General features: G+C 73.4%; 858 protein-coding genes, 5 tRNA genes, 9 pseudogenes and 1 riboswitch (2 of these 873 only partly in view). Of the genes and pseudogenes, 499 read left to right on the plus strand and 373 right to left on the minus strand.

The window, feature by feature from the left end; all coding sequences use genetic code 11:
* From BJ983_RS00500 to BJ983_RS00530, 7 genes are all read left to right on the plus strand, one after another.
* Nucleotides 1-1379 carry the 3' portion of an Rne/Rng family ribonuclease gene (locus BJ983_RS00500; protein WP_179791999.1) on the plus strand. It extends 1981 nt beyond the left edge of the window, so 1379 of the gene's 3360 nt are visible here — the last part of the coding sequence; its start codon lies off the left edge, out of view; the stop codon is at nucleotides 1377-1379.
* Nucleotides 1380-1549: 170 nt separating this feature from the next.
* Nucleotides 1550-1849: a 50S ribosomal protein L21 gene (gene rplU, locus BJ983_RS00505; RefSeq protein WP_179792000.1), complete on the plus strand. Its 300-nt coding sequence runs from the start codon at nucleotides 1550-1552 to the stop codon at nucleotides 1847-1849.
* A 13-nt stretch (nucleotides 1850-1862) separates the two neighbouring features.
* On the plus strand, nucleotides 1863-2120 hold the full coding sequence (rpmA, locus tag BJ983_RS00510; RefSeq protein WP_018335422.1) for a 50S ribosomal protein L27: 258 nt from the start codon (nucleotides 1863-1865) through the stop codon (nucleotides 2118-2120).
* Nucleotides 2121-2200: 80 nt separating this feature from the next.
* On the plus strand, nucleotides 2201-3745 hold the full coding sequence (gene obgE, locus BJ983_RS00515) for a GTPase ObgE (protein WP_179792001.1): 1545 nt from the start codon (nucleotides 2201-2203) through the stop codon (nucleotides 3743-3745).
* Nucleotides 3742-4920, plus strand: a complete 1179-nt coding sequence (proB, locus tag BJ983_RS00520) for a glutamate 5-kinase (RefSeq protein ID WP_179792002.1) — start codon at nucleotides 3742-3744, stop codon at nucleotides 4918-4920. The genes obgE and proB overlap by 4 nt, the downstream gene beginning before the upstream one ends.
* A gap of 109 nt (nucleotides 4921-5029) precedes the next feature.
* Nucleotides 5030-6283 carry an aldehyde dehydrogenase family protein gene (locus BJ983_RS00525; RefSeq protein WP_179792003.1) on the plus strand — a complete coding sequence of 418 codons (1254 nt, stop codon included), beginning with the start codon at nucleotides 5030-5032 and terminating at the stop codon, nucleotides 6281-6283.
* 235 nt (nucleotides 6284-6518) lie between these two features.
* Nucleotides 6519-7469: a hypothetical protein gene (locus tag BJ983_RS00530; protein ID WP_179792004.1), complete on the plus strand. Its 951-nt coding sequence runs from the start codon at nucleotides 6519-6521 to the stop codon at nucleotides 7467-7469.
* A 6-nt stretch (nucleotides 7470-7475) separates the two neighbouring features.
* Here the strand turns inward: BJ983_RS00530 and wsfD are convergent, their stop codons facing one another.
* The 3 genes from wsfD to BJ983_RS00545 are packed head-to-tail and all read right to left on the minus strand — an operon-like array spanning nucleotide 7476 to nucleotide 11331.
* Nucleotides 7476-9092, minus strand: a complete 1617-nt coding sequence (gene wsfD, locus BJ983_RS00535) for a glycan biosynthesis hexose transferase WsfD (protein WP_179792005.1) — start codon at nucleotides 9090-9092, stop codon at nucleotides 7476-7478.
* Between the two features lie 38 nt (nucleotides 9093-9130).
* On the minus strand, nucleotides 9131-9820 hold the full coding sequence (locus BJ983_RS31985) for a helix-hairpin-helix domain-containing protein (protein WP_179792006.1): 690 nt from the start codon (nucleotides 9818-9820) through the stop codon (nucleotides 9131-9133).
* Nucleotides 9817-11331, minus strand: a complete 1515-nt coding sequence (locus BJ983_RS00545; protein ID WP_179792007.1) for a fatty acyl-CoA synthetase — start codon at nucleotides 11329-11331, stop codon at nucleotides 9817-9819. The genes BJ983_RS31985 and BJ983_RS00545 overlap by 4 nt, the downstream gene beginning before the upstream one ends.
* 182 nt (nucleotides 11332-11513) lie before the next feature.
* On the opposite strand from BJ983_RS00545, the gene rpmF reads away from it, so the two are divergent.
* Nucleotides 11514-11684 (plus strand): 50S ribosomal protein L32, encoded by a 171-nt coding sequence (rpmF, locus tag BJ983_RS00550; RefSeq protein WP_179792008.1) that lies wholly within the window; start codon nucleotides 11514-11516, stop codon nucleotides 11682-11684.
* A 19-nt stretch (nucleotides 11685-11703) separates the two neighbouring features.
* On the opposite strand, the gene BJ983_RS00555 is transcribed toward rpmF, so the two are convergent.
* Entirely contained in the window at nucleotides 11704-11910 is a 207-nt protein-coding gene (locus tag BJ983_RS00555) for a hypothetical protein (RefSeq protein WP_179792009.1), read from the minus strand.
* A gap of 37 nt (nucleotides 11911-11947) precedes the next feature.
* Complete coding sequence (locus BJ983_RS00560; RefSeq protein ID WP_179792010.1) at nucleotides 11948-14071, minus strand: RecQ family ATP-dependent DNA helicase; 2124 nt, start codon at nucleotides 14069-14071, stop codon at nucleotides 11948-11950.
* Nucleotides 14072-14303: 232 nt separating this feature from the next.
* Here BJ983_RS00560 and BJ983_RS00565 point away from each other — a divergent pair, with 232 nt between their 5' ends.
* Nucleotides 14304-14942 carry a GntR family transcriptional regulator gene (locus BJ983_RS00565; RefSeq protein WP_179792011.1) on the plus strand — a complete coding sequence of 213 codons (639 nt, stop codon included), beginning with the start codon at nucleotides 14304-14306 and terminating at the stop codon, nucleotides 14940-14942.
* A gap of 10 nt (nucleotides 14943-14952) precedes the next feature.
* Nucleotides 14953-15960 (plus strand): 1-aminocyclopropane-1-carboxylate deaminase, encoded by a 1008-nt coding sequence (locus tag BJ983_RS00570; RefSeq protein WP_179792012.1) that lies wholly within the window; start codon nucleotides 14953-14955, stop codon nucleotides 15958-15960.
* Here BJ983_RS00570 and BJ983_RS00575 read toward each other — a convergent pair.
* Complete coding sequence (locus tag BJ983_RS00575; RefSeq protein WP_179792013.1) at nucleotides 15957-16187, minus strand: hypothetical protein; 231 nt, start codon at nucleotides 16185-16187, stop codon at nucleotides 15957-15959. The genes BJ983_RS00570 and BJ983_RS00575 overlap by 4 nt on opposite strands.
* Before the next feature lie 106 nt (nucleotides 16188-16293).
* Between BJ983_RS00575 and BJ983_RS00580 the strand changes: the two genes are divergently transcribed.
* From BJ983_RS00580 to BJ983_RS31990, 4 genes are all read left to right on the plus strand, one after another.
* Nucleotides 16294-17184 (plus strand): AAA family ATPase, encoded by an 891-nt coding sequence (locus BJ983_RS00580; RefSeq protein WP_179792014.1) that lies wholly within the window; start codon nucleotides 16294-16296, stop codon nucleotides 17182-17184.
* A complete protein-coding gene (locus BJ983_RS00585) occupies nucleotides 17184-18662 on the plus strand; it encodes a VWA domain-containing protein (protein WP_179792015.1) in 1479 nt (492 codons plus the stop codon). Before BJ983_RS00580 ends, BJ983_RS00585 begins: the two co-directional genes overlap by 1 nt.
* An 18-nt stretch (nucleotides 18663-18680) precedes the next feature.
* Complete coding sequence (gene nadD / locus BJ983_RS00590) at nucleotides 18681-19292, plus strand: nicotinate-nucleotide adenylyltransferase (RefSeq protein ID WP_179792016.1); 612 nt, start codon at nucleotides 18681-18683, stop codon at nucleotides 19290-19292.
* Between the two features lie 113 nt (nucleotides 19293-19405).
* The gene (locus BJ983_RS31990; RefSeq protein ID WP_179792017.1) at nucleotides 19406-19999 is read left to right on the plus strand and encodes a YdeI/OmpD-associated family protein; all 594 of its coding nucleotides are present in this window, start codon (nucleotides 19406-19408) and stop codon (nucleotides 19997-19999) included.
* A 16-nt stretch (nucleotides 20000-20015) separates the two neighbouring features.
* Here BJ983_RS31990 and BJ983_RS00600 read toward each other — a convergent pair whose 3' ends face one another.
* Entirely contained in the window at nucleotides 20016-21224 is a 1209-nt protein-coding gene (locus BJ983_RS00600) for an FIST signal transduction protein (RefSeq protein ID WP_179792018.1), read from the minus strand.
* Between the two features lie 59 nt (nucleotides 21225-21283).
* On the opposite strand from BJ983_RS00600, the gene rsfS reads away from it, so the two are divergent.
* From rsfS to BJ983_RS00625, 5 genes are read left to right on the plus strand one after another with little or no spacing between them, the layout of a single operon-like run.
* On the plus strand, nucleotides 21284-21667 hold the full coding sequence (gene rsfS, locus BJ983_RS00605; protein WP_179792019.1) for a ribosome silencing factor: 384 nt from the start codon (nucleotides 21284-21286) through the stop codon (nucleotides 21665-21667).
* Nucleotides 21668-21674: 7 nt separating this feature from the next.
* The gene (locus tag BJ983_RS00610; RefSeq protein WP_179792020.1) at nucleotides 21675-22274 is read left to right on the plus strand and encodes a histidine phosphatase family protein; all 600 of its coding nucleotides are present in this window, start codon (nucleotides 21675-21677) and stop codon (nucleotides 22272-22274) included.
* Nucleotides 22271-23056 (plus strand): diglucosylglycerate octanoyltransferase, encoded by a 786-nt coding sequence (gene octT / locus BJ983_RS00615; RefSeq protein WP_179792021.1) that lies wholly within the window; start codon nucleotides 22271-22273, stop codon nucleotides 23054-23056. Before BJ983_RS00610 ends, octT begins: the two co-directional genes overlap by 4 nt.
* Before the next feature lie 10 nt (nucleotides 23057-23066).
* Nucleotides 23067-23915, plus strand: a complete 849-nt coding sequence (locus tag BJ983_RS31995) for a helix-hairpin-helix domain-containing protein (protein ID WP_179792022.1) — start codon at nucleotides 23067-23069, stop codon at nucleotides 23913-23915.
* A complete protein-coding gene (locus BJ983_RS00625) occupies nucleotides 23912-26275 on the plus strand; it encodes a ComEC/Rec2 family competence protein (RefSeq protein WP_179792023.1) in 2364 nt (787 codons plus the stop codon). The genes BJ983_RS31995 and BJ983_RS00625 overlap by 4 nt, the downstream gene beginning before the upstream one ends.
* Here the strand turns inward: BJ983_RS00625 and thrC are convergent.
* Nucleotides 26272-27534, minus strand: a complete 1263-nt coding sequence (gene thrC, locus BJ983_RS00630; protein WP_179792024.1) for a threonine synthase — start codon at nucleotides 27532-27534, stop codon at nucleotides 26272-26274. The two genes, BJ983_RS00625 and thrC, sit on opposite strands and share 4 nt — an antisense overlap.
* Before the next feature lie 12 nt (nucleotides 27535-27546).
* A riboswitch (SAM riboswitch) is annotated at nucleotides 27547-27664 on the minus strand.
* Nucleotides 27665-27801: 137 nt separating this feature from the next.
* On the opposite strand from thrC, the gene holA reads away from it, so the two are divergent.
* Complete coding sequence (gene holA, locus BJ983_RS00635) at nucleotides 27802-28803, plus strand: DNA polymerase III subunit delta (RefSeq protein ID WP_179792025.1); 1002 nt, start codon at nucleotides 27802-27804, stop codon at nucleotides 28801-28803.
* A gap of 214 nt (nucleotides 28804-29017) precedes the next feature.
* Here the strand turns inward: holA and rpsT are convergent, their stop codons facing one another.
* On the minus strand, nucleotides 29018-29311 hold the full coding sequence (gene rpsT / locus BJ983_RS00640; protein WP_179792026.1) for a 30S ribosomal protein S20: 294 nt from the start codon (nucleotides 29309-29311) through the stop codon (nucleotides 29018-29020).
* Nucleotides 29312-29537: 226 nt separating this feature from the next.
* Between rpsT and lepA the strand changes: the two genes are divergently transcribed.
* The 3 genes from lepA to BJ983_RS00655 all read left to right on the plus strand — a co-directional run bounded on the left by lepA (nucleotide 29538) and on the right by BJ983_RS00655 (nucleotide 35500).
* Nucleotides 29538-31403: a translation elongation factor 4 gene (lepA, locus tag BJ983_RS00645; protein WP_179797224.1), complete on the plus strand. Its 1866-nt coding sequence runs from the start codon at nucleotides 29538-29540 to the stop codon at nucleotides 31401-31403.
* A 162-nt stretch (nucleotides 31404-31565) separates the two neighbouring features.
* A complete protein-coding gene (locus BJ983_RS00650; protein ID WP_179792027.1) occupies nucleotides 31566-33386 on the plus strand; it encodes a DEAD/DEAH box helicase in 1821 nt (606 codons plus the stop codon).
* 179 nt (nucleotides 33387-33565) lie between these two features.
* Entirely contained in the window at nucleotides 33566-35500 is a 1935-nt protein-coding gene (locus tag BJ983_RS00655) for an FAD/NAD(P)-binding protein (protein ID WP_179792028.1), read from the plus strand.
* On the opposite strand, the gene BJ983_RS00660 is transcribed toward BJ983_RS00655, so the two are convergent.
* Both BJ983_RS00660 and BJ983_RS00665 read right to left on the minus strand, forming a co-directional pair.
* Nucleotides 35467-36279 (minus strand): SigB/SigF/SigG family RNA polymerase sigma factor, encoded by an 813-nt coding sequence (locus BJ983_RS00660; protein ID WP_179792029.1) that lies wholly within the window; start codon nucleotides 36277-36279, stop codon nucleotides 35467-35469. The genes BJ983_RS00655 and BJ983_RS00660 overlap by 34 nt on opposite strands.
* Before the next feature lie 211 nt (nucleotides 36280-36490).
* Nucleotides 36491-37456, minus strand: coding sequence for a quinone oxidoreductase family protein (locus tag BJ983_RS00665; protein ID WP_179792030.1), 966 nt, complete (start codon nucleotides 37454-37456; stop codon nucleotides 36491-36493).
* An 89-nt stretch (nucleotides 37457-37545) separates the two neighbouring features.
* Here BJ983_RS00665 and BJ983_RS00670 point away from each other — a divergent pair, with 89 nt between their 5' ends.
* Nucleotides 37546-37746: a hypothetical protein gene (locus BJ983_RS00670; RefSeq protein ID WP_343053575.1), complete on the plus strand. Its 201-nt coding sequence runs from the start codon at nucleotides 37546-37548 to the stop codon at nucleotides 37744-37746.
* Between the two features lie 121 nt (nucleotides 37747-37867).
* Here the strand turns inward: BJ983_RS00670 and BJ983_RS00675 are convergent, their stop codons facing one another.
* From BJ983_RS00675 to BJ983_RS00685, 3 genes are all read right to left on the minus strand, one after another.
* Nucleotides 37868-38656: an enoyl-CoA hydratase-related protein gene (locus BJ983_RS00675; RefSeq protein ID WP_179792031.1), complete on the minus strand. Its 789-nt coding sequence runs from the start codon at nucleotides 38654-38656 to the stop codon at nucleotides 37868-37870.
* A gap of 24 nt (nucleotides 38657-38680) precedes the next feature.
* Nucleotides 38681-39361 (minus strand): LuxR C-terminal-related transcriptional regulator, encoded by a 681-nt coding sequence (locus BJ983_RS00680; protein ID WP_425484800.1) that lies wholly within the window; start codon nucleotides 39359-39361, stop codon nucleotides 38681-38683.
* A gap of 429 nt (nucleotides 39362-39790) precedes the next feature.
* Nucleotides 39791-41980: an MFS transporter gene (locus tag BJ983_RS00685; protein ID WP_179792032.1), complete on the minus strand. Its 2190-nt coding sequence runs from the start codon at nucleotides 41978-41980 to the stop codon at nucleotides 39791-39793.
* Between the two features lie 140 nt (nucleotides 41981-42120).
* Here BJ983_RS00685 and BJ983_RS00690 point away from each other — a divergent pair, with 140 nt between their 5' ends.
* From BJ983_RS00690 to BJ983_RS00705, 4 genes are all read left to right on the plus strand, one after another.
* Entirely contained in the window at nucleotides 42121-42609 is a 489-nt protein-coding gene (locus tag BJ983_RS00690) for a DoxX family membrane protein (RefSeq protein ID WP_179792033.1), read from the plus strand.
* Between the two features lie 63 nt (nucleotides 42610-42672).
* Nucleotides 42673-43839, plus strand: a complete 1167-nt coding sequence (locus BJ983_RS00695) for an amidohydrolase family protein (RefSeq protein WP_179792034.1) — start codon at nucleotides 42673-42675, stop codon at nucleotides 43837-43839.
* Between the two features lie 40 nt (nucleotides 43840-43879).
* On the plus strand, nucleotides 43880-44647 hold the full coding sequence (locus BJ983_RS00700; protein ID WP_179792035.1) for a glucose 1-dehydrogenase: 768 nt from the start codon (nucleotides 43880-43882) through the stop codon (nucleotides 44645-44647).
* Nucleotides 44648-44719: 72 nt separating this feature from the next.
* Entirely contained in the window at nucleotides 44720-45181 is a 462-nt protein-coding gene (locus tag BJ983_RS00705) for an SRPBCC family protein (RefSeq protein ID WP_179792036.1), read from the plus strand.
* Nucleotides 45182-45225: 44 nt separating this feature from the next.
* On the opposite strand, the gene BJ983_RS00710 is transcribed toward BJ983_RS00705, so the two are convergent.
* Both BJ983_RS00710 and BJ983_RS00715 read right to left on the minus strand, forming a co-directional pair.
* Entirely contained in the window at nucleotides 45226-46023 is a 798-nt protein-coding gene (locus BJ983_RS00710; protein WP_343053579.1) for an SDR family oxidoreductase, read from the minus strand.
* The gene (locus BJ983_RS00715; RefSeq protein WP_218890608.1) at nucleotides 46020-47198 is read right to left on the minus strand and encodes an LLM class flavin-dependent oxidoreductase; all 1179 of its coding nucleotides are present in this window, start codon (nucleotides 47196-47198) and stop codon (nucleotides 46020-46022) included. Before BJ983_RS00715 ends, BJ983_RS00710 begins: the two co-directional genes overlap by 4 nt.
* Before the next feature lie 216 nt (nucleotides 47199-47414).
* Between BJ983_RS00715 and BJ983_RS00720 the strand changes: the two genes are divergently transcribed.
* Nucleotides 47415-48620 (plus strand): MFS transporter, encoded by a 1206-nt coding sequence (locus tag BJ983_RS00720; RefSeq protein WP_179792038.1) that lies wholly within the window; start codon nucleotides 47415-47417, stop codon nucleotides 48618-48620.
* On the opposite strand, the gene BJ983_RS00725 is transcribed toward BJ983_RS00720, so the two are convergent.
* Together BJ983_RS00725 and BJ983_RS00730 are read right to left on the minus strand one after the other, a co-directional pair.
* On the minus strand, nucleotides 48569-50191 hold the full coding sequence (locus BJ983_RS00725; protein ID WP_179792039.1) for a flavin-containing monooxygenase: 1623 nt from the start codon (nucleotides 50189-50191) through the stop codon (nucleotides 48569-48571). The genes BJ983_RS00720 and BJ983_RS00725 overlap by 52 nt on opposite strands.
* A gap of 111 nt (nucleotides 50192-50302) precedes the next feature.
* Complete coding sequence (locus BJ983_RS00730) at nucleotides 50303-51070, minus strand: crotonase/enoyl-CoA hydratase family protein (RefSeq protein WP_179792040.1); 768 nt, start codon at nucleotides 51068-51070, stop codon at nucleotides 50303-50305.
* Between the two features lie 63 nt (nucleotides 51071-51133).
* Between BJ983_RS00730 and BJ983_RS00735 the strand changes: the two genes are divergently transcribed.
* Genes BJ983_RS00735 through BJ983_RS00760 form a run of 6 tightly spaced genes read left to right on the plus strand, consistent with a single transcriptional unit; the run spans nucleotide 51134 to nucleotide 57206 of the window.
* The gene (locus tag BJ983_RS00735) at nucleotides 51134-51907 is read left to right on the plus strand and encodes a nuclear transport factor 2 family protein (RefSeq protein WP_179792041.1); all 774 of its coding nucleotides are present in this window, start codon (nucleotides 51134-51136) and stop codon (nucleotides 51905-51907) included.
* Nucleotides 51904-52923: an alpha/beta hydrolase gene (locus BJ983_RS00740; RefSeq protein ID WP_179792042.1), complete on the plus strand. Its 1020-nt coding sequence runs from the start codon at nucleotides 51904-51906 to the stop codon at nucleotides 52921-52923. The genes BJ983_RS00735 and BJ983_RS00740 overlap by 4 nt, the downstream gene beginning before the upstream one ends.
* Nucleotides 52920-53759: a 3-hydroxyacyl-CoA dehydrogenase family protein gene (locus BJ983_RS00745; RefSeq protein WP_179792043.1), complete on the plus strand. Its 840-nt coding sequence runs from the start codon at nucleotides 52920-52922 to the stop codon at nucleotides 53757-53759. The genes BJ983_RS00740 and BJ983_RS00745 overlap by 4 nt, the downstream gene beginning before the upstream one ends.
* Nucleotides 53760-53812: 53 nt before the next feature.
* The gene (locus BJ983_RS00750; RefSeq protein WP_179792044.1) at nucleotides 53813-55003 is read left to right on the plus strand and encodes an acyl-CoA dehydrogenase family protein; all 1191 of its coding nucleotides are present in this window, start codon (nucleotides 53813-53815) and stop codon (nucleotides 55001-55003) included.
* Nucleotides 55003-56520 carry a long-chain-fatty-acid--CoA ligase gene (locus BJ983_RS00755; RefSeq protein ID WP_218890034.1) on the plus strand — a complete coding sequence of 506 codons (1518 nt, stop codon included), beginning with the start codon at nucleotides 55003-55005 and terminating at the stop codon, nucleotides 56518-56520. Before BJ983_RS00750 ends, BJ983_RS00755 begins: the two co-directional genes overlap by 1 nt.
* Before the next feature lie 23 nt (nucleotides 56521-56543).
* Nucleotides 56544-57206 (plus strand): TetR/AcrR family transcriptional regulator, encoded by a 663-nt coding sequence (locus tag BJ983_RS00760; RefSeq protein ID WP_179792045.1) that lies wholly within the window; start codon nucleotides 56544-56546, stop codon nucleotides 57204-57206.
* A gap of 3 nt (nucleotides 57207-57209) precedes the next feature.
* On the opposite strand, the gene BJ983_RS00765 is transcribed toward BJ983_RS00760, so the two are convergent.
* Complete coding sequence (locus BJ983_RS00765) at nucleotides 57210-58529, minus strand: MFS transporter (RefSeq protein WP_179792046.1); 1320 nt, start codon at nucleotides 58527-58529, stop codon at nucleotides 57210-57212.
* Nucleotides 58530-58750: 221 nt separating this feature from the next.
* On the opposite strand from BJ983_RS00765, the gene BJ983_RS00770 reads away from it, so the two are divergent.
* Nucleotides 58751-59056: an ArsR/SmtB family transcription factor gene (locus BJ983_RS00770; protein WP_179792047.1), complete on the plus strand. Its 306-nt coding sequence runs from the start codon at nucleotides 58751-58753 to the stop codon at nucleotides 59054-59056.
* A 26-nt stretch (nucleotides 59057-59082) separates the two neighbouring features.
* On the opposite strand, the gene BJ983_RS00775 is transcribed toward BJ983_RS00770, so the two are convergent.
* Nucleotides 59083-59817, minus strand: a complete 735-nt coding sequence (locus tag BJ983_RS00775; protein ID WP_179792048.1) for an amino acid ABC transporter ATP-binding protein — start codon at nucleotides 59815-59817, stop codon at nucleotides 59083-59085.
* Between the two features lie 71 nt (nucleotides 59818-59888).
* On the opposite strand from BJ983_RS00775, the gene BJ983_RS00780 reads away from it, so the two are divergent.
* The 5 genes from BJ983_RS00780 to BJ983_RS00800 all read left to right on the plus strand — a co-directional run bounded on the left by BJ983_RS00780 (nucleotide 59889) and on the right by BJ983_RS00800 (nucleotide 63636).
* Nucleotides 59889-60344: a type 2 periplasmic-binding domain-containing protein gene (locus BJ983_RS00780; protein WP_343053584.1), complete on the plus strand. Its 456-nt coding sequence runs from the start codon at nucleotides 59889-59891 to the stop codon at nucleotides 60342-60344.
* Between the two features lie 42 nt (nucleotides 60345-60386).
* Nucleotides 60387-60587, plus strand: coding sequence for a hypothetical protein (locus tag BJ983_RS00785; RefSeq protein WP_018335484.1), 201 nt, complete (start codon nucleotides 60387-60389; stop codon nucleotides 60585-60587).
* Nucleotides 60588-60876: 289 nt separating this feature from the next.
* A complete protein-coding gene (locus BJ983_RS00790; protein WP_179792049.1) occupies nucleotides 60877-61953 on the plus strand; it encodes an ABC transporter substrate-binding protein in 1077 nt (358 codons plus the stop codon).
* Between the two features lie 14 nt (nucleotides 61954-61967).
* A complete protein-coding gene (locus tag BJ983_RS00795; RefSeq protein ID WP_179792050.1) occupies nucleotides 61968-62771 on the plus strand; it encodes an ABC transporter ATP-binding protein in 804 nt (267 codons plus the stop codon).
* A complete protein-coding gene (locus tag BJ983_RS00800) occupies nucleotides 62761-63636 on the plus strand; it encodes an ABC transporter permease (protein ID WP_179792051.1) in 876 nt (291 codons plus the stop codon). The genes BJ983_RS00795 and BJ983_RS00800 overlap by 11 nt, the downstream gene beginning before the upstream one ends.
* A 60-nt stretch (nucleotides 63637-63696) precedes the next feature.
* Here BJ983_RS00800 and BJ983_RS00805 read toward each other — a convergent pair whose 3' ends face one another.
* Nucleotides 63697-64275, minus strand: a complete 579-nt coding sequence (locus tag BJ983_RS00805) for a DUF5134 domain-containing protein (RefSeq protein WP_179792052.1) — start codon at nucleotides 64273-64275, stop codon at nucleotides 63697-63699.
* A gap of 113 nt (nucleotides 64276-64388) precedes the next feature.
* Here BJ983_RS00805 and BJ983_RS00810 point away from each other — a divergent pair, with 113 nt between their 5' ends.
* Nucleotides 64389-64826, plus strand: coding sequence for an SRPBCC family protein (locus BJ983_RS00810; protein WP_179792053.1), 438 nt, complete (start codon nucleotides 64389-64391; stop codon nucleotides 64824-64826).
* 73 nt (nucleotides 64827-64899) lie between these two features.
* Here the strand turns inward: BJ983_RS00810 and BJ983_RS00815 are convergent, their stop codons facing one another.
* The 3 genes from BJ983_RS00815 to BJ983_RS00825 form a co-directional block, all read right to left on the minus strand.
* Entirely contained in the window at nucleotides 64900-65244 is a 345-nt protein-coding gene (locus tag BJ983_RS00815) for a 4Fe-4S dicluster domain-containing protein (RefSeq protein ID WP_179792054.1), read from the minus strand.
* Nucleotides 65241-66755 (minus strand): FAD-dependent oxidoreductase, encoded by a 1515-nt coding sequence (locus tag BJ983_RS00820; RefSeq protein ID WP_343053586.1) that lies wholly within the window; start codon nucleotides 66753-66755, stop codon nucleotides 65241-65243. The genes BJ983_RS00815 and BJ983_RS00820 overlap by 4 nt, the downstream gene beginning before the upstream one ends.
* A 123-nt stretch (nucleotides 66756-66878) precedes the next feature.
* On the minus strand, nucleotides 66879-67361 hold the full coding sequence (locus BJ983_RS00825; protein WP_179792056.1) for an OsmC family protein: 483 nt from the start codon (nucleotides 67359-67361) through the stop codon (nucleotides 66879-66881).
* Nucleotides 67362-67663: 302 nt separating this feature from the next.
* Between BJ983_RS00825 and nthB the strand changes: the two genes are divergently transcribed.
* The 4 genes from nthB to BJ983_RS00845 all read left to right on the plus strand — a co-directional run bounded on the left by nthB (nucleotide 67664) and on the right by BJ983_RS00845 (nucleotide 70804).
* Nucleotides 67664-68326, plus strand: a complete 663-nt coding sequence (gene nthB, locus BJ983_RS00830) for a nitrile hydratase subunit beta (protein WP_179792057.1) — start codon at nucleotides 67664-67666, stop codon at nucleotides 68324-68326.
* Nucleotides 68323-68916, plus strand: coding sequence for a nitrile hydratase subunit alpha (nthA, locus tag BJ983_RS00835; RefSeq protein ID WP_179792058.1), 594 nt, complete (start codon nucleotides 68323-68325; stop codon nucleotides 68914-68916). Before nthB ends, nthA begins: the two co-directional genes overlap by 4 nt.
* The gene (locus tag BJ983_RS00840; RefSeq protein WP_343053587.1) at nucleotides 68913-69329 is read left to right on the plus strand and encodes a nitrile hydratase accessory protein; all 417 of its coding nucleotides are present in this window, start codon (nucleotides 68913-68915) and stop codon (nucleotides 69327-69329) included. Before nthA ends, BJ983_RS00840 begins: the two co-directional genes overlap by 4 nt.
* 482 nt (nucleotides 69330-69811) lie before the next feature.
* Nucleotides 69812-70804 (plus strand): amidohydrolase family protein, encoded by a 993-nt coding sequence (locus BJ983_RS00845; protein ID WP_246325501.1) that lies wholly within the window; start codon nucleotides 69812-69814, stop codon nucleotides 70802-70804.
* A gap of 57 nt (nucleotides 70805-70861) precedes the next feature.
* Here BJ983_RS00845 and BJ983_RS00850 read toward each other — a convergent pair whose 3' ends face one another.
* The 7 genes from BJ983_RS00850 to BJ983_RS00880 all read right to left on the minus strand — a co-directional run bounded on the left by BJ983_RS00850 (nucleotide 70862) and on the right by BJ983_RS00880 (nucleotide 79307).
* Complete coding sequence (locus BJ983_RS00850; protein WP_179792060.1) at nucleotides 70862-72892, minus strand: DUF6777 domain-containing protein; 2031 nt, start codon at nucleotides 72890-72892, stop codon at nucleotides 70862-70864.
* Nucleotides 72893-73059: 167 nt separating this feature from the next.
* A complete protein-coding gene (locus BJ983_RS00855; protein WP_179792061.1) occupies nucleotides 73060-74286 on the minus strand; it encodes a trans-sulfuration enzyme family protein in 1227 nt (408 codons plus the stop codon).
* 29 nt (nucleotides 74287-74315) lie between these two features.
* On the minus strand, nucleotides 74316-75602 hold the full coding sequence (locus BJ983_RS00860; protein WP_179792062.1) for a pyridoxal-phosphate dependent enzyme: 1287 nt from the start codon (nucleotides 75600-75602) through the stop codon (nucleotides 74316-74318).
* Nucleotides 75599-76915: an NtaA/DmoA family FMN-dependent monooxygenase gene (locus BJ983_RS00865; protein WP_179792063.1), complete on the minus strand. Its 1317-nt coding sequence runs from the start codon at nucleotides 76913-76915 to the stop codon at nucleotides 75599-75601. Before BJ983_RS00865 ends, BJ983_RS00860 begins: the two co-directional genes overlap by 4 nt.
* The gene (locus BJ983_RS00870) at nucleotides 76912-78015 is read right to left on the minus strand and encodes an LLM class flavin-dependent oxidoreductase (protein WP_179792064.1); all 1104 of its coding nucleotides are present in this window, start codon (nucleotides 78013-78015) and stop codon (nucleotides 76912-76914) included. Before BJ983_RS00870 ends, BJ983_RS00865 begins: the two co-directional genes overlap by 4 nt.
* Nucleotides 78012-78716 carry a GNAT family N-acetyltransferase gene (locus BJ983_RS00875; protein ID WP_179792065.1) on the minus strand — a complete coding sequence of 235 codons (705 nt, stop codon included), beginning with the start codon at nucleotides 78714-78716 and terminating at the stop codon, nucleotides 78012-78014. Before BJ983_RS00875 ends, BJ983_RS00870 begins: the two co-directional genes overlap by 4 nt.
* Nucleotides 78717-78884: 168 nt before the next feature.
* Nucleotides 78885-79307: a hypothetical protein gene (locus tag BJ983_RS00880; protein WP_179792066.1), complete on the minus strand. Its 423-nt coding sequence runs from the start codon at nucleotides 79305-79307 to the stop codon at nucleotides 78885-78887.
* Nucleotides 79308-79368: 61 nt separating this feature from the next.
* On the opposite strand from BJ983_RS00880, the gene BJ983_RS00885 reads away from it, so the two are divergent.
* Nucleotides 79369-80940 (plus strand): amino acid permease, encoded by a 1572-nt coding sequence (locus tag BJ983_RS00885; protein ID WP_218890040.1) that lies wholly within the window; start codon nucleotides 79369-79371, stop codon nucleotides 80938-80940.
* 157 nt (nucleotides 80941-81097) lie between these two features.
* Here the strand turns inward: BJ983_RS00885 and BJ983_RS00890 are convergent, their stop codons facing one another.
* Nucleotides 81098-81313 (minus strand): dodecin, encoded by a 216-nt coding sequence (locus BJ983_RS00890; RefSeq protein ID WP_179792068.1) that lies wholly within the window; start codon nucleotides 81311-81313, stop codon nucleotides 81098-81100.
* 436 nt (nucleotides 81314-81749) lie between these two features.
* Between BJ983_RS00890 and BJ983_RS00895 the strand changes: the two genes are divergently transcribed.
* On the plus strand, nucleotides 81750-82997 hold the full coding sequence (locus tag BJ983_RS00895) for an acyl-CoA dehydrogenase family protein (protein WP_179792069.1): 1248 nt from the start codon (nucleotides 81750-81752) through the stop codon (nucleotides 82995-82997).
* Nucleotides 82998-83277: 280 nt separating this feature from the next.
* Here the strand turns inward: BJ983_RS00895 and BJ983_RS00900 are convergent, their stop codons facing one another.
* A complete protein-coding gene (locus BJ983_RS00900) occupies nucleotides 83278-83634 on the minus strand; it encodes a nuclear transport factor 2 family protein (RefSeq protein WP_179792070.1) in 357 nt (118 codons plus the stop codon).
* A 303-nt stretch (nucleotides 83635-83937) separates the two neighbouring features.
* Between BJ983_RS00900 and BJ983_RS00905 the strand changes: the two genes are divergently transcribed.
* Nucleotides 83938-84222 carry a hypothetical protein gene (locus BJ983_RS00905; protein WP_218890042.1) on the plus strand — a complete coding sequence of 95 codons (285 nt, stop codon included), beginning with the start codon at nucleotides 83938-83940 and terminating at the stop codon, nucleotides 84220-84222.
* Between the two features lie 55 nt (nucleotides 84223-84277).
* Here BJ983_RS00905 and BJ983_RS00910 read toward each other — a convergent pair whose 3' ends face one another.
* Both BJ983_RS00910 and BJ983_RS00915 read right to left on the minus strand, forming a co-directional pair.
* Nucleotides 84278-85582, minus strand: a complete 1305-nt coding sequence (locus BJ983_RS00910; RefSeq protein ID WP_179792072.1) for an MFS transporter — start codon at nucleotides 85580-85582, stop codon at nucleotides 84278-84280.
* Nucleotides 85579-86754, minus strand: a complete 1176-nt coding sequence (locus BJ983_RS00915; RefSeq protein ID WP_179797236.1) for an LLM class flavin-dependent oxidoreductase — start codon at nucleotides 86752-86754, stop codon at nucleotides 85579-85581. Before BJ983_RS00915 ends, BJ983_RS00910 begins: the two co-directional genes overlap by 4 nt.
* Nucleotides 86755-87053: 299 nt before the next feature.
* Here BJ983_RS00915 and BJ983_RS00920 point away from each other — a divergent pair, with 299 nt between their 5' ends.
* From BJ983_RS00920 to BJ983_RS00990, 15 genes are all read left to right on the plus strand, one after another.
* Nucleotides 87054-88007: a LysR family transcriptional regulator gene (locus BJ983_RS00920; protein ID WP_343053588.1), complete on the plus strand. Its 954-nt coding sequence runs from the start codon at nucleotides 87054-87056 to the stop codon at nucleotides 88005-88007.
* Nucleotides 88008-88099: 92 nt separating this feature from the next.
* On the plus strand, nucleotides 88100-89416 hold the full coding sequence (locus BJ983_RS00925; protein WP_179792074.1) for an FAD-dependent oxidoreductase: 1317 nt from the start codon (nucleotides 88100-88102) through the stop codon (nucleotides 89414-89416).
* Entirely contained in the window at nucleotides 89409-91109 is a 1701-nt protein-coding gene (locus BJ983_RS00930) for a dihydroxy-acid dehydratase domain-containing protein (RefSeq protein WP_179792075.1), read from the plus strand. Before BJ983_RS00925 ends, BJ983_RS00930 begins: the two co-directional genes overlap by 8 nt.
* A gap of 88 nt (nucleotides 91110-91197) precedes the next feature.
* Nucleotides 91198-92478: an aconitase X gene (locus tag BJ983_RS00935; RefSeq protein ID WP_179792076.1), complete on the plus strand. Its 1281-nt coding sequence runs from the start codon at nucleotides 91198-91200 to the stop codon at nucleotides 92476-92478.
* The gene (locus BJ983_RS00940; protein ID WP_179792077.1) at nucleotides 92475-92924 is read left to right on the plus strand and encodes an aconitase X swivel domain-containing protein; all 450 of its coding nucleotides are present in this window, start codon (nucleotides 92475-92477) and stop codon (nucleotides 92922-92924) included. Before BJ983_RS00935 ends, BJ983_RS00940 begins: the two co-directional genes overlap by 4 nt.
* Entirely contained in the window at nucleotides 92921-93382 is a 462-nt protein-coding gene (locus tag BJ983_RS00945) for a Rieske 2Fe-2S domain-containing protein (RefSeq protein WP_179792078.1), read from the plus strand. Before BJ983_RS00940 ends, BJ983_RS00945 begins: the two co-directional genes overlap by 4 nt.
* Entirely contained in the window at nucleotides 93379-94491 is a 1113-nt protein-coding gene (locus tag BJ983_RS00950; RefSeq protein ID WP_179792079.1) for an amidohydrolase family protein, read from the plus strand. The genes BJ983_RS00945 and BJ983_RS00950 overlap by 4 nt, the downstream gene beginning before the upstream one ends.
* Nucleotides 94488-95570 carry an amidohydrolase family protein gene (locus tag BJ983_RS00955; RefSeq protein ID WP_179792080.1) on the plus strand — a complete coding sequence of 361 codons (1083 nt, stop codon included), beginning with the start codon at nucleotides 94488-94490 and terminating at the stop codon, nucleotides 95568-95570. The genes BJ983_RS00950 and BJ983_RS00955 overlap by 4 nt, the downstream gene beginning before the upstream one ends.
* Nucleotides 95567-96622 (plus strand): ABC transporter substrate-binding protein, encoded by a 1056-nt coding sequence (locus BJ983_RS00960; RefSeq protein WP_179792081.1) that lies wholly within the window; start codon nucleotides 95567-95569, stop codon nucleotides 96620-96622. The genes BJ983_RS00955 and BJ983_RS00960 overlap by 4 nt, the downstream gene beginning before the upstream one ends.
* Nucleotides 96619-97494 (plus strand): ABC transporter ATP-binding protein, encoded by an 876-nt coding sequence (locus tag BJ983_RS00965; protein ID WP_246325502.1) that lies wholly within the window; start codon nucleotides 96619-96621, stop codon nucleotides 97492-97494. The genes BJ983_RS00960 and BJ983_RS00965 overlap by 4 nt, the downstream gene beginning before the upstream one ends.
* Nucleotides 97494-98336 carry an ABC transporter permease gene (locus BJ983_RS00970; protein ID WP_246325503.1) on the plus strand — a complete coding sequence of 281 codons (843 nt, stop codon included), beginning with the start codon at nucleotides 97494-97496 and terminating at the stop codon, nucleotides 98334-98336. Before BJ983_RS00965 ends, BJ983_RS00970 begins: the two co-directional genes overlap by 1 nt.
* A 154-nt stretch (nucleotides 98337-98490) precedes the next feature.
* On the plus strand, nucleotides 98491-99543 hold the full coding sequence (locus BJ983_RS00975) for an aromatic ring-hydroxylating oxygenase subunit alpha (protein ID WP_179792083.1): 1053 nt from the start codon (nucleotides 98491-98493) through the stop codon (nucleotides 99541-99543).
* 44 nt (nucleotides 99544-99587) lie between these two features.
* Nucleotides 99588-99764: a hypothetical protein gene (locus BJ983_RS00980; protein WP_343053590.1), complete on the plus strand. Its 177-nt coding sequence runs from the start codon at nucleotides 99588-99590 to the stop codon at nucleotides 99762-99764.
* Nucleotides 99761-100753: a 2Fe-2S iron-sulfur cluster-binding protein gene (locus BJ983_RS00985; protein WP_179792085.1), complete on the plus strand. Its 993-nt coding sequence runs from the start codon at nucleotides 99761-99763 to the stop codon at nucleotides 100751-100753. Before BJ983_RS00980 ends, BJ983_RS00985 begins: the two co-directional genes overlap by 4 nt.
* Nucleotides 100754-100758: 5 nt before the next feature.
* Nucleotides 100759-101541, plus strand: a complete 783-nt coding sequence (locus tag BJ983_RS00990) for an IclR family transcriptional regulator (protein ID WP_179797240.1) — start codon at nucleotides 100759-100761, stop codon at nucleotides 101539-101541.
* Between the two features lie 47 nt (nucleotides 101542-101588).
* Here the strand turns inward: BJ983_RS00990 and msrA are convergent, their stop codons facing one another.
* From msrA to BJ983_RS01005, 3 genes are read right to left on the minus strand one after another with little or no spacing between them, the layout of a single operon-like run.
* Complete coding sequence (gene msrA, locus BJ983_RS00995; RefSeq protein ID WP_179792086.1) at nucleotides 101589-102107, minus strand: peptide-methionine (S)-S-oxide reductase MsrA; 519 nt, start codon at nucleotides 102105-102107, stop codon at nucleotides 101589-101591.
* A gap of 56 nt (nucleotides 102108-102163) precedes the next feature.
* Entirely contained in the window at nucleotides 102164-102358 is a 195-nt protein-coding gene (locus tag BJ983_RS01000) for an Lsr2 family DNA-binding protein (RefSeq protein WP_179792087.1), read from the minus strand.
* Nucleotides 102359-102418: 60 nt separating this feature from the next.
* A complete protein-coding gene (locus tag BJ983_RS01005) occupies nucleotides 102419-103513 on the minus strand; it encodes an LLM class flavin-dependent oxidoreductase (RefSeq protein ID WP_179792088.1) in 1095 nt (364 codons plus the stop codon).
* A gap of 83 nt (nucleotides 103514-103596) precedes the next feature.
* Between BJ983_RS01005 and BJ983_RS01010 the strand changes: the two genes are divergently transcribed.
* Nucleotides 103597-104802 (plus strand): NAD(P)/FAD-dependent oxidoreductase, encoded by a 1206-nt coding sequence (locus BJ983_RS01010; protein WP_179792089.1) that lies wholly within the window; start codon nucleotides 103597-103599, stop codon nucleotides 104800-104802.
* Here the strand turns inward: BJ983_RS01010 and BJ983_RS01015 are convergent.
* Both BJ983_RS01015 and BJ983_RS01020 read right to left on the minus strand, forming a co-directional pair.
* Nucleotides 104793-105962, minus strand: coding sequence for an acyl-CoA dehydrogenase family protein (locus BJ983_RS01015; protein WP_343053591.1), 1170 nt, complete (start codon nucleotides 105960-105962; stop codon nucleotides 104793-104795). The two genes, BJ983_RS01010 and BJ983_RS01015, sit on opposite strands and share 10 nt — an antisense overlap.
* 124 nt (nucleotides 105963-106086) lie before the next feature.
* Nucleotides 106087-107394 (minus strand): MFS transporter, encoded by a 1308-nt coding sequence (locus BJ983_RS01020; RefSeq protein ID WP_179792091.1) that lies wholly within the window; start codon nucleotides 107392-107394, stop codon nucleotides 106087-106089.
* A gap of 361 nt (nucleotides 107395-107755) precedes the next feature.
* On the opposite strand from BJ983_RS01020, the pseudogene BJ983_RS01025 reads away from it, so the two are divergent.
* Nucleotides 107756-108244: pseudogene (locus BJ983_RS01025) on the plus strand (beta-class carbonic anhydrase).
* A gap of 60 nt (nucleotides 108245-108304) precedes the next feature.
* On the opposite strand, the gene BJ983_RS01030 reads toward BJ983_RS01025, so the two are convergent.
* From BJ983_RS01030 to BJ983_RS32635, 6 genes are all read right to left on the minus strand, one after another.
* Nucleotides 108305-109618: a sulfate adenylyltransferase subunit 1 gene (locus tag BJ983_RS01030; protein WP_179792092.1), complete on the minus strand. Its 1314-nt coding sequence runs from the start codon at nucleotides 109616-109618 to the stop codon at nucleotides 108305-108307.
* Between the two features lies 1 nt (nucleotide 109619).
* On the minus strand, nucleotides 109620-110534 hold the full coding sequence (gene cysD / locus BJ983_RS01035) for a sulfate adenylyltransferase subunit CysD (RefSeq protein WP_179792093.1): 915 nt from the start codon (nucleotides 110532-110534) through the stop codon (nucleotides 109620-109622).
* On the minus strand, nucleotides 110531-111250 hold the full coding sequence (locus tag BJ983_RS01040; protein ID WP_179792094.1) for a phosphoadenylyl-sulfate reductase: 720 nt from the start codon (nucleotides 111248-111250) through the stop codon (nucleotides 110531-110533). Before BJ983_RS01040 ends, cysD begins: the two co-directional genes overlap by 4 nt.
* Complete coding sequence (locus BJ983_RS30065; RefSeq protein WP_218890044.1) at nucleotides 111247-111375, minus strand: Insertion element protein; 129 nt, start codon at nucleotides 111373-111375, stop codon at nucleotides 111247-111249. Before BJ983_RS30065 ends, BJ983_RS01040 begins: the two co-directional genes overlap by 4 nt.
* The gene (locus tag BJ983_RS01045; RefSeq protein ID WP_179797242.1) at nucleotides 111372-113072 is read right to left on the minus strand and encodes a nitrite/sulfite reductase; all 1701 of its coding nucleotides are present in this window, start codon (nucleotides 113070-113072) and stop codon (nucleotides 111372-111374) included. Before BJ983_RS01045 ends, BJ983_RS30065 begins: the two co-directional genes overlap by 4 nt.
* 188 nt (nucleotides 113073-113260) lie before the next feature.
* Nucleotides 113261-113455, minus strand: coding sequence for a putative leader peptide (locus tag BJ983_RS32635; protein ID WP_425484801.1), 195 nt, complete (start codon nucleotides 113453-113455; stop codon nucleotides 113261-113263).
* Nucleotides 113456-113479: 24 nt separating this feature from the next.
* On the opposite strand from BJ983_RS32635, the gene hemW reads away from it, so the two are divergent.
* Both hemW and BJ983_RS01055 read left to right on the plus strand, forming a co-directional pair.
* Nucleotides 113480-114715 carry a radical SAM family heme chaperone HemW gene (gene hemW / locus BJ983_RS01050; protein ID WP_179792095.1) on the plus strand — a complete coding sequence of 412 codons (1236 nt, stop codon included), beginning with the start codon at nucleotides 113480-113482 and terminating at the stop codon, nucleotides 114713-114715.
* Complete coding sequence (locus BJ983_RS01055; RefSeq protein WP_179792096.1) at nucleotides 114715-115566, plus strand: alpha/beta fold hydrolase; 852 nt, start codon at nucleotides 114715-114717, stop codon at nucleotides 115564-115566. Before hemW ends, BJ983_RS01055 begins: the two co-directional genes overlap by 1 nt.
* Nucleotides 115567-115571: 5 nt before the next feature.
* Here the strand turns inward: BJ983_RS01055 and BJ983_RS01060 are convergent, their stop codons facing one another.
* Nucleotides 115572-116516, minus strand: coding sequence for an NADP-dependent oxidoreductase (locus BJ983_RS01060; RefSeq protein ID WP_179792097.1), 945 nt, complete (start codon nucleotides 116514-116516; stop codon nucleotides 115572-115574).
* A gap of 72 nt (nucleotides 116517-116588) precedes the next feature.
* On the opposite strand from BJ983_RS01060, the gene BJ983_RS01065 reads away from it, so the two are divergent.
* Nucleotides 116589-117455, plus strand: coding sequence for a LysR family transcriptional regulator (locus BJ983_RS01065; RefSeq protein ID WP_179792098.1), 867 nt, complete (start codon nucleotides 116589-116591; stop codon nucleotides 117453-117455).
* A 349-nt stretch (nucleotides 117456-117804) separates the two neighbouring features.
* Here the strand turns inward: BJ983_RS01065 and BJ983_RS01070 are convergent, their stop codons facing one another.
* From BJ983_RS01070 to BJ983_RS01100, 7 genes are all read right to left on the minus strand, one after another.
* Nucleotides 117805-118110, minus strand: coding sequence for a hypothetical protein (locus BJ983_RS01070; RefSeq protein ID WP_179792099.1), 306 nt, complete (start codon nucleotides 118108-118110; stop codon nucleotides 117805-117807).
* 108 nt (nucleotides 118111-118218) lie between these two features.
* The gene (locus BJ983_RS01075; protein WP_484456041.1) at nucleotides 118219-119409 is read right to left on the minus strand and encodes a WXG100-like domain-containing protein; all 1191 of its coding nucleotides are present in this window, start codon (nucleotides 119407-119409) and stop codon (nucleotides 118219-118221) included.
* Entirely contained in the window at nucleotides 119409-119804 is a 396-nt protein-coding gene (locus BJ983_RS01080; protein ID WP_179792101.1) for a hypothetical protein, read from the minus strand. Before BJ983_RS01080 ends, BJ983_RS01075 begins: the two co-directional genes overlap by 1 nt.
* 6 nt (nucleotides 119805-119810) lie before the next feature.
* Nucleotides 119811-120452 carry a hypothetical protein gene (locus BJ983_RS01085; RefSeq protein WP_179792102.1) on the minus strand — a complete coding sequence of 214 codons (642 nt, stop codon included), beginning with the start codon at nucleotides 120450-120452 and terminating at the stop codon, nucleotides 119811-119813.
* Between the two features lie 23 nt (nucleotides 120453-120475).
* Nucleotides 120476-121309: an EamA family transporter gene (locus BJ983_RS01090; RefSeq protein ID WP_179792103.1), complete on the minus strand. Its 834-nt coding sequence runs from the start codon at nucleotides 121307-121309 to the stop codon at nucleotides 120476-120478.
* Between the two features lie 210 nt (nucleotides 121310-121519).
* The gene (locus BJ983_RS01095) at nucleotides 121520-121693 is read right to left on the minus strand and encodes a hypothetical protein (protein WP_179792104.1); all 174 of its coding nucleotides are present in this window, start codon (nucleotides 121691-121693) and stop codon (nucleotides 121520-121522) included.
* Between the two features lie 82 nt (nucleotides 121694-121775).
* Nucleotides 121776-122573, minus strand: a complete 798-nt coding sequence (locus BJ983_RS01100; RefSeq protein ID WP_179792105.1) for a HemK2/MTQ2 family protein methyltransferase — start codon at nucleotides 122571-122573, stop codon at nucleotides 121776-121778.
* A 247-nt stretch (nucleotides 122574-122820) separates the two neighbouring features.
* On the opposite strand from BJ983_RS01100, the gene BJ983_RS01105 reads away from it, so the two are divergent.
* Complete coding sequence (locus BJ983_RS01105) at nucleotides 122821-123825, plus strand: iron-containing redox enzyme family protein (RefSeq protein ID WP_179792106.1); 1005 nt, start codon at nucleotides 122821-122823, stop codon at nucleotides 123823-123825.
* Here BJ983_RS01105 and BJ983_RS01110 read toward each other — a convergent pair.
* The 9 genes from BJ983_RS01110 to BJ983_RS01150 form a co-directional block, all read right to left on the minus strand.
* A complete protein-coding gene (locus tag BJ983_RS01110; RefSeq protein ID WP_179792107.1) occupies nucleotides 123771-124034 on the minus strand; it encodes a CDGSH iron-sulfur domain-containing protein in 264 nt (87 codons plus the stop codon). The two genes, BJ983_RS01105 and BJ983_RS01110, sit on opposite strands and share 55 nt — an antisense overlap.
* Before the next feature lie 79 nt (nucleotides 124035-124113).
* Complete coding sequence (locus tag BJ983_RS01115) at nucleotides 124114-125898, minus strand: acyclic terpene utilization AtuA family protein (protein ID WP_218890045.1); 1785 nt, start codon at nucleotides 125896-125898, stop codon at nucleotides 124114-124116.
* Nucleotides 125898-126683: a TIGR03084 family metal-binding protein gene (locus BJ983_RS01120; RefSeq protein WP_179792108.1), complete on the minus strand. Its 786-nt coding sequence runs from the start codon at nucleotides 126681-126683 to the stop codon at nucleotides 125898-125900. Before BJ983_RS01120 ends, BJ983_RS01115 begins: the two co-directional genes overlap by 1 nt.
* A gap of 4 nt (nucleotides 126684-126687) precedes the next feature.
* Nucleotides 126688-127434: an enoyl-CoA hydratase-related protein gene (locus BJ983_RS01125; protein WP_179792109.1), complete on the minus strand. Its 747-nt coding sequence runs from the start codon at nucleotides 127432-127434 to the stop codon at nucleotides 126688-126690.
* Nucleotides 127431-128927 (minus strand): class I adenylate-forming enzyme family protein, encoded by a 1497-nt coding sequence (locus BJ983_RS01130; RefSeq protein WP_179792110.1) that lies wholly within the window; start codon nucleotides 128925-128927, stop codon nucleotides 127431-127433. The genes BJ983_RS01125 and BJ983_RS01130 overlap by 4 nt, the downstream gene beginning before the upstream one ends.
* A complete protein-coding gene (locus BJ983_RS01135; protein WP_179792111.1) occupies nucleotides 128924-130864 on the minus strand; it encodes an acetyl/propionyl/methylcrotonyl-CoA carboxylase subunit alpha in 1941 nt (646 codons plus the stop codon). The genes BJ983_RS01130 and BJ983_RS01135 overlap by 4 nt, the downstream gene beginning before the upstream one ends.
* A 35-nt stretch (nucleotides 130865-130899) precedes the next feature.
* On the minus strand, nucleotides 130900-132498 hold the full coding sequence (locus BJ983_RS01140) for a carboxyl transferase domain-containing protein (RefSeq protein ID WP_179792112.1): 1599 nt from the start codon (nucleotides 132496-132498) through the stop codon (nucleotides 130900-130902).
* A gap of 1 nt (nucleotide 132499) precedes the next feature.
* Nucleotides 132500-134098, minus strand: a complete 1599-nt coding sequence (locus tag BJ983_RS01145; RefSeq protein WP_179792113.1) for an AMP-binding protein — start codon at nucleotides 134096-134098, stop codon at nucleotides 132500-132502.
* On the minus strand, nucleotides 134098-135249 hold the full coding sequence (locus tag BJ983_RS01150) for an acyl-CoA dehydrogenase family protein (RefSeq protein WP_179792114.1): 1152 nt from the start codon (nucleotides 135247-135249) through the stop codon (nucleotides 134098-134100). The genes BJ983_RS01145 and BJ983_RS01150 overlap by 1 nt, the downstream gene beginning before the upstream one ends.
* Before the next feature lie 145 nt (nucleotides 135250-135394).
* Here BJ983_RS01150 and BJ983_RS01155 point away from each other — a divergent pair, with 145 nt between their 5' ends.
* From BJ983_RS01155 to BJ983_RS01165, 3 genes are all read left to right on the plus strand, one after another.
* Nucleotides 135395-136009, plus strand: a complete 615-nt coding sequence (locus tag BJ983_RS01155; protein ID WP_179792115.1) for a TetR/AcrR family transcriptional regulator — start codon at nucleotides 135395-135397, stop codon at nucleotides 136007-136009.
* Nucleotides 136010-136090: 81 nt separating this feature from the next.
* Complete coding sequence (locus BJ983_RS01160) at nucleotides 136091-137755, plus strand: AMP-binding protein (RefSeq protein ID WP_179792116.1); 1665 nt, start codon at nucleotides 136091-136093, stop codon at nucleotides 137753-137755.
* A 2-nt stretch (nucleotides 137756-137757) separates the two neighbouring features.
* Complete coding sequence (locus BJ983_RS01165; RefSeq protein ID WP_179792117.1) at nucleotides 137758-138774, plus strand: LLM class F420-dependent oxidoreductase; 1017 nt, start codon at nucleotides 137758-137760, stop codon at nucleotides 138772-138774.
* A 66-nt stretch (nucleotides 138775-138840) separates the two neighbouring features.
* Here the strand turns inward: BJ983_RS01165 and BJ983_RS01170 are convergent, their stop codons facing one another.
* Nucleotides 138841-139458 carry a TetR family transcriptional regulator gene (locus tag BJ983_RS01170; protein ID WP_179792118.1) on the minus strand — a complete coding sequence of 206 codons (618 nt, stop codon included), beginning with the start codon at nucleotides 139456-139458 and terminating at the stop codon, nucleotides 138841-138843.
* 100 nt (nucleotides 139459-139558) lie between these two features.
* Between BJ983_RS01170 and BJ983_RS01175 the strand changes: the two genes are divergently transcribed.
* A complete protein-coding gene (locus BJ983_RS01175) occupies nucleotides 139559-140122 on the plus strand; it encodes a DUF308 domain-containing protein (RefSeq protein WP_179792119.1) in 564 nt (187 codons plus the stop codon).
* Between the two features lie 8 nt (nucleotides 140123-140130).
* Here BJ983_RS01175 and BJ983_RS01180 read toward each other — a convergent pair whose 3' ends face one another.
* Nucleotides 140131-141054, minus strand: a complete 924-nt coding sequence (locus tag BJ983_RS01180) for a phosphotransferase (RefSeq protein WP_179792120.1) — start codon at nucleotides 141052-141054, stop codon at nucleotides 140131-140133.
* A gap of 126 nt (nucleotides 141055-141180) precedes the next feature.
* On the opposite strand from BJ983_RS01180, the gene BJ983_RS01185 reads away from it, so the two are divergent.
* A complete protein-coding gene (locus BJ983_RS01185) occupies nucleotides 141181-141630 on the plus strand; it encodes a DUF4262 domain-containing protein (protein ID WP_246325504.1) in 450 nt (149 codons plus the stop codon).
* Here BJ983_RS01185 and BJ983_RS01190 read toward each other — a convergent pair.
* The gene (locus tag BJ983_RS01190; RefSeq protein ID WP_343053595.1) at nucleotides 141570-142235 is read right to left on the minus strand and encodes a Dph6-related ATP pyrophosphatase; all 666 of its coding nucleotides are present in this window, start codon (nucleotides 142233-142235) and stop codon (nucleotides 141570-141572) included. The two genes, BJ983_RS01185 and BJ983_RS01190, sit on opposite strands and share 61 nt — an antisense overlap.
* A 102-nt stretch (nucleotides 142236-142337) precedes the next feature.
* On the opposite strand from BJ983_RS01190, the gene BJ983_RS01195 reads away from it, so the two are divergent.
* The 4 genes from BJ983_RS01195 to BJ983_RS01210 all read left to right on the plus strand — a co-directional run bounded on the left by BJ983_RS01195 (nucleotide 142338) and on the right by BJ983_RS01210 (nucleotide 144288).
* Entirely contained in the window at nucleotides 142338-142634 is a 297-nt protein-coding gene (locus tag BJ983_RS01195) for a WhiB family transcriptional regulator (RefSeq protein WP_179792121.1), read from the plus strand.
* A 44-nt stretch (nucleotides 142635-142678) separates the two neighbouring features.
* Nucleotides 142679-142912 carry a PASTA domain-containing protein gene (locus BJ983_RS01200; RefSeq protein ID WP_179792122.1) on the plus strand — a complete coding sequence of 78 codons (234 nt, stop codon included), beginning with the start codon at nucleotides 142679-142681 and terminating at the stop codon, nucleotides 142910-142912.
* A 279-nt stretch (nucleotides 142913-143191) separates the two neighbouring features.
* Nucleotides 143192-143716 carry an excalibur calcium-binding domain-containing protein gene (locus BJ983_RS01205; protein WP_179792123.1) on the plus strand — a complete coding sequence of 175 codons (525 nt, stop codon included), beginning with the start codon at nucleotides 143192-143194 and terminating at the stop codon, nucleotides 143714-143716.
* Nucleotides 143716-144288: a sortase domain-containing protein gene (locus BJ983_RS01210; protein WP_179792124.1), complete on the plus strand. Its 573-nt coding sequence runs from the start codon at nucleotides 143716-143718 to the stop codon at nucleotides 144286-144288. The genes BJ983_RS01205 and BJ983_RS01210 overlap by 1 nt, the downstream gene beginning before the upstream one ends.
* A 4-nt stretch (nucleotides 144289-144292) precedes the next feature.
* Here BJ983_RS01210 and BJ983_RS01215 read toward each other — a convergent pair whose 3' ends face one another.
* Nucleotides 144293-145369 carry an enolase C-terminal domain-like protein gene (locus tag BJ983_RS01215; RefSeq protein ID WP_179792125.1) on the minus strand — a complete coding sequence of 359 codons (1077 nt, stop codon included), beginning with the start codon at nucleotides 145367-145369 and terminating at the stop codon, nucleotides 144293-144295.
* Nucleotides 145370-145452: 83 nt separating this feature from the next.
* Here BJ983_RS01215 and BJ983_RS01220 point away from each other — a divergent pair, with 83 nt between their 5' ends.
* Complete coding sequence (locus tag BJ983_RS01220; protein WP_179792126.1) at nucleotides 145453-146850, plus strand: FAD-dependent oxidoreductase; 1398 nt, start codon at nucleotides 145453-145455, stop codon at nucleotides 146848-146850.
* Nucleotides 146851-146852: 2 nt separating this feature from the next.
* On the opposite strand, the gene BJ983_RS01225 is transcribed toward BJ983_RS01220, so the two are convergent.
* Together BJ983_RS01225 and BJ983_RS01230 are read right to left on the minus strand one after the other, a co-directional pair.
* The gene (locus BJ983_RS01225; protein WP_179792127.1) at nucleotides 146853-147767 is read right to left on the minus strand and encodes an SEC-C domain-containing protein; all 915 of its coding nucleotides are present in this window, start codon (nucleotides 147765-147767) and stop codon (nucleotides 146853-146855) included.
* Between the two features lie 400 nt (nucleotides 147768-148167).
* Nucleotides 148168-148578 carry a DUF6069 family protein gene (locus BJ983_RS01230; protein ID WP_179792128.1) on the minus strand — a complete coding sequence of 137 codons (411 nt, stop codon included), beginning with the start codon at nucleotides 148576-148578 and terminating at the stop codon, nucleotides 148168-148170.
* 133 nt (nucleotides 148579-148711) lie between these two features.
* On the opposite strand from BJ983_RS01230, the gene BJ983_RS01235 reads away from it, so the two are divergent.
* The 3 genes from BJ983_RS01235 to BJ983_RS01245 are packed head-to-tail and all read left to right on the plus strand — an operon-like array spanning nucleotide 148712 to nucleotide 150216.
* Complete coding sequence (locus tag BJ983_RS01235; RefSeq protein ID WP_343053599.1) at nucleotides 148712-149419, plus strand: DUF4253 domain-containing protein; 708 nt, start codon at nucleotides 148712-148714, stop codon at nucleotides 149417-149419.
* Between the two features lie 30 nt (nucleotides 149420-149449).
* On the plus strand, nucleotides 149450-149872 hold the full coding sequence (locus BJ983_RS01240; RefSeq protein ID WP_179792129.1) for a hypothetical protein: 423 nt from the start codon (nucleotides 149450-149452) through the stop codon (nucleotides 149870-149872).
* Nucleotides 149869-150216 (plus strand): DUF5615 family PIN-like protein, encoded by a 348-nt coding sequence (locus tag BJ983_RS01245; RefSeq protein WP_218890046.1) that lies wholly within the window; start codon nucleotides 149869-149871, stop codon nucleotides 150214-150216. Before BJ983_RS01240 ends, BJ983_RS01245 begins: the two co-directional genes overlap by 4 nt.
* Nucleotides 150217-150222: 6 nt before the next feature.
* Here BJ983_RS01245 and BJ983_RS01250 read toward each other — a convergent pair whose 3' ends face one another.
* Nucleotides 150223-150489 carry a helix-turn-helix domain-containing protein gene (locus BJ983_RS01250; RefSeq protein WP_179792131.1) on the minus strand — a complete coding sequence of 89 codons (267 nt, stop codon included), beginning with the start codon at nucleotides 150487-150489 and terminating at the stop codon, nucleotides 150223-150225.
* Nucleotides 150490-150537: 48 nt separating this feature from the next.
* Between BJ983_RS01250 and map the strand changes: the two genes are divergently transcribed.
* On the plus strand, nucleotides 150538-151308 hold the full coding sequence (gene map / locus BJ983_RS01255) for a type I methionyl aminopeptidase (protein ID WP_179792132.1): 771 nt from the start codon (nucleotides 150538-150540) through the stop codon (nucleotides 151306-151308).
* A 3-nt stretch (nucleotides 151309-151311) separates the two neighbouring features.
* On the opposite strand, the gene BJ983_RS01260 is transcribed toward map, so the two are convergent.
* Complete coding sequence (locus BJ983_RS01260; RefSeq protein WP_343053601.1) at nucleotides 151312-152019, minus strand: 2OG-Fe(II) oxygenase; 708 nt, start codon at nucleotides 152017-152019, stop codon at nucleotides 151312-151314.
* A gap of 47 nt (nucleotides 152020-152066) precedes the next feature.
* Nucleotides 152067-153191, minus strand: coding sequence for a cytochrome P450 (locus tag BJ983_RS32000; RefSeq protein WP_179792133.1), 1125 nt, complete (start codon nucleotides 153189-153191; stop codon nucleotides 152067-152069).
* 73 nt (nucleotides 153192-153264) lie between these two features.
* Here BJ983_RS32000 and BJ983_RS01270 point away from each other — a divergent pair, with 73 nt between their 5' ends.
* From BJ983_RS01270 to BJ983_RS01295, 6 genes are all read left to right on the plus strand, one after another.
* Complete coding sequence (locus tag BJ983_RS01270) at nucleotides 153265-153813, plus strand: TetR family transcriptional regulator C-terminal domain-containing protein (protein ID WP_179792134.1); 549 nt, start codon at nucleotides 153265-153267, stop codon at nucleotides 153811-153813.
* Nucleotides 153814-153842: 29 nt separating this feature from the next.
* Entirely contained in the window at nucleotides 153843-154625 is a 783-nt protein-coding gene (locus BJ983_RS01275) for a class I SAM-dependent methyltransferase (protein ID WP_179792135.1), read from the plus strand.
* Between the two features lie 62 nt (nucleotides 154626-154687).
* Nucleotides 154688-155125 carry a VOC family protein gene (locus BJ983_RS01280; RefSeq protein ID WP_179792136.1) on the plus strand — a complete coding sequence of 146 codons (438 nt, stop codon included), beginning with the start codon at nucleotides 154688-154690 and terminating at the stop codon, nucleotides 155123-155125.
* The gene (locus tag BJ983_RS01285; protein WP_179792137.1) at nucleotides 155125-155766 is read left to right on the plus strand and encodes a winged helix-turn-helix transcriptional regulator; all 642 of its coding nucleotides are present in this window, start codon (nucleotides 155125-155127) and stop codon (nucleotides 155764-155766) included. The genes BJ983_RS01280 and BJ983_RS01285 overlap by 1 nt, the downstream gene beginning before the upstream one ends.
* Before the next feature lie 88 nt (nucleotides 155767-155854).
* A complete protein-coding gene (locus BJ983_RS01290; RefSeq protein ID WP_179792138.1) occupies nucleotides 155855-156379 on the plus strand; it encodes a hypothetical protein in 525 nt (174 codons plus the stop codon).
* Nucleotides 156376-157254 (plus strand): hypothetical protein, encoded by an 879-nt coding sequence (locus BJ983_RS01295; RefSeq protein ID WP_179792139.1) that lies wholly within the window; start codon nucleotides 156376-156378, stop codon nucleotides 157252-157254. Before BJ983_RS01290 ends, BJ983_RS01295 begins: the two co-directional genes overlap by 4 nt.
* A 14-nt stretch (nucleotides 157255-157268) precedes the next feature.
* Here the strand turns inward: BJ983_RS01295 and BJ983_RS01300 are convergent, their stop codons facing one another.
* The 4 genes from BJ983_RS01300 to BJ983_RS01315 all read right to left on the minus strand — a co-directional run bounded on the left by BJ983_RS01300 (nucleotide 157269) and on the right by BJ983_RS01315 (nucleotide 160600).
* Entirely contained in the window at nucleotides 157269-159371 is a 2103-nt protein-coding gene (locus tag BJ983_RS01300) for a transcriptional regulator (RefSeq protein ID WP_179792140.1), read from the minus strand.
* Between the two features lie 2 nt (nucleotides 159372-159373).
* A tRNA-Ser gene (locus BJ983_RS01305) sits at nucleotides 159374-159446 on the minus strand.
* 134 nt (nucleotides 159447-159580) lie between these two features.
* Nucleotides 159581-159650 (minus strand) — tRNA-OTHER (locus BJ983_RS01310).
* Nucleotides 159641-160600: a LysR substrate-binding domain-containing protein gene (locus BJ983_RS01315; RefSeq protein ID WP_179792141.1), complete on the minus strand. Its 960-nt coding sequence runs from the start codon at nucleotides 160598-160600 to the stop codon at nucleotides 159641-159643. The genes BJ983_RS01310 and BJ983_RS01315 overlap by 10 nt, the downstream gene beginning before the upstream one ends.
* Nucleotides 160601-160749: 149 nt before the next feature.
* On the opposite strand from BJ983_RS01315, the gene BJ983_RS30070 reads away from it, so the two are divergent.
* From BJ983_RS30070 to BJ983_RS01335, 5 genes are read left to right on the plus strand one after another with little or no spacing between them, the layout of a single operon-like run.
* The gene (locus BJ983_RS30070) at nucleotides 160750-161112 is read left to right on the plus strand and encodes a hypothetical protein (RefSeq protein WP_218890047.1); all 363 of its coding nucleotides are present in this window, start codon (nucleotides 160750-160752) and stop codon (nucleotides 161110-161112) included.
* Nucleotides 161109-161348, plus strand: coding sequence for a hypothetical protein (locus tag BJ983_RS30075; RefSeq protein WP_218890048.1), 240 nt, complete (start codon nucleotides 161109-161111; stop codon nucleotides 161346-161348). Before BJ983_RS30070 ends, BJ983_RS30075 begins: the two co-directional genes overlap by 4 nt.
* Entirely contained in the window at nucleotides 161345-162190 is an 846-nt protein-coding gene (locus BJ983_RS01325) for a mycofactocin-coupled SDR family oxidoreductase (RefSeq protein WP_343053602.1), read from the plus strand. The genes BJ983_RS30075 and BJ983_RS01325 overlap by 4 nt, the downstream gene beginning before the upstream one ends.
* The gene (locus BJ983_RS01330; RefSeq protein WP_179792142.1) at nucleotides 162183-163022 is read left to right on the plus strand and encodes an SDR family oxidoreductase; all 840 of its coding nucleotides are present in this window, start codon (nucleotides 162183-162185) and stop codon (nucleotides 163020-163022) included. Before BJ983_RS01325 ends, BJ983_RS01330 begins: the two co-directional genes overlap by 8 nt.
* Complete coding sequence (locus tag BJ983_RS01335; protein ID WP_179792143.1) at nucleotides 163023-163430, plus strand: RidA family protein; 408 nt, start codon at nucleotides 163023-163025, stop codon at nucleotides 163428-163430.
* Nucleotides 163431-163510: 80 nt separating this feature from the next.
* Here the strand turns inward: BJ983_RS01335 and BJ983_RS01340 are convergent, their stop codons facing one another.
* Nucleotides 163511-164005, minus strand: coding sequence for a hypothetical protein (locus BJ983_RS01340; RefSeq protein ID WP_179792144.1), 495 nt, complete (start codon nucleotides 164003-164005; stop codon nucleotides 163511-163513).
* A 114-nt stretch (nucleotides 164006-164119) separates the two neighbouring features.
* Between BJ983_RS01340 and BJ983_RS01345 the strand changes: the two genes are divergently transcribed.
* Nucleotides 164120-164674 (plus strand): TIGR03086 family metal-binding protein, encoded by a 555-nt coding sequence (locus tag BJ983_RS01345; RefSeq protein WP_179792145.1) that lies wholly within the window; start codon nucleotides 164120-164122, stop codon nucleotides 164672-164674.
* Here BJ983_RS01345 and BJ983_RS01350 read toward each other — a convergent pair whose 3' ends face one another.
* Nucleotides 164675-165799 carry a serine hydrolase domain-containing protein gene (locus BJ983_RS01350; protein WP_179792146.1) on the minus strand — a complete coding sequence of 375 codons (1125 nt, stop codon included), beginning with the start codon at nucleotides 165797-165799 and terminating at the stop codon, nucleotides 164675-164677.
* 270 nt (nucleotides 165800-166069) lie between these two features.
* Here BJ983_RS01350 and BJ983_RS01355 point away from each other — a divergent pair, with 270 nt between their 5' ends.
* Nucleotides 166070-167152, plus strand: coding sequence for an alpha/beta hydrolase (locus BJ983_RS01355; RefSeq protein WP_179792147.1), 1083 nt, complete (start codon nucleotides 166070-166072; stop codon nucleotides 167150-167152).
* Between the two features lie 31 nt (nucleotides 167153-167183).
* Here the strand turns inward: BJ983_RS01355 and BJ983_RS31410 are convergent, their stop codons facing one another.
* The 7 genes and pseudogenes from BJ983_RS31410 to BJ983_RS01390 form a co-directional block, all read right to left on the minus strand.
* Nucleotides 167184-167309 carry a hypothetical protein gene (locus BJ983_RS31410; RefSeq protein WP_281376245.1) on the minus strand — a complete coding sequence of 42 codons (126 nt, stop codon included), beginning with the start codon at nucleotides 167307-167309 and terminating at the stop codon, nucleotides 167184-167186.
* A 245-nt stretch (nucleotides 167310-167554) separates the two neighbouring features.
* Nucleotides 167555-168028: a hypothetical protein gene (locus BJ983_RS01360; protein WP_179792148.1), complete on the minus strand. Its 474-nt coding sequence runs from the start codon at nucleotides 168026-168028 to the stop codon at nucleotides 167555-167557.
* A 345-nt stretch (nucleotides 168029-168373) separates the two neighbouring features.
* Nucleotides 168374-168733, minus strand: coding sequence for a hypothetical protein (locus BJ983_RS01365; RefSeq protein WP_179792149.1), 360 nt, complete (start codon nucleotides 168731-168733; stop codon nucleotides 168374-168376).
* Nucleotides 168734-168746: 13 nt separating this feature from the next.
* Nucleotides 168747-169154, minus strand: a complete 408-nt coding sequence (locus BJ983_RS01370; protein ID WP_179792150.1) for a hypothetical protein — start codon at nucleotides 169152-169154, stop codon at nucleotides 168747-168749.
* A gap of 112 nt (nucleotides 169155-169266) precedes the next feature.
* Nucleotides 169267-169521: a type II toxin-antitoxin system Phd/YefM family antitoxin gene (locus BJ983_RS01375; RefSeq protein WP_343053605.1), complete on the minus strand. Its 255-nt coding sequence runs from the start codon at nucleotides 169519-169521 to the stop codon at nucleotides 169267-169269.
* A 109-nt stretch (nucleotides 169522-169630) separates the two neighbouring features.
* Nucleotides 169631-170566, minus strand: a pseudogene (locus BJ983_RS01380) (PGN_0703 family putative restriction endonuclease).
* Between the two features lie 104 nt (nucleotides 170567-170670).
* Nucleotides 170671-172047: an SIR2 family protein gene (locus tag BJ983_RS01390; protein WP_179792153.1), complete on the minus strand. Its 1377-nt coding sequence runs from the start codon at nucleotides 172045-172047 to the stop codon at nucleotides 170671-170673.
* Between the two features lie 30 nt (nucleotides 172048-172077).
* Here BJ983_RS01390 and BJ983_RS01395 point away from each other — a divergent pair, with 30 nt between their 5' ends.
* Complete coding sequence (locus tag BJ983_RS01395) at nucleotides 172078-172488, plus strand: TY-Chap domain-containing protein (protein ID WP_425484732.1); 411 nt, start codon at nucleotides 172078-172080, stop codon at nucleotides 172486-172488.
* A gap of 173 nt (nucleotides 172489-172661) precedes the next feature.
* Here the strand turns inward: BJ983_RS01395 and BJ983_RS01400 are convergent, their stop codons facing one another.
* Nucleotides 172662-173288, minus strand: a complete 627-nt coding sequence (locus tag BJ983_RS01400) for a uracil-DNA glycosylase (RefSeq protein ID WP_179792155.1) — start codon at nucleotides 173286-173288, stop codon at nucleotides 172662-172664.
* Nucleotides 173289-173476: 188 nt separating this feature from the next.
* Between BJ983_RS01400 and BJ983_RS01405 the strand changes: the two genes are divergently transcribed.
* The 4 genes from BJ983_RS01405 to BJ983_RS32640 all read left to right on the plus strand — a co-directional run bounded on the left by BJ983_RS01405 (nucleotide 173477) and on the right by BJ983_RS32640 (nucleotide 179000).
* Nucleotides 173477-175867 carry an AAA family ATPase gene (locus BJ983_RS01405; protein ID WP_179792156.1) on the plus strand — a complete coding sequence of 797 codons (2391 nt, stop codon included), beginning with the start codon at nucleotides 173477-173479 and terminating at the stop codon, nucleotides 175865-175867.
* Nucleotides 175864-176262, plus strand: a complete 399-nt coding sequence (locus tag BJ983_RS01410) for a hypothetical protein (RefSeq protein WP_179792157.1) — start codon at nucleotides 175864-175866, stop codon at nucleotides 176260-176262. Before BJ983_RS01405 ends, BJ983_RS01410 begins: the two co-directional genes overlap by 4 nt.
* Nucleotides 176263-177090: 828 nt before the next feature.
* Entirely contained in the window at nucleotides 177091-177555 is a 465-nt protein-coding gene (locus BJ983_RS01415) for a very short patch repair endonuclease (protein WP_218890647.1), read from the plus strand.
* 299 nt (nucleotides 177556-177854) lie between these two features.
* Nucleotides 177855-179000: a DNA cytosine methyltransferase gene (locus tag BJ983_RS32640; RefSeq protein WP_179792158.1), complete on the plus strand. Its 1146-nt coding sequence runs from the start codon at nucleotides 177855-177857 to the stop codon at nucleotides 178998-179000.
* Nucleotides 179001-179067: 67 nt separating this feature from the next.
* Here BJ983_RS32640 and BJ983_RS32645 read toward each other — a convergent pair.
* The 3 genes and pseudogenes from BJ983_RS32645 to BJ983_RS01430 form a co-directional block, all read right to left on the minus strand.
* A pseudogene (locus tag BJ983_RS32645) lies at nucleotides 179068-180126 on the minus strand (5-methylcytosine restriction system specificity protein McrC); the annotation flags it as partial.
* Complete coding sequence (locus BJ983_RS01425) at nucleotides 180113-181855, minus strand: McrB family protein (RefSeq protein WP_179792159.1); 1743 nt, start codon at nucleotides 181853-181855, stop codon at nucleotides 180113-180115. The gene BJ983_RS01425 and the pseudogene BJ983_RS32645, both read right to left, overlap by 14 nt.
* A gap of 953 nt (nucleotides 181856-182808) precedes the next feature.
* Nucleotides 182809-183222 carry a hypothetical protein gene (locus tag BJ983_RS01430; RefSeq protein WP_179792160.1) on the minus strand — a complete coding sequence of 138 codons (414 nt, stop codon included), beginning with the start codon at nucleotides 183220-183222 and terminating at the stop codon, nucleotides 182809-182811.
* A 190-nt stretch (nucleotides 183223-183412) separates the two neighbouring features.
* Between BJ983_RS01430 and BJ983_RS01435 the strand changes: the two genes are divergently transcribed.
* From BJ983_RS01435 to BJ983_RS32005, 6 genes are all read left to right on the plus strand, one after another.
* A complete protein-coding gene (locus BJ983_RS01435; protein WP_179792161.1) occupies nucleotides 183413-185512 on the plus strand; it encodes a hydantoinase/oxoprolinase family protein in 2100 nt (699 codons plus the stop codon).
* A gap of 3 nt (nucleotides 185513-185515) precedes the next feature.
* Nucleotides 185516-187819 (plus strand): hydantoinase B/oxoprolinase family protein, encoded by a 2304-nt coding sequence (locus BJ983_RS01440; protein WP_179792162.1) that lies wholly within the window; start codon nucleotides 185516-185518, stop codon nucleotides 187817-187819.
* Complete coding sequence (locus BJ983_RS01445; protein ID WP_179792163.1) at nucleotides 187816-189504, plus strand: FAD-dependent monooxygenase; 1689 nt, start codon at nucleotides 187816-187818, stop codon at nucleotides 189502-189504. Before BJ983_RS01440 ends, BJ983_RS01445 begins: the two co-directional genes overlap by 4 nt.
* The gene (locus BJ983_RS01450) at nucleotides 189501-191060 is read left to right on the plus strand and encodes an AMP-binding protein (protein WP_179792164.1); all 1560 of its coding nucleotides are present in this window, start codon (nucleotides 189501-189503) and stop codon (nucleotides 191058-191060) included. The genes BJ983_RS01445 and BJ983_RS01450 overlap by 4 nt, the downstream gene beginning before the upstream one ends.
* Complete coding sequence (locus tag BJ983_RS01455; protein ID WP_179792165.1) at nucleotides 191057-191809, plus strand: aspartate racemase/maleate isomerase family protein; 753 nt, start codon at nucleotides 191057-191059, stop codon at nucleotides 191807-191809. Before BJ983_RS01450 ends, BJ983_RS01455 begins: the two co-directional genes overlap by 4 nt.
* Before the next feature lie 90 nt (nucleotides 191810-191899).
* Nucleotides 191900-192613: a DUF4253 domain-containing protein gene (locus tag BJ983_RS32005; RefSeq protein WP_179792166.1), complete on the plus strand. Its 714-nt coding sequence runs from the start codon at nucleotides 191900-191902 to the stop codon at nucleotides 192611-192613.
* A 403-nt stretch (nucleotides 192614-193016) separates the two neighbouring features.
* Here BJ983_RS32005 and BJ983_RS01465 read toward each other — a convergent pair whose 3' ends face one another.
* On the minus strand, nucleotides 193017-193220 hold the full coding sequence (locus tag BJ983_RS01465) for a hypothetical protein (protein ID WP_179792167.1): 204 nt from the start codon (nucleotides 193218-193220) through the stop codon (nucleotides 193017-193019).
* A 15-nt stretch (nucleotides 193221-193235) separates the two neighbouring features.
* On the opposite strand from BJ983_RS01465, the gene BJ983_RS01470 reads away from it, so the two are divergent.
* The 3 genes and pseudogenes from BJ983_RS01470 (at nucleotide 193236) to BJ983_RS31420 (ending at nucleotide 194544) form a co-directional block, all read left to right on the plus strand.
* Nucleotides 193236-193520, plus strand: a complete 285-nt coding sequence (locus tag BJ983_RS01470; RefSeq protein WP_179792168.1) for a hypothetical protein — start codon at nucleotides 193236-193238, stop codon at nucleotides 193518-193520.
* Between the two features lie 78 nt (nucleotides 193521-193598).
* Nucleotides 193599-194003, plus strand: a pseudogene (locus BJ983_RS31415) (amidohydrolase family protein); the annotation flags it as partial.
* 88 nt (nucleotides 194004-194091) lie between these two features.
* Nucleotides 194092-194544 (plus strand): amidohydrolase family protein, encoded by a 453-nt coding sequence (locus BJ983_RS31420; protein ID WP_281376246.1) that lies wholly within the window; start codon nucleotides 194092-194094, stop codon nucleotides 194542-194544.
* 495 nt (nucleotides 194545-195039) lie between these two features.
* Here BJ983_RS31420 and BJ983_RS01480 read toward each other — a convergent pair whose 3' ends face one another.
* Nucleotides 195040-196050, minus strand: a complete 1011-nt coding sequence (locus tag BJ983_RS01480; RefSeq protein WP_179792169.1) for a zinc-binding dehydrogenase — start codon at nucleotides 196048-196050, stop codon at nucleotides 195040-195042.
* Between the two features lies 1 nt (nucleotide 196051).
* Complete coding sequence (locus BJ983_RS01485) at nucleotides 196052-196960, minus strand: NADP-dependent oxidoreductase (protein WP_179792170.1); 909 nt, start codon at nucleotides 196958-196960, stop codon at nucleotides 196052-196054.
* Between the two features lie 68 nt (nucleotides 196961-197028).
* Between BJ983_RS01485 and BJ983_RS01490 the strand changes: the two genes are divergently transcribed.
* Entirely contained in the window at nucleotides 197029-197703 is a 675-nt protein-coding gene (locus BJ983_RS01490; RefSeq protein WP_179792171.1) for a TetR family transcriptional regulator, read from the plus strand.
* On the opposite strand, the gene BJ983_RS01495 is transcribed toward BJ983_RS01490, so the two are convergent.
* Nucleotides 197687-198034, minus strand: coding sequence for an antibiotic biosynthesis monooxygenase family protein (locus tag BJ983_RS01495; RefSeq protein ID WP_179792172.1), 348 nt, complete (start codon nucleotides 198032-198034; stop codon nucleotides 197687-197689). The genes BJ983_RS01490 and BJ983_RS01495 overlap by 17 nt on opposite strands.
* A gap of 99 nt (nucleotides 198035-198133) precedes the next feature.
* Here BJ983_RS01495 and BJ983_RS01500 point away from each other — a divergent pair, with 99 nt between their 5' ends.
* The 4 genes from BJ983_RS01500 to BJ983_RS01515 are packed head-to-tail and all read left to right on the plus strand — an operon-like array spanning nucleotide 198134 to nucleotide 201021.
* Entirely contained in the window at nucleotides 198134-198868 is a 735-nt protein-coding gene (locus BJ983_RS01500; RefSeq protein ID WP_218890050.1) for a TetR/AcrR family transcriptional regulator, read from the plus strand.
* 31 nt (nucleotides 198869-198899) lie between these two features.
* Nucleotides 198900-199532: a VOC family protein gene (locus BJ983_RS01505; RefSeq protein ID WP_179792173.1), complete on the plus strand. Its 633-nt coding sequence runs from the start codon at nucleotides 198900-198902 to the stop codon at nucleotides 199530-199532.
* A complete protein-coding gene (locus BJ983_RS01510; protein ID WP_179792174.1) occupies nucleotides 199529-199774 on the plus strand; it encodes a hypothetical protein in 246 nt (81 codons plus the stop codon). Before BJ983_RS01505 ends, BJ983_RS01510 begins: the two co-directional genes overlap by 4 nt.
* On the plus strand, nucleotides 199771-201021 hold the full coding sequence (locus tag BJ983_RS01515; RefSeq protein WP_179792175.1) for an alpha/beta fold hydrolase: 1251 nt from the start codon (nucleotides 199771-199773) through the stop codon (nucleotides 201019-201021). The genes BJ983_RS01510 and BJ983_RS01515 overlap by 4 nt, the downstream gene beginning before the upstream one ends.
* A 686-nt stretch (nucleotides 201022-201707) precedes the next feature.
* On the opposite strand, the gene BJ983_RS01520 is transcribed toward BJ983_RS01515, so the two are convergent.
* Together BJ983_RS01520 and BJ983_RS01525 are read right to left on the minus strand one after the other, a co-directional pair.
* Nucleotides 201708-202001, minus strand: coding sequence for a hypothetical protein (locus tag BJ983_RS01520; protein ID WP_179792176.1), 294 nt, complete (start codon nucleotides 201999-202001; stop codon nucleotides 201708-201710).
* A gap of 54 nt (nucleotides 202002-202055) precedes the next feature.
* Nucleotides 202056-202247, minus strand: a complete 192-nt coding sequence (locus BJ983_RS01525; protein ID WP_179792177.1) for a hypothetical protein — start codon at nucleotides 202245-202247, stop codon at nucleotides 202056-202058.
* Between the two features lie 4 nt (nucleotides 202248-202251).
* Between BJ983_RS01525 and BJ983_RS01530 the strand changes: the two genes are divergently transcribed.
* The gene (locus BJ983_RS01530; protein ID WP_179792178.1) at nucleotides 202252-202680 is read left to right on the plus strand and encodes a hypothetical protein; all 429 of its coding nucleotides are present in this window, start codon (nucleotides 202252-202254) and stop codon (nucleotides 202678-202680) included.
* On the opposite strand, the gene BJ983_RS01535 is transcribed toward BJ983_RS01530, so the two are convergent.
* Together BJ983_RS01535 and BJ983_RS01540 are read right to left on the minus strand one after the other, a co-directional pair.
* Nucleotides 202677-203114 (minus strand): Rieske (2Fe-2S) protein, encoded by a 438-nt coding sequence (locus tag BJ983_RS01535; protein ID WP_179792179.1) that lies wholly within the window; start codon nucleotides 203112-203114, stop codon nucleotides 202677-202679. The genes BJ983_RS01530 and BJ983_RS01535 overlap by 4 nt on opposite strands.
* A complete protein-coding gene (locus BJ983_RS01540) occupies nucleotides 203111-204505 on the minus strand; it encodes an alpha/beta hydrolase (RefSeq protein WP_179792180.1) in 1395 nt (464 codons plus the stop codon). Before BJ983_RS01540 ends, BJ983_RS01535 begins: the two co-directional genes overlap by 4 nt.
* Before the next feature lie 165 nt (nucleotides 204506-204670).
* Between BJ983_RS01540 and BJ983_RS01545 the strand changes: the two genes are divergently transcribed.
* Nucleotides 204671-205309, plus strand: coding sequence for a YveK family protein (locus tag BJ983_RS01545; RefSeq protein WP_179792181.1), 639 nt, complete (start codon nucleotides 204671-204673; stop codon nucleotides 205307-205309).
* Here the strand turns inward: BJ983_RS01545 and BJ983_RS01550 are convergent, their stop codons facing one another.
* The 3 genes from BJ983_RS01550 to BJ983_RS01560 all read right to left on the minus strand — a co-directional run bounded on the left by BJ983_RS01550 (nucleotide 205310) and on the right by BJ983_RS01560 (nucleotide 207148).
* A complete protein-coding gene (locus tag BJ983_RS01550) occupies nucleotides 205310-205714 on the minus strand; it encodes a hypothetical protein (RefSeq protein WP_179792182.1) in 405 nt (134 codons plus the stop codon).
* Nucleotides 205715-205953: 239 nt separating this feature from the next.
* Nucleotides 205954-206763 (minus strand): SMP-30/gluconolactonase/LRE family protein, encoded by an 810-nt coding sequence (locus BJ983_RS01555; RefSeq protein WP_179792183.1) that lies wholly within the window; start codon nucleotides 206761-206763, stop codon nucleotides 205954-205956.
* 34 nt (nucleotides 206764-206797) lie between these two features.
* Nucleotides 206798-207148: an MmcQ/YjbR family DNA-binding protein gene (locus BJ983_RS01560; protein ID WP_179792184.1), complete on the minus strand. Its 351-nt coding sequence runs from the start codon at nucleotides 207146-207148 to the stop codon at nucleotides 206798-206800.
* 107 nt (nucleotides 207149-207255) lie between these two features.
* On the opposite strand from BJ983_RS01560, the gene BJ983_RS01565 reads away from it, so the two are divergent.
* The gene (locus BJ983_RS01565; RefSeq protein WP_179792185.1) at nucleotides 207256-207636 is read left to right on the plus strand and encodes a hypothetical protein; all 381 of its coding nucleotides are present in this window, start codon (nucleotides 207256-207258) and stop codon (nucleotides 207634-207636) included.
* Here the strand turns inward: BJ983_RS01565 and BJ983_RS01570 are convergent.
* From BJ983_RS01570 to BJ983_RS01580, 3 genes are all read right to left on the minus strand, one after another.
* On the minus strand, nucleotides 207633-208445 hold the full coding sequence (locus tag BJ983_RS01570) for an ABC transporter permease (RefSeq protein ID WP_179792186.1): 813 nt from the start codon (nucleotides 208443-208445) through the stop codon (nucleotides 207633-207635). The two genes, BJ983_RS01565 and BJ983_RS01570, sit on opposite strands and share 4 nt — an antisense overlap.
* Entirely contained in the window at nucleotides 208442-209395 is a 954-nt protein-coding gene (locus BJ983_RS01575) for an ATP-binding cassette domain-containing protein (protein WP_179792187.1), read from the minus strand. Before BJ983_RS01575 ends, BJ983_RS01570 begins: the two co-directional genes overlap by 4 nt.
* Before the next feature lie 64 nt (nucleotides 209396-209459).
* A complete protein-coding gene (locus tag BJ983_RS01580) occupies nucleotides 209460-210062 on the minus strand; it encodes a TetR/AcrR family transcriptional regulator (protein ID WP_179792188.1) in 603 nt (200 codons plus the stop codon).
* 106 nt (nucleotides 210063-210168) lie between these two features.
* Between BJ983_RS01580 and BJ983_RS01585 the strand changes: the two genes are divergently transcribed.
* From BJ983_RS01585 to BJ983_RS01600, 4 genes are all read left to right on the plus strand, one after another.
* Nucleotides 210169-210582 carry a nuclear transport factor 2 family protein gene (locus BJ983_RS01585; protein ID WP_179792189.1) on the plus strand — a complete coding sequence of 138 codons (414 nt, stop codon included), beginning with the start codon at nucleotides 210169-210171 and terminating at the stop codon, nucleotides 210580-210582.
* 37 nt (nucleotides 210583-210619) lie between these two features.
* The gene (locus BJ983_RS01590) at nucleotides 210620-212290 is read left to right on the plus strand and encodes a cation:proton antiporter domain-containing protein (protein WP_179792190.1); all 1671 of its coding nucleotides are present in this window, start codon (nucleotides 210620-210622) and stop codon (nucleotides 212288-212290) included.
* A gap of 122 nt (nucleotides 212291-212412) precedes the next feature.
* On the plus strand, nucleotides 212413-214278 hold the full coding sequence (locus tag BJ983_RS01595) for an MFS transporter (RefSeq protein WP_218890051.1): 1866 nt from the start codon (nucleotides 212413-212415) through the stop codon (nucleotides 214276-214278).
* On the plus strand, nucleotides 214275-214886 hold the full coding sequence (locus tag BJ983_RS01600) for a TetR/AcrR family transcriptional regulator (protein WP_179792192.1): 612 nt from the start codon (nucleotides 214275-214277) through the stop codon (nucleotides 214884-214886). The genes BJ983_RS01595 and BJ983_RS01600 overlap by 4 nt, the downstream gene beginning before the upstream one ends.
* Nucleotides 214887-214985: 99 nt before the next feature.
* Here the strand turns inward: BJ983_RS01600 and BJ983_RS32650 are convergent.
* Nucleotides 214986-215183 (minus strand): annotated as a pseudogene (locus BJ983_RS32650) (helix-turn-helix transcriptional regulator); the annotation flags it as partial.
* Nucleotides 215184-215463: 280 nt separating this feature from the next.
* Here BJ983_RS32650 and BJ983_RS01610 point away from each other — a divergent pair.
* Both BJ983_RS01610 and BJ983_RS01615 read left to right on the plus strand, forming a co-directional pair.
* Nucleotides 215464-216036, plus strand: coding sequence for an alcohol dehydrogenase catalytic domain-containing protein (locus BJ983_RS01610; protein WP_179792193.1), 573 nt, complete (start codon nucleotides 215464-215466; stop codon nucleotides 216034-216036).
* Nucleotides 216024-216179: a hypothetical protein gene (locus tag BJ983_RS01615; RefSeq protein ID WP_179792194.1), complete on the plus strand. Its 156-nt coding sequence runs from the start codon at nucleotides 216024-216026 to the stop codon at nucleotides 216177-216179. The genes BJ983_RS01610 and BJ983_RS01615 overlap by 13 nt, the downstream gene beginning before the upstream one ends.
* Nucleotides 216180-216240: 61 nt before the next feature.
* Here the strand turns inward: BJ983_RS01615 and BJ983_RS01620 are convergent, their stop codons facing one another.
* Nucleotides 216241-216546: a hypothetical protein gene (locus BJ983_RS01620; protein WP_179792195.1), complete on the minus strand. Its 306-nt coding sequence runs from the start codon at nucleotides 216544-216546 to the stop codon at nucleotides 216241-216243.
* A 171-nt stretch (nucleotides 216547-216717) separates the two neighbouring features.
* On the opposite strand from BJ983_RS01620, the gene BJ983_RS01625 reads away from it, so the two are divergent.
* The 5 genes from BJ983_RS01625 to BJ983_RS32010 all read left to right on the plus strand — a co-directional run bounded on the left by BJ983_RS01625 (nucleotide 216718) and on the right by BJ983_RS32010 (nucleotide 224965).
* Nucleotides 216718-218061 (plus strand): amidase, encoded by a 1344-nt coding sequence (locus BJ983_RS01625; RefSeq protein ID WP_179792196.1) that lies wholly within the window; start codon nucleotides 216718-216720, stop codon nucleotides 218059-218061.
* A gap of 205 nt (nucleotides 218062-218266) precedes the next feature.
* Complete coding sequence (locus tag BJ983_RS01630; protein ID WP_179792197.1) at nucleotides 218267-218884, plus strand: hypothetical protein; 618 nt, start codon at nucleotides 218267-218269, stop codon at nucleotides 218882-218884.
* The gene (locus BJ983_RS01635) at nucleotides 218881-220932 is read left to right on the plus strand and encodes an Rv1355c family protein (protein WP_179792198.1); all 2052 of its coding nucleotides are present in this window, start codon (nucleotides 218881-218883) and stop codon (nucleotides 220930-220932) included. Before BJ983_RS01630 ends, BJ983_RS01635 begins: the two co-directional genes overlap by 4 nt.
* Before the next feature lie 28 nt (nucleotides 220933-220960).
* Nucleotides 220961-222838, plus strand: a complete 1878-nt coding sequence (locus BJ983_RS01640; RefSeq protein ID WP_343053610.1) for a putative bifunctional diguanylate cyclase/phosphodiesterase — start codon at nucleotides 220961-220963, stop codon at nucleotides 222836-222838.
* A gap of 237 nt (nucleotides 222839-223075) precedes the next feature.
* Complete coding sequence (locus BJ983_RS32010) at nucleotides 223076-224965, plus strand: prolyl oligopeptidase family serine peptidase (protein WP_343053612.1); 1890 nt, start codon at nucleotides 223076-223078, stop codon at nucleotides 224963-224965.
* Between the two features lie 58 nt (nucleotides 224966-225023).
* Here BJ983_RS32010 and BJ983_RS01650 read toward each other — a convergent pair whose 3' ends face one another.
* The 3 genes from BJ983_RS01650 to BJ983_RS01660 form a co-directional block, all read right to left on the minus strand.
* On the minus strand, nucleotides 225024-225929 hold the full coding sequence (locus tag BJ983_RS01650) for a type IV toxin-antitoxin system AbiEi family antitoxin domain-containing protein (RefSeq protein WP_179792200.1): 906 nt from the start codon (nucleotides 225927-225929) through the stop codon (nucleotides 225024-225026).
* Between the two features lie 95 nt (nucleotides 225930-226024).
* The gene (locus BJ983_RS32015; protein WP_179792201.1) at nucleotides 226025-227605 is read right to left on the minus strand and encodes a LuxR C-terminal-related transcriptional regulator; all 1581 of its coding nucleotides are present in this window, start codon (nucleotides 227603-227605) and stop codon (nucleotides 226025-226027) included.
* Nucleotides 227602-229773: an Hsp70 family protein gene (locus BJ983_RS01660; protein WP_246325736.1), complete on the minus strand. Its 2172-nt coding sequence runs from the start codon at nucleotides 229771-229773 to the stop codon at nucleotides 227602-227604. The genes BJ983_RS32015 and BJ983_RS01660 overlap by 4 nt, the downstream gene beginning before the upstream one ends.
* Nucleotides 229774-230102: 329 nt before the next feature.
* Here BJ983_RS01660 and BJ983_RS01665 point away from each other — a divergent pair, with 329 nt between their 5' ends.
* From BJ983_RS01665 to BJ983_RS01675, 3 genes are all read left to right on the plus strand, one after another.
* Nucleotides 230103-231038 carry an IniB N-terminal domain-containing protein gene (locus BJ983_RS01665; RefSeq protein WP_179792203.1) on the plus strand — a complete coding sequence of 312 codons (936 nt, stop codon included), beginning with the start codon at nucleotides 230103-230105 and terminating at the stop codon, nucleotides 231036-231038.
* A 140-nt stretch (nucleotides 231039-231178) separates the two neighbouring features.
* Nucleotides 231179-233005: a dynamin family protein gene (locus BJ983_RS01670; RefSeq protein ID WP_179792204.1), complete on the plus strand. Its 1827-nt coding sequence runs from the start codon at nucleotides 231179-231181 to the stop codon at nucleotides 233003-233005.
* The gene (locus BJ983_RS01675) at nucleotides 233002-234561 is read left to right on the plus strand and encodes a dynamin family protein (RefSeq protein WP_179792205.1); all 1560 of its coding nucleotides are present in this window, start codon (nucleotides 233002-233004) and stop codon (nucleotides 234559-234561) included. The genes BJ983_RS01670 and BJ983_RS01675 overlap by 4 nt, the downstream gene beginning before the upstream one ends.
* Here BJ983_RS01675 and BJ983_RS01680 read toward each other — a convergent pair.
* Nucleotides 234493-234993, minus strand: a complete 501-nt coding sequence (locus BJ983_RS01680; RefSeq protein WP_343053613.1) for an EamA family transporter — start codon at nucleotides 234991-234993, stop codon at nucleotides 234493-234495. The genes BJ983_RS01675 and BJ983_RS01680 overlap by 69 nt on opposite strands.
* Before the next feature lie 37 nt (nucleotides 234994-235030).
* Here BJ983_RS01680 and BJ983_RS01685 point away from each other — a divergent pair, with 37 nt between their 5' ends.
* Complete coding sequence (locus BJ983_RS01685) at nucleotides 235031-235867, plus strand: LysR family transcriptional regulator (protein WP_179792206.1); 837 nt, start codon at nucleotides 235031-235033, stop codon at nucleotides 235865-235867.
* Nucleotides 235868-235904: 37 nt separating this feature from the next.
* Entirely contained in the window at nucleotides 235905-236486 is a 582-nt protein-coding gene (locus BJ983_RS01690; protein WP_179792207.1) for an HAD-IA family hydrolase, read from the plus strand.
* Here BJ983_RS01690 and BJ983_RS01695 read toward each other — a convergent pair.
* Nucleotides 236473-237399 (minus strand): SDR family oxidoreductase, encoded by a 927-nt coding sequence (locus tag BJ983_RS01695; protein WP_179792208.1) that lies wholly within the window; start codon nucleotides 237397-237399, stop codon nucleotides 236473-236475. The two genes, BJ983_RS01690 and BJ983_RS01695, sit on opposite strands and share 14 nt — an antisense overlap.
* Before the next feature lie 105 nt (nucleotides 237400-237504).
* Between BJ983_RS01695 and BJ983_RS01700 the strand changes: the two genes are divergently transcribed.
* From BJ983_RS01700 to BJ983_RS01710, 3 genes are all read left to right on the plus strand, one after another.
* On the plus strand, nucleotides 237505-238008 hold the full coding sequence (locus tag BJ983_RS01700) for a putative immunity protein (protein WP_343053614.1): 504 nt from the start codon (nucleotides 237505-237507) through the stop codon (nucleotides 238006-238008).
* Between the two features lie 61 nt (nucleotides 238009-238069).
* Nucleotides 238070-238720 (plus strand): methyltransferase domain-containing protein, encoded by a 651-nt coding sequence (locus BJ983_RS01705; RefSeq protein WP_179792209.1) that lies wholly within the window; start codon nucleotides 238070-238072, stop codon nucleotides 238718-238720.
* A gap of 104 nt (nucleotides 238721-238824) precedes the next feature.
* Nucleotides 238825-239658 carry an MmyB family transcriptional regulator gene (locus BJ983_RS01710; protein ID WP_179792210.1) on the plus strand — a complete coding sequence of 278 codons (834 nt, stop codon included), beginning with the start codon at nucleotides 238825-238827 and terminating at the stop codon, nucleotides 239656-239658.
* Nucleotides 239659-239663: 5 nt separating this feature from the next.
* Here BJ983_RS01710 and BJ983_RS01715 read toward each other — a convergent pair whose 3' ends face one another.
* The 6 genes from BJ983_RS01715 to BJ983_RS01740 all read right to left on the minus strand — a co-directional run bounded on the left by BJ983_RS01715 (nucleotide 239664) and on the right by BJ983_RS01740 (nucleotide 246125).
* Nucleotides 239664-240947, minus strand: coding sequence for an MFS transporter (locus BJ983_RS01715; protein ID WP_218890053.1), 1284 nt, complete (start codon nucleotides 240945-240947; stop codon nucleotides 239664-239666).
* 127 nt (nucleotides 240948-241074) lie between these two features.
* Complete coding sequence (locus tag BJ983_RS32020) at nucleotides 241075-242544, minus strand: MmgE/PrpD family protein (RefSeq protein ID WP_343053616.1); 1470 nt, start codon at nucleotides 242542-242544, stop codon at nucleotides 241075-241077.
* Nucleotides 242541-243353 (minus strand): cyclase family protein, encoded by an 813-nt coding sequence (locus BJ983_RS01725; RefSeq protein ID WP_179792212.1) that lies wholly within the window; start codon nucleotides 243351-243353, stop codon nucleotides 242541-242543. The genes BJ983_RS32020 and BJ983_RS01725 overlap by 4 nt, the downstream gene beginning before the upstream one ends.
* Nucleotides 243353-244162, minus strand: coding sequence for an aldolase/citrate lyase family protein (locus BJ983_RS01730; protein WP_179792213.1), 810 nt, complete (start codon nucleotides 244160-244162; stop codon nucleotides 243353-243355). Before BJ983_RS01730 ends, BJ983_RS01725 begins: the two co-directional genes overlap by 1 nt.
* Nucleotides 244159-245340, minus strand: a complete 1182-nt coding sequence (locus tag BJ983_RS01735) for a CaiB/BaiF CoA transferase family protein (RefSeq protein ID WP_179792214.1) — start codon at nucleotides 245338-245340, stop codon at nucleotides 244159-244161. Before BJ983_RS01735 ends, BJ983_RS01730 begins: the two co-directional genes overlap by 4 nt.
* On the minus strand, nucleotides 245337-246125 hold the full coding sequence (locus BJ983_RS01740; protein ID WP_343053617.1) for an IclR family transcriptional regulator: 789 nt from the start codon (nucleotides 246123-246125) through the stop codon (nucleotides 245337-245339). Before BJ983_RS01740 ends, BJ983_RS01735 begins: the two co-directional genes overlap by 4 nt.
* Nucleotides 246126-246289: 164 nt before the next feature.
* Here BJ983_RS01740 and BJ983_RS01745 point away from each other — a divergent pair, with 164 nt between their 5' ends.
* The 4 genes from BJ983_RS01745 (at nucleotide 246290) to BJ983_RS01760 (ending at nucleotide 251766) form a co-directional block, all read left to right on the plus strand.
* Nucleotides 246290-247708 (plus strand): FAD-dependent oxidoreductase, encoded by a 1419-nt coding sequence (locus BJ983_RS01745; RefSeq protein WP_179792216.1) that lies wholly within the window; start codon nucleotides 246290-246292, stop codon nucleotides 247706-247708.
* Nucleotides 247705-249168 carry a dihydroorotase gene (locus BJ983_RS01750; protein WP_179792217.1) on the plus strand — a complete coding sequence of 488 codons (1464 nt, stop codon included), beginning with the start codon at nucleotides 247705-247707 and terminating at the stop codon, nucleotides 249166-249168. Before BJ983_RS01745 ends, BJ983_RS01750 begins: the two co-directional genes overlap by 4 nt.
* A gap of 51 nt (nucleotides 249169-249219) precedes the next feature.
* Nucleotides 249220-250248, plus strand: a complete 1029-nt coding sequence (locus tag BJ983_RS01755; RefSeq protein WP_179792218.1) for a class I SAM-dependent methyltransferase — start codon at nucleotides 249220-249222, stop codon at nucleotides 250246-250248.
* Nucleotides 250249-250332: 84 nt separating this feature from the next.
* Nucleotides 250333-251766 carry a transposase gene (locus tag BJ983_RS01760; protein ID WP_179792219.1) on the plus strand — a complete coding sequence of 478 codons (1434 nt, stop codon included), beginning with the start codon at nucleotides 250333-250335 and terminating at the stop codon, nucleotides 251764-251766.
* Nucleotides 251767-251923: 157 nt separating this feature from the next.
* Here BJ983_RS01760 and BJ983_RS01765 read toward each other — a convergent pair whose 3' ends face one another.
* Nucleotides 251924-252457: a TetR/AcrR family transcriptional regulator gene (locus BJ983_RS01765; RefSeq protein ID WP_179792220.1), complete on the minus strand. Its 534-nt coding sequence runs from the start codon at nucleotides 252455-252457 to the stop codon at nucleotides 251924-251926.
* Between the two features lie 83 nt (nucleotides 252458-252540).
* On the opposite strand from BJ983_RS01765, the gene BJ983_RS01770 reads away from it, so the two are divergent.
* The 5 genes from BJ983_RS01770 (at nucleotide 252541) to BJ983_RS01790 (ending at nucleotide 258301) form a co-directional block, all read left to right on the plus strand.
* Nucleotides 252541-253398, plus strand: a complete 858-nt coding sequence (locus BJ983_RS01770; protein WP_179792221.1) for an aldo/keto reductase — start codon at nucleotides 252541-252543, stop codon at nucleotides 253396-253398.
* Nucleotides 253395-254054 (plus strand): alpha/beta fold hydrolase, encoded by a 660-nt coding sequence (locus BJ983_RS01775; protein ID WP_179792222.1) that lies wholly within the window; start codon nucleotides 253395-253397, stop codon nucleotides 254052-254054. Before BJ983_RS01770 ends, BJ983_RS01775 begins: the two co-directional genes overlap by 4 nt.
* Before the next feature lie 13 nt (nucleotides 254055-254067).
* Nucleotides 254068-254832, plus strand: coding sequence for an SIR2 family NAD-dependent protein deacylase (locus BJ983_RS01780; protein WP_179792223.1), 765 nt, complete (start codon nucleotides 254068-254070; stop codon nucleotides 254830-254832).
* A 61-nt stretch (nucleotides 254833-254893) separates the two neighbouring features.
* Nucleotides 254894-255847 (plus strand): YihY/virulence factor BrkB family protein, encoded by a 954-nt coding sequence (locus BJ983_RS01785; protein WP_179792224.1) that lies wholly within the window; start codon nucleotides 254894-254896, stop codon nucleotides 255845-255847.
* Between the two features lie 90 nt (nucleotides 255848-255937).
* A complete protein-coding gene (locus tag BJ983_RS01790) occupies nucleotides 255938-258301 on the plus strand; it encodes a molybdopterin cofactor-binding domain-containing protein (protein ID WP_179792225.1) in 2364 nt (787 codons plus the stop codon).
* 56 nt (nucleotides 258302-258357) lie between these two features.
* On the opposite strand, the gene BJ983_RS32025 is transcribed toward BJ983_RS01790, so the two are convergent.
* Nucleotides 258358-259914 carry a LuxR C-terminal-related transcriptional regulator gene (locus BJ983_RS32025; protein WP_179792226.1) on the minus strand — a complete coding sequence of 519 codons (1557 nt, stop codon included), beginning with the start codon at nucleotides 259912-259914 and terminating at the stop codon, nucleotides 258358-258360.
* Nucleotides 259911-262313 carry an Hsp70 family protein gene (locus BJ983_RS01800; protein ID WP_179792227.1) on the minus strand — a complete coding sequence of 801 codons (2403 nt, stop codon included), beginning with the start codon at nucleotides 262311-262313 and terminating at the stop codon, nucleotides 259911-259913. The genes BJ983_RS32025 and BJ983_RS01800 overlap by 4 nt, the downstream gene beginning before the upstream one ends.
* Before the next feature lie 311 nt (nucleotides 262314-262624).
* Here BJ983_RS01800 and BJ983_RS01805 point away from each other — a divergent pair, with 311 nt between their 5' ends.
* The 13 genes from BJ983_RS01805 to era all read left to right on the plus strand — a co-directional run bounded on the left by BJ983_RS01805 (nucleotide 262625) and on the right by era (nucleotide 278424).
* Nucleotides 262625-263587: an IniB N-terminal domain-containing protein gene (locus BJ983_RS01805; protein WP_179792228.1), complete on the plus strand. Its 963-nt coding sequence runs from the start codon at nucleotides 262625-262627 to the stop codon at nucleotides 263585-263587.
* A gap of 293 nt (nucleotides 263588-263880) precedes the next feature.
* On the plus strand, nucleotides 263881-265887 hold the full coding sequence (locus tag BJ983_RS01810; RefSeq protein WP_179792229.1) for a dynamin family protein: 2007 nt from the start codon (nucleotides 263881-263883) through the stop codon (nucleotides 265885-265887).
* Nucleotides 265884-267461, plus strand: a complete 1578-nt coding sequence (locus tag BJ983_RS01815) for a dynamin family protein (RefSeq protein ID WP_179792230.1) — start codon at nucleotides 265884-265886, stop codon at nucleotides 267459-267461. Before BJ983_RS01810 ends, BJ983_RS01815 begins: the two co-directional genes overlap by 4 nt.
* An 89-nt stretch (nucleotides 267462-267550) precedes the next feature.
* On the plus strand, nucleotides 267551-268570 hold the full coding sequence (gene hrcA / locus BJ983_RS01820) for a heat-inducible transcriptional repressor HrcA (RefSeq protein ID WP_179792231.1): 1020 nt from the start codon (nucleotides 267551-267553) through the stop codon (nucleotides 268568-268570).
* A 36-nt stretch (nucleotides 268571-268606) separates the two neighbouring features.
* Nucleotides 268607-269758 (plus strand): molecular chaperone DnaJ, encoded by a 1152-nt coding sequence (dnaJ, locus tag BJ983_RS01825; RefSeq protein WP_179792232.1) that lies wholly within the window; start codon nucleotides 268607-268609, stop codon nucleotides 269756-269758.
* A 40-nt stretch (nucleotides 269759-269798) separates the two neighbouring features.
* Complete coding sequence (locus BJ983_RS01830; RefSeq protein ID WP_179792233.1) at nucleotides 269799-270563, plus strand: 16S rRNA (uracil(1498)-N(3))-methyltransferase; 765 nt, start codon at nucleotides 269799-269801, stop codon at nucleotides 270561-270563.
* Nucleotides 270563-271465: an alpha/beta hydrolase family protein gene (locus tag BJ983_RS01835; RefSeq protein ID WP_179797268.1), complete on the plus strand. Its 903-nt coding sequence runs from the start codon at nucleotides 270563-270565 to the stop codon at nucleotides 271463-271465. Before BJ983_RS01830 ends, BJ983_RS01835 begins: the two co-directional genes overlap by 1 nt.
* A 124-nt stretch (nucleotides 271466-271589) precedes the next feature.
* Nucleotides 271590-273215, plus strand: a complete 1626-nt coding sequence (locus BJ983_RS01840) for an ATP-binding cassette domain-containing protein (RefSeq protein ID WP_179792234.1) — start codon at nucleotides 271590-271592, stop codon at nucleotides 273213-273215.
* 35 nt (nucleotides 273216-273250) lie between these two features.
* On the plus strand, nucleotides 273251-274303 hold the full coding sequence (locus BJ983_RS01845; RefSeq protein ID WP_343054434.1) for a PhoH family protein: 1053 nt from the start codon (nucleotides 273251-273253) through the stop codon (nucleotides 274301-274303).
* Nucleotides 274304-274864, plus strand: coding sequence for an rRNA maturation RNase YbeY (gene ybeY, locus BJ983_RS01850; protein WP_179792236.1), 561 nt, complete (start codon nucleotides 274304-274306; stop codon nucleotides 274862-274864). It abuts the gene before it with no gap.
* Nucleotides 274861-276273 carry a CNNM domain-containing protein gene (locus tag BJ983_RS01855; protein ID WP_179792237.1) on the plus strand — a complete coding sequence of 471 codons (1413 nt, stop codon included), beginning with the start codon at nucleotides 274861-274863 and terminating at the stop codon, nucleotides 276271-276273. Before ybeY ends, BJ983_RS01855 begins: the two co-directional genes overlap by 4 nt.
* 1 nt (nucleotide 276274) lies before the next feature.
* The gene (gene lhgO, locus BJ983_RS01860) at nucleotides 276275-277528 is read left to right on the plus strand and encodes an L-2-hydroxyglutarate oxidase (RefSeq protein WP_343053618.1); all 1254 of its coding nucleotides are present in this window, start codon (nucleotides 276275-276277) and stop codon (nucleotides 277526-277528) included.
* Complete coding sequence (era, locus tag BJ983_RS01865) at nucleotides 277525-278424, plus strand: GTPase Era (protein ID WP_179792238.1); 900 nt, start codon at nucleotides 277525-277527, stop codon at nucleotides 278422-278424. The genes lhgO and era overlap by 4 nt, the downstream gene beginning before the upstream one ends.
* Nucleotides 278425-278496: 72 nt before the next feature.
* Here era and BJ983_RS01870 read toward each other — a convergent pair whose 3' ends face one another.
* Entirely contained in the window at nucleotides 278497-278868 is a 372-nt protein-coding gene (locus tag BJ983_RS01870; RefSeq protein ID WP_179792239.1) for a nuclear transport factor 2 family protein, read from the minus strand.
* 94 nt (nucleotides 278869-278962) lie between these two features.
* Nucleotides 278963-279286, minus strand: coding sequence for a DUF4190 domain-containing protein (locus BJ983_RS01875; RefSeq protein ID WP_179792240.1), 324 nt, complete (start codon nucleotides 279284-279286; stop codon nucleotides 278963-278965).
* 110 nt (nucleotides 279287-279396) lie between these two features.
* Between BJ983_RS01875 and recO the strand changes: the two genes are divergently transcribed.
* The 4 genes from recO to BJ983_RS01895 all read left to right on the plus strand — a co-directional run bounded on the left by recO (nucleotide 279397) and on the right by BJ983_RS01895 (nucleotide 283564).
* A complete protein-coding gene (recO, locus tag BJ983_RS01880; RefSeq protein ID WP_179792241.1) occupies nucleotides 279397-280260 on the plus strand; it encodes a DNA repair protein RecO in 864 nt (287 codons plus the stop codon).
* 77 nt (nucleotides 280261-280337) lie between these two features.
* Nucleotides 280338-281135, plus strand: coding sequence for an isoprenyl transferase (locus BJ983_RS01885; protein ID WP_179797272.1), 798 nt, complete (start codon nucleotides 280338-280340; stop codon nucleotides 281133-281135).
* A complete protein-coding gene (locus BJ983_RS01890) occupies nucleotides 281136-281546 on the plus strand; it encodes a hypothetical protein (RefSeq protein ID WP_179792242.1) in 411 nt (136 codons plus the stop codon).
* Between the two features lie 119 nt (nucleotides 281547-281665).
* Entirely contained in the window at nucleotides 281666-283564 is a 1899-nt protein-coding gene (locus tag BJ983_RS01895; RefSeq protein WP_179792243.1) for a BCCT family transporter, read from the plus strand.
* 228 nt (nucleotides 283565-283792) lie between these two features.
* Here the strand turns inward: BJ983_RS01895 and BJ983_RS01900 are convergent, their stop codons facing one another.
* The 3 genes from BJ983_RS01900 to BJ983_RS01910 are packed head-to-tail and all read right to left on the minus strand — an operon-like array spanning nucleotide 283793 to nucleotide 284880.
* On the minus strand, nucleotides 283793-284206 hold the full coding sequence (locus tag BJ983_RS01900) for a transcriptional repressor (protein WP_179792244.1): 414 nt from the start codon (nucleotides 284204-284206) through the stop codon (nucleotides 283793-283795).
* 33 nt (nucleotides 284207-284239) lie between these two features.
* Entirely contained in the window at nucleotides 284240-284587 is a 348-nt protein-coding gene (locus BJ983_RS01905) for an ArsR/SmtB family transcription factor (protein WP_179792245.1), read from the minus strand.
* Entirely contained in the window at nucleotides 284584-284880 is a 297-nt protein-coding gene (locus tag BJ983_RS01910) for a DUF6703 family protein (RefSeq protein ID WP_343053623.1), read from the minus strand. The genes BJ983_RS01905 and BJ983_RS01910 overlap by 4 nt, the downstream gene beginning before the upstream one ends.
* Before the next feature lie 73 nt (nucleotides 284881-284953).
* Between BJ983_RS01910 and BJ983_RS01915 the strand changes: the two genes are divergently transcribed.
* The 10 genes from BJ983_RS01915 to BJ983_RS01960 all read left to right on the plus strand — a co-directional run bounded on the left by BJ983_RS01915 (nucleotide 284954) and on the right by BJ983_RS01960 (nucleotide 295759).
* Nucleotides 284954-285277 carry an antibiotic biosynthesis monooxygenase gene (locus tag BJ983_RS01915; RefSeq protein ID WP_179792246.1) on the plus strand — a complete coding sequence of 108 codons (324 nt, stop codon included), beginning with the start codon at nucleotides 284954-284956 and terminating at the stop codon, nucleotides 285275-285277.
* Between the two features lie 79 nt (nucleotides 285278-285356).
* The gene (locus tag BJ983_RS01920) at nucleotides 285357-286784 is read left to right on the plus strand and encodes a glycine--tRNA ligase (protein WP_179792247.1); all 1428 of its coding nucleotides are present in this window, start codon (nucleotides 285357-285359) and stop codon (nucleotides 286782-286784) included.
* 59 nt (nucleotides 286785-286843) lie between these two features.
* Nucleotides 286844-287854 (plus strand): XdhC family protein, encoded by a 1011-nt coding sequence (locus BJ983_RS01925; protein ID WP_179792248.1) that lies wholly within the window; start codon nucleotides 286844-286846, stop codon nucleotides 287852-287854.
* Between the two features lie 23 nt (nucleotides 287855-287877).
* Nucleotides 287878-288546 carry a YdcF family protein gene (locus BJ983_RS01930; RefSeq protein WP_246325509.1) on the plus strand — a complete coding sequence of 223 codons (669 nt, stop codon included), beginning with the start codon at nucleotides 287878-287880 and terminating at the stop codon, nucleotides 288544-288546.
* A gap of 113 nt (nucleotides 288547-288659) precedes the next feature.
* Nucleotides 288660-289886: a deoxyguanosinetriphosphate triphosphohydrolase gene (locus tag BJ983_RS01935; RefSeq protein ID WP_343053625.1), complete on the plus strand. Its 1227-nt coding sequence runs from the start codon at nucleotides 288660-288662 to the stop codon at nucleotides 289884-289886.
* Complete coding sequence (locus tag BJ983_RS01940) at nucleotides 289883-291772, plus strand: arabinofuranosyltransferase AftB family protein (RefSeq protein WP_179792250.1); 1890 nt, start codon at nucleotides 289883-289885, stop codon at nucleotides 291770-291772. Before BJ983_RS01935 ends, BJ983_RS01940 begins: the two co-directional genes overlap by 4 nt.
* Before the next feature lie 378 nt (nucleotides 291773-292150).
* Complete coding sequence (locus tag BJ983_RS01945) at nucleotides 292151-293992, plus strand: hypothetical protein (RefSeq protein ID WP_179792251.1); 1842 nt, start codon at nucleotides 292151-292153, stop codon at nucleotides 293990-293992.
* 88 nt (nucleotides 293993-294080) lie between these two features.
* On the plus strand, nucleotides 294081-294515 hold the full coding sequence (locus tag BJ983_RS01950) for a hypothetical protein (protein ID WP_179792252.1): 435 nt from the start codon (nucleotides 294081-294083) through the stop codon (nucleotides 294513-294515).
* A gap of 37 nt (nucleotides 294516-294552) precedes the next feature.
* On the plus strand, nucleotides 294553-295215 hold the full coding sequence (locus BJ983_RS01955) for a hypothetical protein (RefSeq protein ID WP_179792253.1): 663 nt from the start codon (nucleotides 294553-294555) through the stop codon (nucleotides 295213-295215).
* A 19-nt stretch (nucleotides 295216-295234) separates the two neighbouring features.
* Entirely contained in the window at nucleotides 295235-295759 is a 525-nt protein-coding gene (locus BJ983_RS01960; RefSeq protein ID WP_218890055.1) for a gamma carbonic anhydrase family protein, read from the plus strand.
* Nucleotides 295760-295769: 10 nt separating this feature from the next.
* Here BJ983_RS01960 and BJ983_RS01965 read toward each other — a convergent pair whose 3' ends face one another.
* A complete protein-coding gene (locus BJ983_RS01965; RefSeq protein WP_179792255.1) occupies nucleotides 295770-296495 on the minus strand; it encodes a GntR family transcriptional regulator in 726 nt (241 codons plus the stop codon).
* Between the two features lie 198 nt (nucleotides 296496-296693).
* Between BJ983_RS01965 and BJ983_RS01970 the strand changes: the two genes are divergently transcribed.
* From BJ983_RS01970 to BJ983_RS01990, 5 genes are all read left to right on the plus strand, one after another.
* Nucleotides 296694-298466: a thiamine pyrophosphate-binding protein gene (locus tag BJ983_RS01970; RefSeq protein WP_179792256.1), complete on the plus strand. Its 1773-nt coding sequence runs from the start codon at nucleotides 296694-296696 to the stop codon at nucleotides 298464-298466.
* 1 nt (nucleotide 298467) lies between these two features.
* Nucleotides 298468-299865 carry a phenylacetate--CoA ligase family protein gene (locus BJ983_RS01975; RefSeq protein WP_218890057.1) on the plus strand — a complete coding sequence of 466 codons (1398 nt, stop codon included), beginning with the start codon at nucleotides 298468-298470 and terminating at the stop codon, nucleotides 299863-299865.
* 71 nt (nucleotides 299866-299936) lie between these two features.
* Complete coding sequence (locus BJ983_RS01980) at nucleotides 299937-300599, plus strand: gluconate 2-dehydrogenase subunit 3 family protein (protein WP_179792257.1); 663 nt, start codon at nucleotides 299937-299939, stop codon at nucleotides 300597-300599.
* A 7-nt stretch (nucleotides 300600-300606) separates the two neighbouring features.
* Nucleotides 300607-302259, plus strand: a complete 1653-nt coding sequence (locus BJ983_RS01985; RefSeq protein WP_179792258.1) for a GMC family oxidoreductase — start codon at nucleotides 300607-300609, stop codon at nucleotides 302257-302259.
* A gap of 85 nt (nucleotides 302260-302344) precedes the next feature.
* On the plus strand, nucleotides 302345-302695 hold the full coding sequence (locus tag BJ983_RS01990) for a thioesterase family protein (protein ID WP_179792259.1): 351 nt from the start codon (nucleotides 302345-302347) through the stop codon (nucleotides 302693-302695).
* On the opposite strand, the gene BJ983_RS01995 is transcribed toward BJ983_RS01990, so the two are convergent.
* Nucleotides 302696-303247 carry a TetR/AcrR family transcriptional regulator gene (locus BJ983_RS01995; RefSeq protein WP_179792260.1) on the minus strand — a complete coding sequence of 184 codons (552 nt, stop codon included), beginning with the start codon at nucleotides 303245-303247 and terminating at the stop codon, nucleotides 302696-302698.
* An 81-nt stretch (nucleotides 303248-303328) separates the two neighbouring features.
* Between BJ983_RS01995 and BJ983_RS02000 the strand changes: the two genes are divergently transcribed.
* From BJ983_RS02000 to BJ983_RS02015, 4 genes are all read left to right on the plus strand, one after another.
* On the plus strand, nucleotides 303329-304525 hold the full coding sequence (locus BJ983_RS02000) for an alpha/beta fold hydrolase (RefSeq protein ID WP_179792261.1): 1197 nt from the start codon (nucleotides 303329-303331) through the stop codon (nucleotides 304523-304525).
* Between the two features lie 126 nt (nucleotides 304526-304651).
* Nucleotides 304652-306556, plus strand: a complete 1905-nt coding sequence (gene dnaG / locus BJ983_RS02005) for a DNA primase (protein WP_179792262.1) — start codon at nucleotides 304652-304654, stop codon at nucleotides 306554-306556.
* Complete coding sequence (locus BJ983_RS02010) at nucleotides 306553-307062, plus strand: hypothetical protein (RefSeq protein ID WP_343053626.1); 510 nt, start codon at nucleotides 306553-306555, stop codon at nucleotides 307060-307062. Before dnaG ends, BJ983_RS02010 begins: the two co-directional genes overlap by 4 nt.
* 46 nt (nucleotides 307063-307108) lie before the next feature.
* Complete coding sequence (locus BJ983_RS02015) at nucleotides 307109-307735, plus strand: maleylpyruvate isomerase family mycothiol-dependent enzyme (protein WP_343053627.1); 627 nt, start codon at nucleotides 307109-307111, stop codon at nucleotides 307733-307735.
* Nucleotides 307736-307780: 45 nt separating this feature from the next.
* Here BJ983_RS02015 and BJ983_RS02020 read toward each other — a convergent pair.
* Nucleotides 307781-307853, minus strand: a tRNA-Asn gene (locus BJ983_RS02020).
* A gap of 114 nt (nucleotides 307854-307967) precedes the next feature.
* On the opposite strand from BJ983_RS02020, the gene BJ983_RS02025 reads away from it, so the two are divergent.
* From BJ983_RS02025 to BJ983_RS02040, 4 genes are all read left to right on the plus strand, one after another.
* Nucleotides 307968-308246: a hypothetical protein gene (locus tag BJ983_RS02025; protein WP_179792264.1), complete on the plus strand. Its 279-nt coding sequence runs from the start codon at nucleotides 307968-307970 to the stop codon at nucleotides 308244-308246.
* A gap of 112 nt (nucleotides 308247-308358) precedes the next feature.
* On the plus strand, nucleotides 308359-309501 hold the full coding sequence (locus BJ983_RS02030) for an inorganic phosphate transporter (RefSeq protein WP_179792265.1): 1143 nt from the start codon (nucleotides 308359-308361) through the stop codon (nucleotides 309499-309501).
* Nucleotides 309498-309728, plus strand: a complete 231-nt coding sequence (locus tag BJ983_RS02035; RefSeq protein WP_179792266.1) for a hypothetical protein — start codon at nucleotides 309498-309500, stop codon at nucleotides 309726-309728. Before BJ983_RS02030 ends, BJ983_RS02035 begins: the two co-directional genes overlap by 4 nt.
* Nucleotides 309729-309829: 101 nt before the next feature.
* A complete protein-coding gene (locus BJ983_RS02040) occupies nucleotides 309830-310654 on the plus strand; it encodes an SCO6745 family protein (RefSeq protein WP_179792267.1) in 825 nt (274 codons plus the stop codon).
* Between the two features lie 10 nt (nucleotides 310655-310664).
* On the opposite strand, the gene BJ983_RS02045 is transcribed toward BJ983_RS02040, so the two are convergent.
* Nucleotides 310665-311276, minus strand: coding sequence for a maleylpyruvate isomerase family mycothiol-dependent enzyme (locus BJ983_RS02045; protein WP_179792268.1), 612 nt, complete (start codon nucleotides 311274-311276; stop codon nucleotides 310665-310667).
* A 33-nt stretch (nucleotides 311277-311309) separates the two neighbouring features.
* On the minus strand, nucleotides 311310-312296 hold the full coding sequence (locus BJ983_RS02050; protein ID WP_179792269.1) for an RNA polymerase subunit sigma-70: 987 nt from the start codon (nucleotides 312294-312296) through the stop codon (nucleotides 311310-311312).
* Nucleotides 312297-312414: 118 nt separating this feature from the next.
* On the opposite strand from BJ983_RS02050, the gene BJ983_RS02055 reads away from it, so the two are divergent.
* Both BJ983_RS02055 and BJ983_RS02060 read left to right on the plus strand, forming a co-directional pair.
* Nucleotides 312415-313107: a DUF998 domain-containing protein gene (locus BJ983_RS02055; RefSeq protein WP_179792270.1), complete on the plus strand. Its 693-nt coding sequence runs from the start codon at nucleotides 312415-312417 to the stop codon at nucleotides 313105-313107.
* A 30-nt stretch (nucleotides 313108-313137) separates the two neighbouring features.
* Nucleotides 313138-313476, plus strand: coding sequence for a VOC family protein (locus tag BJ983_RS02060; RefSeq protein ID WP_179792271.1), 339 nt, complete (start codon nucleotides 313138-313140; stop codon nucleotides 313474-313476).
* A gap of 5 nt (nucleotides 313477-313481) precedes the next feature.
* Here BJ983_RS02060 and BJ983_RS02065 read toward each other — a convergent pair whose 3' ends face one another.
* A complete protein-coding gene (locus tag BJ983_RS02065) occupies nucleotides 313482-313940 on the minus strand; it encodes an SRPBCC family protein (protein WP_179792272.1) in 459 nt (152 codons plus the stop codon).
* A gap of 42 nt (nucleotides 313941-313982) precedes the next feature.
* On the opposite strand from BJ983_RS02065, the gene BJ983_RS02070 reads away from it, so the two are divergent.
* From BJ983_RS02070 to BJ983_RS02095, 6 genes are all read left to right on the plus strand, one after another.
* Nucleotides 313983-314978, plus strand: a complete 996-nt coding sequence (locus BJ983_RS02070; RefSeq protein ID WP_179792273.1) for a class I SAM-dependent methyltransferase — start codon at nucleotides 313983-313985, stop codon at nucleotides 314976-314978.
* Nucleotides 314975-315589 carry an HAD-IA family hydrolase gene (locus BJ983_RS02075; protein WP_179792274.1) on the plus strand — a complete coding sequence of 205 codons (615 nt, stop codon included), beginning with the start codon at nucleotides 314975-314977 and terminating at the stop codon, nucleotides 315587-315589. Before BJ983_RS02070 ends, BJ983_RS02075 begins: the two co-directional genes overlap by 4 nt.
* Before the next feature lie 44 nt (nucleotides 315590-315633).
* Nucleotides 315634-316773 (plus strand): GDSL-type esterase/lipase family protein, encoded by a 1140-nt coding sequence (locus BJ983_RS02080; protein ID WP_343053628.1) that lies wholly within the window; start codon nucleotides 315634-315636, stop codon nucleotides 316771-316773.
* A 45-nt stretch (nucleotides 316774-316818) separates the two neighbouring features.
* A complete protein-coding gene (locus BJ983_RS02085; RefSeq protein WP_179792276.1) occupies nucleotides 316819-317250 on the plus strand; it encodes a pyridoxamine 5'-phosphate oxidase family protein in 432 nt (143 codons plus the stop codon).
* Nucleotides 317251-317258: 8 nt separating this feature from the next.
* Nucleotides 317259-317750 carry a MaoC family dehydratase gene (locus tag BJ983_RS02090; protein WP_425484733.1) on the plus strand — a complete coding sequence of 164 codons (492 nt, stop codon included), beginning with the start codon at nucleotides 317259-317261 and terminating at the stop codon, nucleotides 317748-317750.
* 207 nt (nucleotides 317751-317957) lie between these two features.
* Nucleotides 317958-318155, plus strand: coding sequence for a hypothetical protein (locus BJ983_RS02095; RefSeq protein ID WP_179792278.1), 198 nt, complete (start codon nucleotides 317958-317960; stop codon nucleotides 318153-318155).
* On the opposite strand, the gene BJ983_RS02100 is transcribed toward BJ983_RS02095, so the two are convergent.
* The 5 genes from BJ983_RS02100 to BJ983_RS02120 all read right to left on the minus strand — a co-directional run bounded on the left by BJ983_RS02100 (nucleotide 318112) and on the right by BJ983_RS02120 (nucleotide 322962).
* Nucleotides 318112-318999 (minus strand): hypothetical protein, encoded by an 888-nt coding sequence (locus tag BJ983_RS02100; protein ID WP_179792279.1) that lies wholly within the window; start codon nucleotides 318997-318999, stop codon nucleotides 318112-318114. The two genes, BJ983_RS02095 and BJ983_RS02100, sit on opposite strands and share 44 nt — an antisense overlap.
* 10 nt (nucleotides 319000-319009) lie before the next feature.
* Nucleotides 319010-319687 carry a class II aldolase/adducin family protein gene (locus tag BJ983_RS02105; RefSeq protein ID WP_425484734.1) on the minus strand — a complete coding sequence of 226 codons (678 nt, stop codon included), beginning with the start codon at nucleotides 319685-319687 and terminating at the stop codon, nucleotides 319010-319012.
* Nucleotides 319684-321189 carry an FGGY family carbohydrate kinase gene (locus BJ983_RS02110; protein ID WP_179792280.1) on the minus strand — a complete coding sequence of 502 codons (1506 nt, stop codon included), beginning with the start codon at nucleotides 321187-321189 and terminating at the stop codon, nucleotides 319684-319686. Before BJ983_RS02110 ends, BJ983_RS02105 begins: the two co-directional genes overlap by 4 nt.
* Entirely contained in the window at nucleotides 321186-322220 is a 1035-nt protein-coding gene (locus BJ983_RS02115) for a 2-hydroxyacid dehydrogenase (RefSeq protein ID WP_218890680.1), read from the minus strand. Before BJ983_RS02115 ends, BJ983_RS02110 begins: the two co-directional genes overlap by 4 nt.
* A gap of 76 nt (nucleotides 322221-322296) precedes the next feature.
* Nucleotides 322297-322962 (minus strand): HAD family hydrolase, encoded by a 666-nt coding sequence (locus BJ983_RS02120; protein WP_179792282.1) that lies wholly within the window; start codon nucleotides 322960-322962, stop codon nucleotides 322297-322299.
* A 130-nt stretch (nucleotides 322963-323092) separates the two neighbouring features.
* Here BJ983_RS02120 and BJ983_RS02125 point away from each other — a divergent pair, with 130 nt between their 5' ends.
* The 6 genes from BJ983_RS02125 (at nucleotide 323093) to BJ983_RS02150 (ending at nucleotide 328000) form a co-directional block, all read left to right on the plus strand.
* Nucleotides 323093-323893 carry a DeoR family transcriptional regulator gene (locus BJ983_RS02125; RefSeq protein ID WP_179792283.1) on the plus strand — a complete coding sequence of 267 codons (801 nt, stop codon included), beginning with the start codon at nucleotides 323093-323095 and terminating at the stop codon, nucleotides 323891-323893.
* Nucleotides 323894-323966: 73 nt separating this feature from the next.
* Nucleotides 323967-325292, plus strand: a complete 1326-nt coding sequence (locus tag BJ983_RS02130) for an RbtT/DalT/CsbX family MFS transporter (RefSeq protein WP_179792284.1) — start codon at nucleotides 323967-323969, stop codon at nucleotides 325290-325292.
* On the plus strand, nucleotides 325289-326773 hold the full coding sequence (locus BJ983_RS02135; protein ID WP_179792285.1) for an FGGY family carbohydrate kinase: 1485 nt from the start codon (nucleotides 325289-325291) through the stop codon (nucleotides 326771-326773). Before BJ983_RS02130 ends, BJ983_RS02135 begins: the two co-directional genes overlap by 4 nt.
* Nucleotides 326758-327372: a histidine phosphatase family protein gene (locus BJ983_RS02140; RefSeq protein WP_218890059.1), complete on the plus strand. Its 615-nt coding sequence runs from the start codon at nucleotides 326758-326760 to the stop codon at nucleotides 327370-327372. The genes BJ983_RS02135 and BJ983_RS02140 overlap by 16 nt, the downstream gene beginning before the upstream one ends.
* Before the next feature lie 116 nt (nucleotides 327373-327488).
* Nucleotides 327489-327749, plus strand: a complete 261-nt coding sequence (locus BJ983_RS02145) for a hypothetical protein (protein ID WP_179792286.1) — start codon at nucleotides 327489-327491, stop codon at nucleotides 327747-327749.
* Between the two features lie 20 nt (nucleotides 327750-327769).
* Nucleotides 327770-328000 carry a hypothetical protein gene (locus tag BJ983_RS02150; protein ID WP_179792287.1) on the plus strand — a complete coding sequence of 77 codons (231 nt, stop codon included), beginning with the start codon at nucleotides 327770-327772 and terminating at the stop codon, nucleotides 327998-328000.
* Nucleotides 328001-328204: 204 nt separating this feature from the next.
* Here BJ983_RS02150 and BJ983_RS02155 read toward each other — a convergent pair whose 3' ends face one another.
* A complete protein-coding gene (locus tag BJ983_RS02155) occupies nucleotides 328205-329389 on the minus strand; it encodes an adenylate cyclase regulatory domain-containing protein (protein ID WP_179792289.1) in 1185 nt (394 codons plus the stop codon).
* 74 nt (nucleotides 329390-329463) lie between these two features.
* On the opposite strand from BJ983_RS02155, the gene BJ983_RS02160 reads away from it, so the two are divergent.
* A complete protein-coding gene (locus tag BJ983_RS02160; RefSeq protein ID WP_343053631.1) occupies nucleotides 329464-330363 on the plus strand; it encodes a metallophosphoesterase family protein in 900 nt (299 codons plus the stop codon).
* Complete coding sequence (locus BJ983_RS02165) at nucleotides 330360-331025, plus strand: 4'-phosphopantetheinyl transferase family protein (protein WP_343053632.1); 666 nt, start codon at nucleotides 330360-330362, stop codon at nucleotides 331023-331025. The genes BJ983_RS02160 and BJ983_RS02165 overlap by 4 nt, the downstream gene beginning before the upstream one ends.
* Before the next feature lie 183 nt (nucleotides 331026-331208).
* Here BJ983_RS02165 and BJ983_RS02170 read toward each other — a convergent pair whose 3' ends face one another.
* The 3 genes from BJ983_RS02170 to BJ983_RS02180 form a co-directional block, all read right to left on the minus strand.
* Nucleotides 331209-334049 carry an AAA family ATPase gene (locus tag BJ983_RS02170; protein WP_179792292.1) on the minus strand — a complete coding sequence of 947 codons (2841 nt, stop codon included), beginning with the start codon at nucleotides 334047-334049 and terminating at the stop codon, nucleotides 331209-331211.
* Nucleotides 334046-335179 (minus strand): metallophosphoesterase family protein, encoded by a 1134-nt coding sequence (locus BJ983_RS02175; RefSeq protein ID WP_179792293.1) that lies wholly within the window; start codon nucleotides 335177-335179, stop codon nucleotides 334046-334048. Before BJ983_RS02175 ends, BJ983_RS02170 begins: the two co-directional genes overlap by 4 nt.
* Nucleotides 335180-335289: 110 nt before the next feature.
* On the minus strand, nucleotides 335290-335832 hold the full coding sequence (locus BJ983_RS02180) for a Uma2 family endonuclease (RefSeq protein ID WP_179792294.1): 543 nt from the start codon (nucleotides 335830-335832) through the stop codon (nucleotides 335290-335292).
* 62 nt (nucleotides 335833-335894) lie between these two features.
* On the opposite strand from BJ983_RS02180, the gene BJ983_RS02185 reads away from it, so the two are divergent.
* Nucleotides 335895-336692 carry an enoyl-CoA hydratase-related protein gene (locus BJ983_RS02185; protein WP_179792295.1) on the plus strand — a complete coding sequence of 266 codons (798 nt, stop codon included), beginning with the start codon at nucleotides 335895-335897 and terminating at the stop codon, nucleotides 336690-336692.
* 55 nt (nucleotides 336693-336747) lie between these two features.
* Here the strand turns inward: BJ983_RS02185 and BJ983_RS02190 are convergent, their stop codons facing one another.
* The 3 genes from BJ983_RS02190 to BJ983_RS02200 form a co-directional block, all read right to left on the minus strand.
* Nucleotides 336748-338385, minus strand: coding sequence for a DUF7800 domain-containing protein (locus tag BJ983_RS02190; protein WP_179792297.1), 1638 nt, complete (start codon nucleotides 338383-338385; stop codon nucleotides 336748-336750).
* A 14-nt stretch (nucleotides 338386-338399) separates the two neighbouring features.
* Nucleotides 338400-339035: a hypothetical protein gene (locus BJ983_RS02195; protein ID WP_179792299.1), complete on the minus strand. Its 636-nt coding sequence runs from the start codon at nucleotides 339033-339035 to the stop codon at nucleotides 338400-338402.
* A gap of 97 nt (nucleotides 339036-339132) precedes the next feature.
* Nucleotides 339133-339291 (minus strand): hypothetical protein, encoded by a 159-nt coding sequence (locus BJ983_RS02200; protein ID WP_179792301.1) that lies wholly within the window; start codon nucleotides 339289-339291, stop codon nucleotides 339133-339135.
* Nucleotides 339292-339463: 172 nt separating this feature from the next.
* Here BJ983_RS02200 and BJ983_RS02205 point away from each other — a divergent pair.
* Nucleotides 339464-339541 (plus strand) — tRNA-Ile (locus tag BJ983_RS02205).
* Between the two features lie 63 nt (nucleotides 339542-339604).
* On the opposite strand, the gene BJ983_RS02210 is transcribed toward BJ983_RS02205, so the two are convergent.
* From BJ983_RS02210 to BJ983_RS02240, 7 genes are read right to left on the minus strand one after another with little or no spacing between them, the layout of a single operon-like run.
* Nucleotides 339605-340777, minus strand: a complete 1173-nt coding sequence (locus tag BJ983_RS02210; RefSeq protein WP_179792302.1) for a site-specific integrase — start codon at nucleotides 340775-340777, stop codon at nucleotides 339605-339607.
* A 2-nt stretch (nucleotides 340778-340779) separates the two neighbouring features.
* On the minus strand, nucleotides 340780-340971 hold the full coding sequence (locus BJ983_RS02215; protein WP_179792303.1) for a helix-turn-helix transcriptional regulator: 192 nt from the start codon (nucleotides 340969-340971) through the stop codon (nucleotides 340780-340782).
* A gap of 3 nt (nucleotides 340972-340974) precedes the next feature.
* Nucleotides 340975-341325, minus strand: coding sequence for a hypothetical protein (locus tag BJ983_RS02220; RefSeq protein WP_179792304.1), 351 nt, complete (start codon nucleotides 341323-341325; stop codon nucleotides 340975-340977).
* Nucleotides 341322-341543 (minus strand): hypothetical protein, encoded by a 222-nt coding sequence (locus BJ983_RS02225; protein ID WP_179792305.1) that lies wholly within the window; start codon nucleotides 341541-341543, stop codon nucleotides 341322-341324. Before BJ983_RS02225 ends, BJ983_RS02220 begins: the two co-directional genes overlap by 4 nt.
* A complete protein-coding gene (locus tag BJ983_RS02230) occupies nucleotides 341540-342754 on the minus strand; it encodes a hypothetical protein (protein ID WP_179792306.1) in 1215 nt (404 codons plus the stop codon). The genes BJ983_RS02225 and BJ983_RS02230 overlap by 4 nt, the downstream gene beginning before the upstream one ends.
* A complete protein-coding gene (locus BJ983_RS02235; RefSeq protein ID WP_179792307.1) occupies nucleotides 342754-343116 on the minus strand; it encodes a WhiB family transcriptional regulator in 363 nt (120 codons plus the stop codon). Before BJ983_RS02235 ends, BJ983_RS02230 begins: the two co-directional genes overlap by 1 nt.
* Entirely contained in the window at nucleotides 343113-343511 is a 399-nt protein-coding gene (locus BJ983_RS02240) for a hypothetical protein (protein ID WP_179792308.1), read from the minus strand. Before BJ983_RS02240 ends, BJ983_RS02235 begins: the two co-directional genes overlap by 4 nt.
* A gap of 112 nt (nucleotides 343512-343623) precedes the next feature.
* Between BJ983_RS02240 and BJ983_RS02245 the strand changes: the two genes are divergently transcribed.
* From BJ983_RS02245 to BJ983_RS02260, 4 genes are all read left to right on the plus strand, one after another.
* Nucleotides 343624-345045, plus strand: coding sequence for a helix-turn-helix domain-containing protein (locus BJ983_RS02245; protein WP_179792309.1), 1422 nt, complete (start codon nucleotides 343624-343626; stop codon nucleotides 345043-345045).
* Entirely contained in the window at nucleotides 345046-345711 is a 666-nt protein-coding gene (locus BJ983_RS02250; protein WP_179792310.1) for an HAD hydrolase-like protein, read from the plus strand. It begins immediately after the preceding gene.
* A 1-nt stretch (nucleotide 345712) separates the two neighbouring features.
* Nucleotides 345713-346831 carry a YaaC family protein gene (locus BJ983_RS02255; RefSeq protein ID WP_179792311.1) on the plus strand — a complete coding sequence of 373 codons (1119 nt, stop codon included), beginning with the start codon at nucleotides 345713-345715 and terminating at the stop codon, nucleotides 346829-346831.
* 125 nt (nucleotides 346832-346956) lie between these two features.
* Nucleotides 346957-348381, plus strand: coding sequence for a PIN-like domain-containing protein (locus BJ983_RS02260; protein WP_179792312.1), 1425 nt, complete (start codon nucleotides 346957-346959; stop codon nucleotides 348379-348381).
* A gap of 35 nt (nucleotides 348382-348416) precedes the next feature.
* On the opposite strand, the gene BJ983_RS02265 is transcribed toward BJ983_RS02260, so the two are convergent.
* On the minus strand, nucleotides 348417-349604 hold the full coding sequence (locus BJ983_RS02265) for a hypothetical protein (protein ID WP_179792313.1): 1188 nt from the start codon (nucleotides 349602-349604) through the stop codon (nucleotides 348417-348419).
* Between the two features lie 719 nt (nucleotides 349605-350323).
* On the opposite strand from BJ983_RS02265, the gene BJ983_RS02270 reads away from it, so the two are divergent.
* From BJ983_RS02270 to BJ983_RS02305, 8 genes are all read left to right on the plus strand, one after another.
* Nucleotides 350324-350647: a hypothetical protein gene (locus BJ983_RS02270; protein WP_179792314.1), complete on the plus strand. Its 324-nt coding sequence runs from the start codon at nucleotides 350324-350326 to the stop codon at nucleotides 350645-350647.
* 469 nt (nucleotides 350648-351116) lie between these two features.
* Entirely contained in the window at nucleotides 351117-351524 is a 408-nt protein-coding gene (locus tag BJ983_RS02275; RefSeq protein ID WP_179792315.1) for a hypothetical protein, read from the plus strand.
* A 299-nt stretch (nucleotides 351525-351823) separates the two neighbouring features.
* Complete coding sequence (locus BJ983_RS02280; protein WP_179792316.1) at nucleotides 351824-352024, plus strand: hypothetical protein; 201 nt, start codon at nucleotides 351824-351826, stop codon at nucleotides 352022-352024.
* A gap of 330 nt (nucleotides 352025-352354) precedes the next feature.
* The gene (locus BJ983_RS02285; RefSeq protein WP_179792317.1) at nucleotides 352355-352630 is read left to right on the plus strand and encodes a hypothetical protein; all 276 of its coding nucleotides are present in this window, start codon (nucleotides 352355-352357) and stop codon (nucleotides 352628-352630) included.
* Between the two features lie 288 nt (nucleotides 352631-352918).
* Nucleotides 352919-353122, plus strand: a complete 204-nt coding sequence (locus BJ983_RS02290; protein ID WP_179792318.1) for a hypothetical protein — start codon at nucleotides 352919-352921, stop codon at nucleotides 353120-353122.
* Nucleotides 353123-353532: 410 nt separating this feature from the next.
* Entirely contained in the window at nucleotides 353533-353913 is a 381-nt protein-coding gene (locus BJ983_RS02295; protein ID WP_179792319.1) for a hypothetical protein, read from the plus strand.
* A 263-nt stretch (nucleotides 353914-354176) separates the two neighbouring features.
* Nucleotides 354177-354410: a hypothetical protein gene (locus BJ983_RS02300; RefSeq protein ID WP_179792320.1), complete on the plus strand. Its 234-nt coding sequence runs from the start codon at nucleotides 354177-354179 to the stop codon at nucleotides 354408-354410.
* A 23-nt stretch (nucleotides 354411-354433) separates the two neighbouring features.
* Nucleotides 354434-355873: an AMP-binding protein gene (locus BJ983_RS02305; RefSeq protein WP_179792321.1), complete on the plus strand. Its 1440-nt coding sequence runs from the start codon at nucleotides 354434-354436 to the stop codon at nucleotides 355871-355873.
* Here the strand turns inward: BJ983_RS02305 and BJ983_RS02310 are convergent.
* The 4 genes from BJ983_RS02310 to BJ983_RS02325 form a co-directional block, all read right to left on the minus strand.
* Nucleotides 355833-357359 (minus strand): putative bifunctional diguanylate cyclase/phosphodiesterase, encoded by a 1527-nt coding sequence (locus tag BJ983_RS02310; protein WP_179792322.1) that lies wholly within the window; start codon nucleotides 357357-357359, stop codon nucleotides 355833-355835. The two genes, BJ983_RS02305 and BJ983_RS02310, sit on opposite strands and share 41 nt — an antisense overlap.
* 80 nt (nucleotides 357360-357439) lie before the next feature.
* A complete protein-coding gene (locus BJ983_RS02315; protein WP_218890061.1) occupies nucleotides 357440-357727 on the minus strand; it encodes a hypothetical protein in 288 nt (95 codons plus the stop codon).
* A 78-nt stretch (nucleotides 357728-357805) separates the two neighbouring features.
* Nucleotides 357806-359443, minus strand: coding sequence for an MDR family MFS transporter (locus BJ983_RS02320; RefSeq protein ID WP_179792323.1), 1638 nt, complete (start codon nucleotides 359441-359443; stop codon nucleotides 357806-357808).
* A 113-nt stretch (nucleotides 359444-359556) separates the two neighbouring features.
* Nucleotides 359557-360387 carry a C40 family peptidase gene (locus BJ983_RS02325; protein ID WP_179792324.1) on the minus strand — a complete coding sequence of 277 codons (831 nt, stop codon included), beginning with the start codon at nucleotides 360385-360387 and terminating at the stop codon, nucleotides 359557-359559.
* A 529-nt stretch (nucleotides 360388-360916) separates the two neighbouring features.
* Here BJ983_RS02325 and BJ983_RS02330 point away from each other — a divergent pair.
* The 6 genes from BJ983_RS02330 to BJ983_RS02355 are packed head-to-tail and all read left to right on the plus strand — an operon-like array spanning nucleotide 360917 to nucleotide 364774.
* A complete protein-coding gene (locus BJ983_RS02330; protein ID WP_179792325.1) occupies nucleotides 360917-361342 on the plus strand; it encodes a MarR family winged helix-turn-helix transcriptional regulator in 426 nt (141 codons plus the stop codon).
* Nucleotides 361339-362730, plus strand: a complete 1392-nt coding sequence (locus BJ983_RS02335) for an MFS transporter (RefSeq protein ID WP_179792326.1) — start codon at nucleotides 361339-361341, stop codon at nucleotides 362728-362730. The genes BJ983_RS02330 and BJ983_RS02335 overlap by 4 nt, the downstream gene beginning before the upstream one ends.
* Nucleotides 362727-363179, plus strand: a complete 453-nt coding sequence (locus BJ983_RS02340; RefSeq protein ID WP_179792327.1) for a GNAT family N-acetyltransferase — start codon at nucleotides 362727-362729, stop codon at nucleotides 363177-363179. Before BJ983_RS02335 ends, BJ983_RS02340 begins: the two co-directional genes overlap by 4 nt.
* Before the next feature lie 9 nt (nucleotides 363180-363188).
* Entirely contained in the window at nucleotides 363189-363806 is a 618-nt protein-coding gene (locus BJ983_RS32030; RefSeq protein WP_179792328.1) for a carboxymuconolactone decarboxylase family protein, read from the plus strand.
* The gene (locus BJ983_RS02350; protein WP_179792329.1) at nucleotides 363803-364501 is read left to right on the plus strand and encodes a methyltransferase domain-containing protein; all 699 of its coding nucleotides are present in this window, start codon (nucleotides 363803-363805) and stop codon (nucleotides 364499-364501) included. The genes BJ983_RS32030 and BJ983_RS02350 overlap by 4 nt, the downstream gene beginning before the upstream one ends.
* A gap of 42 nt (nucleotides 364502-364543) precedes the next feature.
* Entirely contained in the window at nucleotides 364544-364774 is a 231-nt protein-coding gene (locus tag BJ983_RS02355; RefSeq protein WP_179792330.1) for an MbtH family protein, read from the plus strand.
* A gap of 57 nt (nucleotides 364775-364831) precedes the next feature.
* Here the strand turns inward: BJ983_RS02355 and BJ983_RS02360 are convergent, their stop codons facing one another.
* A complete protein-coding gene (locus tag BJ983_RS02360; protein ID WP_179792331.1) occupies nucleotides 364832-365686 on the minus strand; it encodes a type IV toxin-antitoxin system AbiEi family antitoxin in 855 nt (284 codons plus the stop codon).
* A gap of 181 nt (nucleotides 365687-365867) precedes the next feature.
* On the opposite strand from BJ983_RS02360, the gene BJ983_RS02365 reads away from it, so the two are divergent.
* Nucleotides 365868-367118 carry an amidohydrolase family protein gene (locus BJ983_RS02365; RefSeq protein ID WP_218890062.1) on the plus strand — a complete coding sequence of 417 codons (1251 nt, stop codon included), beginning with the start codon at nucleotides 365868-365870 and terminating at the stop codon, nucleotides 367116-367118.
* Here BJ983_RS02365 and BJ983_RS02370 read toward each other — a convergent pair.
* The 3 genes from BJ983_RS02370 to BJ983_RS02380 form a co-directional block, all read right to left on the minus strand.
* Nucleotides 367115-367471: a hypothetical protein gene (locus BJ983_RS02370; protein ID WP_179792333.1), complete on the minus strand. Its 357-nt coding sequence runs from the start codon at nucleotides 367469-367471 to the stop codon at nucleotides 367115-367117. The genes BJ983_RS02365 and BJ983_RS02370 overlap by 4 nt on opposite strands.
* Nucleotides 367472-367537: 66 nt before the next feature.
* On the minus strand, nucleotides 367538-368170 hold the full coding sequence (locus BJ983_RS02375) for an acetate uptake transporter (RefSeq protein WP_218890063.1): 633 nt from the start codon (nucleotides 368168-368170) through the stop codon (nucleotides 367538-367540).
* Nucleotides 368171-368323: 153 nt separating this feature from the next.
* Entirely contained in the window at nucleotides 368324-368833 is a 510-nt protein-coding gene (locus BJ983_RS02380; RefSeq protein WP_179792334.1) for a mycothiol transferase, read from the minus strand.
* A gap of 176 nt (nucleotides 368834-369009) precedes the next feature.
* Between BJ983_RS02380 and BJ983_RS02385 the strand changes: the two genes are divergently transcribed.
* Nucleotides 369010-369657, plus strand: a complete 648-nt coding sequence (locus tag BJ983_RS02385) for a hypothetical protein (protein ID WP_179792335.1) — start codon at nucleotides 369010-369012, stop codon at nucleotides 369655-369657.
* A gap of 56 nt (nucleotides 369658-369713) precedes the next feature.
* On the opposite strand, the gene BJ983_RS02390 is transcribed toward BJ983_RS02385, so the two are convergent.
* Nucleotides 369714-371639, minus strand: a complete 1926-nt coding sequence (locus BJ983_RS02390) for an HNH endonuclease signature motif containing protein (protein ID WP_179792336.1) — start codon at nucleotides 371637-371639, stop codon at nucleotides 369714-369716.
* Between the two features lie 248 nt (nucleotides 371640-371887).
* Here BJ983_RS02390 and BJ983_RS02395 point away from each other — a divergent pair, with 248 nt between their 5' ends.
* On the plus strand, nucleotides 371888-372175 hold the full coding sequence (locus BJ983_RS02395; RefSeq protein WP_179792337.1) for a hypothetical protein: 288 nt from the start codon (nucleotides 371888-371890) through the stop codon (nucleotides 372173-372175).
* Here the strand turns inward: BJ983_RS02395 and BJ983_RS02400 are convergent.
* Nucleotides 372172-372756: a hypothetical protein gene (locus BJ983_RS02400; protein WP_179792338.1), complete on the minus strand. Its 585-nt coding sequence runs from the start codon at nucleotides 372754-372756 to the stop codon at nucleotides 372172-372174. The genes BJ983_RS02395 and BJ983_RS02400 overlap by 4 nt on opposite strands.
* Nucleotides 372757-372992: 236 nt before the next feature.
* On the opposite strand from BJ983_RS02400, the gene BJ983_RS02405 reads away from it, so the two are divergent.
* The 3 genes from BJ983_RS02405 to BJ983_RS02415 are packed head-to-tail and all read left to right on the plus strand — an operon-like array spanning nucleotide 372993 to nucleotide 376188.
* The gene (locus BJ983_RS02405) at nucleotides 372993-373946 is read left to right on the plus strand and encodes a GDP-L-fucose synthase family protein (protein ID WP_179792339.1); all 954 of its coding nucleotides are present in this window, start codon (nucleotides 372993-372995) and stop codon (nucleotides 373944-373946) included.
* Complete coding sequence (gene gmd, locus BJ983_RS02410) at nucleotides 373943-374926, plus strand: GDP-mannose 4,6-dehydratase (RefSeq protein WP_179792340.1); 984 nt, start codon at nucleotides 373943-373945, stop codon at nucleotides 374924-374926. Before BJ983_RS02405 ends, gmd (BJ983_RS02410) begins: the two co-directional genes overlap by 4 nt.
* Nucleotides 374923-376188 carry a lipopolysaccharide biosynthesis protein gene (locus BJ983_RS02415; protein ID WP_179792341.1) on the plus strand — a complete coding sequence of 422 codons (1266 nt, stop codon included), beginning with the start codon at nucleotides 374923-374925 and terminating at the stop codon, nucleotides 376186-376188. The genes gmd (BJ983_RS02410) and BJ983_RS02415 overlap by 4 nt, the downstream gene beginning before the upstream one ends.
* A gap of 54 nt (nucleotides 376189-376242) precedes the next feature.
* Here BJ983_RS02415 and BJ983_RS31435 read toward each other — a convergent pair whose 3' ends face one another.
* From BJ983_RS31435 to BJ983_RS02430, 3 genes are all read right to left on the minus strand, one after another.
* On the minus strand, nucleotides 376243-378459 hold the full coding sequence (locus tag BJ983_RS31435; protein ID WP_179792342.1) for a Wzz/FepE/Etk N-terminal domain-containing protein: 2217 nt from the start codon (nucleotides 378457-378459) through the stop codon (nucleotides 376243-376245).
* On the minus strand, nucleotides 378456-379790 hold the full coding sequence (locus tag BJ983_RS02425; protein WP_179792343.1) for a hypothetical protein: 1335 nt from the start codon (nucleotides 379788-379790) through the stop codon (nucleotides 378456-378458). The genes BJ983_RS31435 and BJ983_RS02425 overlap by 4 nt, the downstream gene beginning before the upstream one ends.
* 95 nt (nucleotides 379791-379885) lie before the next feature.
* Entirely contained in the window at nucleotides 379886-381004 is a 1119-nt protein-coding gene (locus tag BJ983_RS02430) for a glycosyltransferase family protein (RefSeq protein ID WP_179792344.1), read from the minus strand.
* A 60-nt stretch (nucleotides 381005-381064) separates the two neighbouring features.
* On the opposite strand from BJ983_RS02430, the gene BJ983_RS02435 reads away from it, so the two are divergent.
* On the plus strand, nucleotides 381065-382216 hold the full coding sequence (locus BJ983_RS02435) for a glycosyltransferase (RefSeq protein ID WP_179792345.1): 1152 nt from the start codon (nucleotides 381065-381067) through the stop codon (nucleotides 382214-382216).
* Nucleotides 382217-382247: 31 nt separating this feature from the next.
* On the opposite strand, the gene BJ983_RS30085 is transcribed toward BJ983_RS02435, so the two are convergent.
* Together BJ983_RS30085 and BJ983_RS02445 are read right to left on the minus strand one after the other, a co-directional pair.
* The gene (locus tag BJ983_RS30085) at nucleotides 382248-383534 is read right to left on the minus strand and encodes a glycosyl hydrolase family 28-related protein (RefSeq protein ID WP_218890064.1); all 1287 of its coding nucleotides are present in this window, start codon (nucleotides 383532-383534) and stop codon (nucleotides 382248-382250) included.
* The gene (locus tag BJ983_RS02445) at nucleotides 383531-384832 is read right to left on the minus strand and encodes a sugar transferase (protein ID WP_179792346.1); all 1302 of its coding nucleotides are present in this window, start codon (nucleotides 384830-384832) and stop codon (nucleotides 383531-383533) included. Before BJ983_RS02445 ends, BJ983_RS30085 begins: the two co-directional genes overlap by 4 nt.
* A 486-nt stretch (nucleotides 384833-385318) precedes the next feature.
* On the opposite strand from BJ983_RS02445, the gene BJ983_RS02450 reads away from it, so the two are divergent.
* Entirely contained in the window at nucleotides 385319-388237 is a 2919-nt protein-coding gene (locus tag BJ983_RS02450) for an AAA family ATPase (RefSeq protein WP_179792347.1), read from the plus strand.
* Between the two features lie 69 nt (nucleotides 388238-388306).
* Nucleotides 388307-389827 (plus strand): DUF4397 domain-containing protein, encoded by a 1521-nt coding sequence (locus tag BJ983_RS02455; protein WP_179792348.1) that lies wholly within the window; start codon nucleotides 388307-388309, stop codon nucleotides 389825-389827.
* On the opposite strand, the gene BJ983_RS02460 is transcribed toward BJ983_RS02455, so the two are convergent.
* Nucleotides 389788-390759, minus strand: a complete 972-nt coding sequence (locus tag BJ983_RS02460; RefSeq protein ID WP_179792349.1) for a glycosyltransferase — start codon at nucleotides 390757-390759, stop codon at nucleotides 389788-389790. The genes BJ983_RS02455 and BJ983_RS02460 overlap by 40 nt on opposite strands.
* A 230-nt stretch (nucleotides 390760-390989) precedes the next feature.
* Here BJ983_RS02460 and BJ983_RS02465 point away from each other — a divergent pair, with 230 nt between their 5' ends.
* The gene (locus tag BJ983_RS02465) at nucleotides 390990-392294 is read left to right on the plus strand and encodes a glycosyltransferase (RefSeq protein ID WP_246325511.1); all 1305 of its coding nucleotides are present in this window, start codon (nucleotides 390990-390992) and stop codon (nucleotides 392292-392294) included.
* Here the strand turns inward: BJ983_RS02465 and BJ983_RS02470 are convergent.
* Complete coding sequence (locus tag BJ983_RS02470) at nucleotides 392291-393235, minus strand: helix-turn-helix domain-containing protein (RefSeq protein ID WP_179792350.1); 945 nt, start codon at nucleotides 393233-393235, stop codon at nucleotides 392291-392293. The two genes, BJ983_RS02465 and BJ983_RS02470, sit on opposite strands and share 4 nt — an antisense overlap.
* A gap of 324 nt (nucleotides 393236-393559) precedes the next feature.
* Between BJ983_RS02470 and BJ983_RS02475 the strand changes: the two genes are divergently transcribed.
* A complete protein-coding gene (locus tag BJ983_RS02475) occupies nucleotides 393560-393982 on the plus strand; it encodes a PPOX class F420-dependent oxidoreductase (RefSeq protein ID WP_179792351.1) in 423 nt (140 codons plus the stop codon).
* A gap of 4 nt (nucleotides 393983-393986) precedes the next feature.
* On the opposite strand, the gene BJ983_RS02480 is transcribed toward BJ983_RS02475, so the two are convergent.
* Nucleotides 393987-394826 (minus strand): hypothetical protein, encoded by an 840-nt coding sequence (locus tag BJ983_RS02480; RefSeq protein ID WP_218890066.1) that lies wholly within the window; start codon nucleotides 394824-394826, stop codon nucleotides 393987-393989.
* 132 nt (nucleotides 394827-394958) lie between these two features.
* Between BJ983_RS02480 and BJ983_RS02485 the strand changes: the two genes are divergently transcribed.
* Nucleotides 394959-398087, plus strand: coding sequence for an AAA family ATPase (locus BJ983_RS02485; RefSeq protein WP_179792353.1), 3129 nt, complete (start codon nucleotides 394959-394961; stop codon nucleotides 398085-398087).
* Nucleotides 398088-398496: 409 nt separating this feature from the next.
* Complete coding sequence (locus BJ983_RS02490) at nucleotides 398497-399291, plus strand: hypothetical protein (RefSeq protein WP_179792354.1); 795 nt, start codon at nucleotides 398497-398499, stop codon at nucleotides 399289-399291.
* A 329-nt stretch (nucleotides 399292-399620) separates the two neighbouring features.
* Here the strand turns inward: BJ983_RS02490 and BJ983_RS02495 are convergent, their stop codons facing one another.
* Both BJ983_RS02495 and BJ983_RS02500 read right to left on the minus strand, forming a co-directional pair.
* The gene (locus BJ983_RS02495) at nucleotides 399621-400682 is read right to left on the minus strand and encodes an IS110 family RNA-guided transposase (protein WP_246325513.1); all 1062 of its coding nucleotides are present in this window, start codon (nucleotides 400680-400682) and stop codon (nucleotides 399621-399623) included.
* 312 nt (nucleotides 400683-400994) lie between these two features.
* Nucleotides 400995-401708, minus strand: a complete 714-nt coding sequence (locus BJ983_RS02500; RefSeq protein ID WP_179792356.1) for a hypothetical protein — start codon at nucleotides 401706-401708, stop codon at nucleotides 400995-400997.
* A 198-nt stretch (nucleotides 401709-401906) separates the two neighbouring features.
* On the opposite strand from BJ983_RS02500, the gene BJ983_RS02505 reads away from it, so the two are divergent.
* From BJ983_RS02505 to BJ983_RS02530, 6 genes are all read left to right on the plus strand, one after another.
* A complete protein-coding gene (locus BJ983_RS02505; protein ID WP_179792357.1) occupies nucleotides 401907-403346 on the plus strand; it encodes a sugar transferase in 1440 nt (479 codons plus the stop codon).
* 10 nt (nucleotides 403347-403356) lie between these two features.
* Complete coding sequence (locus tag BJ983_RS02510; RefSeq protein ID WP_179792358.1) at nucleotides 403357-404961, plus strand: hypothetical protein; 1605 nt, start codon at nucleotides 403357-403359, stop codon at nucleotides 404959-404961.
* 44 nt (nucleotides 404962-405005) lie between these two features.
* On the plus strand, nucleotides 405006-405590 hold the full coding sequence (locus BJ983_RS02515; protein ID WP_179792359.1) for a hypothetical protein: 585 nt from the start codon (nucleotides 405006-405008) through the stop codon (nucleotides 405588-405590).
* A gap of 11 nt (nucleotides 405591-405601) precedes the next feature.
* Entirely contained in the window at nucleotides 405602-406429 is an 828-nt protein-coding gene (locus tag BJ983_RS02520; protein ID WP_179792360.1) for a CBS domain-containing protein, read from the plus strand.
* A gap of 229 nt (nucleotides 406430-406658) precedes the next feature.
* Complete coding sequence (locus BJ983_RS02525) at nucleotides 406659-407405, plus strand: hypothetical protein (protein WP_179792361.1); 747 nt, start codon at nucleotides 406659-406661, stop codon at nucleotides 407403-407405.
* An 89-nt stretch (nucleotides 407406-407494) separates the two neighbouring features.
* Nucleotides 407495-408094 carry an Rv1733c family protein gene (locus BJ983_RS02530; protein WP_179792362.1) on the plus strand — a complete coding sequence of 200 codons (600 nt, stop codon included), beginning with the start codon at nucleotides 407495-407497 and terminating at the stop codon, nucleotides 408092-408094.
* Here the strand turns inward: BJ983_RS02530 and BJ983_RS02535 are convergent.
* From BJ983_RS02535 to BJ983_RS02550, 4 genes are all read right to left on the minus strand, one after another.
* Nucleotides 408091-410199: a xanthine dehydrogenase family protein molybdopterin-binding subunit gene (locus BJ983_RS02535; RefSeq protein WP_246325514.1), complete on the minus strand. Its 2109-nt coding sequence runs from the start codon at nucleotides 410197-410199 to the stop codon at nucleotides 408091-408093. The two genes, BJ983_RS02530 and BJ983_RS02535, sit on opposite strands and share 4 nt — an antisense overlap.
* Entirely contained in the window at nucleotides 410196-411203 is a 1008-nt protein-coding gene (locus BJ983_RS02540) for an FAD binding domain-containing protein (protein WP_179792363.1), read from the minus strand. The genes BJ983_RS02535 and BJ983_RS02540 overlap by 4 nt, the downstream gene beginning before the upstream one ends.
* Nucleotides 411200-411733: a 2Fe-2S iron-sulfur cluster-binding protein gene (locus BJ983_RS02545; RefSeq protein ID WP_425484735.1), complete on the minus strand. Its 534-nt coding sequence runs from the start codon at nucleotides 411731-411733 to the stop codon at nucleotides 411200-411202. The genes BJ983_RS02540 and BJ983_RS02545 overlap by 4 nt, the downstream gene beginning before the upstream one ends.
* A 139-nt stretch (nucleotides 411734-411872) precedes the next feature.
* On the minus strand, nucleotides 411873-412544 hold the full coding sequence (locus BJ983_RS02550; protein WP_179792365.1) for a DUF4190 domain-containing protein: 672 nt from the start codon (nucleotides 412542-412544) through the stop codon (nucleotides 411873-411875).
* Nucleotides 412545-412773: 229 nt separating this feature from the next.
* On the opposite strand from BJ983_RS02550, the gene BJ983_RS02555 reads away from it, so the two are divergent.
* The 3 genes from BJ983_RS02555 (at nucleotide 412774) to BJ983_RS02565 (ending at nucleotide 414086) form a co-directional block, all read left to right on the plus strand.
* Nucleotides 412774-413262: a thermonuclease family protein gene (locus BJ983_RS02555; RefSeq protein WP_179792366.1), complete on the plus strand. Its 489-nt coding sequence runs from the start codon at nucleotides 412774-412776 to the stop codon at nucleotides 413260-413262.
* A 93-nt stretch (nucleotides 413263-413355) separates the two neighbouring features.
* Nucleotides 413356-413496 carry a hypothetical protein gene (locus tag BJ983_RS02560; RefSeq protein WP_179792367.1) on the plus strand — a complete coding sequence of 47 codons (141 nt, stop codon included), beginning with the start codon at nucleotides 413356-413358 and terminating at the stop codon, nucleotides 413494-413496.
* A complete protein-coding gene (locus BJ983_RS02565) occupies nucleotides 413493-414086 on the plus strand; it encodes a hypothetical protein (protein WP_179792368.1) in 594 nt (197 codons plus the stop codon). Before BJ983_RS02560 ends, BJ983_RS02565 begins: the two co-directional genes overlap by 4 nt.
* Here BJ983_RS02565 and BJ983_RS02570 read toward each other — a convergent pair.
* Nucleotides 414076-414672, minus strand: a complete 597-nt coding sequence (locus tag BJ983_RS02570) for a hypothetical protein (protein ID WP_179792369.1) — start codon at nucleotides 414670-414672, stop codon at nucleotides 414076-414078. The two genes, BJ983_RS02565 and BJ983_RS02570, sit on opposite strands and share 11 nt — an antisense overlap.
* A 115-nt stretch (nucleotides 414673-414787) precedes the next feature.
* On the opposite strand from BJ983_RS02570, the gene BJ983_RS02575 reads away from it, so the two are divergent.
* The gene (locus BJ983_RS02575) at nucleotides 414788-415669 is read left to right on the plus strand and encodes an SDR family oxidoreductase (protein WP_179792370.1); all 882 of its coding nucleotides are present in this window, start codon (nucleotides 414788-414790) and stop codon (nucleotides 415667-415669) included.
* A 146-nt stretch (nucleotides 415670-415815) separates the two neighbouring features.
* Nucleotides 415816-417369 carry a DICT sensory domain-containing protein gene (locus BJ983_RS02580; protein WP_179792371.1) on the plus strand — a complete coding sequence of 518 codons (1554 nt, stop codon included), beginning with the start codon at nucleotides 415816-415818 and terminating at the stop codon, nucleotides 417367-417369.
* Nucleotide 417370: 1 nt separating this feature from the next.
* Here the strand turns inward: BJ983_RS02580 and BJ983_RS02585 are convergent, their stop codons facing one another.
* Nucleotides 417371-417595: a hypothetical protein gene (locus tag BJ983_RS02585; RefSeq protein WP_179792372.1), complete on the minus strand. Its 225-nt coding sequence runs from the start codon at nucleotides 417593-417595 to the stop codon at nucleotides 417371-417373.
* 63 nt (nucleotides 417596-417658) lie between these two features.
* On the opposite strand from BJ983_RS02585, the gene BJ983_RS02590 reads away from it, so the two are divergent.
* Complete coding sequence (locus BJ983_RS02590; RefSeq protein WP_179792373.1) at nucleotides 417659-418156, plus strand: hypothetical protein; 498 nt, start codon at nucleotides 417659-417661, stop codon at nucleotides 418154-418156.
* Nucleotides 418157-418160: 4 nt separating this feature from the next.
* On the opposite strand, the gene BJ983_RS02595 is transcribed toward BJ983_RS02590, so the two are convergent.
* From BJ983_RS02595 to BJ983_RS02620, 6 genes are all read right to left on the minus strand, one after another.
* Nucleotides 418161-418490, minus strand: coding sequence for an Asp23/Gls24 family envelope stress response protein (locus BJ983_RS02595; RefSeq protein ID WP_218890068.1), 330 nt, complete (start codon nucleotides 418488-418490; stop codon nucleotides 418161-418163).
* Nucleotides 418487-418957, minus strand: a complete 471-nt coding sequence (locus BJ983_RS02600; protein WP_179792374.1) for an Asp23/Gls24 family envelope stress response protein — start codon at nucleotides 418955-418957, stop codon at nucleotides 418487-418489. The genes BJ983_RS02595 and BJ983_RS02600 overlap by 4 nt, the downstream gene beginning before the upstream one ends.
* A gap of 172 nt (nucleotides 418958-419129) precedes the next feature.
* Nucleotides 419130-419765: a TetR family transcriptional regulator gene (locus BJ983_RS02605; RefSeq protein ID WP_179792375.1), complete on the minus strand. Its 636-nt coding sequence runs from the start codon at nucleotides 419763-419765 to the stop codon at nucleotides 419130-419132.
* Nucleotides 419762-419965 (minus strand): hypothetical protein, encoded by a 204-nt coding sequence (locus BJ983_RS02610; RefSeq protein ID WP_179792376.1) that lies wholly within the window; start codon nucleotides 419963-419965, stop codon nucleotides 419762-419764. Before BJ983_RS02610 ends, BJ983_RS02605 begins: the two co-directional genes overlap by 4 nt.
* A gap of 117 nt (nucleotides 419966-420082) precedes the next feature.
* Nucleotides 420083-420421 carry a hypothetical protein gene (locus BJ983_RS02615; protein ID WP_179792377.1) on the minus strand — a complete coding sequence of 113 codons (339 nt, stop codon included), beginning with the start codon at nucleotides 420419-420421 and terminating at the stop codon, nucleotides 420083-420085.
* A 27-nt stretch (nucleotides 420422-420448) separates the two neighbouring features.
* Complete coding sequence (locus BJ983_RS02620) at nucleotides 420449-421141, minus strand: FadR/GntR family transcriptional regulator (protein WP_179792378.1); 693 nt, start codon at nucleotides 421139-421141, stop codon at nucleotides 420449-420451.
* A 166-nt stretch (nucleotides 421142-421307) separates the two neighbouring features.
* Here BJ983_RS02620 and BJ983_RS02625 point away from each other — a divergent pair, with 166 nt between their 5' ends.
* The 5 genes from BJ983_RS02625 to BJ983_RS02645 are packed head-to-tail and all read left to right on the plus strand — an operon-like array spanning nucleotide 421308 to nucleotide 425458.
* Nucleotides 421308-422180 (plus strand): fumarylacetoacetate hydrolase family protein, encoded by an 873-nt coding sequence (locus BJ983_RS02625; protein ID WP_179792379.1) that lies wholly within the window; start codon nucleotides 421308-421310, stop codon nucleotides 422178-422180.
* Nucleotides 422181-422213: 33 nt separating this feature from the next.
* Entirely contained in the window at nucleotides 422214-422978 is a 765-nt protein-coding gene (locus tag BJ983_RS02630) for an alpha/beta fold hydrolase (RefSeq protein WP_179792380.1), read from the plus strand.
* A gap of 36 nt (nucleotides 422979-423014) precedes the next feature.
* A complete protein-coding gene (locus BJ983_RS02635) occupies nucleotides 423015-424313 on the plus strand; it encodes a metal-dependent hydrolase family protein (protein ID WP_246325515.1) in 1299 nt (432 codons plus the stop codon).
* A 1-nt stretch (nucleotide 424314) separates the two neighbouring features.
* Complete coding sequence (locus tag BJ983_RS02640) at nucleotides 424315-424656, plus strand: DUF1636 family protein (protein WP_179792381.1); 342 nt, start codon at nucleotides 424315-424317, stop codon at nucleotides 424654-424656.
* Between the two features lie 40 nt (nucleotides 424657-424696).
* Complete coding sequence (locus tag BJ983_RS02645) at nucleotides 424697-425458, plus strand: TSUP family transporter (protein ID WP_179792382.1); 762 nt, start codon at nucleotides 424697-424699, stop codon at nucleotides 425456-425458.
* 74 nt (nucleotides 425459-425532) lie between these two features.
* On the opposite strand, the gene BJ983_RS02650 is transcribed toward BJ983_RS02645, so the two are convergent.
* Nucleotides 425533-426402, minus strand: a complete 870-nt coding sequence (locus BJ983_RS02650; protein WP_179792383.1) for an LLM class flavin-dependent oxidoreductase — start codon at nucleotides 426400-426402, stop codon at nucleotides 425533-425535.
* 13 nt (nucleotides 426403-426415) lie between these two features.
* The gene (locus BJ983_RS02655; protein WP_179792384.1) at nucleotides 426416-427387 is read right to left on the minus strand and encodes an aldo/keto reductase; all 972 of its coding nucleotides are present in this window, start codon (nucleotides 427385-427387) and stop codon (nucleotides 426416-426418) included.
* On the opposite strand from BJ983_RS02655, the gene BJ983_RS02660 reads away from it, so the two are divergent.
* Entirely contained in the window at nucleotides 427386-428318 is a 933-nt protein-coding gene (locus tag BJ983_RS02660) for a helix-turn-helix transcriptional regulator (RefSeq protein ID WP_246325516.1), read from the plus strand. The two genes, BJ983_RS02655 and BJ983_RS02660, sit on opposite strands and share 2 nt — an antisense overlap.
* Here BJ983_RS02660 and BJ983_RS02665 read toward each other — a convergent pair whose 3' ends face one another.
* On the minus strand, nucleotides 428319-428774 hold the full coding sequence (locus BJ983_RS02665; protein WP_218890069.1) for a MarR family transcriptional regulator: 456 nt from the start codon (nucleotides 428772-428774) through the stop codon (nucleotides 428319-428321). It lies immediately after the preceding gene.
* A 61-nt stretch (nucleotides 428775-428835) separates the two neighbouring features.
* Here BJ983_RS02665 and BJ983_RS02670 point away from each other — a divergent pair, with 61 nt between their 5' ends.
* The 4 genes from BJ983_RS02670 (at nucleotide 428836) to BJ983_RS02685 (ending at nucleotide 435419) form a co-directional block, all read left to right on the plus strand.
* On the plus strand, nucleotides 428836-430044 hold the full coding sequence (locus BJ983_RS02670) for an FAD-dependent monooxygenase (protein WP_179792385.1): 1209 nt from the start codon (nucleotides 428836-428838) through the stop codon (nucleotides 430042-430044).
* A 72-nt stretch (nucleotides 430045-430116) separates the two neighbouring features.
* Nucleotides 430117-431631, plus strand: coding sequence for a transposase (locus BJ983_RS02675; RefSeq protein WP_179792386.1), 1515 nt, complete (start codon nucleotides 430117-430119; stop codon nucleotides 431629-431631).
* A 213-nt stretch (nucleotides 431632-431844) separates the two neighbouring features.
* Nucleotides 431845-432768, plus strand: a complete 924-nt coding sequence (locus BJ983_RS02680; RefSeq protein ID WP_343054435.1) for an SDR family oxidoreductase — start codon at nucleotides 431845-431847, stop codon at nucleotides 432766-432768.
* Entirely contained in the window at nucleotides 432720-435419 is a 2700-nt protein-coding gene (locus BJ983_RS02685; RefSeq protein WP_179792387.1) for a LuxR C-terminal-related transcriptional regulator, read from the plus strand. The genes BJ983_RS02680 and BJ983_RS02685 overlap by 49 nt, the downstream gene beginning before the upstream one ends.
* Before the next feature lie 34 nt (nucleotides 435420-435453).
* Here BJ983_RS02685 and BJ983_RS02690 read toward each other — a convergent pair whose 3' ends face one another.
* The 8 genes from BJ983_RS02690 to BJ983_RS02725 form a co-directional block, all read right to left on the minus strand.
* Nucleotides 435454-436767, minus strand: a complete 1314-nt coding sequence (locus tag BJ983_RS02690; RefSeq protein WP_179792388.1) for a ferric reductase-like transmembrane domain-containing protein — start codon at nucleotides 436765-436767, stop codon at nucleotides 435454-435456.
* A gap of 138 nt (nucleotides 436768-436905) precedes the next feature.
* Nucleotides 436906-438135: an alpha/beta hydrolase gene (locus BJ983_RS02695; protein ID WP_179792389.1), complete on the minus strand. Its 1230-nt coding sequence runs from the start codon at nucleotides 438133-438135 to the stop codon at nucleotides 436906-436908.
* Nucleotides 438132-439547, minus strand: coding sequence for an amino acid permease (locus tag BJ983_RS02700; RefSeq protein WP_179792390.1), 1416 nt, complete (start codon nucleotides 439545-439547; stop codon nucleotides 438132-438134). Before BJ983_RS02700 ends, BJ983_RS02695 begins: the two co-directional genes overlap by 4 nt.
* Complete coding sequence (locus tag BJ983_RS02705) at nucleotides 439544-440017, minus strand: hypothetical protein (protein ID WP_179792391.1); 474 nt, start codon at nucleotides 440015-440017, stop codon at nucleotides 439544-439546. Before BJ983_RS02705 ends, BJ983_RS02700 begins: the two co-directional genes overlap by 4 nt.
* Complete coding sequence (gene lysS / locus BJ983_RS02710; RefSeq protein WP_179792392.1) at nucleotides 440014-443325, minus strand: lysine--tRNA ligase; 3312 nt, start codon at nucleotides 443323-443325, stop codon at nucleotides 440014-440016. The genes BJ983_RS02705 and lysS overlap by 4 nt, the downstream gene beginning before the upstream one ends.
* Before the next feature lie 312 nt (nucleotides 443326-443637).
* Complete coding sequence (locus tag BJ983_RS02715) at nucleotides 443638-444474, minus strand: cytochrome c biogenesis protein CcdA (RefSeq protein ID WP_179792393.1); 837 nt, start codon at nucleotides 444472-444474, stop codon at nucleotides 443638-443640.
* Between the two features lie 2 nt (nucleotides 444475-444476).
* The gene (locus BJ983_RS02720) at nucleotides 444477-445187 is read right to left on the minus strand and encodes a thioredoxin domain-containing protein (RefSeq protein WP_179792394.1); all 711 of its coding nucleotides are present in this window, start codon (nucleotides 445185-445187) and stop codon (nucleotides 444477-444479) included.
* Nucleotides 445188-445238: 51 nt separating this feature from the next.
* Nucleotides 445239-446195, minus strand: coding sequence for a helix-turn-helix transcriptional regulator (locus BJ983_RS02725; RefSeq protein ID WP_179792395.1), 957 nt, complete (start codon nucleotides 446193-446195; stop codon nucleotides 445239-445241).
* 122 nt (nucleotides 446196-446317) lie between these two features.
* Here BJ983_RS02725 and BJ983_RS02730 point away from each other — a divergent pair, with 122 nt between their 5' ends.
* Nucleotides 446318-446815 carry a VOC family protein gene (locus BJ983_RS02730; protein ID WP_179792396.1) on the plus strand — a complete coding sequence of 166 codons (498 nt, stop codon included), beginning with the start codon at nucleotides 446318-446320 and terminating at the stop codon, nucleotides 446813-446815.
* A gap of 47 nt (nucleotides 446816-446862) precedes the next feature.
* Here BJ983_RS02730 and BJ983_RS02735 read toward each other — a convergent pair whose 3' ends face one another.
* The 3 genes from BJ983_RS02735 to BJ983_RS02745 all read right to left on the minus strand — a co-directional run bounded on the left by BJ983_RS02735 (nucleotide 446863) and on the right by BJ983_RS02745 (nucleotide 450098).
* Nucleotides 446863-447642: an enoyl-CoA hydratase-related protein gene (locus tag BJ983_RS02735; protein WP_179792397.1), complete on the minus strand. Its 780-nt coding sequence runs from the start codon at nucleotides 447640-447642 to the stop codon at nucleotides 446863-446865.
* Nucleotides 447643-447646: 4 nt separating this feature from the next.
* The gene (locus BJ983_RS02740; protein ID WP_179792398.1) at nucleotides 447647-448897 is read right to left on the minus strand and encodes an acyl-CoA dehydrogenase family protein; all 1251 of its coding nucleotides are present in this window, start codon (nucleotides 448895-448897) and stop codon (nucleotides 447647-447649) included.
* Nucleotides 448898-449090: 193 nt separating this feature from the next.
* Nucleotides 449091-450098: a hypothetical protein gene (locus tag BJ983_RS02745; protein WP_179792399.1), complete on the minus strand. Its 1008-nt coding sequence runs from the start codon at nucleotides 450096-450098 to the stop codon at nucleotides 449091-449093.
* A gap of 10 nt (nucleotides 450099-450108) precedes the next feature.
* Between BJ983_RS02745 and BJ983_RS02750 the strand changes: the two genes are divergently transcribed.
* The 3 genes from BJ983_RS02750 (at nucleotide 450109) to BJ983_RS02760 (ending at nucleotide 453090) form a co-directional block, all read left to right on the plus strand.
* Nucleotides 450109-450819, plus strand: coding sequence for a hypothetical protein (locus BJ983_RS02750; protein ID WP_179792400.1), 711 nt, complete (start codon nucleotides 450109-450111; stop codon nucleotides 450817-450819).
* A 427-nt stretch (nucleotides 450820-451246) separates the two neighbouring features.
* A complete protein-coding gene (locus BJ983_RS02755; protein WP_343053652.1) occupies nucleotides 451247-451678 on the plus strand; it encodes an SsgA family sporulation/cell division regulator in 432 nt (143 codons plus the stop codon).
* 95 nt (nucleotides 451679-451773) lie between these two features.
* Nucleotides 451774-453090: a phosphotransferase gene (locus tag BJ983_RS02760; RefSeq protein ID WP_179792402.1), complete on the plus strand. Its 1317-nt coding sequence runs from the start codon at nucleotides 451774-451776 to the stop codon at nucleotides 453088-453090.
* A gap of 73 nt (nucleotides 453091-453163) precedes the next feature.
* Here the strand turns inward: BJ983_RS02760 and BJ983_RS02765 are convergent, their stop codons facing one another.
* Nucleotides 453164-454204, minus strand: a complete 1041-nt coding sequence (locus BJ983_RS02765) for a carbon-nitrogen hydrolase family protein (protein ID WP_343053653.1) — start codon at nucleotides 454202-454204, stop codon at nucleotides 453164-453166.
* On the minus strand, nucleotides 454182-455609 hold the full coding sequence (locus BJ983_RS02770) for a glutamine synthetase family protein (RefSeq protein ID WP_179792403.1): 1428 nt from the start codon (nucleotides 455607-455609) through the stop codon (nucleotides 454182-454184). Before BJ983_RS02770 ends, BJ983_RS02765 begins: the two co-directional genes overlap by 23 nt.
* Before the next feature lie 150 nt (nucleotides 455610-455759).
* Between BJ983_RS02770 and BJ983_RS02775 the strand changes: the two genes are divergently transcribed.
* The 3 genes from BJ983_RS02775 to BJ983_RS02785 all read left to right on the plus strand — a co-directional run bounded on the left by BJ983_RS02775 (nucleotide 455760) and on the right by BJ983_RS02785 (nucleotide 458510).
* Nucleotides 455760-456512, plus strand: coding sequence for a FadR/GntR family transcriptional regulator (locus BJ983_RS02775; RefSeq protein ID WP_179792404.1), 753 nt, complete (start codon nucleotides 455760-455762; stop codon nucleotides 456510-456512).
* A 103-nt stretch (nucleotides 456513-456615) separates the two neighbouring features.
* Nucleotides 456616-458043, plus strand: coding sequence for a hypothetical protein (locus BJ983_RS02780; protein WP_179792405.1), 1428 nt, complete (start codon nucleotides 456616-456618; stop codon nucleotides 458041-458043).
* Between the two features lie 191 nt (nucleotides 458044-458234).
* Entirely contained in the window at nucleotides 458235-458510 is a 276-nt protein-coding gene (locus BJ983_RS02785; RefSeq protein ID WP_179792406.1) for a hypothetical protein, read from the plus strand.
* A gap of 3 nt (nucleotides 458511-458513) precedes the next feature.
* On the opposite strand, the gene BJ983_RS02790 is transcribed toward BJ983_RS02785, so the two are convergent.
* The 3 genes from BJ983_RS02790 to BJ983_RS02800 are packed head-to-tail and all read right to left on the minus strand — an operon-like array spanning nucleotide 458514 to nucleotide 460970.
* The gene (locus BJ983_RS02790; protein ID WP_179792407.1) at nucleotides 458514-459356 is read right to left on the minus strand and encodes an SDR family NAD(P)-dependent oxidoreductase; all 843 of its coding nucleotides are present in this window, start codon (nucleotides 459354-459356) and stop codon (nucleotides 458514-458516) included.
* 37 nt (nucleotides 459357-459393) lie between these two features.
* Nucleotides 459394-459777, minus strand: coding sequence for a nuclear transport factor 2 family protein (locus BJ983_RS02795; RefSeq protein WP_179792408.1), 384 nt, complete (start codon nucleotides 459775-459777; stop codon nucleotides 459394-459396).
* Entirely contained in the window at nucleotides 459777-460970 is a 1194-nt protein-coding gene (locus BJ983_RS02800) for a cytochrome P450 (RefSeq protein WP_179792409.1), read from the minus strand. The genes BJ983_RS02795 and BJ983_RS02800 overlap by 1 nt, the downstream gene beginning before the upstream one ends.
* Before the next feature lie 143 nt (nucleotides 460971-461113).
* On the opposite strand from BJ983_RS02800, the gene BJ983_RS02805 reads away from it, so the two are divergent.
* From BJ983_RS02805 to BJ983_RS02820, 4 genes are all read left to right on the plus strand, one after another.
* Nucleotides 461114-462310, plus strand: a complete 1197-nt coding sequence (locus tag BJ983_RS02805) for a cytochrome P450 (protein WP_179792410.1) — start codon at nucleotides 461114-461116, stop codon at nucleotides 462308-462310.
* Entirely contained in the window at nucleotides 462307-462531 is a 225-nt protein-coding gene (locus BJ983_RS02810) for a ferredoxin (RefSeq protein WP_179792411.1), read from the plus strand. Before BJ983_RS02805 ends, BJ983_RS02810 begins: the two co-directional genes overlap by 4 nt.
* A 40-nt stretch (nucleotides 462532-462571) precedes the next feature.
* Nucleotides 462572-463318: an SDR family oxidoreductase gene (locus BJ983_RS02815; protein ID WP_179792412.1), complete on the plus strand. Its 747-nt coding sequence runs from the start codon at nucleotides 462572-462574 to the stop codon at nucleotides 463316-463318.
* Between the two features lie 98 nt (nucleotides 463319-463416).
* Nucleotides 463417-464742, plus strand: coding sequence for an MFS transporter (locus BJ983_RS02820; protein WP_179792413.1), 1326 nt, complete (start codon nucleotides 463417-463419; stop codon nucleotides 464740-464742).
* Nucleotides 464743-465491: 749 nt separating this feature from the next.
* On the opposite strand, the gene BJ983_RS02825 is transcribed toward BJ983_RS02820, so the two are convergent.
* From BJ983_RS02825 to BJ983_RS02835, 3 genes are all read right to left on the minus strand, one after another.
* Complete coding sequence (locus BJ983_RS02825; RefSeq protein WP_179792414.1) at nucleotides 465492-466565, minus strand: IS110 family RNA-guided transposase; 1074 nt, start codon at nucleotides 466563-466565, stop codon at nucleotides 465492-465494.
* Between the two features lie 494 nt (nucleotides 466566-467059).
* A complete protein-coding gene (locus BJ983_RS02830; protein WP_179792415.1) occupies nucleotides 467060-468046 on the minus strand; it encodes an amidohydrolase family protein in 987 nt (328 codons plus the stop codon).
* The gene (locus BJ983_RS02835) at nucleotides 468039-469385 is read right to left on the minus strand and encodes a metal-dependent hydrolase family protein (RefSeq protein WP_179792416.1); all 1347 of its coding nucleotides are present in this window, start codon (nucleotides 469383-469385) and stop codon (nucleotides 468039-468041) included. Before BJ983_RS02835 ends, BJ983_RS02830 begins: the two co-directional genes overlap by 8 nt.
* 192 nt (nucleotides 469386-469577) lie before the next feature.
* Here BJ983_RS02835 and BJ983_RS02840 point away from each other — a divergent pair, with 192 nt between their 5' ends.
* Both BJ983_RS02840 and BJ983_RS02845 read left to right on the plus strand, forming a co-directional pair.
* Entirely contained in the window at nucleotides 469578-470330 is a 753-nt protein-coding gene (locus BJ983_RS02840; RefSeq protein WP_179797304.1) for an SDR family oxidoreductase, read from the plus strand.
* A gap of 21 nt (nucleotides 470331-470351) precedes the next feature.
* Nucleotides 470352-471224, plus strand: coding sequence for a TrmB family transcriptional regulator (locus BJ983_RS02845; protein WP_246325518.1), 873 nt, complete (start codon nucleotides 470352-470354; stop codon nucleotides 471222-471224).
* A gap of 1 nt (nucleotide 471225) precedes the next feature.
* Here BJ983_RS02845 and BJ983_RS02850 read toward each other — a convergent pair whose 3' ends face one another.
* The 3 genes from BJ983_RS02850 to BJ983_RS02860 are packed head-to-tail and all read right to left on the minus strand — an operon-like array spanning nucleotide 471226 to nucleotide 473412.
* Entirely contained in the window at nucleotides 471226-471984 is a 759-nt protein-coding gene (locus BJ983_RS02850; RefSeq protein ID WP_343053657.1) for an SDR family NAD(P)-dependent oxidoreductase, read from the minus strand.
* A gap of 2 nt (nucleotides 471985-471986) precedes the next feature.
* Nucleotides 471987-472736: a TIM barrel protein gene (locus BJ983_RS02855; protein ID WP_179792418.1), complete on the minus strand. Its 750-nt coding sequence runs from the start codon at nucleotides 472734-472736 to the stop codon at nucleotides 471987-471989.
* Nucleotides 472729-473412, minus strand: a complete 684-nt coding sequence (locus BJ983_RS02860) for a ThuA domain-containing protein (RefSeq protein WP_179792419.1) — start codon at nucleotides 473410-473412, stop codon at nucleotides 472729-472731. The genes BJ983_RS02855 and BJ983_RS02860 overlap by 8 nt, the downstream gene beginning before the upstream one ends.
* A gap of 136 nt (nucleotides 473413-473548) precedes the next feature.
* Here BJ983_RS02860 and BJ983_RS02865 point away from each other — a divergent pair, with 136 nt between their 5' ends.
* On the plus strand, nucleotides 473549-473860 hold the full coding sequence (locus BJ983_RS02865) for a TfoX/Sxy family protein (protein ID WP_179792420.1): 312 nt from the start codon (nucleotides 473549-473551) through the stop codon (nucleotides 473858-473860).
* A 68-nt stretch (nucleotides 473861-473928) separates the two neighbouring features.
* Here BJ983_RS02865 and BJ983_RS02870 read toward each other — a convergent pair whose 3' ends face one another.
* Nucleotides 473929-474960, minus strand: coding sequence for an AbrB family transcriptional regulator (locus tag BJ983_RS02870; protein ID WP_179792421.1), 1032 nt, complete (start codon nucleotides 474958-474960; stop codon nucleotides 473929-473931).
* Nucleotides 474961-475026: 66 nt separating this feature from the next.
* Between BJ983_RS02870 and BJ983_RS02875 the strand changes: the two genes are divergently transcribed.
* On the plus strand, nucleotides 475027-475329 hold the full coding sequence (locus BJ983_RS02875; protein WP_179792422.1) for a hypothetical protein: 303 nt from the start codon (nucleotides 475027-475029) through the stop codon (nucleotides 475327-475329).
* Between the two features lie 120 nt (nucleotides 475330-475449).
* On the opposite strand, the gene BJ983_RS02880 is transcribed toward BJ983_RS02875, so the two are convergent.
* Nucleotides 475450-476277: an SDR family oxidoreductase gene (locus tag BJ983_RS02880; protein WP_179792423.1), complete on the minus strand. Its 828-nt coding sequence runs from the start codon at nucleotides 476275-476277 to the stop codon at nucleotides 475450-475452.
* 46 nt (nucleotides 476278-476323) lie between these two features.
* On the opposite strand from BJ983_RS02880, the gene BJ983_RS02885 reads away from it, so the two are divergent.
* The 6 genes from BJ983_RS02885 to BJ983_RS02910 all read left to right on the plus strand — a co-directional run bounded on the left by BJ983_RS02885 (nucleotide 476324) and on the right by BJ983_RS02910 (nucleotide 481001).
* Nucleotides 476324-476752, plus strand: coding sequence for a MarR family winged helix-turn-helix transcriptional regulator (locus BJ983_RS02885; protein WP_179792424.1), 429 nt, complete (start codon nucleotides 476324-476326; stop codon nucleotides 476750-476752).
* A 130-nt stretch (nucleotides 476753-476882) separates the two neighbouring features.
* On the plus strand, nucleotides 476883-477698 hold the full coding sequence (locus BJ983_RS02890) for a serine hydrolase (protein ID WP_179792425.1): 816 nt from the start codon (nucleotides 476883-476885) through the stop codon (nucleotides 477696-477698).
* A 106-nt stretch (nucleotides 477699-477804) separates the two neighbouring features.
* Nucleotides 477805-477981 (plus strand): hypothetical protein, encoded by a 177-nt coding sequence (locus tag BJ983_RS02895; protein WP_179792426.1) that lies wholly within the window; start codon nucleotides 477805-477807, stop codon nucleotides 477979-477981.
* Nucleotides 477982-478243: 262 nt separating this feature from the next.
* Nucleotides 478244-478879, plus strand: a complete 636-nt coding sequence (locus BJ983_RS02900) for a LysE family translocator (RefSeq protein ID WP_343053660.1) — start codon at nucleotides 478244-478246, stop codon at nucleotides 478877-478879.
* Nucleotides 478880-479187: 308 nt separating this feature from the next.
* Nucleotides 479188-480705, plus strand: a complete 1518-nt coding sequence (locus tag BJ983_RS02905) for an SDR family NAD(P)-dependent oxidoreductase (RefSeq protein WP_179792428.1) — start codon at nucleotides 479188-479190, stop codon at nucleotides 480703-480705.
* A gap of 219 nt (nucleotides 480706-480924) precedes the next feature.
* Nucleotides 480925-481001 (plus strand) — tRNA-Trp (locus BJ983_RS02910).
* Between the two features lie 18 nt (nucleotides 481002-481019).
* Here BJ983_RS02910 and BJ983_RS02915 read toward each other — a convergent pair.
* From BJ983_RS02915 to BJ983_RS02925, 3 genes are all read right to left on the minus strand, one after another.
* Nucleotides 481020-481583 (minus strand): hypothetical protein, encoded by a 564-nt coding sequence (locus BJ983_RS02915; protein WP_179792429.1) that lies wholly within the window; start codon nucleotides 481581-481583, stop codon nucleotides 481020-481022.
* 22 nt (nucleotides 481584-481605) lie between these two features.
* The gene (locus BJ983_RS02920) at nucleotides 481606-482406 is read right to left on the minus strand and encodes a hypothetical protein (protein ID WP_179792430.1); all 801 of its coding nucleotides are present in this window, start codon (nucleotides 482404-482406) and stop codon (nucleotides 481606-481608) included.
* Nucleotides 482407-482637: 231 nt separating this feature from the next.
* The gene (locus tag BJ983_RS02925; protein WP_179792431.1) at nucleotides 482638-483414 is read right to left on the minus strand and encodes a hypothetical protein; all 777 of its coding nucleotides are present in this window, start codon (nucleotides 483412-483414) and stop codon (nucleotides 482638-482640) included.
* Nucleotides 483415-483521: 107 nt separating this feature from the next.
* Between BJ983_RS02925 and BJ983_RS02930 the strand changes: the two genes are divergently transcribed.
* The 5 genes from BJ983_RS02930 to BJ983_RS31440 all read left to right on the plus strand — a co-directional run bounded on the left by BJ983_RS02930 (nucleotide 483522) and on the right by BJ983_RS31440 (nucleotide 488037).
* Nucleotides 483522-484313: a LuxR C-terminal-related transcriptional regulator gene (locus BJ983_RS02930; RefSeq protein WP_179792432.1), complete on the plus strand. Its 792-nt coding sequence runs from the start codon at nucleotides 483522-483524 to the stop codon at nucleotides 484311-484313.
* Nucleotides 484310-484918, plus strand: a complete 609-nt coding sequence (locus BJ983_RS02935; RefSeq protein ID WP_179792433.1) for a TetR/AcrR family transcriptional regulator — start codon at nucleotides 484310-484312, stop codon at nucleotides 484916-484918. The genes BJ983_RS02930 and BJ983_RS02935 overlap by 4 nt, the downstream gene beginning before the upstream one ends.
* A gap of 103 nt (nucleotides 484919-485021) precedes the next feature.
* Nucleotides 485022-486560 carry an AMP-binding protein gene (locus BJ983_RS02940; protein ID WP_179792434.1) on the plus strand — a complete coding sequence of 513 codons (1539 nt, stop codon included), beginning with the start codon at nucleotides 485022-485024 and terminating at the stop codon, nucleotides 486558-486560.
* A gap of 104 nt (nucleotides 486561-486664) precedes the next feature.
* Entirely contained in the window at nucleotides 486665-487909 is a 1245-nt protein-coding gene (locus tag BJ983_RS02945; protein ID WP_179792435.1) for an acyl-CoA dehydrogenase family protein, read from the plus strand.
* Between the two features lie 2 nt (nucleotides 487910-487911).
* A complete protein-coding gene (locus BJ983_RS31440; RefSeq protein ID WP_281376250.1) occupies nucleotides 487912-488037 on the plus strand; it encodes a hypothetical protein in 126 nt (41 codons plus the stop codon).
* A gap of 37 nt (nucleotides 488038-488074) precedes the next feature.
* Here the strand turns inward: BJ983_RS31440 and BJ983_RS02950 are convergent, their stop codons facing one another.
* The 4 genes from BJ983_RS02950 to BJ983_RS02960 all read right to left on the minus strand — a co-directional run bounded on the left by BJ983_RS02950 (nucleotide 488075) and on the right by BJ983_RS02960 (nucleotide 492166).
* Nucleotides 488075-488419: an Rv1352/Rv1906c domain-containing protein gene (locus BJ983_RS02950; RefSeq protein ID WP_179792436.1), complete on the minus strand. Its 345-nt coding sequence runs from the start codon at nucleotides 488417-488419 to the stop codon at nucleotides 488075-488077.
* 862 nt (nucleotides 488420-489281) lie between these two features.
* Nucleotides 489282-490322 (minus strand): 2-dehydropantoate 2-reductase N-terminal domain-containing protein, encoded by a 1041-nt coding sequence (locus BJ983_RS32035; RefSeq protein ID WP_218890070.1) that lies wholly within the window; start codon nucleotides 490320-490322, stop codon nucleotides 489282-489284.
* Between the two features lie 10 nt (nucleotides 490323-490332).
* A complete protein-coding gene (locus BJ983_RS30090) occupies nucleotides 490333-490989 on the minus strand; it encodes a TetR family transcriptional regulator (protein WP_218890071.1) in 657 nt (218 codons plus the stop codon).
* Nucleotides 490990-491005: 16 nt separating this feature from the next.
* Entirely contained in the window at nucleotides 491006-492166 is a 1161-nt protein-coding gene (locus BJ983_RS02960; RefSeq protein WP_179797308.1) for an alpha/beta fold hydrolase, read from the minus strand.
* An 86-nt stretch (nucleotides 492167-492252) separates the two neighbouring features.
* Between BJ983_RS02960 and BJ983_RS30390 the strand changes: the two genes are divergently transcribed.
* From BJ983_RS30390 to BJ983_RS02980, 4 genes are all read left to right on the plus strand, one after another.
* A complete protein-coding gene (locus BJ983_RS30390) occupies nucleotides 492253-492717 on the plus strand; it encodes a hypothetical protein (protein WP_179792438.1) in 465 nt (154 codons plus the stop codon).
* A complete protein-coding gene (locus tag BJ983_RS02970) occupies nucleotides 492714-493052 on the plus strand; it encodes a transcriptional regulator (protein WP_179792439.1) in 339 nt (112 codons plus the stop codon). Before BJ983_RS30390 ends, BJ983_RS02970 begins: the two co-directional genes overlap by 4 nt.
* Nucleotides 493053-493142: 90 nt before the next feature.
* Nucleotides 493143-493490 carry a YciI family protein gene (locus tag BJ983_RS02975; protein WP_179792440.1) on the plus strand — a complete coding sequence of 116 codons (348 nt, stop codon included), beginning with the start codon at nucleotides 493143-493145 and terminating at the stop codon, nucleotides 493488-493490.
* A gap of 4 nt (nucleotides 493491-493494) precedes the next feature.
* Nucleotides 493495-494730: an RNA polymerase sigma factor gene (locus BJ983_RS02980; RefSeq protein WP_179792441.1), complete on the plus strand. Its 1236-nt coding sequence runs from the start codon at nucleotides 493495-493497 to the stop codon at nucleotides 494728-494730.
* A gap of 10 nt (nucleotides 494731-494740) precedes the next feature.
* Here the strand turns inward: BJ983_RS02980 and BJ983_RS02985 are convergent, their stop codons facing one another.
* Nucleotides 494741-495535: an SAM-dependent methyltransferase gene (locus BJ983_RS02985; protein ID WP_179792442.1), complete on the minus strand. Its 795-nt coding sequence runs from the start codon at nucleotides 495533-495535 to the stop codon at nucleotides 494741-494743.
* Between the two features lie 20 nt (nucleotides 495536-495555).
* Here BJ983_RS02985 and BJ983_RS02990 point away from each other — a divergent pair, with 20 nt between their 5' ends.
* On the plus strand, nucleotides 495556-496455 hold the full coding sequence (locus BJ983_RS02990) for a TIGR03621 family F420-dependent LLM class oxidoreductase (protein ID WP_179792443.1): 900 nt from the start codon (nucleotides 495556-495558) through the stop codon (nucleotides 496453-496455).
* Nucleotides 496456-496482: 27 nt separating this feature from the next.
* On the opposite strand, the gene BJ983_RS02995 is transcribed toward BJ983_RS02990, so the two are convergent.
* Nucleotides 496483-496869, minus strand: coding sequence for a VOC family protein (locus BJ983_RS02995; RefSeq protein WP_179792444.1), 387 nt, complete (start codon nucleotides 496867-496869; stop codon nucleotides 496483-496485).
* A gap of 324 nt (nucleotides 496870-497193) precedes the next feature.
* Here BJ983_RS02995 and BJ983_RS03000 point away from each other — a divergent pair, with 324 nt between their 5' ends.
* Genes BJ983_RS03000 through BJ983_RS03050 form a run of 11 tightly spaced genes read left to right on the plus strand, consistent with a single transcriptional unit; the run spans nucleotide 497194 to nucleotide 510219 of the window.
* A complete protein-coding gene (locus tag BJ983_RS03000) occupies nucleotides 497194-498960 on the plus strand; it encodes a WD40 repeat domain-containing protein (protein WP_179792445.1) in 1767 nt (588 codons plus the stop codon).
* Nucleotides 498957-500012, plus strand: a complete 1056-nt coding sequence (locus BJ983_RS03005; protein ID WP_179792446.1) for a formylglycine-generating enzyme family protein — start codon at nucleotides 498957-498959, stop codon at nucleotides 500010-500012. The genes BJ983_RS03000 and BJ983_RS03005 overlap by 4 nt, the downstream gene beginning before the upstream one ends.
* On the plus strand, nucleotides 500005-500637 hold the full coding sequence (locus tag BJ983_RS03010) for a GTP cyclohydrolase II (RefSeq protein WP_179792447.1): 633 nt from the start codon (nucleotides 500005-500007) through the stop codon (nucleotides 500635-500637). The genes BJ983_RS03005 and BJ983_RS03010 overlap by 8 nt, the downstream gene beginning before the upstream one ends.
* On the plus strand, nucleotides 500634-501680 hold the full coding sequence (locus BJ983_RS03015; protein ID WP_179792448.1) for a pyridoxal-phosphate dependent enzyme: 1047 nt from the start codon (nucleotides 500634-500636) through the stop codon (nucleotides 501678-501680). Before BJ983_RS03010 ends, BJ983_RS03015 begins: the two co-directional genes overlap by 4 nt.
* The gene (locus tag BJ983_RS03020) at nucleotides 501664-502365 is read left to right on the plus strand and encodes a class I SAM-dependent methyltransferase (RefSeq protein ID WP_179792449.1); all 702 of its coding nucleotides are present in this window, start codon (nucleotides 501664-501666) and stop codon (nucleotides 502363-502365) included. The genes BJ983_RS03015 and BJ983_RS03020 overlap by 17 nt, the downstream gene beginning before the upstream one ends.
* Nucleotides 502365-505628 carry an ATP-grasp domain-containing protein gene (locus BJ983_RS03025; protein WP_179792450.1) on the plus strand — a complete coding sequence of 1088 codons (3264 nt, stop codon included), beginning with the start codon at nucleotides 502365-502367 and terminating at the stop codon, nucleotides 505626-505628. Before BJ983_RS03020 ends, BJ983_RS03025 begins: the two co-directional genes overlap by 1 nt.
* The gene (locus BJ983_RS03030) at nucleotides 505625-506182 is read left to right on the plus strand and encodes an NADPH-dependent FMN reductase (protein ID WP_179792451.1); all 558 of its coding nucleotides are present in this window, start codon (nucleotides 505625-505627) and stop codon (nucleotides 506180-506182) included. The genes BJ983_RS03025 and BJ983_RS03030 overlap by 4 nt, the downstream gene beginning before the upstream one ends.
* A complete protein-coding gene (locus tag BJ983_RS30395; RefSeq protein ID WP_179792452.1) occupies nucleotides 506179-507459 on the plus strand; it encodes an ATP-grasp domain-containing protein in 1281 nt (426 codons plus the stop codon). Before BJ983_RS03030 ends, BJ983_RS30395 begins: the two co-directional genes overlap by 4 nt.
* On the plus strand, nucleotides 507456-508004 hold the full coding sequence (locus BJ983_RS03040; protein WP_179792453.1) for a serine O-acetyltransferase: 549 nt from the start codon (nucleotides 507456-507458) through the stop codon (nucleotides 508002-508004). Before BJ983_RS30395 ends, BJ983_RS03040 begins: the two co-directional genes overlap by 4 nt.
* Nucleotides 508001-509218, plus strand: coding sequence for an MFS transporter (locus tag BJ983_RS03045; protein ID WP_179792454.1), 1218 nt, complete (start codon nucleotides 508001-508003; stop codon nucleotides 509216-509218). Before BJ983_RS03040 ends, BJ983_RS03045 begins: the two co-directional genes overlap by 4 nt.
* Nucleotides 509215-510219 (plus strand): dihydrofolate reductase family protein, encoded by a 1005-nt coding sequence (locus tag BJ983_RS03050; protein ID WP_343053663.1) that lies wholly within the window; start codon nucleotides 509215-509217, stop codon nucleotides 510217-510219. Before BJ983_RS03045 ends, BJ983_RS03050 begins: the two co-directional genes overlap by 4 nt.
* A 32-nt stretch (nucleotides 510220-510251) precedes the next feature.
* Here the strand turns inward: BJ983_RS03050 and BJ983_RS03055 are convergent, their stop codons facing one another.
* The 5 genes from BJ983_RS03055 to BJ983_RS03075 form a co-directional block, all read right to left on the minus strand.
* Complete coding sequence (locus BJ983_RS03055) at nucleotides 510252-511484, minus strand: cytochrome P450 (protein WP_179792455.1); 1233 nt, start codon at nucleotides 511482-511484, stop codon at nucleotides 510252-510254.
* Between the two features lie 361 nt (nucleotides 511485-511845).
* Entirely contained in the window at nucleotides 511846-512244 is a 399-nt protein-coding gene (locus tag BJ983_RS03060; protein WP_179792456.1) for a type II toxin-antitoxin system VapC family toxin, read from the minus strand.
* Nucleotides 512241-512513, minus strand: coding sequence for a type II toxin-antitoxin system prevent-host-death family antitoxin (locus BJ983_RS03065; protein ID WP_179792457.1), 273 nt, complete (start codon nucleotides 512511-512513; stop codon nucleotides 512241-512243). The genes BJ983_RS03060 and BJ983_RS03065 overlap by 4 nt, the downstream gene beginning before the upstream one ends.
* Before the next feature lie 145 nt (nucleotides 512514-512658).
* Nucleotides 512659-513324 carry a sigma-70 family RNA polymerase sigma factor gene (locus BJ983_RS03070; protein ID WP_179792458.1) on the minus strand — a complete coding sequence of 222 codons (666 nt, stop codon included), beginning with the start codon at nucleotides 513322-513324 and terminating at the stop codon, nucleotides 512659-512661.
* Between the two features lie 151 nt (nucleotides 513325-513475).
* Complete coding sequence (locus BJ983_RS03075) at nucleotides 513476-517210, minus strand: nSTAND1 domain-containing NTPase (protein WP_179792459.1); 3735 nt, start codon at nucleotides 517208-517210, stop codon at nucleotides 513476-513478.
* Nucleotides 517211-517366: 156 nt separating this feature from the next.
* On the opposite strand from BJ983_RS03075, the gene BJ983_RS03080 reads away from it, so the two are divergent.
* Nucleotides 517367-519535, plus strand: coding sequence for a protein kinase domain-containing protein (locus BJ983_RS03080; protein ID WP_179792460.1), 2169 nt, complete (start codon nucleotides 517367-517369; stop codon nucleotides 519533-519535).
* Here BJ983_RS03080 and BJ983_RS03085 read toward each other — a convergent pair.
* Both BJ983_RS03085 and BJ983_RS03090 read right to left on the minus strand, forming a co-directional pair.
* A complete protein-coding gene (locus BJ983_RS03085) occupies nucleotides 519504-521576 on the minus strand; it encodes an nSTAND1 domain-containing NTPase (RefSeq protein ID WP_179792461.1) in 2073 nt (690 codons plus the stop codon). The two genes, BJ983_RS03080 and BJ983_RS03085, sit on opposite strands and share 32 nt — an antisense overlap.
* 38 nt (nucleotides 521577-521614) lie before the next feature.
* Nucleotides 521615-522295 (minus strand): RNA polymerase sigma factor, encoded by a 681-nt coding sequence (locus BJ983_RS03090; protein ID WP_179792462.1) that lies wholly within the window; start codon nucleotides 522293-522295, stop codon nucleotides 521615-521617.
* Nucleotides 522296-522713: 418 nt separating this feature from the next.
* Here BJ983_RS03090 and BJ983_RS03095 point away from each other — a divergent pair, with 418 nt between their 5' ends.
* From BJ983_RS03095 to BJ983_RS03105, 3 genes are all read left to right on the plus strand, one after another.
* Nucleotides 522714-524717, plus strand: coding sequence for an ATP-binding cassette domain-containing protein (locus BJ983_RS03095; protein ID WP_343053666.1), 2004 nt, complete (start codon nucleotides 522714-522716; stop codon nucleotides 524715-524717).
* 90 nt (nucleotides 524718-524807) lie between these two features.
* On the plus strand, nucleotides 524808-525344 hold the full coding sequence (locus BJ983_RS03100; RefSeq protein WP_179792464.1) for a hypothetical protein: 537 nt from the start codon (nucleotides 524808-524810) through the stop codon (nucleotides 525342-525344).
* A 287-nt stretch (nucleotides 525345-525631) separates the two neighbouring features.
* Nucleotides 525632-526921, plus strand: a complete 1290-nt coding sequence (locus BJ983_RS03105; RefSeq protein WP_179791914.1) for a hypothetical protein — start codon at nucleotides 525632-525634, stop codon at nucleotides 526919-526921.
* A 1009-nt stretch (nucleotides 526922-527930) separates the two neighbouring features.
* Here BJ983_RS03105 and BJ983_RS03110 read toward each other — a convergent pair.
* A complete protein-coding gene (locus BJ983_RS03110) occupies nucleotides 527931-531014 on the minus strand; it encodes an ATP-binding protein (RefSeq protein ID WP_179792465.1) in 3084 nt (1027 codons plus the stop codon).
* A gap of 122 nt (nucleotides 531015-531136) precedes the next feature.
* Here BJ983_RS03110 and BJ983_RS03115 point away from each other — a divergent pair, with 122 nt between their 5' ends.
* The 4 genes from BJ983_RS03115 (at nucleotide 531137) to BJ983_RS03130 (ending at nucleotide 538153) form a co-directional block, all read left to right on the plus strand.
* Complete coding sequence (locus BJ983_RS03115) at nucleotides 531137-531991, plus strand: hypothetical protein (protein ID WP_179792466.1); 855 nt, start codon at nucleotides 531137-531139, stop codon at nucleotides 531989-531991.
* Nucleotides 531992-532626: 635 nt separating this feature from the next.
* The gene (locus BJ983_RS03120; RefSeq protein WP_179792467.1) at nucleotides 532627-534363 is read left to right on the plus strand and encodes a tyrosine-protein kinase domain-containing protein; all 1737 of its coding nucleotides are present in this window, start codon (nucleotides 532627-532629) and stop codon (nucleotides 534361-534363) included.
* Nucleotides 534364-534443: 80 nt separating this feature from the next.
* Nucleotides 534444-535655 (plus strand): hypothetical protein, encoded by a 1212-nt coding sequence (locus tag BJ983_RS03125; protein ID WP_179792468.1) that lies wholly within the window; start codon nucleotides 534444-534446, stop codon nucleotides 535653-535655.
* On the plus strand, nucleotides 535655-538153 hold the full coding sequence (locus BJ983_RS03130; RefSeq protein ID WP_179792469.1) for an MATE family efflux transporter: 2499 nt from the start codon (nucleotides 535655-535657) through the stop codon (nucleotides 538151-538153). The genes BJ983_RS03125 and BJ983_RS03130 overlap by 1 nt, the downstream gene beginning before the upstream one ends.
* A gap of 4 nt (nucleotides 538154-538157) precedes the next feature.
* Here BJ983_RS03130 and BJ983_RS03135 read toward each other — a convergent pair whose 3' ends face one another.
* Together BJ983_RS03135 and BJ983_RS03140 are read right to left on the minus strand one after the other, a co-directional pair.
* Nucleotides 538158-539801: a choline dehydrogenase gene (locus BJ983_RS03135; protein WP_179792470.1), complete on the minus strand. Its 1644-nt coding sequence runs from the start codon at nucleotides 539799-539801 to the stop codon at nucleotides 538158-538160.
* A 51-nt stretch (nucleotides 539802-539852) separates the two neighbouring features.
* The gene (locus tag BJ983_RS03140) at nucleotides 539853-540986 is read right to left on the minus strand and encodes a cellulase family glycosylhydrolase (protein WP_179792471.1); all 1134 of its coding nucleotides are present in this window, start codon (nucleotides 540984-540986) and stop codon (nucleotides 539853-539855) included.
* A gap of 158 nt (nucleotides 540987-541144) precedes the next feature.
* Here BJ983_RS03140 and BJ983_RS03145 point away from each other — a divergent pair, with 158 nt between their 5' ends.
* From BJ983_RS03145 to BJ983_RS03165, 5 genes are all read left to right on the plus strand, one after another.
* A complete protein-coding gene (locus tag BJ983_RS03145; protein WP_179792472.1) occupies nucleotides 541145-542068 on the plus strand; it encodes a glycosyltransferase in 924 nt (307 codons plus the stop codon).
* A 222-nt stretch (nucleotides 542069-542290) separates the two neighbouring features.
* Nucleotides 542291-543688 (plus strand): glycosyltransferase, encoded by a 1398-nt coding sequence (locus tag BJ983_RS03150; protein ID WP_179792473.1) that lies wholly within the window; start codon nucleotides 542291-542293, stop codon nucleotides 543686-543688.
* A 1245-nt stretch (nucleotides 543689-544933) separates the two neighbouring features.
* A complete protein-coding gene (locus BJ983_RS03155) occupies nucleotides 544934-545218 on the plus strand; it encodes a hypothetical protein (RefSeq protein WP_179792474.1) in 285 nt (94 codons plus the stop codon).
* 287 nt (nucleotides 545219-545505) lie between these two features.
* On the plus strand, nucleotides 545506-546954 hold the full coding sequence (locus BJ983_RS03160; RefSeq protein WP_179792475.1) for a type IV secretory system conjugative DNA transfer family protein: 1449 nt from the start codon (nucleotides 545506-545508) through the stop codon (nucleotides 546952-546954).
* Nucleotides 546955-547036: 82 nt separating this feature from the next.
* Complete coding sequence (locus tag BJ983_RS03165) at nucleotides 547037-547948, plus strand: hypothetical protein (RefSeq protein ID WP_218890073.1); 912 nt, start codon at nucleotides 547037-547039, stop codon at nucleotides 547946-547948.
* A 197-nt stretch (nucleotides 547949-548145) separates the two neighbouring features.
* On the opposite strand, the gene BJ983_RS03170 is transcribed toward BJ983_RS03165, so the two are convergent.
* The 5 genes and pseudogenes from BJ983_RS03170 to BJ983_RS03190 all read right to left on the minus strand — a co-directional run bounded on the left by BJ983_RS03170 (nucleotide 548146) and on the right by BJ983_RS03190 (nucleotide 552605).
* Nucleotides 548146-548364, minus strand: a complete 219-nt coding sequence (locus BJ983_RS03170) for a hypothetical protein (protein WP_179792477.1) — start codon at nucleotides 548362-548364, stop codon at nucleotides 548146-548148.
* Entirely contained in the window at nucleotides 548361-549230 is an 870-nt protein-coding gene (locus tag BJ983_RS03175; protein WP_343053669.1) for a peptidoglycan-binding domain-containing protein, read from the minus strand. Before BJ983_RS03175 ends, BJ983_RS03170 begins: the two co-directional genes overlap by 4 nt.
* 92 nt (nucleotides 549231-549322) lie before the next feature.
* Nucleotides 549323-549586 (minus strand): annotated as a pseudogene (locus BJ983_RS32655) (peptidoglycan-binding domain-containing protein); the annotation flags it as partial.
* A 17-nt stretch (nucleotides 549587-549603) separates the two neighbouring features.
* The gene (locus tag BJ983_RS03185; protein WP_179792479.1) at nucleotides 549604-551124 is read right to left on the minus strand and encodes a glycoside hydrolase family 16 protein; all 1521 of its coding nucleotides are present in this window, start codon (nucleotides 551122-551124) and stop codon (nucleotides 549604-549606) included.
* Between the two features lie 281 nt (nucleotides 551125-551405).
* The gene (locus BJ983_RS03190; protein ID WP_179797312.1) at nucleotides 551406-552605 is read right to left on the minus strand and encodes an IS110 family RNA-guided transposase; all 1200 of its coding nucleotides are present in this window, start codon (nucleotides 552603-552605) and stop codon (nucleotides 551406-551408) included.
* 295 nt (nucleotides 552606-552900) lie between these two features.
* On the opposite strand from BJ983_RS03190, the gene BJ983_RS03195 reads away from it, so the two are divergent.
* From BJ983_RS03195 to BJ983_RS03255, 13 genes are all read left to right on the plus strand, one after another.
* On the plus strand, nucleotides 552901-554025 hold the full coding sequence (locus BJ983_RS03195) for a hypothetical protein (protein ID WP_179792480.1): 1125 nt from the start codon (nucleotides 552901-552903) through the stop codon (nucleotides 554023-554025).
* Between the two features lie 610 nt (nucleotides 554026-554635).
* Complete coding sequence (locus BJ983_RS03200; protein ID WP_343053670.1) at nucleotides 554636-556012, plus strand: sugar transferase; 1377 nt, start codon at nucleotides 554636-554638, stop codon at nucleotides 556010-556012.
* Nucleotides 556013-556063: 51 nt separating this feature from the next.
* Nucleotides 556064-557035 carry a WecB/TagA/CpsF family glycosyltransferase gene (locus BJ983_RS03205; protein ID WP_179792482.1) on the plus strand — a complete coding sequence of 324 codons (972 nt, stop codon included), beginning with the start codon at nucleotides 556064-556066 and terminating at the stop codon, nucleotides 557033-557035.
* Between the two features lie 120 nt (nucleotides 557036-557155).
* Nucleotides 557156-558511 carry a nucleotide sugar dehydrogenase gene (locus BJ983_RS03210; protein WP_179792483.1) on the plus strand — a complete coding sequence of 452 codons (1356 nt, stop codon included), beginning with the start codon at nucleotides 557156-557158 and terminating at the stop codon, nucleotides 558509-558511.
* 66 nt (nucleotides 558512-558577) lie between these two features.
* Entirely contained in the window at nucleotides 558578-560044 is a 1467-nt protein-coding gene (locus BJ983_RS32660) for a tyrosine-protein kinase domain-containing protein (protein ID WP_179792484.1), read from the plus strand.
* Between the two features lie 15 nt (nucleotides 560045-560059).
* Nucleotides 560060-561190, plus strand: a complete 1131-nt coding sequence (locus BJ983_RS03220) for a glycosyltransferase (RefSeq protein WP_179792485.1) — start codon at nucleotides 560060-560062, stop codon at nucleotides 561188-561190.
* A 338-nt stretch (nucleotides 561191-561528) separates the two neighbouring features.
* Nucleotides 561529-562377 carry a glycosyltransferase gene (locus BJ983_RS03225; RefSeq protein WP_179792486.1) on the plus strand — a complete coding sequence of 283 codons (849 nt, stop codon included), beginning with the start codon at nucleotides 561529-561531 and terminating at the stop codon, nucleotides 562375-562377.
* Nucleotides 562378-562448: 71 nt separating this feature from the next.
* Nucleotides 562449-563579 carry an MATE family efflux transporter gene (locus BJ983_RS03230; RefSeq protein WP_179792487.1) on the plus strand — a complete coding sequence of 377 codons (1131 nt, stop codon included), beginning with the start codon at nucleotides 562449-562451 and terminating at the stop codon, nucleotides 563577-563579.
* A 58-nt stretch (nucleotides 563580-563637) separates the two neighbouring features.
* The gene (locus tag BJ983_RS32665; protein ID WP_425484736.1) at nucleotides 563638-564627 is read left to right on the plus strand and encodes a glycosyltransferase family 4 protein; all 990 of its coding nucleotides are present in this window, start codon (nucleotides 563638-563640) and stop codon (nucleotides 564625-564627) included.
* 74 nt (nucleotides 564628-564701) lie between these two features.
* Nucleotides 564702-565220 carry an LbetaH domain-containing protein gene (locus tag BJ983_RS32670; protein ID WP_425484802.1) on the plus strand — a complete coding sequence of 173 codons (519 nt, stop codon included), beginning with the start codon at nucleotides 564702-564704 and terminating at the stop codon, nucleotides 565218-565220.
* A gap of 203 nt (nucleotides 565221-565423) precedes the next feature.
* Complete coding sequence (locus BJ983_RS03245; protein WP_179792490.1) at nucleotides 565424-566512, plus strand: hypothetical protein; 1089 nt, start codon at nucleotides 565424-565426, stop codon at nucleotides 566510-566512.
* The gene (locus BJ983_RS32675) at nucleotides 566512-567222 is read left to right on the plus strand and encodes an SGNH/GDSL hydrolase family protein (RefSeq protein ID WP_425484737.1); all 711 of its coding nucleotides are present in this window, start codon (nucleotides 566512-566514) and stop codon (nucleotides 567220-567222) included. Before BJ983_RS03245 ends, BJ983_RS32675 begins: the two co-directional genes overlap by 1 nt.
* Before the next feature lie 144 nt (nucleotides 567223-567366).
* Entirely contained in the window at nucleotides 567367-567888 is a 522-nt protein-coding gene (locus BJ983_RS03255; protein WP_246325521.1) for a class I SAM-dependent methyltransferase, read from the plus strand.
* A 742-nt stretch (nucleotides 567889-568630) separates the two neighbouring features.
* Here BJ983_RS03255 and BJ983_RS03260 read toward each other — a convergent pair.
* Entirely contained in the window at nucleotides 568631-569692 is a 1062-nt protein-coding gene (locus BJ983_RS03260) for a DUF1800 family protein (RefSeq protein WP_343053673.1), read from the minus strand.
* 283 nt (nucleotides 569693-569975) lie between these two features.
* Between BJ983_RS03260 and BJ983_RS03265 the strand changes: the two genes are divergently transcribed.
* The gene (locus BJ983_RS03265) at nucleotides 569976-570956 is read left to right on the plus strand and encodes an LCP family protein (RefSeq protein WP_246325522.1); all 981 of its coding nucleotides are present in this window, start codon (nucleotides 569976-569978) and stop codon (nucleotides 570954-570956) included.
* Between the two features lie 86 nt (nucleotides 570957-571042).
* On the opposite strand, the gene BJ983_RS03270 is transcribed toward BJ983_RS03265, so the two are convergent.
* Nucleotides 571043-572188 (minus strand): hypothetical protein, encoded by a 1146-nt coding sequence (locus tag BJ983_RS03270; protein ID WP_179792494.1) that lies wholly within the window; start codon nucleotides 572186-572188, stop codon nucleotides 571043-571045.
* Between the two features lie 207 nt (nucleotides 572189-572395).
* Here BJ983_RS03270 and BJ983_RS03275 point away from each other — a divergent pair, with 207 nt between their 5' ends.
* Both BJ983_RS03275 and BJ983_RS03280 read left to right on the plus strand, forming a co-directional pair.
* Nucleotides 572396-573565 (plus strand): hypothetical protein, encoded by a 1170-nt coding sequence (locus BJ983_RS03275; RefSeq protein ID WP_179792495.1) that lies wholly within the window; start codon nucleotides 572396-572398, stop codon nucleotides 573563-573565.
* Complete coding sequence (locus BJ983_RS03280; RefSeq protein ID WP_179792496.1) at nucleotides 573562-574953, plus strand: hypothetical protein; 1392 nt, start codon at nucleotides 573562-573564, stop codon at nucleotides 574951-574953. The genes BJ983_RS03275 and BJ983_RS03280 overlap by 4 nt, the downstream gene beginning before the upstream one ends.
* Before the next feature lie 94 nt (nucleotides 574954-575047).
* Here BJ983_RS03280 and BJ983_RS03285 read toward each other — a convergent pair whose 3' ends face one another.
* The 7 genes from BJ983_RS03285 to BJ983_RS03315 form a co-directional block, all read right to left on the minus strand.
* Nucleotides 575048-575716, minus strand: coding sequence for a DUF6308 family protein (locus BJ983_RS03285; protein ID WP_179792497.1), 669 nt, complete (start codon nucleotides 575714-575716; stop codon nucleotides 575048-575050).
* Nucleotides 575717-575899: 183 nt separating this feature from the next.
* On the minus strand, nucleotides 575900-576349 hold the full coding sequence (locus BJ983_RS03290) for a hypothetical protein (protein WP_179792498.1): 450 nt from the start codon (nucleotides 576347-576349) through the stop codon (nucleotides 575900-575902).
* Nucleotides 576346-576924, minus strand: a complete 579-nt coding sequence (locus tag BJ983_RS03295; RefSeq protein ID WP_179792499.1) for a DUF2690 domain-containing protein — start codon at nucleotides 576922-576924, stop codon at nucleotides 576346-576348. The genes BJ983_RS03290 and BJ983_RS03295 overlap by 4 nt, the downstream gene beginning before the upstream one ends.
* 58 nt (nucleotides 576925-576982) lie before the next feature.
* Entirely contained in the window at nucleotides 576983-577783 is an 801-nt protein-coding gene (locus BJ983_RS03300) for an FHA domain-containing protein (protein ID WP_218890076.1), read from the minus strand.
* Nucleotides 577780-580161, minus strand: a complete 2382-nt coding sequence (locus BJ983_RS03305) for an FHA domain-containing protein (RefSeq protein WP_179792501.1) — start codon at nucleotides 580159-580161, stop codon at nucleotides 577780-577782. The genes BJ983_RS03300 and BJ983_RS03305 overlap by 4 nt, the downstream gene beginning before the upstream one ends.
* Before the next feature lie 60 nt (nucleotides 580162-580221).
* Nucleotides 580222-581124 carry a hypothetical protein gene (locus tag BJ983_RS03310; RefSeq protein ID WP_179792502.1) on the minus strand — a complete coding sequence of 301 codons (903 nt, stop codon included), beginning with the start codon at nucleotides 581122-581124 and terminating at the stop codon, nucleotides 580222-580224.
* Nucleotides 581125-581433: 309 nt separating this feature from the next.
* Nucleotides 581434-582870, minus strand: a complete 1437-nt coding sequence (locus BJ983_RS03315) for a protein kinase domain-containing protein (protein ID WP_179792503.1) — start codon at nucleotides 582868-582870, stop codon at nucleotides 581434-581436.
* 355 nt (nucleotides 582871-583225) lie between these two features.
* Here BJ983_RS03315 and BJ983_RS03320 point away from each other — a divergent pair, with 355 nt between their 5' ends.
* Complete coding sequence (locus BJ983_RS03320; protein WP_218890077.1) at nucleotides 583226-583600, plus strand: hypothetical protein; 375 nt, start codon at nucleotides 583226-583228, stop codon at nucleotides 583598-583600.
* Nucleotides 583601-583609: 9 nt separating this feature from the next.
* A complete protein-coding gene (locus tag BJ983_RS03325; RefSeq protein WP_179792504.1) occupies nucleotides 583610-584584 on the plus strand; it encodes a trypsin-like peptidase domain-containing protein in 975 nt (324 codons plus the stop codon).
* Nucleotides 584585-584624: 40 nt separating this feature from the next.
* On the opposite strand, the gene BJ983_RS32040 is transcribed toward BJ983_RS03325, so the two are convergent.
* Entirely contained in the window at nucleotides 584625-584801 is a 177-nt protein-coding gene (locus BJ983_RS32040; RefSeq protein ID WP_343054460.1) for a hypothetical protein, read from the minus strand.
* Between the two features lie 24 nt (nucleotides 584802-584825).
* On the opposite strand from BJ983_RS32040, the gene BJ983_RS03330 reads away from it, so the two are divergent.
* From BJ983_RS03330 to BJ983_RS03340, 3 genes are all read left to right on the plus strand, one after another.
* Nucleotides 584826-585695, plus strand: a complete 870-nt coding sequence (locus BJ983_RS03330) for a protein kinase domain-containing protein (RefSeq protein ID WP_343054436.1) — start codon at nucleotides 584826-584828, stop codon at nucleotides 585693-585695.
* The gene (locus BJ983_RS03335; protein ID WP_179792506.1) at nucleotides 585692-586804 is read left to right on the plus strand and encodes a hypothetical protein; all 1113 of its coding nucleotides are present in this window, start codon (nucleotides 585692-585694) and stop codon (nucleotides 586802-586804) included. The genes BJ983_RS03330 and BJ983_RS03335 overlap by 4 nt, the downstream gene beginning before the upstream one ends.
* Nucleotides 586805-587121: 317 nt before the next feature.
* Nucleotides 587122-587727, plus strand: a complete 606-nt coding sequence (locus tag BJ983_RS03340) for a hypothetical protein (protein WP_179792507.1) — start codon at nucleotides 587122-587124, stop codon at nucleotides 587725-587727.
* A 174-nt stretch (nucleotides 587728-587901) separates the two neighbouring features.
* On the opposite strand, the gene BJ983_RS03345 is transcribed toward BJ983_RS03340, so the two are convergent.
* The 4 genes from BJ983_RS03345 to BJ983_RS03360 all read right to left on the minus strand — a co-directional run bounded on the left by BJ983_RS03345 (nucleotide 587902) and on the right by BJ983_RS03360 (nucleotide 590690).
* Nucleotides 587902-588639, minus strand: coding sequence for a hypothetical protein (locus tag BJ983_RS03345; protein WP_179792508.1), 738 nt, complete (start codon nucleotides 588637-588639; stop codon nucleotides 587902-587904).
* Between the two features lie 81 nt (nucleotides 588640-588720).
* Nucleotides 588721-588993 carry a hypothetical protein gene (locus BJ983_RS03350; protein ID WP_179792509.1) on the minus strand — a complete coding sequence of 91 codons (273 nt, stop codon included), beginning with the start codon at nucleotides 588991-588993 and terminating at the stop codon, nucleotides 588721-588723.
* Between the two features lie 146 nt (nucleotides 588994-589139).
* Entirely contained in the window at nucleotides 589140-589934 is a 795-nt protein-coding gene (locus BJ983_RS03355) for an IclR family transcriptional regulator domain-containing protein (RefSeq protein WP_179792510.1), read from the minus strand.
* Between the two features lie 9 nt (nucleotides 589935-589943).
* A complete protein-coding gene (locus tag BJ983_RS03360; protein ID WP_179792511.1) occupies nucleotides 589944-590690 on the minus strand; it encodes an IclR family transcriptional regulator domain-containing protein in 747 nt (248 codons plus the stop codon).
* Between the two features lie 78 nt (nucleotides 590691-590768).
* Here BJ983_RS03360 and BJ983_RS03365 point away from each other — a divergent pair, with 78 nt between their 5' ends.
* The 3 genes and pseudogenes from BJ983_RS03365 to BJ983_RS30405 form a co-directional block, all read left to right on the plus strand.
* Complete coding sequence (locus BJ983_RS03365) at nucleotides 590769-592064, plus strand: MFS transporter (RefSeq protein WP_179792512.1); 1296 nt, start codon at nucleotides 590769-590771, stop codon at nucleotides 592062-592064.
* Nucleotides 592061-592363: pseudogene (locus tag BJ983_RS30400) on the plus strand (SDR family NAD(P)-dependent oxidoreductase); the annotation flags it as partial. The gene BJ983_RS03365 and the pseudogene BJ983_RS30400, both read left to right, overlap by 4 nt.
* A 39-nt stretch (nucleotides 592364-592402) precedes the next feature.
* Nucleotides 592403-592537, plus strand: a pseudogene (locus BJ983_RS30405) (SDR family oxidoreductase); the annotation flags it as partial.
* 56 nt (nucleotides 592538-592593) lie between these two features.
* Here the strand turns inward: BJ983_RS30405 and BJ983_RS03375 are convergent.
* The 6 genes from BJ983_RS03375 to BJ983_RS03400 are packed head-to-tail and all read right to left on the minus strand — an operon-like array spanning nucleotide 592594 to nucleotide 600413.
* A complete protein-coding gene (locus BJ983_RS03375) occupies nucleotides 592594-593721 on the minus strand; it encodes an LLM class flavin-dependent oxidoreductase (protein WP_179792514.1) in 1128 nt (375 codons plus the stop codon).
* A gap of 29 nt (nucleotides 593722-593750) precedes the next feature.
* Nucleotides 593751-595445, minus strand: a complete 1695-nt coding sequence (locus BJ983_RS03380; RefSeq protein ID WP_179792515.1) for a thiamine pyrophosphate-binding protein — start codon at nucleotides 595443-595445, stop codon at nucleotides 593751-593753.
* A gap of 14 nt (nucleotides 595446-595459) precedes the next feature.
* The gene (locus BJ983_RS03385; protein WP_218890079.1) at nucleotides 595460-597049 is read right to left on the minus strand and encodes a carboxylesterase family protein; all 1590 of its coding nucleotides are present in this window, start codon (nucleotides 597047-597049) and stop codon (nucleotides 595460-595462) included.
* On the minus strand, nucleotides 597043-598200 hold the full coding sequence (locus BJ983_RS03390) for an LLM class flavin-dependent oxidoreductase (RefSeq protein ID WP_179792516.1): 1158 nt from the start codon (nucleotides 598198-598200) through the stop codon (nucleotides 597043-597045). Before BJ983_RS03390 ends, BJ983_RS03385 begins: the two co-directional genes overlap by 7 nt.
* A gap of 27 nt (nucleotides 598201-598227) precedes the next feature.
* The gene (locus BJ983_RS03395) at nucleotides 598228-598917 is read right to left on the minus strand and encodes a class II aldolase/adducin family protein (RefSeq protein WP_179792517.1); all 690 of its coding nucleotides are present in this window, start codon (nucleotides 598915-598917) and stop codon (nucleotides 598228-598230) included.
* Between the two features lie 8 nt (nucleotides 598918-598925).
* Nucleotides 598926-600413, minus strand: a complete 1488-nt coding sequence (locus BJ983_RS03400) for an aldehyde dehydrogenase family protein (protein WP_179792518.1) — start codon at nucleotides 600411-600413, stop codon at nucleotides 598926-598928.
* A gap of 183 nt (nucleotides 600414-600596) precedes the next feature.
* On the opposite strand from BJ983_RS03400, the gene BJ983_RS03405 reads away from it, so the two are divergent.
* Together BJ983_RS03405 and BJ983_RS03410 are read left to right on the plus strand one after the other, a co-directional pair.
* The gene (locus tag BJ983_RS03405) at nucleotides 600597-602465 is read left to right on the plus strand and encodes an FAD-dependent monooxygenase (protein WP_179792519.1); all 1869 of its coding nucleotides are present in this window, start codon (nucleotides 600597-600599) and stop codon (nucleotides 602463-602465) included.
* Nucleotides 602462-603451 (plus strand): amidohydrolase family protein, encoded by a 990-nt coding sequence (locus BJ983_RS03410; protein WP_343053679.1) that lies wholly within the window; start codon nucleotides 602462-602464, stop codon nucleotides 603449-603451. The genes BJ983_RS03405 and BJ983_RS03410 overlap by 4 nt, the downstream gene beginning before the upstream one ends.
* Nucleotides 603452-603492: 41 nt before the next feature.
* On the opposite strand, the gene BJ983_RS03415 is transcribed toward BJ983_RS03410, so the two are convergent.
* From BJ983_RS03415 to dgoD, 4 genes are read right to left on the minus strand one after another with little or no spacing between them, the layout of a single operon-like run.
* Nucleotides 603493-604842: an MFS transporter gene (locus BJ983_RS03415; RefSeq protein WP_179792520.1), complete on the minus strand. Its 1350-nt coding sequence runs from the start codon at nucleotides 604840-604842 to the stop codon at nucleotides 603493-603495.
* Complete coding sequence (locus tag BJ983_RS03420) at nucleotides 604839-605840, minus strand: NAD(P)-dependent oxidoreductase (protein ID WP_179792521.1); 1002 nt, start codon at nucleotides 605838-605840, stop codon at nucleotides 604839-604841. Before BJ983_RS03420 ends, BJ983_RS03415 begins: the two co-directional genes overlap by 4 nt.
* Nucleotides 605837-606931: an iron-containing alcohol dehydrogenase gene (locus BJ983_RS03425; RefSeq protein ID WP_179792522.1), complete on the minus strand. Its 1095-nt coding sequence runs from the start codon at nucleotides 606929-606931 to the stop codon at nucleotides 605837-605839. The genes BJ983_RS03420 and BJ983_RS03425 overlap by 4 nt, the downstream gene beginning before the upstream one ends.
* Nucleotides 606928-608130 carry a galactonate dehydratase gene (gene dgoD / locus BJ983_RS03430; protein ID WP_218890081.1) on the minus strand — a complete coding sequence of 401 codons (1203 nt, stop codon included), beginning with the start codon at nucleotides 608128-608130 and terminating at the stop codon, nucleotides 606928-606930. Before dgoD ends, BJ983_RS03425 begins: the two co-directional genes overlap by 4 nt.
* Nucleotides 608131-608244: 114 nt before the next feature.
* Here dgoD and BJ983_RS03435 point away from each other — a divergent pair, with 114 nt between their 5' ends.
* Nucleotides 608245-609135, plus strand: a complete 891-nt coding sequence (locus tag BJ983_RS03435; protein WP_179792523.1) for a LysR substrate-binding domain-containing protein — start codon at nucleotides 608245-608247, stop codon at nucleotides 609133-609135.
* A gap of 146 nt (nucleotides 609136-609281) precedes the next feature.
* On the opposite strand, the gene BJ983_RS03440 is transcribed toward BJ983_RS03435, so the two are convergent.
* The gene (locus BJ983_RS03440) at nucleotides 609282-609989 is read right to left on the minus strand and encodes a hypothetical protein (protein WP_179792524.1); all 708 of its coding nucleotides are present in this window, start codon (nucleotides 609987-609989) and stop codon (nucleotides 609282-609284) included.
* Nucleotides 609990-610356: 367 nt separating this feature from the next.
* Nucleotides 610357-611115, minus strand: coding sequence for a hypothetical protein (locus BJ983_RS03445; protein ID WP_179792525.1), 759 nt, complete (start codon nucleotides 611113-611115; stop codon nucleotides 610357-610359).
* A gap of 187 nt (nucleotides 611116-611302) precedes the next feature.
* Between BJ983_RS03445 and BJ983_RS03450 the strand changes: the two genes are divergently transcribed.
* Nucleotides 611303-612424 carry an IS1096 element passenger TnpR family protein gene (locus BJ983_RS03450; RefSeq protein WP_179792526.1) on the plus strand — a complete coding sequence of 374 codons (1122 nt, stop codon included), beginning with the start codon at nucleotides 611303-611305 and terminating at the stop codon, nucleotides 612422-612424.
* 10 nt (nucleotides 612425-612434) lie between these two features.
* Here BJ983_RS03450 and BJ983_RS03455 read toward each other — a convergent pair whose 3' ends face one another.
* From BJ983_RS03455 to BJ983_RS03470, 4 genes are read right to left on the minus strand one after another with little or no spacing between them, the layout of a single operon-like run.
* On the minus strand, nucleotides 612435-613472 hold the full coding sequence (locus BJ983_RS03455; protein WP_179792527.1) for an acyl-CoA dehydrogenase family protein: 1038 nt from the start codon (nucleotides 613470-613472) through the stop codon (nucleotides 612435-612437).
* A complete protein-coding gene (locus tag BJ983_RS03460; protein ID WP_179792528.1) occupies nucleotides 613469-614608 on the minus strand; it encodes an acyl-CoA dehydrogenase family protein in 1140 nt (379 codons plus the stop codon). The genes BJ983_RS03455 and BJ983_RS03460 overlap by 4 nt, the downstream gene beginning before the upstream one ends.
* The gene (locus BJ983_RS03465) at nucleotides 614605-615351 is read right to left on the minus strand and encodes an enoyl-CoA hydratase-related protein (protein ID WP_179792529.1); all 747 of its coding nucleotides are present in this window, start codon (nucleotides 615349-615351) and stop codon (nucleotides 614605-614607) included. Before BJ983_RS03465 ends, BJ983_RS03460 begins: the two co-directional genes overlap by 4 nt.
* Nucleotides 615351-617414, minus strand: coding sequence for an acetate--CoA ligase family protein (locus tag BJ983_RS03470; protein WP_343053680.1), 2064 nt, complete (start codon nucleotides 617412-617414; stop codon nucleotides 615351-615353). Before BJ983_RS03470 ends, BJ983_RS03465 begins: the two co-directional genes overlap by 1 nt.
* Before the next feature lie 151 nt (nucleotides 617415-617565).
* Between BJ983_RS03470 and BJ983_RS03475 the strand changes: the two genes are divergently transcribed.
* The 10 genes from BJ983_RS03475 (at nucleotide 617566) to BJ983_RS03525 (ending at nucleotide 625297) form a co-directional block, all read left to right on the plus strand.
* Entirely contained in the window at nucleotides 617566-618249 is a 684-nt protein-coding gene (locus BJ983_RS03475) for a GntR family transcriptional regulator (RefSeq protein WP_179792531.1), read from the plus strand.
* A gap of 115 nt (nucleotides 618250-618364) precedes the next feature.
* Nucleotides 618365-619651 (plus strand): MFS transporter, encoded by a 1287-nt coding sequence (locus tag BJ983_RS03480; RefSeq protein WP_179792532.1) that lies wholly within the window; start codon nucleotides 618365-618367, stop codon nucleotides 619649-619651.
* A gap of 2 nt (nucleotides 619652-619653) precedes the next feature.
* Complete coding sequence (locus BJ983_RS03485; protein ID WP_179792533.1) at nucleotides 619654-619968, plus strand: UGSC family (seleno)protein; 315 nt, start codon at nucleotides 619654-619656, stop codon at nucleotides 619966-619968.
* A gap of 9 nt (nucleotides 619969-619977) precedes the next feature.
* Nucleotides 619978-621354 (plus strand): UGSC family (seleno)protein, encoded by a 1377-nt coding sequence (locus tag BJ983_RS03490; RefSeq protein ID WP_425484738.1) that lies wholly within the window; start codon nucleotides 619978-619980, stop codon nucleotides 621352-621354.
* Nucleotides 621351-622193, plus strand: coding sequence for an NAD(P)/FAD-dependent oxidoreductase (locus BJ983_RS03495; protein ID WP_179792535.1), 843 nt, complete (start codon nucleotides 621351-621353; stop codon nucleotides 622191-622193). Before BJ983_RS03490 ends, BJ983_RS03495 begins: the two co-directional genes overlap by 4 nt.
* Nucleotides 622194-622204: 11 nt before the next feature.
* On the plus strand, nucleotides 622205-622741 hold the full coding sequence (locus BJ983_RS32680) for a UGSC family (seleno)protein (protein ID WP_425484739.1): 537 nt from the start codon (nucleotides 622205-622207) through the stop codon (nucleotides 622739-622741).
* Nucleotides 622738-623748, plus strand: coding sequence for a hypothetical protein (locus BJ983_RS03510; RefSeq protein WP_179792537.1), 1011 nt, complete (start codon nucleotides 622738-622740; stop codon nucleotides 623746-623748). Before BJ983_RS32680 ends, BJ983_RS03510 begins: the two co-directional genes overlap by 4 nt.
* 29 nt (nucleotides 623749-623777) lie before the next feature.
* Complete coding sequence (locus BJ983_RS03515) at nucleotides 623778-624665, plus strand: hypothetical protein (protein WP_218890084.1); 888 nt, start codon at nucleotides 623778-623780, stop codon at nucleotides 624663-624665.
* 27 nt (nucleotides 624666-624692) lie between these two features.
* Entirely contained in the window at nucleotides 624693-624935 is a 243-nt protein-coding gene (locus BJ983_RS03520) for an AbrB/MazE/SpoVT family DNA-binding domain-containing protein (RefSeq protein WP_179792539.1), read from the plus strand.
* Nucleotides 624932-625297: a PIN domain-containing protein gene (locus tag BJ983_RS03525; protein ID WP_179792540.1), complete on the plus strand. Its 366-nt coding sequence runs from the start codon at nucleotides 624932-624934 to the stop codon at nucleotides 625295-625297. The genes BJ983_RS03520 and BJ983_RS03525 overlap by 4 nt, the downstream gene beginning before the upstream one ends.
* A 50-nt stretch (nucleotides 625298-625347) precedes the next feature.
* Here the strand turns inward: BJ983_RS03525 and BJ983_RS03530 are convergent, their stop codons facing one another.
* Both BJ983_RS03530 and BJ983_RS03535 read right to left on the minus strand, forming a co-directional pair.
* Nucleotides 625348-625791: a GNAT family N-acetyltransferase gene (locus BJ983_RS03530; RefSeq protein ID WP_218890086.1), complete on the minus strand. Its 444-nt coding sequence runs from the start codon at nucleotides 625789-625791 to the stop codon at nucleotides 625348-625350.
* A complete protein-coding gene (locus tag BJ983_RS03535; RefSeq protein ID WP_179792541.1) occupies nucleotides 625788-626198 on the minus strand; it encodes a MarR family winged helix-turn-helix transcriptional regulator in 411 nt (136 codons plus the stop codon). Before BJ983_RS03535 ends, BJ983_RS03530 begins: the two co-directional genes overlap by 4 nt.
* A gap of 76 nt (nucleotides 626199-626274) precedes the next feature.
* Between BJ983_RS03535 and BJ983_RS03540 the strand changes: the two genes are divergently transcribed.
* Both BJ983_RS03540 and BJ983_RS03545 read left to right on the plus strand, forming a co-directional pair.
* Nucleotides 626275-627201 (plus strand): alpha/beta hydrolase, encoded by a 927-nt coding sequence (locus BJ983_RS03540; RefSeq protein ID WP_179792542.1) that lies wholly within the window; start codon nucleotides 626275-626277, stop codon nucleotides 627199-627201.
* Between the two features lie 281 nt (nucleotides 627202-627482).
* Complete coding sequence (locus BJ983_RS03545; protein WP_179792543.1) at nucleotides 627483-628850, plus strand: sigma-70 family RNA polymerase sigma factor; 1368 nt, start codon at nucleotides 627483-627485, stop codon at nucleotides 628848-628850.
* 243 nt (nucleotides 628851-629093) lie between these two features.
* Here BJ983_RS03545 and BJ983_RS03550 read toward each other — a convergent pair whose 3' ends face one another.
* Nucleotides 629094-629624, minus strand: a complete 531-nt coding sequence (locus BJ983_RS03550) for a DUF1097 family protein (RefSeq protein WP_179792544.1) — start codon at nucleotides 629622-629624, stop codon at nucleotides 629094-629096.
* A gap of 317 nt (nucleotides 629625-629941) precedes the next feature.
* Complete coding sequence (locus BJ983_RS03555) at nucleotides 629942-630616, minus strand: hypothetical protein (RefSeq protein WP_179792545.1); 675 nt, start codon at nucleotides 630614-630616, stop codon at nucleotides 629942-629944.
* Between the two features lie 307 nt (nucleotides 630617-630923).
* On the opposite strand from BJ983_RS03555, the gene BJ983_RS03560 reads away from it, so the two are divergent.
* The 16 genes from BJ983_RS03560 to BJ983_RS03635 all read left to right on the plus strand — a co-directional run bounded on the left by BJ983_RS03560 (nucleotide 630924) and on the right by BJ983_RS03635 (nucleotide 647343).
* Nucleotides 630924-632366 (plus strand): hypothetical protein, encoded by a 1443-nt coding sequence (locus tag BJ983_RS03560; RefSeq protein WP_179792546.1) that lies wholly within the window; start codon nucleotides 630924-630926, stop codon nucleotides 632364-632366.
* A complete protein-coding gene (locus tag BJ983_RS03565) occupies nucleotides 632363-633670 on the plus strand; it encodes a glycosyltransferase (protein WP_179792547.1) in 1308 nt (435 codons plus the stop codon). The genes BJ983_RS03560 and BJ983_RS03565 overlap by 4 nt, the downstream gene beginning before the upstream one ends.
* Nucleotides 633667-634824 (plus strand): glycosyltransferase, encoded by a 1158-nt coding sequence (locus tag BJ983_RS03570; protein WP_179792548.1) that lies wholly within the window; start codon nucleotides 633667-633669, stop codon nucleotides 634822-634824. The genes BJ983_RS03565 and BJ983_RS03570 overlap by 4 nt, the downstream gene beginning before the upstream one ends.
* Entirely contained in the window at nucleotides 634817-635566 is a 750-nt protein-coding gene (locus BJ983_RS30100) for a methyltransferase domain-containing protein (RefSeq protein ID WP_425484740.1), read from the plus strand. The genes BJ983_RS03570 and BJ983_RS30100 overlap by 8 nt, the downstream gene beginning before the upstream one ends.
* Nucleotides 635563-636246 (plus strand): acyltransferase, encoded by a 684-nt coding sequence (locus BJ983_RS03580; RefSeq protein ID WP_179792549.1) that lies wholly within the window; start codon nucleotides 635563-635565, stop codon nucleotides 636244-636246. Before BJ983_RS30100 ends, BJ983_RS03580 begins: the two co-directional genes overlap by 4 nt.
* Nucleotides 636243-637451 (plus strand): MATE family efflux transporter, encoded by a 1209-nt coding sequence (locus BJ983_RS03585; RefSeq protein ID WP_179792550.1) that lies wholly within the window; start codon nucleotides 636243-636245, stop codon nucleotides 637449-637451. Before BJ983_RS03580 ends, BJ983_RS03585 begins: the two co-directional genes overlap by 4 nt.
* A gap of 101 nt (nucleotides 637452-637552) precedes the next feature.
* Nucleotides 637553-638941 (plus strand): O-antigen ligase family protein, encoded by a 1389-nt coding sequence (locus BJ983_RS32045; protein ID WP_179792551.1) that lies wholly within the window; start codon nucleotides 637553-637555, stop codon nucleotides 638939-638941.
* Nucleotides 638938-640476 (plus strand): tyrosine-protein kinase domain-containing protein, encoded by a 1539-nt coding sequence (locus BJ983_RS03595; RefSeq protein WP_179792552.1) that lies wholly within the window; start codon nucleotides 638938-638940, stop codon nucleotides 640474-640476. The genes BJ983_RS32045 and BJ983_RS03595 overlap by 4 nt, the downstream gene beginning before the upstream one ends.
* Nucleotides 640477-640484: 8 nt before the next feature.
* Nucleotides 640485-641177: a hypothetical protein gene (locus BJ983_RS03600; RefSeq protein WP_179792553.1), complete on the plus strand. Its 693-nt coding sequence runs from the start codon at nucleotides 640485-640487 to the stop codon at nucleotides 641175-641177.
* Nucleotides 641174-642706, plus strand: a complete 1533-nt coding sequence (locus BJ983_RS03605) for a hypothetical protein (RefSeq protein ID WP_179792554.1) — start codon at nucleotides 641174-641176, stop codon at nucleotides 642704-642706. The genes BJ983_RS03600 and BJ983_RS03605 overlap by 4 nt, the downstream gene beginning before the upstream one ends.
* Before the next feature lie 226 nt (nucleotides 642707-642932).
* Nucleotides 642933-643121: a DUF4177 domain-containing protein gene (locus BJ983_RS03610; protein WP_218890088.1), complete on the plus strand. Its 189-nt coding sequence runs from the start codon at nucleotides 642933-642935 to the stop codon at nucleotides 643119-643121.
* Nucleotides 643122-643169: 48 nt separating this feature from the next.
* The gene (locus tag BJ983_RS03615) at nucleotides 643170-643913 is read left to right on the plus strand and encodes a hypothetical protein (protein ID WP_179792555.1); all 744 of its coding nucleotides are present in this window, start codon (nucleotides 643170-643172) and stop codon (nucleotides 643911-643913) included.
* A gap of 109 nt (nucleotides 643914-644022) precedes the next feature.
* The gene (locus tag BJ983_RS03620; protein ID WP_484456042.1) at nucleotides 644023-644688 is read left to right on the plus strand and encodes an Rv1352/Rv1906c domain-containing protein; all 666 of its coding nucleotides are present in this window, start codon (nucleotides 644023-644025) and stop codon (nucleotides 644686-644688) included.
* Between the two features lie 142 nt (nucleotides 644689-644830).
* The gene (locus tag BJ983_RS03625) at nucleotides 644831-645217 is read left to right on the plus strand and encodes a nucleotidyltransferase domain-containing protein (protein WP_179792557.1); all 387 of its coding nucleotides are present in this window, start codon (nucleotides 644831-644833) and stop codon (nucleotides 645215-645217) included.
* The gene (gene hepT, locus BJ983_RS03630) at nucleotides 645207-645632 is read left to right on the plus strand and encodes a type VII toxin-antitoxin system HepT family RNase toxin (protein ID WP_179792558.1); all 426 of its coding nucleotides are present in this window, start codon (nucleotides 645207-645209) and stop codon (nucleotides 645630-645632) included. The genes BJ983_RS03625 and hepT overlap by 11 nt, the downstream gene beginning before the upstream one ends.
* A gap of 94 nt (nucleotides 645633-645726) precedes the next feature.
* Nucleotides 645727-647343, plus strand: coding sequence for a hypothetical protein (locus tag BJ983_RS03635; RefSeq protein WP_179792559.1), 1617 nt, complete (start codon nucleotides 645727-645729; stop codon nucleotides 647341-647343).
* A 187-nt stretch (nucleotides 647344-647530) separates the two neighbouring features.
* On the opposite strand, the gene BJ983_RS03640 is transcribed toward BJ983_RS03635, so the two are convergent.
* Genes BJ983_RS03640 through BJ983_RS03660 form a run of 5 tightly spaced genes read right to left on the minus strand, consistent with a single transcriptional unit; the run spans nucleotide 647531 to nucleotide 651718 of the window.
* Nucleotides 647531-648301, minus strand: coding sequence for an SDR family NAD(P)-dependent oxidoreductase (locus BJ983_RS03640; protein WP_179792560.1), 771 nt, complete (start codon nucleotides 648299-648301; stop codon nucleotides 647531-647533).
* On the minus strand, nucleotides 648298-648954 hold the full coding sequence (locus tag BJ983_RS03645) for a TetR/AcrR family transcriptional regulator (protein WP_179792561.1): 657 nt from the start codon (nucleotides 648952-648954) through the stop codon (nucleotides 648298-648300). The genes BJ983_RS03640 and BJ983_RS03645 overlap by 4 nt, the downstream gene beginning before the upstream one ends.
* A 15-nt stretch (nucleotides 648955-648969) precedes the next feature.
* The gene (locus BJ983_RS03650) at nucleotides 648970-650202 is read right to left on the minus strand and encodes a cytochrome P450 (RefSeq protein ID WP_246325524.1); all 1233 of its coding nucleotides are present in this window, start codon (nucleotides 650200-650202) and stop codon (nucleotides 648970-648972) included.
* Nucleotides 650199-651332, minus strand: coding sequence for a thiolase family protein (locus BJ983_RS03655; protein ID WP_179792562.1), 1134 nt, complete (start codon nucleotides 651330-651332; stop codon nucleotides 650199-650201). The genes BJ983_RS03650 and BJ983_RS03655 overlap by 4 nt, the downstream gene beginning before the upstream one ends.
* Entirely contained in the window at nucleotides 651329-651718 is a 390-nt protein-coding gene (locus BJ983_RS03660) for a Zn-ribbon domain-containing OB-fold protein (protein WP_343053691.1), read from the minus strand. The genes BJ983_RS03655 and BJ983_RS03660 overlap by 4 nt, the downstream gene beginning before the upstream one ends.
* A gap of 210 nt (nucleotides 651719-651928) precedes the next feature.
* On the opposite strand from BJ983_RS03660, the gene BJ983_RS03665 reads away from it, so the two are divergent.
* The 5 genes from BJ983_RS03665 to BJ983_RS03685 all read left to right on the plus strand — a co-directional run bounded on the left by BJ983_RS03665 (nucleotide 651929) and on the right by BJ983_RS03685 (nucleotide 657716).
* Nucleotides 651929-653038: an LLM class flavin-dependent oxidoreductase gene (locus BJ983_RS03665; RefSeq protein ID WP_179792564.1), complete on the plus strand. Its 1110-nt coding sequence runs from the start codon at nucleotides 651929-651931 to the stop codon at nucleotides 653036-653038.
* Nucleotides 653038-653811 carry an SDR family NAD(P)-dependent oxidoreductase gene (locus tag BJ983_RS03670; protein WP_179792565.1) on the plus strand — a complete coding sequence of 258 codons (774 nt, stop codon included), beginning with the start codon at nucleotides 653038-653040 and terminating at the stop codon, nucleotides 653809-653811. Before BJ983_RS03665 ends, BJ983_RS03670 begins: the two co-directional genes overlap by 1 nt.
* 37 nt (nucleotides 653812-653848) lie before the next feature.
* Nucleotides 653849-654658 carry an SDR family NAD(P)-dependent oxidoreductase gene (locus BJ983_RS03675; RefSeq protein WP_179792566.1) on the plus strand — a complete coding sequence of 270 codons (810 nt, stop codon included), beginning with the start codon at nucleotides 653849-653851 and terminating at the stop codon, nucleotides 654656-654658.
* Nucleotides 654659-654682: 24 nt separating this feature from the next.
* Complete coding sequence (locus BJ983_RS03680; RefSeq protein WP_179792567.1) at nucleotides 654683-656068, plus strand: phenylacetate--CoA ligase family protein; 1386 nt, start codon at nucleotides 654683-654685, stop codon at nucleotides 656066-656068.
* Between the two features lie 274 nt (nucleotides 656069-656342).
* Nucleotides 656343-657716: a carotenoid oxygenase family protein gene (locus BJ983_RS03685; protein ID WP_179792568.1), complete on the plus strand. Its 1374-nt coding sequence runs from the start codon at nucleotides 656343-656345 to the stop codon at nucleotides 657714-657716.
* 157 nt (nucleotides 657717-657873) lie between these two features.
* Here BJ983_RS03685 and BJ983_RS03690 read toward each other — a convergent pair whose 3' ends face one another.
* Entirely contained in the window at nucleotides 657874-659373 is a 1500-nt protein-coding gene (locus tag BJ983_RS03690) for a transposase (protein ID WP_179792569.1), read from the minus strand.
* Nucleotides 659374-659464: 91 nt separating this feature from the next.
* The gene (locus tag BJ983_RS03695; RefSeq protein ID WP_179792570.1) at nucleotides 659465-661339 is read right to left on the minus strand and encodes an FAD-dependent oxidoreductase; all 1875 of its coding nucleotides are present in this window, start codon (nucleotides 661337-661339) and stop codon (nucleotides 659465-659467) included.
* A gap of 133 nt (nucleotides 661340-661472) precedes the next feature.
* Between BJ983_RS03695 and BJ983_RS03700 the strand changes: the two genes are divergently transcribed.
* From BJ983_RS03700 to BJ983_RS03715, 4 genes are all read left to right on the plus strand, one after another.
* Complete coding sequence (locus tag BJ983_RS03700) at nucleotides 661473-662123, plus strand: nitroreductase family protein (protein WP_179792571.1); 651 nt, start codon at nucleotides 661473-661475, stop codon at nucleotides 662121-662123.
* Nucleotides 662120-663703 carry an AMP-binding protein gene (locus BJ983_RS03705; protein ID WP_179792572.1) on the plus strand — a complete coding sequence of 528 codons (1584 nt, stop codon included), beginning with the start codon at nucleotides 662120-662122 and terminating at the stop codon, nucleotides 663701-663703. Before BJ983_RS03700 ends, BJ983_RS03705 begins: the two co-directional genes overlap by 4 nt.
* On the plus strand, nucleotides 663696-664301 hold the full coding sequence (locus BJ983_RS03710; RefSeq protein ID WP_179792573.1) for a TetR/AcrR family transcriptional regulator: 606 nt from the start codon (nucleotides 663696-663698) through the stop codon (nucleotides 664299-664301). The genes BJ983_RS03705 and BJ983_RS03710 overlap by 8 nt, the downstream gene beginning before the upstream one ends.
* 124 nt (nucleotides 664302-664425) lie before the next feature.
* A complete protein-coding gene (locus BJ983_RS03715; RefSeq protein WP_343053693.1) occupies nucleotides 664426-664980 on the plus strand; it encodes an NADPH-dependent FMN reductase in 555 nt (184 codons plus the stop codon).
* 6 nt (nucleotides 664981-664986) lie between these two features.
* Here BJ983_RS03715 and BJ983_RS03720 read toward each other — a convergent pair whose 3' ends face one another.
* Nucleotides 664987-665292, minus strand: a complete 306-nt coding sequence (locus BJ983_RS03720) for a putative quinol monooxygenase (RefSeq protein ID WP_179792574.1) — start codon at nucleotides 665290-665292, stop codon at nucleotides 664987-664989.
* Nucleotides 665293-665345: 53 nt separating this feature from the next.
* Entirely contained in the window at nucleotides 665346-667595 is a 2250-nt protein-coding gene (gene katG, locus BJ983_RS03725; protein ID WP_179792575.1) for a catalase/peroxidase HPI, read from the minus strand.
* 206 nt (nucleotides 667596-667801) lie between these two features.
* Between katG and hchA the strand changes: the two genes are divergently transcribed.
* A complete protein-coding gene (gene hchA, locus BJ983_RS03730; RefSeq protein WP_179792576.1) occupies nucleotides 667802-668677 on the plus strand; it encodes a glyoxalase III HchA in 876 nt (291 codons plus the stop codon).
* Between the two features lie 129 nt (nucleotides 668678-668806).
* Here hchA and BJ983_RS03735 read toward each other — a convergent pair whose 3' ends face one another.
* A complete protein-coding gene (locus BJ983_RS03735) occupies nucleotides 668807-669370 on the minus strand; it encodes a DUF4190 domain-containing protein (RefSeq protein ID WP_179792577.1) in 564 nt (187 codons plus the stop codon).
* A gap of 208 nt (nucleotides 669371-669578) precedes the next feature.
* Here BJ983_RS03735 and BJ983_RS03740 point away from each other — a divergent pair, with 208 nt between their 5' ends.
* On the plus strand, nucleotides 669579-670841 hold the full coding sequence (locus BJ983_RS03740; RefSeq protein WP_179792578.1) for a hypothetical protein: 1263 nt from the start codon (nucleotides 669579-669581) through the stop codon (nucleotides 670839-670841).
* Nucleotides 670842-670929: 88 nt separating this feature from the next.
* Here the strand turns inward: BJ983_RS03740 and BJ983_RS03745 are convergent, their stop codons facing one another.
* Entirely contained in the window at nucleotides 670930-671853 is a 924-nt protein-coding gene (locus BJ983_RS03745; RefSeq protein ID WP_179792579.1) for an NAD(P)H-binding protein, read from the minus strand.
* 87 nt (nucleotides 671854-671940) lie between these two features.
* Here BJ983_RS03745 and BJ983_RS03750 point away from each other — a divergent pair, with 87 nt between their 5' ends.
* Nucleotides 671941-672681: a Type 1 glutamine amidotransferase-like domain-containing protein gene (locus BJ983_RS03750; RefSeq protein ID WP_179792580.1), complete on the plus strand. Its 741-nt coding sequence runs from the start codon at nucleotides 671941-671943 to the stop codon at nucleotides 672679-672681.
* A 13-nt stretch (nucleotides 672682-672694) separates the two neighbouring features.
* Here BJ983_RS03750 and BJ983_RS32050 read toward each other — a convergent pair whose 3' ends face one another.
* Complete coding sequence (locus BJ983_RS32050; RefSeq protein WP_179792581.1) at nucleotides 672695-673504, minus strand: FCD domain-containing protein; 810 nt, start codon at nucleotides 673502-673504, stop codon at nucleotides 672695-672697.
* A 236-nt stretch (nucleotides 673505-673740) separates the two neighbouring features.
* Between BJ983_RS32050 and BJ983_RS03760 the strand changes: the two genes are divergently transcribed.
* The 10 genes from BJ983_RS03760 to BJ983_RS03805 all read left to right on the plus strand — a co-directional run bounded on the left by BJ983_RS03760 (nucleotide 673741) and on the right by BJ983_RS03805 (nucleotide 684363).
* Complete coding sequence (locus BJ983_RS03760) at nucleotides 673741-675156, plus strand: MFS transporter (RefSeq protein ID WP_179792582.1); 1416 nt, start codon at nucleotides 673741-673743, stop codon at nucleotides 675154-675156.
* Between the two features lie 29 nt (nucleotides 675157-675185).
* Nucleotides 675186-675713 carry a MaoC family dehydratase gene (locus tag BJ983_RS03765; RefSeq protein ID WP_179792583.1) on the plus strand — a complete coding sequence of 176 codons (528 nt, stop codon included), beginning with the start codon at nucleotides 675186-675188 and terminating at the stop codon, nucleotides 675711-675713.
* Entirely contained in the window at nucleotides 675710-676999 is a 1290-nt protein-coding gene (locus BJ983_RS03770) for a CoA transferase (protein ID WP_179792584.1), read from the plus strand. Before BJ983_RS03765 ends, BJ983_RS03770 begins: the two co-directional genes overlap by 4 nt.
* 9 nt (nucleotides 677000-677008) lie before the next feature.
* Nucleotides 677009-678172, plus strand: a complete 1164-nt coding sequence (locus tag BJ983_RS03775) for an acyl-CoA dehydrogenase family protein (RefSeq protein ID WP_179792585.1) — start codon at nucleotides 677009-677011, stop codon at nucleotides 678170-678172.
* Nucleotides 678169-679818, plus strand: coding sequence for an amidase (locus BJ983_RS03780; RefSeq protein ID WP_246325525.1), 1650 nt, complete (start codon nucleotides 678169-678171; stop codon nucleotides 679816-679818). Before BJ983_RS03775 ends, BJ983_RS03780 begins: the two co-directional genes overlap by 4 nt.
* Nucleotides 679819-679881: 63 nt before the next feature.
* A complete protein-coding gene (gene rutA, locus BJ983_RS03785) occupies nucleotides 679882-680934 on the plus strand; it encodes a pyrimidine utilization protein A (protein WP_179792586.1) in 1053 nt (350 codons plus the stop codon).
* 88 nt (nucleotides 680935-681022) lie between these two features.
* On the plus strand, nucleotides 681023-682414 hold the full coding sequence (locus BJ983_RS03790; RefSeq protein ID WP_179792587.1) for an MmgE/PrpD family protein: 1392 nt from the start codon (nucleotides 681023-681025) through the stop codon (nucleotides 682412-682414).
* Entirely contained in the window at nucleotides 682407-683435 is a 1029-nt protein-coding gene (locus tag BJ983_RS03795) for an LLM class flavin-dependent oxidoreductase (protein WP_179792588.1), read from the plus strand. The genes BJ983_RS03790 and BJ983_RS03795 overlap by 8 nt, the downstream gene beginning before the upstream one ends.
* 40 nt (nucleotides 683436-683475) lie before the next feature.
* On the plus strand, nucleotides 683476-684153 hold the full coding sequence (locus tag BJ983_RS03800; protein ID WP_343053696.1) for an alpha/beta fold hydrolase: 678 nt from the start codon (nucleotides 683476-683478) through the stop codon (nucleotides 684151-684153).
* A 9-nt stretch (nucleotides 684154-684162) separates the two neighbouring features.
* On the plus strand, nucleotides 684163-684363 hold the full coding sequence (locus tag BJ983_RS03805; protein ID WP_179792589.1) for a hypothetical protein: 201 nt from the start codon (nucleotides 684163-684165) through the stop codon (nucleotides 684361-684363).
* Between the two features lie 290 nt (nucleotides 684364-684653).
* On the opposite strand, the pseudogene mscL reads toward BJ983_RS03805, so the two are convergent.
* The 3 genes and pseudogenes from mscL to BJ983_RS03820 form a co-directional block, all read right to left on the minus strand.
* Nucleotides 684654-685031, minus strand: a pseudogene (gene mscL, locus BJ983_RS03810) (large conductance mechanosensitive channel protein MscL); the annotation flags it as partial.
* 180 nt (nucleotides 685032-685211) lie between these two features.
* The gene (locus BJ983_RS03815) at nucleotides 685212-685688 is read right to left on the minus strand and encodes a hypothetical protein (protein WP_179792590.1); all 477 of its coding nucleotides are present in this window, start codon (nucleotides 685686-685688) and stop codon (nucleotides 685212-685214) included.
* Nucleotides 685689-685952: 264 nt separating this feature from the next.
* Entirely contained in the window at nucleotides 685953-687296 is a 1344-nt protein-coding gene (locus tag BJ983_RS03820; protein ID WP_179792591.1) for a dipeptidase, read from the minus strand.
* A gap of 259 nt (nucleotides 687297-687555) precedes the next feature.
* Here BJ983_RS03820 and BJ983_RS03825 point away from each other — a divergent pair, with 259 nt between their 5' ends.
* Entirely contained in the window at nucleotides 687556-688434 is an 879-nt protein-coding gene (locus BJ983_RS03825; RefSeq protein ID WP_179792592.1) for an MOSC domain-containing protein, read from the plus strand.
* A gap of 9 nt (nucleotides 688435-688443) precedes the next feature.
* Here BJ983_RS03825 and BJ983_RS03830 read toward each other — a convergent pair whose 3' ends face one another.
* Together BJ983_RS03830 and BJ983_RS03835 are read right to left on the minus strand one after the other, a co-directional pair.
* Entirely contained in the window at nucleotides 688444-689163 is a 720-nt protein-coding gene (locus BJ983_RS03830; protein ID WP_179792593.1) for a Clp protease N-terminal domain-containing protein, read from the minus strand.
* A 57-nt stretch (nucleotides 689164-689220) separates the two neighbouring features.
* Nucleotides 689221-689727: a TetR family transcriptional regulator gene (locus BJ983_RS03835; protein ID WP_179792594.1), complete on the minus strand. Its 507-nt coding sequence runs from the start codon at nucleotides 689725-689727 to the stop codon at nucleotides 689221-689223.
* A gap of 72 nt (nucleotides 689728-689799) precedes the next feature.
* Between BJ983_RS03835 and BJ983_RS03840 the strand changes: the two genes are divergently transcribed.
* On the plus strand, nucleotides 689800-690516 hold the full coding sequence (locus tag BJ983_RS03840; RefSeq protein WP_179792595.1) for an HAD-IA family hydrolase: 717 nt from the start codon (nucleotides 689800-689802) through the stop codon (nucleotides 690514-690516).
* A gap of 262 nt (nucleotides 690517-690778) precedes the next feature.
* Here BJ983_RS03840 and BJ983_RS03845 read toward each other — a convergent pair whose 3' ends face one another.
* The 3 genes from BJ983_RS03845 to BJ983_RS03855 form a co-directional block, all read right to left on the minus strand.
* Nucleotides 690779-691537: an ankyrin repeat domain-containing protein gene (locus tag BJ983_RS03845; protein ID WP_343053697.1), complete on the minus strand. Its 759-nt coding sequence runs from the start codon at nucleotides 691535-691537 to the stop codon at nucleotides 690779-690781.
* A 59-nt stretch (nucleotides 691538-691596) separates the two neighbouring features.
* Complete coding sequence (locus BJ983_RS03850; RefSeq protein WP_179792597.1) at nucleotides 691597-693540, minus strand: HNH endonuclease signature motif containing protein; 1944 nt, start codon at nucleotides 693538-693540, stop codon at nucleotides 691597-691599.
* A gap of 262 nt (nucleotides 693541-693802) precedes the next feature.
* Nucleotides 693803-694864, minus strand: coding sequence for an IS110 family RNA-guided transposase (locus tag BJ983_RS03855; RefSeq protein ID WP_246325513.1), 1062 nt, complete (start codon nucleotides 694862-694864; stop codon nucleotides 693803-693805).
* 693 nt (nucleotides 694865-695557) lie between these two features.
* Here BJ983_RS03855 and BJ983_RS03860 point away from each other — a divergent pair.
* The 7 genes from BJ983_RS03860 to BJ983_RS03890 all read left to right on the plus strand — a co-directional run bounded on the left by BJ983_RS03860 (nucleotide 695558) and on the right by BJ983_RS03890 (nucleotide 703299).
* Nucleotides 695558-696904, plus strand: a complete 1347-nt coding sequence (locus BJ983_RS03860; protein ID WP_179792598.1) for a glycosyltransferase — start codon at nucleotides 695558-695560, stop codon at nucleotides 696902-696904.
* Complete coding sequence (locus BJ983_RS03865; RefSeq protein WP_179792599.1) at nucleotides 696901-698052, plus strand: glycosyltransferase family 4 protein; 1152 nt, start codon at nucleotides 696901-696903, stop codon at nucleotides 698050-698052. Before BJ983_RS03860 ends, BJ983_RS03865 begins: the two co-directional genes overlap by 4 nt.
* Nucleotides 698045-698788: a methyltransferase domain-containing protein gene (locus tag BJ983_RS30420; RefSeq protein ID WP_179792600.1), complete on the plus strand. Its 744-nt coding sequence runs from the start codon at nucleotides 698045-698047 to the stop codon at nucleotides 698786-698788. The genes BJ983_RS03865 and BJ983_RS30420 overlap by 8 nt, the downstream gene beginning before the upstream one ends.
* Nucleotides 698785-699474 carry an acyltransferase gene (locus tag BJ983_RS30425; protein WP_179792601.1) on the plus strand — a complete coding sequence of 230 codons (690 nt, stop codon included), beginning with the start codon at nucleotides 698785-698787 and terminating at the stop codon, nucleotides 699472-699474. The genes BJ983_RS30420 and BJ983_RS30425 overlap by 4 nt, the downstream gene beginning before the upstream one ends.
* A gap of 62 nt (nucleotides 699475-699536) precedes the next feature.
* Nucleotides 699537-701117, plus strand: coding sequence for an O-antigen ligase family protein (locus BJ983_RS03880; RefSeq protein ID WP_179792602.1), 1581 nt, complete (start codon nucleotides 699537-699539; stop codon nucleotides 701115-701117).
* Nucleotides 701114-702595 (plus strand): tyrosine-protein kinase domain-containing protein, encoded by a 1482-nt coding sequence (locus BJ983_RS03885; RefSeq protein ID WP_179792603.1) that lies wholly within the window; start codon nucleotides 701114-701116, stop codon nucleotides 702593-702595. Before BJ983_RS03880 ends, BJ983_RS03885 begins: the two co-directional genes overlap by 4 nt.
* Nucleotides 702592-703299 (plus strand): hypothetical protein, encoded by a 708-nt coding sequence (locus BJ983_RS03890; protein WP_179792604.1) that lies wholly within the window; start codon nucleotides 702592-702594, stop codon nucleotides 703297-703299. Before BJ983_RS03885 ends, BJ983_RS03890 begins: the two co-directional genes overlap by 4 nt.
* Before the next feature lie 22 nt (nucleotides 703300-703321).
* Here the strand turns inward: BJ983_RS03890 and BJ983_RS03895 are convergent, their stop codons facing one another.
* From BJ983_RS03895 to BJ983_RS03905, 3 genes are read right to left on the minus strand one after another with little or no spacing between them, the layout of a single operon-like run.
* Complete coding sequence (locus BJ983_RS03895) at nucleotides 703322-704386, minus strand: P-loop NTPase family protein (RefSeq protein ID WP_179792605.1); 1065 nt, start codon at nucleotides 704384-704386, stop codon at nucleotides 703322-703324.
* 59 nt (nucleotides 704387-704445) lie between these two features.
* Complete coding sequence (locus tag BJ983_RS03900) at nucleotides 704446-705336, minus strand: hypothetical protein (protein WP_179792606.1); 891 nt, start codon at nucleotides 705334-705336, stop codon at nucleotides 704446-704448.
* Entirely contained in the window at nucleotides 705333-706205 is an 873-nt protein-coding gene (locus BJ983_RS03905; RefSeq protein WP_179792607.1) for an STAS domain-containing protein, read from the minus strand. The genes BJ983_RS03900 and BJ983_RS03905 overlap by 4 nt, the downstream gene beginning before the upstream one ends.
* Before the next feature lie 170 nt (nucleotides 706206-706375).
* On the opposite strand from BJ983_RS03905, the gene BJ983_RS03910 reads away from it, so the two are divergent.
* A complete protein-coding gene (locus BJ983_RS03910) occupies nucleotides 706376-707065 on the plus strand; it encodes a maleylpyruvate isomerase N-terminal domain-containing protein (RefSeq protein ID WP_179792608.1) in 690 nt (229 codons plus the stop codon).
* 18 nt (nucleotides 707066-707083) lie between these two features.
* Here BJ983_RS03910 and BJ983_RS03915 read toward each other — a convergent pair whose 3' ends face one another.
* Together BJ983_RS03915 and BJ983_RS03920 are read right to left on the minus strand one after the other, a co-directional pair.
* Entirely contained in the window at nucleotides 707084-708091 is a 1008-nt protein-coding gene (locus BJ983_RS03915; RefSeq protein ID WP_246325821.1) for a patatin-like phospholipase family protein, read from the minus strand.
* Between the two features lie 37 nt (nucleotides 708092-708128).
* Nucleotides 708129-709457 (minus strand): hypothetical protein, encoded by a 1329-nt coding sequence (locus tag BJ983_RS03920; RefSeq protein WP_179792610.1) that lies wholly within the window; start codon nucleotides 709455-709457, stop codon nucleotides 708129-708131.
* A 51-nt stretch (nucleotides 709458-709508) separates the two neighbouring features.
* On the opposite strand from BJ983_RS03920, the gene BJ983_RS03925 reads away from it, so the two are divergent.
* Entirely contained in the window at nucleotides 709509-710117 is a 609-nt protein-coding gene (locus tag BJ983_RS03925; RefSeq protein ID WP_179792611.1) for an LmeA family phospholipid-binding protein, read from the plus strand.
* 2 nt (nucleotides 710118-710119) lie between these two features.
* Here BJ983_RS03925 and BJ983_RS03930 read toward each other — a convergent pair whose 3' ends face one another.
* Nucleotides 710120-710389: a hypothetical protein gene (locus tag BJ983_RS03930; RefSeq protein ID WP_218890093.1), complete on the minus strand. Its 270-nt coding sequence runs from the start codon at nucleotides 710387-710389 to the stop codon at nucleotides 710120-710122.
* A 91-nt stretch (nucleotides 710390-710480) separates the two neighbouring features.
* Nucleotides 710481-712286 carry a hypothetical protein gene (locus BJ983_RS03935; RefSeq protein WP_179792613.1) on the minus strand — a complete coding sequence of 602 codons (1806 nt, stop codon included), beginning with the start codon at nucleotides 712284-712286 and terminating at the stop codon, nucleotides 710481-710483.
* A gap of 267 nt (nucleotides 712287-712553) precedes the next feature.
* On the opposite strand from BJ983_RS03935, the gene BJ983_RS03940 reads away from it, so the two are divergent.
* From BJ983_RS03940 to BJ983_RS03960, 5 genes are all read left to right on the plus strand, one after another.
* The gene (locus BJ983_RS03940; RefSeq protein ID WP_179792614.1) at nucleotides 712554-713786 is read left to right on the plus strand and encodes a cytochrome P450; all 1233 of its coding nucleotides are present in this window, start codon (nucleotides 712554-712556) and stop codon (nucleotides 713784-713786) included.
* A gap of 100 nt (nucleotides 713787-713886) precedes the next feature.
* Complete coding sequence (locus BJ983_RS03945; RefSeq protein ID WP_179792615.1) at nucleotides 713887-716151, plus strand: transglycosylase domain-containing protein; 2265 nt, start codon at nucleotides 713887-713889, stop codon at nucleotides 716149-716151.
* A 107-nt stretch (nucleotides 716152-716258) separates the two neighbouring features.
* Entirely contained in the window at nucleotides 716259-717320 is a 1062-nt protein-coding gene (gene gmd, locus BJ983_RS03950) for a GDP-mannose 4,6-dehydratase (protein ID WP_179792616.1), read from the plus strand.
* Between the two features lie 190 nt (nucleotides 717321-717510).
* The gene (locus BJ983_RS03955) at nucleotides 717511-719280 is read left to right on the plus strand and encodes a tetratricopeptide repeat protein (RefSeq protein WP_179792617.1); all 1770 of its coding nucleotides are present in this window, start codon (nucleotides 717511-717513) and stop codon (nucleotides 719278-719280) included.
* A gap of 122 nt (nucleotides 719281-719402) precedes the next feature.
* Nucleotides 719403-719708, plus strand: coding sequence for a Dabb family protein (locus BJ983_RS03960; protein WP_179792618.1), 306 nt, complete (start codon nucleotides 719403-719405; stop codon nucleotides 719706-719708).
* Between the two features lie 69 nt (nucleotides 719709-719777).
* Here BJ983_RS03960 and BJ983_RS03965 read toward each other — a convergent pair whose 3' ends face one another.
* The gene (locus BJ983_RS03965) at nucleotides 719778-720107 is read right to left on the minus strand and encodes a PASTA domain-containing protein (RefSeq protein WP_179792619.1); all 330 of its coding nucleotides are present in this window, start codon (nucleotides 720105-720107) and stop codon (nucleotides 719778-719780) included.
* Between the two features lie 195 nt (nucleotides 720108-720302).
* Here BJ983_RS03965 and BJ983_RS03970 point away from each other — a divergent pair, with 195 nt between their 5' ends.
* Nucleotides 720303-720803: a hypothetical protein gene (locus BJ983_RS03970; protein WP_179792620.1), complete on the plus strand. Its 501-nt coding sequence runs from the start codon at nucleotides 720303-720305 to the stop codon at nucleotides 720801-720803.
* A 1-nt stretch (nucleotide 720804) separates the two neighbouring features.
* Nucleotides 720805-722250 carry a multicopper oxidase domain-containing protein gene (locus BJ983_RS03975; protein WP_179792621.1) on the plus strand — a complete coding sequence of 482 codons (1446 nt, stop codon included), beginning with the start codon at nucleotides 720805-720807 and terminating at the stop codon, nucleotides 722248-722250.
* 90 nt (nucleotides 722251-722340) lie between these two features.
* Here the strand turns inward: BJ983_RS03975 and BJ983_RS03980 are convergent, their stop codons facing one another.
* Nucleotides 722341-724122, minus strand: coding sequence for an MFS transporter (locus tag BJ983_RS03980; protein ID WP_343053700.1), 1782 nt, complete (start codon nucleotides 724120-724122; stop codon nucleotides 722341-722343).
* Nucleotides 724123-724215: 93 nt separating this feature from the next.
* Here BJ983_RS03980 and BJ983_RS03985 point away from each other — a divergent pair, with 93 nt between their 5' ends.
* Nucleotides 724216-726039 carry an NAD(P)-binding domain-containing protein gene (locus BJ983_RS03985; RefSeq protein WP_179792622.1) on the plus strand — a complete coding sequence of 608 codons (1824 nt, stop codon included), beginning with the start codon at nucleotides 724216-724218 and terminating at the stop codon, nucleotides 726037-726039.
* A gap of 122 nt (nucleotides 726040-726161) precedes the next feature.
* Entirely contained in the window at nucleotides 726162-727130 is a 969-nt protein-coding gene (locus BJ983_RS03990) for an aldo/keto reductase (RefSeq protein ID WP_179792623.1), read from the plus strand.
* Between the two features lie 71 nt (nucleotides 727131-727201).
* Here BJ983_RS03990 and BJ983_RS03995 read toward each other — a convergent pair whose 3' ends face one another.
* Nucleotides 727202-728011, minus strand: coding sequence for a class I SAM-dependent methyltransferase (locus BJ983_RS03995; protein ID WP_218890094.1), 810 nt, complete (start codon nucleotides 728009-728011; stop codon nucleotides 727202-727204).
* 70 nt (nucleotides 728012-728081) lie between these two features.
* Nucleotides 728082-729707: a pectate lyase family protein gene (locus tag BJ983_RS04000; protein ID WP_179792624.1), complete on the minus strand. Its 1626-nt coding sequence runs from the start codon at nucleotides 729705-729707 to the stop codon at nucleotides 728082-728084.
* Nucleotides 729708-730136: 429 nt separating this feature from the next.
* Here BJ983_RS04000 and BJ983_RS04005 point away from each other — a divergent pair, with 429 nt between their 5' ends.
* The 11 genes from BJ983_RS04005 to BJ983_RS32060 are packed head-to-tail and all read left to right on the plus strand — an operon-like array spanning nucleotide 730137 to nucleotide 742142.
* Entirely contained in the window at nucleotides 730137-731729 is a 1593-nt protein-coding gene (locus tag BJ983_RS04005) for a sugar transferase (RefSeq protein ID WP_343053702.1), read from the plus strand.
* 31 nt (nucleotides 731730-731760) lie between these two features.
* A complete protein-coding gene (locus BJ983_RS04010) occupies nucleotides 731761-733086 on the plus strand; it encodes a glycosyltransferase family 4 protein (protein WP_179792626.1) in 1326 nt (441 codons plus the stop codon).
* On the plus strand, nucleotides 733083-733652 hold the full coding sequence (locus BJ983_RS04015; RefSeq protein WP_218890096.1) for an LbetaH domain-containing protein: 570 nt from the start codon (nucleotides 733083-733085) through the stop codon (nucleotides 733650-733652). The genes BJ983_RS04010 and BJ983_RS04015 overlap by 4 nt, the downstream gene beginning before the upstream one ends.
* Nucleotides 733649-735196: a hypothetical protein gene (locus BJ983_RS04020; RefSeq protein ID WP_179792627.1), complete on the plus strand. Its 1548-nt coding sequence runs from the start codon at nucleotides 733649-733651 to the stop codon at nucleotides 735194-735196. Before BJ983_RS04015 ends, BJ983_RS04020 begins: the two co-directional genes overlap by 4 nt.
* Nucleotides 735193-735903 carry an acyltransferase gene (locus BJ983_RS04025; protein WP_179792628.1) on the plus strand — a complete coding sequence of 237 codons (711 nt, stop codon included), beginning with the start codon at nucleotides 735193-735195 and terminating at the stop codon, nucleotides 735901-735903. Before BJ983_RS04020 ends, BJ983_RS04025 begins: the two co-directional genes overlap by 4 nt.
* 40 nt (nucleotides 735904-735943) lie before the next feature.
* Nucleotides 735944-737578, plus strand: coding sequence for a polysaccharide biosynthesis tyrosine autokinase (locus tag BJ983_RS32055; protein ID WP_179792629.1), 1635 nt, complete (start codon nucleotides 735944-735946; stop codon nucleotides 737576-737578).
* Nucleotides 737575-738357 carry a class I SAM-dependent methyltransferase gene (locus BJ983_RS04035; protein WP_179792630.1) on the plus strand — a complete coding sequence of 261 codons (783 nt, stop codon included), beginning with the start codon at nucleotides 737575-737577 and terminating at the stop codon, nucleotides 738355-738357. The genes BJ983_RS32055 and BJ983_RS04035 overlap by 4 nt, the downstream gene beginning before the upstream one ends.
* Complete coding sequence (locus BJ983_RS04040; RefSeq protein WP_179792631.1) at nucleotides 738354-739085, plus strand: acyltransferase; 732 nt, start codon at nucleotides 738354-738356, stop codon at nucleotides 739083-739085. The genes BJ983_RS04035 and BJ983_RS04040 overlap by 4 nt, the downstream gene beginning before the upstream one ends.
* Nucleotides 739082-740368: an MATE family efflux transporter gene (locus BJ983_RS04045; protein ID WP_179792632.1), complete on the plus strand. Its 1287-nt coding sequence runs from the start codon at nucleotides 739082-739084 to the stop codon at nucleotides 740366-740368. Before BJ983_RS04040 ends, BJ983_RS04045 begins: the two co-directional genes overlap by 4 nt.
* Nucleotides 740365-741075 carry a hypothetical protein gene (locus tag BJ983_RS04050; RefSeq protein WP_179792633.1) on the plus strand — a complete coding sequence of 237 codons (711 nt, stop codon included), beginning with the start codon at nucleotides 740365-740367 and terminating at the stop codon, nucleotides 741073-741075. The genes BJ983_RS04045 and BJ983_RS04050 overlap by 4 nt, the downstream gene beginning before the upstream one ends.
* 11 nt (nucleotides 741076-741086) lie before the next feature.
* Nucleotides 741087-742142, plus strand: a complete 1056-nt coding sequence (locus BJ983_RS32060) for a glycosyltransferase family 4 protein (protein ID WP_218890098.1) — start codon at nucleotides 741087-741089, stop codon at nucleotides 742140-742142.
* On the opposite strand, the gene BJ983_RS04060 is transcribed toward BJ983_RS32060, so the two are convergent.
* From BJ983_RS04060 to BJ983_RS32065, 7 genes are all read right to left on the minus strand, one after another.
* Nucleotides 742139-743128: a beta-ketoacyl-ACP synthase 3 gene (locus BJ983_RS04060; protein WP_179792635.1), complete on the minus strand. Its 990-nt coding sequence runs from the start codon at nucleotides 743126-743128 to the stop codon at nucleotides 742139-742141. The two genes, BJ983_RS32060 and BJ983_RS04060, sit on opposite strands and share 4 nt — an antisense overlap.
* 101 nt (nucleotides 743129-743229) lie before the next feature.
* Entirely contained in the window at nucleotides 743230-744087 is an 858-nt protein-coding gene (locus BJ983_RS04065) for an LLM class flavin-dependent oxidoreductase (RefSeq protein ID WP_179792636.1), read from the minus strand.
* 11 nt (nucleotides 744088-744098) lie between these two features.
* Nucleotides 744099-744899, minus strand: coding sequence for an aldolase/citrate lyase family protein (locus tag BJ983_RS04070; RefSeq protein WP_179792637.1), 801 nt, complete (start codon nucleotides 744897-744899; stop codon nucleotides 744099-744101).
* Complete coding sequence (locus BJ983_RS04075) at nucleotides 744896-745351, minus strand: MaoC family dehydratase (protein ID WP_179792638.1); 456 nt, start codon at nucleotides 745349-745351, stop codon at nucleotides 744896-744898. Before BJ983_RS04075 ends, BJ983_RS04070 begins: the two co-directional genes overlap by 4 nt.
* Before the next feature lie 34 nt (nucleotides 745352-745385).
* Nucleotides 745386-747299: an AMP-binding protein gene (locus tag BJ983_RS04080; RefSeq protein WP_179792639.1), complete on the minus strand. Its 1914-nt coding sequence runs from the start codon at nucleotides 747297-747299 to the stop codon at nucleotides 745386-745388.
* Between the two features lie 23 nt (nucleotides 747300-747322).
* Nucleotides 747323-748855 (minus strand): carboxyl transferase domain-containing protein, encoded by a 1533-nt coding sequence (locus tag BJ983_RS04085; RefSeq protein WP_179792640.1) that lies wholly within the window; start codon nucleotides 748853-748855, stop codon nucleotides 747323-747325.
* Between the two features lie 35 nt (nucleotides 748856-748890).
* Complete coding sequence (locus tag BJ983_RS32065; RefSeq protein WP_179792641.1) at nucleotides 748891-750039, minus strand: acyl-CoA dehydrogenase family protein; 1149 nt, start codon at nucleotides 750037-750039, stop codon at nucleotides 748891-748893.
* Nucleotides 750040-750156: 117 nt separating this feature from the next.
* Between BJ983_RS32065 and BJ983_RS04095 the strand changes: the two genes are divergently transcribed.
* Nucleotides 750157-750753 carry a TetR-type transcription factor C-terminal domain-containing protein gene (locus tag BJ983_RS04095; protein ID WP_179792642.1) on the plus strand — a complete coding sequence of 199 codons (597 nt, stop codon included), beginning with the start codon at nucleotides 750157-750159 and terminating at the stop codon, nucleotides 750751-750753.
* Nucleotides 750754-750821: 68 nt separating this feature from the next.
* Here BJ983_RS04095 and BJ983_RS04100 read toward each other — a convergent pair whose 3' ends face one another.
* Nucleotides 750822-751727 (minus strand): DUF559 domain-containing protein, encoded by a 906-nt coding sequence (locus BJ983_RS04100; protein ID WP_179792643.1) that lies wholly within the window; start codon nucleotides 751725-751727, stop codon nucleotides 750822-750824.
* Nucleotides 751728-751888: 161 nt separating this feature from the next.
* Here BJ983_RS04100 and BJ983_RS04105 point away from each other — a divergent pair, with 161 nt between their 5' ends.
* Entirely contained in the window at nucleotides 751889-753373 is a 1485-nt protein-coding gene (locus BJ983_RS04105) for an outer membrane protein assembly factor BamB family protein (RefSeq protein WP_179792644.1), read from the plus strand.
* A gap of 98 nt (nucleotides 753374-753471) precedes the next feature.
* Entirely contained in the window at nucleotides 753472-754026 is a 555-nt protein-coding gene (locus BJ983_RS04110) for a DinB family protein (RefSeq protein WP_179792645.1), read from the plus strand.
* Nucleotides 754027-754105: 79 nt separating this feature from the next.
* Here the strand turns inward: BJ983_RS04110 and BJ983_RS04115 are convergent, their stop codons facing one another.
* Entirely contained in the window at nucleotides 754106-754558 is a 453-nt protein-coding gene (locus BJ983_RS04115; protein ID WP_179792646.1) for a GNAT family N-acetyltransferase, read from the minus strand.
* A gap of 87 nt (nucleotides 754559-754645) precedes the next feature.
* Between BJ983_RS04115 and boxC the strand changes: the two genes are divergently transcribed.
* From boxC to BJ983_RS04130, 3 genes are read left to right on the plus strand one after another with little or no spacing between them, the layout of a single operon-like run.
* Nucleotides 754646-756358 (plus strand): 2,3-epoxybenzoyl-CoA dihydrolase, encoded by a 1713-nt coding sequence (boxC, locus tag BJ983_RS04120; RefSeq protein ID WP_179792647.1) that lies wholly within the window; start codon nucleotides 754646-754648, stop codon nucleotides 756356-756358.
* Nucleotides 756359-756362: 4 nt separating this feature from the next.
* Nucleotides 756363-757790, plus strand: a complete 1428-nt coding sequence (gene boxB / locus BJ983_RS04125) for a benzoyl-CoA 2,3-epoxidase subunit BoxB (protein WP_179792648.1) — start codon at nucleotides 756363-756365, stop codon at nucleotides 757788-757790.
* Nucleotides 757791-757829: 39 nt separating this feature from the next.
* Entirely contained in the window at nucleotides 757830-759458 is a 1629-nt protein-coding gene (locus BJ983_RS04130; RefSeq protein WP_179797340.1) for a benzoate-CoA ligase family protein, read from the plus strand.
* A 32-nt stretch (nucleotides 759459-759490) separates the two neighbouring features.
* On the opposite strand, the gene BJ983_RS04135 is transcribed toward BJ983_RS04130, so the two are convergent.
* Nucleotides 759491-759682 (minus strand): hypothetical protein, encoded by a 192-nt coding sequence (locus BJ983_RS04135; RefSeq protein WP_179792649.1) that lies wholly within the window; start codon nucleotides 759680-759682, stop codon nucleotides 759491-759493.
* A 241-nt stretch (nucleotides 759683-759923) separates the two neighbouring features.
* Here BJ983_RS04135 and BJ983_RS04140 point away from each other — a divergent pair, with 241 nt between their 5' ends.
* A complete protein-coding gene (locus BJ983_RS04140) occupies nucleotides 759924-762056 on the plus strand; it encodes a bifunctional lysylphosphatidylglycerol flippase/synthetase MprF (RefSeq protein WP_179792650.1) in 2133 nt (710 codons plus the stop codon).
* Nucleotides 762057-762259: 203 nt separating this feature from the next.
* Nucleotides 762260-763489 (plus strand): oxidoreductase, encoded by a 1230-nt coding sequence (locus BJ983_RS04145; RefSeq protein WP_179792651.1) that lies wholly within the window; start codon nucleotides 762260-762262, stop codon nucleotides 763487-763489.
* Nucleotides 763490-763562: 73 nt separating this feature from the next.
* Here BJ983_RS04145 and BJ983_RS04150 read toward each other — a convergent pair whose 3' ends face one another.
* Both BJ983_RS04150 and BJ983_RS04155 read right to left on the minus strand, forming a co-directional pair.
* Nucleotides 763563-764594, minus strand: a complete 1032-nt coding sequence (locus BJ983_RS04150) for a phosphotransferase family protein (RefSeq protein ID WP_218890100.1) — start codon at nucleotides 764592-764594, stop codon at nucleotides 763563-763565.
* Nucleotides 764594-765577 (minus strand): zinc-dependent alcohol dehydrogenase family protein, encoded by a 984-nt coding sequence (locus BJ983_RS04155; RefSeq protein ID WP_179792652.1) that lies wholly within the window; start codon nucleotides 765575-765577, stop codon nucleotides 764594-764596. The genes BJ983_RS04150 and BJ983_RS04155 overlap by 1 nt, the downstream gene beginning before the upstream one ends.
* 88 nt (nucleotides 765578-765665) lie before the next feature.
* On the opposite strand from BJ983_RS04155, the gene BJ983_RS04160 reads away from it, so the two are divergent.
* The 5 genes from BJ983_RS04160 to BJ983_RS30450 all read left to right on the plus strand — a co-directional run bounded on the left by BJ983_RS04160 (nucleotide 765666) and on the right by BJ983_RS30450 (nucleotide 770324).
* Nucleotides 765666-766862, plus strand: coding sequence for a cytochrome P450 (locus BJ983_RS04160; RefSeq protein WP_179792653.1), 1197 nt, complete (start codon nucleotides 765666-765668; stop codon nucleotides 766860-766862).
* Nucleotides 766863-766910: 48 nt separating this feature from the next.
* Complete coding sequence (locus BJ983_RS32070) at nucleotides 766911-767471, plus strand: thermonuclease family protein (protein ID WP_179792654.1); 561 nt, start codon at nucleotides 766911-766913, stop codon at nucleotides 767469-767471.
* Nucleotides 767472-767513: 42 nt separating this feature from the next.
* Nucleotides 767514-768374, plus strand: a complete 861-nt coding sequence (locus BJ983_RS04170; protein WP_179792655.1) for a DMT family transporter — start codon at nucleotides 767514-767516, stop codon at nucleotides 768372-768374.
* Nucleotides 768375-768437: 63 nt separating this feature from the next.
* The gene (locus BJ983_RS04175) at nucleotides 768438-769868 is read left to right on the plus strand and encodes an alpha/beta hydrolase-fold protein (RefSeq protein WP_179792656.1); all 1431 of its coding nucleotides are present in this window, start codon (nucleotides 768438-768440) and stop codon (nucleotides 769866-769868) included.
* A gap of 264 nt (nucleotides 769869-770132) precedes the next feature.
* Complete coding sequence (locus BJ983_RS30450) at nucleotides 770133-770324, plus strand: DUF397 domain-containing protein (RefSeq protein ID WP_179792657.1); 192 nt, start codon at nucleotides 770133-770135, stop codon at nucleotides 770322-770324.
* Between the two features lie 10 nt (nucleotides 770325-770334).
* Here BJ983_RS30450 and BJ983_RS04185 read toward each other — a convergent pair whose 3' ends face one another.
* On the minus strand, nucleotides 770335-771366 hold the full coding sequence (locus BJ983_RS04185) for a helix-turn-helix transcriptional regulator (RefSeq protein WP_343053705.1): 1032 nt from the start codon (nucleotides 771364-771366) through the stop codon (nucleotides 770335-770337).
* Between the two features lie 88 nt (nucleotides 771367-771454).
* On the opposite strand from BJ983_RS04185, the gene BJ983_RS04190 reads away from it, so the two are divergent.
* On the plus strand, nucleotides 771455-772243 hold the full coding sequence (locus tag BJ983_RS04190) for a hemerythrin domain-containing protein (protein WP_179792658.1): 789 nt from the start codon (nucleotides 771455-771457) through the stop codon (nucleotides 772241-772243).
* Nucleotides 772244-772269: 26 nt separating this feature from the next.
* Nucleotides 772270-772668, plus strand: coding sequence for a YybH family protein (locus tag BJ983_RS04195; RefSeq protein ID WP_179792659.1), 399 nt, complete (start codon nucleotides 772270-772272; stop codon nucleotides 772666-772668).
* Nucleotides 772669-772691: 23 nt separating this feature from the next.
* On the opposite strand, the gene BJ983_RS04200 is transcribed toward BJ983_RS04195, so the two are convergent.
* The 3 genes from BJ983_RS04200 to BJ983_RS04210 form a co-directional block, all read right to left on the minus strand.
* Nucleotides 772692-773672 carry an alpha/beta hydrolase gene (locus tag BJ983_RS04200; protein WP_343053706.1) on the minus strand — a complete coding sequence of 327 codons (981 nt, stop codon included), beginning with the start codon at nucleotides 773670-773672 and terminating at the stop codon, nucleotides 772692-772694.
* Nucleotides 773669-775054, minus strand: coding sequence for an FAD-binding oxidoreductase (locus BJ983_RS04205; protein ID WP_179792660.1), 1386 nt, complete (start codon nucleotides 775052-775054; stop codon nucleotides 773669-773671). Before BJ983_RS04205 ends, BJ983_RS04200 begins: the two co-directional genes overlap by 4 nt.
* A gap of 281 nt (nucleotides 775055-775335) precedes the next feature.
* Nucleotides 775336-776238, minus strand: a complete 903-nt coding sequence (locus BJ983_RS04210) for a dihydrodipicolinate synthase family protein (protein WP_179792661.1) — start codon at nucleotides 776236-776238, stop codon at nucleotides 775336-775338.
* Nucleotides 776239-776329: 91 nt separating this feature from the next.
* Here BJ983_RS04210 and BJ983_RS04215 point away from each other — a divergent pair, with 91 nt between their 5' ends.
* The 3 genes from BJ983_RS04215 (at nucleotide 776330) to BJ983_RS04225 (ending at nucleotide 778412) form a co-directional block, all read left to right on the plus strand.
* Nucleotides 776330-776899 carry a superoxide dismutase family protein gene (locus BJ983_RS04215; RefSeq protein ID WP_179792662.1) on the plus strand — a complete coding sequence of 190 codons (570 nt, stop codon included), beginning with the start codon at nucleotides 776330-776332 and terminating at the stop codon, nucleotides 776897-776899.
* Nucleotides 776900-776986: 87 nt separating this feature from the next.
* Nucleotides 776987-777364, plus strand: coding sequence for a hypothetical protein (locus BJ983_RS04220; protein WP_179792663.1), 378 nt, complete (start codon nucleotides 776987-776989; stop codon nucleotides 777362-777364).
* Between the two features lie 19 nt (nucleotides 777365-777383).
* Nucleotides 777384-778412 carry an NAD(P)-dependent alcohol dehydrogenase gene (locus tag BJ983_RS04225; protein WP_179792664.1) on the plus strand — a complete coding sequence of 343 codons (1029 nt, stop codon included), beginning with the start codon at nucleotides 777384-777386 and terminating at the stop codon, nucleotides 778410-778412.
* A gap of 58 nt (nucleotides 778413-778470) precedes the next feature.
* On the opposite strand, the gene BJ983_RS04230 is transcribed toward BJ983_RS04225, so the two are convergent.
* The 3 genes from BJ983_RS04230 to BJ983_RS04240 all read right to left on the minus strand — a co-directional run bounded on the left by BJ983_RS04230 (nucleotide 778471) and on the right by BJ983_RS04240 (nucleotide 780906).
* On the minus strand, nucleotides 778471-779673 hold the full coding sequence (locus BJ983_RS04230; protein ID WP_179792665.1) for an MFS transporter: 1203 nt from the start codon (nucleotides 779671-779673) through the stop codon (nucleotides 778471-778473).
* Nucleotides 779670-780329 (minus strand): GntR family transcriptional regulator, encoded by a 660-nt coding sequence (locus tag BJ983_RS04235; protein ID WP_179792666.1) that lies wholly within the window; start codon nucleotides 780327-780329, stop codon nucleotides 779670-779672. Before BJ983_RS04235 ends, BJ983_RS04230 begins: the two co-directional genes overlap by 4 nt.
* Nucleotides 780330-780471: 142 nt before the next feature.
* Entirely contained in the window at nucleotides 780472-780906 is a 435-nt protein-coding gene (locus tag BJ983_RS04240; protein ID WP_179792667.1) for a GlcG/HbpS family heme-binding protein, read from the minus strand.
* A 149-nt stretch (nucleotides 780907-781055) separates the two neighbouring features.
* On the opposite strand from BJ983_RS04240, the gene BJ983_RS04245 reads away from it, so the two are divergent.
* Genes BJ983_RS04245 through BJ983_RS04260 form a run of 4 tightly spaced genes read left to right on the plus strand, consistent with a single transcriptional unit; the run spans nucleotide 781056 to nucleotide 784911 of the window.
* On the plus strand, nucleotides 781056-782648 hold the full coding sequence (locus tag BJ983_RS04245; RefSeq protein ID WP_179792668.1) for a PP2C family protein-serine/threonine phosphatase: 1593 nt from the start codon (nucleotides 781056-781058) through the stop codon (nucleotides 782646-782648).
* Nucleotides 782645-783721: a cobalamin B12-binding domain-containing protein gene (locus BJ983_RS04250; protein ID WP_179792669.1), complete on the plus strand. Its 1077-nt coding sequence runs from the start codon at nucleotides 782645-782647 to the stop codon at nucleotides 783719-783721. Before BJ983_RS04245 ends, BJ983_RS04250 begins: the two co-directional genes overlap by 4 nt.
* Nucleotides 783718-784062, plus strand: coding sequence for an STAS domain-containing protein (locus BJ983_RS04255; protein ID WP_179792670.1), 345 nt, complete (start codon nucleotides 783718-783720; stop codon nucleotides 784060-784062). Before BJ983_RS04250 ends, BJ983_RS04255 begins: the two co-directional genes overlap by 4 nt.
* Before the next feature lie 33 nt (nucleotides 784063-784095).
* Nucleotides 784096-784911 (plus strand): crotonase/enoyl-CoA hydratase family protein, encoded by an 816-nt coding sequence (locus BJ983_RS04260; RefSeq protein WP_179792671.1) that lies wholly within the window; start codon nucleotides 784096-784098, stop codon nucleotides 784909-784911.
* Nucleotides 784912-785003: 92 nt separating this feature from the next.
* Here the strand turns inward: BJ983_RS04260 and BJ983_RS04265 are convergent, their stop codons facing one another.
* Nucleotides 785004-786221, minus strand: a complete 1218-nt coding sequence (locus tag BJ983_RS04265) for an oxygenase MpaB family protein (protein WP_179792672.1) — start codon at nucleotides 786219-786221, stop codon at nucleotides 785004-785006.
* 337 nt (nucleotides 786222-786558) lie between these two features.
* Between BJ983_RS04265 and BJ983_RS04270 the strand changes: the two genes are divergently transcribed.
* Nucleotides 786559-787230, plus strand: coding sequence for a hypothetical protein (locus BJ983_RS04270; protein WP_179792673.1), 672 nt, complete (start codon nucleotides 786559-786561; stop codon nucleotides 787228-787230).
* On the opposite strand, the gene BJ983_RS04275 is transcribed toward BJ983_RS04270, so the two are convergent.
* The 4 genes from BJ983_RS04275 to BJ983_RS04290 form a co-directional block, all read right to left on the minus strand.
* Nucleotides 787227-788393, minus strand: coding sequence for an ATP-binding protein (locus BJ983_RS04275; protein WP_179792674.1), 1167 nt, complete (start codon nucleotides 788391-788393; stop codon nucleotides 787227-787229). The genes BJ983_RS04270 and BJ983_RS04275 overlap by 4 nt on opposite strands.
* Nucleotides 788390-789037, minus strand: coding sequence for a response regulator (locus BJ983_RS32075; RefSeq protein ID WP_179792675.1), 648 nt, complete (start codon nucleotides 789035-789037; stop codon nucleotides 788390-788392). The genes BJ983_RS04275 and BJ983_RS32075 overlap by 4 nt, the downstream gene beginning before the upstream one ends.
* Nucleotides 789030-790076, minus strand: coding sequence for an alpha/beta fold hydrolase (locus tag BJ983_RS04285; RefSeq protein WP_179792676.1), 1047 nt, complete (start codon nucleotides 790074-790076; stop codon nucleotides 789030-789032). The genes BJ983_RS32075 and BJ983_RS04285 overlap by 8 nt, the downstream gene beginning before the upstream one ends.
* A gap of 736 nt (nucleotides 790077-790812) precedes the next feature.
* Nucleotides 790813-792462 carry an acyl-CoA dehydrogenase family protein gene (locus BJ983_RS04290; protein WP_179792677.1) on the minus strand — a complete coding sequence of 550 codons (1650 nt, stop codon included), beginning with the start codon at nucleotides 792460-792462 and terminating at the stop codon, nucleotides 790813-790815.
* Nucleotides 792463-792630: 168 nt separating this feature from the next.
* On the opposite strand from BJ983_RS04290, the gene BJ983_RS04295 reads away from it, so the two are divergent.
* Nucleotides 792631-793401 carry an SDR family NAD(P)-dependent oxidoreductase gene (locus tag BJ983_RS04295; RefSeq protein ID WP_179792678.1) on the plus strand — a complete coding sequence of 257 codons (771 nt, stop codon included), beginning with the start codon at nucleotides 792631-792633 and terminating at the stop codon, nucleotides 793399-793401.
* An 18-nt stretch (nucleotides 793402-793419) separates the two neighbouring features.
* On the opposite strand, the gene BJ983_RS04300 is transcribed toward BJ983_RS04295, so the two are convergent.
* The gene (locus BJ983_RS04300) at nucleotides 793420-794259 is read right to left on the minus strand and encodes an aldo/keto reductase (protein WP_179792679.1); all 840 of its coding nucleotides are present in this window, start codon (nucleotides 794257-794259) and stop codon (nucleotides 793420-793422) included.
* Nucleotides 794260-794342: 83 nt separating this feature from the next.
* Here BJ983_RS04300 and BJ983_RS04305 point away from each other — a divergent pair, with 83 nt between their 5' ends.
* Genes BJ983_RS04305 through BJ983_RS04315 form a run of 3 tightly spaced genes read left to right on the plus strand, consistent with a single transcriptional unit; the run spans nucleotide 794343 to nucleotide 797816 of the window.
* The gene (locus BJ983_RS04305) at nucleotides 794343-795113 is read left to right on the plus strand and encodes a 5-formyltetrahydrofolate cyclo-ligase (protein WP_179792680.1); all 771 of its coding nucleotides are present in this window, start codon (nucleotides 794343-794345) and stop codon (nucleotides 795111-795113) included.
* A gap of 37 nt (nucleotides 795114-795150) precedes the next feature.
* Nucleotides 795151-796113: a cyclase family protein gene (locus BJ983_RS04310; RefSeq protein WP_179792681.1), complete on the plus strand. Its 963-nt coding sequence runs from the start codon at nucleotides 795151-795153 to the stop codon at nucleotides 796111-796113.
* Nucleotides 796110-797816, plus strand: a complete 1707-nt coding sequence (locus BJ983_RS04315; protein ID WP_179792682.1) for a class I adenylate-forming enzyme family protein — start codon at nucleotides 796110-796112, stop codon at nucleotides 797814-797816. Before BJ983_RS04310 ends, BJ983_RS04315 begins: the two co-directional genes overlap by 4 nt.
* A 75-nt stretch (nucleotides 797817-797891) precedes the next feature.
* Here BJ983_RS04315 and BJ983_RS04320 read toward each other — a convergent pair whose 3' ends face one another.
* Together BJ983_RS04320 and BJ983_RS04325 are read right to left on the minus strand one after the other, a co-directional pair.
* Nucleotides 797892-798110, minus strand: coding sequence for a hypothetical protein (locus BJ983_RS04320; protein WP_179792683.1), 219 nt, complete (start codon nucleotides 798108-798110; stop codon nucleotides 797892-797894).
* Between the two features lie 56 nt (nucleotides 798111-798166).
* Nucleotides 798167-798709 (minus strand): DUF308 domain-containing protein, encoded by a 543-nt coding sequence (locus tag BJ983_RS04325; protein WP_179792684.1) that lies wholly within the window; start codon nucleotides 798707-798709, stop codon nucleotides 798167-798169.
* 86 nt (nucleotides 798710-798795) lie between these two features.
* Between BJ983_RS04325 and BJ983_RS04330 the strand changes: the two genes are divergently transcribed.
* Both BJ983_RS04330 and BJ983_RS04335 read left to right on the plus strand, forming a co-directional pair.
* On the plus strand, nucleotides 798796-799317 hold the full coding sequence (locus tag BJ983_RS04330) for a DUF305 domain-containing protein (RefSeq protein WP_179792685.1): 522 nt from the start codon (nucleotides 798796-798798) through the stop codon (nucleotides 799315-799317).
* 170 nt (nucleotides 799318-799487) lie between these two features.
* Nucleotides 799488-802844 (plus strand): arabinosyltransferase domain-containing protein, encoded by a 3357-nt coding sequence (locus BJ983_RS04335; protein ID WP_179792686.1) that lies wholly within the window; start codon nucleotides 799488-799490, stop codon nucleotides 802842-802844.
* A 207-nt stretch (nucleotides 802845-803051) separates the two neighbouring features.
* Here BJ983_RS04335 and BJ983_RS04340 read toward each other — a convergent pair whose 3' ends face one another.
* Nucleotides 803052-803957, minus strand: a complete 906-nt coding sequence (locus BJ983_RS04340; RefSeq protein WP_179792687.1) for an isocitrate lyase/PEP mutase family protein — start codon at nucleotides 803955-803957, stop codon at nucleotides 803052-803054.
* A gap of 95 nt (nucleotides 803958-804052) precedes the next feature.
* On the opposite strand from BJ983_RS04340, the gene BJ983_RS04345 reads away from it, so the two are divergent.
* The 8 genes from BJ983_RS04345 to BJ983_RS04380 all read left to right on the plus strand — a co-directional run bounded on the left by BJ983_RS04345 (nucleotide 804053) and on the right by BJ983_RS04380 (nucleotide 811405).
* On the plus strand, nucleotides 804053-804709 hold the full coding sequence (locus BJ983_RS04345; RefSeq protein WP_179792688.1) for a GntR family transcriptional regulator: 657 nt from the start codon (nucleotides 804053-804055) through the stop codon (nucleotides 804707-804709).
* Nucleotides 804706-805326, plus strand: a complete 621-nt coding sequence (locus BJ983_RS04350) for an isochorismatase family protein (RefSeq protein ID WP_179792689.1) — start codon at nucleotides 804706-804708, stop codon at nucleotides 805324-805326. The genes BJ983_RS04345 and BJ983_RS04350 overlap by 4 nt, the downstream gene beginning before the upstream one ends.
* The gene (locus BJ983_RS04355; protein ID WP_179792690.1) at nucleotides 805326-806408 is read left to right on the plus strand and encodes an LLM class flavin-dependent oxidoreductase; all 1083 of its coding nucleotides are present in this window, start codon (nucleotides 805326-805328) and stop codon (nucleotides 806406-806408) included. Before BJ983_RS04350 ends, BJ983_RS04355 begins: the two co-directional genes overlap by 1 nt.
* A 13-nt stretch (nucleotides 806409-806421) precedes the next feature.
* Nucleotides 806422-806940 (plus strand): HAD family hydrolase, encoded by a 519-nt coding sequence (locus tag BJ983_RS04360; RefSeq protein WP_179792691.1) that lies wholly within the window; start codon nucleotides 806422-806424, stop codon nucleotides 806938-806940.
* A 130-nt stretch (nucleotides 806941-807070) separates the two neighbouring features.
* Nucleotides 807071-807451, plus strand: coding sequence for a hypothetical protein (locus tag BJ983_RS04365; protein WP_179792692.1), 381 nt, complete (start codon nucleotides 807071-807073; stop codon nucleotides 807449-807451).
* A gap of 66 nt (nucleotides 807452-807517) precedes the next feature.
* Nucleotides 807518-808105, plus strand: coding sequence for a TetR/AcrR family transcriptional regulator (locus tag BJ983_RS04370; RefSeq protein WP_179792693.1), 588 nt, complete (start codon nucleotides 807518-807520; stop codon nucleotides 808103-808105).
* Nucleotides 808106-808116: 11 nt separating this feature from the next.
* On the plus strand, nucleotides 808117-809850 hold the full coding sequence (locus BJ983_RS04375) for an acyclic terpene utilization AtuA family protein (protein ID WP_179792694.1): 1734 nt from the start codon (nucleotides 808117-808119) through the stop codon (nucleotides 809848-809850).
* A 61-nt stretch (nucleotides 809851-809911) separates the two neighbouring features.
* Nucleotides 809912-811405, plus strand: coding sequence for a CoA transferase (locus BJ983_RS04380; protein ID WP_179792695.1), 1494 nt, complete (start codon nucleotides 809912-809914; stop codon nucleotides 811403-811405).
* On the opposite strand, the gene BJ983_RS32080 is transcribed toward BJ983_RS04380, so the two are convergent.
* The 4 genes from BJ983_RS32080 to BJ983_RS04400 all read right to left on the minus strand — a co-directional run bounded on the left by BJ983_RS32080 (nucleotide 811393) and on the right by BJ983_RS04400 (nucleotide 816118).
* Complete coding sequence (locus BJ983_RS32080; RefSeq protein ID WP_179792696.1) at nucleotides 811393-811848, minus strand: dual specificity protein phosphatase family protein; 456 nt, start codon at nucleotides 811846-811848, stop codon at nucleotides 811393-811395. The genes BJ983_RS04380 and BJ983_RS32080 overlap by 13 nt on opposite strands.
* A gap of 59 nt (nucleotides 811849-811907) precedes the next feature.
* The gene (locus BJ983_RS04390; protein ID WP_179792697.1) at nucleotides 811908-814448 is read right to left on the minus strand and encodes an ABC transporter transmembrane domain-containing protein; all 2541 of its coding nucleotides are present in this window, start codon (nucleotides 814446-814448) and stop codon (nucleotides 811908-811910) included.
* A 110-nt stretch (nucleotides 814449-814558) separates the two neighbouring features.
* Nucleotides 814559-814702: a hypothetical protein gene (locus BJ983_RS04395; protein ID WP_179792698.1), complete on the minus strand. Its 144-nt coding sequence runs from the start codon at nucleotides 814700-814702 to the stop codon at nucleotides 814559-814561.
* A 204-nt stretch (nucleotides 814703-814906) separates the two neighbouring features.
* Nucleotides 814907-816118: an MFS transporter gene (locus BJ983_RS04400; RefSeq protein WP_179792699.1), complete on the minus strand. Its 1212-nt coding sequence runs from the start codon at nucleotides 816116-816118 to the stop codon at nucleotides 814907-814909.
* Nucleotides 816119-816189: 71 nt separating this feature from the next.
* Here BJ983_RS04400 and BJ983_RS04405 point away from each other — a divergent pair, with 71 nt between their 5' ends.
* Nucleotides 816190-816774, plus strand: coding sequence for a TetR/AcrR family transcriptional regulator (locus tag BJ983_RS04405; protein WP_179792700.1), 585 nt, complete (start codon nucleotides 816190-816192; stop codon nucleotides 816772-816774).
* Here the strand turns inward: BJ983_RS04405 and BJ983_RS04410 are convergent.
* Together BJ983_RS04410 and BJ983_RS04415 are read right to left on the minus strand one after the other, a co-directional pair.
* Nucleotides 816756-817922: an alkane 1-monooxygenase gene (locus tag BJ983_RS04410; RefSeq protein WP_179792701.1), complete on the minus strand. Its 1167-nt coding sequence runs from the start codon at nucleotides 817920-817922 to the stop codon at nucleotides 816756-816758. The two genes, BJ983_RS04405 and BJ983_RS04410, sit on opposite strands and share 19 nt — an antisense overlap.
* Before the next feature lie 381 nt (nucleotides 817923-818303).
* Nucleotides 818304-818894: a TetR/AcrR family transcriptional regulator gene (locus BJ983_RS04415; RefSeq protein WP_179792702.1), complete on the minus strand. Its 591-nt coding sequence runs from the start codon at nucleotides 818892-818894 to the stop codon at nucleotides 818304-818306.
* A gap of 292 nt (nucleotides 818895-819186) precedes the next feature.
* Here BJ983_RS04415 and BJ983_RS04420 point away from each other — a divergent pair, with 292 nt between their 5' ends.
* The 4 genes from BJ983_RS04420 (at nucleotide 819187) to BJ983_RS04435 (ending at nucleotide 822188) form a co-directional block, all read left to right on the plus strand.
* A complete protein-coding gene (locus tag BJ983_RS04420) occupies nucleotides 819187-820152 on the plus strand; it encodes a hypothetical protein (RefSeq protein WP_179792703.1) in 966 nt (321 codons plus the stop codon).
* Nucleotides 820153-820363: 211 nt separating this feature from the next.
* Nucleotides 820364-820915, plus strand: coding sequence for a mycothiol transferase (locus BJ983_RS04425; RefSeq protein WP_179792704.1), 552 nt, complete (start codon nucleotides 820364-820366; stop codon nucleotides 820913-820915).
* A gap of 16 nt (nucleotides 820916-820931) precedes the next feature.
* Nucleotides 820932-821822 (plus strand): aldo/keto reductase, encoded by an 891-nt coding sequence (locus BJ983_RS04430; protein WP_246325526.1) that lies wholly within the window; start codon nucleotides 820932-820934, stop codon nucleotides 821820-821822.
* Nucleotides 821823-821858: 36 nt separating this feature from the next.
* Entirely contained in the window at nucleotides 821859-822188 is a 330-nt protein-coding gene (locus BJ983_RS04435; RefSeq protein WP_179792706.1) for a hypothetical protein, read from the plus strand.
* Here BJ983_RS04435 and BJ983_RS04440 read toward each other — a convergent pair.
* From BJ983_RS04440 to BJ983_RS04450, 3 genes are read right to left on the minus strand one after another with little or no spacing between them, the layout of a single operon-like run.
* A complete protein-coding gene (locus BJ983_RS04440) occupies nucleotides 822157-823389 on the minus strand; it encodes a cytochrome P450 (RefSeq protein ID WP_179792707.1) in 1233 nt (410 codons plus the stop codon). The two genes, BJ983_RS04435 and BJ983_RS04440, sit on opposite strands and share 32 nt — an antisense overlap.
* Entirely contained in the window at nucleotides 823389-823964 is a 576-nt protein-coding gene (locus BJ983_RS04445) for a TetR family transcriptional regulator (protein WP_179792708.1), read from the minus strand. Before BJ983_RS04445 ends, BJ983_RS04440 begins: the two co-directional genes overlap by 1 nt.
* The gene (locus tag BJ983_RS04450; protein ID WP_179792709.1) at nucleotides 823961-825685 is read right to left on the minus strand and encodes a GMC family oxidoreductase N-terminal domain-containing protein; all 1725 of its coding nucleotides are present in this window, start codon (nucleotides 825683-825685) and stop codon (nucleotides 823961-823963) included. The genes BJ983_RS04445 and BJ983_RS04450 overlap by 4 nt, the downstream gene beginning before the upstream one ends.
* A gap of 183 nt (nucleotides 825686-825868) precedes the next feature.
* On the opposite strand from BJ983_RS04450, the gene BJ983_RS04455 reads away from it, so the two are divergent.
* On the plus strand, nucleotides 825869-826162 hold the full coding sequence (locus tag BJ983_RS04455; protein WP_343053713.1) for a helix-turn-helix domain-containing protein: 294 nt from the start codon (nucleotides 825869-825871) through the stop codon (nucleotides 826160-826162).
* A 1-nt stretch (nucleotide 826163) separates the two neighbouring features.
* Here BJ983_RS04455 and BJ983_RS04460 read toward each other — a convergent pair whose 3' ends face one another.
* The 3 genes from BJ983_RS04460 to BJ983_RS04470 form a co-directional block, all read right to left on the minus strand.
* Nucleotides 826164-826751, minus strand: coding sequence for a ClpP family protease (locus BJ983_RS04460; protein WP_179792711.1), 588 nt, complete (start codon nucleotides 826749-826751; stop codon nucleotides 826164-826166).
* Nucleotides 826748-827353, minus strand: coding sequence for a ClpP family protease (locus BJ983_RS04465; RefSeq protein WP_179792712.1), 606 nt, complete (start codon nucleotides 827351-827353; stop codon nucleotides 826748-826750). Before BJ983_RS04465 ends, BJ983_RS04460 begins: the two co-directional genes overlap by 4 nt.
* Before the next feature lie 66 nt (nucleotides 827354-827419).
* Entirely contained in the window at nucleotides 827420-827971 is a 552-nt protein-coding gene (locus BJ983_RS04470) for a hypothetical protein (RefSeq protein WP_179792713.1), read from the minus strand.
* Between the two features lie 62 nt (nucleotides 827972-828033).
* On the opposite strand from BJ983_RS04470, the gene BJ983_RS04475 reads away from it, so the two are divergent.
* On the plus strand, nucleotides 828034-828459 hold the full coding sequence (locus tag BJ983_RS04475) for an MOSC domain-containing protein (protein ID WP_179792714.1): 426 nt from the start codon (nucleotides 828034-828036) through the stop codon (nucleotides 828457-828459).
* Here the strand turns inward: BJ983_RS04475 and BJ983_RS31490 are convergent.
* Together BJ983_RS31490 and BJ983_RS04485 are read right to left on the minus strand one after the other, a co-directional pair.
* Nucleotides 828449-830635 carry a molybdopterin-dependent oxidoreductase gene (locus BJ983_RS31490; protein ID WP_179792715.1) on the minus strand — a complete coding sequence of 729 codons (2187 nt, stop codon included), beginning with the start codon at nucleotides 830633-830635 and terminating at the stop codon, nucleotides 828449-828451. The genes BJ983_RS04475 and BJ983_RS31490 overlap by 11 nt on opposite strands.
* A gap of 45 nt (nucleotides 830636-830680) precedes the next feature.
* Nucleotides 830681-831061: a DUF6069 family protein gene (locus BJ983_RS04485; RefSeq protein ID WP_179792716.1), complete on the minus strand. Its 381-nt coding sequence runs from the start codon at nucleotides 831059-831061 to the stop codon at nucleotides 830681-830683.
* 68 nt (nucleotides 831062-831129) lie between these two features.
* On the opposite strand from BJ983_RS04485, the gene BJ983_RS04490 reads away from it, so the two are divergent.
* Nucleotides 831130-831630 carry a MarR family winged helix-turn-helix transcriptional regulator gene (locus BJ983_RS04490; protein WP_179792717.1) on the plus strand — a complete coding sequence of 167 codons (501 nt, stop codon included), beginning with the start codon at nucleotides 831130-831132 and terminating at the stop codon, nucleotides 831628-831630.
* A gap of 258 nt (nucleotides 831631-831888) precedes the next feature.
* Here the strand turns inward: BJ983_RS04490 and BJ983_RS04495 are convergent, their stop codons facing one another.
* Nucleotides 831889-832728 (minus strand): alpha/beta hydrolase, encoded by an 840-nt coding sequence (locus BJ983_RS04495; protein WP_179792718.1) that lies wholly within the window; start codon nucleotides 832726-832728, stop codon nucleotides 831889-831891.
* A 226-nt stretch (nucleotides 832729-832954) separates the two neighbouring features.
* Here BJ983_RS04495 and BJ983_RS04500 point away from each other — a divergent pair, with 226 nt between their 5' ends.
* Both BJ983_RS04500 and metX read left to right on the plus strand, forming a co-directional pair.
* Nucleotides 832955-834274, plus strand: a complete 1320-nt coding sequence (locus BJ983_RS04500) for a bifunctional o-acetylhomoserine/o-acetylserine sulfhydrylase (protein WP_179792719.1) — start codon at nucleotides 832955-832957, stop codon at nucleotides 834272-834274.
* A gap of 62 nt (nucleotides 834275-834336) precedes the next feature.
* Nucleotides 834337-835467, plus strand: coding sequence for a homoserine O-acetyltransferase MetX (gene metX / locus BJ983_RS04505; protein ID WP_343054437.1), 1131 nt, complete (start codon nucleotides 834337-834339; stop codon nucleotides 835465-835467).
* Here metX and BJ983_RS04510 read toward each other — a convergent pair.
* Nucleotides 835418-835840, minus strand: coding sequence for an ArsR/SmtB family transcription factor (locus tag BJ983_RS04510; RefSeq protein WP_343053717.1), 423 nt, complete (start codon nucleotides 835838-835840; stop codon nucleotides 835418-835420). The two genes, metX and BJ983_RS04510, sit on opposite strands and share 50 nt — an antisense overlap.
* 113 nt (nucleotides 835841-835953) lie before the next feature.
* Here BJ983_RS04510 and BJ983_RS04515 point away from each other — a divergent pair, with 113 nt between their 5' ends.
* The 3 genes from BJ983_RS04515 to BJ983_RS32085 all read left to right on the plus strand — a co-directional run bounded on the left by BJ983_RS04515 (nucleotide 835954) and on the right by BJ983_RS32085 (nucleotide 838525).
* The gene (locus tag BJ983_RS04515; protein WP_179792720.1) at nucleotides 835954-836694 is read left to right on the plus strand and encodes an alpha/beta fold hydrolase; all 741 of its coding nucleotides are present in this window, start codon (nucleotides 835954-835956) and stop codon (nucleotides 836692-836694) included.
* A 22-nt stretch (nucleotides 836695-836716) separates the two neighbouring features.
* Nucleotides 836717-837613, plus strand: coding sequence for an oxidoreductase (locus tag BJ983_RS04520; protein WP_179792721.1), 897 nt, complete (start codon nucleotides 836717-836719; stop codon nucleotides 837611-837613).
* A gap of 78 nt (nucleotides 837614-837691) precedes the next feature.
* Nucleotides 837692-838525: a hotdog domain-containing protein gene (locus BJ983_RS32085; RefSeq protein ID WP_179792722.1), complete on the plus strand. Its 834-nt coding sequence runs from the start codon at nucleotides 837692-837694 to the stop codon at nucleotides 838523-838525.
* Nucleotides 838526-838574: 49 nt separating this feature from the next.
* Here BJ983_RS32085 and BJ983_RS04530 read toward each other — a convergent pair whose 3' ends face one another.
* Nucleotides 838575-839201, minus strand: coding sequence for a VC0807 family protein (locus BJ983_RS04530; RefSeq protein ID WP_179792723.1), 627 nt, complete (start codon nucleotides 839199-839201; stop codon nucleotides 838575-838577).
* A gap of 66 nt (nucleotides 839202-839267) precedes the next feature.
* On the opposite strand from BJ983_RS04530, the gene BJ983_RS04535 reads away from it, so the two are divergent.
* From BJ983_RS04535 to BJ983_RS04570, 8 genes are all read left to right on the plus strand, one after another.
* Complete coding sequence (locus BJ983_RS04535; RefSeq protein ID WP_179792724.1) at nucleotides 839268-840125, plus strand: PaaX family transcriptional regulator C-terminal domain-containing protein; 858 nt, start codon at nucleotides 839268-839270, stop codon at nucleotides 840123-840125.
* Nucleotides 840126-840401: 276 nt separating this feature from the next.
* Entirely contained in the window at nucleotides 840402-841592 is a 1191-nt protein-coding gene (locus tag BJ983_RS04540) for an LLM class flavin-dependent oxidoreductase (protein WP_179792725.1), read from the plus strand.
* 189 nt (nucleotides 841593-841781) lie between these two features.
* Nucleotides 841782-843047 carry a precorrin-6y C5,15-methyltransferase (decarboxylating) subunit CbiE gene (gene cbiE, locus BJ983_RS04545; protein WP_179792726.1) on the plus strand — a complete coding sequence of 422 codons (1266 nt, stop codon included), beginning with the start codon at nucleotides 841782-841784 and terminating at the stop codon, nucleotides 843045-843047.
* Entirely contained in the window at nucleotides 843044-843787 is a 744-nt protein-coding gene (gene cobM, locus BJ983_RS04550) for a precorrin-4 C(11)-methyltransferase (protein ID WP_179792727.1), read from the plus strand. The genes cbiE and cobM overlap by 4 nt, the downstream gene beginning before the upstream one ends.
* Before the next feature lie 77 nt (nucleotides 843788-843864).
* The gene (locus BJ983_RS04555) at nucleotides 843865-844581 is read left to right on the plus strand and encodes a cobalt-precorrin-6A reductase (protein WP_179792728.1); all 717 of its coding nucleotides are present in this window, start codon (nucleotides 843865-843867) and stop codon (nucleotides 844579-844581) included.
* 58 nt (nucleotides 844582-844639) lie between these two features.
* Nucleotides 844640-846049, plus strand: a complete 1410-nt coding sequence (locus tag BJ983_RS04560) for an MFS transporter (protein WP_179792729.1) — start codon at nucleotides 844640-844642, stop codon at nucleotides 846047-846049.
* Nucleotides 846050-846086: 37 nt separating this feature from the next.
* Complete coding sequence (locus BJ983_RS04565; protein WP_218890102.1) at nucleotides 846087-847934, plus strand: helix-turn-helix domain-containing protein; 1848 nt, start codon at nucleotides 846087-846089, stop codon at nucleotides 847932-847934.
* A 70-nt stretch (nucleotides 847935-848004) separates the two neighbouring features.
* Nucleotides 848005-849099, plus strand: coding sequence for an LLM class flavin-dependent oxidoreductase (locus BJ983_RS04570; RefSeq protein ID WP_179792731.1), 1095 nt, complete (start codon nucleotides 848005-848007; stop codon nucleotides 849097-849099).
* Nucleotides 849100-849179: 80 nt separating this feature from the next.
* Here the strand turns inward: BJ983_RS04570 and BJ983_RS04575 are convergent, their stop codons facing one another.
* Both BJ983_RS04575 and BJ983_RS04580 read right to left on the minus strand, forming a co-directional pair.
* A complete protein-coding gene (locus tag BJ983_RS04575; protein WP_179792732.1) occupies nucleotides 849180-850391 on the minus strand; it encodes an MFS transporter in 1212 nt (403 codons plus the stop codon).
* Nucleotides 850388-851020 carry a hypothetical protein gene (locus tag BJ983_RS04580; protein WP_179792733.1) on the minus strand — a complete coding sequence of 211 codons (633 nt, stop codon included), beginning with the start codon at nucleotides 851018-851020 and terminating at the stop codon, nucleotides 850388-850390. The genes BJ983_RS04575 and BJ983_RS04580 overlap by 4 nt, the downstream gene beginning before the upstream one ends.
* A gap of 103 nt (nucleotides 851021-851123) precedes the next feature.
* On the opposite strand from BJ983_RS04580, the gene BJ983_RS04585 reads away from it, so the two are divergent.
* The gene (locus BJ983_RS04585) at nucleotides 851124-853028 is read left to right on the plus strand and encodes a S9 family peptidase (RefSeq protein ID WP_179792734.1); all 1905 of its coding nucleotides are present in this window, start codon (nucleotides 851124-851126) and stop codon (nucleotides 853026-853028) included.
* On the opposite strand, the gene BJ983_RS04590 is transcribed toward BJ983_RS04585, so the two are convergent.
* The 8 genes from BJ983_RS04590 to BJ983_RS04625 form a co-directional block, all read right to left on the minus strand.
* Entirely contained in the window at nucleotides 852967-853737 is a 771-nt protein-coding gene (locus BJ983_RS04590; protein WP_179792735.1) for a MerR family transcriptional regulator, read from the minus strand. The genes BJ983_RS04585 and BJ983_RS04590 overlap by 62 nt on opposite strands.
* Complete coding sequence (locus tag BJ983_RS04595) at nucleotides 853734-854372, minus strand: DUF3159 domain-containing protein (protein ID WP_179792736.1); 639 nt, start codon at nucleotides 854370-854372, stop codon at nucleotides 853734-853736. Before BJ983_RS04595 ends, BJ983_RS04590 begins: the two co-directional genes overlap by 4 nt.
* An 84-nt stretch (nucleotides 854373-854456) precedes the next feature.
* Complete coding sequence (locus BJ983_RS04600; protein WP_218890104.1) at nucleotides 854457-855050, minus strand: TetR family transcriptional regulator; 594 nt, start codon at nucleotides 855048-855050, stop codon at nucleotides 854457-854459.
* Entirely contained in the window at nucleotides 855047-858208 is a 3162-nt protein-coding gene (locus BJ983_RS04605; RefSeq protein ID WP_179792738.1) for a carboxyl transferase domain-containing protein, read from the minus strand. Before BJ983_RS04605 ends, BJ983_RS04600 begins: the two co-directional genes overlap by 4 nt.
* Before the next feature lie 69 nt (nucleotides 858209-858277).
* Nucleotides 858278-859867, minus strand: coding sequence for an AMP-binding protein (locus BJ983_RS04610; protein ID WP_179792739.1), 1590 nt, complete (start codon nucleotides 859865-859867; stop codon nucleotides 858278-858280).
* A gap of 72 nt (nucleotides 859868-859939) precedes the next feature.
* Entirely contained in the window at nucleotides 859940-861442 is a 1503-nt protein-coding gene (gene cobJ, locus BJ983_RS04615; RefSeq protein ID WP_246325527.1) for a precorrin-3B C(17)-methyltransferase, read from the minus strand.
* A gap of 86 nt (nucleotides 861443-861528) precedes the next feature.
* On the minus strand, nucleotides 861529-862218 hold the full coding sequence (locus tag BJ983_RS04620; RefSeq protein WP_218890108.1) for a precorrin-8X methylmutase: 690 nt from the start codon (nucleotides 862216-862218) through the stop codon (nucleotides 861529-861531).
* Nucleotides 862215-863513, minus strand: a complete 1299-nt coding sequence (locus tag BJ983_RS04625) for a hypothetical protein (RefSeq protein ID WP_179792741.1) — start codon at nucleotides 863511-863513, stop codon at nucleotides 862215-862217. The genes BJ983_RS04620 and BJ983_RS04625 overlap by 4 nt, the downstream gene beginning before the upstream one ends.
* 56 nt (nucleotides 863514-863569) lie before the next feature.
* On the opposite strand from BJ983_RS04625, the gene cobN reads away from it, so the two are divergent.
* Nucleotides 863570-867211, plus strand: coding sequence for a cobaltochelatase subunit CobN (gene cobN, locus BJ983_RS04630; protein WP_179792742.1), 3642 nt, complete (start codon nucleotides 863570-863572; stop codon nucleotides 867209-867211).
* Nucleotides 867212-867272: 61 nt separating this feature from the next.
* Here cobN and BJ983_RS04635 read toward each other — a convergent pair whose 3' ends face one another.
* From BJ983_RS04635 to BJ983_RS04645, 3 genes are all read right to left on the minus strand, one after another.
* Nucleotides 867273-868508: a right-handed parallel beta-helix repeat-containing protein gene (locus BJ983_RS04635; RefSeq protein WP_179792743.1), complete on the minus strand. Its 1236-nt coding sequence runs from the start codon at nucleotides 868506-868508 to the stop codon at nucleotides 867273-867275.
* A gap of 112 nt (nucleotides 868509-868620) precedes the next feature.
* Nucleotides 868621-869436, minus strand: coding sequence for an SAM-dependent methyltransferase (locus BJ983_RS04640; protein ID WP_179792744.1), 816 nt, complete (start codon nucleotides 869434-869436; stop codon nucleotides 868621-868623).
* A gap of 95 nt (nucleotides 869437-869531) precedes the next feature.
* Nucleotides 869532-870029, minus strand: coding sequence for a MerR family transcriptional regulator (locus tag BJ983_RS04645; protein ID WP_179792745.1), 498 nt, complete (start codon nucleotides 870027-870029; stop codon nucleotides 869532-869534).
* Nucleotides 870030-870282: 253 nt separating this feature from the next.
* On the opposite strand from BJ983_RS04645, the gene BJ983_RS04650 reads away from it, so the two are divergent.
* Nucleotides 870283-871458, plus strand: coding sequence for a L,D-transpeptidase (locus tag BJ983_RS04650; RefSeq protein ID WP_343053722.1), 1176 nt, complete (start codon nucleotides 870283-870285; stop codon nucleotides 871456-871458).
* Here BJ983_RS04650 and BJ983_RS32090 read toward each other — a convergent pair whose 3' ends face one another.
* From BJ983_RS32090 to BJ983_RS04690, 8 genes are all read right to left on the minus strand, one after another.
* Nucleotides 871459-872142, minus strand: coding sequence for an FHA domain-containing protein (locus tag BJ983_RS32090; protein WP_179792747.1), 684 nt, complete (start codon nucleotides 872140-872142; stop codon nucleotides 871459-871461).
* Nucleotides 872139-873446: a VWA domain-containing protein gene (locus BJ983_RS04660; protein WP_179792748.1), complete on the minus strand. Its 1308-nt coding sequence runs from the start codon at nucleotides 873444-873446 to the stop codon at nucleotides 872139-872141. Before BJ983_RS04660 ends, BJ983_RS32090 begins: the two co-directional genes overlap by 4 nt.
* Nucleotides 873443-874612 (minus strand): protein phosphatase 2C domain-containing protein, encoded by a 1170-nt coding sequence (locus tag BJ983_RS30480; RefSeq protein WP_179792749.1) that lies wholly within the window; start codon nucleotides 874610-874612, stop codon nucleotides 873443-873445. The genes BJ983_RS04660 and BJ983_RS30480 overlap by 4 nt, the downstream gene beginning before the upstream one ends.
* The gene (locus BJ983_RS32095) at nucleotides 874609-876918 is read right to left on the minus strand and encodes a tetratricopeptide repeat protein (protein WP_179792750.1); all 2310 of its coding nucleotides are present in this window, start codon (nucleotides 876916-876918) and stop codon (nucleotides 874609-874611) included. The genes BJ983_RS30480 and BJ983_RS32095 overlap by 4 nt, the downstream gene beginning before the upstream one ends.
* Complete coding sequence (locus tag BJ983_RS30485; RefSeq protein WP_179792751.1) at nucleotides 876915-878144, minus strand: hypothetical protein; 1230 nt, start codon at nucleotides 878142-878144, stop codon at nucleotides 876915-876917. Before BJ983_RS30485 ends, BJ983_RS32095 begins: the two co-directional genes overlap by 4 nt.
* Nucleotides 878141-879124: a transporter substrate-binding domain-containing protein gene (locus BJ983_RS04680; RefSeq protein ID WP_179792752.1), complete on the minus strand. Its 984-nt coding sequence runs from the start codon at nucleotides 879122-879124 to the stop codon at nucleotides 878141-878143. Before BJ983_RS04680 ends, BJ983_RS30485 begins: the two co-directional genes overlap by 4 nt.
* Nucleotides 879121-880479: a serine/threonine-protein kinase gene (locus tag BJ983_RS04685; RefSeq protein ID WP_179792753.1), complete on the minus strand. Its 1359-nt coding sequence runs from the start codon at nucleotides 880477-880479 to the stop codon at nucleotides 879121-879123. Before BJ983_RS04685 ends, BJ983_RS04680 begins: the two co-directional genes overlap by 4 nt.
* Nucleotides 880480-880567: 88 nt before the next feature.
* The gene (locus BJ983_RS04690) at nucleotides 880568-881185 is read right to left on the minus strand and encodes a C40 family peptidase (RefSeq protein WP_179792754.1); all 618 of its coding nucleotides are present in this window, start codon (nucleotides 881183-881185) and stop codon (nucleotides 880568-880570) included.
* Nucleotides 881186-881389: 204 nt separating this feature from the next.
* On the opposite strand from BJ983_RS04690, the gene BJ983_RS04695 reads away from it, so the two are divergent.
* Complete coding sequence (locus tag BJ983_RS04695) at nucleotides 881390-882400, plus strand: undecaprenyl-diphosphate phosphatase (protein WP_179792755.1); 1011 nt, start codon at nucleotides 881390-881392, stop codon at nucleotides 882398-882400.
* Nucleotides 882401-882428: 28 nt separating this feature from the next.
* Here the strand turns inward: BJ983_RS04695 and BJ983_RS04700 are convergent, their stop codons facing one another.
* Nucleotides 882429-882947: a type II toxin-antitoxin system PemK/MazF family toxin gene (locus BJ983_RS04700; RefSeq protein WP_246325530.1), complete on the minus strand. Its 519-nt coding sequence runs from the start codon at nucleotides 882945-882947 to the stop codon at nucleotides 882429-882431.
* A gap of 37 nt (nucleotides 882948-882984) precedes the next feature.
* Here BJ983_RS04700 and BJ983_RS04705 point away from each other — a divergent pair, with 37 nt between their 5' ends.
* Nucleotides 882985-884622 (plus strand): Na+/H+ antiporter, encoded by a 1638-nt coding sequence (locus tag BJ983_RS04705; protein ID WP_179792757.1) that lies wholly within the window; start codon nucleotides 882985-882987, stop codon nucleotides 884620-884622.
* Nucleotides 884623-884654: 32 nt separating this feature from the next.
* Here BJ983_RS04705 and BJ983_RS04710 read toward each other — a convergent pair whose 3' ends face one another.
* Complete coding sequence (locus BJ983_RS04710; protein WP_179792758.1) at nucleotides 884655-886301, minus strand: dihydroxyacetone kinase family protein; 1647 nt, start codon at nucleotides 886299-886301, stop codon at nucleotides 884655-884657.
* A gap of 121 nt (nucleotides 886302-886422) precedes the next feature.
* Between BJ983_RS04710 and BJ983_RS04715 the strand changes: the two genes are divergently transcribed.
* Together BJ983_RS04715 and BJ983_RS04720 are read left to right on the plus strand one after the other, a co-directional pair.
* Nucleotides 886423-887082 carry a thermonuclease family protein gene (locus tag BJ983_RS04715; RefSeq protein ID WP_179792759.1) on the plus strand — a complete coding sequence of 220 codons (660 nt, stop codon included), beginning with the start codon at nucleotides 886423-886425 and terminating at the stop codon, nucleotides 887080-887082.
* A 54-nt stretch (nucleotides 887083-887136) separates the two neighbouring features.
* Nucleotides 887137-887415: an MSMEG_0570 family nitrogen starvation response protein gene (locus BJ983_RS04720; protein WP_179792760.1), complete on the plus strand. Its 279-nt coding sequence runs from the start codon at nucleotides 887137-887139 to the stop codon at nucleotides 887413-887415.
* Here BJ983_RS04720 and BJ983_RS04725 read toward each other — a convergent pair.
* A complete protein-coding gene (locus tag BJ983_RS04725; protein ID WP_179792761.1) occupies nucleotides 887412-888869 on the minus strand; it encodes a serine/threonine-protein kinase in 1458 nt (485 codons plus the stop codon). The two genes, BJ983_RS04720 and BJ983_RS04725, sit on opposite strands and share 4 nt — an antisense overlap.
* A gap of 255 nt (nucleotides 888870-889124) precedes the next feature.
* Here BJ983_RS04725 and BJ983_RS04730 point away from each other — a divergent pair, with 255 nt between their 5' ends.
* The 5 genes from BJ983_RS04730 (at nucleotide 889125) to BJ983_RS04750 (ending at nucleotide 897125) form a co-directional block, all read left to right on the plus strand.
* A complete protein-coding gene (locus BJ983_RS04730) occupies nucleotides 889125-889622 on the plus strand; it encodes a MerR family transcriptional regulator (RefSeq protein ID WP_179792762.1) in 498 nt (165 codons plus the stop codon).
* The gene (locus BJ983_RS04735; protein ID WP_179792763.1) at nucleotides 889619-889819 is read left to right on the plus strand and encodes a hypothetical protein; all 201 of its coding nucleotides are present in this window, start codon (nucleotides 889619-889621) and stop codon (nucleotides 889817-889819) included. Before BJ983_RS04730 ends, BJ983_RS04735 begins: the two co-directional genes overlap by 4 nt.
* A gap of 129 nt (nucleotides 889820-889948) precedes the next feature.
* Entirely contained in the window at nucleotides 889949-891238 is a 1290-nt protein-coding gene (locus tag BJ983_RS04740) for an FAD-dependent monooxygenase (protein WP_179792764.1), read from the plus strand.
* A gap of 173 nt (nucleotides 891239-891411) precedes the next feature.
* Nucleotides 891412-896109, plus strand: coding sequence for a cation-translocating P-type ATPase (locus tag BJ983_RS04745; RefSeq protein ID WP_179792765.1), 4698 nt, complete (start codon nucleotides 891412-891414; stop codon nucleotides 896107-896109).
* Nucleotides 896110-896204: 95 nt separating this feature from the next.
* A complete protein-coding gene (locus BJ983_RS04750; RefSeq protein WP_179792766.1) occupies nucleotides 896205-897125 on the plus strand; it encodes a DUF2188 domain-containing protein in 921 nt (306 codons plus the stop codon).
* Between the two features lie 132 nt (nucleotides 897126-897257).
* Here BJ983_RS04750 and BJ983_RS04755 read toward each other — a convergent pair whose 3' ends face one another.
* Nucleotides 897258-897512, minus strand: coding sequence for a WhiB family transcriptional regulator (locus BJ983_RS04755; protein ID WP_179792767.1), 255 nt, complete (start codon nucleotides 897510-897512; stop codon nucleotides 897258-897260).
* A 492-nt stretch (nucleotides 897513-898004) separates the two neighbouring features.
* On the opposite strand from BJ983_RS04755, the gene BJ983_RS04760 reads away from it, so the two are divergent.
* Together BJ983_RS04760 and BJ983_RS04765 are read left to right on the plus strand one after the other, a co-directional pair.
* A complete protein-coding gene (locus BJ983_RS04760) occupies nucleotides 898005-898220 on the plus strand; it encodes a hypothetical protein (protein WP_179792768.1) in 216 nt (71 codons plus the stop codon).
* Between the two features lie 44 nt (nucleotides 898221-898264).
* A complete protein-coding gene (locus BJ983_RS04765; RefSeq protein WP_179792769.1) occupies nucleotides 898265-899779 on the plus strand; it encodes a DUF2867 domain-containing protein in 1515 nt (504 codons plus the stop codon).
* Nucleotides 899780-899798: 19 nt separating this feature from the next.
* Here the strand turns inward: BJ983_RS04765 and BJ983_RS04770 are convergent, their stop codons facing one another.
* A complete protein-coding gene (locus BJ983_RS04770) occupies nucleotides 899799-900860 on the minus strand; it encodes a carboxylate-amine ligase (protein ID WP_179792770.1) in 1062 nt (353 codons plus the stop codon).
* A 68-nt stretch (nucleotides 900861-900928) separates the two neighbouring features.
* Here BJ983_RS04770 and BJ983_RS04775 point away from each other — a divergent pair, with 68 nt between their 5' ends.
* Nucleotides 900929-901399, plus strand: a complete 471-nt coding sequence (locus tag BJ983_RS04775) for an NUDIX domain-containing protein (protein ID WP_179792771.1) — start codon at nucleotides 900929-900931, stop codon at nucleotides 901397-901399.
* Entirely contained in the window at nucleotides 901377-902558 is a 1182-nt protein-coding gene (locus BJ983_RS04780) for an acyl-CoA dehydrogenase family protein (protein ID WP_179792772.1), read from the plus strand. Before BJ983_RS04775 ends, BJ983_RS04780 begins: the two co-directional genes overlap by 23 nt.
* A gap of 30 nt (nucleotides 902559-902588) precedes the next feature.
* Here BJ983_RS04780 and BJ983_RS32100 read toward each other — a convergent pair whose 3' ends face one another.
* A complete protein-coding gene (locus tag BJ983_RS32100) occupies nucleotides 902589-903911 on the minus strand; it encodes a diguanylate cyclase (RefSeq protein ID WP_179792773.1) in 1323 nt (440 codons plus the stop codon).
* A 349-nt stretch (nucleotides 903912-904260) separates the two neighbouring features.
* On the opposite strand from BJ983_RS32100, the gene BJ983_RS31515 reads away from it, so the two are divergent.
* On the plus strand, nucleotides 904261-904395 hold the full coding sequence (locus tag BJ983_RS31515; protein WP_281376259.1) for a hypothetical protein: 135 nt from the start codon (nucleotides 904261-904263) through the stop codon (nucleotides 904393-904395).
* A gap of 70 nt (nucleotides 904396-904465) precedes the next feature.
* Here BJ983_RS31515 and BJ983_RS04790 read toward each other — a convergent pair whose 3' ends face one another.
* On the minus strand, nucleotides 904466-905731 hold the full coding sequence (locus BJ983_RS04790; RefSeq protein WP_179792774.1) for an MFS transporter: 1266 nt from the start codon (nucleotides 905729-905731) through the stop codon (nucleotides 904466-904468).
* 194 nt (nucleotides 905732-905925) lie between these two features.
* Here BJ983_RS04790 and BJ983_RS04795 point away from each other — a divergent pair, with 194 nt between their 5' ends.
* Entirely contained in the window at nucleotides 905926-906423 is a 498-nt protein-coding gene (locus BJ983_RS04795) for a DUF3145 family protein (RefSeq protein ID WP_179792775.1), read from the plus strand.
* A 22-nt stretch (nucleotides 906424-906445) separates the two neighbouring features.
* Nucleotides 906446-907030, plus strand: a complete 585-nt coding sequence (locus BJ983_RS04800) for a hypothetical protein (protein ID WP_179792776.1) — start codon at nucleotides 906446-906448, stop codon at nucleotides 907028-907030.
* 35 nt (nucleotides 907031-907065) lie between these two features.
* Here the strand turns inward: BJ983_RS04800 and BJ983_RS04805 are convergent, their stop codons facing one another.
* Both BJ983_RS04805 and BJ983_RS04810 read right to left on the minus strand, forming a co-directional pair.
* Nucleotides 907066-907977 (minus strand): hypothetical protein, encoded by a 912-nt coding sequence (locus tag BJ983_RS04805; RefSeq protein ID WP_218890114.1) that lies wholly within the window; start codon nucleotides 907975-907977, stop codon nucleotides 907066-907068.
* A gap of 127 nt (nucleotides 907978-908104) precedes the next feature.
* Nucleotides 908105-909204, minus strand: partial view of a beta-ketoacyl-ACP synthase II gene (locus BJ983_RS04810; RefSeq protein ID WP_179792778.1) — the 3' portion only. It continues 163 nt past the right edge of the window; 1100 of the gene's 1263 nt are visible here — the last part of the coding sequence; its start codon lies off the right edge, out of view; it ends in the stop codon at nucleotides 908105-908107.

A 909204-nucleotide genomic window follows, 5' to 3' on the forward strand; every position in this document is an offset into this window, starting at 1 on the left:
TGATGAAGGCCCTCGACCGCAAGGTCTGGCTGCCCTCGGGCGGCACGCTGGTGATCGACCGCACCGAGGCCATGACGGTGGTCGACGTCAACACCGGCAAGTTCACCGGCTCCGGGGGCAACCTCGAGGAGACGGTCACCCGGAACAACCTCGAGGCCGCCGAGGAGGTCGTGCGCCAGCTCCGGCTCCGCGACATCGGCGGCATGATCGTCATCGACTTCATCGACATGGTCCTCGAGTCGAACCGCGACCTCGTGCTGCGCCGGCTCACCGAGTGCCTCGGCCGGGACCGCACCCGCCACCAGGTCGCCGAGGTCACCTCGCTGGGCCTCGTGCAGATGACCCGCAAGCGCGTCGGCCAGGGCCTGCTCGACGAGTTCTCCACGGTCTGCGAGCACTGCAAGGGCCGCGGCGTGATCGTGCAGAGCGAGCCCGTCTTCGGCGCCACCGGCGGGCACACCCACGAGCCGGCGAAGGCCACCGCGACGGCGGCGGTCGCCGCTGCGGCCCCGGCCGACGCCGGCTCCGAGACGTCGGGCGGGTCCGCCGGCTCGAACGGCTCGGGTGGTTCCGGGCGTCGCCGTGGCCGGGGCCGACGTGGCGCGTCGTCCGAGGGCGGTTCGCCGGGCGCCGTCGCGGCGACCGCGAACGGGCACGACGGCCCGGTTCCCAGCCCCGCGGACGTGGCGGCCCGCTGGACCTCGTCCGCGGACGGGACGTCGGAGGCCGCCGGCTCCGAGGTGGAGCTCGAGACCGAGCTCGCCGAGTCGTCGACCGGGTCGGTCGAGGCCGTGGCGGACACCGCCGTCGCGACGCAGCCCGACGCGGACGCCGAGGCGACCGCGGAGGCCGTGGGCGAGCCGGAGGTGGCCCTGGAGGCCGACCTGGCGGAGGAGTCGACCGGCGAGGCCGACAACGCCGGTGAGGCGGCGGGTGAGCCGGTCGAGACCGCGCTGGCCGCGACCGCGGACGGCGCACCCGAGGACGCCACGCCGGCGGGGGCGATCGACGGCACCCCGGGCGACACCGACCCGACGTCCGACGAGGCGGCCCCGGAGGCCGTGGCCGAGGAACCCGAGGTCGCCCTCGAGGCCGACCTCGCCGAGGAGTCGACGGGATCCCCGGAGGCCGACGTGCCGGCCGCCGCGGCCCCGGCGTCGGCCGGTCCGGTGTCCGAGGAGCCCGACCAGCCCGAGGAGCCGTTCATCACCGGGCGGATCGGGGCGATGGCCCCGCCGAAGCCCGTGGTGGAGCCGGAGGACGAGGAGCCCGAGGCGGCCGCACCCGGCGTCGGGAACGGCGAGCCCGCGCCGAAGCGGCAGCGTCGGCGGGCCGCGTCCCGCCCGGCGGGGCCGCCGGTGGCGGTCGGCGGGAACTGATCACCCGACGCCGGCCCGGCGACCCCGGACACGGGGGAGCCGGACCGGCCGGGTATCGTGGAGCGAGCAGTGCCGGGGTGCACCACGTCGGCACACGGTGAGGCGCCCTCGGGGGCGGGCCTCCCGACCCCAGAGAAGAACGTCCAGTACGACAGGAGCCTGCGTCCGAGATGTACGCGATCGTGAAGACCGGCGGCAAGCAGTACAAGGTCGCGGTCGGCGACGTCCTCGACGTGGAGCTGCTGGACGGCGACTCGGTCGACCTGCAGCCCGTGCTCGTGGTCGACGGTTCGACCGTCCTGTCCTCCGCCGACGACCTCGCCAAGGTCTCCATCACCGGCACCGTCCGCGGTGAGGCGAAGGGCCCGAAGATCAAGATCATGAAGTACAAGAACAAGACCGGCTACAAGCGGCGCGTCGGCCACCGTCAGCGCTACAGCCAGGTCGAGATCACCGGCATCTCGAAGTAGGGGAGCGGAACACATGGCTCACAAGAAGGGTGCATCCAGCTCCCGCAACGGTCGCGACTCCAACGCCCAGCGGCTCGGGGTCAAGCGCTTCGGCGGCCAGGTCGTCAAGGCCGGCGAGATCCTCGTCCGCCAGCGCGGCACCAAGTTCCACCCGGGCGTCGGCGTGGGTCGCGGCGGCGACGACACGCTGTTCGCCCTGATCCCGGGCGCCGTCACCTTCGGCACGAAGGCCGGGCGCAAGAACGTCAACATCGTGCCGGTCGAGGCCTGAGCCTCCTCCAGCACCAGCAGCACCAGTCGAGGGGCGGGCCCGATCGGGTCCGCCCCTTCGTCTGTGTCGAGGAAGGCACCATGGCTCGATTCATCGACCGCGTGACGCTCCACGTGACCGCCGGCTCCGGCGGCCACGGGTGCGCCTCGATCCGCCGCGAGAAGTTCGTGCCGCTCGGCGGCCCGGACGGCGGGAACGGGGGCCGCGGCGGGGACGTCGTGCTCGTCGCCGACCCCGGGGTCCACACGCTCCTGGACTTCCACCACCGCCCGCACGCGGTGGCCGGGAACGGCAAGCCCGGGATGGGCGCCTTCCGCAACGGCGCGAACGCCGAGGACATCGAGCTCGCCGTGCCCGAGGGCACCGTCGTGATGTCCCCGGAGGGCGAGGTGCTGGGCGACCTCAACGTGCCCGGCATGCGGTACGTCGCCGTCGCCGGTGGACGTGGGGGCCTCGGCAACGCCGCCCTCGCGGGCCCGACCCGCAAGGCGCCCGGCTTCGCCCTGCTCGGCGAGCCGGGGGACAGCCGCGACCTCGTGCTCGAGCTGCGGTCGATGGCGGACGTCGGGCTGCTGGGTTTCCCCAGCGCCGGCAAGTCGTCGCTGGTCTCCGCGCTCTCTGCTGCCCGCCCGAAGATCGCCGACTACCCGTTCACCACGTTGACGCCGCACCTCGGCGTGGTGAGCGCCGGGGACTCGACGTTCACCGTCGCCGACGTGCCGGGCCTCATCCCGGGCGCCTCCGGGGGCAAGGGACTGGGGCTGGACTTCCTCCGGCACATCGAGCGGTGCTCGGTGCTGGTGCACGTCGTCGACTGCGCGACCTTCGAGTCCGACCGCGACCCGGTCTCCGACATCCGGGCGCTCGAGGCCGAGCTCGCCGCCTACACGCCCGCCCTGGGCACCGACCTCTCCGAGCGGCCGCGGATCGTCGCGCTGAACAAGATGGACGTGCCCGACGCCGCCGACCTCGCCGAGCTGGTGCGGCCGGACGTCGAGGCGTTCGGCTGGCCCGTCGTCGAGATCTCCACGGCCGCGCACACCGGGCTGCGGGAGCTGACCTTCCTCATGGCGGGCGCGGTGGAGGAGGCCCGCCGCACGGCGCTGGTCACCGTGCCGCCGCGGGTCGTGCTGCGTCCGAAGGCGGTGGACGACGCCGGGTACACCGTTGCACCCGACCCCTCGGTCGACCCCTCCGAGGGCCCGGCCTGGGTGGTGCGCGGCGAGAAGCCGGAGCGCTGGGTGCGCCAGACCGACTTCGCCAACGACGAGGCCGTGGGCTACCTCGCCGACCGGCTCGCGAAGCTCGGCGTCGAGGAGTCGCTGGCGGAGGCGGGCGCCTCGCCGGGCGACATGGTGACCATCGGGGTGCACACCTTCGACTGGGAGCCCTCGACGCCGGCCGGTGTGGCGGCCCTCGGGTCACCGGTCCAGTCGGGCAACCGCGGCACCGACGTGCGGCTGGACGGCGTCGGTCGGGCGGACCGCTCCTCGGCGGCCGAGCGCAAGGCCGCGCGCGGCGAGCGCCGTCGGCACCGGGACGACAGCGAACTCGGTGTCGCCTCGTGGGCGGACGGAGGAGAGTCCGTGTCGTGGGAGAACCTGGCCGCGCTGGACGAGGAGTGACGACGGTCGACCCCGGTGCGGGCTCGGCGCGCACCGCGGTGCAGGACGCGCGCCGGCTCGTGGTCAAGGTCGGCTCGTCCTCGCTGACCAGCGTGTCCGGCGGGCTCGACGTGAGTCGGCTGGACGCCCTGGTCGACGCCGTGGCCGCACGCGCCGCCACCGGTACCCAGGTGATCCTCGTGTCGTCCGGCGCGATCGCGGCGGGTCTGTCCCCGCTGGGCCTCGCGCGGCGACCCCGGGACCTCGCCACGCAGCAGGCCGCCGCGTCGGTCGGCCAGCTCCATCTCACCCGCGCCTACGCCGACGCGTTCGCCCGCCACGAGCGCGTCGTCGGGCAGGTGCTCCTGACCAGCCACGACGTCGTCCGGCGCGCCCCCTATCGCAACGCGCAGCGGACGTTCGAGCGGCTGCTCGGGCTCGGGGTGGTGCCGGTGGTGAACGAGAACGACACCGTGGCCACCGACGAGATCCGGTTCGGCGACAACGACCGGCTCGCGGCCCTCGTGGCCCACATCGTCGGCGCGGACGCCCTGGTCCTGCTCTCCGACGTCGACGGCGTCTACGACGACGACCCCCGCGCGCCCGGCGCCGCGATGATCGACGAGGTGCACGGGATGGCCGACCTCGCGGCCGTGCGGGTCGTGAAGCCCGGCGCCGCCTCGGTGGGGACGGGCGGCATGGCCTCGAAGCTCGCCGCCGCGGACCTCGCGTCCGGGGCGGGCGTCCCGGTGCTCGTCGCCGGGGCGACCCACGCCGCGGCCGCCCTCGGGCCCGGCGACGTGGGGACCGTGTTCGCCCCCACCGGACCGCGCCTGTCGGCCCGCCGCTTCTGGCTCCGGCACATGGCGGGTTCGCGCGGACGGCTCCATCTCGACGACGGAGCGGTGCGGGCGGTGACCTCGGGCGCCGCCACGACGCGGCGCTCCTTACTCGCGGCCGGCATCACGGGCTCCGACGGCGACTTCGAGGCGGGCGACGTGGTCGAGCTCGTCGGCCCGCGGGGCGAGACGGTGGCCCGTGGGGTGGTGGCCTTCGACTCCGAGGAGATGCCGGAGCTCGTGGGCCGCAAGACCCGCGACCTCGCCCCGGAACAGCGCCGCGAGGTCGTGCACGCCGACGACCTGGTGCCGGTCGGCCGACGGTCGGTGCCGGAGTCGGTGTCCTCGGCGCCCTGACGTCAGCGGTGGCCCACGGCTGACACGGGACGTCAGCGGTGGCCCACGGCTGACGCCGACCCGACCCGCCGTCGGGAAAGGCGCAGGACGAGATCGGCATACTGGTCCGATGCGCACTCCCGCCGACATCGTGACCGACTGTGGTGAGCGCGCGGCCGCGGCCGCGCCGGCGATGGCGGCGGCGGACGACGGGCAGATCGCCGCGGCGCTGCGGGGGATGGCCGACCTGCTGGTGTCGAAGGCGCCGACGCTCGCCGTCGCGAACAGTGCCGACCTCGCCGCGGCGCAGGACGCGGGGATGACGGGCGCGCTGCTCGACCGGCTCCGGCTCGACGAGGACCGCCTGGCCACGATCGCCGAGTCGCTGCGGGTACTGGCCGACGTACCGGTGCCGCCGCGCGACACCGTGGTGGAGGAGCGGCCGGACGGGCTGCGGCTGATCGAGCGTCGGCGCCCGGTCGGGGTGATCGGCGCGAACTTCGAGGCGCGGCCGAACGTCGTGGTCGACGTCGCGTCGCAGCTGGTGAAGTCGCGCAACGCGGGCGTGCTGCGCACCGGCGGGGCGGCCCTGGCCTCGGCGAGCGCGCTGATGGCGGACGTCGTCGGGCCGGCGCTGGCGGCGGCCGGTCTGCCGGCGGACGCGGTGACGCTGGTCGGCGACGCGAGCCGCGAGTGCGCGGTCGAACTGGTGCGCCGCCCGGGGCTCATCCCGCTGGTGATCCTGCGCGGGTCGGGGGAGACGACCCGGTCGCTCGGGCTGGAGGCCGCCCAGCACGGCGTCCGAACGCTGGCCCACGCCGACGGCGGCGGTGTGCTCTACGTCGACCGCGCGGCGGACCCGGAGCTGACGACGGCGCTGGTCACGGGGTCGGTCGACCGGCTCGGCGTCTGCAACCGGCTGAACCTGCTGCTCGTGGACGCCCCGCAGTGGGACACGGTCATGCCGGTCCTGGTCAAGCTGCTCGCCGACGCCGGGGTGACCGCCTCGCTGCCCCCGCACGAGCACGCCCTCGGCCACGAGTGGGCGCTCGACGACGGCCACGAGGCGACCGTGACCGTCGCGCCCGCGCAGGGCCCGGCCGATGCGGCGGCGATCGCGAACCGCGAGACGTCGGGCTTGGCCGCCACGGTGGTCACCGCTGACGAGGCCGCGGCGCGCACCTTCCTCGACACCTACGCGGGGACCGGCGCCTTCTGGAACGCCACCACGCGGCTGCTCGACGGATTCAAGCTGCGGCGCGTGCCCGAGACCGGCATCAACGTCGACCACGTGCCCGGCCCGCGCGGCCCGGTGGTGTTCACCGACCTCGTGCTGCGCCAGTTCGTGGTGGTCCCGGCGTCGACGGCGGTCGGCCTGGCGTGACGGGCGGGTGCCGCTGCCCGACCCGGGCCACGGCCGGGCACCGCGGTGCCCGGCCGCTCCCCCCGGCGGCCGCGATCGGCCGGGGCCGATCGCAGGTGACGGCCCGTCCCCCCTCGCGCCGTCGGCCCCAGTGATACCGACATGATCGGGTCGGGCACCAGCGGCGGGGAAAAGATCGACCCTTCGACCGCTCCGACCTGCAATTTCTCTCCACCGATGCGGCATAGTGCCGAGCATGGGGGAGCAGGGGCCACGGCAGGGGGAACCGGGACGGCGGCCCGCACCCGTCCCGCGGGACGGGTCGCCGCGGAGGGAACTGGCGCACTGGCTGCGGCGCAGTCTCGCCGAGCACGGGGAGCCGACGCTCGAGGCGATGCTGCGCGGTCTGCCCGACGAGGTGCGGCTCTCGCGGTCGGCGCTCGCCAAGGCGTTGCGGGGGGAGACGTTCGCCTACCTGCCGCTCGTGCAGGCGGTGCTCCGGACGGCGGGGGCGCCGGAGCCGGAGGTCGAGGCCTGGACCGCCTACTGGCACGAGCTCGACGACCTGGAGCAGCGCCGCCGGCGCAACGAACCGGTGACCGCGCACCCGCCCGCGTGGGCGACCACTGACGGGGCGTCGGTGGAGGACCCGCCCGACGACGCCGGGGAGGTGGCTGGACCGGCGAGCACGTCCGAATCGTCCCGACGGCGGGTCCCGGTCGCCCTCGTCGCCGTCGTCTCGCTGCTCCTCGGCGCCGCACTGGCCCTCGGCGTCGTGGCCCTGTCGCGCACCCCGGCGTCGGCGGACCAGCCGTCGGGGCCGCCCAGCGCCACCGTCCTCGACCCGGTCACCTCGACGGTGCCGAAGACCTTCCGGCTGGTCGGCTCGTCGCGCGACCTCGCGCCCGGGACCCTGCTCTGGGCCACCACCTTCGACCCGGGCACCGCCCGGTACTTCCCGCAGGACAAGCCCTGCCTCGTGCGACCCGACGGCACGTTCGACTGCGGCCAGTACTACCTCGGGCGCCAGTTCGACCCGGACACCGCGTCGTACCGCATCGACCTGTTCGTGGCCGACTCCGCCGCCAGCAACGCCCTGCTGCAGTACCAGATCGACAAGGGCGGGCCCGACGGTCCGAACCCCGGCATCACGGCCCTGCCCGCCGGCACGAGGGTCGTCGGTGGGCGTTGGTACAGCCGGTCCTGATCCGGGTCAGGACCGGCGCCGGTACCTCGTGGTGAGCCCGGCGGCCGCGGCCGCCAGGCCGGTGACGCCCGCCGTCAGGACGAGGTAGGAGCCGAGCCAGACGTGCTTGGAGAGCTCGTAGTACCCGTCGCCGGCGACGGCCAACGTCACGATCCCGAGCCCGAGCAGCGCCGTCGCGCCGGCGACGCGGACCAGGCCGACGACGAGCGGATCGCCGCGGCGCACCCGGGGGAGGAGGGTCGCGGCGGCCGCGCCGAGGGCGACGGCGACGACCGCGAGGGGCAGCCATCCGAGGGCGATCGCGTCGAGCCACCGGACGAGGAGGCCGGTCTGCGGGCCCGCCTCGGGGTAGATCGTCCGGCCCTCGAAGTGCTCAGGCGCGGTACCGAACGGCGCCGAGGGCAGGTAGGTCAGCTGCGGGCGCAGGGTCGCGGTGAGCCCCCGGCCGACCATCGTCGCGAAGGCCCCGGGGTGCTCGAGCAGCAGCGTGCGGGCCTCGTCGCGGGCGGCGTCGGGGCGGTCGCCGACCGCGGTCGCCCAGCCCGGGATGCCGAGCCCGCCGGCCCAGTAGTAGCCCTCCCCGGAGTGCGCCGCGGCCCCGGGCGGCAGTCCCACGGCGGGGGCGACGACGTCCGGGCCGACCTCCGGCATGACGGCCGTGAAGATCAGGTTGTGGGCGTTCACGGCGGCGTAGCTGCGGTCCTGCCCCTGCATCGCCGCGTGCACCGGGTACGCGGCGGCACCCAGCAGCGCGACCGCCACCAGCGGGCCGGCGAGGCGCCACACCCGGCGTCGGGAGGTGCTGCGGACGACCACCATCGCGGCGCAGCCCGCCGCCACCAGTCCGATCGGCAGGAAGCCCGGCTTCGCGGTGGCCCCGACGAGCCCGCCGAGGCCGACCAGGACGAGGGCGGTCAGCCGCTGCCCACGGTCCTCCGGGCGGGTCGCCGCGACCACGAGCAGCCCGACGAGCACCGCCACCGTGGCCACCAGCGCGGTCGGCTCGGCGTAGAGCGACACGAGGAAGCGTGACCACCACGTGGCGCCGAGCAGCCCGACGAGGGGGAGCGCGACGAGGGCCGCACGCCAGGGACGGACGGTGGCCAGGGCCGCTGCACCGATCCCGACGACGAGCGCGGCGATCCCCGCGAGCAGCCACGCGTACGACGTGAGCGACCAGGTGCCCGGGCCCCCGGGCACGACCAGCCGCAGCAGCGCCGCCGCCGCCGAGGGCGCCGCGGTGCAGGGCTCCGCGCCGGTGGTGAAGGCCGTGACCACCACGCCGCGCCACAGCGAGACCCGCGAGGGCGTGTCCGGGGTCAGCCCCGCGGTGCAGAACAGCCGGAAGGCGTCGCCGTTGTCGCCGGCCCCGATCAGGCCCCCGCCGAGGCCGGGCAGGGTGACCAGGCCGATCCGCAGGGCCAGCCCGAACAGGGTCGCGAGCGCGGTCGACAGCCCGATCGCGACCGGCACCGCGACGGCGCGCGGGACCGCGAGCGCCGCGTCGCGGAGCTCGCCCGCGGCGGTGCGGAGGCCGTGGCGTGCAGCAGTGCCCCGCCGGTCTCGGGCGGGGAAGGTGGTCAGGTCGATCCGCCGACCGTACGAAATGCTCTCAGGGATCACTCATCCGGGTCCCTCCGCGGCCCGGACCGGCGTGTCGCCTAGACCGTCACCGACCGGTCGCGGATGCGGTCCCAGGTGTCGACCGGCAGCTCGGTCCACGAGAAGACGTCCTCCACCGACGCGAAGCGCCCGGCCGCCTGGCGGGCCTGCACGATCCGGCCGGCCTGGGCGGGCTCGAGGCCGCAGAGGTCGGCGATCACGGGCGCCGGCGCGGAGTTCAGGTCGACGAGCCCGCCGTCGTCGTACTCGCGGGGCAGGTCGGGCCGGCCGATCCGCAGCTCCCGGGCGAGCAGCGGGTCCTCGGTGGCCAGCCGCCGCGCCTCGGTGCGCCGCTGCCGCCCGGCGAGGGCGCGGGTCACGGCGGGGTCGGGTCCCGACGACGGGGCGGGTCGGGTCGGCGCGTTCGCGCCGTAGACCTGCTGGCGGACGACGACCAGGCCGACGAGTCCGCCGACGAGGACGATGAAGAAGATCAGGGCCGCGATCGCGTTCAGCGGGCCGGTGGTGCGCCCGGCCGCGTCGTGAGGTGCGAGGGAGACCAGCACGATCCAGAGCACGGTGGCGGCGCCGCCGGCAACCGCGAGGAGCGTGTGGCCCCGGCGTCGGCTGACCGTCGCCGCCTGCGTGTAGGGCACGACGGAGAGCACGCCCAGGCTCAGGACGTGGACGAGGAACCACCAGCCGCCGCGGGTGAACCAGTTCCCGCGGCGGGCCGCGGGCGCGGTCACACCGTGTCCCGCAGGACCCGCTTGAGGAGCTTGCCCGACTGGTTGCGCGGCAGCTCCTCGATCAGGTGCACCGCCTTCGGCACCTTGTACTTCGCCAGCCGGCCCCGTGCGTGCTCGATGAGGGCGGTCGACTCGAAGTCCGCCGCGTGCTCGGGGCGCAGGACGACGAAGGCCGTGACCGCCTCGATCCACCGGTCGTCGGGCGTCCCGATCACCGCGACCTCGGCGACCGCCTCGTGGGTGTAGAGCGCGTCCTCCACCTCGCGGGACGCGACCAGGATGCCGCCGGTGTTGATGACGTCCTTGATCCGGTCGACGACGGTGATGAACCCCTGCTCGTCGATGCGGACGAGGTCGCCGGAGTGGAACCAGCCGTCCTTGAACGCCTCCGCGGTCTCCTCGGGCTTGTCCCAGTAGCCCTCGCAGAGCTGGGGGGAGCGGTAGACGACCTCGCCGGCCTCGCCCGGCGCGACGTCGTCGCCGTTCTCGTCGATCACGCGCAGCTCGACGAACAGGACCGGGCGGCCGCACGACTCGGGGCGCTCGTCGTGCTCCTCGGGCTGCAGCACGGTGGCCAGCGGGCCGATCTCGGACTGGCCGAAGCAGTTGTAGACCCCGAGCTCGGGGAGCCGCTCGCGCAGCCGCGCCAGGATCGGGCCCGGCATGATCGAGGCGCCGTAGTGCGCCTTGCGCAGGCTCGACAGGTCGCGGGTCGCGAAGTCGGCGTGGTTGACGGCCGGCACCCACACCGTCGGCGCGAGGAACAACGATCCGATCCGGTCGGCCTCGATGCGGCGCAGGATCTCGGGGACGTCGGGCGCCTCCATCATCCGCACGGTGGCCCCGACCGCGAGGTAGGGCAGCGTGAAGACGTGCATGCCCGCCGAGTGGTAGATCGGCATGCAGACGAGCGGGTCGTCGTCCTGCTCGAGGGTGAGCGCGTGGATGCAGGACACGTAGTGGTGGACCAGGCCACGGTGGGTCATCATCGCGCCCTTGGGCTTCGACGTGGTGCCGCTGGTGTAGAGCAGCTGGACGAGGTCGGTGTCCTCGACCGTCACGTCGAGCTCCGGCACCTCCCCGGTCCGGGCGGCGTCGAGCAGGCTGCCGGGGGCGTCGCGCAACGGGACGACCTGGTCGGGCCGGTGGTCGAGGGCCTCGACGTGTCCGGCGAGCGCGGGGTCGACGGCGAGCACCTTCGACCCCGACTGGTCCACCAGGTACGCGAGCTCCTCGCCGGTGAGCGCGTAGTTGATCGGGACGTGCACCGCACCGATCCGCGCGGCGCCGAGGAAGCTCAGGACGTACGCGTCGGAGTTGCGGCCGTAGGTCGCCACCCGGTCGCCCTGGGCGACGCCGAGCCCGCGCAGCCAGCCCGCCGTGCGGCTGGTGGCCTCGTCGAGCTCGCGGTAGGTCCACGAGCGGTCGGCGAAGACGAGCGCGGTGCGCTCGGGCGTGCGGCGGGCGCTGCGGCGCAGGACGCCGTCCACGGTGTTGGCGCGGGTGTCCACTTCGTCCCCTCGAGAGCGGTGCGTGTGCCCGGTCACTCTCACCGAATGATCGGGTTCCGTCCAGCGACCGGGCGGCGTCGGTCCGGGCCCGCGAGGTTCACACCATGCAGGTCGGCGGGCCGTTCGGGCGGCCTGGTGTAGCCCTCGCAGTCACCCCAATTGACAACGGTTATCATCACGATATGGCTGTCCCGAAGCGCCGGATGTCCCGCGCCAACACCCACGCCCGCCGGTCGCAGTGGAAGGCGCAGGCGCCCGACCTGGTGCCGATCACGGTGGACGGCAGGGAGATCCGCGTGCCCCGGCCCCTGGTCCGGGCCTACCAGCGGGGCATCCTCCGGCCGGACGACTGAGGCGCGGGACGACGGGAGCTCAGCGCCGCCGGGGGCCGCGGCGGAAGAGACCACCCGAGGCCACCAGGATCCCGAGCACGACGAGCACGATCCCGATGAACAGCCAGAGTCGTTGCCCGGTCATGAAGCTGCCGCCGACGAGGCCGAGGCCCTGCAGGGCGAACAGCAGGCCGAGCAGGGCGGCGACGACCCCGACGATGCGGAGCGGGGTCCGCGCGTTGTTCATGGGCCGACGATAGAGACGGGCGCGCCGCCCGGCCCGCTCAGTTCGTCGTCGCCACCGTCAGCGGCAGGACCGCGGGCGCCCCGGCCCGGCGCAGCAGCATCGCCGCGACGGTGAGCGTCCACCCGGAGTCCGACACGTCGTCGACGAGCAGCACCGGCCCGGACGACGGGTCGAGGTCGACCGGCACGGACAACCGCCCGTACACCTCGGCGAGCCGCTGCGCGGAGTTCGGCGGCTCCGGCTCGCTGTCGTCCTCCGGGTCGGAGTAGCGGGGCGGCGCGTCGTCGGCGAGCGCCCCGAGCAGCGGGAGCCGTCCGATGGCGGCGATCCGCTGGGCGAAGCTCTCCACGAGGGCGGGCCGGGTGCGGCTGGGCAGCCACACGATCCCGGTGGGCCGCTCCGTCCAGCCCCAGCCCTTGAGGACCTCGACGGCGGCGTCGACGATCGCGTCGGGCGCGAGGTCGTCGGACCGCATCAGCGGGCGCAGCCGTGGGCCCCACCCGACGTCGGTGAGCCGGCCGATCGCCCGGCCCTCCTCGGCGGCCTCCTCCGGCTTGATCTTCCCCTTGAGCGGCACCTCGAGGGCGTCCATCCCGCTCGGCCACTGCTTGCGCGGCGCGAGTGGGACGCCCGGCCGGTCGAGCACCTCCTGGGCCTGGACGCGGACGTCCTCGCCGACCGACGGGTCGTAGTGCTTCCCCGTGCAGTTGTCGCACCGGCCGCACGGCGCCGCGCCCGGGTCGTCGAGCTGGCGGCGGAGGAACTCCATCCGGCAGCCGTCGGTGGTGATGTAGTCGAGCATCGCCTGCTGCTCGGCGCGCCGGGCCTTCGCGAGACCGAGATACCGCTTGCCGTCGTACTCCCAGGGCTCGCCGGTGGCCTCCCACCCGCCCTTGACCCGCTTCACGGCGCCGTCGGTGTCGAGGACCTTGAGCATCATCTCGAGGCGCCCGCGGGACAGCTCGACGCGCGGCTCGAGCGCCGCGGTGGACAGCGGACGGCCGGCGTCGCCGAGCACCGACAGGGCGACCCGCACCTGCGGCTCGCCGGGGAAGGCGAGCGAGGCGAAGTAGGCCCAGATGTCCTTGTCCTCAGGGCCGGGGAGCAGGAGCACCTCCGCCCGCTCCACACCACGGCCCGCACGGCCGATCTGCTGGTAGTAGGCCACCGGGGACTGCGGGGCCCCGAGGTGGACGACGAAGCCGAGGTCGGGCTTGTCGAAGCCCATGCCGAGCGCGCTCGTGGCGACCAGCGCCTTCACGCGGTTGGCCAGCAGGTCGTCCTCCGCGCGCTCCCGGTCCGCCGGGTCGGTCTTGCCCGTGTAGGCCGTGACGGCGTGCCCACGCTCGCGCAGGAACGCGGCGAGCTCGTCGGCCGCGCTGACGGTGAGCGTGTAGACGATGCCGGAGCCCGGCAGCTCGTCGAGGTGCTGCGCGAGCCACGCGAACCGGTCGGCCCCCCTGGCCAGCGACAGCACGTTCAGGTGCAGCGACTCCCGGTCGAGTTCGCCGCGCACCACGAGCGCCCCGTCGCCCTGTCCGCTGACGCCCAGCTGGTCGGCCACGTCGGTGGTCACCCGGTCGTTCGCCGTCGCCGTGGTGGCGAGGACCGGCACGCCCTCGGGCAGCTCCGAGATCAGCGTGCGCAGGCGCCGGTAGTCGGGCCGGAAGTCGTGCCCCCAGTCGGAGATGCAGTGCGCCTCGTCGACCACCAGCAGCCCCGCCGTGCGCGACAGCTCCGGGAGCACCTGGTCGCGGAACTCCGGGTTGTTCAGCCGCTCGGGGCTCACCAGCAGCACGTCGACCTCACCGGCGCGCACCTCGCCGTAGACGGCCTGCCAGTCGTCCGTGTTCGCCGAGTTCACCGTCACCGCGCGGATGCCGGCCCGCTCCGCGGCCTCGATCTGGTTGCGCATGAGCGCGAGCAGCGGGCTGACGATGACCGTCGGGCCCTTCCCGCGGGCCCGCAGCAGCGCCGTCGCCACGAAGTACACCGCCGACTTGCCCCACCCGGTGCGCTGCACGACCAGCGCGCGCCGCCCGTGCGCGACGAGCGCCTCGACGGCCCGCCACTGGTCCTCGCGCAGCTGCGCGCCCGACCCGGCCAGCCGCTGCAGCGTGGCTTCGGCGTCCGCACGGAGATCGGTGGCTGCGGTGGTCATGGCTCCACGAAAGCACAGGGGTCCGACACCGTGGGGCGGGTCCCGGGGATCAGAGCTCCGGGGTCCCGCGCGACCGCGCCCGGACCGCGACCACACCCGTGGCCGTCCCGGTCGCGACCGGCACCGTCCCGCCACGCAGCGCGGTAGCCCCGGACCGCTACACGAGGCCGGACCCCGACCCGTCGTCGGGAAGCCCTTGACACTGCACGCCATGCAGGATGCAATATTTCGCATGCCGGTTCCCCGCTCCGAGGCCGTTGCTCCGCGCACCTCCCTGCGCGAGCAGGTGTTCGCGCAGCTCCGCGCCGCGATCGTCGACGGCACGCTCGAGCCGGGGGAGCGGCTGCACGACGCCGAGCTCTGCACGTGGCTCGGCGTCAGCCGGACCCCCGTGCGCGAGGCGATCGCCCGGCTGGAACTCGCGGGCCTCGTCGTCGTGAAGCCGGGGAGCTCGACCGTCGTCAGCCCGCTGGACCACCGCGCCGCGCGGGACGCGGCGCAGGTCGCCGCGGCCATGCACGAGCTCGCCACGCGCACCGCCGCGCCACTCCTCACCGAGGAGCACCGGGCCGCGATGACCGGCGCGAACCGACGGTTCGCCGCCGCCCTCCAGGACGACGACGTCGACGCCGCCATCGCCGCCGACGACGCCTTCCACGGCGTGCCCGTCGACGTCGCCGCCAACCAGGCCCTGCGCGACACCCTCGACCAGGTCACGCCCCTGCTGCGGCGCATGGAGCGGACGCGCTTCGCCTCGCTGACCGGCCGCGCGTCGGTCGCCCAGCACACCCGGATCGTCGAGCTCCTGGCCGCGGGCGAGGCCGACGAGGCGGGCCGCGAGGCCCGCGCCAACTGGCTCACCCTCACCTAGGAGATCGACCGTGTCCCTCGACGACTTCGACCGCTACCCGCTGCTCTTCGGCCCCAGCCCGGTCCACCGGCTCGACCGGCTCACCGCGCACCTCGGGGGCGCGGAGGTCTGGGCCAAGCGCGAGGACTGCAACTCCGGCCTCGCCTACGGCGGCAACAAGACCCGCAAGCTGGAGTACATCGTCCCCGACGTGCTCGCGAGCGGCGCGGACACGCTCGTCTCCATCGGCGGCGTGCAGTCCAACCACACCCGCCAGGTCGCGGCGGTCGCGGCGAAGCTCGGTCTCAAGGCGCGGCTGGTGCAGGAACGCTGGGTCGACTGGCCCGACAGCGTCAACGACAAGGTGGGCAACATCCTGCTCTCGCGCATCCTCGGCGCGGACGTGCGGCTCGACCCCGCGGGCTTCGACATCGGCCTGCGCGACTCCTACGAGCGCGCGCTGGCCGAGGTCCGCGACGCCGGCGGCGTCCCCTACGGCATCCCGGCCGGCGCCTCCGAGCACCCGCTGGGCGGCCTCGGGTTCGCGCAGTGGGCCCGCGAGGTCGAGGAGCAGGAGGCCGCGCTCGGCGTCTTCTTCGACACGATCGTCGTCTGCACGGTCACCGGCTCCACGCACGCCGGGATGATCGCGGGCTTCGCGGCGTCCGACCGCCCCCGTCGGGTCATCGGGATCGACGCCTCCGCGACCCTCGAGAAGACCCGCGACCAGGTCGACCGCATCGCCCGCCACACCGCGAAGCTCATCGGGCTGGAGCGGGACCTGCGCGACGACGAGGTCACGGTGCTCGAGGGCTGGGCCGGCGACCGCTACGGCATCCCGGTCGCCTCCACCCGCGCCGCGATCGAGCTCACGGCCCGGCTCGAGGGCGTGATCATCGACCCGGTCTACGAGGGCAAGTCGATGGCCGGGCTGGTCGACCTCGTCACGCGCGGGGAGATCGACCGCGGCTCGACGGTCCTCTACGCCCACCTCGGCGGCCAGCCGGCGCTGAACGCGTACGCGGGTGCGTTCACCTAGACCTCCTCGAGGGCCTCGCCCGCCCCTCGGACGGTCGGGTCGGAGCGGTCGGCCGCGAGAAGGTGGCCCGCGCCGAGGACCAGTGCGATCGGCCAGTCGATGAAGCCGAGCACCCCGAGCGCGGCCACGCCCCCGACGAAGGCCAGCTGGCCGCGGGACAGTTCGAGTCGGCCGAGCCAGGGGACGTCGATCCGCGTGGTCGGGGTGGTCGCGTGCGCAGCGGTCATCCTCCGAGGATGCGCCCGCGCCCGACGCCGTACATCTCCGACCCGACGGCGGGTGTCGCGAGTCCCGCAAGATCAGCGGGGGACAACTCGACGATCTCCGGGCAGGATGCGGTTCGTGGGCAGCGACGCGACCGGCCGGACGACTCTCTTCGACTCCGTCGAGGACGTCCAGAGCCGTCTCGCGGACGTCGGCTACCTCGCCTCGACAGCGGTGGCGACGACGGTGTTCCTCGCCGACCGGCTCGGCAAGCCGCTGCTGGTGGAGGGCCCGGCGGGGGTCGGGAAGACCGAGCTCGCGCGGGCCGTCGCGGAGGCCTGCGGCGCCGGGCTCGTCCGGCTGCAGTGCTACGAGGGCATCGACGAGGCGCGCGCGCTCTACGAGTGGAACCACGCGAAGCAGCTGCTGCGCATCCAGGCCAGCCAGGGCCAGGACTGGGACGCCACCCGCGACGACGTCTTCTCCGAGGAGTTCCTGCTCACCCGCCCGCTGCTCACCGCGATCCGGCGCGACGAGCCGACCGTGCTGCTGGTCGACGAGACCGACAAGGCCGACGTCGAGGTGGAGGGCCTGCTGCTGGAGGTGCTCGGCGACTTCCAGGTCACGGTGCCCGAGCTCGGCACGATCACCGCGACGCAGCGGCCCTTCACGCTGCTCACCTCGAACGCCACCCGCGAGCTCTCCGAGGCGCTCAAGCGCCGCTGCCTGTTCCTCCACCTCGACTTTCCCGACGCCGAACTCGAGCGCCGGATCGTCGCCTCCCGCGTCCCGCAGCTCGGGGAGGCGCTCGCCGGGGAGCTGGTGCGGATCATCGGGGTGCTGCGCGGGCTGGACCTGCGCAAGGCGCCGTCGGTGTCCGAGACCATCGACTGGGGGCGGACCCTGGTCGCCCTCGGCCTGGACACCGTCGACGACGACGCGGTCCGGCAGAGCCTGAACGTCGTCCTCAAGCACCGCGCGGACCTGGTCAAGGCGTCCGCCGAGCTGCGGTTGAACTGATGGGCACCCCGGATCCGTCCCCCGTCGCTCCGCTCGCCCCTGCCCGCGGCCTCCCGGCCCACCTCGTCGACTTCGTGCAGGCCCTCCGCCGCCACCACGTCGACGTCGGGCCGGGGGAGACCGTCGACGCCGCCGCGGTGATGGCCGAGGTCGACCTCCTGCGCCGCGAGCAGCTCCGGGAGGGCCTCGCCGCCGCGCTGCTGCGCCGCAGCGGCCAGCGGCAGACCTTCGACGCCCTCTTCGAGCTCTGGTGGCCGCTCGGGCAGGGGGCGGCGCTCGGCGAGGTCGCGCTGCCCTACGCCGAGGACGGCTCGGTCGACGTCGACGCCCTGCGCGACCTGCTCGCCGAACTCCTCGTCGACGGGGACGCCGCGGCGCTCTCCGAGCTCGCCCGCGCGGTCGTCGACGGCCTCGGGGGACTCGGGGCCGGACGCGGGCCGGGTGCGGGCGGGTCCGGCGGGCCGGGGAAGGACGGCGCGCAGGGCCCGCCGTCGGGCTTCTCCTCCTACCAGGCGCTGAACAGCGTCAAGCCCGAGACGCTGCTCGCCCGCGTGCTCGCCGAGCTGCGCACCCGACGCCAGGCCGAGGCGGCCGACAGCCCGTTCGCCGAGGAGGTCGCCCGCCGCGAGACCCGCGCGCGCATCGCGGAGTTCCGCCGCCTGGTGCAGGGCGAGACCACCCGGCGCGGCAGCGAGATCCGGGGCCGCGAGGCCGCGGCCCGCACCGGGGTGCGGCGCCAGGCCGAGCAGACCGACTTCCTCTCCGCGGGCGCCGACACCCTCGCCGACCTCCGACGACGGGTCGCGCCCCTGGGTCGCCACCTCGCGACGCGCCTCGCCGCCCGCCGTCGTCGGGCGCATCGCGGCCCGATCGACATGCGCCGCACCCTGCGCCGCTCGATGTCGACCGGCGGCGTCCCGGTCAAGCTCGAGCACCGCCGACCGCGCCCCGGGCGGCCCGAGCTGGTGCTGCTCTGCGACGTCTCCGGCTCCGTGGCCGGGTTCAGCCACTTCACGATGATGCTGGTCCAGGCGCTGCGCGAGCAGTTCTCCCGCATCCGGATCTTCTGCTTCGTCGACGGGTGCGTCGAGGTCACCGACCTGTTCACCCCGGGCGCCGACCTCGCCGGCATCCTCACCGAGGTGCACTCGCGGCGCGGGCTCGTCGCGTGGAGCGGCCACTCCGACTACGGCCGCGCCTTCGAGCGCTTCGCCGATCGCTGGCCCGACGCCGTCACCTCCCGCAGCTCGCTGCTGGTCCTCGGCGACGCCCGCACCAACCATCAGGACCCGGCGCTCGGGGTCCTGTCCACCGTCGTCGGGAAGGCGCGGCACGCGCACTGGTTGAATCCCGAGCCGCAACGGCAGTGGGGGACCGGGGACTCGGCGGCGATCGAGTACGGCCGGGTCATGCCGATGCACGAGTGCCGCACCGCGGCCCAGCTCGCCGGCGTGGTCGGCGGACTGCTCCCGGTCTGAGCTGGAGCGGAGACGACGATGCGTGTCGGGGTGATGGGCGGGACGTTCGACCCGATCCACCACGGTCACCTGGTGGCGGCGAGCGAGGCGGCGAGCCGGTTCGACCTGGACGAGGTCGTCTTCGTGCCCACCGGGCAGCCGTGGCAGAAGTCGAAGACCGACGTCACCCCGGCCGAGGACCGCTACCTCATGACCGTGGTCGCAACGGCGTCGAACCCGCGCTTCACCGTGAGCCGCGTCGACGTGGACCGCGTCGGGCCCACGTACACCGTCGACACCCTGCACGACCTCGCCGCGATCTTCCCCGACGACGAGCTCTTCTTCATCACCGGCGCCGACGCCCTCGAACAGATCCTCTCCTGGCACCGCGCCGACGAGATGTTCCGCATCGCGCACTTCGTCGGCGTCACCCGCCCCGGCTTCGAGCTCGTCTCCGACCACCTGCCCAAGGGCGCGGTGTCGCTGATCGAGGTGCCCGCGATGGCGATCTCGTCCACCGACTGCCGCACGCGCGTGGGCAAGGGCGAGCCGGTCTGGTACCTCGTGCCCGACGGCGTGGTGCAGTACATCGCCAAGCGCGGCCTCTACCGCGACGGCCGCCCGCCGTCCCGCCTGGAGCACCTGGGGTAGCACCTCGCCCCCTGGGCCCACCCCGGTGGCAGCGAAGCGTCGTTGCTGTCATCCAGTGGCAGGGAAGCCACATCGTCGACCTCGTCGCGGCGGGCACGGCAGGATGGCCCGCCGTGGACCAGCCGGAACTCCTCCTTCCCGACGCCGGGGCGTGGCGGCTCTGGCTCGAGGCCAACCATGCCGACCCGACCGGGGTGTGGCTGGTGCTCGCGAAGAAGGCGGCGCTCGCGGTGCCGGAGCCGCCGACGGTGCTCACCTACGCGACGGCGCTCGACGAGGCGCTGTGCTTCGGGTGGATCGACGGCCAGGCCCGTCGTCGGGACGCGCTGACATCGTTCCAGCGGTTCACCCCGCGCCGCGCCCGGTCCCCGTGGTCGGCCCGCAACGTCGGCCACGTCGCGCGGCTCACCGAGGAGGGGCGGATGCACGACGCCGGGCTCGCGGAGGTCGAGCGGGCCCGCGCCGACGGGCGGTGGGACGCGGCCTACGCCGGACCCGCAACGGCGACGGTGCCCGAGGACCTGGCCGCCGCGATCGCGGCCTCACCCGCCGCGGCGGCGATGTTCGAGACGCTGACCAGCCAGAACCGCTACGCGCTGACCCACCGGCTGGGGCAGCTGAAGACGACCCGGACCCGGGAGCGCCGCATCGCCGAGTACGTCGCGATGCTCGAGCGAGGGGAGACGATCCACCCGCAGAAGCGCTGAGGACCCGTCGTCGGGGTCAGCCGAAGGCCAGCACCGACGCGGTGAACCCGTGGAGGTGGTTCTTCGCCGCGACGGGTCCGATCTCGCCGTCGGCGAAGAACCCGGCCACGCGCGGCGCGAGGCCCCGGCGGATGGCGCGGACGTCGTGCGACACGTCGTCCCCGAACATCACCCGGCCGCGGCCGGTGCAGGAGAACAGGAGCGCCCCGCCCGCGGGCGCGTCGGTCGCGGTGAGCGCCATGAGCGCGTCGAGGTCCTCGCCCGCGGTCGAGGCGTCCCGGACGTGGAAGCGCACGGTGCGGCCCACCTCCACGACGTCCCCCACGGTCACCGTCCCCGCCTCCTCGTCGGCCCCGACCACGCCCCGGACCAGGAAGTCGCCCCGGCCGTGCTCGTCGGCGTACTCGTCCATCGCGATCCCGAGGTGCAGCCCGCGCATCGCGAGGGCCGAGTCGTCCTCGCCGAGCTCGCGCAGGATCTCCTCGAGCTTGCGGTAGGCCGGCGCCCCCGCGAGGGAGGTCAGCTGCGAGCCGGAGGAGCCGGTGACGGTCATCGCCGGCCCGATCGGCCGGCAGCCCTGGCTGACCAGCGTGCGCACGGCCACGTCCCCGCCGAGCAGCACGCCCACGGCGCCCCGCTCGTGCACCTCACCGTCGAGGAACAGCCGCGCCCCGCCCGGGCCGGGACGGGCGGGTCCGAGCGCCGTGCTGCCGACCGGCGCGGTGGCGAGACCGCCGACCAGCGGCAGGCCCGGCAGCGCCTGCCCGGACTGCTCGACGAAGCCCTGCGCCGGGAACGTGAACGGATCGGCGAGCAGCACGGCCACGGCGTCGTCCTCGGCGGGGACCGGCATGCCGCCGACCGAGATCCCGCCCTCGTGACGCGCCGCCTGCAGGTGGAACGGGGTGACCCGCACGCCCGGCAGGGAGGCGGCCCACACCGAGACCGCCGGCGCGTCCTCGACCCCGCGCCCGTCCCCGATCACCCCGGAGGCGCGGCACCCGAGGGTGGTGGTGGCCCCCGCGATCTGCATCGCCTGCCGTCCGACGGCCGCCGCGACGTCCGGGTCGGGGTGCGAGACGAACACCGACATCAGGTCGGGCCGACGGCCCTGCAGCGGTGCGGTGGCGGCGGCCACCGCGGTCTCGGCGGCGGCCTCGAGGTCCGGCCCCTGGGCGAGGCCGTCCCCGAACGCCGAGGTCTGCGTCGTCGCGGGGTCTCCCATGACCGGAGTATGAACCCGACCACCGACAGCGAAACGCGGACAGCGGTAAGCTCACCGCGATGGCCGCCACCGATCACGCGCTCCGCCTGGCCGAGGTCGCGGCCCTGGCCGCCGCCGACAAGCTCGCCCAGGACGTCGTCGCGATCGACGTCTCCGAACGCCTCCCGCTGACCGACTGCTTCGTCATCGCCTCCGCGCCGAACGAGCGCCAGGTGCAGGCGGTGGTCGACAACGTCGAGGAGAGGCTGCGGGGCGAGGACGTCAAGCCGGTGCGCCGCGAGGGCACGCAGGAGGCCCGGTGGGTGCTCCTGGACTTCGGCGACGTCGTGGTGCACGTGCTGCACACCGACGAGCGCGACTTCTACGGCCTGGAGCGGCTGTGGAAGGACTGCCCGCAGATCGACCTGCCGGCCGAGGTCTCGCTGCCGCGCAGCGCGGAGTGAGCCGAGGGTGCTGAGCCGCATCGTCCTGCTCCGGCACGGGCGGACCGCGTGGAACGCCGAGCGCCGCATGCAGGGCCGCCTCGACCCGCCGCTGGACCCGACCGGGGAGGCGCAGGCCGACGCGACCGCGCCCGGTGTCCGGGACCTCGCACCCGTCGTCGTGATCGCCTCCGACCAGACCCGGGCCTGGCAGACCGCCGCGGCCGCGACCGAGGGTCTCGACGTCGAGCCGCGCAAGGAGCCCCGGCTGCGCGAGACCGACGTCGGGCGGTGGCAGGGCCTCGTCGACAGCGAGGTGGACGCGGGCTGGCCCGGCGGGATGGACGCCTGGCGGACCGACGCGCAGTACCGCCCGCCCGACGGCGAGTCCCGGCACGACGCCTACCTGCGGGCGCTGCCGGTGCTGCACGAGCTGCTCGACGCCGACCTCGAGGGCACGGCGCTGCTCGTCGCCCACGGCGGCGTGATCCTGGCGCTGACCTGCGGCTTCCTCGGCATCCCGACGGAGCACTGGGGCGCGCTGGCACCCCTGGGCAACTGCCGGTGCGCCGTCCTGGAGTACCGGATCGACCGCTGGCGACTCGTCCGGTGGGGCGCCGAGGTGTGACCCTGCTGGTGCTCGGGGACTCGCTGAGCTTCCACGGGCCCCGCACCGCGCACCCGGTCGACGAGCCGCGGCTGTGGCCCCGGGTCGCCGGTGCGTGCCTCGGGACCTCGACCGACCTGCACGCGGGTCTCGGGTGGACCGCCCGGCACGCCTGGACCGCGGTGCGCACGGACCCGCGGGTGTGGGCGTCGGTGCGGACCGCGGACGCCGTGGTGCTGGGGATCGGCGGGATGGACTCGCTGCCCTCGCCGCTGCCGACGGCCGTGCGCGAGCTGATCCCGGTCCTCCGTCCGCCGTCGCTGGCCGCGCGGGCGCGCCGGCTCTACCGCGACCGGCACGCGCGGCTCGTCCGGCTCTCGCGGGGGCGGCCGACCGCGTTGCCGCCCGGGGAGACCGTGCGGTGCCTGGAGCAGATCCGGGTGGCGGTGACGACCCTGCGTCCGCACGCCCCGGTGGTGCTGCTGCTGCCGTCGGTGCACCGGTCCGCGCTGTACGGCGGGGTGCATCCCGGGCGGTCGGCGCACGTCGCGGCGATGCGGACGTGGGCGGCGTCGACGGGGGTGCGGCCGTTGGAGGTGGCGCCGCTCGTCGCGGAGCACGTGCTCGGCGGGCACGGCAACCCCGACGGTATCCACTGGGGCTGGCCGGCCCATCGACTGGTCGGAGAGGCCGTCGCGGGGTTGCTCCGTCCGTCGCAGCGAGTTGTCCCCAGTGGCACCGCCGACCCCGGTGATCCACAGGCCGACGCGCTGACCTGGGAGGACACGGCCCGACGCTCCTAACGTCGGGCGGGTGACCCAGGATCCCCGGCTCCGGCTGCAGGCCGCCCTTCCCGACGACGGGGCGGTGCGGCAGGGGCGGCAGGGCTGGCCGACGGCGCCGCCCGGCACGCCGGGAGCCGGGCTCACCTACGTCGAGGACGTCCCGGAGAGCGAGCCGCTCCGCGCGAGCGCGTGGGACCCGCCGACGCGCGGGGTCGCCCGGTGGCTGCCCGCGTCGTGGGCCGCGGCGCGCTGGGACCCGGGCCGGTGGGGGGCGGTCGCGCTGGCGGCGGTCGTGGTGGTGGCGGCCGTGGTCACGGGCATCGGGGTGTGGGGTGGCCGGCCGGTGGCCGAGCCCGTCCCGGCGTTGCCGGTGGTGGCGGGGGCGCCGTCGTCCCCGGCGTCGGCACCGGCGTCGGCGCCGCCCCCGGTGGCGGGTGCGCCGGTGGTGGTGCACGTCGCGGGGAAGGTGCAGCGCCCGGGTCTGGTGACCCTGCCCGACGGGGCGCGGGTCGGGGAGGCCGTGGAGGCGGCCGGAGGGGCGTTGCCCAAGGTCGACCTGACGTCGTTGAACCTGGCCGCGCGGGTGGTGGACGGGCAACAGATCGTGGTCGGGGCGCCGGCTCCCGCCCCGGGCCCGACGGCGGTCCCCGGGGCGCCGGCCGTCGCGGCGGCCCCCGCGGGCGACGGGAAGCTGGACCTCAACGCGGCCACCCTCGAGCAGCTCGACGGGCTGCCCGGCGTCGGGCCGGTCACCGCGAAGAAGATCCTCGACTGGCGGACGCAGAACGGGCGGTTCGGCGCCGTCGAGCAGCTGCGCGAGATCCCGGGGATCGGCGAGGCCCGCTTCGGCACGCTGCGCGAGCTGGTGCGGGTGTGACCGGCCCCGACGAGGACCGGCCGCGCCTCGACGCCCGCCTCGTGCCCGCGGCGCTCGGGGCCTGGGGTGCGGTGCTGGTGGCGCTCGGCCTCGGCTGGGGACCGGGTGCGGCGGTCGTCCTGCTCGCGCTGGTGGGGGTCGGGGCGGGGATCGCGCGGCGGGACCGGCGGTGGGCGGCGGGCCTGTTCGCCGCTGGTGCGTGCGCGGCGGCCGTCGGCGGGGTGGCGTCCGCGGCGGCGTTCCGGGTCGCCGACCACCCGGTCCGCGCGGCGGCGGCCTCGGGGTCGGCGGCGACGCTCGAGGTGGTGCTCACCGACGACCCGGCACCGCTGCGCTCGTCGGGACTCGGCGGGCCCCGCGTGGTCGTCCGCGCCGATCTCGTCACGGCCCAGACCGGGGGCGGCCGCTGGGCGGGGGAGGGGCACGTCGTGCTGCTCGCGCCGGCCGAGGGCTGGGTCGGGCTCCTCCCCGGGCAGCGGGCCACGGCGAGCGGGTCGCTCGCGGCGTCGTCCCGCGGCGACCTCACGGTGGCGGTGCTGCGGACCCGCGGCCCGCCGCGCGAGGTCGGACCGCCTCCACCGGTCCAGGTCGCGGCGGGCGACCTGCGGGCCGGCCTGCGCGACGCCGCCCGCGCGGTGCTCCCCGAGGATCCGGCGGGGCTGCTGCCCGGCCTCGTCGTCGGGGACACCTCGGGCGTCGGGACCGACCTCGCCGACGACTTCCGGACGGCGGGGCTGACGCACCTCACGGCGGTGTCCGGGTCCAACGTCGCGTTCGTCCTCGGGGCGGTGCTGCTGCTGGTGCGCCTGGCCCGGCTCGGACCCCGGACGGCGGCGGCACTGGCGGCGGTGGCGCTGGTCGGGTTCGTGGTGCTGGCGCGGCCGTCGCCGAGCGTGCTGCGGGCGGGCGCGATGGGCGCGGTGGTGCTGCTGGCCCTGGCCCTCGGACGGCGCCGGTCGGTGCTACCCGCGCTGGCGGCGACCGTCGTGGGGCTGCTGCTGGTCGACCCGTCGCTGGCCACCGACGCCGGGTTCGCCCTCTCGGTGCTGGCCACGGGGGCCCTCGTGCTCCTCGCTCCGCCGCTGGTCGCCGCCCTGCGGGCGCGACGGGTGCCACCGGTCGTGGCCGAGGCGCTCGCGGTGCCGGTGGCGGCACACGTGGTCACGGCGCCCGTGGTGGCGGGGCTCTCGGGCGAGGTCAGCCTCGTCGCCGTGCTGGCGAACCTGCTGGTGGCCCCGGTCGTCGCGCCCGCCACGGTGCTGGGTGTGGTGGCGGCGCTGTGCGCGCCGTGGTGGACGTGGGGTGCGCACGCGGCGGTGTGGCTCGCCGGGCCGGAGGTCTCGTGGCTGGTCGTCGTCGCGCGGCGGTGCGCCGGGGTCGACGGCGCCACGGTCGGCTGGCCCGGTGGGGTGGTCGGTGGTCTGGCGCTGGCGGGCCTGGTGGCGCTCGGCGCGGTTGCACTGCGGTGGCGACGGGTCCGACTCGTGGCGCTCGCCGCCGCGGTCGGGCTCCTGCTGGTGTTCGTGCCCACCCGGGTGGTGCCGGTCGGCTGGCCGCCGACGGGCTGGACGGTGGTGGCGTGCGACGTCGGGCAGGGCGATGCGCTCGTGCTGGCGACCGGTGAGCCGGGGCGGGCGGTGCTGGTCGACGCCGGCCCGGACGCGGGGCCGGTGGACCGGTGCCTCGCGCGCCTCGGGGTGCGGTCGCTGGCCCTCGTCGTGCTCTCCCACCTGCACGTCGACCACGTCGGCGGGCTGGCGGGAGCGCTGCGGGCACGGTCGACCGCGGCGGTGGCGGTCGGCCCGGTGCGGGAACCGGCCGCCACCCTCGCGCAGGTGGGCGCGCGCGCCCGGGCCGCGGGAGCACCCGTCGTCGGGATGGAGCGGGGGATGGTGCTGCGGTGGCCGGGACTGGTGCTGGAGGTGCTCGGGCCGCTGCACCCGAGCCCGCACGTCGACGCCGACGACGGGTCGCAGGTGAACGACACGTCGCTGGTGCTGCGGGCGAGCACCCCGCTCGGGCGGGTGCTGCTGCCCGGCGACGCCGAACGGTCCTCCCAGGACGCCCTGCTCGCCGCCGGGGTGGACCTGCGGGCGGAGGTGCTCAAGGTCCCGCACCACGGGTCGCGGTCCTCGTTGCCGCCGTTCCTGGTCGCGCCGGGGGCACGGTTGGCGCTGGTCAGCGTCGGTCGCGGGAACTCCTACGGGCACCCGAACCCGTCGGTCGTGGGTCTGCTCGCGGGGACCGGCGCACTGGTACGTCGGACCGACGAGAGCGGGGACCTCGCGCTCGTGCCGGGCCTGCGGGGTCCGGCGGTGGTCGCCCGGGGCGACCCGTTGCCGGACCCGCGGCGGCGCTAGATGCCCAGGGCCTCGCGGACCGCCTTCGAGGTCGCCGGAACCGTGGCCTTCGGTCCGACCTGGTGCTCGATCGCGTCGAGGGTCTTGAGCCCGTCGCCGGTGATGAGCAGGACGGTGTCGGCGTCGGGGTCGAGCTGTCCGGTCTCGACGAGCTTCTTCGCGTTCGCGACGGTCACGCCGCCGGCGGTCTCGGCGAAGACGCCCTCGGTGCGGGCGAGCAGGCGGATGCCGTCGCGGACCTCGTCGTCGGTCACGTCGGTGACGGCGCCACCGGTGCGCCGGACGGTGTCGAGGACGTAGGGGCCGTCGGCCGGGTTCCCGATCGCGAGCGAGCGGGCGATCGTGTCGGGCCGCTGCGGCCGGACGACGTCGGTGCCCTCGCGGAAGGCGGTCGACACGGGGGAGCAGCCCGCGGCCTGGGCGCCGAAGATCTTCCAGTCGGCCGCGTCGACGAGCCCGAGCGAGACCAGCTCGCCGTACGCCTTGTCGATCTTCGTGAGCTGGGAGCCGGAGGCCACGGGGATCACGGTCTGCGCGGGGACGCGCCAGCCGAGCTGCTCGGAGATCTCGTAGCCCAGGCTCTTCGAGCCCTCGGCGTAGTAGGGGCGGACGTTGACGTTGACGAACGCCCAGTCCTCCTGCTCGAACGCGAGCTCGGTGGCCAGGCGGTTCACGTCGTCGTAGTTGCCCTCGACGGCGAGCAGGTTGGTGTCGTACACGGCGGTCATGAGGACCTTGGCCCGCTCCAGCGAGGAGGGGATGAGCACGACCGAGTCCCAGCCGGCGCGGGCGGCCGCGGCGGCGGTGGCGTTGGCCAGGTTCCCGGTGGACGGGCAGGCCAGGACGGTGAAGCCGAGCTCGCGGGCGGCGGCGAGGGCCACCGCGACGACGCGGTCCTTGAAGGAGTGCGTCGGGTTGCCCGTGTCGTCCTTGACCCAGAGGTTCCGGATGCCGAGCTCGGCGCCGAGCCGGTCGGCGCGGATGAGTCGGGTGAAGCCCGGGTCCATGTTCGGGTGGTCCTCGACCGTGGTCGGCACCGGGAGGAGCTTCTTGTACCGCCAGATCGACTTCGGGCCCCGCTCGATCTCCTCACGGGTGATCGCCGGGAAGTCGTACGCGATCTCGAGGGGCCCGAAACACTGCGGGCACGCGAACTCCGGGGCGAGCGGGGTGCGGTGGCCGCAGGCGCGACACGAGAGGGCGGCGGCCGGGCCGAGGTCGTAGCCGGTCGACGTCTGGTCGGGCGCAGTCAAGGTCATGGAAGAGTGTTCTCCTCATCTTCCCCGCCTCTCGGCGGGTCGGAATTGGCACCGGTCTTGCGCGTTCAGATCCGCGCCGCCGGTTGCCGGGGTGTCGTCGGGCCGTTCCCTCTACCCCTCTGGATGAGCCGTATGCAGTTGTCGGCGTCCGCCGGGCCGGGGCCCGTGGTCGCGCTCCGGGCACGTTACGGCACCCGGAGCACACGGGGCCACCGGCGCGGGCGTTGCCCACACCACGCTGTCGGGGGGCGGTGCGAGGATGAGGACGTGCCACCTCGCGCCCGGAGCAGACCCGCCGACGAACTCGCGCCCGTGCGGCTCGTCGTCGGCGACGAGGGCCTGCTCGTCGAACGGGCCGTGTCCACGGCGATCGTCGCGGCCCGCCGTCAGGACCCGGACGTCGAGGTCCGCACCCTGCGGGCCAACGAGATCACGGCGGGGGTGCTGGCGGAGCTGGTGAGCCCGTCGCTGTTCGCGGAGTCCCGGGTGGTGGTGCTCGAGGCGGCGCAGGACGCGAACGCCGAGGTCACCACCGTGCTCGTCGAGTACGCGAAGGCGCCGACCGACGGGGTCGCGCTCGTCGTCGTGCACCCCGGCGGTGCGAAGGGGAAGGCGCTGGTCGACGGCCTGAAGAAGGCCGGCGCCGCGGTCAGCGAGGCGGCGAAGTTCAAGCCCTGGGAGAACGACCGGCGGGCCGACTTCGTGCGCAACGAGGTCCGGCAGTCCGGCGGCGGCATCACGGGGGAGGCCCTGAGCCTGCTCATGGAGGCGGTCGGCGCCGACCTGCGTGAGCTCGCGGCCGCGGCGTCGCAGCTGGTCAGCGACTCGGGCGGGCAGGTCGATGCCGAGTCGGTGCGCCGCTTCCACCGGGGGCGCGCGGACGTGACGGGGTTCGCCGTGGCCGAGAAGGCCGTGTCGGGCGACCGGGCCGGAGCGCTCGAGGCGCTGCGCTACGCCCTGGACACCGGGGTGCCGCACGTCCTCGTCGCCGATGCGCTGGCCGATGCGGTGCGCACCATCGCGCGGGTGTCGGCGGCCGGGAGGGGCGACCCGGGGGCGCTGGCGAGCCGACTGCGGATGCCGCCGTTCAAGGTGAAGAAGGCGATGGGGCAGGCCCGCGGCTGGGACGCCCCCGGCCTCACGCGCGCGATGGCACTGGTCGCGGACGTGAACGCCGACGTCAAGGGCGTCGCCGCGGACGCGTCCTACGCCCTGGAGCGGGCCACCTCGGAGCTCGCGGAGCTGGCCGGGCAGTCGCGCCGCCGCTGAGGTCCGGCGCGAGAGTCACATGAGGCAGCTTCCGCGGCCGGCGCGGATGCCTGGTGTGCACCTCGGGATGGGGCGCACAGCAGGCCGCGCCCCGAGAGTCACGTGAGGCAGCTCCCGCGGCCCGCGGGCCTGCCTGATGTGAATCTCGCGGGCCCCGGAAACGACGAAGGGCGCCGTCCGGTCGGAACCGGAGGCGCCCGTCGTCGGGAAGGGACTAGGCCGGGGTCTTGCCGGCCTTCGCGTCGACCGTGAACGTGGTCGCACGGTGGGCCATGCGCGACTTCTTGTTCGCGGCCTGGTTCTTGTGGATCACGCCGCGGCTCACGGCCTTGTCGAGCAGGCGCGCGGCGTGGCGGCGACGCTCGTCGGCGGCGGTGGCGTCGCCGGACTCGACGGTCTCGCGGTAGCGACGGATGGCCGTCTTGATCTCGGACTTGACCGCCTTGTTGCGCTGGCGGGCTTCCTCGTTCTTCCGGTTACGCTTGACCTGCTGCTTGATGTTCGCCACGGGGCTTTCGAACCTCTTGATCGCTGGGGTGTCTTCGTGCGGGCGCGCAACAGGCGTCCAGCCCGCACGGCGCAGTAGGCCCCAGGTTACCAACGGGCCTCACCGACGATGACCGTCGGGGTGGCGTGGGACGATGGAGCAGACACCGCACCAGCAGGAAGGCGTGACCTCGTTGACCGAGACCACCACCCAGCAGTCGACCAAGACCCCTGGCCGACCGGGCACCGTGGGCTACGCCGACGAGACGTTCACGCCCCCGGACCGGATCCGCAACTTCTGCATCATCGCGCACATCGACCACGGGAAGTCGACGCTGGCCGACCGGATGCTGCAGCTCACCGGCGTCCTGGGCGACCGTGCCTACCGCGCGCAGTACCTCGACCGCATGGACATCGAGCGCGAGCGCGGCATCACCATCAAGGCGCAGAACGTGCGTCTGCCCTGGTACGCCGCGGGGCCCGACGGCGAGATGCGCGACCACGTCCTGCACCTCATCGACACCCCCGGGCACGTCGACTTCACCTATGAGGTGAGCCGCTCCCTCGCCGCGTGCGAGGGAGCGATCCTGCTGGTCGACGCCGCGCAGGGGATCGAGGCGCAGACGCTCGCGAACCTCTACCTCGCGCTCGACCACGACCTCGAGATCATCCCGGTCCTGAACAAGATCGACCTGCCGGCGGCCGAGCCGGACCGGTACGCGGCGGAGATCGCGCACCTCATCGGCTGCGAGCCCGACGACGTGCTGCGCATCAGCGCCAAGACCGGCGACGGCGTCGGCGCGGTGCTCGACGAGGCCGTGCGCCGCATCCCGGCCCCGGTCGGCGACCCCGACGCCCCGGCCCGCGCGATGATCTTCGACTCGGTCTACGACACCTACCGCGGCGTCGTCACCTACATCCGCGTCGTCGACGGCAAGATCACCCCGCGCGAGCGCATCCGCATGATGAGCACGAACGCGGTGCACGAGCTGCTCGAGGTCGGGATCATCTCGCCGGACCAGAAGCCCTGTCAGGGGCTCGGCGTCGGCGAGGTCGGCTACCTGATGACCGGCGTGAAGGACGTGCGCCAGTCCCGCGTCGGCGACACGGTCACGTGGGAGCGCCGCGGCGCCGCCGAGCCGCTCGGGGGCTACGCCGACCCGCAGCCGATGGTCTTCTCCGGGCTCTATCCGATCGACGGCAGCGACTACCCGCTGCTGCGCGACGCGCTGGACCGGCTGCGCCTCAACGACGCCGCGCTGTCCTACGAGCCGGAGACCTCCGCCGCACTGGGCTTCGGGTTCCGCTGCGGGTTCCTCGGGCTGCTGCACCTGGAGATCACGCGCGACCGGCTCGAGCGCGAGTACGGACTCGACCTCATCTCCACCGCGCCGAACACCGTCTACCGGCTCGAGCTCGACGACGGCAGCGAGGCCGAGGTGACCAACCCGGCCGACTGGCCCGACGGCAAGGTCCGCACGATCTACGAGCCGATCACCAAGGTCTCGGTGCTGGCCCCGAGCGAGTTCGTGGGCCCGATCATGGAGCTCTGCCAGTCGCGTCGCGGCCAGCTCGAGGGCATGGACTACCTGTCCGACAGTCGGGTCGAGCTGCGCTACACGATGCCGCTCGCCGAGATCATCTTCGACTTCTTCGACATCCTGAAGTCGCGGACCCGGGGCTACGCGTCGCTCAACTACGAGCCGGCGGGGGAGCAGGCGGCCGACCTGGTCAAGGTCGACATCCTGCTGCAGGGCGAGGCGGTCGACGCGTTCTCCGCGATCGTGCACAAGGACGCCGCCTACGCCTACGGGAACTCGATGGCCTCGAAGCTGCGCGAGCTCATCCCGCGCCAGCAGTTCGAGGTGCCGATCCAGGCCGCGATCGGCGCGAAGATCATCGCCCGCGAGACGATCCGCGCGATCCGCAAGGACGTGCTCTCCAAGTGCTACGGCGGCGACATCACGCGCAAGCGCAAGCTGCTGGAGAAGCAGAAGGAGGGCAAGAAGCGGATGAAGACGATCGGCCGGGTCGACGTCCCGCAGGAGGCCTTCGTGGCCGCGCTCTCCACCGACCAGAACGCCGTGGACAAGGCCAAGTCCGGCAAGAAGTGAGCCATCGCTCGGCGTCGGGAAGGCCCTTCCCGACGTCGGGTGGGGGCGCCTCGCGTACGATGGTCATGTAGGTGCCGAGCTGTCGGCCTGGGATGGATCGCGTGTGTGACGGGTCCGCGGACAGCTCTCACCGTCCGACGAACCCCTCCCTGAAAGAGATCTGTGACCCACGCTGCTGTCCTGTCCGACTCCGACCTCCCCCTCGACCCGTTCGTCGACTCCGACGACGCGTCGACCGACGAGCCCGCCAACGGCTTCGTCGCGCTCGGCCTCGACGACCGGGTGATCTCCACCCTCGTCGAGCAGGGCTTCCACACCCCGACGCCGATCCAGTCCGAGACGATCCCGCTGCTGCTCTCCGGCCGCGACGTCCTCGGCCTGGCGCAGACCGGCACCGGGAAGACCGCGGCCTTCGCGCTGCCGCTGCTCTCGCGCATCGACCCGAGCGTGCGCGCCCCGCAGGCCCTCATCCTGACGCCGACCCGTGAGCTCGCGATCCAGGTGGCCGAGGCCATCGAGTCGTTCGCGACGGCCCTGCCCCACGTCCACGTGGTCCAGCTCTACGGCGGCGCGCCCTACGGCCCGCAGCTCTCGTCGCTGCGCCGCGGCGCGCAGATCGTCGTGGGCACGCCCGGTCGCGTGGCCGACCACCTGGAGAAGAGCACCCTCAACCTCACCGACGTCGGGTACTTCGTGCTCGACGAGGCCGACGAGATGCTGCAGATGGGCTTCCTCGAGGAGGTCGAGAACATCTTCGGCCTGCTCCCGGCCGACCGTCAGGTGGCGCTCTTCTCCGCCACGATGCCGACGGCGATCCGCGAGGTCAGCCGCAAGCACCTGAACGCGCCCGCCGAGGTGTCGATCAAGGGCAAGACGACCACCGCGGCGAACACCCGCCAGCGCTACGTCGTGGTGCCCGAGCGCCAGAAGGCCGACGCCCTCGCCCGCATCCTGCAGGTCGAGGACTTCGACGCCGCCCTGGTGTTCGTGCGCACCCGGCAGAACACCACCGACGTCACCGAGGCGCTCAACCGCCGCGGGTTCTCGTCGGTCGCCATCTCGGGTGACCTGTCGCAGGTCCAGCGCGAGAAGACGATCGCCGACCTCCGCTCGGGGAAGATCGACGTCCTGGTCGCCACCGACGTCGCCGCCCGCGGCCTGGACGTCGAGCGCATCACCCTCGTCGTGAACCACGACCTGCCGACGGACCCCGAGTCCTACGTGCACCGCATCGGGCGCACCGGGCGTGCGGGCCGGTCCGGCGACGCGATCTCGTTCGTCACGCGCGGCCAGATCCGGCTGATGCGCGCGATCGAGAACACCACCCGCCAGAAGGCGGAGGAGATGTCGGTGCCCGGCACCGACGAGGTCAACGCCCGCCGCCGGTCGCGCTTCGCGACCCGGATCACCGCCGAGCTCGAGGGTCACGACGACGGGGGCGACTCCATCGACGTGTTCCGGCGCGTCATCGACGAGTACGTCGCCGAGCACGACGTCGACCCGCTGGCCCTTGCCGCCGCTCTCGCGAAGATGGCCCAGGGCGGCAAGCCGCTCCTGGTCGACGAGCTCCCGGTGGCCCCGGTACGCGGCGACAAGCGCGTGCGGGACGACAAGCCGGGTCGCGGCCAGGGTAAGCGCCCGACCACGGCCTCGTCCTGGAACGTCGGCTCCGGTACCGACACGTACCGGATCGAGGTCGGGCACAACCAGCGCGTGAAGCCCGGCGCGATCGTCGGCGCCATCGCCAACGAGGCGGGCCTCGACTCGGCGCACATCGGCCACATCGACATCCGCACCGACCACACGCTGGTCGAGCTGCCCGCCGACGTGCCCGAGCCCGTCGTCAAGCGCCTCCAGCGGGCGCGCGTGGCCGGTCGCCCGATGGGCCTGCGCCGTGCGTCCGACTCGGACCGGGCCGGTTCCGGCCCGCGCCCGGAGCGTCGCGGCCCGAGCCGTGACCGCCGGGAGCGCCCGACCCGCTAGTCCGACGTGACCGAGGGGTCCCTTCGCGCGAACAGATCGCGCGAAGGGGCCCTTCGATCGTTCCAGGCCGACCTGGCGATGGGCGCCCACGGCCCGCCTATTCGAGCGAGGGGACCCTTCGCTCGGGAGCGCGCCACATCCGGTGGCCGCAACCGGGTGCCGCGCCTACCGTCGGAGGGATGACGCGTTCGGTCGTGATCGTCGGTGGCGGACCACGCGGGACCGGGGTGCTGGAACGGCTCGTGGCCGGCGCCCCCGCGGCGGGGGTGGACGCGGACCACCCGCTCGACGTCCACCTCGTCGACCCCTACCCGGCCGGCGCCGGCCGGGTGTGGCGCACCCGGCAGTCCGAGCTGCTGTGGATGAACTCCATGGCCGCCGACGTCACGATGTGGACCGACGATTCGGTCACGTGCGCAGGGCCGATCGTCCCCGGCCCGAGCCTCATCGAGTGGGCTGAGGAGGTCCGCGACGCCCACTCCGAGCCGGAGGGCCGGGTCGGCGAGGAGGTCCGCTCGCTGACCGGGAGCACCTTCCCCACCCGCCAGCTGCAGAGCCACTACCTCGCCGACGTCCTGGCGCGCGTCCTCGACTCCGCCCCCGAGGGCGTCCACGTGCACGTGCACGAGCAGCGCGCCGTCGGGATCGAGGACGGCGACGTGCGCCGCGTCCGCCTCGAGGACGGCGAGGTGCTCACCGCCGACGCCGTCGTGCTCGCGTCCGGCCACCTCGACGCGTCCCCGACCGACGACGAGATCGCCCTTCTGCGTTGCTCGCGGCGTCTCGGTCTGCACTACTTCGCCCCGGAGCAGACCACCGACTCCGACCTCGATGCCATCCCGGCCGGGGAGACGGTCATCGCGCGGGGCATGGGCCTCGCGTTCATCGACCTCATGGTGCTGCTCTTCGAGGGCCGCGGCGGTCGGTTCGTCGAGGACCCGGACGGTCCCGACGACGGGTCGGGCCGGGGGCGGTTGACCTACGTCCCGAGCGGGCGGGAGGTGTCGCTGCACGTCGGCTCCGGCCGTGGCGTGCCGTACCACGCGAAGACCGAGTACGGCCTGCTCGGTCCGCGCCCGCCGCTGCCGCGCTTCTTCGGGCCCGACCAGATCGACGAGCTCGCCGCGCGACAGGGCGGCGTCAGCCTGCGCGCGGATGCCTGGCCGCTGATCGCGAAGGAGGCCGGCTGGGGCTGGTACCACGAGCTGTTCCACGGCCACCCCGACCGCGTCGCCGGGGACTGGGACACCTTCGCCGCCGCGTACGCCGACGTCGACTGGTACTCCGCGGAGCGGGAACGGCTCGTCGAGGCGTCCGTGCCCGACGAGGCGGACCGGCTGGACTTCGAGCACCTCGACCGGCCGCTCGACGGTCTGCGCACCGACGGCGACACGTTGCAGAAGTTCCTGCGCACCTACATCAGCGACGACCTGGCCCGGCACGTCGACCCGCGGCACACCGAGGAGCTGGGCGCGTTCGTCGCGATCCTGAGCGCCTACATGCAGTCGGTGGAGCTGACGAGCCGGGGCGCGCTCACGGCGAAGTCCCGCGCCCGGGACCTCGGCTGGTGGCAGAACCTGTTCTCGTCGCTCGCGAGCGGGCCGCCCGGACCGCGTCTGCGGCAGCTGCTCGCGCTGAACCGGGCCGGGTACGTGACGTTCCTGGGCTCGGGGCTGAGCGTGGAGATCGACGAGGAGAACGGCACCTTCGTCGCGACCGGCGCGGCGCTCGACGGCCCGCCGACCCGGGCCACGACCTTCGTCGACGCGCGCCTGGCCTCACCGAGCGTGCGCCGCACCTCCGACCCGATGCTGCGGTCGTTGATGCGGGCCGGGCTCGTCGACGAGGAGACGCTGAGCTGGAACGCGTGCACGCGCGGCGACGACTACTCGGGCGTCGTCGAGCACTCCACGGGGCTCCTCCCGGTGGACCCGGCCGACCACCGGGTGCTCACCGGGCCCGAGCAGGAGCCGCACCCGCGGCTCTTCGCGATCGGCCCGCACACCACCGTCCGGCTGCCGGGCGCCTTCACCCGGCCGAACACGAACAGTCTGAGCTTCCGTGCCAACGACGCGGTGGCTCAGGCGCTCCTCGCGATCACCGACGACGACTGACCGGACGACGTCGCCTCCCGGACCCGGGCGCGCTCGCGGAGGCGCTCCAGGGTCTGGGCGAGCAGCCGGGACACGTGCATCTGGGAGATCGACAGGCGCTCGGCGATCTCGGACTGCGTCTTCTCGTGCACGAAGCGCAGCACGAGGATGGTGCGCTCGCGCTCGGGCAGGGTGCCGACGAGGTCGCGCACGAGGGCCCGTGACTCGACGTGCGCCAGGTCCGGGTCGTCGTGTCCGAGCACGTCGGCCACGGTGGTGTCGGTGCCCTGCGTGAGCGTCGAGTCGAGCGAGTCCGGCCGGTAGGAGTGGTGCGCCGAGATGGCCTCGATGACCTCCTCGCGGTCGATCCCGAGGTGCTCGGCGAGCTCGGTGGCCGTGGGGGCGCGCCCGAGCTGCTGGCCGAGGGTGGTCGACGCGGTGCCGACCTGCAGGTAGCGGTCCTTCACGCCACGCGGCGTGCGGATCGCCCAGGCGGCGTCGCGGAAGTGGCGCCGGACCTCACCCATCATCGTGGGGACGGCGTAGGACAGGAAGTCGCGACCCTGCTCGGGGTCGAAGCGCCGCAGGGCGTGCAGCAGGCCGATCGCGGCGACCTGCTCGAGGTCGTCGACGGCCTCGCCCCGACGCGAGAAGCGGCGGGCGATGTTGCGGGCGACGGGCCGGAACGCGTCGGTGAGCTCGGCCGTCAGCTGGTCCCGGCGAGGGTGTCCCAGCGGGAGCGAGGCGAGTTCCTCGAGCTGCGGGGCGTACTGGTCATAAGCGCTGGTGCGTTCGGACACGGGCAGACCTCACAGACACGCAAGACACGCAAGGGATGCGGTCCGCCTGGCTGCGGTGTGAACCACGACGGGGGAGCAGGGGCCACCTGAAGAGGCAGGCCCGGAACCAGAACTGGTTGCTCAACCCTGGGACATCGGCATTCCCCGGAGACGGGGGGCTAAACATCCCGACGACGGGTCCCGCGGCGGGACCCGTCGTCGGGAAGGGGAACTAGCGGGTGAAGACGATCTTGCCGGCGGTCTCGCCGTCGGACATGGCGCGGAACCCGGTGGCGGCCTCGGTCATCGGCAGCTCCTGGCCGATCTCGGGGGTGATCCCCGTCGTGGCCACGAAGTCGAGGAGGTCGCGCAGCTCGTCGAGCGTGCCCATCGTGGAGCCGACCAGGTTCTTCTGCAGGAAGAACATCTGGGCGAGCTCGGCGGGCGGCTGGTTGCCCGACGTGGCGCCGGAGCAGACGATCGTGCCGCCGGGCACCAGGGAGCGCACCGAGTGCTTCCAGGTGGCCTCGCCGACGGTCTCGAAGACGGCCTGCACCTTGCCGGGCAGCTTGCCGTTGGACTCGAAGACCTGGTGGGCGCCGAGGCGCAGCGCGAGCTCGCGCTTCTCCTCGGTGCGGCCCGTGACCCAGACCTGCATGCCCGCGGCGCGCCCGAGGGCGATCAGGGCGGTGGAGACGCCGCCGGAGGCGCCCTGCACGAGCATCGTCTGCCCGCCGCGCAGGCCGGACTTGGTGAACAGCATGCGGTAGGCGGTCAGCCAGGCCGTGCCCATGACGGAGCCGGCGACGGCGGACATGCCCTCGGGGCGGGGGAGCGCGTTGCGCTTCGGGACGACGACGTAGTCGGCGAAGCTGCCCTGCGCCCACTCGGTGAGCATCTTGCGCTTCGGGTCGAGGGTCTCGTCGTCCTTCCAGTCCGGGTCGCCCATGAGCGAGTGCAGGACGACCGGCGTGCCGTCGTCGAGCGTGCCGGCGCCGTCGCAGCCCAGGATCATGGGGAACTGCTCGGGCTTGATGCCGACGCCCCGCAGCGTCCACAGGTCGTGCATGTTGAGGCTCGCGGCCTCGACCTTGACCCGCACCCAGCCCTCGGGGACCTCCGGGTCGGGACGCTCACCCACGACGAGGGAGGCGAGCGGATCGTCGGCGTTGGGCTCGGACGCGTAGACGGCGAACATGGGGCCGAACCTATCGGGGAGCGCCCCGATGTGCCCGGACGACGGGAGCGCGGCGGAGCCCGATCTCGGCGGCCCGGTACCGTGGCGGCGTGCTGCACGCCGTCGCGACCTGGTGGGACGGGGTCGAGCTGTGGCTCACCCAGCTCGACTTCACGCTGCAGGTGATCATCGTGATCGGCGTCCTCGGCCCGGCCTGCTGGGCGCTCGCCGCGCTCGTGGACACCCTCGTCGAGCGCACGGTCGCGTGGCGGCTCGCGGCCCTCGAGCGCCGCAGCGGCGCAACCGACTAGTGGACCGCCGCTACGCCCGGCTCTGGGTCACGGGCACCCTGGTCGCGCTGATCCTGCTGGTGATCGTGCTCGATGTGCTCCGCAGGTGAGCACTGATGGTCGCCATGGCGACCGTTAGTGCTCACGAGGGCGGAGCCCACCGGGGCGGACGCTTCTCCGCGAACGCCGCCATCCCCTCCTGCCCCTCCTCGGAGGCGAAGAAGTCGGCGGACAGCGCGAGCATGGTGTCGAACTCGGCGGCCATGTCCGGCGCCGGCGTCCGGCGCAGCATCTCCTTGGTCGCGGCGAGCGCCTGCGGGGCGCCCAGGGCGAGCATGTCGACGTAGCGGTCGACGGTAGCGTCGAGCTCGCCCGGATCGACGGCGGCGTTGAGCAGGCCGACGGCCGCGGCCCGGTCGGCGTCGAACACCTCGCCGGTCAGCATGAGCTCGTGGGCGGCCCGGGAGAGCAGCCGCGGCAGCACCGTCACCGAGATGACGGCGGGGACGACGCCGATGCGCACCTCGCTGAAGGCGAACGTCGAGCCCTTCGCGTCCGCACCCGCCCGTGCCGCGACGGCGATGTCGCAGGCCGCGACGAGGCCCACGCCGCCGGCGCGCGCCGGTCCGGCCAGGCGGGCCACCACCGGCTTCGGCGACTCCCACAGCAGCTGCAGGATGGCCGGGAACTCCTGCACCCCCTGGTCGCCGGATCCGGCCCCGCGGGACTCGCGGAGGTCCATCCCGGAGCAGAACACCGACCCGGTGTGGGTCAGCACCATCACCCGCACGGCCTCGTCGTCGAGGGCGGTCTGCAGGTGTCCGCGCAGCTCGCGGCGGAGCTGGGCGGAGAGGGCGTTGCGGTTCGACGGCGAGTCGAGGGTGATGGTCGCGCGGCCCGCGGCGACGTCGAGGTGCACGAGTTCATCCACGACGCACGACCGTAGTGGTGCTCCCTAGCGGACGACGCCCGCCCGCATGGCGAGGGCGACCATCTGGGCGCGGTCGCCCGTGCCGAGCTTGCGCCCGATGCGGGAGAGGTGGGACTTGACCGTGAGGGCGGACAGGCCGAGCTCCGTGCCGATCTCGGCGTTGGAGTGGCCGTCGGCGACCTGCTGGAGCACCTGCGCCTCCCGCTGGGAGAGCTCGCGTGGGGCGCCGTCCACGGCGGCGATGCGGGTGCCCGAGCCGGTGAGCGGCCCGGCCGCGGCGTCCGGTTCGACGACGCGGCAGACGCCCGAGGCCGAGGTCAGGTAGGCGAGCGCGCCGACGCCGAAGGCGGCCTGTGCGGCGACGTGGTCGTCCGGGCCGACCGCGACGGCACGCCAGCCGTCGGCCCGCAGCTCGGCGATGAGGGCGAGCGCGTCGCCCTCCGCGAGGCCCAGGTCGACGACGGCGAGCTCGCAGGGCGGTCCGGTCCGGGCCCGACGGCGGGCCTCGTCGGCCGACGACACCTCGTGGACGGTGCCGGCGCCGGCCTCCGCGAGGGAGCGGGTGAGCACCTCGCGACGGCGTTGGTCGCCGTCGACCACGAGCACCGACAGGCGCGCCTGGTCGTCGGCGGAGCGCTGCAGGGTCGGGGCGAAGAGGCCGCCGGGGGCGGGCCGCTCCGCGACGGGGGTGCGTGCGGCCGGGATCATCGCCCGACGGGTGTCACCCGAGGGAGCGGCAGCCTCCGGACGGACGAAGGACTGGTGGTCGATGAGCGGGAACACACCACTCCATCGGTCGACCCCCGATCAGGCTTGAGCGACCCGGTCGAGGTCGAGGTGGCCGTCCGGAGGTCGCCGTGTACGCGCCGTAGGTCCCGCTCGGCGATCCGGGGAGCCGATGGCCACTCGATGAGATCATCGACCACGACGGCGAGGATCGGCTGCCCCGGTCTGCCGGGCCCGTGCTGCACCACACGGAGCAGCAGCTCCTGTGACCCGGATCACGCTACAGCTCGATCGTCGGCACGGCCCGTCCCGACGGCGGGTGTGGCCGGTCTGGTGCGCCGGAGACAGCGGTGGCCCACCGCTGACATCGGATGTCAGCGGTGGGCCACGGCTGTCAGGTGCTGTGCCCTACGAGCCCGCCACCGGCGTCCGGGCGCCGCGGCCCGTCGCCTCCAGCACCACGTCGTGCCGGGTGCCGCCGACGCCGATCGTCAGCGTCTCCGCCCGCGGGGCGTGGCCGGGCGCGGAGCAGATCAGCAGCGCCGTCCCGGGGCGGGCGCGCAGGGTGAAGCCGCCCTCCGAGTCGGTGCGGGCGCGGCCGATCTGCCGGCCGCTCGCGTCGGTGGCGGTGAGGGTCGCGCCGACCGGGCGGCCGTCGGCCGTGGTGACGCGCCCGCTGAGGACGGCCCCCGACGACGTGCCGTTCCTGCCTCCGGACGGCGACGACGCGTCGGCGGCGCGAGGGGTGGCGGCCGCACCCGTCGTCGCGAACTCCGCGGTGTCGGCCGTGTCGTCGGCGTCGATCGCGGCGGGCGCCGCGTGCGAGACCGTGGGCGCGGGGAGGGCGGGGCCGGCCGGGTCGCCCTCGGCGGGCTCGACCCGGTCGGCGGCGTCGTCCTGCCCGTGCACGTACTTGCCGCCGCGGAAGAGCGAGGCGATCGCGCCGACCAGCGAGACCGCGATGGCGACCGCGAACACGACCACGAGGCCGTCGTGGAAGGCGCCGGTGACGAGGTTCGGGAAGAACTGCTTGCCGACCAGCGTCGCGGCGTTGCCGGGCGGCAGCGCGCCGAGCACCTGCGGGCCGAGGATCTCCGCCATCGGGTTGTAGCCGAGGAACGCGGCGAACAGGGTGCCGACCGGCGGCAGCGCCGCGACCTGCTGCGCCACCGGGAGCGGGACGTTCTGCGCGGTCAGCCCGCCCAGCAGCGCCGCGGGCATCGAGGAGGCGAGGCCCGCGATCAGCATCGAGAAGAAGATGCCGATGGAAAGCGCCATGCCGGAGTTCTGCAGCGTCGACATCATGCCGCTGCCGGCGCCGCGCTGGTCGGCGGGCAGCGAGTTCATGATCCCGGTCATGTTGGGGGAGATGAACAGGCCCGACCCGACGCCGTTGACGAACAGGATCGCCGCGAACCACCAGTAGTTGAAGTCCGTGGGCAGCAGGAGCAGCCCGACGAAGGTCAGGGCCACGATCACGAGGCCGCCGGTGGCGAAGAGCCGTGCGCCGAACCGGTCGGAGAGCACGCCGGAGATCGGCGCCGAGATCAGGAAGCCCACGGTCAGCGGCAGCATGTAGATGGCCGACCAGAGCGGCGTCTGCTCGTAGTCGTACCCGTGCAGCGGCAGCCAGATCCCCTGCAGCCAGATGATGAGCATGAACTGCAGGCCGCCGCGGGAGAGCGCGCTCATCAGCGTCGCGACCAGGCCCGAGGTGAAGGCCCGGATCCGGAACAGCTCGAGGTGGAACATCGGCTGGTCGACCCGGGTCTCGACGAAGCAGAAGACCGCCAGCACGACGACGCCGCCGATGAGGCAGGTCAGAACGAACGGGTTGGTCCAGCCCTCGGCGTGACCGCCGTAGGGCTGGATCGCGTAGATCACGCCGACGAGCAGCAGGATCAGCCCGACGCCGAAGGTCAGGTTGCCCCACCAGTCGATCTTGTGCTCCCGACGACCGGCGGGGTCGCGCAGGGTCTTGTAGGCCCAGATCGTGCCGAGCACGCCGAAGGGCACGCTGACCCAGAACACCAGGCGCCAGTCGACCTCGGAGAGCACGCCACCGACGAGCAGGCCGATGAACGACCCGCCGATCGCCGCCACCGAGTTGGTGCCGATCGCGAAGCCGCGCCGCTCGGCGGGGAAGGCGTCGGTGAGGATCGCGGTCGCGTTCGCCATGAGCATCGCACCGCCGATGCCCTGCACGACGCGCACGAGGATCAGCCACAGCGCGCCGCCGCCCCCGGAGAACGGGTCGAGGGCCAGCGCGATCGAGGCGACGGTGAACACCGCGAAGCCGGCGTTGTAGATCTTCGCGCGCCCGTACATGTCGCCGAAGCGGCCCAGCGTGACCACCAGCACCGCGGTGACCAGCATGTAGCCCATGATCATCCACAGCAGGTAGCTGATGTTGCCGGGCTCGAGCGGGTTGATGCCGATGCCCCGGAAGATCGCGGGCAGGGAGATGAGGACGATCGACGAGTTCATCGTCGCCATCAGCACGCCGAGCGTGGTGTTCGACAGGGCGAGCCACTTGTACCCGGGGTGGTCCGGGTGGGCCCGGGAGACGGGCACGGGCTCGAGGGCGGTCGAGGTCATGGGTCGTACCCCTGATCGTTAGGGCGAGCAACGACAACCGTTGCATTGTGCACCTATCCGACCCGGTCGGCACCTGTGACGTCCGACCGGCGGAGGTCTAGGTTGATGCCACAACTGTTTGCTGACGTAACGGAGACCTCGTGAAGATCGGAATCGCCGTCCTGCGGCTCGTGGTGGGCCTGCTGTTCGTGGGCCACGGCATGCAGAAGCTCGCCGGCTGGTTCGGCGGCGGCGGGGTGGAGGGCACGGCGCAGGGGTTCGAGAGCATGGGCATCAAGCCGGGCCGCGACAACGCGGTGGCGGCGGGCGTCTCGGAGGCGGGCGGTGGGGCCCTGCTCGCGGCCGGGCTCGCGACCCCGCTCGCCGCGATGATGATCTCGGGCGCCATGGGGTCGGCGGTCTACCACGTGCACAGCGCCAACGGCCCGTGGGTCACGCAGGGCGGCTGGGAGTACAACGCCGTCCTCACCGCGGTCGTCTTCGCCGTCGCGGCCGCGGGACCGGGGGAGCTGTCGCTCGACCACGCGCTCGGCATCGAGCGCTCGGGTCCGGCCGTCGCCCTGGCCGCGATCGGGGCGGGACTGCTCGGCTCCGCCGGTGTGGCGGCGCGGGCGAGGTCGCTGGCCTGAGCGGTGTGGGGGCCGCCACGGTGCCCTCCGTGGTGGACCCCCGACCGGGCAGGGTGACCCGACGTGGACGCCGCGCTGATCAGTGGTCGCCGGGTGGTCGTCGACGCGGAGCGACCGCCGCTCGACCACGCGGCCGTCCTGGTCGCCGACGGCGCGGTCGTCACGGTCGGCCCGACGGCGGAGCTGACCGCGGCGCACCCGGAGGTCGTGCACCACGCCTTCCCGGGCTGCACCGTCCTGCCCGGGCTGATCGACGCCCACGTGCACCTGGCCTTCGAGGTCGACCGCGATCCCGTGCCCGCGCTCCGCGACGCCGACCACGACGTGCTCCGCGCGACCGTCGCCGACCACGCCGCGGCGATGCTCGCGGCCGGCATCACGTCGGTGCGCGACCTCGGCGACCGCGACGGCCTGGTCGCGGCCTTCCGCGACGAGGTGGCCTCCGGTTCCGTCCGCGGTCCACGGGTCCTGACGGCGGGTGCGCCGCTCACCCCGCCCGGCGGGCACTGCTGGTTCCTGGGCGGGGAGGTCGAGCGCGACGGCATCCGCGCGGCCGTCGCGGCACGGGCCGCGGCAGGGCTCGACGTCGTGAAGGTGATGGCGAGCGGCGGCATGATGACGCCGACCGGGCCCGGCATCGCGGACACGCAGTTCGACCTGCCGACCCTGCAGCTGGTGGTCGCGGCCGCGCGTGAGGTCGGGCTGCCCGTGGCGGCGCACGCGCACGGGACCACGTCGATCGCGATGGCGGCCCGCGCGGGCGTGGACACCGTCGAGCACGCCGGGTGGTACGGGGCCGACGGCGGCCGCAACCGCGACGACGCCGTCGCCGAGGAGCTCGCCGCGAGCGGGGCGGTCACCGTGCCGACCCGGTTCCGCGGCTGGCCGGACTGGCCGGCGGAGGAGCTCGAGGCCGCGCTCGACCGGCAGCGGTGGGCCGATGCGCACGGCATCCCGGTCATTGTCGGGAACGACGCGGGAGCCGGCAGGGGACGGTTCGACGACCTGCACGACGCGCTGACCTACTACGTCGAGGTCGGGTGGACCCCGGCGCAGGTACTCGCGGCGACGACCTGCCGTTCGGCGGACGCGCTGGGGCTGGGCGACGTCACCGGGCGGCTCGTGCCGGGCCTCGCGGCGGACCTCCTCGTCGTCGACGGGGACCCGCTCGCGGACGTCCGGGCCCTCGCGCGGCCTCGCCTCGTGTGCGCCCGGGGGAGATGGGCATGATGCGGGACCGCATCGAGGTGGATCCGACGGAGGAGAACCAGTGCAGCTGTTCGACCTGACCGGCAAGGTCGCCGTGGTCACCGGCGGGACCCGCGGCATCGGGCTCATGATCGCCCGCGGCCTGCTCGACGCCGGGGCGCGCGTGTACATCAGCTCGCGCAAGGAGGCCGCCGGCGAGGACGCGGTGCGGGAGCTCTCGCCCCACGGCGACGTCGTGTCGATCCCGGCGGACGTCTCGACCGAGGGGCAGTGCAAGCACCTCGCCGCCCTCGTGCGGGAGCGGGAGTCGGCCGTGCACGTGCTCGTCAACAATGCGGGCGCGACGTGGGGAGCGCCGTTGGAGGAGTACCCGGCCGAGGCGTGGGACAAGGTCCTCGACCTGAACCTCAAGGCGCCGTTCTTCCTGACCCGCGCCTTCGTGGACCTGCTCGAGGCCTCGGGGTCGGCGGAGGAGACGGCGTCGGTGATCAACATCGGCAGCATCGACGGCCTACGCGTGACGCCGTTGCCGACCTACGCGTACTCGGCGTCGAAGGCGGGCGTGCACCAGCTGACGCGTGTCCTGGCCGCCGAGCTCGGGCCGCGGAACGTGCGGGTCAACGCGATCGCGCCGGGCCCGTTCGAGTCGAAGATGATGGCGGCGACCCTCGCCGAGCGCGGCGACGAGATCGCGGCCGCCTCGGTGCTGGGGCGCATCGGCGCGCCGGACGACATGGCAGGCGTGGCGGTGTTCCTCGCCTCGCGTGCCTCGGCGTACGTGACGGGAGCCGTGCTCCCGGTCGACGGGGGGATCTGGGCCGCGAGGTGAGCTCCGCTCCCGTGGGTTCCAGGCCCCGTCCTGACACGGATTAGTGCACACGGGCCGGAGGCACCCCCGCGCGTGAGCGATCAACGCCTCGAAGCGTCCCGCGTCGTCGACGCCCGCCCCGACCAGGTGTTCGCCTTGCTGGCGACCCCCGACCGGCACCCCGAGCTCGATGCCTCCGGCACCGTGCGCGGGTCCCGGACCCACCAGCCGTTGACGGGCGTCGGCGACGTCTTCGAGATGGAGATGCACGGCCGCGACATGGGCGACTACGTCGTCGACAACCACGTCGTGACCTTCGAGCCCGACACAGAGATCGCCTGGGCACCCGCGACACACGGCGGCGACCGGGGCGGCCAGGTGTGGGGCTACCGGCTGGAGTCGGTCGACGGCGGCGGGAGCACGCGGCTCACGCACGTCTACGACTGGTCGGGCGTGACGCTCGAGCGCCTGCTGCCCTACCTGCCGGTGGTCGACGCGGACGGCTTGGCGGCGACGCTGGACCGGGTCGCGATGTGCTTCGCAGGTGAGCACTGAGTGGGGCTATAGCCCCCGTTACTGCTCACCTGCGCGGAGCGCAATTACCAGGCGACGGCGCCGCCGTCCACCAGCAGGTTCGCGCCCGTGACGTAGGAGGCCGCCCCGCTGAGCAGGAACACGACCGGGCCGACGAGCTCCTCGGTCTCGGCCATCCGCCCGAGCGGGATGTCCTTGGTGTACGCCTGCACGTGCGGCCACACGTCCGGGTGCTTCGCCATCGGCGTCGCGGTGTAGCCGGGGCTGACCGCGTTCACGCGCACCCCGCGGTCCGCCCACTCCAGCGCCAAGGACGTCGTCAGGTGCAGCACGCCGGCCTTCGCGGCGTTGTAGTGCACCTGCGACAGGCCGCGGTTGGCGATCGTGGCCGAGATCGACCCGATGTTGACGATGCTGCCGCCGCCGTGGGCGAGCATGGCAGCGCCCTCGGCCTGGCAGCACGTGAACACGCCGGTGAGGTTGACGTCGAGCAGGCGCTGCCACTGCGCCCGGGGCATCGACTCGGCCGGGGCGTTGTCGTGCACCCCCGCGCAGTTCACCGCGTGCCGCAGCGGGCCCAGCTCGTCCTGCGCCCGCCGGACGGCCGCGGCCATCGCGTCCGCGTCGGCGACGTCGGCCTCGATCGCCACCGCACGGCGTCCGACCCCCTCGATCGCGGTGACCGTCTCCTTCAGCCCGTCGACGGAGACGTCCACGCAGGTCACGTCCGCGCCGAACTCCGCGAGGCCGAGCGCCACCCGGGCACCGATCCCGCCGGCCGCCCCCGTCACGAGGGCGACCGGGGCGCCGTCGACGTCGAGGCGGAACGACGGGGCCGGCCCCGCGGCGAAGGAGGCGGTCACGCCTGCGACACCTGACGCGACTCCCGCTCGGCCTGGTGCTTCGCGGTGAAGGCGTTGATCGCGTCCCACTGCTTCGCGGCCAGCGGGTCGCGCACGCTGCGGGTCCACGCCTCGTTCGCGAGCAGGCGCCGGTCGGTCTTCTTGAACTTCGGGATCACGTGGTTGGCGAACAGGTGGTAGTGGTGCAGGGTCGCCTCCCATGGCGCCCAGTTGTGGGCGAACATCAGGTAGGCGCCGAAGCAGCCCTTGGACTGCTCCTCGAGACGCTCGATCTGGTTGACCGCGTCGTCAACGGTGCCGATGACGCCCATGCCCGACTCGATGACGAACTCGATGCGCTCCTTGGTGGTCTCACCCTGCACGCCGAGCTGCGGCGCGGCCGCGGTGTGCTGGAGGTAGTCGAACCACTCGTTGATGCCGTACTCGACGTCCTTGATCGCCTGGTCCTTCGTGTCGGCGATGTGCATCGGGCCGACGAGGCGCCAGCCCTCACGGCTGGGCTCGGTTCCGTGCTCGGTCGCCATCTCCTGGACGACGTCCCAGTGCATGGCCAGGGCGTCGAAGCCGGCGGCGCTCATGGTCGCGCCGATCGAGATCATCCCGAGGCCGTGCTTGCCCACGAGACGGGGACCCGACGGCGAGACGATCGCAGCGGTGGCGATCTCCGGGTGCGGCCACGAGTAGGCGTCCATCTGCAGGCGCGCGTCGACCAGCTTGTAGCGGCCGGTGTCGATCGAGATCGGCTCGTCGCTGGTCAGCAGGTGCATGAGGACGTCGACGTCCTGCTCCAGGGCGGCCCGGGCGTCCGCAGGGTCGAGGCCGAACATGCCGGCGTCGGTGGCCAGGGCGCCGGGTCCGACGCCGAGGATCGTGCGGCCCCGGGTGAGGTGGTCGAGCAGGATCAGACGATCCGCGATGTGGAACGGGTTGTGGTACGGCAGCGACATCACGCCGGTCCCGAGCTTGATGTGCTTGGTCACCTGGGCGACGTGGGCGATGAAGAGCATCGGGTCGCCGATGAGTTCGACGCCGCAGGAGTGGTGCTCGCCGAACCACGCCTCGTCGAAGCCCATCTCGTCGAGGCGCTGCACGAGCTCGACGTCGCGCTGCAGCGAGTAGGTCGGGTTCTGCCCGACGGGGACGTGGTGCGGCGGCAGGAAGATGCCGAAACGCATGCGGGACACGAGGACTCCTTCGTCGGCCGGGGCTTCGCCGATGATCGAAACTGTGGCTCCGATCACCCTGTAGTCAACGTAAACGTTGACGCTCGTCGCGACAAGGGTCGGTGTCCGGTCCACCGGCGTCGTCGGGCAGGTCCGGCAGGCATCCGCGGCGACCGGCTCCGCCGCGCGCGAGGTCGGGGCGGCCTCCTGTCGGGGCACCATGGAGGCGTGGCGAGTGCAGTGACGGCCTACCGGGAGGTGCTGGCGCAGCCCGGGCTCCGGGCGCTCTACGCAGTCGGGTTCGCCGCCCGGCTCCCGCTGACCGCGACCGGGGTCGTGCTGACCCTGCACGTCGCGGTCGGGCTCGACCGCGGGTTCGCGGCGGCTGGTCTGGTCGGGGGCGCGGTCACGTTCGGGACGGTGCTCGGAGCGCCCCTGCTGGGACGGCTGATCGACCGGGTCGGCCTGCGCCCGGTCCTGCTCCTCTGCGGGCTCTCCGAGGCGGTCTTCTGGGGGCTCGCGCCTCTTCTCGACGTCGGGCCCCTCGCCGCCACGGCCTTCCTCGCGGGGGTGCTCGCCCTGCCCGCCTTCCCCGTCGTCCGCCAGTCGCTCGGCGCCGTGGCGCCCGAGGGGAGGCGGCGACCGGCCTTCGCGCTCGACGCGATGTCGGCGGAGGTCTCGTTCATCGTGGGTCCGGCGGTCGGCACCGGAGCCGTCCTCGCCCTGCCGACGCCGGTGGCGCTGTGGCTGGTGGGTGCGGGCTTCGTCCTCGCGACGGCCGCGCTCTGGTGGCTGGACCCCCCGACCCGCGCGGAGCAGGAGCGGACGGACGCGCCCTCGATGCGCCACTGGCTCGGCGCGCCGATGGTCACGGCCCTGGCGGGCGCGGTCGCCGCGGTCCTGCTGCTGTCGGCCACCGAGCTGAGCGTCGTCGCGGCGCTCACCGCGCGGGGCGAGACCGGATGGTTCGCGCTCGCGAACACGGTGTGGTGCCTCGCGTCGCTGGTCGGCGGGTTCGTCTACGGCGTCGCCACCCGGCCACCGGCACTGCCGACGCTGCTCGCGGCCCTGGCCGTGGGCACGATCCCGGTCGCGTTCGGCGGACCGTGGTGGCTCGTGACCGTGCTGATCGTCGCGGCGGGAGCGTTCTGCGCGCCGGCGCTGTCCTCATCGGCGGAGGCAGTGGGACGGCTCGCACCGGACGCCGCGCGCGGGGTCGCGACCGGCTTGCACGGCTCGGCGATCATGCTCGGCGCCGCGCTCGCCCAACCGCTCACCGGCGTGCTGATCGACCGGGTGTCCCCGACGGCGGCGCTGCTCGCCGCCGTCGGGATCTGCCTGGCGGTCGCCGCGGGCGCCGGAGCCGTGCTGCGGGCCGGCGGTCAGCCGGCCGGCACCGCCTCGCGGCTGCCGACGAACACGAAGCCCTCGTAGTCGTTGCCCGCGACCTGGTCGAGCGTGCGCCGGTACCCGCGCACCCCACCGACGTAGGGCATGAACACGCGTGGTTTCCCGGGGACCTCGGCACCCATGTAGTACGAGGCCGCCTTCGGGTACAGCGTGGCGGCCGCCCGCTCGTTGACGTGGTCGACCCAGTCGACCTCGGCCTGCGCGGACGCCTCGATCTCGTCCGCACCCTGCGCGGCCGCGTGGTCGAGCAGCCCGGCGATCCAGTCGACGTGCGCCTCGATCGACAGCAGCACGTTGGAGAGCAGGGACGGGCTGCCCGGGCCGGCGATGACGAAGAGGTTGGGGAAGCCCGAGACCCCGACGCCGAGGTAGGTGCGGGGTCCGGAGTTCCAGTGCTCGCGCAGCGTCCGGCCGCCGCGCCCGACGATCTCCGGCTTGAGCAGGGCACCCGTCATGGCGTCGAAGCCGGTGGCGAAGACAATCGTGTCCAGCTCGATCTCCTCCGCCGTCGTCCGGATGCCCTTCTCGGTGATCCGCTCGAGCGGGGTGTCGCGCATGTCGACGAGGTCGACGTTGTCCCGGTTGAAGGCCTCGAAGTAGCCGGAGTCGACCGGCGGCCGCTTCGCGCCGAAGGGGTAGCCGCGGGGCATGAGCCGCTCGGCCGTCGCCGGGTCGTCGACCTTCTCGGCGATCTTCGCGCGGATGAAGTCGGCGGCGGTGTCGTTGGCGCGCTCGTCGAGCATGAGGTCGTAGAAGGCGAGCAGGAAGCCGAAGCCCGCCGTCTTCCACTGCTCCTCGTACAGCGCGCGCCGCTCGTCCTCCGGCACCTCCACCGCGGACTGCTTGTTGGGTGCGAACCCCAGCCCGGACGGTGATCGGCGCGCCCGTTCACGCCGCTCGGAGTAGGTGGCCTTGACCTCGGCGTCGCGCTCGTCCGAGAGCGGCGCGTTGTTGGCGGGGATGGAGAAGTTCGGGGTGCGCTGGAAGACCGTGAGGTGGTCGACCTCCCGGGCGAGCACCGGGATGAGCTGCGTGCCGGACGACCCGGTGCCGATGACGCCGACGCGCTGCCCCGACAGGTCGACCGGCTCGTGCGGCCAGGCCCCGGTGTGCAGGATCCGGCCGCGGAAGTCGTCCTGGCCCTCGAGCTGTGGCTGCTTGGTCACCGACAGCTGGCCGGTCGCCATGACGAGGTACCGCGCGCTCCACGTGCCGGCCGTGTCGCCCTCGGTGGTGACGGTCCAGTGGTGCGCGTCCTCGTCGTACTCGGCGCGGGTCATCCGGGTGGAGAGGTGCACGTCGCGGCGCAGCCCGAACCGCTCCGCGACGTGGTCGACGTAGCGCAGGATCTCGGGCTGCGTCGCGTAGCGCTCGCTCCAGCGCCACTCCTGCTCGAGCTCCGGGGAGAACGAGAGCGAGTAGTCGTAGCTCTCGACGTCGCACCGCGCGCCCGGGTACCGGTTGACGTACCAGACACCTCCGAGACCGTCGTTGGCCTCGACGACCGCGACCTCGAGGCCACGCTCGCGGAAGGTGTGCAGGGTGCGGAGCCCGGCGAAACCGGCCCCCACCACGAGCATGTCGACCTGGCGCATGGACCCGAGGTTAGGTCGGCGCCCGAGGATCGTCAACGACCGTGTTGACGGTCGTCCCGACGACGGGTCGCCTGGCACGTGGGACGGCCCGCAGGGCTCCGCGGTGAGGGCTCAGTGCCCCGACCACCGGGGCGCGCGCTTCTCGCCGAACGCGCGCGCCCCCTCACGGGCGTCCTCGGTGGCCTTGATGGCGACCAGTTCGGTCTCCTGGCGCTCCCACGCCTCGTCGACGGGGAGGTCGGACGCGGCGAGCATCCGCTTCGTCGCCGCCAGGGCGAGCGGGGCGTTCCGGGCGATGCGGGCCGCCAGCTCCACCGCGGCGGTCACGGCCGCACCGGGCGCCACCAGCCGGTTGACCAGCCCCCACCGGTGGGCGTCGGCCGCGCCGAAGCGGTCGCCGGTCAGGGCGAGTTCCGCGGCCACCGAGCGGGGGATCCGGTGCGGCAGCCGCAACAACCCGCCCGAACCCGCGATCAGGCCGATACCCACCTCCGGCAGGCCGAACGACGCGTCGTCGGCCGCCACCACGAGGTCGCACGCCAGCACCAGCTCGCACCCGCCGGCCAGGGCGAACCCCTCGACCGCGGCGATCAACGGTTTCGCGGGCGGCGCCTGGGTGAGTCCGCCGAACCCGCGCCCGGGCACCTCGGGAGCGTCACCGTCGAGGAAGGCGCGCAGGTCCATCCCGCTGCAGAAGGTGCCTCCGGCCCCGGTGAGCACTCCGACCGACGAGGACGGGTCGGCGTCGAACCCGTCGAGCACCCGGGCGATCTCCCGGCTCATCGCCCCGTCGATCGCGTTCCGCCGCTCCGGGCGGTCCAGGGTGATCAGCAGGACCCCGTCGGACGGCCGCTCCGTGCGCACACCGGTGCTCTCCACCCGTGCAGCCTGGACATCATCCCGAGGCTAGTCAACACTACGGTTGACGACAGGGAGGTCATCGTGGACATCCACCCGATGGGTGCGCTGATGCGGCGCTTCGTCGTGGACTGGCTCGACCGGGCCGACCCCGAGGTCCCGCCGCAGATCATGGCGCCCGGCTACGCGATCGACATCGCGGGGGTGCAGATGCCCGGGCGGGACGCCTACCTGGAGGCGACCAGCGGCCAGCTCGCGCGCTTCCCGGGCCTGACGGTCACCGTCCACGACGCGATGTACACCCCCGACGGCCTGGCCGCGCTGCGCTTCACCGAGCACGGTGCTTCGGTGCGTGGCGGATCGGCGGCCTGGCGGGGCATCGGGCTCTTCCGGACCGAGGACGGCGTCCTGGTGCACAACGCGACCGAGGAGGACTACCTCGGCCGGCGCCGCCAGCTCCTCGCCGGCACCCCCGACCCGGTCGACCCGCCGATGGTCGCACCCTGGACCGAGCCGCCGGCCGCGCCCGACGCCGACGCCGAGCAGGTCGTCCGTCGCTGGCTCGACGCCGGCGCCCCGGTCCGGCCGGGGATCACCTACGACGACGGGATGACGCGGTCCGACCTCCTCGAGGCGCCGACGGTCGAGGTCGACACCGTCGTCGTCGCCGGACGACGGGTCGCCGTGCACGGCCTCGCGCGCGGCGCCTACGCCGGCGGGCTGCCCGAGCGTCCCGATCCCGACGGCACCGAGGTGACCCTCGGTCTCGCCGCCCTCCTCGACGTCGCCGTCGACGGGACGCTGACCGGTCACGTGGTCCGCGACCGCCTCGGCGTCCACCGGGCCCTCACCCGATGACCGCTCCGGGACGTGCCGCCGACGAAGGTGCTCGGAGCGTCAATGACTTCCCTGACGCATCCCCTGCGACGGATCGGCCATCGACGACCGGAGAGGCACGGCTCGCCCCCGAGGCCGCCGACCTGCTGCGCCGCCTCACCGAGCTCGGACTGCGGCCGTACGCCGAGGTCGGGGTGCTCGCCGCCCGGCACGCCGTCGAGGCCGCGCGATGGATGCAGGGAGAGAAGGTGGACGGGGTCGCGGTCACCGATCTCCTCGTCGACGGCGGGGACGGCCGCGTCCCGGCCCGGGTGTACCGCCCCACGGCTGCATCGAGCACGGAGGTCCCGCTCGTCGTCTGGTTCCACGGCGGCGGCTGGGTCTGCGGCAGCGTCGCGTCCGTCGACCGTCCGTGCCGGGCCATCGCGCGCGCCGCGGGCGCCGTCGTGGTCTCCGTCGAGTACCGACGCCCACCCGAGACGCCCTTCCCGGGACCGCTCGAGGACGCCGTCGCCGCGACCGCCTGGTGCGCCGACCACGCCGCAGAGCTCGGTGCGCACCCCGGCCGGGTCGTGATCGGCGGGGACAGCGCCGGTGGCAACCTCGCGGCGGCGGCCGCCCGGTGGCTGCGCGACCGGGTCGCGCGCCAGGTGCTCGTCTACCCGGTGCTCGTGCCGCCCGACGCGGCCGGCTACCCGGCGCACAACGACGGGTACCTGCTCACCCACGCCGACATGGTGTGGTTCTGGGAGCACCACCTCGACGGGCGCCCCGTAACACCGGACGCCGCCCCACTGCTCGCGTCCGACGACGAGCTCCGCGGCCTCCCGTCCGTCGCGATCGCCGTCGCCGGCTTCGACCCGTTGCACGACGAGGGCGTCACCTACGCGGAGCGGCTGCGCGCGGCCGGTGTCGACGTCGAGCTGCGCGACTGGCCGGACATGATCCACGGCTTCCTCGGCATGGCCGGGGAGCTGCCGCAGAGCGCCGGCCTCATCACCTGGATCGCCGAACGGATCGGGAGGACCACGACATGAGCGTTGCCGTCATCGGGGGCGGGACGATGGGCCGCGGGATCGCCTACGTGTTCGCCGCCGCCGGCCTGTCCACCACGGTCGTGGAGCCGGACCGGGCCCGGGCGGACGCCCTGGTCGACGAGCTCGCGCAGCGGGCGCGCACCGGCGCGGAGCGCGGCAAGCTCGACCCGACGGCCGCGGAGCGCCTGCCCGGGCTGCTCGACGTGGTCGATGGCGTGGACGAGCTCGCGACCGGCCTCGACCTCGTCGTCGAGTCCGTGCCGGAGGTCCCGGAGCTCAAGGCCGAGGTCCTGACGACGGCGGAGGCCCGCGCGCCGCGGCTGCTCGCCTCCAACACGAGCTCGATCTCGATCGACGCGCTGGCCGCGAACCTGGCCCGCCCCCAGGCCTTCCTGGGCATGCACTTCTTCAACCCGGTCTGGTCGCTGCCGCTGGTCGAGGTGGTGCGCGGCCGGGCCAGCGACGAGCAGGCGATCACCTCCGCCCAGGACTACGCCACGACGATCGGCAAGGAGTCGATCGTCGTCCGGGACGTCCCGGGCTTCGCCACCAGCCGCCTCGACAACATCGCCGCCTTCGAGGCGATGCGGATGGTGGAGGAGGAGGTGGCGACGGCGGAGGACATCGACAAGGCGGCCGTCCTCGCCTACGGCCACCCGATCGGCCCGCTCCGCCTGTCCGACGTCGTCGGGCTCGACGTGCGCCTCGACATCGCACGCCACCTGTCGGGCGTCTACGGCGAGCGCTACGCCGCCCCGGCGATCCTCGAGCGGCTCGTGGCCCAGGGCCACCTCGGCCGCAAGTCGGGGCAGGGGTTCTACCGCTGGGAGCGTTGACGACCCGGAGCGCCCGACCTAGAGTCAACAGTGCTGTTGAAACAGGAGGCGACATGGCCGACGGCATCGTGAAGGACGACCTGCTCCTCGACACCGACGAGCGCAAGGCGTTGCGCGAGAGCGTGGCGAAGCTCGTGGGGAGCTACGGACGGAGCTACTTCCAGGACGTCACGAAGCGCGGGGCGCGTCCGGACGAGCTGTGGAAGGACCTGGGCGACGCCGGCTACCTCGGCGTGCACCTGCCCGAGGAGTACGGCGGGGGCGGGGGCGGCCTGACCGACCTCTCCATCGTCATCGAGGAGACCTCGGCCGCGGGCTGCCCGCTGTTCATGCTCGTGATCTCCCCGGCCATCGCCGGGTCGCTGCTCACCGCGCACGCCTCGGAGGCCCAGAAGCAGACGTGGCTCGCGGGCGTGGCCGACGGCACGAAGCGCATCGCCTTCGCCATCACCGAGCCCGACGCCGGGACGAACACCCACAACATCACGACGACGGCGCACGCCGACGGTCCCGACGCCTGGCGCATCCGCGGCCAGAAGTACTGGACGTCGGGCATCGACGACGCCGACGCCGTCATCGTCGTGGCCCGCGGTGCGGAGCCCGACGCGCGGGGTCGCCACCCGATCTCGATGTTCCTGGTCCCCACCGACGCCGAGGGTCTGAGCTTCCAGCCCATCGACTCCGCGCTGCAGATCCCGGAGAACCAGTTCACCACGTTCTTCGACGACGTCCGGGTCACCCGGGACGACCTCATCGGCGAGGAGGGCGCGGGCCTGCGCCAGGTGTTCGCCGGGCTGAACCCCGAGCGGGTCACGGCCGCCGCGCAGGCCAACGGCATCGCCCGCTTCGCCCTCGCGAAGGCCGCCCGCTACGCCACCGACCGCGTCGTGTGGTCCACCCCGATCGGCGCCCACCAGGGCGTGTCGCACCCGCTGGCCAAGTGCTTCGTCGAGGTCCAGCTCGCCCGGCTGATGACGATGCACGCCGCGAAGCTGACCGACGAGGGGGCCGACCCGGCGGCGACCGGGAGCGCGTCCACCGTCGCGAAGTACGCGGCGGGGGAGGCCGCGGCCGCCGCGGTCGACCAGGCCATCCAGACCCACGGCGGGAACGGCCTGTCCAACGAGTACGGGCTCTCCGACCTGTGGTTCGCGGCGCGGATGTTCCGCACCGCGCCGGTGAGCCGCGAGATGGTGCTCAACCACGTCGCCCAGCACAACCTCGGCCTGCCCAAGAGCTACTGATGACGGCGACCGCGGCCACGACCCCCGTCATGGACGCCACCCTGGGCGACACGCTCACCCGGGTGGCGTCCCTCGGCGCCGACCGACCGGCGCTCACGCTGGACGACCGGACGGTGACCTTCGGCGAGTTCGACCGCCGCGCCCACGAGGTCGCCCGGGCTCTCGTCCGGGAGGGCCTGCGGCCGGGTGACCGGGTGGCGGTCCTGCTCCGGAACTGTCCGGAGTACTTCCAGCTGCTGTTCGGGGCGGCCCGGGCGGGGGTCGTGCTGGTCGCGCTCAACTGGCGCCTGGCGGGGCCGGAGGTCCGCGCCATCCTCGACGACGCCGAGCCGGCGCTGCTGGTGTGCGGTCGCGACCAGCTCGGGCTCGTGCCGGCCGACCGTCGACCGCTGGTCCTCGAGGACGACTACGAGGGCTGGCTGGCGGAGGTCCCCGCCGACCCGGTTGAGCACGAGCCGGAGCCCGACGACGTCGTCCTGCAGCTGTACAGCTCCGGCACGACGGGGCTGCCCAAGGGCGCCCGTCTCACCCACGCCAACCTCGCGTTCACCCCGCGGATGGGCCGCGAGTTCTACGGGATGGGCCCGGACTCGGTGAACCTGGTGCCCTCGCCGCTGTTCCACATCGGCGGCATCGGGTACGGGCTCACCACGCTCGGGCAGGGCGGCCACACGGTCCTGCTCTCCGACCTGAGCCCCGACCACCTCGTCGCGGTCATGGAACGCCACCGGGTCACGCACGCGTTCGCCGTGCCGGCGATCGTCGCGGCCATCCTGGCCTCACCCGCCGTCGGGACGGCGGATCTCTCCGCGCTCGAGCGCATCGCCTACGGCGGGGCGCCGATGACCGAGGCGCTGCTGCGCCGCGCCATCGAGGTGCTGGGCTGTGGTTTCATGGCCGTCTACGGGATGACCGAGACCGCGGGCACCGTCGTCAGCATGGCCCCCGAGGAGCACGAGCCGCACCGGCTGCGCTCGGTCGGACGACCGCTCCCGTGGCTGGAGATCACGCTGGTGGACCCGGTCTCCGAGGAGGAGGTCGGGGTCGGCGAGGTCGGCGAGATCCGGGTGCGGTCCGGGCAGAACACCCCGGGCTACTGGCACCGGCCCGAGGAGTCGGCGGCGACGCTCGTCGAGGGTGGCTGGCTGCGCACCGGGGACGCCGGCTACCGCGACGCCCAGGGCTACCTCTACCTGCACGACCGCATCAAGGACCTCATCATCTCCGGCGGGGAGAACGTGTACCCGGCGGAGGTCGAGAACGCGCTGGCCGCGCACCCCGGCATCGCCGACGTCGCGGTCATCGGGGTGCCGTCGGAGCGCTGGGGCGAGACGGTGAAGGCGATCGTCGTGCCGGCACCCGGGGCCACGCTCGACGTCGACGAGCTCCTCGCCGACGTGCGCACGCGGTTGGCCCGCTACAAGTGCCCGACGTCGATCGACGTAGTGGAGGCTCTGCCACGCAACGCGGCTGGCAAGGTACTCAAGCGCGAGCTCCGCGCCCCGTTCTGGCGCTGAGCAGGAGCGGGGGAGGAGGCGGGATGGCGGCACGTGACGAGCCGAGTGCCATCTCCCGACGTCGGGCCGCGGCGCTCGACGAGGGAGGTGCGGCCTACCGGGAGCGCCGCGCCGCGATCGTGCGGGCGGCCGGCGACGTCTTCAAGCGGCACGGGTTCCGCGGCACGAAGATCGGCGACATCGCCGAGGCCGTGGGCATGGACCGCGCGACGATCTACTACTACGTCGGCGGCAAGGAGGAGCTCTTCCACACCGCCGTCGGCGACGCGGTGGAGCGCAACTGTCTCCGCGCGGAGGAGATCCTCGCCGCGGACGGGACGCCCCCGGAGAAGCTGCGGACGCTGATCACCGAGCTGATGGTGTCCTACGCCGACAACTACCCCTACCTGTACCTCTACATCCAGGAGGACCTCAGCGCGCTCGCGCCGCGGTCGCAGTGGGGCCGCACGATGGCCCGCTACAACAAGCGCTACGAGAACGTCCTGGTCGCGATCGTGGAGGACGGGCTGGCCGACGGCAGCTTCCACGCGACGACGAGGCCGTGGGTGGTCGCCTACGGCATCCTCGGGATGGTCGCGTGGTCGAACCGGTGGTTCGACCCGGAGACCTCGACCGTCCCCGCCGCCGAGATCGGCGCCGCCTACGCCGACACCGTGCTCGGCGGTCTCCTCCGCGAACCGCTCTGAGCGTCAGACCTTGTCCGCCGCGAGGTCGGTGTCGCGGGTCTCGCGGAAGAAGAACACGCAGACGAGCAGGCTGATCAGCGCGGCGACGCTCGCGTAGGCGGCGACCGAGAGCACGGTGCCGGTCGCCGCCACGAGCGCGGTCCCGACCAGCGGCGCGGTGCCGCCGAACAGGCCGTACGAGACGTTGAACCCGATGCCGCTCGCGGTGGCGCGGACCCTCGTCGGGAAGAGCTCCGGGATCAGCACGGTCACCACCGCCGAGTTCAGCGACACCGGGATCATGAACAGCAGCTGCGCGGTCAACGCGCTCGCGAACGTCCCGTCGTCGGCGATCGTGTACGCGACGGCGGGGAGCACGACGTAGATCGCGGCCGCCGTCAGGTGCACCGGTTTGCGCCCGACCCGGTCGACCAGCAGTCCGGTGAACGGCAGCGTCACGAGCAGGACGCCCATCGCGATCACGCTCGTGGCGAAGGCGGCGTCCGAGTCGAGCCCGACGTCGTTGATGAGGTGCTGCGGCAGGTAGGTGATGACGCTGTAGGAGGAGACCGACCCGCCGACCGTCATGCCGATGTAGAGCAGGATCGCCCGCCACTGGGTGCGCAGCGTGGTCCGCAGCGGACTGGCCTCGACCGCGCCCTGCTCCCGCTTGAACCGCTCGAACTCCGGGCTCTCCTCGACGGCGAGCCGTAGCACCAGACCCAGCGCGCACAGCGGGATCGCGATGAGGAACGGCAGCCGCCAGCCCCACGTCGCCAGCTGCTCGTCGGTCAGGGTCGCGGTGAGGACCGTCGCCGTCGCCGCCCCCGACATCAGCCCGAGGTAGACCCCGAGCGACGCGAAGCTCGCGAAGAAGCCCCGACGGTGCGGCGGCGCGTGCTCGACCATGAAGCCCACGGCGCCGGAGTACTCCCCGCCCGCCGCGAGCCCCTGCAGCATGCGCAGGACCAGCAGCAGGATCGGGGCCGCGATCCCGGCGCTCGCGTAGGTCGGCAGGACGCCGATCAGGCCGGTGAACACACCGATCAGCAGGACGGTCAGCGAGAGCATCGCCCGCCGACCGAGACGGTCGCCGATCACGCCGAACAGCGCGCCCCCGACCGGCCGCATGATGAACGAGATCGCGTAGATCCCGTACGTCGCGAGCAGTCCTGCGACCGGGTTCTCGTCGGGGAAGAACAACGGCGCGAGGATCGGCGCGAGGTAGCCGTAGACGCCGAAGTCGTACTGCTCGACGAAGTTGCCGATCCCGCTCGCCAGCACCGCTCGCCGCGAGGGTCGGTTCCCGACGGCGGGTGTGGCCGGTTCGGTGCGCGTGCTCACGATCGCCAGGGTGAAGGACGTGTGAGCCCGGCGCACGACCAGACGTCGTCCTGTTCGTCCGGTGTCGGGGCGGGCGGCGGCACATCCACGGCGAGCAGCGCGACCGACCGCATTTCACGTCGCTGTGAAAAGCGGTCCGTGGTCCTCGGACGGGCGCAGGTCGACCCACCGTCCCGGCCGAAACGCCCCCGCATCGCGCGCCGCCGACCGACCATCCCTCCATGCGTCGTCACGAGGGCACCGCCACCGAGACCCTGTCCCGGGTCGTCCATGCGATCGACCACCCGGCTCGTCGCGCCATCGTCGACCGGCTCGTCGACGGCGAGGCCGACGTCGCCGAGCTCGCCGACCTGGTCTGGGACGGCTTCCGCCTGGGGCAGTCATCGACGTCGAACCACCTGAGGGTGCTCCGCGAGGCCGATCTCGTCGCCGTGTCCGTGCGGTACGGGGAGCGCTACTGCGTCCTGTGTCCGGCCTCCCTGTCCGAACTGATGCGATGGGTGTCGCGATGCGTGGGTCCGGTCTGAGTGCCCCTCGCGCGGCCGGCGTCGCCCTACGCCACCCGCACCGACCCGTCGTCGAGAACCTCCGCCGGCGGACCGGAGCGGACGATCCGCCCGCCGTCGAGCACGACCACGGTGTCCGCCACCTCGCGGGCGAAGGCGATCTCGTGGGTGACCACCACCATCGTCGTGCCACCTGCGGCGAGGTCGCGCAGGACCTCGAGGACCTCGCCGACCAGCGCCGGGTCGAGGGCGGAGGTCGGCTCGTCGAAGAGCATGAGGGTCGGTTCCATCGCGAGGGCCCGGGCGATGGCCACCCGCTGCTGCTGGCCGCCCGAGAGCTGGCGCGGGTAGGCGTCCTCGCGGCCCTCGAGCCCCACGCGGGCCAGCAGCGTCCGCCCGCGCGCGAGAGCCTCGCGCCGCGGCACCCCGAGCACCCCGATCGGCGCCTCGATCACGTTGGCGAGCGCCGTCATGTGCCCGAAGAGTTGGAACTGCTGGAACACCATGCCGATCGCCCGGCGTTGGGCGGCGATCGCCCGCTCCGGCAGTTCGCGGAGCACGTCGCCGTCACGCCGGTAGGCGACGAGCGAGCCGTCGACGGAGATCGTCCCGGCGTCCGGGGTCTCCAGGTGGTTGACACAGCGCAGCAGAGTCGACTTGCCCGAGCCGCTGGGGCCCACGAGCACCGTCACCGACCCGGCGTCGACGTCGAGGTCCACGCCTTCGAGCACGGTCACGCCGGCGAACGCCTTGGTGAGGCCCCGGATCTCGAGCAGGCTCATCGGAACGACCTCCGCAGTCGCTGCAGGGGAGTGGGCGGCAACGTCCGTTCCGCCCCGCGCGCGCCTTCGCCGTGCGCGCCGACGACCCGCAGCCACCGATCACCGACCTCGTGCAGCTCTGCGGCCGCGCCGTCTCGGTGCTGAACGGGTCGACGTTCGAGTCCACGCTCGCCAAGGCCCAGCCGCGATGTCGCCAGGCGGGCCGCCCGGACATCGAGGTCCGCAGCTACCCCGACGGCGCAACGTCGGGTCTCGCCCTCGCGCAGCGGCGCGCGGACGTCACGATGAGCACGATCAACGGTCTGCGCTACCTCGTGTCCCAGCAGCCCCGGCTGCGGTTCGTCAACGAGTTCCGCCGGCTCGACGTCGGGTTCGCCCTGGCGAAGGACTCCCCACTGGTCCCGGCCGTGCAGGCCGCCGTCACGCGACTCATGGCCGACGGCACCTACGCCCGGATCCTCGCCAAGTGGGGCACCTCGCCGTCCGCGCTGCGCACCTCCCAGGTCGACCCGCCCGAACCGGCCTGACCCCCCTCTTCTCCCTTTCGACCCGAGCACCAGGAGACACCTGTGCCCTTCACGCCCCGTGGCGCCGCCGTCGCCACGTTCCTCACCCATCTCGACGCGGTCGTCCAGCGCGAGGTCTCGGCGGTCGACGCCGGCGCCGGACGCTGGGAGATCGAGGCCGAGCGGATCGCCGCCGAGGTGGCCGGTTCGCTCGCCCTGCTGCGCACCGAGCTGCAGCGCCACCGCACCGCGTTCGCGGAATGACCCGTCCGGTCGTGCAGGGCCGCTCGGGTCGCCCCCGTCACGTCGGTGGCCCCCACGGACGGGGCATGGCAGTCTTGGCGCCCATGACCTCCGCGGCCGACGTGCGCCTCGTGGCCCGTCGTCACGTGGACTACGGCCGCGTCTTCAGCTGCGCCTGTCCGGTCTCCTGACCCACCCGCGGGACCCGCCGTCCGGACCGGACGGCGGGTCGAACGCGGGTGCGCGCGCCTGACCGCCGTCATCCGACCCCGCCTCTGCGCGCGGGGCCTCCTCAGGAGAACCACCACCCGTGACCCGCCTCCGTCGGCGCACCCTGCCCGCCGTCGTCGCCCTCGCCGCCGCGTTGCTCGTCCTGACCGGGTGCACCCGCGCCCAGGAGTCCGCCCCGGCGCCCGCCGCCGACGCCGGGCCCGCGCCCGAGCTGCGCCTCGGCTTCTTCCCGAACATCACCCACGCCGGCGCGCTGATCGGCGTGCAGAACGGCCTGTTCGCCCAGCAGCTCGGCGCGACCAAGCTGTCGACGCAGACGTTCAACGCCGGCCCGGAGGAGACGAGCGCCCTCTTCGGCAACTCGATCGACCTCGGGTTCATCGGCTCGGGCCCCGCGATCAACGCCTACAAGCAGAACCCCGACGGCGTCCGCATCATCGCGGGCGCGACGTCCGGTGGTGCGCAGCTCGTGGTGCGTCCCGGCATCACCAGCCCGCAGCAGCTGCTCGGGAAGAAGATCGCCACGCCGCAGCTCGCGAACACGCAGGACATCGCGCTGAAGAAGTGGCTGAAGGACAACAACCTGCCGACCGGCACCGGTCCGGGTGCCGTCGAGGTCGTCAACATCGACAACGCCCGCGCGCTCGACGCCTACAAGACTGGCCAGCTCGACGGCGGGTGGCTGCCGGAGCCGTTCGCGTCGCGCTTCGTGCTCGAGGGTGGCGCGACCCCGCTGCTCGACGAGAAGACGCTGTGGCCGAACGGGCAGTTCCCGACCACGGTCGTCATCGCCCGCACCGACTACGTGCAGCAGCATCCGACCACCGTCGCCGCGTTCCTGAAGGGCCTCGTCGCGGCCGAGAACCTGGCGCAGAGCGACCCGAACGCCGCGAAGGCGGCCGCGAACGCCGGTCTCGGTGCTGCGGGCAGCAAGCCGCTCGCGCAGAACGTGCTCGACCGGGCGTGGAGCGAGGTCTCGCTGAACCCCGACCCGCTCGCGTCGACCTTTCCGGTCCTCGCGCAGAACGCCGTCACGGCCGGGACCGCGCAGTCGGCCACCGACGTGAAGGGGCTCTTCGCCCTGGACCCGCTCAACCAGGCCCTCCAGGCCGCCGGACGTCCGACCGTGTCGGCCGCCGGGCTCGACACCAAGTAATCGGGAGAGCAGCCATGACCGCCACGCTCGAACGTTCCGCCCCGGGGCCCCGCACCGGGCCGCCCGCCCTGGACGTCCGCGGGGTCTCCAAGGTCTTCGGGACGGGGAACGACGCCGTGGTCGCCCTGGACGGGGTCGACCTCGCCGTGCACCCGGGGGAGTTCGTCTGCCTCCTCGGGGCGTCGGGCTGCGGCAAGTCGACGCTGCTCAACCTCGTCGCGGGTCTCGACCGGCCGACCAGCGGGACGGTCGAGACCACCTCGGCGCGCCCGGCGGTGATGTTCCAGGAGGCGGCGCTGCTGCCGTGGCTGGACGCCGGGCGCAACGTCGAGCTCCCGCTGCGGCTGGCCGGCCTCGGCCGGGCACAGCGGCGGGAGCGCGCGCAGGAACTGCTCGCCCTCGTGCGGCTCGAGGGCCAGGCGGCGAAGCGTCCGCACGAGCTCTCCGGCGGCATGCGGCAGCGCGTCGCGCTGGCGCGGGCCCTGGCCGCGGCGACCGGCCTCGGGGAGGGCGGGAAGTCCCGTCAGGAGGCCGGCGTCCTGCTCATGGACGAGCCGTTCGGGGCGCTCGACGCGATCACCCGCGACGTGCTGCAGGCCGAGCTGCTCCGGGTGTGGGAGGCGACCGGCACCACGGTGCTGTTCGTGACCCACGACGTCCGGGAGTCGGTCCGGCTCGCGGAACGGGTCGTGCTGCTGTCCTCGCGGCCGGGCCGCGTCGTCCGCGAGTGGGCGACCTCGACCGACACCGATGCCGAGGAGCTGCACGGCGACATCACCGGTGAGCTCCGCGAGGTGATCTCCGCCCATGGCCGCTGACACGACCCTCGACGACGCCGTCGACGTCGGGCGCGGTCTCGACGCCCTCGACACCCCGACCGAGCAGCGCACCCCGCTGTGGAAGCGGCTCCTCACCGGGGTGGTGCCGCCGATCGTCGCGGTGGTGCTGTTCATCGTCGTCTGGCAGATCCTGTGGGCGTCGGCGATCTGGCCGGAGTTCAAGCTGCCGTCGCCCGAGGCCGTGTTCGGCACGATCGGCGACGACTTCGCCGACGGGCGGGCGTTCTCGATCATCTGGACCTCGATCAGCCGGGCGATCCTCGGCTTCCTGCTGGCCGTGGTGGTCGCGACCCCGCTCGGCCTGCTGGTGGCCACCGTGCCGCTGGTGCGCTCCGCGATCGGCCCGATCCTCACCGGGCTGCAGAGCCTGCCCTCGGTGGCGTGGGTCCCGGCGGCGGTCCTGTGGTTCGGGCTGAGCGACGCGACGATCTACTTCGTCGTCCTGATGGGCGCCGTGCCGTCGATCGCCAACGGCCTGGTGTCGGGCATCGACCAGGTGCCCCCGCTGCTGCCGCGCGTGGGCTTCGCGATGGGGGCCTCGCGCTCGCAGTCGGCGCGGCTGATCATGCTGCCCGCAGCTCTGCCGGGCTTCCTCGGTGGCCTCAAGCAGGGGTGGGCGTTCTCCTGGCGCTCCCTCATGGCGGCGGAGATCATCGCGACGTCCCCGAGCCTCGGTTTCGGGCTCGGCGCCTACCTGAACGAGGGGCAGTCCCTGTCCGACATGCCCTCGGTGATGGCGGCGATCATCCTGATCCTCATCGTCGGGATCGGCGTCGAACTGCTCTTCTTCCGGCCCGCCGAGCTGCGCGTCCTGCGGGCCCGCGGCCTCGCGACGGGGCCGTGACGAACGAGCTGCGGAAAGGGACGGTGGCGGCCCCGGACACCGTCCGTTCCTGACGACGGGTCAGGCGGCCATCGCGAGCATGGCCACCATGCCGAGGTCCATGACGACGTGCGGGACGCTCGCGACGCGCAACGTCCGGACCGTGGACGCCGTGGCGGGGGCGCCCGCCAGGGCGGTCCGCGGCGCCAGGGCGACCAGCCCCGTCGTCAGCACCGCGTCGAGCAGGAACGTCGCGGCGAGGACCCAGGCCACGGTGCTCTGCCACGCCGGCGCGGTCACGGCCATCGTCATCGTCAGGTGGTCGTGGTCGGTCGTCAGGACGGCGAAGAGCATCGCCCCTGCGGCGACGAGGTGGAACAGGTGCGCGGGGCGGGACGGTGAACCGCGGACGAGCAGCGCGCCGAACCCGAGGGCGAGGACCGCGAGCACGACCACGCCCGCCGTCCGGAGAGCACCGCCCCACCACGGCGTCAGCATCGCGACCATGACGACGTTCATGACGAGGTGGCCGGTCTCGGCGCTGGGCGTCGTGAGGTAACGGTCGACGGACCGCCCGCGCAGCAGGCCGACGGCGCTCACGGCGACCGCCACGAGCAGGGCGGCGAGCAGCAGGCCGTCGAGCGCGGCGGACCCGGTCACACCCCGCATTCTGACACGGAGGCGTTCCCACTTTCCGCTCGCAGCGCTCCTGTGGTGGCGGGTGTGACCCCCGCTATAGCGTGATGATCCACCCACCTGCAGGAGGAGTCGTCGTGCCGCGTCCGTACGCCAGTGGAGTCATCGCCGCCCCCGCCGACACGGTCTGGGCCCAGCTGCGTGCCTTCAACGACCTGCCCTCGTGGCACCCGGCCTTGAGCCACAGCGAGCTCGTCGAGGGTGTCGACGGACAGGTCGGAGCGGTGCGCCGCCTGACCATGGCCTCCGGCGGGGACCCGTTCGACGAGAAGCTGATCACCCTCGACGACACGGTCCGCACCTTCACCTACACCTTCACCGGCGCGAACCCGTTCGGGGTCCGCCGCTACCTGTCGACGGTGCGGGTCAGCCCGATCACCGACACCGGCGAGACCTTCGTCGAGTGGTGGGCCGAGTACGACGCCGACGCGAGCCAGGAGGAGGAGCTGAACACGACCTTCGCCGACGGCGTGTTCGGCACCGGCATCAAGGAGCTGCGCGAGAAGCTGGCCTGACCTGGTCCGGCCACCAGTCAGCTGATCATGCCGAGTGCGACGTCGCACTCGGCATGATCAACTGCTTAGGGCGTCACACGAGCGGCGGCCCGGGCGGGTCGCCGGGCTCGTGGATCAACGGCGGGCCGATCGCGATGCGGGAGCCGGGCGTGCGGCCGTGGCCCCAGCCGAGGGCCTCGCGGTAGCTGCCGAGCGCCACCTTGTCCTCGGTGGGCGCGGCGGGCAGGGGCGTCCGCTCGGCCGCCACCCACAGCGCGTCGACTGGGCACCAGGCCTCGCACAGGAAGCAGGTCTGGCAGTCGCCCTGCCGCGCGATCACCGGGACGGCACCGGGCACCCGGTCGAAGACGTCGGTGGGGCAGACGTCGACGCAGCGGTCGCAGCCGATGCAGCGGGTGGCGGAGAGCAGCTCGATCACGCGGCGACCCACACGTCGTCGAGGCCGCCGACGGTGATCCGGCGCTGCCAGGCCGGATCGCTGCCCGGCCGGTCCTCCCGCTTGTGCATCCCGCGGGACTCGTCGCGCGCGAGAGCCGCCGTGTACATCCAGCGGGCGACCGCGGTCATCGCCGCCGCCTCCCGCGCCCGCCACGACCCGCCGTCGAGACCCTCGCGGACCGTGTCCCACACCCCGTCGAGCCGTTCCAGCGCGGGGCGGAGTCGGTCGCCGTGGCGGATCAGGTTGATGTCGTAGGGCAGCACCTCGGCCTGGACCGCCGAGACCACGTCCCGGGCGGGAGTCCGCCCGGACGGGACGGGACCCGCACCGGTCGTCGGGAAGGGTCTCCCTCCGGCGAGCGCGTGCGCGGCCGCGGCACGCCCGGCCCAGCTGCCCGAGGAGAGCGCCCAGGCGGCGTTGTGGCTGCCGCCACCGGTGAAGCCGCCGCAGATGTCCTCGCGGCTCGCGGCGTCGCCCGCCGCGTACAGGCCGGGGACGCCGGTCGCGCAGTCCGCCGAGGTCAGGGCGATGCCGCCGGTGCCGCGCACCGTGCCCTCGGCGATGAGCGTGATCTCGAAGAGGTCGCGGAACGGATCGATGCCGGCGCGGTCGAAGGGCAGGAAGAAGTTGGGCTGGCCGCGGCGCATGGCGGCCTGCTCGACCGGCCCGGCGTGGTCGAGCCGGCAGAGCACGGGCTCGTCGAGCAGCGTGCGGGCGATGACCGACCGGCCCCGCGTGCTGCCCGCACCGTCCAGGATCGTGCCGTCGGCGCGGTAGAAACTCGCGTAGCTGTAGTAGGCGGTCTTGGTCACCGAGCTGTGCGCCGGGGCGATCGCGTAGGCGTTGGAGAACTCCATGCCCGAGAGGTGCGCCCCGACCTCCACGGCCGCGAGGGCACCGTCACCGGTGTCGACGTCGCAGCCCAGTGCTCCGCTCCCGAAGGCGCAGCCACCGGTCGCGAGGACCACCGCGCCGGCCCGGACGCGGTAGTCCACGCCCTCCTGACGACGGGTGCCCGCGGCGCCCGCGACGTGGCCGTCGGCGGCGGTGAGCAACCCGGTGAGCGGGGAGTGGTCGAGGATCCGGACGCCGGCGCGGCGCACGAGCGCCCGCATCCGCCGCATGTACTCCGGGCCCTGCACCCCGCGCCGGATCTCGTGTCCCTCGTCATCGCGGGGGAACGGGTAGCGCCCCCGGTCGGCGAGCTCGTCGACGCCGGCGTAGGTCTCGTCGAGCACGCGCGCCATCCACCCGCGGTCCGAGAGGTACCCGCCGAGCCCCTCGCGGGCGGCCATCGCCGTCTCGCGGGCCTCCGGGTCGGGCTCGACGTACCAGATGCTGGTGCCCGAGGCGGCCGTCGCGCCGCTCGCCCCGCACCAGCCCTTGTCGACCAGCACCACGTCCGCGCCGGCGTCCGCCGCCCGGAGCGCGGCCCACGTGCCGGCGGGGCCACCTCCGGCGACCAGCACGTCGGCCTCGAGCTCGAGCACGGGCATCTCCTCACGACGGTCGGGCCGGACGCTACGGGAGACCGGGAACGCGCTCCCCCCGATGCACGAACGGGCCGTTCGTCACGATCGGTCGTGACGAACGGCCCGCTCGTGCGGTCCGGCTCAGACCGTCGCGGTGGCCTCGACGCGGGTCCACCGGTTGTCGAACTCCAGGCCGCTGCGCGTGAACATCTGCGTCACCGGGCAGCGGCGCGCGACCTCCGAGACGAACTGCTCGAACTGCTCCTCGGTCGCGTCGGTCTCGACCGTCGCCCGTACCTCGACGCGGTCGAAGTTGGCGTTGCCGTCGGCGCCGCCCACGAACACCGCGGTGTCGAGGTCACCGACGATGTCGAAGGTCCACTTCGTGACGGTGATGCCCAGGTCCTTCGCGACGAGGCTGCCGGTCACCTGGTTGCACGAGGTCAGGGCGCCGAGCAGGTAGAACAGCGGGCTCGGGGCCGAGTCCTTGCCACCGAAGGCCGGGTAGGCGTCGGTGTGGAAGACGTGGCCGCCCTCGCCACCGGCGGTGAGGGTCTGGTAGACGCCGGTCCCCTCCGCGTGCACGGGGAACGGGACGACGGTCTCCTTGGGCTTGATGGCCATGCTCGATGTCTCCTGGAGGACAGGCGGGAACCGGGTCCGCGGAGGTGCGGACCGGGAGGTCAGGGCGCTCGTCGTCCGCGCAGCACACCGCGACCAGTTCGGCGCGGGTGAGCGGGATCGCTCAGACGAGCGGGCGGGCGGGGCGACAGCCCATCGCCGGCACACGGCACAGATCGACGTGCAGACGACGCACGAGGTTCCGGGCCATACGATCATTGAACACCGAATGGTCGTGGACGCCAACCCGGGAGGCTCGACGCGGAGCCCCCGGGCGCCCGACGCGGCCCGTGGAGAGGACCCGCATGGACTCGATCGCCGACATGGGCGGGACCCAGGGCTGGGGGCCTGCCCGGATCCCCACCGACGAGCCACCCTTCGCCGAGCCGTGGGAGGGCCGCAGCTTCGCGCTGACGGTCCTCACCATGGGCCGCATCTCGGGACGCAACCTGGACGCCTTCCGGCACGCCCTCGGCCGCCTCCACCCGGTCGACTACCTCGTCGACGGGTACTACGGCCGCTGGCTGAACGCGGCCGAGCTCATGCTCACCGACAGCACCGTCCTGGCCCCCGGCGCCGTCGACGCCCGGGCCCGCCGCAACCGGGGCGAGGACGTCGAGGAGCCGGCGTTCCCCGAGCCCACCCGGCCCGACTACCAGGCGACCGCCCCGGGCTCCCTGCGCGAGGTCGACCACGGGCCCGCGTTCGGGGTCGGCGAGGTGGTGCACACGAAGGACCTGCACCCGCAGGGCCCCACCAAGCTGCCCCGCTACCTGCGACGCCGGACCGGCACGGTGCATGCCGTCCGCCCCCCGCACGTCCTGCCCGACACCCACGCCGTGTTCGCGGGAGAGAACCCGCAGCACGTCTACACCGTCGCATTCCCCTCGACCGAGCTGTGGGGGCCCGACGCCGAGCCGTTCACCCTGCACGCCGAGGTGTTCGAGAGCTACCTGGAGACGCGATGACCGACGCCCCTTCCGGCCGCCTGTCCCCGGCCCTGCGCACCGAGGCGCTCGAGCAGCTCCTCGTCGAGCGCGAACTGGTCGACCCGGCGGTGATGGACGCCTTCATCACCACCTACGAGCGCGACGTCGGCCCGCTCAACGGGGCCCGGGTGGTCGCGCGGGCGTGGACCGACCCGGAGTACCGCGCCTGGCTGTTGCAGGACGGCACCGCGGCGATCAAGGACCTCGGGTACGGGGGACCGCAGGGCGAGCACATGGTGGTGCTCGAGCAGACCGAGGACGTCCACCACGTGGTGGTCTGCACCCTGTGCTCCTGCTACCCGTGGCCGGTCCTGGGGCTGCCCCCGAGCTGGTACAAGGACCCGGCCTACCGGGCGGGCATGGTGCGGACCCCCCGCCGGACGCTGCGGGAGATGGGCCTGGAGGTGCCCGAGGGCCGGGAGATCCAGGTGTGGGACTCGAGCGCCGAGGTCCGCTACCTCGTCCTGCCCCGACGGCCCGCCGGGACCGAGGAGTGGGACGCCGAGGCGCTCGCGGCCCTCGTCACCCGCGACGCCATGGTCGGCGTGGCCGAGGTGGCCGCGCCGTGAGCACCGGCCCGGACCGTCCGCCCGGGCCGGCGCTCGACGTCGAGGGCCCGGGCGCCCCGCCCCGCGCCAACGGCGAACTTCTCTTCGCCGAGCCCTGGGAGAGCCGGGCCTTCGCGATGGCGGTGACCCTCGCCCAGACGGGCCTGTTCACCTGGGACGAGTTCCGCGACGACCTCGTCGCCCGGATCGCCGCGTGGGAGGCCCACCATCCCGATGGCGAGCCCTTCCGCTACTACCGCTGCTGGCTCGCCGCCCTCGAGGACCGCGTCGTGGCGGCGGGGGCCCTCGACGCCGTGACCGTCGACGAACGCTCGGCCCACCTCGCCGAGCGCCCCGCGGGGCACGACCACGGGGGCCACGGCCACGGCCACGGCCACGGTCACAGCAGCGGGAGCACGCCCTCCCCGAACTGACAGGCCTCCTCGAGGTGCGGATAGCCGGCGTGGCGGCGCGCGACATGGTGTGCGCTCCGCGCATGTGAGCAGAAAGTGGGCCTATAGCCCCACTTTCTGCTCACGTGGGCGGAGCCCACCTCGGTGGGACAGGGCGACGGTGTCTACCGACAGGTCGCCGCGTCGAGGCGCATGAGGTCCTCGTGGCGCCGATGCGTGAGGAGCATGTCCTCGATCGTCGGGAAGCGGGCGTCGGTCCGCAACCGGCTCCATGATCAACGAGCACCCTCGGCGGTCGGGCAGGTCCGCCCGCCACCGAGGGTGCTCGTTGATCATGACGAAGCCCGGCCCCACCAGGAGGTGGGGCCGGGCTCTCGGTCGGTGGATCACTTCCGCTGCTCTGCTCGCTGCCGGTCGACCCGCCATTCGCGGTCGACCCGCCGTCCTCAGGGACGGCCCTGTCCACGCAGCGCCCTCACGCGGCCGGGAGCACGATGATGAGCATGCGCAAGCTCATTGCCCTCGAGGAGCACCTGGCGACGCCGGAGGTCGCCGAGGCTTGGCGAACCGCGCCAGGCACGGACCGGGACCGCGCCGACGTGGCCTCGATGATGGACATGGCCGGTGAGGCCCTGCTCGACGTCGGGAAGGGGCGGATCGCGGCGATGGACGACCAGGGCATCGACGTCCAGGTCCTCTCCCTCACTGCTCCCGGGGTGCAGAACCTCGAGGCGGAGCGGGCCGTCCCGCTCGCGCGGGGCGCCAACGACGCGATCGCCAAGGCGGTCTCGGCGCACCCCGACCGCTTCGACGGGTTCGCCACCCTGCCCACCCCGGACCCGGAGGCGTCGGCGGTCGAGCTGCGCCGCGCCGTCACCGACCTGGGCCTGGCCGGCGCGATGATCCACGGCCGGACCGGACCGGTGCGGCTGGACGACCCCCGCAACGAGCCGATCTGGGCGGCCGCCGCGGAGCTCGGCGCGCCGATCTACGTCCACCCGCACCAGCCGGTCGACGAGGTCCGCGACGCCTACTACACCGGCTTCGACCCGGCCACGGACTCGGCGCTGGCGAGCGCCGCGATCGGCTGGCACTACGAGACCGGCATGCAGGTCCTGCGCCTGATCCTCTCCGGTGCCTTCGACCGGCACCCCGACCTGCAGCTGATCGTCGGGCACTGGGGCGAGGTCGTGCTCTTCTACCTCGACCGGATCACCGCGGTCTCCGGCCGGTTCGGGACCGACCTGCGCCGGCCGATCGCGGACTACTTCCGGGAGAACGTCTCCTACACCGGCAGCGGACTCACCGTGCCGCGCATGTTGCGGTGGACGATCGAGCTGGTCGGGGTCGAGCGGGTCATGACCGCCGTGGACCATCCGTTCATCGACAACTCCGGTGGCGGCGCGCGTCGGTTCCTGGAGGAGGCCGACCTCACCGAGGCGGAGAAGGACGCGATCGGCTCCGGCAACTGGGAACGGATCCGACCGGCACGCTGACCACGACGAGACCCCCGGTGCCTGGTGGCGCACCGGGGGTCTCGTCGGGAGTGGCGGTCAGCCGTTGCCCTGGCTCTCACCGCCGGTCGAGGTCGAGCCCTCCGAGGAGGAGCCTCCCGACGACGACCCGGTGGACGAGGAGCCCTCGGAGGAGGAACCGTCCGTCGACCCGGTCGAGGTCGAGCCCGTCGTACCGGAGCCGTCCGTCGTGCCGCCGGCAGTCGTGCCGTCGGTCGTTCCGGCCGGGGCCTGCTGGACCTCGGGCTGCGTCACGCCGCCCGTCGTGCACGCCGGGTCGACGACGACGCCGTTGCAGACCGGGGCGGTGACTTCGCCCTGCGGCGTGACCGGCTCCTTCGCCGTCCCGTCCGCGGTGCCGGCGCCGTCGGCGGCGGGCGTCCGCACCGAGCCGTCGGGGTTCAGCACGGTCCCGTCGGGCAGCGTCACGTTGCCCTGGGCGTCGACCGCGGAGCCCTGCGGGAGCTTCGCGGTGTCGACGGTGCCGTCGTCCTTGAGCGTCACGCCCTGGGTCTTCAGCGCCTGGGCGTCCGGGGACTTCCCGTCGTCGACCGGCTTGTTGTCGGTCAGCGTCTGACCCGCGAAGGGCGCGGCTCCGATCGGCGGCGTGGTTCCGCCGTTCTTGTCGAGGACCGAGTCGTCGGGGAGGACGATCTTGGGCTGGCGGGTCGTGCCGTCCGGGTTCACGACGGTCCCGTCGACCTTCACGATCGAGCCGTCGGGGTTGAGGCGTTCACCCGGGCCCACCACCCGTCCGCTCTTGACCACACCGTCCGGACCGACGACGGTCACCGCCGGCTTGGCGTTGTTCCCGCCGAAGAAGACGAGCGTGAAGGTGCCGTCGTGGTTCCACTGCACCTTGCTGACGAGCGCGCCGATCGGGGTGACCGAGCCGTCCGGGTTGATCGTGGCGCCGGCGAACTGGACCGGCTTGCGCTCGGTTCCGTCGATGTTGAACACCCGCCCGTCCGGGTGTGTCACCGACCCGTCGCCGTTGATGGTGCTGCCCTTGGGATGAGTGACGTCGACGGCGGGCTTCACGAAGGAACCGTCGGGACGCATGATGCGGCCGTCGGACAGCCGGACGGTGCCGTCGTAGTTGTGGGTGCCCGTCAGTCGGAGCTGCTGGTCCGGCGTCGTCGGTGGGGCCGGATTCGGGGTGTTCGGGCCGGGCTGCGTCTTCACGGGAGCCGGTGTCTGCGTGTTGGTGGTGGGGTTGACGACGGTGAGCGTCCGTTGTGCCACCGGGGCGGGCGTGATCCGGATCGTCCGCTCGGTGGCGAAGCCCTGCCAGACCGGACCCACCGGCCGACCGGTGTCGTTCGACGAGGTCGCTGCCCCGAGCGGGTTGCCGTTGTGGCACTTCACCGTGGGTTCGCCGTAGCTGTTGACCATGACCGCCGTGCCGGCCTGCAGCACCGCCGGGTAGGGCTGGAAGGCGCCGTCGGCGTAGCCGTACTCGGTCACGGCGGTGTCGGCGCGCAGGGTCACGGCGCTCAGGCTGGTCACGAAGGCGTTGATGCCACCCGGCTCGACGTTCAGCGGACGGCCCCACGCCGCGGCCTTGGCGGGGTCGGCGGTGAGCTGGGCGATCAGTGCCTGGGTGTCGCAGGCGGGGGCGGCCGGGTCCTGGGCGTAGAGCCCGCCGGTGTTGCCGGCCTGCGGACCGGCCGCGTTCTCGGGGCTGGCGACGTTCGCGACGTCGTTCCCGACGGGCGCGGTGAACGGCATGGCGCCGGCGGAGGACACGGTCTCCAGCTGCACCTGCGCGGTCTCCGCGTCGGCGTTCCCGGTGAGGCCGACCCAGGCGACCGCACCGATCGCGACGACGGCGGTGAGCGCCCCGACCTTGAGGCGCCACTTCGGGCGCCGACGTTCGGGCGACTGCGGACCGCGGAGCGCCTCCGGCACCTGCTGGTCCATGACCGGCTGTCCGACGGGTCGGCCGAACTGCGGGTGCGGCGGCATCGCCGGGTGCGGCATGCCCGGGTGCGGCCCGGCGTACGGCGGGCGCGGGCCCATCGGCCCGGCGACGGGGAAGCGGGGGTAGGGGTGCTGGTCGGCGCGCATCGGGTTCTCCTGGTTCGTTCCGGCCCCGGTGGGACCGGGTGTTTCGACTGGAGAAACCATCGCGAATCCGCAGCTCCACGCCGATGGAGCTGACCCTGCGGTGCGCGGGGAGCCGACCCTCGTCCCGAGGTAGGGCTGACCCCAGGTGCGCTCCGCGCCTGTGTGCACTAATCCGTGTCCGGGCACGGAGAAGTACTCACGAGCGCGGAGCGCACATCGCTGATCAGGTCGTCCGCGTCCTCCAGCCCCACCGAGAGCCGGAGGTGCCCGTACCGGCGGAACTCCTCGGGCCAGTGCGCCGCCCGTGGCCCGTCCGGCCCGACGTGCACGATCAGCGACTCGTCGTGCCCCACCGACACCGCCGAGGTGATCACGCGCAGGTCGGCGACGAACCGGTTCTGGGTGTCGGCGTCACCGTGCAGCGCGAACGCCATCACCGCGCCCGGCGGCTCCCCGTCGAAGAGGCGCCGTGCCACCGAACGTTGGGGGTGCGACGGCAGGCCGGGGTAGGCGACGTAGGCGACCTCGGGCCTCGTCGTCAGGAACTCCGCGACCCGCTGCGCCGACGCCAGGTGCTGCCGCAGGCGCAGGGGGAGCGTGATCGCCCCGCGGGAGATCAGCCAGGCGTTGAACGGCGAGATCACGCCGCCCACGTCGATCATGACGTCGGCGCGGATCGGGTCGAGCAGCTCCGTCGCGCCCAGCACGGCCCCGCCCATCGCGTCGCCGTGCCCGTTGACGAACTTCGTCAGCGAGTGCACGACGAGGTCCGCGCCGTGCTCGAGCGGCCGGTACAGCGGGGGCGGGGTGAAGGTCGAGTCGACCGACAGCAGCGCGCCGGCCTCGTGCGCGATCGCCGCCACGGCCGGGATGTCGCAGACCCGCGTCGTCGGGTTCGCGACCACCTCGGTGTGCACGAGCTTCGTCGTCGGCCGGATCGCGGCGCGGACGGCGTCGGGGTCGGAGGTGTCCACGAACGTCGCCTCGACGCCGTAGCGGGCGGGCAGGATGTCGCGGAACAGCCGGAACGTCGCCTCGTAGGTCACGTCGGAGATCACCGCGTGGTCCCCGGTGCGCAGCAGACTGAAGAACACGGCGTGCAGGGCGGCGACCCCGGAGGCCAGCACGACGGCGTCCTCGGCATGCTCCAGCGCGGCCAGCTTCCGTTGCAGCGCGATCTGGTTGACCCCCGAGTTCCGCGTGTACAGCGGCGTGTCGAACCCCGACCACGACAACGACGACGGGTCCTCCGGCAACGCGTACGAGTTGGCCAGCACCAGGGGCGTGCGGATCGCCCGCGTCCCCGGGTCGACGGCGTTGCCGCCGTGCACGGCCTGCGTCTCCAGCCGGCACGACGACGGGTCGTGCTTGTCGGGTCGGTGTGGCTTCGCCATGTGAGCATTAAAGGCCGCCATCACGGCCGTTAGTGCTCACCTGCGCGGAGCGCACCCCGCGTCACCAACCCCGCCAACCGGCCGTCGCACACCAGGTGTGCGACCTCGCCGTCGGGAAAGCGCTCCAGGGCGTCGACGACCGGCTCGCCGACCCCGAGCCCCACCGGGGGAGAAGCGGCCGGCCCGACCGTGCCGGCGCCGGACAACTCCGACGCCGTGAGCAGGGCCAGCACCTCCCCGGCGGCCGGCGGGAACCGGTCGGACCGCCCGGCCAGCACCACCGGCAACGCCGGCTGACCCGACTCCGAGAGCGCCCGCGACGCCTCCGCGACCGGCGTCCCCACCGGCACCGACACCACGGGAGACACGAACGCCGACAGCTCCCCGTCCAGGAAGCCCTGCCGCCGGCACCACGTGTCGGAGTGGTACTTCGACAGGTAGGCGCGGCCGGAGTCGGGCAGCAGCACGACGACGCAGTCACCGGTCACCGAGGACGCCACCGCGTACGCCGTCCCCGACGAGCCGCCGACCAGCAGCCCCTCGGTCCGCGCCAGCGTCCGACACGCCACGATCGACGCCCGGTCCGGCACGGCGACGACGCGGTCGACCACGTCGCGGTGGTAGGAGTCGGGCCACGGGTCGTTCACGGTCTGCGGGTGCACGTAGTGCCCGGCCGCCTCGATCGCGAACGGGGAGCCGTCGCCGCCGTTGTAGGACGACGTCACGGGGTCGGCGCCGATCACCTGCACGCGCCCGTCCGAGGCCTCCTTGAGGAACCGTCCGGTCCCGGAGATCGTGCCGCCGGTGCCGATCGTCGCGACGAAGTGCGTCACGCGGCCCTCGGTCGCCTCCCAGATCTCCGGACCCGTCGTCCGGAGGTGGACCGCCGGATTGGCCGGGTTGCCGTACTGGTCGGCCCACCAGCCGCCCGGCGTCTCGCGGGCGATCCGCGCGGCGTAGGCGACGACCTGGTTCGGGTGCTCCTTCGGCAGCGCCGAGGGGGTCAGCACCACCTCCGCGCCGTAGGCCCGCAGGGCGTCGAGCTTCTCGACGGCGGTCTTGTCGGGCAGCACGCACACCATGCGGTAGCCCCGGGCCGCCGCGACCTGGGCGAGCCCGAGACCGGTGTTGCCCGACGTCCCCTCGACGATCGTGCCGCCGGGCCGCAGCGCCCCCGACTCCTCGGCCGCGAGCACCATCGACAGCGCGGCCCGGTCCTTCACCGAGCCGCCCGGGTTGAGGTACTCGAGCTTCGCGTGCACCCCGGACCGCAGCGTCACCAGCGGCGTGCCGCCCACGAGGTCGAGCAGTTTCACGACTGCGACAACGCCCGGACCGGCGCCAGCCCCAGGTTCTCCCGCAGGGTCGTCCCCTCGTAGGAGGTGCGGAACGACCCCTTCTCCTGCAGCAGCGGGACCACCTGGTCGACGAACGGGTCCATCCCGCCGGGCGTGATGTGGGGGACCAGCACGAAGCCGTCGGAGGCGTTCGACTGCACGAAGTCGTCGATCGTGTCGGCCACCCGCTGCGGGGTCCCGACGAAGGTGTGCCGCCCGTTCTTCGCGATCACCACCTCGCGGAGCGACCAGCCCTTCGCCTCGCCGAGCTCGCGCCACTCCCGCGCGGTCGCGACCGGATCGCGGTACTGCCGCACGCTCGCCCGGCCCTTGGAGATGTGACCGCCGGAGTCGACGTCGTCCTCGGTCTTCGGGTCGAAGCTCGGCACCGGACCGTCGGGGTCCACGTCGGACAGGTCGCGGTTCCACACCTGCTCGGCGAACGCGATCGCCGTGGCGGGGGAGACCTGCTGGTACTGGACCTGGCGGGCGTTCTCGGCGGCCTCGTCCTCGGTGTCGCCCAGCACGAACGTCGCGGCCGGGAGGATCTTGAGGTCCTCGTGACGACGGCCATGCGCGGCCAGCCGCCCCTTCACGTCCGCGTAGAACTCCATGCCGGCCTGCTTCTCGGCGTGCCGCGTGAAGATCGCGTCGGCGGAGGCGGCCGCGAACTCACGACCCTCCTCGGAGTCCCCGGCCTGGATGATCACCGGGTGCCCCTGCGGGCTGCGCGGGACCGGGAACCGACCGGTGATGTCGAACTGGTCGGTGTGGATGTCGAACTCGCCGCCGTCGGTGTCCCACAGCTGCTTCGCGACGTCGAGCATCTCCTGCGCCCGCAGGTAGCGCTTCTCCTTCGGCAGGTAGCCGCCGCGGCGGAAGTTCTCGCCGGTGAACTCGTCCCAGCTCGTGACGACGTTCCACGCCGCGCGACCGCCGGAGAGGAAGTCCAGCGAGGCGAGCTTGCGGGCGACGTCGAGCGGCTCGTTGAACGTCGAGTTCACCGTGCCGGCGAGGCCGATGTGCGACGTCACGGCCGCCATCGCCTGCAGGATCGACACGTTGTCCGGGCGCCCCATGACGTCCAGGTCGTAGATCTTCCCGCCCTGCTCGCGCAGCCGCAGGCCCTCGGCGAGGAACAGGAAGTCGAACAGCCCGCGCTCGGCGCTCTGCGCGAAGTGGCGGAACGACTCGAACTCGATGTGGCTTCCCGACGCCGGGTCGCTCCAGACCGTCGTGTTGTTGACGCCGGGGAAGTGCGCGGCGAGGTGGATCTGCTTCTTCTGCGTCATGACTGCACTCCTGCGTAGCGGTCGGCAGGCTTCGCGAGGCCGAGCAGGCCGCGCAGGGTGTCCGCCTCGTAGGCGGTGCGGGTCAGGCCGCGGCGGGCCAGCTCGGGGGCCAGGTCGCGGGCGATGCGGGGGAGGTCGTGCTCGGCGACGGCGGGCCGCAGGCGCGCCCCGTCGAGGCCGGCGGCGGCCCAGCCCTCGAGCTTCGTCGCGAGCTGGTCGACGGTTCCGGCGAAGACGTCGGCGTCGGAACGCAGCGTCCGCTCGCCGTCGAGCCGGGTCCAGCGCGTGCTCGCGGCGGTCGCGTCGTCGTCGAGGAAGACGACCAGGTCGCCGAGCACCTGTGCGGGCTCGGCGCGCCCGATCTCCGCCTCCGCCGACCGCACCCCGCGCAGCGTCGTGGCCGCGTCCCCGGTGGGCCCGTCCCGCCCGACCCCGTCCGGCGTCGTGAACACGAGGTCGGCGCAGCGGGCGGCGAGCCGGTAGGCGGTGTCGACGTGCGCGAGCGCGGTGACGATCGGCTGTCCCTGCGGCGGGCGCGGCGTGATCGACGGGCCGCGGACGGCGAAGTGCGAGCCCACGAAGTCGATGTAGTGCAGCTTGTCGCGGTCGACGAAGCGGTTGGTCGCCGCGTCGCGGATCTCGGCGTCGTCCTCCCACGAGTCCCAGAGCCGGCGCTGCACCTCGACGTGGTCGATCGCCTCGTCGAAGAGGCCCTCGCGGGTCTCCGACGACGGGTCGCGGCGGCCGAACAGCGCGGCCTCCGCCGGGTCGGCCGACACCTTGATCCGCTCGCCGGCCCGACCCGCCGTGACCCAGTCCAGCGTCGCGATCTGCGTGGACACGTGGAACGGCTCGGTGTGCGTCGCGACCACGGTCGGCACGAGCCCGACGTGCGAGGTGACCGGCCCGGCCCGCAGCGCGATCAGCACCGAGTCCAGCCCGCGGCGCGCGAACCCGTCCTCGAGGGTGACCAGCGTGGCCAGTCCACGCTCGGCCTCCTGGATCTGCGACACCCAGAAGTCCGGCTCCAGCACGTCGCCGGGTGGGGCGGCGGGATGCCAGCCGGTGTCCTTCAGGGCGACGGCGAGATGGAAGGTCATGAGTCCTCCGGATTCGACGGAGCGCGGACGGCGACGAACGAGGGTCGGGCGCGCAGGCGGAAGCCGAGCTGTTCGTAGAGCCGGATCGCGGTGGTGTTGTCGGCACTGGCGTGCAGGAACGGGGTCTCACCGCGAGCGCGGATCCCGGCCGCGACGGCGAGGATCAGGCGGGTCGCGAGGCCGTGGCCGCGCACGGCGGGGTCGGTGCACACGGCGCTGATCTCGCACGCGCCCGCCACGTGCATCCGTTCCCCGGCCATCGCGACGAGCCCCAGCATGTCGTCCCGGATGCCCAGGTAGACGCCCAGTTCACGCGTGCGCCGGGCGAACGGGCCGGGCTTCGTGCGTCCGACCAGCGCGAGCATGGCGTCGACGTCGGTGTCGTCGAGCAGCACCATCTGCGCGTCGGCCGCGGTCGGGGTCGGGACCGCGTCGTCGAGGACCATCTGCACCCCGGGGATCTCCCGCTCGAGGGTCCAGTCTCCCGGGACCTCGAGCGGCCCCGACGTCCGGACGACCATCACCTCGCCCAGCGACGCGGCGTCGCGCCACTCCTGCGGGGAGGCCGGCGGCGCGAGGAAGGGCCCGACGTCGGGGTGGAAGCGGACGGCCTCTCCGCGGCGCACGGCGAGGTGGGCCTGCGGGCCCTCGAGGGCGGCGCGCAGCGGGTCGTCGAGCGCGGTCGTGGTGGGGGTGTCCACCAATGTCCTCCCGGTCGGTACGGATACGACGGGGGAGACGGCCTACAGCCCCGACGGCGACCCACGGCCGTCGAGCCAGCGGCGCGACACGAGCACGATCACCCGGCCACCGTAACCACGACGGAGCCGTCCGTGCAGGTGAGCACCTCCACCGCCGGACCGGGAATATCAGTGGTCCTTTCCGTGACCCTTCCCGTGTCCCTTGCCCGGGCCGTCGTCCTTCGGGCCCTTGCCCTTGTCCTTCCCCGGCCCGTCGTCCTTCCCGGGGGATGCCTTCCCGACGTCGGGTCGGGGCGCGACGCGCGGTCCGTCGTCCGGTCCGTCGTCCGACCCGTCGCCCGCGGGCGCCGCGGCCCGTCGCGGGGCGGCGGTGGTCGGGTCGGGCGCGTCGTCGGCGACCGGCGTCGGCGCAGCGGTGGTGGGAGGTGCGACTCCCGCCGGCACGATCGGCGCCCCGGCGGCCGGCAGCACCGCCGCCGGGGCCGGGACCGCATCCGTCGTCGGGAGACCCACCGCGAGGACGGTCGCGACACCCGCCGTCAGGAACACGCCTGCGGCCGTCGCCGCGAGCCGGGGCCAGGTCCACCTCATGGGTGAGCAGGGAACCACATCGGTCCGGTGCGCCCCGCCCGCACGGGGTAGTCCGCGGTCCGTGAGTACGACGGTCGGCGACGAGGTCGCCGCGGAGGAGGGCCGCCTGCGCCGCCACCTGGGCGTGGGCGGTCTGTCCGCCATCGGTTTCTCGAACATCGTCGGGTCGGGCTGGCTGTTCGCCGCGCTCTACGCCGCGCAGATCGCCGGGCCCGCCGCCCTGGTCGCGTGGCTGGTGGCGGGCGTGCTGGTCACGCTCGTCGCGCTGGTGATGGTGGAGCTCGGCGCGACCCGGCCGGAGGGCGGCGGGACCGTCCGCTGGCCGCTCTACGCGAGCGGTCGGCTCACCGGCACCGTCATCGGGTTCTCGGTGCTGCTCTCGGTGGGCGCGACGTCCGCCGAGCTGACCGCGATCGTCCAGTACGCCGGCTACTATCTGCCCTGGCTCTACGCCGACGACGCGCTGACCGGCGCGGGCGTGCTCTTCGCCGTCGTGCTGTCGGTGCTGCTCACGGCCCTGAACTGGTTCGGCGTGAAGCTGTTCGGGCGGGTCAACACGGCGGTGACGGTCGTGAAGGTCGCCGTCCCGCTGCTGACCGTCGTCCTGCTGCTGGCCTCCGGCTTCGACTCCGCCCGGCTCACCGACCACGGCGGCTTCGCCCCCTACGGCTGGGGCGCCGTGCTCTCCGCGTTGGCCGGCGGCGGGATCGTCTACTCGCTCAACGGGTTCCAGGCGCCGGTCGACTTCTCCGGCGAGGCGCGCAACCCGCAGCGCACGGTGCCGCTCGCGGTGCTCGGCTCGATCGGGCTCGCCCTGCTGCTCTACCTCGGGCTGCAGCTCGCGTTCCTCGGCGCCGTCCCCGCGGACGCCCTCGGCGCCGGCTGGCAGGGCGTGAACTTCGAGTCGCCGTTCGGGCAGCTCGCGGTCGCGCTGAACCTCGGGTTCCTCGCCGCCGTGCTCTACGGCGACGCGGTCGTCTCGCCGGGCGGCTCGGCCTTCGTCGGCGTCGCGGTCGACGCGCGCCACACCTACGCGCTCGCGAAGAACCGGCTGCTGCCCCGGGCCCTGATGGCGGTGCACCCGTCGTCGGGAATCCCGCGCCGGGCCCTGCTGCTCAATCTCGCCGTCATCGTGGTCTACCTGCTGCCCTTCTCCGGCTGGCAGTCGATCGTGTCGGTGATGGGCACGCTGTACCTGCTGCTCTACCTCGCGGCCGCGGTCGCCGCGGAGGTGTTCCGACGACGGGAGCCCGGGCGGCTCTCCGGGTGGGTCCCGGGGCTGCGGGTCATCGCGCCGGTGTCGTTCGTGCTGGCGACGCTGTTCGTCTACTGGTCGGGCTTCTCCGACCTGCGTCTGGCGCTGCCGCTGACCCTCGTCGGGGTGCCGCTGTTCGTGGTGCTGTGGCGGCGGGAACGCGCCGGGTCGCTGGTCGAGGAGCTGCGCCGCGGCGCCTGGCTGATGGTGCACCTGCTGGTGCTGATCCTGCTGTCGGGGCTCGGTTCGTTCGACGGGCTCGGTGTGCTGCCGGCGCCGTGGGACAGCGTCGTCGTGGCCCTATGGGCGGCGCTGGTGTTCCCGGTGGCCGTGCGCTCCGGCGTGCGTGAGCCCGACGCCGTCCCCGCCCGAGCATGATCACGTCGAGGGGACGGTCAGGGCTGATGTCGGTCTCCGGAACAGCCATGACGGTCCACTCGACGTGATCATGGTCGACGTCAGGCGGCTGACAGCGTGTCCACGCCGCGGGGTCGGCCCTCGGCCTCGCGGCGGGCGACCTCGGCGCGGACCCGGCTCACTTCGTGTCGGTGAGCGCGAACCCGACCTTGAGGGTGACCTGCACGTGACCGACCTCGCCGCCCTCGACGTGCCCGCGGATCTCGGTCACCTCGAACCAGTCGATGTCCTTCAGCGTCGCCGATGCGCGTGAGATGGCGCCGCGGATCGCGTCGTCGACGCCCTTCTCCGAGGTGCCGACGATCTCGGTCTTGCTGTACGTGGTGTCCGCCATGGGAGAGCTCCTGGGGGTCAGGGGGATCGGGCACATCGTCGCCCGGCCGGGCAACGGTCATCACTCGGGCGTAGTCGGAGCAAGCCGGGAGGACGCGGATGTGACCGCGACCTCTCTCCGGGGAGAGATCCGTTGACAGGGCCGCGGGGCCCCGGTTCGGTGATGGCTGTGACCCGACCGACCGAGGTGCTGATCCCGGCACTGCTGACGTCGCGTCTGCACGTCGACCTGCTGCTGGTCTGCTCCAGCGCCTGTCGCCCCTGACCTCGACGGTCCCCGGCGCCCTCTGAGTGCGCCGCTCCACGCGCGTCGTCCGCGCGATCTCCCCGGCGTCCCCGCACGCCGTTCCCCGGCCCGGGGCCGCACCGCCGTGCGCGCCCCGCGGCCCGTCCCCGCGCGCGCCGACGTCGCGCGCACCCCTGGTGGAAGGACACCCATGACCGAGGTACTCGAGCCCTTCGTGACCGCCGCCCGCGACGGCGGTGCCGACTTCGCGGCCCTCCCGACCCCGACCACGCCCGCCGAGTGGCTGGAGCGGGCCCGCCTGGTCCGCCGCATCCTCGAGGTCGACGCCGCGGAGCGCGACGCCGCCGGAGCGACCCCCTACGACGAGGTGGCCGTGCTCAAGCGGTCCGGCCTGGTCACGCTGCTGGGTCCGGTGGCGGAGGGCGGGGGTGGCCAGGAGTGGCCGCTGGCGTACCGGGTGACCCGGGAGGTCGCCGCCGGCGACGGCTCGATCGGGCAGCTGCTCGGCTACCACTACCTGTGGTTCTGGGCCGCGCGGCTCGTCGGCACCCCTGAGCAGATCGAGGCCGTCGAGACGCAGGCGACGGCCGAGCAGTGGTTCTTCGGCGGGGCGGTCAACCCACGCGACGACGACGTGGTGATCCACGACGAGGGCGACGAGCTCGTCTACCACGGCAAGAAGTCGTTCTCGACCGGCAGCAACGTCTCCGACGTGACCGTGCTCGAGGGCGTCGTCTCCGGCACCGAGACCCACGTCTTCGCGATCGTGCCCTCGAAGCAGGAGGGCATCGTCTACCACGACGACTGGGACAACATCGGCCAGCGGCTGACCGAGTCCGGCGGGGTCACCATCGACGGCGTGCGGGTGCCGTGGGCCGCGGCGGCGGGGTTCCGCGACAAGGTCTACCAGCCGCGGGTCTACAACACCCTGAACGTCCCGGTGATCCAGCTGGTGTTCGTCAACTTCTACCTGGGGATCGCGCGCGGCGCGCTCGACACGGCCGCGGAGTACACCCGCACCACCACGCGCCCGTGGTTGCACGGCGGCCAGGAGCGCGCCACCGACGAGCCGTACATCGTCGACGGCTACGGCGACCTGACGGCGAAGCTCTGGGCGGCCGAGGCCCTCGCCGACGCCGTCGCGGACGAGCAGCAGGAGATCCACCGCGACCCCGACGCCCTGACCGAGCAGGCGCGCGGCGAGCACGAGGTCCGGGTGGCGGCCGTGAAGGCGGTCGCCACGAACGTCGCCCTCGCCGCCTCCAACGCGATCTTCGAGCTCACCGGGGCCCGCGCGACCCGGGCCTCCCTGGGCTTCGACCGGTTCTGGCGCAACGTCCGCACGCACTCGCTGCACGACCCGGTCGCCTACAAGCGCCGGGAGGTCGGCCGCTTCGTACTGACCGGCGAGCTGCCCCAGCCGACCTGGTACAGCTGACGCTTCCGGGCCCACCGCCGGCCGGCCCGCGCCCTCGGAGCCGGTCCGTGGTGCGCCGGCGGGATCTCCGTGGTGTGGTGGCCGGGAGGTCCCGCCGACGGCACGTGATCATCCGAGTCAGCGCGACTCGGACGCGCCACGGCGGATCCGCGATCGGACCGGCCGGCCACCGGCGCCGAGCGCACCACATCATCCAAGTCGCCACGACTCGGATGGTCCCGCCGGCAGCACGCCGGGTCCCGAGAAGGTGTCGGAACCGAGGTCCGAGCGTCCGAATTCGCTACGTCTTGGCGGGGACCGGCGTGCCCTGGTGGAACAGCACCCGCCAGGGCCCGCCGGGCTCCCGTCGCCAGACCGAGCTGCGCAAGGTCGTCCGTTCCTGACGACGGGTCCGGTAGGTCACCAGCACGACGTCCTCCGCGAGTCGGACCGCCGCCTCGTCGGAGACCTCCAACGGCTCGTGGTCGGCGGCGAACACGACCGCGAGGACGGACTCGCGGTCCCACTCCTGCCCGGACGCCCCGTACTCGCGGAAATCCGGGTCGATCAGCGGACCCGCCAGCTCTCGGGACCGCCGGACGTCGAGGTCGAGCAGCCGGAGTTCGAGGTCGAGGACCGTGCGCAGCTCGTCGTCCATCCGGCCACCCTGGGCGCCCGCCGGCGAACCGGCAACGCACCCGGCCGTCATCACCGAGCCGGAATCGCAGGGCCTGGTGGACCGGCGCGGCGCCGTGTCAGAGTGATGACGTGGGACCCGGATCGCGACTCGTGCGCCGCACGTACGTCGATCTGCTGCGCGTCGTCTCCGCGGGGTGTCGGGCGAGCTGAGCTCGCCGCCCGACCCGCCGGTCCGTCCGCGGACCGCCCCTCCGTGAGGATTCTCGTGCCCACGTCCCGTCCTGCCACGACCACCGCCACCATGCGTCCACGTCGACCGGCGGTGCCGGACCCGCTCGCGCGGGCCGTCGCCACCGGGCTCCGGCAGCTCCGGGCGCTCGACGTCGAGGGCACCCGCGAGCGGTGGACGCGCTGCCGCACGGTGGAGACCGCCCTGCGCGCCGCCCTCGACGAGCAGCTCACCCTGGGCCCCTCCGACGCGGTGCCCGCCGTCACGATCGCCTGCGCCTACCTCACGGCCACCGACGTGGAGGAGGCGTGCGCGGCCCTGCTCCTCGCCGCCGACCGTCTGCGGGCAACGAGCACTCGGACCGGCCCACCGTCGTGAACGAGCGGCACTTTCGCAGCATCCAGGTGTGCGACAGTGCCGCTCGTTCACTGCCTCACAGGTGCTCCAGCGGCCGAGCCTTCAACGCCGCCCAGATGCTGACCAGCGCTGCGACGAACAGGTAGCCCGCCGCGTACCAGGGTGCGCCGCCGCCGAGGGCGAGCAGCGAGGTGAGGATCAGCGGGGTGAGCCCGGAGGCGTAGATCCCGCCGCCCTGGAAGGCGAGCGACATGCCCGTGTAGCGCGTCCTCGTCGGGAAGATCTCGGCGAACAACGTCGACTCGGCGCCGCTGGTCAGCCCGTAGGAGATCCCGAGCATCACGATCAGCACGAGTCCGACGACGACCGTCGAGCCGGTCCCGAGCAGCGCGAACGCCGGGAACACGCCGACGGCGAGGATCGCGCAGCCGATCGCGAAGACCCGGCCGCGGCCGATGCGGTCGCCGAGGAACCCGGCCAGCAGCACGACGAAGGCGCTGACCACGGCGGCGACGGTCACCGCGATCAGCATCTCCGAGCGCGGCAGCTTCAGCGTCGACACGGTGTAGGTGAGGACGAAGACGCCCCACGTGTTGAACGACGCGCCCTCGGCCCAGCGGGCGAGCAGACCGAAGCCGAGGTTGCGGCGCGACTCCGGGTCGCGCACGACGTCGACCACCGGGACGCGCGACACCTCCGCGGACTCCTGCATGCGGCGGAAGGCCGGGGTCTCGAGCACGGCGAGGCGCACCACGAACCCGATGATCACGAGCACGACGCTGGCCACGAACGCGATGCGCCACCCGTAGTCGAGGAACGCCTGATCGTCCATCAGTGCGCCGAGCAGGGCGAACGCGCCGGTGCCCAGCGCGAGTCCCAGCCCGAGCCCGATCTGCGGCGTCGCGCCGTAGAGGCCGCGCTTCCCCGGCGGGGCGTACTCGACGGCCATGAGCACGGCGCCGCCCCACTCGCCGCCGATCGCGATGCCCTGGATGACGCGGAGCAGCACGAGCAGGATCGGCGCGGCCACGCCGATCGCGGCGTAGGTGGGCAGCAGACCGATCGCGGCGGTCGAGAGTCCGGTCAGGGCCATCGTCACGATGAGGGTGCTGCGCCGACCGACGCGGTCCCCGATGTGCCCGAAGATCAGCCCGCCGATGGGGCGGGCGACGAAGCCGATCGCGAAGGTGGCGAACGAGAGCAGCGTGGCCACCGTCGGGTCGCCGTTGCCGTAGAAGAGCTGCGGGAAGACGATCCCGGCGGCCGTGGCGAAGAGGAAGAAGTCGTACCACTCGATGGTCGTCCCGATGAGGGACGCCGCGAGGACGGTGCGGCCTTCCTTCGTCGTCGCCAGACGAGCGGTCTCGGCGGTCGCGGTCACCGGGAGGACCCCGCGAAGGGCACGGACGCGGCGGGGGCGTGGAGGGCGCGGGCGGCCTCGGACCCGGCGGCCGGGGTCCAGAGCCCACGGCGGCCGAGCTCGGCCAGCGGACCCTCGCCGACCCAGTAGGCCTCCTCGAGGTGCGGGTGGCCGGAGAGGACGAACTCGGTGATGCCGAGGTCGTGGTACTCGACCATGCGGTCGGCGACCTCGGCATGGCTGCCGACGAGCGCCGTGCCCGCGCCGCCGCGCACCAGGCCGACACCGGCCCACAGGTTGGGGGAGACCTCGAGGTCCCCGGCGGTCTTCGCCCCGCCGTCGTGCAGACTCCGCATCCGCTGCTGCCCGACCGACTCGCTCTTCGACAGCCCGGCCTGGACGTTCTCGATCATGTGGTCGGGGATGCCGCGCAGCAGTTCCTCGGCCTGCGCCCACGCCGCGTCGGAGGTGTCGCGGGTGATCACGTGCAGCCGGATGCCGAACCGGACCTCGCGGCCCTCCTCGGCGGCGAGCTTGCGGATCCAGGTGATCTTCTCGGCCACCTGCTCCGGCGGCTCGCCCCAGGTCAGGTACACGTCGACGTGCTTCGCGGCGACCTCGCCGGCCTTCGGCGACGACCCGCCGAAGTAGATCGGCGGCACCGGGTCGGGCACGCGCTCGAGCTGCGCGCCCTCGACGTGGACCTGCTCGCCGTCGAGCGTGACCTCCTCGCCGGCCCAGAGGCGGCGGACGACGTCGAGGAACTCGCCGGTGCGGGTGTAGCGCTGGTCCTTGTCGAGGAAGTCGCCGTAGGCGCGCTGCTCGGAGGGCTCGCCGCCGGTGACGACGTTGACGAGGAGCCGACCGCCGGAGTGGCGCTGGAAGGTGGCGCCCATCTGCGCGGCGAGCGTGGGGGAGGTGCCGCCGGGGCGGAAGGCGACGAGGAACTTCAGCCGCTCGCTCTCGGCGGCGAGCATCGCGGTGGTGAGCCACGCGTCCTCGCACCACGCCCCGGTGGGGGTGAGCGCGCCCTCGAACCCGAGGGTCTCGGCGGCGCGGGCGATCTGGGCGAGGTAGCCGAGCGACGCCTCGCGGGGCGTGCCGGCGGCCGAGGCGGCCATGCCGTGCCCACCGCCGACGAGGCCGCGGGAGTCGCCGTAGGTGGGCAGGAACCAGTGCGCGGTGATCACGATAGGGGAGTCCGTTCCGGGCTGGACGATGTGCGCTCCGCGCTCGTGAGCACTAACGGTCGCTATAGCGACCGTTAGTGCTCACCTGCAGAGCACCTGGCGGCGATCAGCTCGGACAGGCGCAGGTGGTGATCCGCTTGAGGTCGACGTGGCGGCGCTGCGTGAGCAGGCGCGTGCGGTCGACCGTCATGGGTGACCATCCTCCGGTCGCCGGACGAACCCGACAACCCGAGGTGACGTGGACGTCAGGTAAGCGCGGCCGGTTCTCGACGGCGCCGGTCCCCGCCGAGGAGGCTGTCGCCGTGCGGGCACCGTCGACCCATCTGGCCAACCTCGACCTCAACCTGCTCGTGTCGCTGCGCGAGCTGCTCCGCGAGCGGAACGTGACCCGTGCGGCCGCCCGGGTAGGGGTGACGCAGCCCGCGGCGAGTGCCGCGCTGTCCCGGCTGCGTCGCCATTTCGACGACGAGCTGCTCGTCCGGCACGCGGGGGGATACGTCCTGACCCCGCTCGCGGCACAGCTCGCCGACCAGGTCGAGGGCGTGTGCGCCGCCGCGGAACGCCTCTTCGGCACCGGGCACCGGTTCGACCCGACGACCTCGCGGCGCAGCTTCAGCCTGCTCGTCGCCGATTACACCATCGCGGTGCTGGGGACGGCCCTGTCCTCGGCCCTCGCGGACCGGGCACCGGGGGTCGAGCTGCGGCTGCGCCTGGTCCACGAGTCGTTCTCCAACGACATCGGCGAGCGCATCCGGCTGATCGACGGCATGGTCGCCCCAGCGGCCCCGCGGTTCGACCGCCCCGACCTGCGCTCGGTCCATCTCTTCGCCGACCGCTGGGTCCTCCTGCTCGACGCCGCGAGCCCCGCGGCCGAGGAGGATCTGACCCCGGCCCGACTGGCCGTGCTGCCGTGGATCGTCCCCTTCGCGCCCGACCGGGGCTTCTCCACCGCGGCCCCGCTCACCCGACAGCTGGCCCGTCTCGGGGTCGAGCCCGACACCCGGGTGCGGGTCGAGAGCTACCTCGCCGTGCCCCACCTCGTGGCCGGGACCGACCGGGTCGCGTTGGTCCAGGACCGGCTCGCCCGGGACGTCGCGCCGCGGCTGGGGCTCGTGACGCGCGAGTGTCCGCGGGTCGACGACGAGGAGCGGCCGACCGGGATCGAGGAGCGGCTGTGGTGGCACGCCGACCACGACAGCGACCCGGCCCACCAGTGGCTGCGCGCCCTGCTCGTCGAGCTGACCGCCCGTCTCTGACCCGCTGAGCTGCGGTTATTCGTGCGGTTGATGATCGCTCAGGTCGGTTGTCTATTTCCGTCATGGCTCACGTCACTCCTAGCTTGTGACCCATGCCGCACCCGCTCACCGACCTCCCGGTCCGCACGGTCGTGCGACCCGGACCGGCCCGGCCGACCGACGCTCCCGAGCACGTGGTCACGGCCGACGTGTGCGTCGTCGGGGCGGGCATCGCCGGCGTCTCGGCCGCGGTGGAGTCCGCGCGGCTGGGCCGTGCGGTCGTCCTGGTCGACTCCCTGCCTGTCCTCGGCGGCCAGATGGTGAACTCGCTGATCGGTCTGTTCTGCGGCGTGTTCGGCAACGCCCCGGAGCACCGGCGGCTGACCCACGGGATCTTCGACGACATCCTCGCCGACCTGGGCGCGAGCGGGGACCTGTTCTACCGGGTCGGGCACACGACCACCGTCGGCTACGACGAGGTCCGGCTCGGCCGGTGGGTCGAGGACACGGTCCGCGAGCACGGCATCAAGGTCCTCACCGGGGCGTCGCTCGTCGGCGTCGACCGGGAGGGGGACCGGGTGGTGGGCACCCGGTTCGCCACCCGCTTCGGCGCCGTCGACGTCCGCGCGCACGGCTTCGTCGACGCCAGCGGGGACGCGGCGTTGTGCTGGGCGGCGGGCCTGCCGTGCCGGCTGCCCGACCGGGAGATCTACGGCAGCCAGCAGCTCGTCGTCGAGAACCTCGTCGAGACCGCGGCCCCCGACCCGGCCGACCTCTCGGCCCGGGTCGACGCGAAGGCCGCCGAGTACGGCCTGCGCCGTCACGACGGGCTGGCCTTCTTCTTCCCGGGGCGCGGCACGGCGGTGCTCAACATGACCCACATCGAGGCCCCGCTCGACCCGATCGCCGCCGCCGAGGCCCAGCTGGAGGGCAAGGCCCAGGCCGACCGGGTCGTCGACTTCCTGCGCGCCGAGTTCCCCGAGGTGTTCGGCAAGGCGGCCGTGCGCGCCTACGGGCTGCCCGGCCGGCGCCAGACGCGGTGGGTGGCCGCCGCCCACCAGCTCACCGTCGACGAGGTCCGCGCGGGCATCCGCTTCCCGGACGCCGTCGCGCGCACCGCGTGGCCGATCGAGCTGCACGACAGTCCCGCGGGCTACGTCTGGGAGACCTTCGACGCGGACCACCTGCACTACGTGCCGCTGCGCTCCATGGCGCCCCCCGACGTCACGAACGTCCTCGCGGCCGGTCGCTGCATCGACGGGGACGCGGCCGCGCTGTCCAGCGTCCGCGTGATGGGGCCGTGCGCCGCGATGGGGCACGCGGCCGCGCACGCCCTCGACATGGCGGGCCCGGACGGCAGCGTCCACACCGTGTCCGCCGAGCGGGCCGGCGAGCTCGTCGCCCGGGTCCGGGTGAACGTCGATGACTGAGCCGGACCCGTCGGCCGCCCGGCCCCTGCGCTCGGTCCACGCCCCGGGCAGCGTCCGCTGGGCCACGCGCCGTGCCCAGTGGCGCGCCCTCGGCCTCACCGACGCCGACCTCGAGAAGCCCAAGATCGCGGTCGTCAACTCCTCCTCGGACATGGCGATCTGCTTCTCCCACCTCGACGAGATCGCCGCCCGCGTCAAGGCGGGGGTGCGCGCCGCCGGCGGGCTCGCCTTCGAGGCGCGCACCGTCGCGCCGAGCGACTTCCTGCACGCCGCCGGGCACGGCGGCGGCTACGTGCTCTCCTCCCGCGACCTGATCGTCGCCGACGTCGAGGTCGCGGTGGAGGGGGCGCGCCTCGACGGGATGATCTGCCTCGCCAGCTGCGACAAGACCACGCCCGCCCACCTGATGGCCGCCGCCCGCCTCGACGTCCCGACGATCGTCGTGGCCTGCGGCTACCAGCCCGCCGGGCGCCTGCGCGGCGAGCACTGCGACATCGAGGACGTCTTCCTCCACGCCTGCGGGGAGCCCTCGCCGACGCTGACCGCCGAGCTCACCGCCATGAGCGACGTCGCCGTCGGCGGACCGGGCGTGTGCGCCGGGATGGGCACCGCGAACTCGATGCACGTGGTGGCCGAGGCGCTGGGGATGGCGCTGCCCGGGACCACCCCGGTCGCGGCCCGCTCCGACGCGATGTGGGCCGCCGTCGACGCCGCCGCGGCCCGGATCGTCGCGATGGTCCATGAGGACCTGCGGCCCCGCGCCCTGATCACCGCGGCCGCCGTCGGGAACGCGGTCCGCGTGGCGCTGGCCGTCGGCGCCTCGATCAACACCGTCAAGCACCTGCAGGCGGTCGCCGTCGAGGCCGGGCTGGACCTCGACGTGCTCGACCTGTTCGCGACGGCGGGGGCCGACACCCCCGTGCTCACCGACGTCCGGCCGAACGGGCCGCGCTCGATCGAGGAGTTCGAGGCCGCCGGTGGGGCGGCCGCCGTCCTGGCCGAGCTCGGGGACCGCATCGACCGCACCGCGGCGACCGTCTCCGGCGCCACCCTCGCGGAGGACCTCGCGGGCGTGGCCTCCCGGGACCGGTCGGTGATCCGGCCGGCGACCGAGCCCGTCGTCGACGGACCGCTGGTCCTCGTCCTGCGCGGGTCGCTCTGCCCCGACGGGGGCATCGTCAAGCTCGCCGCCGACGCGCCGGTGGGCACGGCCACCCGGCCCGACGAGTTCACCGGGCCGGCCCGGTGCGCGGACAGTCAGGAGGAGGCGCTCGCGCTGCTCGCGGCGGGACGCCTCACGGCGGGCGACGTCGTGGTGCTGCGGGGGCTCGGCCCGCACGGCCGCCCGGGGATGGGCATGGCCTCCCAGATCGTGTTCGCGCTCGACCGGGCCGGGCTCACCGGTCGGGTCGCCGTCGTCACCGACGGGCAGCTCTCCGGCCTGGTGAACCGGGGCGTGGTGGTCGGCGAGGTGCGCCCGGAGGCCGCGGACGGCGGCCCGCTGGCCCGCGTCCGCGACGACGACCTCGTGCGGATCGACCTCCGGGCGCGGACCTGCGACGTCCTCGTCGATCCCGCCGAGCTCGCCGCCCGCGACCCGGCCCCGGCCGCGGACCACGCCGAGACCGGCTGGCTCTCGGTGTACCGGCGCACCGCCCGGCCCCTGCAGGACGGGGCGGTCCTGCGCCCCTGACGTCCGGCGATCCCACCCACCCCAGGAGGTCGGCACCGATGCCGCACCCGAACCACCTCGAGGCGCCTCCCACGCGGGCGGTGACCCGATGATCCTCACCGACGACGAGCAGCGGATGCGCGACGGGGCGGACGGGCCGGCCACGGCGGCCGCGATGGACCTGCTGGTGCGCTACGGCGAGGCCCTCGACGCGGAACGGCTCTGCACCGTCCGCAACGTCGCGGGCACCACCACCCAGCCCTCCCCGGTGAAGGCCCGCCTGGTGGCCGAGGGTGGCTGGGACCGGGCCTTCTCGATCATCAACCTGGACGCCGACGAGACGCTGCCGATCCCGCCGATGGCCGTCCCGACCTGCCAGCTCCAGCAGGGGTTCGGGCCGGACTCCGTGGGGACGGTGCCCTATCCCGAGGAGTTCGTGCAGCTCCAGAGCGGGGGAGAGGCGTTCATGGGGGCGCGGGGGGTCTCCGTGCTCGCGACCTGCACGCCCTACCAGGTCGGCAACCTCCCCGTCCGCGGCGAGCACTGCGCCTGGATGGAGTCCTCCGCCGTCGTCTACGCCAACAGCGTGCTGGGGGCGCGGACGAACTGCGAGGGAGGTGCTTCCACCGGGGCGGCCAGCCTGACCGGGCGCATCCCCTGCTGGGGCAACCACCACGACGAGCAGCGCCGCGGCACCCACCTTGTGCGGGCCACCACCCCGGTGGCGTCGTTCCGCGACTGGGGGCTCCTGGGCTACTTCGTGGGTGACGTCGTCCAGGAGGCCCGTCCGGTCGTCACCGGCGACCTGGCCCTGCCCGACCTCACCGACCTCAAGCACTTCGGGGCTGCCGCGGCGTCGTCCGGCGGGGTCGAGATGTACCACGTCCCCGGGGTGACCCCCGAGGCGCCGACGGTGGAGGCCGCGTTCGGCGGGGGCCGGGTGCCCGACGCCGTGGTGTTCGGCGAGGCCGAGAAGCGAGCCGCGTACGCCCGGCTCAACGACCAGGGCTCCGACGAGGACGTCGACTTCGTGCTCCTCGGGTGCCCGCACGCCTCGCTGGACCAGATCCGCGACATCGCGCGGGCCCTCGACGGCCGCCGCCTCGCCGCGGGCACCGAGCTGTGGGTGATGGCGCCGCGGGCGCTCGCCGCGGTCGCGGAGCGCTCGGGCCACACCGCGGTGATCGAGGCCGCCGGGGGCCGGGTGCTCACCGACTCCTGCCCGGCGATGTCGCGCACGGCTCCCGTCGGCACCCGGACCTTCGCGACCGACTCGGCGAAGCAGGCGCACTACCTGCCGGCCATCCTCGGGATCGGCGCCTGGTTCGGGACCACGGCCGAGTGCGTCGACGCCGCGGTCACCGGCCGCTGGCGCGGTGAGCTCCGATGAGCGCGCCGCCGACCGCACTGCCGCGGGTCGTGCTGCGCGGGCGCACCGTCGTCCCGGGCGTCGTCACCGGCGAGGTCCTGGTCTCGCCCGAGACGATCTCGGGCTGGGGCGGGATCGACCCGGCCACCGGGACGATCATCGAGGCCCGCCACCCGCTGGCCGGGGTCTGCTTCTCCGGGCGCATCCTGGTCTTCCCCGGCGCCAAGGGCTCCTCGGGCTGGTCGGGGTTCTTCCAAACGACCCGGCTGCTCGGGACCGCGCCGATCGGGATGATCTTCGCGGTGACCACCACGAAGGCGGCGCTCGGCGCGGTCGTCACCCGCGTGCCCGCCCTCGCCGACCTCGACGACGACCCGGTCGCGGTGCTGCGCACCGGCGACCGCATCCGGCTCGACGCCGACGCGGGCGTCGTCGAGCTCCTCGAGCGCACCGGGGAGGCCCCGTGAGGATCGCGGTGATGGGCGCCGACGAGCTCGCGCCCGGCGAGCACCGGGTGGTGCAGGTGGGCCGCCGCTCGATCGGGATCTTCCGGGTGGGCGACCGCTACCACGCGCTGGCCGACCACTGCCCCCACCAGGGCGGTCCCCTGTGCCGGGGCCGGGTCGCCCCGGTGGCGGTCGCCCCGGCCCCCGGCGAGGTCGCGCTCGACCCGGACCGGGTGTTCGTGGCCTGCCCCTGGCACGGCTGGGAGTACGACGTCACCACCGGCCGGTCCTACGTCGGACCCGGCGACGCGCCCGCCCGCAGCTTCCCGGCGGAGGTCGTGGCGGTGGACCCCCGGACCGGGCGCGTCCCGGGTCCCTACGTCGCGGACACGTTCGACGTGTCCGTCGAGAACCACGTCGTGGTCGTGGACACGACCGCGCGCCCCCGGCCCGACGACGTGCAGGAGGACCCCGCATGACCACCACCCTCGCCCGGGACGCGGGCGCGGCGTCGCCGCGTCGTCGCGCCCGCACCCCCGTCGTGGACGCCGACATCCACCCGGCGGTCACCCCGGCCCGGCTCGCGACCGAGCTGCCCGCACCCTGGGCGCGGCGCTTCGAGCGCTTCGGGGTGCGGGGCGCGGCCCCGCCCGCGATCTACCCGCGGGTGCGCAACGGCGGCATGCGGGCCGACGCGCATCCCGCGTCGGGGCCTCCCGGCAGCGACCTCGGGCTGCTGCGCGAGCAGCTGCTCGACCCCTACGACGTCCTCGCGGGCGTGCTCATCCCGCTGCAGGGCCACACCTGGGGCGCGGAGGAACCCGCGTACGCCGCGGCCCTGTGCCGCGCGCTCAACGACATCCAGGTCGCCGACTGGCTCGACCCCGAACCCCGGCTGCGCGCCAGCATCTGCATCGCCCACGAGTCCCCGGAGCACGCCGTCGCCGAGATCGAGCGGCGCGCGGGGGACCCCCGCTTCGTGCAGGTGCTCTTCCCCAGCGGGACCCACCTGCCGGTCGCCGACGCGAAGTACCGGCCGATCTACGCCGCCGCGGCCGCCGCCGGGCTCCCCGTCGGCATGCACCTCGGCGGCACCGAGGGGCACCGCGGGGACGGCTGGCCGTCGTTCTACCTCGAGCAGCACGGCTGGTACGGCAACGCGATGGCGATGGCCCTGACCGCGCTCGTCGCGGGCGGCGTGTTCGACGACCACCCCGGCCTGCGCCTGGTCCTCGTGGAGGGCGGCATCACCTGGCTGCCCTCGCTGCTGTGGGGACTCGACGAGGGCTGGGCGTGCTTCCGCGACGACGTGCCGCGGGTGGTGCGTCCCCCGTCGGAGATCGTCCGGGAGCACTGCTGGTTCACCACCCAGCCGATCGACGAGCCGGAGAACCTCGCGCACCTCGCGACGACGCTGCGCCACACCGGCATGCTCGACCGGCTCCTCTTCGCCTCCGACTACCCGCACTGGGACTTCGACGACCCGGTGACGGCGCTGCGGGTGCTCCCCGCCGACCTGCGCCGGCCGATGATGGCCCGCAACGCGGCCGCGCTCTACGGTCTCGAGCTCCCGGCGGGCACCCCGTGAGCGCCGGCGTGGTCGACGCGGACACCCACGTCGCCCCTGCGTCGTGGGCGGACCTCCTGCCCCACCTGCCCGCCTACTGGCGCGACTACGTCGAGGGCGCCGCGTTGCGCCTCGACCCGGTCCAGGCCGGCGCCTACCCGCCCGGCGCGGTCACCGGCGCCGCCCCCGCCGACGTCGAGACCCTGCGGGCGCAGGTGCTCGACGTGCCCGCGCCCGGCGGGGCCGCGGTCACGACGGCGGTCCTCACCGCGACCTCCGCCTTCGACGTCAGCCGCAACCCCTACTTCGACGCGGCCCTGTGCCGCGCGCTCAATGACTGGGTGGCCGAGCGGTTCCTCGACCACGACCCCCGGGTGCGCGCGAGTGTCGCGGTGCCCTCGGTCGACCCGGAGGCGGCGGTCGAGGAGATCCGTCGTCGCGCCGGGGACCCCCGCTTCGTCCAGGTGCTGCTGCCGGTGCGCGGCCACGACCACCGCTACGGCCACCGTCGCTTCCTGCCCCTGTTCGAGGCGAGCGTCGAGCACGGCCTCGCGGTCGCCCTGCACGCCTGGGGGCGGGCGGGCAGCGCGGCGACCACCACCGGGTTCACCCACACCTACCTCCAGGACTACCTCGCCCAGGGGCAGATCGCACAGGGCCAGCTCACCAGCCTCGTCGTGGAGGGGGTGCTGGGGCGGCTGCCCGACCTGCGGGTGGTCGTCGCCGAGTGCGGCTTCTCCTGGCTCCCGCCCCTGCTGTGGCGCCTGGACAAGGAGTGGAAGGGCATCTGGCGGGAGGTGCCGTGGGTGACCCGGCCGCCGTCGGAGTACCTCCGCGAGCAGGTCCGGTTCACGTCCACCCCGGCGCACCTGCCGACCGCGCGCCCCGAGCTCGACGAGGCCCTCGAGGTGATCGGGCCGGGCGAGCTCGTCCTGTACGCCGGCGACCACCCGCACGTCCACGGCGACGGGACCGCGCGCCTGCTGGCCGCTCTCGGCCCGGCCGACCGCGCCGCCGTGCTCGGCGGCACCGCCACCACCTTCCTGCTCGACCCGGCCGCCCGGTCGGCGGCACCCCGTCCCCAGGAGGCCCACCGATGAGACCGATCCGAATGTCCCGCAGCCGGGTGCTGCGCGCCCTCGCCGTGGCCCTCGCCGCGGTAGCGGTGCTCACGGCGTGCGGCGGGGCGGGAGACACCACCGACGACGGCCGCCAGCGGATGACCTTCCTCAACATCCTGCCGCTCGAGTCGTTGTCGTACTCGGCCGAGCTGATCGCCGACACGAAGGGCTTCTTCGCGGCCCGCGGGCTCGACGTCACCTTCGAGACGACCCAGGGCTCGGCCCCCGCCATCCAGACGGTCCTCGCCGGCTCCGCGGAGATCACCCGCATCGGCGACATCGAGACGATGATCGCCGCCGGGAAGCGGGGTGCCCCCCTCGTCGCGGTCGGGGAGGCCATCCACCGGGGCACGCTGCGCATGGTCTCGGCCCGCGACGACGCGATCACCGAGGCCGGGCAGTTCCGGGGCAAGCTCGTGGGGACCCCGTCCGAGGGCGGGACCAGTTCGATCACCCTCGACCTCGTCGCCGGCTCGGCGGGCGTCCCGCCGGCCGAGGTGCGCCGCCAGGTCGTCGGCCTCGCCCCGGGCGTGTTCGACCTGCTCACCACGGGGCGCATCGACGCCTACATCGTCTCCCTCGACACGTCCGTGCAGTTGCAGCGCACCCGGCCCGAGGCCGTCGTCTACGACCCGAATTCCGCCATCAGCGCGGGCGCCCAGGTCTACGCCACCTCGCGGGCGACCGCGCAGGACCCCGCGGAGCAGGACAAGCTGCGTCGCTACATGGCCGCGATCGACGACGCGGTGCGGTTCATCGCCGCCGACCAGGCCACCGGGTTCCAGGCCACGATGGCCTCGATCTCCTCGAAGTACCAGGTCCCCGCGCTCGGCGATCCGGAGACGGCGCGCGAGGCGCTGCGCGGCTACGTCGCGTCCTACACCGGTGGGGAGACCTCCGTCGGCATCTCCCCGCAGCGCTGGGAGAGGACCTACCAGGAGATCGCCGGGATCGGGCAGTTGCCTCCGGGGCTGGACCCGGCGCAGTGGCTGGTCGCCGGGATCGCGCCGACCGGGACCGTGACCCGATGAGGACGGGAGCACCGATGAGCCAGGAGACGTTGGTCCACCACACCGATGCCGGACCGCAGCGCGACCGCGGAACGGCGGGGGCGGGCGGCCGCGCGGTCGGCCTCCGCGTGTCGGGCGTCGACAAGGTCTACCCGACGCGCCGCGGGGAGGTGCACGCGCTGTCGGGCATCGACCTCGAGATCGGCGTGGGCGAGTTCGTGTCGCTCGTGGGCCGTTCGGGGTGCGGGAAGACGACGCTGCTGCGCGTGTTGTCCGGGCTGCTGGCCCCGACGGCGGGTGCGGTCGAGGCGGGCGGCCGGTCGGCCTGGGTGAACGGGCGGCGCGACGACGCCGTGTTCGCCGAGTTCGGGCTCGTCTTCCAGGAGGCGAACCTCTTCCCGTGGTTCACCGTGGTCGACAACGTCGCGCTCCCGCTCAAGCTGCGCGGTGTCGCGAAGGCCGAGCGTCGGGCGCGGGCCGCCGAACTGTGCGCGACCGTGGGGCTCGTCGGCTTCGAGGACTCCTACCCGCGCGAACTCTCCGGCGGGATGCGCCAGCGCGCCGCCATCGCGCGGGCGCTGGCGTGCGACCCGTCCGTGCTGCTCATGGACGAGCCCTTCGGGGCGCTCGACGCCATGACCCGCGACCGGATGAACCTGGAGCTGCAGCGGATCCACGCCGACTCGGGCGCGACGGTCGTGTTCGTGACGCACTCGATCAACGAGGCGGTGTTCCTCGCCGATCGCATCGTGCTGCTGACCCCGCGGCCCGGCCGCATCCGGTCGATCACGCCCGTCACCCTCCCGCGGCCGCGATCGGTCGAGGTGGAGGCGACGGCGGAGTTCGGCGAGCTCGTCGTCGGGCTGCGCCGCGAGCTGGACGAGGAGGACTGATGACCACGATCGAGCACACCGACGGCGCCCCGGCCCCGACCGCGGACGCCGGGGGTGAGGGCGAGTCGCCGTGGATGCGGCGGCTCCCGTGGATCAGCGGCCCGGTGATGCTGCTCGTGCTGCTGGGCGGCTGGCAGTTCGCGGTGTCCGTGGTCGGGGTGTCGGAGTTCATCCTGCCCGCACCGGGCGCGGTGGCGGGCGCGCTGGGGACGCTGCTCGCGAGCGAGGACATCTGGGGCCACGTCGGCATCACGCTGTTCGAGGTCCTCGCCGGCTTCGGGATCGCGCTCGTCGTGGGTGTCGCCGTGGGCGCGGTGCTCGGCCGGATCGCGTGGCTGCAGCGGGCCGTGCAGCCGGCGCTCGTGGCCCTCCAGGTCGTGCCGAAGGTCGCGTTCGTGCCGATCTTCGTGATCTGGTTCGGCTTCGGCCCCACGTCGAAGATCATCATGGCCGCGCTGCTCGCCTTCTTCCCGATCATGCTGAACGTGATGCTCGGCGTGCGCTCGGTCGACCGCGGGCACCGCGACGTGATGCGCGGGCTCGGCGCCGGTCGATGGGCGACCTTCCGCAACATGGAACTGCCCACGACACTTCCCTACGTGTTCACGGGCGCCGAGGTCGCGATCGTGTTCTCGGTGATCGGCGCCATCGTGGGTGAATACCTCGGCGGCAGCGAGGGGCTCGGATTCCTCGTGGTGTCGAGCCTGAACGCCCTCGACGCGCCTCGTCTGTTCGCCGTGATCGTGTTGTTGGCGGTGCTGGGATCCCTGCTCTACGTCGCCGTGACGACGGTCAAGAAGCTGGTCATCCCCTGGCACGACTCGGTGCGCACCGGGGTCTGAGCAGGCGCTGCGCCCGTCGACGGACCCGGCCCCCGAGGGTCGGGTCCGTCGATTCGGCGTGCCCGGTCGCGAGCGGGAATTCGGCGGTCGGACAGTTTTCCGACATGTGGGACGGAGGCTGTGGAGGGTGCCCGGCGCGCCGCACGATATCGACATGACCACCACGATTCCCCGCGAGCAGTGGTACGTCGCCGCCTACGGGGTCGAGATTCGGGACGAATTGTTCCACCGCACGATCGCGGGGGAGTCCATCCTGTTCTGGCGCACCGCCGAGGGAACGGTCACCGCGGTCTCCGACCGGTGCGTCCACCGCCGCTTCCCGCTCTCGCAGGCGCCGACCCGCCTCGTCGACGACCAGGTGATCTGCGGCTACCACGGCTTCACCTACGGCAGCGACGGCCGGTGCACCGCCGTCCCGGGCCAGACCCGGGTGCCGCGGACGGCCCGCCTCACCTCGTACCCGATCCGCGAGCAGGACTCCCTCGTCTGGGTGTGGATCGGCGACCCGGCCCGGGCCGCGGACACCCCGATCCCGCGGGCACCGTGGCTCGACGACCCGGCCTGGACGGTCGTCCGCGGGCTCGAGCCGCTCGCGGCCCGCTTCGGGCTGCTGGTGGACAACCTCCTGGACCTCTCGCACGAGACCTACCTGCACGGCGGCTCCATCGGCACCCCGGAGGTCGCCGGGACCCCGATCACCACCGAGGTCGACGACGAGGCGGGCGTGGTCCACGTGAGCCGGCACATGGACGACGCCGAGTGCCCGCCCTTCTACGCCCGCTCCACCGGGCTCCGCGGCCGGATCTCGCGATGGCAGGACATCGAGTACACCCCGCCGTGCCTCTACCTCCTGCACTCGCGCATCGCCCCGGTGGGGAGCGTCCCCCGCCCCGACGGCACCGACCCGGACGCCTTCCACGTCGAGGTCGTCTACGCCATCACGCCGGAGACGGAGCACTCCACGCACGACTTCTGGATGGTCGCCCGTGACTTCGCGCTCGACGACGCGGAGGTGTCGGCCTTCCTGGCCGAGCAGAACCGGGCCGTCGTCCGCCAGGACGTCGTCGCCCTCGACGTGCTCGAGACCGTCGTCGCCACCGACCCCGAGGGCGCCCAGGAGCTCTCGATCAACATCGACACCGGGGGCCTCGCCGCGCGGCGCCTCCTGGCCCGCCAGCTGGGCGCCGGCGCCGGGGGTGTCCGGTGACGGCGGGGCCGGACCGAGTGCCCCTTGGGACCGCGAGGATCCGGGTGGTGTGGCTGCCCGGCGACGACCGGCTCCGGGGCACCTGTCACTGCGGCTCCGAGGTCGTGGCCGAGGGACCGGTCGAGGTGTGGACGTGGTTGCTCGCCCATCCCGACGGCCACCACGGGGTGGACGGCGCGCACCCGGGGGCACTCGCCGGGACCGCGGGGGTCCCGTGGTGACCGCGTCGACCGCCGTCACCGGTCCGGGATCCGCCGCCGACGGGACGGCGGGACTCGATCTGCTCGTGGAGCGTCGCGAGCTCGTCGCCGATGACGTGGTGGCCCTGACGTTGACCCGACCGGGAGGCGCGGCGCTCCCGGCGTGGACGCCGGGCGCCCACGTCGAGCTGCACCTCGACGGGTTCGTCCGCCCGTACTCGCTCTGCGGCGACCCGCACGACGACCACCGGTGGCGGATCGCGGTCCTGCGCGTCCCCGCCGGTCGCGGGGGTTCCGCCCGTGTCCACGACACGCTGCACCCCGGCGCGACGATCCGCGTGCTCGGGCCCCGCAACCGGTTCGCGCTCCTCTCGGCGCCGAGCTACCGGTTCGTCGCCGGCGGGATCGGCATCACCCCGCTCCTGCCGATGATCGCCGAGGCGGAGACGCGCGGGGCCGACTGGCACCTCACCTACGGCGGTCGGAGCACCTCCACCATGGCCTTCGCCGATCGGCTGCGGGCCGAGCACCCCGACCGGGTCGAGCTGTGGCCGGAGGACACGTGCGGCCTGCTCGACCTCCGCCGGGCGGTCGGCGAGCTCGAGCCGGACGGGCTCGTGTACTGCTGCGGGCCGGCGCCCCTCCTCGCGGCGATCACCGCCCACACGGCCGACCGTCCGCCCGGGGTGCTCCACCTGGAGCGGTTCACCCCGGTCGAGGACGCCGCGGGCGACGAGCGGCGGGAGGGCTTCGAGATCGAGCTCGCCGCCTCCGGCCGCCGCCTCGTCGTCCCGCCGGGGCGCACGGTCCTCGAGACTCTCGAGGACGCCGGCGTCGACATGCTGTCCTCCTGCCGCGCGGGCACCTGCGGGACCTGCGAGACCGGGGTGCTCGCCGGCGAGGTCGACCACCGGGACGCCCTGCTCTCCGCGGAGGAGCGCTCGGCCCACGACACGATGTTCGTCTGCGTCTCCCGCGCCGCCTCCGCGCGGCTCGTCCTGGACCTGTGACCGCCGTGGGCGTCGCGAAGGGCCGGGTGACCGGGCCCGTCGTGGCCCGGGCCTTCAGCGCCCTCGCCGCGTTCGACGCCGAGCACCCGCAGCTCTCGCTCAGCGAGCTCGCCCGGCGGACCGGTCTCCCGATCTCCACGGTGCACCGGCTGGCAGCCGAGCTGCTCGCGTGCGGTGCGCTGGAACGCGGGACCTCGGGCCGGTACCAGATCGGGCTGCGGCTCTGGGAGATCGGAGCGCTCGCCCCCCGCGGCCCCGGGCTGCGCGAGATCGCGCTGCCCTTCCTGGAGGACCTGTGCGAGGTCACCCGGGAGAACGTGCAGCTCGCGGTCCGGGAGGACGACGAGGTGGTCTACGTCGAGCGGCTGGCCGGGTCCCGGGCGGTCCCGGTCCGCACCCGGGTAGGCGGCCGGTTCGCGCTGAGCGCCACCGGCGTCGGCCTGGTCCTGCTCGCGCACGCGCCCGGGGAGGTGGTCGACCGGGTGCTCGCCTCCCCGGTCCCGCGCTACACCCGGCACACCCTCACCTCGACCGCCGCTATCCGGGAGGCCCTCGCCGCCGCCCGTCGTCGGGACTGCGCGGTCAGTGACCGCCAGGTCACCGACGATGCGGTCTCCGTGGCGGCGCCGATCCGGCACGGCAGCGGGCCCGTAGTGGCCGCGCTCTCGATCGTCGCGCACGCGGAGGGCGCCGAGGTGGCCTCGCTCTCGGCCCTCGTGCGCACCAGCGCGCACGCCGTCTCGCGGGCCCTCGGGTCGGTCCCCGGGCCGCGGCGCTTTGGCGGCTGACGCGCGGAAGGGGCGGGGGACGACGCCCCCGCCCCTTCCCGGACGGATCAGGCCTGGGCGGACGTCTCGGAGCGCCTCGGCAGCTTCCAGTCCGGGCGAACCCAGTGGCAGGTGTAGCCCCACGGCTGGCGGATCAGGTAGTCCTGGTGCTCCGGCTCGGCCTCCCAGAAGTCACCGGCCGGCTCGACCTCGGTGACGACCTTGCCCGGCCACAGGCCGGAGGCGTCGACGTCGGCGATGGTGTCCTCGGCGACGCGCTTCTGCTCGTCGGAGGTGTAGTAGATCGCCGACCGGTAGCTGCGGCCGATGTCGTTGCCCTGCCGGTTGCGCGTCGACGGGTCGTGGATCTGGAAGAAGAACTCCAGGATCTCGCGGAAGGAGATCTTCTCGTTGTCGAACACGACCTCGACGGCCTCGGCGTGGTCGCCGTGGTTGCGGTAGGTGGCGTTCGGGACGTCCCCGCCGGAGTAGCCGACGCGGGTGGAGATGACGCCGGGCCGGCGACGCAGCAGGTCCTGGGCGCCCCAGAAGCAGCCGCCGGCGAGGATCGCGGTCTCGGTGGCCATGAAGGTCCCTTCTCTCGACTCGTCGTGCACAACGGATCCGGGAGCCCGAGCCTTCCCTATTCGCGGCTCTGGCGCCGCCGGTACTGGTCGACGATCCCGGGCGGGAGGGGCCCCGACGACGAGACGGGCAGGCCCCGCTCGCGGGCCCACATCCGCACCGACTCGACCCAGCCGGAGATGGTGCCCGCGCGGGTCGGTTCGTCGGCGTCGCGGCGGGGCAGGGGCGTGATGGGCTGGCGTGGTTCGGTCATGACCGGCACCTCCGATGACGTCGTCGTCACGTCCCTCCACACGTACGCCTGTGGTCGCGATCACACAACCACGCTGTCCACCTCCGAGCGGACGAGCGGCAGCAGGTCCCGGCCGTAGGCGGCGACGTCGTCGAAGGGGTCGTAGCCGCGCAGCAGGAACGTCGTCACCCCGATCCCGACGTAGTCGAGCAGGGCCGCGGCCACCGTCTCCGGGGTCCCGACCAGGGCCGTCGAGTTCCCGGCGGCGCCGCTGGCGGCCGCGGTCGGCGTCCAGAGGCACCGGTCGTGCAGCTCGCCGCGCTCCGCGGTGGCCATCAGCCGCTGCGACCCGACGTTCGTGCGCGTCGTCTCGTGCTGCTGCCGGTTCGCGCTGCGCCCGGTGAACGAGCCGCCGCCCCCGCCCGCGGCGACGATCCGGTCGAGCACGTCGTGCGCCCGCTCCCACGCCTGCTCCTCGGTGGCGCCGAGGATGGGGCGGAAGGACACGGAGATCCCCGGCATCTCGGTGCGTCCGGCCGCCCGCGCGGCGTCGTGGACCGAGGCGATCTGCTCGGCGGTGTCGGCGAGCGGCTCGCCCCACAGCGCGAAGACGTCGGCGTGCTTCCCACCCACGCGGTAGGCGGACGCGGACGAGCCGCCGAAGAAGACCGGGATCGGCTGCTCGGGGCGGACGTCGGTCTGCGCATCGGTCACGTCGTAGAACTCGCCGTGGTGGTCGAACGGCTCGGTCGCGGTCCAGGTCCGGCGCAGCACCTCGAGGTACTCGTCGGTCCGCCGGTAGCGGCCCTCCTTGTCGACGTGGTCGCCGTCGCGGGCCTGGTCGGCGTCGCTGCCGCCCGAGATGGTGTGCACCGCGACCCGCCCGCTGCCGGCGAACGCGTCGAGCGTGGCGAAGGACCGGGCCGCGAGGGTGGGCGCGACGAACCCCGGCCGGTGGGCGATCAGGAAGCCGAGCCGGTCGGTCGACGCGGCCAGCGCGGCGGCCACCTGCAGCCCGTCGGGGGAGGAGGCGCTGTGCCCGACGAGCACCCGGTCGAACCCGGCCTCCTCGTGCGCGGCGGCGAACCGGCGCGCGAACCCGACGTCGAGAACGGGTCCCGACGGCGGGTGGATCTCCGAGCCGTACCGGGTGCTGAGCTGTCCGATGAACTCCACACGTGGGGGTGGCTCCGCCCCGTGAGTACTAATCCGTGCCGGAACACGGATTAGTACTCACGAGGCGGAGCCACCCCCCGGGTATGCACATCGTGATCATCGGGAGCGGACTCGCCGGCTCCACGACCGCGCAGACCCTGCGCGACCAGGGGTTCGACGGGGACGTCACGCTCGTCGGCGGGGAGACCCACCTGCCCTACGACCGCCCGCCACTGTCCAAGGACTACCTCGCCGGGTCGGTCGCCTTCGACGACGACGTCGTCCTGCACCCCCGCGAGTGGTACGACGAGCAGCGGATCGACCTGCGCCTCGGCGCCCGGGCCGACGCCCTGGACCCGAAGGCGCACCAGGTCACGCTCGCCGACGGCACCACGCTCGACTACGACAAGCTCGTCCTCGCCACCGGCTCCACCGCCCGCACGCTGGACCTGCCCGGGGCGGACGCGCCCGGCGTGCACACGCTGCGGACCCGGGAGGACTCCGACGCGATCCGCGCGGAGTTCGGGGAGGGTCGCCGCCTCGTCGTCGTCGGCGCCGGCTGGATCGGACTCGAGGTCGCGGCGACCGCCCGCGGGGCGGGCACGACGGTGACGGTGCTGGAGCACGAGGAGCTCCCGCTGCTCAAGGTCCTCGGGCCGGAGATGGCGCAGGTGTTCGCCGACCTGCACACGCAGAACGGCGTCGAGCTGCGCCCGCAGGTCGAGGTGCAGGAGATCGTCGTCGAGAACGGCCGCGCCGCCGGGGTCCGCCTCGCCGACGGGTCCACCGTCGAGGCCGACGCCGTCGTCATCGGGGTCGGCGCCGCACCGGAGCTCGCGCTCGCCGAGGCCGCCGGGCTCGACGTCGAGAACGGCGTGCTGGTCGACGCGTCGCTGCGCTCCAGCGACCCCGACGTCTACGCCGTCGGCGACATCGCCGCCCACGACCACCCGACCTTCGGGCGGCTGCGCGTCGAGCACTGGAACGCCGCCTCCACCCACCCGGCGACCGCGGTGGCCGCGCTGCTCGGCGGCGACGCCACCTACACCGACGCGCCGTACTTCTTCTCCGACCAGTTCGACCTCGGGATGGAGTACGTCGGGCACGCGCCGCAGGGCAGCTACGCCCGCATCGTGACCAGCGGCGACGTCGCCGGCCGGGAGTTCGTCGCCTCCTGGCTCGACGGCTCCGACCGGCTGCTCGCCGTGATGAACGTGAACGTGTGGGACGGCCTGGACGAGGTGCGCTCGTACGTCGGCTCGAAGGACCCCGTCAGCGAGGAGACGCTGCAGGTGGCCGATCAGAAGTAGCCGTTGCGGGGGAGCTCCTCGCCGCTGATCGCCAGGCGGCCGAGAGCGCTCGCCCGGTACGACGCCGGGTTGTGCAGGGTCAGGGTGCGGATGTTGCGCCAGTGCCGGTCCAGGTTCTTCGCGCGGCTGGAGGCCGACGCGCCGCCGACGTCGAACAACGTCGTCGCCGCGTCGGCCGCCACGCGGTCGAGGTGCACCTTCACCGCACTGGCGGCCACCGACGCCGCGCGGCCCACCTCGTCGGTGGGCTCCCCGGCCCGTACGGCGTCCTCGGCGGCCTGCACCGCATCGGCTGCAGCGAGGACGCTCGCCTCCGCGATCCAGGCCGTGGCGGCGAGTCGGCCCACCGTCTCCTGCAGGATCGGGTCGTCGACCGGCCGTGGGGCGGGCGCGTGGTCGAAGGTGCGGGTCCGGGAACGCACGAGCGCGGCCGCGTCCGTCGCGACGGACCGGAGGATGCCCGCCACCAACGCTTGCAGGTAGAGCTGGAGGAACGGCACGTCGGAAGCGGCCCGCGGCTCGTGGCGGGGACGCACCGTCAGGAACTCCTCGGGCGCGACGGCGACCCCGTCGAACCGCGTCGTCCCCGTCCCGGTCCGTGACTGGCCCATGCCGTCCCAGTCGTCGACGACCGTGACGCCCGCGCGCGAGACGGGCACGAGCACCGTCGCCACCCGATCGCCCTCCACCCGGGCCGCCACCGAGATCCAGTCCGAGTACAGCGTGCCGGTGCTGTAGTACTTCACGCCGTCGAGCCGCCATCCGTCGCCGGCCTCGGTCAACGTCGTCGTGAAGTCGTGGTTCCCGGCGGCGACCGCGCCGGTCTCGGAGATCGCGTTGCCGAACACCTTTCCGGCCCGCACCTCGTCGAGCCAGCGGGTGTGTCCGCCGCGCACGAAGCCCAGCGTCTGGCTGAAGTGCGTCCGCAGCACGTGCGCGACGATCGGGTCCGCCTCCGCCAGGTCGATCACGAACCCGAGCAGTTCGCGGACCGACGCGCCCTGCCCGCCCTCGTCGACCGGCAGCGCGAGGGCGCCGAGCCCGGCCGCGGCGACGGCCTTCACCTGCTCGAACGGACTCACGTCGTGCAGCTCCCGCTCGGCCGCGCCCTCCGCGATCGACGCGAGGAGCTCGCGCAGTTCGGCGGAGCCGAGCCGCACGCCCGCGCGAGGGGAACCTTCGTGCCACAAGAGCGCTCGATCCTTCCCCTCGCGTTCGGCTGTCACGGTGCTACTCCGTTCGCGAGGGGAGAAATTGATCGCTCTACGCGCACGAGGGTTCCCCTCACGCGGATGTCGATCCTTCCCGACGGCGGGTGTGATCGGGGGCGAGCAGCGCCGCGCCCGTCGTCAGGACGGCGAGTCCGGCGTAGGCGAGCACGATCCACCAGGGCCGCCCGTCCCCGGCGATGAGCAGCGAGGCGGCCACGAGCGGGGCGAACCCGCCGGCCAGCACGGACCCGATCTGGTAGCCCAGCGAGGCGCCGCTGTAGCGGACGCGGACGTCGAACATCTCCGCGAACCAGGCGGCCTGCGGGCCGTACATGGAGTCGTGGACGACGTTGATCGCCAGCACCGCGGCCAGCACGATCAGCACCGTCGACCCGGTGTCGACGGCGAGGAAGAACAGGGCCAGGGCGGCCGTCCCGCCGATCGCACCGAGGAGGTAGGGCCGTCGACGCCCGACGCGGTCGGACAGGATCGCCCAGAGCGGCGTGGTCGCGAGCCCGATCGCCGAGACGATGACGACGGCGGTGAGGCCTGCCGTCGAGCCGCGGCCGAGGGTCTGGGTGACGTAGGTCAGGCCGTAGGTCGTGATGAGGACGTAGAGCCCGATCTGCGAGAGCCGCAGACCCGTCGTCAGGATGACCGCCCGGGGTGCCGTGCGCAGGACCTCGACGATCGGGAGCTTCGCGACCTGGCGTTCGGCGCGCAGCGTCGTGAACTCCGGGGCGTCCTCGAGCCGCAGCCGGATGACCAGGCCGATGACGACGAGCACGGCGCTCGCGAGGAACGGGATGCGCCAGCCCCAGGCGAGGAAGGCCTCCTCGGACGTCGTCGCGCGTACGAGGAACAGCGACCCGGTGGCGAGCAGCATCCCGGCGGGCGACCCGATCTGGGTGAAGCTGCCGTACCAGCCGCGGCGGTCCGGCGGGGCGTGCTCGGCGGACAGCACCGCGGCGCCGCCCCACTCGGCGCCGACCGCGAACCCCTGCACGAGCCGGAGCACCACGAGCAGGGTCGGCGCGAGGGCGCCGATGCTCGCGTAGGCGGGCAGCACGCCGATGAGGGTCGTCGCGACGCCCATGGCGATCAGCGACCCGACCAGCACGCTCTTGCGGCCCACCCGGTCGCCGAGGTGTCCGGCGACGACCGCGCCGATCGGGCGGGCGCCGAACCCGGCGGCGTAGGTCGCGAAGGCGGCGAGCGTGCCCGCCGTCGGGCTGACCGAGGGGAAGAACAGCGTGTTGAAGACCAGCGCGGTCGCGGTGGCGTAGAGGTAGAAGTCGTACCACTCGATCGTCGTGCCGACGGCGCTCGCGAGGGCGACGCGGCGCGGGGTGGTGGGGGTCGACGTGGCCGTCGTGGTCACACGGGTCTCCGGAGGTCGGTGGGGGAGCGGGGCAGCCCTACCGACACAGGGACGACGCAACCAGCAGCAGGTCGATGTGCTCACGCACCACGAGCAGCCAGCCGGTCATCGCGGCGACGGTAACGGGCGAGGGGCGCTCGTGCAGTCCCTTGCGTCGTTCGTCGCAGGTGCGATCGAATGATGCGCATGCGCGCAGGTGGCCTCCGGGCCTTCGGGCTCACGGCCTTCTGGCCGAGCCGCCGCGTGCAGGAGTTCGACCAGTGGTGTCGCCGGGCCGCGTGAGCCCGCCGTCGTACCCCGCGTGCTGACGTGGCCGGTCCGTGCCGTCCCCTGGTCGAACCCCTGTGAGAGGACCCCTGACGTGTCGGTCACCGACGAGTACCTGAAGAACAACGAGACCTACGTCGCGAACTTCCCCGGCGAGCTGCCCCTGCCGCCCGCCCGCAGGACCGCCGTCGTGGCCTGCATGGACGCCCGCGTGAACCCCTACGGGGCGCTGGGCCTGACGGAGGGCGACTCGCACGTCATCCGCAACGCCGGCGGGATCGTCGCCGACGACACCATCCGCTCGCTGGCGATCTCGCAGCACCTGCTGGGGACCGAGGAGATCATCCTCGTCCACCACACCGACTGCGGCATGGTCACCTTCACCGACGAGTAGTTCGCCGACATCCTCGCGAAGGAGGCCGGCCAGCCGCCGTCGTGGACCGTGAACGCCTTCCCCGACGCCGAACAGGACGTCCGTGACTCCATCAAGCGGGTCACCGACAGCCCGTTCATCAAGAACGAGGACTCGGTGCGCTGCTTCGTCCTCGACGTGGCGACCGGGAAGCTGAACGAGGTGCGCTGAGGCGCTCGTGAGCACTAAGTGGGGCTATAGCCCCACTTAGTGCTCACATGGCGGAGCCACCTACGCGTCGACCGGAGTCGCCACGAGCGGCCGACCGACCAGGCCCGCGGCAAGCGTGTCGCCGGCCTGCGGGTCGATGACCAGGAACGACCCGGTCGCGGCAACCGTGTCGTAGTCGTCGAGCGGCAACGGCTCGGCGACGGTGATCGCGACGTGGCCGATGTCGTTGATCTCGAGCGTGCCGGGGTCGGCGTCGAGGGCGAGGGTCTGGATGTCCAGGCGGTCCTCGACGGCGGTGATCATCGCCTGCACGGTGTGCGTGCCGTGCTTGACGAGCAACCGGCGCCCGGGCGTGAGCGGCTTGTCGTGCAGCCATGCGAGCGTCGCCGTGAACTCGGTGACCGGCTCCGGCGCCGACCCGGCCGCCACGATCACGGCCCCGCGCGCGATGCCGAGGTCGTGCGCGAGCCGCAGCACGACGCTGTCGCCGGCGGAGGCGGCGTCCAGCGAGGACGTGTACCGGTCGATGCCCTCGACCGTGGTCCGCTGCCCGTCCGGCAGCACGACGACCTCGTCGCCGACCGACACCGAGCCGGCCGCGACGAGGCCCGCGTAGCCGCGATAGTCGGGCAGCTCGGCCGAGCGGGGCCGGATGACGGTCTGCACCGGGAAGCGGAAGGGCGCCGCCTCGTCCGGGCCGTCGACCGGCACGGTCTCGAGGTGGTCGAGCAGGGTCGGGCCGTCGTGCCAGGGGGTGCGGTCGGACCCCACCACGACGTTGTCGCCCTTCTTGGCCGACACGGGGATCGTGACGACGGCGTCCTCGGCGTAGCCCAGGGCCACGGCGTGGTCGCGGAACTCCTTGGTGATCGTCAGGTAGGTCGCCTCGTCGTAGTCGACCAGGTCGATCTTGTTGACGGCGAGCACCAGCCGCGGCACCCGCAGCAGGGCCATGACGGCGGTGTGGCGGCGGGTCTGCTCGACCACGCCGTGCCGCGCGTCGACGAGCAGCACCGCGAGCGCCGCGGTGGACGCGCCGGTGACGGTGTTGCGGGTGTACTGGACGTGGCCGGGGGTGTCGGCGAGCACGAAGGACCGGCGAGGCGTCGCGAAGTAGCGGTACGCCACGTCGATCGTGATGCCCTGCTCCCGCTCCGAGCGCAGGCCGTCGACGAGCAGCGACAGGTCGGGCTCGCCGTCGGTGCTCTTCGACGCCCGCTCGACCGCCTCGAGCTGGTCGGCCAGGACGGACTTGGTGTCGTAGAGCAGCCGACCGACGAGCGTGGACTTGCCGTCGTCGACCGAGCCCGCCGTCGCGAGCCGCAGGAGATCATGCCCCGACGGTCCAGCTCCGCTGCGCTTCGTGTCCCCCATGTCAGAAGTAGCCTTCCTTCTTGCGATCTTCCATGGCGGCCTCGGAGAGGCGGTCGTCGGCGCGCGTGGCGCCGCGCTCGGTCAGCCGGGACTCGCGGACCTCCGCGAGGACCTCGTCGAGGGTGGTGGCCGTCGACTCGACCGCGCCGGTGCAGGAGCCGTCCCCGACGGTGCGGTAGCGGACGCTCTTGCTGAGGACCTGTTCGCCGTCGCGCGGTCCGCCCCACGGGCCCGACGTCAGCCACATGCCGTCGCGGGCGAACACGTCGCGGGTGTGCGCGTAGTAGATCGTCGGCAGGTCGATGTCCTCGCGCTGGATGTAGCGCCAGACGTCGAGCTCGGTCCAGTTCGACAGCGGGAACACGCGGACGTGCTCGCCCGCCTTGTGGCGACCGTTGTAGAGGTTCCACAGCTCGGGGCGCTGCCGCGACGGCTCCCAGGCGCCGAAGGCGGTGCGGAGCGAGAAGATGCGCTCCTTGGCGCGGGCCCTCTCCTCGTCGCGCCGCCCCCCGCCGAACACGGCGTCGTGACGGTGCTCGGCGATCGCGTCGAGCAGCGGCGTGGTCTGCAGCGGGTTGCGGGTGCCGTCGGCGCGCTCGGACAGACGCCCGTCGTCGATGTAGTCCTGGACGCTCGCCACCTCGAGCGTCAAGCCGTAGCGCTCGACCACGGCGTCGCGGAACGTGATGACCTCGTCGAAGTTGTGCCCGGTGTCGACGTGGAGCACCGGGAACGGGATCGGCGCGGGCCAGAAGGCCTTGTGCGCGAGGTGCACCAGCAGCATGGAGTCCTTGCCGCCGGAGAAGAGGATCACCGGGCGGTCGAACTCGCCGGCGACCTCGCGCATGACGTGGATCGCCTCGGACTCGAGGACGTCGAGCTGGTCGGTACCCGTCGTCGGGAGCGTCGCCGTCATCCGTGCAACCCGCATTCGGTCTTGGTGAAGCCCGCCCAGCGGCCGCTGCGCGGGTCGGCGCCGGGCGCCGGTTTGGCCGTGCACGGCTGACAGCCGATCGACGGGTAGCCCTCACCGACCAGCGGGTTGACCAGCACCGCGTTCTCGGCGATGTAGGCGTCCATCTGCTCGTCGCTCCAGTGGGCGATCGGGTTGACCTTGGCCAGCCCGTGCTTCTCGTCCCACGTCACCAGCGGGGTGTTCGCGCGGGTCGGCGCCTCGACACGGCGCACGCCGGTCACCCAGGCGTCGTAGAGCGCGAGGGTCTTCTTCAGCGGCTCGACCTTGCGCATGTTGCAGCAGGCGCCGGGGTCGCTGGCGAACAGGTCCTTCCCGAACCGCTCGTCCTGCTCGGCGACGGTCAACTCCGGCTGCGCCTCGACGATGTGCACGCCGTAGACCTGCGCGACGGCGTCGCGGGTCCCGAGCGTCTCGGCGAAGTGGTAGCCGGTCTCGAGGAAGAGCACGTCGACGCCGGGGCGGGCCTCGGCGCCGAGCTTGACCAGCACGGCGTCCTGCATGTTCGACGCGACGATCAGCCGGTCGCCGTACGTCGCGGCCGCCCACGCGAGGATGTCCTGCGCGAGCTCGACGTGGTCGGTCGAGTCCTCGAGCGCGGCGAAACGCTCGCCCGCCGCCAGAGCGTCGGCCCTGGTGGCGCTCTCGGTGCTGGTCATGCGGCCACTCCCGTGACGACGAAGGTGCTGCGGCAGTCGGCGCACTCCCACGCGTTCTCGGGGGTCTCCCGGGGGCGCAGGTCCTGCTCGCCGCAGTAGGGGCAGTACTGGATGGCCAACCTCATTGCAGCTGCGCTTCTTCCGCGCGCAGCACCCACTGGGCGAAGCGCTCGCCGTCGTTCCGGTCGGCGACGAAGCCCCGGACCAGGCGCTCGACGTACGGACCGAGCTCGGCGGAGAGGACCTTGTGGCCGCGCAGCTTGCGCCCGAAGCCGGAGTCGAGGCCGAGCCCGCCGCCGAGGTGGACCTGGAAGCCGGCGGCCGGGTTGCCCTCGGCGTCGTTGACGATCTGGCCCTTGAGCCCGATGTCGGCGACCTGCACCCGGGCGCACGAGTTCGGGCAGCCGTTGAGGTGGATCGAGATCGGGTTCTCGAGCTCGCCGGCGACGTCCGCGCACAGCTGCTCGAGCTCGGTCACGAGGTCACCCGCCCGGTTCTTCGTGTCGACGAAGGCGAGCTTGCAGAACTCCAGGCCGGTGCAGGCCATCGTGGCGCGGCGGAAGACACTCGGCCGCGCGGGCAGCCCGAGGTGGTCCAGCGCCGTCGTCAGGGTCTCGACCTGCTCGGACGGCACGTCCAGGACCAGGATCTTCTGGTACGGCGTGAGCCGGACGCGGGTGGATCCGACGTCCTCGGCGGCCTTCGCGACGCCGACCAGCGTGGAGCCGGAGGTGCGCCCGGCGGGCGGCGCGACGCCGACGAACTTGCGGCCGTCGGTCTGGTCGTGGATGCCGACGTGGTCGATCGTGCCCGCGATCGCCTCGGGCGCCGGGCCGTCGATCAGCTTCCGGTGCAGGTACTCGTCCTCCATGACCTGCCGGAACTTCTCCGGGCCCCAGTCCGCGACGAGGAACTTGATGCGCGCGCGGGTGCGGAGGCGCCGGTAGCCGTAGTCGCGGAACGTCTGGACCACGGCGTGCCAGACGTCGGGCACCTCGTCGAGCGGCACCCACGCGCCGAGGCGCACCGCGAGCTTCGGGTTGGTCGAGAGACCGCCGCCGACGTACACGTCGAAGCCGGGGCCGTGCTCGGGGTGGACCACCCCGACGAAGCTGACGTCGTTGACCTCGTGCGCGACGTCCTGCTGCCCCGAGATCGCGGTCTTGAACTTGCGGGGGAGGTTCGACAGCGAACGGTCACCGATGAAGCGCTCGACGATCTCCTCGACCGCGGACGTCCCGTCGATGACCTCGTCGGCGCTGATCCCGGCGACGGGCGAGCCGAGCACGACGCGCGGGCAGTCGCCGCACGCCTCCGTCGTCTGCAGCCCGACGGCCTCGAGCCGACGCCAGATCTCCGGCATGTCCTCGATGCGGATCCAGTGGAACTGGATGTTCTCGCGGTCGGTGACGTCGGCAGTGTCGCGCGCGAAGGTCTGGGAGATCTCGCCGATGACGCGCAGCTGCTCGGTGGTCAGCGCCCCGCCGTCGACCCGGACGCGCAGCATGAAGTACGACGCGTCGAGCTCCTCCTCCTCGACGTGACCGGTGTCGGTCCCGGGGAAGCCCTCGGCGCGCTGGGTGTAGAGCCCCATCCAGCGGAAACGGCCGCGCAGGTCGGCCGGGTCGATCGAGTCGAACCCGCGGTGGGCGTAGATGTTCTCGATCCGCGCCCGCACGTTCAGCGGGTTGTCGTCCTTCTTGGACTGCTCGTTCTTGTTCAGCGGCTCGCGGTAGCCCAGCGCCCACTGCCCCTCGGCCTTGCCCTTGCGGGCGCGCTGCGGCTTGGGCTTGACGGGCTTGTCCTCGACGTCGCTGCGCATGCCGACGGAGGTGGTCTCGGCGTACGACTGCTCGGGCGTCGTGGCACCTTCGCTGGACGGGGCGCTGGTCATCGGTGGTGCGTCCTCACAGACGCAGGCATGCGGGACCTTCCCGACGGCGGGTGTGGTCGCGCGCCTGCTGACGATCGTGGTGGTGGGTGCCCTCGAGGGGCGTCAGCGGCGGTGCGTCAGCACGCCGGGCAGAGCGCGCTGGCGACACGCGCGAGGTCGACATGACGTCGACCGACGAGCATCGGGTCCAGTGCACGCACGGTCCTGAGCGTGCCACGTCGAGGGGCACGATTCCACCGGCGGCTCTGTGGGGTGCCCCTCTCACGGCAGGAAAGCGTCGTTGCTGTCATCCAGTGGCAGGAGAGCCACATCGTCGCCGCGCGCACAATGGACGGATGCCCTCCGTGCCGCCCGGCGGCGAACCCGCCCCGGCCGACGGCTCGCTCCCGCCCGACGCGCTCACCGGGCTGGGGACGCGCCCGTTCGGCGTCTACGTCCACGTGCCCTTCTGCGCGACCCGCTGCGGGTACTGCGACTTCAACACCTACACGGCCTCCGACCTGGGCCTGACCAGCACCGACGACCCCGCGAGCCCGGCCAGCTGGCTGGAGGGCCTCCGTCGGGAGCTCGACCTCGCGGGCCGCGTGCTCGGCACTCCACCGCCCGCCGACACGGTCTTCATCGGTGGCGGCACGCCGTCCCTGCTGGGCGCGGACGGGCTGACCGCGGTCCTCGACGCGATCCGGTCCACCGTCGGTCTCGCGCCCGGCGCCGAGGTGACCACCGAGGCCAACCCCGAGTCGACGACGCCCGAGCTCCTCGCCGCCATCGCCGACGCCGGGTACACCCGCCTCTCGCTCGGGATGCAGTCCGACGTCGACCACGTCCTCGCCGTGCTCGACCGCCGCCACACCCCGGGCGCGGCGGTGTCGGTCGCCCGCGCGGCACTCGAGGCGGGGCTGCGCCACGTCAACCTCGACCTCATCTACGGCACGCCCACCGAGACCGACGACGACCTCCGCCGCTCCCTCGACGCCGTGCTCGCCTCCGGCGCCGACCACGTCTCGGCCTACTCGCTCATCGTCGAGGACGGCACCGCCCTGGCCCGCCGGGTCGCGCGCGGCGAGCTGCCGATGCCCGACGACGACGTCCTCGCCGACCGCTACGAGATCGTCGACGACGTCCTGACCGCCCACGGCCTCGGCTGGTACGAGGTGTCGAACTGGGCGCGCACCGTCGACGCCCGCTGCCGCCACAACCTCGGCTACTGGTCCGGCGGCGACTGGTGGGGCGCCGGCCCGGGCGCCCACTCGCACGTCGGCGGCGTCCGCTGGTGGAACGTCCGCCACCCGGCCCGCTACTCGAAGCAGCTCGCCGCGGGGGAGTCGCCCGCCGAGGCCCGCGAGCTGCTCACCCCCGCCGACCGGCACGTCGAGCAGGTGCTCCTGCAGCTGCGCACGGTCGAGGGCCTCCCCGCACGCGTGCTCCACGACGCCGGGCGCGCGGCCGCCGTGCAGGCGGTGCGCGACGGCCTTCTCGACGACGGGTGCTGGGCCCGCGGGCAGGCGGTGCTCACCCGGCCCGGCCGGCTCCTCGCCGACGGGGTCGCCATCTCGCTGACGGGGGACTGATGACGCTGCCCGACCCGGTCCGCGTCACGCTCCCGGACGTCACGCTCTCCGTGCTCGACGCCGGATCCGGGCCCGCCGTGCTGCTGCTGCACGGCTTCCCCGACCGCGCGACGCTGTGGCGTGCCCAGATCGAGCGCCTGCTCGACGCCGGGTACCGCGTGATCGCCCCCGACCTGCGCGGCTTCGGCGACAGCGACCGTCCCGACGACGTCCGGTCCTACCGTCTCCGCCACTCGGTCGCGGACATGGTGGCGCTGCTGAGCGAGCGCGGGGTGGACCGGGCCGTCGTGGTCGGCCACGACTACGGGGCGGCCGTCGGGTGGGCCCTCGCGATGTCGAGCGACGTCGTCCGCGGCTACGTGGCGCTCTCCGTCGGACACCCGAACGCCTTCCGGACCGCGGGCCTCGTCCAGCGCGCCCTGTCCTGGTACATGCTCTGGTTCCTGACGCCGGGCGTGCCCGAGACCGTGCTGCCCGCCGACGACTGGGCCTTCCTCCGCCGCTGGGCCCACCCCGGGACCGAGGACGACGACCTCGTCCGCACGCACATCCGCGACCTCTCCCGCCCGGGCGCGCTGACGGCGGGCCTGTCCTGGTACCGGGCCAACGTCGACCCGCGGACCTTCGCCGACGAGCACCCGCTCGACATGCCGCCGGTCACGTGCCCGGTGCTCGGCCTGATCGGGGCGGACGACATCGCGCTCACCGAGGCACAGATGGCCGGGTCCGCCGCGTACGTCACCGGCGGCTTCGAGTGTGTGACGCTGCCGGGCGCGGGCCACTGGCTCCCGGCTCGCCACGCGGACGCCGTCAACGAGCACCTCCTGGCGTTCCTCGCCCGCCTCGACTGACCCGCTCAGGGCACCAGCAGCAGCTTCCCGCCCGCCTGCATCGAGCGGCTCCGCCGGACCGTCTCGCCGAATTCCGCGAGCGGGTAGCTCCCGGCGATCGGCACGTCGACCGCCCCGCGGGCGGCGAGTGCGGCCACCTGGGGGAGGGCGTCGATACGCAATGCACCTGCGCTGTTCCGGACGCCGAGCCGCGCGGCCTCCGCGGGCCGCGCGACCGTGAGCACCCGGTCCGGGTCGCCCGTGATCGCCACCAGGTCGGGCAGGACGCCGTCGGGCGCGGGGGGAGTGTCCGGCGGCGCCCAGGCGACGGGCGCGCTGTCGAAGGCGCGGTCCACCGGGCCTCCCGCGAGGTCCCGCACCCGGTCGACCATGCCGTCCCCGTACGTCGTCACCTGCGCGCCCGAGGCCCGCAACGACGCCGCGTTCCGCGGCCCGGCCGTCGCGATCACCCGGACGCCCCGGTGCAGGGCCAGCTGGGCGGCCATCCGCCCGATCACCGAGCCGGCACCGTGGACCAGCAGCGTCTCGCCGGGGGCGACGCCGAGCAGGTCCACGCAGCGCGTCGCCGTCTCGGCCGCCATCGGCAGCGCCGCGGCCTGGGCGAGGTCCAGCCCCTCGGGCACCGCGGTCCACGTCGCCAGGACCGCCAGCTCGGCCGCGCCCGCCGATGCCGTCCCGTGGGGGACGGGGCCGAGCACGAGCCGACCGAGCTCGTCGTCGGGAACGCCCTCGCCGACCTCGTCGACGGTGCCCGACACCTCCAGCCCGATCCCGCAGGGCGGTTCCTGGTCCGGGAAGAGGCCCTCGCAGAGGGCCCAGTCGGCCGGGTTGAGGCCGCAGAACGCGACGCGGACCCGGACCTGCCCGGGGCCCGGGTGCGGCTCGGCGACGTCGTGCAGGGCCAGGACGTCCTCGGGGTCGCCGAGGCGGTCGTACTGCAGTGCTCGCATGGCGTCGACGCTAGGAACGGGGCCGTCCGTGCGTCCAAGACCAGTTCGGCAGGCGAGGCATACCGTGGCGGTATGACCGAGCTCGACCTGCGGTTGCTGCAGTACTTCACGGTGGTGGCGCGCCACGGCAACGTCGGGCGGGCGGCCGCGGAGCTGCGGGTGGCGCAGCCGTCGCTGTCGCGGCAGATGCAGCGGCTGGAGTCGCAGGTGGGGGCCCGGCTCCTCGACCGGTCGGCCCGCGGGAGCGCGCTGACGGCGGCCGGCAAGGTCCTGCTCTCGCACGCCGAGGAGCTGCTGCGCGCGGCCGAGCGGGCGGTCATCGAGGCGAGGGCGACGACGGAGCCGGACCGGCTGGTCGTCGGCCACACCGGCAACCTCGTCGTCACGCCCGTGGTGCGGGAGCTGCGGCGCCGCCACCCGGAGGCCGAGATCCGCACGGTCGCGGTGACCGGGCCGGTCGCGGACGGCCTCCTGGCCGGACGGGTCGACGCCGTGATCGCGCGCCTCCCGCTTCCCGACGACGGGCTGTGCCTCGACCGGCTGCACGACGAGCCGCGGGCCCTCGTCGTCCCGGTCGGGCACCGGTTGGCCGGCCGGACGTCGGTCGAGCTCGCCGACTTCGTCGACGAGCCGCTCGCCCGCTACGGAGACCCGACGGTCGACGCATGGTGGCGCGTCGACCCGCGGCCGGACGGCTCCCGGGCCCCGGACGGCCCGCTCGTCGGCGCCCTCGGGAACAAGTTCGAGCTGGTGGCGGCCGGGGAGGCGCTGCTCGTGCTCCCGCAGCGCCCCACCAGCACCGGGTTCCGGGACGACCTCGTCGCCGTGCCGATCCGCGACGTCCCGCCGACGCCCGTCGTCCTCGCGACCCGGTCCGGACCGCCCTCGCCGCTCGTCGCCGAGGCACGGGCGCTCGCCCGGGAGCTGCTCGTCCACTGAGGAGCAGCCGGGCGGTCGTGCTCCGGGAGCGGACGTGCGGTCGATCAACCGAGTCGGGATGACTCGGTTCGTCGACGTGGGTCGGCGCTTCGGATGGTCTCTGCCGGTCGGGAGTCCGGATCGCGATCGATCAACCGAGTCGGGATGACTCGGTTCGTCGACGTGGGTCGGCGCTCTGGATGGTCTCTGCCGGTCGGGCGTCCGGATCGCGATCGATCAACCGAGTCGGGATGACTCGGTTCGTCGACGTGGGTGGGCCCTCCGGATGGTCTCTGCCGGTCGGGAGTCCGGACCGCGGCCGATCGATCGGTTCGCGACGACTCGGTCGGTCGAGGTCGGTCTCGATCGGTCAGCCCCCGGATCCCAGCGCCCCGGCGTCGCCCGCCCGGTACTCCGCCACGGTCGCCCGGAGCGCGCCGCCGAGCGATCCGAGTCCCACCGCCTCCTGACCGATCGCGTCGACTCCCTCCGCGGCCTTCGGGTCGTACTGCGCGGCGAACGTGCGGCCCTGTTCGTCGTCACCGGCCACGTCGCCGAGCCCGGCGAGCGTCGACCGCAGCGCCGCCACGGCGTCGGCCGCGATCCGGCCGGCCTCGTCGAACCGGGTGGCGGCCGACTCGAGGTCCTCGGGCCGGGTGCCGAATCCGCCTGTCACACGGCCGAGCGTAGGAAACCGTCCCCGCGCCGTGGGGTCGATTCGACGAAGTGGCTTCCCTGCCACCGGATGACAGCAACGACGCTTCGCTGCCACGGGGGAGGGGGATCAGGGCCAGAAGATGCTCCCCTCGTCGAACACGAACCGGATCGACGTGGGCAGTTCGAGCCCCTCCGCCTTGGCCCGCAGCACGGCGGCGAGCAGACCCTTCCCGGCCTCGTCGACGTCGAGCGCGATCATCCGGCCGTCGACGACGAGGTCGCCCCCGCCCTGACGGGCGAGCCGGCCGCTGCCCTCCAACACGGCCGCCTCCACCGACGACGCCGACGACACCTCGGGCACGGTCAGCTCGACGAACCGGCCGCGGTCGCCGGCGTCGGCCCGCACGAGGGCGCCCGCGTCGGTGCGGGCGTGCACGCTCAGGCCCTCCGACTCGAGGAGGCGGGCGGTCGGGACCTGCTCCGGCGAGAAGGCCGCGCCCGGCGACTCGTGCACGCCGGGGCGGAAGAGCGGACCGAGCGCCCCGCGGGACGATGGGTCGAGCGCCGCGGAGATCCGGCTGTCGAGCGCCGCGAGGTCGTCCGCGAGTCCGGACGGCGCCGCGCCAGGCGCCGTACCTGGCGTCGCACCGGGCGCGGGTCGACCGGCCGCTCCCGCGAGGCCGCCCGAGATCCCGCCGAGCACACCCCCGAACACCCCGCCGAGCGTCGCCGCGCCGCCGACCTCGTCGAGCGAGTAGCCGCCGCGCCCGAACGCCTCGACCCGCAACGGCTGGGCGATGGCCAGGTCGACCGCCGCCGCTTCGACCGCCCCGAACACCGCGCCCACCACGACCCCACCCAGGATCGCCGCGGCCGTCGCCGAGAGCTCGACCCCGATCGCGGCCGCCGCAGCGACGAGGCCCGCGCTCACCCCGGCTGCCGCAGCGGCGGACGTGCCGAACGTCAGCCACGCGAGCCCGACGCCGGCGACGATCGTCGCGCCCGCGGTCACCGCCAGCTCCGTCACCCGCGCCCGCGCGTCGTCGACCGCGTCGGCGAACCGGGTCAGGGCGACGCCGAGCGCCCGGCAGCCGGCGGCGTCGTCGCGCAGCGCCGCCTCGTGCGCGGTCCACGTGACGCCGAACCGATCTGCCGCCGCACCGGCCCACGACGCCCGCGCCTGCGCCGTCCCCGACCATCCGACCTCACGCGCCCGGTCCAGCTCCGCGCCCGCCCGCTCCCACGCGGCGGCGGCCGTCCGGAGCCGGTCGGGGTCGGCGGCGGGCCACCACAGCCCGACCTCCTCGACGACGTCCATCACGCGGCCCGGGCGGTGATCACCTGGCCGCGCGCGACCGTGATGACGACGACGGCGGCCCCGGTCAGCGTCCAGGTCGCGCTGCGCTCGTCGTAGACCGAGGACGTCGGGTCGGCGAGCGTGCGGGCGATCGCGTCGAGCGACACGGCGCCCCAGTCGATGCGCCGGAAGCCGTAGTACCGGTTCCCGCACAGCAGGTCCGAGGTCTCCTCGCCCCGCGCGAACACGCGCACCACCTGGTCCTCGGGGGTGGACGGCCCGCAGATCTCGGGCGGCTCGGCGAGGGCGGACGGGGCGCCCACCAGGACACCCAGGAACACGAGCACGGCGACGACGAGCGAGCGGACCACAGCGAACACAGCGACCTCCACGGTGCGGGGGACCGCGTCGGTCACGGGCCCTCATCCGCTCGGACTGCCACCGGCCCCGATCGGTTCCGACGAATTCCCCGCGCCCGCGATCAACGTGGTGATCCGCACCCAGGACGGCGCGGTCGGGGTCGACCCGAAACCGAAGTGCACCGGCGGCGACACCGGGTGCAGCGCGCCCTGGTCCACCCCGTCGTACGTGGTCGTCGCCGCGGTGATCCGCTGCAGGTCCTGCGCGCCGTAGTACTCGGTCCGGCCTCCGCCGGCGCTGCCCACGGTCCGCACGCCCGGCAGCACCCGCCGGGCGATCGCGTCGATCGTCGCGATCCACCACGACGCCGTGGCCAACCGCCACGGCACGGCGCGCAGCAGGAGCCCGAGCGGGGAACGACCGCCGAGCGTGAAGCGGGACTCGAGCGGCCCCGCCGTCAGGAAGAACTCGGAGCCGAGCGAGCGCAGGTCGACGGGCACGTACCGGACCTCGTCGAACGTGTACGTCGCGCCGACGAACTCGGCGACGGCCGCCGACGGCGCGAGCAGCAGCCGGTGCCCGTCGGGCCGTTCGACCATGACGTCGGTGAAGGTGCCGAGCGGGGAGTGCGGCCAGTGGCCGATCACGTAGCGCAGCCCGGCCGCCGTGCCCAGCCCGGCGATCCAGCCGTCGAAGCGTTCCACCGGCGCGGGGTGCCCGACGCGCGCTACAGATCCACCAGGACGATGCCCACCACGACGACGGCCGCGGCCACCGCCCGCCGCCACCCGAAGCGTTCACCGAGGAACAGGGTCCCGATCACGGTACCGATGACGATCGAGGTCTCGCGCAGCGCCGCCACCGCCGCCGTCGCGCCGCTGGTCTGCGCGACCAGCACCAGCCCGTAGGCCGCGAGCGACACGAGCCCGCCGACGAACCCGATCGCCAGCGACGACCACGGCACCCGCAGCAGCCCCCGGCCCCGCCGCACCACGGCGAGCACGGGCATGACCGGTCCCTGCACGAGGAACATCCACGCGGCGTACACGGGGACCGGGGTGGTCGCGACCGCGCCCGCGTCGACGAGCGTGTAGCCGGCGATGAACAGCCCGGTCGCGACGGCGGCGCCGAGCGCGGGCAGCGCCGCCCGCGTGAGCCGTCCGCCGTCGAGCGCGAGGGACACCAGCCCGAGCGAGATCACGGCGACCCCGAGCAGCTCCCACCAGGGGAGACCGCCGCCGAACACGACCTCGTACAGCGCGACGATCCAGGGCGCCGTCCCGCGGGCCACCGGATAGACCAGGCTGAACTCGCCGAGCTGGTAGCTCGCCCACAGCAGCAGCGTGTAGCCGACGTGCAGCGCCGCCGAGAGCAGGACGGCCGGCCACGCGTGGGCCGGCGGCGGTCCGAGCACCAGCGCCGCGCCCCCGCCGACCACGACGTAGGACAGGCCGATCAGCGCGAAGCCGACGAGGCGGTCGGCGACCCCGTGCGCGATGGCGTTCCAGGTCGCGTGCAGGACGGCGGCGAGCAGGGTGAGGGTGATGACGGCGGGGGACACCGGCGGCTCCTGGGGCGTCGGCCCGCACGGGTGCGGGCGCGTCGGGATGGAGCCCTCGGGGTTTCTCTCCCGTCAGGTGTCGGCCGTGGGCCGTGGCGCCGCTCGGTCCAGACCCCGGATCGCCCTGGTTGTGGATCAGGAGGCGGGCGTCGGACGGAACCCTAGGCGCAGGCAGAGGTCACCCTACGCCCGTGCGGCTCCGCGCCGGGGTCAGCGGACCAGGCCGCCGAAGGTCATGTACTTGTGACCGCGGGAGGCCAGGCTCAGCATCACGCCGCCGACCACGGCGAGCACCGCACCGATCGCGGCCTCGTGCAGGACGAACCCCGTGAGGGCACCGGCGAACACGGCGATGATCAGGGTGTCCCGCAGGAAGCGCATCACGGGGCGGACGCTAGCCAGGTCCGGCGCACCGGACCGGCAGGCTCACCCGGACGAGACCCGACCCGGCGTCTCCGACGGCTCCTCAGGCGATCTCGCGACCGGCCGCGGCGGCCAGCGGGCGCCGGGCCCGGATGACGACGAGCTCCTCGGTCCGCTGCCCGGGCTCGATGAGGCCGCGCTGCTCGAGCATCTCGGCGCGGGCGGTGAACACCGGCCCGAACGGGTGCTCGCAGCGCGCGGCGACGTCGGCGTCGAGGCCGTGGCCGGCCAGCCGCTCGAGCGTGGCCTCGACACCGTTGACGGCCGAGTGCACCAGCAGCAGGCAGCCCCCGGGAGCGAGGACACGCGGCGCCTCGTCGATCACCCGGTCGACGACCGTGCGCCCGTCGAGCCCGCCGTCGAAGGCGCGCATCGCGCCGCGGGTCGGGAGCGACGCGTCGGCCGTGGGGACGTAGGGCGGGTTGGAGACGACGAGGTCGTACTGCTTCCCGACGACGGGTGCGACGAGGTCGCCGCGGTGGAGCCGGAGCCGGCGGCCCAGCCGCCACGCGTTGGTCCACGCGCTGAGCAGCGCGCGACGTGAGACGTCGACCGCGGTGACGTCCGTGCCCGGCACACCCGCTGCGACCAGCGACAATGCGCCGGTCCCCGCGCACAGCTCGAGTACGTGGCGGCGGGGGAGCGGGGAGTCGAGCAGTTCGCGCTGCAGCACGTCGGCGAGCAGCCACGTGTCGCGCTGGGCGGGATAGACGCCGGGGCCGCGCAGCACCGGCAGGTGCGCCCGGGAGCCGTCGGCGGCGGGGATCGGGATGACGACGTCGGGGACGACCGGCTCGGGCACGACGGTGGTCGTGCGCGGGGTCGGCAGTGAGATGGACATACGCATGCTCCTCGGCGGGCACGGGGGACTGCGCGGACGCGGGGGCCTGCCGATGTGCGGCGGCCGGGCGTCCCCGAAGAGCAGCTGCGCACTCAACCGCCGGGGACGGAAGTGTGTCCGGGTGTTACCCGCAGATGACGGGAGCTGACCGTCGGATCCGGTGTGATGCACACGCCGCGTGTCCCAGGTGCTCCACCGGGTAGCCGCGCCGTTCGATCGCCCCCGCACCCGACGTCCGAGGAGACCCGTGACCGACGTCCTCACCCAGCCCGCGGCCCGCGCCGACGCCCTGCCGGCCGGCCGCGGCCCCGTCTCGTCCGTCGTCGTCGACGTCCTCGCCGGGCGCCGCCCGGTGACCGACCTGCCGTCGGAACCCGGCCTGGACCCCTACGGCGAGGACCTGCAGCTCGCGCTCTACGTCCTCTACGAGCTGCATTACCACGGCTTCGCCGACGTCGACCCCGAGCTGGAGTGGGATCCCGACCTGCTGCGGCTGCGACGGTCCCTCGAGCAGACGTTCCTGACGGCGCTGCAGGCCGAGGTGCCCGCGGGCGACGACGTCGACGCCGAGGTCGAGGCGCTGCTGGTGGAGCAGGCCGACGGCGACGGTGCGTCCTGGCGGCTCATGCGCGACGGCGAGCTCTGGCAGCTGCGCGAGTACGTCGTGCTCCGGTCGATCTACCACCTCAAGGAGGCCGACCCGCAGGCCTGGGTGATCCCGCGGATCGACGGCCAGGCCAAGGCGTCGCTGGTCACCGTCGAGCACGACGAGTTCGGTGGCGGCCGCGGCGAGCGGGTCCACGCGCAGGTGTTCGCCGACATGATGGCCGAGCTGGACCTCGATCCCCGCTACCACGGTTACCTCGAGGTGGCGCCCGCCGAGGCGCTCGCGCCGGTCAACCTCATGTCGCTGTGCGGGCTGCACCGCCGGTGGCGCGGGGCGTCCGTCGGGCAGTTCGCGCTGATCGAGGTGACGTCGTCCCCCGGGTCGGCGCGCATCGTCAAGGCGATGCAGCGGCTCGGGACCTCCGAGGCGGCGACCGCGTTCTACGTCGAGCACGTCGAGGCCGACGCGGTGCACGAGCAGCTGGTGCGTCGGGGCCTGCTGGCCGACCTCGTGGCGCGGTCCCCGGAGCTCGCCCCTGACGTCGTGTTCGGGATGCGGGCGCTGACCCTCCTCGAGGACCGCCTCGGCGATCACCTCATGCGGTCCTGGGACGCCGGGTCGTCGTCCTTGCGCGCCGCGCTCTGACGGACCTTCTTCCGGTGGCTGGTGTCGCAGAACGGGAAGCGCTTGCTCCGACGGCAGGTGCAGACCGCGACCACCGGCCGCTCGGACCGGACGATCTCGCCGTCGGGGGTCTCGAGTTCCACGGGTCCCTCGACCAGCACCGGTCCGCCGTCGGTGAGGGTCACGCGGGGGACACGGGGGAGGCGCGGCTGCGGTTCGGGGTGCGACATGGCGCGCGGCTACCCGGGCGCTTCCCACCGTCAAGCGTGAGGGGAACCCTCGCGCCACCAGAGCGCTCGAATCCTCCCCTCACGCCTCCAGCAGGGCCTCCGGCACGTCGACCACCCGGCTGCGCAGGTACTCGCCGAGTCCCTTGGCCTGCGGGTCGGGACGGGTCGAGGACGCCACGCCGTCGCCGAGGATGCCGTGCACGACGACGTTGAGGGCGCGCAGGTTCGGCAGCTGGTGGACCTCGATCGCCAGGTCGGCGACCTCCGGCCCGAGCAGCTCCCGCACCCGCTCCGTCGTCAGGAACGAGCGGAGCCAGGCGTGGGCCTCGTCGGTCCGCGCCCACACTCCGATGTTCGCGTCGCCGCCCTTGTCCCCGGACCGGGCGCCGACGACGGTGCCGAACGGGACGCGGCGGGTGGGCCCAGTCGGCGCCGACGACGATGTGGCGTCCCTGTCACTGGGTGCAAGCAATGACGCATTGCTGTCACCGGAGGTGGGCGGGTCCGCCACGACCCGCCGCTCGCCGTCGGGCAGCACCACGGTGTGCGTGACGGCCGAGCGCGGCACCGCGGCCGGCCGGTAGACCCCGAAGGCCGACTCGGCGCTGGGCGGGGTGGTGGTGTGGAAGCCCGCGTAGCCGCCGAGCGCGAGCTCCATGGTGGCGTTGGAGAACGAGCGGCCGACCACCCGCGGGTCGGGGTCCTTCACCGTGACCTTGAGGTGCGCGGTGGCCTCGGCGTTCGACCCGGCGTCGGGGTGGTCGAAGCGCAGCAGCCGGACGTCGACCTCGGCGAACCGGTCGCGCCCCCCGAGCACCTCGAACAGCAGCTGCTCGGCGAACGCCGCCTTCGCCTCGATGTCCAGCCCGGTGAGCACCAGCGTCATCGCGTTCCGGTAGCCGCCCGCGTCGTTCAGCGCGACCTTGAGCGTCGGCGGGGGAGGGGTCCCGCGCACGCCCGAGATCCGCACGCGGTGCTCGCCGTCCTGCGCGAGCGCGATCGTGTCGAAGTGGGTGGTGCAGTCCGGGCCGAGGTAGGCCGGTGCGGCGATCTCGTAGAGCAGCTGCGCGGTGACGGTCCCGACCGACACGAGCCCGCCGGTGCCGGGGTGCTTGGTGATCACCGACGAGCCGTCGGCCTCCACCTCGGCGATCGGGAACCCGGGGTAGCGGCGGTCGGTGACCTCGTCGAGGAACGAGTAGTTGCCACCGGTGGCCTGGGGCCCGCACTCGATCACGTGCCCCGCGACGACCGCGCCGGCCAGCGCGTCGAGGTCCTCCCGCGCCCACCCGTGCCACCAGGCCGCGGGCCCGACGACGAGCGACGCGTCGGTCACCCGGCCCGTCACCACCACGTCGGCCCCTGCCGCCAGGGCCTCCGCGATGCCCCAGCCGCCGAGGTAGGCGTTCGCGGAGACGGGCTTGCCGGTCACCTCCGGCACGATCGCGTCGAGCGATCCGCGCAGGTCGTCGCCCTCGACGTACGCGACCTTCGCGCCGCTGCCGAGCTCCTCGAGGGCCGCCGCGAGTCCGGCGGGGTTGAGCCCGCCGGCGTTGGAGACGACCTTGATCCCGCGCGCGACGCAGTCGGCGAGGACGTCGCGCATCTGCGTCAGGAACGTCTTCGCGTACCCGGCGTCGGGGTCCTTGGCCTGGGCCTTGGCGAGGATCAGCATCGTCAGTTCGGCGAGGTAGTCCCCGCAGAGCACGTCGACGGGGCCGCCGTCGAGCATCTCCCGCGCGGCGTTCAGGCGGTCGCCGTAGAACCCGGAGATGTTGCCGATCCGCACCGGACGGCCACCGTGAGGGGAGGATTCGAGCGCTCTTGTGGCGTCAGGGTTCCCCTCACGCGGGGTGGTGGTCATCAGAGCGGCTTCCTTCCCGTACCGGCCTCGCCCGCGAACGCCTGCCCGATGCGCGCCCACTCGGTGGCGGCCGGACCCTCGACGGTCAGGGCCAGGTCGTCCTGGTGACGTCGTTGGGTGATGAGCAGCGCGAAGTCCTCGGCGGGGCCGGTGATCCGGTCGGGCGCGCCCTCGGGACCCCAGGTCCACGTCGCGCCGTCGGGCGCGGTGAGCTCGACCCGGATCGGGACGTCGGGCATCTCCAGCCCGTGGGCCAGGTAGCTGAACGGCCGGGCGCCGACGCCGATGTGGGCCACGTGCCGGATCCGGTCCGACGGGACGTGCGTCGCGTCGACGGTGTCGTAGACGTCCTGCGCGTGCGCCCAGGTCTCCATGATCCGCGCCGTCAACGACGAGGCGGCGCTCATGGCGGGCCCGAACCACGGCACGCGCGTCTTCGGGTCGAGCTCCCGGAACGCGGCGATGAGGTCGATGCGTGCCTCGTCGAACCAGGCCAGCATGTCGGCGCCGCTCATCGACCGGAACCGCGCCGCGATCGTGTCCGGGCTGACCCCGCCCTCGGCGTCCATCGCGGCCTTCTCTGCGGCGAACGCGTCGGGGTCGGTGGCCGAGCGCAGCGCGACGTCGTCGAAGTAGGCCAGGTGGGAGACCTGGTCGAGGATCGTCCAGCCCTCGGCGGGCGTCTCCTGCCGCCACTGGTCCTCGGTCAACGCCGCCAGCACGGCCCGCAGCTCGGCGGACTCGGCCGCGAGGTCGTCGGCGAGCGCGTCCATGGACACCGGCACGGTGCTACCTCCCCGTCCAGACCGGGGCGCGCTTGTCGCGGAACGCCGCCGGTCCCTCCTGTGCGTCGGACGACCGGTAGACCGGCGCCCAGATCTCCTCGGCCCGCTCGTAGACGTCCGGTCGCGAGAGGTACGCCGTCGCCTTCGCGGCGCGCACCGAGAGCGGCGCGTTCGCGGCGATGCGCGCGGCCAGCTCCTGGGTGTGCGAGCGCAGCTCGGCGGCCGGGACGACGTGGTTCACCAGCCCCACCTCGCGGGCCCGGGTCGCGTCGAGCGGGTCGCCGGTCAGCAGGATCTCCAGCGCCACCCGCGGCGGCACCAGCCACGACAGCGGCGCCGCCCACGGCGAGCCGCGCCCGACCTTCACCTCCGACACCGCGAACCGGGCGTGCTCGGCGGCGACCACGAGGTCGCACTGCTGGGCCAACAGGAACCCGCCGGCGAACGCGACCCCGTTGACGGCGGCGATCGTCGGCTTCGGCACGTCGATGTTGCGCCCGAACTGGGGCAGGAAGTCCGGCGGAGGGATCTCCAGGGATGTCTCCGCCATCTCCTTGAGGTCGCCGCCCGCGCAGAAGGCCTTCTCACCGGCGCCGGTCAACACGAGGACGGCCGCTCCGGAGTCGTCGACGAACCGGCGCGTGCCCTCCCAGAGCCCCTCCCGGACCTCCTTCGACAGCGCGTTCCGCGCCTCCGGCCGGTCGATCGTCAGCCAGGCGACGCCGTCGTCAACCTCGTACCGCACGGTCACGGGAACATCCTCCGCAGGTCGGGCCGGTTGAGCTTGCCGCTGCCGGTGCGGGGCAGCGCGTCGACGATCTCGATCCGCCGCGGACGGTGCATGCCCTGCAGGTCGGGGTGCTCGGCGCACCACCGGTGCAGCTCCTCCACGGTGATCTCCCGGCGGGTGACCACCACGGCCGTCACCTGCTCCACCCACCGCTCGTGCGCGGTGCCGATGACGGCGACCTCCGCGAGGTCGGGGTGGCCCGCGAGGTGCTCCTCGACCATCTGCGGGAACACGTTCTCGCCACCGGAGACGATCATGTCGTCGATCCGGTCGACGTAGTAGAGGTAGCCGTCGGCGTCGCGGGACATGAGGTCGCCCGTGCGGAACCAGCCGTCCACGAACTTCTCCGAGTCGGTCACGCCCCAGTAGCCCGGCGTCACCGCGTCGCCCCGCACCCACAGCTCGCCGACGCCGGAGGCGCCCGGCTCCAGGTCCGGCGAGCCGTCGACCGGCACCAGCCGCGTCCGCACGATCTGGTCCAGGGCACGACCCATGGAGTCCGGACGACGGGTCTCGCCCGCGCGGTAGGTCACGACCAGCCCGCTCTGCTCGGTCTGCCCGTAGATCTCCGTGCCGAGGATGCCGGTGCCCTTCTGCAGGCGCTCGATCGCCGCCGTCGGGGTCCGCGACCCGCCGAACATGCAGACCCGGAACGAGTCCAGCACCACGGGCTGATCCACCGTCCGGTTCCCGACGTCGATCATCATCGTCGAGATCAGCCCGCCGTAGGTCGGACGCAGCTGTTCGACCAGCTCCAGCCAGCGCACCACGTCCCAGCGCGGCATGAACGTTATCTGCCCGCCTCGCAGCAGCATCGGCAGGCTCGCGAGCTGCAGCCCGCCGACGTGGAACATCGGCATGCAGTTGAGGACGTGGTCGTCCCCGGACAGCTCGTAGACCTCGATCGCGCCGTCGACCTGCGCGGCGATGTTCCGGTGCGTCTGCCGGACGCCCTTCGGCACCCCCGTCGACCCCGAGGTGTACATCAGCAGCGCGTCGTCCCCGTCGAGCCGCGGCACCACGCCCTCGAGCGGCTCCGCCCCGGCGACCGCCGTCGCGAACGAGCCCTCCGCACCCGTCGTCAGGAACACGGGCGTCTCGGCCCCGAGCACCCGCTCGACGCGCTCGACGTCCTGCGCGGGCAGGACGACCAGCCGCGCGCCGGAGTCGAGGAGCGCGTGGCGCAGCGGGGCGTCCGGGAACATGTAGTTCAGCGGGACGCCGACCGCGCCCGCCTGCCATGCTCCGACGATCGCGACGAGGTACTCCAGGCAGTTCGGCGCGAGCACGGCGACGCGGTCGCCCTCGTTCACGCCGGTCGCGCGGAGGTAGCCGGCGAACCGGGCTACCTGGTCCGCGAACTCCGCGTACGGGATCTCGGTGGCGTCGAGGCGCAGCGCGACCTGCTCGGCGTGGTCCGCCGCGGCGCGGCGCAGCAGGGTTGCGAGGTTCATTCGACCACCGCCAGCACCTGGCGCGTCTCGACCTGGTCGCCCGCGCCGACGTGCAGTTCCGTGACGACGCCGTCGACCGGCGCCGCGACCGTGTGCTCCATCTTCATGGCCTCCAGGACGACGAGGGCGGCTCCCGCGGTGACCTCCTGCCCGCTCGCCGCGAGCACCCGCACCACCGTGCCGGGCATCGGGGCGAGCAGGGACCCGGCGTGGGCGACGGCGTTCGGATCGGCGAACCGCGGCACGTCGTCGAACGCGCTCGACCCGTCCGGGCCGTCGACGAACGTCCGTCCGGCGGCCCGGTGGATCCGGTAGGTCCGGCGCACGCCGTCCTGCGTCAGCACCACCTCCGCCGGGGACGCCGACACCAGCCCGAGGTCGAGCCGTTCCCCGTCGACCGCGACCTCCAGGCCGGACCGACGGAAGGAGTAGGCCACGTCGAGAGTGCGGTCGTCTGACATGTAGCCGACCGTCTGCGGCGGTCCACCGACGTTCCGCCATCCCGACGGCAGGTCGCGCAGCACCACCGCGTCCGCGCGGTGCTGCGCCTGCGCCGCGAGCGCCGCGGCGACCGCCCGGACCCGCTCCCCGGCAGGCGCACCCGGCGTCAGGAGCTCGGGGTGGCGCGGGAGGTAGCCGGTGTCGGTGCCCCCGGCGAGGAACTCGTCGTCGCGCAGGATGCCGACGAGCAGGTCGCGGTTGGTGGTCACCCCGTGGATGCCGGCCTGCGCGAGCGCGCGGGCCAGCGTGCGAGCGGCCTCGGTGCGGGTGGGGCCGTGGGCGATGACCTTGGCGAGCATCGGGTCGTAGTGCGGGCTGACGACCGACCCGTCGGTCACCCCGGCGTCGACTCGCACGCCCGGCAGGGCGGGGATCGCGAAGCGGTGCAGCGTGCCCGTCGCGGGCAGGTAGCCCGCGGGGACGTCCTCGGCGTAGAGCCGCACCTCGATGGCGTGCCCGTCGATGCGCGCGCCCGTGACCTCCGGCGGCAGCGGGTGCCCCTCGGCGACCCGCAGCTGCAGCGCCACCAGGTCCAGGCCCGTGACCAGCTCCGTCACCGGGTGCTCGACCTGCAGCCGGGTGTTGACCTCGAGGAAGAAGAAGCTGCCGTCGCGGTCCAGGACGAACTCGACGGTGCCCGCGCCGGTGTAGCCGATGGCCTTGCCGGCGGCGACCGCGGCCGCGCCGAGCTGGGCGCGCAACGTGGCGTCGACCGCGGGGGAGGGGCTCTCCTCCACGATCTTCTGGTAGCGCCGCTGGATGGAGCACTCGCGCTCGAAGAGGTGCACGACCTCGCCGTGGGCGTCGCCGACGATCTGCACCTCGACGTGGCGCGGGTCCTCGACGTAGCGCTCGAGGAACACCGTGCCGTCGCCGAACGCGGACGCGGCCTCCCGGCGGGCGCCGTCGACGGCGTCGGCCAGGTCGGACTGCCGCCGGACGATCCGCATGCCGCGCCCGCCACCGCCGAACGCGGCCTTGACCAGCACCGGGAAGTCCAGGTCGGTCGGCAGCTCGGCGCCTTCTTCCAGGAACGCGCCCGGCAGCACCGGCACGCCCGCCGCGTCCATCATCGCCTTCGCCTCGAGCTTCGAGCCCATCGACGCGATGGCGTCGGGGGAGGGGCCGACGAAGGTCAGGCCGGCCGCCGCGCAGTCGCGGGCGAACCCGGCGTTCTCGGAGAGGAAGCCGTAGCCGGGGTGCACCGCGTCGGCGCCGGTGGCCCGGGCGGCGGCGATGACGAGGTCGGACCGCAGGTACGTGTCGGTCGGCGAGGCGCCCGGCAGCCGGACCGCCTCGTCGGCGAGGGCGACGAACGGGGCGTCGGCGTCCGGGTCGGAGTACACGGCGACGGTGTCGATCCCGAGCGCCTGCGCGGTGCGCATGACGCGGGCGGCGATCTCGCCGCGGTTCGCCACGAGCAGCTTCGTGATCATGTGGGGCGAGCGGAGCGACGCGGAAGACACAAGCCTCACATCCGGAACGTGCCGTAGCCGCGACGGCCCTGCACGGGGTTGGAGTGGACGGCCGAGAGCGACAGGCCGAGCACGGTGCGGGTGTCGCGGGGGTCGACGATGCCGTCGTCGTAGAGCTTCCCGGAGATGAAGAAGCTGTGGGACTCGGCCTCGATCTGCGCCTCGATCGCCCGCGTGCGGGCGGCGTCGCCCTCCTCGTCGAAGGGCTTGCCCTGGCTCTGTGCCGACGCGCGACCGACGATCGACATGACGCCCGCGAGCTGCGCGGCCCCCATGACGGCGAGCTTCGCGCCCGGCCAGGCGAACATCAGGCGGGGGTCGTAGGCCCGGCCCGACATCCCGTAGTTCCCGGCCCCGAACGACGACGCCATGTTGATCGTCAGATGGGGCACCTGGCTGTTCGTCACCGCGTTGATCATCTTGGCGCCGTCCTTGATGATCCCGCCCTGCTCGTAGTCGGTGCCGACCATGTAGCCCGTGGTGTTCTGCAGGAAGATCAACGGGGTGTCGGTCTGGTTGGCCAGCAGGATGAACTCGCTGGCCTTCTTCGCCTCCTCGGAGAACAGCACACCGCGGTGGTTCGCGAGGACTCCGACCGGATAGCCGTGGATGCTCGCCCACCCCGTCACCAGCGAGGTGCCGTAGAGCGGCTTGTACTCGTCGAACTCCGAGCCGTCGACGGTGCGCGCGAGCACCTCGCGCGGGTCGAACGGCACCTTCGGGTCGGGCGGCAGGAGCCCGAGGATCTCCTCCGGGTCGTACCGGGGCGGCTCGACGAGGGCGGCCGGTGCGGGTCCGAGCTTGCGCCAGTGGAACCGCGACACGATCTCGCGGCCCAGCCGGATCGCGTCCCGCTCGTCGGTGGCGAAGTAGTCCGACAGGCCCGAGACCCGCGAGTGCATCTCCGCGCCGCCGAGCGCCTCGTCGTCCGCGGTTTCCCCGGTCGCCATCTTGACCAGCGGCGGGCCGCCGAGGAACACCTTGGCGGCCTTGTCGACCAGCACGGCGTAGTCACACATGCCGGGCACGTACGCGCCGCCGGCGGTGGAGTTGCCGAACACCAGCGCGACCGTCGGGATCGCCATCGACGACAGCTCGGTCAGCTCGTGGAAGATGCGCCCCGCCGGGACGAACAGCTCCGCCTGCGTCGGCAGGTCGGCCCCGCCGGACTCCACGAGGTTGATCACCGGGAGCCGGTTCAGCCGCGCGATCTCCAGCGCCCGCAGCGTCTTGCGCAGCGAGTACGGGTTCATCGCGCCACCACGGACCGTCGGGTCGTGCCCGATGACCACGCACTCGACCCCGGAGACCACCCCGATCCCGGTGAGGATCGACGCGCCCACGGTGAAGTCGGTGCCCCACGCCGCGAGCGGCGAGAGCTCGAGGAACGGCGAGTCGGGGTCCAGGAGCAGCGCGAGCCGCTCCCGGACCGGCAGCTTCCCGCGGTCGCGGTGCCGCTGGGTGTAGCGCTCGCCGCCGCCCGCGACGGCGAGCTCGAGCTGCTCGTCGAGCTGGGCGATCACCTCGAGCTGCTGCTGGCGGTTCGTCGCGAAGGTCTCCGACGACGGGTCGAGCAGGCTGGTCAGGACCGCCACCTCAGCGCCCTCCGTAGTGCATCGCGTGGGTCTCCCGGACGACGTTCTTCTGGATCTTGCCGGTCGAGGTGCGGGGCAGTTCCTGCTCGACGATCACGGCCTTCGGCACCTTGTAGCCGTCGAGCCGCTCCTTGAGCGACGCGGTCAGTTTCTCGGCGTCGATCGTGGTCCCCGGCTTCGGCACGACGACGGCGGTGATGGCCTCGCTCCACCGCGCGTGCGGCAGCCCGACGACCACGACCTCGGCGACGTCGGGCTCAGCGTCGTAGACCGCCCGCTCCACCTCGATCGACGCGACGTTCTCGCCACCGGTCTTGATGACGTCCTTCGTGCGGTCGGCGAACCACAGCACGCCGTCGTCGCCGAAGCGCCCGACGTCGCCGGAGTGGAACCAGCCGTGGGCGAACGCGGTGGCGGTCGCGGCCTCGTCGTGTAGGTAGCCCTGCATCGTCGACGGGCCGCGGTAGACGATCTCGCCCTGCTCGCCCGGCGGCAGCAGCCCGCCGTCGGGACCCATGATCCCGACCTGCACGCCCGTCAGCGGCGTCCCCACCGACCCGACGTGCGTGAGCTGGTGCTCCGGGCGGAACAGCGTGGTGATCGGCGACATCTCGGTCTGGCCGAACAGCAGCGCGAAGTCGCAGCGGAACCCGTCGAGGCAGGCCTTGATCTGCGCCTCCGGCATCGGGGCCATGGCATAGACCGCACGCTTCAACGAGCTCAGGTCGCGGTCGGCGAAGCTCGCGTGGTCCAGCGCCGCCCGGTACATCATCGGCAGCCCGAAGACCTGCGTGATGCCCTCGGCCTCGATGGTCTCGAGGAAGCGCGCCGGGTCAAAGCCCCGATGCACGTGGATCGTCGCGCCGACCACCACCGCCGGCGTGCAGAACGCGTTGAGCTGCGCCGTGTGGAACATCGGCATCATCGCGAGGAACCGGTCGCCCGCGGTCCAGCCGGAGTCCAGCGCCGCGGACATCGACTCGAGGTGGATCCCGAGGTGCGTGCCCACCACGCCCTTCGGGAACGACGTGGTGCCCGAGGTGTAGAGGTAGCTCAGCGCCGCGCGGTCGTCGATCGCGACCTCGACGGGGGACTCGTCGCCGGACGCCAGGTCCGAGAGGGTCAGCCCCGCGACGTCGGTGACCTCGGAGGTCAGCAGACTCGGGTCGTCGCGCGCGGTCCCGACCGCGAGGACGACGTCGGTCACCGCCGGCACCTGTGCGACCGCCTCCGCGATCGTCACGGCGAGTTGGGTCTCCACGACGATGCCTCGGGCCTGCGAGTGCCCGAGGACGTAGGCGACCTCGTCGGGGCGCCAGCCGAGGTTGATCGGCACACACACGACGCCGCTCTTGGCGCAGGCGTAGTAGACGGCCAGGAACTCGGCGCTGTTGCCCGCGGCCAGGGCGAGGGCGTCGCCGACGCCGTACCCGCGGGCGACGAGCCCGTGGGCCAGCCGGTTCACCCACGCGTCGAACTCCGCGTAGGTCCATCGTCGAGCCCCGTCCACGACGGCGAGCTGGGTCGGCCGGGCGAACGCGCTGCGGGTGAGCGCGTCGCCGACGTTGACACGCTGGACGAGGTTGCGCTCGAGATCCATCAGTACGACCTCGGCAGACCGAGGCTGTGCTGCGCGACGAAGTTCAGCACCATCTCGCGGTTGACCGGCGCGATCCGCAGCAGACGGGCGAGGCCCCAGTAGGGGAGCAGGCCGAACTCCTGGGAGACCCCGTTGCCGCCGTGGGTCTGCATCGCGGCGTCGCACGCGGCGATCGCGGCCTCGGCGGCGGCGTACTTCGCCATGTTCGACGCCTCGCCGGCAGGCAGTCCCTGGTCGTGCAGCCAGGCGGCCTTCTGCGTCATGAGCGCGGCCAGCTCGGTCTCGATCTTGGCCTTCGCCAGCGGGTGGGCGACGCCCTGGTGGGCGCCGATCGGGCGGTCCCACACCTGGCGGTCGTTGGCGTACCGGGCCGCCTTCGCCAGCGCGTACCGGGCGATGCCGACGCACAGCGCCGCCCCCGTGATGCGCTCCGGGTTCAGGCCGTGGAACACCTGCTTGAAGCCCTGGTTCTCGTCGCCGACCAGCGCCGACGCGGGCACCCGCACGTCGTCGAACCGGAGCGTGAACTGCTTCTCCGGCAGCAGCACGTCCACCGGCAGCGGCACCTTCTGCAGCCCGGGCGCGTCGGTGGGCACCAGGAAGAGGGAGAGCTGGGCCTTGCCCTTCGCGTCCTTGCCGGTCCGCGCGACGAGCAGCAGCGCCTCGGCGTCGTCGACCCCGGAGATGTAGTACTTCTCGCCGCTGATCACCCACTCGTCGCCCTCACGTCGGGCGTGCGTGGCGAGCTGGTGGGTGTTGGAGCCGGCGCCCGGCTCGGTGATCGCGAAGACCACCTTCTCCCGGCCCGACGCGAGGCCCGGCAGCCACTCCTTGCGCTGCTCCTCGGTGCCGTACTCGGCGATCACGGCCGCCGAGATGGCGTGCGTGACCAGCAGCAGGAGCATCGGCGCGCCCGCCGCCGCGGTCTCCTCGCACACCAGCGACAGCTCGACCAGCCCGCCGCCCCCGCCGCCGTACTCCTCGGGCACCGAGACGCCGACGTACCCGGCGTCGCCGAGCGCGTGCCAGAGCTCGATGCACTCGGCGCCCCGCCGCGCGTGGTCGACGTAGTAGTCGCCCCCGAACGGCGCGGACGCCTTCGCGACCGCGGCCCGGAGGTCGCGGTGCTCGTCGGTCTCCACGAAGTCCACGGCGACTCCCTCACTGCTTTGTGACTGGCCGTTCACTCGCGCCGTACCGTAGCGTCCCGGACGGCGGGCCGGAAGGTGCCTGCGGCAGGTGAGCAGAAAGGGTCGTCATGGCGACCTTTTCTGCTCACGAGCACCGGAGGTGCACATGGAGCTGGTCGATACGGCCGAGGCGGTCGACGGCACCCGCACCCGCCGTCGTCGGGACCCCGCCCGCAAGGACCGCATCCTCGCCGCCGCCGCCGAGCTGGTGGCGAAGCACGGCTACCACGCCGTGGGCATGGCCGACATCGGCGCGGCCGCCGGCATCGTCGGCTCCGGGATCTACCGGCACTTCGGGTCCAAGTCGGCGCTGCTGTCCGCGCTGCTCGAGCAGCTCATGGACGAGATGCAGCGGACGGCGGCGGCCGTGGTTGCCGAGGCCGCGGACGACCGGGACGCCCTCGAGCGGCTGGTCGACAACCACGTGCGGTTCGCGATCGAGGACCGCCGGCTGCTGCAGGTGTACTACCGCGAGGCCCACCACCTCCCCGAGGAGGACCTCCGACGGCTGCGCCGCGCCCAGCGGCACTACGTCGAGGAGTGGGTGATCGTGCTGACCCCGCTGCGCCGGGAGCTCTCGGACGCGGAACTGCGCGTGGTGGTGCACGCGGCCCTCGGCACGACCCAGGCGGTGCTCTTCCACCACAGCGGCCTGCCGGTCGAACGGCTCGCCGCGATGCTGGGTGCGATGGCACGCAGCGTGCTGGGTCTCGACAAGTGAACCGCTGATAACTCGGGGCTTGCGTTCACCGGGGTCCGCTGGCAATGCTGCACGTCACATCGCAGCGGCAGGGAGGCCCGGGTGGACATCGACGCCATCACGTTCGACGTCACGACGCTGCGGGGCCGCCGGGCCGTGCACCGCTGGGAGCGCACGTCGGTCGGTGACGTCTTCGAGCGGTTGACCTGGAGCTACCCCGACAAGGTCGCCCTCGTCGGCCGTCCCGGGGCGTTCGCCGACGAGCGCTTCGCGTCCGTGACCTACCGCGAGGCCGATCGCACGGCCAACCAGGTCGCGCAGGCGCTCATCGGTCGCGGGCTGCAGCCGGGCGCCCGGGTGCTGCTGTTCTGCGAGAACTCCGTCGAGGCGTACCTCGCGAAGGTCGGGATCGCGAAGGCCGGTCTGGTGGCGATGCCGCTCAACCCGAACCTCGCCCCTGACGTCGTCGAGCACCTCATCGCCCACGCCGAACCCGAGTTCGCGATCGTCGACGCCGAGACCTGGCCGCGCGCCGCCCGTGCCTTCGAGGCAGCGGGCCTCGCACCTGGCGTCACGATCGCGATCGGGGGCGAGCCGGTCGAGGGGAGCTCCTCCTTCACCGCGTTCGTCGACGCCGCGAGTGACGCCGAGCCCGACGTCGAGATCCACGGCGACGACATCTGGGAGATGCTCTTCACCTCGGGGACCACCGCCATGCCCAAGGGCGTGATGATCTCCCATTCGGCGAGCCACTTCGCGGCGCTGAACTTCGCGCTGTCGCTGACCCGGGGGACCGGGCTGGAGAACGAGGTCCGCGTCGGCACCTATCTGCCGATGATCTACCACGTCGGCGAGCTGATCTTCGCCCTCGGCGCGTTCGTCGCCGGCGGCACGCTGGTGCTGGGGCGGCGCCCGATCCCGGGCGACGTGGCGCGCGCCGTCGCCGAGGAGCGGATCACCGCGCTCTGGGCCGGCTCCCCGCAGTTCGTCACCGCGCTGACCAAGGAGTTCGAGGGGCTCGACGTCTCCAGCCTCGGCGTCCTGGTCTACGGCTGGGGAGCGCTCCCGCCGGAGGTCTACGACCGGCTGATGCAGCAGGCGGGCGACCCCGTCGTCCTCGGCATCTTCGGGCAGACCGAGGCCATCGCGTGCTATCGGTTCTGGCCGCGCCGCTGGCCCGAGACCTACGCGGCCACGGCCCCCGTCGTGAACTATGTCGGACTGCCGAGCCCGCTGCTCGCCTCCGACGTGTTCGACGACGACGGGGTCTCGCTGCGCGACCGCCCGGGGGTGCCGGGGGAGGTGGTCTACCGGACCCCGACCGTCACCGCCGGCTACTACAAGAACGAGGAGGCCACCCGCGAGGCGTTCCGCACCGGGTGGTTCCACTCCGGCGACAGCGCCGCGTTCGACTCCGACGGGCTGCGCATCGTGGTCGACCGCATCAAGGACATCGTCAAGACCGGCGGCGAGAACGTGTCCAGCCTGCGGGTCGAGGCGGCGCTCTACGCGCACCCGGCGGTCGAGCGGGCCGCAGTGGTCGGGCTCCCGCACGAACGGTGGGGCGAAGCGGTCGCCGCGGTGATCGTGGCGCGGTCCGAGGTGACGGCCGAGGACCTGATCGCGCACTGCCGCGAGCGGCTCGGCGGCTATGAGACGCCGAAGGCGGTCGTGTTCACCGACGAGCTGCCCGAGACCGTCGGCGGGAAGATCCTCAAGTACAAGCTGCGTGCGCGGTACGCCGACCTGTTCTCGGCCACGGTCTAGACGTGCGGATCGGCGTCAACGTCGGGCACTTCGCGGGCGCCCCGCCGGCCGACCTGGCCGCGCGGCTGCGGGAGATCGACGACCTCGGCTTCGCCTCGGTGTGGTTCGCCGAGGCGTACGGGTCCGACGTGTTCACCCCGCTCGCGTTCGCCGCGGCGCTGACGTCGCGGGTGCGCCTTGGGACCGCCGTCGCCCAGGTCCCCGCGCGCACCCCGGCGGCGACGGCGATGGCCGCGACGACGCTGGACCACCTCTCGGGCGGCCGCGTGGTGCTCGGCGTCGGCGCCTCCGGTCCGCAGGTGTCGGAGGGCTGGCACGGCGTGCCCTACGCGCGCCCGCTGGCCCGGACCCGCGAGTACGTGTCGGTGATCCGCCAGGTCCTCGCGCGCGAGGCGCCGGTGCGCAACGACGGGCCGTACTTCCCGCTGCCCTCACCCGGCTCCGAGCTGGGCAAACCGCTGCGCTCGTCGTTGCACCCCTACCGCCCGGGGCTCCCGGTGCTGCTCGGGGCGGAGGGTCCGCGCAACGTCGCCCTCTCGGCCGAGATCGCCGACGGCTGGCTCGCGATGTTCTTCGCGCCGGCCTTCGACGCGGACTACCGCGCGGCTCTCGACGACGGGTTCTCCCGCCGCCCGGGCGGGCGCCCCGAGGGCTTCGAGGTGGTCGCGACCGTGCCGGTGGTGATCGACGACGACGTCGAGCGCGCCGCCGACCGGCTCCGTCCCGACCTCGCGCTCTACATGGGCGGCATGGGCGCCCGCGGAGCGAACTTCCACCACGACGTCTTCGTCCGCATGGGCCACGGCGACGTCGCCGCGCGGGTGCAGGAGCTCTACCTCGATCGGCGCAAGGACGAGGCCGCCGCGGCGATCCCGACGGAGCTGGTGGAGCAGGTGTCGCTCCTCGGTCCGGTCTCGCGGGTGCGCCGCGAGCTGGACCGATGGGAGTCGACGGTCGTCGACGAGATCGCGATCCAGGGCCTGCCCGACGACCTCGCGGCGGTCGCGCGCCTGCTCTGAGCCCCCTGCCTCGTGGCAGGAAAGCGTCGTTGCTGGCGTCCAGTGGCAGGTTCTATACATCGTCGATCAGGACGGCAGGTGCGGCCGGCTCCCCGAGACGTGCACGACGGTGATCAGTCCCTCGACGCCGCGGAGGAAGGTGTCCCCGACGTCGTCGGTGGCGTCGATCGACGCAGCGCTCATCGCTCCGTCCCGGAGCATGAGGAAGTGCCGGGCGGCGCGACCGGGCCGTGCCCCGGGGCCCTCGTCGCGGTAGACCTCGGCGAACAGGTCCTCGAGGGCGCCGACGAACCAGGCGCGGTGGGCGACGACCTCGCGGTGCACGGGGTCCGTCGGGTCGGGGAACTCGGCCGCCGCGCGGAGGAAGGCGCACCCGCGGAATCCCGGGCGGGTCAGGTCGTCGTCGATCGAGCCCGCGATGGTCCGCAGGGCGTCCGCGGCCGTCGCGGAAGCGCTCGTGGCCGCGTCCACCGCGTCCCGGATCTGCGCGTCGGCACTGCGCAGGTACGCGAGGACCAGGTCCTCCTTCGACGGGAAGTGCCGGTAGAAGGTCGCCCGCGTCACCCGGGCCTCGGACACCAGCCGGTCGACGCCGACCGCCCGGATGCCCTCGCCGTAGAACAGCGCGCCCGCCGTCGTGAGCAGGCGCTCGCGGGCCTCGGAACGCGCTTCGGTCGACGGCACGGTCCGACGCTAACAGAAAGAACGATCGGTCTTGCGGGCTGCGAGGTGTTGGTGCAGAGTCGACAACAGAAAGAATGGTCGTTCTACCTGAGGAGTCTCGATGTCCACCTCGGTGTCCGCCCCTGCCGCGCCGGCCTCGACCGGTCGCGAGCAGGTGCCGCTCCTGCTCGCCCGGGTCGTGTTCGCGCTGGTCTGGGCCGTGATCGTCGCGGTCGTCGCACCCGGGATCGGCTGGGGCGCGGCGATCCTGCTGGCGTTGTATCCGCTCGGGGACGTCGTGCTCGTGGGACTGGACGCACGTTCGGCGGGGTCGACGGCCCGGGTCGGACTGGCGGCCAACGCGGCGCTCAGTGCCCTCGCCGCTGTGGCTCTCGCACTGGCCGCGACGCAGGACGTGCCGAGCGTGCTGCGGGTGTGGGGAGCCTGGGCAGTCGTCGCCGGGCTGGGGCAGCTCGTCGTCGCGCTGTCCCGACGGCGGGTGCGGCGCGGTCAGTGGCCGCTCGTGGTGAGCGGGGCGCTGTCGGTCGTCGTCGGGGTCGCCTTCGTCGTCATGGCCGCCGGTCCGGCTCCCGAGCTGACGCCGGTGGCCGGGTACGCGGTGGCCGGCGCCGTGTTCGCCCTCGTCGGGCTGCTCCGTCTCCGGCACTCCTCGACGGCCGCCTGAGGAGTCGGTCAGGCGCCCGCCCGCCGCAGGCGCTCGGCCGCCTGGTCGGCGAGAGCGGTTCCGGCGACCGGCGGGTCGGCGTGCAGCGCCTCCCATCGGGCGTTGTGGGCGGCGGGCCACAGACTCGCGGCCCAGGCGACCTCGCGCTCCTCAGCGCTGAAGACGCGTCGTCGGGACGTCTCGTACGCGGCCAGGAACGCCTCCGAGCTCGCGATGGGCGCGAGCGTCGGTGGTCCGGTGCTGCGGGAGAACGTTCCGCTTGCCGCGCCGACGAGGGCGGCCTCGGGCTGGTGGGCGAGGCTGTCCCAGTCGTGCACCGCCCAGATCAGGTCGCCGCGCCAGCGAAGGTTCTGCGCCTCGTAGTCCGCATGGCCGAGGACCCGGGGGAGTGCGGCACCAAGGAGCCGGGCCCGGACTCTCGTGGCCGTCGCGACGACGTGGTCCGGAACACGGTCCTGTTCCAACGCGTCGAGGGCCGCGACGGCGGGCCACAGGCTCGGCCCCCGGTGGTCCCACGCGGCCCATCGCGGGTTCGTGGGCGGCGGGGCGACGTCGAGGTGCTCGAGCTCGCCGATGATGCGGGCGAAGACGGCTGCGTATCGCGCGGCGACCTCCGGGGAATCCCCGCGGAGTACGTCCCCGCCCGGGCGGTGCTCCTCGGCGTGGACGGCGAGCGAGCCGACCCGGGTGACGCCGGTCAGTGGCCTGGCGCAGGGGAAGCCGCGGGCCGCGAGCCCGGACTGCGCTTCGACGCCGGCCACCGCGCACCCGTCGTCCGGACGTGCCTTGAGGACCGCGACCGACCCGTCGTGGAGCACGACGCCCAACACGTCCGACATCTGCTCGAGCCGGAACAGGACGTCGACCGGCTCGGCGCCGAGGTGGCGGCGGCACCAGCCCGGCGCCCAGCGCGGGAGGTCGTCGATCGGCACGACGTCGAGCGTGACACGGCGAGAATGTCGGACCCCTCGGGCACACTTCGAACATATGTTCGATGATTGGAGGGTGCGATGTGCGGGATGTGCGACGGGTCGACCCGGGCCGCGGAGCTGCGGAAGATGAGGGACCTGGTCGATCGGTACGGCTGGGCCCTCCAGTTCGTGGACGGGGATCGGGTCCGGTCGCCGTGGGCGTACACGGTCGGTCTCGTGCGGTACGGCCTGCCCGAGTTCGTGGTGACGGGGTGGGAGCCGGAGCGGGCCGGGTCGCTGCTGAACGACACGGCGCACGGCGTGGCGTGTCACGACGAGCGCTGGGAGCCCGGCCAGCAGTTCCGGCTGGCCGACGACACCCGGGTCGAGGTCGTCGAGCTGTCCCGGCCCGACGTGCACCTGACGACGGCGGCGCTGCTGTTCCCCGAGGAGCGGCTGCGGGCGCTGCAGCTGGTCTGGTCGGACGGCCGGCGGCGCTGGCCGTGGAGTGCGCGCTTCAACGACCGCCGGGGCGGTCAGCCCGTGCTCGGTCCACGCAGTGCGAGGGGGACGTATCGGAAGCCATCCCGGTCGTAGGGCTCCCCGGCGGCGGCGTCCAGGGGATGGGCGAAGCCCGGCCCGTCGGTGACGAACGTGTGGAACTCGCCGTTCTCGCCGCACGGGTCGACGTCCTGTGGGAGGTCGCGGAGGAGCTCGTGGTCCCACACCCGCCCGACGATCTCCGGCGGCGCCTGCGAGGGGTCGACGCACACGACCACCGCGCGGAGCCCGGCCGCGAGCATCTCGTGGGCGAGGGCGGCGGTCGGTCGCCCCCACAGCGGGAACCGGGCGGCGAGTCCGGTGCCGTCGAGCGCGCGTTCGCGGTAGGCGCGGATGTCGGCGAGGAACAGGTCGCCGTAGATCAGCTCGTCGACACCGTCGGCGCGCAGGTCGGCCAGTGCGCGCCCGGTGAGCGCCTCGTACGTCTCGTTCGGACACGGCCACGGCAGCTCGACGGTTTGCAGGGGTAGACGCAGGGCATCCGCCTGTGCATGGAGGCACGCGACGGGCACCCGGCTCATCGCCACGACCCCGTCGGTGACGGTGGTGAGGAGGCCGCTGACCTCGAGGTGTGACCGCACCTCGTGCAGCGCCAGAGCACCGTCCTTGCCGCACGACCAACTCACGAAGGCGCTCGCCACGGCCCCACCGTAGGCCGGGCGATTTGCGCCTCGCTGGGGCGGTTCGGCGCTCTACCGCGGGGTAGCCTCGTGGTCTACGACGTCCTGTAGGAGGTGCTCGTCGTGGCTGATGTTTCCCGCCTGCCCGCGGCGTTGGTGGCCCACTGGGACTGGCAGCGGCACGCCGCGTGCCGGGACCTGAACCAGGAGATGTTCTTCCACCCGGACGGCGAACGTGACCCGTCCCGGAGCAAGCGCGTCGCCGACGCCCGGGCCGTGTGCACCACGTGCCCGGTGCTCGAGGCCTGCCGGTCCTGGGCGCACGCCGTCCAGGAGCCGTACGGCATCTGGGGCGGCGAGAGCGAGGACGAACGCCGGGCCGCGCTCCGCCGCGAGCGCTCCACCACCCCGGCCGCCTGATGGCGGCCGACCCCACGCACTCCGACAAGACCGGGAGGTCGACCGTGTCCGAGGACACCGCCACCACATCGTCCCGCCCCGCCGCGCGGGTGCCCGAACTGACCGGGGTCCCGGTGTCCGAGGCGCACGACCGCGCCCTCGACGCCGGACTGCTCGCGGTCCCCGAGAACGCCTTCCACACCGCCGCCGGCCGGGCCCACGTGGGTCGTCAGGACCCGGAGCCGGGCACGTCCGTCGAGACCGGCTCCATCGTGCGGATCTGGATCAGCTCGGACTGACCCGCTCGACCACCCCGTGCCCGAGAAACGGGGTGGTCGGTCGGTTGTGACGGACCCGCGTGTCCGGTTCGTGACGTCAAGTGACACCCTCCCGTCACCCGAGAGAGGATCTCTCTCGTGGTTCCGAGGGGGGAACCCATGAACCGTCCGTCACGCGTCGGCCTGTTGGCCGTCGCCACCGTTGCGGGCGCTCTGCTCGTCGCTGGCCCTGCCATCGCGCAGGACAAGCCGCCGGTGGGCTCGAGTCAATGCACCGACAAGGTTGAGAAGGACGCCTCGGTGACCACCGCGGCGGACGACGCCGCTAAGGAACAGGCGCGTCAGGCCGCTGAGGCCAGTCTCTGCGCGGAGGAAGCCCCGGACGGTGCAGCGACGGCGCCCGACTCGCAGACGTCGGACTCCACGTCGGAGGACCCGCCGGTTGAACCGAACACCGAGCCGGACGCGGAGCCCAACGCAAAGCCGAACGCGGGCACCCCGTCGGCGAACCGCCGCGTGGTCCCCGGCAACGACGCGCCGACCCCGAAGCGCGCCGGTCGCCCCGCGGGCGACCGTGACTGCGCGGACTTCGCGACGCAGCAGCAGGCGCAGCGGTACTTCGAGTCGATCGGCGGCTCGGCCACCAACAACGCCGACCGCCTGGACGCGAACGGCGACGGCGTCGCGTGCGAGAGCCTCGCCGACGACGGCGACAACCAGGACGCCGAGGCCACGGCCACCGGCGACGACGGCTCGACCGCGAAGACCTCCGGCGACCAGGTCACCGAGGTCCCCGAGGGCTCGGCCCAGACCGGGGGCGCCTGATGTCGCGTCGCACCACCACAGCGATCGTCCTGCTGGCCGCGCTCCTCGCGCTGGTCACCACCGCGTGTTCCGGCGGTTCCGATGACACGGGTGAGCCCCTGGCCGCGAGCCAGCAGAGCGCCGCGGGCGTCGTTCCCGGCTATTCGGTCTCGATCCCGAAGCTGAACGAGACCTCCCAGCTCATCGGTCTCGGGCTCAACGCCGACAAGTCCATCCAGGTCCCGCCGCTGGCCGACCCGATGCAGGCCGGGGTCTACACGAAGGGCCCGATGCCCGGGCAGACCGGCCCGGCGGTCGTCCTCGCGCACATCAACGCGAACGGCACGCCCGGGTTCGGGGAGGGCTTCCACACGCTCACGGCCGGCGACACCATCACGGTGACCACCCCGTCGGGGCCGGTCGACTTCGCCGTGACCCGCACCGAGACCGCGCCGAAGGCCGAGTTCCCGACCGCCGACGTCTACTCCGACACCACCGGTCCGGAGCTCAGGTTGATCACCTGCGGCGGCACGCTCGACCGGAACGCGCACAACTACCTCGGGCAGACGATCGTCTTCGCGAAGAAGGTCTGACCGTTCAGGCGCGGTACCGGTCGACTGCGTCCTCGTCCCACTCCACCCCGCTGCCCGGCTCGTCGGCCAGGACCACCGACCCGTCGACGACCCGGGCGGGGGAGCGGAGCACCCCGGCGGCCACGTCGAGGTACTCGAGCAGGAACGCGCTCGGCGTGACGGCGAGCAGGGCGGCGCTGATCTCCGGCCAGAAGTGGCTCGACACCGGCCGTCCACAAGCGTGGGCCACGGGTGCCGCTCGCAGCCAGCCCGTCACGCCGCCGATGCGGGCGACGTCGAACATCGCGTGGTCGCCGGCGTCGGCGCGCAGGCTCGCCGTCATCTCGTCCTCGCCCCACCAGCTCTCGCCGAGCTGGATCGGCGTCGACACGGCGGCGCGGATGCGGGCGTGGCCCGCGGCGTCGTCGGCGCGGGTCGGCTCCTCGACCCACAGCAGGTCCTCGTCGGCGAGCGCGTGGATGCGCCGGATCGCCTCGGGGACGGGCAGCGTCTGGTTGAAGTCGACGGCGAGCTCGGCGTCCGGACCGACGGCCTCGCGCAGCGCCGCGATGACCTCGCGGTCCCGGGCGAGCCCGGCCGATCCGACCTTCACCTTGTAGGCGCCGAACCCGAGCCGGGCCAGCTCGCGCGCCTCCACCCGGACGTCGTCGGGAGCCATCCGCCGCAGACTCCCGTACGCTCGCACCGGCTCGGGCGAACCGCCGAGCAGCCGCACCAACGGCAACCCGGCGCGTCGGGCGAGCACGTCCCAGAGCGCCATGTCGATCCCGGAGATCGCCATGGTGGCCAGTCCCTGCGGACGCAGCAGCCGCAGCCGCGCCCGCAGGTCCGCCTCCACCGCGCGCGGGGCGTCGGACGTCCCGACGACGGCCGCGCCCAGCTCGGTGACCAGGCTCGTCAGCGCCGGCAGCACCATCGGCGTGTAGCAGAAGAGGTAGGCGTGGCCGACCACGCCGTCGGAGGTCTCGACGTCGATGAGCACCAGCGGCGCCGTGGGCACCTCGCCACTCGCCGTCTGCAACGGCGGGTCGAGCGGGGCCAGGACCGGGCGCGCGTGGACCGACCGCACCGTCGTCGTCATGGCCCGCATTCTCTGCCACCTCAACGTATAGCCGCCGGGGGGACTTGCCACAAGACGGCCCCTCGCCCGCACACTTCGCGGCCGTGATCGACGTACTCATCGTGGGGGCCGGACCGACGGGGACGATGCTGGCCGCGGAGCTGCGGTTGCACGGCGTGGACGTCGTGGTCCTGGAGAAGCGCGCGAGCGCGACCTGGCGGGCGGGGGGACTCGGCCTGCACGTGCGCAGCGTCGAGCTGCTGGACCAGCGTGGGCTGCTCGGCCCCTTCGAGGCGGAGGCCACGCGGTTCAGCGTCGGTGGACCGTTCGCGGGCATCGCGTTGCCCTGGCCCGACGACCTCGACACCACACACCCCTACGGCCTCGCGATCCGGCAGGAGAAGATCGAACGCCTGCTCACCGAGCACGCGCTCGAGCTCGGCGCGGAGATCCGACGCGGGGTCGAAGTCACCGGACTCGACCAGGACGACGACGGGGTCACGGCCACCCTCGCCGACGGCGACACCCTCCGGACCCGCTACCTCGTCGGCGCCGACGGCGGCCGCAGCGCCGTGCGTGCCGCGGTCGACGTCGGCTTCCACGGCGAGCCGTCGACCGCCGACACCTACCTCGCCGACGTCGAGCTCACCGAGGACCCGACGGAGGTCGTTGCCGAGCTCCGGAAGACCCACCTCCGCTTCGGGATCGCGCCCCTCGAGGGCGGCGTCTCCCGGGTGATCCTGCCCGCGGCCGATGTATCCGACGGCCCGCAGCCGACGTTCGAGGAGTTCCTCGAGCGGCTGCTCGCGTTCGCGGGCACCGACTTCGGGGCGCACTCACCACGCGGCGTCTCTCGCTTCGGCACCGGCGACCAGCTCGCCGATGCCTACCGCGTCGGACGGGTGTTCCTCGCCGGCGACGCCGCGCACGTCCACCCGCCCACCGGCGGGCAGGGCCTGAACCTCGGCGTCCAGGACGCGGTCAACCTGGGCTGGAAGCTCGCCGCGGCCGTCGACGGGTGGGCTCCGGACGGGCTGCTCGACTCCTACGAGGCAGAACGCCGTCCCGTCGCGGAGGCGGTCGTCGACAGCACGCGCGCCATGGTCGCGCTGCTCCGGGAGGACCCGCAGACGGCCGCGCTCCGGGCCGTGCTGACCGAGGTCGGACAGCTGCCCGGAGTGAGCCGCCACCTGACCGGGCGGATCACCGCGACCGGTGTGCGCTACGACCTCGGCTCCGCGGACGACCGCGTCGGTCGCCGCATGCCCGACGTCGGGATCGGCCCGGACCGGCTCTACGCGCACCTGCACCGAGCTCGCGGAGCCCTGCTCGACCGGACCGGCCTCGCCGTCGGGAGCTGGTCCGATCGCGTCGACCGCCTTCCCGACGGCGGGGGTGGTCCCGAGTCGCTGCTCCTGCGGCCCGACGGCCATGTGGCGTGGATCGGCTCCGACCAGTCGGAGCTCGACGAGCACCTCGGCCGGTGGTTCGGGGCGCCCTGACCTCAGGCGCGTCCGCGCGGGAGGCAGCACTTCTTGTACTTGGCGCCCGAGCCGCACCAGCACGGGTCGTTCCGCCCGGGCGGCCACTCCAGCTCGGGCCCGGGCGCCGGGGCGGCGTCCTCGTCGTCGGCGAGGAGGGCCGCGAGCAGGTCGGGCGTGCCGACCTCGACGAACGGCAGGTCCGTCGGGTCGCTCTCCTGCAGGTCGCGCTCGATCATCGCGCGGTGCTCGTCCCAGGTGGCCCCGAGCTCCTCGGCCGCGTCCGGCTGCGCCTGCAGGAGCCGGTCGAAGGCGGTCTGCGGCCAGTAGATGTAGTCGGGACCGTTGTCGTCCATCTGTTCGGCGACAGCGTCGGCCTCGTCGTAGGGGAGCCCGAGGTCCCGCCGAACATGAAAGCGGCGGACCGCCAAGGCGGACTCGATCTCCCGTGCCTCGTCGGACGGTGGTCCCGGTTCCGCCCGCTCGACGATCTGCACCGCAGTGACGAGCGCTGCCGTCAACCACTCCTCGGCGAGCTCGGCTCGGTCGTTCTCGAGGAGCGCCTCGGTGACGTACACACTCGCCATCTCGTCGCGGGTGAGCTGCGGACGGAGGGCGTGCAGCTCGCGCATGCCCTCGTCCTCCCGTCCGAACTGCAGCAGGAGCTCCGCGTGCCGGGCGCGCGTCCAGTTCTCGTCGCTCGAGCCCCGCGCCGCGCTCACCGACCGCGCCGAGAGCGACAGCGCGAGGTCCCCGTCGTGCAGGCCCTCGGCGAGGTCGGCCGCCAGTCCGAGGGCGTAGGAGGCGAGGTCGGGTTCGGCGAGCCGGTCCTCGTCGACCGCGGCCACCAGCTGGTCGATGTACGGCCGGGGGTCGTCCGAGGCGATCGCGTCGGAGCTGATGCCGGTGAGGTCGTCCTCGGTCAGTGCGGGTGCCACGCGCGGAACGGTAGGGGTGTGTGGTCCGGGACGGGGCGGTGGGCCGGATCCCGCCCCGCGAGGAGTACATGGGGCAGGTTCTCCGGCCGCTCGCCCTGCATGGCGTGAACCTCGCGGGATAGCCGGGGCGGCCCGATCCGCGAGGGTGACAAGGAGCAGGTTCACACGCTGCTCGACCTGCATGACGTGGACCTCGCGGGAGAGCCGGGGCCGGCCCGTTCCGCGAGGGTGACAAGGGGCAGGTTCGCAGGCTGCTCGACCTGCATGGTGTGGACCTCGCCGACGGAGGCGGAGCAGGCCCGGGCCGAACGCCTAGACAGTTGATCATGTCGAGCGCGACGTCGCACTCGACATGATCAACTGCCTAGGCATGGGCCCGGCACCCGCCGTCGGGAAGGCCTCAGGCGGCGAGGCGGCGGGCGATCACCGGGATCACGATCGCCGCGGCGACGAGGTGGGTGACCATGAGCAGCAGCTTCGTGGCCGTCGCGGCGTCGACGAGGACGTCGGGCACGAGCGAGAGCGCGGTGAGCACCACGGTCGTGCGGACGAACGCGGTGCGCGGGCTGCGCGCGGTGCGGGCGAGGACCAGGGCGAGCACGAGGCCGATCACCGAGAAGATGGCGGTCAGCGAGGCGAAGCCGGGCACCGGGATGGGGGCGCCGGCGACGTCGAGGCTGATCCCGACGGCGAGGCCCGCGGTGGCGACGGCCGAGGTCGCGATCGACGCGGCGACGGTGGCGGCGAGCCCGCCGAGGATCAGCGAGGCGGTGCGGGTGGTGGTGGCGGCGGGAGCGGTGAGGACGGACATGGTGGCCTCCGAGGGCTGGTGACCGGCCTCGTGCCGGTCTCTCACCACGGCGTCGAACGGATCCGTCGTCCTTCGACAGGGCTTGCGAAAAACTTTTCGGAACCGTTCGGGCGTCGCCGGACTCCAAGGGAGTGTGAGCCTCTCTGACACCGCGCCCGGGATCGTCGAGCTCCACGGGACGCCGGATCCGACGTCGTATCGCCGCCTGCTCGACGACGTCGGGCGCACCCGCCGTTGCCCGGTCCTCTTCGGCTTCCGCGCCGTGGAGAGTGCCGGCGGCATGCCGGTGCCCGACGACCCGTGGGCGGCGGTCGACGCGACCGACGCCCACGCGGTGCTCGAGGACTGGTGGCCGGGGCCCTACACGCAGGACTGCCTCTGCCTCGACCCCTGGGTGGACGCGTTCCCGCCCCGTCCCGACGGCGGGCCCGACCGGTCGCGGGACGCCACGACCCTCCGGGCGGCCGCAGCGTGCGCCCACGACCTGGGCCCGTACTCGGACCTGGCGGTGATCGACGCGGCGCGGCCGGCGGACGTGCCGCTCGCGGTGCGGTGGTCGGGCCCGTGCAACTACCCACGGATCGACCTGGTCGGCCTCACCGCCGTGCTCCGCAGTTGGGAGGACCGTTTCGGGGCGATGCTCGTGCGGCTCGACGGCGCCACCCTGACGCTCACCGTCGCCCACCCGCCGCGCACTACCGCCGAGGCCGAGGCGCTCGCGGCGGAGCACTTCGCGTTCTGCTCGGACCAGCAGGACCCGCAGAACGGCACCGTGCTCACGCCGCGGTCGTACGCCGCGACGATCCGCGGGGCGGACACCTGGCGCTTCTGGTGGGACTGAGTGGCGTCATCGATGCACTACATTGACGACATGACCGCTCCGCTGTCGGTCCGCTTCGACCGCGACGTCCTCGACCGGCTGCGTCAGCACGCTGCTGCCATCCCCGGTGCGACGCCGTCCGGCCTCGCCCAGCGGCTCGTGGACGAGGGCCTGCGCATGGCCGAGCACCCCGGCGTCGTCTTCCGCGACGGTCCGGCCGGGCGGCGGGCCGCGCTCGTCGTCGGGCCCGACGTCTGGGAACTCGTCGTCTTCCTCCGCGAGATCGACGACCGGGGCGAGGCCGCGGTCGTCGCCGCGACCGAGACCTTCGGGCTCCCGGCGTCGGCGGTCGCCGCGGGGGTGCGCTACTACACCGCGTTCCCGACGGAGATCGACGCGTGGATCGAGGAGTCGCAGGCGGCCTCGGTACGCGTGGAGGAGGAGTGGGAGCGCCGACGGGCGCTTCTGGCATGAGCGCCGAACGACTGTTGCTCGACGAGATGTTCTCCCCGCAGCTTGCGCAGGCTCTTCATGACGACGGGTTCGACGTCCGGGCGGTCGCGGGCGATCCGTCGTTGGCGGCTGCGTCCGACGTCGACGTGGCCACGTGGGCTGCTCGCGACGGTCGGCGGGTGCTCACCGAGAACGTGCGCGACTACGTCCCGCTCGTGTCCGCCCTGGAGCCTCCGCTCCGGCTGCTCCTCACCAGCTCACGCAGGTACCCCCGCTCGCGGCGCAACCCGGCGCCGCTGCTGAAGGCGCTGACCGACTGGCTCGGCGCCGGGGTCGACCGCGGGCCGATCGAGTGGCTCCCGTAGGACGACTCAAGCCGACCGGGAGATCTCCGGCGCCGGTCGGCAGGCCCGGACGAGCTCGTCCAGCGGCAGCGACAGCTCCGTCGCGAGGGCCGCGATCGTGAAGAACGCCGGCGTCGGCACGCGGCCCGACTCGATCTTGCGCAGCGTCTCGACCGGCATCCCGACCGCCGCGGCCACCTCGGTCATCGACCGCAGGCCGCGTGCGGCGCGCAGCACCTCACCCAGTCGGGCCCCTCGTTCACGTTCGTCCGGGGTCAGCGGCACGCGCACCATGACCGTGATACTAATACCGGGATAGTTATCCCGTCGTTGGAGCGAGTCATGATCGAGATCAAGAACCGCCACGAGATCGAGCTGATGCGCGAGGCCGGTCGGATCACCGCCCAGGCGCTGCAGGCGGCGAAGGCGGCGGCGACCCCCGGGATGTCGCTGAAGGAGCTCGACGACGTCGCCGCCGAGGTCATCGCGGCCGCCGGCGCCGAGCCGCTGTTCCTGAACTACCGGCCGAGCTCGGCCTCGACGCCCTTCCCGGCCGTCGCCTGCATCAGCGTCAACGACGCGATCGTCCACGGGATCCCGAACAGCTACGTGCTGCAGGACGGCGACCTCGTCAGCGTCGACTGCGGCGCACGCCTCCACGGCTGGAGCGGCGACGCGGCGATCAGCTTCGTCGTGGGGGAGCAGCGCGACGACGCCGATCAGCACCTCATCGACACGACGTCCGCCGCCCTCCAGGCCGGCATCGACGCCGCGCAGCCCGGCAACAAGATCGGCGACATCGCCCACGCCATCGGCACCGTCGCGCGCGGCGCCGGATACGGGCTGATGGAGGGCCACGGCGGGCACGGGATCGGCCGTGAGATGCACGAGGCCCCGCACGTGCCGAACGAGGGCCGGCCGAACCGGGGGTACCGGCTGCGCCCCGGCCTGGTCCTCGCGATCGAGCCGATGCTCATCGCCGGCGGCACCGACGAGTACCGCGAGGACGACGACGGGTGGACGCTCCGCACGGTCGACGGCACCCGCGCCGCGCATGTCGAGCACACGGTCGCGATCACCGCGGACGGGCCGCAGGTCCTCACGTCGGCCTGAGGATCACGCCGCGTCGTGGAAGATCAGGCCGAGGACGTGCCGTGATCCGCTGTGCACCGTCGACACCCCGTGGCGCATCTGCACCCGGTGATGTCCGCGGGTCCCGCGCCGGGGGCGGTGGTGCACCGGGAACACGACCGCGTCGCCCTGTCGCGGACGCACGACGGTGGCCTTCGACTGCTGCCGCGGCCGCTGCTCGACGAAGACGCTCTCCCCGCCGGTGAACTCGACATCCGGTTCGCTCAGCATCACCAGGACCTGCAGGGGGAAGACGAGGTCGCCGTAGAGGTCCTGGTGCAGGCAGTTGTAGCCGGTCGGTCCGTACCGCAGCAGCAGCGGCGTCGGCTTCGTCTGCCCCGCGGCGGCGCACTGCGCGCGGTACTCGGCGTGCGTGGCGGGATAGCCCGGCTCGTCGAGGATGCCGGCCCAGCGGTTCGCCACGGCGGCGAGGCGCGGGTAGAGGCCGGTGCGCAGCTCGGCGACGACGTCCGGGAGCGGGTCGGCGAAGTAGCGGTAGCGGCCCTCGCCGAAGGAGTGTCGCGCCATCACGACGGTGGACCGGAAGCGCTCGTCGTCGTCGAACATGGCCGCCAGGTCCCGACAGGTCCCTTCGTCGAGCAGGCCGGGCAGCGTCGCGACGCCCTGCTCGTCGAGGGCGGTCCCGAGGGGGTCATCGACGTCGTCGGGCAGGGCGAGCTGATCGAGGGTCACACGAGACAGAACTCCGCCGCCCCGCCCGCCGTTGCGGTCGCCCGCCGTCACCACCGCACCGGCAGTGCCAGCGGTCCGTGGTCGACGAGTCCGCGGTGCCAGGGAATCTCGCCGATCGGTACGTCGAGCCGCAGTCCGGGCAGTCGTCGCGCCAGGACCGGGAGCACCGCGGCCAGCTCCGCCCGGGCGAGCGCCGCGCCGAGGCGGAAGTGCGGTCCGTGGCCGAAGCCGAGGTGCTGCTCCCGCCGCCCGGGGCGGAACGACAGCGGGTCGGGGAAGCGCGCCGGGTCGTGGTTCGCGGCCTCCAGCGACACCAGCACCAGGTCGCCCGCCGCCACCGTCACGTCGCCCAGGACGAACTCCTCCGACGCGAACCGCGGGAACGGCTCCGTGCCCGCGCGGCGCACGACCTCCTCGACCAGCGCCGGCACGTCCCCGCCGTCGAGCTCCGCGAAGCGGCCCTCGTCCAGGAGTCGCACCACGGCCTGTACCAGGGCGTTCCGCACCGTGAGCGTCCCCGCTGCCAGGAGGACCTGCACCAGTGCGACCAGCTCCTCGTCGTCGAGTCGGCCGTCGTCGGCGTCGCGGGGGGCGAGGAGATCACCGAGCAGATCGTCCGCCGGAGCAGCTCGCCGGGCTGCGACCAGCTCCGCGACGAACCCGCCGAGCGCGTCCCACGCCGTGGTGTCGCCGCTCATCGGGTCGGCGACGAGCGCAGCGTCGACGATTCCCCGGAAGCGCTCGCGCTGCGCCGGCGGGAGGCCGATCAGCTCGCCGATCACCGCGACCGGCAACGGCGCCGCGAGCGCCTCGACCAGGTCGACCGGTGGGCCGGCTGCGACGGCCCGGTCCACGTACTCCTCCGCGAGCGCTTCGAGACGAGGCGCCAGCGACGCGACCCGCGCCGGCCGGAAGGCGCCCGCGACGAGGCGACGCAGCCGCGCGTGGGCGGGTCCGTCCTGGAACAGCGACGCCCGCACGTCGACCTCCGTGCCCGGCGGGGTGAGGTCCAGGCGGGGATCGGCGAGGACGGCGACGGCGAGTTCGGCGGAGGTCACGTACCAGGCGGGCCCGAACGCCGTCGCGATGCGCACGACCCCGGCCTGCCGCAGCTCCGCGTGCTCGGGTGGGGGAGTGATCGGGTCGGGCCGGGACAGCGGAAGCTCCGGCACGGCGTCCTCCTTCACGTTGCGACTGCAATGTGAACAGCATGACGTTGCACCTGCACCGTGGCAAGGTGGGTCCGTGCCGAAGAAGGTCGATCACCACGCACGCCGGACGCTGCTGTCCGACGCCCTGATGCGGGTCGCGGCCCGCCGTGGACTCGAGGACGTGAGCCTGCGCCACGTCGCGGCCGAGGCGGGCGTGACCGCCGGGATGGTCCAGCACTACTTCCGCACGAAGGACGAGATGATGGTCTTCGCGCTGGGTGCGGTGCGGGAACGTGTGGAGCGTCGGCTCGCCGACGGGCCGGAGCCGGAGGATTCCCGACGACGGGTCGAGGCGCTCCTCGTGCAGCTCCTGCCTCTCGACGAGGAGCGCACGCTGGAGGCGCACGTCAGCCTCGCGTTCCAGGCCTACGCGGCGGTGAAGCCGGACATCGCCGTCGAGCTGCGCGCCGACACCGCACGGATGCGTGCGGGGCTCGCGGTGTGGCTCGGGGACGCGCCGCTGCATGCCACCGGACTCCTGGCACTGGTGGAGGGCCTGTCCCTGCAGGTCCTCGGGCAGCATCTGTCGGGCGACGAGGCGCTCGCCGTGCTCCGGAGTCAGCTCGACCTCGTGCTGGGCTGAACCGGCCTGTCGTCGGGAAGTCCCTGCCCATGACGGTCCGGCTGGAACGCGAACAGCGCACGATGCTGTGGACGTTGACGATGCACGCCCACGACGCCGCGTCCGCGCATCCGATCCTGGGTGACCGCTACGCCGCCGACCTGCTCGCCCGCGTCGACGACCCACCGGACCTCGGGCTGAGCCTCGGCGGCAACACCCCGCTGATCTGCGCGCGGGCGAAGCTCATCGACGACGCGGCGCGGACGTGGCTGGCGCAGCACGACGAGGCGGTGGTGCTGCACCTCGGGTGTGGGCTGGACAGCCGGGTGCTGCGGCTCGACCCTGGGCCGGGCGTGCGGTGGTTCGACGTCGACCAGGAGCCGGTCATCGACCTGCGGCGCCGCCTCTACGCCTCGGCACCCTCGACCACCGTCGCGGGTGACGTCACCGACCCGTCGTTCTTCGAGCAGTTCCCCGACGACGGGCCTCGCCTCGTGATCGCCGAGGGCCTCCTCATGTACCTCGATCCGACGGGGGTGAGAGCCGTGATCGACGGCGCGTTGACGCCGGGGAGCACGCTCGTAGCGGACACGGTCGCCCCGTGGGTCACGTGGGTGGCGGGCCTGCAGCCGGCGATGCGGGCCGCGGACACGAGCTTCCGGTCGTCGACGGCCGACCTCGCGCGGGTCGCTCCGAGGCTCGTCGACGAGCAGTCCCTCGTCGACGCGACGGCCACCCGGACCGACGGGCTGACGTCCACGACGGTCCGGCTCTTCGCCTTGGTGCCTCACGCGCGCTACGCCATGGTCCTACAACGATACGAGACTCCTTGACGGCTCGCTTGTTTTTTTGCAAGTGTCTCCGCTCTCAGCCACAGCGATGTCGGGGAGCCCCGATGACCAGCATGTTCGTCAACCTGCCCGTGACCGACCTCGACCGGTCGAAGGCCTTCTACGAGTCGCTCGGGTTCCGGATCAACCCGGCCTTCACCGACCACAACGCGGCGTGCGTGGTCGTGGAGGAGGACCACAACTTCTTCATGCTGCTCATGCGCGACTTCTTCCAGACCTTCACCGACCGCCCCATCGGCGACCCGTCGAAGGACGTCTCGGTGGCCACCGCGCTGATGCTCGACAGCCGGGACGCCGTGGACGCCACCGTCGCTGCCGGCCTCGGGAGCGGCGGCACCGAGGCCCGTCCGGCCTCGGACTACGGGTTCATGTACCAGCGCCAGCTCACCGACCCCGACGGCAACGTCCTCGAGTTCGGCTGGATGGACCCGAAGGCCGTCGAGCAGGGCCCCGAGGCGTTCATGGCCGACCAGCAGGGCTGATGGCGCCGCGGGAGTACGGGCAGTACGACGGGGTCACGCGGGCGCTCGAGCTCGTCGGCGAGCGGTGGGCCCTGCTCATCGTGCGTGACCTGCTCGTCGGACCCCGGCGCAACGGCGAGCTCGCCGCGGGCCTGCCGCGCATCCCGAGCAACATCCTCGCGGCCCGGCTCAAGGAGCTGCAGGCGGCCGGGATCATCCGTCGGGTGCCGCGCTCGCGGGTGATCATCTACGAGCTCACGCCGTACGGCCGCGAGCTCGAGCCGATCGTGCTCAGCCTGTCGGCGTGGGGGTTCAAGGCGCTGGGCGACCCGCGGGAGGAGCAGGTCATCACCCCCGACTCCATGACGATGGCCCTGCGCTCGGCCTTCCGCGCGCAGGTGGCGGCGTCGTTCCCGGCGACGGCGTACGCCGCCCGCCTCGGCCCGGCGGAACTGCTGATCCGGGTGGACGGGCCGTCGCTGGAAGTGGCGCGGGGTGACGGTCCGGCCGATCTCGCCTTCGCCGCCGGCACCGACATCCGCCGCGTCCTGTCCGGCGAGCTCGCGCCGGAGCGGGCGATCGCGGACGGCGTCGTCGAGGTGATCCGCGGCCCCGGGGTGCTGCTCGACCGTTTCGCGGAGACGTTCCACCTGGCGGCGTGATCCCTCGTCCTGGCGACGTCAAGAGCAGTTCCACGGGTGCGCCCTCAGGTGCCCCGGTGGATGCTGCTCCACGGTCGAAGGGGGAGACATGGGACTGTTCCGACGCAGGGCCGTCGCGCCGACGGCGCCGCCCGAGCTCGAGCTGGACGGCGTGCGCTACCGGCAACATCACGCCTCGAGCCCGGACCCGGAGAACTTCTTCCACCTCTACCTCCCGTCGGAGGAGGACCCGACCCGGTTCCGACGACGGGTCCAGCTCGACGTCCACACCACGCGCGGCCTGACCCCGGCCACCGTCCTGGGGCACTGGCTGCCGGTGCACGCCGCCCGCCACGTCGGCCCGGCCGAGATGAATCACGCGGCCTTCACGGCGAACGACGGCAGCGGCGAGTACGTGCTCGACTTCCTGCTGAACCACCACGAGGCAGGCGTGGATGCCTGGGAGTGGAACGCGGTGCGGGTCATCCCGCACCGGGTCGGGCTCGTCGTCCTCGCGTGGACGCATCGCGCGTACGGGGACGAGGTCGATCAGTTCCTCGCCGGTCTCGGCGACCAACGCCCGGTCCTGCTCGAGCGGCTGATGGCCGCCCCGGTCCCCGAGGTGACGGCGTGAGGCTCCCGGAGCGGGTGGCGACGCTGGTCGAGTGGATCGTCGCCGACACCATGGAGGGCCTGCAGGCCGGGAACGCGCCCTTCGCGCCCCACCTCATGCTGCTCGACGACCGACCGGGGCCGCGCGACCGGACCCTGCAGCACACCCGGTTCGGCCCCGACCTCGCCGAAGGTCTCGAGCAAGCCAGGGCATCGGTCGGGCCGACCACGCCCGCCACCGCGTACGCCATCGCGTGGGACGGCTACGCGACCGTCAACGGCGAGCGCAGCGACGCGGTGCTGGTGGAGGTGGGTACGGGCGACGAGCCCGACGCGTGGCTGCTCGCCCAGCCCTACGGCACGGTCGCGCGACGCTTCCGTGGCTCGCGGACGGAGCGTCACGGGGACCTGCTGGAGGTCGACCGGCCCGGGTCGCGGCTGGCCGACATCGTCCCGGTCTGGCCCGACCGGCTCGAGCCGGCCGGGATCGTCCACGAGCTCGCCTGGACGTCGAACCCGGTGCCGGGCCGACACAAGGCCGAGTACGTCCCCGTCGGCCAGCAGGTCGACGCGTTCACCGAGATGGTGCTGCTCGAGATCGACACGCGGTCCCCGGGGGCGTCGGCGTGGGCGGCGATGCTGCTCGACGTCCTGGCCGACAGCGAGCTCGACGTCGTGCACCGCGAGGCCGGCGACGACGGCTCCGGCGGGGTCCTGGTCGAGTTCCTCCTGCGTACCGAGCGGTTCCTGGAGTGGAACGCCCAGCGCTACGTCGACCACCCGCTCGGCGTCGTCATGCTCGGGGTGGTCCGCCGCTTCGCCGACGGCTCCGGCCCGACCGACCGGGACACCGTCCTCGCCGACCTGCGCGCGATGCCCGTGCCCCCGCTGCGGTAGCGGCGGACAGAGGGTCAGCCCACGGCAGGGTGCGGCCCGCCGGCCACCCAACCGAGGAACGGGTACCGGCCGAGGTCGGCGGCGACGCGCGGTGCCCGGGTCCCGGAGAGAAATGCCCCCTCGTGCACCCTCCGCAGCGCGTGGACCAGGGGCTGCACCCCCTCGTCCACGGGTGACGCGAGGAACGTCGCCGTCGCCTCAGGCCCGGCCGCCGTCAGGTGGAAGACCAGCTGCCGCCACGCGTTCGCCGCGACCCGGACCGACCGCAGCGCTCCACGGCGGCCCGGCGCGTGGCGGGCGTCGCGGAGGTGCACGGTGACCACCCGGAGGCTCTCCCGTGCCGCGGCCTCCCAGTCGATCCGCACGCCGAGCGGACCGGCCAGCACGATCAGGTTGTGGGTGGTGAGGACCTGCGCCTGCTCGATCACCGCGCCGTTGCCCGCCACGCTCCACTCCGGGTCGCCCGCGCGGTCCCGGCAGGCCGCGGAGAACTCGTCGGCGGTCCACTCGTGTCGCCGCCCGTAGTACCGGGCGTAGAGGGTGCCGTCGAGGAGGTCGCCGGCCAGCGACGCCGCCCGCGCGAACGTCCGGGAGAACCGTCCCTCGAAGATGTCGGCCGCCAGCTCGGGGACCAGTGGGAGCTCCGCGCCCGACGCCCGCCCGAGCACCTGCAGCTGCTCCATCAGCGGGTTCGGCATCGGCGTCGCCGGGAAGTTCGCGAGCGCCAGCTCGCCGAGGGCGACCAGCCGGGCGCGGCTCGGCGACACCGCACCGGGCCGCCGACGGTCCTGCACCGCCGCGATCCACGGCAGCTCCTCGGCGCGGACCTGCGCCGCGAGCCCGGTCAGCAGCAGGGAGCGCCGCGCGGCGAAGGCGCGCAGGCCCGTCGCCAGGAGCGTTCGCGACGCCGGGTCGGGTGCGTCGGCCGCGACGGCCTCCGCGGTCAGGGTCGGGGTGAGCTCGGCGAGCACCTCGGCGGAGGGGATCGTGCCGTCGGCGACGAGGTCCTCGACGGTGCCTCGCCGGGCCCGGCGGACGAGCCTCGCGACGGCGGCCGGCACCGGCTCGTCGTCGGGAAGGGCGGGGAGTTCGCGTGACGTGACCGGGCCGAGCAGCGCCTCGGTGTCGTCGATCCCGACGAGGCCCTCGAGCCGGCGGCCGACGACCTGCGCGAGCTGCGGGTGCGTCGGCTGCGCGGCGACGCGGGCCTGCTCGGCGCGCTCCGGTGGGCGAGGGGTCATGCGCGGCAGCCGCACTGCGAGCAGCGGGAGCACCGCGTCGTCGTGGAGGGCGCGGAGCATGATCGCGAGGTTGTCGTCGGGTCGGTGCGGCTTGTCGCAGAGCCGGTGGTGTTCGGCGAGCTCGTCGAAGCGTCCCTGCAGTGCCTGGGAGGCCTCGACCCATTCGGGCGGACGGTGGGCGCCGACCCACCCGTCGCGCACCGTGGCACGCCAGTGCTCGACGAGCTCGTCGCGCAGCGGGTTCCAGACGGCGAGCGTCTCGCGCATCCGTGCGATCTGCGGCCGCTCCTGCTTCGTGTCCAGCGCCTTGCGCGTCTCGGGCACCGTCTGCCGCGCGACGAGCCCGACGACGGGTGCAGCCGCCGCTCGCGGGGTGAAGCGGAGGCGGTCGGCCCAGGGGCGCAGTTCCGCGACGAGACGGTCCGCGGCGAGGTGCTCGCCGATCCGGTGCAGCCAGGCGACCGTGAGCAGCGCGGTCTCCTCGGGCTGCTCGGCGCGGTAGCACCCGTCGTCGAGAAGGGCGTGGAGGTTGGCGAGGCCGGCGGGGGAGAGGGCGTGGTCGAAGAGCGCCCGACGGTCCTCGGGCAGGCCGTACCTGCTCGCGGTGGCGCGTTCGTCGTCGGCGAGCGCGCCCTCCGCGGCGAGCCGTCCGGTGGCGAAGCCGCCGCGCACGACCTCCGGCGTCGCCCACACGGGGGCGCCCTCGACGGGTGCGCGGGAGCCGATCCGGACGCGGCCCGCCTCGGTGTTGCGCAGGACGTCGTTCCACCGCTGCACCCGCTGCTGTGCGCGTTCACGGGTGGCGGCGTCGGGGTGCTCGAGCGCCGTCACGAACGCGGCCCGGCGCTGGGCGCGGGCGTACTCGTGTCCGGTCATCGGCGGCGTGGCAGGTGCTGCCCCTGCGCCCCTCGGGTTTCGAGCCCGGTGCTCTGGCTGTTGAGCTACACGCCGTGTGGTGCTGGCGGTGACGGTACGAGAGCCGGCCTCGCGATGGAGGGCATTTCCAGCGAGTCGACGTCCGGGTGCCAGCGAGACCTACGTCAAGCATGCCCAGGTGGATGTGCCCGACGTCCACCTGGGCTCGGCGGCGCGGCAGGTGCTGCCCCTGCGCCCTCCGGGTCCGAGCCCGGTGCTCTGCTGCTGAGCTACACGCCGTCGGGGCCTGCGATGGCGCCCCGTGTAGAGCGTACGAGAGGGGACGGATCCTCGGAGCCGGACTCCCGCCGGAAGGTCTCGACCGCCCGGCGCAGCGCCGCCAGGCCAGGCGACCGGTCGTCGGCGCGCGTGCAGAGCGAGATGGGGCACGGCTCGGCGTCGAGAAGGGGGAGGAAGACCACCTCGGGGTGGCGGTAGCTGTCGGCGACGGAGCCGCCGGTGATGGCGACGGCCCGGTCGGCGGCGACGACCTCGAGCAGCTCGTCGAGGGTGTGCACCACCGGCCCGTAGCGGACCGGACGGCCACTCGGTCGCGGGTCGCAGGCCCACCAGCGGACCCACGCGCGGTCGGTCTCGTCGTCGTCGACGTGGGGGTCGTCGTCGAGGTCGGACAGCTCGACCGACGTCCGCGTCGCGAGCCGGTGGCGCGTCGACAGGGCCACGACCCGCGGCTCGTGACGGACCACGTCCAGACACAGCCCCTCGCCGTAGACGACGGGTGGGCGCACCAGTGACGCGTCGACGGTGCCGGCGCGGACCGCCTCGGCCTGGTCGGGCCACGTCAGCTGCACGAGCTGCACGGACACGTCGGGGACCTCGCGCTCCATCTCCTCGAGGATGCGGCGGGTGTGGGTGCCGGTCGCGGCGGTCATGAACCCGAGCCGGAGGACGCCCGTCGTCGAGCGACGGTAGGCGTCGACCGCCGCGACCGCACGGTCCGCCGCCGCGAGCGCGACCCGCGCCTCGGCGAGGAACCGACGTCCGGCCTCCGTCGGGACGACGGGGTGCGCGCTGCGGTCGACGAGGTCGACCCCGAGCTTCCGTTCGAGCGTCCGCACCTGCTTGCTCAGCGCCGGGCCGCTCACGTAGAGCCGCGCGGCGGCGCGTCCGAAGTGTCCCTCGTCGACCACGGCCGCCAGGTAGCGCACGAGGTGCAGGTTGAGGTCCACGCGGACGAGTGTGCCAGGTCACCAACACCAAGAGCTCCTGAGCAGCGGTGATAACCATCCGGTTCACGGCGAGGACGAGAAGTGTCGTGGACGGAGTGGGCCCGGGCCCCTGAACCTCGGAGGCGCCTGCAACGAGGGAGACCACCACCATGGGGACGTACGACCACGAGTTCGTGACGATGTTCGCGGGGCTGGAGAAGCAGCTCCAGGACGTCGACAACCCGCGCCACCGAGCCATCCTGAAGAACTACCGCCGCCACGGGCTGCTCGAGGTCGCGGGCCGGTACAAGGAGCTCCTCGCGCCCGACATGACCGTCGAGCACCCGCACTACCGCCTCCACGAGGGCGGGCAGTCGATCATCCTGGACGGGATGGACCAGGTCGTCGCGTTCTACGAGTCGCTGATGGCGGCCAACGCGATCGTCATGTGGGTCGCCGACCAGGACATCGCCGTGAACGACCACGGCTTCTCCGGTGAGGTCGTGTTCAACGCGTTCGCCTCGCGCCCATGATCGGCGACAGCGCCTTCGCCGACATCCGCGCCGGTGAGGACGCCGACGAGATGTACCTGCTGCGCCGCACCCTCGCGTTCGTCTGGCCCTACGACGACCGCCAGCGCCTCATCGGCGAGCACGTCTACGAGGACACCGCCTCGCGGGAGATCAGCCGTCCCGACCCCACCGACGTCATCACCGCCGAGCGCGCCGCCGAGCTGCTCGCGCCGGAGATCGACCGGATCCTGCCGTGAAGCTGTCCGGTTCAGTCGCGCTGATCACCGGGGGAGCCCGCGGCCAGGGGCGTGCCCACGCCGTCCGGCTCGCCGAGGAGGGCGCCGACGTCGTCGTGGTCGACGTCTGCGCGCCGATCGACTCGGCGCCCTACCCGATGCCGGACCCGACCGAGCTCGCGCAGACGGTGAAGGCCGTCGAGGCCGTGGGGCGGCGGGCCCTCGCCGTGCAGGCCGACGTCCGGGACCTCGCCGCGCTGGAGAAGGCGGTCGCCGAGACGGTCGCACAGTTCGGCCGCCTCGACGTCGTCGTCGCCAACGCCGGGATCGGGAGCTTCGCGCCCGCACTCTCCCTGGACGCGGGCACGTGGCAGGAAATGATCGACATCAACCTGACCGGCGCCTTCCACACCGTCCGCGCCGCTGCTCCGGCGATCATCGACGGCGGACGCGGTGGCTCGATCGTCCTGACGAGCTCGGTCGCGGGCCTCATCGGCTTCCCGAACCTCGCGCACTACTGCGCGGCCAAGCACGGCCTCGTCGGGCTGATGAAGGTGCTGGCGATCGAGTTCGCGCCGCACCGGATCCGGGTCAACACGGTCCATTCGACCAACGTCGACACCGACATGATCCAGAACCCGGCGATGTACGAGCTGTTCAGCGGGGGCGTCCCCGGAGCTGATCGGGCGACGGCCGCCGCGTCGATGCAGGGGATGCACGCCCTGCCCATCTCCTGGGTCGAGCCTGCCGACATCGCGAACGCCGTTGCCTGGCTGGCCTCCGACGAGGCGCGACGCGTCACGGGGGTGGCGCTCCCGGTGGACGGCGGGATGACCGCGCCGTACAAGATCCCGCATGGCTGACCTCACGACTGCCGTCACCGGCGCGACCGGCCGCCTCGGCGGCCGGATCGCCCGGCGTCTCGCCGACCACGGGATTCCGCAGCGCCTCGCCGTGCGCACGCCAGCCCGTGCTCCCGAGCTGCCCGGCGCCGTGGCGGTCGCGTGCAGCTACGACCGTCCCGACCAGGTCCGCGAGGCCCTGGCCGGCGTCGAGACCGTGCTCATGGTGTCGGGCTCGGAGACCCCCGACCGCGTCGACCAGCACCGCACCTTCATCGACGCCGCCGCAGCCGCGGGGGTGCGCCGCCTCGTCTACATCTCCTTCGCCGAGGCCTCCCCGACGGCGACCTTCACCCTCGCCCGCGACCACGCCGCCACCGAGGAGCACCTCCACGCCTCCGGCCTCACGCCGATCGTGCTGCGCGACAACTTCTACCTCGACTTCCTGCCCGAGCTCGTCGAGGCCGACGGCGTCATCCGCGGCCCGGCGGGGGAGGGGCGGGTCGCCGCGGTCGCGCAGGACGACATCGCCGACGCCGCAGCCGCCGTCCTCGCCGACCCGGCCCCGCACGACGGCCGGACCTACCGCCTCACCGGCCGCGAGGCTCTCACCCTCGCCGAGGCCGCCGAGAAGATCGGTCGCCGCCAGGGCCGCACCGTCCGGTTCGAGGACCAGTCCCTCGACGACGCCTACCGCTCCCGCGCTGGGCAGGCTCCCGACTGGCAGCTCGACGCCTGGGTCAGCACCTACACCGCCATCGCCGCCGGCGAGCTCGCCACGGTCACCGACGACATCCCGACCCTCACCGGCCACCCGGCGCTGACCCTCGACGACGTGCTGAGGAGTACGTAGATGCCCGCCGACCTCGTCCACCCCGACGGCGTCCACCGCGTCGACGTCCACCACCAGGTCGCCGTCGGCCAGGGGACTCGCACCGTCTACCTGGCCGGGCAGGTGTCATGGGACCTCGAGGGCACCCTCGTCGGTCCTGACGACGTCGCGGCGCAGGCCGAGCAGGCCTACCTCAACATCCACGCCGCCCTCGACGCGGTCGGTGCGACGCCGGCCGACCTCGCCAAGGTCGTCGTCTACATCGTCGATCTGGACGAGACCAAGGCCGAGCAGTTCGTCGTCGGGCGCGAGCGCGCCGCCGCGACACTCGGCGTCGAGTTCCAGCAGCCGAGCACCTGGATCGGGGTCACGGCCCTCACTGCGCCCGGCTTCCTCGTCGAGATCGACGCGGTCGCCGTCCTGCCCTGAACTGCTTCTTCCCGACGACGGGTCGCGGCTCGATGCGGGATAGTGGGTGATGTGTTCATCGGGGTCCACGACGGGACTGCTCAGGTCGCAGTGCAGCGAATCTTCTGAGTGTTCACCGACAACGCCACGAACAACATGAACTCTGGCTTCCCCGCGAGGTCCCAATGCTGAATCAGTCCGTGGAGGATCGCGACGCGGTGACCACCTACCTGGTCAGGAGGCTGTCGGAGCAGGGTTTCGATGTTCACGTGCGCGCGGACGGCGACATGGAGGTCGGGTCGGCCAACCGAGGCCCGGCCGCTCCCGTCGCCACGATCCACCTCGGTGGTCTGCTTGCGGAGTACCTCGAGGCTCTGGCGTCGGGGGATGGGGGTCGTGGTGAGGCCGGACCAGAGCAAGCGGCTGGACGACTGCTTACTCAGCTCATCGAGAGCTTTGACGCCGTTCACGACGCGGAGGACAACAACCTGACGGCGCGGGTCGCCTTGCGTTGCAGCAGAGCCGGCCACGTGGTGCTCGACGAGCAGCGAGCAGATTCCGTGCGAGCCGACGTCCGCGGGAGCGGACACCTTCATTGGTCGGCTGATCGTCCCTGACGGCGGACGGCTGACGGGGCGACGTGCTCACGCATCCCGCCCCTTCCCGACAGGCCTGGCGTAGCCGACCCGTCGTCGGGAAGGGTTCCCGCCATGAGCGACGCCCGCCGGCTGATCTCGGCTGCCATGGATCGCTTCGGCGCGCGGGTGCACGCGGTGTCCGCGGACCGGTGGTCGTCGCCGACGCCGTGCGCGGAGTGGAGCGTCCGGGACCTCGTGGCGCACATGGTGTTCGAGCACCGGTGGGCGCCGCACGTGCTGGCGGGCGAGGCGATGGACGAGGTGGGGGAGCGGTACGACGGCGACCTGGTCGGCGACGACCCGGTTCGCGGCTGGGACGAGGCCGCGCGGCTATCGCGCCCTGCGTGGTGCGACAGCGCCGCGCAGGTGCACACGTCGTTCGGGTGGCTCGCCGTCGAGGAGTACGCGGTGCAGATGCTGGTCGACCTCACCGTGCACGAGTGGGACCTCGCCCGCGGAGCCGGGCTGCACGAGCACCTGGACCCGGAGGCCGTGGAGGAGGCGCTGGCGTACATTTCGAGCGACCCGATCATGCTGACCGGGCCGGGCCTGTTCGCGTCCGTGGTCGAGCCGCGCAGCGACGACCCGCAGGACCGGCTGCTCGCCCTCGTCGGTCGCCGCCCCTGATCATCGCGGCGCCAGTGCCGCGCAGACCGCGTCCTCCTCGGCGGCCCGCAGAGTAGCGAACACCTCTGCCTCCTGGCCGGTGTTCTTCTGCGTCCGCTGCAGGTTGATCGACATCGTGACCGACCGACGCCCGTCCCGGCTGGCCGCCATGAACTGCGTGTAGCCGAAGGTGTTGCCCGTGTGGCCGAAGACCGTGCCGCAGCGGGTGTCGTACCGGAACAGTGCGAGGCCGGCGGTGTTGGTGCCCGGCCCGGTCGGCTCCGACCCGCCGCTGACGAACTGCGCCTGCTCGTTCTGGATGCGCCGGTTGAACAGGTCGCCGCCGACGTAGCCGCGGATGAATGTGTTCAGGTCGGCCGGGGTGGAGACGATGCCGCCGGACGCCCACGACCAGCCGCCGGCGATGAACTCGCTGACGTCGTCCTTCGCGGTGGGCGCGACGCCCGGGTCGGGGTCGTAACCGTGGATGAATGGGCGGGGCCGGAGCTCCGGTCCCGCCGGCAGGCTCGTCGCTCGTAGTCCGAGCGGCCGCGAGACCAGCCGGTCGAGCGCCCGGTCGTAGGGCTGGCCGGTCACGCTCTCGACGAACAGCCCGACGATGATGTTGTCGGAGTTCGAGTAGTGGTACGTGCCTGGGTTCTCCAGCGGCCGGTTCGCGACGAAGTCCAGCAACTGCCGCGGCGCCGGCGCCTTGCCGGGCGACGCACTGATCGCCGGGCCGATGTCCGGGCTGGAGAGCAGGTCCGGCACGCCGCTGGTGTGGTTGAGCAGCTGGCGCAGGGTCGCGGGGTGCCAGGCCCGCGGGAGGTCGGGGCGGCGCTGGCCGATCGTGTCGTCGAGCCCGAGCCGACGCTGCTGCACGAGCGTGAGCGCCGCCGCGCCGCTGAAGGCCTTGGCGGTGCTGGCGATGTGCATGGTGTCCGTGTCGCGGGGGAGCCGGTTCCGGCCGACCTCCGACGTCCCGGCCGCGTGCACCTGCCGGTCCCGGTTGCGCTGCACCACCGCAATGACGCCCGGCGGCCCGCCGGCCATCGTCACGAGCCGCTGGAGCGCCTGGTCGAGCGCGACGTCCTCGGGCGCCGGCGGCTTCGGCCTCGCGTCGGCCTGGGCCGCGCTCGCCAGCATCAGGACTACCGCGACCAGCGTCGGAACCCACGCGCGCTTCACATCAGGTGACTCTGGCTGCGCAGTCGGGGTGTTTCAATCACCCGGAGGATGCAGTCAGATCACGGCGGATGACGCTGGGTAGGAGACCTGGGTCCCTTGACGAAGCTCTTTCCGACGGCGGATCGGTTCGAAACGGGCAGGTCGACAGGCGGCTCTCCGTTGACCATGCAAGTGACCTGGGCCACGCTTCGAGGGACACGCCGTCGCGCCGCTCGTCGGGGAGAGCCGATGACCACGGACACCCCGCACGTTCCTCCGGGCCGACTCGGGGACCCGGCCCGCACGCTCGGCACCGACCCGCGCTCCGATCCGCGGATGGTCGCGGTGTTCGGCTCACTCGGGGCGCTCGACCACCCCCCGGCCAACCCGCTCACTCGCGAGGCCGGCCGCGAGACCCTGCTCGGCTTCAGCGTCGCCGCCGAGGAGGCGTTCGAGGGACTGTTCGAGGTGCTCGCGAAGGACCTGACCCCGGTCGACGGGGTGACCCGCGAGGTCCGCACCGTGACCCGGGACGGCCACGACATCGCGCTCCACGTCCACCGACCGGACGGCGTCGCCGGCCCGCTCCCGGTGATCGTCCAGATTCACGGCGGCGGGGTGGTCATGCTCTCGGCCACCGGAGCGCTCTACTCGCACTGGCGGGACGAGCTCGCGAAGGCGGGAACGCTCGTCGTCGGGGTGGACTACCGCAACGCCGGTGGCGTAGCGGGCGCCAACCCGTTCCCGACCGGTCTCGACGACTGCGCCGCCGCCATCCGCTGGGTGCACGCGAACCTCGCGGAGCTGGGCGGCACTCACATCGTGCTCACGGGCGATTCCGGCGGCGCCAACCTGTCGCTCGCGGTGGCGATCAAGGCGAACCGCGAGGGCTGGGTGGAAGAGATCGCAGGGGTCTACGCCCAGTGCCCGTACATCCTGGGCTCGTGGGACAAGCCGCCCGCCGAGCTGCACTCGCTGTGGGAGAACGACAAGTACTGGCTGGACCGGGCGCTGTTCCCGCTGCTGGCCGAGGTCTACGACCCGGACGGCAAGAACATCGACGAGCCCACGTGTTGGCCCTCCCGTGCTCAGATCGACGACCTCCGTGGCCTGCCCCCGCACGTCATCTCGGTCAACGAGGTCGACCCCCTGCGCGACGAGGGGCTCGCCTACCACCGGGCGCTGCTGGCCGCGGGCGTGCCATCGGTCGGGAAGATCAACCTCGGCCTGTGCCACGTGGGCGAGCTGCTCTTCCAGAACGCAATGCCGGAGGTGTACGCCGAGGCGGTCCGGGACGTGACGGGGTTCGCGCGGTCGCTGGCCTCGTCCTAGACGACGTCCTCGCCACCGTCTTACGTGAGCGTCAATGGCCCCCGACGGTCTCGAAGGCCACGCCGAGGACCTCGGTGCACGTCGGCTCGACGACCCGGCCAGCGCGGTACAGCGTCGCGGTCCGGGTCTCGGGCTCGATGACGAGCGCCTCCCGCACGCCCAGCTCGTCGTACCAGGGGGAGCTTCGCGACGGTCTCGTCCTGCGGCAAGAACTCGACGATGAGCTCGGCGCCCTCCCCGCCGCGGGAGGACCCGTCGTCGGGAGGGCGATGGAGCTGATCGGGCACGTGGTAGTCGTCGCCGGTGCGGAACAGCCCGGTCTCCACTCCCGGGACCAGGCCACGACGATCGGCCAGGGAGCCGAGCAGCATGACGAGCTCCTTCGACAGCCCCTGACGCGCCTCACCGGGCGGGGCACCATGTGCAGGACCCCGTCTCAAACCTCGTCGCGGCGATCCAGGCCGCGCGAGCGCCGCTCGGCCAAGAGCGACTCCGGGACGACGACGGCTCTCGTGGCTCGAAGGCAGGTCGCGCTGCTCCCGCGGCAACAGCGCGCGGCATCCAGCGGGGCCAGAGCTCGATGTCGGCGGCGCCGGGCCGCGCCTCCTCCACCGCTGCCATGAGGTGGACCCAGAAGGCCACCAGTGCAGCCTCGACCGGCTGCATCCGCGGGAACACCGGCGCGTAGTCCGGGGCGAGGTCCCGAAGCGTCCGCCCGAGGAGCTTCGGCGTGAGATGCAGCCTGAGCTCGGGGACGCGTTGGCCGGGTTGGCCCCGCAGGACGACGACATCCCCGTCCACCTCTGGCGCCACCTTTCCGGCCTCGGTGAGCTGCACGAGCAGCGTCACGAACAGCTCGTCGTCCGTCGTTCCCATCGGCTCCTCCTGTGATGACGTCGGCATGGGTACAGAGCGACGCGGAGTCCGATCGGTTCCATAAATCTGGAGCAGTTAGTGCGGCGGTGGCCGGATCACTCGGTGTGGACACGTGCCGTCGCTCCGGACCGGCTCGAGGCCTGCCAAAGGCGCCCGCCCGTCGAGGTCGATCAGGTCAGGGCATCGTTGCCGATGCCGATCGTTTGCTCACCGCGGTTGCGTTCGGGACGCGAGCGCGTCGAGGACCCGCTCATGGAGCGCCTCGTCCGCCAGCCCCATGTCATTCAGGCTCCGTGCCCGAAGCAGGCGATTCACGACGATGCCGTGCTCCGGGCATGGAGCGCTTCAGCGCTTGAGGAGGAATTCGGCCGACCGCCACACCGGCGCCTTCGTGTCGCCGAACCACGCGACGAGTGCTCCATGGGTGACGTCGGCGTCGGGAAGCGGGAGGTCGCGCCGGTCTCCGGGCCACGGTCGGCCCGTCGTCGCCGTCACGGCGTCCTGCACATGACTCAGCACGGCTCTCGCGGCGGTGGCTGCCCTCTCCTCGACGCCACGCTCGTCGGCGTCGTCGTCGTCGTCGAGGACGCTCGCGGTGCTGTTGCGGCTCTCCGTGCCGTCCGGACCGGTCAGGACGACCTCGGACTCCTCGGCATAGATGCGGTAACCCGCGGCCGCGAGCTCCGGGTCGAGTTGCTCGCTCAAGAAGGTCGCGAGCTCACGGGACGTAGCACTGGTTCGGGACAAAGTAGTGCTCCCCTCCGAAGCGGTCGGTGTGCCAAGCCTCGATGGACACGAACGAGCTGGCCGGTAGGTCCCGTGGGTTGATGCTTCCGTGCGGCTGGTAGTCCTGCTTCTTGGCGTCGACCTTACGGTTGTTGACGTAGACGTGGACCGTCCACGGGCCGTCGTTCGCCCAGCTGTCGAACATGGCGATGTTCCAGGCGACGAAGCGGTTGGAGCTGGTCCTGATGTTGATCTGTCCCGTGTTGCCCTTGAAGCTGATGTCAGTGCACTGAGGCACGACACTGGCCCGGATGTCGGTCGGGAAGGCCGATGCCACTCCTCCTCCGAGGATGGCGATGAGCACGGTGAACAGGGCGACGACGGCGAGTCTGAGCCGCATGTGAGCCTCCAAAGGGTACCTTCAGGGGCTTGGAGTCACGCGTGGCCGCTCCGGTTCCAACTTTCTTCGGCACCGCCAAGATCATCGACACCAGAAGTTCTCGCTCGACGAGCTACCGTCTCGTACGAGTATCTCGGGCCGGGTTCTCCAGCCGATCGATGGAGGCGAGCAGACGGCGAGCGTTCTCCGGACTGCGCAGGAGGTAGGCGGTCTCCTTCAAGGCTTCGTACTCGTCGAGGGCAACGATCACCACGGGCTCGTGCCCGCCCCGCGTGATCACGACCTCTTCGCGATCGTCGACGACGGAGCTGAGGACCTCGGCGTAGCGAGCGTGGCCCTCCGAGAAGGACATCGTCTTCACATCCACCTCCGACCGCACGGTACTGCGATTCCCTTGCTTGTCGCGAAAGTAGAGGCATAACCGGGAGTGCTGGGAGAGGCGAGTGGGGCCCAGCCGCCGCGTTGCACTGCCGACGTCAGGCAGGCAACCCCGGCAAGCCCTCGCCCAGGTAGCGATTCCTGAGCGCGCGCAGCCAGTCGGCGTCAGTTGCCTGACCGAGCCCGGCGATCGCGCTCTCGAGCGTGAGGACGTCTATGGTGTCCTGCCGACCCACGAGCCCCCGATAGCGGGCGACCGCGTCCGAGCATTGGAGGTTCCCCTCGGGAAACAGGACGACGAACATGCCCTCCTGCCACCGGTCGCCGTCGACGGCGAGCATCTGAAGTGCGAGCAGGTGATCGAACCAGAGTTGCTGGAGCGGCGGTGCCTCGAGCTGGGCCAGCGCGGGCTCGTCCGCCAGGCCGCGCTCGCGGGAGAGTCGCCGGTACCGCTCGTCGTTGCGCGCCGCGCCGTCGCGCATGTCCTCGTGGTACTTGACCTCGATCCCGACGAACCCGCGACCGCGCGGCCCGCGGCAGGTCACGAAGACGTCGAAGGCGCTCCTGTTGCCCGTGTACTTCACGTCGCCGCGGCCGGGCGACCACTCGAACGCGATTGAGTCCACCACGTCGATCCGCTGTGGCCACCACACCTCAAACACCTGCGCGGCCACCTCGAGGTCCGCCGCCAGCTCGCCGAAGAGGTTGAAGCACAGGGGCTGGCTGGAGAGCAGGTCGCACCAGAGTCGGTCCTCCTTGAACAACGCGCCGCGCTGCTTCTCGGCCAGCGCGCGCTGCACGACCGCGCGGATCGTCGGCGTCAGTTAGTTCGCCATCCGGGGTGGCAGGCCATCGGCCTCGGCCAGCCGCGACCCGAGTGGCACGCCCCAATGGAGCCCGGCGTCGAGACCCTGCCGTTCCCGCCACCGTGCCTGCCGCAGCCGCGCCTCCCGCTGCCACGCGTTGTCGCCGGCGACCCATGCGTGGTGCTGCTCGAGCACCGCCCGGCTCGGGGCCGCCATCAGCTCCGCCATCCCAGCGACCGGAGCAGCCCGTCGACCTGCGCCCGCGCCTGGCCGTCGCCCTCGATCCGGCCGGCTAGACCGAGCAGTTCGTCCGCGAGCTTCCGGTCGGTGTCCTACTTCAGCGAGTCGTAGACGGGGTCGAGCAGGAATGACACGTCGTCGGTGGCGAGCTGCACGACCCGGTCGAAGAAGATCTCGAGCTTCCGCGCTGCGGAAGCGTCATCGGCACCGTCCATCGAGAGGTACTCGAGCTCCCCGGCCCACAACGACCGCTTGACGAGGTCGCCCCTCAACTCCAACGCCGTCCCCATCCCGCGCGGCTTCCCGGCCTCGACGAGCGCCTGCCGCGTCGCGTGGGCCATGCGGAAGAAGTTCTCGTCGGTGAAGGAGAAGCCGGCGAAGAGGACGTGCTTGGTCATCAGCATGCCCTGCACCACCCCGGACAGCGCTCCGCTCCGTTCCCCGAACCGGAGGTAGTCGTCGCGGGTCAGGACGATGCCCTTGCCGGTCCCGAGATCGCCGTGGACCTTGAGCAGCCATTCCTCGGCGGGCTCCTCGAACGGCAGCACCGCCACCGGCCGCCCCTGGTCGCGGCGTGCCGTCTCGAAGAGCTCGTCGTAGTTGGTGGTGACGGTCTGCGCGACGGGCAGCGCCGCGAGCAGCGCGTGCGCCAGCCCGTAGCGGCGCTGGGGGAGGATCGCGCGCAATGCCTCCGGGAGCGCCGACGTCCCGCCGAGCTTCCGTACTGCGAGCGTGGCCGCGTCCCGCGCGTCGAGCTTTCCGATCTTCTTCGCCTCGTCCACGGCGACGCCGGCCCGCTCGAGGAGAAGCCCGAGGAGGGCGTCCCACAACGGCAGTCCGGCGCTCGCGCTCACTCCGGCGCCGAGGAAGAGCGCGAGTTCCCGACGACGGGCGCGGTCGGCCAGAGCAGTCGCCGTCGCCTCCTGCGACTCGTCGGGCAACTTCTCGTCGCGGAGCCGTCGGACGTGCTGGACCGCGGCGTGGTCGCGGTCGGTCCACAGCACCAGCGCGAGGTCCTGCCCGTCCGCGGCGCGCTCGTCGAGCAGCTCGAGGATCGCGGCGATCACGTCGCCGCGCTTCGCGCTCGCTCCGCCTTCCCCGACCCCGACCAGCGGCAACGCCGTCAACCGCCGTTCCCGACGATGGAGGGGCGTCTCGTCGCAGGCGGCGATCGCCTCCAGGACGTTCCGCACGGCGTGGACGTACCACTCGACTGGCCGACCCGTGGTCCCGCCGGTGTCGACGAGCCAGACCCGAGGCCCGTCGTCAGGAAGGCTCTTGGCTCGCGCGAATCGCCGCTTTTCCCACGCCTCGGCGTCCTGGAGGTCGGACAACCGAGGCCGTCGGCCGCCGAGGACCTCGAGCCAGTGGTCGGTGACGTTCAGCCCGCGGTCGGTGGGAACGACGATGTCGTCGCACGCGAGGTGCGTCAGGTCCGCCCGCACGGCGAACACGTGGCCGGCACTCATGAAGGTCCTCCCAGGTGAGAGCGTCGGCCGGTGGGAGCCACACCGCTCGGAGCGCGTTCTTGGGCCGAGGCCGGCCACCGACTCGGCCCGGTCGTGCGCGACGTGCTGCACGTTGGGCACGCGTTCGTCGGCGTGTTCATTGGCCGGCGATTCGTGCAGTTCCACGCTCATCCGCACGGCGGACGTTGGGTCGAGGCCGATTCCGGCGCCTACACGAAGCGCCTCCCCGACGACGCCCACCAGGTGCTGCTCACGCTCGGCTGGCCGCCGCTCGACGACAACCGACGGCCCTCCACCAACTACCGACTCGACGTCGCGTCGCCGGTCGACGTCTACCGACTCGTGCGATCGATGGTCCGGACCCTCGACGAGGCTTTCGGCGCGACGCCGGAGGAACTCGGCTACGTGGCGTCGGCCTGCCGCTGCCGGGCACACAACTGACCGGCGGCCCATGGCAGGACGTACCCGAGCGCGGCGCCGATCGTCTTCGTGGGCGACGATGCCCCAATCGGGGGCGGTCATCGACGGTGCCCGGCGAGGCGGGGGAGCGGCATGGCCGCTATGTCTTGTTCCGTGTCCGCTCTGTTACGAAGCACCTCGAGAGCGCAGCAGGTTTACTGGACGCTCCGGGCGTCGGCCACCGCCGCACCCACCTCGCGCCACGCCTCCTCCCGACGGCGGACGCGGGCGGCGCGGACCTCGGGGTCCGGGGTCCGGAGGGCGGTCCGGCTCGGGTGGTAACTGGTCACGACGAGTCGCGGTCGGCGCGCGACGTCCGGATGCCGTTTCGTCAGCCGTCGCCAGCTGCTCTGTGCCTCACCGCCCTGCAGGACGACGACGACCAGCGACGGCATGAGCAGCACGAGTCGGCGGAGGGGGTCCACCCCGGCGTCGAGCTGGGCCGGCGTCGGCGCCGCGTTGATGTACCAGGGGTAGGCGTTCCACGGCGTGATGTCGGCGGTCGCGACCCCGGCCATCGCCATGAGCTCCATCTGCGTCTGCGCGGTGGGGTCGTCGTTCTCGACGCAGAGGAAGCCGCTGCCGGTCCCGGTCATCGTCTTCGGCCCGGGATCGCGCAGGACGCTCAGGATCGGGGCATGGACACCGCCGTGTGCTGGGGCGACGTGCGGCATCCACCCGCGATCCGTGCCGGAGAGCTCGTCGACCATTTCGTTGATCGGCCGGACGTGCTCGGCGTACCGCTGCGCTTCCTGCTCGGCTCGGAACGATGCCTGCGCCATCCGTCGCATCCGCGCAGTGTGCCCCGACCGTCACGTGCCGTAGCAGGTGGGGCGCGACTCACCCCATGGTAACGGATCTCCGAGTGGCGGCGAACACATTCGCGGTCGTTGAGTCACCCGGGGGCGTGATGACGGTGGATCGGTCGTCGGAAGCGGCGGCGCGTGGACTTCGTGAGGTCGTCGAGCGGATGGTCGAGGAGGACACGTCCCTCGACGCGGAGCACGGGCTCCTCGTCCTCGACGCGCTCGACGGCGACACCGCTCTCGCTCGGGCGCTCGGCGACGGTTCGGACCCGGCCGACCCCGAGGACGCCGGGCCCGCGCCGGACGATGCCGCTCCGACGGCGGGCAGCTACCTCGCCTCGATCACCGTGGAGGGCTTCCGCGGGATAGGGGAGCCGGCCACGCTGACCCTGGCGCCCGGACCGGGGCTCACCGTGGTGGTCGGCCGGAACGGCTCGGGGAAGTCGAGCTTCGCCGAGGCGGCCGAGCTCGCGGTCACCGGCGCCAACCGTCGCTGGGACGGCTCCCGCTCGATGGTCTGGCGCGAGGGCTGGCGGAACCTCCACTGTCCGGATCCGGCTCGCATCGCCGTAGAGACGGTCGGTGGCCCGGGCGGGCCCGTCATGGTCCGCCGTGCCTGGGGTCCCGACGACGGGCTGGAGGCCGGATCATGGACTCGGCAGGCGCACAGCGAGCGAGTTGCACCGGTCGGCAGTGCCGGCGACGCCGTGCGGACCTACCGGCCGTTCCTCTCCTACAACGAGCTCGGCTCGGTCGTCGAGGGCAAGCCGAGCGAGATGCACGATGCGCTCTTCACCCTGCTCGGTCTGGCCGACCTCACGGCCGCGCAGGGGCGGATCACAGCGGCGAAGAAGGCGCGGGACCAGCGGGCGAAGGCCGCCCGCGACCTCCGTCAGGAACTTCGCACCGCAGCGGGCGAGCTCGACGACGAGCGCGCGGCGAAAGCGATGGCGGTCCTGACGGCGACCGCGCCCGATCTCGACGCCCTGGGCGCACTGGCCCTCGGCGACGACGAGGACGTCGCGACAGTCGCCCTCCTGCGCCGGGTCACCGCGCTGGCGCTCCCGGCACAGGACGCCGTGGAGACCGTCGCCTCCCAGTACGACGAGGCCCGGGAGGCGTTGCGCGACGCGTCGTCGTCCCAGGCCCGCGCCAGCGCCGGGCTGGCTCGGCTCCTGCGGACCGCCCTCGATCACCACGCCGCGCACGGCGACGAGCCGTGCCCGGTGTGCGGGCAGGGCACCCTGGACGCGACGTGGCACGCCGACGCCGAGCGCCGGACCCGCGAGGCCGAGCAGGGCGCCACCGACTTCGACCAGGCGAACGATCGCGTGGACCTGGCCCGCCAGGCGCTGGCTCGGCTCGTCGAGCCCGTTCCGTCCGTGCTCGGCGAGGAGCTCCCCTTCCCGACGGCGGGTGTGCGCACGGCCTGGGAGAGGTGGCGCCAGGCGCCTGACGCCGTTGATGCCCACGCCGCGGTCGAGGAGGCCGGACAGGCCCTCCGACCGGAGCTCGCCGCCGTCGTCGAGAAGGCCGGGTCGGAACTCGCGCGGCGAGACGAGCAGTGGCGCCCGCTCGCGGCGCGGCTGTTCGAGCTGCATGGGCTGCTGGCGCGGGTCGCCGCCGAGAAGCCGCAGCTCACGTCGCTGAAGAAAGCGGAGTCGTGGCTCAAGGACGCCGCGTCGGCCATCCGTGACGAGCGGCTGCGGCCGTTCGCGGAGCAGTCGCAGCGGATCTGGAACGACCTGCGCCAGCAGAGCAACGTCGGCCTCGGCCCGATCCGGCTGGAGGGTTCGTCGACGCGGCGTAAGGCGACGTTCGACGTCACCGTCGACGACGTCGAGGGCGCCGCGCTCGGCGTCATGAGCCAGGGGGAGCTGCACAGCCTGGCGCTCTCGCTGTTCCTGCCACGCGCGACCGTCGAGGAGAGTCCGTTTCGCTACGTGCTCATCGACGACCCGGTGCAGGCCATGGACCCGGCGAAGGTCGACGGGCTCGCGCGGGTGCTGAGCGGTGTGGCGCGCGACCGGCAGGTGGTTGTGTTCTCCCACGACGACCGCCTGGCCGAGTCGGTCCGCCGGCTGCAGGTGCCGGCGACCGTGGTGGAGGTGGTGCGGCGCGACCGGTCGCGGGTGGAACTGCGGACGTGCAGCGATCCGGTCGTCCGCCACCTCGAGGACGCCCGGGCGATGGCGAAGAGCGACCACGTCCCCGACGACCTGCGCGGCGAGATCGTCGCTTCGTCCTGCCGCAGCGCGCTGGAGGCGGCTGCGCACGCGGCTTTCCGGCGCTCGCGGATCGGGAAGGGCGACGACCGCGACGACGTCGAGGCGCGGTTGGCAGCAGCGCACACCACGCGCGCCGTGCTGACCCTCGCCGTCTTCAACGACCCTGACCGCGCCGGAGACTTGGAGGGACGCCTCCGATCTGCGGGGCGGGGGTCGGTCGACGTCTTCCACGCCTGCAAGGCCGGGGCGCACAGCGGATACCCGGGGGACCTGGGGAGCCTGATCGCGGGGACGAAGACGCTCTGCGGCTGGGTCGCACGCCAGTGACCACGTCCCCGTCCGGCCCCCGCCGTCGGCTGGCGGCGGTCGACACGCTCATGGCCTCGCCGGCGGATCCGCGCGTCGCAGCGCGCGCTTCGGTGTGGCTACTGCGCCTCGCCGTCGAGCACGCCCTGGACGACCTGTGGCGAGAGCACGCCCCGGAACTCGTTGAGTCGTCGCGGCGGGCGCAATTCCTGGTGCTGCCGAAGTTCCTGGACGCCGAGGACGCCTGGCGGGTCGCCGAACTGTGGAACGTGCTCAGCCGCGTCGCCCACCACCACGCCTACGAGCTCACGCCCACGCGGGCCGAGATTGCCAACTGGCGTGACGCCGTCGGGGTCGCTGTGGCCGTGCTGGAGTGGGGGGTGGGGGAGCCTTTGGTGATCGTCGGTGGCTCCTAATCACTGGAGAGGCGGCGCAGAGCTTCGGCCGGTAGCCATTTGGGACCGGGCGATCTTCTTCGGCCGCCCGTGCGTGACCCACGCTTCTTCGTCTTGCGTCTGATGTGTGTGCAGTGTCGTCGGACGACGATCGACTCAGCCCCGCGAACCTTCGTGCTAGTCCGGCGTGCGTCTGGTCGCGGCCTCCCAACACACGAGATCTGGTGAGGGGAACGCGCGTCAGGTCGGGCGGACCGCAAGCGGCGGGCCACACGAGGCGGTCGGGACGCGGAGGTTAGCGGGCTGTATCAAGCCGCGGCAGCCGTGGGCTCTGATGACGACGCCGTCGTCCGTGCCGTCGACGCCGCACTCACTGAGGATCGTAAGGTGCCTCAGATGAGGACATTGTCCTCCATTGATAGCACTTCGCTGCACCTCGAGTCGCGGCCGCGCGAGCTGGTGGGGACTCCTCCGCCTTCGCCGCGACCCCGATGACAGACCGCTAGGTTGCGCAGACCTGCCTCTCCTGGCCCTCGATCTAGAGCCGCGACTTGTAGGTCCAGATGTTCGGCTCCAGATCGATCGCGGATAGCCGACTGTGGGGCCCTTCAGTGTTTGCGTAGTGGCGAAGTCGGCTAAGCTCTGCGGCCTCGGGCGAAAGCACGGTTGCCGCACATCGGCACGCGGGGCACTATCCCGTGCACGGCCTCTCTTCTTCGTCCGTGGGCAGGGTACCCGCCGAACCAGCGATCTCTCCGTCCTCGATACTTGGAGGCATACGCGGGTTGTTGGAACGGAGGCTGGGTGGAGGAGATGCCGGTTCCGTCCTCGCGAGCGGTAAGCCAACGGATGAGCGCCGCCCGCCGGCGGGACACCGCTCCGGAGATGCTCGTCCGACGTGAGGCCCACCGCCGTGGGCTTCGCTACCGGGTCGACGCTCCGCTTCCAGGGATGCCCCGCCGACGTGCGGACATGCTCTTCCCGGGAGCCCGAGTGGCCGTCTTTATCGACGGGTGTTTCTGGCACGCATGTCCGGACCACCGAACATCGCCGAAGGCCAATGGGACGTGGTGGGCAGCCAAGCTAGCCAAAAATGTTGTTCGGGACCGGGATACGGACCGCCACCTGGAGGAGCTCGGTTGGGTGGTCCTCCGCTTCTGGGAGCACGAGAACCACGTCGTGGTGGTGGACCGCGTCGAGACCGCGGTTCGCCGTGGCAGGACCCGAATTGTCCCGCCGGTGAGTGGTGCTGAGCATCGCTCCCGCTCGAGGGACGCTTTCGACGCCGATGGCGGGCACTCGCCTTCAGAATAGTCGGGCCGCGGCGCGTCAACCACTCGCCGACGGCGTCGAGCCAAACATTCAAACTTCCCCGGTCCTGTTCCGCCCTGTTGAGCTATTCGTCGAGGTCGAAGCCTAGCGAGCGGTTAGCGCTCCAGTGACAGGCCCGTTCCTAAAAGACCGCAAAGATGAGGAGTGGAATCCAGCAGATCCTATCGGCGCGCTTCCGGTGACCAAATTGTCCTTCAATGGTGGGCGGTCCCAGCTGCTTGAGGGTCGATGAGCTTGGGACTGCTCCGTGGATGACGACGCCAGTACTGTATGCTGTCAAGATGCCATCGTATATCGATCTCTTCGCCGGTGCAGGCGGCATGTCCTTCGGCATGGATCGCGCTGGCTGGACATGCTTATGGGCGCAAGACTACTGGGCGGACGCTGTTGAGACATATCGTCAGAACATGCCTGATCACAAAGTGGAATGCGTAGATGTTCGGGAGCTCTCAAAGTCCTACTTAGTCAGTGCGCTTGAAGGTCGACCTGATTGGATAGTCGGTGGGCCGCCCTGCCAAGGATATTCAACGGTGGGACGACGCAAGAGAGAAGACGAACGAAACCTACTGTTCCTGAAGTTTCGAGACATCGTTGCGTGGCTGCGGCCGTCTGGTTTCGTCCTGGAGAATGTTCTGGGCCTTCGCGACATGTCCTTCCAGAGCGATGTTGTTGAGGTGTTTAACGAACTTGGCTATAATGTTTCCTTCCGAATTCTGAAGGCTGCTGATTATGGAGTGCCGCAGCTGCGCCGACGAGTAGTCTTCGTAGGGCATCGCGATGTTTTATTTGACTCGGTAGTCGCGACGAACGTCCCTGAAACTTACGTCTCTGTGCGCGACGCCATCGGCGACTTGCCTGCCCTACGGGCCGGGGAGTACGCGGACCATTACGTTAATGAGCCGACGACTGAGTATCAGCGGCATATGCGAGCAGACTCCAGGCGCTTGCAGGGCCATGTGGCATCTAAGCATCCGACGAGTCTTGTCGAAGCAATTAGCTACATACCTGATGGCGGCAATCGTAGGGATATTCCAGTGGGGTTGCAGCCGAGCTCGGGGTTCCACAACTCGTATAGCAGATTAGCGTCATGGCTGCCGGCAGTTGCTGTCACGCAAAACATGGGGAAACCTTCGGGGACGCGCTGCATCCATCCTACGCAGGATCGAGGCCTTACCACACGAGAGGGCGCTCGGTTGCAGTCCTTTCCTGACGGCTTCACTTTTCACGGCCCTATGATGTCTCAGCGCTTGCAGATAGCGAACGCGGTGCCCCCACTGATGGCGGAGGCGTTGGCCCTTTCACTAGAGGACCCGTCGCGCTGGAAGGAAGCGGCGCCATCAGCGTCCCCGAATCTAGACCGGCTTGAAGTCGAAGCGCGAAGGATCGAAGATTCTGAATCGGTTGCACGCTCAGATCGATTGTGGTGATCAAGGCGTCTTGCCCTAGAAGTCGGTAACGCGCATCAACCGATACATTTGTTCTCGGATACACTAGGACTCCGGGGACCTTCAATGCGGCCATGTAGGACGCAATTTGGTATAGATGCGCGGAAACTAGTGCATCGTGTCCAAATCTAGACGCAACGACATCTGACCACTTCGCGTCCAAGACGACGGATGGTTTGTATTGAGTACCAATGACAATGTCGGGGACGAGGGCGGGACCAGCTGGTCCGGTTCCGTCGATTTTCTGAAATCCATGACGCAACCGACTCTGAGTACGCACGTGTGAGATGCCGATATCTCTGAGCGCTTGAAAAATAAGACGCTCCCACAGCTCCCACGTCCTAATGAAGAGCGCGCTTCCCTCGTGTGGACCGCCATTCCAAGAAGGTCCTCCGCCCGCCAGTATGATTTCGGCGAGGTGCAGCGCTTTGCGATAGTGCGCTGTCAAGCGGGTAAGTCTGATCTGTCGTACAGATCGCGCATCCAACCTTCTAGAGATAACGGTCGGATCGAATTGTTCCAGCAGTCCACGTGCTTTCGAGCGCGTGGGGGAATCGTTGATGAGCGGGATCGCCTTTAGGAGACAGTATTGCAGTACAGCGTTCTCGGGCAGTCGTTTAGTTCGTTCGAAAACACGATAGGTTACCTGCGGACTTCTGGACAGATTGCCAGGGATGACCGCTCGTCCCCGGATCGCCGCGCCCACCTGGGTCCTGGAGTTGTACCGCATTGCGAGTCCGGAAAAGAGGACGTTGCGCACTTCTGTCACAAACTCTCTTAAAACTGATTGAGTCAAATCCCCCTCGTCGCTGAGCGTGGTCATGTCCGGTGTGGCCTTCGTAGATCCTGCGGCATACGCTACTACCGTTGCGACGTCGGATATGATGACCTTGGGTTTGATCTCGACGCGGTGTCCATCTGGGGTGGTGACAGAGCCAATAACGCCTGGTTTTGGACCTATCGTCAGCGACTTTCCTGATTGCTGCACGCGCAGGCCCTCAGAGCACTTCATGAGAAACCGAGTATCTCGGTCCGAGAAGGTAAGGATCCGGGGACTTTCGTTCTCTTGAAACTCGTGTAGCCAGGTTATTCCGCTATTCCTCGTCATTGATATCGCCAATGAAGGTTTCTCGCATCCGAAGCACAGCCTCCTGGTTGCCCATAAAGAAGTCGCGAACGACTGGCTCAAAGCTTTCGTACCAGATAGCTTCGAAACCTACTTCCGAGAGATCGGCCCTCATAAGCGCGGCGTGTCCGAAAGTATGGTCATTGTCCAGCTCGTCGGCTAGAGCCTCGTTCAGCCGCTCGAGACGCTCAGCCGCGTCGTCGGCGAGCTCGCGGGACGTTCTAATCTCAAGCCATCGTCTGAGAACCTCAGTATCTGGCTCAAGTCGGAAGTCGCGAAAACGCCGGTGCAAAGCAGCGTCCATAGTTGAAATTGAGCGGTCGGAGGAGTTCATCGTCGCCAGGATCACGAGATTGACCGGAAGGTAGAACATATCACCGCTGTACGGGAGTCGAATCCTGTTGCCGGGCCCTCTGTACTCGAGCAGAAACAGTAGTTCGCCGAACACACGAGGAATGTCAGCGCGGTTGAGTTCGTCAATAACTAGAACAAATCCCTTGTCCGGCTCCTCTGCCGCTCGCTCACTAAGCTGGCGCAAGGGGCCGTGGACAAGTTCGTAGCCGATCGCGCCGCTAAGCGTTAGCTTTGGTCGAATACCCTCTACAAAGTCCTCGTATGAGTAGTTTGGGTGAAACTGAAGAAATAGAATATTTGATTCTTGCGTGAGAATCTTTGCAATCTGACGGACAATATGTGTTTTCCCTGTCCCCGGTGGCCCTGATAGTAGGACCTGGGTCGCAGAACTTGTCAAGCGGACTAGCTGCTTTGCTATCGATTCGTCGAGAAGGCACTCTCGAATTATAACGAGGATAGGATCTGTAGACTCCTCTTCTGTTTGTCGCAGAATGGTGAAGACCGCTCTAGAGATATTATTCAGATTCTCTGCGATCTGGATCTTCTCTAGCAGATTTGGAGGGTAGTGTAATGTGTACACTCCTGAAGATGTCGGTTCTTCCGAAACTAAAACGAGCCACTCCGAGAAGTCCTGAATATCTTCGGATCCGAGCTCGCGAAAGACGCGACCGAAGCGATTCTCGGGGTCAGTTCCGTTTTCCATGGCGGCAGCGAGCGCCTCGGAATGTTCCTTTAACTTCTGACGATAGGTACGATACTGCGCGTCTTCGTCGGCTGTGAACCGAAGGCTGATGTAGACTCCGTCGCTGTCTATCTTTACTTCTACCTGACCTCTCGACGGGTTTGTCCCCGCTAAATAGCAAGAGGCTGCAATGTCCTTCTCATCCAGTCTGTTCTCGACAGCAATGCTGTTTGCGGCGGCTCCTCTTTGCATCTGGCGGGCAAGCATTGCCAGCCGGGCCCTCGCGCGTGTCCTCCGCGCCAGCAACGATTCAGCTTCGTCTTGACTTTCGCTACTGAGAAGCTCTATATCACTTACTCCGAGATTTGGACTAAAATTCCGTTTCGACTCTTCTGAGAGCACGTAGACGCCAGCTTTTCCGGTCCCAGTCGACCTCTTTTCTCCAGAAAGCTGGATCAAACCTGCATTAGTGAGACCGATTCTTCGGGCTCGGAGATTATTCAAACCACTGGTAGCCTTAAGCGATGCGTTCAACTCGTGGTCAGTGAGACCGCTGCTGTCTTCATCCGCGATCGCCAAGAAGACTTTGAATTGCCAGCTATCAACCGCGCCAATAGTGCCTGGCGCAAGAGCCTCATGAATTGCCTCGTCAAGTGGCGCCTTCGGCCGGGTCAAGATTGCTCCTCGAGTCCCTTGGGGTGGAGAGTTCCTTGATCTTTTAGCTCGACCTATTACGCCTGGTCGTAGCTTCCTTGCCTGCTCGTCGGGCCGTGCTTGGGGCCGAGGGCGGGCGGCCCAGGACGGGCGGCCCAGGACCGGGCGGCTGTGGCCGCGGGCCTCTCGGGCTGGCGACGCACAGATCTGCAGCCTCAACATGGCGATTGCGGCAGCCGGTGGGCCTGGCCCTGGTCCAACTCGGAGCTCCGCCGAAGCACCGGCGGCATCGACACAATAGGAGATCTTGGGGAGGCGCCGTCGACGGCTCCGTCACGTGCGGGTCCCCCTCCGAGTTCGACCTAGCATGCTGCCTGATGCGAAAGCGCCGGCTTTGTGCGGGTCCTATGTTCGAGTCCGTACGGCGCTGGTCGGGAGAACTTAGCCAGGCTCCGGCTCCCAATCGTCGGTGACACGCGAGCCACGAGAGACGGCACCTAGGCGTCGGGTCTCGTGCAACGTTTCGGAGCCGCTTGGGATCGCTCCTGGGCAGGACCTTCCTCCCCGACCGCTTCCGCCGCTGTCTCGTCAGGGAAGGCACCGCGTCACATGGTGCCGCCACGGAGCGCGCCCACGCGCTCTTCGTGGCCCCGGGGACCTCTCGCCGGCCAATCAGCTGCAGCCGCCGTCCGACCCAGCCAGCGTAGGGATGGTGATCACGGATGGCGGCGAGATCGTCACTCAGCTCCAGGGCTCCGGGACCGATGTCTTGGTAACGCTCAGACAGTCTAGGACGGTGGTTTTCGCTGCCCCAGCAGCTGCCACGCGGCCGGTTCTCCGGCGCGACATGAGCTCCGGCCTCGAGCGGCAGGTGCAGGTTGGGGCCCGCGTGGCGCGGTGGCTGCAGCTGAAGCACCCGGGACAACGTGCTACGGCGTGGGTGCAGCACCACCAAGGTTGGATCGAGTTCCTCGTCAGCTAGTGCACTCCGAGGCGCTGCTGCTCGCGCGTGCTCCCACCACGGCCGCGTGGAGCGGGACGCCGGCGATGGACCGCGGACGCGGGACCGGGTCGGGGAGGGCATTCACGACGACGAGGCCGTCGACTGCTGGGTGCTGGGCGTAATGGAGAAGCCTTGTAGCGAACGCATCGTCGACACCTGACAGTGTCGGCACCACCCCCAACGATGCCTCGACCCGCGGGAACGGCTCCGCGACGAGTAGGGGCAGTGAGTCCCCGCCACCCAACGCGTAGTCCCGCACGATCACCAAACCTGCGCCGGCGAGAACGACCGCGAGAGCAGCCACGAGCGCCCCGGCGTCGAGGTGGGGGAGCGCCGCGCTCTCGATGATCTCGACGACGCGTTGGCTCAGCAGCTCGGCGTGCACGTCCACCTCCGGGGCGATCGACGACGGCTCCGATGATGGCTCACCGCTGCTCGTCACACGAGCCCCACTGGCACCAACCCGCGCTGCTGCACAACTTCGTCCTTGACGAGGCTTCGCTGGTGTCAGATAGTCGACGCTACCGTCAAAGTCGTGGCGCGGGTCACGAGCGAGTTTCAACGAGGAGCACCGCATGGCCTACGTGATCGGCGTGGACGTGGGCGGGACCTTCACCGACGCGGTCCTGGATGACGACTCCGGGTCGGTCATCGCCGCGAAGGCCCCGTCGACACCTCCGGACTACTCGCAGGGCGTGCTCGACGTCCTGGAGCTGCTGGCCGAGCAGCTGGGACGGTCGCTGGAGGAGATGCTGGCCGAGACCCACCACATCGCCCACGGCACCACCTCGAGCCTGAACGCCCTGGTGCAGCGCAAGGTCCCCGACGTCGGGTTCCTGACCACCAAGGGCCACCGGGACTCGATCTTCATCATGAACGTCGAGGGCCGGTACCTGGGCCGCTCCCCGCACGAGCTGCAGCACGTGCTGGCCCAGGACAAGGACCACTACCTGCTGCCCAAGCGGCACGCGCTCGAGGTCACCGAGCGCATCGACCGCGACGGCAACGTCATCGTCGCCCTCGACGAGGACGAGGTCCGCGTCCAGGTCGAGAAGCTCCGCGCCGACGGCATCCAGGCCATCGCCGTCTCGTTGCTGTGGGCGTTCCGCAACCCGGTCCACGAGCGCCGCATCCGCGAGATCGTCGCCGAGATCGACCCCGACATCTACGTCGCGCTCTCCAGCGAGGTCAGCCCCCGCATCCGCGAGTTCGCCCGCAACTCCACGACGATCATGTCGACGCAGGTCGGACCCGGTCTGCGCGACTACCTGGCCAACCTCGAGTCGAGCCTCAAGCAGAAGGGCCTCGGCGGGCCGCTGCTCGTGATGCAGTCCAACGGGGGAGCGGTCGCCGCGAGCGAGGCGCCGCAGCAGGCCATCTCGACCGTCGGCTCCGTCCTCACCGGTGGCGTCATCGGGTCGGTGCAGCTCGGCCAGAAGCTCGGCCACCGGAACATCATCTCCACCGACGTCGGCGGCACCACGTTCCTCGTCGGGCTCATCGTCGACGGCGAGCCCGAGCGCGACACCACCACCGTCATCAACCACCACCCGATCAACGTCCCCACGCTCAAGGTCCACGCCATCGGCTCCGGCGGCGGCGCGATCGCGTGGGTCGACGCCGGCGGCAACCTCCGCATCGGCCCCCACAGCGCGCAGGCCGTCCCCGGCCCCGCCTGCTACGACCAGGGCGGCACCGAGCCCACCAACACCGACGCCAACCTCGTCCTCGGCATCCTCCCGACGACGGGTCTGCTCGGCGGGCGGAAGGCCCTCAGCCTGGAGAAGGCAAAGCAAGCCATCAAGGCCAAGGTCGCCGACCCGCTCGGGCTCTCTGTCGAGGACGCCGCCGCCGCCATCCACGCCGCGCAGAACGCCCAGACCGGCGACCTGCTGCGCAAGAGCGTCCTCGAGGCCGGGCACGACCCGCGCGACTTCGTCCTCTACGCCTTCGGCGGCTCCGGCCCGGCGTTCTGCGCGAAGTACGCGACGCACCTCGGGGTCGACGAGGTCGTCGTCCCGCTCGGCCCGGTCGCCTCGGCGTTCTCCGCCTACGGCCTCGCCGCGTCCGACATCGCGCTCGCCCAGGAGCTCTCCGACCCCGCCCAGCTCCCCGTCGACGCCGTCCGCGCCGAGAAGAACTTCGCCCAGCTCGAGGACCAGGTCCGCCAGGGCCTCGACCGGCAGGGCCTCAAGTTCGACCGCGTCGAGATCGTCCGCGAGATCGACATGCGCTATGCCATGCAGCTGGCCGAGGTCACGGTCCCGGTCGCCGACGGACCCGTCGACGCCGGCGCCCTGCAGGACGCCGCCAACCGCTTCGAGCAGAAGTACGCCGACCTCTACGGCAAGGGCACCGGCTTCTCCGCCGCCGGCATCCAGGCCATCACCTACCGCGTGCGCGGCCGCGGCGTCCTGCCCTTCAGCCCGGAACTCCCGCCGCTCGAGCACGCAGACGGACCGGCCCCGACGTCGGGAACGAGGCCCGTCTACCTCGAGATCGGCCAGGGCTTCGTCGACACCGCGATCTACGACTACACGACCCTGCGCGCCGGCCACGTCATCACCGGACCCGCCGTCATCGAGGTCCCGACGACGACGGTGGTCGTCCCCGACGGCCGCACCGGCACCGTCGACGAGCTCGGCAACCTCCACATCAAGAAGACCGGAGCCTGACCCATGACGATGGCCGTCCCCGGCTCCGAGCGCTTCTCGAGCCGCCCGATCGACCCCGCCACGCTCGCCGCGCAGCTCCCGGCGAGCCTGCCGATCCACACCGTCACCCAGGAGCAGATCGACGCGCTCGACCCGCTGACCTACGAGGTCATCCGGCACCGCCTCTGGTCGGTCACCGACGAGATGGGCGAGGCGCTCAAGCGCATGTCCGGCTCGCCGATCGTCACCGACGCGAACGACTTCGACTTCGCGGTCTCCGACGAGCTCGGTCAGGAGGTGCAGGTCGGGCTCTACAACACGATGCTCGTCGGCGCCGTCGACCTCGCCATCTACTGGACCCTGCAGCACCGCTCGGTCAACCCCGGCATCGCCGAGGGCGACATGTTCCTCACCAACGACCCGTGGGTCGGCGGCGGGCTGCACCAGAACGACGCGATGGTCTACCAGCCGGTGTTCTGGGAGGGGAAGCTCTTCGGCTGGACCTCCGCGATCGCCCACCAGGCCGACCTCGGTGGCGTCGGCCTCGGCTCCTTCTCCCCGGCCGCGCAGGACGTCTTCTCCGAGTCGCTGCCCACCCCGCCGATCAAGGTCGTCCGCGACGGCGTGCTGCAGGACGACGTCGCCGACGTCTGGGTCCGCCGCTCCCGCGTCCCGATGATGATCGGGCTCGACCTCCGCGCGAAGGTCGGCGCCAACACCGTCGGCCGCGACCGCCTCATCGCCGTCATCGAGCAGTACGGCGCCGACACGGTCAAGGCCGTGATGAAGCGGATGATGTCCGACGCCGAGTCGCGCCTGCGGGGCAAGCTCACCGACCTTCCCGACGGCAGGTGGCGCGCCACCGGCTACCAGGACCAGTCGCACACCGGCGACCGCGGCCTGCACAAGATCACCGTCGAGATGCGCAAGGCCGGCGACCACCTGACCTTCGACTTCACCGGCACCGACCCGCAGTCCGGCGTCGTCAACTGCACCTACGCCGGCATGCGCGGCGGCGTCATGCTCGCGCTGCTGCCGATCCTCGCGGGCGACATCCCGTGGTCGGCCGGCGGGCTCATGCGCTGCTTCGACCTCGTCGCCGAGGAAGGCACGATCAACAACGCGAGCTTCCCGGCCGCCGTCGGGCGTGGACCGATCGGGCCCGCCTGGCTCACCGGCAACCTCGTGGCCGAGTGCCTCTCCCAGATGCTCGACCAGGCGCCCGAACTCGACGCGCACGTCCAGTCCGCCTGCTGCGGCACGTGGGACACCGCCGTCATCGCCGGGCTCGACCAGCGCGGACCGGTCCCGACCCCGTTCCTCTCCATCCTCATGGACCCCATGGCCGGCGGCTACGGCGCGCAGCCGCAGGCCGACGGCATGGACACCGGCGGGCTGTTCTGCATCCCGATGGGCCGCGTGCCGGACGTCGAGATGACCGAGTTCCTCTACCCGGTCCTCGCGCTCTGGCGGCGGGAGGAGCCCGACTCGGGCGGTCCCGGACGACGACGGGGCGGCGTCTCGGCGTCGATGGCGGTCACCCCGCACGGCACGAGCTTCCCGATCGGCCTCGTCCTCGCCTCCAACGGCAAGGCGGTCAGCCAGAACAACGGGCTCGCCGGCGGCTATCCCGGCAACACCGGGGTCGAGTACATCGCCCGAGGCGCCGAGGTCACGACGATGCTCGGTGCCGGTCAGCTGCCCGCCGACCTCGCCGAGGTCGGCGGCACGGCCGAGCTGCAGCCCTGTTACGGCGAGACCTACGTGGCGCCCGGCGAGGTGTTCACGATGTTCTGGCAGGGCGGCGGGGGCTATGGCGACCCGCTGACCCGCTCCCCGGAAGATGTCGCCCGCGATGTGCGGGAGGAGAAGGTCACCGCGGCGAGTGCGGCCTCGGCCTACGGGGTGGTCGTCGTCGACGGGACCGTCGATGCCGAGGCGACCGAGACCCGTCGTCGGGAACTGCGGGAAGCACGCCGCACCCGGGGCGCGAGCGAGGGGACGCGGGAGACGATCGACCTGGCCGAGGCCCGACGTCTGGACGACAACCTGGTCGCCGTGGGCGAGCAGGTGGCGTGCGTGCACTGCGCGACGGTGCTCGGCTTCGGCGCGGTGGGCGAGCTCGATCTGGTCCGCTACGAGGGGCCGGTCAGCGACGCGGGCCCGCAGGTCGTGGACAACGCGGGGGAGTACGTCGACGGCGCGGTGCATTTCCGGCAGTACTGCTGCCCGGGGTGCTTCACGGCGGTGTCGACGGCGGTCGTGCCGGTCGACCACGTCGACGACGTGACCCGGACGAGCCGGGTGCTCGCGGACGCGCGGTCGTGAAGCTGAACCGCGTCGCCGTGCTCGGCGGGGGACCGGGAGGTCTCTACGCCGCACGACTGATCAAGCTCGCGCAGCCGGAGTGCGACGTCGTCGTGCACGAGCAGGGCGTGCCGGACCAGACGTTCGGGTTCGGGGTCGGGCTCGCCGCGCGGACGCAGCGCAAGCTCGCCGAGGCCGACCCCGCCTCGCTCGACGACATCCTGGCCACCGCGTGGTCGCACGACATGCGGATGCGCGTGGGGGACCGGTCGGCGGGGATGAGCGTGAACTCGCTCGTCGCCGTCGGTCGGGCCGACCTGCTGCGGGTGCTGCAGCGGCACGCCGAGAACGCCGGGGTGAAGCTCGAGTTCGGGGTCCGCCGGTCGGCCGACGAGCTGGACGCGGACCTGGTGATCGCGGCGGACGGGGTCGGGAGTGCGACCCGGGCGGCCGGCGACTTCGGCGAGGACGTCGAGGTCGGGAGCGGGTGGTACCTGTGGGCCGGGGTCGACACGGCGCTGCCCCACGCGTTGTTCGCCCCGGAACGGACTGAGCACGGGGTGTTCGTGACGCACGCCTACCCCTACGCCGCGGACCGGAGCACGTTCCTGGTGGAGACGGATCCGGCGACGCTCGCGGCGGCCGGCTTCGACCGTGAGGTGCCACCCGACTCGTCGGACGTCGAGGCTCTGGAGTACCTGTCCGACGTCTTCGCCGACCACCTCGACGGGCATCGCCTGATCGGGAACCGCACGCGCTGGATGCAGTTCCGGACGGTGCGGTGCGCGACCTGGCACTCCGGGCGGACGGTGCTCCTCGGGGACGCCGCACACACGGCGCACTACTCGGTGGGGTCGGGGACGAAGCTGGCGATGGAGGACGCGATCGCTCTGGTCACCGCGCTCGGCGAAGCCGACGATCTCGAACCCGCGTTGAGTGCTTATGAAGCCGCCCGCCGACCCGCCGTGGAGCGGATCCAGGACATCGCCGAGCGCTCCCGTCGCTGGTGGGAGACGTTCCCGGAGCGCCTGGAGCTGCCGGTCGAGCAGCTGCTCGTGGCCTACATGAGCCGGGCCGGGAACGTGCCGCTGGACCGCTTCGCCGCGGGCACACCCGACGTCGTGAATGCCGCCCTGCAGCAGTGGGCGGGGGAGTCGCCGCCCGAGAGTCAGCCGTGTGCCACCGCTGACGCTGAACGTCAGCAGCGGGACACGGTCGCTTCGTCGGCCACGGCCACGGCCGCGCCGGGTCAGCCGTGTGCCACCGCTGACACTGGACGTCAGGAACGGGACACGGTCGGGTCGCTCGCGGAGTGGGTGCTGAGCCGGTCGCTGCGGCCGTCGACGCCCGGGCAGGACCCGGAGGTCGACGACCCGACCGTCGGCCCGCGAGGCTTCGACTCCCGCGTCGTCGCCGACGACCCGGCCGCCCTCGACGCCACAGTGCTCGACCTCGGCGCCGACGACCGGCCGTCGGGGCGCGAGGACGTCGTCGAGAAGGCCGTGCAGCAGGGGGAGCGGACGATGGACGTCATCTGGTTGACCGGCGCTGACGATCGATCGAGCGTGCTGACCCGTCTCGAGGTCGCCGAGCGCTTACGACGGCGGACGCCCGCGCTCGTCGTCGTCGCCGGCCCGCACGCGTGCCGGGACGACTTCGCCGACGGACTCGCCGCCGACCGGACGCACCTGGTGGCCCTGCGATGAGCCTGCTCGGGACGCGCACGATCGCCGACGAGTTCCACGCGGTCGCGCTCGCCAACCCCGACCGCGACGCGGTCGTCGCCGCCCAGGGTCGCCGCAGCTACGCGGAGCTGGACGCCGAGACCGACCGCATCGCTGTCGGGCTCGCCGACCTGGGGCTGCGGCCGGGCGACCCGGTGATCGTGCAGGTCACGAACCGGCTCGAGACCGTCGTCGCCTGGTACGCGATGCTCAAGGCTGGGCTCGTCCCGGTCGCGACCCTCGCCGCCCACCGCGGGCACGAGATCGCCCAGATCAGTCGGGCGGTCGGCGCGCGGGCGCACCTCGTCGAGGCCGGCACGCGCGGAATCGACCTGGTGGCGTTCGCCCACGAACAGGGCCGCGACCACCCGACGATGCACCACGTCGTGGTCGTCGACGACCTGCCCGTCGCCGACATCGACCCCGACGAGGCCCGCAAGCGCGTCGAGGAGATCCAGCGCGGCATCGAGCCCGACGCGATCGCGGTGTTCCAGCTCTCCGGCGGCACCACGGGCGTCCCGAAGCTGATCCCGCGCCACCACGCCGAGTACTGGTACAACGCCCGCGCCTACGCCGACGTCCTCGGCTGGACCGCCGACGACCGCGTCGGCCACCTCATCCCCGTCATCCACAACGCCGGGGTCGTCTGCGGCGTGCACGCCCCGCACTCGGTCGGCGCGTGCCTCGTCCTGACCGACCACGACCTCGACACCGCCATGCCCCTCCTCGTCGCCGAGCGCACCACGTCGGTCCTGTTCGGCCACGTCCACTACCGCGCGCCCGAGCACCCGCTCTACGACCAGCTCGCCGAGACCCTGCGCGTCGTCCTGCTCTCCGGCGCGAAGGTCTCCGAGGAGCTTTTCCGGACGACGGGCCGTGGCGGGGCCTGGGTGGGCCAGCTCTTCGGTATGGCCGAGGGCATGTTCCTGGTGACGCCACAGGGGACGTCGGTGGAGCTGCGCCGGGAGACGGTCGGTGTGCCGATCTCGCCGGAGGACGAGGTGCGCCTCCTCGAGCCGGGTATCGAGACCGAGGTTCCCGACGGCGAGGTGGGCGAGCTCTGCTGCCGCGGCCCGTACACGCTGCGCGCCTACTACGGCGTCGACCGGCCCGAGGCGTTCACCTCGGACGGCTTCTACCGCACCGGCGACCTCGCGGCCGTCCGCCTGCTCGACGGGCACCGCGCGATCTCCATCGAGGGCCGCATCAAGGACCTCATCAACCGCGGCGGCGAGAAGATCAACGCCGAGGAGGTCGAGCTGCTGCTCCTCTCCCACCCGCACGTCGTGGAGGCGGCGCTCGTCGCCATGCCCGACCCCCGACTCGGCGAGCGCGGCTGCGCCTACCTGTCCACGGACGGCACCCCGGTGACGCTGCAGGACCTCCGCGATCACCTGCACCGGCTCGACGTCGCGAAGTTCAAGTGGCCCGAGCGCGTGGAGCTGGTGGAGGCGCTGCCGCGGACGAGGATCGGGAAGCTCGACAAGAAGGCCATGACGGCCGACATCACCGCACGCCTGTCGGGGGAGAACCCGTGAGCCACCACCGCATCGGCATGATCGTCCCGAGCTCGAACGTCACCGTCGAGACCGAGATCCCGGCGCTGCTGGCGCGCCACCCCACGGAGACGTTCTCCTTCCACGGCAGCCGCATGCGCATGCACAAGGTGACGCCCGAGGAACTCGTCGCCATGAACGCGCAGCGCAGCCGGTGCGTCGACGAGCTCGCCGACGCCGGCGTCGACGCCCTGCTCTACGCCTGCCTCGTCGCCGTCATGGCGCAGGGTGCGGGGGAGCACCGGCGGGTCGAGACGGAGGTCGCCGCCCAGCTCGCCGAGCGTGGGCTGCCGGCGGGTCTGGTGTCGTCCGCGGGAGCGCTGGTCGACGCCCTGGCGGCGCGGTCGTGGGGACGCGTCGCGCTCGTGATGCCATACATGAAGCCGCTGGCCGAGCAGGTCGTCGCGTACCTCGAGGCCGAGGGGATCGAGATCGTCGACTGGGCCGCACTCGAGGTCGGCGACAACACCGAGGTCGGCTGCATCCCGGGCTCGCGGGTCGTCGACGCTGCTCGGGGGCTGGATCTGTCCCGCGCCGACGCGCTGGTCATCTCCTGCTGCGTGCAGATGCCCTCGCTGCCGCTGGTGCCCGTCGTCGAGAAGGAGCTCGGCCTGCCCGTGCTCTCCGCGGCGACGGCCGGGGCGTTCTGCCTGCTGCGCTCGCTCGGGCTGCCGCCGGAGCTTCCCGACGCCGGGGCGCTGCTGGTGGCCTCCGGCCTTGTGAGCACTTAGAGGGGCTATAGCCCCACTTAGTGCTCACGGGGCCGAAGCGCCCGTGGAGAAAGATGGAACCGATCGGGCCCGGGGTCAGTCAGAACCCATGTGAAGACCGACCGCGAACCCGTCCCGAAGCTGCTCGAACTCCTCGCCGAGCCGGACCCCTCGCTGTACCGAAGGCTCCTCCGCGACGCACGGAGGTCCCATCGGTGCCCGGTCCTGCTGAACGACGTCACCCTCGATCGCTGTGACTTCGAGGCGATCGACGAGAACCCGGCGCTCGTCGACCTCGATCCACGCACCGTGCTCTCGGACTGGTGGGCGGGGCCGTGTCTCCCGGACTGCCCGTGCGACGAACCCCTCGCCGCCGAGCTCCCACCGCCGGTCGGCCTCGGGCGGGACCTGTCCCGGCACCGCGCGACGATCGCGGCCGCGACGGGGTTCGCACGCGCGGCGCACGGCATCGCGCGCATGGGTGTGGTCGAGGTAGCGCGACCCGCGGACGTCCCGCTGGCGCTGCGGTGGTCGGGCATGTGCAACTACGGGGACCGCGATCTGCCGCGGGCGACCGCCGTCCTGCGGAGCTGGGAGGACCGGTTCGGGGCGGTCGTGTCGTTCGTCGGGCCGGACACGCTGCTGCTCTCGGTCGCGCGCCCTCCGCGTAGTAGTGAGGAGTGCCGGTCGGTCGCGGCGGAGCACTTCGCGTTCTGTCCCGACCAGGTCGATCCTCAGGTGGAGCTCCGCACCACCCCGATCCCGCTCTCGGAATACGCGGAGTCGATCCGCGGAGAGTTCCTGTGGCGGTTCTGGTGGGACTGACATCGCGCGTCGCACGCGGGGCAGCGATCGTCTGCGCGGCCGTCGTCCTGCTGCTCGGTGCGCCGGGAGTCGCGGTCGCACAGGTAGCGGGCCCGTGGGGAGCCTGCGGGCGCGGAACCGACGAACAGAAGACCGTGCAGAACTTCCCTGCCCCCGGCGGGCAGCTGGCACTCCTGTGCGGGGGACCGCGCTACAGCCCCTCACCGACGTGGGGGTACCGGCACCTCCTCTGGAGACACAAGACGGACTTCGAGGGGGCCGCAGGTGGGACCTATCAGAACTGGCGCGACGTCGCCGACCTCGCCATGCGGACCATCGCCGCGGATCCGGACGCGACGTACCCTGCGCGCGGGGACCAGACCTGCCGGTCACGGGTGCTGTTCCTGAGGGATCTGCGGACCAATCAGGTAGTCCGGCAGGTCATCTTCACCATGTACTCCCAGAACGGAGGGAACAGGATCAACACCGTGTTCCCCAGCAATCGCCAGTGCGGACCGTTGTGAGCCGCGGCGATCTGCTCGACGAGTTGGTGTCCGCCCTTCGGCAGGAGGGCCTCGACGCTCAGCCGCCCGAGGGCGCGGAGCGATTCATCGTCGGTGCGACGCACCGAGGGGAGCGGGCCGTGCCGGCCTCCGTGCGCATCCCGGCGGTCGAGGGACAGCGGTACCTGCAGGAACTGCAGGAAGGGTGGGCCGGCGACGACCCGGAGGAGTACGCCTTCGGCATGCTGGTGATGCTCCTGGTCGAGGCCCTGAGCACTGTGCACGACGGTGAGAACAACCTGGTGACGGAGGTCGAGATGCGGCGCGGTCTCGAGGGTCGGCTCGGGTTGCACGAGACCCGGCTCGAGAGTGGCGCGCCGTTCCTTCCTCCGGGCGGCCCCTACGGATGGACCACTGATCGCTAGGTCGCAGAGTGGGGTGTGTGGTGCGCAGGATTCCTGTGCACCAGACACGGCACTCGTCGACCTATGCGGAGGAAGAGCATGACCGGCACCGGGCGGATCGACGTCCACCAGCACCTCATTCCGGCGCGCTACCGGAGCGCGCTGGAGGAGCGGGGGCTGACCGCGGGTGGGTGGCCGACGCCGGACTGGGACCCGGACGCGGCGCTCGCGATGATGGATCGCCGCGGGATCGCTACCGGCGTGTTGTCGATCAGCGCGCCCGGCGTGCACTTCGGGGACGATGCCGAGGCACGGGAGCTGGCGCGGGCGGTCAACGAGGAGCACGCCGAGCTGGTCCGGACGAATCCGGACCGGTTCGGCCAGTTCGCGGTGCTCACGCTGCCCGACGTCGAGGGGGCGATCGCGGAGGCGGCGTACGCGCTCGACGTGCTGGGCGCCGACGGGGTGGTACTGCTGTCGAACGCCGGCGGGGTCTACCTGGGCGATGCCTCGCTGGACCCGCTGTGGCAGGTCCTCGACGAGCGGGCCGCAGTGGTGTTCGTGCACCCGACGGCCCCGCCCGGCCCTGCCGATGCTGCCGGGGCTGCCGAGCCCGCTGCTCGACTTCCCGTTCGACACGACGCGCGCGGCCCTGCAGATGGCGACGCGGCAGGTGCTCGCCCGGTACCCGCGGGTGCGCGTGATCCTGTCGCACGCGGGCGGGTTCGTGCCGTTCGTCGCGAGTCGGCTGGCGGGGGCGGCGATGTTCGCCGAGGGAGTGACCGAGGAGGACATCCTCACCGAGCTGCGGAGCTTCTACGTCGATACCGCGCTGTCAGCGACGCCCACCGCGCTGCCGTCGATCACCGCGTTCTTCCCGCCCGACCACGTGCTCTACGGCAGCGACTTCCCGTTCGCGCCCGAGTCGTGGGGCGTCACGTTCGACCGGGTCCTCGACGAGACCGCGCTGCCGGGGGTCGACCGCGCGAATGCTGAGGCGCTCCTCCCGAGGCTGGGTCAGCGATCCGCAGCGGGACGTGAATGAGCTCCGACGGTGCGGGCACGACAGCCCGGCGGGACCCGCTGATCAGGGTCTGAGGAGGCGAGCCACGCCGCCGGGGGCGAGGGCGTTCGGGGAGGCGGACGTGCCGCTCGTCGTCGAACCGGTCGGTGACGAGGAGCTGTCGGCCCCGACGGACGGCGCCACGCTCAGCACGACCCCGACGAGGATCGCGATCGCGGCGGTCGTGCAGGCCGCGACCGTCAGCTTCGCTCGCCGGACGGCGCGTTCCCGCTGCCGCTTCGCCTCCCGCAGCGGCGAGACGTACCAGCCCTCCGGCCCCTCGGCGGCACGATGCGCACCGCCGCGGGCGACGGTGACCGAGGACCGACCCGGAGGATCAGTGGGTCGATCCGACTGGCGCCGAGGCGTGGGGCCCTCCATGTGTGGGTGCATCGCCCTCGACTATCGGCGCGGATGACACCGCTGTCATCCGCCTGGCCTTGCGATCCGCTGACGGTGACCGACGACGGCGGCGGGTCAGTGCACCCGTACCGACACGTGACCCCGGAACCGCCCCGCGAGCAGGTCGACCATCGCCTGCGGGGCGGCGTCGAGTCCGCCGTCGACCACGGTGTGCGGAAAGACCAGGCCCTCGTCGAGGCAGCGGCGGAACAGGGCGGGCCACTCACCGAGGACGTGCCGGGCGTGCATCAGGGCGAAGCCCCGCAGGTGCACGCCCTTCAGCAGCACCTGCTGCGTGTCGATGCGCGGCCAGGGCGCGCCGGCCTGCTGGGCCGCGAGCGCCCCGCCGATCGCGATCCGCGCGTGCGCGGCCGCCGAAGCGACGACCGCCTCGAGCTGGGTGCCGCCGACCAGGTCCAGCGTGGCGGTGACGCCGTCGGGGGCGGCGTCGCGCAGGGCCGCGGCGAACCCGTCGTCGTGATAGTTCAGGGCGACGTCGAAGCCGAGGTCGTCGACGAGCCATCGGCACTTCTCCGCCGACCCGGCCGTCCCGATCACCCGCGCGGCTCCGAGCCGTCGCGCGATCTGCCCGGCGAGTGAGCCGACGCCGCCGGCCGCGCCGGTCACGACGACGACATCGCCGTCACCGACCGCGGCGACGTCGCGGATCCCGAGCAGTGCGGTGGCGCCGTTGCCGGTGGCCAGGTGGTACTCGGGCGAGGGCAGGAGGTCCGGGTCGAGGACCTGCACGGATGAGGCGTCGACCTCGGCGTACTCCGCCCAGGGGCCGTGGAAGGCGACGAGCGCACCCACCGGCACCGACCCGGCGTCGGGAAGGAGGACGCGACCGATCGCCGGGCCGTTCACGGACTCGTGAATGGCGAGCGGCGGGAAGGGAAGATCGGCGTCGGGGTTCATCCGCTCGCGCAGGACGGCGGCGAGCCCGAGGTGCTCCACGCGCACGAGCAGGCGGCCGGGTGGCGGGGGAGTGACGGGGACGTCGACCGTGCGGAGGACGTCGGTCGTCAGGGCACCCGAGGGCCGGGCGACGAGGTGGACCGCGCGGGCGTGCTCGGGGACGGGCATCTCAGACGACCAGGACGAGCCGACCGCGGACGCGCCCGGTCTCGCTCCAGCGGTGGGCGTCGGCGATCGCGGCGAGCGGGAAGGTGCGCTCGACCGGCAGCCAGAAGCGGCCGGCCTCGATCAGCTCGCCGATCGTGGACATGGCGTGGAAGGCATTGCCGTCGGCGAAGCCGTTGCTGAAGTGGACGCCGTGCGTGGTGGCGCCCTCCATGTCGGCCACGGTGAGCACGCGGTCGGCCGCGCCGGTGAGCTCGATGAGTTCGGGGAGGACGCCGCTGCCGGCGATGTCGACCGCGACGTCGGCGCCGTCGGGGGAGACGGCCCGGACGCGCTCGACGAGCCCGTCCCCGTAGACGACGGGCTCGGCACCGAGCAGGCGGAGGTAGTGCTGGTTGGCCGCGCTCGCGGTGCCGATCACGCGGGCGCCCCGGGCGTTCGCGAGCTGCACCGCGACGCTGCCGATCCCGCCGGAGGCGCCGCTGAGCAGGACGGTCGTGCCGTCGCCGACCTTCAGCTGGTCGAGCACGCGGGTGGCGGTCTCGAGCGCGACGGGAAGGCCGGCCGCGTCGACGAAGCCGAGCGCGCGGGGGATCGGGGCGCGGTAGGTGATGAGCGCGTACTCGGCGGCGCCGGCGTGGTCGTCGGAGATGCCGAAGAGCCGGTCGCCGACCGCCACGTCGGTGACCCCCTCGCCGAGCTCGTCGACGACGCCCGCGACCTCGGCGCCCGTCGTCGAGGGCAGCGGCGCGCCGAAGTTCAGCGTGCCGGCGCGCAGCTTCGGGTCGGACGCGCTCACCCCGACCGCGCGGACCGCGATGCGCACCTGGCCGGGGCCCGGGTGCGGGTCGGGCAGATCGACGATCTCGAGGACCTCGGGCCCTCCGTACTGCTCGAACCGTGCTGCCTTCATGGCTGCCCCTTCCGTCGGTCAGCAACTTATCAGTGGTAAGTCGCTATGTCGCCGGATAGTCTGCGGGCGTGACCAAGGACGTCCTGTGGCTGCGGGACCAGCCGGCGGCCGCCGGGCGGCGGGCCGAGCCGTTGAGCGTGGAGCGGATCGTCACCGCGGCGGTGGCGGAGCTCGACGAGCACGGCGCCGAGCGCCTGACGATGCGGCGGCTCGCGCAGCGCCTCGACGTCACCTCGACGGCGCTCTACTGGCACGTCCGCACCAAGGAGGACGTGCTCGACCTGGCCGTCGACCACGTCCTGGGCGAGGTGCCGATCCCGTCCGGCGTCGAGCCGCGGATCGCCGCGCGCGCCCTGCTGGTCGACTGGCGGGCGGCGATGCTGCGCCACCCCTGGTCGCCGGGGCTGCTCGGGCGTCCGCTCCTGGGCCCGAACGTGCTCGCGCGGATCGAGTTCCTGCAGGCCACGCTGGTGCGGGCGGGCCTGTCGGGCGCCGACCTGCAGGTCGCGACGAAGCTGCTCTCGAACGTCGTCATCGGCACCGCGATGAACGACTCGTCGTGGCGCCGCCTCGACGCCCCGGCCGTCATGGTCCAGGTGCGGGACCACATCGCGGGCCGGGGCGACCTCTATCCCACGCTCGGGTCCTCGGGATTTCTCGACGACGGGTCGTCCGACGACGAGCTCTTCGAGCGCGGGTTGGACCGGGTGCTCGATGCGGTAGGGCTCAGCTCTCCGGCGTGAAGGCGACCGTCGGGCGGTAGAGGCCGGGGAACTGCGCGGGGCGAGGGGCGCTCGGGTCGCTGCCGAAGCGGGTCGCCGCCTCGCGCATCGCCGGGTTCGTGGACGCGTCACGCCAGGCCTGCTCGCTGTCCCAGCGGGCGATGTTGACGAGCTGGAACCGTGCCTCGTCGTTCACGGCCTCGTGGAGCTGCGCACCCCGGAACCCGGCTGCCGCCGCCATGATCGCCGCGAGCTGCTGCCAGCCGACCTTGAACGTCTCCACGTCCTCGCGGGCGATCTCGAAGATGTTGATGAAGGTGACGCCGTCGTCCTGTCCCGCGTTCTGGTCCATTGACCAATGGTAGGTGCTGCGCAGGTGAGTAGAAAGTGGGGTCATAGGCCCACTTAGTGCTCACCTGGCCGGAGGCCACCTCCTCTATCGTCGGCGACCATGAGCGCGCCCGAGCCGACCTCCGACGAGACCCCCGCCCGGCGGCCTCGTCGGGAGCTGGTGGAGGCGCAGATCTACGAGCAGGCGACCCGGCTGTTCGCCGAACGGGGCTTCGCAGGGACGTCGCTGCAGGACATCGCCGACGCCATGGGGATGACCCGGCCGTCGCTCTACTACTACGTCAAGAACAAGGACCAGCTGCTCGCCCGGCTCGTCACCGAGATCACCGAGGCGCCGGCCGCGGCGACCGAGGAGATCGCCGCGCGCGAACTCGACGCGGTGACCAAGCTCGGCGAGCTGGTCCGGCTGATCGCGGGCCAGCAGGCGCGGCACGCGGCGCGGTTCCAGCTCGTCATCCGCTCGGAGTCCGAGCTGCCCGACGACCTCGCCGTGGCCCACCAGGCCGCGAAGCGCCGGGTGCTGGACGGGTTCGCCCGCGTCGTGGACCAGGGCATCCGCAGTGGCGAGTTCCGCCCGCGCGAGGTCCGGACGACGGCGCTCGCGCTCATCGGCATGTGCAACTGGATCGCCTGGTGGTACCGCCCAAGCGGCGCGCAGTCGCCCGAGGACGTCGCCGACCAGATGGCCGAGATGGCGGTCGCGATGGTCGCGCAGGCTCCGGACCGGCTCCCCGAGACGCCGCGGCCCGACGATCCGGCCGCCGCGCTGAGCCTGCTGCGCCAGGACCTGGACTACCTCGAGCGCATCATCGCTACGTCGCCGTCGAAAGATTGACGCCGACGTAGACAGCTCCTACGCTGAGGGCATGGCACTGGAGCACAAGGTCCGCGGTGTCGACCACGCGGCGTTCCCGACGTTCGATCCCGCTGGGACCGTCCGCTTCTACCGCGACGTCCTCGGCTTCCCGGTGGTGCACTCGATCTGCGCGGCGGGCTGGGGTCCGGAGAACCATCCCGACTTCATCCACTTCTTCTTCGACATCGGCAACGACGACCGGATCGCGTTCTTCTACTACTTCGGCCTGGAGCCCCAGCACGCCCATGAGCGCGGGGACGTCTACGCCGGGTTCGGGCCGGAGGTGCCGGAGTTCTTCGTGCGGTCGCGCCACCTCGCGATCCACGTCGACGACGAGGCCGACCTCCTGGAGTACCGGCGCCGGCTCGACGACTCGCAGTGGCCGGTCGAGATGCAGATCCAGCACGAGACCATCGAGTCGATCTACACCCACGACCCCAACGGCTACATGGTCGAGTTCACCCGCGCGATGCGTCCGGTGACGCCGCAGGAGGACCTCGACGCGAACCTGACGATCGACGCGCTGCTCGACGTCGTCACCGCGCCGGACCCGTCGTTCGGGAAGCTGCTGGCCCGCAAGGCCGAGCTGATCGTCGAGCGGGCGGCCGACTGGGAAGCGGCTCGGGAAGGTGCGCAGGTATGACCGCGCTCTACGTCCTCGACGTCCCGGAGAACACCTCGGTGGCGAAGGTGGCGGCGGAGGACCCGGCGGTGACGGTCGGGAAGATCGGCCCGTACTTCGAGATCCGGGCGGACGGTCCGATCGTCATCGACCGTCGGGCCACGGGCTGTCGGCACGCGGTCTGGTACAGCTGCGTCGCCGGGGTCGGCGGCGGGCGGATCGTGCAGCACGACAAGAACGCCCTGCAGGTCGACCCGGTATGAGTGCGCCCACGCGGCTCGGGGCCGGTCGGTACGTTGCGGCCGACGAGCGCCCCGCGGTCACGACGACGATCGTGCACGAGCTGACGACGGCGGACGGCGCCTCCGTCCGCGGTGTGCTCGCGACGGTGCCCGGCGCGCGGACTGTCGTGGTCCTCATGCACCCGCGTCAGGACGTCACCCACCACCCGCTCGTCCCGCCGCTGCTGCAAGCCGGTGCTGCGGTCTGGACGCAGCACACGCGGTCGGTCAACAACGACCTCACGCTCGTGCACGAGCAGGCGCTGCTCGACGTCGCGGCCGGGCTCGCGTTCCTGCGCGACCGCGGCTTCGAGTCGGTCGTGACGCTCGGGCACTCCGGCGGCGGGACCCTCTTCGCCTTCTACGCCGAGCAGGCAGGCCTGGCCGGCGCTGACCGCATCGCGACGACGCCGGGTGGACGCCCGACGAAGCTGGGGGAGGCCCTGCTGCCCCCGGTCGACGCGGCGGTGTTCCTGGCCCCGCACCCCGGGCAGGGGCGGCTGCTGCTCGGATGCATCGACCCCTCGGTCGCCGACGAGGCCGACCCGCTCGCGGCGGTGCCGGACCTGGACCCGTTCGACCCGCGCAACGGCTTCGCGGAGCCGCCGACCAGCTCGTCCTACCCGTCCGAGTTCCTCGAGCGGTTCCGCGCGGCGCAGCGCGACCGGGTCGCCCGGATCGACGCGCGGGCCCACGCGGCGCTCGCCCGGGCTGCCGAGGCCCGCGCTGTGCACAAGCGCACGGGTGCACCCGCGGACCGTCGCCGCGCCCTGGCGCCGGAGATCATCACGGTGTTCCGCACCGACGCCGACCCGCGGTGCGTGGACCTGTCGCTGGACCCCAGCGACCGGCCCTACGGGTCGCTGTTCGGCTCCCGGCCCGACCTCATCAACTACGGGCAGGTCGGGTTCTGCCGGCTCACGACGCCGGAGGCGTGGCTCTCGACCTGGTCGGGGCTGTCGTCGAACGCCGACTTCGTGCGGTGCGCGCCGGGCGTACAGGCACCGACGCTCTTCGTCGAGCTCACCGGTGACCAGGCCGCGTTCCCCGAGGACTCGCAGCGCATGGTGGCCGCGCTGGGGGCATCCGACCTGACGCACGTGAGCGTGCGCGGCACCCACTTCGGGGGAGCGATCGGTCCGGACGAGCCCACCGGCAACGAGCTCGCGGCCCGACAGATCGTCGACTGGCTCGCCCAGCGACACGAGCTCGCGCCGTCGCAGGGGTGAACCCGGTCCGGATCGTGCCGAGAGGACGACGATGTCCGGCCACGGCCGACCCGTCGTCGGGAAGCGCGCGAGAACCTAGGAAGAATCCCTAGGTTCCGTGCGGAGATCCTTCCGCAGACTGCGTGCGCATCGCTGCACCGAACCCGGTGATGCCGAGGTCGTACGGGGACGCCTTGAATGACTCGACGTCTTGGGGGCGTACGAAGCATGGCTGCCTGGAACCCGGTCCGGACCCGGACCGCGATGGGGCTGAGCGCCCTGGTGCTCGCCGCCGCGACCACGGCGGGCCTCCCGCTGGTCGCGATGGGCGAGACGTGCACCGCGGTCGAGGGGCGGGCGGTCTGCACGGCGGGCGACGGCACGCAGGCCGACGCCCGTGGCGCCGGCACCGGAGGGCCGTCGGCGGGGTCGAGCCGCGCCACAACTGGCAGCGCTGCCTCCGGGTCGGCCACCGACTCCGGAACGAGCGGCGGCGCGGGGTCCTCGGGCGCGGGGGCTGCGACCTACGTGCCCGCGACTGCAACCACCCCGGCCAACGCATCGGCTTCCGCAGGGGCCGGCGCGGGCAGCGGAGGCGGCCCGGCGACCGCGGCGACCGCGTCGACCTCGACGGCGCCCGGCACGGCCGCGGGAAGCGCCGCCACGAGCAAGAGCAGCGCCGGAGCCACGGCGAATCCCGACCCCTTCTACGCCAGTGGGGGTGCGGGCGCAGACGCAAGCGCAGGCGCAGTCAACGGTTCGGACCAGTCCGGCGCGGCGGGCGCAGGTAGCGCCGGCACGTTCAACGACGGCAGCCCGACCACCGCGAGCAGCAGCGGTGGCGGGTACGGCGACAACCCCCCGCCCCCCGCGACCGCGTCGACCACCTCCTCGGGGGCGCCGGCCGCGGCGAGCGCGTCCGGGAGCAGTACCTCGACCTCGAGCACCGGCAGCCCGACGGGGGCGGCGGCGAGCTCGGGGGCGAAGAATTCGACTGCCACGGCGTCCGCGCCGGGCGACGGCGCGCAGGCGTCGTCGACCGCCGTGGACGCCTCTCAGGCCACCTCGACCGCCTCCGGGTCATCGTCGAAGGCGGCTTCGGCAGCGTCGACGAACTCGACGGCGACGTCCGAGGCGAAGGGTGCGAATTCGACGGCGGGGTCGGCGGCGTCGGACAGCAGCACGGCGAAGGCGACGGCGGCGGGGGACAACTCGACCGCTCGGGCGTCGGCGACGGGGAACGACAAGTCGGTGGCGTACGCGGGGAAGAACGCGACGGCGACGGCGTCGAGCGCGCAGAACGGGGCGCCCGCCTCGGTGAGCTGTGGCGGTGGGAACGCCTATGCCGTGAACCAGAACGGTCACACGTTCTGCGTGAGCGGGAAGTACTACTCGTTCACCTACGCGCCGAACAAGATCGACCTGACGCTCGACCTGCCGACCGCGCCGCCGAAGAAGTCCTCGTCGTCGTCCTCGACGGTGCAGAAGGCCTCGACCAGCACCGGGTCGTCGTCGAGCAAGGGTTCGTCGAGCAAGGACTCCTCGAGCACGAAGAGCTCGTCGTCCGGGAGCAAGGACTCGTCGTCGGGCAAGGGCTCGTCGTCGGAAAGCAAGGGGTCGGGTAGCACGAACTCGGGCAGCGGCGCGACGAAGCTGGTGACGCTGACCAAGAAGAACTAGGTCACGACGACGGACTGCCCCTGGATCTGCACCGGAATCGCCGGCAGGGGTCGGTCCGCCGGCCCCTGCTCCACGGCGCCCGTGGCCGCGTCGAACACGGAGCCGTGGCAGGGGCAGCTCAGGGTCGGGCCGCGGCCCGAGACCGCGCAGCCCTGGTGGGTGCAGACCGCGCTGTGCGCCACGACGGTGCCGGCGTTCGGCCGGACGAGGGCGACCGGGGCGCCGTTCGGGCTGGTCACGACGACGGTGCCGCCCACGGGCACCTGGTCCAGCGAGGCCAGGGGACCGGGCGCCGGGACGGTGGGCGTGGTCTGCGGACCACCGCACGCCGAGAGCGCTCCGAGCCCGACCAACGCGGCCCCACCCGAGAGGCAGCCCTGCAGCAGCGGACGCCGCGCGAGCGCCGGCGGGTCGGTCGGTTCCGGTCGGCTCATGATCGCACCGTAGGAGCACCTACTGCGGACGGCAGCCCGAGGCGCCCGGCCAACCACGGCAGTGCGTCGGCGAACGCGGCGTGCGCGAACTGCCACGTGTGCTTCCCGGGGCTGATGTGGACGCTGCAGGTGATGCCGCGGGCCGTCGCCTCGGCGCACAGGGTCCGTGCCTCGGTGGCCTGTTGCCCCTGCATCGTCGCGGGGGCCGGGTCCTTGCGGCCGCCCATGCCCGCTCGCGGGTCGGCCGGTGGCGCGGTGGTCGGGGCGTGTCGAGCGGGCCGTGTGGAGGGGTTGTCGGCGAACCACCCGGCGGAGTCCGGGTACGGGGCGTGGTGGGCGAGCACCGTGGTCGGGTCGAAGGCGGCCTGCGCGGCGGCGTTCCCGCCGTAGAGCTGAGCGAGGGTCTGCTGGGCGCCGCCCGCGTTGGGCGCGAGGTCGCCCTGGATGTCCTCGAAGGCGGAGAAGGCGTCGGGCCGGGTGACGCCGAGGTCGACCGCGCACGTCCCGCCCGTCGACCAGCCGACGACGCCCCACTGCGCCGGCGACGCATCCGCCGCGAAGTGCGCGACGACGTACGGGCGGACCTCGTCGACGAGGTGCGTGGCCGCGTTGCCCCGTGGGCCGTCGACGCACTCGGTGTCGTTGCGGAACGAGCCGGTCGAGTCGGCGAACACGAGGATCGGCGCGAGGCCGCCGTGGGTGCGCGCGTAGGCGTCGGCGGTGACGACCGCGTCGCCGGTGCGGATCCAGTCCGTGGGCGTGGCGAACTCGCCGCCGACCATCATCACGGCCGGGAGGCTCGGCGCGTGCGGGGCGAACCACGCGGGCGGCAGGTAGACGTACTCGGTGCGGTGGGCAAAGTGGCTGACGTCGTCCGGGGTGGTCATCGGTACGACGACGCCGGTGGTGCGCGGGGTCCCGCGCATCGCGTCGACAGCCGCGGGAGACGCCTCGTCGGGAAGGGGTGCCGCGGTGAGCTGGGCGTACGCCTCGGCCACCGTCGGGAAGTAGCCGACCCACACGTTGGCCTGGACCCCGGCCGCGAGGAGGGCGAGCAGGAGGGTCCCGACGGCGAGGCCCCGCCGCCACCAGCCGCGCCTCACCACGGCGGCCACGAGCAGGACCAGCGCCACGGCGGCGAGCGCCGCCCACACCCACAGCGCCACGGGCGGCGGGTCGGCCTGCAGGTCCTGGTCCCGCAACGACCACCGCGTCCCGACGACGGCGAGCGCGGCTGCCGCTGCGGCGACGACGAGCGTCACGACGACGGGCCGCGGGCGCGCGCCGCGCAGCAGCCATACCGCGAGGAGCACCAGCAGGACGGCCGCGAGAGCCTGGATCGTGATGGGGAGCCACCCCTGGAGCAGGGACACCCCGGTGCGACGGGACATGGGTGCCACCGTGGCGCCGGGGCCTGAGAGGACCCCGGCGGACGGCCTCGGTCCCGGACGATCTTCAGCGGATCCACAGCTGCGGAGCCGCTCGTTCTCACGGCGCGATCACCAGTGGCGCGGACACTCGTTCGCATGGGTCAACGACACGGGGTGGCGCGGAGCGTGCGCGGAGCACGGTGGGTCGTGCTCGTGGGGATCGTGCTGGGTGCTCTCGCCGGGCTGTTCGCGGACCTGCACATCGACCACACCCCGGTGAGCTCGACGTCGCAGGTGCTGGTGTCCGACGGGGGGATCGGGCTCGCGTCCGCCGACGCCGCGTCGACCGAGGACCAGTACATCGCGGCCCGGATGGACACCTACGCGCAGCTCGGGACCGACACCGCGGTGCTCGCCCCCGCGGCCGCGCAGCTCGACACCACGGTCGACGCACTGCGCCAGGTGGTGCGGGTGACCCCGGTGTCCGACACGACGATGCTCTCGGTCGCGGTGCGCGCCGCGACCCCGCAGGAGGCCGCCACGGCGGACGGCGTGGTCGGGCGGTCCCTGGTGCAGGCGATCACCGCCGCCGAGACGGTCGGCACGAGCCCGTCCCGGGTCACCGTCAGCACGGTCTCGCCGCCGAACCTCCCCGAGGCCCGCTCGGCGCCGCCGCTCGGCGTCGTCACGGTGGCCGGTGCCTTCGCGGGCGGCCTGCTCGTGCTGCTCGGCGCCGTGCTGTGGGGTTCCGGGCTGCTGCAACGGCTGGGACGACGGGTGGACGACGTCGTGTTCGGCGACCCCGCCGACACCGTCCGTCCCTGATCAGGCGTCGGGCAGCGCGTCGGGGTCGGCGGCGAGGGCCGGTGCCCGCCACACGGTCGACTCCGGGAGCTCGGCGAGGAACGTCCGGGCGAGATCGAGCCAGCGGCGTGCGGGGACGCCGGTCTCGCCCTCGAGCCGGGCGCAGGCCGCGGGCAGGTCCCACGCGTCGTCGCGCAGTTGGGGCACGGCGAGGCCGCGGGAGAACACCCACTGGGCGACCTTCAGCCCGCGTCGACCGGGACTCGAGCGCATCGTCCCGACGACGGCCGGGGTCCGCCGGACGGTCGGGTACCGCGTCACCCACGGCCACGTCTGCAGAGCACGGCGCAGCGCCTCGTCGGCCTCGGCGGGATCGAGGCCGGTCACACCCTCGACGAGACACCCGACGGCGAGGCCTTCACCCATCTCGGTCTGCTGCCGCGCTCGTGTCGGTCCCGGTGGCACCTGCCCACGGTGCCGGATCGCGGTGCGGATCCTCGGCGGGCGCGCGGGTCCGATCGGGATCGGACGCGCCGGACCTGCCGCAGACATGATCACCAGGACATCGCGGATCTCCGCGCCCGGCGCCCGAATCCGCGACGTCCCGATGATTATGGTCCGGCAGGCGCGCGGGCGGTTGGGATCGTGGACCCTGGTCAGGACGATCAGACCCGCGGGACGTCCTCGAGGGCGACCACGAAGACCCGTGACGACCGGCGGGCCAGGACCTCGGCGGCCTTCTCGAAGCCCTCCCACTCGTTGCAGAGCAGGAACAGGTGCTCGTCGCTGACCGTGCAGGCGAAGCAGGGCATCGGGGTCTCGATGCGATGGGTGATCTCCCCGCCGTCCAGTACCCGAACGACCGCACCCGCCGGCGCGGACGGGTCACCGCTGTGGGCGAACGTGTCGGCGGTCTGGGCCCAGATGCCGCCGGCCGCGTCGATCGCGATGCCGTCGGGGCCGAGGCCGTCGGCCCAGGTCCGCCGCCCGTCGAGCGACCCGTCGTCGCGCAGGTCGAAGGCGGTGAGGCACCCGCCGACGGACTCGGCGATCACCAGCGTCGAGCCGTCGGGGGTGACGACCATGCCGTTGGGGAAGCGGATGTCGTCGGCGACGCGGCGGGACGTGCCGTCGGGGGAGACGAGGTCGATCCACCCGGGCTCGGTGAAGGAGAACCCGCCGTCGATCCCGTCGACGAAGACGTGGCCGCGCGGGTCCACCACCACCTCGTTGGCGCCGCCCTCGCGGACGATCTCACCGTCGATGCGAATCGCGTCGCCGGTCGTGACGCGGCGCCCGTCGGGCAGCCAGTCGAACGCCCACCCCATCTGCTCGGGCCCGGGCGCGACGACCTCGGCCTTCCCGTCGAGGTCCACCGCGATCACCTCACCGACGCCCCAGTGCGCGAACCACAGACGCCCGTCGTGCCAGCGGGCGCCCTCCACCATGGCCAGACCGTCGAGGAGCGTCTCCATGTCGGAAAACTAACAGAGAAGTCCTGAAAGACAACTACGGTGCCCACGCCGACGGGGCCTGGATGCGGTAGGAGTCCTGGAGCAGCTCGGCGAGCTCCTCCCAGTCGCTGTGCTCGTCGAGCAGCAGCCCGATCACGTTCGACCCCCAGGAAACCGTGAAGTACGGCGGCCCCATGTGGCCGAACGCGGCGACCTCGTCGGGCTCGCCGCGGAAGGTGATGCGGAACCGGCCGTCCTCGCCACCGAAGACGTGGGCGATCGTCGCGCCGCGGACCTTCCATCGCGTGCCGACCCAGGCGCGCTCCTGCGTGACGCCCTGCCACGCCCGCAGCACGGTGTCGATCCGCTCGACGAACTCCTCGGGGACGTCCGGCCGCTCACCCACGTCGACACCCTGGCACGACACCCCGACACCGTTGCGCCGGTCGCGGTGGAGGTACCGGCACTCGGCGGATGTTCCACGGGTGGTGCCACTCGATAGCGTCCGATCCCATGACCGTCTCCACCGCCGTCGCGGAGCTCAACGCCGGCGAACGTCTCAAGAACTGTGGCGAGCGACTGGCCGTCGCGGTGATCGACCGGCTCGCCGGGATCGCCGCCGACAAGGTGGACGACCTCTCCGACCAGGTCGAGAAGATGGCCTCGGGCGGCGGACTCAAGCTCGGGGCGATCTTCGGCGCCGGCAACGCGCTGATGGCGGGCAAGAACCCGGTGATCGGCGCGATGAAGGGTGCCTGGGGCGCCCTCGGCACCGGGCCGAAGATCGCGATCATCGTCGGGCTCGTCCTGCTCGGGGTACTGAGCCCGGTGGCCCTCCTGCTCCTGCTCGTCGGCCTGCTGGTCGCCGCGATCGTCTCGGCGGTGAAGAACTAGCGGCTGGCGGCCCGCCGGTACTGCGCGCTCGCGAGCGGGGCGAACACCGCGACCACGGCCACGGCCCAGATCAGCGTGTACAGCTGCGGGTGCTGCAGCGACCACGCCTGGGACACCGTCGCGGCCGGGTTCGGGTCGGGGTTGCCGAACAGCTCCCGGGCCGCCTGCGTCACCGCGGAGACCGGGTTCCACTCCGCGAACACCCGCAGCGGACCGGGCAGCGTGTCGAGCGGGACGAACGTGTTCGCGACGAAGGTCAGCGGGAAGATCACGATGAACGAGGCGTTGTTGATGACCTCGGGGCTCGGGATCAGCAGGCCCAGCCACGCCATGATCCACGAGACGGCGTAGGCGAAGATCAGCAGCAGGGCGAAGCCCCACAGCGCCTCCAGCGGGCCGGTGTTGATGCGCCAGCCGACCAGCAGCCCCGTGATCGACATGACGACGAGCACGATCACGTTGTTGACCACGTCGGACAGCGTCCGGCCGGTGAGCACCGCCGACGGCGCCATCGGCAGCGACCGGAACCGGTCGATGATGCCCTTCTTGACGTCCTCGGCGAGGCCGGCGCCGGTGTTGGTCGCCCCGAACACCACGGTCTGCGCGAAGATCCCCGCGATGAGGAACTCGCGGTAGGCGGCCCCGCCGCCGGTCGGGTCGATCGCACCGCCGAACACGTAGGCGAACAGCAGCACGAACATGATCGGCGAGAGCGTGGTGAAGACCAGCAGGTCGGGCACCCGCTTGATCTTGATGAGGTTGCGCTTGGCGACGACCGCCGCGTCGGTCACGACGTCGAGCGTGCTCACGACGCGTCCTCCTCGGTGGTCGAGCCGGTCAGCGTGAGGAAGACGTCGTCGAGGGTGGGGCGCCGGACCCCGGCGTCGTCGACGTCCAGGCCCTCGGCCTCCAACAGGTCCAGCGCCTGCCGCAACGCCTTCACCCCGCCCGACACGGGCATCGTCAGGGACCTCCGGTGCTCGTCGGTGACCGCCGGCGCGACGCCGAGCGGCGTGACCAGGCGCCGCGCCTCGTCGAGCCGGCCCGGGTCGGTGACGGTGAGCTCGAGACGCTCGCCGCCGATCTGGGCCTTGAGCTGGTCGGCCGTGCCGCGCGCGATGGCGCGGCCGTGGTCGATGACGACGATGTCGTCAGCCAGCACGTCGGCCTCCTCCAGGTACTGCGTGGTGAGCAGCAGGGTGGTGCCGCCCGCGACCAGCTGCTGGATCACGCCCCACATCTCCGTGCGGCTGCGCGGGTCGAGCCCTGTGGTCGGCTCGTCGAGGAAGAGCACCGGGGGAGCGGCGACGAGGGCGCCCGCGAGGTCGAGGCGCCGGCGCATGCCGCCGGAGTAGGTCCGGGCGGGACGGTCCCCGGCGTCGGACAGGCTGAACTGCGCGAGCAGCTCCCGGGCGCGCTCCCGGCTGCGGCGCCGCCCGAGGTGGTAGAGCCGCCCGATCATGTCGAGGTTCTCGAACCCCGTCAGGTACTCGTCGACCGCCGCGTACTGCCCGGAGAGCCCCAACCGTCGGCGCACCTCGCGGGGCTGGGCCAGCACGTCGATCCCGTCGATCGTCGCCCGCCCGGCGTCGGGCTGCAGGAGCGTGGTGAGGATGCGGACGATGGTCGTCTTCCCCGCACCGTTGGGCCCGAGGAGTCCGAGCACGGTGCCGCGCGGGACCTGCAGGTCGACGCCGTCGAGGGCGGTGACGCCGCCGTAGCGTTTGACCAGCCCGGCGACCTCGATCGCCACGTCCATGAAGCCCCCTGATGTCCGAAACCGGCGCGAGCGTAGCGACGGGGTCCGACAGCGTCGTCCGGATTCAGGCGCGGGCGGTCGCCTGCACCGCGGCCTCGACCGCCACGGCCAGGGTGTCCAGGTACGCGTCGTCGCACCGCTCCCGGGTGACGAGGATCCGGAGGAGCAGCGGGGCGATCAGCAGGTCCACGGCGAGGTCGACGTCGACGGTGTCGGGGAGCTCGCCCCGCGCGACCGCGGCCCGGACCACCGTCTCGCCGGCGACCCGCCGCGGCGCCGTCACGTCCGTCCGGAGGACCTCGGAGAGGGCCGGGGTGTGCCGGACCTCTGCGAACAGTGTCGGGCCGACGGCGGCGACCATCGGGTCCGCGACCTGGTCGCGAAGGGTCCCGAGCAGTTCCCGCAGGTCGCTCGCGAGGGCACCCGTCGTCGGGACCGGCGGGAGGGTGTCCGCGACCGACTGTCGGACGAGGTCGACCAGCATGGCCTCCTTGGAGGGCCAGCGCCGGTAGAGCGCCGCCTTGCCCACCCCGGCCCGCCGCGCCACGGCCTCCATCGACAGCCGGGCGTACCCGGCGTCGGCCAGCTCCGCGAAGGCCGCGGCCACGATCGCGTCGGTGACGCGCGGCCGCAGCACCGCGCCGCCGCTCGCCCGCCGCTCCGCCATGCGACCAGCGTAAGCGAACGAGACGGTTGCGTTCCACTCACACCGCGCCTAGCGTCGACAGCAACGGAACGGGACCGTCTCGTTCGCGAAACCCGAGGAGGATGCCGTGACCACGGCGACGAGCACCCGCGCCCGCGTGCTGACCCGGAGCCTCGACGCCTTCCACCGCGCCGACGTCGACACGTTCATGGCGATGTACGCCGAGGACGCGGTCCACGAGTTCCCGTTCGCCCCGGAGGGGATGCCGACGCGGCTCGAGGGCCGGGCGGCCATCGAGGCCTGGATGCGCCAGGTCCCGGACATCCTCACGCTCGACGGCGGGATGCACGACCTGCGGATCCACGAGGGCGCGGACACCCTGACCGTCGAGTGGTCGTCGACCGGTCACTTCGCCGACGGCAGCCCCGCGGCGGTCTCCTACGTCGCCGTGGTGACGTTCGAGGGCGACCTCGTCGTGCGGTACCGCGACTACATCAACCCCCTGGACCTGCGGCCGGCGACGTTCCCGCCCCGGGGCTGACCCCTCCGGCGCGTCCCGCGCCTGCGAGGCTGCCCGCGTGACGGAGCTGCTCGTCGTGCTGGTGACCGGGTTCGTCGTGATCGCCGCGGCGGCCGTCGTCGGTCCGCGGCTGGGGATCGCCGCCCCGCTGGTGCTCGTGGTGGTCGGGGTGGGCGCGAGCTTCCTCCCGCTCTTCACGGCCGTGGAGATCGAGCCGGAGTGGATCCTCGAGGGGGTCCTGCCGCCGCTGCTCTACTCGTCCGCGGTGTCGATGCCCGCCATGAACTTCCGTCGCGAGTTCGGCGCCATCAGCGGGCTGTCGGTGGTCCTCGTCGTGGCCAGCTCGCTCGTGCTCGGGGTGTTCTTCGCCCTCGTCGTGCCGGGCCTCGGCTTCGCCTGGGGCGTCGCGCTCGGGGCGATCGTCAGCCCGACCGACGCGGTCGCCACCTCGATCATCAAGCGCACCCCGACGTCGAAGCGGGTCGTCGCGATGCTCGAGGGCGAGAGTCTGCTCAACGACGCGACCGCGCTCGTCATCCTGCGCACGGCCATCGTCGCGACGGCCGCGGCCTTCTCCTTCTGGGGTGCGCTGGGGTCCTTCGCCTACTCGGTGGCCGTCGCGGTCGTGCTCGGGGGCGCCGTCGGGGTGCTCGCCCTGCAGGTCCGCAAGCGGGTGTCGGACCCGACCGTCACCACCGTCATCTCGTTCGCCGTGCCCTTCGTCGCCAGCGTCCCGGCCGAGCTGCTCGAGGCCTCCGGCCTGGTCGCCGCCGTCGTCGCGGGCCTGGTCACCGGCGTGCGCGCCCCGCGCGACCTCTCCGTCCGGAACCGCCTGTCGGACTCGCAGAACTGGTGCACGGTCGAGCTCGTGCTCGAGGGCGCGGTCTTCCTGACGATGGGGCTGCAGATCCGGACGATCGTCGAGTCCGTCGAGCGGGATCACGCCGGGGTCGCCACGGCCGTGCTCGTCGCGGTGGGGGCCCTCGTCCTGACGGTGCTCCTCCGCGCGGCCTACGTCGCGCCCCTGCTCAAGGTCCTCGCCGTCCGGTCCCGACGCAGCGGGCGGCTCCGCGACCGCATGCAGGAGATGCAGGGCCGGATGACGACGCCGGAGGGACAGCAGGAGGCCTTCGCCGAGGTCAACCGCCGTCGTCGGGAGCCCTCGGGCCGCCAACTCGAACGCTTCGCCTCCCGCGTGACCCAGGTCGTCGCCGACATCGACTACTTCCTGCGGCAGCCGCTCGGCTGGCGCGAGGGCACGACGGTGGTGTGGGCCGGCATGCGCGGCGCGGTCACCGTGGCGGCGGCGCAGACGCTCCCGGAGTCGACGCCCCAACGGTCGGTGCTCGTCCTCGTCGCCTTCACGGTCGCGACGCTGTCGCTGCTGGTGCAGGGCGGGACCATCGGCCCCCTGGTGCGACGCCTCGCGCCGCCGGCCGACCCCGACGCGACCGATGAGCAGGCGGAGGCCGACCGCCTCCGGCTCCTCGAGCTCATGCGCCATGCGGGCGACGACCTACCCGAACCCGTCCCGGCCGAGGGCGAGTCCCGGACTGCGACCGTGCAGGCGCAGGTCCGGTGGCGGATCGCCGTCCTGGAGGCGCAGCGCGCGGCCCTGCTCGACGCCCGGGACCACGGGACCTTCGACGCGGACGCCCTCGAGGAGGCCCTCGCCAACCTGGACGCCTCCCAGATCGCGATCGAGCTGCGGGTGCGGCCCGCCGACTGAAACCACTGCGCGTTGTGCAGGACAGCACACCACGCAAACTTGCACGCTGTGCAGAGATGCGTAATGTGAAGGACGGCGCCACGGGCAGGCCGTGGCGACTCCTCTCGCAAAGGCCGCACCCCATGACCACCGCCGCACCCGCGCGCACCAGCCGGCGCGCCGTGCTCATCCCGCTCTCGGGCCTGCTGATGGCGCTGTTCGTCGCCATCCTCAGCTCGACGATCGTGTCCAACGCCCTGCCGCGGATCATCGGCGAGCTGGGCGGCACCCAGGCGCAGTACACCTGGGTCGTCACCGCCTCGCTGCTGGCGATGACCGCGTCCACCCCGATCTGGGGCAAGCTCGCGGACCTCTTCTCCAAGAAGCTGCTGGTCCAGCTCGCCATCGGCGTGTTCATCGTCGGCTCGATGCTCGCCGGGCTGTCGACCTCGACGCCGATGCTGATCGGGTTCCGCGTGCTGCAGGGCCTGGGCATGGGCGGTCTGACGGCCCTCGCGCAGGTCGTGATCGCCGCGATCATCCCGCCCCGCGAGCGCGGCCGGTACTCCGGCTACCTCGGCGCGATCATGGCCGTGGCCACCGTCGGCGGCCCGCTCATCGGCGGCGTCATCGTCGACACCATCGGCTGGCGCTGGTGCTTCTACGTCACCGTGCCGATCGCCGTCGTCGCCCTCGTCGTGCTCCAGCGGACCCTGACCGTGCCCACCGAGAAGCGCGAGGTGCACATCGACTACCTCGGCGCGCTGCTCATCGCCGGCGGCGTCTCGGCCCTGCTGATCTGGACCTCGCTGGGCGGCAAGAACTTCGCCTGGGTCTCCTGGGCGTCGCTGGCCTGGCTCGCCGTCGGGATCGTCGCGCTCGTGCTCGCCGTCCTCGTCGAGTCGCGGGCGAAGGAGCCGGTGATCCCGCTCCAGCTCTTCCGCAACCGCACCGTCGCGCTCGCCACGGTCGCCGGCCTGTTCGTCGGCGTCGCGATGTTCGGCTCCTCGGTGTTCCTGTCGCAGTTCTTCCAGCTCGCACGAGGTGCCTCCGCGACCGAGGCCGGGCTGCTGACCCTCCCGATGATCGCCGCCCTGTTCCTCGCCTCCACCGTCGTCGGGCAGTTGATCTCCCGCACCGGGAAGTGGAAGGTCTACCTGGTCGGCGGCGGTGTCTCGCTGGTCGCCGGGCTGCTCATGCAGGGCCTCGTGATGAGCGCGGACGCGCCGTACTGGGAGCTCGCCGTCGCGATGGCCCTCGTCGGGCTCGGCGTCGGCGCCACCCAGCAGAACCTCGTGCTCGCCGTCCAGAACCAGGTCGCCCTGCGCGACATGGGTGCTGCCAGCTCCACCGTCGCGTTCTTCCGGTCGCTCGGCGGTGCCGCCGGCGTCGCCGCGCTGGGGGCGCTGCTCTCCAGCCACGTCTCCGCGGCCATCACCTCCGGGCTCACGGCGGTGGGCATCCCCGCATCCGCGACCTCGTCGTCGAGCGGGCAGATCCCGAACGTCGCGACGCTGCCCGAGCCGATCCGCTCCGTCGTCGAGAACGCCTACGGCGACTCGGTCGCGCTGATGTTCCTGGTCGCGGCGCCGCTGGCGCTCGTCGCCCTGATCGCGATCCTGTTCCTCCGCGAGGTGCCGCTGCGCGACACGATCGACCTCGAGGCCTCGGCCCCGGCCGCCTCGGAGACCGCGGAGCCGGCCTCGCTCGTCACCGGGACCGTGCGGGACGGCAAGCGCCCGGCGGTCGGCGCGGTGCTCACCCTCGTCGACCGCACCGGCCACCAGCTCGCCCGGGCCACCGCCGACGACGAGGGCCGGTACCGGCTCCCCGTCGAGGACGACGTGGCGCCGCACCTGCTCATCGCGCAGTACCGCGGCACCCCGCACGTCGAGATGCTCGCCGGCACGGTCGGCGCCCAGCGCCGCGACCTGAGGCTCGGCGAGGAGCTCACCGGGCGGCACGCGCTGGATGCCACCACCGAGGCCATGTCCGCGGTGACACGATGACCACCGTGGAGCTCGGACGCCGGGAGCGGAAGAAACTGGCCACGCGGACCGCCCTGAGCGAGGCCGCGCTCGGCCTGTCGCTCGAGCACGGCGTCGAGAACGTGACGATCGAGCAGATCGCCGACGCCGCCGACGTCTCGCTGCGCACCTTCTTCAACTACTTCTCCAGCAAGGAGGAGGCCGTCGTCGCGGGCGACGCGGCGCGCGGCGACGTCCTCGTCGAGCTCGTGGCGGAGCGCCCGGCCGACGAGGACGTGCTCACCGCCCTGCGGGTCGCGGTCCTGCAGCACGTCGAGGAGCTCGCGGGGGACGACCGGCTCGATGCGCTGCGGCTGATGCGCGAGACGCCGTCGTTGCTCCCGGCCCAGCTCGCCGCCTACGCGGCCCGCGAACGCGAGCTCGCGGTCGTGATCGCGGGGCGGCTGGGGGAGGTGCTTCACGACGACGGGGCGGTGAGCCTGCGGGCCGCCGTCGCGGCTGCCACGGTGCTGGCCGGGGTGCGGGTGGTGATGCAGCGCTGGACCGACCGCGGTACGCGCGACCGGGCGGTGCTGCGGGCGAAGCTGACGGAGATGTTCGACCAGCTCGCGGCGGGGCTGGACCGGTGATCTCCGCCTAGGCCGGGCGTCCCCGGCGCAGCCGCTGCGGGGCACGCCGAACCATCGCCGGCAGGCGCGGGAGAGGGTGCTCTGCTCGGTGTAGCCCAGCATCGTCGCGATTTGGGGGAGCGGGCGCTCGGAGTAGCAGACGGACTGCTCGGCGAGGTCGCGGCGCACCTCGTCGAGCGTCACCTCGAACGACGTGCCCTCGTCGCGGAGGCGCCGCTGCAGGGTGCGCGGGTGCAGGCCGAGGTGCTGGGCGACGGTGCCGATGGTGGCCTGCCCCGTCGGCAGGAGGCGGTCCACGAGCTCCGGGACGTGTGAGCATCAGCAGCGCGGGACCGGCGCCGAGCTCGGTGACCAGCGTGTCGAACCCCTGGAGCGAGGCCGACCGGACGAGCGCGTCCACTGTCGCGAAGAGTCAAAGACCTGTCGCTCGGAGTCAAGCCCGCGAGGCCTGCAGATGGTTGTCTCGATCCGACCACCACCGCCTCGACGAGGAGAGCGAGATGCCGACGAGCACGGGACCGGTCGACCTCTGGGGTGACGAGGCGGGCTTCACCGGGTCCACCCCCGTGGGGCACTGATGCGCAGCGTCCTCATGCAGGATCGGGAGGTCCGGGTCGCGGAGGTGCCCGACCCGGAGCCCGGTCCGGGCGAGGTCGTCGTCGACGTCCTCGCCTGCGGGGTGTGCGGGTCCGACCTGCATTGCGTCGCGCACGGCGCCGACGTCAACGCCGCGACCCGCAACGCGCTCGGCGTCGAGCTGATGGACCTCTCGCGTCCCGTCAGCTTCGGCCACGAGTTCGTCGGCGCCGTGGCGGAGTACGGCGCGAACACCCAGCAGACCCTGCCGGTGGGCACCCGCGTGGTCTCGATGGCGGCGCTGCTGCGGGAGACCCCGGCGTTCGTGGGGTTCTGCGGCCCGGAGGTGCCCGGCGGCTACTCCGAGCGGATGCTGCTCTCCGAGCCGCTGCTCATGCCGGTACCCGACCACGTCGACACGGCGATCGCGGCGCTCACCGGGTCGCTCGCGGTCGCGTCGCGGGCCGTCGCGAAGGCGGAGCTCGGGCCGGACGACGTCGCGCTCGTCGTCGGGTGCGGGCCGATCGGTCTCGCAGTGCTCGCCGCGCCGGGAAGCTCGACGTGGCGACGATGATCTCGGGGCACGTCTCGCTCGACGAGGTGCCGGAGACCTTCGCGCGCCACGCGACGAACCCGGTCGACGCGAAGCTCCTGGTCGACCCGTCGAGGGCGGCGCCGGTCGGTGTCGCGCGGGAGGTCGAGGTCGCCCAGGCCTGACGGAGCCGGATTCCCTGGCACCGGGTGCATGCAGCGACGCATGGCCGGCACCCGGAAGCGGTCAGGGCGCGGAGCTCGCCGTCCGGAGGCCGTCGCCGTCGAGGACGAGGTGGTCCTGCCCGTGTTCGCGCACGAGCAGGGCCTCCTCGATCTGCGCGAGCAGGGACTGCAGGCGGTCGGCCTCGTGGTCGTCGTCGGCCGGGGCGCCCAGGTGTTCGGTGAGGCTCGCGGCGTCGACGTGCAGCTGCACCGGCGGCTCGATCGGTTCGCCGTCGAGGGCGGCCAACGCGAGCCCCGGGGTGTCGGCGAGGTCGGCGCGGAAGCCGAGCGCCGAGCGGAAGCGGTCGAAGCGTTCCTGTGGGTCCATGGGGTCCTCCGGGTGCGGGAGCCACCGATGGTCCGCACGTACCGCGAGGTACGCCACGAGGGGCGGGTGTGACGTCGGGCCCTGCGGCCGTGACGTCCCCGACGATGTGGCGTTGCTGCCACTGGACGCCAGCGACGACGCTTCGCTGCCACATCCTGGGGAGCCCGCCGCATGACCGACGACGCCCTCGGCGACGACGACACGACCGCCCTGGTGGCCCGGCTCCGCCGGCGTGAGGTGTCGCCGGCGGAGCTGCGTACCGCCGTCGCGGAGCGGCTCGCGGTCGTCGACCCCACGGTCCGCGGCCTCGGGCTCGACCGGACGGGAGCACCCGTCGTCGGGAATCCCGACGGGCCCCTCGCGGGCGTGCCGACGCTGGTCAAGGAGAACACCGACGTCGCCGGGTGGTCCACGACGAACGGCTCGGCGGCCTACGTGCCGACCCCGTCGGCGGCGCACTCCGCGGTGACGCACCAGCTGCTCGCGGCGGGGCTCGACCTGGTGGGCACGAGCCGGATGCCGGAGTTCGGGCTGAACGCGACCACCGAGTTCGTCGACGCGGAGCCGACCTGCAACCCGCACGACCCGGCGTACTCCGCAGGCGCCTCGTCCGGCGGGGCGGCGGCGCTCGTGGCCGCGGGCGCGGTCCCGCTGGCCCACGCGAACGACGGCGGCGGCTCGATCCGCATCCCGGCGGCGGCGTGCGGGCTGGTCGGGCTGAAACCGGGCCGCGGACGCCTGGCGCGCAGCGCGCACGGACGGCTGATGCCGATCGACCTGGTGGCCGACGGGGTGGTCACCCGCACGGTCCGCGACTCCGCGCTCGCCTTCGCGGCGTTCAGCGGGGAGCTGCGGGTCGAGGGACCGGGCCGGCGGCTGCGCGTGGGGGTGGTGCTGCACAGCCCGGCCGGCGGCGAGGTCGACGCCGCGACCCGGGCGGCGGTGCGGCGCAGCGCGGCCGCCCTCGAGGCCGCGGGGCACCGCGTCGAGCCGCACACCCCCGCCGTCGGGAAGGCCTTCGTCGACGACTTCCTCGTCTACTGGGGGATGCTCGCGTTCTCGATCGCGGCCGGTGGCCGCGCGGCGTTCGGGCCGAGCTTCGACCGGTCCCGGCTCGACCCGCTCACGCGCGGCCTCGCCCGCCACTTCCGGACGGCGGGTCCGCGTCGCCCCGGGTTCCTCCGGCGGCTGCGGGCGCTCCCGTACGCCGAGGAGTTCACCCATCACGACGTGCTCCTCTCGCCCGTCCTGGCGCACCGGACGCCGCCGCTCGGGTGGCTCAACCCGGCGGTGCCGTTCGACGAGCTGGCCGAGCGCCTCGTGCGCTACGTCGGCTTCACGCCGCTGCAGAACGTCGCGGGCGCCCCGGCGATCGCGGTGCCGGCGGGGTGGGACGGGAGGCTGCCGGTCGGGGTCCAGATCGCGGGCCTCCCGGGCGACGAGGCGACGTTGCTGGAGCTGGCCTTCGAACTCGAGGCGGCCGAGCGGGTGTTCGCCCCGGTCCGAAGCGCGTAGCGGACCGTGGCCGGCCTACGGCATCCGGAGGAGACGGCCGCCATCGTCAGGAGCCACCGGATGGCGGCTGATTCCCAGGCTCCGGCCGCGAAAGATCCCTCTCGTCGTCGGCGATGGAGGTCGGATGTCGGTAGGGATCGCGACCGGACGCTCGGCAGCTTGGGAGCTCCGTTACGAGGTCCCTCGGACCGATCACACCGTGATCGTGAGCAGCCCCGAGGCCCGGCCCGACCTCTGGGACGCCTACCTCGCGGGAGTCGTCGAGGTCTACGGCTCGTACGGCGTCGTGCCCGCCCTCGAGCTCGACCGGGACCTGACCTCGCTGGTGTTCGTGGCCTTCGACCGCGACGGACGCGCCCGCGGCGGCATCCGGTCGCAGGGCCCCTACGACCACCCGTCCCAGGCGCAGGCCCTCGCGGTGTGGGAGAACGACGCACGCGTCCGTCGGCTCGTCCGGGAGCGTCTCGCCGACGGTCTGGTCGAGACCAAGGGACTGTGGGTCGAGCGCGACTTCCCCGGCCGTCGCGAGCTGGTGCACACCTTCGGCCGGACGCCGGTCCACGCGAGCACCATCCTGGGGGCGCGCTACGGGCTCGGCACCACCGCCGCACACACCGAGGCGCTCTGGATGTCGTCCGGGGCGGTGCTGCGCTACGACGTGCCCCCGGTGCCCTATCCCGACGAGCGCTACCGCACCCACCTCATGTTCTGGGACCGATGGCACCTTCCCGCGAGCGTCACGGACGCCGACCGACGGGCGCTCGACCTCGAGACCGCCCAGCTGATGGGAGTCGAGGTGCCCGCACCCCGGTCGGGGCGATGACCGCCGCAGCGGGAGGTCACCGCGCGATCCCGGTCGACGCACCTCCGCCCGGTGCCGTGGTCCTCGACCGGAGCGCCGAGCAGCAGGCTGACCTCGCGTCGCTCACCTCCGACGCACCGCCCGACGCCGAACTGCGTTGGGTGTACTACCCCTGGCGGAACACCGTGGTCGCGGTGCTCGGTCCCGGGGCGTTCCGGCGGGTGCGCCAGGACCGGAACCGGAACAAGATCACGGCCGCTGAGCAGGGACGGCTCGCGGGGACGACCGTGGGCGTGGCCGGGCTGTCGGTCGGGCACGCCATCGCCCACACCCTCGCGCTCGAGGGCCTGTGCGGGCGTCTGCGCCTGGCCGACTTCGACGCGATCGACCTGTCGAACCTCAACCGCATTCCGGCCACGGTGTTCGATCTCGGCGTCAACAAGGCCGTCGTCACCGCTCGCCGGATCGCCGAGCTGGACCCGTGGTTGCCCACCGACGTGCATCCGGAGGGCATCACGGACGCGACGATCGACGGCTTCCTGGACGGGTTGGACGTGCTCGTCGAGGAGGCCGACTCGATCGACATCAAGGTGCGGCTGCGCGAGGGGGCTCGAGCACGCGGAATCCCCGTCGTCATGGTGACGAGCGACCGAGGCCTGCTCGACGTCGAGCGCTTCGACCTCGAGCCCGATCGCCCGCTCTTCCACGGGCTCGTCGGCGACCTCGACTCCGCTGCGCTGGCCAGTCTGTCCACCCGCGACAAGGTCCCCTACGTCATGCGCATCCTCGGCGCGGCGGAGCTCTCGCCGCGGATCGCCGCGTCGATGGTCGAGGTGGGCACGACCCTGTCGACCTGGCCGCAGCTCGGCGGGGACGTCGTCCTGGGCGCCGCGCAGGTCGCGGCCGTCGTGCGGCGCCTCGGGCTGGGGCACGACCTGCCGTCGGGACGGGTCCGGCTCGACCTCGAGGAGACCCTGGATGCGCTGGTGGCCGAGCCCGCCACGGTTCCGGGGACGTCCGAGGCGGAGGAATCCGCCGGGCCCGACGACATCCTGGAGGCGATCCGGCGCGCACCCTCGGGTGGGAACGTGCAGCCGTGGCGGGTCGAGCGCGACGAGGACGAGGTCCGGCTCTTCCTCGACGAGGCCCGGACGACCACCATGGACGTCGACTTCCGGGGCAGCCATGTGGCCCTGGGGGCCGCGCTGTTCAACGCCCGGGTCGCGGCGGCCCGGGCTCGCCGTCTGGGGGAGTTCGCGATCCTTCCCGACGACGCGCGCCCGGACCTGGTCGCGACGCTGCGCCTGGGGCGCGGGACCGACGAACGTCTGGCGGACCTCGACGTGCTCTCACGCGGCACGAACCGCGCCTTCGGGGTGGCGCAGCCAGTCGACCCGGCCCTGAAGGGCGCGCTGGCGGCGGCGGCGGCGGCGGAGGGGGGCCGGCTGCACCTGGTCGAGCCGGGGGAGGCGATGACCCGCGCCGGTGCGGCCATGGCCCGGGCCGACCGCATCCGCTACCTGACCGACCGACTGCACCGCGAGATGTTCGAGGAATTGATCTGGCCCGGGGGCGACACCAGCACGGGCATCGACGTCGCCACCCTCGGACTCGACGAGGGGGATCTGGCGAAGCTGACCATCGCGCGGCGCCCCGAGGTCATGGCGCTCCTCGCCGAGTGGGGCGCCGGTTCGGCGCTCGCCGACGACACGCGCGACCGGGTGGCGTCGAGTTCCGCTCTCGCGGTGGTGACGGTGCCTGGCACGACGAAGCGTCACTTCGTGTACGGAGGAATGGCGGTCGAGGCCGTCTGGGTAGCGGCCGAACGGTCGGGCCTGGCCGTCCACCCGGTCTCGCCGGTCTTCCTCTATGCGGTCGAACAGGACGACTTGCGCACTCTCTCCGAGCCTTTCGAGGACGCGCTCGCCGAACTCCGTCAGGAATTCCGCACCGCGGTCGGTGTCGCGGATGACGAGGCGGTGGCTCTCGTGTTAAGGCTGAGCCACGGAGGGGCGACACCCGTGCGGAGCAGACGTCGCCCAGTCGGGGGGGTCCCTCGTCATGCCTGAATGGCCGAATATTCGTTACGCTCTGTACGTGGACCAGCCGGATCACGACCGAGAGCCCGCCAACCTGGACGAGTTGGTGACGTCGGTCGCGACGACCCTCATGGGGATCGACTCCGCCGGTCTGCGGGAGGCCTCGGGGTGCGTCCTCTCCCGGCTGGTGCAGTACTTCGGGGTGGACCTGAGCTTCTTGCGCTTCCACGACGACCGGGAACGCGCGACGGTGCTCGTCGCAGAATGGCCGCCCCGCCCCGACATCCCCGACCCGGACCCGCTCGGCGTCATCCCGTTCGCCACCGCCGACCCGATCTTCGCCGCCAGCGAGCACCAGACGGAGATCATGGTCATCCGTCCGGCCGAGTCGCCGGACTACCAGGAGCGGGTCCGCAACGGGTCAGGCGTGGAGCTGACCTCGCTCGCCGTCGTACCCCTGCGCCTCGACGGTCGGACGACCGGTGGCCTGGGGTTTATCAAGTACGGCGACCGGGGCTGGGAGGACGACGAGCTCCGGGCGCTGAAGACCATCGCGCTGCTGTTCGCCCAGATGCAGGGCCGGATGGCCGCGGAGGAGCGGCTGCGGCACATCGCCCACCACGACGAGCTCACCGGGCTACCGAACCGGCGGGCGCTGATGGAGCACCTGACGGGCGTGCTGGCGGCGGCCGAGACCGGCACCCGGGCGCTGCTGTTCATCGACGTCGACCGGCTCAAGGCGATGAACGACTTCCTCGGCCACGAGGCGGGGGACCGGTTCATCGTCGAGATCGCCGAGCGCCTGCGGGCCGCGGTCGACCCGTCGGACGTCGTCGCGCGGCTGGGCGGGGACGAGCTCGTCGTGTCGGTCGGCGGGACGTGCGACGAGTCGCGGGCCGTCGCGCTCGCGGAGCGGATCCAGCGGGCGATCGCGCAGCCGATCCAGCTGGGCGGGCAGTCGCTCGGACGCACCGTCAGCGTCGGGATCGCCGTGATGGAGCCCGCGTCCGTGTCGCTGGCGCAGTGGCTGCGCTCGGCCGACCACGCGGTCCTGGTGGCGAAGAAGCGCGGCGGCAACAACGTCGTGGTGTTCACCGCCGAGATGGAGAAGCGCGAGCAGGTGCGCGTCGCAGTGGAGATGAACCTGCTGACGGCGATCCGCGACGGCTCGCTCACGGTGGCCTACCAGCCCATCGTCGACCTGCGCACCCGCATCCCGGTGGGCGTCGAGACCCTCGTGCGGTGGAACCACCCGACGCTCGGACCGGTGGCGCCGGAGCTGTTCGTCGGGGTCGCCGAGGCCACCAACCTCGCGGGGGAGCTGGGCGACTGGGTGCTCGGCGAGGCCTGCCGGCAGTTCGCGACGTGGCGGGCGGAGCTGCCCGCCGGGGTGATGGACGGGTTCGCGATCTCGGTGAACATCTCCCCGGTTCAGCTCATCGCCATCGACTTCGTGAGCACCGTGGCGAACACCCTCGAGCGCTACGGCCTCTCCGGCCGCGACCTCATCCTCGAGGTCACCGAGCACGCCGTGGTCAGTGACGACGCCGCCGCCCGCACGACGCTGCACGGCCTGCGCGCGCTCGGCGTGGCCATCGCGATCGACGACTTCGGCACCGGGTACAGCTCGCTCGCGCAGCTCAAGGCGTTCCCGGTGAACACGCTCAAGATCGACCGCGGGTTCGTCCTCGACCTCGGGCACAGCCTCGACGACCACGCCATCGTCCGCTCGATCATCAAGCTCGCCGAGTCGTTCGGGCTCGACCTGATCGCGGAGGGCGTGGAGAGCGAGGAGGCGGCGGCCACCCTGGTCGAGCTCGGCTGCCGCGTCGCGCAGGGGTACCTGTTCTCGCGGCCGCTGCCCGCCGAGAAGGTCGCGGCCGCGCTCCTCAGCCGGAGCAGCGGGACGGCGTGGACCCGTCGGGCGACGGGCTAGTCGTCCTCGTCGGTCGGTTCCGGATCGGGATCGTCGGTCCCGTCCCACAGGTCGCCGATGAGATCGCGGAGATTCCCGAGCAACAGGCTCATCGTGGTCCCCCCGCTGTCATCCCCGCGCTTTCCGGCCGCCCGCTTCGTTTCCCGCGTGCCCGGATCCGTAGCACGGTAACCGCTCCGCCGCCCGCGATCGGTACCTGACCGATCCCGAAGCGCTCCGCGGTCTACCGTGCACGCCGTGACCCCGGTGACCTCGGATCTCGTCGTGACCGCTGCCGTCCGCCTCGACGCGGCCGTCCCCGACCGCGGCGGCGTCGTCTGGGGCGAGGGCCGCGCCGCCGACGGCGGCCGGGTGCAGCTCGTGCGCCGTGCCGCCGACGGGACGACCCACGACCTGCTCCCCGAGGGCTCCAACGCCCGCACCGCCGTGCACGAGTACGGCGGCGGGGCCTGGTGGGTCCACGGCGGCGTCGTGTTCACCGTCGACTGGTCCGACCAGCGGCTGCGCCGGGTCGACGACGGCGTCGTCACGCTGCTGACGCCGGAGCCGGCCGTCCCGCGCGGCGACCGCTACGCCGACGGCGACGTCGCCCCGGACGGCTCCTGGCTGGTGTGCGTCCGGGAGCACCACCCGACGGCGGGTGCACCGGCGACCGACGTCGTCAACGAGGTCGTGCGGCTGTCGGCGGTCGAGCTGTCGGAACCGGAGGTGCTGGTCAGCGGCCCGGACTTCGTGGCCGCGCCGCGTCTGTCGCGCGACGGGCGCCGCCTGGCCTGGCTGTCGTGGGACCACCCGTCGATGCCGTGGGACGACGTCGTCCTCACGGTGCGCTCGCTGGACTCCGGCGAGGAGACCGTCGTCGCCGGGGGTCCGGGCGAGTCGGTCTCCGAGCCCGCCTGGCACGACGACGGGTCGCTCACCTTCATCTCCGACCGCACCGGGTGGTGGAACCTCTACCGCTGGACCGGCTCCTCCGTGGAGCCGCTGGTCGTGCTCGACGCCGAGATCGGGGAGCCCGGCTGGCAGCTCGGCGGGTCGCGCTACGCCGTTCTCGACGACGGGTCGCTTGTCTTTGCGCGGTCGTCCGACGGCTTCGACGTGCTGGTGGTGCGGGCGGTGTCCGGGGAGCTCACCGAGCTCGACACCAGCTTCAGCGCGATCCGCTCGGTGCGCGCCGACGGTGACGGCGTCGTCTGCATCGCGGGCAGCCCGGTCGCCGAGCCGGGGGTGCACCGGGTGTCGGTCGCCGGCGCGGTGGAGACGCTGCGCCCGCCGCGGGACCTCGGCCTCGATCCGGACACCATCTCCGTACCCGAGCCGATGACGTTCCCGTCGGTCGACGGCGACGGGAACGCGAGGGACGCGCACGCGCTGTACTACCCGCCGTCGGGAAGCGTCTCCGGACCGCCGCCGCTGCTCGTGGTGATCCACGGTGGCCCGACCGGCGCCGCGACGCCGGTGCTCGCGGTGGGCCTGCAGTACTGGACGAGCCACGGGTTCGGCGTCGTCGACGTGAACTACGGCGGGTCGACCGGCTACGGCCGCGCCTACCGGGAGCAGCTGCAGGGTGCCTGGGGCATCGTCGACGTCGCCGACTGTCTGGCAGCGGCCCGGGCGTTGGCCTCGGCGGGCCGGGTGGACCCGGAGCGGCTGGCCATCCGGGGCGGGTCGGCGGGCGGGTTCACGGTCCTCGCGTCGCTGGCACGGCCCGACACCCCGTTCGCGGCCGGCGCCGACCACTTCGGCGTCGCCGACCTCGAGGCGCTCGCCCGGGACACGCACAAGTTCGAGTCGCGCTACCTCGACGGCCTGGTCGGCCCGTACCCCGAGGCCCGCGACGTCTACGTGGCGCGGTCGCCGTTGACGCACGTCGGCGAGTTCTCGACGCCGTTGATCGTGCTGCAGGGCGACGAGGACGCGATCGTGCCACCGAACCAGTCGGAGATGATCGTCTCGGCGTTGCGCGACAAGGGCGTGCCGGTCGCCTACCTGCTCTTCGCGGGGGAGCAGCACGGTTTCCGGGCCGCCGAGAACATCAAGCGTGCCCTCGACGCCGAGCTGGCCTTCTACGCCCGCTTGTTCGGGCTCACCGTGGACGTGCCGCCGGTGGAGATCGAGAACCTGTAGGCGGCGCCTGGGCTCCGGCGGAGATGTAGCGGATCCGATGGCTGGGCGTCCGGATCCGCTACATCTCTGCCCTGACTGCCCGGCGGCGGACCTCGATGATGCGACGCAACTCGTCGAGCAGCTTCTCCGGACGGTGCACCAGGTCGTCCCACGTCACCTCGATCACCACCCAGCCCGCGGCGACGAGGGCGCGCTTCCGGGCCCGGTCGTCCACGAACCGCGACGGGTCGACGTGGAAGGCCCATCCGTCGACCTCCAGCGCCAGCTTCAGCTCCAGGAACCCGAGGTCGACCACCGCGTCCCGACCGTCGGGCAACGTGACCTCGAGGTTGACCGTCCAGCCCGTGATCCCCCCGCGGCGGAGCAGGGTGAGCGTGCGGCGTTCCGCGGTCGAGGCGGCCCGGTCGGCGGCCTCGTCGAGCATACGGCGGGCGACCCCGGAGCCCTGTCGACCGACGTGCCGGTCCTGCACGGTGTTCAGCTCCTCGAGGGTGACCCGACCCTGCTGCAACGCCCGGTCGAGGAACTCCTGGCCCCGACCACCGAGCGCCACCGCCGTGTCGAGGACGGCGAGGGCCCGCGCGACGACCCACAGGCCGCGGTGTTCGATCCGGTCGCCGCGCAGGTCTCGGCGGATCATGGCGACACCGTCCGGGGCGCGCCGGGAGGAGTGCGGCGGGACGACGACGCCCACGGGATGGGGCGAGTCGATCTCGAGGCCGAGCCACCAGGCGGCAGCCGGTCCGGCCAGGGCCCCGGTGGGGCGGGCCCACTCGGCGGCGACCCGGACCTTGGCAGCAGGCGTCCACCGCCAGGCGATCGCGAAGTAGACGCCGGGGGCCCGCCGCAGCCATTCACCGCTGGCGACCTTCCGGGCGATCTGGTCGTCGCTGAGCCCACATGCGCGGGCCTGGGCGCGGGTGATCACGCCGTCGTGGGCGGCGAGGAATCGCTGGAGCTTCACACAGGCTCGGACGCAGCCCGGGTCGGCGCGGATCCACGATTCTCGGAGATGTAGCGGATCCGAGGGCTCAGCGTCCAGATCCGCTACAGCTGACGTCAGCCGGAGAGGGACGCCCGGAGGTCGGCGAGCAGATCGCTGCGGGACTCCGACCCGAGGCGCTGGCGCATGCCCCGGACGTGGTGCTCGACTGTCTTCGCGGTGATGAAGAGCCGGTCGCCGATCTCGCGGTAGGTCAGTCCCTCGAGGACGAGCTCCGCCACCTCGCGCTCCCGGTCGGACAGCACGCAGGGCCGCGGGGTGGGGGTCACGACGACGGGGGCGGCCGCGGCCTCGACGGTCACGGTCTCGGCGGGCACGGCCGGGCCGGCCAGGATGCCGCGGGCGAGGTTGAGCATGGCGGCGAGGACGCGCTTGTCGCTGGTGCGGACGGCGGCCTCCTTGGCGAGGCGCGCGCCGTCGTAGGCCATGCCCGCGTCGGACAGGGAGCCCGCGACGGCGCTGACGTCGTCGGCGTCCACGTCGCCGGCGAGCACCCGCAGCCACGTGCGGGCGGCCCGGGAGAGGACCAGTGCGAGGGAGCCGGCGTGGGCGGCCACGTCGGCGGCGCCCTCGGCGAGGTGTGCGGCGTGGCGCTGGGCGGCGGGCGGGTCGTCGGAGGCGACGGCGGCGAGGAACGCGCACCAGTGCCACGGCGCGGCCCAGAGGACCGGTTCGCCGAGGGCGGTGAGCAGCTCGTCGCCGGCCTGGAGGTGCGGGGCGAGCCAGGCCAGCTGGCCGAGGCGGCCGGCCACGACGGCGAGCTCCCCGATCGCCAGCAGCGACCACAGGTCGACGGCGTGGCGCAGCACGGCCTCGCGGGCGCGGGACCAGACGGCGAGCAGCCCGCGCGTGTCACCGGCACGGCGCACCAGGCCCGCCTCCAGGGCGACCGCGACCAGCTCGTCCCGGGCGTGGACCGGCTCCGGACGGGCGTTCGCGGCGTCCAGTCCGGCACGCGCCGCGAGCAGGTCGCCGCCCGCCATGTCCGCCCACGCGCGCAGGAGCAGGTGGCGCCGACGGTACGGCGCGCCCCCGAGGTCGGCGGCTACCGCGCGGTCGACGAGGGTGCGGGCGAGGTCGGGCTCGCCCCGGTGCAGGGCGACGAGGGCACCGAGCGCGGCGGGGGAGTCGTCGTGCAGCACCGGCGTGGCGCGGCACTCGAGCATCGCGGCGGCCCGGGTCAGGTCGGACAGAGCCGACGCCGAGCCGGCGGGTCGCACGCTCGCGCGGACCGCCTTCCCGACGAGGCCGTCGGCGCCGGTCCGGAGTGTCGGCGGCGCGGGGCGGCCCGGGTCGGCCGGGGAGTCGGGCAGCTCCCGGCCGGTGCCGACGAGGGCGATCGCCGCGGCGGGGGAGGCCTTCGCGGGGGCGACCGCGGCGACCCAGGCGTGCAGCTCCGCGGCGTCGGCGAGCATCCCGCGGTGGGCGTGCACCCCGGCGAGGACCTGCGCGGCGCGGACGAGGTCGGTGACCGGGGCATCGGCGGCGAGCACCTCGTCGGCGCACCGGGCGGCCTCGACGAGCTCACCGGTCAGCGCGGCCTGCTCGGCGAGGGTGACGAGGTCGCACGACGACGGGCGCCCGGAGTGGCCGAGGTCGTCGACACTCATCGGGCGGTCCAGCTCGGGGGCGCTCACGCCGTCTTCGTGGCGTCGGCAGCCGCCGCGGGCGGCGTGGAGGTCGTGGTCCCGCCGGGGGCGGGGGTGCCTCCGCCGGACGGCGTGCCGCCACCGGACGGGGTCCCGCCACCGGACGGCGTGCCCCCGCCGGAGGGAGCACCACCCCCGGACGGGGTGCCCCCGCCGGGCGGGGTGGTGTCCCGGGGGGTCTGGGCCGGGGGAGTAGCGGTGTTGACGGGTGCCGGGTTGTTCACGGCGGGTGCCGGGGCGACAGCCGCAGGCGGCGGCACGACGGCGGGCGCCGCGACCGGGGCGACCGGCTTCTTGGCAGCTGGGGCCGTCGTGCGGTTGGACTTGGTCGCCGCCACGTTGGTGGCGTTCCCGCCGGAGGTGTCCGTGGCTCCCGATCCGCCGAGGGTGTTCGGGGGGAGGGTTCCGGCGTCGCCGACGGCGGGGGCGGCCGGCGCGGGCGACGCGGCGCCCGGCACGGCCGAGGCGGAGATGCTGGCGTCGCCGCTGGTGTTCTTGACCATCGGCACCGCGACGGCGACGACACCACCGGCGACCAGCACGGCGGCGGCGCCGGCACCGATCGCGAGGCGGCGCTTGCGGGTGTCGGGCTTCCCGGGCGGGGCGAGCTGTCCGGCCCACGGCGCCGGGGCGGCGACGTGCGCGGGCGGCAGGGCACCGGTCGGCATCGGGGTGCGGCTCGGCAGGCCGGCGCCGAGGGTGTCGGTGACCGGGTCGTCGTCGATCGTCCGGTAGCGCGGGTCGAGGCGGACCGGGCTGGTCGTCGGGTCCTCGGCGTGCGCGCGCAGCGCGGCGGCCGGGCCGACGAACTCGGTGCGCGGCTCCGCCTCGGCGTGCGCGAGCAGGGCGGCGGCGGGGCCGACGAACTCGGTCCGCGGCTCGGGTCGATCGAAGGGACCGGAGATGGGGGCGGCGATCGGGGCACGACCCGGCGTCGGGAAGGGGCCCGAGATCGGGGCACGACCCGGCGTCGGGAAGGGGCCGGAGACCGCGGGGAAGGCTCCCGACGGCGGGCGGACGACGCCGGAGGCGGCCGCGGCGGCCCAGGTGGCGCCGCGAGCGACGACGGTGGTCGGGTCGGGGTCGATCGAGACCGGGCGGCCCAGCTCGGCGGAGAGCATCCGGGCGACCAGCGGGATGCGGGAGGAACCGCCGACGAGGAGGACCCCGTCGAGGTCGGCCGGGCGGACGCGGGCGGAGTCGAGCACCTCGCCGAGGACGTCGATCGTCTGGCGCAGGGCCGGGGCGATCATCTCCTCGAACTCGCCGCGCGTGACGCGCACGCGGGTGGAGACGTTGGGCAGGCGGACGTCGACGACGGCCTCGGTGTCGACCGACAGCGCCTCCTTCGCCGCCACGCAGGCCCGGCGGAGGCCGGCGACGGCGCGGACGGTGGAGGGGTCGGCCGGGTCGAGGGAGGCGACGGCGCCGCCGAGCTCGGAGCAGACGTGCCAGAACAGGGCCTCGTCGAAGTCGATGCCGCCGAGGGCCTCGATGCCCTGGCCGCGGCCGAGGACGGTGAGGCCGACCGGCGCGACGGGGGAGGCGGGGACGCCGCGGACGACGGCGGCGTCGAAGGTGCCGCCGCCGAGGTCGTACACGGCGACGGTGCGTCCCACCGGCAGGCGACCGGCGGCGGCGTGCGCGGAGGCGGCGGCCTCGGGCTCGGTGAGCAGGACGACGTCGTGCAGGCCGACCTCGGCGAGCGCCTCGGTGAACACGCGACGGCGGTACGCGCCCCAGCCGGCCGGGTGGGCCACGGCGAGCCGGCGCGGCGCGCAGCCCTGCTGGCCGGCGACGCGGTCGGCGGTCCAGCGCACCATCTCGGCGGCGACACCGTCGGCGGAGAAGCCCTCACCGGCGACGACGATCGGGGTGTCGTCGCCCAGGCGACGCTTGAACTCGCGGACCACGCGCTGCGGGGCCCACGGAGCGCGGGCCTCGGCCTCGCCGCCGACGAGCAGCGACCCGTCGTCGTCGACGAGGAGCACGGAGGGGACCTGGACGGCGCCGCGGTCGAGGCCGACGACGCGCACGTCCGGTGCGGGGGCGAGGTGGACGGCGGCGGCGGTGAAGGTGGTGCCGAGGTCGATGCCGAGGTCGTAGGCCACGGGCGTCCCGGGTCCTGTCGTCCCCGCCCGACGCGGGTCCACCATCGTCACACCCAGCTCCATCCCGCCGTGGCCGCCCGGACGGGGCGGCCGTGTCGCTGACTCGTGCGCATCATCGACCCGATCCGGGCGGTCGTTACACGTTCGTAGCTCTATCGAGTGACGGTAGTCCGTTCGGATGGTCGAGCTACATCACCTGCCGTGACCCCGGGGTGCCGATCGGGGACCCCGGTCCGGATCCCCTAGGGGGTCGTCCGCGGAACCCGGCGGGAGCCCCGATGGCCCCGACGCCCCCGACGACGACTGTTCTCACCACGCCGCCCGGACCGACCAGGCCCGAGGCGCTCCCACCTTCTTCCTCAGGGGCAGACACCATGGCTGAGCACAAGACCCTCCTCGAGTTCCTGATGGACCTCCTCAACAACCACGACGCGCTCGCCGAGTTCCGCGACGACCCGCACGCCGCGCTGCAGGCCGCCGGCCTCGGCAACGTCTGTGTCGACGACATCAAGGAGCTCCTCCCCGTCGTCCTCGAGAAGGTCGACGCCGAGAAGTGCGCGCAGTACGAGGACGACTGCGACGACGACAAGTGCTGGGACGCCGAGCCCAAGCACCACGACGACCACGAGCACCACCACAAGCACATCGACTGCGACGACGAGGGCCGCCCGGCTCCGCACTGCACCGAGATCGACAAGGTCGTCACGCACCTCAACTACGTGACGAACAACTACTCGTACGACTCGCACGACACGTTCGTCACGAACAACAACATCACCAAGATCTGGGCCGGCGACAACGCCGACATCAACGTCGACAACCACAACACCACCGCCGGTGCGGGTGGCGTCGCGGTGGGCGGCGACAACAACGCCCCGATCGTCACCGGCGACCACAGCTTCGTGGGCGACGGCAACCAGGTCTCCGGCGACGGCTCGACCACCGCCTTCGGTGCGGGCAACGCCACCTCGCTGGACCACGTCGGCACCGGCCAGGGCGGCGTCATCTCCACCGGCTCCGGCACGGTCAACAACTCGAACGCCTTCGGCGAGGGCAACCAGGTCGCCGGCGCCAACGGCGTCAACACCGACTCGCACGCCGACAACTCGGTCCACACCGACGCCTCGACCAACGACTCGGGCAACACGAAGATCGACAACTCGCACCAGGACAACCACTCCGAGGCGAACACCGACTCGTCGATCCACGACAACGACACCAAGCTGGCGAGCGACAACCACCTGACCGACGACCACTCGCAGGTCGTCGACCACGGCCACATCGACAACGGCCTGCTGCCGATCGCCTGAGTGGTCACACCCATCGGGTGACAGGCATCCGGGGACGAGCGGCACGGCGGTCGGAGCGGGCCGCGTAACGTCCCCGAGGTGACAACGAGGCCGGGACACGGAACTCCGTGTCCCGGCCTTCGTGCGCGTGGGGAGGGGTCTTGAACAGCAAGGACCTGGTCGACCTGGTCAAGGTCGCCCGTCAGGCGGCGACGGCCTACGGCCGCCCCGACCTGGAGAAGCGGCTGTCGATCGTGTCGGCGACGGTCGCGGACGACCGCGCCCGGGTGCTCGTCATGGGCGAGTTCAAGGCGGGCAAGACCGAGCTGGTCAACGCGGTCCTCGGCGGCCGCGCACTGCCGACCGACGCCCACCGCGCCACCACCGTGCCGACGGTCTGCGTCCACGGCGCGCAGCGGGCGGTCACCCTGGTCCGCGCGGTCGAGGGCGGGCAGGAACAGCAGCAGATCGGGCCCGGCCAGCTCGCCGAGCACGTCACCGAGGCGGGCAACCCCGACAACCGCGCCGGCTGGTCCCACGCCGAGGCCACCCTGCCGGTCGACGTGCTCGAGGGCATGCGCCTGGTCGACACCCCCGGGGCGGGTGGGCTCGCCTCGCCGGCGTCGGTGTCGACCATGGCCGAGCTGCCCGGCGCCGATGCCATGCTGCTGGTCTGTGACGCCGGGCGGGAACTGACCGCGCCCGAGCTCGCCCTGGTCCGCACCGCCGCGGCGGTCTGCCACACGGTCGCGGTCGTGCTCACCCGCACCGACCTGCACCCGCACTGGCGCCGCATCGCCGACCTCGACCGTGGGCACCTCGACCACGCCCACGAGTCCCTGCGCCGGGTCCCGGTGCTGCCGACCTCGGCGGCGCTGGCGCTGCACGCGGCCGAGCACGACGAGGCGTCCCTGCTCGCCGAGTCGGGCCTGCCGGAGCTGCGCGACCTGCTGCGCTCCGAGGTCGTCGGAGGCCGGCACGCCCGGCGGACGCGGATGGCGACCGACGAGGTCCTCGTGGTCTGCGAGCAGCTCGCCGCCCGGTTCCGCGCCGAGCGCGACGCCCTGGCCGACCCGGGCCGGGCGCAGCGGATCAGCGACGAGCTGGAGCGGTCGAAGGCCCGGGTCGTCGCCCTGCGCGACCGTGCCGCCCGTTGGCAGCAGACCCTCAACGACGGCACCCAGGACCTGGTCTCCGACATCGAGTACGACCTCCGCGACCGCCTGCGCACCGTCACCACCGACGCCGAGGCGGCCCTCGACGACACCGACCCCGCGAAGACGTGGGAGCAGTTCGCCCCGTGGCTGCACCAGCAGGTGTCGGCCGCGGTCTCGACGAACGTCGTCTGGGCGGAGGAGCGGACCCGCTGGCTGGCGGAGCGGGTCGCCACCCACTTCGCCGAGGACGGCGCCGGGGTGCTGCCCCCGATGGCGTCACCCGAGGGCCAGGTGATGGCGGCCGACCCGGTCGGGCTGCTGGCCGCGCCGGACCACGAGAAGTTCGGGCTGTCGCAGTCGCTGATGATCGGGATGCGCGGGTCCTACGGCGGCGTGCTCATGATCGGCATGATGACCACGATCGCCGGCATGGCCCTGCTCAACCCGTTCTCGGTCGGCGCCGGCCTGCTGCTCGGCTCGAAGACCCTCGTCGACGAGCGCAAGCGGGCGCTGCGTCGCCGGCAGGCCGAGGCCAAGCAGGCGGTGCGCCGCCACGTCGACGACGTCATCTTCCAGGCGGGCAAGAACTCCCGCGACATGCTCCGCGAGGTCCAGCGCACGCTGCGCGACCACTTCACGACGACGGCGGAGGAGCTCGAGCGCTCCCTCAACGCCACGTCGCAGGCGGCCAAGGCCGTGGAGGCCGACGGGGCGAAGCGCCAGGCACGGCTCGCCGACGTCGCGGCGGAGCTCGAACGCCTCGAGGCGCTGGAGAAGCGGGCCCGTCGGATCCGGGAGAGCGTCGGGGCCGCCCGGCTGGTCGGCGCGTGACCGGCGCCGCCGACACCCGCACCCGACTCACCGACCAGGCCCGATCCGTCGTCGGGAATGCCCAGCGGCTCTACGGGACCGGGGCGCCCGACGCGGCCAACGGGTGGGCGCGGGCGGTGCTGCAGGACGCGCGGGCCCGGCTCGACGAGCCCCTGCGGGTCGCGCTCGCCGGGACGCTGAAGGCGGGGAAGTCGACGCTGCTCAACGCGTTGGTGGGCGAGCGTGTGGCGGCCACCGACGCGGGCGAGTGCACGCGGCTGGTCACCTGGTATCGCGACGCCCCGTCGCCGACGGTGCTGCGCGAGGACCTCGACGGGCGCCGCGGACCGGTGCCGTTCGCCCAGGACCGGGAGGGCCTGCGGATCGACCTGCGCGGGGTCGACCCGGCGCGGGTCGGGCGGCTGCTCGTCGACTGGCCGTCGCGGGGGCTCGCGGAGACGACGCTGGTCGACACCCCCGGCCTCGACTCGATCCGCGAGACCAACTCCCGGCGCACGCTCGCCTTCGTCACGCCCGACGACCGGCCCTCCGGCGCCGATGCGGTCGTCTACCTGATGCGCCACGCGCACCGCAACGACGTCGGGTTCCTCGAGGCGTTCGCCGACCTCGCCCGGGGCGGCGCGGGTGGGTTGGGCGCGGTGGGCGCCTCCGGGACGGTCGTGGTCCTCTCCCGCGCCGACGAGATCGGCGGCGGGGGACTGGACGCCATCACGACGGCGGGTCAGGTCGCCGACGCGTACCGCTCCGACCCGGCGCTGCGGCCGCTGTGCCAGACGGTCGTCGCCGTCGACGGGCTGCTCGCCGAGACCGCGCGGACCCTGCGTCAGGCCGAGTTCACCGCCCTGCGGGCGCTGGCCCGGGCCCCGCGGGCGGAGGTCGACGCCCTGCTGCTCTCGGTCGACCGGTTCTGCGCGGCCGAGCCCCCCGCCGTCGTCGCGGAGGCCCTCGCGTCCGACCCGGAGGGGGTGCGGCTCGACGCGCCGACCCGGCGGTCGTTGATGGACCGCTTCGGCGTCTACGGCATCCGCACCGCGACGACCGTGCTCCGTCGTGGCGCCCGCACCGGCCGCGGCGTGGTCGACTCGGCGTCGCTGGCCGAGGAGCTGGTGCGCCGCTCAGGGCTCGAGGAGCTGCGCGAGGTGCTCGCGTCGCGGGTGGTCGGGCGGCGCGACGTGCACAAGGCACGGTCGGCGCTGCTGGCGGTCGAGATGGTGCTCGCGCGGGCGCCCCGACCGGACACCGGGCCGCTCGCGGCCGAGCTGGAGCGCGTGCTCACCGGCGCCCACGAGTTCACCGAGCAGCGCCTGCTCGCCGCGCTGCGCCAGGGGCAGGTGACGATGCCGCCCGACACGCAACCGGAGGCCGAACGGCTCCTCGGCGGCGACGGTCCTGACCCGGCCGAACGTCTCGGCGGCGCCGACGACCCCCGCGGGGCGGCGCTCGAGGCGCTGGACCGCTGGCGCACCCGGGCGGAGTCGCCGTTGACCTCACGCGCGGCCGCCGAGGTGGCCCGCGCCGTCGTGCGGTCGTGCGAGGGAGTGCTGACGCACCTGTAGGGCGACGGCGCCCAGCACCAGTGCGGCGCCCACCAGCACGACCGGTCGGAACTCCTCGCCGAGCACGAGCACACCGGTCAGGTAGGCGACGACGGGCACCGCGTACGCGTAGGTGCCGACCAGCGACACCGACGCGTGGCGCAGCAGCCACGTGAACAGCGCGAATCCGGCGAGCGAGTCGACGACCAGGAGCACGGCCACGGCCGCCCACGAGGAGGCGTTCCCGACGATGGGCGTGGCCGGGTCGAGCACCAGACCGACGGTCAGCACCAGGGCGCCGCCGACGACGAGCTGCACCGCCGTCGCGGCACCCGCCGCCGGGAGGACGACGCTGCGGGCGGCGACGAGCGTCCCGGTCGCCCACAGCACGCTCGACGCCACGATCACCAGTGCCCACGGGGTCCAGCCCGGACCGCCCGCCTCGGCCAGCACCAACGACTTCGTCTCCTACCCGGCATGATGCGCACTCATGGACGTCGCGCTCGCCCAGCTCGACGCCGTGCTCGCCCTCGCCGAGCACGGCAGCTTCACCCGCGCGGCGGCGGCCCTGGGGCGGACGCAGTCGGCCGTGAGCCGGTCGGTGGCGACCCTCGAGCGCCGGCTCGGGGTGCCGGTCGCGCACCGCGGGCCGGTGGTGACGCTCACCGCCACCGGCCGGGAGGTCGCCGAGCACGCCCGCGCGGTGCGGGGGCACCTGGAGGCCGTGGCGGGGCTCGCGCAGCGCGGGGCGCGGGCGGACCTGCGCGTCGGCGCGGTGCACTCGGCGACGGTGCGGCTGGTGCCGGCGGTGGTCCGACGGGTGCCGGGCCGGGTGTGGGTGGTGCAGGGCGACGACGACGAGCTGGCCGCGTGGTTCGCGTCGGGGACGGTCGACCTGGCCGTGTCCACGTGGGGTCCGGAGCACTTCGGCGCGGCCGACACGCACCTCGTGCGGGAGGACGCGTTCCTCGCCGTGCTCCCGGCGCGGCACCCGCTGGTGGGGCACGGCCCGGTCGGGCTCCGGGCGCTGGTCGAGGCCCGTGTGGCCGACCCCGGCGGCACCTGCGGGCCGCAGCTCGAGGACGGCTACCTGGCGCACGGGGAGTCGTGGGTGCCGGCGCACGTGGTGCGTGACGTCGGGACGGTGCTGGCGATGGCGGCGGCCGGGATCACGGTCGGTGTGCTCCCGGCGCTCGCGTTGCCCGACCCGTTGCCGTCGGGGGTCGTGGTGCTGCCGCTCGACCCGCCGTTGGGCCGGACCGTGCACGTGCACACCCGGTCCGTCCCGGGCGCGGCCGACCTGGCGGAGCTCCTGGCGTCGGTCTGACCGGCCGGGCGACCGGGACCCGGTTACCGTCGGCGGCGTGATCGTTCTCGACCTCGGCGGCGTCCTCGTCGCGTCGGACCAGGTGATGACCGCCGTCGCGGAGCGGCTCGGCGTGCCCCGGCCGGCGCTCGAGGAGGTCTACTACGGGCCGCCCCGGCAGACGTTCGACCTCGGCGGGCCCGACCTGGAGTACTGGACCGCCGTGGGGGACGAGCTCGGCGTGTCCGTGACCCCCGAGGACGCCGCCGAGCTGACCGTGATCGACGCGCGCAAGTGGGCTGACCTCACGCCGGGCTCCGCCGAGTTCCTCGCCGCGCTCGCCGGGCACCGCACCGCGGTGCTCTCGAACGCCCCGGCGCACCTGGCGCGCACCGTGCGGGACGCCGGGTGGTCGCGGGGGTTCGAGACGTTGGTGTTCTCCGCGGAGGTCGGCCTGGTGAAGCCGGACCCCGCGATCTACGCCGCGGCCGACGAGGCCTACGGCACGACACCGTCCGAGTGCGTCTTCTTCGACGACCGCCCCCGCAACGTCGAGGCCGCCCGCGAGCACGGCTGGGAGGCCCACGTGTGGGAGGGGCCGACCGCGGCGCTGGAGCGCCTCGGCGTCAGGACGGGGTGAGCCGCCCGACCAGCTCCTCCGAGACCTGCCAGACGCGCGCGGCCTCGGCGTCGTCGCGCAGCGGCTTGTAGAGCGCCTGCTCGGCGGGCCCGCCGCCGACGTGTCCGGGGCCGGACGGTCCGTAGAGGTGACCGCCGCGGGCGTCGGGGGAGGTTGCGGCGAGCAGCGCGGGCAGGGCGGCGCTCTCCGGGGTCCCGGTGAGACCGATCCGGGACAGGAGGCCGATCACGGCCCGACCGCGTGCCGGGCGCGCCCGGCCCAGCTCACTGCGCGCGTTGAGCAGGTTGGTCGGCGCGACACCGGGGTGGGACAGCACGCTGGTGATACCCCAGCCGTTCGCCCGGCTGCGCCGCTCCAGCTCGAGGCCGTAGAGCCCGAACGCGACCTTCGACTGGCGGTAGGCGGCCATGCCGTCGTAGGAGCGCTCCCACTGCAGGTCTTCCCAGTGGATCGGCCCGCGGGCCGCCGCCACGCTGATCTGGTGCACGACGCGGGCGTTCCCGGCCTGCAGCAGCGGCATCAACCCCGCGACGAGCGCGACGTGCCCGAGGTGGTTGGTGCCGAACTGCAGCTCGAACCCGTCGGCCGTGACCTGGCGGTCGGGCGGGGTCATCACGCCCGCATTGTTGATCAGCAGGTGGATCGGGCGGCCCTCGCGTCGCAGGGTGTCGCCGAGCGCGCGGACCGAGGCGAGCGAGGACAGGTCGAGGTCGCGCAACGCGACTCGGGCCGCCGGCGCCTGGCTGCGGATCGCGGCGAGCGCCGCCTCGCCCTTGCGCGGGTTGCGGACGGGCAGCAGGACCTCGGCGCCGGCGACCGCGAGCCGGGTCGCCAGGTGGAGGCCGACACCGTCGCTGCCGCCGGTGACGACGGCGAGGCGGCCGGTGAGGTCGGGGACGGTGATCTCCCGCATGGCGACTCCTTGATCGGTGGGCTGGCACCGAGACTGCCGTCGCCCACCGGGGGCCACCACGGCCCGCTCATCAGGGGATCGGCGATCCGCCCCTACGGTCGGCGCGTGGAGCTGACCCTCGACGAGCTGCGCGCGGTGGCGGCCTTCGCGGTCGCGTGCGCCCGCCCGGTCCTCCCGCTGTTCGAGGCGAGCTTTCCCGACGACGAGCGGCCGCGGCTCGCGCTCGCGGCTGCGGCGGCCTTCGTCGAGGGCGGGCCCCGGACGAAGGCGATGCGCGACGGGGCGTGGGGTGCGCAGCGGTCGGCGATCGCGGCCCGCGACGCCGGCGAGCTCGTGGCGGAGCAGGCCGCGCGGGCCGCACTGGCGGCCGGCGGGGCGGGGTACCTGCACCCGGTGGCGGACGCCGCCCAGGTCCGGCACGTCGTGGGCGCCGCCGCCCACGCGCTGCGGGCCCGGGAACTGGCCGGTGGCCTCGCCCCGGTGGCGGCGACGGCGGAGCTGGCCGGACCCGTCGTCAGGATGGTGCTGCAGCGGTATCCGGCTGCACCGGCCAGTGGGGGACGGGTCGGCGAGCTGGTGCGGGAGGTGGATGAGGTGCTGCGCATGTGAGCACAAAGGGTCGCGATGACGACCGTTTGTGCTCACGTGCGCGGAGCGCACACTGACGGCCGTGCGCCGGCCCGAGGATCTCGACACCGTCCGGGAGTCCTACGACCGGGTCGCGGACGCCTACGTCGAGATGGTGGAGACGACGGGGTTGGGCGACATCCGCACGCACCCCTGGCTGCAGGCGTCGGTGGACGCGTTCGCGGCGTCGGTGGCGGGACTCGGGCCCGTGCTGGACGTCGGGTGCGGGCCCGGGCTGGTGACGGCGTACCTCGCGGAACGGGGCCTCGACGTGACCGGCGTGGACCTGTCGCCGCGGATGGTCGAGCACGCCCGGCGGCTGTTCCCGACGTGCTCCTTCCAGGTGGCGTCGGCGACGGACCTGGACCTCGCCGACGCGACCTACGGCGGGCTGCTCGGCTGGTGGTCGCTGTTCAACCTGCCGCGGGACGTGCTGCCGGAGGTCCTCGCGTCGTTCGCCCGGGCGCTGGTGCCGGGCGGGCGACTGCTCGTCGCGACCCACGTGGGCGATGACGATCTGGAGCGGACGGAGGCCTATGGCGGCGTTCCGGTGCGGTGGACGACGCACCAGTGGCGGCCGGAGCAGCTGGCGAGCCTGCTCGAGGCGGCGAACCTGGCGGTCGTGGCCGACCTCCGGCTACCGGCCGAGCCGCCGATCGGGCCGACCGTGGTGATGTGCGCTGCGCGCAGGTGAGCACTTCGAGGGCCTATAGCCCCACTTTCTGCTCACGTGCGCGCAGCGCACCCTGGGATCGGCAGGCCGTGGCTGACGGCGGAGGGGACCGGTAGGCAGGAACCGTGATCGATCGGACAGGGCTGGCGGAGTTCCTGCGACGCCGGCGGGAGTCGTTGCAGCCGGAGGACGTCGGGCTCGCACGCGGTGCGCGCCGCCGGACGAACGGGTTGCGTCGCGAGGAGGTCGCGGCGCTCTGTCACATGTCCACCGACTACTACTCGCGGCTCGAGCGGGAGCGGGGCCCGCAGCCGTCGGAGCAGATGGTCGCCTCGATCGCGCAGGGTCTGCACCTCTCGCTCGACGAGCGCGACCACCTGTTCCGGCTGGTCGGCCACGTCCCCCCGACGCGTGGGGGCTCGGGGGACCACATCGGCCCGGGGCTCCTGCGGGTGCTCGACCGCCTCGTCGACACGCCCGCGGAGATCACCACCGAGCTCGGGGAGACCCTCCGTCAGACCCCCCTCGGCGTCGCCCTGACCGGCGACCTCACCCGGTTCCGGGGCAACGCCCGCAGCATCGGCTGGCGCTGGTTCACCGACCCGTCGGCCCGCGCGCGCTACCCGGAGGAGGACCACGACCACCTCTCCCGGATGTTCACCTCGGGCCTCCGGCAGATCGTGGGGCAGCGGGGTCGGGAGTCGGCGGCGGGACGGATGGCCGACGACCTGCTGGGCCGCAGCCCCGAGTTCCGCCGGTTGTGGGACCAGCACGAGGTCGGGGTGCGGCCGCAGGAGCCCAAGCGGTTCATGCACCCCGAGGTCGGGCTGCTGGAGCTGAACTGCCAGCACCTGCTCGACCCGGAGCAGTCGCACCGCCTGCTCGTCTACACCGCCGTCCCGGGCAGCGAGAGCCACGAGAAGCTCCAGCTGCTCGGGGTCATCGGGGCGCCGGTGTAGGGGACTCAGACCGACTCGGTCGCGGACCGCGGGGCGGCCGTGCGCTCCGGCTCCTTCGTCGCGAACAGCATGAGCAGCGCACCGATCAGCGCGAGCACGGACATCGTCACGAAGCCGCTGGTGAACGTGCCGGTGCTCTGCACGATGGCGCCCATCGCGACCGGCGCGATGACCCCGGAGATGGCGAAGGCGGCGTCGGCGAAACCGGCCGCGGTCCCCGGCTGGTTGGGCTCGGCGTCGATCGACGCGACCCACCAGATGCCGCCGGTGACGAACCCGAAGCCGACGCCGCACGAGATGAAGATCAGGGCGACGGTCAGGGTCGGGTCGAGGAACACCGGGATCAGCGAGGCACCGGAGCACAGCAGGGCGACGCCCATGATCGTGTAGCGGCTGCGCACGCTGCGGGTGCGGCGGTAGACCCGGTCGACGAGGAACCCGCCGACGAGGGCGCCCACGACGCCGGCCGCCCACGGGGCGATGGAGAAGGCGCCGACCGCCTTGATGGACAGGCCGTAGGACGTCGAGAGGAACTGGGGCAGCCAGTACATGAAGCCCCAGAACATGAAACCCCACGAGAAGTAGCCGATCGCGCAGATCCACAGGTTCCGGTTCCGCAGGATCGCGCCCCAGTCGGTCCCGGTCGGGGCCTCGTGGCTCACCTCGGCCTCGCGCCCGGCGAGGATCAGGGCCCGCTCGGCGTCGTTGACCTGCGGGGCGTCCTCCGGCGCACTGCGGAGCAGGCCGATGGCCACGACGATCCAGAGCAGCCCGAGGCCGCCGATCACCCAGAACATCCCGCGCCAGCCGACGGCCCCGATGAGCTGCGTGAGCAGCGGACCGGCGATCAGGAGGCTGCCGGACACGGCGACCCCGCCGATGAGGGCGAGGGCGAAGCCACGCTCCGCGGCGGGCAGCCAGCGTCCCGCCGTCCGGGTGGCCGCGGGGAACGCCGGCGCCTCGGCGGCGCCGAGCACGATGCGGATGAGCAGGAGCCCGACGAACCCGCCCGCGAGGGGGACGAGCGCGGTGGTCAGCGAGAACAGGCCGACCGCCGTGATCAGGACCTTGCGCGGCCCGAACCGGTCCACGAGCGGACCGGAGAGGAACGCGAAGACCGCGTAGCCGATGGAGAAGACGCTCGAGACCACGCCGTACTGCGTGTCGGTGATCCCGAACTCGGTCTTGAAGGGCGTGACCGCGTAGGAGATCGCGCTGCGGTCGATGTAGTTGATGACGATGAGGGCGACGATCAGTCCGATCGTGACCCAGCGAAAGCGGGTGGGCATGGTCCTCACCTGTCCGGAGAATGTCGTTCCGCTGAAAGGAACAGCAGCCGAGTGGCGTTGGTGTGAAGAATGGCCGCGTCAGCGAGATCGGGTCAAGGCTCCCGGTAGAACCCGTGACACGGATTTCTCAATCGTTCCGCTGATAGGAACGTAATTCGGCGGCGAGGTCGCGTGGTGACAGATCCCCGCGCAGATCCCACACCCGGTCGGCGAGTTCGCGGGTCCCGCCGTTCATGGCGAACTTCGTCCCGTGCTCGGCAGGGGACAAGGGCCGGTACGGGCCACCGCGGTTGTCGCGCACCCGCTCGGTGAGCGTCTCCCCGGAGTGCAGATGGGCGGTCAGGACGGCGGGGAAGGCGCGGGGGAAGCCCGCGGTCGCCTCGTCGTCGGGAACGCACTCCACCCGGGAGGCGAGGTCGAGACGGGCCGGGTCGGCGGCCGCGGCGTCGGTGAAGTCGGCGTGCGAGACGCCGAGCCCGCCACGGTCGCCGGTGAGGGCCGCCGCGACGGTGTAGGGCCCGGAGAACGCCCCGTGGTAGCCGGAGCGCGGCCGGGCCTTCTCCTCCGGCGGCTCCGCGATCGTGCGCATCACGGGCGCCGGGATACCGAGGACGAGGCGCTCGACGTCGTCGGGACGGACCCCGCGGTCGCGCAGCGCGAGCGCGGCGTCGATCCCGGCGTGGGTGAAGTGGTTGCAGGGGTAGGGCTTGTAGAAGACGCGCAGGGTCTCCCAGCGCTCGCCGAGCCCCTCGGTGACCTCGTCGATGCGCACCCGGTCGCCGCAGAACGCCTGCAGGAAGCCGAACCGGCCCTCCAGGACGGTCGGGGGCCCGGTCAGCCCGTGGCGCGCGAGGTCCGCGGCGGCCACCCCGGCGTGGGCGGCCCAGCCGCAGTGCACGCGCTTGACGGTGCCCCCGGTCCGGTTGGCCTCGATGACCCCGGCGCCCATCGACGCGGCGATCCCGATGGTCGACGTGAGCTGCTCCGCGGAGAGCCCCCGCAGCATCCCGGCCGCGACCGCCGCGCCGACCGCACCGCAGATCGCCGTCGCGTGCTGGCCGTACTCGAAGAAGACGGAGTTGCCGAGCTCCTCGTCGTACCCGGCCATCCCGAGCCGACAGGTCAGCTCCACCCCGATCGCCGCGGCGTCGAGGAACGCGGGACCGCTCGCACCGACCGCCTCGGCCACCGCGAACGCCGCCGGCAGCACGGCGGCCGACGGGTGGAGCACCGACGGCAGGTGGGTGTCGTCGAAGTCGAGGGAGTGCGCCAGCGTGCCGTTGACCAGCGCGGCCGACGGCGCGGGCAGGCTCGAACCGTCCGCGAAGGAGGTCGACGTCCCGGTCCCGCCCCACTCGTCCACCACCGCCGAGACGATCCGCCCCGGCTCCTCGCGGCGGGCGCCCAGGCAGTTGCCGAGCAGGTCGACGGTGCGCGCGGCGAGGTCGTCGCGCAGCTCGGCGGGCAGCCCCTCGCGGGCCACGCGCGCGGCGAGGTCGGCGACCTGCTGGGCGGGGGTGCGCCCGTCGTCGTGAGGGGAGGATTCGAGCGCTCTTGTGGCGCGAGGGTTCCCCTCACGCGGCACGGAGGTGCTCACGCGACCACCGCCACCGGGCGCACGGGCGAACCGGTGCCGCCGACGATCCGCAGCGGCGCCATGACGAAGAGGAACTCGGTGAGGCCCTCGGCCGAGGCGTCCTCCAGCGCCAGGTGCTCGATGATGTGGATGCCGTGCTCGACGAGCAGGATCCGGTGCACGGGCAGCACCCGGTGGCCCGCGCCCGGCGGGATGCACTCGAACGCGGTGGTGTCCCCGCCGGCGGCGACCACGCCGCGCTCGGCGAGCCAGCGCGCGCCGCTCTCGTCGACCCCGGGCACGCCGTCGGCCTGCCCGAGGTAGGTGGGCGCGTCGCCGAAGTGGCGGGCCCAGCCGGTGCGCACCAGCGCGACATCCCCGCGGCGCGGTTCCGGGCCCGCCGCCGCCAGGTCCTCCGCCGTCACGGCCTCGCCCGGCGCGAGGGAGTCCACACCGCGGGCGGCGGCCACGTCGAGCAGTACCCCGCGCGTGATCATCGGCGGGATCGTCTCCGCGCCGTGCTCGCGGTGCACGCCGCCGACCTGCGCGTCGTGAGCTGCGACCCCGCCGTGGAGGCAGCCCTCGTGGCTGACGTGGGAGAGCGCGTCGACGTGGGTGCCGACGTGCCCACCGGTCACGATCATCTCGTTGGACGCGGACCCGCCGTCGGGACGGACCATGTCGCCGTGCCGGCGGATGAGCGTCATCCGGAAGCCGGGATGGTTCGGCGAGCAGGGCATGCCGGTGAACAGCGGCTGCCCGAGCTCGACGGTGCGCACGCCGCCGGCGATCGCGTCGAGCAGGGCACGGGTCGAGGTCGCGCTGGTCATCACGTCTCCTGGTTCTGGGCGAGCAGCGCCCGCGCGCCGGCGACGACGGCCGGGTCGACGAAGCGGCCGTCGGCGTCGAGGAAGGCGGTCTCGGTCGAGTCCTCCAGCGAGGCGAGCAGCGCCCGGGCGCGGGCGAGCTCGTCGGCGGAGGGGGTGAAGGCGCGGTGCACCACCGGCACCTGGCGGGGGTGGATCACCGAGCGGCCGTGGAAGCCGCGTTCCCGCGCGGACGCGGAGTCCGCGGCGAGGCCGGTGAGGTCGGCGACGTCGGTCCAGACCGGTGCGACCGGGCTCGCGAGACCCCCCGCCCGGCTCGCGACGACGACCCGCTGCCGCGCCCACTCCAGCGCCGTCCGGTCGCGGACGCGGAGGTCGGCGGCCAGGTCGGCCTCGCCGAGGGAGAGCCCGACGACGTCGTCGTGCGCCCTCGCGAGCTCGAACGCCCGCTCGACGCCGAGCGCCGACTCGAGCAGCAGGTGCAGCGGACGCCCGAGCGCCTGCGCCACGTCCGTCACGACGGCGGGGTCGGTCGCCTTGGGCACGCGGACGCCGTCGAGCGGCAGCCCGGCGAGCGCCTCGAGGTCGAGGCGACCCTCCTCGTCGTCGGGACGGTTCATCCGCACCCAGAGCGGTTTCGTGCTCGTCAGCCCGGCCAGCGCCTCCCGGGCCAGGACCTTGGACCCCACCGGCACGGCGTCCTCGAGGTCGACGACGACGGCCTCGGCGTCGCCGGCGAGGGCCTTCGCGACGAGGTCGGGCCGGTGGCCGGGGACGTAGAGCCAGCTCCGGGCGACCCCGTACCCGCTCACACCGCTCCCGCGGCGCGCAGCGCGGCGAGCCGGTCGGCGTCGACGCCGTGCTCGGCGAGGACCTCCGCGGTGTGCCGGCCGAGCGCCGGTCCGGCGGTGCGGATCGCGCCCGGGGTCTCGGAGAGGCGGAACGGGACGTTCTGGAAGCGGACCGGCCCGAGCTCGTCGTCGTCGACGGTGACGATGCTGCCCAGGGCGTCGTACTGCGGGTCGGCGAGCACGTCGGCCGCCGTGTAGATCGGCGCGACCGCCGCCTCGGCCTTCTCGAACGCCGCGACCACCTCGTCGCGGTCACGGGCGGCGATCCACGCACCGACGGCCTCGTCGAGCTCGTCGGCGTGCTGCGCGCGCGACCACCCTGCCGCGAACCACGGCTCGTCGATCAGCTCGGGTCGGCCGACCAGCCGCATGACGCGCTCCGCGATCGACTGCGCGCTCGTCGAGACCGCGACCCAGCGGCCGTCGGCGCACTCGTAGGTGTTGCGCGGCGCGTTGTTCGACGACCGGTTGCCGTGCCGGGGCTGGAGCTCGCCGAGCTGGTCGTAGGCGATGACCTGCGGCCCGAGCACCGTGAGGAGCGGCTCGATGATCGCCATGTCGACGTCCTGGCCGCGTCCGGTCTGCTCGCGGGCCCGCAACGCCGTCATGATCGCGAAGGCCGTGGTGAGCGCGGTGACGCCGTCGGCGAGGCCGAACGGGGGCAGGGTCGGCGGGCCGTCGGGCTCGCCGGTGATCGCGGCGAAGCCGCTCATGGCCTCGGCGAGCGTGCCGAAGCCCGGTCTGGAGGCGTACGGCCCGAACTGGCCGAAGCCCGTGACGCGGGCGAGGACGAGGCCGGGGTTGCGCTCGCGCAGGACATCCGGCCCGAGACCCCACCGCTCCAACGTGCCGGGGCGGAAGTTCTCGATGATCACGTCGGCGTCCGCCGCGAGCTCGCGGAACACCTCCTGCCCCTCCGGCGTGGAGAGCACGAGCGTGATCGAGCGCTTGTTGCGGCCGAGCATCTTCCACCACAGGCCGACGCCGTCCTTGGAGGCGCCGTGGGTGCGGCTCGGGTCGCCGCGGGGGTGCTCGATCTTGATGACGTCCGCGCCGTGGTCGCCGAGCAGGGTGGCGGCCAGCGGGCCGGCGAACAGGGTCGCGACGTCGAGGACCTTGAGTCCGGCGAGGGCTGTCATGCGGTCCTTTCCGGGCGCCGCGGGGCGGCGCCGAGACGGTGGGAGATGCGATCGGCCACGGCGACGACGCGCGGGGCGATCGCGGTGACGAACTCGTCGGTGACGCGGTAGCGGGGCCCGCACACCGAGATGGCGCCGAGCACCTCCCCGGAGACCCCGAACACCGGGGCCGCGACGGACCCGGCGTCGGCCTGGCGCTCGCCCATCGAGGCGGCGTAGCCGGCGGCGACGATCCGGTCGAGCTCGGGACGCAGCACGGCGGGGTCGACGACCGTGCCCGGCGTCAGGGACTCCAGCGGCTCGGCGAGGACCTGGTCGCGTTCCTCCGCGGAGAGGAACGCGAGCATGCACTTGCCCGAGCTGCCGGCGTGCAGCGGGAACCGCCGGCCCAGCTCGACGGTCATCTTGATCTCGTGGGTCCCGACGACCTGGTCGAGGTAGACGCGGCCGTGCGGCACCGGGGTGGAGAGCGTCGCGGTCTCGCGCGTCTCGTCACGCAGCTCGCGCAGGAGCGGCAGCGCGGCCTGGCGCAGGTCGGACTCGCGCAGGGCCCGTGCGCCGATCGCGGCCGCCGCCGGACCCAGCCGGTACTCGCGGGTGACCGGGTCGAGGGCCACCATCCCGCGCCCTGCGAGCGAGGTCAGGATCCGGTGCACCACCGCCTTGGAGAGGCCGAGCTCCCGCGCGATGTGCGAGACGCCCTGGCTCGACGGGCCGTCGACGAACAACAGCAGGACGTCCGCCACGCGGGCGGTCGCCTCGGTCCCACCGGTCTGCTCGGGCACCCGTACCTCCACCTCGTACCGCTGGACGAAACACAGCGTTCATCGTGGAGGCGGGCGGCGTCAAGTCCGTTGATCCCTGCCGTTGTGCTGGGCGGTCCGAGCTGCTCTCATGGGTCGAAGAGCGGAGAACGAGCATTGTTTCTCTGAGCGGAACGGAGGCCGGGATGGCGGACGTCGACCTGCTGGTGGCCGGCGCGGGCGGTGGTCTGGCCGGCGCCCTGCGGGCCGCCGAGCGGGGACTGCAGGTGGTGGTGGCCGAGGCCAACCCGCACTTCCGGCGGGGGAACAACACCGCGATGTCGACGGCGATGATCCCGGGCCCGGGCAGCCGCTTCCAGCGCGCCGCGGGTGTCGAGGACTCCCAAGAGCGCTTCCTCGCCGACGTGGCCGCGAAGACCCGCGGCGAGGCCGACCCCGTCGTCGCCAAGACCCTCGCCGGGGTCGGGGCCGAAGTCGTCGAGTGGCTCGCCGACCACGTGGGGCTGCCGGTCGAACTCGCCGCCGTCGACTACCCGGGCCACTCCGTGCGCCGCTGCCACACGCTGCCCGGCCACCACGGTTCGACGTTGCTGCGCGGGCTCGCCGACGCCGTCGAGGCGTCGTCGTCGATCGACCTGCTGGTCCCGGCGCGGCTGACCGGGCTGGAGCCGGTCCCGGTCTCGAGCGACGGTGCCCCTCGCTCGGAACGGCAGGAGTGGCGGGTCACGCTCACCCGTCCCGACGGCGGGTCGGAGCAGCTGACCGCCGCCGCCGTCCTGCTCGCGACGAACGGCTACGGCGCCTCGCCCGAACTCGTCGGCCGCCATCTCCCCGAGATCGCCGGGGCGGCCTACCACGGCAGCGAGTACTCGACCGGCGACGCGCTGCGGCTCGGCGGCGAGCTCGGTGCGGCGACCGGGTTCCTCGACGCCTACCAGGGCCACGCCGGGCTGTCGGCCGCCGCCCGGACGCTCGTGACCTGGACGACCGTCATGGCCGGCGGCATCGTCGTCGACGCCGACGGCCGCCGCTTCGGCGACGAGACCGTGGGCTACTCCGAGTACGCCGCGATGCTCGCCGCCCGGCCCGGCGCGCGCGGCTGGGCGGTGTTCGACGCCCGGATCGACGCGGCGACGCAGGGGTTCACCGACTACCGCGACGTCGTCGAGGCCGGCGCGGTGCGCTGGGGCGCGACGGTCCCCGAGCTCGCCGACCGGATCGGGGTCGACCCCGCCGTGCTGGAGGAGGAGATCGCCGACGCCGCGGCGGTGGCCCGCGGGGAGGTCGTCGCCGACCGCGTCGGGCGCCGCTCGGTCACCGCACCCCTCGAGGCCCCCTACGCCGCCGTCGGGATCGTGCCCGCCCTCTTCCACACCCAGGGCGGGCTCGCCGTCGACGCCGACGCCCGCGTGCTCGACCCGGCCGGGCGCCCGCTCGGCTCCCTCCACGCCTCGGGCGGCGCCGCGGTCGGGATGTCCGGCCACGGCGCCGCCGGCTACCTGGCCGGCAACGGCCTCCTGCCCGCCCTCGGCCTCGCCTACCGGGCGGCCGACCACGTGGCCTCCGCAGCCTCCACCCACCCCGTCAGGAAGGTTCACGCATGACGCACGACCTGATCCTCCGCAACGTCCGCGTCGTCCGTCCCGGCGTCGACGACGCCTCCCTCGGCGACATCGCCGTCGACGGCGGGCGAGTCACCGAGGTCGGACCCGACCTCGGGACGGATGCCCACGAGGTCGTCGACGGGCGCGGTCAGCTCGCGTTCCCCGGTGTCGTGGACGCCCACCAGCACTGGGGCATCTACAACCCGCTCGAGGAGGACACGGCCACCGAGAGCCGTGCGTGCGCCCAGGGCGGGGTGACCACCTCGCTGACCTACATGCGCACCGGGCAGTACTACCTGAACACCGGCGGGCCGTACTCCGAGTTCTTCCCGCGGGTGCTCGCTGCCTCGGACGGGCGCTCGTACGTCGACTACGCCTTCCACCTCGCGCCGATGTCGGCCGGGCACATCGACGAGATCCCGACGCTCGTGGACGAGCACGGCGTCACGTCGTTCAAGATCTTCATGTTCTACGGCAGCCACGGGCTGCACGGGCGGTCGAACGCCCAGAACGACTTCCTCATGATCCCCGAGGGCGAGCGCTACGACATCGCCCACTTCGAGTTCGTCATGCGCGGCATCCAGCGCGCCCGCGAGGGCCGGCCCGACATCGCCGACGCCATCTCGCTGTCGCTGCACTGCGAGACCGCCGAGATCATGACGGCGTACACGAAGATCGTGGAGCAGGAGGGGCGCCTGTCCGGCCTGGAGGCCTACAGCGCGTCGCGGCCGCCGCACTCGGAGGGGCTCGCCGTCACGATCGCCTCCTATCTCGCGCACGAGACCGGACTCCCGACGATCAACCTGCTCCACCTGTCGTCGGGAAAGGCGCTCGAGGCCGCCATGCTGATGGCGCAGACGTTCCCGCACGTCGACTTCCGGCGGGAGGTGACCGTCGGGCACCTGCTCGCCGACATCCACACCGCCGACGGCGTGGGCGGCAAGGTCAACCCGCCGCTGCGGCCGCGCGAGGACGTCGAGGCGCTGTGGCGGCACGTGCTCGCGGGTGACGTGTCGTGGGTCGTCTCCGACCACGCGTGCTGCAAGGAGGCGACGAAGTTCGGCGACGACCACGAGGACGTCTTCGCGGCCAAGTCCGGCTTCGGCGGCACCGAGTACCTGCTGCCCGGCCTCGTGGGGGAGGGGCTCAAGCGCGGACTGCCGCTGTCGCGGATCGCGGAACTGACCTCGACGGCCCCGGCGCAGCGGTTCGGGCTCGGCGCCACCAAGGGCGACCTGGCGCCGGGCTTCGACGCCGACATCGCCCTCGTCGACCCCGACCGCTCGTGGACCGTCGACCCGGCCGACTCCGAGTCGACCCAGGAGTACACGCCCTTCCGTGGGCTGGAGATCGGATCGACCGTCACGCGGACGTTCCTCCGTGGTCGGACGGTCTACGTCGACGGCGCGGTCGTCGGCGAGCCGCAGGGTCGCTTCCTGAGGAGGCCTACGGCCCTGTGAGTACCTTTCCGTGCCAGGACACGGAGAAGTACTCACAGGCGCGGAGCGCACATGACGGCGATGGAGGGCGGCGGGCGGTACAACGCCCACGCCTCGGCGCAGGCCGCGTCGGCGGAGTTCGCGCTCGACCTGGTGCGGGAGGCCGCGCGGACCGCGCCGGTCGGGCCGGACGGGACGGTCACCGTCGTCGACTACGGCGCCTCGGAGGGCCGCAACTCCCTGGCGCCCGTGAACGCCGCCGTCGAGACCCTCCGGGCGGTCCACGGCGAGGAGCAGCCGATCTGGGTGGTCCACACCGACCTGCCCGACAACGACTTCTCCTCGCTCTTCCACGTCGTCGCCGACGACTCGCGGAGCTACCGGCGGCCCGGCGTCCACACGGCGGCGGTCGGCCGGTCGTTCTACGAGCAGCTGCTCCCGATCGGCTCCGTCGGGCTCGGGTGGAGCTCGATCGCCGTGCACTGGCTGCGCGACGTCCCGGGGCCCCTCGACGGGTTCTGGCCGGGGAACGCGACCGGGGAGCAGGCTGCGACTTGGGAGCGCGCCGCGGCCGCCGACTGGTCCGCGTTCCTGACGGCGAGGTCGGCCGAGCTGCGGCCCGGGGCGCGGCTCGTGGTCGTCTCCGGTGCCGCGTACGACGACGAGCCGCCGCGGCGGTCGGGCGCGGAGCGGGTCATGGACGAGGTCGCCCGTGGTCTGGCGGCCCTCGTCGAGCGTGAGGTGCTGACCGTGGCGGAGCGGGACGCCATGGTGGTCCCGGCGTGGTACCGCACGGAGGTCGAGTGGCGGGCCCCGTTCACCGGGGACCTCGGCCTGGAGCTGGAGCGGTACGAGTCGGTCGAGCTGGGCGACCCGTTGTGGCAGCAGCACGGGGACGGCGCCGACTACGGACGGGCGGCCGCGGCGGCGATCCGGGTGTCCTTCGGGCAACCGCTGCTGCAGGGCCTGGAGCCGTCGCGACGGGAGGCCGTGGCCGCCGCCCTGTTCGACGAGCACCTCGCGAACGCGATCGCGGCGGGCCCGCCCGGGCCGTGGTTCGACTGGCGGCTGGCGATCATGTGCTTCGCACGTGAGCACTAAGGGGGGCTATAGAGCCTGTCGGCTTTTGTAGACCGGCGCCAGCGCCTCTGATTGGATCTTGGGGTGGCTCGTGACTTCCGTCCGGTGGATCGTGACACCGGGTTCCTGCTGCCCCCGGATGTGCGGGACTGGCTGCCCGAGGGGCATCTGGCCTGGACGGTGATCGACGCGGTCGAGATGTTGGATCTGACCGCGTTGATCTCCACCTACCGGCTGGGGGGTCGCGGCCGGCGGGCCTACGACCCGGCGATGATGCTCGCGTTGTTGATCTACGCGTATGCGGTGGGTCTGACGTCCTCACGCGGGATCGAACGCGCCTGCGGCCACGACGTGGCGTTCCGGGTGATCACCGCCAACCAGGTCCCTGATCACGACACCATCGCCGCGTTCCGGGTCCGGCACCGCGAGGTGTTCAAGGACCTGTTCATCGAGGTCCTCAAGGTCTGCGCGGCCGCGGGGCTGGGGCGGGTCGGGACGATCTCGGTCGATGGCAGCAAGATCGCCGCGAACGCCTCGTCGCGGCGCAACCGCACCGCGGCGGGGATCGCCAAAGCCCAGGCCGAACTGGGTGAGCCGGAGCCCGATGACCGGGGTCTGGCGGGGGTGGTCGAGGACCGCCTGGAACGGGCCGAGTCCAGCGACGCCGCCGAGGACGCCGAGCACGGGCCGGGACGACGGGGCGACGAGCCGCCCGAGGACATGAACGACCCGACCGCGCGGCGGGCCCGGCTGGCCCGGGCCGCGGCGAAGGTCGCCGAGCAGAACGCCGCCCGGGCGGCGGAAGCGGCCGCCCAGCAGCAACGCTACGAGACCAAGCTCGCGGCCCGGAACGCCCACCACGCCACCCACGGGCGCTTCCCGAAAGGCCGGCCCCCGAAGGCACCGGCCACCGCGACCGAGAGCACCCCGGCCGAGAGCACCCCGGCCGGGGACAAGCCGGTGCGGGCGAACACCACCGACCCCGACTCCCGGCCGTTGCGGACCGCGCAGGGGTTCCTGCAGGGCTTCAACTCCCAGGCCGTGGTCGGCGACGACCAGGTCGTGATCGCGGTCGAGGTCGTCGACCAGGCCAACGACGCCGGTCTGCTCGCCCCGATGACCGCCGCCGCGCTGGACAACCTCGCCCGCGCCGGGATCGACGCCCCGGTCGAGACCGTGCTCGCTGACACCGGCTACTTCACCGCCGGAGACATCACCGCCCTCGATGACGTCCACCAGCAGGGGCGGGGCCCCCGACCGCTGGTCGCGCCCACACGTGATGCGCTGCGCGACCCCGAGCAGCAACAACCACCCCGGCAGGAGTCGCGGGTGCGCCGCCGGATGCGCGAACGGCTCGCCGAGCCCGAGGCGCGCGAGCGCTACCGACGTCGCAAAGTCACCGTCGAACCGGTCTTCGGGCAGATCAAGAACCGGATCGCCGACCGGTTCCGGGTTCGGGGTCTCGTCGCGGTCCGCGCCGAGCTCACCCTGATCTCCACCGCCCACAACCTGCTCAAGCTCCACACCGCAACCACCTGAGAAGCGGGCCACGGCGCCCTCCGGGCGCCGCAGCCCGCCCTCAGGAACCCGCCGTCAGGAACCCGCCGTCAGGAACCCGCCGTCAGGAACCCGGAATCAGCGACTGACTCCGAGCACCCACCGGACTTACAAAGTCCGACAGGCTCTATAGCCCCACTTAGTGCTCACATGCGGAGCACACCAGGTCCATTAATCGCGCCGTCCGGGCGCGGTCGTCGGCGCCCTGCAGCGTGACGAACGCGCCGACCAGCAGCGTCACGACGTCGTCCGCCTCGACCCCGGGACGGAGCGAGCCGTCGGCCGCACCCGCCGTCAGGAAGGTGCCGACCGCCGCGTCGACGGACTCGCGCGTGCGCAGCGAGGCGAGCGAGCCGTCGGCGACCATCGCGCGGAAGGTGTCGGCCATGCCGCGCTTGGTGAGGACGAACTCGGCGTAGCGGTCGAGCCAGGCGCGGAACGCGGTGGCGGCGTGCGGGCCGGGGTCGACGTCGCGGCACAGCGACTCGAGCTCCGTGCGGTAGACGGCCTCGACGAGCGCCTCGCGGGTGGGGAAGTGCCGGTAGAGCGTCCCGATCCCGACGCCGGCGTCGCGCGCGATCTTCTCCAACGTCGGGTCGCCCCCGGCGAGGAACGCGGCGGCCGCCGCCTCGAGGAGGCGGGCGCGGTTGCGGGCGGCATCGGCGCGGGGCATATCCGGAGGTGCCTCCGTTTCGGTGGTAGCGTCCTCGTTGGAACCGGAGGCTACTCCGGATCGTGACGACGAGGGGTGGAGCCATGCGTCCCGGAGGAACCGCGAAGCTGGGGGAGCGCGAGGTCGCGCGCGTGGGGTACGGCGCGATGCAGCTGCGGGAGGAGGGGCCCGACGACGGTCCGGTCGCCGTCCTGCGCCGCGCCCGGGAGCTCGGGGTCGACCACCTCGACACCGCCGAGTTCTACGGCGACGGCGTCGTGAACCGGCGCATCCGGGCGGCGCTCGGGCCGGACGACGACGTCGTGGTCGCCACCAAGGTCGGCGCGGAGCCGGCGAGCGGCGTGATCGACCTGCGCCTCGCCCAGCGCCCGGAGCAGCTGCGCGCCCAGGTCGAGGCGAACCTGCGCTCGCTCGGCGCGGAGCGGCTCGACGTCGTGAACCTCCGCCGCGCCGATGCCCCGCCCGGGCTCGTCGCCGAGGGCGACCAGGTCGTCGACCTCGACGACCAGCTCGCCGTCCTGACCGCCCTGCGCGACGCGGGCACCATCGGCGCGATCGGGCTCTCGCAGGTGTCGGCGGACCAGCTGCGCCGGGCTCTCCCGGTCGGCATCGTCTGCGTGCAGAACGCGTACTCGCTGGTCGACCGGTCGTCCGAGCCCGTGCTCGACCTCTGCCGCGAGCACGGGATCGCCTGGGTGCCCTACTTCCCGCTCGGCAGCGGGTTCGCCGGTCAGACCCACGTGACGACGCTCCCGTCCGTGCGGTCCGTGGCGGACCGGATCGGGGCGACGCCGTCGCAGGTCGGGCTCGCCTGGGTCCTCTCGCGGTCGCCCGGGTCGATGGTCATCCCCGGGACGCGGTCCGTGGGGCACCTCGAGGAGAACGTCGGCGCCGGGTCGGTGTCGCTCTCGGCGGAGGACCTCGCGACACTCGACGCGTGACCCGGATCGTCCTCGTGCACGGCGCCGGCAGCGGCGCGGCGTACTGGTGGCGGGTGCTCCCGCTGCTGCCCGACGCGGTCGCGGTCGACCTCCCGCCCGACGCCGCGACCTGGGAGGAGTGCGTGGAGGTCGTGCACGAGGCCGCCGATGACGGAGCGGTGCTCGTCGGGCAGTCGATGGGCGCCTTCGTCGTCGCCCTCGCAGCCGCTTCCTTCCCGACGTCGGGTGTGGTGCTGCTGGCGCCGATGGTCCCGGCGCCGGGGGAGACCGCCGGGGCGTGGTGGGAGAACACCGGGCACGCCGAGGCGGCCGCCGCCGGCGCCCGGGCGCAGGGGCTCGACCCCGCCGTCGTCGTGCCTGGGCCGGAGTTCGACGTGGACGTGACCTTCCTGCACGACGTGCCGCCCGAGGTGCTCCCGGAGCAGCTCGACCCGTCGTGGCCGCCGGGCGCCCTGTTCGACGCGCCGTACCCGCTCGAGGCGTGGCCCGACGTCCCCACCCGGGTCCTCGCCGCCCGGGACGACCGGCTCTTCCCGCTGCCGTTCGTGCAGCGGCTGGCCCGGGAACGGCTCGGCGTCGAGGCGGAGGTGCTCCCGGGTGGGCACGTCGTCGCCCTCGCGCAGCCGGCCGCCGTCGCCACCGCCCTGAGGGCGTGACACGGTGGAATCCATGGTGGATTCCGGGGCGGACGACATCGAGCGGGCCCGCGAGCTGATCGCCCGCGCGCAGCGGATCACGGTCCTCACGGGCGCCGGGGTGTCGACCGACTCCGGCATCCCCGACTTCCGCGGCCCGCAGGGCGTGTGGACGCTCAACCCCGCCGCCGAGCTGATCTGGAACTACGAGAACTACGTCGCCGACCCCGAGGTCCGGCGCACGGCGTGGCAGGAACGGGTCGAGCACCCGATGTTCCGCGCCGTGCCCGGGAAAGCCCACGCCGCGCTCGTCGAGCTCGAGCGCTCCGGGAAGCTGCTCGCCCTGCTGACGCAGAACATCGACGGACTGCACCAGAAGGCGGGCTCCTCGTCCGAGCTCGTCGCCGAGCTGCACGGGTCGAACCACGGGACGGTGTGCCTGAGCTGCGGGACGGTCACGCCGATGGCCGACGCCCTGGAGCGGGTGCGCGCCGGCGACGACGACCCGACCTGCGAGCGCTGCGGCGGCATCCTCAAGGCGACGACGATCATGTTCGGGGAGATGCTCGACTCCGAGGTCATCATGCGGGCCCGCGACGCCGCGCTCGCCTGCGACCTGTTCCTCGCCGTCGGCACCTCGCTCGGGGTGCACCCGGCGGCGGGGCTCGTCGGGGTCGCCGCCCAGGTCGGGGCCGACGTGATCATCGTGAACGCCGAGCCGACGCCGTACGACGACGTCGCCTCGGTGGTGCTCCGGGGCGGGATCGGCGAGGTGCTCCCCGAGGTGCTCCGCATGTGAGCACAAAGGGGGCTGATAGCCCCACTTAGTGCTCACCTGCGCGGAGCGCACACTGGCTCCCATGACGCGGTTCGGAGCGGTACGACGACGGGTCGCGGACTCCGCACCCGTCGTCCGGCTGGTCCGTACGGTCGGGCGCTACCGCGACCGGGACGGCAACCACCACGCCGCCGCGCTCACGTTCTTCACCCTGCTCGCCCTCGTGCCGCTGCTGATGCTCGCCGTGGCGGCGACCGGGTTCGTGCTCGCGGCGGACGGCGTGGTGCTCGCCCAGCTCGACGCCGCGCTCGCCGTCGCCCTGCCGGTGGGGGCGTCCGGTGCGGTCGGCGGGGTGGTGCACACCGTGGTGGCCGAGCGGGGCCGGCTCGGGATCCTCGCGCTCGCGATCGCCCTGTTCTCCGGCTGGAGCTGGATCGCCCACGTCCGCGACTCGGTGACGGTGATGCTCGGCCAGCCCCGCCCGCGCGGTCGGCTGTGGCGCACGGTCCTCTCCGACGTCGTGACCCTGCTCGGCATCGGGGTCGCGATGGTGCTGTCGTTCGCCTCCGCGGCCCTCACCGGCCGGATCGGGACGCGCGTGCTCGAGACGCTCGGGCTCGGCGGCACGCCGGTCGCCCGGATCGTGCTCACGGCCGGGTCGCTGGTGATCGGGCTGGTGGCGAACTGGGTGGTGGTCGGCTGGTGCCTCGCCAAGCTCCCGCGGGCCCGGCGTCCGGTGCGGGAGGTGCTGGTGCCCGCCGCGGTCGGGGCGCTGGGCCTCGCCGCGCTGCAGCAGCTCGGCGGCCTGTACCTGCGGCTGCTGACGCACTCACCCGCCGTCGCGACCCTCGGCGCCCTCGTCGGGCTGCTCCTGTTCGTCTACACGCTGATGCGCTGGCTGCTGCTGGTCACGGTGTGGAGCGCGACCTCGGCGACCGACGCGGAGGTCACGACGACGGGTGGCCTGCGCCGGGCGGGAGGGACGCTGGCCGTCGGCGCGTCGGCGGGGCTGGCCGCGAAGGTGCTGCGAATGTGAGCACTAAGTGGGGCTATAGCCCCACTTAGTGCTCACCTGGCCGAAGGCCACCTTGCGTTCGAGCGCGCTCGAAGGCCTAGCGTCAGCGGCGTGCCAGGATCGATTCTCGGAACTGCCGTCCGCCGCGTCGAGGACCCGGAGCTGATCCGCGGTCACGCCACGTACGTCGACAACATCGTTCCCCCGGGTGCCCTGCACGTCGTGTTCGTCCGCTCGCCGCTGGCGCACGCGCGGCTGGAGGGCGTGAGCGTCGACAAGGCCCGCGAGGCTCCCGGCGTCGTGGCGGTGCTGACCGCCGACGACCTCGTCGACCTGCCCGACCATCGGCCGTTCATGGTCCTCAACGACGCCTGCGCCCGGCCGCTGCTCGCACGCGGGAAGGTGCGCTTCGTCGGCGACATGGTGGCCGCGATCGTCGCGACGACCACGGCCGAGGCGGTCGACGCCGCCGAGCTGGTCGAGGTGGACTACGACCGGCTCGAGGCCGTCGTCGACCCCGAGGCCGCGCTCGCCGCCGACGCCCCGCTGCAGTTCGAGGAGCTCGGCTCCAACCTCGCGGCCGGGATGCGCGACGCCGAGGAGGTCGACCCGCTGGCCGACGCCGACGTCGTGGTGCGCGCCCGCATCGTCAACCAGCGCCTCGCCGTCGCGCCCATGGAGGGCAACTCGGTGACCGCCGAGCCCGCCTCGGGCGACTACGACGCCACCATCCACGTCTCCACCCAGATGCCGCACGGGCTGCGCGACCAGGTCGCGAAGCAGTGGGGCTGGGACCCCGAGCGCGTCCGCGTGATCGCCCCGCACGTCGGCGGCGGCTTCGGCGGTAAGGCCGGCCTCGCGCCGGAGCACGCCGTGGTCATCGAGCTGGCCCGCCGGCTCGGGCGGCCGGTCACCTGGACCGAGACCCGCAGCGAGAACCTCACCGCGATGCCGCACGGTCGCGGTCAGGTGCAGTACGCGGAGCTCGGGCTGCGGCGCGACGGGACCATCGTCGGCCTGCGCGCCCGGGTCGTCGGCGACGCCGGGGCCTACGCCGGGTTCGGCGGCGCCCTCGCGCTCGGCCCGACCCGCAACATGGCCCAGGGCGTCTACCGCATCCCCGCCATCTCCTACGGCGCCGCGGCCGCCCTCACCACGACGACGCCGGTGGGCGCCTTCCGCGGGGCGGGTCGCCCCGAGGCCGCGGCCATGCTCGAGCGGATCATGGACCTCGCCGCGCTCGAGCTCGACGTCGACCCCGCCGAGCTGCGCCGCCGGAACTTCCTCGCCCCCGACCAGTTCCCGTACACCACCGTCACCGGCTCGCTCTACGACTCCGGCGACTACGCCAAGCCCCTCGACGAGGCGCTGCGTCTCGCTGGGTACGACGAGCTCCGGGCCGAGCAGGCCCGTCGTCGGGAACGGGGCGACCGCGTGGTGCTCGGCATCGGCCTCGGGGTCTACGTCGAGGTCACCGCGGGGGGCGCGGCGCAGGAGTACGGGAAGGTCAGCGTCGACGACGACGGCGGGGCGACCGTCGCGGTGGGCACGTCGGGGCACGGGCAGGGGCACGCGACGTCGTTCGCGATGATCGTCGCCGACCGGCTCGGCATCCCGATGGAGCGCATCCGCTTCGTCCAGTCCGACACCGCGGCCGTCCCGCACGGCGGCGGCACGGGCGGCTCGCGGTCGCTGCAGCTCGCCGGGTCGAGCGTGCTCGTCGCCGCCGACACGGTCCTCTCCCGCGCGCGCGAGGTGGTCGCGTCGGTCTTCGAGGCCGCTCCGGAGGACATCGCGGTTCTCGACGACGGGTCGGTCGGCGTGGCAGGCGTCCCCGGCCGGTCGATGACGTGGACCGAGGTCGCCGCCGCCGCGCACGAGCAGGGCGTGTCGCTGGCCGAGGCGCGCGACGAGTCGCAGCCGGGCGCGACCTACCCGTTCGGCGCGCACGTCAGCGTCGTCGAGGTCGACCTGGACACGGGGCGGGTCACGCCCACCCGGCACATCGCGGTCGACGACTGCGGGCGCGTGCTCAACCCGACCCTGGTCGCCGGTCAGCAGCACGGCGGGCTGGTGCAGGGCATCTCGCAGGCGCTGTGGGAGGGCTTCTCCTACGACGCCGACGGCAACCCGGTGACGGGCTCGTTCGCCGCCTACCTGCTCCCGACCGCCGCGGAGCTGCCCACCTTCGAGGCCGCCTCCACCGAGACCCCGACCCCCTACAACCCGCTCGGCGCGAAGGGGATCGGCGAGGCGGCGACGATCGGGTCGACGCCGGCCGTGCAGAACGCGGTGGTCGACGCGCTCGCGCACCTCGGCGTCCGGCACGTCGACATGCCGCTCACCCCGGACCGGGTCTGGCACGCGATCCGCGACGCCGAGGCCGGGACGCTCGCCGACCCGTGGTCGGAGCCGCCGGCGGTGTTCGCCACCCTCCCGGTCCGCGGCGCCTCGGCCGACCCGGAGGCGGCGTAGGTGGACGTGTAGGTGCGCTGCGCGCATGTGAGCAGTAAAGGTCGCTATCGCGACCTTCAGTGCTCACATGCGACCAGCACCTTCAGCTCGCTGAACAGCTCGGCGCGGCTCTCCGACCCGAGACGACGGCGGATGCGGGCCACGTGGTGCTCGACCGTCTTCGTCGACAGGAAGAGCCGGCCCGCGATCTCGCGGTAGGTCAGCCCCTCGAGGACGAGTTCGGCGATGTCGCGCTCGCGGTCGGTCAGCGTCGCCGACGCCTCGCGCCGGGCGCGGGTCACCGCGACGGTGCGGGAGGTCCCGGCGTCGGGAAGCGGCTCCGGGGCCGGGCCGGGGGCGGTCGGGACCCGACCGGCCTGCAGCGCGCGGGCGCAGGCGAGGAGGGCGGCGGAGTCGGCGCGGTCGGTCGTGCGGATGGCGGCCTCGCCGGCGAGGCGGGCACCGTCCCACCCGAGCCCGACCGCGCGCAGGGCCGTCGCGGTCGCCGTCACGGCGTCGGCGTCGATGTCGCCGGCGAGCACCGCCAGCCACACGCGGGCGGCGCGGGCGGGGGCGACGGCGCGGTCGTTGGCCTGCGCGGCGTCCTCGAGGGCGGCCGCGTGGGCGCGGGCGGCGTCGTGGTCGTCGGCGGTGATGGCGGCGTGCAGCCGCGCCCAGTGCCAGGCGGTCGACCACGACGGCGGGTCGCCGAGGGCCGCGAGCAGCGCGGTCGCCTCGGCGAGGTGCGGGTCGACCCACCGACCCTCGCCGAGCCGGGCCGCGGCGATCGCGAGTTCGCCGACCGGCAGCAGGCAGTAGAGGTCGACCGGGTGGCGGAGCAGCGCCTGGCGTGCGCTGGCCCAGAGGTCCAGCAGCCGGCGGGTGTCCCCGGCGCGGCGGGCCAGGGCGACCTCGCACGCGACGGTCATCAGCGCGTCGCGCGGCTCCGGGGTGCCCGGGAGGTCGTCGGCGACCGCCAGCGCGGCCCGGGCGGCGGCCTCGTCGTCGCGGAGCATCGCCGACCAGGCCCGCAGGAGCACGTGGCGGCGGCGCAGGGCGGGACCGCCTAGATCGGCGTCGACGGCGAGGTCGAGCAGCGGCTCGGCGAGCTCGGGCTCCCCGCGGTGCAGCGCGAGCAGGGCACCGAGCGCGGCGGGGGAGTCGGCGGCCGGGCTCTGTTCCCCCGAGGCGGCGAGCGAGGTCGTCGCGCGGACGAGCAGGGACAGCGACGTGCCGGCGGTGCGGTCGCGCCCGTCGATCGAGGCGAGGAGGCCCTCGGCGGTCAGCGCGTCCGCACCGTCGCGCAGTCCGGGCAGGACGTCGTCGGCGGGGGCGACGGCGGCGCGCGCCTCCGCGGGGGAGCCGGTCCCGAGCAGGCTCACCACCGCACCCGGCGTGCCCGCGCCCTGGCGGGCCAGCCAGCGGTGCACCTCGGCGGCCCGGGCGAGCAGCCCGCGCTGCGGGAGGACCGCCGCGAGCACCCGGGCGCCGAGGAGGCGGTCCGGACCGTCCCCCGTGCGCAGCGCGTCGTCGGCCAGCCGCAGCGCGGTGTCCGAGTCGCCGGCGAGCGCCGCGCGGGCGGCGGCCGCTCCACCGCCGGGCAGGTCGACCGGGGCGGGGTCGGGGGCGGTCACGAGGCCGTCCCGGTGGTCGGGGCCGCGCTCCCGGAGGGCGCGGGTCCGGAGGCGACCGGGGTCTCGGCGGTCGGGGCGGCCGCGCTCGACGGCGCCTGCGCCACGGGGCTCGCGACGTCGGGCGACGGTGCCACCGCGGCGGGGGCGGGGTTCCCGACGACGGGTGAGGGCGCGGCCGGAGCGGCCGGTGCGGCGGGGGCCGGAGCGAGGGCCGCCGGTGCGGCGGCCCCGGCCTGCGGCCGCAGGTTCTGCGCGGTCGGCGTCCGGGAGGAGCGGGTGGTCGTGGTCGTGGCCGGGCGCCGTGTGGTCGTGCCGGTCGGCGACGAGCTCCCCGAGGTCTCCGTAGCGGCCTGCCCGCCCACGGAAGGCTCGGTGGACGGCTCCGTCGCGGGGGAGGGGGCCGCAGGGGCGGTGGCCGCGAGGGGCGGCGCCGCCGGGGCCGCGGCCGGCGTGGGTGCGGTGGTGGTCGGGAGGGGGGTGCTCGTGGAGGTGCGGGCCGAGGTGAGCCCCGGGATCGGCACGGCGACGGCCACGACGGCCAGCGCGATCAGGGCGACGGCCAGCAGGATCCAGGCGCGGTAGCGGCGCAGCGGGCCCACGGGGGCCAGGTCGCCGACCGGGGCGGCCGCCGTCGCGACCGGCGGGCGCGGCACGTCGTCCCCGACGATCCGGGGACGTTCCATCAGGGCCGTCGACCCCGACCGCGCGGGGCGCCGGAGCTCCTCCTCGGGAGCCGGGCCCCAGCCGTCGGCGTCAGCGGTCGGCTGCGGGGCCGGCTGGGGTGCCGGCTCTGCGGCCGGGCGACGACGGGCCGCGGACGCCCCGAGTGCGGCACCGGCGGTCATCGCGGCCCCGGCCGCAGTGTGCCGCTCGACAGGTGCCCCGACCGGGGCACCGAGCGCCTGCCCGTTCGGCTGCGAGGCCGGCTCCGCGACGGTGGCCGCGCTGCGGCGCCCGGCCTCGATGCGGCGCCGCTCCCACACGTCCGCCGGAACCGCCGCGAACGCGCCGGAGGCCGGGCTCGTCGTCGGCGAGCCGGAGGCCGAGCCCGCCGCGGCGAATGATGAGGACGTCGGACCCGCCGTCGGGATGCCGGCCGGACCCACCGCGGCGAACGATCCCGAGGCCGGGCCCGTCGCCGAGAGGGAGCCGGAGGCCGGACCCGCCGCGGCGAACGATCCGGAGGCCGCACCCGCCGCGGCGAACGATCCGGAGGCCGGACCGGTCGTCGGGACGCTGCCGGAGGGCGTGCCCGACAGGACCTCCTGTCGGCGGGCGTTCGCGTGCCCGGCGGCGGTCAGGGCCGCGCCCTCGGCGACGACGGTGACCGGGTCGAGCTCCGGGCGCACCGGGCGGCCGAGCTCCTCGGCGAGCAGGCGGGCGACGAGCGGGATGCGGGCCGAGCCGCCGACGAGGACGACCTGGTCGGGCACGACATCGGCGGCCTCGAGGGTGCCGGCGAAGGCGTCGACGGTGGCCGCGACGAGGGGGGTGATGCGGGCCTCGAGGTCCGCGCGGGTGATGCGGACGGTCGTGTCCAGGGGCCCGACCGCGATCCGCACCGACGCCTCGGTGTCGGTCGACAGGCGCTCCTTCGCGCGCCGCGCGGACTGCTGCAGCGCGGCGAGGGCGTGGCGGGAGGCGTTGTCGTCGAGCGCGGCGATAGCCTCGTCGAGGGGCTCGCCCAGCTCCTCGCGGACGTGGGCGAGGACGGCGCCGTCGACGTCGGTACCGCCCGCACGGACCGGCGCGCCGGAGTCGGCGAGCACCTCGGTCGTGGTGGTCCCGGGCGCGGCGGTCCCGCCCTCCGTGCCGACGGCGACCACGCCGCGCGCGCCCCGACGGATCACGGCGGCCCGGAAGCGGCGGCCGCCGAGGTCGTAGACGGCGGCGACCCGGCCGGCCCGCAGGCCGCCGAAGGTCGCCGCGGCGAGGACGGCGGCGCGCGACTCCGCGACGAGGACGGCGTGCCCGAGCCCGACCCGCACCAGCGCCCGGCGCAGCGTGCGCTCCCGGTGCGCGCCCCACCCGGCGGGGTGGGTGACGGCGAGCGAGCGGGCCGCTCCGCCCTCGAGGGCGGCGACCCGGCGGACCGCGGCCAGGACGATCTCGGCGGCCACGTCGTCGGCGGCCCAGGGCTCGTCGCCCACGATCAGGGGGACGTCGTCGCCGAGCCGGGCGGACACGTCGCGGACGGCGCGGTCGGGCTCGAGCGCGGCCCGTCGCTCGGCGTCCGCGCCGGTACGCACTACCCCGTCGGTCCCGCGGTGGGCGGTGGCAGGCATGATCGGCGAGCCGTCGCTGCCGAGGCCGACGGCCTCGGTGCGCGTCTCTCCGTCACGCAGGACCGCCGCGACCACGGTCGTGCTGCCCAGGTCGACCCCGAGGTCGTAACCCACCGTATCCCCCCCATCACTCGGTTGACCGCACATCGGCGCTCGACCGTCAAGCGCAACATACTGCGCCAATCGGAGGAACAAGAGTCACGGTTGAGGCACGCCACCCAAGTGGGCGTCGAGACTCGGGTGAACGGTGGGGCTGGTGGGGTGAACGGACTCCCGGGGGGCGGTGACCGTGGGGGGTGGTCGGATCCCCCTCCTCCCCGGATCGGGTTCGCGGGGGGAACACCGATGGCAGTAGGGCTCGGGATTCCTAACGTTGCTCCCAACGCCGGATCAGATAGGTCCGGAAGGAGCACCTGGAGAACACGATGCCGGCGACCGAGGCCAAGACCCTGCTGCAGTTCCTGCTCGACCTGCTGCGCGACCCGCAGACGCAGGCGCAGTTCGACGCCAACCCCCAGGCCACCCTCGCGGCCGCCGGCCTCGACGGGATGTGCTTCGCCGACGTGCGGGACGCGCTGCCGCTGGTCATGGACCACGCGCCGGCCGCCGTCGCCGCCCGCTACGACGACGACGTCCGCGCCGCCTCCGCTTCGGCCGTCGCGGTCGTCGGCGAGGAGCACCACCACGGTGGCCACGGCGGCGAGCACCACTGGATCCCCGGCCCCGTGCTGCCCCCGCACACCCCCGAGGTCGAGAAGGTCATCCAGCAGCTGCAGTACGTCACGAACAACTACGCCTACGACTCGCACGACACGAACCTCGAGACCAACCTCGAGCAGAACATCCGTGCCAACGGCGACGTGACCACCACGCTGAACCAGCCCGTCGCCTCCGGCGCCGGTGCGGTGGCGGCCGGCGGGGACATCACCTCCCCGGTCGCGACCGGCGAGGGCTCGGCCGCCGGCGACGGCAACATGGTCAACCACGACGGCACCGCGTCCTTCGGCGCCGGCGACGCCTCCAGCGTCGGCGGCTCGATCGCGGCCGGCGAGGGTGGCGCCGTGTCGCTGAACGACGCCGCCACCGGCGCCAACACCGACAACTCGGCCGAGAACTTCGGCTCGGGCGCGGCGTCCAGCAACGCCGCGGCGACCTCGGACCACTCGGTCACCGACAACTCGACCGACACCGCGACCGCGACCGACAACTCGCAGGAGACGGACAACTCGCAGCACAACCCGGTCAACACCGGCGCGGGTGACCTCGACTCGACCGAGCGCGAGGCGTCCCCGCTGTTCGCCCACGAGGACGCCTCGGGGGCGGCGGACGCCGACACCCTCGCGGCCTCCCACGAGGCGCAGCACCACGACGTGGTCACCCACGCCTGAGCCGCACCCACGTCCCGGGGGCTGCCCCCGCTCTTCGCCCCCGGGACGGGTCGTGGCGACCGCGCCCGCCGCGACCCGCTCCGAACAGCCGGGACCCCTCCACGTCAGGGGTCCCGGCTGTTCCCGTGTCCGGCACCGATTCGAGCTCCGACGTCGAGCTCCGATGTCCACCGTCCGAGGCGTCCGCGTCGCCCCGGAGCGGTCCGGATCGCGCGTTAGAGTCGGCCGAACGGGCCAACGCACTGCTCTGGAAGCGGTAGACCCGAGAGCGGAGATCGACGCGGGGGGACGACGTGGAGGGGAACGACGCCGGGACGCCGGACCGGGACGAGGCACGGGCGGTGACCGCCCTGGCGGTCCGCGCCGCCGCGGCCTACGGCCGCCCCGACCTGGCGGCCGACCTGGGTGCGGCGGCGGACCGCCTCGCGGACCCGGGGGCACGCGTCCTCGTCGTCGGGGACTTCAAGCAGGGCAAGAGCGCGCTCGTCTCGGAACTCGCCGGCACCTCCGTCTGCCCGGTGCACGACGACGTCGCCACGCGGCTCCCGACGGTGGTGCGCCACGGCCCGGAGCCGGTCGCGGTGCTCGTCGCGCCGGCCGAGGAGGGGGCCGAGGACGCGACCGAGGTCCGACGTCGGGTCTCCTCGACCGAGCTGACCGCGGCCGTCACCGGCCGGGCCGAGCGGGGCCCCGCCTGGACCCACGCCGAGGTCGAGCTGGTCGACGGTCTCGTCGGCGACGGGCTCGTCCTCGTCGACACCCCGGGTGAGGGCGGTCCCCGCTCCGCCCGCGGGCTCACCGTCCGCGCCGGCTTCCCGGCCGCGCACGCCGTCGTCGTCGTGACCGACGCGTCGCGGGAGCTGACCGCCCCGGAGCTGGCGCTGCTCCGCGCCGCCGACCGGCAGTGCGACACCGTCGTCCTGGCCCTGACGAAGGTCGACCTGCACCCCCGGTGGCGCGAGGTCCGCGACCTCGACCGCCGCCACCTCCGCGCCCACGACCTCGAGCGCGTCCGCGTCGTCCCGGTGTCGGCGACCCTCGCCGCGTACGCCCGGCGGCTCGGCGACGACGACCTGCTGGCCGAGTCCGGGGTGCCCGCGCTGGCGTACCTGCTGCGCACCGAGGTCGCCGACCCGGCGGGCGCCCGGCACACCGTGGCGGTGCTCGACCAGGTCGCGGAGGCCGTCACCGAGTTCTCCGCCGCCCTCGAGGCCGAGCGGATCGGGCTGGAGGACCCGGCCCGGGCCGCCGAGATGGCCGGGGAGCTGACCGCCGCGCGGGACCGCGCCGCCGAGCTCAAGGAGCGCAGCGCCCGCTGGCAGCAGACGTTGGCCGACGGCGTCGCCGACCTCGTCTCCGACATCGACTGGGACCTGCGCGACCGCATCCGCCACGTCGTCCGCGCGGGGGAGGAGGCGCTCGACGCGGCCGACCCGGCGTCGTCGTGGGAGACCTTCGCGCCCTGGTTCACCGAGGAGATCTCCGAGGCGGTCACCACGACGTTCATCTGGTCCGGGGAGCGCACCTGGCGCCTCGCCGAGCGGGTCGCCGAGCACTTCGCGATCTCCGGCGGCTCGGTGCGCTCGCAGCTGCCGGGGGCCTTCGACTCTTCCGACGGGACCGCGCTGGTCGCCCCCACCCCGCCGGAGTCGCCGCTGGAGCAGACGATGCCCGGCGGGATGGTGGTGCGGGCCGAGCTGCCCGACGTGCCCGGGATCGACCTGCCCGACCTCGAGCGGATCGGGTGGGCGAACGGCTTCGTCGTCGGGATGCGGGGGTCCTACGGCGGGGTGCTCATGGTCGGGATGGTGACCACGCTGTCCGGCCTCGCGCTGATCAACCCGTTCTCCGTGGGGGCCGGCGTGCTGCTGGGATCGAAGACCATCCGGGACGAGCGGAAGCGCGCGCTGCAACGACGGCGGGCAGAGGCCAAGCAGGCGGTCCGCCGCCACGGCGACGAGGCGCTGCACCTGGCGAGCAAGCGCTCCCGCGACCTGCTCCGCGACGTCCAGCGCACCCTGCGCGACCACTTCACCGCCGAGGCCGAGTCGCTCGCCCGGTCGGTGGCCGAGGCGGTGACCGCAGCCGCCGCGGCGCAGGAGATCGAGAGCGGACGCCGCGAGCGGCGCCTCCGGGACGTCACGGCCGAGCTCGCCCGCGTGGAGCTGCTCGCCGGGCGGGTGGCGGCGTGCCGGGCGGGCTTCGCCGCCGTCCTGCCGCGCGAGGGGAACCCTCGTGCCACAAGAACGCTCGAATACTCCCCTCGCGACCGGGAGCTGACATCCGGAGGCGTCCGGTGAGCCGGCTCCTCGACGAGACCCGCGGCGTCCTCGACCACGCGATCACCGTCTTCGCCGCCGACCCGCACGTGGTCGGCACCCTGACCGCGCACCGCACGCGCCTCGGCGGCCCGCTGCGGGTGGCCCTCGCCGGGTCGATCAAGACCGGCAAGTCGACGCTGCTCAACGCCCTGGTCGGCGAGCAGATCGCGCCGACCGGGGTGGGGGAGTGCACGCGGGTCACCACCCACTACGCGGACGGCCCGAGCCCCCGCATCGGTGTCACCTACCGGGGCGCCCGCCGCGACGCCGACCCCGTCGAGCTGCCCGCCCTGCACCGCCGCGGCTCGTTGGTGATCGAGACCGAGCGCCTCGACCTCGCCCGCGTCGCCGCGCTGCACGTCGACTGGCCCACCCAGCACCTGCGCGACGTCACGCTCATCGACACCCCCGGCGTCGACTCGGCCGTGACCCGCAGCGTGTGGGGCGAGTTCTCGGAGGACGTGGTCGACTGCGTCGTCCACCTCGTCCGTCACCTGCACGAACCCGACGTCGCGTTCCTGGAGTCCTACGGCGACCGCGTGGCGGAGAACGTCGGGGCCGCGGGCACGTTCGTCGTCCTCAGCCGGGCCGACGAGGTGGGCGGCGGCCGGGTGGACGCGGTGATGGCTGCCCAGCAGGTCGCCCGCCGGTACCGCACCGACCCGGTGCTGCGGCCGTGGTGCGCCACGACGACGACGGTCGCGGGCCTCGTCGCGGAGACCGCCCGCACCCTGCGCGGCGTGGAGTTCACGGCGCTGCGCACGCTGTCCCGCCTCGACCGGGCGGAGCTCGACGCCCAGCTCCTCACGGCGGACCGGTTCGTGCAGGCGTCCGGAGTCCTCCCGTCCGGCACCCGGCTCGCCCTGCTCGACCGCTTCGGTCTGTTCGGGGTCCGGCTCGCCACGTCGCTGCTGCGTCGCGGCGTCGACGACTCGGCCGCCCTGGCCGCGGAGCTCGCCCGCCGCAGCGGCCTCGACGAGCTGCGCGACATCCTCGAGCGGCGCTTCCTCGCCCGCCGCGACGTCTTCCAGGCCCGCTCGGCCCTGCTCGCCGTCGACCGGTTCCTCGCCCGTGCCCGCGATGCCTATCTCCCGACAGAGCAATCGAGCACGCCGATAGGGGGTGCGGCCGGCCCCCGTCCCTCCCCGGTGCCGCGCACCGTGGCGCCGGCGGCCCTGGCCGCCCTCGCCGAGCACGTGGACCGGGTCCGCGCCGGGGCGCACGGGATCGTGGAGCTGGACGTCCTCACCCGGCTCCGCCGTCGACCCCTCGACGTGCCCGGCCGCGCCGGCGCCGCGCTGACCGAGGAGGCCGAACGGCTCCTCGGGGGCGAGGGCCCGTCCGCCCCGGCGCGCCTCGGCGTCGCGGAGGACACCGCTGCGGGCGAGCTGCGCGCCGTCGCCCTGGCCGCCCTGGGCCGCTGGCGCGGGCACGCGGAGAACCCGTTCGCCGACGCCGACGCCGTCGAGACCGCGCAGGCGGTCGTCCGCTCGCTCGAGGGGGTGCTGGTCGAGCTGCCGCGCCCGGTGGCGGTCGGAGTGGCCGGAAGCTGAGCCGACCACGCTCACGGCCGTCCCACCCCGTATCCATGTCTCGCCTACCATGGAGTGTCGGGTTCGGGTCGCGTGAGGAGGTCGAGGGGATGAACGCCGAGGAGCGCCGTGTCGCGGTCCTGCGAGCGATCGTCGCCGACTTCGTCGCCACCAACGAACCCGTGGGCAGCAAGGGCATCGTCGACCGGCACAACCTCGGCGTCTCCAGCGCCACGGTGCGCAACGACATGGCCGCCCTGGAGGACGAGGGCTACATCATCCAGCCGCACACCAGCGCCGGCCGGATCCCGACCGACAAGGGCTACCGCCTGTTCGTCGACCGGCTCTCGCAGGTCAAGCCGCTCTCGGCGGCCGAGAAGAAGGCGATCGCGACCTTCCTCGACGGCGCGGTCGACCTCGACGACGTGCTGCGCCGCAGCGTGCGGCTGCTCGCCCAGCTGACGCGGCAGGTCGCGGTGGTGCAGTACCCGACGCTGACCCGCTCGACGGTGCGGCACCTCGAGGTCGTGAGCCTCACCCCGGCCCGCCTGATGCTCGTGCTGATCACGGACACCGGCCGGGTGGACCAGCGGGTGGTCGACCTCGGCGACGTGCTCTCCGACGACGACGTGGCGCGGCTGCGGGCGATGCTGAACCAGGCCCTCGTCGGGAAGCCCCTGACGACGGCCGCGGCCGCGGTCGCGACCCTGCCCGAGGAGGCCTCCGACCTGCGTACGGTGGTGACGACGGTGAGCGCGGTGCTGGTCGAGGCGCTCGTGGAGCACCCCGAGGAGCGTCTCGTCCTCGGGGGCACCGCGAACCTCGCCCGGCACGGCGCCGACGCGGCCTCGCTGCGCGGCGTGCTCGAGGCGCTCGAGGAGCAGGTGGTGGTGCTGCGCCTGCTCGCGGCGTCGAACGACCCGGCCCAGGTGACGGTGCGCATCGGTGAGGAGAACGAGGCCGAGGACCTGTTCGCCACCTCGACGATCTCCATCGGCTACGGCCCGGTCTCCGCACCGGCGCTGGGCGGGATGGGGGTCGTCGGGCCGACCCGGATGGACTACCCGAGCACGATCGCGGCGGTGCGGGCCGTCGCGCGGTACGTCGGCGAGATCGTCGGCGGACGCTGACCGGAACGCTCCCCAGGACAAGGACGACACAGAAGCGTGGCCACGGACTACTACGACATCCTCGGCGTCAGCCGGGAGGCCGACGACGCGGAGATCCGCCGGGCGTACCGGAAACTCGCGCGTGAGCTCCACCCCGACGTCAACCCCGACGCCGCGGAGCGGTTCCAGCAGGTCAAGAGCGCCTACGAGGTGCTCTCCGACCCGGAGAAGCGCCGCATCGTCGACCTCGGCGGGGACCCCAACGCGACGGCGGGCGCCGGGGGCTTCTCCGGCGGCGGGTTCGGCGGGGCCGGCTTCGGCGGGCTCGGCGACATCATGGACGCCTTCTTCGGCGCGGCCGGCGGCGGTGGCGGGCGGGGTCCGCGCGGTCGCGTGCAGCCCGGCGAGGACGCGCTGATCCGCATCGACCTCACCCTCGAGGAGTGCGCGGCGGGTGTCGCCCGGGAGCTCACCGTCGACACCGCGGTGCTCTGCGAGCGCTGCCAGGGCGGCGGCGCGGAGGCCGGCTCGCAGCCGGTGCCCTGTGACACCTGCGGCGGGCGCGGCGAGATCCAGAACGTCCAGCGCTCGTTCATCGGGCAGGTCGTCACGGCCCGCCCGTGCCCGGTGTGCCGCGGCCTCGGCGAGATCATCCCGAACCCCTGCCAGCAGTGCGCCGGCGACGGCCGCGTGCGGGCGCGCCGCACGGTCACCGTGCAGGTGCCCCCGGGCGTCGGCGACGGCATGCGCATCCGGATGGCGGGCCAGGGCGAGGTCGGCCCCGGCGGCGGGCCCGCCGGGAACCTCTACGTCGAGGTCACCGAGGCCCCGCACGAGTACTTCGAGCGCGACGGCGTCGACCTGCACTGCCACGTCTCCCTGCCGATGACGGCGGCGGCGCTCGGTACCACGCTGCGCCAGCGCACGCTCGAGGGCGACGAGGAACTGCACGTCGACCCCGGCACCCAGCCCGGCACCGTGCACACGCTGCGCGGCAAGGGCATGCCGCGGCTGCGCTCCTCCGGGCGCACCGACGGCCGCGGCGACCTGCTCGTCCACCTCGACGTGGCCGTGCCCGAGAAGCTCGACGCCCGCCAGACCGAGCTGCTCCGGGAGCTCGCCACGCTGCGCGGCGAGGAGCAGCCGGAGTACGCGGGCCAGGCGCGCAACGGGCTGTTCGGCCGACGCAAGGCGGGGCGCACCCGGTGACTCGTCCCCCATGGCAGGAAAGCGTCGTTGCTGTCATCCAGTGGCAGTAACGCCACATCGTCGGGCGGACTGGAGCCGCCCGGCGCTGTTCCTCGTCGATGAGGTCCCGACGACGGGTGCCACGGTCACCCTCGACGGTCCCGAGGGCCGGCACGCGGCGGACGTGAAACGGGTGCAGCCCGGCGAGGTGGTCCTGCTCGGCGACGGCGCCGGGACCCGGGCCCGCGCCACCGTGACCGCGGTCGGCAAGGGGCGGGTGACGGCGGAGGTCGACGAGACCCGCACCGACCCGCCGTCGGGAACCCGCCTGGTGCTGGCGCAGGCCCTGGCCAAGGGCGACCGCGGGGAGCTCGCCGTGGAGACCGCGACCGAGGCCGGGATCGACGCGGTCATCCCGTGGCGCGCCGAGCGGTGCGTGACCCGCTGGGACGACGGCCCGCGCGGGGCGAAGCAGCTCGCGCGCTGGCGGTCGAGCGTGACGGAGGCGGCGAAGCAGTCGCGGCGGGCGTGGGTGCCCGAGGTGCACGAGCCGATGACGACGAACCAGCTGGCGCAGCGCCTCGAAGGTGCCACGGGACTGCTGCTGGAGGCGACGGCGGAGGTGTCGGTGGCGGACGTGGAGCTGGGTGGAGAGGTCGTGCTGCTCGTGGGACCGGAGGGCGGGGTCACCGACGCGGAGACCGCGCGGCTCGTGGCGGCGGGCGCGACGCCCGTGCGCCTGGGTCCGGACGTGCTGCGCACGTCGACGGCGGCGGCCGTCGCGCTCGGCGCGCTCGGGGTCCGCACGGGCCGGTGGCGGGCGTGATGGCCCGTCGATCGCTGCTCGGCCTGCTGGGCCTGGCCGGGCTGGCGGCCTGCTCGACGAGCCCCGCCGGCACCACCCCCGCGCCCCGGCCGGGCACCCCGGAGCCGATGCCGCTGCGCTATGGGCCCGACCCGTCGCAGTACGCGGTGCTCCACCTGCCCCCGGGCGACCCGGGGGAGGGGCCGGAGGGCGCGCTGCCCGTCGTCGTGGTGATCCACGGCGGTTACTGGCGCTCCGCCTACGGGCTGGAGCTCGGCACGCCGCTCGCCGTGGACCTGACCAACGCCGACGTCGCCGCGCTGAACGTCGAGTACCGGCGGGTCGGCGACGGCGGGGGCTTCCCGGCCACGCTGGCCGACGTCGCGGCCGCGGTGGACCTCCTCGCGACGGCGGGGGTCGAGGCCGCACGCCGGGTCGGACGCACGCTGGACCTGCGCTCCGTCGTCCTGCTCGGGCACTCCGCGGGCGGGCAGCTCGCGGCCTGGGCGGCCTCCCGGGCGCGCCTGCAGCCGCCCGCTCCCGGGGCCGATCCGGTGGTGGTGCCGAAGGGCGTCGTGTCGCAGGCCGGGGTCCTCGACCTCGTCGCCGCGGCCCAGCAGGACCTCGGCGGCGGGGCGACGCAGGACCTGCTCGGCGGTGACCCCGTGACGCAGGCCGCCCGCTACGCGGTCGCGTCCCCGGCGGCGCTGGTGCCGGCGTCGTGCCCGGTCGTGGCCGTGCACGGGACCGCCGACAGCACGGTGCCGATCGACCAGTCGCGCCGCTACGTCGCCGCCGCCACCGCGGCCCGGGGTGCGGCCCGGCTCGTCGAACTGCCCGGCGTCGACCACTTCCAGCTCATCGACCCGGCCGCGCCCGCCTGGCGCACGGTCCGCGACGAGGTGCTCGGCCTGCTGCGGTAAATCGGTCGCGCGTCCCGACGACGGGTGTACCGTCGTCGCCATCATGGAGCTCTGACGACGCCTCGACCCTCGCTGCGGCCATCGCCCGGCGGGGTCCTCGCCCTCCGCCTCCCGGAGCGTCGTCGTGTCATCCTCCCTCGTCACCACCCTCGAAGCCGTCGTCACGCACGGCCTCGTCCGCGCCTTCGGCGCCCGCCCCGTCCTCGACGGGATCGACCTCACGGTCGCCCCGGGCACCCGTCTGGGGCTGATCGGGGAGAACGGCACGGGGAAGTCGACGCTGCTGCGCCTCCTCGCGGGCGTCGACCGTCCCGACGCCGGATCGGTGCGGGTCCCGGCCGACCTCGTGTACCTGCCCCAGGAGCCCGCGGCCGACGCGACCTCGGTGGGCCGGATGCTCGACGACGCGCTGCGTCCGCTGCACGACGCGGTCGGCCGGCTGGAGGAGCTCGCGGCGCGCATGGCCGCCGGGTCCGACGTCGGCGCGGAGTACGACGCCGTCCTCGCCTGGGCCGTCGCCCACGACGCGTGGGACGCCGACCGCCGCGCCGAGGTCACCGCGGCCACCCTCGGGGTCGCCGACCTCGACCGGTCCCGCCCGGTGGGCACCCTGTCCGGCGGTCAGCGCACCCGCCTCGCCCTCGCGGCGGCCCTCGTGCGCCGTCCGGCGGCGCTGCTGCTCGACGAGCCGACCAACCACCTCGACGACCAGGCCCTCGACCTGCTCGAACGCAGCCTCGTCGACCTGCCCGGCGTCGTCGTCGCGGCCAGCCACGACCGGACGTTCCTCGACCGGGTCGCCACCGAGCTTTACGACCTCGACGCCGGGGTCCTCGGCACGGACGGCCGGGGCGGCCGCCGGTTCGGCGGGTCGTTCGGTGAGTACCTGGCCGCGCAGGCCGACTCGCGGCGCCGCTGGGAGGAGACCTTCGCCGCCCAGCAGGAGGAGATCGCGGCGCTGCGGGACCGGACCCGGGTCGACCTGCGCTCGGTCGCCGCCGGGCGTGGGCCGACCGACAACGACAAGTTCATCACGAAGTTCAAGGGCGCCGGGGTCGAGCGGGCCCGCGCCCGCCGGGTCCACGACGCCGAGCGCCGGCTCGAGGTCGCCGAGCGCGAGGCCCTGCCGAAGCCCCCGGCGCCGCTGCGGTTCGAGGCGCCGCCCACCGACGCGGGGGCGACCGTGTCGGTCCGCGGGCTCCGGGTCCCCGGGCGGCTCCGGCTGGAGCGGCTCGACGTCGGGACGGGGGAGAAGCTGCTGGTCACGGGGCCGAACGGCGCCGGGAAGTCGACGCTGCTCGACGTCCTCGCCGGGGAGCTCCGGGACGGGGTGGAAGGCTCGGTGCAGGTGAGGGCGCGCCGGGTCGCGCTCGTCCGCCAGGACCCGACGTTCGCCCGGCCGGACCTGTCCGCGCGGGAGACGTTCGCGGCGGCCGTGGGGGCGGAGGTGGCCGGGGCGGTCCCGCTGGGGTCGTTGGGGCTGCTGCACCCGCGGGACCACGGGACGGCGGTCGGGGCACTGAGCGTCGGCCAGCGCCGCCGCCTGTCGCTCGCGGTCGCCGTGGCCGTCCGGCCCGACCTGCTCCTGCTCGACGAGCCGACCAACCACCTGTCGCTGCGCCTGGGGGGCGAGATCGAGGCCGCGGTGGCCGCGGCGGCCGCCACCGTCGTCGTGACCTCGCACGACCGCTGGTTGCGGTCGCGCTGGTCGGGCCCGACGCTGGATTTGACTGTCAGAGGTTCGGTCTAGACTGACCACGCCGCATCACCGCACGGGGAGCACGCATCCTGAGTCCCACGTCCACCGACTCGTCCGGCGAGTCGCGCATCGTCGTCCCCGAGTCCGCGCTGCTCACGCTGTTGGGCAAGCGGGACGAGAACCTCCGAGAAGCCGAGGACCTGCTGGACGCCGACGTCCACGTCCGCGGCAACGAGCTGACCCTCACCGGGACCCACGCGGACGTGGCGTTCGCCGAGCGGGTGTTCGCCGAGCTGGTGATCCTCGCCAGCCGCGGCCAGCAGATCGATCCCGACGGCGTCCGCCGCACCGTCCGCATGCTCGGCGACGACGCCGCGGAGTCGGCGTCGCCCGCCGAGGTGCTGAGCCTGGACATCCTGTCCCGGCGCGGTCGCACCATCCGGCCCAAGACGCTGAACCAGAAGCGCTACGTCGACGCGATCGACGTCAACACGATCGTCTTCGGCATCGGCCCGGCCGGTACCGGCAAGACGTACCTCGCGATGGCGAAGGCCGTGCAGGCGCTCCAGGCCAAGCAGGTCAGCCGGATCATCCTCACCCGCCCGGCCGTCGAGGCGGGGGAGCGGCTCGGGTTCCTGCCCGGCACGCTCTCGGAGAAGATCGACCCGTACCTGCGCCCGCTGTACGACGCGCTGAACGACATGATGGACACCGAGGCGGTCCCGAAGCTGATCGCCTCGGGCACCATCGAGATCGCGCCGCTGGCCTACATGCGCGGCCGCTCGCTGAACAACGCGTTCATCATCCTCGACGAGGCCCAGAACACCACGCCGGAACAGATGAAGATGTTCCTCACGCGGCTGGGTTACGACTCGAAGATCGTGGTCACCGGTGACGTGACGCAGGTCGACCTGCCCGGTGGGCAGATGTCCGGCCTGCAGGTCGTCCGGCAGATCCTCGACGGCGTCGAGGACGTCCACTTCAGCGAGCTCACCAGCGCCGACGTCGTCCGGCACCGGCTCGTCGCCGAGATCATCGATGCGTACGGCCGCTGGGACGCACGCCAAAACACCGGTCCGCAGGGCGTGCCCCCGCGGAACGGGCCGCCGCAGAATCGTCGCGAACGGCGGAACCGGTAGATGAGCATCGAGATCGCGAACGAGTCCGGGGTCGACGTCGACGAGGCACCGATCGTCGACGTCGCCCGCCACGCGCTCGACCGGATGGGCGTGAGCCCGCTCGCCGAGCTGTCGATCCTGCTCGTGGAGCTCGAGCCGATGGCCGAGCTGCACGAGCGGTGGCTCGACCTGCCGGGCCCCACGGACGTCATGAGCTTCCCGATGGACGAGCTGGACACGGCCAAGCGGCCGGACGCCCCGCCGTCGGGCCCGGCCCTGCTCGGCGACATCGTGCTCTGCCCCGCCTTCGCGCGGGACCAGGCGGTGTCGGCCGGGCACACGCTCGACGACGAGCTCCACCTGCTCACCGTGCACGGCGTGCTGCACCTGCTGGGCTACGACCACGCGGAGCCCGACGAGGAGGCCGAGATGTTCGGCCTGCAGGGCGAGCTGCTCGCGGAGTGGCGCGCCGAGGTGGCCGAGCGGGCCCGGGCGGAGCGCGACCGGCTGACCCGGGAACGACAGCGGGCGGCCGACGCGAAGCTCCTCGGCACGGTCGGTCTGGACGAGAGTTCGACGTGACCGCCGCCCAGATCGGGCAACTGATCGCCGCGCTCGTCCTGGTCCCGCTGGCCGGGGTGTTCGCGGCGGCCGACTCCGCCATCACCACGATGTCGCCGGCGCGCGTCGAGGCGATCGTGCGGGAGGGCCGCGCCGGGGCGAAGTCGCTCGCCGCCGTCGTCGCCGACAAGCCACGGCACCTCAACCTCCTGCTCCTCATGAGGTTGACGTGCGAGGCGGTGGCCACCGTGCTGGGCGCCTACGTCGCGCTGCAGCTCATCGGCTCGGAGGGCTGGGCGGTGACGATCGCGGCGCTCGTCGTGATCGTCGTGTCCTACGTGCTCATCGGCGTCGGGCCGCGCACGATCGGCCTGCAGCACCCCTACGGCGTCGGACTCGCGGTCGCCGTGCCGGTGCGCGCCCTCGCCCGGCTGCTGGGCCCGCTGTCGTCGCTGCTGATCCTCGTCGGCAACGCGATCACCCCCGGCCGCGGCTTCCGCGACGGCCCCTTCAGCCAGGAGGTGGAGCTGCGCGAGCTGGTCGACATGGCCGAGGCGCGCGGGCTCGTCGACGACGACGAGCGCTCCATGATCCAGTCGGTGTTCGAGCTCGACGACACGATGGTCCGCGAGGTGATGGTCCCCCGCACCGAGATGGTGTGGATCGAGCGGGACAAGTCGGCGCGCCAGGCCCTCGCGCTCGCCCTGCGCTCGGGCTACTCGCGCATCCCGGTGATCGGCGAGAACGTCGACGACACCGTCGGCGTCGTCTACCTCAAGGACCTCGTGCGCTACACCAGCGCGCGGCAGAACGACCCGCAGCACTCGCCGTCGGACCACCACGGCGCGGTCGGCGAGATCATGCGCCCGGCGGCATTCGTGCCCGACTCCAAGCAGGTGGACGACCTGCTCCGCGAGATGCAGCGCACCCGCAACCACATGGCGCTGGTCGTCGACGAGTACGGCGGGATCGCGGGGCTCGTGACGATCGAGGACATCCTCGAGGAGATCGTCGGCGAGATCACCGACGAGTACGACACCGCCGAGCACCGCCCGGTCGACCGGCTCGAGGACGGGACCCTGCGCGTCTCGGCCCGGCTGCCGGTGGAGGACCTCGAGGAGGCCACGGGCGTCGAGTTCGAGGTCGAGGACGTCGACACCGTCGGCGGTCTCCTCGCCCAGCGCCTCGGCCGGGTGCCGCTGCCGGGCGCGGAGGCCGAGGTCGGGGGGCTGCGCCTGCGGGCCGAGGGCGGCGAGGACGATCGGGGCCGCATGCGCATCGTGTCGGTGCTCGTGTGGGACCCACACCCCGCCGACGGCGGTGACGTCAGCCCCGACGACGGGTCGGCGGAGGACACGCTCGTGGCCGCGAGCGGTCGACGGAGCGGAGCGGAGCTCGGGCGACGAGCAGGAGAGGACCAGAGTGGTTGACGTGGCAGGAATCCCGGGGCCCAGCCCGCGGCACGACGTCGTCGTGGTCGGCGGGGGCATCGTCGGTCTGGCCGTGCTCACGGCCCTGCTCGACGCCGGGCACACGTCGGTCGCGCTGGTCGAGCGGGAGTCCTCGCTGGCCGGGCACCAGACCGGACGGAACTCCAACGTCATCCACTCCGGGCTGTACTACGCGCCGGGGTCGCTGAAGGCCCGCCTCGCCGTCGCCGGCTGCGCGGAGACCAAGGCGTTCTGCGCGGAGCACGACCTGCCCTACCTCGAGTGCGGCAAGGTCGTCGCGGCGACGAGCGAGGACGAGCTGCCGCGGATGGCGGAGCTCGTGCGCCGCGGACGGGCCAACGGCGTCGAGGTGCACGAGCTGGACGCCGCCGGCGTGCGGGACCGCGAGCCCGCCGTCAGCGCGGTCGCCGGGCTGTGGGTCCCGTCCACCGGCATCTGCGACTACGAGGCGATCACCGTCAAGCTCGCCGAGCTCGCCGTCGCGCGCGGTGCGGTGATCCACACCGGGCGCGCCGTGCGGTCGACCGTGCGCCGGCGGTCCGACGTCGTCGTCCACACCGACGGCGGCGACCTGCTCGCCGGCCAGGTCGTCGTGTGCGCCGGCCTGCGCTCGGACGAGATCGCGCGGGCCTCGGGCTTCGACCCCGGCGTGCGCATCGTGCCGTTCCGCGGCGAGTACTCCGACCTGCGCGGCCCGAAGGCGGACGCGATCCGCGGGCTGGTCTACCCGGTGCCCGACCCGGCGTTCCCGTTCCTCGGCGTGCACGCCACGCGAGGTGTCGACGGCTCGGTGCACGTCGGGCCGAACGCCGTCCTCGCGCTGGCCCGCGAGGGGTACGACTGGCGGACGCTGAAGGTCCGCGAGCTCGCCGGCACCCTCACCGACCCGGGCTTCCTGTCGCTGGCCGGCAAGCAGTGGCGCTACGGGCTCGGCGAGATGCACCGGTCGCTGTCGAAGGCGGCCATGGCGAAGGCGGTCGCGAAGATGCTGCCGGGCGTCACGGCCGACGACCTCGAGCCCCCGCACGACGTGATGCGCCGCGCCGGCGTGCGCGCCCAGGCGGTTCGGCCGGACGGGGCGCTCGTCGACGACTTCCTGTTCAGGGAGGACACCGCGGACCGGGGCGACATTCGAGTGCTGCACGTGCTCAACGCGCCGTCCCCGGCGGCGACCGCCGCCCTGCCGATCGGGCGCGAGATCGTGGCCCGGCTCGAGGGCAAGGACGCGGCGTGACCCAGCCCTGGCCGGACGACTTCCGCTCCGGGTTCGCCTGCTTCGTCGGACGCCCGAACGTCGGGAAGTCGACGCTGACGAACGCGCTCGTGGGCCACAAGGTCGCGATCACCTCGTCGCGCCCGCAGACCACCCGACACGCGATCCGCGGCATCGTCCACCGGGCCGACGGGCAGCTCGTGCTCGTCGACACCCCCGGCCTGCACAAGCCGCGCACCCTGCTGGGGGAGCGCCTCAACGACGTCGTGCGCACGACGTGGGCCGAGGTCGACGTCGTCGGGTTCTGCGCCCCGGCCGACCAGGCCGTGGGGCCGGGCGACCGGTTCATCATCTCCGAGCTGCGCAAGGTGGCCGACCGCACGCCCGTCGTCGCGGTCCTCACCAAGACCGACCTCGCGCGCCCCGAGGTGATCGCCGAACGGCTGCTGGAGCTGCAGCAGCTCGCCGACTTCGCCGAGATCGTGCCGGTGTCCGCCGTGTCGGGGAAGCAGGTCGACCTGCTCACCGACCTCCTGCTCGCCCAGATGCCGCCCGGCCCGCCGCTCTACCCCGAGGGCGAGCTGTCCGACGAGCCGGAGACGACGATGATCGCGGAGTTCATCCGCGAGGCCGCCCTCGAGGGCGTGCGCGACGAGCTCCCACACTCGCTCGCCGTCGTGGTCGAGGAGATGGTGGAGGGGAAGACCCTCAAGATCCGTGCCGAGATCTTCGTCGAGCGGCCCTCGCAGAAGGCGATCGTCATCGGCCGGGCGGGCTCGCGGCTCAAGGAGGTCGGCACCACCTCTCGGCGCCAGATCGAGAACATGCTGGGCACCCAGGTGCACCTCGACCTGTTCGTCAAGGTGGCCAAGGACTGGCAGCGCGACCCCCGTCAGCTGCGCAAGCTGGGGTTCTGACCCCACCCTTCGTGGCAGCGAAGCGTCGTTGCTGTCGTCCAGTGGCAGGAACGCCACATCGTCGTGGTGACGTCAGCCGAGCGCGGCGAACAGCGGCGCGAGCTGGCCGGAGTCGACGTACTCCTCGATGCGGGTGACGAGTCCGTTCTCGGTGTGCACGACGAGGGCGGCCGGCGCGTGCAGGCGCGACCCGTCGGGCAGCGTGCCCGTGACGACGTACTGCGCGAGCCCCGGCTCCCCGCCGAACGCGCGGACGTCCACCATCGTGAAGTCGGGGACCACCGCCCGGATGGCCCGCAGCGAGTCGAAGGTCGCGGGCACCGTCGGGGCCTCGACCTCGTCGAACGAGTGCCAGGTGACGGCGCCCGGGGCGAAGAGGTCGGGCGGTGGCCCGTCGGCGGTGGTGGAGGCGAGCGCGTCGAGGACCCGTCCGGCGATCTCCATGCCGGCCACGCTAGGGGCGACGCCGAGGGTCACACCAGGCATCGTCCCGGGCCGCGGAACCTGCCTGGTGTAACCCTCGCCGGAGCGGACGGGGTCAGATCGAGTACGAGTACGAGAAGCTGCCGCCGTTCGCGATGATCAGCACCCAGAACAGGATCCAGAACGCGCAGCCGATCCCGCCCAGCACGAGCGCGGTGATCGCGAGGGGCCGGCCGTTCTCGTCGGTCCGGGCGATCTGGCGCAGCGACACCCAGCCGCAGATCACGGCGGCGAGCGGGACGAAGAACGCCGCGACGAGCGCGACGATCGACAGCACGTTCATGCGGCGTGCGGGCGGGCCGTACCCCACGGGCTGGACGGGGGGTTGGCCGGCGCCGACGGGGCCGGGGGCGAACGGCTGCTGCTGCGGAGTGGTCATGACGGGTCCTTCCCGGTCGTTGTGACTGAGCGTGACAGTAGACCGGGCCGACCCGGCGTCGTATAGGCCGGATGAGTGAACGCCGCCAGCTGTCGGACGGGAGTGCCAGGATGGTCGGCGTGGGCCTCTACCGCGACACCGGCGTGGTGCTGCGGTGTCAGAAGCTCGGTGAGGCCGACCGGATCGTCACCCTGCTGACCCAGCGCCACGGCAAGGTCCGGGCCACCGCGAAGGGCGTCCGGCGGACCACCTCGAAGTTCGGGGCGCGCCTCGAACCGTTCGGCCACGTGGACCTGCAGCTGCACACCGGGCGCAGCCTCGACATCGTCACCCAGGTGCAGACGATCGACGCGTTCGGCGGTGACCTCGTCGCCGACTACCCGCGCTACACCGCCGGCTGCGCGCTGCTCGAGACGGCCGACCGCCTCACCCCGGAGGAGGGCGAGCCCGCGCGCGAGCTGTTCCTGCTCCTCGTCGGCGCCCTGCGCGGCCTGGCGCTCGGGCAGCGGGACCCGCACCTGGTCCTCGACGCGTACCTGCTGCGCGCCATGGTCATCGCAGGCTACGCGCCGGCCGTCACCGAGTGCGCGCGCTGCGGCGTGGAGCCGGAGACGCCCCTCGACGCCCCCGACGGGACGCACGGGTTCCACCGCCGCTTCGCGGTCGCGGCCGGGGGAGCGGTGTGCGACGACTGCCGGCCCGGCGGCGCGGTCGTGCCCTCGTGGTGGACCTGGCGCCTGCTCGAGGCCCTGCGCGACGGCGACTGGACCGCCGCCGAGCAGAGCCCGCCGGACGCGCGCCGCGACGCCGCGGGCCTGGTGGCCGCGCACCTGCAGTGGCACCTCGAGCGCCAGCTGCGCTCGCTCCCGCTGGTCGACCGCCGCGGTGCGGTCCCACGGGTGGACCTGGAGGACGGGGTCCCGACCACGGGTGCCGAGGGCACCCGCCGTCCGGAATCGGAAGGAGTCGTGTGAGTCCCCTGCGTCAGCGCGCCGAGCGGAGTCGTGGCCGGTCGGGAGGCCGGCTGCGCGGGCCGGGCGACCCGACCGTGATGGCCCCGACGCCGCACCCGTCGGGGGCCACGGCGCCGCCGATCCCGGCCGACCTCGTGCCGAACCACGTCGCGCTCGTCATGGACGGCAACGGCCGGTGGGCCAACCAGCGCGGCCTGCCCCGCATCGAGGGGCACCGGCACGGTGAGGCGCAGCTGCTCGACGTGGTGCGCGGGTGCATCGACGTCGGGGTGAAGTGGATCAGCGCGTACGCGTTCTCCACCGAGAACTGGCGGCGCAGCCCCGAGGAGGTCCGCTTCCTGCTCGGGTTCAACCGCGACGTGATCCGCCGCCGCCGCGACGAGATGCACGCAATGGGCGTGCGGGTCCGTTGGTCGGGCCAGCGTCCGCGGCTGTGGCGCAGTGTCATCAAGGAGCTCGAGATCGCCGAGGAGCTGACGAAGGACAACGACGTCGTCACCCTCACCATGTGCGTCAACTACGGCGGGCGCGCGGAGATCGTGGGCGCCGCGCGGGAACTGGCCCGCCGGGCCGCCCGGGGCGAGATCGACCCCGAGCGCATCGACGAGAAGGCGATCGCCCGCCACCTCGACGAGCCGGACATGCCCGACGTCGACCTGTTCGTGCGCAGTTCCGGGGAGCAGCGCACCTCGAACTTCCTGCTCTGGCAGTCCGCCTACGCCGAGATGGTCTTCCTCGACACGCTCTTCCCCGACTTCGACCGCCGCCACCTCTGGCAGGCGTGCGAGATCTACGCCTCGCGTGACCGCCGCTACGGTGGCGCGGTCGACGCGTCCTCGACCGAGGCGACGGTCGACCCTGCCGAGGAGAGCTGAGTGAGCCGCGAGGCCGCCACGACCGCCACCCTGCTGATCACCGCCCGCGAGGCGCTGGAGAAGTTCGTGGAGGTCCGGGTCGACGACGACGGCGCGCTCTCCTTCCGCCACGGCGACGTGCCCTGCGCGGTGCAGGGGGTGGAGCTCGTCGAGGGCCTCGCCGTGCTGTCGCTGACCTGCGTCGTCGCCTGGGACCTCCCCGACGACGACGTCCCGCGCCGGATGGCCGAGCGGGCGGGCCAGGGGCTCTTCGGCACGCTCGGCGTCGTGCGGACCGACGCCGGGTGGGACGTGACGCTGCGCTACGCGTTCCCGGCGGAGGGCCTCGAGGCGGACCCCCTGGGCACCCTGCTCATGCTCGTCGTGTCCACGGCCTCGCAGGTCCGGGCGGATGTGGTGGCTGCTTCCTGACGTCGGGTCACGCGGCGAAATCCCCCGATTACGCGTTGCTTGTCCTATTTCTCCCGTAGGCTCCTCCGGACGTCGCATCCGGAGAGGAGGACGCCCACCGGGATCGGGGGCGTACCGGTATGACACAGCAACAGGAGAGTCCACCCGGGAAGTCACCGGAGGAGCAGGGCGGGACGGCGGCCGACGCGAAGGGCGTCCCGATCGACAAGGTCGTCTTCGGCGTCGGCGCCTCGCTGGCCGTGGTGTTCGTGCTCTGGGGGATCCTCAGCACGGAGACCCTGAGCTCGGTCTCCAGCGGGATGATCGGCGGGCTCATCAAGGGCGGGGGGTGGCTGTTCATCCTCGCGGCCACCGGCTTCGTGGTGTTCGCGCTCTGGCTCGCGTTCTCGAAGTTCGGGCGCATCAAGCTCGGCGGCGAGGACGAGCAGCCCGAGTTCCGCACCGTGTCGTGGATCGCGATGATGTTCTCGGCCGGCATGGGCATCGGGCTGATGTTCTACGGCGTCGCCGAGCCGCTGTCGTTCTTCACCAGCCCGCCGCCGGGGTCGGTGGCCGGTGGGGACCAGGTGGAGGCGCTGCGCACCGCGATGGCCACGTCGCTGTTCCACTGGACGTTGCACCCGTGGGCCATCTACGCGGTCGTGGGCCTGGCGATCGCCTACTCGACGTTCCGCAAGGGGCGCCGGCAGCTGATCAGCCAGGCGTTCATCCCGCTGATCGGCGAGAAGGCGGCCAACGGCACGCCCGGCCGGATCATCGACATCATCGCGATCTTCGCGACCGTGTTCGGCTCCGCGGCCTCGCTCGGCCTCGGTGCCCTGCAGATCGGCGGCGGCCTCGACGCGACGGGCTTCCTGCCCGACGCCGGCAACGAGGTGCTCGTCCCGATCATCATCGTCCTGACGGCGGCGTTCATCCTGTCCGCGGTCTCGGGCGTCGCCAAGGGCATCCAGTGGCTCTCGAACATCAACATGGTGCTCGCGGGCGTGCTGGCGCTGTTCGTGTTCGTCGTCGGCCCGACGGTGATCATCCTCGATCTGCTGCCCACCGCGGTCGGGGCGTACTTCTCGGAGTTCTTCGAGATGGTCGGGCGCACGGAGGCCACCGGCGGTGCGCCGATGCTCGACTGGCTCTCCTCGTGGACGGTCTTCTACTGGGCCTGGTGGATCTCCTGGACCCCGTTCGTCGGGATGTTCCTGGCCAAGATCAGCCGCGGCCGCACGATCCGCCAGTTCGTCGGCGGCGTCATCCTCGTGCCGAGCCTGGTCTCGCTGCTCTGGTTCGCGATCTTCGGCGGCACCGCGATCACCCAGCAGCAGGCCGGTCTGAACCCGGCGGCGGCCGACACCGAGACCCAGCTGTTCTCGGTACTCCAGGCCTACCCGCTGGCCACGGTCACCGGGATCCTGGTGATGGTGCTCGTCGCGATCTTCTTCGTCTCCGGCGCGGACGCCGCGTCGATCGTCACCGGCACGCTCTCGCAGCGCGGCACCGACGAGCCGAAGAAGTGGGTCGTCATCTTCTGGGGCGCCACGATGGGCCTGGTCGCGATGGTGATGCTGCTGGTCGGCGGCGAGGACGCGCTGTCCGGCCTGCAGAACCTGACGATCCTCGTCGCGGCGCCGTTCGTGGTCATCATGATCGCGCTGTGCGTCGCCCTCACCCGCGATCTCAACCACGACCCGGTCGTGCTCCGCGAGATCAAGGGCACCGAGGTGATCGAGCAGGCGATCGACTACGGCACCGACAAGCACGGGGACGACTTCTACCTGCGGGTGCAGTCGTTCCCGCCGGACGCCGACGGGCCGTGGCGCACGACGGGGGACGAGGCGGGGGAGCGCGTCACGTATGCCGACGTGCGTCGCAACGCCGATCCGTTCCGGGAGTCCGACGAGCCCGTGCCCGCGGACGCGCCGGGCCGCCCCGACGGGGACGGGATCGACGACACCCTGCAGGTGGGCCCGACGGGCGGCGCCGAGCGGGAGACCGCCGGGCGTCCGAGCGCCGACCGCGAGTAGGACGCGTAGCACCGTGGCCCGTCCCCGCACGTCGAGGGCGGGCCACGGTCGTGTCCGGCGCGGCCGCGAGGGTCACGTCAGGCAGCTTCTGCGGCCCGCGGGCATGTCTGGTGTGCATCTCGCGCCGGCGGGGTCCAGCAGCTCGGCGCCGAGGGTCACGTCAGGCAGCTTCCGCTGCCCGCGGGCATGCCTGGTGTGCACCTCGAGAACGGGGCGCGGGACCCGCCGTCAGGAACGGCAGCCCGAGCAGGTCCCGATGATCTCCACCGTGTGGTCGATCTGGGCGAACCCGTGCTCGACGGCCACCTTCTCCGCCCAGTGCTCGACGGCGGGTCCCTCCACCTCCACGGTGCGCCCGCAGACCCGGCACACGAGGTGGTGGTGGTGGGTGTCGGAGCAGCGGCGGTAGGAGGCTTCGCCGGCCGTCGTGCGCAGGACGTCGATCTCACCGGCGTCGGCGAGCGCCTGCAGGGTGCGGTAGACCGTGGTCAGCCCGATGCCCTCACCACGACGACGGAGCTCCTCGTGGATGTCCTGGGCGGAGCGGAAGTCGTCGAGCTCGTCGAGCAGGTCGCCGATCGCCGCGCGTTGGCGGGTCGACCGCTGCCCGGGGACGACGGTCGGCCGCGATTCAGAGACCACGGGTCGAGCTCCGCTGTGCTGCGTCTCCCGCACTCATGCGTCCTCCTGCACGTGTTCGACGGCGTCGACCACGATATGGGCCAGGTGATCGTCGACCAACCGGTACACCACCTCACGGCCGCGGCGCTCGCCCCGCACCACGCCGGCGGCCTTGAGCACCCGCAGGTGCTGGCTGATCAGCGGCTGCGTGACGCCGAGGGTGTCGACCAGCTCGTGCACGCACCGCGGCGAGTGCCGTAGCTGCATCACCACGGCGATCCGCACCGGGGCAGCGAGGGCGCGCAGCAGCTCCCCGGCCGCCTCCAGCGTGTCGGGCTGCAGCGGCGCCGGCGCCTCCGGGACGAGGGCGGCCTCGACCGGCACCTCCTCCGAGACCGTCATCGCAGCGCCACCCCGATCGTCACGAGCACCAGCACCACGAGGATCAGGCTGCGGGCCGCGCGCTCCGGTGGGGACAGGCGTCCCCACGTCGTGGCGAGCAGCACGGCCACGCCGACCACGAGCACCGCCAGCAGCAGCGCCCCGACGAAGCCGCCCACGAGCACTCCGGCGGCGAAGACGACGACCACCACCAGGAACGCCAGGACCGGTGACACGCGCGCCAGCGGCCCCGTCCCCGGCAGCAGGGGACGCCGCATGTTCCCCGGCATCCGTCGTGCGCGTCCGTTCGCCACGGCGCTCCTCTCCCGCGATGCTCGTCGACCTCCAGAATCCCATACTGACACCGGGTGTCGATAAGGTCCGCTCGTGCTCCTGGTCTGCCGCTTCCGTCCCACCGACGAGGACGAGTTCCTCACCCGTGCGCGGCGGGCGGTCGGGCTGCTGGCGGGCGGCCCGGAGTGCGAACGGGTCGAGCTCGCCCGCGCGGTCGAGGCACCGGGGGAGTGGGTGCTGGTCGCCGTGTTCACCTCGCTCACCGGCTACCGGCGCGCCCTGCAGCCCTTCGACGTGCGCGAGCACGTGGTGCCGTTCCTGTCCGAGGCGTCCACCGCGGACGAGGCCACCTTCGAGCGGCGCCTCACCGGCCTTCCTGACGGCGGGTGCGTCGAGCACGCGAGCATCCTCGGCTGAGGCCGGGCACGACCCGTCGTCGGGAAAGCGGCGCTCGATACGCTGGGTGGGCCACCGAGCAGCATCAGGAGAGACCGAAGTGCCCACCCCCACCGGCAGCGCCCGCATCGAGACCGTCGTGAACCTGTGCAAGCGCCGCGGGTTCGTCTTCCCCTCGGGGGAGATCTACGGCGGGACCCGGTCCGCCTGGGACTACGGCCCCCTGGGCGTGGAGCTCAAGGACAACATCAAGCGCCAGTGGTGGCGGTTCATGGTGCAGGGCCGCGACGACGTCGTCGGCCTCGACTCGAGCGTGATCCTGCCGCGCCAGGTGTGGGTCGCCTCCGGGCACGTGGACGTGTTCACCGACCCGTTGGTCGAGTGCACGAACTGCCACCGCCGCTACCGCGCCGACCAGCTCGCCGAGGACTTCGCCGAGCGCACCGGCGGCCCGTCGCTGGAGACGGTCGACGCCGAGGGCAAGGTCGGCTACGACCTCTCGACGGTGCCCTGCCCGAACTGCGGCGTCCGCGGCCAGTACACCGCCCCGCGCGAGTTCAACATGATGCTCAAGACCTACCTCGGCCCCGTGGAGTCCGAGGAGGGCCTGCACTACCTGCGCCCGGAGACCGCGCAGGGCATCTTCGTGAACTTCGCGAACGTCATGTCGACCGCGCGCAAGAAGCCGCCGTTCGGCATCGGCCAGATCGGCAAGAGCTTCCGCAACGAGATCACGCCGGGCAACTTCATCTTCCGCACGCGCGAGTTCGAGCAGATGGAGATGGAGTTCTTCGTCGAGCCGGGCTCCGACGAGCAGTGGCACCAGTACTGGATCGACGAGCGCACCCGCTGGTACACCGAGCTGGGGATCGCGCCGGAGAACCTGCGCCACTACGAGCACCCCAAGGAGAAGCTCTCCCACTACTCCAAGCGCACGGTGGACGTGGAGTACAAGTTCCAGTTCAACGCCGGCCAGGAGTGGGGCGAGCTCGAGGGCATCGCGAACCGCACCGACTTCGACCTCACCACGCACTCGAACCACTCGGGTGTCGACCTGTCCTACTACGACCAGGCCACCGACTCGCGGTACCGGCCCTACGTCATCGAGCCGGCCGCGGGCGTCGGGCGCCCGATGATGGCGTTCCTGCTCGAGGCCTACACCGAGGACGAGGCGCCGAACGCCAAGGGAGGGGTCGACAAGCGCACGGTGCTCAAGCTCGACCCGCGCCTGTCGCCGGTCAAGGCGGCCGTGCTGCCGCTGAGCCGCAACGCCGACCTCTCGCCGGTCGCCCGCGACGTGGCCGCCCGCCTGCGCCAGCACTGGAACGTCGACTTCGACGACGCCGGGGCCATCGGCCGCCGCTACCGTCGCCAGGACGAGATCGGCACGCCGTTCTGCGTCACCGTCGACTTCGACTCGATGGAGGACCGCGCGGCCACCGTGCGCCACCGCGACGCGATGACCCAGGAGCGGGTCTCCTTCGACCAGATCGAGGGCTACCTCGCCGCGCGGCTCATCGGCTGCTGAGGCCCTTCACGACGACGGGTGCGGCGAGACCGTCGGACCCCTCACCTACGCTGGTTCCCGTGACCGAGCTGAGTGAGGTCCTAGCCGGGGGCGACGACCCGGCCGCCCCCGTCGGCGTGGTGCGCGTCCTCGCGCGGCACGGCTTCGGCGTCGTCGAGCCCGGGCAGCTGCTGGCGGCCCGCGGCACGCTGATGGGCGAGATCGTCACGGGCGGCGACCTGCTGCGCGGGGCGCTCGACACGTCGGCCACCGAGCTGGCGCGCACCGCCCTGAGCGCGCCGGGCACCCAGGAGGCGCACGTCGCGGAGGACGACGCCGTCGCCGCCGGGCTCGCCTGCGCGGGCGGGGCGACCCTGCTGGCGCACCCGTTGCCCGGCGACGCCGCCGCGGCCCTCGCGCGCGGCTTCACCCAGGGCGTGCCCGCGGCGCTGGTGTCGACCGTGGACGGGACGGCGGCGCTGGTCCTCGTCGGCGCCGACCTCGCGGAACGGCACGGCACCCTCGGCTCCACCGACCTCGACACGGCGGCCGCGGAGCACCTGGCGGGCCTGCTGCGCCGCGGTGCCACCGTCACCGACCGCGCCGAGCTCGCGGGCACCGACGTCCTGGTCGACCTCTGGGTCCCGGTGCCGTCGCTGCTCGTCGTCGGGGCGGGCGCGCTCGGGGAGGCGCTGGCCGCCCAGGCCGCCGTCCTCGGCTGGGGCTGCCGGACGGCGAGCACCGTCGCGGAGACCACGGCCGCCGTCGAGGCCTTCACCGACGCCGACGTCCTCGTCCTGCTCGACCACGACCCGGCCTTCGACGAGGCGCTGCTCGCGGGCCTGCGCCACGGGCGCGGCTTCCTCGGCGCCCTCGGGTCCCGCCGCACCCAGGCCGCCCGCCGGGAGCGACTGCTGGCCGCCGGGATCACCGAGGCGCAGCTCGCGGGGATCCACGGGCCGGTCGGGCTCGACCTCGGGGCCCGCACGCCCGCGGAGACGGCCGTGTCGGTCGTCGCCGAGGTGCTCGCGGTGCGGTCGGGGCGCGACCCGGGCGCGCTGTCCGCCGGCGGCGGGCAGATCGGGGCGTGAGCCCGCAGGAGCGGAGCTCGACCATGAAGCCGCAGGACGCCGCGCCGCAGCGCTACGCCCGGTCGCGGGCGGCCCTGACGTGGGCGCCGCGCGTGGTCGTCGGGGCGCTGGTGATCGCGCTGCTGCTCGTCGGCGGGACCGCGGCGCGGGTGTGGTGGCTCGGGCGCGTGGACGAGCGGACCCCCACCGACATGATCCTGGTGCTCGGCGCCGCCCAGTACGACGGTCGTCCGTCGCCGGTGCTGGAGGCCCGCCTGGAGCACGCCCTGACGCTCTACCAGCAGGGCGTCGCGTCGCGGATCGTCACGGTGGGCGGGGCGGCGCGCGGGGACCAGTTCTCCGAGGCCGAGAGCGGCGACCGGTGGCTCACCGAGCACGGGGTGCCCAACCGCGACGTGCTCGCGATCGACGAGGGCCGCGACACCCTGGGCAGCTTCGAGGCGGTCGGGTCGGTGGCGCGCCAGCGCGGGTGGACGTCCGCGGTGATCGTCTCCGACCCGTGGCACTCGCTGCGCTCGCGCACCATGGCCCGCGACGTCGGGCTCGACGCGACCACGTCGCCGGCCAAGGGCGGGCCGGTGTCGCAGACCCGGCGCACGCAGGTGTTCTACATCGTCCGCGAGACGGCGGGGCTCATCTACTACCACCTGGCGCACGCTTCGTCGGACTTCTCCGACCCCGGCCTGCAGTGACGCGCAGCGGAGCGGAGCCGGCACCGGAGGGCGCAGTGACGCGCAGCGCAGCGGAGCCGGCACCGGAGGGCGCAGTGACGCGCAGCGCAGCGGAGCCGGCACCGGACGGCGCAGTGACGCGCACCCGCCGTCGGGAAGAACGCTTCTCGCCTGAGGCGCCCAAGCCGGGCCGGGACCGGCGCTCGCCGTTCGCGCGCGACCGCGGACGGGTGCTGCACTCCGCGGCCCTGCGCCGGCTGGCGGGGAAGACGCAGGTGGTGGGCCCGGGGGAGGACGCCGAGGTCACCGGCGTGCCGCGGACGCGCCTGACGCACTCGCTCGAGGTCGCACAGATCGGCCGGGGGATGGCCGAGGAGCTGGGCCTCGACCCCGACGTCGTCGACACCGCGGGCCTCGCGCACGACATCGGCCACCCGCCCTTCGGGCACAACGGCGAGCGCGCCCTGGACGCCGTCGCGGCCGACGCGGGCGGCTTCGAGGGGAATGCGCAGACCCTGCGGCTGCTCACCCGCCTGGAGCCCAAGACGCTCGAGGACGGCCCCGCGTCGGGCCTCAACCTCACCCGTGCCACCCTCGACGCCTGCATGAAGTACCCCTGGCGGCGCGGCGTCGGCCGCAAGTTCGGCGTCTACGCCGACGACGCCGAGGTGTTCGCCTGGATCCGCGACCCCGACCACCGCCGGCCCTGCCTGGAGGCCCAGGTCATGGACTGGGCCGACGACGTCGCCTACTCCGTCCACGACGTGGAGGACGCGATCCTCGCCGGCCGCATCGACCCGGGCCGTCTCGCCGCTCCGGACGACGGGTTGATCGCCCTGGCGGGCGCGGCCTTCGGCGGGGAGCCCACCGAGCTCGGCGCGGCGGCCGAGCGGCTCGCGGGGTTCCCGCCGCTGCGGGCGGTCGCCGAGTGGGACACGCCGGGCAGCCTGACCGCCCAGGTCGCCCTCAAGCGCCTGACCAGCGACCTCGTGGGGCGGTTCGTCGCGGCGGCGGTCGAGGGGACGATCGCGACGACGGGGCGGGAGCGCCCGGAGCCCGGCGACGATCTCGTCGTGCCGCCGTGGGCCCGCGCGGAGGTCACGCTGCTGAAGGCGGCCGCCGTGCGCTGGGTCATGTCCGACCCCGTCCGGTTGCGCGCCCAGGAGGCCGAACGGGGGTTGTTGACTGACCTGGTCGGGCGACTGTGGGACGGCGCACCGGACGCGTTGGACCCCGCGTTCCACCCGGCATGGGACGCTGCGGACGACGGCGCGGCGCGGCTCCGGGTCGTCGTCGACCAGGTGGCGGTCCTGACCGACGCGCAGGCCCGGTCCTGGCACGGCCGGCGGGAGGGGCGATGAGCGACACCACGGTGGCGCCGACGTCGTCGGCGCGCGTCCGCGTGTTCCCGGCCGACCTCGCCCGACGCGCGCGGCGGCGCCCGGTGACGATCACGGCGGTCGCGCTCACCCTCGCCGTCGTCGCGTACGCCGCGCTGGTGTGGCAGCGCCGCTGGGTCTCCGACGACGGCCTGATCTTCCTGCGCACCGTCCGCCAGATCCTCGACGGCCACGGCCCGGTGTTCAACGTCGGGGAGCGGGTCGAGACCAACACGTCCACCCTCTGGACCGTCGTGCTCCTCGGGCTCGCCCTGTTGCCCGTGCCGCCGGAGCCGGCCGCGCTCGTCGTCGGGGGCCTGCTGTCGGTGGTGGCGCTCGGCCTCGGGATGGACGCCGCCCGGCGCCTGACCGGCCTCGGGCGGGTCGTCGTGCCCGCCGGGGCGCTCGTCGTCCTCGCGATGCCGCCCTTCTGGGACTTCGGGACGTCGGGGCTGGAGACCGGTCTGACCTTCTCCTGGCTCGCGTTCTCGTGGTGGCTGCTGGTGCGCCGCTCGCAGCGCGAGCCCCGGCTGTTCGTGACGGCGGGTTCCCGACGACGGCCCGGGCGGGCCTGGCCGCTCGCGCTCGTCCTCGGACTGGGCCCGCTCGTGCGGCCCGACCTGGCGCTGGTCGCGGCGGCCGGCGGCGCGGCCCTCGCGGTCCTCGAACAGCCCCGGGACCGCCGGGGTGTGGCCCGGGTGGTCGGTCTCGGGGCGCTCTGCGTGGCGCCCGCCCTGGCGTACGAGGTGTTCCGTGCGGGCTACTACGGCCTGCTCGTGCCGTCCACGGCGCTCGCCAAGGAGGCCGGCGTCTCCCGGTGGGGGCGCGGCTACTCCTACCTACGCGACACGGTGTCGACCTACTGGCTGCTCATCCCCGCCGCGGTGCTCGCCGCGGCCGCGCTGCTGATGGTCGCGCAGCGGGTGACGCGGTCGGACTGGTGGGCGCGCCGTCGGCACGGTGCGGTGGTGCCCGAGAGCACTCCCGACCTGCAGCGGACCCGGGCCTGGGACCGCGCCGGGACGGTGGCGGTCGCCGTCGCCCCCGTGCTCGGCGGGCTGGGCATGCTCGTCTACGTCACGCGGGTCGGCGGCGACTTCATGCACGCCCGCATGCTGCTGCCGTCGATCTTCGCGCTCCTCCTGCCGGTGCTGGCGCTGCCCGTGCGCCGGCGCACCGTCCTGCCGTTGCTCGTGCTGCTGGTGTGGGCGGGCGTGGTGGGGACGACCGCCCGCCCGAACTACCACGGCATCTCCGCGAGCGGGATCGCGGACGAGCGCGGCTTCTACACCCAGCTGCTCGGCAACCCGCACCCCGTGACCGCCGACGACTACCGCGCGCACCCCTACGTGGCGGGCGGCGCGGCGCTCATCGCGCAGAGCCCGCGACCGGTGGTGGCCCTGCTGGCCCGGGGGACCGGTCCGGCCGGGCCGGAGTGGGACCTCGTGCCGCTCGCGCCGGGGCAGCCGTCCGGGCTGGTGTTCCTCAACCTGGGCGCCGCAGGGGCCCTGACGCCGCTCGACGTCCGGGTCACCGACACGGTGGGGCTCGCCGACCCGCTCGCGGCGCACACCACCAACGTCCCCGACGGCCGCACCGGGCACGACAAGAACCTCCCCGCCGCGTGGTTCGTGGCCGCGGGCGGGGGAGCGCCGGTGGACACGCGCGCGGTCACGGGGGCCGACGTCGCCGCGGCCGAGCGGGCGCTGCAGTGCCCGGCGATCGAGGAGCTTCGCGCCTCGGTGTCCGCGCCGCTGACGTGGACCCGGTTCTGGGACAACCTCGTCGGTGCGCCCGCCCGCACCGACTTCCGCTTCCCGCGCGACCCGGTGCTCGCCGAGGTGTCCTGCAGCTCGTCCGTGCGCTGACGACCGGGCCAGAGGCGGACCGTCCGACGGCGCACGGGGCGTTGCTCCGAACCGGTGCACTTTCCGGGCGGTGTGGTGTGTTGCCCCGGTGTGCTGAGGGCTGTGCGGCCCATCAGGTGCACACCTCTGCGCCGCCTTCCCTGGACCGTTGAGCCCTAGCAGGTAGCCGATCGCGCGGAGTCGGTTGCTCCGGATGCCGATCGCCCCGATCGCGCGGTCGTCCACCGTGCAGCTTTGCGAACGAGCCGGACCGTGAACGCAGCGTTCGTGCGCAGACGGAGGAACGCCGGCCCGTTGGTCCGTTCGGACTCGTTGCCGCTCACGGATAGCGAACCTACGGTGCGTCGGTCCCGTTCATCGGACCAACGAAGGAATCGCGTGGTCGCACTCGGTCGGGGGGCCTCCCCAGTCGACGCGGTCCCGCTCGCCGGTACTCCGCGGGCGGTCACCGTCCTGCCGGAGTCCCTCACCGCCCTCGGTGACCTGCCCGGCGCCCGGTACGTCCTCGTCGTCGACGCGAGCGGCGAGCGGGTGCGGGGCGAGATCGGTGGCCCGCCCGGGTCGGACCTCGCCGTCCTCTCGTGGGCCCGGCGCCTCGCCGACGTCTCCCGTGAGCGCGGGCGCGCGTTGGAGGACGTCGTCCTCACCACGGAGTCGGACTTCCACCTGGTGCGGTCCGTCCCGGCGTCGGCCGCGGGCGAGGACGTGTGGGTGGCGCTCCGCCTCGACCGGGAGCGCGGCAACCTGGCCCTCGCCCGCCGTGCGCTCGCGGCCCTGGGCTCCGGCCGTGCCGGTCGGAGCCGGGCGCTGCCGTCGTCGAATCCCGAACCGCGCACCCCGTCGCCGGCCACTCCGATGTCCGGCTCCTTCCCGGCCACCCCGGTGTCCGGCTCCTTCCGGTCGCCCACCACCCCGGCGTCGGGCTCCTTCCCGGCCACCCCGGTGTCCGGCTCCTTCCGGTCGCCCACCACCCCGGCGTCGGGCTCCTTCCGGTCGCCGGCTGCCCCGGTGTCGGGCTCCTTCCCGGCGCCGCTCGTCGGGTCGTCCGGCTCCGACCGGTCCCGTCCGGACCGCGGCCCGGTCCGCCCCGACACCGGCCCCGTCACGGGGTCCCTGCCGGCCGCGATGCCGTCGTCCGGCGCCCCGATGCCACTCCCGCCCGCGCCGCGCCGGGACTACGAACTGCCGCGCCCGACGGCGGGCGCCGGCGCCGACGTGCCCGCGCTGGCGTTCCTCCCGCCGACCCGCTCGGCCGCGCGCCCCGCCCTGGTGGCGCCGGAGGAGGTCCCGCCGCCCGCGGCCGCCCCGACCGACCCGGTGCTGCCGCGCCGACGGTCGTCCGCCCCGCGCGCGAGTGGCCCCGTTGACGCGTCGGGTGACACCGATGGGCCATCGCTGTCGGACGGGGTGGCGCCGGCCGCGAGCGCGAGTGGCCCCGTTGACGCGTCGGCTGACGCCGATGGGCCATCGCCGTCGGACGGGGTGGCGCTGGCCCCGAGCGCGAGTGGCCCCGTTGACGCGTCGGGTGACACCGATGGGCCATCGCTGTCGGACGGGGTGGCGCCGGCCCCGAGCGCGAGTGGCCCCGTTGACGCGTCGGGTGACACCGATGGGCCATCGCTGTCGGACGGGGTGGCGCCGGCCGCGAGCGCGAGTGGCCCCGTCGACGCACCCAGTGACACCGATGGGCCATTTCCGTCGGCCGAGCACGGCTCCGACACCGGGCACGACGCCGAGCCCGGCCTGTGGGACCCCCGCCGGCGGCCGCTCACCGTCCGCCAGGCCCGGACGTGGCGGACGGAGCCGGAGGTGCCGCCCGCCCGGGAACCGGTCGAGCCGACCGCGTCGGCGCCGGTCATCCCCGCGCCGCGGACGGCGTCGTTGTTCGCACCCGTCGTCGTGGTCCCGCCCCCGCCGTCGCCCGTCGACGACGACACCACCGAGGTCCCGGCCCCGGTGCCGTACCCGATCATCACCGCCCCGCCGCTCGAGTCGGCTCCCGAGCCGGCTCCGACGGCCCCCGAACCCGCACCGGAGGAGGAGCCGGCCGCCACCGACGTCGGCCTGCCCCGCCGTGTCCCCGGTGCGCAACTGCGGTCGCCGACGCCCGCACCCGATCCCGCTCCGGCAGCAGCCCTGTCGGCGGCCGGGATCCCGGGGTGGAGCACCGAACAGTCGGTGCTGCGCCGCCTGCTCCTCGGGCTGCGCCGCCTGACCTGATCCACCCCGACGACCCCGCCCGAGACCGCGGCGACCACCCCCGGACCCCGAGAACCCCGAACACCCCGAGAACCGGAGCTTCCCCCTCATGGCCGACATCGACTACATCCTCAACGCCGCGACCAACATCAAGGGCGCCTTCGCGGTGGCCCTCGTCGACTACGAGAGCGGCATGACGCTGGGGTCGCGCGGCGGCAGCGCGGAGTTCGACCTGGACGTCGCGGCGCCCGGCAACTCCGAGGTGGTCCGCGCCAAGTTCGACGTGATGGCGAAGCTGGGCCTGCGCGAGACGATCGAGGACATCCTCATCACCCTCGACACCCAGTACCACATCATCCGCCCGATCTACTCGCGCACCGAGGACGACAAGCTGTTCCTCTACCTCGTGCTCAACCGCCAGCAGGCCAACCTCGCGATGGCCCGCCGCGACCTCAAGATGATCACCCAGCGCTTCGCGATGGACGACCCGACCTCGGCGCCCGCCGAGCCCGGGTACTTCCCGCAGCAGGCCGGGCGACGCTGACCGCCCGGGGGTGGCACGTCATCGTCATGTGACGTGCGTGCGGTCGGACGGGCTGTCGACGGTGCTGGAGTCGCTGCTCGCCGACCGGCGCGTGGTGGCCGCGACGCTCGTCGACGTCGGGAGCGGGTTCCTGCTGGACGCGTGCACCCGCGACGCCGACCTCGCCGACCTCGAGCTCCTCGGGGCCGCCCACGCCGATCTCGCCCGCGCCGGCTCGGTCCTCGCGCCGGGCGGCGACGGCGGGGGAGGCCTCGTCGTCGAGACCGCGGACGGTCGGGTGCACGTGCTGCGCGAGGTCCCCGACCCGCACGGCGACCGCATCGTCCTCGCCGCGGTGGTCCGGGGACCGGCGCGGGTCGTCGCGCGGGTGCGCCAGCGCCTGGCCGACGTCCCGGTCGAGGCGCTCACCGCCGGTCCGACCCTCCAGCGCCGTCCCGTCGACGGTCGGTGGGACCTCACGCCGGCGGCGCCGATCGCCCCCGCCGTCCCCCCGGAGGGCCTCCCGGGCCTCGACCCGATCCCGACGACGGGTGACGGGGCGGCCTGGGCCCCGCGCGCCGAGCCCGCACCCTGGGCGACCGCGATGACCCCGGTACCCACCGAGCAACCCGGGGCCGACCGGCCGGAGGAGCGAGCCGACCCCGACGCCGACACCGACCCGTCGTCGGGAACGACGGCCGAGGTGTCGACCCACCCGTGAACCTGCTTCGATGCCCGCCATGGACCACCTGATCGTCACCGTCGACGGCCACACCCCGCAGATCGACCCGACGGCGTGGATCGCGCCCGGGGCCGTGGTCGCGGGGCGGGCGACGCTCGGGGCGGAGGTCGGGATTTGGTACGCGGCGGTGGTCCGCGCCGACAACGACACGATCACGATCGGCGACGGCTCGAACATCCAGGACGGGTGCGTCCTCCACGCCGACCCGGGCTTCCCGTGCACGGTGGGGGAGAACGTGACCGTCGGGCACCGCGCCGTGGTGCACGGGTGCACCGTGGAGGACGACGTCCTGGTCGGGATGGGCGCCGTGATCATGAACGGCGCGACCGTCGGGCGTGGCTCCGTGATCGCGGCCGGCGCCGTCATCTCGCAGGACGTGACCGTGCCGCCCGGGTCGCTCGTCGCGGGCGTGCCCGGCAAGGTCCGCCGGGAGACCACGGAGGACGAGCAGGGCTTCAACGGGATGAGCGCCGCCGCCTACCGGTACCTGCTCGGCGTGCACCGCACCGCGACCTCCGACTGAGGGGCTACGGCTACTCGGCCAACGGGGTCGAGTCGTCCGGTGCCGGACCGATCGTGCCGTCCGACGTCGGAGCATCGCCGGTGTCGGCCGGCATCGACGCGAGGATGAGCTGCTCCCCGTGCTCGGCGTGTCGGCGCGCCAGGGCCTCCGCGGCGTCGCCGTCCCGGTCGCGGATGGCGTCGAGGATCGCCGCGTGGTCCTCCCAGACCCACGCCGGCCCGCCGCCCTGGAGCAGCACCTCGCCCATCACCCGCTGCACGTTCCGCCACATCACACCCGCACTCTCGGCGAGCAGCGGGTTGGCGGTCGCCTCGACGACCGTGCGGTGGAACTCGACGTCGTTGCGCACCATCAGGGCGAACGCCCGGTCGTCGAAGGCCTGTCGTCCGGCGACCACGATCCGGGTCGCGTGCCGCAGCCAGTCGTCGGTGTGGCGGGCCGCCGCCAACCGGGCGGCCTGCCCGTCGAGGATCCCGCGCAGCTCGTAGAGGTGGCTCACGAAGCTGCGCTCGAGCGGGGTCACCTCGAGGCCCCGACGTCCGAACTCCCGGACGAGGCCCTGGTTGCGCAGCAGGAGCAGCGCCTGCTGGATCGGCTGGCGGGAGACGTTGAAGCGCTCGGCGAGCTGTTCCTGGCGCAGCGGGACGCCGGGGGCGAGACGACCGGTGCAGATGTCGTCGACGATCGCCTCGAAGACCTGCTCGGTCCGCGAGGGCTTCTGCGGCAGCTCCGCCATGGGGGCCGTCCTCCCGTGATCCTCCGTCCCCGCTGCTGGTTCAACGGATCCTGACGCGGCGTCGGGTGGCCGCGCCCGGATGGTAGCCGCCCGTGATCGCGAACTCATCCTTGACTTCTGAATTCAGAATGTTGCACCGTCGAGTGACACGCGACACGTGCGCGACCGTGTCGCGCATCACCTCGACGAGGAGGGTCCATGGCGGACCGGCAGGACGCGGAGCGCAGCGGAGCCGGCCCGGCCCGCCGGTCGGTGCCGGTGGCGAGCCTGGTGGCGGAGTTCCTGACCGAACACGGGGTCGACCGGGTGTTCGGCCTGCAGGGCGGCCACATCCAACCCGTCTGGGACCAGCTCGCGCGGCGGGGCGTCCGCATCGTCGACGTCCGCGACGAGGGCTCGGCCGTCCACATGGCGCACGCCCACACCGAGCTGACCGGGCAGACCGCCGTCGCGATGGTGACCGCGGGACCCGGCGTCACGAACACCGTGACCGCCGTGGCCAACGCGTCGGTCTCCCGCATCCCGCTGCTGGTGATCGGGGGGTGTCCGCCGATCCCGCAGTCGAACATGGGCCCGCTGCAGGACATCCCGCACACGGCGATCCTCGAGCCGATCACGCGGCTGTCGCGCACGCTGCGCAGCGCCGACCAGGTACTGCGCGAGTTCGACGAGGCCTGGGCGCGCGCCTCGGGCGACCGGGGCGAGCCCGGCCCGGTCTACCTCGAGATCCCCACCGACGTGCTCCGCCGCGAGGTACCGCCGGCCCTGCAGATGCGCGAGCACCTGCGGGCGAAGCCGAAGCGCCGCCCGCAGCCGCACCCGGACGACGTCGCCGCGGCGGCCGACCTGATCCGCGCGGCGTCGAAGCCCGCGATCATCTCCGGCCGCGGGGCGCGGACCACCGACGGGACCGACCTGATCCGGCTGCTGGACGCCTCCGGCGCGGCCTACCTGGACACCCAGGAGAGCCGCGGACTCGTCCCCGACTCGCACTCCGCGACCGTGGGGAGTGCGCGCTCGGCGGTCATGCGCGACACCGACCTGCTGATCACCGTCGGCCGCCAGCTCGACTACCAGCTCGGGATGGGCTCCCCGGCGGTGTTCCCGCACGCGACGGTCGTGCGGATCGCCGACACCGCGAGCGAGCTGATCGACAACCGCCGCGGTGAGGTGGAGATCCTCGCCGAGCCGGGTGCCGCGCTCGGTGCGATCGCCGACGCGCTGAAGGACCACACACCCGACACCACGTGGCGCGACGAACTCAAGGCCAAGCACCGGACGCGGGCCGAGGACTACCGGCAGGCCCTGCACACCACCGAGAACGGCGCCGACGGGCACATCCACCCGAACCGCATCTTCGGCGCCCTCGACGCGCTGGACGGGGAGGCCCTCGACCTCGGCGACGCGATCATGATCGCCGACGGCGGGGACCTGCTCTCCTTCGCCCGGCTCGGGATCACCCGCTGCGCCCGCTATCTCGACGCCGGGGCCTTCGGCTGCCTCGGGGTGGCGACGCCGTTCGCGATCGCCGCAGCGCTGGCCGAGCCGCAGCGACCCGTCGTCGCGGTGACCGGGGACGGCGCCTTCGGCATCACCGCCACCGAGATCGACACCGCGGTGCGGCACGGCGCGAAGATCGTCGTGATCGTCTCGAACAACCGCGCGTGGAACATCGAGCGCTACGACCAGGAGGAGAACTACGGCCTGGTCGCCGGGACGCTGCTCGCCGACTCCGACTACGCCGCCATGGCCCGGGCGTTCGGGGCGCGCGGCGAGCGGGTCGAGTCGGCCGAGGACCTGGAGCCGGCGATCCGGCGCGCGCTCGAGAACGCGCCCGCCGTGGTCGACGTGGTCACCACGCAGGACGCTCCGTCGCCGGACTCCGGCAAGGGGCTCGGCTTCGTCCCGGACTACCAGGCACTGACCCCGTGGAACGACGCCGAGGTCGCCCGTCGACAGGTTGGGATCTGAGATGGCCGCGATGGAGGAGTGGGCGTTCCCCGCCCGCTACGACCAGGACTACCTGCCCGACCCGGACTCGCCCTACTGGTTCCCGGTGCGCGAGACGATGGACCCGGCCGAGCGCGACGCGGCCGTGCTCGTCCGGCTCCGCGAGGTCATGGAGTACGCCTACGCGAACTCGGGCTTCTACCGGACGAAGTGGGACGCGGCGGGGCTCGAGCCGGCCGACATCACGTCGTTCGAGGCGTTCGAGCAGGTCCCCGTCGTCACGAAGGCGGAGATGCGGGAGTCGCAGGCGAACCACCCGCCGTTCGGTGACTACACCTGCGTCGACCGCTCCGAGATCCACCACATTCACGGCACCTCCGGCACGACGGGAGCCCCGACGGCCTTCGCCCTCGGCCGGCGGGACTGGGAGGTCATCGCCGACAACCAGGCCCGGATCCTGTGGGGGATGGGCGTCCGACCCGGCGACACGGTGTTCGTCGCCGCGCTCTTCTCGCTCTACCTGGGCTCGTGGGGCGCCATGACGGCGGCCGAGCGGCTGCGCTGCAACGTCCTCCCGTTCGGTGCCGGCGCCCAGGGCATGACGGCGCGGGCGGTGAACTGGCTCGCGCGCATCAGGCCGGCGGCGTTCTACGCGACGCCCTCCTACGCGCTGCGCCTCGCCGAGGTGGCCGAGAAGGAGAAGATCGACCCCCGCGAGTTCGGGTTGAAGGTCATGTTCTTCTCCGGCGAGCCCGGGGCGTCGGTGCCCTCGGTGCGCAGGGCGATCGAGGACAGCTTCGGGGCGACGGTGATCGACTGCGGGACGATGGCCGAGATGACGCCGTTCATGTCGGCGTCGGCCACGGCGGGCACCCCGGACGGGATGCTGCTCTGGCAGGACATCGTCTGGCACGAGGTCTGCGACCCGGAGACGTTCCGCACCGTGCCCTACGGCTCCGAGGGCACCCCGGTCTACACCCACCTCGAGCGCACGTCGCAGCCGATGATCCGGCTCGCCTCCAACGACCTGACGCGCTGGGTCATGGAGGACAACCCCTGCGGCCGGACCTACCCGAAGCTGCCGGACGGCGTGTACGGCCGGATCGACGACATGATCCACATCCGCGGGGAGAACGTGTACCCGACGGAGGTCGACAACTACCTGCGCACCGTCGAGAACTACGGCGGCGAGCACCAGATCATCGTCCGCCGCACCGGCTCGATGGACGAGATGATCGTCCGCGCCGAGTGCACCCTGCCGGACGGGCAGCGGTCGGAGTTCGAGTCGTCCACCGGCTCCGGCCTGCAGTCCTTCCTCGGCGTGCGCGTGACCTTCGAGTCCGTCGACGCCCAGACCCTCGAGCGCGCCGAGCACAAGTCGCGCCGCGTGGTCGACGAGCGCGAGCACACCAGGCGTTGACGGCTCCGCCCTCGTGTCGCCACGGATCGGGCCGACGCCGCTCCACACCACCCATCCGAGGAGGAGATGCCATGAGTTCCGTGCACACCGAGAACGGTGCCCCCGTGGGGGAGGCCCCGGCTCCCTGGGGCGCCCCCGAGGCCACCGTCGAGCCCGGGAAGGGCGGTGGCTACTTCGAGGCCGGTCGCCCGCGGCTCGGCGGCCTCGAGAAGCCGGTGCAGTTCAGCGAGCCCCGGCAGGCCGTGATCAAGGCCCTCGCCGACACCATCATCCCGCCGCACCCGGACTGGCCGGACGCGAGCGCGGTCGACATCGTCGCCTTCTGCGGTCGCTACATCACGCCGACCGGCTACAAGAACAAGCACTTCCCGTGGGCGGACGAGGACTCGTTCGTCGCGGCACTGGACAGGCTGGGCCAGGCGTTCGTCGACGCCGACCCGGCCGAGCGGGCGAAGGCGTTCGAGGCCCTGGAGAAGGCGGAGGATCCGTTCTTCGAACAGATCCGCGCCCTCGTCTACTACGGCTACTACTCCCGCCCCGAGGTCGTCCTCGCCATCCGGAAGAACGTCCCGGCCGGCAGGGACTACCACGGCCCGCCGCTGCCGTACGGCTACATCCAGTCCCTCGAGCCGTGGGACGAGACGACCCTCGCGCAGGCGAACGACAACGGCTCCTATCTCGAGACCGACCAGGTCGAGCGCGTCGACCTGTCCAAGATCACCTGGATCCGGTGAGGCACCCATGGCGAGCTACGAAGAAGTCGACGTCCTGATCATCGGCGCCGGTCCGGGTGGGGCCGGTGTCGCCTACGAGCTCAAGGACACGGGCGCGAAGATCGTCTGTCTCGAGCAGGGGCCCTGGGTCACCGCACCCGAGCACCCGCACTACCACGACGAGTGGGAGATCGAGAAGCAGCGCGGGTGGGCCTACGACCCGAACGTCCGCCAGCTGCCGGAGGACTATCCGGTCACCGGGACCAGGACGCCGTACATGATGAACAACGTCGGCGGCTCCACGGTCCACTACGCGGGGCACTGGCCGCGGTACAAGCCGGTCGACTTCCGCAAGGGCACCGAGCACGGCCTCGAGGGCACGATCGACTGGCCGATCTCCTACGAGGACCTGGCGCCGTTCTACGACCGCAACGATGCGATCTACGGCATCTCCGGGCTCATCGGCGACCCGTCGTACCCGGACCGCAAGAACGCCCAGCGCGACCCGATGGTGCTGCCCGGCAAGCTCGGGCTGCGCTACGCCAAGGCCTCGCGCGACCTCGGCTGGCACTGGTGGCCGTCCGACAACGCCGTGATCACCCGGCCCCGCGAGAACCGCGAGGCCGACGTGGGCATGGGCAACGAGCTCTCCGGCAGCCCGACCGGATCGCTGTCCACGCCGGCGCACGCGCACTGGCCCTACAACGTCCGCGCCGGCGTCGACCTGCGGACGATGGCCCGCGTCGAGACGATCACGGCCGAGGGCGGCAAGGCCACGGGCGCGGTGTACATCGACCGGAACACCGGGAACCGCCACGAGATCCGCGCCAAGATCGTGGTGCTCGCGGCCAACGGCATCGGGTCGCCCCGCATGCTGCTCGCGAGTGCGCAGAAGGGCCACGAGAACGGCCTCGCGAATTCGAACGGCCTCGTGGGCAAGTACCTGATGCACCACGTGTTCTCGTTCTGCGACTCGTGGTTCGACGAGCCCGTCGAGGGATTCAAGGGCTCGTTCGGGTCGCCCATGTACTCGCACGAGTTCTATCACACGGACGTGAACCGCGGATTCGTCAACGGATTCGGCATGCAGGTGGCCCGCTCGTTCGGTCCGTCCTACGCCGCGATGGGCACGCACACCGGGTACACGGCGCCGTGGGGCGAGAAGCACCGCGACTTCTTCGCCAACCACTTCGCGAACCACCTCATGGTGTTCATGTTCGGCGAGGACCTGCCGGTGGAGACGAACGCGGTCACGCTCGACCCGGAGGTCACCGACTCGGACGGCATCCCGGCCGCGCACGTGAACTACGAGCTCCACGAGAACGACATCGCGCTCGCGAAGTACGGCATCGAGAAGATCTTCGAGGCCACGCGGGCGGTCGGGGCGGTCGAGACCAACGACACCGGCGTGCTCTACCCGCCGCCGGCCTGGCACCTCATGGGGACCTGTCGGATGGGCAACGACCCGCAGGACTCGGTGCTCAACAAGTGGTGCCAGACGTGGGACCTGCCGAACCTGTTCGTCGTCGATGGCTCCACGCTCACCACCGGTGGCGCGGTCAACCCGACCTCGACGATCGGTGCCCTCGCGGTGCGGGCCGGCGAGTACATCAAGCGGAACTACGACCACATCACGACGCAGAGGACGACGCCGTCGAACGCGGACGCGCCGGACATGTGAGCTGCGCTCAGGTGAGCACTCAGTGGGGTCATCGCCCCACTCAGTGCTCACGAGGCCGCAGGCCACACCACGTAGGGTCATCCGGGTGACGTACGAGGTGACCCAGGACGACACCGCGCAGGCGCTCGGCAGCGGGGACGTCCCCGTGCTCGGCACCCCCCGACTGATCGCCTGGCTCGAGGCGGCGACGGTCGAGGCGGCGCGGTCGAGGATCGCGGAGAGCCAGACCACGGTCGGCACGGCGGTCCGGGTCAAGCACCGTCGCCCCACCCGCGTCGGCGGCAGCATCACCACCACCGCGAAGCTCACGGCCGGGCCGGACGAGAAGGGGCGTCTCTCCTTCTCGGTGTCCGCGGTCGACCACGACGGGTCCACCGTCGCCGACGGCGAGATCGACCGCGTCATCGTCGAGCGGATGGGCGCGTTCGGCTCCTGATCACCCCGATCCCGCGACGACGGCGACCGCGCAGCCGCGCAGGGCCGCGACCGCCGCGTCCGGGTCGAGCCCGCACAGGTCGAGCAGGGTGAAGAGCGACTCCGCGCTGATCACAACGGCGAGGCGCGTCGCCAGCTCCGTCCGCTGCGTTGACGCCGGCATCGTCGCGAGGGCGTGCTCGATCAGCGCGAACCGGTGGGCCGGCCGCCGCTCGCCCGTCCTCGCGACCGACGAAGAGACGACGGCCCGCACCGCCACCTCGTGGGCGAGGGTGCGCTCGCACAGCGCCGTCGCCACCCGGGCCACCCGCTCGCCGAGGTCGGTGACGCCCTCCAGGGGCACCATCTCCGCCGGTGCTGGCCACACGTCGTCCACCGTCTCGCGCAGGAGCGAGACGAGGTCGGGGTAGTAGCGGTACGCCGTCGCCTCGGAGACCCCGGCCCGCGCCGCCACCGCCGGCATCGTCACCTCCGCGTTCCCGACGACGAGCTCCCGCGCCGCGGCCGCGATCGCCTGCCGCGTGCGCTCCTTCTGCTGGGTCCGCACCGCCATCGTGAGAGCCTACTTGCACGAGCCGTTCGAACGGGACTACGGTCTCTTCGTGAAAGCTCACTCTCACGAGAGAAGGTCAGCATGACCGAGGTGTCGATCGTCGGCCCGCAGGCGGGGGAGGTCGCGCCGCTCGGCCCGGTCACGATGCGGATCCTCGAGGACGGGAGCACCACCGCCCACCGGCTCGGGATCAGCGAGATCACCATCGCGCCGCACACCGAGGGCCCGCAGCAGCACCGGCACGCCCAGCACGACGAGGGCTTCTACGTGGTGCGCGGGACGGCCCGGTTCACCGTCGGGACCACCACGCACGACGCGCCCGCCGGCACCCTCGTCATGGTCCCGCCGGGGGCGCCGCACACCTTCGCGAACCCGGGTGACGAACCCGCCGTCCTGCTCAACACCTTCACGCCCGACCTCTACGTGCAGTACTTCCGCGACCTGCGGGCGATGATCGAGAGCGGTCGATCCATGACACCGGAGAACGTCACGCCGGTCATGGCGCGCTACGCGACGGTGCCGGCGGCCGAGTACGCGCCCGTCGTCGAGGAGCAGGGGACCGGTCGTCCGGTCATGGTCCTGCACGGCGGGGGCGGACCGTTCTCGGTCGCGGGGCTGGGCGCGGCCCTGGCCGACGGCCACCACGTGCTCGCCCCGACGGTGCCGGGCTTCGACGGCACGCCGCGACCCGAGGGCTGCCGGACGGTGGCCGACGTCGCCGCCCGCTTCCTGACGGCGTTGGCCGAGCGCGACCTGCACGACGTCGCCCTGGTCGGCAGCTCGATGGGGGGCTGGGTCGCCGCGGAGATGGCGCTGCAGGACACCGAGGGCCGCGTCGGCTCGGTGGTGTTCGTCAACGCCGTCGGGATCGAGGTCCCCGGGCACCCCGTCCGCCCGATCCTCGGCCTGCGCCTCGACGAGATCGCCGAGTTCTCCTACGCCGACCCCGACCGGTTCCGCCTCGACCCGACCACGCTCCCGCCCGAGCGGCAGGCGGTGATGGCGGCGAACGCCGCGGTCTTCGCCGACTACGCGGGCGAGCCCTACATGCACGACCCGACGCTGCGCGGGCGCCTCGACGGCATCCACGTCCCGACCGCCGTCGTCTGGGGCGAGGCCGACCGGATCGCCGACCTCGACTACGGCCGGGCCTACGCGGCGGCGCTCGGTGCGCCCTTCACCGTGATCGCGGGTGCGGGCCACCTGCCGCACGTGGAGCAGCCGGCGGCCACGCTCGCGGCGATCGAGGCAGCCATCCCGGGGGCCGACCGTTCATGATCATCGAGCACCTGCGGTGGTCCGGGGGCCCGGCGGACCACCGAGGGTGCTCGATGATCACGGCCGCCCGACCCGTCGTCGTGAGGCGCCCCCGCCGTCCCCACCCGTCGTCGTAAACTCGCCCCCGTGGCGGGACGCATCCGGGACTCCGACATCGCGGAGGTGCGCGACCGCAACCGCATCGACGAGGTGGTCGGCGAGTACGTGGCGCTGCGACCGGCGGGTCCGGGCTCGCTGAAGGGCCTGTGCCCGTTCCACGACGAGAAGTCGCCGTCGTTCAACGTCCGGACGAGCCACAACACCTGCCACTGCTTCGGCTGCGGCGAGGGCGGCAGCGTCATCGACTTCATCATGAAGATCGAGCAGCTGGGTTTCGTCGAGACGATCGAGAAGCTGGCCGACCGGGTCGGCTACCGGTTGACCTACGAGGGCGGCGGCTCCAGCGTCCAGCGTGACCGCGGCACCCGCAGCCGCCTGCTCGCCGCGAACAAGGCCGCCGCCGAGTACTACGCCGAGCAGCTCCGCGCGCCGGGCGAGGCCCAGCGTGCCCGCGAGTTCCTCGCCGAGCGTGGCTTCGATCAGGCCGCGGCCGAGCAGTTCGGCTGCGGCTTCGCGCCCGGCGGCTGGGAGAAGCTGACCAAGCACCTGCTGAACCAGGGCTACACCCTCGACGAGCTGGAGAAGGCCGGGCTGTCGGTGCCGGGTCAGCGCGGCCACCGGGACCGGTTCCAGCGCCGTCTGCTGTGGCCGATCCGCGACCTGGGCGGCGACGTGGTCGGGTTCGGGGCGCGGCGGCTCTTCGACGACGACCGCATCGAGGCCAAGTACCTCAACACCCCCGAGACGACGCTCTACCACAAGTCGAAGGTGCTCTTCGGGCTGGACAAGGCGAAGCGGGACATCGCGAAGTCCCGTCAGGCCGTGATCGTCGAGGGCTACACCGACGTCATGGCGATGCACCTCGCGGGCGTGCCGACGGCGGTCGCCAGCTGCGGGACCGCCTTCGGCGAGGACCACGTCGCGGTGCTGCGCCGGCTGCTGCTCGACGACTCCTTCGACCGCGGCGAGGTCATCTACGTCTTCGACGGCGACGCGGCCGGGCAGGCGGCGGCGCTCAAGGCCTTCGACGGCGACCAGCAGTTCTCCGCCCAGACCTACATCGCCACGGCACCCGACGGCATGGACCCCTGCGAGCTGCGCCAGGCCAAGGGCGACACCGCGGTGCGCGACCTCGTCGCCCGCCGCGCGCCCCTGTTCACCTTCGCGATCCGCTCGATCCTCGACGAGTACGACCTCGGCACCGTCGAGGGCCAGGCCGGCGCGCTCAAGCGCTGCGTCCCGCTGGTCGCCCAGATCCGCCAGGTCGAGCTGCGCGACGGGTACGCCCGCCGGCTCGCGGGCTGGACGGGCTGGGCCGACGAGGCCCAGGTGGTCCGCCGCGTGCGGGAGACCGCGGGCCAGCCCGTGGACCAGCGCCAGACCTCGTCCCGACGACGGGTGCGGCAGGTCGAGCAGCCCGCCGCGGAGGGGCCGGCGCTGCCGCCGCGCGACGACCCGCGGCTCCGGGTGCAGCGCGAGGTGCTGAAGTCGGCGCTGCAGGTGCCCGCGCTCGCCGGTCCCGTGTACGACACGCTGCCCGAGGACGCCTTCTCCCACGAGGCCTACCTCGCCGTGCACCGCGCCATCCTCGCGGCGGGCGGCACCTCGAGCGGGTACTCCGGCGCCTCGTGGGTCGCCGCGGTCACCGAGGCGATCACCCCGCCGTCGTACGCGCGGCTGGTGGCCGAGCTCGCCGTCGACCCGATGCAGTCACGGGAGGCCGACGACCACCGCTACGTGTCGTCCATGCTCACCGCCCTGCAGGGTGCGGTGGTCGAGCGTCAGGTCGCCGAGATCAAGTCCCGGCTGCAGCGCATCTCCCCGGTCACCGACGCCGACGAGTACCACGAGCTGTTCGGCGACCTCGTCGCGCTGGAGCAGTACAAGAAGGCGCTGCGCGACCAGGCGATCGGCGGGCAGTGGTCGGCGTGAGGTTCAGCGAGCGTCTGGCGTCGGTCCTGCTCGGCCGGGAGATCACCCCGGAGGGGTTCATCGGCACGCTGGACCCCGACGAGCGGATCCTGGCCGACGCCCGGACGCGGAAGGGCGAGGTCGTCCTCGCGACGGACCTCGGCCTGTGGGTGGGGGAGCGGCGCATCCCGTGGCACCTCGTCTCCAAGGCCACCTGGGGGAACGGGGCCCTGACCGTCGTCGAGGCGACCGAGTCCGCCCGACACGGTCCCGTGGTCGTCCTCGCCGACGCCGCGCCGCTGCGGCTGCCGCTCCCGGCCCCCGGGAAGGTCCCCGAGACGGTGCAGCGACGGGTCACCGGGGTGATCACCACCCGCCAGCACCACGACCTGCCCAGCGGCGGCGCCTGGTTCGTCCAGCGCCGCACGCCCGAGGGGATCGAGGTGCACGTGCGCCCCGACGCCGGCACCGATCCCGACGAGGTGCTGACGCTCGCCGAGGGGATCGCGGAGAAGCTCCGCCGCTGAGCCGGTGTGCCACTAGGGTCGGCCGCCACGACCCGAGGGGGAGCGAGTGGCGGACACGATGGCGCTGGCCCGCGCCGAGCGGACCGACCTGGTGGAGCTCCTGGAGGGGCTGACGCCGGAGCAGTGGGACGCGGCGACGCTCTGTGACCGGTGGCGCGTCCGCGACGTGGTCGCGCACGTGTACAGCTACGAGGAGCTCGGCTGGGCCGCACTCGCCGGGCGGATGGTGCGGGCGGGGTTCAGCGTCGACCGGGCCAACGCGGCGGGGGTGGCGGACCATGCCGACGCGTCGCCGGCCGAGCTCACGGCGTTGGCGCGGAAGCGCATCCGGCCCGTCGGGCTCACGTCGATGCTGGGCGGGAGGATCGCCCTGACCGACGGGATGATCCACCAGCAGGACATCCGCCGACCCCTCGGGCTGCCGCGCACGATCCCGGCGGACCGGCTCGTGGCGGCGCTGGACACCGCGCGGGCAGCGCCGACCATCGACGGCGCGAAGCGGGTGAAGGGCCTGAAGCTCGTCGCCACCGACGTCGACTGGACGACCGGTGACGGCGACGAGGTGCGGGGCACCGGCGAGGCGCTGCTCCTGGCGATCGCAGGTCGACGCGTGGTCGCGGACGAACTCGACGGACCCGGCGTCGGGACGATCGCCGCTCGCGCGTCGGGCTGAGCAGTTCCGTGGTCGGGCCGTGAAGGCCCTGACCTGGGGGAAGTGCTCCTCCTACTGGACTCGAACCAGTAACCCTGCGATTAACAGTCGCATGCTCTGCCAATTGAGCTAAGGAGGACCGTGCAAGCGGGCCGGTTCGGCGCCCGTTCCGCTCTGGTCATAGACCGTACCCGACGGGGATCCGAGCCCGTCAGGCAGGATGGGTCAACGCCGTCGTCGGGAGGATCCGGACATGAAGCTGCTGCCGTTCGCGCTGGGTATGGGCGTGGGCTACGTGCTGGGAACCCGGGCCGGGCGGGAGCGCTACGAGCAGCTCTCGCGGGCCTACCGCCGGGTGGCCGACAACCCGCAGGTGCAGGCCGCCGCCGGGGTCGCGCAGGCCAAGGCGGGCGAGGCCGTGCACGCGGCCGTCACCGTCGCGAAGGAGAAGGTCGCCCCGTCGTCGGGACCGGCCCAGCACCAGCCCGCGGCGCCCGGCCGCTCCGTGAGCAGCCCCAGAAACGGACGCTGAGGGACGGAAGGGCAGCTTTCGGGCGCAGTTCACGGTGAGGCTCGTGGTTGTTCATCTCGCGTTCAACCACGTGTGAGGGACGTGGTGTCCGGCGGTTCGTAGCGTCGGAAGCATGGAGTTACCGCTGATCGTCATCGTCGTCATCGTGACGGCGTTGGCCTTCGACTTCACCAACGGCTTCCACGACACCGCCAACGCCATGGCGACCTCCATCGCGACCGGGGCACTGAAGCCCAAGGTCGCGGTGCTGATCGCGGGCGTCCTCAACGTCGTCGGCGCGTTCCTGTCCGTGGAGGTCGCGAAGACGATCTCCAGCGGGCTCGTCGACGAGACGAAGATCAACCCCTACATCATCTTCGCCGGCCTGGTCGGCGCGATCCTCTGGAACCTGCTGACCTGGCTGCTGGGCCTGCCGTCGAGCTCCTCGCACGCGCTGTTCGGCGGGCTCATCGGCGCCGTGCTCGTGGCGGCCGGCTCCGGGGCGGTGCACTTCTCCACGCTGCTCTCGAAGATCCTCCTCCCGGCCGTGATCTCGCCGGTCCTCGCCGGCGTGATCGCGCTGGTGGGGACGGTCATCGCCTACCGGAGCACGCAGCGGGCCGACGACGAGGCGGTGAAGAAGGGCTTCAAGGGCGGCCAGATCGTGTCGGCGTCGCTGGTCGCGCTGGCCCACGGCACGAGCGACGCGCAGAAGACGATGGGCGTCATCACGCTCACCCTCATCGCCGCGGGCGTCCTCGCCCCGAACGCCGGCCCGCCGATCTGGGTGATCCTCTCGGCCGGCCTCGCGATCGGCCTCGGCACCTACCTCGGCGGCTGGCGCATCATCCGCACCCTGGGCAAGCGGGTCTCGGACATCCAGACCCCGCAGGGCTTCGCCGCCGAGACCTCGACGACGGCGGTCATCCTCGCCTCGGCGCACCTGGGCTTCGCGCTCTCGACGACGCAGGTGGCCACCGGGGCGATCTTCGGCGCCGGGGCCGGCCGCCGGATCGCCGGCGTGCAATGGGGCGTCGCCGGTCAGATGGCGGTCGCCTGGATCCTCACGCTCCCCGCGGCCGCGGTGGTCGGCGCGGTCGCGGCGTACGCCGCCTCGACGGGCGTGGTCGGGACGGTGCTGGTGGCCGTCGTCGCGATCGCCGTGGCGCTCGGCATCTACGCGGCCTCGCGCCGCACGCCGGTGACGGCGGACAACGTCAACGACGTCCCGGCGCCGACGGCCCCGGGCGAGCAGCGGGAGGTGGCGCAGGCATGAGCATCGCGTGGGGTTCCCTGGGCCTCGTGGCCATCGTGTCCTTCGCGGCGGCGATCGCGGTGACGGCGCTCGTGTCCTTCGGGATCGTCGGCCTCGCCGCGCGGGCGCCGCGGGCCGACGGTCCGGAGCCGGCGCTGTCGCCCACGGCCGGGACCGCCGTCGGGGTGGTGTGCCTCGGGGTCGCGGCCCTGATCGTGCTCTACGGGCTGCTCCTCATCGTGGCCTGAGGACTCCCTACCCTCACGGGAGATTCGTCGTCGGGGAGTCGTCGAGACGGCGGCCCCCCGTTCGACGTGGTGGTGAACGCCCGTCCGTGAGGGAGACCGCCATGACCCGCACCGCCCGCCGCATGTTCGAGCTCCTCGAGCCGATCTGCCTCGCCACCTACCTCGGCGACGAGGTCAACGAGGAGTACGCCGCACTCGGCCACCGCACCTACTGGGACGGCTACTTCGCCGCCCGCGCGGCGTGCCTGGGCCGGGTGCCGGCGGAGGTCGTCGACGCGGCGTTCTACAGCTTCGCGCCCGGTGAGGTCGCCCGACACATCCCGAGCGCGTGGGAGACGGTCCCGCCCGAGGCCTCGGTGGCCGCCCAGCGGCGGGGGAGCGTGGCCTCCCTGCGGCGGATCCTCGGACTGGTCGCGGACTCGCCGGAGGTGGCCCGCGCCGCCGACCTCGTGCTGCAGGCGGCGACCGGAGCGCCGGTCGCGGGGCACGTGATGTACGCCGGGATGCGCACCCTGCCGGTGCCGGCCGGCTCGCTCGAGCGGCTCTGGCACGCCGCGACGGTGCTGCGCGAGCACCGCGGCGACGGCCACGTCGCGGCCCTCGTCGGCGCGCGGATCGGCGGCACCGAGGCGCACGCGCTCTCGGCGCTCGACATGGGCATCCACCCGGCGGAGTCGTTCGGCCGCATCCACCACCTGCCGAAGGCCCGGCTCACCGCGACGATGGACGGTCTGCGCCGCCGCGGGCTCATCGACGACGGGGGGCGGCTCACCGACGCCGGCCGGGACCTCAAGCAGCACGTCGAGGACCTCACCGACGCCGCCGCCGAGGCGCCCTACGAGACCCTCGCCCCCGCCGAGCTCGAGGAGCTGATCGCCCTCCTCACCCCGATCAGCGCCAGCCTGACCGCCGCCTGGTCGGCCTGACGGCGGGGGCTCACGTCCGCCGACCCGAGGACGTGGCCCGACCGGTGACCAGCAGCAGGAGGTCCACCGCAGGCAGTTCGACGGTCTCCGGGCCGGTCCCGACGACGAGGTCGGTGTCGGTCGCGACGAGCCGCCGCCCGGTCAGGTCGGTACCGAAGTAGGACATGGCGCGTGGCCCGGCGGCATCGACGACCAGCTTGACCCGGTCGGCCGGCACCCGCTCGAGGCCGAGCGCCTCCGTGACGTCGAGCCCGTGGATGACGTCGTGGCTCAACGCACCCGCCTGCCCGCCGGCGGGCGGCCGCCAGGGGTGGGTGACGTTGGCCCGCAGGGAGGCGAGCAGCTCCTCGTCGCTCGACCGCGCGGTGTCCTCGTGGGCGATGCGGTCGGCGAACCGGTTGAAGTCGCCGCGGGCGGCCGCGATGCCGCGCAGGACCCGCAGCGTCGAGTGGCGGTAGGGCATCGTCACGTGCGCGAGGACCTCCCGGACCCGCCAGCCCGCGCACAGCGACGGTGCCGCCCACTGCTCGGGGGTCAGGCGGGCGTACAGGTCGGCCAGGCGCTCGCGTTCGGCGGCGGTCTCGCGGGCGACGGGATCGGTGAGGTCGAGCTGTCGGGGCACGTCGTCTCCTCGTGGCAGGGGCGTCGACCCCTCCTACGACCGAGCGCGCGCGAACTCATCGGTCGGGTCCCGCAGGAGCTCCGGCAGGGCGAACTCCGGGAACCGGTCCACCGTCCCGAGGAAGGTGGTGACCTGCGCGATGCGGTCGCCCCGCGGCTCGACGAGCACGAGCGCGAACGGGCGCAGCGTCCCGTCGTCGTCGGGGCGGTACTGGCCGAACCCGGGCTGACCGTTGATCGCGGTGGACACGAGCCGGGCGCCCTCGCACCCCCCGGCCCCGACGAGGCGGGCGATGGTCGGCCCGCCCTCGATCCACCAGGCGAACGGCGGCATCGTGGTGCGCGCGTCCTCGCGGAGGAGGGCGACGAGCCGCGCGGGGTCGTGGGCCTCGAAGGCCGCCACGTAGCGCTCGAGCAGCTCGCGCTGCGCGGCGTCGTCCGGCTCGAGCCGGTCCGTGGGCTCGGGCCGGTGCCGCGCGAGCGTCGTCCGGGCCCGTTGCAGCGCGCTCGTCACCGACGCCGTCGTCGTGTCGAGGATGTCCGCCGTCTCGGCCGCGGAGAAGCCGAGGACGTCGCGGAGCACGAGCGTCGCGCGCTGCCGGGGGGCGAGGTGCTGCAGGGCGGCGACGACGGCGAGGCGCACGCTCTCCCGTTCCAGCGCGACCTCCTCCGGTCCCCGCGCCGCGAGGAGCCGCGCGTCGGGCATCGGCTCCACGAACCGATCGGGTGGCAGCGGTGCCCCGAGGGCGGCGCCCGGGACGGCGGCCGGACCGAGGTCGACCGAGACGGCGCGGCGACGGGCGCTGCGGAGCATGTCGAGGCAGACGTTGGTGGCGATGCGGAAGACCCACGCCTGCAGCACGCCGCGGGCCGGGTCGAACCGCTCCCGCTGCAGGTGCGCCCGCACGATCGCCTCCTGGACGGCGTCGTCGGCGTCCGCAGCGGCCCCGAGCAGGCGGTAGCAGTACGCCGTCAGGGGGACGCGCAGCGCCTCGAGGTCGTGGGCGGTCGGGCCGGTCACGGGTCCAGTGGAGCAGACACCCACCCCGCCGGTCACGGAGGGCGACCGTGCACCGCGTCGAGTCGCCGCCGCCGCCCACCACCCCGACCTGGTGGCCGCCCTGGCACGATGATCGACCGTGGCGGCCTTCGCGGTGTCGGACTGGCTCGAGGACCGCTGGTTCATCCGCTCGCACCTGCTGCAACGACGACTGGTCGGCGCGGTCGGCCTCGCCCTGCCGGTGCTCGTCGTGCTCTTCAACTGGGCCTGGGCGCTCGCCGTCGACGCGGCGAACGGCACGCACGTGGCCCCGGGGTTCTGGGCGTCGGTGCAGCCCTCGATCAGCGCGTACTACTACACCTACTCGGCGAACATCTTCGTCGGCGCGCAGATCGCCTTCGCCGTCTTCCTCGTGACCTACCGCTACGGCGTGTGGGAACGACGGGTCGGGGTGGTCGCGGGCCTCGGCGCGGCGATCGTCGGGCTCTGTCCCACCACGCCGCCCGACCCGACGACGCTGCAGCGCCTGGTCGGCGGGCTCCACCTCACCGCCGCCGCGGTCTTCTTCGTGGGCATGGCGGTGTTCTGCCTGTTCCTCTTCCCGCGCGACCCGGGCGTCGAGGTCAACACGGTGCCCCGCGGTCGGCGGGTGCTCTTCCGCGTGTGCGGCGTCCTGATCGTGCTCGCGCTGCTCGCCGCCGTGGTCGGCGCGCTCGTCCTCGACGACGCGACCCGCGACCAACTGCGCTTCCTGCTCTGGCTGGAGTCGGTCGCGGTGTTCGCGTTCGCCACGGCCTGGCTGGTCAAGGGCCTGGACCTGCAGCCTTCCTGACGCCGGGTCGGTGCGGGAGGATCCGTCGGCATGCCACCCGCCCTGTTCGCCGGCTTCCGGGTCTCCGACCTCGAGGCCGCCGTCGACTGGTTCTCCCGCCTGCTCGGCGCGGACCCGGTGATGCGCCCGAACGACGACGAGGCCGTCTGGGAGATCGCCGAGGACCGCTTCGTCTACGTCGAGCGTAGCCCCGGTCGGGCCGGGCACTCCCACGCGACGGTGTTCCTCGACGACCTCGACGGGTTCCTGACGACGGCCGGCTTCGCCCCGGCGGCGACCGAGACCTACGACACCGGCGTCCGCAAGGTCATCTTCCGCGACCCGGACGGCAACGAGTTCGGCGTCGGGGGAGGTCCCCCGCCGTCGTGAAGCGCTCAGCCCTCGATGACCTTCTTGATCCGCTCGAGGGTCGCCGGGATCGACGTCCGCGCGTCGTTCACCCGCAGCGTGACGCCGTCCTCGCCGAAGGTCTCCCGGATGTACTCGCGCCCCACGCGCCGGAACTCCCAGCTCTGGGTCAGCCGCGTGCCCCCGCCGTCGGGAGCCATCGTGTAGCCCCAGCGGACGAAGCCGTCGCGCACCTCCCAGGCGAACTCCTGCCCCGGCGTGGCGGCGACGACCTCGCTGCGGGTCGACCAGTCGCGGCCGGGGCGGGAGTTGTGGCCGGTGAAGTGGGCCCCGACGACGGCGCTGGTCGCGTCCTCCCACTCGCAGGAGCGGGTGAACTCGCTCCACTCGCCGTGGCGGGTGATGTCGGAGACCACGTCGTACACGTGGTGCGGGGTGGCGTCGATCCACACGGAGTCGGCGAAGGCGTACGGGTCCTCGGTCACGTGGAGATCCTCCTCGGCGGCGATGGGGGCACCATGTCGATCATGACCACCTCCTACGCGGGAGCGTCCGCCCACTACCTCTCACCGCGCCGCCGCGATCCGGTGAAGCGGCACTGGGAGGAGCCGGTCAACCATCGCATCCTGGCCCGCGCGTTGGGCTTCGTCGAGGGTGACCCGGTGCGCGTGGTGGACGTCGGGTCGGGCACGGGCGACGGCCTCGCGCTGCTGGAGGCGATCACCGACCGGCCGCTGGACTACCTGGGACTCGACCCCGACCCGGAGATGATCACGACGGCGGGCGCCACCCACGAGGGCCGGGACGGCGTCCGGTTCCTGCAGGCCGACGTCCGGGACGACCTCGACCTCGCGCCCGACCTGTGGCTCTCCGCCGGCGCCCCCTGGTCGCACCTGGACCACCACGACTTCCGCACCACCCTCGTCCGCCTGCTGCGTGCCGCCGCGCGTCGCGACCGCCCGACCGCGCTCGTGGTCGACACCCTGGGCCGCTGGTCGATGGAGTGGCCGGCCCACTGGGACGACGAGCGGTGGGACTACCGGATGTCGTTCTTCCAGGGCGCGGGCGACGACCCGGTCGCCGCGCCGATGAGCACCCACACCCGCTGGACGATCGACGCGGCCGTCCTCGAGGCCGACGTCCCGCTCGCCGCGCTCGAGTTCCACGACCGCTCGATCACCGTCGGCCGCCACACGAGCACCGCGGCCTTCCACCCCGGCCTCACCGACTACCGCGGTCTGGTCAACGCCCTCCACGACGGCGACACCGGACCCGACCTCGCCGACCTGCGCCTGGACCCGCCGTCGGGACCCGCCCCGCGGGAGGTGGAGAGCTTCTTCGCGGCCTTCGCCGCGCTGTGGAACGCGCGCCTCGACCGTGCGACGGAGCAGGAGGCGGCGCTGGGGAGCGACCCTTCCCGACGACGGGTGCTGGCGGCGGATCTCTGCGCCCTGGAACACGGCGCCGCGCCGGGGCTCGGCGTAGGGCACTCGCTCATCGCCCTGATCGTGGTCGCGCCGTGACTCGAGTCGATGGTCGAGCTCCGCTGCGCTCCGTCTCCGGAGTCCTGTTCGACTTCGACGGGCTGCTCGCCGACACCGCGCCGGTGTGGCGGGCGGCCGCGGCCGCCGTGGCACCGGGCTGGACCGAGGCGGACGACCGGTCGCTGCACGGGCTCGACACCGGCGCCGCCATGACCCGGCTGAGCGCCCGCGCCGGGCGGGAGGTCACGGAGGACGACATCCTGACGGCGTACCGGGAGCGGTTCGAGCAGGTCCGGCTCATGCCCGGAGCGGCCGAGCTGGTGCGGTCGCTGGAGGTGCCCCTGGCGGTCGCGACGAACAGCCCCACCGACCTGGTCGCCGCGCAGCTCGAGGCGCTGGGGCTGCGGGACGCGTTCGTCGCGGTCGTCGGCCTCGCGCCGCCGCTGGCGCCGAAGCCCGCACCGGACCTCTACCTGGAGGCGGCGCGCCGACTCGGTCTGCGGCCGGGGGAGTGCGTGGCGCTCGACGACTCGCCGCCGGGGGTCCTCGCCGCGGCGGCCGCGGGATGCCGGGTGATCGGGGTGTCGGCGGTGACCCTGCCGGTGGCGCGCCAGGTGGCGTCCCTCACCGAGCTCGTCGGCGACCTCTGAATCCGCGCGCGGCGCAGCCGTGGCGGGCCGTACGGTGCGCCCTCGTGTTCGCCGTCGATCTCACGCCCGATCTCATCCGGGGCGCCCTCGAGCTGGAACCCACCGAGCGTGGGCTGCGCCCGCACCGGCTCCCCGCGTGGGCCCGCGCGCAGAACGTCGAGCCCCAGCTGGCGATGGCCGAGTCCCAGCCCTCGGGCGTGCGGCTCGCCGTCCGTACGGCGGCGTCGGCCGTCGAGCTGGACACCCACCGCACCGTCTACTCCTACCGCGGGCTGCCGCCGCGCCCCGAAGGTGTCTACGACCTCGTCGTCGACGGCGCGCCCATCGCCTCCGCGAGCACCACCGGCGGCACGGGCGTCGAGATGGACCCCCGCACCGGGGAGGTCGTCACGACGACGGGTCCGGCCGGGACGGTGCGCTTCGAGCTCCCGCCCGGGGAGCACGACGTCGAGATCTGGCTCCCGACCCACGAGACCACGGACCTCGTCGCGGTCCGGGCGGACGCGCCCCTGCACCCGGCGTCGGGAGCGGGCCGGCGGCGCTGGGTGCACCACGGCAGCTCCATCAGCCACGGTTCGAACGCCGCGTCCCCGACCGGCACGTGGGCCGCCGTCGCGGCCCGGACGGCCGGCGTGGAGCTGACGAACCTCGGGTTCGGCGGCAGCGCGATGGTCGACCCGTTCGTGGCCCGGACGATCCGCGACCTGCCGGCCGACGTGATCAGCGTGAAGCTCGGGATCAACGTGGTGAACGGCGACGTCATGCGCCGTCGGGCCTTCGTCCCCGCCGTCCACGGGTTCCTCGACACCATCCGCGAGGGACACCCGACGACCCCGTTGCTGCTGGTGTCGCCGATCCTCTGCCCGATCCACGAGGACACCCCCGGCCCGGGCACGATGCTGCTCGACGACGGGCGCACGCGTTTCGCCGCGACCGGCGACCCGGCCGACGTGCCGGCCGGTCGGCTGACGCTGCGCGTGATCCGCGAGCTGCTCGCGGCCGTCGTGGCCCAGCGCGCGGACGATCCGCACCTCGCGTACCTCGACGGGCGGGAGCTCTACGGCGAGGCCGACGAGCCCGGGCTGCCGCTGCCCGACGCCCTGCACCCCGACGCCGCGACCCACCGGTCGATGGGGGAGCGGTTCGCCCGCCTCTTCGCTGACGGGGGTCCGCTGGCGGGCTGAGTCGGGCATCCTGCTCGTCCGGTACGACGACGGGGAGGACCGACGATGCTGCTCGACCCGGACGACCCGCTCCTGGCCCACGCCCACGAACGCCTCCACGCCGAGCCCGTCATCTGGCTGGCCACGAGCCGGCCGCACGCGGTGCCGGTGTGGTTCCGCTGGTCGGACCCGACCGTGACGGTCTTCAGTCGACCCGACACGGCCAAGGTGGCGCACCTGCGCCGGGACCCGGCCGTCGCCCTGCACCTGGACACCGCGGCGCACGGCACGGACGTGGTGCTGCTGGAGGGACGGGCCGAGCTGGACGACCGCCCGTCCGGCGAGGACGCCTTCGCCGCGAAGTACGCCGAGGCGCTCGGCGACCAGTCGTTCGCGGCGTGGCGGGAGACGTTCTCGCTGTCGCTGCGCATCCTGGTGCGCCGCGTCGTCGTGTGGCGGGCGGGCGAGGGAGGTCTCGAGCACCGGTCGGTGCCATGATCGCGATTGTGACCGAGGTACTCAGCGCGACGGATTTCCGAGCTCCCATCGACGACCGGTGGTTCGCCGACTACGTCGTGGGCGAGACCTACGAGTACGGGAAGCTCTCGGTGACCGCCGAGGAGATCGTCGAGTTCGGCCGGCAGTACGACCCGCAGCGGCTCCACACCGACCCGGAGTGGGCCGAGACCGGCCCCTTCGGCGGGCTCATCGCGAGCGGGTGGCAGACGGCCGGGCTGATGATGCGGATGTACTGCGCGCACTACATCTCGGCCGTCGCGAGCCTGGCGTCCCCCGGCATCGACGAGCTGCGCTGGCCCGCCCCGCTGCGTCCGGGTGAAGCAGTGCGGTTGCGCACGACCGTCGTCGAGTCGCGGGTCTCGCGCTCGAAGCCCGACCGCGGGATCGTCCGGACCGCCGTCGAGGTGCTCACCGACGACGACCGCGCGGTGTTCACCGGGACCGCGATGAACATGATCGCCGTCCGGCTCGCCTCATGATCAACAGTCCCTCATGGGTCTGGCGGGGCCCGGGTCGGACCGATGAGGGACTGTTGATCATGGAGCGAGCCGCGATCGGGTCGAATCGTGCGCGCGGGGGCCGCTCACGTGGCGTCATCGCGCGCACGGGGGTCGTAGGTGACCGTCGTCGGGAAACGATGGCGGCACACCACTCGACGGGGGATCTTCCGCTGCTAGCGTCGTCGGATGACCGGCGGTGGCGGACTCGGTGGCGACTCGTTCACCAACTTCAGCACCAACAAGGCAGGGACCGCCTCCGGCTCGTCGGCACACGACGGGGGGCAGGTCCCCGCGACGCCGCTCGGCGGCGTGGGCACGACGGCGGTCCTCGTCGTGGCGGTCATCCTCGTGCTGGCTTCCATCGCCGCCGTTCTCCTGCTCTGACCAGGGCGGCCGGCACGACGGTCAGCACGAGACCTCCGAGCGCGAAGGCGCCGCCCACCAGGAGCGGGTCCGCGGTGCCGGCCACGAACGGCACCAGCACCAGGGCGGCGGCGGGGGTCAACGGTTCGCGGACCAGCGCCGCGAGCCCCACGACCAGCACCACGCCGACCCCGCCGTAGACCCACGTCGGACCGGGGAGACCGGCGGCGACGGCTCCCAGCACTCCCGCCGCGGCGAGCAGGGCCACCCGGCGCGCGGTCGACCACGACAGCGGCCGGCCACCCCGGGCGGTGAACTCCAGGCCGGCCACCAGGAGCGGGGGAGCGCTGAGCAGCGGCGGCAGCCCGGCGAGTCCGACGACGGCGATCCACACGGCCGCCGCCACCACGAACACGGCGAGTCGTCCGCCGGGCCACGCCGGTGCGCGCGGCGTCCTTGTGCCACTGACGCTGGCGGCCAGCAACGCGCACCACACCGCGACGGCGAGGACGTAGCCGATCCCGCGCAGGTCGAACACCACCGGCAGCACGGCGGCCGACACCGCGGGGATCAGCGGACTGCGCACGACGTGCAGGACCAGGACCATCACCGCCAGTGCCGCCGCGGCCCGCCACCACCACGGTCCGGGGAGGTTCGCGGCGACGACGCCGAGCACCGCACCCGTCGTCGGGATCGCGACCAGGGGGACCGGACAGGCCCAGGCCGACCGCCGCAGCGCCCACAGGCCGTAGCCGAGCGCGACCGCCTCGGGGAAGAGCACGGCCCGGTCGTCGAGCAGCTGCGCGGCGAGCAGCATCACCGCGGCCGCGAGGCCCGGCGCGGCGAAGCGCAGCGCCGTCCGCACGGCGCCGACCCTAGCGCTGCCCGTAGCCCCGGAAGCGCTCGACGACGTCGTCGACCTGCTCCGTCGAGAGCAGCCGCGGCGTCCCGACGGCGGAGGCACGCAGCCACACGTCGCAGAGCCACTCGAGGTGCGCGGCGCCGTCGTAGGCCGCTCGCAGCGAGGGCCCGAGGACGATCGTGCCGTGGTGGCGCATGACGGCCGCGGTGCGGTCGGCGAGCGCGGCCGAGGTGTTCGCGGCGAGCTCGTCGGTGCCGTACGGGGCGTACTCCGCGACCGACACGGCCCCGCCGAAGACTGCTGTCTGGTAGTGCACGAGCGGCACGTCGTCGCGCAGCAGGGACACCGCGACCGCCGCCGCCGAGTGCGTGTGCACCACCGCGGAGGCCCCGTGGCGGGTGTAGCAGAGCAGGTGCAGCGGCAGCTCGCTCGTCGGCCTCAGGCTCCCGACGACGGGTGTCCCGGCCAGGTCGACGACCACGACGTCGTCGGCGGTCATGGTGTCGTAGGCGACGCCCGAGGCCGTGACGGCCACGAGGTCGCCCACCCGCACGCTGAGGTTCCCGGCGGTGCCCGCCACGAGACGGTCGGCCACCAGCCGGCGGGCGTGCTCGGCCACGGCGACGCGGGCGGCGTCGAGCGCCTCGTCGGACGCCTCGTCGGACGCCTCGTCGGACGCAGGATCGGTCACGGCGCGGCTGTACCCGCGGCCGGGCGGCGGAACCCCTCGGCCTGCCGGGCCCAGAAGTCCCGTGCGGTGTCCACGTGGGCGCGATAGCGCAGGTACCCCGGCGCGTAGCACTGCTCGGCATCGGGGCCTGGTTCCACGGTGCGCGACGGCGCCGCCCAGTCCGCCGGGTCGAGGTCGTCGCCGAGGGCGCGGGCGGCGGCCACGGCGGCGCCGCGGGTCCCGAGTCCGGGATCGTCCGGCACCACCAGCGGCGTGTTCAGCACGTCCGCGAAGACCTGCGCCCAGGGGCCGGAGCGCGAGCCGCCGCCGCAGGCGACCAGGCGCCCGCCGGGCGGGGTGTTCTCCCGGGCGCGTTCGAAGCAGTTCCGCGCGGTGTAGGCGATGCCCTCGCACACGGCCCGCACCACCTGCCCGCGCGAGGTCGACAGCGTGACGCCCTCGAGCTGCCCGCGGGCGTGGGTGTCGAGGAACGGCGCGCGCTCGCCGGAGGCGGACAGGAACGGCAGGGCGGAGACGCCCCCGGCCCCCGGCGTCGTGCCCTCCAGCAGGTCGCCGAGGGACTCGATCCCGACGCCGAGCAGGCCCAGGAGCCAGTCCAGCCCGGCGGTCCCGACCATGGCCGGCATCGCCCGGAGCCACTCCTGCGGGTCGGGCGTGCAGATCCACATCCCGGCGGGCTCGTCGGCGGGATCGATGGCGACGGTGTCGGTGAAGACCTCGCAGGCCAGCGTGGTGCCGAGGATGAGGAGCCCGTCGCCGGGCCGGGACAGGCCCGCCCCGATCGCGCAGGCAGGCAGGTCGAACGGGCCCCCGGCCACGGGGGTCCCGGCCGGGAGTCCGAGGAGCTCGGCACCGCGCCGGTCGAGCTCGAGCACGGTGCCCGCCGGGGTGGGCTCGGCGAACAGCCGGCGGTACCCGTCGATCCCGCAGGCGGCGATGGCCTCGTCGTCGTAGCGGCGGGTGGTGACGTCGAGGAACGGCAGCGTCGCGTCCGAGGCGTCGACGGTGATCTCGCCGGTCAGGCGCTGGACTAGGGCGTCCACGCAGTACCCGGCGACCCGCGCCCGCTCCAGGCTCTCCGGCTCGTGCCGCGCGAGGTGGTGGATCAGCGGGCCGTGGCAGCCGGGGAAGAGCCCGGACCCGGTCCGGCCGTAGACCCGCTGCACCGTCCCGTCGGCCTGCCAGGCGCGCACCGTGTCGGCCGCCCGGTCGTCGAGCCAGGAGATCGGCGGGCGGGTGGCGTACCCGTCGGCGTCGCGCAGCCACAGCCCGTCGCCCTGCCCCGTGATCGCGACGGCACGGACGGGACGCCCGGCCTCCTCGACCACCCGGCGGACGACGTCGGCCGCGCTCGCCAGCACGTCCTCGAGATCCTGCTCGACGCGCCCGTCCTCGTACTGGTACAGCCGCGAGGCGCGTTCGGCGGAGGCGAGCTTCGACCCGTCGTCGTCGTAGGCGTCGGCCTTCGTCATGGAGGTGCCGACGTCGAGTCCGATGATCACTGCTTCCCCCCGACCGTGGTGGCCGGGTGGCGCAGCGCCTCACCGCGCAGGAAGCGCGCGGCCTCACCGGCGGCGATGGTGGCGGCCCGGTGCGCGGTCTGGCGGGTCGCCCCGGCGAGGTGCGGGGTCGCGACGACGTTCGGGACGGTGTGCAGCGGCCAGTCCGGCGGAGGCGGCTCGACGTCGTACACGTCGAGGGCGAGACCTCCGAGTCGCCCGGACTCGAGCGCCGCGGGCAGCGGGCGGTAGTCGAGCAGCCCGCCGCGGGCGGTGTTGACCAGGACCGCGCCGTGGGGGAGGAGCTCCAGCTCGCGGGCCCCGATCATCCCGCGGGTCTCGTCGGTCAGCCGGGCGTGCAGGGACACCACGCCCGAGCGTCGCAGCAGGTCGTCGAGGTCGGTGAGCTCGATGCCCTCCTCGTCGGGCGCGTAGGGGTCGGAGACGAGCACCGTGGCCCCGAAGGCCCGCAGCACCCGCGCGACGATCCGCCCGATCGCTCCGTAGCCCACCAGCCCGACGGTGGCGCCGTCGAGCTCGAGGCCGGCCTCGTCGTAGTCGTAGAAGTCCCCGCGCCACCGACCCGCCCGCAGTTCGGAAGCGGCGAGCGGGATCCGGCGCAGCGCGGCCAGGACCATCCCGACGGCGAACTCGGCGGCGGCCGCGGCATTGCGCCCGGGGGCCTGCGCCACGGCGACCCCGGCGGCGTCGGCCGCCGCGAGATCGACGTTGACCGGCCCGCCCCGGCACACCGCGACCATCTCCAGCTCGGGACGGGCCTCGAAGACCTTCGCCGTGAAGGGCGCCATCTGGGTGAGACAGACGCGGACGCCGTCGAGGGCGGCGATCAGGTCGTCCTCGGTGCCGGAGGCCTCGTGGACGACGCTGTCCCCGGACCCGACCTCGCCGAAGGGCTCCTGGGGCCAGCCGGCGGTCAGAGTGGTCGGCTCGAACTCGCCGACGTCCTCGGCCCGCAGGGCGTCGAGGAAGGTCTCAGGGGCGACGAAGTGGTCTCCTGCGGCGAGCACACGCAGCATCGGGTGGCTCTCCTCTCGGTGTCGGGCGGTGTCGGGCGGTGTCGGGCGGTGTCGGGCGGTGTCGGGGGTGGAGTCAGCGGGCGGAGAGCAGGTCGACGATCGCGCGGTGCGCGGCCGCGACGTTGTCGGTGCGGCGGGCCGCGAGGATCAGTGCCTCCGGCTTCGGCGGGTAGGAGGGGTTCGGGATCGCCACGACGGTCATCCCCGCCGCAGCGGCGGCGCGGATGCCGTTGCCCGAGTCCTCGACCCCAATGCAGTCCCCGGGATCGACGCCGAGCCGCCGGGCGGCCTCGAGATAGACGTCGGGGGCGGGCTTGCCGTGGTCGACCTCGGCGGAGGACACGGTGGACCGGAACGCGTCGGCGAGTCCGTGGACGACGAGCACGGCGTCGACCAGTCGGCGCGGGGCCGACGTCGCGAGCGCGACGGGGACCCGCGCCGCGACGTCGTGGACCATCCCGCTCGCTCCGTCGTAGGGCTCCATCCGACCGTCCTCGAGTGCCTCGACCATGCCGTCGACCACTGCGCGCTCGCAGGCGGAGGCGTCACCGCCGCTCCGGGCGGCGAGGTACGCCGACCACTCGGGCGCACTCATGCCCTGCACGTGCGTCGTGTCCACGGCGGTCCAGGGGACGTCGTGGCACGCGGCGTACCGCGTCCACATCTCCTCCCAGAGGTGCTCGCTCTCGACGAGCACGCCGTCGAGGTCGAACACGACGGCACGGGATCGCTCGATCATGGGACTCCCTCCCGTGTCTCTGTGAAGTTAACATTCAAAATGTGATCAAGGAAGGCTCGTCACGGACCTCATCGGAGCGACGCCGGGGTGGAGGCGTGCTCGCGCCCGCGCGTCCGGGAATGCTGGGCCGGTGAGCAGCGACGCGGACCCGGGCCGGGGCGGACGCTCCCGCGCCGCGCGGCAGCAACGGATCGTCGACCACGTGCTCGGGGCCGGTTCCGCCAGCGCCGCCGAGTTGGTCGAGCTCACCGGCGTCAGCCTGATGACCGTCCACCGCGACGTCGACGAGCTCGTCCGCCGCGGCCTGGTGCGGAAGTACCGCGGCGGGGTGTCGGCCCAGCCGACGTCGGTGTTCGAGTCGCACTCCGACTACCGGCGCACCGTGCGCCGGGCGGAGAAGAACGCGATCGCGGACGCGGCCCTGGCCTTCGTCGAGCCCGGCTCATCCATCATGCTCGACGACTCCACGTCGGCGTTGGCGCTGGCAGAACGCCTGGCCGACGTCGGTCCGCTCACCGTGGTCACCAACTACCTGCCGGCGCTGGAGCTGCTCAAGGGGCTGCCCGAGATCCGGCTCCTCGCGCTCGGCGGGGACTACTCGCGCACGCACGACTCGTTCGGCGGGGTCGGCTGTCTGGAGGCGGTGGAGGCGGTGTCGGTCGACGCCGCGTTCGTCTCGACGTCCTCGATGACGGGGTCGATGACCTTCCACCAGGAGCAGGACATCGTCGTGGTGAAACGCCGGATGCTCGAGGTCGCCGACCGCTGCGTGCTGCTCATGGACTCGAGCAAGGCGCCCCGCCGCGCGCTGCACCACCTGCGGCCGCTGTCGGCGTTCGACGACCTCGTCGTCGACGCCGGGATGACGGCCGCCCTCCTCGAGGAGATGGGCGAGCACACCCGGGTCACGGTCGCGGAGGTCGGTCGTTAGTCCTGCTCGCTTGTGAACTTCACAGATTTTTTGTTACATGTGATGCGCCGCACTCAGACAGAAGGGCGCACTCATGAGCACCACGACCGCGGACGCACCCCTCACCGGGATCGAACGGTGGGGCATCCCGTACCCCCTGCGCTGGGGGTTCGTTGGTGTCCTGATCTTCATGATCGGCGACGGCGTCGAGACCAGCTTCCTGTCCGCCTTCCTCGCCTCGCCGACCGGCGGCGGCCTCGACGGGGCCCAGGCCTCGTTCGCCACCGTCACCCTCTACGGCGTCGCGGCGCTCGTGGCGTCGTGGTTCTCGGGGACCCTCTCCGCGATCTGGGGCCCGCGCCGCGTGATGTGGCTGGGCGCCGCGATCTGGGTCGTGCTCGAGATCGTGTTCCTGTTCGTCGCCATCCCGTCCCAGGACGCCGGCCTGATCATCACCACCTACGCCGTGCGCGGCCTGGCCTATCCGCTGTTCGCGTTCGCCCTCCTGGTGTGGATCCAGACGATCGCCCGGCCGCGGATGCGCGGCTCGGCAGCGGGCTGGTTCTGGTTCGCCTTCACCGGCGAGCTGCCGACCCTGGGGGCCGCGTTCGCCGCGATCGCGATCGGCCCGCTCGGCATCAGTGAGTACGGCACGCTCGTAATCTCGCTGGTGATCGTCGCGGTCGGGGCGGCGATCGGCTGCTTCGCCGTCACCGAACCGCAGGGGCTGCGGCCCATCGCCGACGCCTCGATGCCGAACCCGACCAGCCTGCGCCGACTCACCGAGGGCGTCGACATCCTGTGGCGCGACAGGCGGACCATCGCCGGCTTCTTCGTCCGGCTGGTCAACACCGCCCCGCAGTACGGCTTCTTCGCGATGTTCCCGTTCGTCTTCGGGCCCGAGACCCCCGGCGGCGGGTTCCTGACGACGGCGCAGGTCGCCGTCCTCGCGACCGTCGCCTACGCCGCGAACATCGGCGCCAACCTGTTCTTCGGGGTGTTCGGCGACTTCTTCGGCTGGCGGCGCACGGTCACGGTGTTCGGGTGTCTGGGCTGCGCCGTCGCGGTACCGCTCTGGTACTTCGGCGCGATCGCCTCGCAGAGCTTCCTGGTCACCGCCATCCTGGGCGCCGTGTACGGCATCGTCCTCGCGGGCTTCGTCCCGCTCTCCGCGCTCATGCCCTCGATGGTCGAGCTCAAGGACAAGGGGGCGGCGCTGGCCGTGCTCAACACCGGGGCCGGGGGCGCGGCGCTGCTCGGCCCGCTCACCGTCACGGCCCTGTTCCCGCTGTTCGGCGGCGGGGGCGTGGTGATCGCCTACTGCGTGATGTACCTCCTCGTCGCGGCGCTGTCGCTGGTGATCCGCTCCGACGTCGACCCGGCGGTCGCCCGGCGGCGCGAGGCCGGGGCCCCCGCGTGAGCGGGCCGGTGTGGATCGGGGTCGACCTCGGCACGCAGAGCGTCCGGGCCGCCGCGATCGACGACGACGGGTCCGCCGGCGTCGCCGCGCGGCCGTTGACCAGCCGCCGGTGGCGCGCCGACGACGGGTCCGCCCGCCACGAGCAGGACCCGGCGGCCTGGTGCCGCGCCGTCGACGCGGTTCTCGCGGAGGTCGTCGGCGGGCTCGCCGACCCGCGCGCGGTCGCCGGGATCGCGGTCGACGGGACCTCCGGCACCGTCGTCGCGGCGGACGACGCCGGGCATCCGACGGGCCCCGGCGTCATGTACGACGACGCGCGCGGCCACGGGCACGCCGCGCGGGTGCGGGAGGTCGGCGCCGAGGTGTGGTCCCGCCTCGGGTACCGGGTGGGCGACTCCTGGGCGCTGCCGACGCTGCTCGCGCTCGACCCGTCGCCCGGGTACCGCCACCAGACCGACGTCGTGACCGCGCACCTCACCGGCACGGTGACCGCCACCGACGCCTCGACCGCCCTCAAGACCGGGTACGACGCGCTGACGGGGCGCTGGCCCACCGAGGTCCTCGACGCCCTCGGCCTCGATCCGACGACGCTGCCCGCGGTGGTGGCACCGGGCGGCGTCCTCGGGGGCGTGGGGCGCGCGACGGCCGACCGGACCGGGCTCGCCGTCGGGACGCCCGTCGTCGCGGGGATGACCGACGGGTGCGCCGCACAGCTCGCTGCGGGGGCGGTGGCCCCCGGGCAGTGGAACGCGGTGCTCGGCACGACGCTGGTGCTGAAGGGGGTCGCAACCGATCTCGTCCGCGACCCCGGCGGCACCGTCTACTGCCACCGCGGTCCGCAGGGCGGCTGGTGGTGGCCGGGCGGGGCGTCGAACACCGGCGCGGCCGTGCTGTCCGACGTCGTCGACCCGGCACGCTTCGACGCCGTCACCGAGGCCCTCGGCCGTGAGGCCGTGCACCCGCCCGTGGTGCTGCCGCTGCGCGGGCGGGGCGAGCGCTTCCCCTTCGACGCTCCAGAGGCCGAGGGCTTCTTCCTTCCCGACGCCGGGTCGGCGCGGCCTCTCGACGAGCTTGCCGCCGCCGTGGGGGAGACCGCCGCGTTCGCGGGCCTCGCCGAGGGCATCGCCTTCGTCGAGCGGCTCGCCTTCGAGCGGGTCGCCGCGCTCGGGGCCGACGTGTCCGGGACCCGGTCGATCAGCGGGGGAGCGACCGCGAACCGCTGGTGGAACCAGCGTCGGGCGGACGCGCTGGGCGTGCCGCTGGTGCGGCCCGAGCACGCCGAACCCGCCGTCGGGATGGCGGTGCTGGCCCGGGCGGCGGTGACGGCCGACGGGGGAGAGCCGGACCTCGTGGTCGCGGCGGGCGCGGTGCGCGCCACGGCGACCGAGGAGACCTATGACCCGCGGCCCGACGCCGCGCTCGAGGATCGCTACGGCCGTTTCCGGGCGGCCCTGGTGGAGCGGGGATGGGTGCAGGCGTGACCGAACTGGTGCTGGTGCGCCACGGCGAGACCGAGTGGCACGACGGGAACCGCTACGCCGGCCGCACGGACGTGGCCCTGACCGCGCGCGGGCTGGAGCAGGCCGACGCGCTCGCGGCGTGGGCCGCCGACGCCGGGCTCGACGCGGTGGTGTGCTCCCCGCTCTCCCGCGCGCGACGGACGGCCGAACCGGCCGCCGCGGCCGCGGGCTGTCCGCTCGTCGTCGAGCCGGACCTCGTCGAGGTCGACTTCGGGGCCGGGGACGGCCTCACCCGACCGGAGATGGCCGACCGCTTCCCCGAGGCGCTCGAGGCGTTCCTCGCCGCCCCGTCGTCGTGCCCGTTCCCCGACGGCGAGCGCGGTGATGCCGCCGTCGCGCGGGCCCGGCCGGTCCTCGACCGCGTCGTCGCCGACCGGCCGGACGGCCGGGTGCTGGTCGTCGCGCACCAGACGCTGCTGCGCCTGCTGCTGTGCGAGTACCTCGGGCTCCCGCTCGACCACTACCGGGCCGTGTTCCCGCGCCTCGAGTCGGCGGCGCGGACCGTCCTGGAGCCGGCGGCGTCCGGGCCGGCCGCGCTCCGGGCGCTCAACCTCCGCTGATCAGGACCGCTCGACCGGGTGATCCGGGACGGTCCGACGACCGCCCGGCGCGCCGATCGACCGTTCCACGCGAACGCACAGAGTGACATCGCTGTACTTTGCGTAGCGTCCGGCCCGTGACCGATCAGCACCGATGGAGTGAGCAGGCGCGGGTCGCCGCCCGCTCGGTGCTCGCCAACGTGGAGTCGCTGGACGCCCTCCCCGCGGACCGCCGCGCCGAGGTCGTCGCCCTCGCCGAGCAGCTGTGCCGGGGGCATCTGGACCATGCCGGGACGCTGTTCGCCGCGGCGCAGCTGCGGGCCCTGCTCGACCCCGTGCCGGCCCTGGCCGCCCGCACGGTCGTCTCCTGGCTCGACGATCTCCGTCTCGCCGCCTGACGCGTCGATAGACTCCGACCATGGTGGAACGCCTCGCAGCCCGCTTCGCGACGACGCCGATGCGCCTGCTCCTCGCGGGCTGGGCCCTCGCCGCGGTCCTGCTCCTGGCGGGGCTCGCCCTCGTCCTCACCAACGCCTCGCCCCTCGTGGGCTTCGTGCTGTTCATCGTCGGCGTGGTCCTGACGATGGGTGTCGCGGTGAACCTGCTCCGCCTCCGGGCCGCGGAGCACGCCCGCAAGACCCCGGAGTAGCACTCCACCGGGTGAACTCCTGTGGTGATCGAGGGTTCGGACTGGACGAACCTGTGGTCCGTGCCTCACTGTTTCCTCACCGACGGACGGTTGGTGTCGGTGTTCGGGGAACGCCGACTGCCCGGGTCGGCGGCGGTCGCTGGGGAGCGGACCGCCGCCGACCCCGGCACCTCGTGGAACCCCCGTCGTCGGAGCCCCGCCCGGTCAGGACGCGGCGGTGACCCGGTAGAGGCGTTGCGCCCCCCGGATGCCCTTGAACCGTCGGGGCGCGGCCACCCGCCAGCGGAACTCGGTGTCCTCACCGGCCCGCGCGACCACCGCGTCGTGCACGGCGGCCGTGACCACCACCTGCCCGGGGCGGGCCGTCGTCGTGACCCGCGACGCGAGGTTGACCGGCGGACCGAACCAGTCGCCGGCGTGCGGCACGCCGATCCCGTTGGCCACGCCCACCCGGACGTCCGGACGCCCGTCGTCGGCGTCCGACCAGCGCCGCGCGAGCTCGACGGCGGCGCGGACCAGCGCCGTGGTGTCCGAGGACACGAGCATCACCGCGTCGCCGATCGTCTTCGCGAGGCGGACCGGGCGCGTGGCGATGTCGGTGGCTGTGGCGGAGAGCTGCTCGGCCACCTCCGAGAGCTCGGCCGCCGAGACGCTCTCCCCGAGGTCGGTGAACCCGACGAGGTCGGCGAAGCACACCGACACCTCCTGGGCGCCCTGCAGCCGGCCCGCGGTCGACTCCTCGATCGCGATCGCGTGCGACCGGATGCGGTCGGCGAGGGCCACGGACACGAGGTGGGTGAGGTGCAGCATGTCCTGCTCGGCGATCCGGCGCGCCTCGATCGCGTAGCGCAGCGCCATCTCCGGTTCGGGTTCCCCGGCGGCCAGCAGCGCCTCGCCGAGCAGCCCGCCCAGCGCGTCGGCCATGTTCAGCACACCGCGTCCGATCGCCCGGACGACCGGCATCATCTCGTCGTCGGTGAAGCCCAGGGCCCGGTAGCGCTCGATGCGTTCCGCGATCTCGGCGTCCTCGTCGGTGTACATCTCCTCGTCGGGGTCGGTCGAGACCGGCCGCCCCAGCGCGCGGAACCACTTGGACACGATCTCCGGGTCCTGCCCGGTGTGGGCGCAGATCCCCGACATCGACCAGCCGTCCTCGGGGGCGAGGGTCCGCTCGATGAGCAGTAGCCCGAGCCGGTCCCGCTCGATCGCCTCGCGCATCGTCTCGATGCCCACGCCGTCGGCCGCGAGGGCGGAGAGCACCTCGACGCGGATGCGGCGCTGGTCCCCGGTGAGCCCCTCGAGCAGGCCCGCGCGGTCGTAGTCCGTCTCCGCCATCGCCGATCGCAGGCGCTGCGGGATCGGGAGCGACGTCAGGTGGCGCGGTGGCACACCCTCATCATGACGAATCCCCGCGCGCGCGGCGCGACTACAGTGATCGCCCGATGGGAGATGCAGCGGACACGGTGACGGGGCCCAGGCTGCTCGCGACGAGCGATCTCCACGTCAACCGCACCGACAACCAGGCGCTCGTGCGGGATCTGCACCCCTCCGACCCGGGGGACTGGCTGATCGTCGCGGGGGACGTCGCCGACAAGGTCGCCGACATCCGCTGGGCGCTCGCCCTGCTGGCCGACCGCTTCGAGCAGGTCATCTGGGTCCCGGGCAACCACGACCTCTGGACCCCGCCCGGCGACGACGTCCAGCTCGTCGGCCCCGAGCGCTACGACCATCTCGTGGAGGTCTGTCGCTCGCTCGGGGTGCTGACCCCCGAGGACGCGTGGCCGGTGTTCGCCGGGCACCTGATCTGCCCGATGTTCCTGCTCTACGACTACTCGTGGCGGGTGCGCCCCGACATGGCCGGGCTGTCGGTCGAGGACGCGCTCGCCGTCGCCCGCGAGGCCGGGGTGGTGGCCACCGACGAGTTCCTCATGGCCTCGCGCCCGTACGACGGGCCCGCCGCGTGGTGTGCCGCGCGCCTGACCGAGACCCGCCGGCGGCTCTCCGAACGTCCCGCGGACCTGCCGACCGTGCTGGTCAACCACTGGCCGCTCACCGAGCTCCCGCTGCGCGTGCTGCGCCACCCCGAGTTCTCGCTGTGGTGCGGCACCACCGAGACCGCCCGCTGGCACGTCGAGCACGACGCGGCCGCCGTGGTGTACGGCCACCTCCACGTCCCGCGCACCACCTGGGAGGACGGGGTCCGCTTCGAGGAGGTGTCGGTCGGCTACCCGCGCGAGTGGCAGCGCCACGACCTGCTGCGCGGACCGCTGCGCACCATCCTCCCGGCGCCCGAGCCGGAGGTGCCCGACCCCTTCACCGCCTGGGCGCTCCGCCAGGGCGCGCGGTGGGAGTCGGTGCGGTGAACCCGCTGGCAGACGTCCTGCCCGCGACCGTGGTCACCGCGGTGCGTCTCGACGACGCCGGGACCGGCCCGCTGCATCCCGACGAGGAGCCTGCCGTCGCGAAGGCCGTCGCCACGCGCCGGGCGGAGTTCACCACCGCCCGCCGCTGTGCCCGGGACGCCCTGGCCTCGCTCGGCGCCGCGGCCGACGCGGTGCCGGTGGGGGAGAAGCGGTCGCCGGTCTGGCCGCCGGGCGTGGTCGGCTCGATCACGCACACGGTGGGCTTCCGCGGCGCGGCGGTGGCGTGGTCCGCCCAGGTGCGCTCGGTGGGTGTGGACGCCGAGCAGCACGGGCCCCTGCCCGACGGCGTGCTCGAGGCGGTGTCCTCGGCGGGGGAGCGGTCGGTCCTCGCCGCGCTGGCGGCCGACCACCCATACGTCCACTGGGACCGGCTGCTCTTCTCGGCGAAGGAGTCGGTCTACAAGACCTGGTTCCCGCTGACCGGCCGCTGGCTGGGCTTCGAGGAGGCGTTCCTGACGCCGGGTCCCGACGGCACCTTCCGCGCGGAGCTGCTCGTGCCCGGGCCGGTCGTCGACGGGGTCACGGTGTCGGAGTTCCACGGCCGCTGGACCGTGTCCGGCGCCCACCTCGTGACGGCGATCGCGCTGCCGCCGCAGGGCTGACCGGGCCCGCCCGCGAGATTTACATGGGGCAGATTCCGGCGCGCGCGGAGTTGCGTGGTGTCACTCTCGCGGCGGCCGGGCCTGGCGTGGTGGCCCGCCCCGTCGCGAGGTTCACGTAGGGCAGGTTCCGGGCCGCGCGAACCTGCCTGGTGTCACTCTCGTGGTGGGCGGCCACACGCGGAGTCAGCCGGTCTCGCGGAAGCCGTCCTGATCGGATGACCCGGCCTCGTCGTCGTCCCGGTCCTGCTCCGCGTCGGCCACGGCCTGCGGCGGCGGGTAGGACGGGTTGAGCGTGACCGTGCGGGTGGCGCCGATGCCCCGGTAGCGCGCGGGTGTGCAGGTGAGCACCACCACCTGGTGCGACGAGCCGGCCGCCGCGGCCCCGAACACGGCCGCGAGCCGTTCCAGCCGGCCCGGGTCCGAGTGCCCGAGCGCGTCGTCGATGAGTACCGGCACGCCGTCCTCGGCGTCCACGAGCGCGGCCACCGCCAAGCGGGCGCAGAGCCCGAGTTGTTCCTTCGCCCCGCTCGACAAGGCGTCGAAGGGCACCGTGACGCCGTTCAGCGTGCGCGACACGATCCGCAGCGCCGGGTCGACCTCCAACGCCAGGGACGGCCCGAACACGATGCGCGCCAGACGCTCCACCTCGCGCCGGAACGGGGCGACGTACGCCCGCCGCACCTCGTCACGTCGGCGCGCCAGGGTCTCGTGCAGGCGGGTCGCCGCCGCGGCACGGCGGGACACCGACGCGTGCTCGCGCTCCGCGGCCGCGAGTTCGGACCGGGCGGCGACCAACCGGTCGTGCCGGCCCTCGCCCCCGGCGACCTGGAGACGGCCGGTGACCTCCGCCCGTCGCCGCTCGACGTCGGCGGTGCGGGAGGACAGCGACTCGACGGCTCGCTTCGCCGTGGCGTACAGCGCCTCCACCGTGGTCGGGTCGTCCGCCTCCAGGGCAGCGGCCCGCTGCTCGTGGTCGGCCTCGTAGCGCCGGGCGCGGGCGAGGGCGTCCGTCGCCGCCGCGGCCAGCGCCTCGTCGGTGTGCTCCGCCCGGGCGTCGCGCAGCTCGGCAGCGCGCCGGTCGGCCTCGCTCCGGGCCACCGCCAATGCCGTGCGGGCGGCCACGACCTCCGCGCCCGCCGTCGTCACCGACGCGTCGAGCCGGCGCCAGGCCTCCTCGGCGCCGCGGGCCTCCCGGTGGGCCTCGTCGGCGACGTCGAGGGTGCGGACCGCCTCGACCCGCAGCGGCTCGAGGTCCTCGGGTTCCGGGTCGGCGGACGCGTCGTCGAGCAGCCCCGCCTCCTCGAACAGGCCCGGCTCGTCGGTCGCCGGACGGCGCGCGCCGCGCCGCCGGACCGGCTCGGGCGCGACCTCGGCCGGGACCCGCTCGGCGAGCACCGCGATCGCGGCGCGCACGTCGTCGAGCGACCGGCCGTCCAGCTCGCGTTCCACCACGGCGGCGAGCTCCCGCACGCGGGCCGCCGCCTCCCCGGCCGTCCGCAGCGCCACGCGCGCCTCGGCGACGTCGGCCACCCCGAGCGCCGTGCACGCCTCGTCCCGGGCGGCGCGGGCTTCAGCGACCCGGCGTCGGGCGGCCGCACCGTCGAGACCCGGCCGCACCGTCATCCGCACCACGCCCGGGACGTCGATCGCGACCGCGTCCGCCACCGGCAGCGTGGTGCTCCCGCCCGCGTCGATCTCCCGCTCGACGCCATCGACGGCCAGCGTGGTCCGTGCGGCGGTCCCGGTGAGCTCGACCGTCGCCGCGCCCGCGGCGAGTTCGGCCTCGGCCTGCACCACGGCGCGGTCGAGCCCTTCCAGGCGGTCGACCGCGGCGGCGTCGGCGCAGGGCCCGCCGGCGGCGCGCGCAGCCTCCCGACGGGCCTCCTCGGCGGTCCCGGCCCGCCGCAGCCGACCGCGCAGGTCGGCGAGCTCGGTCCGGTCGCGGGCGAGCGTCAGGGCCTCGGCGGCCGCGCGGGCCGCTGCGGTGGCGGCGTCGGAGGCCGCGACCGCGCGATCGGCCTCGGCCCGCCGTTCCGCGAGGTCCTCCCGGCGGGCGTGGTCCCCGGTCTCCAGACCCGCCAGGGTCCGCCCGGCCTGGTCGGCGGCCCGCTCCGCGGCCTCGGCGGCCGCGACGAGCCGGGCCCGGGCGTCCTGGCGTTCGGTGGCACGGCCGGCCCGCTCCCGCGCGGCCTCGGCCCGTTCCGCACTGGTGGCGACCTCCTGCTGCCGGGCCTGGAGCGCCGACCAGCGGTCCTCCAGCTCGCGGACCCGGTCGTTCTGCCCGCGCCGCTCCTCGGCCAACGCCGTGGCCTCGCGGTCGAGGTCGGCGCGCAGCTCGACGTCGCGTTCGACCTCGGACACCGAGGCCGCGGCGACCTCGGCCTCGGTGCGCGCGGCGGCCACCCGCTCGCCGGCCTCCCGCAGCGGCCCGACCGGCCGGCCGTGGCCGCCGAGGTAGCGCCGGACCTCCGCGAGTGCCCGTTCGACGAGGCCCTCCGCGGCCGCGTCCGCCGCGGGCCCCACCGCCTCGGCGCCCGCACCGCCCGCCGCCCGGTCGAGCGCCCGGGTCAGCGCGTCGTGCCCGCCGAGGTCGGCCTGGCCGAGCGGGGTGTGCTGCTCGACCCGCAGCGCGAGCCACAGGTCGCGGTCCATCGTCTCGTCGAGGATCGCGAGCAACCGGTCGTGTGCCTCGCGGCCGGTGAGCTGCTCGGTCGAGGGGCCCGTGACGGTCAGCTCGGTGAGCCTGCGCCGCAGCCACCGCTTCCGGTAGACGACGCGGTACGGCCCGGTGACGAACTCGGCCTCCACCTCGGGCCCGGCGTCGCGACCGGACGGGGCCGCGGCGCGGACCGGCGCGGCCTTCGAGTCGTCGCGGAAGTCGATCAGCAGGTCCAGGGCGACGACGGTGGAGGTCTTGCCGACCTCGTTCTCGCCCTCGAGCACCGTCACGCCGGACTCGGCGAGGTGGACCTCGCGGTCGTGCACCCCGCGGAAGTCGCGCAGGCGGATGCGGAGCAGCCTCACCGGGTCACCGCCAGCCGGTGGAGCAGGGCGAGCGCGTCGAGGGCCTCCGGGTCGGTCGCCTCCGCGAGCTCGCGGGCCGCGTCGGCGGCGAAGCCGGTGAGCCCGAGCGCCTCGACGTCCGCGTCGTCGGGGCGCGTGGCCACCCCCGCGACGTCCACCTCCAGGGCCGCGAGCACCGGGGCGTGCGCCTCGACGACCTCGTCGAGCCGGGCACGCTGCCGCAGCGTCACCGTGCCCTCGAGCACCAGCCGCAGCGCGGTGCGTTCCGGGGCGTCGAGCGCGTCGAGCCGAGCGTCGAGCGCCGCGAGGTCCTCGTCGGTGTCGACCACCGCGTGCTCGCGGACGAAGGCCCACCGCCCGACCCGCACCGGCCGCACCGACGCCGCCCCGTCGGCCCCGACGTCGACCACCAGCACGTTGCCGGGATCGGTCTCCTCGTGCGAGGTGACCTCGGGCGCGCCCGAGTACGCGATCCGCGGCTCGCCGTGCAGCTGCCAGGTGGAGTGCCGGTCGCCCAGCGCCACGTAGTGGACCCGCCCGTCGGCGAGCGCCGCGCGGCACTCGGCCGTGTGGATCACCGCCGGGTTCCGGTCGTCCGGGCTCAGGACGTCGACCGCGCCGTGCCCGGCGAGCACCCGCACCACGCCCTCGGGCGCCGGGTCGAGCGCCCGCAGCCGGTCGGCCACGAGGTCGGAGAGCGGGCGCTTCGTGGCCCAGGTCGCCGCGACGACCTCGACACCGGGCGCCACCTCGTGCACGCCGGGACGGTCGAGCACCGTCACGTGCGGCGGGCACCGCCGAGCGAAGTCCGCTCGGCGCATCACGAGCGAGGCGTCGGCGGGATCGTGGTTCCCGGGCAGGAGCAGCACCGGCACGGTGAAGGAGCGCAGCGCCTCGCACGCGCGGCCCACCACGTCGGGGCCCACGAGGTTCGACTCGAACACGTCCCCGCACACGACGACGAAGGCCGCACCCTCCTCGGCCGCGACCCGACCGAGCGCGGTCACCGCGTCGAGGCGGGCCTGCGCGAAGCGTGCCTGCGCCTCACCGACCGCCTGCCCGACCCGACCCGCGCCGAGGAACCGCCGGGTCATCCCCAGCTGCCAGTCGGCGGTGTGGACGAAGCGCATGCTCACCTCCCCGCACGAGCACCGTAGGCCGCGTGGCCGGTGGCCCTCCCACCGACACCCCACGGCGACCATGATCAGGAGAGCACAGGGGTCCGACAGTCACGTCCGGATCAGGTCAACGCGTCGAGATCGAGCGTCACGCCGAGTTGCAGCGCCGCCGTCCCGCGGTGCACCGCCACCTGCCGGTACCCGCCCTCCACGAGGGAGAACTCGGTCAGCTCCACCGGCGGCCCCGGGTCGACCACCAGGTAGGTCGGGATCCCGGCGTCGGCGTACTCGTGGAACTTGACGATCCGGTCGAGCCGGCGGCTGCCGGGTGAGAGGACCTCGACCGCGGCGAGGACCTCGTCCGCCGTCCACCGCGGCACGGTCGCGGAGACGTCCGGTCCGACCAGGACGACGTCGGGCGCGCGCACGGTGGCGGCGGGCGCGTCCTCGATCACGACCTCGACCTCGGGGAACGCCTCCCACCGGCCGTCGGCGCCGTCGTCGAGCTGCGTGAGGAGGCGCTTCACGATGCGTTGGTGGACGGGGAGCGGCTTCGGGGCCACCAGCAGGACTCCTTCGGCCAGCTCGATCTGCCGACCGGAGTCCTCGGGGAGCGCGTCCCACTGCGCCAGGTCGAGGAGGTGGCCGGGATAGACGATGGACACGAGGCTCACACTCCCTTCGACGCAGCCCAGCCTAGAACGGTTCCACCTGGCAGGGTCGGCCCGTGACCTCCCCGATCCGCGTCGAGACCGGCACCGACCCCGCCCTCGCGGTGGTGACCGTCGACCACCCGCCGCTGAACCTCTACGACCGTGAGCTGCACACCGCACTCACCGAGGTCGTGACCCAGCTCGAGGCCGAGCGCCCCCGCGGAGCCCTGTTCCGCGCCGAGGGGAAGGTCGTCAGCGGCGGGGTGAACGTCCGCGACTCGTTCCTGCCGATCGCGCAGAACGGGGACGTCGAGGCCGGGACCCGCTACTTCGCCGAGCTCGTCGAGCTGGGGGAGCGCGTCCACCGCCTCCCGTTCCCGACCGTCTTCGCCGCCCACGGCCTCACCCTCACCTGGGCGTTCGAGCTCGCCCTCGCGTGCGACCTCATCGTCGCCGCCGAATCGGCGAGCTTCGGGCTCATCGAGGCCACGGTCGGCCTCACGCCGGCGATGGGCGGCACGCAACGCCTCGCGGAGCGCTGCGGCCAGGGCCGCGCCAAGTACTTCGTCATGACGGCGGGTCGCTTCGGCGCCGCGGAGATGGAGCGCTGGGGCGCGGTCGACCGGGTCGTTCCCGACGACGAGCTCGACGGCTCCGCACGCACGCTCGCCGCGGAGCTCGCGGCCGGCCCGACGGTGGCGCACGCCGCCACCAAGGAGATCCTCGCGTCGCTGGCCGACGGCGGGCTCGACACCGCCAACGCCCGGACCGCGGGCATCGCCGGGAAGCTCTTCGCCACCGCCGACCTGCGCGGCGCGATGGACTCCTTCGTCGAGAAGGGCCACGGGCGTGCCGTGTTCCACGGCAGGTGAGCAGAAAGTGGGGCTATAGCCCCACTTTCTGCTCACGGGCGCGAAAGCGCACCCCCTACGTCAGCGGCAGCACGCTGATCGGCTCCAGGCCGCCCTCGCGGGTGGAGCGCTCGAAGCGGACCCGGGCGCTGCGTCCGGTGAGCTCGAGGGTGGCGATCGCGTTGCCGAAGTAGGGCCCGCCGATCGCGTCCCAGTCGACCGGCTCGGGCGGCACGCCCCAGCGCCGCCCGATCCGGCGCGCCACGCGGGTCGCCGACCGCGTCCAGCCCGCGGAGAACACGTACTCCATGAACCAGGGCACCGCGTTGCGGACCGGCGACGCGGTGAGCTGGTAGACGTGCGAGTGCGTCGGGGTCGGGAACGTCGCCCGCGCCGCGTAGCAGTGGTGGACGTCCCCGGACAGCACGCAGATCGTCGCCGGCGCGGCCGAGGACGCCGCGGTGCGCTCGACGAGGCGGGCGAGCCGGTCGAACGACGCCCGGAACGCCGGCCAGTGCTCGAGGTCGACCGCCTGCCGGAGCCACTCCGCGACCCGGCTGCCCCGCGTGGCGGAGCGCTCGTCCATCGACTGCACCTGGCTGATCGCGGGCGGCATCAGCCAGGGGATCGACGAGCCGATCAGCACGTGGTCGAGGTCCGGTGCGGCGGCCTCCTCCTCGAGCCAGGCGAACGTGTCGTCGTTGATCATCAGCCGGTCGTCGTCGTTGAGCACCCGGCCGCACCGCGAGTCGACCATCAGCAGGCGGGTGCCGCCGAGGTCCCAGTGATAGCTCCAGCGGATGCCCGCCGGCCGTCCGACGGCGGCGTCGGCCCGCGCCGCGAACTCCTCGAGCACCGGGTAGGCGTCGCCCTCACACGCCATGACCTTGCGGTAGACGTCGTCGGACTCCAGCGTCGCCGGGTCCATGTTGCCCAGGTGCTGGTAGACCCAGTACGAGGCCAGCCCCGCCCGGATGCGGGTGGGCCACCAGTCGAGCTGCGCCATCTCCTCCCGCCACGCCTGGGAGGTGTTCCAGTCGTCGCGGATGTCGTGGTCGTCGAAGATCATCGCGACGGGGGCGGTGGAGAGCAGCCAGCGCACCTCCGGGTCGCACCACGTCTCGGCGTAGAGGTGGGCGTACTCCGGATAGTCGGCGATCTCCGTGCCGGCGCCCTCCTCGGCACCGCGGCGCTCCCGGATCCACCGCTGCGTGCGGGGCGTCGTCTCGTCGGCGTAGACCTGGTCGCCAAGCAGGGCGATGACGTCGGGCAGCTCGGCGGCCGCGGCGTCGGCGTCGGGCGCGGCCGTCACCCGGCCCAGCAGGCGGGCGGCGTACGCGTCGAGGGCGTCGACCCCGAGGGTCGCCTCGAGCTCCGGGTCGCCGGTCGGGGGGTAGCGGCAGGAGCCGAACACGACGCGCCGGGTCCGGTCGCCCGAGACGTCGTCGCGGGTGCGGATGCGCGACGGCGGGAAGCCGTCGACGGGCCAGATGCGCTCGCCGTCGAGGTGGACCTCGTAGGTCTGCACGCTGCCGGGCTCGAGGTCGCGCACCACCACGAGCGCGTAGTGCTCCCCGCACACGGTGAACGTGGGGGCCGCATGACCCAACACCTCCACCGTCCCCGGGTGGTCCACCTCGACCCACACCGTCGCCGTCGTCGTCCCGACGTGGCGCAGCAGGGGGCCGAGGACGAGTGCAGTGCTGTCGGTCACCCCGACAGCGTGCCTCACGACGGCTCGGTGAGCCGCTGCAACCGCCGCTGGACCTCGTCCAGCCGCGCCTGCAGGAGGGTGACCTCGGCGGAGAGCAACGGGATCTCGGCCTCCGGCGGCAGCGCCGCGGACCCGCTGTCGGGACCGCTCAGGGGGGCCAGCGGGGCCAGCACGGACCGCTCCGCACCCTCGTCGACGGTGACCGGAACGCCCGCGAGGCGCGTCAGCTGCTCGAGCGAGAGGACCGCGCGGCGCCCCGCGCACTCGCGGCACACCGCCTCGAGCCGGCGCCACCCGACGATCCCGCCGCCGACGTCGTCCAGGGCCGCCGCGGTCCGTCCGCAGCGGCAGCGGCCGAGGTGCACCGAGCGCACCGTCTGGCGCTGGTAGCGCAGCCCGAGCTCGTAGGACACGTAGCGGCCGGACGCGAGCACCTCGAGCAGCACGCTGCGCTCGTACTGCTCGTCGCAGGCGAGACCGCGCGCCTGGTCGGCGTCGTGGAAGCAGTAGAAGCCGCAGTCGCACCAGGTCGAGGGACAGCGGTGCCGCGGAGACTGCACGCACACCGCCTCGGCCACCGTGCCGTAGACCTGGCTGCGGCCCAGGGCCACGCCGTTGAACCCGACCGCGGTGCCGTCCGCGGACAGCATCGGGTAGGCGATCTTCCATCCGGGCAGGGCGGGCCGCTGACCCGCCTCCGCCCCGTCGTCCGGCTCGGCGCGGCCGCGCCGCGAGAGCGGGCGCAGCTCAGCCCCCGGTGCCGATCGGGTCGGGCGTGCGCGCCTCGGCGGGCTCCGCGACGGGCTCCGCCGTCCCGACGACGGGTGCGGGCGTCCGGGGCTCGGCGGGGACCGGGGCGGGCGGGTCCTCCGCGACACCGGAGGAGAGTCGACGTCCCAGGCGCATGGCTGCCTCCACGAGGTCGGGTCCCGTCGATGGAACGCCGCTCGTGCGCGGATGTCCAGAGATGGCACGTGATCGCAACGAACCCGGCCCCGGGACGCTGATCGCCGACCCGGGACCGGTCGCCCGATAGGGTCGGCGACGCGGCGTCCCCACCCGGTGCGCGGGCCCGCACGGGGCAGTAGCTCAGCTGGTCAGAGCAGCGGACTCATAATCCGTCAGGTCGTCGGTTCGAGCCCGACCTGCCCCACCATTTACCCTGGTCAGCGACCTGCGCTAGGTCTGCTACCAACATCAACACCCACTTTATCCCCACTTATTGCACGCTTTCCTCGTCGAAGCCTGATCCGAGCGCGGCGTCGAAGGCATCTGCCGCCGCCCGTCCGTCGGCCCGCTTGTCCATGTAGACGTCCTGGGTGATCGAGGGCCGGGCGTGCCCGATGTGCCCGGCGATCGCGCGGGCGGAGAGCCCGGCCTGGTCGAGGATCGTGGCGGCGGTCTTGCGGAAGACGTGGCTGGTGACCCACTCGTAGCCGGCCGCGTCGAGGGCCTCACGGAGCCGGGCGCCGGTGTTCTGCGGGTCGCGCCAGGACCCACGCCCGAGGTCGTGGCCGCGCGAGTTGGGGAAGACCATCGAGGTCGGGACCACGTCGTCCGGGCGTCGCTCGCAGAGCATCTCCACGACGAAGGCGGGCAGCGGCAGCAGGCGGCGCGCGGCGAACGTCTTGCCCTCGTGGCGGACCAGCCCCACCCGCTTCACGCGCACGATGTTGGCGACGATCGCGACCTCGCCGGCCTCCCACGCCACGGCGTCGTCCTGGAGCGCGATCACCTCGCCGATCCGGGCGCCCGTCCCGAGCATGAATCGGCAGAGGTCGGGCAGGTCCCGGCGGTACGCGTCCTCGTCGGCGTCGAGCTTGGCCAGCAGGTCGACCCGCTCGGCGCGGACCAGGGCGCGCACGGTCGAGGTGGTGCCCTCGATCCGCCCGGCGTCGCGGACGGGGTTGGTGGGGATTGCGCCGAGGCGGGCGGCGTACCCGAGCACCCCGGAGAGGACCGTGCGGATGCTGCGGACCGTGTTGGCCGCGAGCCGGATCTCACAGGCGCGCAGGAACGCGTCGACCCGCGCCACGCTCGCTTCCCGCAGCCGCAGGGCGCCGAGGGCCGGGACGACGTGGTTGCGGGCGTGCAGGGCGTACGTGTCGTACGTGGTGCCGCGCCGGCGCCGCTTGACCTCCTCCAAGAACAGGGCCACGACGTCGGCGATCTTCGAGTCGCCGGTCACGGCGCCACCGGTCGGCGTGGTCCGCTCCTGCAGCGCCTTCTTCAACGCCCGTTCAGCAGCCGCCCGGGACCGACCGGAGCGCTCGACCTCGCGCGTGACGCCGTCCCCGTCGCGGACCTTCGTCTTGGCCCGGAAGCCGCCCGAGGCCAGCTCGTAGGTGCGGACCTTCCCGTGGGTTCCGACCGGCAGCGGTGGACGGCCCATCCTCAGGCCACCTCGTCGGAGAGCCCGTCGAACCACGCTTCGACGTCGGCCGGGTCGAAGCGCACGTAGCGGCCGACCTTCTTGCCCTTCGGGCCGTAGCCCTGTGAGCGCCAGGCGTAGATCGTCTTCGGCGGCACCCCCAGGAACTCGGCGAGGTCCTGGACGGTCCAGAGCTTGGCGAGACGAGGGTTCATGTCTCAGTCCTCCGTGATGAGTCGGCCGAGGTGGCCGAGCTGGTTGTGGGCGGTGGTGAGCTGGTCGTGGAGCGGGCCGAGGTGGCGGTGGGCTTCGACGAGGGCGTCGTCGGCGCGGTCGAGGGCCTCCGCGGGGTCGCGGCCGCGGTCGTCGTAGTGCGCGGCGACCTCAGCGCGGCGCAGGGACCGTGCGAGGTAGTCGAGGAGCTGGGGCAGCCGCCCGGTCAGCTCGACGAGGTTCCCGACGACGGCGAAGGCGCCGGGGCCGTCGACCAGGCCGTGGTGGGAGGCGTGGCAGGCGTCTCTGAGTGCCTCGGCGGCGCGTTCGACATCGCGGGCGACGGGGTGGCTCATCGCGCCTCCTGGACGTTGGCGGCGCGGTCGGCGGCGGAGCCGAGTTGGCGGGCGAACTCGGCGGTACCGGAGGTGACGGCAGGCCCGAGTGCGGGGATGGCGGCGAAGAGCAGGCAGACGGTGACGATCCCGGAGAGGGCGGCGGGGCCGGCCTTGTGGCTCTTGGCGAGCAGCAGGGTCACGAGCAAGGCGATGACGACGAAGGCGGCGAGGTTCACGACGCCCTCCTGCCGTGGCGTGCGATCCGGTCGCAGAACTCGCCGTAGTCCCCGAGGTAGGGCGCGCGCAGCCGGGTGCAGTCGTGGCCCGGAGCCGATAGGTAGGCGATCCCGGGGGCGCTGTTGGCGTGTTCGGGGCCGAGCTTGCGGGCGTCTTCGCCGTGGAGCATGACCAGCGATTCGCCCGGCACGCGGAAGGAGAGGCGCAGGGCGAACTGGTCGCGGGCGTAGCCGCCTCCGACCGCGTTGGCCTCGAACCGCTGGGCCAGCATCAGGACCCGGAACGCGGCCTTCCGGCCCTCCGAAACGAGGCGGAGCACCGCGGAGGTGATCCGCTCAGCGAGCTTCTTGTCCTTCGCCTGGGCCGCCCGCAACAACCCCGGGAACTCCTCCAGCACGACGAGGACGAGCGGGGTCGTCGTGGTCGGGATGATCTTGTCGCGGCGCGGCGGCATGGTGTCGAGACGGCGGTCCATCTCGGCGACGAGCCGGTCCAGGAGCGCGGCGTGGGCGAGCAGGTCGCGGGTGCCGGTGGTCTGCCAGTCGTGGTGAGCGGTGCCGGTCCAGGCGCGGCCTAGGACGAGGCCGGTGATGTCGGAGCCCGCGATGAGGACGTCGGGGGCGGCGCAGACCTGGGCGAGCAGGCCGTAGGTGAAGGCGGACTTCCCGGCGCCGTTCTGTCCCTGGACGGCGAGGTGGGCGGCGTCGGCGAGGGCGTGGCCGAGGGTGACCCCGTCCTCGGCGCGGCCGAGGATCACGGTCTCGTCGGCGCGGGTGGTGATGAGCCGGCGGAGCGCGAAGCCGTCGCGGAGCGGGTCGGAATCGAGCAGGACGATGCGGACCCACCGGCCGCCGATCGGATCGACGCGCAGCCCGTGGAAGCCGAGGGAGTGGGCGAGCCGGAGTGCGTGTTTGGTGATGTCCTCGGGCTCGCCGCCGGGCAGCAGCTCCGTGGTGAACGTCGTGCGGCCCCTGACGACCCGTAGCGCGCCGAAGCGCGGAGTCCGCACGGTGAGCCCGGCCGCGACCGAGATGTACTGGCACAGGCCGACTCCGGCGCAGGCTTCGCGCCACAGCCCTCGCAGGTCGTCCTCGAGGCGGGCGTGCGCCTCGAGTCGGCGCTGCTCGGCCCAGCGGGCGCGGAGGCCGTCGAACAGGCCGCGGCTCCCGCGCCAGTCGCGATGAAGCGGCCGGGTTGCAGGGGTGGTCATCACGCGGCCCTCCGTTCCTGGCAGCGGGTGCAGAGGTCGCCGTCGACCGCAGGTAGGGCGAACAGCAGCGAGCAGGCCGGACACATCGGTTCGGCATCGGCGACCGAGTCCGGGACGCCGGCCAGGCGTCCGCGACGGATGGCGCGGCGATCGGTGGGGGTGGTGGCGGCCCAGAGGCCGTGTTCCTGCCCTGTGTCGAGCGCCCAGCGCAGGCAGTCCGTGGAGACCTGGCAGCGCGAGCAGATCGGCGCGACGGCCATTTTGTGGCGCGCAGCGATCAGGCTGGTGTCGTCGTCGGTAGGCGGGAAGAACAGCTCCGGGTCGGCGTCGCGGCACGCGGCCCGGGCCTGCCAGCCGGTCACGCCGCCTCACCCTCAACAGCGCGACGACCCCGGGCGGGAGCAGTGGCGGGTCGGATGGACTCGGCAGAGAAGGCGACGTCGACGCCCTTGCCGCCGTTGCGGGCCTGGCGGACCTTGGCGACCAGGCCGACGAGCTCCACCGGGGCGTAGGGCGCGAGCTCGGGGACCTCGTGGGAGATGACGCGCACGCCGTGCAGCTCGTGGCGGCCGTCGCGACCGGTGGGGAGCATGACGTCGTAGACGCGGACCGGGGCGCCGGTGGCCTCGTCGATGAGCGGCTGGCCGGAGGAGCGGCGTCCGGCGGGGGTGTCCTCCCAGCGCTCCATGGTCTGGGCGTGGCCGGTGGCGACGCCCTGCATCAGGTTGGTGTCGATGGGTGCGTTGAACTCGAACATGGACCAACCGTGCTGGCGAATGCCGGTCGTCTCGTAGTCCGTGGAAGTCGTCCCCGCCTAGTCCCGGAACTAGTCCCTACGAGCGCAGTCGATCATTTATGCTAGATCCGAAGTGTCCAGAGCTATCGGCGGTGAGCAGGACATGTCCGGTGTTGAGAACTGCCCTTCGTTGAAGGCTCTGCGACAGCAGCGCCGCTGGACGCAACGCTTCGTTGCCGAACAACTCCAGGCGCTCGCGTTCCACAAGTACAAGGATCGCTCGGCTGCCGTGAACGCGGACATGGTCTCGAAGTGGGAACGCGGGGAGAAGGGCGTGAGCCCGTTCTACTGCGATCTACTCTGCACGCTTTTCGAATCGGATGCCGCGACCCTGGGCCTGCCCGTCGCGGCGCCCCCTCCCACCACCTCGTCTATGGTTGCGTCCGAGCACGGTGCAGACATCGACCTGGCCGGAGCAATGCAGGAGACCTCAGCATTGCTCTCGCAGCTCGGTCCTGCGGCCGTCCTGCTTGAGCCGAGAATGGTCGATGTGTGGAGGAGCGAGGCAATGCGCCGCAGGACGTTGTTGAAGCTGGCCGGGCTGGCGCCTGTCGCTCCTGCGGTGTCAAAGCTCGGGGGCCGGTCCACGTCCTCGGCGGTTGCTTCTATTCGCGACCTCGACGACCTGGCCGACCGATACCAAACGCTCTACCACTCCGCGAGACCGGCGACGCTGATCCAGCCCGTCCTCGCTCACCTCGAAACCGTCGGCGACGCGGTCCGTAGCGCGCGGGATGCGGTATCACGGACGAAGCTCCTGGCCAATCGGGCGCGCGTGTCGTTGCTTGCCGGCCGCCTGTCGTTCTTCGACCTGGACGACCCCATGTCCGCTCGCGGCTACTACAACCTGTCCGTTGAGGCAGCGTCAGAAGCGGGCGACCGGCACCAGGCCGCCGCAGCACTAGGGCACATGGCATTCATCCCGGCTGCCGAGTACGGCATGTCCGCCGCGCTCCAGTACCTCGACGGTGCGAAGTCGCAGGTTGAGCGTGACCCGCACGGTCCACTGACCTCATGGGTGCACGCCATCGAGTCCGAGTTCCACTCGCACGCGGGCAACCATGGCGCAGCGCTGCGAGCCATCGACGAAGCGAAGGCCGCTTACGCGTCCACAGCGCTGCAGCGCGATCTCAGGTGGTTCGATTACTTCGACGAGAATCGTTTGGCTGGCTTCGCGGGCTACGCCAATCTGCAGGCGGGTCGTTACGACGACGCGGCGACCGAGCTGCACGACGCACTCGACCTCCCAATGTCCGCAATTAAGCAGCGGTCGGTGTTCCTCGCCGACCTAGCGACTGTTCATCACTACGCAGGTGACCTGGACCGCGCCTGCCAGATTGCAGGAGACGCAGCGGACGAGCTGCGCCGTGCCGGCTACGCGCCTGGAGTTGGTCGCCTCCGTGAGTTCCATGATCTAGTCTCGCCGCACAGCTCAACGCAGGCTGTCCGGGTCTTCTCCGAGCGGCTTGCGGCCCTGCAACTGGAGGAGGCCTAGGTGCCCATTCGCGCTGTCTGGTTCGACGTCGGCGAAGCACTGATCGACGAGACGCGCGAGTACGGCACGTGGGCGGACTGGCTCGGCGTGCCTCGGCACACATTCTCAGCGGTTTTTGGTGCAGTTATTGCCCGAGGAGAAGATTATAGATCTGTCTTCCAGCATTTCCGCCCCGGCTTTGACCTGGCGAAGGAACGACAGGCTCGTTTGGAAGCCGGCCAAGGCGAGTATCTAAACGCACTAGACCTTTACGCGGACGTTCGGCGCTGTTTAACTAGTCTCCAACGGGCCGCGTTTTTCGTCGGCGTCGCAGGAAATCAAACAGAGAGAGCTGGACGATTCATTCGCGAACTAAATTTGCCGGCCGACGTTATCGCCACCTCCGATGATTGGGGTGTCGCTAAGCCTGACCTGGCATTCTTCACCAAGCTAATCGAAGTATCGCAATGCTCACCAGCAGAGATTCTCTACGTCGGTGATCGACTGGACAACGACATCTCTCCGGCTTCAGCCTCAGGCATCAAGACCGCGTTGATCTGTCGAGGACCCTGGGGAAAGATCCTTTCCGCCGATTCCTTCGAAGTGAAACCCGATCTCATACTAGATAATCTCGACGAACTGGTGGGGGCTCTCTGCGGTGCAGACCCTTCCAGAAACGGGCTGTAGGGTGTCGGAATTCCGGACATTCTCTGGGTGGCACGATGCTGCTCTTCTCGGAACGCTCGGCAGTGAGCTTCGGGGATGGCAGGAAGCCCCAAGCGCCCAGATAGTTTGGAATGAAATTGACTTTCTATCTTCAGTTAAGTCAGCCGGAACTAACAGGTTTACGGGGACACAAAAGGAGCGCAACCGAAAATGGCAGGCGGTAAACGATTTCACTCGACAAGCCAAGGCCTATTACGACGCGCTTGAGCACGTGCGAGGTACTTCTAGAGCGCTCCTCGCTTACTACGCCTTCCTGAACCTCGCAAAGGCGGAACTGGTCCACTCCCATCCCGACCAAGTGATCGAGCAAAAGATTAAGCATGGGCTTTGGTTCGATGTTGGTCGTCAGTCGACCATAAGAAGTGATCAAGTAAACGTGCAGGACGGCGTCTTTCGTCTCCTCTACGAAGCCCGCACGGGCGAAGTGCTGACGAGAGGATCGACTTTGCAGGTTCAGCGCCTACTCGGGCACGTACCTGAAGTCGGACACGAATACTACCGCGCATTCGGGGACCGTAGCTCAGTGGTCCGTGGTTGGTGCCGGATTCTGCAAAACGGCTCTGCCGCTTGGCCGGTGCTCCTTCTAGATTGTTCTCGGCGCGACCTAGACAAGATCGGCGGCTCGAAGCGTATAGAGGCTTCTTTCGAGCACGTCGAACTTCCACCGAACTGGCGACTGTTCGCTGCGAATATTGGGGCCCATACTCGTCCGCAGATCGTCCTACAGAGCAAGAGAACTTTTGATATCGCTAGTCCTAGATGGGGATACGACGCATTCCATTGGGCTTGCGCAGCGCTGGGCAACCGCGTGCACATGGCCGTCGAGAACAATGCCGATTTTCTCTACGTGCCTGACCTTCTAAAGTCGCGCAAGTCAGCAATGCCGCCATCTTTAGCCCGGTACGCTATCATGTTCTACATATCGTCGCTGGTACGCTATCGGCCTTCTCGACTAAATCCTGAACGGCAGCAGCTAACTGTGTGGCTGCTTGAGGCTTTCGCACAACAATCCCCCCTCTTCATGCTAATTGATTCGCTAGCTGGCCTCGATCAAGCTCCGCACATGTTTAACATGCTTTGAGTGAGACACGTCCATTGCTCCCAGGACCTTCGCGACAGCTTGAGCTTAGTCTCCCCATAACGGAGCTGCGGTGCTACTGACCTAGGGGGTTTCGCTTCGCTGTTCCTGATGCTTAAAATGATCAGGTGACATCGGAATCGGAGCACGAGCTCTCAAGGAGCCTCAGGCGCAACTACTGGTCATGGACTGGCATGAAGACGTCGGTAGGTCAGGAGCAGATCACCGAGGGCATGGTCGTCTTCGATACGAATACCCTACTCGCGCTCTACGAAGTGGGAGCAAGTTCGCGTGGGGAGATTCTTGCAGTTCTTGGACTCCTGGGAGACCGTCTTTGGTTGCCACATCAGGTCGCGCTTGAATTCTCTCGGAATCGAAGGCGAGTCGTTCTCGATCGAGTAAGTAGATTTAAGAAGGCAACTCAGTCGATCAGGAGTGCAACTGCTGAGGCGGTCGACGTCCTGGAGAAAGCGGTTGGCGTTGTAGTCTCGTTGCGGGCCAGAAACCGCACCGCTCGTTCGTGGAGCGCGGCAGACGTCGGTCTAGACAGAGAATCGCTTGCACAGAGGCTTGAGGGGGCGCTTGGCGCAGCGCTAGCTGAAGTGCGAGCGTTAGAAGCAGAGCATGACCTACGTCCCGTGGATGTTTCTGGACTCGACCAATTGTTCGAAGAAGTCGATTCACTTACGGCTGGCCGAATTGGCGCACCTCCGTCCTCTAAGGTCTTACGTGACCGAGTTAGAGAGGCACTAGATTTCCGATATCCTAATAGGATTCCGCCTGGATACCTCGACCGCGGTAAGGCGACTGAACTAGAAGGTGCCGGAGACTACTTACTGTGGCGCGAAATTCTTGATGAGGCCAAGCGTCGCCAGGCCTTACAGAGTCGTGTACTTCTCGTCACAGACGAGGAGAAGCCAGATTGGTGGGTTATAAACGAGCGAGACGAGATATTGCACGCGCGACCGGAACTAGTGCAGGAGATGGAGTCGGAAGCTCCCGGAACTCAGCTGACCCTGATTTCGTTGTCGGCGTTCCTTCACGCCGCCCGCGAATACCTAGCTGCCAGCGTTTCTGACGAAACAGTGGAAGACGTGGTGGCTAGCGTTTCGAGAGATTCCACGTATGATTTAGACGTCCAATTCTTCGAATTATTGCGGAGTCGATCCTCGGCGTTTCTAGACAATCTCCGGCATCTGTTCCTAGCAATGGGGTACTCCGTTGATGAACGTCGGACCAATCGAGATGAAGGTTTCGATCTGATCCTTATCGACCACACGGGCCCGCTGCCACGCACTGTTGGTGTCGAAGTCAAGATGTACTCGCGACCGGTTCCAGCCCAAGTTCTTGACCAAGCGGTCCGGATGGCCAGCCGCGCTAGTGTGGACGAAGTCATTATCGTCACGACAGGCCACTTCTCATCTCGCGCTAGAAATCTGGCCGAATCTCGTGGCGTTCAACTAATAGATGGCCGGGAACTAAGACGGCTCCACGAGGAATGGCTTCCTCGCGAAGAGCTTCCCCTAGAATTGCCAGAAGTCGATGATGATTAGCTGTCAGTGTCGTACTTATACTCGCCTGCCGCAACTCACGCCCCGAATCCTCGGAGAATCGATCGGGAATCATCACGCATGCAGTCAGGTTGGACTTGCACGCGCGAAGGACCATCGCCGGGTTCGGCGAGGAACCAGGCCAAGCCATAAGTATCTAGCCACCTTCGGGCGCCATTGACGCCGTCACGTTCGGCAGCGGCGAGCAATGTGGTCTCCCGGCGAGCAGCAACGATTGCTGCCCAGGCGTCGCGGGGAACCGCAATGCGTTCCTCGGCCTCCTGGTCTTCGGCGGCGATCTCTTCGTCGCTAGTTTCCTTCCCAAGTCCGGCAAGTGCGCGCAGGTCCCGGCGTCCGGTGGACCAGGTGAGCTGCCGCCGGCCGTCCGAAGCTGCCTCCCATTCCCACCAGCGAGCCATGTCGCCGGCCTCGTAGGTTTCGATGGTGTCGCCGAGGAGCTGCATCGGGGTCCGCCCGCCGTGGCGGTGTCCTTCCTTGCGATGCCCGGAGGTGACCTCGTGGGCCATCTTCGTGAAGTAGTCCGCGAGGTCCCCGTCCCCGAGCTGCGCCCGACGCAGGTCCCACCCGTGCTCCGGGGACGCTGAGAACCCGCGCCGTTCGAGGGCGCGAGACCAGCGACCGAACACCCGGGGGCCAAGTGCGGCGCGGGCCAGGTCGGCAGAGACCTGCTCCCGGAAGCACAGCAACACGTGGACGTGCACATGCCACCCGTTCGCCCCGTGGGTGACCTCGACAGCGCGAGCCCACCCGAGGAGCCCTCCGAAGCGTTCGGTGTCGGCCTGCCACATCGCTCCAGAGGTGACCGAGCGCCAGGCGTACGAGAGGACGTCCCAGCCGCCCTCGGAGGCGTCGAGCTTGGCTAGCTCGTCGTCCTCGCGGGCGGCGGTGTCCTCGTCAACGTCGTCCCCGGCCTGGCGGGCGAGGTCACGGCGCCACGCCCGGTCCTCCAGCTCAGTCCGTCGGGCTCGTTCGGGGCGGGAGAGGCCGAGGCGGTCGCCTCGGGTGTGGCGCATGGTCAGGGTCAGCAGGAACGCCGACCCGCCGAGGTCGTCGACGGTGCGCATGACAGTGGCGAGGTCATCGGCGCGGCGGGTGGCGATCTTCGCCGCGCACACCGGGCAGGACCACACCGACCCACACGTGGTGAGCCCGCCATAGGCGGCGGAGCGGGAGCCCGACGGGTTCGTGATCACCCCGAGCGTCACCCCCGACTCGCTCGTGGTCGACGACCCGCAGGTCCGGATGCGGCGCAGGCCTGTGAACCTCTTCAACGACCGGCGGCGCTCCCACCGCGACGCCCGAGCCGTCTGGGCCTGGACCAGCTTGTCCGGAGCAGCTGAACCTTCGCGGCGTCGGCGGTCGGGACGAAGAGTTGTTACCCCTTTACCGAGAGCGGGCCGGGTCACCGTGCACCGCCAGCCCTGTACGGGGCCGGCGCTGACGCGCCGGGGGCGCCCGGCCCCTGCGGGCCGGGCACGCTTCCCCTCCTGTCTTCGACCCGGGGCGCGCGCCCAGCCCGGGGGCCCGGCACCACGACGACGACAGCACCAGGCAGCGCCACGACGGCGAGCACCAGGACGACGAGCCCAGCTCGAGGCACAGGGACAGCACCCGCCGGGCCGTGACGCACCGCAGGGCAGTTCAAGGCCACGCGGCCAAGAACCCCGAGGAACCGGCTTCGCCGGGCTGCCGCGTCGGCGGCGGCTGAGTTTGAACGGCCGTCCCTCACCAGCAAGGGCCGCAAACCATCTTCCCCGCCAGCAGACGAGGACCTGGGGGCTACGGGGGAGGGGCGGTGAAGATCGTTTGCTTCCTCCCTTGCTGGCGAGCCTCCGACGGCCGAACGGGCCGCAGGCGCGGTGGAGCCGGGGACGGCCCCACCCACAGCGCCCGCCGCCGACACGGCACACCACCGGAGGCCCCCATGACCAACCTCGCCGCCCTCCTCGACACCTGGCAGCAGTGGAACGCCCACCACGTCATGGCTCACGTCCCCGCGCACGAGGCAGGGGAGCCGGCCGTCAGCGCCCTGGAGGCGTTGCGGGACAGCCGCGAGCTCGTCGAGCTGCTCAGCGGGTGGCAGTGGCAGGCTGTCCACGCTGCTCGGCGTGACGGGACGAGCTGGGAGCAGATCGCCGCCACGAGCGGGACCACGGACGAGCAGGCCCGAGCGGAGTACGTGGCCGTGCTCGACCGTCAGGAGGCCGTCCTCGGCCGGGACGTGCGCGCCTACCGCGAGGTCCTGTGACAGCACCACGTCGCGTCGGAGGGATGCCCCTTTCGCAGGAGGCATCTCGGAGGGGGCATGTCCCAATCCATCGTGTCCGATACGATCGGGCACGGTCGTTCTCGCGGCCACTGTCCCCCCGGTGGCTGCGGGGGCGGCCGCTCCCACGTCGGCGCCCTCGTACCGATGCGCAACCACGCACGGACTCGACGGAGCGCCGGCAGCGCGGTCCCGCTCGACGTTGAGCAGCCAGCGTCCGCGGGACCGCGCCTGCACGAACCCGGCGCGACGCCGGTCACGACGAGCGCCGACGACTGACAGGAAGCGTTGCCACATGAGCCGCCATTCGGGTGGCGACACGACTTCAAACCTCCCGTTAGACTCGGTTGTGCACGACCGGAGTCCGGGGGCTCCCGGCAGGTGTTGCGCCCGGCGCACCTGCGCTTCGACGGAGGGAGCCCGCGAGGTGGCAGAACCCGCTGAGTGCACGTTGCTGGAGTTCCTCGACCGGCCGCAGACCGAGCCATCGCCGGAGTGGATCGCAGCAGCGACCGACCGGGACGGGCCGCAGAGCCAGTCCGACCGCGCCGAACAGGTCCTCGCCGTCCGCCGCGAAGCTGAGAACACCGAACGGCGCTTGGCGAGTCTCCGCGCCCGTCCGGACGCCTCGCGCGACGACGAGGTGGTGGGCATCCTGGCCGCCGCGTTCAACGTCAGCCGGGCCCGGGCGTTCGAGTGCCTGCTGTGGATCAGCCAGCAAACCGGGACACCCGTCCCGACGGTGGCCGACCAGTTCATGGCTCGCGTCGAAGTTCTGGGCACGAACGCCCACGACCGGGAAGCGCTCCTCGGGCTGCTGTCCAAGCTGGCGGGACCGGTCAACACCTCTGCCCGCTGAACAACAGGATCGGAACGGCCGCCACGGGGTCGAGCAAGATCCATGCAGCATTGAGGCAGCACGAGCCCCAGCAGCAGGCTCAGCGGCTCTGGACGTAGAAGCACAAAACAGCGGGTCAGCGCCCATGCGACGGCAGTGGGGGAGACCCCGGAATCGACCGCGGGCCCGTTCACACCGAAGAGGACGCTCGCACTCGCATGGTCGGCGTGGCAGCGCAGAGCCCGCGCCGCCGGAGGAAAGGCCCCGGAGCCCGTCCGCTTGCGCTGGCGGAACGTTCGGAGCGTCGTACGCTGCCGACCGTGTCGAGGTGGCTGCGGTCGTGGAAGGCGTCCGCGCTCTTCGCCGCCGTCTTCCTCGCTATCGGAGTCTCTTGGCTCGCCGTGGGCCTCTATGACGGGGAGTCCTGGTTCCTCTACCTGTGGTTCGGCCTCGCCGCGCTCCACGGGTACTTCGCGTGGCGGGACTATCGGCACGAGCACGGGTCCGCTGCGCGGCGCTAGAAGGGAGCGGGTGCTGCGGAACGTCGGCACCCGTCGCGGTGGCCAGGGAGCCCTACGGCGCGGGACCCGGAACCAACACGGAACGCCGAAGTGGACGAGGCATCGAAGCAGCAGCATCGTCGCAGGTGAAAGGGCGTCCCTGACGTCAGCGGTCAGGTACTGCGCAAGGACGTCAGCGCCTGCCGCGCGGTGCTTTGAGCTGCCGGGGACGCGGCTGGCCAACGCCCTCAGGCATCGACCAGTCCTCGGCGATACGAGCTTTTCGGTCGGATTGCCCGTAAGATCTTGGTTCGCCGGTGCCCCAGCGGCACTGCAGGGAGGAGCGCCGCCATGCTCGCAATCGTCCTGGCCGTGGTCATGATCGCGCTCGTGCTCGTCGGGGCGGTGAGGATCACCTACCAGCGGCGTCACCGCGATGCCGATGTCGAGCCTCGCGAGGTTCCCAGCGGCCCGGCCATCGGCTACGTGCCGGGTTACATGCCGGGAATTCAGCAGAAGGCAGAACGGCGCGAGGAGGTGGCGACCGAACTGGTCGAGCCCCCGCACCGTCGCGACGCCGCCGTCGACCTCGACTCGAACACGGTGCGCGTACGCCGGAGTTCGTGATCCCCGCTCTGCCGGCTTGCCGGTCCAGCCCGTAGCCGGTGCAAGATCAATGCAGCAATGAGGCAGCACGAGGCCCAGCAGCAGGCCGTGAGGCGCTGGACGTAGGAGCACGAAACAACAGGTCAGCGCCCATGCGACGGCAGCGGAGGAGACCCCGGAATCGACCGCAGGCCCGCTCACACCGAAGAGAGCGCCTAGATACTCCGCAGGAGTCCAGCTAGGCAGAGTTCGCGCAGTCCGTCCCAGGTACTGCGAGCCGGGTGATTCGAGAGGCCTACGGTGCTCGGCATGGCCCGCTCTCGCCGGACGCTTGCGCTGGCGTCCGCTGCTGTCCTCGCGATCATCGTAGCGGCCATCGTGTTGGACACGCTCGTAGGTAGCGACCTCGTCATGTGGGCCGGGCTGGCGCTGGTCGTCGGCGCCTGGACGATAATTCTGGTCATGCTGGCGCGACGCTACGGATGGCACAGCGGAGGACCAGGAAACGGCTGAGGCAGCGTCTACCCCGGCGCTGCCTAGGGCTGGAGCCGATCCAAGATCGTCTCCCCACCTTTCCCCCACGGAAGCGCGAGAAGTGGGCGCAACCGCTCGGTAGGAGCGTTGAGCAGTCGCCAGACGTTCCAGCAGCTCACAGGCCACATCACGGGCCGCCGGCAGACGGCCGGTTGCTCCGACGCGACATCCGTCAGGTCGTCGGTTCGAGCCCGACCTGCCCTACCGTCCCCCGCCCGGCCGTCGAGGTCCGGCCCGCCCGGGTCGTGTCGACGGCTCGGCACCTCCCTCTCCGGGGTCCTGCTCCTGGGGCCCGCCGCGGACGACGGGGTGTGCCGTGCGCGCCCGAGCGGGTATCGGCGGCAGCGCCACGGGGGTCTCCCGACGCGTCGTCGACCGGAAGGACGCGTGTGCAGGAGCGTGCCCGGCACGTGGTCCGCTACCGCCTGCGGGACGCGGCAGTGGTCCGCGACCACGTGCTGCAGTCGGTGCTCTTCCGCGAGCTCGTCCACCAGCGCCCGGCCTGGCTCACGTGCGCCACGTACGAGCTCGACGGCCACGGACGGGCCCTGCTGCTCGAGGTCGACGACCTGGCCCGGCTCCGGGGGAGCGCGGCCCTGAGCTACTACCTCGACGGCCTCCCCGGGCGGTGCGAGGAGCCCTATCGCGGACTCCTCCCGGACTCCGCCGTGCCGCCCGCCTCCATGCTGGTCGGGTGCTGGGACCCGGTGCACGACCAGTGGTGCGTGCCCTACCGCGGCCGGCCGGAGGAGGTCGAGCCCTTCGCGTGAGTCACCCGGACGGAGCAACGCCGGTCGAGGACCGACCCGCCACACGATCGGGTGGTCACGGTCTCGTCGCGGTCCGCGTTCGCGGGCGTTCCGCGCTGGTTCACCGGAGTGATCACGGCACGGGTGCCGGGCGTGTCATCACGGAACGATCACCGCCGGGCCCGCGGTCGTACGGAGATCGGGCGAATCGGGGCGTCGTCCCGGCCGGCGGCGCACTGCGGCCGCGCATCAAGTCCACGGACCGGGCGGCCGTCGAAGGGGACATGACCGTCTCCCTCGACCACCTCGCCGTCCCGACGTCCCGCGAGCCGGCCTCCGGCGCGTTCCCGGCCGTGCGGTCCGGGATCCCCGGTGCGGTCGCCGCGCTGCGGCAGGCCGTCGCGGACGGCACCGTGCACCACCACGGGACCACCCCCGTCGTCGCGGTCGTGCGGGCGTGGGCCGCCGGCGGCGACCTCGAGGCGCAGCGGCACGCCTGCCCCACCTGCGGCGGCTGATCCGAGGGGGCAGGCTCCCGGGCGTGATCCCCGAGCCCGCCCTCCCCGAGCACCCGACCCCGCTGGGCACGCGGCTGCGGGACCTCGCCGCGGAGGCACCGGGCGCGCCCGCGGTCTCCGACGGGGACGCCGCGTTCACCCGCGACGAGCTCGACCGGCACACGAACCGGCTCGCGCGCACCCTCGCCGCGCGCGGGGTGGGGCGCGGGGACCTCGTGGCGATCGCGCTGCCCAACACCGTGCACCACGTCGCGGCCAGTGTCGCGGCGTGGAAGCTCGGCGCGGTCCCGATGCCGCTCTCGGCCCGCTTGCCCGCCGCGGAACGGGACGCGGTCCTCGCCGTCGCGCGACCCGTCGTCGTGATCGACCGGGAGCTCCCCCTGGAGAGCGCCGACGACTCCCCGCTCCCGCCGGTCGTCGGCCCCTCCTGGAAGGCACCCACCTCGGGCGGCTCGACCGGCACCCCGAAGGTCATCGTCGCCGGGCAGGCCGCGTGCACCGAGCACGTGCTCGCTCGCACTGACGGCCTGCGGATCGACCGGGACGGCGTCTTCCTCGCGACCGCCCCGCTGCACCACAACGCGCCCTACATGTTCAGCCTCATGGCGCTCCTGCAGGGCCACCACGTCGTGCTCATGCAGCGCTTCGACGCCGCCCGCACGCTCGAGCTCGTCGCCGAGCACCGCGTCACCTGGCTCTACCTCGTGCCGACGATGATGTCGCGGATCCTGCGCACCGTTCCCGACGCCGGGTGGGGCGGCCTGGGCAGCCTGCGCACCGCCCTGCACGTCGGGGCGCCGTGCCCGCCGGAGGTCAAGCGCGGCTGGCTGGCGCGGCTGCCGCGCCCGGAGATCCTCGTCGAGCTCTACGCGGGTACCGAGTCGCAGGCCAGCGCGATGATCGACGGGCGGGACTGGCTCGCGCACCCCGGCTCGGTCGGCCGCATCACCCGCGGACACGTGCGGATCACCGACGACGAGGGCCGCGAGGTACCGCCCGGCGTCGTGGGGGAGATCTGGATGCGGCCGGAGGGCGCCCCGACCTACCGCTACCTGGGCGCCGAGCCGCGGGCCCGCGACGGCTGGGAGTCCCTCGGCGACCTCGGGTCCTTCGACGACGAGGGCTACCTCTACCTCGCCGACCGGCGGGCCGACATGGTCGTGGTCGGCGGCGCCAACGTCTATCCGGCGGAGGTGGAGGCGGCCCTGCTCGGGCACCCGGCGGTCAGCGACGCCGTGGTGGTCGGGGTCCCCGACGACGACCTCGGCCGCGTGGTGCACGCGGTGGTCCAGGCGGACCCGTCGTCGGGACCGGAGCTCGGGCCGGAGCTGGAGGCCCTCGTGGCCGAGCGGCTCAGCCGCCACAAGCAGCCGCGGGGGTACACGTTCGTCGACCACCCGCTGCGCGACGACGCCGGGAAGGTCAGGCGCGCTGCCGTCGCAGCCGCGCTCCCAGCTCGGTAGCCGCCACCGGCGCGCTCCAGTGATAGCCCTGCGCGTAGCGGCAGCCGAGCCGGCGCAGCGCCTCGGCCTCACCCGCCGTCTGGACGCCCTCGGCGATCGGGACGAGGTCGAACGCGTGCGCCATCACGAGGATGGCCGCGGTGATCCGCAGCTGGTGCTCGTCGACGTCGAGGTCGGTGACCAGCGAGCGGTCGATCTTCACCTCGTCGACGAAGGCGCGGCGCGCGTAGCCGAGGGAGGAGCTGCCGGTGCCGAAGTCGTCGATCGCGACGCCCACACCCGCCGTCCGGAGCCCCTCCAGCGCCTCCCGGGTGAGGGCGTCGTCGCCGAGGAGACGGTGCTCGGTGATCTCGAGGGCGACGTCCTGCGGGGCGAGGCCGTGGCGGCGGGTGCAGTCCACGATGTCCTCGACGAAGTGCGGCGCTCGCAGCTCGACGGGGGAGACGTTGACGTGGACCGTGAACGGCTCGTCGCCGAGCACGTCCGTCCGCCACCGCGCGACCTGCGCCGCGGCGGTCTCGAGCACCCACAGGTCGAGGGCGGTGATGAGGCCGGTGTCCTCGGCGACCGAGAGGAACAGGTCCGGCGTGAGGAAGCCGCGCTCCGGGTGCCGCCAGCGGGCGAGCGCCTCGACGGCGACGACGCGGTCGGTCTCCAGGTCCATGATCGGCTGGTAGAGGACGACGAGCTGGCCGGTGATCAGCGCGGTCCGGAGCTCGTCGGCGAGCCGCGTGCGGGCCTGCGCCTCGCGGCGCATCGCGGGGGCGAACACGCTGACGCCGCCCCGCGAGCGGGACTTCGCGCGGTACATCGCGGTGTCCGCGTCCCGCAGGAAGTCGTCGGTCGAGCCGCCGCGTCGGGTGCCCATCCGGACCCCGACACTCGCGCTCACCCAGCAGGTCCGCCCCGCCACGACGACGGGGGCGGCGAGGGTGGCGCGGACCCGCTCGGCGACGTCGAGGGCCTGCTCCGAGGTCGCGTCCTGCAGGAGGATCGCGAACTCGTCGCCCCCGAGGCGGGCCACGGTGTCGGTCTCGCGCACCACGCCGCGGAGCCGGTCGGCCACGGCGAGGAGCAGGGCGTCGCCGACCTCGTGGCCGAAGCTGTCGTTGACGGCCTTGAACCCGTCGAGGTCGAGCACGAGCACCGCGGGGACGGCGGCCGACCGCTCGACCTCGCGGAGCCGCTCGTGGAGCAGGGTGCGGTTCGCGAGCCCGGTCAGCGGGTCAGAGTGCGCCAGCAGCTCCAGCGCGGCGTGCGCGTCGGCCAGCTCCCGCGTGCGCGCGCTGACACGGCCCTCGAGGTCGTGGGTCAGCCCCTGCAGCTCTCCGGCGAGCATGTTGAGCCCGACGACGATGGCGTCGATCTCGTCGGACTCGTCCGTGGGGTCGAGGCGGGCGTCCAGGCGTCCCGCGGCGAGCTCCACCACGAAGCCCGCCAGCTCGTCGAGCCGCCGGGCGAGATCCTCACCGGTGTGCGCGGTCATCAGGGCGCCGTTCGTTCGACACCTCGACGAGCCTACGGCAGCACTGGGCCATAAGGGTTAGAAGCGTTAGCTCTTTCGGTCTACTCGCGGAGGCGCCGCGCCTCGGCGCCGGTCTCCTCCGCGTACGCGGGGTCGTCGCCGGCCACCCGTCCGACGAACTCGTCGGTGTCGCCGGTCCCGGTCGTCGACATCTCGTCCCAGCGCGTCTCGTCGTCGGGGTGCGCTCCGCCCGTCGCGCGGCTGCTCGCCACCCTCGGGTCCTGCGGCACGTCCTGCTCGGACGGCTCCCCGGTGGCGGGCTCCGGGAGGGGACCGTCCTCACCCTTGATCGTGTTCGCGGCCTTCGAGATCGCGTCCTTGATGCCCATTCCCCAGGGTGCCTCCGGCCCGTGAGTACTAATCCGTGTCCGGGCACGGAAAAGTGCTCACGGGCGCGCAGCGCACCTCTAGTGGGCCATCGCCGGTCCGTCCGAGGGCGCCGGCTTCCCGTGGCGCAGCATCAGGGCGAGGGGGACGCCGAGCGCCGTCAGGATCGCGGTGGCGTAGAGCAGGTCGTTCATGGCGGTGACGAACGAGAGGCTCTGCAGCTTGGAGTACATCTGGTACTCCATCATCATCCCGCCGGTGCCGCCCGAGCCCGACCCGTCCGGCATCGAGGCCATCCCGGTGCGGTCGGCCGAGGCCTGCGCCTGCTGGATCGTCATCATCGCGGTCATGGCCGCGAGGCCGATCGCCGACGACGCGCGCTGCACCAGGGTGTTCACCGCGCTGCCGTTCTCGGAGAGGAACGAGGGCAGCGACCCGAGCCCGCCCGTCATGATCGGCATCATCGCGAGCCCGATCCCCGCGGCGCGGGCCGCGAGCAGCATCTCCAGGTGCCCGTGGGAGACGTCGATCGTCATCCCGGCGAGCTCCCACGTCGTCCAGGAGACGATCGCGAGGCCGAGCGCGGCGGGGACGCGCGCGCCGATCTTGTCGTAGATGAAGCCGGCCGCGGGCATCACGAAGGCCATCACCAGCGCCTGCGGCAGCAGGAGCAGACCGGTCTCGAAGGCGCCCAGACCCTGGTACTGCTGCAGGAAGACCGGGATGTAGAAGAGCACCCCGAACAGGCCCATCGAGATGATCGCGATGAGCAGCAGCGAGTTCGTGAACGGCCAGTGGGCGAACACGCGCAGGTCCAGCAGCGGCTCGTCGACCTCGAGCTCGATGACGACGAACAGCGCCAGCGCCAGCACCCCGACGGTCAGCAGGATCAGCGTCGGGTACGAGGTCCAGCCCCAGGTCGGGCCCTCGTGCAGGGCCAGCAGCATCGAGAAGAGCCCGACCGCGACCGCGGCGAACCCCGGGACGTCGAGCTTCCGGCCGCGCGTCTGGGAGAACGTCGGGAGGAAGAAGATCGCCGCGAGGACGCCCACGACGCCGATCGGCACGTTGATGAAGAAGATCAGGCGCCAGTTGACGTACTCGACGAGGTAGCCGCCGAGGGTCGGGCCGATCGCCGGCGCGAAGATGATCCCCAGCCCGTAGATGCCCATGGCGGCGCCGAGCTTGTCCTTCGGCACGATCTTGTAGAGGGCCGCCAGCGCCACCACCGGGATCACGCCGCCGGGGATCGCCTGCAGGATGCGGAACGCGATGATCGAGTTGATGTCCCACGCGAAGCCGCACAGCGTGGAGAAGATCGCGAAGAAGATCATCGCGATCGTGTAGACGCGGCCGAGCCCGTAGCGGATGCCCAGCCAGGCGCTCGCCGGGACGACGACGCCCTCGGCCAGCGAGTACGCCGTCGACACCCACTGCATCTCGTCGGTGGTGGCGCCGAAGTCGTTCTGCATCGTCGTGATCGCGACGTTCACGATGCTGATGTCGAGCACCGACATGAACATCCCGGCCACCAGCACCAGCAGCGGGACGATCCACGGGTTCCCGCCGCTCTTCCCGCCCGTCCCCGGTTCCGACGACGGGTCGGGCGGGGTCGGGCGGTCGACTGCCGGCGCCGTCGGGCGCGCGACCGGCGCGGCGGCCCGTGGCGCGTCGTCGACGGTCACGGATCGGGCGTCGAGGTCGGTGTCGGTCGACATGCCGTCTCCTGCTCGCGCGGTCGGATGGGGTCCACTGATCGTGGCACCCGCTGCATCGCGAATGTGGCAGTGAGTGTCAGCAAGTCTCGGGGAGAGCTAGCTCACCCTGTTCGTCAGCGGATGCGGCCGAACGAGTAGTCCCCGAACAGGTTGCCGAGCTTCACGGTCTGTCCGGTCTCGGGCGCGGTCCACATCTTCCCGCCGCCCGCGTAGATCGCGACGTGGTAGATGCTGTTCTCCCCGCCCATGAAGACCAGGTCGCCGGGCTGGGCCTGGCTCTGCGAGATGTGCTGGGCCTTGTCGTACTGCTGCTGGGCGGTGCGGGGCAGGCTGATGCCCATCTTCCCGAACACGTACTTGGTCAGGCCGGAGCAGTCGAACCCGCTCGGGGTGGTGCCGCCCCATTCGTAGGGCGTGCCCTTGAACTCCGCGGCCTGGGCGACGATCCGCTGACCGAGCGATCCGAGGCTCGCGACGCTCGACGAGTCGGCCTTCTTCGCCGCGGCCTTCTGCTGGGTGGCCTTCGCAGCGGCGGCCTTCTCCGAGGCGGCCTGCGCGGTGGCGGCCTTCTGCGCCGGGGACACCGTCTTGACGGCGGGCGCGGCCACCGCGGGCGCGGCGGCGAGCGACACCGGCGTGACGGTCGCCGCGCGGGGCGCCGGCACGGCGGCGGCGTCCGCGGAGGACACGGACAGCAGGTTCGTACCGGTCGAGGTCACGTCGGAGTCCGAGAGCGCCGGGAAGGTCCCCGTCGATCCGGCGACCGCGGCGGCGCTCGCGGTGACGAGAGCAGCGGCGATGCCGGCGCGGGTGAGGGAACCGGTGCTCATCGGGCCGGACGCGGTGCGGGGACCACTACGGCGGGAGCGGGAGGGCGTCGGGAGCTCGATCGCACCGAACGGCGCGGTGAACGGGCTGCCGGCGACGGCGGCGTGTCGTCCCATGGGGAGTTCTCCTGGCCGGACACGGTGGGTCGGGGTCCCACCGCTCCCGTCCTGCGGCCGCTCGGGTGAGCACCGGATCGCTGGGGATCGGTCCGGCGTCCACACGCGGTCGTCCTCGCTCGACGCCCGGGGAGCGGGTCACCGGGACGGGTCGGTGACCCGGGCGGAGAGCGCGGTGGCCCGTCGGGTGACGAGCCGCCGTGACCGTACCGAGACCTTTTCGTGATCTACAGACCTCGCGGTCGCCGGCTGTCGCGCGGGACCTCGACCGTTGGTCGCGCGGGGACGCGACCGCCCGGCGCGGTCCCGGCCGCACCCGTCGTCGGGAAGGGCTGGTCGTACGGCCGGGTGGCCGAGCCGGCGTGCGATCGCCGGACCGCCGACCGCGCGGCCGCCGTCCCGCTCGCGAGGTCTGTCCGGTTCCCGGCGCGCGCCCGCCGGTCGTCCGACGGCGGTGAGTGGGCGACACTCCCGCAAGGAGTACAGTTCGAGATGAACAGTCTGGACTGTCTATCGTCGGGAGGCGCGGATGGACGGATCGGCGGAGGACACCGCGCGGGCCGTGCGCCTGACGCTCGGCCGGTTGCGGCGTCGCCTGCGCGAGCACTACGACCGTGCCGAGTTGACCGCCTCGCAGCTCGGCGTGCTCACCCGGCTCGACCGGGAGGGTCCGGCCACGGTCAGCGACCTCGCCGCGGCCGAGGGGGTGCGGCCGCAGTCGATGGCGATGGCGGTGGGAGCGGTGATCGAGCGGGGGCTCGTGCGCCGGGACCCCGATCCCGACGACGGGCGGCGGCAGGTTGCGTCGTTGACCCCGGCCGGGCAGGAGTTCGTGACGAGCTCCCGGGCCGCCGGGCAGGGCTGGTTGGCGGGGGTGCTCGGCGAGCGGCTGACCGCCGAGGAGCGGATGCACGTGCTCGAGGCGATGGCGCTGCTGGAGAAGGTGGTGGCGTGACCGCCGTGCGCGCGTCCGCGTTCGACCGTCGGCTCCTCGCGCCGATGGTGCTGGGCTCGATCCTCAACCCGGTCAACTCCACGCTGATCGCGGTGGCCCTGGTGCCGATCGGCATCGCGTTCGGGGCGCCCGCGTCGCAGACGGCGTGGCTGGTCTCGGGGCTGTACCTCGCGACGGCCGTCGGGCAGCCGGTCACCGGACGGCTCGTCGACCTCTACGGTCCGCGCCCGCTCTACCTCGTCGGCACCGCCCTCGTCGGGCTCGGTGGCCTGCTCGGCCTCCTCGCCGCCGACCTCGGCGTCCTGGTGGCGGCGCGGGTGGTGATCGGGCTCGGGACCTGCGCGGGCTATCCGGCGGCGATGGCGCTGGTGCGGCGGGAGTCGCGGCGCACGGGGCAGGACAGCCCCGAGACGGTGCTGACGGTGCTGTCGGTGGCCACGCAGACGATCGCCGTGATCGGGCCGACGCTCGGCGGGCTGCTCATCGGGCTGGGCGGCTGGCGCACCACGTTCGCGGTGAACCTGCCCCTCGCGGTGCTCGCACTGGTGGTCGGGTGGTGGCGGCTCCCGCGCGGGGCGGGGGAGCGGTCGGCGGGGGAGCGGGTGGTCTCGCTCGTCGACCCGGCGGGCATCGCCCTGTTCACCGTCACCCTGGTGACGCTGCTCCTCGTGCTGGAGCGCCCGGCGCTCTGGCCGCTCGCGATCGTCACGGCGGCGGCCGCGGCGGGCCTGGTGTGGTGGGAACGGCGGGCCGCGCACCCGTTCCTCGACGTCCGGGTGCTCGCCGGGAACGTCCCGCTGCTGCTGACGTTCCTGCGCGCCCTGCTCGGGGCGACGGTCTCCTACGCCATCCTCTACGGCTACACGCAGTGGCTCGAGCAGGGCCGCGGGCTGTCGGCCTCCGGCGCCGGCCTCGCGCTGCTGCCGATCTTCCTCGGCGGGATCGGGGTCGCGGCTCTCACCGGACGCCGTCGTGAGATCCGCGGGAAGCTGCTCGTGGGCGCGGCCGGTCAGATCGTCGTCGCGGTCCTGCTGCTGTTCCTCGGCCCGACGAGCCCGATCTGGCTGATCGTGGTGGTCGCCCTCGTCGCCGGGGTGCCACAGGGACTGAACAACCTCGCCATCCAGAACGCGGTGTACCGGCAGGCCGACCCGGAGCGCACCGCGTCGTCCGCGGGCCTCATGCGCACCTTCTTCTACCTGGGCGCGATCGCTGCCGGCACCACGGGCGGGTTCGCGTTCGCCGACGGCGGCGCCACGACCGCGGGTCTGCACGTCCTCGCCGTGGTGATGCTCGTGGCGGCCGGGCTCTTCCTGCTCGTCACCGTGGTCGACCGATCCCTCGCCCGCCTGGAGGCTCCGGCCCCGGGTCTACCGTCGGGCCGATGAGCGAGACCAGCACCGTCGCGATCGAGATCGTCGAGCGCGTCGACGACGCCCTGCTCGAGGCGGTCCGGCGCCTCCTGCCCCAGCTCTCGCGCTCGGCGACGTTCGACGAGCAGACGATCGCGTGGGTGGTGGCGCACGAGGCGTGCACGCTGTTCACCGCCTCGCTGGACGGAGAGGTCGTCGGGGCGCTGACCCTCGTGACCTACCCGCTGCCCACCGGTCTGCGGGCCCACGTCGACGACGTCGTGGTCGACGACGCCGCGCGGGGTCGGGGCGTCGGCGAGGTGCTGGTGCGGGCGGCCCTGGACCGGGCGGTGGAGGTCGGCGCACGCACCGTCGACCTCACCTCGCGACCCTCCCGGGAGGCGGCGATCCGGCTCTACGAGCGGTGCGGCTTCGGCCGCCGTGACTCCACCCTCTTCCGGTGGACGCCGCCCGAGGCGGGGTAACCCACCGTCGTGACCGATCTCCCCGCGGCGGACGCGAAGGACTGGGGCGGGCGACTGCCCCGCAACGAGTCGATCGACCTCGACGACGACCAGCAGGCCGCCGCCGAACGGATCCACCAACGTCAGCAGCGCTGGGCCGAGAAGTCCGGCTTCGCCGCGACCGACGCCCAGGGCGGCCTCATCGGACCGTTCAACTCGTTCGTGCTCCGCCCGGGGCAGAGCGCCGGGTTCAATCAGTGGGTCGCGAACGACCAGCGGAACTCCTCGCTGCCCGCGCCGATCCGCGAGGTCGTCATCCTCACCGTCGGCGTCGCCTGGGACGCGGCCTACGAGATCTACGCGCACGTGGCCGTCGCGCGGTCGGTCGGGCTGTCGGAGACCGTGATCGAGGGGATCCGCACCCGCTCGACCGAGGGGTTCACCGGCGCCGAGCTCGCCGCGCACCGGTTCACCGCCGAGCTCGTACGCGAGCACCGGGTGGCCGACGCGACCTACGCCGCCGCGGAGGCCGCCTTCGGCCGCGACGGGGTGCTCGACATGGTCCACCTCATCGGCATGTACCTCGCGACCTCCGCGCTGCTCAACGCCTTCGAGGTCCCGGCCCCGGAGATCCCGCCGGCGCCGTGAGCGACCCGTACTCCGACCACGCCGCCGCGTACGCCGCCCACAACGCGGTCGCCCCGTACAACGCGCTCTACGAGCGGCCGGCGCTGCTCGACCTCGCGAACGACGTGGCCGGGCTGGACGTGCTCGATCTCGGCTGCGGCCCCGGCGTCACGACGGCGGAGCTGGTCCGGCGGGGCGCCCGGGTCACTGGGCTCGACCGGAGCGCGGCACTGGTGGAGCACGCCCGAGGGCTCTCCGGAGCCGAGTTCCTCGTGCACGACCTCGCCGACCCGCTGCCCCTGACGGACGCTGCCGTCGACCTCGTAGTCGCCGGTCTCGTCCTGCACTACCTCGACGACTGGAGCGCGGTCCTCGCCGAGGTGTACCGCGTGCTGCGGCCCGGTGGCCGGTTCGTCGCGAGCGTCCACCACCCGCTCACCGATGTGCGGATCGCGAGCCTGGAACCCCACGGCGCCTACCTCGAGAGCTACCGCATCGCTGACGTCTGGGAGATGGCCGGCGAGGAGGTCGTCGTCTGGTTCTGGCACCACCCGCTGGGATCGATGACCGGATGGATCGCGGGCGCCGGGCTCACCCTCACCGACGTCGTCGAGCCCCGTCCGCTGCCGTCGATGGCCGACTCCCACCCGGAGTCCTTCGTCCGCCTGTCCGCGGAGCCGGCCTTCCTCCTCCTCGAGACCCGCCGTCTGGGTTAGGGTGACCTAACTGCAGCCGGGTCTCCAGGAGGTCGCCGCGCCATGACCAATCCGTTCGACGACGAGAACGGCCGTTTCCGCGTGTTGGTCAACGCGGAGGACCAGCACAGCCTGTGGCCGGTGTTCGCCGAGGTGCCGAGCGGGTGGACCGTCGTGTTCGGCGAGGGCTCCGACGGGGCGGAGCGTGCCGCGTGCGTGAGCTATGTCGAGGAGCACTGGACCGACCTGCGCCCCCGCAGCCTGCGGGAGCGGTTGGCGGCCGACGCGTCATGATCAACGAGCACCCTCGGCGGTCGGGCCTGCCCGGGCACCACCGAGGGTGCTCGTTGATCATGTGAGCTTGCGACGAAAGCGCTCCACGAGTTTCGCGGCGTGCCGTGGGACGGCCAGTTGCACCTGCGCGACGCGGGTGATGTCCCAGTCCAGGTCGTCGAGGTCCCCGTCGCGGAGGTGGTCCTTGCCCTGACCGCGCGGGGTGCGGTGTTCGGGGCCGTCGTACTCGGCACCGACCGGCCGGCGGCCCGGAGGCGGGTCGGGCCAGCCGAGGTCGAGTTCGATGTCGAACCCGGACCGGAGGCTGACCGGGTACTGGGTGACGGGCCTGGGCAGGCCCGCGAGCACGAACAGGAGGCGGAGCCTGGTCTCCGGGGGCGACATCGCGCCGGGGTCCATGAGGTCGGCGACCCGGCGTACCTGCACCGACCCGCGGACGCCCGGGTGTCGGTCCGCCACCTCGAGCAGGTGTTCCGCCGTGAGGTGGCAGCGGTAGGCCAGAGCATCGACGGCGGCGACCGCTTCGACGAGGGGCGCGCGTCGGGCCAGGTCGAACGCGGTCCGGGCGGGCGTGGTGACCGGGATCCCGAACCGCTCGGTCACCTCGTCGGCGTGCAACCGATCGGTCCGCACCCGGGTGTTCGGCGGCGCGAGACGACGCGGGCTGGGGAGGACCAGTTCGGCGTCGTCCCAGGGGCAGTCGGCTCGCCACGCCAGAGCAGCGAGCGGCCCGGCGACGACTCCCACGCCCCCGCTCCAGGTCCCGAGGGTCCGGACGCGCAGCCGCACGTCGTCCTCGGACCCCACGGCCACCCAGGTGTCCGCCGCGAGCCGCACGTAGCCGGGCCCGCGGAGCCGGGCCCAGGTCGTCTCGCCGGCGGCCACGGCCTCGGAGGCGCGGAAGGGGTCCACACCCGTTCGGACTGCGCACGGCGGCGGTCGGTTCCGACGGATTCCGGCCCGCATGATCAACGAGCACCCTCGGCGGTCGGCCGTGCCCCCGGACCACCGAGGGTGCTCGTTGATCACCGCGCCCCGACCCGTCGTCGGGAAGGCTTCCGACGACGGGTCGACCACCGGCACACTCGCCGGTGTGGGGACGACGATCGTGGGCGCGCGCGTGTTCGACGGGGAACGGTCGATCGGGCCCGCGACGGTGGTGCTGTCCGACGCGGGAACGATCGACGCCGTCGAGCCGGGGGAGCGGGAGCCGGTCGAGGGTGAGGTGGACGCCCGCGGGCGCACCCTGCTGCCGGGGTTGATCGACGCGCACGTGCACCTGCGTGGCGCGGGGAACCTCGGCCAGGACCTGCGGCACGGGGTGACCACCGTGCTCGACATGTTCTCGGCGCCCCCGCAATTCACCGCGATGCTGCGGCGGCGGGCGTACAGCCGGGACGACGAGGCCGACCTGCGCAGCTCCGGGCTGATGGCGGGCGCGGTGGACGGCTGGCCCGCCGTGATGCTGCCGCCCGACCCCACCGGCTGGCGCATGCCCGGGCTCGCGGGGCCGGACGACGCCGAGCGGTTCGTCGCCGACCGGGAGCGCGAGGGGTCGGACTACCTCAAGGTGTTCGTGGAGAACGCCGCCGACGTCACACGACCCACGCTGAGCCCGGAGACGGTGGCCGCGGTGTGCGGGGCGGCCCGCCGCCGGCGGCTCCTGACGGTGGCGCACGCCCCGACCCGGTGGGCCTTCGCCACGGCGCGCGCCGCCGGGGTCGACGTGCTCACCCACCTGCCCCTCGACGGGACCGCGGAGGTGGCGGCGGACCTGACGGTGGTGCCGACGATGACCATGATGGCCGCCCTGACCAGCCAGGACTCGGTCCGGGCCCTGCTCGACGACCCCCGCCTCACGGCACGCCTGTCGAGCGAGGTGGTGGCCGGGCTCGAGGCGGGGGACCGGGGCGGGCTGCCGACGTCGTCGGCGGTCGGCGCCTCGTACGCGCACGCCGAGGACAACCTCGCGCGGCTGCTGGAGGCGGGCGCGACGGTCGTCGCGGGCACCGACGCGAACGACGTCCCGGGACGTCCTGCCGCGGTGCTGCACGGCACCTCGATGCACCTGGAACTGGAGCTGCTCGTCCGTGCGGGGATGTCGCCCGCCGATGCGCTCGCGGCCGCGACCTCGCGGGCCGCGGACGTCTTCGCGCTCGCCGACCGCGGTCGCATCGCCCCCGGACGGCGGGCCGACCTGCTCCTCGTCGACGGCGACCCGCTCTCCGACGTGACGGCGACGCGGGACCTGCGGACGGTGTGGCGGCGCGGGGTCGAGCACGACCTGTCGTCGCCCGTGCACGCCCCCGGACGGGACGTCGTGGGCCCGCCGCGACGTCGCTAGTCGTCCGCGCCGAACTCCAGCGTCGCGGCGCCGTCGCGGACCGACGTGATCCGGTACGTCACGTCGTCCACGGTGTTCGACCCGCCGGTGCCGGAGGTGATCCGGGAGCCGCCGGAGGTGGTGGTGACGGTGTCCGTCCCGACGTCGGTGACGGTCACCGTGCCTGCGTCACCGAGGTCGATCACGGTGCCCGGCGTGACCGTCACGGTGCACTGTGCGTCGGGGCACGCGACGGTCTTCTCGGGAGCGGGCTGGTTCCCGACGGCGGGTGCGGGCTCGGCCGCGCAGGCCGTGCCGCCCAGGCCGAGCAGACCCGTCGTCAGGAACAGGGCGAGACGTGGCAGGACCCCCATGGCGGGGGAGTGTGGCAGCGCCGGCGGCACCGGGTGGGCAGCGACCCACCCGGTGACACCTGTGGGTTAGCGCGGCGCCGTCGGCAGGACCTGGCGGCCCCACGTGGCGTTCGTGACCACGGCGAACGAGGCGTACCAGGCCGCGAGCGCGGTCAGGATGCCGACGTAGCCGCCGATGGTCGCGATGCCGTCGGTGCCGGTCAGGTCGCCGATCGCGAGCAGCAGGAACGTCAGGAACAGCAGCACGAACACGGCGATGAGGGCGCCCGTGGTGCGCAGCGACGCGATCATCATGTAGCCGGTGAAGATGGCCCAGCCGAGCAGGAAGAGCCCGGCGGCGGTGGTGGCCTGACCGGACGGCAGGCCCGGCTCGACGAACTTGACGAACGCCGCGAACGCGAGCCAGAACGACCCGTACGAGACGAACGCGGTGGCGCCGAAGGTGTTGGCCTTGCGGAACTCGAAGAGCCCCGCGATCAGCTGCGCGAGCCCGCCGTAGAACAGGGCGAGTGGCAGCACCGTGGACTCCAGCGCCTCGGGGGCCAGCCCGGCGTTGAAGAGACTGAGCAGGAACGTGGTCAGGGCGAAGGCCGCGAGCCCGAGGGGACCCGGATCGGCGAAGTGCCGGGTCGGATCGGCGGCGTGCTCGTCCATCGTGGATGCGTGCGCAGCGGCACGGCTCTCACTGGTCGTGGACATCGGTGTCCTCCCCGTTGGCATGATCGAACGCCTCCGAGGTTCCACCCAGCGTGCAATCTCAATCACATTCGGTGCCCTTGGTTCACTGAACCGAGCGAGTAGGACGAAGAGGACGCTAAAATGCGGCCTCTCGGCGGTTCGTCCGGTTCCGCCTCACGCGCGGCGGGCGATGCCGGCGACGAACGCGGCCTGCCCGGCGTGCTGGATGTCGTCGTCGAGCACGCTGATGATGCGCACGCCCCGGGTGACGGGCGGGTCCCACGCGTCGTCGATGACCGTGTCGAGATCCTCGTCGGAGAGGGTGCGCAGGTAGTCGACGGTGCGGTCGTGCACGGCGTCGTAGTAGCCGACGAGCAGGGCCGGGTCGGTGACGTGGACGGCGGCCACCTGCTCCGTGGTGTGGCCGTAGCCGATGGACGCCGGGTCGAGGTCGAAGCCGAAGGACTCCGCCCAGCCCTGCGACGTGTAGGCCTGCTGGACGCCGGCGAGGTCGGCGATGTGGTCGTCCTGGACGCGGGTGAGGTGCCAGACGAGCCAGCCGACCGGGTTGGCGTCGCCGTCGAGCCGCAGGTTGAGGGCACGCTCGTCCAGGCCCTCCACCGCGCGGTGCACGTCGGAGCGGACCCGGCCGAAGGCGTCCACGAGGACATCGGAGCTGTTCACGCCTCTCGGTGTACCCCGGGGCGGACCGGTGGTCACGGACGACGCGCATGCCGTCGGGGTCCGCGTCCACCCGGATCCACACATCGAGTGGACCCGACGTTCGCGCCGCGCGTCCCCGTAACGACGCTCCGGAGCCGCCCCGAGACCCGCCCGTGCGGCGACGAGAGGAAACGGTCATGGGGACGGGGCAGCGGATGGTGCGGCGTTCGGCCGGGGTGCTCGCGGGGCTGGTCCTCGGCGGGGCGGCGGTGGGAGTGGGGGTCGCCCACGCCGACGGGATCGTGTGGGGCTGCCCGTCGGACTACTCGCTCGAGGGCACCAGCTGCCGGGCGGCGGACGGGTCGACCATCGGGGCCCTGGGCCTCGTGCCGGGCGACGTCGACCCGACGACGGGGCGCGTCCTGCTGCCCCTCACGGGTTCGACGGATGCGGAGCCACCGGTGACGGTGCCGCCTGTGTCGACGCCGCCGGTGACGGTGCCTCCGACGACGACGCCGGTGACGCCGGTGACCACGACGCCGCCGCCGACGACGACGCCGGTGCCGCCGGTGACCACGACGACGCCGCGGCCGGCGTCCACGCCGGTGCCGGTGCCGCCCGTCCGGCCGTGCTCGACCGCGACGTCACCCGTCACCGGGAGCTCGGACGTGACCCGGACCGCCGCTGCGGTCGACGAGGCGCGGGCGCGGTTGGCGGCCGACCTCCGCCGGGGCGCGTCGCCGGCCACCATCAGCGCGGACGCCCAGGCCCTCACGGCGGCGATCAAGGCCCATGCGGGCGCCCTCGCGGCCTCCCGCGCGCCGGTCGTCTGTCCCGTCCGTTAGCGCAGCGGGACGACGTCGCCGGGCGCCGAGTTCGGCGACGTCGCCCCGCCTGCGGCCTACCTGATCGGGACCTGCCAGGGGCGGTTGTGTCGGGGTGTTCGGGTGGGGTCGAGCCAGGCCGGTGGGGTGAACCAGGGCAGGTGGTCGATCATCGCGACCTGCCATCCGGCGTGGTGGACGAGGTCGTGGTGATACCGACAGAGGCAGACCAGGTTGTCCAGGGCGGTGTCGCCGCCGTGGGCCCAGTGGACGATGTGGTGGAGCTGGGTGGTGCGGGCGCGGCGGCGGCAGCCGGGGAAGGCGCAGTGCCGGTCGCGGTGGATGACGGCGCGGGCGATGCCGGCAGGGACGGCGCGGGTCTTGCGGCCGATGTCGAGGACCTCGCCCTTGGCTCCGAGGACGACGGGGATGATCTCGGCGTCGCACGCGAGGCGGCGGGCGGTCTCCGGGCTAACCCAGGTGGAATCGCCGAGCAGCGCCAACGCTCCGCTGGCGTCGGTGAGCTGTTGGCGCAACGTCTGGTAGTCCAGGGTGACGGTGAGCGTCACCCGCTCCCGGCCGGGTAGTGACATCGCGTCGAAGTCCGGTGGGGTCCACGGCCGTTGCGGTGGCGGCTCGTCGGCAGGTGGTCCGTCGCCGAACAGTGGCTGCCCGGGGTCGGCCTCCTCGGTCGGTGGCCTGTCCGCCGCGCTGTGTTCGTCGTCGGCCGCGGCGGCGCCCGCGGTGGTGTCCGCGGTGTCGTCGTTCTGTTCGTCCTCGGCCGCAGCACCAACAGTCGATTCGGCGTCGTCATGCCGGCCGGCGTGCGCATCAGTGGGTGCGGGTTCGGTGGGCCAGGCGGTGGTGTCGCCGTGGTCGTCGAGGTCCGGGAGTGGCATGGACGCGGTGGGGCTGCCGGGGTGCTGCTCGTCGGCGCCGTGATCGAGCCCGGCTCGGTGGCTGGCCGAGATGAGGTCGAGCAGTCCGGAGGCCTGCCGGTTCGGCTTCGAATCCCGGGCCTCGACCCGCGGGTCCACCCCCACCCGCCGCCCGTCCACCTCGTCGGCGACGGGCGGGAGCCCCGTGTCCGGGTCGGCGGTCACCGCGGAGGCGGGGGCGGGGGTGGCGGCGCGGACGGCGTCTTCGAACAACGCCGCCGCGGCCGGCTCTCGCAGCACCAGCTTCGCGGCGAGCTGCCCGTTGCGGCGCCTGGTCATGTGCAGCTCGTTGCCGGTCGGGTCGTCGTCCTTCGGGGCGGCGCCGTCGGGGTCGAGCCGGTCGGCGACCGTCTTCGCCGCCGACGCCAACGCCCGCGGCGAATGCGTCGCCGCTACGGCGGCGAGCTGCTCCTCCGCCACCGCGAGCACGCCGTCGTCCAACTCGGGGACTTTCCGCAGCCGGTCCATGGTCTTGGTGATGATCTCGACGTGCTGCCCGTCGATCACCCCGTCGTCCACCGCCGCGGCGGTGGCGGGCAGCTGGGCGGGGGTGGTCGCCCCGGTCGGGGTGACGTGCGGGTGCAGCGCTTCGGCGTGCCGGTCGAGCCTCGTGACGGTCTGCGGGTCGAGCCGGACGTGGTCCTCCAACAACCGCGGCAGCCGCTGATACCGGGTCTCGGCCAGCACGTCACTGGCCCGCAACGCCGTCAGGGACCGGTACACCCGGGCTCCGGCCAACCTCCACGCGGTGGTCGCGGCGTCGACCTCGTCGAGCACCGCCTGCGAGGAGGCGGACAACCCGTCGTCCGACGCGGTGGGGGTTGCGGTGACACCCGGGACCGCCCACCCCGGCTCATCACCACGGGGCTCCCCGGTCAGGGGCGCGTGGTCCTGCGGGTCGTCGGGTTCGAAGAACGGAGGCTCCGGCTCGGGCAACCACGGGAACAACGCCTCGAACTCGGCGTCGGAGAGCGGCCGCCAGGTGGGCTCGTCGGGGTCCTCGGGTTCCCAGGGCGGCAGCGGCTCGGGCCCCGTCCAGGGGTCGAACGCCGCGTCGATCGCCATGCACCCAGTATCGAACACCAGTTCGATGAGATCAAGCGGCGAACGGAGCAACTCGACCGCGTCATGCACCAGACACGCCACTCGAGGACCTAGCGACCACCAGACGATCGGCCTGGTCCTGACGTGAATTCTCCGCTGCGCGCTGCGGCGAGCGGAGCAACGTGGCGACGCCCGCCGTCGGGAAGGTGTGGCCGAAGATCCGTCGAATCGTGACCCTTCGGCCCGGACCCGTCCCTAGCGTGCGAGCGATGAGCGCGAACCCGTACGCCGTCTCGTGGGACACGCCCCCGTGGCTGCGCGAGCGCGGTCGGCGCCGGCGGCCGGGGGCGGTGCTCGCGGCGGTGGTCGGGGGCTTCGTGCTGTGCCTGCTCCTCGTGGCGACCGCGGTGCTGCTCGGGGCCCCGGCGGCGCGCTCGGTCCCGGCCGACCCGGGTCCGCTGCTGCAGATCCCGATCAGCGGACCGGTCGCAGCGACTCCGGGCCCCCCGACGCCGGGCGAGGTGCTCGCGGACCTGATGGCGCGAGCGGGGGGTTAGGCCAGGCCGAGCCGGCGACGCATCGCTCGTCGGACGAAGCCCATCGCCCCGAGGACGGCGAGACCGAGCTCGACGCCCCCCAGCACGAGGACGCCGGTCCCGGGGCTGATCTGCTCGGAGAGGCGGGGCGACAGCGCGCCTGCGCCCTGGGAACCCGCGACCAGGGCCAGCGCGAGGGTCACCTGCATCCCGAGGGCGGCAGGGAAGGCCAACCACGGAGTGAGGCGCTCGCGACCCAGGACCAGGTCGACGACCGGCAGCAGGGTCAGGACACCGAAGGCGACGAGGAGCAGGACGGCGGGTCCATCGGCGAGGTCGAGTGCCGTGATCCCGGCTCCGCCGGCGTCCCGGGCGAGGGGCAGGAACATCCCGACGATGCCGAGGATGCAGAGTGCGAAGGCGGCCCAGGGTCGGCTCGTCGGGCCGCAGGTCGTCAGCCACCAGCGCGCCCGGAGACGGAGTCCGCGCGTGCCCTCGACGACGAACCGGTCGTGCGGCACGCGCTCGAGCGGGGTGAGCGGCGGGCGGCGGACGTCGTCGTTCTCCGCGAATTCGTCCCGGGCGAACTCTCCGGCCGACATAAGGACCTCCCGCCGCGCGTCCTGCTGGTCGCGCAGCGGCTACCCCGGGTTCACGAAGATCACGCGGAACACACGCACCGTCACATTCCGAGACCGTCGTGTTCAGCGGATCCGGTGGACGCTGAAGGCCATCGGTGACTCCGTGGAGCGCATCCGCGACCGGCACGCGGAAGTGTGATGCGCGCCGGATGGCCTAGCCATCGGGGATCCCGACACTCTCCGCTACCTTCAGGGTCATGGTCGAGCTGGATCGTTCCGCGCGGGTGCTGGTGGCCGGTTCCGGGGGGCTGGTCGGTTCGGCGGTGGTGCGGGCGTTGGGCGCGGCGGGGTTCTCGGACGTGGTCGGGGCGCGGTCGGCGCAGGTGGATCTGCGCGATGCGGACGCGGCGCGGGAGTTCGTGACGGCGGCCCGGCCGGATGTGGTGGTGGATGCGGCTGCACGGGTGGGTGGTATCGCGGCGAACAACGCGCGGCCGGTGGAGTTCCTGCACGACAATCTGCGTATCCAGGCGAATCTGTTGGACGCGGCGCACGCTGCGGGCACCGAGCGGTTGTTGTTCCTGGGCTCGTCGTGCATCTATCCGAAGTTCGCGGAGCAGCCGATCCGGGAGGACTCGTTGCTGACGGGGGCGTTGGAGCCGACCAATGATGCGTACGCGATCGCGAAGATCGCGGGGATCATGGGGGTGCAGTCCTATCGCCGGGAGTACGACCGGCGGTGGATTTCGGCGATGCCGACGAATCTGTACGGGCCGGGGGACAACTTCGATCTGGAGTCCTCGCACGTGTTGCCGGCGTTGATCCGGAAGTTCCACGAGGCCACCGTGAACGGCGACGCGACGGTGACGGTGTGGGGGACGGGGTCGCCGCGGCGTGAGTTCCTGCACGTGGACGATCTGGCGGCGGCGTGCGTGCATCTGCTGGAGGCCTACGACGACCCGGCGCCGATCAACGTGGGCACGGGTGAGGACGTGACGATCGCGGAGCTGGCCTCGCTGGTGGCACAGACGGTGGGCTTCACGGGCGAGATCGTCTACGACACGTCGCGTCCGGACGGCACGCCGCGCAAGGTGCTGGACGTCTCGCGGATCGCCGGGACGGGCTGGAAGCCGCGGATCGGGCTGGCCGAGGGCCTGGCCTCGACCTATCGCTGGTATCTCGACAACTACGTGAACGAGGGAGCTCGATGAAGCGGGCGCTGATCACCGGTATCACCGGCCAGGACGGGTCGTACCTGACCGAGTTGCTGCTCTCGAAGGGCTACGAGGTGCACGGGATCATCCGTCGTTCCTCGACGTTCAACACGGGTCGGATCGAGCACCTCTACCAGGACCCGCACGACCCGGACCAGCGGCTGGTGTTGCATTACGGGGATCTGACCGACTCGAGCCGTCTGGTGACGTTGATCGAGAAGGTCCGGCCGGACGAGATCTATCACCTGGCGGCGCAGTCGCACGTGCGGGTGTCGTTCGACGAGCCGGAGTACACGGGGAACACGACCGGGGTCGGGACGACGCGGTTGCTCGAGGCGATCCGGATGGTGGGGATCGACACCCGCTACTACCAGGCGTCGAGCTCGGAGATGTTCGGGGCGACGCCGCCGCCGCAGTCGGAGGAGACGCCGTTCTATCCGCGCTCCCCGTACGGGGCGGCGAAGGTCTACGGGTACTGGATGGCGCGGAACTACCGTGAGGCGCACGGGATGTTCGCGGTGAACGGGATCCTGTTCAACCACGAGTCCCCGCGGCGCGGGGAGACGTTCGTGACCCGCAAGATCGCCCGGGCGGCAGCCAGGATCGCGCAGGGCAAGGAGCAGTTCGTCTACCTGGGCAACCTGGATGCGGTCCGGGACTGGGGCTATGCCCCGGAGTACGTGGAGGGCATGTGGCGGATGCTGCAGGCCGAGCAGGGTGACGACTACGTGCTGGCGACCGGGACCGCGACCACGGTCCGGGAGTGGGTGCAGTACTGCTTCGGGGCGGTGAACCTGGACTGGGAGTCCCATGTCCGGTTCGACGAGACCTACCTGCGCCCGACCGAGGTCGACGCGCTGATCGGTGATGCCTCGAAGGCGGAGAAGTTGCTGGGCTGGAAGGCGCAGACCATGCCCGACCAGCTCGCCCGCATCATGGTCGAGGCCGAGATGAAGGATCTCGACGCCGCCCGATGAAGGGCGGGCTGGGGCTCTTCCTGGGGCGCGTCGGGGGAGTGGCGGGCGCGCTCGTCCTCGGTCAGGTCGTACTCGGCCTGACCTTCGTGGTGGGTGCTCGCTCGATGCCCCCGACCACCCTCGGCCTGATCGCGACGTGCGCCGCCATCGGTCAGGTGGCGGCCACCGTCGTCGACTTCGGGCTGATCAACTACCTGGTGCGGGAGACGGCGTCCGGACGGGTCACCACCGCCCACGCCCGGGCGCTGACGGCCGCCAAGCGCCCCTGGGCGCTCGCGGTGCTGCTCGTCGTCGGGGGCGGGTCGAGCCTGCTGCTGGCGCCGGACCCCGTCGCCGGCCTGCTGTTGACGTTCGTCGGCGCGGGGGTGTGGGAGGCGCAGAACGCGAACGGTCTGCTGCGCGCGCAGGAGCGGTTCGCCCAGGCCTCGACGGGACAGATCCTCGGGCGGGTCGGCGGACTCGTCGTGGTCGCCGTCCTGGCGTTCGTCGGCGCCGGGACCATCGCGCTCGCGGCCGCCATTCCGGCGTCGTTCGTCCTCGAGGCGATCCTCGACCGGGTCTTCCTGGGCCGGGGTGACGGACGTCGGCGGGGTGCGACCGCCGAGATCGTCGCCGCACACCGCGAGTCCGTCGGGTTCGGGCTCGCCACCCTCGCGGTCTCCGCCCAACAACTCGACACCCCGCTCGCGACGGCGGGTGGCGGCGCCTACGAGGGCGGTCTCTACGCCGCCGGCGGTCGGCTCATCGGGCCGTTGAACTTCCTCGCGAACTCCATCGGCCTGGTCGCCGGACCCTGGCTGGCGCGGGCAGGCACCGACCCCGCGGCCCTGCGGGTCGAGGAGCGGCGGGTGCTCCGGGTCAGCGTGGCGCTGTGCGTCGCGCCGCTGCTGCTCGCGGTCGTCGGCCCGCCGTTGATCCCGCTGCTGCTCGGTGAGCAGTACGCGAGCTCCGGCACCGTCTTCGCCGTCCTCGCCGTGGGCGCCGTGATCGTGACGCTCAACCAGCCGTTCGCGGTGATCCTGCAGAACCGGGGGCGGCCGCAGGTGGTCGCGGTGGGGATCGCGATCGGCCTGGGGGTCGGCCTGGTCGCGACGTTCGTGTTCGCCCTGTTCGGCGGTGCCGTGTGGGCCGCCGTCGGCTACGTCGTCAGCCAGCTCGTGATCTTCGGGATCCTCGGGCTGGCGGCCCGCCGGGCTCGTCGCGACGGCGTGATGGCCGTGTCGCCCCCGGGCGCGTCGGTGGAGGGGTCCGAGGCGTCCTGACCTGCGGTGGGTCGTCCGAGCCGGATCGGCTCGGACGACCTGCGCGGGAGGGCCTCAGGACGACGTCGGGGTCGGTCGCACCGCACGACGACGCCGCCGGGCGTGCGGGCCGTGACCGTTGGTCCCGGTGCCGTTCGAGGCGCTGCCGTTGGTCCCGGTGCCGTTCGCGCCGGGGACCGAGCCGTTGGACCGCGGGCCCGCATGGCCGTTGGACCGCGACTCGACGTCCTCCGCAGCGGGCTCCGGGGCGACCGTCGGCTCCGACCACGAGGACGTCACCCGCCGGTGTCCCCGTCGCCGGGGCGCGGATCCGTTCCCGACGGCGGGTGCGGTCGGCTCGGAGCTCGCGGGCTCCGCGGCGGCAGGGGCCGACGGGGGAGCCACGGCCGGGACCGGCTCGGACCCGGTGCGGGCGGCCGGCACCACGGGCTGCGCGGGACCGCGCGCCGGGATGCGTCCGGTGACCTCGCCCGGCTCCGCGGTCCGGGCCAGCGGGGCTGCGGGCTCGGGCGCGGCGAGCTCAGCGTTCCCGACGACGGGTGCGAGCTCGGGCTCGGCGGCAGCCGGCTCGGGCTCTGCCGGCGCGACGGACGAGGTGGGCTGGTCCTCGATCGGGGTGGCGCGCTTCGCGGTGGCGGGCTCGGCAGCGACCGGCTCGGAGGCGACCGGCTCGGCGGCGACCGGGGCGGCGGCGACCGGCTCAGTGGCGACGGGGGCGGACGCAGCGACGGGCTTGGCGGCCTCGGGCTTGGCGGCCTCGGGCTCGGAGGCGACCGGGGCGGTGGCGACCGGGGCGGACGCAGCGACCGGCTCGGGCGCGGCCGGGGACGCCGGGGCCGCGGGCGGGGTCACCGGTCGGGCCGGCTCGGCCGCGGACCGCTTCCGACCGGCCGGGAGGGCCTTGCGGGTCTCGACCGGGGCCTCCGGGACGTCCACGGCGAAGGTGAACACGGCACCGATCGCCGTGGCGTCGACGGTGCGCAGCCCGGCGGCCGCGGCGTCGAGGTCCTCCGGGCGGGCGGAGCCGCGACGGGCGACCACGACCACGCCGTCGGCCAGCCGCGCCAGGTCCAGCGCGGCGGGGCTCCCGCTCAGCGGCTCGGCGTCGAGCAGGACCCACGAGTAGGTCGAGCGCAGCGCGGTGAGCACCGCGGCACCGGCGGGCGACCCCCACACCTCGCCCGGCCGCTCCACGGCGGAGCCGGCGGTGAGCACGTCGAACGAGCCGGCGGGGAACCGCTGCACCCCGACGACGCCGCCCGAGGACCCCTTCGCGCGCAGCGCGTCGGCGAGACCGGGCTCCTCCGGCAGGCGCAGCGCGGTGGCCACCGCGGGGCGCTGCAGGTCGGCGTCCACCAGGACGACCGACTCGCCGGCGAGGGCGAGCGCGACGGCGAGGTCGACCGCGACCGTGGTCGTGCCCTGCTCGGACCGGACGCCCGTGACCACCAGACACCGCCGGTCGCCCGCGCCCGCCACCACGGCGGTGCGCAGGCGACGCACGGCGGCGGCCCGGTCGCGGGCCTGCGCGGCGGCGCGACCGCGGCGGCCGGCGACCGGCTCGCCCAGGAGGGCGGGACGTTCCGGACGACGGGCGAGCGCGGGCACCGCGGCCAGCAGCGGGGTGTCGAGCCCCTCGGCGAGCATCTCCGCGGAGTCCACCGCGCGGCGCAGGGCGCGGCGTCCGAGCGCCGCCCCGACCCCGAGGACCACGCCCGCGAGCAGGCCGGCGGCGAGCAGCATCGTCGTGCCGGGGCCGGCGGGGTAGATCGGCATGGTCGGCGGGTAGATCAGCTCGGTCGACACGACGGGCCGGTTCACGGCCTGCCCGGTGGACTCGATGCTGTTCACGAGGCGGGTGAACGCCGTGGTCACGGCGGTGCCCACGAGCTGGGCGTCCTCCGGGGTCGGCCGGGTGACGCCGACGTTGAGCACCACGGTCTCGGCCACCGCGTCCGCGCTGATCGAGTTCTGGATCTCGTCCGCGGTCGGGGTGCCCCCGAGCAGCGCCGAGGCGTCGGCCGCCACGCGGGGGCCGGTGATCAGCTCGGTGTAGGACTTCACGCGCTCGGTGGAGAGCTGCGCGCCCTGGTAGGACTCGGTCGAGCTCGACGCGGTCTGCTGCGCGGCCACGTAGAACACGGCGTTCGAGGTGTAGGTGCGCGGCAGCAGCAGTGCCACGGCGGCGGCGATCGCCACGCAGACGACGACGATGCCGCCGATCAGCAGGCGGTCCTCACGCAGCACGGTCCAGTACTCGCGCACGTTCACGATGGGGCTCCACTGGTCTCGCGGATTCCGAGCCGGCGTTGGAGCCGGCGGGGCAGGAGAGCGCCGGGCGCGTGGCGCTCGGTCTCGGTCAGGTCGTCGCAGGCGAGCGCCAGGGCGACGAGGACGAACACCCACGTCGACGCGGCGGCGGGCTGGGACAGCAGGAGGGTGGCGAACACGACGAACGCGACGGGTGCCGCCCGGCCGCGCACGCCGGGGGCGGGCCGCACGAGCAGCAGCGGCACCAGCAGGGCCGCGGTGACGAGCAGGACGAACGGCAGCCCGTTGACGGCGATGTCGGAGATCAGGTTGATCCCGGCCTGCTTCTCGGTGCCCTGACCGCCCCAGGGCTTCGTGGTGATGGCGCGGACGCCGGCGGCGGTGGCGTCGGAGCGCTCGTCGAGCGAGGTCTCGTTCGACGTCTGCTTGGCCTGCAGGCCCAGGACCGGGGCGTAGAGCGCGACCCAGGCCGCCCCACCGATGGCGCCGAGGCCCCCGACCTGACGCAGGAACCCGCCGAGCCCGATCCCGCCGCGCGGGAGCAGGAACGCCTCGACGGCCAGGACGACCACGAAGACGCCGAACCCGGCCGTGGACAGCGTCCCGACCAGGCCGGCGAGGATCAGTCCCTTGACCACCCACGACCGGTAGCCCACGGCCTGCGCGAGGAACCAGCCCGCCGCGCAGTACATGGCCATCCAGCCCGATTCCCGGCCGATCCCGGTCAGCCGGGGCACGTCGGTGCCGAACACCGCCGAGGTCGAGTAGCTGACGGTGAAGGGCAGGTAGACCGGCTGCGGACCGACGGTGCCGACCGGGATCATCCCGATCTGCCCGGTGCCCACGCCCATCACGGCCCACCACAGCGCCGTGACCAGCCAGGACGCCCCGACGAGACAGAGGACCACCACGAAGCCGCGCCCGACGGCGAGCCGCGTCCGCGGGTCGGAGAAGACGAGCACGGCCGCGACCAGCGATCCCACCGTGAGCACGAAGTCCTGGAACTGGCTCCGGATCCGCAGGAGGTCGTCGACCCACACCGAGTGCAGGACCAGCCAGACGTACGCCGCGACGACGAGCGCCAGGAGCGCCGAGACCGCCCGCGACGGACGCGTCGGGGCGAACTCCCGGCGCAGCATCGCGGCCACGCCGGCGGCGAGCGCGAGCCCGCACCCGACGAGGGCCGTGTACTCCCCGAGCGTGCCCGGCCGGAGCAGGGGCAGCGAGAGGAGGAGCAGTCCGGCGGGGACCGCCGCGGGGACGCGCGGGGTGGTCGCGCTACCCCGGGTCTTCCGGACGACGGGTGCGGGGCCGTCGGACACCGTGGTCACTCGTCGTCACCTCCCCCTGGCGGACACGACAGGTCATCTTCCGCCGATCAGCCTAACGAACGGGTGAAGAAACGCCTACGGTCGCGGGGTAGTGGTCACAACACGTCGCCGAGCAGTCCCCGGACGAAGTCCTCGGTGCCCAACCGGGCCCGGGCCCGTCGGGCAGCGGTCGCCCGGCGGGGATGGGCGGCCCGGAGGCGGCGCACGGCGTCCGCCACGCCGTCCACCGCGTCCGGCCCCGACACCTCGGCGACCTCGCCGATCCCCGTGCCGGTGACCATGCTCGACGCCCACCCGCGGGCCGGGCCGAGCACGGGGACCCCGCGGGCGGCGGCCTCGGCCACGATCCCGCTCGGGGCGTCGTTGTCGTGCAGCACCGCCACGGCGTCGACCCCCGCGATCGCGGCGTCGAACTCGGCCTCGGAGAGCAGGCGGTCGTCGACGTGCAGCCGCCCCTGCGCGGAGAGGGAGGACGCGGTGAGCGCCGCGGCGACGTCCGCGTCGCAGCGTCCGGCGAGCACCAGGTGCACGTCGGGCACCCGCTCGAGGGCGGCCAGCAGCAGCGGCACGTTCTTGCGGGCGCTGATCACGCCGAACACGCCGAGCCGGAAAGGGGCGTCGGGGTCCCGGGGTGCCCGGGGCCCGTCGTCGGGGACGGCGACCGGGTCGCGGACCGGCTCGATCCCGGGGAAGCCGCGTCGACGGACGACCACGCCGAAGGCGTCGGTCAGGAAGCGCACCCGCACCCCGGGCAGCCGCGCCAGCAGCGCGGCCAGGGGCGGCTTGACGGCCATGCCGGGGGTGGTGCGCTCGGAGCCGCCCGGCAGCACGGTGCGCATGAGCAGCAGCGACACCCCGGGGCGCGCGGCGCGGCCGGCGCGGGCCAGGGCGACGAGGAGGGGGGCGACGTTCTTGTCGCCGTCGGGGACGACGAGGCGGGCGCCGGCCGCGGCGGCCGTCGCCACCGCCGCCCGCACTGCGGCGGACCGGTCGCCGGGGACCTCGACCACCTCGGCCGCCACGTCGGCGAGGTGCTCGGCGAACTCGGGGGAGGACCGCACGGCCGCCGGGACGAGGAGCAGCGGGAGCCCGGCGTCGGGGGCCGCGGTGAGCAGGAGGCGGACGTAGCGCAGCCGGTGCCCGAGCGGGTCGAGCTCCAGGACGGCGATCCGTCCGTATGCGGACGGTGACGCTCCGTCCGCTTCGCGTGCCATCACAGCCACGTGTGCCACATCCCGCTGTCCCTGTCGCCCGGTTGAACCATAATCACCCGTGTGGCGGACACCGTAGGTCACGACGACGGGGACACGGGCATGAAGATCGCGTGGCTCACGGACGCCCAGGCGCCGTACCGCGAACCCCTGTTCTGCGAGCTCGCCGCCCGGTGTGACTTCCGGGTGCACTTCCTGTTCGCCGAGGAGCCCGAGCGGCACTTCCGCTTCCGACCGCACCCCGGGTACCGGTCGGGGGTGCTCCCCGCGGTGCCGATCCCGCTGCCGCGCCCCGTGGCCCGCCGTCTGGACTCCTACCAGGCGGCGCTGCGGCCCGGGGTGACCCGACGGGTGCTCGACGCGGCCGAGGTCGTCGTGATCCCGACCTGGGCGCAGGTGGCGAGCGCCTGGACGATGCTGCGGGCCCACCGCCGCGGGGTGCCGTACGTGATCTTCTCGGAGTCGACGCTGGACTCCCGGCAGTTCGACCGCGGTCCGGTCGCGTGGCTGCGCCGCCGGCTGTTCACCCGGGCCGGCGCGGTGGTGGTCCCCGGGCCGTCCGCCCGCGACGCCGCCCTGCACACGGGCGTGGCCCGCGACCGCATCGTCGAGTCGGTCAACTCGATCGACCTGGAGGCCTTCGGCACCCGGCCGCGCGAGCTGCGCGCCGCCGCGGGGGAGGGGCGCGGCCCGGGCGCGGCCCACCACCGGTTCGCGGTGATCGGCCAGCTCATCCCGCGCAAGAACGTGCACACGCTGCTCGACGCCTTCGCGCGCCTCGACGGCACGCCGACCCTCGACGTCGCCGGGGACGGGGTCGACCGGGACGCCCTGGAGGAGCAGGCCCGCGCCCTCGGGGTGGCCGACCGGGTGCGCTTCCTGGGGTTCCTCGAGGAGTCCGGCGTCGTGGAGGTGCTCGCCCGCGCGCAGACCCTGGTGCTGCCCTCGACCGAGGAGGTCTACGGGTTCACCGCCCTGGAGGCGCAGGTCGCGGGCCTGCAGGTGGTCGTGTCGGCGCGGGCCGGGATCGCGGAGAACCTCGCCGACGTCGACGGCGCCTGGGTGGTGGAGCCCGACGTCGGGGGAGTGCTCGGCGGGCTCGAGGCGGCGCGCCGGGCCTGGACCGGCTGGACCGACGAGGTCCCCGCGGACGCCGCGTCGCCCAAGCGCAGCGCCGACGACGTGCTCGCCGCCGCGGCTCGCGCCCTGCGCTGAACCCGGCTCGACGCGGACACCGGGTCGCGGCTCAGTCGGCGGCGTTCGACCCGACCGCGATCCGGGTGGCGCCGTCGAGGACCAGGGCGTCGTCCAGGGACAGCCCGGCGACCCGATTGCCGGTGATCGAGCCGCCGTCGACGCCGCGGAAGGCGACGGCGACGACGTCCGTGGAGAGCCGGAACTCGTTGCCGGTGACCGTCACCGCGGTCGGCGGCACCACCGGTCGGCCGCCGGCGGTGTCCCCCCGGCCGCCCGCGAGGGCGTTCACCACGGCGATGTCGGAGGTGTTCGCGGTGGCGTCGAAGGTGTTGCCGCGCACCACCACGCGGGTGCAGCCCTGGATGACCTGGACGAACGCGAACTCGGAGAGCCCGCAGGCGGTCATCCGGTTGTCGGTGACCGCGACGTCGGAGGACCAGTCCTCGACGTGCACGGCCTCCATCCGGTAGTTCGTCATCGAGCACCGGGTGACCGTGACGTCGGCGCAGTAGGCGATCCCCACCGCGAAACCGGGGGAGTCGTTGTCCCGGAAGGTGTTGTCGTGCACCCGCACGCGGCGGAACGAGCCGCTCGGGCTGTTGAACTCCAGGTCGGTGTTGGCGTTCCGCGCGAACGTGCAGCCCGCGACCTCGACCCCCGTCGTGACGGCGGGCGAGTCGTTGGCCTGGTAGAGCCCGTAGGTGAGCCGGTGCAGCAGCGAGTCGCGCAGCACCAGCGCCGTCGAGGTGTCCCCGGCGACGCCGAGCTGGATGCCGTGGCAGAACGACTCCCACACGTCCGCCGCGCCGGAGAACACCAGCCGCGACAGCGTGAGCCGGTCGACCTGCCCCACCCGCAGCAGCACGGTCTCCACGTCGCCCGCCCGGGCCAGCTCGAGCCCGTCGAGCCCGCAGTCGGCGCCGCCCACGACGATGGCCGCGGTCGCCCGCGGCGTCATCCGCAGCACCGACCGGCCGGGCTCGCCGGCGAACAGCACGCCCGTCGACACGGTCAGCGGCTGCGGCAGCACCAGGTGGTAGGTCCCGGCCGGGACGAACACGGTGTCGCCCGGCCCGGCCGCCGCCAGCGCCCGGGCGAACGCGGCCGCGTCGTCGGTGACGCCGTCCCCGGTCGCGCCCGCCGCGCGCACGTCATGCACGGTGCCGCGGCGCAGGGGGGCGCCGGTCGGGCGCGGCAGGTCGGGATCGGCGGCGGGGGGCCCCGTCGGCCGGGAGCCGACGAGCGAGGCACAGGCCGCGGTCCCGACGACGGCCGCGCCCGCGGCCATCGTCGTCGTCAGCACCCGTCGTCGGGACAGCGCGGGGAAGGGGGTCACCGCCCCTTGGCGAAGAGCACCTCGGAGACGGTGCGGAGCAGCACCTTCACGTCGAGCCACAGTGACCAGTTCTCGATGTAGTAGTTGTCGAAGCGCGCCCGGTCGGAGATCGGGGTGTCGCCGCGCAGGCCGGAGACCTGCGCGAGCCCCGTGAGTCCCGCGGGCACGCGGTGCCGGTGACCGTAGCGCGGGTGCTCGGCGGAGAACTGCTCCACGAAGTGCGGACGCTCGGGGCGCGGCCCGACGATCGTCATCTCGCCGCGCAGGATGTTGACCAGCTGGGGCAGCTCGTCGAGCGACGTCGCCCGGAGCACGCGACCGACCGGGCCGACGCGGTCGTCGTGGGCGATCGACCAGCGGGTGTCGCCCTCGGCGCTGGTGGCCGGACGCATCGAACGGAACTTCAGGCACTCGAAGCGCCGCCCGTCACGGCCGACGCGGACCTGACGGAACAGGATGCCCGGGCCGCCCTCGAGGCGGACGGCGAGCGCGCAGGCCAGGAGCACGGGGGACAGCAGCAGCAGCGCCAGCGACGAGGCCACCACGTCGACCGCGCGCTTGAGCGCCCGCGCGGGCCCGTCGAGCGCGGGGGTGCGGATCCGCATGACCGGAAGCGACCCGATGTGGTCACCGGCCCCGGTGGCGGTGGCGAACGCGTGCAGGCGGGGCACGACGAGCAGGTCGCAGCCGCGCGTGGCGGGGGTGCGCACGCGGTCGAGCAGCTCCATCTCGTCGAAGGCGCCGTCGCCGACCAGCAGCACGTCGGCCCGGAGGTCGTCGACGAGGCGGTCCAGGTCGTCGAGGGTGCCCAGCCAGGGCACGGAGGCCGACGCCGGGCCCGGCACGGTGTCGACGTAGCCGGCGACGGTGAGCCCGTAGCGGGAGTAGCGGTCGAGGAGGGTGGCGACGTCGCCGCTCAGCGCCCCGCCGCCGATCAGCACGGTGCGGTGGGCGACGATCCGGCGCCGGCGCGCGGTGAGCACGACGGCCGTGGACAGCGCCCGTCCGGCGACGACGAGCCCGACGGACGCGAGGGAGGCGAGGACGAACTCGGTGACGCCCACGTTGTCGTGACGCACCGCGAACACGGCGGCCACGAGCGCGATGGCGACCAGCAGGCGGCCGAGGAGGCCGGGGAGCTCGTCGAGCACCGAGAGGTGCAGCCGGGCCCGGTAGCGGCCCCCGCCGCAGACGAGGGCGACCGTGATCACCGAGAGGGCGGCGAACGCCTTCCAGAAGTGGGGGCTCCAGAGCATCGGGGCGGCGGTCAGGACGGCGTCGAGGGGGAGGACGAGCATCCAGGCCTGGATGCCACCGGCCCGCCGGACACCCAGGAGCGGACGGGCGACCGGGGCGTCGAGGGGACCCTCGGGGCCGACGACGCGAGGACCCGGGAGGTCTCGGAGCACGACGGGGTGCGAGGCACTGCTCACACTGGCCCGTCCGGACGCGGGCCTCGTGGACCGAACGGTCCCGCGGACACCGGCCATGCCTACCGTGCCTCCCCTGCGCTGATCACTCACCGCTACCGACCTGGTCGATCGTGCGCGATCGAACGGCTGAGGACCCTGGGAACTCTTCCTAGGTCTCGACCAAACAGATCACTCACCCGTGGCGGTGAACGGGCGGTATGCGGCCGTTAGAGTGAGAGGTGGCTACACGATGCGGCCGCTGGATCTCCGATGCCAGGTCTGATCCAATTGGAGCATCGTTCGATCGGGTGGACGACAGTACGCAGAGTGCTGAGGGGGTCCGGGGTGTCGACGACGGTGAGCGGGCACGGGGTGTCACCGCTTCCCCCGATCGTGCACTCCCCGCCCCCGGTCGGACGTGGTCCCCAGATCGCGCGGCTGCACGAGGTCCTCGACCGGGTCCGTCGCGGACGTGCCGCCCGGCTCCTGCTCACGGGTGAGTCCGGCATCGGCACGACGACGCTCGTCGACGCCTTCTGCGACCAGGTCACGGAGGGCCCGGACGGCCCCGTCGTCGTGCGGGTCGCGGCCCCCGAGCCCGTCGGCGCGCCCGTCGCCCACGCCACCACCGAGCTCCTCGCGCGGGCCCTCGACGACGTCGGGGCACCCGAGCGGCCCACGTCGGCGCGGTCCGCGCTGGCCCTGCACGACGTCCTGGCGGCCGTGCGCCGGGCCGCGGGGCCGCGGCGGCCGGTCGTCCTCGCCCTGCACGACCTGCACCACGTCGACCCGGCGTCGGCGACCGTCCTGGCCGACCTGCTCCGCCGGTTGCACGGGGGCGGCGTGTTGGTCCTCGCCACGGCCACGGAGCCGACGCGACTCGCCGTACGGGGCCGTGCGTGGTGGCCCCGGTTGTTCGTCGACGGCGGGTCGGGCGCCGGCCCCGACGGCACCGCGACGGCGGGGGTGCCGACCGAGGTGCGCACCGTCGTCGTCGGTGGCCTGGACACGGCGTCGGTCGCGGCCTTCGTCGCGACCCGCCGCCCCGCCGCACCCGCGCCCGGGCCGGGGGTGGCGGCCCACCTGGTCGCGGCCACCGGAGGACACCCGGTGCACCTCGCCCTCCTCCTGCGCACCCTGCCGGACGCGGTCCTGGCCGGTACCCAGCCCTTCCCCGGGCGGCGCACCCTCGCTGTGAGGGTCGGCGAGGCCGTCACGGCCCTCGCCCCGGCCACCCGTGACCTGGTCGCCGCACTCGCCGTGCTCGGCGGGCCCGCCCCGGTCGCGCTGCTGGAACGGGTGGCCGCCGTCGCCCCCGGGAGCACGCCGCCGACCGCCGCGGCCGAGGCGGCGGCCGCCGGTCTCGTCGTCGCCACGAGCCGGGGGCCGCGCGTCGAGCTGCGGTTCCCGCACCGCCTGATCCGGGACGCGGTCTACCGCGGTCTCGCCCCGGAGACCGCCGCCGCGCTGCACTGCACCGCCGCCGCGGCGACCGGGGGCCGCGCCGGGTTCGCGCACGCCGTGGCCAGCGCCGCGGGCTCGCCGTCGGAGGAGGTCGCCGACGCCGTGGTCACCGCGGCCGCGGCCGAGAACGACCCCGAGGAGGCCGCCACCCTCCTGCTGTGGGGCGCCGAGCTCGCGGGCAGCGGGGTGGACCGCGAGGCGCTCCTCCTCGACGCGGCCGTCCGGCTGGTGCTCGCGGGCAGCCTGGCCCGACTGCGCGGGATCGAGGCCGCGCTGCGGGGCGCCCGCCCCTGCGGGGCCCGGGATCTCGCGCTCGGCACGCTCGCGTTCGAGACCGGCGACCCCGACGCGCACGTCCCGCTCGCGGCCGCCCTCGCCGACGAGGAGGCCGACGCGCCGGTGCGCGCGCTCGCCGCGCTGAAGCTCGGCGCCCACCACGTGCTCCACGGCCGCGGCACCCGCGCCGTGGAGGTGGCGGCGCGGGTCGGCGCGCTCACCGACGATCCGGGCCTCACCGAGGGGGCGCGCGCCCTGGAGGTCGTCGGCAGCGCCCTGCGCTGGGGCCCGGACACCGCGCTCGACGTGCTCGGCGACCGCCTCGACGGCGTGTACGGCCCCGACCTCTTCGTCATCTGCGGACGGCTGCACCTCGCCGCGGGCGACCCGGCCGCGGCCTACCGGCGCCTGCACCAGGGCCTGGACCGCATCCGGGCCGGGTCGGCCACCACGATGGGTCGGCTGGTCCACCTCTTCCTCGCCGAGGCGGCCTTCCGCACCGGCCGGTGGGACGAGGCGGAGGCCGAGGCCCGCGTCGGCGCCACCGCCTCCCGCGAGGCCGGCAGCGCCTGGATCGCCCCCGCGGCCCGCGGCATGTGGTCGGTGGTGCGGGCGGCCCGCGGCGGGATCGGCGACGCCGAGGCCGACCTCGACGGGCTCCGGGACGGCCACCCCGGCCCGAACGCCCTCGGCGCCTTCACCCGCGACCTCGCCGAGGCCTTCGTCGCCCAGATCCGCGGGGACGCCGCCCGCGCCTACCGCGTGCTCTCCGATCTCGCGGACGGCCCGGTGCCCGCCCTCGAGGCCTCACCGCTGGCGCTCTGGCGGGTGCTGCTCGCGGAGGTCGCGATCGACGCCGACCGGCCCGCGACGGCGGGCGCGGTGCTGCAGGGTCTCCCGGCCGCCGGGACGCCGCTGTGGTTCCAGCTGACCCGCCACCGCCTGCTCGGGCGCCTCGCCGACCGCAGCGGCGACGCCGCGGCCGCACGCGGCTACTTCCGGGCGGGCCTCGAGCTCGCGGCGGCGCGGGCCTCCGACGCGGCGGAGTGCCCGATCGAGGTCGCGGCCCTGCACGCCGCCGCCGGCCGCCTGGCCCGACGCCAGGGCTGGAGCAGCGCCCCGGAGCACCTGACGGCCGCGCGCCGGGGCTTCGCCGCCCTCGGGGCGGCGTCCTGGGTGGCGCGGGTGGACGCCGAGATCGACCTCGGCGTCCCGGGCGTGACGTCGACGGCCCCGCCCGCGCCGACGGTGCCCGAGCCGCACACCCCCACCGGGCCGATCGAGATGCGCGCCGGGACGCGCACCGTGCCGGACACCCTGCCGGCGGCGTCCGCCGAGGCGTCGGTGCTCGACGAGTCGATGTCCGAGCACTCGTCGCTCACGCCGCGCGAGCGCGAGGTGGTCCGCCTCGTCGCGCAGGGCCTCACCAGCCGCGAAGTGGCGGCCGCGCTCTACGTCACGCCGAAGGCCATCAGCTACCACCTGGGCAACGTCTTCGCGAAGCTCGGCGTGACCTCACGGCGTCAGCTGTGGGGCCGGACGTTCGACTGAGCGGGGTCCACTCCGAGCGACCAGCACTGCCGCTGTATGGGTGACGCCCGACCGGGGTACTGGGACGGTATGGCAGAGCGTTCCCGTTCCCGACGACGGGTGTCGTGGCTGGTGGGCGGCGCCGCGGCCCTGGTGGTCGTGGTCGGTGCCGTGGGCATCGTCGGCGTCCGCGAGGCCACGGCCGACCCCGGTTCAGGGATGCTGCGCCTCGCGCACCTCTCCCCGAACACCCCCGCCGTCGACATGTACGCCGAGGGACCGGACCTGCCGCTGACCAAGGTGGCGGGCGGGGTCTCCTACCGGACGGTGAGCCCCTACCTGACCGAGCCCGCAGGCACCTACCGCATCCAGGGGCGCCCGGCGGGTGCCCCGGCGAGCGCGCCGACGCTGTTCGACGTGGCTGTGGACGTCCCGGCGGGCTCCGCGCAGACGGCGACCTTCGTCGACATCGGACCGGACGGCGCCACCCAGGCGCAGGTGCTCGACGACGAGACGGCGCCCGCCCCGGCGGGGTCGGGGGCGCTGCGGATCGTGCAGGCCGCGGCCGAGGTCGGTCCGGTGGACGTCACGGGCACCGATCCCGAGGGGGACAGCCCGCCGGTGCCGCTGGCCCGCACCCTGTTCTACGGCTCCGCCACCCCGTACGCGACCGTCCCGGCGAAGCCGTGGCGGCTGGAGGTGACGAGCCGCAGCGGGAAGAACTCGTCGGTCGAGGTGCCCGTGACCAGCACCTCCGTGGCCACGCTCGTCGTCACCCGCGGCGCCGACGGGGGGCTCGCCACCCAGCTCGTGGCCGACGCCGCCTCGTCGGCCGCCACGCCCGCCCCGGCCCCGGGCGCACCCGCTGCGGCGCCGAGCCAGGCCCCCAGGACGGCCGAGTCCTCGGTCCCGCCGGTGGCACCCGGCACCCCGGCGCCGCCGCAGCCCTCGAGCGCGGAGACCACGTCGGCGGCACCGCCGGCCCCGAAGGCGCCCACGCCACCGGCGGGCGGGATCGGCGCCGGGCTCGGCGGCCTCAGCCACTCCGGCCTCGCCGCCGGGGGCATCTGGGACACCGTCTCCGGCTGGTTCGGCGACGACCCGACCGAGGGCGTGCCCGCCGCGGTGAAGATGCCGCTCGCGATCGCCACCGCACCGCCGCCCGGCGGGCCGCACCCGACGTCGTTGTCCATCCCGGCCATCGACCTGGACGTGGACGACCCGGTCGACCTGCGTGTGGACTACCGCGGGGCGCTGCAGGTGCCCACCGACTTCTCGAAGGTCGGCTGGTTCAGCTCGTCCGCGGTGCCGGGCGACCCGGGGTCGTCGGTCATGGTCGGGCACGTCGACACCCGGCGCGGCCCGGCGGTGTTCGGCGCACTGGACGACCTGAAGCCGGGCGACGTCATCGAGGTCGGGCGCTCCGACGGGGGCACCGCTCGCTTCGGCGTGGACTCCGTGGAGACGTTCGCCAAGGACGCGCTGCCCACGGAGCGGGTCTACGGGCCGACCACGCAGCCCACACTGCGGCTCATGACCTGCGGCGGGCCCTTCGACGACGGGACGCTGAACTACCGCGACAACATCGTCGTATTCGCCACCCCGCGCTGACCCGGTCGCCGTCCGAGCGCCGCCGACGCGACGCGGTGGCGCCGGGAGGCGGGGTCGGTCGAGGCAGCGGCGATGAGCTGGGACCGCAGCCACGTCAGCGGCTCACGGGCCAGCCCGAGGGCGACGTCGCGGCGGCGCAGCACCGCGCGGTGCTCGTGGCGCAGCCGCCGGAGGAAGGCGTGCTGCGTCGCGGTGTTCGCCCGCCGGTGCGAGGAGGTCAACGAGCCGGTGGCGAGCCGGAAGCCCGACAGGCTCTCGGGCATGCCGTAGAAGCCGCCCTGCGTCACCAGCCGCGCCGCGAGCCCGACGTCGAGCACGTAGGTGTCGGCGGGGAAGCCGCCGCAGGCGTCGTAGGCGGCCCGACGGAAGAGCATGTTGCCCGGCGCCCCGATCGGGTTGCCGCGGTGGCGCACGATCCGGCGCAGCACCGTGGTCCCGTCGCGGGCCCCGAGCAGGTCCGGGGCGCTCAGGGCGCGGCCGCGGACCACCACCCGGTCGTCGTCGTCCACGAGGTCGTGGCGGCAGGACACGAGGGCGAGTGACGGGTCGGCGTCCATGAGGGCGACCTGGCGGGCGAGCAGGGTCGGGGCGAGCAGGTCGTCGGCCATGAGGACCTTGACCAGGGGCGCGCGGGCCAGCCGGACGGCGCGGTCGAAGTTCTCCGGGGCGGGCACCGTCGCGTCGTTGCGGACCAGCCGCACACGGTCGTCGCGGAAGGAGCGCACGATGTCGGCCGAGGCGTCGGTGCAGGCGTTGTCGAGCACGACGAGCTCGAAGTCCCCGAACGTCTGGCGCAGCACGCTCGCCACCGTGCGCCCGATGTACTGCTCCTTCTGGTAGAGCGGCACGACGACCGACACCCGCGGGACACCGGTCGGCAGCGAGTCACCCAGCGTCATCTGCGACGCCGCATTCGTTCGTTCGGGGGACACTAGACCATCTTCGACATGTCCGACCGTCGCCGTCAACGGGCGAATCGGACATCACGAACACGAACGGGCCACTCAGGATGGCTCTGCGGTCCTCCTCGTGCCTCCGTGTGGCGTAACCCTGGAAAACCTGGAAACAGTTCCCAGGGTGGTGCGGCGCTGCACTGCCGACCATCGGCATCCGGAGCAACACGTCCGCGAGCAACTCGCGCGAGGAACAGGAGCGTCCGGCGATGGTGATGGCCCCGGGTCGGCCCGCAGCGGGCGGCGCGGCGGACGGGCACGGTCCGTCGTCGGCGTCGCTGGACGTCCGCGTGATCGGGATGCACTACGCGCCGGAGCACACCGGCAACGCGCCCTACACGACCGGCATGGTCGCGGCGCTGCACGCCGCCGGGCACCGGGTCCAGGTGGTCACGGGCTACCCGCACTACCCGGCGTGGGAGGTCACCGAGGGCTACACGGGCCTGCGCCGCCGCGAGCACCTCGACGGCGTGCCGGTCACCCGGGTGCGCCACCCCGTGCCGGCGGTGCCCGACGCCCGGCGTCGCATCGTGATGGACGCCGCCTTCACCGCCCACGCGGCAGCGGTCGGCGGTCGGCGCCCCGACGTCGTGGTCGCCGTCAGCCCCGTGCTGCTCACGGTGCTGGCCGGCCTCCGCTGGCGGGTCCGATGGCCCGGCTCCGCTGCGCTGCGCGGGCGGGGTGCGGGCCGGACCGCGCTCGGCGTCGTGACCCAGGACCTCTACTCCCGCGCGCTCACCGAGACCCGGATGACCTCCTCCCGGGTGGCGTCGCTGGGCGCCCGGCTCGAGGGATCGCTGCTGTCCCGGGCCGACGGCGTCGCCGTGGTGCACCCCTCGTTCACCCCGACCCTCACCGGGCTCGGCGTCGACCCGGCGCGTCTGACCACGATCCCGAACTGGTCGCACATCGCCCCGCCGACCCGCGACCGCGCGACCGTCCGCCGCGAGCTGGGCTGGCGCGAGGACGAGGTGATCGCCCTGCACGCCGGCAACATGGGCGTCAAGCAGGGCCTGGAGAACGTCGTCGAGGCCGCGCGCCGGGCGGACCTGGCGGGCTCGAAGGTCCGCTTCGTCCTGCTCGGCGACGGGAACCAGCGGGCGCGGCTGGCCGAGCTCGGGGCCGACGTCGAGCGGCTGACGTTCCTCGACCCGCTGCCCGGCGACCGCTTCCCCGACGCCCTGGCCGCCGCCGACGTGCTCGTGGTCAACGAGGCGGAGACGGTCGCCGAGATGAGCGCGCCGTCGAAGCTCACCTCCTACTTCGCGGCCGGTCGCCCCGTCGTCGCCGCGACGTGGGCCCGGTCGGCGGCGTCCGCCGAGCTGGCCCGGGCGGACGCGGGCATGCGGCTCGACCCGGGTGACCCGGAGGCGCTGCACGCGGCCGTGCTCGCGACCGCGGGCGACGACGAGGCCGGGGCGCGCGGCCGGGCGTACGCCGCCGACGCGCTCGGCGCGGGCCGGGCCCACGCGGCCTACGTCGCGTGGGTCGAGGGCCTCGCAGCCGGTCGCTAGGACGTGCAGCGCGGGAGATCGCGCCCGCCGCGGTCGCCGCGCACCACGTAGACCTCGGACAGGTATCCGGTGCGGCCGTCCGGGAAGCTCGCGCGGTACCAGAGGTCGGACTGCGCGCGCTCGGGGTTGCGGGCCTGGTCGGGGTCGGCGAGGTCGACGTTCCACATCATCTGGCCGGTGGTCCAGCAGTTCGCCACGATCGCCGCGCCGGAGGCCATCTCCGTGCCCGGCACCTTGCAGGAGCGGCTCGGCGACGCGCAGTACGCGAGCGCCTCCGTGGACAGGTACGCGGGCGTGCGGTCCTCGACGAGCCGGTCGGCGCCGAGCGCCACCTTGTTCTGCACCTCGATGGCCTCGACGGTCTGGGGGAGGACGGGCGGGTCGGGCACCGTGACCCGGCCCAGCACGAAGCCCAGTCCGATCCCCAGCACCGCGACGACGGCGGCGACGAGCACGAGGCGCTTCCCGACGGCGGGTCCGCGGTCACCCGACGTCAGCGGTGGCACACGGCTGACGTCGGACGTCAGGGAGACGCCACGGTCGTCGGCCGGCTCCTCGGCGCCGGACGTCAGCGGTGGCACACGGCTGACGTCGGACGTCAGGGGGACGCCACGCTGGTCGGCCGGCTCCGGGGCGTCCGGGTCCGGCTCCTCGGCGGGCGGGGGCGGGGGACTGCCGAGGGACACCCGCAGCCCGTCCCAGCGGGCCCGCCACGGCTCCGGGTCGGCGTCGCAGGCCCGGACGTAGTCCTCGACGGTCTCCCACCGCGGCAGGTGCCGGCCGGCCGAGGCGTCGGCGAGGGCGGTCTTCGAGCGGCCCGTGCGCCGGGCCATCGTCGTGAACTTCGGGCCGCCGGCCTGCTCGCGCAGTGCGCGCAGGTCCCGGGCGAACTCCACGAGTGGACCGCCGGCGGGGTCGAGCTCGCGCTGGGGTCGGGGCACGGTGTCGCTCCGGGATCGGCGGGTGTCGTTGCACCGTCAATCGTCGGTCGACCGCCCCGCCGTTACCCGGTCGGGTGACCACTCCCGCCCCGGCCGAACGCTCCGGGGTGCCCCTCGAGACCCCGGAACGGCGGCCCCGACACGAGCGCGGGAGTGGTCACGCAAACAGCTTCACCGGTGAAGGGATCTCGGCGGAAGGGAAGCGGACAACCCTCTGGTCCGCCGGACAACGCCGTGCAGGCGGCGGACAACTCGGAGGGTGACGAGGTGTGGGCCGAACGTGCCCCGGGCGGGCGACGCCCCGCGGCCCTAGCATCCCGGGGCATGCCGACACCCCCGCTGCCCGACGAGGTCCAGGATCTGCTCGCCCGCCCGAACCCCAGCGTGATCACCTCGCTGCGCCCCGACGGGTCACCGGTGTCCGTGGCGACCTGGTACCTGTGGGACGACGGGCGGGTGCTGGTGAACATGGACAAGGGGCGCACCCGCGTGCGCTACCTCGAGAACGACCCGCGGACGACGATCACCGTGCTCGCCGAGGACGACTGGTACACCCACGTCTCGATGCAGGGCCGGGTCGTCGAGTGGGCCGACGACGACGGGCTCGCCCGGATCGACCAGCTCTCGCAGCACTACACCGGCAAGCCCTACCCCGTGCGCGACCGCGAGCGCGTCTCGGCGTGGATCGAGGTGGAGCGCTGGCACGGCTGGGGTTCGGCCAAGGCCAGCGACAACCCCGAGAACTGACCCGTCAGAACGGGGGCGGCGGGGCACCCGGCCCCTGCACCAGGTCGACGTGGTCGGCGGTCCACGGGGCGTCGAGCAGCATCCGCGGGGTGACCAGCCCGAACGGCAGTCGCTCCGCGGACCCGTCGTCGGGACGAGGCCGGGGTGAGCGTCGGCCCTGCTGGAGGGCGGGCCCGCCCGTCCGCACGAACGGGCTGAGCAGGATGTCGACGGCGGCCTGGTCGAGGAAGGTCGGCATCGCGCGCTCGACCGCCGCGAGGAGCCGGTCGTAGGGCGCCTGCAGGTCGTCGTCGGTGAGCCAGCCGAGCGTGCGGACCAGCAGCGAGTCCAGCATCCCCTCCTGGACGGGCGGTCCCGGCGCGGGACGCTGCGGGTCGGTCGGCTCGAGCGTCGACATCGCGAACGGTTGGTCGTAGAGCCGGGTGATCAGCTCGGCGCAGTAGAACTGCCGACGCTCCGGGACGCCCTCCCACGCCCGGGCGGCCTCCACGGCGAGCTGCCGCACCTCGAGGGCCCGGACCGGGTCGAGCTCCGGGGCGAACGTGGCCAGCGCGATCGCCACGATGACGAGTTTCGGCACGGAGAACGTCCCGTCGTCCTCCGGCGTGCGCCACGTCTCGAGGCGGGCCAGCGCCGGCTCGCGGGGGACCTCCGGGTCCACCGGGAGCCGGTAGACCGACTGGCCGAGGGCCCAGAAGTGCGACACGTCGTCCCCGCGGATGCCACCGAGGTCGAAAGGTCGGGTGCGGCAGAAGGACATGTGTGCGGAGGCCACCCGCCCCTCGCCGTCGGCCAGCGCGATCGCGGAGTGCGAGAAGCCGGAGCCGTCGAGACGGGTGATCATGTCACCCAGTGGTTCGCCGGGGATCGGGGTCACCAGGAGTATGTCGCCCGCCCGTATGTGGTCTACTCCGATGACCGTGTCGGACGTATGGTCGGCGCAAGAGGTCACTGGCGGTTACTCCTTGGGGGAGTGGTGACGGCGATCCGTCTGCTGGGTGAGGTGGCGGTGGCGGGCACGCCGCCGCAGCGGAGCGCCGTGCTGCGCTCGTTGCTCGCCCAGCTCGCGCTGGAACCCGGGCGCCCGGTGGCGACGACGACGCTGATCGACGAGCTCTACGACGCGGCGCTGCCGAAGAACCCGGCGGCGGCGCTGCAGATCCAGATCACCCGGCTGCGCAAGTGGGTCGCGCCGGCGACGGTCGCGAGCACCCGCGGCGGGTACGTGCTCGAGGTCGGTCGCGGAGACGTCGACCTCGCCCGGTTCCTCGACGCCCCGCCCGACGACGCCGCCGGGGCCCTCGCCGTCTACGGTGGCGAGCCCTTCCCGGGGTGCCGCGTCGGGCCGCGGCTCGACGCCGAGCGCCGCCGGGTGCGGCGGCGCCACCACGAGGTGGTGGAGGCGCACGCCCGCGCGTTGCTCGCGGCCGGGACCCCGCGCGAGGTCGTGGCCCTCACCGCAGACGTACTCGACGGGGACCCCGACCACGAGGGGCTCGTCGCCGTCGCGGCACTGGCCCTGCACGCGGAGGGCCGCACGGGCGAGGCGCTGCGTCTGCTCGCCACCACCCGACGTCGGCTGCGGGCCGAGCACGGGGTCGACCCCGGGACGGTGCTGCGCGACGCGGAGCGCACCGTGCTGGACACCGACCAGCGGCGCCGCCGCGACGTCGTCGGGCGCGCCGCGCCGCTGGCCACCATCCGCGAGGCACTCGCCGACCCCCGGGCCGGCCGCATCGTGATCGTCGCGGGGGAGGCCGGGATCGGGAAGTCCACCCTCGTGCGGGCCGCCGCCGAAGAGGCCGCGCGTCGCGGGGCGGCCGTCGGCCACGGGGTCTGGGAGCACGACCAGGCGCCGTTCGCGGCGTGGGTGCAGGCGCTGCACGCCGTCGGCGTCGCCCCACCCGCTCTGCGCGACCCCGCGCCGGGTCGCACGCTGCGCCGCCGGCTGGCCGCCGCGGCCGCGGACCGCATGGTCCTCGTCGTCCTGGACGACGCGCACCGGGCCGACCAGGCGTCGCTGCACGTCCTGCGCGGGCTCGGTGGCGCGGGCCTGCCGCCGGGCGTCGTCGTGCTCGTCGCCGCCCGCGAGCCGGACGCGACCGCCCACCCCGCCTGGGGCGACGCGGCCGCCGACCTCACGCTGCTCGACGGCGTGCTCCGGCTCCCGCTCGCCGAGCTCGACGAGGCCGGTACCCGTGCCATGGTCGATGACGCGATGGACGAGGCGGGGGAGCGGCTCGTCGCCGCCCTCTGGACGCGCACCGGCGGACACCCGCTGCACCTCTCGGCCCTGCTCGCCGAGCTGCGCGACCTTCCCGACGACGAGTCGCGGGAGGCCGCGACCCGCCGGGTCCCGGCGCGCCTGCGCCCGCTGCTGGACCACCAGCTCGGCGGCCTGCCCGAGGACTGCCGGACCGCGCTGGAGGCGATGGCCGTCCTCGGACCGTCGCCGCTGGCCGAGCTCGCCGACGCCGTAGGTGCCGACGAGCGCGCCCTCGCCCGGGACCTCCGACCCGCCGTCGGGATGACCCTCGTGGAACCCACCGCCGACGGCTTCGCCTTCCGCCACGACCTGACCGCGGCCGCCGTGCTCGACACCGTGCCCGCCGTGGTCCGCGCCCAGCTGCACCGGGCGCGGCTGGCCGGGCTCGGGGACGACGCCGACCCGTTCACCGTCCTGCGCCACACCGTCGGTGCGGCCGCCCTGCTGCCCGCCGAGCAGGTCGCGGACGCCCACCTGCCCGCGGCCCACGCCGCCTACCAGGACGGCGCCCTGGCCGCGGCGCTGCAGCTGCTCGACACCGCGGCGGACGCGACGTCGCGTCCGGTCCACGCCCGGACGCTGCGGGGCCTCGTGCTGGAGGGGCTCGGCCGCGTCGACGAGGCCGCCGACCTCTTCGACGCCGTCGTCGCCGATCCGACGGCCGACGTCGTCGACGCGGTCACGGCCGCGCTGGGCGACGACGCGCAGGGGCCCTCGATCGCGGGCCGCCCGCGCCGGCTGGAGCGCCTGCGACGGGTGCACACGCTGCCGTTGACCGACGTCCAGCGCGCCCGGGTGCTGCGGGGTCTCGTCGTCGAGGAGCAGCAGCTCGACCTCGAGGGCACGGCCGCGCTGCTCGAGGAGCTGCTCGCCCTGGGGGAGGGCGCCACCGAGCCGGTCCTCGCCGCCGAGGTGGCCGTCACCGAGTCCTACCTGCAGCTCGGGGTCTCGGTGCCCTCGGCGCAGCGGGTCGCGACCGCCCGGCGCGCGGCGCGGCTGGCCCGCGAGGCGGACGTGACCGCGCTGCGGTTCGAGGCCGACGAACTGCTGGTCGCCGCCCTCGTCGGCAGCGGCGACGTCGACGAGGCCCTCGACCTGCACGCCGCCCTGATCCCTGAGGCGGAGCGGCGCCACCGTCCGCGCACGATGTGGGCGGTGCGGCTCGTCGAGGCCTCGGCGTTGCTGGCCGCGGGCAAGATCGAGGAGTCCGACCAGGCGGCGCAGGAGGCGTTCCAGCGCGGGCTCGAACTCGGGATCGCCGACGCCCTGGGTGCGTTCGGGGCCCACCTCGTCATCCGGCACCTGCTCACCGGGAGCCTGCCCGAGCTCGGCGGCCTGCCCGCCCGGACCGCGACGGACTATCCCAACGTGCCCGCGTGGGCGGCCTGCGCGGCCGTGGACGCGGTGCAGGGCGGCGACCCTCCGACGGCCGCCGCCCACCTCACCGAGTTCCACCGGCGCCGCGAGGGCCGCGAGTCCGGGCTGTTCGACCGCGTCGGGCTCTGCCTCGCCGCGTGCGCGGCCTTCGCCCTCGACGACCGCCCGACCGCCGACCTCGTGCTGCAGGCGCTCCCCGACGACCCCGGCGCCACCGTGGTGGTCGGCATCGGCGCCGCGTTCCTCGGGCCCGTCGACCTCTACCGTGGGCTCGCCCTCGCGGCCCGCGGCGACCTGGCCGCCGCGCACCGGCACTTCCTCGCGGCGCTGGGCACCGCGACCGCCCTCGGCTGGACCCCCTGGGGCGACGCGGCCGGGGAACTCGCGGCGGTGACGGCCCCGGGGCGGCCCTCCGACACCCCGGGACCGTCGCTCCCGCTCGGACTCCGGCGAGCGCTCTGAGAGCGTTCCCACCCGACCGGCGTCCACCGTCGGTATCGAAGCGTGGCCGCCTTTCCGGAACCTTTCCCGGACGAGTGCCGCCTTCGGGCACGGCGGGTGGGTCGGGCCGGGCAGGTCGATTCCACTCGATCATGAAATGCGCGCATGACGCCGATCGTGTGCGGGTACCTCGTTCGGCTGTTCCCGGTGATGACAATTCGTCGATGATGTCGGCATGATCTACTCGGGGTGTTCGTGCAGGTCAGAGCTTTGTTCTCTGCGTTTCCGCCTTTTCGTGCCGGATCGCGTCACCCGTTCGTGATGGCTTCGTTATTGGTGGCAGGCGACGGTCCGTGACCGTCCCTTCCCGGTTCGGGGGACACCGGGTCCTCCTGCCATGCGATGTCCAGGGACGATCGAGGAGGACCCCATGGGTGCACACAGCGCTCCCCGCCGTCGTGACGGCCGGCTCGGTGCCATCGCCGGCCGCGGCGCCTTCGCCGCCGTCGCGGCGTTGACGGTCGCCGGTGGTGGCGCCGGCGTCGCGTTCGCCGGTGAGCTGCCGACGACGACGCACACGACCACGCAGGACGACGACCAGCAGCACGGCGACCAGCACGAGTGCGGCTGCGGTCACGGCGGCAAGCACCACGAGCACGGCGGCAAGCACCACGGCCACGGCGGTAAGCACCACGAGCACGGCCACGGTGGGCACGAGCAGGGCGGGCACGAGCAGGGCGGCGAGCCGGACGACGGCGGGACGCTCCCGGGTCTGCCGGACCTCCCGGGTACGCCGGACCTCCCGGACCCGACCGAGATGCTGCCGGGCACCGGGGAGACGCCGGGTACTGGGGAGACGCCGGGTACTGGGGAGACGCCGGGTACTGGGGAGACCCCGGGTGCCGGGGAGACCCCGGGTGCCGGGGAGACCCCGGGTGCCGGGGAGACCTCGGGTGCCGGGGAGACGCCGGCCACCGGCGAGACGCCGGAGGCGGGTACCACGCCGGACGCGGGCACCACGCCTGAGGACGGAACCGGTGACGATGGTGGGACCGGCGACGAGGGCGGAACCGACGACGGGAGCGGAGCGCCCGACGAGCTCGGCAGCCTCGACGGAGACATGCCGCCGTCGATGGACAGTGGTCTGCCCGACGAGTCCACGGACGAGGGCAGCGAGTCGGGGCAGACGGTCAAGGAGCCGATCGTCGGCAACCTCATGTCCTGATCCCGGGGCGGGCCGGCGCGAGGGGGACGGCCCGCCTCACGGGTCCGGACTTGTGTGGCAACGGGTGCAGTCAGGTCGCCCCGGTGCCACACAAGTTTCCGGACCCGCGCGACGACGGTGGCGGGCTGCGCTGCCGTCGTCCGGGATCCGGACCCGTGTGGCGACACGCCCACGAGGTGGAGCGACACGCCACACGGGTCCGGATCTTCCTCGAGGGCCACGGCTCCGCCGCGAGAATCACGTCAGGCAGCGATCCGGGCACCGGCGCATGCCTGGTGTGCACCTCGGCGGGCGGGCGGCGCGCTGCCCCGCCGCGAGCTGCTCCTATGTCAAGCCGCGACGGTGTCCGGTGCGGTCCGGGACTGCAGGAGCAGGTTGAACACGACGCGCGCGAGGCGTCGTTTGAGGGCCCGCATCGCTTCGTTGTGGTTGTCGCCGCGGGCGCGTCGCTTGTCGTAGTAGGCGCGTCCGAGGCTGTCGGCCAGGCGGGTCTGGGTGAGCGCGATGCGGTGCAGGGCGGCGTTGAGTTGCCGGTTGCCGCCGCGGGCCAGCCGGTGACGGTTGGTGCGCCCGGAGGAGGCGGGGATCGGCGCGGTTCCGGCGTGCATGGCAAAGCAGGCCTCGGAACGGAACCGATCGGGTCGGGCGGTCTCGGCGATCAGCTTCGCCGCGGAGAGCGGGCCGCAGCCGGGCAGCTCGAGCAGCTGCGGGGCCAGCACCGCGACCCGGCGGGCGATCTCACGCTCTAACGCCCGGATACGGCTGGTGCGCTTGAGGATGTCGCCGACCAGCTCGGCGGCGAGCTCCCCGACCAGCCCGGGGTGCTCGGCGGGCAGCAGCGCGGCCAGCGCGGTCAGACGGGTGGGCTTGTCCAGCCCGCGGGCCGGGATGCTGCGCTCGAGTTCGGGGTCGAGTTCGTGCAGGTGCCAACGCAGCCGGCAGATCATCGCGGTCCGCTCGGTGACCAGGTGCTCGCGGTGATCGACCAGCAGCTTGAGCTCGCGGGACTCGGGGTCGTGCTCGGCGACGGGCAGGTTCGGCTCGCGCAGCGCGGCCCGGGCGATCGCGGTCGCATCGATCGGGTCGGACTTCCCGAACTGGCGTGCCGAGCTCCGGGCACCGGCCATCAGCTTCGGCGGGACCCGCCGGACCCGCTGCCCCGCGGCGAGCAGCGCCCGCTCCAAGCGCAGCGAGACATGCCGGCAGTCCTCGAGCGCCCACTCGATCTCCTGCCCGTCGGCAGCGAGTTCCCGGCACTCGCGCTGGGCCCAGGCCAACAACTCCAGGTGCCCGGCGTCAGTGGCCTGCACCCGACGCTGCGCGCGGCGGGCGCCGAGTTGATCGACCACGACCGCGGTGTGAGTGTCCTTGTGGACATCGACTCCGACCATCAGGACCATCGAAGGGGTCTCCTGCTCCTAGCCTGCGGGGGACAACAGGCCGGGCCGGTCGGCGGACACACCTCAGTGGGGGCGCTGCCACGCTCCTATCAAGTCACGCCGGCCGGTCCTGGCCGCCGGTGCCCGGCACAGCTCGCGCTGGCCTCCTGCGGAGACAGTCACATCAAGAGCCAGAGCACCGACGACCAGGATCCCGACCACCGCCACTGGCGGCACCACCGACCCTGACACTGAGTGTCACGTCAGGCAGCGATCCGGGCGCCGGACCGTGCGTCACGTGCACCTCGGCGAGGCGCACGACGATCAGCCCACCCGCTGCCAGGCCCCGGGCCTCGTCTCGGTCCACACAGAAGCCGTCGTGTCGGTGACCGCGTCCGGGACCGGGGTCGACAGCAGCGTGCCGCGCGCCTCCTCGTCCGGGGCCAGCATCGCGGCGCTGCCGGACGCGGAGGTCCGCGCCTCGAGCACGCACGCGCCGTCCGGCAGGCCGGGGTAGGTGGCGGGACCCGAGCTGAGCGGTGACACGGCCGGCCGGTTCTGGCACAGCACGGCGGACGGACCCGTCGTCACGGACGCGGGGAGCGACGCCAGCCCGATCTGCACCCGCAACGACGCGAGCGGATTCGGGGCCGGTGCACCGGACGTGTTCCGGACGACCAGCGGCGCCAGCAACAGGTGCGAGCCCGCCGTCGACCCGCGGGTGCTCGCCGCGAACGGTCCGACCCCGAGGGTGTAGGAGTAGCCGCCGAGCTGTACCGGGGTGCCGGGCGTGACGCCCTCGCTCGCGAGCACCGGCGGCGGGGGACTCCCCACCGAGGCCGACCCCGATCCGGCGTCCGAGTCCGACAGGAACGTCAGCGCCAGCACCACGACCAGGACGGCCGCGAGCACGCCCAGCACCACGAACACCGGCATCCGGCCGCGGCCGCCCCAGGTCGTGCGCTCCCCGGGCCAGTAGCCGGACCCGTCGTCGGCCCGGTCGGACTCCGGGAGCTCGCCGAACGGCGATCGCGCCACGTGCTCTCCCTTCCCGACGACAGGTCGGGTCCGATGCTAGGCGAGCCACCAGCCGTGCGGTCGCGCCTCGTGACATGACGCAGAGCGAGCGCCGGTTCCGCGTCATACCCCGATAGGGTCGCCGTCGAGGTCCAGCGAACGGAGCAGTGGACCGAGGTCGTCACGGGGGGCGATCGCGACACGGAGGAGTCGTCGCGGATGCGGATCGACGTGGAGACGTCGGCGGCGGTGCGCGCAGCACCGGTGCCGAGCGACGCCGGGGGCAACCGCTGGCGCGGGCGGTTGCGCCGGGCGGTCGTGGCGACCGACGTGATCCTGGTGCTGACGATCGTCGCGACCACCGCGGTCCTGGGCGTGCTGTGGCGCCAGTGGGGTGCCACGGACGCCGCGCTCGGCGGCACCGCCGTCGTCGCCCTCGCCGGGGTCCTCATGGCCGCGATGCACTGCTGGGACCCACAGGTGCTCGGGCAGGGCGCCGAGGAGTTCAACCGGCTGGCCCGGGCCTTCGTGCGCGCGACGCTGCTGCTCGCGTTCGTCGGCTTCGTGGTGAAGGGCGACGCCCTGCGCCCGTGGGTCGTGGGCGTGCTGCCGGTCGTGGGCGTGGCGGTGCTCGTCGGGCGGTGGCTGGTCCGGCGGGTGCTGCACCGGGCCCGGCGGGAGGGCGCGTGCATGGCCCGCGTGCTCGTCGTCGGGACGCCGGAGTCCGTCGCGGACCTGGTCACCCGCACCGAGCGCGTGCCCTGGCACGGGTGGCGCGTCGTCGCGGCGTGCACGCCGGCGGGGGAGGGGACGGCGGCCGTCCCCGTCGTCGGGGACCTCGACGACGTGACGCGGCAGGTGGCCGAGCACGCCGTCGACGTCGTCGCGGTGGCCCCCGCCCCGGGCTGGACCGCGAAGCGGTTGCACCGCCTGGCGTGGGACCTCGAGGGGACCGGGGTCGACCTCGTCGTCGACCCGGGCCTGATGGAGGTCGGCGGGCCGCGGCTGCACGTGGCCCCGGTCGACGGGTTGCCGATGCTCCGGCTCACCGAGCCGCGGTTCTCGGGGACCTCGCGGGTGGTCAAGGCCGTCGTCGACCGGGTCGGGGCCGCCGCCCTGTTGCTGCTCCTCGCCCCGGCCCTCGTGCTGATCGCGGTGCTCGTCGGGCGCGACGGCGGGCCGGTGTTCTACCGCCAGGAGCGGGTCGGCCTCCACGGTCGGACGTTCCGGATGGTCAAGTTCCGGTCGATGGTCGTCGACGCGGACCGGCAGGTGCCCCGCGAGCTGAACGAGGGCGCGGGCCCCCTGTTCAAGATGCGGCGCGACCCGCGGGTCACCCCCGTCGGCGCCGTGCTCCGGAGGCTCTCGCTCGACGAGCTGCCGCAGCTGTTCAACGTGCTGGGCGGCACGATGTCGCTGGTCGGGCCGCGGCCGCCGCTGGCGCGGGAGGTCGAGCACTACGCCGACGACGCGCGCCGCCGGCTGCTGGTCCGCCCCGGGATGACGGGTCTGTGGCAGGTGAGCGGGCGCAGCGACCTGAGCTGGGAGGAGTCGGTGCGGCTCGATCTGCGGTACGTCGAGAACTGGTCACCGGCGCTGGATGCCACGATCCTGTGGAAGACCGTCGGTGCGGTCCTGGGATCCCGGGGCGCCTACTAGGGGGAGAGGCATGGGCACGCTCTATCGCGCGATCTGGGCCTCCGACGACCCCGCCGCCGTGGAGCTGGCCGACGAGGCCTTCACCCGCTGGGCCGAACGGGCGGCCGAGCGGGACCACCGCCCCCTCACCCCGCCCGGTCCGCGGACGCGCACGAGCAAGCAGGACCGCTACACGCTGCGCCGCGACGTCCACCGCGACCCGACCGACACCAAGATCACCGCGATCGTCCGCGCGGTGTTCATCGCCAACCGCCGCGACGGCATCCGCTGGACCACCACCCTGCGCACCTGGTCCGGCGGGACGGTCGAGCACGAGGGCGCCCGGGCCTGGGTGTGGGTCGACGTCGACGCGTCCACCCACCACCCCAACGAGCCGATCGTCCCGCGCCCGCCGATCTTCGTCAGCGAGCTGCTCACCGCCACCAAGGCGGCCCGCCGGGGCGTCCCGCTGCCGGCGACCCCGAGCCGGTACCGCGGTCCCGACGGCGCCGAGGAGCTCGCCGACCTGGTGACGCTCGACGACCGCGACGTCCCCGTGGTCGTCCTGGCCGACCTCGGCGACCCGGTGGGCGTCGACGAGGGGCGCGTCCTCGACGCCGTCCTCCGCCGCACGGTGCGCGACGTCGCGGGGCTCGCGCCGGTCGCGGTCATCGATCCCGACGGCGGGTCGGCGCTCGCCGAGGCCCTCGGCGAGGCCACCCCGATCGGCCCCGGTGGGCTGCGCGTGTACCTGCCGGGGTTCGACCCGGCCGACGACTCCGACGACCGGTGCCTCGACGTCCGCGCCGACCGGTTCTGGACCAAGCCCGGTCTCGCCGGGCGGATCGTCGCGGGGGTCGTCGCCCCGCTCTCCACCGGCCGTCGGCCGCCGGACTCCTACGACCGCGCCCGCGCACACCTCGACGCGCAGGCCCCGGCCGAGGTCGGGGCCACGCTGGAGAAGGCGACGGCGCGGATCGCCGACCTCGAGCAGGACCTGGCCGCCGAACGGTCGCTGTCCGAGGGCGTGATGGAGGAGTACGGCGACCTGGAGCACGAGGTCGCGAGCCTGCGCGACCAGCTGCGGTCGCTCTCCGACGAGCTGGCCCGGCTCCGCGGCGAACGTGCCGAGGCCGGGCTGGAGGACCTCGACGCCGCCCCCGTCCACGCCCGTGACTGCAGCGACGCGGCCGCCCTCGCCCGCAAGCACCTGGGGCAGTACCTGACCTTCCCGACGGCGGCGGGGGTCGACCTGGAGCTCCTCGACCGCCAGTCCGCCGGGGCGGCCTGGGGCGAGCAGGCGTGGCGGGCCCTGCGGGCGCTGGCCTGGTACTCCCGTGCCCGGTCGCGCGACGGGGTCGAGGCCGACTTCTTCCAGTGGTGCTGGAACTCGGGGCACCCGATGGCCTGGCCGGCCAGCCCGCGCAAGCTCGCGATGCGGGAGTCGAAGTCGGTGATGGACCGCTGGCCCGACACCCGGACCTTCGACGTCGACGGCGAGCCGCGGGTCGTGGAGTCGCACATCAAGATCTCGTCGGCCGGGCTGGCGCCGCGCATCTACTTCACCTGGGTCGAACGCACCCGCTCGGTGCACGTCGTCTATTTCGGCAGGCACCTGCGTAATACCATGACCTAACGTCGTCCCCGACACCGGGACCCCGGGACGGACACGGAGGCGACGTGACGCAGCTCGAGCGGACCACCCCTGCCGTCGGGAACATCCCCGCGCCGCGGCGGTCGGTGGAGGCCCTGGCGCCGTGGACCCCGACCCCGCCGAGCGGCATCCGGTGGCTCGACGCCGAACCGCCCGCCCCGGCCGCGCCGCCGCGCCGGTCCCGACGACGGCTGGCGTGGCTCGTCGCGGCGGTCCTGGCGGTCCTCGCCGTCGGTGGCGGCGCCGCGGTCCTGACGACGGGTCCGGGCACCATGACGGTGCAGGGCACCGTGGTCGTGGCCGTCTCCGGGACGACGCTGCCGGGCGCGCCGTGCACGGCACAACCGGTGTCCGGGTGGACGGTGTCGATCTTCGGCGCGAACGGCTCGGTCGTGGCGTCCGCGCCCGTGCCGTGGACCGGCTACGCGGTCGACCGGTGGGGCACGAGCCCGCCCTACGCCGACGGGTGCCGGTTCGACGTGCTTTTCACCGACGTGCCGACGAACGACTCCGTGTACCGCGTCGGGGTGGGCCGCAGCGTCGCCGACGCGGAGCCCGTGACCCGGGACGAGCTCGGGACGAGGGGTGCGTCGATCACCTACGGGCGGTAGAACGTGGAGGCGTGCGGGCGAGTGCGGTGATGACGCGGGGCGTGGTCACGGTCGCGCCCGGCACCCCGCTCGAGGACGCCCGCGCGCTGGTGACCAACAACCGGTTCTCCGCGCTGCCCGTGACCGACGGCGCCGGGCGGCTGCTGGGGATCGTCACGACGCTGGACCTGCTGCGGGCCGACGTCGAGGGTCGGGCGGGCGCCCGGGTGGCCGAGTACATGACGCGCGACCCGATGACGGTCGGCCCCGACACGCTCGTGGGGATCGTCGCGCACCGCATGCGCCGCTACGGCGAGGTGCGGGTGCTGCCGGTGGTGGAGCGGGGGCTGCTCATCGGGATCGTGACCCGCGGCGACCTGCTGCGCACCCCCGAACGGCGCTCCCTGCTCGACCGGGTGCTCGGCACTCCCGACGTCGACCTCGACATCCCACCCCCCGACCGGCCGCGGATCGGCACGACCGCGGGCGCGGTGATGACCCCGATCGACGACTGCTGGGTCGCCGTCGGGTCGACGCGCGTCGCCGACGCCGCGGCGTGGCTGTCCGCGCAGCGGCTCTCCGCGCTGCCGGTGCTCGACGAGGACGACCGCCTGCTCGGCGTCGTCAGCGAGGCCGACCTCCTGCCCGACCGGCTCTCCGGCCGCGGCCCCGCCCCGCGCACGTGCGCGGAGGCCATGACGACGGGCGCGACGGCGGTGCGCCACGACGTGCCGCTGACGAAGGTCGCGAAGGCCATGGTGCGGCGCCGGTACCGCTCGCTGCCGGTGCTCGGGGACGACGACCGGGTGATCGGCATGGTCAGTCGCGGTGACCTGCTCCGCGCGGAGGCGCCGGGCTGAGGTCGTCCCCGGGATGTCAGCGGTGGCACACGGCTGACGTCTGACGTCAGCAGTGCGCCACGCTCGTCGGCGGGCCGATGACGGGGATAGCCCGTCGGTGGCACGGGATGCGTCAGGGGCGCCATCGACGCGGGCCCGCCGGGGTGCTCGACCGTGGGAGCCGGGGAACGGCATACTCCGCCGCACGTTCGGCCGGGTGGCCGGGGGAGAGCGACCGGAAGGGGCACCGGTGGTCGAGCGACGCGGGGACACGCCTCCGGCCGGCGAGCCCCTGACGGTCCGCATGCCGCCGACGGGCCCGACGCCGACCGCCGCGAACCCGCCGACCAGCCCGACCCCGACCGTCGCCACCACCGCGACGCCGGCGACCGGACCCACACCGGCCACCACGACCTCCCCGGCAGGCCCACCCACCGGACCCGCACCCGTCGTCGGGAAGGGACCCCGGTGGCCGCTCCTGGCGCTGGTCGGGTTGCTCCTCCTCGCACTCGGTGGCGCGGGCGGCTGGCTCGCTCGCGGGGCCGTGACGCCCACGGCGGTCGCCACACCGGCCCCCGCCGTCACCACGACGGTCGCGCCCACGTCGACCGTGCCGCCGGCCCCGGTCGCGGGCCCGCCGATCGTGCCCGTGACGAGCACGCGCGCCCAGGACGGCCCGGCACTGGGCCGCAGCCAGGGCGACCGACGCGGTTACGGCGCCGTCCAGCCTGCGGAGATCGACGGCGGCACCGACCGTGGCCTGGTCACCGGCATCACCTGGGAGGACTGGGGCGAGGACCGGGCCACCGGCCGGGGGACCGCGCTGTACCGCCCGGGTGACGAGCCGGACGCCCGGGGCGTGCAGGACCGCGCCACCGTCGTCGCCTTCGACCTCGGCGACTGTGACGGGGACGAGGCCTACCGCCGCGTGACGTGGTACTTCCCGCAGCACGGGGAGGAGTTCCGGGAGTCCCGGGCGCAGGAGTTGTGCGACTGAGCGTCACGACCGCGGGCCCGTCCGGGTTCGATCGTTGCGTTCGGTCACACCGTGGACTGGCCGCTCGCGGAGCCGGGAATTCACGCGCCATGGGGTTGCGCGACACGGCCGGTCGGGTGCGGACGGCGCTGTTCCCGCGGCGGAGCGGGTTGCGTCGCTGGTCGGACCGGGTCGAGACCGCGGTCCTGCGGTGCGCGGTGGTGCTGTTCCTGCTCCTCGTGCCGGTCGCGATCGTGCTCGGGCAGCACGGAGCGGAGGACGCGACGCAGGCCGCCGACCGGACGCGCGCGGTCGCGCAGCCCGTCGACGCCACGGTGCTGGCCGCACCGGCCGTCGCCGGCCCCGCGGTCGGCTACGCCGGGGGCCTCGGGGACGTCGACGTCGCCTGGGTCGGCCCCGACCTCGCCCGCCACACGGCATCCGTCCCCGCCGCCCCCTCGCTCTCGCCCGGTGACCGGCTCCGGCTCTGGATCGGGCCGGGGGACCGCCCCGTGATCCCGCCCGCCAGCGCCACCGACGCGACGGTCGAGGGCATCGTCGACGCGGTCGGGGCGCTGGTCGGGGCGGTCCTGGTGCTGGGCTCGGTGCTGATCGCGGTCCGGTTCGCGCTGGACCGCGGCCGCATGCGGGACTGGGACGCGGACTGGTGGACGTTCGTCCACCGCCGCGACCGCGGGACGACGGGTTAGAGCAGACCCGACGTCAGGAAGTCGTCGCAGGTGATCGGCAGCGACCGCACCCGCACGCCGGTGGCGTGGTACGCGGCGTTGGCGATGGCCGCGGCCACCCCGACGATCCCGATCTCCCCGATGCCCTTCGCGCCCATCGGGTTGACGTAGGGGTCGTCCTCGTCGATCCAGGCGACCTCGACGTCGCGTACGTCGGCGTTGGCGGCCACGTGGTAGCCGGCGAAGTCGTGGTTCACCACGCCGCCGAACCGCGGGTCGACCACGCTCTCCTCGTGCAGGGCCATCGACAGCCCCCACACGAGGCCGCCCTGCAGCTGCGACCGGGCGAGCGCGGGGTTGAGGATGCGCCCCACCCCGAACACGCCGAGCAGGCGCGGCACCCGGATCTCGCCGGTGTCGGCGTGCACCGCGACCTCCGCGAACTGCGCGCAGTAGGCGGCCATCGCGTACTCCTCGGCCCACGGGTTGTCCGGGGTCGCGGCGTCGGCGTGGTCGCCGTCGTCGGGGGCGTCGCCGTACTTGTCGCGGAAGCGGTCGGCCGCCTCCACCACCGTCGAGCCCCACGACGCCGTGCCGGCCGACCCGCCCGCGATCGACCCGACCGGCACCTCGGTCGACCCGATCTCCACGGCGATCGACGCGACGTCGACCCCGAGCGCGTCCGCCGCGATCTGGGTCAGCACGGTGCGGGCGCCCTGCCCGATGTCGGCCGCCCCGATCGCGACGACGTACCGGCCGCCGGTGAAGGTGATCTCGGCGGTCGAGCCCGGCATCCGGAAGGCCGGGAAGGTCCCGGCGCCGACCCCGACGCCGTGCCACCAGCCGTCGACCAACCGCCGCCGCGGCGCCCGCTCCCACGTCGACCACCCGAACCGCTCGGCGCCGCTGCGCAGGCACTCCACCAGCCCGCGCGAGGAGAACGGCAGCCCGTTCTCCGGGTGCACGGACGGCTCGTTGCGCACCCGCAGCTCGATCGGGTCCAGGTCGAGCGCGACCGCCAGCTCGTCCATCGCGCACTCGAGCCCGAAGCTGCCCGGGGCCTCGCCCGGCGCGCGCATGTAGGTCGGGGCGTCGAGGTCGAGCGGCACCGCCCGGTGCGAGGTGCGGCGGTGCGGGGCGGCGTACATCGAGCGGCTCGACCCGCCGGCCGGCTCGACGAACTCCTTGTACCGTGCGGTCGCGCCGATGACGTCGTGCACGAGGGCGTCGATGCGCCCGTCCGGCTCGGCGCCGAGCGCCATGCGCTGCACCGTGACCGGCCGGTACCCGACGGTCTCGAACATCTGCCGTCGCCCGAGCGCGAACCGCACCGGACGTCCCGGGACCGCCCGCGCCGCGAGCACGGTCAGCACCGACCCGGCGTGCAGGAAGCCCTTGGTGCCGAACCCGCCGCCGACGTGCTGCGCGTGCACCACGACCTCGGTGTCGAACAGCGTCGCGAGCGTCTGCCGCGCCAGGTCGGCGCCCTGGCTCGCCTCGTACACCTCGACCCGGTCGTCGAACCACGTCGCGGTCGTCGCGTGCGGCTCCATCGGGTTGTGGTGCTCCATCGGCGTGGAGTACTCGGCCCTCATGACGACGGGTGCCGCGGCCAGCGCCGCGTCCGGGTCGCCGACGGTGCTGTCCGGGGGCTGCCCGTTGCCCAGCGCCGACGGGACGTAGGACTCGCCGTCGGGATCGAAGGCGGTCGTCGACGGCGCCTCGTCCACCGTCACGACGACGAGCCGCGCGGCCTCCGCCGCGACCTCCGGGTGCTCCGCGAGCACCGCGGCCACGAACTGCCCGCGGTGGTGGATCGTCGTGCCCTGCAGCACCCGGTGCTCCGGGTCGCCGGTGTCGCCGAGCGTGGGGGCGTCGTGGTGGGTGAGGACCGCGACCACGCCCGGCAGGGCCTGCGCCGCCGCGGTGTCGATCGCCGTGATCTCCCCGCGCGCGACCGTCGCCTGCACCGGGTGGAGCACCAGCGCGTCGGCGGCCGGGGTGTCGCCCGCGTAGGCCGCGGTGCCGGTGACCTTGTCCGGTCCCTCGATCCGCCGGACCGAGGTGCCCATGCTGCGGGCGTCCATCGTGGGTGCCCCCCGTCGCTCCGCTCGCCCGACCGTCATGCCGTACCTCCCGCGAGGGCTCGCAGCGTGCTGACGACCGTGCCGGTCACCAGCGGGATCTTGTAGGCGTTCCCGCCGAGCGGGCTGTCCACCGGCACCGCCGCCTCGAGCTCCGCCGCGATCGCGGCGCGGAACTCCTCGTCGGTGGCCGGGCGCCCGCGCAGGGCCGCCTCCGCCGTGCTCGCGCGCCAGGGCTTGTGGGCGACGCTGCCGAGCGCGATCCGGACGTCGACCACCGTGCCGTCCCGCACCTCCAGCGCGATCGCCGCGCTGACGAGCGCGAACGCGTAGGAGGCGCGGTCGCGCACCTTGCGGTAGGTCGAGTTCACGACGGCGGGGGTGGTCGCCGGCAGGTCGACCGCGGTGACGAGGTCGCCGTGCGCCAGGACCGTGTCGCGGGTCGGGTCGTCGCCCGGGAGCCGGTGGAACGCGACGGCGGGCACCGTGCGCGCCCCGTCCGGCCCGAGCACCTGGACCTGCGCGTCGAGCGCGACGAGCGCGACCGCGAGGTCCGACGGGTGCGTCGCGATGCAGCCGTCGCCCGCCGTGCCGAGGATCGCGTGGTAGCGCGCCCAGCCCTCGCGGGCCGAGCAGCCCTGGGAGAGGTCGCGCTTGGTGCACGGCGTCGTCCGGTCGGCGAAGTACGCGCAGCGGGTGCGCTGCAGCAGGTTGCCGCCCGTCGAGGCCATGTTGCGCAGCTGCCCCGACGCGCCCGCGAGGATCGCCGCGGCCACCGCCGGGTAGCGCTCGCGCACCCGCGGGTCCGCCGCGAGGTCGGAGTTCGGCACGCCCGCGCCGATCCGGAGCCCGCCGTCGGGGAGGTCCTCGATCGTCGTGCTCGTGACGCGCGAGACGTCGACCAGCTGCGACGGCTCGACGACGCCGAGCTTGAGGTGGTCGAGCAGGTTGGTGCCGCCGGCGAGGAACCGGGCGTCGGGGTCGGCGGCCAGGGTGGCGACCGCCTCGGACGCCTCGGTCGGCCGGGCGTAGGTGAAGGGTCTCATCGCTGCGTCTCCAGGGTCGAGCTCCGCCGCGCCGCGTCGTCCCGCGCGGCCTCCTCGACCGCCGTCACGATGTTGACGTAGGCCGCGCACCGGCAGAGGTTGCCGCTCATGCGTTCGGCGATCTCGGTGCGGTCGAGCGTCACGTCGGCGGTCAGGTCGGCGGTGACGGCGCTCGGCACGCCCCGCCGCGCCTCGTCGATGGCGCCGACCGCGGAGCAGATCTGGCCCGGCGTGCAGTAGCCGCACTGGTAGGCGTCGTTCGCGAGGAACGCCTCGGTCACCGGGTGCAGGTCACCGTCGGTCGCCAGGCCGTTCGCCGTGACGACGTCCGAGCCGTCCTTCGCGACGGCGAGCGTCAGGCACGAGAGCACCCGGCGCCCGTCGAGCAGCACGGTGCAGGCACCGCACTGGCCGTGGTCGCAGCCCTTCTTCGTGGTCGTGACGCCGAGGCGCTCCCGGAGGGCGTCGAGCAGGCTCGTGCGAGGGTCGACGTCGAGCGTGTGGCGCTCGCCGTCGACCGTGATGGACATGGGGATGGTGGTGGACATACCCGCCTCTGGTTCGCTCCGGCCGGTGTGGTCGGCGCGATCACCGTCCCACGTCGGCGGCGTCGCAGCCTGGGCGCGCGAATCCCAGGAAGCGCGGGAACACGACCCGTGCGGGCCCGGCTCACCGCTCCCGGGCGATGTCGATCGACGCCTCCGAGCCGTTCACCGCCGTGACGGTCGCCCGGAACCGGGCGGCCTGCCCGTCGAGGGTGCCGTCGCAGGTGGAGCTGGCCTCGACCTGGGCGGGCAGGTAGCCGGGGCAGATGACGTCGGCGGCGCCCGCGCGGGACCCGACCTCCGCGGCGAGCGCGTCGGCGGGCAGCTCCGGGCCGTAGTCCCCGTCCGCGACGGTCACCGTCCCGGGGCCGACCGGCCCCGTGACGGCGGGGGTGGAGACGGCCGGCAGCTCCGGCACACCCGTCGTCGGGAGCGAGCGCAGGAGGGACCCGGCGAGCACGGTGACGGAGACGGCTGCCGCGATCCCGAGCAGGAGGAACACCACCGAGAGCACGAGGCCCGTCGTCGCGAGCCCGCGTCCCGGTTGGCCGGTGCGGGCCGTCTGGCGGCGCCCGACGATCCCGAACACGATGCCCAGCGGGGAGAACAGGAAGGCGAACACGATGGCGAGGACCGCCATGACGTTCGTCCCGGCCGTCGGTGTCGGCGCCGGGCCGGGGGGCGGCCCCGGCGGCAGGGGAGCGCCGTGGCCGGCCGGGACGCGACCCTGCGGCGGCACCGGAGGACCGAACCCGCCGGGCTCCGGCGCGGGGGACGGGTACTGCGGCTGGCTCATGACGGTGTCCTCACCTGCAGGCCGGTCGGGTGTCGCCGGACGCTAGTGCGCGGTCCGATCACCGCGGGAGCGCTCGCGGCGCAGTGCCGTAGTGCCGGCGGCGGAAAGCAGTAGCGCAGCACCCGTCACCCGATCGCACTACTGCCGGTAACACCGGAGCAACGCACTCCGACATCCGCGGCATCGGACGTCGTCGGACGACGTCGGCGACTACTCGGGGGAGTACGCGGTGGGCACTGCGGAGAAGGTCTGGTCGGGAATCGGCGTGGCCCTGTTCGGCCTCGTCGGCGTCAGCGCCATGACCCCGTCGTCGAGTGCCACCACCCCGCTGGCCGTGAGTACGTCCACCGAGTCGCCCGTCCGCAGCACCGTCACGGTCACCGACGTCATCTCCGGCGACACCGTCCGCGCCGGGGACCAGGTCATCCGCGTGCTCGGCATCTCCTCCTGCGACCCCTCGACCCCGGGTGGGGCGGAGGCCAAGCAGATGGCGGAGGCGCTGCTCGGCGGCCGCGAGATCACGGTGCGGACCCAGCCGGGCCTCGACCGCGACGCCTCCGGACGCCTGCTCCGGTCGATCGACCTCGCGTACGGCGGGGACTACGGCCACTTCATGGTCGCCTACCCGCACACCGGGCCGGACGCCTCCAACGGCGTCGACCGCCAGACCGTCGCGGGCCTGCGCGAGGACGACGGCAACGGCCGCACCTGCGGCTGATCCCGGGGGACCGCGAGGTTCCATCGGCCTCGTGGAACGTTGCATCCGGGAACGCTCTGGCAGGCGCCCGGACGGCGTGACAGGGTTGTATCCATGGACATCGGACGCGTCCAGCGTCGTTTCACCGCCGAGCCCGTCGACTCCGTCATCCCCGCTGCTCCGGACGCCCCGGTCGAGCACGTCGAGACCCCCGAGCAGGACCCCGCGACCGTGCCGGCGGACGCCCGCTCGTGACCGCTCCGCACCGCGTGGTGGCGGTGCCGGACGTCCCGGCCGCCGTCCTCGGGTGGCGCACCTGGCGGGTCGGCCGCCGGGCGCAGCAACGCCACGTGCTCTTCTCCCCGCTCACCGGCACGCCCTGGCCGGTCGCACGGCCGATGGTCGCGGCGTGCGCGAGCCCCCGGCACACCCCGCCCGGCGACACGTGCCCCTGCGGGCTGTACGCCGTGGCCGACACGACCACCCTCGGCTGGAGCCCCTCGGACCACGAGGTGCTCGGCGTCGTGGCGCTGTGGGGCGAGGTCGTCGAAGGCGAACGCGGCTGGCGCGCCTCGCACGCCTACCCCCGCTTCCTGCTTACCGGCCCGGGCATCTCGCCCGAGCAGCGCGCGGTCGTCGCACGGCGCTACGGCGTCGGAGTGCACGCGCTCGACCGCTCGCCGCGGGACCTGGCGCGCACCCTCGCCCGGCCCGCCGCCGACGCCCTGCGGCTGGCCACCGACCCGGCCGACGTGGCGGACCTGCTGGCCGAGGCCACCCGTCGTCGGGAGCCCGTGGTGCCGGCACCGCGCCGCCGGGGATGGCGCTCCTGGCTCACGGCGTGAGGCGCAGCAGCGTCCCCACCACGTGGGCCCCGAGGTGCCGGCCGAGCTGGCGGTAGACCTCCACCTGGTCGTCGTCGAGCGCGGCGGTCTCGTGGGGGAACCCGGGGTGCGTCGCGGCGTACCCGATCACCGTGTCGGGGACGTCCGCGGTCAGCCGCGGCATCGCGAGCACGAGCCGGCCGCGGCGCCCCGAGGCGTAGGTGATCCGGCCGGACACCACGGCCGTGCCCGCGAGGCGGGTGCGGAACGGGCCGGTCGCGTCGGCGGGGAGGCCGGAGCCCGGCTCGAGGTCCGACACGTCGTCGACCTCGATGCCGCGGGGGAGGGCCAGCGGGCCGCCGCCGACGTCGATGACGACGGTCGTCGCGCACTCCTGGCGCAGCGCGGCGGCGACGCCGACATGTTCGTCGACGTAGCAGAGGTAGCCGTCCGGCCGGATCCAGCCGGTCGCGCGCAGCACCTGCAACGCGCCCAGGCTGACCGCGGCCGCCCGGACACCACCCCCCGCGGCGCAGATCCCGACGGTGCCCGCCACCCGGTGCTCCCGACGTCGGATCGGACGACGTCCGAGCGTGCGTACCGCCATGACGTCCTCCGGTGCTCCGTGCTGCCGGTCCCGAGGGTCGCGCGCCCGCCTTTCCGCCGCCTTTCCCCGCGCCCGCGGTGTGTGACCCCGGCGTCGACGGGCCACCCTGCGGTCCATGAGCACGCCCGTCACGCCCGCCCCGTCCTTCGCCGTCACCGGCGCCACCGGTCACCTCGGTCGGCTCGCCGTCGACGCCCTGCTGCGCCGCGGTGTGCCCGCCGGGAACGTCTTCGCCCTCGTCCGGGACCCCGACAAGGCCGGCGACCTGGCCGGGCTCGGCGTCGGTATCCGCGAGGCCGACTACGACCGCCCCGACACCCTCGGGCCCGCCCTGGAGGGCATCGAGCGTCTGCTGCTGGTGTCGAGCCCCACGCCGGGGGACCGGGTGCGGCAGCACTCCGCGGTGATCGACGCCGCGAAGGCCGCCGACGTGGAGTTCGTGGTCTACACGAGCGTCCTCCGCGCCGACGAGACCGAGCTGGTCCTCGCCCCCGAGCACGCGGCGACCGAGGACGTGCTGCAGGGCTCGGGTCTGCTGTTCGCTGTCGCGCGCAACGGCTGGTACACCGAGAACTACACCGCTCAGCTGCCCCGGTACCTCGAGGGGGGCGAGATCCTCGGGGCGGCCGGTGACGGCCGGGTGTCCGCCGCGACGCGCGCCGACTACGCGGAGGCCGCCGTCAGCCTGCTCACCGGCGACGTCGTCGACCAGCAGGGCTACTGGGAGCTCGGCGGCCCGGCGTTCACGATGTCCGAGCTCGCCGCGACGATCACCGAGGTGACCGGCACGCAGGTCGTGTACCACGACCACACCGCCGAGGAGCTGACCGAGTCGATGGTGGGCGCCGGGGCGGACCGTGGCACCGCCGAGTTCGTGGCCTCCCTGGAGACGTCGCTCGCGCGCGGCGAGCTCGAGACCGACAGCCCGGCCCTGGAGAACCTGCTCGGCCGCGCCCCGACGTCGCTCACCGACGCCGTGCGGGCCGCGACGCTCTGAGCCCCGCCGACCGATGAGCCCCGCTGACCGATGAGCCCCGCTGACCGATCCGTCCGGACCGTTCGCCGGGCGGACGCGGGCCCTCGGCGTGGTGCCGGGTGGTCGAGGTAGTAACCCCGGGAGTCGCCGCACCCCAGGGGGGTCCCATGGAGGGTCCGCTCGCCCACGCCACCCGCACCCGGGTCGAACGGGCGTTCATCGACAACCTGTCCGACCACACCCGCGTGGCGCGCGACCGGGCGAGCGGCCAACGCCCGGAGCGGTTGTCGAAGCGGCTCCTCGTCGACGTGTCGCACGCCGTGGAGAAGGCCGTCATGGCGGGCTCGGTGGAACAGCCGACGGTGGTCGTCGCCCTGTTCCAGCAGCTGCCCTACTTCGACCGCGAACGGGCGGTCTACGAGGCGATGGCCGCAGCGGGCGTGACCGCCGTGGTCGGGTTCGTGGCGGGGGAGGCCCACGAGGCGCCGACCGGGGTGCCGGTGGTGGAGCTCGACCCGGCCGAGGCGCTCGCCGACGAGTGGACGGTCGTCGCGCTGGGACCTCGTGCGGGGGCCTTCCTCGTCGCCACCGACCAGCACTCCTACGACCCGACCGATCCCGCCGTGGAGCCCAGCCGTGTGTTCGACGGCCGGTGGGGCTTCTCGCGCGCGCAGGCGGCGAACGAGCTGGCGCGGCTGCGCTTCGCGCTGGGCACCCGCCTGGCACCCGAGGTGCTCCGGACGATCGACGACCTGCTCGCCACCACCATGCCCGCGGGTGGTGACGCGGCGGGCTCGGCCGGCAGCCCGGGGGAGATGTGGGCGACCACGTCGCTCTACCACATGATCGACCGGATGCGGGACGCGCACGCGGGCACCCGGGAGCTGCGCGAGCAGATCGCCGACGCGCACGCCGCGGCCGGGGCGCGGGCGGTGGCCGGGACCGATCCGGCCAGCGGTCTGCCCGACGCCGGGTTCCTCGAGCAGTGGACGCCGCGCGGCGGTCCGGGCGCCCTGCAGGTCGGGGTCGCGTTGTTCGACATCCCGGCGTTCACGGGCGAGGCCCTGGCCCCGGCGCGCGCGGCCTACCACGCGGGCCACCGGGTCGCCGCCGCGCTGACCGAACCGCTCGGGCCGGTCGACGTCGCGGTCCGGCTGGACGTCCGCACGTTCGTCGTCCTCGTCCCGGGTGCCTCGGCGGTGTACCTCAACGAGCTCGCCGACCGCATCGGGGAGGGCCTCGCGTTCGCGTCCGAGGGGCACCCGGGCGTCGCCCTGACCGCCCGTGTCGCCACGACGACCACCCGGGACCGTCCGCTCCCGATCGACGACCTGCGCGCCGCCCTCGAGCACGCCGACGCCTCGGGCGACCCGGTCGACGCCGGTCGCACCCCCTCGGGAGGCCACATCATGGTCGCGGCCGGACCGGTCGAGGCCCCCGCGCACGACGAACCCGTCGACGGACCGGCGACCGGGGAGATCCCGGTCGTCGACGAGCCGGCCGGCGACCCCGCGGGGCGGCACGTGCGCCTGGTCGAGGACATCCCGTCGGTGCCCGCCCCCGAGCCCCGCACGCCCGTCGACCTGCACGATCCCGACGACGAGCCGCGGCTGCCCCGCCCGAGCCCGTTCGGCTCCACGATGGCCCGGCCGCCCCGCCCGACCGCCCCGACCTCCGACGAGCTCGGGGGCCCGGGCGGCTGGTTCCGCGCGGACGGCTGAGCTACGCCCCGTCCGACGACGGGCCGGGGTGGAGCGGGACGACCACGACGAGCACGTCGAGCAGCTCCTCGCGATCGAACTCCTCCCGCCGTCGGGACGCCTCCGCGAGCGCGGCGGCGTACCCGTACGGGCCGTAGGAGTCGAGGTCCCCGGTCTCCGGGTCGACGACGAGCACGATGAACGACGCCCCGGGCGCGGGACGCCGGGTCCGCTCCGACCCGTCCATGAACGGAAACTACAGACCGGTCGGTTCCCGACGGGGCTGGACGCACCGAGCACACTCGGCGGGATGAACGCGTACACGACCGAGGGCTGGTCGGACTTCGCGGTGGCGACGGTGGGGGCGTCCGCGGCCCTGGCGGGACTCGTGTTCGTCGCGGTGTCGCTCAACCTGCGGGTGATCCTGGCCGACGCCCACCTGCCCGGACGGGCGGCGCAGACCCTGGTCCTGCTCGCCACGCCGCTCTTCGTCGGTCTCCCGGTCCTCGTCCCGGGGCAGGCGGACGCGGCGCTCGCGATCGAGCTGGTGGTGGTCGGGGTGCTCGCGGGAGGGGCGTTGGTGCGGCAGGCGCTGCCGGGACGCCGGGCACCGGAGCAGCCGGTCGCCGCCTGGCTCCTCACGGCGTGGGTGCCGGCGCTGGCGGTGCTCGTGGCCCCGGTCCTCGCCGGGACCGGGGTGCTCACGGGCACCGCCGGCGGCCTCTACTGGATGCCCGTGGCGGTGGTCCTCGCCCTGCTCGGAGGGCTGGTCAACGCGTGGGCCCTGCTGGTGGAGATCCTACGGTGACGGGTCAGGCGACGTCCGCCACGACGACGTCGACCGGATGGCCGGGCGCCCGGACCGCGACGGCCGAGCGGACCTGCTCGACCAGGCGGCCCATCGGGGCGCCGTAGCAGGCCGACACCGACACGGTGATGCGCGCCGGACCCGGCCCGTCGTCGTGCACCCGGACACCGGCGATCCGGCGTCCGGGCAGGTGCGTCGCGACGGCGCCGTGCTCGCCGGTGACGAGCTCCGCCACCAGTGGGCAGGCGAGGACCGCAGCAGCGACCCGGTCGACGTCGACGCCGGCCACGAGGGCCGGGACGTCGAGGTCACCGGGCCGTGCCGGCCGGGTCACCGGACGCGGGCGGGGGCCGGGGCCGGGGCGTCGTCCTCCTCGTCCGGGAGGTGCAGGTCGACGACGTCCACGTTGACCTCGGTGACCTCGAGGCCGGTCATCTGCTCGACCGCGCCGATGACGTTGCGGCGGATGGCGCGCGACAGCTCGGCGATCGCCACGCCGTACTCGACGACGATCGTGAGGTCGACGGCGGCCTGACGCTCGCCCACCTCGACCGACACCCCCTGCGACGCGGAGGAGCGGCTGCCCGGGATGCGCTCGGTGATGGCGCCGAAGGCGCGCGCGGCCGTACCGCCGAACCCGTACACGCCGTTCACCTCGCGGGCGGCCAGGCCGGCGACCTTCGCGACGACACCGTCGGCGATCGTGGTCTTGCCCTGGGTGCTGGCGAGGGCCGAGCCGGCGGCGGGGGAGACGGGGCTCGGCGTCGTGGCCTTCGGGGCGGTGGGAGTCGGGGTGCTCATGGGTGAACCTCCTGATCGTGTCCGCGCCCCGCCCGGTGGGGCGGGGCGCTCCGTCGAACTCGTCCGTAGGACACGATCCGATCGCGGATCCTCACGGCCCGATCCGGTGGCACCGGTCACAGCTCCCGACGACGGGTCGGACGACGGGCCGGCGGGGGTCCCGGCGGCGGGCTCAGCGGGGGTCGAGGAGGCGGACGGCGAGGCGCTGCAATCGGGCGACCGTGAGCTCGCGGTCGGTGTCCGGCGCCGCGAGGTGGCTCAGGGCCGCGCGGACGAGGACGTCGGCCGCGTCGTCGAGCAACGGGCGCGGCAGGCGGGGGAGATGACCCCGCAACCACGTCGCGAGCAGGAGCCGCGCCCGGGCGATGATCGCGCTGCTGCCGGTGGTGAGCTGCGGGAGCAGGCTCAGGTCGTCGTGTGCCGCGGTCAGCACCGTCTCGATCAGCGGGTGGTTCTCCCGGGCGGCCATCGTCGTGCGCAGGGCGGCCGTGAGGCCCGCGCGCCAGTCCGGCGCGTCGATCAGCGCCTGCCCGACCTCGGCGATCACCCGGTCGGACTCGTGCGCCACGAGGGCGTCCGCGACGGCCTCCTTGTCGCCGAACTCGCGGTGGATCGCCGACCGGGACACCCCGGAGCGGCGGGCGAGGTCGCTCATGCGGACCTGGCCCCAGCCCTGCTCGGAGGCGGCGGCCGACGCGGTCTCGAGCACCCGCTCGCGCAGGGTCTCGCGGAACTCCTCCCGCAGCCCGCGCGGGGCCGGGTGCCCCCGGAGCGGGGCGGGGGCGGGACGTGTGGCGGGGCGGGTCACGGGGCGCTCACCCGGCCCTCGTGCTGCGCGCCGTGCAGCGGGCACAGCGGGTTGACGAAGCTCTGCCCCGCCGGGTCGTTCAGCAGGAAGGAGCACTGGCAGCCCTGTTCGAGGGCCTCCGCACTGCCCGGTGCGGACGGTGCGGTGGTGGATGGTGCGGTGGATGCGGTCGGTGTCGTTCCTGGGGCCGGATCGGTCATCACGGGCCTCCCGTCGGGGTCGACGTCGGGCAAGGGCACTCGGGGACTATCGACCGCGGCGTCCCGGGCGTTACCCCGGCGTGACAAAGAGGTGCGGACCACAGGAGTTCCTGCTGGTCAGGAGCCTCGGGCGGATCTCGTCGGATCCACGTCGGAGCCCGGGTGCGCGCTGCCCTCGGTCACGCTCGCCTCGGTGGCGGCGCGGCGGACGTGGGCGTCGAGCGGGGAGCGGGCCCGCAGGACGGAGTCGGTGAGGCTGCCGACGCGGTCCTGCACGTGCACGTTGAGCGCCTCGTAGATCTCGGGCCGCCCGCAGACCGCGAGCATCTCGATGACCCGTCGGCGGGCGTCCTCGTCCAGCTCGTCGCCCTCGCGCAGGGCCTCGGCGGCGCGGCGGGTGCGTTCGGCCTGCCGGGCGAGGGCGGCGCGGAGGCGGGGGTTCGGCGTGCGGGCCACCGGACCAGGTTCGCACACCAGTTCGAATCAGTGCATCCCGAGCAGGTTGGTGCGGACGTCGACGAGGTGGGCCCGCATGTGGTCGCGCGCGCCGTCGGCGTCGCGCTCGGCGAGGGCGTCGACGATCTCGCCGTGGGTGCACTCGTACCCGCGGCGCCGCTCGGGGGTGGCGGAGCGGCGCTTGAGGCTGCCCCACACCGGCAGGTCGCGCGCGGCGTTCATGGTGTCGAAGAGCCGCAGGAGTAGGCCGTTGTGCGCGGCGGTCGCGATCGCGCGGTGCAGGGCGGAGTCCCAGGCCTCGAACTCCTCGTAGGTGGTCGTCGCGTTCCCGCGCGCCAGGCAGTGCCGGACGTGCTCGAGGTCCGACGGGGTGGCGTGCCGCGCCGCGAGCGCCGCGATCTCGGGCTCGAGCACGAGGCGGGTCGCCATGATCTCGGCCGGGCTGGTCTGCAGCGTGCCGCGGGCGGGCACGGGCAGGTCCGGGCCGCCCTCGAGCTCGGCGAGGAAGGTGCCGCGGCCGACGTGGCGGGTGATCCGGCCCTCGCGTTCGAGCTCGGCGAGCGCGGAGCGCACCGCGGTGCGCGAGACCTGCAGCGTGTCGCAGAGCGCCCGCTCGGTCGGGATCTTGGCGCCGGTCCCGAGGGTGCCGGCCGCGACGGCGTCGTCGAGCAGGGACCGCAGACGGGCCGCGACGGGGCCGCCGGTCGGTGGTGCGGACATCGTGGGCTCCTCCCGGGGTCGACCAATATTAGACCAATGCCGAGGGTGTGAGTGTCTTGGCAGGCCTGTCGGCGGGTCGTAACGTCTCTCCCACCGCGGCGATGCGGCACCGATCGACCATATTGGTACTGATTGGTCGCCACCGTGCGAGCGAGGGAGAGTGGTCGTGAAGCTGGTGACGTACACCGACGGCGGGCACGAGGCCGTCGGCCTGGTCGAGGCCGACGGGACGACGGTGCTCGACCTCGGGCCCGTCGTCGGGAACCGGACCCTGGTCGAGGTCGTCGAGGACTGGGCGGCGCTGGCGCCCGCGATCGCGGCGGCCGCGGACCTGCGCCGCGTCGAGGGGCCCCGCCTGCTCGCGCCGTTCCCGCGACCGCGCCGCGACCTGTTCGCGGTGGGGAAGAACTACCGGGAGCACGTGGCCGAGTTCGGGCGGTCCGGCTACGACACCCCGCAGCGCTCCGAGGACCTGCCGGAGAAGCCGATCGTCTTCTCGAAGGCGACCACGGCCGTCACCGGTCCCCACGACGACGTCGAGGCCCACCCCGGCATCACGAGCGAGCTGGACTACGAGTCCGAGCTCGCCGTCATCATCGGGCGCGGCGGGCGCGGCATCTCCCGCGAGCAGGCGCTCGAGCACGTGTGGGGCTACACGATCGTCAACGACGTCACGGCCCGGGACGTGCAGCGCGACCACAAGCAGTGGCTGCTCGGCAAGTCGCTGGACACCCACGCCCCGATGGGGCCGTGGGCTGTGTCGGCCGACGAGGTCGGCGACGTCACGGCGCTCGTCGTCTCCTCGACGGTCAACGGGGAGCCGCGGCAGAAGGCGCCCGTGGCCGACCTGATCTTCGACGTCCCGGAGCTGATCCGGGTCATCTCCGCGGGGATCACCCTGCTGCCGGGGGACGTCATCGCCACCGGCACCCCGGCCGGCGTCGGGATCGGCTTCGACCCGCCGCGCTTCCTCGTGCCCAGCGACGTCGTCGAGTGCGCGATCACCGGTCTCGGCTCGCTCCGCAACACCATCCGCTGACACCCGGGCAGACGCCCGAAGGAGGACGACCACGTGCAGGTGAACGGCAAGGAACTGGCGGTCGAGATCACGGGCGACGGGCCCGTGGTGCTGCTCGTCCACGGGCTCGGCGGGACGTCGAACTTCTACCAGCCGCAGGTGGCCGCCCTCGCCGAGCGGTTCACCGTCGTCCGACCCGACATGGAGGGCTCCGGACGCTCGCCGGTCGCCGGGACGGTCTCCATCCAGAGCTTCGCCAACGACCTCGCCGACCTGCTCTCCCGGCTCGACGCGGGGCCCGCCCGCGTCGTCGGCCACTCGATGGCCACCATCACCGTGCGCCTGCTCGCCGCGACCCGGCCCGAGGCGGTGTCCCACCTCGCCCTGCTCGGCGCCGTGCCCGCGCCGCTGCCGGAGGCCGGGCAGCAGGCACAGCACGACCGGGCCGCGAAGGCCCGGGCCGGCGAGATGCCGGCGATCGCGGACGCGGTGATGGCGAACGCCACCGCCGAGACCACCCGCCGGGACGCCCCCGCCACCGCCGCCCTCGTCCGGGAGCTCGTCCTGCGCCAGGACCCCGAGGGCTACGCCCGCTCATGCGAGGCCCTCGCGGGCGCGCCCGACCCGGGACCGATCGACCCGCAGCTGCCGCTGCTGCTGCTCACCGGCGCCGAGGACGGGGTCGGCAGGCCCGCGATCAGCGAGGCGCTCGCCGAGGCGCACGGCGCGGCGACGCTCGACGTCCTGCCCGGCTGCGGCCACTGGACCGCCCTCGAGCGGCCGAACGACGTGACCGAGCACCTCCTCAAGTTCTTCTGACCCCCACCGCCGTCCCTCGACGCCGAGGAGCCCCTCATGAGCAAGGTCCTGTTCCGCAACGTCTCGATCCTCGACTCCACCGGGGCCCTGCCCTACCCCGGTGACGTGCTCGTCGAGGACGACCGCATCGCCGCGGTGGGCACCGTCGACGCCACGCGCGCCGACGGCGCGCAGGTGGTGGAGGGGCGCGGACGCACCCTCATGTCCGGGCTGTGCGACGCCCACACGCACTTCTCGTGGAACAACTCCGCCGACCTCGACGGCCTCGGCCTGATGCCGGTCGAGGAGCACCTGCTCTTCTCGATGGAGTCGGCGAAGAAGTACATCGACTCCGGCTACACGATGTGCCTGGGCGCCGCCTCGGCCAAGGAGCGCCTCGACGTCGTCTGCCGCGACGCCATCGCCGCCGGCCGCATCCCCGGCCCGCGCTACCTCGCCAACGGCCCGGAGATCGCCGTGACCGGCGGCGCGCTCATCAAGTCGATCACGAAGTTCGCGGACGGCCCCGAGGGCATGCGCAAGGCGGTCCGCGAGCTGATCGACCTCGGCGTCGACCAGATCAAGCTGTCGATGACCGGTGAGGAGATCACCGGCACGCAGCGCGCCGAGGACACCTACTTCTCCGACGAGGAGGTGGCCGCCGCCGTCGCCGAGGCCCACCGCCGCGGCAAGCGCGTGTGCGCCCACGCCCGCTCCGCGGAGAGCGTGAAGATGTGCCTGCGGAACAAGGTCGACATCATCTACCACGCCTCCTTCACCGACGCCGAGGGCATGGACATGCTCGAGGCCAACAAGGACTGGGTGTTCGTCGCGCCCGGCATCAACTGGCTCGTCGCGACCCTCTACGAGGCCGAGGCGTTCGGGTTCCCGCAGGAGGCGGCCGAGGCCGTCGGCTACAAGAAGGAACTCGAGGTGGCCACCGAGGGGCTGCGCGAGATGCACCGGCGCGGCATCAAGCTGCTGCCCGGCGGCGACTACGGGTTCGCGTGGACCCCGCACGGCACCTACGCCCGCGACCTCGAGCACTTCGTCGAGCGGCTCGGCTTCACGCCGATGGAGGCGATCATCTCCGCCACCGCGTGGGGCGGCGAGATCATGCTGCAGCCCGACGAGCTCGGGAAGGTCCAGCCCGGCTACCTCGCCGACCTCATCCTCGTCGACGGCGACCCGCTCGAGGACATCACCGTGCTCCAGGACCACGACCGGCTGCACGCGATCATGAAGGACGGGCGCTTCCACAAGGAGGACGCGCCGCTGGTCACGCACAGCGGGCTCGACGACCCGGCGGGCCCGGTCAGCCCGGCGACCCGCGAGTACGTCGAGGCCCGGCCCTGACGTGCCGCTGCTCGTCTGCCGGACCTGTCCACGCGACCGCACGGACACCGGCTCGTTCGGCGCCGCGCTCGACCCGCTCCTGACGGGGGCGGCCGGGCGCGGCGTCCGCGTGCGGCACGTGCCGTGCCTCGGTGGTTGCCCGAACGACGGGAACGTGGCCGTCGACGGGCCGGGCAAGCCGCGGGTGCGGTTCTCCCGCATCGCCGCCGAGGACGCCGCCGCGCTCGTCGAGGCCGCGGTGGCCTTCGACGCCAGCGAGAGCGGTCTTCCCGACGTCGGGTGGGAGGTCCCGGACGCCCTGCGGGGCCGGCTCACCGCCGTCACCCCGAAGCGGGTCGGGTGACCGGCTGGCCGTCCGCGCCGCGACGGACGATCATGCGCCCGTGACCCTCGGCGAGGCGGCGATCATCGCGTTCGCCGGCGTGTGGGCCGGGATGATCAACACGATCGTCGGCTCCGGCACGCTCGTGACGTTCCCGGTGCTGCTCGCGCTCGGCTTCCCGCCACTCACGGCCAACGTGTCGAACGGCCTGGGACTGGTACCCGGGTCGGTCACCGGCGCCATCGGGTACCGCCGGGAGCTGAGAGGACTGACCGGCCGCGTCCTGCGGCTGGCGGTCCCGACCGCCCTCGGCGGCCTGGCCGGGGCGCTGCTGCTGTTCGCCCTGCCGTCGGGGGTCTTCGACGCCGTCGTCCCGGTGCTGGTGGCGCTGGCCGTCGTGCTCGTGGTGGTCCAGCCCGCGGTGGCCCGCCGGATCGCCGCCCGCCGACCCTCCGGCGAACCCCGCACGCGCGTCGGCGTCGGGATGCAGGCGTCGGTGTTCGGTACGGGGGTCTACGGCGGCTACTTCGGCGCGGCGCAGGGCGTGCTGCTGCTCGGGGTGCTGGGCATCGGCATCGACGACGACCTGCAGCGGCACAACGCCGTCAAGAACATCCTCGCGTCCGTCGCGAACCTGGTCTCGGGCCTCGTGTTCGCCCTCGTGGCCCCGGTGTCGTGGCCCGTCGTCGGGTTGATCGCGGGCGGGTCGATCGTCGGCGGCGTCCTCGGGGCGTTGATCGGCCGCCGGCTCCCGCCGATCGTGCTGCGCGGGGTCATCGTGGTGGTCGGCCTCGCGGCGCTGGTGCAGCTCCTGCTCCGCTGACGCCGCCGCGAGATTCACGTCAGGCATCCCGGCGGGCCCGGAAACCTGCCTGACGTAGCCCTCGCGGCAGCAGCTCAGCCCTTCAGCGGCGCGATGACCTGCTCGGCGAAGCGCAGGACCGGTTCCGTGGAGCGCGGGTGCCCGAAGTCCATGACGACGTGTCCCACCCCGAGGTCCCGGTGCCCGGCGAGCTCCTCGACGAGCTTCGCGGAGTCGTCGTCGGTCTCGGGCAGCGCGCGCTCGAGCGTCACCGTCACCTCGATCGCGTCGGGGTCCCGGCCCGCCTGCTCGGCCGCGTTCCGCACGATGTCCCGACGACGGGTGAAGCCGTCCCCGGCCGGCCCGTTCCACAGGTCGGCGAGCCGCCCGACCATCGGGAGCCCGACCTTCTCGCCCGCCGCACCGATGCACACGCGCGGCGGCGGGTCGGTCAGCGGGGGAGCGGACGCCTCGGTGATGGTGGTGAACCGGCCCTCGTACGAGGGGTACTCCTGCGTCCACATCCGCCGGCAGATCTCGATGGTCTCCTCGAGCTGCGCGAACCGCACCGACGGCTTCGGGAACTCGTAGCCGTACGCCTCGTACTCCTTCTCCCGCCAGCCGGCGCCGATCCCGAGCACGAACCGCCCGCCGGAGAGGTACTGCAGCGTCGCCGCCATCTTCGCCAGCAGCGGCGGGTGCCGGTAGCCGACGCCGAGCACGTGGTGGCAGAGCTCCACCGACTCGTGCCGCGCCGCGAGCCACGTCAGCGTCGTCCACGCCTCGAGGAACGGGTCGGTCTTCTCGTCGAACCCGTAGAAGTGGTCGGCGATCCACAGCGAGTCGAAGTGCGGCAACGCCGTCGGCAGGATCTCCGTGTCCTGGTACGCGGCGATCGGCACCTGGTCCGACCACCGGTTGCCGATCACGGGGGACAGCCATCCGAACCGCAGACCCTGAGTCACGCGAGTGATCCTCTCACCGTTCGCTGTCGAGCTGCGCCATCGCCGCCGCGGGGTAGCGGTCGCCGGAGACCGATCCGGCCGGGATCAGCTCGTCGACGCGGGCGAGGTCGTCCGCGGTGAGCTCGACGTCGGTCAGCGACGACGTGACCTGGTCGACCCGCCGCGCCCCGATCACCGGCACGACGTCCCCGCCCTGCGCACTCACCCAGCCGATCGCCAGCTGCGCCACCGTGACGTCCTTCGCCGCCGCCATCTCGTGCAGCCGGGCGACGAGGGCCTGGTTGTGCTCGCGGTGCTCGCCCTGCCAGCGCGGGGTCATCGCCCGGCCGCCGGTCACGGCCCCGCTGCCGCCGATCAGCCCGCGCCCCAGCACGCCGTAGGCGGTGATCCCGACGCCGAGCTCCCGGCAGGTCGGCAGGATCTCCGCCTCGATCTCGCGGCTCAGCACCGAGTACTCGATCTGCAGGTCGCAGATCGGCGTCACCGCGGCGGCCCGCCGGATCGTCGCGGCCGAGACCTCGCTGAGCCCGACGTGCCGCACGTACCCCTGCTCGACGAGCTCGGCGATCGCGCCGACGGTGTCCTCGATCGGCACCGCGGGATCGAGCCGCGCCGGACGGTAGACGTCGACGTGGTCGACCCCGAGCCGCTGCAACGAGTAGGTGAGGAAGTTCTTCACGGCCGCCGGGCGCGCATCGACCCCGACCATCCCGCCGTCGGGAGCCCGCATCGCCCCGAACTTGACCGAGAGGACCACGTCCTCGCGGGACCGGTCGGCCAGGGCACGGCGGATGAGCATCTCGTTGTGGCCGGAGCCGTAGAAGTCGCCGGTGTCGAGGAGGGTGCCGCCGGCGTCGAGGTAGGCGTGGATCACGCGGACCCCCTCGTCCTCGTCGACGGCGCCGTACACGCCGGACAGGCCCATGCACCCGAGGGCGGGGGAGGTGACGAGGGGACCGGTGGAGCCGAGCTGTCGGTGCTGCATGGCGTCCACCCTGCGCCCGGCGGCGCGGGCGTGGCAGGCCTGGCCCGACCCAGGGACCGGCCGACCCTGGCTCACGTTCCCGACGGCGGGTGATGCTGGGTCGGTGATCGACCGCGCGGGCCTCGGGGACTTCCTCCGGCGACGACGGGAGCTGCTGCGGCCCGCCGAGGTCGGGCTCGTGCCGGGACCCCGACGACGGACGCCGGGGTTGCGCCGCGAGGAGGTCGCGCAGCTGGCGGGGTTGTCGGTCGACTACTACACGCGCCTCGAGCAGGCCCGCGGCCCGCACCCGAGCGAACTGGTCGTCGGGAGCCTGGCTCGGGCGCTGCGCTGCGATCTCGACGAGCGCGACCACCTCTTCCACCTCGCCGGGCTCGTGCCGCCGGCGCGGCGGGCCGGTCGGCACGTGTCGCCCGGGTTGATGGCCCTGGTCGACCACCTCACGGACGTGCCGGCCCGCATCCACACCGACCTGCACGACGTGCTCTGGCAGAACCCGCTCGCCGCCACGCTGTTCGGCACCGATCCGGTCAACCCGGTCCGCCGCTGGTTCACCGACGCCACGCTCCGGGCCACGACCCCGGCCGAGGACCGGGCCGCGCTGTCCGCCGAACACGTCCGCGACCTGCGCGCCACCGCCGCCCGGCGGGCCGGGGACGCGGACGTCGCGGAGCTGGTGGACGACCTGCGGACGCGCAGCGCGGAGTTCCGGGACCTGTGGGAGCGCCACGAGGTCGGGGTCCGGCGGGTCGGCCGGAAGCGCTTCGCCCACCCCGAGGTCGGGCTCGTGCACCTGACCTGCGAGGTGCTGCTGACCCCGGAGTCCGACCGCGTCCTGCTCGTCTACTTCCCGACCGAGGGCACCGACGCCCGCGAGAAGCTCGACCTGCTGCGGGTGATCGGGACGCAGTCGATGCACCCGTCGTCGTGATCAGTCGGGTCGGCCCGCCCGGTCCATCGCCGCGGTGAGGCGCTCGAGGAAGGCCCGCACGACGACCGCCTCCTCCGGGGAGAGCGACCGGCCGACCTCGTCGACGAGGCGCAGGCCGGGCAACCACACGGCGAGTGCGTGCGCCTGCGCCCCGGCGGTCGCGGTGAGGGTGACCCGACGCCGGTCGGTCGGGTGCGGGGTGCGCTCGACGTGGCCCGCAGCCTCCAGGCGGTCGACCAGGACCGTGGCCGAGGCCGAGCGGATGCCGAGGCGGTCGGCGAGCTCGGCGGCGCCCATCGGTCCGTGTTCGGAGAGCAGGTGGACCGCGGTCATGTCGGTGACGTTCATCTGCATGGCCCGGGCCATCCGGACGACGAGGTCCTGCGAGGCGCCGATCAGGTCGCGCACCGCGAACGTCATCGGGTCGAACCGTGCGATCTCGGCCTCCGGGTCCACGCCGCGAAGCTTCTCACATCTCTAGTAGTTAGACGTTCTAGCGATGGGGTATCCGAGCGGCATGACACGCCACGCACTCATCTCCGGCGCGAGCGTCGGCGGCCCGGCGCTCGCCCACGAACTCAACGCACGGGGCTGGCGCACCACCGTCGTCGAGCGCTACCCCCGGCTGCGCGACGAGGGGCAGAACATCGACGTCCGCGGGGCGGGGCGGGAGGTCCTGCGCCGGATGGGGCTCGAGGCGGAGGCGCTCGTCACGAGCACGACGGAGGTGGGGACGCGGTTCGTCGACGATCGGGGTGGCACGGTCGGGGAGTTCCCGGCGGGCGAGGACGACATCCACGGCCCCACCGCCGAGCTGGAGATCCTGCGCGGCGAGATGGCCCGGATCCTCTTCGAGCACACCGTCGACGACACCGACTACCGCTTCGGGGAGCAGATCGCCGACCTCACCGACGCCGACGACCACGTCACCGCCACCCTGGCGAGCGGGGAGCGGATCGACGCCGACCTCGTCGTGGTCGCCGAGGGCACCCGCTCGCGGACCCGGTCCCTCGTCGTGCCCGACGCCGAGCTCTCCGAGCTGGGTCTGATCATCGCCAACATCACGATCCCGCGGACGGCCGACGACGACCGCTGGTGGCGCTGGATGCACACCACCCGCACCCGCGGGGTCAGCCTGCGCCCGGACAACGTGGGTACCACCCGCGCGATGCTGAGCTTCCTCACCGACGTGCGCGGCCTGGAACAGCTCGACCACGACGACCAGGTGATGATCCTGCGGAAGACCTTCGCCGACGTCGGCTGGGAGGCGCCCCGCATCCTCGAGGTGCTGGACGACGCGCCGATGTACGTCGACGCCGTGGCCCAGGTGAAGCTCGACCGCTGGAGTTCCGGACGACGGGTGCTGCTCGGCGACGCCGCCTGGGCCACCGGGCCGTTCGGCACCGGCACCACGCTCGCGCTGACCGGCGCGCACGTGCTGGCCGGGGAGCTGGACCGGAACGCCGACCACCAGGTCGCGCTGCAGCGCTACGAGGAGGTCATGCGCCCCTTCGTCACCGAGGCGCAGAACGTGAACCCGCGGATGATCCGGGCCGTCAACCCCGGCTCGCGCGCGGCACTGGTCGCCCAGCAGGGGGTGCTCCGCACGGTCGCCACGCTGCAGCGCTGGACCGGGCTCGCCGACCGCATCTTCAGCCCGCCGGCCGACAAGGTCGAGCTGCCGGAGTATGCGCTCCGCGCACGTGAGCAGAAAGTGGGGCTATAGAGCCTGTCGGCTTTTGTAGACCGGCGCCAGCGCCTCTGATTGGATCTTGGGGTGGCTCGTGACTTCCGTCCGGTGGATCGTGACACCGGGTTCCTGCTGCCCCCGGATGTGCGGGACTGGCTGCCCGAGGGGCATCTGGCCTGGACGGTGATCGACGCGGTCGAGATGTTGGATCTGACCGCGTTGATCTCCACCTACCGGCTGGGGGGTCGCGGCCGGCGGGCCTACGACCCGGCGATGATGCTCACGTTGTTGATCTACGCGTATGCGGTGGGTCTGACGTCCTCACGCGGGATCGAACGCGCCTGCGGCCACGACGTGGCGTTCCGGGTGATCACCGCCAACCAGGTCCCTGATCACGACACCATCGCCGCGTTCCGGGTCCGGCACCGCGAGGTGTTCAAGGACCTGTTCATCGAGGTCCTCAAGGTCTGCGCGGCCGCGGGGCTGGGGCGGGTCGGGACGATCTCGGTCGATGGCAGCAAGATCGCCGCGAACGCCTCGTCGCGGCGCAACCGCACCGCGGCGGGGATCGCCAAAGCCCAGGCCGAACTGGGTGAGCCGGAGCCCGATGACCCGGATCTGGGTGACCCGGATCTGGGTGACCCGGATCTGGGTGGCCCGGAGCTGGGTGACCCGGAGCCCGATGACCGGGGTCTGGCGGGGGTGGTCGAGGACCGCCTGGAACGGGCCGAGTCCAGCGACGCCGCCGAGGACGCCGAGCACGGGCCGGGACGACGGGGCGACGAGCCGCCCGAGGACATGAACGACCCGACCGCGCGGCGGGCCCGGCTGGCCCGGGCCGCGGCGAAGGTCGCCGAGCAGAACGCCGCCCGGGCGGCGGAAGCGGCCGCCCAGCAGCAACGCTACGAGACCAGGCTCGCGGCCCGGAACGCCCACCACGCCACCCACGGGCGCTTCCCGAAAGGCCGGCCCCCGAAGGCACCGGCCACCCCGACCGAGGCACCGGCCACCCCGACCGAGAGCACCCCGGCCGGGGACAAGCCGGTGCGGGCGAACACCACCGACCCCGACTCCCGGCCGTTGCGGACCGCGCAGGGGTTCCTGCAGGGCTTCAACTCCCAGGCCGTGGTCGGCGACGACCAGGTCGTGATCGCGGTCGAGGTCGTCGACCAGGCCAACGACGCCGGTCTGCTCGCCCCGATGACCGCCGCCGCGCTGGACAACCTCGCCCGCGCCGGGATCGACGCCCCGGTCGAGACCGTGCTCGCTGACACCGGCTACTTCACCGCCGGAGACATCACCGCCCTCGATGACGTCCACCAGCAGGGGCGGGGCCCCCGACCGCTGGTCGCGCCCACACGTGATGCGCTGCGCGACCCCGAGCAGCAACAACCACCCCGGCAGGAGTCGCGGGTGCGCCGCCGGATGCGCGAACGGCTCGCCGAGCCCGAGGCGCGCGAGCGCTACCGACGTCGCAAAGTCACCGTCGAACCGGTCTTCGGGCAGATCAAGAACCGGATCGCCGACCGGTTCCGGGTTCGGGGTCTCGTCGCGGTCCGCGCCGAGCTCACCCTGATCGCCACCGCCCACAACCTGCTCAAGCTCCACACCGCAACCACCTGAGAAGCGGGCCACGGCGCCCTCCGGGCGCCGCAGCCCGCCCTCAGGAACCCGCCGTCAGGAACCCGCCGTCCGGAACCCGGAATCAGCGACTGACTCCGAGCACCCACCGGACTTACAAAGTCCGACAGGCTCTATAGGCCCACTTTCTGCTCACCCGAGCGAAGCTCACCACTGGACGGCAGGGTCGCGGCGGTCACGGGCGCGTCGAGCGGGATCGGCGAGGCGACCGCCCGGGCGCTCGCGGCCGAGGGGGCGACCGTCGCGCTGCTCGCCCGGCGGGCCGACCGGCTCGAGGCGCTGGCCGCGGACCTCGGCGGCGGGACCAGCGTGCATGCCGTCGACCTCGCCGACCCCGAGGCGGCCGTGGCCGCGATCGGGGAGGTCCTCGCGCGGCACGGGCGGCTCGACGTGCTGGTCAACAACGCCGGGTTCGGCTCGCTCGCCCCGGCGCGCGGGTCGTACCTCGCCGACTGGCGCGCGACCACGGCGGTCAACCTCGACGGGCTGCTCGCGGCGACGCACGCGGCCCTCGAGCCGCTCGTGGCCGCGGCAGCGGAGCGCGGCGTGGCCGACCTGGTCAACGTCGACTCCGACGCCGGCCGCCGGGTGCTGCCGGTCGGGGCGGTCTACAGCGCGACGAAGCACGCGGTCGGCGCGTTCTCCGAGTCGCTGCGCCAGGAGCTCGCCCCGGCCCACGTGCGCGTCGGCGTCGTCGAGCCGGGCATCACGCGCACCGAGCTGCCCGACAAGGGCGACGGCGACACCCCCGACCTCTCGCTCGGCGAGCTCGGGGTCCTCGAGGCGGCCGACATCGCGGACGCCGTCCTCTGGATGGTCACGCGGCCGGCCCGCGTCGCGGTCAACGAGGTGCTGGTCCGACCGGTGGAGCAGACCTCACGCCATCCAGGTGAGCTACCCGTGAAACGTGACACCTTTCGATGTAACGAAGACGGGGATCTTGCGATGAGCCCCACGACGGGTCGGTCGGGCGCGGGTGACACCCCGCCCGTGCGCCGCTGCTTCGGGAGGACGCCATCGCATCGCGGACAGCCTCATCGCATGCCGTCCGATCGGGCTATCGTGATCGTGTGGAACAGCCGCGTCCCGCCGACCGGAGGCAGGGCGACGCTCCGCTGACCGGCCGGGACGCCGAGCTGGCGTGGCTGCGGGGCTGGGCGAACCGCGCCCGGGCGAGCCGTGCGGGCCGGGTGCTGGTCACCGGCCCGGCGGGCATCGGCAAGAGCAGCCTGGTCGGCGCCTTCGCGGCGGACCTGTCGGGCGCCTCCGTCGTCGTCGTGCAGGCGGGCCGGTGCCACCGGCCGGGGGACTTCCTGACGAGTCTGGGGCAGGCCCTCGGCGCCCGGCCCTCCGCGCAGGACCGGGACCCGGTCGCGGCCCTGCTGCACGCCGTCGGCGACCGGCAGGACACCGGGCTGCTCGTGCTCGTCCTCGAGGACCTCCAGGAGATCGACGACGAGTCGGTCCCGGCGCTCGTCCGCCTCCTGCAGCGGCTGCGGCACGACCAGGTCCTCACCGTCGCGACCGCCCGCGACGAACTCGTGCCCGGGGCGTGGCGCTCCTGCTTCGTGGAGGGCGTCGACTCGACGACCCGCGTCCTGGGCGGGCTCGACGCCGGGGCGGTGCGGGAGCTCTCGTGCGCCGTGCGGCCCGGGGCCTGGCCGCCCGCGGCCGTGGAGGCGGTCGTCGCGCGCACGACGGGCCACCCGCTGCACCTGCTCACGGTCCTGCGCGAGGTGTCCGACGACGTCGTCACGGGTCACCGCCCGCTCGACGCCCACGCCTCCCTCGCCGACGACATCGACGCCGCCGTCGAGCGGCTCCCGGCCCCCGCGCGGGCCGTGCTGGCGGCGCTCGCGGTGCTCGGCACCGCGGCCGACCGGCCGATGCTCGCCCGGCTCGCAGGGCTCGACCCGCACGACGTCGAGAGCGCGCTCGAACCGCTGGTGACGGCGGGTCTGGTCGGGACGGGGTCGGGCCCGACGGTGCGCATCCAGCACCCGCTCCAGGCGGACGCGGTGCGCGCCGGCCTCCCGCCCGCGGCCCGGGAGGCGCTGCACCGCGCCGCCGCCCACCTGCTCGGCGGCCGGGCCGCGCTGCACCACCGCATCGCCGCGGCCGCGGGCCGGCCGGACCCCGGGCTCGCCGCCGACCTGGAACGGTCCGCGCTCGCCGAGCCCGTCGAGCACGGCGAGGCGGCGGACCGCCTCCTCGCCGCCGCGGACGTCGCGCCGGACGGCGCGGAGGCGCTCCGGCTCCGGCTGGCCGCGGCGGTCCGCCTCGTGGAGGCCGACGACGCCGAGCGGCTCGGACTCCTGCGCGAGGACGTCCGGCACGCCGAACCGGGTGCGGCGCGGTCGACCGTCCTCGGCTACCTCGCGGCCCTGGACGGCGAGCCGACGGCCGTGGACTACCTCGAGTCCGCCGCGGCCGACGTCGCGGCGCCGGACGAGCTGCGCGCCCTCGCCGGGGTCCGGCTCGCGCAGGAGCACACGACCCGGGCTCGGGGCCGGGAGACGGTCGCGGCGGCCCGGGCGGCCGCGTCGCTGACCCGGCGGTCGGCCCGCCGCGAGCAGGCCCGCATCTTCGAGGCCTTCGGGCGGGCGCACGAGGCGGGACCGGCGGCCGGACTGCGCGTCGTCGAGGCCGCCACGGCGGGCAGCGGGGGCTCGGCCCTGGTGGCCGGCATCCTGCACCAGCTCGCCGGGGACGTGGGCATCGCGCACGGGTGGTTCCGGGCGAGCCTGGACCGTGCCCGTCGTCAGGAGGACCGCACCGACGCGCACGAGGCGCACATCTACCTCGCCGAGACGCTGTGGCGGCAGGGGCGCTGGGACCTCGCCGCCGCCCAGGCCGACGTCGCCCTGGCCTGGTTCGCCGACGGCCAGCGGCCCTGGCTGGAGGCCGCGGTGCACGCGGTCGCCCTCCTCGTGCCGGCGGGCCGCGGTGACGAGGCCGAGGCCCGCCGGCACCTGACCGCCCTGCGGGCGGCGGCGGCGCGGTACCCGGGCCAGCAGGCGGGGTACGCCCTGGCGACCGGCGAGGCCGTCGTCGCCCGGGCCAGCGCACCGCACCGGATGCTCGCCGCGCTCGGGGACCTGCCCGCGCGGGCGGAGGCGAGCGGTCTGCTGTCCGCGCCCTTCACGCCGTGGCGCGTGCTGCACGCGGAGGCGCTGCTCGAGGCCGGCCGGGCCGAGCAGGCGGCGGCGACCGTGCAGGCGTGGGCCGCCCAGGACGCCCCACTGTGGTTCGACCTCACCCGCCACCGCCTGCTGGCGCGGATCGCCACGGCGGCGGGTGACGACGCCGGGACCGCCGCCGCGGTGCGCGCCGGGCTCGACCTCGCCCGCGCCGACGAACAGGCGGTGGCCGACGCGTGCCCGGTGGAGCTGGCCGAGCTGCACCTCGTCGCCGGCGCGCACCTGGTCCGCCGCGGTCGGGGCGCCCGGGCCGCGGTCCACCTCGAGGCGGCGCGGGCGACCTTCGTCGGGCTGGGGGCGAAGCCCTGGATCGAGCGGGTGGACGCGCTCGCCCGGGACGAGGGGGCGGCGGGTCCGGTGGAGCGGCTCACCCCCCGGGAACGTCAGGTGGCGGGGCTCGTCGCCGACGGCATGACCAACCGCGAGGTGGCCGACGAGCTCTGGGTGACGCCGAAGGCGGTCGACTACCACCTCGGCAACGTCTTCCGGAAGCTCGGGATCGGCTCGCGGCGCGAGCTGCGGGGCCGAGGGTGTGCGCTGCGCGCAGGTGAGCAGAAAGTGGGGCTATAGCCCCACTTTCTGCTCACCTGCGCGGAGCGCACCCTCAGGAGTCCCAGATGGGGCCGTAGGCCGGGATGCCGCGGCGGCGGAGCTCGCCGACCACCCGCAGCGTGGTGCGGCGGTTGGAGATGCAGACGACGGCCTCGGCGCCGGTCTCGGCGACGGCCCGGGCGGCGAGGGCGACGAGGTCGGGCTTGCCGTTCGCGTCGGTGTCCCAGAAGACGGCGGTGGGGTCGGCGGCGCGGATGTCGGCGACCAGCTCGGCGCCGTAGGTGCGCTCGGGGTTGCGGGTGACCCAGACCAGGTGGGCCGGGGTGTCCTCGCCGAGCAGGTGCGGCAGCACCGGGGCGATGCCGCTGCCGGTGGCGATCCAGACGACGCCGTGGAACATCCGCGAGACGCTGCCGACCCCCGTCGTCGGGACCCCGCGGACCCAGACGTGGTCGGGCCGGTCGTCGATGAACGCGCCCGTCCAGTTCCCGGCGCGGGAGACGGCCAGGCGGAAGTCGGAGCGGTCGGGGCGGGCGACGGTGGCGAAGGCGTGCCACTGCCCGAGCGGGTGGCGGGCGATGCGGGTGGCCGAGCCGATGCGCACCGGGCGGCCGCGGTCGGCGGTGACGAGGGCGACGTGGTCGGAGGGGGTGTCGATCGTGACGGGGAGGCGGCGCAGCTGCAGCCACGGGACGACGGCGGCGACGGCAACCGCGAGCAGGATCCAGGTGCCGGGGGTGGTGGCGAGCGCGACGGCGAACGACGTCGGGGCGTCGGCGGCGAGCACGACGGTCAACGCGGCGAACAGGGCGAGCGAGGCCCAGCCGCCCCAGCGGTGGGAGTGCTCGAAGCGGTCGTGGTGGCGCTCGCGGGCGCTCGGGCGGGCCAGGGCGGCCATGACGACGAGCACCACGAGGATGCCGGCGGCGATGCCGAGCACCGCGGGCCGCAGCGGGGTGGGCGGGGCGAGGGCGGTGAGGACGGTGAAGGCGAGGAACCACGCGATCGCCGAGATCGCCGCACCGACGTGGACGCCGGCGCCGACCTGGTGGACCTGCGCGATCGCGGCGCGCACCCGCAGCGGCCAGCTCCTCGGGGTGCGGGTGGCCAGGGCGAACAGCCCGTTGACCACGTCCTGCTGGCGGATCAGGGCGGCCAGCCCGACGTCGATGCTCGCCATCGTGGCGGCGGCCGCGGGGGAGAGGCCCAGCACGACCAGCGTGCCGGCGGCGACGAGGTTCGCGCCGAGGACCGCGAGCAGCCACCACCGCATCGGGCGGGTGGCGAGCCGGGCCGGGTCGGCGACCTGCGGGGCGGGTGCGGGGGCGGCGGTGACCGCGGGGACGGGCAGGGTGGCGACGCTCATGACGTGGCCCCTTCCGGGCGCTGACCGGGTGTGTCCCGGTGACGTCATGAAGCCTCCGGCGGGCGGGCCTCCGCTCCTGTCGGCCCGTCGGCCGGGGTCCGGACGACGGGACCGTCCCCCCGTCGGGGGACGGCGAGGTCACTGCTGCGGGCAGGCGGCACCCGTCGTCGGGATGCCGAGGCGGCTCGCCATCCACGGCAGCGACCGCTCGAACGCGGCCGAGAAGACGTCGAAGGTGTGGCCGCCGCCGGGCACGAGCACCGAGCAGGTGGTGATCCCGGCCCGCTGCGCGGCGGGGACGAGGGCGGCCTGGGCCTGCGCGGGAGCGGTGTCCGCGGTGCCGACCTCGAACCACCCTCCGAGGGCCGGGAACCGGGTCGAGCCGAGGATCGTGAGCGGCTCGTGGGCGTCGAAGGCGTCCTGTGACCCGCCGAAGAGCTGCGCGACCGTGTCGGCGGTCCCGGCGTTGGTGTCGCCGCTGCGCGGGCCCTCGAGGCCCGCGTAGTCGCCGAAGGTGTGGAAGTCGTTGGGGTGGCGCAGCGCGAGCATGACGGCGCACGACCCGCCCTCGGAGAGCCCGGCGATCGCCCACGCCGAGCCGGTCGGACGGGCCCGGAAGGTGGACAGGACGTAGTCCGGGACGTCCCGGGTCAGGTAGGTCTCGGCGTTGCCGGCCGGTCCGTCGACGCACTCGGTGTCGGCGGTGGTGGAGCCGTTGATGTCGGGCATGACCAGGATGGGGGAGACCCCGGCGTGGGCGGCCGCGAAGGCGTCGGCGATCTTGTCGGCGCGCCCGCCGTCGATCCAGTCCTGCGGGGTGCCCGGGGTGCCGTGCAGCAGCATGATCACGGGCAGCTGCGGGCGGGGCCTCGCGAAGAACGCCTGCGGCACGTAGATCATCGCCGGCCGCGCCGCGAAGCCGGAGGCGGTGGCGGGGATGGAGACCGGCGCGACGACGCCGGGGCCCGGGTCGGCGTCCTCGCGCAGCATCGTCTCGATGGTCACCTGGTCGCTGGGCGGCGCCCCGACCGCCTCGCCCAGGGTGCGGTAGTAGTCGAAGTGCAGGTTCACGGCGGCCGCCGACCCGAGCACGAGGGCGACGACGAGGGCGAGGACGGCGAGGACCCGCGTGACCCGTCGTCGGGACAGCAGCAGGGACACCAGGGCGACGAGCACGAGGGCGACGAGCAGGGCGCCGAACCAGGCGTCGGTCAGCTCGATCTCGAACACGACCCCGCCGGCCCTGACCACCGCGGACACGGCGAAGAGGATCGCGGCGGTCGCGAGGGCGAGCAGCGTGGCACGGAGGACGGGGCGGTCGTAGCGGGGCGCCTCGTGGCGCCCGTGCCCGTGCCCGTGCCCGCTCATGCGACCGGGGCGGGGGCGGTCGGCCGGATCCGGGCCCTCCGACGGTCGAGGGCCGCGACGACGAACGGCGGACACGACAGCACCACCACGGCGACCGCGAGCAGCGCGACGTAGACCGTCGTGCTGCCCGTCGTGAGCTGCGAGGGCGGGACGAACCCGAGGACGAACGAGAAGACGCAGCCGAGCAGTCCGATCCCGCCCGCGGCCCAGACGCCGGGCAGGCCGCCCGGGATGCGGTAGGGCCGGGGGACGTCGGGCCGGGTGTAGCGCAGCCGGATCACGGCGGCGAACATCAGCCCGTACATGATCACCACGATCTGCGCGGTGACTGCCGAGAGCATCCAGTAGGAGGTGCTCACGCTCGGCACGAGCAGGAACAGCAGGGCGAAGACGCTGCCCGCCACGCCCTGGACCATGACGAGGGTGACGGGCACGTCGCGGGCGTTGGTGCGCCCGAGCCGACGGGGTGCGCTGCCCTCGCGGGCGACCGCGGCGACGCCCTCGGCGGGCCCGAGGATCCACGGCGTGAGGTGGGCGACGCCGCCGAAGGCGATGAGCAGGGCGAGCGGGGCCACCAGCCAGCCGACGCCGAGCGAGTCGAGGGCGCTGCGGAAGAGCTCCATCGTCCCGGAGACCAGGCTGAGCTCGGAGGCGGGCACGACGAAGGCCATGAACAGGGAGCCGACCACCGAGAAGACGATCGTGATCCCGACGCACAGCAGGATCGCCCGCGGCACCACCCGGCCCGGGTCCTCCACGTGGCGGGCGTGGAAGCCCGCCATCTCCATGCCGGTGAACAGCAGGACGATGCCGGCGAGGAACGCGAGGTTGTCGATCTGGAGGTCGGGCACGAGCGCGCCGGCGGAGAACGGGATGGCCGACGGCCGCCCCTGCAGCAGGTAGGCCGCCCCGAGCACGACGACGAGCACCGCCGGGATGATCGAGCCCGCGACCGTGCCGATCGCACCGAGCCGCGCCGAGGCGCCCACGCCGCGCAGGCTCGCGAGGGTCGTCAGCCAGAAGATGGTGATCATGACGACGACGAGGAAGACCGTGTTCGTCGCCAGGGCCGGGTTGACGGCATAGGCCAGGCTCGCGGCGATGAAGGAGAGCACCGTCGGGAACCAGGCGACGTTCTCGGAGTAGTCGCACCAGACCGCGAGGAACCCGGTCCGCTCGCCGAAGGCCTCCTTCACCCAGGCGTACACCCCGCCGTCGCGGGGCCAGGCCGTGCCGAGCTCGGCGGCGGCCATCGCGATGGGGACGAGGAAGACGAGGATCGACAGGGCGAACAGCACCAGCATCGACCAGCCGTACTCGGCCATCACCGGCAGGTTGCGCGCGCTGACGATCGCCGCGACGTTGATCATCGCGAGGGCGAGGACGCCCAGCTTCGTGCCGCGCGCCGTCATCGGGCCCCCCGCGCGGTGAGCGCCGCGCTGATGCGGTCGGTCAGGTCGTCGTCGGCGAGGCCGGGGATCGAGACGACGAGGTCGTCGAAGGTGTGGACGAGCGTGCTGCCGCGGGGCCGCACCCGGACCTCCTCGGTCTGGGCCGCGGCGTCCCGGTCGCCGGCGGAGTCGAAGCGTTCGACCCCGATGCGGGCGACGGGCCCCGTGGTGCAGCCGGGCCGGCCGTCCGCGACGTCGAGCGTGACCGCCTCGACGGCGCTGGGGGCGGCAGCGGTCCGCCCGGTCCGGGCGCACACCGTGAGGCCCGCGGTCTCGAGCGCGCCGGTCGCGGCAGCCACACCGCCCCGGACGAAGGTCGCCCGCCCGCCGTCGATCCAGAGCACGATGATGAGCAGGACCGCGACGAGCGCGACGGCGACGACCGCGCCCGCCGCCCGCAGGGTCCCGCGCTCCGGGGCCGGGGCGCTCACGCCGGTCCCGACGACGGGGCCGACGGCGACGGCGTCCCGCCGACCGCCGCCGGGACGAACAGCGGTCCGAGGCCGGGCAGGGCGAGGAACCCCTCTGCGCCGGCGTAGAGCAGGCCGACGCGGGGGAGGTCGGCCGCGTGGCGGTAGGCGAGCACCCGCGGCAGCCACTGCGGGTCGAACTTGGCGTTGAAGTCGTGCAGGGAGCGCACCTGGAAGAACGGGTTGAGCACCCCGACCGCCTTCCGAGCCAGCCGCTGGGCCGGCGTGAACGGCACGTCCTCGTCGAAGAGGCGGCCCCACAGGGCGAAGTTCATGGACAGCCGCGTCACGCCGCGTGTGCCGAGGGCCTCGGCGCTCCGCGCGATGAGGAACTCGGTCATCCCGTTGGGCGCCGACGGGTCGTGGCGCATGAGGTCGAGCGTGTAGCCGAACGTCGTGCCCGTCTGCGGCCCGCCGTAGGCCGGGACGAGGCGGAGGAACCCGCCCGGCACCCCGTGCTCGTCGAGGGCGACGCAGAGCAGGAAGTCCGGGTTCCGGCCGGCGCCCGCGACGTCCTGGGACAGGGCCATCGTGAACCCGCGCTCGGGGGCCTTGCCGCGCCACTGCTCGCTGATCGCGTTGAGCCCCGCGACCAGCTCGGGCGAGGCGTTCGCCTCGGTGACGAGCTGGAACCGGTAGCTGCGCTCGACCCGCCGCACGGCGGCGCGGACGCTCTTGCGGGCGCGCCCCTCGAGGGTGAACGTCGTGCAGTCGAGGATCGCCTCGTCGCCGAGGTAGAAGCTCTTGAACCCGCGGGCGGCGAGCGCACCGGACCCGGTGACGGTCTCCTCGCGGGCGGCGAGGAACGCCGGGGTCCAGGCCCGCTCCTCGCACATCGCGAGGAACTCGTCGACGACGCGGGGGATCGAGGCCGGGTCGCCGATCGGGTCGCCGGAGGCGAGGGCGTACCCGCGCAGGTAGGTGTAGGCGATCATCGCGCGGCCGTCGGAGGCGAAGAAGAAGCTCTTGTCGTCGCGCAGTGCGAACGCCGCCAGGGTGTCCCAGCCGAACGTCGTCACGAGCGTCTGCGCGTGCGCCCACTCCTGCGGCGTGTGCGGGGAGCGCGACAGGAGCGGCCGGAAGACCAGGATCAGCACGATGACGAGGCCCGCGATGCCGAGCGCGAGCAGGGTGTCGGGGAACCAGGCCGCGAACAGCGGGCGGGCGAACGTGTAGGGCCCGTCCAGGCCGATCAGCCCGCCGACGATCGTCTCGAGTCCGCCGCCGAGGGTGAGCTCCGGCGTCATGCGACCCCGTTGGAAGGCCAGACCGACGAAGCCGAACAGCAGGACGGCCCCGAGGTAGATCGGGACCACGCGGAGCAGTCGCAGCAACGACGGCGGGTCGGCGGGCGCGTGGAAGCTGCGCCGGTAGCGCGCCAGCAGGGCGAGCATGACGAGGCAGAGCAGCATGCCGACCTCGTGCGGTCCCTTGAGGACGTGCGCGAGGAGGCCGAGCCCGAACAGCCCGACGGCGACCCGCCAGGCGGCCTGCTTGTGCCGGGCCAGCTGGTCGGCGAGCAGGAGCAGGACGAGCCCGATCACCGCCGACATGACGTGGCCGGAGACGATCGCCCAGGGCGGGACGACGTCGACCGTGAGCTCGCCGAGCACCTGTCGGTGGATCCCCGGGAGCATCGAGAGCAGGTGCAGGACCCCGGCGACGGCGGTGATGCCGGCGACCACCCGCGGGGCGACGGCGGGGCGTGGTTCGCGGGGCTCGACGACGGGGTTCTCGACGGGCGGTGGCAGCACCATCGGGGTCGGGGGGAGCCCGGTCGGCGGCAGGACCGGACGGACGGCGCCCGTCGGGCCGGCACCGGGAGGCGGTGCGAACTCGGGGCGCAGCGTCGGGAAGAGCAGGACCTCGCGGATCGAGTCGACGCTCGCGAGCAGCATGACGAGGCGGTCGATGCCGATCCCGAGGCCGCCGGTGGGCGGCATGCCGTACTCGAGGGCGCGGACGTAGTCCTCGTCGATGTCGCCGGCCTCGGGGTCGCCGTTGCGCTTGGCCTCGGCCTCCTCGACGAACGCCGCCATCTGTTCGGCCGGGTCGTTCTGCTCGGAGTAGGCGTTGCAGAGCTCGAAGCCCGCCACGATCAGCTCGAACCGCTCGCTGTAGGCGGGGTCGTCGCGGTGCACGCGGGCCAGCGGCGACACCTCGCGCGGGTAGTCGAGGCAGAAGACGGGGCCGTCGACGTCGTGCTGGACGCGCTCGTCGTAGACCTCGGTCATGAGGCGGCCCGCGCCCCAGCCCTGCTCGTAGGCGATGCCGAGGCGGGTGAGGGCGGCCCGGGCCTCGTCGAGCGGCATCTCCGGGTGCATGACCTCGCCGGTCCTCTCGGCGATCATGTCCGCGAAGCGCTTCCGCGGCCACGGCGGCGTGAGGTCGACGGTGCGGCCGAGGTAGTGCACCGTCAGGTCGGCGTCCGGACCGAGCGCGGCCCGCGCGGCCGCGACCACGAGCTTCTCGGTCAGGTCCATCATGTCGTGGTAGTCGGCGAACGCCTGGTAGGCCTCGAGCATCGTGAACTCGGGGTTGTGGCGGGTGTCGACGCCCTCGTTGCGGAACACCCGGCCGATCTCGAACACGCGGCCCATCCCGCCGACGATGAGGCGCTTGAGATGCAGCTCGAGCGCGATCCGCAGGTACATGTCGAGGTCGAGCGCGTTGTGGTGGGTGACGAACGGGCGCGCCGACGCCCCGCCCTGGATGTTCTGGAGCACCGGCCCCTCGACCTCGGTGAAGCCCTCCTCGGCGAGCTGCTCCCGGATGGCGCGGACCGCCGCGTGCCGGATGCGGAAGATGTCGCGGGTGCGGGCGTTCACCGACAGGTCGACGTAGCGGCGCCGGTAGCGGGTCTGCACGTCGGTGAGCCCGCCGTGGCCGAGGGGGAGTGCACGCTTCGCGCGGGCCAGCAGGACGTACGCGGTGACGCGCACCGACAGCTCGCCCGCCCGGGTGGTCATCGCCGTGCCGGTGACGCCGATCCAGTCGCCGAGTGAGAGGGCGTCGATGTCGTGGTGGGCGTCGGCGCCGAGCTCGGCGGTGTCGAGCAGCAGCTGGACGGCGTCGGTCCCGTCGCGCAGGTCGGCGAAGGACAGCCCGCCGTGCCGGCGCCGGCCGACCAGGCGTCCGGCGACCCGCACGGTGACCCCGGTGTCGGTGTCGGGCGCGAGACCGTCGAACTCCGTCCTCAGGTCCCCGACCCCGCGGTCGATCGCGAACCGGTAGGGCAACACCTCGCCGCTGGTCACCGTCTCGCCCATCGGCCGCCCACCCTCGCCTCGTTCACCACCGACCTGACCAGCACCCGTGAACGTAAATCGGACACGGCGGGGAACACCCTGGGGATTTCTCCTAGGGTGCGTCGTCCCGACGGCGGGTCGGGGGGCTCGTCGGCTCGGGGGTCCGGACCGCTGAGCGCGTCGGAGCATCCGAGTCGTCGTGACTCGGATGCTCCGACGTCGAGTGCGCTCGGCTCGGACGGCAGCTCCACGAGCGGACCCTCACGGGGAAGGCGGAGGCGGCCGGAGACCGATGAGGGTCCGCTCGCCCGGTCCCACCGCGCGGAGCGGACCTCAGCCCTCGCGTGACCCGTCGTCGGGAACGCGGAGCACGCGCCAGACGACGACCGCGACCGTCACCAGCGCGATCGCGCCCAGCACCACGAGGTCCGGGACACCGGCCCCGAGCGACACCGCCCCGTTCTCGGCCGCCGCCGAGGTCGCCGGGTCGGCGCCGACGAGCCCGGCCGTCCCGTCGAAGACGATGAACAGCACCCCGATGACGATGAAGAGCACGCCCGAGATCGCGGACGTCGTGTGCAGCCGCAGGCGGCCGACCGAGAACTCCCGGCCCCGCAGCCACGCGCGTCGGCCCAGGTCGAAGCGCTGCCAGAGCAGGGCCAGCACGAACAGCGGGAGCGCCATCCCCACGGCGTAGACCGCGAGCAGCGCCGCTCCGCGGACCGCCTGTCCGCTCGCGGCCGCGACCGTGAGCACCGCGCCGAGGATCGGGCCGGAGCAGAAGCCGGCCAGGCCGTAGGCGGCGCCGAGCCCGAGCGTCGCGAGCCAGGTGCCGCGCCGCGCCATCCGCGACTGGAACCGGGCCGCCGCGCCGAACGCCCACCCGCCGCCGAGCACCTGCACCACGCCGAGCGCGATGATCACCGCGCCGGCCACCGTCACCACCACCGAGCGGTACTGCGTCAGCACCCCCGCCAACGCCCCGGACCCGGCCCCGAGCGGGACGAGCACCGCCGCCAGCCCGAGCAGGAACACCCCGGTCCGCGCCACCAGTTCGGTCCGGCCGCTGAAGGCGTAGGCGAAGAACGACGGCAGCAGCAGCGCGCTGCACGGGCTGAGCAGCGCGAGGACCCCGCCGAGCAGGGCGGCGGCGTAGCCGAGGTCGGGCACCGTCAGCGGGCGCGGGCCAGCGCGGCGTCGAGGGCCTGCTGGAAGGTCGGCAGGGGCTGGGCGCCGAAGATCAGCTGGTCGCCGATCACGAAGCTGGGCACGCCGCCGACGCCGAGCCGGGAACCGAGTGCCTGGTCGTCGGCCACGGCCTGCGCGATCGCCGGGTCGGCGAAGTCCTGCTGGAAGCGGGGGACGTCGAGCCCGAGCCGGGCGGCCAGCGCGGTCAGCGACGCCTCCGTGACGTCCCCGCGGTTCTCCGGCGCCTGGTCGGCGTAGAGCGCGGCGTGGAACGGCCAGAACTGCCCCTGGCGTCCCGCCGCCCGCGCGGCGCGCGCCTCGAGGACCGACTCCGGGCCGAGGTAGGCGAAGTCGTGCCACTCGATCCGGACCTGCCCGGAGTCGACGTACTGCCGGATCAGCGCCGGCTCCGTGGACGTCGCGTAGAGCCGGCAGAACGGGCACTGGAAGTCGCCCCACTCCGCGAGCACCACCGGCGCGTCCACCCGGCCCAGCGCCAGGGGATCGCCGTCCTGACGGCGGGGTACGTCCAGTCGGGCCTGCGCCACCGGGTCCGACGACGTCGGGCCCGCGACCGGCGTGCTCCGGGACGTCGTCACGGTGACGACGGCGAGGACCGCCAGCACCGCCAGGACGATCACGGCGCCGACCACCAGCCGGGTGCGGTTCGGGCGGCGCTCCTGCGTGTCGGTCACGGCAGGGGTGTACCCCGCCGGCTGCGGCCCACCCGGCGTCGCGCGGATCTCTCAGCGCCGCAGCGCCTCGCTGGGGGAGTGGCCGAAGGCGGCGCGGTACTCGACCGAGAAGCGTCCGGGATGGGCGAAGCCCCACTGCGCCGCGACGGACGCGACCGTGACACCCGGCGTCGGGTCGGCCGCGACGAGGTCGCGGTGGGCCCCCTGCAGGCGCACCCGACGCAGGTAGGCCGTGGGGGAGGTGCCGCGGTGGCGTCGGAACGCCGCCTGCAACCCGCGCACGCCCACCCCCGCGGCCTCCGCGATCCGGGTGATGTCGATGTCCTGCGCGGCGTGGGCGTCGATGAACTCGACGGCGCGGCGGACCGACGCGGGCTCGGCGTGCTCCGTCGGCCGGGACCCGTCGCGCTGGGTCGAGTTGGGGAACACCACGAGCGCGGCCGTCGCGAGCTGGCGCCGCACCTCCGCGAGCAGCAGGCGCGGCGGGTCGACGTCGTCGGCGAGCACGGTGTCGTGGACGTGGGCGGTGAGCCCTGCCCAGTACCGGCCCAGGGCCGGGGTGAGCGGCTCGATGCCGGCGAAGGCCACCTCGTACGGCGCGAGCCCGCTGATCTCGGCACCCCGCCGGGCGACCTGCGCGGCGTCGATGGTCGTGAGCCGCAGGTCGACGTCGTTCCACCGCGTGGCGAAGCGCGTCCAGGTCGGTGTCAGCATCACGGGACCCGCGGTGGTGCGCCGGTCGCTGGTGATGACGAGCGGCGAGTCGGTCAGGGGTTGGCTGACGATGACGCGCGCGGTGGCGGGGGCGGACCCGCTGGAGAACCCGGCGGAGAAGGTCATCCGGTCGACGGCGAACGCCGCGGCGGACCTCGACGCGCGCTCGAACCGGAACGCCGAGACGTCGCCGTCCAGCCGCGGCTCGTGCTCGGTGTAGGCGGCCCGCATCGCCTCGAACGCCTCGTCGGGCTCGGTGGTGGACCACGAGTCGCGCCGCGCGCCGCTCGGCATCGCGCTCACCTCCCCGGTGTCGTCGTCGAGATCGATGTTCCCCCGACGGGTGATCCGGAAGCCCCCGGTTCCGCCGGAGAGGAGGTCCGGACCTGACCGCCTCGGCCGGAAGACTCCCGGGCATGGCGATCAGCACGGTCACGCACCTGAACTTCACCGGCAACGCGCGGCAGGCCCTCGAGTTCTACCGGTCCGTCTTCGGCGGACAGCTCATGATCGGCACCTACGGCGACGGTGGGGTGCCGCAGGACTCGCCCGACTCCGAGCGGGTCACGTTCGCGCCGGTCGCGGCCGACTCCCCGAACGCCGACCTGGTCGGGTTCGGGATGGTCGTGGCGGAGAACGGCTTCCGCATCGCCGCCTACGACGTGTTCGACGCGACCGGGGACCGGCTCGCCGGGTCCGACGGCCCTGGGCGCGCCGACGGGCTGGTGCACACCGAGTCGCTGTTCGTGCTGCTGAACGGGGACACGGTGGAGGAGGTCCGCGAGTTCTGGACGAGGCTGGCCGAGGGCGGTCGCATCATCCAGTCGCTCGCGCCGACGCCGTGGGGAGCGCCGTACGGCATGGTGACCGACCGCTTCGGCGTCACGTGGATCGTCGGGACGAACCCGGGCTGACCCCATGCGCAGATGTAGCGGATCCCGGCGCCCAGGCCTCGGATCCGCTACATCTGGTCGGCGTCCGGACCCCAGCCGCCGGTGAAGCGGGGCGGGCGCTTGTCCCGGAACGCCTCGAAGGCCTCCGCGGCGTCGTCGCCGGCGAGGTTCACCGCCTGCGCGCGGGCCTCGTTCGCGAGCGCCTCGCGCAGCGGCACCCCGACCGCCTCGTGCAGCAGCTCCTTCGTCTGCGCGAGGGCGACCGGCGGCCCGGCGACGAGGCGGTCGACCAGCGAGGTCACGGTCGCCTCGATCTCGTCCGGCTCGACGAGGTAGGTGACCAGCCCGAGCCGGTGCGCCTCGGTGCCGTCGATCATCTCGGCGAGCAGCGCCAGGCGCTTCGCCTGCTGCATCCCGACGAGACGGGGGAGCAGCCAGGAGCCGCCGAGGTCCAACGACAGCCCACGCGCGGCGAAGATCTGGGAGAACCGCGACCGCGGGGTGGCGACGACGAGGTCGCACCCGAGGGCGAGGTTCCACCCGGCCCCGACCGCCACCCCGTCGACGACCGCGACCGTGGGCACGGGCAGGTGGTGCAGCGCGAGCGGCACCTCGTTGATCCGCCGCATGCGGGCCAGCGGGTGCCCCGTCCCGACGTCGGACAGGTCGGCCCCGGCGCACAGGTCACCACCCGTGCCGCGCAGGACGAGCACCCGTGTGCCGTCGTCGCGTGCGGCAGTGAGCTCCGCGGCGAGTGCCGCCCAGCCGTCGTCGCCGAGGGCGTTCTTCCGGCGTGGGTTGTGCAGCGTCAGGGTGCGGACGCCGCCGGTGGTCGACGACCGGACCACGGGATCAGAGGAATCCGAAGAGCTGTCCGGCGACACGGCGGATCTGCACCTCCTCCGCGCCCTCGGTGATGCGGTACCGGCGGTGGTGGCGGTAGATGTGCTCGAACGGCTCGTGGCGCGAGTAGCCGAGCCCGCCGAACACCTGCATCGCACGGTCGGCCGCCTCGCAGACCAGCCGGTTCGCGCGGTAGTTGCACATCGACACGTGGTGGCCCACCGACACCTCGGGCCGGCCCTCGCGATGGCACTCGTCGAGCTCGGCGGCGGTGTCGCGGATCAGCGCGCGCAGCATCGTCGCCTCGGTGTGCAGCTCCACCAGCGGCCACTGGATCGCCTGCCGGCTCGCGAGGGGCCGGCCGAAGGTGTGCCGTTCCCGGGCGTGGGCGACGGCCCGGTCGATGCAGTACTGCGCGGCCCCGAGGCTCGACGCGGCCTGCCGGATGCGGTTGGAGTGCACGAACGTCTGGGCCACGTCCAGCGCGCGGCCCTCCTCGCCGAACAGGGCGGACCCGGGCACGCGGACGTCGCGCAGCACCACCTCGCCGTGGTCGGTGGGCATGTTGAGCGTCCACCAGTAGAAGGGCACCTCGAACCCCGGCGTGTCCGTCGGGACGAGGAAGGCGGACAGGCCGCGGGCGCTGCCGGGATCACCCGACGTCCGGGCGAACACCATCTCGTGGCTCGCCCGGTGCACCCCGGTGCTCCACCGCTTCGCCCCGTCGATCACCCAGTCGTCGCCGTCGCGGCGCGCCGTGGTCTCCATCCAGGTGGCGTCGCTGCCGTGCTCGGGCTCGGTCAGGCCGAAGGCGAGGCCCCGCCGTCCGGTGATGACGTCCTCGACCAGCTCCTCGCGCTGCGCCGGCGTCCCGTAGAGGTGCAGCAGATGCGCGAAGACGAGGTTCCCGACGACGGAGTGCTCGTTCTGGAGGTCGTTGTGCAGCCCCAGCCCGCGGTGCGCGAGGTGCTCCCGGACGGCGGCCATCGCCGACTCCGTGCCCGCGCGGCCGCCGAGCTCGGTCGGCAGCGAGTAGCGGTAGAACCCGGCCGCGTCGGCCCGACGGCAGGCCTCGGCGAGCAGGTCCTCCCACTCCCGGCGCGGCAGGCCGCCCGCGTCGACGTCGGTGCGCGCGAACTCGCGGCGGTGGTCGAAGAAGCGCTCGTTGTCGTCCTGCGCCTGCAGCGGGACGATCTCGGCGTCGATGAACGCGTCCAGCTCGCGCAGGAGGGTCGCGACGTCGGGGTCGAGCGAGGTCACCGCGGCACCTCCTCCGAGCACCTGCACGACGGATCTCGTCCCGCCGGGCCGTGGGTGTTCTACCCCGCGAGTCGCGTGCGGACCAGGGCCGAACCGGGCGGGACCGGGGTTGCGCTGCACCGATGGACGTAACGCCGTGCGAGCCAAAGGCACGAATTGTCGACGAAGTGGATGTGATTCCGGATTTCGGGGTTCACTCCTGGCAGTCCTCGCGGTACCTAGTGTCACGGAGGCGGGACGTCGAGGGGGTGGGAGTCGTGCGCGACGCGACCCGCTCCGAGCCGCGCCCGTCCGGTCTCCTCCGCCGCCTCGCGCTCCTCGCCGGGCTCCTCGGCGGATTCCTGCTCGCCGGACTGCTGTTCGCCGGTCCCGCCTTCGCCGACTCCGACGACGGGTCGTCCGGCGGCTCGGGGAGCGGTCCGGTGAGCTCCGTGGTCCACGCGGTCACCGGCTCGAGCTCGGGAAAGGCGTCCTCGAGCAAGGCGTCCTCGAGCAAGGCGTCCTCGAGCAAGGCGACCTCGTCGAAGGCGGACTCCTCGACGAAGACGTCGGCGAAGGCGACCTCGTCGAAGACGGTCTCCTCGAGCAAGGCGTCCTCGAGCAAGGTGACCTCGTCGAAGACGGACTCCTCGAAGGCGATCTCCCAGGGATACTCGTCGACGAAGACGTCGACGAAGACTGCCCAGCCGAAGACGGGCCAGCCGAAGACCCCGACGATGTCCCTGACAAAGGCGGGTTCGTCGAAGAAGACGACCTCGGCGACGACCGCCCGGTCGCCGTCGGCCCGGTCGACGACGTCGGCGACGTCCCTGACGCAGGCGACCCTGTCGACGACGACGTTCCTGGTGGGAACGACCTCGCCGAGGTCGTCCTCCCCGAAGGGCACGACCGCGACGGCGGTCAGGTCGGCCGCGGCGACCGCGGAGACGGCCACGTCGGCGGCGACCACCGCCGTCCGGACGGCCTCGGCGACGGCCTCTGCGACGACGGCGACGTCGCTCGCGGCGACCGCCACGGTCGAGAAGGCGACCTCCGCCGTCACGAAGCCCGTCACCGCCACCACGTCTGCCCTCACGACGAGCCCGGTCACCCGTGCCGTGACGGCCCTGCCGACCGACCTCGTCGATGTCCTGCCCACCCCCCTGGACACCGGATCAGTCCTCGCCCCCGTCGGGGCACTGACGACGACCGTCGCCCACACCGTCCCCGTGGTGCCGCAGCTCCTCGCCCCGGTCACCGCCGTGCCGCAGACGCTGCTCGGGCCCACCGGGCTCGTCGACGCCACCGGTGCCCTCCTCGTCGGCACCGTCACCGGGCTGACCGACACGACGACGGCGCTGACCGGGTCGGTCGGCCCCCTCGGGCTCGTCGATGCCACCGGCGCGCTCCTGGTCGGCACCGTCACCGGGCTGACCGAGAAGACGACGGCGCTGACCGGAACGGTGGCGACGCTCGGCCGGAGCGCCCTCGGCGCACCGCTGGAGACGCTCACGGCGCTCACCGGACCCGTCGGTGCCGGAGCCGGAGCACGGGCCCTGGCGCCCACCCTCGGGGCGGATGCGAACCGACCCACCGCGGCCGTCCGACCCGACGTCCTGACCGGGCAGGGACCTGCCCCGGCCCCGGGCGACCTCCCATCGGCGACGCCCGGCTCACCGGGTACGGCCTGGTCGACGACTGACGCCGGCGTCGGCCCCGCCTCGCGGCCCGGGCTGCCCGGCGTCCCCGCACCCGGGGAGCCGAGCGCACCGGCGGCCCCTGTCGGCGCGGCCGGTGCCTCGTCGGGCGGCGGCGCGAGCGGCGTGGCCGGCGTCCTGCCCGACCCGCTCGCGATCACCGCGATCCTGGCCGGCCTGGTGCTCGTCGCCTGCGGGCGTCGGGGCATGTGGTGGTTCCCCGAGGTCGTCATCGGGCCCGACTGAGGCCCCGCCGTCCGCCGTCCGCAGCCCCGCGGGTGGCGGTCGTGCTCTGACGTCTCCGTCAGTTCCCGGGACAGGCCCCAGCGGCCGCGCCCCCGGACGTGACGCCTGCCGTCGTGACCGCCCGGTCCTCCGAGACCGACGTGCGGCGCGGCGGGGCGGACCCGTCCGGGCGACGGCCTCCGCGTGTGCCTGTCCCCACCGACCGGTCGGCTCCGCGGTGGTGCGCCACCCGGACCGGCCCGGGGCGATCACGCGTGGGGCCACCCCGCCCGAGCACCGGCGGGGCGATGGACCGACCGAGGGGGCGGCCCATCGCCGCACCCGCTGCGGGTGCCGCGGGGTGTGCCCCGCGCGTGATCGTCGCCGACCCGCTCCTCCCGACCACCAGACGTGCTGTGAAAGGCCTGCCATGCGACACGACGTCCTCGTGCGCGTCCCCGTCGTCCTCGAACTCGTGCGCGCCGACCGCCCACCGGTCCCGGCGCGGGTGGAGCTGCGCTACACCGGGGCCGAGCCCTACGCGGTGCTCCTCGCGTTCCCGACCGCCCACGCCCGAGAGGTCGTGTGGCGGTTCTCGCGCGCCCTCCTCGCCCAGGGCCTCATCGAGGCGGCCGGCGAGGGCGACGTCCGCCTCCGCCCCCTCGACGCGCCGGGACCGGACGAGGTCGTCGAGATCGAGCTGCGCAGTCCGGGGGAGCGTGCGCTGTTCCGCGCTCCCCACGAGGTCCTCCGTGCGTACCTGGCCCGCACGCAGGAGCACATCGCCTTCGGGACCGAGCACGAGTGGCTCGACCTCGACCACGCCGTCGCGATGCTCCGCCTCGCCCCGCCGACGTCGGGAGTGCGGGACGTCGGGTGACGGTCCGCGAGGGCCGATGAGCCCGTCCGGCGGGGTACGGTGCGGCCCGTGCACCGCCTCGCGGCCCCGGGCCGGACCGCGCCGAGGAGCACACGGTGAACGAGGATCTGGCCGGGGCCCTGTCGGCGGTGCTCGACGGCGCGGAGATCACCGGTCTGCGCCGGTTGACGGCGGGCGCGAGCCGGGAGACGTGGGCGTTCGACGCCGACGGGCGGGCGCTGGTGCTGCGGCGCGACCCGCCGGAGGTGCCGCGGCCGGTGGAGGTGCGCCGGGAGGCGGAGTGCTTCCGGGCGGCCGCGCGGGCGGGCGTGCCGATCCCGACGCTCGTGTGCTCGGGGGAGGGCGACGCCGTCGGCAGCCCGTACCTGATCATGGAACGGCTCGACGGCGAGACGCTGCCGCCCCGGTTGCTGCGCGAGGAGCGCTACGCCGCCGCCCGCGCCGGCCTGGCCCGCGAGCTCGGGCGCACCCTCGCCCGCCTGCACGCCATCCCGCCGGCCGAGGTCCCGTCGCTGGAGGCGGTCGACGACCCGCTGGTGCGGTTGCGGGCCGAGCACGACGCGTACGGCGAGCCCCGCCCCGCGCTCGAGGTGGCGTTCCGGCGGTTGTCCCGGCACCCGCCGTCGGGAACTCCGAGGGCGGTGGTGCACGGCGACTTCCGCAACGGCAACCTGCTCGTCGGCGAGGACGGGCTGCGGGCCGTGCTCGACTGGGAGCTCGCGCACCTCGGCGACCCGCGTGAGGACCTCGGGTGGCTCTGCCTGCGCGCGTGGCGGTTCGGGGCGGCGGAGGAGGTCGGCGGGTTCGGATCGGTCGAGGAGCTCCTCGACGGCTACGCCGAGCTCGCCCAGCGGCCCGACCCGGCAGCGGTGCGCTGGTGGGAGCTCTACGCGTGCGTGCACTGGGCGGTGATCTGCCGGATGCAGGCCGAGCGCCACCTCGGCGGCTCGGAGCGGTCGATGGAGATGGCGGTCCTCGGACGTCGGGTGGTCGAGGCGGAGTACGACGCGCTCCTGGCGATGGGGCTGGTCGACGGCGCACTGCCGGCCGCGGAACCGGTGCCCCCGGCGGGGGACCGGCCGACGATCGAGGAGCTGCTCGACGCGGTCTCCGGCGCGCTCGCCGAGGAGCTCGAGTTCGCCGACGACCGGTCGGCGTACCTGGCCCGCGTCGCCCGCACCGGGCTGGGCGTCGTGGCGCGGGAGGTGTCGCTCGGCCCCGACCTGCACCGACAGCACGCCGCCTGTCTCGCCGACGCGGGCTGTTCCGACGACGCCGCGCTGGCCGAGGGACTACGCGAGGGCTCCCTCGATCCCGACGACGGGGCGGTGGCGGCCGCCGTGCGCAGCTCCACCCTGACCCGCCTCGCCGTCGCGAACCCCCGCTACCCGAACACCCGCCCCCCGAGGTAGGCGCCCACCCGCACGAGGGGAACCCTCACCCCATAAGAGCGCTCGGATCCTCCCCTCACGGCGGCGCGGACGGTCACCGCTCGCCGTCCGGATCGTCGAGGAACTCCGTGTGCGACCGTCGCCGTCGGTCGACGACGTCGTGGAACACGTCGGGCCGCCCGTAGTGCCCGGTGGGATCGAACGTCAGCCTGGCCGCGTCGACGGCTCCGGGATCGAGGTCCGCGACGACGAGGCCCTCGCGGCCGACCTGCGGGGGCACGATCCACCGGCCGTCCGGTCCGGCCACGGCACTGCCCCCGTCGAAGCCGGTGTCGCCCGCGGCCCGCAACTCGTCGGCCAGCGGGAAGTCGTCCGGGACGTCCTCGGCGCGCAGCATGCCCGACGCGGCCGCCGAGAACATCCGTCCCTCGACGGCGAGGAAGCGCGTGACGTCGGCGGTCAGCGCGGCCGACCCGGGCCACACCCCGGTGTGCACCTGCTCGCCCTGGGCGTACAGGGCGGAACGGGCCTGGGGCATCCAGTTCTCCCAGCAGTTCAACCCGCCGACGCGCACGCCCCCGCACTCGTGCACGCGCAACCCCGCCCCGTCGCCCGGGCCCCACACGAGGCGCTCGTCGTAGGTGGGGACGAGCTTGCGGTGGTGGCCGACCGTGCCGCCGCGCGGGTCGATGCTGAGCAGCGTGCACCACGTGGTGCCGCGGCCGGCGGCGGAGCCGCGCTCGGTCATCCCGACCTGGAGGAACACCCCCAGGTCGCCCGCCAGCGTCTCGAGGTCGCGGTGGCACGGGCCGCCGATCTCCTGGGCCGTCTCAAGGTAGTACGCGTAGCAGGCCTTCTGGTCGGGGTCCTCGAACGCGGCGCCACCGGTTCGGGCCAGCCAGAACGGATAGCCGGACAGGTAGGTCTCCGGGAACACCACGAGCTCGGCGCCGAGGTCGCGGGCCGAGGTCGCGGCCCGGACCAGCCGTGCGAAGCGCGCCGTGGGATCGAGCCACGGGCCGCCCAGCTGCGCGAGGGCGAGGGTGAGCGGCCGGGCGCGCGGACGGGGCTCGCGGTGCTCGGCCAGTACCGGCAGGGCCGGCGCGTCGACCTCAGTAGACCTCGAAGTACTCACGCTGCTCCCAGTCGGTGACGGCGGCGTTGAAGCGGTTCACCTCGTTGCGCTTGATCGCGCTGAGGTAGTCGACGAAGGGGTCGCCCAGTTCCCGGCGCATCAGCGCGCTCTGCTCGAAGTGGTGCAGCGCCGTCTCGAGCGACGCGGGCAGCAACGGCCGGTCGGCGTCGTAGGCCTCGTCCGCCGACGGTCCCGGGTCGAGCTTGCGGGCGAGGCCGTCCCGTCCGCAGATCAGCTGCGAGGCCAGGTACAGGTAGGGGTTGGCGGCGGGCTCGCCGACCCGGTTCTCGAGGTGGGTCGTGGCGTCCCCGCGCGCACCGGAGACGCGGACCATCGCCCCGCGGTTCTCCTCCGCCCACGCGATGCGGTCGGGGGCGAAGGACTGCGCGATGTAGCGCTTGTACCCGTTGACCGTCGGCGTCGAGAGCAGCGACGAGACCGGGGCGTGCTCGAGCAGGCCGCCGAGGTAGTGCATCGCCGTCGTCGACAGGAGCGCGTCGCCCTCGCCGGGGAACACGTTCCCGACGTCGGGTGTCGAGAGCGACTGGTGCAGGTGCCACCCGCTGGAGACGATGTGCGGGAGGGCGGGCCGCGCCATGAACGTCGCGTGGTACCCGTGCCGCCGACAGATCTGCTTGATCGCGCTCCGCGCCAGCAGCACGTTGTCGGCGCTGCGGAGCCCCGGCAGCGGGTCGAAGGTGAACTCGATCTGCCCCGGACCCCACTCGTCCTCCACCGTGGCCAGGGGGAGTCCGAGCGCGACCAGGTTGTCGCGCAGGACCGACAGGATCGCGTCGGCCTCGTCCCCACGGTTCTCGGTGAGGTACTGGTAGCCGTGCGACAGCGCCGTCACCTCCGGTGCGGCCGGCGGCCAGCCCGAGTCGGCGAAGCCGTGCCGCGGGTCGGTGAGGCGCATGACGTAGAACTCGAGCTCGACGCCCGCGACGTACCCGAACCCCTCCGACTCCAGGGCCTCGAGCTGACGCTGGAGCACGCCGCGCGTGTCGAACGGGACGCGGTCGCCGTTGCGGTAGTACAGGTCCGCGAGCACCCAGCCGGTGCGCTCGACCCAGGGCAGCACGGTGAACGTGGTGGGGTCCGGCACGAGGACGCCGTCGGGCAGGCCGGTCATCCGGGGATCGCCGAACCCGTCCGCGGCGAAGGGCGGCACCGCCGGGTTGTTGGTGGTGTCGAAGATGAGGGTGGCCGTCTGGAAGTCCTTGCCCTCGCGCAGGGTGGACAGGAAGTGGCCCACCTCGACGGTCTTCCCGCGCAGGATGCCGTGCTGGTCGCCCCAGCTGATCCGCACCTGCCGCAGGTCGAGCTCGCGCACCCTCGCCGCGATCCGCTCGGCCGCGTCCGCCTGCTCGTCGGTCCGGATCCCGTGGCGCTCGACGAAGCTCATGGCGCTCCTCCGCGTAGTGGTCTGGTGGTCAGACCAGTACCGTAGAGCAGCCGCCGTTTCCGGTAGGTAACGATCCGACGTGCAGCTCACGGGGGCTGCGGCCGGTGCTCGACGGCTCTAGGGTCGGTCCGACCAGAAGGAGGAGACGGGATGCCCGATCCTTCCTCACTCCGTCCCCTCCGGCGTCAGGTGCTCTTCGAGCGCATCGTCGCCGCGCTGCAGGAGTACGTCGTCGACAACGGTCTCCGCGTCGGCGACCGGCTCCCCTCGGAACGCGAGCTCGCGGCCGCGCTCCAGGTCGGCCGGTCCTCCGTCCGCGAGGCGATCGCGACGCTGCGCGCCGGCGGGATGGTCGAGGTCCGCCACGGCGACGGGCTGTTCCTGCGCCGGATGTCGCTCGACGCGCCGCGGCACGGCCTGGACGGCACCGGTGACACCAGCCTCGACCTGCCCTACATCTGGGAGACCCGCCAGGGGCTCGAGAGCCAGTGCGCGCGGATCGCCGCGAGTCGCGCCACGCCGGAGGACCTCGAGGAGCTGGCCGCCTCCCTCGACCTCATGGCCGACGAGATCGCGCAGGGCCTCCCGGGGCTCGACGGCGACCGCCGCTTCCACCGGGGCGTCGCGCGGGCCTCGCACAACCCGCTGCTGATCAACCTCCTCGAGGAGGTCCGGGACGCGCTGGACCGCACCTCGGCGAAGTCGCTCACCCGGCCGGGCCAGCCGGCCCGCAGCCTGGAGGACCACCGCCGGATCCTCGCCGCGATCCGGTCGCACGAGCCCGCTGACGCCGGCGACGCGATGCTCGCCCACCTCGTCGGCACCACCGACCCCGTGCTCGAGCACCGGCTCGACGCTGCGGGGGAGCGGCGTGGCGACGTCGACGGGGCGCGGCGCACCTGACCCCCTCCTCGCCCTCGCACGAGGGGAACCCTCGCGCCATGAGAGCGCTCGGATCCTCCCCTCACGGCGGCGCGGTGAAGTCGATGTTGTAGGAACACCCCTGGTGCGATCACTCCTCGCCGCGTCCGCGGTCCTGCTCGCGGTCGTGACGACGACCGCCGGGTGCTCCGCCGCGCCCACACCCCTGTGCGACGCCGCCGCGACCCAGCTGCAGGCCGGCCGGGTCGGGGCCGCGACCGAGCTGTCGGCGCGCGCGGTCCAGGCGCAGGAGGGTGACTGCGCGACGCGGGGTCTCAGCGCCGCGAGCGAGCGCTACGCCGCCGCCTACTCCGAGGTCGCGGCCGGAGCGGCGGCCGAGGCGGCCGGCGACCCCACCGGCGCGACGGGGCACTACCGCGCCGCGCAGCAGCTCGACGTCGGGAATCCCGTCGCCATCGAGGGGCTGACGCGGCTCGGGGTGCAGGCGACGACCGTCGACACGCCGGTGACGGTCACCCCGGCGCCGGTGGTCGAGCAGCGTGGCGTCGGATGGCCCTGGCTCGTCGGCGGGGCGCTGCTGTTCCTGCTCCTTCTCGGCGCGCTCGCCTACGCCGGGTGGGAGGTGCGCCGACGCCTGACCGGGGCCGTCGAGGACCTCCGGCGCCGGGTGGACGACGACGGGCTCGCCACCCGCGTCGACGCGCTCGCGAGCGACCACGACGCGGCTCTCGCCGAGGTCCGCGGCTACGTCGACGACCTGGAGACCGACCAGCTCCGCCTCCTCGGCCTGGTCCTCGACCGCACCCGCGAGCACGGCCCCCTTCCCGACGACGGGTCGCTGACGCTGCTGTCCTGGCCGGACCGCTCCCGGGCCTACGAGCGGCCGGAGGACGAGGACGCCCCGCCCGACCGGCTCGACCTCGCCGTCGTGAGCACCCGGGCGGATCCCGCCGCTGACGGCCCGCGGCTGGCGGTGCACCAGTACCGCGTGGAGGCCGCCCGGCTCGACCTCGCCGCGATCCTCGCGACCGACGGCGCGCTCCGGGCCCTGGCCGACCTCGCCGACGATCCCGACGACACCGACCGCCTCGCCGCCCTCGAGTCGACCGCGCAGGACGTCCGGCGGTGGCGCACCGTCGAGGCGACCCCGGCGGGCCCGATCCCGGCCCCGGTGGCCGAGCAGCGGTTCTGGGTCGACCTGCACGCCACGGTGGTGCTGACGTGGTCGCGGAGCACCGCGACCCGTCGTCGGGAACGGGACGTCTGCACGCTCGCCCGGCCGGGCACCGCCGCGGCGCTCGTGGACGTGCCCGCGATCGTCGACGGTCTCGCCAAGCCCCAGGGTGCGGCCCTGGCCGACCTGGTCCGGCCCGCGTTGGAGCGCGCCCTCGTGCACGCGATCTGCGACGAGGACCCGCCCCGGGTGGAGCCGGCCGAGCCGGGCTCGCTCGTCGTCGTGACGGCGGCGGGACTGCGATCGCGGACGATCGATGTGGCCCTCGCGGGGGAGGACCCGGCACGGTCGGAGCCCGCGGACACGGCGGCGGACTGACGTCGCCGCCCGGACCAACGCGCCACCCTCGATCGGGTGGACCCGGTGACGGTCCGATAACGCCGACGGCGGGCAGCCCGACACCCCGGTCGACGGATCGAGGGTCGGGGGACCACATGGGGCGCCACCAGCAGCAGGGCACGGCACGGGGGACGCGACTCGCACTTGGAGCCGCCACCCTCGCCGGACTGATGTCGTCCACGACCTACGCGCTCGCCGCGCCGGCCGTCCCGGTCCCGGCGCCCACGGTGAGCCCGGTCGTCCTCCCGGTCGACACGGTGCAGGCCCCGGTGCGCACCGCAGCCGCGGAACCGACCCCGATCTGTGACCTCTTCGGCCCGCCCGTGTTCGGCGACCCGGAGAACCCGGACGCGATCACGAACCGCAGCTGCGGCTACGTCGACGCCCAGGGTCGCGACCGCTCGCTCGACCCCTGGGTCGACGCGCAGCTCACCGCCGCCGGCTGAGCCCTACTTCGCCCCCTGCCCGGCGTCGACGCGCAGGATGTGGCCGGTGATCTGGTCGGCGTTGTCCGAGGCGAGGAAGAGCACGGCGTCGGTGATGTCGGAGACCTCGGTGCGCCACTTCGGGCCGGGCATGTTGCCGGCGGCGGAGAACATCTCGTAGGCGTCGTCGGGGGTCATGCCGACCTCGCCCGCCAGGCCCAACACCATGCCCGAGCCCTGACCCTCGCCCGGCTTGATCGTCGCGGGCGCGATGGCGTTCACGTTGATGTCGAACTCCGCGAGCTCGAACGCCCACGCCGAGGTCAGACCCTGGATCGCGTGCTTGGCCGCGACGTAGTGCGAGAGCTGGGCGTGGCCGGAGCCGGTGACGCCGGACGAGATGTTGATGATCTTGCCGCTGCGGTGGCCGATCATGCTGGGGACGACGTACTTCGCCACGTACATGTGGCCCTTGACGATCGTGTCGATCACGGCGTCCATGACGTGCGAGCGCATGCCCTGGATCGAGTCGAGCGCGGCGACCCCGGCGTTGTTCACGACGATGTCGATGCGGTTGTCGAAGTACCCGAGGGCCTTCGCGACGGCGGCCTCGACCTGCGACTCGTCGCGGAGGTCGCACGGCAGCGGCAGGCACCGGCGGCCCTTGGCCTCGACGGCGGACACGGTCGCCTCGAGCATGTCGGCGGTGGCCAGCGGATAGATGTCGTCGATCGGGTCGGTGATGTCGAGGGCCGCGACGTCCGCGCCGGCGTCGGCGAACGCCAGGGCGTGGCTGAGCCCCTGGCCCTTCGCGGCGCCGGTGATCAGGACGGTCTTGCCTTCGAGTCCACGCAGCATCGCGGGCATCGGGTTCTCCTCGGTGGCTCGGGCGGGGGTGGAGGGGTCAGGACAGGGCCCCGGCCAGGCGCGCACGCCATTCGCCGAGGTCGACGTAGTCGCGGAAGGCGGTGATCCGGTCGGCCTCGGGGTCGATCTCGACGACGGCAGTGCACGCGACCGCGTACTCGCGCCCGTCGATGACGAAGCGGTCGACGCGCTCCAGGAAGCACCGGCGGGGATCGACGGCCGCGGTGACGATCTCCCACCGCACGTGCTCCGAGCGCTCGAGGATCGGCGCGAGCAGGTCGCGGACCCCGGCGGGCCCGACGACGGGTGGGTGCGGCACGTTCGCGTACGGGGCGCCGTCGGCGAAGCAGGCGCCGGCGGCCTCCGCGTCCCGCGCCTCCACCGCCGTCAGGAACCGGGCGAGCGCCGCCGGGAGGTCCATCAGGAGAAGAGCACGGGGTAGGACGCGAAGTGGTCGCGCGCGGAGTGCGGGTCCCGCTGCGCGGGGTGCTCCGGGTCGGGGCGGGCCCCCGCGGCGAGCAGTGCCTCGAGCATCAGGGTGACGGTGCCGAGGACCTGCTGACCGTCCTCGGCGGCCGCCATCGGTACCCCGCCCGCGAGCTCGGTCCCGATGCAGGCGTGCATCCCGCCGCCGAAGGCGTGCCCCCAGCGCGGGACCTCCGCCGGCACCGCCCGCGTCGGGTCGTACTCCTCGGGCCGGTCGAACACGGTCGCGTCCCGGTTTGCCGCGGCGATGTCGAGCACGACGACGGCGCCCGCGGGCACCTCGGTCCCGTTCCGCAGCGCGATCGGCGCCTCGGCCCGACGTTGCGCCACCGGGCTCGCGGGGTGCAGACGCAACGTCTCGTACACGCAGGCCTGCAGCAGCGCCGGGTCGTTGCGGGACGTCTCGGCGGCCTCGGGGTCGCGTGCCGACCAGGCGAACCAGTCGTCGGCGGCGTGGCTGAACGCGTCGGCGGTGCTGTGCGAGCCGGCCTGCAGGTAGAAGGCGCACTCGCGGCGGATCGCGTCGTCGGAGATGCCCAGCTCCTCGCGGTGGCGCAGCAACGCGGTGAGCACGTCGCGGGGCAGGTCCGACTCCTCGATCTCCCCGGCCGCGAGACGCTCCAGCAACGCCGTGCGCCGGGCGATCGAGGGCTGCAGGAAGACCCGGTCGAACTCGTCGAGGGCGGCCGCCACCTCGGCGCGGACCTCGTCGGGGTCGCGCGTCGTGTGCACGAGGGTGGCGCCCTCGGAGAACTTCTTCGCCAGCCGGTACAGCGCATCGGTCTCGGCGTCGGAGCCGGTGGGTCGGTCGACGCCGGCGACCATCGCCGTCAGGGTCATGATCGTCCGGTAGCCGAGCTCGATGAGGTCGGCCCGACCCGTCGTCGTGAAGGGGCGCAGGGTGTCGACGACGACGTCGCGGAGGAACTCCCGCTCCCAGTGCCGGAAGGTGCCGCGCCGGAACAGCCGGTTCTCCACCCGCCGGCGCACGCGGTGCTCCGCGCCGTGCAGCACGAGCAGGCAGTCCGCCATGACCACCCCGCCCGCGTCGTAGAGGGCCTGGGCGAGCTCGTGGCGGCGGAACGCGTCACGGACGTCGGCGTAGCGGTCGAGGGTGATGGTCGACATGACAACTCCGTCGCTGCGTCGCTTCCGGCTGGCTCGGCGTTGCGACATTAACGACGGCGGGGTCGGTCGGGAAGGGATGAGCGCTGATTGCGGCGTCAGTTCGCTGACGACTACCGTCGCGGCATCGTCACCGAGGAGGCGCGATGACCGTCACCGTCGACACCTTCGCCGACGCCAAGGACGTCTACCGCTCCCGCGACCTGCGGCAGTCCCTCTACGACGAGGGCGAGGTGGTGATGGCCGACGTCCTGGTGAACCTGCACGGGACCGAGCACCGCGACCGCCGCCGCGTGGAGAACCGGCTGTTCCGCCGCGACGTCTTCGAGCACTACGAGCGCGAGCTGTTCCCGGGCATCGTCGAGCAGACCCTCGCCCCGCACGTCGCCGCGGGCGGTGCCGACCTGGTGCACCTCGGCCACGAGCTGATGCTCAACCTGGCCGCCCTCACCGCCGGGGTCGACCGCCCCCAGGGCACCGCGGCGGAGACCGACCGGCTGCACGCGTACATGCTCCGGTTCATCCAGGGCGCCACGCTCGCGCACGGGACGGGGGACCGGGAGGCGACCGTCGCGGCGGTCGCGCAGGCCCTCGCCGACTGGGACGAGGAGTTCCTGACGCCGTCGATCGAGCGCCGCCGGAGCCTGCTCGCCGCCGAGGCCGCGGGCGAGTCCGTCGAGGTGCCCGCCGACGTCCTGACGACGTTGCTGCGCCACGGCGACGAGCTCGGCCTGCCCCGGCACGTCGTGCGCCGTGAGGTCGCGTTCTTCCTGCTCGCGGGTGGGCACACGAGTGCGACGGCGTTCGTCCGCACCGTGGACCACCTGCTCACGTGGTTCGACCGCCACCCCGACCAGGCGGACCGCTGGGACGACCCGTTGTTCGTCCAGCGCTGCGTCCACGAGACGGTGCGGCTCAACCCCTCGAGCCCGGTCGGCCGTCGTCGGGCACTCGCCCCGGTGCGGCTGCGTTCGGGCGTCGAGATCGCTACCGGTGACACGGTGGTGATCGACCTGCACGCGGTGAACCGCGACCAGTCGGTGTTCGGGGCCGACGCGCGCGAGTTCGACCCCGACCGCGTGACCCCGCCCGGCGTCGGTCCCTTCGGGCTGAGTTTCGCCGCCGGCATGCACGTGTGCATCGGGCAGGACCTCGCTGCCGGCGTCGTGGCCCGACCGGACACCGACCCGTCGTCGCACCTGACGGGGCTGGTCACGGGCGCGGTCCGGCAGCTGTTCGCGGCCGGCGTCGCCCGGGACCCGGTCCGTCCGCCGGAACCCGACTCCGCCACCGCGCGGCCGTACTGGGGCACCTACCCCGTGCTGCTGGGGGTCGGCCGATGAGCTGCCGGGTCGTGGTCGACGCCGACGTCTGCATCAGCTCGGGCCGCTGCGTCGCCGAGCGCCCCGACGTCCTCCGCTTCGACGACGACGAGCTCGCCGAGCTGGTCCCGGGTGCGCCGGACCTCCCCGATGACGTCGGGCGCACGCTGGCCCGAGGATGTCCCTCCGGCGCGATCGGCCTGGTCGACGTCGAGACCGGAGCGGAGATCGACGTCGACTGACCCGGTCGACGGCGGCGCTCCAGAGGGCGAGGAGGCGGGCATGGACCTGGGACTGCACGGACGACGGGTGGCCGTCGCGGCCGGGACCGCCGGGCTCGGCCGCGCGTGCGCGGCGGCGCTCCGGGCGGAGGGGGCGCAGGTCGTCCTGTGCGGCTCCGACGAGGGGCGGGCCCGGACGGCGGGGGAGGAGCTCGGGGCGGACTGGACGGTCGCCGACCTCACCGACCCCGAGGCCGCGGCCGGCTTCGTCACGGAGGCGACCGAGCGGCTCGGCGGGCTCGACGTGCTCGTCGTCAACGGACCCGGTCCCCGACCGGGCCGGGTGGCCGACACGGCGCTCGACGACTACCGCGCCGCGCTGGACCGCAGCCTGCTCGCCGTCGTCGGGATGTGTCAGGCGGCGGTCCCGACGATGGCCGCGCAGGGCTGGGGCCGCATCGTCGCGATCACCTCGCTCGGGGTGCGGCAGCCCTATCCGAACCTCGCCCTGTCGAACACCGCCCGCGCCGGCGCCACGGGGTTCCTGCGGACATTGGCGCGCGAGGTCGCGGCGCAGGGCGTGACCGTGAACTCCGTGCTCCCCGGGCTGCACGACACCGCCCGCGTCCGCGGCGTCTACACCGACCCGGACGCGCTGTCCTCCGCGCTCGCCGGCGTTCCCGCCGGGCGACTCGGGACGCCGGAGGAGTGCGCGGCGCTCGTCGCCTTCCTGTGCTCGGAGCTCGCGGGCTTCGTGACGGGAGCGGCGATCCCCGTCGACGGCGGCGCCTACGCAGGTCTGCTGTAGCGGCCACACACAGCCTTGACGCCAGCGTCGTCAGGTTCCTAACGTCTAGTCGAGCGGCGAGGCTCCTCCCCGCGTGACGACGTCGTCCGGGAGGCCCCGTGTCCGCGCTCGATCCCATGCCCGGCGTCGTGACGACGGACGATCCGGAGGCCCGGCGGGCGCTGCGGCGCCTGCTGCTCGGCGGGGTGATCGGCTCGCTCGTCGAGTTCTACGAGTTCTCCGTCTACGCGGTGCTCGCCACGACGCTCGCGGCGGTCTTCTTCCCGTCGGTCGACCCGACGACGGGGCTGCTCTCGGCCCTCGCCGTCTTCGCGGTCGCGTTCTTCGCCCGGCCGCTCGGCGGGTTCGTGTGGGGCGCGGTCGGCGACCGTATCGGCCGGCGCGGCACCCTGGCGCTGACGGTGCTGCTGATGTCGGTCGCGACCACGCTCATGGGCCTGCTGCCCGGCTACGCCGCGATCGGGGTCGCCGCGCCGATCCTGCTCGTGCTGCTCCGCTTCGTGCAGGGCGTCTCGGCGGGCGGCGAGATCTCCGGGGCGGTCTCCTTCGTCGCCGAGCACGCGCCGACCCACCGACGGGGCCTGTTCGTCGGGATGATCTCGGTCGGCTCCGTGGTGGGCACGCTCCTCGGCAGCCTCCTGCCCGGCATCCTGCTGCTCACGCTGTCCACGGCGGACATGCAGTCGTGGGGCTGGCGCATCCCGCTGCTCGTCGCGCTCCCGCTCGGGCTGATCGGGCTGTTCATCCGCCGCCGGCTCGACGAGACGCCGTTCTTCCTCGCGCTGCGCGAGGAGGCCGGCCGCGCCGCGAACCCGGTGCGCGCGGCTCTCAGCGGGCGCTCGGCGCGGCGCCTGCTCGTCGTCGCGTTCTGCCTGGTCGCGGTGAACGCGTCGTCGTTCTACATGATCGTCGGCTACCTCCCGAGCTTCGCGACCAAGAGCCTCAAGCTCACCGGGCTCGAGGCGTTCGCGCCCTCGCTGATCGCGCTCGCGGCGTGCCTGGTCGCCGAGGTCGCCGGCGCCTGGATCTCCGACCGGGTCGGACGCAAGCCCGTGCTGCTCACGAGCGGCCTCGGTCTGCTGGTGTTGGCGTACCCGAGCTTCCTGCTCATCACGTCGGGGACGTTCGGCCTCATCGCCTGCGGACTGGTGCTGTTCGGCCTGCTCGCCGGCGCCTACGCGGCGGTGATCAATGCGGCGCTCACCGAGCAGTTCCCGACCCGCGTCCGCGTCAGCGGCCACGGCATCACCTACAACCTCTCCGTCGCGCTGTTCGGCGGCTCCGCGCCCTACCTCCTGACGTGGCTGGGTGGGGTCACCGGGAGCACGATGGTCGGTGCCTTCTACGTGATCCTGCTGGCCCTCGTGTCGTTGCCCGCGGTGCTCGCCCTCCGCGAGACGGCCGGGCGTCCGCTCCGTTCCTGACGGCGGGTCGGCGCGGCTCCGCTCCTCGAGGTTCACCTCAGGCAGCTCGGCGGGCCTTCGAACCTGCGCCATGTACATCTCGCGCAGGATGCCGGCTGCGCCCCGGCGCGAGGTGTACATCAGGCAAGTCAGCGGGCGTTCGAAGGTGCGCCATGTACATCTCGCGCCCGGTGCCCGGGCCGCGCCCGGCGCGACGTGCACACCGGGCAGGTCGGCGGGCCTTCGAACCTGCGCCATGTACGTCTCGCGGGCTGCGCCCCGGCGCGACGTGCACACCGGGCAGGTCGGCGGGCCTCCGAACCTGCGCCATGTACATCTCGCGCCCGGTGCCGGCGCCCGGCCGGGGCGACCCGCGTTGCGCTCCGCACACGGCCGGTGCGGTCGAGCCCCTGCCGGCGATTCCGTTGCGTCCCGCACCTGGTCAGCGGAGATCGACCCTCCGCGGGCGACCCCGTTGCGTCCCGCACACGGCCGGCGCACCCGGCCTGGGTCGGCACGTGCCCGTCGACGGCGGCCCGACACCAAGATCCCGATCAGCCGCGCGAAGTGCTCGCTGAGCGAGCACTTCGCACGGCGCGTGTGGATCTTGATGACCCGTCGGCCCGTCCGGCCGCGAGGCAGCGCCCCCCGACGCCGTGGCCCGTGTGCGAGACGCAACGCCGGGCGGCCGGGGACCTCGTCGGTGCCGGCCGTGTGCGGCACGCACACAGGCGACCGAGGGCTCCACCCCCGCGCGAGCTGCTCCTATGTCAAGCGGCGGCGGGGGTTGGGGTGGGTTCGGTCTGTCGGAGCAGGTTGAACACGACGCGGGCGAGGCGTCGTTTGAGGGCGCGGAGGGCGTCGTTGTGTCGGTCGCCGCGGGCTCGACGCTTGTCGTAGTAGGCCCGTCCGAGGCTCTCGGGTAGCCGGGTCTGGGTCAGCGCGATGCGGTGCAGGGCGGCGTTGAGTTGCCGGTTGCCGCCGCGGGCCAGCCGGTGGCGGTCGGTGCGCCCCGAGGAGGCCGGGATCGGTGCGACCCCGGCGTGCATCGCGAAGCAGGCCTCGGAGCGGAACCGGCCCGGGCGGGCGGTCTCGGCGAGCAGCTTCGCCGCCGAGAGCGGCCCGCAGCCGGGCAACTCGAGCAGCTGCGGGGCCAGCTGGGCGACGCGGCGGGCGATCTCGCGTTCCAGGGCGCGGATGCGGGTGGTGCGTGCGGCGATGTCGCCGACCAGCTCGGCGGCCAGTTCGCCGACCAGCCCGGGGTGCTCGGCGGGCAGCAGCGCGGCCAGCGCGGTCAGACGGGTGGGCTTGTCCAGCCCGCGGGCCGGGATGCTGCGCTCGAGTTCGGGATCGAGCTCGTGCAGGTGCCAACGCAGCCGGCAGATCATCGCGGTCCGCTCCGCCACCAGGTGCTCACGGTGATCGACCAGCAGCTTCAGCTCCCGGCTGGCCGGGGTGTGCTCGGCCAGGGGCAGGTCCGGCTCCCGCAACGCGGCCCGGGCGATCGCGGTCGCATCGATCGGGTCGGACTTCCCGAACTCCCGCGCCGAGCTCCGGGCACCGGCCATCAGCTTCGGCGGCACCCGCCGCACTCGCTGCCCCGCGGCGAGCAACGCCCGCTCCAGGCGCAGCGACACATGCCGGCAGTCCTCCACCGCCCACTCGATCTCGGGCCCAGCCGCGACCGCGAACTCCTCACCCACACCCTGGACCCACGCCAACAACTCCAGGTGCCCGGCGTCGGTGGCCTGCACCCGACGCTGCGCGCGGCGCACCCCGAGTTGATCGACCACCACCGCGGTGTGGGTGTCTTTGTGGACATCGACTCCGACCATCAGGACCATCGAAGGGTCTCCTGCTCCTAGCCTGCGGGGGACAACAGGCCGGGCCGGTCGGCGGACACACCTCAGTGGGGGCGCTGCCACGCTCCTATCAAGTCACGCCGGCCGGCCTGGCCGCCGGTGCCCGGCACAGCTCGCGCTGGCCCATCAGGGGCAGTCACATGGAGAGCCAGAGCACCGACGACCAGGATCCCGACCACCGCAACAGCGGCACCACCGACCCTGACACTGAGGTTCACATCAGGCAGGTCTGACGGCCTCCGGAGCTGCGCCATGTGAACCTCGCGCCCGGGCTCGGGCAGGTCCCAGCTCGAGGTTCACATCAGGCAGGGCGACGGGCCGCGAAAGCTGCGCCATGTGAACCTCGCCGAGGGAGGGTCGGGCGGTACCGCCGGCCGCGGGAACTGCGCGACGCGAGCGACCGGCACGCCAGGCAGGCCCCGCGACGGCGGGACCTGCCTGACGCACCCGGGGACGGCGGGCAAGGGGCCCCGCCGTCAGGACAGCCGGAGCAGGCGCTCCGCGTTGGTGGTGAGCGTGTCCGCCCAGGGCCCGGACGGGGTGTCGTCGGCGTCGGAGTCCCAGCCGGCGAAGTTGGTGCCGAACACCAGGCGCGCCGGGTCGGCGCGGGCCTTCAGCAGCGAGGTCGACCCCTCGTCGTGCACGTGCACGTCGAACCACAGGCGCCGGAAGAAGTGGTCGAACCCCTGCTCGCGCAGCGCCGCCGAGGCCCACGGGCGCTTGCGCGCCGCCCGCGCGAACCGGCCCGCCAGGAACGCCGCCGCACCGCCGCCGTGCGACAGGCAGACGTCCAACGACGGGTGCCGCTCCAGCACCCCGCCGAACACCAACGCCGCGACGGCCAGCGTCTCGTCGTAGGCGAACCCGCACTGCAGGTCCAGGTCGAACCGGCGCAGGCGCGGGTCGAGGGGAGGCCCGCCCGGCCCGATCGGCGACGGGTGCACGAACAGCGGCACGTCCAGCTCCACGACCGCCTCGTACAGCGGGTCGAGTGCGGGGTCGTCCAACGTGCGCCCGGCCGGGTCGGTGTCCAGGTACACGGCGACCATCCCCAGGTCCCGCACCGCGCGCCGCGCCTCGGCCACCGCCGCGGACACGTCCTGAACGGGCACCTGCGCGGCCGCCAACAGCCGGGAGGGGTGCGAGTCCACGACCGCGGCGAGCCCGTCGTTGTACTGCTGCGCGAAGGCGACCGCGTCGGCGACGGGCAGGTCGCCGAAGTACGTGAGCGGGTTGGGGGACAGCAGCTGCCGGGCGATCCCGGCGCGGTCCATCGCGGCGAGCCGCACGTCGACGTCCATGAACGGGCTGCCCGCGTAGCGCACCCCGCGCAGCACGTAGTCGCCGACGCGGTAGAAGGGCGTGCCGTCGTCGAGCGTGCCCAACTCCGGCCCGGCTGCCCCCGCCGTGCCCTCGGACGCGGCCAGGACCGCGTGGGCGTGGACGTCGAGGACGTCAGACATGGGACAACCGCTCCAGGTCGGCCTCGGTGAGCGCGAGCGAGCGGGTCAGCGGGCAGGCGGCGAGGAAGCGGACCTGGTCGGAGGCGCGCTGCTTGCGCTCGGGGATCGGGGTCGTGATGTCGATCCGACGCCCGTCCTTGATCACCTCGACGATCCGCTCCCGGTCCTGCAGCATCCGGACGTCGCGCAGCGGGTCGCCGTCGATCACGAGCACGTCGGCGATCCGGCCCACCTCGAGCGTCCCGAGCTCCCCCTCGGCGCGCATCGCGAAGGCGCCGTTGCGGGTGGCGGCGACGATGGCCTCCATCGGCGTCATGCCCATGTACTCGACGAACATCTCGAGCTCGCGCGCGTGCCACTCGCCGACCGGGGTCACCGCGAACCCGGTCTCCGAGCCGGCGAGGAACGGGACGCCCGCCGCGTGCGCCTTGGCGAGCTGCTTGGCCGTCACCTCGATCTCCGCGCGGAACACGTCGAGCAGCTCGGGGGCGGTGCCGATCTTCGCGCCGTAGTCGGCGAGGTTGCCCAGCAGCGTGAACGTGGGGCACAGCGCGCTGCCCGCCTCGACGACGGCCTCGAGCGCCTCGTCGTCGACGTAGGAGGCGTGGTAGATCAGGTCGACGCCGGCGCGGGCGGCGTCGCGCGTGGAGTCGGAGTTGCGGCAGTGCGCGACGACCTTGGTGTTGAGCTCGTGTGCGGTGTCGCAGACGGTGCGCAGCTCGTCGATGTTCCAGACCTTGACCTCGGGCCCCTTCATCGACGGGATCAGCCCCGTGACCATGATCTTGATCCAGTCGACGCCGTACTTGATCTGCCGACGGATCTCGTTGACCATCACGTCCCGCCCGGTGACCACCGTGGCGTAGCCGGTGCGGCCCTCGTCGGCGATCATCCGGCCCGCCGTGCCACCCAGCATCGTCATGAGCGCCTGGCCGCCCGCGCGCATCCGCGGGCCCTCGACGATGCCGGACTCGATCGCGTCGCGGAGTTCCACGCCGATGTTCCACAGGCAGTCGGCGTCGAGCACGCTCGTGACGCCGGCTCGGAGCACCTTGCGGGCGTTGTAGGCCGAGAGCATCGAGCTGTAGGCCTCGGTGCGGTGGTTGAACAGCTCGTCGTTGCCCGTCGGCTCGCCGAAGGTGAGGTGGGTGTGCGCGTCGATCAGCCCCGGCATCACGGTACGGCCGGCCGCCTCGACGATCTCGGTGTCGGCGTCGGCCGCCAGCGACGGACCCACCGCCGCGACCTTCCCGTCGCGCAGCAGCACGTCCTCGCCCGGACGGGCCGCCGACCCGGTCCCGTCGATCAGGGTGCCGCCCCGGATGAGGATGCTGGCCATGGTGCCTCCTGCGTCGTGCTCCGACGGACGACGTGCTGCGACTGACGACGTGCTGCGACTGACGACTACCGCCAGGGCGTGCGCCTCCATGCACCATAGACGGGGGGACCGACGCTCACTAGCGTCGTTACCCCGACCACTACGCTTCGAGAGCACGACACGACGAGAGGGGCAGCCGTGACGAGGTGGGCCGTGATCACCGGGGCCGGCAGCGGGATCGGCGCGGTGCTCGCGCGGCACGCGGCCAAGGAGGGCTACCGCGTCGCGGCCTGGGACGTCGACGAGGAGGCCGTCGGTGGGATCGCCGCGGCGATCGGCGACGTCTGCGTCCCGTCCCGGGTCGACGTCACCGACGACGAGGCCGTCACCGCCGCCATCGCCGACCTGCCGGAGGCGCCGGCGCTCGTCGTCAACAACGCCGGAGTCGTGCGGTTCGGGCCGCTGCTGGAGCTCGCGGCGCAGGACTGGCGTACCGCCCTCGACGTCAACCTCACCGGCACGTTCCTCGTCGCCCGTGCCGCGGCCGCCCGCATGATCGCCGAGGGACTCGGGGGAGCGATCGTCAACATCTCCTCGATCAACGGGCTCGCGGCGGCCCCGGGGGCAGGCGCGTACACCGCGTCGAAGGCCGGCGTCGTGATGTTGACCGAGCACATGGCGCTGGAGTGGGGCGCCCACGGCATCCGCGTGAACACCGTCGCGCCCGGCCTCATCGACGCCGGGATGTCCGACGCGATCTACGCCGACCCGGAGGTGCGGCGGCTGCGGTCGGGCCGGGTCCCGCTCGGCCGGTTGGGCACGGCGCAGGACGTGGCCGACACGGTCCTGTTCCTCGGCTCGGACCGCGCGGCCTACGTCACCGGGCAGATGCTGGCGGTCGACGGCGGGATCACCCGCGGCGCGCTGAACGCCATGCCGCGGGCGCGGTCCCAGGTCGTCGAGTAGCGACCTGGGACGATGGGCGCCATGTCGCAGCAGAGCGTCATCGACGAGCTGGGCCGCCTCGGGATGTCGGGGTACGAGGCCAAGGCCTACGTCGCGCTGGTCGCCGCCGGGACCCCGCTGAACGGCTACGAGGTGGCCAAGCGGTCGGGCGTCCCGCGCAGCACCGTCTACGAGACGCTCGGCAAGCTGGTGACGCGCGGCGCGGCCTATGAGGTGCGCGCGGGCGAGGCGAGCGTCGGCTACCTGTCGCTCCCGCCGTCGGCCCTGCTCGACCGGATGCGCCGCGAGTTCGACGCCTCGATGGACGCCCTGTCCGACGCGCTGCCGCAGATCGCCGCCCCGACCCAGGTACGCATCGTCCACAACCTCACCGACCGGGAGTCGCTGCTCGACCGCGCCGAGGACGTGGTCGCCGCGGCCCGCGACGACCTCTTCGTCTCCGGCTGGCCCGGCGAGATCGCGCCGCTCAAGACCTCCGCCCGCCGCGCCGAGGCCGAGGGCGTCGACGTGTCGGTGGTGAGCTTCGGCGAGGACGACGAGCCGGTCGGCCGCACCACGGTGCACCGCTACTCCAGCCCCGAAGTCGTGCTCGAGAACCTGGGCTGCCGCCTGCTCGTCGTCGCGGCGGACCGCGAGCAGGCCGTCATCGGCGGCGTGGTCGGCGACGACGCGTGGGGCGTCTACACCGACGACCCGGCCGTCGTCCTCGTCGCCGTCGAGTACGTCCGCCACGACATCGCCCTGCACCTCGTCGCCGAGAAGCTCGCCCCCGACGACTTCGAGCACTTCTGGGAGAACGAGCCCGCCCTGCGCCGGCTGCGCGACGACCACGGCATCCCGGCGGCGCTGCTCCAGCTCGGCACGGCCCGGCCGCCCCGACGACGCCGGCGGTAGCTCAGGCCTGCGTCACCCCGAGCCCGAGCCCGCCGTCGACGGTGAGCACGTTCCCCGTGACCCACTCGGCGGTGAGCAGGTACTCCACGGCCTCGGCCACCTCGGCGACGGTGCCCGGACGTCCGAGCGCGTGCGCCGGGCCGAGCGACTCCATCCGCTCGGCCGCCGTCGCGTCGTCGAAGAGACCCGCGCGCTGGTTGATCTCGGTGAGCACCCCGCCAGGGCGCACGCAGCTGACCCGGACGCCCTGCGGTCCCAGTTCCGCCGCGAGCACCCCCGTCAGCGTCTCCAGCGCGCCCTTCGTCGCCGCGTACGGCGAGGCCCCGGGGAAGGCCCGCTGGGTGTGCACCGACCCGAAGAACACGACGGCGCCCCGCGCCTCGACGAGCTGGGGGAGGGCGAGCCCGGTCAGGAGCATCGGGGCGATCGTGTTCGAGGCGAAGACGTCGTGCAGCCCCTCGGCGGTCAGCTCGGCCAGCGGCCCGCGGTACATGTTGCCCGCGGCGTGCACCACCGCACCGAGCCCGCCGCCGTGCTCCACCGCCGCGTCGACCATGGACCGGCGGTCGGCCTCCACCGTCACGTCCCCGACGACGCCCCGGGCGCCGGTCCGCGCCGCCACGGCTTCCACCCGGTCCCGACGACGGCCGGTGAGGGTCACGTGCGCCCCCAGCCCGCTCAGGCGTTCGACGACGCCCTCGCCGATCCCGGACCCACCGCCCGTGACCAGCACGGACATCCCCTCGATCGCGCGTCCCACCGTCAGCTCCTCCCGTCCAGCACACCCTGCGTCGCCGCCCGCAGCGCCGCGGCCCGCTCCCGCGGCTCGGTGTCCAGCAGCTCGTCCGACTGCACCTCGACGGCGAGCGGGAGGTCGGCCGGCAGCGCCCCCAGGAAACGCGCGAGGTCGAGTCCGCCCTCGCCCGGCGGCAGCCGGAGGTGCCGCGCCTCGTGCGCCAGGTCCGCTCCCGACGGCGGGTCAGCGGCGTCGGTGAGCTGCGCGTAGCCGACCACGTCGGGGTCGGCCGGCGCCCCGAGGTCGTCGCCCGCGCGGTGCAGGTGCAGCGGGTCGAGCAGCACCTGCGCGCCCGCCGCTCGCGCCACACGCTCGGCGTCGGCCCGTCGACGCAGGCCCGTGAAGGCCATCGACTCGAGCGCGACCCGTGTGCCCGTGCCGCGCAGGTGCTCGACCAGCGCCGCGACCTGCTCGACCGCGAGCGCCTCGTCGTCGTGATCGACGACCGTGAGGAGGAAGCGCGCGCCGAGCGTGGCGGCGGCGTCCGCGAGCGCGCGGTGGTCGTCGGACAGCGGACCCGCCGCGAGGCGCACCACCTCGACGTCCAGCAGCCCCAGCCCCGTCCGCGCGAGGGCCGTCCCGACGGCGGGTGCCTCGCGTCGCGGGTTCGACAGCCGCACCCCGGCCCACCCGTATCCGGCGTCCGCAGCGCACTCCACGACGTCGTGCGGGGCCAGGTCGAGCACGCTCCCGGCGCTCAGCGACACCTCACGCACGGGCGGCCCAGCGGATCGCGCGGCGCACGATCTCGGCGTGCTCCGGGATCTCGTACGACGGCGGGTGGTGGCCCAGCAGGTCGACCGCGACGCGCCCGCCCCCGTGCTCGCGCGCCCACAGCAGCGGCATGACCCGTCCGTCGGGCTGGGCGGCCTCGAGCAACGGGTCGACGGAGGCGGTGAACTCGAGGTCGCCGTACACCTCGTCGACGAGCGCGAAGTCCGCGACGCCGTCGACGATCCCGTGCGCCCCGGCGACGGAGACGTCGATCGACGGCCCCAGCGGCGGGTGCTGCGAGCGACCCCAGATCCAGCGGGCGCCGAGCGCATCGGCCCACTCCGGCCAGTCGTCGAAACAGATGGGGGCGGTGTGCATCGCGAGCAGTCCACCGCCGCCCGCGAGGTGCGCGTCGAAGGCAGCGCGGGCTCGCGACGACGGGCTCGCCCCCTCCGCGTCCGCCTGCACGCGGTAGCGCTCGGGCACGCCGGGATTGACCATCGTCCAGCGCAGGGCGTTGACGACGAGCAGGTCGGCTCCGTCCAACGCGGGCAGCGCCGTGTCGACGTCGGTGTGCACCTCGGCGTCCAGACCGACCGCCGCGAGCTGTTCGGCCAGGCACGCCGTCGTCGCGGGGAAGTCGTGCGTCAACCCGCCGGAGAGCACCACCGCGCGCATGGACCACTCCCGTCGTCAGGAAGCTGACGACTACGGACCCTAGCGCACCTCCGGTGCATGCAAAGCGTCACTGCGTGCACCCAGCGCCAGGAAAAGCCACACCGTCGCGGGGCCGGGCGCGGCACACTCCACGGGCATGACCGACCTGGCCGCCCGCGTCCGGGCGCTGCTCGACGTGCCGACCGTGGAGAAGCGGATGTTCGGCGGCATCTCGTTCATGGCCGACGACGCGATGCTGCTCAGCGTGCGGGGGAGCGGGGACCTGCTCGTCCGCGTCGACCCGGCGCGCAGCGAGGAACTGCGGGCCGACCACGGCGCCACCCTCACCACGATGGGCAACCGCTCGATGGGCCCGGGCTGGCTCACCGTGCCGGCCGGCCGCCTCGGCACCGCCGAGCAGTTGCAGTTCTGGCTCGACGTGGCCCTGGAGTTCAACGGCCAGCGGTGACCCCGACCGAGCGAGCGACCCGTTCGCAGCCTCTATGTGCGCGACAGTGCCGCTCGGTCAGAACGACCTCACCGCCGCGCCAACCGTGCCAACGCCGGGGCGACCAGCAACATGAGGATCACCCGCACGACCTGGACCGCCACGACGAACGTGACGTCCCCGCCCGCGGAGATCGCTGTGGCGAGCACCGCGTAGATGCCGCCAGGGTTCGTGGCGAGGTACCCCTCGAGCGGCGACACCCCGGCGACGGCGGAGAGCAGCAGCCCGAGCGCCGCGCAGACGCCCATGATCAGCAGGATCAGCGCGGTCGCGAGCGGCAGGACCCGCAGCACCGTCCGCACCGCCTCGCGTGTGAACCGCACGCCGGCCTGCCACCCGATCACGGCGTAGGCGACGTCGACGAGCAGGTCCGGCGCCGACCCGCCGAAGGTCAGGCCCGCGACCGACAGCACGATCGCGACCACCATCGGCCCCAGCAGCGCCCCCGCCGGCACCTTCAGCTTCTCGGCGGGCCACGCGGCGAGCGAGCACACTGCCACCAGCGCGAGCCCGACGTACCAGGGCGCGGTGCCCTCCTCCGACCCGCCCGACCCGACGTGCGAGGCGCCGAACACCACCGCCGCGACCACCGGCATCGTCGCCGTGACCAGCCCGACCCGCAGGTACTGGATCACCGACACGATCCGCTCGTCGCCGCCGATGTCGCGCGCGATCGCGGTCAGGCCGGAGGCGCCGCCGGCGGTCAGCGCGAGCATCCCGGTCAGCGGCGACACCCCGCGCTGCACCCCGAGCAACAGGCCCGCGCCCATGCTCGCGGCGAGCGTCCCGAGGCTGACCAACAGCACCGGCAGCCACTGCGACGCGACGGCCGCGAGCGTGTCCGGACGCGCCAGCAGCCCGATCACGACCCCGATCACGGCCTGCGCCCCGCCCACCGCCAGCCGGGACACGGTCCTCGGGCCCAGCCCGAGCAGCGCGAGCACGGTCGCGGCGCCGAGCCCGGCGAACAGCGCCGCCGACGGCACGCCGACCGCCTGCAGCACGAGGGTGATCAGCAGCGTCACGGCGGCCAGCACCGTCCACCGCAGCCAGGTCGCCATCGCCGTCGACGATCTCGCAGCCACCCCGACCCGTCGAGCGGATGTGGTGCGCGGGACTAGTCGTCCGTGGGTCGCGTCGTGGTGGTGCGCGGCGGCTTCGTCGTGGTCGTCGCCTTCGAGGTGGTCGGCTTCGAGCTGGTCGTCGGCTGTGAGCTCTTCCCGACGGCGGGTGTGGTCGAGCTGGTCGCCGCCGGCGCGTCGACGAGCATGACGGGGGTCGCCGTCGTGCCGGCGGCACCCGCCTCGCGGCCGGGCGGCGACGTGGTGAGCGCGGAGCCCACGAACATCAGGCCGACCGCGGCGAGCGCGGTGACGATCGAGGTCAGAGCCGTGACGCGCAGCTGGCGTCGCGTGGACGGTGTGCTGTGAGCCGCCATGAGCGGTCGCCCTCCCGGAAGTCGCGGCCGTGGTCGGCCGCTACCGGGAGAACGACCCGCGGCCCGACCGGACCCCACCCGTCGTCGGGAATGCCCGGATCGAAGGACGGACTCAGGCCGCGCCGACCAGCTCGTCCCGGTGCGCGACGACCCAGTCGCGGAAGGCCCGGGGCGGGCGTCCGGTCACCTCGGCGACGGTGTCGGTGGTCCGCAGTTCCTCCGGGGTCGGGTGGCCCAGCATGGCGACCATGTAGTCGAGCGCCGCAGGCGGAATGGAGGGGTTCGACTCCCGGAACTGCTCCTCGGTCAGCGATGCGAAGGTGAGCGGCCGCCCGAGGACCTCGCTGATCGCCCCGAGCCGCTCGCGCGGGGTGGGGGATTCGCGGCCGGTGAGCGCGAGCGTGGCGCCCGCGTGCCGGTCGTCGAGCAACGCCTCGGTGGCGACGGCGGCGATGTCCGCGGGGTCGATCATCGGGTTGCCGACGTCGGCGAACGGGGCCTCGACGTGCCCCTGCGCGATCATCGGGGTCCACCAGAGGGCGTTGGACATGAACTGACCCGGGCGGAGCACCACCGCGTCCTCCCGCACGGCCCGGACCTGCTCCTCGAGGTGGCGGTGGTGCTGCGCCTCGGCCAGGTCGGTCCGGGTGGCGACCGAGAGCGTCGAGAGCAGGACGACCCGTCGCGGGGACGCGCTCTGCAGGGCCTGCCGGACGGGCCCGGCGTCGCCGAACACGTTGAGGAAGACCGCGTCGACGCCGTCGAGGGCCGCCGAGAGCGCCCCACCGTCCGACGGGTCGCCCCGGACGACCTCGACGGGCGCCGGCAGCCCGGCGCGGTCCGGGTCGCGGGTGAGGGCGCGGACGTCCTGTCCGCGCGCCACGAGCAGGTCGACGAGCTCCCGGCCGATGTTCCCGGTCGCGCCGGTCACGAGGATCATGGTGCTCTCCCTCCGAGAGGTAACAGTCAACTGTTACCCTTCCACCATGTCGGAGGAAACCCTGCCCGCGTGGGATCTCGTCCGCACCGCGCACGTGGTCGGTCTCCGCTTCGGCGAGCTGTTCACCGCGCTCGACCTCACGCCGACCACCTTCGCCGTCCTGTGGACGCTCGCGGAGGACGAGGGACTGACGCAGGCCGAGCTGGCCCGCCGCGTGCTGGTGCGACCGCAGAGCATCGCCGCGCTGGTCGTCGGCCTGGCGAACCAGGGCTACGTCGAACGGGAGGGCCCGGGTGGGCGGGGTCGGCGCGCGGGGATCACGCTCACGTCCGCCGGCCGGGACGCCCTCGACCGGGCCTGGCCGGCCGTGCGCGCCTTCAACGAGCCGGCGGCGCTGGGACTGACGCCGGCCCAGGTCGCGATGCTCGGGGAGATCCTCGATCGACTCCGGACGGCGCTGGAAACAGCCGACTGATCCTTCGGCGAGGGTGCGCCCGCCGTCCGCGTGAGGGGAACCCTCGAGCCACAAGAGCGCTCGAATCCTCCCCTCACGGGCGGCACACCCCGAACGGGCAGCCGTCCGGGTGAGACGGTGGCGGGCGGTCGTGCTGGGTGTGCTCGTGCTCGTCCTCGCGGCGTGCTCGGTGCCGGACCCGCCGGTGTCGGGTTCCCGCAGGTCGGCGCCGCCCGCCCCACCGACGGCCGTGGCCTCTCCGGCACAGGGTGCGGTCGACGCCGGGGACGCGGCGGTCGCGCGCGACGACGCGACGGTGGGCATCGCGGTGCTCGACCGCCTGACCGGCACGCTCGCCACCAACGACGCGGGCGCATTCGCGTTCCACTCGGCGTCGTTGTCGAAGCTGCTCACGACCGTCGACGCGTTCACCGGGCCCGCCGAGGTCACCGAGTCCGACCGACAGCGGATCGTGGCGGCGCTCGGCCCGAGTGACGACGACGCCATGAACGCCCTGTGGTCCCGCTTCGGCGGGCAGGAGGGCATCACGCGCGTGATCGACGCGCTCGGGCTGCAGGACACCGCCGTGCCGGACGACCCCTCCCAGTGGGGCGAGGTCCGACTCTCGCCGCGGGACGTGGTCAGCGTGCTGGACTTCGTGGCGGACGGCCTCGCACCCGCGGCGCGCGACCTCGTCCTCGGCGCCCTCGCCGCGGCCCCGGAGGAGGGCGCCGACGGGTTCGACCAGGCCTTCGGGCTGCTCGACCCCGCGCAACGCGGGGACGCGCGGGCGAAACAGGGCTGGCTGTGCTGCCTCGACGACCGCATCGACCTGCACTCCGCCGGCTTCCCCGACGCCTCCGAGCGCTTCGCCGTCGCGATCCTCTCCCGCCAGCCCCTCGGCTACCCGGCAGCACGGCAGGTCCTCGACGACGTCGCGGCCGCGGTCCGCGGTCCCCTCGCCTGAGCCTTCCCGACGGCGGGTCCTGCCGCTCCTCCCCGCACGAGCGGAACCCTCGTGCCATCAGAGCGCACGCATCCTCCCCTCACGGTGGCCGCCGTACCGTGGAGCCATGACGGCGTTCGGCGGCGTGTTCCGTGCTCCCAAGCTCGAGGGCGTGGAGGAGGGCGAGGACTCCGGCCAGCGCGCGCGGCTCGTCGGGCTCGACCTGGACAGCGGCGTCGTCCGGGTCCAGGCGCGCCGCCCGGCCCCCCAGCCCGAGCCGGTCGAGGACGACCCGGAGAGCTGACCGCGGTCGAGGAACCGAGTCGTCGGGACTCGGTTGCGCGGACACGGTTCGCGGTCGCGGCCGGTCGGCATCAGCGCCCCCCACGGGCGTGCAGCTCGCGCGCGAACGTGGTGGCGACCTGCGAGGTCGCGCCGGTGACGAGGGCGAGGTCCACGGCCGGACTCCGACATGCAGCACCGGTGCCATGCACCGCGGTCGGTGCCCACGACCGTCGTCGGGAGAGACCTCGCCGCGAGAGGCGCCGCGTGGTCCACTCCCGCTCGTGGACACGCGCCTGCTCGCCTTCGTCGGCACCGCCGCGCTGATCATCGCGATCCCCGGCCCGAGCGTGGTGTTCGCGATCAGCAGAGCTCTGGTGGTGGGACGTCGGAACGCGCTCGCCTCCGTCGTCGGGAATGCGCTGGGCGTGTTGCTGCAGGTCGCGGGGCTGGCGATCGGGCTCGGGGAGCTGATCGAACGGTCCGTCGCCGCGTTCACGGTGATCAAGCTCGTCGGCGCGGCCTACCTGGTGTGGCTCGGGGTGCAGGCGATCCGGCACCGTCACGACGCGTCCGACCAGCTGGCCGCGGCGACGCCGGAGGCCGGGACCGGGCTCGTCCGCAGCGTGTTGCGCGGGGTACCGGTCGGGTTGTTCAACCCGAAGACCGTCGTGTTCTTCGCGGCCTTCCTCCCGCTGTTCGTCGACCCCGGCCGCAGCGTCCCGGGGCAGCTGCTCGTGCTCGGTGCCCTCTTCGCGGGCATCGCCGTGGTGCTCAACAGCATCTGGGCGCTCACCGCGGCGTCGGCGCGGGCGTGGTTCAGCCGGTCACCTCGACGCCTGGCGGGGCTGGGCACCGTCGGGGGCGTGGCCACGATCGGCCTCGGGGCGGGCGCGGCGACGGCGCAGCGGGCGAGCTGACCCGACGTCGTCCGGCGGCCGCCGCTGCGTCGGGATCACCGGCTCGCGCATGGCGGCGAGCGCCTGCTCGTCGAGCGTCCCCCTGCGCACCATGTCGACCCACGGCGCGACCACCCACGCCAGCGCCGCCACCGCGGCCACCCCCACGACCATGCCCCACGCCCCCGGCTCGCACATCGTGCGGAGGAGCCTAGGAGAAATGTCCGGAGCGGTCGTTCACGATTCCGTGACGACGGACCTTCCGGCGTCGATACGCTGACCGGCAGGCACGCGCGAGATGGTTCTGAGCAGGGGAGGGGAGTGCCGGAGTGACCGTGGACCTGGCGGGGCTCCGGACCGCACTGGTCACCGGAGCCAGCTCGGGGATCGGACGCGCCCTGGCCGAGGCACTCGCGGCACGGGGGCACGATCTCGTTCTGGTCGCCAGGGACCGGACCCGACTCGAGGCGCTCGCCGAGCGGGTGCGGCAGCAGCACGCGGTGGGGGTCGAGGTGCTGGTCGCCGACCTCACCGACCCGGACGGCGTCGCGCGGGTGGGGACCCGGCTCACGCAGACGGAGCGACCGGTCGACCTGGTGGTCAACAACGCCGGGGACACCGTCGACGCCTCGCTGGGCGACGTCGACGTCGAACGACTGCGCCGCCACGTCGCCCTCAACCTCGGCGCCGTCCTCACCCTCACCCGCACCGCACTGCCGGCGATGGTCGCCCGCGGCCGTGGCGCGGTGGTCAACGTCGCCAGCGTCGACGTCTTCGTGTGCAAGGCCGGTCCCGCCGCCGTCTACAGCGCGGGGAAGGTGTGGGTCACGGTCCTCACCGAGTCGCTGGCACAGGAACTCCGGGGGACCGGCGTGCACGCGATGGCCCTGTGCCCCGGCCTCACCGACACCGAGTTCTCCGAGAGGAACGAGGTCGGTGAGACGGCGCCCCGCCGGCTCGGTGCCCGCTCCTGGTCGCCCGCCGACATGGCGGACGCGTGCCTCGGTGATCTCGCGCGGGGTCGGGTCGTCTCCGTGCCGGGCGTCCGCTTCCGCGTCACCGCGACCCTCGGTCGTCTCGTGCCCTACCGGCCGTTGGGTGTCCTTCCGACCCTGGCCCGACGACGCCGGTCCGGGCTCGCGGGTGTCGACTCCCGTCGCGCCCTGATCACGTCGGCGGACTCCGACCTCGGCGGCGCCGTGGTGCGCGCTCTCCTGGCCGCGGGCACGGAGGTCGTCCTGGTCGGTCGCACGGAGGACCGGATGGCCCGGCTGGTCGAATCGCTCGGGAGCGCCGAGCAGCAGGCCGTCGAGGTGGTGGTCGCCGACCTGGCCGAGCCCTCCGACCGGGAGGACGTCTGCCGACGCCTCCGGGACCAGGACAGGCCCGTCGACCTCGTCGTGCTCGGGGTCGAGCGGCCCTCGTCGTCCACGAGCTTCTCGGGGACGCCCCTCGACGTCCTGCAGTCCGAATTACAGGCCGGCCCGATGGCCGCGCTCGAGGTCCTCCGCGCCGCGCTGTCCGCGATGTCGGCCGGCGGAGGGGGACGCATCGTGACGCTGCCCGACGCCGCCGGCCTGGACCCAGGACAATCGCCGACCGACGCGTTCCTGCTCTCTCTCACCCGGTCGCTGGGCATCGGTGTGCTCGGGTCCAAGGTGGACGTCGTGGCCGTGATCCCGCCGCGTTCGGGTGCTCTGTCGCGACATTCCCGGCGTGAGATCACCGGTGCCACCCGGTCCGGCTCGTTGGTCGTCGCGCCGCCGCGTGTCGCGCTGTTCGATCTGGCATGCCGGGTCGTTCCCCGGGCGGTGCGCCGCCGGCTGGCGACCCTCATCCGTCGCTGACCGGGCGACCGAGATCGGCGGCCAGGCCCCCGACGGCGCGGCACACGGACCGGGCTCCGGGGCCAGCGCGCCCGGCCCCTGCCGGAACCGAGTCCGGTGGACTCGGTCTTGCGCGTCGCGGTAGCAGGTCGAGGCTCGGCCGGGCAGCCCGCGCGCTCAGGGGCGGGCGCCCTGCAAATTCGCTCGCACGCATCGCTGCCGCTCGCTACGTTGCTAAGCGCGGGTGTAGCTCAGAAGGCCAGAGCTGTCGTCTCCAAAGCGACCGGTCGGGGGTTCGAGTCCCTCCACCCGTGCCACGAAGGACTCGGCCTCGGTCAGGCGATCGCCAGGCAGACCGCCGTTGCCGTGACCGACGTGTCAGGGCCGCCGTACGCGAGGACCTGAAATCCGTTGGTCCGCTCTCCGGTGTCTCCGAGGCTGTAGCCCACTCCGGCGGTGTCGCCCTCCGGTCGTCCGTCGACCGTCCACGATCCCGTTACGACGGTCTCGTCCTGACGGCACTCGGCTCGAACGAGCGTCCCCGAGTAGGAACCTGGAACGTCCTTCGACACGCTGCGGCGCTCGACGCGCGGCTTGGCCGGCCCGTTCATGACCGGCAGCGGGACGGAGGCCGAGGTGTCGACGAGGTTCCACCGCACCGGAGTTTCCTGCAGGAAGCCGGGCCGGGTGATGCATCCACGGGTCGGGGTGGCGACACGCAGCACGCCGGTCTGCTTGTTCACGCACCCGTCGAGCGTCGGCACCGTTGCACGCGGTGCTGCCGCGTAGGCCGTGGTCGCCACGGCCGACAGGACCGCGAGAACCCCCAGCACGATGAGCAGGCGTCGCTTGACAGGCAAACTGGTCTCCCTGGTTGTCGTGCCGCGCCCGGAGATCACCGGAGCGGTGTCTCGCGTGCGACTACTCCCCGCAGAAGCCGTCGCCGTCGCCGTCGCGTTCGCCCGGGAGGCAGGGATGTCCCGACTGCCCAGAACGGGCCTTCGTCCTGGGGGCCGGGACGTACGGGCGATCGACATCCGCGTCGACATCGACGTCGGGCTCCGAGGTGACCTCGGTCGTGGTCGTCGGGGCGGGCTCCTCGGTGGCGGTCGCGGGCCCGGTACTCACGCAGGAGGCGTACCAGGCGTTGGCGGCCCTGCTCTGCCATGTCTTCGCATAGTCGAACCCGTTCGGCAGCGTCATGACGACGGATTGGAAGCCGGCGGGAACGGCGGTGGGAGCATCGGTTCGCGCTGCGTCGGGCGCTGCGATCGACACCTGCTGTCCCGCCAGGAGTTCTCTCGCCGTGGCGAGGTCGGTCCCGTTTCGGCAGGGGTCGGAGGTCGTCCTGCCCTGCATCATCGTGACGTGCAGGCGTCGGCCGTCGACGGTGACGAGATTCTCCGGCGACTGGACTCCGACGACTGTCACGGCGGCCGGTAGCGCATTCGGGTCCGGAGCGGAAGCTGCCTGGGTGGCCTGTTGGAACCCCTCGTTGCTGTCAGGGCTCATCGCTCCACCGATGAGAAGCGCGATGACACTCAGAACGATCGCCGTGATCGCGGGACCCTTCGCGGGCTTGCCCCGGCGAGCACGAATCAGGGCGACGACCGCCATCACGATGACGACGAGCGCGAGGAAGATCGCAAACGACGGTACGAAGAAGCTGAGGATCGCCGCCAGGATCGCGCCGAGCGCTGCGAACGCGGCGAGCGCGCTCATCTCTTCCTGCTGCGGCGCGGAGTGCCGTGTCATGAGTTCCCCCTCGATGTCCCCTGATCGGGAACGACGCGAGGGGTTGCTCGGTGACGAAACGTGACTGCCGCTCAGACTCGTGGGCTCCGAGGTGGATCGCTCGAAGAACGCGATCATGCGCGCAGGGACCCACCCGCCGGGTCTGACCGACACTGCTCATATCCCGCGCTGCGGGTTCGCCCAACAACGACAGCAGGATCAGCGAGCTCCCCAGGCGGTCACGGCCTCGGTCAGCCGGGACCGCTCGCGGGCGTAGAACGCCACGCGGTGACCGTTGCCGCCCGACGGATGCGGGAAGCCCGACAGGACCCGCCCGGGATCGACCCCGGCGAGCCGGACGCCCTGCTCGGCGGCCACCCCCAGCGGCACCACCAGCGCGTCGGGCGCGGATGCGAGGGCGGCCGCGAGGACGCGCTCGGCGAAGGCCCGGAGCAGCGGGTGGCGGCCGAGTGCCGGGGACGAACCGCGGTAGTTCTCCCCTCCGCGCACGAAGACGGGGTGGCAGACGACGGAGGTCATCGCGACCAGATCGATCCGGTCGTGGAAGAGGTCGTCGCAGGTCGGGATGCCGAGGGCGGCGGCGAGGCCGATCCCGTCGAGCATGGCGACGAGGTTGCGGCGCATGGGGCCGGCGAAGCTGGCCGTCGACTTCGCCAACCCGAGGGCCACGTCGAGGTCGGCGCCGGCGCGGAGAGCGGCCGAGGCGGTGGCGAGCGCGAGCCGCGCCTGGGACCGGCCGGGGGTGATCCCGACGAGTGCGACCCGCGCCGAGGCGTTGAACCGGTCGAGGGGAGCGAAGTACACCTCGAGGGCGGGGTCGCGGTGGAGCAGGAAGCGCTCCGCGGTGACGTCGTCGCCCGTCACGGGATGGTGGAGGTCGCGGAGCGCGTCCTCGAAGGTGACCGAGCACCAGTCGGCGCTGATGGTGTCGTCGGCGGCCGCAGCGACGAAGCAGTGGTGGCCTGTCGTGCTCACCGACCCATGGTGCGGCCCGGGGCAGGCCCTCGTCCGGACGCCCATCGGGGCTCGAACACCGAGTAGTGTCTCTACTCCTTCCTAGAACGTCGGGGCGGTGGGACGCGATGGCGATGGTGGCGACGGGGTCCGACCCGCACCTCGAACGCGCCGTCCGGGCCGTGGCGGAGCTCGACGTCGTCGACATGGCGTTCGCGGCGTCGATGCCCTCCTCGCAGACGTTCCGGCTGGGCTACATGCGTGGCCACCGTGCGGGCTCGATGGACGGTCTCGAGACGTCCGTCGGGGCCGGACTCGGGGGGAAGGTGCTGGCCCTGGACCGGCCGCTGGCCGTGGCCGACTACGCGCGGGATCCCGGCATCACCCACCAGTTCGACCAGGCCGTGGCGGCCGAGGGGCTGCATGCGGTGTTCGCCCTGCCGGTCCGGGCAGGGAACGAACTCCGCGGTGCCGTGTACGGGGCGGTCCGACGGCCGCTGGACCTCGGAGAGCGGTTCCTGCGCAGCGCGGTCCGTGCGGTGCGGGCGGCGACGCGGGTGACCGCGCCGCCACCGGCCGGCGTGGTGCTCGGGTCGGACGAGGTCGCCGAGCTGCTGGACATCCTGGCGGCGACGCGGCCCGCCGTCCCCGACGCCGACGTCCGCGACCGGTTGGACCGGCTGACGTCGCGCCTGGACCGACCGTTCCCCGAGATCACCGCGCACGCCGCTCTCTCGTCCCGCGAGCTCGAGGTGCTCGGCGTCGTCGCGCTCGGCTGCGGGAACGCCGAGGTCGCCCGCCGGCTCCTGCTCAGCGTCGAGACGGTGAAGTCCTACCTGAAGTCGGCGATGGCGAAGCTCGACAGCCACACCCGCAGTGAGGCCGTCCACCGGGCGCGGGCCGCCGGACTGCTGCCGTGACCGACGCACCGGCGACGCCGAGCCGGATCGAGCGCAAGCGTGCGCAGCGGGTGGCCGAGCTGGAACGGGCCGCGGCGCGGCTGTTCGCGCAGCGCGGGTACGACCGGACCAACTTCGAGGACGTCGCCGCCGAGCTCGACCTGCGCGGACCCAGCCTCTACCACTACTTCTCCTCCAAGGACGACCTGCTCCGGCGCTGCCTGCACAGCTCCTCGGAGGAGGTCCTGGGACGGCTCCGCGCCCTCGCCGACGCGCCCGGTCCTCCGGCAGAGGTCCTCCGGGCCCTGTTCCGCGAGCAGGTGCTCATCGAGGTCCGCGACTTCCCGGAGTTCGCCCCGCTCTTCCTGACGATGCCGGTGTCGGTCCCCGAGATCCGCGCGATCGTCCTCGACGTGCGGCGCGCGCACGCGGCGATCTTCGAGGACGTGGCCCACCGGGTCGTCGAGGGTCTCGCCCCGGACATTCTGCGGGTCCGGATGTCGGTCGTGTTCGGGGCGCTGGCCTACGTCCCGGAGTGGTACGACCCGGCCGGCAGCCTCGCCCCGGAGGCCCTCGCCGACGAGCTCGCCGACACCCTCCTCGCGCTCTTCATCGCGGAGCGCTGACCCGGCGACCCCTCGATCGTGGGTATCGGGGGTGTGACCCGGGCCATAGCGTCGGGCGTCCGACGGTCCCGCCAGGCCGCGCTCGACGACGAGGAGCCCCGCCGTGGACGTCCCCAGCCTCATGCGCCAGTCCATGACCCTCTACCGCGACCGCACCGCGCTCGTGACCGAGACCAGGGCCTTCACGTTCGCCGAGGCGTGGGAGCGGGGGGTCCGGCTCGCGAACGGGCTGCGGGCCCTCGGGGTGCGGCCGGGGGACCGGGTCGCCGGGCTCGAGGACAACAACCTGGGTGCCGCGGACCTGTTCCTCGGGTGCGCCATCGCCGGCGCGGTCCGGGTTCCGCTCTACGCCCGCAACGCGCGGCAGTCCCACCTCCACATGATCGAGCAGACCCAGACGCGGGTCGTGCTCGTCGACGCCGCGCACGCCGCGGAGGTCGAGGGCCTCGACACGGACATCGAGGGACTGTCGCGCATCTTCATCCGCGACGACGGCTACGAGGCGTGGCTCGCGGAGCAGTCGGACGTCGATCCGGAGCTCGAGGTCGACGGCGCCGACTGGTACATCATCCGGCACTCGGCCGGGACCACCGGTCGCCCCAAGGGCATCGGCTACACCCAGCACGACTGGCTCGTGAACTGCCGGAACTGGTACTACCGCCTGCCCAACCTGCAGACCCACAGCGTCGTCGGGCACGCCGGGCCCATCTCGCACGCCTCGGGCTACCTGTTCCTGCCGGCCTGGCTGCACGGCAGCGTCAACCTGTTGTTCGGGGCGTTCGACGCGGCGAAGGTGCTCGCGATGATGGAGCGCCACGGCGTGACCCACATGTTCGCGCCGCCGTCGATGGTCCAGATGCTCACGGCGGAGCCGACGCGCTCCGGCCGCGACCTGTCGGCGTTGGAGTGCCTCCTCGTCGGGGGCGCCCCGATCACCGACGCGACCGCCCTGGCCGGCCGTGCGGCGTTCGGGGACGTGCTCCACCAGGTCTTCGGTCAGACCGAGGCGGTGCCGCTCACGGTGATGACGCCCCAGGAGTGGTTCTCCGAGGTCCCGGGCTCGCAGCCCCTGCGGGCCGCGGGCAAGGTGCTGCCCTTCGCGCGGCTGGAGGTGCGCGACGAGGAGGGCACGGTCCTCCCGCTCGGCGCCGAGGGCGAGCTGTTCGCGCGGGTGGAGTCGCAGATGTCGGGCTTCTGGAACGACGACGAGCTCACGGCCACCCGGCTGATCGACGGCTGGATCCGCACGCGGGACATCGGGCGCATCGACACGAACGGCTACGTCTACATCCTCGACCGGGCCGACGACATGATCGTCTCGGGCGGCTTCAACATCTGGCCCGCCGAGCTCGAGTCGGCGATCGCCGACCACCCCGCCGTCATCGAGGTCGCGGTCTTCGCCGTCCCGCACGAGAAGTGGGGCGAGACCCCGATGGCGGTCTGTCATGTCGCGCCCGACGCCGAGGTGACCGCCGACGAGGTGATCGAGCTGGTCCGCCGCCGGCTGGGCTCGTACAAGAAGCCGGGCGGCGTCGAGTTCACGCACGAGCCGCTGCCGAAGAACGTCGTCGGGAAGCTCCTGCGCAAGGCGCTGCGCGAACCGTACTGGGCGCACCAGGAGCGCCGGGTCGCCGGCGCCTGAACGATCGTGCAGTTCGCCGTGCCGAACGAACGCACCGAAAATCTAGTAATGGCTAGAAGAACGAGCGTAGCGTCGAGAGTCGCCGACCACCCCGGGAGCCAGCGATGACCCAGACCACCGAACGGCCCGTCGACCAGGCGTCCGACGCGCTCCTGGAGGAGGACTACGGCGTCCCGTGGGCGCTGGAGGACCACCACCTCGAGTGGCAGCGCGCGATGCGGGACTTCTGCACCCGCGAGGTCGCGCCCGGTGCGGCGGAGCGCAGCATCGAGGGGCGGTTCGACGCCGACCTCGCCCGGGCCGCCGGCCGTCTGGGGGCCTACGGGCTGCTGGCGCCGGAGCGCTTCGGGGGCGGGGGAGCGGACCTGCGGACCCTCTGCCTCGCGGCCGAGGAGCTGGCCCGCGTCGACTCCTCGCTCGCGGTGACCGTGCACGTCCAGGCGATCAGCGTCGCTCTCCTCGCCCACCTCGCGCAGGGACGGGACGACCTGCTGGACGAGGTGCTGCCGTCCGCCTGCACCGGCGAGACGTTCGTGTCCTTCGGCCTCACCGAGCCGACGGGGGGCTCGGACGCCGGCAACATCGCGACGACCGCCCGCCGCGACGGCGACGGCTGGGTGCTGAACGGCGCGAAGCAGTTCATCACCAACTCCGGCACCCCGTTCTCCCGCTACGTGATCCTCTTCGCCGCCACCGGCGACGCCGTCACCCCGGCCACGGTGGCAGCGCGCGGCCGCCGGCCGGTGTCGGCGTTCCTCGTGCCGCTCGACGCGCCCGGGGTCACCGTCGGGGGCACCTACGCGAAGATGGGGTGGCGCGCCTCGGACACCCACCCGCTGTTCTTCGACGAGGTCCGGCTGCCGGCGGACGCGCTGCTGGGCGAGGAGGGCCGCGGCTACCGCGAGGCCCTGGGTTTCCTGACGTGGGCCCGCCTCCCGATCGCCGCGATGAGCACCGGCCTCGCACTCGGCTGCCTCGACGACGTCCGGCGCTTCGTCGCCGACCGCACGTCCTTCGGCGCCCCGCTGGGCGGCCACCAGGGCGTGGCCTTCCAACTCGCGGACATCGCCGCGCTGGCCTCGACGGCGCGGGTCATGACCTACGACGGCGCCTGGAAGTACGACCGCGGGATGCCGATCGCGAAGGAGGCGGCGACGGCGAAGCTGGTGGCGTCCGAGGCGGCGAACAAGGCGGCCTACATCGCGACGCAGCTCGAGGGCGGCTACGGGTTCGTCCAGGAGAGCGCGGCGACCCGGCACTACCAGGACGCCCGGATCCTGACGATCGGCGAGGGCACCTCCGAGGTGCAGCGTCTGCTCCTCGCCCGGGGCCTCGGGCTGCCGGTCTGAGGATGACGACCCCGCCTGGCCCCGAGATCGTCCAGGAGGCGGTCCGCGGCTCGCCCGAGGAGGCCGATCCGGCGTGGCGGACGCGCCCGCCGGACGAGGACGGGGTGGAGACGTACCGCGAGGCCTGATCCTGCTGCGCCGGCGCCGGTCGTCCCGTCGGATCCGTCAGCGGCCGGTCCACTCGCACGGGCCGGCGAGCGCGACAGTCCGACCCTCCTCGAGGCGCACGACGGTGCGGCCGTCGACCACGGCCCGACTGATCGGCGCGCGGTCCATCTCGTCGGCGTCCCCGACCACGAGCCGCCAACTGCAGGTGCCCGCGGGCTCCCGGGTCGAGTACTCGCCCGCGGGGAGGTCCCGTCCGACGGTGTAGGTGCCCGCCACGACCGGGTCGGCCGCCGCGGCCGTCCCACCTCCGGCGAAGGCGAGGCCCGCAAGAATCCCGGCGCTCGCCACCATCGCCGTCGCGGAGATCAGCAGGGCACGAGCGGTGCGGCGCGGGGAGCTCACCGACGACCGTCCCGGCGGAGGTCCCGGTCATGACCCGCAGCCCGCGCCTCCGAGGACGTCCGGCGGAGCGGGCAACCGAGTCGTCGTGACTCGGTTGCTCCGAGGACCTGCGGAGCCCGACCCTCCCGCATCGGACGGGCACCCCCTGCGGCGAGCGCCAGCGATGCGCGGAAGGAACAACGTCGACGTCGGGGGAGCGATCGGGCGGAGTCGGCACGAGCGGTGCCAGCGCTTCGGAGCATCGCCCTGTCTGTCGGCCGAGCCCCGCCGGTCCGTTTCGCCTTGGATCTTGCGGTCTCCTGACGACGGGTCCGAGGCGATAACGGGCGGCTCCGGAGACCACGACACACGGGTGTGGACCGATCACGACCCCAGGAGACCGTCCCGATGACCGAGCGCGCCCGGCCCGTCCCGTCGCCGCATCTGCGGGTGGCTCCACCGCAGCCCGACCCTCGACACGGTCCGACGCCGCAACCCGCACAGCGGAGCAACCCGGCCGTGCCCGCCCCTGCTCCCGGCCCGACGCGGCACCCGGCGACGTTCCAGGAACCGCCGTCGCACGCTCCTCCTGGAGCACCGCTGTTCGGGCCCGCTCGTCCGCAGGCGCTTCACGGCGGCGGCCGGGAGCCTCGCCCCCGGCGGTGGCCGTGGGTCGTCGCGATCGTGGCGGCCTTCCTGGTGGGACTCGCGATCCCGACCGGATCGGACGGCTTCTTCCTGGGCATCCCCGCGTCACCCTTGATCGAGGAGCACGCCGGCGACCCGTGGTCGGCCACCGTGCCCTGCCGCATCACCGCCGCGATCGGTGCCGTGGTCGTCGAGGAGCCCGGGCAGGAGGCGAGCTGTACCGCGCTCTCAGGCGTTACTCCAGCCCGAGGGCCCGCCGGAGCTCGTCCGCGGTGATCGAGCCCGGACGGAGCCCTTCGCGGGCGGCCCGCCGTGCAAGCGCGGTGAGACCCGCGTTGACCGGCGCGGGCCGTCCGATCCGGCGGGCGGTCAGCGCGATCTCGCCGTTGAGGTAGTCGCTCTCGATGCTGCCGGTACCGCGCATCAGCGACTGCCAGCTCGACCCGCCCAGCTGCGCCGGCTCCCCAGGCACGGGGAGGAACTCGAGGCCCTCAGGCTCCCACCCGGCACGGGCCTCCTCCTTCCCGACGACGGGGAGGTCGGCGGCCCCGAGGACCTCCTCGGCCTCGGCGCGGGCCGCCGTCGTGATGTCCTCGGCGCCGGTCGTGTCACCGAGCAGGGCCTCCAGGGCGTTGCCGGTGTTGGCGATCAGCTTGCGGTACTTCCAGCCCATCACCGCATCGGTGGGCCGGACGAGGCACCCGGCGGGCTCCCAGTCCGTCGCGATCGACGCGAGCAGCGAGGAATCGGCGGCGGGGTCGGGGGAGTGGCCGTAGCGACCCAGGTGGAAGACCCCGCGCAGCGGCGCGCCCCGGACGATGACCTCCCCGGGCTCGAGCAGCACCGTCGGGCACCAGACGCACACCGCGAACACCCGCTCCGCCCGTCGCAGGGCGATCTCCTCCCCGGCGACGCCGTTGAGGGCGACGAGCACGGGCAGGACGTCGGCGGCCCGGCCGACCTCGATGCCGTCCCGGTCGTGGACCGGCGCGTCGCCCCAGGTGTCGAGGACGTCGGCGGCCTGCGGGGTCTTCGCCGTCAGGACGAGGACGTCGTCGACGGTCAGGTGCGCCTCGTCCGGTGCGGTGGCGACCGGGACGGCGACGGTCTCGGTGAGGTCGGGGCAGCGCAGCGTGACGCCCCGATCGGCCATGACCCGCGCGTGCTCCCCGCGGGCGACGAGCAGGACCTCCCGCCCCTGCCGGGCGAGCAGCCCGCCGAGCGCGCTCCCGATCGCGCCGGCGCCGAGGAAGACGTACCGCGAGGGGTGATCCACCGTCCCCTTCCTACGCCCCTGCGGAGCCCGACGGCAGGCGGGGCCGGGGACGCCCCTGGAGCCGCCGGACGGCCTCGTCGTCGGGAGAGTCCCCGGCGGGTGCCGTCCCGGGGCGCAGCCCCGCGAGGGCGAGGGCGAGCGCTCGGCGCCAGCTCCCGTCGTCGGGAGACCCGGCAGCCTGGACGCCCGAGACCATGAGGTCGACGAGCACCAGGTCGCCCGGGCCGATCGCGGGATCGATCGTCCCCGCGGCGTGGGCACGGCCGAGGAGGACCTCGATCGACGGCGTGATGCGGGCCTGCGCCCGGGCGGCGAGCTCCATGCCGAGCGGGCCCGAGCGCAGGACCTGGGACAGCCCGCCCTCGCCGGCCTGCTGCTCGGCGACCGCCGTGAGGAAGCGTTCGACGCCGTCGCCGTGCCGGTCGTCGGCGACCGCCGCCTCGGCGAGGGCGGCGACCGCTTCGACGTGCCGGTCGAAGAGCGCCCGGACCAGGGCGTCCCGGTCGGGGAAGCGGCGGTACAGCGTGCCGATCCCGACCCCGGCGGCCGTGGCGACATCCTCGAGGGGCACGCCGTGGCCGCGTTCGACGACGAGCCGGGCGGCGGCGTCGAGGAGTCGCTGCCGGTTGCGCTCCGCGTCCCGGCGCAGCGGCATCCCGTCGGTCACGGCCGGACCGTAGCGCTCACCGTAGGCCGCGGAACGTGGCCCGGACGTCCTCGACGAGCGCGGCGGGCTGTTCCATCGCGGCGAAGTGTCCGCCCCGGTCGTGCCGGCGGTGGTGGACGACCTTCTCGTACCGCGCGGCGATCCAGCGCTCCGAGGCGCGGACCGGCTCCTTCGGGAACACGCTGACGCCGAGCGGGGTGGGGTTCGGCCCGGCCGCGGCGGGCGCCTCGCGGGCCGCCTCCCAGTACAGCCGCGCCGAGGACGCTCCGGCGTTGGGCAGCCAGTAGAGCATCACGTCGTCCAGGATCGCGTCGGCGCCGAGGACGGCGGCGGGGTCGCCGTCGGTGTCGGAGACGTCGACGAACAGCGCGTAGATCCAGGCGGCGAGGCCGACGGGGTTGTCGGCGAGCAGGTAGCCGACCGTCTGCGGCCGGGTCGCCTGGGCGGCGGCGTAGGCCGACAGCTCGGCGCTGTACCGCGCGGCGGACGCGACCATCTCCTGCTCCTCGGGGGTCGCCGAGGCGACCTCGTCCGTCGTCGGGATGGCCGGGACGAGGTTGAGGTGCATCCCGACGAGGCCGGGCGGGGCGTCGCGCCCCATCCGGTCGACGACGGCCGCGCCCCAGTCGCCGCCCTGAGCGCCGAAGCGGTCGCCGTAGCCGAGCCGGGCCATGAGCTCGGCCCAGGCGGCCGCGATGCGTCCGACGCCCCAGCCCGTCGTCGTGGGCCGGTCGGAGAAGCCGAAGCCGGGCATGGAGGGCACGACGACGTGGAAGGCGTCCTCGGCGGACCCGCCGTGGGCGACCGGGTCGGTCAGCGGCCCGATGACGTCGCGGAACTCGAGCACCGAACCGGGCCAGCCGTGGCAGAGCAGCAGGGGGAGGGCGTCGGGTTCGGGGGAGCGGGTGTGGAGGAAGTGGACGCCGACACCGTCCAGTTCGGTGCGGAACTGGCCGAACCCGTCGAGGACCGCCTCGGCGCGCCGCCAGTCGTAGCGCGTGCGCCGGTGCTCGACCAGCTCCTGCATCGCCCCGAGCCGCGGGCCCTGACCGGCGTCGTCGACCGTCTCCGCCTCCGGCCAGCGGACGTGGGCGAGCCGGTGCGCAGGTCGTCGAGCACGGCGTCGGGGACGTCGGGTCGGAACGGGGTGATCGTCACGGCTCGAGAGTACCCCGATGTGGAGGAAAACCTCCCCTTATTGTCGGGCTTGACTTTCCTGGCCGGCAAGTCGACTGTGTTTCCATCCAGGAAAGGGAGGTGGTTATGGAGCGCATCACGACCGACCAGGCGCAGGCCGCGCTCGACCGGGCGACCGCGGCCCGTGGTCGGGTCGCCGCCGAGGTCGGGCTGCCGCGGGGCTACTGGTGGGGCCTGGCCGCAGGCTGGGTGGTGCTGGGTGCACTCGGCGACGTCGGGCCGTCGTGGCTGGCCACGACCGCCACGGTCGCGTTCGGGGTGGGCCACTCGGTCGTCGCGACCCGTCTGCTCGACGGGCGGCGCCGCACCGCGAAGCTGCAGGTCAGTGCCGCCGTCGCCGGCCATCGGACCGCACCGATCGTCGTGGGCATGCTGCTGGTGCTGGTCGCCCTCACCGTCGGGATCGCGCTCGCGCTCCACGCCGACGGCGCCCGGCACGTCGGGACCTGGTCCGGGCTGTTCGTGGGCGCCATCGTCGGGTTCGGTGGCCCGGAGATCCTGCGGGTGCTTCGGGCGCGGCTCGGGCGATGACGGTCGCGCGGTTCGACGACCTGATCCACCCCGCGACCCGGCTCTCCCTCGTCGCCACGCTCGCCGCGGTCGACTGGGCCGAGTTCGCCTATCTGAAGGAGGGCCTCGGGCTCTCCGACTCGGCGCTGTCCAAGCAGCTCACCACGCTGGAGGACGCCGGCTACGTGATCACCGAGCGTCGTCTCGACGGCAGCCGGCACAAACTACGGGCCCGTCTGTCGGACGCCGGGCGCGACGCGTTCGAGGGCCACGTCGCCGCGTTGCAGGAAATCGTCGACGGTGCCGGGTCGTCGTTGCAGGTCGCGCAGTCCCGACGCGACGACACCTCGATCTGATCCGAGGGCTCCTGTCGATTCCGCTCGAGGCCGCGCGTCGTCATGGTGGACCCGGATCCGCGGGTCACCACCGAGCAGAGGACGGACGACATGGCCCAGTACCTGGTGCTGATCTACAACGACGAGGCCGCGCTGGACGCCGCGCGGGAGGAGGACCCCAGGGCCGTCACGGCCGAGCACGGCCGGTTCGCGGCGCAGCACGGTGCGGCGCTGCGTGGTGGGAACGCGCTCGAGCCGTCGTCGACCGCGACGTCCATCCGTCCGGACGGCGCCGGTGGCTTCACCGTCACCGACGCGCCGTTCGCCGAGGCCAAGGAGGGCCTGGGTGGCTACTACGTCATCGAGGCGGCCGACCTCGACGAGGCGGTCGACATCGCGAAGCAGGTGCCGACCCTCGGCGGCGGCGTCGAGGTCCGGCCCGTCATGGTCCTCGACTGAGTCGATGACCGCCGGAGCCGCGGTGGCCGCGGTGGTCGCGGACGCGCATCGTCGGGAATGGGCCTTCGTCCTCGCCGCGACGGTGCGCGTCACCCGCGACCTCGACCTCGCCGAGGAGTGCGTGCAGGACGCCTACGCCCGGGCCCTGCGCGTCTGGGGCGACGACGGCGTCCCACGGAACCCGGGCGCCTGGCTCACCACGACCGCACGACGACGGGCACTCGACCTCCTCCGCCGCGAGGGCACGGCCCGCCGGGCCCTGCCGCTGCTGGTCGAGGAGGAGGCCGTTCCCGACGACGAGGAGGACGAGGTCGGCGACGACCGGCTCCGGCTCGTGTTCACCGCCTGCCACCCGGCGCTCGCGCGGGAGGCGCAGGTGGCGCTGACGCTGCGGCTGCTGTGCGGGTGCTCGACGGCGGAGGTGGCCCGGGCGTTCCTGGTCGCCGAGCCGACCATGGCCGCCCGGATCACCCGCGCCAAGAAGAAGATCGCGGCGGCCCGGATTCCGTACCGGGTGCCGCCGCTCGCCGAGCTGGGGGAGCGGGTCGAGGCGGTGTGCGAGGTGGTGCACCTGTTGTTCACCACCGGCCACGCCGCCCCGGCGGGCGCCGACCTGATCCGCCGCGACCTCGTCGAACGCGCGCTGGACCTGGCCCGGATGCTGCACGCCCTGCTCCCGCGGCGCCCGGAGGTCACCGGCCTCCTGGCCCTGATCCTGCTCACCGACGCCCGCCGCGAGGCACGCCTTCACGACGACGGGTCGCTGGTCCTGCTCGCCGACCAGGACCGCCGTCGGTGGGACCGGGCCGCGATCACCGAGGGGATCGCCCTGGTGCGCGAGGCGCTGGGGCACCGGCCGCCGGGGCGCTACGCCCTGATGGCCGCGATCGCCGCCGTGCACGACGAGGCACCGACCGCCGATGCGACGGACTGGCGCGAGATCGTCGGTCTGTACGACCTGCTGGTCGCCCTGTGGCCGTCGCCGGTCGTGGCCTTGAACCGCGCGGTCGCGATCGGGTTCGCCGACGGGCCGGCGGCGGGGCTGGACGCCCTCGAACCGCTCGCGGCCGAGCCGCAGCTGGCCGGCTATCCCTACCTCGCCGTCGCGCGGGCGGAGTTCCTGCACCGGCTGGGGCGTACCGACGATGCGCGCCTCGCCTACGAGGAGGCCCTGCTGCTCACCGAGAACGCGGTCGAGCGCGATCGCCTCGCTCGTCGGCTGGCGCAGCTCGGTCGCTGAGCCGCACAGCTCACCGCACCAGGCCGAGGCCGCCGTAGGCGCCGATGGACTCGGGCTGCTCGCCCGTGAGGTCCGGTCGCCACCGGGCGACATCGACGAGACCCGGCTCCACCAGCTCCAGGTCCGCGAACCAGCTCGTCAGCTCCGCGCGCGACCGCAGGACGGTGGGATGGGTGCTCTGCGCGTACACCCGCTGGCCGGCCCGGACTCGCTCGGCGAGCTCGGGATCGTCGACGTCGTCGCTGCCGTGCGAGAGGACCATGGCACTGCCCGGCTGCAGATGGCGGCGGTAGGCCGCGACGACGGACGCCGGGTCGTCGGCGTCGGGGAGGAAGTGCAGGACCGCCAGCATGAGGACCGCCACGGGGCGGTCGAAGTCCAGCAGGTCGCGCACGGTCGGGGCGGAGAGCACTCCGGCGACGTCGCGGAGGTCTGCGTGGGTGACGCTGACCCGGTGCTCCGCACCGAGCAGGTCACGAGCATGTGCGACCGCCACGGGCTCGTGGTCCACGTACGCCACGCGGGCGTGCGGGGCGTCCCGGAGGACGATCTCGTGGACGTTGCCGACGGTGGGGACCCCGGAGCCGAGGTCGAGGAACTGGTCGATGCCGGCGGCGACGCAGTGCCGCACCGTCCGTCGCAGGAAGGCACGGAACGCCCACACCGCGGCGACCATGCCCGGACTGGATCGGATCGCCTCGTCGGCCAGCGCCCGATCGACCGCGAAGTTCTGCCGTCCTCCGAGGAGGTAGTCATACATCCGAGCGGCATTCGCCTGCTCGGGATCCGGACCTGCCTGCTCCATCGGCCCCCTACCCTCGCCCCATGGTCAGCGACGCTAGCCGCCCGTTCCGTTTCGGGGTCGTGATGATCGGCGACGTGACCGCGTCGTGGGCCGATCGTTGCCGGCGGGCCGAGACCCTCGGCTTCGACACGGTGCTCGTGGCGGACCACCTCGGGAGGCCCGGCCCGTTCGCCGCGCTCGGAGCCGCCGCCGTCGCGACCGAGCGGGCACGGGTCGGCACCTTCGTGCTCAACGCCGCGTTCCACGACCCCCTGCTGCTCGCCCGCGAGGTCGCGACCCTCGACGCCCTGTCCGGGGGCCGCGTCGAGCTCGGTCTCGGCGCGGGGTACGTGCGGTCGGAGTTCGACGCCCTCGGCCTGCGCTACGGGACGGCCGGCGAGCGGCTCGACGGGCTGGAGGAGTTCCTCGACCGGCTCGCGCCGCTCCTGGCGGATTCGACGGCCGTTCAGCGTCCGATCCCGCTCTTCCTGGGTGGGAACGGCAACCGGATGCTGCGCCTCGCTGCTCGGCGGGCACAGATCGTCGGCTTCAGCGGCACGACGACGGACCGCGACGGCCGGCTCTCCCTGATCGGCGGGAGCGACTACGCGGACCGCGTGCGGCACGCGCGCGCCGAGGCCGGCGACCGCGCGGAAGAGATCGAATGGAACGCCCTGTTGCAGGTCGTCGAGATCACCGACGACCGGGAAGGCCGGGCCGAGGAGGTCCGCCGGGAGCGTGCGCCGCACCTCACCCTCGACGAGTTCCTCGCCGCTCCGACGGTGCTGGTCGGCTCCGCCGAGGAGATGGCGACCGAGCTCGACACCCGTCGTCGGGACCTCGGACTCAGCTACATCACGGTGCTCGAGCCGGCGATGGAGTCGATGGCGCAGGTGCGCTCCGCGCTCGTGAGCACTCAGTGGGGCTATCACCCCACTTAGTGCTCACCTGGCGGAGCCACCTCGCGATCAGTCGGGGTCCACCCAGTGCAGGACCACCCGGTGTCCGTCCGGGTCCGTGACGGTCACGCCCCGGGTCCACCACCAAGGATTGTCGGGTCGGGTCTCGTCGGCCTCGGGGACACGGGCCCGGGCGGCGAGGGCCGCGGCGCGGTCGGCGAAGCCGAGCACCAGGAGGTCGTCGGGGCCACCGGACGACGGTGACGCGTCCCGGTGCCAGGTGAGCTCCAACTGATGGCTCGCGTCCGGCAGGCCGAGGATGAGCCCCCACCAGCCCTCGTGGTCCTCGAACTCCCCGACGACCGGCAGGTCGAGGCCCTCGACGTAGAAGCGTCGGGAGGCCCGGAGGTCCCCGACGACGAGCGCGACACGGGTACGCACGAGGCGGTCGATCACGGCCGGAGGCTATCGCGCAGCGATCGGACGGAGATCCGGTAGGCCGTTCGGCTGGACTCCGGATCCCTGCTCGGGAGGCTGCTCCGGTTCCGTGGCCGGGCGCCGGCAGACAACGGCCCTGGCCAGGTGCGTGTTCCCGTCAGGCTGTCACTCCGTGTAGCCGACCGGAGGGGAGTCGGGCGGTCCGGCCGTTCACCTGCAGTTCGTTGACCTTCGACAACGACCCCGCATAACGTCGCTTATCGCCTGCTCCCCGGGATCGACACCCGGTCTGACCAGCGGGTTCGAGTCGTCCTCCCCCTCAGGCTTCAGAGGTGATGCTGCGTGTCCAGCTCCGGTCACAACGGCCCCATCAGCGGGATCGCCACCGATCGGCAGCACAGGGTGCTGACCGCCGGTTACGACAACCGACTCATCCTCTGGGACCGGGCGACCCGTCGGCCGGTGGCCCGCGCGTGGCACGACCACCTGGTCAACAGCTGCTCGTTCTCGCCGGACGGGCGACACGTCGTCAGCTCGTCCAGCGACCACACCGCACGGGTCTGGTCCCTGCCGGACCTGCGTCTCGTCGCGGTGCTGGGCGGGCACGGCGACGACGTCGAGACCGCCGCCTTCAGCCCGGACGGGCGCCGGGTCGCCACGGCGAGCCGTGATCACCACGCCCGAATCTTCGATCTCGACGGCCGGCTGCTCACCGTCGTGGCGGGGCACGAGGCGGACGTGCTCTCCGTGGTGTGGGACCCCTCGGGCGAGCGTCTGATCACCTCGAGCGACGACGGCACGATCCGGACCTGGTCCGCGGACGACGGCCGGGCGCTCGGGGTCGTCGACATGGCCGGGGTCGAGACCGACACGATCGCCGTGTCGCACGACGGGACGATCTACGCCGGTGACGACGACGGTCGCCTGACCACGATCGACGGCACCGACCGCAGCTCGGTCGCGGCCCACGACGCCGGGGTCAAGCGGCTCGTGCTCGACGACGTCGAGCCGCTCCTGGTGAGCCTGAGCTACGACCGGACCATGCGGCTCTGGGACGTCTCCGGCGCCCGCCCGACCCTCCGCGTCACCGCCGACCTGCCCGCCGACGTCTGGCCCCGCTCCTGTGCCTTCGTCGACTCCACCACGCTGGTCTTCGCGACCTTCGGTGACTCCTACCGGACCTACGACGTCTCGGCGGGCGCCTGGCTCGACGAGCACGTCGGACCCACGTCGGGGGTCAACGCGGTCGTCGACACCGGGGACCGGGTGCTCTGCGTCGGCGACGAGGGTCGGGTGAGTGACGCCGAGGACGGCAGCACCGTGGCCACCACCGGCAGCCTGGCCAACTTCCTGACCCCGCTCGGGACGCTCGTCCTGACGGGCGGCCAGCTCGGTCTGGTGGCCGACGCCCTCACCGGACGTCCGCTCCACCAGCACCGTTCGCCGCTCAACTGCGGGGTCCGGTTCGAGCGCGGCGGCGTCGAGCACGCGCTGGTCGGCACTTACACCGGCGAGGGCCTGGTGTTCCGGGTCGGTCACGACCGCGAGCCTGCGCTCGAGTTCGTCGCCGAGATCCGACTGCACGACAACGCGGTGAAGTCGGTCGCGCTCTCCGGGAACCTGATCTTCTCGGTGGCGGCGGACGCGGGTGCCACCTGGCTCGACACCGAGACCCTCGAGGTGATCCGGACCGTCCCCGACGGCCACGACAAGATCGCCAACGGCTGCGCCGGCCTCGGCACCGAGGGCAGGTTCGTGAGTGTCAGCCGCGACCTCGCGCTGCGGGAGTGGGAGATCGGTCGGTGTGTCCGCCGGACCCCCACGCCCCACGACCACTCCGTGAAGTGCGTGGCGGCCTCCTCCGACGGCCGGCTCGTGGCGACCGCGAGCTACAACGGCCACGCCGCCGTCTACGACCGGGTGCTCGACCGGTGGACGGTCAGCACCCGGCTCAGCATGACCGGCGTCTCGTCCCTGACCTACAGCGAGCGCCGCGGCGAGTTCCTGGCCGGCTGCTACGACGGCACCGTGCACCGGCTGCCGGTGCAGGACGGCGCCGCCTCGGACCGGACGAGCGTCCTCGCCGGGGCGCTCGGGGTCGTCCGATGACGTCGGCCGCGGTCCACGCCGGGACGGTCGACCTGCGCGGCGCCGACCTCCACGCGCTCGACGACCGCGACGCGATGGGACTCGTCCCCGGCGTCCACGACCGCATGCCCGACGGCTTCGCCCACGCGGCACGGGAACTGGGGACGCTGCCCGACGACCTGGTCGCGGTGGTCGAGGACGCCGGTCAGAGCCGGGCCCGCCGTCTGGCCGCGGGCACCCTGCTCGCGCTCGTGGGCGATCCCCGGATCCGCACGGAGGACCCGGCCCTGGTCCGGGTACCGGGTGGCACGTTCCGGATGGGTGCCACCACGGCCGAGGTCGAGCGGGCGGCCCGGACCTGGGCCGAGGTCGGCGTCCGTCGGGACTGGCTCGAGAAGGAGGAACCGCAGCACGTCGTCGCGCTCGGGGACGTCGTGATCATGCGCTACCCGGTGACCCACCTCGAATGGCTCGCCTACCTCACCGACACGGACACCGGCAGCGCCCCCGGGGTCCCGACCTCGTGGCGGTTCGGCATGTTCCCCCACGCCGAGGCGAACCACCCGGTCTGGACCGTCGAGGCCGAGCAGGCCGACGACTACGCCCGCTGGCTCTCCCGGCGGACCGGCCGCTCCTTCCGACTGCCCACCGAGGCGGAGTGGGAGTACGTCGCCGGGGGCGGTGCGGATGGGCCGCGCGCGGAGTTCCCCTGGGGGGACGAGCCGCCGACGGCCGAGCACGCGAACCTGGTCGAGCACGGGCCGGTGAGCACCACGCCCGTCGGCTGCCACCCCGCGGGGCGGACGGTCCACGGGGTCCACGACCTCGCCGGGAACGTCGAGGAGTACGTCGCCGACGACTACCGGCCCTACCCGGGCGCCGCGGACGTCGAGGACGACCTGGCGCGCCACGGGACCTACCGCATCGCGCGGGGCGGGGCCTTCACCCGCTTCGGGGATCTCGCCCGGATCCGCCGCCGCCACGGCCGCTACCCGCGCCCCCTCTACGCCGTCGGCTTCCGGCTCGTGGAGGACCGCCCGTCGACCCCGATCCGCGAGGAACGCCATGCATGAGGCCTCGGTCCGCAACCGCATCAGTCTCGCCGGCTTCCGGGCCACGGACGTCACGGGGGAACTCGTCACCTTCAACGGGCTGACCGACGGACGCGAACACGTCGCCTACGTCGTGGGCGACCCCGGTGCGTCCCCGCTGGTCCGCATCCACAGTGAGTGCCTGACCGGTGACGTCCTCGGCTCGACCCGCTGCGACTGCGGCCCCCAGCTCGACGAGGCCGTGGAACGCATGGTTCTCGACGGCGGGGTGCTGCTCTACATGCGGCAGGAGGGGCGGGGCATCGGGCTCTACAACAAGGTCGACGCCTACCGGCTCCAGGACGCCGACGTCGACACCTTCCGCGCCAACGAGATGCTGGGTCGTGGTGCGGACGAACGCGACTACCGGCCCGCCGCGCAGATGCTCGCCGCCCTCGGGATACGCCGGATCCGGTTGCTGACCAACAACCCCGACAAGGAGAACCAGCTCCGCGCCCTCGGGATCGACATCGTGCGCGTGGAGCCCACCGAGGTGCACCGCACCTCCGCGAACGAGCGCTACCTCGTCGCGAAGGCCCGCCACGGACACCGCCTCGAGGTCGGCCGTGACCTGCAGCCCTCCGCGGTGCGGGGAGACCTCCGGTGACCCCGGCGACGGCGACGGCCGTCCCCGCGGCGATCCGCAGCGCGTTGGACCGGGCGGACAGCACCGTGCCCCGGTCCTTCGCCGACGTCGAACGGCGCGCCTCGGCGCGGACGCCGGAGCTGGGCGTGATCGGGCGCGGTGTCGGCCACACCCCGCTGGCCCCGGTGCCCAGCCGGGGCGGACGGGGCACGGTCTGGCTCAAGACCGAGGCCTCCAACGCGACCGGCACCGTGAAGGCCCGCACCGCCTACGCCCTGCTCTGCGGGGTCCTCGCCCGCTGCGACCGGGCCGGGCTGCGCCTGGTCGAGTACACCGGCGGCAGCATGGGCGTGGCGCTGGCCGACGCCTGTGCGCGGCTCGGCATCGACCTCCACCTGGTCTTCCCGCCGGGATCCCCTGCCTCGCTGCACGAGGCCGCCCGGGCACGCGGTGCGGCGGTCTCCTTCGGTCCCGATGGAGGCGGGTTCCTCGGGACGATGGACGCCGCCGCCCGGATCGCCGAGGACGAGGACCGTCGGCTGCTGCTCCAGCACGCCGCCGGGGTGGCGGTGGCCATGCACCGGGAGCGCACCGGCCGGGAGATCGTCGACGGACTGGTCCGGCTCCGGGTCGACCCCGTCGGCGTGGCCGCCGCCTGCGGCACGGGCGGCACCCTGATCGGGGTCCTGCACGCGATGCGCGAGCGCTGGTCGGACGCCGCGGGCGTCGCGGTCTTCCCCGCCGAGGCGCCCTACGGCGACCCGGCCGCCCCGACGACCGCGCGACGGATGAACGGCACCGGCGGGCTGGGGCTCGGCGTCCGTCAGCCGTTGCTCCGCGACGACGAGCAGACCCTGAGGTTCCGCGACATGCCCTACGCGGACGCGCTCGGAGCCGTCCGCGACCTGCGTTCGTCCGCCGGGATCGCCGCGTGCACGAGCGGCGCCGCCGCCTGGGCCGCCGCGTCCGAGCTGGTGGACGACCCCGCGGCACCAGGTCGCGACGCCGTCGCGATCCTGGCCGGCCGGGGGACACCCGAGGAGTGGCATGACGCGCTCGACTGACCCGGGCACCGCCCACACCGGGTACGCCGACTACCGGGACACGGTCGCCTCCTCGTTCCGGTCGGCCTACGACGCGCACCGCGACCGGTGGACCGACGATCCCGTCGCGGCGGGCATCACCGACTTCGCGGTCGCCGCGGTCCGTCGGCACCGTCCCGGCGCGCCGTACCCCGACCCGGCCGTCCGGCTCCTCGACATCGGCGCCGGCCGCGGCCACCAGAGCGCGGTGCTCGCCGAGCGCCTCGGCGCGGACGTGACCGCGGTCGACCTGCTGCCCGTCGCCGACGCCACCGCGCCCCGACGGGGCCGGGTCCGGCACGTCGTGGGGGACTTCCTCGACCTCGCGCCCGCCGACGGCCGCTACGACGTCCTGCTGGACAACGGCTGCCTGCACCACCAGCGCCCCGAGGACTGGGCACGCTTCGTCGCCCACGGCCGGCGGCTGCTCGCCGACGACGGCCTCTGGGTGCTCTGCACCTTCCTCAGCCCGGGTCCTGAGGTCGCCTTCCACGACCAGGCCGACGGTCGCCACAACGTCTGGTTCACCCCGGACGACCTGCAGGAACTCTTCACGACGGCGGGTCTGGTCCGGGTCGACGAGACCGTCCTCGACCGTCGGTTCGCCGCCCGTGGGTTCGACCTCGCCTACCTGCTGCAGACGTTCGTCGTGGGCGGGGCCGGCTGATGTCGCTCCACGTGCTCGTCGTCGAGCTGCCCGCGTACCGGCCGCTGGACACCCTCGCCGACCTCGTCGCGGAGGGCGTGCGGATCAGCCTGCTCGCCCGCGACCCCGAGAGCGCCGTCCGCGCCGCCGGCGGGGATCCCGACGGGGTCCTCACGCGGTGCATCGCCGCCGACCCCGAAGACACCGGGACTGCCGCCGACGCGGTCCTCGCCGCCTGCGCGGACGACCCCGTCCACGGGGTGATCTGCACGTGGCACGGCAGCCTGGTCGCCGCCGCCCGACTCGCGCAGCGGCTGGGACTGCCGCACGAGGAGCCGGATCGGCTCGACCGTCTGCAGGACAAGGCGGAGATGCGGGCCCTCCTCGCCGCCGCGGGGCTGGACGACACCGAGTTCCGGCGTGTCACGGACGCCCGGTCGCTGACGGACGCCGTCGCGGCCCTCCGTCCGCCCCTGGTGGTGAAGCCGTGTCGGGGCTCCGGCTCCATCGGGGTGCACATGGTCGACACCCCCGAGGACGTGAGCGCGATCGGCGCCGACGGGCTCGCCGCCCCGCTGCTCGTCGAGCGACGCCTCGCGGGTCGGCTGTGCAGCGCCGAACTCGTCGTGGACGGTCCCGAGATCACGGTGCTGGGCATGACCTCGCGGTTCCCCGGTCCCGTCGACGGCGTCGTCGAGCTGGGCGGGGCGTTCCCCGCCGTCCCCGACGGGGCAGGACCGGCGCTGGCGCTGGCGCGCCGCGTCGTGGCGGCCCTGGGGCTCCGGCGCAGCGTCGTCCACGTCGAGCTGATGCTCACCCCGTTCGGGCCCCGCGTGGTGGAGGTGAACACCCGTGCGCCGGGGAACGTCGTCCTGCGGCTGATGTCGCGCGCGCTCGGCCGGACCGTGGCGCTGGACATGGTCCGGCTGGCGTGCGGCCTCCCGGCATCGCAGGAGGTCCTGCCGGTCGGCCAGGTGGCCCTGCTCCAGGTCGTCGCGGAGGTGGACGGCCGGCTCCGCCGGGCCGTGCTCCCGCCCCCGGGGCCGCGTGCGGGTGGACGGGTGCTCGAGGCGGCCCTGTCGGCGGAGCCCGGACAGGCCGTGCGCCGTCCCCGCACGAACCGCGACCGGCTCGGACACGTGCTGGTCCACGCCGACTCCGTCGCCGAGCTCGACACCCTCGTGGCTGCCGTCACCGAGGAGATCGCGCTCGACGTCGAGCCGGATCCCGTCCCGACGACGGAGGCGCCCGTGGCGCTGCTCCTGCGGGTGCGGGGCACCGTGGACGAGTCGACCGCCGGCCGGTACCTGACCGGCGCGGCGGCCGCGACGTCGCGGTTCGCCGTCTCGGGCGACCTGCCACCGCAGGCCGCCGCACTGCTCGCACGTCTCGCGCCCGGCCGGGCGTCGCGCCCGCCGTCGGGGACGGCGGAGGCGCCGGTCGCGGTCCTCGAACTCGGGCGGACGCCCCGCTGCGCCCCCTGGTCCGGGGCCGGGATCGGGGCCGTCGTCGGCCGACTGCTCGACGGGACGCTGCACGACGCGGTCGTGCTCCTCGCCGACGGACCCGTGTGGCGTGCGGTCGACGTCGAGGACCCGGCGGTCGTCGATCCGGTGCTGCGGTTCCTCGACGGGGAGGGCGACGGGCCCGTCGCCCTGCGGATCGGTGACGGGTCGTCGCGACTGCTCGCCCACGTGGACGGCGATCTGCTCGCGATCCACGCCCGGCATCGCGGACGGGACCTCGTCGCCGACTGCGCCCGGGACGCCCTGCACCGGGTCGGCGTCCCGGTCCGGCCCGGCGCGGGCCGGGGATGCGCGACCGCGCTCGCACCGCTCGGTCTCCCCGGCGGACGGGTCCGCGTGGTCGCGGCACCCGACGTCGTAGAGCTGCGCCGACGTGCCGAGGTGGCCGAGGCCGTCGTCCCGGTCGATGACGGCCAGGTGGTGGAGGACGGGCGCGACGACGCCGGTCGGGACGCGACGGGGTGGGTGGTGATCGCCCGCCCCGGCATAAACGACACGGACGGCGTCGTCACGGCAGCGGCGGCCGTCGCGACGAGCGCCCGGCTGCGGACCGAGGCCCTCGACCGGTGTCACGTGCTCGTCCTCGACCGGTTGGGCCCCGCCACCCTGGTCCGGTCCGACGGGCTCCTCCTCGATCCCGCCCGCTTCCGGACCACGGTGTTCTCCGCCGCTCCGGTGTCGGTCTGGAGCCCGGGCGCGACACCGGACGCGGTGCACACCGTGGACGTGTTCGACCCGTCGGCCGTCGTCGCGCTGGCGGACGCGGTGCACCGGGTCCGACCGGTCGACCGGGTGGTCGCCGCCTCCGAACGGCTCCTCGACACCGCTGCCAGGCTCCGGGCGCGGTTCGGACTCCCGGGGGCCGACGTCGCGCACGTCGCGAGGTACACCGACAAGGCCGTCATGAAGCAGCTCGCGAGCGCGGCCGGGATCCGGCACGCACCCGGCTCGGTGGTCCACGACGGGGACGACGTGCACGCGGCCCTCGCGCGCTGGGGGCGCATCGTGCTCAAGCCGCGGCGCAGCTCCGGCTCGCAGGGCGTCACGGTCTGCGCGGACGTCCCGCAGGTGGAGGCCTGGATCGCCGGGAGCCTCGCGCCGGGCCGGTTCCTGGTCGAGGCCCACGTGTCCGGGGCGATGGTCCACGTCGACGCCCTCGTGGTGGGCGGCCGTGTCCGGGCGTGGGACGCCTCCCGCTACGTCCGGGACACCCTGGCCTACCAACGGGGTGCCCCGCTGTCCTCGGTGAGCGTCGAGGAGGCCGGGCGTGACGCCTACCGCGCCGTGCTCGAGGCGGTCGTCGCGGCGTGGGACGCCTGCGACGAGGTCCTCCATCTCGAGGTCTTCGACGATCCGGACGGTCCGGTCTTCTGCGAGGTGGCCGCTCGTCCGGGCGGCGCCGGTGTGGTCGACGCCTTCCGGGCGACCCGCGGGGTGGACCTGCGGCACGCCCGGGTGCTGCTCGACGTGGGCGGCGACGTCGAGGAGCTGTTCGGCGAGCCGACGGCGGCGCACGCCGGCTGGACGGTCCTCTACTCGTCCGGCGGGCGCCTCGCGCACTACGACGACCGCCCGGTCGCGGAGGCGGCCGCCGTCCGGACGGTCCCGTGTGTCGGCGACGTCGTCCCCCCGTCCCGGTTCTCGGGCACGGGGATGAGCAAGTACGTGTTCGCGGCCCCCTGCCCCGACGAGGTGGCGGAACTCGTCGCCCTCGCCGAGGCCGGGGTCGTGGCGACCTTCGAGGAGGAGGACCGATGATCGTGGGCATCCTGGGGAGCGCGTCCCCCACGTCGGGCACCCGGACGGCGCTGGACGCCGTCGCGCGGCGGTGCCGGGCCGCCGGCCACGAGTTCGATCTCGTCGACCTCGCCGTCGAGTACCGCGAGCTCCACGACGTGGCCCGGCACGACGCCCCGCCGCCGGGGAGCCAGATCGCCGCGCTCCGGGCGCGGGTCCGGGCGGCGGACGCCCTCGTGCTCGCCACGCCCGTCCACCACGGGACCTTCTCGGGCCTGCTGAAGAACGCCCTCGACCACCTCGCGGGCGACGAGTTCGCCGGGCGCCCCGTCGGCCTGCTCGCGCACGGCAGCGGGGCCAAGGCGGTCACCGGCGCCGTCGACTCCCTCCGCCCGGTGGTCCGGGCGCTGCAGGGCTGGTCCACCCCGACCGGGGTGGGCGTCGCCGCCGCCGACCTGCTCGACGGGATCGCCCCGCTCGTCGAGACCCGGATCGAGGAGATGGTCGAGCAGATCGACCTCTTCCTGGGACGGACCCGTCGGGTGCCCGAGGCGGCCGTCGGGGTGGTCTCGTGACCGCGGAGGACCACCTGGTCCTCCTCAGCGGGATCGGGGGACCGGCCGCGGCCGGCGCACTGCCGCAGATCGCGGCGGTGACCCGGGCGGTGAGTGTCGTCCACGTCCGGGCCTGGACGCCCGGGGACGCGGTGCGTGCGGCGTGGGACGAGCACGGCTTCACCGGCGAGTTCGTCGAGGTCGACGACCTCGACGGGGTCCGGGACGCGGCGCTCGCGCTCGCGGGTCGACGGCCCGTCCACGGCGTCGTGACGTACTCCGAGCTGCTCCTGCGTCCGCAGGCCGAGATCACCGAGGTCCTCCACCTGCCGGGCAACCCGGTCGCCGCCGTGGCGTGCGCCCAGTCGAAGGCCCTGCAGCGCGCGGCGTTCGTCGCCGCGGGACTGCCGTCCCCGCGCCACGAGGTGATCACCCGCGCGACGGAGCTCGACGCCGCGGCCGCCCGGGTCGGGTTCCCCGCCGTCCTGAAACCGTCCCTCGGCGCGGGCAGCGTCGGCGTCCGCACCGTCCGGTCCTCCCCGGAGCTCCATGCGGCCTGGGACCGCATCGCCGAACAGCCGACCGCCTTCCTCCAGCACGACCCGTCCGCGGTCCTCGAGGCCCGCCTTCCGGTCGACGACGGGCACGAACCCGACCTGGCCGGCTACTGCAGCGTCGAGGGCCTGGTGCACGACGGGACCGTGACCACCCTGGGCATCAGCGATCGGCTCCGACTGCAGCACGACTGCGTCGAGGAGGGCCTCGTCCTCCCGAGCTCGATGGGGTCCGACCTCGCCGCGCGCGTGGTCGCGTGCGCCGAGCGCGCCATCCGGGCCGTGGGGCTGCGGCACGGCGCGACGCACGTGGAGATCGCCACGGGCGACGGCGACCCGCGGCCCATCGAGGTCAACGCCCGCGTCGGCGGACCGGTCTGTTCGATGGTCGCCGCCGCGACCGGCCGGTCCCTGGTCGCCGACATCGCGGCCCTGGCCCTCGGTCGCCGGGTACCGCCCCTCCCGCCGCCGCACGCGACGGCCTGGTTCCGCTTCGTCCCGGTGCCCGAGGGCGACTGGCGGATCGCCGCGCAGACCCCGGCGGCAGAGCTCCTGACCCGCTTCCCCCAGCTCGTGTACCTGCGCCCCCGTTTCGAGGTCGGCGGGCACGTCACGCTCGCACGCACCCAGCACCTCGCGAGCTTCCTCGTCGCGGCTCCCGACCGGGCCACGGCCGCGGCGACCGCGGCGGAGGTCGAACGGGCCCTCGGGATCGACCTGCAGCCGGTGGCGGCGCTCCGATGAGCGCGCCCGGGCCGGCCGCCCCCGGGCCGACGGTGCCCGCACCGACCCGCCGTCGGGAACGCCCGTCCCTACGGCAGGCGGTGGTCGAGGACCTCGTCGCCGTGGTGGAGCGCGACCCGTCCTGCCCGCGCTGGGCAGCCGTGCTGCACGTGCCCTGGTGGGCGGTCGCCGCTCACCGCGTGGCCCACCGGCTGCACCGACGGGCGCCCCTGCGCGCCCGGCTGATCGCCGCGGCCGCGCGGCTCGTCACCGGGATCGAGATCGCCCCGGGCGCCGTGATCGGCCGCCGCTTCTTCATCGACCACGGCATCGGCACGGTCATCGGAGCGACCGCGATCGTCGGCGACGACGTCACGCTCCACCACCGCGTCACCCTCGGTTCCCGGGGGTGGTGGAACCTCCCGGCCGACCCCGGCGCCCGTCGACACCCCCGCATCGGTGACGGGGTACGGATCGGGGTCGGTGCCTCCGTGCTCGGGCCGGTCACGGTCGCGGCGGGAACGACGGTCCGCGCCCACGCGCTCGTCCTCGAGGACGTCCCGTGAGCGCCTCGCCGCGCGTCGCCGCGGCGCTCCGGTCCCCGCACTCCCGGGTCTACCTCGTCGGCACCTCCGACGCGCTCGGTCTGGGCCTCTACCTCGCGATCACCCCGCTCTACCTGAGCCAGGTGATCGGGCTCCCCGTCGCCGCCGTCGGTGCGGTCCTCGCCGTCGCCGGGGTGACCTCCCTCGTCGGCGCGGTCCCGATCGGCGCGTTCGCCGACCGGGTCGGCCCGCGCCGCGCCCTCGTCGTGCTGTTCTGCGCCCGCGCCCTCGCCTTCCTGGGCCTCGCCGTCGCCGCCGACGTCGGGTCCGCGACCGTCATCCTGGCCGCCGCCGGTCTCCTCAACCGCGGCATCGGGCCGATCGTGCAGTCCGTCGTCGTGCCCGCCGACGAGAGCCCGACCGCTGACCAGGCCCGCTCGATCCGGGCGCTCGCACGGCTGCGGGCGTTGCGGAACGCGGGGATCGCCGCGGGTGGACTCCCGGCCGCGCTCGCGGTGTCGATCGGCGTCGCCACGGGGTACCGCGTCGTGCTCGGCGCCGCCGCCCTGACCTTCGCGGTCGCCGCCGTGCTCTCCTCCCGCATGCCCCGCGACGGATCCGCGCCGCGCCGGACCCCGCGGCTCGCAGCGCTGCGGAACCCGCACTTCGCCGCCGTCACGGCCGTCTACGGGCTGCTCACGCTGCCCGCGCTGATGCTGAGCATCGGCCTGCCGTTGTGGATCGTGGCGCGGACGGACGCCCCGGGATGGAGCGTCGGCCTCGTGCAGGTCCTCAACACCCTGCTGGTCGTCCTGCTCCAGGTGCGCGCCAGCCGTGGGACCGAACGCTTCCGACGGGCCCGTCTGCTCGTCCTCGGCTCCGGTGTCGTCGCGGCCCTCGGAGCGCTCCTCGTCCCGGTCGGCGCCCGTCCCGCCGGCGCGGTCACGGCCGTCGTCGTGGTGATCGTCGCGGTGCTGCTGCTAACGGCCTCCGAGATCGGGGCGACCGCGGGCACCATGGCCATCGCCCTTGACCGGATGCCCGCCGAGGGCCGGGCCGTGGCCCTGGCCACCTTCAACCTCGGCTTCGGGGTCGCCACCGTCGTCGGACCGCCCCTGATCACGGCCGCCGTGGCCGCCGGATCGACGGGCTGGACGTCGATGGCCGGCCTGTTCCTCGTGTCGGGTCTGCTCGTCCTCCCGATGCGCCCGCGCGCCGGAGGAGACGGGAGGTGATCGGGGCGCGACCGCACGTCCTGGCGAGCTGCGCCGTCTCGCTCGACGGGTTCCTCGACGACGCGTCCCCGCAGCGCCGTGTTCTGTCCGGCCCCGCCGATCTCGACCGGGTCGACGAGGAGCGGGCGGGGGTCGACGCGATCCTGGTCGGCGCGGGCACCGTCCGCGCCGACGACTCGCGCCTGCTCGTCCGCGCCCCGGAGCGCCGGGCGGCCCGGGTCGCCCGCGGGCTCCCGCCGAGTCCGCTGCGGGTGGTCCTGACGACGGGTGCGATCGACCCGTCCGCGCGGGTCCTGGGTGGTGACGCCGAGACGATCGCGCTGGCCGGGACGCCTGGTGAGGTGGTCGACGCGCTCGGGGCGCGGGGTGTGGTGCGGCTGATGGTCGAGGGTGGCGCGGCGGTGCTGCGCGAGTTCCTGACGGCGGGTCTGGTCGACGAGCTGCAGCTGGTCCTGGCCCCGCAGCTGGTGGGCGACGGTCCGCGGTTCACCGGCGGTGGCCGCCCCCCGCACCTGGTGGAGACCTGCACACTCGGTGGCGACGTCCTGCTCCGGTACCGCTTCGGGGAGGCCGACGACCGGCACCTGGCCGAGGCGTGTCTGCTCGCCGAGCACTGCCCGCCGTCGGCGACCGCGTTCAGCGTGGGGTGCGTGGTGGTGGCCGAGGACGGCACGGTGCTCGGTGCCGGGTGGTCGCGCCGGGACCATCCGCTCGACCACGCCGAGGAGGGGGTGTTGCGGGCGTTGGGTCACGACCCGCGGCTGCGTCGGGCCACGCTGTACAGCTCGTTGGAGCCGTGCGGGGAGCGGGCGTCGCGGCCGGACCCGTGTGCGGCGTTGATCGCCCGGGCCGGGATCCCGCGGGTGGTCCACGCGTGGAGCGAGCCGCCGGACTTCGTCACCGCGCCGAGCGGGAGCGCGCAGCTCGAGGCGGTCGGTGTCGAGGTCGTGCAGCTGTCGCGGTGGGAGCCGCTGGCACGCAGGTGCGCCACGCGCTTGTGAGCACTAAGGGGGGCTATAGCCCCCCTTAGTGCTCACCTGGCGGAGCCACCTCGCGTGAAGGTCACCGGGAGGTGCGTGATCGCCCACGTGGTGCCAATGGTCTCGTGGACGTCGTCGGGCGAGGTGATCCGAATGTCGTCGAGGGCGGCGAGGACCTCCTCGAAGGCGACCTTGAGCTCGGTGCGGGCCATGTGCAGGCCGACGCAGGTGTGGGCGCCGTAGCCGTAGGCCATGTGCCGGTTGGGGCTGCGGTCGATGCGGAGTTCGTCGGGGTGGTCGAACACGGCCGGGTCGTGGTTCGCGCCGGCCCAGTTCAGGTAGACGCGCTCACCGGCGCGCAGGGTGTGCCCGTCGAGGTCGGTGTCGGTGAGCACGGTGCGGGTGTGCGACCGCGTGGGCGTCACGTAGCGCATGAGCTCCTCGAGCGCGGTCGGGATGCGCTCGGGCTCCGCGCGCAGCAGTGCCTGCAGCTCCGGGTCCTCGGCGAGCATCAGGAACATGAAGCTCATCGAACTCGCCGTCGTCTCAAATCCTGCCGGGAGCAGGATGAGGCAGTAGTCGAGGATCTCGGTCTCGCTCAGCGGGCGTCCGTCGACCTCCGCGCGGCAGAGCAACGACACGATGTCGTCGCCCGGGTCGGTGCGCTTCGCCGCGGCGAGCCCGGAGAAGTACTCGTAGATCGCGACGGCGGGTGCGCCGTCCTCGGCCTGCCCGCGGACGAGGGCGACGGCCAGGTCGGCGAGCCGTTCGCGGTCGGGCGCGGGGACGCCGAGGGTGTCCATGAGGGCGTGCACCGTGACCGGGGTGCAGAGCTGCTCGAAGAGCTCCGCGACCCCGTCGTCGAGAAAGGTGGCGATCTGCCGTCGGACGAGGTCGCGGTAGTACGGCTCGCGCGCCTGCTGCTCGCGGCGGGAGAGGGGCGCCGCGATGATCTGCTTGTACTGCCGGTGCAGCGGAGGGTCGGACTCCATCGGGATCATCGGGCGGACCTGCCCGAAGCTCTGCAGCAGGACCGGGACGTTCGAGTACACCTCGCCCTCCTCGCGGTGGACGGCGACGAGCTGGTCGTAGCCCGAGACCGTCCAGAGCCCGTCGGCGAACCGGTCGGTGTGGGCCACCGGGCATCCGCGGGCCATCGCCCCCGCGACCCGCGTGTACCGGCCGCGGGTGAGGTCACGGCTCAGCGGGTCGAAGTGGTCCGTCAGCTCCGCGGGGTCGTCGAGAGCGCCGGCCGGCTCGTCGGGGGACCAGTACCTGCTCGCCATCGGACACCAGCTCCACGCTCGTCGGACGCATCCGGGCCGTCGCAGTATCACCCCGCCCGGCGCTCGCACTCGGACCGGTACGAGCGGGCTCGCGCCGTCATCGTCATCCGTTCGGGACACGACGGCGGCCCGGCGCTACACCCTGCAGATCGACCCGCCGCCGTCCATCCCCTGCTTCCTTCGGCTCGCCTACGTCGCGCTCGACGGGGCCGCCCTGACGGCATGTGAAGTTGCGACGGCGGAATGGTCCGGTCGCCCCTTCCCGAACCTGTCGGGACGCTGACTCGGCGCCGTCCGCGCCCACCTCGAGGACCTTGACCGCGCGACGTTGAGCCGGTCCGTCAGTGCCCGAGCTCAGCGCTCAGGGCGAGTGCACCTCGACGAGTCGCTCCAGCCCGGCGAAGTCCGCCGGGTTGCGGGTGATCAGCGGGACGGCATTCGCGCCGGCGGTCGCCGCGATCTGGAGGTCCATCCGGCGAGGGCGTGGATTGCGTCCGGCACGGCGGACCATCGAGGCCATCGTCCCGTACAGCTGCGCGGCAGCGAGATCGAACGGGAGGACCGGCAGATCGCGCAGGACGGCGTAGTAGCGGTCGGTGCGGGCCCGTCGCTCGATGAGGTCGTCGGTGTCCAGCCCGAACGCGAGTTCGGCCACCGTCACAGCGCTGACGACCGGGACGGCGTCGGCGAACCGCCCGAGGTCGAGGTGCTCCAGATCAATGAGGGCTGAGGTGTCGAGCAGGACCCGGCCTGTCGTCATCGGCCGACCGGGTCGTCGTCGCCGAGGTACTCGTCCGCCCGCTCGCGGTCGGCTCTCCACTGCTCCGCGTTCACCGGAGGAAGGTTCCGGAAGATGTCCTGGAGCTCGCCCAGAGTGCGCGGGGCCGGCTCCTGCTCACGGGCGTGAGGTACGAGGTCGGCAATCGGCCGACCGTTGCGGGTGACGACGAAGCTCTCGCCGGCCTCGACCCGGCGCATGATCGACCCGCTGTCGTTGCGGAGCTCCCGCTGCCCGATGGAGTCGCTCACGCGACTAGAATAGCACTTCTGTTTGATTGTGCTACACGCCTGGTCGGGGTGTCCTCCTCGAGGAACCGAGTCCACGTGACTCGGTTGCGCCGCGACGGTCTGCCTTCCCGACGACGGGTCGGTCACCCTCGGCGTTCCGCGCCGGTCAGCTCTCCCCGGTCGCGCCCGGAGGCTCGTGCAGCGCCCGCAGCCCCGGATCCTCACGGAGCCGACGGAGGCCGACGAAGCGGTAGTTCTTCGCCGCGCCGAGGGAGATGCCGAGCTCGTCGGCGGCCTCCTGCACCGTCCGGCGGCGCAGGTCGACCAGGTCGATCACCGCCCGTTCGCGCGGCGACAGCGACGCCAGCGCCCGGGCGACGACGAGGTGGAAGAGGATCGTGTCCTCGAACGGCTGCGCCGGGTCGGCGAGCTCCAGCACCGCCTCGGCGTCGTGCTCGACCCGCGCCGTCTCCCGGGCCGCGCGGGTGCCCCACGTGATCGCCCCGTTGCGGACGGCCTGGCGGAAGAGGGCGTCGACCTTGTCGGGGTCGCGCAGCACCGGCGGGTTCTGCACGACCTTGCGCATCACGTCCTGCAGCAGGTCCTCGGCCTGCTCCCGGTGCCGTCCGAGCAGCGTGCGGGCCAGGGCGAGCAGCGACGGGCGGGCCCGCTGGTAGTAGGCGAGCAGCACGGTGAGGTGACGGGCGGGGTCGTCGCCGGAGATGCGGCGCAGCCCGGCGCGGGTTGCGGCATCGACGTCGGGGGCCACCTCGGCGGGCAGCCACCGGCGATCGAAGCGGGCCAGGAGGGAGAGCCCGTCGTCCGCCGTCACCGCCCCATTCTCACCCCCTGCCCCGCCACCTGTCCGGGGCACGGCCGGCGGGCCGTCCGCTCGTGGGCGCCCCCCGTGCCCACGAACGGCGGCCCGTCCGGCCTCCGTCGAGGAGGACCACCTCGGTCGGCGGATGGTTGGGGTGCGCGAGCTATTCATCGGCGAGGGAGCACGGCCGCACCTCGGAGGTCCCGGACGGCAGCTCGGTGCGCTCGGTCGCCGAGAAGTCCCGGTTCTGCGTCTGGCAGAGGCGCACCCGCCACAGGTCGGCGTCGGTCGGGATCGAGAAGGCGACGTCGCCCTCGTCCAGTTCGATCCGGCCGCCCGCGACCGGCCGCGGCGCGACGCCGGGTGGCAGCGGCACGTCCGCGACCTGCCGGCCCGCGGCCACGTCCCAGATGGCGAGCCGGAACAGCGTCGCGTCCCACGTCACCGGGCGGTCGGCGCCGTCGACGCCGAGGACCGCGCCGGTGCCCGTCGGCACCGGGACACGGGCCGTCACCGCCCCAGACGGGACCGCGCGCGCCACGAGGTCGCCGGGGTCGTCGACCGAGAGCAGTCGGTTCGCCTCGAGCAGCATCCCGCCGGCCGCACCCGTCGTCGGGAAGGAGGCGACGATGCCGCCGGGAGAGAAGAGCCCGATAGCGCCGGGCTCGCGGACGGCGACCTGCGACGCGTCCGGGGAGGCCGCCGCAGCGCCCGTGCCGACCGGCACGGGCGGGGCGAGCGGGCGGTGCGAGGTCGCCGAGAACCAGGTCAGCGCCCCGTCGGCGCGGTCGACGAGGTCGTCGCCGCCGCGGGCGAGGACCACCGGAGGATCGTGCGACGGCGGGAGGGGATAGGAGCCCAGAGGGCGGAACCGGGGCAGGTCGTACTCGTCGATGCGCGGCCCGGTGGGGGCGCGGTCGACTGCGAGGAACGACCCCGCAGTCGGCGAGACGAGCACGGACGACCACCCCCCGGGAGGCGCGTCGAGGCGGCCGAGCGCCCTCGGGCCGAAGGCGTCGAAGGCGGTCGCACCGGTCGCGTCCGGCACCACCGCGATGGCGTCGACCGGCCCCTTCAGCACCGGCGGTGGAGTGGCCGAGGGCGCCCGGAAGGTGGGGGAGTCGAGCAGGTTCAGCCCGTCGACCTGCCCGTGGTCGATGAGCTCGCCCTGCCCGTGGCGGATGTCGAACCGCGGGTTGACGGGGATGCCGACGGCGGCGGACGGGGGCATGACGGCCGACGCGCTCGGGACCCAGGCGGCCCGACGGCGCCCGTCGGGGAGGTCGACGACCTGGATCGGCTGGGTCGCCGACGTCCCCGGCGCGCCCTCGAGCCACACGAGGTGGGCGCCCTCCGCGGTGATCATCGCGGGGCGGCCGGCGCAGCCGTGCGGGCCGGTCGGGACCCGCGTGCGCACGGCGCCCGTGGCGGTGTCGGCGACGACCACGGTCTCGTCGGGGTCGGTGTCGCACCGGACGGTGACGGTGCCCTGCAGCCCGACGCCGGCGTCGGTCGGGACGGCGCCGACCACCGCGCCCGTCGTCGCGTCGCGCACGGTGCGGGCACCGTCGGGGGTCGTGATCAGCAGCCGCGTCGGGTCGGCCGTCGGCGCCGCGGTGTCCCCGGCCTCCGGCAGCCGGGCCACCACCGTCGACGTGAGGGCCTCCAGGTCGACCCGCGAGACGAGGGTGCCGGAGCCGTCGGGTCCTGTGGCGAGCAGGTGGGTGCCGTCCGGCGTCGCGACGACGGAGGCGACGGCCGAGCCGGGGACGAACCGGGGAGGAGTGGTGGTATTGCGGTCCCACACCCGGACTGCCCCGGTGTCGGTGCGGAGCACGACGAAGCGGCCGCCGTCGCTGACCGAGACCGGCCGGGTGTCGGCGTCCCGGCCGGGGACCGTCTCGAAGACCGGGGTGGGGCTGTAGAGCCGGTAGACGAACAGCGCCGAGCCGGGGGCGACGACCATGGTGTCCTCGGCCTCCGGGTCGGGCACGAGGACGGCCGCGGGATCGTCCGCGCCGGCGACCGGCATCGTCGAGGTGGTCAGCCGCCGCTCGACGTAGGCCCTGGCCAGCGCGTTCCGCGCCGTCACGTCGCTCGGGTCGCTGCGGTACGCGGCGAGGGCGAGCTGCGTTCCCGACGACGGGTCGCCCGGCAGGGCGGCCAGCGAGAGTGCGCCGAGGGTCTCGGCGTTGTGCGTCGCGCGGGCGGCGGCCAGTCGGACACGCGAGACGGACACGGTGAGGAGCCCCGTCGTCAGGACGAGGACGAGCAGGACCGCGATGAGGACGAGGCGTCGCCGGCGCTCGCGCGCGCGGCGGTCCCGGCTCGCCGCGACCAGTGCGTGGACCGTCCCGTCCACGTCGGCGGCGCGGTTCTCGACGTGTTCCTCGGCCTGCTCGAGTGCCTCGGCGCGCAGGACCACCGTCGGGTCGCGGCGCCAGGTCCGTGCCCGGGCCCGCGCCTCGTCGTGCCAGCGCAGGAAGGGGCCGTCGGCGGCGAGCTGGTCCGCGAGCGGCGACCACCGGTCGACGAGGGCCCGGTGCGCCGGCTCGGCGACGGGGCGTCCGCCGCGGCCGATCGTCACGACGCGCGCCGCGGCCAGCGTCTCGAGCACCGCGTGTCGGGCGTCGTCGAGGCCGTCAAGGGGCAGCTCGCCGGGGCCGAACCCGTCGTCGTGCGCGCGCACCAGCCCGAGGAGCAGGGGCCGGGCGACCGCACGGTTCGCCTCGTCGAGGTCCGCCCAGGCGGCGTCGGCGACCGCGACCGCAGCGGCGCCGACGTCCCCCGGCGGCGTCCCGTCCTCGACGCTGCGGTGCAGCAGCCGTTGCAGCAGCGCGAGCCCGCCGGGAGCGTCGGCGGCGTCGTCGACGAGGCGGGCGGCCGTCGCGGCGTCGACCGTCGGACCCGGGCGGCTCGCCGCCGGTTCGAGGACGGCCCGGCGCAGACGCTCCCGGTCGAGGCCGTCGATCGTCACGGTGACGGCCTGCAGCGCGGGGTCTCCGGCGATCCGCTGCCAGCGGTCCGCCCGGGCGGTCCCGACGACGGGTCGGGTCTGCTCGCGCAGCCAGGCGGCCGGGTCGGGGTGGAGGTCGAGGCGGTCGGCGATCACGACGTCGGGTGCGGCGGCCCGGAGCCCGGCCTGCAGCAGGGAGGTGGCGCCCTGCCCGGAGCCGGCGGCGATGACGACGACGCCGTGCTCGGCGAGGACCTCCCGGCAGCGGGCCGTCTCCTCCTCCCGGCCGACGAACAGATCGTGGTCCTCCGCGGTGAACGCCCGCGCACCCGGGAAGGGGTTGGCGAGGACCTCGGGGGCGAGGGGGAGGACGTCGTCGGCGGTCAGGGCGTAGGCCGTGCGGCCGCGCGAGAGGCGGTCGTCGGTGACCGCGAGCCCGAGCACCGTGCCGGTCGTGGCGTCGAGGACGGGCGCGCCGCTGAAGCCCGGGCCGATCGTGGATCCGTCGTCGACGGCGAGCTGGAGCCAGCCGCTGCCTTGGACCGCGCGTAGCCGCCCCTCGGCCCACACGCCGTCCTCCCGGCCGACCGGGAAGCCGACCACCCGGAACGCCGTGCCCCAGGGGCGCGGTCGCGTCCACTCCGGCACGACGACGGCGGGGGCCGGTGCGTCGAGGTCGAGCAGCGCGATGTCCCCGCCGCCGTCGGCCGTCGGCGGTGCCCACCGGCGGATTCGGCCGCTGCGGGAGGGCGTGCCAGGCAGGAACGGGAGGTCGATCCGGACCCCGTCGTCGGGGGCCTCGTCGGCCACCGCGTCGTGCCCGAGCGCGGTGGCGACGACGTGGGCGCAGGTGGCGAGCAGTGACGGCGTCAGCAGGACGCCCGCGCCCACCGCCACCCCGTCGGCCGTGCAGACCCGCGCCACGGCACCGTGCTGCTCCACCCCGCGTGACCCCCTCGTGCCTCGGGAGTGTGACACGTCTTCCTGAGCGGGGCGGTCGCCGTTGGAAACCCGTGGATCTCCCCCAACCTTCCGGCTTCCGCTGTGGTCCACCTCGATGACGGGTGTGAAGGACGTCGGGGGTGGGGAGGGGGAACGGTGGTCGGCGGCGAGGAGTTCGGGCCCTACCGGCTGCAGCGTCTCATCGGGCGCGGCGGCATGGGAGAGGTGTTCCAGGCCTATGACGTGGGACAGGACCGGGAGGTCGCGGTCAAGCGCCTGCTCGGGCACATGGCCGACGACCCGGACTTCCGGAAACGGTTTCAGCGTGAGTCGCGGGCAGCAGCCCGCCTGCGCAACCCGCACGTGGTGCCGATCCACACGTACGGCGAGATCGACGGACGTCTCTTCATCGACATGCGGCTGGTCAACGGTTGCGATCTCGAGCGGCTGTTGTTGGAGGAGGGGCGCCTCGCGCCGGAGCGAGCGGTGGCGATCGTCGGGCAGGTGGCCAATGCGCTCGAGTCGGCGCACCACGCGGGGCTCGTCCATCGGGACGTCAAGCCGTCGAACATCCTGTTGGACCGCGACTTCAGCGACGAGGACTTCGTCTACCTCGCCGACTTCGGGATCACCCGCGCCTCCACGGGGCGCTCCACCTCGCTGACGGCGAGCCACGTCGTGGTCGGCAGCCTCCAGTACATGGCGCCCGAGCAGTTCGACGGGGTCTCGGGGCCGGCTGTGGACATCTACTCGCTGGGCTGCGTGCTCTTCCAGTGCCTCACCGGGGTCCCGCCCTTCGAGGTCGACGGGTTGCCGTCGTTGATGAAGGCCCACACCGAGAGCGCCCCACCTGCTCCGTCGGAGCGGTGTCGTGAGATCCCCGCCGGTTTCGACGACGTTGTCGCCCGGGCGATGGCGAAGGACCCGGCCGACCGGTATGCCTCGGCCGCGGAGTTCGCCAAGGATGCGCGCCGGGTCGTGCTCCCCCACGATCCGCACCCGACGGGCGGCACGCGCGTGCTGGACCCGCCGGAGCCCGACACCGAGCTTGCCGATCTGCCCGTATCGTCGTCGGCGCCGACCGAGGTGACCCTGCGCGCCGACGGCCCCGGGTTCCCGCTCCGGGGCGCTCCGACAGGAGCCCCCGAGCCGGCCGGACCGGCGAGCGCCGACGGCCGTGGGGGCGCGGCCGGAGGGTCGGGGCGCCGTTCTCTCGGCGTGGCGCTCCTCGCGGTGGCTCTCGTGGCCGCCGTCCTCGTGGCCGTCGGCGTGATCGTGGCCAACTCCGGCTCCGAGCCGACCGCGGGCCCTGGCACCGCGGTCCCTGCCCCGGCCGACGACGACCGTCCGACCGTCGCGATGAGCCTCGCCCAGGCGACGGTGGCCGGCACCTTCCCCACCAACGGTCCGCCGGAGACGGTCGCGGTCTCGCCGGACGGCCGATCGGCCTACCTGACGATCACCGGCGAGCATCCCGCCGTCGAGGTCCTCGACATCGAGAGCGGGCAGGTACTCACTGATGTCCCCGTCCCCGGCCCGCCCTACTTCATCGGGCTCTCGCCGAGCGGCGAGGACGCCTACGTCACCTACTACGACCGCAGCCAGGACCAGCTCGTCATCGGGACGATGGACACCCGGCTCAACGAGCTCGACGGGGCGATCCCCACGGGTCAGCGTGCCGATCAGGGCTCCGCGTTGACCTGGCTCTTCGGCTTCGCGAGCTCGCCGGTCGACCCCCACCTGCTCTACGTGCCCAACATGAACGCCTCGACGGTGTCGGTGCTCGACCCCGAGAAGAAGGCCCCCGTCGCGCAGATTCCAGTGCCCGCGAGCCCCCACTGGGTGGCACTCACCCCGGACGGGAAGCGTGCCTACGTCACCAACCACGTACCGGGCCAGATCACGGTGATCGACACGACGACGAACAGCGTCACCGGGACGATCCCGATCGGGTCCGGCCTCGCCCCGCACAGCATCGCCGTCTCGCCGGACGGGTCGTTGGCGGAGGAGGTCAACTACGACGGCAACTCGGTCACGTTCATCGACACCCGGACCAACACCGTCGAAGGCACGACCCCGCTCCCGGACGGACCGCAGAGCATCGCGTTCGCTCCCGACGGACAGCACAGCTACGTGGTGAGTGAGGACGCCAAGGCCGTCAGCATCGTCGACAACCGGACCCACCAGGTGACGCAGACGATCCCGGCCGGGGACGATGCCTCCATGATCGCGGTGACCCCGGACGGGACGAAGGCGGTGGTGGCGAACAAGGGAGCCAACGACGTCATGATCCTCACGGTGGGGCAGGCGCCACCGGCGCACTGATCGCGGATCCGGTCCCGCACAGGCCGTCGCCGGGTGCATCCAGACCGGCCGCGAGCAGGGACCCGGCCGATACCCCGAGGACGACCACGACGGCGAGCGTCGCCCGACGCAGGCGGCGCTCGCGCCGCCGACGGGACAGTCCGGCCGCGATGAACTCCTGCTCGGGCGCTCGGAGGTCGCCCGCCCGTTCTGTCGCCCAGCCCGCAGCGACGTCGAGGGCGGCGCCACGCAGCAGGACGTCGCGGTCGTGGGTGGGAGCCCACGCCGCGACGCCGGCCTGCAACCCCGCCCGCCAGCGGAGGAACGCGTCGTCCGCCTGCAGCCAGCGCTGCAGCCGGGGCCACCGGTCGATCAGGGACTGATGCGCCAGCTCCGCGACGTCCTCGGCCGCGCCCGGGCTGATGACGACGAGGCGCGCTGCGGCGAGGGCCTCGAGGACACGGCGCTGCCCGGGGGCGAGCGGAGCGAGGGGGAGCGGTCGCCGCACGAACCCGGTCTCCGTGGGTCGCGTCATCGCGAGCAGCAGGGCACGAGCTCGTGCACGCCTACCGACGGGGATCGCGGTCCACTCCCGCTCGGCGGCCGCAGCGAGCGCGCCCTGCACGGTCCCCACTCGGGCGTAGGCCTCGATCGTCAGTCGTCCGTCGTCCGCGGCATCCCAGAGTTCCGCGAGGAGCACCGCGACGAGAGGGAGTCGACCGGGCTCGTCGCCGGCGTCATCGACGATCCGTGCGACAAGGCCCGGATCGAAGGACGGGCCGGGAACCCGCGCCGCCGGCTCGGCGACCGCGGCCCGGAGGTGGGCACGGTCGAGGGGGAGGACCCCCACGAGGGCTCGCTGCACGACCGGCGCGCTGCGACCGTCGAGGAGGTCGTCGAACGTCGCCCACCGCGCCGTGACCCCCACCCGGACACCGAGCGCGACGAGTAGTCCGATCACCTCGAGCGCGGTGTGCGCGGCCGGGGGAGAGGAGAAGGCGAGGTCCTCGAACTGGTCGACGGCCACGAAGAGGCGACCGCTCGCGACCGCGCGGGCGTCCCCGATGCCGACGGGTCCGACGGCGCCGGCGACCACGGTGCGGTCGCCCGGCCGTGCCGAGAGCACACGCGACCAGTCGCGCAGCGTCCACCTCTCGACCGCATCCGGGGTGCGGACCGCGCGGGTCCGGCCGGACGGGTCGGGTGCGACGGCCTCGGTGAGAGCGGCCGCGAACGCGGTGATGACGGCGGGTCGGGAGGCGACCCCGGCGAGGCGGACCCGGGCCGGCCGCAGGCCGCGCACACGCGCCTCGGGCAGCACCCCGGCGGTGAGCAGCGACGACTTGCCCGCCCCGGAGCCGCCGACGAGCACCACGAGCCCGTCGCGGTCGAGGACCTGGAGGGCGCGGGCGAGCTCGTCCTCGCGGCCGAAGAAGAACTCGCGGTGGGCCTCGTCGAAGGCGGCGAGTCCGCGGTAGGGGTTCACGAGCAGCTGCGGCGCCTGGGCGAGCACCCGGGCGATCGGGATCGCGTAGGCGGAGCGCGCCGGCCCGTCGCCCCGGTCGGCGGCGACCGCCATCGCGATCACCGCGTCGCCGCACTCGTCCAGGATCGGTGCCCCGCTGAACCCGGGCCCGATCTCCTCCGCCCCGGACAGCTGGATCCAGCCGCTGCCCTGCTCCCGGCGCAGGACCCCGGCCGCCCAGACGCCGTCCTCCCGGCCGGGCGGGAACCCGGCGGTACGGAAGGGGCGACCCCAGGGTTCCGGTACGCGGCGGGTCGACGGGACCGCCACACCGACCGCCGCGTCGAGTTGCAGCAGAGCGACGTCTCCCGTGCCGTCCGATGCCGGCGGCCACCACCGCCACACCGTGGCGCGGCGGAGTGGCCCGTCCGGTGCGAACGGCAGGTCGACCTCGAGCTCGGCGTCGGGGGCCAGGTCCGGCACGTCGTCATACCCGAGCGCGTCGCCGACCACATGGGCGCAGGTCGCCACGAGGCGGGGCGCGAGCAGCACCCCGGCGCCGACAACGGTGTCGCCCGGGGCTCGAATCCGTGCCACGGCGTGTCCGACCGTGGTGTCGGAGCCGGTCACCACGGCTACGCCGCGTGGTGCAGATCGGCGAGGTCCGGATCGGCCCGAAGGCGCCGCAGGGCCACGAAGCGGTAGTTCTTGGCGGTGCCGAGCGCGATACCGAGCTCGGCGGCAGCGTCCTTGATCGTCATGCCCCGGACGTCGACCAGTTCGACCAGCGCCCGTTCGCGGGGGGAGAGGGCCGCGAGCGCCCGCGTGAGAACGAGGTGGAACACGACCGGGTCCTCGACGCCCGCGGCACGATCGGCGAGTCGGGCGACGGCCTGGTCGTCCGGACCACGTCGATGACGCTCGCGGCCGGCTCGGGTGCCGACGGTGACGGCCTCGTTCCGGACCGCCTGGAACAGGAACGGAGCCTCCTTGCCCGGCTCCCGCATGGTGGGCGGGTTCTGACACACCTTGCGCATGACCTCCTGCACGAGGTCCTCCGCGAGGTCGGCGTGGGCGCCGAGGAGCTGGCGGGCGACGGCGTGCAGACGGCCCCGCTCCGCGCGGTAGGTGCGGAGGAGGGCGGTGAGCCGTACTCGCGCGTCGTCGGCCGATATGCGCTGGAGCCCGGTCCGGTACCTCTCGTCGACCGCTCGGGTCCCGAGCGACGGTGTCCACCGGGAGTCGAAACGGCGCAGCGAGACGGCGAGCCAGTCGGCGCGCGGGCGGGGGACGACTCTCAGGTCGACGACGCTCATCGCGTCGCACCTCCCTCGGATGCGGGATCGGGTCGGTCAGGTGGGTTCACGACGGACAGCCGGCGTGGCGGCGTCCGCAGCGAGGACGGGAGCCAGCGCGGGTCGAACCGACGGAGGGCGTCGAGGATCGGGTCGGCCGATCTCCGGAAGGTGCGGTGCATGGCGGTCCTCTCGTCACTGCTCAGGACGACCAGCGGGACCGGCGGAAGGTTGGGGGCAGGGCGTCCCCAACCTTCGCGGGACGGTGCGGGTCCCCGCGTGTGATCCGTTCGCACCGCCAGGAGGACCCGTGTTGAACCCGTCTGCATCCCGGACCGTGGCCCGGTCCTCTCGCCCCGGCATCGTGGACCTTCGACCCCGACCGCTTCCGAGCGCGGACCCGGTCTGCCGACAGGGCCGGATCTCGGCGGTGCACGACGTGCGGGCTCGTACCGCGCGGATCTCGATCGGACGCGACGAGCGCAACGACGTGGTGGTCGAGGATCTCCTGGCATCACGGCGCCACGCCGAGCTCCTTCGTCGTGGCGATCGCTGGCTCCTCGTCGATCTCGGCTCGGCGAACGGGACCTTCGTCAACGGGCGGCGGGTGCGCACCCGGGCGATCGGGCCCGGCGACGTGGTCGCGATCGGACACGTACTGCTCCATCTCGAGGACGACCGGTTGGTCGAGCGGCTCGACGTCGGATCGGTCGGCTTCCGAGCCGCGGGACTCACGGTCCGGACGGGCGTCGGCGTCCCCCTGCTCGACGACGTCGGGTTCTCCCTCGCACCGCGGTCGCTGCTCGCCGTGGTCGGACCGAGCGGCGCGGGGAAGTCGACCCTGCTCCGCGCCCTCACCGGATTCCGCCCGGCCGACGAGGGTCGCGTCGAGTATGCGGGCCGTGATCTCTACGCCGACTACGAGGAACTGCGGGCGCGGATCGGGCTGGTCCCGCAGGACGACATCCTGCATCCGCAGCTCACGGTGCGGCGGGCTCTCGACTACGCCGCCGAGCTGCGCTTCCCCGCCGACGTGTCGCGCATGGAGCGGGCGAGGCGGGTGGCGGAGGTGATCGCCGAGCTCGATCTCGTCGAGCAGGCGGGCCGGACCATCCGCAGCCTCTCGGGCGGGCAGCGCAAGCGGACGTCGGTCGCGCTCGAGCTGCTCACCCGGCCCTCCCTGCTCTTCCTGGACGAACCGACCTCCGGACTGGATCCGGGTCTGGACAAGTCGGTGATGCGGACGCTGCGCGGACTCGCCGACGACGGCCGCACGGTCGTCGTCGTCACCCACAGCGTCGCCAACCTGGACCAGTGCGACCGGCTCCTCCTGCTCGCCCCCGGCGGCAAGGTGGCGTATTTCGGACCGCCGGCGGAGGCGCCGACCCACTTCGGGTGCACCGACCTCGCTGACGTCTTCCTCGCCCTGCAGGAGCGTCCGCACGACGACTGGTCCGGCCGCTTCCGGCGGTCACGGCTCTGGGCGCAGTACGTCTGGTCGGGGGAGTACCCCCTGCCGTCGCGGCCGACCGCCGTGCCCGCCGTGCCTGCGGCCGCGCTGTCGCCGGCCCGACAGGTCTCGGTGCTCTGCCGTCGGTATCTCGCGGTGATCGCCGCCGACCGGCAGTACCTGGCGTTCACGGCAGTACTGCCCCTGGTGCTGAGCCTGCTCGCACACGCACTGCCAGGCGACAGCGGGCTCTCGATCGCTCGCCAGATGCAGGGCGTCCGCGGCGCCCCGAACACGGTCTGGTTGGTGCTGGTGGTCGGAGCGACGTTGATGGGCACCGCCGCCGCGATCCGGGAACTGGTGAAGGAGCGCGAGATCTACCGGCGGGAACGGGCGATCGGACTGACACGCGGCGCGTACCTGATCTCGAAGCTCGTCGTGCTGGGAACGATCGTCGGCCTCCAGGCGGTGGTGCTCGGAGTCGTCGGCACCGCCGGTCGACCTGCACCGGATGCGGCGGTCCTGCTCGGATCCTCCACCACTGAGGTGGTGATCGCGCTGGTTGCGGTGTCGGTGGCCAGCGTGACGCTCGGACTCCTCGCCTCCGCGCTCATCGACAACGCCGACCGCGGCATGCCGCTGCTCGTCCTGCTCGCGATGCTGCAGTTCGTCCTGTCCGGCGCCCTCGTCCAGATCGGAGACCGACCGGTCCTCGCCGAGCTCGCCTGGCTGGTGCCTGCTCGCTGGGGCTTTGCGGCCGGTGCCGCCACGATCGGTCTGCCGACCGGGCCGGACACCTTCTACCCCTCCGTGGATCCCCTGTGGGAGCACACGACAGGTGCATGGCTCCTCGATCTCACCATGCTCGGGGTCCTGACCGCCGGATGCGTCATCGGCACGTGGCGGCTCCTGTGCCGTCTCGATCCGATTCGCAGGAGAACTGCCTCCACATCGACCCCACCTTTCTACCGTCGGCGTCGTCTCCAGGCGTGACATCCATCCACGAGAAAGGCGGACACCATGACCCTGCGCTTTCCAGGCGACCGGATTCGGGCCGTCGTCGTCGGGGCGACCGTCGTTGCGGTGATCGGAGTGGGCGGTGCCCTCGCGCCGGCCGCGTGGGCGGCTCCGATGCCGTCCGGAGCTCCCTGCCAGCCCGAGCAGTCGACGCTGGACGCCGTCAGAACGCGCATCGCCGCGCACAACGCGGCGGCGCCTGCCCAGCCGCACGCGGCCGACCCGAACGTCTACAACGCCGAGGTCGAGCAGTACAACGCCGAGGTCACGGCGTTCGACGCGCAGGCCGACGCACTGGCGCAACAGCAGAACGCGGCCCTCGCGGCACTGCGGCAGTGTCTGGCGCGCCACGGCGTCATCGTGCAGGGCGGCCCGCAACCCCCGACCCCGACGAACCCCCCAAAGACCGACCAGCCGCAGCCGACGTCGCCGCCCGCACCGGAGAACGCGCCCGAACCCGAGCCGTTCGATGTCCAGGAGAACATCCAGAAGGCGTTGGACTGGTTGGACGACCGACTCGAGGAACTCGACGAGATGTCGAAGAAGGACGGGTCGACCGACCACGACTGCCCGCCGAACGAGCAGAAGCACGGAACGGCCTGAATCCCGTCCGTCTCATCCACCTGTGATCACAAGTATCCGATTCATCACGATATTCCCGATCGTCGATCATCCATCGGAATCGTCCGTCACCGGAGGACAATTTCTCCGGAGATCCAGTAGCGCGAGAGCCTGCTCGGACGAATACACCCGCGCACGCGCTCGGCTCCGAGATCGGTTTTCGTTCCGCCCCGCCCGATGAACAGCGGTGGACTCGTCCGAGGCGTGCGTGCCCGGCGACCGCACACGCCCCGCACGCCTTCGACGTACCTATCCCACGGGAGTTCGCCATGTCGTCGTTCCATCGCACCACCACACGCACCGGGCTGGGCGCCGCCGGAGTCGCCGCCGCCCTGCTCCTCCTGCCGACCGTTGCGTCCGCAGCACCTGTTCTGCCGTCGCAGTGCACGCAGACCGGCACCACCGTCACGTGCACCTACCTCGCGTCCGGTGGCCAGCAGACCCTCGCGGTGCCCGCGGGAGCGACCGCCGTCTCCGTCGTGGTCAAGGGCGGCGCGGGTGGTCGGGGCGGCGCCGGTGGGACCGGTCGTGCCGGAGGTGCCGGCGGCTCCGGGGGAGTGGTCACCGGGTCGTTGACCGGCGTGGCGGGCGTGACTCTGCGCATCGTGCCCGGACCCCTCGGAGCCAACGGCACCGACTCGGGGAACGGCGGCGGCGACGGCGGAGCAGGCGCCGGCACCGGCGGCGGCGGTGGCGACGGAGCAACGGTGGTGGGCACCTCGGACAACGGCGGTGCGGGCGGTGCGGGCGGCGGCTCGTCGGCCGTCCTGCGGGACGACACGGCCCAGAACCTGGTCGTCGGCGCGGGGGGCGGCGGAGGCGGCGGCGGAGGCGGCTACGAGGGCGACTCGGCGCCCACGTCGGGTCCGGCCGGCGGCGGGGGAGCGGGCGGTGCCGCAGGCACCGACGGCGCCCCCGGTCGTGGTCAGGGGACGGCCCCTGGTGGGAAGGCCGCATCGAGCGGGTCCCCGAACGGCGCGGAGGCGCCCGGCGCCGCGTTGCCGGGTGCCGGCGAGCCGAGCTACGGCGCGGGTGGTCCGGGCGGTGGTGGCGGCGGGGTCGAGGGCGGCGGCGCCGGCGGCTTCGCGAACGAGACCGGCGGCGGCGGTGGCGGTGGAGGGAGCAACCTCGTGCCGAGCGGCGGGTCTGCGACGACCACCAACACCGGCGGTGGCTCGGTGACCATCACCTACTCGACGACCTCGTCGACCCCGACGCCCACGCCGACCTCGACGTCCGTCCGCGGAGACGTGCAGTTCGGGTCCGGGTATCGCGCCTCGATCGACGTGCGCGGCACCGCGACCGGCGGGTCGGGCTCGTGCGCGGTCAGCGCCGGTACCGAGCGCGCCGTCTGTCGATCGATCACGTCGGTGACCCGCTCCGGGAACACGGCCACGATCAAGGGCACCGCGGTGTCCCGCGCCGGGCTCGTCCCGTTCAGCACCACGGTGGTCGACGGAGCGCGGCCCGGAGTCCGGGGGAGCGACACGGTCACCGTCACCGTCGGCGGGCGGACGGTGACCGGCACCGTCACCCGCGGGGACCTCTCGGTCGGTTGACGTCTACCGGTCCACGCGCGCGAGTCGCCGCGCGTGGACCGGCCCGCCGCTGCTCGCCCGTCCGCGGCGCTCACGCTGACACGGTGGCGATTGCTCACCGGTGATACTAACTGCTCACCGGTGATACTAACGTGGCGCCGCAACCGGCAACTTTGGACGGTAGCGGACTCCAGTTCGGCCGACGGCGACGCGGACGTCAGCCATCGTACCGAAGCCGACGGCCTGTCGATGCCGGAGAGTGCGCGAGCCGCGGTGCGCGACGATGACGAGGAACACGGTCGGGCTGACGAGGTCGACGCTGCGGCAGCATGGGTGACCATGAATTTCCGCGAGGCACTGGACCGCCTCGGTCGAGCCTGAGGCGGTCCGTGGTACTCGCGGAGCTCGTCGCTGGGCGAGGCGACGTGGTGTTCGATGTGTTCTTCGTTCTCAACAGCTGCCCACCGCACACAGACCGCCAGAGTCGGCGAATGCGCCCAGCTGATCATCGGGCGAGGGCGCGGAAAAGCAGGTCCTTCATCTCGGCGACCGACTCCTCGGGGGAAACAGACCCCGCCGTTGCTGTCCACCACGGTGGCTTCGACGGCGAGGGTTCGATCCTCGACAGATGCGAGCCTGTCCTCGACGCCTCCGGCGCGCCCAATGAGGTCGCGCTGGTTCGCCCCGAGCGTATTGACCGCTGCCAGAACGGCGCGATGGTCGACGCGGTCCGCCTCGAACTCCGCAACGCGAGCCGCGAGCTCGGCCATCGGTCCGGTCATGCCGTGACGGTAGTGGGCGACGATGAGGCCGAGGTCGCGTTTGCAGAGGTCCCTCCTGGACGGCGTCTGGTTGATCGCAGCGGCGCCCGAGGACCTCCGCTGTCCTCGGAATCCGCGAGGCCCCCGACATGACTCGGTCGACGAAGTGGCGCTGCAGGCGTTGACCGCACTCAACGACACATTGCTGGCATGCTGAGGTGCTGTAACCGCTGTGAAAGCGGCGGGCGCTTCCGTGTGGTGGTGACCGGTCAGAGGCGGCGCAGTCCGAAGGGGAGCGCCGACGTGCCGTCCGCGACGAAGCGGGTGAGTCGACTCGCGGCGTCGGCCCAGGGCCGCCACCCCAGACGGTCCGCCATTGAGGCTGCGGCGGTGAACGACCGGTGAGCCTCCTCGGGCGAGTCGAGGGCGAGCAGGGCCAGGCCGCGGTAGGTCTCGAGCGGGCCGAGGATGCCGGCGCCGACCCCGACGACGACCACCGCACCCGGGTCCGCCGGCATCCCGACCAGGACCTCCCGGGCCGACGCCGCGTCGTCCAGCGCGAACGCGGCGGCTGCCGCAAGACAGAGTCCTGGGCGGTCGAAGAGGCGGTACGGACGTCCCCGTCGGCGGCGGTGCCACTCGGCGAGGTGCGCTTCTGCGGCGTCCCGGTCGCCGCCCTGGACGGCGTCGACCGCCGCGACCGAGGCCCACGCCGCGACGTGCGGGTAGAAGCCGGCGGCCATCGCGGGCAGGCCACCGAGCGAGGGCATGGTGCCCGCGAGCAGGTGGTGGGACGCGAGGTGGACGCCGTACGCGCCGAGGGCGTCGGGGATGCCGAGATCGGCCCCGCGGTCGCGGGCAGCGTCGGCCGTCGCCATGGCCAGCTCGACCTCGCCGCGAGCCAGCTGCGTGGACGCCTCGATGAGCAGGCACGCCCACAAGCCCCGGGCGTGACGAAGTCGCTCGGCCGCGACGCCCAGCGCGGTGCGCTGTCGGTCCGCCTCGTCGACCTGACCGGCAGCGATCAGCGCGGCGACGAGGAGCTCCTCCGCCTCGAGCTCCAGCTCGGTGTCGTCGCTGCGGGCCCCGAGGTCACACGCGCGGCGGGCGTGGCGCAGGCGGTCGGCCACGGGCACGGGCTCGTCGGCGAGTTGGTTCACCCGCAGCAGCGCGACCTGGGCCTGCAGCCGGGGGTCATCCGGACGACGGGCGGCGAGCGCGAGGAGCTCGGGCATCGCGTCGGCCTCGGCGTCACCGAGCAGTTGGAGCTGCTCCTCGATCAGCGCGCGGAGGGTGCGGACCCGCTGCCGGTCGTCGAGTTCGAGGCCACGCACCTGCTGGAGCCGCGCCAGCCGTCGGGGTCGGCCGGCGATCGACATGCCGAGGGCGTCGACGCCGACCGCGGCGTCGGCCCGCAGGTCCGGCGCGACGGACCGGTCAGCGGCCACGACGTCGAGCACGTCATCGGCCTCGGGGGTGCGCCCGAGCGCCTCGAGGACCACGCCGCGGAGCACCGCGACCTCAGCCGGGGCCGAGGCGGTATCCGCCTGGTCGAGCAGGGCGAGGGCCTCGAGGAAGGCGCCGCGACGACGGGCGGTCCGGGCGGCGTCGAGGCGGGCGTCGGACACGACCGCAGCGGGCACGAGGGCGCCCGCCCCGACGGCATGGCGCAGCCGTTCGAAGGGGTCGACGTCGTCGGGCAGCGTGTCGAGGCGGGTGCGGTGCAGCAGCGCGCGTTCCGGTTCTGGGACGCGCTCGCGGGCCGCCACGGCCAGGAGTTCGTGGCGCAACACGTACGACCCGTCGTCGGGAACGACGAGGCCGAGGTCCACCGCGGGGCGCAGCGCGGCGATGACGGCACGCGGCGTCGTCTCCAGCGTCGTCGCGAGCGCGTCGACGTCGATCGGGGCGAGCACGGCGAGCGCCTCGAGGACCTCGCGGCAGGGCGCGGGCAGCTGGCCGAGCTGGTGGGCGAGGAGGGGGCGGAGTCGGTCGGGGACCCGTCCGGCAGTGCCCGGTCCCAGGTCGAGCAGGGCCACGAGGTGCAGCGGGACGCCGGCGGAGCGGGCGAGCAGGTCCGGCACCGATCCGGCGTCGGGAGGAGCATGGCGCAGAGCGAGGAGCGCGGCGACCGCGCGGGCGTCGAGGGCGCCGACGGGAAGTTCCGCGACGCCGGGGTGCCGGACGAGGTCGGCGCGGGTGTCCTCCCAGGCGGGGTGGGCGACGGCGTCGGGCTCGCGGGCGGCGGCCAGCAGCACGACACCGGGCGGGAGACCGAGCCGGGCGAGTGCGAGGAGCGCGCCGCGCGAGGCCGAGTCGGCGCGGTGGGCGTCGTCGAGCGTGAGCAGCAGCGGGACGTCGTCGGCGCGGGCCGCCAGAACACGTCGGATGGTCCGCCCGAGCTCGGGCTCGCCGGGAGCGGGTGGCACGACGCCGAGCCCGCGGAACCCCTCCGTCCATGCGGCGAGCGGGCTGCCGACCTCGTCCCAGGTCCCCGCGCCCACCGCCGCACCGCGCAGCCGGGCCTCGGCCCGCGCCGCGCGCAGCAGCGACGTCTTCCCGATCCCCGCCTCCCCGGTGACGATCAGCAGCCAGCCGCGGTCGGGATCGTCGAGCCGCCCGCGGATCGCGGCGAGGAGGTCCTCCCTCCCGACGACGGGTTGCTCGCGGGTCGGGCTGCGTCGGGGGGCGGCGAGCAGGAGCTGCTCGAGCTCGCGCAGGGGCGCGCCGGGGTCGACGCCGTGCTCGGTCCGCAGCACGCGGCGGGTCTCGGCGTAGACCGCAAGGGCGTCGACGGTGCGTCCGAGGCGGTGCAGCGCGGTCATGGCAAGCGCGACGAGTCCCTCCCGGTCGCGGTGGGCGGGGAGGTGTGGCAGGAGCGCGTCGGCCGCAGCCGCCGCGTCCGAAGGCGCGTCCCGTTTGAGCAGGGCGGTGGCGTGGGCCTCGAGCAGGCGCAGGAACCGCTCGTGGGCCTCGACGCGCGCCATCTCGAGCCGCGCGCCCGGGACACAGCCGGCGAAGGGCTCGTCCCACAGGGCGAGGGCAGCCGTCGCGATCTCGACGGTCTCGTCGGGGTCGTCTGCTGTCCGAGCGGCCGCGCTGAGGCGGTGGAAACGGCGGAGGTCCACCTCGTCGTCGGCGACCTCCAGCACGTAGCCGCCGTGCCGGGACACCAGCGGGAGATCGGGGCCGAGGATCTTGCGCAGGCGGGTGACCTGGACCTGCAGCGCGGCGGTCGGGCGTTGGGGGAGGCGTTCGCCCCAGAGGCCGTCGACGAGGGCGTCTACGGCGACCGGGCGGCCGGGGGAGAGGGCGACGTGCGCGAGGAGCGTGCCCAGCAATCGGCTACCCAACGTGCTCGTTCGAACGCGGGAAGCGCCGAGAACGCCGACGCACGGAGGCTCCAGTTGCGCCATCTCGGGCATTAACCCCCCAGTGACTTCACGAAGCGTGATGACGAGGAGAGAGTAGGCACATGGGGACGATTGCGATAGACGATGTCGAACGCGGCGACATCCTGCTGGTGACGAAGAATCCACACAGCGCGTTGGCGCAGATGATCGTGGATCTCGATCGCTCACCCGGTGGGTTCTCACACAGCGGTATCGCAGGGGGCAAGAACACGATCATCAGCGCGTTCCCCACGGGCATCGAGCCCGCGTGGCCCGTCGCGGTCACTGGGCTCACCTACGAGCCCTTCTCCCACTTCTGGTCGAAGGGCCAGGAGATCTATCGGCTCGTCCCGCCGCCAGGAGTCGACCGGGACGCAGCCCTGACGCGACTCGACAGTTATCCGGAGAGCCGCAAGACCCGTTTCGGTGTGGCGTCGATCGTCCTGGTGGCGGCTGCCCTCCACGCGATGCGGGACGAGTACAAGATCGGTGAGGCCGGCGCCGATGCGGTGGTACGCAGCGCGATTCGCGCCGGCCAGGTCTGGTCCTCCGACGACGAGTTCTTCTGTGCGGAGTTCTCGGCCGTCATCTACGACCTCGACTCCCGACCCTTCACCGTTGCCGACCTGCGTCCGCCCCTCGACATCGACGGCGAGGGCATCGTCACGGACATCGTCATCAAGATCGGTCTCGAGCTGCTCCTCGCCGAGCGCACGCCCGAGCAGAAGGAGACGCTCCGTCACTTCGTGGCGACCGTGCGCGAGAACGACCCGCGGTTCTTCGAGGACGGCATCGACGTTCTCGGGAAGGAGATCCTGTCTGTCGTCGGCCTGGCCAAAGCGGCCGACCTGCCCGACGACACTCCCGTCCCCTCAACACTGATCACTCCGAGGATGCTCGAGGCCTGGGGTGAGGGGACTGAGTGGATTCGCCATTGATATCCGACAGGTGGGAGGGCGCTGCCGCAACGGCGGCGACCGCGTCGGGAACGAGCAGCAGCACGCGGTCGCCGCGGTGACCGGCGGCCGCTCGTCCGCAAACGAAGTACTGAAGGCTCGAGGCGGCAGAGACCGGACACCGTCACTGCAACCGCGTCGGCGTGGTGCCGAAGTGAGGGCGCGGGGGACGGGCCGACCCCGCACGGAACCGCGGCCACCCGGCCCACCCGCACCGACCGCTCTGCAGTTCTGTCGTGTTCCACGAGAGACTTCGGATGGAGATCAGAACGCCTGCCCGCTTCGGCGTGGAGACGTCGAGATCATCTCGCTGTCGTTCATCAGCACACCCATGAATGGCGAGGAGCAGGTCCGACACATCGCGACGGCGAGCGGGTCTGCGAGCCGCTGACGTGCGCAGAGGGGCGCACTGGACGACGCACCGCGACCGGCCTGACACAGCGCGAAGTGTCTGGCATTCAGCGTGGTGCTGGGGGACCATCAGCGTCGGGCGATCACCTTTTCGATCGTTTCCGGGTCGGTCGGGGTCGGATGATGGGGGAATCGTGACCCTTGGAGAGTTTCTCCGAGTCGTTCTTCGACGGTGGCGGATCGGTGTCGCGGTCGCCGTACTCGGAATGATCGTCGTGGGGGCCATCGCGATCTTGATGCCGCCGTCCTACGAGGCGAAGGTCGACCTCTTCTTCACGACCTCGGATCCCACCGCGAACGCGTCCGAGCGGGTCGCCGGTTACGCGCCGTTGGTGACCAACGACGTCGTGACGACGTCCGTCGTCGGGCAGCTCGGACTCGACGAGAGCCCGGACCAGTTCGCGAAGCGCATCACGGTCACCACGCAGCCGAACTCGGCGGTCCTCACGGTCGGGGTGCAGCTCTCCGACCCCACGCAGACGGCGGCGGCCGCGAACGCCGTGGCCACCTCGTTCATCCAGCTCTTCGGACGGCTCAACCCCCCTCCAGCCCCGAACACCGCGCCCGCCGTGACGGCCACGGTCGTCCAGCCCGCCGGGGTGCCCGTCGAAGCGACGTGGCCGTCGGTGCTGACCCTCGTGATCGGCGCCGTCGTCGCGGTCGCGCTGGGGGTGGCGGCGGCCGCGCTGCGCGGCCGGGCCGATCCGAAGGTGCGGACGTCGGAGGACGTGGTCGCCCTGACCGGCCGTCCCGTGCTCGGCGAGATCCCGTCCTCCGCCTCCGGGACGGAGTTCCGCCGGGTCCGCACGATGCTGCGCGCCGCCGCCGGTGACCGACCTCCCCGCCTGGTCGCGGTGTGCGGCGCGTCGACCGGGAGCGGCAGCGGGCTGGTCGGGGTGAACATCGCGGTGGCCCTGGCGCACGCCGGCTCCCGGGTGCTGCTCGTCGAGGCGGACCTCCAGCACCCGAGCATCTCCCACCACCTCGGACTCGACACGAGGACCGGACTCACCACGGTGCTGTCGGGTGCCAAGCCCCTGCGCGAGGCGGCGCGCCCCTGCACCGTCGCCGGGCTCTCGGTGCTCTCCGCCGGCATCGTCGATGCCGACTCCGGCGACCTGCTCGGCTCGCCCCGCGTCGCGGATCTGCTGGGGGCGGCGCGCACGGAGTACGACGTGGTCGTGCTCGACACGGCTCCGCTGCTCGGCGACCCGAGCGCCGCCGACCTGGCGTCGCGCACCGATGGAACCGTCCTCGTCGCGGGCCGCGGATCGACGCGGAAGGACGACCTTCAGGCTGCGGTGCGGCTGCTGGACCAGGTGGGGGCGCGGCTCCTCGGCACCGTGGTCAGGGCCCCGGGCCGGGCGGCGGCGGACGACGAGGGCCCCCAGGTCACGGCACGCACGCCTCAGGTCGGGCGCCCGACCCCGCCACCTCTCCGGATGGGCGCCCCGACGAACGGGCCCGTCCGCACGGGGCCCCCGAGCGGTGGACTCGTACGCACCGGGCCCCCGTCACACCCACCGACCCGGCCCCCGGCGAAACCGCCCTCCCCGGGCAAGGCGGCCGCCGGGCCCCCGGCGGACCCCACGCCGACGCAGGCCGTGGTCCCGGTCCAGACCGCCACCCGGGAGGAGGCCGGGGTCCCGTCGGACACCACGGCCGAGGTCTCGCCCCGTTCCCGGGGCTGGATCCCCCTGACGTCGGTTGCCGTCGCCGTCGCTGCCGCCGGCGTCGGCCGTGCTGCCGCCGGCACGTCGGCTACCGGTGTCGACGAACGCCCCGGCCCAGAGCCGACGAGCGGCACGGACGACGGCAACCACGACGACGACGGCAGCGACACCGACGGCAGCGACAACGACGGGAAGCAGGAAGACGCCCCCGAGACGCCGAGGGGTGACGCCGCGGCCGCTGCCACCACCGAGAAGGGGTCGACGGCGTGACCCTCCGGTCGCTCCCGTCCCCTCTCCTCGACCGCGGGGAGGGCAGGCCGGCCCCGGGGCGAGCGACGACGAGCCGGTGGGTGATCGGGCTCTTCCTGCTCGACGTCCTGCTGCAGCGGCTGGCCGTCCCGGGGCTGCCGATCGCGCTGCTCCTGCCGGTCACTCTCGGGTGGGCCGTCCTCGCGCACCGGCGACGCGTCGTCGAGATCGACGCGACCCGGCTGATCTGGTGGGCGCTGGCGTGTGGCGCCACCGGGCTGATGCTCCTGCTCCAACCCCTCGTCGTCGCCGGACCGTTGATCAGCATCCCCTCGTGGGCGTTGGTGGTGGTGACGTCCCTGCCGTTCGCGCTCCGCGTGCGCGACCGGAGTGTTGCGACCTACACCCGGATGCTGCGGGGCGCCGAGACGATCGGGTGCTGGCTCGCCGTGGGGTGCCTGGCGATGACCGGCACCCAGCTGCTCGGCGTGCCCTACCGCGACGTGCTCGCCGACGTGCTGCCGTCCACTCTGCTGCTGACCGACTTCAACAACACCTATCCCTACTCGTACGGGTCGACGCTGTTCCGCGCGAACGCCTGGATCGGGCTGGAGCCGTCGTTCACGTCGTTCCAGCTGGGCATCGCACTCCTGGCGAGTGTCCTGCTGCGGCGGTCGATCTGGCGGACCGTGCTCCTGGTCGCGGGGATCGCCTCGACGGCCGCGGGCTCGGGCATCCTGCTGGTCGCCGTCGGTGTGTTCGTGCTGGCCCTGTATCGGCGCCGCATGGTGCTGCGGCGGTACGTCGCGCCGGTGGTGGTCCTCGTCGGGGCCGTCCTCGCGACGTCCTTCGGGCAGTCCCTCCTCGGACGGTCCACCGAGTTCTCGGACCCGAACTCCTCCACCTCGCTGCGCGCGATCCTTCCCTACGACGTGCTCTGGCCCCGGTGGGTGGCCCAGACCGGGGTGATGCTCGTCGGGGACGGCCCCGGGTCGTCCCAGGTGCTGGCGACGAGCACCGGGATCGGCGGCCTCCTCGTGCCCACGCCCGTCAAGATCTTCTTCGACTACGGGCTCCTCGGCGGCGCGGTCCTCGCGGCCTTCCTCCTCGCCTGCTACGTCCGGTCGCCCAGCGTGTCGATCGCGGTCGCCCTCCTCCTGTCGCTCTGGACCGTCCAGCCCGGACTCACGACGACGGCGCTGCTCCTCAACGCCGTCATCTTCGTCTCGCTGTGGGTCCCGCGGGTCGAGCCGCCGCTGGAGGCGCGGCCACCGACCCCGCGTGACGAGGCGCCAGCCGAGCAGGGCGCCTGATGGCCGCCCTCCGTCTCCGGAGGCCCTCGGGGCCGTCCCGGGCCCTCGTCGGACGCGCCTTCTGGAACCTCGTCGACCAGGCCATCTCCTCGGTGACGAACGCGGCGCTGTCGGTCGTGGTCGCGCGCTCGGTGGGCGAGCTCGACTTCGGTGGGTTCGCGGTCGCGTTCACCGTCTTCAGCGTCGTCGTCGGGCTGAGCCGGAACATGACGACCTCACCGATGCTGATCCGCTTCAGTGGCGCGGGCCGCGACGAGTTCGACACCGCGGCGGGCGGGGCGCTGGGGTCGGCGCTGTGCTTCGGGTTCGCCGCCGGGACCGGGTCCCTGGCGGTGGGTCTCCTGCTGGGCGGCGTGGTGGGGCCCTCGCTGGTGGCCCTGGGGGTGGTCCTCCCGGGACTGCTCGTGCAGGACGCGTGGCGCCAGGTGTTCTTCGCGGAGGGCCGGGCCGCAGCGGCCACGCTCAACGACTCGGTCTGGGCGGTCCTGCAGGTCGGCGCGGTCGCCCTCCTGCTCCTCGGCGAGCAGGTGGACACGGCGCCGCCCCTGGTGCTCGCCTGGGGTGGCGCCGCGCTCGGGGCGGCGGTACTGGGGAGGTGGCAGAGCCGCGCCCGGCCCCGCCCGTCGGCTGCCCGACGGTGGCTGCACGACCACCGCGACCTGGTCCGGTTGATGATCGCCGAGTTCGGCACGCAGCAGGGTGCGATGCAGGGCGCCATGCTGGTGATCACCGCGGTCACCTCGCTGCAGGTGATCGCTGTGCTCCGCGGCAGCCAGGTGCTGCTCGGCGTGATGAACCTGCTGTTCACCGCCACCGTCAGCTTCGTGACCCCGGAGTTCGCCCGACGTCGGCACCGGCTCTCCGTGCGGCAGTGGACGTTGGGTGCGATCGGCGTGTTCGTCGTGGTCGGTGGTGCGTCCGCGGTGTGGGGGCTGCTGTTCCTCGTGCTGCCTGACTCCGTGGGTCGCAGTCTGCTCGGGGACACGTGGGACGGGGTGGCTGCGGTTCTCGGTGTCGCGGTCGTCCAGCAGGTCGTCCAGAACATCGGCTCCGGCCCCGCGATGATGCTCCGCGCGATGGACCGCGTGCCGGTCACGTTCCGGCTCAACGCGATCCAGTCCCCGCTGGCCTTCGTCCTCGGGGTGAGCGGCGCCGTCGTGGACGGCGCCCGCGGTGCGCTCGTCGGCTTCGCGCTCGCCTACGCCGTGGTCTCGCCGTTCTGGTGGCTCCGGCTGAACCGGGAGGCACGCCGGCTCGCCGACGGCGGGGCACCCGAGGCCGCCGACGTGCCCGCGGCACTCGACGCTCCGACCGTCCTCGTCCCCGTGCCCCGCAGGACCACCGCCGTCGGTCGGCTGGTCTACGTCGTCTACAACGTCAACGACCCCGCAGTGCACCGGCGGGTCCGCATGCTGCGGCGCGGCGGCGTGAACGACCTCGTCGTCGTCGGCTTCCGCCGCAGCAGCGAGCCGGTGACCGAGATCGCCGGTGCCCCCGTCGTCGACCTGGGCCGCAACGCGGACGGGAACCTGCGGCGGCGGGCGGTCGACCTGGTGACGACGCGGCTGCGGCAGGGGAGGTGGGCGCGTACGGTCGGGCCCGCCTCGGTGGTCCTGGCCCGCAGCTTCGAGGCGCTCGTCCTCGCCGATGGTTTCCGCGCGCGCCATGCCCCGGGGGGTCGGCTCATCTACGAGGCCCTCGACGTGCACCGGGCGCAGATCGGGAGCTCGCTCTCGGCCCGCGCGCTGCGGGGCGTGGAGGCGCGCCTCCTGGCCCGCACCCAGCTCCTCGTCACCAGCTCACCCGCGTACGTCTCCGAGTACTTCTCCACGCTCGGCCGTCCGCTGCCGCCCGTGGTGGTCCAGGAGAACAAGGTCCTGGCCGCGGAGCTCGATCCCGGCCTCCTCGCGCGCCTGCACGCCGACCGGAACGCCTTCCGGCTGTGGGACGGACCGCCCTGGCGGATCGGCTGGTTCAGTCAGATGCGGTGCGCCCGCAGCCTCGAGCTGCTCGCCGGGGTGTGCCGCGCCTTCCCGGGGCACGTCGAGGTGGTGCTGCGCGGGCAACCGATCCCCGAACTGGTCGACCGGCTGCACGCCACCGTCGCGGCGACCCCCGGCATGGTGTTCCTCGGTCCGTACGACCGGGCGACCGACCTGGCCGCGATCTACGCGGACGTGCACTTCTGCTGGGGGCTCGACCTCTACAACAGCGGGACGAACTCGGACTGGGCGCTCGCGACGCGTCTCTACGAGGCGGGCACCTTCGGATGCGTCCCGCTCGGGCAGGCCGGGGTGGCGACGGGGGACTGGCTCGCGACGCGCGGCGTGGGGGTGCTCCTCGAGGAGCCGTTCGAGGAATCGCTGCACGCCTGGGCTTCCGGACTGACCCGGGAGTCCCACGCGGCGGCGCGTGCAGCGATGGCCCGCCTGCCGCTGCGGGCCTTCGTGGACACCGACGACGAGTCCCTCGGGTTCGTCCGGAGGCTCTACGGCTGACTCCTCAGGCGGTCGTCCGGCCCTGCGCGAGCGCGGGCAGCGGTGTCCGTCCCGCGATCAGGTCGGCCGCCTTCTCGGCGATCATCAGCGTCGGGGCGTAGGTGTTCGCGGTGGTGATGCTCGGCATCACCGAGGCGTCCACGACCCGGAGCCCGTCCATGCCGTGCACCCTTAAGGACGCGGGGTCCACGACGGTGGAGTCGTCAGCGCCCATGCGACAGGTGCCCACCGAGTGCTCTCCGGAGCACGCGGCGCGGCGCACCCACTCGAGCACCTCGGCCTCGGACTTCACGCCCGGGCCGGGCACCGACTCGCCCGCGTCGTAGGGGCTGAACGCGTCCTGCGCGAAGAGCTCCCGGACGACCTCGAGCGCACGCGGCCACCACGCGCGTTCGGCCTCGCTCTGCAGGTAGCCGTACTGCACTCGCGGCGGGTCCCCCGGATCGCTCGACCGCAGGGTGACCGACCCGCGGAACCCGCACCACGTCGCCATCATGTGCACCTGGTAGCCGTGGTCGTCGGCGTGCGAGTTCGGGTCGATGTTCAGGGCCAGCGGCGCGAAGTCGATCAGTACGTCGGGGCGCGTGAGCGCGGGGTCGGTGCGGACGAACCCGCCCGCCTCCACCTGGGTGGACGAGACCGCACCGGTGCCGAACGCGAGCCACTGCATGGCGTACAGCGGCCACCGGTACTTGTCCCGCATGGTCTTCATCGACACCGGCTGGGAGCAGCGGTGCTGAACGAAGAGCCCCATGTGGTCCTGGAGGCCGCGACCGACGCCGGGCAGGGAGTGCACGGGCTCGATGCCGACCTCACGCAGCTCGGCCGAGTCCCCGATCCCGGACAGCTGGAGGATCTGCGGCGTCCGGAGCGCTCCGGCCGCGAGGATGACCTCGCCCGCCCGGACGTCGTAGGCGGCTCCGTCGTCGGGGCGGACCCGGACTCCGGTGGCGCGGTTGCCCTCTACCAGCACCGCGTCGACCGGTGACCCGGTGCGCACCTCCAGGTTCGGGCGGCGGCGTACCGGCGCCAGATAGGCCTTGGCGGCCGAGACCCGGCGACCGCGCCGTGTCGTCCGTTCGAAGGGCCCGAAGCCCTCGGGCGCGCTGTTGAGATCGCGGACCTGCTGGTACCCCGCCTGCCGGGCCGCCGCGAGGAAGGCGTCGAACAGCGGCCCCTTCGCGGGCCCACGCTGCAGGTCCAACGGACCCGTGCGGCCGCGGCCGGGATCGGCGGCAGGGTCGTCGAGCTTCTCCAGGCGTCGGAAGTACGGCTGACAGTGCGCCCAGTCCCAGGTCGACGAGCCCGACTCCTCGGCCCACAGGTCGAAGTCCGTGGGGTGACCGCGGGTGTAGACGGCTCCGTTGATGCTGCTGGAACCACCGACGACCCGTCCCGCGGGGTGGTCGATGACCCGGTCGTCGAGTCCGCTCTCCGGCTCACCGACCATCCGCCAGTCGTGGCTCCGGCTGCCGACGACGTAGGTCATCGCCGCCGGCGACTCCACGAGGAGGTCCCACCAATGATCCCGTCGTCCGGCCTCGAGCATCAGGACGGTGACGTCCGGATCGGCGCTCAGGCGGTTGGCCAGCACGCAGCCGGCGGAGCCGCCGCCGACGATCACGAAGTCGAAGCGCGATACGACCATGTCGGACCGTGTCCTTTCCGGCACGTGGCCCACCCCGCGGAGGGCCGGTGCCTAGCCCTGGGTTGACGGGATGCGCACGTCGTGGATCGAACTGAACAGCGGGTCGCTCTCGGTGGTGCTGTAGGAGCAGTCCGGTGTCGTCGGGTTGATCCCCCTGGCCGTGTACGACCAGTAGAGCAATCCGGCCACCTCCGGCACCTTCAGGTAGGCCGCGATCTTGTCCCGAGCGACCGCGGCCCTTCCGTCCACGCTGAGGCACGTGCCGCCGCTCGCGGCCCGAGCCTGGTCACCGCCCGCGTCGAGACCCCACTCCCCGACGAGGATCGGCTTGCCCACGTCCTTCGCGACGTCGAGCACGTCGTCGAGGTGGGGCGACACGTCGGAGACCGAGTCGTACTCGTGCATGCTCACGACGTCGATCGCGGGACTGGACATCAGCCGGAGGAAGCCGTCGGCGCCGCCGAGCCCGTCGGGCAACGAGGTGCCCGCGCTGAGCAGGTGGTTCGGATCGAGCTGGTGCACCAGCCCGCCGGCGTCGTCGAAGAAGGCCCGCAGGACGTCGATGTTCCTGGTCCCGGGCTCGTTGACGAGCTCCCACATGCCGATCGTGACGCTGTCGCGGTACCGCGGGACGATCGTGCGGACCCAGTCGAGGTAGGCGCCGCGATAGCCGCCCGCGTAGAAGGCCTCGTCCTTCTTGGTGTCCCCGCAGTTCGCGTGGTCGTCGGTCAGGGCGACGACGAGTCGGACATCGTGCGCCGCCGCCGCGGCGACCAGGGCGTCCGTGTCCGCCGTCGAGGTCCCGGGCAGCATGAACACCCGGACCACGCTGAGCGGCTGCAGACCGGCGAAGAACGCGTCGCGGGCCTCCGGCGTCAGCTTCTCGTCGGGGTCCCCGCAGCCCAGCATCACGTAGGAATTGAAGCCCGTGAAACGGTAGGGCTTGCCCTCGAGGACGAGTTGCGTCCCGTTCCTGCCGATGAACGACGGCGGAGCCGGCGGCCGCGCCGCCGAGGCGTTCATGGCCTGCGGGCGTTCGTCCCGCATCCCGTTCGTGGTCGTCGCCACGACGACCCCGGCGATCACGAGAAGTGCGGCGACGACGCCGCCGAGAATGATCCGCGGACGGCGACGACTTGCCTGCGAGGACGACGCGCCACGCTCCGCGACTTCGTCATCACTCATGGCAGCCGATGCCCTCCTTTCGATCATCCGGCGCCCACCTGGGCCACGTCCACAATTCACGATCACCGGGCATGGCGCCAGAGTCAATCAGCGGAGGTCTCGTCGGCGTGTGGTCGAGCTGCTAACGTTCGACGCCACTTCGGGTGGGGGGTGCTTCGGTGGAGGAGTTGTCCGGAGATCTCGCGACGGCGATCCACGAGAAGCGTCGGTGGAACTACGAGCTCGTCGTGGTCACGTATCACAGCCGCCCACTGGTCGAGTCGATGTTCGAGCGTCTCCCGGTGGATCTTCCCATCGTGATCGTCGACAACGCTCAGGGTGCGGACGGAATGGGCGAGCTGATCGAGAACCGCCCGTCGGCGCGCTATCTGACCGGACCGGGTCGCGGCTACCCGAGCGGCGCCAACCTCGGTGTCCTGTCCTCGACCTACGACTACGTCGTCCTCGTGGACCCCGACACCTCACCGGCGATCGACCAGATCGACAGCCTCGTCCGGGACCTCGAGCAGGACCCGGGGCTCGCGGCGGTCGAGGTGATGACGGTCGAACCGGACGGTCGCGCGGAGCTGAGCGGCGGGTGGGAGCCGACTCCGTTGCGGGCGTTCGTGCACGCCGCCGGCCTGCACAAACTGTTTCCGACCGCCGGCCTGTACGCCCGGCCGGTCCCCGGGCAGCCGCTGCAACCGGAGTGGATGTCCGGCTCCTGCACCGCCGTGCCCGTGCGTATCTTCCGGGAGCTCGGTGGGTTCGACGAGAGCTACTTCGTCTACAGCGACGACGTGGAGTTCGGGCGCCGCGTCCGGGAGGCCGGGCTTCGTCTGCGACTCCGGACCGACATCTGCATGCAGCACCTGGGCACCGGCTCCGGGGAGGGCCGACCGAGGATGCTGCGATACCGGGGTGCGTCGATGACGCGCTATCTCCTCCGGTACAACACGACGTCCCGGACGAATGCCATGCGCGTCTTCCTGTCGGTCGGTCTGGCCGCGCGCATCCCGCTGTGTCTGCTGCGGAACCGGCGAGCTCAGGTTCTTGAGCACGTCGCCTATCTCCGTGGTCTCTGGTTCGGCCCGCCGACCTGATTCGATCAACGCCCTGAGTCATTCGATCAACACCCGGAGCGATTCGATCAACACCCGGAGCGATTCGATCAGCGCTCGGAGCGATTCGATCAGCGGTCGAATCGATATGATCATTGCTCCGTTCGATCGACGCCGCCGAAGAATCTCTTGCTCGACGCTGCTCCCTGCGTAATGTGCTGCGTCGCACACCCGATCGAGTGGTCGGAGTTGACCGAGGGGGCAATGCTCGTGGCGGTCCTGTCTACTCTCCGCGACCGGCCGGTGGCGTCGAGCAATCGAATCGCCGACACCGCTTTCATCCTCAGTTCGTCGCCGCCGGTGCCTCTCGACAACGGCAAGCGCGTCATGATCAACAGTATTCTGGAACATCTCGTCGATCGGCTCGGCGAGGACCGGGTGCATTACGCCGTCGTGACCGGCACGTCCGACGCGCTCCCGCCGTTCCCCGGTGTGATCCACCGACTCGAACGGCCCCCGGCCCTGCGGCAGATCGGCGGTCTCGCGCATTGCGTCCGCGACCGGAGCTACACCATCCAGGAGGCGATGCTCGGCGGGCGCCGTCTCCGGGAACAGGTGGCCGCCCTGGTCGCGGAGATCCGGCCCTCGCTCGAGGTCTACGACACGCTCCGCATGGCCCAGCACGCCCCGGCACGATCACCGGCCGGCCGACGCGTGCTCTACATGGACGATCTCTTCTCGATCCGGTATGCGCGCATGCTCGACGTCGCCCGGCGCGGCGACCTGCACATGGACCCGTTGGGAGGCTTCGCCACCAACGTGCCGGCGCGACTGCGGCCCCTGGCGCGACGCCCCGGTGTCTACCGCCCGCTGCTGCGGTTCGAGGGCGCCCGCATCAAGGCCCGCGAGGAGGCCATCGTCAACGACTTCGACGTCAGCCTGTTGGTCAATCCGCGTGAGGTCGACCAGCTCCGAGTGCGGACGGGTGTCGACTCCGTCCACGTCCTGCCGCCGCTCCTGCCCGAGATGAGGCCGGGCGGGCGCTCGCCGGTGGCCCCGGCCCAGTTCGTCTTCCTCGGGAAGCTGGACATCCCGCACAACGACGACGCGATCTGTCACTTCCTCCAGAAACTGGGGCCGGTGCTGAGTGCGCTCGAGCCCGCGATCCGCATCCGGGTCATCGGCAAGAACCCGAGTCCGTCGCTCCGGGCGCTCGCGACGCGCCACCCCGGGCTCGTGCGGCTGGAGGGGTTCGTCGAGGACCTCTCGGACGTTCTCGGCTCGACGACCGCCCTCCTAGCGCCCCTGCGCTTCGGGAGCGGGCTCAAAATCAAGGTGCTGGAGGCCCTCGCTCGCGGGGTGCCGGTCCTTGCCACCTCGATCGCCGCGGAGGGCCTGCCGGCCTCGGAGGCGTCGGCCAGTGGGCTGTACGTCGAGGACGATCTCACCGCGTGGCCGGCGTTGATGGCCTCCCTGAGTCCGGAGCGTTCCCACGCGATGGCCGGCCCGGCCCGCGCGTACTTCCTCCGTAGCTACGGGCGGGACGTCGTGGCTCGGCGCTACGACGCAATGCTCGGACTCGCGGCGCCCGCGCCGGCACCGGCCTTGCCAGCGCCGCGCTCGGACATCGAGGACCTGGAGCGACGCCCCCACCCGGTGTGACTTCGTCGGGGGAGCATCGATGTGGCTTCCGAACAAGGCCCTGTGGCGTCGGCCCGAAAAGAGCGACCCGCTTCGATTCCTCGGCCGGGCTCTGATCCGCCACTCATCGGCGGCGAGGAGAACGACGCCGAGGAATACCGTCTGCTTCACGAGGCCGCGGGATCGCCGCTCGCCGCTCGTCGTTGTCCAACAATTCCGGATCTCCGTCCGAACCGTCCGATGTGGTCGAGAGAACTGTCGGCGAACCGATATCCCCGACGTTCCAGGACGGTGCCGACGGCTGGGTGCACCGAGGATCCTTGGGGCGGCGAGGAGCGGGTAGCTGCGGCGCCTCGTCGCGGATCTCCTGCAGTGTGCGCTGGTCGATCGTGCCGTGTCGTCGCATCGACACCCACGGGGCCGCCCCCCACACGACGGCCGCGACCGCCGACAAGCCGAGGATCACCTTCACCGTCGCCCCCCGGTCCGGTCGTGGAGTCCCACCGTCGGGAGTCTTCACGAGAAGACACGGTAGAGCGCTGCGTGGCCCGCATCCTTCACAATTCCATGACGAATGCGGGGGCGCATTCGTCATGGGTCACCCGCTGTGTGCACCGTCGCACGGTGTGCGCTCGCCCGCCGTCGATCTGCACGCGGATCGCTAGCGCCCGTTGTCGGGAGATCCTTCTCGACGACCTGCTACGCGAATGGAGAAACAACTCGCCGCGATCGTTCCACCCGGACGACCGTGAACGGAAATCGCTGACGGCGAGTGTCGGGCACAGGGACCGGGCGTTTGGCTGCGAGGGATATGGCTGATCCTGCGCTCCGACGACCGGCGGTCTACGGACAGTCGGCTCCGGAGCCGACGGCCCCTCCTCGGGTCAGCTCGGCCGCCGGCCGCGGCCGGCGCTCAGTCCTCGAACCGTCGGGGGCCGATCCGTCGACCCCGTGCACGGCGGCCAAGTGATCGTTCAGCTCCGCCGTCGCGGCACGGGTGGGAAGCCGCGCTGCAATCGTCCCCACACCGAAGGTGACCACTTGTCGAGATGCGCTGGGCTGTACGGGTGAACCAGCGGGAGCGATTCGAGCACTAGGTAACAGAACTTCATGGCGACCGAGACACAGACGTCGCTCAGTGCGCATGTTCGTTCTCGAGGGGGACCCATGAACCTGCCAGTCGTCCAGCCACCGCGGTGCGCCCGTTGCAGCTCGATCCTCGAGCCACCCGGCTTCTACTGCGGCCGCTGTGGCCTCAACCAGTAGATGGTTCCACGGGCCGCGCCTCCGGTCGTCCCTGGCTTCCAGAAGTCGCCGGGCGTCGCGGTCCTGCTGAGCTTCCTCCTGCTCGGAGGGGGCTTCCTCTACCTGAACCGCGTCGGAGCCGGTGTGGCCCTGCTGGTGTGGGACCTGTTCTTGTTCTTCCTGATCCTGATCCCCTTCATCGGGTGGGTGGCGGCGCCGCTCCTGTGGCTGGTGTCCTTCGCGATCGTGGCTCCGCTGACCTACTCGGCAGCGAACGACTACAACCGCTCGCTGGGCAACCGATGAGTACCCCGGCCTGGGGCCCGCGCCCGGGCGGTCCGCCGGCACCTCCGCAGCAGACCGCCCAGCCTCGCAACGGCTGCCTCCTGGCCTTCATGGCCGTGCTCGGCACCATCGGGTTCCTCATGGTGTTCAGCCGCGCGTGGCCGATCGGGCTGGTCTTCGTCCTGGTCGGTGGTGGGGTGCTCGCCTGGGCGGCCACGGAGGGGTCGCGGCAGCGGTCGCAGGCCCAGCGGATCGCGGACACACGGTCCCGCGAGAGTCACGAGTGGTGGCTTAGGCGCCCGGAGAACATGGTCGCCGGGGCACCGGACCCGTTGTCCGCAGCGATGGCGATGGTGGCGCCGTCCGGCGGAACGGCCTACCTGGGCATCACGCCCGACCACCGCGAACCCGTGGCCGCCGAGGCGCAGCAGGCCGTCATCGTGCTCGGGCCGCCGAGGTCGGGGAAGACGTCGGCGCTGATCGTCCCGGCCATCCTGGGCGCGCCCGGCCCGGTCGTCTCCACCTCCACCAAGCTCGACGTCCTGCACGCGACTGCGACCAACCGGTCGCGGTCGGGCCGCATCTGGGTCTTCGACCCGTCCGGTTCCGAGGCGCTCCCCCCGGGTGCTCTGGAACTGCACTGGACGCCGGTGACCTCGGCACGCACCTGGGACGGCGCGCGCGAGACCGCCGACGCCATGGTCGGAGCATCGACGGCGGGGAAGGGAGTCGAGAACGCCACGCATTGGACGGAGAGCGCGAAGTCGGTCCTCGCGCCGTTGCTGCACGCTGCTGCTCTCTCCGGTCGCACGATCCAAGAGGCTCGCCGCTGGGTCAGTCTCGTCGAGCTGCAGGAGGCGGGAGCTGTCCTCGAGGCACACGGCGCGGACCATGCTGCCGACGACCTGAGCGCCATCTCCAACACCGAGGAACGGGAACGGAGCTCCATCCTCGCCACGACCCGGCAGGTCCTCAACGCATACGGTTCCGACACCGTTGCGGCCCGCAGTCGGGTGCAGAACTTCGACGCCGAGGCGTTCGTTCGCTCGAAGGACACGGTGTACGTGGCGGCGCCGTCGCACCGGCAGCACCTGCTGGCACCCCTCGTCGTCGGGCTGCTGGAGGAGATCCGACGAGCAGCGTACGCCCGAGCCCGGGGTCAGGGCGCCATGAACGCCGCGCCGGTGTTCTGGGCCCTGGATGAGATCGCCAACATCGCGCCGCTCGAGAAGCTGCCCGGGATCGTCTCGGAAGCGGGCGGACAAGGCCTGCAGATCATGGCCTGCTTCCAGGATCTCTCGCAGGCACGGGCACGGTGGAAGGAGGCGGCGGACGGCTTCCTGACCTTGTTCGGCACCAAGGTCGTCTTCCCCGGAATCGCTGATCACCGGACTCTGCAAGCCCTGTCGACCCTCGTCGGCGATTGGGACCGCCCCTACCTCGCGGTCAATCGGTCCACGGGAGAGAGCCGGCAGTTCGGACTCCCGCTCGGAGTCTCGATCGGTCACCAGAACGGGATCGCGTACTCCTACGAGACTCGGCGGGAGACCTTGCTCAGCCCGTCGGAGATCGCCAATATCCCGCTCGGCAACGCGCTCACCGTGCGGGCGACGCGGTGGGGGCTCGTGTCCGCCACACCGTTCTTCGCCGCCCAGCCCTGGAAGGCCGTGGTCGACGCGGCCCCGCCGTCGATCCAGTACCGCGGCAACGTCGACGTCGTGCCCACGATCGTCGGAACGCGCGCCGCCGATGCCTAGGTTGTGGGCCAAGGCCGGGCGAGCCGAGGGTGCCCTGAACTGGGCGCAACGGATGTACGCGAAGCATGAGAAGGCCCGAAAGGTGGTGCGTGCCGTCGTCGGCGTCACCTCGTCGCTCTACGCGCCGAACCCTGCCACGGCGCCGAACCAGCACGACGCGCAGCCGACGCGTGATCAGCAGGCCTACAGCGTCCCGGCGTCCCCGCAGGCCGTCAGGGCGAGCCAGGGGCCTGAGTTCCGGCAAGCTCCGGGTACAAGAGCCCCCGTCGTGCGGGCGGCGTCGCCCCGGCCCCCAGCCGGCGAACGGCTCGCCACCGGCGTCGCCGGGGGACTCGGGGTGAAGGGCGCTTCCGAGGAGACACCGCAGGGGAAGAGGAACGAGCAGGACAAACAGGTGCTGGACGGCCTGGAGGTCGACCGGAGAAGAGCTGAGGAACCCAAGGCGCCCATCCAGTCACCGAAGAACAAGAAAGGCCGGGACGAGGGGCCGGGACGCGGCAGGCCTCGCGGTCCCGCTCACGGCCGGGGAGCTCAACGGGGAGCGGGCCCGAGCGACGAACCGAGTGGCAAGGGCAAGGAAGGCCGGGGCGCAAGGAGGCCGGGGGCGAAGGAGTCGCAGAACAAGGGCCGAGACGCGGGTCGGCGCGAGAACGAGGGCAGACCGGGGCAGCAGCAGCCGAAGCAGAGCGGGACCCAGCGGAACTACGCGCAGGGCTCGAACGGCCAGCAGCCGAAGCAGAGCGGGACCCAGCGGAATTACGCGCAGGGCTCGAACGGCCAGCAGCCGAAGCAGGACGGGACCCAGCGGAACTACGCGCAGGGCTCGAACGGCCAGCAGCCGAAGCAGGACGGGACCCAGCGGAACTACGCGCAGGGCCCGAACGGGCAGCAGCCGAAGCAGAACGGCACGCGGAAGGACGGCGCATCCGCTGACAACCACGCGGAGGCGCCCAAGCAGCCACCGAAACCGCCGCCTAAGCCGCCGGGAAAGTGACTCGCGGCTGATGCGAGTGCCGCTGTCCCGATCAGCGTCCGAACGCCGCGACTGTCATCAGCCGTCGCGGCGGCTGGCTGCAGGAGTACGCAGCCGTGCCCGGAGCGGCCGCAGGGGCAAGTCGTTGCCGTCGTCGCGGTGGGGCACGCCGGGGCGGTCCAGCACGGACCGCCCCGACCTGTCCGATGCGCCCCTGGTCAGGAGGTCTGACGGGCGCTCACCCCGCCGTCGTCGTGGAGGTTCGCGCACGAGGTGAGGGCACGTTGGTCGGAGCCGGAGACCAGGTCCACCTCGCGGGCCTCGCACTGGTCGTAGAGGTCGCCCTGACCGGGACGGTGCAGGACCCGACCACCGGCGCGGACGAAACTCGCGAGGTCGTCGGACTGGCCGATCGTCGACGTCGCCCGGTCGCTCACGAAGAGCCGACTCCCCGGGATGGTGGAGCCGCCGTAGATGACCTTCGCCGACCCGTCGCACCGCAGCACGACGTGTGTCGCCGACCAGATGAACGGCGCGTCGTAGCCGCGTAGCCGATCATGTCGAACTGGGCTGATCGGGCCACTGCCGCGATGCGGGAGGCCTGACGGGCGGAGATGACGACACCGCTCCCGTCGGACAAGGTCTGGACGTCCTCCCGCTCGGGATGGAACCGCGGGTCCTCGCCGTACCACTCGGCGTGCTCGGCGATGCGCTTCCCGTGGCGGGTCATGAACGTCCAGCCCTGCGAGACCCCGAACGGGGTGTCGCCCGGCTGCCGGTCGACCGCGCCCACCCGGCCGTCGTGGCAGGTGAGCTGCATCGGCGGGATGTGGCTGAAGCCGCGGAACTCCTCGCTGTCCACGAACTTCTTCCACGCCGAGCCCTCGAGCGATGCCGGCGGGTAGGGGTTGCTGGATGCGTCGAGCAGTCCGCAGGCGAGGGGGACATTGCTCGCCTGGGGAAGCAGAACCACCGGGAGCAGCTCTCGGATGCAGTCCCGCGTGCCGATCTGCAGGAAGCGGACGAGCTTGACGTCCGGCGAGGTGACGACCCGGTCGCCGGTCGCCGCCGGACGTGGGAGCGGCGGTCCCTCGGGCAGGGAGGCCAGGAGGTCGGCCGTCTCCGCACCGACGTTCCCGTCGGCGGGCAGCCGGTGCTGCCCCTGGTAGTCGAGCACCGCCTTCCTGGTGTTCGGCCCGAAGACCCCTTGGCCTCCAGCGCGTACTCGGGGTGCTCCACGTCGAGGTCCCGCTGCAGGCGGGCGACGCAGTCGTTCTCCTGGCCCTCGAGCAGGAGGGGACACCCGCGGAAGCTGCGGTCCTCGCCGCCCGACGGGTCATCCACCGGCAGCAGCGCTGCGCACGACGGTTCCTTCCCGACGAGGAGGGCGCCGGTCCGCGGTCCGACGGCGCCGGTCGACGGCAGCCCGTTCGCGACCTGGAAGTCGCGGACCGCCGTCGTGGTCGCGGGTCCGTCGGTGCCGGGTGTCGATCCCGTGGTGTCGACACCGAGCGCGCGCTGGATGCAGGCGACGGCCTCGGCGGCCGACGACCCCGGTCCGACGGTCCCGGGCGTCGGTGCGGCGAGGGCGCCGGGGACCGGTCCGAGGACCAGGATCGCGAGGACGGTCGCGCAGACGAGGAGCGAGCGGCCGGCCATCACTTCATCGCGTTCTGCTAGACGCGGATGTAGTCGACCTTCATCTGCTTCGACATGGCCCCGGCCGGCGGCGGACCGGCCCAGCCGCCGACGGCGAGGTCGACGATGACGCTCTGCGGGTGGCTCTGGATCGCGCTCCACAGACCGGCCTGCTTGGCGTTGGCCTGCGCGGCGGTGATCGTCCGCACCGGCTGGTCGTCGATCGACCAGGTGATGTGGCCGTTCGTGCTGTTGTCCCAGTCGATGGCGTAGGTGTGCCAGCCGGACACGTCGCCGGAGGGCACCGTGGCGGTGATGCCCCAGTTCACGTCGGGCGAGCCGTAGTGCACGGTCTGGTGGACGACGTTGGGCGCGTCCTTCGTCCCGATGTTCTCCATGATGTCGATCTCGCCGATCGTGGGCCATTCCTGGCCCGTGCTCGGGTTGCCGATGGTCCAGAACGCGGGCCACAGGCCCTGACCCACCGGGAGCTGCATCCGGGCCTCCCAGTGCCCGCCGGCCTGCTCGAACGTCGGCGCCCCCTGCTTCGACCAGCCGCGCATGGTCAACCGGGCGCTGGCGTGGGTGCACACGTTCGGCCCGCACTTCTGGCTCGTGTCGGGGCTGGTGTCCGCCGTGATGACGAGGTTGCTGCCGTCCTGCACGGCGTGGTCGTCCCGGTACTGCACCGTCGTGCTGTTGCAGCTGTCGGGGTTCTTCCAACAGGGGTCGGTGAACCAGACGGTCCTGCCGAGACCCGCGTTGGCGTTGCCGCCCGCGTTGCCGTTGAACTCCTGGGAGAAGGTCAGCGGGTTCGGTGCGGCGGAGCTGACGAGGATCTTGTGCGGGTCGAGGTTGAACCAGGCCCCGTTGACCTGGACCGCGACGAAGACGTCGTAGGACCCGGTGTCGAAGGTCCGTTCCGCCGAGGTGAACGAGTAGCCCGACGTCGGGACCGAGGCGGCCTTCGCGCCGGGGAAGTCGAAGACGGCGCCGGAGCCGTTGCGGGCGGCGATGGTGACCGCCTGGACCGCGACCGTGCCGCTCGTGGCGGGGAGCTTCGCGGAGGCGGTGACGCTCTGCCCGGCAGCGGCACTCGGCAGGGTCAGGCTGTCCACGACCACCCCGGGGGATGCCCCGCCCACCGTGAAGGACCGGTGGGGGTCAAGGTTGTACCAGGTGCCGGCGATCTGGACGGCGACGAACGCGTCGTAGGTCCCCGCGGCGAAGGTGCGCGTGCCCGCGGTGAAGGTGTAACCCGACGTCGGGATGGCGGCGCTGGTGGCACCGGGGAAGTCGGCCTGCGCCCCGGAGGAGCTCCGGACCGCGATCGTCACGGCCTGCACGTTCACCGTGCCGCTGGTCGCGCGGACGCGGGCCGAGGCGCCGACGGACTGTCCGGGTTGGGCGGAGGTCGGGACGCTGAGGAGGTCGACGACGAGGCCCGGCGCGGCCGAGGCGGTCGGAGCGAGCGCCAGCGCGGAGGCGAGCGGGACGAGGAGGAGAGCCAGCCCCGCGAGGAGGCTCAGGAGCCGGCGGGAGAGCGCCTGCCTGGTCATGGTCGTAGTTCCCATCCGGACGAGCCGGTCCCCGAGCCGGCGGTGGAGCCCGGCCGAGCGGCGCGGGCCGGCGTCGCGAGGGCGCCCCCCGATGCCCTCGCGACCAGCACTTTCTGCCATCGCCGTCACCGTCGGTAGAGAGATCCTGGACGGTCTTGGACGGTCCTGGACGGTCCTGGACGCGTCGTGACACCAACGGCGACCCCACGGATGCATGCTGTGCCGCAGCGTCGCCGTCAGGAAAGATCGCCACCCGACCAGGGGGTGTCTCTATGGGGCTGTCAAGCTGCGATTGGCTCGGGTGCTCGCGCTGGAGCGCGGTAGGGCTGGCGGTCGCGGAGCATGGCGTAGATGACGTCGGTGCGGCGGCGGGCCAGGCAGATCAGGGCGGCGTTGTGGCGCTTGCCGGCGGCTCTCTTGCGGTCGTAGTAGGCCCGACTTTCGGGGTCGCCGAGGGCTGCGAACGCGGACAGGAACAGCGCCGATTGCAGGGCGTGGTTGCCGCGCTGGGAGCGGGTCTCGCCCTTGATCGAGGACCCGGAGCGGCGGGTGACCGGGGCCAGTCCGGCGTAGGCCGCGAGGTGCGCGGCGGTGGGGAACGCGGATCCGTCGCCGACGATGGTGAGCAGCTTGATGGCGGTCCTGACCCCGACTCCGGGCATCGTGGTCAGGACCGGTCCAAGAGGGTGGGCCTCCAGGCGGGCCTCGAGCTCGGCAGCGAGGTCGGCGCGTTCGTCGTGGGCGTCTCGTAGCTGCCCGGCGACCCCGGTAATGACCCGGGCGAACGCTGCGGTGCCAGCAACGACCAGCGACTGGGCCGCGAGGGCGGTGCGGATCTGCGCGGGCAGGGTCCGGGCCAGCCGCGGCGAGCGGGGCGCCATCACCTCGGCCATGCCGTCGGCGCCGAGCTCGCCGAGCGTGGCCGGGGTCGGGGCGACGGCGAGCAGATCGAGGACCCCGGCGCGGTCCAAACGGGGCCCGAGCAGGCGTTCCAGGGCCGGGTGAACGTGCAGCAGCGCGTCGCGGAGCCGGTTGGTCAGCCGAGTGGACTGCCCGGCGAGGTCGTCGTCGTAGCCGGCCAGCACCGCGAGCTCGGCGAGGGTCTCGTCGTCGCCGCGGATGCGACGCAGGGTGTGGGGCATGGTCCGAGCGGCGTCGGCGATCACATGGGCGTCGCGGGCGTCGGTCTTGGACTGGCCGGGATGCAGGTCGGCGATCCGGCGCATCGCCAGCCCGGGCAAGTAGGCCACCTCGATACCGAGTTCACGGGCGACCGCGACCGCCAGCGCGCCGATCGAGGCGGGCTGGTCGACCACGACCAGCACCCGACCGCGCTCGGCGAGACGTTCGAACACCGCGCGGAGTGCGGCTTCGTCGTTGGGCAGCGATCTGTCGTAGAGCCGCTTGCCGGTCGTGTCGAGGGCGCAGGCGTGGTGCTCGGACTTGCCGACGTCCAGCCCGCAGAACACCGCGAACGGCATCGGGTCGGGATCGGAGTTGCTCAACCGCGGCTCCTTGCTCGTCGCGGCAGGCCGACCTGGACACCCGCGCCGGCAGCCACGTTACGAGCAGACCACGCGAGCGGGTCAGGTCTCTATCAGCGGTCGTTGGCGCCCTCCGGCCACGGTGACAACACCCCCCAGATCATCAACGACAGGGGCACTCAGTCATGCCGTGGCCGGCGGCCTGCAAGCCCTCACCGGGCTTGATCAAGAAGGTAACGGGGTGTGGTCCGTGCCGTCGTCCCTGCCCGGCTTGAGCCGCCAGGAGCATGTGTTGGTCTCTCTCGACGAGGTCCGCGACCGCGAGACGTTCGGTGCTGCCGTCCGATCGCTCATGGCGCGCGGGGCGCTGTCGCGCGAGGAGAACCTGCGGGTGACCCAGGAGGCCACCCAGCGGGGCTTCGTGGTCGAAGAGCACCGTCGCGCGACCGTCTACTCGTGGCGCAACGGCAGCCTGCCGCAGAAGAGCGAGGGGCCCTACCTCGGTTTCCTGCTCGCGCACCGTGTGCCGGCCGACGAGCTCACCTCGTGGATCCAGGCGCTTGAGCGCGCCCGCACCCAGCCGTCGGCAGCAGCGACCGTGGCGCCCGACCCCGTGCCGGCGCCGTCGACCAAGGACGCGCCCACGCCCCCTGTCGTCGGCGACGAGGTCTCCGCGGACGTACCTCCCGAGCAGCGGGGTCGGCGCCGGTGGCCGCTCGTCGTCGCCGGGATCGTCCTGGTCGCCGTGCTCGTCGGTATCACCCTGGTCGTCCGGACGGCGGGGAGCGGAGCCGCGCCGCAGCTCGGGTCCCCGCTGCCGTCGACGATCGAGGAGCCGTTCCTCCGCGAGGACTTCGACGAGCTCTCCGGCGTGCTCTGGCGACCGCCGTCGGAGCCGGCGCACGTCTACACGGCTGACCGCGTCCTCAACCTCGTCGGTGCGACCGACGCCGACCCGCGCGAGATCGACGTCGACCTCGGACCCCGCTCTCCGCAGGACTTCCGCGAGATCGATTTCAGCGTGAGCATCCGGGACGCGCGGGTGCCGGGGGCCGGCGGCGGGAGCCTCGTGCTGACGGAGCAGGACGGTCGGACCCACCAGTTGGTGTTCGGCCCGGTCCCGAGCACCCCGCCCACCGAGGTCGCTGCCGCGCTGCTCTGCAGCCGCCCGTCCTGCCGGAGCTACGACGACTACGACCCGCCGCCCCCGACCCGGCCCTTCGAGTTCATCACCGGCGACGAGGTGGTGCCGTTCCGGGTCGTGCAGAACGACAGCACCCTCACGTTCCTGATGCGTGGCCAGGTGATGGCCCAGGCACCTCTCGGCACCCCGCTGCGCTCGTTCAAGTTCATCGCCTACTCCGGACCGGAGGAGCGCTGGCGCGTCACGGTCGACGCTCTGCGGGTGTACCGCTGAGACCTCCGCGAGCCAACCGCGAATGCATCGACGCCCAGCGTCCAGCGACCGCAGGCCCGGCTGGAGCGATTCCACACCCCCGCACGCCCGTCCCCAGGTCGGTGCGGCTGAGCGGCAGCCTCGCTGAGCCCACTGTGCACGTAAACACTCGTCCGGGTGACGCGTTCACGCAGTGGTGACACCACTGAAAGGGCAACGAAAGGTCATGCCCGCACAGTGCTCGCGTCGGGGGACACCACGCTGTGTACCGATCATCCGCCCTGAGATGAACTCTAACGGGTCCGATCAGGGGAACTCGCGTCAGAGGTTTCCGGCGTGTCGATGCGACACGCCGCAGAGAGTGTCGGAACCGAGTAACAGGGTGAGCGGTCTGCAGCGATAGCCGGGTCAAGCGCACACCAACAGGTGACGGTGCTCGTGACGGTCGGGGGCTCAGAGGGGAGCCCGGGCCGCAGGTCACGAACTCGCCGTCCGTGACTATGGGGGGTCACTCGAAGTGAGCACGGACATCGGGACCGCGGGGAGCCGGCAGAGCGCCGACATTCGGGCTCCGCGGGCTCCGCAGGGCGCATCGGCCGGGGGACCGGCGCCCACTCGTACCTGGCGCCGCGTGCTGTTGCGTGCGGTTATCGCCGCTGACCTCGGCGTCGTCGTCCTGGCCGCGGCCCTCGCGACCGCCCTCGGCGTCGTCGTCCGGTCCTGGGATGTCGAGCCCGCGGCCGTCTCCAGCTGCATCGGTGCAGGCATCGCCCTGACGCTCATGGCCGCCATGCGCTGCTGGGACCCGCAGGTGGTCGGTCAGGGTGCCGAGGAGTTCAACCGCCTCGTCCGCGCCTTCGTTGGCGCGTCGCTGGTGCTAGCCCTCATCGGCTACCTGCTCAAGGCAGACGGCCTCCGCCCCTGGGTCATTGGGGTCCTGCCCGTCACCGGACTCGCGGTTCTCACCGGCCGCTACCTCATCCGCCGGGTCCTCCACACGGCCCGCCGCGAGGACCTCTGCATGTCCTCGGTTCTCGTGATCGGCACGGAGCAGGGCATCTCCGACCTGGTCGCCCGCACCCTGCGGGTTCCGCACCACGGATGGTCCGTCATCGCCGCATGCACCTCTTCGGGCCTTCCCGACGGCGGGTCGGTGGCGGGAGTCCCTGTGGTCGGGGACCTGGACGGCGTCGCCCGTCAGGTCGCCGAGCTCGGGATCGACGTCGTGGCCATCGCTCCGACGCCCGGCTGGACCCCGAAGCGCCTGCAGGCCCTCGCCTGGGAGCTCGAGGGCACCGGCGTCGACCTGGTGGTCGACCCGGGTCTCATGGAGATCGGCGGCCCGCGCCTGCACGTCGCACCGGTCGACGGCCTCCCGATGCTCCGTCTCACCGAGCCCCGCTTCGACGGTGTCACCCGCGCGATCAAGGCAGGCGTCGATCGTCTTGGCGCCGCAGCACTCCTCTTCGTCCTCGCGCCGGTTTTCCTGACGATTGCAGTCCTCATCAAGCGTGACGGCGGCCCGGTCTTCTACCGGCAGGAGCGCGTCGGCCTCAACGGCCGGCACTTCCGCATGGTGAAGTTCCGCTCGATGGTCGTGAACGCCGACCGGATGGTCGCCCAGCTCGCCGCCACCAACGAGGCGGCCGGCCCGCTCTTCAAGATGAAGCGCGACCCGCGCATCACCGCTATCGGCTCGACGCTGCGCCGGCTCTCGCTCGACGAGCTCCCGCAGCTGTTCAACGTCCTCGGCGGCTCGATGTCTCTGGTCGGCCCTCGGCCGCCGCTGGCTCGAGAGGTCGCGCAGTACGAGACCGATGCCCGCCGCAAGCTGCTGGTCCGCCCCGGCATGACCGGCCTGTGGCAGGTCAGCGGCCGCTCGGACCTCACCTGGGAAGAGTCGGTCCGGCTCGACCTGCGCTACGTGGAGAACTGGTCGCCGGCCCTAGACATGAACATTCTCTGGAAGACCGTCGGCGCCGTAACTCGCGGCCGCGGCGCGTACTAACTGACAACAACCAACTTGCGACACGAATTCTTGCTGGGGGAGAAGACTGCAATGACGAAGATTCTGAGTGACGACCTTCCACTGACTACGATTCCGGCGCCGCGAAAGCCCAACGTCTCTGAGGTCGACATCCAGGCGCGGATCGACGGCCAGGCGCGCGCGTACCACCATCTGATGGACATCAACCTCCAGGTCTTCGAATCGGTCACCCAGGCCGCAATTCGTGTTCTTCGTCGCGCTCGCGGGCGGTCGATTGGGACGAGCGTTTACACCTGCAACGTCGACCATCTGATGCTCATGAACAAGGACGTTCGCTTCCGCACCGCGTATGAGGCGGCGGATGTCGTGACCATCGACGGCGCCCCCTTGGCGCTGCTCACGAAGATGACGGGCACCGTTGAAGCACGACGCGTGACGGGAGTGGCGCTAACCGAGGCCCTCGTCGACCAGGCAGAGAAGGATGGTCTCCGGGTCGCTCTCGTCGGTGGCGCCCCCGGACGGGGTGAAATGGCGGCTTCCAACCTCCGGCACAGCCACACCGAGCTGACCGACATCTTCGTCGACAGCCCTCGTATGGGATTCGAGATTGGGGACCAAGAAGATCGGCGTCTCGTCGACGCACTCGCCGCCTTCCGTCCAGATATCGTGATTGTGTGTCTCGGGGCGCCTAAGCAGGAACTCTGGATCGACCGTCATCGCGCTGAGCTTCCGGGTGCCGTGCTGGTGGGCGCAGGAGCGACCATCGACTTCCTGTCGGGACACCAGCCTCGAGCTCCGCGGCTGTTTCAGGCGACGGGAACGGAGGCCGTGTATCGGCTCGCTACCGATTTCCGCCGCTTGTGGCGTCGTTATCTTCTCCGGGACACGCGCTTCTTCGTCCTGGCCGCAGGTCTACTCATGGGTCACGCGGCTGAACGGGCGCGATTCGGCAAGTCGACGCGCTCCCACGCTGCCGTCGGACACCAGATGGGCTCGGAGGGGATATCTCAGTGCCGCGCTTGCAAGGACGACCGCGCTGCGTGATCGACCGAGACCCATTCGGATCCATGAGCGCCGTCTGGTCACACGTTCGAGACCCGATCAGGACGTATGGACCACGGATGTGTCACCATCCCTCTCAACTTCACCTGTGGGGGGTCTGAGGTGTTCGCGCGGCGGGTCATGGTGGTGGGGACGGGCTACGTCGGGCTGACGACGGGGGCGTGTCTGGCGTCGTTGGGTCACGAGGTGGTGTGCGCGGACATCGACGCGGCCAAGGTGGAGCGGCTGCGTCGGGGTGTGGTGGACATCGTGGAGCCGGATCTGGCGGAGCTGGTCTCCGAGCAGACCTCGGCGGGGCGGTTGTCGTTCGTGGTCGGCGCGGGGGCGGCGCTGGGCTCGTTCGAGGACGGTCGGCCGGCGGAGGTGCTGTTCCTGTGTGTCCCGACGCCGATGGGCGCGGGTGGGGTGGCGGATCTGCGCGCGGTGGAGTCGGTGATCGAGGAGGTCGGCGCCGAGCTGGCGGCGGGCACCGTGGTGGTGAACAAGTCGACGGTGCCGGTGGGCACGGCGGCGCGGACCGCGGAGCTGCTCGAGCGCACCGACGTGGCGGTGGTGTCGAACCCGGAGTTCCTGCGGGAGGGTTCGGCGGTCAAGGACTTCCTCGGGCCGGACCGGATCGTGGTGGGGTCGGACAACCAGGACGCCGCGGAGCGGGTGGCCGCTCTGTACGCGCGTCTGGGTGCGCCGACGGTGCTGACCGATGCGGCGTCGGCGGAGTTGATGAAGTACGCGGCGAACTGCTTCCTGGCGATGAAGCTGTCGTACGTGAACGCGATGGCCGAGCTGTGCGAGCGGGTCGGGGCGGACATCTCGGATGTGACCGAGGGGATCGGCTACGACCGGCGGATCGGGCAGGCGTTCCTGTCGCCGGGCCCGGGTTGGGGTGGGTCGTGCCTGCCGAAGGACACCCACGCGCTGTTGCAGGTGGCGGACTCGGCGGACTTCGAGTTCCGGTTGCTGCGCGCGACGATCGACACGAACACCCGTCAGCGGCAGCGCATCGTGGACAAGGTGCGTCTGGCGGTGACCGGGAAGCGGACGGGGTCGCTGTCGCGGGTGCGGCTGGCGCTGCTGGGGCTGACGTTCAAGGCCGGTACCGACGACCTGCGGGACTCCCCGGCGTTGGCGATCGCGGCGCTGCTGCGTCAGGCCGGCGCGGAGCTGGTGGGGTTCGACCCGGCGTTCGTGGAGGGCAAGGACGGCGCGGCGCCGCCGACCGAGATCGACGGGGTGCCGTTGGCGGCGGACGCGGTGTCCGCGGCGCAGGGCGCGGAGGCGGTGCTGGTGCTGACCGAGTGGCCGATGTTCCGGACGCTGGACTGGTCGGTGATCGCGTCGGCGGTGAAGCGCCCGATCGTGATCGACACCCGCAACATCGTCGACCCGGCCACCCTGCGCCGGGCCGGCCTCACCGCCGTCGGCCTCGGACGCCGCGGCGTCACCAGCATCGAGGAGTAGCTAAGGTTTCGCTTCGGCAAACGAGAAGCGTAGTCGGGGACTTGAAAGGGCTGAGCAGCGACACATATGACAATCTCGGAGATCATCGGAGTGTTGCGCTCGCGGTGGCGCGTAACTCTGTGCGTTGCCCTAATTGGCATACTGACGGGCCTGCTCACCTACCTCCTCACCCCGTCGAGCTATACCGCGGTAGCCACACTCTACGTGAACGCAACTGTCACGAATAGCCCGAACAATGCATACCAAGGAGCACAGCTCTCCGCGCAGCGGGTAGCTTCCTACACCGAGTTAGCGACTAGCACCCGTGTGTCGCGCCAAGTTGTCCAAGACTTGGGCCTACCGCAAACGCCAGAAGCTTTGAGTCGACAGCTCAGCGCCTCCTCTCCATCCGGCTCCGTCGTAATCACCCTTAGCGCGCGGGACGCTCTGCCAGACGCGGCAGTCGCTATAGTCAACGATACGGCGAACGTTTTTACCAACCTCGTAAACGAGCTGGAGCGACCGGACAGCAGCCTGGCCGTACAAGCGGTCGACGTACGTGTCGTTGAGCCCGCCATCACGGCCTCCGTGACGTCGCTAGGGCTGCGATCGGCGTTGCTTTACGGAGCAATCTCTGGCATCGCTCTTGGAGTGGGCGCAGCCTTTCTGTACTCTAGTCTCGACAATCGCATTCGTAGCGCAGGCGCACTCTCCGACGCCACAGAACTGCCGATCCTCGGTTCGATCCCGAAGTCGAACCAGCCTCCGTCGAGTGACCTCCTGATGTCCTCTGCAGGTAGCGGGCTACTCGAGAGCTATCGCGCGCTACGCACCAACTTGCAATACATCGAGATTGACCGGCCTCCAAGGGTGCTTGTAGTAACAAGCCCTGGTGAAGGAGAAGGGAAAAGCACGACCGCGATTAACACCGCAATTGCGTTGGGCCTCGCCGGTTCGAGAGTTCTCCTAGTCGATTGCGATCTACGCAGGCCGCAGGTGGCCGACCGTCTTGGCATCAATAATGACGTAGGACTCACTTCTGTGCTCTCTGGGAAGACGAGGGCTGACGACGCGACGCAGTCCTGGAATCGAAGTCTCATCCACGTACTTCCTAGCGGTCCGCTTCCGCCGAACCCGAGCGAGCTCCTCGGTTCGCAACACATGCACCGAACTATTGCGCACCTCCGATCTACGTACGACTACGTGGTGCTCGACACTCCTCCTGTCATCCCGGTGACGGACGCCGCCGCTCTCGCCCCGGCCTCCGATGGGGTCCTTCTCGTCGTCGCTAGCGGCAGGACCCGTGTGCCACAAGTCGATGCCAGCAAGAAGACACTTACAGCAGTTGGCTCTCACATCCTGGGGTGTGTTCTCAACCTTGCGCCCCAGCAGAGCGGCGAAGGTTCGTATTACGGCCCGCTCGCGGGTGCCGTATCGAAAGAAACCTCAATTTCCCCTCAGGATTTAGTCAGCGACGAATCGACTCTTACTATGAAACGCCATGGCGCGACAGGTGAGTCCAGCAGACCACAACCAGGCCCTAGACAGCGCTAGGAAATGAATGCACCTATGTCCCGTAAGAGTAAGCATAGCCCGAGCTCAGTACTTTTTCTAACCTTCGCGCTCTCAGGTGGCGGTGCGCAAGCTGTTTGCAAAGCGTGGGCTAGTGAGTTCGCCGCACGAGGCCACTCTGTTGTGACTGTCGTTCTTGACGGGGTCACGCAGGAAGATCGAGAGACTCTCGAGGCGTTAGGCGTGAATGTCATCGACCTTCTCAGAATTGCAGGGAGCTCCCATGTCAAGAGGGTGCAGAAATTTATCGCAATTCTAACCTCGACCAAGGTTCAAACAGTTATAAGTCTAGAGACATACCCGAACCTCATAGCTTTGCTGGCGGGGTTCTCTCTCAGGCACCGCCGCCCTAGGGTCGTCGTGTCGGAGCATAATCTTCCGTCGCTACTTCTCAGAGCTGAACGGTTCTCACAACACGTTCAGCTCTTCTTTGCCAAGCGACTGTATAGAAAGAGCGACCACATTATTGCCGTATCCCATGCCGTCGCCGCGGACCTCCGCGCGGGCTTTGGGATTCGACCGGAGCAGCTGTCTGTGGTGGTGAACCCAGCACTTGCGGCGAACGCCGCTTCGAGTACCTGCGCAGAGGAACTGCCGAACAGCGTTCGATTGCTCATTCCTGCGCGTCTAGTCAAACAGAAGCGTCCAAACAAGGTGCTCGACGTGGCGAGGGCGTTGTCAACTAGGACCGACGTCGAGGTGGTTTGGGTTGGAGACTCATCCGACGGGTCGACGATCTCCCCTGACGAGAGCGATCGTTTCTTGGTTCGTCACCTACCTTGGCAGAGTTCCTGGTGGGAGTACGCAGACAACCACACTGTGGTGCTTCTGGCTTCAGCATACGAGGGACTAGGAAACGTGCTCGTTCAAGCAGCCGAGCGTGGTGTTAAGACCGTTGTTGGCGCGGCTGCCCTGGGAACCGCAGATGCAGTTTTGCCGGGGATCACTGGTGAGATCGCTGAAAGCGACCTCGACTCGAGCTACGTGGCAGCGGTCGAGCGGGTGTTATCGGCGAAGACAGGGTCCTTCGTGGAACCATGGCTGCAGCGATTTCGACCTCAAGCTGCTTATAGTTCGATCAATCGAATTATATCTAGTCTTCCTCCGAATGGCCTCGATCTGAAATGAAACGAGTTAGGAGGGGCCACGCCATGCGTGGGGGAGCTGACTCTCTGCATCGCGTAGTGCTTCTTGCCGACGGCCCAATAGGTTCGCGGCAGACTAACTCTGGCGTAGCTATGCAGCTACATACTGCTCTGCTCAAACGTGCAGATGTAGACGTTGTCGACACAATCGACAGCTCACTGGGCTTCATAGGAAAACTATTTGTGCGGCTAGCTTCATTTCGTCTCCGGCCAAGTAGTTGGGCACGCGAAGTCGGTTGGGGCCTGTCCAAGCCTTTAACGAGATCAATTAACCGGTCCTTTAGATCGCGCCGGATCCATTGCCGTCCGGGCGTCCTCCAGGTGCACGTAAGGAACTTCTACTTTCCCAGCAGGTACCCCTACGCGCCGTTCTTAGATACAACGCTGCGACAGCGGGAGAAGTGGTGGCCAGAACCGGAGCTTAAGCCGCGACACTATCGCACACTTCAAGCGCTTGAGAAGATATACTTCCGTCGCGCAACGCTTGTGTTCGTCGCTGGCGCCTACTTGACAGAAGAAGTTGTTAGATTCTATGGGGTGCCGCGAGAGCGAGTAGTCTCAGTGGGGGCTGGACCGGCCTCTCCTGTGGCATCCCTTGCGGCCCCCGAGACCTCTGCGCAGCGTGATCCCCTCCGAGTTCTCTTCGTCGGCAAAGAGTTCGAAAGAAAAGGCGGACACTTGCTTGTTGGAGCCGTCTCCCATCTCCGTGATCTCGGATGTTCAATTGAACTCCATATGGTCGGCTGCGAAGTTCCGGAGCTGATGAAGGCGGACTTCATAGTCGAACATGGTCACATATCCGATGTGGAACAGCTTAGCATCCTTTATTCCGCGAGCGACATCTTCTGTCTGCCGGCGCTGTTTGAACCCTATGGTCTTGTGATTCTGGAAGCGATGGCTCATGGCCTTCCACTGGTTACCTCAGACTTCGGAGCACTCCCCGCGCTCGTCCGAGAAAATGATGCAGGGATCGTCGTGAAGGCCGGGTCTGTGGACGATTTAACTGCTGCCCTCTACCAACTAGCTAAGAATCCACCTGAGCGAGAACGTCAAGCAGAGAACTCGCGCCGAGCCGCGTCAAACTACACTTGGGACCTAGTCGCTGACGAAATGGTTAATGCGATAGATACATTGAGCAAGTTCAACGTGTCCACTGGGCCAAAAATATGAAATGGCAATTAGCGCTCCTTACCGGTGGGCGAACGTTTGCTAGCCTGGTACAGGCCGTAATCGTCGTACTAATGGCACGTTTGCTGCCTGTAGGTGAGTTCGGCGAACTCAATACGGTGCTGGGAGTAGGCGTCGTAATCGCAGGTGCGGGCGATTTCGGAGTTTCGACCCTGCTAGCAAAAGCAAGAGCTCGTCACGAGAACTCACTGGTTATGGGTTGTATTGTTTTTAACAGAGCATCTAGCTTGTTCATTGCAACAGCTTTCGCCGGCACCCTAGTAATTATTGAAGGCTTCTCCTTCGCGGGCTTCGCTTTCGCTTTCTTAGCTGTCGCACTGGCGATCGACAAGAATGTCGACTGCCTGCTCAGTATTCCCATAGCTGACGGAGACCGCTCGACGGCGCCCATATCCATCGCTCTCCGACGCACCGCCACGCTTATTGCATTCCTCACTTTTCTTGCGCTTGAAACTCCTGCGCTATGGAGCTACTCATTGAGCTATTTGCTCGGCTCCCTCTTCGGGCAGGTACACATACAGATGTTCTTGAGGGACAAGCTGTCGCCTATTTGCGAAAAGGTGAAGCTAATTGCGACCACTCGTTCCGCCTTCCCATACTTCGTATCGAACTTTACTGGACAGATCCGTCTACTTGATACTCCGCTAGTTTCAAGCGTCGCAGGTGTAGTGCAGGCAGGGCTATATTCTGGCGCCACAAAGATTGTTCAGCCTTTTAGCCTCATCCCCGGTGTCGTTACCACTGTAATTATGCCACATTCAGCTAGACTTTCCCCAGACCGCGCACGTGTGCTGAGCCGTAAGTTGGTCGCATTAGCTATCTTATTTCTAGCGCTGATGGCCATCCCTACTATTTTCAGCGCTGATATAATTTCGCTGATTCTCGGCGAACAGTTTCAAGCTGCTTCTGCAGCCTTGGGGTGGACGCTCTTGGGATTGGCTTTCGTAAGTTTGTCCTCCCCGCTGGGGTCAGTTCTACAGTCTCAGGGGCATGAACGCTTAGTTGCGAAGAATGGCTTCTTTTTTGCAATCGCAAATCTGGTAGGCGTTCTCCTAGGTTCGTGGGCGTCCGGCGCGCAAGGTGCGGCGGCGGCGATCGCCTTGGTCTTCTTCATAAAGAGCACGACTCTTGTATATTTTATTGAGAATCGCGTCAGAGGAGATATCCTCAAGGTAACGGGGTGACGTCATGAAACCGCTAACGGCTCTTCACATCGGGCCCGATCATACCTCGCAAGGCGGCATGGCTTCAGTCATCGCTGACATTTGCGAACACAAATCCGACACACTGACATGTCAATCGTACGCCACTTGGCGACCGAGTAGCCCCTTGTGGTCAGCAGTCCGCTGTTTGAAGCTAATCATTGCGCTTTCCGCGCGCCGAATGAGCGCGGACGTTGTGCATGTGCATTTGTCCGAGGGCGGCAGCTTCATTCGGGAGGGTCTCGCAGTCTCATTAGCTTGTATGTTGCGACGTATTCCGGTCGTGGCAACGCTCCATGGAGCGAACTTCGCTCAGTTCACGCAGCGCCATCCTCGCCTTGCTCGCTTCACGCTAGGCCTATGCGCTGGGATCGTATGTCTCGGACCGGAGTCTGCAAAGTTGGCCGAGGAACTCGCGCCCCGCGCGAAGGTTGTGATCCTGCTTAACCCTGTACGTCTCCACACAACGCCTGGAGGCCGGGCGTGCCCTCCGCACGTCCTATTCGCTGGTGAAGTTGGTCAACGAAAAGGCATAGACCGCCTCTTGTCCGCGTGGCCAGACGTCCTAAAGTTGGAGCAACGGGCGCAGCTCCTCGTATGTGGACCGATGGCGAAGGATTTCGGCGACCTAGGAGAGCGGGCGGGTGTGCACTACTTGGGCAAGTTGGATCGGGCCCACGTTCTTTCGCTGTACAACTCCGTGGCCGTAACGTGCCTGCCTAGTCGGCTTGAAGTACTACCTATGACGGTCCTAGAATCTCTTGCAGCGGGAGTTCCTGTGGTCTGTTCCGACGCTGGTGAGATGGCATTCTTCCACGATTGCCCAGCTGCTACCGTAATCCAACAGAATGGAACCACCGAGGATGAGTTCATCGCCGCGCTGACACGTGCCGTGGTGCAGCGTCTCCAGGAGCGGCATTCAATTAATCGGAGTGCGGTGCAAGACTGGATAACAACTAGAGCTTCATTATCAACAGTAATAGCTCAACTTGAAGGGTTGTATTTGAGAGTTCGCGAGGCCAATCAATGATTGAAAGTATGGCCGACTTACGTTACTATCTTTGTGCAGACCTTGTCGCCCAAGGATACGGTTCGAAATGGCACATGGTTTACCGGTTCACTCGGCGAGTCGCCTACTATCAGCGCCTTCTTCGGATCTGTGAATATCTGCGCAATTCTTCACCTACTCTTCGTCCTGCATACTTTGTATATCGATTACGGCTGCAGCTGCTCTCCGAGCGATTGGGCTTCGACATCCCCCTTAACGTCTTCGGTCCTGGACTATCTATCGCCCATCCTGGGTCGATTGTTGTTAACGCTGAAGCACGAGTCGGTTCGGGTTGTCGCATTCACCACGGTGTGACTATTGGTGCGGTCGGTGGTGGGAGTCCGGTTCTAGAAGACAATGTTTTCATATCGCCGGACGTCGGTATTTATGGCGCGATTAGGGTGGGTAAGGGGTCAGTACTTGGTCCCAACACCCTAGTTAAAGCGTCTATACCACGTGGTTCAGTAGTATCTGCTAACCCATCCGACCCTCTGAAGCGCCCCCAGGGTGAATGGGAAAATTCCCACCTCTCTGACTTTCAACAGCATGCTGGTTCTATGCGGGGGGATCGATGACACTTATCGGCGTATTATTGCTAACGCTGCTGGGTCTAGTGAGTACGCGTTTGGCGCCTTCAAAGTTGTTGGTCACGATTGTCATCGTTTTTGCGTTTTTCCCGACCAAGCTAACATTTGCACTCGGAATGCGCTGGGTATACCCGGGCCTGGTGATCATAGTTATATGGGCTCTGCGGCGAGGCTTCGTATCTTCAACCGAGATGCGGTCCCGGGGCTTCTCCGGCTGGGTAGCACTCGGGGGGGCAATTTGCACGGTCTACTACTTGTTCTTTGTCCTTATGTCCGAGAATTTTGGAACCGACCACACGGTGTGGGCACTGAGCTTCGGCGTAGGTGTTCTCTTACCCCTCTTCGTGCGCACCACTGAAGACGACGCTAGAAGTTTCGCGAGCGCTTGGGCCCTTGTGGGCGGCGTGTTGGGGCTATTTACGTTGATCGAGAGTATAATAGGTTTTGTGCCTGTCTATGGCAGCATTTACTCTATTCTAGGGATCGAATCTATCCAGCACTGGGATAGCTATCGCGCTGAGGGTACATTCGGCCACCCTCTCTACGCGGGCACTTTTCTAGGTGTTGGGGCGCTTGCGGCCCTAATGCTATGGATGCGGAACAAGCGTCCGATATTCTTGGGAGCTGCGGCGGCGTCGGCGGTGGGAATGGCTAGCACCGTTTCCCGCGGCGCTTTCGTCGCCCTTGGCGTCGGCCTTGTCCTTGCTTTCGTATTGACGCTGGGGGCAAGAAGGACCCGGATGCCCGCCAACATCGCGGCCTGGATGCTCTTTCTAACGAGTTTGAGCATAGCGGTTTTGTCGGGTTCCTTGCTGGACAGATTGAACAGTTCTGACGCTGAGAGTTCCGATGTTGTTAGGCAAGGCGTATATACGGCCGCGATGGAGGTCGTGGCTGATAGCGGAGGGATGCCAAACGGGCTGGGAACCTCTGGCGAGGCTATTGCGAAATACAATCCGCAAGGGTTTCCGTTAGAAAGTGCTTTCTGGCAACTCATGGTTGGCTTCGGGGTCTACGGCACGATCGTCTTTCTGGCCGTCGTCCTTGCTGCAATCTTAGTGGCAATCAGGCGAGAGACTGGCTTCTTTATTGCACCGATGTTGGTTTGCTTTTGCCTTTCAGTTTCTTCGTACAACATGCTTGATGAGCTCAGGACATTCCATCCACTCCTCGGACTTCTCGTCGCGATGTGCCTAACCGGTGCTCCTCGGAGAGCGCCACAAGTTCGGGTTCCTAACAGCGTCGGGCGTGCGCCCAGGGCGCAGGCGGTAGTGTCCTGATGGTGAAGGTCGCGATCCCGCGCCGCAAATGGGTGTTGCCGATTGCGCTCATTCTTGTGGCAGCGACTTTTATTGTATTTGGCTTTCTATTTGCGAGGAGTCGCAATGATGGAGAGGTGCAGGCAAGGAAGGACACACAAATTGGCTTCCTGGGTGACTCGATCACCGCAGGCGTCGGTGCCTCTGACGCTAGGAGGTCTTACACGGGCGCTCTCGCGCGACAACTAGGCGGTCGGGAAGGAATACAACCGGGCGTGAATATTGTTGCCCTCGGCGGTGCCTCAACAGCTGCACTCGAGCCCTTGGCATTCCAGTTGCGACCTGATTCTTCGCTGGTCGTTGTGGCAGCTGGGACGAACGACATAACGCGAAGCCCGATTGAACAGTTTCGCGCCGATTTCGAGCGACTCCTTCGGGCGGTCAGGTCGACTGCTACTGCGTCAAGCCTAGTATGTTTAGGTGCTTGGGGCACACCCCGAAACACTAGGATTTACGATGATGTGATTAGAGACGACTGCCAGAGTCAGGGAGGTTTGTTCGTTCCAATTTCTGACCTCTACGTAGTTGGAAGCATGAGAGGTGCGCGCGGACCCGTGGCGCCCGGCTCTCCGCCTCCAGATGACTTTCATCCCAATGATGCGGGGCATGCTGCGATCGCGTCACGGATAGCAGAGACGTTATCCGGGACCGACAGATCATTCTCTTCCTGAAGGGGCCCAGCCAGAATGACTAAGCTATCAGTCCGCCGAGTATCGGACTACTTCAACGATCCCTACGACCCGAGGTCGGTTGGGGGGCGTTCGCGAGGGAAGCGCTGGGAGAAGTTCCTCTCGGTTTTCCCTGAAGTTGAAGAGATGTCGGTTCTCGATCTAGGCGGGACGATTGAGTACTGGGAGTCGGCGCCGGTAAAGCCGAATGATTTGACGATCGTCAACTTGCTTCCCGCGCGTGACGGACAGATGCAAGGCGATGCCTGCGACCCGCCCTCGGCAGTCTTGAACCGCCGCTTTGATCTTATAGTCTCCAATAGCGTGCTAGAGCACGTTGGGGGTCACTATCGACGGCAGCAACTTGCGGAAGTAGTGAGAAACAACGGTGACCGGCACTGGGTGCAGACTCCCTATAGGTACTTCCCCGTCGAACCCCACTGGTTGTTCCCTGGTCTCCAGTTTCTGCCCTTCGCGGCGCGAGTCAAAGTTACCCAGAATTGGCCGATGGGCCACATGCAGGAACGTGACGAGTACGGTGCGGTGGAGCTGGTTCACGAGGTCGAATTGGTCTCGAGGAGGCAAATGAGTTCATACTTCCCGGAATCGACAGTTTGGTTCGAACGTTTCGCTGGTTTGCCGAAATCTTTAGTGGCGTTCAAGGACTAGGTAGGGACGGCAAGGTCGGACAGTGCCGCCCTGTCCGATAGGTTGGGCTCACTAACTCGGTTGCCCGAGGGTCAGGCGCGGGTGACGCCACCGAGCACCACGGCCACGGGGGAGTCCTGGGTGACCATGGGATAGCCGACGCCCCGCATGGTGGCGAGCGACCCGTCGTCGTAAAGGCTCTTGAGCCCGGTGAGGGCGGGGTTGAAGCCGAGGCCGGGGTGTCGGTGGAGCCGAGGTCGAGGACCTCGGCGGGGGAGTAGGCGATCTCGGGGCGAGAGCGTTGGTAGACGTCGTCGCCCGCGGGGACGACGGTGTTGAGGCCGTCGTTGCCGCCGTAGAGGGTGACGACGACGAGCACGCCGGCGTCGGGTCGAGGTCACCGGCCGAGCCGGCGATCTCCTCCCAGCCGATGGTCGCGGCCCCGATCGCGACGGCACCCGTCACGGCGGTGGCCGCGAGGAACCGACGGCGGGTCAGGATCGGCACCGTGGTGCTCAGGGGCTTCATCCGCTCACCACGTACTCGGGGCTGACCGCCGCGGCGATCAGCAGTTGGCGGGGGTCGGCGACCGGGCTCAGCGCCGCCCGGGTCCGCGCACTCCACGCGTCGAGGCCCAACGTGGCGCGGGCCCAGTCCAGCCGGGCATTGGTTCCCGACGGGGGTCGTCCACGGTCTCGAGCGTGCCGTCGCTCAGCAGCGCGGTCGCGAAGCGGACGCGGGCGATGGTCGCGGTGGGGGTGATTTAGGGCGCGCCGGCGGGCCAGCCGCCGATGTTCGGCGGCTTGAACGGCACCTGCCCGAGCGCCTTGAGCTGGTTGAGCGCTTGGTCCTTAACGTCGAGGCTGCCGACGGGCCGACCGACGGCGCGGGCGATTCCGACGGCCCACTCGACGGGCTGCTTCATGAGCGTCGCGTTCGGGTCGCGGAAGGCGTCGGCGGTCGCGAGGGCTCTCAGGAGACCTCGTACCGAGGTGGCCGGGCCGTTAGCGTCGACGAGCCGTTCCAGCTCCGCTTCCGACGGCGGGTCACTCGAGATCAGCCGGTTCCACAGGCGGGTGGCGATGAAGCGGGCGGAGTCGGGCCGGGCGGTGAGCATGTCGGCAAGGCTTGCGGCGTTCAGGTCGGCGGTCGTGCCGAGCACGGTCTTCGAGCCGTTGTCGAAGTTCGTCGGCTTGAACGTCAGTTCCCGGTCTTTGTAGCTCCAGCCGGTGAGAGCTCTTGCGGCCTGCTTGACGTCGCGCTCCGAGTATTCGCCGACACCGAGGGTGAACAGTTCCATCAGCTCGCGCCCGAGGTTCTCGTTGGGCGAGTTCTTCCGGTTGGCGTGGTTGTCGAGCCAGACGTTGAGCGCGGGGTCGACGACCATCGCCTGCGCGAGCTGCGCGACCGACTCCGGCCCTCTCGTGCGCAGCGTCTGGTTCTGCGTAACCATCAGGCCGACGTCGCGGACCTTGTCGTTACTGGTCGCGAAGTGGCCGTGCCAGAACCAGGTCATCTTCTCTGCGCGCGGAGCCTTCACAATCGCCATGCGGTCGAGCCACCAGAGGATCGCGGTCCGCTCCTGGTCGGATCGCTGCTGGTCCTGGGCCTTCCGACCAGGATCGTTGGCGGGGAGGTCCATCATCTGCGGCAGGTTCGGGACGTCGGTCGGTGCCGGCTCGTCGGTAGTGAGGAGCTTCGCCAGCGTGGCGTCGGGGCCGGCGAGGATGCTCTGCTCGAGGTCCTGGCGAGGGGCGCCGAAACCCAACCGGTCGTGCAGGCGGCGCACGACCGCCCGTTCGATCAGAGCCCCCCGGTCCGGCACGGCGTCGAGTATGTCGGGTCCTCGGGTGCGATCGATGTGTGGTCACGGAATCGTCATGAAAAGCACGGTGTGTCGTCACGCGAAAACGGTGTGTCGGCGTTCTTTGGGCTATTCGGGTCACAAGGTGTCGATGGGGCTAACGCACGAATATCGACTGCGCTGACACTGGTGAGGCCGTCCGAGGTGGGGGAGTACGACCGTGCCGGCAACAGATCTTCTTCCGATGCGTCCAGAACCGGACCTGCCTGATGACGCGCGCCGCTGTCGGGTGCTCCGGGGACTGATGTTCCTGCTCGGTGCGGGCCTGGTCCTGGCGCTGCTGGCAGCAGGGGCGTTGTTCGCCGTGACGCAGCAGTTCAGTGACCGGATGCACCGCTATGAGGGAGTGTTCAACATCGACCCGTCGACTCGGCCGGTGCAGGGGGAGGGGCAGACGTTCCTGCTGGTCGGCACCGACACCCGCTCGCCGGACCCGACGACGGGCACCGAGGCGACGGCCTCGGACTGGGTGCCGGGGATGCAGCGCTCCGACGTGATCATGCTGGTGAATGTCTCCGACGACGGCTCGCACGCCTCGGTGGTGTCGATCCCACGCGACTCGTGGGTGCCGATCCCCGGCCGCGGCATGAACAAGATCAACGCGGCCTACTCATTCGGTGGACCGTCGCTGCTGGTGCAGACCGTCGAGTCGCTGACCCGCGTGCGCGTCGACCACTTCGCGGTGATCGACTTCGCCGGGTTCGCGCAGATGACCGACGCGGCCGGCGGGATCGACGTGAACGTCGGCCAGGCCACGAACTTCGACGGCGTGGCCGTCCCGGCTGGTCCACAGCATCTCGATGGCGTGCACGCACTCTCCTACGTGCGGGAGCGGAAGAGCCTGCCGGGCGGCGACTTCGACCGGGTCCGCCGGCAGCAGAACGCCCTGCGAGCCCTGGCCTCCTCGGCGACCAGCTCGGGGACCCTCGCTAGTCCGACGCGGGCCTACGGGCTGGCGGACTCCCTGTCGACGTGGGTCGGGGTGGACGACACGTTCAGCGCGAGTGATCTGCGGTCGTTCGTGTGGGGACTCCGCGACCTCCGCGCGTCGAACATCGACTTCCTGACGGCGCCGGCGACGGGGACCGGCATGGAGGGCGCGGCGTCGGTGGTCTACCTGGACGCGGACCGTGCCAACGAGCTGTGGTTCGCGATGAACACCGACGCCGTGCCGACGTGGGTGGCGAGCCACCCGTCGGCGGCGCTGCCGGCCGTACCGCGGTAGTCGTCGTCACTGGGTGCAAGTGGAGCGTCACTGCTTGCGCGCAGCGCCAGGGACGCCGTCTCTGCCGCAAGCAGGAAGGACGGTCCTCAGCTCCGAGTGCGCACCCACGCCACCGACCCGTCGGGACCGACGGCTGCCCCCTGGGCCTCGACGGAGGTGCCGGGGGCACGCCGCCCTGTGCGTTGGGACCGGGTTCTCTGCTGCGTCGCGATGAGGTCGTTGGCCGGTTGGAGGAGAACAGAGTCGATCTCAGACGTTACCCCGAGGAAGACCTCGAGTTGCCCACCCGGGAACCCGTAGCGCTGCGCAAGGCCGACCACGGGACCCTCGTCGGGCAGGGTGTCACGGGTGCGCTCGCGATCGACACGCATGCGCGTCGGCATCTCGTCGGTCGGTCGGCTGCGCTCGCGGCGCCACCGATCGGCTGCCGGACCATTTCCGGCAGCCTCCGCGAGGCTCTCGAAGGAGGCCGCCTGCACGGCGAGGACGAGCTCGTCGTCGGGCGGCCGAAGGCCTGGGCGATCAGCTCCGACCTGAGCCGCTCGCGAGGTGATCGTCGCCCCGGTCACCAGGGTGCTCACCACGAGCCCGGGCAGGTCCGTCAGTTCGACTGCCGGCGCGATCTGTCGGCAGCCGTTCGTCAAGCTCTTTGACGCGTATGAGGGCGTCCGGGTGCCCTTGGACTCGACGAGGGCCACGAGGACACCAGGGCTGTGGAGATCCCGTGTGGCGACGATGTAGTCCGGTCGGCTGTTGCCCTGCTCGGCCCACATGACGATCCCCTGAGAAAGCTGATCGACGTCGGCGATCCACACCGGTGACGAAGGATCCCCTCGGTGGCCCATCCAGGTCTGCGCCGCCTCTAGAGCAAACGCGATGCCCAGCTCCTCGCTCAGCACGCGCCGCTGGTTCCCGGCGACCAACTCACCCGGTCGTGACAGGACGAGCCGGCCGTCGCGATGATCGAAGGAGCCCACGTAGCGAGCCACAGCCCAGTTCGCTTGAACCTGGAGAAGGTCGGCTTGCATAGTCGCCGCTGACGCCACTGCCAGCCCACGCAGCGCCTCGAGCGGCACCACGAGCTGCGGGCCGTCCAGTGCTTCGGCTGGCGACACCTTCACCGTGTCGGGAAGGTCATCGCGGACTGACTTGATCAGCTTCGAATGACTGATCCCAACGATCTTCGTCTCCGTGAGGAGCCGCTTCAGCGCCGCTGACAACGCAGAGTTCATGATCCTCCTCGTCCGTGGGGACATCATGTCGTCGATGTGCTGAGAGATCTGCGATGTCTCGTGTGTCGCCGCGAAGATCGCTCATTCAGCCCCATCGCCACCCGTCCGACGTCGCCACACCACGGGGTCGGACTGCCGGCGGTCCTTCCCCCTCCGCTGATGGTGTTGCCAAGTTTGGAGTCGTGCCCGCTGTTGAGCTGAAGGGTTGTGCGCGTCGACCACTGTGCCGCCGTTCGGCTGACGAGTTCCGACTTCATACGCCCCCGGCGTAACGAGATCCTCCAAACGGAGAAGAACAGGCTCGGAGGCGTGGGGTGGCCACGTCGGCGGGGGACGGGTGGGGCAGCAGCAATGGCGCTCGCGATCGTCGAGGCACGGCGCAAGGCGACGGAGAACCGCGATCGGTACGACCAGCTCAAGCAGCGTCACGCCGACCTCGTGGCGAAGTGCTCGGATGAGGAGCTGCGGCAGGACGTCATGCGTGCGCAGGTCCACCGGGAACTCCTCGTGCCCTTCACCGAGGCGTTCTCGCGGTTGAAGAACGTGCGTCTCGCCGAGTTCGCCGACTTCGAGATGCCGGGCGTGGGGGCCATGCCCGTGATCGAGGTGGTCTCCCGGCTCGAGATGACCCTGCGGTCGGGATGGGCCCTGCTCGGTGGGAGCGGGTCGGGTGCCGGTGCCGGAGCCGGGGCGGGCGCGACGGCCTACACCGCCGTCGGGGCGTTTGGGGCAGCGTCGACCGGTACCCCGATCGCCACCTTGTCAGGTGCAGCGGCCGGCAACGCGACCCTGGCGTTCCTGGGCGGTGGGTCCCTGGCCACGGGCGGTGGAGGTATCGCGCTGGGGACGGCGGTGCTGAGCGGCGTGGTAGCCGTTCCCGCTGTCCTCGTCGGCGCCGGAGTGCTGACGGCCCTGGGCCGCCGTGATCTGCGAAGCCAGTACGAGGCGGAGTCGAGGCTGAACGACGGCTGCGCCGACTTCCTGCTCGAGCGGGAGCGTGTCGACGGGGTCCTCCGCCGGGCGGAGCACGTTCGCGCGGTGCTGCGCTTCCTACGGGACGCAGGATTCGAAGCTCTGCACTGGTTCACGGCCACGGTAGAGAAGAACGAGGACGTCACGGCGTGGAGCGAGCCGGAGCGAGCCTGTCTGAGCGAGCTGGTCAACCTCGCCGTCGTCACCACCGCCCTGATGCGTGCGCCGCTGACCGACGTCTCCGGCGCGGTCGCGGACGTCGACGGCGGTGCCCTCGCAAACGCGCACGCCTGGCTGCGGCGGTACGCCGATGACGAGGTCGCACGAGCAGGAGACGGTCGCCCCGTCGTCGACGGTCCGACATCGGCTTCCAGCCCGCCGTCGGTGAGGTGGTTAGCGGGGTGACCCGGCGGCTCGCGGAGCAGACGGCGCGCGCCGCTCATGTCCGCATGGACGTCGACGGGCTCATGGAGCGGGTCGGCCGAGTCAGCCGCGAGCAACGTGCTGGCCACCTGTTCGAGGTAATGAGCGCCGACGAGTTCAACCGCCGCGCCATCGACGCAGGTGGGGGAGCGTGGGCCTTCGTCAATGCCTGCGAGGGGCTCCTGCACACGCCAGCGGACATCCGGGTCGTCGGTGCTGATGGGGCTGTACGGGAGGCGCAGGCGAAGCTCTATGGCGGGCCGCTCGATACCGCGTACGCGCAGGCGTCGCCGAAGTACCGGGGCATGGACCGGCTCGTGGCGGAGGACCAGCACGCGCGAATCACTGAGATCTACGACGGGCGGCTGAAGGGGCATCCGGATGGCCTGAGGTGGCCCGACCACGCCGACGCCCGGGCGCACCTGGTCGATCGACTTCAGATGGACGGCATCGAGAGCGATCCCGTCACGCGCGCTGAGGCCCTGCGAGCAGCGGACGGCCCGAAGCGGTGGGCTGACCAGAGGTGGGCGACGGAGGCCGGCCGTCAGGTCGGCGTTGCCACCCTGACAGGCGCCGCCATCGGCGCGGTCTCGTCCGGCGTGATCGAGGCGGTCACGCACATCGCTTCGGTCCGTTCGGGCGAGACCTCGTTGTTCGACGCGACGCGGTACGTCGTGGGTGCGGCCCTGGAGGGCGGCGCCCGGAACGGGGCGGTGTCCGGGCTCGGAGCCACCCTGGAGGTGATCGCCGGCCGGGATGGCTTTGGCGCCACCCTCATAGGCAAGGTGCCGGTGGGCGCCGCGGCCAGCGCACTGGTTGGGATCACCGAGTCCGCACTGGCCTTCGCCCGCGGTCGGATCGACAAAACTGAGTTTGCCCTACGCGCGTGCGAATCCACCTTCGTGAGTGGGATGAGCTGGGCGGGAGGTGCCGTCGGTCAGGCCGTCGTTCCCGTCCCCCTCGTTGGTGCGCTCGCCGGTGGGCTCGCGGCGCAGTGGTGCGCCACGCTCATCGCCCAGGGGGTCCGCCGAGTGCTCGCCACCGCCGAGGGAAAGGAGTTCGACGCCGAGCGGGTGGCGGTTCTGAAGCTCGAGGCCGGTACGGCGGCGGAGACCGCGGAGCTCCTCGCCGCCGAGACGCGGACGCTCGGGGCCGGGATGCCTGCCTTGCTGCCGACCGCCGTGGTATCGGCCCTTGAGTCCGCCCTCCTTTTGGAGGACCCGGATGATGGCCTCGACCGTGTGGACGACGTCTTCCGCACCTTCGCGGGGACGCCGATCTTCGACGACGTTGATGAGTTCGACACCTGGTTCGCCGACACCGACGCGGTCCTCGTCCTCGACCCGAACGTTGCGGCGCCGGGTACGTGATCAGTCCGACGGCTTGGTGACACCGCTCCCTCTCCGGACAAGCCCCGCCCTGCGACGGTGCCGTGGCACCTTGCTGCTGTCCGCCGGCGGCTGATCAGATCGTGTCTGAGCACTGCTGTTCCCGAGTGGCCTTCGCGTTCTTCCCCTTCATCCACAGTAGGACGTCGAAGGTCCGCAGGACGCCGACCTGTGCAGGGACGTTCGCTTCCGAGTGCAAGCGCCGCAGCCTGTCGACCCGGTCTCCATCGCTCAGCAGCTCGTGCATGGTCGTCCAGTGGTTCCGAAGGCTCACTGGGCGGAGCTCCTGCTTGACGATCGAGTCCCAGACCGGGACGAGCAGCGGGCGCTTACGGGCCAGGAGCTTGGACGCGGTGACCGGTCCGACGCCGTGACGCCCATGCCGGGATCGGAGCAACTCCCAGAGCGCTGCCGCCGGTCCGTCGTCTCGCAGGTGGTCGCGAGCCTCAGGCTCATGAAGCTCGAGGTCGGTCGGGATCCTCGTCAGTAGCGCCGTGATCATGTGCGTTTCCCGCTCGAGGAAGCGCAATGCGGCGTGGCCAGGAACACGGACGCTGAGCATCTCGACGGCGACCAGGTCATCGGCATCTATCCGGTCCCATCGATTCTGACCGAAGACCTCGAAACGAGAGCCTGAAAAGGACGGCATCCCTCCGTCGAGAGCAAAGTAGTCGCGGAGGTCGCGGACTCGGTCATCCCACGTGTCGGTCACGCTGTCGAGCCCGTCAAGCCATCCCAGTCTCATGGCTGACGAAAGTAGGGGAACGCGCGGTCGACGGCTCTCTACGTCTCCACGACTGACCGTTCGTCACCCGATGATGTCAACCGCGATCGTGAGGACATCGCTGCCGGGGCTGACGAGCACCACCCCTCGTCGAGACCCTGTCCGCGAGGATGGGGTGATGAGGTCGCGACTGTTCGGCTGCCGCTAGTTGAAGCCGTTGGGAAAGAGACCGCCGCCCCCGTTGTCGCCGCCGCCGTCGTTGCCCCTGTTGCCGCCGTTGTCGCCGTTTCCCGCGGACGTCGTCGTAGGCGGATCAGTGGTCGCAGGGACGCGGGCGGCGGCGGGAGCGGCTGCAGCTGGCGAAGCCGCGATCGCCGGAGCCGGCACCCGAGCAGCGGGAACGGCTCCCACCGGCTTCGGCTGCCTGACCACGCGTCCGCGAGTGTCGGTCGTGACCGCCTCCTCAACCGGTGTGGCCGCGACGACCGGCGGGCCGGCGACCGGCGGCAGTCCCTGAGCTGGTGCCGTCGTCGAGGACCTCCCTGCGGCCGGAAGCGGGGCCAGCGAGGCGTTCATCGGCCAGAGCAGGGCCGCGAGGATCGCCAGGACGGCGACAGCCCCGCCGATCCAGGCCAGCAGGACACCACGGGTCACGGAGTACCTCCAGCGGTGGAACGACTCGGCAGGACGGCCCCGTCGACCGGGACGACCTCGGCGTGCACGGGCCCGTCGGCCATGACCATCGGGGTCACGCCGTGGGCGACCCGTCCGCTCGCCACGAGCGGGAGTTCCTGGCGGGTGCCGCCCTCGATCACGACCGCGGCGACCGGCGCCGACGCGTCGAGCGTGTAGCGCGCCCAGGCGGTGCCGCATGCGCTCGACGTGCGGACCTCGAGCATCCCGACCGGCACTTCGAACCGACCGCGCTGCATCGTGACCACGCGGCTCGTCGCCGTCTGCGCGTCGTCGGCGCAGCGGGTGGTCGACGGGTCGGCGCCGACGAGCGAGACCGGTGCCGTCGGCAGCGGCGTCACCGCGGCGCTGTTCGAAGCGAGCGCCACGACGCCGATGGCCCCCGCGAGGCCGAGCGCGGCCATGCCGCCCAGCCACACCCGACGTCGGGACGGGGTGGGGACGGCGGCGGTGAACGGCGCGGTGACCGTCGACGGCAGCGCCGTCGTCGCGAAGGACTCCGGGGCGGAGCGGCGGGCCGGCTGCGTCAGCGTCATGGGACGAACGCTAGGGAGATCGACACGCGGGTCCCATCCCCGAGCTCAGGGGTGGTCCTCACGCGTCCCACCACTGTGCCTCCTGGGCGCGCAGCCAGGCCTCGTCGTCGAGAAGGCGCAGGTGGGAGCGGGTGATCGCGCCACTGGCCAGCAACAGGTCGACCATCACCGACGGCGTCAGCCGGGCCCCGCGCTCGGCCAGCCCGCCGCGCACGAGCTTCACCCGCAGCGCCTTGAGGTGCTCGTGGATGCGACCGGTGAGGCGCTTGCGGGTGGCCTCGTCGGTGTCCAGCGCGTGCACCAGGTGCCAGCTGTTGGTCGCCTCGAGCACCGCGCGGGTCAACTGCGGGACCTCCGGGGGAGGGGCGAGGTCGGTCGCGTCGAGAAGCCGGTGCCGGCAGAGCATCAGCGCGGTGACGAACTCCTTGGTGTGAGTCCGGAGCCGGACCGGCTCGCGGGTCGCGGTGCCGGTCGGGTCCATCGTCAGGACGGCGGGTCCGGTCGGCGCCGCGGCGGTGACCGTCACGACGAACGCCGAGGCGCCCCAGGAGGGGCCGGTGACGGTGGCCCTGCCGCGGGTCAGGACGTAGCCGCCGGCGGGCCCTTCGTCGGAGGCCGGAGGGAGTCGGGAGAGGGCGCCGTCGGCGTCGACGACGAGGCCGTGGGTGCGGCTGAGGCAGGTCAGGACCGCGCCGCCGCCGGTCGGGACGACGGCGAGGGCGCGGCGGGAGAGACGGGCCTCGGTCGGGAACGAAAGTGCGCAGGTCTCGTCCCGCCCGACGACGAGCCGGTCGGTCACCGGCAGGGTGCGGCCGTCGGCGGCACGCACGACGGGGGCGTTCACGGGCGGCGCGCTCATCGCCGGGCCGGGTCGAGCCGCCGGAGCAGCCACCAGGTGAGGGCCACGAAGAGCGCGGTCACGACGGCGAGCACGCCTAGGTCAGCGAGCCAGGTGCCGGCGGTGTGGTCCCAGAGCGGGTCGGGCTGGTCGAACGGGCGTGCGGCGGGGCCGGTCGGGATGCCGATCGTCGCGGCGCCGGCGGCGAAGCCCCACCGGGCGGGGACAAGCCAGGCGAGCTGGCCGAGCCCGGGTCGTTCGCCGATCTGCATCAGGGCGCTGGACAGGATGAACTGCAGCATCGCGAGGAGCACGAGCAGCGGCATGCCCCGGTCGGCGTTGTCGATCAGCGCCGACACCGCGAGCCCGACCGCCATGCTCGCCGCCGTCAGCAGCACCAGCGCCACGACGATCTCGGCGATGCCGCTGCCCAGCAGCACCGGCTCGTCCGGCGACGGCCGCCCGACCGTCCCGAGGACGCCGAGCACGACCGCCTGCACCCCGACGATCGCGCCGAGGACCACGAGCTTCGACGTCAGGTACGCGCCCCGGGAGAGCCCGATGGCCCGTTCCCGACGATAGATCTCGCGTTCCTTCACGAGCTCCCGGATCGACGCGGCGGACCCCATGAGCGCGGCTCCCACGACGAGGACCAGCCACAACAGGTGCGGCGCTCCCGCTGCACCCCGCAGCTGTTCGGTCATCGAGAGGCCGGCCTCCCCGGGCAGGGCGTGCGCGAGGACGCTCAGCACCAGGGGGAGCGCGGCCATGAAGATCAGGTACTGGCGGTCGGCGGCGATGACCGCGAGGTAGCGGCGCGCGAGGACGGTGAACTGCCGTCGGACCGACTGCTGCCTTCTCGCCGCCGTTCCTGCGGAGGTCTGCTGCGTCGGCTGGGGTGGAGCGCTCGCGCGGCCGACGTAGCGCGCGTGGGCAGGGGAGCGGCTGAACTTCTCGCCCCAGTCGGAGTGCTCCTGCAGCAGGAGGAAGACGTCGGCGAAGCCGGTCTTCCCGAAGTACGCGAGGGCCTCCTCGGGCGGCCCGAAGAAGGCGACCTCACCGCCGGGCGCGAGGAGCATGAGCCGGTCGCAGAGATCGAGGTTCGCGACGCTGTGCGTCACGACCACGACCGTTCGCCCGTCGTCCGCCAGCCCCCGCAACGTGCGCATGACGGACTTGTCGAGCCCCGGGTCGAGGCCGCTGGTGGGCTCGTCGAGGAACAGCAGTGATGGCCGGGTGAGGAGTTCGAGGGCGACGGAGGTGCGCTTGCGCTGCCCGCCGGACAGCGTGTGGATCGGCTGCTCGGCCTGACCGTCGAGCCCGAGCTCGTGGATGACCTCGTCGATGCCTGCCCGGCGTTCCTCTGCGGCGACGTCGTCGGGGAAGCGGAGCTCGGCGGCGTAGTGCAGCGCTTTTCGGACGCTCAGCTGCGGGTGCAGGATGTCGTCCTGCGGCACGAGCCCAATGCGCTGGCGGAGCTCGTCGTAGTCGGCGTAGAGGTCGCGGCCCGCGTACTCGACCCGGCCCTCGTCGGCGGGGCGGAAGCCAGTCAACGCTTTCAGCAAGGTCGACTTGCCCGCGCCGGACGGCCCGACCACCGCAAGCAGGCTCTTCGACTCGAGCGCGAACGTGACGTCCCGCAAGAGCTGCTTGCCCTTCGCCGTGCGGACCCCGATGCCCTCCGCCCGGAACTCGACCGCCCCGGTGTCGACATATTCGACGAGCCGGTCGCCCTCGAGGTGCAGCAGGACGTGCCCGATGCCCACCACGTCCGCGGGTCCGAGTTCCTGACGACGGGTGCGGGTCCCGTTGACGAAGGTCCCGTTGGAGCTGTTCAGGTCATGGATGACCCACCGGCTGCCCTCGCGCCGGAGCTCGGCGTGGAAGCGGCTCGCGAGGAGGTCCTGCACGACGACGTCGTTGCGTTCGTCGCGGCCGATGGTCAGCGCGGCGGGAGTGGTGCGGAGGTCGTGGACGGCCTCGAAGCGGCCCTGCCTGGAGCTGCGCTGGGCGGCCTCCGAGATGTAAGGCGCGCGGTGCCGCGGAGGGGTGGGCCGGGGGAGCGGAGTGAGGACGAGGTGGACCTGGGGTGCTCCCGCGTTGGCTCCAAGCGTGACCGTGAGGGGTCCGCGGACGTGCTCCTTCGTGAGGCGTCGCTGCTGCGCGAAGGTGCCGTTGCGGCTGGTGTCCTCGATGGTCCAGCCCTGCGGGCCATGGGTGATGCGGACGTGGTGCCGTGACACCTCGGGGCCGAGGACCTGGAGATCGGCCGACTCGTCGCGGCCGATGGTGAAGGGCGTGCCGGGGTTTACGTGTGCACGTCGGTCGTGGGTACGGACCTCGAGTGGGGTTGCCGGCGCCGGCCGGGCGCGCTCGGCCGACTTTTCGAGCTGGGTCATCGACTTCCCTGTCGTGGAACCGAGTCGATTTGACCCGGTTGCGGCGAGGTGATTCGCAGGTCAGCCCTGAGGAGTGACGTCCGGGTCAGGCGCTGTGCTCGCGGAAGGAGCGGTGCCCGTCCGCGGTGGCAGATTCTCGAACTGGGGCTCGGGGTCCTGAGCTGGCCGCGGAGCTGGATCGGCGGCGGGCCCAGGAGCCGGAGCGGGGGCTTGAGCAGGTGCCATGGCCGGCGCGCCGGGAGCAGGAGCGGCGGCAAGGGGCGGCACCGAAGGAGCGGCGCCCGCCGGCACGGCAGCCTTCGCGCGACCCGCACCGGCAGCAGCTGCTGCGCGCGTTCCTACACCCTCGCCCGTGGTGGGCGCCGTGCCGGGCGGAGGAGGAAGGTCGGGATTCGCCGGATCGGCGAGGGCCAGGAGTGGGGCGTCGACGGTGGAGTCGGCGCAGCTCGGGATGGACTGCCGGTCCGGGACCCGGACGTAGAGCATGGAGACGAAGAGGCCGTCGGTCGTCTTGAGCCAGGTCGCGGTGTGGACCGTGCCCTTCTGCACGACGTCACCGGTCTGGCCGCACGAGACGGCGAGCCGGGAACCGCGGGCGGCGGTGTCCTTGGCGCTCTCCGGGGCGACCGTCGTCGCGGAGCGGAGATTCACGCCGGCGGCGCCGACGTCGTAGACGATGCCGGTCCAGGTCATCGGGGCGACCGACGCGGAGGCGATGGCTTTCGAGCTGCCGCCCATCCACCACATCGTCGCGCTGAAGAGCAGGAAGACCTGTACGACGGCGATTGCGCCAATCAAGGACCAGCGGCCGGCCGGGGTGGCGGCGACCTCGCGGGCCTGGCGCCACCAGGCCGCGAGGCGCACCTTGACCGGCACCGACTCGTCGTCAGGAAGGGGTGTCTGCTCGCCGGAGGGGTGCTGCGGCGTGGGACGGCCCTGCGGGGTGATGAGCGGGGACCGCATTGCGGGACCGCTGGGCGGGCCGAGGACGCGCGGGCCCACCGGAAACGGGCCGGAGCGGGGTGGGAGGGGAGGACCGCCCTGGGTCGGGATGGCCGACTGCGGCGCGCGGGCACGCAGGTCGGCGCCCCGCAGGTGCTCGGTAACGGGCTCGGGCGCTCCGTCGCTGGTCCTCGTCATGCACGTCCCCCTTCACCACGGCCTCACCCCCGGCCGCGTGACTGGTGATCGGGTCGCGCAGTGAAACAGTTACGTGTTGTTGTCGTGCTCTTCTTGAGACCAGTCAACTTTCACGAACGAGTGACCAAGCGACTACTCCGCGATGATGTCGAAGGTGACCTGGCGGTCGTTGACGCCGGTCACCGACGCCCGGAGCTGCTGCGTCCGACCGCCGTTGGAGACGGTGCAGGTCACCGACGCGCCGATCTGTGCGGGCAGGGAGTCGGGACACGACACCTGACTCGCTGCCAGGCCGGACTGCGCCACGATCTGCGCCTCGACCGTCGAGGCGGGAACGGCGGGTGTACGGAGGAACAGGATCGTGGCGATCACGGCGACGACGGTCAGGACTGCGCCGATCGCCAGCGCCGCCGTCCCTTGCTTCGCCTGCCCCCGGCGGCGGGCGAGGAATCCGAGCACCGCGCCCACCGGGGGGACGAGGACGGCGAGGATCAGTGCGATCAGGCCGACGCGCGCGGGAGCGGTATCAGCGGGTTGCTGCACGGGCGCCGGTACCGGTTGCTTCGGGATGGGGCCGGTCGCGTCGGCATCCGGGTCGCGGGGCCCGGCGTCGGGAAGGGGCGCGGACCGCGGAGGAGCCACGGGGCGGGGCGGGGTGCGGAGGGGGACCTGCCGAGGACGTGGTGGTGCGGGCATCGAGGGCGCGGTCTCGAAGGTGCGCGCCTCGGTGAGCGACTCCGCGGCCTTCGCGTCCCGCCGCACGACCTCCGCCGCGGCGTCGGCGAGCGCACCCGTCGTCGGGAAGCGGCCGGAGGGGGACTTGGCGAGGGCGGAGAGGACGACGTCGTCGAGGCCGGACGGGATCGGGGCGAGGGAGGACGGGCGCGGCGGGGCGTCGTTGAGGTGGCTGAGCATCACGGCCATGCGCTCACCGACGAAGGGCGGGCGGCCGGTGAGGGCCTCGAAGAGCACGCAGCCGAGGGCGTAGACGTCGAGACGCTGGTCGAACGGATCGGCGCGCAGCTGCTCGGGGGCCATGTAGGCGGGGGTGCCGAGGGTGGAGCCGGTGGCGGTCAGGCGGGGCTGCTCGGTGGCCTCGCGGACGTGGACGATGCCGAAGTCGGCGAGGTAGACGAAGTCGCGGTTGGCCAGCAGGACGTTCGACGGCTTCACGTCGCGGTGGACGATGCCGGCCTGGTGCGCGGCGTCGAGGGCGTCGGCGACCTGCTCGACGATGTGGACGGCGCGGTCCGGTCGGAGAGCGCCCTCGGCATGGATCAGGGCGCCGAGGTCGCGGCCGCGGACCAGGCGCATGTCGATGAACATCCGGCCGTCGATGACGCCGAAGTCGTGGATCGGGACGACGTGCGGGGAGTCCAGGCGGGCGGCGATGCGCGACTCGCGGCGGAAGCGCTCGCGGACGTCGGGATCGTCCTGGTCCTCGCCGTGCAGTCGCTTCAGTGCGACGGTGCGTTCCTTGACGGTGTCGACGGCCTCGTGGACCTCGCCCATCCCGCCCTTGCCGAGCCGGGCGCCCACCCGGTACGGCCCGAACAGATCCCCCGTCATCCACGCCCCATGCCGATCCACGCCCCCGCGCCGGGAGCGAGCATAGAGCGACAGGGTCCGCCGACCCTTCGGAGCCGTCGACGGACCGGGAACAGGAGCGGATGAACCATTCGAAGACCGAGACGACTTGCGTCTGGCACCCCACGTTGTATCCGGATCGGTATGGCGATGAGGCGCAAAGGGTGCGGGACCCGGTCGGCCCATCTAAGTGAACCTCCGGCGAGCCCACGGCGAAGCCGTCGAGTGCGACGTGTCGTACATTCTCGAGGCCGGTGGGGATCATGGGGGTTCGATGGGGCGGAGCGGGAACGCCGACGGGACGTCGCGAGGCCCGCTCGGTGGAGCGGCGTTGGCCGTGGCTGTCGCGGTGATCACTGGTTGGCTCGCACTGCTGATCTGGCTGATCGTCGACGCGGGGGCCGATGAGGTCACCTGGACACGGCTGCTGGTGGTCCTGGGTTCGGTGGAGGCAGTCGCCTTTGCCGCTGCGGGTGCGCTGTTCGGAACGACAGTGCAGCGTGAACGTGTCACGGAGCAGCGGGCTCGGGCCGACGAGGCCGAGGCGCGGGCCGAGGGCCTCGCGAGCGACGCGAGCAACGGACAAAAGCTGGCTGCCGCGGTCAAGGCATCCTTCGGCGACGGCGGGGAGGCCAGAGAGCCGCTCGGCTACCGCGGGCGCGACCACCCCCTGGCTGTGCTGGAGATGGCCCATCGGTTGTTCCCAGACTGAGGGGGAGTCGTGGACGCGGTTGGCCGGCTGGTGCGTGACGGCGAGCCGGTCGGGACCGCCTTTGTCGTCGCCGACGGGTTCGGCGCGACGGCCGCGCACGTGCTCAAGGGTGGTGTGGGGTCGACGTGGACCTTCGAACCGCTCACAGCCTCCGGGCGGTCGTTTCCAGCGAAGATCGTCGGGCCGATGGACCGGGCCTCGGACGTGGCCCTGGTCGGGCTGCCGGCGGGGGAGGAGTGGGAGCCGGTGCCGCTCGCTTCGCATTCGCACGCCCGCCCCGGTGATCCTGTCCATCTCCGCGGCTTTGCGGGCTCCCTCGATTTCGACTCGGGGGTCGGGGTCCTGGTGGGGGAGGTTAGTGACGGCGGCCACGTTTGGGTCAAGGTGAGCTGCCGGCACGCTCAGCCCGGTATGAGCGGCGCACCGGTCCTGCTGACCGGGACCGGGTGCGCCATCGGTCTCGTCTCGTCCCGGCTCAACGCCGGGCTGTGGAATCGCGACACGGTGCTACTAGCTCCGAGCGTCGACATCCTCGGGCTGGCACCGGAGTTGCTTCGCTACCGGGACTCGGCCGGGGCGCACCGAGGCGGAACGTTGCGCCTCTCGTGGGACCGCGGGGACAGCCAGGAACCGGTCCTGGAGACAGACGACTTCAGCGTCTCTTTCGGTCGGCATCCGACGAATCGCATCCAGCTTAACAATCGTGCAGACAGTCGCTTCCACGGCGCATTGTCCTTGATCGGCACCAGCGTCCGGTACCACCATTCCGGTACTCGACCTGCCGTCCTGAGTGGTGCCACACGTCAGGTGATGGTCGAGCGGAACGAATCTGTCACGGTGGTCAGTCGGGACCGCATCCGTTTCGCGAGCGGCACGATCCTGATTGAGTACACGGCTCCGGATCTCTATGATCCGGAGGTGCTTCCGACTTCGACGGCGGGCGAGGAGGGCGAGGGCGATGGAGGACGTTGGGTCAACGTCTGAGCCCGCGGAAGGGGTCATCGGTCGGCTGCTCGACGCGCCTTTAGCGGTCGGCGAGCGACTGCCCGATGGTCAGGTTGTCCGCGAGGTGAGGCGCGGTGGTCAGGCATGGGTTCTGGTGGTCGGTCGCGGAAACGATCGTCGAGCGGTCAAGGTCCCGCAGGTAGGGGTCGTTGCCGGCGATGTCGAGATCGCGCAGGTGCTTAGGCTTGCCCCGCACCCGCGGGTGGTAACCGCCTTGGACGTGATAGAGGTGACCGGCCGGCGCGCGATCGTCATGGAATACGTGCCGGACACTCTGGCGACATCGATCGGACGAATCGGACACTTCTTGCCGATGATCCAACAGATCTGCGACGGGATGGAGTACCTCTCGACGAACGGTGAATTCGCTCATCTTGATCTTAAGCCGTCGAACGTGCTCGTCGACGACCGGGGCGACATCAAGATCGCCGACTTTGGACTATCTCGCCCGGCTCGCACGCCCGACGGGCGGTTCGCCGCCGCCGGCGGCGGGACGTGGGCCTATGCAGCGCCCGAGGTCCTTCGTGGTGAGCACTGTGACTCCCGCGCCGACATCTTCTCCGTCGGGGTCATCATCTACCAGTGCGCGACTGGACGGCTCCCTTACCCCTTCGACCTCGCGCCCACTTCGGGTGAGCAGCGCACCCAACTGGTTGACTACTACGACTCGCCCGGCGCCGAGCGGCGCACCGAGGAGATGTTCTATGGGGGCAAACCCAGCGGGGTGCCAGTGCAACTTCCGAGCGACGAGCTGGCCACCCTCGTGCAGGGCTGTCTTCAGGCCGACATGTCGAAGCGGCAGGCAACGTTCCGCGAGCTCTCGGGCCAGATCGCCTACTCGCTGGGGGTGCCCCGGCAGCGTGCACAGACCGAGCGCCTCCCCGAGCTCGACCGCCAGTTCCGGGAGCTCGCGCTCACCCGCGTCTTGACGAGAATGGGCAGCTCGGCCGAGGCCGTCCGCCGGGTGAACCGCCTGCTGACGAGGTCCTTGCCGGACCGGCTCGCGACATCAGTGCTGGATGCCGCGCGTGACGCCCTCATCGGCGCGGGACGTGGCGACGAGATCGGCGTGCTGGAGGGTTGGCCGTGATCCCGCCCCGTCGATTCGAGCTACCGGACGACTGGGAGCGCGTGCCAGGCCTTATCGACCGAATCCAGGATCTCGTCACGGCCGGGCGGTACCGGACCGCGCTGGACGTACTTCTCGCACACTTACGCCGTGACGCAGCAAGCGTCGACGCACTGGCGCTCGCGGCCGTGACGATGAGCGGTAGCCGAACGGAACGCGTCGAGTCTCCCGAGCCGCCGATGCCGATCCAGGAGAACAGCGCGCTGTTCGCCCCGATCACCACGGTGTGCAGCGTCTGCACAGGCTCGTGGTTCTCTACCCACACGCTGCACCGCACCGAGCAGTGGAGCATCGTCAACCCGATCGGCCTTCAGTGCCAGGTCTGCCGTCATACGATCTGTAAGAACTGTCGCCCATGGACCGCGAACGAGGGACTGAGCCGCCCCTGCCCGGAGCCAGGCTGCAAAGGAACCGTGACCGCGCCGGTACTACCTACCGGTCGGGACGACGTGGAACCCGTCGATCCGATGACGATAGAGAACGTCGTTGTCATCCGGGCCGGGCCGATCACGCCTACCGTCGACGAGGCGATGACCGTCGTGACGAAGTTTGTTCCCATTCTGCGTTCGGACACATCGATGGTCTCGATCCGTCCGAGTGCGCCCCACATCATGGACAGGACTTTCTCTCGCAACCTCTATGCGGTGTCCGTCCTCGAGGGCCTCGAACGAGAGCGTGTGCTCGAGCGTGGTTCGTGGAGCCGGGCAACCCCGCTATTCATAGAGGCCGGGGCGGCGGACGACGCCGACTACCTGCTCGTCGTTGTTCGATGGCCTGGAGTGCCCAAAAAGGTGGTGCACGTCCACGTGATGCGGGAGGGCTCCGAGCACATGAGCGCCGACTACATCCACATGCTGCTTGAGGTCATGGCGCCACGAGCCTTCACCGACCACGCGACAATCACCGGCACGCCGGGGGGCGACTGGCCGGAAGACCCACGGTTCATGATCCTGCTACTCGTCAATAGGAACCACCCCGAGTACCTGAGCGACGACTTCGTCGTGCGGACGCAATTTGGGCAGGGCCCGGACGGACTGCGGTACGTCCTCGCCGCGGTCTCCCCAGCCTGAACGAAGGGGAGCACATCGCCTCCTCCGCGACGTGGGCGCTGCCGCACGTGACAGGGTTCGAGATGGCCGCCACGATGCTCGCGGACGGCGAGGTCCTGACCCTCATGACCGAAAAGCGTCGGTGATCCTCTGGGCGACGGACACGGCAAGGTCGGGCAGTTCCTGTTCGGCGCCTGGGAGCACCCGCCCTCGGGACTGACGTTCGCGGCCCAGGTCGATTTCGCGCGGAAGAGCTTCGACGACGATCGCACCGTCGTGGCCGTCTGGACCGGGTCGCGGAGCGGTGCCGCCTTCCTCAGGTCTTCGACCCCAATGGAGTGAGCGCCCTCGTCGCGTCCGATACGGCCTGCGAGGGTCGGGTCGTGGGGGACAACGGGGACGAGCAGGTCGGACAGATCGATCGCGACTTCGTCGACAGGTGGGCGAAGCGCTACCCGCTGGGCGACGCAGAGGTGGCTCTCTTCGGAGAGGTCAGGCGCGGCGTGGCCGGGCGAGGGCACTACGAGCGGAGCGACTTCCTGCGTGCAGGCACCTGGAAGTCGGCTCGACCGAAGCCGTACCTGGAGGCGAACAGCGACGAGGACATCCGAGACCTGACCCGGCTGGCGTTCGTCGCGTCCGAGCGGCTCGGCTACCGCATCCTCGATCTGCTCTCCGGGGTGAACGTCCCGATGGCAAGCGCCTTGCTCACGGTGTGGGCTCCCGATCGGTTCACCGTCATCGACTACCGCGCGCTGGAGACACTGCGGGCGCATGAGGAGCTCGGTGACGAATATCCGTCGTACCCGGACTACCTCGCGCTCTGCCGCGGGATCGCTGCTCGTGTGGATTGCGATCTCCGCACTCTCGACCGGGCGCTGTGGACCTGGTCGCGGGAGAAGGGCACCGAGGAGCCGCCCGACGACGCCGATCCGCTCGCCTGAGGAAGAACCCGTCCCAGTCTGCTACGTCAAGGCAACGATGCCGGAACCGAGTCGGATGGACGCGGCTTCGGCGTGGTGGTGCGTGCTCAGCGCCGGGGCATGTTCTCGGCGCACGGCTTGCAGCCGTCCTCGTGCCGCGGACACGCAGACCCTACCCGCCGTCGGGAAGCACGATCAGGCAAAGGCGCCCGACCAGGTCGGTGGGCCGCCGCGGGTGAGTCGGCGGACCAGCGTCCACACGATGGCGAGCACCGCGACGAGGACGGGCGTCACGATCCATCCGGATCCGCCGGGGAGGATCCACACCAGGCCCCACACCAGCGCGACCGCGAAGGGCAGCGGGGCACGGACGCACTCGACGGCCCAGGTGCCCGTGATGGCGACCGTGAACACGGCCGCCCAGGCGAGGAGCACCGACGCCTCACCGCCACCGAGACCGAGGCCCGCGCCGAGCAGCTCGCCGGCGGCGGGGGTCAGGGCGGCTGTCCACCCGAGTGCCAGGGACACCGGGCCGTGCAGCGTGAGGCGCGTGCGGAGGGTCCGGGCAGGTTCGAGCCGGACCAGCCGCCCGGCTGCGGCGGCGAGGGCGACGACGCCGACGACGACCGCGCCCCCGGCGACGAGGGGCTGCGCCCCGAACAGGACCAGCGCGATCTGACTGACGAGCGCGAGGACCAGCGGGGCGCGTACAGCGCGGAAACGCGGGTCAGCGAATCGGGCCGCCCGCACGGATTCGACCGCGAGCACGAGGAGGCCGACCAGGACCAGCAGGCCGATGGTGGTGCCGGCCGGGGCGGGATGGACGACGTCGGTCGCCGGGACGGGCTGCCCGCGCAGGGCGAAGGCACCGAGCGCGACGACGGCGAGGCCGAGCAGCAGCCACGCCTCGACGCGGTCACGGAGCTCCGGCATCGGGTGCACCTCGGACACGGGGCGCAGCATGCCGTGCCCCGGCCGCCGCGGCAGACCCGACGTCGCGTGCGGGCAGACCCCTCAGTCGCGGGCCTCGCGACGGGCGAGCTGCCGACCCTCCGGCGTGATCGCTGTCGGCAGGGGGAAGCGGTCCTGGTGGGTGACCTCGATGTAGCCGGCCTCGGACGCCTCGGTCACCACGCGGGCGCGCTGCTCGGGGTCGACCTGCACGCCGTCGACGGTCCAGTCCGGCGGCGGGACGTCGGCGCCGCCCTCGGCGTGGGAGTCCCCGAGGTGCTCGTCGAGGTGGCGGAGCAGGCTCGTCAGGACGTCGGCGTCGGATGCAGCGGTCACCGGTGACCTCCAGGTCTTCGGGGCAGCCGGTGCGGGCAGAAATGCCGACACCGAGCGGACGTCGTCGGGATGTACGACGACGGCCCCCGGCAAACCGCCGTTGTCCTGCGTCGATCGGAGCCGCGGGCGCGCTCATGACGGCGAGGTCAGCCCCCGGTCGCCGCCGGGATCGCCTCGAGCACCGCGGCCACCGCCGTGCGCAGCGCCGCGACGTGCTCCCGCTCGAGCGCAGTGCTCCAGCGCGCCTCCGGGGTCGCGACGCTGAGGCCGCCGAGGAGACCGCGGTCGGGGTGCACGATCGCCACCCCGACCGAGCAGACGCCGGGCTCCACCTCACCCCGGTTGCGGGCGTAGCCCCGGGAGCGGACCCGCCGTAGCTCCGCGAGGAGCGCGTCGAGGTCGGTCAGGGTGCGCGGCGTCCGGGCCGGGAGGACGCCGCCGGGGTAGGCCGCGCGGACGGCGTCGTCGTCCCGGGTCGCGAGCATGGCCTTGCCGACGCTGGTGGCGTGGGCGTCGCGGGTCTGGCCGACCCGGCTCGCCACCCGCAGCGTCGACACGCTCTCGATCACGTCGACGTAGCGGACATCGGTGCGGACGAGTTCTCCGAGGTGCACGGTCTCCCCGGTCTCCGCGGCGAGCGAGACGAGCACCGGGCGGACGACGCCCGCGAGGTCGAGATCGGCGCCCGCGGCCCGGCCGAGGTCGGCGAACGCGGGTCCCGGCCGGTACCGCCGCGAGACCGGGTCCTGCACCGCGAACCCGCGGTAGACGAACATCGCGAGCAGTCGGTGGGCGGTCGACTGCCCGACGCCGAGGTGCTCGCGGACCTCGGCGAGGGAGACCTCGCGCCGGTCGGCGAGCCGGCGCAGGAGCATCAGCGTCCGGTCGACGGACTCCAGGGGGTAGCGAGGGGCGACCTGGTCCTCGGCCCCCGGGTGCACGGCCACAACCTAGCCGAGCTGCTCGACGCGATTGCGGTCCTCGCTGATGCGCGCCGCGGTGACGGTCAGCTGGCGGACCCAGTCGGCGAGCTGGTGCCGGTCGTAGCGCACGGTGGGCATCGCCAGGGAGATCGCCAGGGCGGGGGAGCCGGGGGGACCCTCCACCCGGCGGCCGATCGCGGTCACGCCCGTCTCGGTCCGCTGGTCGTTGAGCGCGAACCCCTGCCGCCACACGCGCGTGAGGTCTCGCAGCAGGGCCTCGACGTCGACGTCGGTGTCGTCGTAGAGCGCGCGGACCTCCTCGGGGTCCCGGGCGGCCAGGGCCGCCCGCCCGCCGGACACGAGGTGGGCGGGCAGCGCGCGCCCCTCCCGGTCCCCGACGCGCAGCGTGTGGCCGCACTCCACGGTCGCCGCGAAACGGGCCTCGTCCGCGACGACGACCATGAGGTTGCTGGTCTCCCCGGTGCGGGCGGTGAGCGCCTCGAGGTGCGGGAGCGCGAGGCCCCGCAGGACGGCGGCCGGCTCCGACGGCGCCGAGCGCCGCAGGACCGGCCCGGCCACGTACCGGCGGTCGGGCTGCTGCTCGGCGAAGTCCCGGTAGACGAGCATCGCGAGCAGCCGGTGCGCGGTGGACCGTGCGACGTCGAGCCGTTGCGCCGCGTCGGTCACGCGCAGCGCCCCCTCCTGCTGCAGCAGGAGCGCGAGGCGGAGCGCATGGTCCACCGACTCGATCCCGTAGCCCGGCTTGTTCTTCACATCAGAACTGTATCGGGCGTCGAGCGGAACGCTCGTACCGTTCGTCCTGGCTTTCCCCGACGATGCAGGAGACCCGCGATGACGACGCGCACGGCGCCCCCCTCCACCTCCCGGCCCGCGGCGGGCCGCACGCGCTCGGCCGTCCTCGGCACGCTCGGCAACGTCATGGAGTGGTACGACTTCACCGTCTACGGCTTCCTCGCCGCCGCGATCGGTGCCGCGTTCTTCCCGGGCACCGACCCGGTCGCCGCGCTGCTGGCCTCGTTCGCCGTGTTCGCGGTCGGCTTCGTCGCGCGCCCGATCGGCGCGCTCGTCCTCGGGCCGGTCTCCGACCGCCGCGGGCGCCGGTTCGTGATGCTGCTGTCGATGCTCCTCATGGCCGCGGGCTCGCTCGTCATCGGGCTCAGCCCCACCTACGCGAGCATCGGCGCCGTCGCGCCCGCCCTGATCGTCCTCGGCCGGCTCATGCAGGGCTTCTCCGCGGGCGGCGAGTTCGGCAGCGCCGCGGTCTTCCTCACCGAGTGGGCCAGCCGGGGCCGGCGCGGGCTCTACGGCAGCTTCCACCAGGTCGGCACCTACGGCGGCCTGCTGCTCGGCATCCTCGTGGTGTCGCTGCTGACCTCGGCCCTCGGGCCGGAGGCGGTGCGGGAGTGGGCGTGGCGGATCCCGTTCCTGCTCGGGGCGCTGCTCGCGCTCGTCGTGCTGGTGCTGCGGCGCACCGTCGGGGAGACCCCGGAGTTCGAGGACCTGGAGCGGGCCCGTGCGACCGGTGCGGAGGCGCGGACGGATTCCTCGATCCCGGTCGGTCGGGCGTTCGTGCTGGCCCTGGGGGTCGTGGCGCTGTGGGCCGTCACGTCGTTCGTGACGATCAACTACATGCCGACCTTCGCCGCCACGTTCGCGAAGGTCCCGGCGACCTCGGCCCTGTGGGCGACCGCGATCGGCTGCGTCGTCGCGGTGGCCCTCATCCCGCTCTTCGGGCACCTGTCCGACCGGGTCGGGCGCCGTCCGCTCATCGTCGGCTCGGCCATCGCGTTCGTCGTGCTCCCGGTGCCCCTGTTCGCGCTCCTGGTCGCGGTGCCCTCGTTCGGCACGCTGGTGCTGGTCCAGGTCGTCTTCGCGGTCCCGACGAGCACGATTGCGGGCGCCGGCACCGCCACCATCAGCGAACTGTTCGGCACGCGGCGCCGTGGAGCGCTGGTCTCGATCGCATCGGCGATCTCGGTCGCGGTGTTCGGGGGCGCCGGCGGGTACGTCGCCACCCTGCTGGTGAGCACCACCGGGCTCGCGATCTCGCCGTCGTTCTACATCGTCGCCGTCGCGCTGATCACCCTCGTCGCCGGTCTCGCGCTGCCGCGCACGGCGGCCCGGTGACGACGTCCTCCGTCCTGGTCACGGGCGGCACCGGGTCCCTCGGTGCCGTTCTGTGCCGTCGGTTCCGGGCGGACGGCCACGTGGTGGTCGCGGCCGACCGGTCCGGCACGGCCGCCGTGCCGGACGGGGTGCACCACCGCCCGCTCGACGTCACCGATCCGGCGAGCGTGGAGGCCTGCCTCGACGCGGTCGAGGGCCTCGCCCCGCTCTCGACGGTGGTCCTGGCGCACGGGGTGCTCCTGCCCGCGCCGGGCCGCGAGGCGGCCGGGGAGCGGATGGCCCGCACGCTCGAGGTGAACCTGGCCGGCGCGGCGCCTGCCGCCGCCCCCGGGGACCTCCTCGCGCAGGTGCCGCTCGGTCGCTATGCCACTCCCGACGACGTCGTCGAGGCCGTGTCCTTCCTGGCCTCGGACCGGGCCGCCTACGTCACGGGGACCACGCTGATGGTCGACGGCGGGGTCACCGCCCGCTGAGGCCCGGACATGCGAGAGCGGGGCCACCACGACGGTGGCCCCGCTCTCGCATGCGATCACCAGGGGCGGTCACCGGGCTGCGGGTGGGACCGCACCCCCGCGTCGTCGAGCAGGTCGAGGACCTTCCGGAACCCCTGCAGCTCGGCCGGGCTCCACAGCGGGAAGTTGATCAGGATGTTGCGGACGTCCTGCCCGGTCAACCGCACGAGACGTTCCGCGACCTGCTGCGGGGTGCCGACCAGCTGCAGCATCGCCTCGCCGCTGCCCAGCGCGCGGACCGCCTTGTCCTCGCCGAGCTTGTCGAACATCGTCCGGGCCGACTCGATCGAGCCGAGGATGTCGCCCGCGATCTCCCACGCCGCGTCGTGGTTCAGCGACTCCAGCAGGCGCGCGTACTCCTCCTCGGCCTCGCCCTCGTTCTCGCGCACGAGGGCGATCGCGAACGGGGTGACCGAGACGTCGCGTCCGTTGGCGGCGGTGAGCCCGGCCAGCCGCTCGCCGACGCCGCGCAGGGCGTCGTCGTCCTTCGCGAGGGTGACCAGCTCGTCGCAGTAGTTCGCGGCGAACGCGGTGCCCGCGGTGGAGGCGCCGGCGCTGACGAGGTGCGGGCGCGGGTCACTGGCCGGCCGCGGCGCCTTGATCCGTCCCTTGGCCCGGTAGTAGCGCCCGTCGTGGTCGATCGGCTCGTGCTCGGTCCACAGCCGCTCGACGACGTCGACGAACTCGGCGGCCATGGCGTAGCGCTCGTCGTGCTCGACGAACTCCGCGCCGAACAGGGCGGCCTCGGCGTCGGAGAACCCGGTGACCACGTTCCAGCCCCAGCGCCCGGAGCTGAACGAGTCGAGCGTCGCGCCCATCCGGGCCACGTGCGCGGGCTTGTGGTGGGTGGTGTGGAAGGTGGAGACCACGCCGATCCGCTCGGTCACGGCGAAGATGCCCATCGCGAGCAGCGGGGCGTGGTAGGCGGGGGACTGGTGGCCCGCGACCTCGGCCGCACGCTGGTGACCCGACCAGTTGTCGGCGATGAACAGTGAGTCGAAGCCGACCTGCTCGGCCGTCCGGGCGAGCTCGAGCAGGTTCTCCTTGTTGAGGCGGGGGGTGCGGCGGGCGGCCTCGTCGGACCAGACGTGATTCGTCTGGCCCGCGGGGAAGAAGTAGCCGATCGACAGCCGGTCAGGTGCCATGGTGACCTTTCCTCTCGGGAAGCGGCGACTCAGTCGTCGGCCTGGGTGAAGACGCGGGAGAACTCGTGGGCGTCCTCGGGGGAGTTCACGACCTCGATCAACGTGGCCCGGCGGTCGGCGAACGCCTTGTCCAGAGCGGCGCGCAGCTCGCCCGGGGTGGCGACCCGGCGGCCCTCCAGCCCGAGGCTCACGGCGTAGGCCGCGTGGTCGATGGGCGGGTCGCCGAAGGTCCAGCCCATGACGTCCTCGGCGTCGACGAGCGGGCTCTTCGCGACGGTCGCGAGGGCGCCGATGTCGCGCCAGCCGCCGTTGTTGAGGATGACGAACACGACGGGCAGGTCCTGCTGGGCAGCGGCGTAGATCGCCGTGGAGGAGAACATGAACCCGCCGTCGCCGAGCAGGGCCACCACCCGACGGTCGGGCCGGGCGAGCTGGATCCCGATCGACGCGGGCCCGCCCCAGCCCTGGGCGCTGGCCTTGCTGGAGATGCCGAAGAAGGTGTCGGTGTCGGGGTAGGGGAGGAGGTCCTCGACGAACGGCTCCCCGGACGCACAGTGGTTCACGACGATGGTCCCGGTCGGCATCGCGGCCTCGAGCTCGGTGAGGATCCGACCGATGGCCAGTTCTTCGGCGTCGAACCGGATGCCGCGGATCCGCTCGTTGCGGGCGTCCCGGGCCTCGTGCAGCCCCCGGGCCGCCTCCGCGCGGGGACCGCGGACCTCGTCGGGAATCGTCCCGACGGCGGATGCGACGGCCTCCAGGGTCGGGCGCGGGGCGCCGAGGACGGCGAGGTCGGGCCGGAGCTGGCGGGTCAGCAGCATCGGGTCGGGGCTGATCACCACGGTGGTGGCGTCGCCGAACTCGACCGGCCGGGTCAGCCCCGACTCGGTCAACTCGACGCCGAGGAGCAGCACCACGTCGGCCCGGTCGATCACCCCGCGGTGGGCGCCGAGGCGGCCGGCGAACTGCGGGTGCGTGGTGGGGAAGCCCAGGTCGGCGATCTTGTCCTCGTGCAGCACCGTCGCCCCGAGCTGCTCGGCGAGGGCCACCGTGGCCTCGACGGCGCCGTAGCGGGCGACCTCCGCCCCCGTGACGATCACCGGGTGCGTGCTGGTGCGCAGCAGTTCCGCGACCCGCTCGACGGCGGCAGGGGCCGCGACGACGTCCGTGAGCACCTCGGTCGGCCGGCCCTGCTCGACCTCCTCGGTCTGCTCGAGCCAGACGTCCATGGGGAAGGCCAGGTGCACCGGACCGTAGGGCGGGGTGTTGGCGATCTGGAAGGCCCGCTCCACCAGCTCCGGGATTCGGTCCGCGGACGGGATCTCGGCGCTCCACTTCGTGTACTGACCGCTCATCTCGGTGACCGCACGCGGGACGGCGGCGTACTGGTCGCGCCCGGCGAGGGCCCGGCTCGACGTGGTCGTGGTGAAGACCATCGGCACGCCGTCGGCCCACGCCGTGGTCAGCGCCATCATCCCGAGACCGGTCCCGGAGGCGTGGTAGACGTTGACGAACGCGGCCGAGCGGTTCGCCCGGGCGTAGCCCGCGGCGATGAGCCCGAGGTTGGTCTCGTTGAGCGCCGAGACGTAGCGGACCTCGTCGCGATGGGCGTAGAACGCCTCCGCCAGGGGAAACAGCCCCAGCCCGACGATGTTGAAGGCGTCCTTCACGCCGAGCCGCACCAGCGTGCGGACCAGCGACTCCGCCCCGTTGATCGATGCCATGTCGTCTCCTCTGCTCATCGGCCGAGCACGTCGGCCACGCCGTGGAACCGGTCCCAGAACGCCATGCGGGCCGGGTCGGGCTCCTCGCCCGGGCGGGGGTCGAGGTCGAGGGCGAGCACGCCGTCGCCGAGCGTCGGCCAGTCCAGCGCGCCGGAGGCGGTCGGGTCGCCCGTCCGGAGGAAGTCGACCCAGGCCTGCTGCACCCGCGCGGAGAGCGCGCGGTCGGCGTCGGTCCAGTCCCAGGCCCGGGTGTCGAGCGTGCCGAAGGCGTACGGGACGTCGGCGCCGTGGAAGGCGCCCGCGTACTCCCGCTCGACGAGGTCGTAGCCGGCCGGGATCGGGGGCGTGCGCAGGAACCGGTGGTAGCGGACCGGCGAGGTGAGCCGGCGGTGGTGCAGCCGGGCGGCGGTCCAGGTCGACCAGACGAACACCTGGTCGGCGAGCAGGGCCCAGCTCGACTGCTGCGCCTCCTCGTCGGTCGTCGCCGGGTAGAGGTCCAGGACCTCGGGCGCGAGGTCGCCGAAGGCCTCCTCGACGTCGGCCCGGTACGCGGCGAGGGTGCCGATGTAGGGCAGCCCGGAGGCCTCGTTGCCGGTGTTGCCCGCGAGCATCGGCACGTCGGCGACCTCACCGGCGACGAAGGCGGCGAGCGGGTCCTGCGGCAGCACGTGGCCGTCGATCACGGGGTAGCCGGTGTCGAACAGGGCCAGCCCGACCTCCGCGCCGGGGACGAGGTCGAACGACCAGCGACCCGCGGCCCGCGGCAGCTGGGTGGCCATGAGCTGCTCCGCCGGGAGGGCCCGCAGCTCGGCGAGGGTGGGCGCGCCGAGGGCCTGCGCCAGCTCGGTGCCGGCCTGTTCGCCCGCGGCGAGGGTGGAGGGGTTCGCGGGGTGGCCGGGGCCGTCGAGGGCGGGACCCATCCCGGGGCCGCTCGACACGATGACCTTGTCGAACAGGCCGGCGGCCAGGGGCGAGCTCCGCAGGTTGTGCACGCTGTGCCCGCCGGCCGAGACCCCGCCCAGGGTCACGTTGGCGGGGTCGCCGCCGAACGCGGCGATGTGGCGCCGCACCCACTGCAGGGCCGCGATCTGGTCCATGAGGCCGTAGTTGCCGGAGCCGCCATAGCCGGACTCGGCGGTGAGCTCGGGGTGCGCGAGGAACCCGAGCCGGCCCAGCCGGTGGTTGACGGTGACCACCGAGATGCCCGCGGCGGCGAGCGAGGTCCCGTCGTAGATCGGGTTGCCCGCCGACCCGAACTGGTAGGCGCCGAAGTGCAGCCAGACCAGGACCGGGCGGCCGGTCTCGCCCTCGGCACCGGTCCAGACGTTGAGGTGCAGGCAGTCCTCGGAGAACCGCTGCTCGCCGCCGGAGTACAGCGAGTTCGGCGGCGGCGGGAACTGCGGGGCCGCCGGGGCGTGCTCGGCCGCGTCGCGCGTCCCGGTCCAGGGGACGACGGGCTGCGGCGGGCGCCAGCGCAGGTCGCCGACGGGCGGGGCCGCGTACGGGATGCCGAGGAAGGCGCGGACGCCGTCGGCCGGGGTCAGCCCGGCCAGCTCGCCGTCGTCGGTCGCGACCATCGGGGTGGTCGACGTCGGTGTCACCACGAGTGGCTCCGTTCGCTCGGGGGGAGCCAGATCCCGGCGTCCCGGCAGTGGTCGAGGACGCTGCGGAAGGACCGGACCTCGCCGGGATTCCACAGCGGGAAGTTCACGAGCAGGTTCTGCGTGGAGGTCTCCTTCTTGAGCTCGACGAGCTGCTCGGTGACCTGCTCCGCCGTGCCGAGGAACTTGAGGATGCCGCGGCCGCTGCCCCACGCCTTGGCGGCCTCCTGCGGGTCCTGCCCGGCGAACGCGTTCCGGATCGACTCGACGCCGCCCAGGATGTCGGCGGCGAGTTCCTTGGTGGCCTCGACGTTGAGGGTCTCGGTCAGCCGCTCGTACTCCTCCTCGGCCTCCCCGTCCCCCTCACGGACGATCACGATCGAGAACGGCGCGGTGCTCACGGAGCGGGCCGGAGTGCGGGCCTCGAGGAGGTCCTCGAGCCGTCGGTCGACGGCTTGGATCTTCTCGACGGTGTTGCCCGCCACCACCAGCTGGTCGCAGTGCTCCGCGGCGAACGCCATACCGGCCGGGGAGGCGCCGGCGCTGACCAGCAGCGGCGTCGGTTCCTGGACCGGCCGCGGCGCCTTCATGCGTCCCTGCGCGGTGTGGAAGCGGCCCCGGTGGTCGATCGGCTCGTCCTCGGTCCAGAACCGCTTGACGACCTCGACGAACTCGGCGGCCGCGGCGTAGCGGTCGTCGTGCCCGGCCATGGCGCTCTCGCCGAACAGACGCGCCTCGGCGTCGCCGAACCCGGTGACGACGTTCCAGCCCCACCGACCGCCGCTGAAGGCGTCGAGGGTCGCTCCGGCCCGGGCCACGTGGGCGGGGCGGTGGTGGCTCGTGTGCATCGTCGTGATCACGCCCATGTGCTGCGTGACCGCGAAGAGGCCCATGGCGAGCATCGGGGCCTGGTACTTCGGGGACTGGTGCCCGCGGCGTTCGGCCTCCCGCTGGTGGCCCGACCAGGTGTCGGCGATGAACAGCGAGTCGAACCCGGTCTCCTCCGCGGCGCGGGCCATCTCGAGGAAGACGTCCCGGTCGAGGGTCGGCGTGGCGGCGGCCGCCTCGTCGGACCAGATGTGGTCGGTCTGCCCGGTCGGGAAGAAGTAGGAGAAGCTCAGCAGGTCGGGGTCGTGGTGGCGTGGCTTGGCCATGGGCGTCCTCGTTCGGTGGGGGTGCGACTAGGCCGACAGCCCGCGGACCAGGTGGTCCCAGGCGGAGTGGACGGCCGCGGGGTGGTAGATGTGCTCGCGCTTGGCCAGCGCCTCCTCGTCGTCGGTCCACCGCGGGGTGCCGCCGAAGGCAAGGGTGCGCAGCATCTGCTCGGCGGCGATCTCCAGCAGCAGGGCCGCGAACGTGGCCGTCTGCAGGTCGGGGCCGACCGTGACGAGGCCGTGGTTGACGAGGAACATCCCCGAGCAGTCGTCGAGGGTCTTCGCGACCGAGCGGCCCAGCTCCCGCGTGCGGATGAGGTCCGTGGTCTCGGTGAAGACGGGGACGGCCGGGGGTACGAAGAAGGTCGCGGCGTGGCTCACCGGGCGCAGCTCGACGCCGGCGGCGGCGAGCGCGACGGCGTGCGGCGAGTGGGAGTGCACGACGCCCCCGACGTCGGGCCGCGCCGCCAGGATCTCGGTGTGGATGGGGAACTCGACGTGCCGGGGCCCGTCGCCCTCGACGACCTCGCCGTCGGGGGAGACGAGGTGGACGTCGTCCGGCCCCACCTCGGCGAGCCCGAGGCCGCTGCGCTTGATCCACGCGCCGCGCCCCTCGGGGTCGCGGGCGGACGCGTGGCCCCAGATGAAGTCGTCGTGGTCGGCCGCACCGAGGACCCGGGAGGCGAGCGAGACGAGCTCGCGGATGTCGTCGCTCATGGCGCCCTTCAGTAGGAGATGTTGATCGTCTTGAGCTCGGTGTAGCTGAGGAGCTCCTCGAGGCTCTCCTCGCGACCGACGCCGGAGGCCTTGACCCCGCCGTAGGGGACGTTGGGGAAGTGCTTCGCCGAGTCGTTGACCCAGGTGAAGCCGGCCTCGAGCTCGTGGGCCAGGCGCAGGGCCCGGCCGATGTCGCGGGTCCAGACGGCCGCGGTCAGCCCGTAGGGCGAGTCGTTGGCGATCCGGACGGCGTCGTCCTCGTCGTCGAAGGAGAGGACCGACAGCACCGGACCGAAGATCTCCTCGCGGGCGACGGTGTGGTCCTCCCGGACCCCGGTGAGCACGGTGGGGGCGATGAACAGGCCCTGCTGCCAACCCTCGGGGCGGCCGCCCCCGGTGACGACCGTGGCGCCCTCGCGCCGCGCGGTGTCGAGGTAGCCGAGGACCTTGTCGTACTGCCGCTGGTCGATCATGGTGCCCTGCTCGGAGGCCGGGTCGAGGGGGTCGCCGAGGCGGTGCTCGCGCAGCCGGGCCACGATCCGGTCGACCAGGTCGTCGTGCACCGACCGTTCCACCAGCAGGCGCGAGTTCGACCCGCAGGACTGGCCGGACCAGGTGAAGTTCATCCCTCGGATCGCGGCATCGGCCGCGGCGTCGAGGTCGGCGTCGCCGAAGACCACCATGGCGTTCTTGCCACCCAGCTCCAGGCTGACATCCTTGATGCCGGACGCGGCCGCGGCCTGCTGGATCGCCCGGCCGGTGCGCTCGGAGCCGATGAACCCGATCCGCCGGACGTCGGGGTGCCGGACCAGGCGGTCCGGGACGGTCGGTCCGTTCCCGACGACGATGTTGAGCACGCCGGGCGGGAAGACGTCGCGCAGCAGCTCCCCGAGCCGCAACGCCGAGAGCGGGGCCACCTCCGGCGGCTTCAGGATCGTGGGGTTGCCCGCCACCAGCGGCGCGAAGATCTTGCCGGCGAACATCAGCGGGTGGTTGAACGGCACGATCCGGACCACCACACCCACCGGCTGCCGCACGGTGAGGTGCAGGCCGGCGCTGGCCGGGATGGTGTCGCCCTTCATCTCCAGCGCGAGCCCCGCGAACAGCCGGGCCTGGGCGAGCGTGATCTGCACGTCCGTCCGGGAGTTCGCGAGCGGCGACCCGGCGTCGATCGTGTCGAGCAGGGCCAGCTCCTCGCCGTGCTCGGCGATGATCCGTGCGGCCTCGACGACGGCGGCCGCCCGCTGCGGCGCGGGGGTCAGCCGCCACGTCCGGCGGGCGGCGTGGGCCGCCGCGACCGCGGCGTCGGCGTCCTCGGTCCCCGCGTCGGGGACGGTGGCGATCGGCTCGCCGAGGAACGGGCTGATCCGGGCGTAGGTGCGTCCGCCGGTGGCCGGCCGCAGCTCCCCGCCGATCAGGAGGTTCCAGCTCCGGTCGCGCACGGCCAGGTGGCCGGAATCCGGCTCCGTCCGGGTCGGCGTCTGGACCGCGTCCATGCGGGCTCCTCACCTCGTCGTCGGTGACGAGACTCGCCGGGAGCACCTCGGGGCGGAAGAAGATTCTGAAGGGCAGAACAGTGTGTCCGCTCCACGCACGTTCCTCAGGACAGAAAAGATCGCGGTCCGGCGGGGACTGGCCGGAGGATGCGGGGGCAGGCCCGAGACGAGGAGTCGACCCGCATGCAGTTCTACCTCGACGGCTACGAGCCGGGGGACCCCCGGATCGCCCGTCCGCTCCCGGCGGCGCCCGAGCGCGGCGCGGAGCCCCCGGACACGACGGACGTCCTCATCGTCGGCGCCGGACCCGCCGGGCTCGTGCTCGCGGCCCAGCTCGCGGCGTTCCCCGGCATCCGCACCGCCCTCGTCGACCGGCGCAACGGTCCCCTCGCCGTCGGCCAGGCCGACGGCGTGGCGTGCCGGACGGTCGAGATGTTCGAGGCGTTCGGCCTGGCGGACCAGGTCATCGCAGAGGGCTACCAGGTCAACGAGGTCACCTTCTGGCGGCCCGACCCGCAGGACGAGGCGTCGATCGTGCGGACGGGGCGGGTCGACGACGTGGAGGAGGGCATCTCCGAGATGCCCCACATGATCGTCAACCAGGCCCGCATGCTCGCCTTCCTCCGCGAGCACATGGCGCGCTCGGCCGGCCGGGCCGAGCCCTGGTACGGGCTGCACGCGACCGGCGTGCACGTCGATCCCGACCCGGCGGCCGAGTACCCGGTGACGGTCACCCTGCAGGAGGTCGAGGGGGGCCGGACCCGCACGGTCCGCGCCCGCTACGTCGTGGGCTGCGACGGGTCGCGCAGCGCGATCCGGGAGGCCATCGGCGCGCGCCTGCGGGGGGACTCGACGCACCAGTCGTGGGGGGTGCTCGACGTGCTCGCCGTGACCGACTTCCCCGACATCCGGCTGAAGTCCGCGATCAGCTCCGCCGCGGGCAGCATCCTGATCATCCCGCGCGAGGGCGGCTACCTCGTGCGGCTCTACATCGAGCTGGACAACGACCGTGACGGCGCGATGCTGCGCGACCGCAGCGTCACCCCGGAGAAGCTCGCCGAGGTGGCCGACCGGATCCTCCACCCGTACCGCGTCGACGTGCGCCACGTCGGGTGGTGGGCGGTCTACGAGATCGCCCAGCGCGTCTGCGACCGCTTCGACGATCTTCCCGACGACGAGGCGGCCCGGCTGCCGCGGGTGTTCATCGCCGGCGACGCCTGCCACACGCACAGCGCCAAGGCCGGCCAGGGGATGAACGTGTCGATGGCCGACGCCTGGAACCTCGGCTGGAAGCTCGGCACCGTCCTGCGGGGGACGTCGCGCCCGGAGATCCTGCGGACCTACTCCACCGAGCGCCAGGCCGTGGCGCAGCGGCTGATCGAGTTCGACCGCGAGTTCGCGGCCCTGTTCAGCGACCGGGACGCCGAGCCGGAGAAGTTCCAGCACTACTTCCGGGAACAGGGTCGCTACACCGCCGGGGTCGCGGTGCGGTACGGGCCGTCGATGCTCACCGGCGAGCCCGCGCACCAGCACCTGGCCGAGGGATTCCCGGTCGGCATGCGGTTCCACTCCGCGCCGGTGGTCCGGCTGGCCGACGCCAAGCCGATGCACCTCGGGCACGCCGCCCGCGCGGACGGCGCCTGGCGGCTCTACGCCTTCGCCGACCGCGCCCACCCCGCCGCCGCCGACTCCCGGCTCCGGGCCCTGTGCGACGTCCTCCCCGACCTGATCGCCCGGTTCACCCCGCCCACCGTCGACCCGGACGCGGTGGTCGACGTCCGGGCGGTCCTGCAGCAGGGCCACCGCGACGTCGAGGTGCGCGACCTCCCGCCGGTCCTCCTGCCCCGCAAGGGACGATTCGGGCTCGTCGACTACGAGAAGACGTTCTGCCCCCGCCCGGGCGAGGACCTGTTCGACCTGCGCGAGGTGGACCGCGAGCAGGGCTGCCTCGTCGTCGTACGCCCGGACCAGTACGTGGCGCAGGTGCTGCCCCTGCACGCGTACACGGACCTCGCCGACCTCCTCGGCGGGGCGCTGGTGCCCGTCCGGTGACGGAACCCGACCTGCCGGTGGTCGACGCGCACCACCATCTCGTCGAGGATGCCGCCGACCGCATGGCTGCCCTCTGGGGGCGGCGGACCCTTCTCGCCGGCGACTACGCCGAGCTGGTCGGCGAGGAGCGCGTCGTCGCGACGGTCGCGGTGGAGGGGCACACGCGGTACCGGACCTCGGGCCCGGAGCACCTGCGCCCGGTGGGGGAGACCGAGTTCCTCGCCGGTCAGGGCGACGGGCGGATCGCCGCGGCCATCGTCGGGAACGCGGACCTGCGCGGCGGCGACCGCGTCCGGGAGGTGCTGGAGTCGCACCTCGCGGCGGCGCCCGACCGGTTCCGGGGCATCCGCCAGGCCGCCCTGTGGGACGAGGACCCGGCCGTCCTCGGAGGGCTGTTCGACCTGCCGCCCCACCTCTACGCCGACACGAGCTTCCGGGCCGGGTTCGCCCACCTCGAGCCGCTGGGCCTGGTGTTCGACGCGTTCGTCCTCGCGCCGCAGCTCGCCGACGTCGTCGACCTCGCCCGGGCCTTCCCCGACACCCGGATCGTGCTCGACCACCTCGGCAACCCGGTGGGGACCGGGCGGCACACCGGACGGATGGCCGACCAGTTCCCCGCGTGGCGACGGCACATGGCCGAGCTCGCCCGCTGCCCGGCCGTGACGGTGAAGATGAGCGGCCTGGGCACCTTCCTGTCGGGCTCCGCGTCCTACCGGGCCGACCCGCCGGTGGGCCCCGACGTCCTCGCCGAGGAGTGGCGCCCCTGGGTGGAGGAGACCGTCGAGCTCTTCGGCGCCGACCGCGTGATGTTCGGGAGCAACCTCCCCACCGACCGCGTCGGCCCCTTCCCGACGATCCTCGGTGCCTTCCAGGTGATCACGCGCCACTGCTCCGACGCGGAGCGCCGCGCGCTCTTCGCCGGGACGGCGGCGACCGTCTACCGGCTGGACCTGCCGCGTGGAGCGGCGGCCTCCCCGTCGTCGTAGGCCGCGGGCCGCCCGGGGACCCCGGGCGGCGCGGGAGCTCGTCAGCGGCTGACGCCGTGCCCCGGGGCGGCGATGCCGTCCTGGTCGACGACCGGGTCCAGGTCGATCCCGCGCGTCTCCGGCAGGGCCAGCACGGCGAGCAGGCTCGCGACGGCGACGACCACCATCGCGGTCGCCAGCAACCACGGCCCGCCGACCGCCGCGACGAGCCCGACCGCGATCACCGGCGCCGGTCCGGCCAGGACCGCCCCCGGGATCTCGCGGCTCAGCCCGAACCCGCTGAGGCGGTACTGCGCCGGGAAGAGCTCGGCGAAGTAGGCGGCCTGCGAGCCGAAGATCGCGAGGCAGCCGCCGCCCAGGGCCAGCGCGAACGCCAGGACGATGAGGGCCGGGTTCGTCGTGTCGAGCAGCCAGAAGAACGGGAACGAGATCAGCGCGCAGAAGCCGGACACGACGACGTAGACCGGCCGTCGTCCCGCCGTGTCGGACCAGCGCCCGACCAGAGGGATGGCCAGCGCACCGACCGCGCACCCGACGAGCAGCGCGAGGAGCGACGTCGAGCTCGGCACACCCTTGGTCTTGAGGTAGCTCAGCGCGTAGGTCTGGACCACGTAGATGTTGAACGCGAGCGGGCCGTTCGCGATCATCGCGAGCACGAGCCGCTTCGGCATCGCGCGGAGCATGTCGGCAGCGGGGACGCGGGTCTCGGCGCGGGCCGCCTTGAGGTCGGCGAAGACGGGCGACTCGGGGACGCGCAGGCGGATGACCAGTCCGACGGCGACGACGATGATGCTGAGCAGGAACGGGATGCGCCACCCCCAGCTCAGGAGCTGCTCCTGGGGCAGGAGCGCGACGGCGCCGGAGACCGCGGCCGCGAGGCCGATCCCGAGGAAGACACCGGCGGCCGGGAGCGAGGAGAAGTAGCCCCGTCGTCGGGACGGCGCGAACTCTGCGACCATCGTGACCGCGCCGACGTACTCCGCCCCGACCGCCAGGCCCTGCAGCAGTCGGAGGACGGCGAGCAGGATCGGCGCGCCCACGCCGATGGCGGCGTAAGTGGGCAGCAGCCCGATCAGGGTGGTGGCGACCCCCATGAGCAGCAGCGTCGCCACGAGGGCGATCCGACGGCCGTAGCGGTCACCGACGTGCCCGAAGATCGCGGCACCGATCGGTCGGGCGAAGTACCCGACGCCGAACGTCGCGAAGGCGGCGACCAGGCCGGCGGTGCTCGAGAACGACGGGAAGAACAGGGTGCCGAACACGAGCGCGGCCGCCTGGCCGTAGATCGCGATGTCGTACCACTCGATGAGGCTCCCGACCATCGTGCCGGGGATGAGCCGTCGTCGGGACTCCTCCCAGATGTCCGTGGAGGAGGGGGCAGCGGCGGTCATCGGCGCTCCTGGAGAGGACGGGCGGGGACGCCCTGGGACGGTCGGACGAGGTGGGAGAGCGGGCCGCCCGTGGCGAGGCGGTTGATGTTCGCGGCGATCACCGCGTACCGGCGCTGGGACAGCTCCCGGGTCCACGCGCTGGAGTGCGGCGTGCACCAGACGTTCGGGAGGTCCCAGAAGGGCCGGTGGGCCGGGGGCGGATCCGGCTCCGAGGAGCTGGGGTAGCGGTACCAGACGTCGAGGACGGCGCCGCCGATCGCGCCGGAGGTGAGCGCCTCGTACAGCGCGTCCTCGTCGACGACCTCCGCGCGGGACACATTGATCACCACCGCGTGCGCCTTCATGACGGCGAGCGCGGGGCGGTCGATCAGCCCGGTCGTCTGCGCGGTGAGCGGGCAGGCGACGACGAGGTGGTCGACCTCGGCGAGGAACGCGTGGAGCCGGTCGGGCGGGAACACCGTGGTCGTGCGGTCGTCGAGGGCGTGGTCGTCGAGCGCGAGCACCCGCATCCCGAACGCCGACGCGCGGGCGGCGACGGCACGACCGATCCGCCCGTAGCCGAGGAGCCCGAGGGTCTTGCCGTGCACCTCGCCGTGCGGGAGCCGGTGGCGGTACTGCTCCGGCCACCCCTCCGCGGTGAAGCGGTCCGTCATCTCGCCGGCGCGGATCTCCCAGTCCAGGAGCCGGGCGAGCACGAACTCCGCGATCGGGATCTCGTGCTCGAAGACGTTCGCGACGGCGGTCTCCGGCCGGAGCGCGTCGAGGTCGATCCCGTCGAGCCCGGCACCCGGCACGTGCAGGAGCCGGAACGCGGGAGCCTGCCCGGACGGCCGCCGGAAGCGCAGCGAGACGACGACGTCGTCGGGGTCGATGCGGTCGTCGTACGCCCCGGTGGTCGCGGCGTCGGCGGGAAGGGCCACCACCTCGTGCGACGGGTCGAGGTGCGCGGTCAGGTCGGCGGCGTGCCCGGCCGCCTCGCCGACCAGGTGGACCTTCACGGCCGCCGCCCGTCCAGGGCCGCGTCGAGGATCGCCCGCACGGGGGCCTCCTCGATGGGGGCGGGATTGCGGCCCTCCCACGGGTCGTCGCCGTGACCGCCGGTGGTGATCTCGACGATCCGCTCCACCGCCTCCCGGTCCACGCCGACGTCCACGAGCCGGACGGGCAGCCCGGCCGAGGAGGCGAGGTCCCACAGGTGCCCGGCGAGGTCGTCGGTGCCGACGGCCCGCGCGATCAGCCCGAGGGCCTCCGGCGCCCGCTCCAGCAGGTGGGCCGTGACGTAGGGCAGGACGACGGCGTGCGCCGTGCCGTGCTCGACGTCGAAGCTCCCGCCCAGCGTGTGGGCGACCGCGTGCTGGAGGGCGAACCCGCCGGTCAGCGCGGCTCCGGCCAGGTAGGCGCCGTAGAGCAGGTCGGAACGCGCACCGAGGTCGTCGGGGGCAGCGAGCAGCCGGGGCAGGGCGTCGCAGGTGACCCGGGCTCCCTCGACGGCGGCGGGGACGAGCAGCGGGCTCGTCGTCGGGAGGTAGACCGCGTCGACGCAGTGGGCGAGCGCGTTCATGGCACTGGCCGCGCTGACCGTCACGGGCAGGCCCACCGACAGCTCGGGGTCGTAGAGCACCGTCGAGGCCAGCATGTCGAGGCTCTGGTGCATGTACTTGACGCCGTCGATCGTCATGCCGCAGAAGGCCGTCATCTCCGAGCCCGAGTACGTCGTCGGGATGTCGATGATCGGGAGCGCGTGGCGGTAGGCGATGCCCTTGGCGAGACCGGTCGCGGCGCCGCCGCCGGCCGCGACGAGGCAGTCCGCGCCGAGCTCCTTCGCCCGGGCCTCGGCGCGGGCGGTGAGCTCGATCGGGACCTGGGAGACGGCCTCGGCGAGCAGGCCCGCGCTGCGGTCACCGAGGTCGGCGACGAAGCGCTCGCCCAGCGCGGCGCGGCCAGGGGTGGTGACGACGAGGGCGCGGGTCGCCCCGAGACGCTCGACCTCGGCGCGCAGCGTGCCCGCGCAGCCGGGGCCGAAGACGATGCGGGGCGGGGTCGCGTTGTGGGGACCACCCGGCGTCGAGAAGGTGCGGAGGTCGCTCACCAGTCCACCACCGTTCCGTCCGGCAGGACCGCGGCACTGCTCTGCGGGACCTCCGGTCGGTAGGGGTGCTTCGCCGCCTCGGTCTCGTCGACCTCGACGCCGAGGCCGGGGGCGTCGGGGACCAGCCAGTGGCTGCCCTCCCGCGTCATCGGCGTGGAGACCACGTCGTCGTACCAGCTCACCGCGCCACTCATCTCTTCCTGGATCACGAAGTTCGGGGTGCTGACCGCGTAGTGCAGGGCCGCGGCGCCCGCGATCGGGCCGTTCGGGTTGTGGGGGGCGATACCGACCTGCTCGGTGTCGGCGAGGGCCGCGATGCGCTTGCCCTCGAGGAGGCCGCCCGTGTGGTTCAGGTCGGGCTGCGCCACGGCGATCGCCTTCGACGCGAGGACCGGCAGGAACTCCCGGAGCCCGACGAGGCGTTCGCCGGTCGCGAGCGGCACCGACGTGTGCTCGGAGACCCAGCGCAGCGCCTCGGTGTCCCCGGGCGCGACCGGCTCCTCGCAGAAGAGCGGGTCGTAGGGCTGGAGCACCTCGATGTACTGCAGCGCGGCGGCGGGGGAGGCGGGCCGGCCGTGGAAGTCGACCATGATGTCCACGTCGGGCCCGACGCCGTCGCGCAGCGCGTCCATCAGCCCGTCCACCTGGCGCCGCTCCCGCGCGACCGTCAGGTGGTGGCCGTAGGGGACGAACACGACCTTGAGCGCGTCGTAGCCCTGCTCGACGACGGCGGCCGCCTTCTCCTTCACCGCCGTGGCGTCGAAGGTCTCGTAGACCGAGCGCATGTCGCCGAGGCCGAGGTGGGTGTAGACCCGGACCCGGTCGCGGACCTTCCCGCCGAGCAGCCGCCAGACGGGCTGACCCAGCGACTTGCCGAGGATGTCCCAGAGCGCGTGCTCGATCCCGCTGATCGCGGTGGTGCCGACGATGCCGAGCCGGTAGTAGCTGTGCTTGGTCATGATCCGCAGCAGCTGCTCGATGTCCCGCGGGTCGCGGCCGACGACCATCGTCGCGAGGTCCTCCACGGCCCCGACGACGGAGCGGGTCTTCCAGTTGAGGCTCGCCTCGCCCCAGCCGATCAGGCCGTCCTGATCGGTGCGGACCTTCACCAGGATCCAGTTCCGCATCTCGGCGTTGACCACCACCGTCTCCACCGCGGTGATGCGGATGGCGAGCGGATCGTCAGGCGGGGCGTGCATGCGGCTCCTCGTCGTCGGTGACGCAGCGCACGCTAGGTCCGGACTTCAGATCAGGTCCAACTCTCTTTCCGGCTCTCTTGATAAGGAGGGGCTGTCACAGGTAGGACGACGGGTGTGGACCGATTCCGTCTCGAGTGCTTCGTCGCGCTGGCCGAGGAGCTGCACTTCCACCGCGCCGCCGAGCGGTGCCACATCAGCCAGCCGGCGATGAGCCAGCAGATCCGCACGCTCGAGCACGAGCTGGGGGTGTCGCTCGCGCACCGCACCCGGCGCAGCGTGTCGCTCTCCCGGCCGGGAGAGGTGTTCCTTGACGAGGCCCGCAAGCTCCTGCGGCAGTGGGACCACTCGGTGGCGCTCGCGCAGCGCACGCACCGCGGGGAGATCGGGCAGATCGTCGTCGGCGCCACCGCACCTGCGCTGTACGTGCTGCTCCCCGAGGTGGTGGCGCTGTTCCGGGAACGGATGCCGGGGATCGGGGTGGTCGTCGCGGAGCTGTCGATGTCCGAGCAGGAGCAGCAGTTGCGCTCCGGCGACATCGACGTGGCGCTGATCCACCCACCACTCGACGACCCGGGCCTCGTCGCCGAGGAGGTCGCCCACCCGGCCTTCCGGATCGCGCTGCCGGCGGCACACCCGCTCGTCGCGCACGAGACCCTGGAGCTCGCGCAGCTGGCGGGGGAGCAGTTCGTCGTCTTCCCCCGCAAGATCGCCCCGCAGCTGCACGACACGCTCATCGCGCTGTGCCGCGATGTCGGGTTCCCGCTGGACATCGCGGTCGAGGCCCATCCGGCGCAGACGATCATCGGGCTGGTGGCGGCGGGTGTGGGGCTCGGGTTCATCGCCGCCGAGGCGCAGCAACTCAACCGCGAGGGGGTCGTCTACCGGCCGTTGCGAGGAGCTCCGCTACGGCTGGCGCTGGGGGTGGCGCACCGGTCGGGGAACGTGCCCTCGACCGTCACCCAGTTCGTGGCTGCCGCGCGGGATGCGGGGCGGACGGTGCGCTGAGAGCCGGCTCGCGACGGGAGGCCGTGCGGCGATGCTGGTCGCGCATGGGAGAGATGTCCTCCGGTCAGCGCGGCCGTCGCCGAGGTACCGACACACCACGCCGGAACCGGGTCACGGTGACTCGGTTCCGGCGTGGTGGTCCGTGCTCAGCGGCGGGGCATGACCTCGGTGCGGGGCTCGCGGTCGTCCTGGCGGACCTGGGCGCCGGTGCGGCGGCCGCGGCCGGCCGCATAGGCGCCGCCACCGGCGAGGACGAGGACCCCGGCGCCGCCGAGGACCCAGGGCAGCACGTCGGAGCCGGCGTCGGGGACCGTGGCGAGGTCGGTGCTGCTGGCGACGGTGTCGGTGTCGGTGCTGGTGGTGTTCTCGGTGCCGGAGGTGTGTGCCGAGGTGTGGGTGCCGGTGGTGCCGGTGCTGCTGTGGTGGGCGGGGACCGGGGGCGGGACGGTGCCGGGGACGGTGAGCTTCGCGGTGACCGTGCCGGCGGAGGAGGACGCGGTGACGGTGTAGCTGCCGGCCTTGAGGTTGGAGGCGATGGTGGCGGAGCCGGAGAACGCCTCGGGGTTGGTGCGCGTGAGCGTGGCCGGGCCGGTGAAGGCGGGTGAGGTGACGGTGATCGGGCCGGTGGCGGTGGAGGCGGCGGGCTCGGCGAAGGTGCCGGAGAAGGTGATCTGGCTGCCGGGCTTGACCGTGCTGGAGGACAGCGTGAGCACTCCCGGCTCCGCGACGGCCGCGGAGACGGTGCTGGAGGTGGCGGTGACGGGGGTGACGGTGTCGGCCAGGGCGATGCCGGTGCCGGCGAAGGTGAGCGAGCCGGCGACGAGGGTGGCGGCGGCGATCCGGGTGAGGCGCATGACGTGCTCCCGAGGGGGTGAGGGAGGTGGTGCGGGGAGCGTCCGGGTGGGGCGTTCTCCGTGCTGATGGGGAGAACTCTGCCGCCGCGGCCAGGCCCGTTCCGTCCCCCGAGCGACCGGTCCCGGGGACGACAGGACCGTCCCCCGACGAGGGGACAACTAGGCAGTTGATCATGCCGAGCGCGACACCCGGCGTCGTCGCACTCGACATGATCAACTGACTAGCGCCCCGATCGGGATGCGAGTCCCGGGGCCCCGCGCGCCCGGCTGACCAGCCGGACCCGCCGTCGAGAACGCGAGGCCTCCGTACACATCACGACGCCGGAACCGAGTCGTGGCGACTCGGTACCGGCGTCGTGGTGCGTGCTCAGCGGCGGTGCATGACCTCGGTGCGGGGCTCGCGGTCGTACGGCGCGGTCTGCGGGTCCTGCTCGTCGCGCGCGGCCGGGGCGTTCCCGCCCGAGGTGCGGCGGGCCCGGAAGACGTAGGCGCCGCCCGCGAGGAGGATCGCCGCGCCGCCGAGCGCCCACGGGAGAACGTCGGTCCCGGAGGGAGCGTCGGCCGAGGTCGCAGCGGCGGGCGTGGTGTCGGTTCCGGTGGTGTCGGCTCCGGTGGCGGCGGCCGAGTGGTGCGTCCCCGTCGTCGAGCCGGAGGAGGAGCCGTGGCTGCCGCCGGTCGTGGTGCCGGTGCCGCCGTGGTGGATCGGGGCGGGCGGGACCGGGGCGGGCCCGGAGCCGACGACCGTGAGGGTCGCCGTCGCGGTCTGGGTTCCGCGGGTCGCGGTGACGGTGTAGGAGCCGGGCTTGGCGGAGTTCGCGATCTGGGCGAACCCGTCGAAGCTGGTGGGGCTCGCGTCGCGCAGGGTGGCGGAGCCGGCGAACGCCGGTGAGGTGACCGAGATCGACCCCGTCCCGGGCTGCGTGAACATCCCGGACAGTGACACCGACGCACCCGGCTTGACCGAGCTCGAGCCCAGCGTGATCGTGCCGCCGGACTGGGTCACGACCGAGGCGCTGCTGGAGATGGCGGGGGTCGCGGTGACGGTGTCGGCCAGCGCGATGCCGGTACCGGCGAAGGTCAGCGATCCGGCGACGAGCGTGGCGGCGGCGATCCGGGTGAGACGCATTGGGGTGCTCCCGAGGGTGTGGAACGTGGGAGGGAGTGAGTCCCGGTCCGGGGCCGTTCTCCCTGCTGACGGGGAGAACTCTGCTTTCGCGGGCAGGCCCGTTCCGTCCCCCGAGCGACCGGTCCCGGGGACGACCCGGACGTCCCCCGACGAGGGGACGTCGTCGCCGGACGCGAGACTGTCGGGCGTGCAGACGAGGAGAGTTCGCATCCGACTCCAGGGCGTCGACCCCGTGGTCGAGCGGGTGCTGGACGTCCCGGCCCGGGCGACCCTTCCCGAACTGCACTTGCTCCTGCAGGCCGCGATGGGCTGGGTGAACGTCCACCTGCACGCCTTCGAGGTGGCCGGGGTCCGGTACGGACCCGCTGACGTCGACCAGCCCGACGACGCGGTCGACGAGTCGACCGCGTCCTTGCCGGCCCTCGGCGACCGGTTCGTCTACGAGTACGACTTCGGCGACGGCTGGACCCACGACGTCGAGGTCCTCGGCGTCGGCGGCGACGAGCCGGGCTGCGTCGACGGGCAGGGCGGCTGCCCGCTCGAGGACTGCGGCGGGCCGCACGGGTTCCAACGGCTCCGGGACGTGCTGGCCGACCCGCAGCATCCCGAGCACCAGGACGCGCTCGCCTGGGTCGGCGGGTCGCTGCCCGGGTTCGACCTCGCGGCGACCGACCGGCACCTGCGGCAGGTCGTCGGCGCGGTCCCGGAGAGCGTGCGGCTGCTCCTCGGCCTGCTCGACGGCGGGGTGAAGCCCACCGCGACCGGCCGGCTGCCCCGGACGGTCGTCCGCGCCATCCAGGAACAGCGACCGCAGTGGGCGTTCTACGAGAAGCCCGCGAGCCGCGAGGACGACCTGCGCCCGCTCGAGGAGCTGCACGCGATCCTCCGGAAGGTCCGCCTCGTCCGTGTCCAGAACGGCGTGCTGACGCCGACCCGCGCGGCGTTCGACGACCTCGAGGTGATCCGGCGGCTGCGCGGGTGGCTCGAGACCGGGGACGCCTTCGTCGACCAGCTGGTCGTCGACGCGCTGGCCGTCATCCTCGCCCACGGCCCGATCGAGTCGTCAGAACTGGCGGCCCGGATCCTGGACCTCATCGGCCACGGGTGGACGGTGGACGGCGAGCCCGTGTCGGTCGACGACGTCCGGATGGAGTTCGCCGGCATGTCCGGGGCCCTGCAGGGACTGGACCAGATCGTCCTCGAGGACTGGCGCGAGTGGGCGGCAGGTCTGGCCACGCCGCTGCTGCCGGCCGCCGTCGGGATGGTCGCCGCCTGGAGCGAGCACTCGACCCAGCCGCACTACCGCTGACCACCGACTCTCAGCGCACCAGCCCCCGCGAGATCGTCGGCCAGAAGGTATCCGCGCCACCGGCGGCGAGTGCGTGCCCCAGCTCGGCAGCCCACGAACGGCCGCCGCCCCACTCGTCGCGCCAGGACCACAGCCGGCGGGTGAGGACGCCCAGACCGAACTCGCGTGTCATGCCCATCGCCCCGGTCGCCTGGTGGGCGGCCGTCGCGACGGCACCGGCCACGTCCGCGGCGACGGAGGCCGCGGCCGCCACGGCCAGGGGGTCGGGCTCGCCCTCGTCCCCGGCGCCGGCAGCGGCGGCGCCGACGGCCATCGCCGCGAGCTCGGTCTGCTCGGCGATCTGCACGAGGTGTGCGGCGACCGCGGGGAACCGGGCCACCGGCCGGCCGAACTGCTCCCGGTCCCCGGTGTAGCGCAGGGTCAGTTCCAGCACCGCCCGGGCGGCTCCCGCGATGAGCGCGGCCCGGGACAGGGCTCCGCGTCGTGCGAGTTCGTCGACGGCGATCGGGTCGACCGGAGCGACTGCGGCGGGCCGCACGCCGGTCAGGTCCACGTGGTCCCGCGGCTCCCCGGCGAGGTTGCGGCCCGGCGTGACCACGCCCGTTCCGGGCTCCACCAGCACGACGGTGCCCCCGTCGACGACCAGAGCCGACGCGGCGCTCCGACCCCACGGGACCCGGTCGACCGAGCCGACGAGCACCCCGTCGTCGAGAACGAGCCCGGGGGAGGGGGCCGTCGATAGCGGGCCGTCGGGCAGGCCGAGGCCCGCGCGGGCGAGCAGGCGTCCGGCGAGGAGACCCGTCTCGGCGACCGGGACGGGCGCAGCTGCGGCGCCGACCGCCTCCAGGACCGCGCAGGCCTGGGCCACCGAGCCTCCCGAGCCCCCGGCGGGCTCGGGGACCGAGACCGTCGTGAACCCGCCGTCGGCGAGCGCCGCCCACACGGTCGGCGCCCCGCCGTCCCGCTCGGCGTCCTCGAGGACGGCCGGAGAACAACGGCCGCGGAGCACGTCGGCCACGGCGTCACGGAGCTCGGTCGTGTCGCTCATCGGGCGCCTCCCCCGGTCAGGGCCTTCGCGGCGATACCGCGCAGCACCTCGGTCGTCCCGCCGCGCAACGTCCAGCTCGGAGCGTTGAGCACGCACTCGGCGAGCAGCTGCTGGAACATCGAGCCCCCGGGGTCGATCTCGCACGCGGCGATCTCCCGGACGGTCTCCACGGTCTGTTGCTCGAAGATCGTGCCGACGTCCTTCACCAGCGCCGCCTCCGTCGCGGGCGCCTCGCCCTCGTCGAGGGAGCGGGCCACGGCGAGGGAGAGCTGCCGGATCGACCACAGCCGGGCCGCGATCCGCCCGAAGGCCGTCGCCGCGGCGTCGTCGAGGTCCTTGCCGTGCTCGGCGAGGTAGTTGCGCAGCAGGCCGAGCACCGAGAGGTAGCGGTCGGGCCCCGAGCGTTCGTGGGCGAGCTCGGCGGTCACCTGCGCCCAGCCCTGCCCGATCTCGCCGAGCACCCGGTCGTCCGGGACGTGGACGCGGTCGAGGACCACCTCGTTGACGTGCAGCTCGCCGTCGATCAGCGGGATCGGCGACACGGTCACCCCGGGGGAGGAGAGGTCCACCACGAGCTGGGACAGCCCGCCGTGGCGGTTCTCGGAGGCCGAGGTCCGGCAGAGGACGACGAAGAAGTGGTTGAGGTGGGCGTTGGTCGTCCAGACCTTCGTGCCGCTGACCTCCCAGCCGCCGTCGACGCGGGTGGCGGTGGTCCGGACGGCGGCGAGGTCGGACCCGGCGTCGGGCTCGCTCATGCCGAGGGAGAAGAAGCACTCCCCGGCCGCGATGCGCGGGAGGAACCACCGGCGCTGCTCCTCGGTGCCGAAGCGCAGCAGTGCCGGCGCCGTCTGCCGTTCGGCGATCCAGTGCGCGGCGATCGGGGCGCCGGCGGCGAGCAGCTCCTCCACGACGAGGAAGCGCTGGACCGTGCTCGCGCCCGCCCCGCCGTACTGCCGCGGGATTGACATCCCCACCCAGCCCCGTGTGGCGAGGGCCCGGCTGAAGTCGGGATCGTGTCGTCCGCCCAGCCCCAGCCCGGGCCGGAAGTCGGCGGGCAGGGTCCCGTCGAGCCAGTCGCGGACCTCGTGGCGCAGCGCGTCCTCGGCGGCCGAGAGCGGGGTGGGGGTGAAGATCACGACGGGTCCTCCTGGTGGCGGCGACGCTGCGACCACATCTGGGTCGCACGCTCGAACTCGAGGGCGGCGTCCCACGGCAGGGCGGGCGGGCCGAGCTCGGTGCGGAACGAGCGGACGGCCTGGCGGGCGAGGTGGGGGTCGGCGGCCGGACCGGCAGCCAGGGCGAGCGCGGTCGCCTCGACGTCCGCGTCGTCGACCGCGCGCCAGGCCAGACCGATCTCGGCAGCACGGGTGCCCTCGATCTCCTCCCCGAACAGGCCGAGAGCAGCCGTGGCCTCGCGGCCGGCGCTCCGCCCGGCGAGCGTGAAGAACCCGCCCCCGGGGTGCAGGCCGATGCGCAGGAAGCCCGCCAGCAGGCGGGCGTCGCGGGCGACGATTCGCAGGTCGGTGGCCAGGGCGAGGTTGATCCCGGCGCCGACAGCGGCACCGCGGACGGCGGCGATCGTCGGGACCGCGAGGGTGCCCACCCGCCGGAACGCTCCGTACACGGCGCCGGTGTCGCGGAAGGTCGCGTCCTCCGCCTGGTCGGCGCCGGGACGCCAGCCCCGTCGGTCGGCGCCGGAGCAGAACGTGCCACCCGCACCACGGACCACGGCTGCGCCCACCGCCGGGTCGGCGTCGACGGCGTCGCAGGCCTCGGCGAGCTCGCGGCCCATGGCCGGGGTGAGGGCGTTGCGGACCTCCGGGGCATCGACGGTGAGCAGCGCGACGCCGTCGGTCACCCCGAGTGAGATGCCGCCCATCAGGCACGCTCCAGCAGCACGTCGACGGCCACGGCCCCGTGGGTCCCGACGACGAGGGGATTCACTTCCAGCTCCTGCAGCCCGTCCGCCCCGGCGGCCCGGCTGATCCGGACGATCGCGTCGACGGCGGCCCCGACGTCCGCCGGAGGTGCTCCCCGGTGGCCGGCGAGCAGGGATCGGCAGCGCAGGGAGTCGAGCAGCGCGCGGGCGGTGTCGGCGGTGACCGGGGCCAGTGCGTGGGCCAGGTCGTGGTGGAGCTCGGTCTCGGTGCCACCCCGACCCACGGTGACCACCGGCGGCCAGTTGTCGCGCCCGCCGTCCACGGACACGAGCAGCTCGACGCCCGGCGGGACCATCTCCTGCACGAGCACGGCCTCCGCGCCGGGGACGCGGGCAAGCAGGGCAGCGGCCTCGTCCGCGGCGCCGGCCACGTCGACACCCAGCCGCACCGCCCCGGCCTCGGTCTTGTGCTCGAGCCCTGGGGCGACCGCCTTCAGCGCCGCGAGGCCACCCACCGCGGCGACCGCATCGGGGGCCTCGGCGGCCACCGGCACCCGTACCGACCGCGGCACCGGGACGCCGAGCGCGGTCACGAGGGACCAGGCGTCGTCGATCCGGGGAACGGGGGTGGCCGGAGCGGCCGGGGGAGCGGCCGCGGTCGCGGCGGCCGCCAGCACGCGAGTGGCGACGGCGATGGACGAGAACACCGGGACGCCGGCCGCGCGCAGGACCGCCCGTCCCTCGACGGTCGCGTCCTCGCCTGCCATCCACACCACGACCACGGGGGGCGCGTCGGCGGGCGCGTCCGCGACGGTCGCCGCGAGATCGGCCGCGAGCGCGCGGGCGGTCTCGCCGACCAGCATCGTCAGGATCACCATGACCGCGTCCACCGCGGGGTCGTCGCGGACGAGGGCGCAGACCTCCCCGAAGGCGCCGCCGCCGTCGTTGAACAGCTGCGCGGTCACGTCGACGGGGTTGGCGACCGAGCCGAAGGCCGGGACGCGGCGGGCGAGCTTCTCGCGGGTGGGTTCCGCCAGCTCGGGGACGGTGAGACCCACGTCCGCACACCGATCGACCGCGAGGATGCCCGCACCCCCGGAACTGGTGACCGCGGCGACGCGCGGGCCGCGCGGGCGGGTCTGGGTCCGCAGCAGGGTGGCGGCCGCGAGGAGCTCCTCGACGTCGTCGACGAGGACCACACCGTGTTCGCGGGAGACGAGGTCGAAGGCGGTGCTCTCGGGCAGCATCGCGCCGGTGTGGGAGAGCGCGGCGCGGCGCCCGCTCTCGGTGCGGCCGCTGCGCAGGACGACGAGGGCGGTCCCGGCCGTGCGGGCCTCGGCGGCGAGGCGGACGTAGTCGGCGGGCCGGGGGAGGGCCTCGGCGTAGACGGCGAGCACGTGCACGTCGGGATCGGCGACCAGGACCCGGGCGACCTCGGCGACGTCGACGTCGGCCTGGTTGCCGGTGCTCACCCAGGCGGTGAGGTCGAGCCCGCGGGAGGCGGCGACGTCGAGGACCGCGCCGCCGATCGCGCCGCTCTGACCGACGTAGGCGATGCCGCTGCTCCCCTCCAGCACGCGCTCACCCGCCGCGGTGAAGGTGGCGAAGAGGCGGCTGCGGGCGACGTAGAGGCCCTGGCAGTTCGGGCCGAGCAGGCGGACCCCGGCCCGGCGGGCGGCGTCGGCGAGCTCGGCCTGCGCCGCGACGCCGTCGCCCCCGACCTCGGCGAACCCGGAGGCGAACACGACCACGGCGGCGGCCCCGACCGCGCCCGCCTCCTCGACGGTGGCGATCGCGCGCTCGGCGGGCACCAGGGCGAGCACGAGGTCGACGGGGCCGGGCACGTCGGCGAGGCGGGGGTAGCAGGGCAGGCCGCCGAGCTCGTCGTAGCGCGGGTTGACCGGGAGCACCCGGCCCGCGAAGCCGCGGTCGCGCAGCCAGGCCAGGGGACGCGCCATTGGGTGGCCCTCGCGACCGGAGGCGCCGACGAGGGCGACCGACCGGGGGTGCAGGACCCGACCCCAGTCGCCCGGGGCCGACTCTCGGGGACCTCGCTCCACCACGGACCTCCTCGGCGACGACGCATCGGTGACGCGGTCCGCACCGTAGGCGGGCGACGGGCCGGGAGACAACGACGCACACGATTTCGTATCCGATCCTCACGGCGGTAGGGCCGGGGTGGCCGCTCGCTAGGCTGGTCGCGGGAGGTGGCGCATGGGCGGGGTCGCACCGGACACCGCGCGGCGGGTCACGAGCGTCGCGCGCGTCATCGACGAGCTGCGGGTCATGCTGCGCACCCGAGAGCTGGTCCCCGGCCAGCAGGTGCGCCAGGAGTCCCTCGCCGCCCGCCTCGGCGTCAGTCGCATCCCGGTGCGCGAGGCACTGAAGTCGCTCGAGGCCGAGGGCGTGATGCGTCACGAGCCGCACGTCGGCTACACCGTCGCCCGGCTCTCCGCCGACGAGCTCGCGCAGGTCTACCTCATGCGCCGCGCCCTCGAGACCGAGGTCCTGCGGGCCCTCCCGCGGCTGCGACCCGACCAGATCGCCGAGCTGACCAGCCTCAACGAGGCGATCGTCGCCGACGTCGACCGCACCGACGTGGCCGCCATCGTCGCCGGCAACCGTGCCTTCCACTTCACGATGTTCGGGTTCTCCGGGCTCGACCTCGTGGTCGGCGAGATCGACCGGCTCTGGACCCGCAGCGAGCCCTACCGGACCGTGCACCTCTACGACGCGGCCGGCCGCAAGCGGGTGGTCCGCGAGCACCGCAGGATGATCACCGCGCTGCGCCGGGGGGACACCGAGGGCCTCGTCGAGCTGATGAACGCGCACCGCGACATCACCGTGACCGACCTGCACGCCGCCCTCGGGCTGCCGAACCTGGCCCCGCCGTCGTAGACGGAATTGCATCCAATCCACTCTGGACGTGGCGCGTGTGACCCACCTAACCTCGCGTCCCGGGTGAGGTCGCCGCGCCGGAGCGTCGGTCCGCCCTCCCTCCGGGAGGCGCAACATGACGACGGAGCAACCAGCGGGAGCTCTGGCCGACCGGGTCGCCCCGCCCGAGTACACGCCCGGCGAACGGCACCGGATCCTCGGCGCGGCCTGCCTCGGCTGGGGCATGGAGTACTTCGACTTCATGCTCCCGACGCTCCTGGCGCCGCTGATCATGGCGCACTTCGGGGTGTCGGCCGGTGTCTTCAGCATCGCGATCGTCGGCCAGCTCATCGGCTCGGCGGTCGGCGGGCTGGTCTTCGGCTGGCTCGGTGACCGCTACGGGCGCCGTCGGACCCTGATCTGGTCGATCATGATCTACTCGATCGCGACCGGCCTGGTCTTCTTCGCCCCGACCTTCGCCGTCTTCGTCGTCCTGCGGATCGTCGCCGGGATCGGGACGGGCGGGGAGTGGGCCGTCGGGTTCGCGTGGCTCAACGAGGCGTGGTCGCCGAAGCGCCGCGGGCTCGGCGGCGGGCTGGTGCAGTCGTCGCTCTGGCCCGCGTACGCGCTGGCGATCCTCGTGTCGCAGCTCGTGCCCGACTGGCGTTACGCCTTCCTCGTCGGCGTGCTCCCCGCCCTCGCCTGCGTGTGGATCCGGTACGCCTGCCGCGAGTCGCGCCAGTGGGAGGAGCTGCAGGCCCGCAAGGCCACCGGACGGCTCTCCGCCGACCTCGCCCGCACCGCCGCCCGCTCGCCCTGGCGCCAGCTCGTCGCCCGCGACAGCCTGCCCTTCGTCGGGCTCGGGCTGCTCGTCGCGTTCGGTGGGCAGTGGGTGCCGTACACGGCGACGACGTGGATGCCCTCGCTGCTCAAGACCGACCTCGGCTTCTCCACCGGCGACGCGAGCACCGTCCTCTACATCGCCTCGGCCATCTCCTTCGTCGGCTTCATCCTCGCGGGCTGGCTCTCGGACCTGCTCGGACGACGCCGGGTGTTCGTCGCGTTCGCCGGGCTCCAGACGATCGTGTTCGCGGTGATGCTGACGATCGCCGTCGGTGGGGGAGCGCTCGGCAGCTTCGTCTGGCTGTACCTGCTCTCCAGCCTCTTCCTCGGCTACTTCGGCATCTTCGGGGTCTGGTTCGGCGAGCTGTTCCCCACGCGTATCCGGTCGCTCGGCTCGGCCGCGGCCTACAACATCGGCCGCGGTCTCTCGGGCATCGGCACGCTCATCGGCGGCATCGTCGCCACCACGTCCGGCTACGGCATCGCGGTCGGCATCGCGGTGTTCGGCGCCGCGATCGTCACGGTCGCGGCCCTGTTCCTGCGCGACCGGTCCGGTCGCGTCATCACGGCGGAGGAGTGACGGTGGAACCGCAGTACGAGGCGATGTGGCCCCTGGCGCCGCGCGTGACCGGCGACGTCACCGAGCACGAGCGGCCCACCGAGCTCGCGGGCGCGCGGGTGGCCTACCTGTGGGACGAGCTCTTCCGCGGCCCCGAGATGTTCGAGGTGATCTCCGAGGTCGCCCGCGAACGGCACGGCGACGTCGAGTTCGTCGGCTGGGAGGAGTTCGGCAACTTCCATGCGTCGGCCGCCGAGGAGCGTCGCGTCCTCGAGGCCCTGCCCGAGCTGCTGCGCTCCCACCGCGTCGACCTCGTGGTCGCCGCGGTGGGTGCTTGAGGCTCCTGCATGCCTGCCGTGATGCGGGCAGCGGCCACCGCCGAGCGCGCCGGGGTCCCGGCCGTGGCGATCGGCGGAGCGGGGTTCGAGGGCATGGGACGCGCGATCGGGCGCTCCCTCGGCGTGCCCCACGTCCCGATCGTCAGCTACCCGGGCGTGATTCTCACCGACGACACCGCCACCTTCCGGACGAAGATGCGGGACCAGGTGGCACCGGCCGTCGTCGACGCGCTGGTGGCCGGCTCCACGACGACGACCGAGGCGGCGCCCGAGCGCGATCCACGTCCCACCGACGTCGTCGTGACGGGTGACCTCGACGCGGTCACCGACCACTTCGAGGCACGCGGCTGGACCGACGGGCTCCCGATCGTGCCGCCAACCCCGGACCGGGTCGCGGCCTTCCTCGCCCGCACTCGCCGCGACCCCGACGAGGTGCTGGGCGTCCTCGCCCCCGAGCAGCGGCAGGCGACGGTGCGCAGCGTTGCGGTCACCGGAGTGATGGCGGGGTGCCGGCCCGAGCACATGCCGGTGCTCGTCGCCGTCGTCGAGTGTCTGGCCGACCCGGTGTGGCGGGTGCAGGACGCCGGGTCGACCCCTGGCTGGGAGCCCCTCGTGGTGCTGTCCGGTCCGGTGGTCGAGCGCCTCGACTTCAACAGCGGCACCGGCGTGATGCGCGTGGGTCGCCGGGCCAACACCTCGGTGGGCCGCTTCACCCGGCTCTACCTGCGCAACGTCGCGGGCCTGCGGATCCCGCCCGAGCACACCGACCAGGGCGCGATCGCGTCGACCTTCCAGGTGGCGCTCGCCGAGAACGACCGGGCCGTCGTCGAGCTCGGCTGGCCCTCCTTCCGCCGCGACCGCGGGTTCGCCGAGGACGAGTCGGTGGTCACCGTGCAGAGCGTCGTCACGGTGAGCGCGCCCATCTACTCCGGCGGCGAGACCGTGCGCGACCACCTCGACGCGCTCACCCGCGGGATGGCCGACGCGATCGGACCGTGGGCCTACACCGGGCTCGAGTTCGGCGCGTTCCACCCGCTGGTCGTCCTCGGCCCCGCGGTCGCCGCCGTTCTCGCCCGGGGCGGGGTGGACAAGGCGGCGGTGCGGGCGCACCTGGGGGAGCACCTCGTGGTCACGGCCTCCGCGTTGCAGCGCTGCGCGTGGAACGTGGGGTCGACGAGCTTCGACCTCGACGCCAAGGTGGCCTCCGGGGAGCTCGACGCCCGGTACGCCGGCACCGACCCCGACCGGCTCGTGCCCATGCTCGCCCGGGCGGGCGACCTCGGGATCGTCCTGGCCGGCAACGAGAGCCGCAACCAGTCCCGCGGCTTCGTCCAGAACCACGTCCAGGGAGTGCCCGTGAGCCGTCGGATCGAGGATCTGTCATGACCTGGGACGTCGCCGTGGTGGGCGCCGGGATCGCGGGACTGACTGCCGCGCGGGTGTGCGCCGAGCAGGGGTTGAGCACCGTCGCGTACGACATGCTCGCCCCTGGCGGACGCCTCATCTCCCTCGGTGCGGTCTCGGCGTGGCCGGGTGGTGCGGTGCAGGGCCCGGAGTTCGCGGGCGCCCTGCTCGACGAGGCGATGGGCGCCGGCGTCGAGATCGCCTACGGCGAGGTCACCGGGCTCACGCCGGGCCGGCCCGTGTCGCTGGAGACGATGGACGGGCCGGTCGCCGCGCGGGCGGTCGTCGTCGCGACGGGTCTCGCTCCCGACGACGCCGCCCTGCAGGACGCGCAGGACTGGGTCGGCCGGGGGCTGTCCGAGTGCGCCTCGTGCGACGGGCCGCTCTACGCCGGGAAGAAGGTCGTCGTCCTCGGGGGCGACGAGTGGTCGGCGTCCGAGGCCCTCGAGCTCGCCGCCGTCGCCGCGCACGTGACGGTCGTGGCCCCGCGGACCTCGTGGTCGGCGGCCGCCGAGCGCGCAGTGGCGGCGTCACCGACCGTCGAGGTGCGTCGCGGCGCCACGGCCACGGCCCTCGAGGGGGCCTCGGCGCTCGCCGCCGTGGCCCTCGACGACGGCAGCACCGTCGAGGCCGCCGGGGTGTTCCTCGCCGAGGCGAACCGCCCCCGGCGCGCCCTGGCCGACGCGGCCGCCGGCGACCCCTACGTCCTGCTGGCCGGCGACGTCACCGGCGCCGCCGGGACCCCCACCCTGCTGGCCGCTGCGGCCGACGGTCGCCGGGCCGGCCTCGCCGTCATCGACCTGCTCGCCACCGGACACTGAGGAGACCCGTCATGCGCATCGTCGACCCCACCTCCGGGCTCGGGCCCGCCGATCTCACCGACCTCGCCGAGCTCCCCGCCCCGTCGTCGGGAACGGGCGTGCTCTGCGGGTTGTCGAACTCCAAGCCGGGAGCCACCGTGCTCCTCGAGACCCTGGGACGGAGGTTCTTCGAGCAGCACGGGCTCGGGCCGATGACCGTCGCGTCGAAGCCCAGCGCCGCCTCCGGGGCCGAGGAGGAGCTGCTCGACCACCTCGGCGCGCAGTACCGGCTCGCGGTCGTGGCGATCGGTGATTGAGGCTCCTGCTCGTCGTGGAGTCTCCACGACTCGCTGGAGCTCGAGCGCCGTGGCGTCCGCTCCGTCCTCGTCGTCACCCGCTCCTTCCTCCCGCTCGTCCAGGCGCAGGCCCGGGCGCGGAAGGCCGACCCGCGTCTCGTCGTGATCGACCATCCGATCGGCGGGCTCTCCGACGTCGAGCTGGCGGGCCGGATCGACGCGGCGTTCGACGGCGTCCTCGAGACCTTCCGGACGATGGAGGTGCTGCCGTGACCGACACCCTCGACGTGCCCGACACCGCCGTCTGGGAGGACTGGACCGACGAGCGCGGCTGGGGCGACGGGCTGCCCACCGTCGCGCCGACCGAGGAGCGCGTCGAGGCCATGCTCGCCGCGCTGCCCGACGGGGCCGGCGACGGCCTGGCGGCGCTGCCGCCGAGCGGGGTGACACCGACCCTGCGGTCCGTCGCGGCCAACGCCGTGATGGCGGGCTGTCGGCCCGGCGTGCTCCCGCTGCTGCTCGCCGCGCTGGAGGGGGTGACGACCCCCGGCTACAACCTGCACGGCTCGCTCGCCACCACCCACCCGTGCGCGCCGATGGTGCTCGTCTCCGGCGCCGCCCGGGCCGGGTTCCACGGCGGCGGCAACTGCTTCGGTCCCGGCAACCGCAACAACGCCACGCTCGGTCGGGCCCTCTCGCTCGTGCTCCTGCACGTCGGGGGCGCGCAGCCGGGGACGCTCGACCGGTCGACCCAGGGTTCGCCCGCCAAGTACACGTTCTGCTTCGCCGAGTCCGACGAGAGCCCGTGGCCCGGGCTCGACGTGCAGCGCGGGTTCGGTCCGGACAACGGAGTCGTGTCGGTGATGGCCGCGGAGCCGCCGCATAACGTCAACGACCACGGCAGCACGACCGGGCTCGGGATCCTGACGACGGTGGCCGGGACCATGGCCGAGACCGGGTCGAACAACGTCTACGTCCGCGGCCCGCACCTGCTCGTCCTGGGGCCCGAGCACGCCGCGACGCTGCACCGGGACGGATGGGACGTGGCTTCTGTGCGTGAGCACCTCTGGCGGGAGGCGCGCATCCCGGTGGAGAAGATCTCGCCGGGGAACCGGGAGCAGTTCGTCGAGTGGGGCGTGAAGCCCGAGGGCGACTCCTACACGGTGAGCACCGGCCCCGAGCAGCTCCACGTGGTGGTCGCCGGGGGAGCGGGGAAGCACTCGGCGTGGATCCCGTCGTTCGGGGCGACGGAGCTGGTGTCGGTGCGGGTGCGTCGGTGATCTTCTCCCCGCTACCGGCCGGGACGTCGGTGGAGGCAGCGACCCACGACCTGCTGGCTCTCGGGGTGGGGGACGGGCTGCCCGTCGTCCCGCCGACGGCCGAGCGGTGGGAGGCGATGCTCGACGGGGTCCCGTCGCCCGACGCGGTGCTGGGCCTGGTGCCACCGCTCTTCGGCGAGCTCTCCGCACGGGCCGTGGCCGGGTGCTGCGTGCTCGCCGGGTGCCGACCCGGTGTCGTGCCGGTGGTGCTGACGGCGGCGCTGGCGGCCCTGGAGCCCGAGTTCAACCTGCTCGGGGTCCAGACGACCACGGGGACCCCGGCCGTCGGACTGATCGTCCACGGACCCGCCGTCGCGGAGCTCGGGCTGTCGTCGTCCACCGGCATGCTCGGGCCCGGGCCGCACGCGAACGGGGTGGTGGGGCGGGCGCTCGCGCTGACCCTCGCGTCGGTCGGGGGCGTGACCACAGAGGTGACGAGCATGGCCACCACCGCTCAACCGGCTCGCTACGGGTTCTGCCTGGCCGCGCCCGGTCCGGACGACGCCGTGACCGTGTTCGCCCTCGCCGGCACCGCCGAGGTCGTCCCCCGCGACGACCTCCCCGCGTCGGACGACGTCCTCGACCCCCTCGCCGACGCGCTCACCGCTCCCGCGCACGCGGGCGGGGGCCTCGACCGGTTGGCCGCCTGCGAACAGACGGTCGTCCTCCCACCCGAGATCGCCCGACGTCTGGACGGCCTGGCGGTGCCGGAGGAGCTCTTCGCCCGCGGGACTGCGCGGCTCGGGTTTCCGGTCTCGGCGGGGCCGGAGGCGTTGCGGGTGGTGGAGGCGGGCGGCCCCGGCGCGAAGATGCTGCACCTGCCGGGGTGGATGGGCGGCTCGCGCGGGGTGACCCGGAGGCTCCGATCAGTGGGATGAGGAGAATGGCGTTGGTACCGTCGTTCCATGAGTGGGACGTATGCGGTGTCGATGGGGGATCGCGGCCGACTCGTGGTTCCCGCCGAGCTGCGGGAGCGCTTCGGGTTGGCCGCTGGTTCTCCGTTGCTTCTCGTCGAGACCGCGATGGGCATCGTCGTGACGACGCGCGAGCGGGCCCGCGACCTGGTGCGCCGCCAGTTGCAGGGGGACGACCTCGTCGACGAACTCGTCGATGAACGCCGTGCTGCAGCCGCCGAGGACGACCGGTGAACCTCTTCGACTCCTCCGCGTTGCTGTGCTTCCTGCAGGGGGAGACGGGCGCCGACCGTGTCGAGGAGGTCCTGTCCGGCGGAGGCCGTTGCAGCGTGGTCAACTGGTCGGAGACATCGCAGAAGGTGCGGTCGCGGGCCGCGGACTGGTCGCTCGCGCGGGGCGTCCTGCAGAGTTACGGGGTGCTCGTCGAGCCGGTGTCGGTCGAGGATGCCGAGCTCGCTGCCCAGCTGTGGCGCGCCGGCAGCGGGTTGTCCCTCGCCGACCGCATCTGTCTGGCGACGGCCGAACGGCTCGACGCGACGGTGTGGACCGCGGACGCGGCCTGGGGCACGGACGGGCGCGTGCGCCAGGTGCGCTGAGAGTCCGGGCCACGAGGCTGCGGCGTGCGGGAGAGCCCGGCGTCGGGGCGTCACAGCGCCTTCTTCAGGAAGTACTTCGCGTGCCCGGGCGGGTAGTCGGCGATCTCGCCGAACACCTCGTAGCCGTGCGCCTCGTAGAAGGGGCGGGCCTGGAAGCTGTAGGTGTCCAGCCAGACGCCCCGGCATTCCCGACGACGGGCCTCGTCCTCCGCCGCGCGGAGGAGTGCGGAGCCGAGTCCGGTGCCGCGCCGGGACCCGTCGACCCACAGCTGCTGGACGAACAGCCACGAGAAGTGCGTGTAGCCCGCGATACCGCCGACGAGCCCGTCGTCGTGGACGAAGATCGCCAGGGTGCGGTAGCCGTCGTCCGCCCGCGTCGGGGTGCTGTCGCGCAGGGCGTCCTTCAGGGCGGTCAGGTCCTCGGGCCGCGGGTCGTCGGTGATCTCGAGCGCGCGGTGGTCCACCGGGTCGATGCTGTCAGCCGGGCCGGTCACGGATCGACCAGGTCCGCGAGGATGCGCTGCAGCTCCTGACGGTCGCGCGGGTCGATGCGCGTCAGGCGGCGGTCGAACTCGGTGGCCAGCGCCGCGAGTGCCCGGTCCCGGGTCGTCCGACCCGTGGGCGTGAGGACGAGACGGTGTCGCCGCAGGTCGGTGTCGTCGATCTCGCGGTGCACGAACCCCTTGGCGACGAGGTTCCGCACGTACACCGTCATGCTCGCCTTCGGGACGACGAGCCGGGCCGCGAGTTCGGCCGGGTAGGGCACGGCCTCGACCTCGGCGAGCACGAAGAACTCCTTCGTGTCGAGGCCGAGCTCCGCCAGCTCCTCCGCGCAGCCGTCCAGCACCGTCGTCAGCAGGCGGTGGTTCAACGTCCACAGCTGCGCGGCGTCGTGGGACATGACTCTCCTGATGGTACCGTTTCGTACTAGTACGAAGATGTACTAATGGTTCGTGCGACAGCGAGAGGACCTCATGATGATCGAGCCCCTCACGATCCCGCGCGGGCCGATCGAGCTCGCGGCCGACCTCCACCTGCCCGCCCCGCGCGACGAGGCCGCGCCGCTGCCCGCCGTCGTGCTGTCGACCCCGGGCAGCAGCGTGAAGGAGCAGATCGGCGCGAACTACGCGTCCCGGCTCGCCGCCGCCGGCTTCGCTGCGCTCGTGTTCGACCCGGCCCACCAGGGCCGCAGCGGCGGCGAGCCCCGCGACCTCGAGGACCCCTACCGCCGCGGCGAGGACATCTCCTACGCCATCGACGTGCTCGACACCCTGCCCGGCATCGACCCGGAACGGATCGGCGTCCTCGGGGTGTGCGCCGGCGGCGGCTACGCGGTCCACACGGCGCGTACCGACCACCGCATCCGGGCGGTCGGCACCGTCGTCCCGGGCGACATGGGGACCTCGTTCCGTGCGTTCCAGTCGGGCGGGCCGGTCGCGGGGCTGGAAGCCCTGGCGAAGGTGCGCCGCGCCGAGAACCAGGCGAAGGCGCTCGACCGGGTCACCTGGCTGCCCGACACGTTCGCCGAGGCCGCAGAGCTCGGTCTCACCGACATCGACACCACCCAGGCCATCACCTACTACCGCACCGCGCGCGGCCGCCACGAGAACTCCACGAACCTCCGGCTCACCCGCAGCGACCCCTTGCTGGTGGGCTACGACCCGTTCCACCTGGTCGACCGGCTCCTGACCCAACCGCTGCAGGTCGTGCTCGCCGGACGCCGTGGGAACACCGGGTCCTACGAGTCCGGGATGCGGCTGTGGGAACTCGCGCCGAACCCCGTCGACCTGCTCGTGATCGAGGGCGCGGGTCACTACGAGATGTACGACGAGCCCGCCTACGTCGACGCCGCCGTGGCCCGGCTCGCCGCCTTCTACTCCGAGTACCTCCGGGGCGACGGCTAGACGCCACTGGGCCGAACCGGTGAACCCGACCAGGTTCGCCGAAAAAAAGCGTGATCGCGGGCCGCCGCGCGTCCACTCCCTCGCGTGCGCGTCCGCCGTGTCCCGCCCCGAGGGACCGGACGAGTCGCCGGGCCGGTACCGGGGGGAACCGGCTCGCCTCGTCCCGGCGCCGGCTCCGTCGCCCTGCGCGGCGGCGGAGCCGGTCGCGCGCGAAACAGTCACCGCGCCCGGATCGATGATCGACGCGGAGCGGGGGGCTCCGACGGACACCCGGGGGACACGTGAGCACCGAGACCGATTCACAGCCGTTGCCGCTCGGCTGGGTCGAGCCGCTGATCACGGTGCCGTTCGCCCGCCGGGAGGTCCTTCCCGACGGCGAGCTCGTCGCGGCCGCGCTCGCGCGTCCCGCCGCGCTGGGCGCGGTGTACGACCGCTACGGCGACGCGCTGTTCCGCTTCTGTCTCGGGCTGCTGCGTGATCGGGACGCGGCCGCCGACTGCGTCCAGGAGGTCTTCCACACCGCCGCCACCCGGCTCCACCAGCTCCGGGACCGGTCCGCGCTCCGCGCCTGGCTCTTCGCGATCGCCCGGCACGAGGTGTCGCGACGACGGCGACGGGACGGCCGGGAGCTCGCCTCGGACGACCTGCCCGACCGTCCCGACCCCGCCGCCGACCCCACGGTCCGCGCCGGGCAACGGGAGCTCGCGGAACTGATGGGGGAGGCGTCGCGCGGCCTGCCCGACCGCGACCGCGCCGCCCTGGCGATGCACTACCACCAGGACCTCGACGGCCCCGAGATCGCGGCGGCCCTCGGGCTGAGCCTGACCAGCACGACCACCCTGCTCCACCGCGCCCGCGCGACCTTCGAGCGCAGCCTCGCCGCCCTCGTACTCGCCCGCCGCGCCCGGGCCGGTCGGTCGCGCTGCCCGGAGCTCACGGCGCTCGTGGCCGCGTGGGACGGGACGGTCACCGTGCTGTGGCGCAAGCGGGTCGCGCGGCACATCGACTACTGCCCGACCTGCACCGCCGACCGCGCCGACGCCGTCAACCCGCAGACGCTCCTGGGCGCCGTGCCGGTGGTGATCCCGATGCCGGTCTGGCTGCGCGCCGCGAGCCTCCAGCACGTCGCGCTCGCTGTGCCGGCGCGGGGCGTGCGGTCGTGGTGGCCGCCGGCTGCTCGGGCGGGCGTCCTCGGCGGGTTCTCCTCGGGCGGGCTCGCGACCCTCGCGCTCGCCGCCGCCGTCCCCGTCGCCGGTCTCCTCGCGGCGGGCGCGGCGCCCCTGGGTTCGGTCGTCGGTGGCGGGCCCGTCACCACGGAGCAGACGCCCGGCGACATCGCGCCTGGCGTCGCCCCGGCCCCGAGCGCGCCCTCGCCCCGCTTCGGGTTCGACATGCCGACCTTCGCCGTCTCCCCGCCCGGCGTGACGGGTCCGGTGCCCCCGCCCGCGGTGCTGCCCCAGCCGTCCGCGGCGCCCCCGGTGGGGTCGGGAGGGACGGTCATCCCGACGACGGGTCCGCCCACCCGCCGCCCGTCGGTCCCGCCGGCAGCGCCCCCACAACAGACCATCGCACCTCCAACGGCGGAGCCCACCGACGACCCGCGGTCCCCGAGCGTCAGCGCGACGCCGGGCGTGGCGCCGGGGAACTGAGGTGGCGGAACCGAATCACCACGACTCGGATGCGCCGGAGGACTTCGACCTCGGGCCGCGGCTCAGACGGCCTCGGCATCCGGCAACTGAGGTGGCGGAACCGAGTCACCACGACTCGGATGCGCCGGAGGACGTCGACCTCGGGCCGCGGCTCAGACGGTCGGGGCGCCCGGAAACCGAGGCGACGGAACCGTGTCCGATGGACACGGTTCCGCCGTTCGGTCCCGATGCTCGAGCCGTCGGTCAGGCGGCCTTGGCCACGGGCGCTGACGCGCTCGACGTGGCGCCCACGAGCTTGCCGACCAGGATGCTGCCGACCCACCCGTAGAGCCCGCCGATCACGAACGACACGAGCATCACGGTGAACGGACCGGTCGCGAACGCGAAGTCGGTGCCCGAGGCACTCGTGAGCAGTCCCCAGCCGACCGTCATGGCGAACGCGATGACGGCGCCGGGCACGAACTCGAGCAGCGGGACGAGGGCGCCGAGGATCAGGATCGCCGTTCCCGCACCCACGACCACCCCGGTGAGAGCGGCCCCCGACACGAGGCTCGCGACGATCAGCGTGATCGTCCCCATCACCACGCCCCAGATGTTCGCGGGCATCGACTTCTTCAGCGCCGGCAGATCGCCTCCGGCCGCGAAATAGCACGCGGCCCCCATGAAGGTCGCCGGGACGAACAGGCCCAGGGCGGCGAGCGGTCCCACGTAGAGCCAGGTCAGGATGCCGCCGACGACACCGACGACGATCGCGAGAGCAACGGGGAGTTTCACGAGGGAGGGCTCCTTCTGACGCAGCCACGCATACGCCGAGTGGCCGAGAAAAGTGCGGTCGACTCGCAGAGTGCAGGGGAGCAACCGGGCGAACAATGCCGATCCGCGGTTGTCACGGCGTGTTTTCCGGACGACATGACTGCGTCATCGATCGGGCCGTTCCTGCGATCCGGGTAACTGCATCGGCGCCGTGGAGAGGTGTGGATGACAGCGCGGTATCCCGCTGACCACGGGCGCGTGTCGAATGTTTCGCGGCACCTCGAACTCATGGATCGGGACCGTGTCCGACGGACACGGTCCCGGCGAGGTGCTTCGGATCAGCGGCGGGCCATCTCTTCGGTGCGCGGCTCGCGGTAGTCCTGCCGGGCCTGGGCGGCCCGCCGGCCGGCGTCGTCCCGACGGCCCCGGCCGAGGGCGTACGCGCCGCCGCCGGCCACGACGAGCACCCCGGCGCCGCCGAGGACCCACGGCAGCACGTCGGACCCGCCGTCAGGAAGGGGGGAGACAGCGCTCGCGGCGTCCGACCCCGACGACGAGCCGTGCCCCGAGGAGTGCGTTCCCGCGGCGGCCCCGCCGTGGTGCGCCGGGGTCGGCGCTGCCCCGGTGACCGTCAGCTTCGTGGTGACCGTCCCCGCCGACGAGGACGCGGTGACCGTGTAGGTGCCGGCCTTCGTCCCGGAGGCGACGGTGGCCGTCCCGGAGAACGCCTCGGGGTTGGTGCGCGACAGCGTGGCGGGCCCAGCGAAGGCGGGGGAGGTGACGGTGATCGACCCGGTCGCGGTGGACGCGGCGGGCTCGGCGAACGTCCCGGAGAACAGGACCTGCGCGCCGGGGCGCGCCGAGGAGGCCGAGAGGGTCAGGGTCCCGGGCTCGGAGACCGCGGAGACGGCGTTGCTGGTGACAGGGGAGACGGTGTCGGCCAGGGCGATGCCGGTGCCGGCGAAGGTCAGGGAGCCGGCGACGAGGGTGGCGGCGATCCGGGCGAGGCGCATGGCGTGCTCCCGAGGGTGAGGGGCGCGGGGAGCGGGCCCCGTGCTGACAGGGAGAACCCTCCCGCCGTGACGTGGCCCCTCCCGTCCCCCGAGCGACCGGTCGGTCGGACGACACCGGTGTCCCCCGACGGGGGGACACGGTCCGGATCGTGACGCTCCGTCCGGATACGGACGGATCAGGCACGCTCGGTGACAGTGACGTCACGGGAAAGTCCGTGTCCCGTAACGCCGTCACTCGTTCGTGCGAAGGAAGTCTCGTCAGTGCCCGACATAACCGCCCTCATTCGCTGGACCGGAGGACGCCTGGATGCCTGAGCCGACCGTGGTGCTCTACGAGCTCAACGAGGTCCCCTGGCGCCTGGTCGACGCCTACGTCGCGGACCACCCCCGCTCCACGATCGCGCGGCTGCTGCGCGAGGGCACCACCTGGACCACGGTCAACGAGGACGCCGCGCACCTCAGCCCGTGGCGGACCTGGCCGACCTTCCACCGCTCGATGTACGCGGCCGACCACAACAGCTTCGAGCTCGGTCAGGACCCGGCCACCTTCCACGGCACCGACCTGTGGGAGCCCCTCGACGAGGCCGGCGTGCGGGTCGGGACCTTCGGGCTGCTCCAGACGTGGCCGCCGCGGAAGCACCGCAGCGGCGGGTTCTCCGTGCCCGACACGTTCGCCCGCGACGCCGCCACCGAGCCCCCGGAACTCGGCACGTTCCAGCGATTCAACCTCAAGATGACGTCGGAGAACGCGTACTCCTCCGACGCGCCGCTCTCGGCGAGGGACCTCGCAGCGACCGGGCTCGACCTCGTGAAGCGCGGACTCACCCCCGCCTCCGCCGCCCAGCTCGCCGGGCACCTCGTGAAGGAGCGCCGCGAGCCCCGGTTCCAGGCCGCGCGCCCGATGATGCAGGTGCTGCCCGCGTTCGACCTCTACTGGCGGCTGCACCGCACCCACCGCCCGCGGTTCTCGGCGTTCTTCACCAACCACGTCGCCGCGATGATGCACCGCTACTGGGGCGACGCGGTCCCGGAGTACGCGCCGGCCTTCGACTACGCGCCGGACCCCGTCTTCGCCACCTTCTGCGACGCCGCGATGACCCTGGCCGACCGGCAGCTCGGCCGCATCGAGAAGCAGCTCCAGCCCGGTGACCGCCTCGTCGTCGCCGCGAGCATGGGGCAGGGCCCGATCGACCACCGCGTCGACACCTCCGGCCTCCTCGTTCTCGACGACGGGTCCGCGCTCGCCCGGTTCCTCGGCGCCGGGCCGGCCGAGCAGGAACTGGCGATGCACCCGATGTGCTCGCTGGCCTTCGACACCGTCGACGCCGCCGCCCGGGCGGCCGACCAGCTCCCGCGCGTCGTCGACCACGCCGGCGAGCCGCTGTTCGAGCGCATCGAGCAGCAGGGCCGGTCGGTCGGGTTCTCCACCCGGTACACCGCGGTCGCCGACGACGACCCGCGCACGGCCCACCTCGAGGCGGACCCGGGAGCCCTGACCGCCACCTACGGCGAGCTCGGGCTCGCCGTCCGGGAACGCATGGGCGGCAGCAACACCGCGTACCACATCCCCGAGGGCATCCTCGTCGACCGCGAGATCTCCTCGACGGGGCAGGGCGACGTCCGTCGCGAGATCAACGTCCTCGACGTCGCGCCGTCGCTGCTCACCACCGTCTACGGCATCGACCCGCCGCCCTCCATGAAGGGCGGCGTGGACGGCTCGCTGTTCCACCCCACGCAGGGAGCGATGTGACGCGTCCGCTCGAGGTCCGCATCCTCGGTCTGAACTACGCGCCCGAACCCACCGGCATCGCCCCGTACACGACGGGCATGGCCCGCTTCCTCGCCGACGCGGGGCACAAGGTCGAGGTCGTCACGGGCCTCCCGCACTACCCGCAGTGGACGCTCGCCGAGGGCTACCTGCGGGAACGCATCCACGAGCGCGACGGCAACGTCCGGATCACGCGCGTGCCGCACCCCATCCCGGCCCGGCCCACCGGCCGCGCCCGGATCGCGATGGAGGCGGCGTTCGCGACGCAGGCGGCGCTGGTCGGCGGCCCGCGGCCCGACGTCGTGATCGCCGTGAGCCCGGCCCTGCTGACCGTCGGCGCCGCGCTGCGCTACCGGACGGCGGGGGCCGCGGTCGGCGTCGTCGTGCAGGACCTCTACGGCCGCGCCGCGATCGAGGCCGGCGTCCTGACGGGCCGCGAGGCCGCCGCGACCGCCGCGTTGGAGAAGCGCCTGCTCGGGGCGGCCGACGGGGTGGTCGCGATCCACGAGCGGTTCCGCCGCTCGCTGGTGGGCCTCGGCGTCGACGACCGCCGGATCACGACGATCCGCAACTGGACCCACGTCGGCGCCGCCACCGGCGACCCGCGCGCGCTGCGCCGGGCCCTCGGCTGGGGCGAGGACGAGGTGATCGCCCTGCACGCAGGGAACATGGGCGTGAAGCAGGGCCTGGAGAACGTGGTGCACGCGGCCCGGCTCGCCGACCGACGCGGGCTCCCCGTGCGGTTCGTGCTCGTCGGCGACGGCCACCAGCGCAACCACCTGCAGGCCCTCGGGTGCGGCATCGACCGGCTGCAGATCCTCGACCCACTGCCCGACGGAGAGTTCGAGACCGCCCTGCGCGCGGCCGACGTCCTCGTGCTCAACGAGCGGCCCGAGATCGCCGAGATGTGCGTGCCCTCGAAACTGACGTCGTACTTCGCGTCAGGCCGTCCCGTCGTCGGGGCGACCGGCGCGCACAGCGCCGCGACCGCCGAGATCACCGCCTCCGAGGGCGGGGTCACCGTGACCCCGGGCGACCCGGACGCCCTGCTCGGCGCCGTGCTCGGCGTGGTCGACGACGAGGAGGAGGCCCTCGCGATGGGCCTGCGCGGCGAGCTGTTCGCCCGCGACTTCCTGCACGTCGAGTCGGCCGCCGACGCCTACGTCGACTGGGTCGAGGGTCTCGCCGGCGTCCGCACGCCCGCGGCCGTGATCCCGCAGCGCCGCCGCCGCAGCCTGCGGCGCCCCCCGCTCCCGGCGCTGCCGGGGGAGCGGGAGGGCGCGTGAGGGTCGCGCTGGTGCACAGCTTCCACCACAGCGACGTCCCCTCGGGGGAGAACGTCGTGGTGAACGCCCAGGAGGAGGCGCTGCTCGCGGCCGGTCACGAGGTGCTCGTCGTCGCGCAGGACAACGACGTGCGCAGCCGGCGCCGGACCTACCCGCTCGAGGCGGCGGCCACGGTCGTCACCGGGTTCGGGCCGGACCCGACGGAGATGCTCCGCCGGATCGCCCCGGACGTGGTCCACGTGCACAACTTGTTCCCGAACTTCGGCACCCGGTGGCTCCCGCGGTGGGAGGGCCCGCTGGTCGCGACGCTGCACAACTTCCGCCCGATCTGCCCCGCCGGGACCCTGCTGCGCGACGGGCACCGCTGCACCGACTGCACCACCGACCCGCGCGCGGCCGTGCGGCACCGCTGCTTCCAGGAGTCACGGGTCGCGACCCTGCCGCTCGCGGTCGCCGGCCGACGCGGCGCCCCGCACCACCCGGTGATCGCCCGGGCCGACCGGCTCATCACGATCTCGGAGCGGGCCGCGGCGGAGTACCGCGCGGTCGGGGTCGGGGCCGAGCGCCTCGTCGTCGTGCCGAACGCCGTCCCCGACGACGAGCCGGGCCCGGTCCGCAGCGCCGTCGAGCACGAGCTCGACCCCCGCTGGCTCTTCCTCGGCCGGCTGTCGGCGGAGAAGGGCGTGGGCGAACTGCTCGCGCGCTGGCCGGCGGGGTTGCGGCTCGACGTGGTCGGCTCCGGGTGGCTCGAGGCCGACCTGCGGGCCGCCCACGCCGACCGGCCCGAGATCCGGTTCCTCGGCGCGCTGTCGAACGTCGAGGTCCGCACCCGCCTGGCGGGCTACACCGGCCTCGTCGTCCCGAGCCTGTGGGCCGAGGCCGGGCCGCCGCTGACCTACGTCGAGGCGCTCGCGGCCGGGGTGCCGGTCGTGGCCGTCGAGGGCAACGGCGCCGCGGACGACATCGCGCGGAACGGCACCGGCCTCGTCGTCGGGAAGGAATTCGTAGAGGACCTGGCGATCGCGCTGAAGGACGTCGCGCGGGACCGACCGCGCCTCGGACCGCGGGCGCGGGCCGTGTACGAGCAGCACTTCTCCACCGGCGCCTGGGTGCGGGCGCTGACCGACGTGTACCGGGAGGCAGCACGTGGCTGAAGCGGGCAGCGGCACCTACGCCGCGATCCTGTCCGACCTGCTCGAGCGTGGTGCGATCACGCCGACCGACACGATCCTCGTCCAGTTCGCCGGGGAGTTCGACGAGAAGATCACCGCAGAGCTCGGGCTCGTGAACTGCACGTTCTCCAACCTGGCGCCCGACTCGCCGTCGTCCCGCCTGGCCGACGGGCGGCACGCGGACGCGCACCGCATGCCGTACGCCGACGGGTCGTTCGACCACGTCATCGGGCACGCCGGGCTGCACCACTGCTCGCGGCCGCACCAGGCGCTCCACGAGATGTACCGGATCGCGCGGCGGACCGTGGTCGCGGTGGAGAACCAGGACTCGCCGCTCATGCGCGCGGCCTGCTCGCTCGGGCTCGCCGGGGTCTACGAGCACGCGGCCGTCGCCGACGGCGGCGGGACGACCGGGGGCGTGGACGGCACCGGGGTCCCGAACTTCGTCTACCGCTGGACCCGCCACGAGGTGCGCAAGACCGTCGCCACCTTCGACCCGGGCCGCGCCGTGCCGATCGAGTTCCACGCCCGCTGGCTCATCGGCTCCGACCGGGCGCTGACCACCTCGGTCCGGGCCGCGATCGGGGGCCGGGAACGGGTCATCGGCATGATCAACCGCGGTCTCAACACCGTGGCGCGCCGGCAGGGCAACATCTTCGGCTTCACGATCCGCAAGGACCTGGCCAGTCCCCAGCCCTGGATCGCCCTGGAGGCCGCGTCATGATCCGCTCCCGCCGGTTCCGCTCCTTGTCCGCGCTGATCGCGATGTTCCTGCCCGGGCCGCTGCGCCGGTGGGTGCACACGAAGCTCCTCGGCTACCGCCTGCACCCGACGGCGCGGATCGGCCACGCGCTGATCGACGTCGACTCCCTCGAGATGGGGGAGGGCGCCGTGATCGGCCACCTCGTGCTGCTCCGCGGCTGCACGGAGGTGCGGCTCGGCGACTGGGCGATCATCCAGATGCTGGTGTGGATCAACTCGGTGCGCGCCGAGAAGGGCTACTTCCGCGACGTCGAGCGGCGGCCCGCGCTGATCATGGGCCACAAGGCGCTCATCACGATGCTGCACTTCATCGACGCCTGCGACCTCGTCGAGCTCGAGGACTTCGCCTCCCTCGCCGGGTTCGGGTCGCTCGTGCAGACCCACGCCGTCGACCTGAAGACGCTCAAGCAGGACTGCGCGCCGGTGCGGATCAGCGAGTCCTCGCTCGTCGCCAGCCGCTCCACGCTGCTGCCCGGGGCCATCGTCCCGAGCTGCTCGATCGTCGCCGCCGGGTCGGTGGTCAACGGCAAGCTCGTCGGCCACCAGCTCTTCGGCGGCGTCCCCGCCAAGGGGCTGCGCGAGACCGACCTGAGCTGGGGGTACTTCAACCGCCCGCGCGAGGGAAAGCCCGGCGCCTGGTGAAGCGTTCGGTCCTCGGCGTCGCCGACCAGGTCGTCAGCTCCGGCTCCAACTACCTGACCGCGTTCCTCGCCTCGCTCGTGCTCGCCCCCGTCGACTTCGGGGCGTTCGTGTTGGCCTACGCGGTGGTGACGGTGCTGCTCGCCGGCACCCGCGCCGTCGTCGGGGAGCCGCTGCTGGCCCACCTGCCCACCACGGATCCGTCCCGACGACGGGGCCTGGGCGCCTCCGCGCTCTCCCTCGCCCTGGTGCTCGGGCTGGCCTCGGCGGCCGTGTGCGCGGCCGGGGGAACGTGGTTCGACGCGCTGCTCGTGTTCGCCGCGTGGATGCCGGCGGCGCTCGTCGCCGACGCCGCCCGCTACGTGCTGCTGGCCCGCCGCGACACCGGGCGGGCGCTCGCGGTCGACACGGTGTGGGTGGTGGTGCAGCTCGCCGTGCTCGGCGGGGTGTTCGCGTGGAGCACGTGGTCGATCGCGTGGCTCGCGGCGGCGTGGGGGCTCGGCGCGGTCGCGGCGGCCCTGACCTTCCTCGTGGTGGCGCCCGAGCGGTTCGCGGCGCCGCGCCCGTGGTGGGCCGAGTCGCGGTACCTGTCCGGCTGGTTCACGGCGACCTCGGTGCTCGGCCAGGTGCAGATCTACCTGGTCCTGCTGCTGGCCGGGGCGGTGCTGCTCGCCGTCGACACGGCCGGGCTGCGCGCCGTGCAGCTCATGGTGTTCCAGCCCGTGATCACGCTGATGGCCGCGCTGCTCGTGCTGCTGGTGCCGCCGATGGCCGCCTGTTCGGCGGCGGGCGACCTGGTCGGGCTGCGCCGCGCCCGGGCTCGGGCGCTGACGGCGATGGCGGTGATCGGCCTGCTGGCGCTGCTCGCGATCCCGCTGCGCGACGTGCTGCTCGCGACGTTCTTCCCGCGCTACACCGACTACGCCGTGCTCGTCGCCCCGATCGCCCTGCAGACCGCGCTCGGCGCGCTGACCGTCCCGTTCCAGGCGCAGATCCGCGGGTTCCGGCAGGGCCGGGCGCTGTTCGCGCAGCAACTCGTCCAGGCCGGCGCGCTGCTGACGTGCGCCGGGGCCGGGCTCGCGCTCGGCGGGGTCGTCGGCCTGGCGTGGGGGCTCACGGTCGCGACCGTGATCGCCCTGGTCGCCATCGTGGCGCGCGCACTCCGGCTGGAGCGACCCGTCGTCGGGACCGCCGTGGTGGCCGCGTGACGCTCGCGTCCCCGCCCTCCGCTCCCGGCGTGAGGGGAACCCTCGTGCCACAAGAGCGCTCGAATCCTCCCCTCACGCGGGTGGGGCGGACGGATGCAGTCGTGCTCGCCGCGATCGTCGTGGTGGCCGCGGCGCTCGTCGTCGGGATCCTCCTGGCCGACACGCGGGGACTGGTGCCGATCACACGGTCGGTGCCGGTCGTGGCGGGGATGGCCGTGGTGCTCGCGGTCGTCGCGGTGCGCGGGGTCGAGGACCTCGGGGTCGGCCTGCTCCTGCTCGCGGCGCTGACCGCGACGTGGAACGGGCTCTCGAGCATCGGGCTCGCCGTCGTGCAGCCGGCCCTCGCGGGGGCGCTCGTCGTCCTCGCGGCGGTGGCCGTGGCCTCGCGCCGGCGCATCCACGTGCCGGGCTGGGTGTGGGTGCTGCCGGCCACGCTCGTGCTGGTCGCCGTGCTGGCGTGGTTCTTCCCGCCGTCGCCGGCCTACCTCGCGACGCGCGTGCTCGTCCCGGTGCCCGACTCGATCTCGACCGCAACGCCGCCGTTCGCGCTCTACAACGTGGTGAACCTGGTGCGGTGGCTCGTGTCGGCGGCCGCCCTGCCCGTCGCGGCCTGCCTCGCGATCGCGGCCCGGCCGAAGCTCGCACCGTGGCTCGCGATCACGGCGGCTCTCGGGGCGGCCGTGAACGCCGCCGTCGCGATCACCGACGAGCTCGGCCTCACCGCGATCAGCGCGCGGCTGGTGCCGATCGTCGACGTCGGGGGCCGACAGGCCGGGCTCTCCATCCAGCCGAACCACGTGGCGCTCGCCGTCGCGGTGGCGGTGCCCGTGGTGACCTGGCGGGTCCTCGTCGCCCCGGGCCTCGCGCGGCGGGCCGCGTGGCTCGTCGTCGGGATGGTGCTGGCGGGCGGGCTCGTGGCCTCGGCCTCGCGGGCCGGGCTGATCGCGGCCGTGCTCGGCGCGACGCTGACCGTGCTGACGCTGACGGCCGGGCGGCGGCTCGTGCTGCCGCTGGTCGGGGGCGTGGTGGCGGTCGCCGTCGTCGCGGTCGCGGCGTTCCCGGCCCTGCTCGACCGGGTCGCCGAGCAGTTGCGGATCTCCGGGGCCGACTCGGCGAGCGAGAGCAACGCGATCCGTGAGGGCATCGCCCGCCAGGCCCTCACCGACTTCGGGCACTCCCCGCTGCACGGCCTCGGGCTCCCCGTCGCCGCCGACGCGCACAACGTCTACCTGCAGCTCCTCGCCTCGGGCGGGGTCCTGCTGCTGCTCGGCTTCGGGGTGTTCGTCCTCGGCTTCGTGCTCGAGGTGCGGCGGCTCGACGGGGGAGCGGTCGGCGACGGCCTGCCCCGCGTCCTGCTCGTCTCCGTCGTCTCCTGGCTCCTCGTCGGGGCCGTGGTCAACCAGCTGACCGACGCCTTCCTGTACCTGCCGATCGCGATCGTGGCCGGCCTGGCGGCCGCCCGAGAATCCACCGCCGGAGGACCCGCATGACCCTCACCGTTCTCGGGCGGGCCCTCGTCCGCCGCTGGCTGTTCGTGGTGGCGGGGCTCGTCGTCGGCCTGCTCGCCGCGGGCGCCGTCGTCCTGTTCAGCCCGAAGGCCTACGACTCGACGGCGAGCGTCTACGTCTCGGCGACGGACTCCGCCGCCAACGCCTCGAACGCCTACCAGGGCACGCTGTTCTCGCAGCAGAAGGTGAAGACCTACACCGAGATCCTGACCTCGGAGCGGGTGCTCACGCCCGTGGTGCAGCAGTTCGGGCTCGCGTCGGTCGCCGACCTCGCCGACCAGGTGTCGGTCGCCTCCGACTCCGAGTCCACCCTGCTGCGCATCACCGTCCGCGACGACGACCCGCAGCGCGCCGCGGACCTCGCCAACGCCGTCACCACGCGCTTCATCGGCGTGGTCGGCCAGCTCGAGCGACCCCGCGTACCGGGCGCGCCCGCCCCGGTCAGCGTGGACGTCGTCGACCAGGCACAGCCCTCGTCCGACCCGGTCAGCCCGAAGGTCACCCTCGACCTCGTGGTCGGCGCCGTGCTCGGCCTGCTCGTCGGCATCGCCGCCGCCGTGGTGCGCAGCGCCGCCGACACCTCGATGCGCACCTCGGAGGAGCTCGCCGCCGCCGCGGGCGCCGGGGTGCTCGGCCCGCTCCCCACCGACCGCGCATTGCGTGAGGGCGCTGCGCCCGCCGCGGTGCCGTCCGGCCCCTTCGGCGAGGCCGTCCGCCGCATCCGCACGAACCTTCTCTTCGCCGACGTCGACCAGCCGCCGGCCCTGCTGACCATCACCTCCAGCGAGTCCGGCGAGGGCAAGACGACGCTGGTCATCGCCCTGGCGGCGGCCTTCGCCCCGACGTCCCGGGTGGTGGTCGTCGAGGGCGACCTGCGCCGCCCGACGATCGCCGCGCGCCTCGGGCTCGTCGCCGAGTCCGGGCTCACCGACGTCCTCGGGCGTCGCGTCGACCTCGCCCACGCGACGCAGAACTGGGGGCCGGGCGTCGACGTGCTCGTCGCCGGGACGCTGCCCCACAACCCGAGTGAACTGCTCTCCTCCGCCGCGATGGCCGACCTGCTGACCACGCTGCGGGCGCGCTACGACGTCGTGCTCGTCGACGCGCCGCCGCTCGGCCCGGTCGCCGACGCCGCGATCCTCGCCTCCGGCTGCGACGGCGCGGTGCTCCTCTGCCGCTCCGGGGCGACGCCGCGGGCGAAGGTCACGGCGGCCGTCGAGGCCCTGAGCGCGGTCGGCGCCCGCCTGCACGGCGCGGTGCTGACCATGACCGCCGCGCCCCGGGGCTCCTACGACGCGTACGGACCCCACCCGTCGTCGGGACAGCCCGCGGCAGCGCAGCTCTCGCGGTCGCGGACCGGGCCCGAGACCACCCCGACCTCGAGGGCGCCGGAGTCGCCCGCCGTCGGGATGCCGCGGTACGGGGCCGAGGCCACGAGGAACACCTTCGTGCCCCCGTCGGCCTCGGTGCCGCGCACCATGAACGTCGTCCCCGGCCGCCGGCGCGGCGAGGGATGAGCCGGGGGATGTCCCGGCGGTCCGCGCTCGCGCTCGGGCTCGCCGGGGGAGCGGCCCTGCTCGGGGCGTGCAGCTCGTCCGGGCAGGCGGCGGCCCCCTCGGCCCTGCCCGTCGTGCCGAACCGGGTGTCGACGGTGTGGAGCAACCACGCCGACGGGCCGCTCCCGGCCGTCGGCGACGAGGGCGTGCCGTTCACGGTGGTGCTCACGGGCGCGCCCGAGCGGCCCTCGGTGCAGGGCGGGGCCCTCGTCGGGAACATGCCCCGCAAGCCGGGCGCGATCTACCTCGGGCAGCGCCTGGACTCGCCGCTGCACCGGCTCGGGGCGCGCTTCGGGTTCGGCGCCGGCGACGCCGGAGGCGCACTCGCGCTGGTCGCCTTCACCACCGACCAGCCGCCGCGGGCCAACCTGCACCTGTCGTTGACCTCGGACCGCTGGATTCTCGGCGTGATCGACGACGGCAGTGTCGACGAGGTCGCGCGCGACTTCTACTCCGCCCCGCTGCCGCTCGACGGGACACCGGTGCAGGGCGAGGTCCGGCTCGCGGGCACGACGGCGTTCCTCGCGCTCCCCGACGGGTCCGTCCGCCGCGTCGACGACCCGCGGTTCGGTGCCGTCGCGGGCTCGATCGCCACCTGGGAGTTCTTCAAGCTCACGCCCGACTCCTCCGACGTGCGGATGTACGCGACGTGGGCGGGGTGATCGCGCCGCCGCGGGGGCGGGTGTCGGCCGCCGCGGTCGTGTTCTGGGCTGTGGGTGTCGGGCTCGGTGCGGTCAAGCTCGTGACGGTCGTGGCCACGCCCGACCCGTGGAAGCTCCTCGCCTTCGGCTCCGACGACGTGCACTACTACCTGCTCACGGCCCTGCACGCTGCAGCGGGCGACGGCTCGACCTTCGACGGGCTGCAACCCACCAACGGCTACCAACCTCTGTGGTTCCTGCTGCTCACAGGGCTGTTCCGCGTCCTCGGGGTGGACCGGTCGGGCGCGCTGGTCGTGACGATGGTGCTGCTCGTCGTCCTCTGGGCCCTCGCGCTGTGGCTGGTGTGGCGGATCGCCGCGGTGACGGCCGGTCCGGTCGGCGCCGTGGCCGCGCTCGTGATGCTGCTCCCGCACGCCCGCTGGTGGGGCGGCTGCGAGAACGCGCTCGTCGCGGTGCTGCTGCTGGCGCTGGTCGACGTCGTGCTCCGCCGGCGGCTGCTGGACCGTGTTCCCGACGTCGGGTCGGTGCGGGTCGCGGGGGTGCTCCTCGCTCTGCTCGCCCTGGGTCGGTTGGACTGTGCGGTGCTGGTGGGGCTGTTCGCGCTCGTGGGGTGGTGGCGCTGGCGGTCGGTGCGGCTCGTGTCGTTCCTCGTGGTGCCGGCGGTGGTGTCACTGGTGGTCTACGCGGGTGTGAACGAGGTGCTGCTCGGGTCGGCGCTGCCCGTGAGCGGGCTGGCCAAGCAGCTGGGGTCGGGGGAGAACTGGGCGGCGCTGGGGCAGTTCCTGCTCTACGGCTCGCTCGGTCCGCTGCCGATGTGCTTCGGGCTCACGGTGCTCGTGCTGGCGGTCGTGGCCTGGGTGGTGGCGCCAGGGGTCCCGCGGGCCGCCGAGCTGCGGGCACTGATCGTGCTGCTCGTGCTGGCGCAGCTGATCCAGGTGGCCTGGTACGTCGTGACGACCCCGGGCTGGGAGCTGCAGAGCTGGTACTTCTCGACCGGCACGGTGGCGCTGGTGCTCTCGGCGCTGGTGATCGGCGGGCGGCTGTCTTCCCTGCGGTTCGCTGCTCCCGTCGTGGTGGGCCTCGCGGTGCTGATGCTGGCGGTGTTCGCCGGAAAGGAGGCCGTGCAGGTCCTGCCGCGTGACCCGTCGTCGTCGCCCTACACCCGCGACATCGACGCCGGACAGTGGGCGGACCGCACGCTGCCGCCCGGGTCGGTGCTCGCGATGGGCGACTGGGCGGGCTCGTTCGCGTTCTCGACGCAGCACCCGGTGGTGCAGCTCGAGGGGCTCGTCGGGTCCCCGCAGTACCTGGCCGCGCTGCAGGCCGGGCGCGGAGCGGAGTACCTGCGCTCGCTCGGCGTCGACTACTACGTGCGGTTGCTGCACCCGGGGGAGCCGCTGTCCTGTCGGCCTGCCGAGCCGTGGTTCGGCAACGGTCCGAAGCTCGACCTCGATCTGTGCGGGCGCCCGATCGTCTACCGCGGTGACGTCCGGGGCGCGATCGACCTGGTGGTGTGGGACCTGCGCTGATCCGTCGGGTGCGTCCCGCACACGTCTCGTCCGGCTGCAGGACCACGGTGCCGGAACCGAGTCGGTTGGACTCGGTCTCGACGACGCCGTTCGGTCCGGCGGGCGAGCCGGGCCCGTGATCGCGACCTCGTGCGCGACATGCGCAAGCCCTGATGCAACACGCTCACGACGTCTGCCGTCGTCGGTCCTTGACCGTGCCGTAGCGGCACGGTGTGCACTCCCCGTCGTGGACGCCTACGAGCACAAGGTGCTGACGTACAAGCTCGGGTGGAAGGGCTTCACGTACGAGCAGATCGAGCAGGACCTCAACGAGTGGGGGCAGCAGGGCTGGGTGGCGGTCGGCACCCTCGCGCCGAGCTACGGCCAGGGGCAGACGATCGACATGGCGGTGATCCTCAAGCGCGGACCGGCCTGACCCGCCCCGACCCGTCGTCGGGAAGGATGTGTACGGGCGCTCGGTCGGGTGGAATCTCCTGCTGTGGTGCTGTCCCCGGTCTCCGTCGTGGCGCTGGTCCTCGGGGCCGTGCTGCTCGGGATCGGGGCGCTCGCGTGGAGCGGGGTGTGGCGCGGGTGGGCCTCGCCGGGGACGACCCGGTCGGCGCCGATCACGCTCGTCCCCGGGGTGGGCCTGTTCCTCGCGACCCTCGGTGCGGTGCCGCTGATCGTCGCGCCGGTCGGCGGGTTCGTGGTGCTGGCGGGGTTCCTGGCGGCGATCGGGTCGTGGTTGGTGCTGCTCTCCGAGCCACCGTGGTGGGGTCCGCGCTGGTGGCGGGAGCGCCGGGTCGACGTCGGGTCCGACGTCGAGGACGTGCTCTGGGCCGGGCGCGTGCCGCCGGAGCGTGACAGCGAGTACCTGGTGCTGAGCGAGCGCGCGCCGGAGGCACCGCGATGGCGCCGGGAGGTGGTGCTGCTCGATCCCGCGCTCGGCCGCCCGACCCTCGTGCACGACGACGGGGCCTGCCGCGGGTCGCTGCTCGCGTTCGACGAGGACCTCGTGTTCGCCGCCGACCGGCGGGACGACGCGACGCGTCCCGGGCCGACGATCCGCGTGCTGCCGGCGCCGCTGCGCGTCCGGCGCGGGGCGAGTCCGCGGAACGCGCGGATGCCGGTGGTGATCGTCGTCGGGGCGGACGGGGTGCGGTGGCAGTTCGAGGTCGGGCGGGCCGGTCCGGTGGTCTCCGCTGTCCGCCAGTTGTACCCGTCGTGAGCGAGTAGCCCGAACGGGGGATGTTCCACTCGTGTCGATAACAGGTTCTCGACGCTGTCCGACACGTGCGGTGTCAGCACTGGTTCGGTCGGGGGAGTTCGTCGTGACGATGCAGCAGGGCGGTCCGCAGCAGGGACAGTACGGTCACCCGTCGCAGTACGGGTGGGTCCAGATGCCGGCCGGAGGCGTGCCCGTGCCGCCGCCCGAGCCGCGCAACGGCATCGCCACGGCCGGCTTCGTCGTCGCCCTGGTCGGCGCGGTGCTCGCCCTCATCCCGATCATCGGCATCGTCTCGTGGGTGATCTCGCCCGTCGGCCTGGTCCTCTCGATCGCCGGCATCGTCGCGGCCTCGAAGCACGGGGTGGGCCGCGGTCTCGCGATCGCCGGTGCGGTGCTCGGCGTGATCGGCCTGATCATCTGCATGATCTGGGTCGCCGCCATCGGATCGGCCGCTTCGTCGGCGCCGAGCTACAGCTCGGGCAGCTACAGCTCGGGCGGCTACAGCTCGTCGAGCTCGTCGTCGGGAAGCTCCTCCGCGAGCCTGCCGGCCGGGACGTACGGCGCCGGCACCTACGCGGTCGGGTCGGAGATCGAGCCGGGCACCTACACCACCACCGGCGCCCGCTGGTGCTACTGGGCCCGCCTGTCCAGCGCCGACGGCGAGCTCAGCTCGATCAACGCGAACGACAACGTGCAGGGCACCTCGACGATGGTCGTGAAGTCCACCGACAAGTACATCGACTTCAGCGGTTCCTGCACCTGGACGAAGAAGTAGGTCCGCTCCGCTGGACCCGGTTCGGAACGAGCGGGCCGTTCGTGGCTTCTATGTGCACGAACGGCCCGCTCGGTCCGTTCTGGGGGTCTCGGAACGCCGCGGCGCGACCCGGGCGTCCGACCGTCGTGCCACACTTCTGCGCGTGATCGAGGACGTCCCGGTCGACCTGAGGGAGCGGATCGTCGCGGCCCTGCGGGACGCGGGCGCCCGGTTCGCGCTCATCCACGGCAGCCGTGCCGCAGGGACGCATCGGGAGGACTCCGACACCGACGTCGCGGCGTGGTGGGGCGGGTCGGCCCCGGCGTCGTTCGAGGTGTCGCTGCCGCCCTCGGTCGATCTGCTCGTGCTCGATACGGCTCCGCTCGAACTCCGCGGCCGGGTGGCGCAGCACGGCCTGCTCCTGTTCGACGACGACGCGCCGGCGCGGGTCCGGTGGGTCGCGACGACGAGGAAGATCTACGCCGACGAACGTCCGCGTCTCGACCGGGCGCACCGGGAGTTCCTCGAGGGGCTCCGGCGTGGTCGATGAACTCCGCGTCCAGCGGTTGCTGCGTTCGGTGTCGGACGAGCTGGACCTGCTGAGCCACGAGGCCGCGGCCGACGGCGAACGCCGCGCCGACCCCATCTGGCTCCGCGGCGTGAAGTACTCGATGATCTCGGCCGTCGAGGGCTGCGTCGACGTGGCCCAGCACCTCTGCTCCTCCGAGGGGTGGGGCCCGCCTGCTGACAACGGTGACGCGATGCGCGTCCTCGGACGGCACGGTGTGGTGGAGCGCGACCACGCGGACCGGCTGGTACGGGCGGTCGGCTTCCGGAACGTGCTCGTCCACGAGTACGTCGACGTCGACGACCGCATCATGCTCGACCGTCTCGCCGATCTCACGGACCTCCGGCGCTTCCAACAGGCTGTGGCTGTCTGGCTCCACGAGCACCAACGACCCTGATTCGCTGGGCCGACCGGGCTAATCGGGCCTCTCGGTCGGGTGAGGACCCCGCACCAGGTGCAACGCCGGCTGCCTCCGCTCGGACATACCGAGCATGACGCGGAACGATGACGGCGCGGTCACGGAGCTGGTCACGGACCTGGCGACCGACCAGGCACTCGACGAGGCGCTGGCCGAGTTCGGGCGGGTGCTGGTGACGGGGCCGTCGGTGGTCGCGGTGCGCACCGCCCTCGCAGCGGCGACCGAGCGGCACGGCGACGACCTCGCCGTCGTCCACGACGCCACCCCGGCCGAGCTCGGGGCGCTGCCGGAGCAGGGATTGATCGGGGTCCGTCCGGCTGTCCTCGACGCGGTGCTCGGTCCGGTGCCCGACCTGCCCTTCGTCCTCGTCGACACCCTTCCGGACGACGGGTGCGCGGTCCCGGAGGCGGTCCGGGACGTGGTGCAGGTCGTGACCGACCGGCACCGGCTCGCCGTCGGGACGGCCCTCGACGAGACCGGACTGGCCGCGCTGACCGAGCGCGCCGACACGCTGGACCAGGCGGTGGAGGCCGGGCTGGTGCACCGGACGACGCGGGACGGGCAGCCGCACCTCGCGCCCGATGACGCCGTCATCGACCTCGCGGAGGGTCCGGCCGGGTGGCCGATCACGACCGCGTTCGCACGACGGCTGCGTGACGCCCACGCGATGTCCGAGCTCGTGATCCCCGGGCGGGTCGCGGTGGCCCGCGGCGACGCCGGGGTCGGGGCGGTGCTGTTGGGGTGGCTCGATCCCGACGAGGTGCCGGTCGAGACGGCGTGGGCGGTCGCGACGGCCGCCGAGCAGCACGGGCACGACGAGGCGGCCGCGCGGTGGCACCGGTCGGTGGCCGCCCGCGGGGACGCCGAGGACGCGCGCGCGTCCCGTCGTGCGGCGGGGTTGGCGGAGCTGCGGTGCGGTCGGCGGCGCGCGGCCCACGACCTGCTCGCCGGGATCGACGGCGCCGACCGTGCCACGCAGGACGTCCTCGCCCGCCTGACCCTGGCCGAGGCGGAGTCCGAGGACGGCCGCATCGAGGCCCGGCGTCGCTTCGAGCTGGCGGCCGACGGCGACGACGAGCTCGCGGTGTCCGCGGCGCTCGCCCTCGCGACGATGGCCCGCCAGGACGCCGACGACGAGGCCGCGGTGCGCTGGCTGCGCTTCGCGGCGACCACGACCACCGACCGCGAGCGGGCGACCCGGGCCCGCATCGTCGTGATCCCGGTGCTGGCCCGGCTCGGCCGGACGGCGGAGGCGCAGGCCGCCGCCGACGACCTCGACGACCACCTCGTCGACTCCGACCCCCGCACCTGGCGCGAGGCCCTCGTCCTGGCCCGGGCGGCCCTCGCCCGGGCCACGGGTGATCTCGCCCTGACCCGCATCGTGCTCGACGGTGCTGCGGCCGACCTCCGGGGCGCGGCGTGGTCGGCGGCCTCGGTCGAGCTCGACGTCGAGCGCGGACTGGTCGACGACGTCCTCGACGCCGGGCGGCCGGAGTGGGTCCACCTGCGGGTCGTCCGGTCGGACCGGCCGGAGCAGTCGCGGGCCCTCGACCCGCAGCGCCGGCTCCGTGAGGCGCGGCAGGTCGCGCTGCACACGCGGGACGCGCAGTGGGCCGCGGTGCCGACGCCGCGCCGGGCGGACGAGTCGGCTCTGGCGAGCGCCGCGGTTCCCGTGCCGTCGCCGCGCTAGGCAGATGATCATGCCGAGCGCGGCGTCCCCGGATGTCGCGGTCGGCATGATCCACTGCCTGGCGGGCCCGAGCGCGAGTGCGGCGATGTGCATCAGAGGTGGCTCACTCCGCCGCACTCGCCGATCCCACCCCGACGGTGCCGGGTTTCCTGGCGTTGGGTGCATGCAGCGGGAGCTGGCCCCGGGCCTAGTGCATCGCCCAGCCGCCGTCGACGCACAGGGTCGTCCCCGTGATGTACGACCCGGCGTCGGACGCCAGGAGGAGCAGAGGCCCATCGAGCTCGTCGAGCCGGCCGATGCGCCCGAGCGGCGTGTGAGCGGCGACCCGGGGTGCCCCGCCGTCGGGATCGATCAGCGGTGCGGTGAGTTCCGAGGGGAAGAAGCCCGGCGCGAGCGTGTTGACGCGGACCCCGCGGCCCGACCACTGCTGCGCGAGGTCGCGGGTGAGGCCGAGCAGGGCGGCCTTCGACGTCGAGTAGGTCGCCTGCGGCAGGCCCCGGGGCGCGAGGGCGAGCGCCGAGGAGACGTTGACGATCGACCCGCGTCCGGCGGCGAGCATCGGGCGTCCGGCGGCCGACGCCATCTGCACCGCGCCGAGGACGTTGACGCGCAGGAGCGCCGCGGCCTGCTCCGGGTCGTCGCGCTCGGCCCGTGCCGCGTAGCCCGCGCCCGCGTTGTTGACCAGGACGTCGAGCGCGCCGAAGCGGTCCAGCGTGGCCTCGACGAGGGCCGTGCACTGCACGGGGTCGGACACGTCGGTGGGCACGGCGTGACTCCGTGGCCCGGCCGCCGCGGCCACCTCCCGGAGCTGCTCGACCCGCCGCGCGGCGACCACCACGGATGCCCCGGCTGCCGCGAGGACCCGGGCGAAGTGGGCGCCGAGCCCGGAGGACGCGCCGGTCACCACGGCCACCCGGCCGTCGAGGCGGAACCCGGCGAGCGGGTCGGGGTGGCTCATCGGGGGACGTCGACCGCGATCGGGGGGACCGACACGTCGGGGAGCGCGCCGAGCATCGCCCGCATGCTCCCGCCGGCGGCGAGCCCGCCGAGGGCGAGCGCGACCATCTGGTCGGCGAGGCGCAGGTCCTCCTCCGTGCCGCGCGGGACGAACCAGTGCTGCATCCAGTCGATCATCCCGACGAGGGCCCGCGCGACGATGCGCGGCTCCGCGGCCAGGGAGAACTCCCCGCTGGCCGCCCCCTCGGCGATCAGGGCCTCGACGGCGGACATGTAGCGGCGGTCCATCTGCCGGAAGGTCGCGAACCGCGGGGACTGCTCGAGGTGGCCCAGGTGCTGGAGGTAGACGAACGCCGCCGGGTGGTACTCGCTGAAGATCCGCACCTGCATGCGCACGAGCTCGCGCAGCCGGACCGCGACGCCGCTGTCGGACTCCGCGCGCAGGCGGTCCAGCTCGGCGAGCAGCGCGGTCGCCGGGCCCTCGACGACGGCGAGGAGGAGCTCCTCCTTGCTGGCGACATAGTTGTAGATGCTGCCCTTCAGGATGCCCACCCGTGCGGCGATGCCCTCGAGGGTCGCGTTCTCGTACCCGTGGTCGCGGAACTCCTCGCCGGCGGCGTGCAGGATCTCCGGCCAGCGGCTCGGTCGTGGCATGACGCTCCCGGGAGTTCAGCCGACGTCGAAGCGGACGGGGAATCGTTCCATGCCCCGCGACAGCAGGACGGGGTGCCACTGCGGGGTGGCGGCGAGACGGAGCCCGGGGAGCCGCTCCAGGGCGAGCGGGACGGCGACCCCGGTCTCGAGCCGGGCGAGCGGCGCGCCGAGGCAGAAGTGCGCGCCGATCCCGAAGCCGAGGTGACGCTCACCGGTGCGTGTGAGGTCGAGGACGTCGGGGCGCTCGAACACCGACGGGTCGCGGTTCGCCGAGGCGGGGCTGAGGAACACCCGGTCGCCCCGGTGCATGCTGCGGCCGCGCAGCTCGACGTCGTCGACGAGGACCCGGGCCACGGTCTTGGCGGGCCCGTCGAAGCGCAGCAGCTCGTCGACGGCGCCGTCGTCGAGCGTCCCGGTCACGAGATCACGCTGTTCGGGGTCGCCGAGCAGGGCCAGCAGCCCGGTCCCGATCAGGCTCGTCGTCGTCTCGTGCCCGGCGAACAGCAGCAGCACCCCCGTCGCGATGACCTCGTCGGGGGTGAGCGCGTCGCGGTCGTCGCGGGCGCTGATCATGGCCGTGAGCAGGTCGTCGCCGGGGTGCTGCTCGTGGTCGGCCACGAGCCGGCCGAGGTAGTCGGTGAGCTCGCGCATCCCGCGCGCCCCGGCGTCGTGCCGGGTGGTGTTGCCCAGGCCGCCGAAGACGAGGCCGGTGATCTGGTCCGACCAGTCCTTGAACTGCTCCCGGTCCTGCTTCGGGACGCCGAGCATCTCGGCGATGACCGACGCCGTCAGGGGGTAGGCGAAGTCGCGGACGAGGTCGGACTCCCCGGAGCCGACCGCGAGCACGTCGTCGAGCAGCTCGTGGGCGATGACCCGGATCCGCGGCGCCATGAGCGCCACCGCCCGCGGGGTGAAGGCGCGCGCGAGCAGGCGCCGCAACCGGCGGTGGTCGGGCGGGTCCTTGAAGACCATCCAGTCCTCGAGGACCCCGAACGCGGCGCGCAGCTCCGGGTCGGCGTCCGGGCCGTCGAGCTTGGCGCGACGGTAGGGCGCGATCCGGTCGGAGGAGAAACGGGGGTCGCGCAGGGCGGCGGTGACGTCGTCGTAGCGGGTCACGAACCACGACCGGTAGCGGGTGCTCCAGTGCACGGGGTCGTGCTCGCGCAGTGCTGCGAGCAGCGGGTACGGGTCGATCACCGCGTCGTCGGAGAGCAGGTCGGCGTGCTCGAGCCCGGTCATCGGGGTCATCGCGGCCGCTCCAGCAGGGTCACGACGCAGGCGTTGCCGTCGAGGCCGGACACCCCGCCGCCCATCGTCTCGACCAGCCCGAGGCGGGCCCCGTCGACCTGCCGGGCCCCGGCGACGCCGCGCAGCTGCCAGGTGATCTCGGCGATCTGGGCGAGACCGGTCGCCCCCAGCGGGTGGCCCCGGGAGAGCAGACCGCCCGACGGGTTGATCGGCGTCTTCCCGCCGAGCGCGGTGACGCCCGAGGCCGCGGCGGTCCCGCCGTCGCCCGGGGCCGTGATCCCCAGGGCCTCCGTCGTCACGACCTCGCCGACGGTGAACGCGTCGTGGACCTCCCCGACGTCGATGTCGTCGAGCGTGTCCAGGCCGGCCTGCGCGTAGGCGGCGGCCGCCGTGTCGCGGACGATGTCGTGACCCCACACGTGTGGCGAGCGGTGGTTCCAGGCCGCCCCGCTCTTCAGCGCCAGGGAGCGGACGACGACCTCGTCGGCCCCGCCCGCGGCGGGACCGAGCACGGCGGCGGCCGCGCCGTCCGAGGTCGGGCAGCACTGCAGGCGCGTCAGCGGGTCCGCGATCATCGGCGAGTCCAGCACCTGCGCGACCGTGTACTCGCCCGCGTACTGGGCGCGCGGGTTGTGCACGGCGTGGGCGTGGTTCTTCACCGACACGGCCGCGAGCTGTTCGCGCGTGACCGCGTCCTCGTGCAGGAGGCGGGCGGCGCTCATCGCGTACAGCGCGGGCAGTGCCAGGCCGGTGCGCCCCTCGGGGTCGGTGGCCTCCGGGACGATCGCGCCGGCGAAGGCCGTGCTCATCTGCTCGAGGCCGAGGGCCAGGACCCGTCGATATCGCCCGGTGCGGACCGCCTCGCACGCCTCGGCGAACGCGGTGGTGCCGCTCGCGCAGGCGTTCTCGACGGTGACGACCGGAACCCCGGTGATGCCGAGCGCCCGCAGGACGCGCTGCGCCACCCCGGCCGGCGCGAACACCGTACCGACCCAGACGGCGTCCACGCCCTCGACGCCCGCGTCGCCGAAGGCCTCCCGGACGGCGTCCCAGGCGAGCGCGACCAGGTCGCGGTCGGGCTGTCGTCCGAAGTGCGAGGTCCCGACGCCGAGCACGGCGACGCCGGTCATCGCTGCGGCTCCAGGATCGGCTCCACGACCAGGTCGCCGTCGGGCGAGGGCGCGACGAGCCGGACCCGGCCGCCGATCGGCGTCGACCCGCCGTCGGGAACGGGGGCGTGGGCGAGGACCCGCGGCCCGTCGTCGAGATCGACGTAGGCGAGGCCGTAGGGGGCGGTGCGTCCGGGGATCGGGATGCGGACGACCGTGCTGCTCCAGACCGTGCCCGCAGGTCCGAAGTCCTCGGCCGCGAGCTCGCCACCACAGGCGGCGCACCGCGGCCAGCGGAACGCCTGGGCCTCGCCGCAGCGTCGGCACCGGCCGCCCGCGACGACGTGGCGGCCGTCGGCGGTGGTCGTCGTGGTGGGACGGGGATCGAGCCCGGGAGGGACGGACACGCGTGCTCCTGAGGTCGTGGACAGGCCGCCATGTAAGCAAACCGACGGTCGGCTAACAAGCATCCGAGTTGAGTCGTCTGCAATCGAAACCCCGTTGTTGACACGGCTTCGTGAACCACGCCACAGTGGTCGCGTCCCGAGAGCAAACCGTTGGTCGGGATCACACGGGCCGCCGCGTCCAGCACGCGCGACGAATCGAGGGAGCGACCGATGAAGTTCGGCTTTTTCACGATGCCGGAGCACCCGCCGATCGAGAACTGGACGCTGTCCTACGACCGGGACATCGCAGCGGTGGTCGAGGCGGAGCGGCTCGGGTTCCACGAGTTCTGGATCGGCGAGCACCACACCGGTGGCTTCGAGAACGTGCCGGTCCCGGAGTTCATGATCGCGAAGGCCTCGGCGCTGACCCACACCATCCGGCTCGGCACGGGGGTCGTGAACCTGCCCTACCAGGACCCGTTCATGGTCGCGGAGCGCCTCGCGTTCCTCGACCACCTCACGCACGGCCGGCTCGACTACGGCTTCGGTGGCGGCGGTCTGCCCACCGACAAGGCGCTCTTCGGGCTGGAGCCCTCCGAGGCCGCCCCGCGCACCAACGAGGCGCTCGAGATCATCTGGCAGCTGCTGACGTCCGAGGACCCGGTCAGCTACGAGGGCGTCTACTGGAAGTACGAGAACCGGCAGCTCCAGGTCGGGCCGTACCAGGACGTCCCGCCCTTCGCGATCGCCGGGCTGACCGGGACGCACAACTACGCGAAGTGCGGCGAGCGCGGCTGGAAGCCCCTCAGCGTCCACTTCGCGCCGATCGACAACGGCACGTACTCGCTGGCCCCCGACCTCAAGGCCATGGGCGCCGCGATGCTGGAGGCCGGGCGTCGCTCGGGGATCGCCGAGTCCACGACCCGGGAGAACTGGCGCATCGTGCGCGAGGTCTACGTGACCGACGACCGCAACCAGGCGATGAACGACATCCGCGAGGGCGTCAAGCGCTCCTACGACTACCTCAAGGGCCTCGGTCTCGGCGCGCTCATGAAGAAGGACGAGACGATGGGCGACGAGTCGCTCACCTTCGAGTGGATGGCCGAGAACATCCCCTGGATCATCGGCAGCCCCGAGGAGTGCACCCGCCAGCTGCAGGAGCTCGAGGAGGAGGTCGGCGGCTTCGGGACGCTGCTGATCAACTGCCGCGACTGGGTCACCACCGACAAGTGGAACCGCTCGCTCGAGATGTTCGCCCGCTACGTCATGCCGAACTTCCAGGCCAACCAGCGGATGGCCCGCCGTCAGAAGATGGCGAACGTCGCGCTCGGCATCGCCTGATGTCTCCGGGGATCACCCGCCTCGAGGGCCGGGTCGCCGTCGTCACCGGCGGCGTCCAGGGCATCGGCCGCGCGGTGGCGCTGCGCCTCGCGGCCGAGGGCGCGGCCGTCGTCGTCGGGGACCTGCAGGACGACGACTCGACGGTGAAGCAGATCGTCGCGGACGGCGGGCAGGGCTCGCACATCGTCATGGACACCCGTCAGCGCGGCGAGTGGAAGCGGCTGATCGACGAGGCGGTCGGCGGGTTCGGGCGCCTCGACATGCTGGCGAACATCGCCGGGGTGACGAACACGTTCGGCCCCGACACCGTCGTCGACCTCGACGACAACGGCTGGGACCACGTCATCGACACCGACCTGCGGGGCGTCTGGCTCGGGATGCAGGCCGCGATCCCACGGATGCTCGACGCGGGCGGCGGCAGCATCGTCAACATCGGGTCGATGGCCGCACTCAAGGGCCTCGAGAACCTCGCGGCCTACTCGGCGGCCAAGGGTGGCGTCGTCAGCCTCACCCAGCAGGCCGCGATGGAGTACGGGCCTCGCGGCATCAGGGTCAACTGCATCTGCCCGGGGACCATCGACACCCCGATCCTCGCCGGGATCACCGAGAGCATGCGGGAGAACTTCACCGCGGCGCACATCATCCCGCGACTCGGCCGGGCGGAGGACATCGCTGCGGCCGCGGCCTTCCTGTTCTCCGACGACGCCGCGTTCTGCACCGGAGAGATCCTGCCGGTCGACGGCGGGTGGAACACGAAGGGCAGCGCCGGCTGATCGACGTCCGGCTCGGACACCTCGACGGGGAGAAGTCATGGACCTGACGGATCGGACCGTGCTCGTCACGGGAGCCGGGAGCGGCATCGGCGCGGGGATCGCCGCGGCCGTGCTCGCCTCGGGCGGGAACGTGGTCGGCCTCGAGATCGACGCCGACCACATCGAGGCGACGGACACCGCGCTGGATGCCGGGAAGCGGATCGCCTGGTCACACGGGTCGGTCGCCGTCGCGTCCGACGTCGACGCCGCGTTCGACCTCGCCGAGGACCGCTTCGGTGGGGTCGACCATCTGGTGAACAACGCGGGCCTGGCCTCGCTCTCGCTCGTCGTCGACATGTCCGAGGACGACTGGGACCTCGTGGTCGACACCTGCCTCAAGGGCACCTTCCTGTGCACCCGGGCCTACGCACGACGGGCGATCGCCACCGGCCGCCCGGGCGGGATCGTCAACATCGCGTCCCTGAACGCGGTGGCGGCGACGGACGGGCTCGGCCACTACTGCGCGGCCAAGGCCGGGATCAAGCAGTTCACCGAGGTCTGCGCGGGGGAACTCGGCCGGCACGGGATCCGGGTCAACAGCATCGGTCCCGGCACGGTCAACACGCCGCTCGGTGCGGGCTTCACCGTCGGGCAGATCGGTCAGGAGTTCCTCGACCGGACCCTGATCGCCCCGCCCCGGCACCAGGAGGCCTCCGACGTCGCCGACGTCGCGCTGTTCCTGCTCTCGCCGGAGGCCGGGCGCATCACCGGGCACTTCGTCCCGGTGGACGGCGGCCAGCACGTGCGCGGCCTGCACAGCTACTGGGACGTGGCCGAGGCCCAGGGCCTCGTCGCGCGCCCCGTCTGACGTCCGTGTAGGAGGAGACGACCCATGGACCTGGCCCCGTCGGCGCCGGCCCGCCCGCAGCTCGACGCGCGCGGCTTCCCCCGCTTCTGGGACGAGGAGCGGGAGACCCGCGACCCCGCGAGCCGGCGGCACCTCATCCTCGAGCGGCTGCAGCACCAGGTGCGCTACGCCTACGCCGAGCTGCCGTTCTACCGACGGCACTACGACGCGCACGGGTTCCACCCCGACCAGCTGCGCACGCTCGAGGACTTCACCACCCGCGTCCCGGTGATCACCAAGAAGATGCTGGTCGCCGACCAGGCCGAGCACCCGCCGTTCGGCAGCTACACCCCGACGACGGGTCCGGGCGCGACGGCGCGCGTGCACGGCTCCTCGGGCACTTCGGGGACCCCGACGATGTACGCCGTCTCGCACACCGACTGGCGCCGCGCTGCCGACGTCCACGCCATGGCGCAGTGGTGCGCGGGCATCCGGCCCGACGACCTCGTCCAGGTCGGCTTCCCCTTCGGCCTGTTCTTCGGCGGCTGGGGCGTGGTGCAGGGCGCCGAGCGCATCGGCGCCACGGTGTTCCCGCTCGGCGTCACCGACTCCGAGCGCCACCTCGAGCTCATCACCCGGCTGAACAGCACCGTCTTCAGCGCCACGCCCTCCTACTGCATCCACCTGCTCTCGGTGGCGGAACGGCTCGGCATCGACCTCGCGGCCGGGCCGATCCGGCGGATCCTCGTCGGCGGGGAGCCGGGTGGCAGCCTGCCGGGCACGCGGAAGATCATCGAGGACGGCTGGGGTGCGATCGTCAGTGACGCCGGCTCAACGTCGGAGATGTACCCCTTCCAGACGAGCGTCGGCTGCGAGGCCGGGACGGGCACGCACCTGATCGACGACGAGGTGTTCACCGAGGTCGTCGACGCCGGCGACCTCAACGTCCCGATCCTGGTCGGGGCCCGCGGGGCGATCGTCTACACCCGTCTCTGGCGCGACTCGCAGCCGATGATCCGGTTCGCGCCGGGCGACGAGAGCTACCTCGACACCGCTCCCTGCCCCTGCGGTCGGACATACCCCCGACTGCCGGAGGGGGTGCTCGGCCGACTCGACGACATGCTCGTCATCCGCGGCGCCAACGTCTTCCCGAGCGCGGTGGAGACAGGACTCCGGACGATCCCGGAGCTCGGCCCCGAGTTCCGGATGCGCGTGCACACGGTGGGCGCGCTCGACGAGCTCACGGTCGAGGCCGAGCTGAGCCCGGCCGCCGTCGGGACGGACCGCGCGGAGCTGACCGAGCGGGTGGAGGCAGCGCTGCGACGGGTCCTCCAGATCCGGGTGCCGGTCGTCCTGCTGGACCCGGGCGTGCTGCCGGAGACGACGTTCAAGGCCCGCCGCGTGGTGGACGAGCGCATCCGGCCGACGTGAGCCAGCCGTGCGGTCCGCTAGGCAGATGATCATGCCGAGCGCGACGGCCCGGATGTCGCGCTCGGCATGATCCACTGCCTGGCGGGCCCGAGCGCGAGTGCGGCGATGTGCATCAGCGATGACGCACTCCGCCGCACTCCGCCGCACTCGCCGCTCCGGCCGACGTGAGCGTGGCGCCCTCCTGACGCTGGACGACAGCGGTGGGCCACGACTGACACCTGGGGTCGCCCGGGCAACCGGCGCCCGGCGTCGGGACGGCGCACACTCGAAGGTGATGACCGCCGAAGCGCCCCCGACGCGCGACCGCTACACCCCGGTCCCCGACGAGATCGACGCCGTCGACCTGCCGGTCGAGGGGGCGATCCCGCCGGAACTGGACGGGCGCTACCTGCGCAACGGTCCGAACCCGCTGCCCGGCGACGACCCCGGCCACTGGTTCCGCGGGCACGGGATGCTGCACGGCATCCGCCTGCGGGGCGGTCGCGCGGAGTGGTACCGCAACCGGTGGGTGCGCACCCGGGCGCTGGAGGGGAAGCCGTTCCTCGGGCTGCGCGGGCCCGACCTCACGGCCGTTCCCGCGAACACGCACATCGTGCCGCAGGCCGGGCGTCTGCTCGCGCTGGTCGAGCAGGGGCTGCCGTACGAGGTCTCCGCCGACCTCGACACCGTCGGACCGCAGGACTTCGGCGGCCGACTGAAGACCGCCATGTGCGCGCACCCGAAGACCGACCCGGTCACCGGCGAGATGCACTTCCACGGCTACTCGCCGTTCCCGCCGTACCTGACCTACCACCGGCTCTCCGCCAGCGGCGAGCTCGTCGAGAGCCGTCCGGTGTCGGTCGACCGGCCGACGATGATGCACGACCTCGCGATCACCGACCGCCACGCGATCTTCCTCGACCTGCCGATGACCTTCGCCTGGCGCCGCATGGTCGTCTCCGGCATGCCCTTCGGCTGGGAGGAGCGCTACGGCGCCCGCCTCGGCGTCATGCCCCTCGACGACCCGGCCGCGCCGGTCCGCTGGTTCGAGATCGACCCCTGCTACGTCTTCCACGTCGGGACGGCGAGCTTCCTTCCCGACGACGGGGCGGGTCGGATCGTGCTGGACGGTGCGCGCTACTCCGGCGCGGACGCCGCCGCGCTGTTCCCCTCGAAGCGTCGCCGCCGACCGCGGCAGGACCCGGCGTCGGAGGCCGTCTCGCTCGGCGTCGCCCGCTTCCACCGGTGGACGCTCGACCTGACGACCGGCGCGGTCACCGAGACCCCGCTCGACGACCGGCCCCTCGAGATGCCGACCCTCGACGACGAGCGCGTGGGCCGGACGGCGCGCTACCGGTACGCGGTCGCCTCCGGCCGGCACAGCGACAGCGTGGTCAAGCTCGACCTCGACACCGGCGTGACCACCACCCACGACGCGGGCCGCGACGTCTCCGCCGGCGAGGCCGTCTTCGTGCCGTCGAGTGCTCCGGACCGTGCCGAGGACGACGGCTGGCTGCTGACCGTCACGACCCGCCGTGACGGGTCGGCGTCCCGCCTGCTCGTGCTGGACGCGTCCGACATCACCCGCACCGTCGCCGCGGTGACCCTGCCGCGCGGCGTCCCGGCCGGGTTCCACGGCAGCTGGGTGCCTGCGGCAGGTGAGCACTAAGTGGGCCTATAGAGCCTGTCGGACTTTGTAAGTCCGGTGGGTGCTCGGAGTCAGTCGCTGATTCCGGGTTCCTGACGGCGAGTTCCTGACGGCGGGTTCCTGACGGCGGGTTCCTGAGGGCGGGCTGCGGCGCCCGGAGGGCGCCGTGGCCCGCTTCTCAGGTGGTTGCGGTGTGGAGCTTGAGCAGGTTGTGGGCGGTGGCGATCAGGGTGAGCTCGGCGCGGACCGCGACGAGACCCCGAACCCGGAACCGGTCGGCGATCCGGTTCTTGATCTGCCCGAAGACCGGTTCGACGGTGACTTTGCGACGTCGGTAGCGCTCGCGCGCCTCGGGCTCGGCGAGCCGTTCGCGCATCCGGCGGCGCACCCGCGACTCCTGCCGGGGTGGTTGTTGCTGCTCGGGGTCGCGCAGCGCATCACGTGTGGGCGGGACCAGCGGTCGGGGGCCCCGCCCCTGCTGGTGGACGTCATCGAGGGCGGTGATGTCTCCGGCGGTGAAGTAGCCGGTGTCAGCGAGCACGGTCTCGACCGGGGCGTCGATCCCGGCGCGGGCGAGGTTGTCCAGCGCGGCGGCGGTCATCGGGGCGAGCAGACCGGCGTCGTTGGCCTGGTCGACGACCTCGACCGCGATCACGACCTGGTCGTCGCCGACCACGGCCTGGGAGTTGAAGCCCTGCAGGAACCCCTGCGCGGTCCGCAACGGCCGGGAGTCGGGGTCGGTGGTGTTCGCCCGCACCGGCTTGTCCCCGGCCGGGGTGCTCTCGGTCGGGGTGGCCGGTGCCTCGGTCGGGGTGGCCGGTGCCTTCGGGGGCCGGCCTTTCGGGAAGCGCCCGTGGGTGGCGTGGTGGGCGTTCCGGGCCGCGAGCCTGGTCTCGTAGCGTTGCTGCTGGGCGGCCGCTTCCGCCGCCCGGGCGGCGTTCTGCTCGGCGACCTTCGCCGCGGCCCGGGCCAGCCGGGCCCGCCGCGCGGTCGGGTCGTTCATGTCCTCGGGCGGCTCGTCGCCCCGTCGTCCCGGCCCGTGCTCGGCGTCCTCGGCGGCGTCGCTGGACTCGGCCCGTTCCAGGCGGTCCTCGACCACCCCCGCCAGACCCTGGTCATCGGGCTCCGGGTCACCCAGCTCCGGGCCACCCAGATCCGGGTCACCCAGATCCGGGTCATCGGGCTCCGGCTCACCCAGTTCGGCCTGGGCTTTGGCGATCCCCGCCGCGGTGCGGTTGCGCCGCGACGAGGCGTTCGCGGCGATCTTGCTGCCATCGACCGAGATCGTCCCGACCCGCCCCAGCCCCGCGGCCGCGCAGACCTTGAGGACCTCGATGAACAGGTCCTTGAACACCTCGCGGTGCCGGACCCGGAACGCGGCGATGGTGTCGTGATCAGGGACCTGGTTGGCGGTGATCACCCGGAACGCCACGTCGTGGCCGCAGGCGCGTTCGATCCCGCGTGAGGACGTCAGACCCACCGCATACGCGTAGATCAACAACGTGAGCATCATCGCCGGGTCGTAGGCCCGCCGGCCGCGACCCCCCAGCCGGTAGGTGGAGATCAACGCGGTCAGATCCAACATCTCGACCGCGTCGATCACCGTCCAGGCCAGATGCCCCTCGGGCAGCCAGTCCCGCACATCCGGGGGCAGCAGGAACCCGGTGTCACGATCCACCGGACGGAAGTCACGAGCCACCCCAAGATCCAATCAGAGGCGCTGGCGCCGGTCTACAAAAGCCGACAGGCTCTATAGCCCCACTTAGTGCTCACATGACGAAGTCACCTAGCCCCGACGCCTCCAGCCGGGCCCGATAGTCCACGATCCGCCAGGGCAGCGTGTTGACCACGCGGCCGGCGGCGTTGCGGTACCAGTTCGTCATGCCGGGGTGGGTCCAGATCATCCCGGCGTGCGCGGCGTCGACCTCCTCGTCGTAGGCCGCCGCGACGTCGGGCCGTACCTCCAGAGCCGTACCGCCGCCGTCGAGCAGGCCCGCGACCAGCCGCGCGACGTACCGCATCTGCAGCTCGATGATCGTGATCTGCGAACCGCCGTGACCGAGCGCCGTGTTCGGGCCGGACAGCAGGAAGAGGTTCGGGAAGCCGGGCACGGTGACGCCCAGGTACGCCCGCGCGTCGTCCTCGCCCCACGTCTCGGCCAGCGAGCCGACGCGACCCTGCACGTCGACGCCCGCCAGGAACTCGTGCGCGGCGAAGCCGGTCGCCACGACGACGACGTCCGCGTCGTACTCCGTGCCCGACGTCGTCCGCAGCCCGTGCGGCAGCACCTCGGCCACGGCCTCCGTCACGAGCTCGACGTCGTCGCGGCGCAGGGCGGCGAACCAGCCGTTGTCGAGCAGCATCCGCTTCCCGAACGGCGGGTAGTGGGGGAGCGCCTTCTCGACGAGGTCGGGGCGCCCGTCGAGCTCGGCCTCCAGGTACCGCGTGAAGTGCCGGCGGTGCCCGTCGTTGGCGGCGTTGACCGAGCGCTCCGGGTGCTCCCAGCCGGGGTCGACGACGAGGGCCGGGTGCACCTTGTCGTTGAACGTCCACGCGAGGCGGGCGCGGTACCAGCCCGCGTAGAACGGCACCTCGGCGAGCACCTGCTGCTTGTCGGCGCCGATCTCGTCGAAGTAGCCCTCGTGCGGCGCGATCCACTGGGGTGAGCGCTGGAAGATCGTGACGCGGCCGGCCCGACCGGCGATCCGCGGGACGATCTGCATGGCGCTCGCGCCCGTGCCGACCACCGCGACCCGTCGTCCGGAGAGTTCCAGGTCGTCCGGCCAGCGGGCGGAGTGGAAGAGCGGGCCGTCGAACGCGTCGAGGCCGGGTAGGTCGGGCATCGTCGGGCGGTTGAGCTGCCCGACCGCCGAGATCACGAGCGCCGCCGACCGGGTCTCCCGGCTCCCGTCCCGACGACGGGTCACCAGCTCCCAGCGCGAGGTCGCCTCGTCCCAGGTCGCCGACTCCACCTCGACGCCGAACTCGATGGACCGGCGCAGGTCGGCGGAGTCGGCGTAGTCGCGCAGGTAGTCGAACACCTCGTCGCGGCGCCCGAACGCGGTCGACCAGGGGTGCGGGCGGAACGAGTAGGAGTAGAGGTGGCTCGGGGTGTCGACGCCCGCGCCGGGATAGCGGTTCTCCCACCACGTACCGGCCACGTCGGTGTTCCGCTCGAGCGCGGTCACCGGGATGCCCATCTCACGCAGGGTCGCGACGGCGAGCAGCCCGCCGACGCCGGCGCCGATCACGAGGGCGTCCGTGCCGGGCGGGACGGTCGGGTGCGGGGTCGGCTCCGGGGACGCCGCGCCCAGGGTCTCGGCCATCATCGGCTCGAACTCGTCGCCCACGGGCTCGCCGGTGAACGTCCGCAGCATCCGGAGCAGCAGGTCGCCCCGCGGCGCCGGGATCACGGGCTCGAGCCCTGCCTCCACGGCCGTGGCGACCGCGTCCCGGATCTCGGCCTGGACCTCGTCGGGCAGCCCACCCGTGTCGTGGTCGTCGAGGCCGCGCGCACGGGTCGGCGCGTACGGCGCCTCCAGCCAGCGGAGGTCGCCGGTCAGCTGCACCAGACACATCGTCAGGCAGGGCACGTTCGCCGCGTCGAGGGCGCGGCGCAGGTCGGTGCGGCTGGCGGTGGTCACGTCGGCGACCTTACGGCGGGTAGGTCACCTCGGCGCAAGCCCTCGGACGACCTGCAGGGACGGGGTTGACGTGTGCTCGCCACCACAGCACAGTGACCGGAACCTGGCCTACCCGCGGATAGGAGAACCGGCGATGGAGCTGGACGAGGCGATGCGCACGACGGGCACGTGCCGGTACTTCCGCGAGGACCCGGTGCCCGACGAGGTGCTGCACGCGGCCATCGACGCGGCCCGCTTCGGCCCGCAGGGCGGCAACCGGCAGCCGGTGAAGTGGATCGTCGTGCGCGACGCCGCCCGCAAGCAGGCCCTCGCCGACCTCTACCTCCCGATGTGGGAGGCCTACTTCGCCGGGATCGGCGAGGGCACGGTGCAGGCCAACGCGCTGCCGAAGACGGTCACCGACGCCGACCACTTCGCCCGCCATCTCGCGCAGGTCCCCGCGATCCTCGTGCTGTGCGCCGAGACCTCCGGCCTGCACCCGACCGACACCGACCTCGGCCGCCTCTCCGTGGTCGGCGGCGCCTCGATCTACCCGACGATGCAGAACCTCTGCCTCGCGCTGCGCGCCCAGGGCGTCGCCACCGCGGTCACGACGCTGCTGTGCGCCGTCGAGCCGCAGGTCCGCGAGCTGCTCGCCGTCCCCGACGACCACATCACCGCCGCCCACATCGCGGTCGGCTACCCGGCGCGGTCCTTCCCGACGAAGCTGTCGCGCACCCCGGTCGAGCAGATCACCTTCGACGAGACCTTCGGGCGCCCGCTGTTCGCCGGGGCGCCCGCGTGAGCACGTCCGTCGACGTCCGCGCCCTGCCCGAGGTCCACCGCCGCCCGGTGGGCCGGGCGACGATCGGTGACCAGCTCCGACGGCACGCCCGCACGCAGGGGCGGCGGGTCGCGGTCATCTCCTACGACGCCGGGGCGCGGCGCGAGACCACCTACGGCGAGCTGGACCGGCAGGCCAACGCCGTCGCCCACCACCTGCTCGCGCTCGGCGTGCGGCGCGGGGACCGGGTCGCGGTGATGGCCCGCAACGCCGTCGAGGTCATCGCCGTCTACTACGGCGCGCTCAAGGCCGGCGCCGCGTTCACCGGGATCAACGTGCTCCACGGCCGCGACGAGGTGGCGGCGCAGCTCGGCCACGCCGAGCCCGCCGTCGTGATCGCCGGGGCGGAGTACGTGGAGCTGCTCTCGCCGATCACCCCGGGCGTGCTGGGGCGGGTGGTGCTCGGGTCGGGAGTCGACGGCTGGGTCCCGCTCGCCGAGGTCCTCGCCGGCCCGGACCACGAGCCCGACACCGACGTCGACGAGCACGACCTCGCGATGCTCGTCTACACCAGCGGCACCGAGTCCACGCCGAAGGGCGTGATGATCCCGCACCGGAACTACCTGATCTCGACGGCGCCGGCATGGAGCTGGGGCCTGCGGACCGGCCCGGACGACACGTGGCTGTTCGCCATGCCGTTCTTCACCATCGCCGGGCTCGGCTCGATGACGACGCTGACGATGATGGGTGCGACGCTCGTGCTCCCGGACTCGCTCGAGCCCGCGCGGGCGCTGGAGCTCATCGCGTCGGAGCAGGTCACGGTGGTCGCGCAGACCCCGACGTTCTACCTCGCGCTCGCGCGGGCCGAGGGCTTCGGACCCGCCACGGTCGGCTCCGTGCGGCGGGCCATGACCTACGGCGGGCAGGTGTCACCGGCCGCCGTCGACGCGTGGGCCGATGCCGCCGACGGCGTCGTGTGGGGCACCTACTGGGGGCAGTCGGAGCTCTCGCAGCTCGGTTCCGTCGGCTGGTTCTCGCGGCTGGAGGACATCCCCGACGCCGACCCGTCGTGGATCGGCGTGCCCGTCACGCACCTCGAGACGCGGATCGTGCGCCCCGACGGTGCCGACGCCGCGCCGGGGGAGCCGGGCGAGCTCTGGTGCCGCTCGCCCTCGGTGATGCTCGGCTACTTCCGGGAGCCCGAGCGCACCGCGGAGGTCTTCTCCGACGACGGGTGGCTGCGCACCGGCGACATCGTGCGGGCCGACGAGGCGGGCAACCTGTTCTTCGCCGACCGGGCCAAGGACATGATCAAGTCGGGTGGCTTCAACGTGTCGTCGCAGGAGGTCGAGCGGGTGCTGCACGCGCACCCCGCCGTCCTGCGCGCCGCGGTCGTCGGCCGCCCCGACGAGTACTGGTCGGAGGCGGTGACGGCGTTCGTCATCCTCGGCGCCCCCGTCCAACCGGCGGAGCTCGTCGCGTACTGCCGGGAGCACCTGGCGTCGTACAAGACGCCGAAGGCCGTGCACGTGGTCGAGGCATTCCCGGTCGACGGGCAGGGCAAGGTGCTCAAGCGCGAGCTGCGGCGGGTCGATGTCTGAACCCGTCCCGCTGTCGGGGCGGCGCCGGGTCACCCCCGAACAGATCGTCGACGCGGCGGCAGCGTTGTTCGCGCGTGAGGGCTACCACGCGGTGGGCACCCGGCACATCGCCGACGAGCTCGGGATCCGCGGCGCCTCGCTGTACCACCACTACGCGTCGAAGGAGGAGATCCTCGCGGCGATCTGCCGACGGGTGACCCTGGAGCCCGTCGAGGAGACCCTGCCGCTGCTCGACGACGCCGGCACCCCCGGCACCCGGCTCGCCGCCCTGTGCCGGGCGCACCTGGAGCACCTGGTCCGACGGCGGGTGGAGTTCCTCGTCGGGCTGCAGGAGCTCGCGGCGCTGACGCCCGAGCACCGCGCCGAGGTCGAGTCGCACCGGCGGCACTACCAACGGCGGGTTCGGGACACCGTGACGGCGGGCGTGCGGTCGGGGGAGTTCACCGTCGAGGACCCGGCCCTCGCGGCGCTGGCCCTGCTCGACGCTCTGAACGGCACGGCCCGCTGGTTGGACCCGGCCGGCTCGCGGTCACCCGACGTCGTGGCGGACGTGTACGTGCGGATGCTGGTGGACGGGCTGCTGGGCCGCCGGAACTGATTGCGGAGATCCGAAGTCCTGTGGCGACACGCCCACCGGCAGCGGCGACGCGCCCCGGAGGTTCGGATCTTCATCGTCCGGCGGGTCAGCCGAAGCAGCGCGGTCGGGTCCTACGCTGCTCCGCGTGACGACGGTGCTGCTGGTCTCGGGGAGCACCCGGGCGGGGTCGACGAACACGGCGCTGCTCCGCACGGCGGCGGCGATGGACCCGGCACGGACACGGCTGTACGACGGGCTGGCCGCGTTACCCGCGTTCAACCCCGACGACGACGTCGAGCCGCTCCCACCCGCCGTCGCCGACCTGCGGGGTGCGCTGGCCGCGGCCGACGCCCTGCTGATCTGCACGCCCGAGTACGCGGGCGCGCTGCCGGGCGCGTTCAAGAACCTGCTCGACTGGACCGTCGGCGGCGCCGAGATGCCCGGTCTGCCGGTGGGGTGGATCAACGCGGCCGGGGTCGCGGCGCCGACCGGCGGGCGCGGGGCGCACACCGAGCTCGCGACCGTGCTCGGCTACGTCCAGGCGCGGGTCGTGGACGCGGCCTGCCGTCGGGTGCCGCTGACCCGCGCGCAGGTCGGCGACGACGGGCTGATCGCCGACCCGGCCGTCCGGGCCGAGATCGCGGCGGCGCTCGACGCGGTGTGCGGCTGCGCCGCAGGTGAGCAGAAAGTGGGCCTATAGCGCCACTTACTGCTCACCTGGCGAAGCCACAGGCACGAGCGGGTGGATGGCGGGCGGCCCCGCGAGGTGCTCGCCCGCCGTCGTGAAGGCCTGGGCGACGTGCGGGGTCTGCATGTGGGCGTCGAGGTCGGCCTGGTCGCGCCACTGCTCGACGGTGACGAACACCGTGCCGTCGGCGCCGGAGCGGTTGAGCTCGTAGGAGAGGCAGCCCTCCTCGCCGCGGGTGGCGGTGACGAGCTCGGCGAGGGCCTGCCCGACGAGCTCCTCGGAGCCGGGCTTGGCGGTGATCAGGGCGACGACCTGCAGCGACATGGCGTCACCGTAGCGGTGGCGCGCAAGGGACTCGCGCGCCACCGCCGCCGGCCTCAGCCGACCTTGACGTCGTACCGGTCGAACATCATCACCTTGTCCCAGACGGCGACGAAGTCGCGCACGAAGCGCTCCTGGGCATCGTCACCTGCGTACACCTCGGCGATGCCGCGGAGCTGGGCGTTGGACCCGAAGACGAGGTCGTTGCGGGTCGCCTGGAACACCGGGCGGCCGCTCTCGCGGTCGTCGAGGGTGAACGACGTCGCGTCGTCGTCGGCCGCGTGCCACTCGTAGTCCATGCTCGTCAGCGCGTCGAAGAAGTCCGTGCTGAGCGTGCCGACCCGGTTGGTGAAGACCCCGGCGCCCGACCCGTCGTGGTTGCAGCCCAGCGCCCGCAGGCCACCGGTGAGCACGACCCACTCCGGCGCGCTCAGCCCGAGCTGCGCCGCCTTGTCCAGGAACACCCGCTCCGGGGCCATGCCGGTGATCGAGGTGTAGCCGTCGATGACGTAGTTGCGGAACCCGTCGACGACGGGGGCCAGCCACTCGAACTGCGACACGTCGGTCTGGTCCTGGGTCGCGTCGACCCGGCCCGGCGTGAACGGCACCGTGACCTGGACGCCCGCCGCGGCGGCCGCCTGCTCGACCGCGACGCACCCCGCCAGCACGATGACGTCGGCCAGGCTCGCGCCCCCGGCCTCGGCCACCTCGCGGAGCTTCGCGACGACGGGGACGGTGCGGGCGTTGATCGCCCAGTCCTTCTGCGGGGCCAGGGCGATCCGGGCCCCGTTGGCGCCGCCGCGCTTGTCGGTGTCGCGGTAGGTCACCGCCGAGGAGAAGGCGGTGAAGGCCAGGTCGGACACCGAGAGCCCGGAGTCGAGCACGGCCTGCTTGAGGCGCGTGACGTCGGCGTCGGACAGCGGGCCGTGCTCGGCGGCGGGCAGCGGATCCTGCCAGATGAAGTCCTCGGCGGCGACCTCCGGGCCGAGGTAGCGCGACTTCGGACCCATGTCGCGGTGGGTCAGCTTGTACCAGGCTTTCGAGAACTCGCGGGTGAAGTAGTCGAAGTCGGCGAGGAAGCTCTCGCAGATCTCGCGGTAGACCGGGTCGACCTTCAGCGCGATGTCGCTGGTCATCATCATCAGCGGGTGCTCGACGCCGTCGAGGTGGGCGTCGGGGGTCTTCGGCGCGTCCGCGTCGACCGGCTTCCACTGCGACGCCCCGGCGGGGCTCTGCGTCTGCTCCCACTCGAGGCCGAACAGGTTCTCCAGGTAGGAGTTGTCCCACTGCGTGGGGTTCTGCGTCCAGGAGCCCTCGATGCCGTTGGTCATCGTGTGCTCGGCGTTGCCGGAGCCCTCGGGGTTGTGCCAGCCCAGGCCCATCGCCTCGAGCGGCGCCATCTCCGGCGGCGCGCCGATCCGGTCGGCGGCGACGGCACCGTGGCTCTTGCCGAAGGCGTGGCCGCCGGCGATCAGGGCCACCGTCTCGACGTCGTTCATGGCCATCCGGCCGAAGGTGATGCGGATGTCCTTGGCGGAGGCGGCCGGGTCGCCGTTCGCCTCGGGACCCTCCGGGTTGACGTAGATCAGGGACTGGTGCGACGCGGCGAGCGGCTGCTCGAGCTCGTAGTTCGCGTCGCCGGGGCGGCCGGTCCAGCGGTCGCCGCGGATGACCATGTCGTCGTAGGACTTCACGTCGGTCATGGCGATGTACTCGGGGCCCCAGTAGGTGGCGTCGTCGGCCTCCCACGCGTCGCGGCGACCGCCGCCGAAGCCCGTCGTCGGGAAGCCCATGACCTCGAGGGCGACGTTCCCGGTGAGGATCATCAGGTCGGCCCAGGACAGCGACGAGCCGTACTTCTTCTTGATCGGCCAGAGCAGACGCCGGGACTTGTCGGTGTTGCCGTTGTCCCACCAGCTCGAGATCGGGGCGAAGCGCTGCATGGCCTCGCCGGCGCCGCCGCGGCCGTCGGCGATGCGGTAGGTGCCCGCGGAGTGCCACGCCATGCGGATCATCTGCGGCGCGTAGTTGCCGTAGTCCGAGGGCCACCAGGGGACCGACGTCGTCATGAAGTGGCGGATGTCGGCCTTGAGCTCGGCGAGGTCGATCGAGTTGAAGGCGGCGGAGTAGTCGTCGTCGGAGAGCGGGTTCGCGGCGGCACCGTTGCGGTGCAGCTGCTCCACGCGCAGCCGGTCGGGGTACCAGTCGGAGAGGGTCGGGGCGGAGGTCTCGACGCCCCCGATGCGGTTGCCCCCGAAGGGACACGCTCCTTCGAGGACCTCGGAGTACTCGGCGTAGTCGGTCATGTCGGTGGCCCCTTTGCTGGAGGTCGGTCGAGCGGGACCACCTGTCCGGCGGGACCCGGGATCGTTTACCCCGGCACCGCCGGTCGACACCGGGACGACGCTACGAAACCGTGTCAGGGTGCTGCTCGCGGCCTCGGCCCACGGTTGCGAGCCGTCCGGGTCGGGCACCGTCGAGGAAAAGCGTCGACGGACGAGGAGCGCACGCCATGACGGACCTGACCGTGCCCCGCGGGGGCGAGTCCAGAGAACCCACGCCGGATCCGGCCGAACGGGACGCGTTCTTCCCGTCCCCGTACTCGCTCGGGCAGTACGTGCCCCCGCGCAGCGACTTCGACGGCGTCGAGCACGAGGGCGCCTACACGGAGGGCCGGTGGCGGATCCTCGTGATCGGCACCGACGAGCGGTACCTGCCGATGGCGAACGGTCGGCTGTTCTCCACCGGCAACCACCCCGTCGAGACCCTGCTCCCGCTCATGCACCTGCGCGCGGCGGGCTTCCAGGTGGACGTGGCGACGGTGTCGGGTCTGCCGGTGAAGCTGGAGCACTGGGCGACCCCGCCCGACGACGAGGCCGTGCACCGGGCCCTCGACGAGCTGCTCCCGCAGTTCCGTCGGCCGCAGCGGCTGGGCGCGGTGCTGACCGAGGGGCTCGACGACCACCTGGCCGTGTTCATCCCCGGCGGGCACGGAGCGATGCAGGGCCTGCACGACTCCGCCGACGTCCAGGCCGTCCTGGACCGGTTCCTCGGGACCGACCGCTTCATCATCACCCTGTGCCACGGCCCGGCGGCCCTGCTCGCGGCCGGCCAGGACCGGGCGGAGTCTCCGCTCGCGGGCTACGAGGTCTGTGCCTTCCCCGACGCGCTCGACACGGGCGCGAACCTGGAGATCGGGTACATCCCCGGGGAGATGCCCTGGCTGCTCGCCGCCGGGCTGCGGGACGCGGGCCTCGTCGTGGTCAACGACGACATGGCCGGACACGTCCACCGCGACCGCGGTCTCATCACGGGCGACAGCCCGCTCGCCGCGCACGCCCTCGGGAAGCTCGCCGCCGACGTCCTGGTCGAGCACGTCGGAGGCTGAGTCGGGCGGTGCTCCGCAGACGTGTGAGGGGAACCCTCGGGCGCTCTTGTGGCACGAGGGTTCCCCTCACGCGGGGCGGGGAGCGGGCTGGGGAGCGGGTGGAGCGGGTGGAGCGGGTGGAGCGGGTGGTCAGCTCATCCGGACGATCTGGAAGCCGACCTGGGTGCCGTTCACGCTGTTGACCGTCACGCCGAACTGCGCGGGGCCGCCGTCGACGGTCCCGGAGCAGGTGGTGGTGGCGCCGATCTGACCGGGCAGCGGCTCGGGGCAGGTGACGTCCTCGGCGGCGGTCTGGGCGGCGACCTCGGGGGCGAGCTGCTCCGGGGCGACGACCGGCGCGCTCGCGGTGCTCGGGGCCTGCTCGCCCGGGGCCTGCTGGGTGGTGCCCGGCTGCTGCGGGACCTGGTTCGCGACCGAGGCGGCCCCGATGCCGACGATGACGGCGACCAGCAGGCCGATCACGGTGAAGGCGATGGAGAGCCACATGCCGGCGGTCGCGAGCCCGCGACCCCCCTCGTTCCGCTGGGCGGTCTGCTTGCGGCCGATGATGCCGAAGACGATGCCGAGCGGGGAGAACACGAACGCGAAGACGATCGAGAGGATCGCCATGAGGTTCGTGCCCTGCGGCGCGGCGGGGGCGTACGCGGTGGCGGGCTGCTCGGGGGAGGCGTGCGGGGGGAGCTGCTGCGTCATCGATGGGTCCTCACGGGAATCGCCCCGCCGGCGGAGTGCAGCGGGGTCGATGCCGCACTGATCGTCCGTGCTGCACGGATTGCGACGGACTCCGTCGATCTTGATCGATCCTTCACTCGAATGCAGGAGTTTCGACACGGCATTCGTCACGAGAGGTATGCGCCACTGCCGTCCGACTGACGCGAGCCCGCCGTGGGCATCCCGCGTCGTGCCGCGCACCCTCCCCGCGACCCCGCTCGACGAGGCCTTCCTCGACCTCCGTGCGGTGTCGGTGCTCTCCGTCCACCTCGAGATCCGGGTGACCGGTCACGTCGACACGGCACGCCTCGCGGCGGCCCTCGCCACGGCCGCCGACGCCCACCCGATGGCCCGTGCCCGGCCCGCTCCCGAGCGCCCGTGGGCGCTGCACGCGCGCTGGGCGCTCGACGCGCCCCTCGCCGTCGAGGTGGTCGACGACGTCACCGTCGCGCGGGAGGTGCTGCAGTCCCGCCTGCCCGACGACCGGGCGGTGTCGGTGATGGTCGCCAGAGACGGCGAGGGAGACGTGGTGGCGTTCCGCTTCCACCACGCCGCGATCGACGGGCGCGGGGCGCTCCGGTTCGTCGCGTCGGTGGTCGACGCCTACGCCGGACGGCCTCTTCCCGACGACGGGCTCGCGCACGCCCGGGACCTCCGGCGCCTCGCCGGCGCGCGCGGTGCGTCCGACGTCGCCGCCCGCGCGGCGAAGATCGCCTCCGACGCGTGGGGGAGGGCCGGGCTGACCCGCATCGCGGGGGACGGCGGCGAGGACGGACCGCACCACGCCCTCGTGACCCGCCGTCTGGAACCCGCCGTCGTGAAGGCGCTGCGGAAGTCCAAGCCCGAGGGGGCCACCCTCAACGACTGCCTGCTGGCCGCGCACCTGCGCACCGTGGTCGCGTGGAACGAGCGGCGCGGCGGGCGGGTCGGGCGCAGCGTGTCGGTGATGATGCCGGTCGACCTGCGCGCCGACGGCGAGGTGGTGGCGAACCTCGCGAGCTACGTCGCGATCGTGGTGCCCACGCGGGATCTCGCGGACCCCGGGTCGGCGATCGCCGCCGTGTCCGCGCAGACCCGGGCGGTGAAGGAGCGCGGGACCGCGGGGTGGATCGCCGACGTGCTCTCGGTGCTCGTCGTGCCGCGCGGCGTGAAGCGGGTGGCGCCACGCCTCCTGCCGCTGGTGGAGGGGCGCTTCGTGGAGTCGACGATCCTGTCCAACCTCGGGCCGGCGTCGTTCGGCGACCTCGGTGAGGCCGGCGCGGTGCGCGAGGTGCGCTTCAGCCCGCCCGTCCTGTCCCCCCGGATGGCCGTGACGCTCGGGGTGGTCGGTCACGACGACGGGTTGACCCTCACCTGGCGGTCGCTGCGCCGCCAGGTGGGCGCGGCGGGCGTCGCGGAGTTCGCCGAAGTGTTCCTCGAGCGACTCGACGCGACGACCCGCGACCGGGGCTAGCAGCAGAGCGGAGGAGGCCCACGCTGCTGGAGCCCCCTACCGACCGCGCACCATAACCGTGCTTACCCGGGGAGGCCAGACCCCGCCCTCACGCTGCCGCGGCGTGGTCCTCGACCGTGGGACGGGCGGCCTCGTCGCGGTCGGCGAGCGCGCGCCGCACCGCGTCGTCGTAGGACATGGGGTCGAGCGGGACGAGGCGGCGGATCGCGTCGTCGCGCACGACCACCTCGTTCGACATCGAGTCGATGAGCGAGCGCCCGGTGGCGGTGTCGACGTCGGTGACGAGGGAGAGCCATCGGGACGACAACGACGGCGTCAGCAGCGGCACCGGCACGATCACCAGTCGCCGGCGTCCCATCACCGTCGCCGCCCGCTGCATCATGTCGGCGTACACGAGGACGTCGGGTCCGCCCACGTCGAAGGCCCGCCCGGTGGTGGCGTCGACGTCGAGCACGGCGACGAGGTAGTGGACCACGTCGTCGATGGCGATGGGCTGGGTGCGCGTGTAGACCCACTGCGGGCAGACCATGGCCGGCAGGTGGGTGATCAGCTGGCGGGTCATCTCCCACGAGATCCCGCCGTGCCCGACGATGATCCCGGCGCGGATCGTCGTGACCGGCACGCCGGCCTCCCCGAGGTGGGTCTCCACCTCGCGGCGGCTGCGGAGGTGGTCGGAGAGGTCGTCGCGGTCGTCGCCGAGACCTCCGAGGTAGACGATCCGGCGCAGCCCGGCCTCGGCGGCAGCCCGCCCGAACGCCCGGGCGCCCTCGGCGTCGGCGTGCACGAAGTCGGCGCGGTCGAGCGAGTGCACGAGGTAGTAGGCGACCTCGTGACCGGCGAGCGCCCCCGGCAGCGTCGCCGGGTCGTGGACGTCGCCGCGCACCGGGTCCCCGCACCCCTCGTAGCGGTCCGGACGGCGGGTCATGGCGGACACGGCGTGGCCGGCGGAGGTGAGGGCCTCGCACAGTCGCTGCCCGACGAAGCCGGACGCTCCCGCGATCAACAGTCGCATAGCCGACGGTTACCCCGGCGTCAAACCTCGCGGGGTGGATCACGGCCGTCGGCGACGACGGGTCGCGCGCGACTACCGTCCGGCGACATGCCCGCCGACGGCCCCACGATCCTCGCGACCTCCGGCGGCCTGCGCCGCGACGACCGCATCGACTGGCGGGTCGCCCCGCTGACCCACCACGCCGTCGAGCTGGCCGGCGTGGTCGGCCGGGCGCCGAAGGTGTGCCTCGTGCCGACGGCGGTGGGCGACGACCCGCGGCTGGTCATGACCTTCTACGACAACGCCTGGCGGGTCGGCTGGAACGCGAGCCACGTCGCGCTGCTGCCCATGCCCAACGTCGCCGACCTGCGGGAACACCTGCTCGCCCAGGACGTGATCTGGGTGTGGGGCGGCAGCGTCGCGGGCCTGCTCGCGCTGTGGCGGCTGCACGGCCTGGACACGATCCTGCGCGAGGCGTGGGAGGCCGGGGTCGTGCTGACCGGGGTCTCCGCCGGCTCCATCTGCTGGCACGTCGGGGGCACCACCGACTCGTTCGGGCCGACCCTGCAGCCCGTCATCAACGGTCTCGGTCTGCTGCCGTACGCCAACGGCGTGCACTACGACTCGGAGGCGGAGCGCCGACCGCTGCTGCACCGTCTCGTCGCCGACGAGGTCCTGCCGACCGCCTACGCCACCGACGACGGCGCCGGCCTGCTCTACCGCGGCACCGAACTGGTCGAGGCACTCACCGAACGCGACCGTGCGGGGGCGTACCGGGTCGAGCGGGGACCGGACGGCGCCGCGGTGGAGACGGAGCTGGACGTCCGGCGCCTGCCGAAGCCGGAGTGAGCGGGCGCCGGGCTCAGCGGTGGGCGTCCTCGTCGGTCCACAGCCCGTCGCGCTCGTAGAGCGAGCGCAGCGCGACGAGGTGGTCCCGCATGGCCTCCTCGGCCGCCGCGGCGTCGCCCGCCGCGATGTGGTCGGCGATGTCCCGGTGCCACTCGTCCACCCGGTCCCACTCCGCGGCCTCGACGCCGACGCGGCGCAGCCGGGTGCGGAGCACGTCGTTCACCGGCTGCCCCATCATCGTGATCATCAGGTTGCCGGTCGCCATGAGCACGGTGGTGTGGAAGTCCAGGTGGCCGACGAAGCCGCTCGGGTCCCGTCGGTCGCGCGGGGCGCCGGCCGCGGTGCGGATGGCCTCCACGGTGTCGGCGTCCGCCCGCTGCGCGGCCAGCCGCGCGGCGGAGGGTTCGAGCAGGAGGCGGGCCTCCAGCAGGTCGTGCAGCCGTAGCTGCGGGGTCATGACGAGGACGCCGAGCGCCCCGCCGACGTCCTCCACGACCTGCGCCGGGTCGGGCGCCGCGACGAACGAACCCCCCTGCACGCCCCGGGTGGTCTCGATGAGGTGCTGGCTCGCGAGGACCCGCAGCGCCTCGCGCACGGTGCTGCGGCTGACCCCGAAGGCCCGACCGAGGTCGGCCTCGTTCGGCAGGCGCTGGCCGGCGTCCAGGGAGCCGCCGACGATCTGGGCCCGGAGCTCGTCCGCGACCTGGCGGTACGCGGGCCGGACCCGCTGCACCCGGAGCCGGGCGGGAGCCGCCGGGCCCGAGGTCCCGCCGTCGGCCGCGGCGGCCGCGCGGGGGCTCGAGGAGGGGCGCGTCGGTGGCACGGCGGTCACCCTACGCGGCGTCCGACCCGGTGGCTGCGGCTCGATGCGTGAAACGTCCGACCGTCCGCCCCGTCGTCGGATGCCCTTGTGCCCGATACATCGGACATTTACGGTCGCTGTGACCCGGACAACAGCCTACGGCCGCGCGGCGCCATCTCCACCACCCGCTGCCACCGCCTCCGCTGCCGGGTCGGGACGGGCCGCCGTCGGGGAGGCCCGCGGAGAGGGGAGTGCCGATGACCGCCACCGACCCGCCGGACATCCGATCGACCGGTCCCCGGACCGGCCCGGGGTCGGACCTCGCGGCCCGCATCGACCGCCTGCCCGTGGTGACGCGGACCCACCGGAGGTGGGTGGTGGTCCTGGGCGCGCTGTTCGTCTTCGACCTCGTCGACCTGAATGCGTTCGCCTACGCCGCGCCCGCCCTGCGGGCCGAGTGGGGCCTGTCGATCGGCACGGTCGGGCTGGTGACCTCGGCGGGCTTCGTCGGGATGTTCGTCGGCGCGATCGTCGGCGGCCGGCTCTCCGACCGGTTCGGTCGGCGGCCCGTGCTCATCGGCTCGGTCTTCTTCTACTCCACGTTCTCGCTGCTCTCCGCCGCCGCGTGGGACGCGGCGAGCCTCGGGGTGCTGCGCGTGCTCACGGGGTTCGGCCTGCAGGCGATGACCGGCGTGCTCCTGGTCTACGTGAGCGAGATGTTCCCCCGCGCGCTGCGCGGGCGGTACCAGGCGATCCTGCTCGCCGTCGGGCTGGCGGGGGTGCCGATCGCGGCCTGGCTGGCCCGCCTCGTGGTCCCGCTCGGACCGGACACGTGGCGCTGGATCTTCGTGTTCGGCGCCCTCGGGGCGGTGTTCGGGCTCGTCGCGCTCCGTGTGCTGCCCGAGTCCGCGCGGTGGCAGGCGGCGCACGGCCGCACCACCCCGGCGACGGCGGCGCTCATCGCGCGGATGGAGGACGAGGCGCGCGCCGCGACCGGCCGGGAGCTGCCGACGCCGACGGCCGTGCCCCCGGTGCCCGCGGCGACGGTCGGCGACCTCCTGCGCGGGGCGCGTCGACGGGTCGTGGTCGCCGCCGCGGCCTGCGTCTTCCTCATCCTGAGCTTCTACGGGTTCACCGCCTGGGTGCCGACGCTGCTCGTGGAGCGCGGCTACACCACCGCGCAGTCGCTCACCTTCGCCTCGATCCTCGCGATCGCCGCGGTGCCCGGCGCGCTGCTCGCGTTCCCGGTGATCGACCGGGTCGAGCGCAAGACGCTCGTGTTCGGCCTGCAGTGCGTCGTCGCGGTGCTGCTGCTGGTCTTCGGCCTCGTCACCGACCCGGTCTGGATCGTCGTCAGCGGCTTCGCGGCGTCGATGCTCATGCAGACCGGCGTCGCCGTCCTCTACACCTACATCGCGGAGGTGTTCCCGCTCGAGCTGCGTGGGCTCGGCTCCGGGATCGCGAACGGGTCCGGGCGCCTCGCGGGCGTGGTCGGCGGCGTGCTGGTGGCGGCGATCTACACCGGCGCCGGCACGGTCGCGGTGTACGTCTACCTGGCCGTCGCCGCGCTGCTCATGGGGCTGGTCCTGCTGCTGTTCGGCGAGCGCACCAGCAACCGGACGCTGGAGGACATCAGTGCGGAGGCTCTTGCCCGGCAAACATCAGACCTTTAGCGTCCGAGGGGGCGACGAAAGGAGCTTCGATGACGGTCAAGGACGGCTGGCGCGGGCGGTTCCTCGAGGACTTCGAGGTCGGGGACGTCTACCAGCACCCGCTGGGGCGGACGATCAACGAGACCGACAACACCTGGTTCACCCTCCTGACGATGAACACCAACCAGGCGCACTTCAACGCCCAGGTGGGGGAGTCCTCGGAGTTCGGCCGGATGCTCGTCGCGTCGCCCCTGACGATCGCGATCGCCATGGGGCAGTCGGTGACCGACACCACGCAGAACGCCTTCGCCAACCTCGGCCTCGACGACCTCACGCTGACCGCGCCGGTGTTCGTCGGCGACACCATCTGGTCGGAGTCGATCGTGCTCGGGAAGCGCGAGTCGAAGAGCCGTCCGCACGCGGGCATCGTCACGATCCGCACCCGCACGCTCAACCAGGACGCCGTCGAGGTGCTGAGCTTCAAGCGCACCTTCTACGTCCACCGGCGGGACTCCTCGGGCTCGGCCTCGCTCTTCCCGCAGGCGGCCACCCCGCTCACGCTCGAGGGCACGTCGTGAGGCCGCTCGAGGACGTCCGGATCGTCTCGCTCGAGCAGTACGGGGCGGGTCCGTTCGGGTCGATGCACCTCGCCGACCTCGGCGCCGAGATCATCAAGATCGAGGACCCCGGTTCGGGCGGGGACGTCGGGCGCTACGTGCCGCCCTACGCCGGCGGCGAGGACTCGCTGTTCTTCGAGTCGTTCAACAAGAACAAGTCCTCGATGCTGCTCGACATCCGCACCGACGCCGGGCGCGAGGTCTTCCACGACCTCGTGAGCTCGGCCGACGCCGTGTACTCGAACCTGCGCGGCGACGTCCCGGCCAAGCTCGGGATCCGCTACGAGGACCTCAAGCACGTCAACCCGCGCATCGTCTGCTGCTCGCTCACCGGATTCGGCATGACCGGCCCGCGGGCCGACGAGCCCGGCTACGACTACGTGCTCCAGGCCCTCGCCGGGTGGATGTCGGTGACGGGCGAGCCCGGCGGCGCGCCGCAGAAGACGGGGCTCTCGCTGGTGGACTACAGCGGTGGGTTCGTGGCCGCGATCGGGCTGCTCGCGGGCATCCACGCCGCCCGCCGCGACGGCGTGGGCACCGACTGCGACCTCTCCCTCTACGACACGGCGGTCAGCCTCCTGACCTACCCCGCCACCTGGCACATGACCGAGGGCTTCACCCCGGCCCGCACCCACCACTCCGCCCACCCGTCGCTCGTGCCGTTCCAGGCGTTCGAGGCCGCCGACGGCTGGCTCGTCGTCGGGTGCGCGAAGGAGAAGTTCTGGGTGCGGCTCACCGAGGTGATGGGCCGCCCGGAGCTGGCGGGAGACCCGCGCTTCGCCACGTTCGCCGACCGCGACCGGCACCGCGACGTCCTCGTCCCGCTGCTCGAGGACGCCTTCCGCGAGCGCACCGTGGCCGAGTGGCTCGCCCCGCTGCACGCCGCGCGCATCCCGTCCGCGCCCATCCAGGAGGTCGCGGGCGCGCTGGACGACCCGCACACCCTGGCCCGCGCGCTCGTCGTCGAGACCGAGCACCCGCGGTTCGGGACCGTCCGCTCCCTGCGCTCGCCGGTGCGCGTCGGGCCGCCCGGAGCCGACGTCGTGCCGGCCCGTGGCGCACCCCCGATGGGCCGGGACACCGACGCCGTGCTCGCCGGGCTCGGGTACGACGACGAGCGCATCGCCGCGCTCCGCGCCGCCGCCGCGTTCGGCCCGCCGCCCGACCCGGCGACCGCCGCGAAGCCCCTCGCCGAGGCGGCCACCGCGCACCCCGTTCCCGAGGCGCCGTCGGCGCCCACCCGCTGAGGAGACACCGTGGACTTCACCCTGTCCGACGAGCAGCGGCTCTACCGCGAGACGCTGCGCGACTTCGTCGACCGCGAGATCGTGCCGGTCGCCCGCGACTGGGAGCACTCCGGCCGGTACCCCACCGAGATCGTCGAGAGCATGAGGAAGCTCGGCCTCTTCGGGCTGTCGATCCCCGAGGAGTACGGCGGGATCGCCGCCGACACCGTCTCCTTCGCCCTGACCTTCGAGGAGATCGCCCGCGGGTGGATGGGCATCGCCGGCATCCTCGGCAGCCACTCGGTGTCGAGCTGGATGATCGCCCGCCACGGCACCCCGGAGCAGCGCGACGCCTACCTGCCCGAGCTCGCGACCGGCGAGCGCCGGACCGGCATCGCGCTCACCGAGCCGGGCGCGGGCACGGACCTGCAGGGCATCAGTACCACCGCCCGCCGCGACGGGGACGACTACGTCATCACCGGCACCAAGACCTGGATCACCAACGCCCGCCACGCCGACCCGCTGCCGGTGCTCGTCAAGACCGACCCGAGGGCCCAGCCCGCCCACCAGGGGATGAGCATCCTGCTCGTCCCCGCCGACGCCGAGGGCTTCACGGTCTCCAAGGACATCGGCAAGCTCGGCTACAAGGGCACCGAGTCCTGCGAGGTCGTGCTCGACGAGGTCCGGGTCCCGTCGTCGCAGCTGCTCGGCGGCGTCGAGGGCAAGGGCCTGCAGCAGGCGCTCTCCTCGCTGGAGACCGGGCGGATCAACATCGCCGCCCGCTCCGTCGGCATCGCGCAGCGGGCCTACGACGAGGCCCTCGCCTACGCCCGCGACCGGACGGCGTTCAAGCAGCCCATCGGCGACTTCCAGGCCGTCCAGCTGCGGCTCGCCGAGATCGCCGTGCAGCTGCAGGCCGCGCGGCTGATGACCTACTGGGCGGCCTCGCGGATGGACGACGGCGTGCGGATGGACACCGAGTCCGGCATGGCGAAGGTGTTCGCCTCGGAGACCGCGCTGCAGTGCGCCACCGACGCCATGCGCATCCACGGCGGCTACGGCTACTCGACCGAGTTCGAGATCGAGCGCCTCTACCGCGACGCCCCGCTCATGTCGATCGGCGAGGGCACCAACGACGTCCTGCGCACCGGCATCGCGAAGTCGCTGCTGGCCGGCAAGGCGACGGTGGGATGAGCTTCCCGACGTCGGATGCGCTGCGCGACCAGGCCGCCCGCCTCGGCTTCACCCTCGACGACGACCTCGCCGAGGCGATGCACACGGCGGTCACCGGCGCGGAGCCCGCGATCGCCGCGCTGCGCGACCGGCCCCGTGCCCTCGACCTCGACGCCGACCCGGCCGACGGGGACCGGTGGGTCCGACGCGACCGCACCGCACCCGCCGTCGGGAATCTTCCTGACGACGAGGAGGGCATCGGAGGTCTCCTCGCCGCCTACGCCGCGGGGGAGCGGACCCCGGAGGACGAGGTGGCCCGGTCGCTCGCCGACCTGCGGGCCACGCACGAGGCGTTGAACTGCACGATCCGGTTCCTCGACGACCGCGCCACGGCGGCCGCGGCGGAGTCCGCGCGGCGCTGGCGCGACGGCACGGCCCGTCCTCTCGAGGGCGTGCCGTTCGGGGTCAAGGACGTCATCGACGTCGCGGGCGTCCCGACCACGGCGGGGTCCTGGTGCCACGGCGACACGCCGGCGGCGGCGTCCGCGGAGGTCGTGCGGCGGCTCGAGGCGGCCGGAGCGATCCCGGTGAGCAAGGACGCGACGACCGAGTTCGCTGTCGGGGGCCCGCATCCGCCGCGCTTCGGGCCCACGCGCAACCCGTGGAACCGGGACCGCTGGGCGGGCGGGTCGTCGACCGGTTCCGCGGCGGCGGTCGCGGCCGGCGCCGTGCCGTTCGCGCTCGGGACCGACGTCGGCGGATCGGTGCGGCTGCCGTCGGCCTGGACCGGGCTCACGGGTCTGAAGCCCACCGCGGGCGCGATCTCGCGGGTCGGGGTCGTGCCGCTGTCGTGGACCGCGGAGACGGTCGGGCCGATCGCGCGCAGTGCCGCCGACGTCGCGCGCGTGTTCGACGTGCTGGCAGGCACCGACGACCGTGACCCGCGGTCCTGGCGGCCCGAACCCCCTATCGGCGTGCTCGATCGCTCTGTCGGGAACGCTCCGACCGACGTGCGGGGGCTGCGCATCGCGGTGCCCGGCGGGGCGCTGACCGAGCTGTGCGACGCCGAGGTGCGGGCGGGGGTCGACGCGCTGGTCGCGGAGCTCGTCGACGCGGGCGCGGAGGTGGTGCCGGCCGAGATCCCGGGAGCCGCCGCGGCGCTCGCGATCGGGTACCTCCTCGTGTTCACCGAGGCCGCGACGCTGCACCGGGTCGACCGGGACCGCTGGGGCGACTACGACCCGGTGGTGGTCCGGCGGATCAGCCAGGGCATCACCACCCCCGCGCAGGACTACCTGCGGGCGCAGCAGTTCCGGGTCGAGCTGCAGCGCGAGCTGGACGCGGTGTTCGCGGTGGCGGACCTCGTCGTCGTGCCGACCTGCCCGTCGACCGCGCCGCGCCTCGACGGCACGGTGGTGGTCGACGGCGTCGAGTACCCGCTCTACGCGGCGCAGTCGCGCTCGACGATGCTCGGCAACCTCACCGGGGTCCCGGGGCTCGCCGTGCCCACGGGCGTGGCCGCCGACGGGTGTCCGATCTCGGCCCAGCTGATCGCGCGGCCGCACGCCGAGGCGACCGCGTTGCGGGCCGCGCACGTCTTCCAGTCACGGACCGGTCACCACCGGCGACGACCCGTGGACGTTACACGGAAGACTTCCTCGCGATAAACGTCTGATGTATTTTCGTGGTCCGGCTCACAGCAGGACGCTCCCACGGAAGGTGTGGTCGACATGGACTTCGGGGTCTTCATCCCGATCGGCAACAACGGCTGGCTGATCTCGGAGAACGCTCCGCAGTACAAGCCCTCGTTCGACCTGAACCGCCGCGTGGTGCAGGAGGCCGAGGCGCAGGGCTTCGCGTTCGCGCTCTCGATGATCAAGCTGCGCGGCTTCGGCGGGAAGACCGAGTTCTGGGACCACAACCTCGAGTCGTTCACGCTCATGGCGGGCCTCGCCGCCGTCACCGAGCGGATCAAGCTCTACGCCTCCACCGCGGTCCTCACGCTGCCCCCGGCCCTCGTGGCCCGCATGGCGTCGACGATCGACTCGATCGCCCCCGGCCGCTTCGGCGTCAACATCGTCTCCGGCTGGGCCAAGGGCGAGTACGAGCAGATGGGCCTGTGGCCCGGGGACGACTACTTCGGCTACCGCTACGACTACTCGACCGAGTACGTCAAGGTCCTGCGCGACCTCTGGGAGACCGGCCGCTGCGACCTCGACGGCCAGTACTTCCAGATGAAGGACTGCGTCCTGTCCCCGCGGCCCACCGGCAAGGTCGACATCGTGTGCGCCGGGCAGTCCGACCGCGGCATGCAGTTCTGCGCCGAGTACGGCGACTACAACTTCATCCTCGCGCCCGGCGTCAACGACCCGCAGGTCTACCGCGAGCCCACCGAGCGCCTCGCGAAGGCCGCCTCGGCGAGCGGGCGCGACGTCCGGTCCCTGCCGCTGTTCATGGCGATCATGGCCGAGACCGACGAGGAGGCCCGTGCGAAGTGGGACTCCTACCAGGCCGGTGCGGACCTCGCGGCCCTCGGCTACATGTCCGACGAGGGCAGCAACGACACGACCGCCGACGAGTCCGGGACCGCGCGCACGATCAACCTCCCCGAGGGCGCGGTCAACTTCAACATGGCGACGCTCGTGGGCTCCTACGAGACCGTCGCGCGCCAGATCGACCAGGTCGCGGAGATGCCCGGCGTCGAGGGGATGATGTTCACCTTCGACGACTTCGAGCAGGGCGTCCACGACTTCGGCACCAAGGTCAAGCCGCTCCTGGGGTGACTGCGTCCTGTGAGTACTCATCCGTCTTCTGACACGGATGAGTACTCACAGGCGCGCAGCGCACCTCACCGTCGAAGGAGAGTCAACGATGACGATCGACAGCCCGCCGCGGACCTCGCTCGCCGCCGCCGTCGGGGACTTCGCGGCCGGGCTGCGCCCCGGCGACGTGCCCGACGAGGTCCTCGAGCGCGCCCGGTACCTCGTGCTCGACGCGGTCGGGCTGGCGTTCGCCTCCACCGTCTACGACTTCCCGACGAAGGCCCGCGACGCGCTGGGGCGCTTGGGCGCCGGCGAGCACCCGGTGCTCGGGATGCCCGACCGGCTCGCCCCGCGCGACGCGGCCACCCTCAACGGGGTGCTCGTGCACGGGATGGACTTCGACGACACCCACATCCCCGCCGTCACGCACGTCTCCGCCGCCGCCCTGCCGGCCGCGATCTCGGCCGCGACGACGGCGGGCGCGACCACCCGGGACCTGCTGCTCGCCTACGTCCTCGGCGTCGAGGTGTCGGCCCGGGTGGGGCTCGGCGGTGCGGGCGGGTTCCACGACGTCGGGTTCCACCCCACCGCCGTCGCCGGGGCGTTCGGCGCCGCGGTGACCGCGGCGAAGCTGTGGGGGCTGGACGCCGCCGGGATCACGGCGGCCCAGGGCATCGTCGGGTCCATGTCGGCGGGCCTGCTCGAGTTCCTCGAGGACGGCTCGTGGACCAAGCGCCTGCACCCGGGCTGGGCGGCGAGCTCCGGGATGACGGCGGCGGCGTTCGCCGAGCAGGACTGGCGGGGTCCGGCCGCCGTCTACGAGGGCCGGTTCGGGCTCTACGCGACCCACCTGCAGCGGCGCGACTCCGACCCGTCGGCGGTGGCCGACGGGCTGGGCGAGCGGTGGGAGCTGATGCGCACCGCGGTGAAGCCGTATCCGATCTGCCACTTCATCCACGCCTTCGCCGACGCGACGCTCGCACTGCGCGCCGAGCACGGGGTGCGGGCCGAGGAGGTGCGGTCGATCCGGTGCGCGATCCACCCGGTGCCCGGGAAGGTGGTCTGCGAGCCGCCGGCCAACAAGTGGGCGCCCCGCGACGAGTACGACGCGAAGTTCTCGCTGCCCTACGTCGTCGCCACCGTCCTGCGGCGCGGTCGCTTCGGGCTGGCGGAGCTCGACGACGACGCCCTGGCCGACCCGGCGACCCTCGAGCTGACCCGGAAGGTCGAGGTCGTCGAGGACCACGAGGGCGCCTTCCCGCGGGCCTACTCCGGCCACGTCGAGCTCGAGCTGCACGACGGGCGCCGGCTCACCCGCCGCGAGCAGGTCAACCGCGGCCACGACGAGCGTCCGCTGTCCAACGCCGACATCGAGGCGAAGTTCGACGGGACGATCGGGACGGCCGCCGACCCCGCCACCGCCGAACGCGTCCGGGCCGCCGTGCTCGGTCTCGGCGACGACACCCCGGCGATCGACTTCGCCGAGGCCTGCCGTGGGTGACGTCCGCGTCGGCGTCTTCCTCACCCACCAACGTCGTCCGGAGCAGGACCCGCGGGCGACGCTCGAGGACCAGCTGACCCTCGTGCGGACCGCCCGCGACGAGGGCCTCGACTCGGTGTTCGCCGGGCAGCACCACCTGGCGGCGTCGTTCGCGCACATCCAGCCGTTGCCGTGGCTCGCGCGGGTGGCGGCGGAGGCGGGCGAGATGACGGTCGGCACCGGCATCCACCTGCTCGCGCTGCACCACCCGGTGGACACCGCCGAGGCCTACGCGAGCCTCGACGTCGTGACCGGCGGGCGCTCTGTGTTCGGGGTCGGCCTCGGCTACCGGTCCGAGGAGTACGCCGCGTTCGGGGTCCCGCCGGAGGAGAAGGTCCGCCGGTTCACCGAGAACCTCGCGATCGTCCGGGCCCTGTGGCGCGGCGAGGTGGTGACCCGCGACCTGCCGTGGACCCGGCTCGACGCCGCGCAGGCGCTCATGCGGCCGGTCGCGGAGCCGCCCGTGTGGATGGCGGCGAACTCCGACAACGCCGTGCGTCGGGCCGCGCGCCTCGCCGACGCCTGGATGATCAACCCGCACGCGACGGCGGCGACCGTGCGGCGGCAGCTGGAGCTCTACGACGCCGAGCGCGCCGCGCACGGCCGTGGCCCGGGGACGTCCCGGCCGCTCATGCGCGAGGTGTTCTGTGCGGACACCCGCGAGGAGGCGCTCGAGCGGGCCCATCCGTTCCTCGAGGGCAAGTACCAGGTCTACGCGGACTGGGGGCAGGACCGGGTGATGCCCGACCGGGAGTCGTTCCGGATGGAGTTCGCCGCCCTCGCCGACGACCGGTTCGTCATCGGCGACCCCGACGACTGCCGTCGCGCCCTGCTCGCCTGGCGCGACCTCGGCATCGACCACTTCGTCCTGCGCACCGACTGGGCCGGCATGCCCCTGGCGTCCAGCCGTCGCTCGGTCGAGCTCCTCGCCCGCGAGGTGGCGCCGGCACTGCGGGAGTCGTCCTTCACGACGGCGGGGTAGGGCGGCGGCGGACGCGACCCGCCGTCGGGAGGATGGACGCGTGACGGACGTGGTGGGCATCCCCGGGACGGTCTGCTCGCCGGCGGTGTTCGACCCCGTGGCGGCGCTCGTGCCGGGGGTGCGCGCGGTGTCGTGGATGACCGCCCCCGGTCCGTGGACCGTCCCCGCCGTCGCCGAACGGGTGGCGCGGGAGCTGACGGCACCGGTGGTGCTGGTCGGGCACTCGACGGGGGGCGCGATCGCCACGACGCTCGCCGCGGCCCACCCCGACCTCGTGGTGGGGCTCGTCCTGGTCGACACCGGGGCGCACATGCGGCGCCACGGCGACGTCGACGCGATCATCGACCGCTTCGCCGCGCAGTGGGGGCGCGAGGCGCTGTCGGCGGTGCTCGACCGGTCGTTCGCGACGCCGCCGCCCGCCGACGTGCACGCCGACCTGCTCGCCTACGCCGAGGCGGTGCCGTCGGCGGCCGGCGTCGAGGTGCTGCGCAGTCAACGGGACCTCGACCTGACCGACGTCCTCCCGACGATCGCCTGCCCCGCCGCGGTGGTCCACGGCGTGCACGACCGCGCGCGGTCGGCGGCCGAGGCGGAGGAACTGGCGGCACTCCTCCCCGACGCCGAGCTCTTCTGGGCCGAGTGCGGTCACACGCCGGTGTTCGAGGCGCCCGGGGTGGTCGCGGCGGCGATCCGGTCGGTGCTCGACCGGGCGTCCTAGGCTCCCCGGGTGCCTCGTCGGCGGATCACCGCGCTCGTCCTGGTCGGGCTCGCCATCGTGTGGCTCCCGCTGAACCAGCCCGTCGAGGGACCGAAGCTGCTCGTGCTCTCCGAGACGCACGCGATCACCACGGCCGACCTGCTGTCGGTCGCGCTCGTACTGGTCGCGGTGTGGCTGTGGTGGTCGGCCCGGCGGCGCCGGGACCGTTAGCGCACGCCCGCCCGGCTGTGGCGCGGCGGCGTGTCGGCGGGGAACGGATGCGGCGGGGTCGGTCGGCCGGCCGGTGCCGCGTACGAGGCGTGTGCGGGTGGCGCCGCGGCGTGGGCCGGTGCGGTCTCGGCGTCGTGGCCGCGCCGCGGCACGCTCGTCGGGGGCGGCGACACGGGCGGCGACACGGGCGGGGCCGGCGGCATCGACGGCCGCATCGGCGCCGGTGCCGGCGCTCGCTCGGGAGCCGGGACGGGCGCCGGACCACGCCTGTCGTCGGGAACGCCTCGGGTGGCCTGGTCCTCGAGGAGATCGCGGATCTGGGTGAGCAGCTCGACGTCCGTCGGCTGTGCCGGACCCGCCTCCTCGCCGCGCAGGCGCCGGCTCTGCAGCGCCTTCATCGGGGCGACGACGAGGAAGTAGACGACGCCGGCGGTGATGAGGAACGTGATCGCCTGGTTGATGAAGTCGGCGTAGTCGAAGGCGACGCCGCTCACGCGGACCGTGCCGCGGAACTGGTCGCCGCCGGGGGAGAGCAGCTGGATGAGCGGCTTGAGGAACGAGTCGGTGAAGGCGTTGACGACCGCCGTGAAGGCGGCACCGATGACGACCGCCACCGAGAGGTCGATGACGTTCCCGCGGAGCAGGAAGTCCTTGAATCCCTTGAGCATGGTGGTCCTCGGGCCGGGAGCTGGGGAGCTGGCGGCGAGGCTAGGGACCGGGTCCGGGGACCGTCTCGGTGCGGACGGTGGGTCGCGGCGGGCCGGGCGTGCGGTGCGGTGAGCGTGCCGGCGGCCGTCGAGCCGTTCCCGGACACCGCGCGACACGCGCCGCCGGGCGACCTGGCCGTCCTAGCCGGGGAGGGTGGTCGTCGTGGTCGTGCTGCGGGCCGTGGTCGAGCGGCGGGTCGAGGTGGAGGCCGCCGGGGACGCGGACCGGGTGCCGTTCCTGCTGGTGGGGATCACGGGCGGTGCCGCGACCGGGGGAGTGACGGAGGTGGGCGTGCCCGACGGGGGTGTGGCGGTCACGGCGGCGGGGGCCGGCGTCGGGTCGCCGGTCAGGGCCGCACCCATGCCGACGACCGCCGCGAGGCCGACCGCCGCCACTGCGCCCACGATCAGGAGCTTCGCCCGTGGTCGCGGCCGGCGGTGGTGCGTGCGGACGGGCGGCGCCGTGGCCTCGAACGGCCGCGTCGGCGGACGAACCGGGACGTCGTTGCCGGTGGGCGTCTCGTCGGCCTCCGGCGCGGAGTGGCGGCCGGTCGTCGACGGCGTGTCGGTGGGTTCCGGACGCGCGTGTCGCCCGGTCACCGTGCTCTGTTCGGACATCGCGGCCTCCCGCCCTCACCGGGTGCAACGCGCGACACGCCGTGAGGTCACTCGACCGGACGATGTCGATCACCCGGAGGTCGGTGTCCGAGAGCAAGATCCTGTCCAGCCGTGCGAAGTGGTCGATGAGCGAGCACGTCGCATGGCGCGACGAGATCTCGGCGGCGAGCAGGCACGACGGTCCGGACCGGTGAGCCGGGCACGGCGGCCCGGACCGGTGAGCCGGGCGGGGCGACCCGCGCCGACCCGCCGTCGGGAAGGGAGCTACCGGGCCAGCGAGCGCAGGAGCAGCGTCTCGGCGAGGACGCAGCGCCGGAACATCGCGAGGTGCAGGCTCTCGTCGATGCCGTGCCAGCGGGAGGCCGGGTCGCCGACGCCCGTGACCAGCACCGTCGCGCCCGGGAAGGTGCGGGCGAACTCGGCGATGAAGGGGATCGTGCCGCCCATCCCCATCTCGACCGTCTCCGACCCGAAGGCCGCGGACAGGGCCTCGCGGGCGAGGTCGTAGACCGAGCCCTCCGGCGACAGCGCGAACGGTTCACCGGACGCGTGCAGCGACACCTCGAGGCCTACGCCCCAGGGAGCGTTCCGCGCGAGGTGCTCCCGCACCGCCTCGAACGCCGACTCCGTGGAGTCGCCGGGGGCCAGGCGCACGCTGATCATCGCCCGCGCCCGGTGCACGAGGATGTTGGCGGCGCCCTCGACGGCGGGGGCGTCGATGCCGAGCACCGCGATCGCGGGCTGCTGGGCGATCCGCTCCTCGACCGACCCGGTGCCGAGCAGGTCCACGCACTCGAGGACGCCCGCGTCGCCGCGGAACTGCTCCTCCGACATGCCGGGCACCTCGGAGGACCCCCGGACCAGCCCCGGGACGGCCACCGAGCCCTTGTCGTCGTGCAGGGTCGCGAGCAGGCGGCACAGCGCGGTGAGCGCGTCGCCGGCCGGTCCGCCGTAGACCCCCGAGTGCACCGCGCGCTCGAGCATCGACACCTCGACGACGATGTTGGTCAGGCCGCGCAGCGAGGTGGTCAGGGCGGGGACGTCGACGGCGGGGTTGCCGGCGTCGGCGATGACGATGACGTCGGCGGCGAGGTCGTCGTGGTGCTCGGCGAGCAGCGCGGACAGCGTCGGCGAGCCCGACTCCTCCTCGCCCTCCACGAACAGCGTCACCCCCACCGGCGGGCGGCCGTCGTAGGCCCGCAGCGTGGCGAGGTGGGTCATCACGCCGGCCTTGTCGTCGGCGGCACCGCGGCCGTAGAGCCGGCCGTCGCGCTCGGTGGGCTCGAAGGGCGCGCTGGTCCAGAGCTCGTCGCCGCCGGTGGGCTGGACGTCGTGGTGGGCGTAGAGCATCACCGTCGGCTGCCCCTCGGGCGCAGGCCAGTGCGCCACGACGGCGGGTGCGCCGCCCTCGGCGCTGAGCACCGAGACCGACGCGGCACCGGCCTCGCGGGCGAGGGTCGCGACCGCGTCGGCACTGCGACGGGTGTCCTCCCGGTGCGCGGGGTCGGCCCAGATGCTGGGGATCCGGACGAGACCGTCGAGGTCGCGTCGGGCGTCGGGGAGCACCGCGTCGACGGCGGCCTGCAGATCGGCGGGAACGTCAGCCATGTCCGCGACCCTAAGACCCCCGGGCGGCCGCGACGCAGTCGAATTCGACGCACGATCCCGACGGCCCGATGGGCTCGAACGGACCAACTTCCCCGGACGTCCCGTCCGAGTCGTTCCGCAGCTGCGGTGCGGGACGGGTGTTGCCGCCGTCTTCTCGGCCGACATCGCGATGCGATGTGCGCTGTTCGGGCGCCCGCCGTCCGGACCCCTCCGGTCGGTTCGGTTCGTCCGATAGATCCGACCGGGTACGACGTCGCGCATGACGATCGCCGCGATCTACCGCTACCCGGTCAAATCGATGCAGGGCGAGGCGCTCTCGCGCGCCACCCTCGACGAGCGCGGTGTGGTGGGCGACCGCGCCTACGCGTTGCTCGACGTGCAGACGGGCATCGTCGCGAGCGCCAAGGTGCCGAAGCGGTGGGACCAGCTGCTCCGCTTCTCCGCCGCCTTCGCGGGCGAGCCGGTGGCGGGGGAGCCGGCCCCGCCCGTCGTCATCACCTTCCCCGACGGCTCGACCCGCCGCAGCGACGATCCCGACGTCAACCAGGCCCTGTCGAGCGTGCTCGGCCGCGACGTCTCGCTGATCACGACCCCGCCCGACGGTGCGGGCTTCGAGGAGCTCTGGCCGGAGATCGACGACCTCGCCCCGCAGCACATCATCGACGCGACGATCGCGCGGCAGGAGGACACCGGCGAGGCGATCAGCCGCTTCGACGTCGCCGCCTTCGCGCCGCCCGGCCGCTTCTACGACCTCGCGGCCCTGCACGTGATCACGCACTCGACCCTCGCGCGCCTCGGCGAGCTCGCCCCGGACAGCCGCTTCGACCCGCGCCGCTACCGGCCCAACGTGGTGCTCGACGACACCGAGCCCGGGTTCGTCGAGAACGACTGGGTCGGGCGAGAGATGTCGTTCGGCGACGACGTGCGGGTGTCGTACACCTTCCAGACGATGCGGTGCGTCATGACGACCCTCGCGCAGGAGGACCTGCCCGAGGACCGCGACACGTTGCGCACGGTGGCGAAGCACAACCGCGTCGACATCGAGAAGAAGGAGGTCGCGGGGCGGTGGGCGTGTGCCGGGGTCTACGCGGACGTCACCGCCGGCGGTGAGCTCGCGGTCGGGGACGCCCATTCCTGACGTCGGGTGCTACAGCTCCTGGCTACCGGTCGCGGTGGCCAGGAGCCGGGCCACCTCCGCCTCGACCCGCTCCTTGTCGAGGCCGAGCCCGGTGAGCACACCCGTGCCGTCCTCGTCCTCGAGCAGGGCGAGCAGGAGGTGCTCGGTCCCCACGTAGTTGTGCCCGAGCCGCAGGGCCTGCCGGAAGGTCAGCTCGAGGACCTTCTTCGCGGCGGCGTCGAACGGGATGAGGGCGGGCGGCTCCTCGACCGGTTCGGGGAGCGTGGCGACGATCCTCCGGCGCAGCGCCTCCGGGGTCACCCCCTGGGCGGCGATCGCGCGGGCGCCGAGGCCCTCCGGCTGGCTGAGCAGCCCGAGCGTCAGGTGGCCGGGCGTGATCTCGGGGCTGCGGGCCGACCGGGCCTCCTCCTGCGAGGCCACCACGACCGACCGCGCGCGGGGCGTGAAGCGCTTGAACCCCTCCTCGGGGTCGAGGTCGTTCGACCCGCCCTTCGGCACGAACCGTTTCTGCGCGGCCTGCTTGGTGACGCCCATGCTCCGGCCGATCTCGGTCCACGACGCCCCCGAGCGGCGGGCCTGGTCGACGAAGTGACCGATGAGGTGGTCGGCCACCTCGCCCAGGTGCTCGGCGGCGAGGACGGCGTCGGAGAGCTGGTCGAGCGGTTGCTCGTGCACTGTGGTGATGGAGCGGATGAGGTCGTCGAGGCGGACGTGCGGTGGTGAGGTCATGCGTCCACCGTAGGTTGACGCCAGGCGCTCCGTCAACTGTCGGTGGACGTAGCGCTCTCAGTGCCCGGCGAGGGACCGGGCGCGCTCGAGGGCGTCCGGCGTGCCCTCGACCGCACGCCGGGCGACGGCACCCTCGAGGAGGAGGAAGAGGTACTCGACGCGGTCCGGGTCGTCGGTCAGCTGCTGGAGCACGTCGCGGACCGCCTGCTTGTGCGCCCGGATCACGGCGAATCCGGGATGGTCGCGGGGGAGCTCGGCGGCCGCCCGCTGGAAGCCGCAGCCGAGGTCGGTGTCGAACTGCGGGTGGACGAGGTAGGTGTCGAAGACCGTGTCCACGTCGGGCTTCGCCGCGAGGCGTTCCTGCAGGTCGGCCCACCAGCGGTCGTGCCGGCGCTGCAGGTACGCGGTGATCAGGGCGGCCTTCGATCCGAACTGGTCGTAGAGCGTCTTCTTCGTGACGCCGGCCGCCTCCGCGATCCCCGCGACCCCCACCGCCGTGATCCCGTGCTCGTAGAACAGCGCCGAGGCGTGGTCGAGGATGCGCTGCCCGGCCGGGGTGGTCACGACTTGACGGTATACCGACCGGTGGGTCAAGGTCTCGGGTAGTCCGATCGGTATACCTTGCTGGAGGCGGCCATGATCCGAGCCCTGACCTTCGACGTCGTCGGGACGTTGATCGATTTCGAGGCGGGCATCCTGCGGTGCGTCCGCGGGTTCTCCTCCGTTCCCGACGACGGGTCGGTGCTCGCGGCTTTCGGGGCGGCCGAGGACGTGCAGCAACGTCGGACGCCGGAGCTGCCGTTCCCGGCGATGCTCGATCCCATCGGGGAGCGGCTGGCCGCGGACCTCGGGATCCCGGAGCTGGCCGGGTCGCCGTCGCCGCTGCGCGAGTCGATCGCGTCGTGGCCGGCCTTCCCCGACGCCGCGGAGGTGCTCGGCCGGTGGCGCGACCGGTTCCGGCTCGTGGCGCTGACGAACGCCGACCGCGCGGCGGTCGCGGCCTGGGGTCCGGCGCTGGGGGATCCGTTCCACGACACCGTGACCGTCGACGAGGTCGGCGTGAACAAGCCCGACCCGCGCATGTTCGAGGCAGCGCTGGACAAGCTCGCCGGGGTCGGCATCGCCCGGGACGAGGTGCTGCACGTCGCGCAGAGCCAGTACCACGACATCGGCGCCGCGCACGCGCTCGGCCTGCGGACCTGCTGGGTGGAGCGGCGGCACGGGCAGGCGGGGACCGGGGCGACCCCGGCGGCGGCCGTCACGCGGCCCGACCTGCACGTCCACTCGCCCGCCGAGCTCGACGAACTCCTACCGAGCGCGGCTGTGCTCGAGGGCGAGCGGGCGGCGGGGTAGCGGGACGATCGGCGGCTCTGGTTCCGGGCCGGTCTCGTCGGCCCACGAGCGGAGGTGGCGTTCGTCGAGCGTGCCGCGTCGGGTCATCGCGATCCACGGTGCGGCCACCCAGCCGGCGACCACGACGGCGGCGGTCCCCAGCACCGCCGCCGTCGCCTGCCGCGGTCCTCGCGGGCATCCGCCCCCTCCCCCCGGCGGGGCGGTGCCTCGGTGCGAGCGACTCACGGACTCCATGACACCCGTCGGGCCTTTCGTACGGCTTTCACCCTTCGCGGCGGGATTGCGCACCATCAGGCGTGTCCGGTCGTGTCGACCGAGCCCCGCGCTCGTGGAGCCACTGCGCGAGGTCGTGGGCGCCCTCCGCGGTGGCTGCGTCCCAGGGGCTCTGGTCGGACCACGGCGGCACCCGGTTGACGTCGGCCCCCCGGGCGACGAGCAGTTCGGCGCAGCCCCGACGTCCGCCGTGGCAGGCGCCCCACAACGCCAGGTCGATCTCCTCTGCGGAGGGCGCCGGTTCGGTGGCGAGCAGGTCGGCGACGCGGTCGTCGAGGCCGAGGGTGGCCGCGTCGATCAGGGTGGTCGTGGCGCCTCGCTCGAGGAGGCGCCGGGCGACCGCCCACTGCTTGAACCCGCGCGCATCGGCGATCGGCGCACCGCCACCCAGGACCGCGCCCGGAGCCTCGATGTCGGCCCCCGCGTCGAGGAGCGCGTCGGCCGCCTCCACGTCGTCGCAGCTCGCGGCCCAGTGCAGGGGCGTCTCCTCGTGGGGTCCCCGGAACCGGGCGTCCACGTCGGCGCCGGCCGCGACCAACGCGGCAATGGTGGCTCCGACCTGCGGGTGGTGCCCGGGCCAGTCGGTCGCGACGTGGAGCAGCGTGCGGGACTCCCTCGTGGTGCCGAACCGGGCGGTGGCCAGCCAGGGGTGCTCGCCGAGCAGTGCCTGCAGGTCCTGGACGCGGCCCTCGCGGATCGCCTCGACGGCTGCGACGGCGATCGGATCGCCGGCTGGAACGGTGTCCACGGATCGCAGTCCACCACGGGGTTCCGGGCCCACTGAGCGGGCCCGTTCCATGCTCGTCCTCAGACGCGGGGGATGAGTGTCCAGGGGCGGTTGTGTCGGGGTGTTCGGGTGGGGTCGAGCCAGGCCGGTGGGGTGAACCACGGGAGGTGGTCGATCATGGCGACGTCCCATCCGGCGTGGTGGACCAGGTCGTGGTGATACCGGCAGAGGCAGACGAGGTTGTCGGGCTCGGTCTGTCCGCCGTGGGCCCAGTGGGTGATGTGGTGGAGCTGGGTGGTGCGCGCTTTGCGGCGGCAGCCGGGGAAGGCGCAGTGCCGGTCGCGCAGGGTCACGGCGCGGAGGATCCCGGCGGTGGCGGCGCGGGATTTGCGGCCGATGTCGAGGACCTCGCCCTTCGACCCGAGGACGACCGGGATGATCTCGGCGTCGCAGGCCAGGCGGCGGGCGGTCTCGGGGCCGATTGAGGTGGAGTCCCCGAGCAGCGCCAACGCTCCGCTGGCGTCGGTGAGCTGTTGGCGCAACGTCTGGTAGTCCAGGGTGACGGTGAGCGTCACCCGCTCCCGGCCGGGTAGTGACATCGCGTCGAAGTCCGGTGGGCTCCACGGCTTGTGCGGCGGCGGTTCGTCGTTGGGCTTGCCGTCGGCCTTGCCGCCGGGCTGGTCGTCGGGCGGGCCGACGCCGAACACTGGCGTCTCCTCATCGGCGGCGGCGGCGTTGCTGGCGCTGTCGGCGGTGTCGGCGTGGTCCGGGGCGACGTCCTCGGGCTCGGCGGTGTCGTCGTGTCCGCTGCCCGGGTCCTCGTCCTCGTACTCGGCAGCAAGGTCGGCGGTGTTCGCGGGCTCCGTTGCGGGTTCGGTGGGCCAGGCGGTGGTGTCGCCGTGGTCGTCGAGGTCCGGCAGCGGCATGGAGGCGGTGGGGCTACCGGGATGCTGTTCGTCGTCGCCGTGGTCGAGCCCGGCCCGGTGGCTGGCGGAGATCAGGTCGAGCAGTCCGGTGGCCTGCCGGTTCGGCTTCGAATCCCGGGCCTCGACCCGCGGGTCGACCCCGACCCGGCGACCGTCGGCGTCGTCGGCGACCGGTGGCAGGCCCGTCTCGGGGTCGGCGGTGACGGCGGTGGCAGGTGCGGGGGTGGCGGCGCGGATGGCGTCGGTGAACAACGCCGCCGCGGCCGGCTCGCGCAGCACCAGCTTCGCGTTGACCTGACCGTTGCGGCGCCGGGTCAGGTGCAGCTCGTTGCCGGTCGGGTCGTCGTCCTTCGGGGCGGCGCCGTCGGGGTCGAGGCGGTCGGCGATCGTCTTCGCCGCCGACGCCAACGCCCGCGGCGAATGCGTCGCGGCCAGCGTCGCGAGCTGCTCCTCCGCCACCGCGAGCACGCCGTCGTCCAACTCTGAGACGTTGCGGAGGCGGTCCATGGTCTTGGCGATGATCTCGACGTGTGCCCCGTCGATCACCCCGTCGTCCACGGCGGCGGCGGAGGCGGGGAGTTGGGCGGGGGTGGTCGCGCCGGTCGGGGTGGTGTGGGGGTGCAGGGCGTCGGCGTGCCGGTCGAGCCTCGTGACGGTCTGCGGGTCGAGCCGGACGTGGTCCTCCAACAACCGCGGCAGCCGCTGATACCTGGTCTCGGCCAGGACGTCGCTGTCGCGCAGCGAGGTGATCGCCCGGTACAGCCGGGCCCCGGCCAACCGCCAGGCGGTGGTAGCGGCGTCGACCTCGTCCAGCACCGCCTGCGAGGAGGCGGACAAGCCGCCCTCCGAGCCGGAAGCGGGTGCGTCGGTGACCCCCGGGACCGCCCACCCCGGCTCGTCAGCACCTGCGCACGGTACGTGGTCCTGCGGGTCGTCGGGCTCGAAGAACGGGGCCTCCGGCTCGGGCAACCACGGGAACAACGCCTCGAACTCGGCGTCGCTCAACGGGCGGCGAGCAGACTCGTCGGGGTCCTCGGGTTCCCAGGGCGGCAGCGGCTCGGGCCCCGTCCAGGGGTCCCACGCCGCGTCGATCGCCATGCACTCAGTATCGAACACCAGTTCGAAGAGATCAACCGGCGAACGGAGCAACTTCCGACCGGTCGTGCACCAGACACGCCACTCGAGGACCAAGCGACCGGCGCGGCGCGTTCCGACCTCCCGGCACCAGGAAGTGCCCGTGCACTGCCTCGACCACCGCCCGCGCGTGCGTCGCGCCTCCCTCGTGCGCCGGTCGCGCCGTGCCGGGCGTGGCGGCGGTTCTGGGGTGTCGGGCGACCTGCCGTCGCGAGCTGCTCCTGTGTCAAGCCGCGACGGTGTCCGGTGCGGTCCGGGACTGCAGGAGCAGGTTGAACACGACGCGCGCGAGGCGTCGTTTGAGGGCCCGCATCGCTTCGTTGTGGTTGTCGCCGCGGGCGCGTCGCTTGTCGTAGTAGGCGCGTCCGAGGCTGTCGGCCAGGCGGGTCTGGGTGAGCGCGATGCGGTGCAGGGCGGCGTTGAGTTGCCGGTTGCCGCCGCGGGCCAGCCGGTGACGGTTGGTGCGCCCGGAGGAGGCGGGGATCGGCGCGGTTCCGGCGTGCATGGCAAAGCAGGCCTCGGAACGGAACCGATCGGGTCGGGCGGTCTCGGCGATCAGCTTCGCCGCGGAGAGCGGGCCGCAGCCGGGCAGCTCGAGCAGCTGCGGGGCCAGCACCGCGACCCGGCGGGCGATCTCACGCTCTAACGCCCGGATACGGCTGGTGCGCTTGAGGATGTCGCCGACCAGCTCGGCGGCGAGCTCCCCGACCAGCCCGGGGTGCTCGGCGGGCAGCAGCGCGGCCAGCGCGGTCAGACGGGTGGGCTTGTCCAGCCCGCGGGCCGGGATGCTGCGCTCGAGTTCGGGGTCGAGTTCGTGCAGGTGCCAACGCAGCCGGCAGATCATCGCGGTCCGCTCGGTGACCAGGTGCTCGCGGTGATCGACCAGCAGCTTGAGCTCGCGGGACTCGGGGTCGTGCTCGGCGACGGGCAGGTTCGGCTCGCGCAGCGCGGCCCGGGCGATCGCGGTCGCATCGATCGGGTCGGACTTCCCGAACTGGCGTGCCGAGCTCCGGGCACCGGCCATCAGCTTCGGCGGGACCCGCCGGACCCGCTGCCCCGCGGCGAGCAGCGCCCGCTCCAAGCGCAGCGAGACATGCCGGCAGTCCTCGAGCGCCCACTCGATCTCCTGCCCGTCGGCAGCGAGTTCCCGGCACTCGCGCTGGGCCCAGGCCAACAACTCCAGGTGCCCGGCGTCAGTGGCCTGCACCCGACGCTGCGCGCGGCGGGCGCCGAGTTGATCGACCACGACCGCGGTGTGAGTGTCCTTGTGGACATCGACTCCGACCATCAGGACCATCGAAGGGGTCTCCTGCTCCTAGCCTGCGGGGGACAACAGGCCGGGCCGGTCGGCGGACACACCTCAGTGGGGGCGCTGCCACGCTCCTATCAAGTCACGCCGGCCGGTCCTGGCCGCCGGTGCCCGGCACAGCTCGCGCTGGCCTCCTGCGGAGACAGTCACATCAAGAGCCAGAGCACCGACGACCAGGATCCCGACCACCGCCACTGGCGGCACCACCGACCCTGACACTGAGGGTCACGTCAGACAGGTCGAACGGCCCGAGAGCCTGCCTGCTGTACATCTCGCGGCGGGGGCTGCGCGCCGCAGGGGGACCTGCCGTCGCGAGGGTGACATCAGGCAGGTCGGGCGGCCCGCCGCCCTGCCTGCTGTGCATCCCGGCGCCGCCACCCCGACGGCGGGGTGGGCGACCACGGGCCGCGAACGGCCCCGCCACCCGATCGGGGAGTAGTGCCTCGGTCGCGTGCCGTGATGCTTCGACTTTTTCCGCGATTCGGCGTCATCGAGTCACCGGATCGACGTTTCTCCGCCGTGCGGTACCCCGAACAGGGGATACCACACGGCCGGATGCCGAACTGACGGTGACTCACCGTCGTCGAGGGATCGGGTCACACGGTTGCTGTCTGTCGGGGACCAGCGATCCAGCGCACGTGAGTCGGCGGATCGAATCGACGGAGGTGACGGATGACCCCGCAGTCGCGGCTACGGGTCTCCATCCTGGGGCTCAACTACGCCCCGGAACCCACGGGCATCGCGCCCTACACGACCGGCCTCGCCCGGTTCCTGGCCGAGGCCGGGCACGACGTCCACGTCGTCACCGGACTCCCGCACTACCCCCACTGGCAGGTCGACCCGGCCTACCGGGGACGCCTCGTCGAGGAGCGCGACGGCGACGTCCGCATCACCCGCGTCGCGCACCCCGTGCCGGCCAACCCGGTCGGCCCCGGCCGTATCGCGATGGAGGCCGCCTTCGCCGCCCGGGCGACGCGCGTGGTCACGGGCGGGCGGACCCGCCCCGACGTCGTGATCGCGGTCAGCCCCGCCCTGCTCTCGGTGGCCGCGGCGGCGACGCTGCGCCGCCCGGGACGCACTGCGCTCGGCGTCATCCCGCAGGACCTCTACGGGCACGCCCTGGCGGAGACGCGGCTCGGCTCCGGCCGCACGGCCGCGGCCGCCGCTGCACTGGAGCGCCGGCTGCTCGCGCGGGCCGACGGCGTGGTCGCGATCCACGGGCGGTTCCGCTCCTCGATCGCCGCCCTCGGCGTCGACGAGGACCGCATCACGACGATCCGCAACTGGACCCACGTCCCGACCGCGCCCCGCCACCCGTCCGACCTCGCCGCGGTCCGCAGCGAACTGGGCTGGCGCGACGACGAGATCATCGCCCTGCACGCCGGGAACATGGGCGCGAAGCAGGGGCTGGAGAACGTCGTCGAGGCGGCCCGTCGGGCCGACCAGGACGGCGCGCCGGTGCGCTTCGTGCTCCTCGGCCACGGCAGCCGCCGCGACCGGCTCCGGGCCCTCGCGCAGGGCATCCGCCGCATCCAGTTCCTCGACCCGCTGCCCACCGAGCGGTTCATCGACGCCCTGGCCGCCGCCGACGTCCTCGTCCTCAACGAGCAGGCCGGGATCGCGGAGATGTGCGTCCCGAGCAAGCTGACCTCGTACTTCGCCGCCGGGCGCCCGGTCGTCGCCGCCACGAACGCGCTGTCGGCCGCGAGCGCCGAGATCGCCGCCTCCCGGGCCGGGGTGACGGTGGAGCCGGGGTCGCCGGTGGCGCTGCTCGACGCCGTCGTCGACACCCGCCTGCAGCCGGGCGACGCCGAGGCCATGGGGCTGCGCGGGCAGCTGTTCGCCCACGACGTCCTGCACGTCGACGCGGCCCGCCAGGCCTACGTCGGGTGGGTCGAGGGGCTCGCGGCCGCGCGCGCCCGCCCCGGCCACGCACCGCTCGAGCCGACGGCCACGGAGATCGGCGTCCTCGACGCCGGGCCGCGACGGCTCCCGAACACCTGGGTGGAGCCGGCATGAGGATCGCCCTGGTCCACAGCTACCACCACACCGAAGTCCCCTCCGGGGAGAACGTGGTGGTCGACGCCCAGGTGCAGGCGCTGCAGGACGCCGGGCACGACGTGGTCGTCGTCGCCCAGCACAACGACCTCCGGCGTCGTCGCGCGACCTACCCCCTCGAGGCCGCCGCGACGGTCGCCACCGGCTTCGGGCCGGACCCGACGGAGATGCTCCGCCGGATCGCCCCGGACGTGGTCCACGTGCACAACCTGTTCCCGAACTTCGGCACCCGGTGGCTCGCCCGCTGGCAGGGTCCGCTGGTTGCGACGCTGCACAACTTCCGGCCGATCTGCCCCGCCGGGACGCTGCTGCGCGACGGGAAGCGCTGCACGGACTGCATCCACACGCCGCGGGCGGCCGTGACCCACCGCTGCTTCCAGGGCTCGCGCCTCGCCACCCTGCCCCTGGCCGTGAGCACCCGCGGCGGCGCCACCGCGCACCCCGTGGTGGCACGCGCCGACCGGCTGATCACCATCTCGCAGCGCGCCGCCGACGAGTACCTGGCCGCGGGCGTGTCCCGCGACAAGCTCGTCGTCGTCCCGAACGCCGTCGCCGACCTCGGGCACACCGACCACGACACCGACCACGTCCACGCCCCCCGCTGGCTGTTCGTCGGCCGGCTGTCCGCGGAGAAGGGTGTCGCGGCCCTGCTCGACGCCTGGCCCGCGCACCTGCCGCTCGACCTCATCGGGACCGGTGAGCAGCAGGACGAGCTGCAGGGTCGCCACGGGGACCGGCCGAACATCCGGTTCCTCGGCGGGATGGGGAACGACGAGGTCCGGGCGCGGCTCGGCGCCTACACCGGCCTCGTCGTCCCGAGCCTCTGGGCCGAGGCCGGGCCGCCGCTGACCTACGTCGAGGCCCTGGCCGCCGGCGTGCCCGTCGTCGCGGTCGAGGGCAACGGCGCCGCCGACGACATCGCCCGGCACGGCACCGGGGCCGTCGTCCGGGCCCGCGACGCCGCCGAGCTCGCCGTCGCCCTCAAGGACGTGCAGCGCGACCGGCCGGCCCTGGCCCGCCGCGCCCGGACGACCTACGAGCAGCACTTCTCCACCCGCGCCTGGGTGACCCGACTCCTCGAGACCTACCAGGAGACCAGCCATGGCTGAAGCCGGCGGCGGCACCTACGCCGCGATCCTGTCCGACCTGCTCGCCCGCGGCGTGATCGCGGCCGACGACGCGATCCTCGTCCAGTTCGCCGGGGAGTTCGACGAGAGGACGACCGCCGAGGTCGGCCTCACGAACTGCACCTTCTCCAACCTCGCGCCCGACTCGCCGTCCTCGCGACTCACCGCCGGCCGCCACGCCGACGCGCACGCGATGCCCTACGCCGACGGGTCCTTCGACCACGTCATCGGGCACGCCGGGCTGCACCACTGCTCCCGTCCGCACCAGGCGCTGCACGAGATGTACCGCATCGCCCGCTCGTCGGTGGTCGCGGTGGAGAACCAGGACTCGCCGCTCATGCGGCTGGCCTGCTCGCTCGGCCTCGCCGGGGTCTACGAGCACGACGCGGTCGCCGACGGCGGCGGCACGACCGGGGGCGTGGACGGCACCGGCACGCCGAACCACGTGTACCGCTGGACCCGTCACGAGGTCCGCAAGACCGTGGCCAGTTTCGATCCCGGGAACGCCGTGCCGATCGAGTTCCACTCCCGGTGGCTCATCGGCTCCGACCGGGCCCTGACGTCGAGCATGCGCTCGGCCATCGGCGGTCGCGACCGGGTCATCGGCCTGCTCAACGGCGGGCTCAACGCCGTCGCGCGGCGCCAGGGGAACATCTTCGGCTTCACGATCCGCAAGGACCTCGCGACGGCCCAGGCCTGGACGGCGGTGGCCGCGTGAGCCTCGTCCTCACCCGCCGCCCCCTGCGCACCCTGGCCGCCGGGCTCGCCGTCGTGCTGCCGCGGCGCCTGCGCCGGTTCGTGCACACCCGCCTGCTCGGCTACGAGCTCGCGCCCACCGCCTCGATCGGCCACTCGTTCATCGACGTCGACCGTCTCGTGCTCGGCGAGCGCGCGCGGATCGGCCACCTCGTCGTCATGCGCGGCTGCGAGCGGGTGGTCCTCGGGACCGGCGCGGTCGTCCTCATGCTCGTCTGGGTCAACTCGGTCCGCCGCTCCACCGGCTACTTCGCCGGCCTGGAGGGCCGTCGTCCGGAGCTCGTCATGGGCGACCACTCGATGATCTCCGCGCTGCACCTCATCGATGCCTGCGACCTCGTCGAGCTCGGCGACTACGCCGCGATCGCGGGCTTCGGCTCGATCGTGCAGACCCACGCGGTGGACGTGGACAACATGGTCCAGGACGCCCGGCCGATCCGGCTCGGGGAGTACGCGATGGTCGCGACCCACTGCCTGCTGCTCCCCGGGGCCGTGGTCCCGGCGCGGTCGATCGTCGCGGCGGGGTCGACCGTCACGAAGGCGCTGCCCGCGGAGCACCAGGTGTACGCCGGGGCTCCGGCGCGCCCCGCTCGTGCGCTGGACCCGGCGATGCCGTTCCTGCACCGCACGACCTCGGAGATCGCCTGACCATGGACCGGGGGAGCGGCGCGGGGCTCGGCCCCGGGCCATCACACGGAATCGTCCCGACGATGGACGCGGCGCGGCGCCCATCGCCGGGCCCGGCCCCCGCGGCCGGGACGCCGCGCGGCTCCGGAGCAGGCCCCGTCGTCGGGGGCGGGGCCTGCTCCGGGGCCGCAGGCGGCCGCGGGCGCGGCGGGGGCGCCGGGGTGAGCCGCACGACGGTCCTCGTCCTCGGTGGGCTCGTCGCCCTCGTGGTGGCGGGCGTGCTCGTGCTCGACGCGACCCACCTGGTGGCGGCCGAGCGGACGCTCCCGGCGCTCGCGCTCGTCGTCGTGGTCGGCCTGGTGGTCGTGCTGCGGGGCGTGGGGGACCTCGGGGTCGCGCTGCTCGCCGGCGCGGTGGGCACGGCGACCTGGAACGGCATCTCGCTCGGGCTGCCGCTGGGCCACCTGTTCCTCGCGTCGGCGCTGGTGGCGCTCGCGCTGCCGGTGGTCGGGCAGGGACGGCGCCTCGCGGTGCCGGCCTGGGTGTGGCCGCTGCCGACCGCGTTGCTGCTGGTCGTCGCCTGCTCGGTGCTGTTCCCGATCGACCGCGGCTACCTCAGCGCCCGGTTCGGGGTGCCGATCGACGCGGCGACCGCGGCGGCGATCCCGAGCCCGGGCATCGCGAACCTGCTCAACGGGGTCCGGTGGATCGTCCCCGCGCTCGCCCTGCCGCTCGCGGTCTGCCTGGCCGTCGCCGGGCGTGACGCGGATCGGCGGGGTCGGCTGCTCCGCGGACTCACCGCGGCCTGGGTGCTCGGCGCCGCGGTGAACGCCGCGGTGGCGCTCGCCGACGAGACGGGGCTGACCTCGATCAGCGCGATGTTCATCGCCGTCGACGTGGGCGGCCGGCAGGCGGGCCTCACCGCGCAGCCGAACCACCTGGCGCTCTCGGTGGGGCTCGCCGCACCGGTGGCGGTCTGGTTCCTCCTGTCCACGCACGGCCGGGAGCGGCTGCTCTGGGCCGGTGCGGTCGCGGTGATGGGCGGCGGGCTGTTCGTCTCCGGGTCCCGCGGCGGCCTCGTCGTGGCGCTCGGGGCGGTGCTCGTCGCGCTCGTCGTCGAGCGCACCGGCCGCCGGGTTCTGCTCCCGGCCGCGGGCGTCGCCCTGGGCGCGGGCACGCTCCTCCTGGCCTTCTTCCCGACGATGCTCGACCGGCTCGGGCGGGAGCTGCGGCTCACCGGCGCGGAGAGCGCCGCAGAGTCCGACGCGATCCGCGCCCGCATCCACGCCCAGGCCCTCAGCGACATCGAGCACTCCCCGCTGCGGGGGATCGGGCTCCACGTGATGGCCGAGGGCCACAGCATCTACCTGCAGCTCGCCGCGTCCGGTGGGGCGCTGCTGTTCGTCGCCTTCCTCGCGACCGTCGTCGGGGCCCTCGCCGACGGGACCGCGATCGCCCGCTCCGGGGTCGCCGCGGCCGGGCTCGCCCGGGCGCTGGTCGTCGCGTTCGGCGCCTGGCTCGTCGTCGGCGTCGTCGAGAACCAGATCGCCGACCTCTACCTCTACGTCCCCCTCGCCCTGCTCGCCGGCCTCGCCGTCGTCCGGCGCACCTCCTCGTCCCCCCTGACCCTGCTCCGCTCCGGCGCCCCGGGAGAACCGTCATGACGTTCGTCGCCCTGCTCACCGCGATCCGCCGCCGCGCGCTGCTGGTCGTCGCCGGCCTCGCGGTCGGACTCGCCGTCGCCGCGGGCGTCACGGCCTTCCTGCCCCGCACCTACGCCGCCACGGCGAGCCTCTACGTCTCCGCGGTCGACGACACGAGCGCGCAGAACGCCTACCAGGGCGTGCTGCTCTCCCAGCAGCGCGTGAAGTCCTACACCGAGATCCTCACCTCGGAGCGCGTGCTGCGGCCCGTGATGGACGCGGCCGGGATCCCGGGGTCGACCGCCGACTTCGCCGACCACGTCGCGGTCACCACCGACACCGACTCGACGGTCATGAAGGTGACCGTCGCCGAGGACTCCGCGCCGCTGGCCGCCGACCTCGCGAACGCGATCGCCGCCCGGTTCTCCCAGGTGGTCGGCCAGCTCGAGCGTCCCGGCGGGACGGTCGCGGGCAGCACGCCGGCGGTCACCGTCGCCACGGTCGACGCGGCGGTGGCGGACCCGGCGGCGGTGTCGCCGCGCTGGACGGTCAACCTCGTCGTCGGGGCCGTCGTCGGGCTGCTGCTCGGGGTCGCGGCCGCCGTGGTCGCCGCCGCCACCGACCGGTCGCTGCGGCGTCCGGTCGAGCTCGCCGGGCTCACCGGCGCGCCGTCGCTCGGCAGTCTTCCTGCCGTCCGCGGCACCTTCACCCCGGACGCCGAGGGCGGGTACGCCGAGGCGGTCCGCCGCCTGCGGACGAACCTCTCCTTCGCCGACGTCGACGGGGCCCTGCAGGTCGTCACCGTGACCAGCGCGGTCGCGGGGGAGGGGCGCACCAGCCTGGTGCAGGCCCTCGCGAGCGCCTTCGCGGCGACCGGCCGGGTCGCGGTGGTCGAGGGCGACCTGCGGGCCCCGGTGCTCGGCGAGCGACTCGGCCTCCGGGGCCGGCTCGGCCTCACCGACGTGCTCCGCGGCCGGTGCGCGCTCGAGTCGGCACTGCAGCACCACGACGGGATCGACGTGCTGGTGAGCGGCGAGGTCCCCACCGACCCGTCGGGCCTGCTCGCCTCCCGTGCCCTCGGCGCCGTCATCGACCGCCTCCGCGCCACCCACGACGTGGTCCTCGTCGACGCGCCGCCGCTCGGCCCGGTGGCCGACGCGGCCGTGCTCGCCGCCGGGTCCGACGGGGCGGTGCTGCTCTGCCGAGCGGGCTCGACGTCGGCCGAGGCCGTCGCCGGTGCCGCCGAGGCGCTGCGGGCGGTCGGCGCCCGGCTGGTCGGCACCGTGCTGACCGCGGACGGCGAGGTCCGGGCGGATGCGGCCCCGACGGTCGCCGGCGGCGCCGACGGGTGGGGCGGACCGAGCTCGATGCTCGACTTCTCCCGCGTGGAGCGGCCCACGCTCGTCGGGCTGCAGGCCCGGCCGGTGGCGGGGGTCGCGAGCGTCTCCTGGTCCACGCGGCGTCCGGCCGGCGGCGGCGCCCACCGGGCCGCGCGGTGACCCTGACCCGGCGGGGCGTCCTCGGGCTGGGCGGCGCGGCGCTGCTCGGGGCGCTCGCCGCCGGGTGCGGCTCGGCGGAGGTGGTCCCGACGACGGGTGTCCCCGACGTCCCGCTGCGCCGTCGCACCCGGTGGACGGGCCGTCCCGACGGTCCGCTGCCCGCCGCCGGGGACGAGGGCGTGCCGTTCACGACGTTGCTGTCGAACACCACCGCGCAGCCCACGCTGCGCGGGGGAGCGCTCGTGGGGAACCTGCCGGCGGCCGCGTCGGCGGTCTACCTCACGCAGCCCGTCGGTGCCCCGGTCCGTCGGATCGGGGCGCGGATCGCGTTCGGCCCCGGCGCCACCTCGGGTTCGGCCGCCCTCGTCGCGTGGAACGGCGCGCCGACCGTCGACCGGGTGGACGGGCACCTGCACATGGTCTTCACCCCGGACCGCTGGATCGCCGGGGTGCTCGAGGGCGGCCGGGTGCAGGAGCTCGCCCGCGCGGACTACGGACTGCCGCTGCCGCAGGACGGGACCCCGCGGCCGGTCGACGTCGTCGTCGCGGGCGACGCCGTGGTGCTCCGACTGCCCGACGGCACCACGACGACGGTGCGGGACGCCCGGTTCGCCACGGGGAGCGGCACCGTGGCGGTCTGGGAGTTCTACAAGAACGCCGACGACTCCGCGGACGTCACGTTCGCCGAGACCTGGGCGGGCTGACCCGAGCGGGATCGACGTCCGGTCATCCGCGTCGTCGTGACTCGGATGATCCGGAGCGCTCCCGTCCCGGCGCTTGGACCGTGACGCGCGTACCCCGGACGGCCACCACGAGGTCCGCGGGACCGGGCGCGTCGAGCACGACGTGGTCGTAGCGCCCACCCAGCGGGGCGAGCACGGCCGCGACGTCGTCGTCGGCCAGGGGCGGGCCGCTGCGTCCGGTGGGGAGCACGTCGATGCCGCCGCGTGCCCACGGCCGGATCGCGCGGTCGGTCTCGGCGACGCCCGCGATCACCTCGCGGACGCCGGGGGAGGGGTCGGCGACCCGGCGCACCCGGGAGGTGGGCGACCGCGAGCCCGCCTCGACGAGCAGCACGCGGGCACCGACGTGGGCGAGGGCGGTCGCGATCTCGACGGCCGCCGAGACACCGGAGCGCTCGACGGACTCCACCACCGCGATCACCCGGCCGTCGCGCACGGATTCCGCGACGTCCCGGACAGCGGCGACCCGCCGGGCGTGGCGGCGCCCGGTCCCGGGGGTGAGCACCACGGGGTCGCGCCGGGAGCGCGGGAGCCGACCCGGCCCGACGTCGGGAACACGTCGCAGCGCCACCAGCCCGGGCAGCAGGCCGAGGAGCGCCCCGGCTGCGAGGACGGCGCCGGGGTGCGGGTCCGGTCCGGTGTCCCGCGGTTCCGCCTCGCCGATCACGACGGCGGGTCGGTTGGCCGGGCGGCCGTCGTCCGCGGCCTGCGTGATCCGGCGCGCCGCGGCGGTGGCCAGCGCGCGGGCGACGACGGCGGCCTCCTCGGCGGTCGCCGCGCGGGCCCGGACCGCGAGGACGCCGTCGGCGAGGTCGACCGTCGCGGTGCCGTCGAGCTCGGCGGCCGTCGGGGTGCCCCCGAGCAGCGCGGCGGCGTCGGCGAGGACCTCCGGCCCGGGGTCGGCTGGTGGCCGGGCTCCCGCTGCGAGCAGGACGGGGCGGTCCAGCGCGACGCCGCGGAGCGGCGGCGTGACCTGCACGACGACCGCCGCGGAGACCAGGCCGAGGAGCGTCGTCGCGAGCACGACCACGCCGCCACGCACGCCCACCCGGGTCCCCCTCCGTCGTGATCACCCGATCGTGTCAGGCGCAGGGAGGAGCAGGAAGATCAGCGTGTCCCGGTGAGGACCCGGACGGTGCGGCCGTGCCGGTCGTCGTGGGCCGTGGCGTGGTCGCAGAACCGGGCGAGGTGGGCGAACCGCGGGTCCTCGACCGGTGGGCGCGGTGGGCCGTCGGACGCCTCCGGGACGGCCCGGCACTCGGCGACGACGGCGTCGGAGCTCACCCGGACGTCGAGCGTGTGCTCGCCGGGCGGGAGGTCGGTGGGGCCGGGGACGAGGTCGACCCCGCAGGCCAGCAGCATCGCCTCGTGGGCGGCCAGCACGGCGACCTCGGCGCGCTCGCCGTCGAGCCCGGCGTCGCGCACGACCGCCGCGACCCGCTGGCGCAGCGCCGCGAGCGCCGCCCCGTCCGGCACCGGCACCCGGTCGACCGACGACCCGAGTACGGCGGCCGGCACCGGGCTCGTCGCGGCGGGCGGGCGGTGGTCGGGGGAGGGGACGGGCCCGTCCGGAGTGAGGAGCCACGGGTGCGCCCGGCGGGCCACCTCGACCTGGCCCGGGGCGTAGACGCACACCACCGAGAGCGCGTGGTCGGCGAGCAGCACGGTGACGGCGTCCTCGGCGAGGGCGCGGTCCACGGGCCCGGCGTCGGCGCAGACGCGGCCGATGACCACGCCGCCCGGGACGACGCTGTCGGCGAGGCGGTGGGCGAGCCCGACGGCGGGGACGTCGACCGGGCTGGGCAGGCGCAGTGGGGCGTCGGGGCGGGCGTCGCGGAACGCGCGGGCGCCGCGCCGGTCGAGCACGACCTCGACCGGGGCGCCCACGGCGAGCGCGTCGTCCATGGCGGGCAGGCAGAGCCGGACGAGGTCCTCGGGGTCCTCGGCGACGACGGCCGCGTGCAGCAGCGCCGCCCGACCCGGCCCGTCCGGACTCACGCGGCCTCGCCGTCCGCCAGGACGATCGTGTGGGGCCGCTCGAGCGCGTCGAGCAGGCGCCGGAGCAGCCGCGGCGGGTCGTGCAGCACGAGCCGCTGGCCCGGGGGCGCGGACCGGGCGGCGAGGACCATCAGCTGCGCGCAGGCGACGTCGACGAACCCGACCGCGCCGAGGTCAACGTGCAGGTCCGGGCTCTCCCCGGTGCCCTGCTCGGCGACCTCCCGCGCCCGGCGCATCGCCCCGGTCAGGGCTCCGCCGAACCGCTGCGCCACGTGGGCGTCGAGGTCGCCGGAGACCCGCCAGCGTCCCTGCGCCTCCTGGGCGCCCCACCCGACGTCGAGCAGGTCGCGGTGGTGGACGCCGAGCGAGTGCACGACGTGGACCTCGTTCTCCACCGCCGTGGTCAGCTGGCAGAGCACGTGCAGCGGGAAGCGGGCGGCGAGCTCGTCGTAGCCCCCCTCCTGCTGCGCGAAGACGGCGACCTCGGTCTCGTCGGCGAGCGGGCGGCGCGAGGACTCCTGGGTCATCGCCACCGAGGTCCAGCCCTCGTCGAGCGCGCGGTGCAGCTCGTCGGCCTGGATGCGGTGGAGCCCCTCCGCGGTCCCGCCGACGAGGTCGACCAGGCGCGGGAAGTCCATGAACTCCAGCTGCCCGGTCTCGAGCGCCCGCCGGGTGCGCACCGTCGCCTGCGGTCCGGCGATCCAGTGCTTCTCGATCCGCCGGTCCTCGCCGAGCCAGCCCTTGTAGTAGACCTTGGCGCCGAAGGCGAGCTCGCGGTCGAGCCAGGCGGCCGTGCCGACCCGCTGCGCGTGGTCGTTCTCGGCCACCTGCAGCAGGTGCGCGTGCGCCGGACCCGTGTCCACCGTCATCGCGTCCGTGACTCCCGGTTCGTCCGTCCCCCGACGTCCGAGGAGCGGCCTCACCACCGCGTCCACCGACCAGCATCGCTCGCACGGCGGCGATCCGGGGACGTGCAGCGCTGATGTTCACCCGATACGCACAGGTTGTGACGGTCGGTGATCGCCCTAGGGTCGGCGGCATGCCCGTCCTCCTCGGTGACGCCTACCGCGACGCCCACGCCCGCATCGACACCCGGATGCGCTCGCTCGCCGCCCTCGACCCCGACGCCCTCGGCACCGCGGTGCCCGCCTGCCCCGGGTGGACGGTGCACGCCGTGGTGTCGCACGTGACCGGCCTCGCCGCGGACGCCCTGTCGGGCCGGTTGACGGGTCCGCCGGACGACGAGTGGACCGCCGGCCAGGTCGACCAGCGGCTCGGCGTGCCGGTGGAGGACGTGCTCGCGGAGTGGGCGCCGTTGGTGGGCCCCATGGTCGCGGGGCTGAACGACCGCACGATCGGTCCGCCGCCGTGCGCCGACCTGCTGGTCCACGAGGGCGACCTCGTCGAGGCGCTCGGCGAGGCGGTGCCGCCGCTCGGGGAGTGGGGCGCCGTCGCCGGGCTGCTGTGCGGGGGTCGGGTGAAGGGGATCCGGGAGCCGGGGACGCTGACGGTGCGGGTGGGGGACACCGAGCTGGTCGGCGGTACCGGTGACGGTCCGACCGCCACCCTGACGATCGACCGGTGGGAGTTCTTCCGCGGCGTGTTCAGCCGCCGCAGCGTCGACCAGATGCGCGCGTGGGACTGGGACGGCGACCCGGAGCCGTGGCTCGCGCCGCTGTGCGTGTTCGGGACCCGGACCGACGATGTGCCTCCGGCCCGTGAGCACTAAGGGGTGCCATAGCCCCCCTTAGTGCTCACGTGCCGCAGGCACATCACCGCGGAACCGTTCGCGGTACGCGTCCCAGTCGAACGCGGACAGGAACGCGGCCGCCGCGTCGTACCCGCGCCGGTAGAGCGCGTCGGTGCGGCTGCGGCTGATGCCGAAGTCGAGCAGCCCGACGGTGCCGGCGTCGACGTGGATCGTGCGGGCCGCGACCCAGGGCCGGTTGAGGTAGGCCTGGTCGCGGCCGACCACCATCGTCGTCAGGAGCTGCTCGAGCAGGCGCAGCGCGGTCGGCTGCGGCCAGCCCTCCAGCGGCGCCCGGTAGAGCGCCACCCGGTCCCCGACGCCGGGTCGGGTGGTGATGGTGACGCCGAAGGTCGGCCACGCGGGGGCGGCGCCGTCGGTGCGGTCGAGCGAGTCGATGGGGAAGTTCGACAGCAGTCCGCCGTCGACCAGCGTCGAGGTGAAGCCGTCGCCGTGGACCAGCGTCGTCGGGCGGAAGAGGAACGGGATCGACATCGACGCCCGCACCGCCTCGGCGACCGGCTGGGTGTCCGGGTCGAGCCCGTACACGCCGCGGTAGTCCCAGGGCAGGCGGACGAGCTGGCCCAGCGTGAGGTCGGAGCAGGTCACGACGAGGGAGTAGCGCTGCTCCCGGGGCAGGCCGGGGTCGTCGAGGCGGAGGTCGGCCCACGTGTGCACGCCGAGCGCGGCCAGCTCTGCGGTGATCCACTCGAGGAGGTAGTCGCCCGCGTAGAGCCCGGCCCCGGTGAGCAGCGAGAACGCCGGGCCGACCAGCGGCAGCCGGCCGAGGCCGTGCCGGTCGGCGACGGCCCGGAAGTCCAGCCGCCGGGTGATCTCGCCCAGCCGGTCCCCGTGCGCGCCGGCGGCGGCGATGGCCCCGACGAGCGCGCCGGCGGAGGTCCCGGAAATGCGCTGCGGGGTGTAGCCCGCGTCGGTGACGGCGGCGACCGCCCCGGCCAGGCCGATCCCCTTGACCCCACCGCCCTCGAGCACCAGGTCCGCGCGCATCACCTCACCGATCATGCTCCGCGCGCGGCGGACGTGCCTACCTGCGCGTACCGCAGGTCCCGCAGAAGGAGGACGCGGGCGGGACGGGGGCCCCGCACAGGGCGCACACCTGCTCGGTCCCCGCCGACGGTCCCGCCGATCCCGACGACGGATCGCGCGACCAGGTGCCCCCGGGCTCCGGGGCGAGGGGCGCCCGGGTCGGGGCGGGGACGCCGTCGGAGGGCGTCGCGTACCAGGCGTGCCCGGTCCCCGCGTGCTCGGTGAATTGCGTCTGCTGCGCGTGCACGGGGACGGCCGGCGCGGGCCCGAGGGCGTGCACGCGGTCGAGCAGCCGCCGCACGGCGGGCAGCGGGGCGTCCCCGACGTGCGCCCGGGCGTCGTCGGGGACCCACAGCGCACCGATGACCACGCCCGCGACGACGAGCCCGAGCAGCGTCCACCGGTCCCAGGCCAGGAGCGCGGCGAGGCCGCCGAGCCCGGCGAGCACGGTCGCGGCGAGCCGGGCGCCGCGGGCGGAGCGCGGCGGGGTGCGGGCGAGGGCCGCGAAGACCCAGAACTGCAGGGCGGCCAGACCGGCGCAGAACACGGCGGCGACGAGGACGAACCCGCCGATGACACCGAGCAGGCCGCCGAGCGCCGCGCCGATCTCGGAGCCGGAGCCCACCGACGCACTCACCAGCCCACCCGCCAGCGCCACGAGCCCGATCACGCCCAGTACCACCGCGCCGAGGACCCACGCGATCGCGGCGCCCAGCGACCCGGTGCGCACGAGCAGCACCGACACCGGCCCGCGCACGGGACGGGCCCAGGGACCGGCGAACCAGTCCCGGGCGTCGGGCACCACGGCCAGGACGACGGCCGCCCCCACGGTCAGCAGCGCGGCCGCCGCCAGGGGGACCACCAGCAGCCCCGACACGAGCGCGCACGCCCCGAACACCGCGCCGACCACGGTGAAGGCCCGCGCGGGACGGCTGCCGAGCGCGAGGAACCAGGCGGAGAGCCCGAGCCACACGGTGCCGACCAGTCCGAACCCGGGCGACGCCGATCCGGCGGCGCTCGCGAGCACCGCGAGCTCGTCGGTGGAGAGCGCGTCCGCGGTGGACAGGGTGCCGATGAGCGTCGTGAGACACAGCACCGCGCCCAGCGCGAGCGCCCCGATCGCGGCCCACAGGAGCACGGGCATGGCCTGGGCCCGGGTGCCGGGCCGCGGCGAAGGGGGAGCGGCGCCGGGGTACGGCGGAGGTGCGGCAGGACCCGGCGTCGGGACCGGGGACGGGGTCGTGGCGGCGGGCATGCCGCACGTGCGGCACCAGCCGCCCTGGACCGGCCCCCCGCCGCACTGCCGGCACTGCTCCATGACGCCCATGGCACCACAGAACGGTCGGACCCGGCGGGAGGTGCGGCAGACTGGCCGATCATGGGACTCGCGGACGCGTGGTTCGCGCTGCTGCGCGCGGCGGTCGCCGTCGGCGCGCGGGACCGGGTCCTCTCGGTGCCCACGACGGCGGGTCCGGTGCGGCTGCGGGTGGCGTCGGTGACCTTCGCGGGCGGGTCGCTGCTGCGTCCGGGGCGGGTCCGCGACGTGCGGGTGGAGGCGACCGACGTCGAGTGGTCGGGCCTGCGGGTGCCGCGGGCGCAGGTGCACGTGGACAGCGTGGACGTGCGGCTCTCGGGGGCGGTCGAGCCCGCCGGGGTGACCGTGTCCGGGACCGTCCCGCTCGCGACCGTGCAGGCCCTGCTCGACCGCACGGACGGGACGCGGGTGCTGCTCGGGCTCGCCGACGGCGTGCCGGTGCTGCGGTGGTCGCGTGCGCCGCGGGCGGTGGGCGTCGAGGTGCGGCCGGAGATCGGTGCGGCCGGGCTCGTGCTCCGGGCGGTCGCGCTGCGGTCCCGACGGCGACGCTGGCGGCTGCCGGCCCGGCTGCCGCCACTGCCCGGCAGCGGGATCGCGCTGCCGGGCGGGTTCCGGCTCGAGGACGTGGCCCCGTACGACGACGGGGTGGCGGTGCGCCTGCACCGCCCCTGACGTCAGGCGGGCAGCACGGCCGGGCTCGACCGGCGGGCGGCGCGCGGCGCGGGGATGACGATCTCCGGGCCGGAGGCGGCCGCGACGAGCGCCTCCCGACGACGGGCCCGGCTGATCGCGCCGGCCCGGTCGGCCTCGGCGCGCAGTGCGGCGCGGGCCTGGTCGTCGAGGGTGCCGCGGCGGGCCATCGCCACGAACGGCGCGGCGAGCCAGGCCGCCGCGGTGGCCCCGACGGCGGCAGCAGCGGTGATCATCATGGTGTCCCCCGACATCGACGTGACGCCCCGTGCGGAGCGTGCTGCCTGCGCTGTCGTCCTCCGGCGTCCGGCCGTTAACCAGATCACCCGATCGGACGAGGAACCGTCACCCGAGTCGCGCTGCGGTGATGAACCCGACGACGAGGGCGGCGCTCAGGAACAGCACCACCACGGTGACCCCGACCACCTGACCCGCCGTCGTGGACCCCGCTCCGAGGCGGCCCCCGCGCAGCGCCGGCGGCAGGCCCGGGGCGACGACCGCGCCCAGGAGACCGCCGACGGCGCCCCACGCGAGGCCGAGCACCACGCCGGTGGCGAGGTCGAGGTGCAGGCCGAAGGGCCCCACGACGGCGGAGGTGGCCGGGACCGCGGCCGCCAGCAGGACCGCCAGGGCGGGACCGAGCGCCCAGCCGCGGCGTGCCGCGGCGTCGGGATCGGGCGCGTGCAGTGCGGCGACCATGCCGCCGAGGACGCACACCACCCCGGCGACCAGCGGCGCGAGCCACCACGACGGACCCTCGCCCAGCAGGCGCACCAGCCCGAGCTCGCCGTCGCCGAACGGGGTGCGCGGGGTCAGGGGGACGCCGAGCCCGACGGCGAACGCCACGAGCAGGGCGGACGGGGCGAACACGACGACGAGCAGGACGGCGGCGACCGGAGAGGTGCCGGAGAACGCCTCGCCGGCGGTCGCCGCGGACGGCACGGGTGCCCCGGACCGGGCCAGTGCCCCGGCCACCACCAGCGCGAGGCCGACGAGCCAGCAGGCGCCGAGGATCGCGCCGAGCCCGGCGACGGGACCGGCGAGCAGGTCGCGGACGGGGCGCAGTGCGGCCGGCAGCGCGTCGGGGCGGCGCCACGCGACCGCGAGCACCAGCGCCCCGCCGAACCAGGCCGCCCCGCCCAGCAGCGTCGGCGCGATCGCGACGGTCAGCCTGCCGTCACCGGGCGCCGCCCGCCCGAGCAGTGCGACCGCCGCGAGCCCGCCGAGGAACAGGACGAGCGCCCGCACCGCCTGGACCGGCACCTCCGGCCCCGGGCGGGACCGGCCGACCACGAGCCCGGCGCCCGCGAGGACGGCCGCCCCGGTGACGAGCAGCGGGGTGGCCGCGACGGTGACCCCGAGCCCGAGCGGCGCGACCGTGATCCCCACCGACCCGCTCACGCCGAGCGCCACCGCGACCGGCAGGAGCAGCAGCGGGGAACCGCCCGCCGCGTCCGCGCCGAGCGTCACGGCGAGGACGGCGCCGGGCAGTGCGAGGACCACGAGGACGACGAGGGCCGCGAGCGCGGCGTGCGCCCAGTCGGCGACGGACCCGACGGAGCCGACGCGCACCGACGGCCGGGCCACCGACGCCGGCCCGCGCGGGACCCCGGCACCCGGGGTGTCGTGCAGCGGGACCCGGACCCGCCCGGAGTGCGGCGTCGATGGACCCGGGCGCCGGGCCGGCTCGATCGTCGGCCAGGCCGCGGGTCGTCCCTCGCCCTCCGGACGCCGGGGACGGGGCACCGCGCGCGGGGGCGTCGACGGGGCGGCGGCGCGGTCCGGCGCGGCCGGCAGGGGGCCGGAGCCGGGCGTCGAGGCCGGAGCCGACGCGGACCTGGGGCCGGAGCCGGGCGCCGAGGCGGGCAGCGGGCCGGACCGGGGAGCCGAGGCGGGCAGCGGGCCCGATCGGGGTCCGGGGGAGGGCAGCGGCCCGGAGCGGGGCCCGACGGTGGGGATGAGTTCGGAGCCCGGCTCGTCCTCGGCGGCCGCGGCGGCGGGCCGGGCGGCCGCCGTGGCGCGCGCCGGTGTCGGCCGGGCGGCCTCCTGCGGGGCCTGCCGTGGCGCCGGGACGTCGACCGCCCCGCACGAGCGGCAGAACGCCCAGTCGTCCGTCCGCGGCGCTCCACACCGTGAGCACGACCCAGCCACCGCACACCCCCGTCGACGTCCGCCCCCCGACGGCGCGGACCGGAGTGATCACACGTGGTCGGCGCGCCGGGGTCGAGGGACACGAACGGGGGGCCTCGGCGGGCGGTACGGCCGGACGAGTGATCCACCGGGGTGTCGGCGGGCGCGCCCGGGTCGGTGGCCCCACCGACGCGTTCCGTCCGACGGACCCGGTCACCGACTCCGGAGGCACCCGGACCGCCTGCGGTATATCGTTAGCCTCAGCAACCAAGACGTGGAGGCTGAGTCATGACGGCGACCATGGACACCGGGGCGGCAGGGACGACGGGGGCCGGGGACCCGCACTACCCGATGGTGCGGCAGTGCCCGTTCGACCCGCCGCAGGAGCTGGCGACGATCCAGGCGCAGGAGCCGATCCGCCGCGTGACGCTGTGGGACGGCAGCCACCCGTGGCTGGTCACCCGCCACGCCGACGTGCGCGCCGTGCTCGCCGACCAGCGCTTCTCCGCCGACAACCTGACGCCGGGCTACCCGGCCACCTCACCGAGCATCACGGCGCGACGGAAGAACGTCCCGAGCTTCATCGCGATGGACGACCCGCAGCACGCGTTCTTCCGCAAGATGCTGATCAGCGAGTTCAGCGTGAAGGCGATCCGCGCGCTCCGTCCGATGATCACCGAGACCGTCGACGGCCTGCTCGACGCGATGGCCGAGCAGGAGCAGCCGGTCGACCTCGTGCAGGCTTTCGCGCTGCCGCTGCCCAGCCTCGTCATCTGCCGGATGCTCGGCGTGCCCTACGCCGACCACGCCTTCTTCCAGGCGCGCTCGCACACGCTGGTGGACACGCGGTCGAGCGTCGAGGACTCGGTCGCCGCGTCGAACGAGCTGGTGGAGTACCTCGAGGGCCTGGTCGCCGAGCGCGAGGCCTCCGGGTCGGAGGACGACATGCTGGGGCGGCTCGCCGTGCGCCACGTGCGCACCGGGGAGATCACCCGCGAGCAGGCCGCCTCGATGGGGCTGCTCCTGCTCGTCGCCGGCCACGAGACGACCGCGAACATGATCGCGCTCGGCACCCTCCTGCTGCTGCAGGACCCGGAGCAGGCCGCGAAGGTGCGCGCGGGCGAGTCCGTCGAGGGCGCGGTGGAGGAGCTGCTGCGGCTGCTCACCGTCACCCACCTCGGACGACGGCGGGTCGCGACCGAGGACGTCGAGCTCGGGGGCGTCGCGATCCGCGCGGGGGAGGGGGTCGTCGCGGCTGGCGAGATCGCCAACCGCGACCCCGAGGTGTTCACCGACCCCGACGCCCTCGACGTCGACCGCACCCCGAACCACCACGTCGCCTTCGGCCACGGCGTGCACCAGTGCCTGGGTCAGCAGCTCGCCCGCGTGGAGCTGCAGATCGCCTACCCGGCCCTGCTGGCCCGCTTCCCGGGGCTGCGGGTGGACACGCCGCTCGACGACATCGCGTTCCGCGACGCGATGGTCGTCTACGGCGTGCATGCGCTTCCCGTCACGTGGTGAGTCCCTCACCGGTTCTTTCCGGGTAGCGAGGAGAATGCATTCCCGACGGCGGGTACGACCCGTCGTCGGGAATTGTCCGGAATGAGTGGGTCTGGGGTCGATGACGGCGAAGGTGCGGCTGCTGGCCGTGACGGTGATTGCCGGGATTCTCGTGGCGGGATTGGCGTTCCCGCTGGTGGGAGGCCTGGGGTTGCTGTCCAGCGAGGCGATCGTGGGGGCGCAGGACACCGCGCCGGGTGTGATCGGGGGCGACATGCCCTCGATCACCACCGTGACCGACATGAACGGTGCGCCCATTGCCTACCTCTATGAGCAGAATCGTCAGATCGTCCGTTCCGACCAGATCGCGGTGACGATGAAGGCCGCGATCGTCGCGATCGAGGACCGGCGGTTCTTCAGCGAGTCCGGCCTCGACCCGCGCTCGATCGCCCGCGCCGTGGTGAACAACGGCACCGGTGGGTCGACCCAGGGCGCCTCGACGCTCACCGAGCAGTACGTGAAGAACTACGACGAGTACGTCGCCGCGAAGACCCCGGCCGAGCAGCTGAAGGCGACCGAGGCGACGTTCGGTCGCAAGCTGCGCGAGGCCCGCGTCGCCGAGCAGCTCGACCACTCGCTGTCCAAGGACGAGATCCTCACCCGGTACCTCAACGTGGTGTACCTGGGGAACCAGGCCTACGGCGTCGCCGCGGCCGCGCGCACCTACTTCAACACCACCCCCGACAAGCTGACCGTGCCCGAGGCCGCGCTGCTGGCGGGCATGGTGCAGAGCCCGACCGCGTACGACCCGCTGAACCACCCGCAGGCCGCGACCGGGCGCCGCAACGTCGTCATCGACCAGATGCGCCAGCAGGGCGAGCTCACGCCGGAGCAGGCGGCGGCCGCCACCGCGGCGCCGTTGGGGGTGCAGGCGCCGCTGACCGGCCTCGCCAACGGGTGCGTCGGCGCCGGGGACGACGGGTTCTTCTGCAGCTACGTGCTCGACTACCTCGACCAGGAGGGCATCACCCCCGAGCAGCTCCGCTCCGGGGGCTACACCGTCCGCACCACGCTCGACCCCGTGGCGATGGCCGCCGCGAAGCAGGCCGTCGACGCGAAGGTGCCGCCGACGCAGCCGCACGTGGCCGACACCCTCGCGATCGTGCAGCCCGGCGCGACGTCGCACCCGGTGCGGGCCCTGGCGGCCAACCGCGGGTACGGCCTGGACGCGGCGGCCGGGCAGACCACCTACGACCTGCCCGTGGAGCCGGAGAACCTGGGCGCCGGCTCGGTGTACAAGATCTTCACCGCAGCGACCTACCTGCTCGGCGGCGGCGGGATCTCCAACGTCATCCCCGTCCCGCCGTCGGGGTACGCCTCCCCGCTCTCGCCCGGCTTCGTCGTCGCGAACGACGGCAACTACCCGGGCGCACTGACCCTGCAGGACGCCCTGGCGCAGTCGCCGAACACCGCCTTCGTCAAGCTCGAGGAGACGACGGGCGTGGCGCCGGTGGTGAACATGGCCGTGAACATGGGCATGACCTCGCTGGCGAAGCCGACGTCGGGCAACGGGCCGTCGATCGCGGACACGGTGAAGGCGCAGAACCAGGCGTCGTTCACCCTCGGCCCGACGCCCACGTCCCCGCTGGAGCTCGCGAGCGTGGGCGCCACCCTCGCCTCGCACGGCACCTGGTGCCCGCCCGACCCGATCGTCTCGCTCACCGACGCCTCCGGCGCGCCGGTGTCGCTGCCGACGACGGCGTGCCACCAGGCGCTCCCGCCGCAGCTCGCCGACACGCTGATGACCGGGATGTCGAAGGACGACCAGCCGGGCGGCACCTCGGCCGCCTCCGCGGTCGCGGCCGGCTGGAACCGGCCGACGGCGGCGAAGACCGGCACGACGGAGGTCTCCGAGTCCGGGGCGTTCGTCGGCGCCACCCCGCAGATGTCCGGGGCGTCGATCGTGTTCGACGACTCCTCGACCCCGCGGCCCATCTGCTACGGCACCCCGCCGACCTCGTGCGCGACGGGCAACCTGTTCGGTGGCGAGACCCCGGCGGCGACCTACTACCAGGCGATGACCACGGTCCTCGCCGGCCAGCCGATCGCGCCGCTACCCGCCACCGACCCGCGCTTCGTCTCCGGCGGCAACCGGATCGCGGTGCCGCAGGAGATCGGGCAGCCGGTCGACCAGGCCGCCGCGGCGCTGCGCGCGGCGGGCTTCGTCGTCACCACCTCGCAGGTGGACAACCGGGCACCGGCGGGGACGGTGGTCGGGCAGACGCCGGGCGGGGGCGGCGGGCAGGGCATCCAGGGACAGACGATCGCCCTGGTGTCCTCCAGCGGGAAGGTCGCGGCGCCACCGGCGGCGCCGAGCGCTCCCTGAGGTCGGCCGGGTCACCCGACCGGGTGGTCGTACCCCGTCCTCGCGACAGGCGGTCGGGGTCACCGCGTCTCCTCTCGGCCCTCACCCCAGCCGGAAGGACCCCGAGCGTGACCCCGTTCCCCCCATCGAAGACCGCGTTCATCACCGGGATCACCGGCCAGGACGGCTCGTACCTCGCGGAGCTGCTGCTGTCCAAGGGCTACGAGGTGCACGGGCTGATCCGTCGGGCCTCGACGTTCAACACCCAGCGGATCGACCACCTGTACCGCGACCCGCACGACCCGTCGCGGCGCCTGCACCTGCACTACGGCGACCTGACCGACGCGTCGCGCCTGGTCTCGCTGCTCTCCGAGATCGTGCCCGACGAGGTCTACCACCTCGCCGCACAGTCGCACGTGCGCGTCAGCTTCGACGAGCCGGAGTTCACCGCCAACACGACGGGGGTCGGGACGGTCCGCCTGCTCGAGGCGATCCGGATGATCGGTCTCGAGACGCGCTTCTACCAGGCCTCGAGCTCGGAGATGTTCGGCGCGACCCCGCCGCCGCAGTGCGAGGACACCCCGTTCCACCCGCGCTCGCCCTACGGCGTCTCCAAGGTCTTCGGGTACTGGACCGCCCGCAACTACCGCGAGGCCTACGGGCTGTTCGCGGTCAACGGCATCCTGTTCAACCACGAGTCCCCGCGGCGCGGCGAGACGTTCGTGACCCGCAAGATCGCCCGCGCCGCCGCCCGCATCGCGCTCGGCCACGAGTCCCTGGTGTATCTCGGCAACCTCGACGCCGTCCGCGACTGGGGGTTCGCGCCGGAGTACGTCGAGGGCATGTGGGCGATGCTGCAGGCCGACCGGCCGGAGGACTACGTCCTCGCCACCGGCACCGCGTACACCGTCGAGGACTTCGCCCGGCTCTGCTTCGACCACGTCGGTCTCGACTGGACCCGCCACGTCCGCCACGACGAGCGCTACCTGCGCCCCACCGAGGTCGACGCGCTGATCGGCGACGCGTCGAAGGCCTCGCGCGAGCTGGGCTGGCGGCCCCGCACGTTCACCCCGGAGCTCGCGCGCATCATGGTCGACGCCGAGCTCTCGATGCTGCAGGGGCCGACCGCCGAGGTCGCGCCGTTCCCCGGCACGTGGCCGGGCCTCTCGGGGCGCCCCATGGCGGGCTGAGTCCTCCGGCCGTTCGGTGACGGACGGTGACGGCGGTCGAGGCGGCTCGACGTGCCGTCACCCACGCCCGACGACACCGCTGCACGGCGCGTCGACCTGCAGGTCCACCACTCGGGGCACCCGATCTCGTTGGTGGCCGGTTGTGTGACGAATCGTGACCGTAAAGCGACCAATAGGTCACACTGCGTACGTGGGAGCATCCCCGGCACCGACCGCCCGACGCCCTCGGCTCGCGCCCGTCTCGCTGGGGCGGGTCGCGGAGCGGCTCGTGGGCGTCCGCGTCGGCGCGACCCCCGCGCTGCCCGACACGGGGCGGGGCGAGCTCGACGCCGACCACCTGTCCCGGGCCGCGGACGAGCGGCTGGCCGAGCTCCTGGCCTCGTCGACCCACCCCGTCGTCGTGGTGACCGGGCCGCCGTCGGCGGGGGTGACGCGCACCGCCGCCCACGCGGTCCGTCGGACTCGCCCGGACGACCTGTTCGTCGAGATCGACGATCCGTACCGCGTCCGCCTCGAGGAGGTCGTCGAGCGGGCCCGCCGGCGCGCGTCGGTCTCCCGTCCCGTGCTGGTCTGGTGCGACGACGCCCCGCTGCCGCTGCTCGACCAGGTCAGCGGCGACGTCCTGGCCGCGTGCCGGGAGGGGCGAGACACCGTCGTGCGGCTCGTGGTCACGGTGCGCTGGGGCCTGGCGGCGCTCTCGCGCGGGGAGCTGTCGGCCCCGCGCTTCGCCCCCGTCGTCGTCGCGCCGCTGACCCCCGCGGAGGTCGTCGGCCGCGAGTCGCACCCCCTGGTCGCCGCCCACGGGGTGTCCGGAGCGGTGGGCCGCCGGATCGGCGACCTCGTGTGCGCGGGGACCGAGGCCCGGGAGGCCTTCGCCGGCCCGGCCGGGGACGTCCTGCGCCTCGTCGCGGTGTGGCACCGGCTGGGCGTGCCGTCCGCCCTCGACCTCGACACCCTCGCGGCCCTGCGCCCCGACGACGCCACGGGCGACCTCGCGGAGATCGTCGCCGGGCTCGTCGAGGCCGGCTGGCTGGAGCGGTGCACCCGCGCGGGGGAGCGGCACCTCGTGCCCGCCCGCGTCCTGGTCGACCTGGCGCGGCTGCCCTCCGCCGAGCTCGTCGGCACCATCGCGGCCCGCCTCGACCACCACGCCCGCTACACGGCCGCCCGCACCATGCTCGCCGCGGGACTGGACAGCCTCGCCGCCGCGATGGTCGTCGACCTCGAGCCCGACCCCCTCGGCGCGGTCGTCGCGCTGCGCATCGCGCGGGGCTACGCCGGGCTGGAGCGCGACCGGGAGGCGGCGCAGTGGTTCGCGTACGTCATCGCGGTCGGCGACGAGGACCAGGCCCGCGCGGCACACCGGGGCCTCGGGCTCGTGTTCTACCGCTACGACCGGCTCGACCGGGCCCGCCGCCACCTCGACCGCGCCGCCGACCAGCTCGGCGTGCAGGTCGTGCTCGCCGACATCGCGCTGCGCCAGGGCCGGGTCGCCGACGCCCGCACCCTGCTCACCGTGCTCCGCCGCTCCCGCGACCCCTCCCTCGCCGTCGAGGCCGCGTGCCAGCTCGGGACCCTCGAGTCCTCGACCGGGCACCCCGACGCCGCGCGCGAGGCGTTCACGGTCGCCCTCGGCGCGGCCGACCCGGCGGTCGTCGCCCGGGCCAGGACGGGGCTCGCGGCGTTGCCGCCCGTCCCCTCCCGTGACGCCGAGCCGTCGTCGCCGGCCCCCGCCCATGACAGGAAAGCGTCGTTGCCGGCGTCCAGTGGCAGGGACGCCGCATCGTCGACCGCAGCCGGGGACGAGTCGGCCGAGGACGAGTTGGCCGAGGACGAGTTGGCCGGGAACGAGCCGGCCGAGGACGACGTGCCCGGCGACGAGGGACCCGAGGACGACCCGGACACGGGTTCCGGACGGTCGGCCCGGGTGGTCCCGCTCGCCGCGCGGTCGCACGGCTGACCTGGACCATGATCACCGAGCACCTGTGGTGGTCGGCGACGGCGGCGGACCACCGAGGGTGCTCGCTGATCATGCCGAGGTGACCGCACCCGCCGTCGGGACGGGGATGGCAGGGTGGGCGCATGGCCGTCACGCACGTCGTCACGTTCAGCTGGGTCGAGGGCACCTCGGCCGCGACCGTCGAGGGCATCCTCGCGAACCTGCAGGAGTGGATCGACCGCAAGGAGGGGCTCGAGGGTCTCACCGCCTGGCAGGCGGGTCCGGACCTCGGGGTGAACGAGGGCAACGCGTCGTTCGCGGTGTCCGCCTCGTTCACCGACCGGGACGCCTACCTGCGCTACCGGGACCACCCCGAGCACAAGAAGATCATCGCCGAGCAGATCGCCCCGCTCATCGCGGCGCGTTCGGCGGTGCAGTTCGAGCACTGACCACGACCCCACGCACGACGAGGGCCCGGCGCACGAGCGATCGTGGCCGGGCTCCGGGGTGGGGGAGTGCTACTTGGCGCCCGCGGTGGGCGTGGTGCGGGGGCCGTCCGGGACGCGCGAACCGCCGCCACCGCCGCCGTTCCCGTCGTCGTCGGGACCCTCGTCGGTGCTCGGGCCGGCGGCCGGGTCGTCGACCCAGATCATGATCGTGTCGCCGGGCGAGGCGGTGGCGCCCGCCTTCGGACGCTGGTTGGTGATGATGCTGCGCCCCGCGCCGGTGTGGCGGGCGTTCTGCGGGATCGCGAGCAGACGGGCGTCGAGGGCCGCGTCGTGGGCGTCGGCCGCGGCGAGCCCGACGAGCTCGGGGACCGTGGTCGTGTCGGTGAGGCTGTCTGCCATGACTCCAACGGTACCGACCGGTGACGCGTCGTGTCGGAGGGGTCCTGCGGCGTGTCACCGAGGCGTTGACCACTCGGTTCACTCGTAAAGAGTAGGATACCGGTCACATTGTGGACCTAGAGTAGCCACTACTGCGGCGACACCTCGCGGACTCCCGTCGAGATCCACGAATGCCGACGCGGCCACCACCACACCGTGAACGAACCCCGGGGGTACGTGATGCGCGCCGTCTACCGTGTCCTGGCCTATCTGCTCGCGCTCGAGGTCGTCGTGCAGGCGGCCGCGATCGCCTGGGCCCTGTTCGGCCTGACCGCCTGGATCGAGGGCGGCGGGGTGCTGGACAAGGCGGGGATGGAGAGCGAGTCCGTCGTGTTCGACGGGGTCACGGGCTTCATGGTGCACGGCATGAACGGCACCATGATCGTCCCGGCGTTCGCCCTGCTGTTCCTCGTCAGCTCGTTCTTCGCCCGCTTCCCCGGCGCGGTCGCCTGGGCCGGTGCGGCGTTCGTGCTGGTCGTGGCGCAGGTCGCGCTGGGCATCGTCGCCCACTCGATCCCCGCGCTCGGCCTGCTGCACGGGGCCGTCGCGCTCGGGCTGCTCGTGGTCGCGCTCGTCGCCGCCCGCCGGAGCAGCGCCGCGGACGTCGCCGCGGACGCTCCCGTCACCGCGGGCGCGCACCACGCCCCCATCGCCTGAGGTGCTCACCGGGACCGCGCCCGCGCCGGCGGTCGCCCCGCGCCGACGACGCCCCCGTCGCCGGACGGTCGTGGCGCTGCTCGCCACGCTCGCGGTCCTCGCCCCCGTCGTCTGGTTCTGGGCGGCGAGCCTGTCGCCGGCCAGCTGGTCGGCCACCGGGATGGGCGTTCCGGACGACGGGGGCGGTCCGCCCCTCATGGCGGACCATGACGGGGCGGGGCGTCCGGTCGACACCCTCCGGCTGCCCGCGGACGTCCCCGTCGACGTCCCGGTGACCCTGGTGGCCCGCGCCGAGGGGGCCGGGTACACGCTGAACGGCCGCACTCCTGGGCCGGAGATCCGGGCCGTGGCGGGCCAGGTGGTGTCCGTGCGGCTGGTGAACGAGAACGTGGCGCGGGGGATCACGCTGCACTGGCACGGCGTGGACGTGCCGAACGGGGACGACGGCGTCGCGGGCGTCACCCAGGACGCGGTGCTCCCGGGCGGCGAGTTCGTCTACCGGTTCCGGGCCGAGCAGGTGGGGACGTACTGGTACCACTCGCACCAGGTCGCCGACGAGCAGGTGAAGGGCGGGCTGTTCGGGTCCCTCGTCGTGGAGCCGCCCGGGGGCGTGGGCCCCGACGCGACGGCCCTCGTGCACCTGTTCGGCGGCCGACGCACCGTGAACGGGACGCCGGGGGACCTCGCCGTGCCCGCCGCACCCGGGAGCACGGTGCGGGTCCGGCTCACCAACACCGACGACGGGCCGATGCGCGCGTGGTCCGCCGCGCCCTACCGCGTGCTCGCGGTCGACGGGACCGACGTGCAGGCGCCCACCCCGGTCGTCGGGGCCGCCGTGCCGATCACCGCAGGCGGGCGTGCCGACCTGGAGGTGGTGGCGCCCGCGCGCATCGGGCTCGGGGGAGCGGCGGTGGTCGTCGGCGGGGGCGGTGCGCCCGCACCCGTCCCGACGACGACGGTGGACCTGCTCTCCTACGGCGCCCCGGCCCCGCTGGGCTTCGACCCGAGCACGCCGAACCGGGTCTTCGACTACGCGATCGGCCGCCGTCCCGGCTTCATCGGTGGCGTGCCCGGGCTCTACTGGACGATCAACGGCGGGATGTACCCCGACGTGCCGATGTTCCTGGTGCGCGAGGGCGACGTGGTGCGGATGCGGATCAGCAACACCTCAGGCGAGGTGCACCCCATGCACCTGCACGGACACCACGCGGTGGTCCTCGCCCGCGACGGGGTCCCGGCGTCGGGGAGCCCGTGGTGGATCGACTCGCTGGACGTGCCCGACGGCGCGACGTTCGACATCGCGTTCGTGGCCGACAACCCCGGCGTGTGGATGGACCACTGCCACAACCTGGCCCACCCGAAGCAGGGCCTCGTCGCGCACCTGATGTACGAGGGCGTCAGTACGCCCTACCGCGCCGGCCGGGACACCCCGAACGACCCGGAGTAGGCCGTTCGGCGGCACCCCGGTTCCGAGCGAGCGGCACTCTCGCAGCCTCTATGTGCGCGAAAGTGCCGCTCGTTCAGAAGGCAGGGGGCGTCAGGCGTTCACGTCCCGGGCCACGGCGAACTCCGGCGCGGCCACCCGGACCCGCTCGGCGAACGGGCGGCGGCCGGCCGCGGAGACGACGAGCAGGTAGTCCCCGGCGCGCGGCACCTCGAAGTGGTAGCGCCCGCCGTCGGTGCGGGTGGTGCCGACCTGCGTGCCGGTGAGGGCGTCGATGAGCGTCACGGTGCCGTCGACCGGTGCCGCGCCGTCGAGCACCCGGCCGGACAGGCCCGGCGCCGCGGCACGGCGGTCGTCGGCGGCCACGGGGATCGTCCCGGTCGGCGCGTCGACCGCGTCCGGTCCGCCCCAGGAGGAGCCGGACTCCAGTTCGCGCGGGGCGGGCCCGGAGTCGGCGACCGTCGCGTGGGGCCGCCCCGCGGGCACCAGCAGCCCGCACACGACGGCCGCGACCACGAAGATCGCCGACGCGACGAGGAACGCCCGGTCGTACCCGGCCAGCGCTGCGGCGCGCGGCGCGAGGCCGACGCCGAGGGCGGTGGCGGTGCCGGCGATCGAGGACAGCAGCGCCGTCCCCACCGAGCCACCGACCTGCTGCATCGTGTTGACCGTCGCCGACGCCACGCCCGCGTCCTGCGGGTCGACGCCGAGGGTCGCGGTGTTGATCGAGGTGGACATCGCGGTGCCCATGCCCAGGCCCATGAGGATCAGCGGCCCGAGCAGACCGCTCACGTACGTCGAACCCGGTGAGAGCTGCGAGAACCAGAACAGGGCGCCCGCCCCGAGCAGCAGGCCCACGAAGATCAGCGGCTTCGGGCCGACCCGGGGGAGCACGATCGCCGGGACGGTCGTCGACGCCGTCATGATCGAGGCGACCATGGGCAGGAACGCCACGCCGGTGAGCACCGGGGAGAGCCCGAGCTCGGTCTGCATCACGTAGGCGAGGAAGAGCGAGAGGCCGAACATCCCCGTCGTCAGGACGAGGATCGTGAGGTAGGAGCCGCCGCGGTAGCGGTCGAGCAGCACGCGCAGGGGCAGCAGCGGCGCGGCGCGCACCCGCTGGACGGCGACGAACACCGCCAGCAGGACCACCCCCGCCGTCAGGAAGGCGTAGACCGGCCAGGAGCCCCAGCCGTCGGTCTCCGCGGTGGCGAACCCGAAGACGACGCCGAAGAGGCCGGCCGAGGCGAGGACGGTGCCGACGAGGTCGAGGCGGGGCCGCTCGCCCGAGGGGTGCGCGGGCATCAGCAGCAGGGCGCCGACCAGGGCGATCACCGCGAACACCACGTTGACGTACATGCACCAGCGCCAGTCGGCGTACTCGGTGAGCGTCCCGCCGAGCAGCAGCCCGATGGCCGCGCCGGAGCCGGCGAGCGCGGAGAACACGCCGAAGGCGCGGGCGCGGTCGCGGCCGGCGGGGAAGGTCGTCGTGAGCAGCGACAGCGCGGCGGGCGCGAGCACCGCGCCGAACACGCCCTGCAGGGCCCGGGCCGCGACGAGCAGGCCGAAGCCGGGGGCGAGCCCGCCGAGCACCGAGGCGACCGCGAATCCGATCAGCCCGACGACGAAGGCGGCCTTGCGCCCGAACAGGTCGGAGAGGCGCCCGCCGAGCAGGAGCAGGCTGCCGAAGGCGAGGGCGTAGGCCGTGACCACCCACTGGCGCTGGGCGTCGGAGAACCCGAGGTCGGCCTGCGCGGACGGCAGCGCGATGTTCACGATCGAGTTGTCGAGGATGACCATGAGCTGGGCGACGCCGATCACGGCGAGGATCCACCAGCGGCGGGGTGGGGCTGCGGTCGCGGTCGCCTGGGTCACAGTGCGCGCAACAACGTTGCAACCCTTGCCCCTACCGGGGCACCTGCGTGACCGTGGTCACCCCACCACTGGCAACACGAGAAGAGGTGCCGCGTGACGCAGACCCTGGATCGCCCCGGGAGCGAGGTGGCCGACCGCGTCGAGGCATGGGTGTCGGCGTTCCAGGACGCCCTGACCGCGCGCGACGTCAGCGCCGCGACGTCGCTGTTCGCCGACGAGTGCTACTGGCGCGACCTGGTGTCCTTCACCTGGAACATCGCCACCGTCGAGGGCACCGACGAGGTCGCCGACCTGCTGGGGAGCGTGCTCGACCGGATCGACCCGACGAACTTCGCCGTCGACGGCGAGCCCACCTCGGCCGACGGCGTCGACGAGGCGTGGCTGACGTTCGAGACGGCGGTCGGGCGCGGGACCGGGCACGTCCGCCTGAAGGGCGGCAAGGCCTGGACCCTGCTCACCACGCTCGACGAGCTCAAGGGCTACGAGGAGAACAAGCGCGAGCGTCGTCCCTTCGGCACGGAGCACGGCGCGAACCCCGCGCGCGTGACGTGGAAGGAGTCGCGCGAGCAGGAGGCCGAGGAGCTCGGCTACGACCGTCAGCCCGAGGTCGTCATCATCGGCGGCGGGCAGGGCGGCATCGCCCTCGCGGCGCGGCTGCGTCAGCTCGGCGTCCCCGCCATCGTCATCGAGCGCAACGAGCGGCCGGGCGACTCCTGGCGCAAGCGCTACAAGAGCCTCGCCCTGCACGACCCGGTCTGGTACGACCACCTGCCCTACATCCCGTTCCCCGAGAACTGGCCGGTCTTCGCGCCCAAGGACAAGCTCGGCGACTGGCTCGAGATGTACACGCGGGTCATGGAGATCAACTACTGGGGCTCGACGTCCGCGCAGTCCGCGGAGTTCGACGAGGCCGAGGGCCGCTGGACCGTGAAGGTCACCCGCGACCGCGGGAACGGGCCCGAGGAGGTCGTCCTGCGGCCGCGCCAGCTGGTGTTCGCCATGGGCGTCTCCGGCAAGCCGAACAAGGTCGAGTTCCCCGGCATGGACACGTTCCGCGGGACGATCCAGCACTCGTCCGAACACTCCGGCCCGCAGGGCTACGAGGGCAAGAAGATCGTCGTGATCGGGTCGAACAACTCGGCCTTCGACATCTGCGGGGCGGCCTGGGAGGCCGGCGCCGACGTGACGATGGTGCAGCGCAGCTCCACCCACATCATCAAGTCGGACACCCTGATGGAGCTCGGCCTCGGATCGCTCTACTCCGAGGAGGCCGTGGCTAACGGGATCGACACCCGCACCGCCGACCTCGTGTTCGCCTCGCTGCCGTACCGGATCATGGCCGACTTCCAGCGGCCCGCCTACGACGAGGCGAAGGTCCGCGACAAGGAGTTCTACGACCAGCTCCGCGAGGCCGGCTTCGACCTCGACTTCGGCGACGACGAGTCCGGCCTGTTCATGAAGTACCTGCGCCGCGGCTCGGGCTACTACATCGACGTGGGCGCCGCGCAGCTCGTGGCCGAGGGCAAGGTGAAGCTCGCCAAGGGTCAGGTGAAGGAGTTCACCGCCGACGGCGTGACCCTGGAGGACGGCACGCACCTCGAGGCCGACCTCGTCGTCCTCGCGACCGGGTACCGCTCGATGATCACCTCGGTCGCGGACATCATCGGCGAGGAGATGGCCACGCGGGTCGGGAAGGTGTGGGGCCTCGGCTCGGACACCACGAAGGACCCGGGTCCGTGGGAGGGCGAGCAGCGCAACATGTGGAAGCCCACCCAGCAGCCGAACCTGTGGTTCCACGGCGGCAACCTGCACCAGTCGCGGCACTACTCGCTCTACCTGGCGCTGCAGCTCAAGGCCCGCCAGGAGGGGCTGGACACGACCGTCTACAAGCTCCAGCCCTCGCACCACCAGGAGTAGGCCCCGAACCGAACGAACGGCACTTCCGCGCACATCGATGCTGCGGAAGTGCCGTTCGTGCGTTTCCGGGCGCCTTCCCGACGGCGGGTGCGCCGGCTCGGGAGCGCGGGTAGTCGTGGGGCATGGAGTACACGAAACTCGGGTCGACCGGCCTGGACGTCTCCCGCATCTGCCTCGGCACCATGAGCTACGGCGTGCCGAACGACCGCTGGAAGTGGGCGCTGCCCCAGGACGAGGCGAAGCCGTTCTTCTCGGCCGCGCTCGAGGCCGGCATCAACTTCTTCGACACCGCCGACGTCTACTCGCAGGGGACGTCGGAGGAGATCACCGGCCGCTGGCTGAACGAGATGGCCGACCGCGACGAGATCGTGGTCGCGACGAAGGTCTTCAACCGGATGCGGCCCGGTCCGAACGGCGCCGGCCTCTCGCGCAAGGCGATCCTCACCGGCATCGACCACTCGCTGCGCCGCCTCGGCATGGACTACGTGGACCTCTACCAGATCCACCGGTTCGACCCCGAGACGCCGTTGGAGGAGACGCTCGAGGCGCTGCACGACGTCGTGCGCTCGGGCAAGGCCCGCTACATCGGCGCGTCGTCGATGTTCGCCTGGCAGTTCGCGAAGGCCCTGCACCTGCAGGACGCGAACGGCTGGGCCCGCTTCGTGACGATGCAGAACCACCACAACCTGCTCTACCGCGAGGAGGAGCGGGAGATGAACCCGCTCTGCGCGGACGAGGGTGTCGGCACGATCCCGTGGAGCCCGCTCGCGCGCGGCAAGCTGACCCGGGACTGGGACGAGACCACCACGCGCGGCGACACCGACGAGTTCGGCAGGACGCTCTACCGCGACTCCGACCGCCACATCGTCGAGAAGGTGGCGGAGATCGGCGAGAAGCGCGGGGTGAGCCGGGCGCAGGTGGCGCTCGCGTGGCTGCTCGCCCAGCCCGTCGTCGACGCGCCGATCATCGGTGCGACGAAGCTGCACCACCTCGAGGAGGCGGTGGCCGCGGTCGACCTGCAGCTCGACGACCACGAGCTCACCGAGCTGTCGGAGAGCTACGAGCCGCGGGGGATCGCCGGGCACCGGTAGGTGAGCTCCGCTCCTGTGAGCACTAAGGGGGGCTATAGCCCCCCTTACTGCTCACCTGCGCGCAGCGCACCTCAGCGCCGACCCGTGGCCACGACGCCGAAGGTGTTCGGCCGGAGGACACGCTCGCCCAGGGTCTGCACCCAGCCGCCCTGGGTGGAGAAGTAGCGGTGCACGTCGACGTCGGCGAAGGACCGGCCGAGCAGGAGGGCGATCGCGTCCTCGTCGACGCCGTCGCGCACCACGTGGTACTCGGACATGTCCGAGGGGCTCGACTCGTCGTAGACGCCGCGCACCCGGCGCGTGAGCGTGCGGAAGCCACGGGCGAGCTCGCCCTCGGTGACCCGCCACGCCAGGGTCGCGGCCCGCGACAGCGCGACGCTCGTGCGGGACTGGCGCGGGTAGTAGAGCGGGTCCTGGAACGTGACGATCGCGCCGCCGGGCGCGACGATGCGGACGGCCTCCTCGAGGGAGGCGAGGTAGTCGGGGATGTGGTGCAGGACGGCCATGTAGACGACCAGGTCGACCTCGCCGTGGACGTCGAGCCGGCCGTCGAGGTCGTGGTGGACCTGCACCCGCGGGTTGTGCCGGAACCGAGCGGCGATCGACCGGGCGCTCGGGCCGCTCATCTCCGTGACCACGACCTCGGCCCCGGCGGACACCATCGTCTCGGTGAACCCGCCGTGCCCGGCGCCGACCTCGATCACCCGCGGCGGGCGCCCGAGCCGGTCGGCCAGCTCGGTGACCACGGCGTTGAGCGTGTCGCGCATCCACTTGTTGAGGTAGGCGTGCCGCAGGTGGGGCGAGCCGGAGAGGTAGTCGTGGCCGTCGCCGTGGACGGCCTCCTGCAGGTCGTGCATCGGCACGACGGTCTCGGTCGTCATGTGGGCCGCATCGCCATCGGCACGGCGGCCGTTAGGCCGATCGGAGCAGACTCACCCGCGCGGGTGACGGTCAGACCTGCACGCTGGTGCAGCCGCTCGGCGCCTGCCCCGGCGGGGTCCACGACGCCGTGGTCCGGTCCCCGACGATGCGGGTGACACGCACGTCGCGCCCGGTGGCGACGTGGAACCCCTGCCCGGCGGGGGCGCCCGACGAGGCCTGGTCGAGGTTCAGCGTGACGCCCACCGGGTCCGACGTCCGGGGGTCGGGCCAGCCCACGACGCCGTAGGCGTACATCCCCGGGCGGGTGCGGACGAGCAGGGCGAGCGACAGGTCGCGCGGCGGATTGGCCGGGGCCTGAGAGTCGACGATCGCCCACACCGCCTGCTGCGGCCCGCTGCCCTGGTGGGTGAGCGCACCCGAGAAGCTGACCTTCCCGGTGCTGATGTTGAGGGCGCGCCGGTTCGCGGTGTCTGCCGACGAGATCGTCACCTGGATCCCGGTGAGGGTGAGGCCGTAGCACTGCTCGCCGATGTCGACCGCGTCGGCGTCCACGCCCACGCTGTTCGCGGCGGGCGGGGCCCAGGTCCCCGAGACCTCCCGGACGGTGCTGGTGTGCCCGGAGTGCTTGAGCTCGATCATCCGGGAGCTGAACCGGCCGTTGACCCGCTCGATCGTCGAGAGCACGAGGGCGTTGAACCCGAGCATGTTCTCGCCGACGACCACGAGGTCGTGGAACCAGCCGCGCCAGACACCGTTGCGGGCGGTGAAGCCGGCGGAGTCGAGCCACAGCCGGCCGACCTCGATGTCCTGGCACAGCGACCAGGGACAGCGCATGAAGTAGTCGGCGCCGTCGTTCACACACAGGGTCGGGCCGTCGAGCACCGTGGGGTCGCCCGACGAGGCCACGATCGTCCACGGCACGGGGAGCTCGAGGCCGACGACACCGGTGCCCGCGTTGTAGGAGGTGACCCGGTTCCACTGCTGCGCGTCGTAGATGACGGCCTCACGGTTGACCATCGGGTCGTTGTCGCAGCGCACCATGACCACGTCGCCGACCTTCAGGGGCACCGAGCCGAGCGCCTGCGTCAGCCGGACCGACGTCGCGCCCGCCGTGATCGGGGCGAGCGTGCGGGTGGCCCACGAGATGCCCGCCTGCCCGGTGGCGAAGGCGGCCGGGTGGATGTCGCCGATCTGGAAGCTGTGCGCCTGGGCGAAGTCGTAGTCGGTGCTGCGGGTGCGGACGTTGCGCAGCACCGCGGTGGGGGAGACCCCGGCGGCGCCCGCCCCGAGGTGGCGCTGGTGGGCGCGCACGACGATCGCCTGCGAGTGCAGGTAGGTGCCGGCCGGGTAGAAGACGCCGGCCCGGCCCGAGTCGGTGGCCTTCTGGATGGCCGCGCCGTCGAGCTCGTCGGAGAGGCTCCGGGCGGCGGGGAAGGCGCGCTGCGCGTCGGCGAGGGTGGCGTACCGCGTCGAGAGCGGGCGCGACCCACCGTCGCCGACCGCCCCGAAGTCGGTGACCACCGCGTAGCCCGCCTGACGGGCGGAGGCGACGGTCGTGGGGGTGCCGGCGCTGAACCCCGACGGCGGGGCAGGGAGCGACGCCGCGTCGGCGGAACCGGTGGCGGCGAGCATCCCGGCTCCCGCCAATCCGCCGACGGCCAGGAGCACCTCACGACGGCTCAACTCGGTTCCCATGGGCCCGGAGTAGCCCGGATGCCCGAGTGAGCGACGCCCGTCGGGGACGGTTCACCCCAAGGTGTCCGCGCGTCAGGGCGTCGTCGGAGGTCGAGCGGGTAGCGGCGGTAACGGCCGTTGCGGTCACCCCGGCGGGTGAACTCGCACGATCGGATCGCGCACAACATCACGGCAGGCGAGTGCTCCTCTGCCCACCCCCGTCGTGCCCTATCGGGTGAATCCCGGGGCTTCCGCGACAGTCCTGCGGCGCTCGATCGTCGGCTCCGGACGGCAGGTCCCGGGACCGTCGAAAACCACCGATGTCACCGTCCGTGATCGACTTTCGTCGCCCTCGGCGTTGCTCCATCGGCTGTAGCGCCTACGGCCGACCGGGCGATGCCAGCTCTGAGACGCAACGAGGGTTGCGACGACGAGACGAGGTGTTCACCGGTGACGACCACGGGCGGCCCGCAGGCGGCCGGCGACGAGGCGGCTCCACGGGTGCTGCTCACCGCGGCGGACACGGTCCCGACGGCGGACGCGGTCCCGACAGCGGGTTCGGTCCCGACGGCGGGTGCGGTGCGGGACCACGGTGCGGTCCCGGGGCGGGACCCGCTCACGGGCACGACCGGGAGCCGGGGCGTCGACGCGGTCCGCCGCGTGCGGCGGTCCTGGGCGCGGCGGGTCCTCGTCGCCGACCTGCTCGCCGTCGCGCTCGTCGGTACCGCGGCCGCGGTGCTCCTGCCGGCCGACCCCACCGGACCGGTCGGGCACGTCGGCCCCACGCTGCTGGTCGTCGGGCTGGTCGCACTCCTCGGTGTCGCCCTCGCCGTCCGGCGCTGCTGGCACCCGCTGCTGGTCTGCTCGGGCGGCCTCGAGTACACCCGCGTGCTGCAGGCCGGCACCGGGGCGCTGCTCGTCCTCGCGCTCGGCCAGGTGGCCGTCCGCGACGACGGGCTCCGGCCCTGGACCCTGGCGGTCCTCCCCGCGGCGGTGCTCGCGGTGCTCGCGGTCCGCGGGGTGGCCCGGGCGCTGCTGCACCGGCGCCGGCGGCGGGGGATCGGCCTGACCGGCGTCCTGGCGGTCGGCTCGGAGGAGTCGGTCGAGGCCCTCGTGGCCCGGACCCGCCGGGCGCCGGAGCACGGCTGGACCGTGCTCGCCGCCTGCACCCCGGCCGGGGTCGGGACCTGTGCCGGTGTGCCCGTCGTCGGGGACCTCGACGACGTGGCCGAGCGGGTCCACGGCGTCGGCGCCGAGGTCGTCGCCGTGGCCGCCGCACCGGGCTGGTCCGGGCGCCGGCTGCACCGGCTGGCCTGGGAGCTCGAGGGCACCGACCTCGACCTCGTCGTCGACCCGGGGCTCATGGAGATCGCCGGGCCCCGCCTGCACGTCACCCCGGTCGACGGCCAGCCGATGATCCGGCTGACCCAGCCCACCTTCCGGGGCGCCGCCCGGGTCTCCAAGGCACTGCTCGACCGCGTCGTCGCCGTCGTCGCCGTCGTCGCGCTGGCCCCGGTGCTGCTCGGGGTCGCCCTCGCGATCCGGCTCGACGACCACGGGCCGGTCTTCTTCCGCCAGGAACGCGTCGGACGGCGTGGCCGCCCCTTCCGCATGATCAAGTTCCGCTCGATGGCGGTGGACGCCGAGGCCGTGCGGACCTCGCTGCGCTCCGACGACGCGGACGGCCCGCTGTTCAAGATGCGCGCCGACCCGCGCGTCACCCGGATCGGCGCGGTGCTGCGCCGCTACTCGCTCGACGAGCTGCCCCAGCTGCTCAACGTCGTCGGCGGCTCGATGTCGCTCGTCGGCCCGCGCCCGCCCCTGCCGAGCGAGGTCGTCGAGTACGCCGACGACGCCCGCCGGCGCCTGCTCGTCCGGCCCGGCATGACCGGCCTGTGGCAGGTCAGCGGCCGCAGCGACCTCTCCTGGGAGGAGACGGTGCGCCTCGACCTGCGCTACGTCGAGAACTGGTCGCCCGGACTCGACCTCCACATCCTCGCCCGCACCGTGACGGCCGTGCTCGCCGGCCGCGGCGCCTACTGACTCCCACACGACGAGACCGGGAACCCTCGCCATGAGCCTCTCCGTGCTGATCCTGGGCCTGAACTACGCCCCGGAGCCGACCGGCATCGCGCCCTACACCACCGGCACCGCCCGCTTCCTGGCCGACGCCGGGCACCACGTCCACGTCGTCACGGGCCTGCCGCACTACCCGCACTGGGAGATCGCGGCCGGGTACCGCCGCGCCCGCGGCGTGCTCCACGAGCGCGACGGCGACGTCCGCCTCACCCGCATCGCGCACCCCGTGCCCGCCGACCCCGGCGGCGCCGAGCGCATCCGCATGGAGGCCGCCTTCGCCGCCGGGGCGGCCCGCGCCCACCGGGGCGCGCGCCCCGACGTCGTGCTGGCGGTCAGCCCCGCGCTGCTCACCGTGGGCGCGGCCCTGCGCTGGCGCGCCCCGGGCCGCACCGCGGTCGGCGTCATCACCCAGGACCTCTACGGCCGGGCGATCGCGGAGACCGGCGCCCTCGGCGGGCGGGGCGCCCGCGCCGCCGCGACCCTCGAGCGGGCGCTGCTGACCCGCGCCGACGGCGTCGTCGCGATCCACGAGAGCTTCCGGCGGTCGCTGGGCGAGCTCGGCGTCGAGAACCGTCGGATCACCACCATCCGCAACTGGAGCCACGTCAGCCCGGTCCGCGCCGGCGGGGCCGACCTGCTCGCGCTGCGCCGCCGGCGGGGCTGGCGTGACGACGAGGTGGTCGCCCTGCACGCCGGGAACATGGGCGCGAAGCAGGGCCTGGAGAACGTCGTCGAGGCGGCCCGCCTCGCCGACGCCACCGGCGCGGTCGTGCGCTTCGTCCTGCTCGGCACCGGCGCGCGCCGCGCGGCGCTCGAGGCGTACGGCGTCGGGGTCGAGCGCCTGCAGTTCCTCGACCCGCTGCCCGCCTCCGAGTTCGAGCTCGCGATGGCCGCCGCCGACGTCCTCGTCCTCAACGAGAAGCCCGGCGTCGAGGAGATGTGCGTGCCCTCCAAGCTCACCTCGTACTTCGCGGCCGGCCGGCCCGTGGTGGCGGCGACGAGCCCCCGTAGTGCGGCGAGCGCCGAGATCGAGGCCTCCGGCGGGGGCGTGCGGGTCGACCCGGGGACCCCCGAGGAGTTGCTCGGGGCCGTCCTGCGCTGCGGCCTCGACCCGGCGACGGCCGGCACGATGGGCCTGCGCGGACAGCTGTTCGCCCGCGACGCCCTCTCGGCCGTGGCCGCCCGCGGCGCCTACGTCGACTGGGTCGCCGACCTGGCCGCCGGGCGCGGCCGCCGCCGCCCGACCGCCCTCCCCACCCTCGCCGGCGCCTCCGAGGTCCCCACGGACGTCCGCGCGCTCGTCACCGAGGACGCGTCGTGACCGCGCGGCGGCTGCAGGACTTCACCGGCGCCGGCCACGACAAGGGCCGGTCGACGGGCTGGCAGGTGGCGTGGTGGGTCGTCTCGAACCTCGTGTTCCGGGCCTGGTGGTGCCCGGCCCGCGTGCGCCCGGTGATCCTGCGGGCCTTCGGCGCCCGCGTGGGTCGCGGGGTGAACATCCGCAACGGCGTCCGGGTGCACTGGCCCTGGAAGCTCGAGATCGGCGACCACTGCTGGATCGGCGAGGGCGCCTGGCTGCTCAACCTGGAGCCGATCCTGCTCGGCGACCAGGTGTGCGTGTCCCAGGAGGCCGTGCTGTGCACCGGCTCGCACCGGCGGCGCGACCCGGCGTTCGCCTACGACAACGCCCCCATCGTCGTCGGCGCCGGGGCGTGGGTCGCGCTGCGGGCGATCGTCCTGCGGGGCGTCGTGGTGCCCGCCGACGGCCTGGTCCCCGCCGGCACGGTGCTCGCCCGGACCTCCGCCCCCGTCGGGGACGCGGCGGTGCCCCGGCCCCGCGGGGCGCGGGACCACCGGGGCGTCCCGACGACGGGGGTGACCGCGTGAGCCTCGTGCTCGACCGTCCCGCGACGGCCGACGTGCCGCTCCCGCCCCCCGGTCCGCGCCGGCTCACCGGCCTGCAGTTCCTCCTCCCGCTGTTCTCCGTCACCGTCCTGCTGGCCGTCCCGGCGGCCGTCTTCGTCGCCCCCGTCGTCGCGCGCGGCTCCGTGTCGGTCGGCGTCGCGGCCGTCCTGTTCGCCGTGTCGGTCGTCTACTGCGCGCTGCGCCTCGGATCGCTGATGTGGGAGGCGGAGCCGCGCTGGGCCGTGCTCGGGCTGTGGATGTTCTCCTACGCCTGGCTCGCGGTCGCGGGGCTGACCCAGACCCTCGCCGGCGAGAACCCGCTGGGCTTCACGCTCGGCGACCTCGCCACCGAGCAGGCCGCGCTGCTGCTCGCCGGGCTGATCTGCTTCGACGTGGCGTCCCGGGTCCGCCCGCGGCGCGCCGGTGCCCTGCTGCCCGCCGCGCTCGACGCCCGGCTGCGCGGCCGCGTCCTCGACCCGACCCGGGTCCTGCTGCTCGGCGTGGTGGCCCTGGTCACCGCGCCGGTGCTGGTCGCGCTGCTCGGCGGGCCGGGGGTGCTGCTGTCCGACCGCCAGGCGGTCTTCGACCAGCTGTCGTCGTCGGGGCTCTACTCCTCGGCGTCGAACGCGACCGGCGGCATGGTCGCCGTGATCGGCAACGTCCTGCCGTTCGTGGCGCTGATCTGCCTGGTCAAGCTCCTCGCCGACGACCCGGAGCAGCGTCGTCGGGCCGAGGTGTGGGCGCTCGGCGCGGCGCTCGTCGCGCTCAACGCCCTGATGAACAACCCGCTCTCGAACCCGCGCTACTGGGCGTTCGCGATCGTGCTCGCGTTCTTCTTCTGCTGGCGCTTCTCCACCCGGCCGGCCGTGCTGACCACGTTCGTCACGCTGTTCACGCTCAGCTCGCTGATCATCTTCCCCTACCTCGACCACTTCCGGGTCTCCGAGGCGCAGATGAAGCAGTACGGGATCCGGACGCCGAGCTACTCGCAGCCGGTGGACTACGTGCTCGGCAAGACCGACTACGCCTCCATCTCCGACGTCGGCGTCGCCCTGCGCGTCGTCGACCACCACGGGCACACCCTCGGCCGGCAGCTGCTCGGCGCGGCCACCTTCTGGGTGCCGCGCTCGCTGTGGCCGGACAAGCCCGACAACACCGCGTTCCTCATCGCCGACGAGATCGGCTTCCCCAACCGCAACCTGGACTCCCCGCTGTGGGCCGAGGGTTACGTCGACTTCGGCTGGCTCGGCGCCTGCGGCCTGCTCGCGCTCGGCGGGCTGGCCGCCCGCCGGCTCGACGACGCCTTCGTCGCGCACCGCGGGGCCCGCACCCGGGTCGTGCCGCTCGTGGCCGTCGCGGCGCCCGTCATCGCCGGCTACGAGTTCATCCTCATCCGCGGCTCCCTGCTGCAGGCCATGGCCAGGATCGTCGTGCTCCTGGTGCTGCTCCTGCTGGTCTCCCGCGTTCCCCGCACCGCCGCCCGGCACGCCGCCGTGCGGTCCCACCTCACCGGGAGCCCCCAGTGACCCGTCCCGTCCGCGGCCCGCTCGCCCGTCGGCTGCACACCCTCGTCTGGCTGCTCCCCGCGTCGCCGATGAAGAACCGGCTGCTCCGCCGGTTCGGCCACGTCGTCGCCCGGAGCGCCTCGCTCGGCTCCTGCCTCGTCCCGTCCCTGGTGCACCTGCACGCGGGCGAACGTGCCTTCGTCGCGTCCGGCAACTTCATCCGCGGCGTCGCGGAGCTGGTGCTCGGCGACGACGCGATCATCGGGCCCTGGAACATCCTCACCGCCCACCCCGCCTTCCAGCACGAGGGCGAGAACGGGGTGCTGTGGATGGGCGCGCACGCCCTCATCACCAGCCGGCACAGCATCGACTGCTCCGGCACCGTCGTCCTCGGGGCCTTCTCCTCAATCGCCGGGCACGACACGCAGGTGCTGAGCCACGAGCTCGACTTCGACGGGCCGGCCCAGACCTGCGCGCACATCGAGATCGGTGACCACTCCTTCGTGGGAACGCGGTGCACCGTGCTGTCCGGTGCACGTCTCCCGGACCGGTCGGCCCTCGCGGCGGGCTCGGTGCTGCGTCGGGCACCGGTCGAGCACGCCGGGCTCTACACCGGCTCTCCGGCCCGCCACAAGCAGCTCCTCGACGGGGCGTGGTTCCACCGGCCCGTCGGACCGACCCGGTCGCTGCGCGACCACGCCGGGGTCCTGCTCCCCGGCGCCTTCTGACCTCCCCACCCCTCCACCCGACCCCAGGAAGGACCGCCCGGTGACCGCGCGCGAGTACCTCACCCTCCTCGGCCAGCAGTGGCGTTGGATCGTCGGCGCCGCGCTCGTCGGGGTCGTCGTCGCCGGCGTCGCCGTGCTGCTCACCCCGGCGTCCTACGCCGCGTCGGTGACCTTCTACGTCTCCACGGCGTCGAACACGAGCTCCGCCGACGCCTACCAGGGCAGCCTGCTCTCCCAGGACCGCGTGAAGTCCTACACCGAGCTGCTGTCCGGCTACCGCCTCGGCGAGGAGGTCGTCACCGACCTGCGCCTCCCCGACGACCCGCAGAGCGTCGCCGACCAGGTGTCGGCGAGCGTCAGCCCGAACACCGTGCTGCTCGAGGCCCGGGTCACCGACGCCTCCCCGGAGCGGGCGCAGGCCATCGCCGGTGCCGTCGGCCGCCGCTTCCCGGCGCTGATCGCCGACCTCGAGCGCCCCGCCGACCGCACGCAGCCCCCGACGGTGTCCGCCCGGGTGGTCGAGGGCCCCGTCCTCGCCCCGGGCCCGGTCTCGCCGAAGCCGCTGGTCGACCTCGGCCTGGGCCTCGCGGCCGGCCTGCTGATCGGCGTGACGATCGCGGTGGTGCGCCGCTCGCTCGACCGCTCGGTGCTGAGCCTCGCCCAGCTCGCCAAGCTCCTGCCGCACCCGTTGCTCGGCACCCTGCCGCGCGACCGGCACACCGACCGCACGCCGCTGTTCCTGCGCGACCGCCCGATGTCCCCGGCCGCCGAGAGCCTGCGGGCCGTGCACGGCAACCTCGCGCGTCCCGACGGCGAGGGCGTGCGCGTCGTCGTCGTCACCAGTGCCGTCGAGGGCGAGGGCAAGTCCACCCTGGTGGTCAACCTCGCTCTCGCCGAGGCGAACGCGGGCGGGCGGGTGCTCCTCGTCGAGGCCGACCTCCGCCGCCCGCGCGCGTCGGCCTACCTCGGCGTCCCCGCCGGTGGGGGACTGGCCGGACTGCTCGCCGGCCAGGGTGCCCTCGACGAGGCGGTCCGCCCCGGCGGGGTCGTCCGCCTGGACGTGCTGCCGAGCGGCCCGCTGCCGCCGAACCCCTACGAGCTGGTCGAGTCCGCCCGGATGGACGCGGTGCTCGCCGAGGCGCGCGAGCGCTACGACCTCGTGCTCGTGGACGCCCCGCCGGTGCTGCCGGTGGCCGACGGGCTCGCGCTGGCCCGCCGGGCCGACTCCGTCGTGGTCGTCGTCCGCGCCGGCGCCACCCGCGGCGCCCTGGTCCGCCGGGCCCACGAACTGCTCGTGACGGCCGGGGTGAGCGAGGTGGGGGTCGTCTTCAACGGCGTCACCACCGCGGTCGAGGGGCAGTACGCCGGCCGCTACCTCACGACCCCCGCACCCACGCCCGCCCCGGCACCCGCCCCGCAGCTCCCCGCCGCCGTCGCGCCGCTCGCCGCCGTCGAGCAGCGCCCGGCCGGGCCCGCAGCACCCTCAGTCCCCGCGCCACGCGCCGTCGCGAGCCACCACCGCCGGCCCCGGCACGCCCCGCCCCGCCAGCAGGCCACCGGTGGCCAGCACCGCACCCCCACCCAGGGGATCGCCGTCGGCGACCTCGTCGGCCGCCTCGCGGCCCGCGGGTCGCGGACCGCGGACCCCCGCCCACCCCAGGAGAGGTCGTCATGACGCTGTCCGTCCCCCGCCCGGCCCGGTCGGCCTCATCGGCCGAGCCGCACGCCGAGGTGTTCCCCGAGGTCCCCGCCGGCGGGTACACCCGCCTCGACGGGTCCGTCGAGTTCTGGTCCCGGGTCAACGCCGTGCTCCCGCCCGACGCGGTCGTGGTCGACCTCGGCGCCGGTCGCGGCTCCTTCCTCGAGGACCCGAGCCCGTTCCGGCGGTCCCTGCACGACCTCAGGCCGCGCTGCGCCCGGCTCATCGGGCTCGACGTCGACCCCGCGGTGCGGGAGAACCCCGCCCTGCACGAGAGCCACGTCATCGAGCCGCAGGGCCGGTTCCCGCTGCCCGACGGGTCGGTCGACCTGCTGGTGAGCGACTGGACCTTCGAGCACGTCGCGGACCCGGCGCACACCGCCGCGGAGATCGACCGGGTGCTCGCCCCCGGCGGGTGGCTGTGCGCCCGGACGCCCCGCAAGTGGGGTGCGATCGGCGTGCCGACCCGGCTCGTGCCCAACGCGCTGCACGTCGCCGCGCTGCGCCGCCTCCAGCCGGCGAAGGCCGAGGTCGACACCTTTCCCACGGCGTACCGGATGAACTCCCGCGCCGCCCTGCGCGGCTGGTTCCCGCCCGAGCGCTTCACCCACTGCGTCTACGAGTTCGACGCCGAGCCGGGGTACGTCGGCCGCTCGCCCGCGGCCCTGCGCACCGGGCTCCTCCTGCAGCGCCTCGTCCCCTCCCGCGCCGCCTCCACCCTCATGATCTTCATCCGCAAGGAGGAGTCCGCGTGACCGAGTACCAGCCGATCGACCTCGAGGCGGTCCGCACCTGCTCCCGGCGCCACCTGCGCAGCCGCCGCCTGCGGCTGCTCGTGGCGCTGCTCGCCGTCGTCGTGCCCGGCCGGGCCCGCCGGTTCCTCGCGGTCCGCGTGCTCGGACACGACATCCACCCCGACGCCCACCTGGGGCGCGCCCTGGTCGACGTCGACCGCCTCGTGATGGACGCGGGCGCGGTGATCTCGGCCGGCAACGTCATCCGTGGCTGCGAGCTGGTGGTGCTCGAGCGCGACGCGAAGATGGGGATGCTCAACCTCGTCAACGGCGTCCGCCGCGATCCGCGGTTCTACCAGGGCGTCGACCGGTCCCCGTCGCTGATCCTGCGCCGGGCCGCGCTCATCACGACGATGCACGTCGTCGACGCCTCGGCCCGGGTCGAGTTCGCGCCGTGGGGCACCCTCGCGGGCTTCGGCTCGCTCGTGCAGACGCACTCGGTCGACTTCGACGCCGTGCGCCAGGACGCCCGCCCGGTGACGGTCGGCGACCACTCGCTGGTGATGAGCCGCTCGGTGCTGCTGCCCGGCAGCGCGGTCCCGGACCACTCGCTGGTCGCGGCCGGGGGCGTGGTCGCCCGCTCGCTGCCCGACGAGCCGGCCCTCTACGGCGGGGTCCCGGTCCGCGTCGTCCGCCCGACCGACCCGACGTCGGCGTTCTTCGTGCGCGAGGGGGTGGACATCCTGTGAGCAGCCCGCGGCGTGCGGCGCTCGGGGTCGCCGATCAGGCGGTCAGCTCCGCCACGAACTACCTCACCGCGTTCGTGGCCTCCTTCGTGCTCCTGCCGGAGTCGTTCGGGGCGTTCGTCGTGGCCTTCGCCGTGGTCACCGTGCTCGCGGCCGCGACCCGCGCGGTGCTCTCCGAGCCGCTGATCGCCCACCTGCCCGCCGTCGCCTCCGCGGACCGCCGTGCCCGGCTCGCCGGCTCCGCCCTCGGGGCCGCCGCCGTGTTCGGCCTCGCCGGCACCGCACTCGTCGTCGTGCTCGGTCTCGTCGGCGGCGAGGTGCTGTCGACCCTGCTCGTGTTCGCCCCGTGGATCCTCGGCGCGATCGTCGTCGACGCCGGCCGCTACGTGCTGCTCGCGCGCCTGCGGACCGGCGCCACGCTCGCCGTCGACGCGGCCTGGGCGCTCGCGCAGGGCGTCGGGCTCGGCGTCGTCGCGCTCGTGGGCAGCTGGACCCCCGCCGCGCTCGCCGCCTGCTGGGGCGTCGGCGCCCTCGCCGGCCTCGTCGTGGTCGTCGCCGTCGGGGTGGAACGCCCCGGTCGTCCCGGCCCGTGGCTGCGGGAGGGGCGCTACCTCTCGGGGTGGTTCACCGTCGTCTCGATCCTCGGCCAGGTCCAGATGTACGCGGTCCTCCTGCTCGCGGGGATCGTCGTCTCGACCCGCGAGATGGCCGGGCTGCGCGCGGTGCAGCTGCTCGTGCTGCAGCCGCCGACGACCTTCATGGCCGCGGTCCTGGTCCTCGCCACCGCGATGTTCGCCCGCTACCCGGTCGCCGCCGACGGCTCGCTGCCGCCCGGGTTCGCCGCCCTGCGCCGCCGGCTGACCCTCGCGATGGCGGGGCTCGGCGTGCTGGTGCTCGTCGCGATCCCGCTGCGCGACGTCCTCATGGGGCTGCTCTTCCCCCGCTACGTGGACTTCGCCCCGCTCGTGCCGCCGACCGCCCTGCTCGTCGCGGTCCTCGGCCTGGGGGTGCCCGCCGCCGCCGCGCTGCGCGGGATGCGCCGCGGCGGACTGCTCTGCGCCATCCAGGTCCTCACCAGCCTCGGCATGGTGGGTGGCGCCACCGTGGGGTTGCTCGTCGGCGGGGTGCTCGGCCTGTGCTGGGGGATGGTCGTCGCCGCCACCGGCATCGTCGCCGTGCAGTACGTGGCCGCGCTGCGCGCCCGGCCGCGGGCCGTCGAGGAGCTCGCCGTCGGGACGGACGTCGTCGGGGTGGACCCCGTGCCGCTCCCGGACCCGGTCCGATGACGCCGGTGCTCGGGCGCCGGGCCGCCCTCACGCTCCTGGGGCTCGCCGCACCGGCCGCCCTCGCGGCCTGCGGCAGTGCCTCGACGGCGTCCCCGCGACCGGTGTCCGCGGGCACCCGGCTCGCCACCGACTGGAGCGCCCGCCCGGCGGGCACCGGGGCGCAGGCGGGGGACGAGGGGGTGCCGTTCCGCGTCGTCGCGCACGACGCACCCGCACCCGTCGTCCGGGACGGGGGCCTGGAGGCCGGTCTGCCCGACGCCCACTCCGCCACGTACGTCCTGGCCGACGCCGGGGCGGACGTGGTGCGGATCGGCGCGACCTTCGCCTTCGGCCCGGGCTCCGAGGCCGGGTCGCTCTGCCTCGCGGCGTTCACCGGGGTGCCGCTGGAGGGGCCGGCGCCCCGCACCCGGTGCCACTTCGTGATCACCCCGCTGCGGTGGGTCTACGGGGTGATCGAGGACGGGACGAGCCTGGCGACGCTCGCGCGCGGGGTGCACACCGTCCCGCTGCGCCAGGACGGCACGCCGTACTCGGCCGAGGCCGTGATCGTCGGGTCGACCGCGTCGCTGTCGCTGCCCGACGGCACGACGACGGCGGTCGGCGACCCCCGGATCGGCACGCTCGGCGGGCCGCTCGCGTGCTGGGAGTACTACAAGGATGCCGCGGGAGCGGCCGACCTGCGCCTGCTGCGCAGCTGGGCGGGATGACGATGGAGCGAGTGACGGACGGCCCGACGAGCACGACCGTGGCCTGGATCGGGCCGCTGCCCGCACCGGTGCACGGGGCGAGCCTGGTGACGGCGCGGCTGCTGGACCGGGTGCGCGGGGAGGTGGCGGACGTCCGCGTCGTCGACGTCATGGGCTCCGGCACCGGGGTACGCCACGTCCTGACCCGGGCGGCGGCGCACCTGCGGGCCCTCGTCGTGGTGCTCGGGCTGCCCACCGGGTCCGCCGTGTACGTGTCGCTCTTCGGCGGGCTGGGACTCTGGTACCAGCTGCCGGTGCTCGCCGCGGCGCGCCTGCGGGGCCTGCGGGTGGTGGCCCACCACCACTCCTACGCCTACCTCACCGCGACGGCGGTGCCGATGGTGCTGATTACGCGGGTGCTCGGGCGCCGCGACCGCCACCTGTTCCTGTCCCGGACGATGCGGGCGGCGTTCGAACAGCGCTACGCCTCCCGCGCCGAGCACGCGGTGCTGAGCAACGCGCACGTGGTCGACCCCGGCCCGGTGGGCCCGGCCCGGGACGGTGACCTCGTGCTGGTGCACGTCAGCAACCTCGGGGTGAGCAAGGGCTCGGTCGCCGCCGTCGAGGCGTGCGAGGTCCTGCGCGAGCGGGACCCGCGGACCAGCCTGACCCTCGTCGGCCCGTGCGGCGACGACGACACGGCGGCGGCGATCGCGCGGGCGGGGGAGGCGGTGCGCTGGCTCGGACCGCGCCCGACCGCCGGGGTGAACGAGGCGCTCGACGCCGCCGACGTGTTCCTCTTCCCGTCGAGCTACGTCAACGAGGCCGAGCCGCTCGTCGTCCTCGAGGCCCTCTCGCGCGGGGTGCCGGTCATCGCCACGCGACGCGGTGCGCTGCCCGAGCTCTTGCCCGCGGACTGGCTCGTCGAGGGCCCGGACCCCGTGGAGATCGCCGCCCGTGTCGAGGCGCTGTGCGCGGGCCCGACGTGGCGGGCCGACGCCGCCACCCGGGCGCGGGCGCTGTTCGCCGCGCGGCGCGCCGACGCGGACCCCGTCGCGCTCGTGACGGCGGGCTCGGGCGGGCTCTAGACGGGCGGCAGGGACACGACCTGCGCGGCGAAGGTGAGGCCCGCGCCGAAACCGCAGAGCAGCGCGAGGTCCCCGGGGCGGGCACCACCCGTCGTCAGGACGTCGTGCATCGCGAGGGGGACCGAGGCCGCGGAGGTGTTGCCGGTGACGGCGACGTCGCGGGCGACGGTCACGTGGTCGGGCAGGGCGAGCGCCTTCACCAGGCCGTCGGTGATCCGGGCGTTCGCCTGGTGCGGCACGAAGGCGTCGAGCTGCTCGGGCTTGCAGCCGGCCTTCTCCAGGGCCTCGAAGACGAGGGGGACCATGCGGGAGGTCGCCCAGCGGAACACCGTCGGGCCCTGCATCCGCAGCGCAGGGCGCTCGCCGGTCGCGTGGGCCTCCGCCCAGGTGACCGACTGCGCGATGAGCCCGGCCTGCGTGCCGTCGGCGCCCCAGGCGGCGGGCCCGACGCCGGGCTCCGCCGACGGGCCCACGACGACGGCCCCCGCGCCGTCGCCGAACAGGAAGGCGGTCGAGCGGTCGGTCGGCTCGACGATGTCGCTCATCCGCTCGACGCCGACGACCAGCACCGCCCCGTGACCCGCGTCGACCAGCGACGCCGCCACCTCGAGGGCGTAGCAGAAGCCCGCGCAGGCCGCGCCGACGTCCATCGCGGCCCCGTTGGTGGCCCCGATCTCGGCGGCGAGCCGGGTGCCGACCTGCGGACACCCGGTGTCGGCGGACATCGTTGCCACCAGCGTCACCGCCACGTCGGCCGCGGCGATCCCGGCCGCGGCCAGGGCGTCGCGGGCGGCCGCCGCTCCCATCGCGACGACGGTCTCCCCGGCCTCCGCCCGGCGGCGCGTCGAGATCCCGGACCGGGCGTGCACCCATGCGGCGTCGACCTCGAGGTGCTCGCACACCTCCTCGTTGGTGACCACCCGGCGGGGACGGTAGGCGCCCAGCCCGAGGAGGGTGGCGTGGTGGCCGGTGCTGATCGAGCCCAAGGGGATGCCTCGCGAGACCGTCGGGGGAGTCGTCCCCTCCACGGTCACCCGGCCCCGTGGTTACTCGGAAGTCCTACTATCTGGTACGCGGGTGCGTCCGGTCACACCGTTCCCGACGGCCGGTACGCGGCCACCGCCGCGCTGAGTTCCGCGCCCAGCTCCCGGTCGGTGGACAGCGGCCCGTAGAGCACCTGCTCCGCCCCGGCGTCGGCGTACTCGTGCAGCCGTGCCGCGACGTCCTCGGGCGTGCCGTAGGGGACGCAGGCGTCGACGATCCGGTCCATGTCCTGCCCGTAGATCTCGCGGAGCCGGGCCACGGCGAGCTCGCGCGCCGCCGCCCGCGACCGCCCGACCGCCGACCACGCCAGCAACCCTCCGGTGACCGGCCCCCGGCCCTGCTCGGCCGCCACGTCGTTCACCAGTCGCAGGCCGCGCGCGACCCGGTCCGGGCTGCAGAGATAGGGCATCCAGACGTCGCCGGCCCGGCCGGCGCGGCGCATCGAGGCCTCCGAGCGCCCGCCGATCCAGATCGGGACGGGCCGCACCGGCGGGGGGTCCATCCGGTGTCCGTCGACGGCCTCGCCGTGCAGGTGGGCCCGCACCACCGGCAGGGCCTCGTCGGTGCGCCGGCCACGGCCGCTCACCGGGACGCCGACCGCCTCGAACTCCGCCGGGTACTCGCCGCCGACCCCGACGCCGAGCTCGAAGCGTCCACCCGAGATGCGGTCGACCGACACCGCCATCTTCGCTGCCAGCGCCGCCGGGTAGAGCGGCAGCAGCGTCACCGCGGACAGCAGCCGGACCCGTGACGTCACCGCGGCGGCGGCCGCGAGGGAGACGAAGGCGTTCGACGTCGGGCTGCCGAACAGGACGTGCTCACCGCTCGCCACGAGGTCGAAGCCGACGTCCTCCGCCCAGCGGGCGGCCCCCGGGACGTCCGCCGTGTCGGTGGCGAGCATGAGCCCGAGCCTCACGCCTCCACGCCCGCCTTCGCGAGGACCGCCGCCGCCATCCGCAGGTGCACGTCGTCGACCATCTCCCCGTTCACCACGCCCACCCCGGCCCGCCCGGCCTCGACGACGTCGCGGGCGTGCGCGATCTCCTCGTCGGAGGGGGTGAACACCTCGTGCGCGAGCGTCACCTGCGTGGGGTGAATACAGATCTTGCCCTCGTAGCCGAGGTCGCGGCCCTCCCCGGCGTCCCGACGGAAGAAGTCGCTGTCGCGGACGTTGACGACGGCCTGGTCCAACGCCCCGACGCCCGCCAGCCGGGCCGCCAGCAGCACCTCGGAGCGGGCGAACAGCACCTCGTGGCTCGACGGGGTCCGCCGGCCGCCGATCGAGGCGATGTAGTCCTCCGCCCCGAAGTAGGCGGCGGTGACGTCGGAGCCCTCGAGCAGGTCGCGGGCCCGCGCCACCCCGCGGGCGGTCTCGATCCCGACGACGACGGGCCGGTCGCCGATGCGCTCGCGCAGATCCCGCAGCTGTGCCGGGTCCTCGTACTTCGGCAGCACGACGCCCGCCGCCGTGGCGGCGACGGCCTCGACGTCGTCGTCGTGCCACGGCGTCGCGGGCGGGTTGACGCGCACCAGGACGAGCGACCCGGCGTCGGGGAGGTTCTCCGTGGCGGTGCGCCGCGCGGCGTCCTTGTCGTCGGCGGCGACGGCGTCCTCGAGGTCGACCGCGATCGCGTCCGGTGCGGACCGGGGCGCCTTCGCGATCATGTCCGCGCGACCGCCGGGGACGAACAGGAGCGACCGCGGGACGTTCACGGTGAGGGCCTCCGGTGCATCAGGCCCGTCCGTCGCACGGTGCAGACGGTCTCGTCGCGCTGGTTCTGCGCGCGGTGGGCGAAGATCACGATGCCCGCATCGGACCGGGACCGCGACTCGCGCGCCTCGACGACCTCGGTCGACACCCGCACCGTGTCGCCGTGGAACACCGGCTTCGGGAAGGCGGCGTCGGTGAGCCCGAGCTGGGCGACGATCGTCCCGAGCGTCAGCTCCGGGACGCTCAGGCCGACCACCAGCGCGAGGGTGAACATGCTGTTCACCAGGGGCTGCCCGAACTCGGTCCGCGACGCGTAGTCGTGGTCGAGGTGCAGGGGCGCCGGGTTCATCGTCATGGTGGTGAACAGGACGTTGTCGGTCTCGGTGATCGTCCGCCGGGTGGCGTGCTCGACGACGAGTCCGGGCGTCAGTTCCTCGAACCACAGGCCGCTCATACCGCCGCCAGCTCCGCTCCGCTACGTGTCGCGTTCACGCGCGCACCGCCTCCCGCAGGGTGTCCAGGCTGGAGGGGTCCTCCAGCGCCGAGGTGTCGCTGCGCGCCTCGCCGTGGAGCAGGACCTCGCGCATCAGCCGACGCATGATCTTGCCGGTCCGGGTCTTCGGCATCGCGGCGGTGACGATGACACGGTCGGGCCGGGCGAGCCCGCCGATCGTGTCGCCCACGAGCTGCGTGACCTCCCGGGCGATGTCGCCGGCGTCCCCGGCCGTCGTCACGAAGGCGACCGGCACCGTGCCCTTGGTGTCGTCCGGGACCCCGACGACGGCGGCCTCAACGACCCGCGGGTGCGAGCCGACGACGGCCTCGATCTCCATCGTCGAGAGCCGGTGGGCGGCGACGTTGATGACGTCGTCGGCGCGGCCGAGCACCCAGAGATGCCCGTCGTGGTCGACGACGGCCTCGTCGTTCGTGGCGTAGCGGCCGGGGAAGCGCGAGAAGTACGTCGCGAGGTACCGGTCGTGGTCGTCCCAGACCGTGCGGGCCAGCGTCGGGAAGGGCCTCGTCATGACGAGGTTGCCCTTGGTCCCGGCCGGGACGGGGCGGCCGTCGTCGTCGACCACCTCGCACGCGTGGCCGGGCAGCGTGGTGCCCGTGGAGCCCGCCTTCAGGTCGTCCACGCCGGCGACGGGATAGGTCCACGTCGAGCCGGTCTCGGTCTGGCCGTAGGCGTTGACCACGGGGACGCCGAGGGTCTCGGTGGTCCAGGTGAAGGTCTCGCCGTCGAGGGGTTCGCCCTGCACCGTGATGAGGGAGAGCCGGGGGAGGGGGTGGTCGTGGGCCAGCGTGTCGCCGAACTTGCGGAGCATCCGCAGCACCGTCGGGGCGCAGAGCACCTTGGTCACGGCGTGCTTCTCGCACACCTCGTAGAAGCGCGCGGTCGACGGCGTGTCCAACGCGCCCTCGTAGCAGGCGATCGTGGCGCCGTTGGCGAGCCCGCCGATCACCGCCTGGATCGGGAACGTCAGCCAGCCCACGTCCGCGGCGACCCAGTAGACGTCGTCGTCGGTGATCGCGGTCTGCCAGTGCGCGTTGGCCCAGGTGCCGAGGAGGAACCCGCCGACGGAGTGCACCACGCCCTTGGGTCTCGACTCCGTGCCGGAGGTGAAGATGAGGAACGCCGGCTCGTTGGCGTCGAGCGCGACGAGCTCACTGCCCTCGGGGTGCGCGTCGATCAGCGCGGCGTAGGAGGTCTCGCCCTCCTGGAGCGGGACGCCGTTGCCGGTGCGGTCGACCACGACGGTGTGTTCGAGCGTCGGTGCGTCGGGGCGGGCCGAGCGCAGCGTGTCCAGCAGGGGCACGGGCTTGCCGCGGCGGTAGATCGCGTCGGCGACCACCACCACCTTCGCGCGCGCCGACGCCAGCCGGGAGGCGACCGCGTCGCGGCCGAAGCCGGAGAACAGCACGGTGTAGATGGCGCCGATCCGGTTGCAGGCGTGGATCGCGGTGAACGCCTCGACGAGGTTCGGCATGTAGATCGCCACCACGTCGCCGCGGCCCACCCCGAGCGCGGTCAGCCCGGCCCCGAGCCGGGAGACCTCGTCGGCGAGCTCCGCGTAGGTCACCGTGCGGGAGTCGCCGGGCTCGCCCTCCCACACCACGGCGGGTCGGTCGGGCACGGACTCGGCCCAACGGTCGACGCAGTTGTCGGCGACGTTGATCAGCCCGCCGTCGAAGTAGCGGAAGTCGCCGAGCTCGCCGGTGCGGACCGTGTCGTAGGGCCGCAGCCAGCGGTGCTGGTCGGCCACCCAGGCCCAGTAGTCGTCGGGGTCGGCGTCGTGCAGCGCGCGGGCGTGCGCGATCTCCTCCGCGTACCGGGCCGATCGCTGCTCGTCGCGGAGCGGGATCAGCGGGGCGGAGATCAGGGCACCGAGCGAGTCGTCCATGACCTGCTCCTCCTCTGGTGGGATCAGACGGGGCTGACGATGTGGTGGCGGCGCGGTGCGGAGCGGGTCCAGCCCTCGGCGTGCCGCATCCGCACGGCGAGCTCGGTGCGGAGCCCCTCCGGCGGCACGACGGTGTCGATGACGAGGTCGGAGCCCATCCGGAGCAGGTTGATCTCGGCGCGGTGTTCCTCGACCCGCTCCGCGACGAAGGCCTCGCGCTCGGCCTCGTCGGTGATGTCGGCGATCTTGCGCGCGTACACCGCGTTGACCGAGGCCTCCGGCCCCATCGCGCCGATGAACGCGCTGGGCAGGGCGATCGTGGCCCGCGGCTCGAACCCGGGGGCGCACATCGCGTAGAAGCCCGCGGCGTAGGCCTTGCGCAGGATCACCGAGAACTTCGGCACCTCGGCCGAGCTCATCGCGGCGATCAGCTTCGCGCCGTGGCGGATGATGCCCTGCCGTTCGACCGCGACGCCGACCATGAAGCCCGGGACGTCCTGGAGGAACACCAGGGGGATGTTGAAGGCGTCGCACCAGGACACGAAGCGGGCGGCCTTGTCGGCGGAGTCGACGTGGATGGCGCCGGAGCGCACGCTCGGCTGGTTCGCGATCAGGCCGACCACGCGGCCCTCGAGGCGCGCGAGCCCCACCACGATCTCGGGCGCCCAGTCCGGCTTGATCTCGAAGAACGAGCCGGCGTCGACGAGGCGGTCGATCACCGCGATCACGTCGTACCCGGTGACGGGGTCGGCGGGGATCAGGCCGTCCCAGTCGTCCTGCTCGGGCGCCCGCGCCTCGATGACGGCGGGCCGCGCGCTCCAGTCGCTCGGCAGGTAGGAGAACAGGAGCCGGGCGGCCGCGACGGCCTGCCAGTCCTCGTCGAACACGGAGTCACCGCAGCCGGAGACCTCGGCGTGCATCCGCGCGCCGCCCATCTCCTCCTCGGTGGTGCGCTCGCCGGTGACCTTCTCGGCCACCCGCGGGGAGGCCAGGAACATCGACGCGCGGCCCTCGACCATGCCGACCCAGTCGGTGAAGGCCGGCATGTACGCGCCGCCCGCCGCCGATGGTCCGTGCAGGCAGCAGATCTGGGGGACCCGGCCGGACAGCGCCACCTGCAGGCGGAAGATCGCACTCGCGCCGCGTCGTCCCGGGAAGAAGCCCATCTGCTCGGTGAGCCGGCCGCCCGCGGAGTCCACCAGGTAGAACACCGGCAGCAGGTCCCGGTCGGCGCGCTCGAGGATGCGGATCTGCTTCTCGCAGGTCTGCTGCCCCCACGACCCGGCCTTGACCCCGAAGTCGTGCGCGATCACGGCGACCGGACGGCCCTCGATCATGCCGACGCCGGTCACCACGCCGTCGGCCGGCAGGGGGCCGGCGAGCAGGCCGTCCTCGACGAACGAGCCCTCGTCGAGCAGCACCGCCAGCCGTTCCCGCGCGGTGAGCGTGCCCGGGTAGCGGCTGGTGTCGCCGCCCCGGAGCGCCCGCTCGGCCGCGGCGAGGATGTCGTCCGCCGAGGGAGGTGCCGGCGCCCCAGGGGGGACGGGCGCCGACACCTCCCTCGACGGACGGAGCCCGTTCGTCGTGCCCGTCACGGGATGAGCCGCTTCGAGAGGATCTCGAGCTGGATCTCGTCGGTGCCCCCGCCGATGCGCAGGATTCGGACGTCGCGCTGGTGGCGCACGATCGGGGTCTCCTCCAGGTATCCGGCGCCGCCGAAGAGCTGCAGCGCCTCGTCGACGACGTGGTCGGCGACCTTCGCGGCGAAGTACTTGGCGGCGGCCACCGACCGGCCGGCCTCCGGGTGGTCGCGGTCGAGACGGTCGGCGGCCTGGTAGGTCAGCGCGCGGGCGGCCTCGAGCTCGATCTCGGCGGCCGCGATGCGGTGGCGGATCGTCTGGAGGCCCGTCAGCGGGGCGCCCGCGACCTCCCGGCCCGCCACGTACTCGGTGACCATCGTGAGGGCCTCGCTCGCGTGGCCCAGCCCCATCGCCGCGAGCACGACGCGCTCGAGCTGGAAGGCGGCCATGATCTGGTAGAAGCCGCGGTTCTCGGCGCCCAGCACGGCGTCGGCGCCGACCTCGACGCCGTCGAGGACCACCTCGCGGGTGTCCGAGGAGTGCCAGCCGAGCTTGCGCAGCGGCTGCCCGACCGACAGGCCCGGGGTGTCGGCGGGGACGACGAACGTGGTGATCCCGCGGTGGCCCGTGGCCTCGGTGCGGGCGCCGATGATCAGCACGTCGGCGATCCCGGCGTTGGTGATGTACATCTTGCGGCCCTCGAGCCGCCAGCCGTCGTCGGTCCGCGTGGCCTTCGTCGTGATGCCCGCGACGTCCGACCCGGCGCCGGGCTCGGTGACGGCGATCGACGCGATCGCGGTGCCGGCGGCGATGCGCTCCACCCAGTCCTGCTGCTGCGCCGGCGTGCCGTGGCGGACCAGGTGCGGGCCCGCCATGTAGGCGCTGACCAGGGCGCCGACCGCGATCCCGCCGCACGCCCGGGAGAGCTCCTCGGCCAGCACGGTCACCGCGGTGTTCTCGCCGCCCTCACCCGCCGACCCGCCGAACTCCGCCGGGGTGAGCAGCCCGAGGAGACCGGCCGCGCCCATCTCCTTCCACAGCTGCTCCGGAGGGTGGCCCTGGCGCTCGGACTCCTCGACGACGGGGCGCACCCGCTCGTCGGTGAAGCGGCGGACCGCCGCCCGGAAGTCCTCGTGCACCTCGTCGAGCTCGAACGCCACGCTGCATCTCCCGTACACATCGCCGTGCTCCGGCCCGGGTCGACCTGCTTCGACCGACCGGTCGGGCGAAAGTAGGTCAGCTCACAGCGCGAGGTCAACCGTCTAGGGTCGTCGGATGTGACACCGCGAGCGAACGGCAGCCGCGCGGAGGAGCAGCGCCAGCGCATCCTCGCGGCGGCCGTCGGCGTGTTCAGTCGCCAGGGCTACCGGGCGACCTCGATGAACGACGTCGCCGCGGGGGTCGGGCTGTCCAAGCCGACGCTCTACCACTACGTCGCCACCAAGCAGGACCTGCTCGTCCAGATCTACGAGCAGGTCCTCGACGAGAGCCTCGCCTCGGCCCGCGCGATCGTCGCGGCGGCCCCCACGCCGCTCGACGCCGTCCGGGGCCTCATCGTCGAGCGCGTCGCCTACACCTGCGAGCACCGCGACCTGCTGAAGATCTGTTTCGAGGAGGAGTCGGAGCTCCCGCCCGAGCTCGCGAACCCGATCCTCGAGCGTCGGCGTGCCTTCGAGGACGTGGTGCTCGCCGCCGTGGAGGCGCACCTCGCCGAGGCGGGCACCGAGCTGGTCATGTCGCCGAAGGTCTACGTCAACACCTGTCTCGGCGCGGCGAACTGGGCCTACAAGTGGTTCCACGCCGACGGTCCGTTGACCCCGCGGGCGTTGGGGGAGCAGGTCGCGGCGGTGCAGCTCGCGGTGCTCGGCGGCTGATCCCCGGAGGGTGACTCGGGGAGTGCGGCGGAATGCGCCACCGTTGACACATTTCGCCGCACTCGCGATCAGGTGCGGGCGGCGAGGACGGCCCGCAGGACGTCCAGGAACTCCTCCGGCGACCCGACGATCTGATGCCAGTTCGTGCGGACGACGATCCAGCCGGCAGCGGTGAGTGCGTTCTGCCGGCGCGCATCGCGGAGGAAGGCGCGGAGGTCGCGGTGGTAGGCCCAGCCGTCGACCTCGACGATGACCTTCTCCCGCTGGAACGCCACGTCGGCGATCGCACGCCCGTAGCCGGGCAGGTCCAGGTCGAGGTTCGCGACCCAGCCGACCAGACCCGCTCCGGTCATGGCGGCATGGGCGCGCCGCTCGGCCTCGGACACCGCTCCGCCCGCCGCAAGGGCGAGGAGCCGGGCGACGACCGGCGTGCCCCGTCGTCGCGACCGACCCTCCTGGAGACGCTCCAGGATCGGCAGCGCCACCCGCCCCTGCTGCAGCGCCCGGTCCATCAGCCGGGCGCCCTCCTCCAGCCCCAGGTGCGCGGCGGCGTCGAGCACGGTGTGCGGCACGGTGGTCACCCGGAGCCCTCGGTGTCGAACGCTCACGGCGGGCGGGATGTGCCTGCGCACGATGCGGACGCCGGGACGAGTCCGGTGCTGACGGCGGGGCGGGACCGCGACGTCGATGACGTCCGGACACCGGTCGATCAGCCCGTGCCACCAGGCAGCGGCCGGGCCGACGAGGACGGCGTCCCCGCCCAGGGAGAGCAGGGCGGCCCGGACGAGGACCGTCGGCGTCCGCCGGTGCGACCCGACGAGGTAGACGCGGTGTGCGAGGCGGGTCCACTCGCCGGCGGCCACCTTGCGACGCACGGTCGTGTGGCTGTACCCGCAGTCCAGTGCCTGGCCCAACGTGATGGCGCCGTCCTGGTCGCGGACGGTCCGATGGAGACGTTTCTCGTCGAGGCTCACACGGGTTCTGACGGCGCCCGCGTGTTCGCGGATCCATCGAATCTCCACGGCCGCGCCCGACTGCGGCGGAATGTGCCGCGGGTGATGCACTTCGCCGCACTCGACGAGGGGGACCAGCTCCGGACGGCGGGTCGCGCGCGAGCGGAGCACGATCTGCACCCGTGACGAGACTCGGACGGCGGCTGGGTGTCGCCCTCGCTGCGGTGTCGGTGGTGGCCGGGTGCTCGACCGGCTCACCGCCCGCGCCCGCGCAGGCCTCGGCGCCCGCGACCGTCGCGCCGTACCCCGCACCGGAGGTGCCCGCCTCCGGCGCCGGGCTCGTCCTGCCGCCGGTCTCCGGTGCGGCGCCCGTCGCCCCGGCGCCGTCCGGCGGGGTGCGGGCGGGGGCGGACTGGACGACCTACCACGGGGACGCCGCCCGCGACGGCTACGTCGCGTCCGGCCCCGACCCGTCGTCGCCGGCCCTCGCGTGGCAGACCCCGCTCGACGGGAAGGTCTACGGGAGCCCCGTCGTCGTGGCCGGGGAGGTCGTCGCCGCGACGGAGGGCGGGTCGGTCTACGGCCTCGACGCGGTGAGCGGGGCGGTGCGGTGGCGGACCCACCTGGCCGATCCGCTGCCCGGCTCCGCCCTGCCCTGCGGGAACATCGATCCGATCGGCATCACCGGCTCGCCCGTGTTCGACCCGGCGACCGACCAGGTCTTCGTCGTGACCGCCGAAGCCGGCGTGCGCCACGAGCTCTACGCCGTCGATCCCGCGGACGGCGCGGTCCGCAGCCGCCGGGACGCCGACGTCCCCGGCGTCGACCCGGCCACCCACCTCCAGCGCGGCGCCCTCCTCGTCTCGCGGGGCACCGTCTACGTCCCCTACGGCGGCAACTACGGCGACTGCGGGCAGTACCGCGGGAGCGTCGTCGGCCTCCCGACGGCGGGTGGCGGGGCGCCGACGACGTTCGTCGTCCCGACCGGGCGTGAGGCCGGTATCTGGGCCGCGTCGGGTCCGGCAGGCCTGCCGAACGGCGACGTCGTCGTCACCACCGGCAACGGCGAGGCGACCTCCGGGGACTGGGACCACAGCGACTCGGTGCTGCGCCTCTCGTCGTCCCTGGCCCTCGTCGACGGGTTCGCGCCCGTGGACTGGGCGCAGGAGAACTCGGTCGACGCCGACCTCGGGTCGACCGGCCCGGTCCTGCTGCCGGGCACGCACCTCGCGGTCGCCGCGGGCAAGGGCGGCGGAGTGTTCCTCGTCGACCTGTCGGCGCTCGGCGGCGTCGGCGGGCAGAAGGCCGCGCTCCAGGGCTGCGAGTCCTACGGCGGCGGGGCGGCCGCGCCGGTGCAGGGCGGGGGAGCGGTCGCCTACCTGCCGTGCAGTTCCGGCCTGCTGCAGGTGCGGGTCGGGCCGGACGGGGCGATGGTCGGCGGGTGGCGGGCGCCCGCGCAGGTGACCGGGTCACCGGTCATCGTCGGCAGCACGGTGTGGTCGCTGCAGCAGGACGGAGCGCTGATCGGGCTCGACGCGGCGACGGGGACGCAGCGCGCGACGCTGTCGGTCGGGGACGCGACCCGCTTCGCGACGCCGGCCGTCAGTGGCAACGCGCTCTTCCTGCCGACCTCCCGGGGCGTCTCGGCGGTCCGCCTGGCCCCCTGACCGACGTTGCCCGACCCGTCGTCGGGAAGAGGACCGGAGCTGACCGCATCGACTCCTATCGTTGCTCCCACCAGCACCGATGATGGAGGCAGAACCGGATGAGCACCGACCCGAGCACCCTGTCCGGCGAGCGACGGGACCTCGTCGAGGCCCTGCAGATGCACCGCGGACTGTTCCTGCAGACGCTCCAGGGGCTCACCGAGGAGCAGGCGCGGACGCGGACGACGTTCTCGCTGCTCAACCTCGCGGGACTGGTGAAGCACGTCGCGTACACCGAGGCGGGGTGGCTGGCGTTCGCCAAGGAGGGCCCGACCGCGATGCCGATGGAGTGGCCGGAGGTCGACATGACCGACCCGGTGATCCAGGAGCGGATCGCGACCGGGGACATGCGCCACGACGAGTTCAACCTGCTCGGCGACGAGACGCTCGACGGGATCCTCGCCTACTACGCGAAGGTCGCGGACGAGACCGACGCCTACGTCGCGACCGCCGACCTCGACGTCGAGTGGCCCCTCCCGGAGGCGCCCTGGTTCACGCCGGGCGCCACGCGGTCGGTGCGGCGCGTGGCGATGCACGTCGTCGCCGAGACCGCGCAGCACGCCGGGCACGCCGACTTCCTGCGCGAGGCGATCGACGGCGCCCGGACGATGTGAGCCACCCCCGTCGGAACGAACGGGTCGTTCGTGGCCTCCAGCTGCACGAACGACCCGTTCGTTCCTCAGGAGGAGGGCGTCAGGACGACGACGGTGTCACCGCCGTGTCGGTGACGCGCACGCGGCGGCGCAGCTCCCCGGTGTCGCGGGCGTCGAACCCCTGGGAGGAGAGCCAGGCCTGGACGCCCTCGCGGTCGGGGTGGTTCACCGGCACCACGTTGTAGACGTAGTTCAGCGAGCGCGCCGCGGCCTCCTCGGCGAGCCGGTTCATCGCCCACGAGCCGACGCCGTGCCCGCGGAAGGCCGGGACCACGGCGACGAGCACCTCGGCGTCGCCCCACGTGTCGTCGAGCCGACCGAAGCCGGCCACCTCGCCGTCGGCCGTGCCGATCCGCCACCACGCGTCGCCCAGCGCGTCGCCCTCGGACGGCGAGCCCAGTCCGTGCAGCCCCGGGCCGGCGGGGGAGAAGGCGTCGGCCTTGGTGGCGTCCCACACCGGCGTCGGCTCCGCCGTCCACGTCCACTCGCTCACGGTCCACCTCCACGACTGTCTACGGGTCTTCCCCCTCTCGTCACAGCGTCGTAGAATGTGGGCGGGACGACAAGGGGAGGTTCCACGGTGACGGTGGTCGAGGAACGGGTCAACGAGGCGGTGGCGCCCGAGTCCGTCCCGCAGGTCGACTTCGACACGAGCCCGGACCGCTACCGGCACTGGCGCTTCACCGTCGACGGGCCGACCGCGACGGTCTACCTCGACGTCGACGAGTCGGCCGGCCTCGTCCCGGGCTACGAGCTGAAGCTGAACTCGTACGACCTCGGCGTGGACATCGAGCTCTACGACCTCACCCAGCGGCTGCGCTTCGAGTACCCCCAGGTCCGCAGCGTGGTGCTGACCAGCGGCAAGGACTCGAACTTCTGCGCCGGGGCGAACATCCGGATGCTGGCGGCGTCGAGCCACCCGTGGAAGGTGAACTTCTGCAAGTTCACCAACGAGACCCGCAACGGCATCGAGGACATGTCCGCGGCCGGGCAGACCTGGATCGCCGCCCTCAACGGCACCGCGGCCGGCGGCGGCTACGAGATGGCCCTGGCCTGCGAGCGGATTCTGCTCGTGGACGACCGGTCGAGCGCGGTCAGCCTCCCCGAGGTCCCGCTGCTCGGGGTGCTCCCCGGCACCGGTGGCCTGACCCGGGTGATCGACAAGCGCCGCGTGCGCAAGGACCGCGCCGACGTGTTCGCGACGAAGTCCGAGGGCTTCGGCGGGCGCAAGGCCGTCGAGTGGAAGCTGGTCGACGAGGCCGTCGCGCGCCGGGAGTGGGACCGGGTCGTCGCCGAGCGCGCCGCCGAGGCCGCCGCGGCGAGCGACCGGCCCGCCGACGCGCAGGGCGTCGCCCTCCCGCCGCTGCAGCGCACCGTGACCGACGACGCGATCACCTACGACCACGTCCGCGTGACGATCGACCGCGACGCCCGGACTGCCACCCTCGTCGTCGCGGTGCCCGCGATGAGCGACGACCCGGCCGCCCTCCACGAGCAGGGCGCGCAGCACCCGCTCCTCGCGATCGTCCGCGAGCTCGACGACGCCATCCTGCGGCTGCGCACGAACGAGCTCGCGATCGGGACGTGGCTGATCCTCACCGAGGGGACCACCGACGCGGCCCTCGCCGCCGACCGGCTCGTCGCGCACCACCAGGACGACTGGCTCGTCGCCGAGACCACGCGCTACCTCAAGCGGACGCTGAAGCGGCTCGACGTCACCAGCCGCAGCCTCATCGCCCTGATCGAGCCGGGCAGCTGCTTCGCCGGGCCGTTCCTCGAGCTGGCCCTGGCCTGCGACCGGCAGTACATGCTCGAGGGCACCTTCGAGGAGGCCGAGGACGCGACGCTGCCCAGCGGCGCCGAGGCGACCGAGCCGGCCACGCTCGTCGTCACGGACGCGCAGTTCGGCACCTTCCCGATGGGCAACGGGCTCTCGCGGCTGGAGTCCCGCTTCTACGGCGAGTCCCTCGACGCGATCCCGCGCGACGAACCCCTCACCGGCGCCGGCGCCGACGACGCGGGCCTCGTCACCGACGCCCCCGACGACATCGACTGGACCGACGAGATCCGCATCCTGCTCGAGGAGCGGGCCTCGCTGAGCCCCGACGCCCTGACCGGCATGGAGGCGAACCACCGGTTCGTCGGCCCCGAGACCATGGAGACCCGGATCTTCGGCCGCCTCACGGCCTGGCAGAACTGGATCTTCATCCGGCCCAATGCGAGCGGCCCCGAGGGCGCGCTGCGCAAGTACGGCACCGGCCGCAAGGCCGACTTCGACCAGAAGCGGGTGTAGCACGATGACCAGCGCGCGACCGAAGATCGACTTCGACGCCAAGATCCCGAACAACGTCGACCTCGCGGGCGACCGCAAGCTGCAGCGCGCCCTCGAGCGCTGGCAGCCGAACTTCCTCGACTGGTGGGGCGACATGGGCCCCGCCGTCGACACCAAGGACGTCTACCTGCGCACCGCGGTCGACGTCGGCCGTGACGGCTGGGCGCACTTCGACCACGTCCCGATGAACGAGTACCGCTGGGGCGTCTTCCTCTCCGAGCACGACCCCGACCGCACCATCGCCTTCGGCGAGCACAAGGGCGAGCCGGTCTGGCAGGAGGTGCCGGGCGAGTACCGCGCCGACCTGCAGCGCCTCATCGTCATCCAGGGCGACACCGAGCCCGCGTCGGTCGAGCAGCAGCGCTTCCTCGGGGCCACCGCGCCGTCGCTCTACGACATGCGCAACCTGTTCCAGGTCAACGTCGAGGAGGGCCGTCACCTCTGGGCGATGGTCTACCTGCTGCACGCCTACTTCGGCCGGGCCGGGCGCGAGGAGGCCGACCAGCTGCTGGCGCGCAACTCCGGCTCGGACGACTCGCCGCGCATCCTCGGGGCCTTCAACGAGGAGACCCCGGACTGGCTGTCGTTCTACATGTTCACCTACTTCACCGACCGGGACGGCAAGTACCAGCTCGGGACGCTGAAGGAGTCGGGCTTCGACCCGCTGAGCCGCACCTGCGAGTTCATGCTCAAGGAGGAGGCCCACCACATGTTCGTGGGCACCACCGGCATCGACCGCGTGGTCCGCCGCACCGCGGAGCTCATGCAGACCCACGACACCGAGGAGGTCGCCGGCGCCGGCGGCATCCCGCTGACGATGATCCAGAAGTACATCAACTTCCACTACACGGTGTCGCTGGACCTGTTCGGCAACGAGTCCTCCACGAACGCCGCGAACTACTTCACCGCCGGCATCAAGGGCCGCTGGCAGGAGGAGCGCCGCGACGACGACCACCGCCTCACCGACGACGCGAGCCACGTCGACGCGTTCCGCGACGGGCAGATCTCGCGCAACGAGGTCCCGGCGCTGCTCGCGCTCAACCAGGACCTGCGCCACGAGTACATCAACGACTGCAGGACCGGGCTCAAGCGCTGGAACCGGATCCTGCAGAAGGCCGGCATCGACGCCGAGCTGTACCTGCCTCACGTCGGGTTCAACCGGCAGGTCGGCGCCTTCGCGGGCGCGCACATCACCCCGGACGGCAAGGTCATCGGCGAGTCCGACTGGAACGCCCGCAAGGACGCGTGGCTGCCCACCGAGCTCGACAAGACCCACGTCCGCAGCCTCATGCACCCGGTCCTCGAGCCCGGGAAGATCGCGAGCTGGATCGCTCCGCCGTCGACGGGGATCAACGACAAGCCCGTCGACTTCGAGTACGTGCACTTCCACTAGCACTTCCACCGGTCCCGACGATCCCGCAAGGTGGTCGATGTGCTGTCCCACCACCAGCAGTTCAACGCATCGCACTACCTGCTCGACCGGCACCTTCCCGACGGCGGATCCAGGATCGCCGTCCGGGCGCTGACGCCCGGGGGCGTGCGGGAGCTGACGTACGCCGAGGTCGCCGCTGAGGTGCGCACGGTCGCGGCGGGGCTGCGCGGGCTCGGCGTGCGGCCCGAGCAGCGGGTGGTCATGTGCTGCTCGGACGGCGTCGAGCTGTTCACCGCGATCCTCGCGGCGATGCGGATCGGGGCGGTCGCCGTCCCGGTGTCGACGATGCTGCGCGGGCCGGAGCTCGCGAAGCTCGTCATCGACTCCCGGGCCGCGGTGCTGATCTGCTCGCCGGAGTTCGGCGGGGTCACGCGGATCGCGACCAGGCTGGCCGTCGAGAGCGGCGCGCCCGACCTCGCGGACGTCGTGGTCACGTCGGCGGCCGTGCCGATCGACGACGACGCGCCGCTGGAGGGCTACCCCGTCCGCACGCGGGACTGGACCGACCTCGCGGCCTCCGGCTTCGGGTTCGACGACGGGCTCTACGCCACCTGGGACGAGTCGCCCGCGCTGTGGCTCTACACCTCGGGGACGACGGGCACGCCGAAGGCCGCGATGCACCGGCACGCCGACATCCGCACCGTCTGCGAGACCTACGGCGCCCAGGTGCTGCGGATCCGCGCCGACGACGTCTGCTTCTCGGTGGCGAAGTTGTTCTTCGCCTACGGGATCGGGAACTCGATGTTCTTCCCGATGGCGGTCGGCGCCTCGTCGGTGCTCTCGCCGGGCCGCCCGTCGCCGGCGGCGATCGCGTCGGTCGTCACCGAGCACCCGGTGACGTTGTTCTACGGCAGCCCCAGCGTGTACGGGCCGCTGCTCGCCTCCGACCTGCCCGACGACACCTTCGCCCGCGTGCGCCAGGGCGTCAGCGCGGGGGAGGCCCTGCCCGCGCGGATGGTGCTGGGCATGCGCGACCGGTTCGGCGTCGAGGTGCTCGACGGGATCGGCTCGACCGAGGCGCTGCACATCTACCTGTCCAACCGGCCCGGCGAGGTCGCCCCGGGCACCTCCGGCGTGCCGGTCCCCGGCTACGAGGTGGAGATCCGGGCCGACGACGGGTCGGTGGTCGCGGACGGCGAGAAGGGCACGCTCTACCTGCGGGCCGACTCGCTGTGCACCGGCTACTGGTGTCGCACCGACGTCAACCGCCGCGTGTTCGAGGGCGAGTGGATGCGCACCGGCGACACCTACGTGCGCAACCCCGACGGCACCTACCAGTGCCTCGGCCGCACCGACGACGTCCTCAAGGTCGGCGGCATCTGGGTGACGCCGATGGAGGTCGAGGAGCGGCTGGTGCTGCACCCCTCGGTCGCCGAGGTGGTGGTCGTGGGCGTTCCCGACGACGACGGGCTCGACCGGACGGTCGCCTGCGTGGTCGCCGCCGAGGGCGCGGCGATCGACCCCGAGGCGCTGATCGCGTGGTGCCGGGAGGGCCTGGCGTCGTTCAAGAAGCCGCGCCACGTCCTGGAGATCGACGCCGTCCCGCGCACCGCGACGGGCAAGGTGCAGCGCTTCCTGGTGCGGGAACTGGCGGCGGCGCGACTGTCTGAGGTGGCTGCCGCCAGGTGAGCACTGAGTGGGGCTATAGCCCCACTGAGTGCTCACATGGCCGCAGGCCACCAGAACGCGCAGGCCAGGTCGAGGTCGACCAGGTCGGGGTGGCGCCAGAACAGCGCGTCGTCGCGGTCGAGCCGGCGCGGCGGACGGGCCGCGGTGGGGCAGTCCGCCGCGTGGGGGACGGGGGAGAGCCGTCCGAGACGGCTGGCGGAGCAGAACGAGCAGGTGCCGGACATCGGCCACCTCCGGCAATCGGGTCGTCGGTGGTGGACGACGACTGCGGGGGTCCCGGGCACCTCGTCGAACCCGGCGGGACGTCCGAGGCTGCCCGAGAATGCACTCCGGGCAGACGCATCGTGACCGCGCGCACCTGGTGAGCTGCATCGCGTCACGACGGTTGCGGACGGTTGCCAGACGGCCTCGTGACCGCTGACACTTCACCGTATTGCCAGTCCCTCGACTGCACCGGGTGATCGCATGACCGTCACGGCACCTCCGCCTCCGAGCCCGGCCGCCTCCTCCCGGGCCCACGTCGTGCGCGGCGTCGCCCGGAAGGTCCCGTTCACGGCGGGCGTCGTCGTGCTGATGGTCGTCGGCGGTGTCGTCACCGGGGCGTTCTGGAGCCCGCTCGACGGGCGCCCCCTCGGGGCGCAGCTGGCGTTCGGCGTCCCGTCCTTCGCCGACGGCAGATGGTGGACCGTCGTCACCGGCTCGCTGGTCGCCGGGCACCCCGCGCTGTACGTCCTGACGCTCGGGTTGTTCGCGGTCGCCGTCGGCTGGGCCGAACACCGCTGCGGCACGCTGCGCACGGCCGTCGTGACGATCGGGTTCCAGCTCGGCGCGATCCTCCTGACGGCGGGGGTGGTCCTGGCCGTCGCCGCGACCGACTGGCCGTGGGCCCAGGGCCTCGCGGCCGACGTCGACGCCGGCTTCTCCGCCGGGATGATGGCCGCCCTCGCCGTGGCGTCGGCCACCGTGCGGGCGCCGTGGCGGCTCCGGCTACGGCTGGCCCTGGTCGCCGTGGCCGTCGTGGGGCTGCTCTTCCTCGGCGGGCTCGCCGACCTGGAGCACGCGTTCGCGGTCGCCGTCGCGCTTCCGCTGTCCGCCCGCCTCGCCGGACCGCGCCGCGTCCGCCCGACCGGCGCGACCCTCGGCCGGCGCGAGTGGCGGTTGATCGCGGCCGTGGCGCTGGTCGTCATCGCGGCGATCCGGGTGATCACCCTGGTGGTGCCCGTGATCGGCCCGCTGGGGAACACCGCGTCCGACTCGACGGTCGCCGAGACCGCGGTCTCGGTGGTGATCTCGCTGCTCCTCGCCGACGGACTGCGCCGCGGTCGCCGCCTCGCGTGGGCGCTCGGGCTCGTCGTCGGGGTGTTCTACCTGCTGCTCGGGCTCCTGGTGATCGGCGTCGTGGCCTACGCCCGCGCGACCGGTCAGATGGACCAGGTCGAGCTCGTCGGGCTGGCGGTGTTCGTGCCGAACGCCGTGCTCTGGTCCGCGCTCACGGCGTGGCTGGTCGTCGGACGGCGCGCGTTCGGGGTGCCGTCGCGACGGCGGCTGCGGAAGGACCCGACGTCGGGAACGGGCCCGACGACCGACGGGACGGACCTCGCCCGGGCCGCGCTGCACCGCTTCGGCGGCCCGACCATCTCCTGGATGACGACCTGGCCGGAGAACCGGTACCTGCCCACCGGCGACGGGGGCGTGGTGGCCTACCGGGTGCACGCCGGCGTCGCGGTCGGTCTCGGCGACCCGATCACCGACGACCCGGCGACCGCCCTCGACGACTTCCGCGCCCTCGCCGAGCGCACCGGCCGCGTGCCGTGCCTCTTCTCGACGACGGCCGGTCTCGTCGCCGTCGCGCAGGAGCGCGGGTGGCGGGCGCTGCAGGTCGCGGAGGACACGGTCGTCGACCTGGAGGGCCTGGCGTTCACCGGCAAGCCCTGGCAGGCGGTCCGCTCGGCGTTCAACCGGGCCGGCAAGGAGGGCATCGAGCACCGGCTGGTCCATCTCGACCAGGAGCCGCGGTCGGTGGTCGCGCAGGTCCGCGCGATCTCCGAGGAGTGGGTCGGCGACAAGGGGCTGCCCGAGATGGGCTTCACGCTCGGCGGGGTCGAGGAGGCGCTCGACCCCGAGGTGCGGACCGGGCTCGCCGTCGACGCCGGGGGCACGGTGCACGGCGTGACGTCGTGGTTGCCGGTGTACGGGGCGGACGGGGTGGTCGTCGGCTGGACCCTCGACGTGATGCGTCGGCGTTCCGAGGGCTTCCGCGCGGTCGTCGAGTACCTCATCGCCTCGGCGTGCCTGGCCTTCCAGGCGGAGGGCGCGCGGTTCGTGTCGCTCTCCGGCGCGCCGCTCGCGCGCTCGGACCGGGACGACACCGAGCCGGTGCTGGACCGCGCGCTCGACCAGCTCGGCGCGATGCTCGAGCCGTACTACGGCTTCCGCTCGCTGCACCAGTTCAAGGCCAAGTTCCGGCCGCGGCACGAGCCGATGTTCCTGGTCTACCGCGACGAGGCCGATCTGCCGCGGGTCGGGATCGGCATCGGCATCGGCCGGGCCTACCTTCCCGACGCCGGGTTCCGGGAGTTGCTCGCGCTCGCCCGCTGAACCGGGCGGCAGCCGCGCGGACCGGTGGTGCCCGGGCGCGGTGATCAACGAGCACCTACGGTGGTCCGGCGCCCTCACCGACCGCCGAGGGTGCTCGTTGATCATGCCGGTCGGGAGCTCCGTCGATCGGCCGGAGCGTGTTCCGGTCCCTGCTGATCGGGGGACGGTCGCATCGTTTTCCGACGACGGGGGTTGAGACAGGTGTGAGCCTCTCCGAGCCCCTCCCGCTGCCGTGCGGTGCGGTGCTGCCCAACCGCCTCGTGCGCGCGGCGATGACCGAGAGCATCGCCGACCGCCACGGCGACGCGTCGCCGCGCCACGAGCGGCTCTACCGGGCGGCCGCGGAGGGCGGGCCGGGCCTCGTGATCACCGGGAACGTCATGGTGGACCGGGCGCACCTGGAGCGGGCCCGGAACGTCGTCGTGGACTCCTGGACCGACGACGCGGCGCTGCGCCGGTGGGCGCAGGCCGCGAGCGCGGTGCCCACGATCGTCCAGCTCTCCCACCCGGGACGGCAGACCACGCGCTTCGTCAACCCGCACCCCGTCGGGCCCTCGACCGGCCCGGCCGTGGCGCTCGGCGGGGCCTACGCGCGGCCGCGGGGGCTCTCCGTCGTCGAGATCGCCGACCTGCAGGACCGGTTCGTGGAGGTCGCCGAGCGGGTGGTGGACGCCGGGTTCGCGGGCGTCCAGGTGCACGCCGCACACGGTTACCTCCTGTCGAGCTTCCTCGACCCGGGGACCAACCGGCGCACCGATCTCTACGGCGGGTCCCTGCTCAACCGGGCCCGGTTCCTGCTGGGCATCGTCACGGCGATGCGGCGGACGCTCCCGGCCTCGGCCATCCTCGCGGTGAAGCTCGACGCCCGCGACGACGACGAGCTCGCCGAGCTCGGCCCGTGGCTCGAGGACGCCGGGGTGGACCTGCTCGAGGTCTCCGGCGGGAACTACGAGAAGCCCGCCATGGTGGGACTCGACGCGTCGGGCGCCGACCTGGCGGGGGAGCACGAGTCGCCGTTCTGGAACTCCGCGGCCGCCCTGTCGGTGGAGGTGGACGTGCCGGTGGTGCTGACCGGCGGGTTCCGGTCCCGCGCGGAGGTCGACGAGGCGCTCGAGACCGGCGTGTGCGACGCGGTCGGGGTGGGGCGGCCGCTCGCCGTGCGACCCGAGCTCGCGGGCCGTTTCGTGCGCGGGGAGATCGACACGCTGGACCGGCCCGCCCCGCGCCTGGGCGGCCCGGCTCCGGTGCGGGCCCTGCTCGGCGCGGCGGTCGGCGCCGGCTGGCACCGCATCCAGCTGGTTCGCACGAGCCGGGGCCGCGGGCCGGCCCTCCGGCTGCCCGCCCTGGCCGCGGGTCTCGACTACAGCGTGGGCGACTGGGTGCGCAGCCTCGTCGAGCGGCCCGCCCGGATGCGGCGGGCGCGGCGGTTCTGACCCCCGCCCGCGTGGCAGGAAAGCGTCGTTGCTGTCGCGGGGCGACAGCAACGACGCTCTCCTGCCGCGAGGTTCAGAGCCCGAGCTGCCACAGGGCCGACTCGGCTTGCGCCACGATCGCCTCCGGCCCGGTCACCTCGTCGGCGTCCGCGGCGTCGCCCATGTCGCCGGCCTGGTAGCGGGTCCACACGCCGGCGTGGATGCAGGCGGCGCGCCACCGGGCGAACGCGATGTAGAAGTCGATGTCCGGCAGCTTCGCGCCCGTGGCCTGCTCGTAGCGGGCGATCAGGTCCTCGCGGGTGGGGAAGCCGCCGAGCTGGGTCGGGTTCGGCAGGGCCGCCGGGACGGTGTCGCCCTCCTGGGACCACGACACGAGGATGTGCCCCAGGTCGCAGTAGGGGTCGCCGATCGTCGCGAGCTCCCAGTCGAAGACCGCCGCGGCGGACCCGTCGTCGAGATAGGAGATGTTCCCGGAGCGGAAGTCGCCGTGGGCGATGCGGTTGGCCGGCGGCTCGGGGACGCGCTCGGACAGGGCCTGGTGGGCCCGGTCGATGGCGGTGAAGTCCTCGAGGGCCGAGGAGTGGGCCTGACGGTGCCACCGCTTGAGCTGGCGCTCGACGAAGTTGCCGGGCCGGGCGAGGTCGTCGAGCCCGACCTCCGCCGGCTCGACGGCGTGCAGCGCGGCCAGCACGTCCATCGTCGACTCGCCGATGCGGGTCTTGACCTCCGGCGAGGTCACCCACGCCGCGTCCTCGACGCTGTTCAGCACCCGTCCCGGCGCGAAGTCCATGACGTAGAAGTCGACGCCCGCGACGTCGCGGTCGTCGCAGAACGCGACCGGCGGGGGCACCGGCACGTCGGTGGGCGCGAGGGCGGACAGGAAGCGCCACTCGCGGCCCATGTCGTGGGCGGTCTCGAGGACGCCGCCCAGCGGCGGGCGGCGGAGCGCCCACGTGGTGCCGTCCTCGTCGGTCACCCGGTAGGTCAGGTTCGACCGCCCACCGGTGATCCGTTCGAACAGCAGATCCCCGGAGATGTCCGGGACGTGGGCACAGAACCAGTGCACGGCCTCGTCGGGGACGCCGGAATCACCGGAGATGCTCATCAGGGGGTCACCACGATCTTCCCGACCTGGGCGTTCGACTCCAGGTACGCGTGCGCCTCCACGATCGAGTCCAGCCCGGCGAACACCCGGTCGACCTGCGGCGCGAAGTCCCCGGAGCGCAGTCCCGCGCCCACGAACTCGCCCGCGCGGCGCAGTCGCTCCTCGTCGTGCGTCATCGCGAAGAGGGTATAGCTGCGCATCCAGAGATCCGGCAACGTCTCGGCGGGGAAGATCGTCGGCTGCCCCGAGAGCAGGCCGTGGATGGTCACGATGCCGCCGGTCGCGGTGGCGCGGCACAGGTCGGCGACGCCCGGACCGGCGACGGCGTCGAAGACGTGCTCCACGCCACGGCCGCCGGTGATCTCCAGGACCCGTTCGACCAGGTCCTCCTCGCCGGTCGCGACGACGTGCGCGGCCCCGGCGTCGAGCAGCTGCTGCGCCTTCGACGACGAGCGCGAGGTCGCGATCGGGACCGCCCCGACCCGCCGCGCGACCGCCATCGCCGCCAGCCCGACGCTCGACGTCGCCGCCGTGATGAGCACGTGGTCGCCGGCCTTCAGCCCACCGGTCTCGACGAGCCCGCCGTAGCCGACGAGGAACGGCATCCACACCGCGGCGCCGTCCACCCAGGACGTGCTCTCCGGCAGCGGCACCACCGCCCGCGCGGGGACCAGCGCCCGCTCGGCGTAGACGGAGTAGTCGTTCATCGAGAACCCCGGCACGACGCTCACGCGGTCGCCCACGGCGAAGCGCCCTGGCGACCCGACCGCCGACACCGTCCCGCTGCACTCATACCCGAGTCCCGCGGGCAGCCGCGTCTGCTCGATGTAGGTGCCGCGTCGGAACATCGACTCCGCGCGGTTGAGGCCGATCGCCGCGACGTCGACGACGAGCTCGCCGGGCCCCGGCGTCGGGTCCTCGGACTCGACCACCTCCAGCACCGACGGGTCACCCAGCTCGGAGAACCGCACCGTCCTCGTCATGATCGGTGATCGTGCCCGCCCGGCGGGCCGCGCGCACCCTCTTCCCGGGCGGGGGAGGCGGTCCTAGCGTGGTCACCAGGAGGCAGCCATGACCACCACCGAGATGGCGCCGGCCGACGCCGTCGCCCCCGACACCACGGACGAACCCGCACTCCTGGAGTGGCTCGCGGACATGCGGCGCGAGCACCCCGTCTGGCGTGACCGCTACGGGATGTACCACGTGTTCCGCCAGGCCGACGTGCAGACGGTGCTGCGCGACCCGGCCCGCTTCTCCTCGGAGACCTCGCGGCTCGCCGCGGCGTCGGCGAAGGTCTCCCGCGGGATGCTCACCCAGATCGACCCACCGGAGCACCGCCGGCTGCGCCAGGTCGTCTCCACCGCCTTCACCCCGAAACGCGTCGCCGACCTCGAGCCCCGGATCCGCGAGATCACGCGCCGGCTGCTCGACGCCGTTCCCGACGACGGGGGCTTCGACCTCGTCGACGCGCTCGCCTTCCCGCTCCCCGTCACCGTGATCGCGGAGATGCTCGGCCTGCCCGCGTCGGACCACCCGCTCTTCCGGACGTGGGCGGACCGGCTGTTCTCGATGCAGGTGGACGACCCGTCGGACCCGGCCCTGGGGGAGCGGGTCGCGGCGGCGATGGCCGACATCGTCGCGTACCTCACCGCGCGGGTGCAGGAGCGGCGCACGGCACCGACCGAGGACCTGATCTCCGCGCTGGTCGCCGCCGGGCTCGACGACGAGGAGGCGGCCAACTTCTCGCTGCTGCTCCTGCTCGCCGGGCACATCACGACGACGGTGCTGCTCGGCAACGCCGTCCGGACCTTCGCCGAGCACCCCGGCGTCTGGGAGGGCCTGCGGGCCGACCCGGCGACGATCCCGGCCGCGATCGAGGAGGTGCTGCGGCTGCGGAGCCCGTTCACGATGGCCGGCCGGGTCACCACCGAGCCGGTGGAGATCGCGGGGACCACGATCCCGGCCGACCGCTTCGTCCTGGTGTGGATGCTGTCGGCGAACCACGACGAGCGGGCCTTCGACGACCCGGAGGCGTTCGTCCTGGACCGGGGGATCGGCGGCGGCGCCCAGACCGCGTTCGGTCACGGGGTGCACTTCTGTCTCGGGGCTCCGTTGGCCCGGCTGGAGGCCCGCGTCGCCCTGGAGGAGCTCACGGCCCGTTACCACGCGCTGTCGCCGACCAGTGGCTCGATGGAGGTGCTCCGGCCCTACCCGCGTGGGGTGCTCGGGGTGCGGCGGCTGCCGGTGAAAGGTGTCCGGAGCTACTGAAGGTGACCGGTTGCGGGTCGGTTTTCACGGTGCGTCACACTGGCGCGCGTGACGACCGGGACGGCACCGCGCGTGCTCCTCGCGATGGCGTGTCTCGCGGCGCTGTTCGGCGGGGTCGGGGTGCTGTCCGGGGCGGTCCCGGTGTCACCCGCCGTCACGGCCGCCCCGGCCCCGCCGACCGTCTCGCCCGCCGCTGCCCCGGAACTGCTCGCGACCGACCCGGCCGGTGAACCCGCGACGGTGCTGGCCGTGGCCGACCCCGTGACCATGGACGTCCGCCTCGAGGGCGGCCGGACCCTGCGGGTGCGCGCGCTCGGCGTGCAGCCCCCGGAGCGGTGCTACGCCGACCAGGCGCTCCTGTTCGCCCGCAAGACCCTCGCCGGCAAGGCCGTGACGCTCACCGGCGACGGGCGCTCCGACCGGTTCTCGCGCGCCCTGGTCTGGGTGTCGCTCCCGCAGGACGACTACGCCGTGCTCGCGGCCGAGGCCGGCACCGTCCGGGCCTACGCCGCCGACGCCCCGCCGCAGCGGATGCCCGCCGTCCGGGCCGCCGAGGACCGGGCCGAACAGGCGAAGCGCGGGCTGTGGCTGGCGCCGTGTGAGCAGTAGAGGTCGTCATCGCGACCTCCAGTGCTCACCTACCGTAGGTCCATGCTGCTCGCCGGGGTGCTCGTGGCCGTGGCAGCGGCCGCGGGAAACGCCGTCGGTTCCGCGCTGCAGCGGTCGGCCTCCCGGCACCACGACCACGCGTCCCGGTGGTGGGAGGGCCTGCTCGCGCTCCTGCGGCGCCCGGCGTGGCTCGGGGGCATCGGGGCGCACGTCGTGGGGTTCGCCCTGCAGGCCGTCGCCCTGGCCCTGGCGCCGATCACCGTCGTGCAGCCCGTGCTCGTGGTCGAGCTGCCGTTCACGCTGCTGCTGGGGGCGCTGGCGCTCGGGACCCCGCTGGGCCGGCGGGCGTGGCTGTCGGTCGGGGTGATGGCCGGGGGTGTGGCGCTGTTCCTGGCGAGTCTCGAGACCGACGAGGGCGGGCCGCAGACCGCCACGACCGGCGGCTGGCTCGTCGGCACGGCCGTGGTGGTCGTCGTGCTCGGAATCCTGACGGTGCTCGGCCGCGCGGGCCGGGGCCGACGCCGGGCCCTCTGGTTCGGGATCGCCGCCGGGGTGATGTACGGGTTCAACGCGGCTCTGCTCGCCGGGCTCGGTCCGGCCTACGCGCAGGGGCTGGGCGGCGTGCTCACCGCCTGGCAGACCTACGGCGTGCTCGTCGGCGGCACCGTCTCCTTCCTCTACCTGCAGCAGGCACTGCAGGCCGGTGACCTCATCTGGGCACAACCCGGGATCACGCTCGCCAACCCGGTCGTCGCCGTCACCTGGGGCCTCACGGTCTTCGGGGAACGGGTGGCCCTCGATCTCCGGCTGATCGGCCTCGTGGGAGGGGTCCTCGCGATCGCGGCGGGCACGGTGGGCCTGAGCCTGGTGCGGAACCAGATCGCGGGCCGCGCGCGGGCCTGACTCACAGCCCGCGCACAGCCGGCACAGGACGCGATCACGCGCTCGGGCCGCACGCTCGGCCTCGTGGGATACCAGCGTGGCCTGTCCCTGCTCGACGGCTGGCTGCCGTGGACCGTCCAGGCCCTCGTCGCGATCGCGTTCCTCGTCGTCCTGGTCCCGTTGCTCTGGTCCCGACGACGGGTGCGGGGCCGGTGGCTGCGGCTCGGGGCGGTCGTGGTGCTCGGCGTCGCGGGTGCGTTCGCCGCCCTCGGGGTGTTCTCCGGCAGCGGCCTGGCGTCCGACCCGGCCCCGGTGCTGCTGTGGGTGTGGGTCGGGATCACGGTCGGGGCCGTGGTCGCGGTCGTCGTCGCCTGGGGTCCGGCGCCGTGGTGGCGGCGCGGGCTGTCCGTGCTGGTGGTCCCGCTGTCGGTGGTCTGCGTGGCCGTCGTGGCGAACCAGTGGGTCGGCTACGTGACCACCGTGCAGGAGGGGTGGTCGGAGCTCGACGCCGGACCGCTGCCCGACCAGGTGGACGCCGCGGCCCTGCCGTCGATGATCGGGCACCCGCGGAGCACCGGTGCCGTGGTGCAGGTGTCGATCCCCGCGGACGCGAGCGGCTTCGCCCACCGCGACGAGGACGTCTGGCTGCCGCCCGCGTGGTTCGCGGCGGGCCCCCGGCCGGTGCTCCCGGCGATCATGATGATCGGCGGCGAGTTCAACACCCCGGGCGACTGGATCCGGGTCGGGAACGCCGTGGGTACCGCGGACGCCTACGCGGCCGCCCACGGCGGGACGGCGCCCGTGCTGGTGTTCGCCGACGCGGGCGGCACGTTCAACAACGACACCGAGTGCGTCGACGGGCCGCGCGGCAATGCCGCCGCGCACCTGACGCGCGACGTCGTCCCGTACGTCGAGCACTCCTTCGGCGTCTCGTCCGACCCGCGCGCGTGGGGCGTGGTCGGCTGGTCGATGGGCGGGACCTGCGCGGTCGACCTCGCCGTGATGCACCCGGAGCTGTTCGACTCCTTCGACGACATCGCGGGCGACGCCGGGCCCGAGGTCGGCACGAAGCAGCAGACGATCGACCGGCTCTACGGCGGGGACGCCGCGGCCTGGGCCGCGAACGACCCGGCGACCGTGCTCGCCGGCCACGCCCCCTACGCCGACACGGCGGGCCGGTTCGACGACAGCTCCGACACCGGCGGTGGCTTCGGCGGCCGACCGGGCGGGGCCCGGCCCGGGGGACGTCCGCCCGGGTCGTTCCACCCTCCGGGCGGCTACGGGAACGGCGCGAACTCGGGCATCGGTGGCCGGGGCGGCGGGGGAGCGAACGGCCAGGAACTGCCCGCGGCGCGACAGTTGTGCGCGCAGGCCCGGACCCGCGCGATCGCCTGCACGGTGGTGACACAGCCCGGACGGCACTCGTGGCAGTTCGCGACGACCGCGTTCCAGCTCGTCCTGCCGTGGATGGCGGACCGCGTCGAGCACCCGGGAGTGGCGGCCTCGGCGGCCTGACCCGTCGTCGTGACACGTCCCCTCGTGACAGCAATGCGTCGTTGCCGTCACTGGACGCCAGTTTTTCCACATCGTCGAGCGGCCGGGCCGGCGGTCGCGAGGTGCACAACAGGCAGGTCGGAGGCCGGCCGAAGATGCCTCACGTAGACCTCGCGGAGAAGGACGGCCCGCCGTCCGTCAACGGCGCGTGAACGACGGCGGTCCCGGGCGTCGACCGTCCTAGCGTCGTCGGGGCAGGGCACCGACGAGGCAGAGGTGGATGACGTGGACACGACCTGGCGGTCCAGCACGTTCGCGACCGGCGCGGACCGCGTCGAGTGGCGCGTCGAGGCGGGCCGGGTGGAGCTGCGGCACGGCGGCCACGCCGAGCAGGGGACGCTCGTGCTCTCCCGCGCGGAGTGGCAGGCGTTCCTGGCGGCGGCGCGGTCGGGCCAGGCGGGCGCGATCGCGTACTGATTCGCGGCGCTCACAGCACCAGGCGGGCGGTCATCTCCCGGCGGCTCGAGACCCCGAGCTTGGCGAAGACGACCTTGAGGTGGTCCTGCACGGTGTGCGGGGAGAGGTGCAGGGTCGCGGCGATCGTCCGGGTGTCCGCGCCCTGCAGCACCAGCAGCGCGACCTCCTCCTCCCGCGCGGTCAGCCCGTGGGCGGCGAGCGCGAGGCGGCCCAGCTCGGCGCGGGAGGTGGGCTCGACGGTGACGACGACGTGCCCGTCTCCGCCCGGCCCCGACAGCGGCGCGCTGCGCAGGCTCAACCAGCGGCCCGCGGCGCCGAGAGCCCGCGACTGCCCGGGCGCGCCCTGGTGACGGGTGCTCGCCACGACCGCGAGCAGGTTCGCCGGCAGGGCCCCGTGGTCGCGGCCGCCGAGCTCGTCGATCACGGCCTCGGCGGCCGGGGTGAGGTGGGCGACCCGGTCGGTCGGGTCGACGACGAGGACGGCGGGCCCGGGGTCGTCGGCGGCGTGCACGACCTCGCGGTCGGTGCGGAAGAGACACCGCTGGACGGCCTCGGCGACCACGGTGGCGACCGACCCGAGCTGGTCGCCCTCGGTGGCGGTGAAGGGCGGGTCGCCCGGGCCGCGATACAGGGCGAGGGCCGCCCAGGTGGCTCCGCGGTCGACGAACGCGACCCGCAGCTCGTCGGTGAACCCGAACCGTGGGGCCATGAACTCGCGGTGGCGCCGGCAGCGCTCCGGATGCCCGTCGGTGTCGACCGAGAGCACCCCGACCGGGGGTCGGCGGGCCGCGATCTCGGTGAAGGCGTTGAGGTCGGGCTCCCCGTACTCGGTGGCGGCGAACTCCTCGTCGCCGACCCCGAGGTCGCGGGTCTTCGAGGCCCAGGTGATGAGGCCGGTGGACGGGTCCGTCGTCGCGAAGCACGCGAAGTCGTACGGCACGTGCCGCGCCACCGCGGCGTACACCGTGCGGGCCAGCGTCTCGCGGTCCGCGGCCACCGCCGGCATCCGGCGCATGCGTTCGAGCAGTCCACCCCTGGTCACGGCACCCATGCTGCGCCGGGGAGCCGCCGAGCAGTACCCCAGGTTGTTGGGATGGGTTCGGCCGGTCGGGCGCCGCAGGCTCGGTGCCATGAACAGCACCGTGAACCTCACCTCGAACGCCGCCCCGTCCACCACCCACCAGCACGGCCGCAGCTGCTGGTGGGACCACACCCAGGCCCGGTGGGAGTGCCGCGCCGCAGCGCCCGCCCCGGAGCCGGAGCGTCCGCCGGTGGACGTCCGCGACATGATCGTGGTGCACACCGCCCTCCTGCGGGAGTTCCGCCTCGCGCCGGCGGCGGTGGCCCGGGTGGCCGACGGCGCCCGCCGTCGGGCCCGCACCGTCGGGAAGCACCTGGACCTGCTCGGCGACCTGCTGCACCACCACCACGAGGGTGAGGACGAGCTCCTCTGGCCGGTCCTCCGGGAGCGGGTCCCCGCCCGGGCCCTCCCGCGCCTGGCCGCGGCGGAGGCCCAGCACGAGGGCATCGACGTCGCGCTCGCCGCGGTCCGCACCGCCCGCCGCGCGTGGGGGGAACGGGTCGACGCGGAGTCCCGCGCGGCCCTCGTCGAGGCCCTCGGTGCGCTGCACATCCTGCTCGCGGAGCACCTCGACCTCGAGGAGCGCACCCTGCTGCCCCTCGCCTCCGCGCACCTCACCGAGGCCGAGTGGGCGGCGGTGGGAGAGCACGGCGCCGCGTCGACGCCGAAGAGCGCCCTGCCGCTGGTGTTCGGGATGTTCGCCTACGAGGGCGACCCCGAGGTCCTCACCTCGATGCTCGCGTCCGCGCCCGCGGTGCCCCGCACGGTCGTCCCGCTGATCGCGCCCCGGCTCTACGCCCGCCACGCCGCCCGCGTGCACGGCTCCGCCCGTCCCTGACCCGCCCCAACCCTGAGGAGCACACCATGACCACGACCACCGTCATCGAGCCCGGCAGCGCCCTGAACCGCGCCTGGGGCGACGCCTTCAACGCTGGCGACCTGCCCCGCCTGCTCGAGTTCTACGAACCGGACGCCGTCATCGTCCCCGGCCCGGGCGCCGAGCCCGTGCGGGGGATCGAGGCCATCGAGGGCGCCCTGCGCTGGTTCCTCGGCCTCGGCGGTCGTCTGGAGTTCGGCGAGTCCCGCTACTGGATCGTCTCCGGCGACATCGCCCTCGGCAGCTGCGCCTTCGAGCTGGTGGGCGGCCACGACGGCGACGGGACTCCCGTGCCGCTGGCGGGCGTCACCGCCGAGGTGGTGCGCCGGCAGCCCGACGGCTCGTGGCGCTACGTCGTCGACCACCCCTTCGGCGCGGGCGCCTGACGACCCGGGGCCGTCGGTGGCACTCAGCCGCCGACGGCCGTCCGCAGCGCCGTGACCATCCGCCCACGGAAGGCCCGCATGGCGTGCGCGCCGGGCACGTTCGCGTCGGCGCCGTGGTACATCCCGGGCTCGACGTGCAGCTCCACGGGCACGCCGGACGCGCGCAGCCGCCCGGAGTACGAGACGTCCTCGTCGTGGAAGAGGTCCTGGTCGCCGACCCCGATCCACGTCGGCGGCAGCCCCGCGAGGTCCCGACGACGGGCCGGGGCGGCGCCCTCGGGCACCGCCGGGTCGCCCGCCGGGCGCCCGACGTAGGCGGTCCAGGCCCGGCGGTTCATCCGGGCGTCCCAGACGAACCGGCCGCGACCGCCGGGGACGCGGGCCAGGGCCGTGCGGTCGTCGAGCATCGGGTACTCGAGCAGCGCGAACGCGACCGGACGTCCGTCGTCGTGGGCCCGGTGCACGGTGGCCGCCGCGAGCCCGCCGCCGGCGCTGGCCCCGCCCACCGCGATGCGCGCGGGGTCGACGCCGAGTTCGGCGGCGTGGTCCTGCAGCCAGTGCAGGGCGGCGACGCAGTCGTCGAGGTCGGCGGGGAAGGGGTCCTCGGGCGCGAGCCGGTAGTCGACGCTGACGACGAGCACGCCGGCCTCGGCGGCGAACCGGCCGGCCAGGTCGTGGTCCATCCCCGGGTGCCCGACCAGGTGTCCACCGCCGTGGATCCACAACAGCGCGCCGCTCGGGGAGGGGCGCGACCCACCGTCGTACAGGAGGACGGGGACCCCGCCTGGGACCGTCCGCTCCGTGATCCCGACGCCCGGCGGCACGACGGTGTCCTGCCGCATCCGGCTCCGCAGCACGGGCACCACGCCCAGCGGGACCCAGGCGAACGAGATCAGCAGGCGCGGCGTCCGGAGGTCGGGCGAGACGCGGGCGAGGGCGCGCACGACCCCGACGAGCCAGGTGCCGACCAGCCCGGCGAGGAGGGTGCCGAGGACCCGTCTCACAGGACCTTGCCCGGGTTGAGGATGCCGTGCGGGTCCAGCGCGGCCTTGACCGCACGCTGCATGGCGAGGTTCTCGGGGGACTGCTCGGCGACCAGGCCGTCCCGCTTGAGCAGCCCGACGCCGTGCTCGCCGGTGACGGTGCCCCCGAGGTCGATCGCGTCGGCGATGATCCGGTGGAACGCGGTCTGGGCGCGCTCGCGGGCCGGCTCGTCGCCGACCGGGGTGACCAGCAGCGGGTGCAGGTTCCCGTCGCCGGCGTGGGCGATGTTGGCGATCGTGACCCGGTTCGCCTCGCCGATGGCCTGGATGCGGGCGAGCATCTCCGGCACCGCGGCGCGCGGGACGCAGACGTCCTCGGTGAGCACCGGGCCGAGCCGCTCCAGGGCGGGGTAGGCGAGGCGGCGGGCGGCGAAGAGCGCGTCGGCCTCCTCGGCGTCGGTGGCGCGCGCGGAGAAGGTGGCGCCCGCGGCGTCGAAGTGCCGGATCATCTCGTCGGCCTCCGCCTCGCCGGCGGCCCCGGGGGCGTCGGCGCGACCGAGCAGCAGCACGTCGGCCTCGGCGGAGATGCCGAGGTTCTTCCAGGCGTCGACGGCCTCCAGGCACGTCCGGTCGACCAGCTCGAGCGCGCTCGGCGTCAGGCCCGAGGCGGTGATCGAGGCGACCGCGCGCCCGGCGTCGACGAGGTTCGCGAAGTAGCCCGCCACCGTCTGCTCGGGGGCCCGGGCGGGCCGCAGCTTCACGGTGATCTCGGTGATCAGCCCGAGCGTGCCCTCGGAGCCGACCATGAGGCCCGCGAGGTCGAGCCCGGCGACGCCCTTCGCGGTGCGCCGCCCGAGCCGGACGAGCTCGCCCAGCCCGTTGACCACCTGCACGCCGAGCACGTAGTCACGCGTGACGCCGTACTTGACGCAGCACATCCCACCGGCGTTGGTGGCGACGTTCCCGCCGATCGTCGACCAGGGGCTCGACGCCGGGTCCGGCGGGTACCAGAGGCCCTGCTTCGCGCACTCCGCCCGCAGGTCGTCGTTGACGATCCCCGGCTCGACGACGGCGAGCCGCTCGGCCGGGTCGATCTCGTGGATGCGGGTCATCTGCTCGACACTGACCACGACGCTGCCCGCGGTGGCGTTCGCGCCGCCCGAGAGCCCCGTCCCCGCGCCGCGCGGCACGACCGGCACCCGGTGCTCCAGACACGCCCGCACCACGGCCTGGCACTGCGCGGCGTCCAGGGGACGGACCACCGCCGCCGGCAGCTCCCACGGCGCCCACTCCGCGTCGTCGTGCGCGTAGGAGGCGAGCACGTCGGGGTCGTCGACCACCCGGTCGGCGGGCAGCACCGCGCGCAGGGCATCGACGACGGGAGCCGGGGCGATCGTCGTCATGGAACTCTCCGCGGGTCGGTGGTGGGGTCGATCTCACGGTAGCCGCGCAGGCCGGTGGGCGCCTCGACGTCCGCGGACGGGTCGCGGGACGACGGCGGACGTCCCCCGGAGACCGGCACTGACTGTGCTGCTCAGGGGCGGGTCACCGCGGAACCGGTGCACGGCGGCGAGCACCCCGACCCGGGCCCGATTCACGACGGTGTGAAAAGCTCCCGGACGGTCCCGGCCCAGGGCGGTCGGCGTGCGGTCGGACGCTCTTCAGGGCTGGACGAACCCGGCTGCTACCCCGAGCGCTGCCTGGCGAGGCCGCAGAGGGCGTCGAGCGCCCCGGCGGACGCGGTCGACGAGGCCGGGAGCAGCGGCATCCGCACGTCGGGCGTCGCGATCCGGCCCTGCGCGTGCAGGAGCGCCTTCACGACGACGGGGTTGGGCTCGGCGAACAGGGCGCCCACCAGCGGGAGGAGGGCCGCGTGGTGCTCGCGCACGGCGGACGCGCGACCGGCGAGCGCGTCGGCCACCAGCGCCGCGAACCCGCCCGTCGCGACGTGCGCCGACGCGGTGATCGACCCCCGCCCGCCGAGCAGCACCGTGGGCGCGATGAACGCGTCGTCCCCGGCGAGCACGGCGAAGTCCGGGGGAGCGGCCGCCAGGACCGTCGTGGTGTCGGGGTCGAGCGCGCCGACGGCCTGCTTCAGCCCGACGACCCGCGGGTGCGCGGCCAGGTCGAGCAGGGCGGCCGCCCCGAGCCCGAGGCCGGTCCGCGCCGGCACGTTGTAGACCACGAGCGGCACCGGCGACCGGTCCGCCACGTGCGTCAGGTGCCGGACGGCCGCGGCCTCGCCCGGGCGCACGTAGTACGGCACCACGGTGAGGGCCGCCGTCACGCCCGGGACGTCGGCGAGGGCCGCGTGCCGGGCGAGCGTCGTCCGGGTGTCGTTCGTGCCCGCGGCGACGACCAGTCCGCCACCGCGGGCGGCCGCGACCTCCGCACACGTCGCGACCACCGCGCGCCGTTCCTCGGGCGTGAGGGAGGTCGGCTCGCCGGTCGTGCCCAGGGCCACCAGGCCCCGCGCCCCGTCGTCGAGAACCTCCGCGGCGAGCCGGGCCAGCGCCTCGAGATCGACCTCGTCGCGTGAGGTGAACGGGGTGACGAGCGGGACCCAGAGACCGTCGAGATCGACCATGCCCGGACCCTCGTCCACCGGCGTCCCGCGGAGAAGCGACGCTTCACCAGGGGTGCGTGAAGCACAGCTGCACACTGGCATCATCACCGTCATGTTCGCCCGAATCGTCCTGTTCAGTGCGCTGGGTGTCGTCCTCGTCCTCGCCGGATGCAGCAGCACCTCGGAGGTCCGCCGCGCCAGTGGTGGCGCCCTCGCGGCGCCCGGCACCCCGAACGCGACCGCGGTGACCTACAGCCCCGCGGCGGCGCCGGTGGGGGCCGAGGTCACGGTCGAGACGGTCCGGGCGGCCGACAGCACCTCCGCCACGCTCACGACGACGGGGCTGCTCCCGAACCGCGGGTACGCCGTGCACCTGCACACGAGGCCGTGCGGGCCCACCGGCGCCGACGCCGGCCCGCACTTCCAGAACCGCGTCGACCCGGCCGCGACTCCGGACAGGCCGTCGTCCGACCCGGCGTACGCGAACCCGGAGAACGAGTTCTGGCTCGACCTGCGCACCGACGCCTCCGGGGCCGGGACCTCCGGGACGACCGTGCCGTTCGCGCTGACCGACCGGGTGCCCGCGTCGATGATCGTCCACGAGAAGGAGATGACGGCGACCGCGCCGGGCCAGGCCGGGACCGCCGGCGGCCGGCTGGCCTGCGTGACGCTGACGCCGTAGGTGCGCTCCGCGCACGTGAGCAGAAAGGGTCGCTATGACGGCCCTTTCTGCTCACTGGCGCGGAGCGCACATCTACGGTGGGACACGATGAAGCCCGGCGCGAACGGCCCCACCGTCACCCTCTGCCGCGGCTGCTGCTGCGGCACCACGCGCAAGCACCCCGGCGTCGACCACGCCGGTCAGGTCCAGCGGCTGCGGGACGGGACGGCGGGTGTCGGTCGCGTGAAGCTGTCGGACTGCCTCGACGCCTGCGCCCAGTCGACGGTCGCCGTGGTCTCGCCGTCCCCCGAGGGGCGCCGCGCGGGTGGCAAGCCGGTCTGGCTGCTCGGCGTCCTCGACCGCGACACCGAGGACGAGATCGCCGCGTGGGTCCAGGCCGGGGGACCGGGGGTGGCCGACCCGCCCGGGATGCTGGACCTGCGCGTCTTCACCCCGGCCCGGCGCATCCGCACGCAGGTGCCCTGAGGCGCGCACACTGGGCGACATGCAGCGCGTCGCCGTCCTGACCGAGCCGGACCACGTCGTCCTGGAGGACCGGGAGGTCCCGGAGCCCGGTCCGGGGCACGTCCAGGTGCAGGTGCGGGCGGTCAGCGTGTGCGGGTCCGACGTGCACTACTACGACCACGGCCGGATCGGCGGGTTCGTCATGCACGCCCCGCTCGTGCTGGGGCACGAGACGTCGGGCGTGGTCAGCGCGGTCGGGCCGGGGGTGACCGCACCCGCCGTCGGGACCCGGGTGGCGGTGGAACCGCAGGAGGAGTGCGGGCGCTGCGACCAGTGCCGGCAGGGCCGCTACCACCTCTGCCCGAACATCGAGTTCTTCGCGACCCCGCCGATCGACGGCTCGTTCGCCGAGTACGTCGTGGTGCCCGCGCACCGCGCGCACCCCGTGCCCGACGCGCTGTCCGACGAGGCCGCGGCCCTGATCGAGCCGCTCTCGGTGGCCCTGCACGCGGCGGCGAAGGCCGACATCGGGCCGGGGTCGCGGGTGCTGGTGAGCGGGGCGGGGCCGGTCGGGCTGCTGTGCCTGCAGGTCGCGCTGGCCCGGGGCGCGTCGGCCGTCGTGGTCACCGACGTCATGGCGCTGCGCCGCGAGGCGGCCACGGAGTACGGCGCCACGGCAGTCGTCGACGCCAACGACCACGACGCCGGCCTCGCCGGGATCGGCGAGGCGCTCGGCCAGGCCGACGTCGTGCTCGAGTGCACCGGCGTGCAGCCCGCCATCGACCTCGCGGTGGCGGCGACCGCCCCGGCGGCGACCGTCGTGCTCGTCGGCACCGGCGCGACGGTGACGCTGCCGCTCGACGTCGTGCAGGCCCGGGAGCTGGTGGTCAAGGGGACCTTCCGGTACGCCCACGTCTACCCGGCGGCGATCGACCTCGCGGCGAGCGGGCGCATCCGGCTCGACGACATGGTGACCTCGCACCACCCGCTCGAGGACGCCGTCGGCGCCCTGCTCGCCGCCCGCCGGGACCCGATGGCGCTCAAGGCCGTGGTGCACCCGGCGTCGTGAGCTCGATGGCAGGAAAGCGTCGTTGCCGTCATCCAGTGCCGGCAACGACGCTTTCCTGTCACGGGCGGAACGGGCGGAACGGGCGGAACGGGCGGGACCGCGCCACCACGGCGAGCGAGACCAGCGCGAGCACGCCGAGGACCCCGAACAGCACGCTGTAGGACACGGCGAGCGCGGCCACGGCGAGCACGGCCGGGACGATGAACCCGACGTAGGCCAGCGCGTAGAACACGGCGGTCAGCCCGGCGAGGTGCTGCGGCGCCGCGAGGCGCTGGACCTCGGCGAGCCCGCTGACCAGCGCGAACCCGTAGCCGATCCCGAGCACGACGGCGGAGACGATCGCGAGCACGATCCCGGGGGTGGCGGCCGTCCAGGCCGCCACGCCCATCCCGGCCACGGCGAAGAGCGCGGCGACCATGCCGCCGCGGGCGTCGTCGAGGCCGAGGCGACGCGCCGCCGACTGCGCGGCGACGCCGGCCACGAGCGTCACGGCGGTCATCAGCGCCGCGAAGGCGATCGCGTGCCCCGGGACCGCGGGGGCGACGAGCGAGGGGAGGACCGCGTAGGCGACCCCGGCGCAGGTGAACACCCAGGGCGCCACGGGGGCGACGACGGTCCAGAACTCGCGGTGCCCGCGCACCGGGATGCGCAGGTCGTCGCGCAGCCGGCCGCGCGACGGGGCCACGAGGGTCTCGGCGGTGCGCACCGCGAGCAGGCCCAGCGGAATCCCGACGACCACGTGCACTCCGTAGGAGAGCAGCTCGGGGAACGGTGCCCACTGGGCGAGCACCCCGGCGGCGGCCGGGCCGAGGAGGAACCCGAGGGTCAGCGACATCGCCGCACGCGAGGCCCCGCCGTTCCCGGAGAGCTCCTTGATCCAGGTGGAGCCGACGGCCATCGCGACGCCGAGCGCGAGCCCGGCGAGCACGCGGCCGGCGAACAGCAGCGGCACGTCCTCCCCGCCGACCGCCAGGACGAGGCTGCCGGCGATGGCCAGCGGCGGTGCGGCCAGCATCAGCGGCTTGCGGCCGAATCGGTCGGACAGCGGGCCGCCGACGAGCATCCCCGGCACGATGCCGAGCACGTACGCCCCGAGCAGCACGTCCACGGTGGCGGTGGAGAACCCACCGAGCTCGCGGTACAGCACCATCAGCGGCGTGAACTGGTTGCCGCCCCACGCGACGACGAACAGCGCGAGCCCCACCGGCAGCCACCGGGAGCTCGTCCCGACGTCGGGTCGCGTGTCCAGCGCCGCGGTCACCGGCCCCGTCCCGCGCGGTGGGTGTTGTCGAGGTGGGTCACGAGGGCGGTGCGGAAGCCCTCGACGTCGGCGGCCGCGATGAGGTCGCGCAGCACGCGGTGCTCGGCGAGCACGGCCTCCGCCGCGGCGCTGCGCCCGCGCACCGACTCCGCCGTCATCCGCTGCTGACGCTCGCGCAGGCCGCGGTAGAACGCGGCGAAGAGTGAGTTGCGGCCGGCGTCGGCGATGAGCCGGTGGAACTCGGCGTCGGCGGCGACGAACGCGGGCAGGTCCCCGTCGTCGTGCGTCTTGCGCTGGACCGCGATGACGTCGTCGAGCTCGCCGACGAGTGCCCCGAGATCGTGCGCCCGGCCGACGACGTCCGCCACGGCGTGCGCCTCGACGACCGCCCGGGCCTCGAGCACCTCGTCGATCTCGCGCGGGGCGATGGGCACCACGAGCGCGCCGCGCTTCGGGAACAGCCGCAGCCACCCCTCGACCTCGAGGCGCAGGAACGCCTCGCGGACCGGGGTGCGCGACACCGTCAGCACCGACGCGATCTCGCCCTCGCTCACCATCCGCCCGCCTTCGAGCTCGCCGGTCAGCACGCGTTCCTTGACGTGGTGGTAGACGAGGTCGGCAGCGGAGCACACCGAGGCACCACTGGTGGACAACATAGATACAAGATAGTCCGGATGATCGGTTGCGAACAACCCGACGTGGTCGGCCGCACACGAACGGCACTTTCGCCCGATCTACGCGCGCGAAAGTGCCGCTCGCTCGGAACAGCGGCGCGACGAGCGCCGTCGCTCGGTCGAGCTACGCCCCCGTGCGCGCCACCAGCCCGGCCGCCTCGATCCCGGCGACCACGGCCTCCTCGTCGGCGGTCGAGGCGTCCCCGGACGCGCCGGCGGCGCCGATCACCTCGCCGTCGGCGTCGGTGATGAACACGCCGCCCGGCACCGAGAACACCTTGCCGCCGGCGAGGGCCGCCACCGAGGTGAAGAACTCGGGGGAGTCCGAGGCGCGCTGGGCGATGGCGCGGCTGTCCATCATGAGCCCGATGACGCCGTGCGCCTTGGCGATCGCGACGTCGGGCCGCAGGAAGCCCGAGCCGTCGGCCCGGCCGAGGGCGACGAGGTGCCCCCCGGTGTCCAGCACGGCCACGGTGAGGGGCTTGTAGCCCGCCGACGCCCCGTGGCGGAGGGCCTCGGCGACGATGGTCTGGGCCTGGTCGTAGGTCAGGGAGCTCATGGCCCCTTCTTTCCCCGCCGGGGCGCGCGTCACCCGCCGTCCCGGCCGCGGTCCCGGTGACCGGCTACCGTGGATGGATGGATCCGACGATGCCGGCGGGGGCTCCCACGCCGACACCGCCGAGAGGCCTCCTCAGCCTGCACTCCCGCATGCTGGCCGGGCTGTCCGAGGCTGTGGTCGTCACCGGCCCCGCCCACCCGGGCGGGGCGGAGATCGTGCACGCCGCCAACCCGGCGGCCGGACGGCTGGTCCCGGGCCTCGTCGTCGGGCTCGGGGTGGACCACGCGGGTCACGACGCGTTCACCGACGCCGTCGCCCGGGCCCGGCCCGGATTCGAGGCCGAGGTCGCGGGCCGGATCCTCGCCGCGCGTGCGGTGCGCCTCGACGACGACGGCACCGCGGTCGACTTCCTCACCTGCTGGTACCTGCGCGACGTCACCGAGGAGCGGCGCGACTCGGCGTCCCTCGTGCGTGCCCAGGCGCGGGCCCGCTTCCTCGCCGAGGCCGGCCGCGCCCTGCACGGGGTGCTCCACCTCGACCGCACGCTGCGCACCGCCGCCACGCTCGCGGTCGGCGACCTCGCGCCCACCGTGCTGGTGCTGTTCGCCGACGGCACCGACCTCGTCCGCTGGGCCCGCGCCGACCGGGGCGCCGCCCGTCCGCACGCGGGCGAGATGCGCCGCGCCGACCTGCGCGCCGCGCCCCGGCTGTCCGAGGCGCTGACCGGCCGTGCGGGCGTCGACCCCTGGGTCGGCGTCGAGCTCGCCGACCTGCCCGTGTGGAACGAACGGCCGACCGCGCCGATCGTGGTCGTCCCCGTCCCCGGGACCCTCGTGCAGGGCGTGCTGGTCCTCGTCGGCCCGGACCCGGCCGACGACACGCTCCCGGTCGCCGAGGAGTACGCGGTCCGGGTCGGCACCGCCCTCTCCGCCGCGGCGCTCTACCGCGAGCAGTCCCACCTCGGGCACGTGCTGCAGGCGAGCCTCGAACCGCCGCCCCTGCCCACCGACACCGGCGGCCTCCTCGTCGGCAGCGCCTACCGCCCCGCGCGGGAGAGCCTCCGGGTCGGCGGCGACTTCTACGAGGTGCTGCCCCGCACCGCAGCCGGCCGCACGCCCTTCCTGCTCGGCGACGTGTGCGGCAAGGGCATCGAGGCGGCCGTCCTCTCCGGGCGCGTGCGCCAGTCGCTGCACGCCCTGCGGCTCGTCGAGCAGGACCCGGGCGCGCTGCTCGACCTGCTCAACGTCGCGCTGCTCGACGCCGCCGACCTCGACGCGCCGGACGCCGCGGTCACCCTCCCGCGCTTCGCCACCATGGTGCTCGGCGACGCGGAACCCCTTCCCGACGGCGGGTCCCGGCTGCGGTTGGCCACGGGCGGCCACCCGCCGCCCTACGTGCTGCGCGCGGACGGGGGCGTCGAGGAGGTCGACGTCGCCGGCTCGCTCGTCGGCGCCCTGCGCGACGCGGAGGTCGGCCGGGCCGAGGTGGTGCTCGCCCCCGGCGACACCTGCGTGCTCTACAGCGACGGCGTCACCGAGGCCCGCGGCGGGCCCACCGGCCGCACCTTCTACGGCGAGGAGCGTCTCGAGGCCGCCCTCGCCGGCTGCGTCGGGGCGCCGCCGCAGGTGATCTGCGACCGGGTGCTGCAGCTGCTCACCGAGTGGCTCGGCGGCCGGACCCACGACGACGTGGCGCTCCTCGCGCTGCAGGCGCCCCGGCGCCCCTCCCGGGAGGCCCGATGACCGCTCCGCGCACCGCGACCGGGCCCATCGGTCACCCCGAGGGGCACGCCGACGGGCACGCCGACGGGCACGACGAGCACGCCGCCCGGCGGGAGGAGTACCTCGACCGCCTGGCCGCCTCCGACGAGGAGGGAGCCGTCGAGGTCGCCCTCGCCGCGCTCGACGCCGGGCTCGACGTCGAGACGGTGCTCCTCGACGTCGTCGCCGGGGCGCAGCGCGAGGTGGGGGAGCGGTGGGCGGCCGGTGAGTGGACGGTCGTGCAGGAGCACATCGCCACGCACATCTCGGAGCGGGTCGTCTCGGCCGTCTCCCGGCACCGCCCGGCGGGCCGACCCAGCGGCATCGGCCGGATCGCCGTCGCGTGCCTCGACGGCGAGTGGCACGCCCTGCCGGCCCGGCTGCTCGCCGAGGTGCTCGCCCGGCACGGCTGGGACGTCACGTTCCTGGGCTCGAGCGTCCCCGCGGCCCAGCTCGCCGTGCACCTGCACGAGACGGGGCCGGACGTCGTCGCCGTCTCCAGCTCGCTGCCGTCCCGGCTGCCGGCGGCCCGGCGCGTCGTCGAGGCCTGCCGGGCGTCGGGCATCCCGATCCTCGCCGGCGGTCCCGCGTTCGGCCCGGAGGGGGAGTGGGCCGCCGCGGTCGGCGCCGACGGCTGGGCCCCGGACGCCCGCGCCGCCGCCGCGGTGCTCGCCGACACGCTGCCCCGGCGCGACGACGGCCGGGTCGACGACGCCTCCCGGGAGGAGCAGTCGCTGCTGCAGACCCGTCGTCCGGAACTCGTCGCGGGACTCGCCGCACGGGTCGGTCGCGGGCAGGACCCGGACGACCAGCTGACCGACGACCTCGGCCACCTCGTGGACTTCCTCGCTGCCGCCGTGTACGTCGACGACCCCGGGCTGCTGGCGCGGTTCCTGCGCTGGGTCGGCACGGTCGTCGTGCCGGGCGGGCTGACCCGGGAGGAGCTGCGGCCCGCCGTCGACGGCCTCGCCGAGCGGCTCGCCGACTCGCCCCGCACCGTCGCGCTGCTCCGTTCCGAGCCGGTGCAGGAGGCGTGCGGGACGGGAGCGGGATGAGCCCGGACGTCCCGGACCTCACGGTCCGCATCGAGAAGGAGCAGGGTCCCGACGCCGGGCCGCGCGTGCTCGTCGTGGCCGCGGGCGACATCGACCACCTGCACGCCGCCGTGCTGGAGACCGCCGTCGAGCACGAGGTGGCCCGGGCGACGGGCCCGCTCGACCTCGTCGTCGACCTCGGCGCCGTGCCCTACTGCGACTCCTGCGGCATGCAGGTGCTCCTCGCCGCCGCCCGGCGCGTCGCCGCCACGGGCGGGTCGTTCGGGTTGCGCGGGGTGCACGGGCAGGTGTCCCGGACGCTGCGCCTCACGGGACTGGACCGGGTGCTCGGGTCGGGTTGATCGCCCCCGACGTCGGGTGATCTAGTCCGACCCATGAGCACGCTGCCCGACACGCTCGAGACCCTCGCCGTCGACCGGCCCGCCGAGCACGTCGCCCGGGTCTCGCTCATCGCGCGCGCGATGTCGCCGACCTTCTTCGCCGAGCTGCCCCGCGTGATGGCGGCGCTCGACGCCGACCCCGACACCCGCGCGATCGTGATCACCGGCGCCGACGGCCGGTTCTCCTACGGGCTGGACCTGCAGGCCGCGGCCGGCTCGCTCGGCGGGGTGCTGGGCGACCCGAGCGCGAAGAACCGCGAGTGGTTCCTGCGCCACGTCCGCGAGCTCCAGGGTTCGATCACGTCGGTCGCCGACTGCCGGACCCCGACCGTCGCCGCGATCCAGGGGTGGTGCGTCGGCGGTGGCGTCGACCTCGTGACCGCCTGCGACGTGCGCCTGGCCAGCGCCGACGCCCTGTTCTCGGTCCGCGAGGTGCGGATGGCGATGGTCGCCGACATCGGCTCGCTGCAGCGCCTCGTCGGCATCGTCGGCGACGGGCACCTCCGCGAGCTCGCGCTGACCGGCGACGACGTCCCCGCCGCCGACGCCGAGCGGATGAACCTGGTCAACCGCACCTACGCCACGGAGGACGAGCTCCAGGGCGCCGCTCTCGAGCTTGCCGGCCGGATGGCCGCCAACTCCCCGCTGGTCACCCGCGGCATCAAGGACGTCCTCGACGCCGAGCGGGCGCCCCGGGTCGAGGCCGGCCTGCGCTACGTGGCGGCGTGGAACGCGGCGTTCCTGCCCAGCGCCGACCTCCAGGAGGCGTTCACCGCCTTCGCCGAGAAGCGGCCGCCGCGGTTCGAGTGATCCCGCTTCGGAACGAACGGCACTCTCGCGCACATAGATGTTGCGAACGTGCCGCTCGCTCGGAACGGGGCGCGGGCAACCGGTGGCACCGACTAGTCCACCGGTGCCAACGAGCGCCGTGACCCGAGGAGCAGTGCCAGCTCGGCGTCGACACCGGCGTCCGAGCGCCGCTCCAGCCACCGCCGGCCGGGCGCCCACCGCGCGACCATCCACGACTCCACGAGGTTGCGCGTCACCTGCGGCACCAGCGTCCACGGCACGACGACGGGCTGCCCGAGGTCGCGCAGCCCCTCGCGGCCGAGGAAGAGCCGGAGGTGCCCGAGGACCCGGCGTCGGGAGTACCACCCCTTCAACGCAGCCCAGCCCCGCAGCCCCCCGCCGTGCTTGGTGCGCTGGCCCTCGACCAGCGCCGTCGTGAGCTCCACCCCGGCCGGCGTGGGCCCGCCCTGGGCGAGCAGGAGGTGGTGGTCGAACGCGTGCTGGGCGCGCTCGGTGGTGAACAGCCAGTCCTCGTCGACGCCCAGCAGGAACCCGACGTAGCGCCACAGGTGCATGACCGCATCGGACTCGGCACGCGAAATCCGCCGCCCGAGGACGCGCGCGCCGAGCATCGCCGTGGCGCTGAACAGGGCGAGCGTCCCGGCCAGGTCGCTCCGGTTGACCGGCCGTCCGAAGCGGGCCGTGTCCCAGGTGCCCGAGCGCTCGAACCGGTCGTCGACCACCGCGTGCATCGCCCGCACGTGCGCGGTGAGCCGGAAGCCCTCCCCACCGTGCGCCATCCCGCCGGGCGCGCTCACCGCCCGACCCCACACCAGCGTCTCGCCCAGCCGTCGCATCGCCCGCCGTCCGGTCAACCCGCCCGTGGCCGTCAGCAGGTCCGCCGGCCCCTCGTAGCGGTAGCCGCCGATGAGCGCGAGGGCGAGGAGCACGTCGTCCCGCGTCGAGCCGAGCCGCCGGTAGACCGCGGCCCCGCGCTCCAGCAGGTCCCGGTCCAGCCACTCCGGCTCGCGCTCCAGCTCCCGGACGAAGGCCCGCAGCGCCGGCGGGTCGGTCGCCCCGACCCCGTGCTCGAGCGCCCGGCCGAGGTCCGCCATCGTCACCCGCGGCCGCGCCTCGGGTCGCATCGCTGCCGCGAGGGCGGCCCCGACCTCGTCGCGCAGCATCATCCGCCGCCCGATCTCGTCGACCAGGCCCTCGTCGACCACCCGGACCCGGCCCAGCACGGCCAGCGGGCGCGCGATCCGGGCGTTGCGGTCCGGGGCGCCGCGGAACCGCGTGGGGAACGGGGCCGGGACGGCGTCGGCGGTCATGGCACGACGCTCACACGTCGCACGGGTCGGCTTCAACTCGTCTTTCCCGACGGCGGGTGTGGCTGGTCAGCCGGGCGCGCGGGGCCCCGGGACTCGCATCCCCATCAGGGCGCCAGGCAGTTGATCATGACGAGTGCGACGACGCCGGGTGTCGCGCTCGGCATGATCGACTGCCTAACTGTCCCCTCGTCGGGGGACGGTCCTGTCGTCCCCGGGAACGGTCGTCCGGGGGACGGAACGGGCCTGGCCGCGGCGGCAGAGTTCTCCCCATCAGCACGGAGAACGCCCCACCCGGACGCTCCCCGCACCACCTCCCTCACCCCCTCGGGAGCACGTCATGCGCCTCACCCGGATCGCCGCCGCCACCCTCGTCGCCGGCTCCCTGACCTTCGCCGGCACCGGCATCGCCCTGGCCGACACCGTCACCCCGGTCACCGCCACCAGCAGCGTGGTCTCGGCGGTCTCCGAGCCCGGCACGCTGATGCTGTCGGCCTCCTCGGTCCAGCCCGGTCAGCGGATCACGTTCTCCGGCACGGTCGCCACGCCCACCACGGGGACCGGGGCCATCAGCGTCTCCTCGTCGGCCTTCGCGGGCGGCGCGACGATGACCCGCACCGACCCGACGGCGTTCTCCGGGTCGGCCACGATCGCCTCGAGCGCGAAGCCCGGCACCTACACCGTGACGGCGTCCTCCTCGGCGGGCACCGTGAGCGCGAAGCTGACGGTCGCGGGCGGGACCCCGGTCCCGGCCCACCACGGCGGCACCGGCACCGGGACGCACACCTCGGGGCACGGCTCGTCGTCGGGAACGGCAACGCAGAGCAGCGACGCCGCCGCGATCACCGACACGACCGGTTCCGACGTCCTGCCGTGGGCGCTCAGCGCGGCGGGCGCGATCGTGCTGCTCGGCGGCGGGGCCTACGCCCTGGGACGGGGACGCCAGGCCGACCGCGACGTCGAGGCCCGGCGTCAGGACCGGGACCGCGTCGACACCATGCCCCGCCACTAGGCACCGGGAACGGGCGGCACCTCGCCGGGGACACGGACCACGGTCCGGGTCCCCGGCGTCGTCGTGTCCAGGGTGAAGCGCCCGCCGACGCCCTCGACGCGGGCGCGGGTCGACGCCAGCCCGATGTGCCCGTCGGCCAGCCGCCCGGCGAGCACCGAGCGGTCGATGCCGATCCCGTCGTCGGCGACCTCGAGCGTCCGGCCCTCGGGTCCGTCGTGCAGGGCCACGGTCACGTGCTCCGCCTTCGCGTGCTTGGCGACGTTGGTGAGCAGTTCGCGGGCCACGCCGAAGAGGAGCCGGTCGTGCGGGCCGGCCGGCAGCGGCTGGCCCTCGACGGTCACCGCGAACCGGCCCTGCGTCGCCGCCCGCTCCGCGACGCGTCGGACCGCGACCACCAGCCCCGCCTCGTCGAGCACGTAGGGGTGCAGGGCGAACACGACCTCGCGGATCTCGCGGATGCCCGCCCGCAACGCCTCGTCGGCGGCCTCGGCGCCGTCCAGCTCGTCGAGTTCCTGGCCGGCGACGAGCAGGGTCTGCAGCGCGTGGTCGTGCAGGTCCTCGGCGAGCCGTCGTCGTTCGCGGGCCTCGGCGTCGAGCACCTGGGCGGTCAGCGCGTCGGCGTCGGCGAGCAGGGCCCGGATGCGGACGGCCCGGCGCGCGAGCACCACCGAGAGCAGGAAGGTCGCCACCGCGACGATCGCCAGCACCACGGCCTCGGCGGCGAGCGTCGTCGTCTCGATCGCCGGGCGCTCGATCGCGGCGGTGAGGACGAACGAGCCGATCGTCGCGATCCCGACCCCCGCCGACAGGGCCGGCCGGTACCGGAACGCGGCCATGACCGGGATGACGACGTAGGACAGCGTCGGCAGGGTGCCGCCCCCTCCGGCGAGGAGCGACAGCACGGTGACGGCGAGGAGGTCCAGCGAGGTCGCGATCAGCCCCGTCGTCGGGGAGACGGGCCGCCGCGTCACCTTGGTGAACCAGCCGACCGCGAACGCGCCGTACCCGGCCAGCACCAGCCAGAACGCGAGCCCCTCGACCCGGTTCTGGTCCAGGCCCCCGGTCACCCCGAGCAGGACCACGAGCCCGAAGCGCAGCAGGCTCGTCGTCCGCGACGCCTCGGCCTGGAACTGCGCGAGCGCCCGTTCGGCCGGGGTGCTCACTCCAGCAGCCCGCGCCGCATCGCCTCGGCCACCGCGGCCGCCCGCTCGGTGACCTCGAGCTTCTCGTACATCCGCTGCACGTGGGTCTTCACGGTGCTGGGCGCGACGAACAGCTGCTTGGCGATCGCCGGCGTGGTGAGCCCCTGGGCCATCAGCCGCAGGATCTCGGTCTCGCGCTCGGAGAGCACCGGCCCACGGTCGCTGCGCCGGTGCCGGATCTCCCCGGCCAGCCCCGCCGCGAGTTCGGCGGGCAGCACGGTGCCCCCGTCGGCCGCCTTCCGCACGGCCTCGACCAGTTCCCGACGCCGGGTCTCTTTCGGCAGGTAGCCCGCCGCCCCCTCCTCGAGGGCGCCGTACACGAGGTTCGGGTCGGTGAACGCGGAGAGCACGACGATGCGCGTGGTCAGCCCGTCCCGGGCGGCCCGCCGGACGATCTCGGTGCCGTCGATCCCGGGCATCCGGTGGTCGACCAGGGCGACGTCGGGCCGGTGCTCGACGATCGCGGCGAAGGCGGCCTCGCCGTCGTCGGCCTCCCCGACGACGTCGATCCACCCGCTGCCCACCAGCGCCCGCACCACGCCGTCGCGGTACATCTCGTGGTCGTCCGCGACGACCACCGTGATCTTCTCCCGGGAGTCACGCACTCGCCCAGAACTCCGTCGCGATCTGCAGCCAGCGCTCGGCGGCGTCGACGTGGGGTCCGTGGCCGGACTCGGGGAACATCTCGGTCCGCGCCCGGCCGCCCGCCTGCTCGTAGCGCTCCAGGACGTCGCGGATCTGGCTGACCATCGGCTGCGGCGGGAAGGTGTCGGCGCCCGGCCACCCCGGCACGATCCCGGCCTGCCCGAGCGTGCCGAGCTCCAGCATCGAGCCGTCGGCCACCACCACGTCCCGCGTCCCGTGCGTCCACAGCACCGGGGGCTTCGGGTCGAGCTCCGGCAGCCACGACCAGTCGCAGTACTTCGGCGAGAGCGCGTTGAGCAGGCCCCGCGTACCGGGCGCCGCACCGGGCCAGTTCGTCGAGGTCGTGGAGTCACCCGGGTAGCCGTCGTCGCCGATCTGCGACAGCAGGATCTCGTCGAGGAGCAGGTCCTCCCGCTCCTGCGGCAGACGGAAGTCCGGTGACCAGTAGGTGCCGGTCATGACGTTGCGCGGGCTCAGCGCCTCGTCGCCCGACCGGTCGCCCTCGCGCAGCTTCGCCACGAACTGCTGGTTGGCCACGCCTGCCCCGGAGCCCGCGTAGTCGTCGAAGCAGGGGCGCCCGTCGGGGTGGGTGCCGCCGTAACCGTGCGGGCTGACCGGGTCGAGGAAGAGCAGGCTCGCGACCGGCCGCTGCCGCGCCACCAGCGCGATCGCCGCCCCCGCCGTCGACCACCCGACGAGGTGCGGGCGCTCGATCCCCAGCCTGTCGAGATAGGACACGAGGTCGTCGGCCCAGTCGCCGAGCCCGCGTGTCGCGTCGATCGGGGCCGGCTCGGTACGCCCGAAGCCCCGCATGTCGGGCGCGAGGAACCGGAAGCGGTCGCTCGCCGGGCTCATCAGGTGCTCGAAGAACCGGCCCGTCGACAGGTTGCCGTGCACCAGCACGACCGGCTCACCGTCCGCCGGGCCCGACGTGAGGTGGTGGATGCGGATACGGGCGTCGACGGTGCCGGCCTCGACACCGGGCAGCAGCTCACTCATGGTGCGCGGAACGCTAGTGCCGTCGGGCCGTTCGCGGAACTTCCCGACGGCGGGTTCGTGGTGGCTCCGTCCGCGGTGGCTGTGCGTCGCGCCGCGGTCGGCGCGGGTCGTCCTCGGGTGTGTGGGCGTTTCGCGGCGCGCACGGTGGGTGGGGGCGTCCTCGTGGGAGCTGGCGTTGCGTCGCGCGCACGGTGGGCGGGTGTCGTGCTCGCCTGCGCGGGCGTTGCGTCCCGCACACGCTCCGGTGCCGGCCGCGTTCGACGGGGTGCGGTGGCTCGGCCTTCCCGGCGGCAGGAGCTCATGCGATCTCGTCCGTGTGAGCGGCGCGGACCGGTCGGCGGGTGAAGATCCGAACGTCGGTGGCGTGTCGCAGCAGGACTTGCGCGTGTCGCCACCGAAGTCGGGATCTTCGAGTGCCCGCTCCACCGTCGCACCGGGCGGCTTCCTGAGGCCGTTCGCAACGGGGCGACGACGCCGGTCGCCGCGTCCACGATCACGTCGAGTGGACGCACATGGCTGATGTCGATCGTCGAAACAGCCATGACGGTCCACTCGACGTGATCATGGGGGCGCGACGCGGCCGCGCGACGGGCGCACCCGCTGGATGCCTGTCGAGCGGGCGCTCAGTGCAGTCCCATGGGGCGGCTGACGACGCTGTGCCCCCGTTGATCACGAGCGGGCCGGCCGGCCGGGCCCGCTGCGCACGGACCCCGCACCGTCCCGCCGTCGGGAAGGATCAGCCGAGGGGCACCCGGGTGAGGATCCCGTCGACATCGACGCCGCGGGGGAGCGTGCCGAAGGCCGCGCCGTGCTCACCGGCGACCCGGGACCCGACGAACGCGTCCGCCACGGCAGCTGGCGCGTGCCGGACCAGCAGCGACCCCTGCAGCACGATCGCCAGCCGCTCCGCGAGCCAGCGGGCGCGGTCCTCGGCGACGTCGCGGAGGTCGTCCTGGACCGCCTTCCACGCCGCGTCGAGCCGGTGGTCGGCGCCGGCGGCGAGCTCGACCTCGGCCCGGTACGCCTCGACGGCGGCCGGCTCGCGGGACAGGACCCGGAGCAGGTCGAGGGCGTTCACGTTGCCCGAGCCCTCCCAGATCGAGTTCAGCGGCGACTCGCGGAACAGCCGCGGCATCCCCGACTCCTCGACGAACCCGTTCCCGCCCAGGCACTCCAGCGCCTCGCCGACCACGGCCGTCTGGCGCTTGCAGATCCAGTACTTGCCGAGCGTGACGCCGATGCGCCGGAAGGCGGCCTCGTGCTCGTCGGTCGCGGCGCGGTCCTGGGCCCCGGCGAGCCGCATCGACAGGGCGACCGCCGCCTCCGACTCCACCGTCAGGTCCGCGAGCACCGCCCGCATCAGGGGCTTGTCGATCAGGGCGGACCCGAACGCCGACCGGTGCCGCGCGTGCCAGACGGCCCGGCGGACCGCGTCGCGCATCCCGGCGGCGGAGCCCAGCGCGTTGTCGAGCCGGGTACAGGCGACCATCTCGATGATCGTCCGGACCCCGCGGCCCTCGTCGCCGACCCGGAACCCGATCGTCCCGTCGAACTCCGGCTCCGACGAGGCGTTCGAGCGGTTGCCGAGCTTGTCCTTCAGTCGCTGGATCGCGAACGGGTTGCGCGTGCCGTCGGGGAGGATCCGCGGCACGAGGAAACAGGTCACGCCCGCTCCGCCCCCGGACCCCGTCGCTCCGCTCGCCCCGCCGGTCTGCGCGAGGACCAGGAACACGTCGCACATCGGGGCCGAGGTGAACCACTTGTGCCCGGTGAGGGAGTAGCTGCCGTCGGCGTTCGGGGTGGCCGTCGTCGTGTTGGTGCGGACGTCCGAGCCGCCCTGCTTCTCGGTCATCCCCATGCCCGCGAGCAGGCCGGTCTTCGACGACGGGTCGGCGAGCCCCGGCTGGTAGGCCCGCGACATCAGCCCCGGCCCGTACTGCGCGAACAGCTCGGGGGCGACCCGCAGCGCCGGGACGACGGCGTGCGTCATCGACACCGGACAGCCGTGGCCGGCCTCGGCCTGCGACCACACGAGGAAGCCTGCCGCCCGGGCCACGTGCTGCCCCGGCCGGCCCTCCCACACGGCGCCGGCGAACCCGCGGGACACCGCCTCGCCGAGCAGGGCGTGGTAGCCGGGGTCGTAGTCGACCTCGTCGACGCGGAACCCGAACCGGTCGTGCGTACGCAGGCGCGGCTCGTTGCGGTGCGCGGCGTCCGCCCACTCGCGGACCTCGGCGCTGCCGACCCGCCGTCCCGTCTCGTGCACGTCGTCCAGCGCCCAGCCGGCGCCCTCGCGCTCGAGCGCCTCGAGCAGGGGAGGGTCGGCCGCCGCGTCGAAGCCGACGAGGTCGGGAGCCTGGTTCGCGACGACGTGGGTGGGCGCCATGGCCCGATCGAAGCACGCTCGGCTACTCGCCGGTAGGTGTTGGGCCTCCTGTGCTGCGGGCACAAGCCGGGACGGGAGGTTCATGACGACGGACTATGGCCCGCGTCACAGGCCGGCTCCTAGGGTTCTCCGCGCGCGGCGACGTCGCGCCCCGAGCGGAGGAGCGAGATGTCCACTGAGCTCGACGGCAGGGTCGCCGTCGTCACCGGCGCCGGCAAGGGACTGGGGCGGGCCATCGCCACGCGCTTCGCGGAGGCCGGGGCGAGCGTCGTCGTGTCCGACATCGACGGCGACGCCGCCCGCTCCGTGGCGGACTTCCTGCCGAAGGCGCTGGCCGTCGAGTGCGACGTCCGGTCCGAGGAGCAGGTGTCGGCGCTCGTGGACCGGACGGTCGAGCAGTTCGGGGCGCTGCACGTGATGGTGCCGAACGCCGGCATCGGCGCCCCGCTCCCGCTGCTGCACATGGACCTCGCCGCCTGGCGGGAGGTGCTCTCGGTCAACCTCGACGGCGTGTTCCTGGCCCTGCGCTACGCGGCGCCGGCGATCATCGCGGCGGGCGGGGGCAGCATCGTCACGATCGGCTCGATCACGGCGAACGCGGGTTCCCCGCTGATCGGGCACTACGCGGCGGCCAAGGCGGCCGTGGTCAACCTGACGAAGACCGCGGCGCTCGAGCTCCGCCCGGAGGGCGTCCGCGTGAACACGGTGCTCCCCGGCTTCATCGACACCGACCTCGTCACGGCGGCCCGCCCCGGCTTCGAGGCGGCACTCGGGCTCCCCGAAGGCGGCTTCGACCAGCTCATCGCCCAGAAGCAGGGCCGCTACGGGACGCCGGCCGAGGTGGCGGAGGCGGCGCTGTTCCTCGCCTCCGAGCGGTCGTCGTGGTGCACGGGCAGCGGGCTCGTGCTCGACGGCGGGATGGACGCCTCCCTGCTGTAGGAGCGGCTCGGAGCAGGGTCAGAGCAGTTCGAGGGCCCGCTTGCGGGTCGGCGGCGGGAAGGCGCGGTCGAGTTCGGCGAGGTCCTCGTCGGTCAGCCGGACGTCGAGGGCGCCGCGGTTCTCGGTGATCCGCTGCGGGGTCGACGTCTTCGGGATCGCGATCGTGCCCGGCCGGCGGAGCACCCACGCCAGGGCGACCTGGGCGGGCGTGGCGTCGTGCCGGTCCGCGACGGCGCGCAGAGCGGCCTCGTGCAGGAGCCGGCCCTGCTCGACGGGGGAGTAGGCCATGACCGGGACACCGTGCTCGGCGCACCAGGGCAGCAGGTCGTACTCCGGGCCGCGGCGGGTGGGGTTGTAGAGGATCTGGTCGGTCGCGACGGCCCGTCCCGCCTCGAGCCCGACCAGCTCCTCCAGGTCGTCGGTGTCGAGGTTGCTGACACCCCAGGCTCGGATCTTCCCCGCGGCCCGCAGCTCCTCGAACGCGGTGACGGTCTCGGCGAGCGGGTGCCGCCCGCGCCAGTGCAGCAGGTACAGGTCGATCCGGTCGGTCCGCAGCCGCTGCAGCGCCCGCTCGGCGGCCTCGACCGTCCCGCGGCGGGACGCGTTCGAGGGCAGCACCTTGTCCACCACGAACGCCTCGTCCCGCCGCCCGGCGAGCGCCTCGCCGACCAGCTCCTGGGACCCGCCGTCGGCGTACATCTCGGCCGTGTCGATCAGCGTGATCCCGGTGTCGAGGGCCGCGTGCAGCGTGGCGATCTCGTCCCGACGTCGGGTCGGGTCCTCCGCGTAGTGCCAGGTCCCGGCGCCGAGGACCGGGACCGGGGTGCCGTCGGGCAGGGACGTCGTCGGAATGCTCATCGCAGGGGGTGCCTCCGGCCCGTGAGTACTAATCCGTGTCCTGACACGGATTAGTACTCACAGGCCGGAGGCACCTACCGGGCATGCCGAAGGCCCGTCACGACCACGACGCCGGTGGGGACGCCGAGACGCTCGCCGCGAAGCAGGAGCTGCGCGAGCAGGTGTGGGCGCGTCTGTCCGAGGAGAAGCAGGCCCGGTTCCCGGGCGCCCGCAACCGGATCCCGAACTTCGTGGGGGCCGAGCAGGCCGCCGAGCGGCTCCGGGACAGCGACGTCTGGCGGAACGCCCGCACGATCAAGTGCAACCCGGACTCCGCCCAGTGGCCGGTCCGTCAGCGCGCGCTCGAGGACGGGAAGACCGTGTACATGGCGGTGCCGCGCCTCGCCGATGCGAACCCCTTCTTCCTCCTCGACCCCGACGACCTCGGCGGCCGCACCCCGCGCCAGGCGTCGTCGATCAAGGGCGCGACCGCCGCGGGACGCACGGTCGCGGTGGAGGACCTGGAGCCGGTCGACCTCGTCGTCGCCGGCTGCGTGGCGGTCACCGAGGGCGGCGCGCGGCTCGGGAAGGGCGGTGGCTTCTCGGACCTGGAGTACGCGATCGCCTTCGCCGCGGGCCTCGTCACGGCCGACACCCCCGTCGTCACGACCGTCCACGAGCTCCAGGTGGTGGACGCGATCCCGACCGTCGACCACGACGTCGCCCTCGACCTCGTGATCACGCCCGAACGCACCCACGCCTGTCGTCACGAATCCCGTCACGACCCCCGGATCGTCTGGGAGGAGCTGACCGCGGAGAAGATCGAATCCATCCCTCTCCTCGCTTCCCGCCGTCGCATGCGCATGGCACCGTGAGACCCGGGTCACGCACTCGACGACGAGGAGACAGACGATGGCCGACGCACCCTCGATGGCCGAACTGCTCGGGGACAACCCCCCGAAGAACTGGGGCAAGTGGGGCGACGACGACCAGGTCGGTTCCCTGAACTACCTCGACGCCGCCCAGGTGCTGCGGGGGGTGTCGAGCGTGCGGTCGGGCCAGGTGTTCACGCTCCAGTGCCCGATGGGACACCCGCACGGCGACCCGGTCTTCCCGGGCCGCGAGGGCATCAAGCGCGAGATGGTGTGGGACCAGGAGCTCTTCGAGTCCGGGAACGGCCCGTCCTTCCCCGGCGGGCTCCGGGCCAGCGACGACAAGGCCGAGATCTTCCTGCAGGGCTCGTCGCAGTACGACGCGCTGGGCCACGCCTGGTATGACGACACGCTGTGGAACGGTCGCTCCGCCGACACGACCAACGGCGGGGAGATGAGCTGGGCGTCGGTGCTGCCGATCGCGGAGCGCGGCATCGTCGGGCGCGGGGTGCTGATCGACATGGCCCGCCATCGCGGCAAGGACTGGCTCGACAAGGGCGAGACCTTCACCCACACCGACCTCGAGGAGGCGGCGGCGAAGCAGGGGACGTCCATCGAGGACCGGGACGTCGTGCTGATCCGCACCGGGTTCCTCAAGTACTTCTACGCGACGCCCGCCGAGGAGTTCTACGAGAACTTCGTGGAGCCGGGCCTGACCTACTCCCGTGAGCTCGTGGAGTGGTTCCAGACCAAGGAGATCCCGAACCTCGTCACCGACACGATCGCCAACGAGGTCACGGCGCACCCGGAGTCGGGGGTGCTGCTGCCCCTGCACGCGTCGCTGCTGCGCAACCTCGGGGTGAGCCTCGCCGAGATCATCTGGCTCGACGACCTCGCCGACGCCTGTGCCGCCGACGGTCGCTGGGACTTCCTCTACACCGCGGCCCCGCTGAAGATCCACGGCGCCACCGGTTCGCCCGTCAACCCGGTGGCCATCCGATGAGCGCCACGGACACGCAGCGCGGCGGAGCTGGACCATCGAGCTCCGTCTACGAGTCGAAGCCCTGGCTCGCGCGGTACCGGGACGACTACAACCACGGCGCGGTCACCATCGAGTTCGCGAGTGCGCTCGACATGGTCCGGGCCGCGGTCGAGCGCGACCCGGACTGCGAGATCGTCCGCTACTTCGACGGCACCCTGACGATGCGGGAGCTCGACGAGCTGTCCGACGCGTTCGCGGTCGCCCTCGTCGAGCGCGGCTTCGCGAAGGGCGACCGGCTGGCGACCTACCTGCAGAACATCCCGCAGGTGCTCGTCGTCGTGGTGGGGACCTGGAAGGCCGGCGGCATCGTCGTCAGCGTCAACCCGATGTCGCGGCAGCGGGAGCTGACCACGATCCTCACCGACTGCGAGGCGACGGCGATCGTCTCCCAGGAGGACCTGTGGTCGATCGCGGGCGAGGTCGTGCCGAACACGAGCGTCCGCACCGCGTTCACCACGTCGCCGCTGGAGTTCCAGAGCCGGCACGACGAGCGCCTCTTCTCGGGCATGGAGCGCATCGACTGCGACGGGGCCGAGGACCTGACGACGGTGCTCGGCCAGTTCCGCGGCCGGACGCCCGAGCCGGTGACGCTCACGGGCGACGACGTGGCCTTCCTCGGCTACACGAGCGGGACGACGGGTCCGCCCAAGGGCGCGATGAACACGCACGCCAACATCGTGTTCAACGCGCAGACCTACCGGGACTGGATCCAGCTCGGGCGCGACGACTCCGTGTTCGGGGTGGCGCCGCTGTTCCACATCACCGGCGTGGTGGGGCACATGGCGATCGCGCTGCTGCTGCCCTGCCCGCTGGTGCTGGCCTACCGGTTCGAGCCCGGCGTCGTCGTCGACGCCATCCGGGAGCACCGGCCGACCTTCTCGATCGGCTCGATCACCGTGTTCATCGCGATGATGAACGCGCCGGGGGCCGACCGGGACGCCCTGTCCTCGATGGTCAAGGTGTACTCGGGCGGGGCGCCCATCCCGCCGTCGACGGTGAAGGCGTTCTCCGACCAGTTCGGGCACTACATCCACAACTTCTACGGGCTCACCGAGACCAACTCGCCGTCGCACGGGGTGCCATTGGGTGCCACCGCGCCGGTCGACGAGACCTCGGGGGCGCTGTCGGTGGGCGTGCCGATCTTCGACACCGTCGTGCGGATCGTGCGCGACGACGGGGTGGACGCCGAGGTGGGCGAGGTCGGGGAGATCGTCACCCGGGGCCCGCAGGTCGTGCCGGCCTACTGGGGCAAGCCCGAGGAGACCGAGAAGGCCCTGCGCGGGCCGGGCGGCGTCGTGGAGCTCAAGACCGGCGACGTCGGGTACATGGACGCCGAGGGCTGGTTCTACGTCGTCGACCGCAAGAAGGACCAGATCAACGCGGGCGGCTACAAGGTCTGGCCGCGTGAGGTCGAGGACGTGCTCTACGAGCACCCGGCGGTCCGTGAGGCGGCCGTCGTCGGGGTCCCCGACGAGTACCGGGGCGAGACGGTGAAGGCCTTCGTCTCGCTGCGCCCGGGGCAGTCGGTGGAGCCCGACGAGCTCATCGCTTTCTGCAAGGAGCGCATGTCGGCCTACAAGTACCCGCGACAGATCGAGCTGCGGGACGAGCTGCCGAAGACGGTCACCGGCAAGCTGCTGCGCCGGGAGCTGCGGGGGACGTAGCCCTGGATCGGAACGAACGACCCGTTCGTGCAGCGAGAAGCAACGAACGGGTCGTTCGTTCCGGTCGAGGGAGGGTCAGGCCTGCGCCAGCACCGCGTCGAGCACCCCGTTGCGGGCGTCGGCGACCAGGTCGGCGAGCTGGCCGAGGCTCATCTGGATGCGCTGGCCGAAGTCGTCGGTGATGACGACGCGGCGCTCCTCGTCGGCGGCCGGGTCGAGGTAGAGCTCGGGGCAGCCGCAGTTGCACTGCCCGCAGAAGGTGGCGACGTGCTGCAGTCCGGTGGTGTCGATCATGCCGTTCGACCCTAGGGACATCGCCGCCGTCGAGGGGTCGTCCGTTCGGGTCGGCCTCAGCGCGAGGCGCGGCGCAGGCTCAGGGCGAGACCGATCTCGGACGCGCCGCGCAGCAGGAACCCGAACCCGGCGAGCAGTGCGATCGTGCCGACGGCCGCGCCCGGCGAGAACAGCAGGATCACGGCGGCGAGCAGGGCGAGCACGCCCATCCCGATGTTCCAGCCGCGGTGCTCCTTCGACCGGGCGGCGACGAACAGGTCGTTGATCCCCGCGAAGAGGAACCACAGCAGCAGGCCGACGACCATGATCGTCACACCGGTGCCCGGGAAGAAGATCACCAGGATGCCGGCGAGCGCGGTGATCACGCCGAAGATGACCACCCACCACCGTCCCGGCGCCCCGTGCTGCACGCGCAGCGCCACGGTCGCCTCGATGACCCCGGAGATCAGCAGGCCGATCCCGAGGAAGATCGCCAGCACCAGGACGGTGGCGATGGGAAAGACGAGGGCGATCAGACCGACGATCACCCCGAGGATGCCGTCGGCGAGGATCCAGCCCCAGCGCTTGGACACCTGGCGCAGGTCGATCGAGGAGGTCACCCCTGCTGCCTACCCTGTTCGTGGGGCGCTGACCAGCACCGTCGGGTGCACGGCGAACGAACAGGGGATCGGGCACCCTCGTCGTCGTGCTCCGCGCCCTCGTGTTCGTCCTCGTGGCCGTCGCCCTCTCGGCCGGATGCGCTGCTGCACCTGCTCCGACGGCTGCTCCGGCGGCCGACGACGCCGGCTACGCGTCGATGATGATCCCGCACCACGAGCAGGCCCTGGAGCTGTCGGCGCTGGTGGCCGGGCGGACCACCGACCCGACCGTCACCGACCTCGCGTTCCGCATCGACCGGGAACAGGTCGAGGAGGTCGGGCAGCTCCAGGGATTCCTCAACCTGCGGGGAGCGCCCGCCCCGGCGCCGATGGGAGCCATGGCGGGCATGGCGGACGCCGCGACCCTGGACCGGCTCCGGGCCTCGTCGGGACCCGCCTTCGACCGCCTGTGGCTGCAGACGATGGTCGCCCACCACGAGGGCGCCCTCACGATGTCCCGGCAGTACCTCGCCGGACCGCCGGGGGCGCTCAGCGAGTTCGCGCGGACGGTGCTGCGCGGCCAGCAGCTCGAGATCGACCGGATGCGGGCGGCGCTCGGTCCGGTGTGATCACCTGATCGGCCGCATCACCTGGCGAACCGGAACGGTCGTTGACTGCGGAGACGGGGTGACCAGACGCCGCCGTCCGCAGCCCCGGGAGCCTCCTCCTGACGACCACCTCGCCGACCGAGCGGATCAGCGCGCCGCTCCTCGAGGAGCCGCCCCCGGCACCTCCCCCGGTGCGTCCCGACAGGGCGCCCCTGCTGCGGACGTCGCGCCTCGTCGCCGCGCTCGTGGCCCTGGTCAGCGGGATCGCCGCCGTCGTCGTGGCCCTCGCGGTGCCCGGGGCGCCGGTGGAGTCGTCGACCTCCACGGTGAGCTGGCCGTCCGCCGGCGCGGCCCCGGTGCCGACGACGCTGTTCCTCGTCCCGTACCGGCCGGCGTCGCTGGAGGTGACGGTCCCGTGCGGCGCCGTCCGCGCGGCGCGGGCCCGGACCGCGGAGACGACGGTCCTCGCGACGACGGTGGGCGCCCCGGCGGACGCCCTCGCCGTGCGGACGCGACCCGCCACCGGAGACGGTCCGACCGCCCTGCAGGTGATCTCCAGCGGGCGCGTCGTCCCGGTCGAGGTGCCCGACGACGACTGCGGCCTGCGGATCGTCGCCGACGCCTCCGGCCTGACCGTCACCGTCGACGACCGCGTCGCGGCCACCGTCCCGGGTGCGCCGGTCCCCGAGGTCTTCGCCGCCACGACCGACCTGACCGGCCGCGACGCCGCCGGGCTCGCGCTCACGGCCCGCACCCCGGCGTGGTTCGACAACGCGCCCTCCCCGGAGAAGGCGGCCCTCCTCACGGCCCAGCCCGAGCTCGCGCTCGTCGGTCTGCTGTTCGTCCTGCTCGCCGGCGCCCTGGCCCCGAGGCGTCCGGCACCCCGCGGCCTCCGGGAGCTCGCCTCGGTGCGCGGGCTCGCGATCGTGCGGACCCGGTGGCGCCGTTCCCGACGACGGGTCCGGGCGGCCGCCCTGCGCACCGTCGCGCGTCCCGTGGTGCTCGCCCGGCTCGCGGTGGACGCCGTCGTGGCCGTCGGCCTCGCCTGGTGGTCGATCGTCGGACCGCTGACCGACGACGACGGCTTCGCCGCGGTGATCGCCCGCCAGATCCGCGACGGCGACGTCGGCAACTACTACCGGTGGTACAACGCCTCCGAGGTCCCGTTCGCCACCAACCAGCGCCTCCTCGCGGGCTTCCTCGACGACGGGATCGGTCCGCTCGCGCTACGGACGCCGAGCGTGCTGGCCGGGCTGCTGACCTGGGTGGTGCTCACCCGCGGCGTGCTGCGTCCCGCGCTCGGTGCGGACGGCCGGGGCGTGGCGGTGCGGGTGCTCGCCGCGGTGGCGTTCGCGGTCTGGTGGTTGCCCTACGACCTCGGGGCCCGCCCGGAGTCCGTGGTCGCGCTCGGGACGGTCGTCGTGACCGCCCTGGTGCTCCGGGCCGTCCGTCAGGGAACCGGGCATCCCGTCGTCCTGCTCGCGGTCGCCGCCCTCGCCGCGGCGCTCACGGTCACCGTCGCGCCCTCCGGGGTGCTGGCGGCGGCGCCCTTCCTGCTCGGCCTGCCCCGGGTGCTGCGGGCGCTCGGTCCCGGGGTCCGCGAGGACGGCGCCGTCGCGCGGGTGACGCGGGTGGTCCTGCCCGCGGCGCACGTGGCGGTGGTCGCCGGTCTCGCCGCGGTGGCTCTCGTCGTCGTGTTCGCCGACCAGTCGTGGCACGGCTTCGGGGTCGCGACCGAGATCCACCGTCAGATCGGCCCGAACCAACCCTGGTACGCGGAGTGGCTGCGCTACGGCTACCTGTTCGGGGAGGACTCGTGGGGCGCGGCGGCCAAGCGGGTGCCGGTGGTGGTCGGGCTGGTGCTCGCCGGGACCGGGCTGGTGGTGCTGGCCCGGGGCTCCGGTGGGGAGCGGACCTGTGACGGCGTGCTGGGCCGCGAGTCGGTCCTGCTCCTCGGTCTGCTGCCGGCGGGGTTCGGGCTGCTCGCGGTGACGCCCTCGAAGTGGTCGCACCACTACGGCGCGCTCGCCGGGTTCGGCGCGATCGGGATCGTCGCCGCGGTCCTCGCGCTGTGGCGGGCGAGCCGGGGGCGCGACCGCGTCGTGGCGGCCACCGCCGGCGTCGCGACGCTGCTGCTCGTACTCGGCGCCGCGTTCGCCTACGCCGGACCGAACGCCTGGTGGGCCTACTCCGGGTTCGGGCTCCCGGGGTCGACGGGTCCGCAGCGCCCGTTCGACGCGGTCGTTCTCTGGCTCCTGGTGGTCGCCGTGGCGGCGGTGCTCGCGGTCGTCGTGGCACGGCGGCGCCGGCCCGACGAGGGGCCACCGCTGGTCGCCGCGGCCCTGGCCGCGGCCCCGCTCGTCCCCGCGGCAACGGCCGTCGTCGTCGTGACGGTCTCCGTGCTGCTCCTCGGGTCGTCCTTCGCGGCGGCCGCCGACCGCGGGGACCGCTACTCGCTCGCCGCGCAGAACCGGGCCGAGCTCGCGGGGGCGCCGGGGGCCTGCGGACTGCAGGACCGCGTCGAGGTGCTGCGGACCGTGCCCGCCGGCCCGCTCACCCCGCTCCGGGGGTCGACCGACACGATGGACGGGTTCGTCGCCGACGGCGGGGCGGTCGACCCGCCGCCGCTGCGTCCGGACCAGACCGACGGGACCGACGGCACGACCGACACCCCGGACGGGCGCTTCACGTGGGGGAGCCGGGCCGACGGTGACGGGTCGGTGGGGGAGATGACCACCGGCTGGTTCGGGCTGACCCGGCCCACAGGAGACCAGGAGCTCGCCGTCGGCGTGGCCGGCCGGACCTCCGACGGCGCCTCGCTGACGTGGGAGTTCGGGCGGGGGGACCGGATGGTCGGGGAACGCCCCGTCGTCGAGGACCCCGAGCCCGACCGCGGCTACCGGGGCTACGCGGCCACCGCCGAGCAGGAGCGGCTCCAGGACGAGGGGGCGCGCCGCGACCGCTGGCGCACCGTCACCCTCGCGGCGGGCGAGGTCCCCGCCGACGCCGACCGGGTCCGGCTCCGGGCGACCGACGACCGCACCGACACGGGCGGCTGGATCGCCTTCACCGGTCCGCGGGTCGTGGCTCCGGTGCCGCTCGACCGCTGGCTCGCCGACCGGGGTCCGGTGCTCGTGGACTGGGCGGTCGCGTTCGCGTGGCCGTGCGCGGGCGAGCTGCCGCGGGTCGCGGGCGGGACCGCGCAGACCCCCGGCGCGATCATCACCACCCCGACCGCACCGTTCGACCCGGTGCCCGGCGAGCGCACCACCAACCCCAGCCCGCCGGGCGACATCGTCCCGGAGCGGTGGACCGGTGGCACCGGCGGTCTGTTCCTCGGACGCGACTCCGGCGGCAGCTTCGCCGGGCTGGAGGCCGCCGGGTCCCTGCGCGAGCTCGACACCCGCCTGCCCGACGAACCCGGTCGACGGTGGGGTCGGGTGCTCGTGCCGGACCTCGGCGACCTGGAGACCGACCGCTACGACGTCACGACGACCACCCGGACCCTCCCCGGCACGGAGGGCGACCCGGCTCCGGAGGTGCGCTGACAGTGCTCCTCGGGGTCCTGCCCGGGAGTGGCGACGGGGTTCTCGGGCGAGGACGCTTCCGGGGCTTTTCACATCGACGTGAATCGAGCCCGAACAGGGTGAGCCCCCTGGGGGGCGGGGTTCACGCCGACGCGCGGCGTCGATCGGACGCGCGGGGTCGGCGCCGCCGGAGCGCGGACGGCTCACCGGTCGGACCGGTGGGTCCGGTCAGGACGCCGGGGCTCGGTAGCGCTCCTCGAGCTCCCGGACCTCGGTGATGCCGACGATCTCGGTGAAGTGGTCCAACCCGGCGACGTCGAGCTCCTCCAGGGCGCCGGTGGGGGAGCCGTGCTCGGCGAGGTGGCGCAGCATCGTGCGCATGCCGGACGTGGCGGCCAGCAGCGTCGAGACCGGGTAGAGCACGAGCGAGAAGCCCAGCTCGGTCAACCGCGACAACGGCGGCAGCGGGGTCCGCCCGCCCTCGGCGCCGTTGAAGAGCAGCGTGTACCCGGACAGGGCCGAGGCGACCTTCTCCAGGTCGTCGCCGGAGGTGGGCGCCTCGACGAAGAGCACGTCGGCGCCGGCCTCGGCGAAGGCGAGGGCCCGCTCGATGGCGGCGTCGACGCCGAAGGTCTGGGCGGCGTCGGTGCGGGCGATGAGCACGAGGTCGGGGTCGGTGCGCGCGTCGACGGCGGCCCGGATCTTGGCGGTCATCTCCTCGAGCGGCACGACCTCCTTGCCCGCGAGGTGCCCGCACTTCTTCGGCATCACCTGGTCCTCGAGGTGCAGTGCCGCGACCCCGGCCTGCTCGTACTCGCGGACGGCGCGGATGACGTTGATCGGGTTGCCGTAGCCGGTGTCCGCGTCGGCGATCAGCGGCACGTCGACCACCGACGCCATCCGCCGCGCGTTGTCCACCATCTCGGCCTGGCCGAGGAGCCCGACGTCGGGACGGCCGAGCAGCGAGGCGGTGGTCCCGAAGCCGGTCATGTACACGACGTCGAAGCCGGCCTGCTCCACGAGCCGCGCGGAGAGGGCGTCGTAGGCGCCGGGCGCGACGACGGGCTCCCCGGACGCCAGCAGCTCGCGCAGCCGCGCGCGCCGTCCGGTGGGGTGGCTGAGCAGGTCGGCCATGTCGGTCCCTCCAGTTTGTGTACAACCGCCGAAGTTCTGCTGGATTTCCGGCGGGACTCACCATACGTTGCACACAACGCGGAGCGGGAGGTGTGATGGCGACGACTCTGACGGCCCGGGCGAGCGAGCGTGCACACCTCGCGCTGCGCGACGAGATCCTCCGCGGCGTCCTCGCTCCGGGCACCCGGCTGGGCGAGGTCGAACTGGCCGACCGCCTCGGTGTCTCGCGCACCCCCGTCCGGGAGGCCCTCTCCCGGCTCGCGGCGGAGGGACTCGTCGAGGTGCTCCCGCACCGTGGTGCGCGGGTGGTCAGCTTCTCGGCCGACGATCTCGACGGCATCTTCGACGTCCGGCTCGCCCTGGAACCGCGCGCGACCGGACGGGCGGCCACGCGGGTGACCGCGGAGGACCTGGCGGCCCTCGACGACCTCGCCACGCACATGCTGGCGATCGGTGCCCCGGGTCCGGACCAGGACCTCGACGCGCTCGTCGGGCTCAACCGCGACTTCCACGCGCGGCTGCTCGACGTGGCCGCGGCGCCCGCGTTGTCGGCGGCGCTGGCGAACGTCGTGCACCTCCCGGTGGTCCTGCGCACCTTCCACGCCTACGACCCGGCGTCGCTGGCCCGCAGCCTGGCCCACCACGCCGAGATCGTCGCGGCGCTGCGGGTCGCCGACGCCGACTGGGCGAGCGCCGTCATGCGCAGCCACCTCCGCAACGCCCGGGCCGTGATGGTGAGGAACAGCTCGTGACCAATCCGCACGGCTCCCACTTCGCCGGCCGCCTGGGGTGGGGGAGCAGCCCCGCCGTCGTGGTGGTCGACCTCGTCCGCGCCTACACCGCGCCCGGCGGGCCGTTCTTCCTCGACGGCCAGCAGGACCGGGTCCTCGTCGCGGCCGCCGACCTCCTCGCGGCCGCGCGGGCCGCGGCGCTGCCCGTCGTCTGGACGGTCGTGCGCTACGCCCCGGACCTCGCCGACGGCGGGTTCTTCCCGGCCAAGGTCCCGGCCCTCGCGTGTTTCGCCGAGGGTGCCGACGGCGGGTGGGGGGAGCTCGCGCTCGCGCCGGCGGCCGACGACGCCCTCGTGGTCAAGCAGCACGCCTCCGCGTTCGCCGGGACCTCGCTCGCCGGGACGCTGCGGGCCCGGGGGGTGGACACCGTCGTCGTCGCGGGGGTCTCGACGTCGGGCTGCGTCCGCGCCACCGCGACGGACGCCCTGGCCGCGGGCTTCCGACCCGTCGTCGTGAACGAGGCCTGCGGCGACCGGAGCGTCGCGCTCCACGAGAACAACCTGGCCGATCTCGACGCGAAGTACGCCGACGTCGTCGGACTCGCCGAAGCACTCACCCACCTCGGAGGTCAGCACTGATGCAGTACGGCGTCTTCATCCCCAACGCCACCAACGGCTACATCCTCTCGACGGGCAGCCCGCAGTACCGGCCGAGCTTCGCGCACAACGTCGCGATCACGCAGGAGGCCGAGAAGCAGGGCCTGGACTTCGTGCTCTCGATGATGAAGCACCGTGGCTCGGGCGGGCCGAGCGACTTCTGGGGCGAGTGCCTGGAGTCGTTCACGCTGTTCGGCGGGCTGGCCGCGGTCACCGAGAAGATCGGGCTCTACCCCTCGGTGACCACGCTCGCGACGCACCCGATCATGGCGGCCCGCATGGTCGCGACGATCGACGAGATCTCGGGCGGACGCTGCGGGCTCAACATCGTCACCGGCTGGAACAAGCCGGAGTACACGCAGATGGGCCTCTGGCCCGGCGACGACTACTTCAACCGGCGCTACGAGTACGCCGCGGAGTACGTCGAGGTGCTGCGGGCGCTCTGGAGCGACGGCCCGACGACCTACCACGGCGAGTTCTTCAATTTCGACGAGGCCGACATGCGGCCGAAGCCGCTGCACACGCCGACCGTGGTGTGTGCGGGGCAGTCGCCGGCCGGGCAGGCGTTCACGGCGAAGCACGGCGACCGGAACTTCATCATGGCCGAGCGCTCGAAGGTCGGGACGATCGCGGGCGGCGTGCGCGACCTCAGCGCGGGGGAGGGCCGCGACGTCGGCACCTTCGCGCTGTACTGCATCATCGCCGAGGAGACCGACGAGGCCGCGGACAAGCTCTGCGACCACATCGTCGCCAACGCCGACCTCGAGGCCATCAGCTACATGACGACGGGGGCCTCGCTGGACACCAACCCCGACGGCACCTCGGCGCAGCTGCTCGCGTCGCTGGAGCGGCCGGCGTCCGAGGGCAACATGGCCTTCCTGTCGCTGCCGGTGATCAAGGGCTCCTACGAGCGGGTCGCCGCTCAGCTCGACGAGATCGCCGTGACCACCGGGATCACGGGCGCCCTGCTGACCTGGCCGGACTTCGTCGACGGCGTCACCAAGTTCGGCGAGCGGGTCAAGCCGTTGCTGAAGGACGCCGCGCAGGCGCCGGCGGCCGCCTGATAGTCATGTCGGCGTGAGCGTGCTCTCCGCCCCCCAGGTACCGATGCTGTTCGTCGAGCTCGACGCGGTCCGCCGCACCGAGGCCGACCTGGGGCGGCCCTACCGGGGACCGCTCGACGTCGAGGTGCACCTGGACGCGGTGGAGCGGCTGCGGCTGTGGAAGGCCGGGGGTGGGCGGGCCGTCGGGTTCGCCCACCTGCCGGCCGTGGCGAGGGGCGAGCTCGCCGAGGACGTGGCGGTCCGCCTGCTCTGGACGATCCACGAGCGGGCGGGCAACCCGTTCGACACCCTCGTGCACTGCCCGCACGACCCCGACGCCGCGACGCCCGACCTCTCCCGCTGCTGGTGCCGGCCGCCCCTGCCCGGGCTGCTCATCGCCGGGCAGGAACAGGTCGCGCTGCGCCAGCGGGAGCGCTACCCGGTGTGGATGGCGCTCGTGGTGGCCGCGAGCGAGCCGGTGCGGGCGCTCGCGGAGGGGCTCGGGCTCGACGTCGTCGACGCCGCCGCGTGGCGGTGGGGCGCGGCCGGGTGACCTTCGTCGGTCGTCCGTCCGATAGGCGCTGACCTGGGCGAATGACGCGGAACGTCCGGTGGCCGGGAGGTGGCGGACAGGTGTATGCCTGAGCTACACAACTTCTCTCGCGACACATGGGGTGAGTGTCTTGAGCGATCGTCCGATGTCCGAGCGCAAGCACGTCGTGCCGACGCCGCCGTCGCACTGCTGGGAGGTGCGCGGCTGGCAGCCGCCGCCCCCGCCGTCGGAGGACGACGCCGGCTGGCGCACCGTCGCGTTCTGCCCCTCCCACGACGACGCGGTGGTCATCGCCCACGCGCTGGTCGCGGGGAGCGGTCCCGACGGCGGGTCCGGGCTCGCCTCGGTGCCGGCCCGCCCCTTCGAGTACGTCGAGGTGTGGGGCCCCTCGGAGCAGGCGGGCGGCCGGTCGCACACCTGCGAGCGTTACCCGGAACCGGACCCGCAGGAGCGGCGGGCGATGTGGCTGCGCGCTGCATCCTCGCTCTACACCGACGGGCTCAGCGTCTGACAGGGGTGTCTGTTCTGTCCGGCCCCGTGCGCGCAAACGCGTACGCCGCCGTGACAGGATGGATGCATGGGCACGGCGACGCGGGACGCGTTCTTCGAAGCCGCGCTCGGCCTGCTCGCCGCCGGGCACGACGACGGGTCCGCCCGCGACATCACGTCCCGCGCCGGGCTGAAGCTCGCGCCGCTGTGCCGGGCGGTGGGCGTGACGACGGGGTCGTTCTACCACCACTTCGACGGGTGGGACGGGTTCGTCGTGGCGCTGCTCGAGCACTGGGAGACCACCGAGACGGCCCGCCTGGTGGAGGCCGCCTCGCGGGAGGCCGACGCGGGTGAGCGGCTGGCGCTGCTCACCCACCTCGCCCTGACCTTCCCGCACGAGGCCGAGGCCGCGATCCGGGCGTGGGCGCACGTCGACGGGCGGGTCGCCCGGGTGCAGCGCCGCGTGGACGACGCCCGACGCCAGGTGGTGGCGGCCTGCGTGCGGGAGCTGCGGCCCGACGACGGCGACGAGATCGCCGACCTCGCCGTCGATGCCCTGATCGGCTTCCAGTCGCGGCTGTGCCCGATGGACATCGAGGTGCTGCGCCGACGGTTCGCCCTCGTGCTGCGCCTCAGCGAGCTTCCGACCCCGGACGGGCTGGTCCCGCAGCGCTAGGGTGATCACCCATGGCGGCCGTTCGCATCGCTAACTGTGCCGGGTGGTTGTGGGATCGCTTCTCGGGGCTGCGCGACGCGCTCGCTGGCCCCGTCGACGTGGTCACGGGGGACTACCTCGCCGAGCCGACCCTGCGTCAGCTCGCCCTCGAGCGCCGCAAGGACCCCGCACTGGGCTATGCGCGCAGCTTCCTCGCGCAGTTCACCGACGCGGTGGACCTGCTCGTGGAGCGCGACGCGAGGCTCGTCGTGGACGCCGGAGGCCTGAACCCGGCCGGTCTCGCCGAGGAGTGCCGGCGCGTGCTCGCCGAGAAGGGCCACACGCTCGTCGTCGCGCACGTCGAGGGCGACGACGTCCTCGGCCGGCTCGACGAGTTCGGGTCGCTGCCCCATCTCGACGACGGGCGCCCGCTCGCCGACTGGGGCCACGACGCCGGCACCGCGAACGCCTACCTCGGCGGCTGGGGGATCACCGCGGCGCTGGAGGCCGGCGCCGACGTGGTCATCACCGGCCGCGTCACCGACGCCTCCCTGACGACGGGCGTGGCGGCGTGGTGGCACGGGTGGGGCCCGGAGGACTGGGACGCCCTGGCCGGGGCGGTCGCCGCGGCGCACGTCATCGAGTGCGGGCCGCAGGCGACCGGCGGGAACTTCTCGGGGTTCACCGAGGTCCCGCGCGTCGACGACCTCGGCTACCCGATCGCCGAGATCGCCGCCGACGGCACGGCCGTGATCACCAAGCACGACGTCGCGGGCGGCACGGTCACCCCGGACACCGTCACCGCGCAGCTGCTCTACGAGATCCAGGGGCCGATCTACCTCAACCCCGACGTCACGGTCGACCTCGCCGACGTCACGGTGACGCAGGAGGGGCCGGACCGGGTGGTGCTCGCCGGCGTCCGCGGCACCCCGCCGAGCCCGACGACGAAGCTCGCGATCACCGCGCCGGGCGGGTTCGAGTCCAGCGTCTCCTTCTACGCGACGGGGCTCGACCTCGAGGCCAAGGCCGCGCTCCTGCGCACCCACGTCGACCGGATCACCGCCGATCTGGACCTCTCGCTGCTGCGCGTCGACCGCATCGGCACGCCCGTCGAGGACCCGCGCGACCAGTGGGAGGCCGCGCAGCAGATCCTCGTGACCGCGCAGGCGCAGGACCGCTCCCAGGTCGGCGCCGAACGCTTCATCGCCCCGCTGACCGGCCTGTTCCTGCCCGGCTACCCGGGGCTCTACGTCAACCCGCTCCGGGTGGCGAACCCCGTCGTCGAGTACTGGCCGACGCTCGTGCCCACCGAGGCGCTGCACCACGAGGTGGTCCTCGCGGACGGCAGCCGCATCCCGGTCAAGGACACCCCGGTCCGCGCGGAGTTCCGCGGGCAGCCGCCGTCGGTGCCTGCTCTCTCCGGCGAGTTCACGACGACGAGGCGCGCGCCGCTCGGGCTCGTCGCGCACGGGCGGTGCGGGGACAAGGGCGGGAACTCGAACGTCGGGTTCTGGCCCCGGGGCACCTCGGACGCGGCGTGGGCGTGGCTGCGCGCCGCGATCTCGACCGACTGGGTCGCCGAGGTGTATCCGGGAGTCGAGATCGAGCGCCACGAGTTCCCCGGACTGCGCGCCGTGCACCTCGTGATCCACGGGATCCTCGGCAAGGGCGCGTCGTCCAACGGGCGGCCGGACATCGCGGGTAAGGCCGTCGCGGAGTTCCTCCGTGCCCGGTACGTCGACATCCCCGAGGAGCTGCTGTCGTGAGGGGAAGATTCGAGCGCTCTTGTAACACGAGGGTTCCCCTCGCGCAGGACGGGGGAGTGGCGTGAGCGGGCTGACGGAGCGGTTGCAGCAGGCGTGGAACGAGCCGGTCGCGGCCGAGGAGCCGTTCGACCTGGTCGGCGAGCTGGACGCGGTGCTCGGCGGGGTCGGGCTCTCGGCCGCCGACGCGGGCGGGACGGTCACGACGACGGGTGCGGACCCCGTGGTGCCCTCGCCGATGCGGATCGGGGGCGCCGCGACGATCGGGCTGCTGGCGAAATCGGTGGCGGCCGCGGCGGTGCACCGGTGGCGCGGCGGGCCCGGGCAGGACGTGCACGTCGACCTGCGCCGCGCGCCGCACCGGCTCTGCCCGTTCTACGACCGGCGCTGGGAGCGGCTGGGCCGGTACCCCGTCGGGTCGTCGCTGGAGCGCGGCAACGCGATGGCGTTCTCGTTCTTCCGGTGCGCCGACGACCGGTGGGTGATGCCGCAGAACATGTACCCGGGCCTGCGGGAACGGGCCCAGGAGCTGCTCGGCGTCCCGCTGACGAAGGACCGGGTGCGCGACGCGATCGCTCGGTGGACCGCGCCCGAGCTGGAGGCCGCGGCGGCCGAGGCGGGCGTCGTCATGCCGATGCTCCGCACGGTCCCGGAGTTCCTGGCCTCCGAGCAGTACCCGCACCTGGCCGACCTGCCGCTCATCGAGCTGACGAAGGTGGGGGAGGCGGATCCGCAGCCGCTGCCCGTCGTCGGGAAGCAGCCCTTCGAGGGCCTGCGTGCGCTGGGGATGGGGCATGTGATCGCGGGCGCCGGGTTCGGGCGGTCGTTCGCGCTGCACGGCGCCGACGTGCTCAACCTGTGGCGACCGGGCGAGGGGGAGCACGAGTCGACGTACGCGTCGGCGAACGTCGGGATGCGGTCGGCGTGGCTGGACCCGCGGGCCGACCGGGCGGAGCTGACCCGGCTGCTCGGCGGCGCCGACGTGTTCTTCCACAACCGCCGCCAGCAGTTCCTCGGCGAGATCGGGTTGACGCCCGAGGAGGCGTGCGAAGAGCGGCCGGGCCTGATCTACGTGTCGGTGTCGCTGCACGGGCTGACCGGACCGTGGGCGGGGCGGCCCGGGTTCGACCAGTCCGCGGGGTCGGTGACCGGGATGATGCTGCTGGAGGGCTCGACCGACCGGCCACGGCTCCCGCCGATCATGGTGGTCAACGACTACATCGTCCCGTGGCTCGCGCAGGCCGGGGTCGCCGCGGCCCTGCGGCGCCGGGCCGAGGAGGGCGGGTCGTGGCACGTGCACGTCTCGCTGACCCGGGTCGCGCTGTGGATCCTGTCGCTGGGCATCTTCGAGAAGGAATGGGCCCACGGCGTGGCCGGGACGGCCGGTGAGCACGAGTACCTGGACCCGGAGACGTTCACGGCCGCCACGCCGGTGGGCGCCTACCAGGGCGTCACCGACCAGGTCGACATGTCGGCGACGCCCGGCGCCTACGACCCCGTGCTCGACGCGCGGGGGTCGGCGCCGTTGCGCTGGCGGCCGGACGCTCAGAGCTCGTAGAGCATCTCCTGGAACTCGGGGTTGTTCAGCGCCCCGGGCCGGGCCTCGCGCACGGCGGCGATCGCGTCGTCCGCCGTCCAGCCCTCCCGGATCAGCGATGCCGCCGAGAGCAGCCCCGACCGGTTCATCCCCGCCGCGCAGTGCACGAGCACCTTCTTGCCCGAGGCCCGCATGGAGCGGACCAGGTCGGCGAGCGCGACGAGGGTGTCGTGGTCGGGCTTCGGGCCGTCCTCGATCAGCCAGTGCACGTAGAACTCGACGTCCTGCAGCGGCGCCTCCTCGCCCGAGAGGTCGAACACGGCGTCCCAGTCCTCGCCGGGGCTGGGGTGGCCGGACTGCCAGAGCCCGGGGGCGACCTCGTCGGCGGGCCAGGCCGGGGTCTCGTCGGTGCGGTCGTCGCGGAGGTGGGCGGGGACGTAACCCTCGAGTGGATCAGTGCTCACGAGACCCTGTACCCGGCCGGGGTGGGTCCACGAGCGTCCGATCCGGGGGTGTCGCCATGTCAGCGCGGGGAGGAGGTCTCCGCGTCGGGTCGGCGATGGGCGGAACGGCCCGCCGGGGCGCCGCTGACGAGATCGGCCACCGTCCGTCGCCGCGGCGAGGACGTCCCGTCGTGCCGGGAGGATCCCGAGGACGGATGCGGCCGGCTCGCCGGGGCCGGTCCCGACGACGGGTGCGGGCGGCTCGCCGGGGTGGGTCCCGACGCCGGGTCGCGCGGGCCGGGGACCGGCATCGCCGTCGGGGTGTAGCGGGGGCCGCTCGTCGTCGCCGGGACCGCATGGGCCGGTGCCGGTGCCGGTGCGGGACGGCCCGGCGGGGCGGCAGGGGAGGGGGCCGGGGCTGCCGAGGGCGCGGATCCGACGATGCCGGGTTTCCTGTCCCTGGGTGCACGCAGTGACGCATTGCTCGCACCGGGGTGCAGGGCCGTCGGGCGGGTGAGCGCGGCGTCGGCCGCGGCGAGCGCGAGCAGGCGGAGCGGGTTGGTCACGGCGTCGGGCACGAGCGCGGGCACCGGGCCGCGGCGGCGGGGTGGCGGCACCGGCCGGGGCGTCGGCGCCGGGGTCGGGGCGGGCGTCGGTCGCAGGGCCCCGCGTCGCGGCGACCCGGACGCGGCGGCGGCGAGCACGGCGGCAGGGACGCGGCTCGTGCGCGGCTCGAGGTCGTCGTCGGACCCGGCGTCGGACCCGTCGTCGGGACGGTGGCCCTGCTGCGCCGCCCAGAGGTCGGCGTAGACACCCCGGCGCGTGAGGAGGTCGGCGTGCCGGCCCTGCTGGACCACCCGGCCCTCGTCGAGGACGACCACGAGGTCCGCGTCGCGGGCGGGCGTGAGGTCGTGGCTGACGACGATCGTGGTGCGCCCGCCGGACAGGCGGCGCAGGGGGTCGAGGACGGCCCGGGCGGTCGGGGCGTCGAGGCCGGTGGTCGGCTCGTCGAGGACGAGGATCGGGGAGGTGCGCAGCAGCGCCCGGGCGATCGCGAGACGCTGGCGCTGCCCGCCGGAGAGCGAGGCGCCGTCCTCCCCGACGACGGTGTCGAAGCCGTCGGGGAGCTCCCGGATGAAGTCCAGCGCGCCCGCGTCGCGGGCGGCCGCCTCGATCTCGTCGTCGGAGGCGTCGGGCCGGGCGTAGGCGATGTTCTCCCGCACGGTCAGGTCGAACAGCATCGGCTTCTGCGGCAGGAGGGTCACCGCGGCGCGGACGGACGAGATCGTGCGGTCCCGCACGTCGACGCCGTCGAGCAGGATCGCGCCGGACTGCACGTCGACGAAGCGCAGCAGCATGCGCGTCAGCGTCGACTTGCCCGCGCCGCTCGGCCCGGTGACCAGCACGAACTGCCCGGGCCGGACCTCGAGCGAGACGCCGTCGAGGCCGGCGGACTCCGTGCCGGGGTAGACGTAGCGCACGTCGCGGAGCTCGACGCGGCCGTGGGCGACGGGGGAGTCGGCGGCCCCGGGGGCGTCGCGCACCTCGGGCTCGGCGTCGAGGATCTCGAGGAGGCGCTCGCAGGAGGCGGACGCCGAGGTGACGGTCAGGTGCAGCGACCCGAGCTGGGACAGCGGCGGGTAGAGGTAGCCGAGGTAGGCGGCGAACCCGAACAGGCCGCCGACGGTCAGCTCGCCGGAGGCGATGAAGGCCGCGCCCGCGATCAGGACGGCGAGCAGGGCGCCGCTCTGGATGATCGTCGTGATCGGCCCGTAGATCATCTGCAGTCGGCTCTCCCGGGCGCGGGCGCGCCACCAGACCGTGCCGTGGTGGTCCAGGCGCGCGCTCTCGACGTGCTCGGTGCCGTAGGACTGCACGATCGGGAGGTTCTGCAGGGACTGCTGGATGCTGGTGCCGACCTCGCCCGCCGCCGCCCGCTCGACGCGGGCCGCGGTGCGGGTGAAGCGCCCCGTGATGCGGCTGGTGACCCACATCAGCGGCGCCAGCGCGACCACGATGACGGCGAGCTGCCAGCGGACGAGCACCGCGGCGGAGGCGTACGCGATCGCGGTGCCGACCGCGATGATCGTCGTGACGATGCCCGAGGACGCGAGGCCCTCGACGCCGTCGATGTCGGTGGAGAGCCGGGAGATCAGGTCGCCGGTCGGGTGCGCGGAGAAGAAGGACGGCCCGAGGCGCTGCAGGTGCGCGAAGACGTCGTGGCGCAGGCGGAAGACGAAGCGTTCGGCCGCGCCCACCATGAGCGAGCCGCCGAGGACCGAGAGCAGGCCGCCGACCGCAGTCAGCACCATCCACTCGACCGCCGAGGGCCACACCGCGTCCATCGAGCGGGCCACGGTGGCGCCGTCCACGATGCGCGCGAACATCGTGACGACGTAGGTGTCGCAGGCGGTGGCGAGGGCCATGAGCAGGAACGCGGCCATCAGCTTCGAGCGGTCACCGGTGGTGTAGCGCCAGAACCGGCGGACGATCGCGCGCAGGGTGAGGGCGGGCGCGTCCTCGCGTGCGGCTGCGGGCCCGTCCCCGGGCACACCGTCGACCGCCGCGTCGGCGCCCCCGACGCCGTCGTGCGCGGTCCCTGCCGTCGAGTGCGCGCCCACCGTCTCCCTCGTCCGTAGCCACAACCGGCCGACGACCCGTGGGAGGGGCCGCCGGCCGGAAGGTCATGGTGCGCCCGGCCCGTCACCGGGCCGGGACGCCGACGACCTGATCAGTCGTCGCAGCAGTGCTTCGGCTTGCACTCACGCTTCGGCTCGCAGTGCTGCGGCGGCTTGCACTCGTGGCAGCCACAGCCGCGGTGGTGGTGGTGGCGGTGCCGCGGGGGAGCGCAACCGTCGAGCAGGAAGAAACCCATGATCGATCCTCTCGGGGGAAGGAACCATCGCCTCGCCGGTCGGTGAGGCCTGGTCACGATCGGATCACGACATAAGAATCGGCTGTGAGCGAGCTGTCCCCCGATCGAGTGATACGCACATGTCTGTGAATGCATCAATCAGTTGGTCAAAGAAGGGCACCGAGAACCAAGGACCGGTCAAGGCGCGGCCTTCTCAGAATCCACTCAGGCCGATCCTGTCAAGACCGGACGACGGCGCCGGGCGCGCACCACGTTGACCGCGACGGCGGCCGCCCCGAGCACGACGACGACGGCGCCGTAGATCTCCGCGGCGGTGGCCAGACCGACGATCCCGGTGCCGATCCCGGCGAGGACGGCGGGCACGGAGAACGCGGTGTAGGAGATGACGTAGAACGTCGCGAACAGTTCGCCACGTTCCTCCGGCGCGGCGATCTCCGCGAACACCCCGAAACAGGCGAGCGCGGCCGCGCCGAACCCGATCCCGGCGATCACCGTGCCGAGAGCGGCCACCACCACGGAGGTCAGGGCCATCCCGAGCAGGGTCACGGCGGTGCCGCCGGCCAGCAGGGCGGCGGCCGGGGCGACCAGCGACCGCACCGGCCGGCCGCGCAGCAGGTAGGAGGTCAGGGCGCCGGTCCCGCAGAGCAGGGTGACCACCAGGCCGCCGACGAGGCGCGACTGCACCCCGAGCAGGCCCGCCGCGATCGACGGGCCGAGGGACATGTAGAGCCCGCCGAGCGCCCAGCTCGTCACGAGCACGGGGGTCAGGGCGAGCACCTCACCGCGCAGTCGGGGTGCCACACCCACCCGCGGGACCAGCGACGCCCAGCCGCCCGCGCGCCGCGTCGCGGTCTCGGGCAGCACGGCGACGACCACCGCCGAGAGCGCCAGGAGGACGAGGAGCACGATCCAGACGAGGCGCGTCGGTGCGGGGGCGAGCTGCACGAGGGCGCCCGCGCCCACGGCGCCGGCCGCCAGCCCGGCGAGCGTGCCGACGCCGGTCACCATTCCCGCCCGGTGCGGTGCCTCGCGGGGGGCGAGATCGACCATCAGGGCGCCGAGGGTGGTGATCGCGGCGCCGGTCGCGATGCCCTGCAGGAAGCGCGCGACGAGCAGCGCCGGGACGCCACCCGCCGTCAGGAAGACGACGAAGGAGACGGCCTCGAGGGCGATCGCGCCGGCGAGCACGGGGCGGCGTCCGACGTGGTCGGAGAGCGCCCCGACCACGAGGAGCGCGCCGAGGAGGCCCAGGACGTAGACGGCGAAGACGACGGTCAGCGTCGCGGCCGAGAAGCCGAAGAGCTGCTGGTAGAGCGGGTAGAGCGGGCTCGGCACGCTCGAGGCGGCCGGGAAGAGCACGACGACCCCGCCGACGGCCGCGAAGAGCCGGGCGCGGGTCCGATCCTCGGAGTGCACAGATCGCTGCGTTTGCACGACGGCGACGCTAGCACGTGGCGAGCAAAGATCGCTGCGTTAGAATCGAGGACATGAGCGAGACGGGTGGAACGCGGCCGGGTGGCCGGTCGGCGCGGGTCCGGGCGTCCGTGCACCGGGCGGTGGCCGACCTGGTCGCCGAGGGGGTGCGCACCGAGGACCTGACGATCCCCGTGATCGCCGCGCGGGCGGGCGTGCACGCGACGACGGTGTACCGGCGCTGGGGCTCGGTCGCCGAGCTCCTCGCCGCGGTGGCCGAGCACCGGTTCACCGGCGACGTGGTCGTGCCCGACACCGGCTCGCTGGGGGCGGACCTCGAGCGGTGGGCGGGCGACGTCGCCCGCGACCTCGCCGACCCCGACTCCCTCGCGCTCATGCGCGCCTCGATCGGCGCCGGCGAGACCGCCGCGTGCGCGTGCACCGCCGACCGGCGGTCCCAGATCGCCGGGATCCTCGAGCACGAGACCCGCCGCGGGGGAGAGGTACCGGAGGTCGACGCCGTGGTCGACGGGGTCCTCGCGCCGCTGTACTACACCGCGCTGTTCGTGCCCGCGCACGAGCGAGGGCCCGCACCCGAGGATCGGGTACGGGCCCTCGTGGAGAAGCTCCTGGGTGGAGCTCAGGCCTTGACGCCGTAGCGGGCGCGCTTGCGGGGCAGCACGTTGGCGAGCTCGAGGTCGCCGTCGTAGTGGGCGCGGACCTTCGGGTCCATGATCGCGCGCCACAGCGGCGGGATCACGGCGACGACGATCATGGTCCCGTAGCCGCTCGGCAGCTGCGGCGACTCCTCGAAGTGGCGCAGCGTCTGGTAGCGGCGGACCGGGTTCGCGTGGTGGTCGGAATGGCGCTGCAGCTGGTAGAGCAGCAGGTTCGACACCGTGTGGTCGGCATTCCAGGAATGGCGCGGGTCGACCCGCTCGTAGCGCCCGTCGTCGCGCTTCTGGCGCTTGAGGCCGTAGTGCTCGAGGTAGTTCACGACCTCCAGCAGGCTGAACCCGACGAACGCCTGCACCAGCAGCCACGGAATCACGGCCGGCCCGAACACGGCGATGAGGACACCGAACAGCACGACGGTCATCGCCCAGGCGATCAGGATGTCGTTGCGCCACGTCCAGTGGCTCCGGTCGTGCCGCGCGAACCGCTTCTTCTCCAGGTGCCAGGAACTGGTGAGTGAGCCCCAGACGCTGCGCGGCAGGAAGCTCAGCCAGAAGTTCTCACCGAGGCGCGAGCTCGCCGGGTCCTCGGGGGTCGCGACCCGCACGTGGTGCCCGCGGTTGTGCTCGACGTAGAAGTGGCCGTACGCGGAGGTCGCCAGCGCGATCTTCGACAGCCAGCGCTCGTTCTCCTCGCGCTTGTGCCCGAGCTCGTGCGCGGTGTTGATCGCGATGCCCGAGACGACGCCCATCGTGAGCGCGAGCCCGACGTCGCTGATCAGGCTCAGGTCCTGGGTGGCCCACACCCAGCAGCTGAACACCAGGCTCGCGTACTGCAGCGGGAGGAACAGGAAGGTGATCCACCGGTAGTACTTGTCGGCCTCCAGACGGGCCCGCTCGGACTCCGGCGGGTTGTCGTCGGTCTTCCCGACCAGCAGGTCCAGCGCCGGCAGCACCACGAACAGGATGATCGGGCCGAGCCACCAGAACAGGCTCAGCCCGGTCCAGTGCACCAGCCCGTAGGCGGCGATGGGCAGTGCCGGCATCACGGTGCCCAGCGGCCACAGGTAGCGGCGCCTGTCGCGCCACGGCTCCTGCTGCTCGATCGGTTCCCGCGCCTGTTCGATGGTCATCGTCGGCCTCCTCACGCTCCCCGTACACAGGTAACTGTGACAGCGTGTCGCCGTTGAAACAAGACCGAGTTTTTGTCTCAGTTCCAGGTCCGGCCCGGTCTCCGGTGGCAGCAAAGCGTCGTTGCCGGCGTCCAGTGGCAGGGACGCCACATCGTCGGTCTCTTCCCGACGGCGGGTCGGTGCCGGATCGGCCCCTGTCGCGGGCTTCCGTCGATGCCCGACCGCCTGGTCGCTGTGACGCACAACGACAGGGCGGCGGCGGGGCTCGGGTCCCCGCGACAGGGGAGACCGCCCGGCGTCGGGAAACAAGATCACGTCGAGTGGACCGCGAGGGCTGCTCCGAAGATCGACATCAGCTCTGAGCGTCCACCCGACGGCGGCTCACGAGGTGCAGAGCAGGCAGGCCGCGATCCGGGCGAGTCGGTCGGCGGCCTCGGCGTGGCCGAGCCCGGGGGAGACGAGGTGGCTGATCGTCAGGCGGACGATCGCGTCCACGGCGTCGTCCACGACGCGGCCCTCGATCTCCGGGTCGCGCTTCCGGACCCAGCCGCCCACCAGCCCGGAGCCGCCGGCGATGATCGCGTCGCCGCGGGTGGTGAGGAACGGCAGCAGGCCGGTGTCGCCGCTGCGGCTGCCGGTGAGGATCGCCCGCAGCAGCGGGTTGTCGGCCGCCTCGTCGAGGGTGAACCGGACCGCGCCGCGCACACCCTCGGGCACGGTGTCGCTGCCGTCGAGGACGGTCGCTATCCCGGTGAAGAAGCGCTCCGCCTCGCGCGCGACCAGGGCCTCGCCGACGCCGTCCTTGGTGCCGAACTCGCGGTAGAGGGTGGGGCGGGAGACGCCCGAGGCGGTCGCGACCTCGCCGATCCGCACGCGGTCCCACCCGTGTTCGACGGCGAGTGCGGCAGCGGTGTCGAGCACGCGTTCGCGCACCTGGCGTCGGAACTCGACGCGGAGTGATTCGCCGGTCATGCGTCGAGTCTCACTCATTGCGACCGATCGTGACCGCGGAGGACACAGATAGCGGCCGGACGGGTGCCGACACTCCGCCCGTTACCGCATCGTGACCTGTGCGTTTGCCGCAGGCATATGGCCTGAGCTGCGCGTCTGTGCGGAGCAAGCACAGGGGGTGAGTACTAGGCCAACTCAGTGAAGCGATCACATAGGGCCAAGCGGGTGTAACGCAATCGGGTGCCTGCCGATGAGTCGGCCAGATCGAGTGCTGGACCGGTCGTCGGGGCCAACGACTGTGGAGGTCGCAAGGATGCGAGCACGTCCTGGGCGGTTGCTGCCGAGTGTCATCGTCGGCGGACTACTGGCCTCCGGGCTGGCCCTGGGAGCGGGTACCGCGAGTGCCGCGGATGCCGACTCTGCGCACTGCTACATCGGAACGACGCTGTACAAGATCCTCGACGCCGACAAGGTGTCGAAGGACGGCAACGACTGCAAGGTCAACGGCTCGATCCTCAGCTCGCTCACCGGCATCGCGACCGGACTGCTGGAACCGGCAACGACGGTGGCTGACGGCGCGACGTCCACGCCGAGTGGTGGCTCGACGACACCGGGCGCGGCGGGCGGGGATGCGACTGCCAACAACCCGACGACTGGCACGCCGTCCGGTGCTGGCGCTGGGAACGACTCCACCTCAGGCACCGACACCAAGGCCGGGACCGGCAACGGGACCGCGAGCGGGAACGGGACCGCGACCGGCAATGGGACCGGGACGAAGCCGGCTCCGGCCGTGGTCGCACCCGCGCCTGCTCCGGTCGGTGCCCCCGCCCCGCTCGGCGCGGCCGGACCGGTCGGGGCACTGCCCGCCCTGCCGCCGCTCGGTGGGATCGCGCCGGCCGGGTTGGCGACGAACCTGTTCGCCGCCAACTCCTACGACCCGGGACTGCTGTTCGGCTCGCCGCTCGGCAACGCCGCGTCGGCGCTGTTCTCGCCGAAGGCCGACTCCGACGTGACGACCGTCAGCCAGGCCCAGGTCCTGCCCACCGCCGCGAGCAGTGGGTACGGCACCCCGGCGACGATCGGCGTGATCATCCTCGCCTGCCTGATCGGCTTCGCCGTGCGGCACCGTGTGATCAGCCGGATGAAGGCCCGTGAGGTCCCCGCCGAGGAGTACCGGCCGCGGCACGCGGCCCCGGAGCTCGCCGACGCGGACTCCGAGGTGGCGGGCGAGCCCGTCCCGGACGACGCCCGGACGCTCGTCGTCCTGACCCAGCGGTGATGCCCGTGGCACGGAGGGCCGCACAGGGCCCTCCGTGCCACGGACATCCGGACGAAGCCACCCCGCCGACCGATCACCGCGCCGATCGGTCGGCGTCGACGGCCGGCTGCCCCCGGCCACCGGGGTTCCGGCGGTGCACCTCCCAGAGCGCCGCCGGACCCCGGCTGCACCGGTCGGGAGCGCCGACCCACGACCGATAACGTGGACGCCCGTGACCGACACGCCCTGGGAGCCGCCCCTCGCGGGCACCGAGGCCGAGCAGCTGGTCGGTGCGCTCGAGCGGCTGCGGGCCACGTTCCGCTGGAAGGCCGACGGGCTCGACGAGGACGGGCTCGCCGCCACGGTCGGCGTCTCCACGCTCACCCTCGGCGGGCTGCTCAAGCACCTGGCCTGGGTCGAGGCGCTGACGTTCCGCGCCAAGCTGCACGGCGAGCCCCTCGGCCCGGAGTGGGACGACGCCCCCTGGGACGACGATCCCGACTGGGAGTTCACCTCCGCCGCCGCGGACGACCCGGCCACGCTCTACGCCCGCTACGACGCGGCCGTCGCCTGGTCCCGCGCCGCCCTCGAGGAGGCCCTCGACGGTCAGGGCCTCGACGGGACGGTCCACCTCACCGGTCCCGACGACGAGCCGGTGAACCTCCGCCGCCTCGTCTGCGACCTCGTCGAGGAGTACGGCCGCCACACCGGGCACGCCGACCTGATCCGCGAGTACGTCGACGGCCGGATCGGCGAGGACCCCCTATCGGCGTGCTCCCCCTGATGGGATGGAGACCCACATGAGCAGGCTCGTCCTCGGCTGCATGCGCATCGAGGGTCTCGACGACGGGGCGGTCCGGGCCCTGGTCGACACCGCGCTCGACGTCGGGATCACGACGTTCGACCACGCCGACGTCTACGGCTCCACCCGGCACGCCTGCGAGCGCCGGTTCGGCGAGGCCGCCGGGCTCACCGGCGCGCGGCGGGAGCAGGTGACGATCCAGACGAAGGTCGGCATCCGCGAGGGCTACTACGACTTCTCCCGCGAGCACGTGCGGCGCTCGGTCGACGAGTCGCTCGCGGCGCTGCGCACGGATCACGTCGACGTCCTGCTCCTGCACCGCCCCGACGCGCTCGCCGACCCCGACGACGTCGCCGAGACCCTCGACGGGCTGGTGACGGCGGGGAAGGTGCGGGCGATCGGGGTCTCCAACCACACCGCCGGTCAGATCGCGCTGCTCGAGCGCTCGCTCCCGACCCCAATCGTCGCGAACCAGATGCAGCTCGGCCTGGGCCACGCGCCGATGATCGCCGCGGGGCTGGCCGCGAACGTCGCTGCGCTGGAGCAGTCCGTGGACCGCGACGGCGGGGTCCTCGACGCGTGCCGGCTGCGCGGGATCACCGTCCAGGCGTGGTCGCCGTTCGCCGACGCCGACGGCCGGATCGTCCTCGGCGACCGCGAGCACCACGCCGAGCTGAACGACGCCCTCGACGAGATCGCCGACGCCCACGGCGTCACCGCGACCGCGGTCGTCACGGCCTGGATCACCACCCACCCCGCGCGAATGCAGGTGGTCGTGGGCTCCACGCGGCCGGAGCGGATCCGGGAGGCGGCGCCCGGCGCGGACCTGCGGCTGACACGGCCGGAGTGGTACCGCCTGGTCGCGGCCGCGGGCTACGCCATCCCCTGAGGTAACGCGTTAGGCCGAACGGGCGATTCGCACGGTATGGAGATCGCCGGCTGGGTGCTGTTCGGGTTCGGGCTGCTCGTGATCCCGCTCGCCTCCGCGGTGATCACCTACCGATTGCTCCGCGCCCCGGCGCGGGCCTGGCAGCTGTCCCTGGCGCACAAGCTCTCCGGGGTGCCCGCGTTCCTGGGCATCGGGGCCGTGACCACGATCGTGCTGTCGTTCGCGACGGGCCTGCCCGCGGACGTGTCGGGGGTCGTCGCCGTCGTCCTGGGCGTCCTCGTCGCGGGCAGCGTCTGCTTCACCGCCCGCGGTCTCCGCGTCCCGGCCGCGCCGGTCAGCCCGCCAGACGCACCGGCAGGTGCTTGATCCCGTTCACGAAGATCGACTGCAGCCGGTCCGGCTCGCCGACCACCTCGAGGTCGCCCATCTCGGTCAGCAGCCGCCGGAACATCACGCCCGCCTCGCGCCGCGCCAGGTGCGCCCCGAGGCAGAAGTGCGGGCCGTGCGCGCCGAAGCCCTGGTGCGGGTTGGGGGAGCGGCGCAGGTCGAGCCGGTCGGGCTCGGTGAACACGGTCTCGTCGCGGTTGGCCGACCCGTAGAGCAGCAGCAGCTTCTCCCCGGCCGCCACCGGCACGCCGCCGACCGTGGTGTCCTCCACGACGGTGCGGCGCATCCAGTTGATCGGCGACGCCCAGCGCACCACCTCGTCGACCGCCGTCGACAGCTCCGGCTCCGCGGTCCACTGCGCGCGGGCCTCCGGGTCGAGGTGCAGGCCCCAGATGCCGTGGGTGACCGCGTTGCGGGTGGTCTCGTTGCCGGCGACGCAGAGCAGGATGAAGAACGACGCGATCTCCTGGTGCGTCAGCCGCTCCCCGTCGACCTCGCCGTGCACGAGTGCCGAGAGCACGTCGTCGCGCGGGTCGTCCTCGACCGAGGCGGCCAGCTCCGTCATGAGGCCCGAGAGACCCGCGCCCGCCGTCAGATAGTCCTGCAGCGGGTTCTCCGAGGTGACGTACTCCGGGTCGTCGCCGGCCAGGATCATGTTCGACCAGGTGAAGACGTCCGCGCGGCGCGATTCCGGGATGCCCATCATGTCGCAGATCAGCAGCAGCGGGAGCGGTGCGGCGATCTCGGTGACCAGGTCGAACTCGCCGCCGTGGTCCGCGGCCTTCGCACGGGCCCGGGCCAGGACCTCCTCGGCGATGCGCTCGACGTCGTCGATCAGACCCGACACCCGCTTCGGGGTGAACGCCGCCGCCGCGATCCGCCGGATCTTGGTGTGCCGCGGGGCGTCCATACTGATCAGCGACCCGAAGAACTCGTGCGCCTCGGCCGGCAGGTCGAGGATCGACACCGCGCCCCGCCCGGAGCAGAACCGCTGCGGGTTGCGGCTCACCTCGTCGACGTCGGCGTGCCGCGCGACGACCCGGAACCCGTCGCCCTTCGGGAACCCGGGGAACTCCGGCTCCTCGAACCAGGGCAGGCCCTCGGTGGCGCGCAGCTCGGCGAAGGCGGTGTAGCGGTCCTTCCAGGGGAGGGCCCAGAAGTCGCGGTTGCCGAGATCCATCATTCCTCCAGGACGGTCACGAGCGCGGTGATCAGGAGCTTCCGGACGGCGGGTCGGTCGAGCGACCCTCGCACGAGCCACTCGCGCGAGGCGGCGCGCACCATCCCGAAGAAGGCGCGCACGCGGGCGCGGAGCGGCTCGTCGCACGGGTCCCGGTGCAGGGCCGTCAGGACCCGGTCGACGGCGGTCTCGTCGGCGTCCTCGACGACCGCGTCGATCTCGGCGTCGCCGGACACCCCGATGCCCACGGACAACCACAGCGTCCGCCGGTCGGTGACCGTGTCGAGGAACCAGTCGACGGCGGCCGCCGCGCGGTCCTCGGGACGCTGCCCGGCCAGGTGGGCGGCCGCCTGCTCGGGGATCGTCAGCAGTTCGCGCAGCGCCTCGAGGTAGAGCGCCCGCTTCGTGCCGAAGTAGTGGTTGAGCAGGGCCCGGGCGACGCCCGCCTCCCGGGCCAGCTCCGTCGTCGAGACCTCGCCGTAGGGGCGTGCCGCGTAGAGCCGCAGCGCCGCGTCGAGGATCTCGGTGCGCCGGGCGTCCGGGTCGAGGCGACGCCGGGCGGCCAGCTCGTTCACCGCAGGACCGTGAGCGGGAGCCGCAGCGCCGCCGGTGCCTCCTCCGGCACCGCCGGGCGCCGCGGCGCGACGGGCTCGACGCGTCGGTAGGTCTCGCCGGGTGCCGGGCGGAGGTCCTCCTCGCCGGCGTTCGGCCAGAGCGCGAGCGCCCGCTCGGCCAGTGCGGTGATGGTCAGCGACGGGTTCACCCCGAGGTTCGAGGGGATCGTCGACCCGTCGATCACGTGCACGCCCGGGTGGCCGTGCAGCCGGTGGTAGGCGTCGACCACGCCGTCGTCGGGCGTCGAGCCGAGCACCGCGCCGCCCAGGAAGTGCCCGGTGACCGGCACGTTGGCGAGGCTCGACGCCGCGCCGACGGGCACGCCGCGGATGCGCCGCGCGACCCGGCGGGCCACCTCGTGCCCGGCCGGGATCCACGGCGGGTTCGACTCGCCGTCGGGCTTGGCGCTGGTGAGGCCGGGCAGGAAGCGGCGCCGGCGGACCGTGAGCGAGTTGTTCAGCGTCTGCATCACCAGCAGGACGATCGACTCCTCCGACCACCGCTTCGGCCGGTGGAGCAGGGGGAGTTCCCGACGACGGGTCACGACCTCGCGCAGGATGCGGCGCCAGCCCGGGCCCTGGCGGCCGATCGTCGGGTCGGACGGGTCGGCGGAGCCGTCGATCAGCATCGCCGACATCAGCGCGAGCAGGTTCGACCCGTGCCCGTAGCGCACCGGCTCGACGTGGGTGTTCTCGTCGACGTGGATCGAGGACGTGATCGCGACGCCGTCGGTGAAGTCGGCCGTGGGGTCGGGCGTCCGGGCCGCGAGGATGGCCTCGGAGTTGGTGCGCACCCCGCGGCCGAGGGTCGCGGAGATGCGGGGGAGCAGGCCCTTGTCCCGCTGCCGGTGCAGGAGGCGCTGCGTGCCCAGCGCGGAGGCGGAGACGACCACCTGACCCGCCGTCAGCACCCGTCGTCGGGAACGGTGGCCGGGCCGTGGGGTCTCGCGGACCTCCACCTCGTAGCCGGAGGCGCCCGAGAGGTCGCCGTGGCGGGGGCGGATCAGGGTCGCGGTGGTCATCGGGAGGACCGTGGCGCCCGCGCCCTCGGCCAGGTGCAGGTAGTTCTTGGCGACCGTGTTCTTCGCGTTGTGGCGGCACCCGGTCATGCACTCGCCGCAGTCGATGCAGGTGCGCCGGGCCGGGCCCGCGCCGCCGAAGTACGGGTCGGGCACCTCGGCGCCGGGCTCGTCACCGAAGAGCACCCCGACGTCGGCGTTGCGGTAGGTGTGGCCGACGCCCAGCTCCTCGGCGACGTCGCGCATGACGGCGTCCGCCGCGGAGGTGCGCGGGTAGGTCTGCACGCCGAGCATGCGCGAGGCCTGGTCGTAGTGGCGGTCGAGCTCGTCGTCCCAGTCGACGCCGGCAGGCCAGGTGCCGTCGGCGAACACCCGGGCCGGGGGCCGGTAGAGCGTGTTGGCGTACACCAGCGAGCCGCCGCCGACGCCCGCGCCGGAGAGCACGAGCACGTGGCGCAGCGGGTCGACGCGGAAGATCCCGTGGAAGCCCAGCCGGGGTGCCCACAGGAAGTCGCGCAGGTGCCAGGAGGTGCGAGCGAAGTCCTGGTCGGCGAATCGGCGGCCCGCTTCGAGCACGCCGACCCGATAACCCTTCTCGGTGGCCCGCAGCGCGGCCACGCCGCCGCCGAATCCCGAGCCGATCACGAGGACGTCGTAGTCCATGACGGCACTCTGCGCCGCTTGTTGGCAGCTTGTCAACAGTGTCCGGGTTCTGCTTCTGGCAGAACCGTGGGACGGCGGGCGGTCGGGTCTGCGACGGTGCTCGACATGGGCGAGCTGATTCGGCTGGACGCGCACCGGCGGGAGCGAGCGAGCGGCACTCTCGCGCACATAGACGCTGCGAAGGTGCCGCTCGCTCGGGCCGGTACGCCCGAACCGCTGTGGCGCGAGGTGGTCGGACGCCGGGTGCGGGCCCTGCGCCGCGACCGGGGCGAGCGACTGGCCGACACCGCCGAGCGCGCCGGCATCTCGCCGCAGTACCTGTCCGAGGTCGAGCGCGGCCGCAAGGACCCGTCGAGCGAGATCCTCGCGGCCGTCGCCGGGGCGCTGGAGGTGCCGTTGCGCGACCTGATCGGGTTGGCCCACGCCGACCTCGCCCGCGGCGCCGGCGCACGTGGTCCGGTGCTGCTCGCCGCGTGAATCAGTGCCGCTCGATCACCTGGTCGACGATCCCGTACTCGCGGGCCGCGGCGGCGGTGAGCACCAGGTCGCGGTCGGTGTCGCGACGGAGACGGTCCGCGTCCTGACCGGTGTGCGCCGCGAGGATCGCCTCCATCTCCGCGCGCACCCGCACGACCTCGTCGGCCGCGAGGATCAGGTCGGGGATCGCGCCGCGTCCCTGGGCGGCGGGCTGGTGGAGCACCACCCGCGTGTGGGGCAGCGCCGAGCGGCGTCCGGAAGCCCCCGCCGCGAGCAGCACCGCGCCCGCCGCGACCGCCTGGCCCACGCAGGTCGTCGCCACCGGGGCGCGGACGTACTGCATGGTGTCGTAGATCGCGAGCATCGCCGCCGTGTCCCCGCCCTCGCAGTTCACGTACAGCCCGATCTCCTGCTCCGGGGCGTCCGCCTCGAGGTGCAGCAGCTGGGCGATCAGCGCGTTCGCGACCCCGGCGTCGATCGCCGTCCCCAGGTACACGATCCGTTGGCTGAGCAGGTGGGAGTAGACGTCGGTGATCCGCTCGCCGCGGGAGTCGCGCGTCAGGACGTTCGGGATCGTGTAGCTGCTCATGCCGCCACCCCCATGCCCACCCGCAGGCGCCGCACCGGCATGACCTGGTCGAAGCTCGACACGATCCCGTCGACGAACCCGTACTCCTGCGCCTGCGCGGCCGTGAACCAGCGGTCGTGCAGCGAGTCCTCGAACACCCGCTCGGGCGGCTGCCCGGTGTCGTCGGCGATCAGCCCGAGCACCGTGTCGCGGGTGTGCCGCAGGTCGTTCGCCTGCACCTCCACCTCGACGGCCGATCCGCCGATCCCGGACGACCCCTGGTGCATGAGGATCTTCGCGTGCGGGAGCGCGAACCGCTTGCCCGGCGTCCCCGCCGAGAGCAGGAACTGCCCGGCGCTGCACGCGAGGCCGAGCGCCAGGGTCGAGACGTCCACCGGCACGAGGCGCATCACGTCGCGGATCGCGAGCATCGCCGGCACCGAGCCGCCGGGGGAGTGGATCCACAGCGCGACGTCCGCCGAGTCGTTCTCCGCGGCGAGGGTGAGCAGGTGGGTGGCGAGCGCGGTGCCGTTGTCGTCGTCGAGCGGTCCGTCGAGCACGAGGACGCGGTGGCGCAGCAGCTGGGCCCGCAGGTCGGGGGAGAAGGAGGTCGGTTCGGTCATGCCCCGACCCTGGCGTCCCGACGCCGGGTCCTGCCGCGGCTTCCGCCGTCGGCAGCGCCGTGCTGCTCAGAGCAGATCCACCCGCAGCCGCCCGTCGGCGTCGAACAGCTCGCGGCACCCGTCGACGAACTCCGCCCGGGTGCGCACGGCGAGCTCCGGCCACTGCTCGCGCGGCACGCACAGCGGGCCGTCCGAGCCGAGGAACGCGTTCATGCCGTGCAGCGCGATCCAGCGCGGGTCGTACGTGCTCGCCGTCGCCGCGTCCCACACCCCGACCCGCTCGACCAGTCCCGGCAACAGACCCGGCTCGGCGAACGCCCACCGGTTGATCGGCGGGCCGTGCGCCTCCGAGAGCGCGCCGCAGGCCGCCGACGCCGTGGGATCGGTGCACCGGTGCGCGTCGAACCGGGCCCGGAGCTGGCCCGCGTAGAACCAGAAGGCGCCGGTCTCGTGGTGCCCGTCGGCGAAGACCACCGACGCCATCGCCATCAGCACGGCCGGGCACCAGCGCTCCGGGGTGGCCAGGATCCGCGCGACCGCGGCGGCCCGGGTGGGCGTGCCGAGGTCGGCGAGGACCGCGAGCTGGTCGGACATGTCGATCGCGTCGTACTCGCTCATGGCCTCGACCCTGGTCGCGGCGTCGCCGACCGTCCTCCGTACGACTACCTACCCTGGAGCCCGTGATCGTCGCGGCCCTCCACATCGCTTCGGAGCGGAAGGCACCGATGGAGCCCGTGGAGCGCATCGAGTGCGAGGCCGGGGCGGGCGTCGTCGGCGACCGCTACCACGGCACCCGCCACCGCCACGTCTCCGTGCAGTCGCTCGAGGAGCTCGCCGAGGCGGCCGAGGCCCGCGGCGCCCCGGTCCCCGCCGGCGCCACCCGCCGCACCGTCACCGTCGACTCCGGCCGCGTCCCCACGACACCGGGCGCCCGCATCCACCTCGGCGACGTCGAGCTCGAGGTCGTCCGCAAGGCCGCGCCGTGCCGCGTCATGGAGACCTCCGTCGGTCCCGGCGCGGCCCGTGCGATGCACGAGCGCGGCGGGGCGATCTGCCGGGTCCTGACGTCGGGGGTGGTCGAGCTGGGAGCCCCCGTCAGCTGGTGACGGTGGCGCGCGCGACGGTCACCTCGTGGGCGAGCATCACGGCCTGGCCGCTCACCGGGTCGAGGTGGGCGGCCCCGCCCGGGATGACGTCGTTGACGTTGACCCCCGGCAGGGCCCGGGCCCGCCGCGGTCCCGCCCCGGCGTGGCCCCAGCCGTGCGGCACGACGACGACGCCAGGTGCGACGTCGGTGGTGAGCGAGACCGGCAGGGCGATCCGCCCGGTCGGGCTCGACACCTCGACGAGGTCCCCGTCGTCGATGCCCCGCGCCGCCCCGTCGTCGGGATGGAGCAGTGCGGTGTTGCCGTCGGGCTGACGGATGTGGCTGCTGTTGTGCATCCACGAGTTGTGCGAGCGGCGATCGCGGCGGCCGACGAGCCGCAGCACGCCGGGGCGGGCGAGGTCGGCCTCGGTGGCCTCGAGGCGCGCGATGTCGGCGAGCAGGTCGGCGGGCGCGAGGTCGACCAGACCGTCGGAGGTCGCCACCCGCCGTCCGAGGAAGGACCCCGGTTCGGTCGGCGGCAGCAGCACACCCTCGGGGTGCCGCTGCAGTTCGCCGAGCGTGGTCCGGCCGCCCCAGCGCAGGAGCAGCGCGACGACCTGGTCCGGGCCGACATGCAGCCGACCGCGCAGGCGTCCGGGCAGGCGGGCGAGGAGCCGGTCCAGCCAGGGCAGGACGTGCGCCGCGGTCGTGCCCCAGGGTCGGACCCCGGCCGCGAGGGCGAGGTCGGAGAAGATCCGCCACTCGGTGCGACGTTCGCCGAGCGGCGCGACGACGGGCGGGGTCCACTGCGCATGCGGCACGACCTGCAGCGACTGGTGCGAGGCGGGGAAGTCACTGCGTTCGAGCATGTCGGTGGCCGGGAGCACGTAGTCGGCGTGGGCGGCCGTCTCGTTGCGGTAGAGGTCGACGCTGACGAGCAGGTCGAGCTGCGGCAGCGCGTCGCGCAGCTCGCCGCCCGGCACCGAGTGGACGGGGTTGCCCGCCGTCACGAACAGCGCCCGCACCCGGTCCGGGTGGTCGGTGGTGATCTCCCCGGCGAGGGCGCCGACCGGGAACGCCCCGGCGACCCGGTGCCAGCGGCCGTCGGTGGTGCGGTGTTCGTCGAACCGACCGAGGCCGATCAGGCCGGCCAGGCGCACGGTGTCGACGGCGCCGCGGGGTACGAGCAGCCCGCCGCGCCGGTCGAGGTTGCCGGTGAGCAGGTTCAGGCCCTGGATCAGCCAGTAGGCGATCGAGCCGAACGGCCCCATGTTGACCCCGGTCGAGCAGTACAGGGCCGCGCCGTCGGCGGCCGCGTACGCCCGGGCGAGCTCCCGGATCGTCGCGGCCGGGATCCCGGTGACCGCCTCGGCGCGCTCGGGCGTCCAGGGAGCCGCGACCGCGACGAACTCGTTGGCGCCGCGTGCGACCCGGCGGGCGGGCGCCAGGTCGAGGTCGTCCTCGTGGGCCAGGACGTGCAGCATCGCGGCGAGCAGGTAGGCGTCGGTACCCGGGCGGATCGGCAGGTGCTCGCCGACGCGTCGGGCGGTCTCCGTGCGACGCGGGTCGACGATCACGACGCGTCCGCCGCGCTCCTCGATGCGCTGCAGCACGCCCGCGGCGTCGGCGACGGTGACGACCGACATCTGGCTGACCAGCGGGTTCGTCCCGAGACAGACGAACATCTCGACGTGGGAGAGGTCGGGCACCGGGTGGACGAGGGAGAGCCCGTACATCTCGGTCGAGACGTGGAACTTCGTGTTGACGTCGACGGAGTGCGACGCGAACACGTTGGGGCTGCCCAGCGCCTCGACGAAGGCCGCCGACATCGTGGTGTGCGCGAAGGAGAAGAAGGTCGGGTTGCCCTGGTAGAGCGCGACCGACCGTGCCCCGTGCCGGTCGACCAGGCCCCGCACCCGGGCACCGATCTCGGTCAGCGCCTGGTCCCAGCCGATCGGCACCAGCTCGCCGTCCACGCGCTTGAGCGGGGTGTCGAGCCGGTCCTCGTCGTGGTGCAGCGCTCCGAGCCCGAGGCCCTTGACGCAGCAGTACCCCTGCGAGACCGGGTGCTCCCGGTCGGGCCGCACCTTCACGACCTTCTCGCCCGCGGGCGTGTCGGCCACGTCCACCACGAGGCCGCAGTGCACCTCGCAGATGCGGCAGAAGGTGCGGACGCTGCGGGTCGGGGCGCTCACCCGGCCGACCCTAGATCGTCGGGCGCGCCGCCAGGGCGGTCCTGGTCACCGCATCGTCGGGCGCAGTGCGACGACGACGGCCGTCGCGATGACGGCGTGCATCAGCATCAGGCCGACGACGTTCGCGAGGGTCGCGCCCTGGCCGAGCAGCAGCAGGTCCGGGATCCACGTCAGCGCGAGCACCACCGGCACGACGACGGGCAGGGCTCGCGGCGCGATCCGGCGGACGGCGAACCAGCCCGCCGTGCCGAGCAGGACGCCGACCACGGTGGCGGGCAGGAACACCGACGGCTGCAGGCCCATCCCGATGCCGCCGGCGTCGAGGGTGCTCGCGACGAGGGCGACGAGCAGGTTGACGACGGCGGCCGCGACGAGCGCGACGCCGAGCCGGGCGGGGATCGGGGTGGTGCGGACGGCGGTCGTCATGACGGAGCTCTTCGGGTTGCGTGTGCAACTCGAAGTCTGCGGCGGGTTGCCTGTTAAAGTCAACGGCCATGGAGGAACCGCGCTGGCTCGACGACGAGGAGCGCCCGGCCTGGATCGCGCTCTGCAAGACGCTGATGACGCTGCCGGGGGCGCTGGAGAGCCAACTGCTGCGCGACGCGGACCTGACGCTCTTCGGCTACATGATCCTGGCGCGGCTCTCGCTCTCCGAGGGCGGGCAGAAGCGGATGAGCGACATCGCGGAGATGGCCAACGGGTCGCTCCCGCGCACGTCGCACGCGGTCGCGCGGCTCGAGGACCGCGGCTGGGTGACGCGGACGGTGTGCACCGGGCAGGGCCGCCGGTTCACGGTCGCGACGCTCACCGACGCCGGGCGCGCCCACCTGGAGGCGGCCGCCCCGGCCCACGTGGCCGAGGTTCGGCGTCTCGTCGTCGACCCGCTCGGCGGGGACCTGCTCGCCGTGGGCGCGGCGATGGAGCGCGTGGTCGCCGCGCTCGGTTTGCCGGCGGGGTCGCTCGCCCCGGACGCCCAGGTGGGCGCTCGGCGGTGACCTCGTGGCCGGCATCGTCGGGCACAACTGGCCGGCCGACCCGACGTCGGACGGCGCGTCACGGTGCCTCGGGTACCGATGTCGCGTTCGCGACCGGCCGGTTCGCCGCCGACCTCGTGCTCTGCCACCACGTCGGCCACGACACCGACGACCTGGCCGGCTGCGACCCGAGGTCGAAGTCCTCCGGCGCATCCGAGTCGTGGTGACTCGGATCCGCCACCTCGGTTTCCAGGCGCCACCGTGGCGGACCGGAACGGCTCAGCGGCGCACGAGCAGCGGGACCGCCACGTCGCGCAGCGGTCCGGGCAGGGCCAACCGGGTGCAGGCGTCGAAGTGCGTGCCGCCCTCCTGCTGCAGGACGTCGGTGGGCACGCCGGGCCACGCGTCGACGAGCAGCTCCTGCTGGCGGTCGAACTCGCCCGGCTCGTCCCCGCCGCAGGTGAGCAGGAGCGGGCCGGGGCCGGTCGGGGTCATGTGGACCGGGCTCGCGTCGTGGGCGTCCTGCTCGCTCATCGCCAGCACGTCGTTGAGGTAGGAGCGACGGATGGGCTCGAGGTCGTAGAGCCCGCTGATCCCGACGACGGGTCCGACGGTGTCGGCCGGCAGGTCGTGGGCCGACCAGTCGGTCGCCATCGCGCTCGCCACCAGGTGCCCGCCCGCGGAGTGCCCGACGAGGCCGACGGAGGTGGGCAGCGCGCCGAGGTCGGCGGCCCGCCGGGCGAGCTCGGCGATCCCCGCCCGCACGTCGGCGATCACGTCCGCGACCGCCACCTCGGGTACGAGCCGGTAGTCGAGCGAGGCGAAGACCGCACCTGCCGTCAGGAAGGGCTCGGCGAGGAAGCCGAAGTGCTCCTTGTCGAGGGCCTGCCAGTACCCGCCGTGGACGAACACCACCAGCGGGGACGGCCCGCCCCCGGGTGCGGGGGAGTACACGTCCGCGGCCTGCCGGGGGTGGTCGCCGTAGGAGATCGTCAGGGGCGGGTCGGTGCGGCGCAGGGCGTCGCTGCGGTCCTGCCAGTCGGCGATGATCGCGTCGGCGTCGTCCACCAGCGCCCGCGCGTCGTACTGCGCGTCCAGCCATTCCCTCGTGGCGTCCATGGCGGGGGACTACCCGGTCCCGGCCCGGGCTCCGCCGCGTCGCGTCACACCGTCGATCGGTGGCGCGCTCGGGCCTGACCTCTAAGGTGTCGGACGTGCTCCACACCGCCGTGCTCGAGCCCGTGCGTGACGAGTTCTGGCCCAGCCGCCGGATCGACGCGTTCGACGAGTTCTGTCGACGCTGACGACCCGCCCCCGCCGAACCCCCGTCACAGGAGACCCCGTCATGAGCACCCCCGAGGACACCGCGGCCAACTGGTCGTTCGAGACCAAGCAGATCCACGCCGGCGCGGCGCCCGATCCGGCCACCAACGCCCGGGCCACGCCGATCTACCAGACCACGTCGTACACGTTCCGCGACACCCAGCACGGCTCCGACCTGTTCGCGCTGGCCGAGCCGGGCAACATCTACACGCGGATCATGAACCCGACGAACGACGTGCTCGAGCAGCGCGTCAACGCCCTCGAGGGCGGCGTCGCGGCGCTCGCCTTCGCCAGCGGCAGCGCCGCCACCACGGCGGCGATCCTCACCATCGCCGAGTCCGGCGACCACATGGTGTCGAGCCCCAGCCTCTACGGCGGCACGTACAACCTCTTCCACTACACGCTGCCGAAGATGGGCGTCGAGGTCTCCTTCGTGGAGGACCAGGACGACCTCGAGCAGTGGCGCAACGCCACCCGCCCGAACACCAAGCTGTTCTTCGCCGAGACGCTGCCGAACCCGGGCAACAACGTGCTCGACATCCGCGGCGTCGCCGACACCGCCCACGAGGTCGGCGTCCCGCTGCTCGTCGACAACACGGTGCCCACGCCCTACCTCGTGCGCCCGATCGAGCACGGCGCCGACGTCGTCATCCACTCCGCCACCAAGTTCCTCGGCGGGCACGGGACGTCGATCGCGGGTGTGGTCGTCGACGGCGGCACCTTCGCCTTCGGCGAGCACGGCGACCGCTTCCCCGGCTTCACCGAGCCCGACCCGAGCTACCACGGCCTGAAGTTCTGGGAGGCCCTCGGCCCGGGCGCGTTCGCCGCGAAGATGCGCGTGCAGCACCTCCGCGACACCGGTGCCGCGCTCAGCCCGTTCAACGCCTTCCTCGTGCTGCAGGGCATCGAGACGCTCAGCCTGCGCATGGACCGCCACGTCGCGAACGCCCAGGCGATCGCGGAGTGGCTCGAGGCGCGCGACGAGGTCGAGCAGGTCTGGTACGCGGGCCTCGAGTCCAGCCCGTGGCACGCCGCGCAGCAGCGCTACCTGCCGCGCGGCGCCGGCGCGATCGTGGCCTTCGAGCTGCGCGGCGGCGTCGAGGCGGGCCGGGCGTTCGTCGACGGCACCTCGCTGCACTCGCAGCTGGCCAACATCGGCGACGTGCGCAGCCTCATCGTGCACCCGGCCTCGACCACGCACAGCCAGCTCTCGGAGCCCGAGCAGCGCTCGAGCGGGGTCACCCCGGGTCTCGTGCGGCTCTCGGTCGGCATCGAGAACGTCGAGGACATCCGGGCCGACCTCGAGGCGGGCTTCACCGCGGCGAAGTCGACGACTGCGTGACCCAGCTCCTTCCCGGTGGAGTGCCCGCCGGATCGCCGGGACCTCTTCCCGACGCCGGGTCGGTGCCGGTCCTCCCTCCCGCCTCCGGTGCATGGCGGGAGGGGGACCCGGTCGGTGACCGCCGCTTCCTGACCTTGCCCGAGCCGCTCCCGCTCGAGAGCGGTGTGGCGCTGCCCGACGTCACCGTCGCCTACGAGAGCTGGGGCACCTTCACGGGCGACAACGCCGTCCTGGTGCTGCACGCCCTCACCGGGGACTCGCACGTCGTCGGGCCGGCCGGGCTCGGCCACCCGACGCCCGGCTGGTGGGCGGGGATCATCGGGCCGGGCCTGACCATCGACACCGACCGCTGGTTCGTCGTGGCCCCCAACGTGCTCGGCGGCTGCCAGGGCACCACCGGGCCGGCGTCGCCCGCGCCCGACGGGCGGCCCTGGGGCTCCCGGTTCCCGCGCATCAGCGTGCGGGACCAGGTGGCGCTCGAGGCCCGGTTCGCCGACCTGCTCGGGATCGACGCGTGGGCGTGCGTGCTCGGCGGGTCGATGGGGGGCATGCGCGCCGTCGAGTGGGCGGTGTCCTACCCGGACCGCGTCCAGCGGCTGCTGCTGCTGGCGTGCTGCGCGGCGGCGTCGGCGGACCAGATCGCGTGGGCGTCCCCGCAGCTCGCGGCCATCCGCGAGGACCCGAACTGGTGCGGCGGGGACTACCACGACCGCGGGCGCGGCCTCGGTCCGCACATCGGGCTCGGGGTGGCGCGTCGGATCGCGCACGCCACCTACCGGACGGCGGAGGAACTCGACACCCGCTTCGGGCGGCGGCCGCAGCCGGGGGAGGACCCCTACGACGCCACCGCCCCCGGGCGGTTCGCGGTGGAGTCCTACCTCGACCACCACGCCGAGAAGCTGGTGCACCGGTTCGACGCCGCGTCCTACGTCGCGCTCACCGCGGCGATGAACGGGCACGACGTCTCGCGCGGCCGGGGCACGATGGCCGAGGCCCTGGGCCGGGTCACCGCCCGCACCGTGGTCGCGGGCTCGACCACCGACCGGCTCTACCCGCTCTCACAGCAGGAGGAGCTGGCCGAGCTCATCCCGGGCGCGGGCCCGGTGGAGCGCATCGAGTCCCCGTACGGGCACGACGCGTTCCTCATCGAGACGAGGCGCCTCGCGGAGATCCTGTCGACCCTGACGGGGTGAGGGGCGCGAAGGTCTCCAGCGACCCGGCGTCGTGGATGCGGTCCAGCAGGTCCTTCACCACGGCGTCGGCGAGCCGGTAGCGCACCACGCGCCCGTCGCGGTGGGCGCTGACCAGGTTCTGCGCGCGCAGCAGGCGCAGCGCCTGGCTCGTGGTGGAGTCCTTGAGTCCGGCGGCGAGCGCGAGGTCGGACACGCAGATCTCGCCGACCTCGTGGATGCAGAGCAGCAGCGTCAGCCGCGTCGGGTCGGCGAGGAGCGCGAACCGCGAGACCCACCCGTGCATGGTCGAGGCGTCCGGCAGCGCCTCGACGGCCGCACAGACGCGGTGGTCGCCGTCCACGCCGACGGCGTCCGGGTCCCCGGTGAGATGCACGGGCGGAGTATCCCACGACCGGGTCGTGGCGCTGCGCGTCAGCGGTGGCACACGGCGGACGTCGAGCGTCAGCAGCGGCACACGGTCGTCGGATCCGGGTAGCGTGCCGGGACGTGACGGCGGAACCGGTGACGCCCGCGCCGACCCCGGTCGTGCCGCCGTTCCGCGGGAACCTGTTCGGCGAGGCCCGCTTCCAGCTGGAGTTCCTGGCGCTGCTCGCCTCCGCCGTGCACCGGGGGGTCGGCGTGCGTCCCGGCGACGGCGACCCGGTGCTGGCGGTGCCGGGGTTCCTGGCGGGCGACGCGTCGCTGGCGGTCCTCCGTGCCTGGTTGCGCCGGTGCGGGTACCGGGCCTACCGCTCGGGGATCGCCTGGAACGTGGACTGCTCCGAGGCGGCCGTGCGACGGCTGGACCGGCGGCTCACCGAGGTCGCCGAGCGCGCCGGCCGTCCCGTGACGGTGATCGGGCACAGCCGGGGCGGGCTGCTGGCGCACGCCGTCGCGGTCCGGCGCCCGAGCCGGGTCCGCCGCGTGATCACGCTCGGCAGCCCGCTGTCCTCGCCGTTCGACGCCTCGGTGCTCACGCTGGCGGCGGTCGGAGGCGCCCGGCTCGGCCAGAACCTGCTGCGCCCCGCCCGCCCGCAGTGCCTGACCGTCGACTGCCCGTGCGCCTTCGGTCGCGACCTGCGGGCCGCCGTCGCGGTGCCGCTGACCAGCATCCGCACCGTCGAGGACGGCATCGTGCGCCCGGAGTCGTGCGTGGTCGACGGTGCCGACAACCAGGCGGTGCGCGGCAGCCACATCGGCCTGTGCGTGAACCCGGAGGTCTACTCCCGGATCGCGCGTCTGCTCTGAACGGGGTGGGTAGTAGGTCCTCATGGCTCCGTGGACCTCCGCCGACATCCCCGACCAGACCGGCCGCACCTTCGTGGTGACCGGCGCGAACTCCGGCCTCGGCCTCGTCGCCGCCACCGAGCTCGTGGCGCACGGGGCGCACGTGGTGCTCGCCGTCCGGAACACCGACAAGGGCGAGCAGGCCGCGGCGCGCATCGCCGCCGACGGCGGGCCGGGGACCACGGCCGTCGAGGAGCTGGACCTCTCCGACCTGGCCTCGGTGCGGAAGTTCGCCGCCCGCCTCGACGGGCCGGTGGACGTCCTGATCAACAACGCCGGCCTCATGGCCGTCCCGTTCCAGCGCACCGTCGACGGCTTCGAGATGCAGTTCGGGACGAACGTGCTCGGCCACGTCGCGTTGACCGGGCTGCTGCTCGACCGGCTGACCGACCGCGTGGTGACCCTGTCGAGCCTGGCGCATCGGCTCGGCTCGATCCGGCTCGACGACCTCAACTGGGAGCGTCGGCGCTACCAGCGCTGGCTCGCGTACGGCCAGTCGAAGCTCGCGGACCTGATGGTCGCCTACGAGCTCGAGCGCCGCTTCGTCGCGGCGGGCTCGTCGCTGCGGTCGATGGCCGCGCACCCCGGCTACAGCGCCACCAACCTGCAGTCGCGCACCGAGTCCTTCCAGGACACGGTCATGGGCGTGCTCAACCGGATCGTCGCCCAGGGCCCGGAGATGGGGGCCCTGCCCGAGCTGTACGCGGCGACCGTGCCGGATCTGCCGGGCGGCGTGTACATCGGCCCGGACGGCCCCGCCGAGTCGTGGGGCCACCCGATCCCGGTGGGGTCGACCGCCGCGTCGCACGACCGGGATGTCCAGAAAGCGCTCCTCCTGGCCTGCGAGGAGCTGACCGGTGTGACGGTCGCCGTATCCTGACGCGGCCGTTCGGGGGACACACCTCGCAGATCGCCGCCCGACCGTCGCACCCCGCCTCCGATTGGGCATGATCGGCGCGTGAGCGACGGAGCGGAGCGCGGTGACGACGCGTCGGGCAACCCGACGCCGTTGGCCGTCCTGCGTCGGCTCGTGGCCGAGGAGTCACCGCTCGCACCCATCCACGCGGCGACGCACGCGCGGCTGACCCGGGTGGAGCGGGGCTGCTGCGAGGCCCGGATGCCCACCACGATCGGCGACGGGCTGCTCGAGTCGCTGCTGATCCTCGCGGACTTCGTCCTCGGGGTGTCGTACTCGAGCAGCCTGCGGGCGGGCGACCGGATCGTCACCGTGCGGCTCGGGGTCCAGCTCATCGGGCGACCGCTGCCGGGCGACGACCTCGTCGCCACCGGCACGCTCGACGACGCCAGTCGGGGCGTCGGCCTGAGCTCGGCCACCATCACCGACCGCGACGGCGTCACGATCGCCCGGTGCGTCGGCCGCAACGCCGTCCTGACCGACGGGCTGGCCGAGCAGTACGGCCGCACCGCCCCGCAGTGGGCGAAGCGCGCCTCGGGCTGGCGGCTGCTCATGCCGCACCGCGGGGAGGACCCCACCCGCGACGGCACCACGATGATCGCGCACCCCGACATGGCGACCCGGAACTCCGCGGGCGTCGTGCAGGGCGGGGCCCTGGCCGGCCTGGCCGCCCGGGGGCTCTCGCACGCCCTGGACACCATCCCGGACGACTTCGCGATCAGCTTCGTCCGCCCGGTCCGCCCCGGCGACCACCCGGTGATGTGCCGGGTCGTGGTCGAGCACGGGGGCCGGCGGATGCGGGTCGGCCGCGCCGAGCTCGTCGACGACCGCGGACGCCTCCTCGCGACGGCGAACGGGACCTCGTTCCGGCACTGAGGCCGGGGTTCGGGCGCTGAGGTCGGGCGTCGGGCGCCGAGGTCGGGTGTCAGGCGCTGATCGGGTCGGCGCCCTCCGCGGCCGCTGCCCGGGCTGCGCCCGCCCGGGCGGAGCGCCTGCCCCAGACCGTGGTCGCGACGACGAGGCCGCCGATCACGACCGCGGGGACCACCGCGTTCACCACGACCATCGTGGCCACCGGGAGCAGGAAGGTCAGCACGCCGCGCACCACGGCCTCGCCGAGCAGCCCGAGGCCCCACATCGCGGTCATCCCGCGCTGCGTGCGCCGGAACCCCTCGTACCGCCAGAGCCCCTCCCACCAGGCGAGACGCCCCGGATCGCCGTTGGTGGCGAAGCGGCGGCCGAAGTAGAACATCACCGGCCGCCGGGCCAGCAGGCTGCCGAGGAACACCAGGCCGATCAGCCCCGTGAGCGCCGACTCCTTGAGCAGCAGCAGCCGCGGGTCGTCGAACAGCAGCGAGGTCAGCGCCCCGATCACGATCACCGTCAGGATGAAGACGCTGAACTCGTCGAGCCGCCGCCGGAACACCACGGAGAGCACGCTGCTGAGGACCGGACCGATCGCCCCGAGCAGCAGGGCCGGGACCTCGCCGACCCCCGCACCGGTCGCGACGTCGTAGACGACGATCGGCGCGGCGATGTCCAGCACCGCCATCGACACCCAGGGAAGGACCTTCGCGAGCATCGACGCCCCCGTCGTGTGACAGAATAGCTCCCGACCGTGAGCGAGAACGTACACCGAAATCGCCGCCAGGGATCCCCCGCCGCCCTGGTCGCCGCCCTCTTCGGCACGGCGGGGCGCACCGACCTGCCCGGGCCGGCCCTCGTCGCCCTTCTCGGCGACCTCGGCCTGCGTCCCGAGGCCGCGCGCCGCGCCCTGGCCCGCATGCGCGACGCGGGTCAGCTGACCACCACCCGCCACGGTCGCCGGGTGGACCACCACCTCGCCGGCGCCTTCGGGGCCTCGGTACTGCGCCTGCGCGACGACCGCGGGCAGGTGCCGGCCTGGGACGGTGCGTTCCACACGCTGCTGCACCACGTGCCCGAGTCGGCCCGCCCGTACCGCGACCGGCTCCGCCGCGCCGCCGTGCTCGTCGGCTACGGCCCCTGGCAGCCCGGGGTGCTCCTCTGCCCGGTGGACCGCTCCGACGCGCTGCGCGAGGTGCTCGCCGACGTGCCGCCGGACGCGTCGGTCGTGCTCGGGCGGCTGGTTCCCGACGACGGGTGGGTCGGCCCGGGTGGGAGCGGCGGGACGTCGTCGACCGCCGTGGCCGCGGCGATGGCCCGCCGGGCGTGGGCGCTCGACGAGGTCGCCGACGATCTCCGGGCCCACCTCGCCCGGCTCACCGCCGTCCTCGACGATCCGGTCCCGGACGACGGGGCGGTGGCCCTCAAGCGTCTGTCCGACGCCACCGGGCCGGTGTACGTCGACCTGCTCCGCGACCCGGGGCTGCCCGCCGAGCTCGTACCGGCCGACTGGCCGGGGGCGGAGCTGCGGGCGGTACTGGGGCGGGTCGCCCTGGCCTTCCTGCCGACCGTCGTCGCCCACGTGCACGCCCGGATCGCCGCCGCGGGCTGATCCGGCCGCCCCCGAGGTTCACGTGGAGCAGGTCCCGGGGGCTCCGCCCATGCCTGGTGTGTATCTCGGCGGAGGACGGGCTGATCCGGCCGCGCCGAGATGCACGTAGCGCAGGTTCCGAGCGGCCTGGGGATGCCTGGTGTGCACCTCGGCGGCGGGGGAGGCGACCGGCGCAACGCCACCGGCACCGTCCCGGCGTCGGGAATCCCCCCATGGACATCACGGGCGCAGCCGACCTAGCGTGACCTGGCTGACACTCGACGTGGAGGAGAGCCCGTGAGCAGGCTGCGGTTCGGCACGTTCCTCGCCCCGTTCCACCGCGCCGGGGAGAACCCGACGCTCGCGCTGCAGCGCGATCTGGAACTCATCGAGCACCTCGACCGCCTCGGCGTCGACGAGGCGTGGATCGGCGAGCACCACTCGGCCGGGAGCGAGATCATCGCGTCACCGGAGATCTTCATCGCGGCCGCGGCGGAGCGCACGAAGCGCATCAAGCTGGGCACGGGCGTGACCTCGGCGGCGTACCACAACCCGCTCTGGGTGGCCGACCGGATGGTCCTGCTCGACCACCTCACGCGCGGCCGGACGATGCTCGGTGTGGGCCCCGGCTCGCTCCCGAGCGACTCGTCGATGATCGGGCTGAACCCGACCGAGACGCGCGAGCTGCTCGACGTCAACCTCGACATCATCATGCGCCTGCTGGCCGGCGAGACGGTCACCGCGCAGACCAAGACCCACAACCTCGTCGAGGCCCGCCTGCAGCTGCGGCCCTACACCGAGCCCTGCTTCGACATCGTCGTCGCCGCGGTGGCCTCGCCGACCGGGCCGCGGATGGCCGGCCGGCACGGGGTCGGCCTGCTCAACATCGGCGCGACGATGACCCAGGACGGGTTCGACGCGCTGGCCCACCACTGGAACGTGGTGAAGGAGCGTGCCGAGCACTACGGCCAGCCCGAGCCCGATCGCGACAAGTGGCGCCTCGTCGGCCTCATGCACATCGCGGAGACCAAGGAGCAGGCCTACCGCGACGTCGAGTACGGCATCGAGAACTGGTTCCGCTACTTCCAGAAGACGGCGGCGTTCCCGCAGATGGCGGTCGAGGGCGGCGACGTCAAGGAGATGATCGACTTCATCAACGAGGCCGGCATCGGCGCCATCGGTACCCCCGACGACGCGCGCGCCCAGGTCCAGCGCCTGGCCGACCAGTCGGGCGGGTTCGGCGCGATGCTGCTCCTCGGCCACGAGTGGGCCAACCCGGAGGCGACGAAGCGGTCCTGGGAACTCCTCGCGCAGAACGTCATGCCCCACTTCCAGGGCACGACGTGGGGCGGGGTGTCGCACGCCGAGTCGACCCAGCAGGCCAAGGAGCGCGCCGGGCTGCGCCGCGACGAGTACGCGGCCACCCAGCTCAGCGCCGTCGACCACATGACGCAGAAGTACGCCGACGAGGTGGCGTCGAAGAACTGACCGCCCCCTCCGTGGCAGGAAAGCGTCGTTGCTGTCGTCCAGCGGGAGGATCGCCGCATCGTCGTGGCGGTCAGCCGCCCGAGAATGTGGCATGACTGTCACTGGACGCCGGCAACGACGCTTTCCTGGCACCGGTGCGGCTAGGGTCTCGGCCGTGCTTCGCCCGACCGGACCGGCCACCCGCGCCTCGTGAGCGTCACCGTCGTCGGCATCGGCGCCGACGGGTGGCCCGGCCTCACCCCACCCGCGCGCACGGCCTGTGCGAAGGCCGCCGTCGTGCTCGGGGCCCCGCGCCAGCTCGACCTGCTGCCCACCGAGGTGACCGCCCGGCGCGAGGAGTGGCCCGCGCCGTTGATGCCGTCGTTGCCGAGCCTGCTCGAGCGTCTCGGCGGTGACGAGCTCGTCGTCCTCGCCAGCGGTGACCCGATGTTCTTCGGGATCGGCACGAGCGTCCTGCGACTGCGTCCCGACGCGACGGTGGTGCCGCATCCCTCGTCGGTCGCGTTCGCGTGCGCGCGGATGGGCTGGGCGGAGCAGGACGCCGTGGTGGTCTCGGCGGTCGGGCGCCCGCTCGAGGCGGTGCGCGCCGCCCTCGCGCCACGCCGACGACTGCTCGTGCTCGCCGACTCGGGTGCACTGCCCGGTCGGCTCGCGGCGCTGCTCGTCGGCGCCGGCTACGGCGAGGCCCGCCTGTCCGTGCTCGGGTCGCTCGGCGCCGAGCACGAGACCCGTGTCGACGGCGTCGCGGCGAGCTGGAACGCCCCCGACGGCGACCCGCTCGCGGTCGTCGCCGTCGACTGCCCCGCCCTTCCCGACGACGGGTTGCTCGGCCGGGTGCCCGGTCTCCCCGACGAGGCCTACGTGCACGACGGTCAGCTGACCAAGGCCGAGATGCGGGCCCTGTCGGTGGCCGCGCTGCGCCCGCTGCCCGGGCAGCTCCTGTGGGACGTCGGCGGGGGAGCGGGGTCCATCGGCATCGAGTGGTGTCGCGCCGAACCGACCGCGCGCGCGATCGCGGTCGAGTCCCGGGAGGACCGCGCGGCCCGGATCGCGGAGAACGCCGCAGCACTCGGGACGCCGGGGGTACGGGTCGTGCCGGGCCGCGCGCCGGGGGTGCTGGCCGGCCTCGAGGCGCCCGACGCGGTCTTCGTCGGCGGCGGGGTGTCCGCGCCCGGCATGCTCGAGGCGTGCCGACGGGCGCTGCGCCCCGGCGGGCGGCTCGTGGTCAACGCCGTGACGCTCGAGGGCGAGGCGGCGCTCGTCGCGGCGCACGCCGAGTACGGCGGCGAGGTGCGGCGGATCGCCATCTCGCGTGGCCGACCCGTGGGCCGGTACGTGGGGTGGAAGGCGCTCGCCCCGGTCACGCAGTGGGTGCTGCACGTGCGCGATGCCGGTGGTGCCCGCACCACGTCCGATCTCGGCGGGATGACCCCGCCGCCCTGGAGGCAGCAGTGACCGTCCGGTTCGTCGGCGCGGGCCCCGGGGCCGCCGACCTCATCACGATCCGCGGGCTGCGGGCGATCGCCACGAGCCCGGTGTGCCTGTACGCCGGGTCGCTCGTGCCGGAGGACCTGCTCGCCCAGTGCCCGCCGCACGCCCACAAGGTCGACACCGCCCGCCTGACCCTCGACGAGATCGTCGCCGAACTCGTCGCCGCCGACGCCGCGGGCCACGACGTCGCCCGCCTGTGTTCCGGCGACCCCGCCGTCTTCTCCGCGGTCGCCGAGCAGACCCGCCGGCTCGACGAGGCCGGGATCGCCTGGGAGATCGTGCCCGGGGTCCCCGCCTTCTCCGCCGCCGCCGCGGCGCTGCGCACCGAGCTGACCGTGCCCGGCGTCGGGCAGTCCGTCGTCCTCACCCGCGACGCCGCGAACGCCACCCCGATGCCCGAGGGCGAGTCGCTCGACGTCTGGGCCGCCACCGGCGGGACGCTCGTCCTGCACCTCGCCGTGCAGCGGTGCGCGGAGGTCGTCACCACCCTGCTGCAGCACCGCCCGCCGCACGAGCCGGTGGCCGTGGTCGCCCGCGCCTCGCGCGACGACGAGCTCGTGCTGCGCGGCACGCTCGCCGACATCGCGGAGCAGGTCGAGGCCGCCGGGGTGAAGCGGACCGCGGTGATCGTGGTCGGACCCGTCGTCGGGCGGGACACGGGCTGCGAGTCGCACCTCTACTCGGCGCAGCGCGTTCGTCCGTGAGCGAGCCCGGCCCTCCGAGCGAACGGCACTCTCGCGCAGCTAGAAGCTGCGAGAGTGCCGCTCGTTCAGGACGGCGGGTGCTCGTCCTCGGCGGCACCGCCGAGGCGCGGGCGCTCGCCGACGTCCTGACCGCCCGCGGCCACCCCGTCACCACCTCCCTCGCCGGGCGCACCCGCGATCCCCGGCTGCCCGCCGGAGAGATCCGCTCGGGCGGGTTCGGGGGAGCGGCCGGCCTCGCAACGGCGCTGGAGCACACCGACCTGCTCGTCGACGCCACCCACCCCTTCGCCGCGCGCATGACCGACCACGCCGCGCAGGCCGCCGCCGCCACCGGCACGCCCTGGGTGGTGCTGCGCCGACCCGGCTGGACCGAGCAGCCCGGCGACCGCTGGCACCGGGTCCCGACGACGGGTGCCGCGTCCGGCGAGCTCGGCCACGCCCAGAGCGTCTTCCTCGCGATCGGACGTCAGGGCGTGCATCACTTCGTCCACCTCGACCACGTCCGCCTCGTCCGCGCCATCGAGCCGCCGGACGTCCTGCCACCGCACGCCCACCTGATCCTCCGACGCGGACCGTTCGCCCTGGAGGACGAGCGCGCGCTGCTCGCGGAGCACCGGATCGACACGATCGTCGCGAAGGACTCCGGCGGCGCCACGGAGGCCAAGCTGATCGCGGCGCGGGAGGCGGGCCTCGTCGTCGTGCTGGTGGATCGCCCTGCGCCGCCCGGGGGAGCGGTGGTCGTCGAGGACGTCGACAGCGCCGTCGAGTGGGTCGAGAGCACACCGATCCACTGACCTGACGTACCGCGAGCACACGGTGCGGCGGGTCACGGAGGTCCTAGTGTCGCCGGTCATGTCCTCCGTGTCCGAATCCGGCAACCCCGGAACGCCACCCACCGAACGCCGCTCCGTGGTCCGCATCGTGGCCGCGAGCATGCTCGGCACCACCGTCGAGTGGTACGACTTCTTCCTCTACGGCGTCGCCGCCGCCGTCGTCTTCCCGGCCGTGTTCTTCCCGGCCGCCGACCCCGTCGCGGGCACCCTGCTGTCCTTCGGCACGTTCGCCATCGGGTTCATCGCCCGACCGCTCGGCGGCCTCGTCTTCGGCCACTACGGCGACAAGATCGGCCGCAAGAAGCTGCTGGTCCTGAGCCTGCTCATGATGGGGATCTCGACGTTCCTCATCGGCGTGCTGCCCAGCTACGCGACCGCCGGGGTCCTCGCCCCGACCCTGCTCATCCTCCTGCGCCTGATCCAGGGCTTCGCGCTCGGCGGCGAGTGGGGCGGCGCGGTCCTCATCGTGTCCGAGCACGGGGACGCGAGGAACCGTGGGTTCTGGGCCAGCTGGCCGCAGGCCGGGGCGCCCGCCGGGCAGCTGCTCGCGAACGGGCTGCTGGCCGCGCTCGCCGTGTTCCAGTCCGAGGAGGCGTTCCTCGCCTGGGGTTGGCGCATCCCGTTCCTGCTCTCCGCCGTCCTCGTGCTGATCGGGCTCTACGTCCGGCTCTCGGTCGAGGAGTCACCGATCTTCCAGGCCGCTCGCGCGAAGGCCGAGGCGGCTGCCGAGGGAGCTCCGCCGGCCCCGCCCATCCTCGAGGTGATCAGGCGGTACCCGCGCGAGGTGCTGGTCGCGATGGGCGCCCGGTTCGCCGAGAACGTCTCGTACTACCTGTTCACCATCGTCATCTCGACGTACATGAAGCAGCAGTACGGCCTGCCGTCGTCGTTCGTGCTCAACGCCGTGCTGATCGGCGCCGCCGTGCACATCGTGACGATCCCGCTCTGGGGCGCGGTGTCCGACCGGATCGGCCGTCGCCCGACCTACGTGATCGGCGCGGTCGGCGTCGGGGTGTGGGGCTTCGCGTTCTTCGGCCTGCTCGACACGCAGAGCTTCGGGCTGACCGCGCTCGCCGTCGTGATCGGCCTCGTGTTCCACGGCGCGATGTACGGGCCGCAGGCGGCGTTCCTGTCCGAGCTGTTCGGCACGCGCGTGCGCTACTCCGGGGTGTCGATCGGCTACCAGCTGGCCTCCGTCGCCGCGGGCGGGCTCGCGCCGATCATCGCGGTCGCCCTGCTGGGTGCCACCGGCTCGGGCCAGTCGATCGCGGCCTACCTCGCGGTGTGCTCGGTGATCACGCTCGTCGCGGTGTTCTCCTACTCCGAGACGCGCGACCGCGACCTCGGGGCGGACGACGGGGTCGTCACCGGGGCGAGCGGAGCGACGGGGGATGGTTCCGAGCCGACCCGACCCGCCGTCGGGACGTAGCGGGCCGGGGCGAGCGGAGCGACGGGGGAGAGGGCTGGTGCCCAGGGCGTCCGGGGTGCTCCCATGCACCGTGCTCGTGGACGCCCTGCGGCTGCTCGCCGCCGACGGCCCGGCCGCCGACCTCGAACGCGCCGCGGCGTCGCTCGCGGGCTCCGACCCGGAGACGGCGGCGCTGGTACTGCGCGTGCGGGCGACGATCGAGGCGGGCCGGCGGCGGGAGGCCGAGCTCGCGGCGCTGGTCGACACCGCGCGCGACCTCGCGGGCGAATCCGACCCCGGTCTCGTCCTCGACGCGATCGTCCGACGGGCCCGGGCGCTGCTCGGCACCGACGTCGCCTACCTGACCCTCTACGACGCCGGGCGCGGCGACACCTTCATGCGCGCGACGGCGGGCTCGGTGTCGGCCGCGTTCCAGGGGCTGCGGCTGCCGGTCGGGGCGGGCCTCGGCGGCCTGGTGGCGCAGTCCCGGCACGCGCACTGGACCACCCGCTACCCGGCCGACCCCCGCTACCGGCACACGGACGAGATCGACGCGGCGGTGTCCGAGGAGGGGATCGTCGCGATCTGCGGGACGCCGCTGCTGGTCGGCGAGGAGTTCGTCGGGGTGCTGTTCGCCGCGAACCGCTCCGCACGTCCCTTCACCCCCGACGACGTCGCCCTGCTCGGCTCGCTCGCGGCCCTCGCGGCCGTGTCGCTCACCCAGACCCGGGCGGCCGCGGAGACGGCGACGGCCCTGGCGGGGCTGCGGGCCGCGCACGCCGACCTCGCCCGGGCGGCGGACGCGCACGACCGGTTCGCCGCGCTCGTCCTCGGCGGCGGCGACGTCACCGACCTCGCCGCCGCCCTCGCCGACCTGCTGGACGGGTGGGTGCGGGTGGTCGACGACGGCGGGGCGCCGATCGCGACGGCCGGTCCGGTCCCGGACGACCTCGACGTCGCCGCCTGTGTGCACGCCGCAGCGGCCGACCCCGGCCGGCTCGTGGCGGTCGCTGGTGCGGAGGCCGTGACGGTCGTGGCCGCCCACCAGCAGCTCGCCACCCTCGTCGTCGCCCCGCCCGCCCCCGGTGCCGCCTCGCAGGGGCCCCGCTCCCGGATCGTCGAGCGCGCGGCCACCGTCAGCGCGCTGGTCCTGCTCTTCCGGGCGCAGGCCTCGGAGTCCGAGCAGCGCCACCGCGGGGAGGCGCTGCTCGAACTGCTGGGCGGCGACACCCCGAGCGCCGCCCTGCGCGACCGGGTCCGCGCCCTGGGCGTCGAGATCCGCCGCCCGCACCGGGTCCTCGTCGCCCGGTGCGCCGAGCACGAACGCGCGCGCCTGGCCGTCGACGCCGCCCACGCGGTCGGCCGGTCCGGGCTGGTGGCGGAGCGCCCCGACGCGGTGGTCGTGCTCCTTCCCGACGACGAGGCGGGTCGGCTGGCCGAGGACCTCGCCCGTCCGGCGTCGGACGGGTCGGCCCCGGTGACCGTCGGGGTGTCCGAGCCGGTGCTCCCGGCCGAGGGGCTGGTCGGGGCGGCCGCCGACGCCCGCCGGGCGGCCGAGGCGCTCGTGGCGCTCGGCCGGGAAGGGCGGGCCGGGTCGGTCGCCGAGCTGGGCTTCGCGGCCCTCCTGCTCTCGCGCAGCCCCGACGTCGGCGGATACGTGGAGAGCGTGCTCGGGCCGCTCCTCGAGCACGACCGTCGCCGCGGCACCGACCTCGTCGGCACCCTCGCGGCCTGGTTCGCCGCCGGCCGGTCCCCGACGCGGGCGGCGAGCACGCTGCACGTGCACGTCAACACGGTCACCCAACGGCTGGACCGGGTCCGCGCGGTGCTGGGGGAGGACTGGCAGGACCCCGAGCGCACCCTCGAGCTGCACCTCGCGCTGCGGCTGCGGGGCCTGGCGCGCTGAGGGAATGCGGTGGGACCCCGCGGAGTTGGGGCGGCTAGAGTAGTTGACAGTTCAACTTCAGGAGGTCGTCATGCAGTTCGGGGTCTTCACCGTCGGCGACGTGACGCCCGACCCGACCACGGGCCGCGAGCCGACCGAGGCCGAGCGCATCCGCGCGATGGTCACGATCGCCCGCAAGGCCGAGGAGGTCGGGCTCGATGTCTTCGCGACCGGCGAGCACCACAACCCGCCGTTCGTCCCCTCGTCGCCGACCACCCTGCTCGGCCACATCGCCGCGCTCACCGAGCGGCTGGTGCTCTCGACGTCCACGACGCTGATCACGACCAACGACCCGGTCAAGATCGCCGAGGACTACGCGATGCTCCAGCACCTCGCCGAGGGCCGCGTCGACCTCATGATGGGCCGCGGGAACACCGGCCCCGTCTACCCCTGGTTCGGCCAGGACATCCGCCAGGGCATCCCGCTCGCGCTGGAGAACTACGCCCTGCTGCGCCGGCTCTGGACCGAGGACGTCGTGGACTGGGAGGGGCGGTTCCGCACGCCGCTGCACGGCTTCACCTCGACCCCGCGCCCGCTCGACGGCGTCGCCCCGTTCGTCTGGCACGGCTCGATCCGCTCGCCCGAGATCGCCGAGCAGGCCGCCTTCTACGGCGACGGCTTCTTCCACAACCACATCTTCTGGCCGGCCTCGCACACGAAGCAGATGGTCGAGTTCTACCGCCGCCGCTTCGAGCACCACGGCCACGGCTCGGCCGACCAGGCGATCGTCGGCCTCGGCGGGCAGGTGTTCATGCGGAAGAACTCGCAGGACGCCGTCAACGAGTTCCGTCCCTACTTCGACCGGGCCCCGGTCTACGGCGGAGGCCCCTCGCTCGAGGACTTCTCCTCGCAGACCCCGCTCACGGTCGGCTCCCCGCAGGAGGTCATCGACCGGACGCTGGGCTTCCGCGACTACGTCGGCGACTACCAGCGCCAGCTGTTCCTCATCGACCACGCCGGCCTGCCCCTGAAGACCGTCCTGGAGCAGATGGACCTGCTGGGCGAGGAGGTCGTGCCGGTGCTGCGCCGCGAGTTCGCCGCGCTGAAGCCCGCGCACGTCCCGGACGCGCCGACGCACGCCTCCCTGCTCGCCGCCCGCGACGCGCAGGAGCTGGCCTCCGTCTGACCCGCCCTGAACCGAACGAGCGGCACTGTCGCAGCATCTATGTGTGCGACAGTGCCGTTCGTTCACTTCGGGGGCGGCCGTCAGGAAGCCCGAGCCGGCTCCAGGTCGCGCAGCGCACCGGACGCGCCGACCACGAGCACCACGACCACCCACACCGCGACCACCGAGAACCCGGCCGCCACGGGCGACCCGACCTCCGCCACGACGCCCGCCAGCCCGATGCCCGCCGGGGCGGCCACCTGCAACAGCGCGTTCTGCAGCGAGAGCACCCGGCCGTGGGCGGCGTCGGGGATCCGCTCGGCCTGCAGCACCCCGAGGATCGCGCCGAGGGTGGCGTTCGACAGGCCGAGCACCGCGGCTCCGGCGAGCACGACGACGGGCGAGGCGAGCGTCGCGATCGCGAGGAACCCGCCCGTGGTGCCGACGAGCGCCCCGACGGTCCACCGGCCGCGGGAGCCGCGCACCCCCGCCGTCGTGAAGACCGCCGTGCCGACCAGCATGCCGAGGGCGAGCGCGGTGAGGACGAGCCCGAGGAGGTCGGGTCGGCCGAGGGCGGTGAACCAGACCGGCAGCACGAGGCCCTGGAGTCCGCCGAGGACGACGGCGAGGCCCAGGGTGAGCCCGACCGTGCCGGAGAGGAACCGGCTCCGTCGCAGGACTCGCGCACCGGCGGCCAGTTCGGCGACGACCGAGGTCCGCACCGGCGCCTCCGTGATCGCGCCGAGCCGACCCGGCAGCACGAGTGTGAGCAGCGCGGCCGCGGCCGAGGTGGCGGCGGTGACGAGCAGGACGGTGCTGCCGTCGAACACCGTGAGCAGGATGCCGGCGGCGGCCGGACCGATCACCAGGGCGATCGAGGTCATGGCCTGGCGCAGACCGACGAGGCGTTCCAGGGACACCCCCGTGTGCCGGGCGACGGCGGGCACGAGGACCTGGCGGGCGGTCAGGCCCGGGACGTCGCCGAACGCCCCGACGATCGCGAGCGCCACGAGCCAGCCCAGGGTCAGGCCCGACACCAGGTCGACCACCGGGATCGCCGCCACGGCGAGCGCGGAGACGACGTCGGCGAGGATCGAACTCGTCCGACGGTTCGTCCGGTCGATGACGACGCCCGCGGCCAGCCCCACGAGGAGGGCCGGTCCGGCGGTCGCCAGCGAGACGACCCCGACGCTCCCCGGACTGCCCGTCACCTGCAGGACGATCAGCGGGAGCGCCACCGCGGCGAGCCCGTTGCCGAGCAGGCTGAGCAGGTGGGCGCCGAGGTAGGCGAGGGCGACGACGGGCACGGTCACCGCCGCCGGTCGACGAGGCGTCCCCGCAGGGTGAGGGCACGTTCCACCGCCGCGAGGGCGCCCACCACCCCGATCACCGTCAGCCACCCCGCGGACAGCGTGTACGGCAGGACGAGCGTCCCGACCCGCTCGGCGACCTCGGGCCGGCGGGTCACGGCCTGCGCGGCGTGCAGCAGTTCGATCGCCCCGCAGGCGAGGACCAGGAGGCCCGCGACGATGCCGAGGGCGTGGCTCGTCGTCGGGAAGCGGCGGTCGAAGCCCGCGCGGCGGCCCTCGAGGGTGCGCGGATGCGGGGTCAGGGTCCGGGTCGTCCCGTCGGGCCCGACGTGGGCGACCCGCTTCAGGCCGTGCTCGTTCTCGGCGATCTCCACGACCCCGCCGGACACGGCGAAGGTCGCGGGCAGGCGGGACCGAGCGACCTGGACGCCGTCGCGGTAGAGCCTGGCGACGCCGTGCCCGGTGTTCGGGTCGGCGCCGTACCGGATGTCGACGTCGAGCCGGTGGTCCTCGAGGTCGAGCCCGAAGCGGGTCCGGGTGAACACGTGCCAGAGGCGGAACTCGGGCAGGCGGCTCCCGTCGCCGGGACGTACGCGGGCGAGCTGTCGCTGTCGGCGGAACGTGGTGAGCATGGCGCCGACGCTCGCCCGTGCCGTCGCGGCATCCTCCAGCGTGAGTGGTCCACGCCACAGCGGGGCTTGAGGGTGCCGCGACGGCATCGTTTCTCCTGCCCGCATGACCCGATCCAGCGTCCAGACCCAGCCCGTGTCCGTGGAGGACCTGTTCGCGCCGCCCGAGCGCGGCCGCCCGTCGATCTCCCCGGACGGACGGCGGCTCGCCTTCCTCGCCCCGTGGCGCTCCCGGCTCAACGTGTGGGTCGTCGAGCTGTCCGGGGACGGGCAGGTCGACCTCGACGACGCCCGCCGCGTCACCGCCGACGACCACCGTCCCGTCATCGACGTCCGGTGGACCGCCGACCCGCGCCACCTGCTCTACCTCCAGGACGACGACGGGGACGAGAACCATCACGTCTTCCGTGTCGACCTCGACGACCCGGACGCCGACGCCGTCGACCTGACGCCGTTCCCGGGCGCGCGCGTCTGGGAGATGGTGGAGGTGCCCGGGCTGCCCGGGTCCGTCGTCGTGAGCCTCAACCACGTCGACCCCGCCCGCATCGACCTGTGCGAGCTCGACGTCGCGACCGGCGAGCTCACCGTCCTCGCCGAGGGCGGCGACGGCGCGTCCTGGTTCGTGACGAGCCGGCGGGAGCTCTACGAGGTCGCGGTCACCGAGGCCGGGTGGGAGCTGCGGCAGGGCCTTCCCGACGGCGGGCGGCGGGTGGTCACCACGTTCGCCGGCGACGACCACCCCTACGGCCCGATGACGCGGCCCGCCCCCGACGGCGCGAGCCTCTGGTTCGGCACGTACGGCGACCACGACCAGCTCGCACCCGCCCGGCTCGACCTCGCGACCGGCGAGGTCACCGAGATCGACCGGCACCCGACGCACGACCTCGACACGATCTCCGTGGTCGCCCCGCTGCTGCCGTCGCCCTGGATCACCGACCGGGCGAGCGGCGAGCTGATCGGCGTGCGCTACTCCCGCGAACGCCAGGTGATCCGCCCGCTGACCGAGCCGTTCGCCCGGGTCCTCTCCGCGCTGGAGGGGCTCGCCGACGGTGACCTCGGCGCCGTCTCCTCGGACCGGTCCGGTCGGTTCTGGGTGGCGTCGTTCGCCGACGACCGCGACCCGTCGTCGTGGCTCTACGACGACCGCACCGGCCGGGCGCAGCTCCTCCTTCGCCCCCTCGGGCGCCTCGACCCGGCGGCGCTGGCCCCCACCCAGGCGGTGTCGATCACCGCGCGGGACGGGCTGGAGCTGCCGACCTACCTCACGGCACCGGTCGGGTTCGACCCCGAGGAGCACGCGGCGCCGCCGATGGTCCTCATGCCGCACGGCGGGCCCTGGTTCCGCGACCTGTGGAGCCTCGACCTGCAGTCCCAGTACTTCGTCAGCCGCGGCTACACGGTGCTGCGGCCGCAGTTCCGCGGGTCGACGGGGTTCGGCCGCCGACACCTGCAGGCCGCGATGGGGGAGTTCGCGGGCGCGATGCACGACGACCTGGTCGACGCGGTCGAGTGGGCCGTGACCCACGGCTACGCCGACCCGTCCCGGGTCGCGATCTTCGGCGGGTCCTACGGCGGGTACGCCACGCTGGTCGGGGTGACGTTCACGCCGCACCTCTTCGCGGCCGCCGTCGACTACGTGGGGGTGTCGGACCTGGCGGCCACCATGCGCAGCTTCCCCGAGGCGGTACGGCCGGGGCTCCGGCACAACTTCCACCGCTACGTCGGCGACCCGGACGACCCGGAGCAGCTCGCCGACATGCTCGCGCGGTCCCCGATCTCGCACCTCGACCGCGTCGAGACGCCCCTCATGATCTTCCAGGGGGCGAACGACGTGCGGGTGAAGCAGTCGGAGTCCGACAACGTCGTCGAGCGGCTCCGCGACCGCGGGGTGGAGGTGGCCTACCGGGTCTTCGCCGACGAGGGGCACGCCTTCGTCAACCCCGAGAACCTCATGACGATGTTCCGGGAGGCGGGGGAGTTCCTGGCGCAGCATCTCGGCGGGCGGCCCTGACCCGACCGAGCGCCCGCAGCCGCCGGAGGACGTCGAGCTGGGCGGGGTTGAACACCTCCGCCGAGACCTGCTCGACCGTCCTCCGGTAGTGCTGCGGGTCGGACGCCCCGAGGCGGTCGATGCCGGGGAAGCGTTCGCGGAGGACGTGGAGGTCCTCCAGCATCCGCCGCGCGAGGTCGTCCCGCGCGTTCTCGTCGGCGTCCGGCGGCAGCGCGTCGAACTCGTCGTCGGTCGCCGACCGGGCGTCGTCGGTCAGCAGCTCCGCGTAGACGCTGCGCTGGTCCGCGGGCAGCAGCCGGCCCATCACCGTCGCGAAGCGCCGGTCGGGCTCGGAGAGCGTGGCGGCCTTCCCGACGACGGCGAACTCGGCCGGGAGGTCGGTCGGCAGCCGCGCCTCGAGCATCGCCGCGACCTCCTCGCGCACCTCCTGCAGCCGCTCGATCTGCGCGACGAGGTCGGCGTCGAGGGCCCGCAGCGCCTCCTCCGGGTGCTCGTCGGCGTCGCCGAGCTCGGCGATCTGGGCCAGCCCGAAGCCGAGCCCCACGAGCCGGGTGATGCGCAGCAGGCGGATCAGGTGGGTCACGCCGTACTGCTTGTAGCCGTTCGACCGCCGCTCGGGCTCCGGGAGGAGCCCGACGTCGTGGTAGTGCCGCACGCTGCGCAGGCTCGTGCCGGCGAGGTCGGCGATCTCCCGGGTGCTCCAGGTCATCGGCTGCTCCGAGCGGCCACCCGCGCGGGGGTGACGAGACGGTGGGTGGTCCGGCGGAAGGCCCAGAAGACCACGAGGCTGACCAGCGCCGTCAAGGGGACGCCGAGGACGATCCGCGCGGTGGCGAGGCCCGCGACCGACCCCGTCCACCACAGCAGGCCGCTGACCAGCGCCCGCGCCCCGAACATGGCCGCGACGGCGAGCGTGGCGAGATCGTGCGCGCGGCGCGACGGCCGGTCGGAGCGCCACGGGTGGCCACCACCGTGCAGCGCGTTCCAGAGCAGCCCGGTCACGGGCCGGCCGACCACGAACGACGCCGCGGTGGGCCCGAACAGGAGCGCGGACGTGACGATGCCGACGAGGAAGAAGTCGGTCGCCGAGCCGGTCCACAGGGCGATCCCGGCCGCGACCGCCACGCCGAGGATCCCGCCGAGCGCGGCCGCGGTCTCCTCGCCCCGGAGCTTGCGGATCACCCCGAACACCAGCGCGACGCCGAGCGCGACCCCCGCGGTCACCGGCAGGCTCGTGACGTTCGTCAGGACGGCGAACACGACCTGGGGCAGCCCGGTGCCGACGATGCCCCACCAGCCGCCGAGGCGGTCGAGTACGGTCAGGTGTGGTGTCTCGGTGAGCATGCCCGGCAGGACACGCCATGCCGTCGCGGCACACTCAAGGTGGCTTCGCCCCGTGAGTACTTTTCCGTGCCCCAGCACGGATGACTACTCACAGGGCCGCAGGCCACCCAGCGCCACGTACGCCGCCACCGCGGCCTCGACCAGGTCGCCGCGCACCTCCGGGTCCTCGTCGATCCGCTCCGCGAACCGTCGGACGACGCCGGTGATCGCCTCCGAGACGTGCATCGGTGCCATGACGGGCGCCGCCCGACCCTCGGCCGCCAGGCGGGTGAGGAACCGGGCGTTGCGCCGGTGCACGCGGTCGAGCAGCTCGGCCTGCACCGAGGAGTACGCGGGGTCGGTGCGCGCGAGCTGGGCGAGGACCTCGAGCACCCGGCGGTGGCGCACCGTGAGATCGAGGTAGTCGGTGATGGCCCGTCGGGCGATGGCCAGGGGGTCGGCGGTGTCCCGGATCTCCTGCGCGGCCAGGACGTCGTCGCGGACCCGGGCGACCAGCGCGGCCACCACGTCGGCCTTGCCGCCCGGGAAGTGCGCGTAGACCGTCGGGCGCGTGACCCCGGCGGCCTCCGCCAGCTCGCCGACCGACGCCGCGTCCACGCCGCGGCGCACGAGTACGCCCTCCGCACCCGCGAGGATCGCCTCGCGGGTGCTGACCGGGTGGCTCACCGGGTGGCTCACCGGGTGTCGACGATCGTCCGGCGCGGCGGCAGCGGACCGTCGGCCGCGTCGAGGGCGGCGAGCACGACGGCGGCGGTGTCGGCCGGGTCGATCACGTCGTCGATCTCCACCACCTCGGCGGCCGACAGGGCCTTGCCCTGCTCGTAGAGGGCCGCGACGAGCTCGTCGTAGCGGGCCTGCCGCGACCCGTCGTCGGGAAGGGCGGCCAGTTCCTTCGCGTAGCCGAGGCGCACCGCGCCCTCGAGCCCCATCCCGCCGAACTCGCCGCTCGGCCACGCGACCGTCGCCACCGGCACCCGCATCGACCCGCCGGCCATCGCCATCGCGCCGAGTCCGTAGGCCTTGCGCAGGACGACGCACACCACCGGGACCCGGAGGTTCGCGCCGGTCACGAACATCCGCGAGAAACGCCGGACCGTCGCGGTGGCCTCGGCGTCGGGACCGACCATGAAGCCCGGGGTGTCGCACAGCGAGACCACCGGCAGCCCGCGGGCGTCGCAGAGCTGCAGGAACCGCGCCGCCTTCTCCGCGGCCTCCGCGTCGATCGCGCCGCCGAGCCGACGCGGGTCGTTCGCCATCAGCCCGATGGGCCGCCCCGCCAGCCGCGCGAACGCCGTCACGACCCCGACCCCGTACCGCGGCCGCAGCTCCAGCACCGACCCCGAGTCGACCAGCGCGTCGACCGCCGCCCGGACGTCGTAGACGCGCAGCCGGTTCTCCGGGACGACGTGGCGGAGCCGCCGCTGGTCGGGTCGCTCGCCGGGGACGACGCGGTCGAGCGCGAGGTAGCGCCGGGCCACCCCGACCGCGGCCGCCTCGTCGTCGACCAGCACGTCGACGACGCCGTTCGGGACCTGGACGGCCGTCGGCCCGACGTCGTGCGGGTCGACCTCGCCCAGCCCGCCGCCCGCGATCATGGCCGGGCCGCCCATCCCGAGGTTCGCGCCCTCGACCGCGACGACGAGGTCGGCGCAGCCGGCGAGCGCGGCATTCCCGGCGAAGCAGTACCCGGCGACCACGGCCACCGTCGGGACCCGCCCCGAGAGCTGCGCGAACAGGGCGAACGTCGGGACGTCGAGCTGGGCGACCGCGATCGTGTCGGTCTCCCCGGGCCGTCCGCCGCCGCCCTCGGCGAACAGGACGACGGGCAGGTCGTGGTCGAGCGCGAGCTGCAGGGCGCGGTCGGTCTTGGCGTGCGAGAGGACGCCCTGGGTGCCGGCGAGGACGGTGTAGTCGTAGGCGAGGACCACCACGCGCCGGCCGTCGACGGCGCCGATCCCGGTGACGATCCCGTCCGCCGGGGTGCGTTCCCGCAGGTCCTGCAGCGTGCGCCGCTTCCGCTGCGCGGCCACGGCGAAGGCGCCGTACTCGACGAACGTGCCCTCGTCGCAGAGGTCGGCCACGTTCTCGCGGGCGGTGCGTCGACCGGCGTCCCGACGGCGGGTCACGGCGGCCGGGCGGGCCTCGTCGGCGGTGAGGCGGCGCCGGTCGAGCACCTCGGCCAGGTCGGGGCGGACGTGGTCGGGGTCGACGTCGGCGTTCTCGGCTGCGGCGGTGTCGTGGTCCCCGGGCTCCAGCAGCGCGAGCACGTCGCCCTCGGCCACGACGTCCCCGACCGCGACCCGCACGGCCGTGACCGTGCCGCCCGCCGGTGCACCGAGGACGTGCTCCATCTTCATCGCCTCGAGCACGACGACGGGTGCGCCGGCGGCGACGGTGTGTCCGGGCTCGGCCTCGACCGCGACGACGGTGCCGGCCATCTCCGCCCGGAGCGCCGCGCCTTCCTGCCCGTCCGGCGTGAGGGGAACCCTCGTGCCGATAGAGCGCTCGGATCCTCCCCTCACGATCTCGGGGAGCAGCCGCTCGACCAGTCCTGTGTCGGGCGCGAGCACCTCCGGGCGGGCGAGGAGCGCCCGCAGCACCGGGATCGTCGTCGGGACCCCGTCGAGGTCGAACGTCGCGAGCGCCCGGTCGAGGTGGGCGAGGGCGCGGGGCAGGTCGGCGTCGTGCACCACGACCTTGGCGAGCAGCGAGTCGTACCGCGGGTCGACGACGAGCCCCGCCCGACCGTGCGTGTCCACCCGCACGCCCCGCCCGGACGGCGGCGTGAAGCGGGTGAGCGTGCCCGCCGTGCTGCGCACCGAGGCGTCGGCGCCGAGCGTCTCGGCGCACACCCGGGCCTGGACGGCCACGCCGCGTGGGACCGTCGGGAGGGCGAGGTCGGCGAGCCGGGCCCCGTCGGCGACCCGGAGGGCGGCCACCACGAGGTCGACGCCGAGCACCTCCTCGGTGACCGTGTGCTCCACCTGCAGACGCGGGTTGACCTCGAGGAACGCGACCTCGGCGCCGGCGACGAGGAACTCGACGGTCGCGAGTCCCCGGAGCTCGGTGGAGGTACCGAGGGCGTGTGCGTGCTCGTGGAGCCGGGCCCGGACGTCGTCGGGGAGGTCCGGCGCCGGAGCGATCTCCACCATCTTCTGGTGCCGACGCTGCAGGCTGCAGTCGCGGTCGGCGAGCACCACGACCTCGCGGGAGTCGCCGAGCAGCTGCACCTCGACGTGCCGCGCACCCTCGAGGTAGCGCTCGACGAACACCCGGTCGTCGCCGAACGCGGCCTTGGCCTCCGCGGCCGCCGCCCGGCGGGCCTCGTCGAGCTCGGTCCGGTCCCGGACGACTCGCATGCCCCGCCCGCCCCCGCCGGACACGGCCTTCACGACGACGGGTGTGGTGCCATCGTCGTCGAGGACCGGCACGCCGAGCTCCGCCGCGCGCTCGCGCGCCCGGGCCTTGTCGCCGAACTCCTCGAGCGTGGCGGGGGAGGGGCCGACGAACACGATCCCGGCGTCCTCGCAGGCACGGGCCAGCGCCGGGTTCTCGGAGAGGAACCCGTAGCCGGGGTGCACCGCGTCGGCGCCGGCCTCCTTCGCCGCCGCAATAACCACGTCGACGTCGAGGTACGCGGCAGGCCCGGTGCCGGGGAGCCGCAACCCCCGTGGCAGGAAAGCGTCGTTGCTTGCATCCAGTGGCAGGAAAGCCACACCGTCGGGCGCCGGCTCGTCCGCGGCGTGCACGAACACCGCCTCGAGCCCGAGCGCCGCGACGGCGTCGGCGATCCGGACGGCGATCTCCCCGCGGTTGGCGATCAGCACACGGCGCACGGTCAGCTCCTCCTCGATGTGGCCTGCGGCCCCGTGAGCAGACATCCGTGTCCGGACACGGATGTCTGCTCACAGGCCGGAGGCACCTGCGCGGGTGATGCGGATGCCGGCGGCCTCGCGGTCCCACGTGGCCGGACCGACCCCGGCGTCGCGCAGGAGGTTCTTCTGCACCTTGTGGGTCGGGGTCTTCGGCAGGGCGTCGGCGATCTCGACGTAGCGCGGCACCATGAAGTAGGGGAGCCGGTCGACGAGGAAGGCGGTGAGCTCGACCGGGTCGAGCCCGGCGTCGGGCTGGAGCACGACGACGACCTTGATCTCGTCCTCGCTGAGTTCCGACGGCACGGCGACGACGGCGGCCTCGGCGACGGCCGGGTGCTCGGTGACGGTGCGCTCGACCTCGAAGCTCGACACGTTCTCGCCGCGGCGGCGCAACGAGTCCTTCATCCGGTCGCAGAAGTAGAAGCGTCCGGCCTCGTCGGCGCGGAAGGCGTCGCCGGTGTGCAGCCACCCGTCGCGGACGACGCGGGCGGTCTCCTCCGGCCGCCCGTGGTAGCCCGCCATCACCGTGTGCGGCACCTGCGGACGCACCAGGAGCTCGCCGATCCGCCCCGGCCCGACGTCGTGACCCTCGGCGTCGACCAGCCGCAGGTCGTAGCCCTCGCGCGGGAAGCCGGCCTCGCCCCCGACCACCGTGTCGGGCGGCCCGTCGAGCACCGCGCCGATCTCGCTCATGCCGTAGACGGCGGCGAGCTCCACTCCGAAGCGGCGGCGGAAGGCCGCGACGTCGCCCGCGAGCGGCGCCATGATCGCGAGCTCCAGGGGGTTGTCGACGTCGTCGGGAGCAGGCGCGCGCTGGGCGAGCAGCTCGGCCATCGCCCCCAGCAGCACCGTGACCGTGATGCCGTGCTCGCGCACCGTCGGCCAGAACCCGCCGACCGAGAACCCGGGCTCGAGCACGCACGGGATGGCGTGGATGAGGGCCTGGTAGACGCCGTACCACTGGCCCGCGAGGTGGAACACCGGCAGCGTGACGAGCGCCCGGTCGCCCGCGCGCGGCCGCTCCTGGTGCTCGCGGCTGGCGTAGGTGTAGGCGTGCGCGTGGGGGACCAGGACGCCCTTGGAGAGCCCGGTGGTCCCCGACGTGTACATGATCGCGTGCAGGTCCTCGGGGCGGCGACGGACCGGGCTCGCCGGGGCGTCCACCTCGTCCAGCCCGATCACGCGGAAGCGCTCGGGCGGGAGGACGTCCCCGTCGACCGGGCCGCGGACCACGAGCGTGTGCAGCGCCGGCACCTCGTCGGCCACGCGGGCGACCCGGTCCAGGTAGTGGGCCTCGACGACGAGCGTGTCGGCCCCGCAGTCGCGGAGCACGTGGGCGAGGAAGGTGCCCTTGTAGGCGGTGTTGACCGGGACCTCGACCCCGCCCGTCAGCACGACGCCGAGCCACACGTGCACCGCGTCGAGGGAGTTGTCGAGCAGGAGCGCGACCGGCCGGTCGACACCCGCGCCGAGCCCGCCGCCGAGGCGCAGCGACCGCTCGAACGCCTGCTCCAGCGTCCAGGTCCCGGCCCGGTCGGTCTGGGTGACGGCATTCCCGACGGCGAGCGCGCGCTCCACCGCGGCCAGCAGGGTGCGGTCCTCGAGCGCGGGCAGGCCCATGGCAGGCGACTTTACAGCGGTGTCAAGGGCGCGCTCCGCGCCGATGAGCGCTCCTCCGTGCTGGAGCAGTGCTCACGGGGCCGTGGGCCACCTCCGCGGCGAGAACACCCGGTCGGCCACCCACCGGGTCTGCGACGACCCGACGATCAGCAGCGTGCGCATGTCGATCTCGGCCGGGACCAGCGCGCCGAGCTCGACGACGCGCACCGACTCCTCGGGCCCGTCCACGTCGCGCCCGATGATCACCGGGGTGGACTCGTCGCGGTACTTGAGCAGGATCTCCTTGGCGGCCTCGACCTGCCAGGTGCGGGACCGCGACGCCGGGTTGTACAGCGCGATCACCATGTCGGCGTCGGCCACCGCGGCGAGGCGGCGCTCGACGACCTCCCACGACTTCAGCCGGTCGGACAGCGAGATCGTCGCGTAGTCGTGCCCCAGCGGGGCGCCGATCCGCGCCGCGACGGCGTGCGCCGCCGTGACGCCGGGGAGCACCCGCACCTCGACGTCGGGGTAGTCCTCGGCCGCCACCTCGACGACGGCCGAGGCCATCGCGAAGACCCCCGGGTCGCCCGAGGAGACCACCGCGACCCGTCGTCCGGAACGGGCGAGGTCCAGCGCGAAGGCGGCGCGCTCGGACTCGACCTTGTTGTCCGACCCGTGCACCTTCTGGCGGGGGTTGTGTGGCACGCGGGCCACGTAGGTGGTGTAGCCGACGACGTCGTCCGCGGCCGTGAGGGCGCTGAAGGCCTCGGGCGTGAGCCGGTCGCGGCTGCCCGGACCGAGCCCGACGACGGTGACGAGGCCGGTCGACGATGTGGCGTCCCTGGCACTGGATTTGCCGGCAGAATCAGGGGAGCACGCCGATAGGGCATTGCTTTTACGGAGAACCCCGTCGGCCCGCGCCTGCTCCGTCGTCGCCACGTGCACCCGCGAGGGCACGATCCCGACGCTGAAGTACGGCACCGACGCCGGGTCGATCTCCTCGAGCCGACCCTGACGTTCCTCGGCCTGGCTCGCGCGCTCGACGTAGCGGGCCTCCTCGGCGCGGCCGGCGGTCCGCAGCGCCGTCCGGACCCCCGTGAACGTCCGGCCCAGCTTCATCACCGCCGCGGAGTCGGTGTCCGCCAACCGACGCGCGAGCACGTCGGGCGGGAGCGTGCCGGGGAGCACGGTGAGCACCTCGTCGCGCTCCACCAGCGGTGTGCCGAGCGTCGCGGCGGCGGCGGACACGCTGGTCACGCCGGGCACGACCTCGGCGGCGTAGCGGTGCGCCAGCCGCTTGTGCAGGTGCATGTAGGAGCCGTAGAAGAACGGGTCGCCCTCGGAGAGCACCACCACGTCGCGGCCGGCGTCGAGGTGCGCGGCGAGACGGGCGGCGGCCTCGGTGTAGAAGGCGTCGATCAGCCCCTGGTAGTCCTCGGCCGACTCCGTCGTCACCGGGTAGGTGAGGGCCTCCTCGATCTGCGTGCCGAGGTACTCCGCCGCGATGCGGCGCGCGTTGGAGCGACCGTGCCGGGCGCAGTGGTAGGCGACGACGTCCGCGGCGCGGATCAGGTCGACCGCCTTCACCGTCATCAGCCCCGGGTCACCCGGACCCACACCCACGCCGAACAGCCGACCCGTCCCGGGTCGAGCTCCGCTGCGCTCCGTCTCCCGACCGGTCATGCCCGGGCCCCGAGCGCGAGCGCGTTCACGGCGCCGACCGTCATCGCCGAGCCACCCCGGCGCCCGTGCACCACCACGTGCTCCAGCTCCGCGGGGTGCGCGGCCAGGGCGGCCTTCGACTCCATCGCGCCCACGAACCCGACCGGCAGCCCCAGCACGACGGCGGGTCGCGGCGCCCCGGCCTCGATCATCTCCAGCAGCCGGAACAGGGCCGTCGGAGCGTTGCCGATCGCGACGACCGCCCCCTCCAGCAGCGGCAGCCACAGGTCCAGGGCGGCGGCCGACCGCGTCGTCCCGAGGAGCGCGGCCTTGGCCGGGACGTCCGGGTCGTTCAGCGTGCACACCACGTCGTTGCCGGCGGGCAGGAACCGCCGCGTGATCCCCGAGGCGACCATCATCGCGTCGCACAGCACCGGCGCCCCGTCCCGCAGCGCCGCGTGCGCGGCGGCGACGGCGCCGGGGGTGACCGCGGTGTCCAGCCCCAGGTCGGTCATGCCGCAGGAGTGGATCATCCGGACGACGAGGTCGTGCGCGTCCTCCGGCAGGTGCCCCAGCTCGGCCTCGGACCGGATGATCGCGAAGGACCGCCGGTAGATCTCGTCGCCGTCGACCACGTAGGCGGGAACCGCCCGCGAGTCCGGCTCATGGATCACGTCCGCCGTCCGAGCCACGTCGCCCGAGATCATCCGTTCACCTTCCCCGACCGCACGACCGTCCGGTACGTGCCGCTCGTCTCCTGTGTCCGCGGGACCGCCTCGATCACCGCGACCCTGCCACCCGGTGTCCCGCACGCCCGACCGCAGCCCACCCAGTGCTGCCGGACCTGCCCGCCGACGTGCCCCGACGCCACCGCCGACGCCAGGTCGCCCCTGACGTCGCTCAGCGACTTGCGGCACCGCGGGGCCCCCACGCACGCCGAGACCCCGCGCCAACGCGACGCCGGGTCGGTCTCCACCAGCCCGGTCAGGTGCTCGACGGCGTCGTGCGGCGCGTCGCGCAGCACGAGCGTGCGCCACGGGGTCGCCCGCAGCGTCGCGCCGCGGTCCATCAGCTCGAGCAGCGCCATCACCGTCGGCAGGTCGACCTCGCCGAGCCGGGGGAGGACCTCCAGCGTGGTGCCGTCCGCGCCGAGGCGCGTCGGGTCCGCCGGTCCCGCGTCCGTCTTCCCGACGCCGGGTGTGGTCACCTCGCGCAGCGCGGCCAGGACCGCCGCGCGGGCCGCGTCGTCGAGCTCGCGCACCCGCCAGGCCGACCCGCGGTGCGCGGTGAACGCGTCGACGGCGGCCAGCGCGAGGGCGGCCGGGTCGGCGTGCCGCAGCCCGGTGTCGATGCCGTCGAGCAGCAGCGCCGCGGACCCCCTATCGGCGTGCTCGGTTGCTCTGTCGAGAAGACCCTCATCGGGGTCGGCGGGGGTCGGCGAGCCCGATGAGGGGCCGTTGATCACGACCGTGACGTCGCCGCCCTGCCCGCTGACGTCCCCCGCGCCCGCCCCGCCCGCCCCGCCCTCCGGCGTGAGGGGAACCCTCGTGCCACGAGAGCGCTCGGATCCTCCCCTCACGGAGCTCGCGGCCGACCAGTCCTCGATCGCCACCAGCAGCCGACCGGGCACGTCCACCCGCCCGCGCAGCCCGTCGGCGACCGCCCCCGCGACCGGGTCGACGGCGCCCGAGCGGGGGGAGGCGATGATGGAGCACGGCACGTCGCGGCCCAGCAGGTCGACCAGCGCGTCCGGGCGGTCGGAGCGCAGGGCGTCGGCCAGGTCGTCCGCGGTGGTACCGGCGAGGCCGCGCACCTGCCACGATCCCCGGGAGGTCAGTTCGATCGGCGACCCGCCGCTCGCGGCCGCGCCCGCCAGCAGGCGGAGCTCGGTGGCGGTGGTGGCCCCGCCGACCGGCCGGAACCGGGCGAGTGCACCGTCGGCGGCGTCGTGGCGACGCCAGGCGCCGGGGCAGGCGTCGGGTCGGGAGCGGGTGCGGGGCATCGGCCACACAGTACGGCCGATGACACACGGTGTGCGCAGATGATGAGATGTTGCGTGTGCTCCTCCTCCTCTCGACGTCCGACACCGACCTCCGCTCGGCCCGGGCGGGCAGTGACGGGGCGACCGACGAGGCCCTGACCTGGCGCTGGGCCAACCCGTCGCGGATCGACCCGGAGACGGACCTGCCCGGCCTGCTCGACGGGGTCGACCTCGTCGTGGTGCGCCTGCTCGGCTCGCGCCAGTCGTGGGAGACCGGACTCGACCTGCTGGCCGCGGGGCCGCGGCCCGTCGTCGTGCTCGGCGGGGAGCAGGCGCCCGACGCGCAGCTCATGGAGTCGTCGACCGTCCCGATCGGCGTCGCCACCCAGGCGCACCTCTACCTCGCCCAGGGCGGCCCGGACAACCTGCGCGAGTGCGCGGCCTTCCTCTCCGACACCGTGCTGCTCACCGGGCACGGGTTCGCGCCGCCGGCCGAGCTGCCGACGTGGGGCCGTCTGCCGGGTTGGACGCCCGACGATGTGGCGAATCTGCCGCTGGACGACAGCAACGACGCTTTCCTGCCACAGCGGCCGAGGGTCGCCGTCGTCTACTACCGCGCCCACCACATGGCCGGGAACACGGCGTTCGTCGACGCCCTGTGCCGTGCGGTCGTCGACGCGGGCGGGGTGCCGGAGCCGGTGTTCTGCTCCAGCCTGCGCAGCCCCGACGCCGAGCTGCTCGACGTGCTGAAGACCGCGGACGTCCTGATCACGACGGTGCTCGCCGCCGGCGGCTCCAAGCCCGCCGCCGCGTCCGCCGGCGAGGACGACGAGTCGTGGGACACCGGCGCGCTCGCCGCGCTCGACGTCCCGATCCTGCAGGCGCTCTGTCTCACCCGGTCCCGCGAGGAGTGGCTCGGCGACGACGACGGGGTCAGCCCGCTCGACGCCGCCAACCAGGTCGCGGTGCCGGAGTTCGACGGCCGGATCATCACGGTGCCGTTCTCCTTCAAGGAGATCGACGGCGACGGCCTGCCCGTCTACGTCGCCGACCCCGAACGCGCCGCCCGCGTGGCCGGTCTCGCGGTCCGCCACGGCCGCCTGCGCCACCTCACCAACGCCGACAAAAGGATCGCGCTCGTCCTGTCGGCCTACCCGACGAAGCACGCCCGCATCGGCAACGCCGTCGGTCTCGACACCCCGGCCTCCGTCGTGGGCCTGCTGCACGCCATGCGCGACGCCGGCTACCGGGTCGGGGACGTGCCCGGTCTCGAGGAGCACGACGGGGACCTGCTCATCCGCGCCCTCATCGACGCCGGCGGCTACGACCAGGACTGGCTGACCGAGGAGCAGATGGCGGCCAACCCGGTCCGCATCGACGCCGACGAGTACACCGCCTGGTTCGCGACCCTGCCCGAGGACTTCCGCGAGGGCGTCGAGGAGCACTGGGGCGCCGCCCCGGGCTCGATGTTCCTCGACCAGGGCTCGATCGTCCTCGCCGCGCTGGAGCGGGACCACGTCGTCGTGATGATGCAGCCGCCGCGCGGGTTCGGGGAGAACCCGATCGCGATCTACCACGACCCCGACCTGCCGCCGTCGCACCACTACCTCGCCGCCTACCGCTGGCTGCAGAGCGGCTTCGGCGCGGACGCGCTGATCCACGTCGGCAAGCACGGGAACCTGGAGTGGCTGCCGGGCAAGACGGCGGCGCTGTCCGCGTCCTGCGCGCCCGACCCGATCCTCGGCGACCTGCCGCTGGTCTACCCGTTCCTGGTCAATGACCCGGGGGAGGGCACGCAGGCCAAGCGCCGCGCCCACGCCACCCTGGTGGACCACCTCGTGCCGCCGATGGCGCGCGCGGAGTCCTACGGCGACCTCGCGCGGCTCGAGCAGCTGCTCGACGAGTACGCGTCCATCCAGGCGATGGACCCCGGCAAGATCGACGCGATCCGCGGGCAGATCTGGCAGCTCATCCAGGCCGCTAAGCTCGACTCCGACCTCGGGGTGAACGACCAGCCCGACGCCGAGCGCTTCGACGACTTCATCATGCATCTCGACGGCTGGCTCTGTGAGATCAAGGACGCCCAGATCCGCGACGGGCTGCACATCCTCGGGCGAGCCCCGGCCGGCCAGGAGCGGGTCGACATGGTGCTCGCGGTGCTGCGGGCCCGGCAGATGTGGTCGGGGACCCAGGCCCTGCCGGGTCTGCGCGAGGCGCTGGGCCTCGACGAGGCGGCGGGCGCCGCGAGCCGGATCGACGTCGACCGCGCGGAGGAACTCGCGCACTCGCTCGTCGTCGGGATGGAGAAGCGGGACTGGACTCCCGACGACGGGGCCGACGTCGCCCTGGAGGTGCTGGGCCGCCGCGACGAGACCGTCGAGCGCATCCTGCGCTTCGCGGCGACCGAGGTCGTCCCGCGCCTGGACCGCACCACCGAGGAGATCGACGGCGTGCTGCACGCCCTCGACGGCGGGCACGTCAAGGCCGGACCGTCGGGCTCGCCGCTGCGCGGGCTGGTCAACGTGCTGCCGACCGGCCGGAACTTCTACTCGATCGACCCGCGCGCGGTCCCGTCGCGCCTGGCGTGGGAGACCGGTCAGATGCTGGCCGACTCGCTGCTCGAGCGGTACCGCGACGACCACGAGGGCGAGTGGCCCACCAGTGTGGGCCTGTCGCTGTGGGGGACCGCCGCCATGCGGACCAGCGGGGACGACGTCGCCGAGGCGCTCGCGCTGATGGGCGTGCGGCCGGTGTGGGACGAGGCGTCACGACGGGTCACCGGGCTCGAGGTGGTCGACGCCGAGGAGCTGGGCCGTCCGCGGGTCGACGTCGTGCTGCGGATCAGCGGGTTCTTCCGCGACGCGTTCCCGCACGTGGTGGCGACGATGGACGACGCGGTGCAGCTCGTCGCCGGGCTGGAGGAGCCCGACGAGGACAACTTCGTCGCCGCCCACGCCCGCGCCGACCTGTCGTCGGGAAGCACCTGGCAGGCCGCGACCACCCGCATCTTCGGCTCGCCGCCCGGGGCCTACGGCGCCGGCCTGCTGCAGGCCATGGACTCGCGGGACTGGCGCGGCGACGCCGACCTCGCCGCGATCTACACGACGTGGGGCGGGCACGCGTACGGCCGCGACCGGCACGGCGAGTCGGCCGTCGAGGAGATGAACGCGGCCTACCGGCGGATCGCGGTGGCGGCGAAGAACATCGACACCCGCGAGCACGACATCGCCGACTCGGACGACTACTACCAGTACCACGGCGGCATGATCGCCACGGTCCGCGCGCTCACCGGGGCCGCGCCGGCCGCCTACGTCGGCGACTCGACGCGGCCCGAGGCGGTGCGCACCCGGTCGCTCATCGAGGAGACCGCGCGGGTGTTCCGCTCCCGCGTGGTGAACCCGCGCTGGATGGCCGCGATGCGCCGGCACGGGTACAAGGGCGCGTTCGAGATGGCGGCGACCGTCGACTACCTCTTCGGCTGGGACGCCACCGCCGGGACGGTGAGCGACTGGATGTACGGCTCGCTCACCGAGAACTACGTCCTCGACCCGGAGAACCGGCAGTTCCTGCGCGACGCCAACCCGTGGGCGCTGCACGGCATGGCCGAGCGGCTCCTCGAGGCCGTGGACCGGGGTCTCTGGGAGAACCCGGACCCGGCGCTCGTCGAGTCCCTGCGCGAGGCGTTCCTCGAGGCGGAGGGCGACGCCGAAGGTGCCTGACGGCAGGTGAGCACTAAAGGTCGCGATCGCGACCTTTAGTGCTCACGGGCGCGAAGCGCACCTACCGACCGGGGATGCACAACCCGGTCGGCGTCGCGGTCTGCCCGACGTTGCGCACCCAGGTGTTCGCGGTGCCCAGGGTCCCGGCGCCCGTCGAGGCGTCGGCGCAGTCCTTCCCGACGCTGCCCGTGGCCACGTTGCGCTCGAAGCGCATGCCCGTGGCGGTCGCGGCGGCAGCGACGCCGTTCACGCCGGCGGACTGCACGACGTTGCCGACGACGGTGCCCGACCCCTCGTTGATCTGGATGCCGGTGCCCGTGCGCCCACGGATCGTGTTGGTGTCGATCAGCAGGTTCGTGCTCGGGGCGGCGGCGAACGGCACCGCCCCGTTGGCCGAGAGCCCGTTCCCCTTCCCGCCGGTGAGGACGTTCCGGCTGACGGTCAGCCGGTCGGTGTTGCCGACGATGAAGATTCCTGTGCCGGACGGCAGGCTCGCCGACTTCGTCGCGATGTTCCGGGTGACCACGGCCCCGTCGGCGTTGTTGACGACGACCAGGGTGGCGTCGTCGACGCTGCGGTTGTCGCGGACGACGAGCCCCTTCGAGCGGCTCGCCGGATCGCCGATGGAGTTCACCGCGGCGCTGGTGTGCCCGCCGAACAGGTTGTCGGAGATCGTCAGCGCGTTGGCGGCGCCCGAGGTGATGAGCACGCCGGTGCCGCCCGCGTCGGCCGCGACCGCGTTGTTCCGCTCGATCCGGTTCCGGGCGATCGTCGAGGGCGCCGGCCCGGGGGTGTTGACGTTCATGCCGTTGGCGTTGCCGGTGATGACGTTGTTGACGATCGTGAACCCGGAGCCCCGCTGGAAGGCGTCGATGCCGTCCGCGCCGCTGCCGGTGATCGTGAAGCCGTCGATGACGACGCCGGCGACGGGCCCGACGACGAAGCCCCCGGTCGGGCCGGTGACCACCGACTCGTCCGCCGCGGTCGTCCGCCCGGCCCGGGCGTCGCGCCCGTACTGGGCGCCGAGCAGGCGCACCGGCTTCGTGACCGACACCCGCTCCGGATAGGTCCCGGCGCACACGAAGATCGTGGCGCCCGGGGCCGCCGCGGTCACCGCGGCCTGGATGGTGGCCACCGTCGCGGGACAGCGGGCCGACCTCGTCCCCACCACCGTCGCCCCCGCCGGGGCCGGGGCGGGTGCGGCGGCCGAGGCCACCCCCGCCGTCGTGACCGCACAGACGATCCCCAGCGCCCCCGCCAGGACCGTCGTCCGGATCCGTCCACCCCGCATCGCCATCGCCCCCCACGTCCCCGCGCGACCCGATCGGACCGCGGCGCGAAGTCTCCTCGTGACGACACGGGCCCGCGCCTACACGATGGGGTGACGTCCGCAAGGGTGTCCGGGTCGGTCAGTCGCGCGCCGTGCACATCACCGCGTAGAAGCCGGCGGGCTCCGTGCCCGAGACGACCGGCCAGTCGACGACGTCGACGATCCCCGGCCCGAGGACCTCCCAGCGACCGAGGATCGCGGTCAACTCGGAGCGGCTGCGGAGCCGGAGCGGGGCGACCGCGGCCTCGATGATCGGGGGGACCTCCTCGCGCTCGGCGCCCTCCAGCAGGTCGGGGTGGGGCACGCTCAGCACGAGCAGGCTCCCCGGCGCGAGGGCCTCGCGGTAGCGCTCGAGGACCTCGGCGAGGTCGTCGGCGTCGCTGTCGGCGATCCACTGCAGCACCGCGTTGCAGACGACGGTGAGCGGCCGGTCGAGGTCGACGAGCCCCGTGGCCCGGACCTCGTCGAGCACCCGGCCCGCGTCGCGCAGGTCGACCCGCACGGCGGCGGTGCGGTCCGCCTCCTTCTGGGCGGCGAGCAGCTCGCAGGTGTGGGCCACCGCCACGGGATCGACGTCGACGTAGACGACGGCGGCGTCCGCGGGGCCGACGAACGAGTGCAGGCCACCGGGGGAGGGGATGCCCGAGCCGAGTTCGAGGAACTGGTCGCAGCCGGTGTCGAGCGCGGCCCGGACCGCCCGGCCGACGAAGGCGCGCGAGGCCCGGAAGCGCAGCCCGACGTCGGGGTCCATCGCGAGCAACGTCTGGACGGCGGCGCGGTCGGCGGCGAAGTTGGCGCCGCCCCCGACGAGGTAGTTGGTCGCCCGGGCGAGGTTGGGTCGTTCCATGACCCGGAGGTCGTCGGTCGACACGATGTCGTCCACGATGCGGTCCACGGTGCCTCCCGACTCCGGCGTCATCCTCCCATCGTCCTACGCCGTTCGGGTGCAACACCAAATCCGTTCAGCCCAGAGTTGCGCACGTCTCCGGCTCAGTCGCCGGCGGTTCCGCCGTAGGCCGCGATCTTGTAGTCGACGACGGAGAGCGCGGCCTGGAGGTCCCGTAGGTGCGAGACGACCGCGCGGCGGTGCTCGAGGAGCAGGGCGAGCCGCTCGTCGGAGGTGTGCGCGCCGGCCTGGGCGAGCTCGACGTACCGGGTCACGGTCGCGATCGGCATGCCCGAGAGGCGCAACCACGTGACGAACATGATCCGGCCGAGCGCCGCGCGGTCGTACGTGCGCCGGCCCGCCGCGTCCCGCGCCACGGAGAGCAGCCCGATGCGCTCGTAGTAGCGCAGGGTGTGCGCGGTGATCCCGGTGAGGTCCGCGACCTCCGCGATGCCCAGCGTCTCCGGCAGATCCTCCGGCAGGGCCATCGCGCGCACCAGTTCCTGGTCGAGCGGGGGCAGGGTGCCGTCCTCGGTCGCCGCCGACTCGAGGACCGTCCGCAGACGGGAGGAGGGGTGCGCGTGCTCCAGCGTGCTCGTCACGCAGACGAACCTAGGCTTCGAGCCGACTCGAAGCCACCCCGGGTCCCGCCGGGCCGGGTGGCCGCCACCACCGCCCAGACGTACCGCCCGAACCGCACACAGGGGCCCCAGCAAGGCAGGAATCAGGCGTCCCACCTGCGAAAACGACCCGGGGCGATCACCCGTGCGTCCAAGCGGGTGTGCCACTGTGGAGCCCGGCGCACGGGGCGCCGGGAGGCGGGGTACCGACGTGCAGGGGTCGACACGGACGGGCGTGCGCGCCCGCGGCGCGGTGCTCTCGGCGGTCCTCGTCGCCGCGGTCGCCGTGCTCACCGCCTGCTCGTCCTCCGGTGCCGGCGGTGCGGGAGCCGCCTCGCCCGCGGCCGCCGCCTCCCCGGCGCTGCCCCCGGGGCCCCGGGTCACGGTCGACCCCGCGGTCGCCGTGAACCCCGCGACGCCGGTCCGCGTGCACGCCGACGGCGGCCGGCTCACGTCCGTGCGGATGACCAACCCCGCGGGCGACCAGGTCGCGGGCACCACCGCGGCCGACGGGTCGACGTGGACCACCGACGAGCCCCTCGCCTACGGCCGGACCTACACGGTGGTGACCGACGCCGTCTCCCCGCAGGGTGCCCCGACCCACGTGCAGTCCACCGTGACCACGCTCGACCCGAAACAGACCGACTCCGCCGCCGTCGACCCCGGCACCACCGACGTCGGGGTCGGCCAGCCCCTCGCGGTCACCTTCAGCCACGCCGTCTCCGACAAGGACGCAGCGGTCAAGGCCCTCACGGTCACCTCGACACCGCCGCAGACCGGCGCCTGGCACTGGATCTCCTCCACCCAGGTGGACTACCGCCCGGCGGAGTACTGGAAGGCCGGGAGCACGGTGCGGCTCGACGGCAAGCTCTACGGCACCGACCTCGGCGGCGGGGCCTTCGGCGCCAAGGACGTGCACGAGACCTTCCACGTGCACGACGCCTGGGTCGCGAAGGCCGACGGCGCCAGTGAGCAGATGCAGATCTTCGACAACGGCGCGCTCGTGAGGACGATGAAGATCAGCCTCGGGTCGCAGCAGTTCCCGACCCACACCGGCCCGCACGTCATCTCCGACAAGGCGCCCAGCGTGGTCATGGACTCCGCCACCTACGGCGTCATGCCCGGCCAGCCCGGCTACTACAAGGAGACCGTGCTGCTCGACGAGCGCATCTCCAACGACGGCGAGTTCGTCCACTCCGCCCCCTGGTCGGTGGGGCAGCAGGGCACCGACAACGTCTCCCACGGCTGCGTCAACCTCAGCCCGGCCGACGCGCAGTGGTTCTACGACCACTTCGGCATCGGCGACGTCGTCGAGGTGACCAACTCCGGCGGCCCGTCGCTGCCGATCTGGGACCGCTGGGGCGACTGGGAGATGCCCTTCTCGCAGTGGCAGTCCGGCGCGAGCTCCTGATCAGTCGCGGCTGATCAGCAGCGTGGTGAACGCGCCCACGTGCACCCGGTCGCCCGCGCGCAGCGGGACGACGGTGTCGAGGGCGATCGGGTCGTCGGCGTAGTTCACGGTGGTCCCGTTCGTCGACCCGGGATCGAGCACCGACCACCCGCCGTCCTCGGGCCGGGGGAGCAGCACCGCGTGCAGGTGCGACACCCCGGGGTCGAGCGGCGGCCCCGCCAGGTCGATGTGCGGCGGCGGCGTGGAGCCGTGCACGCGGCGCCGTCCGATCCGCACCTCCGCACCGGCCAGCTCGAGCTCGGTCCGCGGGTAGTAGTTCGGGAACGTCACCGCCGCGATGTCCGGGCCCTCGCGGGCCACGACGCTCTCGTAGTAGCGCCGGTCGGCCTCCACCGTCACGCGCCAGGCACCCGTTCCCGACGCCGGGTCGGGTCCGGTCCCGACGGCGGGTGCGGCCGGGGCGGGGGTGCCGCCCGGCACCACGAAGTCGTGCCCGTCCTCCTCGCAGAACCGCCCGGTCCGCGGCGTGCCGCACACGGGGCACCGCTCGGCGGGCCCGTCCCCGCCGGTCTCCGGGAGCTCCTCCACCGGTCCCGACGCCGGGTCGTCGCCGATCGGGATGCCGCACTCGTCGCAGAAGTCGGCGGTCTCCGAGCTGTGGCCGCGCCGGCAGGTCGCGCTCACCGGCCCTCCCGCACCCGTGCCGTCCGCGTGGACCGGACGTCCAGGGTCATCTCGTCGACCGCGGTCACCCCGCGTCGCAGCCGCACCCGTCCCGTCGTCGGGTCCTCGACCTCGACCACCTTCTCCAGCAGCGCCGACGTCTCGGCGTTGCCCGACGCCGCGGCGAGGGCGACCGCCCGGCCGAGCCGCGCGGTCGCGGTGCGGACGTCGCCGGACCGTCGCGCGTCGAGCCCCTCCCGGATGGCCTCGGCGAGCTCGGCCTGCCCGGTGAAGTGCGCGACCCGCGGGTCCAGCCGCGTCGCGAGCGACGGGTCGGCGGTCCAGGTCACCGGCACCCGGGTCTCGGCGAGCGTCTCCGCCGCGTCCCCGCCGGGCGCGGGGGGTGCGGCGACCCCCACCCGCGCCGCGAGGATCTCCTCCCCGACGGCGAGCGGCTCCAGCGCGATCCGGACGTGGTACTCGCGCGTCTCGTCGCCCCACGCGCCGAGCGGGTAGAGCCCGACCAGGGGCTTCGTCGGGTCGGGCGTGCGGCGGTCGGTGAGGTCGGAGACGGTGGGCGACACCTGCTTGACCGAGCGCACCGTGGCCCCGCGGGGCGCCCACACCCGCAGGGACACGTCGCCGACGCCCCGCCCCATCGTCCGGTCGACGATGCCCGCGAAGTCCGCGGCGAGCCCCTCGGGCTCGGCGACGATGTCGGCGGTGCCCAGGAGTGCCTGCGCGATCCCGCGGACCTCCTCGACGACCCAGTCGGTGCCGACCCCGCGGGCGTCGCAGGTGAAGACGCCCTCGCAGGCCGCCACCGCGGCGGCGAGGTCCTCGGGGGTCTCGTGCTCGTCGCGGCCGTCGGTCAGCAGGATCGCGTGCCGCAGGCGGCGCGGGTGCGGCGCGAGCAGCCGCTCCGCGAGCCGGAGCCACGAGCCGATCGCCGTGCCCCCGGACGGCGTCAGCGCCTCGACGGCCGCGGCCGCCTGGCGTCGCGTGGTCGGGTCCAGCACGACGAGACGTTCCGCCGTCGGGAGGACGGGCCGGGCGTCGTGGCGGCCCGCCACGACCGCGACGAGCACCCCGTCCGGCACCGCGTCGAGCGCGGCGAGGGTGGCGCGACGTGCGGCCGCGATCTTCGTCGCGGGGTCGCCCATCGAGCCCGAGCAGTCGATCAGCACCACCACGGCCGACTCCGCCGTGCTCGCGGCGTCGGCCGTCTCCGTCGCGGTCACCGCCACGATCGCGTCCACCTCGCGGCCGCCCTCGGGCAGGTGCGCCTCGTGGAAGGCCTCGACGGTGAACCGCGGACCGGTCACGGCGTGTCCCGCTCCGGGACCGTCACGTCGACCACGACGAGGGTGGTGTTGTCGGTGCCGCCGTCGTCGAGCGCGGCGTCGAGCATCGCCGTCGCGGTCTCCGCGGGTGTGTCGGCGACGAGCCGCGCGAGATCCGCCGGCGCGGGCACGTGGTTCCACAGCCCGTCGCTGCAGATCAGCACGATCCCCGGCCGGTCCGCGGCGTGCGCCACCACGTGGGCCGGACCGGGCGGCCCGTCCGCGGCGACCCAGCGGGTGATCGCGTGCGCCCGGGGGTCGGCGTAGGCCGTCTCGGCGTCGAGCAGGCCGATCGCGACCGCCTCCGCCGCCCACGAGTCGTCCGTGGTCAGCACCACGGAGTCCTCCGGGGCCTCGGGCACCAGCCAGTAGGCACGGCTGTCGCCGATCCAGCTGATCACGAGGATCTCGTCGACGACGAGCGCGGAGACGTACGTGCACGCGGGGGCGTCCCGGTCCCCGGCCAGCTCCGTCACCGCCTCGGTCGCGGCGTCGGCGCACACGTGGGCGAGCTCGGTGAGGTCGACCCCACCGGTGGGAGCGAGGTCCGGGTCGTCGGTGTCGGGATGGGCGAGCGCGTCGCGGGCGGCCTCGAGGACGGCGGCGCAGGCCGCCAGCGAGGCGCGCTCGCTGCCCGGCACGGAGGCGACGCCGTCGCAGACCACCCCGACGACCAGGTCCCCGACCTCCCCGGCCAACGGCAGCCGGGCGAGCCCGTAGGCGTCCTCGTTGGCCGCGCGGACGCGCCCGAGGTCGGTGATCGCCGCCGCGCCCGGGACGTCGTGCTCGGCGTGGTCCCGCGCCCCGGGCGGCACGGTGCCGTCGCACGCCTCCCGGTCGGCGTGCCCGGTGGTCGTGTCGGCGATGGTGCCCTCCCCGTACGCCGCGTGCGGCGGCTCGCTGTCGGTCGTCTGCGACCGTTCGTGGTCCGTGCCGGGATTCTCGGCCCCCGGCGGGCCGGATGCGACCGGCGTGGTGGGGAGGAGCGTCACCCGCGCGGTCACCGGATACCCGCGCGTGCCGCGCCGGGGCCCGTCCGGACTGCCGACCGTCTCCGGCAGCGCCGTGCCGCACCCCTCGCAGAACCGGTCGCCGGGGTCACCGGTCTCCCCGCACACGGCACACGCGGCTCCCAGTGCCGCGCTCACCGGGCGGTCCACGGCCGGGCGTCGTTCGCCGCGTCGACCAGGGCGAACCGCTCCGGTGTCGTGCGGGCGTAACGGGCCCGCAGCCGGTAGCGCTCCTCGAGGGCGAACCCGAGGGCGTCGTCGTCGAGGGCGCAGCCGAACACCGTGCCGGTGCGCTCGTCGGCGTCCAGGCCGCGGCAGGCCTGCAGGACCTCGGTCTGCAGCGTGGCAGCACGCAACGGGTCCAGGTCGACCGCCTCGCTGCGTGTTCCCGCCTCCATGACCGCCGAGCGTGTCAGACGCGGCGCGCCGAGGAGCACCCGGACGGCCGCGACCCGCGCGTCGGGCGCGTGGACCGACGTCGGCGGCACCTCGTCGAGGACCGCCACCGCGCCCGCCCGGTCACCGCAGGCCACGCGGAGCCGGGCCAGCGCGAACGCCGCGCCGGTCCACGTGCGGTCGGTGCGCCAGATCCGTTCGAAGCGCTCCCGGGTGATCCCGGCGGCCGGCTCCCCGGCGTCCGACGCCCGGTGCTCGGCGAGCGAGGCCAGCGCGAACTGGGGGGCGAGCTCGCCCGGCAGCGCGTCGGCGACCTCGTCGGCGAGGCGCTCGGCGAGCGCGCCCCGGCCGGCCGCAGCCGCGTGGCGGGTCCGCAGCCACGTCCAGGTCCACTCCCCGGGCACCGCGTGCTCCTCGAGGGCCCGGCCCGCGGCCTCGACCTCGCCGGCGTCGAGGTGGGCGGTCACCGCGGACAGGCGGGCCTGGTCGGTGTCGAGGGCGCCCTCGGCCGAGACCGCCGCGAGGACCGCGCGCGGGCCCTGGGTGGCGGCCGCGACCACCTCGGGCGTCGACGGGTCGTCGGGGTCGGGCAGCGGCGGGGGGAGCGCGGCCGCGAGCTCGGCGGGGGAGGCCGGCCCGTCGACCCCCACCGACGCCGAGGGGGCCGCGAGCACCGTGGAGAGCCGCGGCGGCGGTGTCGTGTGGACCGCGGTGAGCTGGCGCAGCACCCCGACCATCTGCTCGGCGAGGTCCTCGACGCTCCCGAAACGAGCGGCCGGGTCGGGCGCGGTGGCCCGCTCGAGCAGTCGGCGCAGCGGCTCCTCCTCGAGGGCCGGGGCGTCCTCCGGGAACGGGAGCACGTCGCGCATCGCGCCGTGGAAGTCGAAGTTCGCCACGAGCACCGCGATCGTGCGACCGACCGTGTAGACGTCCGAGGCGACGGACGGCCCGACGCCGTCCGGGGCGATCTCCGGGGCCTGGTAGCCGACCGTGCCCCACACGTCGCCGCCCGGCTCGTCGATCCGCCGCACCGCGCCGAGGTCGATCAGGGTGACGTCGGTGCCGGTCTGCACCACGTTGTCGGGCTTGAAGTCGCAGTACAGCAGGCCGCGCTCGTGCATGTGGGCCAGCGCGGGCAGCACCTCGAGCACGTAGGCCAGGGCGTGCTCGGGGTCCATCGGCTCCCGCGGGTCGCGCATGGCCCGCAGCGACCGCCCCCCGACGTACTCCATGACGATGTAGGTCGCGTCCCCGTCGGTCACGACGTTGTAGATCCGCACGATGTGCGGGTGCACCAGCTGTGCGAGGAAGTCCTGCTCGGCGTCGGCGGCGGCGAGGGCCGCGGCGTCCCCGGTGTTGAGCAGGCCCTTGAGCACCACCCACCGGTCGCGCACCCGGCGGTCGCGGGCCAGGTGGATCCAGCCGAGGCCGCCGTGGGCCAGGCAACCCAGCACCTCGTACTGGCCGGCCACCACGTCCCCGGGCGCGAGGGCGGGCGTGAACGAGAAGCGGGTGCCGCACTGCGGGCAGAACCCCTCGGTGCGGCCGGGTCGTCCGTCGCGCCCGCGCCCGACCTCCGCGTCGCACGCCCCGCAGTACCGACCGCTCTCCGGCACCACCGGGTCGGCCAGCACCGCGTCGGCCGGGTCGGCGGCCGGTTCCGGCTCGATGGCGACCAACCCGGCACCGATCCGCCGCCGGCTCGACCCCGACCGCGTGCGCCCGGACCCCGGCCCGGTCCCCGTCCGGCCCGACCCGCTCGGGACACGACCGGAGGGGGACGACCCGGAGCCGCCCGACGCGGCCGTGGCAGGGCCGACGGCGGCCACGGATGCCGCCGTGGCGGGCCCGGTCGCGGCCGGGGACGCGGCGGCGGTCGGCGGCCCCTCCCCGAGGGCTCCGACGCCCGCCCCCGACGGGATGCCGGATTCGCCCGACCCGCCCGCTCCGGCCGGTGCCGCTCGCCCGCAGGTGTCGCAGAACCCGTCGTCCTCGAGCGTGCCGTCGCAGCCGGGGCGGACGCAGAGCGTGGGCGGAGCGGCGGTCACGACCCGCCCCCGTCCTCGAGGGCCCGCTGGTACGCGCGGACCGCGACGGTGGCGGCGGCCAGGTCGCACGGCGCGGTCCACAGCAGGTCGTGCGCCCGGGTGTACCGCGCGTCGAGGTCGAGGTCCTCGCTGCGACCCCGGGCGGCCGCCTTCGCACGCAGCGCGCCGAGCCGGCCGCGGAGCTCCGCCCTGCGGTCGAGCAGCCCGGCGAGCACGGAGCGGTCGGACGTCGCGGCCGCGCGGGCCGCGCCCACGTCCGCGGTGACGGCGGCGAACCCGGCGGACGCGGCGGCCCAGCGCCCGGCCTGCGCGTCGGCGTGGCTCGCACGGAGCGCGGCGCGCAGCCCGGGGGCCCGCCGCGCGGGGACCGGCAGGCCGGCCGACCCGACGATCCGGCGCCCCACCTCGGCGGCGACCTGTCCGGCGTCCGCCTCGAGGACGGCGAGGGCGTCGACGGCGGCCGTGAGCTCCGCGACCCGGTCGGCGAGGCCCGTCTGCAGCGCCCGCACCTCGGCGAGCGCGGCCCGGACCACCCGGACCTCCGCACCGACCGTCGCGAGCCCGGCCGGGTCGACCGGGGCGGCGGGGTCGGCGTGGCCCAGCGGGTCGGCCAGCGCGGCGGCGCGCAGGCCGTCGATCCGGGCGACGCACCGGCGCAGCGCGTCGGCGTGGTCCCCGGTGGCCGTGGCGCGCAGCTCGTCGAGGACACGTTCGAGCGGGCCGAGCTGCGCCGCGACGGCGTCCCACACCGCGGCGACCGTCGCGACGACGTCGGTGGCCGCGTCGAACCCCGCCGTCATGCGGGTGAGCAGGGCGTCCGCGGTGGTGAGCGTGACCTGCGAGGTCGGCCCGAGCAGCCCGCGGCGCTGCAGGGGGACCGCCTCCTCGGCGACGACGACCGTCTCGCCGTGCAGGGCCTCGTCCGCGGCGAGGAGCTCCTCGACGCCGGGCCGGGACCGGGTGCCCCGCGCCTCGCGGGCGGCCGCCACGGCCCGCCGGTAGAGCGCGAGGTCCCGGTGCAGGTCGGCCACGGTCGCGAGGGTCTCCTCACGGCGCCGCGCGGAGATCCCGGTGAAGCCGCCCGCGGTGAGCAGCCCGTGCCCCGGGTGCGCCTCGAGGTCGACCAGCGACGCCGACGCCCGGGCCACGGCGTCCTCGGCGGCCGCGAGGTCGGCGTCGAGCCGGTCGCGGTCCGGCGCACTGGTCCCGGGGCTCATCGTGGTCATCCGGCGTAGGTGACGGCGGTGGGGACGGCGGCCGCGTTCCCGACGGTGGCGGTGGCGATCGCGGCGAGCGTCCCGTCGGCGCGCATCCGGTCGAGCGTCCCGTTGACGAACCGCAGCAGGTCGGTGCGCCCCGGGGCGACCGCGATGCCGTAGGGCTCGGCGTCCAGCGCGGCGCCACGCACCTCGAGGCGACGGTCCTCCAGGGCGAACCCGGTGAGGATGGCGTCGTCGGTGGTCGCGGCGTCGACCTGCTCCTGCTGGAGCAGCACGAGGCAGTCGCTGTTCTCGGGGACGCCGACCACCGTGGGAGGTCGCCCGTTCGCCCCGCGGCTGTTCTGCAGGGTGGCGATCGAGGTGGTGCCCAGGGGGGCGCACACCGGCCGGCCCCCGAGGTCGGCGATGCCGGTCACCGGTGAGGTCCGCGGCACGACGAGGCGTTGCGCCGCCTCGTAGTAGACCGCGGACATGCCGACCTGGCGCTTGCGTTCGCAGGTGATGGTCATGGCCTGCACCACCATGTCCACCGAGCCGTCGAGCAGGTTCGGGATGCGCTGCGCGGAGCTCTCGATGCGGAACCGCACGCGGGACGGATCGCCGAGGATCGCGCGGGCCATCTCCCGGGCCACGGCGACGTCGAGCCCGGTCAGCTCGCCGGTGCGCGGGTCGCGGTAGCTCAGCGGGACCGTCGCCTGGTCGACCCCGACGATCAGGGCGCCCCGGGCCACGATCGCGGCCATCGTCGACCCCGCGGGCATGGCGCCGGGCGGCGGCGGGGGAGTGGGGGTGAGGCTCACGCGGGGGTCGCCGCAGCTGGTGTCGCGCGCGGCGGTGGCCGGACCGGTGACCACCGTGGTGCCCGCGGGCACCGGGCGGACGGGCTCCACCGGCGTCGTCGGCGCCGCCGACGAGCAGCCCGCGACGAGGGCGACGAGCAGCACGAGCAGGGCCGACCGGCGCCCCACCCGTCGGCCCGCCGTCACCGGTACTCCTGCAGCCGCGGCCACACGCCCGCGACGAGCCCACCGGCCGCCACGAGGGTCAGCAGCACGATGCCGAGGGGGAGGAGCAGCGTCGCCGCCCGGGCGGTGTCCGCGTCCCGGGCGCTCGTCGTCGAGGTGGTGGCCACGGCGCGGTCGAGCGCGTCGAGGACCTGCTGCACCGAGCCCTGCCCGCCGTCGGCGCCGGCGGCGAGCGCGAGGGCCACGGCCTGGTCGTACTGCCCGCTGACGTCGAGCGTGCGGACCAGCTCGTGGACGACGATGCCGCGCCGCCCCGCGTCCTGGGCGGCCGTGGCGTCGTCGGCCACCGGTCCGTCGCCCGCGGCGGTGCGCGCGCGGTCCAGCAGCCCCTCCCACCCGTAGAGGGCGATGCTGCGGCTCACGTAGTCCTGCTCGTAGGCGCCCCCGGTCGAGCGCGCGACGAGCGTCAGGATCTCGTCGCTGCGGGACTGGAGCACGGCGACCCGGGCGGCGACGAGCTCCCGGTTCGGCTCCGCGCCGGCGTCGCGGGCGTTCGCCGTGGCGAGCGCACTCACCCCCAGGGCGACGACCGTCCACACCCCGAGCAGCGCCAGGGCCGCCCCGGCCACGACCACGCCCGGGGTGCGGCGCCGCTTCGTGGTGTGGGCGATCCGCCGGTGCAGCCGCCACGTCGCGAGGAGCGCGGCGAGGAGCACGAGGAGGGCGAGCACCGTCAGGACCCCGCCGTCCGCCCCGTCCTGGGCGTCGGCGAGCGCGGCGGACTGGAGGTCCCCGATCTGCTGGGCCGCCGGCAGCAGGTCCGTGCGCAGGAAGGCGGACGCCTCCCGCAGGTAGGCCGAGCCGTAGGAGAGGCCCTGTCGGTCGACGGCCCGGGCCGTCTCCACCAGCCCGGTGTAGGCCGGGAGCCCCTCGGTGAGGGTGGTGACCGCCGCCGCGTCCGCGCCGGTCCCGCTCGACGCGGCGCCGAGGACCGCCAACGCGCGACCCGCGGCGGCGAGGTCGGTCTGGTAGCGCAGGCGCAGCGTCGCCGGTTCGGCGGCGCCGAGCAGGAAGCCCTGCCCGGCGCTCGCGTCGGCGTCCGAGAGCGCGCGGTACAGCTCCTGCGCCGAGGCGGTGAGCGGCCCGCTGCGCTCCACGACGTCGTCCGCCGCCGCGCCGGTGCGCAGCGCGGCGACCAGCGCCAGCACCCCGGCCAGCAGCACCAGCAGCAGGGTGATCAGGCCGGCGCGCGCCAATTGGCCGACCCGCGTGGTGCGTCCGAGCTCGACGGCGGAGGCCACCCGCTCCCGCCAGGTGGGGGACGGCCCGGCGTCGGGAAGGAGCCCGGGCGCCGGCCGCTCCGAGGTGACGCTCACCGTGTCCACCCCCTCCCGTCGTGGTGTCGATCACCCTAGCCGAGGGGACCGACGACGTGGCCGGGTCGAGCGGGGGCGGGCCGCGGGCTCAGTACGGCGCGTAGGCCCAGCCGAGCGGCCGCTGGAAGAAGTCCACCGGCACGATGCCGACCTGGTGGTGGGCGCTGGAGGACACGACCCGGCCGTCGCCGAGGGAGAGCGCGACGTGTCCGTCGGAGGAGGTGTCGTAGAAGACCATCGCGCCGCGGGGGGCGTGGCGCCAGTCGCTGTGCTGCTGCTGCTGGGACTCCCAGTCCTGGATCGCGCTGGCGTAGTGCCCCTGGGTGCCGAAGGCGTTCTCGACGGCCCGCTCGCACCAGTTCTCGTAGTTCGTCGACCCGATCTTCGACTCGAACCGGTCGATCGCGGCGTCGATCTTCGTCGCCTGCGCCTGCATCCCGGCCGCCTTGGTCAGCTCCGGCACCGTTGCGGCCGCCGAGGTCGGCTCCGCGGACACCGGCGCCACCGCGGCGTTCCCGACGGCTGGGGTGCTCCCGGCGGTCAGGTGGAGGTCCGCGGCGACCGTGGTGATCGCGGGGGCGGAGATCGTCGTCGCGTGCGCGCCGATCCCGCCGAGGGCGGCAGCACCCACGGCGCCGGCGGCGATGCCGAGCACGGCGGTGAGCGGGTGGACGCCGAGGGACGGGGCGCCGAGGGCAGCGGTCATGGTGCGGGGTCACCTCTTCCAGGCGGCGGACCGGTCGTGGGAGCGGGGGAACGTGACCGGGCCGTGATCCGACCGGGGCACTTTAGCAACCGAATCGTGATCCGCACGTCGACCCCGATTCCTTTCCGTGTCGGCGGGCGGAATTTTGCCGATTCTTTCCCGATACGATTCGAAGGACGTCGTCGACCGAGAGGACCGTCATTCGTGTCGGCACATCTGAGCTGGCTGGAAGCTGCCGTCATCGGGGCGCTGCAGGGCGTCGCCGAATTGTTCCCGGTGTCCAGTCTGGGCCATTCGATCCTGTTGCCCGCGGTGCTCGGCGGCTCCTGGGCGCGCGATCTGGACGTCACCGCGAAGGACTCGCCCTATCTCGCCTTCGTGGTCGGCCTGCACGTCGCCACCGCGCTGGCCATGATCGTCTACTTCTGGCGTGACTGGGTGCGAATCCTCACCGGCCTGGTCACCAGCGTCCGGGACCGCCGGGTGGAGAACGACGACCAGCGGCTCGCCTGGATGCTCGTCCTCGCGACGATCCCGGTCGGGCTCGCGGGGCTCGTCCTCGACCAGCTCTTCCGCACGCTGCTCGCGAAGCCGGTGCCGACCGCCGCGTTCCTCGTGGCGAACGGGTTGCTGCTCATCGCCGTCGAGGAGCTCGCGCGACGCCGGGCCGGCGCGGCGGGTTCGGCGGGCGCGGCAGGCCCGGCGGGCGCGACGGGACCGGGGGCCGGGGCGGTGGACGCCCCGACCGTCCGGCTGGACGCCCCCACCCAGGTCCTGCGCGGCTCCCGGGTCGCCACGGCGACGACCCCCGAGGAGCAGGCCGACGCCCGGCTCGCCCGCCTGCCGCTGCTGACCGCGGTGCTGATCGGCGCCGCCCAGATCCTGGCCCTGCTCCCGGGGATCAGCCGCTCCGGCGCGACGATCGGCAGCGGCCTGCTGTCGAAGCTCTCCCACGAGGACGCCGCCCGGTTCGCGTTCCTCCTGGCGACGCCGGTGATCCTGGCGGCGGGGGTGCTCAAGCTGCCGGAGCTGTTCGGTCCGGCGGGCGACGGCATCCGCGGCCAGGTGCTGCTGGGCTCGGTGCTCTCCGGGGTCGGGGCGTACGTCTCGGTGCGCTTCCTGACCCGGTACTTCGAGCACCGCTCGATGCGCCCGTTCGGTGTCTACTGCATCGTCGCGGGCGCCGCGTGCCTCGCGTGGTTCACCCTGGCCTGAGCCGTTCCCGCCGGTCGGTGCCGTCCGGTCAGTGCCACCCGTACGCGGAGCGCAGTTCGCCGGCGACCCGGTCGAAGCGGTCCTTCGGCATCACCGCGCCCTCCCGCCGGATGCCGTGCTCGGGCACCTCGAGCACGCGGTCGAGCCGCACGTAGGAGTCGCGGCCCTCGCGGTCCCAGGGCCCGGAGCCGATCGGGACCCAGTTCGCGTCGTCGGCCCGGTGGCCCTGCGAGGAGAGCATCAGCCCGAGCAGCTCCCCGGCCTCGGCGGCGCGGGCGACGACGAGCACCGGCCGGTCCTTGCCCTGCGAGGCGTCCTCCTCGAACGGCACCCAGGTCCAGACGATCTCGCCCGGGTCGGCGGCACCGTCGAGATCGGGGGCGTAGCTGATCTGCCGCGCGCGCTCCGAGGACGGCACCGTCCGGACACCGCCCGGCGCGGGCGGGCCCGCGGCGTCGCGCTGCCCCGGCCCCTTCTCCTCGGTCGAGGTCAGCATGTCCAGCCCGACCTGCAGTGCCTTGCCCACGAAGTCCCCGAATCCGGCCATGGCGCACAGCATGCCGAACGCCCCCTAGGGTCGGGCGGTGACGGTGCTCCTCGTGGTCGTCGGCGCCATGTCCGCCGCCGTGCTCCTGGCGGGGGCGGGCGACCGGTTGCGGCTGCCCTGGCCGGTCCTGCTCCTGCTGCTCGGCGCGGCGGCGGCCTTCGTGCCGGGGATCGAGGCCCCGGACATCGACCCGGAACTGATCCTCCCGCTGTTCCTCCCGCCGCTGCTCTTCGCGACCGCGCAGCGCACCTCGTGGGCGCTGTTCCGCCAGCGCTGGCGGGCGATCGCCTTCCTCGCCGTGGGCCTCGTGGTGGCGACGGTGGCAGCGGTGGCGGGCACGCTGGTCGCCCTCACCGCGGTGCCGGTGGCCGCGGCGCTCGCCCTCGGCGCCGCCGTCGCCCCGCCCGACCCGGTCGCGGTCGAGGCCGTCGCCGGACCGCTGCGGGTGCCGCGCCGCCTCGTCGCGACCCTGCAGAGCGAGGGGCTGTTCAACGACGCCACGTCGCTGGTCGTGTTCACCACCGCGATCGCCGCCGCGACGGCGGGCGGTGAGCTCGGCAGCGGGACGATCGTGCTGCGGTTCGTCTACGGCGCGGTGGTGGCGGTGGCGCTCGGGTTCGCCGCGGCGTGGCTCGTCCGCCGGCTGCTCGACCGGCTCACCGACGTCGTCGCCGGCAACGGGCTCACCCTCGTCCTGCCGTTCGCGGTGTACCTGGCCGCGGACGCGCTCGGCGCATCCGGCGTGATCGCCGTGGTGGTCACGGCGCTGCAGGTGCGCCAGCACGCCGACGCCGACGCCTCCGAGGCCCGCCTGACGGCGACGTCGTTCTGGAACGTCGTCGAGCTGCTCGTGACCGGGGTGGCCTTCGCCCTGATCGGGCTGGAGCTGCGCGCCGTGGTCGAGCAGGCCGACCGCTCGCTCGGGGAGATCCTCGCGCACGCCGCCGTCGTGTGTGTGGTCGTCGTCGGCGTGCGGGCGGCCTGGATGACGGTGACCTGGCTGGCCTACGCGCGGCAGGCCGCACGGCGGGGCGAGGAGCGCGCCCCGGCGACGGCGGCGGAGGCCGCGGTCCTGACGTGGGCGGGGATGCGGGGGCTCGCGACCCTCGCCCTGGCCCTCGCGATCCCGCTGACCCTCGACGACGGGAGCCCGTTCCCCGACCGGGCGGAGCTGGTCATCATCGCCTGCGCCGTGCTCGTGGTGACCCTGGTCGGGCCCGGTCTGACGCTGCCCTGGCTGGTCCGGTGGCTCGGGCTGCGGGAGGACGACGGGGTGGCGGCGGCCGCCGAACGCGACCTCGCCCTGCGTGCCCGCCGGGCGGCGCTCGACGAGCTGCGCACCGTCGACCGCGAGGCGCTCGGGGTCGACGACGAGCAGGGCGAGCAGGTCCTCGACGCCGTGCGCACCCGCTTCGGGCGGATCGGGCGGACCCTCGCGGGCGACGACGTGCCCCGGGCCGGCGCCACGGACGACGACGCCGACGAGGACTACCGCGAGCGCCTGGCCCGGCTCCAGCGGCGGCGCGACCAGTGGCAGCGCGTGCAGACCGTGGCGCTCGCCGCCGCCCGGCGCGAGGTCGTGGCCGCTCGCGCGGAGCCCGGCGTCGACCCGGAGGTCGCCGACCGGGTGCTCCGGCGGTTGGACGTGCGGACCCTCGGTGCCGGAGGCCTGTGAGCACTCAGTGGGGCTATCGGCCCACCGAGTGCTCACCTGGCGAGCGCAGCGAGCCACACCGTGACCGCCTCCGCCCCGGCGTCGCGGTGCCCCTGGACCCGGTCGCCGAGGTAGGACGAGCGACCACGCCGGGGCGCCATCGTCTCGGTCGACGCCGCACCCTTCCGGGCGGCGTCGAGGGCGTCCGACGCGGACCCGGACGAGGCGAGCGTGGACGCCGCGGGCAGCAGGGCGTCGAGCATCGTGCGGTCCCCGGCCTTCGCCCCGCCGAGGTCGGAGACGCCGTCGGCGGCCGCCTGCAGCGCCGTCGCCCAGGTCCCGCCGTCGGCCAGGTGCTCCGCCGCGTGCAGCAGCCCCGTCGCGTAGAGCGGGCCGGAGGTGCCGCCGATCGCCCGCCGCAGGGTGGCGGCCAGCCCCTGGAGCACCGCCACCGGGTCGTCCCAGCGGTAGGAGTCGAGCGCGTCGGTGATCGCGTCCGCCCCGCGGTTCAGCGAGGTGCCGAGGTCGCCGTCGCCGGTGGCGGTGTCCAGCTCGGTGAGGTGCGGCTCGGCCTCGCGGACCGCCGCGCACACGGCCTCGACCGCGTCCCGCATCCCCTCCGGCGCCGCGACCCCCGAGGACGTGGCCGCCGCCGCCTCCTCGGGGGCGTCCGGCACCAGCGCCACCCCGTCGGCCACGACGCCCGCGCCGGACGGCCACGCCGCCGAGCGGGCCGGGGCGTCGAGCAGCTCCAGGCGCGCGTCGTCGAGCCCGAGGACGGCGACGGAGAAGCCGGCCATGTCGATCGAGGACAGGAACGTGCCGGCCCAGGCCCGCTCCACGGTCACGTCCCGCGCCGCCAGGTGCTCGAGCGCCCGGCGCAGCAGGATCGACAGCTCCATCGGCGGCGTCGCCCCCGTGCCGTTGACCAGCACCGCGACCCGGTCGCCCGCGCCGAAGCCGCGGTCGTCGCAGACGGTGTCGAGCACCTCGTCGACGAGCTCGTCGGCCGGGCGCAACGACTCGCGCCGCACCCCCTGCTCGCCGTGGATGCCCAGGCCGATCTCGATCTGGTCGGCCTCGAGGACGAAGCCGGGCTCACCCGCCGTCGGGACGGTGGCGGCCGAGAGCGCGACCCCCATCGTGCCCACCGCCGCCGCGGCGTCCCGAGCGGTCCGGGCCACCTCCTCCAGGGACGCCCCCGCGTCGGCGGCCGCGCCCGCCACCTTCGTCACGAACACCGTCCCGGCGAGACCGCGGCGCCCGGCGGTGACGTCGTCGTCGGCGTCGAGGGCGACGTCGTCCGCGACCGTCACCATCTCGCACGCGATCCCCTCGGCCCGGGCGAGCTGGGCGGCGAGCCCGAAGTTGAGCCGGTCGCCGGTGTAGTTCATGACGACGAGCAGCACCCCCGGGTGGTCGCGGAAGGCGCGGATGCCGGAGAGCACGGCGTCGGCGGAGGGGGAGGCGAACACCTCGCCGCACACCGCGCCGGCGAGGTGGCCCGGGCCGACGTAGCCGGCGTGGGCGGGTTCGTGGCCCGAGCCGCCACCGGAGAGCACCGCGACCCGATCCGTCGGCAGGTCCGTCCGGACGAGCACGGTGGTGCCCTCGACGAGGGCCGCGCCCGGGGTGGACCGGACCACGCCCTCGAGCGCCTGGCCCACCACGTCCCCGGCGTCGTTGATCAGCTTCTTCACGCCGACGGGTTACCCGCGACGGTCACCCGTTCAGCCTCGACGTCACCCCGTTGCGGTCGAACCGGTGGGTGTAGCCCGGACGGATCCTGGCAATGAGAACGTCCGCGACGACAGGAGGCCGATGGGGATCCAGCTCGGGCCCGCCACGGGAGCCCACCGTGCGGTGCGCCCCGGACCGTCGTGGCCCCGGATCGCCCTCGGGGCGGTCGCCCTGGTCGCGCTCGGCGTCGTCGTCGGTCTGCTCGTGGCCCCCCGTGCCCCCGAGGTCACCGTCCCCGCGCCGAGCACCGTGGTGACCTCGCCCGTCTCCTCGGCCCCGGCGAGCTCGCACCCGACGATGCTCGGTCAGGTGGTCCGGGTCGACTCCGGCGACGAGGTCGTGGTGCGGGTCGGCGACTCGGAGGCCGTCGTCGCCGTGCTCGGGATCAGCGCGCCCCGGTCGGCCGGCGCCCAGCGGGCGACGGGGGAGTGCGGCGCCGCCGAGGCGCTGCGGTTCGCCGACCGGACCCTGTCCGGGCAGACGGTCACGCTCGTGCCGGACCCGACCGTCCCCGAGGTCGACGACGCCGGCCGCCGCCTCGCCTACGTCGTGCTGCCCTCGCAGCTCAGCTACACCGACGCGGCGCTGCTCGCGGGTGTCGTCGCCGCGGACACCACCCGCAGGCTCTGGTACGCGCCGGTCTTCGCCCGCGAGCAGGCCGAGGCCGTCGCCGACGACCGCGGCATCTGGGGTGCCCCGTGCCGCGCCGAGCCGGGGCAGCCCTTCCCGGCGGAGCGCTGAGGCTTCCCGACGACGGGTCGGTGCGGGTCGGTGCGGGTCGGTCATGATGTCCCCATGCCCGAGATGCACGTCCGCCTCCGCCGGCCCGACGGCACCACCGAGCGGGTGTACTCGCCGTCGCTGGTGCTCGCCGAGTACCTCGAGGAGGGCACCATGTACCCGCTCGATGACTTCGGGCGCCGGACCCGCGCGGCGTTGACCGAGGCGAGCGAGCGCGTGCGGGCGAAGTACGGCTTCCCGTGCAGCCGCGCGGCCGCCTCCCTGGCCGGCGTCGAGGCGCGCCTGGCCCGGCAGACCGGCGGCGGGGTGCTGGTCGAGGCGATCGAGCGCTAGCGACCGCCGCCGAGCACGCCACCCACCAGGCCGCCGACCCCCTGGAGGACCTCGCCGACCGCACCCGGACGGCGGGTCGGCCGGTCGGTGTCCGGGGCCTCGTCGTCCTGGTCCTGGTCCGGCTCCACCCGGGTCGGGGCGGGCTCGGTGGCCTCCGGGGTGGTCGGTTCGGCGGTCCGCGTGGGCGCGGGCCGGGACGTCCGGCCGCTCTCGGCGGTGGGCGTCGTCCGCCGCACCGGCTGCGCGACCGGTTCCGACGACGGTTCCTCCGCCGGGGCCTCCGACGACTCCTGCGACGACTCCTCGGCGGCGGGCGGAGCGGCGGGCACGACGATCGCCGGCGGCCCGGCGGTGTCGGGTGCGCCGACGGTGGCGCCCCCGGCGACCACGGCCGGCCGGTCGTCGGCCGACACCTCGGCGACCGGCCCGGAGGACGCGATCGCGACGGTCCCGGCAAGGACGGCGCTGGCGGCGAGCCCCGCCAGCACGAGCGCCCCGCGCGTCCCGGTGCTGCGGGGCACCGCGGTGCGGGCGGGCGCGCGGCCGACCACGGTGAGGCCGCCGAGACCCGTCGTCGCGGCCGGACCGAGCGCCCGGACGCCGGGGGTGACGCCGGGGGCGGTGAGCAGGGCGGCCGTGGGCGGCTCGGCCTCGACCAGGGCGCGGCGCAGGGCGCCGGAGGCGGTCGCGGCGTCGGGCCGGTCGGCGGGGTCGGTCGCGGTCATCCCGGCGAGCAGGTCGGTGACGTCGCCCGGTACGCCCTCGGGCAGGGCCGGACCGTGGTCGAGCCGCGCCTGCGCGGCCGAGAGCGGGTCGCCCGGGAAGGCGCGTCGGCCGGTGAGGGCCTCGATCAGCACCAGGCCGAGGGCGTAGAGGTCCGCCGGGGCGCCGGCGATCTCCCCGCGGACCTGTTCCGGCGCGAGGTACGGCGCGGCGCCCACGGTCAGTCCGGTGTCGGTGATGCGCGGGGCGTCGGCGACGAGGGCGACGCCGAAGTCGGCGAGGTGGGCCCGTCCGTCGCCGTCGAAGAGCACGTTGGCGGGAGTGACCCCGCGGTGGGTGACACCGGCCCGGTGCAGGTGGTCGAGGGCGCCGCTGACGACGGCCGCGGTGCGCAGCGCGACCGCGAGCCCCAGCCCGCCGTCCGTCGTCGCGAGTCGCGAGGTCAGCGACCCCCCGCCGAGCAGGGCCATCACGACGAAGGCGCGGCCGTCGTGCTCCTCGACGTCGTAGACCGGGACGAGCCCCGGGTGGTCGAAGCGGGCGAGCAGGGTGAGCTCGCGGTCGGCCCGCGGGTCGCACTCGACCCGGAAGATCTTCACCGCCGCGTCGCGCCCGAGCAGGGTGTCGTGCGCGCGGATCACCACCGAGCCGACACCACGGCCCAGGACCGCGCCGGGTTCGTAGCGGGCGGACAGGCGTGTCGGCAACGTCGGAACGGCCACCGTCGTCATGCCGGGTCTACCTCCACCGCTCGCGGGCCACGGCATCGTCCCGTGCGGTTACCCCGTTCGGCTCACTCACACGTCCCGATTCCCCCGAAGATGTGAGAGCGCACCGTCGGGGTGACCGACCCGTCTGAATCGTTGACAGAAGTTGCAGTCCCGAGTAGAACTTTTCGACGGGTCGCCCGGTCTCGAGCCGCGTGTGACCTGCACGAAAAGCACTCCCGGGTCTCCCGGGGACGAACCGCAAGGACGCGACGAGCAGTGGGCGCCGAGGGCCTCGACGACGAGGACGTACCCGCCCTGACCACCGGTCAGGCCGCGGACGTCCTCGGGGTGCAACCGGCGTTCCTGCGCAGTCTGGACGCGGGTCGGATGCTCCGTCCGCAGCGATCGGCGGGCGGGCACCGGCGTTGGACACGCCGGCAACTGACCCTCGCCGCCAGGGTGCGCGCGCTCTTCGACGAGGGGCTGACCCTCACCGCGGCCTGGAAGGTCGTCTCCCTGGAGGACCGGGTGGGCGAGGTCGAGCGCGAGCGCGACGTCGCCCTGGCCGAGCTCGACCGCACACGCCGGGAACTGGCCCGTGTGCGCCGGGGGTCGGCCGAGGCAGTGAAGGCCCGCACCGGGACCACCACCCGGACCGGGTCGTCCGTGCACGCGAACCGCGTGCCCGGACTCCCGCGCGTCACGGGGACCTCCCCGTCGGCCGCGTGCCCGTCGACCACCCCTGCGACCACCACGGACATCACCTCGCCATGAAGCTCATCGACCCGTCCCGCACCCACCGCCCGACCGTGCTCCGCCGTCCGATGCCGCCCTCGCTGGCCCGCATCCCGCTCGTGGACCTGTGCACCTGCAAGCACCCCCGCGAGTCCCACGAGCACTACACCGTCGCGCAGGACTGCGCGCAGTGCGACTGCCGCGCCTTCGTGCGCTGGGAGCCCGCGGGTATCTGACCCGCATCCGCCCGGGCCCTCGTCCCGCCGTCACCGACGGCGGAGCGGGGGCCTCTCGCGTCCCACGGCGCAGGAGACCCGCACCGCTTCCGAGGGCGTGGTGCGCCGCTCCCGCCTACCCTCGGAGCCGTGACGACCGTCGACGAACCGGCGCGCACCGCCCCGGTGGTGGTCCCACCGGTGATCGCCGCGCCGCATGCCCTCGTCGTCGGGGCCGGGATCGCCGGTCTGGCCGCCGCCACGTCGTTGCACCGCGCGGGCTGGCGGGTCACCGTCTGCGAGCGCGCTCCGGCCCGCCGCACCGGGGGCTACTTCGTCCGGCTCGCCCCGGAGGGCGTGGAGGCGGCCGAGCGGCTCGGCGTCGACGAGGCCCTGCGCAGCCGCCTCCCGGCCGACGGCATCATCACCGGGGTCGACGGGCGCGGTCGGACGACCTCGCGGGTCGACGCGGCCGTCGTCGAGGACGGCGTGAGCCTGGCGCTGGTGCGCGGGGACCTCGAGGCGGCGCTCTGGGAGGGACTGCCCCCGGAGGTGGAGGTCCGCTTCTCCTGCGCCCCGGACGCCGTCGCCGACGACGGCACGGTCACCCTCGACGGCGCGACCGGGCGGTGGGACCTCGTGGTCGCCGCGGACGGGGTGCGCTCCGCGGTGCGGGAGATGGTGTTCGGCCCCGAGGCGGCCTTCCGGCACGACTTCGACCACGTGGTCGTCTCGGCGGTCCTGCCCCGGCTGCCGGGCACCCTCGTCGAGGGGGACTACGTGGTGCTCGTCGAGCCCGGCCGTACCGCGCACCTCATGGCGATGGCGGGCCACGACCCGGTCGTCTTCTTCACCTACCGCGCCGACCTCGCCCAGGCGGCCGGCACGGAGCCCGCCGCGCGGCCGGAGGAGGCGCTCCGGGCGGTCTACGGGGACTTCGACGGGCTCATGCCGGAAATCCTCGACCTCGTGGGCGAGGCCGGCACCACCCACGCCGACACCGTGGGTCAGATCCACCTCCGGCGCTGGAGCAGCGGACGAGTGGTCCTGTTGGGTGACTCGGCATGGTGCCCGACGCTCTACTCCGGTCACGGCTCGGCGCTCGCGCTCGCCGGCGGCGAGGCCCTCGGCCGCCACCTGCGGGTTCCCGACGACGGGATCGGTCCCGACGTGCCCTCCGCGCTCGCCGCCTGGGAGGCCGAGCGCCGCCCCGGCACCCGCTCCGCCCGCTCCGCGGCCCGCCGGGCGCGGCACTTCTTCCTGCCGGGGAACCGGGTGGTGACCGTGCTGCGCGCGACCGCGCTGCGGGTCGCCTCGTGGCCGATCGTCTCCCGGCTGCTCGGCAGCGGCGCCCGCACGCGCGCCGCGGACCTCCACCGGGCGGACGTTCACCGGACGGACACCTCGTCGTCCGGGTCGACCACCCGTCCGGGTCCGTAGACTGTCGCTCGATCGGAACTGCAGGGTCCCGTCGTAGGCTGGATCTCCGATCACTGCAGGGCACCGGCGTTTTCACCGCCGAGAACGCCGGGAAGAGACCCCTCGGGCCGCGCCACCACGGCGTCCCCTCCGCCCCGCACGTTCGTGTGTCGAAAGGACGAGTCCCACCCCCCATGCACCCCGACCGCATCGTCGATACCCCGCGGCCCTCCCGTTCGCTGCTGGCCCGGCTGGCCGACCCCCTGGGCGTCGCCCGGGCCGCGGTCGACGCGCTGGACCCCTCGCGGTACCGGGGACGGCGGGTGTGGCGCGGTGACGGACGGGTCCACATCGGCGTGCCCGCGACGGCCCGGGAGTCGGGCTCGGAGCTGCTGCGCGCGGTGGAGAAGGCCCTCACCGCGCACCCGGCGGTCGACTGGGCGAGCGTGAACGCCGCGCTCGGCGTGGTCGTGGTGGCCCTCGCCGAGGACGCCGGCGGCGCCGACGACCTCGGCGAGACGGTGGACGACCTCGTCGACCTCGTCGAGGTGCTGGAGGAGCAGGAGCAGGTCGCCGACGGCGACGCCCACCCCGCGGGCGGCCACTCGCCGACCGCGGTGTCGCAGGCCCTCACGACCTTCGCCGCCGACCTGGCCGGTCTCGGCGCCGCCGGGATCGGCTCGATCCTGCGTCGCACGCCGCTGCCGGTCGAGCTGGCCTCCGCGGCCTCCTTCGTCGACCACCAGCCGCGTCTGCGGGCCGCCGTCGAGCGCGCCCTCGGGCGGCAGCGGGCGGACATCCTGCTCGCCCTCACCAACGCCGCGGGCCAGGGCCTCGGCCAGGGCTCGACGGGCCTGCTCGTCGACGCCGCCTACCGCGCCCTGCAGATCGCCGAGGCGCGGGCGGCGCACGACGCCTTCACCCGCGCCGAGCCGCGCCTGATGGCCGACCCCGAGCAGGTGACCGCCGCCGCCGACGACGCGACGACGCTGGACGCCCGGCCGGTGCCGTTCCCGCTCGGCCCGGTCGAGCGGCACGGCGACCAGGTCGGTCTCGCCGCCCTCGGTGGCTTCGGGACCACGCTCGCGCTCGGCGGCCCCCGACGGGCCGTCGGGGTCGCGCTGTCCACCCTGCCCAAGGCGGGCCGGATGGGCCGCGAGGGCTTCGCGACGACGTTCGGCCGGGTGCTGTCCCGCCGCGGTGCCGTGGTCGTCGAGCCGACGGTCCTGCGCCGGATGGACCGCATCGACACCGTGGTGCTCGACGCCTCCGCCCTGACCACCGGGGCGCTCATGCTGGGCGACCTGGCGCTGGTGGACGGCGACGGGCTGACCGCCCCGGACGGCACCCCCGTGTCGGTCGAGTCGCTGACGCCCCTGGTGCACGAGCTGTTCGACCCGTCCGACGCCACCCGGACCGCGTCCCACCACGCCGGGTGGTCACTCGCGCCGCTGCCCGCCGGGCAGGAGGACGAGCCCGTCGTCGCCCAGGCGGTCGACGCGCTCCGCACCGACGGCGCGACCGTCGTGCTCGGCCTCTCCCACGGCGGCTCCGACGACCGGGCCCTGGTGGCCGTCGTCGGCGCCCTCCCTGAGCCGGCCGCCGCGGCCGAGGCGCTCGGGGCGGCGGCCCGCCGGGCCGGCCTGACGCTCGTCGTCGGGACCGAGGACCAGACGTCGGCCCCCGCGTCCGACGGCGAGTCCGACGGCGAGGCCGGCCCCGAGGCCCTGCCCGGTGCCGACGGCGCCGTCCCCGCCACCCGCCGCACGGTGGACCGGCAGGTCCCCGGCGGCGAGGGACTGGCGACGGCCGTGCGGTTGCTGCAGCTCGAGGGCGCAGGCGTCCTCGTGGTCTCGCGTGACCGTCGGGCGCTCGCCGCCGCCGACCTCGGCATCGGGGTCACGCGCGCCGACGGCATCCCGGCCTGGGGCGCCCACGTGCTGGTCGGGGACGACCTCGCCACGGCCGCCCTACTCATCGAAGGGGTCAAGGTCGCGAAGGCGACGTCCGGCCGGTCCGTCGGGCTGGCCCGGGCGGGCACCGTGCTCGGCGCCGCGATGGCCACGGCCGGGACGGCGCCCCGTGGTGCCTCGCTCGCCGGCCTCGCGGTGAACGGCGCCGCCGGCGTCGCGCTCGGGGCCGGGGCCTGGTCGGCCTCGGAGCTGGGCCGCAAGACCCTCGTGCCGGGCGTCTCCCGCACGCCGTGGCACGTCATGCCGGCCGAGACCGTGCTGACCCGCCTCGACGCAGGAGAGCAGGGGCTCACCGCCGCCGAGGCGGCCCGTCGCGTCCGGGAGGACCCGGCCGCCGCCGAGGAGACCACCTCGCTGGGGCGGGCCTTCATCGAGGAGCTCAACAACCCGCTGACCCCGGTGCTCGCGGGCGGCGCCGTGCTCTCCGCGGCCATCGGCGCCATCGCCGACGCCGCCATCGTCGTCGGCGTCACCGCCGCCTCCGCGCTCATCGGCGGGGTCCAGCGCGTGGTCACCGACCGCGCCGTGGCCGGCCTGCTGGAGCGTTCGTCGACCCGGGCCCGGGTGCTGCGCGACGGGGTGCCGGTCGCCGTCACCGCCGAGGACGTCGTCGTGGGCGACGTCATCGAGCTGGGGCCGGACGACGTGGTGCCGGCGGACTGCCGCGTGCTGCGGGCCGACGCCCTGGAGCTCGACGAGTCGTCGCTGACCGGCGAGTCGCTGCCGGTGCCGAAGACCGCCGCACCCGTCATCGCGCGGTCCGTCGCCGACCGGCGCTCGATGCTCTACGAGGGCACCACCGTCGCCACCGGCCGGGGACGCGCCGTCGTCGTCGCCACCGGGTCGTCGACCGAGGTCGGCCGGTCGACCGCCGCCGCCCGGGCGAACGCCCCGGTCGCGGGCGTGGACCAGCGGCTCTCCGGCATCACGAAGATCACCACGCCGCTCGCGCTGGCGTCCGCGGCCGCCGTCGTCGGGGCCGGTGCCGTGCGCGGCCTCCCGATGAACCAGAACCTGCACTCCGGGGTCGGCCTCGCCGTCGCCTCGGTGCCCGAGGGCCTGCCGTTCATCGTCTCCGCCGCGCAGCTGGCCTCCGCCCGCCGCCTCAGTGCGGAAGGGGCCCTCGTCCGGAACCCGAAGACGATCGAGGCCGTCGGCCGCGTCGACGTCCTGTGCTTCGACAAGACCGGCACGCTCACCGAGGGCAAGCTCGCGCTCTCCGCGATCTCCGACGGCGTGAAGCTCCGGCCCACCGACCGGCTGCGCAAGCGGCAGCGGCGGGTGCTCGCGGCGGCGCTGCGGGCGACACCGCGGCCGAAGGCGGGGGAGCGGCTCGCGCACCTCACCGACCGCGCCGTGGTGTTCGGGGCCCAGTCCTTCGACGTCGACCCCGAGCACAAGCGCGCCGCCTGGTGGCCGGTGGCCTCGCTCGACTTCGACCCCAGCCGCGGCTACCACGCCACGCTGGGCGAGGCCCGGAGCGAGGAGGGGCTCAAGGAGCAGGTGCTCTCGGTGAAGGGCGCCCCCGAGGTCGTCATCGCCCGCTGCGTCGACTGGGGCGGCACCGAGCTCGACGACGAGGCGCGCCAGCGGCTCGTGGAGCACACCGACCTGCTGGCCGGCCAGGGCATGCGCGTGCTCGCGGTGGCCGAGCGGTCGCGGCCGTGGGGCGACGCCCCCGAGCACGGGCTCGAGGTCACCGACGACGACGTGGCCGAGCTCAGCTTCGTCGGCTTCGTCGGCTTCACCGACCCGGTCCGCGCCGGCTCGCAGGCCACCGTGCGCGACCTGCGCGAGGCCGGGGTCCAGGTCGTCATGATCACCGGCGACCACCCCAGCACCGCCGAGGCCGTGGCGGAGGAGCTCGACGTCCTGAACGGCGGGATCGTCATCACCGGTCAGGAGATGGACGAGCTCGACGACGACGCCCTGGACGCGGTCCTGCCGACGGTGCGCGTGGTCGCCCGCGGCACGCCCGCGCACAAGGTCCGCGCGGTCCAGGCCTTCCAGCGGCTCGGGCGCACGGTCGCCATGACCGGCGACGGCGCGAACGACGCCCCCGCGATCCGGCTGGCCGACGTGGGCATCGCGCTCGGCCGCCGCGGGACGCCCGCGGCGCGGGCCGCCGCCGACCTCGTCGTGACCGACGACCGCCTCGAGACCATCCTCGCGGCGCTCGTCGAGGGCCGGGCCATGTGGGCGTCGGTGCGCGAGGCGCTCGGCGTGCTCGTCGGCGGCAACATCGGCGAGATCGCGTTCACCGTCCTCGGGGCGTCGACCACGGGGACCTCGCCGCTGACGGCCCGCCAGCTCCTGCTGGTCAACCTCCTCACCGACCTCGCCCCGTCGCTGGCGCTGGCCGTGCGCGCCCCGGCACCGGGGGACGCGCGGTCGCTGCTGGCCGAGGGACCCGAGGCGTCGCTCGGCGACGCCCTCAACCGCGAGATCGCGCTGCGGGCGGCGGCCACGGCCGGGGGCGCGACGCTGGCCTGGATCCAGGCGCAGGCGACGCCGTACGGCAGCCCGGCCCGGGCCCGCACGGTGGCGCTCGCGGCCCTCGTCGGGACGCAGCTCGGACAGACGGTGGCGGCCGGCGGGCACCGCAGCCCGCTCGTCGTCGGGGCCTCCGTGATCTCGGCGGGTGCGCTGTTCGCGGTCGTGCAGACGCCCGGCGTGAGCCAGTTCTTCGGCTGCACCCCGCTGGGCCCGATCGCCTGGGGACAGGCGGCCGGGTCGGCGGCCGTGGCCACCGCGGCGTCGATGGTCGGCCCGGGTCTGGTCGAGCGCTACGGCGACGTCATCGCGCCGGAGGGGTCGGCGATCGCCGGTCTGCTGGAGCGGTTGGCCGAGGTCCGCGACGAGGCGGGTGCCCGGTACCTGGCGCTGCAGGAGAAGGCCACCGCTGCACTGACCGGGTGAGTGGCGCTGGTCACTCCGTGGTGTTTGTGCAGGTCGCAGGCGGGGAACACTGTGCGTAGCAACGCACCCGGAACCAGGGAGTAGTGGGAACCGCCATGGCCGACCGCGACGTGAAGCCGACCGACGACGGCTGGCAGGTGCTGAAGAAGGGCGCCCAGCGCGCCAGCGCGAAGGCGCCGACCCAGGTCGAGGCCGTCGCGCGGGCGACCGAGATCGTGTCGAACGACGGGGGCGGCAAGGTCGTCGTCTACGGCACGGACGGCAAGGTCCGCGAGAGCCAGACCGTGAAGGCCGGCGCCGACACCGCCACCGAGGCCCCGAAGAACGCCGCCAAGGCCACCGTGGCCGGCGCCCGTGCCACGGGCAAGGCCGCCGCCGACAAGGCGGGCAAAACGGCGCAGGCCGTCTCGTCCGACGCGAAGGCGACCGGCGAGAAGGTGGCCGACCGCGCCGAGACCTCGGCGAAGAAGGCCACGGCGCAGGCGAAGGCCGGCGCCGAGGGCATCGCCGACGAGGCGAAGGCCGCCACGAACGGCAAGTCCGTGCAGGCCGCGGCCGAGGATGCCGCCACGATCGCGCAGGCCAGCGGTGGGCAGGTCGCGGAGACCACGAGCCGCGCCGGCGAGCGCATCGCCAAGGACACCGCGCGGGCCGGCAAGCGTGCCGGCCAGACGGTCGGCGCGGCCGCCGAGGAGGCGGGCGAGAAGGCCGTCGAGGGTGGCGACCGGGCCGCCCGCGTCAGCCAGGGCGTCGACCGTGAGCTGAACACCGTCGGCGACGACCTCGCCGGCAACATCACCAGCGTCACCGAGGCCCAGGCCCGCAAGGTCGACGCCGCGGTGGAGGAGGCGACGCGTCAGGCGAACGCCGCCGCGCCGTCGTACAACCCGGTGCGGATCGCCGGTCAGGTGGCGGGTTTCGCGGTGCGCACCGCGTTCAGCGTCACCGGGGCCGTCGTCTCCGCGGGGGGCGCGCTGCTCTCCGGGGCCGCCCGGAAGGCCACCGGCCGCCGGTAGTCGTCCTGCAGCGAAGGGCCCCTCCAGTCGATCCACTCGACCGGAGGGGCCCTTCGTTCGTTCCGGGCCCACCCACGACGAAGGGCCCGCCCCCGGTGTATCGGGGACGGGCCCTGCGTGCAGATCGTTCCGTCAGGCGGAGACGCCCAGCGAGCGGCCCGCGAGGCGCGCCCGCCGCATGTCGCGACGGTCCTCCTCGGAGGTGCCGCCCCACACGCCGGCCTCCTGGCCGGTGTCGAGCGCCCAGCGCAGGCACGCGGCCTGGAGCGGGCAGGTGCCGCAGATGAACTTCGCGGCGGTCAACTGCTCCGCCCCGGGGCCCTCGGTGCCGACGGGGAAGAAGAGTTCGGGGTCGTGGTCGCGGCATGCCGCGAGCTCCCAGTCCATGGGTCCTGCTGTCCTTTCCGATGTCGCCTGTGCTGTCGCCTGCGTGCCGTGGTGCTCCCGTCGGGCGCGTGCGCACGCTCGCGCGCCCGGCGTCCTGGTCGTGCGGACGCCGTGACGGGATCAGTCGTCGGTGGGTGCTGCCGGCCGGGACACACCGATGTCGGGCCGCAGTCCGGTCCCTGGGTGGGACCGCCGCCGCCCGTGACATCAGGCCGTCCGATCCGCTCGTGCGTCCAGCGATTTCCCGCCGACATGGAGCGATCTCGGACCGACAGCGCTCGTTCACGCTGTCCGGCTTTCACGTATATCCGGACAACATCGCGAGCAAACGAGTGTCGTCCCGATCGACGTCGGAGCGAACTGTGATGTGCACCACAGTTCGGCGTCGCGGTCGGTGACGATCTCGCGTTGACCACCGTACGTGCATCGGGCTCCGCGGCGGGGCACACTGATCGGTGATGCCGGTGACACCGGGTGCGGGCGGAGGGTGACATGCGGGCGATCGTCCTGGCGTTGCGCGACATCGTGGTCGGGGCGATCTGTGCCGCGGCCCTGGTCGCGTTCGTCCTCGGCCACCCCCTGATCGGCCTGGTCCTGGGCGTGCTCGGGCTCTGGCAGGTGGTCCGCATCTTCAACGGGCGGCCGAGCATCATCGGGATCGACCAGCGGTGGGCGGACCGGGAGGGCAAGCCGAACGTGCGGGGTTGACGTGATCACGAGCACGGACGGTCGCGTCACGCCAGGATGATCCGATGCGCTGCGCCGTCATCGGGTCGACCGGTTACCTCGGCACCCGGCTCGTGCCCCGGCTCCTGGACCGGGGCGACGAGGTCACGGTCCTGGTGCGCTCCCCGCACAAGCTCGCGCTGACCACCTGGGCCGACGCGGTCGACGTCGTGCCGGGCGCGCTCGAGGACCCCGACGCCGTCGCGGAGCTGGTGCGGGGCGCCGACGTCGTCGTGCACCTCGCCCACGCCCTCGAGCAGTCCGACTTCCCGGAACGGGACCGGGCGGCCGCGCGTACGGTCGCCGCGGCTGCCACCACGGCCCACGTCGGACGCCTCGTCTACCTCGGCGGCCTGCGCCCACCGCCGGGCACCGGCACCTCCCGCCACCTCGCCTCCCGCGCCGAGGTCGCCGACGTCTTCCTGGCCTCGCCCGTCCCGACGGCGGCGCTGGAGGCCGGCATCGTCGTCGGGTCCGGCTCGGCGAGCTTCGAGATGATCCGCTACCTCGCGGAACGGGTCCCGGTCCTGCCCGGCATCCCGTGGCTCGCCCACCGCACCCAGCCGATCGCCGTCGACGACGTGCTCCACGCCCTCGTGGCCGCGACCGTGCTGCCGCCCGAGGTCGACCGGCGGCTCGACGTGGGAGGCCCGGACGTCCTGACCTACCTCGACCTCGTGCAGCGCTACGCCCGGCTCGCGGGGCTCCCGCAGCGGGTCGCGGTCCCGGTCCCGCTGCCCGTCCCGCCCGGCGGCCCCGTCGTCGCCGCGATGGCGATGGAGCTGCTCTCGCCCCTGCCGCGCCGCCTCGTCGAACCGCTCATCGAGTCGCTGCGCCACGAGCTCGTGTGCGACCCGGAGTCCCTCGCCGACTCCCGCCGCCTGCTCGGGGACCCACCCGGCGGCCCGACCACCTACGGCGCCGCGGTGCGCGCCGCCCTCGGTCGGCGCGCCGACGGCGTCGACCCCGCCGACCACGACCCGACACCCGTCCTCGGCCAGGCGGGCCGCCCCGCCGCGCTCGCGCTTCCCTCCGACCCGATCGGTTCCGGTGGCGCCACGTGGCGCTGGTCGACCACGGCCCACGGCGCGGCGTCGCCGGACGCGACGTGGCGGGCGGTGCAACGGATCGGCGGCGACACCGGCTGGTACGCCCCGCCCGGCGTGTTCGGCGCCCTGGGACGTGCCGACCAGCTGCTCGGCGGGGTCGGGGGCTACCGGGGCCGCCCGCACGGCCGCGACCTCGTCGTCGGCGACGTCATCGACGGCTGGCGGGTGGAGTCGCTCACCGACGGCGGCGGGCTCCGCTCGGTCCGGCTGCGCGCCGACCTCAAGGTGCCGGGGCGGCTCTGGCTCACCTTCACCGTCCGTCCCGACGACGGGGGAGGGTCGGCCCTGACCCTCGAGGTCGCCTTCGCGCCGTCCGGGCTGGCCGGGGTCGCCTACGGCGCGGGCCTGCGGGTGGGAGCACCCGTCGCGTTCGGCCCGATGGCGCGCGGTGCGCTCCGCGCCGCCGAGCGGTCCGGCCGGCAGTCCACCTGACGACCCGCCGGGCGAGGCCTCACGGGTCCACGACCGCGGAGCGCACCACCTCCCGCAGACCACCCGAGGCGAAGGCCGCCCGCTGCGCGGCGGCACCCGTCGTCCCGTCGAACACCCGGGCCATCCCGGCCTGCACCAGCTCCCGGTCGTCCCCCAGCGCGTGGTCGACGTGCTCGAGCAGTGCCGACACGGCCTCGTGCGCCGGGACCGGGCGCCCGGTCCGCGGGTGCACGAGCACGCCGGTCTCGCCGTCGGCGTGCACGCACCCGGCCCGGGCGGCCCGCCAGTGCGCCAGCCGCAGCGCCTCCACCGGCGCGCTGGTCGGCGGCTCGCCGGCCGCCCAGGCCGCCGCGGCGGTGGACACCAGGGCCCGTGCGAGCAGCGCGATCGTCACGGCGTCCTCGACGGTGCGGGAGACGTCGGCGACGCGGACCTCGACGGTCGGGAAACGCGCCGCCAGCCGCGCGTCGAAGTACACCATCGCGTCGTCGACGATGGTGTCGGTCGCCATCATCGCCTCGACCGCCGCGTCGTAGGCCTCCTCGGACCCGAACACCCGGGACGGCCCGGCCGAGGGCAGTCGCGCCCAGACCAGGGAGCGGTAGCTCGCGTAGCCGGTGTCCTCGCCCCGCCAGAACGGCGAGTTCGCCGAGAGGGCGCGCAGCACGGGCAGCCACTCGCCGATGCGGTCGAGGACCCCGACGCCCTCCGCGCGGGAGGCGATCTCGACGTGCACATGCTGACCGTTGGTCAGCTGGGCGGTGGCGACCGCGCCGAACCGGTCCAGGATGCGCCCGTAGCGCCCTTCCACCGACGTCGCGGGGCCGGGAGGCACGGGGGAGGTGGCGAGGGCGGCCAGGGCCGCGCCGGTCGTCTTCGCCGCTCGGGCGGCGTCGCCCCGCCGCCACCGGAGATCGGCCGCGAGCGCCCCGGCGTCGACGTGCGGGACGGAGCCGGTCTCCACCTGCTCGGCGCGCATCTCGCCGTCCAGGTCGTCCGCGGCGGGCAGCACGGCCGCTGCCAGGCCGAGGGGGCTCCCGTCGTCGGGATCGACGAGCAGCAGCTCTTCCTCGACGCCCATGTGCCGTGTCGATGTGTCCACGACCGGGGATGTTCCCAGCAGGGGTCGGTGGACGAACGGGAGATCGGGTGTCACGAGGAGCGAGCGGCGACGGCTGGGTACGGTGCGAGGAGGGCCATCGGCACTGGGGCCGGTACGGCGCCGCGGGGCTGTTCCTCGTCGCGGAGGACCACCTGCTCCTCGCGCACCGGATCTTCTGGAGCCACCACGGGAACACCTGGGGCATCCCCGGCGGCGCCCGGGACGCGGGGGAGACCGCGGTCGAGACGGCGCTGCGCGAGACCGCGGAGGAGACGGGGCTCGACCCGGCCCGACCCGTCGTCGGGACGAGCTCGACCGACGACCACGGCGGCTGGAGCTACGTCACGGTGCAGGCCTCGCTGGAGACGCCGGTGCCGCTGGAGCCGCTCGACGGCGAGGCCTCGGAGCTGCGGTGGGTGCCACTCGCGCAGGTGGGTGACCTGGACCTCCACCCGGGATTCGCCGCGTTCTGGGGTCGACGCCTAGCGTGGTCGCATGAGCGCTCCGGACCCCAGTGACTTCCTCGCCGTCGACGCCGAGCTGACCGCGGAGGAGCGCGACATCCGCGACGCGGTGCGCGACTACGCCGCCGCGGAGCTCGCCCCCCGCATCAGCGAGTGGTACGAGTCGAACACCCTGCCGCGGGACATCGCCAAGGGCCTGGGCGCGATGGGCCTGCTCGGGATGCACCTCGAGGGGTACGGCTGCGCGGGCACGAACGCGACGAGCTACGGCCTGGCCTGCCGCGAGCTGGAGGCGGTCGACTCGGGGCTGCGGTCGTTCGTGTCGGTGCAGGGCTCGCTCGCGATGTTCGCGATCCACCGCTGGGGCTCCGAGGAGCACAAGCAGGAGTGGCTGCCGCGGATGGCCGCCGGCGAGGCGCTCGGCTGCTTCGGGCTGACCGAGCCCGACGCCGGGTCCGACCCCGGCTCGATGCGCACCCGCGCCCGCCGGGACGGGGACGACTGGGTCCTCGACGGCGGCAAGATGTGGATCACCAACGGGACGCTGGCCGAGGTCGCCGTGGTGTGGGCACAGACCGACCCCGACCAGGGCAGCAAGGGCATCCGCGGCTTCGTCGTGCCGACCGACACCCCCGGGTTCACCGCGAACGAGGTGAAGCACAAGCTCTCCCTGCGCGCCTCGCTCACCGCCGAGCTCGTGCTCGAGGGCGTGCGGCTGCCGGCCGACGCGGTCTTCCCCGAGGTCACCGGGCTCAAGGGCCCGCTGTCGTGCCTCAACGAGGCCCGCTACGGGATCCTCTGGGGTGCGGTCGGCGCGGCGCGCGCCTGCTACGAGGCGGCCCTGGAGTACGCGCTCAGCCGCGAGCAGTTCGGGAAGCCCATCGCGGGGTTCCAGCTGACCCAGCGCAAGCTCGCCGACATGGTCGTGGCGGTCAACCAGGCGGGGCTCACGGCGGCCCGGATCGGGCGGCTCAAGGACGCGCACGAGCTGCACCCGACCCAGGTCAGCTTCGGCAAGATGGCCAACGTCCGCGCCGCGCTGGACGTCGCGCGCACCGCCCGGACCGTGCTCGGCGGCAACGGCATCACCCTCGAGTACCCGGTGTTCCGGCACATGACGAACCTCGAGACGGTGCTGACCTACGAGGGCACCGAGGAGATGCACGCCCTGTCGATCGGTCAGTCGCTCACCGGCCTGGCCGCGTTCCGGTAGGGCTCGTCCCGACGGCGGGTAGGCGTCGGGTCAGGCGGGCGGGGCGCAGACCAGCCGGTTGCGCCCGCCCCGCTTGGCCTCGTAGAGCGCGGCGTCGGCCGCGCCCACGAGTTCCTCGACGCCCCCGCTCGCCGTCGGGCTGACCACGCAGCCGACCGACGCGGTCAGCCCGCCGATGCGGCGGCCGCCCCCCGCGCCGTCGACGGCGACCTCGAGGCCGCCGATCCGGCCGCGGAGCCGCTCCGCCGCGCGCGTCGCCGACGCCGTGTCGACCCCGGAGAGCAGCACGACGAACTCCTCGCCGCCGAACCGGCCGACCGCGTCGTAGGCCCGGACCTCGGCCGACAGCGCCGCCGCCACGGCCCGCAGCACCTCGTCGCCCGCGAGGTGCCCGTGCGCGTCGTTCACGGCCTTGAAGTTGTCGAGGTCGACCATCAGCACGGCCAGCCCGATGTGGTGCCGGCGGGCGCGGTCGATCTCCTTCGCGGCGATCTCGGCCCAGGCCGCGCCGTTGACCAGCCCGGTCTTCGGGTCGGTGCGCGACGCCTGGCGGAACTGGTCCACGAGCACGCCGCGGTGGAGCATGATCACGGGGACGAGCAGGATCGGGACCAGCCACGGCGAGACCGACGCCAGGACGGCCAGCGCGGCCCCCAGGGCGAGCGCCCCGAGGCCGAGCAGCGTGTCCGAGGGGCTCGCGAGGTGGCGGCGCACCGACGGCGTCGGCGCGCTCATCAGCAGGATGATCCCGACGACCAGCCCGTGGTTCACCGTCCAGCGCACGATCGCCGCCAGCGCGACCACCACGAGCCCCAGCGGGCCGGCCGTGGAGACGAGCAGGCGGCCGCGGTCGATGTCGAGGAGCACCAGGGAGGCGGCGCCCGTCCCGAGCATCACGGTGGCCCAGGAGAAGAACCAGCGGTGCAGGGGCGGGTGCTGCTCGTTGCGGACGTACCAGTAGACGAACGTGGCGGTGACCAGCACCAGGGCCGGCCCGAGATGGACCAGCAGCAGCCCGGCGAAGGTCCACATCGACTTCAGGTCGATGAACGGCCGGTCGTCCCGGGTGATCCGGACCCGCTCGATGTGGCGGGCGGCCTCCGCGTGCACGGCCACGCCGACGAACAGCAGGGCCACCACGACCCAGTCGCGGCCGACCACCGGCCGCCACACGAACGCCGCGACGGCCACGACGAGGGCGAGGACGTCGACGGTGAGGACGTAGGCCAGGGCCCGCGGGCGCAGCGACCACAGGGTCCACCGGGGAGGGAGCAGGGCGAGGGCACGCGACCGGTCGCGACGGGTGACGACCGAGGTGCCACCACCGGGTGCGTCCCCGCGGCCTGCGGTCACGTTCTGTTGCCTCCGGGGCTGGGTGGTCGCCGGTCCGATGTGTCCGGACGGCTGGCGCGACCCCCCGGATCGCGAGGGGAGAACGGCCGCCCGACGAGGCTCACGGTACCGGGGTCACCCCCGGGGGCGGGCCAGTGGATCACCCTTTCGTGGCGGATCACCTGGTTGGCTGACGCCTGGTCGCCGTCTGGTCACCCATAGCCACACTTGACAGGCTGGAGTCGGCCGACAGCGGAGAGTCATCGAGACCTCCGTCATGGGGCTCTCCGAGTGGTCACGGTACGTGACAGTGGAGGGCTCCTCAGCGGCGCCCCGTGGGTCACGGGGCGCGACGACGAAAGGGACACCCATGCTCCACGACGACTCGAACTGGGTCCGCGCCGCACTGACGGGCGACGACTCCAACTGGGTCCGCGGCGCCGTGCGCGGGGACGACTCGAACTGGGTGCGGGACGCGCACTGGCGCGACGCCCACTGGCGCTGACCGCAGCGCCCACGCCTCCGAGCCGCCGGCCGCGCCCCCTCCCGGGGCGCCGGCCGGCTCTCGTGCGTCCTCACCCGACCTCGTCGGGTGTCTCCCGGTCCACCCCCGCGGAGGCGCGGGACCACGCGCGGGCGGCCAGCAGCGCGACGACGACGCCGACCACCCCGCCGAGGGCCACGGCCGTCGACGGTGCCGTGCGCTGGGCGAGCAGGCCGGCCAGGAGCACCCCGAGGCCCTGGGTCACCCGCAACGCCGTCACCGCGAGGCCGAACGCCTGCCCGCGCCGGGCGTCGTCGACGCTCGCCACGAAGGTCGCGTTCGCCGGGACCTGGTAGGCGCACGCCATCCCCGAGACCACCCAGGCGCCGACCAGCACCCACAGCGGCGGTCCGAAGGCCGAGACCACCAGCGGGACGCAGGACGCGACCGCCAGCGGCCCGATCAGCCGCCCCCGCCGGTGCGGGGCCACGAGCCGGGTGAGCAGCAGGATGCCCAGCACCTGCCCGAGCGGGTTCGCCGCCAGCAGGAGGCCCACCGCGGCCGCGCCGGCCCCGAGTTCCGCCGCATAGGGCGCCGCCAGGCCCTCGACGGTGACGACGAAGGCCGAGATGCAGGCCAGCCCGATGAGCGAGCGCAGGCGCGGGTCGGAGCCCACGACGCGCGCGCCCGCGACCACCCGCGCGGCCTCGCCGCGCAGCCCGGACCGCGCCGCCCCGTCGTCGGGAAGGGCCCGCTGCTCGGGCACGCCGAGCCGCAGGACGACCGCGGAGACGACGAACGTCGCCGCGTTGATCGCGAGCGCGGGGGAGACCCCGAGGAGTGCGACCAGGGGGCCGCCGAGGGCGAACCCGAGGACCTGTGCCACCTGGTAGGTGGTGCTGATGACGGCGGTTCCGGCGACGTAGCGGTCGCCGCCGAGCAGGTGGGGCAGGATCGCCGAGCGCGCCGCGAGGAACGGGGCGGCGAGCAGTTGCCCCGCGACCAGCAGCGTGGCGAGGGCCGGCAGCGGCATCCCCGGCACGGCCATGGCGGCGACCAGTGCCGCGCGGGCGACGTCGGTGACGACCATGACGCGGCGACGGGGGAACCGGTCGGCGAGCCCGGAGAGCAGGGGGCCGGCGACGAGGTCGGGCAGGAAGGTCAGCGCGTAGGTGAGCGCCGTGAGCGCGGCCGAGCCGGTGCGGTCGAAGACGAGCACCGAGAGCGCGACGCGGGCGACCTGGTCGCCGAGGATCGAGAGCAGCTGTCCGAGCCAGAGCCACCGGAACGCCGGGACGGCGAGCGCGTCGCGGAACGTCGCCGGACGGTCGTCCCCCCGCTGGTCGCCCCCCGTCATCGTCGGATCACGCTAGGCGAACGGCCGGTCGAGATCCACGCCGTGCGTGCCCGCGACACGCCGAGGCACGCGGTGCACTGGCGTACCAGGGGCATCACAGGGCACACTGCTGCACCGGTTGGTCATCGCGAAGCCCGAGGACCGAGTTCGAGGACGTTGGGGAAGACGCTTCTCGTCTCGACCGGAGGTCAGCAGTGAGCACCCGTGGCGTGGTCTACGTCCACTCGTCGCCGCCTGCGGTCAATCCGCACGTCGAGTGGGCCATCTCGGGCGTCCTGGACGCCCGTGTTCAGCTGGACTGGAGCAAGCAGGAAGCCGCTCCCGGCCAGATGCGAGCCGAATGCTCCTGGACGGGGCCCGTCGGCACCGCTGCGCGGCTCGTGAGCGCGCTGCGGGCCTGGGGCATGCTCCGGTTCGAGGTCACCGAGGACCCGAGCCCCGGCACCGACGGCGAGCGGTACTCGCACGTGCCCGGCCTGGGGCTCTGGCACGGCCGCACGAGCGCCAACGGCGACGTCGTCATCGGCGAGGACCAGCTGCGCTCGGCCATGGCCGCCGCGCGCCGGACCGGGCCCGACGCCCTCCACCACCGCCTCGACGAGCTCCTCGGCCGCCGGTGGGACGACGCGCTGGAGCCCTACCGCTTCGCCGGCGAGGGCGCGGCCGTGGGGTGGCTCCACCAGGTCGGCTGAGCCGGGCTGGTTCGATGGGTCCATGCGACTCCTGCGGCCCGCGGTGACCGTGCCGATCGCCCTGGTGCTGGTGCTCGCAGCGCTCGGGACGGTCGCGGCGCTGCTCGCCGCCCGCGCCGCCGACACGGCCCGCGACGCCCTCGGCGACACCGGTCCCGCGCTCGCCGGCATCGCTCTTCCCGACGACGGGTCGGCGGGCCCGCCCACCGTCGCGCTCTCGCCCTCCGCGGCCCTCTTCCCCCGCGCGGCCGAGATCCGCGACCTCGTCGCGAAGCAGGTCGAGGCCCGCAACGCCGACGACTACGTGGGCTGGGTGGCCACCTCGTCGGCGACCTCGGTCGCGGGGGTCTCACAGGCGCAGTTCGCCGACCGGAACCGGACCGTGAAGATCGGTTCGGTGATCCTGCGGCGCATCGATCCGGTCGGCGGGGGCGAGTACGTCGTCCCGACCGGCTGGATCACCACCCAGGACCCCGCCGCCGCCCCGCCGGACGTGCCGGCCGCGCGGTTGTGCTGGCAGGTGTCGCTGACGGTCGTGACCGAGCGGGGGGAGCTCAAGCTCGTCGACCCGGCGGCGGGCAGTTCGTTGCGGACTCCCTGTGGCTAACGCCTTGTGAGCACTAACGGTCGCTATCGCGACCGTTAGTGCTCACCTGCGCAGCGCGCACACGGGACGAACGGCTGGTCCCAGCCGAGCTGGACGAGGCGGCTCCAGATCAGCCGGGCGGTCGTGCAGCTGCAGTCGTGGACCTCCTCCCACCCGAAGGTCATCCGCCCCCGGCCCTCGAGCTCGGCCGCGTTGTCCCGCGCCCGGTCGCTCCGCGCGGTCCTGCGGGTGGCGTGCGTGATCCAGCCGTCGAGACGCACGGTGAGTGTGCCGAGTGGCATGCGGTACTCGACGTCCTCGTAGCGGTTCGTGTCCTCCACCCGATGGTGCACCTGACGGACGCCGGTGGGGAGCTGGTGGGCCTGCTCGATGTCGGTGGCGTACTCGGCCTCGAGCACGGACCCCACGCCGTCCACCAGGAGCCGCGCGGCGGCCAGGAGAGCCTTCCCGTAGCGGCGGGGCGGTCGGAGCTCGAGGAACTCCAGGATCTTCTCGGGAGGGACCCTCGACGCCGCCGCACCTGCCGTCAGGACCCGCATGCCCTCCTTCGCGGTCGGTGCCTCTACGGAGAGGTCGACGAGGGTGACGACCGCCGACGTGACCGGGAGACCGCCACGCTCCACGCCGAGATGGGCGAAGGCGCGACTGCGGTGCACAACCAGGTTCGCGCAGCCGCGGGCCGAGGACCCGTAGGGCACGGTCACGTGCACGGGCCCGTCGTCCCGGCCGCCGCGCAGTCCGAGCACGGCGGCCGCGGACCCATGGCTCAGGAGGACGGGACCGCGCACGAAGAGCAGGGCAGCCCACCGCCACATCATGGGGGTGGGAGGGCCCGTGACGAGCGCGTACACCCCGTGCAGGAGCGGCACCCAGCGCCGGGCTGCCACGTTCGCGCGGATCGCGCTGCGCGTGAAGCCCTGCGCCAGGAGCTGCCGGAGGCTCGCCACCTCGTGCTGATCACGCCGGAGCCGCTGCCATGCGTCGAGTTCGTCCACATGGGCTTGGAGGGATCCGGGCGCCGATCGGTTCCATGTGCCTCCGGCTTGTGAGCACTAGAGGTCGCGATAGCGACCTTTAGTGCTCACGTGCGAAGCACAAACTCACGTTGTGCCCGCCGAAGCCGAACGAGTCGTTCACGGCCGCGTCGAGGGAGATCTTCCGCGCCTCGCCGGACACCACGTCGAGCGCGACGTCGCCGTCGAGGTCGGTGAGGTTGGCGGTCGGCGGGACGAGGCCCTCCTTGACCGACAGGATCGTCGCGATCGCCTCCACGGCACCGGCGGCGCCGAGCAGGTGACCGAGCGAGCCCTTGGGCGCGGTGAGCACCGGGTGGTCGCCGATCGCCTTGCGCACCGCGACCGTCTCGGCCACGTCGCCGACCGGGGTCGACGTCGCGTGGCAGTTGACGTGCCCGACGTCGGACGGGTCGAGACCCGCCGTCCGGAGGGCCGCCGCGATGGCGCGGGACTGGCCCGTGCCCTCGGGGTCGGGGGCAGTGATGTGGTACGCGTCCGCGCTGGTCCCGATGCCGGCGAGCCGGCCGTGGATCGTCGCGCCGCGGGCCTCGGCGAACTCGGCCCGCTCGAGGACGACCATGCCGGCGCCCTCACCGAGTACGAAGCCGTTGCGCTTCGCGTCGAACGGGCGGGAGGCCTGCGTCGGGTCGTCCCAGTCGTGGGCCATGGTCCGCGCCTGGCAGAAGCCGGCGAGCGTGATCGGCGCGATGCACGCCTCGGCGCCACCGGCGACGACGACGTCGACCTCGTCCGCCTGCAGCATCCGCCACGCCCAGGCGATCGCCTCGGCGCCGGAGGCGCAGGCCGAGACCGGGGCGTGGATGCCGGCGGCCGCGCCGAACTCGAGGCCGACGTGGGCCGCGGGTCCGTTGGGCATGAGCATCGGGATCGTCAGGACGGCGACCTTGCGCAGGCCCTGCTGCTCGAGCAGGTCGTCCTGGTCCAGCAGGGTGGTCGCCCCACCGATGCCGGTGCCGATGATGACGGCGAGCCGGAGCCCGTCGACCTTGGGCGAGCCGCCGTCGGTCGAGGGGTAGTCGCCGAGGTCGGCGTGCTCCCAGGCCTGGCGGGCCGCGATGATCGCGACCTGCTCCGAGCGGTCGAGGCGACGCAGCTCGACGCGCTTGATGACCTCGGACGGCTCGACGGCGAGCTGCG

The sequence above is a fragment of the Actinomycetospora corticicola genome (genome assembly GCF_013409505.1).
Lineage (GTDB): Bacteria > Actinomycetota > Actinomycetes > Mycobacteriales > Pseudonocardiaceae > Actinomycetospora > Actinomycetospora corticicola.

What these genes read in the sequence shown, in the direction of transcription:
- rplU (WP_179792000.1), top strand. Translation starts at nt 1,550, where the DNA reads ATGTACGCGATCGTGAAGACCGGCGGCAAGCAGTACAAGGTCGCGGTC.
- rpmA (WP_018335422.1), top strand. Translation starts at nt 1,863, where the DNA reads ATGGCTCACAAGAAGGGTGCATCCAGCTCCCGCAACGGTCGCGACTCC.
- obgE (WP_179792001.1), top strand. Translation starts at nt 2,201, where the DNA reads ATGGCTCGATTCATCGACCGCGTGACGCTCCACGTGACCGCCGGCTCC.
- BJ983_RS00525 (WP_179792003.1), top strand. Translation starts at nt 5,030, where the DNA reads ATGCGCACTCCCGCCGACATCGTGACCGACTGTGGTGAGCGCGCGGCC.
- BJ983_RS00530 (WP_179792004.1), top strand. Translation starts at nt 6,519, where the DNA reads ATGGGGGAGCAGGGGCCACGGCAGGGGGAACCGGGACGGCGGCCCGCA.
- rpmF (WP_179792008.1), top strand. Translation starts at nt 11,514, where the DNA reads ATGGCTGTCCCGAAGCGCCGGATGTCCCGCGCCAACACCCACGCCCGC.
- BJ983_RS00555 (WP_179792009.1), bottom strand. Translation starts at nt 11,910, where the DNA reads ATGAACAACGCGCGGACCCCGCTCCGCATCGTCGGGGTCGTCGCCGCC.
- BJ983_RS00560 (WP_179792010.1), bottom strand. Translation starts at nt 14,071, where the DNA reads ATGACCACCGCAGCCACCGATCTCCGTGCGGACGCCGAAGCCACGCTG.
- BJ983_RS00565 (WP_179792011.1), top strand. Translation starts at nt 14,304, where the DNA reads ATGCCGGTTCCCCGCTCCGAGGCCGTTGCTCCGCGCACCTCCCTGCGC.
- BJ983_RS00575 (WP_179792013.1), bottom strand. Translation starts at nt 16,187, where the DNA reads ATGACCGCTGCGCACGCGACCACCCCGACCACGCGGATCGACGTCCCC.
- BJ983_RS00580 (WP_179792014.1), top strand. Translation starts at nt 16,294, where the DNA reads ATGCGGTTCGTGGGCAGCGACGCGACCGGCCGGACGACTCTCTTCGAC.
- BJ983_RS00585 (WP_179792015.1), top strand. Translation starts at nt 17,184, where the DNA reads ATGGGCACCCCGGATCCGTCCCCCGTCGCTCCGCTCGCCCCTGCCCGC.
- nadD (WP_179792016.1), top strand. Translation starts at nt 18,681, where the DNA reads ATGCGTGTCGGGGTGATGGGCGGGACGTTCGACCCGATCCACCACGGT.
- BJ983_RS00600 (WP_179792018.1), bottom strand. Translation starts at nt 21,224, where the DNA reads ATGGGAGACCCCGCGACGACGCAGACCTCGGCGTTCGGGGACGGCCTC.
- rsfS (WP_179792019.1), top strand. Translation starts at nt 21,284, where the DNA reads ATGGCCGCCACCGATCACGCGCTCCGCCTGGCCGAGGTCGCGGCCCTG.
- thrC (WP_179792024.1), bottom strand. Translation starts at nt 27,534, where the DNA reads ATGACCTTGACTGCGCCCGACCAGACGTCGACCGGCTACGACCTCGGC.
- BJ983_RS00655 (WP_179792028.1), top strand. Translation starts at nt 33,566, where the DNA reads ATGACGCGTTCGGTCGTGATCGTCGGTGGCGGACCACGCGGGACCGGG.
- BJ983_RS00665 (WP_179792030.1), bottom strand. Translation starts at nt 37,456, where the DNA reads ATGTTCGCCGTCTACGCGTCCGAGCCCAACGCCGACGATCCGCTCGCC.
- BJ983_RS00685 (WP_179792032.1), bottom strand. Translation starts at nt 41,980, where the DNA reads ATGACCTCGACCGCCCTCGAGCCCGTGCCCGTCTCCCGGGCCCACCCG.
- BJ983_RS00715 (WP_218890608.1), bottom strand. Translation starts at nt 47,198, where the DNA reads ATGCGTTTCGGCATCTTCCTGCCGCCGCACCACGTCCCCGTCGGGCAG.
- BJ983_RS00725 (WP_179792039.1), bottom strand. Translation starts at nt 50,191, where the DNA reads ATGCGCCAGGTCGACATGCTCGTGGTGGGGGCCGGTTTCGCCGGGCTC.
- BJ983_RS00740 (WP_179792042.1), top strand. Translation starts at nt 51,904, where the DNA reads ATGACCGCTCCGGGACGTGCCGCCGACGAAGGTGCTCGGAGCGTCAAT.
- BJ983_RS00745 (WP_179792043.1), top strand. Translation starts at nt 52,920, where the DNA reads ATGAGCGTTGCCGTCATCGGGGGCGGGACGATGGGCCGCGGGATCGCC.
- BJ983_RS00750 (WP_179792044.1), top strand. Translation starts at nt 53,813, where the DNA reads ATGGCCGACGGCATCGTGAAGGACGACCTGCTCCTCGACACCGACGAG.
- BJ983_RS00755 (WP_218890034.1), top strand. Translation starts at nt 55,003, where the DNA reads ATGACGGCGACCGCGGCCACGACCCCCGTCATGGACGCCACCCTGGGC.
- BJ983_RS00760 (WP_179792045.1), top strand. Translation starts at nt 56,544, where the DNA reads ATGGCGGCACGTGACGAGCCGAGTGCCATCTCCCGACGTCGGGCCGCG.
- BJ983_RS00770 (WP_179792047.1), top strand. Translation starts at nt 58,751, where the DNA reads ATGCGTCGTCACGAGGGCACCGCCACCGAGACCCTGTCCCGGGTCGTC.
- BJ983_RS00775 (WP_179792048.1), bottom strand. Translation starts at nt 59,817, where the DNA reads ATGAGCCTGCTCGAGATCCGGGGCCTCACCAAGGCGTTCGCCGGCGTG.
- BJ983_RS00795 (WP_179792050.1), top strand. Translation starts at nt 61,968, where the DNA reads ATGACCGCCACGCTCGAACGTTCCGCCCCGGGGCCCCGCACCGGGCCG.
- BJ983_RS00800 (WP_179792051.1), top strand. Translation starts at nt 62,761, where the DNA reads ATGGCCGCTGACACGACCCTCGACGACGCCGTCGACGTCGGGCGCGGT.
- BJ983_RS00825 (WP_179792056.1), bottom strand. Translation starts at nt 67,361, where the DNA reads ATGGCCATCAAGCCCAAGGAGACCGTCGTCCCGTTCCCCGTGCACGCG.
- nthB (WP_179792057.1), top strand. Translation starts at nt 67,664, where the DNA reads ATGGACTCGATCGCCGACATGGGCGGGACCCAGGGCTGGGGGCCTGCC.
- nthA (WP_179792058.1), top strand. Translation starts at nt 68,323, where the DNA reads ATGACCGACGCCCCTTCCGGCCGCCTGTCCCCGGCCCTGCGCACCGAG.
- BJ983_RS00845 (WP_246325501.1), top strand. Translation starts at nt 69,812, where the DNA reads ATGCGCAAGCTCATTGCCCTCGAGGAGCACCTGGCGACGCCGGAGGTC.
- BJ983_RS00850 (WP_179792060.1), bottom strand. Translation starts at nt 72,892, where the DNA reads ATGCGCGCCGACCAGCACCCCTACCCCCGCTTCCCCGTCGCCGGGCCG.
- BJ983_RS00855 (WP_179792061.1), bottom strand. Translation starts at nt 74,286, where the DNA reads ATGGCGAAGCCACACCGACCCGACAAGCACGACCCGTCGTCGTGCCGG.
- BJ983_RS00865 (WP_179792063.1), bottom strand. Translation starts at nt 76,915, where the DNA reads ATGACGCAGAAGAAGCAGATCCACCTCGCCGCGCACTTCCCCGGCGTC.
- BJ983_RS00870 (WP_179792064.1), bottom strand. Translation starts at nt 78,015, where the DNA reads ATGACCTTCCATCTCGCCGTCGCCCTGAAGGACACCGGCTGGCATCCC.
- BJ983_RS00880 (WP_179792066.1), bottom strand. Translation starts at nt 79,307, where the DNA reads ATGAGGTGGACCTGGCCCCGGCTCGCGGCGACGGCCGCAGGCGTGTTC.
- BJ983_RS00890 (WP_179792068.1), bottom strand. Translation starts at nt 81,313, where the DNA reads ATGGCGGACACCACGTACAGCAAGACCGAGATCGTCGGCACCTCGGAG.
- BJ983_RS00895 (WP_179792069.1), top strand. Translation starts at nt 81,750, where the DNA reads ATGACCGAGGTACTCGAGCCCTTCGTGACCGCCGCCCGCGACGGCGGT.
- BJ983_RS00900 (WP_179792070.1), bottom strand. Translation starts at nt 83,634, where the DNA reads ATGGACGACGAGCTGCGCACGGTCCTCGACCTCGAACTCCGGCTGCTC.
- BJ983_RS00925 (WP_179792074.1), top strand. Translation starts at nt 88,100, where the DNA reads ATGCCGCACCCGCTCACCGACCTCCCGGTCCGCACGGTCGTGCGACCC.
- BJ983_RS00930 (WP_179792075.1), top strand. Translation starts at nt 89,409, where the DNA reads ATGACTGAGCCGGACCCGTCGGCCGCCCGGCCCCTGCGCTCGGTCCAC.
- BJ983_RS00935 (WP_179792076.1), top strand. Translation starts at nt 91,198, where the DNA reads ATGATCCTCACCGACGACGAGCAGCGGATGCGCGACGGGGCGGACGGG.
- BJ983_RS00940 (WP_179792077.1), top strand. Translation starts at nt 92,475, where the DNA reads ATGAGCGCGCCGCCGACCGCACTGCCGCGGGTCGTGCTGCGCGGGCGC.
- BJ983_RS00950 (WP_179792079.1), top strand. Translation starts at nt 93,379, where the DNA reads ATGACCACCACCCTCGCCCGGGACGCGGGCGCGGCGTCGCCGCGTCGT.
- BJ983_RS00960 (WP_179792081.1), top strand. Translation starts at nt 95,567, where the DNA reads ATGAGACCGATCCGAATGTCCCGCAGCCGGGTGCTGCGCGCCCTCGCC.
- BJ983_RS00965 (WP_246325502.1), top strand. Translation starts at nt 96,619, where the DNA reads ATGAGGACGGGAGCACCGATGAGCCAGGAGACGTTGGTCCACCACACC.
- BJ983_RS00970 (WP_246325503.1), top strand. Translation starts at nt 97,494, where the DNA reads ATGACCACGATCGAGCACACCGACGGCGCCCCGGCCCCGACCGCGGAC.
- BJ983_RS00975 (WP_179792083.1), top strand. Translation starts at nt 98,491, where the DNA reads ATGACCACCACGATTCCCCGCGAGCAGTGGTACGTCGCCGCCTACGGG.
- msrA (WP_179792086.1), bottom strand. Translation starts at nt 102,107, where the DNA reads ATGGCCACCGAGACCGCGATCCTCGCCGGCGGCTGCTTCTGGGGCGCC.
- BJ983_RS01000 (WP_179792087.1), bottom strand. Translation starts at nt 102,358, where the DNA reads ATGACCGAACCACGCCAGCCCATCACGCCCCTGCCCCGCCGCGACGCC.
- BJ983_RS01010 (WP_179792089.1), top strand. Translation starts at nt 103,597, where the DNA reads ATGCACATCGTGATCATCGGGAGCGGACTCGCCGGCTCCACGACCGCG.
- BJ983_RS01030 (WP_179792092.1), bottom strand. Translation starts at nt 109,618, where the DNA reads ATGGGGGACACGAAGCGCAGCGGAGCTGGACCGTCGGGGCATGATCTC.
- cysD (WP_179792093.1), bottom strand. Translation starts at nt 110,534, where the DNA reads ATGACGGCGACGCTCCCGACGACGGGTACCGACCAGCTCGACGTCCTC.
- BJ983_RS01040 (WP_179792094.1), bottom strand. Translation starts at nt 111,250, where the DNA reads ATGACCAGCACCGAGAGCGCCACCAGGGCCGACGCTCTGGCGGCGGGC.
- BJ983_RS30065 (WP_218890044.1), bottom strand. Translation starts at nt 111,375, where the DNA reads ATGAGGTTGGCCATCCAGTACTGCCCCTACTGCGGCGAGCAGGACCTG.
- BJ983_RS01045 (WP_179797242.1), bottom strand. Translation starts at nt 113,072, where the DNA reads ATGCGCAGCGACGTCGAGGACAAGCCCGTCAAGCCCAAGCCGCAGCGC.
- BJ983_RS32635 (WP_425484801.1), bottom strand. Translation starts at nt 113,455, where the DNA reads ATGTGGCTCTCCTGCCACTGGATGACAGCAACGACGCTTTCCTGCCGT.
- hemW (WP_179792095.1), top strand. Translation starts at nt 113,480, where the DNA reads ATGCCCTCCGTGCCGCCCGGCGGCGAACCCGCCCCGGCCGACGGCTCG.
- BJ983_RS01055 (WP_179792096.1), top strand. Translation starts at nt 114,715, where the DNA reads ATGACGCTGCCCGACCCGGTCCGCGTCACGCTCCCGGACGTCACGCTC.
- BJ983_RS01060 (WP_179792097.1), bottom strand. Translation starts at nt 116,516, where the DNA reads ATGCGAGCACTGCAGTACGACCGCCTCGGCGACCCCGAGGACGTCCTG.
- BJ983_RS01065 (WP_179792098.1), top strand. Translation starts at nt 116,589, where the DNA reads ATGACCGAGCTCGACCTGCGGTTGCTGCAGTACTTCACGGTGGTGGCG.
- BJ983_RS01075 (WP_484456041.1), bottom strand. Translation starts at nt 119,409, where the DNA reads ATGGACGTCGTCGAGGAGGTCGGGCTGTGGTGGCCCGCCGCCGACCCC.
- BJ983_RS01100 (WP_179792105.1), bottom strand. Translation starts at nt 122,573, where the DNA reads ATGTCCATCTCACTGCCGACCCCGCGCACGACCACCGTCGTGCCCGAG.
- BJ983_RS01110 (WP_179792107.1), bottom strand. Translation starts at nt 124,034, where the DNA reads ATGTCGCACCCCGAACCGCAGCCGCGCCTCCCCCGTGTCCCCCGCGTG.
- BJ983_RS01115 (WP_218890045.1), bottom strand. Translation starts at nt 125,898, where the DNA reads ATGACCACCACCCCGCGTGAGGGGAACCCTGACGCCACAAGAGCGCTC.
- BJ983_RS01130 (WP_179792110.1), bottom strand. Translation starts at nt 128,927, where the DNA reads ATGAACCTCGCAACCCTGCTGCGCCGCGCCGCGGCGGACCACGCCGAG.
- BJ983_RS01135 (WP_179792111.1), bottom strand. Translation starts at nt 130,864, where the DNA reads ATGATCACGAAGCTGCTCGTGGCGAACCGCGGCGAGATCGCCGCCCGC.
- BJ983_RS01145 (WP_179792113.1), bottom strand. Translation starts at nt 134,098, where the DNA reads ATGGATCTCGAGCGCAACCTCGTCCAGCGTGTCAACGTCGGCGACGCG.
- BJ983_RS01155 (WP_179792115.1), top strand. Translation starts at nt 135,395, where the DNA reads ATGGAGCTGGTCGATACGGCCGAGGCGGTCGACGGCACCCGCACCCGC.
- BJ983_RS01175 (WP_179792119.1), top strand. Translation starts at nt 139,559, where the DNA reads ATGTCCACCTCGGTGTCCGCCCCTGCCGCGCCGGCCTCGACCGGTCGC.
- BJ983_RS01185 (WP_246325504.1), top strand. Translation starts at nt 141,181, where the DNA reads ATGAGGGACCTGGTCGATCGGTACGGCTGGGCCCTCCAGTTCGTGGAC.
- BJ983_RS01210 (WP_179792124.1), top strand. Translation starts at nt 143,716, where the DNA reads ATGTCGCGTCGCACCACCACAGCGATCGTCCTGCTGGCCGCGCTCCTC.
- BJ983_RS01215 (WP_179792125.1), bottom strand. Translation starts at nt 145,369, where the DNA reads ATGACGACGACGGTGCGGTCGGTCCACGCGCGCCCGGTCCTGGCCCCG.
- BJ983_RS01230 (WP_179792128.1), bottom strand. Translation starts at nt 148,578, where the DNA reads ATGTCCGTCCTCACCGCTCCCGCCGCCACCACCACCCGCACCGCCTCG.
- BJ983_RS01240 (WP_179792129.1), top strand. Translation starts at nt 149,450, where the DNA reads ATGACCGCTCCGCTGTCGGTCCGCTTCGACCGCGACGTCCTCGACCGG.
- BJ983_RS01245 (WP_218890046.1), top strand. Translation starts at nt 149,869, where the DNA reads ATGAGCGCCGAACGACTGTTGCTCGACGAGATGTTCTCCCCGCAGCTT.
- BJ983_RS01250 (WP_179792131.1), bottom strand. Translation starts at nt 150,489, where the DNA reads ATGGTGCGCGTGCCGCTGACCCCGGACGAACGTGAACGAGGGGCCCGA.
- map (WP_179792132.1), top strand. Translation starts at nt 150,538, where the DNA reads ATGATCGAGATCAAGAACCGCCACGAGATCGAGCTGATGCGCGAGGCC.
- BJ983_RS01275 (WP_179792135.1), top strand. Translation starts at nt 153,843, where the DNA reads ATGACGGTCCGGCTGGAACGCGAACAGCGCACGATGCTGTGGACGTTG.
- BJ983_RS01280 (WP_179792136.1), top strand. Translation starts at nt 154,688, where the DNA reads ATGACCAGCATGTTCGTCAACCTGCCCGTGACCGACCTCGACCGGTCG.
- BJ983_RS01285 (WP_179792137.1), top strand. Translation starts at nt 155,125, where the DNA reads ATGGCGCCGCGGGAGTACGGGCAGTACGACGGGGTCACGCGGGCGCTC.
- BJ983_RS01290 (WP_179792138.1), top strand. Translation starts at nt 155,855, where the DNA reads ATGGGACTGTTCCGACGCAGGGCCGTCGCGCCGACGGCGCCGCCCGAG.
- BJ983_RS01300 (WP_179792140.1), bottom strand. Translation starts at nt 159,371, where the DNA reads ATGACCGGACACGAGTACGCCCGCGCCCAGCGCCGGGCCGCGTTCGTG.
- BJ983_RS30070 (WP_218890047.1), top strand. Translation starts at nt 160,750, where the DNA reads ATGGGGACGTACGACCACGAGTTCGTGACGATGTTCGCGGGGCTGGAG.
- BJ983_RS30075 (WP_218890048.1), top strand. Translation starts at nt 161,109, where the DNA reads ATGATCGGCGACAGCGCCTTCGCCGACATCCGCGCCGGTGAGGACGCC.
- BJ983_RS01330 (WP_179792142.1), top strand. Translation starts at nt 162,183, where the DNA reads ATGGCTGACCTCACGACTGCCGTCACCGGCGCGACCGGCCGCCTCGGC.
- BJ983_RS01335 (WP_179792143.1), top strand. Translation starts at nt 163,023, where the DNA reads ATGCCCGCCGACCTCGTCCACCCCGACGGCGTCCACCGCGTCGACGTC.
- BJ983_RS01340 (WP_179792144.1), bottom strand. Translation starts at nt 164,005, where the DNA reads ATGAAGGTGTCCGCTCCCGCGGACGTCGGCTCGCACGGAATCTGCTCG.
- BJ983_RS01345 (WP_179792145.1), top strand. Translation starts at nt 164,120, where the DNA reads ATGAGCGACGCCCGCCGGCTGATCTCGGCTGCCATGGATCGCTTCGGC.
- BJ983_RS01350 (WP_179792146.1), bottom strand. Translation starts at nt 165,799, where the DNA reads ATGCTGGCGAGCGCGGCCCAGGCCGACGCGAGGCCGAAGCCGCCGGCG.
- BJ983_RS01355 (WP_179792147.1), top strand. Translation starts at nt 166,070, where the DNA reads ATGACCACGGACACCCCGCACGTTCCTCCGGGCCGACTCGGGGACCCG.
- BJ983_RS01360 (WP_179792148.1), bottom strand. Translation starts at nt 168,028, where the DNA reads ATGGGAACGACGGACGACGAGCTGTTCGTGACGCTGCTCGTGCAGCTC.
- BJ983_RS01370 (WP_179792150.1), bottom strand. Translation starts at nt 169,154, where the DNA reads ATGCGGCTCAGACTCGCCGTCGTCGCCCTGTTCACCGTGCTCATCGCC.
- BJ983_RS01390 (WP_179792153.1), bottom strand. Translation starts at nt 172,047, where the DNA reads ATGAGTGCCGGCCACGTGTTCGCCGTGCGGGCGGACCTGACGCACCTC.
- BJ983_RS01400 (WP_179792155.1), bottom strand. Translation starts at nt 173,288, where the DNA reads ATGGCGCAGGCATCGTTCCGAGCCGAGCAGGAAGCGCAGCGGTACGCC.
- BJ983_RS01405 (WP_179792156.1), top strand. Translation starts at nt 173,477, where the DNA reads ATGGTCGAGGAGGACACGTCCCTCGACGCGGAGCACGGGCTCCTCGTC.
- BJ983_RS01415 (WP_218890647.1), top strand. Translation starts at nt 177,091, where the DNA reads ATGAGCGCCGCCCGCCGGCGGGACACCGCTCCGGAGATGCTCGTCCGA.
- BJ983_RS32640 (WP_179792158.1), top strand. Translation starts at nt 177,855, where the DNA reads ATGCCATCGTATATCGATCTCTTCGCCGGTGCAGGCGGCATGTCCTTC.
- BJ983_RS01435 (WP_179792161.1), top strand. Translation starts at nt 183,413, where the DNA reads ATGGCCTACGTGATCGGCGTGGACGTGGGCGGGACCTTCACCGACGCG.
- BJ983_RS01440 (WP_179792162.1), top strand. Translation starts at nt 185,516, where the DNA reads ATGACGATGGCCGTCCCCGGCTCCGAGCGCTTCTCGAGCCGCCCGATC.
- BJ983_RS01450 (WP_179792164.1), top strand. Translation starts at nt 189,501, where the DNA reads ATGAGCCTGCTCGGGACGCGCACGATCGCCGACGAGTTCCACGCGGTC.
- BJ983_RS31420 (WP_281376246.1), top strand. Translation starts at nt 194,092, where the DNA reads ATGCTGCCGGGGCTGCCGAGCCCGCTGCTCGACTTCCCGTTCGACACG.
- BJ983_RS01480 (WP_179792169.1), bottom strand. Translation starts at nt 196,050, where the DNA reads ATGCCCGTCCCCGAGCACGCCCGCGCGGTCCACCTCGTCGCCCGGCCC.
- BJ983_RS01485 (WP_179792170.1), bottom strand. Translation starts at nt 196,960, where the DNA reads ATGAAGGCAGCACGGTTCGAGCAGTACGGAGGGCCCGAGGTCCTCGAG.
- BJ983_RS01495 (WP_179792172.1), bottom strand. Translation starts at nt 198,034, where the DNA reads ATGGACCAGAACGCGGGACAGGACGACGGCGTCACCTTCATCAACATC.
- BJ983_RS01500 (WP_218890050.1), top strand. Translation starts at nt 198,134, where the DNA reads ATGAGCGCGCCCGAGCCGACCTCCGACGAGACCCCCGCCCGGCGGCCT.
- BJ983_RS01505 (WP_179792173.1), top strand. Translation starts at nt 198,900, where the DNA reads ATGGCACTGGAGCACAAGGTCCGCGGTGTCGACCACGCGGCGTTCCCG.
- BJ983_RS01510 (WP_179792174.1), top strand. Translation starts at nt 199,529, where the DNA reads ATGACCGCGCTCTACGTCCTCGACGTCCCGGAGAACACCTCGGTGGCG.
- BJ983_RS01515 (WP_179792175.1), top strand. Translation starts at nt 199,771, where the DNA reads ATGAGTGCGCCCACGCGGCTCGGGGCCGGTCGGTACGTTGCGGCCGAC.
- BJ983_RS01535 (WP_179792179.1), bottom strand. Translation starts at nt 203,114, where the DNA reads ATGAGCCGACCGGAACCGACCGACCCGCCGGCGCTCGCGCGGCGTCCG.
- BJ983_RS01540 (WP_179792180.1), bottom strand. Translation starts at nt 204,505, where the DNA reads ATGTCCCGTCGCACCGGGGTGTCCCTGCTCCAGGGGTGGCTCCCCATC.
- BJ983_RS01550 (WP_179792182.1), bottom strand. Translation starts at nt 205,714, where the DNA reads ATGGGTGAAGGCCTCGCCGTCGGGTGTCTCGTCGAGGGTGTGACCGGC.
- BJ983_RS01555 (WP_179792183.1), bottom strand. Translation starts at nt 206,763, where the DNA reads ATGGAGACGCTCCTCGACGGTCTGGCCATGGTGGAGGGCGCCCGCTGG.
- BJ983_RS01565 (WP_179792185.1), top strand. Translation starts at nt 207,256, where the DNA reads ATGACCGTCTCCACCGCCGTCGCGGAGCTCAACGCCGGCGAACGTCTC.
- BJ983_RS01575 (WP_179792187.1), bottom strand. Translation starts at nt 209,395, where the DNA reads ATGGACGTGGCGATCGAGGTCGCCGGGCTGGTCAAACGCTACGGCGGC.
- BJ983_RS01580 (WP_179792188.1), bottom strand. Translation starts at nt 210,062, where the DNA reads ATGGCGGAGCGGCGGGCGAGCGGCGGCGCGGTGCTGCGGCCGCGCGTC.
- BJ983_RS01595 (WP_218890051.1), top strand. Translation starts at nt 212,413, where the DNA reads ATGACCACCGCCGCACCCGCGCGCACCAGCCGGCGCGCCGTGCTCATC.
- BJ983_RS01600 (WP_179792192.1), top strand. Translation starts at nt 214,275, where the DNA reads ATGACCACCGTGGAGCTCGGACGCCGGGAGCGGAAGAAACTGGCCACG.
- BJ983_RS01610 (WP_179792193.1), top strand. Translation starts at nt 215,464, where the DNA reads ATGCGCAGCGTCCTCATGCAGGATCGGGAGGTCCGGGTCGCGGAGGTG.
- BJ983_RS01620 (WP_179792195.1), bottom strand. Translation starts at nt 216,546, where the DNA reads ATGGACCCACAGGAACGCTTCGACCGCTTCCGCTCGGCGCTCGGCTTC.
- BJ983_RS01625 (WP_179792196.1), top strand. Translation starts at nt 216,718, where the DNA reads ATGACCGACGACGCCCTCGGCGACGACGACACGACCGCCCTGGTGGCC.
- BJ983_RS01635 (WP_179792198.1), top strand. Translation starts at nt 218,881, where the DNA reads ATGACCGCCGCAGCGGGAGGTCACCGCGCGATCCCGGTCGACGCACCT.
- BJ983_RS01660 (WP_246325736.1), bottom strand. Translation starts at nt 229,773, where the DNA reads ATGGTGGACCCGCGTCGGGCGGGGACGACAGGACCCGGGACGCCCGTG.
- BJ983_RS01665 (WP_179792203.1), top strand. Translation starts at nt 230,103, where the DNA reads ATGGCTGAGCACAAGACCCTCCTCGAGTTCCTGATGGACCTCCTCAAC.
- BJ983_RS01685 (WP_179792206.1), top strand. Translation starts at nt 235,031, where the DNA reads ATGGACGTCGCGCTCGCCCAGCTCGACGCCGTGCTCGCCCTCGCCGAG.
- BJ983_RS01695 (WP_179792208.1), bottom strand. Translation starts at nt 237,399, where the DNA reads ATGCGGGAGATCACCGTCCCCGACCTCACCGGCCGCCTCGCCGTCGTC.
- BJ983_RS01715 (WP_218890053.1), bottom strand. Translation starts at nt 240,947, where the DNA reads ATGCCCACCCGCTTTCGCTGGGTCACGATCGGACTGATCGTCGCCCTC.
- BJ983_RS01725 (WP_179792212.1), bottom strand. Translation starts at nt 243,353, where the DNA reads ATGACCAGCGCGACCTCGACCCGTGCCCTGCTCGACGCGATCGCCGGC.
- BJ983_RS01735 (WP_179792214.1), bottom strand. Translation starts at nt 245,340, where the DNA reads ATGACAGCCCTCGCCGGACTCAAGGTCCTCGACGTCGCGACCCTGTTC.
- BJ983_RS01745 (WP_179792216.1), top strand. Translation starts at nt 246,290, where the DNA reads ATGGCGGACGTCGACCTGCTGGTGGCCGGCGCGGGCGGTGGTCTGGCC.
- BJ983_RS01750 (WP_179792217.1), top strand. Translation starts at nt 247,705, where the DNA reads ATGACGCACGACCTGATCCTCCGCAACGTCCGCGTCGTCCGTCCCGGC.
- BJ983_RS01755 (WP_179792218.1), top strand. Translation starts at nt 249,220, where the DNA reads ATGACGGCGATGGAGGGCGGCGGGCGGTACAACGCCCACGCCTCGGCG.
- BJ983_RS01765 (WP_179792220.1), bottom strand. Translation starts at nt 252,457, where the DNA reads ATGCCCCGCGCCGATGCCGCCCGCAACCGCGCCCGCCTCCTCGAGGCG.
- BJ983_RS01770 (WP_179792221.1), top strand. Translation starts at nt 252,541, where the DNA reads ATGCGTCCCGGAGGAACCGCGAAGCTGGGGGAGCGCGAGGTCGCGCGC.
- BJ983_RS01780 (WP_179792223.1), top strand. Translation starts at nt 254,068, where the DNA reads ATGGTGGATTCCGGGGCGGACGACATCGAGCGGGCCCGCGAGCTGATC.
- BJ983_RS01785 (WP_179792224.1), top strand. Translation starts at nt 254,894, where the DNA reads ATGACGCGGTTCGGAGCGGTACGACGACGGGTCGCGGACTCCGCACCC.
- BJ983_RS01805 (WP_179792228.1), top strand. Translation starts at nt 262,625, where the DNA reads ATGCCGGCGACCGAGGCCAAGACCCTGCTGCAGTTCCTGCTCGACCTG.
- hrcA (WP_179792231.1), top strand. Translation starts at nt 267,551, where the DNA reads ATGAACGCCGAGGAGCGCCGTGTCGCGGTCCTGCGAGCGATCGTCGCC.
- BJ983_RS01835 (WP_179797268.1), top strand. Translation starts at nt 270,563, where the DNA reads ATGGCCCGTCGATCGCTGCTCGGCCTGCTGGGCCTGGCCGGGCTGGCG.
- ybeY (WP_179792236.1), top strand. Translation starts at nt 274,304, where the DNA reads ATGAGCATCGAGATCGCGAACGAGTCCGGGGTCGACGTCGACGAGGCA.
- BJ983_RS01870 (WP_179792239.1), bottom strand. Translation starts at nt 278,868, where the DNA reads ATGGAGATCGCCGGACGGGTCCTCGACGCGCTCGCCTCCACCACCGCC.
- BJ983_RS01875 (WP_179792240.1), bottom strand. Translation starts at nt 279,286, where the DNA reads ATGACCACTCCGCAGCAGCAGCCGTTCGCCCCCGGCCCCGTCGGCGCC.
- recO (WP_179792241.1), top strand. Translation starts at nt 279,397, where the DNA reads ATGGTCGGCGTGGGCCTCTACCGCGACACCGGCGTGGTGCTGCGGTGT.
- BJ983_RS01885 (WP_179797272.1), top strand. Translation starts at nt 280,338, where the DNA reads ATGGCCCCGACGCCGCACCCGTCGGGGGCCACGGCGCCGCCGATCCCG.
- BJ983_RS01895 (WP_179792243.1), top strand. Translation starts at nt 281,666, where the DNA reads ATGACACAGCAACAGGAGAGTCCACCCGGGAAGTCACCGGAGGAGCAG.
- BJ983_RS01905 (WP_179792245.1), bottom strand. Translation starts at nt 284,587, where the DNA reads ATGACGGTCTCGGAGGAGGTGCCGGTCGAGGCCGCCCTCGTCCCGGAG.
- BJ983_RS01930 (WP_246325509.1), top strand. Translation starts at nt 287,878, where the DNA reads ATGAAGCCGCAGGACGCCGCGCCGCAGCGCTACGCCCGGTCGCGGGCG.
- BJ983_RS01940 (WP_179792250.1), top strand. Translation starts at nt 289,883, where the DNA reads ATGAGCGACACCACGGTGGCGCCGACGTCGTCGGCGCGCGTCCGCGTG.
- BJ983_RS01950 (WP_179792252.1), top strand. Translation starts at nt 294,081, where the DNA reads ATGGCCGACATCGACTACATCCTCAACGCCGCGACCAACATCAAGGGC.
- BJ983_RS01960 (WP_218890055.1), top strand. Translation starts at nt 295,235, where the DNA reads ATGGACCACCTGATCGTCACCGTCGACGGCCACACCCCGCAGATCGAC.
- BJ983_RS01965 (WP_179792255.1), bottom strand. Translation starts at nt 296,495, where the DNA reads ATGGCGGAGCTGCCGCAGAAGCCCTCGCGGACCGAGCAGGTCTTCGAG.
- BJ983_RS01970 (WP_179792256.1), top strand. Translation starts at nt 296,694, where the DNA reads ATGGCGGACCGGCAGGACGCGGAGCGCAGCGGAGCCGGCCCGGCCCGC.
- BJ983_RS01975 (WP_218890057.1), top strand. Translation starts at nt 298,468, where the DNA reads ATGGCCGCGATGGAGGAGTGGGCGTTCCCCGCCCGCTACGACCAGGAC.
- BJ983_RS01980 (WP_179792257.1), top strand. Translation starts at nt 299,937, where the DNA reads ATGAGTTCCGTGCACACCGAGAACGGTGCCCCCGTGGGGGAGGCCCCG.
- BJ983_RS01985 (WP_179792258.1), top strand. Translation starts at nt 300,607, where the DNA reads ATGGCGAGCTACGAAGAAGTCGACGTCCTGATCATCGGCGCCGGTCCG.
- BJ983_RS01995 (WP_179792260.1), bottom strand. Translation starts at nt 303,247, where the DNA reads ATGGCGGTGCGGACCCAGCAGAAGGAGCGCACGCGGCAGGCGATCGCG.
- BJ983_RS02000 (WP_179792261.1), top strand. Translation starts at nt 303,329, where the DNA reads ATGACCGAGGTGTCGATCGTCGGCCCGCAGGCGGGGGAGGTCGCGCCG.
- BJ983_RS02025 (WP_179792264.1), top strand. Translation starts at nt 307,968, where the DNA reads ATGAAGCTGCTGCCGTTCGCGCTGGGTATGGGCGTGGGCTACGTGCTG.
- BJ983_RS02030 (WP_179792265.1), top strand. Translation starts at nt 308,359, where the DNA reads ATGGAGTTACCGCTGATCGTCATCGTCGTCATCGTGACGGCGTTGGCC.
- BJ983_RS02035 (WP_179792266.1), top strand. Translation starts at nt 309,498, where the DNA reads ATGAGCATCGCGTGGGGTTCCCTGGGCCTCGTGGCCATCGTGTCCTTC.
- BJ983_RS02040 (WP_179792267.1), top strand. Translation starts at nt 309,830, where the DNA reads ATGACCCGCACCGCCCGCCGCATGTTCGAGCTCCTCGAGCCGATCTGC.
- BJ983_RS02060 (WP_179792271.1), top strand. Translation starts at nt 313,138, where the DNA reads ATGCCACCCGCCCTGTTCGCCGGCTTCCGGGTCTCCGACCTCGAGGCC.
- BJ983_RS02070 (WP_179792273.1), top strand. Translation starts at nt 313,983, where the DNA reads ATGACCACCTCCTACGCGGGAGCGTCCGCCCACTACCTCTCACCGCGC.
- BJ983_RS02085 (WP_179792276.1), top strand. Translation starts at nt 316,819, where the DNA reads ATGCTGCTCGACCCGGACGACCCGCTCCTGGCCCACGCCCACGAACGC.
- BJ983_RS02095 (WP_179792278.1), top strand. Translation starts at nt 317,958, where the DNA reads ATGACCGGCGGTGGCGGACTCGGTGGCGACTCGTTCACCAACTTCAGC.
- BJ983_RS02120 (WP_179792282.1), bottom strand. Translation starts at nt 322,962, where the DNA reads ATGATCGAGCGATCCCGTGCCGTCGTGTTCGACCTCGACGGCGTGCTC.
- BJ983_RS02130 (WP_179792284.1), top strand. Translation starts at nt 323,967, where the DNA reads ATGAGCACCACGACCGCGGACGCACCCCTCACCGGGATCGAACGGTGG.
- BJ983_RS02140 (WP_218890059.1), top strand. Translation starts at nt 326,758, where the DNA reads ATGGGTGCAGGCGTGACCGAACTGGTGCTGGTGCGCCACGGCGAGACC.
- BJ983_RS02150 (WP_179792287.1), top strand. Translation starts at nt 327,770, where the DNA reads ATGGTGGAACGCCTCGCAGCCCGCTTCGCGACGACGCCGATGCGCCTG.
- BJ983_RS02175 (WP_179792293.1), bottom strand. Translation starts at nt 335,179, where the DNA reads ATGCGCTTCGTCCACACCGCCGACTGGCAGCTGGGGATGACCCGGCGG.
- BJ983_RS02195 (WP_179792299.1), bottom strand. Translation starts at nt 339,035, where the DNA reads ATGCTGTCCGCGGACGGCACCGCGGTCGGGTTCAACGGCGTGGCCCTG.
- BJ983_RS02200 (WP_179792301.1), bottom strand. Translation starts at nt 339,291, where the DNA reads ATGCGCCTGGGACGTCGACTCTCCTCCGGTGTCGCGGAGGACCCGCCC.
- BJ983_RS02210 (WP_179792302.1), bottom strand. Translation starts at nt 340,777, where the DNA reads ATGGGCCGTCCACCGCTGCCGGTCGGAACCCACGGGAAGGTCCGCACC.
- BJ983_RS02215 (WP_179792303.1), bottom strand. Translation starts at nt 340,971, where the DNA reads ATGAACCCTCGTCTCGCCAAGCTCTGGACCGTCCAGGACCTCGCCGAG.
- BJ983_RS02220 (WP_179792304.1), bottom strand. Translation starts at nt 341,325, where the DNA reads ATGAGCCACCCCGTCGCCCGCGATGTCGAACGCGCCGCCGAGGCACTC.
- BJ983_RS02230 (WP_179792306.1), bottom strand. Translation starts at nt 342,754, where the DNA reads ATGACCACCCCTGCAACCCGGCCGCTTCATCGCGACTGGCGCGGGAGC.
- BJ983_RS02240 (WP_179792308.1), bottom strand. Translation starts at nt 343,511, where the DNA reads ATGTTCGAGTTCAACGCACCCATCGACACCAACCTGATGCAGGGCGTC.
- BJ983_RS02270 (WP_179792314.1), top strand. Translation starts at nt 350,324, where the DNA reads ATGACCAACCTCGCCGCCCTCCTCGACACCTGGCAGCAGTGGAACGCC.
- BJ983_RS02285 (WP_179792317.1), top strand. Translation starts at nt 352,355, where the DNA reads ATGCTCGCAATCGTCCTGGCCGTGGTCATGATCGCGCTCGTGCTCGTC.
- BJ983_RS02290 (WP_179792318.1), top strand. Translation starts at nt 352,919, where the DNA reads ATGGCCCGCTCTCGCCGGACGCTTGCGCTGGCGTCCGCTGCTGTCCTC.
- BJ983_RS02300 (WP_179792320.1), top strand. Translation starts at nt 354,177, where the DNA reads ATGACCGTCTCCCTCGACCACCTCGCCGTCCCGACGTCCCGCGAGCCG.
- BJ983_RS02310 (WP_179792322.1), bottom strand. Translation starts at nt 357,359, where the DNA reads ATGACCGCGCACACCGGTGAGGATCTCGCCCGGCGGCTCGACGAGCTG.
- BJ983_RS02315 (WP_218890061.1), bottom strand. Translation starts at nt 357,727, where the DNA reads ATGGGCATCAAGGACGCGATCTCGAAGGCCGCGAACACGATCAAGGGT.
- BJ983_RS02320 (WP_179792323.1), bottom strand. Translation starts at nt 359,443, where the DNA reads ATGTCGACCGACACCGACCTCGACGCCCGATCCGTGACCGTCGACGAC.
- BJ983_RS02325 (WP_179792324.1), bottom strand. Translation starts at nt 360,387, where the DNA reads ATGGGACGACACGCCGCCGTCGCCGGCAGCCCGTTCACCGCGCCGTTC.
- BJ983_RS02330 (WP_179792325.1), top strand. Translation starts at nt 360,917, where the DNA reads ATGGACGGATCGGCGGAGGACACCGCGCGGGCCGTGCGCCTGACGCTC.
- BJ983_RS02340 (WP_179792327.1), top strand. Translation starts at nt 362,727, where the DNA reads ATGAGCGAGACCAGCACCGTCGCGATCGAGATCGTCGAGCGCGTCGAC.
- BJ983_RS02355 (WP_179792330.1), top strand. Translation starts at nt 364,544, where the DNA reads ATGACCAATCCGTTCGACGACGAGAACGGCCGTTTCCGCGTGTTGGTC.
- BJ983_RS02370 (WP_179792333.1), bottom strand. Translation starts at nt 367,471, where the DNA reads ATGGGGGTCCTGCCACGTCTCGCCCTGTTCCTGACGACGGGTCTGCTC.
- BJ983_RS02375 (WP_218890063.1), bottom strand. Translation starts at nt 368,170, where the DNA reads ATGTCCACGACCAGTGAGAGCCGTGCCGCTGCGCACGCATCCACGATG.
- BJ983_RS02385 (WP_179792335.1), top strand. Translation starts at nt 369,010, where the DNA reads ATGGGGACGGGGCAGCGGATGGTGCGGCGTTCGGCCGGGGTGCTCGCG.
- BJ983_RS02390 (WP_179792336.1), bottom strand. Translation starts at nt 371,639, where the DNA reads ATGGCGATCGACGCGGCGTTCGACCCCTGGACGGGGCCCGAGCCGCTG.
- BJ983_RS02395 (WP_179792337.1), top strand. Translation starts at nt 371,888, where the DNA reads ATGAGCGCGAACCCGTACGCCGTCTCGTGGGACACGCCCCCGTGGCTG.
- BJ983_RS02400 (WP_179792338.1), bottom strand. Translation starts at nt 372,756, where the DNA reads ATGTCGGCCGGAGAGTTCGCCCGGGACGAATTCGCGGAGAACGACGAC.
- BJ983_RS02405 (WP_179792339.1), top strand. Translation starts at nt 372,993, where the DNA reads ATGGTCGAGCTGGATCGTTCCGCGCGGGTGCTGGTGGCCGGTTCCGGG.
- gmd (WP_179792340.1), top strand. Translation starts at nt 373,943, where the DNA reads ATGAAGCGGGCGCTGATCACCGGTATCACCGGCCAGGACGGGTCGTAC.
- BJ983_RS02415 (WP_179792341.1), top strand. Translation starts at nt 374,923, where the DNA reads ATGAAGGGCGGGCTGGGGCTCTTCCTGGGGCGCGTCGGGGGAGTGGCG.
- BJ983_RS02430 (WP_179792344.1), bottom strand. Translation starts at nt 381,004, where the DNA reads ATGGCACGCGAAGCGGACGGAGCGTCACCGTCCGCATACGGACGGATC.
- BJ983_RS02445 (WP_179792346.1), bottom strand. Translation starts at nt 384,832, where the DNA reads ATGCTCGTCCTCCCCCTCGACGCCGTCCTGACCGCCGCCCCGATGCTC.
- BJ983_RS02455 (WP_179792348.1), top strand. Translation starts at nt 388,307, where the DNA reads ATGGCAGAGCGTTCCCGTTCCCGACGACGGGTGTCGTGGCTGGTGGGC.
- BJ983_RS02465 (WP_246325511.1), top strand. Translation starts at nt 390,990, where the DNA reads ATGGTGATGGCCCCGGGTCGGCCCGCAGCGGGCGGCGCGGCGGACGGG.
- BJ983_RS02475 (WP_179792351.1), top strand. Translation starts at nt 393,560, where the DNA reads ATGCCGACACCCCCGCTGCCCGACGAGGTCCAGGATCTGCTCGCCCGC.
- BJ983_RS02480 (WP_218890066.1), bottom strand. Translation starts at nt 394,826, where the DNA reads ATGATCACCCGTCTCGACGGCTCCGGCTTCTCGCACTCCGCGATCGCG.
- BJ983_RS02490 (WP_179792354.1), top strand. Translation starts at nt 398,497, where the DNA reads ATGGGTGCACACAGCGCTCCCCGCCGTCGTGACGGCCGGCTCGGTGCC.
- BJ983_RS02495 (WP_246325513.1), bottom strand. Translation starts at nt 400,682, where the DNA reads ATGGTCGGAGTCGATGTCCACAAGGACACTCACACCGCGGTCGTGGTC.
- BJ983_RS02505 (WP_179792357.1), top strand. Translation starts at nt 401,907, where the DNA reads ATGCGGATCGACGTGGAGACGTCGGCGGCGGTGCGCGCAGCACCGGTG.
- BJ983_RS02510 (WP_179792358.1), top strand. Translation starts at nt 403,357, where the DNA reads ATGGGCACGCTCTATCGCGCGATCTGGGCCTCCGACGACCCCGCCGCC.
- BJ983_RS02530 (WP_179792362.1), top strand. Translation starts at nt 407,495, where the DNA reads ATGGGGTTGCGCGACACGGCCGGTCGGGTGCGGACGGCGCTGTTCCCG.
- BJ983_RS02535 (WP_246325514.1), bottom strand. Translation starts at nt 410,199, where the DNA reads ATGACGGTCGGGCGAGCGGAGCGACGGGGGGCACCCACGATGGACGCC.
- BJ983_RS02540 (WP_179792363.1), bottom strand. Translation starts at nt 411,203, where the DNA reads ATGAGACCCTTCACCTACGCCCGGCCGACCGAGGCGTCCGAGGCGGTC.
- BJ983_RS02545 (WP_425484735.1), bottom strand. Translation starts at nt 411,733, where the DNA reads ATGTCCATCACGGTCGACGGCGAGCGCCACACGCTCGACGTCGACCCT.
- BJ983_RS02550 (WP_179792365.1), bottom strand. Translation starts at nt 412,544, where the DNA reads ATGAGCCAGCCGCAGTACCCGTCCCCCGCGCCGGAGCCCGGCGGGTTC.
- BJ983_RS02560 (WP_179792367.1), top strand. Translation starts at nt 413,356, where the DNA reads ATGGACATCGGACGCGTCCAGCGTCGTTTCACCGCCGAGCCCGTCGAC.
- BJ983_RS02570 (WP_179792369.1), bottom strand. Translation starts at nt 414,672, where the DNA reads ATGGCGGTACGCACGCTCGGACGTCGTCCGATCCGACGTCGGGAGCAC.
- BJ983_RS02575 (WP_179792370.1), top strand. Translation starts at nt 414,788, where the DNA reads ATGAGCACGCCCGTCACGCCCGCCCCGTCCTTCGCCGTCACCGGCGCC.
- BJ983_RS02580 (WP_179792371.1), top strand. Translation starts at nt 415,816, where the DNA reads ATGGAGGGTCCGCTCGCCCACGCCACCCGCACCCGGGTCGAACGGGCG.
- BJ983_RS02585 (WP_179792372.1), bottom strand. Translation starts at nt 417,595, where the DNA reads ATGGACGGGTCGGAGCGGACCCGGCGTCCCGCGCCCGGGGCGTCGTTC.
- BJ983_RS02590 (WP_179792373.1), top strand. Translation starts at nt 417,659, where the DNA reads ATGAACGCGTACACGACCGAGGGCTGGTCGGACTTCGCGGTGGCGACG.
- BJ983_RS02600 (WP_179792374.1), bottom strand. Translation starts at nt 418,957, where the DNA reads ATGAGCACCCCGACTCCCACCGCCCCGAAGGCCACGACGCCGAGCCCC.
- BJ983_RS02610 (WP_179792376.1), bottom strand. Translation starts at nt 419,965, where the DNA reads ATGACCGATCCGGCCCCAGGAACGACACCGACCGCATCCACCGCACCA.
- BJ983_RS02620 (WP_179792378.1), bottom strand. Translation starts at nt 421,141, where the DNA reads ATGTCCGCACCACCGACCGGCGGCCCCGTCGCGGCCCGTCTGCGGTCC.
- BJ983_RS02635 (WP_246325515.1), top strand. Translation starts at nt 423,015, where the DNA reads ATGAGCAAGGTCCTGTTCCGCAACGTCTCGATCCTCGACTCCACCGGG.
- BJ983_RS02660 (WP_246325516.1), top strand. Translation starts at nt 427,386, where the DNA reads ATGGCGTCCACCCTGCGCCCGGCGGCGCGGGCGTGGCAGGCCTGGCCC.
- BJ983_RS02655 (WP_179792384.1), bottom strand. Translation starts at nt 427,387, where the DNA reads ATGCAGCACCGACAGCTCGGCTCCACCGGTCCCCTCGTCACCTCCCCC.
- BJ983_RS02670 (WP_179792385.1), top strand. Translation starts at nt 428,836, where the DNA reads ATGACACGCCACGCACTCATCTCCGGCGCGAGCGTCGGCGGCCCGGCG.
- BJ983_RS02690 (WP_179792388.1), bottom strand. Translation starts at nt 436,767, where the DNA reads ATGAGCGTCGCCACCCTGCCCGTCCCCGCGGTCACCGCCGCCCCCGCA.
- BJ983_RS02695 (WP_179792389.1), bottom strand. Translation starts at nt 438,135, where the DNA reads ATGAGCGGGCACGGGCACGGGCACGGGCGCCACGAGGCGCCCCGCTAC.
- BJ983_RS02700 (WP_179792390.1), bottom strand. Translation starts at nt 439,547, where the DNA reads ATGACGGCGCGCGGCACGAAGCTGGGCGTCCTCGCCCTCGCGATGATC.
- lysS (WP_179792392.1), bottom strand. Translation starts at nt 443,325, where the DNA reads ATGGGCGAGACGGTGACCAGCGGCGAGGTGTTGCCCTACCGGTTCGCG.
- BJ983_RS02725 (WP_179792395.1), bottom strand. Translation starts at nt 446,195, where the DNA reads ATGCCGAGCGGCGCGCGGCGCGACTCGTGGTCCACCACCGAGCCCGAC.
- BJ983_RS02730 (WP_179792396.1), top strand. Translation starts at nt 446,318, where the DNA reads ATGGCGATCAGCACGGTCACGCACCTGAACTTCACCGGCAACGCGCGG.
- BJ983_RS02770 (WP_179792403.1), bottom strand. Translation starts at nt 455,609, where the DNA reads ATGAGCTTCGTCGAGCGCCACGGGATCCGGACCGACGAGCAGGCGGAC.
- BJ983_RS02775 (WP_179792404.1), top strand. Translation starts at nt 455,760, where the DNA reads ATGCCCGATCCTTCCTCACTCCGTCCCCTCCGGCGTCAGGTGCTCTTC.
- BJ983_RS02785 (WP_179792406.1), top strand. Translation starts at nt 458,235, where the DNA reads ATGTCGTCCACGACCTACGCGCTCGCCGCGCCGGCCGTCCCGGTCCCG.
- BJ983_RS02790 (WP_179792407.1), bottom strand. Translation starts at nt 459,356, where the DNA reads ATGCCCGCGATGCTGCGTGGACTCGAAGGCAAGACCGTCCTGATCACC.
- BJ983_RS02795 (WP_179792408.1), bottom strand. Translation starts at nt 459,777, where the DNA reads ATGGACCTCCCGGCGGCGCTCGCCCGGTTCCTGACGGCGGTGGAGGCG.
- BJ983_RS02800 (WP_179792409.1), bottom strand. Translation starts at nt 460,970, where the DNA reads ATGTCGACCATCACCCTCGACCGCTACGCCGACGTCCGTGACGCGTTC.
- BJ983_RS02805 (WP_179792410.1), top strand. Translation starts at nt 461,114, where the DNA reads ATGACCGTCACCGTCGACACCTTCGCCGACGCCAAGGACGTCTACCGC.
- BJ983_RS02810 (WP_179792411.1), top strand. Translation starts at nt 462,307, where the DNA reads ATGAGCTGCCGGGTCGTGGTCGACGCCGACGTCTGCATCAGCTCGGGC.
- BJ983_RS02815 (WP_179792412.1), top strand. Translation starts at nt 462,572, where the DNA reads ATGGACCTGGGACTGCACGGACGACGGGTGGCCGTCGCGGCCGGGACC.
- BJ983_RS02825 (WP_179792414.1), bottom strand. Translation starts at nt 466,565, where the DNA reads ATGGTCCTGATGGTCGGAGTCGATGTCCACAAAGACACCCACACCGCG.
- BJ983_RS02830 (WP_179792415.1), bottom strand. Translation starts at nt 468,046, where the DNA reads ATGTCTGACGTCCTCGACGTCCACGCCCACGCGGTCCTGGCCGCGTCC.
- BJ983_RS02835 (WP_179792416.1), bottom strand. Translation starts at nt 469,385, where the DNA reads ATGGCCAGCATCCTCATCCGGGGCGGCACCCTGATCGACGGGACCGGG.
- BJ983_RS02845 (WP_246325518.1), top strand. Translation starts at nt 470,352, where the DNA reads ATGTCGCAGCAGAGCGTCATCGACGAGCTGGGCCGCCTCGGGATGTCG.
- BJ983_RS02860 (WP_179792419.1), bottom strand. Translation starts at nt 473,412, where the DNA reads ATGCGCGCGGTGGTGCTCTCCGGCGGGTTGACGCACGACTTCCCCGCG.
- BJ983_RS02865 (WP_179792420.1), top strand. Translation starts at nt 473,549, where the DNA reads ATGACCGACCTGGCCGCCCGCGTCCGGGCGCTGCTCGACGTGCCGACC.
- BJ983_RS02870 (WP_179792421.1), bottom strand. Translation starts at nt 474,960, where the DNA reads ATGGCGACCTGGCTGCGGTGGACGGTGCTGGCCGCCGTGACGCTGCTG.
- BJ983_RS02880 (WP_179792423.1), bottom strand. Translation starts at nt 476,277, where the DNA reads ATGATCCTCGTGACCGGCGCGACCGGGAACATCGGCCGGGAGCTCGTC.
- BJ983_RS02885 (WP_179792424.1), top strand. Translation starts at nt 476,324, where the DNA reads ATGTCGGAGGAAACCCTGCCCGCGTGGGATCTCGTCCGCACCGCGCAC.
- BJ983_RS02895 (WP_179792426.1), top strand. Translation starts at nt 477,805, where the DNA reads ATGACGGCGTTCGGCGGCGTGTTCCGTGCTCCCAAGCTCGAGGGCGTG.
- BJ983_RS02920 (WP_179792430.1), bottom strand. Translation starts at nt 482,406, where the DNA reads ATGAGCGCGCTCGCCGCGTTCGCAGCGCTCGGCGCGATCCTGGCGGCG.
- BJ983_RS02930 (WP_179792432.1), top strand. Translation starts at nt 483,522, where the DNA reads ATGGCGATGGTGGCGACGGGGTCCGACCCGCACCTCGAACGCGCCGTC.
- BJ983_RS02945 (WP_179792435.1), top strand. Translation starts at nt 486,665, where the DNA reads ATGACCCAGACCACCGAACGGCCCGTCGACCAGGCGTCCGACGCGCTC.
- BJ983_RS31440 (WP_281376250.1), top strand. Translation starts at nt 487,912, where the DNA reads ATGACGACCCCGCCTGGCCCCGAGATCGTCCAGGAGGCGGTCCGCGGC.
- BJ983_RS30390 (WP_179792438.1), top strand. Translation starts at nt 492,253, where the DNA reads ATGGAGCGCATCACGACCGACCAGGCGCAGGCCGCGCTCGACCGGGCG.
- BJ983_RS02970 (WP_179792439.1), top strand. Translation starts at nt 492,714, where the DNA reads ATGACGGTCGCGCGGTTCGACGACCTGATCCACCCCGCGACCCGGCTC.
- BJ983_RS02975 (WP_179792440.1), top strand. Translation starts at nt 493,143, where the DNA reads ATGGCCCAGTACCTGGTGCTGATCTACAACGACGAGGCCGCGCTGGAC.
- BJ983_RS02980 (WP_179792441.1), top strand. Translation starts at nt 493,495, where the DNA reads ATGACCGCCGGAGCCGCGGTGGCCGCGGTGGTCGCGGACGCGCATCGT.
- BJ983_RS02985 (WP_179792442.1), bottom strand. Translation starts at nt 495,535, where the DNA reads ATGGAGCAGGCAGGTCCGGATCCCGAGCAGGCGAATGCCGCTCGGATG.
- BJ983_RS02990 (WP_179792443.1), top strand. Translation starts at nt 495,556, where the DNA reads ATGGTCAGCGACGCTAGCCGCCCGTTCCGTTTCGGGGTCGTGATGATC.
- BJ983_RS03005 (WP_179792446.1), top strand. Translation starts at nt 498,957, where the DNA reads ATGACGTCGGCCGCGGTCCACGCCGGGACGGTCGACCTGCGCGGCGCC.
- BJ983_RS03010 (WP_179792447.1), top strand. Translation starts at nt 500,005, where the DNA reads ATGCATGAGGCCTCGGTCCGCAACCGCATCAGTCTCGCCGGCTTCCGG.
- BJ983_RS03020 (WP_179792449.1), top strand. Translation starts at nt 501,664, where the DNA reads ATGACGCGCTCGACTGACCCGGGCACCGCCCACACCGGGTACGCCGAC.
- BJ983_RS03025 (WP_179792450.1), top strand. Translation starts at nt 502,365, where the DNA reads ATGTCGCTCCACGTGCTCGTCGTCGAGCTGCCCGCGTACCGGCCGCTG.
- BJ983_RS03030 (WP_179792451.1), top strand. Translation starts at nt 505,625, where the DNA reads ATGATCGTGGGCATCCTGGGGAGCGCGTCCCCCACGTCGGGCACCCGG.
- BJ983_RS03040 (WP_179792453.1), top strand. Translation starts at nt 507,456, where the DNA reads ATGAGCGCGCCCGGGCCGGCCGCCCCCGGGCCGACGGTGCCCGCACCG.
- BJ983_RS03055 (WP_179792455.1), bottom strand. Translation starts at nt 511,484, where the DNA reads ATGGCGAGCAGGTACTGGTCCCCCGACGAGCCGGCCGGCGCTCTCGAC.
- BJ983_RS03060 (WP_179792456.1), bottom strand. Translation starts at nt 512,244, where the DNA reads ATGACGACAGGCCGGGTCCTGCTCGACACCTCAGCCCTCATTGATCTG.
- BJ983_RS03090 (WP_179792462.1), bottom strand. Translation starts at nt 522,295, where the DNA reads ATGAGCGTCGTCGACCTGAGAGTCGTCCCCCGCCCGCGCGCCGACTGG.
- BJ983_RS03105 (WP_179791914.1), top strand. Translation starts at nt 525,632, where the DNA reads ATGTCGTCGTTCCATCGCACCACCACACGCACCGGGCTGGGCGCCGCC.
- BJ983_RS03115 (WP_179792466.1), top strand. Translation starts at nt 531,137, where the DNA reads ATGGGGACGATTGCGATAGACGATGTCGAACGCGGCGACATCCTGCTG.
- BJ983_RS03120 (WP_179792467.1), top strand. Translation starts at nt 532,627, where the DNA reads ATGATCGTCGTGGGGGCCATCGCGATCTTGATGCCGCCGTCCTACGAG.
- BJ983_RS03130 (WP_179792469.1), top strand. Translation starts at nt 535,655, where the DNA reads ATGGCCGCCCTCCGTCTCCGGAGGCCCTCGGGGCCGTCCCGGGCCCTC.
- BJ983_RS03135 (WP_179792470.1), bottom strand. Translation starts at nt 539,801, where the DNA reads ATGGTCGTATCGCGCTTCGACTTCGTGATCGTCGGCGGCGGCTCCGCC.
- BJ983_RS03140 (WP_179792471.1), bottom strand. Translation starts at nt 540,986, where the DNA reads ATGAGTGATGACGAAGTCGCGGAGCGTGGCGCGTCGTCCTCGCAGGCA.
- BJ983_RS03150 (WP_179792473.1), top strand. Translation starts at nt 542,291, where the DNA reads ATGCTCGTGGCGGTCCTGTCTACTCTCCGCGACCGGCCGGTGGCGTCG.
- BJ983_RS03155 (WP_179792474.1), top strand. Translation starts at nt 544,934, where the DNA reads ATGGTTCCACGGGCCGCGCCTCCGGTCGTCCCTGGCTTCCAGAAGTCG.
- BJ983_RS03160 (WP_179792475.1), top strand. Translation starts at nt 545,506, where the DNA reads ATGGTCGCCGGGGCACCGGACCCGTTGTCCGCAGCGATGGCGATGGTG.
- BJ983_RS03185 (WP_179792479.1), bottom strand. Translation starts at nt 551,124, where the DNA reads ATGACCAGGCAGGCGCTCTCCCGCCGGCTCCTGAGCCTCCTCGCGGGG.
- BJ983_RS03190 (WP_179797312.1), bottom strand. Translation starts at nt 552,605, where the DNA reads ATGCCGTTCGCGGTGTTCTGCGGGCTGGACGTCGGCAAGTCCGAGCAC.
- BJ983_RS03205 (WP_179792482.1), top strand. Translation starts at nt 556,064, where the DNA reads ATGACGAAGATTCTGAGTGACGACCTTCCACTGACTACGATTCCGGCG.
- BJ983_RS32660 (WP_179792484.1), top strand. Translation starts at nt 558,578, where the DNA reads ATGACAATCTCGGAGATCATCGGAGTGTTGCGCTCGCGGTGGCGCGTA.
- BJ983_RS03220 (WP_179792485.1), top strand. Translation starts at nt 560,060, where the DNA reads ATGTCCCGTAAGAGTAAGCATAGCCCGAGCTCAGTACTTTTTCTAACC.
- BJ983_RS03230 (WP_179792487.1), top strand. Translation starts at nt 562,449, where the DNA reads ATGGCACGTTTGCTGCCTGTAGGTGAGTTCGGCGAACTCAATACGGTG.
- BJ983_RS32665 (WP_425484736.1), top strand. Translation starts at nt 563,638, where the DNA reads ATGGCTTCAGTCATCGCTGACATTTGCGAACACAAATCCGACACACTG.
- BJ983_RS32670 (WP_425484802.1), top strand. Translation starts at nt 564,702, where the DNA reads ATGGTTTACCGGTTCACTCGGCGAGTCGCCTACTATCAGCGCCTTCTT.
- BJ983_RS03245 (WP_179792490.1), top strand. Translation starts at nt 565,424, where the DNA reads ATGCGGTCCCGGGGCTTCTCCGGCTGGGTAGCACTCGGGGGGGCAATT.
- BJ983_RS32675 (WP_425484737.1), top strand. Translation starts at nt 566,512, where the DNA reads ATGGTGAAGGTCGCGATCCCGCGCCGCAAATGGGTGTTGCCGATTGCG.
- BJ983_RS03255 (WP_246325521.1), top strand. Translation starts at nt 567,367, where the DNA reads ATGTCGGTTCTCGATCTAGGCGGGACGATTGAGTACTGGGAGTCGGCG.
- BJ983_RS03265 (WP_246325522.1), top strand. Translation starts at nt 569,976, where the DNA reads ATGTTCCTGCTCGGTGCGGGCCTGGTCCTGGCGCTGCTGGCAGCAGGG.
- BJ983_RS03270 (WP_179792494.1), bottom strand. Translation starts at nt 572,188, where the DNA reads ATGAACTCTGCGTTGTCAGCGGCGCTGAAGCGGCTCCTCACGGAGACG.
- BJ983_RS03285 (WP_179792497.1), bottom strand. Translation starts at nt 575,716, where the DNA reads ATGAGACTGGGATGGCTTGACGGGCTCGACAGCGTGACCGACACGTGG.
- BJ983_RS03295 (WP_179792499.1), bottom strand. Translation starts at nt 576,924, where the DNA reads ATGACGCTGACGCAGCCGGCCCGCCGCTCCGCCCCGGAGTCCTTCGCG.
- BJ983_RS03300 (WP_218890076.1), bottom strand. Translation starts at nt 577,783, where the DNA reads ATGAGCGCGCCGCCCGTGAACGCCCCCGTCGTGCGTGCCGCCGACGGC.
- BJ983_RS03305 (WP_179792501.1), bottom strand. Translation starts at nt 580,161, where the DNA reads ATGACCCAGCTCGAAAAGTCGGCCGAGCGCGCCCGGCCGGCGCCGGCA.
- BJ983_RS03310 (WP_179792502.1), bottom strand. Translation starts at nt 581,124, where the DNA reads ATGCGGTCCCCGCTCATCACCCCGCAGGGCCGTCCCACGCCGCAGCAC.
- BJ983_RS03315 (WP_179792503.1), bottom strand. Translation starts at nt 582,870, where the DNA reads ATGACGGGGGATCTGTTCGGGCCGTACCGGGTGGGCGCCCGGCTCGGC.
- BJ983_RS03345 (WP_179792508.1), bottom strand. Translation starts at nt 588,639, where the DNA reads ATGCCGGAGCTCCGTGACCGCGTCGAGGCGTGGCTGCTGCTCGGCCTC.
- BJ983_RS03365 (WP_179792512.1), top strand. Translation starts at nt 590,769, where the DNA reads ATGACGACGCGCACGGCGCCCCCCTCCACCTCCCGGCCCGCGGCGGGC.
- BJ983_RS03375 (WP_179792514.1), bottom strand. Translation starts at nt 593,721, where the DNA reads ATGGCACCTGACCGGCTGTCGATCGGCTACTTCTTCCCCGCGGGCCAG.
- BJ983_RS03380 (WP_179792515.1), bottom strand. Translation starts at nt 595,445, where the DNA reads ATGGCATCGATCAACGGGGCGGAGTCGCTGGTCCGCACGCTGGTGCGG.
- BJ983_RS03390 (WP_179792516.1), bottom strand. Translation starts at nt 598,200, where the DNA reads ATGGCCAAGCCACGCCACCACGACCCCGACCTGCTGAGCTTCTCCTAC.
- BJ983_RS03395 (WP_179792517.1), bottom strand. Translation starts at nt 598,917, where the DNA reads ATGAGCGACGACATCCGCGAGCTCGTCTCGCTCGCCTCCCGGGTCCTC.
- BJ983_RS03400 (WP_179792518.1), bottom strand. Translation starts at nt 600,413, where the DNA reads ATGGACGCGGTCCAGACGCCGACCCGGACGGAGCCGGATTCCGGCCAC.
- BJ983_RS03405 (WP_179792519.1), top strand. Translation starts at nt 600,597, where the DNA reads ATGCAGTTCTACCTCGACGGCTACGAGCCGGGGGACCCCCGGATCGCC.
- BJ983_RS03415 (WP_179792520.1), bottom strand. Translation starts at nt 604,842, where the DNA reads ATGACCGCCGCTGCCCCCTCCTCCACGGACATCTGGGAGGAGTCCCGA.
- dgoD (WP_218890081.1), bottom strand. Translation starts at nt 608,130, where the DNA reads ATGCACGCCCCGCCTGACGATCCGCTCGCCATCCGCATCACCGCGGTG.
- BJ983_RS03440 (WP_179792524.1), bottom strand. Translation starts at nt 609,989, where the DNA reads ATGCGCCTCACCCGGATCGCCGCCGCCACCCTCGTCGCCGGCTCGCTC.
- BJ983_RS03445 (WP_179792525.1), bottom strand. Translation starts at nt 611,115, where the DNA reads ATGCGTCTCACCCGGATCGCCGCCGCCACGCTCGTCGCCGGATCGCTG.
- BJ983_RS03455 (WP_179792527.1), bottom strand. Translation starts at nt 613,472, where the DNA reads ATGAGCGACACGACCGAGCTCCGTGACGCCGTGGCCGACGTGCTCCGC.
- BJ983_RS03465 (WP_179792529.1), bottom strand. Translation starts at nt 615,351, where the DNA reads ATGGGCGGCATCTCACTCGGGGTGACCGACGGCGTCGCGCTGCTCACC.
- BJ983_RS03475 (WP_179792531.1), top strand. Translation starts at nt 617,566, where the DNA reads ATGGGCGGGGTCGCACCGGACACCGCGCGGCGGGTCACGAGCGTCGCG.
- BJ983_RS03480 (WP_179792532.1), top strand. Translation starts at nt 618,365, where the DNA reads ATGACGACGGAGCAACCAGCGGGAGCTCTGGCCGACCGGGTCGCCCCG.
- BJ983_RS03490 (WP_425484738.1), top strand. Translation starts at nt 619,978, where the DNA reads ATGCCTGCCGTGATGCGGGCAGCGGCCACCGCCGAGCGCGCCGGGGTC.
- BJ983_RS03495 (WP_179792535.1), top strand. Translation starts at nt 621,351, where the DNA reads ATGACCTGGGACGTCGCCGTGGTGGGCGCCGGGATCGCGGGACTGACT.
- BJ983_RS03520 (WP_179792539.1), top strand. Translation starts at nt 624,693, where the DNA reads ATGAGTGGGACGTATGCGGTGTCGATGGGGGATCGCGGCCGACTCGTG.
- BJ983_RS03535 (WP_179792541.1), bottom strand. Translation starts at nt 626,198, where the DNA reads ATGTCCCACGACGCCGCGCAGCTGTGGACGTTGAACCACCGCCTGCTG.
- BJ983_RS03540 (WP_179792542.1), top strand. Translation starts at nt 626,275, where the DNA reads ATGATCGAGCCCCTCACGATCCCGCGCGGGCCGATCGAGCTCGCGGCC.
- BJ983_RS03555 (WP_179792545.1), bottom strand. Translation starts at nt 630,616, where the DNA reads ATGCGCCTCGCCCGGATCGCCGCCACCCTCGTCGCCGGCTCCCTGACC.
- BJ983_RS03560 (WP_179792546.1), top strand. Translation starts at nt 630,924, where the DNA reads ATGCCTGAGCCGACCGTGGTGCTCTACGAGCTCAACGAGGTCCCCTGG.
- BJ983_RS03580 (WP_179792549.1), top strand. Translation starts at nt 635,563, where the DNA reads ATGATCCGCTCCCGCCGGTTCCGCTCCTTGTCCGCGCTGATCGCGATG.
- BJ983_RS03595 (WP_179792552.1), top strand. Translation starts at nt 638,938, where the DNA reads ATGACCCTCACCGTTCTCGGGCGGGCCCTCGTCCGCCGCTGGCTGTTC.
- BJ983_RS03600 (WP_179792553.1), top strand. Translation starts at nt 640,485, where the DNA reads ATGTCCCGGCGGTCCGCGCTCGCGCTCGGGCTCGCCGGGGGAGCGGCC.
- BJ983_RS03620 (WP_484456042.1), top strand. Translation starts at nt 644,023, where the DNA reads ATGCAGCAGGGCGGTCCGCAGCAGGGACAGTACGGTCACCCGTCGCAG.
- BJ983_RS03635 (WP_179792559.1), top strand. Translation starts at nt 645,727, where the DNA reads ATGACGCGGAACGATGACGGCGCGGTCACGGAGCTGGTCACGGACCTG.
- BJ983_RS03640 (WP_179792560.1), bottom strand. Translation starts at nt 648,301, where the DNA reads ATGAGCCACCCCGACCCGCTCGCCGGGTTCCGCCTCGACGGCCGGGTG.
- BJ983_RS03645 (WP_179792561.1), bottom strand. Translation starts at nt 648,954, where the DNA reads ATGCCACGACCGAGCCGCTGGCCGGAGATCCTGCACGCCGCCGGCGAG.
- BJ983_RS03650 (WP_246325524.1), bottom strand. Translation starts at nt 650,202, where the DNA reads ATGACCCCGATGACCGGGCTCGAGCACGCCGACCTGCTCTCCGACGAC.
- BJ983_RS03655 (WP_179792562.1), bottom strand. Translation starts at nt 651,332, where the DNA reads ATGACCGGCGTCGCCGTGCTCGGCGTCGGGACCTCGCACTTCGGACGA.
- BJ983_RS03665 (WP_179792564.1), top strand. Translation starts at nt 651,929, where the DNA reads ATGAAGTTCGGCTTTTTCACGATGCCGGAGCACCCGCCGATCGAGAAC.
- BJ983_RS03670 (WP_179792565.1), top strand. Translation starts at nt 653,038, where the DNA reads ATGTCTCCGGGGATCACCCGCCTCGAGGGCCGGGTCGCCGTCGTCACC.
- BJ983_RS03675 (WP_179792566.1), top strand. Translation starts at nt 653,849, where the DNA reads ATGGACCTGACGGATCGGACCGTGCTCGTCACGGGAGCCGGGAGCGGC.
- BJ983_RS03680 (WP_179792567.1), top strand. Translation starts at nt 654,683, where the DNA reads ATGGACCTGGCCCCGTCGGCGCCGGCCCGCCCGCAGCTCGACGCGCGC.
- BJ983_RS03685 (WP_179792568.1), top strand. Translation starts at nt 656,343, where the DNA reads ATGACCGCCGAAGCGCCCCCGACGCGCGACCGCTACACCCCGGTCCCC.
- BJ983_RS03700 (WP_179792571.1), top strand. Translation starts at nt 661,473, where the DNA reads ATGGAGCTGGACGAGGCGATGCGCACGACGGGCACGTGCCGGTACTTC.
- BJ983_RS03710 (WP_179792573.1), top strand. Translation starts at nt 663,696, where the DNA reads ATGTCTGAACCCGTCCCGCTGTCGGGGCGGCGCCGGGTCACCCCCGAA.
- BJ983_RS03720 (WP_179792574.1), bottom strand. Translation starts at nt 665,292, where the DNA reads ATGTCGCTGCAGGTCGTCGCCCTGATCACCGCCAAGCCCGGCTCCGAG.
- katG (WP_179792575.1), bottom strand. Translation starts at nt 667,595, where the DNA reads ATGACCGACTACGCCGAGTACTCCGAGGTCCTCGAAGGAGCGTGTCCC.
- hchA (WP_179792576.1), top strand. Translation starts at nt 667,802, where the DNA reads ATGACGGACCTGACCGTGCCCCGCGGGGGCGAGTCCAGAGAACCCACG.
- BJ983_RS03735 (WP_179792577.1), bottom strand. Translation starts at nt 669,370, where the DNA reads ATGACGCAGCAGCTCCCCCCGCACGCCTCCCCCGAGCAGCCCGCCACC.
- BJ983_RS03745 (WP_179792579.1), bottom strand. Translation starts at nt 671,853, where the DNA reads ATGCGACTGTTGATCGCGGGAGCGTCCGGCTTCGTCGGGCAGCGACTG.
- BJ983_RS03750 (WP_179792580.1), top strand. Translation starts at nt 671,941, where the DNA reads ATGCCCGCCGACGGCCCCACGATCCTCGCGACCTCCGGCGGCCTGCGC.
- BJ983_RS03760 (WP_179792582.1), top strand. Translation starts at nt 673,741, where the DNA reads ATGACCGCCACCGACCCGCCGGACATCCGATCGACCGGTCCCCGGACC.
- BJ983_RS03765 (WP_179792583.1), top strand. Translation starts at nt 675,186, where the DNA reads ATGACGGTCAAGGACGGCTGGCGCGGGCGGTTCCTCGAGGACTTCGAG.
- BJ983_RS03780 (WP_246325525.1), top strand. Translation starts at nt 678,169, where the DNA reads ATGAGCTTCCCGACGTCGGATGCGCTGCGCGACCAGGCCGCCCGCCTC.
- rutA (WP_179792586.1), top strand. Translation starts at nt 679,882, where the DNA reads ATGGACTTCGGGGTCTTCATCCCGATCGGCAACAACGGCTGGCTGATC.
- BJ983_RS03790 (WP_179792587.1), top strand. Translation starts at nt 681,023, where the DNA reads ATGACGATCGACAGCCCGCCGCGGACCTCGCTCGCCGCCGCCGTCGGG.
- BJ983_RS03815 (WP_179792590.1), bottom strand. Translation starts at nt 685,688, where the DNA reads ATGTCCGAACAGAGCACGGTGACCGGGCGACACGCGCGTCCGGAACCC.
- BJ983_RS03820 (WP_179792591.1), bottom strand. Translation starts at nt 687,296, where the DNA reads ATGGCTGACGTTCCCGCCGATCTGCAGGCCGCCGTCGACGCGGTGCTC.
- BJ983_RS03825 (WP_179792592.1), top strand. Translation starts at nt 687,556, where the DNA reads ATGACGATCGCCGCGATCTACCGCTACCCGGTCAAATCGATGCAGGGC.
- BJ983_RS03830 (WP_179792593.1), bottom strand. Translation starts at nt 689,163, where the DNA reads ATGACCTCACCACCGCACGTCCGCCTCGACGACCTCATCCGCTCCATC.
- BJ983_RS03840 (WP_179792595.1), top strand. Translation starts at nt 689,800, where the DNA reads ATGATCCGAGCCCTGACCTTCGACGTCGTCGGGACGTTGATCGATTTC.
- BJ983_RS03850 (WP_179792597.1), bottom strand. Translation starts at nt 693,540, where the DNA reads ATGGCGATCGACGCGGCGTGGGACCCCTGGACGGGGCCCGAGCCGCTG.
- BJ983_RS03855 (WP_246325513.1), bottom strand. Translation starts at nt 694,864, where the DNA reads ATGGTCGGAGTCGATGTCCACAAGGACACTCACACCGCGGTCGTGGTC.
- BJ983_RS03860 (WP_179792598.1), top strand. Translation starts at nt 695,558, where the DNA reads ATGACCCCGCAGTCGCGGCTACGGGTCTCCATCCTGGGGCTCAACTAC.
- BJ983_RS03865 (WP_179792599.1), top strand. Translation starts at nt 696,901, where the DNA reads ATGAGGATCGCCCTGGTCCACAGCTACCACCACACCGAAGTCCCCTCC.
- BJ983_RS30420 (WP_179792600.1), top strand. Translation starts at nt 698,045, where the DNA reads ATGGCTGAAGCCGGCGGCGGCACCTACGCCGCGATCCTGTCCGACCTG.
- BJ983_RS03880 (WP_179792602.1), top strand. Translation starts at nt 699,537, where the DNA reads ATGGACGCGGCGCGGCGCCCATCGCCGGGCCCGGCCCCCGCGGCCGGG.
- BJ983_RS03885 (WP_179792603.1), top strand. Translation starts at nt 701,114, where the DNA reads ATGACGTTCGTCGCCCTGCTCACCGCGATCCGCCGCCGCGCGCTGCTG.
- BJ983_RS03905 (WP_179792607.1), bottom strand. Translation starts at nt 706,205, where the DNA reads ATGACGGTGGACACGGGTCCGGCGCACGCGCACCTGCTGCAGGTGGCC.
- BJ983_RS03910 (WP_179792608.1), top strand. Translation starts at nt 706,376, where the DNA reads ATGCCCGTCCTCCTCGGTGACGCCTACCGCGACGCCCACGCCCGCATC.
- BJ983_RS03915 (WP_246325821.1), bottom strand. Translation starts at nt 708,091, where the DNA reads ATGCGCGCGGACCTGGTGCTCGAGGGCGGTGGGGTCAAGGGGATCGGC.
- BJ983_RS03920 (WP_179792610.1), bottom strand. Translation starts at nt 709,457, where the DNA reads ATGGGCGTCATGGAGCAGTGCCGGCAGTGCGGCGGGGGGCCGGTCCAG.
- BJ983_RS03925 (WP_179792611.1), top strand. Translation starts at nt 709,509, where the DNA reads ATGGGACTCGCGGACGCGTGGTTCGCGCTGCTGCGCGCGGCGGTCGCC.
- BJ983_RS03930 (WP_218890093.1), bottom strand. Translation starts at nt 710,389, where the DNA reads ATGTCGGGGGACACCATGATGATCACCGCTGCTGCCGCCGTCGGGGCC.
- BJ983_RS03940 (WP_179792614.1), top strand. Translation starts at nt 712,554, where the DNA reads ATGACGGCGACCATGGACACCGGGGCGGCAGGGACGACGGGGGCCGGG.
- BJ983_RS03945 (WP_179792615.1), top strand. Translation starts at nt 713,887, where the DNA reads ATGACGGCGAAGGTGCGGCTGCTGGCCGTGACGGTGATTGCCGGGATT.
- BJ983_RS03960 (WP_179792618.1), top strand. Translation starts at nt 719,403, where the DNA reads ATGGCCGTCACGCACGTCGTCACGTTCAGCTGGGTCGAGGGCACCTCG.
- BJ983_RS03965 (WP_179792619.1), bottom strand. Translation starts at nt 720,107, where the DNA reads ATGGCAGACAGCCTCACCGACACGACCACGGTCCCCGAGCTCGTCGGG.
- BJ983_RS03990 (WP_179792623.1), top strand. Translation starts at nt 726,162, where the DNA reads ATGGAGTACACGAAACTCGGGTCGACCGGCCTGGACGTCTCCCGCATC.
- BJ983_RS03995 (WP_218890094.1), bottom strand. Translation starts at nt 728,011, where the DNA reads ATGACGACCGAGACCGTCGTGCCGATGCACGACCTGCAGGAGGCCGTC.
- BJ983_RS04000 (WP_179792624.1), bottom strand. Translation starts at nt 729,707, where the DNA reads ATGGGAACCGAGTTGAGCCGTCGTGAGGTGCTCCTGGCCGTCGGCGGA.
- BJ983_RS04010 (WP_179792626.1), top strand. Translation starts at nt 731,761, where the DNA reads ATGAGCCTCTCCGTGCTGATCCTGGGCCTGAACTACGCCCCGGAGCCG.
- BJ983_RS04035 (WP_179792630.1), top strand. Translation starts at nt 737,575, where the DNA reads ATGACGCTGTCCGTCCCCCGCCCGGCCCGGTCGGCCTCATCGGCCGAG.
- BJ983_RS04050 (WP_179792633.1), top strand. Translation starts at nt 740,365, where the DNA reads ATGACGCCGGTGCTCGGGCGCCGGGCCGCCCTCACGCTCCTGGGGCTC.
- BJ983_RS04065 (WP_179792636.1), bottom strand. Translation starts at nt 744,087, where the DNA reads ATGCTCGCCACCGACACGGCGGACGTCCCGGGGGCCGCCCGCTGGGCG.
- BJ983_RS04075 (WP_179792638.1), bottom strand. Translation starts at nt 745,351, where the DNA reads ATGAGCGGCCTGTGGTTCGAGGAACTGACGCCCGGACTCGTCGTCGAG.
- BJ983_RS04080 (WP_179792639.1), bottom strand. Translation starts at nt 747,299, where the DNA reads ATGGACGACTCGCTCGGTGCCCTGATCTCCGCCCCGCTGATCCCGCTC.
- BJ983_RS04110 (WP_179792645.1), top strand. Translation starts at nt 753,472, where the DNA reads ATGAGCACCGACCCGAGCACCCTGTCCGGCGAGCGACGGGACCTCGTC.
- boxB (WP_179792648.1), top strand. Translation starts at nt 756,363, where the DNA reads ATGACCAGCGCGCGACCGAAGATCGACTTCGACGCCAAGATCCCGAAC.
- BJ983_RS04135 (WP_179792649.1), bottom strand. Translation starts at nt 759,682, where the DNA reads ATGTCCGGCACCTGCTCGTTCTGCTCCGCCAGCCGTCTCGGACGGCTC.
- BJ983_RS04140 (WP_179792650.1), top strand. Translation starts at nt 759,924, where the DNA reads ATGACCGTCACGGCACCTCCGCCTCCGAGCCCGGCCGCCTCCTCCCGG.
- BJ983_RS04150 (WP_218890100.1), bottom strand. Translation starts at nt 764,594, where the DNA reads ATGAGCATCTCCGGTGATTCCGGCGTCCCCGACGAGGCCGTGCACTGG.
- BJ983_RS04155 (WP_179792652.1), bottom strand. Translation starts at nt 765,577, where the DNA reads ATGACGAGGACGGTGCGGTTCTCCGAGCTGGGTGACCCGTCGGTGCTG.
- BJ983_RS04160 (WP_179792653.1), top strand. Translation starts at nt 765,666, where the DNA reads ATGACCACCACCGAGATGGCGCCGGCCGACGCCGTCGCCCCCGACACC.
- BJ983_RS04170 (WP_179792655.1), top strand. Translation starts at nt 767,514, where the DNA reads ATGCTGCTCGCCGGGGTGCTCGTGGCCGTGGCAGCGGCCGCGGGAAAC.
- BJ983_RS04190 (WP_179792658.1), top strand. Translation starts at nt 771,455, where the DNA reads ATGAACAGCACCGTGAACCTCACCTCGAACGCCGCCCCGTCCACCACC.
- BJ983_RS04195 (WP_179792659.1), top strand. Translation starts at nt 772,270, where the DNA reads ATGACCACGACCACCGTCATCGAGCCCGGCAGCGCCCTGAACCGCGCC.
- BJ983_RS04205 (WP_179792660.1), bottom strand. Translation starts at nt 775,054, where the DNA reads ATGACGACGATCGCCCCGGCTCCCGTCGTCGATGCCCTGCGCGCGGTG.
- BJ983_RS04210 (WP_179792661.1), bottom strand. Translation starts at nt 776,238, where the DNA reads ATGGTCGATCTCGACGGTCTCTGGGTCCCGCTCGTCACCCCGTTCACC.
- BJ983_RS04215 (WP_179792662.1), top strand. Translation starts at nt 776,330, where the DNA reads ATGTTCGCCCGAATCGTCCTGTTCAGTGCGCTGGGTGTCGTCCTCGTC.
- BJ983_RS04220 (WP_179792663.1), top strand. Translation starts at nt 776,987, where the DNA reads ATGAAGCCCGGCGCGAACGGCCCCACCGTCACCCTCTGCCGCGGCTGC.
- BJ983_RS04225 (WP_179792664.1), top strand. Translation starts at nt 777,384, where the DNA reads ATGCAGCGCGTCGCCGTCCTGACCGAGCCGGACCACGTCGTCCTGGAG.
- BJ983_RS04235 (WP_179792666.1), bottom strand. Translation starts at nt 780,329, where the DNA reads ATGTTGTCCACCAGTGGTGCCTCGGTGTGCTCCGCTGCCGACCTCGTC.
- BJ983_RS04240 (WP_179792667.1), bottom strand. Translation starts at nt 780,906, where the DNA reads ATGAGCTCCCTGACCTACGACCAGGCCCAGACCATCGTCGCCGAGGCC.
- BJ983_RS04245 (WP_179792668.1), top strand. Translation starts at nt 781,056, where the DNA reads ATGCTGGCCGGGCTGTCCGAGGCTGTGGTCGTCACCGGCCCCGCCCAC.
- BJ983_RS04250 (WP_179792669.1), top strand. Translation starts at nt 782,645, where the DNA reads ATGACCGCTCCGCGCACCGCGACCGGGCCCATCGGTCACCCCGAGGGG.
- BJ983_RS04255 (WP_179792670.1), top strand. Translation starts at nt 783,718, where the DNA reads ATGAGCCCGGACGTCCCGGACCTCACGGTCCGCATCGAGAAGGAGCAG.
- BJ983_RS04260 (WP_179792671.1), top strand. Translation starts at nt 784,096, where the DNA reads ATGAGCACGCTGCCCGACACGCTCGAGACCCTCGCCGTCGACCGGCCC.
- BJ983_RS04265 (WP_179792672.1), bottom strand. Translation starts at nt 786,221, where the DNA reads ATGACCGCCGACGCCGTCCCGGCCCCGTTCCCCACGCGGTTCCGCGGC.
- BJ983_RS04270 (WP_179792673.1), top strand. Translation starts at nt 786,559, where the DNA reads ATGCGCCTCACCCGGATCGCCGCCGCCACCCTCGTCGCCGGCTCCCTG.
- BJ983_RS04285 (WP_179792676.1), bottom strand. Translation starts at nt 790,076, where the DNA reads ATGAGTGAGCTGCTGCCCGGTGTCGAGGCCGGCACCGTCGACGCCCGT.
- BJ983_RS04290 (WP_179792677.1), bottom strand. Translation starts at nt 792,462, where the DNA reads ATGGCGCCCACCCACGTCGTCGCGAACCAGGCTCCCGACCTCGTCGGC.
- BJ983_RS04295 (WP_179792678.1), top strand. Translation starts at nt 792,631, where the DNA reads ATGTCCACTGAGCTCGACGGCAGGGTCGCCGTCGTCACCGGCGCCGGC.
- BJ983_RS04300 (WP_179792679.1), bottom strand. Translation starts at nt 794,259, where the DNA reads ATGAGCATTCCGACGACGTCCCTGCCCGACGGCACCCCGGTCCCGGTC.
- BJ983_RS04305 (WP_179792680.1), top strand. Translation starts at nt 794,343, where the DNA reads ATGCCGAAGGCCCGTCACGACCACGACGCCGGTGGGGACGCCGAGACG.
- BJ983_RS04310 (WP_179792681.1), top strand. Translation starts at nt 795,151, where the DNA reads ATGGCCGACGCACCCTCGATGGCCGAACTGCTCGGGGACAACCCCCCG.
- BJ983_RS04315 (WP_179792682.1), top strand. Translation starts at nt 796,110, where the DNA reads ATGAGCGCCACGGACACGCAGCGCGGCGGAGCTGGACCATCGAGCTCC.
- BJ983_RS04320 (WP_179792683.1), bottom strand. Translation starts at nt 798,110, where the DNA reads ATGATCGACACCACCGGACTGCAGCACGTCGCCACCTTCTGCGGGCAG.
- BJ983_RS04340 (WP_179792687.1), bottom strand. Translation starts at nt 803,957, where the DNA reads ATGGCCGACCTGCTCAGCCACCCCACCGGACGGCGCGCGCGGCTGCGC.
- BJ983_RS04345 (WP_179792688.1), top strand. Translation starts at nt 804,053, where the DNA reads ATGGCGACGACTCTGACGGCCCGGGCGAGCGAGCGTGCACACCTCGCG.
- BJ983_RS04355 (WP_179792690.1), top strand. Translation starts at nt 805,326, where the DNA reads ATGCAGTACGGCGTCTTCATCCCCAACGCCACCAACGGCTACATCCTC.
- BJ983_RS04370 (WP_179792693.1), top strand. Translation starts at nt 807,518, where the DNA reads ATGGGCACGGCGACGCGGGACGCGTTCTTCGAAGCCGCGCTCGGCCTG.
- BJ983_RS04375 (WP_179792694.1), top strand. Translation starts at nt 808,117, where the DNA reads ATGGCGGCCGTTCGCATCGCTAACTGTGCCGGGTGGTTGTGGGATCGC.
- BJ983_RS04395 (WP_179792698.1), bottom strand. Translation starts at nt 814,702, where the DNA reads ATGGGTTTCTTCCTGCTCGACGGTTGCGCTCCCCCGCGGCACCGCCAC.
- BJ983_RS04405 (WP_179792700.1), top strand. Translation starts at nt 816,190, where the DNA reads ATGAGCGAGACGGGTGGAACGCGGCCGGGTGGCCGGTCGGCGCGGGTC.
- BJ983_RS04410 (WP_179792701.1), bottom strand. Translation starts at nt 817,922, where the DNA reads ATGACCATCGAACAGGCGCGGGAACCGATCGAGCAGCAGGAGCCGTGG.
- BJ983_RS04415 (WP_179792702.1), bottom strand. Translation starts at nt 818,894, where the DNA reads ATGACCGGCGAATCACTCCGCGTCGAGTTCCGACGCCAGGTGCGCGAA.
- BJ983_RS04420 (WP_179792703.1), top strand. Translation starts at nt 819,187, where the DNA reads ATGCGAGCACGTCCTGGGCGGTTGCTGCCGAGTGTCATCGTCGGCGGA.
- BJ983_RS04430 (WP_246325526.1), top strand. Translation starts at nt 820,932, where the DNA reads ATGAGCAGGCTCGTCCTCGGCTGCATGCGCATCGAGGGTCTCGACGAC.
- BJ983_RS04435 (WP_179792706.1), top strand. Translation starts at nt 821,859, where the DNA reads ATGGAGATCGCCGGCTGGGTGCTGTTCGGGTTCGGGCTGCTCGTGATC.
- BJ983_RS04440 (WP_179792707.1), bottom strand. Translation starts at nt 823,389, where the DNA reads ATGGATCTCGGCAACCGCGACTTCTGGGCCCTCCCCTGGAAGGACCGC.
- BJ983_RS04450 (WP_179792709.1), bottom strand. Translation starts at nt 825,685, where the DNA reads ATGGACTACGACGTCCTCGTGATCGGCTCGGGATTCGGCGGCGGCGTG.
- BJ983_RS04460 (WP_179792711.1), bottom strand. Translation starts at nt 826,751, where the DNA reads ATGAGCAGCTACACGATCCCGAACGTCCTGACGCGCGACTCCCGCGGC.
- BJ983_RS04465 (WP_179792712.1), bottom strand. Translation starts at nt 827,353, where the DNA reads ATGACCGAACCGACCTCCTTCTCCCCCGACCTGCGGGCCCAGCTGCTG.
- BJ983_RS04470 (WP_179792713.1), bottom strand. Translation starts at nt 827,971, where the DNA reads ATGAGCGAGTACGACGCGATCGACATGTCCGACCAGCTCGCGGTCCTC.
- BJ983_RS04485 (WP_179792716.1), bottom strand. Translation starts at nt 831,061, where the DNA reads ATGACGACCGCCGTCCGCACCACCCCGATCCCCGCCCGGCTCGGCGTC.
- BJ983_RS04490 (WP_179792717.1), top strand. Translation starts at nt 831,130, where the DNA reads ATGGAGGAACCGCGCTGGCTCGACGACGAGGAGCGCCCGGCCTGGATC.
- BJ983_RS04495 (WP_179792718.1), bottom strand. Translation starts at nt 832,728, where the DNA reads ATGGACGCCACGAGGGAATGGCTGGACGCGCAGTACGACGCGCGGGCG.
- BJ983_RS04500 (WP_179792719.1), top strand. Translation starts at nt 832,955, where the DNA reads ATGAGCACCCCCGAGGACACCGCGGCCAACTGGTCGTTCGAGACCAAG.
- BJ983_RS04520 (WP_179792721.1), top strand. Translation starts at nt 836,717, where the DNA reads ATGGCTCCGTGGACCTCCGCCGACATCCCCGACCAGACCGGCCGCACC.
- BJ983_RS04530 (WP_179792723.1), bottom strand. Translation starts at nt 839,201, where the DNA reads ATGGCGGTGCTGGACATCGCCGCGCCGATCGTCGTCTACGACGTCGCG.
- BJ983_RS04560 (WP_179792729.1), top strand. Translation starts at nt 844,640, where the DNA reads ATGTCCTCCGTGTCCGAATCCGGCAACCCCGGAACGCCACCCACCGAA.
- BJ983_RS04570 (WP_179792731.1), top strand. Translation starts at nt 848,005, where the DNA reads ATGCAGTTCGGGGTCTTCACCGTCGGCGACGTGACGCCCGACCCGACC.
- BJ983_RS04580 (WP_179792733.1), bottom strand. Translation starts at nt 851,020, where the DNA reads ATGCTCACCACGTTCCGCCGACAGCGACAGCTCGCCCGCGTACGTCCC.
- BJ983_RS04585 (WP_179792734.1), top strand. Translation starts at nt 851,124, where the DNA reads ATGACCCGATCCAGCGTCCAGACCCAGCCCGTGTCCGTGGAGGACCTG.
- BJ983_RS04590 (WP_179792735.1), bottom strand. Translation starts at nt 853,737, where the DNA reads ATGACCTGGAGCACCCGGGAGATCGCCGACCTCGCCGGCACGAGCCTG.
- BJ983_RS04595 (WP_179792736.1), bottom strand. Translation starts at nt 854,372, where the DNA reads ATGCTCACCGAGACACCACACCTGACCGTACTCGACCGCCTCGGCGGC.
- BJ983_RS04610 (WP_179792739.1), bottom strand. Translation starts at nt 859,867, where the DNA reads ATGGGCCTGCCCGCGCTCGAGGACCGCACCCTGCTGGCCGCGGTGGAG.
- cobJ (WP_246325527.1), bottom strand. Translation starts at nt 861,442, where the DNA reads ATGACGGTGAAGGCGGTCGACCTGATCCGCGCCGCGGACGTCGTCGCC.
- BJ983_RS04620 (WP_218890108.1), bottom strand. Translation starts at nt 862,218, where the DNA reads ATGATCTCGGGCGACGTGGCTCGGACGGCGGACGTGATCCATGAGCCG.
- BJ983_RS04625 (WP_179792741.1), bottom strand. Translation starts at nt 863,513, where the DNA reads ATGCCCCGCACCCGCTCCCGACCCGACGCCTGCCCCGGCGCCTGGCGT.
- BJ983_RS04635 (WP_179792743.1), bottom strand. Translation starts at nt 868,508, where the DNA reads ATGGCGATGCGGGGTGGACGGATCCGGACGACGGTCCTGGCGGGGGCG.
- BJ983_RS30485 (WP_179792751.1), bottom strand. Translation starts at nt 878,144, where the DNA reads ATGACCACGATGAGCCCCGGGACCAGTGCGCCGGACCGCGACCGGCTC.
- BJ983_RS04690 (WP_179792754.1), bottom strand. Translation starts at nt 881,185, where the DNA reads ATGACCGCTGCCCTCGGCGCCCCGTCCCTCGGCGTCCACCCGCTCACC.
- BJ983_RS04700 (WP_246325530.1), bottom strand. Translation starts at nt 882,947, where the DNA reads ATGGCCGGATTCGGGGACTTCGTGGGCAAGGCACTGCAGGTCGGGCTG.
- BJ983_RS04715 (WP_179792759.1), top strand. Translation starts at nt 886,423, where the DNA reads ATGGGGATCCAGCTCGGGCCCGCCACGGGAGCCCACCGTGCGGTGCGC.
- BJ983_RS04720 (WP_179792760.1), top strand. Translation starts at nt 887,137, where the DNA reads ATGCCCGAGATGCACGTCCGCCTCCGCCGGCCCGACGGCACCACCGAG.
- BJ983_RS04725 (WP_179792761.1), bottom strand. Translation starts at nt 888,869, where the DNA reads ATGACGACGGTGGCCGTTCCGACGTTGCCGACACGCCTGTCCGCCCGC.
- BJ983_RS04735 (WP_179792763.1), top strand. Translation starts at nt 889,619, where the DNA reads ATGAAGCTCATCGACCCGTCCCGCACCCACCGCCCGACCGTGCTCCGC.
- BJ983_RS04745 (WP_179792765.1), top strand. Translation starts at nt 891,412, where the DNA reads ATGCACCCCGACCGCATCGTCGATACCCCGCGGCCCTCCCGTTCGCTG.
- BJ983_RS04750 (WP_179792766.1), top strand. Translation starts at nt 896,205, where the DNA reads ATGGCCGACCGCGACGTGAAGCCGACCGACGACGGCTGGCAGGTGCTG.
- BJ983_RS04755 (WP_179792767.1), bottom strand. Translation starts at nt 897,512, where the DNA reads ATGGACTGGGAGCTCGCGGCATGCCGCGACCACGACCCCGAACTCTTC.
- BJ983_RS04760 (WP_179792768.1), top strand. Translation starts at nt 898,005, where the DNA reads ATGCGGGCGATCGTCCTGGCGTTGCGCGACATCGTGGTCGGGGCGATC.
- BJ983_RS04765 (WP_179792769.1), top strand. Translation starts at nt 898,265, where the DNA reads ATGCGCTGCGCCGTCATCGGGTCGACCGGTTACCTCGGCACCCGGCTC.
- BJ983_RS04770 (WP_179792770.1), bottom strand. Translation starts at nt 900,860, where the DNA reads ATGGGCGTCGAGGAAGAGCTGCTGCTCGTCGATCCCGACGACGGGAGC.
- BJ983_RS04780 (WP_179792772.1), top strand. Translation starts at nt 901,377, where the DNA reads ATGAGCGCTCCGGACCCCAGTGACTTCCTCGCCGTCGACGCCGAGCTG.
- BJ983_RS31515 (WP_281376259.1), top strand. Translation starts at nt 904,261, where the DNA reads ATGCTCCACGACGACTCGAACTGGGTCCGCGCCGCACTGACGGGCGAC.
- BJ983_RS04790 (WP_179792774.1), bottom strand. Translation starts at nt 905,731, where the DNA reads ATGACGGGGGGCGACCAGCGGGGGGACGACCGTCCGGCGACGTTCCGC.
- BJ983_RS04800 (WP_179792776.1), top strand. Translation starts at nt 906,446, where the DNA reads ATGCGACTCCTGCGGCCCGCGGTGACCGTGCCGATCGCCCTGGTGCTG.